Raw genomic sequence first — 915,240 nt, forward strand, 5'->3', positions numbered from 1 at the left:
ATGTGATGATGCCGCGCCTGGACGGCCTCGAGGTCTGCCGCCGTTTGCGCAGCACCGGCGACGATCTGCCGATTCTGGTTTTGACCGCACGGGATTCGGTTTCCGAACGGGTCGCCGGTCTCGACGCGGGCGCCGACGACTATTTGCCGAAACCATTCGCGCTCGAAGAATTGCTCGCGCGGTTGCGCGCGCTGCTGCGCCGCCGGACCAGCGATCCGGGCGAGACCTCGGAAACGATGCGGTTCGCCGATCTGTCGCTGGATCCCGTCACCCGTGAAGTGCTGCGCGGAACCCGTTCGATCAGCCTCACCCGCACCGAGTTCTCACTGCTGGAAATGCTGATGGCGAATCCGCGCCGGGTGCTGACTCGCGGCCGGATTCTCGAGGAGGTGTGGGGCTACGACTTCCCCACCTCGGGCAATGCCCTCGAGGTCTACATCGGCTACCTGCGGCGTAAGACCGAGGCCGAGGGCGAACCGCGATTGATCCACACCGTGCGCGGTGTCGGCTACGTACTACGGGAGACGCCGCCGTAGGCGGGCGCGGACATGGCACGTTCAGCTTCCAAACGGCCGGGAAAATCCGGCACCGCCGCTGGTGTGGCGCCGCTGGGGCAGCCCCGCCGCGGTGCCGAGCCGGCGCCCATGCGCCCGCCGACGCCGCTGACCCGCACGGTCTCGCTGCGCTGGCGGGTGACGCTGCTGGCCGCCTCGGTGGTGGCCATCGCCGTCGCGGTCACCTCCATCGCCGCCTACGCCATGGTCGCGCGGGCGCTCTACGGTGACGTCGACGCCCAGTTGCGCGCCAGGGCCGCGACCATGATCAGTGGCGATATCGACAGCATGGCCTTCCAATCGCTCGGCGTGGCGACGCTGTTCTCCAACAACATCGGCGTCGGCCTGATCTACCCGTTCTCGGTGTCCTCGCCGACCGCGCCGGAGGGTGAGCGTCCACCCGACAGCCTCCCGGTCTACATCCCGCCGCAGCCGACCAAGCCGCCCATCGGCACCGAGGAGATCGCGGTCGCCAAGGGCGAACACACGTCCTCGCTGCGCACCTTCAACAATCAGCGGGTGCTGGCCCGGCGCATGGATTCGGGTGTCACGCTGGTGATCTCCCAGCGCCTCGAGCCCACCCGTGAGGTGCTCGACCGGCTGGCGTGGCTGCTGTTCGTGGTCGGCGGGTGCGGCGTGCTGCTGGCCGCGGCGGCGGGTACCGCGGTCGGGCGCACCGGATTGCGGCCCATCGCCCGGCTCACCGCGGCCACCGAGCGGGTGGCCCGCACCGATGATCTGACGCCGATCCCGGTCACCGGTGACGACGAGCTGGCCCGGCTCACCGAGAGTTTCAACACCATGCTGCGTGCCCTGGCCGAATCCCGCGACCGGCAGCGCAGGCTGGTCGCCGACGCGGGCCACGAGTTGCGTACCCCGCTGACGTCGCTGCGCACCAACATGGAATTGCTGATCGCGGCGGGCAGGCCCGGCGCACCGCGGATTCCGGACGAGGACATGGCCGAACTGCGCGCCGATGTGGTCGCCCAGATCGAAGAGCTGTCCACCCTCGTCGGCGACCTGGTCGATCTGGCTCGGGAAGACGCGCCGGAAACCGTCTACGAGCGTGTCGATCTAGGCGAGGTCGCCGGGCGTGCGCTCGAACGCGCACGTCGCCGCCGCGGCTCCATCGAGTTCGTCGCGGCGCTGCGGCCGTGGTTCGTCTACGGCCACGAGGCCGGGTTGGAGCGAGCCATCCTCAACGTGCTCGACAATGCCGCGAAGTGGAGTCCGGCCGGCGCGCAGGTGCGGGTCAGCATGGCCGAGGTGGGGCGCGGGCTGCTCGAACTCTCGGTCGACGACGCCGGTCCAGGCATCCCGCCCGCCGAACGCGAGCTGGTGTTCGAGCGTTTCTACCGGACCACCGCGTCGCGTTCGATGCCGGGCTCGGGGCTCGGGCTCGCGATTGTGAAACAAGTCGTGACAAAACACGGCGGCACCATCACGATCGATACGTCCGAACGCGGCGGCGCGCTGATCCGCATCGTGTTGCCCGGTGAGGCGGGCGCGCCCGCGGCGGCCGCCGAGGACGAGGCGGATCGATAGGTCGATCGGGCCGTTCGATCCGCAGCGAACTTCAAGCACGGTCTCAGTCCGCTCTCAGCAGTCGGCGTCACGCTGGATGGCACGACGTGAGAAAGAAACGAGTAACCATGACCGAGGATTTCACCGATCGACCGCACGGCCCGCATCCAGGGGCCGTGCCGCCGCCGGGTTACCACTCGGCGCCAGGTCCGCAGGGCCCTCCGTTCGGCCACGCCCCCGTTCCCGAGCCGCAGCCCGCCCCCAAGCGTCCGGTCCGCACCGGCCTGGTCGCGGGCGCGGTCGCGCTGGCATTGGTCAGCGGCGGCGTCGGTGGCGCGGTCGGCGCGCTGGTCGCGGGCGACGACGGCGCCGCGACCACTGTCACCAACGCCCTCGACGCACCGAAGCCCAATATCGATAACGCCTCCACCGCGCCCGCCGGCTCCACCCAGGCGGTGGCCCAGCGCGTGCTGCCGAGCGTGGTGATGATCAAGGTCGCGAGCAACCGCGCACAGGGCGAGGGCTCGGGAGTCATCTTGTCGTCGGATGGACTGATCCTGACCAACAACCACGTCGCCGCGGGCGGCGGTCCCGGCGCGAAGATGGAGGTCTCCTTCGCCGACGGCAGCACCGCGTCCGCGACCATGGTCGGCGCCGATCCGGTGTCCGATCTCGCCGTCATCAAGGTCGAGGGCAAGACGGGCCTGACCCCGATCGAACTCGGCAGCTCGGCCGGCCTCCAGGTCGGTCAGCCCGTCATCGCGATCGGCTCGCCCCTCGGCCTCGCCGGCACCGTCACCACCGGCATCGTCTCGGCGTTGAACCGGCCGGTCTCCACCTCCGGTCAGCCGAGCGCCGACCCGGCCACGCCCAACCCCGTCATCGACGCCATCCAGACCGACGCCGCGATCAATCCGGGTAATTCCGGCGGTGCGCTGGTCGACGCCAACGGCAAGCTGATCGGCATCAACACCGCGATCGCCACCCTCGGCGGCTCCGACCTCGGCGGCCAGCAGAGCGGCTCGATCGGGCTCGGTTTCGCCATCCCGGTCGATCAGGCCCGCCGGGTCGCCGAAGAACTGATCGAGACCGGCCACGCCACCTATGCCCAGATCGGCATCACGGTGCCGCGTAACGACACGGTGCGCGGAGCGCGGGTGCTCGAGGTGACCCCCGACGGTCCCGCCGCCAAGGCCGGTATCCCGGCCGGAGTGGTGATCACCCGGATGAACGACCGCACCATCGACTCCGGCGACGCCTTGGTCGCCGCCGTCCGTTCCAGCCGACCAGGAGACAAGGTGAGCGTGACATATACCGATGAGCAGGGCGGAAACGCCAAGACGGTCGAGGTGACCCTCGACGCGGTGTCGACCGGGGGAGTGCGGTGATGCAGGTGCTGCACGGGGGATGGGAGCCGATGCTCGGCGGTGACGCTACGGTGAGCACCATGGACATCGATGGTTCCGTGGCAGGACGCGCACTGGTCGTGGTCGTCGACGACCGCACCGCGCACGGTGGTGTGGATTCGCTGGGCCCGCTGGTCACCGAATTGCTCACCGAAGCGGGCTTTCTCGTCGACGCGTCGGTGACGGTGCAGGCCGATGAGGTGGAGATCCGTAACGCGCTCAACACCGCGGTGATCGGCGGCGTCGACCTGGTCATCTCGGTCGGCGGCACGGGTATGTCGCCGCGCGATGTCACGCCGGAGGCCACCTCCCAGGTGCTCGACCGTGAGCTGCCCGGTATCAGCGAGGCCCTGCGTTCCTCTGGCCGGGTCGCCGGTTCCCTCGACGCGGGCCTTTCGCGCGGCCTGGCCGGTATCTCCGGCAGCACCCTTGTGGTGAACCTGCCCGGTACTCGTTCGGCCATCCGCGATGGCATGGCGACCCTCGGCCCGCTCGCCAGCCGGGTGATCGGTGAACTGTCCGGATTGGACGAATGAGTTCTTCCGACGATCGCAGCGACGTCCCCCGTCCGGTCCGCCGGCCGGGGGACGCCGCGCGTCTGGCGCGCATCTTCGGTGAGGTGCTCCCGGAGACCACCGGCGACGAACGCGGCGACGACCGCGACACGCCGTCGAGCACCGACGACTGGTTGCGGTCGCAGGTTCCGCCGCATCACGGCTGAGTTCTTCCGCGTTCCAGCTACCGCCCGGGCGCCGATGCCTCGCCCGTTATCTACTGCCCTGCTACGTATTTACTGACGCGTAGCTATCTCGAGCGTTCAAGATTCAAGCTCTTTGCTGTTCCGATCTCCTCCGGAATACGTTCTCGTCCCGTATTCGCCGCTGGTGCTGCTTCGCCGTCCGGGGCAATTCGGCTACTTTGCCGGAACTCGCATCCTGCATTTATGCACGTCAAGCGATATAAGCATTTTGGCTATGTGATACAGATCACTCGGGTCTTGACGAATACTTTCGTTGTCCGTTCCGTTACCGCCGGTTAATCTCGCCTCGGGCCATCGCAACCGCCTCCGCAGTCCAGTGGCCTGCACGAATGTGCAGACCTCGCGGAGTCGGGTGTGGCCCGGCAGTAGTCGAGCTTTGCGTTGAAATAACAGCGAGTTACACAACGGCAACAAATAGGCGACACACTGAGCTGGGCCTGTGAGGACCATGTCCAGCCTCGACGGTCGAGGCTGGTCTGTTCGAGAAAAATTGATGAGGGGAAGTATGAGCGAGAACCGCACCAACGGTTTGCGCCGCGGAGCCCGTGCCGCGGGCGTCGGCGCCGCAGCCGCCGTGGCCCTGGGTCTGCTTTCGACCGGGGCCGCAAACGCGGATACCTTCGTGCCGTTGCCGGACGGCGAGAAGGTTGGTCCGGGTGTGACCATCAAGCGCACCCATGAGCACGCTGTCGTTTCGCCGTCCATGGCGGCCAATGGCGCAGGTCGCGTTGTCTGGGTTTCGGGCACCGCGAGCGCGGACGTCACCGTCACCCCCGAGGGCGAGGTGGGTCCGAACAACGGCCCCGCCGGCGCGCCGGGTACCAACAACTCCTCCACCCACGGTGCGTCCCAGCTGAACACGGGCTACATCGTGGGCTGCCAGGTCAGCATCGGCGACGAGGCCATCTCCGCCGGTCTGTCGGGAAGCATCGATGTCGAGGGCGCCTCGGTCGGCGGTGCGGTGGGTCTGGAGCTGGGCCCGGGCGAGGTGAAGTTCGTCCAGATCGAGTACAAGGACATTCTGAAGCCGGGCCACTACTCGGTCGAGTACCAGGACGTCGAGATGGAGATCCAGGGCTGCGCGGGTTACGCGCAGGCGCGGGCGTACACGGTCGTCGAGATCATCGGTGACCACTACTCGAAGACCACCCTTTACGGGCAGCCGTTCAGCATCGGCTGAGTCGTCGAATTCGACCGTACAAACCTCTCGCCTCGAGCGAACTCGACCCTCGAAGGGTACAAACATGATCAACCGTAAGATCGTGGCGCGGGCGGCCGGACTCGGCGCTGCCGCCACCGTTGCCATGGGCCTGTTCTCCACCGGTGCGGCCAACGCCGACACCTTCGTGCCGCTGCCCGGCGGCGAAATCGTCAAGACGCTGTCCGACGGCACCGTGGTGACGGTCCGCCTGGTCGGTGAATCGGCCAACATCAACCCCTCCCTCGGCTCCACCCCGGTGCACCGCAACGCCTGGGTATCGGCCAGTGCGCAGGTCGAGCTGGCCGGTGAGGGCGCCAAGGGTGGCAAGATCTACCCCGGTTACGTGGTGGGCTGCCAGGTGAACATCGGCGGCGGCGGCGTCGAAGGCGGCGCCTCTGCCGGCGGCACCTGGGAAGGCGATCCCACCGGTGGCGTCGAGAGCGGCGGCGAGCTGTCGCTCGGCCCCGGCCAGGCCAAGTCCTTCTACGTGCTCGACCTCGAAGACACCGACGACTTCGGCAACGAGTCGCACGAGACCCGCAACGTCTTCAAGGGCACCAGCGGCTCGGTCACCTGGGCCGATGAGACCATCGGTCTGACCGGCTGCGCCGGCTACGCGCAGGCGCGTGCCTTCGTCAAGGTCAAGGTCGAGACCGACAATGTCATGTCGGTGGTGACCCTGTGGGGTCAGCCGTTCAGCCTGGGCTGATCGGCTCCCGCTCGGGCCGGCCAACGGCCTGAGCAAACGCGACCAGCGAAATGAACGCGGGTCTGTCACAATCGTGACAGGCCCGCGTTCTGCTGTTTTCGGCCCGCGACCGGTGAATTCGTCCCTGTCGCGGCGGATTCGGCCGATCTGCGTAACCTCTCGGCTACCTACACCTCATCTTGCTGCCATGCCGCGGACGAAATGCCGTCCCCGACTGTTCATTCGCTGTGCCGATTCGGGTTCATCTGGCGGTCAGCGCTTTCGAGCACGCTCATCTGAGCCTGCTGTAGGCCATCCCCGTGCGAACGGGGTTGTCGCTGAAAACCTGATGAGGGGAAGTATGAGCAAGAACCGCACCAACGTCACGCGCGCGATGGGCGTCGGCGCCGTCGCCGCCGTGGCCATGGGACTGTTCTCGGCCGGCGCCGCCAACGCGGACGCCTTCGTGCCGCTGCCGGACGGTGAGAAGATCGGCCCCGGCGTCACCATCAAGCGCACCCATGAGAGCGCGCTGGTCTCGCCGTCGCTGGCGGCCAACGGTGCCGGTCGCACCGTGTGGGTCTCCGGTATCGCGAGCGCCGATGTCACCGCCACCCCCGAGGGTGAAGTGGGTCCGAACAACGGTCCGACCGGTGCCCCCGGCACCAACAACTCCTCCACCCACGGCACCTCGCAGCTGAACACCGGCTACATCGTCGGCTGCCAGGTCGCCATCGGCGACGAGGCCATCTCGGCCGGTGTCTCCGGCAGTGTCGACCTCGACGGCGCGTCCGTCGGCGGCTCGGTGGGTCTCGAGCTCGGCCCGGGTGAGGTCAAGTTCGTCCAGATCGAGTACAAGGACATCACCAAGCCGGGTGTCTACTCCGTCGAGTACCAGGACGTCGAGATGGAGATCCAGGGCTGTGCCGGTTACGCGCAGGCCCGCGCCTACACCGTGGTCGAGATCATCGGCGACCACTACTCGAAGACCACCCTCTACGGCCAGCCGTTCAGCATCGGCTGATTCCGGGTCTGCCCGGCCGTCTCGGCCGGACCGGACCGATGTGTCTCGAATCCGCCAATCAATCTCTCGCTGAAGCGAATCAACCCCAGAGGGGCATTACACAATGATCAACCGTAAGAGCATCGTGCGTGCGGCCGGTGCGGGTGCCGCCGCGGCCGTCGCGATGGGCCTGTTCTCCACCGGTGCGGCCAACGCCGACACCTTCGTGCCGCTGCCCGGCGGCGAAATCGTCCGCACCCTGTCCGACGGCACCGTGGTGACGGTCCGTCTGGTCGGCGAGTCGGCCAACATCAACCCGTCGATGGGTTCCACCCCGGTGCACCGCAACGCGTGGGTCTCGGCCAGCGCGCAGGTCGAGCTGTCCGGCTCGGGCGCCAAGGGCGGCAAGATCTACCCCGGCTATGTCGTGGGCTGCCAGGTGAACATCGGCGGCGGTGGCGTCGAGGGCGGCGTCTCCGGTGAGGGCACCTGGGACGGCGAGTCCTTCGGTGTCGGCGCCGAGAGCGGCGGCGAGCTGTCGCTCGGCCCCGGCCAGGCCAAGTCCTTCTACGTGCTCGACCTCGAAGAGGCCGACGACTTCGGTGAGGAGTCGCACGAGAAGCGCAACAAGTTCAAGGGCAAGAGCGGCAGCGTCACCTGGGCCGACGAGACCATCGGCCTGAGCGGCTGCGCCGGTTACGCGCAGGCGCGGGCGTTCGTGAAGGTCAAGGTCGAGACCGAGAACGTGATGTCCGTGGTGACCCTGTGGGGTCAGCCGTTCAGCATCGGCTGATTCTCCTCCCACGATCGAAAGGGCCTGTCGCACTCGGCGACAGGCCCTTTCGTCGTCAGGACTCGGAGGAGTACTCGTGCCGCCCCCCGCCGGTCTTCTGGCCCTCGGCCAGCAGATCGCGGATCTGGATCAGCAGGTCGTTGTCGCTGAGCACTTCCTCCTTCTCCTCCTTGGCGAAGCGCTTCTTCACATGCGTGGAAGGCATCACCAAGACGAAGTACAGGACCGCCGCGATCATCAGGAAGTTGATGCACGCGGTGATGATCGGGCCCACCTCGATGAAGGTCGAGGGATTGTCGGCAACCAATCGGAAACCGAGCCCGAGTTCATTGGGACTGCCGAAAACCGCGAGCAGCGGATTGATGATCCCATTGGTGAACGCGGTGACGATCGCGACGAACGCGGTACCCATGACGACGGCAACAGCCAGGTCGACGACGTTTCCGCGAAGCACGAAATCCTTGAACCCCTTGAGCAATGCCCTATCTCCTTCGGTGTGCGGAACCGAATGTCCGCAGCCGGGTGCTGGTCTTCCCGGATGCTAGTTGACCGCACCGGCTAACGCTCGGCGAACGATGGAGCCGGCGATCAGAGGTGATCGATCTCAATGGAAGACGACGGTCAGGGCGGTGCTCAACGATGCCGCGGCCACCGCGGCCGCGTTCTCGGCGCCCATCGCCACCAGGACCACTCGCTCCGCCGATCGTGTCGGCGATGACCCGGGGGAGCCGGAGATCAGGACCACGGCGGCATCGGTGGCCAGGGTGCGCGCGGGGCGGGCGGCTCGGTCGGATTCGTCGGCTGCGATGACGTCGACGCGATCACCCGCGCGCAGGATGTCGGCGACGGCGGTATCGGCCAGCCGGAGGGGAACGATCCTGGCGTCCGGTGCGCCTCCGGCCACCGCGGCCAGCCGCGGGCCGATCACACGCAGATCGGTCAGGATCTCCCCGGTGCTCATCGCGCCGGTGATGGTGGCACCGATCAGCGGGGCCGGATCGCGCGCCGCACCGCCGGGTAGTGCGCCGGATTCCCGGTCGACGACCCGCAGGTCCGCTGAGGTGAGCAGATGGCCGGGTGGTAGATCGCGAGCCGCGACGACGACGCGTGCGCGGTCGGCATCGGGATCACCGCGCAGCATCAGTACGACTGCGGCGGCGGTGAGAACGGCGGCGAGGACCCGCCTGGCGAGCAATCCGTCGGCCCATGGTGGCCGATTCCAGAATGCTTCCCGCAGCGTCTCGCCGCGGCCGAGCGGACCATCGCCGAAGCGCTGGGGGCCGAGTCGGCGGCGGCCGGCGAACATTCCGATCATGCGCCGAGCGTATGGCGCGGATCGGCGGCCCGGGCCCGGTGAGCGACGGGTTGTGGACAACTCGCGGGCTGTGCACAACCCGCGACTCGCCTCAGCTGGCGGCTGCGGTGCTGGCCGCCGCCGCGGGGGCGGCCGAGGAGCTCGAATCGGAGCCGGAGGAGGATCCGCTGTCGGACTTGGCGGGCTCGCTGGCGGTGGACGCACCGCCGCGGCTGTCGGTGCGGTAGAAACCGCTGCCCTTGAACACGATGCCGACGGAGTTGAACAGCTTGCGCAGCTTGCCCGAGCACTCCGAGCAGACGCTCAGCGCCTCGTCGGTGAAGGACTGAACGATGTCGAAGCGGTTATCACACTGGGTGCACGCGTACGAATAAGTTGGCACAGGATCCTCCGCAGGGTTCGTCGATCTAGCACTCTACAGGCGACAGTGCCAACATTGCCACCCGGGATTTCATTCCCGGCGGGCGCGCGGTCAATCGGCGGACAACTCGCGCAGCCCGCCGCGCGGCGTCAGGGCCCAGCCCATCCGCAGGTCGTGCGGCTCCTCGGGCAGCCGTTCCACCAGCTCAGCGTCACGAACCACCGCCACGAGCCGGGCAGCCGGGTCGGCCGCGGCCAGCGTGCGGTCGTAGTAGCCTGCGCCGCGCCCGAGCCGCACACCACGTAGATCCACCGCCAGCGCAGGGACGAGAATCACACTCGCGCGCGCCACCGCGGCAATACCCAATGCTGGTCCGCTCGGCTCGAGCAGCCCGTAGCGGGCGGCGCGCAGACTCGCCGCACCGGTGTACTCGGCCCAGTCCAGAGGTCCCGGTGGCCCCGTCACCGGCAGCAATACCCGCGCTCCCGCTGCCAGCAGCGCGTCGAGCATCGCCTCCGAGCCCGGTTCACCACGCACCGGGACATACGCGCACACCCATTCGCCGACCACGATTTGCCCGGCCGTCGCTGCCAGCGCGGACGCCTCCTGCGCCCGGTCGGCGTCGGACACCGCGGCCCGCTGCGCGAGAATCTCCAACCGCCAGGCATGTTTATCGCGCTCACCGGGCATCTTCACGGTGATCACCATAGGCTCATGCGGGCGCCAGGCCGCCGCGAAGCAGGCTTGGACGACGTATTACACGGATAAGGTGTGCATATGACAGCGAAGGCAGGCGAGCCCGGCTCGACGACGGGCGCGGCGGTGGAGTCGTGCTTCCGTACTGCGGTCGTGCCGGCCGCTGGGCTCGGGACCCGGTTCCTGCCCGCGACCAAGACGGTGCCCAAGGAGTTGCTGCCGGTCGTCGATACCCCCGGCATCGAACTGGTGGCCGCCGAGGCCGCCGAATCCGGCGCCGACCGGCTGGTCATCGTCACCTCACCCGGTAAAGACGGTGTGGTCGCGCATTTCGTCGAGGATCTGGTGCTGGAGAGCACCCTCGCCGAACGGGGCAAGTTCCAGCTGCTGGAGAAGGTGCGTAAGGCGCCGGGGCTGCTCGATGTCACCTCCGTCGTGCAGGACGAGCCGCTCGGACTCGGCCACGCGATCGCCCAGGCCGAAAGCGTGCTCGACGCCGACGAGGACGCCATCGCCGTCCTGCTGCCCGACGATCTGGTGCTGCCGTGCGGTGTGCTCGACACGATGAGCCGGGTCCGGCGCGAACGCGGCGGCACGGTGCTGTGCGCCATCGACGTCCCCAAGGATCAGGTGAGCGCTTACGGCGTCTTCGATGTCGAGCCGGTGCCCGGCGTGGCGGATCCGGATGTGTTGCGCGTCAACGGGATGGTGGAAAAGCCGGCCCTCGCCGACGCGCCGTCGACCTACGCCGCGGCCGGCCGCTATCTGCTCGACCGGGCCATCTTCGACGCCCTGCGCCGGATCGAGCCGGGCACGGGCGGCGAACTGCAGGTGACCGATGCGATCGCGCTGCTGATCGCCGAGGGTCATCCGGTGCATGTGGTGGTTCACCGTGGGTCGCGCCACGATCTGGGCAACCCGGGCGGCTATCTTCGTGCTGCAGTGGATTTCGCGCTGGAGCGGGAGGAATACGGTCCCGCCCTGCGGGAGTGGCTGCAGCATCGGCTGGGACCCGACTGGGATCCGCAGGTGACGGCGTAGGAACAGATCGCCCGAGGGGCGAGGGAGATCGGGAAGGGCTGGATGCGCTCGGTTGAGGATCAGCAGATCAAGGTGACCGCGGCGGCGGTCGCGCCCCGGCCGGTCCGGGTCGCGATATCCGAGGCCCAGGGCCTGCTGTGTGCCGAGGACGTCGTCACCGAACGGCCGCTGCCCGGTTTCGACCAGGCCGCCATCGACGGTTACGCGGTGCGCAGCGTCGACGTCGCGTCGGCCGGCGCCGAAATCCGTGACGAAGAAGGCGAACTGGTCGATCTGACGTTGCCCGTGGTCGGCGAGGTGGTCGCGGGTTCGCGCCAGCCGATCCGGTTGCAGCCGCGCCAGACGGTGCGCGTCGACACCGGTGCCCCGCTGCCGACGCTGGCCGACGCGGTGCTGCCGATCGACTTCACCGACGGCGGTCGCGCCCGGATCAAGGTGTACGAGCCGGTGCGTTCCGGCGATTACGTGCGCCGCATCGGCGACGATGTGCAACCCGGCGACGTCGCCGTGCGCGCCGGCACCATCATCGGCGCGGCGCAGGTCGGGCTGCTCGCGGCGGTCGGCCAGGACAAGGTGCTGGTGCATCCGCGGCCCCGGCTGTCGGTGATCTCGGTGGGCGCCGAGCTCATCGACATCGACCGCACGCCCGGCCCTGGCCAGGTGTACGACGTGAATTCCTATGCCCTGGCGGCGGCTGCGCGCGATGCGGGCGCCGACGTCAACCGGGTCGGCATCGTCGACGCCGATCCGCGCAGGCTGCGTGATGTGGTCGAAGGTCAGCTGGTCCGTTCGGAGGTCGTGGTGATCGCGGGTGCGGTCGGCGGCTGGGCCTCGGAACAGGTGCGGGAAGCGTTGGAGGGTCTCGGCGAGCTCGAGATCGCCAGGGTCGCCATGCATCCCGGTTCCGTGCAGGGCTTCGGGCGGCTCGGCCGCGATGAGGTGCCGACGTTTCTGCTGCCGTCCAATCCCGTCGGCGCCCTCGTGGTGTTCGAGGTGATGGTGCGGCCGCTGATCCGGATCGCGCTCGGGCGACGTCAGCCGATGCGGCGAATCGTGCACGCCCGCACGATCACTCCGATCCAATCGATGGCCGGGCGCAAGGGCTATCTGCGTGCCCAGTTGATGCGCGACGAAGCCACCGGCGAATACCTGGTGCAACCACTGGGTTCGGGGGCGGGCGCGTCCTCCCATCTGCTGGCGACGCTGGCCGAGGCCAACAGCCTGATCGTCGTCGATCCGGACGACACCGAGATCCGGACGGGCGACGAGGTCCAGGTCGCTTTTCTCGCACAGCGCGGCTGAAACGTGGAGACCATGAACGTTTTCCGGGCCACCCAGCACCCTGGGTGGCCCGCACATCTGGGCCCGGTGCGGGTCGCGGCCGGGCAGGTGGCGTTGCGACCGGTGCGGCTGCGCGATGCCGCCGCCTGGAGCCGGATCCGGTTGCGCGACCAGCAGCATCTGGAACCGTGGGAGCCCACCGGCCGAGGTGCGTGGGAAGCGCGCAATCACGCCTCGAACTGGCCGTCGCTGTGGTCGAGCCTGAAGGCCGAGGCGCGGCGTGGGGCGATGATCCCGCTGGTGATCGAGGTCGACGGCGCGTTCAGCGGACAGTTGACCGTCGGCAATATCGTGCGCGGGGCGTTGCGATCGGCGTGGATCGGCTACTGGGTGGCCAAGGATCTCGGCGGACAAGGCGTGGCGACCGCGGCGCTGGCGCTCGGACTCGACCATTGTTTCGGGCCGGTCGGCTTGCACCGGGTCGAGGCGACCGTGCGGCCGGAGAATATGGCGAGCCAGGCGGTGCTGCGCAACGTCGGGTTCCGTGAGGAAGGCCTGCTACGCCGCTATCTGGATGTCGATGGGGCGTGGCGCGATCATCTACTCGTCGGCCTGACCGTCGAAGAGGTGGCCGGGACAGTGGTGGACCGGCTCGCTCGGGAAGGCCGGTTGACGCTGCTGTGAACGCGGGCCCGACGACGGGCCGCAATGGTGGAAATGTGACGGGTGTGGCGGATGTGCACGGCGCGCCTGCCGGACCGTGCCCCTACCCGGAATTAACCTACGGACGTCGGTGGTGCGCCCTGCGCCATCGGCAGGGAGCCTGCGACCCGCCCGGCGACCATGCCGCAGCGCCTGTGCGGCAGCCGGAACAGTCACCGCGACGGGGCCGCGGGGCGCGGGTCGGAACTGGATCAGGCGGGGACGGAGGTGCTGACGGCGATGCCGAATTCGATCTTGTGGATCGGCCTGGTCGTACTCTGGGTCTTCGTCCTGTTTCCGATACTCGCCGACCGGCATCCCCGGATCCGGCAGACCACCGACACGGCACTCGCCACCCGGGTGCTGCATCGCGGAGGTTCGAAGCGGCGCACCAGGTCCGGACCCGCCGCCGGGCACGACAGCGACCCCGATTGGCGGCCGAGACGAGTGCAGAGAAAGCGTCCCCACAGCGATGATGCGGAGGATCGGATGACGACTTCGGCCGACGAGCCCGTCACCGAGGCTGACGACGAACACAACACGCCGGGAGACGTCACCGACACCGGCGCGGCCCGTGCCACGACCGCCAAGGCGACCCGCCGGGCGGTGACTGAGACGGAACTCGATGAAATGGCGGCGGACGAGGCCGCCGACACCGACGACACGGAATCGGGCGTGCCCGGCGACCCCGATGCCGTGCGCGCCGACTATGTGGACGATGAAGAGCGCGAGGAACGCGAAGAGCGCGAAGACCGCATCGACCGCGAACACCGTATCGACCGCGAAGAGCGCGTCGACTATGACGACGACCAGGACGATAACGCGGACGCCACCCGACGCGACCCGCTCGCCGCCCGGATACCTCCCGCGCGTTCGGCGCTGCCCGCCGTGGCCGAACCCGAGCCCGCCGACACCGACGACACCGACTTCATCCCCACCCGGCGCGGCCGCGGCGGATTCGACCCCGAAGCCGACGCCATCGCCCGCGCCGCCCGCTACACCTTCCGTCAGCGCGCCGTGCTCGGCCTGGTACTCACCACCCTGCTGTGCGGAGCGCTGGCCATCGCGATCGCGCCCGTCTTCTGGTGGGGTTGCGGCCTGACCGCGACCGTCCTCGTCACCTACCTGGCCTACCTGCGCAAGCAGGTCAGGATGGAAGAAGAGATCCGCCGGCGCCGCAGCGCCAGGCTCGCGCGCACCACCCAGCGCCCCGACAAAGAACGCGACGAACAAGCCGCGCGTCCCGCCCGCCGCGGCATGGACCGCGACACCGCCCGCGCCCTGCGCCGCCGCTCCGAACTGCTCGAACCCGACGACGAAGACCCCGCCTTCGAACACCTCGAAGCCTTCGACGCCACCGCCGCCCGCGCCGTCCGCAACCGCGCCGCCGGCGGCGACATGCGCCGCGCCGCCGGAGAATAACCGCAGGTGGCGGGCCCGATTCGGAATCGGCGCCCGCCTCCTGCTACAGTGTCACAGCGCGGTTCCCGCCAGGAACCGCACGGGGCTATAGCGCAGTTGGTAGCGCGTCTCGTTCGCATCGAGAAGGTCAGGGGTTCGATTCCCCTTAGCTCCACCAAAGGCGGCGCATGCTCATGGCGAGCATTCGCCGCCTTTTTGGTTCCGCGTGTTTTTTGGGGGCGAAGCCCCCAAACCCCACCCGGAGGGCTTCGCCCCCGGACCCCCGCCGTGGTTTACCCGTCCGGGATGGGGCTGCCCGCCGTTGCTGCTTAAAGGCTTTGCCCCCGGGCCTTCTCCTGGGTCTACCTGTCCGGGATGGCTTGCCCGCCGTTGCTGCCCGGCGGGCTTCGCCGGGCCCCGCCGTGGTGAACAGCCCCCGGATTGCGACCTACCTGCGGGCTTGCTCAGGGCTGCCGTCTGTGCTCGCCCACCCACGTTGCCGCGCCACTGAGCTCCTCCTGGATCTAGCCGTCCGGGATGGCTGCCCGTCGTTGCTACCTAAAGGGCTTCGCCCGTGGGCCTTCTCCTGGGTCTACCTGTCCGGGACGGCTGCCCGCGGTTGTACCTATAGGCTTCGCCCCGGAACTCACCTCGGGATTGGCTGTCCCGGTTGGGTGCTGTCCGGTGGCTTCGCATTCGCGCCCTGTCGGCTTCCCTCTGCCTTCTTCAACCGAGTCCCCACTGGTTCGCCGGTTGTGGCGTGCCGGCGGGCACTTGATCGAGAGTGGCTGCGGCGAAGGCCAGCTTCGCTTCGGCCACGATCATGCGTAGCGCCACGATGCGAGAGTCCGCGGGCTCGACCATGATCACGGCGGTGAGGCGGTCGCCGTCGAAGGCGAGCATGGACAGCTCGCCGTTGACTATGGCTGTGGTGACGGTGATAGCCGAGGCCTCGAGGCGGCGGCCGGCACCGATCAGATAGCGCAGTACACGTTCGCGGCCCAGGATCGGGCGGCGGGCCGCGGTCGCGCCGCCACCGTCGGTCCAGGCCACCACATCATCGGCCAGCAGGCGATGCAGTCTTGCCGCATCGCCCGAGGTGGCGGCGGCCAGGAATTCGGAGACCATCCGGTGATGCCGGGGCTCGTCGGCGGCGAAACGCTTACGCCGGCCGGCCAGATGCGCGCGGGCACGGTGATACAGCTGACGTGAATTCGCGGCGTCGATATCGAGAATGGCGGCTATCTCGTCGTGCGAATGGTCGAATGCCGCACGCAGCACGAAGACGGCTCGTTCGGCCGGGGTGAGCCGTTCCAGCAGCAGCAGGAACGCCATCGATACGGACTCGCGCTGCTCCACCGTCTCCAGCGGACCGAGCACACCGGTCTCGGTGAGCACCGGTTAGGGCAGCCACGGGCCCGGATAGGTTTCGCGGCGGGCCCGCGCGGAAGTGAGCTGGTTGAGGCACAGATTCGTGACCACCTTGGACAACCATGCGCCGGGTGTTTCCACCCAATCGGCGTCGTGCCAGCTCAGATAGGCACTCTGGACCGCATCCTGGGCGTCCGTAGCGGAGCCGAGCAGCCGATAGGCCAGCCCGAACAGGCGCGGCCGATGTTCTTCGAAGACCGACGCGCGGTCGGCGGCGGATGGCTCCGGCGATTCCATTGCTCGGAAGATTATTCGAAGCAGGCCACGTCCTCGAACGTTGCGAGGTCGGTCACAGTCGCACGGACCTGTCACATTCCAGGGCTGTGCCCGGTTCTGAACCGATGAACACCTATCGTCCGCACGAAATGAGGTCAGGATGAGCACAGTGCTGGTCACTGGTGGTACCGGAAAATTGGGCCGAGCCGTCGTCGAACGATTGCAGGCCCGGCAGCGCGAGATCCGAGTGCTGAGCCGCACGCCCGGGGCGGGCCGCGTGGTCGGCGATCTGCGCACGGGCGCCGGGCTCGGGGAGGCCGTCGAGGGAGTGGATGTGGTCGTGCACTGCGCCACCACCTACGGCCGCAATGACGTGGTGGCGGCCCGGCGGCTCGTCGATGCGATCGGCCGCACGGGGGGAGCGCCACATCTGGTGAATACTTCGATCGCCGGTGTGGACCGGATCCCGTTGCCCTACTACCGCGCCAAACTGGCAGCGGAACAAGTGATCTCGGGTAGCGGGCTGCCGTGGACGAACCTACGCGCCACCCAATTCCACGATCTGCTGGCCACGATATTCGATGTGCAGCGGTGGCTGCCGGTCACCTTCGCGCCCGACCGGTTTCGATTCCAGCCCATCGACCTCGAGACGGTCGCGGACCATCTGGCGGAGCTCGCCATCCACCCACCCGTCGGAAACGCACCGGATCTGGGTGGGCCGCGGATCCACAGCCTGCGCGAGCTGGCGGAAATCCACCGATCGGTCGTGCATCGGCGTCGGCCGATTCTCTCGCCACGTCTGCCGGGCAGGGTCGCGCAAGGTTACGCGCAGGGATGGAATCTCGTCCCCGACAATCCCCGAGGCACCCTCACCTTCGAAGGGTTCCTGCGAGCGCGGGTGACGCGGTGACGGGCACGCGGGGCCGGATAGCGCGCGGGGGACTCCTGTTCTTCGCCGGTGTCTCCGCCGTCTTGGGAGTGGTGATCCTGACCGCCCCCGAATGGTTCTTCTCCCTCTCCTGGGTCAACCTCGGCATGCCGTACAACCCGCACCTCTTGCTCGACTACGGTGCGATGAACCTGGCACTGGCCATTCCACTCGCGGCATCGGCCGTGGCCGCGAGCCCGCTGGCCGTGCGCAGCGGACTGGGCTCGTACGCGGTGTGGTCGGTCGCGCATCTCGTGATTCACCTGCGCTACGGCGCGCATCTCGCAGCGCACACCTCCACCGCGAACGCGAACCTGCTGCTCGTGGTCCTTGCCGTCGGCGCGGTGATCTCGCTGACGCTGTTCCTGCTCTCGCTCGGCAATCCGGGGCAACAGCCGCCGACCACCGCAGGTCATTCGTTCAGCGGCCGGCGCCGGTCACTGAACCGCTGCTCGAAGCCCGCGATGGAGGAACCGGGCGCGACCGAGGACGACGACTGTTCCAGCACACCGTCATCGGCGACGTAGTAGATGGCGGCCGATCGAGATCTCGTCTTCGGGGGCCGGCATGGCGCGCCCGCCCGGAAGCGCATGCAGCGTCGAACCGCTCCGCGCCGGCCCCTCGAAGATGCCGGTCCACGGCAGCATGCGCGGACCCCATGCGATGTCCCCGCGACGAACGCCGCGCTCGACGCCGCCCACCGCGCCCACATGACCAGAAAAGAGGGAAACTCGTTGAGCGCGGGCACGGCTGATCGGTTGGGGCTCAGCGGTCGGGCCGGTGTTCGAATGCCCAGGGTGAACCCCACCAGCTGTCGAATAGGGGCTGGTGAGCGCCGGATCGGGTGATCATGGCCTCTACCGCCAGTATCGAGGTGTCGCCTGAAACAGCGAGGATGAGCACGGATTTGGCGAGGTGGATATTCCGGTCCATCTCGCCATCGTTGATGAGGTGCTCGGCAGTGAATTGGGCGGTCGCGCTACCGGGTTGCGCCGGGCTGCACGATGCGATGATCAGCGGCCGGTATTCGTCCTGGGCGATCAAATTCATGAAAGATGCATTATTGGTGAGCAGCCGGGCGTACATGTCGCCTTCGACGAACACTTCTTGCCACCCGTCACCGACCCGAACCTGGAGCGAGTAGAAGTCGGCGGTGGCGTGCGTGATCACGATGAACGGCTCTTTGCCGGTGGCACGTACTTCCCGTTGCCACGGCGCGGCCTCGGGCGTGCCGATGGCGTATCGGTTCGGCGGGTCGCCGGGCAGCAGATATGCCGTGTGGATGCGCTCGAAGTCCCGGTGCGGCTGACCGGCCCAGCCCACGAATGCGTCTTCGGGGTCGTGGCTCGACGGCAGGAACACCACATCATCGTGCCCGTACGCATTGTGCAAGGTCAGCGTGCGCACATCGGCCGGGTCGATCTCTATCTCGCGCCCGGTCGACCGATCGATACCGAGGATGGGCCTGTGGGGACCCGGCCTGGGTGGCGGCGGCATCGGCTCACCGGGCATCTCCGGACGAGCGGTGGTCGTCAGCCGAGTCCAGGTGTCCGGTGTGGATTTCGCATCGGAAGGTGTGCTGGGCGGCAGTGCGACGTTATCGGACCGGGTATCGGCCGACGCGATGCGGATGATCCCGCGATCCAACGCCGCCAGTACCGCTGGTATCCGCCCGTGCACACCGAGTTTGTCGAAAATGCGTGACAGGCGATCCGTGACGGTGCTGCGAGAGATGCGTTGCCGCGCGGCGACCTGGGTGTTCGACAGCCCACCAGCCAGCAGGGCGAGCGTTGCGACCTCATCGCTGGAGAAATCGCGGTACGTCGACGCGGTTACCGGGTCATGCTCACCGAGGCGCAGCAACCCCTGCTGCCGAGCCTGGACGACGGAGCCGATCGTACTGTGCGTCCCGAGTTTTTCCTGGATGGCATCGAGTCGGCTACGCAGCGCGCTTCGCGACAAGTAGAGCTGGGCGCTGGTCTCGGCCAAGGAGTAGCCGTCGGCAAGGAGTGCGAGGATGTCGATGTCTTCGGCGTCCAGGTCCCGGCGCTCGAGCCGAACAGGATCAGTGGAGTCGGCCGGAGGGGCTGTGGGGCCGGACGGTTCGGTAGGACGCCGTGCTTGCCGCGCATATTCGCGCAGCGTCTGCTGCCGTGCTGTCGCGGCGTCGATCGTGGCCGGAGCGTGGTCGATACCCATTCCCAGCACCTCGTCCGGGAACGCCTCGATCATTGCCGCTTGTTCGTCGGCATTCAGGTTGTGCCACCACGCGGCGAGCGAGGTGCCCGGAGGGCGGGCGGAGGGTGTGATCAACCATTCGGGTGTTGCGTCCGGTCCGAGCTGTGCCAGCGCGCGGGTCCACAGCAGGCGCTGGTCGGCGAGGAACAGGTCGACGGAGGCGTTGGTGCCGATCAGGCGACGCATGGCCTGGGCGAGATTGTCCTCCTCATGACGGAAGACGAGCTCGCGGAAGGTATTTCCGACCTCCGTTCCGAGACCGTGCCGGCTGAGGACGGGTTCGATATGACGGCGGAAGGCAATCGGTGCGGCCACATCGCTGATCAGATACGAGGAGTATTGACCGAGGTAGACGCCGAACCCGCCCATTTCGGCGAACAGGTGCCGGAACCACTGCGCCGGGTACAAATGGCCGATCTCGGGAAAGTAGATCCCCGCTCTGGTGAGAGCCGCGATGTCGAATTCCTCGACGAGTGCACGGGCGTCCGCGCCACGCGGAATCTGCTCCGGAGTCAGGGAACTCCACGCGAGGTCGATATAGGCTCCCGACAGCCGGAAAATGGTGGCGGTACCCCGGTAGGCCGTCCGCCATTCCTCGAACCTGGCCAGCTCTTCCGGCGGCATCGACCGGCCGGTATCGTGGTGCACCGCGATTCGCGCCAGCACATCCGGGTGCTGCCAGAACTGCTGGAACATCTTGGCCACGAATTCGAGCCACCCGAACACCAGGTGCCGATTGGCCGCCTCGAAGGTGCCTTCGCTCGAGCTGAAGTGCAACGCGTGACCGAACTCGTGGAACAGCGCACTGACCTCGTGCGGGGTCATCAGCGTCGGGGAACCGGGCGACGGCTGCACCAGGTTCAGGTGGACACCGATCAACGGATTCTGTCCCGTGAACTTCAATCGAATCGGGTCGGACCACTCGCCGCTGTTCTTTCCCTCCCTGGCATACGGATCGAAATAGACCTTCGTCACGTGGTGCCCTCGGATGTCGGTGACATCGAATACTCGAACGTCCGCATGCCAGACGGGTGGCTTGCTTTCGCCGGACAACTCGGTGAAAGACAGCTCGAACAATGCTTCCGCCAGCGCGAACACGCCTTCTTCGAGCACCCGGTCGAGCACGAAGTATTCCCGCATCCGCTGCTCGTCGATGCCGACCAGCGAACCGAGCGTGACGTCGATGGCCCGGAACCTGGTCCAGGGCTGGATCTCGGTGGCGCCGATGGCTCGGGCGAGGCGTGGGAGTTCGACCCTGGCCGCGTGGGCCGCCGCGGAGGCGATCTGGCCCAGAATGTCCTCGATCTCCTGAACCGACCGGAAGATTCCGCCGGAGGTGACGAACTCGGCGTGGTTGGCGAACCCGGTCAGTTGTGCGCGTCGAGCCACCCTTTCCGCTTGTGCGATCACATTCGGCGAATTGTCGAATTCGCCGCCGACCGCCAAGGCAGCCACTGCCTCATACAGCCGACGGCTGACGTCGGGATCTTTCAGATACGAGAGGTACGGATACCAGAACCCACTGGCGGCGGCAGGCTTGGGCAACACGTACCCCGGGGTTGCACCGGCACGTTCGCGGGCGGCCGCGATCTGGTCATCGTTCAGGCCGTCCAGCTGTTCGACGGTATCGACGCGGAATTCGAACGCGTCGACCGCTCGCTGCTGATTGTCCTTGTACGCGGCACGTAGATCCGACAAGGCCGAATTTATCTCGGCGAGCTCACGCCGGTCCTGATCCGAGGCCAGGTAGGCACCGGCACGAACGAAATCCCGGTACTTGCGCTCTAGGTAACCGTGTTCCCGCTCGGTCAGCCCGAGGTCGCCGCGATGCTCATGGAGATACTCGAAGATCGCGGCCAGAGCCGGGTCGGTCAGCAAGCGATTCTGGTGTGCCTGTTGCAGTTCGGCGATCCTCGGCTCGGCCTGCGCGGTCGCCGCATCCCGATCCACCGCCGCCTTCTCGCTGAACAACTGCTTCCCCGCGCCCAGCGCGCGCCCCGATTCGACGAACGGCCACAACGTGTTCTCGGCCGTCCACGGTCCGGGGTTGGCGACGATCGCTTCGATGGCGTTCCACTGCTCCCGGATCGCGTATTCGAATACGGGCGGGAAGTGCTCGGCTTTCATGCGGTCGAAAGCCGGGTCGGCGCCGGGGTCGAGGACGGAGGCGAACACCGGGTTCGACTCCGCGGTCAGCACTGGCGGTGCGGGTGTGGGCTCTTCTGCCGGCGCATCCGTGAGTGATTCGGGTATCTGGGACCGCGGGGCCGTCTGGTCGGTTGCCGCGAGTTGGTCGTGTGCGTCCGAATAGTGCGCCTGTGATGCGGACAGCCACGGCGCGACCGCGATGTCATGGAACTTTTCGATGGCGACGTCGACCGGCCTCGGCATTTCGCCCGGGCGGATGTCGCGGGTGTAGGCCGCGGCGTCCCTGCCATCGGCATGAGTGAGAACCAATGTGATGTTCTCGGATTCGCCGAGCACCATGTTCACCGAGAAGGTGATCGACAACCGGTTCGGCGAGGCGTCGAGATCCACGATATCGACCCAGAAATCGTCGACACCGCCACGGAACATTCCGTGCGCACCGAATGTCGTCTGCCCGGCCGGCCGGCCGCCGCGCTCGATCAGCTCTGCGACGGTCGGCACACCGACGGGTTTCTCTTTGCGCCAGAGCGCGCCCTCGGTCACGTCGGAGATCCGCACCGTGGCCGGATCACAGTGATGGGCCAGCAGGTACCGGCCGTACGCGCTGTTCTTCACCATTGCCGATCCGGTGGTCAACAAGTTGCTCGCGAAGGTCACGGACAAATCCCGGCCTCCCGATATGTACCAGTGGCCGAGGATGATCGGGAAGTGGCCGGGCTCGCGGAACGAGCTGTAGAGCATCGGATGCCGCGCCGGCGCGGGCGAGGTGCGGATTTCCTCGGCAGTGATGAAGAAGTAGTCTCCTTCGGGCCCAGTGGTGTACGGCGCGAGATCCGGGTCCCGAACCTGGCCCTGCCAATCGAAATGCACGATCTGGAAGTCGAGCACATCCGCGATCCCCTCGATGTAGATCGCCGGGTCCACTGGGATCACATCGAATTCCGCTGCGCGCGGGTGCACTGCGATCCGCCCGAACTGGATTCCCTGCTCGTCTGATGCGGGCGGTTCCGCGGTGTGTTCCGGCTCAGGCGCCGCTTCTCGAGAATCGTTCGCGCCGGCATCGCCGGGCCCGAAACGGTTCAGCACCCACGGGTTTCGGCGGTAGGTGTGCACGGCAGAGTCCGTGGACAGGCGCGCACGACGCTCATCGATATCCAAAGCGGCTGCGATCTCGGGTTCTCCCGGAGGCATCGCACCTTTTCCGGCAGTGCGCCTGATGCTGTCCTTCTGAGAAGGCGATGTGCGCAGGTCCGGGCTCGGGTTCGCCGTCTCATTCGATGCCCGGCGCCACGGCGACGGTGCCACGGTGGGTGGTGGCAGCGGGGCCCATGGCGTCGGCGGGGCGCCCGTGGGTTCGGTGGGCGGGTCGGCAGCATCGTCGTGGCCGTTGGCGCCGAAGTCGCGACCACCTGCTCCTGGCCGCAAGTCCAGTGCCGCCCAGGTGATCTTGCCGCCGTCGCGCGGTTCGATCCCGGCGCGGGTGGCCTGACCCTGGCTCACCAGATCCGCTACGCGCCACTCGCCTTCGGTCACCGGAGCAGGTTGCCGGTCGGCCAGCGTCACATGGAATTCCAGCCCGTGCTCGCCGAGGGCGACCTGTCCGGTCAGCAGCGCTTCGTGCCCTGGCGCGACCACGAGATTGTGCACGAGTTCCAGAGCAAGCAGTGCTGCGGCCGGGCGAGCATCGGCGCGCACGGCCGCGGGGGAAATATCAGCGAACGTCAGGTCGATGAGCTCCAGCACGCGCCCATAAGCCTGGTCCGCGTTGGTTCCGGCGGAGAAGCGGCGGACTGCCCGCACGTGCGGATTCGGACCGTCATAAGGGCCCTTCTCGGCCGGCGTGAAATCGCCGGTGCGACCGTCCCCCCGCGATTCGACTGGAGCGGGGCGCACGACACTCACCTCGGTGTTCGGCCGGGTCGAGGGTCGGTAGACGATTTCGTATACCACCCCCGGCGCATGTCCGATGCCGCGGTCGTAGGTCATGGTCAAGGACAGGACACCGGAGCGCGAGATCTGCACCGAGAATGTCCGGCCCGTGCGCCAGGCATCGGTGGTCATCTGCACGATCGACTCGGCCAATGCCGCGAGATCCCTGACTTCGCGTTCGGTGCCGAGACCGTGCTCGTGCAGGAACTCCCGCACCAGCCGACCGGCGGTGCGCACCGCATCCGGTTCGGCGTCGAGCTCCATAATCCGGTCGTGAAGATCCTCGTCCGGCGGAAAGAAGTAGGGCGCGAACCGTGCCTCCCAGTCCGCGCGCGATCGCGCGGCGGGATGCACGTCGTCGACGCGCTGGAATTCGGCGACGATGCGGCGGTGCGCCCGTGGCATCTCCGCCCGCCACACACTGGCACGCTCGTCGAGGGCCCGTGCCACCTCGGGCGCCAACTTGTTGTCCCCATTGTGCTCGATCTCCACGCGTACGCCATCGTCCGGCAGCGGCTGCGCGACGCCCCTGATACCGGCGTCGGTGGTGGCCAGCAGTGCGTCTTCGGCCACCACCGCCAGCGTCGCGGCCACCGCGTCACGTCGCTCTTCCGGCCAGCCGGGCGCGGCCGTGTCGAGGGCCGACCGGATCTCTACGTATACATCGCGGTCGGACCACAGCCACAACGCTTTCGGCTGCGGATCGGGACGGTCCGTACCGCCGGTCCATCCCTCGCTCGGACGGTCGTGCGGATGATGAAAGCCCAACCAAGGCTGTTGCTGGTCGAAGGTCGTCGTGGCCGCCTCATCGATGCCGGCGGGGACTTCGGGGACGGTGTGTTGTTCCGATGGGTGCGCCGGGACGTCGTCGCCGGGTGCGGGCGCGATATCCGCGACGGTGAGGCGCTGCCCGAACGTGGAGTTCAGGTGGCCCTCCCGGACCAGCGTCCGGTAGGCGTTCGAGACCACGGTCGCGGAGACACGCAGGTATGACGCGAGTTCCTTGGCCACTGGGAGCTTTCGGCCTTGTCCGAGCTTGCCGGAGTCGACCGCACGGCGCAACGCGGTCGTGAGGGTGGTGTGCCATGTGGTGCGGGCGGCCTGGTCGATCAGCCTCTCCGGCGAGGCCTCGCCGGAGAGCGCGGCGACGACCTCGGCCGGGGTGAGTGCAGGCGTCAGGGTGAGTGTGCCGGGGGTTCTCGGCCAGGTCGTCTCTTCCGTTACGGTCGTGCCGCGGTTGGCGAGTTCGAGGTAGCCTTCCGCGGCCAGTTCGCGGTAGGCGCGAGCGACGGTGTCTTTCGAGATGCCGAGGTGGGTGGCGAGTTTGGGTGCGGGTGTGAGGAGTTGGCCAGGGGTGAGGTCGCCCGCGTGTAGCGCGCGACGCAAGCCGGTGGCGAGTGCGTTCCGCCAGTTGCGTTGTGACGCGTGCTGTTCGAGGACATTCGACGCCGCCGTGCCAGTCAGGGCAACGATCAGCTCTTCGGGAGACAGGGCGATCCTGCCCGCGGCTGTAGCGGTCCGTCCGGTCGGGGGAGACGCGGGAACTTCATCGGGTGTACGCCCTTGGCGGGCAGGCTCACGGGGTACGGGGAGGTCGAGTCGGCCGGGCGGATCGGGCCAGCTGTCTTCGCCTTTTACGATTGGGCCGTACGGTTGGTTCGGCGCCAGGTAGCCTTCGCCGGCCAACGCGGTATACACGCGCGTTGCGGTTCTGGGCGAGATGTTCAGGAATTCGGCGAGCTTCCCGCTTCCGGTGAGTCGCCGTCCGTCGGCGAATCGTCCGTCGTGGATCGCTCGGCGCAGAGCTATCGTCAGGAGGCTGGACCAGCCGTACTGGGCGGCCCAGGCGGCGAGGTCGTCTGCTCCCAGTGCTGCGGAGAGGGCGGCGGCCAGCTCATGCGGGGTGAGTTCGGCGGCCGCCCGCTTCGACTCCGCTTCCACTATGCTTTCCGGTACCTGCGCGAGGTTCACTGCGGCATGGAATTGGTGCATAGCCGCGAGCTCTCCGGTCGGTTGCAGAAGGCTCCGGTACTGGACCGGATGCGTCTCGGCAAGGCTGCGGAGTCGTTGTCCCAGCATCTCGCGGGCCAGTGATCGAAACTCTCGGCCATACTTTCCGAACCGAAGAAATTCCGGAAGCGCGTCGAGCGCGCGACGGCGGATCTGCTCGAGCCGGACACGGTCTTCGATGGCTCGTCCGACGATATTGGCGAGCTTTTGCCCAGCCGCTTCAGGACCCGTACCGCGCAACTCGCGTGCGGCAACGGTGAACCCGGCGTCAGTGATCTCCTGTACCAGCTCCCGCTGTTGTGCGGCGTCGAGCTCTATGACACCGCGTGCGGCCAATCTTTCGACAGCTACCCTCGCGCGTTCGAACACCTGATCGCCGAACAGATCACGCAAGGCCTCCGGCTCAGTGGCAGGGGCGGGCGGCTTCTGCCCGCCCCGCGCCGCACCACCGCCGTCGGCGTGCACTATGCCGAGCCCGCGGAACTGTTCTCGTTGCTGATGCCGCAGGCTGCGCCACTCGTCGACCGGGTGATCGATATCGATGGTCCGAGGCTCCACATCGGCATCGCGCAGGGGGCGCCGCCCGGACGGGACCGACGCCGTGGGCGCGGGTGGAGTGTGTAGTGATCCGGACGGCGAATCGCTGTCGGACAACACGATCTGTGGCGCCCGGTCTCGGCCGCCCAGCTGCGCGAGCCGCTCGTGCACAAGGCCCTCGATGTAGACACTGATGATGCGCTGTGCCGCCCCGGCTTCGGCGCCGAAGAACCGGTGTGCGGTGCGTGCCTCGGCGATAGCCTCCGGAATGTTGATCCGGCCGTTCGGGCCCAGGCTGTACCCGCTGAGAATGCGTTGAAGGGTAGCGAGGACCGCTTCGAACGCTTCGGCGGGCGCAATGCCGGGAGCCAAGTGTGCGGATAGCTCGGGCATCAGCGCATTCCACACGCGCTCGAGGGCGGCCCGCCATTCGCCTGGTGGTGCGTCGAAGACCTCTTGAATGAAGAAGTGCAGGACGTGACCGAGCTCGTGCGCGACGGTCGTCCGAACCGGTTCGTCGCGAATACGGGAGAAAAATCGGTTGGTGACGGCCTCATTGATGAACTTACGTGCTTCTGCCCGGTTGAGCGCCCATTGCTCGCTGAGCCGCATCTCGGTGGCGCCACTGCGACGCCGTGCCGTGTTTCCGAACGTGAACGGGTTGGCGACAGGGACAACCGAAATGCGGGCCAGCCCGGTGGTGCTGCCGAATTCGTCGATGTGGTGCTCAATTTCGGCGACGACGTCATCGAAGAACTCGGATCCGAGATCGACCATGTCGAACCCTGTGAACTCGATCCCGAGTCTGGCTTCCGCTTCCCGGATCTTCTCCAGCCTCTGCTGATGCTCCGCCGCTTCCTCCGGCGTACCCGGTGTCCGCAGCGCGGCGTCGATACTGAAATCCCAGGTGCGTGCCGTGTCGACCAGCAGATCGTGAAGTATGTGATGTGCCCGGGTGATCCGAGGTGTCGCAGGTGTCGTGGCGGCTCGGTGGATATTGATGAACGAGTACTTCACCGCGGTGCCGGCATAGAGATTGCCCTCGTCGTCCACCATGCCGGGACCGAACTGTTCGATCAACCACTCGGTGAACCCGTCGTCGGTGTGATCGTCATGGTGTTCTCGGTATGCGCGTAGCAACGTCGGTGTCGCTTGTGCTACCGCTCGCCACCTACCGGCGAGAATCAGGACCTCCGCGAAGCCATCGATCGTCGCGTTGTTCATCGAGTAGATGAACCCGTCAGGGTCTTCGCCTTCCAGATCGGGCAACGTGATCTTCATATGCGCCGAGGAGAGTTCTCTGCCCTTGATGACGGGCGTGACGACGACCCGGGCGCGTTGTTCATCGCTGCTGAGTGCGACCTCGATCTCGTGGAAAGAGATCGGATTTCGGCGAAGCAGCTCGTGCAGCGTCCGCACGAGGGCGAGCGCTTGTGCGTGCGTGAGCAGCTCGAACCCGTCGATTCGCGTCCCGTGGAGCCTGCGGAGCTCGTTTACCATCTGCTCCGGCGTCCACTGCGGGTTGTCGGGCCGAGGGTCGTTCTGCGGGTCCGCGCGTTTTTCGGCATTGCGAGCAGCGCCGCCGCCGTCGTGGTCGAATTCGGCGAGCCGTTCGACGGAACGCTGCCCACGTCTGGGTCTGCGCCCGTGATCCCACGGCGTGCCACCACCGTCGAAAGGCTCGTCGGGGTCCGGTACACCCGCGCCATGAATCCCGGGGCCAGCGCTGTGCCGGTCGCGCCGGACAGCGGAGACAGCACTGTCGGATGTGCGGGACACGGCGGAATCGCTGGTGATGGCCTGCCGGCGAGCGTTTTCGGCAGCAACCCTTCGCGCAAGGTAGGCGGCCATGAGCTCCTCGCCCTCGTTCGCCGAGTGCCACCGGCTCGCCGTGTGCGCCTCGGGAAAGGCTTCCAGCGGATTGAGATTGGCCAGGTTCTTTTTCCCCAAGAAATTGTGAAAGCTGTACCCGCTGAACTTGCTCACCAATTCGTTGAGAAAGTCGATGAACGCTGCTCGATGTGCGGCGAGCTCGTCTCGGAAGTATTGTTCGACGAAGGTCTGGGTGATCTCTACAGCATCCGGATACTCATAATCTTCGGCGATAGTTCCTGCTTCCGGTGGGGAAGAATCGAGCTGAGCTCTGAATTCCGGAAGGTGCTCGGGCGCATGGCGTTCGAAATATCTCTCGGCAAAATCGGGCAGTACCATGAACCAGTCGGCATCCGCTTGTATCATGGCTGCTTCCGGGGTTGCGTCGTAGCCATGTGCATACATTTGCATGGCGTGGCCGAACTCATGCGTCGCGATTCGAATCGGCTTGCTGCGTGGCCCGCTGAAATGCCCGCGATCGAACTTGTCTTCGACAAAGTATCGGATCAGGTCCTCGTTGACCATGTATCGCTCACTGAAAGTCACGGTAATACCGTCACTGGTGTGCGAGGTCTCCCCCAGGTGATCATCGTGGCCGTAGGGTTCCACGCCGGCCCTGACGACGCCGAAGGGGCCGTAACGTGCACGATGGTAGCGGTATTCCGCGGCGAACTCGTCGACGTTGCGAGGCGTGCCATCTGCCAGATCGAAACCGGTCAGTTCGAGGCCGAGCTCCTGCTCCACCTCGCGAATGTGGGCCCGCGTCTCCTCCCGGGCGCGCGCCTCGGCGGCTGTCATCGTCCGATTGACGGACGCCTCTGTTCTACCTTCCCATTTATTCGCCTGATCGACCATGATGCGGTGCAACCTGCGGTGGCGGGCGGTCGCTTCCGGGTTATCTGTTTCGACCATTTCGAACGATTCGACAAGAGCGGCACGCACGTCCATCGTGCCGGTGCCGGATTCTGTCCGGTCGCTTCGCAACTCGTCTGCGGCCTGCACTTCTGCCCGCCACCGACCGGCATGGATGAGGGCATGCGCGTACATGCGCATCACCGTGCTACGAATCACCTCCGCGGACATTTCTGCGACAGCATCCGGATTGAGTTCCCATTCGATCCGGTACGCCGAAACCGCACCTTCGTTTATTCCGGCATAGGTGTAGATCGTGGGCTCGTCGGCATCCGGGTAGGAGGTGATGGTGACTTCCGACAGCTTGGTCGGATGGCGCGTCGCCAGTTCGTGCAGTGTCTGCGCGAAGACGAACGCTTGGTTGGTGCCGAAAACATCCAGGCCGCGCAGGGCGATGGACTCGTGCCGGAGTGCGAACGCATCCGCGACATCTTGTGCGCTGTGATACTGCTGCGCGATCAGATCGACCCGGCGGTCCATATCCAGGAATACCTCGATGGAAGTAACCAGGCGCCCGAGATCAGGTGCGATGTCGCGCAGTGAACGCAATCCCGTCAGCGGGTCCTCGGCGGGGTTTGTCATCGGCCATGCAGCGTCCCTCGGCAGTCCGAGCAACATCGGCAACTCGTTGCCGAGCGATTGCTGGTCGATCATCGCCAGCCGATGTGCTTCCGAGTACGGTTCTGTGGCTCGGAGCGCGACGTCCGCGGTGATCTGACGGCCGATCCACAGCGGTATCTCCTCCGCGCGCAGTCCGGAGGATGTCGTGTGCCGAATCTGCTCGACCCACCCGCTCCCGATCAGCTCCAGGGCCCGCACGAGCGGGTGACGTTCGGCCAGCATAGCCGCGTCCACGCCGAGGATGCCTGCCAATTCCGCCAGCGCCCGGCCGAGCTCCTCCGGACGGACCGTCGGCTGCCCCGACATCGGTTTCCCGGAATGGTCTGTCTCGGTGGGGTTCTCGGCCGCCGGCGCGGCGCCGCCGTGGCGTTTCCACGGGCTCGACGACGGCGAGTCGGGGCGCGCGCCCGGTGCTGCTGACTCGGAGGCGATCGGCGGTGTCGAAGGTTCGCCATGTTCGGGCACAGTGGCCACTGCGAGCACGATGCCGTCGCGGGCGAACCATCCGCCATCGATCGTCTGCACCGGCGCACCGAAGAAGGTCAGGCTCTCGCCCCGAGGCAGCTGTGCCCGGAAGGTTCGGTCGTTCCAATCGACGGTGACGTGGATGAGGCGTTCGCTTCGCAGGGGTTCCGGGAGCAGCGGCTCGAGGGCCTCGCCGACCGCATCTTTGATCGCCCGCAGCAGCCGGTCCAGGTGGACCCCGTCGCGGACGAGGCTCTCATCGCCGAACTGCCGTATCCACGCCCATTCCTCGGCGTCGGCGAAGGGACTCGGCTCGAGCACGTCCCTGCCGTGCCGTAGGGGCTTGTTCTCCGAGACGCCGATGCCGATCGCGCGATAGTTCTCGGTGCGGGCCACGGCTGCCGCCGCGTAGTTGGCGGGCATCATCATCTGCGGCATGGTGACAGCCCCGACCATGCCCGGCGGCCACGGCAACGGCTGCGGATAGTCGGGTCGCTGCGAGGCCTCGAAACCGGGTGCGTCCGTTGCGGAGAATCCCAGCCGATGCAATGCGATACGCCCGGCCATGAACCCGGGGTCGTCACCACCGAGTAGTGCCACGGTTGTTTCACCGAGCAGTTCCTCGGCCGCGATCCCCTCCGGGAGCAGCCGGAAGATCATCGATTCCTCGAAGTGGAGCCAAGTCGATCTGCGGTTGTCGACGACGACGACACCGGCGTCATCCGCCCGGTACTCGGCCTCCGGATCGGAAGGGCGCGATGCCGCGGGGTTGTTGTCGATCACCTCGATGGTGACGCTGCGTTGCCCCACGGTCGTGCCGATGGTGTGCGCGCTGATCGTGACCTGTCCACTACTGGCCGCCAGTGACTGCCGGGCCAGCTCGGCGATCGCCGTCCGAACGGTCGCGAGCTGCTCGGCGCTGCGCCAGCCGCGCCGCAACAGCCACTCGGCGGTCGCATTACCCGCGTGCGCGGCGGCATGGTCGGCGTCGGCACCGGTGAGGCGCGGGGCTGCCGTGCCGACCGGACCCACGTTCACCTCGAAGCGCGGGTGCCCGGTCCGGCGACCAGGATGAACCGCGAATGCCTGCTCGCCCGGGCCCGGACGCAACAGCTGGTCCACCCAGGACGTGTCGTCCGGGCCGACCCGCAGGTGCCAGATCGGACCGTTCCCCGTGCCTGCCAGCGCGACCCGGCTCACCAGCGTCGTCGGGTCGAACGACAGCAGCAGGACCTCGTATCCGGGCTCGGCGCGGCGCTCGGCTTCGACCAGCCCGGCCCACAAACGCTCGGCGTACGCCAGCTGCAGGCGCTCGGTTTCGCCGAGGGCCGATTCCGGCAGCGAGGTCAGGCTCTGCACCAGCAGTTTCAACGAACGTTCGCCCGCCGCGGCGGAGACCTCCCTGGGAAACACATCTCGCGCGCTCATCTCGAGCGGATACACCGTGACCATCGCGTGCTGCTCGTCGACGGTCAACCGCCCCCACCATCGGGCGATCTCCCACGCGGCGGTCCGACGGCTGCGAACGTCGTCCGGGCGGGTCACCCAGGCTGCGGTCGCGTCGGGAGCGGCCTTGTGCAATGCCTGCCGTGCCAGCTCGTGATCGGCGGGTGTGGGCAACGGGACCGGGTCCGGGCGGGACGGGCGCCGGCCGCTGGGATCGGGAAATGCGTTGAAGCGGTTGACGATCGCCGGGTTGGCGCCGGTTTCCGAGAAAGGCCTGTCCTGACCGACGAGCCGATGGCGTTCGGCGGTGAATGGGTTGAATTCTGGGCCGGGGTTCTCGCCGCGCCCGTGGGTCCGTTGCCACGGAGTGGAAGAGTGACCAGATGGGCTGTGTCCATCCCACGGGGCGGGCGCGGCACCTGGAGAACGGCGGGCCCACGGGTTGGTCGCCGTCGTCGGATCGGCCGGCGCCGGATCAGGGTCCGCAATGCCCGAGTCGGGCGGGGGCGCAATGTTATCGATGTCGGCGAGAACGTCGGCCATCGAACGCCGCTGCACGCCAGGGGAAGACTCGTCTCCGGCCGGCGCGGTCTCCGACTCGGGCGCGGGCGCCAGCGCGTCGATGTCGGCGAGGACGTCGTCGGCGGGGCGCAGCGCCGGCATGAGCGCCGCCTCGCCGTCTCGGGAGGCGGGCTGTTCTTCACCGAGGACCGCGGCGATGGCGTCGACGAGGTCGGTCGGGGCGGCCGAGCCCGCATCGGGTGTTCCCGGGCTGAGCGTGTCGCCGGCGGAACCGGTTGTGCTCGGTCCGAGGTCGCCGGCGAAATGGGGCCGCAAATCCAGTGCCGCCCAGGTGACCGTGCCGCCATGCAATGGTTCGCTGCCCGAACGCGTCGGCGAATATGCGGCCCAGAGATTCCGGGTGTGCCCGCCGCTGCTTTCCACCGAGTGGCGGTCGGCGAGCGCCACCCGGAATTCCAGCCCGTACATGCCCATCGTCACCATGCCGGTGATCAGTGCCTCGCCACCGCCGTCTGCTATCAGCTTCTCGGTGAGCCCGATCGCCAACGAAGTCGCGGCTTGGCGAGCATCGCTCCGGATCTGGTCGGCGGGTATGCCTTCGAAAAGGCGGTCGACGATCAACGCGGGTTGCGCGAGTACCTCCATCGGGCCATCGGTTGCGGAGAACCGATGCTCGGCGCGCGCCAAGGCGTCGTCGCCGTCGAATAGATCGCTGGCATTCGCCGCTGGGTCTGCGCCGATGCCCCAGTGCAGGTCGACAAGCCAGCTATTGCGATAGAACTCGAGCGCCGCGGGTGAATGAGGCGCCCACGTGGCCGTGCGTTGGAACAGCTCGACGACCCGCTCTGTGTCGTGCCTGCCCTTCGCGGTGAGCGTCAGGACTTTGCCGCCCGGCGGCCCGGACATCTCGGCCGTCAACCGCCAGGGCCCACCGGATCCCGGTCGGGCCGCAAAAGCGGTGAGCCGGTGTGCCACTACGGTTTCGGCGGCGGCGAGTTGCTCGGGGTCATCCCACGCATGCTGCGCCATTTCCTTGCGCGCCAGTCGCCGGGCCTCAGCGATGACGGTATCGATATCCACCTCGTGGGTGAGCCGGATGTCGGGTTCCGGTGAGCTCGAGGGCCGATAGACCACCTCGTGGGAGCTCAGCCTGCCGACGCCCGGGTGATCACGGACGATCGCCATGGTCATCAACCCGGATCGGGTGATTTCCGCGGCGAACACCGAGTTCTCCTGCCGGCTGTATACGGCATTCTGCGCGAGGTTCTGAGCCAGATTCATTGCCTCGACCGCATCCTGATGACCGGCGCGGCCCGTCAGTAGATCGCGCGCCAGGTCGCGGGCAGCCAAGACGGTGCGACGTTGCGGGAGGATATCCAGCGTTCGAGAATCCACCACGGGGTCATCGGCAGCGGATCGGGCGGGAGCTGTGATCAGCGCGTGGTCCACTCGCCGGAAATCGCCCACGACGCGACGATGCGTGGGTGTCGAATCGATCGACCACCCGGTCGTTCCCAGTTCCAACGCCGCGGTGAGTTCTGGCGGAACGTCGCGTCGGGTGGCGTATTCGACCGTTACCCGCACACCGAGCTCGCCGCGTGGTTCGGCCGTCACAGTGGCGCGCGCCGGGACGTGGGCCAGGATCTCCTGGACGGTGTTGGCGACTTCCGAGCGGGTGAACTCCGGCCACGCCGGTGCCGCGCCATCGATCGTCGCCTGCAGACGTGCGGACAGATCCGGGTCCTCGGGCGAGAGGCGCGCTGATGTCGGTCGTGCCCGCTCCGGATCGTCGTTCATCGGTACGAAAGCGTCGTCATCGCCCTCGTCCGGGATGCCACCTGTCCGAGCGGGATCGTCTTGCCAGGGCACGGTGGCCAGGTAGAGGACCTGATCAGGCTCGGCGCCGAGCATTGCTACCGAAAGGTCGGCGTGGGACCGGCCCAGGGCCGCCGCCAGTCGGTCTGCGGCGCGGTGTGCCGCGACCGCGAGTTCGTCGGGCAGTTCTGCCAGAATCGGGTCGTCGCTCTCGTCCGCGCTCGGATGCGACGTCTGCGGTTCACGATCGGACAGCGCGGCGACGAGGTGCCCGGCCGCGTCGGTCCCATCGCTGAGCACCATCCACGCGGTATATCCATCGGGGTGGTACTCGATTCCGTGGGCGTCGGAATACATCCGGGTAAGGCGTAGACCTGTGCTGCCGGTGCCCCGCACACGGGTCTCCAGGGCGACTGCCTCGGCACCTGTCTTTTCGGACAACCAGGTCACCACCATGAGGCCCTCGGCCTCCGGGTGGCTGACGACGATGCTCGTGATCTCGTCGATCAGCAGCCACAACAGTTCGCCGCGCTGACCCGGCCAGGTGGTGCCACCGTCGAACATGTCGCCGAGCAGCCCGAGAACCTGCTCACCGACATCATCCGCGGAACTGATCTGCCCGATTTCGAGGACGCGGACCCAGGCCTGGCCGACCGGCCGCTCGTCCAAGGCCGGGTCGTCGGCGAACACCACCGATTCGGGACCGTACGTCGCCTCCGGTTGCGTCGGCTCGACCGGTGGCTGGTCCGGCGTGGCGGGCCCGGAACCCGACCGCGCGGGCGTCGTAGCGGCGCCACCGTCCCATCCGTCGTGTGGGCGGTCGTGCGGGTGATGGAAGCCGAGCCACGGCTGCTGCCGATCGAAGGTCGTGGTGGCAGCGGCATCGTCGCCTGTCCGCGCGGCAGGGGGTTGTGCCATCGGGTAACCGAGTTCTTCGGCCACCCGCCGGATCAACTCGGCGTCCGCCGCGCTCGGCCCGGGGAGCCCGCGCAGCGCCAGCGATACAGTGCTCTGCGATTTCCTGGTCAGCCTGGCGATGGTTTTCTGGGTGACCGGGCGGCTGCGGTCGACGCCGGAGAGGTCCGGTAGTTCGGGGTTGCTGGCGACGACGAATCGGCCCGGATCGATGGCGAGGAACTGTTCGAGGGCGGTCAGGAACCGAGCGAAGTCTGCGGGCTGCCCTGCCCTTTCATGAACGGCGCGCAGCTCGGCCAGCGCGTCCGTCCCCCAGTCGGAGACGAGTTCGCGTCGCAAACCGGACAGACCGAGCAGCGCCGCCAGCTCCCGGTTGAGTGCCTCCACCGGTCGCGCGCGTTCGGTAACTGTGCCGGGTATCTCCGCACCGGCCTGGTTCGCGGTCGACTCGGCGATCGTGTGCTGCAAGGCAATCGAATCACCGAACCACTCCCGGATCCGGGCCAGGTCGCCCGTCGAGACAGCGCGCGCCCAGTCGGCATCGGTGAACAACCGAAGCTCCATGGAAACAGTGCGCAAGGCCTCCCGCACTCGCCCGTGCGTCACTACACCTGGTTCGACGCCCACCGCATCGGCCAGTGCGCGTCGCGCATCAAAGGCCTCGGGGATCGTTGGTTCCCCGGACAGGGGCTGCGCGGGCTCGGTGTCGAGGTCGGCGGGCGTCGGGTCGGGGACCGGGTCCTCGTCGACCATGCCGGTGCCGAGTTCGTTCGCAGGCGCGCGCCGCACACCGGATCCCGACGGCGCCGCGTCCTCGGGCCTCAGCACCGTCCACGGCACGCCCGCCTGGTCCAGGGCGAGTGACAACTCGGCATCCGGTGTGTCGGGCAGGATTACATGGTCGATGTCGGAAACGGTCACCCCACCGTGAATCTGCGCTTCCACGTATGCTCGCCGCCGGAACTCCGGAGACAGGTACTGCCGATCGGTGACATTCAACGGGTGCCGGTCGCCGACCGGGCGATTCATCACCGCCAGCAGCTCATTCGAGAGTTCACGGGTACGGACACCGTAGGACTCCGGCCGCGGATCCAGCATCGGTGAAGGGATCGTCTCGGCCCACGCCTCGACGGAATCTCCTACGCACACGGTGGTTCGTGGTACCACGTCTCGCTTCAGGACGACCTGAATGTCACCGAACCTGCCAAGGAAGTCATCACGCCGATCGCCTGCGGGGCGCTCGCCGTCGATCCGCACATATCCGTAGACGGGCCTTTGTTCTCTCGGGAACTGTTCGGGGTCGTACCCGAACCATGCCCAGTGATGCGTTGTGCGCCAGTCCAGTCTGCTCTGCGCCTCGGTGCCTTTCACGCCTGTGGCATCGAACAACGTGAGAAAACGTCCGGTACTCAACACTGCGACCAATGCGTCGGACGTGATGCGGATGGCCACATCCTTGTCTGCGAGCAACCTCCGCAGCTCGGACCGCATCGTGGCACGAAGTTGATCCGGGTCGACGGAGTGTTGGGCGGCGAGGTCCCGTATCTGGCGGGCGATCAGGGCGAGTTGGCGGGCCAAGGTGTGGTTCTCGGCGGGAAAGCGGCGCTCGAGTTCGGCATGTGCGGCGAACTCCCGGTCGTCGTGCCACCGCATCCACAGCTCGACCAGCTCGCGGGGAGGATCGGACCGCACCGACATCCGCTGCCAGTTCGGGGAACCGGCAGGATCGGCTCGCCCGGCTCGCGCCCTGGTGTCGTGCGTCGCGTCTCGGCTCCCGCTCAGCTCCTCGGCCGCACGCACGAGACCTTCCTGTGCACGGTTGATCGCCGCGCGCCAGCCTTGCCGAGTCGGCTCATCCGGGCTGATGCCCATTCGCAGAGCCAGTTCTGCCAATCTGTCCGGCGCCGCGCCCTCGTCGAACACTCTGATCACGGCGTTGCCCAAGGCGTGCATCTCGAGCGCTGTCGCGATGGGGTGCTGCCGTGCGTCCGGGACCGCGGCCGGGTCCACCAACCGTCTCGCCACGACCACCGGATCCGCTCCGTCTGCCACCGGGTCCAGGCCGGTGGCCCGAACCACGGCCCGCACGAATCCGGCGTCATGGGAGCGGTCGTAGTCCGCCTGGAGCAGTTCGGGCGTGCGGTCGTCCAGATCCATCCGGACCGGGAGCGCCGGCTGCCCCTCGGCGGTGAACTCCACGACCCGCACCTCGGTGATGCGCTCCGCTCCCACCCCGGGAAGGATCTCGACCGGATCGAAAATCCGGACCATGGCGTCCATTTCCGGTCCCGCGGTCAGCGACGGATCGCGTCCCAACTCCGTCAGATCCACCATCACCAACACGCCCGCATGGTTCAGCACCTGAACCATGTGCGCCGCACCGGTGTCGAGATAGAAACCCACCCCGGCCGCACGGCCCGAACTCTCGGCCCCGCCGAGGAGATGCACCACATCGGCCACACTGTCGAGCGGGATATCGCGGCCGCGCGCCAAGAACGAGAACACCGATATCTCAGCGCCATCGGCCACCAGTTCCGCGGGCGCCGCCACCGCCGGGCCCTCGCGCACGTCGTGGTAGGTCGCGTTGATCGCCTCCGCGGTTCGCGCCAGACAGCTCCGGTTCGACGCCCTCGTACCCGCGGGCACGGTCCGGGGCGCCCCCGGCGCGAACATCGCCCACGCCTGCATCGCGGCTTCCCTTGCCGCGAAATACCGGTCGGCGACGTCTCCGAACTCTGCCGCCCAGCCGGCGGGAAGCCCTGCCGCCACCAAGTCCCGCACCGCCGGCTCCACATCCGCGGCCGTGTCCAGCTCGAACTCGAGGTCGGGCGGAATCGCCGTGTACAACTCGGTCAACGATTCCGCGAGCGCCTCCCGCTCCACAGCGGCCGACAGATACTCCCGCAGATACCGTCGGTGCGCTTCCGCACCCTGCGGATCCTGCTGTGCGAGCACCATCAGCTCTTCCACCGGGTCCCCGGTAGCGCCGAAGTCAGGAGCCGGAACCCGCTCATCGGGACCGGTCGGTGTCGATTCACCACTCGCCGGCTGCTGCTCGGTCCGAGACGCTGGTGGGGTGGGATCGTCGGTCGCGGGTCCCGGCCCGGTTTTGTCGGGACCGATCTGCCGTTTCCGCCAGCGGCCCGGGTCGCGTTGATCGTAGGACTCGTAGACGGTGATGGTCTCCCCAGTGAACCGCGCCATCATCGCGTCGTCGATCATGTTCCGCACCCGGACGAACTCCGCGCTCATCAGGGGAAATGAGTCGTAGATGAGGTAGACGGCGACCGTGCCGTCGTGCACGCGATATCGCACGGCCAATTCCACGGGGCCATCGGTTGTGTCGATCCGCACGATCCGGGCGTAATCGGCGTCGGCGCCTCCACTGATCTCGTCCGCGATCCGGTTGTGATTAGCCTCTGTTGCTTCCACCGCGCGCAAGGTGAGTGAACCTGCCCCGTCAGCAGATTCGATGGCGGTGACCAGCCCCGCCAACCCCGCCAGCGCCGGGTCCGTCATCCCCAACGACCCAAGGTGCCGGTCGACCACCACCGAACTCGCATGCGCTTCAGCCGAACTCGTCGGCTGTTCCGGGTGGTGATCCTCGAAGGGTTCCGTAGCCGGTGGTGCGGGTTCGGCCAGGTGGGCGACTTCTGGGCCGGGAGTCGGTGCGGTGCCGCCGCCAGGCTGGCCACGTCGGCCCGCGTCTGGGGTTTGGCGGGGATCGGGCTGATCGGGCGGGGCGTCGGGACTGGTGTCGAAGCGGACGGTCAGGAAGCGGGGGCGGTAGAGGCTGGCGTCGTCGAGAACCAGTTCGGGCCGACGTCCCGCGGGCCAGTCGGCGGGCACCGCCCAGTTGACGTTGTACGACACCACGAGCCCACCCGGACCACGATCCAGATGTGGATGCGCGAGCGCATTGTAGGTGTAAACGCCTGCGTCGCCGTAAGTTCCGTACAGGCCCGTCTCGGGCGTGGTGTAGAGCACGGTCTTGTCGACGAACGGCCCGACCGGCGTCGGCGCGGCGTACGCGACGATATCGGCACTGTAGATCTGGGTCGCGTCATTGGTGACGAGGAGGTAGCGGTCAGCATATGGGACGACGCTGAACTCGTTGGCCACACCGGTCATCAGATCAACTGCGGCACTCTCTTCGGGGCTCCACGCGTTGTCGCCCGTGTAGTACTCCCAATCGCCCCGCAGGCTCTCACTCGCGACACGGGCGATACGCAAGGAGCGCTGTCCCCCGCCATGGTCGTGCGCGCCGTAAATGTAGGTGTAACCGTCCGCACGGGCGAGTGCCGACCCCCAGGACACGCCCCAAGACGATTCCCGCACAGTGACATCGATGGGTTCGGCCGGGTCTGCGGAGTCGAACCGCGCGATCACCAGCCCGTCGGCTCTCTTGTCGCCGCGCAGCTCGCTCGGCCGGTAGCGCCGATAGGCGATCTCCACGAACTCACCGGCGACCACGGCGTCGCCTGCCCAGTAGACGGCGGGGCCGTTGTCGGTGGGCGGCTCCAGCACCGCCAACGGCTCGTCCGCGGTGCCACCGTAGATGGTCGTGAACCGCTCGCCGTCCTGGATCACCAGGCTGTTGCGGACGAACGGCGTCTGGCCGCCGTGTTGACGCACGTTGGAGCGGGAACCGTCGGGGTTCACCGTGCCGAGGAAAGTATCGGAGAATATCCACAGTGTGCGCCCGTCGGGAAGTTCCACCGAGAACGTGCTGTCCGCGCCGGTCCAGGTGAGTTCACTGGAATTGTCGTTGCCGTACGCGGTGAACATATCCGTGAGCTCGTCGCGGTCCACCGAGACGATGCGGGGCACGCGCACGGGCGGACTGTCGTCTGCTTGTTCGGTGTTCGCGCTCTCGGCCCGCGGCTCCGGGTCGGGGAAGGTATTGAAGCGGTTGAAGACCGCGGGGTTACGGCCATCGGGTCCGAGTCGCCGTCCGGGTGTGGTCGGTTGGATGGGGCGTTCCCGGCCGAACACGGCTTCCGGTTGGTAGCTGACCTGGGGGCCGGGTAAAGGGGTGGTGCCGACGGTGCGGTTCGGAGCTTCGGGGCCTCGGGTCAGTTGCTGCGGGCCGGCAGTCGCATCGGCGTCCGGCAGGAAGTAGCCGTACTCGAAGATCTGGTCGCCGTCATGGACCACTCTGGTGACGACCTGGGTGATCCCTCGGCCGCGCACGGCTTCCGGGATGCCGGTGACACTTTCCACCCAGGACAGACGGGTGCCTTTGGGCGCCAGGAAAATTCCCACATCGACGAAGTCGAAACGCGGCGAAGGGTGATGGCCGAATTCGGCGGTGCTGTACCCGGGATGCCAGGAAGTACCGATAACCCCATCGGACAACAGCGGGACGTTCACGAACAAGTCACGATCGGTGCGGTGGCGGTCCATGAACTCGTCCACCCGGCGGACGTGCTCGGCGGCGTCGTCGGTGGGGGAGCGTTGTTCCGGGGGACTGGTCAGGTAGCCGTTGGCGGCGTCGTATCCGAGTGGGCTCGCCGTCACCGGGCCACGAATCCAGGCGAAGGATTCACGAACCGGTTCGGAGAAGGTCGCCGTGAAATGCTGCCGGGCGTAATCGATGGCTTGCTCGCGGCTGTCGAACAGCACGGCCGTCCCGGACAATTCCGCGAGCGCGACTTCGTGCTGTTGCGCGGTCGGCAGCTGGGCGAAGTCCTTGTCGGTCATCGACGGTCGGTATTCGAAGGCCTGGTCTGTCGCTCGAGCGGAAGCGGGCTGTTCGGCGGACGCTGCGCCATCGTCGTCGGGCACGATCGTGCCATGCAGAACGGGCGGTTGCTCGTCGAGGGCGCGGATCTCGGCGTCGAGCCGGTTGACGGCATCGGCGTTATCCACCAGGGTGCCGATCTCCAGCAGTTCGCCGGCGAGCGCGGCAATCTCGGGGTGCGACCCCATCGATAGCGCCTCGAGGCGGTCGGCATCCAGCTCGTCGGCGCGCTCGCCGTGTTCGACGAGGATGTCGACTATCGCGTTGCGTTCCTGGCGAATGTGTTCGAGGCGTGGTGCGCCGCGATTCGGCTGGGCTGGATCGACTTCCAGTTCGGTCGGGTCGATGCCGTAGAACGCGGCCGCGTCATCGCGAATCTCGCTGGCCTGTCGGCGTTGACGGACCAGCTCGTCTCGCTCCAGCGGTTCATGCCGGGCATCATCGGAATCGTTGTCGTCATGAGCGGGCGGCCCGGTGATTTTGCCCTTTTTCGGCGGGCCCGGTTCCTCGGGCCGGTGCGGGTGCAGGGCGGCGAGGTTGGCGACGGCGTCCGCGGTGAGCTCGCCTATATAGATCTCTGCGATATCGTCCGCGTACGGCAGTTCGTACTCTTCGTGTTCTACTTTTTCTTCTTCGTCCGCACTGGTGCGTTCTTCGATCGTCGTTCGGATGCGGGCGCGCGGAATACGATCGGGATCGTCGGGATCGTTCTCGCCGGGATCTTTGATGTTTGTGTCGAATATGAGCAGTGTGTTCTGGCCGATGTTGGTGGCGACCGAGGAGTGCATGCCTTTCTTTCCTCGGTATCGGTAGAGGATTACTGTGGTGTCGACAGGGTTGGCGGGATCCGCGACCTTGTCCAGGTAGGCGGATACGGCTGCCTTGGGGTCGGTGCCGTGGGGGAGCTCTACGAGCTGTGTGGCGATGGCTTTGGCAAGGTGTTCCGGGTTCCTCTGCCCCCGTTTCGGTTGCACCCCGTCGTCGAGACCGAGCGCCCACGTGGCTTTGGCGGTTTGATTGATACAGTCCAGCAACGGGCGGGCTTTGTCGCGTCCGAAGAGCCGCTTCAGAATGCCCCAGGTGGCGAGGGTTCCGGCTCCTGCGGCGAGAGTAGTCGCGGACGCGCCCTGCCCCAAGAGTGCGAGCGCGCCACCGCTGGCCATACCCCCGAGTGCGACCGAACCGCTCATCGTCATAGTGCGGATGGCTTGTGCCTGACCGAAGACACTGGTCGGAGTCTTTTTTCGGGTATAGGTCCCGATCGGTATCCCGACCGATCCGATCACAGCCCACCCGCCGGCAAAGGCCGCAGAGGCGATCAGAGGGTCGGATGTGCTTGCTACCACGGCGGCTGTTCCGGCCAAACCCGCCGTTCTGGCGGCGATCAGGGTTTTGATCCGGACATTGTGCAGCCACTTCTTCGGGATGAAGTTTCCGAGGACCGCCCCGGTCGGTACCAGAGTGGCGACGAGCCCTTGATGTCCGGGCGACAGATCCGAGTTCACGAGCATCGACGTGAACTGGATCCCTTGCGCTCCCAGCAAGAAATTGTTGATGCTGTGGGCGTTGTTGATGCTGCGCATGAGGGGGTGGTCGTAGATCGTGTGAAATGCCTCGACCATCGAATCGCGCAGCTCGGTTCGGAACGGCCGTACCTCCCCGTCGCTGTTTTCCCGCGTCTTACTCGGGATATCAGGGATGCCTGACATCGTCGCCAGATTGATGACATTCGTCCCGAGGTTGAACAGCGGTGCCAGCCAAGGGCCCGCGGCCACGATGACCGGCCCGAGACCTCGCCCAATGACGCGAGGAGCGTTCTGGTTGATGCTGTAGAAGCGCGTCAGTCCTGTTTGGGCGTCGCGCGCCATGACCTTGAGGACCTTGGCGGAACTACTCGCATAAAGGTTGGCGAGGCCCAATTCGACGAATGTCGATCCGATCAGGATGGGAACGGCATACGGTGTGCCGCTGGCCAGCGCGACCGTCGCGATCGCTGCGGTTCCAGCCCCACCGATAGCGCTGACCCACATGATCTTTTTCGGCGAGACATAATCGGCCAGGTACCCCGAGAACGGTGAGAGCACAAAGTTCGGCACGTTGACCACCCCGGCAACCGCGCCCGCCACACCTGGGCCGGCCTTTTCCATCAGCCACAGGTCCAGCGTCGCTCCCATGATCGCGGCGCCGGTGGTGTTGAGGAACTCCGAGCCCAGCCGTATACCGACGTTGCGGTCGGCGCGGATCAGTTGGGGCAGTGAGGTGATAGGTGCGTTCACCACTGCCGGTTCGACGGTGGAGGCGGGTTCCGGAGTGGAGGGCTCGAGGACGGCCGGTGGGTCCGTCGGCGGTTCGTTGATCCGTGGATCGGGATTCGCTTCCGGGTGGGGCTGCGGGGCCGGGTCCAGTTGCGGGGCCGGGTTCGGGTCCGGCTCCAGTCCACGGGCAGGTGGGGTAGGACTGGGCTCCGGTTGGCGTCCGCGAGCGTGGTCGCGCCCGTCGCTGTCGGGGTTGAAGGCGGTGACCGCACCGGGGTCGAGCGGGCCGGGCGGCCGCATGACTCCCGGATGATTGGTTTCCTGGGCAGGAGAGGCACTTGTGTGGCGGTTCTTATCGGAGTTGCCAGGATCGGTTGGAGCCGGCAGTGGATCGTGGGACGCGGGGGTTGTGGCGGTACCACCGGCGGGCAGCACCGACCGGGCGGCGGCTTGTGTGTCGGAGGCCGACGGTTCCGGTGCTTCGGGTCGGGCGGCGCCCGCGCGACGGTTACTCTTCGGCGCCGCCCACACCAGTCCGGTGCGGGCTTCGGCGTGGTCTCCGACCGGCCGCGATTCCCTGCGCATATAGCGGAAACCGAGTTGTTCCATCGCATCCCGGACTCGGTGGGCAATTTCGGGATCCACCGTCACGGTGCCGGTCAGCACGCGGCGAACAACGACGTTGCCGACGCCGGCGGATCGTGCGACATCCCCGATGCGAACACGGCGGAGCCTACTTCGACGCGGAATGTCGGCTCCGGGCTGGGATCGCAGCCGCGCGGCCAGGGCGGAAAGCGTCGTTAGGCCGAGGCGTTGGGCATCTTGTGGGGTCAGGCCGAGTTCGGCTATTGCCCGGGCCGGTGAATAGCCACGCAGGTACCGCAATTCGGCGAAGGTCGCAAGCCGCTCGGGGAGCGATTCGATGGCCCGCTCGAGCTCGGCCCGCCGCACCGGTACCGCGTAGCCGTCGATCACCCGCGGCGCTGCGGTCGCACCGGTCGACGTGGCGTCACCAGCCGCCGGGCGTTTCGGTCGAGCGGAAGTGTTCTGCAGCGAGTCGATTCCGGGGTGGAAGACCTCCGGATCGGGCTCCTGTTCATACACGAGCCCAGTAGCCGCGCTCGCCTCGGTCGCTGTGATGGAATCGTCGGCCAGCAGCCCCAGCCGGACGGCTGCGGCCCTGACCCGAGCTGAAATAGGGTGGTCGACCTCGCTGCCCGCGAGAGCACGTGCTGCCAGCTCGGTGGGGACGCCGGCGACCCACGCCGCATCGGCAATGGTTGCCGGACGCACCGTGCCGTTCACGACGACATCGGCGCCGACTGCGGCGGCGAACCGCTGAACCACGGTGTCCTCAGCGAACGCGGCCGAATAGTAGGCACCCAAGGACGCAAGTGCTGATCTGTGCAGAAGATCGGTGTCGAAGTGCGGGGCGGGCACGGTTGTGTCACTCGCAGGTGCATCGGGCTCGAGGTACCTCGAACGGATGTAATCGGCTACGTCCGGATCCATGTCCTCGAGAACACTCCGCAGCCCCGACCGGGTCACCACGCGCAACAGCCCGGCACCCGGTAGCTGCGGCCGGAAGCCGACCTCGTCAGCGGTTTCCAGAACGCGCGCCGCGATCTCCGGATCACGACTCCCTTCACCGCGGAGCACGCGATACACCTTCGAGATGGAGACGCCGGCCCGTTCCGCGACCGTCGCTGCGGTTGCGTCAGAGACTCTGCCGGCGCGCGGCAGAATTCGTTGCGATGGTGGCTTCAGAAGACCATGGCGATTCGCCGCTTCGCGGATGGCGCTCGCGACGCTCGAGGTCAGCACTGGTCCGTCTCGCAGTACCTTTTCGACAATCGCTACGGTCACACCGGCCGCGCGAGCGACAGCATTGCGGGTGACTCGGCCGTTGTATCCGATGTCGTGAGCCACGGCACGAATCCGTCGTCTGGTCTCGGCATCGACTGATCCGCGCGCGTTTCCGAGGACGATCTCTACCGTGGCCTCGCTGATTCCGGCAGCCCGGCTGACATCGGCCTTGGTCACCCAGTAGCCCAATCGTCCCGCCGCCTCACGGGTTTTGGCCGCGGCTTCATCCGAGACGGCCGAGCGCCCTTTCAGGACCATGTCGACCAGCTCGCGCTCGACCCCGACCTCGGCCATCACGGCGTTGATGGCGGCCTCTGAGTCGATTGGGGGTTCGTCGGCGAGAGCGCCGCCTCGAACCGTGGCGACTCGTGGACCTGCTGGGACCGGGCGGGTCCCGGACTCATCGACTGGCCGGAGGTCGCTCGTGAGCTGTTCGACGATCCCGTGTAGGCCTGCTGCGATTTCGGCATCGACGCTGTCGGTCGCGATGCCCAATCGGCGAGCTATCTCCGCGGGGCGAATTCCCTCGAAGTATCGCAATTCCACGATCTGAGCCCGATCGGGCGGCATTGCCCGCAGGACGCGCCATAGTTCGTCTCGGCCCGTCCGCGCGAGGATCCGGATCCCGGGGTCCGATGCAGCAACGTCGTCCAGGTGCTGGTAATCGCCCGCCAACCACGCCCGAATTCGAAGAAACCGGATATGTCCATTGGCATGTGCGGCGGCGACCGTGTCGAACCAGCGTCCGATCGCATTCGAGGGCATAGTGTGCACGTGACGGTTCGCGTAATCGAAGACCTCGTCGGTGATCGAAGCGACTGCTGGCCCGTCTTTTTCGCGAATGATCGTCGAAATCACCCGCCGGACGGGTTCCGAGAAGAGGTCGCGTAGCCGGGCGAAGGCGGCGGTGTCACCTTCCCGGGCTGAAAGAACGAGCGCCTGCACGTCGGACACGACGCTATTCGAGGCTATGACGCGCGATCGTCCGTCCGTGTCGGATCGATGGTCAGAGCTCCTGCGACTCTCCGAGTTCTCGGCTCCCGGATGTTCAGGAAAGCGGTTGAAAATCGAGGGGTTTCGCCCGTCGGCGCCAAGGGGTTGTCTGGCTTTGCCGACGAGGGTGTGGCGTTCGGGTGCCAGGGGGTTGATGTTGTCGTGGAAGGTGACGGTGGGGCCGGGGTTGTGGTCGGCGGCGCCGGATGCGGGTCCGACGCCGATATCGCTGACGGCGGCGATCGGGCCCTCGGCCCGTTCGGAATGGTCGGCGGGGGCAGGTGGCACCGTGGCTGTCGGCGGCGTCCCGGCCGGGTCGACGAGTGTTTCCCCGGCGGGCAACAGGCCCGCTGTGGTGAAGAAGTCTCCGATGTCGATGCCTGGTGAGCGATTCGGCAGCTGGGTCGGCAGCACGAATTCGCGGGTGTCCGAGCCGGAATACATCCGGACGGTCAATGCCTCGGTGCCGTCGATCATTTCGTATCTGGCGTAGATCAGCGGTTCCTGTGCGGTGGCGGCGGCGCCCGCCCGCGCGATGACGGCGTCGAGTTCGGCGTTCTGCTCAGGCGTCAGATACCTGCGCAGCATCGAATCCCAGACGACGGTGGCGCTGCCGGTCCTGTCCTCGGTGAGCCTGCGGGGCAGCCAGGTGAGCGCGCTTTCCTGGTCGATCGGCATATCGCCGGCGCGCTGGGCGTCGATGAACGAGGTCTGGATCCGTCGCACGGCGTCGTTGTCGGTGCCGACGAACCCGGCGGCTAGACGACGTTGGTCCTCGATATTGTCCGCTTGGAGTGGATCGAGGTCGGCGCCAGCGACCTCGATCACGCGCGGCCACACGTCGAGCAGGTCGCGGACCTGGTTCACCTGATCGGGCCGCGCGGACCATCGATCGTCGATGACGGTCGCGGCCTCGGGATTTCCGTATTCGGCATCCGCGAAGCGGTATCGATAGAGGTGCGCCCGCGCATCCAGCATTCCGCACGCGCCGATCGACAACACACGCAAGGGCAGCCCGGTGGTGCGGGCCGCGAGAATCTCCACCGGCAACAACAATCGTGCTCGGGCGGGATCGTTGATCTGGGTGCCGCGGAGCAGGAACGGCGCCAATTCCGAAGCGTTGTCGCGGATGGCCTGGAGAACATCTTCCGCCATTGTCCGGAGCTCGGCGTCGGTCTGCGCCGGTTGTCCACCCATGACCGTATGCCAACGCGCCACGCCGGGTTCGAGGCCGGAAAGCGCGCGATGATGCACAGCCTGGATAAGACGGAAGATCGGGTGTGACGAGGCCTTGCCGCCGGGCGGCGAATGCGGGCCCAAGAGTTCTGCGACGATTCCGCCCGCTGCCGCGTCCGCCGCCAGCGCTCGCAACAGGAACATCTCCTGTCGGCGGTGCGCCTCGTTCTCCGCGGACAGCGGGGACATCAGTTCGTTGTCCTCTTCGAACCAGGTCAGTGCGCGTCGGATGCCTGCGATGACACTGCGAAGGCCGGGGACCGAGGATGTGGGGAACGAGGGCTTGACCGGTTCGGTCGGCCCGGCGTCCGGCCGGCTTGCCCACGGCGTCGTCGCGTTGGACTCGATCCGTGGGCCGGTTGAAGATGCGCGATTGTCGAGGGTCGGGTCGCCCCATTCCCTTCCGTCGGGGTGGTGGTGGTTCAGCACGGAGGGGTCGAGTCCGAGGGCGCCGGGGACCTCCAGGTGGCGTTTGCGGCTGCGGCGTTCGGGCGCAAGGGGATCCACGGTGTCGTGGAAGGCGACGGTTGGGCCGGGGCTTCGGTCGGCGCCGCCGGATGCCGGCCGGTCCGGGGTGGTGGCGTTGTCCTCGGGGCGGCGGAAGGTCAGTCGTGGGTCGGACGGGGTGTGGTTGGTTGGTGATGGCGTGGTGTCGACCCAGATGAGGAGGTCGGTCATGTTGTCGTGCGTGCCGGTGGTGTGGGCGTGTTCGTTGAGGGCGGCGGCGATGGTGTGGTGGTCGCCGGGTGTCTGCTCATGTGCTTGGCGGACGATGGCGGTGAGGGCGTCGGCTTGGTAGGTGTCGTGCCAGATGCCGTCGGTGGCGATGAGGATGTAGCCGCGGCCGTCGAGGGTGAATTCGGTGGCGTGTGAGGTGGCGTCGTCGGGGAGTGGGCGTCCGAGGGAGCGGGTGAGTTGGCCGGAGAAGGAGAGTGCGAGTGCTTCGCCTTCGGGCATCTTGTCGGCGACGAGCTTGGGCACGATGGTGTCGTCGACGTTGAGTTGCTTCGGTTGCCCGCCGTCCATCGGAAGCCAGTAGACGCGGGTGTCGCCGGCCCAGTCGATGACCAGTTTGTTGCCGTGGACGACCACGAGTGCGGTCGCGGCATCGGGTGAGTTGGGTTGGCCCGGGCTTTCGGCCAATTTCGCCACCGCGGTGCGGGCCGCCGACATTCCGCGTCGCACGACGCGAATCGGCGAGAACTCGCCGGCCGAAGCGAGCTGAGTCGATGCCTCCGCCATAACAGCAACTGCCGCGCGGACGGCGGCCAACGCTGCCTCCCCGCCCATGGGCGATCCGCCGACCCCGTCGGCGACGGTGGCCAGATGCACCGGTGTATCGCCCTCGAGCTGCACGGTGCGGAATCCGAACGCGTCCTCGTTGTTGCCGCGACCGCCACGCTCGGGTCCGACGCCGAGATCGCTGACGGCGGCGATCGGGCCGTCCGCCCGCTCGGAATGGTTGGCCGGCGCGGCCGGGGACTCGGGAGACGCGGTACCGGCCGACTCCGAGAAATGGCCCGGCTCGGTGTCGGCGATCGACTGCGTGCGGTGCAGGTCGGCGACGAGTTGGTCGAATACCTGTGGGAACCGTTCGTTCTGCACGAGGTGCCTGAAGACAAGGTCCCGCATCGCCAGGGGATAGGTGAACTTCTCCGGTTCATTGCTAAGTCTGGCGATCGACCTGTGCAGCTGGCGGACCAACTGCGCAGCTTCGTTCAGCGATTCCAGGTGCGGGGCTTGCGCCGCGGCTGCTGTGAATGCGCTATCGACTCGTTGCGATAGATCGAGGGCGATCTCGTGCTGCAGAGTCCGCGTCAGGTAGTACTTCGCGAGGGTGAGGAGCTCCGGCAGAGCAGCATGGACATCCGCTTCCACCGCCCGGCCGGGCACCGAACCGACCGATCTGATCGCCCGGGTTACGTCCGAATCGAAGCCGTTCGATGACTTGGATATGAGATATCTGTCGAGGTACATCGACCAGTCGATCCCCTCGGCGGTTCCCATAGCGAAATGTCGGTCCAGGCCGTGAATCTGGACAAGCGCCGTCAGAAGTTTCTTGGTCTGCGCCGAACCGGGCACGGTGTTGTGAGGATAGGAAAAACCGCTGGCCTGCGGTGTGGTGGAGGCGGCCTTCCGCATGAGCTCGACCATGCGCCCGAGATGCATCGGGATGGAATCGAGGAAGTTCAACTCGCTGTATTGCGTCGAAAACAGCTCGGGTGTCAGCGATGTGTCGAAGGAGATAGCGCCTGCGGTGTTGAACAGCGCGTTGGCGGCGGCATACAAGGTCTCGGCTTCTGGGATGCGATCCGCGAGAGCCTTGGCTACACGATAGAGCGTCGGGTAGTCGGTGATATCGCCGGAATGTGTTGTCGCCTGGAAATGGTGGGTTTCCGCCCACAGCACCGCATTCAGCATTCGCGCTGCGCCGACAGTCGGAGGGACCGGCGGCTGTTCGCCGCGCTGGAATGCATCTACCCGCGTCGTGAGCTCGGTCGTGAGGTCACCGATGATCTGTTGCCGCTCGGTACTGGAAAGCGTCGCAGCCCAATCGAGCAGCTCTTGATGGGTGGCATCGAGGTTGTGCGGCATGGCCGTTGACACCGTGGTCCGTGCCTCGTCCGACACGGCGGGCACTTCGGGTCGCGCTGCCGGCGAGGCAGGCTCGGTGTAGGCCGGGACGATGGTTGTCGGCGGCTCGGTATACGCGGGAAGCACGGCTGTCGCAGGTAAGGGGGCGCGCCCGTCGGCAGCCGCGCTGCCGGGTTCCGGCACGACTGTCGCACGTAGCCGCCAGTGGCGGTCCCCGATATCTCTGGCTTCGTCGATGCGCAGCCACAGGCCGTCCGGCAGCAGTATTCGCGGAAGCACGGCGTGCGCGTCGGGTAAGACGAACACCGGAAGGGCGGGTGTTCCCGCGGGAACGGTAAGGTCGGCTTCCAGGCGAGCGCCCTGTATCGGCGGAAGCACGCCCATCATTCCCAGCATGAACTCGGGAATCCGAACGACGATGCCGGTCGGGTCGCTCGTCATATCCAGCAGGTGCGCGGGCAGCCCGACGCTCACCACCATGTCCTCCGGCAGCGGCCGGCGAGCCAGAGCGTTCCTGATCGCCGCGATGGCTCTGGCAAGCTCCGGGGTGAGCTCGAGCTCGCCCCGCAGTGCGCCTTTCATCAGCGCGACGAGCTCGTCCCTGGACGCATCCCCCGTGAAGTGCCGCAGTGCGCCGATCTCGTCATCGGTCAGCTGTGGGATGACCTCATCCCAGATATCGCGCCCGTACTGCAGTCTTTCGTCATACTTCATCGACCCCTTGTCGGAATCGAACAGGGCCGACTGCCGCCGGGTGCTGTCGGTCACTGGGGCGCCGGAGGCCGGCGCGTCACTCGGGTGACGATCAGCGCGGGCCAAGTTCTCGCGCAGCTGGTCGATCCGATTCTCGATCTGATGCCGCTCATCGCCGGGGGCGGCGTGCCGCGCCTCCACCGCGTGGAACAGATGCGTCAACAGCTGAAACCGAGCCGGGTCGGCGGCGGTCGGGCGTTCGATGTGGTCGAGGAGTTCATCGAGCAGCCCACGGGTCTCGCTGAGCCGGTCATGATGGGCCGTGCCCGGGCCGTCGCCCTCCGTATCGTGTGCGATCTCGAGCGTTATCCCGTTGCGCGCCGACCGGATTCGCTGCGGATCCATGACCTCGAGCAGCCGCGCCACCAACGGATCAACCGGCTTCTTCTTGGCGTGTGAGCTGTCGTCGCCGCTGGGGTTGAAGGCGGTGACCCGGCTGGGATCGGGGGCGCCAGGAGGTTCCATCACTCCCGGATGCCGCGAAGTTTTGTCGTTCTGACGCCTGGGAACGTCCAGGACGTCCGAGGCGGCCTCGGGCACGTTCCGCGGCGGAGACATGACCTTCTGCCCATCGGCACCGAGCGCCGACGCTCGGGCGGTGGGATTCGCCTCAGGGGAGGTTTCAGAGTCGGGCGGATCGGTACCGTCGTTCGTGAGGATGTGACCGGTGACCGAGCGGAGAAGCGCGGCTGCCTCGAGCAGCCTATCCGCGGTTACGGCGCGCTGGATAATGAACTCGGCCAGGATACGTTGGGTATCGTTCTCGAGCTGCCAACTCCACGCGGTGAGGCTCTCGGCGAAAGCTTCGGCCGGTTCCGGCTTGCCGTCCGCATCGAGGCTGTAGTCGCTGAGTTCGCGTTGAAGGAAACCGATGAACTCGCCGAGATCCTCGGGAAGATTCGTGCCGACGAAATGCTTGACGAGTTCCGGTGCGACAGCGATCCAGTCGAGCGTGTAGACATCTTTGCGTCGGTTGGGTGGTGTAAGGACGGATGCTGCGAACAGCTGTAAAATGTGACCCATTTCGTGGTCGATGGTTTCGGCTACGGAACCGATTCCAGGGCCGGAAAACCAGCCGTTAGCGACACCGTCGACGATTGTCTGGCGAGTGAGTTCAGCGTTTGTTACATACCTTTCGGAGAGTTCGAGGGCCATACCGCCGCCGGCCATGGGGCGTACGAGCGCCAGGCACAACTCTGGTTCCATAGGAACAACGGTGACTTCGTCGATTTGCAGGCTTTTCAACGCCGTGAAGTAGCGGGCGAGCCGACGGCCGATTGCGCGCACGACCATGGGATCAATGTCGTCGGAGTCGAGTCCCGATATCTTGGTGATCGGGAGCTTCTTGATCTCGTCGATTTCCGAATCGCGGATACTCCGCAGAATAGGTGCCGCCATCGCACGTATCGGGGCGGCGGGACTGCTACCGTATCGGCCCAGGGCGAGTTCGGTCAGCGTCCGATGGAGAATCCGATGTCCGTATGTGGTGTGCGGATCCTTCGAGAACACTTTCTCGAAGGAATCTGTCAGGGCCGGCCGCTGGGACAGCCCTCCGTCGTTCCGGACCACATCGCCCTCGAACTGCTCACGTAACCACGAGTGGAAATCCTCTTCGCGAGAGCTCCCGCCGTTTTCGATGAAATGCGCGCGGAGATCATCGATCGCGAAACTCTCCGCGCGCCACCGGCCCTGCTGGATCAATGCGTGCGCGAACCTACGGATGGCAAGCGACTCGATGTGCGACCTGGAAAAATATTTCAGGCCGGCTCGCCCGATCGAAAAATGTATCGTCCCAGCCGAGACGCCGTTGTTCGAAACGGCCGGTTTGGCAACGGCGCTCAACTTCTTCCCGTCGGTCAACGAGATTTCCACCGCGGCGAGCGGAATCGGGAACGCGGTGAGAAGTCGGTCGAATGTCTCGGCGAAGCCATCGGCTTGTTCAGCGCTCAGGGCTCCGACCAGCGTCATCGTCGTGCCGGGATGTTTGCGCTCGAACGCTTCCGCGATCTGGAATGGGTTCAGCTGCGAAGGTGAAGGTTCGGCCTGGGCTGGTGTGCCGGTGTCGGCGTTCGAATCCGGCTCGCCCGGAACTCCGGAATGTGTTCCGCGTGCGTGGTCGCCCTTCTCTTCGTGCGCGATCGGGGCGGGTGCCGCTGGCGGTTCGGCGGGATCCCGGTCAACCGCATCGTCCGTGGCGAGTGGGTGGTGGAATTCGAACCACATGTGTTTGCCGTGGTCGTGGACGGTGACGCCGGTGTTGTCGGCGAGGATGGCGGTCATGGCGAGTCCGCGGCCGCGGGTTGCTTCGAAATCGAGGAGGTCCCCTGGCTGGGGGACGTAGGTGCTGTCGTCGGAGACGGTGAATCGGAGTACGCGTTGACCGTTTTCGCGGTGTTCGCTGATGGTGAGTGTTACTTCGCCGTTGGTGTGGCGGAGGGAGTTGGCGACGTATTCGTCGATTCCGACTCGTGCGTCGTCGAATTTGTCGAACCAGGAGAAAGTGTGTTCGATTGTTGCTTCTGCCCAGCGGCGTGCGTCTGGGACGGGGGCGACGCGTTCGCCTTCTTCGCCGATCTGTCCGGGGGCGGTACCGTCTTCCCGGACCACATACCGCACCTCGAGCGGCGCAGGGCCGGCGCCCGGTTCGCCGCCGGGCGGGGTGTGGAAGGCCATGTAGCCCTCCGCTGGGCCGCCCTTCGAGAACGGGAGGTGTGGTTGGGGTTCTATGCCGTCGGGGTTGGTGCGACCGGTATTCAGGTCGCCGTACATCGAGCCCGGGTACGCCTTCGGCGGAGTTGGCCCGCGGCGGGCGGTCGGCGCCTCGGTGGCCGGGGATCGCAGCACAAGCCATTTGCGTTGCGGATTCGACCGGCTCAGGTCCAGCCACGTCTCGCCGCTGATGAGCACACCGTCGTGGCGGCCCCGCAGGTAATTGCGGCCATTGCGTTGCACCTCGTCGATCCGGCGCAACGTGAGATCAATCGCGGATGGCTCGAGCTGAAACTCCGTCATCATGGCTGCTACGTCCGCCGGATCGGGCGCGAGCAGCTTCTGCACAGTCCACGGATGGGGCGGCCGGTTGGATGCCAATGCGTCGGCGACGAAGAACGAATTGGCATCGATCGGTTTCCGCCCGGAGTCGGCTTCGTACCGCTGCAAGCGGGTGGTGAATGACCTCTCGTCGACTCCGAATGTGTAGCCGTGGTCGAACGGAACGGCACGGACAATGGCACCGTCCTTGACCAGGACCTCTTCGCCCGGACCCGGGTACAGCGGATGCGCACGGTCATCGACGGGAATCATCAGAGTGCGGTAGTTCGAGTTCGTTCGGTCGACACTCCCGGCGAAATAGTCGAGATAGGTGATCATGTCCCGGTCGGTCCAGGAATACTCCTGGGCCGCCAGCGGATGGCGCAGGCCGCGAATGTATTGCATCCGGGAGCCCTCGCCGCCGTCGTTGTACAACTCGGTCGCCGGGACGATCCCGAAGCCGAAAATCTCCGCGAGGCGGTAGAAGACGACCTCGCGTCGCGCGAGCCGAGACGGAGGTATCTCGACATCCTGAGTTATCTCGCCGGCAACAGGCTTATCGATATACAGGGCGGGTTCGCCCCTGAATTTCGCAAGATACACCCGGTTCTTGTGTTCTCCGCGGATTGGAACTCTGATAACCGAGTCGTCCGGAGATCGCGGCGCGGCGGTGCGTGTATCCATCGGCGGGGCCGAGGCGGTGGCGCCGGGTGCGACGACTATTCCGCTGTGCGCAGCGGCAATTTCTATCGTGGAGGCGCTGTCACCCAGACCGATGAAATGGTTCTCCGGCTTCGGTGCGCCACCCAGTTCGGCGCGCGCCTCGCGACCGGCATTGAGCGCCACCACATCCCGGGCCAACCGACGTCCGTCGGACTCGGCCCGCGCGTCTCGGTTGCCCGACTGGGTATCGGAGCCGAGCCATACGATCGTCGCGACGTTCGGATCCGTGCTGGAAGTCGCCTCGAAATGCTGCCGCGCGAGCTCCACGTTCTGTGCCAACTCGGCCAAGGTCGCCGCCGGGTCCGCCACCTGCCAGTACAGCGTTGCCGCATCGCGGTTGCCGACCCAGACGATCGCGCGCTCATCGGCACCGTCGAAATAGAGCACCTCGACCTGTGGTGTCGGGACCATGATGTTGGCCGCCTGTTTCGCGTCTTCCACGTCGAACCGCGCGAGAGTCAGGTTCCCCAGCTCATGTTCTTCGGCCGAGCTCAGGTCGGCGCGCCGACCTCGCAGGTCGATCATCCGCCTGTTCATCGAATGCCGGCTCGCCTCGCCCAGCACCGATTCCGAGAGGCCGAGCATGCCACGGACCGCATCCGGATCCTTGTGCGTCACGTCCAACCGCTGCTGCGGTGTCAACGACTCCCACCACCGGGCATCGCGCTTCGCGTCCTCGCCCGCCTGCCGCAACACATCATCGACAGGCTCGACAGGGCGCGTCGGAGCGGCTTCCTGACGCGGCGGCTGCGGGCCATGTGTTGCCTCGGTCGAACCATCGCCGGGTTCCGGGTCGGGAAAGTTGTTGAAGCGGTTGAAGAAGAAGGGGCTCTGTCCGTCGGGCCCGAGGGAGCGGCGGAGTTTGCCGACGAGGGTGTGTCGTTCTGGAGCCAGGGGGTTGAGGGTGTCGTGCAAGGAAACGGTGGGCCCGGGAGGTGCGTCGGTTCCGCCGGATGCCCTGGGCTGTGGGGTGGCGGTGTTCCCATCGGTCCGCATGAAGCTCTGCCGGGGATCGGCGTCGGGCTGCGCGGGTGGGGTGGTGTCGACCCAGATGAGGAGGTCGGTCATGTTGTCGTGCGTGCCGGTGGTGTGGGCGTGTTGATTGAGTGTGGCGGCGATGGTGTGGTGGTCGCCGGGTGTCTGCTCATGTGCTTGGCGGACGATGGCGGTGAGGGCATCGGCTTGGTAGGTGTCGTGCCAGATGCCGTCGGTGGCGATGAGGATGTAGCCGCGGCCGTCGAGGGTGAATTCGGTGGCGTGTGAGGTGGCGTCGTCGGGGAGTGGGCGTCCGAGGGAGCGGGTGAGTTGGCCGGAGAAGGAGAGTGCGAGTGCTTCGCCTTCGGGCATCTTGTCGGCGACGAGTTTGGGCACGATGGTGTCGTCGACGTTGAGTTGCTTCGGTTGCCCGCCGTCCATCGGGAGCCAGTAGATGCGGGTGTCGCCGGCCCAGTCGATGACCAGTTTGTTGCCGTGGACGACCGCGAGTGCGGTGGCGGCATCGGGTGAGTTGGGTTGGCCCGGGTTTTCGGCCAACCCCGCGACGGCGGCGCGGGCCGCGGACATTCCGCGTCGCACCGCGCGTATCGGCGAGAACTCGCCGGCCGCTGCCAGCTGAGTCGATGCCTGCGCCATACCGGTCACTGCCGCACGCACGGCGGCGAGCGCGGCTTCCCCGCCCATGGGGGAACCGCCTACCCCGTCGGCGACGGCGACGAGATGCACCGGTTCGTCGCCCTCGACGTGCACGGTGCGGAATTCGAACGCATCTTCGTTGTTGGAGCGGCCGCCGCGCTCGGGCCCGACGCCGATATCGCTGACGGCGGCGATCGGGCCGGCCGCCCGTTCGGCATGGTCGGCAGGCGCAGGTGGTGCCTCGCCGGGGTGTCCAACGGATGCTGTCGAATTCGGATCCCAGCCGGCGATACCGGGGCTGGTTTCGGGATCGTGCCGGACGATTCTCCCGGGAGCCGGAGCGTCGTTCGCGCTATGAGCGTCGGGATGGCTGCGGTGGTCGGGCGTGCTCGGCGGGACAGGCGCTGGGGCCGGCGTCACATCCACCGCCGCCCACGGGTTGCCGACCTTGGGGCTTGGCGGTGCTTCGTGATCCGGGAGGGCGGGTGGCTCGGGTCGATGCACCGGTGGTGCGGGCTCGGTGTAGGCCGGGACGATTGTCGTTGGCGGCTCGGTGTAGGCGGGGACGATGGTTGTCGGCGGCTCGGTGTAGGCGGGAAGCACGGCTGTCGCGGGCAAGGGGTCGGCGGCCGGGGCGCCGGGTTTCGGCACGACCGTCGCACGTAGCCGCCAGTGGCCGTCCCCGATATCTCTGGCGCCGTCGACGCGGACCCACAGACCATCCGACAGCAGAATTCGCGGAAATGCCGGCGCGTCGGGTAAGACGAACACCGGAAAGGCCGGGGTCCCGGCCGGAACGGCCAGGTCGGCATCGAGCCGCGCGCCCTGCATCGGCGGGAGCACGCCCATCATTGCCAGCATGAACTCGGGTATGTGGATGACAGTGCCAGTCGGATCACTCGTCCTGTCGAGCAGATGCGCCGGCAAGCCGACGTTCACGACCATGTCCTCCGGCAGCGGTTGGCGAGCCAGAACATTCCTGATCACCGCGAGGGCTCGGGCGAGCTGCGGAGTGGGCTCGACCTCGCCCCGCAGCGCGCCTTCCAACAGAGCGACGAACTCGTCCCTGGACGCATCCCTCGTGAAGTGCCGCAGTGCGCCGATCTCCTCATCGGTCAGCAGTGGGACGACCTCACCCCAGATATCGCGTCCGTATTGCAGCCTTTCGTCATATATCGTCGACCCCTTTTCGGATTCGAACAGGGCCGGCTGCCGCGGGGTGCTGTCGATCGCGGGGTCGCCGGTGGGCGCAGCGCCTCTCGAATGACGATCAGCGCTACCCAAGTTCTCGCGCAGCTGGTCTATCCGATTCTCGATCGGATGCCGCCCATCGCCGGTGGCCGCGTGCCGCGCCTCCACCGCGTGGAACAGATGCGTCAACAGCTGGAACCGAGCCGGGTCGGCGGCGGCCGGGTGTGTGATCTGGTCGAGTAGTTCATCGAGCAGCCCACGGGCCTCGCTGAGCCGGACATGATGCGCTGTGCCCGAGCCGCCGCCCGCCCCTGCGTCGTGTGCGATCTCGAGCGTTAACCGGTTGCGCACCCACCGGATTCGCTGCGGATCCATGACCTCGAGCAGCCGCGCCACCAACGGATCAACCGGCTTCTTCTTGGCATGCGAACTGTCGTCACCGCTGGGGTTGAAGGCGGTGACCTGGCCCGGATCATCGCGCCCGGGTGGGTCCATGACCCCGGGATGCTTCGGCGCGGTGTCGGTTCGGCGCCCGGGGAGGTCGAGGGCGTCCGAGGCAGCCACGGGTGCATTCGCGGTTCTGCCGATACCTGTGGGGTCGGCGCGCGGTGCATCGGGCTGTGCGATGGGCGATGTCGTGCCCGGATCGGCGACGCCCGCTGACACGGGCTGTGTGAACGCCACGGCAACGCGAGTGTGCTTCGCCGGCGGTCCCTCCAGCGCCAGTACCTCGACCTCGGTGAATCCGCGGCGGGTGGCCATTTTCCCGGTCCAGGTGGTGCGGGCCGCCTCCTCCGGTGTGAGACCGGCCGCGATTCCCGCGTTGAACGTGATGAGGTTGGAATCCTGGCCTGCCTCGGCCTTCCACGCTCCCTGGATGCTCTGGACGTCTCGGCCGATCGCCTGCCACAGGTCATCGAACATCTCGGCGCCGCTGGGAGTGCGGTCGGAACTTCGTACCCGCAGGATGAGGTTGCCCGAGCTGTCGACCTCGCCGGAGATCCCCTCGAGCAGCTGGGTGAGGTCTGCCGGGCCGGTGGCGTCGTACCTGTTGACGTAGCGGACGACCGGGGCTTCCTCGGTCCTGGCGCGCAGGAAGTCCATCACCTGGGCATGCCAATCGGCGCCGCCGATGCTGTCGAAGGTGGCGCGCAGTTCGGCGAATTGCTCGGTGAACGCCTCGAGGTCGGCACGCAGCATGTCGTAGTCGAGGAAGTCGTAGCTGCGCGCACCGGGGGCGAACGCGAAACGCGTGGCGAGGGGGCCGAGCAGTTGGCGCATCGCGGCGACCGCTGGATCGCTGGTACCGGGGTCGGCGGGGATCGGCTCCGATCGTTCGGAGGTGTGGGCGTGGTCGTCGCCGGAACCGTCGGGGTTGTACGCGGTGACCTGGCCTGGGTCGAACCGGCCGGGTGGGTCCATGACGCCGGGATGTTTCGACTCGGCGCCGGCCCTGCGGGTGGGGAGGTCGAGGGCGTCCGATGGGTCGGTGCGGGTGTTCGATCGCGCATCCGACGGCCGATGGGGAGCGTTCTCAGCCGCGGGCGTCCGGTGAGAGGCTGACCCGGGATCGGAGTCGGAGGCCAGATCGCTGACGTCGATGACGCCGACCAGATACGTCGACGGGAGGTATCCCGGCGCTCGCGAAATATCGGTGTGCAGCTCGACCTCGGTGTAGGGGACGTCCAGAACTATCGCTGTCGCGCCGGGCCCGGTGAACCGGGGATCACCGTGAGCGTCGAAACCGATTTCGTCGTTCGGCCCGAATATCCGCGCGGTCCCATGCAGGGCTCCCTGATCCACATAGCGCAAGCCGTTGTCGATAATCCCAGGGATGGCGGCCGGGTTTCTCGTGACGTGCACGACGCGGGCGTGCCCATCCGGCAGGGGAGGAAGGGCGTCGACGGTGGTGGCGTATCGGTCGAGCTCGCCGGGCCGCAGTTGCCTGCTCGGCTCCGCGACGGGCGGAGCGTCGCGGGAAATGCTCGGAAGTCCCGCGATTCCAGGGCGTTCCGGCGATCCGTCGGATTCCGGGGCAACAGTGAGCGCGGTGGGCCGTTCACCACCGGCATCGTCCCAGATGTCATCGTCGGGCAGTTCCTTCCCGTGCACTGCGGCGAAGGCGAAGTCGCTGAAACTCGGTCCGGCCTCGTCGAATTCGAACCATATCGTGGTGGTGCCGTCCCGGCGGCGATCTATGCCGAAACGGTGGGCCATGTAGCGGGCCAGCTCCGCGACAGTATTCTCGGAATATACGATGAGGGGGGTCGGTGTCACCGCGGCGACGTCGGATATCTCGAAGCGCAGTATCCGGGACCCGCTCGTTCCCGACTTCGTCGCCGATACCTCCCCGCCACCTCGCGTATGGGTGTACATCGATACCAATTCCCGACCAAGAGTTTCGGTGGAGCGTGCCTGGTCCGCGTTGGCCCAGTCGGCGACGAACCGGCGGATATCCGCGCGAGCGGTGGCGACGGCGTGCGTCTTGCCGGTCGAGTCTTGATCAGCGGCCGTGGTCAGTCGCAGTTGGTTCGCGGCGGCCGTAGCGGTGCGGTCGGTGAGCGAGGATGATCCGCTGGGTTCCCGGTACCCGAGTCTTGTCGACGGGGCTGGAAAACGACGATCACCCTGTGCCGAATAGGTTGCCGGTGTGCCGATATGAAGAAGCACATCCGATTCCCAAGAGTAGAATCCGCGGTCCGTGCCATGCATTTCCGCGAGATCGGTGACGAAGGTTTCGTCCCCGAGGCCCAGGCGGCGTGCGACGTCGTCCACGACCTCGCGCTGATCTGGTTCGCCACCCCACATCGCCACCGTTCTGGTGGCGAATCCGGCGTCGGTCAATCGTTGCGCCAGTGCGATGCCATAGGCGCCGGTGACGTCCGACCACATCTCCTGTTGCCTGGTGAGGTGATCCAGCCCGACCAGGATCGCCATTTTCGCGCCCGGCGCCCGCATCGTTTCGGTGATGACCTGCGCCATATGCGATTCGCGTACGTCACGCAGGGGCGAACCCTTCGATGACGAGGGTCGTTGCACATCGAACGGAACGATGGTGATTCCGGCAGCGGCCATGGCCTTGACTGTGTCGGCCCAATTGGTGAAGCCTGGCCCGCATTGGATCCCGCTGAGGTCGACGTTCTCCCCCGCGTTGAGGGCGTCGAAGGCCGGATTCGGAGGTGCCTCGATCCCGTAGTGGGTGACGCCGGCGGCCCGCAGCGCAGCGGCCTGTTGCGTGAGGAAATCCCGTCCTGCCGGGTTGGTGTGGGTCTCACCGAACAGCACGATCTGTGCGTCGGCGACCAACTGGGCCATATCGGCCGGTTGCCGGGCGAGCATCGTGCGTGCCAGCTGTTGGATGTGCGGAGGGTCCTCGGCGAATTGGTTGGCCAGCGGCGACCCGTCCGGTGCAGCGACGGGCGACGCGGGCGCATCCGTCATGGAGCCGGGTTGTTGCGCGTCGACCGGCCCGCCAGGGTCGGTGGGGATCAGGAGCCGGTCGAGGTCACCGACAGCGGCCAAGGCGGCTCGATGGCGTTGTTCGGCGGCTGCGGCCCGCTGGTCCAGCTCGATCGACCGGTCTGCGCTACTGGTCGCCTCCTGCGTCAGCCATGTTTGCAGCGGTGACGGATCGAGGGCACGGGCGGCCGGGTCATGCGGGAACGTGTCGATCAGCGATCGGTACTGCAGGGAAGGGTCTTTCGGTGACGCGCGCTCCAGGACCGCGATCAGGGCATCGAGCCAATCGATCTGTTCGACCAGCGACTCATACTGCCGGGCCGACCGTTGGTATTCGAGTATGTCGGTGTGGTCGACTGCGTCCAGATATTGCCCCGCGGCCCGCATGCGGTCGAACAATGCGGAGTACACCAGGTGCACCTGACCGACGACCGCGCCACCGAGATCGGCGAGCATTCCGACGGCCTCGTCGTGATGGGCAGTGTCGCGGGCAGCGGCCATGATCGTGGCCGCGATCGAGCTGACAGTGGAAAGCGCTGCACGCCAACGAGTTTCGTCGTCAGCATCGACGCGGGAGCGGGCCATCGCGGCAGCGGCGTCCGCCATTTCCTCGACCGCGCTGGCGAATCTGGTCAACTGCCGCGACCGCTCGGTCGTGGGCGCATTCGCCTGCTCGGCCGCTCGCAGTTCTGCGAGACGAGCCCGGATGTTGGCGACCGGGACCGCGGGGGCCTGCGGATCGTTGTCCGGCGACGGTCGGCGGGGTGCGTCCCCTGATGGCCGACTGCCGATGCTGTCCGGTGGGGCTCCGGGCTGATCCTTCCCGGCGGGCGCAGACAGATCGATTGCGGTGAGCGGCCGGTGGATTTCGAACCACGAGGATTTTCCCGAGCCGTCGTTGAATGCGGTTATGCCGGCATCGTCGGCGGCCGCCGCCATCATGGGCAGACCGCGGCCGCGTTCGGCGGATGCGTCCGGCATATCGCGGATCTCGGGTGAATATGTGCTTTCGTCGTGAACTTCGAAACGAAGTTTGCGTTCATCCGCCGTGTCGGTCTGGGTAATGACAACCTCGACCTTGCCGTCGGTATCGGCAAGGGCGTTCGCAATCAGTTCCGACATGAGGATGACCGCGATGTCTACGCCGTCGGAATCCAGCCAGCTGAACGACTCGTTCAGCAATCTCTCGAGGCGGTGACGTTCCGCTGAGATGGTGCGCGTGCGCGCCCTTTCACCTGCCCTGCCGGAGGGGCCCTGTGCTGCGTCGCTTGCCCGGACGGTGTATTGCTTGCGGGTATTCGGCGACGGCGGATCGGCTGCGCTCTGCGACGGTCTGCTGCCGATGCGCCTGTGGTCAGATCCCTCGTGGGGCCGGCCGTCGGCCGACATGTGGTCGTCACGGCGCGGATCGTTCGGTGTGTCTGCGGCCGCGCCCGATCGGACCAGCAGTGCGTCGTCCAGGCCGGGTTGGCCGGTGGGTATCGCGTTGATGTCGTCTTGCAGGGCCGCCGGCACATCGACTCGCTGGTCCGGCGGCAGCTGCTCGGCCTCGGGGGCGTCCGCGCGCAATCGGGGGACCAGGTTGCCGTCCCGGTCGAACTCGATGGTTTCGAACCGCTGTTGTTCCGCGGGCAGGCTGATGCGTTTTTGCTGGTCGCGGAGCCAATCATCGAAGCCGACAGCCTTGTTCAGCAGGGTGCGGCGGTTGCGGAGGTCTTTGGGGCCGTAGTCGTTCGCGGTGTCACGATCCCGCGAGGCGGCCAGATCGACGACGAGCACTTTCGGATCGTCGACCGAGGTGCTGTCGTTGACCAGCAGCACCATATGGTCGTCGGCCTCGGTGCTGATGCCGTTGGCCGTGTCTTTCCATTTGTAGACCAGGACCGTGATCCCACCCGGCCGCGACTCGAGCGATTCGACCACCTCGTGCAGCGACCCGCGCCCCTCGAGCTCCGCACCGAATATCCGGTGGACGTCGTCGAGCCCGTATCCGCCCAGTTTGGTGGGCGGCACCTGAAAGCGGTCGGCGTTGTCGGGACACAACACTCGCATTCCGGTCACGGCATTGTTGACACAACTGGTGGGACTGCGCCGATGGATCTGTACGACCAAGTCGAGCAGAGCCGAGAGCGGCAGATATCGCGACGCGGCGGCAACGATATCGTCGGCTGTCCCGTGGTCGACAGCGCTGGTCTGGGTGCCAGGCTTCTGAGCGGCGGCATCCTGGGTTGCCGTGTCCGTGACTGTCGTGTCCGCAACCGCCGCGTCCACGACTGCCGTGTCCACAGCTGATGTGTCCGCGACTGCCGTGTCCACGACGGCCGCGTCCACGTCGGCCGTGTCCACGACAGTCCCGTCCGGGTGGTCGTGGTCGATCGGCAAGGAAACGGCTGCCGCCGCGGCGGCCTCGTCACGTGTCGCAGGTCCGTCGGAAGCCTCGGACTTGGCGGTGTTCGCGGCGAGCAAGTGATCGCCGAGCGCTTCACCGAGGATCTCCCGGGCGATAGCGGGGGTGATGCCGGCGGCGGGATAACCAAGGGCTGCGGCGAGAGCGTCCCGCGCTTCGGCCACCGCCGGATCGAGCGTGCGCATACCTTCGGCGCCATCGACAGCGGTGATCGGCAGGCCGAGTCCGGCGGCGAGCCGGTCCCGCAACGGAATCGCATGGTTCACAGCCTGCTCGTCGGTGAACAGAGCGTGCTGCAATGTCGTTGCGGGAGCGGTGGAATCGACATGTTGACGTAGTGCCTCGGCGGCCGCCGGGGCGATACCGGCAGGTTGCAGCAGCTGATGGATCGGGTCGAGCGCACCAGTGCGTTCGAGTACGGCGATGTGGTCCGCGACGGTCTCAGCCGGAATTCCCAGCAACCCGGCCAGGCGTGCGCTCCGATCCGCCGGCACGTCCGGACGGGTGAAGTCGACGTCGCCTGCGTACAGCCCGGTGTCGGCCTCGGCCAGGGCGAGGGCGGGCATGGCGGTCGAGAAGGCGTGATGCCGGATGAAATCCGCGGTCGCGTGCCGCAGCGCCCGCTGCTGTAGTTCGGGCACCAGCTCACGGACAGCGTGACGCGCCTCGACGACGGCGTCATGAGTCCGGGGCGTGGGGGCGGCCTCGTGAGCGGCCACGGCCTGCTCATAGTGGACGACCGCCTCACGGACCCCGCGCAGGTGCATGGCATTGCGAATCAGAGCATCCTGGGACGACATCACCACTTGCGCGCTGCCGAGCTGGCCGTTACGTGCCGTCCGGTTCTTGGCCTGCTCGTGGATGTACGACTGCTCCGGCGCTTCGGTGATCCAGACATGCATGCCGCCCTTGGCCTTCACCTCGCCCGATACCGAGATGTCGACGCCGCGTCGGCCCTGCCCGTTGATCACCAGGATCTTGCCCTGCTCACCGGCTTCGTCGAAAATCTTCTGCAGCTGGGCTTCCCAGTCCGCGCCCCAGCCGATGATCCGCTTGGCGTCGACCGCTTCGATCGCCTCTCTCGGCACGCCGGCGCGTACCAGCGCCTCCACCTGCCGCTCGACCAGGTCGTTGCGGTGAACCAGGATCTCCTGGAACCGGCCCGCACCCCCATCCCGCATCTCGTTCGCGTATTCGGCGATCGTGCGCAGCTTGGCGTGGGTGCTTTCGACTACGTCGTGCTGGCCTTCCACCAGCCGATGCGGCTGCGACCGCGCGATCTCATGTGCCGGTTCCAGTCCGTAGATCTTCTTCAGCACCGGGTTCAGGTCGGTGAGCGTGCCGGACGCGCCGGTCACTTCATCGAAGAGGGATTTGTCGCCGACACGGTAGATTTCGACCGAATCTATGCGTTTGGCCGACTCCGCATCCGCGCGCACCATGATCTGATGCTGCTCGGGACTCTCCCCCCGAGCCGCGGCCGCGCGGAACTCCTTCGCCTCGATGGCTTGCGCGAGGCTTGCCTTGCCCGGCTCCGCGCTCCACCGGGACTCGCTCGAGGTCTTCGGGTTCCGTTGCAGTCCGTGCTCGGCCTGATCGATGATGACGATCTTGCCCGCGTCCATTTCGTAGTGGACGCCTCTGCGGACGAGAAATTCGGCGTGGGCCGCGGTCTCCAGCCGGGAGAGACCCATTCCCTCCAGCCAGTCCTTGCCGCCGGGCAGCGCCTCGAGCTTTGCCCGCCCCCCGGGCGTGAGCTCGGGTTGACCGTCGTACCAGTAGAGGATTTCGGGTGTGCCGTCGGCGTGCACGCCGATTTCCTCGGCAATTCGCGCGAGACCGAAATCCTCATGGGACAGCTTGTTGTTCGCGATCGCCTTCGCGAGGAAGTCGTGCGCGTCGAAAACCTGCTTCGCCGTGGCCTCCGGCGCCGCTTGTTCGGGACCTTCGGACCGGAGGAACTGCCGTTCTCCACGGTCGATGACGGCGTCGAACTCGTCGATCAACACATGCCGTGGGGGTTTGATGCCGGCATTGGCCAAGTGCCCGACTGTTTCGCCGGTCGCGACCACCACCGCCGGCCGCCCCTTCGTGATCGGCCCGAAGCCGCTCTCCTGGTCGGCCCGGAACACATCGATATCGAAGTTGGCCAACAACTTCCGATAGGCCTCGGTTTCACGATGGGCCAGCCCATCGGCCGTGGTCACGAGCAGAACATCGCCGTGCTGCACCGCACGTTGTATCGCAGCGGCCATGAATACCAGCGATTTGCCCTGTCCAGGCTTCATTTCCACCGGACGTGAAGCCAGCGTGTAGACGGCCTCGGCCTGTGCGACCCACAACACCATGCCGTCCGGCGTGTCCGCATCGATCGTGCCACGCCGGATGATCTCCACCGTCGCCAGCATCGACTGGTGCTCATCGCCGCTGCGCAAACCGGCCGACAACACGTCGTCGGGTAGGTTGCGCAGGCGCTGACCTTCCGGTACATGGTCGGCGGAGGCCGCATGGTATTCGGCCAGCAGATCGACAGCCCGATCGCGATTACTACGCGCCGGACCGGCGGACGCATCGGCTCCGTCGGTCCGACCGCCCTGATCGGAGGCGGGGGCACCGTCCTCGTTGCGAATCGGAGACGAATGAGTTTCCGCCGCAGCCGCTTCGGCGCCGTCACCGGTCGAGTCGGTTCGATGCGAGTCCGCGGGATTGTCCGGTTCGTGTTCGCCGGCGGCCTGCCGCAGCGGAGTCGGCTGTTCTCCGTCACTCGTCGATCGATGCTCGTCGTGAACTCGCGACGGCCCGGCTGCGTCGTCGGCGACTGGATGGGGGCGTGCGGGCGCCGCGTTGCCGGCGCCGTCCGCGACCGCAGTGTGTTCTCGGGCCGGGAGAACGGCCTTGTCGGGAACCCCGCCGTCCGGCCGCGCACTCGCCGGGACATTCGGCGGCGGCGAGGTTTCTCCCGCCGCCTCGGCCCGAGGCACGGGCGCTCGCCCGGCAGTGGCCGACTTCTCCGTCGGCGGCCGCTCGGCTGTCGCGGTCGCATCCGAACGCGGCCGAGCGGGCGCGGAATCCGATGCCGCAGCACCGGCAGTGGTCTGCGCTCCCGCTGCTCTACCGCCGGTTCCTTCGGGTGTTCGGGTGCTGGTCCCTTCGGGTGCTCGGGTGCTGGTTCCCTCGGGTGTTCGGGCGCTGGTTCCCTGGGGTGCTTGGCTGCCGGCGCCCTCTGGCGCTCGATCACCGGAACCCTCGGGCGTCCGACCATCGGTCGCCCTGGCCGTCCGGGCACCGGCACCGTCAGCCGATGCCGATGCCGATGCCGATGCCGATTGCCCGCTCTGCGATTGTGGGTGCGCGGCTTCGGCCTTCCCCGCGCCCTCGGCAGGGGGCCTGGCAGGGGCTTGCGTGGAATTCCCGGTCGCCGCAACCGGCTTCCATGCCTGCCGCGCGTCGTTCCACGCTTTTTTCGATTCCGGCGACACCGTGACCGGTGGCCGAGGCGCTGCGGCCTTCCCGTCCTGCCCGGCCGAGACGGCATCGGGTGGCGTGAACGCCCCTCCGCCGTCGACCGCGGGCGGGCGGGCGCTTCGGGCGTACACGCCCCCGGCGAAAGCGCCGTTGAGCAGCGGCCCAAGCACCTGCTCGTAGTGCTGCGGCCAGCCCGCGACCAAGGAGGCCGCGGCGAGGCCCGAGATCCCCCCGGCCACACCATGGACCACACCCATGGCCAACCGACTGGACGCGATCTGGGGGAACACCATCGGAGCGAACCGGCCCGCGAGCATGCCGCCGGCCGCGCCGCCCGCACCGGCCAGAGCGGCGACCTTGATCGACGTCAGATCGATACCCGTGGGGTTGGAACCGTCCGATCCCATGATCTCGAGCGTTCGGTCACCAGTTGCGACCTGTAGCGCCTGCACACCGGCGTCGACACCCACGGGCAGCGCCACTGCCATGCCCATCCACTTGGCGAACTGTGCCGGCCCCAAGCCGCTCAGTCGGGCGGCCACCTGGGCTCCACCCGCCCGAATGGCCTGATTGAGGCCCGCGCGCATCACGGCGACCTCGGCGCGGCCCTCGGCCAGGGTGGCCTGCACCGCAGGCGCGGCCGCGACCGGACCGGCCGGACCCGCCGCCGTGGCGGCGGCGATCAAACCGTAGATCCGCCACGCCAAGTGGATTCCGAACGCGAACATCACGCACAGCCACTTCTCCGCGTCGTTGGCCGCCCCCTGCGCCTGATCGGCCAGGGCGTCCACATCCTTGCCGAGCCGGGCCGCGTCTTTCCGATAGGAGCTCAGCATCGTACGCAGCTCCTCGGCCATCTCGCCGACCGAATCCTCTTGCGTCACCAGGCTGGCGAGATCGGCCGAGTGGCCGTCCAGTTCTGCACTGCGGGCACGTAACTCGGCCGCCAGCCGGCGCAACCCGGAAATGTCGGCACGGGGGAGTTCCCCGCCGAACACCACCAGCTCGATCGGAGTCCGCAGGAAACCGGGCAGCGCTTCGAAGGCTCTGCGCAGCTCCACGACCGGGCTGAACAGCGAACCGTCCATCTCCTCGACCTACTCCGGTCGCGATGCCGCCGCGACCAGGATCGCATGCAGCAGTCGTGCCTGAATGCCGGCCTGCTCGCCGCGCTGGACTACCTCCGCGAACGCGATGCCGAGAGCCTCGTCCACATCGAATTCCGCTGGCGCCGTTACGCCTCCGGTCAGCTCGGCACGCCAGCCCCGGTAGCCGAGCACCACCTCGGAGAGGGCGGGGCGCGGGCGCGGCAGGGTGCTCAGGTATTCCGCGATCAGGACGCGTTGCGCCTGCCGACGCGCGAGACCGCCACCGGCAGCGTCGAAAGCGCGGCCGAACGCCCGCAAGGTGGCCGTAGAGATATCCGGCGGTGCCGGCGCGCCCGACTCCTCGGTATCGGCTGTAGTCACCTGGGTGTGTGCGGGCGCAGGCGAAGGCCGGGCAGGTTGCCTCGGCTGCTGTGCGGCGTACCGGTCGAGCGTCATCGACCGGGCACCGTCCTCGATGTCCGGTGCCGCGCGATCCCACCAGACCGTACCGAGCCCGTCACCGAGCTCGGCGACCGCGACGATCTCCAGCACAATCATCGGATAGTCGGTCAGGACCCGGTCCACGGCGGTCACGAACTCCTGTACCGGCGCGAGCTGAAGACCGGGAGTATCGAAACCGGTTACCTGGACGCCGTGTCGCTCGGCCAACGCGCGTGCCAGCCGTTCGATCTCCGATCCCGCCCGGTCGTCGCGTCGATCACGTTCGCGGGCCTTGTCACCGGCCCGCGCGTTCGGTCGCGGTGCGGGACCCTGCCGCGGATCCGCCCCGGCGTTCGCTGGGCGTCCAGCGTTTCCGGGGGCACCCGGTGTCCGGGGTTGGCCTGGTGTGCGGGGCGGCTGTTCGGTCCACGGTGTTCCATCCCTTCCAGCGGGTCCCGCGACCCGGCTGCCGGGCGGTGCACCCGGCGTGCGGACGTGGCCTGGTGTGCGGGGCGGCTGCGCCGTCCACGGTGTCCCGTCCCGTCCCGCGGGTCCTGCCACGCCGCCGCCGGACGGTGCGCTCGGCGTCCGGGCACCGGACCCGGCTGCGGGCGAAGGTGATGCCGCGGACGACGATGGCGATGCCGGCGATCCGGACCGCTGGCCGGGCGCGCCGGCCGCATCGTCGCTCGCTGGGCCGGATTCGGGCCGGGAACGACCCCACGGCGCCTGGGATGGTTGTCCGTTGTCCACCGAAGGCAGCTCCGGGGATCCGCCGGACGGCGTCGCGCCAACGGGCCCGTCGTGGGCACCAGTCGGGAGCCGGTCGGCGCCCTGCGGCCCGCTGACGGGATACTCCGGCGGATTCGGTTCCAGCGATACCTCGGCCTGATGGGACGGGTCCGGCCGGCGTCCAGCCGGCGATTGCGGGTCTGCCGTGCCATTCGATGGCCACTCGGTGTGGCCGGCTCTTCCCGGGCCCAGATCCTGACCCGCCGCGGCCACCCTCCTGGCGCCGTCGGCGTCTCGTGCATCAAATGTATCGGCAGCGCTGACGATTCCGGCCGCGGTCCGGCGCAGGCTGCCCGCCATGGCCTCCACGGTGGAAACCACGTGTTCGGCGCGCGGCGTGAACTCCTCGGCGAACATGCGCCCCATGTAGTCGTCGCCGTAGCTACTTTCCGCCAGCCGCAAGCACTCCTGCAGCCCGGCGTGGGTGCGCTGTACCCGATCGGCGATGGCGGCCAGCCGCGCGCCGCGCGCCCGCAGGCCATCCAAGTCCAGTCGCAGCTCGCCGGTCATCTCCCACCTCGGGCCGATGACATCGGTCCGCCGGTCCGTAGTCGGAATCGGTGCTCGAAATCGGCGATGAACGCGGACAACGGCACTGAGGAGCTCGAGCGCTCCACCACGCCATCGTCCGCGACATAGAAGACCGCCCGGTCGAGCGCGATCTCACTCTCCGGCGCCGGCGATCGCACCATCCAGCCCACACTGATCCGCTCGGCCCGCAATGTCGAGAGCGGGAATTCGGTCGTGTCGTAACCCCGGCCGCGGATGTGATCTCGGACCAGCTTCAGCGCCTCCGCCTCCAGGATGCCGACGACGTCTCCGGCGACGAGATCGGCGAGCACGAACTGGAACAGGGCGCCGTCGGCATCGACCTCGGCGTTCTCGCCGACAACTTGCGCGATCGCCGCGCGGGTCACCGCTTTGGCCTGCGCGGCCGAGACCAGCAGTTCAGCAGCATCCTGCGACGGGCCGTCCAGCACGCCCGCCACCACCTTCGCCACCGAATCGGCCGTCCACACGGCGGGCAGCGCAGGTGCGCATTCGGCCATCGGAGCGGATTCGCCGCGGTACCACTGTCCCTGGTCCCACCAGTAGCAAAACGACAACATCCCGGTCAACACCCGCGGGTTGAGAACCGGGTCGGCCACCCAGGCCGGTGCTCCCGCGAACAATCGCGGCATCGCCGCATCGCCGTTGTAGGCGGCTACCAAGACCGGTGCATCCCAGACACCACCTGACAGCACCGCCCGATCACCGGGCAGCAGCGTCAATGTCGAACCGCTGTGCCGTGAACTCTCGAAGATGCCGACCGACGGGCCGATACGCGGGCCCCGTTCCGACCCGGCCGCCACGAATGCCGCGGACAGCACCGCCCACCGGGCCCACAGCGCCGCCAGATCCGGCAACTCGCCGGCCACCGGCACTGCCTGCACGCCCGCACTCCGATCAGCGCGCACAGCGTCCGCGGCTGCGCGCGGCGACCTCGATTGGGGCTCACCGCGCCCGATGTAGGCGGCCAGCCACGCATGCAGCCGCGTGTGCGGATACTGTTCCAGATCCGCCAGATAAGCCTGTGGCGCGAACAATTGCTCACCGGAGAATGGCTCCGCGCCCCGATCGATGACGACCTCGGCCCCATCGGAATCGACGTGCACGATCAGCCGCCACCACGGCCCATCCTCGAGGCTTGCGGACAGGACGCGATGTCGGCGTACCAACTCCCACACCTCATCCGACACCTGACATCTGACCGGTTGGTCGCCGTCATCGGCGACGAACAGCGCAGACTCGGCGACAACGGTCATCGCGAAGGACGCCTCCAACCGGTGTCGCCCCGGCGGCGCGAGCGCACGCAGCCCCGCGACGATCCGATCGGCCAATTCCGCGAGTTCCGCACCCTCCGGACCGATCACATCACTCTCCCACGTCGGCGGACCTCCGTCCTGCGCCAGGTGAACCCGACCCGGACAGCGTCGGGCCGAGCGGCCGTCGGGATCGCACTCGGATCAAAGATTTTCGCAATCCCGGTGCGGGTGCAACCAGGCCTCTTGCCAGCTGTGGAAAGAGTTCGCGCGCGCAGTTCTCCCCGGACTGTTGGGCCGCGCCGCCGCGACGGCACACCGACCATCGTCGGTTCTGCCTCGAGGCACGGCGGCGCGCGCCCGTCGAGCGCGGTGCTGTCGATTCCACCCCAGACTCGGGCGCGGGCATGTAGCGGCGACGTCGGCAGCGAGTCCGATCACAGTGCTCAGCGGACGCGGACGTGTCGAGTCCGTCGGCGCGGGTCGTGGCGGGCGGACTGGCCCTTCGCGGTTCTTATCGGTCGGAGAGTCAGCGGACGACGTCGACCCGGTCGCCGGGATGCAGGTATTCGAAGAACCGGTGCGCGCCTTCTTCGGTCATCCGCACACACCCGTGCGAGGTGTGCTCGACCGGACCGACGTGGAAGGCGATGTCGTTGTTGAAGAACACCGCCCAGCGCATCGGGGCGTGATGCATGGTGCTCCAGTGGAAGGGCCGCTTGAAGTCGACGTCGAACACGCCAGGCGGCGTTTCGTAGCCGGGCATACCGTGCGAGATCGGGGTGGGTCCGAAGACCACGCGGCCGTTGTCGACCAGCCAGGCCTCGTTGGTGCTCAACCGCATACAGGCGCGGGCTTCGGGAGCGCAGGGCGCTGAGGTCGGGATGATCGCCGGAACGCCGGGAATGTCGGGTCCGCCGGGGAACAGTGGTTCGGTCTGGGCGGGGGCCGCGAACAGCACACCTGCGGACACAGCGCCGAGAAGCACTCCGAATCGAGCCGACCAGCTGCGGAAACGGTTACTGCGAATCAATTGTCCGAACCTCTCTAACCCTGCCGGTCGGCCTGCACGAGTCAGGTCGCCCGGGCCATCTCGTCTGCACAAGCCTGGGACCACCGAGGTAGTGGTGATCATGGCCGAGCGGCCGCACCTGGTCAACGATGGCGCGCGACTGGGATGAGTCCGTTACCTGCGCTCGGTCGCGCCGCGGTCAGTCCTCGCTGCTGTCGCGGCCGGCGAGGTAACGCAGTAGGTCCGGGTCGGAGGAGGTGAGGTGGTCGAGTTCCTCGTCGCCGGTGCAGGGGTAGAAGGTGACGGTGACGGCATCGGGCCGCCGCGCGGTGACGCGCCAGATGGCGCCGGAATCGTGCCAGCGCTGCAGGACTGCGATGGGGTTGTCCGGCATGAGTCTCCGCGGTCCTCGGTTACGTGATCGGCCTCGACGTTACCGCCCGGCGGGTAACCCGGCGGCGGTCGCGGCCCGCACGAGCATGTCCTCGATCATGGCGGGCGTGAGCCGCCCGGTGAAGGTGTTCTGCTGGCTGACGTGATAGCAGCCGAACAGCTGCAGCGGTTCGCGGGTGTCGGTGGGCGCGAGCTCGTAGTGGGCGCCGTGGCCGAACTTGGGTCGCGGCCGGGGAATCTGCCAGCCGGCGTCGGCGAGCACCGGGAGCAGGGCCTGCCAGCCGAATGCGCCGAGCACCATGACCGAGCGCAGCGTCGGTGCCAGCAGCCGCAGTTCGGTGTCGAGCCAGTGCCGGCAGCGGTCGCGTTCTTCCGGGGTGGGTTTGTTGGCCGGGGGAGCGCACCGCACCGGTGAGGCGATCCGGACGCCGTGCAGGAGCAGCCCGTCGTCACGGCTCACGGCGGTGGGCTGATTGGCCAGTCCCACCCCGTACATCGCCGCGTAGAGCACCTCGCCGCTGCGGTCGCCGGTGAACATCCGGCCGGTGCGATTGGCGCCGTGCGCGGCGGGCGCGAGGCCGACGATCAGCATGCGCGCGTCGGCGGGGCCGAATCCGGGCACCGGGCGGCCCCAATAGGTCTGATCCCGGAAGGCCGCGCGCTTCTCCCTGGCCACCAGTTCTCGCCACGCCACCAGGCGGGGGCAGGCCCGGCAGTGTGTCAGCGTTTCGTCGAGCTCGGCGATGGTCCGGCACACCAGCCAATTCGATCACACGCCACGGGGTTTCCTGTGCAAATGTCCAGTTGAAGGCGACGTGCGCGAAACGATCTTGTGACCGGCACCGCCCGCCACGATTGGTAGCATGGCGGTCCTGGCCGACCGGATGCGGACTATGCCCGGTGGATTCATCTCGAAAGAGTCTTTCCATGCAGTTTGAAATCGTCGAGCGGGACGAGACGTGGGTTGCCGGGCTTCCGGTGCGCAGCCCGAAGCGTGCGCTGCGGGAACTGCGGGATCAGGACCTGGAAGCGGCGTGGGCCGCGGTGCTGCACCACGACCTCGGCGGGCCGCTGGCCAGCGCCTACACCGACTACTCCGCGGAGCTCGGCACCTACAACACCCAGATCGTCGGCTATCAGTGCTCGTCGTTCGACGAGGTCACCCGTGGCCATCTGGTGGCCCGGCTGCCGCGCGGCACCTACGCGCGTTTCTCCTCGATGGGTGAGTTCCCGCAGATCATGACCGGCCTGTGGACCCAGATCGCCTACGCCGAGGAACACAAGCAGATCAAACGCACCTTCACCGGCGATTTCGAGTGTTATCCGCACGCCTACAAGATCGATCTCTACCTGGCGGTCGATCCGCGATGAGCTATTCCATCGTCGTCCGCAGCGAGGCGATCTACGGCGGTCTGGTGGTGCCGCGGGTGCGGCCGAGTTTCAAGGTGAGCAACAGCGAGCTGATCGAGTTCCTCAAGGATCGCCTGCGCGATCGGACGGCGGGCAGCGCGGCCGCCGGCGGCCCGATGTTCACCGTCTATGTCCCCGATCCCACCGAGACCTACAACGCGCTGGTCGGTTTCGAGTATCCGGCGCCCGAGGCCGCTCACGTCGGTGATGTGCTGGTGCGGGTACCCAAGGGCGTCTACGCCCGGTTCGTGCCGAACGGCGATTACCACGATCCGGTCGAGGATGTGTGGGCTCAGGTCGACGACGCGACCGCATCGGCCGAGATCACCCGCGCTTACCGTGAAGAGATCGAGATCTGGCACGGCCCGCATTCGGTGGAGTTGTTCATCTCCATTCTGGTGTAGCTTGCCGTTAGTTTGCTGTACACGTACCAACCGGTCTCGTTTCTATCCCGGTATGCGGACTTGAGCGGCCTGACCTGCGGGTTTTTCCGGAAGAAAAATTGGTTTTCGGAAGATTAACCAGATATCTAGTCAATTCTGGCCCCGATGACCCATACTGCCCATGACGTACTCACTCCGCGTTCGGGGCGCCGGGTGAGTCTGTCTGATGGGTTCGATCACTGTGTGCGCGCACACAGCAACAGAGTAGGAACGTCATGGCTGTCGAAACGATCGCCGTCGACCTGGTTGAGACTTGTAGCGCCCCCGCGGTGCGATTTCACGACATCGTCTCCGGATGCGACTTCACCGCCACCACCCCGGCCGCCGACCCGCAGCTGTGGAATCGATATCTGGCGGGTGCGCTGGATGTTTACCGGCACTTCCGGGTCGAGTCGGCCCTCGAATACGACGCGGTGGCCGATGGCCGATCCACCACGCTGTTCTTCGCGGCGACCGACCGCAGCGGCGCCGTCGTCGCCGGTGTCCGGGCGCAGGGGCCGTACCTGCGCACCTCGGACGTCGGATCGCTGGCGCCCTGGGCCGGCCGCCCCGGCGAGCGTGAGCTGCGAGCCATGGTTGCCCGGCGGATACCGCGCGGCGTGGTGGAATCCCGTGGCGCCTGGGTGGCACGGGATGTACCCAACCGCAGGGAACTCGGCGCGGCGATCTCGCGCTGTATCGCGCACACCCCGCGCATTCTCGGCGTTCGGTACGGTTTCGCCACCGTGGCCGCCTTCACCACCGGTCGACATCGCGGCAGCGGCGGTGTCGCGGCCGATCTGATCCCCGCCGTGCCCTACCCCGACGACCGCTACGAGACGGTGCCCATCTGGTGGGACACCCGGATGTACCGGATGTTCGCCGATCGGTTGCAGTATCTGCTGATGTGCGATGAACTTCGAGATATGGGAGTGGCCGAGGGCGCGCTCGAGCGGGTGCGCCGCGGCTCCGGACGCAGATCGGAGAGTCGGTTCGGGTATGGCCGGTGAGGGTGACCGGGGGGTGGAATATCGGCCGTTGATACTGGATCCGCAGCACCCGGGCGATGCCCGGGTGCTGGCCGAACTGCGTGCGTGCGGCGATATCGAATTCAGTGATCTGCGCGATTTGCTGGACCGCGAGTTCGCCGAACTCACCGATCCGCCCGAACGCGTGGAAGGCCCGGAATCGGATCGCTGGATCTACTATCCGTGGCGCGGACGGGTTCTCGGATTGCCGGGCCCGCAGACCTTGCGCGCCATTCGCCTCGACCGCAATCGCAATAAGCTCACCCGCGATGAACAGCGCAGATTGCGCGAGATGTCGATCGGGGTGGTGGGCCAGAGCGTCGGCCACGCGGTGGCGTACACGATTGCGCTGGAAGGAATCTGCGGATCGCTGCGGCTGGCCGATTTCGACGTGCTCGAGCTGTCCAATCTCAATCGCGTGCCCGCGAGCCTGTTCGATATCGGGACGAACAAGGCCGTGGTCACCGCGCGCAAGATTGCCGAACTCGATCCGTATCTGCCGATCGAGGTCTATCGGGGCGGCGTCGACGAGGATTCGGTGGAGGAATTCGTCTCCGGGCTCTCGGTGGTGGTGGAGGAGTGTGATTCGCTCGATATCAAACTCGTCGTCCGCGAAGCCGCGCGCAGGCATCGCATTCCGGTGGTGATGGAGACCAGCGACCGCGGCCTGCTCGACGTGGAACGCTACGACCTGGAACCGCAGCGGCTGCCCTTCCACGGGCTGCTCGGCGGGGTCGCCGCGAGCGATCTACGTGGGCTGTCCACCCGTGACAAGGCGCCCTATGTGGTCGCGCTGATGGGGCCGACCGAGCTGTCCTCGCGGATGGCGGCCAGCATGGTCGAGGTGGGCGAAACCCTGAGCAGCTGGCCCCAACTGGCCGGTGACGTGATGCTCGGCGGCGCGAGTGTCACCACGGCCATCCGCCGGATCGGGCTCGGCCAGAAACTGCCGTCCGGACGCACCAGGGTCGACCTCGAATGCGATCTGGACGGGCTCGCCGAGCCGTCGCCGCCCGACGATCTGGACTGGGGCGCCGACGCCGGCCGCCCCGAGTCCGAGCCCGCAGATCCGATCCAGCGGATCCTGGCCTGCGCCCAGCGCGCGCCGTCGGGCGGCAACGTCCAGCCGTGGACGCTGCACGCCGGTGACGACGAGATCCGCCTCGCGCTGGACCCCTCGGCCACCACCGCCATGGACGTCGGCTTTCGCGGCAGCGCTGTCGCCCTCGGCGCCGCGCTGTACAACGCGCGGGTCGCCGCGGCCGCGCACGGCATGCTCGGTGCCTGCGAACTCGTCGAATCGACCGACCCGGGCGCCGCGCCGATCACCGCGATCCTGCGCCGGAGCGGCGCACCGGCCGACGCGCCCGCCGCCGATTATCCGCTGGCGCTGACCCGCGAGACCAACCGCAGGCTCGGCACCGGCGCGCCGATCCCCGCCGACGTGCTCGCCGGCCTGTCCGCGGCGGCCGCAGCCGAAGGCGCCACCCTGCGCCTGGTCACCGACCGCGCGGGCCTCGACCGCGCGGCCGCCCTACTGGCCGAGTCCGACCGCATCCGCTATCTCACTCCGCTGCTGCACGAGCAGATGTTCGCCGAACTGCGGTGGTCGGCCGATGACCTCGACACCGGCATCGATGTGCGCACGCTGGAACTGGCGCCCGACGAGCGGGCGGCCATGCAGATCGGCCGACGCGCCGATGTGATGGCGCAATTGCACAGCTGGTCGGCCGGGGCCGCGCTGGGCGATTACGCCCGCGATCGGGTGCGCTCGAGTTCGGCGATCGTCGCGGTCACCTTCACCGACCCACCGGGCGCAGATGAGCGGTCATTGGCCGGATATGTGCGTGCCGGCGGGGCCGTGGAACGGGTCTGGATCCAGGCTCAGCGCAGCGGTCTGGCGGTGCAACCGATGTCGCCGGTGTTTCTCTATTCGCGACGTGAGCGCGACTCGAACGCGATTTCTCCAGCGTACGCAGATACACTAGCGTCACTTCAAGGCTGTTTCCTGGACCTACTGGGAGTGCCGGAACATGAGACCATGGCATTGGTTCTTCGCCTGAGCTACGCGGCCGCGGCCGGTGTGCGCAGCAGGCGGCGACCGGTGCCTGGCGCGGACACCCGCAGTTAGCGCGATCGGAGACAAAGTGCCTCGGCGGACGCTCGACTCGTTGGTGACGGAGGTCGCCGCGGAGCTCATGGGTGTCGACGCCACGACGATGGTGTCGGCGACCGAGAAGGTCCTTGCCACGCTGGTCGACTATTTCGACGTCGATTTCAGCTACGTCCGGCATACCGATACCGAACGCCGGGCGACGGTGCTGGTGGCCGAATGGCCGCACCGGGCGAACGTGCCCGATCCGGACCCGCTGCGGGTGGTGTATTTCGAACAGGCCGATTCGGTGTTCCGCGCGCTCGAGCACGCCACCGAACCGTTCCTGGTCACCGGCTCCGACGCCGACTATCAGGAGACCATTCAGCGGGCCTCCGGGCTGCCGAATGTCACCTCGGCGGCGGTGCCGCTGGTCTCGCGCGGCCAGTCCACCGGTCTGCTCGGCTTCATCAAGGTCGGCGACCGGGAGTGGAGCACCCGCGAGCTCAACGTGCTCAAGGCGATCGCGGCCCTGTTCGCACAGCTGCAGGCCCGGGTGGTGGCCGAGGAGCGGCTGCGCTACATCGCGCTGCACGACGACCTGACCGGGCTGGCCAACCGCCGCGCCCTGCTCGAGCACATGGAGCAGCGGCTCAGCGAGGGCAGCCCGGGCCCGGTCGCGGCGTTCTTCCTCGACCTGGACCGGCTCAAGGCGCTCAATGATTTCCTCGGCCACACCGCGGGCGACAACTTCATCCGCAGTCTGTCCACCCGGCTGCGGGAGAACCTCGACCCGAACGACATGATCGCCAGGCTGGGCGGCGACGAATTCGTGATCGTGCCCGCCAAACCGATGGACGCGGTGGCCGCCGAACACGAGGCGGGCCGCATCCAGCAGCTCATCGGCCGCCGGGTCACCGTCGGCGGCGAGTCGGTGAGCCGGGCGGCGAGCATCGGCGTCGCGGTCGGCATCCCGGGCGAGACCACGGTCGCCGACGTGCTGCGCCGCGCCGACCACGCCCTGCTCTCGGCGAAATCCGGCGGCGGCAACGGCGTCGCGATCTTCACCGACGCCATGCGCGCGCAATTCGAACTCCAGGACGACGTGGAGCTGAACCTGCGCGGGGCGGTGAGCGACGGTTCGCTGATCCTGCACTACCAGCCCGAAGTGGACCTGCGCACCGGCCGGATCGTGGCCATGGAGGCGCTGGTGCGCTGGCTGCACCCGACCAGGGGGCTGCTGCCGCCCGGCGCGTTCGTCACCGTCGCCGAGGCCACCAATCTGGCCGGTGAACTCGGCCGCTGGGTGATCCGTTCGGCATGCGCCCAGTTCGCCGAATGGCGCAGACAGGGCCTGGCCGCGAATGTGGTGATGCGGATCAACGTGTCGCCGGTGCAGCTGGTGAGCCTGGATTTCGTGGAACGCATCGAGGACATCCTGCGCATGTTCGGCATCGACGGCAGCTCGGTATGCCTGGAGATCACCGAGCATGTGGTGGTGCAGGATCTGGCCCGCACGCAGGTCACGCTGCGCGGGCTCAAGCGGATGGGCGTGCAGATCGCCATCGACGATTTCGGCACCGGATACAGCTCGCTATCGCATCTGAAGGCGCTGCCGGTGGACGCGGTGAAGATCGACCGCGGATTCGTGCAGCGCCTCGGCGCCAGCACCGACGATCTGGCGATCGTGAAGTCGATCATCGGGCTGGCGGGCTCGTTCGGGCTCGGCGTGGTCGGCGAGGGCGTCGAGACGCCGGTCGCGGCGCGCACCCTGGTGGGTCTCGGCTGCTACCGGGCCCAGGGCTTCCTGATCGCGCGGCCGATGCCCGCCGAGGAGGTCGAGCAGCATCTGGCCGCGGGCCGCATCCCGCTGAACCTGGATCTGCCGCGGGTCGACCGCAACCTGACCGCGCGCTGAGCTCGGTTGGCCGGTTCTTTCACGCCTGTTCACGTGCCGTTCGGCAAGACGGTTCCGGCGGTAACCCGGTGCGCGTCACCATCGGCGGCGTGCGCATCGTGCAGCTGGCGAACTTCTACGGCCCGCGGTCGGGTGGGTTGCGCACCGCGCTGCATCATCTCGGCGAAGGCTATGTGGCGGCCGGGCACGAGGTGGTGCTGATCGTGCCCGGTCCACGCCGCGGTGAGGAACTGCTGCCGACGGGCGTCGTGCGGATCACCTTGCCCGCGCTCGCGATTCCGGGGACGGGCGGTTATCGGGCGGCCGACCCGCGCCGGGTGGCCGACGTGCTCGGCGGGCTGCGCCCTGACGTCCTGGAGGTCTCCGACCGGCTGACGTTGCGCGGTTTCGGCCGCTGGTCCCGGCGCCGCGATGTGGCGAGCGTGATGATCTCCCATGAACGCCTGGACCGGTTGCTCGGCCAGATCATGCCGCGCGCGCTGGCCCGCCGCTGTGCGGATGTGGCGAACCGGCGCACCGCCGACCAATACGACAGGGTGGTGTGCACAACGGATTTCGCGCGGGCCGAATTCGAGCGGATCGGCGCGCCGAACGTCGAACTGGTGCCGCTGGGCGTGGATCTCGACCTGTTCAGTCCGCGCCGCGCCGATCGCGGCCTGCGCGCCGATCTCGGTGTGCCCGGCCATCCGCTGCTGGTGCACTGCGGCAGGCTCTCGGTGGAGAAGCGGGTCGACCGCAGCATCGAAGCCGTGGCCGAGCTACGCCAGTTCGGAGTCGAGGCCCGATTGGTCGTCGCAGGCGACGGACCGCGCCGCGACGCGCTGCACCGGCGCGCGCGGTCACTGGCGCCGCTGCCGGGCGGGCTGCCCGCGGTGCACTTCACCGGATTCATCACCGATCGCGCGATGGTGGCGAAACTGCTGGCGACCGCCGATGTTTCGCTCGCCCCCGGCCCACACGAAACCTTCGGCCTCGCCGCGCTGGAGGCGCTGGCCGCGGGGACGCCGGTGGTGGCAAGCCGCTCCTCGGCACTGGCCGATATCGTCACCGCCGAATGCGGCGCCGTCGCCGACGACGATCCCTCGGCCTTCGCCGACGCCGTCACCGAGGTGCTGGCCCTGCCGCCCGCCGGCCGGCGCGCCGCCGCCCGCCGCCGCGCCGAGCAGTTCACCTGGCCCGCGGCGGTCGCAGGCATGCTCGCCGTGCTCGGTGGATGAGCGAATCGTTCCCGAACCTCGCCCCGGTCGGTAATGTCCGGCTGACATGCACTGCGGGACGAACGGATCGGAAGTGGGATCGATGGGTCGGGTACGTCGGAGGACGACGGTCGAGGGGGCCAAGACCCTGATCACGGGGGCGGCGAGCGGGATCGGGCGGGCCACCGCGCTGGCCGCCGCCGCGCGGGGCGCCGAACTGGTGCTCACCGATATCGACACCGCCGGGTTGGCGAGCACGGTCGCCGATATCCACCGCGACGGCGGCAAGGTACTGGTCGCGACGCCGCTCGATATCACCGATCACGAGGCCGTCGCCGCCTTCGGCGCCGATGTGCACTCCCGGTTCGGCAGCGTGGACGTGGTCATGAATGTGGCGGGCACGTCGGTGTGGGGCACCGTCGACACCCTCGAACATCGGCATTGGCAGCGGATGGTCGACGTCAACCTGATGGGGCCGATCCATGTGATCGAGACGTTCGTGCCGGAGATGGTGCGGGCCGGGCGTGGCGGTGCGCTCGTCAACGTCTCCTCGGCGGCGGGCCTGCTCGCGCTGCCCTGGCACGCCGCCTACAGCGCGAGCAAGTACGGCCTGCGCGGGCTGTCGGAGGTGCTGCGCTTCGAGCTGGCCCAGCACGGTATCTCGGTGCATCTGGTCGCGCCCGGCGCGGTGAACACGCCGCTGGTGCAGAGCTTCGAACTGGTCGGCGTGGACAAGGAGGATCCGCGGGTCCGCAAGCTGGTCACCCGTTTCACCAGCCACGCCGTCTCTCCGGACAAGGTGGCCACCGCGATCCTGCGCGGTATCGAACGCAACCGGTTCATCGTCTACACCTCGTTCGACATCCGGTTCGGCTACTGGTGGAAGCGCAAATTCGCCTTCCCGTACGAACTGCTGATGCGGGTGGCCAATGTGCAGTTCAGCAGGCTGCGGAGTTCTCTGCGCACATCGGATCCCCGGTAGCGTCGACGCCGTCCGGGCAGTTGAGGTGCACATCGAGCACGCGCGCGCCCGGGCCCTCGTCACCGAGGTGATCGAACTCGTTGACGATCTTGCAGCTACCCAGTGACAGACAGCCGCAGCCGATGCAGCCGGTGAGGTTGTCGCGCAGGCGCACCAGTTGGGTGATGCGTTCGTCGAGATCCGCGCGCCAGGTGGTGGACAGCGTCTCCCAGTCGCGCCGGGTGGGGGTGCGGCCCTCGGGCAGCCGGTCGAGGGCGTCGCGGATCTCGCTGAGCGGGATTCCGACCCGCTGCGAGATCCGGATGAAAGCGACCCGGCGCAGCGTTTCCCTGGCATACCTGCGCTGGTTGCCGCTGGTGCGCCGGCTCGAGATGAGCCCCTCGCGTTCGTAGAAGTGCAACGCGGAGACCGCCACTCCGCTACGCTCGGACAGCTGACCGGGGGTCAGCTCCTTGGCTCGCCAATCTGCTGTCGTCATTCGGCACTCCTCCTTTACCTCAACCCTACTTCAGGTTCTCGGTTGCGCGTGCGCGAATCGCCACACGTCACGCCGACAGCGGACACGCATCAATTCCGTGCTCTCCTGGCCGCGGCGAACTACGGTCGGAACATGGGAACAGATGCGGTACCGGCGAACCCCGGCAGCGGCCCGATTCCCGGTGACGGATGGGACACCGACCCCGGCACCGAACCCGCGCCCGCGCCGCGCCTCGCCGTGACCTCCGAGGTCGGCACCTTGCGCACGGTGCTGCTGCACCGGCCGGGTAACGAGCTGCGCAGGCTCACCCCGCGCAACAACGATCAACTGCTCTTCGACGGCATTCCGTGGGTCGAACGCGCCCAGCAGGAACACGACACCTTCGCCGGGGTGCTGCGCGATCGCGGAGTCGAGGTGTTGCTGCTGGCCGATCTGCTGGCCGAGACGCTCGCCGTCAGCGGGGCCGCGCGCATCCAGGGCATCTCCGCCGCCGTCGACGCCCGCAGGCTCGGCCACAGTCTCGCCGACGAACTCGCCGCCTATCTGCGCGGCGTCCCGGCCAGGGAACTGGCCGAGATCTTGATGGCGGGCATGACCTTCGACGAACTGCCCTTCGGCCCCGACCACACCTCGCTGGTGCGCCGGATGCATCACGGCGGCGATTTCGTCATCGATCCGCTGCCGAATCTGTTGTTCACCCGCGACTCCTCGTTCTGGGTCGGCCCGCGCGTGGCGATCACCGCGCTCGCCCTGCCCGCCAGGATGCGCGAGACCTCGCTCACCGATCTCGTCTACGCCTTCCACCCGCGTTTCCTCGGGGTGCGCCGCGCCTACGAATCCCATACCGCGCCCATCGAGGGCGGTGACGTACTGCTGCTCTCGCCCGGCGTGCTGGCCGTCGGCGTCGGTGAACGCACCTCGCCCGCCGGTGCGGAAGCCTTGGCGCGCAGCCTCTTCGACGACGATCTCGCCCACACCGTGCTGGTCGTGCCCATCGCGCAGAACCGCGCCACCATGCACCTGGACACCGTGTGCACCATGGTCGACACCGATGCGGTGGTCATGTATTCGGCGGTGCGGGAAACCTTGTCCGCGTTCACCATCCAGCGCGGCGACGACTACGACCACGGGGGCGCCGTCACCATGCGCGGGCCCGACCCGTTCCTGCCCGTGGCCGCCGACGCCATGGGTATCGGGAAGCTGCGGGTGATCGACACCGGGCTGGACGGCGTCACCGCCGAACGGGAACAGTGGGATGACGGCAACAACACCCTCGCCTTGCGGCCCGGTGTCGTGATCGCGTACGAACGCAATGAAATGACCAATGCCCGGCTGCTGGACGCCGGCGTCGAGGTGCTGCCCATCCCGGGATCCGAATTGGGTTCCGGCCGTGGCGGTCCGCGCTGCCTGTCGTGCCCGCTGTCCCGGGATGATGTGTGAGCTGGAGGCCATGCTCGAAATCACCGTGTCGCACGAATCCGCCGTGCCACCCTACGAACAGTTGCGGCTCGGCATCGTGGCACAGGTGCGCGCGGGCACGTTGACCGCGGGCACCAAGATCCCCACGGTGCGCGCGCTGGCTGCCCAACTCGGTCTCGCCCCGAACACCGTGGCCCGCGCCTACCGCGAGCTGGAGGCCGACGGCGTGCTCGAAACCCGCGGCAGGCTCGGCTCGTTCATCGCCTCCTCCGGCGATCCCACCCGCGATCAGGCCGGCCGGGCCGCCACCGAATACGTCGCCGCGGTACGCAGGCTCGGCCTCGACGACGACGCGGCGCTGCGCTACGTCAAGGCGGCGTTGGAGAGCTGACCGACGGCGCTCAGCGCCAACTGGGCAGCCATAAATGGTCCTGCCAGTTACCCGGCGTGATGGGCATGGCGGTCAGGATCGGCCACAGCCAGATGAAGTTCGCGATCACCAGGCCCAGATACAGGCTCACGATGAGCAGGCCGAGCCGATAGCGCTCGGTCGGTGGTGCGGCGACGAACGTGCCGGTGGGTCCGCGCGGCCCCGGAACCCGGCGCGCCGGTCCGAGAATGTCGCCCAGCGCCAGCGCCACCGCCATCGCCAGGAACGGCGCGAGCACCATGGCGTAGAAGAAGTACATCTGCCGGTCCAGGGTGATGAACCAGGGCAGCAGGCCGGCGGCGTATCCGGTCAGCACCGCGGCGTAGCGCCAGTCGCGGCGCACGATGGTGCGCCACAGCGCCCACGCCAGCACCGGGAACGCGATCCACCAGAGGGCGGGCGTGCCGACCAGCATCACGGCCTTGACGCACTGGTTCTGCCCACAACCGGTGACGCCGGAGTCGGCGTAGTAGTAGAGCATCGGCCGCAGCCCCATCGGCCAGGTCCACGGCTTGGACTCCCACGGATGATGATTGCCCGCCGAGTTGGTCAGCTCCTCATGGAATTCCAGCACCTTGGTGCTGTAGAACCAGAGCGAGCGCAGGGCATCGGGGACGAACGCGAAGGAGCCGCCCCGGCCCACCTCGTTGCCGACGGCCCACCGGCTGAACCCGGTCTCACTGGCGAACCACGCCCAGTAGGTCGCGAGATACACCCCGATCGGGATCAGCACCAGCGCGTAGAGCGCCGGCCCGACATCACGCAGCGCGGTACCCACCCATGGTCTGCGCACCCGGTACGCCCGCCGGGCCGCGAGGTCGAAACACACGCTGAGCAGACCGAACGCGGCGATGAAATACAGCCCCGACCACTTCGTGCCGCAGGCAAGGCCGAGCAACACGCCGGCGCCGAAACGCCACCAGCGCACCCCGAGCCGGGGCCCGAAGGCACTGTCTCCGAGGCGGCCCTCGGCGTCGGCGCGCGCTATGCGCTCGCGTACCTGATCGCGGTCGACGATCAGGCAGCCGAACGCGGCCGTCACGAACAGCGCGAGGAAGATGTCGAGCATGCCGATGCGGGAGGAGACGAACGTGACGCCATCGGCGATCAACAGCAGCCCAGCGATTGCGCCGATCATGGTCGAGCGCGTCATCCGGCGCACGATGCGGATCACCAGCAGCACCAGCACGGTGCCGGCCAGCGCGGCCGAGAAGCGCCAGCCCCAGCCGTTGTATCCGAACAGTGCCTCACCGAAGGCGATCAGCTGTTTACCGACCGGCGGATGCACCACCAGGCCGTAGGCGGGATTGTCCTCGACGCCGCCGCCCTTCAGGATCTGATACGCCTGCGGCGCGTAATGCTTTTCGTCGAAGACCGGGGTGCCGCCGTCGGTCGGGTAGTTGAGCATGGTGAACCGGGTCACCGCCGCGAGAGCGGTGAGGAACGCCGTCACCAGCCAGCCGCGGGCGGTGTCGAGCGGCCCGAAATCGGGGGAGGGGCGCAGCGGCGCGGGGCTCGACCAGGAACGTATCGGCCGAGAGGGCGCGACGGAGCGCTGGTCGGTCACCTGGGTCACGACCCGATCGTATGCTGTGCGCACTCGCGTTCCGTATTCGTGGCCGCGGCGCTGGGCCCGCGTCGTGCGTCGTCGCGCCGTTTCGTGCCCGGGCGCCGCGCGCCGATGGGTGTGCCGTGCCGACCGCATCGTGCGCGACGGCAGGACGGGCGCGCCTGCCGCGTTCCTGGCCCGGCCGGGGGTGCCCGTACGCTGCCATGGTGCGGCAAGTGACGTGGGCGATCGAGGCGGGACGACGGTGACCGCGGATTCCGGCCCGACCGGCAGGCTGGTGCTGGCGGCGACACCGATGGGCGATGTCGGCGACGCCTCCCAGCGGCTGCGCGATGGCCTGGCCACCGCCGATGTCGTCGCCGCCGAGGACACCCGCCGTACCCGATCGCTGGCCAAGGCGCTCGGCATCGAGATCGGCGGGCGCGTGGTCAGCTTCTACGACCACGTCGAGACCGCCCGCATTCCGGCGTTGCTGGAGGAGATCGAGTCCGGCAAGACCGTGCTACTGGTCACCGACGCCGGTATGCCATCGGTGAGCGATCCCGGATACCGCATGGTCGCCGCCTGCGTCGAGCGCGAACTCCCGGTCACCTGTCTGCCGGGTCCCTCGGCGGTCACCACAGCGCTGGCGCTGTCCGGGCTGCCGGTGGAGCGGTTCTGCTTCGACGGATTCCCGCCGCGCAAATCCGGTCAGCGCCGCGAATGGTTGCGCACCCTGGTCGCCGAACCGCGTGCCTGCGTGTTCTTCGAGGCACCGCACCGGCTCGCCGATTGCCTGGCCGACGCGGTCGAGGTGCTCGGGCCCGATCGCCGCGCCGCCGTCTGCCGGGAGCTGACCAAGACCTACGAGGAGGTCGTCCGCGGCACCCTGGCCGAGCTGGCCGCCTGGGCGGTCGAGGGTGCCCGCGGGGAGATCACCGTGGTCGTCGAGGGTGCTCAGCCCACCAGCGCCGAACCGGCCGATCTGGTCGCCGAGGTCGAAGCGCGTGTGCAGGAAGGCGTGCGCCTGAAAGAAGCATGCGCCGAGATAGCCTCCACCACCGGCGTTTCCCGTAAGGAGCTCTACGACGCCGTCCTGGCCACGCGCCGGCAGGCCGACGGCTGAGCGCCGAACCGCACTCGCCATCCGCGCCGGTCACAGGGTTTACCAGTCGGCTACCGCACGCGGCGGTCACCGGCCGACCATGACCAGCGGACCGTCACCCGGCGGCTCCGATGGCGCCGCGGAATCGGCCGTGGTCTCGACCGGGCCGACTTACCGTCGACCAGCGGCGGGCGGCCGGTGTGGAGCTCGGACGTCGCAGGAACGGGAGACGATCGCCGCGCCGGTTCGCCCGGCACGCGAGGTGACCTGGGCCGGACCGCGTGCGCGTGCGCAATGCCGGTGATCCCACCATGATCGACCCCATGACCTCTCTCGAGCACAAGGCCAAGGAACTACTCGCACTGCATCGTCCCGGTGATCCGGCGGTGCTGCCGACCGTATGGGATGCCTGGTCGGCGAATCTCGCGGTCGAGGCCGGGTTCGCGGCATTGACGATGGGCAGCCACCCGGTCGCGGATTCGGTGGGACGCGCCGACGGCGAAGGCATGAGTTTCGACGAGCTGCTGGCGCGGGTGCGGCAGGTGACCGGCGCCGTCGAGGTGCCGGTGTCGGTGGATATCGAGTCGGGGTACGGGCTCGAGCCGGCGCAGCTGATCGAGGGGCTGCTCGGCGCCGGCGCGGTCGGGCTCAATATCGAGGACACCGTGCACAGCGAGGGCGGGCGGCTGCGCGGCGCGGAGGAACACGCCGATTTCGTTCGCGGGCTGCGCCAATTCGCCGACGCGGCCGGTGTGCACGTGGTCGTCAACGCGCGCACCGATCTGTTCCTGCGCAAGATCGGCGACGAGGCCGACCGCATGGATCGCGCCATCGAACGGCTGCGCCTGGCCGCCGACGCCGGCGCCGATGTGCTGTACCCGGTCGGACGCCACCCGGACGCCGACATGCGCCGGTTGACCAGTGAACTCCCGCTTCCGGTCAACGCGATCGGGCTGCCCGCCGAGGCGGACAAGGTGCTGCTGGCCGATCAGGGCGTGGCCAGGATCAGCTTCGGCCCCTATCTGCAGTACGCGCTCGCCGCCGAAGCCAACCGGCTGCTCGCGCGCTGGGCGTGAGCGCTCAGTCCTTCGGCTCGACGTAACGCGGGTACACCGGCTCCGGCGCTGGCAGTGCCACCCCCGGCTCCAGCGGCGTCGCGATATCGGCGAAGGTCCGGTTCGGTACCGCGAGCAGATCCAGGATCTTGGCCGCCGAACCGGGCATCACCGGCTGGACCAGGATGGCGACGATGCGCACCACCTCGAGGGTCACGTAGAGCACCGTCGCCATCCGGGCCAGATCCTCGTCGGTGCCGGACTTGCGCAGCGCCCACGGCGCCTGCGCGGAGAAGTAGCGGTTGGTCTCGCCGAGGGTCAGCCAGATCGCCTCCAGCGCCAGATGCAGCTGCTGGGCGTCGAATTCGGCGCGGCAGCGCTCGAGCAGACCGTTCGCCCGGTCGAGCAGGGCGCGGTCCTCGTCGGTGAACTCACCGGGCGTCGGAACCTTGGCGTCACAGTTCTTGGCGACCATGGTCAGGCTGCGCTGCACCAGATTGCCGAACTCGTTGGCCAGATCGGCATTGATCCGGCCGACGATCGCCTCGTGGCTGTAGCTGCCGTCCTGGCCGTAGGAGATCTCGCGCAGCAGGAAGAAGCGCAGCGCGTCGAGGCCATAGGTGTCGATCAGTGCCAGCGGGTCGATCACATTGCCGACCGACTTCGACATCTTCTCGCCCTTGTTGTACAGGAACCCGTGCACGAACACGCGTTTGGGCAACTGCACACCCGCCGACATCAGGAACGCCGGCCAGTACACGGTGTGGAAACGGGTGATGTCCTTACCGATGATGTGCACATCGGCAGGCCAGAACTGCTGGAACGCCGCCGATTCGGTATCGGGGAAGCCGACGCCGGTCAGGTAGTTGGTGAGCGCATCGACCCACACGTACATCACGTGATCGGGATGGCCCGGCACCGGGACGCCCCAGTCGAAGGTGGTGCGCGAGATCGACAGATCCTTCAGCCCCGCCTTGACGTAGCTGACGATCTCGTTGCGACGGGTCGCGGGCGCGATGAACTCCGGATGCGTCTCGTACAGCTCGAGCAGCTTGTCCTGATACTTCGACAGCCGGAAGAAGAAGTTCGACTCCTCGGTCCACTCCACCGGCGTCTTGGTTTCGGTGGAGACGCGACTGCCGTCGTCGAGCAGCGTGGTCTCCTCCTCGGCGTAGAACGCCTCGTCCCGCACCGAATACCAGCCGGAGTAGTTGTCGAGGTAGATATCGCCCGCCTCCAGCATCCGCTCCCAGATCGCGACGCTGGCGACCTCGTGGTCGGCGTCGGTGGTGCGGATGAACCGGTCGAAGGAGATGTCGAGCGCCTTGTGCAGTTGCTCGAACACATCCGAGTTGCGCGTGGCCAGCTCCTCCACCGGGATGCCCTCGGCGGTCGCGGCCTGCTGCATCTTCTGGCCGTGCTCGTCGGTGCCGGTCATGAAGAACACGTCGTAGCCGTCCAGGCGCTTGAACCGCGCGATGGCGTCCGACGAGATGTACTCGTAGGCGTGCCCGATATGCGGCGCCCCATTGGGGTACGCGATGGCCGTGGTGATGTAGAAGTTTCGCTCGCTGCGCTCGCTGCTCATGGTGCATCTACTGTAATGCGCGTGCCATCTGACCTCCGCGTGAATATCCCCTCAGCGCATCGCCGGGTCACCGCGACGGGCGGTGCGCTCCGATGAGCGCGAAGCGTCCCGCTCCCGAAGCGCCCGAGCCGCTGGCCCCGCTGGTCGACGCGCACACCCATCTGGATGCCTGCGGCGCCACCGATGCCGAGTCGGTAAAGGACGTGGTCGATCGCGCCGCCGCGGTGGGTGTCGGTCGGGTGGTGACGGTGGCCGACGACCTCGCGGCCGCGCAGTGGGCGGTGCGGGCCGCGCACTGGGACGACCGGGTCTACGCCGCGGTCGCACTGCACCCGACGTGCGCCAACGCCCTCGACGACGCCGCCAAGGCCGAACTCGAGCGGCTGGCCGCTGATCCGCGCGTGGTCGCGATCGGCGAAACCGGCCTCGACTACTACTGGCCGGGCAAACTCGACGGCTGCGCCGACATCGAGACCCAGATCGAGGGCTTTCGCTGGCATATCGACCTGGCCAAACGCAGCGGCAAACCGCTGATGATCCACAACCGGGAAGCCGATCACGATCTGCTCACCGTGCTGCTGGACGAAGGCGCGCCGGAGACGGTGATCTTCCACTGCTTCTCCTCCGACACGACGATGGCGCTGGCCTGCGTGGCCGAGGGGTATCTGCTCAGCTTCTCCGGCACGGTCAGCTTCAAGAACGCCCATGAGCTACGCGAAGCCGCCAAGGTGGTGCCCGACGAGCTGGTGCTGGTGGAGACCGACGCGCCGTACCTGACCCCGCACCCGTTCCGTGGCGCGCCGAACGAGCCGTACTGCCTGCCGTACACGATGCGGGCACTCGCCGAAGTGCGCGGTCAGGATCCCGCCGAATTGGCGGAAATAAGCACCGCGAATGCGCGCCGGGTATACCGATTTTGACGTTTCCGCAGGTCGAATAAAAATGTGTCTCAGATCACTTATCGCTGAAGGTTTGTGATCTACCTGCACTGTCTATATCTGATCGTAATGTGAAAAAGTGCTGCTCCACGGCGCGCTGTTGTTCCGCGGGGACGTCTTCGTTATCGTCCTGTGACCATGTCCCCTTTAGCGCGGATCAACTCGTCTCGGTCGCCGCTGTTGTACGCGGCGATCGCGGGGCTGCTGATGATTTTGATCGTCGGCGCCGTCATGGCGATCGTGAACCGCAAAACCGTCACCGTGGTCGTCGACGGCGCGAAATCGACGCAGACGTCCATGTCGCGTGACGTGCGCGGAGTGCTGAAGGACGCCGGCTACCAGATCGGTGATCGGGACGAGGTCACGCCCGCGCCCGACGCCGCCGTCACCGACGGCGCCACCATCACTCTCGACCGGGGCCGGGAGATCGAACTGACCCTCGACGGCCGCACCGAACGGGTATGGACCACCGGCCGCACCGCCGGCGCGGCGCTGGAGGAATGGGGTATCGACCCCGAGGCCTTCGTCCAGCGCGGCCGCAGCCAGGAGCTGCCGCTCGACGGTGCCGCGCTCACCGTGGCCACCCCGCGGACGGTCTCGGTGATCGACGGCACCGCGGGGCCGAGGGAGATGCGGCTCGCCGCGCCGACCGTCGGCGAACTGCTCGACCTCGCCGGGGCTCCGCTGCGCGAGCACGATGTCGTCGAGCCGTCGGCCGACACCAGGCTGAGCGACGACATGCGCATCACGGTGACCCGCAAGCAGTTGGAGACGCGGACCGAGACGCTGCCGCTGGCGCCGCCGGAGAACATCATCGAAGACCCCACCATGAACATGAGCCGCACGGTGGTGGAGAACGCCGGTGCACCGGGCGTGCACGACGTCACCTTCGAGATCACCCTGGTCAACGGCGCCGAGGTGGCGCGAAGGGAGATCGCTTCGGACGTCAAGGTGCCCGCCCAGCCGCGCACCATCCGCAAGGGCGCCAAACCGGGCACCGAGGTGCCGCCGGTACAGAACGGCGAAATCTGGGACGCACTGGCCAAATGCGAGGCCGGCGGCAACTGGAAGATCAATACCGGCAACGGTTACTACGGCGGCATCCAATTCGATCAGAGCACCTGGGAGCGCCAGGGCGGACTCAAGTACGCGCCCCGCGCCGACCTCGCCACCCGCGAAGAGCAGATCGCCATCGCCGAGGTGACCAGGGCCAAGCAGGGCTGGGGCGCCTGGCCTTCCTGCACCAGTCGTCTGGGCCTGAGCTAGCCGGGTCCGGATATCGCGAGCGCCACTTCCGACGACATAGTGGCGCTCGCGGCATATCCCGAGCCTGTCCACCTGCGGGTTCGCCATCGCCCATCGAGGCCGTCCCTGCTGTCGTACACTCGTCCAGATTTGTGGATACGAGGGTCGGGGGCAGAGGAGTGATTCGATGAATCTGCTGCACGTGGCCGGACGGTCGATGCTCGCCGTCACCGTATCGGCCGCAGCCGTGCTCGCCACCGCGCAGGCCCCGGCCTCGGCCGCCCCCGCGGGCTCGGTGATCTCGGTGACCGCGCAGCCCGATGGCTGGCACGGCATGAGCGGCGGTTCGGTCATCGAGTACTGGATGAGCGGCTCGGACGGCACCCCGCGCCAGGCCAGCGGAGCGCTGCTGATGCCGGCGGGAACGCCGCCGCCGGGTGGCTGGCCGATCATCGCCTACGACCACGGCACCAGCGGGCTCGGCATGGGCTGCGGTGGCATGTCGCGGCCGGAGGCCGCGCCGTTCCCGAGCATGCAAGCACGCCAGGATCTGCTGCTGCGACGGCTGGTATCGCAGGGCTTCGCCGTGGTGGCGCCGGATTACCTCGGGCTCGGCACCTTCGACACCGGCCCGCACCCGTATCTCGAGCTGCGCACCGAGGCCACCGCCACCATCGACCTGGTGCGCGCGGCCCGCGCCACCCATCCCGAACTGTCGGCCACCTGGGCCGCGTTCGGCATCTCCCAGGGCGGGCAGGCTGCCCTCGGCACCGGGCACCTGCAGTCCTCCTATGCCCCGGAACTCGACTTCCGCGGCACCATCGCGGTCGACCCGGAATCCGATGTCGAGAAGCTGCTGCCGCTGGCCGGGCCGGGTGTCCCGTCGCTGCCGATGCTGGACGACGGGCTGAGTTTCATCGTCAGCATCCTCGCCGGGCTCCGCGAGGCACGGCCCGATATCGCCGTCGACCGATACCTCACACCGCTCGGTAAGTCGGTGCTCGACGACGCCGGCGATATGTGTCTCGACCGGATCATCGAGCGGGTCGACGGGCTGAGCATCGGCGATCTGCTGGCCCGCCCGCTGTCCGAGGAGCCGATGCGTACCGCGCTGACCGAGTACATGGCGGTGCCGGTGCGCGGCTACGACGCCCCGATCCTGGTGCTGGCAAACGCGACCGACTCGGTGGTGCCCTCCCCGCTGCACGGTGCGCTGATCGCCCAGTTGGCCGCGAACGGCGCCGACTTCCGGACGGTGGTCGGGACCGGCGAGCACGGCCAGGTCGATGCCAGGATGTGGGCGGCGATCGATGCGTTCCTCGCGGGCATGAAGCCCTGAGGTCGCGCCGGGCCGGGTGAGCCTGGCCTGTGGCACCAAACGCCTCCCGTGCGGACGGGCCGGGGCCTGCGGGTTGGTAGGTTCATCGGGTGTCCGATGCCGAAATCTCCGCCCGCGGAAGTGCCGCACTGCTCGGCCCCGCCGAAGTGCGGGCGCTGGCCGAACGGCTCGGCGTGCGGCCGACCAAGCAGCTCGGGCAGAACTTCGTGCACGATGCGAACACGGTGCGGCGGATCGTCGCCGCGGCCGGCGTCGGGCGTGACGATACGGTGCTCGAGGTCGGGCCCGGCCTCGGTTCGCTGACGTTGGCGCTGCTCGATGTGGTCGATTCGGTGGTCGCGGTCGAGATCGATCCGGTGCTGGCGAAGCATCTGCCGGTCACCGTCGCCGATCGCGCGCCGGAGTTGAGTGCGCACCTCACCGTCGTCGAGGCCGATGCGCTGCGCGTGCGGACCGGCGATCTGCCCGCCGCGCCGACCGCGCTGGTGGCGAACCTGCCGTACAACGTGGCCGTGCCGGTGCTGCTGCATCTGCTCGCCGAACTGCCGAGCATCACCACCTCGCTGGTGATGGTGCAGGCCGAGGTGGCCGACCGGTTGTCGGCGACCCCCGGCGGCCGGATCTACGGCGTGCCGAGTGTGAAGGCGGGCTTCTTCGGCACGGTGCGCCGCGCCGGTGCGGTGGGGCGTCAGGTGTTCTGGCCGGTGCCGCAGGTGGAATCGGGTCTGGTGCGCATCGACCGTTTCGCCGAACCGCCGTGGCCGATGGACGCCGAGCATCGCGCGAAGGTGTTCGCGGTGGTCGATGCGGCCTTCGCGCAACGCCGGAAGACGTTGCGGGCGGCGCTGTCCGGCTGGGCGGGCTCGCCCGCGGAGGCCGAACGCAGGCTCACCGCCGCTGGTATCGATCCGACCGCACGCGGGGAGACCCTCGATACCGCGGCGTTCGTCCGTGTGGCGGCGCAGGGCTGACGGCCCGCCCTTCGGGGTGCTCGGCGGTTGATGTGCTCGTCGAGGCAGGGAATGCTCGGCTCGAGGCGCCACGTTGACGATCACCCTCCGCGGGGTGGTACTCATCGGGCGAATGCAGGCCCGCCCGACCGGAACGCCTCAGTTATGGCCGCCCGGGTGTCCGCCTGTGGACGGCGCCGCATCGGAAACCTCCACGGTGAATTCGGCGGTGTGCACGGATCCGCCGTGCGAGAAGTCCAGATACAGCCGGTAGGCGCCGGCACTCGGTGCCTGCGCGTGGAAACTCACCTGCGGCCCCGGCGGTGCCGTGCCGACTTCGCCCTGCGGATGGACGTGCAGGTAGGCAAGGTCCTCGGTGCGTAGCGCGACCAGATGGGCGTAGGCGCCGAGGTAGGGGTCCAGGTCGGTGACCGGGACGCCGTCGCGGGCGATGTCGAAATGGAGTTCGCCACCCGCGGTGGTCAATGCACCGGCGCGGGTGACGGTGTAGCCGTCGACGGTCGCGGTGGCCGAGGGCGGCGGAAGTGGTTGCAGTTGCACGGTTCCGGCCACCGTGACCGCCCGGCTCAGTACCAGATCGCCAGGGCTGTCGCCGGCGGCGGGCACGAAGTCGGCGAAGACCCGGTAGCTGCCTGGCGCGTCCCAGGTCCAGTCGATCGACCAGGTGCCATCGGCGGCCATGTCCGGATGGGCATGCCGGTACTCGGTGGTGTCGGAGCGCGCCACGATCAGATGCAGCTTCTTGTCGTGCTGAGTGGTGAACTCGGTGACGGGCGCGCCGTCGGGTCCGGTGATATGGAATCGCAGCGTGCCCGCCCGGCCGGGTGTCTCCGGCGCGCTGATCTCGGACAGCGTGTAACCGGCCACGTGCTCGGTGAGGCCGAGCGCGTGGCCGGCGGGCGTGGTCGGCTGCCCGTCCGGCGTCGGCTCGGTCTGGTCGCCCAGCAGGGCGCCGATACCGAGCGCGACGCCGAACAGCAGCAGCAGCGCACCGCCCACCGCGGCGAACTTGCGGCGATCCGACATCAGCTCGCGATCGCGTAACCGGCCTCGTCGACGGCCGCGGCGACGTCGGCGTCGGCCAGCGGCGCCGCGCTGTCGACCGAGACGCGACCCGAGGCCAGATCGACGTCCACGCTGGTGACCCCGTCGATCTTGCCGATCTCGGACTTCACCGAGCTGACGCAGTGCCCGCAGGTCATCCCGGTGACAATGTAGGTGCTGGTGGCCATGTCCCACTCCTTCGCTCGCGGTAATTATACGGTCTGGGGGTATTCCCGACACAAGTGAACATACCCCCTTGGGGTATCGAGCGCAAGCCGTCGGCGCGCGCACCTGTCGTGATCACCCATTACGCTTGGGCCTCGTGCTGTCCGTTGTGCCGAGCCCCGTCACCGTGCGTGCGCCGTCGAAGGTGAACCTCCATCTCGGAGTCGGTGACCTGCGCCCGGACGGATACCACGATCTCACCACCGTGTTCCAGGCGCTGTCGCTCAGTGACGATCTGGAAATCGCGCCCGCGGCCTCGCTGACGGTGCGGGTCACCGGCGAGGGCGCGAGCGAAGTGCCCACCGACCGCACCAATCTGGTGTGGAAGGCGGCGGTGCGGCTGGCCCATCTGGCCGGGCGGGCGCCGCTGGTGGAGATCTCGATCAGCAAGGGCATCCCGGTGGCGGGTGGCATGGCCGGTGGCAGCGCCGATGCCGCCGCCACCCTGGTCGGGTTGAACGAACTGTGGGATCTGGGCCTGTCCCGTGAGGAACTCGCCGCGGTGGCGGCCGAACTCGGCAGCGACGTTCCGTTCTCGCTGCACGGCGGAACCGCGCTCGGCACCGGACGCGGCGAGCGGCTGCTGCCGGTGTTGTCGCGCAACACCTTCCACTGGGTGATCGCGCTCGCCAAAGGCGGTCTGTCCACACCGGCCGTCTATCACGAGTTGGATCGCCTGCGCGAGATCGGCGATCCGCCACGGCTGGGCGCACCGCAGGAACTCATGCAGGCGTTGGCCTCCGGCGACCCGAAACAGCTCGCCCCGCTGCTCGGCAACGACCTCCAGGCGGCGGCGGTGTCGCTGAAACCCGAGCTGCGCCGCACGCTGCGGGCCGGGGTCGGCGCGGGTGCGCTGGCGGGCCTCGTCTCCGGTTCGGGCCCGACCTGCGCGTTCCTGTGCGAATCGGAAGAGTCCGCCGTCGCGGTGGCCGCGGAGCTGGCCGGTGCCGGGGTGAGCCGCAGTATCCGCACGGCCACCGGTCCGGTCCCCGGCGCCCGGGTGGTCGGCGGGGAGGGTCCGCATCCGCAGCCGCGGCGCGAGGGCGGCAAGATCGGCTGATCTGCGGGTCGTCGACGGGTGCCGCGAACTCGACGGCGGTCGATGCGATGGTTCGGTCGAAGGTCGGCATTCGTCCACACCTCAGTAATCGCGGTTCGACGGGCGCACGGTGGGCCCCGCCGATTGCCGGACGGGGGCGTTCATAGTTCAGTCGGTACCCTTGCTCGGGGCAGGCGAGTCGACCGGCCTCCACGGGGGTGGACCACACAACGCCCGGTAAGGCACGGAAAGGTTTCATGTCCAACCTGATCAACCTCGAACAGGTCAGCAAGAGCTTCGGCATCAAACCGCTGCTCGATGACGTCTCCCTCGGCGTGCACGCGGGCGAGCGCATCGGCGTTGTCGGCCTCAACGGCGGCGGCAAGACCACCCTGCTCGAGGTGCTGACCGGCATCGAGGAGCCCGACAGCGGTCGCGTCAGCCGGGTCGGCGGGTTGCGCATGGCCGTCGTCACCCAGCGTGGGGTGCTGCCCGAGGGCGCCACCGTCGGCTCGGTGGTACTGGCCGGATTGGCCGACGACGCCCTGACCGATTCGGTGGCCGAACACGAATGGGCCGCCAACCCGCGCATCCGTTCGGTGATGGAGGGCATCGGCATCGCCGGGCTCGGCCTCGACACCACGGTCGACAACCTCTCCGGTGGTGAACGCCGCCGCGTCGCGCTGGCCGCCGCGCTGGTGCGTGATCTGGATCTGCTGGTACTCGACGAGCCGACCAACCATCTCGATGTGGAGGGTGTGCGCTGGCTGGCCGATCATCTGCTGGCCCGCCGCAGCGCGCTGGTCGTGGTCACCCACGATCGCTGGTTCCTCGATACCGTCGCCACCCAGACCTGGGAGGTCGTCGGCGGCAAGGTGGAAAGCTATGAGGGCGGCTACGGCGACTGGATCTTCGCCCGCGCCGAACGCGCACGGCAGGCCGACGCCTCCGAGGCGCGCCGGCGCAACCTGGCTCGCAAGGAGCTGGCCTGGCTGCGGCGCGGCCCGCAGGCCCGCACCTCCAAACCGCGCTACCGGGTGGAGGCGGCCGAGGCGCTGATCGCCGATGTGCCGCCGCCGCGTGACAGTGTTTCGCTGAGCGCGTTCGCCCGTAAACGGCTGGGCCGCGTCGTCATCGAACTCGAGGACACCACGCTCACCACGCCCGACGGACGCGAATTGGTGCGCGATCTGACCTGGCGGCTCGCGCCGGGCGAGCGGGTCGGCCTGGTCGGCGTGAACGGTTCCGGCAAGACCACCTTGCTGCGCGCCCTCGCCGGTGACGCGGAACTCGCCGCTGGCAAGCGGATTCAGGGCCAGACCGTGCAGATCGGCTGGCTGCGACAGGAACTCGACGATCTGCCCACCGATATGCGGGTGCTGGAAGCGGTGCAGCAGATCGCGATGCGGATCATGCTCGGCGACAAGGAGATTTCGGCCGGTCAGCTGGCCGAGCGGCTCGGTTTCACGCCGGCTCGCCAGCGCACTCCGGTCGGCGATCTGTCCGGTGGTGAGCGCCGTCGTCTGCAGCTGACCCGGATCCTGATGTCGGAGCCGAATGTGCTGCTGCTCGACGAGCCGACCAACGACCTCGACATCGATACCCTGCAACAGCTCGAGGATCTGCTCGACAACTGGGCCGGAACGCTGGTGGTGATCAGCCACGACCGGTATCTGATCGAGCGGATCTGTGATTCCACCTGGGCGCTGTTCGGCGACGGCAAACTCACCAACCTGCCCGGCGGGATCGAGGAGTACCTCACCCGTCGTGCCGCACAGCAGACGACCCGCTCGACCGCGCCCAAGCCGGCGTCGGCGAGCGCCGGCTCCACCTCGGCGGCAGCCGCAGCACCGGTGACCGACTCGGCCGCCTACCGCGCCGCGCGCAAGGAATTGACGCGCCTGGAACGCTCCATCGACAAACTCACCGAACGCGAGCAGCGCCTGCACACCGCGCTCGCCGACGCCGCCACCGACCCGGACAAGCTCCTCACCCTCGGCGCCGAACTGAAGCAGGTGCTGGCCGAAAAGGAAGCGGCCGAGCAGCGTTGGATGGAACTCGCCGACGAAGCGTGAACCGTCAGCTGGTCTCGGCCGCGGGCCCCTCGTGCAGCACCACCGGCAGACAGGTCTGCACGAACTCCGCACCGAACCCGGTGAGGATGATGCTGCGATAGGACACCTTGGTGCCGAATCCCGAGCGCTTGAGCAGCTCGCGCACCGGTGACTGCGCCTCGAGCAGCTGGTAGCGATTCGGGTTGCCGACCGGTTCCTTGGCCAGCTCGATCAGGCCGAGCCTGCGCAGGTTGGTCAGATAGTGCTGGATGCGGTTGGGGAACCGCAGCCCGGCGTGCTCGCCGAGCAAGGTGAGACCCGATTCCTGGCGCAGCCCGAGCCGTTCGGCGCCGAGGCGGCTGAGCCTGCCGCCGTGCACCTCGATGGACGGCTGCGGACCGTCGGTGCGCAGGTAGCGCAGGATGCGGGCCTCGTCGGGAGTGATCTCGGCGAGGATGTTCGCGAACGCGGGATGCCCCTCGTCGCCGGCGTGGGTACTGGCCGACAACCGCAGCAGCGCCGCGCCCTGTTCCCGCAGGGTGGGCGCACTGAGGGGGCGCCGGGGCTGTTCTGTCTCGGAAAGTCCGAGCGCGCGCCGGAGCGCGGCCCGCACCTCGGCCTCGGCTTCGGCGCGGATCTCGGCGGGCGGCACCCCGGCCGCGCTGCGGCGGACCACCGTCCCGGTCACGTCGAGGACGGTGCCGACGCCCCAGCCCGCGGCACCGGCGACCGTGGACAATGCCACCCGAACCACCCCGCTCGCCGTGCGCACGGTGACGATCGGACGGCGCAGGGGATTGGCCCGCACGGCGGGCGCCTTGGGCTCCGCCCCGTACTCGAAAAGATGCGCTACCTCGGTGGATGTGCTGACCGGCTCGTCCGCACCGCCGGGATCCGAGGACGCCGACGATGCCGCTGAGCCGGTTACATCCATGTAGTCGCCACTCCTGTCCCGAAGACCAGAATGTGAGCGTAACCGGCGAAGAGCCCGAGCACACCGCCATGGACGAAAAGCAACCATTCGTCCTGTTTGATGGCCGATCGCAGCATTTCCACGAAGTCGTTGGGTGAGAGCACCGACATTTGTTTGGCGATGTAGTCGTTGATCTGCTTGCCCTGCCGGATGTTGAAGTCCGGGTCGGCGAAGGCGATCGGGGCGATGGCCATGGCCTCGCTGGTGATCGTCGATTGCAGGGCGTCGTACTCGCGGCTGCCGAGCACGAACTTGACCGCGCTGCGGGCCGGGCCGAGCGCGCGGTCGGCGGCAGGCCGCAGGGTGTCCTCCAGCATCTGCATGGTGCGATCCGACCGCGGGCCGTTCAGCAGCTCGTCACCGATGTTGGCCACCGTGACCACCTGGCCGGACACCAATTCGGCGTAACCGGCGGTGATTTCGGGCTGCCGTTTGATCAGCAGCCCTTGCCGCCACGGGCACCACCATTTCGGCTCGGCGGGCGCGAAGATCATGTTGATGCCGACCCAGTTCACCACCCAGCCGATGATCACACCGCCGATCGGCAGCACCGCCAGCGTCGGCCATCCGGTCAGATGCAGCACCGCGACGAGGACCGCGCCCATCGGGGCGCCGAAGTAGAAGCCGAAATTCTGCATGAACCGCAGTTCCTTGGCGCCGAGTACCTGGAACAGCTGATTGAGCAATTGCGGGCGGGCCTGAAAATAGCGGATGACCATTTGCTTGACGTCGAGCAACTGATCGATGTTCTCGCCGAGTTCCACGGTGAGCTGGCGCAGAATGTCGGGCAGTTGCGCGCGGACGCGGTCGTGCACCATCTCGCGCACCTGGCTCGGCAGGTTGTACCAGAGCTGCGGATGTTCGCGGCGCAGGATTTCCTCGACGATATCGCGGATCTGATCGTCGGCGATGCTGGCCAGATGTTCGGCGAGAGCGTCGGGTTCGAGTTCACGATAGAAATCGGCGACGCTGCCGAGCTTGGACAAACCTTTGTCCACGGCGATGCTCGCCATTTTGTCCGCACGCGAGGGCACGATTCCTTGCCAGCCCATGCGTCCGTCGTAGCTGAGCAGCGGCAGCACCTGAATTCGCTTGGGCAGAAAAGGATAGACGGCGCGCAGGCCCGGAACATGGATGCCGTGGAATGCGATCGGCCGAAACAGCATCAGCACACCGGTCCAGTTGGTGATGTAGCCGATGACGCCAGTGAAAAGCGGAATGGTCACAAGCTCGAGGAGGATCGTCGGGTGAATCCCGAACACACTCTCTAACACGACACCCTCCTGCCGATACCCGGTGATCGCCGCCTCACCGGCACCTCAAATTAGCACCCCGTCGGCAGCAGGACCCTATGTGACGTGCGGCTCCGACTCCAAGCGCGAGTGCCACGCACCACAGGTAGTGTCTGAGACGTTTACCACAGTGCCCTCCTGTGGTGTCGTGGTTCTACGCGGGGGTGGGGACAATGACCACCACCACATCTGTTCGTGACTGGTGGGCAATAATCTGTGAGCGGAATCGTTCACCTGGCGATACATCGGAGTAGACGTGGCAGACGACAGGACCGGACAGGACGTGGCCCGGGCCGGTTCCCGTGCTGTGGAACGCAGCTCGGATGTCGAACAGCGGCAGATCAGCAATGAGGCCCGGCTGATCCGCGGCGTGTTCCGGGCCGCGGGGCTGGCGGCGGGCACGGTGGTGCGCGGCGGCCAGTGGGCGGTAGAGACCTCCTATGAGATGACCCGCGAGATCACCCAGGCCGCGCTCGACGGTGAGTCCTCCGCCGAGATCGCCGAGCGCACGGGTAACGCGCTGCGCTCGATGGCGCGCAGTGCGCTCGGGGTCACCGAGGGGTCGGTGCGCGAGATCGTCAGCTATGTGCCCAATCCGCAGGGGCCGGGCCAGCAGGCCATCGGGGTGGGCTCGTACCTGCGCTCGGCCACGGTCGACGAACTGCGCAGGCGCGGTGACGCACTGCTGGCCCGTTCGGCGGATGTGTACTTCACCGAAGAAGTGCATCCCGCCTACGACCGTATCCTCGACGAACTCGCGCCCGACGAGGCGCGCATCCTGCGTTTCATGGCGCTCAACGGGCCGCAGCCCTCGGTCGATGTGCGCACCAACCGCCCACTGGGCATCGGCTCGGAGCTGGTGTCCGGTGATCTGACCTCGGTGCCCGAACAGGCCGGGGTGCGCTACCCGGATCGGGCCCGCTCGTATCTGATCAACCTCAACCGGCTCGGCCTGACGCTGACCTCCGACGATCCCGTGGTGCTGAGCCGGTACATGGTGCTCGAGGTGCAGCCGGTGGTGGAGGCGGCGCTGAAGAAGGCCGGCCGCGCGCCCAAGATCGTGCGCAAGAGCCTTCGGCTGACCGAATTCGGCGAGGACTTCTGCCGCACCTGCTTCACCATCGGCGGCTGACCGGGCCGCGGCCGCGAATTCGCTGGGTGATAGCGATCTGATACAGATCTCGTCAAACGTTCGGTATGCCCGGTGCCGGGTGGGATCGTTGAGGTATGGACCAGGACGAGGAGCGTAGGGACTCCGAGTCGGGCGCAGAGCGGGAACCGGTCGGCCGGGTTCTGTTCGGACGGATGCCGGGTTCGATACCGGCACCCGAGAACGGTGCGCGCGACGACGTGTCCGAGATCTGCCGTTTGAAGTACCGGTATCTGCGCACGCTGGATACCAAGCAGTGGGACGAGTTCGCCGACACCATGGTCGCCGAGGCGACGGCCACCTACAGCGAGTACCTGCAATTCGAATCCCGCGAGGCGTTCATCGCGTTCATGCGCAATACCCTCGGGCCGCACGTCATCACCGAACACCGCTGCGATCACCCCGAGGTCGACGTCGACGGCGATACCGCCACCGGCACCTGGTACCTGGCCGATACGGTGCTCATTCCGGAGCACAACATGCTGCTGCGCGGCGCCGCGTTCTACTCCGACCGCTATATCCGCTGCGACGACGGGCGCTGGCGGATCTCGCACACCGGCTACGAACGCACCTATGAGGTGGTGCTCTCGCTCAGCGATCTGCCGAGCCTGCGCCTGACCTCGAGCCGGTGGGGACTGATCGCAAGGGAATCCGGGCTCGAATCGGTCGAGCGCGAGCCGGAGGCCGGCTGACCACTCGGTTCGCGGCTGTACCGCCCGGCCAGGGCCGGACCACCCGGGTTCAGTCGGCGGTGGCGACGAGCGGTTCCAGGGTCAGGCCCGGATGCTCCTTCTCGATGTACTGCAATCGCCATTTATCGCTGAACAATGCGAGCAGCACGCCATCGCTGCGGGTGAACACCTCGACCCCGCGCTGGCGGCCGAGTTCCTCGGCGGAGCCGGCGTCGGTGCGCCGGGCCAGCGTGTAGGGCAGATGGTCCATCTGCGTTTCGACGTTGTATTCGGCCTGCATCCGGGCGGTGACCACCTCGAACTGCATCGGGCCGACCGCCGCGAGCACGGGGGAGGCGTCGCCGCGCGCATCGTTGCGCAGCACCTGCACGACGCCTTCGGAGTCGAGCTGGTCGATGGCCTTGCGGAACTGTTTGTACTTGCCGGCGCTCTGGGCCCGCAGCACCGCGAAATGTTCCGGCGCGAAGGAGGGGATCGGCGGGAACTCCACCTTCTTGTCCACGAACAGGGTGTGCCCCGGCGCCAGCGCGGTCGCGTTCACCAGGCCGACCACATCGCCGGGGTAGGCGGTGTCGACGGTGGCGCGTTCCCGGCCGAACACGGTGAGCGCGTACTTCGTCGCGAACGGGCGCCCGGTCTGCGCGTGCGTCACCACCATGCCGCGCTCGAACTCGCCCGACACGATCCGCATGAACGCCAGCCGGTCCCGGTGCGCGGTATCCATGCCCGCCTGCACCTTGAACACCACCGCGCTGAACGGATCGGTCGTCTCGCGGACGCCACCATCGACGTCGCGGCGGCCGGCCGGCGCCGGGGCCAGCGCCACCAGCGTCTCCAGCAGCTGACGCACACCGAAGTTCAGCATCGCCGAGGCGTAGATGACCGGTGAGGTCTGCCCGGCCAGGAACAGTTCCTGATCGTGGTCCTGACCGGTGGCCGAGAGCAGTTCGCTCTCCTCGGCCGCGGTCTCCCATGCCTCACCCTCGCGGGCCTGCGCCTGCTCCGGGGTCAGCGATTCCTCCGGCGCGATGGTCGCGCCGCCCGCGGTGCGGGTGAAGTGGATGTACTCGACCGCCTCGCCGCCAGGGCCGCGCCGCAGCAGGCCGCGGAAATCGCCCGCGATGCCGACCGGAAGGAACAGTGGTGTCGGGGTCAGGCCGATCCGCTCGTCGATCTCGTCGAGCAGCTCGAGCGGGGCCCGGCCGGGCCGGTCCCACTTGTTGATCACGGTGATCACCGGGATACCGCGGTGGCGGCAGACCTGGAACAGCTTCAGTGTCTGCGGCTCCAGACCCTTGGCGGCGTCGATCAGCATGACGGCCGCGTCCACGGCGGTCAGCACGCGGTAGGTGTCCTCGGAGAAATCCGAGTGGCCGGGGGTATCGACCAGGTTGATCACATTGTCGATGTCGGAGCCGGCGGCGCGATAGTTGAACTGCAACGCGGTCGAACTGACCGAGATGCCGCGCGCTTTCTCCATCTCCATCCAGTCCGACACGGTGGACTTGCGCCCAGCCTTGCCGTGGATGGCGCCCGCCTCGGAGATCATCTTGGCGTGCAGTGCCAGCGCCTCGGTGAGCGTGGACTTACCGGCGTCCGGATGGGAGATGACGGCGAAGGTCCGCCGCCTCGACACCTCGGCGGGCAGCCCGCGTGAACCGGACGAGACAGCGCCGTCAGTGGAGGCGGTCAACAGCGACAACCTTTCGGGGGAGTGCGAGAATGTGGCAACCGGACAGTGCCTATTTTGCGCTGCCTGCGGTCGCGCGTGTTCACGGCCCCTGTATGTCCCGCGTTTGCGCTGCCACTCGGCCTGCGCGGCGACAGCGCGAACGCGAGGCGGGCCGCGCACTCGCAAGGTTCGGTGGTGTCTCGCTCGACATCGGTGGCACGACCGTCCGTCGCTGCCCGGTGACCACCCGATTCTGGTACTCCGCCCGGGTTGCGCTATGGTGTTCAGGTTGTCTCGGCGAGGGTGACCGCAGACTTTTTGCGACACCGTGATCGACGCGGCTCGGCTTCCGGCCGTCCTCGTTGTTGTCTTCGCCCGACGAGTAGACCAACCGAGCCAGGGCTCCCACGTTCCCTGGCGCCACCGTTGACCAGCCCGGAAGAGCCGTAGGAGTAGATCAGGTCATGTCCGACGCCAACCTTCTCGAAGCCGCAGTCCGCACCGAGTTCGGCAAGGGCGCGGCCCGCCGCACCCGTCGTGACGGCAACGTTCCCGCCGTCCTGTACGGCCACCAGACCGATCCCCAGCACCTGGCGCTCAACGCCCAGGCGTTCGCGGCGATCCTGCGTGAGCACGGCACCAACGCGGTGCTCAACCTCGTCATCGACGGCAAGAAGCAGCTGGCGCTGACCAAGTCGGTCGTCGTGCACCCGATCCGTCGCTACATCGAGCACGCCGACCTGCTCGTCGTCAAGAAGGGCGAGAAGGTCACCGCCGACGTCACCATCACCATCGTCGGTGACGCCGCCCCCGGCACCCTGGTCACCCAGGACGCCACCACCGTCTCCATCGAGGCCGACGCGCTGAACATCCCCGAGACCATCGAGGTCTCGGTCGAGGATGTCGAGGCAGGCACCCAGATCAACGCCTCCGACCTGCAGCTGCCCGAAGGCGTCGACCTGGCCGTGGATCCCGAGACCCTGATCGTCAACGTCATCGCCGCGCCGGCCGCCGCTGCCGAGACCGAGGGTGAGGGCGAAGCCGAGGCCGAGGGCGAGAGCGCCGAATAAGACTCGCGCATCGGTTGTCTCGATGACCGACTCCACGCCCGCGCTCGTCGTCGGGCTCGGTAACCCCGGGCCCGAATACGAGCGCACCAGGCACAATGTGGGCTTTCTGGTCGCCGACGTGCTCGCCGAGCGCGTCGGCGGCCGTTTCAGTGTGCACAAGAAGTCCGGTGCCGATCTGCTGACCGCGCGCTTGGACGGCCGTCAGGTGCTGATCGCCAAGCCGCGCTCGTTCATGAACCTGTCCGGCCGCCCGGTCGCCGCGCTGGCCCGGTTCTTCTCGGTGCCCGCGACCGAGGTGATCGTCGTGCACGACGAACTCGATCTGCCCTTCGGCGCGATCAGGCTCAAGCGCGGCGGCGGCGAAGGCGGGCACAACGGCCTGCGCTCGGTGTCGCAGGCGCTGACCACCAAGGACTATCTGCGCACCCGCATCGGCATCGGCCGCCCGCCCGGCAGGCAGGATCCAGCGGACTTTGTGCTCAAGCCGTTCTCCGCGCCCGAACGCAAGGACGTGCCGGTGCTCGTCGAGCAGGCCGCCGATGCTGTGGAGTTATTGCTGCGGGTGGGCCTGGAAACCGCGCAGAACCAGCTGCACTAGTGCAGATGCACCGCGGTGGCGGCCCGGCGCAGCTTGCCCGATGACGTCTTCGGCAGGGCGCCGGGGCCGAGCACCGCGACGGTGCGCGGGCGCACGCCCACCTCGGAGAACACCGCGTGCACGATCTCGCGTTCGATCCGCTTGACCTCGTCCGGGTTCTGGTGGTCGTTGCTTTCCACCACCACCGCGAAGCTCTCCCGCTTCTGCCCGGCGTCCAATCGCACCGCGACCGCATTGCCCGGACGCACGCCCTTGACCCGCATCGCCGCCCGTTCGATATCGGTGGGGAAGATATTGCGGCCGGCCATGATGATGACGTCCTTGATCCGGCCGCACACCACGATCAGCCCTTGTTCGGTGAAATAGCCGATATCGCCGGTGTCGAGCCAGCCGTCGGCATCCTGTGCCGACCGGAAGCCTTCGACGGTCACATAGCCGGAAGTGACGGCGGGACCACGCAATTCGATCACGCCCACCGAACGGGTGGGCAATGGCTGACGTTCGTCGTCGACGATGCGGCCCTCCAGATCGTCGACCAGGTAGCCGAGGGTCGGCAGTCGGCGGATATTGCCGTGATGCGAGTGCTGATCGTGCACCGGGACCGCTTTGCCGAGGGCTTCGAGCAGATCGGCGTCGACCAGGTCGAGCACCTGGCCGTGCCCGGGATCGGGGATGGAGACCGCGAGGGTGGTCTCGGCCATGCCGTAGACCGGGGTGAGCGCCATCGGGTTGAGCCCGAAACGCTGCCCGGCGGCGGCGAGTTTCTCCATGGTGTCCGGATCGACCGGCTCGGCCCCGTTCCACATATAGCGCACGCAGCTCAGGTCCAGGTTCGAGCCCTCGGCCTGATCGAGCCGGCGAGCCAGCAGTGAGTAGGCGAAATTCGGTGCCGCGGTGACGGTGCCGCGATACTTGTCGATCAGCTCGGCCCACAGGATCGGCCGCTGCAGGAAGTCCATCGGCGTCACGCACACCACCTCGGCGCCGAATTGCATCGGGACGCTGAGGAATCCGACCATGCCCATATCGTGGAACAGCGGCAGCCAGCTGACCATCACATCGTTGTCGAGCTGGAACTTCACCCGGTTGAACATGGCGTGCGCGTTGACGAAGAAGTTCTCGTGGGTGATCCGCACGGCCTTGGGCGAGCCGGTGGAACCCGAAGTCAGTTGTTGCAGCGCGATATCGGCCTCATCGGTGGGCAGCGGATCGGTATCCTGGCCCTCGCGCAACTGCTCGACCAGCACCACGGTGATGCCGCGTTCGCGCAGCAGCGGCTCGGCCGCCTCGAACGGCGCGCCGAGGATCACCGCCCGCGCCTCGATCATGCCGAGCACGGTTTCGGTATCGCGCGCCCACACCGCGAGATCGGTGCGCGGGGTCGGCTGATGCAGCATGGTGATCGAGCCGCCGCGCATCCACACGCCCTGACAGGCGGGCGCGATATCGACCGGCATCCCGGCCAGCACCCCGACCGCGTCGCCGTGCCCGATGCCCGCCGCGGCCAGACCGCCCGCCATGCGCCGCGCGATCCGATGGATTTCGCCCCACGTCTGCCGCAGTGGTGCATCCGGTTCCCCGGTCACCAGCCCGCGCGTGGTCTCGCGCGCCGTCGCGTACATCTCCTCGGTGAACCTGCTCAACGCACCCGCTCCTCACCGGCCACACGGGCCGCCGACCGACCTGCCTCAACTATCCCGCTGTTCGAGCCCCGCGTTAACCCCCTCCGTGTGCGCGCTGGTCAGCGCCACATTCACGCCTGAAATGGCGGATGCGTCCGCAGGTGTCCGAATGGCCGCCCCTGACCCGCGTGCCCGAACCCCGCCGCACCGCCTACGCCGTTCGCGCGGCATGACCGCCGACCGGCTCAGGGATAGTAGCCCGGGCCGCCGTGAGCCGGGCGCGCGCGGCCTCGGCGTGGCGCGGACCGAACACGCCGCCGACACCGGCGCGCCGGACCCGACACGCGAATTCCGTTGGCGTCGTGCCGGTATCCGCCCGTTCCGCGATCGGTGATCTCAGCGGCGTGGCGGCAGCGGGATCCGGGTGAGGTCGGCGGCGACGACGATGGGGCCGCTGAATTCCCTTGCCGCCTCGGCGAAGTGTTCGTCAAGGGTGCGGTAGCGCTGGGAGAAATGGGTCAGCACCAGGGTGCGCACGCCTGCCTCGGCCGCGACCCTCGCGGCCTGGCCCGCGGTGAGGTGGCCGTGCTCCTCGGCCAGGTGCGCGTCGGCGTCCAGGAACGTCGCCTCGATGACCAGCATGTCCACCCCGGCAGCGAGTTCGGGTACGGCCGGGCACATACGGGTGTCCATGATGAACGCGAAACTCTGTCCGGGACGGCGGGTGCTCACCTCGTCGAGGGTGACGGTGCGGCCGTGCCAGTCGATCCGGCCGTCGCGCTGCAACCGGCCCACCGCGGGGCCGTGCAGGCCGATCGCCGCCAGCCGCTCCGGCCGAATGCGGTGGCCGTCCGGTTCGGTGATCCGGTAGCCGAAGGCCTCCACCGGATGCGAGAGGCGGGCCGCGGTGAGATGGAACGGCGCACCCGGCGCGTCCAGCGGGCCCGGTTCGGTGATCGGATGTCTGGTCAGCTCCACGGTGCGGTAGTAGACGCTGGCATCGCACAGCCGCTCGAAGTAGTGCTCGCCGGAAGCCGGGTAGTAGGCGTCGATCGGGTGCGGCACCTGGTCCAGATTGATCCGCTGCACCACGCCGGCCAGTCCGAGACAGTGGTCGCCGTGGAAGTGGGTGACCGCGATCCTGGTCAGATCGGTGACCGACACCCCGGCGTGGATCATCTGCCGCTGGGTGCCCTCGCCCGGATCGAACAAGATCCCCTCGGCACCCCAGCGCAGCAGGTAGCCGTTGTGGTTGCGCTGTTTCGTCGGCACCTGGCTGGCGGTGCCGAGGACGATCAGTTCGCGCTGCGACATCGCCGCGGGCCCGTCAGAGTTCCGCTACCGCGGCCAGGAACCGGTCCAACTCGTCGAAGGCGACGAAACAGTGCGGCGAGGCGCGGACCACGGCGTCGAGGGCACGTCCGGACATATCCAGCAGAGTGGAGCTGCGGTGGCTGACGGTGACGGTGATGTCCTGGGCGGCCAGCCGATCCCGCACCTCGATCGGGGCCACCGTGTCGACGGTGAACGACACGATGCCGCTGTGCCGGATGCCGAGATCGCGCACGGTGACGCCGGCGATCTCGGCCAGGCCCTTGCGCAGGTACTCCGCGCGGGCGGCGATCGCGGCGTAGACCTCGTCGGGACCCAGCCCGAGCAGGTAGTCGACGGCGGCGCCGAGGCCGAGCCTGGCGGCGACGTCGTGTTCCCAGAATTCGAACCGGCTCGCGTCCGGGGCCAGTCGGTAGTCCTCGGGTGCGGTCCATTCCGCGCTGTGCAGGTCCAGGCGGGCCGGCTCCATGGCCGCCGCCAATTCTGGACGCACGTACAGGAATCCGGTGCCGCGTGGGCCGCGCAGCCATTTGCGACCGGTGGCCGACAGCGCGTCGACGCCGAGCTCGGCGACGTCGAGCGGGATCTGCCCGGCCGACTGGCAGGCGTCGAGCACGACCAGCGCACCGGCCTCGTGCGCGATCCTTGTGGCCTCGGCGGCCGGATTGACCAGGCCGCCGTTGGTGGGTGCGTGCAGCAGCGACACCAGCTTCACCCGGTCGTCGATCAGGGTGGCGAAGGCATCCAGATCGAGCTGGCCGGTGCCGTCGCTGGGGATGTGCTCGACCGTCGCGCCGCTCGCGCGCGCCCGCTGCAGGGCTGCGATGGCATTGCTGGCGTAGTCGGAACCGGAGATGAGGACGCGGTCGCCGGGCCGCAGCGGCACCGAGTAGAAGAAGTCCGCCCAGGACCGGGTCGCGCTGTCGCTGAGCGCGATGCTCGCGGGCGTGGCATTGATGAGCCTGGCGATCGACTGTTTGACCGCGGCCAGATCGTCGAGGCGCTCATTGGCCGCGCGATAGCCGCCGACCTCGGCCTCACGGCGCAGATGGGCGATGACGGTGTCGGTGACCACCCGCGGCGGCAGCGACGATCCCGCGCTGTCGAGGAAGACCAGACCGTGTCCGACACCGGGGGTGTCCTCGCGTATCCGCTGCTCGTTCAGCATGCCGACGACGATATCCGCTCGATCCGCCGAACGCTTGCCCGGTACTTGTCGGTGTCCCTCGCTACCCTGGAATCCACCGACGACGCCGCCGGAACACCCACACGCCGTACCGCACGCCATATCGCAGCACCGAATATCCCGACGATCCACGCGCCGCATATCCACCGCGCACCGGAACCACCTGGAGGTCGAGCATGGCGGTCACCCTCGAGCGCAGGCAGGCGGGGCAGATAGCCGCCGACGGGGAGCTGTCCTCGCGCGCGGCGGCGGAGGCCTACATCGGCGGCGTCTGTTTCAAACTCGGGCCACCCGGTTTGATCGGCGCCGAACTCGAATGGCTCACCACCCACGGTGAGTGTCCGGCGTCAGGCCAGACGGCCGCCCCGCGTCCGCCACTCGACGTCGTCGCGGATGCCCTCGGACCGTACGCACCACGGTCCATCGCCCCCGATTCGCCCGCGCTGGCGCTACCGGGCGGCAGCCGGGTCACCATCGAACCCGGTGGTCAGATCGAACTCTCCAGCGCACCGTACGCCACCGCCGCCCAGCTCACCGAGCAGCTGCGTGCCGACACCGAGACGCTGCGCGAACTCCTCGAAACCCAGTGTGTCGGCATGGTTTCCGCGGCCGCCGACGCCGATCGTCGCGCCCGCCGGGTGCTGCGACTGCCCCGCTATCAGGCCATGGAGCGATACCTCGCCGGTCTCGGTCCCTTCGGCAAACTCATGATGTGCAACACCGCGGCCACGCAGGTCAGCGTCGACGCGGGTGCCGATCACGCCGAGGTCGCCGCCCGCTGGACCGCGCTGTACACCATCGGCCCCGCACTGCTGGCGGCCTTCGCCTGTTCCCCTGAGCTACGCGGCGCGCCCGCGGGGGAGTGGGCCTCGCAGCGGATGCGTACCTGGCTCCGGCTGGACCACTCCCGCACCCGCCCACCGGTCGAGGACTGGGCCGACCCGATCGGCGGCTACGCCCGCTGGGCGCTGGACGCGCCGCTGCTGTGCGTGCGGTCCCGAGAGCCGCGGACCGGGCCCGCCGGTCGCGACGGTTCAGCCGAATGCTCATGGGCCGCCCCGCCCGGCGCCACGTTCGCCGACTGGCTGTCCGGCGCGTTGGACGACGAGATCGGCCGCCGCCCCGACCGCGGCGATCTCGACTACCACCTGACCACCATGTTCCCGCCCGTGCGGCCCTCGGGGCACCTCGAGGTTCGCTACCTGGACGCGCAGCCGGAGGCGAGCTGGACCGTCCAGATCGACGTCATCGACGCGGTGATGTCCACCCCCGCCGCGGTCGCCGAGGCCACCGCGATCGGGGCCCGGACGGCAGGCCGCTGGCTCGACGCCGCCCGTTGCGGACTGGCCGATTCCGAGATCCGGGCCGTCGCCGCCGAACTGCTCGACGCCGCGGCCACCCATGCCGCGACCCCGGACGCGGCCGCGTCGATCCAGGACGCTGCCCGGCGCTGCCGCAGTGCCAGGCAGCCGGGCCGGCTCGCGGCCGGGAGCGCCTCATGAGCGGGGCGATCACCCGAGACCGGCGGCTTCGACCGCTGTCGCGCGAGCCTCGCGCGCTGATTTTCATCGACCCACCAGTACCCGGAGTTCCATCGTGACCATCCACCTGCCCGCCGATGACACATCCGAGACCGAACGACTTCGTTCCCGCATCGCCGACACCCTGACCCGCGCCAGGTCCCGCACCGCCGCGCTCACCGACTGCCTCGACGAGGCCGAACTCGTCGCCCAGCATTCGCGGCTGATGAGCCCGCTGGTGTGGGATCTGGCCCATATCGGCAATCAGGAAGAGCTGTGGCTGGTGCGTGATGTCGGCGGGCGCGAGCCGGTGCGCGCCGACATCGATGAGCTCTACGACGCGTTCAAACACGCGCGCGCGAACCGTCCGTCGCTGCCGTTGCTGAACCCGGGCCAGGCCCGCGAGTACGTCGGCACGGTCCGCGACAAGGTATGGGATGTGCTCGATCACAGCACCCTGCGCGGTGCGCCGCTGGTCGAGGGCGGGTTCGCCTTCGGCATGATCGCCCAGCACGAACAGCAGCACGACGAAACCATGCTGGCCACCCATCAATTGCGGGCAGGTCCGCCGGTGCTGTCCGCGCCGTCGGCGCCCACCGGCATCGCCGCGGTGAGCGGTGAGGTGATCATCCCCGCGGGGCAGTTCACCATGGGCACCTCCACCGACCCCTGGGCGCTCGACAATGAGCGGCCCGCCCATCTGGCGTATGTGCCGGGCTTCGCCATCGATGCCGCGCCGGTCACCAACGAGCAGTACCTGACCTTCATCGCCGACGGCGGCTACGACCGTCCGGAGCTGTGGTCCAAGCGTGGCTGGGATCATCGGCTCGAGGCAGGCCTGGTGGCGCCGCAGTTCTGGGAGCGCGATTCCGGCGGCCAGTGGTGGCGGCGGGTATTCGGCGTGCTGACGCCGTTGCGGCCGCATCAGCCGGTGGTGCACGTCTGCTGGTTCGAAGCCGAGGCCTACGCCCGCTGGGCGGGTAAGCGCCTGCCCACCGAAACCGAATGGGAGAAGGCCGCCCGCTACGACCCGGACACCGGCCGGTCCCGCCGCTACCCGTGGGGCGAGGCCGAACCGGACGTGGCGCACGCCAATCTCGGCCAGCGCCATCTGGAACCGGCCGATGTCGGCGCGTACCCGGCGGGTGCGTCGCCGGCCGGCATCCATCAGCTCATCGGCGATGTCTGGGAGTGGACGGCCTCCGGTTTCGACCCCTATCCGGGCTTCCGCGCCTTCCCGTATCGCGAGTACTCGGAGGTCTTCTTCGGCGGCGATTACCGCGTCCTGCGTGGTGGTTCGTTCGGCACCGATCCGGTGGCCTGTCGCGGCACCTTCCGCAATTGGGATCATCCGATCCGGCGCCAGATCTTCGCCGGTTTCCGGCTGGCCCGCGACCTGAAGCCGGGGGAGGCAGCGTGATCGGCCGCCATGTGTAGACACCTGGCATATGTCGGCCCGCCCGCGCCGGTCGGCGACCTGCTCACGCGTGGTGTGCACGCCCTGCGCACACAGGCCTGGGCGCCTCGGGATATGCGCGGCGGCGGCACGATCAACGCCGACGGATTCGGTGTCGCCTGGTGGCGCCGCGCCGACGATTCCGGCCGCGCCCTGGTCAGCCGCTACCGCAATGCGGCGCCGATCTGGACCGACCCGGCGGTGGAGGAGGTACTACCGCAGATCGAATCCGCCGCGGTAGTCGCGGCCGTGCGCTCGGCGACGGTGGGGATGCCGGTCGAGCGGGCTGCCTGCGCGCCGTTCACCGATGACGGCTGGGCCTTCAGCCACAACGGCGTCGTTCAGAATTGGCGCAAAGCGCTCACTGCCGCCCTGGCCGATCTGGACAGTGCCGCGACTCGCGCCGGCGCCACCCGGATGTTCCAGACCGCCGACCTGCTCGATGCCGAATCCGCCACCGATTCGGCCGCGCTGTGGGTGCTGCTGCGCGGGCTGCTCACTCCCGGTGCGCCACCGGATCTGGTGACGAGCCCGGCCGACGCGCTCCGCCTGTTGCTCACCTCGGTGCTCGCCCACGCACCGGCCGCCCGGCTGAACTTCCTGCTCGGCGACGGTTCGACCATCTGGGCCACCGCGTGGGAGCACGCGCTCTCGGCCCTGGTCACCGACGATTACGCGATCGTCTGCTCCGAACCGTATGACGCCGACCCCCGCTGGCGGCCGATCCCGGAGCACAGCTTGGTGCTCGCCGCCCCGGGCCGCCTGACCATCGAGTCGCTCGACCGTGAGCGGTGAACGCATGACACCGGATTCGCCGCCGACGCAAAGGATGCCGCCATGACCGAACCGACGCTGGAAGTCCATCTCACCGACGCCGATCTCACCGCGGCGCTGCGCACGGACGCCCGGCGCGGGCTCACCGCCGATCCGAAGTGGCTGCCGCCCAAATGGTTCTACGACGCGCGCGGCAGTGAACTGTTCGAGCAGATCACCGAGCTGCCCGAGTACTACCCGACCCGCACCGAACGTGCCCTGCTCGAACGGGTGGTCGGCGAGATCGCCCACGCGGCCCAGGCGGAGGTCCTGGTCGAGCTCGGTGCGGGCTCCGCGGTGAAGACCCGGCTGCTGCTGTCGGCGCTCACCGCGCAGGGGCCGCTGAAAACCTACGTGCCCCAGGATGTCTCGGCCGCAGCGCTGCGCGCGACCGCCGCCGAGGTCGCGCGCGAGTTCCCCGGCCTCGCGGTGCACGGGGTGGTCAGCGATTTCACCGATACCCTGCACAATCTGCCGCGCGGAGGCCGCCGGATGATCGCCTTCCTCGGCGGCACCATCGGCAATCTGGTGCCCGCCGAACGCGCCGAATTCCTCACCGACATCCATGACGTGCTCGAACCGGGAGAACACCTGCTGCTCGGCGCGGGCCTGGTGACCGACCCGGCGATCCTGGTGCCCGCCTACGACGACGCGGCCGGGGTGACCGCCGAGTTCAACCGCAATGTGCTGCACGTGCTCAATGCCCGCCTCGCGGCCGACTTCGTTCCCGACGACTTCCGTCATGTCGCCGTCTGGGACGCCGAGAACGAGTGGATCGAGATGCGGCTGGAAGCCACCGAGAACATGCGGGTCGAGGTCGCCGATCTCGACCTCGTCCTGGACTTCGCGCGCGGCGAGCAGCTGCGCACCGAGATCTCGGCCAAGTTCCGCCTGGAAGGCCTCGACACCGAACTGTCCGCGGCCGGATTCACCCTGGACAAGGCATGGACCGACCCGGACAGCCGCTTCACGCTGGTGCTGGCGACCCGCGCCTGAGCGCGGGCCCGCGCTAGTTCTGTTCGGGCACGATATCGGCGTTGAAGAACGCGAAGGCGAGGATCAACCCGATCGCCATCGCCACACCCGCGGCGACGGCGGCCCATTTGCCGAGCGGTTCGCCCTTGTTGTGGCCGATGATGCCGAGGATGATGCCGGCGGGCCCGAACAGGATCGGGCAGAACAGCAGGCAGATGCCCGCGCAGACGAACCCGATGATGGAGAACACCTGCGTCCCCGAGCGCTGCGGCTGGGCATCGTAGGGCTGGAAGGATTGCTGCGGATAGGACGGGAACCCGCCGCCCGCCTCACCGCCGGGACTGCCGGAGGCGGGCGGATAGGCTTCGGGATACCCGGATGTCCCGCCGGGGCCTGTGCCCCACTGCCCGCCCCCGTGCTGCCCCTGCGGGTACGGCTCACCATAAGGCTGCCCTGCGCCGGTGCCCCAGGCCTGATCGCCCGACGGCGGTTGCCCGGACGGCGGCTGTTGCGAGGATGTCGAACCCACTCCGCCCGGCTGCGCACTCCACGCCTGCCCCGGTCCGCTCTCCTGCGGCTGCTCCCGCCACGCCTGCTCGGGCACCTCACCACCGGGGGGATTGCCGTGCCCGCCGGGCGGCTTGTCCAGCCTCGGCGGCTCGGTCCCCGCGCCCTGGCCCGGCGCCGAACCGGTCACCTCCTCGCCGGGGCGCGCTTCGCCGCTCGTGGGCTTCCGCAACGTGGGCGGCTCGGTCCCCGCGCCCTCGCCCGGCGCCGAACCGGTCACCTCTCCCGACTCGCTCGACGGCTCCGGAGTGTCCGGTTCCCGCTCCGGTGGCGTCGCGCGCGGCTCCCCGTCCTGCGGCCGGTCCCCGCTGCCTGGGTCCTGCGGATGCTGCGGCGTGGTCATAGCGCTCTCCTCATTCGTCCGATCGGGTTCGGCTGTGGAGCAGGTCGAGCGGTCTACTGGTCGGGTTCTTCCACGATCTCCATGGCGGCGAGTTCGGCGGGCCGGTCGTCATCGTCGGCGAGTTCGGCGGCGCGCCGGCGCGGCGTCCACTCCTGGTCTAGTTCTTCGTCGATGCCGAGGCGGCCGTCGTCGTCGCCGGGGCGATTGCGGATCCGCAGGTCAGCGGGCGGATCTTCGACGGCGTCCTGGTAGGCGCGGATCTCGTCGGCCTGTTCGTCGTCGCCCATGTCCTCGTCGAGCGGGTCACGGTCCATGTTCGCCAGTATGCGCCGATCGGCGCACCGATCGCGGGAACCCGAACACAAAAAATAACGGGCCCGGACCACATTGGTCCGAGCCCGTCGCAAACTGAGCGGGTCAGGCGGTGTTCGATGTGCCTGCCCCGGAGGCCCTGCGTGGTGACGCTTCGCTACCGCCTCCGGGCCTTGACCGGGTCAGGCGTTGCCGTTGAACAGCCCGGTCACCGAGCCGTTCTCGAACACCTCGCGGATGGTGCGGGCCAGCAGCGGCGCGATCGACAGCACGGTCAGCTGCGGGAACTTCTTGTCCTCGGTGATCGGCAGGGTGTTGGTCACCACGACCTCCTTGGCGCCGCAGGCGGCGAGCCGCTCGGCGGCCGGCGAGCTCAGCACGCCGTGGGTCGCGGCGATGACGACGTCACCGGCGCCGGCTTCCTTCAGCACGCTGACCGCGCCGGCGATGGTGCCACCGGTGTCGATCATGTCGTCGATCAGGATGCAGGTGCGGCCCTCGACCTCACCGACCACGCGGTTGGACTTGACCTGGTTGGGCACCAGCGGGTCGCGGGTCTTGTGGATGAACGCCAGCGGCGAGCCACCGAGGGAGTCGGCCCACTTCTCGGCGACGCGCACGCGGCCGGAGTCCGGCGAGACCACGGTGATGTGCTCGAGGCTGTAGTTGGACCGCACGTACTCGGCCAGCTGCAGCTGCGCGTGCATGTGGTCGACCGGGCCGTCGAAGAAGCCCTGGATCTGATCGGTGTGCAGGTCGACGGTGATGATGCGGTCCGCGCCCGCGGTCTTGAGCAGGTCGGCGACCAGGCGCGCCGAGATGGGCTCACGGCCGCGGTGCTTCTTGTCCTGGCGCGCGTACGGATAGAACGGCAGGATCGCGGTGATCCGCTTGGCCGAACCACGCTTGAGCGCGTCGATCATGATGAGCTGTTCCATCAGCCATTCGTTGAGCGGCGCGGGGAAGCTCTGCAGCACGAAGGCGTCCGAACCACGGACCGACTCCTCGAAGCGTACGAAGATCTCGCCGTTGGCGAAGTCGCGCGCGGTCTGGGGTGTGACGTGGACGTCGAGTTCCTTGGCGACCTGCTCGGCCAGCTCAGGATGCGAACGTCCGGCGAATAGCATCAGGTTCTTCTGATTATCGATCCATGACGCGGTCACTGCTGTTTGCCATCCTTTAGCTCGATTGCCTGACTCGACATCTCGTTTGCCGCGATGGCTTCTGCCGCCGCGCGCGCCGCAGCGGTTCCGGGACGATACCGCTGCACCCAGTTCTCAATATTGCGCTGTGGTCCACCCGACACGGCGAGCGCCCCCGGCGGAACGTTTCTGCGCAGTACAGTACCCGCCGCCGAATAGGCGCCGTCACCCACGGTGATGGGCGCGACGAACATCGTGTCGCTGCCCGTGCGCACATGCGAACCGACGGTGGTGTGGTGTTTGTTCACCCCGTCGTAGTTCACGAAAACGCTGGACGCGCCGATGTTGCTGTGCTCGCCGATGGTGGCGTCGCCGACGTAGGTCAGATGCGGCACCTTGGAGTGCGCGCCGACGGTGGCGTTCTTGGTTTCGACGAACGCTCCGAGTTTGCCGGACTCGCCGAGGACGGTACCGGGGCGCAGGAAACTGAACGGCCCGACGGTCGCGGCGGGCCCGATCACCGCGCCCTCGCCGTGCGTGCGCACCACCTTCGCGCCCTCGCCGACGATCACATCGGTGAGTGTGGAGTCCGGCCCGACCTCGGCGTCCTCGCCGATGACGGTGTTGCCGAGCAGCTGCACACCCGGCCGCAAGGTCACATCGCGGCCGATCCGCACCCCAGCGTCCACCCAGGTGGTGGCCGGATCGATGACGGTCACGCCGGCCCGCATATGCCGTTCCAGGATGTAGCGGTTGAGCGTGCGGGCGGCCGCGGCCAGCTGCACCCGGTCGTTGACGCCGGTGACCTTGGCCGAATCGACCAGCCGCGCACCCTGTACGGGATGGCCCGCCTCGTGCGCCAGCCGCAGCACATCGGTCAGGTAGAGCTCGTGCTGGGCGTTCGCGGTGGACAGGCGCCCGAGCATGGTGCGCAGCACCGTCGCGTCGAAGGCGTACACACCGGAGTTGACCTCGGTGATCTGGGCCTGCTCCGGGGTGGCATCGGCATGTTCGACGATCTCGGTGACCTGGCCGTCGGCGTCGCGCACGATCCGGCCGTAGCCGTTCGGGTCGTCCGGGACGAAGGTCAGCACCGTCACCGCTGGACGTTCGGCGTAGCTGCGGTGCTCGTCGAGCAGGGCGGCCAGGGTGTGCCCGTCCAGCAGCGGCACATCGGCGGAGGTGACGAGCACGTCACCGGTGAAGTCGGCGGGCAGCGCGGTCAGCCCGCACTGCACGGCGTGGCCGGTGCCGAGCTGCTGCTCCTGCACGGCCGGAATGATCTCGCGGGCCTGTTCGGCGGCCACCGCCGCGGCCGCGGCGCCGACCTGCTCCCGGTCGTGCCCGACCACCGTGATCAGATACGCGGGGTCGATCTCGTTCGCCGCATGCAGCGCGTGCGCGAGCATGCTGCGGCCGGCCAGCGAATGCAAAACTTTGGGGGTCTTCGACCGCATTCGTGTCCCGGCACCGGCTGCGAGAACGACGACGGCGGTCTGCTGTGGCATGAATCTCCCTCGGCTGCCTGTCATCGTGCTGGTCAAACCTTCGGCCCACGCAGTGCTCACACTGCCCGTGAGCCGGCACCGTGTCCGTGGCAGGCCACCGTGCCAACGGCCGGCACCGCACCCGTGCGCTGGACACCGTACCCGCGAGCTGATCCGCTGTGCTCGCGTGCTCCGCCGCCAGGACTCGAACCTGAACTATCTGAACCAAAATCAGAGGTGCTGCCATTACACTACGGCGGATTGTCGCATCGACGGGACACATACGCGCCCGCCAGTGCGCCTCGGCACGGCAACGATACTCGCATGCCGACCTCGGATCCGTCGAACCGTGGGCGTGATTCGCGCGCCCGGCTGCGCCCGCGCGCGAGCTGTCTGGAACAGTTGTCCCATACCAATCGCCGGCGTAGGTAGGGAGGCCAATGCACGAGACACCCACGACCGGCGAGAATCCGCGCGTCAGCGCATCCGGCGACAAAACGCGCCGGGGCGGCCAGTCGCCCCGCCCCCGGATGACGGGCACGCAGCGGCGTCAGCAGCTGATCGAGATCGGTCGCGCGTTGTTCGCCGAACGCGGCTACGACGCCACCTCCATCGAGGAGATCGCCCAGCGCGCGCAGGTGTCCAAGCCGGTGGTCTACGAACACTTCGGTGGCAAAGAGGGTCTCTACGCCGTTGTGGTGGACCGTGAGATGTCCATGCTGCTGGACATGATCACCTCTTCGCTGACCCAGAATCGGTCCAGGGTCCGGCTCGAACAGGTGGCGCTGGCGCTGCTCACCTACATCGAGCAGCGCACCGACGGCTTCCGCATCCTGGTCCGCGATCAGCTGCCGCAAACCGGCGACGGGCGCTATTCGAGCCTGCTCAACGAGGCCGTGAACCAGGTCGCGCACATCCTCGCCGGCGACTTCGAGCGCCGCGATCTGGACACCAGCTTGGCCACCCTGTACGCGCAGGCGCTCGTCGGCATGGTGTCCACCGCGGCGACCTGGTGGCTCGATGAACGCACCCCCTCGAAGGAGGTCGTCGCGGCGCATCTGGTCAACCTGTGCTGGAACGGTCTGCGCCACCTCGAGGCCGATCCGCAACTCAGTTCGGAGTGGCCGGCCGGGACCGAGAACCGGCCGTGATAGTTAACCGGTGAATTGCGAACGAGCTTGCACCACATACTCGAATCGTCTGCCGAGCGGCGCGCTGGTGGTACGGTTCACCCATCCTTTGGGTGCTGTTCGGGCGGTATGTCGGTCAAATTCGGGATGTCGGTCTACTTCAGGATGGCTGGTTTTTGGGATGACAGGCGGATCTGATGGCTAGGCAAGCGCGCGCGGAGATCACCCGCGACTCCGTCCTGGCGGGCGCGGCCGATGTCTTTCTGCGCTTGGGCTATGCGAACGCGAGCCTGAGCGAGATCATCGCGCAGTCCAACGTGACCAAGGGCGCCTTGTACTTTCACTTCGGTTCGAAGGAAGAGCTGGCCCGCGCGGTCGTCGACCAGGGCAACGAGCGCCTGGTGAGTTCCTGCCAGGGCTTCTTCGATCCCCGGGTGCCCGCGCTGGAGGCCTGCATCGGCATCACCTACGTGGTGGCCGATCTGTCGATGAACGACCCCATGGTCGGCGCGATGCTCAAGCTCACCCACCAGATCGGCGACTACCGCGGCGCCGCGGGCGACAACATCGCCAAATCCTGGGGTGATACCTACCGCCTGCTGGCCGAGCGCGCCATCGCCCAGGGCGATCTGCTGCCCGACCTCGACCCGGAAACCATCGGCCTGCTGTTGCAGGGCGTCACCACCGGCGTGCATATCGTCGCGGTCGGCACCGAAGCCATCGACCAGATGGCCACCCGCATGGAACGCGCCTGGTACTTCCTGCTGCCGGCGATCGTGCCGCCGGAGAAGATCTCCTACTTCCGCGAGTTCGCCGCCCGCCGCCTGCGCCGCTACGTGCCGTGATGGTGCGCGCGGCCGCTCGATCTCGCTTCGCTCGACATCGGGGCTGACCGGCCGTTGTGCCGGGTTGCGCGGCGAGGTTTCGCATGACCGAGCGCGCATCGGGGTCATCACGTCACCGGCGCCCGTCTTGTCGACGCCGGAGGGGCGACTTCGAGGAGCCCCGTTCGCGGCCCGGCCCCCGGAAAACCGAGCCATGAGGGGGCCGCGAACACGCCGCGACGAAGGAGCGGCAGAATGGCAGGGCCGGTCGATTCGCCCGTTCGCTTCAGGAGTTGAGCATGTCTGCCCCACGTCCACCTCTGGCGGGCCTGGCCGCCGCGGCCGGCGCCGATATCGCGCTGCGGACCGTATCCGACCTGGTCGGCACGTCGCGGGTGGAGTTGGTCGCACCGGCGGCGGCGCGGGCGTTCGTGGCGGGGACGGTGGCGGCGAGCAAGCCGGTGGTGGTGGTGACGGCCACCGGACGCGAGGCCGACGATCTGACCGTCGAGCTGACCGAGATCCTCGGTGATGCGGTCGCGCAGTTCCCGTCCTGGGAGACGCTGCCGCATGAGCGGCTCTCACCCGGCGCGGACACTGTCGGCCGCAGGCTCGCGGTGTTGCGCAGGCTGGCGCATCCGGAAGACCCGGTATTCCCGGAACCGCTGCGCGTGGTGGTGACCACGGTGCGTTCGCTGATGCAGCCGATGGCCTCGGGGCTCGGCGATATCGAGCCGATCGTGCTGCGCGTCGGCACCGAGATCGACTTCGACGAATTGCTCACCCGCCTGGTCGAATTCGCCTACACCCGGGTCGACATGGTGGGCAAGCGCGGTGAATTCGCGGTGCGCGGCGGCATTCTCGATGTGTTCCCGCCGACCGCCGATCATCCGGTGCGCGTGGAGATGTGGGGCGACGAGGTCAGCGAGCTCCGCCCGTTCTCCGTCGCCGATCAGCGCTCGCTGCCGGAGCTGAACATCGACGTCGTGGTGGCGCCGCCGTGCCGGGAGCTGCTGCTCACCGAGGCGGTCCGCGACCGCGCGGCCGAGGTGGCATCGGCCAATTCCGCCGACGCCGCCCTGGTGGAAATGCTGGAGAAGCTGGCCCAGGGCATCCCGGTGGACGGCATGGAGGCGCTGCTTCCGGTGCTGCGGCCGGGCGCGTTGAGCCTGCTCACCGAGGAACTGCCCGAGGGCACCCATCTGCTGCTGTGCGATCCGGAGAAGATCCGCACCCGCGCCGCCGACCTGATGCGCACCGGCGCCGAATTCCTCGAAGCGTCCTGGACCGCCGCCTCCTTCGGCGGTGACGCGCCGCTGGGCGCACACGGCCTCGACCTGGCCGCCTCCGCCTACCGTGCGCTGCCCGACATCCACGACAGCGCCACCGAACATGATCTGCCCTGGTGGACGCTGAGCCCGCTGACCTCGGGCGATCCCGCCGAAGTGGTGCTCCCGGTGCAGGCGGGGCCGACGGCGCGGGGCTCCGACGAGCTGGTCGCGACGATCTTCGCCTCGCTGCGCGCGCACGTCACCACCGGTGGCCGGGCGGTCGTGGTGGTGGCCGGTCACGGTACCGCCCAGCGCGTGCTCGAACGGCTCGCCGACGCCGACGTGCCGGCCGCCGCGCTGGACAGCGGCGCCGAACCGGAGACCGGTGTGGTCGGGGTGCTGTGTGGTTCGCTGCACGACGGCGTCATCTTCGACGATGCGGGCCTGGTGGTCGTCGCCGAATCCGATCTCACCGGCAACCGGGTCACCGCGCCCACCGAGGGCAAACGGCTGCCGGCCAAACGCCGCAATCAGGTCGATCCGCTGGCGCTCAACGCCGGCGATATGGTCGTGCACGATCAGCACGGCATCGGCCGCTTCGTCGAGATGATCGAACGCACCGTCGGCGGCGCGCGGCGCGAATACCTGGTCATCGAGTACGCGCCCGGTAAGCGCGGCCAGCCCGGCGACCGGCTGTTCGTGCCGATGGAATCGCTGGATCAGCTGTCCCGCTATGTCGGCGGCGAGATGCCGAGCCTGTCCAAGCTCGGCGGCTCCGACTGGGCCAACACCAAACGCAAGGCCCGCAAGGCGGTGCGCGAGATCGCCGGCGAGCTGGTGCAGCTCTACGCCGCCCGCCAGGCCGCGCCCGGCCACGCCTTCGGCCCGGACACGCCGTGGCAGCAGGAGATGGAGGACGCGTTCGCGTTCACCGAGACCGTCGACCAGATGACCGCCATCACCGATGTGAAGGCGGATATGGAGAAGCCGGTCCCGATGGACCGGGTCGTCTGCGGCGACGTGGGTTACGGCAAGACCGAGATCGCGGTGCGCGCGGCGTTCAAGGCGGTGCAGGACGGCAAACAGGTCGTCGTGCTGGTGCCGACGACGCTGCTGGCCCAGCAGCATCTGCAAACCTTCACCGAGCGCGTCGCCGGTTTCCCGGTGACGGTCAAGGGCCTGTCGCGCTTCACCGATCCGGCCGAATCCCGCGAGGTGCTGGAGGGCATGGCCTCCGGCGAGGTCGACATCGTGGTCGGCACGCACCGGCTGTTACAGACCGGTGTGCGCTGGAAGGATCTCGGCCTGGTCATCGTCGACGAGGAACAGCGCTTCGGTGTCGAGCACAAGGAACACATCAAGGCGTTGCGCACCCACGTCGACGTGCTCACCATGTCCGCGACGCCGATCCCGCGCACCCTGGAGATGAGTTTGGCGGGCATCCGGGAGATGTCGACCATCCTCACCCCGCCCGAGGAACGTCATCCGGTGCTCACCTACGTCGGCGCCTACAGCGACAAGCAGGTCACCGCCGCCATCCGGCGTGAGCTGCTGCGCGACGGCCAGGTGTTCTACGTGCACAACCGGGTGTCCTCGATCGACAAGGCCGCCAAGCGGATCCGGGAGCTGGTGCCGGAGGCGCGGGTGGTGGTCGCGCACGGTCAGATGAACGAGGACACCCTCGAGAGCACCGTGCAAGGCTTCTGGCAGCGGGAATTCGATGTACTGGTGTGTACCACCATCATCGAGACCGGGCTCGACATCTCCAACGCCAATACCCTGATCGTGGAACGCGCCGACGCGCTCGGTCTGTCGCAGCTGCATCAGCTGCGCGGCCGGGTCGGGCGCAGTCGCGAGCGCGGGTACGCCTACTTCCTGTATCCGCCGGAGAAGCCGCTCACCGAAACCGCCTACGACCGGTTGGCCACCATCGCGCAGAACTCCGATCTCGGCGCGGGCATGGCGGTGGCGATGAAGGATCTCGAGATCCGTGGCGCGGGCAATGTGCTCGGCGCCGAACAGTCCGGTCACGTCGCCGGCGTCGGCTTCGACCTGTACGTGCGGCTGGTGGGCGAGGCGGTGGAGGCCTATCGCGCCGCCGCTGACGGCAAACCGATCACCACCGAGGAAACCAAGGAGGTGCGCATCGACCTGCCGGTGGACGCGCACATCCCGCCCGACTACATCACCAGCGACCGGCTGCGTCTGGAGGCCTACCGCAAACTGGCTGCCGCACACGATGATTCGACGCTGGCCGCGGTGGTGGAGGAGCTCGTCGACCGCTACGGCCCGCTGCCGGTGGAGGTCGGCAGGCTGGTGTCGGTGGCCAAGCTGCGGCTGCTGGCCCGCGAGTACGGCGTCACCGAGATCGCCGTCACCGGGACCACGGTGAAGATCTCGCCGCTGAACCTGCCCGATTCCAAGCAGTTGCGGCTCAAGCGGATCTACCCCAGCGCCACCTACAAGGCGGCCAGCGGTGTGGTCGGTGTTCCGCTGCCGCGGGTGCAGGACAGCGTCGGCGCGGACCGGTTGCGCGATGTGCCGCTGCTGCAATATCTCGCCGATCTGCTGCTGGCGCTGGACGGCAAGGCGCAGGGCGCCGTCGATCTCACCGTCGCCACCGAGGCCACGGTCGCCCGATGAGCCCGGCACCCGATTCACGTCCGATGCCCGACGCGCTGCGCGTGCAGACCGATACCGCCACGCTCGCGGCCGGGCTCGCCGAGGCCGTCGAGGTGATGGATCGGCTGTGGCATTTCGGCGGCTGGGAATCCACCCAGACCCACGATTCGCTGCGCCCGTACCTGCTCGAGGAGACCTACGAGCTGCTCGACGCCATTCAGCACGAGGACGCCGAGACCATCAAGGAGGAACTCGGCGATCTGCTGTTGCAGGTGCTGTTCCATTCCCGGATCGCGCAGGCGGCGGGGGAGTTCACCGTCGATGATGTGGCGGCCGCGCTGGTCGCCAAGCTGGTCAACCGCAGCCCGCATCTGGTCGCCTCCGAGCTCCCGCCGGACGCCGGCGTCGAGGAGAAGATCGCCGCGCAGGAAAAGGCCTGGGAGGAACGCAAATCCGCGGAGAAGGCGCGCCGATCGTGCCTGGACGGCATCGCGATGGCGCAACCGGCGCTGGCCCTGGCCGAGAAGGTCCTGCAGCGCAGTAACCGGGCGGGGCTGCCGGAGGATCTGATTCCGCCCGCGCTGCGCATGGTCCGCCTGGGCGGACGCGACAGCGCCGAGGAACGGCTGCGCAAGGCCACCCTGGCCTTCGCCGATGCGATCCGCGCCGCCGAGGACGCCGCCGAAGCCGACCGCGGCACCCGCGCTCCGCTCGATGCCGCCGCCTGGCGCAGGTACTGGCCGGCGAGCCGCTGACAGCTCCTGTCGCGCCCCGAACCGCTTGTCCGTTCCGGCGGTGTGGTCGGCCGTGACCGCTGTCCGGCCGGATCGGCTCTTCGGTCGGCCACGGCGGTCCGACCGTCGCCACCGCCCGGTGACTGTGAGCTGCACCGCAGCGACGACCGAAGCCATCACATCCGCGTCCGCTGTCTCGTCCGAGTCGTGTATCCACCCGCACTGACGCGACTAGGAGGCAGTAATGCCGGCGGGACTGATCGATCTCATCATGCGGCGCAGACGTGCCGTACTGGTTCTCTTCGCGGTACTGCTCATGCTGGCCGGAGCAGGTAGTTCGACCTTGTTCGACAAGTTGAAGGGCGGCGGATTCAACGATCCGGGCGCCGAGTCCGGTGTGGCGGCCGAGGTGCTGCGCGACCAGTTCGGGCAGGGCCAGCCGAACCTGGTGCTGCTGGTCGACGGCGGCTCGGTCGACGATCCCGGCACGACCGCGGCGGCGACCGCGCTGGTGCAGCGGCTGACCGGCGAAGCCGACGTCACCGGCGTGACCTCCTACTGGACCTCGGGCAAGCCGCCCGCGCTGCGCAGCGCCGACGGCTCCACGGGCCTGGTGGTGGCCACCATCCTCGGTGACGACGACGCTGTCGAAGACCGGATCACCGATCTGGCGCCGCGCTACTCCGGCACCCACGACGGCCTCGACGTCCAGGTCGGCGGGTACGCCATGCTCCAGCACGAGATGGTGGAGCAGTCGGAGAAGGACGCGGTGACCGGCGAATCCATCGCCTTCCCGATCACCCTGATCGCGCTGGTGCTGGTGTTCGGCAGTGTGATGGCGGCGCTGCTGCCGTTGGCGGTCGCGATGGTGACGGTGCTGCTCACCATGGGGGCGATGTGGTTGCTGGCCGGGGTGACGGATCTGAACGCGCTGGCCATCAATGTCGTCACCTTGCTCGGGCTCGGCCTGGCGATCGATTACAGCCTGCTGATCGTGAGCCGCTACCGCGAGGAACTCGAGGCCGGGGTCGACCCGGGGCAGGCCTTGCGCAACACCATGAACTCCGCCGGGCGCACCGTCGCGTTCTCGGCGGTCACGGTGGCGGTGGCGCTGTCGGGCCTGGTGTTCTTCCCGCTGCTGGCCGTTCGATCGGTGGGTTACGCGGGTATCGCGGTGGCGCTGATCGCCGCCCTGAGCTCGCTGACGGTGCTGCCCGCGCTGCTGGCGATGCTGGGCACCCGAGTCGACAACTGGCGAATCCGCCGGCGCAACAACGAGTCCAGGCAACTGCACGAAGGCCGCTGGCACCGGCTGGCGATGTTCGTGATGCGCAGGCCTGGAACGGTGGCGATCACGGTGACGGTGGTGCTGCTGTTCCTCGGCGCACCGTTCCTCGGGCTGAAGCTCGGGTACCCGGACGAACGGTCGATGCCGGAAGCGTCGGCGTCGCGGCAGGTCGCCGAGACGGTGCGCGCGGAGTTCGATACCAGTGAGCAGAGTGCGTTGAGTGTGGTACTGCCGCAGGGCGGTTCGGGTGTGCCCGAGTACGCGCAGCAGCTGTCGGCGCTGCCGGATGTGCAGCGGGTCGATACCGTCAGCGGCAGCTATGCCGATGGTGCGCAGATCGCGCCGCCGTCCGCACTGAACGCGCGATTCGCCGCCGACGGCGGGGTGTACCTGTCGGTGGTGCCCGCCACCGACGATGCCGCCGTGCTCGAGGATCTGGTCGGCACCATCCGCGATGTCGACGCGCCGTCGGAGGCGCTGGTCGGAGGCGTGTCGGCGGTGAGCGCCGATGCCACCGAGGCCCTGCTGGACCGGCTGCCGATCGCCCTCGGCGTGGTGCTGGCGATGATGCTGATCCTGCTGTTCCTGTTGACCGGCAGCGTGTTCCTGCCGGTGGTCGCGGTACTGCTCAGCTGCCTGAGCCTCACCGCGACCTTCGGTGCGCTGGTCTGGATCTTCCAGGACGGGCATCTGTCGGACCTGCTCGGCTTCACCGTCACCGGGACGCTGGCCTCGACCGTGCCGATCATGCTGTTCGGGGTGGCGTTCGGCCTGGCCATGGATTACCAGGTGTTCCTGCTGTCGCGGATCCGCGAGGAGTACGAACGCACCGGTGACGGCACCGCGGCGGTCGCAGTCGGTTTGGAGCGAATCGGCCGGATCGTCACCGCGGCGGCGGTGCTGATCTCGGTGGTGTTCCTCGGCTTCCTGGTCTCCGACATCACCTTCATGAAAGCGTTCGGTATCGGGCTGCCGCTGGCCGTGCTGGCCGACGCCACCTTGATTCGTGGGTTCCTGCTGCCGGCCACCATGAAACTCGGTGGACGCTGGACCTGGTGGGCGCCCGCCCCGCTGCGGAAACTGCACGACCGCTTCGGTATTCGCGAAAGTGCGGGCCCGCGGGAGCGGGACGGGGATCTGGTCGGCGCCTGAAACGGTACGCCGGAAGGCGGGTACCCTCCAACAGAGTACGGCGGGTGCGTGAAATCCTCACGCACCCGCCGTCTTCGATTGCGGACAGCTCAGATATTGACGCCGTAGTCCCGCGCGATCCCCGCGAGCCCGGAGGCGTAACCCTGGCCGATGGCGCGGAACTTCCACTCCCCGTTGTGCCGGTAGAGCTCGCCGAAGACCATCGCCGTCTCGGTGGAGGCGTCCTCGCTGAGGTCGTAACGCGCCAGTTCCGAGCCGGTGGTCGAATCCACCACCCGGATGTAGGCGTTGCGCACCTGGCCGAAGGACTGCCTGCGGGTATCGGCCTCGTGGATCGAGACCGGGAAGAAGATATTGGTGATCGTGGGCGGGGTGGCCGCCAGATCGACGTTGATCACCTCGTCGTCGCCGTCGCCCTCACCGGTGAGGTTGTCGCCGGTGTGCTCGATGGATCCCTCCGGCGAGCGCAGGTTGTTGTAGAAGATGAAATGCTGGTCCGACAGCACTTTCAGGTCGGGTCCGGTGGCCAGCGCGCTGGCATCGAGGTCGTAATCGGCCCCGGTGCTGGTACGCACGTCCCACCCGAGGCCGACGGCGACTTTGGTCAGATTCGGGGCCTGCTTGGACAGCGAGACATTGCCGCCTTTGGCCAGTGTGACGCTCATGTTCCCCTTCCTCGCGGCGCTGACGCTGCGCCCTTGCCCACGATTATGTCGAACGGCAGGCGACGCCGCCGTGGTTCAGCTCTCGCTCTCCGCCCAGGACCGCAGGGTGGCCACCCGGCCCTCCAGCGCGTGCAGTTCGGTGGCGTCGAGCACGGTGCGCTGAATCCCCTTGTCCACCTGGAACGCCGACTGGCGGTGATCGTCGATCACGTCGACGTCGATGCGCACCGCCACGTAGTCGGTGGCGTCCGGCATTTCCTCCGCGATCACCTTCGCGGTGCCGCGCGCGCACAGCGCGACATTGCCGCCGGCCAGGATCAGCAACGCCACCTCGGGCCGTTCCCGCAGCCGGGCCAGCGAGCCGCGGTCGAACTTCAGGCTCAGCAGAATCGCGCGGTCACCCGCGCGCACGGGCCAGGACACCGGAATCGCGTGCGGCGCCGGATCGGTGGTGACCAGCACGGCGATGGTCTCGGTGGGCCATTCCGGCAGCACGTCCAGCTCGGGATGATCGGTCGAGGGGTCCTGATGTTGCGCAGGGCTGACTCCGGCTGCCATGTTCATCACCTCATTAATCGACGCGCGCGACGGGCTGTGCCGCACTCCGCACCCAGTTTACGGGCTGACCCCGACAACCGGCCCGGGATGAGCGGTCGGCCGCCGCGAGCGCGCGCGATCAGATCGGCTGCGGTGCACCGCGATCAGACCGCGGCCAGTGCCGCCTCGTCGGTGATGCGCAACCCGCGCGCCCATTCACGGGCCATCGCAGTGGGCTTGATCTCGGTGGACGCATCGTGGCGGGCGTGCTCGCCCACCTGCACCGCACCGCATTCGGCGAGCTTCTCGGCGATGATCTCGCCGCCACGGTTGAAGGTGTCGCCGTAGACGGAATCGCCGAGCCCGAACACCGCGAACCGCAAGCCCGCGAGGTTCGGTGTGCGGGCGTTCAACGCGTCGAAGAACGGTTCGGCGCCGGTCGGCAGTTCGCCGTCGCCGTAGGTGGAGCAGACGATGATGTGGAAGTCGCGGACGTCGAGGTCGTCGATATCGACATCGGTCATGTCGTAGACCGACACGTCATGAGTGGCGAGCTCGTCGGCCACACTTTCGGCGGCGGACTCGGCCGTACCCATCTCCGACCCGAACAGAATGACGACGCGCACCGCGACTCCCTTCTTCGTGCAAGTATGGTGAGGCTAGCCTAATATTCGGGAGGGACCGTAGGCAATATCGTCGTCCTGCGGGAACGATCCTCGCAGCGATCGGCCTCGGCTCAGCCCGGTGTACCGAGCGCCTGTGGGAGCATCCCGGGATGTTCACGCGCAGCCGTATTCAGCAGCGTGAAGTAGCGCCGCAACATCAACCCCGCCGTGGCCGCGAGGCCCGCGGTGAGCCCCCACCACACACCCGCGGCGCCTAGCCCGGCCGGGAACGCCAGTAGCAGCGCCGTCGGCAGGCCGACCAGCCAATAGCCGACCAGTGACAACCGGAATCCGGCCTTGGTGGCCTTCAACCCGCGCAGCAGTCCGTTGCCGATGTTCTGCGCGGCGTCGAAGAACTGGAGCACGATGCCGATCAGCAACAGGGTCTTCGCCACCTCGATGGTCGCGGTGTCGCCGGGATCGAGGAACGGCCGCAGCACCAGATCGGGGATCACCACATAGGCCACGCCGGTGACCGCGGCGATCACCGCGGCATGGCGCAGCGCCAGCCACGCCAGCGCCCGCGCATGGTCGAATTCGTCGCGTGCCACCGCATGACTCACCAGGATCGACGCACCGTGCGAGAGCCCGATCGCGACCTGGAACACGATGTAGATGACCTGATAGACGACGTTGTGCGCCGCCAGAGCCGCGGGCCCGATGCTGCCCATGACCAGTGCGAGCACCGAGAACATGCCCGCCTCGGAACCGTAGGTGAGCGAAATCGGCACCCCGAGCTTCAGCTCGGCGCGCACCGTCGTCATCCGCACCGGCCACGGCCGTAGCGACAGGCCCGCCGCGAGTTCCTGGTCGCGGCGCACCATCGCCCAGAACACCGCGAAGGTGATCAGGAAGACCAGCGACGTCGCCACGCCGATGCCGGTGAGCCCGAGCGCGGGCAGGCCGAGCCAGCCGTGCATGAAGGTCAGCGCGAGCACCAGATTCAGCGCCACCGAACCGAGCGTCACCAGCAGCAGCGCCTGCGGTTTCTGCATGCCGACGGTGTACTGGCGCAGCACCTGGAACCACAGGCAGGGCAGCAGCCCGGGCGCAAGCGCCACCATCATCGGGCGCGCGTCGGCGAGCACACCGGCGTCCTGGCCGAGCCATTGCAGCGACCAGCCGAGCCCGACCAGCACGACGCCGCCGAGCAGGCCGGCGAGCGTGGCGATCAGGAAGCTCGACCGCACCACCTCGCGGACCTCACGGTCGGCGCTGACGCCGCGTTTGCCCGCCGCGCTCACCGCCGAGGCGATCTGGTTCCCGCTGCCGGTGATCAGCCCGACGCACATGGTCCGGATCTGGTTGAACAGCACGATCGCCAGACCGCCCGCAGCGACCTGACGCACGCCGAGGCTGCCCATGAGGGCGATATTCGTGGTGGAGACCGCAATCTGTGCCAGCTGCGTCAACGCGATCGGCGTCGCCAGGGCGGTGAGCCGTTTGCTGTCGGCGCGGAAGTCGGACAGATTCACCGCGCCTCCACCAGATGATTTCGGCGGGCGGCGGGCGTGTAACGGGCGAGCATGTCCTTGACCTCGCGTTCGGTCTCGGGATCGAGCAGGTCCCTGGCCCGCATCCAGTCGTCGTCGAAGACGGTGTCGAGGTACTTCTCGCCGCCGTCGCACACGATGGTCACCACGGTGGAGCCGGGCGGGAACTCGTCGAGCCGGGTCAGCGCCGCGTGCACCGAACCGCCCGCCGAGCCGCCGAGCATCAGCCCGAGCTCGGCGGCGACGGCGCGCGCGGTGGCGAAGGCCGCCACATCGGTCACCTTCACGCCCTCGTCGAGCAGCGAATAGTCGACGGCGGTGCCGATGGTGGCGCCGGGCGGAGTTCCGGTGCCGGATTGCCAGTACGGGCCGCCGGGCCCGCCGAACGCGATCGAACCGACCGGCTCGACGCCGATCACCCGTGGCACGCACCCGAGCTGACGCAGCCGGGTGGCGGTGCCGAACAGCGAACCGCCGGTGCCGACCGCGGACAGCAGGATATCGACGCGTTCGACGTCTTCCAGCAACTCTTCGGCCACCGCGTAGTACCCCACCGCGTTGGCGTCGTTGTTGTGCTGTTCGGTGAAGTAGGCGTCGTCCTCGGCGGCGGCCATCGCCTCGGCGAGGTCCTCGCGGGCCGAGGTGGCGAGGTTGTCGTCGCCGTCATCGGCGACGAACACCAGTTCCGCACCCATTGCTCGCATCGCGCGCAGCTTGTCCTTACATGCGTGGTGATCGACCACCGCGGTGAAGCGGTAGCCGCGTTCGGCGGCAACCACCGCCAGGCCGAGGCCGGTGTTGCCGGATGTCGATTCGATGATATGCCCGCCATCGCTCAGCAAACCTCTTCGCTCGGCATCGAGCACCATTTCGCGCGCCATCCGGATCTTGGCGGCGCCGGTCGGGTTGAACTGTTCGAGCTTGAGCAGCAGCCTGGTGCCGGTCGCGGTGGCCGCCAGCTCGAACAACGGGGTGCGGCCGATCAGGTCCGTCACACGCGTGACGAGCGGCATGGAAGGTCTCCTCGGTCGGTACGGTCCCGGAGCTGAGCCGGGGTCGATGGGAACGGGGGGCGCGCGGCAGCGTCGGCGGCCGTGCGCCGATTACTCACTCGGTGTCGAGCTTCCAGCGGTACCTGCCGCCCGGCGCGTCGTGCAGCGTCACCTTGGGTGGGATCGGCAGTTCGTGGAACGCGGACTCGTTGGAGTCCATCTGATAGCCGGCGGTGTTCGGGTAGACGAGCAGATCGCCGGGCTCGGCCGCGCGCGACAGCGGGATCCGGCGCCAGCTGAGCATGTCCGATTCCAGACAGGTCGCCGCGCCGACCACGGTGGGCGTGACCGTGCCACGGCCCGGCGGCCACACCACCGGATCCGGCAGGTATTCGCTGTCGAACCACTGTTCGGACAGGCTCAGGCTGCTGCCGTCGACGGTCAGGATGCGGTACGGATGTCCGTGCGCGAGCCGGGTCTTGCTGCCCTGCACCCGGAATACGGTGCTGCCGGCGCGGTCGAGCAGTGCCCGGCCGGGTTCGATGGCCAGGCGGATGCCGTTCTCGCGCAGGCTCTCGGCCAGGCCGTCCCGCGCGAGGATGGTGGTGAGCATGGCCGGTCCCGGGGCGGGGCAGTGGTACGGGTAGTAGCTGTCGAACTTCTTGCCGGTGTGGAACCAGCGGCGGCTGGCCTCGTCGGTGAAACCGGACCAGGCTTCGGCGGGCACATAGTCCACGCCGAAGCCGCCGCCGATCGATATGGTGTCCGCCGGATGACCGAGCGTGCGCGCGTACCGGCACCGGCGGACGAGCTCGGCGGCCAGTTCGGCGCGCGGCACCGGGTCGTAGCCGGACAGGTGGAAACTGAAGCCCTCCAGCCGGATCGAGGCCATGGCGGTCGCCGCATCGAGGGCCTGCTCGAGCTCGGCCTCCGTCATTCCGAACCGGCTGGCCGAGGCGGGGGGAAGCACCCGGAGCAGCACCCGGACCGCGAGGCCGAGCGCGGCGATCCGCTGGAGTTCGCCGACGCTGTCCACCGCGATCAGCGCACCGTGCCTGGCCGCGAGCCACAGCAGGTCATCGGATTTCTCCGGCCCGGTCACCATCAGGTCGGTGCCGCGAATGCCCTGCGCCAGCGCCGCCGTGAGCTCGCCGGTGGACGCCACATCGACGCCCGCGCCCTGCTCCGCGCACGCCCGTGCCACACACGCGGCCTTATTGGCCTTCTTGCCGAAGTAGACGAAACCGTCGACGCCCGCCTGCGCGAACGCATCCTGGAAGCCGCGGACATTACCAGCGACCCGTGCCGGATACATCAGGTGGAACGGCCCGCCGACGGCGAAAGCGATGTCGCCCAGCAGGTTCGGGTCGTCGAGCACGCGCTGTTCCCACTCGTCGCGGTACGCGGGCAGCGCCGCGGCCATGATCGAGCCGGCTCCGGGGTCGGGCTCGACCGTGCCGATCACCCGATGCCCGGCCGCTGTGCCATCGGCCTGCGCGGCACCGGTGCCTACCGGTTGCGCCTCGGTCAATCCCACAGCGGTACCTCCGTGCCGCGCCCTTCGGCGATGGCGCGTTCGGCGAGTGCGTGCGCGACGGCGATATCGGTGAGGACGAGCCCGCTGTTGTAGACGAAGATCCGCTCCTTCTCCGAACGCCTTGCGACGGCGCGACGGCTGAGGATCTGCGGTAGCTCGGCGTCCACCGGCCGCAGCACGCCGTCGGGGCCCGCCATATCGGTGCCGGTCACCGCCATTTGCGCGGCGCTGGTGGCGACGACGCGGTCGGCGTCGTTCAGGGTGGACGGTGCCAGCCCGTACCCGACCAGCACCGCCACCGAACCGGCCTTCAGATCACCGGATTCGAGCGCCACCTCGGTGCCGGGCCCCGCCGTCGCCAGCACGACATCCGCCGCAGACGCGGCGGCGCGCGGATCGTTGACCGTCTCCAGCATCGCGTGCGGGTGATGTTCGGCCAACTGCCGGTGCACCGCCTCGATGCCTTCCGGATGGGTGCCGTACAGCATGAGTTTGCGCAGCCCGGGATTCGCGGCGAGCAGATGCGGCAGCGCGTTGCGGCCCTGGGTGCCGGTGCCGATGAGCAGCACGGTGTCGGCGTCGCGGCGGGCGGTTTCGCGCACCAGCAGGGCCGAGACCGCCGGCGTGCGCAGCGCGCCGACCCGGGCGCAGTCCATCATCGCGATCGGGGCGCCGGTGGTGTCGTCGTAGAGGGTGATGGTGGTGTAGTACCGCTTGGTGCTGCGGTCGTGACCGGGATCGAACTTGTAGGAGGTCTTCATCGCGACCACCCGGCGGCGGCCGTCGCGGCCGAGCATGGCGTAGGCCACCGACCAGCCATCCGGATTGGCGACGCTCAACTTCCGTGGATTGTCCGAATCTCCCGCCGCGAAGGCGAGATACGCGTCTTCCACCGCCCGCACCACGGCCGACGGCGAGATCGGCACGTCGGCGAGGTCGCTTCGGCTCAGCACCCGCAGTGGGGTGACTCGATCACGCGTGCTCAAAGGATCCTCGATCATCTGCTGTGCCGTCCCGCTCTACTTCCGCCGGAACCGTTTCCGGTCCGGCCGCCCGGAATGGGCGGACCAATAGCTGTCCATACCCATTCTCACCGGCCTCGGCGTCGGGCCGGCGTCGATCGGGTAACCGGATGTTCACTCGTTTGAGCCAGCGGTCGGTGCCGTCGTAGCGGGCGGTGAACGGCACCCGGCCGTGCACGGCGACGTCGTTGTCCACCAACAGCAGCTCACCGGGTTCGAGAGCCGCGGTGACGCAGACGCGTTCGAGCTCGTCGGTGAGGTGCGCGTAGGCCGAGCGATATTCGGGATCGGCGTCGTCGAGCGGGGTGTAGGCGGGGTCGTACCGCATCGTCAGATCGCCGGTTTCCCCGTGGTTTTCGCTCGCGCTCCACAACGTGGGCACCGGTGTGGCGGTCGCGCGATCGTAGCCGGAGCCATAGGAGACATCGGGCAGGATCGGCAGCACGGGTGTGCTGAGAAGTCGCCGCTGTCGCGCGCTGAGCTCGACCCGGCGCACCGAGGAGACGGTGGTACCGACGCGGTCGGGATTGCGCAGGCACGACAGCATCAGCAGATGCGCGCGGCCGGGATGGAAGGCGTCTTCGGTATGCGGGCTGAGCAGGGTTTTGCTGCTCGCGCCGGATTGTTCGTGCTCATGGCCTGCCGCGGGGACGATGTTGTTGACCAAGCGTCCGTCTTGCTGGCCCTGCCAGCCGAACGGTTCGCCCGCCGATCGGGCCAGCAGCAGCATGACGATGTCGAGTTCGAGCGAACACGAGCGCGTGCTCGAATCCCCGCTCCACAGCGCGGCTTCGCGCCAGCTGGGCGGGGTCGGGCCGCATTCGGCGTCGTCGAGCGGCAGTCGGCTGACGATGGCGGCGCCGGCCGAGGTCTGCGGCGGGCGCATGGCGTGGCGCACCTCGGCCGGCAACTCGTGCGCGCGGGCCGCTACCTGGGCGACGAGAGCCGGGTCGGTGAGCGTGCGCGCGGCCTGCGCGCCGGCGACGCCCGAATAACCGAGTGTGTCGCCTATCACACGAGCCAGCTCGCGCACCGCGCGTGCGGCGGCCAGGGGGAGCTCGCGTCGTTCGATCATCTGGGGGTGAAGCGTCTTACGTTCGGAGAGAACGCTTTTCACCAGGTATTCCCTTCTTCGCATCGGGTCGAAAAGCGAGTGGTGACGATTCGAACTGCGAAGCTAGTGCTTCCCTCGAGCTAGAGCAAGGCTTACCTAACTTTGGCGATTGGATAGCGATGTAGCATAACCGAGCCGAAGCGCAGCTAGTGGGCGGTATCACCCAATTCGCACATCGGCCGCCGAGAGACGCAGAACACGATTAGGCTAGCCTTCCCTGGGTGATTTCTCCGGGGTCGACGGGCGGGTGTGTTTCGGTAGGGAAGGCGGCGCAATGGGTTTGAACCGACGACAGTTGCTGCGATCCGGTGTCGGTGTCGGCGCCGTACTGCTGGCGGCTGCCTGTTCGAATGGGACAGAATCGGCCGGTCCACCGCGGTCTGGCGGCACCTTGCGGGTCGGCGCGCTCGGCACCCGCGCACGCCTGGAACGCGATCCACACGCCAACCTCAGCAATGACAGCGATTTCCTCGTCACCTCGCTGGTCTACGACCCGCTGACGGTGCCGGCGGCGAACCCGACCGTGGCCGCGCGGCTGGCCACCGCGTGGGAACCGGACGCCGCGGGCAAGCGGTGGCGGTTCACCCTCGCCGAGGGCGCCACCTTCCACGACGGTAGCCCGGTCACCTCCGAGGACGTGGTCTGGTCGCTGCGCCGACTGCGCGAGCAGGGCGGGCCGTCCAAAATGCCCGTGGCGGCCGAGGACATCACCGCCGACGGACCGGGCCATATCGTGCTCGCCACACCCGAACCCAACTCGCAGATCCCGTTGCTGGTGCGTCTGATGACGTTCACCGTCAAGAAGGACACCACCGACTTCACCCAGCCGAACGGCACCGGGCCGTTCCGCTTCGAATCCTTCGAGGGCGGCACCGCCCGGCTGGTGCGCAACGAACGCTGGCACGGCACACCGGCACTGCTCGACGCCATCGAGGTCACCATGTTCGACAGCGTCACCGCGCTGGGCAACGCTGTGCTCGGCAACCAGATCGACCTGGCCTCCAATGTGGGGGCGATCGCCGGGCGCACCGCGGCCGGGCGCGGCGATCTCCAGGTGGTGCGCAGGGCGAACGACACCGTCGTCGGGGTGGCCATGCGCGCCTCCGACGGGCCATTCGCCGATCCACGGGTGCGCACCGCGGTGCGCCTCGGCGTCGATCGCGGCGCGCTGGTCGACCAGGTGCATTCCGGATACGGCACCGTCGCCAACGACATCCTCGGCACCGGGGATCCGTTGTACGACAAAGCCATTCCGCAGCGCTCCCGCGATATCGACCGCGCGAAGAACCTGCTGCGTGAGGCCGGGTTCGACACCGGCCGCGGCTACCAGCTGGTGACCAAGGCGGAGGCTCCGGGCGAGGTGGAGTCGGCGCAGGTGATCGCCACCCAGCTGGCCGATATCGGACTGCGGGTCGAAGTGGTGACGCAGGAGCCGAACACCTTCTACGACCAGACCTGGCTGCTCGCGCCGTTCTACACGATCTCCTGGGGCACCAACGATTCCACATTGTTCTTCGCCAACAGCTTGATGTCGAGTGCCTCCAACCGCAATGAAACCGCCTTCCGCGACCCGGCTTTCGACGGCGCCACGGCGAAAGCGCTGGCGGCGCAGAACCCGGCCGATCAAGCCGACGCCGCACGCGAGCTGCAGCGCATCCAGCACGAGCGCGGCGGCTACCTGGTGTGGGGCATGGCAGACGGCATCGATATCGCGACCACACGGGTACACGATCTGCCCACGCTCGGCGGTTACGCGCGGGTGCAACTGGAACGCGCCTGGTTGTCGTGATCAGGTTCGCCCGCCTGTTGATCCGGCGCGTCGCCCTGCTCGTCGTCTTGCTGGCGGCGGTGTTCGCGGCCGTCGATCTGCTGCCGGGCAGCACCGCCCGCGCCGTCCTCGGCCGTGACGCCACCGAGGCGGCGGTCGCGGCGAAGGAACGCGAACTCGGCCTGGACCGTGCGCTGCCGGTGCGCTTCGGCGATTGGCTCGCCGGCGTGCTCACCGGCGATTTCGGCCGGACCGCGCGCGGCAGACCGGTCGGTGAGCTGCTGGCCGACACCTTCCCGCAGACGCTGCTGCTCGGCGGCCTCGCTTTCGCGGTGACGATTGCCGCCTCCTTGGCGCTCGGGGCCTGGTGGTCGGTGCGACCACGCGGTGCGCTCGGCCGCGTCCTGCAACCGAGTACCACGACCGCCGTCGCGGTGCCGGAGTTCGTGGTCGCGACGCTGCTGATCCTGGTGTTCTCGCTGGCCACCGGCTGGCTGCCGGCGGTGACCATCACCGGCCGTTCCGGATTCCCGGTCTCGGCCGACATGCTGGTGCTGCCGGTGCTCGCCCTGGCCATCCCGCAGATCGGCTGGAACACCAGGGTCGTGCGCGCGGCCCTGGCGGACGCCGCCCGGCTTCCGCATGTGGAAACGGCTGTGCTGGACGGGCTTCCGGAGCGCACGGTGCTGACCCGGCATGTGCTGCCCTTCGCTCTGCCGACGATCGTCGCGAGCTTCGCCACCACCGTCGGCATGCTGCTCGGCGGTGCCCTCGTGGTGGAGACGATCTTCAACTATCCGGGGCTCGGGGCGCTGCTGGCCGCATCGGTCGCCGACCGGGACACCGCACTGATGGCGGCGGTCGTGGCGCTGACGGGTGTGGTGATCATGGTGATGCTGGCCGCGGCGGATGCGGTGCGGACCTGGGCGCTGCGGGGGCGGATGTGAACGCCGCGCGGGAGTTCCTTCGCGGCCGCGGATCGCGACGTCGACGGCCGGCCGGCCGCGCTCGAGCTACGGCGGTGATGCGGTGATGAACTTGCGGCGGATCGCGGCGGTGGCGCCCGCTGTGCTGGTGGTCGTGCTCGCGGTGCTCGGCCCGAGTCTGGCCGCGCGCGGTGCCGAGCAGCCCGTCGGGATCCCGTTCGCCGGCCCGAGTGGTGCGGCGTGGCTCGGCACCGACCGGCTGGGCCGGGATGTGCTGAGCCGTCTGCTGTACGGCGGCTGGGGCCTGTTGTTGACGGCCGCGGTGATCGCCGTCGTCGTGACCGTGGTGGCCGGCGTGCTCGGCGTCGTGGCGGCGCTACGTCCACGCGCGGGTGCGGTGATCGAACTCGGCATGGATTTCGTCATCCTGCTGCCCGCGGTCCTCGGCATCCTGCTCGTGCTGACGTCCTGGCCGGATGCGGGGGTGGCCGGCTTGATCGTGCTGGCCCTGCTCTTCGGCGCGCCCTACTGCGCCCGCGTGTTCGCCGCCGCGGCCGCGGGCGTGGCCGCCAGTGGCTATGTGGAAGCCGCGCAGGCCAGCGGAGAAACACTGCCCCACCTGGTGTTCCGCGAGGTGATGCCCAACCTGCGCGAAGTGTTCGCGACTCAACTCGGCCTGCGTTTCGTGGCCGGTGTCTACTTGGTAGCCACCGCCTCCTTCCTGCAACTGCCCACCACCCTCGGCGCCACCAACTGGGCCGTCATGGTCCGCGACAACACCTCCGGCCTCCTGCTGAACCCATGGGCAGCGCTGGCCCCGAGCCTCGCCATCGCGATCGTGGCGGTCAGCGTGAACCTCGCGGTCTCGGAATTCGGCCGGGACGTGGCGCCGAACGCCACGACGTCTCCCGGTGCCCGGCCCGCAGCCACCGGACCGTTCGAGGGTGTTGGGGCTGCTGGGTTTCGCGACGATGTGGGTGCGCGTGCTGCTGGTTCGAGTGCGGGAGCCGGAGGGGCGCGCGACGATTCGAGTGCGCGGGCTGCTGAGTTGAGCATGGGAGCCGTTGGGGATGCTGGGTCGCGCGATGTGGCAGGTGCGGCCGGGGTGGTTGCTGGGCGGCGCGACGGTGCGGGTGTTCCGCCCAACGCCGCCGATACCGGCGCGGGGGTAGCTGGTCGGGGCGACGTCGCGGGGGCTGGTAGCGGTGTGGGTGTGCGGGCGGCGGCCGGTGATGCGGTGCGACGGGTGGATGACGCCGCTGTGGTTGTGGACGGTGTCGTCGTGGTCGGATCGGGTGGGCAGAAACTGTTGGGGCCGATCTCCTTTCGGGCGGGGCCGGGTGGGGTCACCGCGTTGACCGGGCCGTCGGGATGCGGGAAGACGACGTTGCTGCGGTTGCTACTGGGGCAATTGCCGGAGGCGAATGTGCGCGTCGAGGGCGGGTTGACCGTGGCCGGGCGCTCGGTGTTGACGCTCGAGCAGGCGCAGTTGCGGGCCTTGCGCCGCGATCGGATCGCTTATGTCGGGCAGGATCCCGGTTCGGCGCTCAATCCGCTCATGCGGGTGCGGACGTTGCTGGCCGAAGTCGCGCGCGACAGCTCGGGCACGGCCCTGACGCAGGCGCTGGAACAGGTCGGCCTGTCCGCCGCACACCTGGATCGCAGGCCCGACGAGCTGTCCGGCGGGCAGCAACGCCGCGTGGCCCTGGCGCGTGCGCTGGTCCGTGGCACCGGCATCCTGGCGTTGGACGAGCCGTTCGCCGGGCTGCACGCCGCGCTGCGCGCCGAGATCGCCGGCGTGATCTCGGGGATCGCGGAGGCCGGCGTCACGGTTGTGCTCACCGGTCACGACACCGAGACCGTGCACTCGATCGCCGATCAGGTCGTCGAGCTCGGCAGTGTGTCGGCCCGCCGAGTGCGCGGCGACGCTTCGGCGTCCGGTGCCGAGCCGATCGTCCTGCGCGCGCAGCAGGTGTGCGCCTCGATCGGTGGGAAGCCGGTGTTGTCCGGGATCGACTTCACGCTCGCTCGCGGGTCGGCACTGGCCGTCGTCGGTGCCTCCGGCGCGGGCAAGACCACCCTCGCGCGGGTGCTGGCCGGCCTGCACCGGGAGGGCTCCGGTTCGCTCGAACTGGAGGGCGCGTCGCTGCCGCTCATTGCCTCGCGTAGGGATTCGCACGCGCACAACCGGATTCAGCTCGTCACGCAGAATCCGAGATCCGCGCTCAATCCGCGCCGCACCGTCGCGCAGACGCTGGCTCGCCCGCTGAGCCGGGTCGCGAAACGTCGAGCACACGCCCGCCGGGGGCAGATCGATCGGGTGCAGGCGCGTCTCTTCGATCGTCTATCGAAACAACAACTGCGGCAACAGATCTCCGAATTGCTGACGTCGGTCGAACTGGATCCCGCGCTCGCCACCCGCTATCCACATGAGCTCTCCGGCGGCCAACGTCAACGCGTGGCCCTGGCCCGCGCCCTTGCCGCCGAACCCGCCGTCCTGTTGTGCGACGAGATCACCGCAGCGCTCGACCACGCCACCGCCGACGCCATCTTGTCCCTGCTCGACCGCATCCGCACCGAGCGCGGCACCGCCCTGCTGCTCATTACGCACGATATGGCAGTCGTCGCTGCCAACTGCCCCGACATCCTGGTCCTCGACCACGGCCGCCCGGTCGAGTCCGGCCCGAGCGCGACCGTCCTCGCCGCCCCGGACCACGCGGCCACCCGCGAGCTGCTGCACTGACCCGGCCCTGCGCACTCCACCGGCCGTCCGGGAGCTCCCACCGGACGAGGTCGGCGGCGATCGATTCATGCGCCGCCTCGACCCGGCGTTCGGGCTGTGCGGGAAACGGCCGAGCGCTCTCACGCCCGCGCGGGAAGGCCTACGCCGGCCCGCCCGAACTTGTCGTACCCCTCTGCCACACTGCTGAGGAACCAGAGGTCACAGGGGGTTTTCATGGCTCATTCCTTGGCAATCGCCGGCATCGCCATCTTCAGCACGGTCGCGGTCGCGGCGCTGCTGACGGGTGCTGTCGCGCACGTGCTCGGTGCCCGCGCGCGGCGCAGCGCGGATTTCTGTTTCGTCGGCGACTGGATCCCCACCTCCGGGTATTTCCGGCACCGTGAACGTCACCGGCATATCGCGCGAATCGAGTTCTGGTCCAACCTGATCGGCCTGCTGTGCACTCTCGGCGGGCTGGCAACACTCGTCTTCGCTCTCGGCGCCGGATAGGGCCGGGCGCGGGATCGGCATGAGGCGGGTGCCCGCAACACACGCGCCGGAAGCGGGCCGCCGGTTCAGGTCGCGCCGATGGACCGCGCGCCCATGGCGATATAGAACATCGTCAGCGTGAACAGGAACCATCCGGCGCCCTGCCAGATCACCCAGTTGCTGCCCCGTCGCCATTGCCGAAGCGTCTGCACGAAGGCGCCGATCCCGCCGAGCAGCGCCACCACGGTCGGCCCGATCAGGATCGCCGACTGGGCGGGCGCATCGCACATCAGCGGCTCGTGCTCACCGCAGTGCGCGCTCGCCCAGAACGCGGCGATGCCGAAGACGACGGCAGCCGCCCCGATCACGGACAGCGCGTACACCGCCGCCCGCCGGTAGGTTCCCTCGTCGGTCCAGCGTTTCTCCACGTCATCGGTCATATGCCCGCACCTCGACTGATCGGATATCTGCCGAATTGCCGCAACCCTCTGTCGCAAACGTGTCCGGCGGGGTCCGAGTGACCCACCCCACCGCGCGGCGCCTCTCACCGGCCGCACCGATCTGGATGATGGAAGGGTGCTCTCGAAGAAGACCGGCGCGATCGCCGTAACCCTCGCCGCGCTGGTGCTCGCCGGTTGCGGGATCGACCGCGACCTGGTGCCGATCCCGGAGGGGCTGCCGCCCGGCCCGGGCGCGCCGCTGCCCGTGATCGATATCGACGCGCCCGGACGCACCGCCGCCCAGCTGAACGCCTGGGCCACCGAACACGCCGACACGCTGCGCATCCCGGTGCCGGCGCTGGAGGCCTACGGGTACGCGGCCGCGGTGATGGTGCGTGCGCGGCCCGATTGCGGCATCGCCTGGACCACCCTGGCCGGGATCGGCAGCGTGGAGAGCAAGCACGGCACCTACCGCGGTTCGGAGGTGAGCGGGACCGGCCGTGTCGAGCCGCCGATCATCGGCATCGCACTGGACGGCTCCCCTGGCGTCGCGCGCATCCCCGACACCGACAACGGCGCCCTCGACGGCGATCCGGTGCACGACCGTGCCGTCGGCCCGTTGCAGTTCATCCCGGAAACCTGGAAGCGCTGGGGCGTGGACGCCAACGGCGACGGCGTGATCGATCCGCACAGCATCGACGACGCCGCCCTCACCGCCGCCCGCTATCTCTGCGACAGCGGCGGCGTGCTCACCACACCGGAGGGCTGGTCCAAGGCGCTGTTCACCTACAACCGCTCCGAGAGCTACATGATGGACGTGCGCGACCGTGCCGCCGCCTACAGCGTCGGCAGGCGGGTGTGAGGCCGCCCACGTGCGCGGCGCCGCCGAACAGCGCTGCACCCGGAGTGCCGGTTACTCCCACAGCGCGGTGGGCGTTAGGCTCGCAGCGCACGGCCAACACGTCAGCAACCACCGTGCCAGCAGCCGAAGGAGTGTCGTTTTCGTGGCCATCATCGAACAGGTCGGAGCTCGCGAGATCCTGGATTCGCGCGGAAACCCCACCGTCGAGGTCGAGATCGCCCTCGACGACGGCACGCTGACCAGGGCGGCCGTGCCGTCCGGCGCGTCCACCGGTGAGCACGAGGCGGTGGAACTGCGCGATGGTGGCGACCGCTACCTGGGCAAGGGTGTGCAGAAGGCCGTCGAGGGTGTGCTCGACGAGATCGCCCCGGCCGTCATCGGTCTGGACGCGGTGGAGCAGCGCACCGTCGACCAGGTGCTGCTGGATCTGGACGGCACCCCGGACAAGTCGCGCCTGGGCGCCAACGCCCTGCTGGGTGTGTCGCTCGCGGTGGCCCGCGCCGCCGCCGAATCCTCGGGTCTCGAGCTGTTCCGCTACCTCGGCGGCCCGAACGCGCATGTGCTCCCGGTGCCGATGATGAACATCCTCAACGGCGGCGCGCACGCCGACACCGGCGTCGATGTCCAGGAGTTCATGGTCGCCCCGATCGGTGCGCCCACCTTCAAAGAGTCGCTGCGCTGGGGCGCGGAGGTCTACCACGCGCTCAAGTCGGTGCTCAAGTCCAAGGGCCTGGCCACCGGCCTCGGTGACGAAGGCGGTTTCGCCCCCGACGTGGCAGGCACCCGTGAGGCGCTGGACCTGATCAGCTCCGCGATCGCCAAGACCGGCCTGAAGCTGGGCAGCGATGTCGCGCTGGCGCTGGACGTGGCCGCCACCGAGTTCTACTCCGACGCCGGCTACAAGTTCGAGGGCAACGTCCGGACCGCCGCCGAGATGGCGCAGTTCTACGCCGACCTGCTCACCGCCTACCCGCTGGTCTCCATCGAGGACCCGCTGTCGGAGGACGACTGGGACGGCTGGGTCGCGCTGACCGATCAGATCGGCGACAAGATCCAGCTGGTCGGCGACGACCTGTTCGTCACCAACCCAGAGCGCCTGGAAGAGGGCATCAGCAAGGGCGCCGCGAACGCGCTGCTGGTGAAGGTGAACCAGATCGGCACGCTGACCGAGACCCTCGACGCCGTCGAGCTCGCCCACCGCAACGGCTACAAGACCATGATGAGCCACCGCTCCGGCGAGACCGAGGACACCACCATCGCCGACCTGGCGGTGGCCGTCGGCAGCGGTCAGATCAAGACCGGCGCGCCCGCCCGCAGCGAGCGCGTGGCCAAGTACAACCAGCTGCTGCGCATCGAGGACGCCCTCGGTGATTCGGCGCGTTACGCGGGCGACGTCGCGTTCCCGCGCTTCGCGTTCGAGGACTGACAGCAGCGATACATGGGGTAGGGATATGACGGAGCGACGTGCGCGTGGTACCAGTCCAGCCGGACGAGGCGACCGCCGCACGTCGCGTGCCGCCCGCTCCCGCCCCGCCGCCGATCAGCACGGCCGGGCCGCGGCGCCGAGCCGGACCGCGCGGCGCCGCCCCGACGACAAGGCCGAGCCGCGCAAGATCAGCGCCCGCAAGAAGAAGTCGGCGGGCAAGGACACACCCGAACGCACCATCCTCGGTTTGTCCACCGGGAAGGCGGTCATCCTGGCGATGGTCGTGTGCGCGCTGGCGCTGACCCTGGCGGTGCCGATGCGCACCTATTTCAGTCAGCGGACCGAGGCCGCGCAGCTGGCTCAGGAACGCAGGCAGCTCGAAGACGATCTGGCCCGGTTGCGTGATCGTCGCGCGCAGCAGCAGGATCCGGCCTATATCCGCTCCGAGGCCAAGGACCGGCTGCGCCTGGTGATGCCCGGTGAAACGCCGTACATCGTGCAGGTTCCCGGCATCGAGGCACCAGCGCGTCCGGGCCCGACGACGCCGTCGCGGGAACCGGATCCATGGTATACCGGCCTGTGGCGCAGTGTGTCCGAACCGCAGCCCGCCCCCGAACCCGCACCGGCGACAACGACGCCGCCGGCCGCGCCCGCGCCGAACCCGGAAGGACCCAGGTGACCGAACCCGACGACCGGGATCTGCGGATCATCGCCGAACAGCTGGGCCGCACCCCGCGCGGGGTGCTCGCCATCGCCTACCGCACCCCCGACGGTGTGCCCGCGGTGGTGAAGACGGCGCCACGGCTGCCCGACGGCACCCCGTTCCCGACCCTGTACTACCTCACCGACCCGCGGCTCACGGCGGAGGCGAGCAGGCAGGAATCGGCGGGCGTGATGCGCGAGATGACCGAACGCCTCGGCAGCGACCCCGAACTGGCCGCCGCCTACCGCGCCGCCCACGAGAGCTACCTGGCCGAACGCGACGCCATCGAGCCGCTGGGCACCGATTTCACCGGCGGCGGCATGCCGGAGCGGGTCAAATGCCTGCATGTGCTGATCGCGCATTCGCTGGCCAAGGGCCCCGGTGTGAACCCGCTCGGCGACGAGGCCGTGGCGCTGGCCGCCGAACACGGCCTGCGTGGGACGGCGGTCCCGGCGGATTGGCCGCGATTCGAGCGGGCGGATCAGGACGCATGAGCCGGTCGGCGCGTTTCGGCCGGGTGCAGGAGGACACAGCATGAGTGACAGGGTCGCCGCGGTCGATTGCGGCACGAACTCGATCCGCTTACTGATCGCCGATATCGGCGCCGACGGCAAGCTCACCGACGTGCACCGCGAGATGCGCATCGTGCGGCTCGGCCAGGGTGTGGACGCCACCGGCAGGCTCGCGCCCGAAGCCATCGAACGCACCCGCGTCGCGCTCGCCGACTACGTCGCGCTCATGCGTGAACACCAGGTGGCCCGGGTGCGCATGGTCGCCACCTCCGCCACTCGCGACGCCGCCAACCGCGCGGATTTCTTCGCCATGACCAGGGCCGAACTCGGCGCGGTGGTGCCGGGCGCGGAGGCCGAGGTCATCACCGGCGATGAGGAGGCGCGGCTGTCGTTCTCCGGCGCGGTGGGCGAATTGCCCGGTGACGCAGGACCGTTCGTCGTGGTCGACTTGGGCGGCGGCTCCACCGAACTCGTGGTCGGTGACAGCGATGGCGTGCACGCCGCCTACTCCGCCGACATCGGTTGCGTCCGGATCACCGAACGCTGCCTGCCCGGCAACCCGCCCGACGACGAACAGGTCAGCGCCGCACGCGCTTTCGCCGCCGAACGCCTCGCCGAGGCCTTCACGCATGTGCCTGTCGATTCGGCGCACACCTGGGTCGGCGTGGCGGGCACCATGACCACCATCGCCGCCGTCGCCCTCGATCTACCCGAATACGACTCCGAGCGCGTTCATCTCACCCGGTTGACGCTCGAGCAGTTGCATGACGTCTGCGACCGCCTCGTCGCGATGAGCCACGATGAGCGTGCGGCCCTCGGCCCGATGCATCCCGGCCGCGTCGACGTCATCGGCGGAGGTGCCGTCATCACCGAGGTGCTCTCCGAAGAACTCGCCCGTCGCGCGGGCATCTCCGAACTCGTCGTCAGCGAACACGACATCCTCGACGGCATCGCCCTGTCCATCGCCTGAGTGCCCTCAGGTGCCCCGGTTCTGCAGCATCTGCTGATAGTCGGTGATACCAGGGGTGTGCCACCAGATCGGCTGTGCACCCGGCCCGCAATCCTGGCTGAAGGTTCCGGAGGAATTGCCCGCGAGCCGGAAATGGGCCTCATACAGGATGCGCAGGTTGCTGCACAGCCCGACGAGTGTGCCGGTGCCCGCGCCGACGTCGGTGTTGGTGCAGGTGACGTCCAGCCGGGAACCCACCGGCGTCGCACCGCAGCTGACATGACCCGGCGGCGCGGCCTGCGCGGGCGGTGCGGTGAAAATGGCGGCCACGGCCGTGATCGCGAGCGCCCCGGCGCCCAGCGATGCTCGTGCGAAACGCATGTGATTCCCTCCCGGTGACGCGGCCATCCGCCGCGCATCGAGACTACCCAGAACTGCTGTGCGGAGGGAAGATCGAACTACTGAGCGCGTCAGCGCCGCGTCACGGCTGCGCTTCGGCCCGTCCGATGATCAGGTGCGCGAGCCGGTCCAGCGATTCCTGATTGCGCGCGGCGAAGAACAGGTTCTGCGCGATCCCCGGGATCAGGCTGCCCACGCCTCGGGACGCGCGCTCCGACATCCTGATCCGAGTGAGGTTCGGTTGCGGCTCGTCGAGGTCGAAGCGGATCCAGGCCGCGCCGATCAACCACAGGTGGGCGTCGAGTTCGAGCAGGTACGGCGGGTCGACGGCGGTGACCTTGGTGACGTCCTGCATGGTCAGCGGCCACAGGCCGACGCTGTGATGGATGCGAGTGCCCACGGCGGGCCAGCCACGGTCCACCACCCGGATATGCGAGGCGCCGACGACCCAGCTCGCGTACAACCAGCCATCGGCCAGGGCCGCGAAGGCCTGGTCGATCGGCACCGGCACCGTCACTTCGACTTCCGTCATCAGCGCACCGCCTTCGTCGTCGGGGCTGCCGGAGCGCCCGCACTCGCCACGGGTGTGATGTTCCCGGCCCGAGCCTAATCACCCTCGGCGAACCCGGCGCGCCGCGACGGATGCGGCACCAGCGCAAATCGCGCGAAGACGTCGCGGTTCGATGCATTTTCGGTGTGGATGCCTGTGCACAACGGCCGAACGTGGGATTGTCTGACCATGTCCGATGCAGTGAAGATCGAGCAATCGCCCGCCGAGCGGACGTTGTTCGGGCACCCGATCGGGTTGACGAACCTGTTCGGTGTCGAGATGTGGGAGCGGTTCTCCTTCTACGGCATGCTGACCATCCTCGGGTATTACCTGTACTACTCGGCCACCGAGGGCGGCCTCGGGATGGATCAGGACACCGCCGTGGGCATCGTCGGGGCGTATGGCGGCCTGGTGTATCTGTCCACCGTGCTCGGCGGCTGGGTAGCCGATCGGTTGCTGGGCATGGAACGCACCGTGTTCTACGGCGGCGTGGTGGTGATGGCCGGCCATATCGCCCTGGCCGTCCTGCCCGGGCTCGCGGGCGTCGGCGTCGGGCTGGTGCTGGTGGCACTGGGCAGCGGTGCGCTCAAGGCGAACGCCTCCTCGCTGCTCGGCACGCTGTACCCGCACGGCGATCCGCGCACCGACGGCGGTTTCACACTGTTCTATCTGGGCATCAATCTCGGCGCCTTCGTCGGTCCGCTGCTCACCGGGCTGCTGCAACGCGAGTGGGGCTTCCACGCCGGTTTCGGCGCCGCCGCCATCGGCATGGGGCTCGGTCTGGCCCAGTACGTGGTGTTCCGTCGCAATCTGGGCACGGCCGGGCGCAACGTGCCCGATCCGCTGCCGCCCAGCGCCATCGGCAAGGTGCTCGGCCTGGTCGCCGCGGCGGCCGTGATCGTCGCGGTGGCCGCGTTCACCGGGCTGGTGACCCTGGACAACCTCTCCGACGTCACCACCGGCGTCATCGCGGTCGCCTCGGTCGTCTACTTCGTGGTCATGCTCATCGACCGCAAGGTGAGCCCCGTCGAACGCAGCCGGGTACGCGCGTTCATCCCGCTGTTCATCGCCAACGCGGTGTTCTGGTCGCTGTTCCAGCAGATCTTCACCGTGCTGGCCGTGTATTCCGATGAGCGGATGGACTGGAACATCTTCGGCTGGACCGCCCCGTCGAGCTGGATCGGTTCGGTGGAGCCGGTGTGGATCATCGCGCTCTCGCCGCTGTTCGCGCTGATGTGGACCAAGCTCGGTTCCCGCGCGCCGAGCACCCCGCGCAAGTTCGCTCTCGGCGTGATCGGCATGGGCCTGGCGTTCTGGTTGTTCACGCCGATGTCGCAGAGCAGTGGCCGCGCGGTGCCCGCCCTGCTGGTGCTGTTCATCATGGGCGTGTTCGCCGTCTCCGAGCTGCTGATCTCGCCGATCGGCCTGGCCGTCACCACTCAGCTCGCGCCCGAGGTGTTCCGCGCGCAGATGATGGCGCTGTATTTCTTCTCGGTCGGTCTCGGTACTTCGATGTCGGGCACCCTCGCGCGCTACTACGATCCGGCAGACGAGTTCGCCTACTTCGGCATCATCGGCGCGGTCGCGATCCTCGCCGGTCTGGTTGTCGCCGGCCTCTCACCCTGGGTGAGCAGGCATATGGAAGGCGTCCACTGACCACCACCTGGGAGACCTCGAGACGAAGGAGATCGCCGTGGCGATACCGACCAGCCGCCGACAGCTGTGGCGCACCAAAAGCGTGGAGCAGTCGATCCGCGATACCGACGAACCCGATTCCAAGCTCCGCAAGGAGCTCACCGCGTGGGATCTCACGATCTTCGGCGTCGCCGTCGTCGTCGGCGCGGGCATCTTCACCCTCACCGCCCGCACCGCGGGCAATGTGGCGGGACCGTCGGTGTCGCTGGCGTTCGTCTTCGCCGCCATCGCGTGTGCGCTGACCGCCCTCTGCTATGCCGAGTTCGCCTCGACCGTCCCGGTGGCGGGCAGCGCATACACCTTCTCCTACGCCACCTTCGGTGAGCTGGCGGCCTGGATCATCGGCTGGGACCTGATCCTGGAATTCGCGCTGGCCGCGGCGGTGGTGTCGAAGGGGTGGTCGCAGTATCTGGGTGAGCTGATGGGTTCGCGCTCGCCGATCCTGCATATCGGTTCGGTCGATTTCGACTGGGGTGCGGTGTTGCTCATCGCGGTGCTCACCACGCTGATCGCGCTCGGCACCAAGCTGTCCTCGCGGGTGTCGGCGGTGGCCGTCGCGATCAAGCTCGGCGTCATCGCGCTGGTGCTGGTGATGGGCGTGACCTACTTCAGCGCCGACAACCTCACCCCCTACATCCCCGAATCCAAGCCGGGTGAAGGCGGCGAGGGCGTGCACCAGTCGCTGTTCTCCTTCGTGACCGGCGCGGGGAACAGCACCTTCGGCTGGTACGGCCTGCTCGCGGCGGCGAGCCTGGTGTTCTTCGCCTTCATCGGGTTCGACGTCGTCGCCACCGCGGCCGAGGAGACCAAGAACCCGCAGCGCGATATGCCGCGCGGCATCCTCGGCTCGCTGATGATCGTGACGGTGCTCTACGTCGCGGTGTCGCTGGTGCTCACCGGCATGGTGCCCTACACCGAGCTGGCCGGTGACGACGCGACGCTGGCCACGGCGTTCGCCATCCACGGCGACACCTGGGTGAAGAACATCATCTCCGTTGGTGCGCTCGCCGGCCTGACCACCGTCGTCATGGTGATGCTGCTCGGCCAGACCCGGGTGCTGTTCGCCATGTCGCGAGACGGGCTGATGCCGCGCAAGCTCGCCCACACCGGCAACCGCGGCACCCCGGTCCGGATCACCGTCATCGTCGGCGCGGTGTGTGCGGTGCTGGCCGGCTTCATCGAGTTCGGCACGCTCGAGGAGATGGTCAATATCGGCACGCTGTTCGCGTTCGTGCTGGTCTCCATCGGTGTGCTGGTGCTGCGTAAGACCCGCCCGGATCTGCCGCGCGGGTTCAAGGTGCCCTTCGTTCCGGTGCTGCCGATTCTGGCCGTGCTGGCCTGCTTGTGGCTGATGCTCAATCTGTCGGTGGAAACCTGGCTGCGTTTCATTGTCTGGATGGCGCTGGGTTTGGTGGTGTACTTCGCATACGGCAAGCGGCATTCGGTGCTCGGGAAGTCCGTCTCAGAACAGAGGTGACACGATGCGCAATCCGTGGCGACGCAGGCGCCGGGCGGAACCTCCCGCCCGCGCCGTCGACCATTCCGGCACCGACCTGGTCATCCGCTGGATCGACGCGGTGACCACCGGACTGGCCGACGCGCCTCCCGGGCCGCCGGAAGCGGGGCCTGCCCGGGTGTGCGACGGCATGTTCACCGCCGCCACCATCGCCGCGGTGCTCATCGAGCGGGTCTCCGACCGCACCGAATACCGCGTCGCCAACAACCGCTGCCTGGCGGCGTCGGTCGAATTCATGAAGGTGCTCGGCGAGGACACCCTGCGCCGCTACCGCATCCAGTCCGACGCCCAGCCCGTCGGCCTGGACGAGGTGAACGCCGACGCCGACGAGCTCGCCATCGCCCGCCATCTCGCCCTGCTCGGCGAGGCCCTCCAGATCGCCCTGTGCAAGGTCACCACCGATCCCGCCCTGTCCGCTGAAATCCGCGAAACCGCCAACGAATCCGGCCTGCTCGCCGCCGACGTCCTCGTCGAAACCTGCCAGACCATCCAGTCCGACCCCACCACCTGACACGCCTCTCCGCCCCGGGGGATTCCGGTACACCCGTACGAGTCGGTAGGGTGAGCCGACGCCCCTATAGCCCAATTGGCAGAGGCAGCGGACTTAAAATCCGCACAGTGTGGGTTCGAGTCCCACTGGGGGCACCAGTGTCGGTGCAGGGCGGATGCTGTCCAGCGCATCCTGCGTCGGGCCGACCGGCTGATTCGGTCCGCAACGAGTCCGGAGTGCCGCCGCCCACCATCCGTGAGGCGTTTCGGTAGCCGCGCGGATCGGCTTACAGTGGCGTTATGACTGATCAGCGGGTTCCCGGTGGGGTGGTGCACGAGTTGCCCGACGATCTGCGCACGGCGTTGATCGGTAACTCGGTGGCGCTGGCCGCCTGGCACGACATCACGCCGCTGGCCCGCAACGAATTCATCTGCTGGGTCGAGGACGCGGTGCAGGCCCAGACCCGGGAGCGCCGTATCCGGCGCACCCAGGAGGAACTGGAGGAAGGCCAGCGGCGGCCGTGCTGCTGGCCGGGGTGCAAGCACCGCGAGCGCACGGGCCGCTGATTCCGCATTGCCGAGGGGCGGGCGCACCTGGCTGAGGTTCAGCCCTGCCGGGCGGAGCCGGTTCAGGAGGATCGGGTGAGCTCGGTGCGTTCGGTGTAGACGCCGTGACCGACCTGTAGGTAGGACAGCCGGTCGGCCAATCGCGTGCTCACCCGACGGACGATGTCGTAGACGCGGGCGTCCTTCCCGATGACGACGCGCCCGCTGCCCTTCGCCGTCGCCTCGACCATCCGACGGGCCACCCGTTCCGGTTTCGCCGAGAAACCCTTCGCCAGCTTCTCGGGCGCACCCAGCTCCTGTGCCACCTTGCGTACGAGGTCGGTCCAGACCGATCCGGGCAGTACCGTGGTCACGGTGATATTCGTGCGACCCCGCAGATCCTGCGCCAAGCCGTAGCTGAACAGCGCGAGTGCGGCTTTGGACGCACCGTACACCGCGGAGCCGGGTACCGGCACGATCGCCGAGAGGCTCGAGGTGTTCATGATGACCGCTTCGGGACGTTGTCGCAGGTGCGGGAGGAAGGCGCGGGTCAGCCACACCGCGCCGAAGAAGTTCACCCGCATCAGGGTTTCGATCCGCGAGTCGCTGAGATCGGTCACGGTCTGGAGTTCTTGGGCGATTCCCGCGATATTGAACAGTCCGTCCACCGGGCCGTGGGTGGCGATCACGGTATCGGTGAACGCCGTCACCGCCGCATGGTCGGAGATGTCGAGCCGGTGGGCGGTGAAGCGCGCCGGATCCGCGATCAGTGCGGCGGTTTCGGCCAGCGCCCGCTCGTCGAGGTCGGCGCCGATCACCACCGCACCGCGGCCGACCAGCTCCATGGTCACGCAGCGCCCGATTCCGTTCCCGGCTCCGGTCACCACGAACGTACGTCCGGTGATCTGCATGCGTTACCCGCCCACCAGCCCTTTGGCGATATGCGTCACCTGGATCTCGTTGCTGCCCGCGTAGATCATCAGCGATTTGGCGTCGCGGGCGAGCTGCTCGACCTTGTATTCGGCCATGTAGCCGTTGCCGCCGAAGAGCTGCACGGCTTCCATCGCGACCTCGGTGGCGGCGCGGGAGGAGTAGAGCTTCATGGCGGAGGCTTCTGCGAGGGAGACCTTTTCGCCGGCGGCGGTGCGTTCGATGGCGTTGAAGACCATGTTCTGCACGTTGATGCGGGCGATCTCCATTTCCGCGAGTTTGAGCTGGATGAGCTGGAATTGGGCGATTTCCCGGCCCCAGAGCTTGCGGGACTTGGCGTATTCCACACAGAGCCGGTGGCATTCGTTGATGATGCCGAGGGCGAGGGAGGCGATGCCGATGCGTTCGGCGGCGAAGGATTCCTTGGCGCTGTCCTTGCCGTCGCCCTTGGCCGGGTTCTCGGTCTCGCCGAGCAGGCGGTCGGGGGTGATGCGCACGTTGTCGAAGAACAGCTCACCGGTGGGGGAGGAGTTCATGCCCATCTTCTTGAACGGCGGGCTCTGGGTGAAGCCTGGCATGCCCTTGTCGAGCACGAACGTCAGCACCTTGCGGTCGCGCCGGTCGGTGCCGTCCTGTTCGTCGAGCTTGGCGTAGACCACGGTGACGTCGGCGTAGGGGCCGTTGGTGATGAAGGTCTTCTGCCCGTTGAGGATGTAGTCCTCGCCGTCGCGGCGCACGTAGGACTTCATGCCGCCGAAGGCATCCGAGCCCGAATCGGGTTCGGTGATCGCCCAGGCACCCACCTTCTCCATGGTGACCAGTTCCGGCAGCCAGCGCTTCTTCTGGGCGAGGGTGCCGCGGCTGCGGATGGTGCCGACGGCGAGGCCGAGGCTCACCCCCATCGAGGCCACCAGCCCGAGGCTGACCCCGGCCAGTTCGCTGTTGAGGATGACGCCCATGCTGCCCGCGCCGCTGAACCCGCCGCCGGGCTTACCCGTGGTGCCCGCCTCCTCGCGGGCCAGCGATTTCGCCAGTCCCTCCCGCGCCATCTCGTCGAGGCCGAAGGTGGCATACAGCTTGCGGATGATGTCGTAGGGCGGCATCGCACCGCTTTCCAGCTGGTCGACGTGGGGTTTGAGCTCCTTGTCGATGAAGCCGCGCACCGCGTCGCGGAACATGAGGTCTTCGTCGGACCACTGGTACATCGCGTGAACTCCCGAGGGATCGCCGGAACAGTCCCCCAAATATAGAACACGTTCTAATTCAGCCCGCCGGGTGTGCGGTTTACCACCAACGGGTGCAGCCGGGTGAACGGAAGTTGGACAATGGTCTGTATGGCACCGATAACTCGCGTCGGCATCGTGCTGTCCGTCCTCGCGCTGGGGATCCTCGCGGCGTCGATCTTCCTGCAGATCATCAACGACCGATCCGCGGTGCTGGTGGCTGTCACCACCGCCGCATGGGTGGCGCTCGCGGCCTCGACGTCGGTCGGCGCTAAGCGCGCGTGGCAGCATCCGCGGTACTGAGGCTCTCGTGCCTGCGCCAGGCCGGCCACTGCCGGTAGGTCGCGGCGCGCAGCACCCATTCCACCGGGCCGTAGGAATGCCCGCGCAACCATCGCTCGCTCACCCATAGCTGAACCAGGTAGGTGACGACGGCGATGGCGAGCACAGCGAACGGCGGGACGCGATCGCCGAGCGCGAACCCGTACCCGGTGAAGATCACCGCCATCACCACCGATTGGCCGATGTAATTGCTTGCCGCCATGCGCCCGGCCGGTGCCAATCGGCGCACCCACGTCGCGCGGCTCGAGTGCGCCAACCAGACGATCGTCGCGATGTACAGCACGGTCAGCACGGGATTGAGCAATTCCTGGAGACCGAACAGGTAGTTCGGTACCTCGGCGTGCAGCGTGTGCAGGACCACCGTCGCGATCGAGACGGGCAGCCCGACGACGCCGCCGATCAGCAGCGCCCGCGGCGTCCATCGCCGTAACCGCTCGGCATCCTCGAACAAGCGCACCTTGCCGGCGGCCATGCCGATCAGGAACATGCCCATGCTGGTGCAGCCCTGCCCGAGGAAGGTGAAGATCAGGAATATCGGGCCGGTCTCCAGCTGGGTGGTGAAGACGTCGCCGGGACCACCGAGGAATCCGTTCCGAATCCCTGCCAGGTCGAAGAACTCGCCGAGCTTGCCGACTCCGCCGCCGCTGCCGGGCAGAAATGCGAGCGCGGCGAACATGCCGTACAGCAGCACGCCGGTGATCACGGCGGTGCGCGGCCGAATCCCGCGCAGCAGCACCAGAATCGCGCACAGCACGGCATAGAGGGTGAGGATGTCGCCGATCCACAACAGGCTCACATGCGCCAGGCCGATCAGCAGCAGCGCCGCGCACCGGCGCAGCAGTCGCGGGACGGGTGCGGCGCCGGCGCGGTCGGCGGCCGCGATCTGCAGCGTGAACGAATACCCGAACAGGAACGCGAACAGCACATAGAACTTGCCGAGGAAAAACCCGTAGATGATTCCGTAGGCGAGCCGGTCCCATGTGCCGTCGTATATCGGAACGGGGTCGGAATTCGGTCCGGCGAACGACAGCAGCATGGTCAGCACTGCCGCATTGGTAACCAGAATTCCGAACAGCGCGAAGCCGCGCAGCATATCCACTTCGCCGATGCGCCGCGCCAGCTGCGCCGTGTGGGTCATGCCGCAACGCTAGGTGGCCACGGGTCGTGCCCACATCGGCCGCCCGGATGATCTACACCGCGCGCGGATCAGCCGGGAGAATGACTCACGGGCTCGGTTGCGGGAGCTTGCAATCGTTGACCTTGGGGTTGACGCCGGCATAGTTCAACGGGCCGGCGATAACGGTCACCGCGACGGTCCCGACGCTCGCGCAATTCTGTTCCCGGTCGGTGAAATAGCCGCGTTGTACGGCCGCGATGGCGCCGATGAGCAACCATACGACTGCCACGATCGTCACTAGGCGTCGCATTCCGCCCTCCTCTGACTGGTGTGTCGGGCGTGAATCAGTAGTAGTGGCGCCTGCCCGCGACGGGTCGGCCGACGCTACCGAGTAGCAACAGCACCGCGCCGATGATCAGGATGACGACGCCGAGCATGGTGATCGCGGAAACGTCGAAAATCAGTCCGGCAATGAGGAGTACGGCTCCGATAATGATCATGAGGTGGATCCGATCAGGTGTAGCGATGACGGTGCAGGCCGGTTGGTGGACCTGCCGTCGTACTAAGTAGACGCCCGAAATGCCGTATTCGCAAGGGACGGAACGCCGTGAGGGTTCGCAGACCGTGCCGGATTGCGATCCGGTCACGTGCCGGGGTGCTTTTCGATGCGAACTGGCAAAGCGGGGTTACGGACCGCCCGTGCTCCCGGACCGACGTTCGGAGAGCTGTTGCAGGGCACGAAGAAAACCGCGGCGATCATCGGCCGAGAGGGAGGACAGGAGTTCGGCCTCCTGCTGCTGGATGGCGGCCTGCGTGCGGTCGCGAAGTTCCCGTCCGGCGGGGGTGAGCGATAGCAGGCGGGCGCGGCGATCGGCCGGGTCCGGGAGGCGGGTGATCAGGCCGCGTTCCTGGAGATCGTCGAGGGTGGGGATGATGCGGGTCTTGTCGGCGCCGATGGCCTGGGCGAGGGCCGATTGGGTGCGAACCGGAGATTCCTCGAGGCCGAGCAATACGCCGTAGGCCCACATGGTGAGGCCGTGTGATTCCAGGATCGGGCGTTCGATGGCCATCAAGGTGCGGCCGAGCGGCACGATCATCGCTGCTAGGTCGGGTCGGTCCGGCATGGGAAAAAGATACCTCTGGGCAAATGATAAGCGTGCACCTACGATATGTGCATGCCTACTGATATTCGCGAACAACATCGAGAGTCCGTCCGACTGTGTCGTGATGCCGTCGCACGAGTCGCGCCGCATCGGCTCGCCGACTCGACGCCCTGTGCGGAATGGGATCTCCGCGACCTGCTGCATCACATCGCCGTGCAGAACCGCGGATTCGCCGCCGCGGCCGCCGGCCACGGCAGCGAATACGACTGGTGGACCGGGGAATTCGCCGAGGATCCGATCGCCGACTGCCTGACCTCCTGCGATGAGGTCGTCACCGCTTTCGCCGCCGACGACGCGCTCGACCGCCACTGGTCCCTGCCCGACGTCACCACCGAGACCGCCATCCCCGGCAGTACCGCGATCAACTTCCACCTCTTGGACTCGGTGGTCCACGCATGGGACGTCGCCCGCGCGATCGGGGAGCACATCGAGATCAATCCGGAGCTGGCGGCGGTCGCGCTGCGGATCGCCGAAAAAGTGCCCACCGGCTCGAGTCGCCTCGAACCCGGCGCGGCGTTCGGTCCGGCCATGCCGACCGTGGCGCAGGAGTCGCGCCTGGATCGGATGTTGCGCTTGCTGGGCAGGTCACCGGCGTGGCCGGAGGTCGATGTGGCCGCACCGGCACCGTGACCGCACTGTGCTCGTCGCGGGTGGGCTTCGCGTGTGCCTGCCCGCCGGTGCCGTCGAGATTCAGCATGATCGGGCCGCACTCGCTCGTCATCGAGACGAACCGGTGATCAAAAACGAGCACATTATTGCGTTCAGGGGGCAATACTCGGGACGAATGGCCGATTCCCGCGCGAATAGGAGGACAGTGGTGAACATCGTGATCCGATCCGTCGCCGGTGCCCTGGCCGCGATCGCGCTGGCCCTCGGTTTCGTGATCGGCGGTTCCGGCCCCGCGGTGGCGCAGCCGACCACCGTCTTCCCGGTGCCCGTGGTGTTCAACTACTCCTACGATCTGTCGCCCTCGGTCGGCGTGGTGCATGTGGCGGCGACGCCGACCGGGGCGCCCGGCGAAACGGCCCTCTCGGTCGACGATCCCATTTTCTCGCTCATCCCGTTCTCACCGACCGTGCAGGTGAACTGGCGCAACTGGAACACCGGCGCGAACGGCACCATCGAACTGCCCACCACGACCAGCTCGACGGGCAAGCCGAAGCCGGTGGTCGTCACCACCGGCACCGGCCTGGTCACCGCCACCGTCTTCGCCACCAGCGGCAATATCGTCCCTGGTTTCGGCGCCTTCCAGACGCCCTAGGGCTGGATCGGCGGCGTTCGGTCAGTGCCCTCGCCGATGGCCGGTGGCGGGCGGTACTCGGCCCGCCACCGACCCTCGGCGACCGGCCTCAGTTCTGGCCGAGCATCTGCCGCATCTGATCGATCTCGGCCTGCTGGGCGGCGACGATGCTCGTGGCCAGAGCCTTGGTGTCGGGGTTGACGCCCTCGGCCAGCACCGTGTTCGCCATGTCGATGGCGCCGATGTGGTGCTCGATCATCATCTGCATCCACTGCCGGTCGAACTCGGCTCCGGTGGCGTTCTCCAGCGCCGTCATCTGCTCGGGGGTCATCATGCCCGGCATATCGTGCCCACCGTGACCGCCGTGCTCACCGGCGTTCGGCGCGGGCTGGCCGAAGCTCTCGAGCAGCGTGGTGATCTGCTGCATCTCCGGTGCCTGCGCCGCCTCGACCGCGGCGGCCAACGCCAGCAGCTGCGGGTTCTGGGTGCGGCTCGGCACCATCTTCGCCATGTCGACGGCCTGCGCGTGATGCGGGTACATCATCTGCAAGAACGTGACGTCGGCGGCGTTGAAGTCGGTGCGTGTGCTCGCGCTGGTGCTGGCCGCCGCGCTGGTCGTGGTCTCGGTGGCGGTGGTCGAATCGTCGCTGCATCCGGCGACGGTGAGGGCGGTCGCGGCGACGGCGGCGATCAGGAAACGGGTACGGGTGATGAACATGTCTGTGCTCCTGGGGAATTGCGAGGGAATGCGGGCAGGCCGAGTCGCGCCCCCGGCCTGGTGACCAGGGCGCGACGGCCCATCAGATCCGCAGAATCGACAATTCCGCGAGCGTCGGCATGGTCCACGGCGGTGGACGTTCGCGCCGAGCGGGACGGTGGCCGCGGAGGATTCCGGAGCCGTCCACGGGCTGAAACGCCAACCGGAACAACAGCACAAGCCCGATCGCCAGACCGAGCATCGAGAGGATGAACACGCAGCCGTGCATCCCACCGTGCACCCCGCAGTCACCGCAATCCTGCTCGTGCCCGCCGATGCGGTCGGCGGATAGCAGCGGGGCCACGAATGTGCCCGTGAACAGGTCACTTTCGGGCTGATCGGGCTGCGCGACCAGGGGGCCTCGAGGGTGATCGGCGAGCATGCGTACATCGCTGTCGGACCGAGCTGCACCCGTGAGCGGATTGCTTTCGGACCGATCAGGCTGCGCGAGTACGGAGCTTCGAGGGTGATCGGCCGGTTCGCGTACATCACCGCCGGACCGAACTGCACCCGTGGGCGGGTCGCTTCGGGACCGATGAGCATGCGTGAGCGACCCGTTGCCGGACCGATCCGCGTGCACATCACCGGCAGACGCGGCAGCCGATTGTGCACTGTGCGCGGGATTTTCGAACCCTGCTGCCGGGAAGCCCTGCGGCGCAGCGGCGGTCACGGCAGCGGGTGGGGCGGTGACGAGCGTGGGTGCAGCCGCACCTATCGCCGGCGTGGAGGCGTGCGCAGCGCGGCTCTCGTGCGGATGATCCGCGGCTCCGGCCGACGCACCGTGATCGGCCCACGCATGCCCGAAATCGAACACTCCGACGTGCATGCCGACGATCCCACTCAGCAGCGCGATCAGCGCGAACAGCCGGGCGAGCCCCGGCAGGCGCGAAGTCGGATGCTGGTCGGTCACGGGCCCCAGTCTAGTGGGGCGCGGACAATACCCCGGCGAGGTACTTACTCGTAGTCGTCGCAGGCGTCGACCGCGGCGTTCTTGGTGGTGTTGAAGGTGTCGATGTGGTCGTTCATGAGGTCGGTCGGCGCATTCGTCTTCAGCATGTCGGCCAGCTTCTTGCTGTCGTCGCGCCAGTCCCGCAACGCCTGGGCGACGCCGGAGGGGACGTTCTTGACCAGCTTGCGGTCGACGTCGTTCGCGCCGTCGCGCAGCGCCGTCTCGGCGTCGGCGGCCTTGGCGGCGGTGTCGGGCGCATCGTTGTTGCTGGCATCGATGTAGGCGTTGAACTTGCGCACGGCGTTGCCGTTGGCGTCGCTGAACGCATCGCAGGCGGTGGTCGCCGCGGATGTGGCGGCCGCCGACGACGACGCTGCCGCCATCGAGGTGTAGGTGGCCAGATCGGCCTGGTTGACCTGGGCAGTGCCGGAGACGCTGTTCGAACAGGCGCTCACCAGAACGAGTCCGCCCGCCAGCGCCACCGCGGCGGCGGCAAGGCTCATGCGCTCGTAGCGTCGCATCGGTCTTTCTCCCCTCGCGGATGCCGGCCGCCCCGTGTCTTCGCGGAGACAGACATTGCCGGCATCTGACCGTAAGTCCTCATGACCGTACTGGGTCGTTACCGCCGATGGCCAAGCGTGGCGCGAACGTTGGCGAACCGATACCCCGGCTAGCCCTGTCGCGCCAGCGCCCGCCCGATCACCCGTGCCCCGTCCGGGAAGGCGCCGGGATTCGGGCCGGAGTAGTTGAGCCGCAGATACGGTCCGGTCGGCTCGGCGGGGAACCATTCGTCGCCGGCCGCCACGCTGACGCCCTCCGTCTCACAGTCGCGTACCAGCCGGGCCAGGTCGGTGGCATCGGGCAACCGCACCCACAGGTTCAATCCGCCCTCGGGAACGGCCGTCACATGCGCGCCGGGCGCGTGTTCGCGCAATGCTTCCACGAGCAGGTCGCGGCGAACTGCGAGCTGCTGGCGCACCGTCCGCAGATGGCGCCGCCATGCCGGTTGCGTGACGACGTCGAGCGCGACCGACTGCAACAACCCGCTCACATACATCGATTCCGCCTGAGTATCGGCGAGGATGCGTTCACGCGCTGGTCCACGCGCGATGATCGCGGCGACCCGCACCGCGGGGGACACGCTTTTGGTGAGTGAACGCAGATAGACCACATGCCCGGCGTCGTCACGCGCGGCGACGGGCACCGAATCGGCGGTGATGCCGAAATCGTGCGCCCAATCGTCTTCGATCAGGAACGCCCCGTGCCCGCGCACGATCTCGAGCACCCGCTCTGCGACCTCCGGCGACCAGCGCGCACCGGTGGGGTTGGCGAAGTTGGGCTGAGCGTAGAAAGCGCGGGCTCCGGTGCGCCGGAAGGCGCGGTCCAGTTCCTCGGGGTCGGGGCCGTCGCTGCCGCTGGGCACCGGCACGACCGGGATGCCGGCCTGACCCGCGGCGAGCATGGCTCCCCAATACGTGGGCGATTCGATCAGCAGCGGCCCGCGCGCGCCGGCCAGCGCGCGGAAGGCGCTTCCGAGGCCGCTCTGGCTTCCCGGGGTGATGATGGCGTCATTGAGCGCGGGCGGTGTGACGCCGACCGGTACGGCCGCCCCGAGTTCGGCAGCGAACCACGCCTGGAGTTCCGCGAACCCGGCGACGGGCGGCCGCGACATCGTCGCCGTGCTGCGCGCCGCACGGGAGAGCGCGGCCCGGACCAGCCGATCGGGTAGCAGTTCCCGGTCCGGATAACCCGAATGCAGGGCGATCGCGTCACTGGGTGCGGTGCGCAACGCGGCGGCGAGCTGTGGTGCACGAGCGATCGGCGAGCCGAGCGCAGCCGTCTGCCAGCCGTAGTCATGCGGGCGGGCCACCCGCGCGCCCTGGACAAAAGTGCCTATACCCGGCCGTGTTTCGATCATGCCCTGCGCTGAGAGGGTTCGTAGCGCCTTCTGCACCGTCACCGGACTCGCGCCGTACTGCGCCACCAGCGCCCGCGTCGACGGCAGCTTCGCGCCCGGTGTCGCGGTGGCGATCCACGCGCGGAGGTCGGCGACAATGCGGGAGCTGCTATCGTTGAACATGAGAGTCCAGAGTAGCGCTATTGTCGATTCGCGCCCACCGCTACCGAGTGGGTCCGGCATCCGCTGGGGGCTTCTCGGCGTAGCCGCCTTCTCCTTCACCGTCCCCTTCACGCGAGTGGCCGTCGACGACGGCGGGATCTCGCCGCTGTTCGTGGGAGCGGGCCGGGCCGTCATCGCCGCACTCCTCGCCGCCATCGCATTGGTCGTCACCGAGCAGCCCTTGCCCCGCGGACGCCGGTGGATTCGGATCGCGGTCGTGGCAGGCGGCGTCGTGATCGGCTTCCCGCTGCTGACCTCTTACGCGCTCACCACCGCGCCCGCGGGCCACAGTGCGGTGGTGATCGCCGTGCTGCCCGCCGCGACCGCGGTCACGGCGATCTTACGCGGTCACGAACGACCGCCGCGGGCCTTCTGGTACGCGGCGGCGCTCGGCGCTGTCGCCGCCCTCGTCTTCGCCGCCCTGCAAGGCGGCGGATTCGGGGTACCGCACTGGTCGGATCTGCTGCTCTTCGGCGCGGTCGCGGCCGCCGCGATCGGCTATGCCGAAGGCGGGCTGCTGGCCAGGGAACTCGGCGCATGGCAGACGGTCTCGTGGGCCCTCGTGCTGGCCGCGCCGCTGATGATCCTGTTGACCGCACTTTCGATCGCACACGATCCACCGAGCGGCACGGTGACCGAATGGTCCGCTTTCGCCTACCTCGCGGTGGTGAGCATGTACCTGGGTTTCTTCGCCTGGTACCGCGGGCTCGCGATCGGCCCGATGTCGCAGGTCAGCCAGATTCAGCTGGTACAGCCGGTGCTGACGATCGGCTGGGCCGCGTTGCTGCTCGGTGAACAACTCACCTTGCCGACGGTGCTCGGCGGGCTCGTCGTCATCGGCTGCGCCGCACTGGCCGTACGGACACGGCTCGGACGGGCCGGCTAGGACGTGGCGATATCGATGACCAGCCTGGTCGGGTTGCTCAGTGTGCTCACCGAGAACGCGGGCCGCTCGCCGTTGACGCCGATGAACGACTGGGTGACGCCCTCGAAGACGATCGTGCGATACACCCCGGCAACGGCGGGCGCGGACGGCTCGATCACCGGGTCCGGCCCCGAGTAGGGCTCGACGCCGCTGTCGAACGGGTAGACCGAGCCGGTGATCCGCACTTCCAGGACGGATTGCCCCGCGACATCGATGGCGGTGCCGCTGCCGTCCTGCACCGCCTGGTCGACGTATTCGACGTCCCAGCCGGGCGTGCCGGTGCCGCCGAGCTCGTAGACGACCCGGTCGAACCCCTCGTGGTGGCCGACGCTGATGTCGGTGACGGTGAGCGCGGCGTCGCCGGAGGCCTGGGCACGCTTGGGTGCGGCGTCGGCCGGGGCGTCGGGGGCTTCCGGGGGAGCCACGGTGGTGGTGCGCTCCGCGGCCGAGGTGCCAGGGGAGTCGACGACGGTGGCGGGGGTCGGTTCGTCGTCGCCGCAGGCCGCCGCGAATCCGAGGACACCGAGGGCAACCAGGCCGACCACCAGCTTGTTACGCATGTGGCAAATGTTACCCATCATTGCCCGCTCGCACGGGGTATTCGGCCGGGGTGTTCGCCTGTCGAAACCGGCCCGAATCGGGGCAGATGTGCTTGCCGGGCAACGATCTAGCACACTTGACGGGTGCTGAATGTGGAGGATCTGCTGGGGCGGCTGCGCCGGTATCCGGATGTGGAGGCGCCGAACCTGTATGCCGTCGATGCCGCTGATCGGTTGATTCTCGATGTCGCGGCCGAGGCCTTGGCCGCCGCGGATAGCGGGGAAGTTGCCATTATCGGCGACAGCTACGGCGCCCTCACCCTCGGCGCCGCCGCCACACACGACCTGCGCGGTTTACGCGTGCACCAGGATCTGCTCACCGGCGAACTCGCCCTCGCCGCCAACGCCCGCGCCCTCGGCCTCGCCGACCGCTACACCGCGCACGCCCTCGACGCCGAACTGCTCAAAGGCGTGCGTGTGGTCCTGCTGCGCTTGCCGCGCGTCCTGGCGGGGCTCAGCGAGATCGCCGACACCATCGCCCGATTCGCCGAACCCGACGTCAAGGTGTTCGCCGGCGGTCGCGACAAATACCTCACCACCACGATGAACGAAGTCCTCGGCGAATCCTTCACCGAGGTGCGGGCCAGCCGCGGCCGCCAGAAATCGCGCATGCTGCTGGTCAGTGGCCCGAAACAGCTGGGCGAGCCGCCATTTCCGGTGCGCGAGCATCTCGGTGAACTCGATATCGATGTCGTCGCGCACGGTGCCGCTTTCTCCGGCGCTCGCCTCGATATCGGCACCCGTTTCCTGCTCGAGCACATGAAGACGATGAAGCCCGACGCACGCACCGCCATCGACCTCGGCTGTGGCACCGGCATCCTGGCCGTGGCGCTCGCCAAGGCCAGGCCCCGGCTGGAGGTGATCGGCACCGATCAGTCCGCCGCCGCGGTGGCCTCCGCCATGGCCACGGTCGCCGCCAACGACGTCGCCGACCGGGTGACGGTGGTGCGCGACGACGCGATGTCCAGCGCCCCGGACAACAGCGCCGACCTGGTGCTGTGTAATCCGCCGTTCCACGTCGGCGCCGCGGTGCACACCGGGTCGGCGATCAAGATGTTCAGCCAGACCGGGCGGGTGCTGCGGCCCGGTGGGGAACTCTGGACCGTCTACAACTCCCATCTCAATTACCGGGGTGTGGTGGAGCGGATGGTCGGGCGCACCGACGTCATCGGGCGCAACCGCAAATTCACCGTCACCAGGTCGGTGTGTGGCCTGCACGATGCCCAAGAACGGTAGAGTCCGATTTGTCGGTCTTTGCCGCAACGCCGAGTCGCCGTCCGGGAACTCGACGCCGGCGACGAACGTTGGACAGAACAAGTTGGAAATCGGGCGTAGCTCGATTCCGGCGGCCACGCATCGACGTGGGCCACGACTCCAGAAAGGGATAAACGGTGCGCGCCACAAGCAATCTGGTGTTGCGCGAAGCACTCGATTCGGTAGGCTAGCCGCACCCGTCGACCGTTGTCCAGTGGACGGCCGACATCCGCGAGGAAAGGTGTGCGCGTGACGATTCGGTGCGGTGTTTATCTGCGTCAGTCGGATGATGCTGAGGATGACGAGCTGGCCATCGATCGTCAGTGGAAAGAGATCATCGCGAAGATCATCGAGCCCCGAGGATGGGAGCCGGTTCGGTATTGCGACAACGACCGGACCGCCGTCGGTGAGAAGCGGAAATTGCCTGAGCGGGACCGGATGCTGCGTGACGTGGAATCCGGAGATCTGCAAGCGATGGCGGCATGGGATTGTGACCGCCTGTATCGCGAGCCGATTGACCTCGAGCACATCATCGCTGTCGCGGACAAGCATCACACCCTCCTCGCGACCGTCACGGGCGACATCGATCTCGGCACCGACAATGGTCGGCTGTTCGCCCGGATCAAAGGCGCGGTAGCGAAGGCGGAAACCGAACGTCGCAGCGCACGTCAGAAGTCGAAGTACCGGCAGCTCGCAGAGTCGGGCGGGAACTACTCGTCGCGCCGGTCGTTCGGTCGACACCCGGATGGATCGCTGAATGCAGCGGAGGCGGCAGCGCTGGCGGAAGCGTATGAGCTGGTGCTCACGGGTCATTCGCTGAACGGGATTCTGACGGACTGGAACCGGCGTGGCATCAAAACGACGCTGGGCAATAGGTGGAACTCGCCGACACAGCTGTCGAAGATCTTGAAGAACCCGCGCAACGCTGGCTGGAAGAGCTACCGCGGTCAGATTCTGGACGAGTCCGAGTTTGGATGGGAGCCGATCGTTGCGCCGGAGATGTGGCGAGCGGTCAACGACATCCTCGCCGATCCGTCGCGGAGACCGGTGGACGTGGCGCGAAAGTACCAGATGTCTGGCTTGGCGTTGTGCAGCGAATGCAAGGCCGACGACGTGCGGTCGACGGTGAAAGCGGCCATGACCTCGACGAGGAGAGAACCGATTTACCGGTGTCGTACGTGCTTCCGCGTTACGCGCCTGACGGAACATGTTGACGACCACATCACGCGACTAGTCATCGCGCGGCTATCGCAGCCGGACGCGGCGGAGTTGCTGATCGATCAGAAGCACCCGGACCTGGATGCGCGGCGAGCTGAGTCGGTTGCGTTGCGCGAGCGCTTGAAGTCGCTGGCGGCTGCCTTTGCGGATGGTGACATCGATGGCGATCAGTTGAAGTTCGCGTCGAAGCGAATTAAGGACCGTCTCAAGTCGATCGACATGGCGATCGAGGATGCGAATCGGTCGCGGTTGTTCAAGGGCATCACTGGTGACGACGCGAAGAAATTCCCCGGTCTGCACCTTGACCGTCGGAGGGCCGTGATCGGTTCGCTGATGACGGTGACCCTGCATCGCCGTAGTCTGCGGCTGCCGTTCACCTCCGACTCGATCGAGATCGATTGGACGCCGTTGGCGGATCCCGCCACAGCATGAGTTCACGGGCTGCCGCTGGCATCTGCAGCGGCAGCCGGGCTGTGGACGCTAGTCGACGAGGGGGATGCGGTGTGTTTCCGGGGGTGTGCGGCTGTCCCAGATGTCGGCCATCAGTAGCGATGACGCTGGGTTGGAGACGTCGACGAGCACCCAGCCGCGGTATTTCGCGTTGGGTGTCGGGTCGCTGGTGAAGTGCTCTCGGTCGGCGATGCAGGTTTCACTGGGCGCCGGCGTCGACTTGGTGTATCCGTCGGGTGTCAGCTCGTCGAACCACGCGTTGGAGATGTACTTGACGGGCGGGTTGGCGGTCGTCTGGACGTCCAGCAGCAGCGCGACATTCGTGCCTTGCGGTGGTGTGGGCGTGCCGTAGGCGGTCGAGCATGTCGGGTCGATCTCGATATCGACGACGGTGACTGTCGCGGTCGGTCCGTCCTGGTTGCTGATCTGGAACGGCTGCCCGATCACGACGTCGATGTACCCACTGTCGGCGGCCGGCGCCGTGGCGCCCTCCTTCGGAAGGGGTTCCGACTCGCCTGAGGAACATCCGGCCAGTACCACACCTGCGGCGATGGCGATGGCCATCGCGCCCCCTGCTCTGTTCATCTATGCCCCTTGGTCCGATGGGTCTGTGTAGGCGATCGATCGAAGATCGGGTTGCCCGGGGGCATCGTTACTTGCATCGCGACTGCATTGCCCGAATTCTGCTGGGGGAGTTGCCCGCTGGAAACATGCGCGAATCGCAGCTGCCGAGCGAGCGTTACTCGGTGGTAGCGAGAACCGTACGCATCGGTTTGGAAACGTCGCGTAACGGTCGGGAATACCTCGGACGATTTTCCTCCAATCAGCTCGCACGCCTGTTCGACCGGCGATATGCTGCAACCTGTAACTACAGACCTAGCAGCAGTTTTCGGGGTCGGGCCGGGATTGCGGAAGGTTGGCTGATGTGGGAAGTGGGTTCGCCGACGCCAGAGATTCGCTTTCGCCGAACGATTCGCCGCTCGAGGTGGCTGGGATCGTTTTCTCTGAACCCGCGGGTACGCCAATGCATTCTGGGGAATGGCTGACCATCGGGTCGGTCATTGTCGACGGCGATCACGTCGAGGTCGTCCCACGACGGGGGATTGAACCCAGGCACCAGCGCCGGTTGATGGCTGCCGCGGTCGAGGCGTGGCTGCACGGTCCCGGTGCGCTCGGGACATGGCGGTATGAGCAGCCGCTCGGGTGGTTGGCCGGTGTGCGTGTGCGGTGTCAGTCCGATCGCCGGCGTTTTCGGTCGACTAGCTCGGCAACGTGCTCGTCGGGTTCGCGTGCCCATGTGGTGTGGTCTGGATCGAGCGTCCCGTCTGGACGGTAGACGTCGCCGAGTCGTGTGCGCCAGTTTCGGATGGCGTCCCCGACGAGGCTGTCGGCGTCCACGTCCAGGGCCTCGGCGATGGCGTTGAGTTGTTCGAGGTCAATCGCTGACTTCAGCCCCAACATCGACGAAACGGTGCCTTTCGGGATTCCGGTCGCCCGGCTCAGGTCGACCTGCTTCATATTCAAAGTCCCCATCCGGGAACGGATCTCGGCCGCGACAGCTTCTGTGAGCCACCCGGTACCCCGTGCGTTCGTTGGCATGCTCTAAGTCTAGTTTCCATATGGAGACTGCCACAACTGGCAGGTCCATGCCGTCGGTGGGAATCGCTGTCGCTAAGTGGTTGCCGAAGTCTCCATATGGCGCTACTGTCGCCATATGGAGACAGCCCAAACGTGGTGGCAGCGGGTCGCCCAGCGTGTCCGTTCGGAGATCAGTCGCTCGGGAATGACCGAACAGCGGGTCAGCATCGAGTCCGGCATTGCGAACGTGACCCTGAGCCGCAAGCTCAATGGCCGCTACCCCTTTTCACTTTCTGACCTGGAGAACATCGCCGACGTCCTCGACGTGTCGCCCGGTGTGTTCCTCTCCGATGAGCACGTCCAGGCGCAGCCATGAGGCACTCGCCCTGCGAAGACCCGGGGGCGTCGGTTGCCCGGCGGGTGCGGAACCTTCCCAGCGAACTGTCGTACGAGGAGATGCGGGACGCCTGGATCGCTGATCAGATCGCCAAGGCCCCGCCACTCACCGAATGGCAGAAGCAGGTGATCCGCACAGCGTTCTCCGAGGCGCGACGGAACGGGGCCGCAGCGTGAAGCCCGCGACCGCTTGTGCGGCGGCGCTCGCTGTGATCGTCGCCGACTGGTCGCTGTACGCCGACGGAGTGGTCAGCGCTGACGTGTTTCTGGCCGTGCTGATCGTCGCGTTGGCAGTGCTCGCCGTGTACGCGCTCCCCGCTCTCAGGGATCGGAGGTGAATCACGTGTACCTGATCGAGGCCTGGGTGCGTTCGCTGCTGCGGACCGCGCCCGCTCCCGCAACGACTTTCGAGTTCCCGGTCATGACCTGGCCGCTGTAGACACCCTCGCCGCAGGTGAAGGGGTCGTCCCTGCGCCGAGGTGCGACGCGGCCCCGGACTCCGGGGCCGCGTCTTCCAAACCACCCCGCACAGAAATCCGGCCGCCGGTGGTAGCGGCGGCCGAACAGAACGAGACAGAGGAGATCTTACGTGATCGGACTGAGTGAGTTGCGAGGGATGGCCAGCAACTACGAGAGCAGCGACCCGGAATTCGCCGGCATGCTGACCGCGATGGCGGATCGCCGGGAGCGCGCGTTCGACGAGCTCGTCTTGGCGCCGCAGCTGCACGCCATCCACCCCGATCTCCCCGACGGTCGCACTTTTGAGCAGCTGCCGCAGGAGCTGCGTGACCGCATCACCGACGCCGCAGCCGCACTCCGCGGGCGGCTCGAAGAGCTGGGGTGGAAGCGCCCGGATACCCCCGGCCGCACATGGCAACACCCCACCTGCGTGCCCGACGGCGTGGTGTTCTACGACGTCGCCGAAGGCATGACGTGGCGGCGACGCGGCGACGACGTCGTCGACCCGTCCGACTCGCACGGCCAGACCTACCGCGCGAACAGCTTCGAGGTCGGCGTCTACCGGGAGGTGCTGCCCGCATGAGCGACGCCCTCGCCCGAACGATCTGGGCCAGCCTGTGCTGCGACCCCGACGACCCGGCTGCCGACACGGTGTGGCCGCAGTTGCCCGCCGAAGTCCGGGCCCGCTACGAGTCCACCGCCGAACTGCTGCGCAAGCAGCTCACCGCGCAGCCCGCGCGGTGGACGCCCCAGCACTTCACCTCCGCGGCCGAGGTGCCTGACGGATGCCGATTCCGGCCCGTCGGCGCCGACTGCGAGTTCATCCGCGTCCACGCTCACGCACGCGCGGTCGTGCCAGCCAACAACGCGATCCGCTACAGCATCGACACCCTCGACGCCCGGTACGCCCGCGGATATGTGGAGGTGACCATCTGATGCTCGGCATCCTCAGCGTCCTGTGGCAGCTCGCCGCCGGCGCCTTCCTGCTCGCCGTCGTCGCGGGCCTGATCACCAACACAGTCCGCGACTACCGCGACCGCCGATCCGCCATGGAGGACACCATGCACGACCCCGAACAGACCCTCGTCCTGCCCGCTGCATCCGACGTCGTGGTCCTCCGCGAAGAATGCGCCGGGCACCTGAGCGTGCAGTATCACCGGCCGCATCCGAGCGGGTACGGCGGATCGGTCGAGATCGGGGTGGGGGACCACACCCGGATCGTCGTCGAATCGGTTGAGGCGCTGCAGTTTCTGCAGGAGCGACTCGCCACCCTGCGGGACCGGTGGAGCAGCGACCTCGGAAACGACCCGACACCGTCTGGTCGCCATGCCCGCGCCGCGAGCAACGGCTACCCGAACCCGCACGAGCTGCACATCGCATCGCTGATGCCGGGAGCCGGGGCGACCGCGTGACCACGGGTTCGGTGCCCCGCCCACGGCCGGGCTGGAAAGAAGACGCCGCATGCCGGGGCCACCACTCGCCGCAGTGGTGGCAGCCAGAGCGGCCGAACGATCCGGCACTCGAAGCCAAGACGGTGTGCAACGGCTGCACGGTGCGCCGCGACTGCGGCCTCACAGCAGTCCGCACCGGCGAGCGCGTGGGGGTGTGGGCGGGGTTCCGAACGGACTCGACGAAAGAACGGCGCCAGCTGCACAGGTGGCTGGGTCTGTCGACCACGAACACCAGGAACGAGACCACATCATGATCATCGACGAGCACGGCAACTGCCTGCACGACGAGGTAATAACGACCGTCACCCACTCGAGTGGCGCCACCTCCTACCACCAGGTGTGCGCGGATTGCGGCTTGCATGTCGCGGGATTCCTCTCCGACGACGCAGCCACGCGACCCGACGACTATGTGTGCCCGATCTGCTGGGGAGCTGGCTGCCCGCACTGCGGAGCCGGAGAAGTCGAACCATACGAACTCCGCGCCGCTGACACCGACGACGAGGACGACGAATTCGCCGGCGACGAATGGGATCGGGCCCGCGACCACGCGATCGATATGGCGGTGGGGGTGTGGTGACCTTCGGATGCCAGGGCTGCCCGACGTGCACGGCTGCTGACCGGGCGCAGTCGAACATCGACCGCGCCCGCGACGCCAACGTTGTCGCCGTCTGCGTCGGCTGCGGCAAGACGTTCACCACCTCGGTGGCAGACATCCTCACCCGGCGCGGCATGGCGCGCTGCTGCCCGTCACGACGGAAGCAGGACGCGTGGTGACCGAACACTTCATCGACGACTGGGAGCATCAGGCCGCGTGCGCCGGTCACCCCGACCCCGAATCGTGGTTCCCCATCGCCCAGGCCGCGGTCATCGAAGACGAACGCGCGACCTGTGAGGCCTGCCCGGTCCGGCTGCAGTGCGCTCAGGCGGCTGTCGCCGCTGGAGATTCCCACGGGATCTGGGCCGGGTTCCGGCTCGACCAGGCTGACGAGCGCACCGCGCTGCGCGACTGGATCAGCCAACAGACCCGCAAAACCGCACCGGCCGAAACCCACGTCTGCATCAACTGCGGAGCGACGTTCGAGCACACGGGCAAGATGCGGCACCGCAAATGCAAGCCGTGCTGGCTCGGCAACGTATCCCCGGAGCAAGCCCGCGACCACCTCGTCGGGCTGCTCGCCTACCTGACCCTGGCCGAGGTCGCTGACCTGACCGGCGTCGAACGGCACACCCTCGGCCGCATCGCCGACGGCCGCCAGGCCATGGTCAAACAGGCCACCGTGGACGCGATCCTGTCGGTCGAGCTGGTCGGATCGGCGGCGCCGGCATGAGCATCCCGACCGAACCCGGCCTGTACGCAGACATCCCCGACGAGGTCTACCACTCCGACCGCGACAGCCTGTCCTCGTCTGGAGCGCGGACTCTGCTGTTCGACAGTCCCAACGAATTCCGCCACGCCGAGCGCGTCGAGAAGACCGAATACGACTTCGGGCACGCTGCACACCTGTACGTGCTCGGCAAAGGCGCCCGCCTCGCGGTCGAGGACTTCCCGACTTGGCAGGCCAAGGGCGCGAAGGGGGTTCGCGAGGGGCATCGTGCGGCCGGACGAGTGCCGATCCTGAAGAAGGACGACGAGAAGGCCCGCGAGATGGCGCGCGTCGCCCTCGAGCACGACCTCGTCGGCGCCTACTTCGCCGAAGGCGAGGCCGAGCTGTCCGGGTGGTGGATCGACCCTGAATACGGGGTGTCGCTGCGGCTGCGCCTCGACTGGATCACCCGCCTGCCCGACGGTCGGCAGATCATCGTCGACTACAAGACAACGCGGTCATCAGGCCATCGCGCATTCGCCAAGTCCGCCGGCGAATACGGCTACTTCATGCAGCAGCCCTTCTATGTCGACGGGTTGCGGTGCCTCGGAATCGAGGTCGACGACTTCGTCTTCGTCTCGCAAAGCAAGTCCAAACCGTACCGGCTGACCGTCTCCCGCATCGATCCCCGCGATGTCGCCCTTGGCCATCTGCTGAACCGGCGCGCCATCGGCATCTTCGCCGACTGCATGGCCCACGACCGGTGGCCGGACGACAGCCACCTGATCAAGACCGCCTCGATCCCCGCTTACACCCGCTATCGAGCTGAGGAGCTGCTCGCATCATGACCCACCCCGACCGCTACCAGCCCACCGATTCCGCCCCGGCCACCCGCGCCGCGATCACCTCGCAGGCCACCGCCATCGAGCAATCCCGCGCGGTCGCCGAGGTCCAGGCCGCGGTGCTCGTCGCGCAGCAGCGGCCCCGCAACCGCGCCGCCGCGATCGCCGAAATGCGCGACGCGACAGCACAGATGAGCGTAGCCAGCCGCGCCTACTACCGGTACCGGCGCGGCGGCGAGAACGTCACCGGCGTCTCGATCCACCTCGCCCGGGAACTCGCCCGCTGCTGGGGGAACATCGACTACTGCATCAAGGAACTCCGCCGCGACGACGTCAAGGGGGAGTCGGAGATGCTCGCCCATGCCTGGGACATGCAAACCAACGCCCGCGCCTCGACAACGTTCATTGTGCCCCACATCCGCGACACCCGCGAAGGCGCCAGGAAGCTCACCGAGACCCGCGACATCTACGAAAACAACGCCAACGCAGGCGCCAGGCGCTTGCGTGAGCAGATCCTCGCGGTCCTGCCGTCGTGGTTTGTCGAAGAGGCCAAGGCCAACTGCGACGCCACCCTCGAAGGTGGCGGCGGCAAGCCTCTGCCACAACGCATCGCCGACGCGATCCGCGTGTACGAGCAGATCGGGGTAGGCGCCGCCCAGCTCGAGGCGAAGGTCGGGCGGACATCCGACGACTGGTCCGGACACGACGTCGGGCAGCTGGGCGTGATCTTCCAGTCGATCAAGCGCGGAGAAACGACCATCGCTGACGAGTTCCCAGCATCGGAACAGGCACCGGATGGTGGCGTTTCCGCCGAGGAGATCACCTCGGCAGGCCGCCGCAAGCGTGCACCCGCCGCGCCCGAGTCGCCAGCTATCGATGAAGCGGAAGACGCCTCGAACGAGGGGGCAAAACCGGACACACCGCAGGCCACGACGACTGACGATCCGTCGGCAGCAGAGCAGGCGGAGGCGCCGGAGGAAGCGGCCGGTGAGCCGCAACCGAAGATGGCGTCGACAACAGCCCAGCGTCGGCTGTCGAAACTGCTCGAGGAGGCCGGCCTCACCGACCGCAAGGCCAAGCTGAAGTACCTGTCCGACCAGTACGGACGCGCCATCACCTCGGCCAAGGAACTCACCGAAGACGAAGCATCCGCACTGATCGAGTTCCTCGAGCATCCCGACGGCGAGCGACTCGACACCGTGGCTGAGGCGGTCGGCCCCACCTCTGTCTCGGACGACGAAGCGCAGCTGCCGGTCGACGGGCAGTGAGCTGCCCGATGGTCGAGCACGACGACACCCAGCGCGCCGGCGAGGGCGAAGTTGTTGTTGGGCCGTGGCCCGGCAGCAGCCGCGTGCCCCCGCCGGCGCGCTGGCGTCCGCATCGCCGTCGCGGGATCCCGCGACGGGTGCCGGTCGACCGGTGGGGGACCAGGGTGCTCATGGACTGCCGCGAATGCCGGACCCCATGGGCGCCGGATGTTCCGATCCCACGCGATCGACTGTGCGAGTCCTGCCGCGCCGACCGCGACGAGGCCGCACCTGGCCTGTTCGATCCGCGTGATCTCGGGCCAGGAGGACGCGCTGATGCCTGAGCACGAGGACGGGGCGCGACTGCCGGACGGCACACCGACACGGCTTGCAGTCCAGTGCAAGCGGTGCGGTGGCTGGCTCGTGTCCGCTGCGTCGGTGGCGCGGCGGATGGGGCCGGCCTGCGCGCGGAGCGACCGCGCCGATGCGGTCAGCCGCGCTGACGAGATCCCCCTGTTCGACCTGGAAACACGATGACCGGTCCGCACCCCGATGAGGGCGGGCACACGCAGAAAGTGGAGGTGAGCATGGGCCTACCGTGGGTCCGACTCGACACCCAGTTCGCCAGCAACCCGAAGATCCTCGAGCTGCTGGCGGAGAACAAGCACCGCGCAGCTTTCGCCTGGGTGTGCTCCCTCGCTTACGCCGGTGCGCACGGGACCGGCGGATTCATCCCTACTGGCGCCCTCCCGTTCCTCCACGCCCGCAGGGCCGAAGCGACCGCGTTGGTCGAGGTCGGCCTATGGAACGCATGCCAGGGCGGCTGGGAAATCAACAGCTGGCACGACTTTCAGCAGTCCAGCCACGAGACCGAGGACAGGAAACAGCGGCTCAGCGAACGCGGCCGCAAGGCTGCGGCGGCCCGGTGGGAAAAGCAGCGTGCGAGCGCGGAACCACCCTAATACCAAGCAATGCAACAAGCATGCAATACGCATTGCTTCAAGCATCCGAACAAGCATCATGCTTAGCCGTCGATATCCCGGTCACCCGAAAATGCTTGCACCTGCGAAAACGATGCTAAATCCGATGCGGAAAATGCTTGGACCTGCGTGAACATGCTACGGACGGACGGACTTACGTAGATGTACTCACCTTGGCATTGAATCCCACGTTCCGAACGCCCGCGAACACGCACACATCGCACGCCGAAATCGCGTTCGCGACGCGCATTTCGCACACCGAAAACGAATTATCCACAGGCCAATTCAGCTACCACCCGCACTAGGAGCACCCCCGTGAGCTGTACGCCGCGTACCGGGCGGTGATGACCGGATGACCCTCGACCGCACCGGCGAACCGCGCGACACCGACGACCCGGAACCGTGGCACGACCCCCGATGCCGGAACGGATGGCTCGGCTACGACCACGAACTCCGACCCATTCCCTGCCTCCAGTGCCGCGACCACCTACGCGCCGGGACCGTCCGAACCAACGACTACTCGACCGGAAGCCCATCCGCTCGAGCACAAGCCGCAATCGAGAAAGCAGAACGAGATGAAAACCGCTGACACACCACCCCTGGTGTTTCTCGACACCGAGACGACCGGCCTGCACCCAGATCGCCGTCCATGGGAGATCGCGATCATCCGGCGCGACGAGGACGGCCAGTCCGAAACCACGATCCAAATCCGCGACGTCGATCTCGCCAACGCGGAACTCATCGGACTACAGATCGGCCGATTCCACGACCGGCACCTCAACTACGGCGACGCCGACTACGACCGCCATGAGTCCGACGACCAGCACCTGTTTCTGACCGAAGCGGTGGCCGCCGCCGAGGTCGAGCTCCTCACTCGCGGTGCCCACATCGTCGGCGCGGTGCCCAATTTCGACACAGAGTGCCTCGCCGCCATGCTGCGCCGACATCGACTCTGCCCTGCCTGGCACTTCCACCTCATCGATATCGAGGCGCTGGCTGTGGGATTCCTCCACGGCCGAGCCGTGGAGCTCGAGCGTATTGCCCAACAATTCTCCGGTGAACCGTGGGACTCGCCGGCCAACGATGCGGGGCTCTTTCGCAGCTCTGCGCAGCCGCCGTGGAGATCTGACGACCTGTCGGCCGCGATCGGAGTCGACCCGCCCAGCAAGGAAGAGCGCCACACCGCGATGGGGGACGCCCGCTGGGCGATGCGTCTGTACGACGCGATCACCGGAGGTACCCGATGACTCACCAAGAACCATCGGCAACCGCCCGGCAGTTCGCCGAGGCCCGCGCACAGTCCGAGGCCGCCCAGCAACGCGCCGCCGACCGCCGCGCCGCCATCGACGCCTGCGGCATGTGCGGGCCGGACGGCTACCGCGACGGCGCGGTGTGCGACCACGACCCCGACACCGTCGACCGCGCCCGCCGCGGCATGGCCGCCGTCCGCGCCGCCCTCGCCCAGAAGGCGGCACAACGCGCTGAAAGCGACTCACCCTCACCGGGTGTCGCGGAAGCCCCCGAAAGTGCGCCCACGGCCACGCTGGGCACCGAAACGGGCGACCCGGAACCGACTACCGCCGACCAGGAGCACGCACATGCCTGAACTTGCGCAGAACGTCGTCATCGACCACGACGCAAAGACCCTCACCATCGACGGCCGCGAATTCCCGTGGCACATCAGCGACCGCGGGCCGCGTCACACGCCCGGAAACGACGTCAACCCCGAGCAGATCACCGTCACGTTCTACGCCGAGAACGCCAGCGTCATCGGCAAGCCCGGCGCGTCGCCTGAGCCCGAGATGTACCCGCTTACCGACTACCCGACCCACGAAGAGACCTTCGCCGACTTCGCCGCCATCCGTACACAACTCGACGGCCTGCCCGAAAGCCTGAACTTCATCGTGTCGTGGTGGATCTACGACGACCAGAGCGCAGATTTCCGCAAGTACGACGCCGACGAACAACCACAGTTCGACCTGCTGGTGTTCCTGCCCCGCAAGACCGCGACGAGTGTGTTTCGCACTCACCGGTTCGACCGCGCCGAGGTCGAGGCATGGCTCTCCGGGCCGGTCCGCGAGCGCACCATGCGCTGGTTCGGATGGGCTCCCGCCCATGCATGACACCCACCGCCCGATGCGCCTGTCGGCCCGCGACATCGACGAACAACGCGCCGCCCTGAAAGTCGCCTGCCCGTACCAGCCCTGCGCCGCACCCGCCGGCGAAGCGTGCACGTTCGTCGCCTACGACGGCACCCGCATGGCCACCCGCCTACAGCACCCGGCCCGCGTGGCCCGCGCCCGCAAAGAGGCTGACCGTGCCTGAGTTCACCGACGCCGAACGCGACCTACTGCGAACGCTGAATGCCCGCATCACCATTGGCGCGTTCATCGCCAACTCTGCTGACGCCACCGAACGGCTACGCCACGGCACCCTCTCCGGCGGCGGCTACGGATTCAGCTACGAAGCCACCAAGACCGCACTTCAGGGTCGCCGGCATGAGTGGATCCCCGACCAGTGGTACCCCGACGGCCGGATCGCCCGCTGGCGCGAAGGCGCCCTGCTGTGGGAGGCGCGGATCACCTACGCCCGGCTACAGCGGTGGGCCGAGTCGCTGCCGCCGAAAGTCCGCGAACAGGCGGCCATCTGGTACCGCATGCGCCCCGAGGAAACGCGCGACCTGGCCGCCCTCGCCGCGCTGACCCTCTACGCCATCCGCCTCGATGACCCCGAGCCGGGGTTGTTCGAGGTCACCGACCTCACGGAGGCGGCCCGTGCCTGAATTCACCGATACCGAACTGGATCTGCTGCGCGATATGCCGGTCCACGTCGGCCACGTCATCGCGGACCCGGACGACGGCATCGCCGACATGCGTGACCGGCAGATCGGCGGCGGCGGCCACGGACTCCACTACGAGTACACCCGCACCGCCATCGAGGCCGTCTGGCGTGAATTCATCCCCGTCCGGTGGGCCGACGAGGCCGACATCCGGCCAACCGGTTCGCCGATCAAATGGCGCTCCGGCGCCCTCCTGCGTGAGGCACGCATCACCTACACGCGCCTTCACCGGTGGGCATCGAACCTGCCCGCCGGCATCCGCGCCGACGCGCTCACCCACTGGCGCGCCTGGGACATCCGTGCCCTGGTCGATCTCGCCCTCACAGCCATCGACCACGACCCCGAACCCGCCCTCTTCGACATCCAGGAGTTGACCAATGCCTGACCGCTACCGCAAGAAGCCCGTCGAGATCGACGCCGTGCAGTGGGACGGAACCGCTGAAGCAGCGACCCCGATCATCGAGTGGGCGCTGGCCAACAACGTGACCATCACCTACCACTGCCCGGACGGCGACGCCTGCCGCCGGGAAACGCACGTCCTGCTGGTGTGCACGCTCGAAGGCGCGATGAGGGCACTTCCTGGCGAATGGATCATCCGCGGCCTCGCGGGCGAGTTCTACCCGTGCCGCGACGACATCTTCCGGCGAACCTACGAGCCAGTGGAGGCGCAGACCAATGCCTGACCAGACCCCCGCCCCGCTGACCGACGAGCGGCTGACGCAGTGGGCAGACGGCGCCAGTGGGGTCCCCGCCTACTGGCTCGAAGAGCACGACGGCTACATCGGCGCGATGGCCGCCGAGCTGCTGGCCGCCCGCGCCCGCATCACCGAGCTGGAGTCCGAGCGCGACGCGGCCATGGAGGTGATGAACGGCCATCGGTGCGATGAGGCGGCCGAGCACGCGTTCCGGCGTGCCATCGCCGCCGACGCCCGCGCCGCCGAGCTGGAGGCTGAGCGGGCCGAGAACCGCGCTCAGTTGGTCGGCGCACGCACCCGGATCACCGACCTGACGAAGCGCATCACCGAGCTGGAGGCACAGCAGCCGGACCCGGTCGGGTACATCGTGCTCGCGAAACGCGAAAGCCCCCTGATCGTCGGCGAGTACCGGTATGCCGTCCACGCCGGCGCCATGCTCCGGGACACCCTCGAACAGGCTGTCAGCGACCGCGCCAACAGCGCGCCCGGCCCCGAGGTCGAGTACGTCATCGCGGAGCTTCGGGAGGCGGTAGGCGAATGAGCGCTCGTAACTATCCGCCGTTGGCCGAGCGTCTTGCCTCAAAGCTCATCCCGATGCCATCGGGATGCATCGAGTTCACCGGCTATCGGGACCGCATCGGGTACGGCACGATTCGCGGCGAGGACGGCAAGAAGAAACAGGCGCACAGGGTCAGCTGGGAACTTCGCCACGGTCCAATCGCCAGGGGAATGGTCGTTCGACACAAGTGTGACAACCCGCCGTGCTGCAACCCGGACCACCTGGAGATCGGCACACATGCCGACAACTCAAGGGACATGGTGATTCGCGGTCGGTCATTGCGGGGCGAGAAGAACGGCCGGGCACGGCTGACGAATGAGCAGATGCAGGAAATCCGCTCGCTGATCAAGGCGGGACGTAGTTACCAGTCCATCGCTCGGATGTTCTCCATATCCCCTTCATATGTCTGCGATCTTGCGCACGGCAGATCGCGCTGGCCACAAGGAGGTACGAGGCGATGAGTGGCACCGCGACCCCTGATCAGCGCGCCAGGATCGTCCCGCCTGGCGGCCCGCGGTGCTGGGACCCGAAGGGCCTTCGTGAACGGCTGTGCGTCCAACAGCACTACGCGCCGGACCAGCACACCAGAGACACGATCCAGAGCCTGATCAACCTGCTCGACGTGCACCGGCCGACTGGCTCGCACGGCAAGCACGGTGACCTTCACACGCCGACCTGTGGATGCGAGGACCGAATCTGATGAGTGACACCACGATCCGCGACCAGCGCGCCGCCACGAGCGACCGCGAACCCCTCACTGCCGACCAGCTGCGAGACCTGCCCGGAGGCGCGACGGTCTGCGACAGGTTCGGCGGGGCGTGGGGATTGAGGTGCGGTTGGTGGACCGACCTGACTATGTCGTTCACCGCGTCCGACCTGATCGCCGCCCGTGGCCCCCTCACCCTCATTTCCTCGACACCGCTGGAGCTTTCCAATGGCGAGTGACCGCGACACGCTGGCCGACCTGATCGACGAGACCCGCATCGACGGGTGTTCGTCGACCGAGGCAGCCGACTACCTGTTCGCGAAGGGCATCCGTCCACCCGCCCGGCGCATCGAGACCGCCGACGAGCTCGCCGCGCTGCCGGTCGGGTCGATGGTGCTCGACGCGTTCGCCGCCGGATGCACGCGCGTGCACCCTGACCCCGTCATCGGTTGGGTGAGAGCTACGGAAGCAGTTGGTGGCGGACAACATCGGCACCGGCCGTACCTACCTGCGGTCGTGCTGTGGGAGCCCGACCCGGGTGGGTTCGTCCCGCTGTGCCGGGAGTGCGGGAAGCCGTCACCGTGCCCGACCCAGCTTGCCACCGAGCAGGAGGGCCGCTCATGATCTCTCTCTGGTGGAGCTTCGCGCTCACAACGATCGGCGTGACCGGCCTCGTCCTCGTCTACCGATCCCAGTCCCTCGCCGGCCCCATGATTGGCCTCGCTGTCCAGACGCTCTGGATCGCGTATGCCGTCGCCACCCGGCAGTGGTGGTTTCTGCTGTCCGCGTTCACCTATGGCGGCGCGAATATCTACGGCATCGCCAAACGCCGAGCAGCTGCCGAGCAGGAGGGCGGGCGATGAACGCCGAAGAGTTCGAGGCCATCGCGGCGCAGCGCAAGGCGAACCACGACAAGCGCATCGCCGAGATGTTCATGCGGCCCGCGGTCTGCCGCTACTGCGGCGCGAACGTGGTCGACGTCGAGCAGCACATGCAGTTCCACGACGGGATCGGCAAGGCGTTGGAGCAGATCGCGAAGACGCTCGAACGGTTCGCACGACCAGGTCGGACGAACGTGTACGGCATCACTAAGCGTCGACGGGGCCAGCAGGAGGGACACCGATGAACGCAGCGATCAGCGTCGGTGTCGGCGTGGCGTACTTCGCTGTCGGAGTGGTCGCTGCGCGGTGGTTCGTCGCCAGTAAGTACCGGGAAGCGCGCCGACGCGGTAGATCGTGGGGCACCTACAAACGCGACGAAGACGTGGCGTTGGGCTCGGTATTCATACTGGTTGCCTGGCCACTGATCGGCGCGGTATTCGCGGTCGCGTGGACCGGGTATCGGCTCCTGACGCCGCGCACCGTCCGCCGCGTCGACGCAGGCATCGTGGACCAGCCCACAGACCGACGGTCGAGTGACTATCCACCGCCGCCGCCACCACCACGGCGGTCGAAGCCGGGGCAGGGGCCGCGATGAGTATGCCGTTGCCGCGCCCTGACGTCCCCGGCGAGATCCGTGCCAACGTCGTCCGGATCATCGCAAGCGCCCTCGCCCGCTACCGCAACACCAAGACCTCCGACGAACCGGCCACAGTGCGCCTGAAGGTGACCAGCAGAGCGCCGGGACTGTGGGAGACCACGCTTGCCGCGATTGTCGGTGAGGCTCTCGCTGACGCCGGGCTGTTACCGACCGGTGAGCAGTTCGGTGTCGGTGGCGACGCCGAACCGTGCTGCATTCACGAAGACGGGCACGCAGCACGACTGGACCAAGCCGCCCACGGTGGACCGCTCCGGCACCGCTGGACCCATCCCTGGCGGGAGGTGCCCGATGAGTAGCGGCCAGACCCCTCGGGACGCCCAGCGCTTCCCGCGCATGAACCAGCGTGCCGTCCGCCGGCGGATCCGCCGCCAGCGCGCCGCACTCGCGACCCCGTTCCTCGATTCGCTGGCAGCCGCCCACCGAGCCGGTGCGCGCGGGCGAGCCGTCATCGGCTACGCCGACTGCGAATGCGACATCTGCGACCGCATTTTCGAATACTCCAAAGAGAAGAGGCTGGCCAATGCCTGACCGATTAGTGCACAATTTCGACCCCGCCATGGTCGCGGAGGCGTTCCATCAGATCAGTCGATCCATGCAACGCATGGGTGAATCGCTGGCCGTCCAGGCCGCGCTCACCGACATCATGCGCGGCGACATCGACAGTGCGGATGGGCGGCTAAAGCGCGTCTCGGAGGAGAAGCTCGCGGACGTGTCGGCGGCTGCTGCGATGCTGTCTGTTCGGGCACGGTTTGTCGCCGCTGAACTCGAGCGTGCCCGCGCCGCAGCCGACACGACGGACGGCGGCGATGACCAGTAGGCGGCGGGACAAGATCGACGAGCTGGTCGACTGGCAACTGGCCAAGGGCGGTCACCGCGTCAACTGCCAGCCGCCGCCCATACGGCCGTCGATGCTTCGCCGGCGCCTGGAAGCAATCACCGCGCACCTACGAAACGTGCTCCAAGGCCGATGTAGGTGAGACAGTTCCTCGACCAGCCCCGAAACACCCGAACCCCGAAGGACACAACCACCATGGCAATCCCTACCACACGCGAATTCCACATCGGCGACATCCTCAGCGTCACCTCCGAGCGCCTCGTCTCGCCCCGCCATATCGATGGCCTGTACGACCTGCTCGGATGGATGACGGGCGAATCCCCAATGTCCCATCAGCTGCCCCGCTTCGCCGTCGAGTGCGCGCCGTCGCTTCGAGAGCAGCACCCCGACCTTGCCGCGCTGGACGTTCCCGATGGGTTGAACTCGAAAAAGGCCGTGCTGGCATGGCTCGAGGGGCAGGAGCAGAAGTACGGCTCTTCCCGCCCTGTGGCGCCGTTGTCACGCGAGAGTCACACGTCAATCGACCCCGTCGCCGAGGTTCGGATGAACTATCCGCACGTTGAGGTCGTGTGCGTCGCTGCTCCGGAGTAGCGCCACAGCGACGCAAGCATTCTCTACGGGCCACCCGGCATATTCACCGGGTGGCCGTAGCTGCAACCCCGGCTACCTCACGACGACCGGCTTGGAGCTCGTCTCCGTCGTGGTCTCGATGGCAACCGGGATATTCGGGGAAACCGTCAATGTCAGTTCGCCGCCGTTCGCCAGCTCCACCGTGAGCATCGAAGCCTCCCCGGACTTAAGCGCGGTGGACACTTCTTGCCTCAACAGCACGGCCTCCGGCTCGTGCAGCCGGTACTCCTGCCCGCCGTAATAGAGCTTGGTACCTGCCATCTCACGCCCTCCTATCAAACTCCCCAGCCCCGTGCCGGGGACACTCAGTCCCACGCGCGCTCGATCAGAGCCCGCGCCGCCGACCCATACGCGGCCTGCCGACGAAGACCGTCCCACGCTTTCTCGTAGTGCGCCAGCTCCGACGGGGTGTTCACTGACAGCTCCGCACTCAACGTCTCCACCAGCGCCAGCCGCGTGTCATAGAGCGCGAAGCTCGTTGTGGTGTAGACGAACTGATAATCGATCGGGACGATCCCCAGCAGCAGCCTGGGATTGCCGAACGCGCTGTCCAGCAGATGCTGCAGCTGATCACGTCGCACCTGATCGTCGGCGCCCACCCGCATCCGGAGCACCGGCTCATAGATCAGCACAGCGTATTTCGTGACGCCGGACTGCAGGGCCTGCTGCCGCTGCAGCCGCGCGGCCACAGCATCGTCGAGATCATCAGGGGTGCCGACGAAGTCGATGCAGGTCGAGAGGACCGCGCGCGCGTAGTCGGCCGTCTGCAGCAGCCCGGACACGAGCACAGCGGAATAGATCCGCACCGTCTGCGCCTCAGCATCCAGCTCGACACCGCGGCGTTGCCTGCGCGCGTGGCCGGCCGCGGTGATCCGTTTCCATTCCGTCCACTGCGCCTGCACATTCCGCAGGGACGCGATCAAGTCGGGCAGCGCCAACTCTGCATGGCAGATCCGGCACCACACCTCCAGATCCGCCTCGCTCGGCAGCTGTTTACCCAGCTCGATCCGAGACGTCTTCGACCAATGCCAGCCCGCGGCCGTGGAGAGTTGCCGCCCGTCCAGACGTGCGTCCTTGCGCAGCTCGCGCAGTCGCGCGCCGAGCGCCTGCCTGAAACGGGCGACACCGCTCACCGGTTGACCAGGTATTCCGCGTACGGCGTGGCAGAAGCCCACACCCGGTCACGGACACGGACCGCGTGCGCGACGATCTCCGGGTCCTCGGTGGCGACCGCGCCCACCCAGTAGCCGCGATCGTCGAACAGGCTGAACGTCAACACATCCTCGTCGAACAGCCAGAAATCCTCAGCGACCCGATCGGCCGGCGCCGCATCATGGCGCGGCAGATACCGGACCTCCTCGCCAGCGGCGACGTTGTGCCGAGTCAGCGCCAGCAGATACCGGGTGTAGAGGGTGTGCGGAACCGACACGATGCGCGCCCGCTGCACCGCGACACCGCGCTCGGTCGCGGCCTTCACCTGATCGGTCCAGCCGCGGAACCAGTCCCCGCCCGGATCGATCGTCTCGTCCTCCCGGAAAGCGGCCAGCGACGGCTCCTCGTTCTCGGTGAGGTACTCATCCCGCGTCTCCAGATGGAACGCACGGCGTTTCGCGGCGGCCAGCTTCGTACGGAACTGGTCAGCTCCGAGCAGTAGCTGCATCCGGGCGCACCTCCACACCGATCGGGATCTCGACCGCGGCCTCGTGGCCGGGGATCTTCATTTGCTCCAGCGCTTCCGGGTCGACGACCGGCTTCCCTTCCAGCAGGAAGGTCCCGTGCCCGGTGTCCTGCAGACCGTGCAGGCAGGTGCCCGGCTCGCAGAACTGGAGTAGCCGATGAGGAATCTCGATCACGTCATCCCTATCGGTCTTCCATCCCTGGACAACCAGCGAACCTCGATCGCTGACGTACAGGCGCGGCGACCCGTCGCCACCGGATTCGCCGCCGATAAAACGTACCTTCATGGAGGGCTCCACTTCGCATTGAGTGTGTGAGTTTGCGTGAGCAACGCCTCAAGGGTCCCTGGTCAGTGCGATGTAGGTCAACCACTCGCGCACTTTCGCGCACTTTTGTAGCCAGTGGCGTGGCCCGTTCCATAGCGTTCGTACTACCCCGGCGCCGGGTGTCGCCCCCATGGCGCACCAGCGGCTCGGAGGGCGTGCCGCAGGTGGCGTGAGCCCCGACGCCGGGGATATCCAAACCACCCATATCCCGAGCGAGGTCCCCATGCTGGACATCCTTGCCCTGATCGTCTTGGCCGGCGCGACCGGCGTGGTCGCGGTGATCCTGTATCCCTTCGGCGAATTGGCGCCGGAGCGGGAGTCGAAGCCCACTGCTCGTCCTCCGCGTTCGCACCCGAAATCATCGGCGAACTGGGACACCGCGATCTGGGTTCCGGGCTGGCCACACGAGGCACCCGATGACCCGCCCACCGTCACGCAGGCGCGCCAGATCATGCAGGCCCATATGAGCTGCGACCGTCGCGAGTGCAGCCGGAAGCAGGTGGCGTTTGACGTGCTCGTCGCGAACGGCGTGCTGGTTCCACGAGGGGCCCGCAGATGATCACGCGCAACGACCCGAGATACGAGCGCTGCCACGAGGAACCACGCCTGCGCACCGTGGAGCACGCGCGCGGCATCGTCGGCATCCACACCCGCATCGGCTGCACGATAGACACCTGCACGCGCCTGCGCACAGCGCGCCTGTACCTCGCCAGCCAGCGATGATCGACCGGGGCGAGGAGATCACCGGCTGGGTGCAATGGCATGACGACGCAGGCCTGTGGTCGCCGGTCTACGCGTCGGGGTTTACAGGCGATCCGATGCCGCAGCAGGCGATGCTCGACACCATCGCGACGGCCAGAGAGCTCGAAGCCTCAGCCCCAGCCGGTTTGGGCCGACCGATCATCGACGCCGATCCGCTGTATGTGAACGATCGGGAGGAGGTGAACATGAACATTCTGGAACCAGGTCCCGAGGGGGCCTGCTCGGACGAGCCGCAGGTCGAACGCGACAAGCCGTGACCCCTCCATGATCACGATCGGCCACCACCAGGGCGAACCTGGTGGTGGCCGTTTTCGTGCACCCCCTGCTCGTACGGTCCGGCCACATGACGAGCCCGTCCGGATCAGTGCGCATCGAGGTCGAGGCCGACGCGTCCGACTTTGAACGATCCCTGCAACGGGCCGTCGCCGCCGCGATGCGCGACGTGCAACGCGACCTGGCCCGCGACGCCCTCAACGTCGCCGTCGACCTCAACGATTTCCAGGCCGAGGTGCGCCGAGGCATCGACGAGGCGCAGCGCTACGCCAACACCCACCGCATCACGCTCGGCGTCGACATCGACAGTGCCGGCGCGGCCACGCAGATGCGCGCCACACACCAGCTGCTCGAGTCCATCGCCACACCGATCCGGCAGCAGGTGGACGTCCAGGTCAACCGGCCGAACCAGCAGCAGGCACCCGGCGACGGCAACCAGCAGTTCACCTGGAGCGTGGATCTCGACGTCGCCGCGGCGATGTCGCAGTTTCAGGCCTTCCAGCAGCAGCTCAACGTCGGGTCCACGCCGGTCACCATCCCGATCGACATCGCCGGCGCCGGCGCACTCGCACAGATGGCGCTCCTGCGTGAGCAGCTCGAAGGCTTCACCCAGCCGCCGATCGTGCAGCAGGTCAACCTGGATCGGCCCGACACCAACCCGATCCATGTCAACGCTGAACCGGATTTCACCGGCTTCGCGCAGCAGGTCGAGGCCGAGCTGCAAGCGCTCCAGCAGGCCAACGACTGGCGGCTCACCATCCCGGTCGATATCGGCAGCGCCGCGACCCTCGCACAGATGGCGCAGCTGCGTCAGCAACTCGAGGCGCAGGCCCGCACGATCACCCAACGCATAGAGATCGACGTCGATCGTGGAGGTCTCGACCGGGCGAGTGCCTCCGCGCGGTCGCTGGGCTCGTCACTCTCCAGCCTCGGCGGCCTCACCGGCGGCCTCACCGCAGTCGTCGGCGGCATCGCCGCCATCGGCGGCGCGGCTGGCGCCGCAGCCGGCGCTGTCGGCGGACTGGCCGTCGCCGCCACCGCGCTGGCACCGGCGTTCGCTGCGGGAATCGGCACCGTCGTGGTCGCCATGCAGGGCGTCAAGGACGCATTCGACGCTGCATCCGACGCTGCGGAGAACGCGCCGAGGGAAGCCGAAGCCCAAGCGAAGGCAGTTGCATCGGCCGCCAACCAGGTCGAAGCTGCCGAACGCTCGCTGCGCCAAGCGAAGAAGGACGTCACCGACGCCGAAGAAGACCTCACACGCGCCCGCAAAGACGCCACCGAACAGCTCGAGGATTACCACCGCACCGCCAAGGAAGGTGTCCTCGACGAACGGCAGGCCGCGCGTGATCTCCGCGAAGCGCAGCAAGACCTCGCGAAGGTCAACCCATTCGATGCCGACGCACGAGAAGAGGCCGTCGACCGGGTAGCGCGAGCGCAACTGCGCCTTGAGCGAGTGCAGGACCGCAACGCCGACAACGCCGAGAAACTCGCCGAGGCCGAGACCAAAGGCATCGAGGGTAGCGACCAGGTCGTCGCCGCAAAAGACCGGCAGGCCCAGGCCAACGACAATCTCGCTGCCGCGCAAACTCAACTCGCGCAGGCGCAAACAGCGCTCGCCGAAGCTCAGGCGGCGGCGCTGCCCTCGGCGGAGAAACTCGACCAAGCCCTGGCCAAACTGGCCCCGAACGCCGCTGCGTTCGTCCTCGCATCCCGTGACCTGGCCGACGAATGGACCGAGGTCCGAAAAGCCGTCCAGAACAACTTCTTCGAAGGCCTGGACCAGACCCTGCGCCAGCTCGCCGACGCTGTGCTGCCCACGCTGCAGGCCGGCATGAGTGCGGTTGCTGGCGAGCTGAACCTCGGGGCCCGAGGCTTCGCCGACTTCCTGTCATCCGCCGAAGGTGTGCGCGGTCTCGACGCGATGTTCACCTCCACCGAAGGCTTGCTGCGCGGGATGCGGGAGGGCAGCGAAGGGTTCCTGTCCTCGCTTTCGGAAATGGCTGTAGCCGCACAGCCGTTTGCGGAAACGATCGGCCGCGCCTTCGGTTCCATCGGCACCGCCCTCGGTGACGCGTTCTCCGAGATGGCGAGTAGCGGTCTGCTGGGCCGCGTCCTCGAAGGACTCGCCACCGCCCTCGAAGGACTGGGCCCGCTCCTCGGCGACCTGTTCACCACCTTCGCCGAGCTCGGCGCCCGGGTGCTGCCCGCCCTCCAGCCATTGTTCGTTGCCCTCGGTGACGCCCTCGTCGCGATGGCACCAGCGCTCGGCGACCTCGGCCGCATTTTCGCGGATTCGCTGACCGCGCTGATGCCGTCGCTGTCGTCGCTGATCTCCGCCCTGGCCACCGGACTGCAGCCGGTTCTACCGGTGATCGCGGATTTGCTCGGCGCGGTAGCCGCCGCGATCCAGCCGATGATCGGCCCGTTGTCGCAGGTAGCGGTCGTGGTCGGCACCGCCATCGCCGACGCTGTCCGCGCCCTGGCCCCCGCCCTGGGCCCGCTGGCGCAGGCCTTCGCCGACATGGTCACTGCGGTCGCCCCGCTGGTCCCGCTGTTCGCCGATTCCCTGTCGGTGATCCTGCAGGCCCTGGCGCCGGCGCTGTCGCAGATAGCGCTCGCCCTGGCGCCGGTGATCGCGATGTTCGCCGAGCAGATGCGGCCGGTGATCGAGCAGCTGGCGCCGATCCTGGCCCAGACCGCGATGATCATCGGCGTCGCCCTGGCCGACGCGATCACCCAAATCGCCCCGGTCCTACCGCAAATCGTCCTCGCCTTCACCAACCTGCTGCTCGCGGTCGCTCCGCTGCTACCCGAGTTCGCGAAATTGGCCGCCGAGATCCTCCCGCCCCTGGTGCGGATCTGGGTCGAGATGACCCCGGTGACGATCAAACTGATCGAAGCCCTGACCTGGCTCGTCACCCAGGTCCTGCCGATCGTGATCTCCCACTGGGAAATCATGGGCTCGACCCTATCGACGGTCCTGACCATCGTCGGCGACGCCATTGTCTTCTGGAAAGAGGTCTTCCGACAGGCCTTTACCGAGGTCAAGGGCTACTGGGACGACTTCATGGGCAAGGTGGACGGCGTAAAGACCTGGTTCACCGACACCCTGATGCCCGCCCTCGGCTCCGGGATCGAAATGGTCAAGGGCTGGTTCGAAACCGGGCTCCGCGCCATCGGAACAGCCTGGTCCGGGCTGATGGACGCGGCGAAGGTGCCGGTGAAGTTTGTCGTGGAAACTGTCTGGAACAACGGCCTGCTCAAGGCCTGGAACGCTGCGGCGAAGTTCCTGCCCGGCGTCGAGCCGATGGAACCGGTCACGCTCCCGTTCAACCGCGGCGGTGTGCTGCCCGGCTACACGCCCGGCAAGGACGTCCACAAGTTTATCTCCGCCGACGGACGCATGGGTCTGGCGCTGTCCGGCGGCGAGGGCATCGCGCGCCCGGAAGTCGTGCGCGCCATGGGCACCGGCCGCTGGGACGCTATGAACGCTGCCGCCCGCTCCGGCGGCGTCGCCGGCGTCCGCCGCTTCTTCGGCTTCGCCACCGGCGGTGTGATCCCCACCCGCATGTGGGAGCTGATCAGCGAGCGCTGGCCAGACATGGTGTGGACCAGCGGATACCGCGACACACCCGACTACCACGGCGCGAACATGGCCGGCGACTTCGCGACCGGCCAGGTGCCCTCCCGCACCATGCAAGAGGTCGCGAAGTGGATCTATGAAACCTACGGGCCCGAAACGCTCGAGCTGATCCACTGGCCCCTCAACGGCTGGGAAAACATCGACAACGGGCAGCCGTTCAACTTCGGGCAACCCACCAACGACCAGCACCGCTCACACGTGCACTGGGCGATGGACCACCCACCCGGTGACCCCGGCGACAAGAAAGACGGTGGTGGGTTCCTCGGCGCGATCCGACGCGCCGGTGAGAACCTGATCGGCGGCGTCAAGGACAAGGTCGCCGACGTGTTCGACAGCGTCATCTCCGGGATCGCCAGCGCCATACCCGAATTCGGTGGCCTGTTCGGGCAGCTGCCGCGCACCATCTTCGAGAGCTTCCGCACCAAGATGCGCGAGTTCATCACCGGCAAGGGTGAGGGCGAGGACCAGAAACGCGAATCGGTGCCCGTCGGCGGAGACGTCGAGATGTTCCGGCCGCTGGTGCGCGACCTGCTCAAGCACTACCAGCTGCCGCTTACCCTGACCAACAACACGCTGCGCCGCATGCAGCAGGAATCGTCCGGCCGCGTCGACGCCGTGAACCTCGACGACATCAACGCCCAGAACGGGACACCGTCGGTCGGGCTCATGCAGGTGATCGGCCCCACCTACGCCTCCCACAAAGACCCCGCCTTCGACAAAGGCCCGTACCTGTACGGGGTGTCGATCGACCCGGCCGCGAACATCTCCGCGTCGATGCGGTACGCCCTCGCCCGCTACGGCGACCTCGCCTCCGCCTACGACCGCGCCGGCGGATACCAGGTCGGTGGCCTGATCCCCGGTGTCGGCACCGGAGATATCGTGCCCGCGCTGCTGGAGCCGAAGGAGTTCGTGATGAACCGGCGCGCCACCGCGCGCTTCGGACCGCTGCTGCGCGCGATGAACGCCGCGGTGCCAAGGTTCCAGACCGGCGGCGACGTCGGCGGCATGATCGGTGGCCTGATCACCGTGCCGGTCATGGTCACCAACTGGGAAGCCGCCCGCGGCATCCTCGGCAGTGCGGCACCGGCCCCGGCCGTCGACATGACCATCCCGCCCACCACAACGACGACGACAGCACCGTCGACCGCGGTGGTGGATCCAGCGCAGGAACTCGGACCGGCCGCAGCCACCGCGACCGGCAGCGTGGTCGACGCCATCGGCCAAGGCGTGGCCACCGCGGTCGCCGATTCGCTGCGCGCCCTGATCGACTCGGTCACCGACCGCGCCGCAGCCGAACGCCGCGTCGCCGAGACCGCCGTGATGGACGACGACCAGGCCCTCGATGAGCAGGGCCGGATCCTGTCCGACACCCGCGACATCCTCGAACGCACCGAATCGTCACAGCAGCTGGTGCTGCAGGAGCAGTTCGAGCAGCTACGCAACCAGGTCGCCGAGGTCGCTGGCCGTCTATCCGGCGGGGTGCTGATCCCGATCGTGCAGACCGCAATGGATCAGGCCCTCGGCGTAGTCAAAGACCTGCTCGGCGCCGGGTTCGCCGAGGTCACCGATGGCACCGACCGAACGACCTCCGCGGTCAAGGAACTCGACCTCGACATCAGTTCATCCGCCAACGGTGGTGGTGGCGCGACACCGCCGCCGTTCGGTGCGCCCGGCAGCGCGTTCGATGCGGCATCGGCGATCAGCGACGCCGTCGTCGCGGTCGCGAACACGGCACGGCAGGCCTTCGAGCGGGTCGCCCAGGACATCGCCAACGCCGCGCTCGCGCAACGCCCGTCGCGTGTCGACAACAGCCGTGGTGTCCTCGGCCGCGACATCTCTGGTGGCCCGCTGGTCGACATGATCGTGCGGCTCACCGGTGTTGAGATCGAGATCCGCGACAACCTCGAGCAAACCCTGGACGAGATCAAGCAGTTCCGCGGCGACCTCGTCTCCTCGTTCGATGAGTCCGGGCGTCTGGTGTCCGACACCGCGACCCTGATGCAGCGCAACGAGTCCTCGCGGGATCTGGTGATCGCTGAGCAGAACCGCATCAACCGCGAGTTGATCAAATCGGTGCTGCGGTACCTGATCTCGTCGGTGCTGCTGCCGATCATCACCGCGATCCTCGGCGCGATGATCCAGCTCGCCGCCACTGCCATCGGCGCCGCGATCGGGTCGATCATCCCCGGCATCGGTACCGCCATCGGTGCTGCGGTCGGCGCCGTGGTCGGTGCGGCTCTGGCCGGCACCGCCGCCATCTTCACCTCGATGCTCGCCGTCGGTGCCGGCGCTGCCTTGGATGCCTTCGACTCCGGTGGCGTCGCCTACGGCAAGGGCCTCATGGTCAAGGACACGAATCTGCCGGAGCGGGTGCTGTCCCCGGCCGAAACCAACAGCTACGACCGGCTCGGCCGGATCGCCGACATCATCGAGAACAACAGCCGGGTCATGCAGATCCATGCGCCGATCACCGTGCGCGGCGACGAACGCGCGGGCGAGCGTGTCCACAACCACCTGACCAAACTGATGCCGAAGGCGTAGGAGAGCGATGTTCCGAGGATGGTTGCAGCTCGGTGACCGCGAGATCGCCAACAGCTCCCGCGTCATCACCCTCGCCGGCGCGCGCGGCACACCGACCAGTGATGCCGCGCTCACCGCCGCGGCGTGCACGCCGTGCCGGAATCTGCAGGTCCGCTACGACGACAGCTGGCCCGGCCTGCGCGACTACCTCGGCGACCCGCCGTACGAAGACATCACCACCGCACCCTGGTACGACGGCTCGGCATCGAGCCGCGAGTTCTACGGGGTATGGGTCATGTCGGTCGACGGCAGCGACGCCATCCCGATCTCGGTCGACGTCACCGATTCCCTCTGCTCCGGTGGTGTCGCCGGCCGGCACCGCGACAGCTACAGCACCCTCACGTTCTCGGCGCTGATCTGGGCGTGCACCAATCGCGGCGCGCAGTTCGGGCTGCGGTGGCTCAACTGCCAGCTCCGCGCCGCCCGCACCCCCACCGTGCTGCGCTACCTCGACGCGCACCCCGAGGACGGCAGCGCCGCCGGGCTCGAACGCACCCGCCGCGAGGTCGTGCTCACCGCGCCGGCCACCCGTACCGAGGTCATGGGCCGCCCCATCAAGGACCACCAGCAGGCCAGCCTCTACCGGGTTGACTTCGAACTCACCGCGCTCGACCCCTACGCGTGGACCGCGCCCACCCTCCAGCCGGTGGTGTGGGACAGCCAGGTCGTCGAACAGATCGAGTGGGCCCACGCACCCGACTGCGCATCCAGCACCTGCGAGCTACCCGAACTCTTGTCGACTACCTGCCCGCCGACGGTCATCGACACCCGGCCCGCACCGATCCCGGTGTGCGGCGGCTGCCTCCCGGTGTGTGAGATCGAGACCCGCACATGGCAACTCGACCTCACCGGCAGCAGCTGCGATCTCACTGCCGTCAGCACCACCGTCACCGCCGGCGCGACGGATGCAACGGTCCAGTTCTGGTGGCGGCCGTGCGGATCCAGCAGCGAATGCGACATCACCGGCCGACTCCAGATCACCGGTCTGCCCGCCGGTGAAGCAGTGATCGCCGACTCTGTCGACGGCCGCGGCTACGCCGTGATCGGCGGGGCTCGCGGCCGTCAGCGCGGGATCATCGGCACCCCATCCGGTGCACCCTGGCGCGGCACCCTGTTGGAGCCGGGCTGCTGGGAACTGGTCGCCCAGTCCGCGCCCGGCCTCGACTACACCGTCGCGATCGAAACCACCGGGAGGAACGCATGAACGTCGAGCACGGCCTGAACGTTGTCGCCGAAGCGGCCGTCGCCTTTGGCGCGTTTCGGGGGCAGGTTGCCGAGTGGGCGGGCAAGGACCCCGCCGCCGTCACAGCCGAGGACATCACCGCATACGAATCCGAGCGGAAAGGACAGCGGCCGTGACCGTCGGTATCAGCGTCGCCAACGTCTCACACCCCACCCTCAACTGGCTCCGCGGCGTCACCCCGCCGCCAGTGGCCGGACTGTATGTGAAGCTGCACCTGGGCGATCCCGGTGCGGCTGGCGCCGCGGCGCCCTCTGCGGTGACCGCCCGCATGCAGGCCACCATGGCGGCGGCGTCTGGCGGGCAGATCACGCTGGCCAGCATGTCCGGCGCCTGGACGATGACCGCGACGGAAACTATCTCCCACATCTCGGTCTGGGACGCGGCCTCGGGCGGCAACTTCCTGTTCTCCGGCGTGCTCACCACTCCACGGAATGTGGCCAATGGCGACACCCTGACGCTCATCACGCTGGTCGTCGCGCACGCGCCCCTGGCCGCGTGATCCAGATTCCGGCCCGGAAGATAGGCGGTACACCGTGACCTCGATGGGTATGGACAAGTCCGGTACCCAGAGCATCGCTGTGAACGCCTGGGTCAAGGTGCTGACCTTCACCGTGCGCTCGGGATATCCGGGCACGAACATCGTGAACAACGCTCTGGTCATGGACGCCGGCGCCGTCGGTAACGTGACGTTCCGCGGACAGTTCAACTCTGCCTTTCAGACCCAGCAGTTCCGCGCAGTACTCAACGGCACCACCGTCCTCGCCACGGTCAACACCGCCACGGTCGGCACCGTCAACGGCATCACGGTGCAGCCCGGAGACACCATCGAGCTGCAGGCCTTCACGAACACCACCTTCGCGCAGGTGGTGCAGCCCGGCGCGGCAGTGACCTACCTGGTTTTCGACCAGACCACACAGGCCCACAACGTCGAAGCCGCCCCGAGCACCACCACCTGGAACCGCACCGCCCAGACACAGGTGAACCGGGCAGCGAACGCCGACGACGTCGACGTCGACTGGACAGTCTCCGCCGACACGCACCTGCGCGCCGACTACGACATCGAAGCCACACCCCGCACCTGGCAGTGGAACACCGGCGGCGACATGCTCGCCACCCCACGCATCGCCCCCGCGAGACCGAACACACCACCAGATCTGGCAATCGGCGTTCGCACCCGGGACGGCCGCACCGTCGGTGAACTCGCCTGCAACGCCAGCACCAACGCCACCTGGCGCCGCGACCGCAACGAGGTCACCCCCTGCTCGATCGACACCTACTCCGTCGACGCCGGCGACCTCATCCCATGGGTGCACTGGATCGATGTGTGGGAAGACGACGAAGTCGTGTGGTCCGGCCCGATCCAGGAAGTCGGCACCGAACTCGCTACCGGCGCCACCCGCATCGACGCCAAGGACGTCGCGGTCTACCAGTGGTACACCCGCACACCCACCACACAACGCTGGTCCGGCCTCGACCCCGCGCCGATCGCCCGCGACCTGTGGCGAGACATGCTGCGCCTGCACCAGATCGACGCCGAACCCGAACTCCTGCCCACGATCGCCCCCGAGCGGTTCACCTTCAAAACCACCGCCGACACTCGCATGCTCAACCAGGTCATGGACGAGCTCGTCCGGATCGGCCTCAACTGGACCGTCGTCGCCGGGCGCCCGATCCTCGGCAACCAACCCGACACCCCGATCGCGCACCTCGACGACTGCGACTTCCTCGTCGGGCTGCGACGGGTGCGCTCAGGCACCCGCGCCGCCAACGATGTCCGCGTCCAGGGATCGAACTGGGCGCAGGTTGAGCGCACCGAGATGGCCGGCCTGCACCTACAGGCGCTGGTGTCGCTGGACAACCTGTACGGCGTCGAGAACATCACCGCCGCGGCCCGCCAATACCTGCGTGAGGTCGGCGCCATCCGCGACGTCCTCGAAGTCCCTGCCGGCGCCTCCCTGCATCCGGACGCACCGGTCACCACCGCCGACCTCGTGCCCGGCCGCGTGTTCGCTGTCCACGCCGGGCAGCTGTCGGGGCTGATGCGGTTGAAGACCGTCGAGGTGGCGTGGTCCGGCCGGGCCCGCGAAGTCCGGGTCACCTTCGACGCTGTCACCCCGCCGATCGAGCTCCTCCCCGCATAAGGAACTGTCGTGACTGGTACCACCGAGAAGAAGACACCGCCGCGCGACGACCAGGAATGGGCACGCGACATCCAGCAGCGCGTGGAGAACGCCGAGCACCCGGATGCGTTGCGGGCGGGGGAGTGGACCCTCACCACCAGCGACAACGGAAACCTCATGGCCTGCCACGTATCCGGCGGCTGCGTCACCCTCGCCAACATCCCACCCTCCGGGCAGGACCCGGACACCATCACCGACGAAGGCGAGATCCCCACCATCCATGTGCAGCGCGTCGCCGACCAGACCATGGCAGCGGGCGCGATCACCCCGGTCCAGTTCGACGCGACCGAGCACGCGATCGGTGACTGGGGCATCGCCGGCCGCAGCGACGGCAGCCCCGGCGGCAACCAATCCCAGGTCGTTGTCCCACGCTCTGGCGTTTACGGGCTGATCGGCACGGTGGTGAAGAAGAACAGCACCACCGGTGGGCTCGCGATCGCGTTGCGGATCAACGGCGCGATCCGCGCGATCAGCAGCCTCGCCCCCGAAAACTTCCTGTTCCCGGTCGCCGCGACCCTCGACCTGCCCGCCGGCGCATCCGTCGAACTGGTCGTCTCGTCCGGGACGACCACGGTGATCGGCGAACTCGACGGCGCCACCCCAGGCCTGCACGTGTGGTTGATCCGCGCCACCGACACGTTCTCCACCGAATCCACGCCCGCCACAGCATGAGCCGACCGTGCACGGGCCGTCCGTACCGTCCACCACATGGCCCAGGTGTGCGTCGACCGGAACCTCAGCATCACCGACGGCGCGCTCGGCATCGAGCCGTGGTCGGTATTCCGGCTCGTCGCCGATGTCACCGGCACCAGCATCGGCGACGGAGCCCTGACCCGCACCACCCGGCTACCCGGCAAACTCATGATCGACCAGACCGTGTCATGGGTCTCGAACTCGCCGCTGCCGTCACGGATCCTGATGCGCATCACCCGAGCCCACCGCAGCATCACCACCTCGAACCCCAACGCAATCCAGTTCCGTGACGCGTGGGAGACAGCGATCGACGCGACACCACGCGAACCAGACCCGTCCCGCGTGCTGAACTCACAGGCCGGTACCTCCCTCGACATGGGCACCAACAACGTGGCCCAACCGCACTACGGTCGCGAGTTCCTCACCCTGGACAGCCACTCCAGCGACATCTGGCTACCCGACCCACTGCCCGCCGGATCCACCCTGAATGTCCACTACCGCTGTTTCGTCTGGACTCCGCCACCGTGGTCGGACAACGCCTCCGGCAATCAACCACTCCACGAGGCCCGCGCGCGGTGGACCAGACTGCAGCTGTTCGCCGTGCCCCAACAAGACGAGGCGATCCAATGAGCCTGCAGATCTGCACATCTGAGTGGATGATCTCGAACCCGCGGGGCACCGGCCTGGCCGCCGCCTGGCTGCCACGCATCGTCGGCGAACGGTTCGCCGAGTCGGTCAAAGACGGCGAAGTCTCCCGCGCACCGGACCCAGTGCCGGTGATCGACGTTGACCTCACCTGGACCAACACCACCGGCGCCTGGCAAACATGCCACCTGATCGTCGAACGAGCACCGCGCTCGATCGTCACCTCCAACCCGAACACCATCGTGCTCGAGGACGGTGTCTCCTGGGATGTCGGCACCTCGCCGCGGGCCGCTGTCCCGATCTCGTCCGGAGACGGCATCGGTGCCCGCATCAAGACCACACCGAACATCCTCAACGAAACCATCTACGGTCGGCTGTTCGTGGACTGGGACGGCTGGTCCAGCCGGTACACGATCGGCGCGGTAGCCGACGGAGAGACTGTGCAGGTCCGCTACCAGTGCACGCTCACCACCCCAGGCGCGTGGCGCGGCGGCTCCTCGCCTCTGCATCAGGCCCACGCCCGATGGGCGCGCCTGCTCCTGTGGGCGGCACCGCTGCTGGAGGTCGTGCCGTGACCCAGCCGTGCATCGACCCAGACTTTTTCGACGCCACCGGCGGGGTAGTGTCCCCGCATCCGTGGCTGCAATGGCGCCACGTCGCCACCGACACCGCGGCCGGAACGATCACCGACCCGCTCACCGACACCGCCGAGATCCTCATCCACGACCTGATCGTCTCCTGGACCAACGACACCCCGATCTCGCAGCACGCCTACGGCATCTGCACCCGCGACGCCACCCAGATCGTCGTCACCGCCAACAAGGTGTTCGCCGTCGAGACCCGCCGCGGCTGGGCATCCGGCAGCTCACCAGCAGACCCGGCCACCACCATGCTCACCACTCGCCATGGCGGCGGCATCGACCTCGGCCTCTACGAGTCCAACAGCATCTTCGGGGTGTGGGAGAACCGGCAGGGCAGCCGATCCTCGCCGATCGGGCCCGACGTCGTACTGGCGCCCGGACAGACGATCAAGCTGCGCGCCGCGGTGTACGTCGTCCGTGACGCCTGGTCCCCGCCGCCATCGCCGGCGTTCCAGCCGGAGCAGGAGAACTACGTGGCATCCGGCGATACCCAGATCGACATCTTCGCCTACCCGGTCATCACATAGGCCAGAGCGTGCACCCGGCGTCTCTACCGTGCCCGGTACACGTCCCACCAGCAGAAACCGTAAAGGGGAACCCATGTTCGAGCCGACGCCGGGCGACAAAGACTTCATCGCCGACGCCAAGACCGCCGAAGCCGCCACCCCAGCCAGCGACTTCGGGTCAAACCCCACCCTGACACCAGGAATCAGCTTCGGCGAGCTGGAAGCGATCGAGCGCATGGAGGAGGAGATCTCCCGCCGCAAGGCCGAGCTCGCCCGCCGACAGGGCGCCGACGTCATCGACAGCACTGGCAACTCCGTCCAAACACAGAGCACCGCGGAGCCGGTGTGGCCGCACGAGGTGATCACCATCCAGGGCAAGCAGATCCAGGTGAAGAAGCCACCGGCCGCCGCGATCCGCTACCTCGGTGTGTTCGGGTTCGGTGAGGCCGGCGCCAACCGCGCCGACTTCCAGGACTTCATGAACCGCCACGTCTCGACGAAGTCCATCGCCGACATCAAGGAATGGACCTATGACGGGTCCATCGACGAGAAGTTCTACGACCAGCTCCTCAAGGAAGTCGTCGCGCTGGGCACCGGCCGCCCTACCGAGCCGTCGTCATCCTCTCAGCAGTCACGCTGAGGAACTGGCGACGGATCCGCTCGCGCCTCGCGCTATCCGGCATCACCCGGCCGCTGGTCCAGCTCGAGCTGCACACCCTCCTCGACGTGGTCGAGGGCATGCTCGAGGAAGGCATGGACAGCAAGCAGCTGCAGACGCTGCGCGCTGACCTGTACAAACCGGACCTCAACGCTGCCACAGCCGAAGGCGATCCGGCCGGGTTCACCGCCCGCGACGAGATGGCCTCCTTCCGCGCGATGCAGGCGAAGTTCGCTGGATTCAAGCGCTGACCTGGTGCACGCCCGGCGCTTACCGTGCCGGGCATGCAGAAACCAAGCATTGGCCGCATCGTCCACTACCAGTCGTATGGCACTCCCGGCGGCGAGCACATGCCCGAACCTCAGGCAGCGCTGATCACTCGTGTTGACGAATCGTTCGGCACCGAAACCGATCCCGAAACACGAGTCGGGCTCGCCGTGTTCTACGACAACGGGCTGTCTTTCAAGACGAACGTGCCGTTCGCCGAGACCCCGACTCCCGGGCATTGGTCGTGGCCGCCCCGTGTGTGAAGTCCTGGTGACACCGACCGCCGGTGAACCGGAGACGGGCCTGTGGTGCGATCGTTGCGCGCTGCCCAGCGTTCTCCGGTTCCCGGTCGTCGGGATCCTGCCGACGGGCATCCTCGACCTCGGCACGGTCACAATCTGCCCGGACTGCCAGACCCCCGAAGAGGTAGTACAGCAATGGAACCCACCCCCTGGTCTCTGACCGAATCAGTGCTCGCAGACCTGCACCGCACCGCCGAGGCCGCGCGGAACCGCCGCAATCCTGAGCATGTCACCCTCGTCCCGCAATGGCTGTGGAATGAGCTGGAGGAGCAGGCACCGGATGGGTGGGCCCGTCTCCGAGACTCGGGGCTGGTTGCCCGGGTGGAGACCTCGCGCTGATCGGTGCGTGCACCCGTGGCGCCTAGCGTCCGGGTCATGGTCTCGTGCTGCTCTCCCTCGGTCACTGGCGGCGGCAACGTGCCCGGTGGGCTGCGGGTCAACGTGGTGTGCGGCGACCCCGTCAACCTGTCGTTCCAGTCCTGCGGGGGTTGGCCGGAAGACCTCACCGCCACCCTCGAACTCACGCACCCGTGGGGATGGTCGCTGTCCGTGGCCGGCACCGTCACCGGTGAATGGCTCAACTTCCTGATTCCCGCCGCGGAGGCAAAGATCCCGCGCGACAGCCTCGCCCGGATCCGGTTCTCCATCCCGGGCTTGGAGCCCTACACGTGGAAGTCCGGACGCGTCTACCACCGGGGGAGCTGCTGATGACATGCGCGTGCCCCTGCTCGGTGTTCGTGCCGCTGCCCGGGCCGCCGGGCCCGCCCGGCCCGCCTGGTGACGCCGGATACGAGCACGTCCAGGACACCCCAGCAGCGACGTGGACGATCCCGCATGCGTTCGGCCGGATGCCGCTGTCGCTGCTGGTGATCGTCGGCGGCCAGCAGGTGATCCCCGACGCCGAGTTCCCCGACCCGAACACCACCGTCCTGACCTTCGCGGCCCCGACAGCGGGCCGCGCTCAACTCGCCTAGGAGGCCGATATGGCTACGAAAATCATGAACGGCCTGGACCTCCAGGCGCAGAAGATCATCAACGTCGGCGACCCGTCGAACCCGATGGACGCAGTCAATCTCCAGACCCTCGAAGCACGGCAGGCCGGCCTGCGGTGGAAGGAAGCGGTCCGCGCGGCCAGCACCGGCAACATCACGATCGCCACGCCCGGCGCCGCGATCGACGGCGTCACCCTCGCCGCCGGCGACCGCGTCCTGCTCAAGAACCAGACCGCCGGCGCCGAGAACGGCATCTACGAATTCGCCGGCGCCGCTGCCGCACTCACCCGCGCAGCGGATGCCGACAGTGGCGACGAGCTCGCTGACGGCACCGCGGTCTACGTGGCGGAGGGCACCACCAACGGCGACACCGCCTGGGTGCAGACCGCGCCGAACCCGATCGTGATCGGCACCGACCCGACGGTGTGGTCCCAGTTCGGTGGTGGTGGCGCCTCCTACACCGCGGGCAACGGCATCGACATCACCGGCACCACCATCAGCGTCGAACTGGCGCCCAGTTCCGGGCTGTCGCTGTCGGGATCTGGGCTCGCCGTAGACACCGGCGTCGTCGTGCGGAAGTTTGCCAGCAACGTCGGCAACGGCTCGCTCACATCGATCCCGGTCGCGCACGGCCTCGGCACCCGCGACGTCACCGTGCAGGTGTACGACAGCGCGACGTTTGAACGCGTCGAGCCGGACATCGTGCATACCGACGCCAACACGGTCACGTTGGTGTTCGCGGTGGCGCCGACGGCGAATGCGTATCGCGTGGTGGTGCACGGCTGATGGCCGTACAACAGCTCGGGGCCGCTCCCACCCGTCCAGATGACGCGCTCGATCTGGCTGCGGGCGATGGCCGGTACCAGCGCTCGACCACCAAGCTCATCTACTACAACCCGGGTGGTCAGTGGACCGGCAACATGGGTTCGACCACCTTCCAGCAAGCTGGCCTGCGGTTGCTGTTCAAACCGCTCGAAACGACCCGCCGGTGGCGCTTCACGGCCCGGAACTTTGATGTGTCGAACCCGGCTGGCGGAGCCGATCAGGCGCTCACCGGAACCGGCCTCGTCTACGGGGTCAGTGACCGAAGCGGGAGCGACGGCGCCCGAAGCTACAACTTCGCCGGAGGCGCCGCGACCACGCTGGTCGGGTCGAACTTCACAATCCCTGGAGACGGATCGCGGTACTTCTCACCGTGGTTCACCAACACGCTGGAAGCAGGCACCGAATACATCTTCGGCATCGCCTTCACCCGACCCACCAGCGGCGCGGTGAAGAACAGCCTTGGCGAGTGCTACCGGTGGGCCACCGCCGCGAGCGCACTGGATCCCGCGATCACCAGCGGCAGCGTCGGATCGGCGGCGACACCGTTGGACTGGGGAATCGAATACGAAGTGCAGACCACGCGCCGGCACTTTTTCCTCATCGGCGATTCGATCGCCGAGGGCATGACCGGGATCCAGGGGACCTCAGCTGCGAACCTGCGCCACATACCCCTGTGGCAGGCGTGGCCGAGGGAATGGGCAAGCGGCCACGGCACGTTGGTGACGATGCTCGCGGTGAACGGGTTCAACGCCAGCAACTTCGCAGCCCCGGATTTCGACGTCGCATTCGACCGCTTCGATTGGGCGGCTATGAAGATCGACGCAGTGATCTACGCTCTGGGCGCGAACGACGCCATGTCTCAGACCCTCGCGCAGTTCCAGGCCAGCACTGCGGCGGTGTTGAACAAGGTCTACACCCGGATTGGTCACCCGGCTCCGACGTACATGGCGACGGTAGTCCCGCGCCTGGGCCTCGACGGCACGCAGAACACCCGCCGTCGCTCGTACAACGCCTGGATGTATGAGCAGATGCCTTACGCGATCGAAGGCGTGATCGACGCCGACTACTACTTCCGGCAATCCGCGGCGCAGCCGGACGCCAACAACGCGGAGCTGTACGCGGACGGCATTCACCCATCGTTCCGAGGCCTGCAGATGTACAGGTCTGTCGCAGCGACGGTAATCGGCTGAATAGTGAGGACGACGTCATGAGGTTTTGGCCGCTCGGCTCGGGCCGCACCGTCACCTCGGGTTTCGGCCCGCGGTGGGGGACATTCCACTGGGGCACCGACTTCGGTCGCGCCGGTGGATCCGCAGGCATGCCGGTGTACGCGGCGCAGGCCGGCACCGTCGTGCATGCCGGCACCGCGGCCGGGTTTGGCATGTGGGTGGTGATCGACCACCCCACCGAGGCGGGATCCGGCACCACCGTGTACGGGCATGTCGTGCCGGAGGTCGCTCCGGGCCAGGGCGTGACCGCCGGGCAGCGCATCGCGCACATCAACCCGGACCGGCGCACGAACGGCGGCGTCGACCCGCACCTGCATTTTGAGGTTCACCGCCTGGTGTGGGCGCCTCCGGGCCCGGATCGACTCGATCCGCTGCCGTGGCTGGCCGGTGCACGCGAACCCGACAACCTGACACCAGGAGGTACACCGATGGGCAACCAGCTCGAGGCCGACGTGACGATACTGTCGCCCAACGATTCCGGGCCACGGGATCCGCGCGACTGCCCGTTGGCGATCATCCACACCAACGAGGGCCGCGCGACCGGATCGGTGGAAGATCTCCTCCACTTCCTGGCGCGACCGGCCACCCGCGCCTCGTACACGATGGTCGTCGGCGGCGATGGCCGTATCGGACGCAGCAACGACGACAACTACATCCCTTGGGCCGCAGGCAGCCCGGCCAACGAGTTGGGCCTGCACCTGTGCTTCCTCGGCTACGCGCGGCAGACTCGCGAGGAATGGCTGTCTCGGCCCGCGCAGCTCGCCGCCGGTGCCCGCGTGCTGCGTGACTGGCACACCCGGTACGGGATACCGCTCCGCAAGATCGACGGCGCCCAGATGCGCGCCGGGCAGGCCGGGGTCGGCGGCCACGACGACACCGTCGACGCCTGGCACGCCACCGACCACACCGACCCAGGACCAGGGTTCCCCTGGGATGTCCTGCTGGAGTTGGCAAACCGACCCGACGACGAGGAGAACGACATGACCCCCGAACAGGCTCGACAGCTCGCCGACGTCCACCGCGAGGTGACGCAGCGGTATCCGTCCCGGTCGAAGTACGCCGACGACCCGAAGAAGCCAATCGACACCCTCGCAGGGTTCGTGCTCAACGCTGACGCCCGCGTGCACGAAGCGAGCATTGATGTGCCGACGAAGCTGGACCGTCTGCAGAGGAGCATCGACGAACTGCCCGAGCGGATCGCCGCGGCGATCCGCGACGCCAGATAGGCGTGCACCCGGCGCTCGTAGCGTGACCGCCATGAGCTGCCAGTGGCCTATCGACCCATCCTGCTGGCCGGAGCTGTGCACCGACACCGACAAGCAGCGGATGCAGTACGCAGCCGACTGCGCAGTCCTCATCCTGTGGGCGCTGACCGGCCGCCAGTTCGGGGTGTGCCCGGCCATCGCGCGGCCATGCCCGACACCGTGCGACGACGACATCATGTACTACGGCACCGTGCCGGGGCAGCTGGTGCCGGGCCCGTTCCCGGTGTGGATGGACGGGGCCTGGCGCAACATCTCCTGCGGATGTCTCGGTAGCTGCTCCCGCACCGGCCTCACGGTCGTGCACCTGCCGGGCCCGGTGCAGTCGGTGACCACGGTGACCATCGAGGGCACCGACCTCGACCCCTCGCAGTACCGGCTCGAAGGCGACTATCTGTACCGCATCGGCACCACGTGGCCGCGGCAAAACCTCCGCGCCGCCGCCGGTGAGCCCGGTACCTGGACGGTCACCTACCAGCGCGGCTACCCGCCGCCTCCCGGCGCAGCCACCCACGTCGGGAAGCTGGCCATGGAGTTCTTCAACGCCTGCTCCGGCGACGAATGCCAGCTGCCGAAACGGGTCCAGCAGATCGCCCGCCAAGGCGTAACGATGCAGATGATCGACCCCGTCGACCTGTTCGGCGCCGGCCTCACCGGCATCGACACGATCGACATGTGGATCCGCGCGGTCAATCCGGCCCGGTTGATCGCCGCGCCGAAGGTGAGGTGAGCCATGGCGGATCCTGCGGAGGTCGCGATCGGCCTGGTCATGGAGGCGATGCGGTGGTCGTTCAGCGAGGGCCAAACGACACCACCGCTGGGTGGTGGCAGCGAGTTCGTGCGGTTCTTCGCCGGGGACGGCCTGCCGGTGGCCGCGTGGACCGGCCACGCTGCGCAATGCAAGTGCGCGCAGCCGATGTTGTGGGTGCGGGTCGTGCGCCGCTTCCGGACCTCCGAGCTGCCCGACGAGCGGCCCGGGAGCCGGGACACGAACTGCCTGGACCCGATGGCCCTCACCATCGAGGCCGGCGTCATGCGATGCGCTGTCACCGCGGCCAGGCCGACGTGGGAGCAGTGGGAACGCGAGGCGCAGGTGCAGCTCGACGACAGCTTCCGCGTGGACCAGGCCCTGCTCCGCGCACGAGGATCGATCGAGGACAAGGTGGCGCTGTCCACCATGCTCGGCGCCGGTGAACCGTACGGGCCCGAGGGCGGGGTGATCGCCTGGACGCAGTGGATACACGTCCAACTCCGCAGGAAGGCGTGACCGATGGATAAGCCGTGCATGGTGGTGTCGCGCATTGTGATCGAGCAACACATCACCGAGGACGGGCAGCACCTGTTCTCCAGCGCGCTCGACGAGACCGGCCAGCCGCTGGACCCGATCACACTGGCTGGGATGTTGGAGCTGGCGAAGATCAACCATCTCGGAGGATGTGATGGCTAGGGTCGTCTTCCGGATCGACGAGCAGCAGCTGGCGCGTGAGCTGACCGGCCGGCAGGGAATGCTGGTGCGGGCGGTCGCTCGACTCGCTCGACGGATCGAAGCGAACGCCAGCCAGCGCGCACCGGTCGACACCGGCAATATGCGGCGCATGATCCGCCAGGACCCGATCACCGTGTCCGCGGACGGGCGTCGGGTCTTCGGTGGCGTCACCAGCCACGCCAACTACAGCCGGTTCGTACACGACGGCACCGCGCCGCACGTCATCCGACCCCGCCGCGCGAAGGCACTGCGGTTCCAGATCGGCGGCCGAACCGTCTTCGCCGCCAAGGTGAACCACCCCGGCACACGGGCTCGCCCGTTCCTGCTCAACGCAGCGCTTGAGGAGATCGCGCGCATCCAGGGGACACAGCTCACCTAGAGGCGCACTGCCCGGTTCGACCACACCGGCCGCCACCCGGCGCGCCACGCCCGCCGTGGCTCGGTGCGGGGCTGCCGGTCCGGGTGGTCGATGAGGGTCGGGCCGTCGGCGTGGTCGACCAGCGACGGCACCGCATACGCCACCCGATGCCGGCGGATACGCAGCCAGGTGTTGTACCGCTCGTCGGCCGGGAAACGATCGGGTGCGCGGCGCAGGTGGACGAGCATGTCGTCGATCAGGTTGGTGCGCACGCAGATCCCGACCGCGTGCAGCATCCGGTCGGCGGTGATCCAGCATGCGCCTGCGGCGTCGAGCCGGCGGATCGCGTCCTGGATCCGGGACTGCACGCCCGGCGGGCGGGACTGGCCCAGGTACAGGCTGACCACCGGCGACGGCGCCACTGTGAGCGCCGCGGTGACCTGGGCGCGGAAGTTGAGCGAGGGGACTGCGTCGTCCTCGAGCACACAAACCCACTCCGCGGACGCGTCGGCCAAAACTTCCCAGACCCGCAGGTGATTGGCCTCCGCGCCGAGCGAGCCGTCGTCGACGCTGACGTAGGCGCCGAGCGGGTCCGCCAACTCGAGCGCGGCCTCGCGCCGCGCCTGGTGCGCGACCACTCCGAACGCCACGCTAGGCATCGAGCGCCGCCCGCTCAAGATTGACCGCCCGCTCGAAGCACCGGTCGTAGACCGGTTTGAGCCTCGCCCATGACCGCACCTCGGCGAGGGTGCGGGCGTCCGCCGATGCCTCCGTGTACATGTGCCCATCGGAGGCGAACGCATCGATCTTCGCGGCGAGAGCGCGGTGATCAACCGTATACAGGTCGATCATCGCTCGGGCCCTGAACTCGCCGGCCCTGGCCGCGGGCACCAGCCAATCGTGAGGCAACCAATGGTTGTTAGGGCTGATGTCGGGCATGATCGTCGGCATGCCTGCGGCGAGGGCCTCGTTGACCGGCAAGCACAGACCACCGAATCGGCGCGGCATCACCAGCACTGCGGCTGCGCGGTAGTTGTCCCAGTAGTTCGGGGTGTCGGTGGCTTCGACGACGAGGGTCACGTTGTCCGGTACCTGGCCCAGCGGTAGCCGGGTCACGTAGGCAGGGTCCTGGCATCGGATCGTCATTGTGATCTCGGACTGCACATATCGCAGGGCGGTAATGATGTCGGCGGTTCCGTTGCGCTCGTGGATGGCTGGCCGGCCCGCAATGTGCAGGAACCGATTGGCGCGACCCACCCAACGCCGCGGCGGGAACCGGTCGAGCGCGATCGGAACTGGCAGTGGCACCGCGGCGTCGACGTCGTCGAAGTGCCATGAGCTCGGTGCCGCCAGCACGGTCGGCTGAGGAAGGTCACGCCGCACCAGGTAGTCGAGGAATTCGTAGTTGTACTGCAGCACCGACGCGACCCCGGCGCGGCGGGCGAGGGAGAATAGGTCGTAGTTGTAGGGGGTTTCGCAGGTGAAGACGACGTCGACCCCGTCGAGGAACTCTTCTAAGTGTCGGTGCTGCGGAATACCCTGAATCGTTGTCGCGCCGGGGAATCGTTCCGGGTGCAGCGGTCCCTTGCCGAGGTCGATCACCAGGGTCTTCGCCGGATGCATGTGCCGCGCGAATTCCCAGGTCTGATTGCCGAGGCCTGTGTTGTCGGCGCGGGCGATGAGTCCGATACGCATGTCAGTACCTGCGCCCGTAGACGTAGCCGCCGCGCTCGGGGGAGCCGAGGATCTCGATGCCGAAGACCTTGGCCAGCTTCGCGATCATCGGCCCGAACACCGCATCGGGTGCTGCGTCGAATTCGAGGGCGATGGCTTTGATGCGCCACAGGGTGGCCAGGTTCGTGCCGGCGATGATGTCGTACTCGGCGCCCTCGACGTCGATCTTGAGGAAGTCGACCTCGCGGGCGCCGTGCTCGTCGAGCAGCTCGGCGAGGGTGACTACCTGGACGCGGCTGCTGCCCTCGACCGGTTCGGCGGTAAGGGTGCTGTTGCCGTGGCCGGGAGCGATCCACCCGACGCCGTGCTCTCCGGACACTGCCACCGGCGCGACGTAGACCTGGCCGCCGACCTCGTTGGTGGCGAGGTTGCGGCGCAGGTAGGCGAGGTTGTCGGGTTCGGGTTCGACGGCGATGACACGCGAGCGCGGGTTCCGGGAGGCTACGTACACGCTGACGGCGCCGATGTTGGCGCCGATATCGACGAACACCGCACCATCGCTGCCGATGTCGGAGTCGTGGATGCGGTACACGTTCTCCACCCAGGTCTCGCGGATCACGGCCTCATCCGATGGGGAGCCGTCGCGGGTGAGGAAGCGGTAGCGCTGGTTTGGGGTGAGCACGATCATCGGCCGAGCACCTCCAAGATCGTCGTCCACCGGTCGAGATAGGTGTGGTGGGTGCGCACCAGGTCGTGGCCGGCCGCGCGGATCTGCTCGCGTTCGTCGGCGCGGTCGAGGTAGTGGTCGATCAGTTCGGCCAGCTGGTCGAATCGGCCGAAGTCGTAGAAGACGAGGTGTTTTCGGTCGGTGAAGGTGCGGTCCATCCCCGGCACGCGCGGGTGGATGAGGAATCCGCCGCGGCCGAGGGTTTCGTAGACACGGTCGGACCAATAGTCCGGGTACGCGTACTGCAGGCACAGGCTGTCGCCGACGACGACGCGGGCGTCGGCGTAGACCTGGTTGAGCGCCGGCCCGCGGACAATGCCGCGCGGGCTTCCGCCACCATAGTGGCGGAACCGATCGCCGTAGGTGTCCTGCAGCCAGCGGATCAGCTGCTGACGGTATGGCCACTCGGGGTGGTACTGGCGGGAGCCGACGAAAGCGACATCGAACCGATCAGCGCTCGGGACAGCGGGCACGCACTCCTGATCGAACACCGCGGCCGGAAGGTAGTGGCCGCGGACCGTGGTGTTGTCGGTGAGCCATTCGGCCATGAGCCGGTCCGCGGTGAAGAAGTGGCCGATCTTCCAATAGGGTTCGCGGCGCATGTCCCGCTGCCGCTGCAGCCCGTGCCAGAGGTCGAGGTGGTAGGTGACGGTAGGGATGTCGCGGCGTTTCAGCTCATAGAGGACGCGGTCGATGCCGGGGGTGGTCCAGCCGTGGGTGTGGACCCACACGAACACGTCCGACTGGAGTGCGGTGTCGAGGATCTCGGTGGCCGAGGCTTCCGACTCCTGCAGCCGGGTCACGGTGTGGCCGAGGGCTTCCAGGCTGAGGGCGTGATGGGTCTCGGAGGTGTAGTCCACCCGGAAGTTCCCGAGGAATGTGAGGCGCATATCGGGACGGTATGAATGCGGGGTGCACGCGAAACCGCACCCAGCCATGCGCCGAGCTGGGTGCGGTCCCACGGCCGCGGGGCTGGTCGATCAGCTACCCGGCAGCACCGCATCGCACGCGGGCTGTGCCGGTGCGATGTCGACGGCGACCTGGTCGGGGCCGTCGTAGTAGAAGTCCGGGTCGACGAAGATCGACTGCACGGCCAGGGTGCAGCAGCCGTCGGTCGGTTCCGGCGGCTTGATCGGCGTCACCTCGAAGTGGATATCGGAGATGCCGTCGACCAGCGAACCGACCGGAGCGACCAGGCGTCCCGCGGTGAGGTTGGCGTCGATCGGGACCACGTTGTACGGGCCACGGCCCCAGCCCGAGATGTCCATGGTGATACCGGACATCGTGAACGTGGACACCTGCCGGCCGATCTCCAGACCGCCGGTGAGCTGCCACTCCCGCACGCCCATGAGGAAGTAGCCGAACTCCTCACCGGTGACGACATCGGACTGGCCGAACACGTCGTCGCTGGTGGGGGTGGCGCAGGTGTCGGACGAGCTGGTGCCCGACCACAACTCCATCACGACACCGGAATCGGTGACCACCTTGCGGGAGGTCTCGAAACCCACTGGGTTGCCGGCGTAGTCGACGACGGGCGCCCAGCCGCCGAGCATGGTCCAGATGCAGGTGTTCACACCGCAGAACTCCAGCTGCACCTCGAACCATTTGATCTCGGGGGCGGTTCGGTCCTGGCCGCAGATCTCGCCGTCGGCGTTCTGCTGCTCCAGCTCCTCCGCGTCCTTGAGGACCGGGGTGACCGTCGCGGTCACGTAGCCCTTGGTGACGGCGTAGTGTCCTTCGCCCTCGATGGGCACACCACACCGGTTGACCTTCGTCAGCCGCAGCGACTTGCCGCGGACGATGCTGACTTCCTTACCAGCCATCTTGTTGCCTTCCTGCTACTCGCGCGCACGAGTGCTGGCAGGCCGTTTCCCTGCGCCGGACGGTAGACGCCCGGGGTGCACGGAAAGCTGGGGATGCTGGCCGGCCGGTGGGGTAGCGGGGGAAACGGCCACCAGCAGGGGTCGTGCTACACCACCGGTCGGCCAGCTACTCGGGTAGCCGGCGCGCGCCGGTCACTCGAGGGCAGGGGGCGGACCGACCGGCTGGCCGAGCTCGTCGAGGCGGCGCGCGACGTCGCGATCCCACTCGGCATGGCGCTCAGCGGCTTCGCGGCGCCGCAACTCGCGGTCGAGGTCGCGTTGCTGTTGTTCGAGCAGCTTGGTCTCGACGTTCCGTACGCGCAGCTCGGCATCGGCGACACGCTTGTCGGCCTGCTCCATCGCACGGTCAGCGATCCGGCCGGCGATGGTCTCCAGTTTGTCGACGACGTCGGCGCGGGTGCTGCGCCGTAGGAACAGCCTGTCGACGACACCGGTGAACACGCCGCCTCCGAGGGCGGCAGTAGCGATCTGTTCCCAGGTCATCTCGCCCTCTCTGACGGTTGCGGACATGGTCGGTTACTCCTCGCGGTGCGGGGCGAGGCTGGGATCGGTGTGATCCCCGAACTGGGCGGAGGTGATCGACGTCAGCACCGACACCAGTGCGGCGGTCCCGGAGATCGATGCCGCTGTGCCCCAGTCGATGTCGGTGAGGGTGGCGCCGATCGTGATGAGCGCCAGCATCGACTGCGCGAAGGTCTTGACGGCACGTTCTCCGGTCTGGATCCAGAATCGTTTGGTGGTCATGTGTCACCTCGTTCGGCGTCCCAGCGCGCGATGAGTTCGGCGCGCTTGTCGTCGGGGTCGAAAGCGATCCCGAAGCGGCGCAGATGGTCTCGCCACACCTCGGTGCCGGACCCCGCGCCGGTGCGCGGCGGCTCCGGGTGCGCCAGGATCTCCTCGGCTAGCTGGTCGGGCTTCCAGTGCACGTGTTCCTGGTGCTGATCGTCTGCGGCGACGGGATCGTCGAGGAGGCCTGCAGCGCGGACGATCTCGACCGGCGCCCGGTACACGATCGCGCCGCGCACCCTCTGCTTGTCGACCAGCCACGGCTGCGGCCGGGCGGCCTCGACCAGCTGGCGCGCGATCTTGCGGCGCAGCACCGGATCCGGCACATGGACGTCGGCGGTCCGATCGTCGACGTCGACGAACACCCCGGCCGGCATCAGCCCGTCACCTGCACGGAGAACACGGTGGTCGGGCACTCCCACCCGAACGCCACCTGCCGCTCGGCGACGGCCTGGCGCTCGTTGATGGTGTGGTCCACCGCGGTGCGGGTCGTGATTGGTGACCGCCACAGCGTGACCGGCCCCGTCGCGTACAGCGTCTGGCCCAGCGAGCTGTAGCCGCCGCCGACCGACCACCGGTTACCGAGCGCCGTGGTGAGGAACGCGCCCGACCGTTCGACGTGGTCGTGGAGAGGGGCAGCGAGGCCTCGGCGGGCGTGCAGCACGCCGGTGAAGCCGGCGAGTCCGAGCTGCTGCTCCAGCGCGCCGACCGCTTCCGCCAGCGACGCTGCTGCTGGGAGCGCGGTGGCGCGTGCCGCCAGCTCGAGCGCGAATGCCTGTTCGACCCAGAGCCGTTCGTGCAGGGTGAGCAGCTGGGTGGCGCGGGCCGTGTTTTCGGTGGTGTCGGTGGCGTACAGCTCGCACTCGTCGGTGGCCCACACCGTGACGGTCGGGAACTCGGCGTCGTCGGGGCGGGCGCCGGTCTTGGTTTCGGTGGGCGGGTCTTCCGGGTCGTCGCACAGGCGGACGTCCCAGGTGCCCGACGGCCCGCAGTTCGACGGGATCCAGTGCACGCCGCCCAGCAGGCGGGCGGGCGGATTCAGGTCGATGATCGTGGCCGCGGTGTACAACCCAAACGGTTGCGGGGCTTGCAGAGCGCCGGTGTGCTGCACACCGGCGGGGATGGTGGGCGTGGTCATCCGGGTCTCCTCGAGGTGGTAGGTGCGGCACCGGGGGGGGGGAAAACAAAAAACCGGTGCCCGCGGAAGTGCTCGGCCGTGGATGGTTGTGTCGAGGTTTTTTTCGGGGGGGGGTAGTCTCCGCCCCGCTAAGACCACCCACATGTTCCTCCCCCCCCCGGGACTGCGGGTCAGGAGCCGCTGGCGCAGAGCACATCCAGGCGCTGACCGATGGCACCGTTCGGGCAGATCGGGATGGTCACGACTACGGAGTCGCCGCAGCGCTTGCCGACGTTGAGGCCGTCCTCGGTGAACATGCGGGTGTACCGGTTGATCTGCAGCAGCTCACGCGGGTACATGACACCGAGATCGATGACCGGCTTGACCAGCGCGAAGTACGCGCCCTGCTCCCACAGCGCGACGTCGACGGTGGCCGGGAACTGCGACCAGGCCGGGTTCCACTTCTGCCATTCGCCGACGAACTGCAGCTGGATGCGCCTCTGGTTGAGCCAGCCGAGCACCTGCTGGTCGGAGACGGCGTAGGTCTCGACGCCTTCCTGCATGGCGATGTCGTTGCGCATCACCTCGAACAGCCAGGTCGGTGCCGCGCCGGCGACGACGGCGTCGCGGGCCAGGTTGCGGGAGGCCCGCACACCGATCGCCGCGATGTTCAGCGAGTTGAGAACGCTGGACGCGGCGGCGATCTGGGATCCGGCCGGGATCGTCATGTCCCGGGTCGTCGGGTCGGTGAGGATCTTGGTCAGCATCCACATCGACCGCTGCCGCGCCTGGGCCGCCGTCAGCTTCTGGGTGAAGTTATCCACCTTCTCCGGCCATGCCTGGTCGCCGATGATGTCGGACTCCACGCACAGCGGCAGGTAGCACAGCCGCAGCTCAGGGAAGTCGTCCACGCACGGCACCGAGTGGCAGCGCTTCACCGTCGGCGGGTCGGCGTCGAGCTCGGCGGCGCACAGCACCTGGAAGTCCAGGTTGATTTCGAACTCCGCCGGCCAGGAGATGGCGCAGCGTTCGGCGGTGACCTCCGGCAGCACCAGCAGATCTCGCGCGGGCTCGACCGGGCAGAAGTCGTAGGTGACCTGCGGGGGCGGGCAGCACGCCGCGGTGAGCGACCCGTCGGGGTGGATCGATGCGGCGACAGCGGCGTCGAGCACCTCGTTGAGGGTCTCGTAGTCCTCGACTGCGGGCACGTCGCGGACGTACTGGCCGAGGTACTGCGGGGTGTGGCCGGACGGCTCGGTCTGCCCGTTGGGGCGGGCCATCGCCGACCCGGATCCGCGCGCGGCCTCGGCCAGGCCCGCGGTGATCGCAGACAGTGGCTGCAGGCCGGGCACGTAGCCGGGTGCGTCCGGACGCATCCGCCAGCCAGCGGTCGGGTTCGGCGCCGGGTCGGCCGGCACCGTGGGGGTGCGGCCACGGTTGGCGCCGGCGAAGCTGGTGCGGCGCCGCGGCGCAGCGGCGGTCACCGACGCGGCGGCGTCGCGGGTGGCGCGTTCGGCCTCCGCGACCACCTCACCGCCAGCGTCACCATCGCCGTCGGCGACGGCGGACGGGTCGGCGTCGCCGGCTGCGGAGGTGTCGCCGTCTGCGTCCTGGTCGCTGGTGTCGTCGGCGGCCGGTTCCTGCCGCTCGCGGACACCGGCCAGGAGGCGGGCCGCTTCCTCGCGGCGGGCGTCGGCGCCGTCGATGGCGTCGATCGCGTTGTCGATGCTGGTGATCGCTTCGTCGATCGCGCGGATCTCGGCGAGGGTTTCGTCGGAGATGTCGGCGTTGTCGGCCTCGGCCGATTCAGCGATGCGCTGGAACTCGTCGAAGGCCCGGGCGCGCAGCTTGGCGAGCTCGTCGCGGTCGGTGGGCAGCGGGTCGGGCAGTACGAAAGGCATGGTCGGATCCCTTCAACATGAACAAGTCAGAGGTCGGTGGGTTCCTTCGGCCCGTAGCCAGCAAGGTCTCCACTCGGTAGGAGGCCCTCCGGCCCGCAGCCAGCGAGGGTGTCCTCCTACGTGGCGGTCACGCTAAACAGGGGGCGTGCACGGGCCGGTTCACGCCGTTTTCGGTAGCGGTTCGCGCACGGGCCGGATGGTGCCGCCGCCGGCGAGTGAGCGCTGCATGCGCGCCTCGGTGTCGCTGGTGTAGGTGGTGACCTCGCCGTTGGGTTTGGTGAGTTCGTACTTGGTGATCATCGGTTTGGTGGAGCTGCCGGAGCATCCGCATCCCATGACGTGTCATCCCTTCCGGTTGTTGATCGCGGCGATCAAGGCCTGCGCCTGCGCGCGCCGGCGCCGCGCGATGATGGCGTGTGCGGCGGTCCGGCGCGCGGCATCGAGGTTGTACTCGCGCACCGCTTCCCGGGCCACGGCGCGCAGCCGCTTGTCCTCGGCGTCCTGGCGGCGGTACCGCGGCGCGAGCGACGCAACCAGCACCTGCGGGCGCCCGTGCTCGTCCTCGCGGCCACGCAGCACCGGGAATCCTGGTGTGTTCACCGACAGGGCGGCAACGAGTTCGAGGTTGCCGCCGATGTTGCGCCAATCCCCGGACAGCGGCGCGGACAGACCGTCGCGGATCTGCTCCTCGGTGGCGTCCGGGTGGGGAACACCGGACACCCAGGGCCCGAACGCATCCTCACCGGCACGCACGTACGCCCATGTGGTGCAGAGGGTGTCGTAGTGCTCAGCCGCTGCCCGCGGCGACAGGCCGTGCCCGGCGTGCCCGGCACCAACGGTGAGGCGGCCGACCGGCAGCCGCACGCCGTCATCGAGCGTGACTGCGCTGGTGTGGAAGTGCGCGTACCCGGTCACCGAGCGGGGTGGGGTGACGCAGCGGTCGGCGATGCCGACGTGGCAGGTGCCGAAGGTGGCGAGGTGGCCGACGATGCGTCCGTCGTCGGTCATGTGCAGCGGTGTCGGCTCGGTGAACCCGGGGTCGGCGAACATGGTGCCGGAGGGCCGGAACCGCGGTGCGGTCGCCGCGGCGAGGAGCAGCTCGTCGTCGCGCTTCGAGTGTTCGGCGGCGGCGAGCACGTCGGCGTCGACATCGTCGAGGGTGATCGAGGTGTTCCCGAACGCTGGGATGCTGACGAGGGTGGCGGCAGTGACGATGCCGGACGTCATGACCGCGAGCAGCTTCGAGTCCTCGTCGATGTCGTCGAGGTCTTCGATCGGTCGGCCGTTCTCGTCGCGGATCTCCCACTCGACGTCGGCGAGATCGATGCTCGGCGCGGTCACGCCTTCGCGGATCTGGATCGCCGCTTCGGCGGCCTCTGCCGTATCGAGCAGATGGCCGCTGGCGACGATCTTTTTGCCTTCGATGCCTATCGAATCGATGGCGGCGACGGTGAAGGCGTCGCCGTGTTGCTCAACGGCTTGGCGTTGCCAGCGCAGCGGCAGTGGTGTGTCCCGGAACCGCAGGTCCATGTCCGGGTCGAGGTAGCGGCCGTCGTCGGTGGCGACGCCCAGGTGGGCGAGGACCGCGGTGAACGTCTGCATGGTGGGGATCCTCTCGGGTGGGGGTGCAGCGGCGTTGATCTGTCCGACGCCGTCCGGGTCGTCGCGGGCGCGGATGATGCCGTCTTCTTCGCGGCGGCGGTCGATCTCGTCCTGCCGGGATCCGGCGCGGTTGCGGACGTTCGCGTCGCCGGGCCCGCGCTCGGTTTGCCGGTCGTCCTCGGCGGGGATCTCCTCGTCCTCGGCCAGGATCATCAGCGCGCACCGGCAGTTACACACCTCCGCCGCGGGAGCGCCGGGTTCCCCGGGCCACCGCATCCGGACCCCGTTGGGTAGCACGAACTCCCCGTCCAGGGACGGCACGCGTTGCCCGTCCATGGCGAAGTGGGTTGCGCGGGTGCGGTTGTCGATCGTGGCGAGCCAGACCTTGTGGAGCACTTCGCCGGTGAGCTCGGCTTGGACCCGCGCCGCTTCGAGGCGGGCTGCGTTGAGCGCGCCTGCCGTTTCGGTGCGAGCGACGAGGGCGGGGCGCCGGCCGCCGAACGTCTCCAGGTTCTCGGCGTCGAGGATGCGGGCGATGCGTTCGCCCTGCTGCTGGATCGACTCGCCCTCATCGGTTGCCTCGCTGAGCTCGTCGGCGATCAGCCGGAACGCGGTATCCGGGGTGCGGACCATCCTGTTGTTCACCGCGGCGAGGTAGGCGTCGACCCATTCCTGTACCGAGGGGATCCGGGCGACGATCTCGGGAGTGAGCGGGCCGTCCTCGTCCTCTTGGTCCTCGTCGTCGCGGTTGGGATGCTCGTCGTCGCGGCGTTCGTCGGGTCTGCGCTCGGGTTCACCCGCGTCGCGCCCGCCGGCGTCGCCCGAACTGTCACTGGTCTCGGCGCCGGGCTGGTCGCCGCCGGGTGTGGTGCCGGGCAGGCCGGAGCGGGCAGCGGCCTCGCTCGCGAGGCGGATCGCCTCGGCCGCAGTGATACCGAGGTTGGCCATCTCCGCGGTGAGCTGCTCCCACAGGATCGCCGCCATCCCGGGCAGGAACACCGCGGCCAGGATCTCCTCCCACGCCGCTTGGGTGAGCGCCAGCTGCTCCGGCTGCGGCGGTGGTTCCTCGACGGCTGCGGTGAGACCAGGCAGCACCGCGGCCCGGGCCAGCGGTAGCCACCGCGCATACGCTTCGCGCGCCAACTGCTTGACCCGGCGCTCCATTTGCAGGGTCGTCAGCAGCGCGGCTCGCCGGGTGCGAGGGATCATCGCAGCGCCGTCCTGATGTCGTCGCCGATCGATACGGTGCGTGCGGTGGTGAGGGCCAGCGCCGCGCGCTCGCGGACCAGCAGCCGCAGCCGGTGCATGTCCAGGCCAACGCTCATGGCGACCTCCTCGGTGAGCCCGACATCGAACCCGGCGATGAGCTTCGGCACCTCCTCCGGGGTGGCCGGCGCCAGGCGGGTGTGCAGCTGCCACGCCGGCAGGTCATCGTGCGCAGCAAGATCCGCGCGGGTGGCGCGCCGTTTACCGGCCAGCTCGAGCGCGCGGGTCAGAAGCAAGGTGGCGACCGCGCGGGCCGGCTCGACCGAGGCAGCGATGTCGGAGTCGTTGTCGGGTTCCGGTGGTGGCGCATCGTCGCGGCGGGACTCGATCGCGCGAGGCGGCGCCGGGGTGACCTCGGGTGTGGTCGCGGGCAGGTCGCGCAGCGGGCCGCCGATCAGCGGGGCGAGCGCGGGCAACAGCTCGGGTTTGCGGGCCGCCACATCGCGGGCGAGCAGCTGCCAGCCCTCCGGGGTGTCGAGGTCGTAGCCGTCCTCCTCCGGTGCGAACCCGAGGTGTTTGAGCAGCGCGGTGTTCGTCATCGCTCCGCGGTCGGCGGCGTCGAGCGCTTCCTGCTTGCGGTCCGGGTCCTGGGTGAGGGCGGTGGTGTCGTACCAGACCACGAACTTGTCGGGATCCAGGTTCGTGCCCTCGTCCTTGTTGATGCGTTCCAGGACCGGGCGCAACAGCGCCGTGGTGACGGCGTCGGCGATCGTCTCCAGCAGCGGCACGACGTGCGTGGCGACAGTGTCCTCGCGCATCGCCCACGCGTTCCAGTGGTTCATCTCCGCCAGACCGAGCAGCTGCTCCGGCGGGATATCCATGGCCAGGGCGACGCGGCGGATCGCGGCCTCACGGATCTCGAGCTGCTCCTTGTTGATGTCGGAGTGCAGGTCGATCAGGTTGACCTTGTCGTTCCACTCCCCGGGGGTGCTGGCCACGATGGGGAGGTGCGCGGCTGCCGCGTCGGGATTGTCGGCGGCGGCCTTGGCGACCTCGAACAGCAGATCCTGCAGATCCTGCGCCGACCCGTCCACCAGGTCCGGCGGTGGTGGTGCCGGAAGGTTCGGGGCGTCCGGATCGATCGGTGCCGCGGTGGGCGCGCCCTGCGCCTTCGGCAGCGACATCTCCTGGGGGACGAACAGGATCTTGCCGCCGATCAACCGCGACTTGCCGGCATGCCGAATCGTGGTGGTGGTTTGCACGATCTCGCGCAGCGCGGGCAGCGCGGACCGGGTGGGGGAATCGGCCTCCTGGCTGTTGCGCGGGTGCGGGTTCCACACCCGGAACAGGACATCGCGGGCCGGTTCGAACTCGTGCTCGGTGCCGTCGGCCAGGACGAGCACGATGTCGCCGCCGGCCTTGGTCTTGATCTCGGACCGGTCGAGCAGGTGCCACTCCTCGATCACCGTGTCATCAGCGTTGCGGGATGCGCCGCGCCGAGTCAGGACCGCTACCCAGCCCTCGCCGGGGACGGTCAGGAAGATGCCGAGCCGTTTGAGGATCTGGGCTTGGCCGGTGGGGCCGCCGGCGATATCGCGGACGATGCCGTTGACGTCGGCGTTTGTGGTGCTGCCGGTCGGTCGGCCGGTTTCGGGGTCGATCTCGGATCCGACGAGGCGGCAGCGTGATAGGGCGCTCGATACCCAGGTGCAGATGTAGCGGAGCTCGCCGCACAGTTCGTACATCTCCCACGATTCCGGCTGCCAGGCCCCTGTGCCGGTCTTGCCGAGTTGGGCGCGGAAGGCCTTGGCGGGGTCGCGGACCGGACGCACGGCAGCGGTCACGGAGGAGGGCGGCTTGCGTCGCGCGAAGATCCGGGCCATGTCCGCGGACGCTAGCCACGGGCCGTGCACGGCCCACCCGGCCTAGTCGGAGTCGATCAGCGATGCCAGCCCGGTGACGTGGGACGCCGCCAACGCGAGCACGGGCAGCAGCCACCACGACAACCCGGACAGCGCGACCGCGGCCGGCGCGCTGGCGAACGCTACCCAGATGCTGGAGCACCAGCTGCAGTGCACGAGGTACGAGATCTGCGAGTTCACACCACGGCGGGTGAGGACCCAGGTGCGGAATGGCTCGGTCAGCTTGTCACGCGTGACGAGGCGGGTGACACGAGCAACGGCAAGCACCCACAGGACGAGGATCAGCACGGTCATGGGCTGGAAGGTACGGAATCGGGGTGCGCGAACTTATCGTCGAACTCGGCATCGACGAGGCCGTAGCAATGTCATGCTGGCGCGATGATCAACCTCCCGGACGAGACGACTCCCGAGGTCAGGAATCTGCTGGCCGAACTTCACACCGACTTGCTGCACTCGATCGCCGTCGCGCGCATGGCACCTCGCGGCGGAGTAGTTGCGCTCATGCTGATCACGGGCCAGTTGCAGGTCCCGATTCTGGGCCAAATGCACAGCTACAACTATCCGATCAAGAAGTACTTCGACGTTTGCCATCCCAGCGGCCTGGTTCCGACCGACGACCCCTCTGCGACAACCATTCCGGCATCGGACATGTCGGTCATCTTCAGTGAGCAGAGCGATCAGTATGGGTGGGCAGGCCGTATGTGGCTGCCCACCTTCTATTCCCTCTGGGAGGAGGACTATCGACTGCGCCTCGCCGAACTGCATGGGTGCAAGCCGCGCGACTTTCAGATCCCGTTCTTCGGCGACCTGCGAAAGCTTCGGCACGACGTGGCGCATCGAAAGGGCCAAGCACGGGCCGACGGCGCCGCCGCTTGTGAAGTGCTGCGTTGGTTCGCTGTCGGCGAAAAGATCGCGATGCAGCACCAGCACTTCGCCGATGTCATCGACAAGTTCCCCTGGACGGAGCTGGCCACGCCACCCGCGCCAGTGCCGGCCGGTCGCACCAACATCGCGGCGAAGGTGGACGACGACGTAGCACTGCGCTTCCGTGATCTCGCGTCCCGATTGGGAAAGCCGAATTCGGACGCCGTCGAAGAAGCAATCTCGATGTGGCTCGATCAGCACGAGCCTGGCGACGGTTCCGACGGTGCTGGCCGCCGATAACCCCCGCTTATCGGCGGCCAGGATCCCGTTTCTTCGGTCGGCGATTCATCTCGGTGATCGGGATGATCGCCAGATTGGTGAGGCGGTCGTCGGATCTGTCTGCGCTGATGTGTGCGATGCAGTAGCCGTCCGGCGGAGCACCGAGGAAGGTCTCACCAACGAGGCGCGACACGGCGGCCATCCGCCGCTTCCCGTCTTGCGACAGAGCGACCTTGAGGCGCCCGTTGCGCTCAGGAATGGGTTTCAGTACGCGTCCGCGGTGGAGGTGCGGGGTGGGGACTGAGGGGATGATGCGGTCGAGGGACCGGATGCGGCCGGCGGTCGATGCCTCGTAGGTGCGTTCGTATCCGGGGATCGGCTTCCACTGTTCGTTGGTGTCGTCCATGCCGGGAGGTGTACACGGCAGGGGTGCAACGGCCTTGCGGGGTCCGCGCGCCCCGCGGTGACTGAGACCAAGCGAATGCGACCTGGGGTGCGGGGCGCGCGGTGTCTGGAAGCGTAGCCGCAGGCGGTGGGGGAGTATGTCTGCCATGAGGATCGAGCAGTTCATCGCGGCCCGGCTCGATGAGGATGAGGCTGTCGGCGCAGCGGCAGCTGGCGCGCCCTGGGTGGCCGACGTGCCGCCAGCTGTTCACGTTTCGACCCGGGCGACCGTCGATAACAAGCATGCGTTCGACCGCCTCGGCTATGTGGGGTCCATCGAGCGAGACGCCGACAGGGAACACGTCGTCCGGCATGATCCAGCCCGCGCACTGCGGCAGACCGCGGCCCTGCGAGCCATCCTCGACGACCACGAAGACGATGAGGGCTATTGCTCGCGTTGCTGGGATGGCGATACGTACGCGCCCGCTGCGCGCCCGTATCCCTGCCCAACGGTTCGCAGCCTCGCGGCAATCTGGACCAATCACCCCGACTACCGCCAGGAGTGGGCGTCAAATCCTCTGTGAGAACCACGCGCCGCCGGCGGCCGGTGTGTTGTTCTGGCGGGCGGGGGATGCGAGTTGTGCGGTCTTGCGGGCGGCGGTGCGGTCGTGGGCGATGATCGCGGCGGCTACGCGGTCGGGCTGGTGCTGGCCGACCTGCCAGCCCACGGCCTGTGTTTCCAGCGTGGACAGTTGGTGGCCGGCGATGATGCAGCGGCCGGTCTCCAGGTCGTTGCGGAGGCCGATCGAGCGGGCGATGGCGTCGCCTTTGCGGCGCCACATGTGGATCCGGAACGGCTGCGCGCGGCCGGGGTATTCGGCGTCGCGGATCGCTTTCCAGGCCTCGACCACGGTGCGTTTGTAGGTGGTGGGGACTGCGTAGCCTTCGACGGCGATTTCGTGGGCGCCGGTGGCGATGGCGAGTTGTACGGCGCGGGTGGCCCATTCAGCGGAGGTGAGGCGGGCGGACCAGTCGTGGGTGATGATGACGCGGCCGTCGAGGGTTGCGGCGGCGGCGATGATGCCGGCCTCGTCGCCTTCGCCGGTGTCGGCGGGGTCGACCGCGACGACACGGAGGCGGGTCTCGGGGAGAGGGCCGGTGTGGCGGTGGTCGTCGAACCATTCCTGCTCGAACAGGCCGCCTTTGAGGGGTTTCGGGTCGCCTTGGTACATGGCGGCCCAGACGCGGGCTGGTGTCTGGGTGCGGATCTTCTCCCAGTCCTGGCGGCGAGGTGATCCGAGGAGTTCGCCAGGTTCGCGGTTGAGGGAGTCGAGGATCCCGGGCTCGGCGATGGCGGGGAAGTTGAGGACGCGCCATTCGCCGGGCATCCGCTGTTGGAGGTAGGCGAGGGCGTCGTGCTCGTTCCAGCGGGTGGAGATGACGACGAGTGGGGCGTCGGCGCCGAGGCGTTGCAGGGCGACGGAGTCGAGCCAGGAGTTGACGCGGCGCCGGACCGCGGCGCTGTCGGCGTCTTCCATCGAGGCGTACAGGTCGTCGAGGAGCATGTAGTCGGCGGGGATGCCGGCGAGGGCGGTGCCGACACCGACCGCGGTGACGGAGCCGGTGTGGCCGCGGAGCTTCCAGTGCTTGGCCGCTGAGGCGGTGCGGGGGACTGAGAGGCCGAGGCGGTCGGGGAGTTGCTCGCCGGTGTCGGCGGTGGCGGTGGATCCGAAGGCCTGGATGAGGTTTCGGATCTCGGTGGAGTGCTTGAGCGCCAGGTGCTCGGCGTGGGTGGCGAGGACGCATCGCCAGTCGGGGTGGCGCATCAGGGCTCGGAGGGTGCCGGCCACCGCGACCCGCTGGCTTTTGCCGGTCTGCGACGGCATGGAGATCATCAGCCGTGACGCGGGCGTGTCGAACGCCCATTCGAGGTGTTCGTCGATCATCTCCAGCGCCGAGGTTTGCTCAACGCTGGGATCGAGGTATTGGGCGAGTGCGCCGGCACTCGGGTAGTCACGGACGCAACGGAGCCGGGTGATTTCCCGCCGCAGGAAGACCTCGTTGGCGGCGGTCTGCATGAGGGGCGGCATCAGAACAGCGCCAGCTGGTTGACCGGTGGTGGGGTCGAGGGGCGGCGCCGGACCGCTGCACCGAGGTACTTGCGGTACACGTCGACGCGGTGTTGCTGCTCGCGACATCGGGCGCGGAGTTCGCGGATCTGGTCGATCGCGGCGGCGAGCTGCAGGCGGGTCTTGGTGGATGCCTGTTCGCAGCGGGCGATGGTGGTGGTGCACCAGCGGTCAAGGGCATCGGCGCGCTGGGAGGCGGCGTCGGCCTGGGCTTGGGCAACGAGCCAGTTCGTCATCATCGTCGTGAGCGGGTCGGCGCGTACGTAGCGGATCTTGCGGAGGCGGCAGCCGGTGCGGGCGGCGATCTCCTCGGCGGTGAGGCCTTCGACGGTGAGGGATGCGACGAGCCAGCAGCGGTCGACGGGGTCGAGGTCGAGCAGCCGTACACCGCCGGCGCGGGCGGCGGCGGGCAGCATTGGGTCGGGTGTCCAGTGCACGGGCTTGGCCAGTGGCTGGACGGTGGCCGCCGTCATCGCGGGGCCGCCGGTTCGAGCGCGGGCGCAGGCCCGGTCTGGAGGGCGACGTATTCGGCGAGCGCGGCACGGAATTCGTCGGGGCTCATCCGCTGCTCGTTGCCGCCGGGTGTTTCGCGGTTGAGGCCGTGGAGCTTATTGATGGCTTCCATTGTGCGCAGGACGATGCCGGCGGCTTTGTCGTCTGGCGGTATGGGGTCGCCGTCTTGATCGGTGAGTGTTCCGGTGGCGGAGGGCCACCAGGCGCGAAGGAGCGAGAGGTATCGCCCGTCCTGGATTATCCGGTATTCGTCGACCGTTTCCGATTCCCATTTGTCGAGCAGGGCGCCGACGGCGCGGCGGACGCCCGCTTCGGTTTTCCAGTCGGTGCGGTCGGCGATTTCTTGCCAGGTGTGCCCGTCGATTCGCATTTGCAGGGCGGCGAGGGCGCGGGCCCGTTGGTCGGGTCGGTGATGGTTCGCCATGTGGGGCGGTCACCTCCTGCTCTGCTCGAAGGCCACCTGCTGGGTTCGGCGATTATTGTACGGCGATTGAGGGGTGTGGTTCTCCAACTATTTGCTGGTGCTGAGTGATCGGAATTACTGGGTGGTTTCGGCGAGTCGTTTTGACGCGATGTCGGCGTATTCGGGTACGCCTTCGATGCCGAGGAATTGGTGGCCTTCGAGTTTTGCTGCGATGCCGGTGGTTCCGCTTCCGGCGAATGGGTCGAGGATGCGGGATCCGGTGGGTACGACGCGGACGAGTTGTTGCATGAGTTCGATGGGTTTGGCGGTGATGTGGTGGCGGTTGTTTCCGCGTGGTGCGGTGTGGCTGTAGGTGCCGGGGAGGATGGGTGGTTTGTGTTCGGCGGCGATTTGCCCGTGTGATGCCCAGAGGATGTATTCGGATTCGTTCTTGAATCCTGGTTGTGGGCGGGCGCCGGGTTTGTTCCAGATGACGATGCCGCGCCATCGCCATCCGGCGACTTGGAGGGCGTCGGAGAGGGCGGGGAGTTGGCGCCAGTCGGTGAAGACGCAGGCTTGGCCGCCGGGGCGGATGAGGCGTAGGGCTTCGGTGAGCCAGATGGATGCCCAGATGGTGAAGGATCGTTGGTCGCGTTGGTCGGGGAAGTCCGGCATGGCGTGGCCGGCTTTCGAGTCGGTGGAGACGTATTTGTCTTTCGCGCTGCGGGTGGTGCGGTCGGCGCTGGTGGTGCCGCCGCTGCAGTAGGGCGGGTCGGTGATGAGGGCGTCGAAGCTGGCGGTGGGCAGGGTTCGCATGGTGGCGAGGGCTTCTCCACACACGATGCTGTGATCTGGCGGGCGTGAGTCGCACATGCGTTCGACCATAGCTCGAATGACCTGCGCGAATGCGGAATGCGCGCCCCGGGAATCCCGGGGCGCGCATGTGCCGGCGTGGCTATGTGTCGTCGCGGTGGTCGGATTTCGCGGAGAGCCAGTCGATCCAGGCGCGGGCGGATTCCTCGCTGGGGGTGGTGTAGGGCTGCGCCGGTGGCTCGTATTGCGGGATGGGTGTCAGTTCAATGGGATCCATGCTGAGTTGGACGCGGCCAGCGGGAGGCTGGTTCCATCGACCATTGGCCGCCGCGGCGTTCGAGCCACGCCAGCAGATGCTCCATGCTGTCGAGGAGTAGTTCGAGTTCGTGGTTGAGGGTGGACCGGTGCTCCTCGGGCACGGTGAAGGTGAGGGTGACGGTGTCCATCAGGGCTCCGCGCAGTAGCACTCGTCGATGCCGCCGCAGCCGCTGCACATGCCGATGCCCTCGGCGTAGGTGGGTTCGGCGCAGTAGCAGTCGCCCTCGGGGCAGCCGCGGGGGCAGTCGGATTGGTTGCGGCTCATCGCTGCCACCTCAGCGCTGGATCCCGGGGCATCGGATGCTGCTGGTGGCCGAGGAGTTCGCGGTCGAGCCAGGCGGCGACGACGTCGCGGGTGAGTCGGGTGCCGAGGTGCGGGTCGATGGTGCCGCAGAACTCGGGTGCGCATCCGAACGCGGGCAGGTCGGTCGCCGTGTAGTGACCGGCGCCCGCGAGGGTGGCGATCGTTGCGGTGATGTGGGTCCAGGAGGCGTGGACCATGTCGCCGGATGCGAGGAGAAGGACGGGCCGGTCGAGGGCGGGTGCGGGGGTGACGCCGTCCCATCCGGCGGATCCGTCGAGCACGATCCCTGTACGGATCCGGGGATCCGAACCCATCGCGGAGACGGTGGTCTGACCGCCGTAGGAGTGGCCAGCCATGGCGATGCGAGACAGGTCGAGGTGAGGGCCGACGAGCGGAAGCTGGGCGAGGCGGTCGATGACGGTGCGGGTGTCGGCGACGCGGGTGGTGAGAGCGCGGCGCATGTAGGTGGTGTCGGTGGCGTCTGGCGGTGACCCGGCGTGGACGCGGCCAGCGATGTCGACTGCGGGGCTCTCGCCTGTGTGGTCGATGGTGACGACGACGATGCCGCGGGCGGCGAGGTCGATCGCGAGGCCGGATGCGAGCCATCTCGGCGTGCCCATTCCCGGGGACCAGATGACGACGGGCAGCTGCTCGCCGTCCACGGGTGTGAGGGCCGCGGCGGGCAGCGTGGCTGTCGCCATGGCGGGGGCCGCAGTGGGTGTGCGGAGCCAGCCAGCGGCTTGCGTGGCGAGCTGCGCTCGGTTGAGGTCGCTGGTGGCTGGGATGTAGGGCGACTGGCCCGCGATCGTGGTGGGGTACCAGGCGGTCACGCCGATGGTGCGGGACCCGGTGGTGATGGTGGTGTCGACACGGCCGACATGGTGCGGTCCGGTGGGGGAGGCGATCGGTGTGGCGGCATGGGCGGCGCCGGCCATCCATGCGATGCCGGTGGCCGTGAGTGCGAGTACCGCAAGGGCGACACAGATGAGTCGTGTTGCGTGGGGAACCGAACTGTAGGGGTTAGTCGTTGAAGCAGACATAACGGACCTTCCAGCGAGCCATCGCGGAGTAAGCCCAGGTAGGCTCCGTATCAGGCATCGACATTGAGGAGTGGCAGAAATGCGTGCTTCACGCACCACCAGCAATCCGGTATTCAAGAACTTGCCGAAACAGGAAGGTGGCGGCTACGCCAACTTCGGTTCGGGCGTGGCCGGTGCGGGTCAGCTGGGCCAGCAGTTCGGTAACCAGTACGGCCAGCCCCCGCAGTACCAGCCCTACCAGCAGGCCCCCGCCACCCGGTCGATGACCATCGACGACGTGGTCACCAAGACGGGCATCACGCTGGGTGTGCTGGCGGTCTCGGCCCTGATCTCCTACATCCTCAGCAGCGCCAACAACGGCCTTGCGCCGCTGTTCGTCATCGGTGGCGGCCTGGTGGGCCTGGTGCTGGTGCTGGTCGCCAGCTTCGGCCGCAAGATGGACAACCCGGCCATCGTGCTCGGTTACGCCGTCGCCGAGGGTCTGTTCCTCGGTGCGCTGTCGCTGATGTTCACCGACATCTCCTTCGGCGGTGCCGGCGGTTCGGCGCTGATCGGGCAGGCGGTGCTCGGCACCTTCGGTGTGTTCGCGGGCATGCTGGTCGTCTACAAGACCGGCGCCATCCGGGTCACCCCGCGCTTCACCCGCATGATCGTCGGCGCGATGATCGGTGTGCTGGTGCTGATCGTGGGCAACCTGATCGCGAGCTTCTTCACCGATGGCGGCTTCGGCCTGCGTGATGGCGGCCCGATCGCCATCATCTTCAGCCTGGTCTGCATCGCGATCGCCGCGTTCAGCTTCCTGCTCGACTTCGACGCCGCCGACCAGCTGATCCGCGCTCAGGCGCCGGAGAAGGCCGCATGGGGCGTCGCCCTCGGCCTGACCGTCACCCTGGTCTGGCTCTACGTCGAGATCCTGCGCCTGCTGAGCTACTTCCAGAACGATTAGTAGGCTCCGGCCGCACAAGAATGGCTCCCTACCCGCTCGGGTAGGGAGCCATTCTGCTGTTGCTGGCGCTACTAGCTGAGGCGCTCGATGATCATGGCCATGCCCTGGCCGCCGCCGACGCACATGGTCTCCAGGCCGAACTGCTTGTCGTGGGTCTGGAGGTTGTTGATCAGGGTCGCGGTGATGCGGGCGCCGGTCATGCCGAACGGGTGGCCGAGGGCGATGGCGCCACCGGAGACGTTGAGCCGGTCCAGATCCATGTTCAGCTCGCGGGCCGAGCCGAGCACCTGCACCGCGAAGGCCTCGTTGATCTCGTAGAGGTCGATGTCGTCGATGGTCTTGCCGGCGATCTTCAGCGCCTTGCGGACGGCCTCGATCGGGCCGAGGCCCATGATCTCCGGCGACAGGCCGGACACGCCGGTGGAGACGATGCGGGCCAGCGGGGTCAGGCCCAGCTCCTTGGCCTTGGTGTCGCTCATGATCACCAGGGCGGCGGCGCCGTCGTTGAGCGGGCAGGCGTTACCGGCGGTGACGGTGCCGTCCGGGCGGAACACCGGCTTGAGCTGCGAGATCTTCTCGTAGGTGGTGCCGGCGCGCGGGCCGTCGTCGGTGGTGACGACGGTGCCGTCGGGCAGGGTGACCGGGGTGATCTCCCGCTCGAAGAAGCCGGCCTTGATGGCTTCCTCGGCCCGGTTCTGCGAGCGCACGCCCCAGTGGTCCTGGTCCTCCCGCGAGATACCGGTGAACTGAGCGACGTTCTCGGCGGTCTGGCCCATCGCGATGTAGACGTCGGGCAGCTCGCCGCTCTCGCGCGGATCGGTCCAGCCGTCGGAGCCGCCTTCGGCCCGCTTGACGGTGCGCGCCTCGGCCTCGGCGAACTTCTCGTTGTGGGTGTCGGGCCAGCCGTCGGAGGTGCCCTTCGGGAAGCGCGAGACGGTCTCCACACCGGCGGAGATGAACACATCGCCTTCACCGGCCTTGATGGCGTGCAGCGCCATGCGGGTGGTCTGTAGCGACGACGAACAGTACCGGTTGAGGGTCACACCGGGCAGGAAGTCGTAGCCGAGCTGGGTGGCCACCACCTTGGCCATGTTGAAGCCGGCTTCGCCGCCGGGCTGGCCGCAGCCGAGCATCAGATCGTCGATCTGGGTGGGGTCGAGGGCGGGGACCTTGTCGAGGGCGGCGCGGACCATCTGGGTGGCGAGGTCGTCCGGCCGCATGCTCACCAGAGAACCCTTGCCTGCGCGGCCGATGGGGGAGCGGGCGTACGAAACGATGACGGCCTCGGGCATGAGGACTCCTTATGTCTCGGAGTGCGCACGGTGGTCACCGACCAGGTGCGTGCGGCACTCGCGGGGTATGGATCACCTCGAATCTACGTCGCGCTGGTCGAGGGGGAAACACCCGGTGTGACCAGATCCCGCTCACTGAGAGCACTGAGCAGAACCGGCAGCAAATGCTCGGCCGCGAGGGCGTAGCCGGCGGCCGAGGGATGGAAGCCATCGGCGGAGAACATCTGTTCCGGGGCGGCGTGAAAATCCTTGCTGAGCAGATCGCCCATCGAGACCGGATGGCCGCCCGCGGTCAATGTGACGGCGGTCTGGGCTCTGGCCAGCCGGTGACTCCAGGTGTGCACCACGCTGCGCAGCGGTTGCGGGATGGCGGCCACGGTGCCCAGATCCGGGCAGGTGCCGACCACCACGACGCTGCCCGCCTCGCTCAGCCGCGCCACGGCCCGCTTCAACCGCCCCGCCGAGCGGGCCACCGAATGCTTTTTGGTGATGTCGTTGCCGCCGATCAGGATGACGGCGGCGTCCGGCGGTGGCCCGGCCACGAACATGGCGTCCACCTGGCCGGACAGGCCCTTGGAGGTGGCGCCGGAGATGGCTTTGGTGCTGAGCCGGATGCTGCGGCCGGTGGCCTCGGCCAGGCCGCGGGCCAGCCGCACGCCGGGCACTTCGGTCGCGTCGGTGCAGCCGACGCCGGCCGCGGTGGAGTCGCCGAAGATCATCAGGTGCAGATCGGCGTGCCGGTCCAGCCGCCACGGCTCGGGCGTCGCGCAGCCGGGCAGGTAGATGCCGTCGGCTTCCGGCGGTTTGGAGGTGTCGCGCCCGATCACGCCGCGCGCCACGCCCGCCTGCGCCATGAGATACCGGTACGCCGCCCATGACGCGGTACCCGCGCTCGACCCGGCGAGCACGGTCGCGGCGCCGGTCATCGCCGCGCTCCGCCATCGGATTCGAGGTTCGCCCACGACCTCGGATTTTACGTGCTCTCGCGGTGTCCGCAGCTCGCATCTGGGCCGGTCGGCCGGCGGCTGGGAGCAGCGTTGCATGCCGCCGGACACGGCGATGTGGGGCGAGGCGGGGAGTGGGGCGGCGCGGCCTCGGCCAGCGCGCCGCCCCGAATCAGATCAGCCCGGGACGTGGAATGAGCCGCGCGCCGGAATGCTGGCGTGGTTGGTGCTCACGGTGACCTCGATCTGCCCGGGCCCGGTGTCCTGGAACAGCGAGTACTGGATGCTGCCGTAGATGCCCGTCACGACGTTGTTCTCATAGGTGCCGGTGGCGCCGGTGGTGGTGTTGCGCCAGGCCACGGTGGTGCGCACCTCGCACAGCGGCGCCAGCGGGTACTGGCCGGGGCCGATGCCCGCGACCGGCGCGGCGCGCACGTTGACGACGGCGCGGCCCGGCCAGTCGGGGCTGGTATCGGCCCAGGTGTGGATGCTGGTCCAGCACAATCCGCCATAGGCCATGGTGGGGACATCCGGGAACGCGACGGTGGTGGTCGCGGCAGCGGGCGCACCGGAGGCGACGACCAGCGCGACCGTCGATCCGGCCAGCACCGCGGCGACCCGGGCAGTGTTCGGCAGCCTCATGGCCGCAGATATTAGGCGGCGGAGGCACTTTCCGCAGGAGAGCGCGCCGCGGCCCGGTGTGGCCGGTGTGGTGTGCGCTACCGGCCCGCACCTACCGGCAACGGTTCTGCAACGATGGAGTCATGCGCATCGCGGATCATGTCGTGGACCTCATCGGCAACACCCCGCTGGTCCGGCTGAACTCGGTCGTCGGGCCGAACGCCGGCGTGGTGGCCGCCAAGATCGAATACTTGAACCCGGGCGGCAGCTCCAAGGACCGGATCGCGGTCAAGATGATCGACGCCGCCGAAGCATCCGGGCAGCTACGCCCCGGTGGCACGATTGTCGAGCCGACCTCGGGTAACACCGGTGTGGGTCTGGCGCTGGTCGCGCAGCAGCGCGGCTACAAGTGCGTGTTCGTCTGCCCGGACAAGGTCAGCGAGGACAAGCGCAACGTGCTGCGTGCCTACGGCGCCGAGGTGGTGGTCTGCCCGACCGCCGTCCCGCCGGACCACCCGGACAGCTACTACAGCGTCTCCGACCGACTGGTCCGCGAGATCGACGGTGCGTGGAAGCCGGACCAGTACTCCAACCCCGGTGGCCCCGACAGCCACTACGAGACCACCGGTCCGGAGATCTGGCGCGACACCGAAGGCAAGGTCACCCACTTCGTCGCCGGTGTCGGCACCGGCGGCACCATCACCGGCACCGGCCGCTACCTCAAGGAGGTCTCCGGCGGGAAGGTGCAGATCATCGGCGCCGATCCGGAAGGCTCGGTGTACTCCGGCGGCACCGGCCGGCCGTATCTGGTGGAAGGCGTCGGCGAGGATTTCTGGCCCTCGGCCTACGACCCGAGCGTGCCGGACGAGATCATCGCCGTCTCCGACGCCGACTCCTTCGATATGACCCGCCGCCTCGCCCGCGAGGAAGGCCTGCTGGTGGGTGGTTCCTGCGGTATGGCCGTGGTCGCCGCCATCGAGGTGGCGCGCCGCGATCCCGACGCGCTGGTCGTGGTGCTACTGCCCGACGGCGGCCGCGGCTACATGTCCAAGATCTTCAACGACGAGTGGATGAGCTCCTACGGCTTCCTGCGCACCCGCCTCGACGGCACCACGGCCGAACCGCTGGTCGGCGACGTGCTGCGCGGCAAGTCCGGCGCACTGCCCGACCTGGTGCACACCCATCCGTCGGAAACCCTGCGCGACGCCATCGAGATCCTGCGCGAGTACGGCGTCTCCCAGATGCCCGTCGTCGGTGCAGAACCGCCCGTCATGGCGGGTGAGGTGGCGGGCAGCGTCTCCGAACGCGATCTGCTCTCGGCCGTCTTCGAGGGTCGAGCGCATCTCACCGATTCGGTGGCTCAGCACATGTCGCCGTCGTTCCCGCTGATCGGTTCCGGTGAGCCGATTTCGGCGGCCACCAAAGCGCTGTCGGATTCGGATGCGCTGATGGTGGTGGAGGATGGCAAACCGGTCGGCGTGATCACCCGCCACGATCTGCTCGGCTTCCTGAGCACCGGCGCCATCGGAAAGTAACGCTGCCGAACCCTTCGTTCGCCGCTCGAGCGCAAATTTTTGGCAAATTGGCGGTTCGTCGATTTCTCGTTGGGTAATTCCGCGATGGACGGGCCGCGGCAGCCGCCACGGCGCATCGGCGAGCGAAGGGAAAGGTTGTGCAAACTACAAGTTTGGCCATCGACTTTCAGCAGGGCCTATCCGATGCCTGGAGCTCGGTCGCGACGTTCGTGCCCAAGCTCGTCGGCTTCCTGATCATCCTGCTGATCGGTTGGCTGATCGCGAAGACTGTCGCGACCATCGTGAACAAGGTGCTCGAGCGGGTGGGCTTCGATCGGCTCGTCGAGCGCGGGGGTATCAATCAGATGCTGGCGCGCAGTAAATACGACGCGTCCGATCTGCTGGCGAAGCTCGCGTACTACGCGATTCTGCTGATCGCGCTTCAACTCGGCTTCGGCGTGTTCGGGCCGAATCCGGTCAGTGACATGCTCAACGGCATCGTCGCCTGGCTGCCCAAGGCGGCCGTCGCGATCCTGATCGTTGTCGTCGCCGCGGCCATCGCGCGGGCGGTGCGCGACATCGTCACCAATGTGCTGTCTGGCCTCAGCTTCGGCTCCATGCTCGGGCGGCTGGCCGCGATCTTCATCTGGGGCGTCGGCATCATCGCCGCGCTGAACCAGATCGGGGTGGCGACCTCGGTGACCACGCCCATCCTGATCACGGTGCTCGCCACGATCGGCGGCATCATGGTCGTCGGTGTCGGCGGCGGTCTGGTGCGGCCCATGCAGCAGCGCTGGGAAGGCTGGTTGAGCAACCTGGAGGACGAGATCCCCGCGGCCAAGGGGCGCGCCGAGGCCTACCAGCGTGGCCGGGAAGACGCGGCCCGGCAGCAGCAGGGCGCGGGCCGTCCGGCCGAGGCGGCGCAGCAGCCGCAGTGGGCGAACCAGCCCGCGGGCGGCGGCTCCCAGGAGTGGACCAACCAGCCCGGAACCCAGGGCCAGGCGGAGTGGGGTAACCAGCCGGGTCGTCAGCAGTGGGAGCAGGCCACCGACCCGGGCCGGCAGTGGCCGCAGGAGCCGCGCGGCGGGTACGGCGATTACGGCGAGGGCCGCCGCATGCGGTAGCGAGCCATCGCGCACGAGTCCCCCACCGGTCCCGAATCGGTGGGGGATTCTTCTGTTATGCCGGTGAGGGTCAGGCCAGGTGCGGGGCGGCGCACACGCACACCGCCGCCAGCCGCAGCACCATCCAGTCCGCCTCCGACCAGTCGGCATGGTCGACCGGGACGACGGGCGGGCCCGGCACGGTGTCCTCGTGGCCGAGCGGCACGGGTGCGCTCGCACGCACCTCGTCGAGGAGTCCGCGCGCATAGGCGGTCAGCAGCACCACGGGCGAGGTTCCGTGGTGCGGGTCTACGCCGAACTGGAGGATGTCGCGTACCGCGGCCGCATGCTGATCGAGCGCCGCCGAGAGCGCGGGCAGCTGTGCCGCTGCCGCGAGCGCCGGGGCCCCGTACATCGTGTGCAGGCGTTTGATACTGCGACGCGCCGACTGTTCGAGCAATACGGGGCCGAGCAAAAACACCTCGTCATGCTAACAATCAGCGCAGGCAGGGGGACTGTGGCGTTCATAGTGGCGTCGTCTCCGCGCGAGGGCAGCGCGACAGTGCCGATCACCAGCAGGCCGGCCAGGGCTGGTCGCGTCCGCCGATCGCGGGCTCCGCGAGCCGATGGATGAGCCGGTACCCACCTGACCGGTTTCCCCGATCGGGCGCCGCCGTCCGGCCCGGCCGCTACCCGCCGGGCAGGTCGGCGCCGGATTCGCGGTCGCCATCAGTGGCCCGGGGTCATGCCGGCCGGGGCTGGCTCGGCGCTGCTGGTGATCGGAGCCCTACAGATCCGCGAAGCAGATGACGAACTTGCGTTCGGAGTAGACGAAGCCGCGGTCGGCGTCGGGGCAGGTGTCGACGTTGGTGGTGTTCTGTTGGACCGCAACCACTTTCACGCCGTCGGGCGACGTGCAGGGGATGCGGGTGGGGGAGGGCTTCAACGTCATGCAGGATCCGACGGTCCAGTCGATGTCGAGGCAGAGTGTGGTCTTGTCGACGGAGTGGGAACGGTCCGCGTCGGAGGGGCAGGTGCTGGCCTCGGTGCCCTTGTCGACGACCTTGTAGGTGGAATCGGCGCTGCCGCAGGCGGTTTTGCCGACCTTCTTCGGGTCCGGGTCGAGCACGACGCAGTCGCCGACGTTCACCTGGACTGCCACGGCTTCCTTGGCGGTCTTGTTGTCCGCGACGGGGGAGGCCGAGGTCTGCGGGGTCGTCGTGGTCGGCGGCGGGACCGGCGCCAGGCCGGGTTGTTTCAGCGGGGTCTTCGGGGTGGGCGATGCCGTCGTCGTCGCGGTGGCGCTGACCTCTTGCTTCGCCTCGGCCACCGTGGATTCGAACGACGACGCCAGCACCGAGACACCGACGATCAAGATGCCCGCCGTCACGAAGGCGCCGATCGCGACGATGAGTGCGCTGTTGGTCAGGCGGCGCCGAGTACGGTTCGGCGCCGGCGTGCCCTGCTCGGCCGGTGTGCCCTGCTGGGCGGGGATCGGCTCGGTCATCGGCTCGGTCACGGCTGGCCGCTGAGGACGGCCATGATGGCATCGACGAACGGCTGACCGCCCATGATGGCGCCGCCGGCGAGCGCGCCGACGACCGCACCGATCGGGCCGGTGAGCAGGGTGAAGAAGCCCATGCCGATGACGGCGCCGATGAGGCCGCCGATCACCGCACCGGCGACGACGCCGACGACGTTCTTCTCCAGTTCGGCCACCAGCCGCGACATCGAGCTGATCTCGCGCATCTCGCCGATTTCCTTGGCCGACGGCTTGGTGGTGAGGGTGAGTTCACGGCCGTGGTCGGCGATCTCGTGCGCCACGCTCATCCGCGCGCCGGCGATCTCGTAGGCGAGCGGGATCTCGGCGACCACTTCGCCGCTGTCCGACTTCAGAACAGCCCGGTCGGCCTTGTCCTCCACGCCCTCGACCAGCTCGAACGTGCCGTCTTCGACCTTGGTGGTGATGGTGCGGCCGGAGCGGTCGGTGGTGGTCGTGTACTCGATCCCGTGTTCGGCCCCCTCCGCCCTTAGTTCCTCGGAGGCCTTCGCTGGTTCTGCGTGCACGGTGCCCGCGGAGATACCGAGAGCGGCGACGGCGAGGACGGTGGTGACGGCGAAACGGCCGAACTTCATTCCTGGAATCCCTTACTCAAACTCACGCGAGACCGGCGTATTGCCGGACGGCGTCGGAGTTTACGGCGCACACAACCTTTAGTCCCAGGTTTGGAAAGACCGCACTACCAGGGATTTTGTGAAAATCAATCATTCAAATTAATGCGGGCCGGCGGTGCCGCGATGCCGGTTTGTGCGCTACCTGCGGTGATCGAGAAAAGCGCAGAATTGGACGGTTGATCAACAAGTAATGTATCTCACAGCTGGGCGGCAGGTGGGGTGGAGTCACAGTGCGGGACCAAGGCTGTTGCCCCGGCCTGCCCCGACCGCATCGGCCCCGGCAGCGGCGATGGAGCGGCGAGCGTGGTTGCCGCCGTAGGGGAATGGCGGCAGCCGAGCTGCCGCTCGCCGGTCGGTCCGGCTCAGGCGCGCGTCGCGGCCCAGCGCACCAGATCGTCGACGGGCACGTTCCAGGAGCCGATGGCGGAGTTCGGGACGAAGGCCGGGATCTCCGGGATGTCGCCCAACTCTGGGACGGTGGCGACGAAGTGCAGATACCGGCCATCGTCGAGTCGGGTCGAGAAGGGCTGGTCCGGATGATCCGGTGGGGCTTCGAAGGTCAGCTCCGGCGCGTCGGCGAGCCACGGTTCCAGCAGATCTTCGACTTCGGCGAAAGTGGCTTGGGTGAGCCATTCCCGCTGCGGCGCGCACACGACGAATCGGTCGACCGCACTGAAGCACAGAACCGGCCAGTCCTCGATCGGGTTCGCTCGGCACTCTCCGGCCAGTTCGGTGAGGTCGAGTTCGTACAGCTCCGGATCCGGTTCGCCCGAGGCCACGCTGACCCAGCCGTTGTCGACGTCCTGCCCTTCGGCGCCGAAACTGCCGAGCGCCGAATCGACATACTCGGCGAACTTCGCGTACTCATCGGCCGTGAAGAATTCGCACCACTCGGGAACCATTCCACCTGCTCTCCATAGCTACCGCGCACTGACCGGCCGATGGTATGCCGACGATCCACACCTTGCCGCCCGTGGAAAATCGCGGGGCCCTCGACCTGCCGCCCCTACCGGTGTGCGCGAACTGCGCACAGGTTATGGCGATTTCGATAGCTCACACCTTGTGCGACGTGCCCGAATCCTGTGCGAAGCCGCAACTCGATCTACGCGAGAGGGGGAAACCTCTTGTGCTGGATGGCCGTGGTGAAGTGGTCCCAGTCGGTGGGGTTGAGGACGAGAGCGGGGCCGGTGGGGTTCTTGGAGTCGCATACGCCGACTGCCCACCGACCCGCGCGGCCTGCCCCGGCTACCGACCGAACGTCTCTACCTGCTGTGAGACGGCATCCCCTCCCAGCGCCCGGTCTGGCGGCGGCCAGTTGCGCCGACGGCCTCGGGCATACTGCCGACCGCTCGATCCGGAGGCGTCGTCCGGCCCGACCGGCTCGAATCGCGCGGCAGATGGTGTGGCCACGGCAGTGAGTTGAGTCGATCGGAGGTCGCCGGGGTGGTAGTCAGTCGAGGTGATCGGCCTTGCTGTGTAGGTAGCGCTTTTCGACCTGGTTATCGGTGAGTTCGGCGGCGCGGCGGAAGTATTCGGTGGCGGCGGCGTTCTCGCCGACCTGCTGTAAGAGGTGGGCTCGGACGGCGTGTTCACGCTGCCGGGTGAGCGGGTTGCTGTCGAGGTGGTGGCGCTGGTTGAGGTCGTCGAGCAAGGCCAGGCCCCTGGCCGGTCCGTGCGCGTGGGCGACGGCCACCACGCGGGCGAGCTGGACCGGCGGCGTCGGGGTGAGGCGCTCGAGCCACAGGTACAGCATCGCGATCTGGGCCCAGTCGGTGCGGCCCGGTTCGGCCGCGGCGTGCACCGCGGCGATCGCGGCCTGGATCTGGTAAGGGCCGGCCGGGGCTCGGTTCCACACGCTGTCGATGAGAGCTGTTCCCTCCGCGATCATTTCGCGATTCCACTGTGCGGGATCCTGCTGATCGAGGGGTATCAGTTCGCCGGCCTCGGTGCGGGCCGCGCGGCGGGATTCGGTGAGCAGCATCAGTGCGAGCAGGCCCGTCACCTCCGCGTCGGCGGGGACGGTGGCGTGCAGCATTCTGGTGAGCCGGATGGCCTCGGCGGTGAGGTCCAGGCGGGTGAGGTCGGCTCCGGCGGTGGCGGTGTAGCCCTCGTTGAAGATGAGATACAGCACCTGGAGAACCGCCGCCATTCGACTGTCGCGGTCCTCGCCGGTGGGGAGCGTGAAGCGGGCGCCGGCCTTCGCGAGTTGTTGTTTGGCGCGGCTGATCCGGGTGCCCATGGTGGCCTCGGTCGTGCCGTAGGCGTGCGCGATCTCGGCCGTGGTCAGCCCGCCGACCGCGCGCAAGGTGAGCGCCACCTGCGAGGTGTGCGCGAGTGCTGGATGGCAGCACAGCAAGAGCAAGGTGAGGCTGTCGTCCAGTCCGCCGGCCTGCGCGGCCCGGGCGGGCTCGGCCATGGCCAGTTCGGCGGCGCCGGCTTCCAGTTCCCGGCGCCTGCGGGCCTGATCGGAGCGCAGCAGATCCACCATGCGCCGGTAGGCGACGCGGATGAGCCAACTGCGCGGTTCGTCCGGAATGCCCTCGACCGGCCACTTTCCGGCTGCGGCCAGCAACGCTTCCTGCACGGCGTCCTCGGCGATATCGAAGCGGCCGAACCGGCGGACCAGCGCGCCGAGGACCTGCGGCGCTTCGGCGCGCAGCAGGTCCTCGAGCTCCGGGTTCACGCGGTGAAGTCCTCGCCCATGATCGGGCGGATCTCGATCGGCTCACCGAGCGCCTCGACGATGCGGGCGGTGATCTCCACGGCCCGTTCATGTCCGGCCACGTCGATCACGGCGAAGCTGGCCAGCACCTCCTTCAACTCCGCGAACGGCCCGTCGGTGGCGACCACGCCATCGGCGGTCTTGCGAACCGTGGTGCTGACCGCCGGGTGGCCGAGGCCCTCCGTACTGACCAGCTCGCCGGAGGCGAACAGCTCCTTCTCCAGCTGCTGGTAGGTGGCGAACGCGGCCAGCGCCTCCTCCGAGGCGGTGTCGGCGGTCGCGGCGTCCCATGCGGCGGCCGGGGTGTAGCCGAGCAGCAGATATTTCACGGGGTCCTCCGATGTGGTGGGTTCTCGTCACGGTAGCCGGTCCGCGACCGCGATCTGGGTCCGTTGCCACCTCGGAGCCGCGGCCCGAACCTCGACACGGTCGTCCTGTGATCCAGATCACAGTCTGATGATGTCGAGGACGGTCTGCCTGCACCGAGGTACCAGCGAACGACCCACACAGAAGGAGTACGACCATGAACGACACCCAGCAGCAGCCCACCCCCGAGCTCCAGGCCCTTGACCGCCTCGTCGGCACCTGGAAAGTCAGCGGCGGCGCCGAAGGAACCGTGCGCTACGAATGGATGCCCGGCCGGTTCTTCCTGCTCCAGCACGTCGACCTCACCCAGTACGGCGAACCCGTCACCGGTTTGGAGGTGATCGGCAACCTGCACCCGTTCGGCGAACCCACCGGCCCCGACGTGGTCTCCCGGTACTACGACTCGGTCGGCAACACCTTCGACTACGTCTACGAACTCGACGGTGACACCCTCACCATCTGGGGCGGCGCCAAAGGCAGCCCCGCCTACTACCGTGGCACCTTCGATGCCGAAGGCACCACGGTCACCGGCGAATGGGTCTACCCGGGCGGCGGGGGATACGCCTCGACCATGACCCGGATGTGATCCTGCTGCCCGAGTCGGTCACCGCCGGCTCGGGCACGGCCGGATTGTGGATGCCCGTTACGAGGGCTGCTGGCAATCCAGCCACTTACCGTCTTCTTTGGCGTAAGCGTTGGTTTCGGTCTTGGTCTCCGACTCCGCGCCTTCGTTCTTCCACGTGGAGGTGATGTCGGCGGTGGCGGTATCCCCGGTTACCTTGATGTTGTCGACTTTGTCGACAGTGACCGTGGTGGTTTCGCGCATGATGGCCAGATTCGCGGCCTTGTAGGCCGGTTCGTCGTAGCGGATGAACGCGTCGACCAGGTTATTGATGCTCTCATCGGAGGCCGCCGGGTATTCCGCCTTCAGGGCGGCGGCGAGCTGATCGGCAGGCTTGGCGGCGAACTCCTCGGCCGTTCCCGCCGAGCTGAGCGGCGGGAACATGGTGTCCGGCAGGTTCTTGACCTGGTCGCGGTACTTGGTGCAGGTGAGTTCGGCCATCCGGTCGAAATCGAAGGTCGCCATCGCGGGCTCCTGCTGCGCGATGAGGTCGCGGATCTGCTGCGCATCGCCGCCCTCGGCGGCGGCCGGAGCCGACACGGACGTCGAAGCCGCGGTCGTCGACTCCTCCGAGCTGCAGCCCACCGCCGCTACCGCGACGAACGCCAGCCCTACTGCAAGTGTGCGCTTCACTGAAGTCTTCCTGTCAATCATCGACGACAGCCACACGAACGTTCCAGGGAAAGGACCGTTCCGGCGCACGTCTGCTGAACGAGCGAAGATTAGCCCAGGCGCAGGTGGTTCGCTCAACCGAAATACCCAGGGCCGGAGGGCTCCCATGCAGGTCATGCGGGGTAGCTATGGCAACCGAAGCCGGGCGGCCGGCTACCAGACCGGTTCCTGGGCATCCTCACGTAGCCGCTTACGGGCGCGCACGATCCAGTTGGTGAACATCTCGGTGAACATCTGCGGGGCGGCCGGGCGGACGTTCAACTGTTCGCGGTTGCGCTGTTCCAGGTAGCGGCCGTCGCCGGTGAGGTCGAACCACTGGAAGGCGTACCAGGGGTCCGGGCGGGCGTGCAGTGGGCCGACGAGAAGTCCGGCATTGCCGCCGCCGTCGGCGGGTCGCAGCGCCAGCCGCTGATACTCCTCCCGGGGCGTGCGGTGCGCGAAACTGCGCTGCTCGCTGCGCTGTTCGAGATCCGCGAGATGGAAGGTGGCCGCGGGGTGGGTGCCCGGCGCGCAGGCGGGCAAGGCCGCGGTCAGGCGATTCGGCAGTTGTTCGGGGCGGAACAGGCGGCAGGTGATGGGGCCGTCGACTCCGTCGATCGCCGTTTGTGACAAGGTGGCCGCTTGATAGGTGGTACTTGCCCCGACAACGCGATACTCGCCCTCCCGGCCGCGTTTGGTTTTCGTTGTGCCGCCGAGGATTTCGATACGGAAATCGGATTCGGCGAGCGTGTGGAAGGCGAGCTGGATGCGTTCGAGTTCGTCGCCGTCGTAGCCCGTGCGCACCTTCTCGCGGTGTGCCGCGACTTCACCGAGGAAACGGAAGCGGCTGACATACCGCAGCGGGCGTGGGAAGCGGTCGTGCGCGTCGCTGTACCACAGGGCCGCGAAATCATCGGGGTCCCATCGCCATTCGCTCACCGCCGATCCTCCCCCTCCTGCGGTGCGGTGGTCTCGGCCGCCGGGATATCGCCGCCGATCACGCCGCCGGGAACGGTCTTGGGGACCTCGCCGAGCAGTTCGTCGGTGTTCTCGGCGGTGATCAGGTACTCCGGCGTCTTGTGCTCGTCCTCATCGGAGTTGCCGCCCCGGCCCGCACCGGCACCCATGCCGCCCATCGGCATACCCATCAAGCCGCGACCGGTGGCCGCCGACCTGGCAGCATTGGCCGCGGCCGCCGGACCTGCCCCAGCACCCGATCCGCCCGGCCCACCCGGAATGCTGCGCCCGGCGCCGGGCTTCTCGCTGCCGGAACCCGAGCCACCGGAACCGGAGCCGCCCCCGGACCCCGCGCCGCCCGCACGCCCCGCACCGCCCGTGCCTGCCGATCCACCCGTCCGGCCGCCCGGCACACCGGTTGGGGAGTAGCCGGCGGCATTGACGCCCGCCGGTGTGGTGGAGGCGAGCGACGGGTCCGTCACGCGGGAGGTCGTGCTCGTGGGCGTACTCGACGGGGCAGTGGTATTCGCCGCCATGGTCGTCGGATCCTGCTGCTCCTCGGTGGTTTCGCCGCCGGTTTCCTCGGTGCCTTTGGTCTCCTCGGTTTCCCCTTCGGAACCGCCCTGATCGCCAGTGCCGCCGCCGCCAGTGCCGCCGCCGGAGCCGTCGCCCGCGCCGTCGCCACCACCGGTATCGCCGCCACCACCTTCCCACTCGCGGTCATCGGTCGGCGGTTTCACCGGCGGGACCAGTGGTTGGGTGGGATCGTCCGGCTTGGGCAGGACCGGAATCTCTCGGTCGGTGTCGACGAACGGCTTCACATAGTGGGTGCCCATCACGGTGCGCGCGGTGGCTTCGGCATCGTCACGCTTGGACGCCGAATGCGAGCCGACATACGGCCAACTCGTCGGGTTCCACGCCGGGCGCTTCTCGACCACCTCGGGCAACTCGCGCTTGGTGGTGTTGATCGAATCGACTGCGCCGTAGACCCGGGCGGCCATCGCTTGCAGGGCGGGGGAGAGATCTTGGGCGCGAGTCGTGTAGTTGGACAAGGCCGTCCGGGCGGCTTCGGCGGCCGGGCCGTCCCATGCCGCCGAGCTCGACCGCTGGATGCGGGCCGCGAAAACCCTCACCCCATCGGTCCATTTGTTCTCGATCTCGGTGAATTTGTTGGCCGCGGCGAAAGCCTCTGTCGTGTTCAGCGGATTGAACGAATCATTGATCTGGGAGTGATCGAGATTGTCGGGATTCTCGCCGTCTTTGATACGCGGCTGCTCGGTAGGGATTTTGGACATCGTGGCCTACTTCGCCACGGGGGTGACGCCGGGCTGGGTGCGTGTCGGCGCAATCGGCCCCGGAGGTGGTAGTTCGGCCACGAGCTGGTTGTAGCGGGCAGCGAACGTCTCGTCGGTGTCGATGTAGCGCTGAGCGATCGCTTTATGGAGTTGCTGGATTTCGTCGACGATCTTGTAGTGCTCTTCGAGGATCGCGTGGATGCTGTTGTCGGAACCCTTGGCCTTTTCGCGGAATCGACTGACGAGGATGCTCGCCGATGACAGGGGGTCCTTGTCCTCGCCCAGCCCCCACACCTCCTGGTCGGAGATCGTTCGTGCGATTTCCTGAAGGTCGCGGATATGGGTCTTGAACGCATCGCAGTCGCGGTCGATATAGACGAACTCTTCCGCGTTCACCTGAATGTCGCCGTTCATCTGGACGGACAGCCTGCCCTCGGCGGCTTCTGTGATCAGGCCGGCCAACGTGTGTGGTGCCGTGTCGTTCTCGCTCATACCGTTCAGCTCCCCCAGTATATGTTTTCGTGTGTGCGGACCGACTATGCGTCGGATGGAATCAGCGGCACCACTTTCTCGGCCAGGCCGCGAGCGAGCTCGCAGGTGTCGATGTGGCCGGTCTCCCGGTTCGAGGCGGGGTTGTTCAGGCCGAACTCGATGCTTCCACCCTTCATCGCGACGTGGAGAGTGCACACCGATGTCGGTTCTGATTCGTCGCTCACGTGCGAAGCGATAGCCTCGCGGCCCGAGATCGTGTACTCGTCGCGGACGGTTCGATTCTTGTTGTCGCGGACCATGTTCACGGTGAGGTTCGTGACGCTGATCGTTGTGGAGTACGCATCTGGCTGCGACCAGCGGCAGCCTTGCCATTTGATGCCGTTCGAACCGGAGTTGTTCGCGGTAGAGCGGTTCCGCAGCCCCTCCGAGGCAAGTACTTCTTGCGGGATATCCGAGCACGGATCAAACCCGCTCGGCACATCCGCCGCGATCCCACCTTCGGCCGCGCTGGTGCCCGCCCCACTCGTACTCCCCGCCGACCCCACCGGCTGCGCTTCCCCCTCCGTCGACCCCCCGCACCCCGCCGCAACCAACACCACAGCCCCGATAGCGAGCAGGTACCGCCCTCGCACCAGTTTCATCACCGGCTCCTCCCGACCCTGGTCACGCGAATACGGGACCGGATTCGGATTCCGCCCCCTCGGCTGGCTGTGACCTTATCGAAATCCGATTTGCCCGGGCAAGGGTCGCGGCGGCGTTACCGGGAAACACGCGTGACGACGCGCCGATCGCCGGTTACGGCGTCGAGCCCGCCCGGTACCGCCCGTGCGGCCGGGTCTGGTCGGGGGCGCTGGTGATCAGGTCGGTCCAGGTGTCGGCCAGCAGGGCCAGGCGGTACCACGCGGCGTGCACGCGGTCGTCGGAGACGCGTTCGGCGGTGTGCAGCAGGTGGCTGGCGTGGACGTGGGCGGCGGCCATGCGGTCGACGGTGGCGCCGAGGGAGGCGGCGCGCAGTTGCCGGGTGGCGTAGCGGCCGGGGATGCGGGTGCGCACCCAGTTGTCGATGCGGGCGACGAGTTCGTGGCGGCGGCAATCGATTCCGGCCGTGGCGAGCGGGTTGCGTTGCCGGGCGCGGTGCAGATCTGCCAGTTCCTGTGCCCAGTCCAGTAGCGGATGTTCCTCGCGGCGGCCGGCGAAAGCCGCGACCAGGTCGCGCTGATCGGGTAGCGGGCGGGCGTCGACCGGGTCGGCGAGGGTGCCGCGTTCACGTGCCCGGAAACTCTGGCGGTAATCGGTGACCGTGGTGTGGACGGTAGTGCCGGACGACAGCGAGTTCATTGCGCACCTCCGCATTTCGGTGTCAGCGCACCCGCCGTTTCCTGCTGCGTCGGACCCGTCTTCGGGTGCACTCATAGGGTGCGCGATCGCCGGGGCCGATGGGTGACATCCAGATGGCCCTCGAATGACAAGCGGTAACAATGTTCGCAGCGCGCGCCCGGCCGCTGGGTGAGGTAGAGCGCCGGAGGGCCCGGCGCCTTACCGAATCGCCGTCTACCGGAACGCTTTGGCTCCGGTGAGCGCATTTCCGAGCACCAGCTGGTGAACCTCGGCCGTTCCTTCGTAGGTGAGCACCGATTCGAGATTGTTGGCGTGCCGCAGCACCGGGTAATCCAGCGTGATTCCGTTGGCGCCCAGAATCGTCCGGCATTCGCGGGCGATCGCGATGGCCTCGCGGGTGCTGTTGAGTTTGCCCGCGCTGATCTGTTCCGGAGCGATCTCGCCGCGATCCTTCAACCGGCCCAGATGCAGCGCCAACAGCTGCCCTTTACCGAATTCCAGCGCCATATCGGCGATCTTGGCCTGGGTGAGCTGGTAGGCGGCCAGTGGTTTGTCGAAAACCTCGCGGGTGCGGGCGTATTCGATGGTGGCGGTGAGGCAGTCGCGGGCCGCGCCGAGCGCGCCGAAGATGATGCCGAACCGGGCCTCGCTCAGGCAGGCCAGCGGCGCGGACAGTCCGCGCGCCTCGGGCAGCAGGGCGTCGGCGGGCAGGCGCACCTCGTCGAAATCGAGTTCGGCGGTCACCGAGGCGCGCAGCGAGAGCTTGCGATGCATTTCCCGCGCGGTGAAACCGGGCGTGCCCGCCGGGACGAGGAAGCCGTGTACGACCTGCTTGCCGTCGACGTCGACCTGCGCCCACACCACCGCCACATCGGCCACCGAGCCGTTGGTGATCCACATCTTCGAACCGTTGAGCACCCAGTCGTCGCCGTCGCGGCGGGCGCGGGTGCGCATGCCGCCGGGGTTGGAGCCGAAGTCGGGTTCGGTCAGCCCGAAACAGCCGAGCGCGCGGCCCGCCGCCATCTCCGGCAGCCACTGCTGCTTCTGCTCCTCGGAGCCGAACTTGTGGATCGCGGTCATCGCCAGCGAACCCTGCACCGACACCATCGAGCGCACGCCGGAATCGACGGCCTCCAATTCCTGGCAGGCCAGGCCATAGGTGGTGGCCGACATGCCCGCGCAGCCGTAACCCTCCAGGTGCATACCGAGCAGACCGAGTTTGCCCAGTTCGGGCGCGATATCGCGGGCCGGGAAGGTGCCCTCCTCGAACCAGTCGGCGATGTGCGGGCGCAGCCGTTCGGCCGCGAACGCCGCGACGGTGTCGCGGATCTCGCGTTCGGTATCGGACAGCAGCGCATCGATCGCGAACAGTTCTTCGACGGTCACCATGGGGACAGCGTAAACGGGCCTCGCGGGCGCCGACACGCCCAACGGGAGAACCGGCCGTCGGCCCGGAAAACGCTGCCTTTAGGCTGAGGCACATGAGTGAGCTGGGATTCTCCACCAGGGCCGTGCACGCCGGTTTCGATCCCGATCCCCAGACCGGCGCGGTGAACGTGCCCATCTACGCGAGCTCCACCTTCGCCCAGGACGGCGTCGGCGGCCTGCGGGACGGCTACGAATACGGCCGCACCGGCAACCCCACCCGCACCGCCCTGGAAGCCAACCTCGCCGCGCTGGAAGCCGGCCGCTACGGCCGCGCCTTCGCCTCCGGCATGGCCGCCACCGACTGCGCCCTGCGCGCCACGCTGCGTCCCGGCGACCACATCGTCATCCCGGATGACGCCTATGGCGGCACCTTCCGGCTCATCGACAAGGTGTTCAGCCAGTGGGGCATCGAGCATTCGCCCGCGCACGTGTTCAACGTCGACGAGATGCGCGCCGCGATCCGCCCCAACACCAAGCTGGTGTGGATCGAGACTCCCACCAACCCGCTGCTCAGCATCGGTGACATCCCGGCCCTCGCCGACGTGGCGCACGCGGCGGGCGCCAAGCTGGTGGTCGACAACACCTTCGCCACGCCGTACCTGCAGCAGCCGCTGCTGCTCGGCGCCGACATCGTGGTGCATTCGACCACCAAGTACCTGGGCGGGCACTCCGACGTCATCGGTGGCGCGCTGATCACCGACGACGCCGAACTCGACGCCGCGTTCGCGTTCTTGCAGAACGGTGCGGGCGCCGTCCCCGGCCCGTTCGACGCCTTCCTGACCATGCGCGGCACCAAGACCCTGGCCCTGCGGATGGACCGGCATTGCGACAATGCCGAAACCCTCGCCGAGTTCCTGACTCGGCACCCGAAGATCTCCCAGGTCATCTACCCCGGCCTGAACGAGCATCCCGGGCACGCGGTGGCCGACAAGCAGATGCGCCGCTTCGGCGGCATGATCTCGGTGCGGCTCAACGACGGCCCCGACGCGGCCCGCGATTTCTGCTCACGCACCAAGATCTTCACCCTGGCCGAATCGCTGGGCGGTGTGGAATCGCTGATCGAACACCCGGCGGCCATGACCCACGCCTCCACCGCGGGCTCGATGCTCGAGGTACCCGCGGATCTGGTGCGGCTGTCGGTGGGCATCGAGGACGTCAGCGACCTGCTCGCCGACATCGAGCAGGCGCTGAGCTGAGACCCGGCAGATGACGAAACGGCCGCACCCGAAGAATCGGATGCGGCCGTTCGCGTCTGTGGGCCCGGCCGGGCGACGCCGGCCGCGAGCCGGATCAGCTGTGGTAGGGCTCCGCGCTGATCAACGTCACCTTCATGGTGTTGCCGTTGGGCAGGGTGTATTCGCGGGTCTCGCCGACCTTCGCGTCGATGAGCGCGCCACCCAGCGGCGAGTTGGGGGAGTAGGTCTCCAGCTTGGAGTCGCTGAGGCCCTCTTCGCGGGTGGCGATGAGGAAGGTCTCGGTGTCGGATTCGTCGCCGTCGTAGTAGACCTTGACCACGGAACCCGGCAGCGCGACGCCGGACTTGGTGGGCGCGACGCCCACCTTGGCGTTGTTCAGCAGTTCCTGCAGCTGGCGGATGCGAGCTTCCTGCTGACCCTGCTCCTCGCGCGCGGCGTGGTATCCGCCGTTCTCCTTGAGGTCGCCCTCTTCACGGCGTTCGTTGATCTCGGCGGCGATGACCGGACGGTTGGCAATGAGCGCGTCGAGTTCGCTCTTGAGCCTGTCGTGCGACTCCGGGGTCAGCCAGGTCACTTGCGTCTCAGTCATCTCGATCACTCCCTAGTAGTTGTTCCCGGCGAGCCAGGATTCCCTGATACTGCGAGCACCTACCCGCACACGGGCATGCACAAGCAGACGGCTGGAGCGTTCCTGGGAAGTTCTTCGAACCTTCACAGACCTGATCCCGGATAATCTCGCCGATCCGGAACCGCGCCGGCCGCCAATGCAGCAAACACGGCTCCGTGCCCCGGAACCGTGCGTGAAGCCATTTTAGCATGGTTCATAAATGCGCAGGTCGGAGTTTATTTTCTGAACAGTTCGCGCCGTAACGGCGCTATTTCACCCCGCGCGCAGGTACTGCGGCACCTTGTCGGTGCAGCCGTAGACACTGGCCGAGGACGGCCGTTCCGAGGACCGGACGCGGGTGGTGAGCTCGATGGTGCCGTAGTCCTCGGCGGCGTTCGGGTCGGCTCCCACGATCAGCACTTCGCGGCGGCCGACCTCGGCATTGTCCCTGGACATCGCGCGGACGAAGCAGACGACGGGCTGGGTGGCGTCGTCGCGGGTGACTTTGATCCGCACCTCGACGGTCGAATCGTCGATGACGGTGTAGCCGAGCTGTTCGGCCTGGATATCGTCCGGACCGTATTTCGACCAGCCGAGGTAGGCCACCACGACCCCGGCCACCAGCACGATCAGGCCCAAGCCGAGCGCGATCAGGTTGCGCCTGGTGCGTTGCCCCGCCGGGCGGGCGCCGTAGCGGTCGGCATTGCGGGCCGCGACGTCGGCGGCGCGGCTGGGGTCCGGGGGCATGCGGTGTCCTTCGGCCCCCGTTGCGGGCGTGTGAGGGCGCTCGCGGGGGGTAGGTCGGAACAGAATCGGTCGGAATGGAACTATAGAGAACGAAGACCTGACGGGATTCTCCCGACCCACCCGCGATGCGAGAGCGACGGTGAACGTGAAGTGAGTGGCCTTCGCCTCATGGCGGTGCACGCCCACCCCGACGACGAATCGAGTAAGGGCGCCGCGACCACCGCTAGGTATGCCGATGAAGGCAACGATGTCCTCGTCGTCACGCTGACCGGCGGCGAACGCGGCAGCATCCTGAATCCGGCGATGGATACCCCCGGTGTGCTGGACCGGATCGACGAGATCCGCCGCGAGGAGATGGCGGCCGCGGCCGCCGCCCTCGGTGTGCAGCAGACCTGGCTGGGTTTCGTCGACTCCGGCCTGCCCGAGGGCGATCCGCTGCCGCCGCTGCCCGAGGGCTGCTTCGCGCTGGTCCCGCTGGAGGAGGCCACCGAGGCGCTGGTGCGGGTGGTGCGCGAGTTCAAGCCACACGTCATGACCACCTACGACGAGACCGGCGGCTATCCGCATCCGGATCACATCATGTGCCACAAGGTGTCGGTGGCCGCGTTCGAGGCGGCGGGCGATCCGGAGAAGTTCCCGGACGCGGGTGAGCCGTGGACGCCGCTCAAGCTGTACTACGACCACGGGTTCAGCATCCGCAGGCTGGAAGTGTTCGCCGAGGAGTACGAGCGCATGGGTGAGCCGTTCCCGATGCGCGAGTGGCTGGACCGGATGCGCAAGTACGCCGTCGAGCGCGGCGACGTGATGACGCGGGTCACCACCCAGGTGGAGTGCGCGAAGTACTTCCCGCAGCGTGACGACGCCCTGCGCGCCCACGCCACCCAGATCGACCCCAACGGCGCGTTCTTCGCCATTCCGCTGGAGATCCAGCAGCGGCTGTGGCCGACCGAGGAGTTCGAGCTGGCCCAGACCCGCGTGCGCACCGCCCTGCCCGAGAACGATCTGTTCGCCGGTATCGAGGATGAGCACCGGTGATGCTCGCTCTACTCGCCCAGACCCCGGGCACACCGACCGGCCCCGAATTCGGCAAGGCCTCGCCGTTCGGCCTGATCATCGTGCTGATCCTGCTGGTCGGCACGTTCCTGCTGGTGCGTTCGATGAACAAGCATCTGAAGAACCTGCCCGAGCAGTTCGAGCCCGAACATCCGGAGCCGGACCAAGCCGCCGATGAGGGGACCGAGCCGGGGATCGCCTTGCGCGCGGAGGCGGAGGACGACGCGGACAAGCGCGCCGATTCCGATGGCCGTGCCGATGCCGGCGGACGTGCTGAAACCGGCTGAGTTCTGAGCTTTCACATCGGGCCCGAGACCGTGGGTGGTCTCGGGCCCGACTGCTGTGCGTGGAGGGGTCGCCAGACGACGCTGGTTGCGGAACTGATCGGCTGAGTTCGCAAGACGGATGCGGAGATCCGGCCGGTGCACGGCGAGGACATATCCGCTTCGTATATCGATCCCGCAGATCGTGATTCGCGGTGCGGAAGTTTGGACGCCCGGGATGAGTTCGGTGATGGCGCATCGCTTCACCCTGGTGAACTGAGATAGCTCGGGGTGGGGGCGCCGCTGCGCTCGTTCCGGGCGCACTGTGCAGTCTACCGGCCGAGTTTTCCCACCGCACCGGGTTTTTCGGTTGCTACGGGTTTGTTGTGCGGCCGAGATCCAACGGCGACGGTGATTGCCCGAGGTCCGAGAGATCGGGAAGCAAACTGGTAGTGGGCTTTACACGTGTGCCCGGTGCCAGAACTCGCGGTGCCGGAAGTGTCCGCTCGGCAACCGCATTCACCAATCAATGAGACCGAGCTCGTGCAGGTGCCGGAACACCATCATCGAACCGGGTGCGACGTGATCCATGGCCGCGTACTCGCTGACGGTGAAGTAACGCAGCTCGGCGATCTCGCTGGTCGGCGTCGGTTCGCCGGTGAGATCGGCGGTGAAGCAGTTCATCTGCAGCGGGGTGCCCGGCGCGTGCCCATAGGCCTCGGCGTGGAACACACCCAGCTCGCTGACATCTGTCACCCCGACGCCGAGCTCCTCGCGGATCTCGCGGTGCAGCGCCTCCACCGGAGTCTCACCGGGATCGATCTTGCCGCCCGCCATGTAGAAAACCTCTTTCCCCACCGAGCGCGTCTGGATGAGGCGGCGGTCACGGATGTGGGCGAGTGCGGCGGTACGGATCACGGTTCCACTGTAGGAAGCCGATCAACCGGATTTTCTGGGGGTTCGCTCCTACCCGCGGACCGGGACCATCGGGGTGAGTCCGAGGCCGGCGATCGCGGCGGAGCCCGCGGCGGCGTGATCTCCGCCGGCCAGGACTCGGGATCGCGCCGCCTGGTAACCGCAGCCTGCCGCCTCGAATGTGGCGGCCGAGGCGAGCGTCCGCTGCGGGTCTCCGGCGAGCAGGGCATCGGCTCGCTCCACGAGAGCTTCCGCAATGGGGTTGCCCGCCACGATGTTTCGGGCCTCGGCGATGTGCTCGTTCGCCTCGGGGTTGCCCGCGAGGACGGCGGCTTCCGCGCGCAACGCGACGTACCAGTGCAGCCAGATCCAGGTGACCCAGCGCCACACCTCATCCGGGCCGGCGGCCATGCGCTGCAACGCCTGCGCGGGCTGCCCGTGGTGGAGCAGGGCGAGCGCGTCGAAGACGGCGCCGTAGCCGTGCGTCCGGACGGGCGTGGTGTCGGCTCGGCGCGCGTACTCGGCCCATTCGGCGTGCGCGTTCTGGTCGTCGCGCAGATCGTGGACCATCGCCACACCGGCCATCGCGGGGCCGAGCAGGGAGCGGGCGGGGCTGCCTGCCCGCTGCCAGGAGTCGAGAAAACGGACGCTGTGGGTGCGGACCCGCTCGACCTCGCCCGACAGCGCGTCGGTCACCAGCAACCAGCTCGTGGCACGATGGCCGACCTCGGCCAGCAGCGGATGATCGGCGAGCTGCCGCGCCCAGCGGCGGGCGCCGGGCAGATCGCCTGCGCCCAGGCACGCTTCGGTGGCTTCGCCCAGCGCTTCGATCAGCTCGTGGGTGGCGGCCGGGGTGCGCGGCGCGGATTCCAGGACCGTCATGCGGCGCAGGGTGGTGGCCGCGGCGCCGAAGGTGTCACCGGCCCAGCTCTGCACGCCGGCGAGAGTGTCGAGTGCTGCCGAGGCGGCGAGTGGATCGCCGGTGCGCTGGGCGAGGTCGACGGCGCGTTCGGCATGGGCGAGGGTTTCCGGCACCACCTCGCCTTCCGGGTGCTGCCCGGTGAGGTTGTCGGTGAGCGTTCGCCCGGCCTCGGCCAAGGCGACGGCTGCCTGAGCCCGTGGGTCGTCGCCGGCCAATTCCCGCGCCTCGGTGATGAGCGCCAGTGCTTCCGCCGGCGGCAGCACCCGGACGAATTTGCCTGCGAACCGGTAAGAGTCGGCCGCCGCGGTGGCCAGATCACAGGCGGCGCCCGCGGAGTCGCCCGATCGGCGGGCGGCGTCGGCGGCCTCGCGATGCAGGCGGTCCATGTCTTCGCCGCGAAGCTGGCATCCGGCCGCGCCCGCCGCCTGCCGCAGCATCGCCGCCGCCACGGCGGGATCGTCGGCGAGGGCGGCGGCCTGCTCGTAGCGCATCTGGGATTCGCCGATCAGGTTGCGGGTGAAGCACAGTCGAGCCATCCGCTCGGCGAGCTCGCGGGCCTCGGTGCGCTGGTCCGCCCGGTCGGCGGCCCAGGCCATGGCGGCCCGGAAATCGTCGGCCACCCGGTCGAAGCGGGCGCGCCAATCGGTGCCGACCACCTCGAGCGCCTCGGCTTCGGCCAGGCACCAGCGCAGATGGCGGGTCCGGGTGTCGAGCAGTTCATCGGCCTGCGTCAGACGTTCCATGCCGTACTGGCGGATGGTTTCCAGCGCACGAAATTCGGTGCCGTTCGCGGAGGCCGTCACGACCAGCAGGCTCTGCTCGGCCAGCCGGGCCAAGCCATCGGCGGCGACACCGAGGTCCAATCCGGCGACCCGGGCGGCCGCCTGCACACCGAACGACTTCATGAACACCGAGATTCGGCGCAGCAGCACTCGGTCATCCGGGTCGAGCAGGTCGTGGCTCCAGTCCAGCGCGGCGCGCACCGAACGGTGCCGGTCCTCGGCGCGGGAGCCGCCCGAGAGCATGCGCAGCTGGTCGGAGAGTCCGGCTTCGAGACCGTCCAGGCCGAGGGTGGTCCAGCGGGCGGCGGCCAGCTCGATCGCCAGTGCCACACCGTCCAGCCGCTCGCAGAACGCGCAAACCTGGTCGCGCAGTGCGTTGTTCGGCGGCCAGCCGCTGGCCGCCGCCCGATCCATGAACAGCTCCACCGCATCCGAATCGCCCGCACCGGCCAGCGACATCGGCGCCACCGGATACACCCGCTCGAACGGAACCATCAGCCGGGCGCGGCTCGTCGCCAGCACCGTCATCCGGGGGCATGCCGCGAGGAGGCGCTCGATGAACGGCGCGACCCCGTCCAGGACGTGCTCGCAATTATCGAGAATCAGCAGCGCCTGCCGGTCGGCGAGCGCGGCGAGCACCGACTCGTCCATGCCGCGGCCGGGCTGCTCGCCGAGACCGAGCGCGAACGCGACCGTTCCGGCGACCACGCAGATATCGGGGCTGGTGATCGGCACCAGATCGACGAACCACACACCGTCGGGAAAGGCGGCGGCCGCATCGGCGGCGACGGCCAGCGCGAGCCGGGTCTTACCCACCCCGCCGGGGCCGACGGCGCTCACCTGCCGGTGCTCGGTGATCAGCTCGCTCAGCTCGGCGCGCTCACGGGTCCGGCCGATGAACGAGGTCAGCGGCGTGGGCAGGGCCGGGGCCGGCTGCGGCTGCGCGGCGGCCGCCGGCGGCGCGGCGTGCTGGGCCAGCGCTCGCCGATCCGGCACCTCCAGCTTGCGCAGCAGCGAGGACACATGGCTTTCCACCGTGCGCACCGAGATGAACAAGCGCGCACCGATCTCGGCATTGCTCAGATGCTGCCCCACCAGCGAGAGCACCTCGGCTTCGCGCGCCGAGATCTCCATCGTCGCCGCCATGACTCCCATCCTGCTCGTGATCGCGTGATCATACTTCGCGGTCCGATACGGGCTCGGTACGCAGACGTCCGTGCAGCCACGCAGACGCTGCGTGCGCGCGATCCGTGGTCGGTTCCGTGGTCGCCACGGATGTGGTGGGTGCCCCTCCGGCGAGAAGCTGTGCACACAGCCGGTTCAACGCAACAGGCACACCGGGCCCGCCGGGCCCCACGACCACAGGAGTGATCATGACCAGCACCGCCGCCATCCAGTCCGTCATCCTCGAAGCCACCGACGCCGCGGCCACCGAAGCCTTCTACGACGCCGCGTTCGGTCTCGGCGACAAGTTGCGGGTGCGCAGCTCGCAGGCCCCGACCAGCGGGTTCCGTGGTTACGTGTTGTCGCTGGTGGTCTCGCAGCCGAGCACGGTGGACAGCCTCATCGGCTCGGCCGTCGACGCAGGCGCGACCATCGTGAAGTCCGCCAAGAAGAGCTTCTGGGGCTACGGCGGCGTCGTCCAGGCACCGGACGGTTCGATCTGGAAGATCGCGACCTCGGCGAAGAAGGACACCGGGCCCGCCACCAGGGAGATCGACGAATTCGTGGTGCTGCTCGGCGTCGACAACGTCAAGGCGACCAAACAGTTCTACGTCGAGCAGGGGCTGAGCGTGGGCAAGAGCTTCGGCAGCAAGTACGTCGAGTTCGAGGCGCCGTCGTCAGCGGTGAAGCTGGCGCTCTACGGCCGCAAGGCCGCCGCCAAGGACGCCGGTGTGCCGGCCGAGGGCAGCGGCTCGCACCGCATCGCCTTCGCCGCGGACATCGCGCCCTGCACCGATCCGGACGGGTTCGTGTGGGAGGCGGCGGCCAGCCTCAGCCCGTCTGCCTGACCCATCCAGCACGTTTCGAGTTCGAGGAGTGACCATGACCAGCTCGACCACCCAGGGCATCAAGACCGTTCTGCACCCGGTGACGGACCTGGAAGCCGCCAAGCAGCTCTACACCGCCCTGCTCGGCGTCGCGCCGCAGACCGACTCGCCCTACTACGTGGGGTTCGACGCCGAGGGTCAGCACATCGGGCTGGTACCCGACGGCGGACCCCAGAAGATGACCTCGCCCGTGGCGTACTGGCACGTGGACGATATCGACACCAAGCTCGGCGAGCTCGTCGCAGCGGGGGCGACGATCAAGGAGCCGGCGCGCGAGGTGGGTGGGGGACGGGTGGTCGCCAGCGTCACCGACGTCGACGGCAACGTCCTCGGGCTCATCCAGGACCGCTGAATACTTGCTCACCGCCGGACGACGAGGGGTTCGCCCGGCGGTGAGCACGCGGGTCCGCTGTCGAAGGTGACGAGAGCAACGTCCGGGGACCCATCACATTGCCGTGGTGTGTTTCGTCCATCCAGCGACCACAGCCGCATCCCGCAGGAGGAACGATGTCCATCGCAACGGCCAGCACTCTGATCGTCACCGCCCTCGCCACCTTCGTGGCCGCCGCCTCCGATCTCGCGAGAAACCGGTGGACGCTCGACAATATGACCAAGTACGGAGTGCCGCACTCGTGGATCATCCCGCTGGGTCTGGTGAAACTCGCCGGGGCGCTCGGACTGCTCGCGGGCCTGGCGATCCCCGCGCTCGGCGCAGCCGCCGCGGCGGGCCTGGTGTTGTACTTCATCGGAGCGGTGGCCACGCTCGCCCGCGCACGCGGTTATTCCGATCTGGTGTACCCGGGTTGCTATCTCGTGCTCGCCACCGCATCGTTGGTGCTGACGCTCGTCGCGACCGGCAGCTAGCCGCCTACCAGCAGGTCAGGACGGGACCTCGGTGGTCTCCGGTCGCACCATTGTGACCAGGATGTCGTGCAGGGCCTTGGCCTGCCTGCCCGCGTGGCGGTCGTGCAACACGACGTCTGTGAAGGCATCGATCAAGGCCTGGGCCGGATTCAACGGACTGAACGCGAGATCCGGTCCGCCGCGCAGCGACTCGGTGACCAGGAGCCGCTGGGCTTCCTGGCGGGCGCGAAAGTCGCCTGCGGCGTCGAGCGCGCAGCCGTACGCCCGGACCACTGCCGTATACACCGTGCGATCGGCAATGCGCCGCCTACGCAGCCACTTTCGGGAACGAGGGGCCGCCGCCGGCCGCGGCACCAGCGCGGTGCTGTCGACGATCAGCCAGAGCGGCGAGGGGTCCGTACGCGGCAGCGCGGCCGCACCGAGCGTGCGCGGCGGGGCGGTACCGGCCGGGTGGCGAATCTCGATGCCCTGCAAGGTGATCGGGTACCGGGCGAGCATATCGCCGACCGCTTCGGCGAACTCGCGCAGGCTAGAGGGATCGAGCGGTGCATCGTCGAAGCCGATCAGCGTCAGCCCACGCTGCGCCGCCAGCTCGGCAAGAGGATTCCGCAGGCCGGAGCCGGACGGATCGGGAGTCGGGGGTGGTGGGCTCGTCGCTGGGTGGGCGGTCCGTTGCATGGCAGCCGGGTGCGCGGCTGGCGGTTGGGCGGGATTCGCCTGCGCCACAGGGGGTGCAGCGCTCGCCGGGTGGTTATCTGCACCGGGTGAGTCCGCCGGGCGCGCAGCCGGCGCCGGGGCGGCCGCTACCTGCGGTCTTCCCACCGTGGGCACGCGAAGGGATCGCAGCGCTACCGGCAGGGCGTCGAGCGCGGACGGGCTGGACGCTGCCCGCCCTGAGCTGGTGGACCTCGGGTGGGGCGCCGTGCCCGGAGCGTCACCGCTGCCGATTGGGTGGTCTCCGCTGGGTGGAGCGCCTTGGCTCCGGGGCGATCCGACTGGATCCGCAGGTGTCCTCAGGGTGCGGGTGTGGCCGTTCTGGTCATCCGCGGCAGCGCCCGGCGCGAAAGGCGGGGCCGGCGGTGGTGGCGCGGGCTGGGAGGCGTCGTCGGGCGCGGTCGGCCCGGCGTCGGTGGCTACAGCGTTGGGGTCGTGTGGCTCGGAAGGCGGCGGCTGATCGCGTTGTGGAATGCTGCCGTCCGGTTGGGTGGCAGCGGGTCGGTCGTTGCCCGGTTGGGCGGCAGTGGGTCGGTCGTTGTCCGATTGGGCGGCAGTGGGTCGGCTGCTGTCCGGTTGGGTAGTAGCGGGTCGAGAATTGGCCAGTGAAGCATCGGTGGGCGTAGGTGCCGGTCGCGCCACTGGAGCCGGGTGGGACTCGGCCTGCGGTCTTCCCACGGTGGGCACGCGGAGGGAACGCAGGGGCTCCGGCAGGGCATCGAGCCCGGACGTTGTCCGCCCGGCGCGCGGGGACGTGGGTTGTGGCCCCCTATTCGATTCCCCTTCGCTCGGCGACGCGCCGATCTCGCCGGGGGTGATCCCACGGTCGGTGGTCGATTCGCTGTGCGGGACGGGTGTCGGCTGCCTCCGAGGGCCGGCGGAGTTCTGGCCGCCTGCGGAAGTGCCGGGCGCGATGGCAGATATCGGAGGCGGCGGTGCGGGCCGGCGCTCGCGGTGGAGCGCTGGGTCGTCCGACCCGTCGGCAGGGGCGGCGGTACTGCGTGCCCGGCGCTCGGCTGCGATGGCTGCTGGGGCATCGGTATTCTGCGGCCGCGGTCCATTGGTGCGGGTGCTGCCGGGATGCCGTCCCGCGCCGGGGTCGGGGCTAGGCGATGCGACGGTGGCTTGCGGCGCGGGTGTGGCGGCCTCGACGGTCGAGGGGAGCGAGGCAGCCGCGCGCGTGCTGTCCGCCCGGAGTGCGGGCGGAGCTGCTGTCCGATATCCGTCGCGTCCGGCTTCTGGCGCCGCGGATCTTCGCTTGGACCAGGGGGTCGGACCCGGCGCACGGCCCGCCGGTTGCCCGATCGTGGGCGCGGCGGCGCCCACGATCGGATCCGCCGTCGAGGCACCGGCGACCTCGACGACGCTCGCCGACTGCGCTTCGGCGGCGGCGATGGCGGCCTTCAGCTCGGCGACGGTGTCGGTGGCTTCGGCGATCACGCGTTCCAAGCGGGCCACCGTGGCGCGCATTTCGGCGAGGTCGATGGGTGACGGCCGGCTCATCGCGCTGTCCTGCTCGCCATGACCGCCTATCGGGTGAGGCCGGTGTGCTGACCGGTAACCACATCCGATCGCCGCGGGCGCGGCGACGGACTATGACGTATCCAGTTTCCCACTCGGGGCGCAGGGATTCCCGCAGATGGGGAGCGCCCGCTTGCGTCCGGTAGGGAGTGGACCGTGTTTTGCGGGGTTCAGGTGTGGAAGGCTGGCACTGTGAATCGATTGGCCACCGCGACTTCGCCGTATCTGCGTCAGCACGCCGACAATCCGGTGCACTGGCGGGAATGGGATGCCGAGGCGCTGGCGGAGGCGGCGGCGCGGGATGTGCCGATCCTGCTGTCCATCGGGTACGCCTCCTGCCACTGGTGCCATGTGATGGCGCACGAGTCGTTCGCCGATCCGGAGACGGCGGCGCTGATGAACGACAACTACGTCTGCATCAAGGTCGATCGCGAGGAGCGGCCCGACCTGGACGCCGTCTACATGAACGCCACGGTCGCCATGACGGGCCAGGGTGGTTGGCCGATGACCTGCTTCCTCACCCCGGCCGGCGAACCGTTCTACTGCGGCACCTACTACCCGAAGGTGCCGCGCGGCGGGATGCCGTCGTTCCAGCAGTTGCTCACCGCGGTCGCCGACACCTGGCGCAACCGGCGCGACGAGGTGAATCTGGCCTCCTCGCAAGTGGTGGAGGCGCTGCGCGGGCAGGCGAGCGGGCTGCCCGACACCGAGCTGACCATCACGACCGAACTGCTCGATCACGCGGTCGCGGCGGTGCTGCGCGACGTCGACGAGCAGCACGGCGGCTTCGGCGGCGCACCGAAATTCCCGCCGTCGGCCCTGATGGAAGGGCTGCTGCGCGGCTGGGAACGCACCGGCGACGACACGATCCTCGACGTGCTGCGCCGCACCGGCGCGGCGATGGCGCGCGGCGGCATCTATGACCAGATCCGCGGCGGATTCGCGCGGTATTCGGTCGACGCCGCCTGGGTGGTACCGCATTTCGAGAAGATGCTCTACGACAACGCCCAGCTGCTGCGCGCCTACGCCCACCTGGCTCGACGGGTGCCCGACGACGATCTGCCGCATCGCGTCACCGGTGAGATCGTGGAATTCCTGTGCGACGACCTCGGCACCGAGCACGGCGGTTTCGCCTCCGCCCTCGACGCCGACACCCACATCGCGCCCGGAGAGCCGGGCATCGAGGGGGCGACGTACGTGTGGTCGCCCGCCGAGCTGGTCGCCGCGCTCGGCCCCATCGACGGCGCGTGGGCGGCCGAGGTCTTCGGCGTCACCACCGCTGGCACCTTCGAACAGGGCACCTCGGTGCTCACCCGCTACACCGACCCGGACGACACCGCCCGATTCGAGCGGATCCGCTCGGCCCTGCGTACCGAACGAGCCCGCAGGCCGCAACCGGATCGCGACGACAAGGTGGTCACCGCTTGGAACGGCATCGCGATCACCGCGCTCGTCGAAGCCGCCACCGCGCAAGACCGGGACGACTGGCTGGCAGCTGCGGTGCGCTGCGCCCGGTATTTGCTGGCCGAACACGTCGTCGGCGACCGGGTGCTGCGTGCCTCGCTCGGCGGTCAGGCAGGCGCGGCGCCCGGCGTGCTGGAGGATTACGCCTGGCTGGCCACCGGCCTGCTCGCGCTGCACCAGGCCACCGGTGAGCGCGAATGGCTCGAGCATGCGCAGCGGCTGCTCGACGCGGCCATCGAGCATTTCGCCGATCCCGAAGCTCCCGGCAGCTGGTTCGACACCGCCGATGACGCCGAAACACTCGTCGCCCGCCCGCGCGACCCGATCGACGGCGCCACGCCGGCCGGCGCCTCCTCGCTGGCGGAGGCGCTGCTCACCGCATCGGCCTGTAGCGCCACCGACCGGGCCGTCCGCTACCGCGACCTCGCCGACCGCACCCTCGAGCGCGGGACAGTGGTGCTGGCGAAGGCCCCGCGCTCGGCCGGCCAGTGGCTGACCGTGGCCGAGGCGGCGTTGCACGGGCCGATCGCGATCGCCATCGCAACCAACGACCGCGCCCTCGATCAGCGCGCCGAGCAGTCGGAAGCGGTGAGTACCCGCACCGTAGTTCGCGACGGCGGTGCGGGGGCATCCGCCCAGTCGGACCTCGCTGCCGCCGAGCTGCTGAGAGCTGCCCGTTCCACCGCACCCGGCGGTGCGATCATCCTTGCCGCCGAACCGGATTCGGTACCGCTGCTCGCCGATCGCCCCACCGTGGGTGGCGCGGCCGCGGCATACGTCTGCCGCGGGTCGGTCTGCGATCTACCGGTCACCACCGCCGAGGCGCTTCGGGAGTCGTTGAGCCGCTGATGGTCCGGCCCGGGCGGCGGGGGCCGGAACCCGTCGGCCGTGGGCGATGCGGTCGCGGGCGGGCGTCCCTCCGGGGCGTCGATTGGGTGTCGGGATTTCGCCGCCGTGGTGATGAGCGTGATGGTCAGCGGCCGAAGCTGTGCCCGGTGGTCGAGGCTGTGCGCCGGTGCCGTGCGGTCACCGTGCCTGGGTTCGCCGCTGTTGCTCCCGCGCCTGATGATCGGCCGTCCACAACGGTTGCAGCATGTGCCAATCCGCCGGGTGCTCGGCGATTGCGGTGGCGAAGGAGTCGGCCAGCGCCTGAGTGGTCGACTGCACCCCGCCGGTGGTGTCGAGCGGTGCGCCGACGCTGAACCCCCAGCCGTCGGTGGTGAACCAGCAGTGCACCGGTAGCAGCGGCGCGCCGGTGTCGATTGCGAGGCGGGCCGGGCCCGCGGGCATCTGGGCCGGTTCGCCGAAGAAGGTGACCGGCACACCCCTGCCGGACAGGTCGCGCTCGCCGAGCAGGCACACCACGCGCCCCTGCCGGATCCGCTCGGTCAGCTGCGCGAACGGCGGCGTCGCACCGCCGGTGAGCGGGATGATCTCGAAACCGAGACCCTCACGGAAGCGCACGAACCTTCGGAACAGCGATTCCGGCTTCAGCCGCTCGGCGACCACGGTCGGCGCACCGATCCGCTGCACCACCCACAGCCCCGCCAGATCCCAGTTGCCGCTGTGCGGTAGCGCCAGCACCGCGCCGCTACCGCTGTCGACCGCGGCGCGCACGTGCTCGAGCCCGGTGGCCGAGGATTCGATGATGTCGGCCACCGCAACCGGATCCATGGACGGTAGCCGGAAGGCTTCGCACCAATAGCGCGCGTAGGAGCGCATGCTCGCGCGCATCAGTTCGTCGGGCACCTGCTCCGGCGCGGTGCCGAGCACCCGAGCCAGGTTGCGCCGCAACTGATCAGGGCCGCCGTCGCGGACCGCGCGATCGGCGGCACGGTCGAACATGCCGCGCGCCCACCGTTGCGGCAGCGCCCGCACCAGCCCCCAGCCCGCCGCGTACCCGAGGTCCACGGCCGTGGCTTTGAGATTCATCGATCACCGCCGGCTGTGCCGCCGGCCTCATCGCTGGGTGCGGAGCCGGAACCCGCGCTGCTGAACACCGGCGGGACGGCGGCGCTGTCCTCGGCCGAGGCGGAGGTGGGGGTGGTTTCGTCGAGATGACTGAACAGGCTCGACGGCGAAGATTTTCGATTCATCCCTGAAGTGTCCTCTCGGTAGGTGAACCGTGGGCGTCCGGCTGTCGTTTCGCCCCGTTTTCCGGCCCGATTGGGCGGGTCCGGCGGCCTGAACACACGGGCCGGGTCCGCGTCTCGGGCCTGTCGGCCGGGCCCGGCTCCCGTTTCAGCCGGGGCCGACGGCCGGCCGCCGGTCGGGGTCGGGCGTGCGGCGCGGCGGGTCGACGGGGGCTGCGGCATCGTCTGCGCCCGGGCCGGGGACAGGCGTTTGGTCCTGCGGCAGATCGGTCCACGAGGGTGTCGGGTCGCTCATACCGCGCAGCGGCAGTTCACCATAGGGCTCCCATTTGGCGCGCTCGTGCGGCGCGGCCGCCTCGATGACCGACTCGCTCACCAGGATTCGCCGATGCACGGCCTTGGCGGCGGTGGTGAGTCGTGCGGCCTCGTTGACGGCGTCCCCGATGACGGTGAACTCGAGCCGGGTGTCGGTGCCCACGTCACCGGCGAACACCTGGCCGCGTCCCACTCCGATGCCGATATCGAGTTCGCCGGTGGCCAGCACCTCGTCGCGGATGCGGCGGGCCGCGCGCAGCGCCGGGGTGGCGTTGTCGCGCAGCGCGATCGGCGCACCGAAGATGCACAGCGCGGCATCGCCCTCGAACTTGTTGACCAGTCCGTTGTTGTCCTCGGTCGCCGCGACCACGATGGACAGCAGCCGGTTGAGCTTGGCCACGAACTCCTGCGGCGGCAGGCCGGTGGAGATCTCCACCGAGCCGGTCACGTCGACGAACAACGCCGACACCACGCGCACATCGCCGGTCAGATCCACCCCGCCGGCCAGCGCCCGCTCGGCCACCTCGTCGCCGACGTGCCTGCCGAACACATCGCGCATCCTGGTCCGCTCCCGCAGCGCGGCGGCCAGTTGATTCACCGAATGCTCCAGCCTGCCGATTTCGCTGGCGCTGTTCACCGACACCCGGACGTCGAGATCGCCGTGGGTGATCCGGTCCAGGGCCAGCCGCAGCTTGCGCATCGGGGCGGCCACCGCGCGGGCCAGCGTCGCGGTGGCGAGCGCGCCGACGATGATGCCGAGCGCGGCCACATAGATGCCGGTGCGAATGCGATCGGACGGCCCGGACACCGGATCGGCGAGCACCACGATCAACATCGACAGCGGCATCGCCCCCGACACCGCCCAGGTGAGCACCACCCGGACGAAGACCGTCGAACTCCAGTGCATGGTCGCGCCGAGCACCCCGGCCACGATCGGAATGGTCGGGCGGATCAGCCGGTCCACGATCAAGAAGGTGAGCCCGGCCGATTCCAGGCCGCCGATGACGAACATCGACGCCATCACCGCCAGATCGTCCTGCTCGGTCACCCTGGCCAGCACGATCGCGGCGATGATCACCCCTGGCAGCCACAGCGCCAGGGCGCGGGTGGTGATGGCGATCGGCAGCCGCAGCAGCCGCCTGGCCTCGTCCGGCGTGGGTTTGCGGGTCTGGTCGAGCCAGGCGAAATAGACGGTGCGGTCGCGGATGGCCAAGGCGATGCCGACCAGGAAACCGATGGCCGGGTAGATCGCGACGACGGCGAGCGCGCGCAGGATGTCGGGTCCGAGCCGGTCGAAGAACCCGCCAAGCCACAGCTGGGTGACGATGACGGCGAGACCACTGAGATTGCAGGTGATCACCACCGCGGCCAAGCCCCAGCGCGCCCGGAGCGCCCAGACCACCAGACGGGCGATCATGGCGTGCGCTCGGGCTGCGCGATGCTCATTGCGGCAGCGACTGACACGAACGAGCAGCATAGAACGCCGGAGGCGGTCAGCGCAGCAGCACCAGCCAAACCGCAACGTAGTGCGCAAGGGCCGCGAGCACCGTCGCGGCGTGGAAGAACTCGTGGTGACCGAACACCTCCGGCCACGGATTCGGCCATTTGGTGGCGTAGAGGATGGCGCCGCCGCTGTAGATGAGGCCACCGATCAGCAGCAGGATCAGCGGGGCGAGGCCGACATTGTCGTAGAGCTCGCCCGCCACTGGCACGATCGCCCAGCCGAGCAGCAGATACAGCGGAACGCCGACCCAGCGCGGCGCGGTCGGCCACAGCAGTTTCAACGCGACGCCGGCCAGCGCGCCGGCCCACACCACGATCAGCAGCGTACGGCCGGTGGCGCCGGGCAGGCCGAGCAGCGCGAACGGGGTGTAGCTGCCGGCGATGAACAGGAAGATCATCGAATGGTCGGCGCGTTTCATGCGGATGCGGGCGCGCACCGTCTGCCAGGTGACGCGGTGATACACCGCGCTGACGCCGAACAACAGGCACACGGTGAGGCCGTAGACCAGTGTCGACCACACCGCCGTCGCCGACACCGTGCTCGCCGCTCCGACCAGGGCGATGACCGCGATCGCCGCGATCCCCACGGCCCAGGTGTGGATCCAGCCGCGCATGCTCGGTTTGACCAGTGCGGCGAGCGCCTCGGCGGGATTGATGGCGTCGTCGGCGGCGTCGTCGGCCGCGGTGCTGTCGTGCAGGCGGGGCGTGCCGGTGGCATCGACCGGGTCGGTCACGAACTACCTCCTGAGTTAACTCGCGAGTAACCTACGGAACCGTAGGTTGCCGGTCCGATCGTCACTGTACCGGGAAACGCGGCCGATGCCGCCGACAACGTGACGAGGCGTACTGTTGGACGCCGTGGAGTTTCCGAGTCGGGTGCGTGGCTTTCCGTATCGCGTCTACGAGGCCCGGCTGGCCAAGCAGCTGGCAGGCAAGCAGCATCCCCGCCACGTTGCGGTGATGTGCGACGGCAATCGGCGCTGGGCCAGGGAAAACGGCTTCACCGACGTCAGCCACGGGCACCGGGTGGGTGCGCTCAAGATCGCCGAACTGGTGGGCTGGTGCGAGGCCGCGGGCATCGAGATGGTCACCGTCTACCTGCTGTCCACCGAGAACCTGCGCCGCGATCCCGAAGAGCTGGAGACGCTGTTCGAAGTGATCACCGACGTGGTCGAGGAACTGTCGGCGCCGGACCAGAACTGGAGTGTGCGACTGGTCGGCTCGCTCGACGGATTCCCCGAGCTGATCGCCAAGCGCTTGCGCACCGCCGCCGAACGCACCAGCGGGCGTAACGGGGTGCACGTCAACGTGGCCGTCGGCTACGGCGGCAGGCAGGAGATCACCGACGCGGTGCGCTCGCTGGTCCGCCAGGAGATCGCGGCCGGGGAGACCGGCGAGGATCTGGTGCAGTCGATCACCGTCAACGCCATCGGCCAGCACCTCTACACCTCCGGCCAGCCCGACCCCGATCTCGTCATCCGCACCTCCGGTGAGCAACGGTTGTCCGGGTTTCTGCTGTGGCAGAGCGCGTATTCGGAGATCTGGTTCACCGAGGCGTACTGGCCGGAGTTCCGGCGGGTGGATTTCCTGCGGGCACTGCGTGATTTCGCGGCGCGGCACCGGCGATTCGGAGTCTGAGCAGCGCCGGTTCCGCGCTGCGGCACCGCTCACAATTTCCGCAACCGCAGCCGATTGATCGTGTGGTCGGAGTCTTTGCGTAACACCAGCGTCGCCCGCGGGCGGGTGGGCAGGATGTTCTCCACCAGATTCGGCCGGTTGGTCGAGTTCCAGATGTCCTTGGCCGCCGCCGTCGCCTCCTCGTCGGTGAAGCGTGCGTAATGGTGGAAATGCGCCTTCGGATCGGCGAACCCGGTCTTGCGCAGGCTGAGAAACCTTTGCACATACCAGTTCTCGATGTCCTCGATGCGGGCGTCGACATAGATGGAGAAGTCGAACAGATCCGACACCATCAACCGCGGCCCGGTCTGCAGGACATTGAGGCCCTCGACGATGAGGATGTCGGGTTGACGCACGCAATGGAACTCGCCGGGCACGATGTCGTAGGAGATATGCGAATACATCGGCGCGCACACTTCCGGCGCACCGGATTTCACCTCGGTGACGAAACGCAGCAGTTTGCGGCGGTCGTAGCTCTCCGGGAATCCCTTGCGATGCATGATGCCGCGGCGGGTGAGTTCGGCAGTGGGGTAGAGGAACCCGTCGGTTGTGACCAAATCCACTCGCGGATGGTGATCCCAGCGCGCCAGCAAGGCCTGCAGCACGCGCGCGGTGGTGGATTTACCCACCGCGACACTGCCAGCCACACCGATCACGAATGGCACCTGCTGGTCCGGATGCTTTTCCCCGAGGAAGGTCGCGGTGGCCGCGAACAGCCGCTGACGTGCGGCGACCTGCAAATGAATGAGCCGGGCGAGCGGAAGATAGACCTCGGCGACCTCTTCCAGATCGATCTGTTCACCGAGACCGCGCAGGCCGCGTAGTTCTTCCTCGGTGAGCACCAGTGGAGTCGATTTCCGCAGTGTGCGCCACTGTTTCCGATCGAATTCCACATAGGGGCTCGGCTCGCTCATCCGTGCCACTTACCCGACGCTCCATTCCGGCAAACACGCACACATATCGCACCGGCGCTGTGAGATTCGGACTATCTGTGGCCGCATGGCTGAATTCTGCGCCTCGCCGCCGCACACCGGGAAAAGGGGGTCGCCTACCGGCCGGTAACTCTCGGCGTCGCGCTGGTGGACCGGCTATCGTCGGCTGCCATGGAAGCGCATCCGCTCGTGACCGATTACCTGCGGCTCGGCCTGGCCTTCGACCGGCTCGAAGCGGGTTTCGTCGACGCGTTCACCGGCGATCCCGCACTGCGCCGGGAGGTCGAGAACGGGCCCGCGCCGCAGCCGCGCGAACTCGCGCGACGAGCCGCGGCCCTGCGCGCCGAACTGCCGGGGGCGGGGCTGGCGCCCGAACGTACCGAGTTCCTCGATGTGCACCTGCGCGCACTGGAATGCTCGGCGCGCAAGTTCGCCGGTGACGACATCGGTTTCATCGACGAGGTACGCGCCTACTTCGATGTCGACATCGCGCCCGGCGATGAGGCCGACTACCGCGACGCACACCGCAAGATGGACGAGGTGCTGGCCGGCGACGGACCGCTGGCCGAACGCGTCGCCGCGCACCGCCAAGCCGACGAGATCCCGCCGGAGCGGCTGGCCGCCTGCGTGGAGGCGTTCTCCAGCGCGCTGCGCGAGCTGGTGCGTGAGCGCTATCCGCTGCCCGACCATGAGCACGTCACCTACGAGATCGTCGGCGACAAGCCGTGGTCCGGCTTCAACTACTACCTCGGCAATTTCCACTCCACGGTCGCGATCAACTCCGACCTGCGTCAGCACAGGGCCAACCTGCCGCGGCTCATCGCGCACGAGGCCTACCCGGGCCATCACACCGAGCACTGCCGCAAGGAGGCCGGGCTGGTGGCCGCCGGGCAGGCCGAGCAGACGCTGTTCCTGGTCAACACCCCGCAGTGCCTGATGGCCGAGGGCCTGGCGGATCTGGCGCTGGAGGCCATCGTCGGGCCGGGCTGGGGCCGCTGGGCGCAGGAGATCTACGCCGATCTCGGCCTGCGCTTCGATGGCGAACGCGCCGAACGGCTGTCGCAGGCTTCGGCGCAGCTGCTCGGGGTGCGCCAGGACGCGGCGCTGCTGCTGCACGATCGCGGCCGCGACGCCGACGAGGTGGCCGAGTTCCTGCAACGCTGGAACCTGACGACGCCGGAACGGGCTCGCCAGTCACTGCGCTTCCTGTCCTCGCCGCTGTGGCGGGCCTACATCAGCACCTACGTCGAGGGCTACCGGCTGCTCGGCGGCTGGCTGGACGGCGCAGCGGGCGCCGATGAGCGCGCCGACCGGTTCCGCCGGTTGCTCGACGAACCGCTCACGCCGGGGGCGGTGCGGGCGATGCAGCCGGCCTGAACTGCCGGAGTTGCGCGCCCACGGCCGGGCATGCGGGGATCTGCCGAACCACCGAGCGCACGTCGCTGGGTCCGCCTGATCCGGCCAGGCGCCATCAGATCGAACGCGGCCGGGCGGAGTTCGGATGAAACCGGTCCCGATGTTCCGCGGCGGAATCGGCGCGGAAGGGCGCGCGATGTGCTATCAGACCCCGTGCCCGTCCGGGCCGCGGGAGCCAATAGACTGTCCGGGTGACGCAGACGACCGCTTCTGTCAATACCCAGTCTCTCGGTGAACTCGATCCCGAGGTCGCTGCCGCGATGGCAGGAGAGCTCGCCCGCGAGCGCGACACCCTCGAGATGATCGCCTCGGAGAACTTCGTGCCGCGCGCGGTTCTGCAGGCGCAGGGCAGCGTGCTCACCAACAAGTACGCCGAGGGCTACCCGGGCCGTCGCTACTACGGCGGCTGCGAGCACGTCGACGTCGTGGAGAACCTGGCCCGCGAACGCGCCAAGGAACTGTTCGGCGCCGAGTTCGCCAACGTCCAGCCGCATTCGGGCGCCCAGGCCAATGCCGCGGTGCTGATGTCGCTGATGAACCCCGGCGAGAAGCTGCTCGGGCTGGACCTGGCCCACGGCGGCCATCTCACCCACGGCATGCGGCTGAACTTCTCCGGCAAGCTGTACGAGGTCCACTCCTACGGCGTCAGCAAGGAAGATCACCGCGTCGACATGGACGAGGTGCGCAAGATCGCCCTGGAGGCGCGGCCGAAGGTGATCGTCGCGGGCTGGTCGGCCTACCCGCGGCATCAGGATTTCGCCGCCTTCCGGGAGATCGCCGACGAGGTCGGCGCCTACCTGTGGGTCGATATGGCGCACTTCGCCGGTCTGGTCGCGGCCGGGCTGCACCCCTCGCCGGTGCCCTACGCCGACGTGGTCTCCTCCACCGTGCACAAGACCCTCGGCGGCCCGCGCTCCGGCCTGATCCTGGCCAAGCAGGAGTTCGCCAAGAAGCTCAACAGCTCGGTGTTCCCGGGCCAGCAGGGCGGGCCGCTGATGCATGCCATCGCCGCCAAGGCCGTCGCGTTCAAGATCGCGGCCACCGCCGAGTTCGCCGAGCGGCAGCAGCGCACCCTGTCCGGCGCCAAGATCCTGGCCGAGCGCCTGAGTGCCGCCGACGTCGCGGGCAAGGGCATCAGCGTGCTCACCGGCGGCACCGACGTGCACCTGGTGCTGGTGGACCTGCGCAACTCCCAGCTCGACGGTCAGCAGGGCGAGGATCTGCTGCACGAGATCGGTATCACGGTCAACCGCAACGCCGTTCCGTTCGATCCGCGCCCGCCGATGGTCACCTCCGGTCTGCGCATCGGCACCGCCGCCCTGGCCACCCGTGGCTTCGGCGATACCGAGTTCACGGAGGTCGCCGACATCATCGGCACCGCACTGGCCGGTGGTTCGGATGTCGAGACGCTGCGCGGCCGGGTCCGCAAGCTGGCCAACGACCTGCCGCTGTACCAGGGTCTCGAGGACTGGCGCCTGCTGGGCTGAGATCCCGCCACGTTTTCCGGACGCCGCGCCCGCGATCGGCACCTGCCGAATCGTGGGCGCGGCGCCGTTTCCGGGCGGCGATGTGCCCACGGGGTCCTGCGCCCGCGCGGACCATCGGGTGCTCATCCCGCTCGTGGCCCGGTCGCGTCCGATCGACCGCATCCGCACTACCGCTCGGCCGAATCCGCACCGGCGGCGACCAGGGCCGGGTAATCGCGCAGTTCGATATCGTTGGCGCCCTTGTCGCCGAGCTTCACCATCAGCCCGAACAGCGGCGAGTTCAGGAACCAGTCGCGCGCCCGGGTGCCGAAGGCGGTCTTGGGGGCCAGGAAGCGGCCAGGATTGCTGGAACCCGCGATCTTGTTGTAGCGCCGCATGATCTCGTCGTAGCGCGGGAAGGCCGCGGTGTGATCGCCGCCGGCGACGGCGAGTTCGCCCGCGAGCACATAGGCGCCGACGACGGCGAGCCCGGTCCCGAACCCCGCGAGGGTGTTGCCGTAGCCGGCGTCACCGACCAGCGCGACCCGCCCGCGCACACACGAGGTCATCTCGACCACGCTCAGCGAATCCAGGTAGACGTTCGCCGCCTCGTCCAGTTCGGCGAGCATCCGCGGCACCTCCCAGCCGACGCCGGCGAAGGCCTGCTTCAGGATCCGGCGCTGCGCCTGCTCGTCGTCGCGAGCGTAATCGAGTTCGGGGGAGGCGAACATGTACATCTGCTCGGCCTTCGGTCCGCCGCTGACGGCGAGTTTGCCCGGCGCGTTATGGGCGTAGGCGACCTCGCGGCGCGGCTCGCCGGTGCGCCGGGACCCGATGCCCGAATTGGCGAGGGCGTAGTAGTAGCCGCGGTGACGGACGTAGTCGCGTTCGGGTCCGAAGGTGAGCGCACGGACCCGTGAGTGCACACCGTCGGCCCCGAAGACCAGATCGAAGGTGCGGGCCGGTGCGTGTTCGAACTCCACCCGCACACCGTCGGCGGTCTCGGTGAGTGCGCTGATCGAATCGCCGAAGAGGTAGGTGCACCGCTGACTGGTGCGCTCGTACATGAGCGCGGCCAGATCGCCGCGCAGAATCTCGAGGTCACCGCCGGTGAAATCGCCGGAGATGACCGAGCGGCGCTTGCCCGCCGCGTCCACCAGCACCATGTCGGCGCCGCCGGTGCGGCGTGCACGCACGGCGTCGAGCAGGCCCATGCGCTCGAGCACCGTCAGATGGGTGGCGCCCTTGAAATCGACGGCCTGGCCGCCGGGGCGCAGCTCGGCAGCGCGTTCGACCACGGTGACGTAGAAACCGTAGCGATCCAGCCAGTAGGCGAGGGCCGGCCCGGCGATGCTCGCGCCGGAGATGAGGACGGTCTTGTTACGCATGATGGCTCCTTCAACGAATAGCGTCCATCGGAAACTGTTTCCTGCGGACGCGGATGAGCGTATGGTAGACACAGTTTCTGGTCAACTCCTTTCCGGAAAGGACATCGCGATGCCGGCTCCGACCGTGGTCGAACTGCTCTGGGGCACCGGGCGGCAGGCCAAGCGCGGCCCGAAACCGTCGCTGTCGCTGGAGGCCATCGTCGGCGCGGCCATCGAACTGGCCGACGCCGAAGGGATGGCGGGGGTCTCCATGCAGCGGGTCGCCGAACGGCTCGGCTACACGAAGATGTCGCTGTACCGCTATGTGCCGGGCAAGGCCGAACTGGCGGCGTTGATGCTCGAGCAGGCCCTCGGCGCACCCCCGGATATCGCTACGGCCCAGGCGCTTTCCGAGGAGGCGCCGTGGCGGGCCGGGCTACGCCGCTGGACCGAGGAGATCTTCCGGCGTTACCGGGCGCACCCGTGGTCGCTGGAGTTGTCCGCCGGGATCCGGCCGATGGGGCCGAACGAACTCGGCTGGCTCGAGGCCGCCCTGTCGGTGATGGCGGGAATCGGCCTGACCGGCCCGGAGCGGCTGGACACCGTCGTCGTGCTCAACGGTCATGTGCGCAGCCTCGCCCTGCAGAACGGTGACACCGCCGCCGACGGGATGGAGGAGCAGTTGATGCGGCAGATGGCGGAGGTGATGGAGGCGGCGGGAGACCGATATCCCGAGGTCGCCGCGGCCATGGGTGAGCAAGCGGGCGGCGCGTCGGCGCGCGACGACGCCTTGAACTTCGGCATCGACCGCATCCTCGACGGACTGCAAGCGCTCATCGACCGCCGAGCGGATCGGGTTTCCGGCCACGCGAGTCGGCCGAGCCGCCGTCCGGATCGAACGCGGCCTTCGTGACGAGCCTGCCCCTCACGTCCCGGGCAGCTGAATGCCCTTCTCCGCGGCCAGCTTGGTCAGCTTTTCCATCTCGTCGATCGCCACCGCGACATAAGCGTGCGGGCCGTCGTCGTCGCGGCGCAGCAGGTATTCGTAGTCGCCGTCGGTGAGCAGCTCGTCGGCGTCGTCGTAGAAATGCCAGCGCACGTGCACACGGGCGATGCTCGCCGTCAGATCGACGTGGTCGAGCAGCGTGTGGCCGACGCGCGCCAGGCCGAGCTGCTGGTAGAAGGGATAGGCCTGGGACAGCGCCTGTGCCAGCTCCGCGCGCGAATGCAGCGCGCCGACGAAGCCGTCGCTGACGATGGTGGCGGGCATGCCCCACAACGAGGCCGACCGTTCGGCATCGTAGGCCGACAGCGCGGCCTGATACTCATCCAGAAACGACTCGATCTCATCCCGAGTGGTCATAGCCCCAACGTATCGCCGGTGGGCCGAATCCGGAGGCGGAATGGGCCGCCTCCGGCGCGGGCACCGCCTACCCTCGATCCATGAGCGAAATCGAGCTGGAGCAGGACTCGATCACCACGGTGCGCGAATTCTTCGCCGCGCTGGAAATCGGCGCGGTGAGCGAGGCGCTGGAACTGCTGCATCCCGACATCGTCTGGAAGAACACCTCGCTACCGGACGTGCGTGGCGAACGCCGGGTGGCGCAGGTGCTGCGGGGGCTGAGCCGGGATCAGTTCGGTTTCGCCGCCATCATGCACCACATCGCCGCCGACGGCCCTATCGTGCTCACCGACCGCACCGACATCTTGCGCTTCGGTCCGGTGCGGATCTCCTTCTGGGTGGCGGGTACCTTCGAACTGCGCGACGGGCGAATCATCCTGTGGCACGACCACTTCAGCTGGGAGAACTTCCTGCGCGGAGTGGTCGCGGGGGTGTTCAAGGCCGTGTTCTCGCGCGGTTGAGACAGGGCACCGGGCGGGGTGTGGCGCCGGCGAAATCACCTCGTAGCGCCGCTGCCGAGGGCGAGGAAGCCGGTGCCCGGCGAGCGGTCGGCTTCGACAGCCTGTCAGCCGAGGCCGGTTCCCGCCGCGGCCAGCGCCCGAACGCCCGGGCTGGTGGAGCGCCGGACGAAGGCGCACTCGGCCAGCCGGTCGACGTCACCGAGGGTCAGGGTGAGCGTCACCGACGGCTCGAGCCGGTAAGGCCTGCTCTCGATGATCGAGCCGAGCACCCGCCGCAGCCGCGACAGTTCCGCCCGCACGGCCACCGCATGATCGGGATCGCCGTAGAGGGCGTGACTCAGATCGGCGACCGACATCCCGCGCCGCCCACGCAGATGCAGCAGCAGCAGGATCTCCGCATGCCGCACCGATAATGAACTGCGCCAATCGGATTCGCCGCCCACCGCGCTGACGACCGGCGTACCGGACAGGTCGAGGTTCATCCGGATCCCGGCATGCGCACCCGCCCCGAGCGGCCGCACCAGCCAACCGCCGCGCAACGGCTCCGCCGAGCAGACGCCGAGCCCCGGGACCTGCACCGCGCGTTCGGCATTCGGGATGGCGATGCGCTGCGGGGTGGCGATGCCGGTGGCGTGGGCCACCCAGCCGTGCTCGTCCACCAGCAGGGCGGGACCGTTCAGCGTGGACAGTGTGGGCATCGCGGTGCTGCGCAACCGTTCCAGCCGATCCTGCTGCAGCCGCGCGATCCGGCCCTCCGCCAGCCGTGCGCCCGCGCCGACCAGTGCGGTGAGCGCGGGATGCAGGGTCAGCGCGGGCCCGCTGACGTCGACCACACCCAGCAGTTCGCCGGTGCGCGGATCATGAATCGGCGCCGCTGTGCAGTACCACGGGTGCTGGGACTGCTCGAAATGCTCACCCGAGAACAGTTGCACCGGACTGGCTTCGGCGAGTGCGGTGCCGATGGCATTGGTGCCGACCACCGATTCGGTCCAGGTGGCGCCCTCCTGGAAACCCAGGCCATCGGCACGGTTGCGGACCCGCGGTGAGCCGGCGCGCCACAACACCACGCCGTCGGCATCGGTGACCACCATGATCAGCTGCGACGCATCCGCGACCCCGGCGATCACCTGCATCAACTCGCTGATCACGCCCGCCAGCGGCGACATCCGGCGGCGTCGCTCGACCTCGTCGAGCCCGAGCACGGTGCGGGCGTTGGGTTGGTCGGGTACCAGCCCCGCGGCCAGGACGCGCGACCACGAGCGCGCCACCAGGGTGCGCGGCCGCAACGGCGAACGTCCGCCGCTGATCACCGCGTCGTGCATGCGCACCAGGTCGCGGGCGTACCGGGGCAGGTCCGTCCCCGGTTCGATCGCGCCGAATTCGCCCACGACATCCATCCTGATCTGCTCGGTGCGCGCGGCCGGGCGAGGCTCGCGCGCCTCGCCGCGTGCGCACACCGATGTTGCAACGCCTTGCAACGATTGTGACACCGGATCCGGTGACGTGTGCTGTAGCTCACAGATCCGCTGGAGAAGGAGAATCCGATGACCCGGACACTGGAGCCGACGCCCGATACGCAGACACCGCAGCAGCGGGTGGATGCCTGGCTGCGGGACTTCGAGAGGGCGCTGGCGGACCGCGATGTGGAGGCCGCGGCCGCGATGTTCGCCCTCGACGGTTTCTGGCGCGACCTGGTGGCCTTCACCTGGAACATCAAGACCCTCGAAGGCCGCGAGGATATCGCCGACATGCTGCGCGCGCGGCTGAACGGCACCGATCCGGGCAACTTCCACACCACCGAAGAGCCCACCGAGGACGGTGGGGTGATCACGGCGTGGATCGGCTTCGAGACCGCCGCCGGCCGCGCGGTCGGGCACCTGCGGCTCAAGGATGAAGGCGCGTGGACGCTGCTCACCAGCCTGCGCGAACTCAAAGGGCACGAGGAGAGCAAGGGCCCGCGCCGGCCGCGTGGTGTGGTGCACGGCGCCGACCCGGACCGGGTGACCTGGTCCGAGCGCCGCGCTGAGGAGGAACGGGAACTCGGGCGCAGCCGTCAGCCCTATGTGCTGGTGGTCGGCGGCGGGCAGGGCGGGATCGCGCTGGGCGCGCGGTTACGTCAGCTCGGGGTGCCCGCGCTGGTCGTCGACAAGCACGAACGTCCCGGCGACCAGTGGCGCAAACGGTACAAGTCGCTGTGCCTGCACGATCCGGTCTGGTACGACCACCTGCCGTATCTGCCGTTCCCGGACAACTGGCCGGTGTTCACCCCCAAGGACAAGATCGGCGACTGGCTCGAGATGTACACCCGGGTGATGGAGGTGCCGTACTGGTCGAAGACCACCTGCACCTCGGCCACCTACGACGAGATCGCGGGTGAATGGGAAGTCGACGTCCTGCGCGACGGCGAGGCCATCGAACTGCGGCCGACCCAGTTGGTGCTCGCCACCGGCATGTCGGGTAAGCCGAATATCCCGAATTTCCCTGGGATGGACCGTTTCCGGGGCGAACAGCATCATTCGAGCAAGCATCCGGGCCCGGACGCCTACGCGGGCAAGCGCGCGGTGGTCATCGGCTCCAACAACTCCGCCCACGACATCTGCGCGGCGCTGTGGGAGGTGGGCGCCGAGGTGACGATGGTGCAGCGCAGCTCGACCCACATCGTGCGCTCGGATTCGCTGATGGAGCTCGGCCTCGGCGATCTGTACTCCGAACGCGCCCTCGCGGCGGGCATGACCACCGACAAGGCCGATCTGACCTTCGCCTCGCTGCCGTACCGGATCATGCCGCAGTTCCAGATCCCGGTGTACCAGGCCATCCGGGAGCGCGACGCCGAGTTCTACGACCGGCTCGAGCGCGCCGGTTTCCAACTCGACTGGGGCGACGACGGTTCGGGCCTGTTCATGAAGTATCTGCGCCGCGGCTCCGGGTACTACATCGACGTCGGCGCCTCGGAACTGATCGCCGACGGCAAGATCGCACTGGCCCATGGCGAGGTCCGCGAGCTCACCGAGGACGCCGTCGTCCTCGAGGACGGCACCGAACTGCCCGCCGATCTGGTCGTCTACGCCACCGGCTACGGCTCGATGAACGGCTGGGCCGCCGATCTGATCGGCCAGGACGTCGCCGACAAGGTGGGCAAATGCTGGGGCTATGGTTCCGGCACCACCAAGGACCCGGGCCCGTGGGAAGGCGAGCTGCGCAATATGTGGAAGCCGACCAGGCAGGAGGGGCTGTGGTTCCACGGCGGCAACCTGCACCAATCCCGGCACTACTCGCTGTATCTGGCGCTGCAACTCAAAGCGCGCTACGAGGGCATCCCGACACCGGTCTACGGGATGGGCCCGGTGCACCATCTGAGCTGATTTTCCGTCGACTGCCGCACCGATCCCCGGATCGGTGCGGCATGATGGAAGTAGTCGAAGATGTGACCAGGAAGACATAGATGGCGGCACACAGCACGCTCGCCGAGCAGCGAGCCGCGCTGGAAAAGGAATGGTCCCGCTGGGTTCCCGGCAGGTCGCATCCCGTGCTGCCCCGAGTCGCCGGATCCGGCCTGCGCAGCGAGGTCGCGCAATCCTGGATGCGTTCGGTGCGCACCGTCGACCCGGCCACCGCGAGCGCACCCGCCGTGGATTCCGCCGACGTCGGTGCCCGCTGGGCCGAGTCCCCGCTACGCGAACCGGTCACCCAGCTCGCCGACCAGCTGCACAATGTCGCCCACGACGCCGGCTATGTCGCCGCGGTCACCGACGAGAGCGGCACCATCCTGTGGTCCTTCGGCGGGCCGGTGATGCGCCGCCGCGCCGAACAGGTCAATTTCGCGCCCGGTGGCCGCTGGGACGAAGAACATATGGGCACCAACGCACTGTCGCTTGCCATGCAGACCGGCAAACCCAGCACCGTGTTCTCCGCCGAACATCTGGTCGCGGCCCTGCACGGCTGGGTGTGTTACTGCGCGCCGATCCACGCCCCCGACGGGCGCAGGCTCGGCGTGCTCGATCTCTCCTCGACGTGGGACCGTTCGCATCCGCTGGCCATGTCGACGGTGCAGTCGCTGGTCACCGCGGTGGAGGCGCGGCTGCACGCGGCGGCCGCCACCCGCCCGGGCGTCCGGCTGACCTGCCTCGGCGGCTCCCGCCTGGTGCGCGACGGGCACCCGGTGCGGTTGCGGCCGCGCCAACTTGAGATCCTCACGCTGCTCGCGCTCGAACCCGACGGGTTCACCCCGGAACGATTGCACTACGCCATCTACGGCGACCGGCCCGCCACCTCGAGCACGCTCAAGGCCGATGTCTCACACCTGCGCCGGGCCACCGGCGGTGAGATCGCCAACCGCGTCTACCAGCTCACCACCCCGCTGTCCTGCGACGCCGTGGATCTGCTCGGCGCACTCGAAGCCGGTGACACGGCCACCGCGGTGCGGATGTATCGCGGGCCGCTGCTGCCCGGTTCGCAGACGCCGGGGATCGTGGAGTGGCGCGATCACCTCGAGGTCGCGGTGCGCACGGCGGTGCTGTCCGACGACGAGCCCGACCACGCGCTGCGCTACGGCGAGCGGGCGCCCGACGATATCGAGATCCACGAACACGCACTGCGATTGCTGCCGCCCAACGACGGGCGCCGGGCCGTCGCCGCGGCCCGGCTGCACACCGCCCTCCGTTCCTGATCCACCCGGATGACCTGCGGGTTCGTCGTGTCACCTCGGTAGTCAACCTTCTGCCAACCCAAGATCGCGATAGTGGTCTGCGTCACGAACGGTTGCTCGTGCTATCCGCCGACTCGATGAGGAGCATGCGACATGACCTACGCGAAACCAGGTGCCGAGGGCAGCATCGTCAGCTACGCCGCCCGCTACGACAATTTCATCGGCGGCGACTGGACGGCTCCGGTCGAGGGGCAGTACTTCGAGAATCCGTCACCGGTGGACGGGCAGACCTTTACCGAGGTAGCGCGCTCGACCGCCGCCGACGTCGAACTGGCCCTCGATGCCGCGCACACCGCCGCCGACGGCTGGGGCGCCACCTCCGTCGCCGAGCGCGCCAATATCCTCAACAAGATCGCCGATCGGATCGAGGAGAATCTCGAAGCCCTCGCGGTCGCCGAGACCTGGGAGAACGGCAAACCGGTCCGCGAAACCAAGGCCGCCGACCTGCCGCTGGCCATCGACCACTTCCGCTACTTCGCCGGCGCCATCCGCGCCCAGGAGGGCGGGATCAGCGAAATCGACGGCGACACCATCGCCTACCACTTCCACGAACCGCTGGGCGTGGTCGGTCAGATCATCCCGTGGAACTTCCCGATCCTGATGGCCACCTGGAAGCTGGCGCCCGCGCTGGCGGCGGGTAACGCGGTGGTGCTCAAGCCCGCCGAGCAGACCCCGGCCTCGATCCTGAAGGTGGTCGAGCTGATCGCGGATCTGCTGCCGCCGGGAGTTCTCAACGTGGTCAACGGTTTCGGTGTGGAAACCGGCAAGCCGCTGGCGTCGAGCCCGCGGGTGGCCAAGGTGGCGTTCACCGGTGAGACCACCACCGGACGGCTCATCATGCAGTACGCCAGCGAGAACATCATTCCGGTGACGCTGGAGCTCGGCGGCAAGAGCCCCAACATCTTCCTGCCCGACATCATGGCCGCCGACGACGAGTTCCTGGACAAGGCCGTCGAGGGTTTCGTGATGTTCGCGCTGAACCAGGGCGAGGTGTGCACCTGTCCCTCGCGTGCGCTGATCCACTCCTCGATCTATGACGAGTTCATGGCGCGGTGCGTGGAACGCACCAAGGCCATCGTCAGCGGCAACCCGCTCGACGACGCCACCATGATCGGCGCGCAGGCCAGCAACGACCAGTACGAGAAGATCCTGTCCTACATCGACATCGGCCGTCAGGAAGGCGCCGAGGTGCTCACCGGCGGCGGGCCGCGCAAGGTCGAGGAGTTCCCCGGCGGCTACTACATCGAGCCGACGGTGTTCAAGGGCAGCAACGATATGCGGATCTTCCAGGAGGAGATCTTCGGCCCGGTCGTCTCGGTGACCACCTTCGACTCCACCGATGAGGCGTTGAAGCTGGCCAACGACACCCTCTACGGTCTCGGCGCGGGCGTGTGGACCCGGGATATGAACACCGCCTACCGGCTCGGTCGCGGAATCAAGGCGGGACGGGTGTGGACCAACTGCTACCACGCCTACCCGGCGCACGCGGCGTTCGGCGGATACAAGAAGTCCGGCATCGGGCGCGAGAACCACTCGATGATGCTCGATCACTACCAGCAGACCAAGAACCTGCTGGTCAGCTACGCGCCGAATAAGCTCGGATTCTTCTGATGGCCGAGGACGTGACCCGCGTCGAGATCACCGAACAGGCCGAGCAGCTGCTCGAGGGTCTGATCCGGCGGCACGGCGCGGTCATGTTCCACCAGTCCGGCGGATGCTGCGACGGCAGCTCGCCGATGTGTTACCCGCGCGGGGAGTTCCGTGTGGGTGCCTCGGATGTGCTGCTCGGGACGGTCGCCGCGGATACGCCGTTCTGGATGAGCGCCGATCAGTACGAGTACTGGAAGCACACCCACCTCACCGTGGATGTGGTTCCCGGCCGTGGCAGCGGATTCTCGTTGGAAGCGCCCGAAGGCGTGCGCTTCCTCATCCGCTCCCGGCTGCTCACCGATGACGAGTTCACCCGGCTCGAGGCCGCGCCTGCGCCCCGCACCGGCGCCGAACTCGAATAGCCCTGCGCGGCAGTGGGGTTCGCCCGCCCGCCCGCGCATCGGAAAGATCTGCCCACCGGCTGTGCCGCGCCGGTGGGCAGATCTGCTTTCTGTCGCAGCCGTTCAGTACGGGATCGGCGCGTTTGCCTGCGCCCACGCCTTCTCGGCATCGCTGCCTGCCTGCGGTGGGAACTGGCCGGCGATCTTCCACAGATCGCGCGGGGATTCGTAGGTGTGGAATTCCCAGTGCAAGCCGCGGTCGCGGGTGTAGGGGACCATGATCGAATCGAGTCTGTCGGTGGAGCGGCGACGCATATCGGGATCGTCCAGATGACGGGCGAGGTGTTCCACCACGATCCGGACGGTGTCGGCCGCCGGTTTACCGCCGACATAGAAGTCCGGTTCGGCGGTTTCCTTGAACAGCACGACCACGTAGAACGCCGGCAGGCCGAAGCTGGTGTACAGGTCGGTGATGTCCCGGGCGAAATCCTGTTTGTCCTTGTCGGAGTAGGTGTTCGCGGGGTGATAGATGTGCCACAGCGGCATGGCTGGTCCTTTCGGGTTCGGCGGTCTCAGCGGCCGATGGCCACGGCGAGATCTTCGACGGGGCCGGACAGCGCTGCCTTCATCCGGCGCGAGACCTCATCGACGAGCACTTCGATCTCACCTTTCTCGACGCCGTCGAAAACCGCCGCCGCCACTGCGGCGGGGGCGATCTTGTCGACCGGGAGTTGGGCGACCATCTCGGTATCGGCGAAGCCCAGATGCACCCCGACGACCTGGGTGCGCTGTGCGGCGAGCTCGAGCCGCAGGGAATTGGTCATCGACCAGAACGCGGCCTTCGAGGCGCCATAGGCCGCGGCACCGGAGCCCCAGGACAGCACCGAATGGATATCGACCAGCGCGCCACCACCGTGGGCCGCCAGAATCGGCGCGAAGGCCTGCGCGACCCGGAGTGGGCCGAACACATTCGTATCGAAAGTGGCCTGCACGTCGGTTATTTCGGCTGTCAGCAGGGGTGCGGGGAGTAGCGCGCCCGCATTGTTGACGACGATGTCGACATCTCCCGCAGCGAGCGCCGCAGCGGTGACGGAATCGGGATCGGTCACATCCAGCGCGAGCGGTACCACGCGCGGATCGTCGCTCGGAGCCGGTGTCCGGGCCGTCGCGTAGACCTTCGCGGCCCCGCGCCGCAGCAGTTCGTCCACGAACGCGCGCCCGAGTCCGCGCTGTCCGCCGGTCACCAGCGCGACCGAGCCTTCGATTCTGGTCATCTTCGCCTCTTTCGAGTCATCCCCGCCGATCCGGACGTCCCTGGTCGGCTCGGGGAGGGAGCGTCACCACTCGACCGATTTAGATTATGATCATCATCTATACGGATGCGCAAGACTGTCCTGACCGACCGCGCCCTCCGTGCGCGCCGAACGATGGAAGGAGCCGATGTGCCGCGAGCATCCCGCGAACAGGCGCAAGCGCACCGCAGGCAGGTCCTCGACGCGGCCGCCGCGCAGGTCCGCGAACATGGGGCGGCCGCGATGACCGTCCCCGAGCTGATGGCCGCCGCCGGACTGACCCACGGCGGTTTCTACCGGCACTTCCGGTCCAAGGAAGACCTGGTCACGCAGGCCTGCACGGCTGCGTACGCGGAGAAGATCGACGAAATGGACCGTATCCGCGCCGCGAGCGCGGACGGCGCGGCGGCCCGGCGCACCTTCATCCAGCGCTATCTGTCCACCGCCCACCGCGACACCCCCGCCAACGGGTGCGGCATCGCGGCGACCGCGGCCGACGTCGCCAGAGCGCCCGCCGACAGTCCGCTGCGCCAGGCCTACCTCGACGGCATCCAGAACATGATCGGCAAACTCGCCGAGTTCGACGACCGCTCGACCACCGACCCGGACCTGCTGGTCGAACTGTCGACCATGGCCGGAGCGCTGATGCTCGCGCGCGCCACCGGCGACGCCGAGCTCTCCCGCCGGATCCTCGAAGCCGCCCGCGATCACCTGGTCGGCGACCCCGAGTAGCGGCCGGTGCGGCGCCGTTTTCGGCCCGGTCGAAAAAATTCTCCGAAATTCTTCGCCGGGGATGTCGAGAATGTAGGGCGGGCTCCGTCCCAGGGGTACGAGCAGCCGATAACGGCTCGCTCGACGGCACCGACACAGGAGCGCATCGATGGAACAGCACCAGATCACCGACATTCTCGAACGCCCGCTCAGCCGGGAGCTGCTCGCTCGCGATCTGACCAGGCTGGCCTATGTGGCACTCGACGGCACCCCGCGCAATATCCCGATCGGGTTCACCTGGAACGGCGCGCAGGTCGTGCTGTGCACCACCACGAACGCTCCGAAACTGCCCGCCCTGCGGCGCAACCCGCAGGTGGCGCTGACCATCGACACCGAGGTGCATCCGCCCAAGCTGCTGCTGATCCGGGGCCGGGCCGAGCTGGACGAGGTCGAGGGCATCCCGGAGGAGTATCTGCAGATGAACGGCAGCTACCAGATGACTCCGGAGCAGCGGACGGTGTGGGAAGCCGAGGTGCGTTCGCTCTACGAGCGGATGGTCCGCATCGTCATCACCCCGACGTGGGTGAAGCTCATCGACTTCGAGACCACCCTGCCCTCGCCGGTCGAGGAGTTGATCCGGCAACGCGACGAACGTCAGCGCGCCTGACCCCAGACCGACATCCCGAGGAGAAGACAATGGCCAAGTACCTGCTGCTCAAGCACTACCGCGGCGCCCCGGCGCCCACCAACGACGTGCCGATGGACCAGTGGACCCCGGACGAAGTCACCGCCCACATTCAGTACATGGAAGATTTCGCCGCCCGGCTCCGATCCACCGGCGAATACGTCGACAGTCAGGCGCTCGCACCCCAGGGCACCTTCGTCCGCTCCGACGGCGAGGGTCGCCCGCCGGTCACCGACGGTCCCTTCGCCGAGACCAAGGACCTGATCGCCGGCTGGATGATGATCGACGTCGACACCTACGAGCGCGCTCTCGAGCTTGCGGCGGAACTGTCGGCGGCGCCCGGCGCCGGCGGCAAACCGATCCAGGAATGGCTCGAGCTGCGGCCGTTGTTCGCCGCGGCGCCCACCGTCACCGAGTGAACGAGTCACTGCTGCGGGAGCTGGTGCCCGCGGTGATCGGCGTCCTCGTCCGGCGCGGAGCGGATTTCGGCTCGGCCGAGGACGCCGTGCAGGAGGCGTTGATCCGCGCGCTGGAGAGCTGGCCGCAGGACCCACCGCGCGATCCGAAGGGCTGGCTGGTCGCCGCGGCGTGGCGCAAGTTCCTCGACGCCGCCCGCGCCGAATCCGCGCGGCGGGGAAGAGAACTCGCGGTCGAGTCGGAGCCGCCGCGCGGGCCGGTGCCCGATGCCGACGACTCGCTGTGGCTGTATTTCCTGTGCGCGCACCCGTCGTTGTCGCCGAGTTCGGCCGTCGCGTTGACGTTGCGCGCGGTCGGCGGCCTGACCACCAGGCAGATCGCGAACGCGTATCTGGTGCCCGAAGCGACCATGGCGCAACGGATCAGCCGCGCCAAACGGCGCATCGCCGAGCTGCCGTTGGACCGGCCGGGCGATCCGGCGACCGTGCTGCGGGTGCTGTACCTGGTCTTCAACGAGGGCTACAGCGGTGAACTGGACCTGGCGGCCGAAGCGATCCGCCTCACCCGTCAGCTGGCGGCCACGACCGACGACCCGGAAGTCGCCGGCCTGCTCGCGCTGATGCTGCTGCACCAGGCCCGCCGGGCCTCACGCACCGGGCCGGGCGGGCGGTTGATCCCGCTGGCCGAGCAGGACCGGACCCGTTGGGACACCGGCCTTATCGCCGAAGGCGTGGCGATCCTGCAGGCGGCGCTGGCCCGCGACCGGCTCGGTGAATACCAAGCGCAAGCCGCGATCGCCGCCCTGCACGCGGATGCCCCGAGCGCCGCCGAGACCGACTGGGTGCAGATCGTGGAGTGGTACGACGAGTTGCTGAAGCTCACCGGCAGCCCGGTGGTGCGGCTCAACCGCGCGGTCGCGGTCGGCGAGGCCGACGGAGCGCGCGCCGGTCTTGCGGAATTGCAGCAGGTGGATCCGGACCTGCCCCGCTACCGCGCGGTTCGCGCCTATCTGCTCGAGCGGGCCGGCGATCTCGAGCAGGCCGCCGAGCTGTACGCGGCAGCCGCCCTGGTGGCCTCCAGCGCGCCCGAGCGCGACCATCTGACCCGCGAGGCGGCGCGGGTGCGGCAGTCGCTGCGCTCGTAACCCCGCAGCGCTGGGCGGGTGTGTCCGCTCGACCGTCTCCGTGCCGACTTCGCTGGCGGCCGGTCCCCGGCGTCGTTGGCGGGGCGGGAAAGTTCGGTGGTCTTCCACACGGGCGGGTCGAGTGTTCAGTTATCGATGGCCCATCGTGTGGACGTCGACATCGAGTATCGACCGGGAGGGTTGGCGCCAGGTTGGGTGCGTCCCGGTGAGTGGTATGCGAGCCGCGCGCAGGTCAGGAATGCTTGGCGAGGTAATCGAGGTAGAACGGGCGCAGCGCCTCGGCCAGCTCGCCGTCGCCTGCGTGCACGTAGTCATCGATCAACGGCAGCACCCAGGTGATGTCTGCTTCGCTCTCGCCTGCCTTGCCCGCGGTGGCCTCGGCGGCGGGGATGCGGGTGAGCAGGTTCCACAAGAATTTGATGTCGCCGCGGCGCACGGCCAGCTTGACCGCGCGGTCGTGCAGTTCCTTGGACGACAGCTGCTGGAGATCGTCGGTACCGGCCATAACGCGACTCTAATCCGCCGGCGCGGGAGTGGGGACCCGCGTGTCGAATCCGGCGATCGAGCAACCAGCCCGCAGCCGGCCGCCGAGATCGTGCCGACGGCGGCGCCACCACCGGAAACGCAGTCCGACCAGCGGTGATAGCTGCCATCGGCGGTGCGTTAACGACGAATTCACCGACACGCCTGCCGTTCCCCGAGCGCGCAACCACCGACAGCCGGTAGCGTCGTGGATGCGAGTCGCGTCGTTGTGGCTCGCGCGGGAGGTCCTGACCGTGACTGAGCCATTCAGTACGAGGGGGCCGGCACCCGGCCCTCGTGGCATCTGACGCCAGCGTCGGATCCCTCAGGACGGACCGGTCCAGCGAGATTGTCTGATGCGGGTGCCGCGCAGACACAAAGGAGCCCACCGTGACTACAACACGCTCCGTTTCCGCCCCATCGGCGAACTCTCGCACCGTGAAGAAAGGCACCAAAACCTTTGTCGTCGACACCTCGGTTCTGCTATCGGATCCCTGGTCGGTCACCCGCTTCGGCGAGCATCACGTGGTGCTGCCGCTGGTGGTGATCAGCGAACTCGAAGGCAAACGGCACCACCACGAGCTCGGCTGGTTCGCCCGTGAGGCGCTGCGCATGCTCGACGATCTGCGGGTGCAGCACGGCAGGCTCGACGAGCCGCTGCCGATCGGCACCGAGGGCGGAACGCTGCAGGTGGAGCTGAACCACACCGATCCGACGGTGCTGCCGGTCGGGTTCCGCACCGACACCAACGATTCCCGCATCCTGGCCTGCGCGCTCAATCTCGCCGCTGACGGCCACACCGTGGTGCTGGTGTCCAAGGACATTCCGTTGCGGGTCAAGGCGAGTTCGGTGGGTCTGCAGGCCGATGAGTACCACGCGCAGGACGTGGTCACCTCGGGCTGGTCGGGCATGGTGGAACTCGATGTCACCACCGACCGGGTGGACGAGCTCTACAGCGAAGGCTCCATCGACCTCGACGAGGCGCGGGAACTGCCCTGCCACACCGGGATCCGGCTGCTCGGTTCCAGCTCCAGCGCACTCGGCCGGGTCACGCCGGACAAGCGGGTGCAGCTGGTGCGTGAGCGTGAGGCGTTCGGCTTGCACGGGCGCTCGGCCGAACAGCGCATCGCCCTGGACCTGCTGCTGGACGAGAGCGTCGGGATCGTCTCGCTCGGTGGGCGAGCGGGCACCGGCAAGTCGGCGCTGGCGCTGACGGCCGGACTGGAAGCGGTGCTGGAGCGGCGCACCCAGCGCAAGGTGGTGGTGTTCCGTCCGCTGTACGCGGTCGGCGGCCAGGATCTGGGCTATCTGCCCGGCACCGAGAGCGAGAAGATGGGGCCGTGGGCCCAGGCCGTCTTCGACACTCTCGACGGGCTGGCCAGCCGCGAGGTCATGGAGGAGGTGCTCAGCCGCGACATGCTGGAAGTGTTGCCGCTCACCCACATTCGTGGGCGCTCGCTGCACGATTCGTTCGTGATCGTCGACGAGGCGCAATCGCTGGAACGCAATGTGCTGCTGACGGTGCTGAGCCGGCTCGGCACCGGGTCGCGGGTGGTGCTCACCCACGACGTCGCCCAGCGCGACAATCTGCGCGTCGGCCGCCACGACGGCGTCGCCGCGGTGATCGAGAAGCTGAAGGGGCATCCGCTGTTCGCGCACGTCACGCTCACCCGCAGTGAGCGTTCGCCGATCGCGGCACTGGTGACGGAGATGCTGGAGGAATACGGGCCCAACGCCTGACGGAGATAGCGACAGACCCCCGGGCCCGCGTGGTCCGGGGGTCTGCCATTTCCGGCCGCGGCTATTCCCGTCCCCCGGGCGTCGAGCCCTGTGAGATAAGCGTCAGGCGTGGCGTCCCCACGTGCGGCGGGTGCGGCATATGGTCGGACTATGAGTGAGCGAAGCGACCAGACCGAGTACCGCATCGAACACGACACCATGGGTGAGGTCCGCGTTCCGGTGGACGCCCTGTGGCGGGCGCAGACCCAGCGGGCCGTGCAGAACTTCCCGATCAGCGGCCGCGGCCTGGAGCGCGCGCAGATCCGTGCGCTGGGGCTGCTCAAGGCCGCGTGCGCGAAGGTGAACCGGGACCTCGGCCTGCTCGAGGCCACCAAGGCCGACGCCATCATCGCCGCCGCCACCGAGATCGCCGAGGGCCGTCACGACGATCAGTTCCCGATCGACGTGTTCCAGACCGGCTCGGGCACCAGCTCCAATATGAACGCCAACGAGGTCATCGCCTCCATCGCCAAGGCGCGCGGGGTCGAGGTGCATCCCAACGACGACGTGAACATGTCGCAGTCGTCCAACGACACCTTCCCGACCGCAACCCATCTGGCCGCGACCGAGGCCGTCATCGCCGATCTGGTGCCCGCCCTGGACCACCTGCGGCTGGCGCTGCTCGACAAGTCCACCGCGTGGAAGACGGTGGTCAAATCGGGGCGCACCCATCTGATGGACGCCGTCCCGGTGACCCTCGGTCAGGAGTTCGGCGGCTACACCCGCCAGGTCGCGGCCGGTATCGACCGGATCATGGCGACGCTGCCCCGGCTGGGTGAGCTGCCCATCGGCGGTACCGCCGTCGGCACCGGGCTCAACGCACCGCAGGGATTCGGCGGGCTGGTCGTCGCGGAACTGGTGCGCAGCACCGGCATCGACGCGCTACGCGAAGCCGAGGACCACTTCGAGGCACAGGCCGCGCGGGACGGTCTGGTGGAGGCCTCGGGCGCGCTGCGCACCATCGCCGTCAGCTTGACCAAGATCGCCAACGATATCCGCTGGATGGGGTCGGGCCCGCTCACCGGCCTGGCCGAGCTGCAACTGCCCGACCTGCAGCCGGGCAGTTCGATCATGCCTGGCAAGGTGAATCCGGTACTGCCCGAAGCGGTGACCCAGGTCGCCGCGCAGGTGATCGGCAACGATGCCGCCGTCGCGTTCAGCGGGGCGAACGGGCACTTCGAGTTGAACGTCTACATCCCGGTGATGGCCCGCAATCTGCTCGAGTCGATTCGCTTGCTGGCCAACGTGTCCCGGCTGTTCGCCGATCGCTGTGTGAGCGGACTGGTCGCCAACGAGGAGCATCTGCGCACGCTGGCCGAATCCTCGCCGTCGATCGTCACGCCGTTGAATTCGGCGATCGGCTACGAGGAAGCGGCCGCGGTCGCCAAGGAAGCGCTGAAGGAGAAGAAGACGATCCGGCAGACGGTGATCGACCGCGGACTCATCGGCGACGAACTCACCGTGGAGGAACTGGATCGCCGCCTGGATGTGCTGGCGATGGCGAAGGTCGACGAGAAGAAGTAGCGCGAGCGGATCCGAAAACGGCCCGTTCGATGACATCGAACGGGCCGTTGCCGTCAATCGGCGGAGATCGTGATGACGTCGCTGACGAAGCTGAGAATTGCTGCTACCAGATCGAGGATCACTGCTCTCACCTTCTTCCGGTTGTGCGGATGTGCGTCGAACCGGTCAACGATATCCGGAATTACCGCTGATCAGCGGGCGAAACGCAGATCGTCAGCCGCGCAGGTGAGCGAGCTCGGCGCGGGCCGCCTCGCCGGCTTCGCCCAGATCGGTGCGGGTGAAGACATTCCAGCGCCGCAGCAGGGGAGCGAAGACCAGCTCGCCCTCCTTGGCCGGGTCGTAGATGCCCGCCTCGGCCAGCACCTCGTCGCTGCTGCGACCGTCGGGCAGGGTGACCGTGGGCACGTGGAAGGCGGCGATGCGATCGGCGACGGCGCGCATGGTCTGATCGGGCACCTGGCTGAAGGCGGCGTCGATCAGGTTGGCGAAGAACACCGACTGCAGTTCGTCATCGACGGCGATGCGCTCGCTGATGGCGGTGACGATCGGGTTCTCGTTCAACGCGGCGGTATTGCGGTGCCGCACCGCCGACGCGGCTTCCTCGAAGGCGCCGTTGGCCAGCACGTCCAGCAGATGCAGCGGCTCACGGCGGAAGCCCTTGGTCATGTGATCCATGCGCAGCCGCTCCAGCTCCACCGGATCGACGGCACGGGTGACCATCAGGTAGTTGCGGATCATGATCTCGTGCCGGTTCTCCTCGGCCGTCCACCGGCCGACCCAGCGCCACCACGCACCCGTGCGCAGGTACTTACCGATCTCCCGGTGGTAGGAGGGCAGATTGTCGGCGATGAGCACGCTGACGGTGAGCGCCAGCTTGGCCACCTCGCTGAGCTCGGACTGGTCCGGCTCCCAGTCGGTGCCGCCGAGGAAGCCGAAGTTGCGCCCGTCGTCCCACGGCACGTAATCGTGCGGCTGCCAGCCGTCGGCCGCCTCGATGTGGCGGCGAAGGTTCAGTTCCACCTCCACCGCGAGCGACTCGAGCAGTTCGCGATCGGTCAAGAGAGTTTGCACCGCACCAACCTAGCCGTTGTGTGGATCACGTGGGGCACTGTGGGGGTATCGCAGTGCGGCCGATCGACGCATTGGTCGAAAAACGTCCCGGCCGGGCGCGCCCGGACAACGCCTGCGCACCCGGCCGAGGTCGATGACTACTTCTCGGTGACGGTGGTCTCGCCGTTCATCCAGGTGATGGTGCCGCCGGTGAACTCGCTCTTCTTGCTGCCGTCGGGCAGGGTTTCCTCATCGGTGACGGGGTAGCCGAGTTTGCCGTTGGCGCCGCCGTTCTCCTCCCAGGTCTCCCGGATGTCACCCCACACGATGTGGGCGCCGGAATCCTGGCTCCAGTAGATGGTGCCGCCCTCGAAGTCCTGGTAACGGCCGCCGTTCGGGCCGGTCTCCTCGGGGTCTTCCGGCATGCCGAGCGGGCTGTTCTGGCCGCCGGATTCGAGGTACTTGGAGTAGATGACACCGGAGACGGTGACCTCGCCGTCCGGGGTGTTGAACTTCGTCTCGCCCGCCGCGCCCGGGGTCTCGGCGCCGGTGGCGGTGGCGGTGCCGCCGGGGGTTTCGCCCGCGGTGCCACCGGGAGTTCCGGTGGCGTCGTGTTCGCCGGGCGCATGGGTGGCGGTCGCGGTGCCCTCGCCCATCTGGGCGGTGACACTGCCGATCTTGCTGCCGATCTGGTCGCTGGTATCGGAGTCGTCGCCGCAACCGGCCACGAGCAGTCCCGAAGCGGCGATCGCCATGGTGAATCCGGCGGTACGTCGAGCGAAGTGGTGCATGTCCATCCTCTCGAGAGTGGCCACGCGGGCTCCCGCAACGCTGCGGTGAAGCCACACGCGAACCGGAGCCGACGCTCAGCAAGGGCTCGGCGAACGTGGCAACTGTTCGCTTGACCATTACTGAGCTGGTGTCCGCGTGAATATTACCCGGGAGAATGTGAACCAAACGACATGCTGAACAATTGCTGGGCAATGAGTTTCAGGCACGGCAGTGCCAGAACAATGCCGCGGCGCCGCCTTCGGGCGGCGTCGCGGCATCTGTTTCAGGGCGTCATCACGGCAGGGGCGGGTTGGCGTCGTCGTCGCCGTGGAAGTCGACCGAGGAGTACTCGCGCAGCTTCGTCAGGCGGTGGTAGGCGTCGATCATGCGGACGGTGCCGGACTTCGACCGCATGACGATCGACTGGGTGGAGGCGCCGCCGCCGTAGTAGCGCACGCCGCGCAGCAGATCGCCGTCGGTGACGCCGGTGGCGCAGAAGAAGACGTTCTCGCCGGAGACGAGGTCTTCGGTGCTGAGCACGCGGTCCAGATCGTGGCCCGCGTCGATGGCCTTCTGGCGCTCTTCGTCGTCCTTGGGGGCGAGCATGCCCTGCAGTTCGCCGCCCATACAACGCATGGCGGCGGCGGCGATGATGCCTTCGGGGGTGCCGCCGATGCCGACCAGGATGTCGGTGCCCGAATCGGGACGGGCAGCGGCGATGGCGCCGGCGACGTCACCGTCGGAGATGAGGCGGATGCGGGCGCCGGCATCGCGCACCTGCTGGATGAGCTCGGCGTGACGCGGGCGATCCAGGATGCACACGGTGAGATCGGAGACCGACGAGCTCTTGGCCTTGGCGACCTTGCGAATGTTGTCGGCGATGGGGGCGGTGATGTCGATCACGCCCGCGGCATCGGGGCCGACGGCGATCTTGTGCATGTAGAACACCGCCGACGGGTCGAACATCGCGCCGCGTTCGGCCACCGCGAGCACCGAGATGGCGCCGGGGGAGCCCTTCGACATCAGCGTGGTGCCGTCGATGGGGTCGACGGCGAAGTCGACCTCGGGGCCGTCGCCGTTGCCGACCAGCTCACCGTTGTAGAGCATGGGCGCTTCGTCCTTCTCGCCCTCGCCGATGACCACGGTGCCCTTCATCGACACCGAGCTGACCAGCTGGCGCATGGCATCGACGGCCGCGCCGTCGCCGCCTTCCTTGTCACCGCGGCCGACCCAGCGGCCCGCGGCCATGGCACCTGCCTCGGTGACCCGGACCAGTTCCAGTGCGAGGTTGCGGTCGGGCGCCTCGCGGCGGCTCGGGGCGGGCGAAGATGCCGTCATAGCGGTGTGCCTCCTTGGCTCGTACTTACGCGGACAATTGTCTCATTCCGCAGGCAGGCGTCCGTGCACACCTGGGCAGGGGCGGGGCCGTACCGGTGTGATCGGCGTCGCGAGTGGATACTGGGAACGTGCCGAACCAAAAGCCACGCATCATGAACGACTACCGGGATCTGGTCTGGTCGCTGATCCCGTTGGCGCTGATCGCCGTGGTTTTCGCCGGGCTGACCAGTCAATGCAGCTTCGCCGGCGACGGCCCGACGCAGGGCCAGATCCCCAGCTTCGACGCCAAGGCGGCCCTGCAGTCCGACGCCGACAACCTGACCTTCCCGATCCGTGAACCGGCCCTGCCGCAGGGCTGGACGCCGAATTCGGGCAGCCGCGACACCATCACCGAGGAGGGCGGCGGCACCGTCAGCACCATCGGCTACATCACGCCCGAGGGCACCTACATGGAGCTGAACCAGAGCAACGCCACCGAGGTCGCGCTCGCCCGGCACATCCTCGGCTCCCGGTACGCCAGCGGCACCCGGGATATCGGCGCCCAGAAATGGGTGGTCTACGACGAGCCCGGCGAGGAGTCGGCCTGGATCGCCGATTTCGGCCAGAGCAGGGTGCTGATCCGCGGGGCGGGTGACGACGCCGCGTTCACCACGTTGGCCGAAGCGGTCAGCACGGCGCAGCCGATGCCGAAGAAGCGGTAACCGGCCGCACCGAGCCACACGCGTCGGCCGAAGGGCAGCGCGCCCGCGCGGCGATCAGCTGTCCTCGCGATGCGTGACGACGTTGACGACGGTGCCGCTGGGATCGCGCACGAAGAACCGGCGCACACCCCACGGTTCGTCGCGCAGCGCGTAGACGATGTCCGCGCCCGCGGCGAGCAGCTGTGCGTGCACGGCGTCGACATCGTCCACCTCGACGCTCATATCCGGTTGTGGCCCTTCGGCTTCCGGGCCCACGAGCACGACCTGCGTGGTCGGATTCGACGGCGAGGCCATGATCACGGCCCAGCCGAGGTCCATCGCCTCGGTGAAGCCGAGTCCCCGGTAGAACGCCCGGCTCGCCGCCATGTCTGCGGTGCGGATATCGGGGGTGGCGCGGCGGATGCTCACTGCTGTTCGCCGTCCACTTCGGCCCGCGAGAGGGCGTCCTCGACGCGTTTGCGGGCACCGGCCAGGTGCTCTTCGCAGCGGTTGGCCAGCGCCTCGCCGCGCTCCCACAGGGCCAGGGATTCGTCGAGGTCCAGGCCGCCCTGTTCGAGCATCTTGACGACGTTGACCAGCTCGTCGCGGGCGCGTTCGTAGCCGAAGGTGGCGATCTCGGCCAGATCGTCGGTCGGCTGATCGGCGGCGGAGTCGGGCAAGGTCGGTCCTCTCGGTGGGTCGGTGGTTCGCGGTGGGCGGGGCCGGGTCCGGCGGTTCGGTCAGCGACCCGGTCCGGACTCGGTGTCCGCGCTGCGGCCGGACTCGGGCGGGACAGCCCTGGTGCCGAGCGCGGTGGTGCCGAGGGCGGCGGCCGAGATGGCGCCGTCGGCGACGCGGATGCGCAGCTGGGTGCCGGCCGGCGCGTCGTCGATGCTGTGCACCACATGCCGTTCGCGGCCGGTGACGCGCTGGACGACGGCGTAGCCGCGGGCCATGGTCGCGGCCGGGCCGACCGCGGTCAGCTTCTCGCGCAGGTGCCGGGTGGCGGTGGATTCGGTGCTGATGAGGTGTTCGGCGCAGCGCCGGGCGGAGGTGCGCAGCCGCTCCACCTCGTCGACCCGATGGCGCAGTTCGCGCAGCGGATCGGCCAGCACGGGCCGGGAACGCAGTTGATCGAGGGCGCGGGTTTCGCGGTCCACCCAGCCCCGAAGGGCGGCGGCCGAGCGGGCGCGCAGCTCACGCACCCCGGCCAGTTCGGCGGCGGCGTCGGGCACGATCCGTTTGGCGGCGTCGGTGGGGGTGGCGGCGCGCACGTCGGCGACGAGATCGCTGAGTGGGTTGTCCGGTTCGTGCCCGATCGCGCTGACGATCGGCGTGGTCGCGGCGACGATGGCCCGGCACAGCGCCTCGTCGGAGAACGGCAGCAGATCCTCCACGCTGCCGCCGCCACGGGCGAGCACGATCACCTCGACCGCGGGATCACGGTCCAGGTCGCTGAGCGCGGCCATGATCTGCGGCACCGCCGTCGGCCCCTGCACCGCGGTATTGCGGATCTCGAATCGCACGGCGGGCCACCGGGTGCGCGCGACGGTCAGCACATCGTGTTCGGCGGCGCTGGCGCGGCCGGTGATGAGCCCGACGGTGCTGGGCAGGAACGGAATCGGGCGTTTCAGCCGCGGATCGAACAGGCCCTCGGCGGCCAGCAGCGCCTTCAACCGTTCGATCCTGGCCAGCAGTTCACCCACCCCGACCGCGCGGATCTCGGTGACCCGCAACGACAGCGTGCCGCGGCCGGTGAAGAAGGAGAGCTTGCCGTACACCACCACCCGGCTGCCCTCGTGCAGCGGCAGCGGGGAGTTACGGATCAGTGCCGGATCGCAGGTCACCGACAACGACATGTCGGCCGACGGATCGCGCAGCACCAGGAAGGCGGTCCGGGTACCCGGCCGCAGCGAGATCTGGGTGATCTGGCCCTCCACCCAGACGCTGCCGAGCCGCTCGATCCACTGCGCGACCTTGATCGAGACCGAACGCACCGGCCACGGGTTGTCGGCGGAATTGGCGGGCGCGGCGCGTTCGGGCCGGCCGGTGGCGTCCCGGCCGGCCGTCGTCGGCGAGGAGGGTTCGGTCACTGGGCCCGCACGGTGGCGATCCGGTTCGTCAGCATGGTGACGAACGGCGCCCGGGCGCGGGTGCGCTGCTCGTAGTCGAGCAGGGCGGTCAGATCGTCGATGGTCAGCATGCGCAGCCGGGCCCGCAGCTGGGCCAGCGTCATGGTGTCGTAGTCGTAGCGGGTGGCGACCTCCGGTGCGACGACCTCGGCCTGCTCGGCCTCCGGCTGGGTGCTCTCCGCGACCGCCGTGGTCTCACCGGTGGCTTCGGCCTCGCCGGCGGGCGCTTCGGCCTCGCGCGGTTCCTCGGCTTCGCGCTGCACCCCGGTGGCCGACTCGCGCAGCGGGCTGACCGTGGCCGCATGTCCGTTGCGTCCGGCCTTCGCACCCGCCAGCGTCTCGGTGATGAGGAACTCGGCCAGCTCGGCATCGCTGCCGAAGCTGTCGAAACTGCTGGTCCTGGCCCGGCCGAAGGCGGTGCCGGAGGGCTGGGCCTCATCCTCGTCGAAGGTGGCCCAGGCGGGCTGCTCGACGGCGCGGTTGGACAGGCGATCGAAGACGGCGTCGCCCTTGAGCGCCAGACTGGTGACGAACTGCTGGACGTGCATGGTGGTCTGCAGCAGCTGACTGATCGCGGTGATCGGGAAATTCACCGCCGCCGTCGGCAGCCGTCGAGTCTCCTCGATGGCGTAGACGGCGGCACCAGCGGCTACGCGGGCCAGAAACGGTGGTCGGAACATGGTCCTAGCCTGCCCGAAATGGCGGGATGTGCAAAAGGGGGCCGGGTGTTCGCGTGTTATCTCGCTCGCATCCGAGCGGGTGATCGCCATAGCGCGCACGTATCCTGTGGGCATGTCCTCGGCAATACCGTTGAATGTCGGAATCGCCCGCTCTGTCCGCTCCGACGGCGTGGGAGGTGCCGACGGCGACAAGCGCGTGCTGCTGGCCGAGCCCCGCGGTTACTGCGCCGGTGTGGATCGCGCGGTGGAAACCGTGGAAAAGGCGCTCGACAAGCATGGCGCCCCCATTTACGTCCGCAAGGAGATCGTGCACAACCGGCACGTGGTGGAGACCCTGCGCGAGCGCGGGGTCATCTTCGTGGACGAGACCGACGAAGTGCCCGAAGGCGCGCTGCTGGTGTTCTCCGCGCACGGCGTCTCCCCGGCGGTGCACAGCTCCGCCGCCGCCCGCAATCTGCGCACCATCGACGCCACCTGCCCGCTGGTCACCAAGGTGCATCAGGAAGCCAAGCGCTTCGCCCGCGACGACTACGACATCCTGCTGATCGGTCACGAAGGCCACGAAGAGGTCGAGGGCACCGCCGGTGAGGCGCCCGACCACGTGCAGCTGGTCGACGGGCCCGACGCGGTCGACAAGGTCAGCGTGCGCGACGAGTCCAAGGTGATCTGGCTGTCGCAGACCACGCTGAGCGTCGACGAGACCATGGAGACGGTGTCGCGGCTGCGTGAGCGTTTCCCCGGCTTGCAGGATCCGCCAAGCGACGACATCTGCTACGCCACCCAGAACCGTCAGGTGGCGGTCAAGGCGATGGCCCCGGAATGCGATCTGGTGATCGTGGTCGGCTCCCGCAATTCGTCGAACTCGGTGCGGCTGGTCGAGGTCGCGCTCGGCGCCGGCGCCAAGGCCGCCTACCTGGTGGATTACGCGCGTGAGGTGGATCCGGCCTGGCTGGAGGGTGTGCGGACGATCGGCATCACCTCCGGCGCCTCGGTGCCCGAGATCCTGGTGCGCGGGGTGCTCGACATGCTGGAAGAGCACGGCTTCGCCGATGTGCAGCCGGTGACCACGGCCAACGAGACGCTGGTGTTCGCCCTGCCGCGGGAGTTGCGCGAGTCGCGTCGCTGAATCAGGGCGAGAGCGTCGCTGTCAGCCGTGCAAGTTGACACTTACCCGGGGTAAGTGAGGAAGCTCTTTCGGTGGGAGGAGCTCCACCCGTGGCGGGGTGGTCGCCGCGCTGGGCCTTGCCTGCGGGGCTTGGCCTGCCGTCGGGGCTCAGCGGCTGTCTGGTCCCCGGCGTTCGATACGGCCCGATTCCCGATCCCGGTAGCGCACCGTCGGCTGGGGCAGCGGTGGGGGTTCGGTGCGCCGCCGGGCGGCACCGCGGACGGGTTCCATATCCGGACGCGGCGCCGGTGCAGGCCGGGCCGCGTCACGCGGGCGGCCTTCCCGCGAGCGGGCGGCGGCCGCGAGCCGGGGCGGGTTCTCGGCCACCGGCGGCGGACGGCGCTTGCCCTGCCGCCGCGGACGCGAGGCGGGCTCGGGGGCATCGTTGTAGTCGTCGGTGGCGCGCCTGCCGCGATTGCGCGCCGCGCCCGCCAGTGACTGCGAACCCTTCTTCGGCTGGGCGCTCTTCCTGCCGCCGCGCGGCCGCTCCTGCACGGCGCTGCGTCCCCAACTGGTGCCACGCCGGGCCTGCGACTCGGCCGCCGTGGCGCGTTCGGCGCGATTCAGCGCGATCCGCGCGCCGCCGACACACAGCACGATCACCGTGGCCAGCACCATGGTGGGGAAGCGGTGCACCAGCGGCATGGCCAGGTTGAGCAGGATGTCCTTGATCGAGGTCGAGGGCTTTCCGAGTAGCTGCTGATAGGCCAGCGGCACCGCGACGAACAGCAGCAGCGGTGGCAGCACCATGGTGGTGAACAGGCCGCGGAACCGCACCGCGAGCACGGCCGCGACGCAACCGATGACGTAGAACACGGTGAACGAGCCGGTCAGCTCGGTGCCGTCACCGAGGGCATCGATCAGGAAGCCCAGAAACGTGCAGGCAACCGCGATCAGGACCGCCGCACCGGCCGGGACGCCCGGCACCGACGGCAGGATCGAACGTTGCGGCGCGGGCACCCGGGTACGCACTCGTTGGGAAGCAGCCACGTAGAGAACACTATCTGCCGACGCGCCGGTCGGTGTCATGGCAGGGCCGGTCGGGTGATGCCGGTTGCACCCGTCGGCACCCGCCCGGGCCGCCGTCTTCGTGGCGACCGTCACATTCGCGCCGGTCGCGCGCCCGGCGGGTATCCGACACTCGGCGCCCTCTGATTGAAGTGTGTCGGTGGGTTGCCATACGGTTCGCGGCATGCGAATCCTGCACACGTCGGACTGGCATATCGGCCGTACCTTTCACGGGGTCGATCTGCTCGGCGATCAGGAGTACGCGCTGAGCGCCGTCGCGGAGCTGGTGGCGGAGGAATCGGTCGATGTCGTCGTGGTCCCCGGTGACGTCTACGACCGCTCCATTCCCAGCGCGGACGCGATCGCGGTGTGCAATCGCGGATTCGAAGCCATCCGGGCCGCGGGCGCGCGCATCGTCGCCACCTCGGGCAATCACGATTCCCCGGCCCGGCTCGGTGCCGGTGCCAGTTTCGCGGCGGCCGGCGGGCTGTACCTGCGCACCACCGTCGCCGACGCGCACCGGCCGGTGCTGTTGCCGGATGAGCACGGCGAGGTCGCCTTCTACGGCATCCCGTATCTGGAGCCGGAGATCACTCGCGCCGAACTGGGTGTGCCGCAGGCGCGTTCGCATGCCGAGATCCTGGCTGCGGCGATGGGGCGCATCCGCGACGATATCGCGGCCAGGCCGGCAGCACGCACGGTCGTGCTCGCGCACGCGTTCGTCGTCGGCGGCGAGGCCACCGGGTCGGAGCGGTCGATTTCGGTGGGCGGGGTGGAGACGGTGCCGCTGGGCGAGTTCGACGGCATCGACTATGTGGCGCTCGGTCATCTGCATTCGCCGCAGACGCTGTCGGAGTCGGTGCGCTATTCCGGTTCGCCGCTGCCGTACTCGTTCGGGGAGAGCTCGCATCGTAAAGCGGTCTGGATCGTCGACCTGGACGCGCACGGGCTCAGTGCGGTGCGCCGGCGGGAGATGCCGGTGGTGCGCGGGCTGAGCCGGCTGGTCGGCACTCTCGACGAATTGCTGAACGGCGCCGAATTCGGCCGGGCCCGCGAGGACTACGTGTCGGCCACCCTCACCGATCACGCGCGCCCCATCGACGCCATGCGCAAGCTGCGCGAGCGGTTCCCGTACGCGGTGCACGTGGAATGGGAGCGCCCACAGGGCGATCCGCAACTGCGTTACCGCGAACGCGTGCACGGCCGTCGCGACACCGAGGTGGCGCGCAGTTTCCTCACCGATGTACGTGGCACACCCACCGACTCCGAGATGCGGTGGCTGGAACGGGCCATCGCGGCGGCCACCAGGGAACCGGAGGCGGAGACGGCCGTTGCCGCGGGCACGCAGGGCGCCACGGAACTCACGGCATGAGGCTGCACCGGCTCGAGATCACCGCGTTCGGCCCGTTCGCCGACACCACCGTCGTCGACTTCGACACTCTCGGCGCGGACGGCCTGTTCCTGTTGCACGGGCATACCGGTGCCGGAAAAACCACCGTGCTGGACGCCATCGCCTTCGCGCTCTACGGCCGGGTGCCGGGCGCCCGCAATGACAGCAAACGCCTGCATTCCGATCACGCCTCACCGCAGACCCCGCCGAAGGTGTTGCTGGAAGCCACGCTGGGCGGGCGGCGGGTGCGGCTGATCCGCAGCCCCGAATTCGAGCGGCCCAAACGGCGCGGCACCGGAACCTCGATCGAGAAGGCCAAGGCCACCCTGGAATGGCTGGACGGCCTCGGCGCCAACCTGTCTCGCATCCCCGATATCGGCGAGGAGGTCAAACGGCTGCTCGGGATGAGCGCCGAACAGTTCTTCCAGGTGGTGCTGCTGCCGCAGGGTGACTTCGCGCGGTTCCTGCGCGCGGAGAACGAAGAGCGGGAAAAGCTGCTCGAGAAGCTCTTCGACACCGAACGATTCGGCACCGCCGAACACTGGCTGGCCGAACGCCGACGCGCCTCCGACGCCGAACTCGCCGCCCGCACCCGCGGGGTGGACAACCTGATCGTGCAGGTCGGCGTCACCGCCGGGATCAGTGCCACCGAAACCGTCGGCCCGCTCGAGGCCGTCGACTGGGCCGAGGATCTGCTCGACACCGCCCGCGCCGAACTGGCCACCGCCACCACCGAACTCGAACGCAGGCGCGAGGAACACGCGCACGCCGATGCGGCCGCCCAACACCAACGCAGGCTCGCCGACACCCACCGCCGCCTGCTGGCCGCCCGCCGCCAACTCGACGACTACGCCGCCACCGCCGAAGACCGCGCCGCCCGCCGCGCCGAACTGGAAGCCGCGCGCCGCGCCGAACCCGTCGCCGCGGCGTTGGACGATGCCCGCACGGCCGTGACGCGCGCACGGCGATATGACGATGAAACCGACCGGGCCGCAATGCGATTGGCGCAGTTGCTCGGTGAGCCGGGAAGCGCTGATCTGCCAGGTCGGGAGCTGCTCAGTGGGCTGGTTGGTGGGTCGGGTAGTACGGGCCTACCGGATGCGGAGCTGCGCGGCGACGGTGGAACAGGCGCTTCGGGGATCGCGGCCGACCCGGCCGTGGCAGGACAGGCCCGCCTCGGCGACGTCGATGGTGCGATTCGGCAGTGGAGTGCGCGGATCGGTGTGCTGGACGAGGTGGGTTCGTCCGCGGCGGCGGCCGAGCAGCTGACGGGGGAGATCGCCGCGCTGCGAGCCGAGGAGGCCGAACTGGCGCGGCGGCTCGTGCGGATCACCGAGCGGCGGGAAGCGATTCCGGCGGCGATCACGGCGGCGCAGGCGCGGGCCAGGGAGTCTGCCGACGCGGCCGCCATGCTGCCCGCGCTGGCCGCCGATTGCGAGCGGTTGCAGGGCGCCGCGACCGCCGCGGTCGCGCTGGCCGAGCGGCGGCGGGATCTCGATCGCGCGCGGGTGGATGCCGAGACCGCCCGCGCCGCGCACAATGACGCCAAGGAACGCGTCCTGGATCTGCGCGAACGGCGGCTCGCGGGGATGGCGGCCGAACTGGCCGGGCAGCTCACCGACGGACACCCGTGCGCGGTCTGCGGTTCGGCCGAACATCCGGACCCGGCGCAACCGGCCGAGAGCGCGGTATCCAAGGACGCAGAAGAGGCGGCGAGCGCCGAGGAACGCGCGGCCGAAGCGGCCCGGGACAAGGTGCTGGCCCGGATCGCCGAGCTGGAACGTGAGATCGAGGGCCTGACCGCCCGCGGCGGTGACGCCGACCCGGTCGAGCTCGCCGCCGCCCTGCGCACCGCCACCCTGCGCTACGAAGATGCCGGCGAACTCGCCGACCAGAGCGCCACTGCCAGCGCGGAACTCGACCGGCTGCGCGCGGAGGAAGCCGACCTGCACGATCAACTCCGGGCGGCCGAAACCCGCCGCGGCACCATCACCTCGACCATCGCCGCCGCCGAAGCCCGCCTCTCCGAACTCAGCGCACGCGTGCGCGAGGCCGCGGGCGCCGATACCACCATCGACCGCCGCCGCGCCAGGCTCGACTCCCTGATCGCCGCGGCCACCGCCTACCGCGCCGCCGAAACGGCGGCCGCCAGCGCCTGGCAACAGGTCCGGGCGATCGCGGAGCGGGTGGAAAACCTGGCGCGGTCGGCAGGATTCGCGCTCGAGCCGGGCGAGACACCGGGCGAAGCTACGGCCACCGCGACGCCTACGCCCACCGTGCGTGATTCCGGCAGTTCCGAGCCGCCGCCGAACCCGGCACCCGATGCGCCGCTGCGGACTCGGCGCTCCGACCCTGATGGAGTCGACTTCGATCCCGAGCCGGTACCGCCACCGGCATCGTGTGTTCCACAGGTGGTCGGCAGCGCCCCGACAGGTGCAGGGCCCGATGCCGAGCCCGCATTGTTCGACCTTCCAGCAGCTGCCGCAGTGGTTCCGGACGCATCCGAGCCGACCTTGTTCGATCTGCCGCCAATTGCTCCGGAAACCGGTGGCGCCGTGGATTCGAGCGGTAGCGACGGCCCGCGCACGGGCGGCGACAGTGATCCGCAGACCACCGCACCGGACCCTGCTCCCGAACCGATGACGCCGGCGCAGCTCATCGCACTGCTCACCGCGTACGCGCGCCGAATCGAACACGTGATTCTCCAGCCGCGCCGCCAACAGGAGATCGAGCAGCAGCTCGAATCCGCTGAGCGGGCGAAGGCAGCGGCCGAGGCGGTGCTGGCCGAACCCGAAGTGCGCGCCGCAGCCGATACCGAACCCGGCGATCCGACCGCACTGGACGCGGCGGTGGCCGAGGCGCGCCGCGCGCTCGATATCGCTGTCGCCGCACACTCCGCGGCGAGCACCCGCGTCGCCAAGCTCGAGGAACTCAGCGGCCAGCTCTGGGCGGCGGTCGACCACATCGCTCCCGCCCAGCGCGCGCACGAGGAACTGTCCGCGCTCGCCGATGTGGTGGCCGGGCGCGGCGCCAACAACCGGCGAATGTCGTTGCGCTCCTATGTACTCGCCGCACGGCTGGAGGAGGTGGCGCTGGCGGGTTCGGCCCGTTTGCGCCGGATGTCGGGCGGCCGTTACGAATTCGTGCACACCGACCGGGCCGGCACGCACGGTCGCCGCGGCGGTCTCGGCCTCGATATCCGCGACGACTACACCGGCGCCATCCGCCCGGCCAAAACCCTCTCCGGCGGTGAAACCTTCATGGCCTCACTGGCCCTCGCCCTCGGCCTGGCCGACACAGTAGCGGCCGAAACCGGCGGCATCGTCTTGGACACCCTGTTCATCGACGAAGGTTTCGGCAGCCTGGACGCCGACACCCTGGATGCGGTGATGGGCGTCCTCGACGATCTGCGCGCGGGCGGCCGAGTGGTCGGCCTGGTCAGCCACGTCGACGAGATGCGCCAGCGCATCCCCAGCCGCCTGCACGTCATCCGCGGCCGCGCGGGTTCCCGATTGCAGGCGACGGTGGCGTGAGCCGCTCATCCGTCCCGAAGACCGAGCCGATCGTGCAGTCGGCGTAACGGTCGTGGCGCCCACCAATTCCACCGGCCGAGCAAGCGCATGACCGCCGGCGTGAGCAGCCCGCGGACCAGTGTGGCGTCGACGAGAACAGCCAGCGCGAGACCTGCTCCGAGCAGTTTGAGCAGGCTCAGCTGCGAGGTGGCCATCGCCGCCAGCACCACCGCCACGATGAGGGCGGCGGTGGAGATCAGCGCGCCGGTGCGCTGCATCCCGAACGCGACCGCCTCGGTGTTGTCGCCGGTGCGCAGGAATTCTTCGCGGATTCGGGAGAGCAGGAACAGGCTGTAATCCATCGCGAGCCCGAACGCGATGCAGAACATCAGGATCGGGACGGTCACTTCCAGCCGTCCGGTGTGGGCGAAATCGCCGACCAGCCATTTCAGATGCCCGTCCTGGAATACGTACACCATGGCGCCGAAGGACGCGGTCAAGCTGAGTGCGTTCAGCACGATCTGCTTCACCGGCAGCACCACGCTGCCGGTGAACAGGAACACCAGCACCAGCATGCTCGCCACGATGACCAATGCCGCGCGGGGGATTCGGCTGATCAGCATGTCCTGCGTATCGGCAAGCATGGCGGCATCACCGCCGATCAGCGCGGTGCCCGGCGCGTCGACGGCCCGCAGGGCCCGGACATGGTCGGCGCCGGCCGAGGAGTTCGGCTCGACACCGGCCGTCACCGACAACCAGTTCGCGCCATCGGACCGATAGATCGCCGCCAATGGTCCTGGCCCCGCGATCGCGGCGCCATCGGCGAACGATCCCACCGCGCTGTCGACGCGGGCAGAACCGGGTACCGCCGACAGTGTGCGTGCGTACTCGGCCACGGCGTGTGCTTCGCCGGTGGCGTCCACCTCGGGCAGCACGATCGAGATCGGCGCCGAGGTCGTCGCCGCGAAGTGCTGACGCACTGTCTCGCCCGCCAGCACGACCGGGTTCTCCGGCGGCAGGACGCGATCGTCGAGCAGCGCGAAACTCGCTCCTGCGAACGGAAACGCGGCCACCAGAAGCGCGGCCGTCACCGCGGTCGCGACCGAGATCGGCCGCCGCATCACCCGATGCGAAAGCCGATACCAGACCCGCGACCCGGCTGCCTTCGCGCGCAGCCCGCGCAGCGGATCCCAGCGGTCGATGCGCGGGCCGAGCACCGTGAGCAGCGGCGGCACCAGCAGCAGTGAGGTCAGCGCCGACAGGCCGACGACCGCCATCCCCGCGTAGGCCAGCGAACGCAGGAAATAGATCGGGAACACCAGTAGCGCGGCGAACGACAGCAACACCGTCACCGCGGAGAACACGACGGTGCGGCCCGCCGAGCGCACCATGGCGACGATCGCCGCCGACGGTGTCCGGCCTGCGCGCAGTTCCTCGCGAAACCGGGTCACCAGGAACAGGCTGTAGTCGACCGCGAGCCCGAAGCCCAATGCCGTGGTGATGTTCAACGCGAAAATCGATACCGGGGTCGCTTCGGCGATCAGCCGCAGCACCGCCAGGCTCGTCACCACCGCGACCCCGCCGACGAGCACCGGCAGCACGGCCGCGGTGAACGACCCGAACGCGAACAGCAGGATCAACAGCGTCAGGGGAGCCGCGATGAGCTCGGCGCGGGTGAGGTCGGCCGCGGATTGTCGCTCGACCGCGTCGTTGACCGGCGCCAGGCCGGTGGCGCGCACGCGCAGTGGTTCCTCGTCGGTGACGAATTCCGGTATGAGCTGGTGCGCGGTCCGGTTGACGGTGTCCTCATCGCCCGCCAGCCGCACCAGCACCAGGGCGACGCTGCCGTCGGGGGAGCGCAGCGGCGGCTCCGCCGCGTCGCCGAGCGTCCAATAGGACAGGGCGTAGACGACTTCCGGTCGTTCGGCGAGCCGCTGGGTCAGCGCGCGACCGGCCGCGGTCGCCGCGGCGCTGCCTACCCCGCCCTCGGCCTCGGCTACCAGTATCAGGTTGGGCGATCCGGCGCCGAAGCGATCGGCGAGTATCGCGTCGGCGCGCACCGATTCGAAGCTGTCGTCGACATAGCCGCCGGTGGAGAGCCGATCGGTGACGCCGGCCCCGGCGAGCGCGGCGAGCAGGGTGATCAGCCCGACCGCGGCCAGGGTGAGCCGATGCCTGGCGATCAGAGTTCGGGCCAGCGCGGCGAGCGGGCCGCGCGGGGAGTCGTCCTCGGCGGCAGGTGAGCGTTCTGTCCGTGCGGTTGTGGTCACGGTGGTCCTCGGGACGTAGTGGTGGTTGGGGTGCCCGGCGGATCTCAGGACGCCGAGACCGCGGTGCCGGTGTGTTGCGCGAGCCGTGGTTTCGCCCGCAACAGCGCGACGGTGAGCACCGCGCCGAATGCCGCCAGTGCCGCCGCGACAGTGAAGGCGGCGGCCAGGCCGGTGCGGTAGGCGTGTTCGGGCCCGGCCGCCGACTGCTCGGTCACCACCTGGCCGAGCAGGAGCAGCACCGTGACGCCGAGCCCGGAACCGACCCGCTGCGCGGTGTTGACGATGCCGGCGGTGATGCCGGCGTCGACCTGGTCGACCGAGGTCACGGCGGGTGCGGTGACGCCGACAAATGCGGCGGGCAGGCCGATACCCAGCAGAATCGCGCCGGGCAGGACATCGATCGGGTAGGTCGCGTGTTCGGGTACGCGAGCGAACAACGCCATCGCCACGGCCTGTAAAGCCAAGCCTCCGGCCAGAACCCGCCAGGCGCCGAGGCGATCGAGCGCGATCGGGATGAGCGTGCGGGAGATGAGGATATTTACCACCGCCACCGGAAGCACCGCGAGTCCCGATGCGGTGGGGCTGTAGCCCTGGCTGTTCTGTAGGTACAGCGCGAGCAGCGCGAAGGTCGGCACATGCGACGCGCCGACGAGAACGTTCACCAGTGCCGAGCCACGCACGTGCCGAACCTCGAACAACCGCAACGGCATCAGCGGGTGCGGACTGCGCGCTTCGATCCAGAGGAAGCAGGCCAGCAGCACCGCACCGGCGACCAGCAGCCCGCAGGCCGAGACGCGAGCGCCGGGATCGGCGAGCGCCCCTATCGCATAGCCGATGAGCAGCAGGGCCGCCGTGCCGGTGACCGCTCCGGGAAGGTCCAGCCGTCGGCCGGTGCCACCCGGTGCGGTGTCGGCAGGCAATACCGCGAGGAGCCCGAGGGCCAGCAGGCCGACCGGGAGGTTGATCAGGAAGATCGACGGCCAGCCGAACCAGTCGGTGAGTGGTCCACCGATGGCTGTCCCGAGGGCAGCGCCCGCGGCCCCCATCGCGCTCCAGACCCCGAATGCGCGATTACGGGCGGACGGCTCGGTGAACGTCGCGGTCAGCAAGGCCAATTGCGCGGGAATCACCACCGCCGCACCGATTCCCTGCAACGCGCGGGCGGCGATGAGCAGTGCCGGAGTGCCCGCGAACCCGGCCAGTGCCGAGGCGGCGGTGAACACCGCCAGGCCGCAGGCGAACATCCGGCGTGGCCCGAGCAGATCCGCGGCTCGCCCGCCGAGCAGCATGCATCCGCCGAAGGCGAGCAGATAGGCATTGGTCACCCAGCCGAGCCCGGCCTCGTCGAGGCCGAGGTCGTTGCCGATGCTCGGCAGCGCGACATTGAGGACCGTTGTGTCGAGGAAGACCACCAGTTCGACGGCGGTGATGAGCAGCAGGATCAGTCGATCTCGTGCGCCGAGCGCTGTCCGGGACATGAGCCCCTCCATTTCACTAGAGCGATACTCTAGTGAGAATCCACTGGAGTGCCGCTCTAGTCAAGTAGGATCGAGCGATGACCGCGAAAACGACACGTGCCGCGAAGACGACGGCGAACCGGGCGAAAATGCTCGACGCGGCGCGGGAGCTGTTCACCACGCGTGGCTACACGGCCACGACGATGAAGGCCATCGCCGAACAGGCGGGCATGGCGGTGCAGACGCTCTACTTCACCTTTGCCACCAAACGCGCGATTCTGTCCGAGTTGCTCGATCGCGAGATCGCCGGCGATGCCGAGCCGGTCGCCACACTCGATCGGCCCTGGTTCGCCGAGGCGGTCGCCGCCGAGCCCGCCGATCAGATACATCGTCAAGTAGCCGCGGCGGCAGCGATTTTCGAACGCGTCAGCCCGCTACTGGAGGTGATTCGCTCGGCCGCGGCGACCGATGCCGAACTGGCCGAACTCTGGCAGACCAATATCGACCAGCGGCATACGGTGCAGCTGCGCCTCGCCGAAGCGTTGGCAGCCAAAACCCCTCTGCGCAACGGTATTTCCGCTGAGCGGGCCGCCGATGTGGCGCTGGCCGTGCTGTCGCCGGAGACCTATCACCTGCTCGTTCACGAACGGTCATGGACCTCCGCCGAATGGCGGACCTGGGCCACCGACGCCTTGATTCGACAGTTGCTCCCGTAACCGGGGCGGCGGGTGGCAGTGCAGCCTTCGAGCCGGTGCTCGACATCGCTGTCGACCGCTCGGCGCGGTTACCGTGCACCTCTGAACGCCCAGCGGTGCATCCCCGCGGTGGGCGGTTCAGAACCCCCGGCGCAGGACCCTGGTGCTGCGACGTAGGGCGGGCGACGGCGCCCGAGCCGTCGGCTCAGGCGTTCGCCTCGTGATCGAGCAACCAGCGCTTGGCGGGCAGTCCCCAGCGGAACCCGCCGAGCGTGCCGTCGGTGCGCAGGATGCGGTGGCAGGGGACGAACAGTGCCGCGGCGTTGCGGGCGCAGGCGTTGGCGGCGGCGCGGGTGGCGGCCGGGCGGCCGGAGCGGGCGGCGAAGGCGGTGTAGGTGAGCGGGTTTCCGGCGGGGACGGTGCGCAGGATCTGCCAGGCGTGCATGAGGAATTCGCCGGACCGCTGGCGGACCTCGACGGCGTCGATGACGGTGAGATCGCCACGGTGGTAGGCGATGACGGCGTCGGTGACGGAGCCTAATTCCGTGCGTTCGCGCAGTGCGGCGGGCCGCAGACCGGAGTGGACGAGGCCGCGCAGGTTCTCCGCGTCCGCGGTCCAGCCGGAGGCGAGCACGGCGCCGTCACTGTCGATCAGTGTGGTGAACGGGCCGATCGGTGTCGTGACGGTAGCGAAATCGGCTGTGCGTATAGTGGTTTCGGTGGCGCCGGGGGTGAGGACGGCTGCGGTCATGAGTCGGTACTCGCTTTCGTTCGGGCGGCGCGGGCCGCCGGTACCGTGCGGGCGGCCAAGGCGCTGTGCCACAACTGCATGCACAGGTAGGAGCGCCACGGGGCGAACCGCGCGGTGTCGGTGAGGTCGATGGCGTGCAGGGCGGCGCCTTGCCGCACCACCAGGTCGGTGTCGAGCAGGATGTCGGGATCGGCGAGCAGGCGCATGGTCACGTAGTCGGCGGTCCACGGGCCGATCCCTTCCAACGCCAGCAGATCGCGCCGCAGATCGGCGGCGGTGCGGCCCTGGTGCAGGGCCAGTTCGCCGGAGGCCAGCGCGGCAGCCGCGTTGACGATCGAGCGGATCCGCCGGGCCGGGCCGGTCAATACCTCGGCGCCGCGTTCGGCGATCACCGCGGGATCGGGGAACAGCCGCGGTGTCGGCCCGTCGATGGGATCGCCGAGCGCGGAGACCAGCCGGGCGGTGTGCGTGGCCGCCGCCTGCACCGAGATCTGCTGCCCGATCATGGTGCGCAGCAGCAACTCCGCCCCATCGAGGCATCCGGGTACCCGGATGCCCGGGACGAACCGTGGTCGCCCCTCCGGACGTTGCGCGTGCTCGGCCACCCCGAGCGCCTCATCGATGCCGATCGGATCGGCGTCCAGGTCGAGCAGATGCCGCAGCCGCGCCACGGTCGGCGCGAGATCGCGCATATCGTGCAGGGCGAGTTCGGCGCGTACATGATCGCGCTGAAACCCGAGCCGGATCGAGGCGTGCCCGTGCGGGGTACGCAGATTGCGCAGGTAACTGCGGTCCTCCCATAGTTCCAGCCCCGGCACCGCGTGCGCGGACAAGAACCATTCCAGCCAGCCGCGGTCCAGCGGTTCGCGGTAGGGCAACCGCAGGGTGAGCGTGCCGTTGGTGCTCGGCACGGCCCGTCCGTTGGCCCGCTGCGCTTCGGTGCGCATGGTGGTGGGGCTGACCGCGAACACTTCCCGCACGGTGTCGTTGAACTGCCGGATGCTGGCGAATCCGGCCGCGAACGCGATATCCGACATCGGCATGTTCGTGGTCTGGATCAGCAGCCGCGCGGTGTGCGCGCGGTGCGCCCTGGCCAACGCGAGCGGGCCCGCCCCCAGTTCGGTGGTGAGCACGCGGGTGAGCTGACGCTGCGAATAGCCCAGCGTCGCCGCCAGCGCGGGCACCCCGCCGCGCTCGATCACGCCGTCACCGATCAGCCGCATCGCCCGGGCCGCCAGGTCTGCCCTGGTGTTCCACAGCGGCGAACCGGGCGCGGCGTCGGGTAGGCAGCGACGGCAGGCGCGATAGCCCGCCTGCTGCGCGGCGGCCGCGGTCGGTAGGAAGCTGACATTGGCGCGTTTCGGAGTGATCGCCGGACATGATGGGCGGCAATAGATTCCGGTGGTCCGCACGGCGGTGAAGAACTGCCCGTCGAAGCGGGAGTCCCGGGTGGAGACCGCTCGGTAACAGCGTTCGAAGTCCAGAGCCGTGATCGTCACGTCAACCACAATGACAGCAACCGGCGACCGCTGCTAGCGGAAATCGGTCATTACCCCGGTGGACCCGGCAGGCCGCGCGCGACACGCCACGCGACTCGCCGGGGGAGCGTGCGGCCGGGTCAGCAGCAGCGGTTTGCCGGATTGCGATCGGCCTCGGCGTGCCGCTCCCGCCAATACTCCCGCTCGGACGGAATCCGGCACCCGGGATGCTTGCGCCGCAGGTGCGCGACATAGCGCTGATAATCCTGCCCGCCGAGCACCGAGTTGAACCACCACAGCACACCGCGAACGAGGCGGAGCACGGTACGACCAGGCCCGCTCGCCGGCTCGACCCGGAGCCGCTCCCCGGCCGCCGCCTCGATCCTCAGTGCGCTTTCGAGTGCGCCGCGCCGGGCTCCTTCACCGCGCCCTTCTCGATCAGTTCGTCCCATTCGCGCTGCACCTCCTTCTCGGCCGCGGTCGGGATGAATCCGCTCGGAGCGAAAATGCGCGAGGGTTGCTCCGGCGATTCGGTGGTCTCGGCCGTACCCGCTCGCCACGCGCGGTAGCAGACGATGGCGCCGACCACCGTCACGATCAGCACCAGCACCGCGAACACGATGGACAGCGTGCCCTGGATGAAGGTGTTGCGCACCACCGCGTCCACGTCTTCCGGCGTCTTCGCGGTCAGGCACAGCTTGCCCGCCTGCTGCGCGTTCTGGCAGATCTCGTGCTGCTTCCAGTAGCCGACCTTCGGGTCCGCCGAGAAGATCTTCTGCCAGGACGCGGTCATGGTGACGATGAGGTCCCACACCAGCGGAATCCCTGGAATCCAGGCCCATTTCGTCAGGCCCTTCTTCACCAGAATGGTGAGCACCACCATCAGCGCGATGGCGGCCAGCAGCTGGTTGGCGATACCGAACAGCGGGAACAGCGCGTTGATGCCGCCGAGCGGATCGGTGACGCCCATCAGCAGGATCGAACCCCATGCCGCGACCACGATCGCCGAGCACAGCCACGCGCCCACCCGCCAGGACGGATCCTTGAATTTGCGTGCGGGACCGGCGAAGTTGCCCAGCGCGTCGGAGAGCATGAAGCGCGCCACGCGGGTGCCGGCGTCGATGGTGGTGAGGATGAACAGCGCCTCGAACATGATCGCGAAGTGGTACCAGAACGACTTCATGCTCGACCCGCCGAGGAACTGGTGGAACACCTCGGAGATGCCGATGGCCAGCGTCGGCGCGCCACCGGTGCGGGAGATGATCGATTCCTCACCGACCTCGCTCGCGGCATTGCTGAACGTCTCGGGTGTGGCCGGCGGGCCGGACAGTCCGAGCGAGTTGGTGTAGGCGGCCGCCGATTCGGGGGTGCCGCCGGTCGCGCCGAGCGGGGCGTTCATACCGAAGTAGATGTGCTGGTCGATGATCGAGGCGGTGATGATCGCCATCACCGCGACGAACGACTCCATCAGCATGCCGCCGTAGCCGATCATCCGGCTGTGCGATTCCTTCTCCAGCAGCTTCGGTGTGGTGCCCGAGGACACCAGCGCGTGGAATCCGGACAGCGCACCGCAGGCGATGGTGATGAACAGGAACGGGAACAGGCTGCCCGCGAAGGCCGGCCCGGCGCCGGTGTGCGCGAACTCCGAGACCGCGGGCGCCTTCAAGGTCGGCAGGGTGATCAGGATGCCGAGCGCGAGCAGGCCGATGGTGCCGATCTTCATGAACGTCGACAGGTAGTCGCGCGGCGCCAGCAGCAACCACACCGGCAGTACCGAGGCGAAGAAGCCGTAGCCGATCAGCATCCAGGAGATGGTCACCGGGTGGAAGGTGAACCAGCTCGCCCAGGTGTCGTTCTCCGAGACCCAGCCACCGGCGATGATCGCCAGGATCAGCAGCGCGAACCCGATCAGCGACACCTCACCGACCGCGCCCGGCCGCAGGAACCGCAGGTACACGCCCATGAACAGGGCGATCGGGATGGTCATGCTGATGGAGAACACACCCCACGGGCTGTGCGCGAGAGCATTGACGACGACCAGCGCCAGCACCGCGAGCAGGATCATCATGATGACGAGAATTCCGATGATGGCCGCCCAGCCGCCGAACCAGCCGAGCTCGTCGCGGGCCATCTGCCCGAGGCTGCGCCCGCGTCGCTTGGTCGACACCCACAGCACCAGGTAGTCCTGCACCGCGCCGGCGAACACCACGCCGACGATGATCCAGATGGTGCCGGGCAGATACCCCATCTGCGCCGCGAGCACCGGGCCCACCAGCGGGCCAGCACCGGCGATGGCGGCGAAGTGGTGGCCGAACAGCACCCGCCGGTCCATCGGCAGGTAGTCCTTGCCGTTTTCCAGGATCTCGGCCGGAGTCGCCACGTCGTCGCGCGGTGTGACGACCTTGTATTCGATCAGTCGCGCGTAGAAGCGGTAGGCGATGATGTAGGTGCTGACCGCCGCGATCACGATCCACACCGCGTTCACCGACTCGCCACGGGCGATGGCCAGGATCGTCCAGGCAGCGGCGCCGAGTATCGCGATGCCCGCGAATATCGCCTTCTTGGCCGGAGTCATCGGGGACCGGTCGATCACGCCGACGGGCGGCAGATCGGGGTCGGTCCGCAGATATTCGATGGTCGCCATCTGCCTACTCTCCTGTGAAACGCGCAGGATGATGCTGAAACACGTGCCAAGGTAGCCGATCGGCGCGGCGCGGCGCGGCGGTTCTATCGCGTCGTGATCGCGGTCGATCGGATCGTTGTCGTGTGTCGGCGGTCACCCTCTTCAGTTGCCGCCAGTATGCTGCCATGCGGTCTGATTTGCTCCACATCCGCCCTGAGGAGGCCGGAGCTGGCATCCGTCCTGTCGAGCACACCCGTGCGGCGGCGTACGCTGCTCGGCTCCGCGCTGGCCGCCCCGTTGCTGGCCGGTGGGTGCGGCGCCGATGACGACGCGCTCACCTTCTTCTTCGGCGCCCGCCCCGAGGAGGCGCGGGTACGGCGCCGGATCATCGACGAGTTCGGCAAGCGGCACCCCGAGATCCGCATCCGCACGGTGGTCTCCGGCCCGGACGCGCTGCAGCAGATGCTCACCTACTGCGCGGGCGGTGCGTGTCCCGACATCATGATGGCGTGGGAGCTGCTGTACGCCGGGCTGGCCGAGCGCGGCGTGCTGTTGGACCTGAACACCCTGCTCGACCGCGATCCGCAGTACGCGGATGCGTTGCGGCGCGATAGTTTTCCCGCGCTGTACGACACCTTCCGCTACAAGGGTGGCCAGTACGCGCTGCCCGAACAATGGTCGGGGGTGTTCCTGTACTACAACCGGGAACTGTTCGCCGAGGCCGGGGTCCGGGCCCCGAGGAACTGGGACGAGGCCTGGAGCTTCGAGGAGTTTCTCGACGCGGCCAAGGCGGTGACGTCACGGGAAGGTCAGGGGCGCTGGGGTTTCGCCGACGCCTGGGTGCCGTATTTCTCGGCCGCGTGCTTCGGGATGAACAACGGGGTCGACTGGTTCACGCCGTCGGTCGCGCCGACGCGCACCAATCTCGGTGATCCCCGATTCGCCGAGGGCTTCCAGTTCTATGCCGATCTCGCGGTGCGGCACAAGGTCGCACCCCGCGTGGCCGATCAGCAGTCGGTCTCGGCACCGGATCTGTTCCGGCGCGGTCGAGCGGGCATGGTGATGGGCGGGCACTGGCTGTATTCGGAATTCGCCGGCCACGACGATCTCGATATCGACCTGACCGTGCTGCCGGTGGGGCCGCACGGCGGACCTGGCGCGATCACCGATGTGGGCTGCACCGGGCTGGCGATCGCCGCCGACAGCCCACGCATCGAACAGGCCTGGGAATTCGTCAAATTCGCGACCGGGCCGGTGGGGCAGGCGATCATCGCCGAGTCCGGGCTGTTCGTTCCGGTACTGACATCGGTGCTGGCCTCCGATGAGTTCGCGGGCGCGCATCGCGATGTCACCAATCTGGGCGTGCTCACCGACGGCCCGAGTCACTCGCGCGCCCTGCCGGTCACGCCCGCGTGGGGAAAGGTCCAGGCGCTGGTCGAGCGCGGCGCCAACCGTGTGCTGCGTGGCGCCGCGCCCGCGGCCTCGTTGCATCCAGACCTCACCCGGACGGTCGATTCGCTGCTCGAGCAGGAGCACACGCGATGAATGCGCAGGGGTCGCACGCCGGCGGCTCGCCGGCGGGCAGTGCCGAGGCGGCACAACCGACAGCAGGCCCGACGAGTCTCCGACGATCCCCGCTGAACGCACTGCGTCGGCGCGGGGTCGGCCACCATGCGCATGCGTTGCGGCGCATCGATGGAGGGCGGTCCGAACCGCCCGGGCAGCTGGCGCGGCGCCGAGCGCGGGCGGGGCGCTGGTTCGTGACGGCGAACGTAGCCGGGGTCGGAGTGTTTCTGGTGGGACCGTTGGTGGTTTCGCTGTATCTGAGCTTCTTCTCATGGGATGTGTTCAGTGCACCGCGATTCGTCGGCCTGGCGAACTATCGCCGGTTGTTCACCGCGGACCCGCTGTTCCTGATCGCGGTGCGCAATACGGTGGTCTTCACCCTGCTGACGCTGCTGCCGACGGTCGCGATCGGCCTGGTCGTCGCCGCATTGCTCAATCGGACGATTGCCGGGATCGGATTCTTCCGTACCGCCGCCTTCCTGCCGCTGGTCGCCTCGACGGTGGCGATGGCGGTGGTGTGGCGATTCATCTTCACCACCGACGACGGCCTGCTCAACCTGCTGCTGGGCTGGTTCGGCATCGACCCGGTGCCCTGGCTGATCGACCCGGATCTCGCGCTGGTGTCGCTGAGCATCGTCACGGTGTGGAAGAGCGTGCCGTTCGCCACCGTCATCCTGCTGGCCGCCATGCAAGGGGTCCCGGAGCAGCTCTACGAGGCCGCGCGGATCGACGGGGCCGGTGCGGTGCGACGGTTCTGGTCCATCACGATTCCGCTGATCCGTGGACCGCTGTCGTTCGTCTTCGTCATCACCGTCATCAACTCGGTGCAGGCCTTCGACCAGGCCTATGCGCTCACCGGTGGGAGCGGTGGGCCGGAAACCGGTACGTACCTGCTCGGAATCATGCTGTTCCAGCACGCATTCGCGTTCTACGAGGTGGGATACGCGTCGGCGCTCGCGTGGGTGATGTTCGCGGGGTTGTTCGTGCTGACGATGCTGCAATTGCGGTATGCCCGGCGCGGGGAGGTGGCGGGATGATCGCGGGCCGACGGCCCGGCTTTCGGGGGCCGCCGACCGCGAAGCGCACCGGCCGATCCGACGGCACGGCGGTAGGTCGTGCCGCCCGGCCTCGGACGCACGGGGGCGTGGGTGGCGGCGAGGTCGGTGGTGACGATGTGGGCGCCGGCGACGGCGTGTGCGGCGTCGGGGCAGAAGGTGAGGTCGCGAGGGCCGTGACCGCGGTGCGTTCCGAGGTCGAGGTGCGCGGTGTGCGGCCTCGGCGTGAACGGGGTGGGGTGCGGGTGGACCGTGCCGTGATGCGCAGATTGATGTCCGGAGCCGGGGTGTACGCGGCGCTCGTGATCGTCGCGTGGGCGGCGTTGACGCCGATCCTGTGGGCATTGTCGGGGTCGCTGAAACGCGAGGGCGCCGTCACCGACCCCGCACCCATCCCTGCCGATCCGCAGTGGTCGAACTACACCGAAGTATTCGATCTGCTCCCGCTCGGCCGCATGTTGCTCAACACCACTGCCTACGCGACATGTGTGACCGCCGGACAAGTCTTCTTCTGCTCGCTGGCGGGATATGCCTTCGCGCGCTTGCCGTTTCGCGGCCGCGACGCCTTGTTCCTCGCCTACCTGGCGACGCTCATGGTGCCGCTCACCGTCACCCTCATCCCGCAGTTCCTGCTCATGCGCGCCTTCGGCTGGGTGGACACCCCGTGGGCGATGATCGTGCCCGGCATCTTCGGCAGCGCCTTCGGCACCTATCTGATGCGGCAGTTCTTCCTGACGCTGCCCGTCGAACTCGAGGAAGCCGCCATCCTCGACGGCTGCACCACCTGGCAGATCTACTGGCGCGTGCTGCTGCCCCAGGTGCGGCCCGCGCTCATGGTGCTCGCGGTGCTCACCTGGATCACGGTCTGGAACGATTTCCTGTGGCCGCTGGTGATGATCCAGCGCGACGAGATAGCCACCGCGACACTGGGTCTGGTGCGTGTGCAAGGGCAGTATCACACCAAGTGGCCGATCCTCATGGCGACGTCGATGCTGATCCTGCTGCCGCTGTTGCTGCTGTATGCCGTCGCGCAACGCGCCTTCATCCGCGGTGTCGCGCTGTCGGGGCTCGGTGGGCGTTGAGTTGCCGTCGCGCGGCTGCCGGCCGCGGTCGGGTCGCACAGACGACAGCGGCCCCGTCGCCGAACTGCGACGGGGCCGAGCGGAGGTCCGCTCAGAGCGTCGTGATGACGTCCTTCGCCTCGAACCGCGGGCTGCGCGGGAACCAGGCGTCCGGGCCCGGCTTGCCGATATTGATGGCGACCAGCGCGTGGTGGCCGCCCTCGGGGAAGAATTCCTTCTCCACGGCCTCGTGGTCGAAACCGTTCATCGGTCCGGCGGCCAGGCCCGCGGCGCGGATGCCGATGATGAAGTAGGCGATCTGCAATGCGGCGTTCAGCTTGGCCGAGTGCTCGCGGTAGGCGTCGTCGGCGAAGAAGTCCTTGGCGCCCTCGAAATGCGGGAACACCGTGGGCAGGTGCTCGTGGAAGTTGTTGTCGGCGAACAGCACCACGGTCAGCGGGGCCTTGGTGGTCTTGTCCTTGTTGCCGTCGCCCATATGCTGCACCAGCCGCTGGCGGGCCTCGGGCGAGCGCAGCACCACCGCGCGCAGCGGCTGCTGGTTCATCGAGGTGGGACCCCACTTGATCAGGTCGTAGATGGCCTGGATCTGTTCGTCGGCGACCGGCTCGTCGGTGAAGGTGTTGGCGGTGCGCGCCTCGCGGAACAGCAGGTCCTGGGCGGCGGCGTCGAGCTCGAGCAGGTCGGTCGGCTGGGTGGTGGTCATCGAGTCTCCTGTGCGTTCGAAAAGATCCTTGCGGAAGCGGAAAGGATCGCTCGCTTCGGAGACCGAGATTAACCAATCAAGCGGACTGCGGTCCACTTAATCCGGGCGGGTGTAGGAACTCGCACATCGGGAATAGAAAGCGACCCGCGCGGCGGCGGGTCGCCGCATGGTCATTCGCCTGCGTAGGTGCCGAAACTCCAGAGGTTGCCCTCCGGGTCGGCGGCGCTGAAACCGCGTGAACCGTAGTCCTCATCGCGCAGTTCACGCACGATGCGCGCGCCCGCCTTGGTGGCGCGTTCGTAGAGCGCGTCCGGGTCGTCGCACACGAGATACAGCGAGGCCGCGCCCGCGGGCCGCTGCCCGAACTCGCTGTCGTTGCGGCCGATGGAGCCGAACATGATGCCGCCGCCCGCGGGCCAGCGCATCTCGGCGTGCTCGACGACCGACGGATCGTCCTCGCGGGCATATAGCGCCGTCAGTTCGAAACCGAAGGCGTCGGTCAGGAACTTCGCCGTCGCACGGGCATCGCGGAAGGCGAGACAGGGCCAGACATGAGTGGTGGTGGAAGTTGGCGTAGTCATGGCTTCAGCCTCACTCGCCGGGCGGCTCCGGGTCTTGGACAGATGGAATCTCCTCGGCCAGCCAGGCGGTCGGACTGCATCCGGCCAACTCCGCGAAATCCCGGTTCAGATGCGCCTGATCGTAATAACCGCAGGTCGCCGCGATCTGGGCGATGCTGACGAACGACGGGGTGCGCGCCAGCATCGCCTTCGCGCGATCGAAACGGGCGATGCGCGCGGCCAGTTTCGGGCTCAACCCGAACTCGGCCCCGAACCGTCGGGTCAGGTGCTGCCTGCTCCAGCCGATCCGCTCGGCCAGCGGGCCCACCGGCAACGTCCCGCCGGAACCGACCACCGCTCGCCATGCCCAGCTCAACTCCGGTGCCACCACCCGATCCGGATGGGCGAGTGTGGTGAGTACGCGATCGCAGGCCTGGAACCGCTGCGGCCACTGCGCATGCAGATGCAATTCCTCGGCCAGCTGCTGCGCCACCGGGCCCGTCACATCCGACAACTCCACCGAGAGGTTCCACAGTTCGCCCGCAGGCATACCGAACAGCACCCGGCTACCCAGCGGCGTCAGCTCGATCGCCACGCCCTCCTGATTCCCGTTGTGCGCGATCGCCGCCGGTCCCGGCTGCAATCCGCTCAGCACGCAGCGGTAGTCGGCCGGCGCCTGCTTCGCATCGGTCTGCGTGACGACGTCGATGGTCGGTCCGATCGCCACGATGAACGTCATATGCCGCGAGGGCAGGCCGCGATGCAGACCGGGCGGATATCCCGTCATCCGGTAGCCGATATAGCGGTCGATGAACGTCGCCAGTCCCGGCGCCGGCCGCGCCATCACCACCTCCGAGATCGGAGCCATGGCATCGACGCTACGACGCAACGGCAGCGCCCGCTAGCGTGCACGAGGTGGAACGGCGCGATATCGAGATCTTTCTGACGCTGGCCGAGGAGCTGCATTTCGCGCGCACGGCCGAACGGCTCGGCGTCAGCGGTGCCCGGATCAGCCAGACGATCAAACAGCTGGAGCGCCGGTTCGGGGTGGCGCTGTTTCATCGCACCAGTCGGCAGGTGGCGATCACTCCCGTCGGGCAGGCGCTGCGGGACGATCTGGAAGCCGGCTACCGGCGCATTCAGGACGGCATCGCCAAGGCGATGGCCGCAGGGTGCGCCCGGATACCTGCTGGAGGGGATCATTCCGGCGCATGCGCCCAGCGGACGGCCCATCCAGCGCACACCGGCCCTGACCTCGCGGCAGGAACTGCTCACGCTGGTCAGCAGCGGAGCCGGGGTGGCCGTCGTGGGCAGCCAAGCCATGCGGTACCACGCCCGGCCCGACATTTCCTATGTGCCGATCGCCGGCCTGGCCGCCATCGAGTACGGACCGGTCTGGCTCGATGGCGGTCAGACCCCAACCCCATCCCCGAGGAATACAAGGGCGGCGTTCCCTACCTGAACGTCCACGACGCCGCGGCGGCCCTCGACTTCTACCGGAAAGCCTTCGGTGCCGAGGTCAGCGTCGAGATTCCGCGACAGGGCGACAAGATCGCGCACGCGGAGTTCCGGATCGAATCAGCGGTTTTCATGCTGCGCGACGAATACCCCGAGTACAACTTCCGGAGCCCGCGGACAATCGGCGGCACGCCGATCAACCTCATAGTCTTCGTGCCGGATGTCGAGGCGTTGGCCGAGCAGGCGATCGCCGCGGGAGCGCGCGTCATCCGGCCGGTGGAGATGCAGTTCCACGGCGATATGCAGGTCGAGCTGGAGGATCCGTTCGGGCACTCGTGGTTCTTCACCACCCGCGTCGCCGAGATGGACGCACAGCAATTGAAGGACACCGCGGCGGCGGTGAACCTCTGAACTTGTCCGGCGGGCACACTGGGACGACACGCGCGACACGCCGGAACCTCCGGTGACGTGCCTCTCTACCGGCGCGCACCAGGCGTGAGATGCCGCACTCGCGGGTAGCTGGGTATGTGAGGTGGAGCCGGTATGTGGTTACCGTTACCGCTCCTGAACCAAGCCTGGAGGTGTGATGCGGCGGGTGCAATACCAGCACAGCGGGGGTCCCGAGGTGCTCGAGATCGTCTCGGTCGATGTGCCGACGCCCGGTCCGGGCGAACTGCTCGTCCGTGTCGAAGCCATCGGAGTGACGCTGCCGGTGGTGCGCAAGGTGCGTGAGCAGCCCGAGCCGATCGCACTCGGCGGCGAGATCGCCGGTGAAGTGGTCGCCGTCGGCGAAGGGGTGGAAAGTTTCGCCCCCGGATATCGGGTGACCGGTCTGGTCTTCGGCCACGGCTACGCCGACTACGCGGTGGTTTCGGCGGCGATGGCTTCGCCGATTCCCGACGGCGCGTCCGCGGTCGACGCGGTGGCGCTGGTGCGCAGCGGTCTGGTGGCATTGGGTGCGCTCGACGCGGCCAACCCGGCCGAGGGTGAATCGGCGCTGGTCACCGCGGCCGCGTCCGGGGTCGGGCACCTCGCCGTGCAGCTCGCGCGGATTCGGGGCGCGGCGCGGGTGGTCGGTGCGGTCTCCGATCCCGCCAAGGCCGATTTCGTGCGCGGACTCGGCGCCGACGAGGTCGTCGCGTACGAGGACGAGTCGTGGGGCGCTGCCGTCGACTACGCCCTCGACGCTGTCGGTGGTGAACTGCTCGCACCCGCCCTCGTCGCCGTGCGCACCGGCGGACGCCTGGTCGCCTACAGCTCCGGTGGCGGCACCGTGGAAGCCTTCGATCTGCTGTCCGGCGCGAAATCGATGATCGGTTTCCAAATCGCCCGCATTGCGCGCGAACAGCCCGACGTCTACGAGCACTGGCGTCAGGAACTGTGGCAGTACTTCGCCTCCGGGTTGCTGCATCCGGCGGTGCACGAGGAGTTCGCCTTGGAAGACGTGGCCGCCGCGCACACCGTCATCGAGAAGCGGGCCAACCTCGGCAAGGTCGTGCTGATCCCCTGAGCGGTCTCGGGGGTGGGGCAACCGCGTAGACTCCTCTACTCGTGAGTCTCACCCTCGGAATCGTCGGCCTGCCCAACGTCGGAAAGTCGACGCTGTTCAACGCGCTGACCCGCAACGACGTGCTGGCCGCGAACTACCCGTTCGCGACCATCGAGCCGAACGTCGGGGTGGTCCCGCTGCCCGATCCGCGGCTGGACAAGCTCGCCGAGATCTTCGGCTCCGAGCGCATCGTGCCCGCCACCGTGTCGTTCGTCGACATCGCGGGCATCGTGAAGGGCGCCTCCGAGGGCGCGGGCCTCGGCAACAAGTTCCTCGCCAACATCCGCGAAGCCGACGCCATCTGCCAGGTGGTGCGCGTGTTCGCCGATGACGATGTGGTGCACGTCGACGGCCGCGTCGACCCGTCTGCCGACATCGAGGTCATCGAAACCGAGCTCATCCTCGCCGACCTGCAAACCCTGGAGAAGGCCGTCGTCCGACTGGACAAGGAAGCCAAGGTCAAGAAGGACCGCAAGCCCGTCGCCGACGCCGCCAAGGCCGCCCAGGAGATCCTCAACAGCGGCACCACCCTGTTCGCCGCCGCCGGCAAGGTCGACACCGAGCTCCTCAAAGAACTCTCCCTGCTGACCACCAAGCCCTTTCTCTACGTCTTCAACGCCGACGAATCCGTCCTCACCGACGACGCCAAAATCGCTGAACTGAAGGCCTCCGTAGCCCCCGCCGACGCCGTCTTCCTCGACGCCAAGGTCGAAGCCGAACTCCTCGAACTCGACGAGGAATCCGCCGCCGAACTCCTCGAGTCCATCGGCCAGCACGAACCCGGCCTGCACTCCCTGGCCCGCGCCGGCTTCCACACCCTCGGCCTGCAGACCTACCTGACGGCCGGCCCGAAGGAAGCCCGCGCCTGGACCATCCACCAGGGCGACACCGCCCCCAAGGCCGCCGGCGTCATCCACACCGACTTCGAACGCGGATTCATCAAGGCCGAGGTCGTCGCCTACGACGATCTGGTCGAAGCCGGGTCGATGGCGGCTGCCAAGGCGGCGGGCAAGGTGCGGATGGAGGGGAAGGACTACGTCATGGCGGACGGTGACGTGGTGGAGTTCCGCTTCAACGTGTGATCCGTTGTTCCTGGGGTGAATTGAAGGAGCCCCAGGCGCATGAATTGCTTCAGAGGCGACACTGGGGCGTTCTTCGACAGGATAGCGCCGGGCAACGTAGCTCACGTCCTCGTGGCATCAACCACTATCGCGAGTGTGATCGGTTAAAGGGTTCTGGAACTCCGTGGGGGTTTCACGCCGAGTATCACTCTGATCATGAGGTCGGTGGGCGTCCCGCACCGAGGACCACTGGCCGTCGAGGATGCTCGGAAGATTCGACGTCATTGGCGAGCAGGCGTGCTCTGCCGCATCAGTGACGTGACGACGGCTGCCTTCGTCCGTAAGTGCGGGCCTTCATGCAGCTCGCTCCCGGTTAAGCAGTATGAAGACTATCCTCGCCATATGACCCTGATGCGGCTATCCTGATCGTCATAGAGAAGGGTGTCCCATGGCTGGTTACCGGATCAACCGCCACATGGCGGACTTCGGCAAGCATGTGCGCGGCTGGCGCATGGTGCTGGGCCTGACGGCGCAACAGGTGGCCGAGCGCGCCGACATCACTCGGGATACCCTGCGCAAAATCGAGACCGGAGACCCGGGGGTCAGCTTCGGCAACGTCGCGCAGGTGCTCCGGGCCCTCGGTGTGCTCGACCAGGTAATCGGCGCTGTTGACCCGCTGAACAGCGATATCGGCAGGTTGAGGGCAGATAAGCTGACAAAGAAGCGTGCGCGATGACCACCGTCGAGGTGCTCGTCGGCGAGGCCGGGCGAACCAGGCTGGTGGGTCAGGCGCATTTCACCCGGAGCCGCGGCCAGATCTCCACCACGTTCCTCTATGACCCGGGCTACCTCTCAGGTGACGGCATGGGCATCGACCCGGCGCTTCCCCTGGTGTCCGGGTCTCAGCACCAGCCGGGGCTCGTCCGTGCCTTCGCTGACAGCGCCCCCGACCGATGGGGACGCAACCTCATCGAAAAGGCCGAGCGGACACGCGCCCGGGAGGACGGCAGGGCGCCGCGCAGGCTGGACGACCTCGACTTCCTCCTTGGCGTCAGCGACGATACCCGGCAGGGCGCGCTGCGCTATCGCCTCGCCGGACATGACGAGTTCATGGGAAAGCCCTCGCAGGTACCCCGCCTCATCTCGCTACCCGAACTCCTGCGTGCCAGTGACGAGCTCGCCTCACAGGACGACCCAGCGCGGGCTGTGAAGCAGCTCCTGGATACCGGCACCACCGGCCTCGGTGGCGCGCGCCCGAAGGCCTCTGTGCGGCTGGAGGACGGGAGTCTCGCGATCGCGAAGTTCCCGCATTCCAGCGACGAGTGGGACGTCATGGCGTGGGAGGCGACCGCGCTCGACCTCCTGGAGAACGCCGGCATCCGCGCGCCGCAGCGACGGCTCACACGTGTGGGCGAGCGCAGCGTGCTGGTACTGCGCAGGTTCGACCGTACGCTCGCCGGAGACCGCATCGGCTACATCAGTGCCATGACGGCGACGGGCTCCGCAGATGGCGAGCACCGCGACTACGCCGACGTCGCCGAGGCGATGCGGGATCTGTCCCTGTCCCCGAAGCAGGACCACCACGAGCTCTTCGACCGCGTGGTCGCCAGCGTCGCGCTCGGCAACACCGACGACCACCTACGCAACCATGGCTTCCTGGCCGAGCGGGGTTCGTGGACACTGAGCCCCGTCTTCGACGTGAACCCGAATCCCGATGTGGCACGGACGCGTTCGACCTCGATTATGGGAGCCGACGCGCTGCCCGAGGAAGTAGACGGACTGCTGGCACTCGCTGAGGATTGCAGTCTGACCGTCGACCAGGCCCGCGAGAGAATGCGCCGTGTTGCCGCGGCGCTGAACGGGTGGCAGGAGCAGGCACGTCGCAACCGGGTCGCCGACCGCGAGATCACGATGATGGCTGAATCGATCGACTCGCGGCTGGCGGCCGTCGCCGAAGCAGGTCGAACCTGAGCACGTAGGTGGGCCCCCGGCATCGGCGGGATTCGTCCGGCTTTGTACCGCAACCATCGCCTGGGCGGCATCCGCATCCGGTCGTCTGAACCCACCTAGGTGGTGTTCTGCGCACCCTCCGGGGGAGTGAACCCACTACTCGGGCCCCTGCTGATGGCGGCCGGATCGGCGCAGAGTTGACCCTGTCACCGCAGGCGAACCCCGGAGGCTCCGATGTCGATCACCAGCACCATGGTCTACTCCGCAGAGCGCCATGCCACGGTTTCGGCCGTTGATGGGGTTGCGCTGGCGGTTCGTGAATACGGCCCGAGGCATGCGGGTCTCACCGTTGTCCTGGTGCACGGGCACTGCCTGCGTGGCGAATCGTGGACCGATGTTCGCGACGCGTTGCAGCGGGAGAACCCGGGTGTGCGGGTCGTGTGCTACGACCATCGCGGTCACGGGGACTCGGCGGTGGCGTCGAGCCATACCTACCACCTCGATCGGCTCGGCCGCGATCTGCGCACTGTGCTCGACGCGGTCGCTCCCACCGGGCCGGTCGTTCTGGTGGGTCATTCGATGGGCGGCATGACCGTACTGACCTATGCCTCCCAGAACCCGCACGAGATCGGCAACCGCATCGTCGGCGTCGGGCTCATCGCCACCGCCGCGAGCGGGCTCGCCGACGCGGGTTTCGGCCGGCTGCTGCGGCACCCGATCATCGCCGCCTTCCAAGCGGCTGTCCGCCGCGCACCGCGCCTGATGCAGCGGGCCAAGCGGGTGGCCTGCAAGATCTTCGCACCCGTCATCCGCATCGCCGAATTCGGCGATCGTCAGGTCAGCCCGCGCGTGCTGGCGCTGGCGTACGCGATGCACAACGAGACGCCGATCGTGACGATGGCGAGCTTCCTGAGCTCCTTCATGACCTACGACCGCACCGACGTACTGCCGGTCCTGTCGAAGATCCCCACTCTGATCCTCTGCGGCTCCGCCGATCTGATGACCCCGCCGTCGCATTCGGTCGCCATGGCGGCCGCAATCGGTTACGCGGATCTCGTGATGGTCGAAGGCGCCGGGCACTCGGTGATCCTGGAGCAGCCGGTGGAGGTTGCCGAAGGTATCGGCCGGTTGCTCGCGCGAGCGGATGGCCCCGGTGGAGCCGTGACTGCCGACCTTGTGCTGGCTGCCTAGCACTCGTCGGCGACGCGGTGGAGCGGCAAGGCCGATGCTCTTGGCATGCAAACTGAACCGGCGGCTGCCCTGTCGTCATGCGATATCGGATTGGGTTCGTTCACGGTCGTCGATGTCGAGACTTCAGGCCTTCGAGCCACCGCTGATCGTGTGTTATCCGTGGCCGCGCTCACGACGCGCTCGATGATGCCAGGGTGCTCGCCGGCGTTGTGCGGTCGTTGATCGCCGACGCGGCGCGCGTGGGTGTCGCGCCACCGTTGCTGACCTGTTCGCAGGAAAACGCCCGCGATGTCCGGAACAAGCAAGCATGGCCTGCCAGTCCACCGAAGGTCGTGTGCGAGTTCACCTATCCAGGTCGCCTCGGTGACGGGCGCAGGTTGACGCAGGGAATGAAGGTCGCCTTCACCGGCGCGACGAGGTTGGAGCGTTCGGATCTGATCGGCCGCGCCGTGGCCGCAGGGCTGGACGTCACCGGTGCGGTCAGCAAGCGTACAAGCCTGTTGGTGACGAACACGCCGGCAGCCGGTTCCGCCAAGTCGCGATCGGCCATCGCCCACGAGACTCCGACTGCGACCGAATCCCAGTTCCTCGACATGCTCGACACAATTCAGCCGGGAACACCGAAGGGTCGAGCGAGCGTGGCCGTGCGGGCGGAGGCGAGTGTGCCGCCGAGCGGGCCGCTTGCCGGGCGGCGCGTGCTGGTCCTGGGCGGCCCACACCAGGATGCAGCCGATGCGAGGACGAAGATTGTAGAACTGGGCGGGTCCGCGGCCGTGAACATGTCCGCCAAGGTGTCGGACGTCCTCGCGTTGGCTGCAGCGGAGACGGACCCACGATTCGAGAAGGCGCGTCAGCGCGGGCTCCCGATTCACGGAATGGAACTTTTCGAGACGGCCTCGGTGCAGATCAGTGCCCCGGAGCAGACGCCTGTAGTGCCGGAGCCGTGTACTTTGAGCCGGGGTCAGGTGATAGACCTCCCGATCGCCACGCAGGGAGATGAGTGGTCGGTGCGTACGTCCTGGACACAGGATGACTCTTACGAGGTCGACGTCGTCGCGTTTGCCCTCGGTATCAACGAAAAGGTTTCTACAGACGATGATTTCGTGTTCTACAACCAGCCCGAGGCGGCCGGGATTCGCCTGATCTCGGATGGACCGAACGAGCAATCGGTGGAGATCACGCTCGACCTGCTCGCCGAACAGTGCTCTCGCATCGTGATCGCCGCAGCTATCGACGGGACCGATGTGACATTCGGTGCGGTCGGCGCCATCGAGGTACAGGCCGCCGCCGGCAACGAAGCAGGTGCCTTCGCCCGCGCAACGCTCGACGCGGCCACCGAGGAGCGCACTCTCATTCTGGCCGAGGTCTACCGGCGCGGTGATCGCTGGCGGCTGCGCGCTGTCGGGCAGGGCTATCCAATCGGACTGGGCGACCTCGCCCTCGGGTACGGAGTCGACGTGGCCGGGGGAGGTCAGTGATGCTTCCCCGGTTGGAATGGCATCCCGGGCATCGCTTTACGAACAGTCCCCGGGCTCGCCAATTTTGACGACGGACAGCACGGCTTCCCCTTCGCCGACAGGTTCGCCCGGCCCCGGAGCCTGGGAAACGACTACCCAGTTTCGATCCATCACCTGCATCCGGCCGGCCCCGGTAGCGTCCTCACTACGAGAGAAGAACACGCCGGCAGCCTGAATCTGATCCTGTGCTGCCTGCAGATTCATGCAGACGACGCTCGGCATCGGAACTTTCTTCGGCGCCGCGGATGCGGTCGGAACAGCCGGTGCCCCAGAAGATTCCGAAGGCGTCGCTGGTATCGGCGCTGTCGAGTTCGGTGTCGCCGGGACGACGACGGTCTTGGTTTCGGCTGTCCGTGTTTCTGTCGAACCGCAGGCCATGGTTGTGGCGGAAGCGGCTACCGCGATCAGGAGAAAGGTTGCGGTGGTCTTCATCTATGTCCCGTCGTCTGATGCTGTGTCCTGGATCACCAATGAATCGGGGTGCTCGACAGGGCGTTACACGGGCGGGGCCGCGTCGACTTGCGGGGAACCACATACCCTTCTGGGTCGGGTGGGACGGCTCCTTGCTTTCGGCAGGATGTCGACGGCCGGGTCGCCTCCGGCGGACGGCGTCTGGAACACTCGTTCGCCGGAAAGGTTCAATGCTGATGCTCCGTCGTTTCACGACCCAGGCGCCCACGACGGCGCCGCCGGTGGATGACTTGATGGCCGGTGCGTTGCCGGACCGCGTGCAGATTGCGCATGAGCGGCTGGCGCACCAGGACGATCCGGCGCTGCTGGACGCGCTATCGGAGCGCGAGCTCGCCGCGGCCCGCGAGTTGGCCGAGCTCGTGCGCGATTACGAACGCCATGAACAGCGGGCGCGGATCCAGGCGGCGGCCGATGCGGCGGAGCGGGTGCGGCGGACGGCGGCCGAGTTGGCCGAGCGGGAGGCTGCGGATCTGCTGCGGGCGGCGCAGGCGATCGGGGAGCAGCGGCACAGCAGCAGTCCGCACGCGAAGGTGGCTCGATTGCATCAGCGCAAGCCGCGGGTGCTCGGGCTGCTGGCCGGGGTGGTGGCCTTCTCGATGCTGTTCTCCGCGGTGACGGTGCAGCAGAACATCGCGCCCACCGGTGGCGTGACCAACCCGATGTTCTGGCTCTCCTACGGGTTGGAAGCGCTGATCAGCGCGGTCCTCGTCGCGTTGATGCTCTCCACCGCCGATACCGCCGAATGGGGCGTGATCGAGCGGTTGTGGCAGGTCTACACGGTCGAGGGGGTGTTGCTGACGGCGAGCATCGCGCTGAATACCTTCCCCTACTTCAAAGCGGGCGACCTCACGGGCATCGGCATCCACGCCATCGCGCCGATCATGATCGGCGTCGCACTCGTGACGCACCGGTTGGTCGCGGAACGATATGGGCGCGCGATCGAGCAGGCGACGGCCGCGGTGCCCGACAAGGAAGATCTCCAGGAGCGGCTGGTCGCGCTCACCAAGGTCGGCGGCGCGGGTAACCAGATCCTGCCGAGCATCCTCGAGGTGGCGCCGACCGCTCGCGGTGAGCGTCAGGCGGGTGAGCCGGAGGAGCCCGACGATGCCGAGAAGCCGCATCCGGCCGACGGCGAGTCCGAGCAGGCTGGTACCGCCCACGAAACACACGCCACCACCGCCCCCGGAACAGAGGCACACTCCGGAACGGGGCAGCCCGCCGCGCGGGAAAGCACCGAGGGTTCCGCGGCCGACCCCACCCCGCCCGTGCCCGCCGCACCGTTCACCGAGCTGTGGCTGGCCACGACACCGCTGCCGGCCGAGCAGCCCGCCGCAGCGCACGACCAGCCCGCCGCAGCGCACGACCAGGGCGCCGCAGCGCACGACCAGGCAGACCCGGCCGAGGCCGAGCTGGACGCGCGACTCGCAGACGCCGTGCGAAAGACCTTGCAGCGGCTCAGGACCGGCCAGCAGGGCCAGCCGGTGACGGTAGCGCGCCCGGCGGAACCCGCTCCTCCCGCGACGGCTGAACAGACCGCCGAGCAACCCTCGGGTGCCGAACATCCCGCGATCTCTGCGGAGCCTGCCGAGGAGAACACCGGGGACCTCACGCATGAGCAGACGGACTCCGTCGTCACGCAGGCCGCGGAGGGCGCGCCGAATACGGCCGGCGCCGACGCGCCACGCGCGATCCAGGCGAGCCAGGTCGCGTCCGGGCCGCAGGACGCCGGAGACGATCTCGCACGGATAGCGCAGCTCATGCCCAACGAACGCGAGCTCACCGCCCGGTGAGCGCGTGTCGGCAGCGGCCGAGGCCGGGGCTTGTAGCTCGTGACCCGGGCCGACCGACCGTTGGCCGCCGAATGTGATCGTTTCCGAACGGCCGACATCACTGCCGGCGAGCAGTCGAATGCCGGCGCGACAGGTATCTGCTGGACACGAGTTCCACCGTGTCGCGAGTGGGACCCAACGCATCACGTCCCGCTCCGGTCGGTGACGGATCCGAGGTCGACACGCCCGTTGCGCGGCGAGGCGCGCACGGAAATCCGCTGGTCGAGCGTACGGTCGGTGCACCATATGCCGCTCGATGAGGTGGAATCATGTCCAGCTTGTTGTCGGGTTCACGAATATCGTCGATCGCCGGTTGTGCCGTGCTCGCCGCGGCGTGGAGTGTCGCACTCACGCCGCCGGCGCAGGCACAGCCGCCGACCAGTCAGCGCTTCGAATGCGACGGCGACAGCGCACAGACGTACCAGGTCCCCGAGGGCGTGCGGGAGATATCGGTGCTGGCCAAGGGCGGTTCGGGCCAGCAGAACGTCGGCGAGGGCACGCGGGGCGGATTCGGCGGTGTGACGACCGGGACGATCTCGGTGCAACCGCATGAGGTACTCACCATCTATGTGGGCTGCGAGGGCGGCGCGGACGGCGGGCGGTCCGGTTACGGACGTGGCGGTGCCCGTGGCGTGCAGCCCGCGCCGAATGCCGGCGACGGCGGTGGCGGCGGCGGTGCTACCGCGGTGATGTCGGGACAGACCCCGCTCGTCGTCGCCGGTGGCGGCGGCGGGGGTGGTGGTTCCTCGCATGAAGGCAATGGCGGACGCGGCGGCGAGGGCGGCAATGGCGGGAACCCGGCCCAGCCCGGCGCGGTGGGCGGCAACAGTTCGGGGCCGGAAACCTGCGGCGGCTGCCTGGACACCACACACGGTGAAGCGGGCGCGTCCGGCGGAAGCACGCCGCCCTACGCGCCAGGTGGAGCCGGTGGTGGTGGCGGCGGTGGCTATCGCGCGGGCAAGGGCGGCAAACTCGGCAGCGGGCAGAACCTGAATGGTGGTGGCGACGGCGGTGGCGGCGGGCTGTCCTACGTCGACGACGCCCGAGTGCGCGACCACGTTTTCAGCAGCAGCACCCAGTCGGGCAACGGATCGGTGGTCCTCACCACCGGCAAGATCGGGTACCAGACCTTCGAATTCCGCGGGCATACCGAGTTCTTCTGTGTGCCGGCAGGAGTCACCTCGGTGACCGTCGACGCCGTCGGCGGCGGCGGAGGGCATTTCGGCGATACCGGCATCGGTGGCGCCGGTGGCGGCGTGACCGCGACGGTCGACGTCAGGCCGGGCACCGAGCTGGCCGTGACGGTCGGTCAATGGGGCCACGACAACGGCGGATTCGGTGACGGGCACGGCGGCAGGCACGGGACAGCGCCGGGCTCGGGTGGTGCCTCCGGGGGCGGCGGCGGTGGCTCGACCGCGGTCGAATCGACGATGAGTCCGTGCGGTGTGCACGCGCCGGTCGGCAAGAGCTATCTGGTCGTCGCGGGTGGTGGCGGCGGCGCGGGTGGCAACAGCGGCGCGGGCGAGGGGGCGGGCGGCGACGGTGGGGCCGGCGGGAACCCGGCCCACGACGGCAACAGCGGCGACGGCAACAGCGATATCGGCGATGGTGGCTCCGGTGGTTGTGGTGGACGTCCGCCCGGCGGTGGATGCAACAACTCCAAGCACGGCGGTCATGGCACCGACGCTCCGGCGGGCAGCTCCCAAGGTGGTGCGGGCGGTGGCGGTGGCGGCGGCTACAACGGCGGCGGACGGGGACACGGAGCGAGCGTGGCCAGTGATTCCGGCGGCGGAGGTGGCGGTGGCGGTGGGCGCTCCTATGCCACCGCCGATGCGACGGACGTGCGCTTCTACCAAGGGACTTCGGGGACCGGGAAGTCGAACGGCGTGGTCCACCTGTCCTGGGAGACGGCGCCCGGTGCGGAGCCGCCGCCGTGCACGGGTTCGTTCTGCCCGCGATGAGCTGTCGGCGATAGCAACGGCCGATGTACTCGTCGTGGAGGTCGTAGGGCTGCGCTGGCACTGGTCTTGCGTCATCCTCGGCGGCGCGGGCGCGGTCGGCGCCGAAGACGTCCTCGGCCGGCGCGCGCGTTCGACAACCGAAGCGCGACAACGGTCGTGGTCGGCATCCGGCCGCGGACTGCCCCGCCGCGGTCGAATGCGTCTCAGAACTGCCGGTCGGTAGTGAGAAGGACCGCAGAGTCGGCGATGCCCGAGTGTGACAGGATCACTGCGTTCGGTGATCGGTGCGCAGGAGGGCTTGCAGGTGGTTCTGCGGTTGGGAACCAAGAGTTCTCGCTGGGTTCGAGTCGTGGTGTGTGCGCTGGTCACCGGTGCTGGGGTGCTGGGTGTACCTGGCCCCGCATCGGCGGTGGAGCGGGTGGATCCGTATATCGATGGGCTGGCCGAGGGCGCGGCGACGCCGGTGCTGCACTGGGCCGAGTGCGGCGACGGGTTCGAATGTTCTTCTGCGCGGGTTCCATTGGATTACCACCGGCCGGGCGGTGAGCAGATCGATCTCGCGGTGATCAAACTTCCTGCGGCGGACCCGGATCGGCGGATCGGGACGTTGTTCGTCAACTTCGGCGGTCCCGGCCCTTCGGGGGTCGAGCGGTTGCGCGAGCGGGGACGGTGGGAGTGGCTGTTCTCGGCGGAGCTGCGCGCTCGGTTCGATGTCGTGTCCTGGGATCCGCGCGGGGTGGGCCGGAGCGCGCCGGTGAATTGCTTCGCCGGGACCGATGAGCAATTGACGTTTCTCGGTTCGATGCCGGAGATGCCCGCCACGAGCGCGGAGGAGCCCGCGTTCTTCGGCTGGTCGAAGGAGTTCGCTGATCGGTGCAGGCAGCAGGCGGGCCCGATTCTCGATCATGTGTCGACCGCGAACACGGCGCGTGATCTCGAGCTTCTGCGCCGAGCGGTGGGCGATCCGCAGCTGACCTATCACGGCATTTCCTACGGCACGCAGGTCGGCGCGGTGTACGCGAATATGTTCCCGAGCCGGGTGCGGGCGATGGCGTTCGACGGGTCGATGGATTTCCAGGGGAATGCCGATGGGCATGGCGGGCAAGGGTCTTCGGTGCCATTGGATGTCCGTCAGAACGTCGCAGCGGGGATCGCGGCGACCTTCGACGCGTTTCTGCGGCAATGCGCCGAGGCCGGCCCGCGGTGCGCGTTCTCGGCGGGCGATCCGAAACTGAAATGGATTGCGCTGGCCGAGCGGGCGCGGCTGGCGCCGATCCGGCTCGACGGCGCGGCCTGGGCCTATCCGGCGGTCATCGGTGCCGCGGCGAGTCTGTCGCAATCGTCGAATTACCCGGACCTCGCCGTGTTGTTGCAGCGGCTGTTCGACGCGGGCACCACCATCCCCGGAGTGCTGCCCGTCGCACGCGATACGTCCTACGCGGGCAACCGGACCGAGGCGTTCCACGCGATCCAATGCAGTGACAGCATCGTCCCGACCGATCCCGCCGCCTACAGTCGTGCCGCGGTCTCGGAAGATCAGCGCGTCCCGTATTTCGGACGGGTCGCGGTATTCAGCAGCGTTGCCTGCGCGTTCTGGCAGGGCCACGACGCCGATCGGTACGCCGGCCCCTGGGATCGGCGCACCGCGGCGCCGATCCTGGTGCTCAACACCAGGTTCGACCCCGCCACGCCACTGGCCGGTGCGTTCGCCGGCGCCGCCCAACTCGCCGACGCGCAGGTGGTGGTGATCGAAGGCGCGGGGCACAGCAGCATGTACGCGCCGAGCAGTTGCGCCGAACGCGTCAAGCGGGAGTACCTGTTCACGGGCCGGCTACCGCCGAAGAACACCGGGTGCGGCATCGATAGGTCGCCGTTCGACTGAGTGAGGGCGAGAGCCGGCCGGAACGCTCACTCGAGTCGGCCCTGTCGTGCCGCTCACCAGGATCGATGCTCTGTTCGGCTGGCGAATGCCTGCGCTCACCTTCGGCTCGACCGGCGAGCCGCCCAGCCGGGTCCGGTGGGGGCTGAAGAGCGCTCGCCGAGCGGGTACCACGCTCACCCCAGCACAGCGCTCAAATCCAGACCGGCGAGCCGTTCGCGGTCGGACAGGATGTCGATCGCGGTGATGCGGTAACCGACGACGGTGAAGCTCATGATCGAGAAGGGCTCGCCATCCATGGTGTTGACCAGCCCGGCGCCGCCGTTGATGACGGCAGGATGGGTCACACACAGGGTGGCCATGCGGTGGAACGTCTCGGCCTGTGCGCCCACGAGGGTGCGGCCGCGCAGCACGCGCAGATCGCCGGCGTCGGCTCGCAGCACCACGTCGGGATCGAGGATGCGCACCAGTTCCTCGAACTCTCCGTCGCGGGCGGCGGCGAGGAACGCGTCAACCACGCGGCGCTGCCGGGGGAGGTCGGTATCGGGAGCCGGCGCCTCGCCCTGGATGCGGCGGCGGGCCTGACTGGCGAGCTTCTTGGCCGTCTGCGGCGTGCGATCGACGATCGGCGCGATCTGCTCGTACGGCACGGCGAACATATCGTGCAGCACGAAGGCCAGCCGTTCGGCCGGGCTCAGCGATTCCAGCACCACCAGCAGCGCCAGCCCCACCGAATCGGCGAGCATCGCTTCATGTTCCGGGCTCTGCCCGGAAGCCGCGGTGACCACGGGGTCGGGCAGATTCTCCAGCGGCTCTTCCTGACGGACCTTCCGCGACCGCAACATATCGAGGCAGACCCGGCCGACGACCGTGGTCAACCAGCCGCCGAGATTGCCCACATCGGCGGTGTCGGTGCGGGCCAGGCGCAGCCACGCCTCCTGCACCGCGTCGTCGGCATCGCTGACCGAGCCGAGCATCCGGTAGGCGACCGAACGCAGGTGCGTGCGGTGCTCCTCGAACCGGTCGGCCAGGAATTGCGCGTCGTTCACAGGGTCCTCCTTGTGCGGTCCTTCCTACCGATGACGAACCGGCGGCCGAAAAGGTGACCGTAGCTGTTCGCGCACACCTCGTCTGCCGCCCTCGGTCGGTGACCGCTGTCCGAGAAGCACCGACTGTCACTGGCCGCGGCTGATGCTGCCGATCGCCGGCCGGTTGTGCCGGCCACTGGTGTCGGCACATGGGTGCTGGCTGGCGGTTGATGCTCGCGGACCGCCTGTTCGAGTGCGGCCGCTGTCCTGGACGCGACCCAGCGGGGCTGCCGGCCGCCGCTGGTTTTACTGCGGTGCTCGTGCCGCCCGCCGCCTACCACCGCCGCCCGCCGGGCACTGGCCGACAAACCGAACTCGCACCACCCCGACCTGCGATTTCCCCCCCAGCGGTCACCTTTCGCTACCCCCGTACGTCAGTGCAGCAGAAACGATCCGCGGCGGCGCCGGAGCAGGCGGACCGGCCGCATCGAAGGGAGAGCATCATGAGCACGATCGAGATCCACGGCACTGTTGCCGAAGGGTTCGAACAGGTACGCGAGGAGTTCCGCGCTGTTGTCGAGGAGGAGGACGGGCAGTCCGGCGCGCAGCTGGCCGCCTATCTGCGTGGCCGCCAGGTGGTCGATCTGTGGGCCGGGCCCGAGGTCACCGGTAGCACGCTGACCGGCCTGCATTCGTCGAGCAAGGGCGCGGCGGGCCTGGTGGTGGCCATGCTGCTGCAGGACGGTGTGCTCGACCTCGACCGGCCCGTCGCCCATTACTGGCCGCGTTTCGGCACCGCGGGCAAGGACGACATCACCGTGCGCGATGTGCTGGTGCATCGGTCGGGAGTGATCGGGGTCGGTGGCGGTTTCACCGTCGCCGAGCTCGCGGACGAGCGCGTCATCGCCGAGCGGTTGGTCGGTCAGCGCCCGTACTTCGCGCCGCGAACCGCGCACGGTTACGGCGGGTTCGTCATGTACGCGATCATCGGCGAAGTGGTGCGGGCGGTCACCGGAAGCACCGTGCAGCAATTGTTCGAGCAGCGGATCCGGGCACCGTACGGGCTGGATGTGTATCTCGGCCTGCCCGCGGAGCTGGATCACCGCTACCTGCCGGTCCTGCCGTGGCGAGCGACCGCGGAGATGGAGGCCGCGTTCACCGCGAATTCCCCCAACCCGCATGGAATCGCCGGCATTTCCTACAACCTCAATGCCCGAGGCTTCACGGCCGCTGACGTGATGGCCCTGCCGAATGATGCGCAACTGCGCAGGCTCGGTCAGGCCTCGGCCGGTGGTGTCGGCAGTGCGCGCGGCTTGGCGCGGATGTACGCGGCGGCGGTCTCCGGGGTGGACGGCCGGCCACCGCTGCTGTCGCTCGACACCATAGAGATCATCTCCGAAATCCATTCCGGTGGCGCCGATCTGGTGCGTGGGCAAGCACCGTACACGCTCGGCTTCGAGGCCAAGGGGTTGCTGTACCCATTCCTCGGCGTGCACGCGTTCGGACACGCAGGGTCGGCAGGCTCGGACGGATTCGTCGATCCGCACAGCGGTCTCACCTACGGATACACCCGCCGCCGTGCCGCTTTCGCGTTCAACGCACCGGAGAACGCGCGCTTGGCGGCAGCCCTGCACCGCGCGGCCACCGACGACGGCCACGCGCGCGCCGCTTGACCGAACAAGGCTACGACCAGGAGTGACACCATGAATACACGCGCCTCGAAGGCCCTGAAACTCGCCCGCTGGATTCCGGTGGCGGCTGTACTGACCGAAACCGCCGTCGGATCGTATTGGGATCTGGCCCGGATCTCCTATGTCCGGGAAGCCTTCGACCACCTCGGCTACCCCATGTACTTCGCGACGGTGCTCGGCACCGCCAAGGCCGCCGCGCTCGCCGCGATCCTCACCCCGGGCCATCCGCGGACGAAGGAGTGGGCCTATGCCGGACTCGTCTTCGTCTACGGCGGTGCCGCCGCCTCCCACCTCGCGGTCGGCGACGGCCCGGACAAGTGGGCCATGCCCGCCATGTTCGCCGCGTGCACGCTCGCTGCCCGCGCCTGGCTGCCGCAGGGCGAGGCGTCCCCGATGACCAAGTTCGGCGTCTTCGCACGTCGTCCCCAGTACGTCTGATCAACCCACTGAGAAAGGAAAACAATCATGCAGGAGAACTCGACGGCCACGCAGGCGCGCACAGGGTCCCGGTTGCGCAATCCGCAGCAGCTGGTTCCCGAACTCGGCGAAGTCGGTGCGGCGCTGTTCAAAGCCACCGGAAACGGAACCGTCCCCAGGACCACGATCAGTCTGGTCCAGTTGCGGATCGGGCAGATCGTCGGCAGTACCTACCTTGTCGTGCTGCATACCGGCAATCTGCGCACTGCGGGGGAGTCCGAGGAACGTATCGCGGCCGTGGCCACGTGGCAGGACGCCCCGTACTTCACCGAGGCCGAGCGTGCCGCCCTTGCCCTCGCCGAAGCTGTCGCCCAGCCCTCGGCGGCAGCCGAGCGGGTGACCGATGAACTGTATGCCCGCGCGGCCGAGCACTACGACGAGAAAGCCGTGGCCACCCTCGCAATGGCCATCGGGCAGGTGAATTTCTTCGTGGCGCTGGCCGTCATCGGCAAGCCGATCCCCGGTGTGCCACCGCAGGAGCAGTGGACGCCGGTGGCGGACTGATCCTCGCGAGACCCGCGGCCGCGGCCACAGTTCACCACTGTGGTCGCGGCCGCGGCGGTAGTCTGACGCGGTGACTCTCCCGGATGGGGTATCGCTGCGCAAGATCGCGCCGGCCGACCGCGACGTCGTGGCGACCCTGCTGCGGCGCGAGTGGGGTGATACTCGCGTGGTGTCGCTGTCCTTGGGCGGGCTGGTCGACGCAGGCGCCTTGCCCGGGCTGCTCGCCGAACGGGACGGGCAGGTGGTCGGAATGCTCATGTACCGCGTCGCCGGTGGCGTGGCCGATATCGTCACCATCAACGCGTTCGAGTCCGGCGGGGTGGGTGCGGCGCTGATCAGAGCCCTGGTCGAGGAGGTGCGCACCGCCGATGTCCGGCGGGCGCGGGTCTCGACCACCAATGACAACACCCGGGCGTTGCGGTTCTACCAGCGCGCCGGTTTCCATCTGACCGCCCTGCACACCGACGCCGTCACGGCCTCGCGGCGCACCAAACCGCAGATCCCCGAATACGGTCAGGACGGTATTCCGATCCGCGACGAACTCGAGCTCGAGTTGCCGATCGTGCCGAGAGACCGGCGATGACGACGCGGGCCCAGGTGCGAAAAGCGGCACTCGCCCTGCCGGAAGTCGAGGAGGGCACGCATTTCGGGGCGGTGGCGTATCGAGTTCGCGGCAAGAGCTTCGCCTCGCTCAGCCGCGCGGACGAGCTGCAGGTGCAGCTGGCCGATGACGAGATCGACGGCGTGCTGGCGGACCACCCCAGCGCCGAAGTCATCGAACGCGCGGGCAAACGGATCGGACTCCGGATCGCCTTGGCCGACATCAACGGACAGACGTCGAACTATCTGGTCCGGCGCGCATGGTTCGCACGGGCACCGAAACGGCTCGCGGCCGCCCTGAACGCCGCCGACACCGCGACCCCGGGAGCAGCCGGCGACCTGCCGGCCTCGATCGGCACGCCGGCCACCCGGGCCCTGCACGGCGCGGGCATCACCACCCTGGACGCACTCAGTACACGGACCCGCGCGGAGCTGCTGGCCCTGCACGGTTTCGGCCCGAAGGCCGCGCGGATTCTCGCCGAAGCGCTCGAGGAGCGCGGGCTGTCGTTCGCGGGGGAGTGACGGCGGGCAGCTCGGTTCGAGCACATTGCCGTCTTCATGGCGTCTGGCATCGCGCAGGTTCGGTGTGGGCCACGGTGTTCTAGCGGAAACTCCGCGTTCCAGCAGAAACTCCGCGACATGCCGCCGATCGGTATCAGCCGCCCTCAGGCCGGCAGTTCGAGCCCGCGCGCGATCACCGGCCAGGAGTTGATCAGGGCATCACGCCAGTAACCCCACGAATGCGTGCCGACGGGCGGGAAATCCACGGTCGCGGGGATGTTCAACTCGTCGAGCCGGGCGGCGAGATTGTGTGAGCAGTAGTTGGTGGCCGCTTCGATGATGCCGCCGATCACCACCTGGTTGGCCAGACCATAGGCGCCGGGCAGGGCGTACGGGCCGTTGAGGGTGTCGTGGGGACCGGGTAGGCCGCTGCCGGAGGAGATGAACAGGTCCAGGCCGCGCAGGCCTTCGGCATTGACGTACGGATCGTTCTGCACCCACAGCGGGTCGTTCGGCGGACCGTACATGTTCTCCACGTCGCCGCCGCCCCACACCTCAACGCTCAGCCGCACGGCCTCCCGCCCGAACGGGTCGCTGGTCTGCGCGCAGCCGCTGTACGCGGCGGCGGCCTGGAACAGGCCGGGCGCGGCGATGGGCAGATTCAGCACGGACGTTCCCGAGGTGGACAGGCCGGCGATGGCGTTGAGCCCGTTGGTGCCGAAGGCCCCGTCGATCAGCGGCGGGAGTTCCTGGGTGAGGAAGGTCTTCCACTTGTTGACGCCGAGCACGGGGTCGGGCGCACGCCAGTCGGTGTAGTAGCTCCACGCGCCGCCGATCGGCTGCACGACGTTGACGTCCTTCTCGCCGAGGAATGCCAGCGCGTCCGGCGCCCGGCTCACCCAATTGGCGGTGCCCTCGCCACCGTCGGCGCCGTTGAGCAGGTACAGCACCGGGCGCGGCTGGGACGCATCGCGCGGGCGCTGTACCGAGACCGAGATATCGCGGCCCATGGCCGTGGAGAACACCTGCAACTTCACATTGCGGTCGTCGGCGATGCGGACGTCGGTGATCCGTGACCCGTTCGGGGCGACGGGCCTGGCGAGCAGATCGCCCGAGGCGATGATCGGGTCGTCGGACGGTGTGGCCTGCGCGCCGACCGGGGCGATGGCCGTCATGGCGGCCAGACAACCGGTGACGACGATGGTGCGGATTCGTAGCTTCACTGATATCCCGCCTGTTCGTGGTCGGTGCATCCGTGGTGCTCGGTTGTTCCTGCAGGGCGACGTTACCCAACCTGTCCCGCTCGACGCAGCGAGATCGGCTCACTTCGCGGCGGCGGCGAAATAGGCGGTGCGCACATCCACCATGGTGGGCGGCGGGAAATCGGGTGAGCCGGCGCCGAGCTCGCCCATCGCCACCTGCCAGGTATCCGACGATGTATCGATCGCGGTGCGGGCATCGGCGGCCTGGAGCACGACCTCGGAGCCGCCGGTGCACGAATACGCGCCCACCATGCCGTCGGAGCGGCCGCCCCACGCGCCACCGATCCGGATCCGGCACTGGCGGCCGTCGGCGAGTTCGAGCGCCCACGGCTCGGGGGATTCGGTGGCGGCGATGGGTTCGAGCGGCGGATCGACGGTGTATCGGCGCAGTTCCCGGTCCCACGGGTCGTCGGCGCAGAGCAGTTCGGTGCGCGCGGGCGTCGGCCAGCAGACGTCGGCGGCGTCGGCGGAGGCACCGCAGTGATAGATGCCCGCGGTGGTCGCGGAGTGACTGGGTGCGGCGTTGCGGCAGTTCAGGGTGCCGTAGGGATCGGGTTCGATGACGGTGAATCCGTCGGCGGGCCTGCCCGCGGCGTCGACGGCGGTGAGCGAGACGACCTCGGTGGGCTCGGACGCGCCGGTGGTCACGGTGGGCTGCGCTGGGCTCGCGGGTGGGTCCTCGGCCGCCGGGCCTGCCTGGGTGGTGGTGGACAACTTGGTGGCGGGGCCGGAGTCGTCGTCGGATCCGCAGCCGGTGAGCGTCAGCGCGAGCGCTGCGCCGACCACCGATATCGACCTCGCGAACGCCATGAGCTACCGCCTCATCAGTGGATACCCGTGCCGCTCGAGTGTAGCCAGCGGAGTTCCTGGTCCAGGCGGTTTTCGCGGGGCCGGCGCACCCGGGGCGGCGCCCCGCAGACGAATGTCGGCCACCCGGCGAACAGGGCCCATCCGGTGTGAAAATCGGTTGTCCGCCGCAGAGCGGTCCCCTAACGTCTCTTCGGTTTTGTCCATCAACGACCGGAGGGAGCACCACTGTGCAACCCGTTAGCGAACGCGACATCAGGTCGTCGTTCATCAACTGCTCCAAAGGAGACGCCAAGCGATTACCGGTCCCGCGCGACCTGGATCAGCGCCCTTGGGAAGACCTGGATTTCCTCGGCTGGAGCGATCCGTCGTTTCCCGGCCGCTGCTATCTCGTCGCGCCGGGTGACGATCGCCTCATCGGTGTCGCGTTCCGGTACGAAACCGGCGGTTCCGGTCGCGCGCAGATGTGCACGATCTGCCTCACCACACACACCGGCGGCGGGGTGTCGTTGCTGACCGCGCACAAGGCCGGCGAATCCGGGCGGCGCGGCAACTCGGTCGGTACCTACATGTGCACCGACCTGGCCTGCTCGCTGTACGCGCGCGGCAAGAAGCGGCCGGCCATGGGCAGCCGCTACCGCGAGGACCTCGGTCTCGAGGAGAAGATCGAACGCGTGCGGGAGAACCTGGCCGCGTTCATCGGCCGGCTCTACAGCTGATCCGGCCATGACCACGACGACACCGAAGGAGGTAGATGCCATGGGCCGACACCAGAGAACCAACCCGCTGCATCCCGAGTCCTGTTAGCTCAGCACAGGACTCGGGGTGCGCAGCTTTCTCTTCGATCGAGAGGGGCCGTGCGGACGGACCTTGTCGTTGGTGGGGAAACTGTTGGAGGTAGCGGGCCCACTGATACACAGCGCGGTATGGCGCGCGGCTCGAACCTGCTCGGCCGTTACTTCCGGACAGCCTCCGTGCTCCCGAGCCGCGTGCTGTCAGAGAGGCGCTGCACCGGTTCCCTTCTTGCTCAAGACAATTCGGCGACGCTCTCGGCCCAGCGCGTGAGCTGACCGGGATCACCGGGGCGGCCCGGCCCCGCATTCCACGTGGCGGCGAGGATGCGATGACCGAGCCGGCGGACGCGCTCGTGGTGCACCCACTGTGCGCGCGCCCACGTGGGTTCGTTATGCGCGGCATCGATTTCGGCCAGCGTCGAGCCCATCAGCTCGAACTCCAGTTCCTTGCGGATCATCGGAACCCGGCCGGGATCCGCCCGCAGCGCGAGCAACAGTGTGTCGAGCGATTCGAGGACGCGGCGGTCATTGCGCAGCAGCACCCGGCGGTGCGAATGGCGATCGACCAACCACAGCACACCGAGCCCGATCACCACCCCGATGACGCTCTCGAGGAACCGATCGAACGCCACCGGCAGCGGATCGCCGTAGTGCCCGCCGCCACCCATCAGCAGTGCCAGCGGAGTGATGAAGACGACCGCCAGACCGTAGTTGCGGGCGACGAACAATTCGATCGAGAACTGCAGCGCCATCAGGATGAGTACCAAGGCGACGCCGCGCGGTTCGAACGCGTAGATGAGGGTGAACACGGCGAGCCCGAGCACCGTACCGCCCACCCGGTGGATGCCGCGGTAGGTGCCGCGCACCCGGTCCGGGCCTTGATGCAGCAGCACGGCGACCGTCATCACCGCCCAGTCGGGGCGGCCGATGGACAACGCGACGGTCAACGATCCGGCGAGAATCGCCGCGAGTCCGATGCGGTGGGCGGCGACGGCGGCGTGACTGTCCGGCGACAGCGAGCGGGCCAGGCGGAAACGTAGCGATGGGTACGGGGTCGGCGCGGGGCGCCCGGTATCGAACAGGGCATCGGCATCGTCGACGCCGTTGCGATGCAGGGCGTCCGCGAAACGCGACTGGGCGTCGGCCAGGGTGCGCGCGGGCGGATGGCCGAGCTCGGAGCGGCGGGCGTCGTCCAGCATGGTCCACGCGGTTTGGATCTTCATGCCCGCGGTGTAGCGGGCGGCGGCGAGATCGGGGGAGTCGCGTGTCAGGCCGTCGTAGGCGCGCACCGCCTCCACCGCGGCCGCGACCGCGTTCTCCTCCGGGGCATGCGGATACCGCAGCGCGCCCGACATGCCGACGATCAACGCGCTCACCGCGCCCGCCGAGGCCCACAGCGCGACCGCGCCCGGCGACACCCCGGCGCCGGTCACCGTCGCACCGATCCCGACGGCGAGCACGAAGAAGAACCCGCCCGGCGGGCCCAACCGCAACGCGGAGTTCACGAACGTGCTTATCACCGCCACCACAGCCATCAGCCCGACCAGCACAAGTAGTCACGCATGCGCACCACCCGCGGCGGTATGCCGATGAATCGCCGCCCCCGTGAATCCACCGGCGCACGCCGCCGCGATCAATCCGAGCCCCGCCCAGCCGATCGCCCGCCACCGCTGCCGGTACACCCGACCCTCACCGAAGATCACCGCAAACGAACCGAGCGCCGCGATGAGCCCCTGCTGCTCATGCCCCAGCAGCGCGGCGATCAGCGCGGGCACACCGAACGCGAGCGCGGTACGGGCCGCACCGGGCAGCCGCCGGCCCGCCGGCGGCACCCCGAACAGCACGGCCCGTGCCGGCGCGGGCGACGGGAGATGCGGACCGTTCGCCTCGGGCCGTGCGAGGTCCTGTTCCGGTGACGGAGAATTCGGGCCGTCCGGTTCGGGCACGTGTCAGCTCCTTGCCGGTCCGGGCAGGCCGACCGGGCGGCAGCCTGCGGTGATCATTCCCGGCGAGCGTATCGCCGAGGCTCGGCGACTCGGGCGCGAGCAGACGGGAAGCGGCGGCGGACGTCCCGGGACCGCGCCCGCGAACGATCGGCGGGAGCCCGGTGGTCCTGCCGCATCACGGCGTTTCCAGATTGACGATCATGCGGTGCAGGACGTCCATCAGCTCCGAGAACTCCTGTGAGCTGACGCCCTCGGTCATCCGCTCGCGCAGGCTTCCGACCTCGGCCGCCGCGGCTCGGTGCGCCGACCGGCCGGACGCGGTCAGGGTGTAGCGTCCGTCGCCGTCGCGGTCGACCCAGCCGCGGGCGGTCACACCGCCGACCACATCGGAGACGCTCTCACCGTTGGCGTCCCAGAACGGACGCAGCGCATCGATGAGCTGTGCTTCGTCGACCAGACCGCGACTGATCGTGTTCAGCGTCTGCCATTCCCGGCGGTTCAGGCCGGCATTGCCGAGCAAGCGGTCGAAGGTGGTCTCGATCAGCTGATCGAGCCGCTTCAGCCGGAACCCGATCATGCGGTCCTGATCGGAGCCGGACGTCGCGCCAGGCCGAGAGTCGGAGCCGGAGGTGGAGCCGGGGGCGGGCGTCGAGCCGGAGCCGGAGTCCGACCCGGAATCCGAGCCCGACCCCGAGGTCGGGCCGGAGCCGGAGGCAGGCAAGTGGATTTCGGACGAGGCGGGTTCGGGTGGCGGGGCTGCGCAGGCCGTCACTGTGAGTACGGCAAGGGCGCAGAGCAAGTAGCGCATACGGGGTCCTCTCGACTGGCATTTAGTTGTAAAAGTACAACTAGATGTCCGGCGCTACCATTCCCTCATGAACGACGTCGAGCGAGTCGAACGTGCCATGGTGGAGATCCGCCGCCGGCAGACCCGGCGCACCCTGGCGCCCGAGGGTGAGCCCGCGGGCCAGGCCTTCGACGTTCTCGACATAGTCGCCGCCACGGCGGAACCGACCGTCTCCACCGTCGCCGATGCCCTCGCCGTGGACCGCCCGCGAGCCAGCCGTCTGGTGGCCGCCGCTGTCGACGCCGGCTATATCGAGCGCATCGCCGACCAATCCGACGGCCGCCGTTCCCTGTTGGCGGTCACGCCGGCGGGCCGGGCCGCGCTCCGCTCGGCTCATCAGCGCCGCATCGACGCCTTCGCCTCGGCCATGCGCGACTGGACCGATACCGAACGACACCGATTCGCGGACCTGCTCACGCGTTTCGTCGCCGGAATGCCGAACCGAGGCGCGCCCGATACTCACCCGGAGTGACAGCGGTGCCCGGCCCGGTGCACTGGGTCGGACAACGACGTGTGTGCCGCCGTGATGAGCCGACAGAGGCGGCTCGAGTTGGCAGGCCGTCACCCTTCGGTGACGAACCCTTCGGCTACCAACCAGTCCCGTGCGACTTCGGACGGCTCGCGTCCGTCCACATCGACCTGCCGATTGAGTTCGGTGATGGTTTCGTTGGTGAGGAGCGCCGAGATGGGCTCCAGCACGGTGATGACCTCGGGGTGGGCTTCGGCGAAATCGCGGCGCATGACCAGGGCGGCGTTGTATTTCGGGAAGAAGCGCTGGTCGTCTTCGAGCAGGAGGAGGCCGAGGGAGGGGATGCGGCCGTCGGTGGCGGCGACGGAACCGAAGCTGCATTGGCGGCCGTCGGCGACGGAAGTGTAGACGAGTGCGTCCTGCACCAGGCGTTTCTGCACCGCGCCCTCGTCGATGCCGTATTTGGCTGCCATGCCGGGGAATCCGTCGCGCCGGACATTGAATTCGGTGCCGACGCAGGTGGCGGCTCGGCCTGGATCGGTGGCGATCAGGCGGGCGTAGTCGGACAGGGTGCGCACGCCCGTTTCGGCGGCGGTGGCGGCATTGGTGACCAGGGCATAGGTGTTGTTCATCGGCGCCATCGCGGCCCAGACCATGTCGTGGGCGGCCAGGTCGGCGTCGCGGACGGCCTCGAACTGGCCGCGCTCGTCCGGGATGCGGGTCTCGTTGCCGAGGTAGTTCATCCAGCCGGTGCCGGTGTAGTCGTAGGCGATGTCGATCTGGCCGTGCAGTTGGGCGTCGCGCAAGCTGTTGGAACCCTGGATATTGGTCAGGTCGCGGACCTCGGCGCCGGCCGCCACCATGGCGAACTCGATGATGTAGCCGAGGATGTTCTGCTCGGTGAAATCCTTGGAGCCCACCGTGATCGGCACGCCGGCCAGCTCGGGAACCGGCCGGATGCTGCCCGGCCCCACCCGCAGCGGGACAGCGCTACCGGCTTCCAAACCGCAGCCGGTGAGCAGCAGCAGGCCCGCGAGAACCAGCAGGAGCGCCCTGCCCGGCTTCCGGCGGGAACGGGACCGGGCGCGCCGCCGGCAACTCTCCGACCCGGTGAGCAGCGCAGTCACCGCCGAGCGCCGGTAATCCGCGCGTTCGGTGGCTGCGCGCGCCGAGTTCATGTCAACCCCCGCGGCCCGAGGAACTCTTCGGCCAGCGCGCCCAGCCAGTCGACCAGCAGCGCCAGCGCGACGGCGAGGACGGCGCCGACGACGAGAGTCACGTTGTCCCGCAACTTGTATCCGGTGTCGATGAGGATACCGAGCCCGCCCGCGCTCACCAGGAACGACAGAGTGGCCGTCCCCACCGCGAGCACCAGCGAGGTACGCAGACCGGCCAGAATGTAGGGCACGGCGAGCGGGAACTCGATGCGCCGCAACACCGTCGAGGCCGACATGCCCTGCCCGCGACCGGCGTCGATGAGCGTCCGGTCCACTTGCTGATAGCCGAGGATCGTATTGCGCAGCACGGGTAGCAGCGAATAGAAGGCGATCGGCGCGACACCGATCCAGAAACCCGTGGTCTTGGTGACCAGATAGAACAGCACGATCAGGCCGATGGCGGGTGCGGCGGCACCGATATTGGCGATGCCGACGAAAAACGGCGCTAGCCTGCGGAAGCGCGGCCGCGACAACAGCGTCCCGAGCGGGACCGCGAGCGCGACCACGATCAGCACAACGGTCACGGTGATCAGCACATGCTGCCAGGTGACCTTCGCGATATTGGACGCGTTCAAACTCGCCTGCTGCGTCACCGTCAGGTCGCGATCGAACGCCCAGATCAGCACACCGGCGGCAAGGATCAGCACCAGCGCGGGCTGGACGAGCAGGCGCAGCCGTTCGGCCCGGCGCGCGGTGGCGGGGGCGGCGGTGCGTGCGGTGGGAGCCGTTGTCGCGGTCATAGCCGGCTCCCGGTGCGCGTCGCCTCCGTCGGCGACGCTGCGCGGATCCCACCGGACGGCGGTCGGTTCATCACGGCGTGCCGCCCTTTTCCGCCGCCCCGCCCGCGATACCCCCGAGCTCCGCGTCCTCGCCTGCCGTCGGCGCACCGATCCGTGCCGGCGAATCACTACCGTTTCGCGCGTGTTCGGCACGCAGCGCCGACAAGTGCCCGACCAGGGTGTCGATGGTGATCAGCCCGGCGTACTCGCCTCGCTGCCCGGTGACCACCGCCGTCGCGGTGCTCTCGGCCAGGAGCGCCTCCAACGCGTCCTGCAAGGTCGATTGCAGCGAAACCACTTCGCCCACCGGGCGTCCCACGTTCGTCAGCGTCCCAGCATGTGCGAGTTGCGGCGCCGAGACCCAACGCAGCGGCCGCTGTCTGCTGTCGAGGATCAATGCCCACGGCCAGTCGAGGCCGTCGAGCGCTTGTCGTACCCGCTCGAGCGGCTCGTCTTCCGTGGCGGTCGGGCAACTGCCCAGCTCCACATCGCGCACCCGGGTGAGCGTGAGCTGCTTGAGCGAAGCGTCGGCGCCGACGAATCCGGCCACTGTCTCGTCGGCCGGATCGGCGAGGATCGCGGCCGGAGTGTCGTATTGCAGAATGCGGGACCGATTGCCCAGCACCGCGATTCGATCGCCGAGCTTGACCGCCTCGTTGAAATCGTGGGTGACGAACACGATGGTTTTGCGCAGCTCCGCCTGCAATCGCATCAGTTCGTCTTGGAGCAGCCCGCGGGTGATCGGGTCGACGGCACCGAACGGCTCGTCCATCAGCAGCACCGGCGGGTCCGCCGCCAGCGCCCGCGCCACCCCGACGCGCTGCTGCTGCCCGCCGGAGAGCTGGCGTGGGTACCGGTGCCGATAGGTATCGGGGTCGAGGCCGACCAGTTCGAGCATCTCGTCGGTGCGCGCCGCGATGCGCTTGCGGTCCCAGCCGATCAGCCCAGGCACCGTCGCGACGTTCTTGGCGACGGTCATATGCGGGAACAGGCCGGCCTGCTGGATGGAATAGCCGATGCCGCGGCGCAACTCGTCGGGGTCGATCGACAGTGCGTCCTTGCCGCCGATGGTGATGGTGCCCGAGGTCTGTTCGATCAACCGGTTGATCATCCGCATCGTGGTGGTCTTGCCGCAGCCGGACGGCCCGACAAGGACCACGATCTCACCGGCCGGAATCGTCAGGCTGACGTTGTCGACCGCCGGTTGCTGCTGGTCGCCATAGCGTTTGGTGACCGAGTCGAGGACGATCTCGACGCCGGACACGGGTTCGGAGTCAGACACGGATCCCTTTCGACGTGGTGAATCGGCCGAGGAGCAGCAGCAGTCCGTCCAGCGTGAGCGCGAGAACGACGATCAGCACGGTGCCGGTCAAGGCCTGCGGCACGGCATTCGGAGTACCCAGCCTGGTGAGGCCGGTGAGGATCAGGTTGCCGAGCCCGGGCCCCTTGGCGTAGGCGGCGATGGCGAGGATGCCCATCAGCATCTGGGTGCTGATCCGGATACCGGTCAGGATCGCGGGCCAGGCCAGCGGGAGTTCGATCCGCGCCAGCACCCGCAGCCGGTTCATGCCGACGCCGCGCGCAGCGTCGGTGATCGCCGGATCGACGGCAGCCAGCCCGACGATGGTGTTGCGCAGGATCGGCAGGAGTGCGTACAGCACCATCGCGGTGATGGTGGGGGCGACGCCGAGGCCGAGCAGTGGAATCAGCAAGCCGAGCAGGGCGAATGACGGAATGGTGAGAATGGTGCTCGCCGCGGCGGTGGCCACCGAGGAGCCGAGCGGACTGCGATAGACCAGTACGCCGATGGCCACGGCGACCAGGGCGCCGAGTACCACCGATTGCACGACCGCCGACACGTGCAGATAGGAGTCGGTGAGCAGTTGGTGGCGCCGGTTCACGACGAAAGTCCACAGCGTGTCCAGAGTTTCCGCCTCCCCGGTCCCTCGCCCGTCGCGGGTCAGTGTATCGAGCCGACGGCGTCGCGCACGGGATTCGGCGGTCTCGGTGGGTGATTCGGCCGGCTCTCAGCTGCCGGGCCGCGGCCAGGGGTTGCCCTCGAGCCGCTCGACCGACTGGTTGAACTTCGTGATGAGCCGGTGCAGCTGTTCGACGTCCTCGGCGGGCCAATCGGCGACGACGCGGCCGATCCCGTCGCGGCCGACGGTGCGGTCGGCGGCGAGCAGCTCCATTCCCTTGTTGCTGGGACGGACCTTGCGCGCGAGCCCGCCCTCCGGATCGGGGACCCGCTCCACCAAGCCCTGATCGAGCATCGCGCCGACCTGGCGGTTGACCGTCGAGATGTCCAGCCGCAGCGCTTCGGCCAGTTCCCGCAGGCTCAACGGCGATCCGACGTCGAGCCGGGTGAGGATCAGGTACGCCGAACGGTCCAGCTGAAAACGGGGATGACGACTGGATGCGGGGGTATGGCGGGACAGCAGCGTGAGCTCGAACGACAGCCGTGACAGCGGCTTCTCGGCCGCCGAACCGAAATCACCCGAATCGGACATGGCCATCACTATGTCGCGCACGTCACTCGAAATCCAAATTGTGTACCATACACATGATATGTATCGTACACATTCATGACCGCTGTAGCCGACGTGTCCTCGAACACGACCGACAACCGGCGCACACCCGCGCCCGCCGTTCTCATCGCAACGCTCTCGACGGTGGGTGTCGTCGTCTCGCTGATGCAGACGCTGGTCATCCCGATCATTCCGTCGCTGCCCGGCTACCTGAACACCTCCGCGTCCAACGCCGCCTGGGTGGTCACCGCCACGCTGCTGGCCGGTGCGGTGTCCACCCCGATCAGCGGCAGGCTCGGCGATATGTTCGGCAAGCGGCGGGTGCTGCTGGTGAACCTGGGCGCGATGATCGCGGGCTCGGTGATCTGCGCGCTGTCCACCGCGCTGCTGCCCGCGATCGTCGGCCGCTCGCTACAGGGCATGGCGGTCGGGGCGATCCCGCTGGGCATCAGCATCATTCGCGACGAGCTGCCGCCCGAGCGGGTGGGTGCGGCCATGGCGACGATCAGCGCGACCCTCGGCGTTGGCGGTGCGATCGGCATGCCGTTCGCCGCCTTCATCGCGCAGAACGCCGACTGGCACATGCTGTTCTGGATCTCGGGCGGGCTCGGCCTGCTCTGCCTGCTGGCCGTGGTCACGTTCGTCCCGGAATCGCCGGTGCGCACGCCCGGCCGCTTCGACTTCGGCGGTGCGGTCGGCCTCTCGATCGCATTGCTCGCACTGCTGATCGCGATCAGCAAGGGCGCGGACTGGGGATGGGGGAGCGCGTCGATCCTGACCCTGTTCGCCGTCTCGGTGCTGACGTTCCTCGGCTGGGGCTACTTCGAATTGCGGCAGCGTTCGCCGCTGGTGGATCTGCGGGTGTCGGCGCGGCCGCGCGTGCTGTTCACCAATATCGCTTCGGTGGCCGTCGGTTTCGCGCTCTACGGCATGTCGCTGACCTTCCCGCAGCTGCTCATGGCCCCTGAGGCGACGGGCTACGGCTTCGGATTGTCCATGGTGCAGGCCGGTCTGGTGATGGCGCCGGGCGGACTGGTGATGATGCTGCTCTCGCCGGTATCGGCGCGGTTGTCCGCGGCACGCGGGCCCAAGTTCACCCTCGCGGTCGGCTCCGGCGTGATCGCCATCGGCTACCTGTGCGCGCTGGTGTTGATGAACAGCGTCTGGCAGATCGGGCTGGCCGGCGTGATCGTCGCCGGCGGTGTCGGCCTGGCCTATGCCGCGATGCCCGCGCTGATCATGGGCGCGGTGCCGCTGAGTGAGACGGCGGCGGCCAACGGCCTCAACTCGCTGATGCGCTCCATCGGCACGTCCACCTCGGCGGCGGTGATGAGCGTTGTGCTCGCGCATATGACCATCTCGCTGGCCGGGCACGCGCTGCCCTCCCGCGACGGCTTCCACACCGCCTTCCTCATCTCGGTGGCCGCGGCGGTCGTGGCGATCGTGCTCACCAGCCTGATTCCGATGGGGAAGAAGGAGCCCGCGGCTGTATCCGACTGAGGCGGGAACCACTCGGCCGTGCCGAACGTCCAATGAGGTAGGGCAACGCGGGTAGCCCCTGGATGAACGGAGCCGGGATGACGCAGCGGGGAGCCGCATCGACGACGATGCGAGCGGAGGGGCGCGGTGCCGGTGGATGGTTGATCGCGGGACTGCTGATCGTCGCGATGGTCGTCGCGGGCGTGGCCGGTGTGCGCTGGTGGCAGGAGCGCGACACCCATTCGGCCGTCGTGGGTGAATCACTGCGACAGTTCCCGGAGATCGACGCCGCCGCGCTCAGCTCCGAACAGGCGGCGATCGTTGCCGTGCTGGAGCGGGAATTCGCCGATCCGGGCGAGGGGCCGAAGTACGCGGAGGGTGTCACCGAGCCGTGGTGCGCCGACTTCGTCAGCTGGGTCATGCGCGAGGCCGGCCTGCCGCTGTCGAACCCCAACTCGGGATCATGGCGGATCCCCGGCGTGTACACCCTGCAGGAGTACTACGAATCCGCCGGGCGGTTCGTGCCGATCGGCGCCGGTTACCAGCCGCGCACCGGAGATGTGCTGCTCTACAGCGACAGCAGTCCGTTCACCCAGCACACCAACGTCGTGCTCGGTGCCGAGAACGGCACCGTCACCACGATCGGCGGCAACGAATTCGGCACGGTGCGGATCCATCGGTTCGCCCTCGCCGAGGTGCCCGGCATTGTCGGGTTCGGCCGGATCTGAACCACGCCCGACGAGGTGAATGTTCCGGCGAGCGAACAAAGGGCTCGTCGGACGGGATATCGACGCCTAGCATGTACTTCGGAGGCGCCCGGCAGCGCCGCCACCGATCCCTGTCCTGCTGTCCCCTCATCGGCAGGACAGGGATCACTCTTTTCATGACATGACATGGCCGTCACCGCCATGCGGTCTGATCGACACCCGAATCGCGTACCGTGTCGAACAGTCCGTTGGAGGTGAGGGTCTCGGAACGTCTGATGCAGCCGATAGAGCAAGCGCACAACGATCCGCAATGGATCGAATACGCCGAGTTCGGCGAACGTTTCGTCACCCACGCGGTGACGACCGACCGGATCGAGGCGGCGGTCGCCGGAATCGCGGGCAAGGGCATGAAGTTCGGCCCCTTCTCGGTGGGGCCTGCCGGATTGGCCGGGCTGGTGGCCGAGGGCAAGGTGGGCCGGCCGGTGGTGGTCCGCAGCGGCCCGCACGTCACCTTCGAGATGCGGGTTCCGGTCTCGCTGTCGGTGAAAGTGCTGCTCGGCGGCAAGAAATTGCGGCTGGAGACGGTCGTCGCCATCGATATGACGCTGCACGCGCGCACCGCCGCGCCGCTGCTCATCGTCATCGACATCCCGCCGATCAAACCCGCCGACGTCAGCGTCGTGCTGCGCGCGCAGGCCGTGGACACCGCAGGGGAATGGCTGCTGGATCCGGTGGCCGGGGTGGTGCAACGCGAGGTCGCCCAGCGGGTGAACACGATGCTCGCCGATCCGCAGGCACGCCGTTCGCGGGTCTTCGACGTGGCGGCGATGGTCGCGGGCACGCCGTCCCCGCATCGCGACGACAGCGAGTTCGACTGGATCGGCTACGACGAGTTCGGCCATCGGTTCTTTCCGCTGATCGTCACCAGGGACCGGGTCTTCGAGGTGGTCAAAGGGCTCGCCGGCCGGGCGATCGAGGTGGGTCCGTTCCGCACCGGCCCGCGTGAATCGGCGACGGTGACGGTGCGCGGGGCGGTCCGGCTGCCCGAACTCACCGAACGCCCGCGCCCCGATCCCCGCCATTCGGACGTCGGCTTCGATCTGCTGTTGCCGGTCTGGCTGGACATCACCGTCGACGTCCTCAAGGCCAACCATTACCGCGCCGACGTCCGCATACCGCTGTTGCTCACCGCGCGGGCCGCGGATCCGCTGCTGATCGTCATCGACGTGCCGCCGCCGGACCGCGAGGACATCCGGCTCGAGTTCAGCGCGGTCGGCCTGCGGGCCGCCACCCTCGGCGCGCTCGCGGGCATTCGCAAACAGGTGATCGCGCAGGTCGCGCAGGTGGTGCGCAAGGAACTGGCCGACCCGGCCGGGCGCACCATCGACGTGGGCGCCCGCATCGATGGGACGGTGTGAACACCCCGCTGTGGCATGAGTGATCAGAGTGCCCAGTGGGTCTGGCGGTTCCCATGTGAATGTGGTGGAATGAGTTCACGTTCGAGGCTACCGGCGCACGAGTGACACTTGGGGAAGGTGCGCCGGGCCGCTGCTCAGTGGTCGGTGTCGTCGGGGGTGGCGAAGGAGTCCAGTGATGCGTTCGTCTCTGTCCCGGCGTGAGCTGTTCGGCTACGCGGCTGCCGCGGCCGTGGTCGGCTCGATCGGCGCCACCGCGAGCCTGCCGCGTGCGCGCGCCGAATCGCTCGGCACCCTCGTCGATTACGCCGCCGGAGTACCGTCGGCGGCCGCCATCCGCGACGCCGGCCATACCGGCGTCATCCGCTACGTCTCCGACCGCCGTCCCGGCGCCGAATGGATGGCGGGCAAACCACTGCTCGCCGCGGAGGTCGAAGATCTCAACGCGGCCGGGCTGACGATCGTGTCGTGCTACCAGTTCGGCAAGGGCCAGACCGCCGACTGGCGCGGTGGTCTGGAAGCCGGCAAGCGGCACGCCGAACGCGGCCTGGAACTGCATCTGGCGGCCGGCGGACCGGAAGGTGTGCCGATCTACGCCTCGATCGACGACAACCCCTCCGCCGCCGATTTCGCCACCATGATCGCGCCCTACCTGCTCGGCTGGCACGCTGTGCTCGGCCGGGAGAACACCGGCGTCTACGCGAACTCGCCCACCATTGATCTCGCCGTCGCCGCGGGCCTGGGATCCTGGTACTGGCAGCACGATTGGGGCACGCCGGAGGGTTATGTGAACCCGGCGGCGCATCTGCATCAGTTCGAGATCGACGACCGCGCCATCGACGGCGTCGGCGTCGATCTCAACAACATCCTCACCGCCGAATACGGAGCCTGGTAGGCCTCAGGTCTGGCAGTGGCAGGCCGGGTCGACCCGCAGATCCGGCTCGTCATCGGGGACCACCCGCAGCATCGGCCTGGACTCCGGGGCCTCATGGTTGCCCATCCAAGACAGCAGCGACCACCGCGACAGCCCCGACAGCGCCGAACCGAGGCTGGCGAAGGATCCCGAGGAGATCACCGAGGCGAACGATCCCACCGAGCCGATCGACAGGATCGATCCCACACTGCCGATGGACAGGATCGAATACGCCGAGCCGATGGACAGGATCGAACCTTCGGAGCGGATGGACAGAATCGACCGGCGCGAACGCCGGCTGCGGACCGAATCGCGGGACTTCATCGAACGTTCGACAGTCGCCATGGGTTCGGTCTACCACAGCGGCGCGGCGCTGCGGGGGAGAACACCAGCGTGATTTCGCGAATGGCATCACAGCGAACCAGTTGTTCCGCTTGCTTACGCAACAACTGAATTCGCGAGATGCGGGTAACTCACCGGGTACGCCCAAAACTTGGTGCGTACCAACCGGCGGCCCGGTGAGTTACCAGCCCGGCTCCCAACTCCCGGCAAAAACGCGGAGAGGCGGATCAGCCGACGGTGAAGAAGCCAACCGTCGGCAGGAAGTTGCAGGTGCGCGGCGCTGCGTCGGCGGCCTGCGTGGTCAGCGAACCGCCGATCACCGCGACGATGCGGCCGGAGCCGGTGTTCGCGATGGCCGACAGGGTGGCCGGGCCGTCCGGGTTGATCTTGGCCTCGTTGGTCAGCGCCTGGACACCGGACTGGCGGGTGTCGAGGTTGAGCCACTGCACCGTCATCGGCGGGTTCTGCACATCGGTCGGCGACTTGGTGCCGAGCGCGGTGAACACGAACCCGGTCTGGCCTGCCGCAGGCCCGGGCGGGGGCAGCTGGGCCGGGCCGGGCACCGCGAGCGCGGTGCCGACCGAGTCGGCGGAATCGGAGATGCAGCCCTTACCGATGGTCGGGTACAGGAACTGCGCGATGGCCGGGCCCTGCTCCGGTAGGTCGGGGCCACCGCCGCCGCTGCCGTCGAGGAACTTGATGATGCGTTCCAGCGTCGACTTGATCTGCGGCGGCAGATTCAGGGTGGCCAGCAGGGCTTTGGCCTGGTCCAGCAGGGCGGCCTGGGGGCTCGCGGTCTCGGCGGCCGCGATCTGGCCCACGATGGCAGGCGTCAGGGCGGCGAGCGCGTCCACCGGAACGCCCTCGGGAACCATCGGGACGCTGTTCGGCGCCGCGGCGGGCGCCGGGGCCGCGACGGTTGTCGCGGGCGCGGCGAGCATGGCGCTCGCCGCAATGGCGAGCGCGGACAAGGCGATCCGCGATCCTCGGGTGCGAAGCACTGGTCTTGCCGTCCTTACCTCGGGTACATCTGGTCGACGCTGAAAAGCCGTCGTTTCGGGGGTCACTCTAAGGACAACGCCGCATGTTGTACAGCAGCGGTGCCGGAAATGCGCGCCGTGGACGAACGTGTTATCAGAAGGTAGCGCCGTTCAGTGTTACTGGTGTGAAAGTTGATGCAAATGTTACTTGTGGTTCGGGGGATGTGTATGCCAGGGCAGCGTGGTCGCCGCCCGCACTGCGGTTAATGTAGTCGGAGCCTTCCATTCCAGGCCGCCGAATCGCCCGAACGACGCGATCCGGCCGGCCCCGGCCCGAATCGAAAGTCCCGCATTTGAACCAGCAGAGCGCTCGGACGGACGCATGCCCGCCGGTCGTGCCCGCCCGAGCGGCCGCACCGCATCGCTGGGCCACCCACACCCGCTGGGCCGTGGCCGCGCTGGCCGCCAGCGTGCTCGCCCGGCTGCTGTGGATGCTGTTCGCGCCGAACGGCATGAACCTGGTGGACCTGCACGTCTACGTCGACGGCTCGGCGGCCCTGCTCACCGACAAGCTCTACGACTTCACCTACGCGGAGAAGACCCCGGATTTCCCGCTGCCGTTCACCTATCCGCCGTTCGCCGCCGTGGTGTTCTTCCCGCTGCACTATCTGCCCTTCACAGTGGTCGCGATCGCCTGGCTGCTGGCCATCGCGGCAGCGCTGTACGCCATCGTGCGTATCGCGCTGGAACTGATTCTCGGCGCCGAGACCGCGCAGCAGCCGGGCTGGCGCACGGCGTCGATCACCTGGACCGCGATCGGACTCTGGCTGGAGCCGGTGCGAACCACCATGGACTACGGACAGGTCAACGTCTTCCTGGTGCTCGCGGTGATGCTCGCGGTGCGCAGTGCGCGGTGGTGGATCTCCGGCACGCTGGTCGGCGTGGTGGCGGGTATCAAGCTGACGCCCGCGATCAGCGGCCTGTATTTTCTCGCGCGCAGGCGCTGGGCGACGGTGGCGTGGTCGGCGGCGGTCTTCGGCGCGACGGTCGGGCTCAGCTTCCTCATCTCCGCGGGCGAGACCCGGCGCTACTTCGGCACCCTGCTCGGTGACGCCGACCGAATCGGGCCGGTGGGATCGGTGTGGAACCAGTCGCTGCGTGGCGCGCTGAGCCGGCTGCTCGGCTACGACGTGGAGACGGGTCCGTGGTGGGTGGCCTCGGTCGTGCTCGTCGCGGTGCTGGCGCTGCTGGCCTGGCGCACGCTCGGGCCCGACGACCGGCTCGGCACCCTGCTGATGGTGCAGCTGTTCGGATTGCTCATCTCGCCGATCTCGTGGTCACACCATTGGGTCTGGCTGCTGCCGACCGTGCTGTGGCTGCTGTACGGGCCGCTGCGCGAGGTGCCGGGCGCGCGCGTCTTCGCCGGCTACTGGCTGGTGACCGCGCTGGTCGGCGCGCCGTGGGTGCTGTCGTTCTTCCAGGACTCGATCTGGACCATTCCCCGGCCGTGGGTGCTGTCCTGGCTGGGGACGGTCGACGTCGCCGGCGTGCTCGCGATGCTGGTGTGGATCATCTGCGCGCAGCGGCTGCTCACTCGGACTGCGCGGCCAGCCGATCTATCTCGTGCGCCAGCGCCACATCCGACGCGGTGAGCCCGCCCTCGCTGTGCGTGGACAGGGTGAAGGTGACATTGCGCCAGCGGATATCGATATCGGGATGATGGTTGGCGGCCTCTGCCGCGACGGCGACCCGGCGCACCAATTCGATCCCGGCGGGGAACGTCGCGGCTTTGATCGTGCGGCTGATCGAATCCCCTTCGCGGGACCATTCGGGCAGTGAGGTCAAGGCCGCCGATATCTCGTCGTCGGACAGTAATGGGGTAGTGGTCATTGTCTCGTTGTACCCCGGTTGCGCATGATCATGAGCGCGGTCCACGAAACCTCGCAGGATCAGTCGGTGTTGGATGTCGCCTGATCCGGAGGCCCTGCATGGTGACGCTTCGCTGCCGCTTCCGGGCCTCGACCGGATCAGGCGGCGCGCGCCTTCTTCAAGCCCTTCTTCAGCTCTTTCCCCGTCACACCCGCCGCTTCCAGGCGTTTCATCCGCATGATGACCACAGGGCACTTGATGCACCGCGTCTTCTTGCGGCAGCACTTCTTCTTCGGCTTGAGGCTCGAAACCTTCTTTGCCTTGACCTTGCCCATGGCGAGTAAGCCTACCCTTAGTCGAATGTGGAGTCCCAGGTGCACCTGGGTGCCGGTAGGGTGTATCTGGCCGCGATGCCCGGTGAGTTCCATTCTCCACCTGTTTTGTACAGGGAGCCCCGGCGCGAGGGTCAGGACCCGTAGGCGGCAGCTTGCGTAACCACGTAGGGTCCCGCTCGCGCCGGCATCGAGTACAGCGCGAGCGTCAGGAACCTTGGGGCGCCGGACAGTGAGCACCGTCGCCACCATCTACCGAACAGCAGGAGGAACAAGCGTGTCGTCTGCACGCGATTTTCGCAACGTCGCCATCGTGGCCCACGTCGACCACGGTAAAACGACGTTGGTCGACGCCATGCTGCGCCAATCCGGCGCCTTCGCCGAACGGGCCGAGCTGGTCGACCGGGTCATGGACTCCGGCGACCTGGAACGCGAGAAGGGCATCACGATTCTCGCCAAGAACACCGCGGTGCACCGGCACAACGCCGACGGCTCCGTGACCGTCATCAACGTCATCGATACGCCCGGCCACGCCGACTTCGGCGGTGAGGTCGAGCGCGGCCTGTCCATGGTCGACGGCGTCGTGCTGCTGGTCGACGCCTCCGAGGGTCCGCTGCCCCAGACCCGTTTCGTGCTGCGTAAGGCGCTGGCCGCCTCGCTGCCGGTGATCCTGGTCGTCAACAAGACCGACCGCCCCGACGCCCGGATCGCCGAGGTCGTCGAGGAGAGCCACGATCTACTGCTCGACCTCGCCTCCGACCTGGACGACGACGCCGCCGAGGCCGCCGAACTCGCCCTCGATCTGCCCGTGCTCTACGCCTCCGGCCGAGAGGGCAAGGCGTCGAAGGTGGCCCCCGAGAACGGGCAGGCCCCCGACGCGGAGAACCTCGACGCCCTGTTCGAGGTGCTGCTCGAGAACATCCCGGCGCCCAAGGGCGATCCGACCGCGCCGCTGCAGGCGCACGTCACCAACCTCGACGCCTCGGCCTTCCTAGGCCGGCTCGCGCTGGTGCGCATCCACAACGGCGAGCTGCGCAAGGGCCAGAACGTGGCCTGGATGCACGCCGACGGCGTCAAGAACGTCAAGATCACCGAGCTGCTGCAGACCATCGGCGTCGAGCGTCAGCCGGGCGAGGTGGCCGTGGCCGGCGATATCGTCGCCGTCGCGGGCATCCCGGACATCATGATCGGCGACACCCTGGCCGACCCGGACAACCCGGTGGCGCTGCCGCGCATCAGCGTCGACGAGCCCGCCATCTCGGTGACCATCGGCACCAACACCTCGCCGCTGGTCGGCCGGGTGCAGGGGCACAAGCTCACCGCGCGCATGGTCAAGTCGCGGCTGGATCAGGAACTGGTCGGCAACGTCTCGCTGCGAGTGCTCGACATCGGCCGCCCCGACGCCTGGGAGGTGCAGGGCCGTGGTGAGCTGGCGCTGGCCATCCTGGTCGAGCAGATGCGCCGCGAGGGCTTCGAGCTGACCGTCGGCAAGCCGCAGGTGGTCACCAAGACCGTCGACGGCAAGGTGCACGAGCCCTACGAAGAGCTCACCATCGACTGCCCCGACGAGTACCTCGGCGCCATCACCCAGCTGCTGGCCGCCCGCAAGGGCAAGATGGTCCAGATGAACAACCACGCCGCGGGCTGGGTGCGGATGGAGTTCATCGTGCCCTCGCGTGGCCTGATCGGTTTCCGCACCGACTTCCTCACCGAGACCCGCGGCACCGGCATCGCCAACGCCGTCTTCCACGGCTACGCGCCGTGGGCCGGTGAGATCCGCGCGCGCCACACCGGTTCGCTGGTCTCCGACCGTGCGGGCACCGTCACCCCGTTCGCCATGATCCAGCTCGCCGACCGCGGCCAGTTCTTCGTGGAGCCGGGTGCGGACACCTACGAGGGCATGGTCGTCGGCATCAACCCGCGCGCCGAGGATCTCGACATCAACGTCACCAGGGAGAAGAAGCTCACCAACATGCGCTCCTCCACCGCCGACGTGATGGAGACCCTGGCCAAGCCGCTGCAGCTCGACCTCGAAGGCGCCATGGAGTTCTGCGCCGCCGACGAATGCGTCGAGGTCACCCCCGAGGTGGTACGGGTGCGCAAGGTGACCCTGTCCGCCACCGACCGGGCCAGGGAGACCTCCCGGCGCAAGGCCCGCGACCGCGCGGCCGCGCAGTAGGCCGACGACCAGGCGAGGTCCCACGCCGTGCCACGAAACCGCCGGGCCCCGTGCTCGGCGGTTTCGCGTACACGGCCGAGCACGATATGGCGAGGTAGAGTGCCGAGGGTGAATTCGGGGGCGCGACGGCGCGCGATGTGGCGTGCGATGCTGGTTGTGATGACGGCGTTGCTGCCGGTGGTCGCCGGGTGCACCGCGAACCCGCCGCCGCCGATCGAGAGCACCGACAGTCCGAAGACGACGCCGGCCGAGCCGGGCAAGAACACCGTCGTGGTGGCCATCGACGACATCGGCATCGGCTTCAATCCGCATCTGCGCTCGGATCAGTCGCCTGCGACGGCGGCGGTCAGCTCGATGGTGCTGCCGAGCCCGTTCCGTCCGGTGCCCGATCCCGCGGTGCCCGGCGGCACGCAGTGGGTGCCCGATTCGGCGCTGGTCGAGCAGGCCGAGGTGACCTCGCACGAACCGTTCACCATCACCTACAAGCTGCGCAATCAGGCCAACTGGTCCGACGGTGCGCCGATCGCCGCCGAGGATTTCCGGTTCCTGTGGCGGCAGATGATCACCCAGCCCGGCGTGGTGGATCCGGCGGGCTACCGGTTGATCTCCGACGTCGCGTCGACGGCGGGCGGTAAGACCGTCACCGTCACCATGGCGGCACCGTATCCGGCGTGGCGGCAGTTGTTCGCGAATCTGCTGCCCTCACATCTGGTGAAGGATTCGCCGGGCGGTTTCCAGCGCACGCTGACCGAGGGCATCGCGGTGTCCGGCGGCAGCTTCAAGATCAAATCCGCCGATCAGGGCCGGGACGAGATCCTGCTCGAACGCAACGACCGGTACTGGGGCAAGCCCGCGGTGCCGGATCAGATCCTGTTGCGCCGCGGCGGAACTCCCGCGCAGGTGGCGGATTCGCTGCGCACCGGCGACGCGCAGATGGCGCTGGTGCACGGCGGCGTGGCGACCCAGGCGCAGCTGGCGGCCATCCCGTCGGTGCGCACGGCGATCATGCCGCAGGCGCGGGAACTGCAATTCGTGTTGAACGGCCGCAGCGGCGATCTGGTGGACCCGCGGGTGCGCACGGCGGTGCTCGCCCTGCTCGATCCGGCGCTGCTGGCCACCGTCGGCGCGCAGACCGGCGGCTGGGTGGAACCGGTGCGCGCGCAGGTGCTCTCGCCGTCGGATCCCGGCTATGTGCCGACCGCGCCGCCGCGCCCGAGCCAGGACGAGGCCTTCGCCCTGCTCGCCGAATCCGGGTACGGGCGGGCCCCGGAACCACCGCCCGTGGTCTCGGCCACCTCGCCCGCGCCGCGCCCGCGCCCGGTGGCCAAGGACGGCAAATCGCTGACCATTCGGATCGGCGCCGTCGCCAACGACCCCACCGCGCTCGCCGTCGCCCATACCGCCGCCGACCAGCTGCGCAGCGCGGGTATCGACGCCAGCGTGCGCAGCGTCGCCGGTGACGAGCTGTACGGCAAGGAGCTGGTCGAGGGCACCATCGACGCCATCGTCGGCTGGGAGGTGGCGGGTTCGGACCCGGCCACCGTGCTGGCCTCCCGGTACGGCTGCCCGCCGGTGACACCGCCCGGCCCGGACGGCGATCCCGACCCCGATGCCGAAGTGGTCCGGCTGGCGCCGAGCAACCTGTCGGGCATCTGCGATCCGGGCGCCCAGCCCGCCGTCGACGGTGCGCTGGTGGGCATCGAGACCGCCCGGGTGCTCGCCGAGGCCGAACCACGCCTGTGGGCGGCGGCGACGGTACTGCCGATCGTGCAGGACAACGTGGTCGCGGCCTCGGGGCCGTCGGTGGACGGCGCCTCGCTCAGCGGCGCCATCCAGGTCGGCATCTTCGGCGACGCGGCGAACTGGCGGCGGGTCGGATGAGCGGGCCCGCCACCGGTACCGGCGGCCTGCTGCTGGTGCACGCGCACCCGGACGACGAATCGATCACCACCGGCGGCACCATCGCCCACTATCGCCGTCGGGGGATCCCGGTCACCGTGGTCACCTGCACCCTCGGTGAAGAGGGCGAGGTGATCGGTGCGCAGTGGGCGCAGCTGAGCGCCGAGCACGCCGATCAGCTCGGCGGCTACCGCATCCTCGAACTCACCAGGGCGCTGGCCGCGCTCGACGCCGCGCCGCCGCGTTTCCTCGGCGGCGCCGGACGCTGGCGGGATTCCGGGATGGCGGGCACCCCGAGCGCCGAGCATCCGCGCGCGTTCGTCCGGTCGGGCCGGGAAGCGGTCGACGCGCTGACCGAGATCGTGCTCGAACTGCGGCCAAGGGTGGTGGTGGGCTACGACCCGGACGGCGGTTACGGCCATCCCGACCATGTGCGGGCCCATCAGATCACCACCGAAGCGGTGCATGCGGCGGCCGAACGTGGCTGGGACACACCGAAGTTCTACTGGACGGTGACCGACGCCGACCTGCTGGCACTGCACACCGAGGCGTTGGCCCGCCGGACGGTGGACGGGCTGCCGGGTGCGCTGCCCGCCGGGTGGCGCCTGCCCGCCGAAGGCGAGCTGGCCTGCGTGCCGAGCAGCACCGTCACCACCACCGTCGACGTCTCGGACGTGTTGGCGGCCAAGCGGGAAGCCTTGCGCGCGCACGCCACGCAGGTGACGGTGGCGCCGTCCGGGCGCGAGTTCGCGCTGTCGAACAACATCGCCCAGCCGGTGCTGCCGGAGGAACATTTCGTGCTGGTCCGCGGCGTCCGCGGGCCGCTCGGCCCGGATGGGCGTGAGCACGATCTGTTCGGCGCGCCCGCCTAAACTCGATCGCATGTACAACTGGGAGCTCCAGAACGCCATCGTGGCATTCGTGGAAAGCCTGCGCCCCGGCGCGCAACAGCAGCACGAGCTCTACATGTCGGTGCTGTACGCGTTCGCCGATATGCAGAGCCATCTGCTGACGCTGCTCGGCTACCCGCCGGTCGCGTGACGGCCGCCGTGGACGACCAGGCGGGCAAGCCGGCCCCGTCGCGGTCCCGCCTGCGCCTGCCCCGGCCCGTGTACGCCGCCCTCGGCGCGCTGATCATGCTCGCGCTGGTCGTCGACGCGGTGATCACGCTGATTCTGGAGGTGCTCTATCTGCCGCTGTATCTGGGCAGCGTCGCCTTCCCGATCGCGGCTCCCATCGCCGGTGTGGTGAACGTACTGCTGGTGCTCGGCGCCCGCACCGTCTCCCCGCGCCCGATCGTCATGCTCATCCCCATCGTCGCGTGGACGCTGTCGTTCCTCGCCGCCGCGAGCTCCGGCCCGGGAGGTGACGTCCCCCTCGGCAGCGACGCCCGCACCCTCCTGCTGATGCTGTTCGGCCTGGCCCCACCCCTGATCTATGTCTATCTACAGACGAATCGACCCCGAACGTCACCGTCGAGGTGACGACCGCGCACAGTCGGTACCCGACCCGGGCTCCAGAATCAGAGGCTCTCGGGAATCGTCACCGGCGGGCCGCCCGAGCTACCAGCCTGCCGCTCGAGTTCAGCAGCCCATGTGGTGTTGGTGTCGGATACGAGACTCTCCACCCGCGCCGCGAGGACTGCCCGAGCGTCGGGACCCGCATATGGTCCAGTACTCGCGAGGTAGAGGAACTTCTCGTGTTTCAGTGCTTCGGCAGTGGACCGATACAGCATCCAGTTGGTGTGCCACTGGAACAGCTGCTGCGCGCCCTCGGCGACGACGACGGTCACCGCGACCGCCGCGGTGACCGTCGCCGGGGCCGATAGCGCCGCGAGGACCGGCACGGTCGAGCCCACGACGATCTGGCCGAACTTCACCCGACGGTAGGCGCGCTGAGCCTGCGAGCTCCTCGTGCTGTACCAGCTGATCTGATCGGTCAGCCTTGCCCATACCGGATCGTCGGCTGCGCTCATGGTTCCCCGACCCGGACATTGCCGGCGTTCAGCCATTCGGCCAGCTCCGCGCGCCCGGGAATGCCGTCGTTGCCGAAAACCGCGCACTTGCGCCCTGCCGACCACGCCGCAATCCGCAATGTCCACTCGATATCCGCGCCCGCGCCGACCGCCCATGCGAATGCGCCATGGAAAGTGTCGCCCGCGCCGCAGGTATCGACAGGATCGACCGCCAGCGCGTCGTATTCGGCGGTGCCCCTGCCATCCAGGTACACACCGCCCGCCGCCCCGCGAGTCGATACCAGCGCTTTCGGCTGGAAATCAGCGAACGCCTTGGCCATACTGCTCTGGAGATCGAGGTCGGGATGCCTGCGCGTGAAGAACTTCTCGGGCGAGACGATGTAGTCCACGTCGGCGAGGAATTCCTCGCTGGACTCTTTGTACCCGCCGGTGTCGATCACAGTGGGAATGCCGAGCGCGCGGCACGTTGAAATCGCGGACTTGCTCAGAACCGGATCGGTGCAGTCCAGCAGGACGACATCGGCGCCGACGAACAGGTCGGGTAATGAGGCCAGCATGGCCGCATCGGCCCGCGGCTGCGCGGTCCAAATGGTCGTCCGGCTACCGGTGTCCGCGGCCAGGATTACGCTTGAATGCTGACTGGGCTGCTCGGTTTCGTGAAAGGTGGTATCAATCGGCTCCTCCGCCAATTGTTGCCGCAATACTTCAGCGTGCACGCCCACACCACACATGGCACTGAGCTGGACGTTGCCCATGCCGAGGCGTGCAGCCGCGATGGCGCCCCGCCCGGCCGGTCCGCCGATGACTACCGAGTGTCGTCGCACCGGATTCTCGGTGTCTTCGAGTGGATGACTGTCCAGCACGTAGAGGTAATCGATGGTGGCCATGCCGGCGACCACTATTCGGGGGGACGCTTTCAGTTGAAGCTGCTGAGAATCCATTCACTACCTTCTTCCGCCGATGTCGGGGTCCGGAAATCCCGTATTGCTGCTGCCTCGGCGATCGATCGTGTGGTCACGATCGCCGCGGTTGTGTTGCGGCGCAATAGAGTTGCGGGCACACCCGCTGTTTCCGGGTGATGTGTCATCTGATGCAGGATTCTGGCCTTGCTCATGTCCAGTGCCAGCACCATCAGCCCGGGACATTCCAGCGCCGCCGCGAGTCCGATCGTCAATACGGATCTGGAGGGTTGGTTGGGATCGATGTACCTACGCCCGTGTTCGGTCAGTTCGACGATGCGGCACCCGTCACCGACGATGTGCTCGGGGTCGGTGTACATCCCGACCTCGTACCCGAGTACTTCACCGGCCGGCGATATCGAGAGGGCGTGGACAGCCGGTGGCCACACCCGAATCACCCGCTGCGCCTGGACCAGCGGATCGCGGTCGGTGATCTGCCCGGACAGTAGATGCAGCTGCTCCGGGCGCGGCCCGAGCCCACGTTCGGTGAGTGGTTCGATCAACGTCTCCAGTACATGCCTGGTACGCGAGGTGTGATGGCGTTCGAAGACACCGAATGTCTCCGTGTCGGTGATGATTTTCGCCTCGCCGAAGGGATCCGGTGCATACTGCTGTGCCGTCCGGTGCATTGCGCGGAAGAGCTGTGTGGCGGTTCGGCCGGTTGGCAGGACCAGGCTTCGGTCCGGTGAATCCTGTGCGATCCGGAAGTAGACGTGTGCTGCGGCTTCAGCAGCCAGCCGATCGTTGTCGAAGGCAATCGTGGTCGCAGGCCATGGGCTGACAGTCTCGTTCTCGTGGGGGGTGGCTCCCCGTTTCGGTTCGAGGGCACGGCCTTCCACCGACGGACGTTTGAGGTCGCCGACGAGGGCGTCGAGGGTGCTGTCACGTTGATCGAGCCAGTCGACCCACTGGGTCGGGGCCAAGTAGTACCCGAGTCGTTCGGGCTGCACCTTCTCCAACCGGACCCAGTAGATCGGGATCTTGGCCTTGTCGGCCAGATGGATCTCCCGCTTGACGTGAACACTGGAATCGGCGGAGGCGCAGAACAACAGAACAAGTGCGGTGGACTCTCGGATTGCGTGTGAAATAGCCTCATCCCAGCTCGAACCGGGCGGAACATCGCGCGGCGCGTACCAGGTGGAGATGTCGTGGCGGGCAAAGTAGTTCGCCATATGTTCGACGACAGCGCGCTTGCTGCTGTGATAGCTGATGAAAACAGCCACTGCCCCTCCGGTGTGCTGTGTCGACCCTCACATCGTATCGGGGACTCAGGTGGGTCGGCTACTCCGCACGGTAGCGCGATTATGTTGAGTCTCGGGCTATTTCGTTCCCAGCCGGCCCGGTGTCACCGTCTCGATGAGAGCCCATGCCTGATCGAGCGGTAGGTCGATGACGTGGTAGCGCTTTTTGCCTGCGGCGGTGGCGGCGGTGACGGTGGCCAGGCCGGCGCGGCGTTGCCAGAACGTCTGGCGGACGGTCCAGCCGATGATGCCGGGCGCTTCCAGGCAGTCGCGGTCGCGGTCGAGGGAACCGGAGCGGGTGATCAGCCAGGTGGGGGCGGTCGCGGTGGCGGGGAGGACGGCGTGTCCGAGGCCGCGGTAGCGATCCTCGGCCAGTGCCGCGGTGAGCGGGATCAGGGCGGCCGGAAGCAGCCACCACCACGGGGAGATCGATGCACCGGTCAGAGCGGAGAGCAGCAGCACGGCGGCGACCACGGGGACCGGCCACATGGCGTGGGTGTAGCGGCGGCGCCGCGCGGCCGGGCCGTGCGGGGTGAGCTCCACCCGCGCGGGTGCCGCGGCCGCGACGATCGCGGGAGCGCTCATCCCGGCGGCGCGGGCGTGGGAGGTCCCGGCCGGATACTTCGCCGCATGCGGGCTCAGCAGGTGCGCGAGAGTGTGGTCGACGGCGGCACGCGGCGCCTGCGGCAGGATCTTCTGACGCGGGTTCTGCCCGGTCATGATGGCCTCGAGCGCGGCACCGCCGGCCAGGCGCAGCAGCAGCGGCTCGTTGACGGTGGCACCGCGGAACCGCGCGAGATCGAGGGTGACCTGCCTGGTGGTGAACAGGCCGTAACGCAGATGCAGGGTGGTGCCGTTATCGGTGACCCGTAGGCCGAAATAGGTCGCGAGGTAGTGCGCGCAGGCGGCCAGGCTCGTCACCAGGACGACCGCGATCAGCAGTCCGAGTCCGAACAGGATCAGCAGCAGCGTGCCGCGACCCTCGACCGAATGCACCGCGTCCGAGCGGAACACCACTTCGCCGAGGCCGTACTGGAACCCGACGCCGACGATCGGCGCGACGATGGCGAAACCGGTCAGCGACAGCGGCGCGTAGCGCACCCAGGCCGCGCGCCAGTGCCCGATCTCGCGGCCACGATCCACCCGGGCGGCGTCGGTGGTGAGCCCGGTGGCGTCGAGTTCGGCCTGCGGCGGTGGACCTTCGGGCCGGTCGGCGTCGACGTGTGGATCCCTGGTGTGCGCGAGCAGTTCGGTGCGCAGCGCGGGCACCACGTCCGCGTCCAGGGCGTCGAGCTGGAATTTCTCCCCGGATTCGGCGTGCCGGCCGGTGCCGATGGCCAGTACCGCGAGCCCGAGGATCCGGTGCAGCAGGTCGGCCTCGATGTCCACCGACCGGATCCGGGAACGCGGCACCGCCAGTTTCTTGCGCTGGAGTAAGCCGGTGCGCAGTTCGACGTGGGTCGGCCCGACCCGGTAGGTGGTGGTGAACCAGCGGGTGAGCGCGTAGCCGACGATAGCGACGAACGGGATGACGCTCCACCCGTGATTGCCGCTGCTGGTGCCGAGGATCAGCGTGCCGAGCAGCACCGGGATGAACCGGACGACTTCGTCGACCGGATGCACCAGCAGCATCCGCTTGTCCAGCCGCAGCCAGGGCAGTTCGGCCTGCGGCCTCGAGAGCTCGGCCTGCGGCCCAGATAGCTCGGCCTGCGGCTCCGGTCGCTCGGCCTGCGGCCCCGACTGGCCGGCGCCGGGCCCACCGCCGGGTGCTGCGCTCATGTCGCGTCTCCGCGGTGCAGCGCCGCGATCTCGGTCAGCCGGGTCACCGTCTGCTCGGCCACCGGCTGTTCCAGCCCGCTGATCTCCACCGCGCCCGCCGAGGACGCCGTGGTGACGGTGACCGTCGCCAGCCCCAGCAGACGCTCCAGTGGCCCGCGTTCGGTGTCGACGGTCTGGATGCGCGAGATCGGCGCGACCCGGCTCTCCTGGGTCAGCCAGCCGACCCGCGTGTACACCGCCTGATCGGTGACTTCCCAGCGATGCACCCGGTAGCGCCACCACGGCACCACGGCGATGCTGATCGCCGCGATCACGAGGACGAGCACGGTGGCCGTGCCCTGCAGCGAACGATGAGCCGAGTCGAAGGCCGCCCAGACCAGCAGCGCCACCAGCGGGATGAGCCAGGCCAGCACCGATTGCAGGGTCCAGAGCAGTTTCGCTTGGGGACTCGGACGCCAGGCCGGCTCGGCCATGATCGTGCGCGGCTGCGACATGATTGCCATCGTGGCACGCCGTGGCTGGAATAGCCCGCGAGGCCGGGGAGTTGTCAACGCTCACAAGCCTGGAGGGAGACAGTTCCGGATGTGTGGCGCATGATCGAGGGCGTGATCGACCTACCCGAGCCGACCGTTCCGTCCCCACCGCCGAGCTCATCGGCCATGCGCCGGGCCCTGCGCCGGGCCCGCGACGGGGTGACCCTGAATGTCGACGAGGCCACGGTCTTGCTGCACGCCACCGGCGACGACCTCGCCGATCTGTGCCGCAGCGCGGCCAGGGTGCGTGATGCAGGCCTGGAATCGGCGGGCAGGCCCCGGACGATCACCTATTCGCGCAATGTCTTCATCCCGCTCACCCACCTGTGCCGGGACAAATGCCACTACTGCACCTTCGTCACCGTGCCCGGCAAGCTGCGCGCCGAGGGCCGGGGGATGTTCCTGGAGCCGGATGAGGTGCTCGACATCGCGCGGCGCGGGGCGGAGCTGGGCTGCAAGGAGGCGCTGTTCACCCTCGGTGATCGGCCGGAGGACCGCTGGCCGGAGGCCGCCCAGTGGCTCGATGAACGCGGCTACGACTCCACCCTCGACTATCTGCGCGCGGTCTCGATCCTGGTGCTGGAGGAGACCGGTCTGCTACCGCACCTGAACCCAGGGGTCATGAGCTGGGAGGAGATCTCGCGGCTCAAGCCGGTGGCCCAGTCCATGGGCATGATGCTGGAGACCACCGCGACCAGGTTGTTCACCGAGAAGGGCAACTGCCATTACGGCAGCCCGGACAAGGATCCGGCGGTGCGGCTGCGCGCCATCACCGACGCGGGCAGGCTCTCGGTGCCCTACACCACCGGCATTCTGGTCGGCATCGGTGAGACGATGGCCGAGCGGGCCGAGTCGATCATGGCGATCCGCAAGCAGCACAAGGCATTCGGGCATATCCAGGAAGTCATCGTGCAGAACTTCCGCGCCAAGGACGACACCGCCATGCGCGACGCCCCCGACGCGAACATCGACGAATTCCTGGCCGCCATCGCGGTGACCAGGCTGCTGCTCGGCCCCGATGTCCCCGTGCAGGCCCCGCCGAACCTGGTCTCGCAGGCCGAGTGCACCGCGCTGCTCGGCGCGGGTATCGACGACTGGGGCGGGGTTTCGCCGGTGACACCCGATCACGTCAACCCCGAACGCCCCTGGCCCAACCTCGACACCCTCGCCGAACTCACCGCCGCCGCCGGATTCGAGCTGGTCGAACGCACCTCCGCGCATCCGAAGTACGTGCTCGCGGGCAACCCGTGGGTGGATCCGCGCATCGGGGCGCACGTGGCCGCGCTGACCGATCCGGAAACCGGCCTGGCCAGGCCGGACACCATTCCGGTCGGACTGCCCTGGCAGGAACCCGACGAATCCTGGGAGTCGGCCGGGCGCGTCGACCTCAACACCGCCATCGACACCGACGGCCGCAATACCGATACCCGCAGCGATCTGGGCAGCGCCTTCGGCGATTGGGACACCGTGCGCGAACAGGCCCGCGACCTGGCCGCGACCCCAGAACGCCTCGACGCCGACGTGCTCGACGCGCTGCGCGCCGCCGAACGCGATCCGGCCGGCCTGTCCGACGCGCAGTACCTGGCGCTGGCCACCGCCGACGGCGCCGACCTGGAAGCGGTCGCCGCACTCGCGGACGGCCTGCGCCGCGAGGTCTGCGGCGACGAGGTCACCTACGTGGTGAACCGCAATATCAACTTCACCAATATCTGCTACACCGGCTGCCGGTTCTGCGCGTTCGCCCAGCGCAAGGGCGACGCCGACGCGTTCACCCTGAGCACCGACGAGGTCGCCGACCGGGCCTGGGAGGCGCATGTCGACGGCGCCACCGAGGTGTGTATGCAGGGCGGCATCGATCCGGATCTGCCGGTCACCGGGTACGCGGACCTGGTGCGGGCGGTGAAGGCGCGGGTGCCGTCGATGCATGTGCACGCCTTCTCGCCGATGGAGATCGTCAACGGCGCCTCGCGCGGCGGGCAGAGCGTGCGCGACTGGCTGGTGGCGCTGCAGGAAGCCGGGCTCGACACTATTCCGGGAACCGCCGCGGAAATCCTCGACGACGAGGTGCGCTGGGTGCTCACCAAGGGCAAACTGCCCGCCTCGGCCTGGATCGACGTCATCACCACCGCGCACGAGGTCGGGATCCGGTCGAGTTCGACGATGATGTACGGCCACGTCGACAACCCGAAGCATTGGGTCGGGCACCTGCGGGTGCTGCGCGATATCCAGGATCGCACCGGCGGTTTCACCGAGTTCGTGCCGCTGCCGTTCGTGCATCAGAGTGCCCCGCTGTATCTGGCGGGCGCGGCGCGGCCGGGGCCGACCAACCGGGACAATCGGGCGGTGCACGCGCTGGCCAGGATCATGCTGCACGGGCGCATCGACAACATCCAGACCAGCTGGGTGAAACTGGGCACCACCGGCACCAGGGTGATGCTGGAGAGCGGGGCCAACGATCTCGGTGGCACGCTGATGGAGGAGACCATCTCCCGCATGGCCGGCTCGCAACACGGGTCGGCCAAGACCGTGGCCGAACTCACCGAGATCGCCGCGGGCATCGGCCGTCCGGTCCGCGAACGCACCACCACCTATGGTGTTCCGGCGGGTCGTGGGCCCGTGGCGGGACTCGAACTATCCATCCACTGAGCCACCGCTCGAAGTTAGGGCAGGCTGACCGAGGGTAACGTGTGAGGCGCCAGGGATACTTGTGCCGGGCGCAGTACCCCCGAGGTGAGGACAGACTAGGAGAACGGCAGTGCCGTACATCATCGCTGAACCGTGCGTTGACGTGAAGGACAAGGCGTGCATCGAGGAATGCCCCGTGGATTGCATCTACGAGGGCGCTCGCATGCTGTACATCCAACCCGACGAGTGCGTGGACTGTGGTGCGTGTGAGCCGGTTTGCCCCGTCGAGGCGATCTTCTACGAAGACGACACCCCGGATCAGTGGAGCGGCTACATCAACGCCAACGTGGACTTCTTCGACGAGCTGGGTTCGCCCGGCGGCGCGACCAAGGTGGGCAAGGTCGATTACGACCCGCCGTTCATCAAGGAACTGCCGCCCATGGCTGCTGAGTGAGCGCTGGGTTGTCGAGTACCGGTCACGCGGCCCGGGTGCGGGTCAGTTCGCTGCTTCCCGATTTCCCGTGGGACACCATCGCGGGCGCCAAGGCGAAAGCCGCCGCGCATCCGGGTGGGATCGTCGACCTCTCGGTCGGTACGCCGGTCGATCCGGTCGATCCGCTGATCCGCGCGGCGCTGAATTCGGTCGCCGAGGTTCCCGGCTATCCGACCACGCACGGCACCCCCGCGCTGCGTGCGGCCGCGGTGGCGGCGTTGCGGCGGCGGTACGGGATCAGTGGGATCGATCCGGCGGCCGTACTTCCGGTGATCGGCACCAAAGAGCTGATCGCCGGACTGCCGCGGCTGCTCGGCCTCGGCGTCGACGACCTGGTGGTGATCCCCGAGGTCGCCTACCCGACCTATGAGGTCGGCGCCCTGCTGGCCGGTACTCGGATCGCCCGCGCGGATGGGCTGACCCAGCTCGGCCCGCAGTCACCCGCGCTGATCTACCTCAACTCGCCGTCGAACCCGACCGGCAAGGTGCTCGGGGTCGAGCATCTGCGCAAGGTCGTCGCGTTCGCCCGCGAACGCGGGGCCATCGTCGCCTCCGACGAGTGCTACCTGGGTTTGAGCTGGGAAGGTCGGGCCGTGTCGGTGCTCGATCCCGAGGTCTGCGACGGCGACCACACCGGTCTGCTCGCGGTGCACTCGCTGTCGAAGACGTCGAACCTGGCCAGTTACCGTGCGGGTTTCGTGACCGGCGACGCCGCACTCATCGCCGAACTGCTCGAGGTGCGCAAGCACTCCGGGATGATGGTGCCGTTCCCGATCCAGGCCGCGATGACGGCCGCGCTCGGCGACGACACCCACGAGAACCAGCAGCGTGAGCGGTACCGCGCCCGCCGCGACACGCTGCGCACCGCACTGCTGGCCGCGGGGTTCCGCATCGACCATTCCGAGGCGGGCCTGTACCTGTGGTCCAGCCGTGACGAACCCTGCCGCGACACCCTCGACTGGCTGGCCGAACGCGGCATCCTCGCCGCCCCCGGCGATTTCTACGGTCCGGCCGGCGCCGAGCATGTGCGCATCGCGCTGACCGCCACCGACGAGCGGATCGCCGAAGCGGCCACCCGGCTCGCCGCGGGCTGAGGGCCGGGCCCGGCCGCATCGCCGCGCGCCTGCCGCACCCGTCCCTGCTCCCTGCACTACCGGCAAACTGCTTCGGTGCAGGTGGGCGTGGTTTCTGCGCCACGCGCCACACCGGAGTTAGCCTGGGTTATGGACGCTGTCACGGTTGTCCCTGCCCCTGCGAACGAGCCGGTGCACAGCTACGCACCGGGCAGTCCCGAGCGGGAGCGGCTGGCGAGCAAGCTGGCCGCCATCTCCGCCGAGAGAGTCGAGATACCGCTGGTGATCGGCGGTAAACACCGGCCGGGCGTCGGCGCGAGGCACGAGATCGTCGCCCCGCACCGGCACCGCCAGGTCCTGGGCACCTACACCGATACCACCCATTCCGAAGCGAGCGGCGCCATCGATGCCGCCATCGCCGCCGCACCCGGCTGGCGCGCGCTGCCGTTCGACGAACGCGCGGCGGTGCTGCTGCGCGCGGCCGATCTGCTGTCCGGGCCGTGGCGGGAAACCATCGCCGCCGCCACCATGCTCGGCCAGTCGAAATCGGTGCAGCAGGCCGAGATCGACGCCCCGTGCGAGCTGATCGATTTCTGGCGGTTCAACGTCGCCTTCGCCCGCGAGATCCTCGAACAGCAACCCCGATCCAGCGCGGGTGTGTGGAACCGGATGGACTACCGGCCGCTCGAGGGTTTCGTCTACGCCATCACCCCCTTCAACTTCACCGCCATCGCGGGCAATCTGCCCACCGCGCCGGCGCTCATGGGCAATACCGTGGTGTGGAAGCCGTCGCCCACCCAGACGCTGGCCGCGTATTACACGATGCGGTTGCTGGAAGCGGCGGGTCTGCCGCCCGGGGTGATCAATATGGTCACCGGCGACGGCGTCGATCTGTCGGAGGTGGCGCTGGCCGACCCGCGGCTGGCCGGCATCCACTTCACCGGCTCCACCACGACCTTCCAGTTCCTGTGGCGTCAGGTCGGCGCGAATATCGGCAAGTACCACGGCTATCCGCGGTTGGTGGGGGAGACCGGCGGTAAGGATTTCATCGTCGCGCATGCCTCGGCCGATCCCGCGGCCCTGACCACCGCGCTCGTCCGCGGGGCCTACGAATATCAGGGCCAGAAGTGTTCGGCGGCCTCCCGCGCCTATCTGCCCCGTTCCCTGTGGCGGCAGATGGGCGACGACTTCCTGGATCTGACCCGGAACCTCGCCTACGGTGACGTCGCCGATCTGTCCAATTTCGGTGGCGCGCTGATCGATCGGCGCGCCTACGACAAGAGCGTGGCCGCCATCGAACGCGCCCGCTCGGCCGGGCTGAGCATCCCGGTCGGCGGCGGCTACGACGATAGTGAGGGCTGGTTCGTCCGGCCGACGGTGCTGCTGGCCGACGATCCGCGCGATGAGGCCTTCACCACAGAGTATTTCGGCCCGATCCTGTCGGTGCACGTCTACGACGACGGCGAGCCCGGCGCCTATTCGTCGATACTGTCGGAGGTGGAGTCGGCGGCGCCCTACGCGCTGACCGGCGCGGTGTTCGCCCAGGACCGGCATGCCATCGAGCAGGCGTCGGCGGCGTTGCGGTTCGCGGCGGGCAACTTCTACGTCAACGACAAGCCCACCGGCGCGGTCGTCGGGCAGCAGCCCTTCGGCGGGGCGCGCGCCTCCGGCACCGACGACAAGGCCGGCTCGCCGCTGAACCTGCTGCGCTGGGTCGCGCCGCGAGTGATCAAGGAGACCTTCGTCCCACCCGACGATCACCGGTACCCGCATATGGGACAGCAGGCGTGAATCCGCTACGGCCCGCCATCCTCGCCGCTGCCGGGTCGCCGCGGCTGAAACGGCTGGTCACCGGCACGCCGGTGACCGCGGACATCGTGCGGCGATTCGTGGCGGGGGAGACCAGGGCCGAGCTGATCCCGGTGGCCAGGCAGCTGCTCGCGAGCGGGCGCGCGGTGAGCGTGGACTATCTCGGCGAGAACACCACCGACCGCGCGCAGGCCGACGCGGCGGTCGCGGAGTATCTGTCGCTGCTCAACGACCTGTCCGCACTGGATGTTTCGCTCGGTCCCACGGGTGCGGCGCCGCTCGAGGTATCGGTGAAACTGTCGGCGCTGGGGCAGGCGCTGCCCGATGACGGACCCGCCATCGCCACCGAGAACCTGCGGACGTTGTGCACCAAAGCGGTGCAGTCGGGCATCTGGGTCACCGTCGACGCCGAGGACCACACCACCACCGATGCCACCCTGGCGACCGTGTCCGAACTGCGCGAGGAGTTCCCGTGGCTCGGCACGGTATTGCAGGCCTATCTGCGCCGCACCGAGGCCGACTGCCGGGATTTCGCCGGCCCCGGTTCGCGGATCCGGTTGTGCAAGGGTGCCTATCGAGAACCGGAAGAGGTGGCCTATCAGCACCGCGACGAGGTCGACGCCTCCTATCGGCGCTGCCTCGATGCGCTCATGCGCGGCGAGGGCTATCCGATGGTCGCCTCGCACGATCCGGAGATGATCGCCGCCGCCGACTGGCTGCTGGCCGACACCGGGCGCGGTGCGGGCGATGTCGAATATCAGATGCTCTACGGCATCCGCGAGGACGAACAGGCCAGGATCGCCGCCGCCGGGAACACCATGCGGGTGTACGTGCCCTACGGCGACCAGTGGTATGGCTATCTCATGCGCAGGCTGGCCGAGCGGCCGGCCAACCTCGGCTTCTTCCTGCGTGCCCTGGCCGGACGCTGACCGGCCGGCGACACGGCCCGCTCACACCAGCGGCAGGCCCTTGCGCATGCGGCGGCGTAGATCCCAGAGATAGAAGTTCAACGGGAACATCCTGGCGGGCTCGGGCAGCCGGGTGACGATCGCGCCGATGAGCCGCATCAGCCGATCGAAACGCCGCTGGTCCCGCGCCGACCAGCGCATGCCCATCTCCCGGCGCAGATGCCACGGCAGCACACCGGTGACCACGAAACGCTGGAACCGCGCGAACAGCACCTGCACCACCCGCGGCATCATCTTCAGGTCGATCAGATCGTTGAAATAGTCGCGCACCACCGGGTCGATCGCGGTGGCGGCCAGGTTGGTCTCCCAGTATTCGGCGAAGGCCGCGCGATCGGCGGGCCACATCTCCGGACGCATCTGGAGGGTGGCGCCCAGGCGCACGCTGTGCTGATAGAAGGCGTCCGCGGCGTCCTCGTCGATGCCGCCGCGCAGTTTGTCGAGCATGTCGGCGAAGCCCCAGTACAGGCAGGCCGCCACCCACAGTTGCAGGTTCGGGTCGAAGGCGTTGTACTTCACCGGGCTCGACGGCTTGGACCGGATGCTGCGGTGCGAGCCGTTGACGGCCTCGCGGTAGGCGGCGCGTTCGGCCTCGCTGCCCATCATCGCGACCGCGAGGTAGGTGAGCGTGGTGCGCAGGCGCTTGAGCGGATGCACCATCACCTTGCCGCTGTCGACATCGCTTTCCAGCACGCCGTAGGCGACCGGGCGCAGGCCCAGCTGCATGATGACGTTGGCGGTGCCGCCGAGGAAGGCGGAGACGCCGTCGATGTAGTCCTCGACGACGAAGTCCGCCGGTGGCGCCGGGACGGGTCCGCCGGTGGTGGCGGGCGCGACAGCGGTCATCGTTGACCTCACTTCCGATGAGAAGGTTACGCGGAAACCTTCTCACTCGCTCACCTTATGTGTCAATCGACGATGAAACTGTGCAATGCTTGGTCAGTCATTGTTTCGCCAACTCTCGCGGAGGTGCCGATATGGCGGCGCTGGCCGATCTGCTGCCGCTGGTGCGTACCCAGCGCAAGGATCAGGATCAAACCGTGCTGTCCGCGGCCCTGCTGGCGTTCCTGGACTTCGGCATCAAACGCACCAGCATGGGTGAGGTGGCGCGGCGCGGCGGACTGTCGCTGGCGACGCTGTACCGGCGGTTCGCGGGCAAGACCGACCTCATCCAAGCCGTCGGGTTACAGCAGACGCGCGAATTCATCGACGGCGTCGACGCCGCGGTGCAGCGCCAGATCGAGCGCGCCGCCGGCGCCGAGGATCAGATCGTCGAGCTGTTCGTGGCCTTTCTCGCCGGCCTGCGCAGCAACAAGCTGCTGGATCGGCTGTTGCAGACCGAACCCGAGATCGTGTTGCCGTACCTGACGGTGAAGGGTGCGCCGGTGATCGAACTCGGCCGCGATTACGTCGCGGAGTTCATCACCCGATTGCAGCGTGAAGGCAAACTGCCCGACTACGACCCGCTACCGCTGGCGGAGATGATCGCCAGAACCGCGCTGTCGCTGGCGCTCACTCCGCAGACGGTGATCCCGCTCGATGACGATGCGGCGGCGCGGGAATTCGCCCGCGACCACGTGGTGGTGTCGTTCCGAATTCCCTGAACGCTCAGACCAGCGGCCTCCCCAGGCGGCGGCGCAGCCGCATATCGGCCAGAAAAGCGTTGACCGGGAACGTCTTCACCGCCACCGGAAGCCGGGCTTCGATCGCGCCGACCCCGCGCAGGAAACGGCCGAGCCTGCGCTCATCCTGCTCGCTCCAGCACATGCCCATCTGTTCGCGCAGATGCGGCGGCAGCAGCCCGGCGGTGACGAAGCGGTGGAAGCGCAGCACCGCGGGCAACCGCATCGGCCGCGGGAACATCTTCAGGTCGACGATGGCGTTCAACATCGCACGCACCGGCGGATCGATGGAGGTGGCGGCCAGGTTCTCGGTCCAGTACCGCTCGAAGGCGGCGCGATCGGGCGGCCACAGGTGTTCCGGCATCTGGAGGGTGGTGCCGAACCGGGCGGCGTGGCGGTAGAAGGCGTCGGCGGCGGCGTCGTCCATCGGGCCGTGCAGACGGTCGTGCAGATCGCGCCCGCCCCAGTACAGGCAGGCTGCCACCCACAGTTGCAGGCGCGGATCGAAGGCGTTGTACTGCACGGGACTGGACTTGGTCGAGCGCACCGGGCGATGTGAGCCGTTGACGGCCGCGCGGTAGGCGGCGCGTTCGTCCTCGCTACCCAGCATCGCCACGGCCAGATAGGTGAGCGTGGTGCGCGTTCGCTTGACCGGATGAAGCAGGATCTTGCCGCTGTCCACCGGGCTCTCCAGCACGCCGTAGCCGACGCTCGGGTGGCTCAGCTGCATGATGACGTTGGCGGCGGCGCCGAAGAGCGCGGCGGAACCGTCGATATGGCGGCGGATATCGAATTCGCCGGTGCGCGAGTCGATGCTCGCGCGCGAAGTGCTGGTCATCGTGGACCCCGTCTCGCCGTTGAGAAGGTTGTACAACTACTTTCTCACCGCGTCATCGGGGGTGTCAACGGTGCCCGGCCCATCGCGGGATCGGGTTGGCAACGCTTCGCCGCCCGCTGTGGTGACGCTCCCCCGGCTTCTGCCGCCCGCCGCGCACGCGGGCGTCGCTCCCGATGCCTTGCTGGGCGAGCTGCCTGCTCCGGACCCGTGGGTTCGGGCGGCCCTCCCGGTGCATCGATGGTGACGCCGAGGTGCCTCCTCCGGAGGCGTCGCTCGGACCGGGCGCGGTAGCGTGAGCGGATGCCCTACGGTCCGCCGCTGCTGCTCCGCTCCCTGGACCCGCTCGCCGTCGCCGCGGGCGCGGATATCCCGGACGCCGTCACCATCGACGGCGTCACCCTCTCGCGCAGCGATCTGCTCGGCGCCGCGACGTCGGTGGCCGAGCGCATCGCCCGCGCCGACCGGGTGGCGGTGCTGGCCCGGCCCACCGCGACCACCGTGCTGGCCGTGGTCGGCTGCCTGATCGCAGGCGTGACGGTCGTGCCGGTGCCACCGGATGCCGGCGCCGCCGAATCCGCCCATATCCTGGCCGATTCCGGTGCGCAGGCCTGGCTCGGCGAAGCGCCGGAGGGTACCCACCTTCCGGTGGTCCCGGTCCGGTTGCATGCCAGGTCGTGGCACACCTATCCCGAACCCGACCCGGCGGCAACGGCTTTCGTGCTCTACACCTCCGGCACCACCGGCCTGCCCAAGGGCGTGATGCTCAGTCGCGGCGCCATCGCCGCGGGTCTGGACGCCCTCGCCGAAGCCTGGTCGTGGACCGCCGACGACGTTCTGGTGCACGGACTTCCGCTGTTCCACGTGCACGGGCTCATCCTCGGTGTGCTCGGCGCGCTCCGGGTCGGCAGCCCGCTCGTCCACACCGGCAAGCCGACGCCGGAGGCCTACGCCGCCGCTCGCGGCACCCTGTACTTCGGGGTGCCGACGGTGTGGTCCCGCATCGCGGAAAACCCGGACGCGGCGAAGCAATTGGCCGACGCGCGGCTGCTGGTCTCCGGCAGCGCACCGCTGCCCGTGCCGGTCTTCGAACGCCTCGCCGAACTCACCGGCCACGCGCCCGTCGAGCGCTACGGCATGAGCGAAACCATGATCACCCTGTCCACCCGCGCCGACGGCGAACGCCGCCCCGGCTGGGTCGGCCTGCCCGTGCGCGGTGTGGAAACCCGGCTGCGCGACGAATCCGGCGCCCCCGTCCCACACGACGGTGAAAGCATCGGCGGACTCCAGGTCCGCGGGCCGATGCTGTTCGACGGTTACCTCAACCGGCCGGACGCGACCAGCGAAACCTGGACCGACGGCTGGTTCGACACCGGCGATGTCGCGGTCATCGACCCAGCGGGGTTCCACCGCATCGTCGGTCGAAAGTCGGTGGACCTTATCAAAACCGGTGGTTTCCGGGTCGGCGCCGGAGAAATCGAGGCGACGTTGCTCGGGCACCCAGCGGTCGCTGAAGCAGCAGTGATCGGCGTTGCCGATTCCGACTTGGGGCAGCGAATCGTTTCGTACGTCGTCGCGCGGGCCGGGATCAGCCGACCGGACGAAACGGAACTGATCGACTTCGTGGCACGTGAGCTGTCGAATCACAAGCGTCCTCGTGAGATTCACGTGGTCGAATCCTTGCCTCGTAATGCGATGGGGAAGGTTCAGAAGAAGCTGCTGTTGCCGGAGACAGACGCAAGCGACTGACTATGATCGGACCGGTCAGTGGTCCCCGCGCAGGCGGGGTTGATCCTCAGCCTTCTTCGGTCCATCAGTCAGAGGTCGCGTGCTCCCCGCGTACGCGGGGATTGACCGCCGATGAGGTCGATCGCTCGACGACGAGGCCTACTGGGTGTTCGCCAGCAGGGCGTATTGGGCGGCGGCCTGTTGGCGGACGTCGGTGGGGTCGTCGCCGGTGACGAAGGCGGCGTAGCGGCGGTAGGTGAGATAGCAGCGGGCCACGGCAGGTTTGCCGGTGGTGGCGGGGCGTTCGACGCAGCGGGTGCCTGGGACGTCGGCGGGTGGGTCGATGGGGGAGGTGTTCGCGCTCTGGTTCTCCGACCAGGCGGTGCCGAAGGTGGTGGCGGCCGCGTTGTCGCGGAAGCGGAAGACCGTGGTGGTGCCGGACTGGGCTACCGCGTCGACGCCGCCGGCATCCCAGGCCGCGCGCAGTTCCGGGGCGTCGGCCGGTTGGAAATGGATGACGGCGCGCCCGCTCCAGGCCGCGTAATCGCGGGAGGCGATGGGCACGCGTTGATCGCGGGGGCCGGGGGTCAGCGCGCGGCGCAGCATGCCGTCGGGGTCGCGGGGGAGGTCGGCGAATTCGCCGGGCGGGGTCGGCTCGAACTCGTCCAGCAGTGGCAGTTGGGTGTCGAAGACCTCACGGAGGCGGGTGGTCATCGCGTCCAGGTCCGGCGTCGGATGCTGGAGGAAGACGCTGATGACGATCTCGTCGTGCGCCATCAACGCGCTCACGGTTTTGATACCCGGACGCCAATGGGCATGGGCCTGTGCGTATCCGGGGACCGTGACCGGCCGATTATCGGGGCTCACCGCGAAGTCGGTGCTCTCCAGTTCACGCGCCGCGGTGCTCGCCCGCACGGCGTCGGGGAAACGCATGAGCACCACCCGGGTGACGGTGGCGTCGGTTTCGGTGGGGCGGACCTCAGTGGGGAACGGCTCATCAGCCTCGGCGATATCGAAGGCCACCAGGAAGCCGTGCCGCTCCAGCGTCGGCAGATTGACATTGGAGATGGCCGAGGCGTCGGCGGCCTTCTTGGGGCTGTCGATCACATCGGTGCCCCAGTTGTGCACGAGCTCTTCGTCCATCTCATGCGGCACCGCGATGGCGCCCGCCATCCGCAGACCCTCCAGGATCGGGCCGTCGGAGGGCAACCGCACCCCGTCCACGCCGAGCGGTTCGATCGGGTAAGCGCCGACGTCGAGGGTGCGTACGTCGACCTCGGCGGCCACCGGAGTACCGGCGACCGTGGAGCACGCCGTGATCGTCGCGAGCGCGCCGGCCGCGGCGAGCCGGATCAGAACGGTGCGGTACGAACCCATTCGTCGATCACCTCCTGGTGCGTGCGGTCTTTCCAGAAGACCTGAAAGGTGATGCCCGCGCGCGGCCCCTCCGCGAACTGGACCAGCACCCACGGACCCGTCGACCCAGTGAACTGTCGCACGATCAGCGGCTGCCCATAGCGCGAACGCAGTCGCTCGGTGGCGCCTGCGGGCAGGGTAGCGATATAGGAATCGACGGTGGCGGAGTCGTCGTGGGTGAGCACTTGCAATTCGAGCTTGTTGGCATCGAGGCAGTTGAAACCGTAGGTCCACACCGCATTCGGGTTCTTGGTGGCGAAACTGCATCGCAGCTCGCGGAATCCGGAGCTGTCCGGGCCGGAGGGCAGCAGGTCGGGGAACAGCGCGACGGTCTCGCGGCCCAGCGCCCAGGGGTCCGGCGGCGTGGTGGTGGGCGGCACGGTCGTTGGTGTCGCGGGCGGCCCGGCGAGGGTGGTCGTCGGCCCGGTTGCCACCTCGTCGCCGGACCGTGCCGCGACGACCGTCGCCGTCACGGCTGCGGTGACCGCCACCAGCGCCACCACCGCGACCGGCCACCGCCACCGACGGCGGCGCTGCGGCGGCGGCGGTACCGGCGCCGGCTCGGTGAACGCCCGCCGCGCAGCCTCCACCATTGCCACGCAACTACCGAAACGTTGCTGTGGTTCCTTGGCCAGCGCCCGGGCGAAAACGTCGTCGAGCGCGGGCGGAAGATCGGGCCGCACCGCGCTGATCCTCGGCACCGGCTGTACCAGATGCGCGCTGATCAACGCCGCCGCGCTTTCGGCCGGATACGGCGGCTGCCCGGCCAACAGGTGAAATAGCGTGCAGCCCAGGGAATACTGATCCGAGCGTGGGTCGAGTGGTTTGCCCTCCAGCTGCTCCGGCGAGGCGTAGCGCAGTGTGGCCAGCAGGGTGCCGGTCTGGGTCAGCGAGGTGGCCTCGTCGCGGGCCTTCGCGATGCCGAAATCGGTGAGCAGCACCCGTTCCTGGCTGTTCGGTTCGCTGCGGATCAGAATATTGGCGGGCTTCACATCCCGGTGCAGCATGCCCTGGCGATGCGCGTAATCGAGCGCGCCCGCCGTCGCGGCCGCCACAAACAGTGCCCGCAGCGGCGGCATCTGCCCGGCGCGCATGGCCGTCTCGGCGTCTGTGCCCTCGACGTACTGCATGCTGATCCACAGCTGCGATCCCTCGCGGCCACGATCGTGGATTGTCACGATATTCGGATGATCGAGCCGCCCGGCCAGTTCGGCCTCGCGCTCGAACCGCCCCCGGAACACCGGGTCCTCGGCGAACGAGGAATGCAGCAGCTTCAACGCCACCAGCCGGGGCAGCCGCGGATGCCGCGCCGCGTACACACTGCCCATCCCACCCACACCGAGCACCCGCTCGATCCGGTACCCGGCGAAGTCGGCACCGGGCCGGAGTGCGTGCATGGGGGCACGGTAACCGACCCGTTCAGGGTGTTCAATCGTTGCCGGGTGGGCGCGCGAAACATCCCGTCGCCCGTCAGCGGGCGCGGGCCGCGACACCGGGGCGCCCTCGGCAGAGCGCGCCATCGCGGGCGCTGCGGCGGCCGGATGCGGGAGGTCCGCGTGCCTGCTCGACTACCGGTACTGCGCTTTTCGCCGCAGGGATCCGGCCGGCCGGGCCCTGCCGGGAGCGTTCGGCGGCTGGCCCGGGGCCGGATGTGGCGGGCGGGCGCGGTGCGGTAGCAGGGCCTGGAACCGGCTTGGGCTCGGCGGTGGATCAGTCGTTGGCGTGCAGGTCCGCGTTGAGTTCGATGCCGGTGCCCTTGCGGTGGACGACCTCGACGGCGCCGGTGACGGAGTTGCGGCGGAACAGTAGGTTGTTCTGGCCGCTGAGCTGGGCGGCTTTGACGGTGGTCCCGTCGGGGGTGGTGACCTTGGTGCCCGCGGTGAGGTAGAGGCCGGCTTCGAGGACGCAGTCGTCGCCGAGCGGGATGCCGAGGCCGGAGTTGGCGCCGAGCAGGGAGCGTTCGCCGATGGAGATGACGGTGGTGCCGCCGCCGGAGAGGGTGCCCATGGTGGAGGCGCCGCCGCCGATGTCGGAGCCGTCGCCCACCACGACGCCCGCGGAGATGCGGCCTTCGACCATGGAGGCGCCGAGGGTGCCTGCGTTGAAGTTGACGAAGCCTTCGTGCATGACGGTGGTGCCCGAGGCCAGATGCGCGCCGAGGCGCACGCGGTCGGCGTCACCGATGCGCACGCCGGAGGGCACCACATAGTCGACCATGCGCGGGAACTTGTCGACGCTGTAGACGGTCACCGCGCCGCGGGCGCGCAGCTTGGCGCGGGTGGTCTCGAAACCCTCCACCGCGGCGGGGCCGTGGTTGGTCCACACCACATTGCTGAGCAGGCCGAACTGGCCTTCCAGGCTCACCTCGTGCGGACGAACCAGCCGGTGCGAGAGCAGATGCAGCCGCAGGTAGACGTCGTGCGCATCCACGGGCGCGGCGGACAGGTCGGCGATGGTGGTCTGCACCGCGATCACCTCGACGCCGCGGGCCTCGTCGGGACCGACCAGCGCGGCGAATTCCGCGGGCACCTCGTCGAGCCGCTTGGTCGCGGTCTCGGCGAATTCACCCAGCTGGGGATTCGGGAACCAGGTGTCGAGGACGGTGCCGTCCGCGGTCACATTGGCGATACCGACTGCAGTTGCTCCCTGAATGCTCACGTCAGCAGAGCCTACCGACCGTCCGGCTCCCGTGGTGCAGCCACGTCACCGGCTGCCGCGCAGATCACGGCATCGCCGGCGGGTGATTCGGTGCGTGGCCGTCGCCGGTTCCCGTGGTAGCTGCCCGCCGTCCTGTCGCCGTCGCACCGACTTGCCCCGGCGTCGGCGTCCAGTCACCCTGGGCCGGCACTGTCTCGCCAACGTCTTCGCGTCGACCCCACGGGGCCTTCGCGTCGGTCGACGGGGCCTTCGCGTCGGTCGACGGGGCCTTCGCGTCGGTCGACGGGGCCTTCGCGTCGGTCGACGGGGCCTTCGCGTCGGTCGACGGGGCCTTCGCGTCGGTCGACGGGGCCTTCGCGTCGGTCGACGGGGCCTTCGCGTCGGTCGACGGGGCCTTCGCGTCGGTCGACGGGGCCTTCGCGTCGGTCGACGGGGCCTTCGCGTCGATCCACGGCGTCTTCGCGTCGGTCGACGGGGCCTTCGCCTCGTCCCACGGCGCCTTCGCCTCGTCGCTGCCGCCGCCGGAGACCCGCTGACTACCCTGAACCGGTGACCCTCGATCTGCGCGCCGACCCGATTGCCCTCACCGCCGCCCTCGTCGACATCCCGAGTGTGTCCAGGGACGAGCTGGCCGTCACCGACGCGGTGGAGGCCGCGCTGCGGACCCAGACCAGCGGCTTCGAGATCGTGCGCGACGGCAATGTGGTGCTCGCGCGCACCGATCGCGGCCTGCCGACCCGCGTGGTGCTGGCCGGGCATCTGGATACCGTGCCGATCGCCGACAATGTGCCGAGCCGGATGGACACCGAGGACGGCGAGCCGGTGATGTACGGCTGCGGCACCGTGGACATGAAATCCGGTGACGCGGTGTTCCTGCACCTGGCCGCGACCGTCGCCGAACCCGCGCACGACCTGACGTTGATTTTCTACGACTGCGAGGAGATCGCCGCCCAGTTCAACGGCCTGGCCCGGATCGAGCGGGAACGCCCCGAATGGCTCGACGGCGACTTGGCGATCCTCGGTGAGCCGTCCGGCGGCTGGATCGAGGCCGGCTGCCAGGGCACCTTGCGCGTCCGGCTCGCCACCGCGGGCACCAGGGCGCATTCGGCGCGGGCCTGGCTGGGCGACAACGCCATCCACCGGTTGGCGCCGGTATTGCAGCGGCTGTCCGACTACCGGGCGCGCCAGGTCGATATCGACGGCTGTGTGTACCGCGAGGGTCTGTCTGCGGTGCGGGTCGCCGGTGGGGTGGCGGGCAATGTGGTACCCGACGCCGCCGAGGTCGACGTGAACTTCCGGTTCGCGCCCGACCGCAGCGTCGCCGACGCCACCGAGCACGTCCGCGAGGTGTTCGCCGGTTTCGAGCTCGATTTCCAGGTCACCGACGCGGCGCCCGGCGCGCTGCCCGGCCTCACCGCCCCCGCGGCCAAGGACTTGATCACCACCGTGCACGCGCACGGTGCCGCCGGTGTGCGCGCCAAGTACGGCTGGACCGACGTCTCCCGGTTCGCCGCCCGTGGCGTACCCGCGGTGAACTTCGGCCCCGGCGATCCGAACCTGGCGCACAAACGTGACGAGCGGGTCCCGCTGGCCCAGATCACCCAGGTCACGGCGATGCTGCGGAGCTATCTCACCGGCGCTGCGTGACGCCGCCGGACCACCACTGATGGCCGACGGAACCGAGGCAAAGGCTGGTCAGCATCGTTTTCGAGGGAAGCGAGACCGAACCGCGACGCCGCAGGCGGCGCCAATAGACTCAGCCCCATGTCCACCGACGCCGCCGAGCCACTCAACAGCAAGCCGAAGTCGACAGCCAGATTCCGCGGGCCGATCATGTTCCGCCGGGATCGCAAGCCCGGCGTCGGCACCGCCGACCGGAATCTGCTGGATCGGCGTGGCGACAGCGATTGGGTGCATACCGACCCGTGGCGGGTGCTGCGCATCCAGGCCGAGTTCGTGGAGGGTTTCGGGGCGCTGGCCGAGGTGCCGCGCGCGGTGTCGGTGTTCGGTTCGGCGCGTACGCCGGTCGATCATCCTGAATACGAGGCCGCCCGCGCCATCGGTTCCGCGTTGGCGCACGCCGGGTTCGCGGTGATCACCGGCGGCGGGCCCGGCGCGATGGAGGCCGCCAACCGGGGCGCGTGTGAGGCGGGCGGCTATTCGATCGGGCTCGGTATCGAATTGCCGTTCGAGCAGGGGCTCAACGAATGGGTCGATCTCGGTATCAATTTCCGCTACTTCTTCGTCCGCAAGACCATGTTCGTCAAGTACTCGCAGGCATTCGTCTGCCTGCCGGGCGGTTTCGGCACCATGGACGAGTTGTTCGAGGCACTGACGCTGGTGCAGACCCGCAAGATCACCCGGTTCCCGATCATCTTGTTCGGCACCAGGTTCTGGGGCGGGCTGGTGGACTGGATCCGCGATTCGCTGCTGGGGGCGGGCAAGATCTCGCCGGGCGATGTGGATCTGCTCTACGTCACCGACAGCGTCGAGGACGTGGTGCGCATTCTGGAGCAGGCCACCGCCGAGCGTGAGAATCTGGAAACGATGGGCACGGAGGACAAGTGGTGAGCGCGGCCGAACGCGCCCACGCCGTCTGCGTCTACTGCTCGGCCAGCACCATCGACGGCGCGCAGCTGGAGCTGGCGGCGCGGGTCGGCACCGAAATCGCCCGGCGCGGTTGGCAATTGGTGTCCGGCGGCGGCCACGTGTCGATGATGGGCGCGGTGGCCACGGCCGCCCGCGCCGGCGGCGCGAACACCATCGGCGTGATCCCGAAGCATCTGGTGCACCGCGAGGTGGCCGATGTGGACGCCGACGAACTCGTCGTCACCGACACCATGCGCCAGCGCAAGCAGGTGATGGAGGACCGCGCCGACGCCTTCCTCACCCTGCCCGGCGGCATCGGCACGCTAGAGGAATTCTTCGAGACGTGGACCGGTGCCTACCTCGGCGTACACGACAAACCCGTCGTCGTGCTGGATCCGGACGGGCATTACCGCGGGTTGTTCGCCTGGGTGGACGAGCTGCACGCGCGCGGTTTCGTCCCGCAGCCCGCGCTGGATCGGGTGCGCGTCGTCGCCGACTTCGACGAGGCATTCGAGGCACTCGTTCCGAGTACGGCGCGACGAGAGCCCGGCACTCCGGAGCCGGTGGGCAATCCCGCTGCCGCCCAGCAGCATCCGATCGAGGAGTACTGATTCCGTGCGCAACGACGCCACCGTCAGCGTGTTCGACCTGGCCAAGAGCCTGCTCGGGATGGCGGTGGACGCGCCGGGCATGCTGCGCAATGCCTTCGGCATGCTGGTCGGCCCCGGTGACAAGGCGTCGGTCGGCCGGTATTTCCAGCGGGCGGCGCACCGTCATCCGCATCGGGCGTTCCTGCGGTTCGAGGGCCACGAATACACCTACGGCGCAGCCAATTCGCTGGTGAACCGCTACGCGAGCGTGCTGGCCGAGCACGGCGTCGGCCGCGGTGACGTGGTCGGTGTGCTGATGACCAACCGCCCGGAAACCCTGTTCACGGTGCTGGCCACGGTCAAGCTCGGCGCCACCGTCGGCCTGCTCAATCACCATCAGCGCGATCGGGTGCTCGCGCACAGCTTCGGGTTGCTCGGCAGTGTGGTGAACGTCGTCGGTGCGGAATGCCAGGAGGCGCTCGATTCGCTGGCCGAGCCGCCGGCCCGGCTGCTGTACGCCGAGGATCTGCATGCCGAAGCCCAGCTCGGCGATCCGTCCGATCCGCCGGTCTGCGCGGAGGTGACCGCGGGGGAGCGGGCGTTCCTGATCTTCACCTCGGGCACCACCGGCCTGCCGAAGGCCAGCGTGATGACGCATCTGCGCTGGTCCAAGAGCATGTCCGGGCTCGGTGGCCTCGGCGTCCGGCTCCGCGGTGACGACACGATGTACTGCTGTCTGCCGCTGTACCACAACAACGCGCTCACGGTGGCGCTGTCGTCGGTGCTTGCGGCCGGTGCGACCTTCGCGCTGGGCAGGCAGTTCTCGGCATCCCGCTTCTGGGACGAGGTGATCGGCGAGCGCGCCACCGCGTTCATCTACATCGGCGAACTGTGCCGGTATCTGCTCAACCAGCCGGCCCGGCCGACCGACCGTACGCACCGGGTGCGCCTGGCCGTCGGCAACGGTCTGCGGCCGGAGCTGTGGGACGAATTCCGGCGGCGCTTCGGCATCGGGCGGATCGTGGAGTTCTACGGCGCCAGCGAGGCCAACATCGCGTTCGTCAACGCCTTCGGGGTCGACCGCACCGCCGGTTTCGGGCCGCTGCCCTACGCCATCGTGGAATACGACGAGGACACCGGAAAGCCCGAGCGCGGCCCGGACGGCCGGTTGCGTCGCGTGCGTTCGGGTGGCGTCGGACTGCTGCTGGCCAAGGTCACCGGCCGCACGCCGTTCGACGGCTACACCGACCAGGCCGCCTCCGAGGCCAAACTCGTGCGTGACGGCTTCCGACCTGGCGATGTCTGGTTCGACACCGGCGATCTGGTGCGCGATCAGGGCTGGTTCCATATCGCCTTCGTCGACCGGCTCGGCGATACCTTTCGCTGGAAGGGCGAGAACGTGGCCACCACCGAGGTCGAGGCGGCGCTGAGCGCCTCGCCGGCCATTTCCCAGGCCGTGGTATTCGGCGTGGACATCCCCGGTACCGACGGCAAGGCCGGGATGGCGGCGGTGACCCTCGCACCCGGCGCCGAATTCGACGGAACAGCGCTGGCCGAGCTGGCGTATGAGCGGCTGCCGCGGTACGCGGTGCCGCTGTTCATCCGGGTGGTCGATGAACTCGAGACCACCTCCACGTTCAAGAGCCGCAAGGTAGAACTGCGCAAACAAGGGTATTCGCCCGACGATGATTCCGACGTGTTCGTCCTCGCCGGCCGCGCCGACGGCTATATCCCGGCCTATCCGGGCTACGCCGCCGATGTGGCGACCGGGCGCGCGCCCCGGGACTGACCGGGGTCCGCGCCCGAAACCGGTTATTACACGAGTCGGTACAGTCGACCCCATGTTCCGCCCCGACGCGCCGTCGCCGACCCTGTGCGGACGCCCGGTGGCGACGGACCGGGCGCTGGTCATGGCGATTGTGAACCGCACCCCGGACTCGTTCTACGACCGGGGCGCCACCTTCACCGATGCCGCCGCCATGGACGCCGTGGCCCGCGCGGTCGACGAGGGCGCCGATCTGGTCGATATCGGCGGTGTCAAAGCCGGGCCCGGCGAGGTGGTCGATGCCGCCGAGGAAACCCGCCGGGTGGTCCCGTTCGTCGCCGCCATCCGCGCTGCCTACCCGGACCTGCTGATCAGCGTCGACACCTGGCGCGCCGAGGTGGGGCGTACAGCGATCGGCGAGGGCGCCGATCTGATCAACGACACCTGGGCGGGCGCCGATCCCGATCTGGTCGCGGTCGCCGCCGAACTGGGCGCGGGCATCGTGTGCAGCCATACCGGCGGCGCCGTACCGCGCACCAGACCGCACCGGGTCCGCTACTCCGACGTGGTCGCCGAGGTCACCGCCACGGTGGTGCGGGCGGCGGAGGCGGCGCTGGCCGCCGGGGTGCGGCGCGATTCGATCCTGATCGACCCGACCCACGATTTCGGAAAGAACACCTACCACGGGCTCGAACTGTTGCGTAGAGCCGACGATCTTGTAAATACCGGATGGCCGGTCTTGATGGCGCTCTCCAACAAGGATTTCATCGGAGAGACTCTTGGTGTCGATCTCACCGAGCGGCTGGAGGGCACATTGGCAGCAACGGCATGGTCGGCGGCGGCAGGCGCTCGAGTCTTCCGCGTCCACGAAGTCGCCGCGACCCGGCGCGTAGTGGACATGATTGCCGCGATACAGGGTATCCGGCCCCCCGCACGAACCCTGCGAGGTCTGGTATGAACATCCAACACCGTGAGCCCAGCTGGGCGATGACGAATACCTGGGATGCCCCGGAGTGGGCGGTAGACGAACTCGTCGCCGCCAAGGCGGGCCGCACCGTCTCGGTGGTGCTGCCCGCGCTGAACGAGCAGGACACCGTTGCCGCGGTGGTGGCCAGTATCCGGCCGCTGCTCGGCAGTCTGGTAGACGAGCTGGTGGTGCTCGATTCCGGCTCCACCGACGCGACCGCCGAGCGGGCCCGCGCGGCTGGCGCCCGGGTGGTCAGCCGGGAACAGGCCGTCCCGGAACTCGATCCGGTGCCGGGCAAGGGCGAGGTGCTGTGGCGTTCGCTGGCGGTGACCAGCGGCGACCTGGTGGCCTTCGTCGACTCGGACCTCATCGATCCCGATCCGGCCTTCGTGCCCAAACTGCTGGGCCCGCTGCTGACGGTGGACGATCTGCACCTGGTCAAGGCCTACTACCGCAGGCCGCTGCGGCAGGGCGACGCGGTCGAGGCCCATGGCGGCGGCCGCGTCACCGAACTGGTGGCCCGGCCGCTGCTTGCGGCGCTGCGCCCCGACCTCTCGGAGGTGCTGCAACCGCTCGGCGGCGAATACGCCGGCACCAGGGAACTGCTCACCTCAGTGCCGTTCGCCCCCGGCTACGGCGTGGAGATCGGGCTGCTGCTCGACACCTACGACCGGCTCGGCCTCGACGCCATCGGCCAGGTCAACCTGGGGGTGCGCACCCACCGCAATCGCCCGCTGGCCGACCTCGGCGTGATGAGCAGGCAGATCCTCGGCACCGTGCTCGGCCGCAGCGGCGTCCGCGATTCCGGTGCGGCGCTGACCCAGTTCCCGTTGATCGGCGACGAGTTCACCGCCCACAGCACCGAGGTGTGCCTGACCGACCGTCCGCCGATGAACACGGTGCGGCCGGAGAGTGTCGCGGCCTGAGCGGTGGGTAGCGGTTGGGCTGTCCGGTTCGCGCCGGCGGTAGACCGGGCATCGTTGTCCGCCGAGGGCTGGCGCTGGACCTACCGCTGACCTGATTCCTCGCGCCGAACATGTCGCCGCCGACGACAGCGGTGGAATCCGCTGCCGATGTCAGCGGTGGAATCGCGGCTGTGGGTTGGTCCAGCCGTCAGTGTGCTCCTGGTTCGTCGTCGGCGGCGGGTGACTCCGCGGCCGGGCCGTCGGCCGTCGGCGGTGCGGGGGATGGCTGGGTGCTCGGCTCGGAGAATGGTTCGGCATCGCCCGGCGATGTCCCGCCGGTAACGGCAGGTGCCGGCTCGTCCGTGTCGGTGGACGTCTGCCTACCGGAGTCGCCACGGTCGCCCTCGCCGGTGCCGGGTCGACCGTGCCCGGGCCCCGCGTCGGCCCCGGCGTCGTCCGCGATTCCGCTCGGCTCGGCGGCCGCGGACACATCGTCGGAGCGCAGATGTTCGGGCCCGGATTCGTCGGCGAGCCGGGCCTGCAATTCGGCCACCGTGACGTGGGCGCGGCGATGCTCGGCGGGCTTGCGGATGAAGATGGCGATGGTCACCAGCAATCCGATTGCGATCAGTGCGATCGCAATGATCGTCATCACATTCACCTGTGCCTCCGCGTCATGTGATTGCCGGAAAACCGGGACCGAGCAGAGCCGGCGCCGTCGAATGGTTACTTCCTGGCTATCTAAGCATGCGGCGGTACGGTGCGCGGCCGAGGGTGAGCGTTCAAGCACAAGGCGTCGCCGGATGCCAAGCCGTCGCGGCCGAATGCACCGACGTGCCCGGATCTGTGTCGGGACGGATTCGCCGCCGGGATTCAGCAGCGGGCGGAATTCAGCGGCGGGTGCGCAGCGCCTGCGGCCGCACCTCGGCCGGCTCATGGCGATACACCGGCGTCAGCATCTCGGCCTCCAGCGGTTCACCGGTCGCGCGGTCGAAGCGCACCGCGATCAATACCGAGAACCGTCGGGTGCCCGCGCGTTCGTGCAGCCCGGCGAGCCGAGTCGCCAGCAGCCGGACAGCACCGAGCGAGCCGGGCGGATGCAGGCCGTCGATCACCAGGATCGAGCCCTGACCGTCGGGGCGCGGGAGCCGGGCGAGATAGGCGATGTCGTGCGGGTCGGGACCGGAGGGCCGATACACCCGCCGCGCGGCTCGATCCTCGATACCGCGACGGCCGTCGCCGGCACGGGCCACCGAGCGCCGAAGCCGGGGATCGGCGGCGATCAGCTGACGCAGGCTCGGCGAGAGTTCGGGCCCGCCGAGCACGATCAGCCCGTCGCGGTTGAGATCGAGGGGATGTCCCGGCGGGAACTGTTCGACGGTGACCGCGAATCCCAGCTCCCGCAGTAGATCCGCCAGCCGCGGTGCCGCGGCCGGATCGGGGGCGCCGATCAATCGGCCGGTACGCACCCGGGGCGTGAGAACGGTGAGCGCGCCGTGCCCGAAGAACAAGCCCTCCGGTGCCGGGCCCTGCGTGCTCACCTGATGGATGCGCGCCCGGGAAAGCCCGGCCGCCGCACCGATTCTGGCGAACGTCCAGCCCTCGGCATGCAATTCACGGATCACCGCGCGACGAATTCGCGTGAGCTCGTTGATGGTCTGCTGCGCCGCCGCGACACCGTCAGTGGCTGCCTTGAGGCGCTCGACCTTGTCCTCGATCGCGAACACCCGCGCCACGTCATCGGCCGACATGTGCGAAGTGTAGACAGCGTAAGCCGGACGGGTGTCTAGTTCGCTTGACAGATCAGGTGGCGTCGGTGTCGATCGGCGGACGTTCGTTGCGCTCCAACGGTTTCTCCGGCTTCGGCGCTGGGTAACCCGGCATACCGCTATTGGTGCCGTAGAGGTCCTGCTTGTCCGGCATGGCCTTGCCGATATCGCTGAACAGCGAATCGTCACCGTTCAGAAGGTGTTTGGTCACCATCGACTTCGGGGTCATGCCGCGCAGCTCGTTCAGGTCGGCGAGCGGCTTACGCAGATCCTCGAATTCGGGCCCGAGCTCCTGCTTCAACTGCGCTGTCGCGCCACTGGCGTAATCGCGCACCTGCCGCAGGCTGCGCGTGGTCCAGCGCACGGCACCGGGCAAGCGCTCCGGGCCGAGGATGACGAGGGCGGCCACGAGCAGGATCACCATCTCGCTCCACCCGATGTTGCTGAACACCAGACCAGGCTACCGCGCGCCGGGGCCGCCGGATCAGTCGGATTCCAGGGTGACCGGAACGTCCACCTGCCGGCCTTCCCGGATCAACCGCACCGTCACCGTCTCACCGATCTTGTTCGCCTGCACCGCGACGACCAGCTCTTCCGGCCCCGTCACCTCACGATCGCCGACCTTGACGACGACGTCGCCCTCCACGATGCCCGCCCGCGCGGCGGGCCCGCCCGGCGCCACATCGGCCACCTCGGCGCCGCTCATCGCCTCGTTGGCGACGGCCTTGGTGCGGGCGCTCAGGCCGATCACCGGATGATGCTTGACGCCGTCGCGGATCAGGGTCTGCGCGACGTCGGTGACCACGTCCACCGGCACGGCGAAGCCGAGGCCGACCGAACCGCCGGTCTCGCTGCGGATGGCGGTGTTGATGCCGATGACCCGGCCCTCCATGTCCACCAGCGCGCCACCGGAGTTACCGGGGTTGATCGAGGCGTCGGTCTGCACCGCATCGATGACGGCCTTGGTGTCGCTGCCCTCGCCCTCGAGCTTCACCGGGCGATGCAAGGCGCTGACGATGCCGGAGGTGACCGTTTTGCTCAGTCCCAGTGGGGAACCGATCGCCAGCACGGCGTCGCCGACGCGGACGTCCTCGGACTTACCGAGCTGAGCAACAGTGAGATTTTTCACATCGACCTTCAAGACCGCGAGGTCGGTTTTGGTGTCGCGGCCGACGATGTTCGCGGGTACCCGGGTGCCGTCGGAGAACATCACCTGGATCTTGGCGTTGCCGGAACCGTCCTGGGCGGCCATGGAGATGACGTGATTGTTGGTGGCGATGTAGCCGTTGCCATCGATGACCACACCGGAGCCGGTGGCGCCGTTGTCGCCGACGGTCGTGCGGATCGAGACCACCGAGGGCAGCACCGCATCGGCGACCTGGGCGATCTGACCGTGCGGCTGCTCGGGATCTCCGGTCTGCTCGAGGGCGACCTTGCGTGAGGTCAGCGTGGAGGCCGTCTCCGCGGTCAGCCGGCCGACGAGGCCGCCGATCAGGCCGATGACCAAGGCGATGGCGGCCAGCAGCGCCAGCGCGCGCGGTGCCACCCGGGAACCGAACAGCACCTCGCGCGCCGACAGCTTGGTGGCTTCGGCCTGCGTCCGGGCCGCGGGGGTGGGCAGGGCGGGCGCACCGAGGCGGGCGCCGGATTCCGGGTCACGCCACGGATCGGCGGGGCCTGCGATCTCGGTCTGGCCGGTGACGGCGTCGGGATCACGCTGGAGGAGTTCGTCGGAGCCTTCCGGGCGGCCGAACGCCTCGGCCAGCACGGCGTCCGGCGGCCGGTTCTGCACCGGGTCGGGGCCCTGGGCGGCGGTGGCCGAGCCGGGGCGTGGTGCGAAGGATCCGGCCTGGCCGTTGGGGCGGCGGAAGGCACGAGCGGTGTGGGTATCCACGTGCGGGCGGTATACCGGGCGCGGCCCGAGCACGGGCGCGTCCGGCGGCCGCAGGTTCCCCCTGTTGGCCGCCGAATCCGAGGTGTCGGCCGATCCGGTGTTCGTCGATTCGGTGGTCACGCGCCAAACTCTACTTGCGCCACCACGTTGTCCACCGCCTACTGTCGAAGCTCGCCGCGAAAGACGCACCGAGGAAACCGGAAACGGCCTCGTCACGGGAATTGCGCGCCGCGGCGGCGGAACGATCGGTGCCGGGAAGTTCGCCGAGCGGAATGCGGGTCAGGCTGTCGTGCAGTCCGTGCGGGATGGAGATCTGGGCGGCCCGGCGCAATGCGATGCGCGCCTGCTGCTGGGCTTCGACCTCGGCCGCGCATTCGGGGCAGACGGAAATGTGCTGGGCGGCACGCAGATACGCGTTCATCCGCAGTTCGCCGTCCACATAGGCGGCGACGGCCTCACTCGCCAGATGCTCGGTGGAACGGAAACGCGGTGAACGACCTGACGTACCGGAGTCGCCAACCATTCGGTGCTCATCCTTCCAACCGACTCGATCACGGCCGGGCGCGGCGCCACGGCCGGAGATCACCCGTTCTTGCTGGTTCAGGACTCGCTCGCCGCGTCGGCGAACCGGTCCTGGGTTCCATTATGCGCAAGGTGCTCGCGCAGTGCCTGACGGCCGCGATGGATCCGGCTGCGGACGGTGCCCAGTTTCACCCCGAGCGTGGCGCCGATCTCCTCGTAGGACAGCCCCTCGATATCGCACAGCACGACCGCGGCGCGGAACTCCGGCGCCAGCGCGTCCAGCGCCGATTGCAGGTCGGGGTCGAGGCGGGCGTCGTGGTAGACCTGCTCGGGTCCTGGGCCCTGGGCCGGCACCCGGTCGTAGTCCTCGGGCAGCGCTTCCATCCGGATGCGGCTGCGGCGGCGGACCATGTCCAGGAACAGGTTGGTGGTGATGCGGTGCAGCCAGCCCTCGAAGGTGCCCGGCTGATAGTTCGACAGTGAGCGGAAGACCCGGATGAAGGTCTCCTGGGTGAGATCCTCGGCGTCCTGGGCGTCGCCGGAGAGACGGTAGGCCAGCCGGTAGACCCGGTCGGCGTGTTCGCGGACCAGTTCGTCCCAGGTGGGCATGACGGAGCGATCGCCGGTGGCATCGAAGGCCGCGGTGCCGGTCAGTTCATCCTCGGCCACCTCCGCGACCTCGGCCAGTTCCAGTGCGGTGACCTCGCGCTGCGTCGGCAGCTCGGGCAGGGTGGCGTACTCGCGCGCCGCATCGACCATGTGGATGGGAAATACCTCCTACTCGGGACCGAGGCGTCGGAGTTCGAGCAGCGGTCCGGGTCCACGGACCGTCGCTGTCGGGTACAACCGATAGAAGGTGTCCGGTTGTTCCCGACCCGGTGTTCTGGCTCTGACGCCGCCGGTCGGCTGGTCTTGCGTGCTGCCTACTCTTTCCTGTCGCGATATGGCCTGTGTATGGAGATCCTGAGGGACACCTGAGAATGTTTCGGGCCGCTGGTCACGGTTTGGCATAGCCTCATGGGCGTGGCATCGAATCTGGAGCGAAATCTCGCCTACGTGGAGGAATCCGTCGTGGAGGACGAGATCCTCGTCAGCGCCCGGGAACGGGCCACCGAGCTGGGCGCCGCGCCGGTGGCTCCGTCGGTGGGTGCGTTGCTGAGCATGTACGCCCAGATGCTCGGCGCGCGGGCCGTGGTCGAGGTGGGCACCGGCGCGGGGATCAGTGGCCTGTGGCTGCTGGACGGTATGCGCGAGGACGGCACGCTGACCACGATCGATTCCGAGCCGGAGCATCAGCGCGCGGCCAAAGAGGCGTTCCGGGCCGCCGATATCCCGCTCGCGCGCACCCGGCTGATCAACGGCCGCGCCCTCGATGTGCTGCCGCGCCTGGCCGACGGCGCCTACGACCTGGTGTTCATCGATGCCGCGCCGGTCGAGCATCCGCAGTACGTCGCCGAAGGGGTGCGGTTGCTGCGCGAGGGTGGAGCGATTCTGCTGCACAACGCACTGCTCGGCGGGCGGGTGCCCGATCCGGCGCAGCGCGACGCGGCAACGCAGGCGGTGCGCGCGGCGACCAGGGCCATCGCCGAGGACCCGAACCTGACCAGCGTGTTGATTCCGGTGGGTGACGGGCTGCTCTGCGCCTCCCGTGGCTAGGGAGCCATTGACGGCCGATTGAACGAGTGTTTAGTATATTGAACATGTGTTTAACCGACCAGCCGTACCGGAAGGATCCGCCCCGGATCTGAGCACTCGCGCACGCATTCGCGACGCCGCCATCACCGTCTTCGGTGAGCAGGGGTTCAACGTCGGAGTACGTGCCATCGCCACCGCAGCCGGCGTCTCGCCGGGCCTCGTCAATCACCATTTCGGATCGAAAGACGGGTTGCGCGAGGAATGTGACGACTACGTACGCAAGGTCATCCGCGATGCCAAGCTGGATTCGGTCGAGCGTCCGGCGCCGTCGAACATCCTCGGTCAGCTCGCCGAGATCGAAAGCTTCGGTCCGGTCATCGCCTATATCGTCCGAAGTTTTCAGGCGGGCGGCGCGTTGGCGGGCCTGCTGTTCGAACACATGGTGTCCGACGTCGAGCAGTATCTGCGCGCCGGCATCGCGGCGGGCACGATCCGCGCCCCCCGCGATCTGCACGCGACGGCCCGCTATCTGGCGCTGAACAACGGCGGCGGATTGATGCTCTTCCTGCAACTGTATGCCGCCGAACACGACGGCCCCCTCGACTACGGCAAGGCTCTGCGCGCCTACGCCGATCAGATGCTTCTCCCCGGCGTCGAGCTGTTCACCAACGGACTGCTGACCGGCCCGATGATGCTCGACGCCCTGCTCGATCAACCGAGTCCAGATACCTAGATCTCCTCAGGAGTTCCCATGACATCGGCAATCCACGTCCGGGATCTGCACAAACACTTCGGCCAGGTCCGTGCGCTCGACGGGCTGGACCTGGAAGTGAACCAGGGCGAGGTGCACGGCTTCCTCGGGCCCAACGGTGCCGGCAAATCCACCACCATCCGCATCCTGCTCGGTGTGCTGGCGCGCACCTCCGGCGAGGTTCGGCTGCTGCGCCGCGATCCGTGGGTGGACGCGGTCGAGCTGCACCGCCAGATCGCTTATGTGCCAGGCGATGTCACGTTGTGGCCGTCGCTGTCCGGTGGCGAGACGATCGACCTGCTCGCACGGATGCGCGGCGGTATCGATACCGCTCGGCGCGCCGAATTGATCGAGCGATTCGAACTCGATCCGCGTAAGAAGGCCCGCACCTATTCGAAGGGCAATCGGCAGAAGGTCGCGCTGGTGTCGGCGTTCTCGTCGAACGCCGAACTGCTGCTGCTCGATGAGCCGACCTCGGGCCTGGATCCCTTGATGGAGCAGGTGTTCCGTGACTGTGTGGCCGAGGCTGCCGAACGTGGGGTCACGGTCCTGCTGTCGAGCCACATCCTGTCGGAAGTGGAGGTGTTGTGCGAGCGGGTGACCATCATCAGGTCGGGGCGCACCGTGGAAAGCGGCACGCTGGCCTCGATGCGTCACCTCAGCCGCACCTCGATCACCGCCGAATTGACCGGTGACCCGGGCGATCTCGGTGCGCTGCCCGGGGTGGCCGATGTGCGCCTCGACGATCACACGCTGCGGTGCCAGGTCGACAGTGAGCACCTGGGTGAGCTGATCCGCATTCTCGGCGATACCGGAGTGCGCAGTCTGGTGAGCCAGCCGCCGACGCTGGAAGAGCTGTTCATGCGCCACTATTCGACCAACGGCGACGGCTTTCCCGATTCAGGCGATGCGTCGAGCGATTCCGCCTCCGAGCTGCTGAAGGTGCAGAAATGACCACCGCAACGCTGTCGAGGTCCGGTGAGCACCGCGCGGCCGCGCGCTACGGCACGGTCTCCGGATTCGCCGGCACCGCCCGCATGCTCGGCCTGGCGCTGCGCCGCGACCGAATCATCTTGCCCGCCTGGGTATTACTGCTGTCGGTGCCCTTGGGCAGCGTGTACGTCTCGAGCATCGAAACGGTCTATCCGACCGAGGCCGACCGGGCCTCCTTCGCCGATTCGATCCTGGCGAGTCCATCGCAGCTGGCCATGTACGGGCCGATCTACAACACCAGTATCGGCGCTGTCGGGGTATGGAAAGCGGGGATGTTCTTCACCCTGGTAGCGGTGGCGACCATTCTCACCGTCATCCGGCACACCAGGGCCGAGGAGGAGACCGGCCGCACCGAGCTGGTGGCCTCCACCTCGGTAGGGCGCTTCGCCGGGCTCACCGCGGCGCTGGTGCTGGGCCTCGGCGGTGCGCTGGCCACCGGTCTGATCGGCGCGTTGAGCCTGGCGGCGACGGGCGTTCCGGCCGACGGATCGCTGGCATTCGGTGCGGCGCTGGCCGGCTCCGGCATGGTGTTCGCGGCGGTGGCCGCGGTCGCCGCGCAGCTCACCACCGGCGCCCGGCTGGCGCGCGGAATCGCGTTCGGCGTGCTCGCGCTGACCTACACGCTGCGCGCGGTGGGCGACGCCCAGGCCGGTAACGGTCCGGTGAGCCCGCTGACCTGGTTGTCGCCGTCGGGCTGGTCGCTGCAGGTGCGGGCCTTCGCCGGGGACCGCTGGTGGGTCCTGGCGCTGCATCTGGTGACGGTGGCGGTGTGCGTCTGCGCTGCCTATCTGCTGCTGATGCGCCGCGACGTCGGAGCGGGCCTGATCGCCGAACGACTCGGCGCGCCTGCGGCCGGTGCCGGGCTGTCCGGCCCGCTGGGGCTGGCCTGGCGGCTGCAACGGGGCACCCTGCTGGCCTGGACGATCGGTCTCGGCCTGTACGGCCTGCTGATCGGCAGCGTGGTGCACGGTATCGGTGACGAACTCGGCTCCAACCAGACCATTCGCGATCTCATCACTCGGATGGGCGGCACCGAATCGCTGGAGGACTCGATGGTCACCTACGCGTTCACCATGCTCGGTGTCGCGGGTTCGGCCTACGCCATCTCGGCCACCCTGCGCATGTTCGGTGAGGAGAGCAGCGGTCACGCCGAGACCGTCGTCACCGGGGCCGTCGGCCGGGTGCGGTGGGCGCTGTCGCATCTGCTGTTCGCGCTGGGTGGCCCGGTGCTGGCCATGCTGACCGCAGGCCTGCTCGGTGGGCTGGTGTACGGCTTGGCGGCCGACGATATCGGCGGCAAGCTGCCCGGTGTGCTGGCCGCCGCACTGGTCCAGCTGCCCGCGATCTGGTTGTTCGTCGCGGTCACCGTGGCCCTGTTCGGGCTCGCGCCGCGTTGGACGCCGGTGGCGTGGGGTGTGCTGACGGCTGCGATCGCGGTCTTCCTGCTCGGCTCGGTGTCGGGGGCGCCGCAGTGGCTGCGCAATCTCGAACCGTTCAGTCATGCCCCGAAGGTGCCGGGATCGGAGTTCACCGCGACCCCGGTGCTGGTGGTCACCCTGCTGGCGGCGGCCCTGCTGGCCGTCGGCCTGGTCGGTTGGCGCGGGCGGGACCTGCGCTGAACCGAGGCGGGCAGCGCCCCTCGACGACGCGGTCGGGGGCGCTGCCCGGCCTCACACCCAGGTGCCCTTACCGACGGTGACGACGCCGCCGTTGCTGATGGCGAACCGGTCGCGGTCGCGCTCGAGGTCGACGCCGATGATCTCGCCCTCGGAGACCACCACGTTCTTGTCCAGGATGGCGCGCCGCACCACCGCGCCCTTACCGATGCGCACGCCCGGCATCAGCACGCTGCCCTCGACGGTGGCGCCGTCGTCGACCACCACATTGGCGCTGAGCACCGAATTGCGCACGGTGGCGGCGGACAAAATCGAGCCCGCGCCGACGATGGATTCCTGCGCCAGCCCGCCCTGAGCGAACTTGGCGGGCGGCAGATTCTCCGCGGCGCCGCGGATCGGCCAGTGTTTGTTGTAGAGGTTGAACACCGGATGCACCGACACCAGGTCCATATGCGCCTCGTAGAAGGCGTCGATGGTGCCGACATCGCGCCAGTAGCCGCGGTCGCGGTCGGTGGCACCCGGGACGTCGTTGTCGGCGAAGTCGTAGACGGCGGCCTGACCGGCGGCGACCAGCTTCGGGATGATGTCGCCGCCCATATCGTGGTCGGAATCGGAGTTGTCGGCGTCGGCGCGGATCGAATCGACCAGCACCCTGGTGGTGAACACGTAATTGCCCATGGACGCGAAGGTCGAATTCGGATCGTCCGGGGTGCCGGGCGGATGCGCCGGCTTCTCCAGGAACTGGGTGATGCGCCCGGATTCGTCGGAGTCGATGCAACCGAACGCACTGGCCTGGCTGCGCGGCACCCGGATACCGGCCACGGTGACCCCGGCGCCGGACTCGATGTGGTGGGCCACCATCTGCTCGGGGTCCATCCGGTAGACGTGGTCGGCGCCGAACACCACGATGTAGTCGGGGTCCTCGTCGTAGATCAGATTCAGCGACTGCATGATCGCGTCGGCGCTGCCGGTGTACCAGCGCGGCCCGAGCCGCTGCTGCGCGGGCACCGGCGTGATGTATTCGCCCGCGAAACCCGACAGTCGCCAGGTCTGCGAGATATGCCGGTCCAGCGAATGCGATTTGTACTGGGTGAGCACGCACAGCCGCAGATATCCGGCGTTGACGAGGTTGCTGAGGACGAAGTCGATGAGGCGGTAGGCACCGCCGAACGGGACCGCCGGCTTGGCGCGGTCGGCGGTGAGTGGAAAGAGTCGCTTGCCCTCGCCACCGGCGAGCACGATTCCGAGTACGTGCGGCTGGCTCCTCACACTGTCAAACTACCGAACCTCACGCCAGGAGGTGGGGCGGCGTGCGAGTGGCCCGGGCCCGGTCGAGCGTCTACGTTGAATCCGTGAGTTTCGCGCACCCGACGGCGATGACGGAGCCGGCGGATCGGCTGCGGGTCGCCATGCTGACCCGCGAATACCCGCCGGAGGTCTATGGCGGTGCGGGCGTGCACGTCACCGAGCTGGTGGCCGAGCTGCGTGCCCTCGCCGAGGTCACCGTGCACTGTATGGGTGCCCCGCGCGACGACGCCGTGGTCCACCAACCCGACACCCACCTCTACGCCGCCAATCCCGCGATCCAGATGATGTCGGCCCAGCTCCGGATGGCCGATGCGACCGGCGAGGTCGACGTGGTGCATTCGCACACCTGGTACACGGGCCTGGCCGGGCATCTGTCGTCCACCCTCTACGGCATTCCGCATGTGCTGACCGCGCATTCGCTGGAACCGCGGCGGCCGTGGAAGGCCGAGCAGCTCGGCGGCGGCTATCGGCTGTCGTCATGGTCGGAACGCAATGCCGTCGAACACGCCGACGCCATCATCGCCGTCAGCGCGGGGATGCGCCGGGATGTGCTCGACGCCTACCCGGCGGTGGATCCCGCACGGGTGCATGTGGTGCACAACGGCATCGACGCCTCGGTCTGGCATCCCGGCCCACCCGAATCCGGCGCCGAACCCTTCCTGTGGGAGCTGGGGGTGCGCACGGACCGGCCGATCGCGGCCTTCGTCGGGCGGATCACCCGGCAGAAGGGGGTCGGGCACCTGCTGGCCGCCGCCCGCGATTTCGATCCGGAGATCCAGCTGGTGTTGTGCGCGGGCGCGGCCGATACGCCGGAGCTGGCCGCCGAGGTGGCCGCCGCGGTGGACGAGTTGAGCCGTCGCCGCGGCAATGTGTTCTGGGTGCAGGACATGCTGCCCACCGAGCGGATCCGGCAGGTGCTCGCCGCCGCGACCGTCTTCGTCTGCCCGTCGGTGTACGAGCCGCTCGGCATCGTGAACCTGGAAGCGATGGCCTGCGGCACCGCCGTCGTCGCCTCCGATGTCGGCGGCATCCCCGAGGTGGTCGCCGACCGCACCACCGGGCGGCTGGTGCATTACGACCCGGCGGCGCCGGGCGAATACGAGCGCGGCCTGGCCGAGGCGGTGAACGAGCTGGCCGCCGATCAGGTGCTCGCGGCCGAATACGGTGCCGCGGGCCGGGCCAGGGCGGTGGCCGAATTCGATTGGTCGCGGATCGCCGCCCAGACCCTCGAGGTCTACGACCATGTGCGCAAACCCTGAGCGGTCAGGTCCCGCTGAGCCGGTAGGTGCTGACCAGCACCGAGGCGGTGACCTCCATGGTGTCCGGCAGGGCCGCGATGCGTGACGCCCCGGCGTCCGTGTGATGGGCCGACGGCCCCATGGCGACAACGTTGGCGATGTCGGTGCGCGAGAGTTTCATCGGGTACTCGACGGCGTCGCGCCCGCACAGTTCGAAATGTCCGGACATGGTGGCGGTCAGCCGATCCTGCTTGTCCGGGTCGACGCTCACCATGCCGAGCGGTTCGATCAGCTCGGCCAGATGCCGGTCGGTGGGAGTGACGACGACGAATCTGCCATCCGGGTGCAAAACCCGCGCTACCTCGCCGGGATTGCGCGGCGCGAATACCGACAGTGCCGCGTCGACGGCGCACTTGCGCAGCGGCAGTCCGCGCCAGGCGTCGGCGACCACCGCCGCGGCCCGCGGATGGGCTCGGGCGCTGCGTCGTCCGGCGGGTTTGGCCACATCCAGTGCGATGCCCAGCGCATGCGGCACCGCGTCCAGCACCCGGGCCAGGTAGTAGCCGGTGCCCGCGCCGATCTCCAGCACGAGCGCGGACGCGCCGGGGCCGAGGTGTGGGGCCCCGGCGAAGGCCGCGACGGTGGCGTCGGCGATCGGCGCGAAATGCCCGCCGCCCTGAAAAGCCGCTCTGGCGTCGAGCATGTCCGCGGTATCGCCGGTCATCTTGGTCGAGGCACCGGTCAGCAGGGTGATGTACCCCTGCTTGGCGATATCGAAGCTGTGCCCCGCGCCGCAGCGCAGCGACCGCTCCGACATCGCCAATCCGGCCTGGCATTCCGGGCAGGCCAGCGCACTCGTCACCTGCGTCAGTGCCGAGTGCGTAGTCGGGTGACTAGCTGGTGACACTCTTCAGTTCGTCACCGAGCGCTGCGGCTTCATCCGGCGTGAGCTCTACGACCAGACGCCCGCCACCCTCGAGTGGAACCCGCATGACGATCCCACGCCCTTCCTTGGTTGCCTCGAGGGGACCGTCCCCGGTGCGGGGCTTCATGGCCGCCATCCTCTGCTCCCTCCAGATCTGCGCGGTGTGCTGCGCACTTGCTTGGAACTCCAGTTGTCGCCAACTGGGCAGCTCGCCGGCATGTGGCGAGCTGCACTCGGTCTATTCTTCCTTATCGCCGGAGTGGACGGATACCTGAGTTCGAAATGTGACCGCTCGGTAGGTCTAGGGTGGGTCGCCGCCGACCCAGCAATCGGCCAGGTGATCGTCCACGAGGCCGGTCGCCTGCATCAGTGCGTACGCCGTGGTCGGGCCCACGAATCTGAATCCGCGCCGCTTCAATTCCTTTGCCAGAGCGGTGGATTCGGGTGTGACGGCGGGCACGTCGGCCAGGGTGCGCGGACGTGGGCGCGGGGGCGGAGCGAACGACCAGATCAGCTCGTCGAGGCTGGTGTCGAGGTCGCGGGCGACCCTGGCATTGGCGATGGCCGCATCGATCTTGGCGCGATTGCGCACGATGCCGGGGTCGGCGAGCAGGCGCGCACGGTCGGTGTCGTCGAAGCGGGCCACCTTCTCGATGGCGAACCCAGCGAAGGCGGCCCGGAACGCCGGGCGTTTGCGCAGGATGGTGATCCACGCAAGACCCGATTGGAAGGCCTCGAGGCACAGTCGTTCGAACATCGCGTCGTCGCCGTGCAGCGGGCGGCCCCACTCGGTGTCGTGGTAATCGCGGTAGAGCTGCGAAGGCAGCGACCACGGGCAGCGGACCGGCTCGACGACCGTCATCGCGGATCCGGGCCCACCGGCGGCTGCGTCGGCCCGGGCTGGACGGACGCGGCCGATTGTGCGCCCGCCTCGGCGCGGGCCTGGGCCAGCTGGCCCTGTAGCTCGTCGATGCGCGCGGCGAGCCGGGCCAGCGCCCAATCCACCTCACCGGCCTTGTAGCCGCGCAACACCTGCTGGAACCGCAGCGAGCGCACATCGGCACCGGAGATCCCCTCGACCGGCAGCACCGTCGCGGTGGTGCCCTCCGGTAGCGGCCCCAGCTCCTCCGACCGCCCGAACACCGCCCCCGCGAGCAGGAACAGCACCGCGGCCACCAATCCGACGATCAGCACATACAACAGCAGCGTGAGCATGAGCTGAGCTTATGGGTTGGCACCGACAGGCTCACGCGCGGCAACCGTGGCGGCGGCCGGCGACGCGGGCGTCCGGAGCGCGCCGGGTGCGGCAGCCCGCCGGCGACCACTCGCGCGTCGGCACGCCGGGCAGAGCCGGGTCCGACCCGGTGATGTGGTCTGGCGGTGAAGAGACCCGGTTACGCCACCGCTCAGAGATGACGTGTCGTGTCGATACCCAAAGACATACCCGCCAAGCCACGCCGGCGCACCGCCAGCTTGTCGGCGACCTCGCGCAGCGCCACCGCGGCCGGGTTCTCCGGATCGCGCAGCACGATCGGGGTGCCTTCGTCGCCCGCCTCGCGCAGCGACTGCTCGATCGGGATCTGGCCGAGCAGCGGGACATCGGCGCCGACGGCGCGGGTGAGGCGCTCGGCCACCGCCTGGCCGCCACCCGAACCGTAGAGGTCCATCCTGGTGCCGTCGGGCAGGTCCAGCCAGGACATGTTCTCCACCACGCCCGCGATCCGCTGACGGGTCTGCAAGGCGATGGCGCCCGCGCGCTCGGCCACCTCGGCGGCGGCCGGCTGGGGGGTGGTGACGACCAGGATCTCCGCGTTCGGGATCAGCTGGGCGATGGAGATCGCCACATCGCCGGTGCCGGGCGGCAGGTCGAGCAGCAGCACGTCCAGATCGCCCCAGAACACATCGGCCAGGAACTGTTGCAGCGCGCGGTGCAGCATCGGGCCGCGCCACACCACCGGCGTATTGCCCTGGGTGAACTGGGCGATGGAGATCATCTTCACGTCGTGCGCGATGGGCGGCATGATCATCCGCTCGACCTGGGTGGGCCGGGCGTCGGTGCCGAGCATGCGCGGGACGGAGTGGCCGTAGATGTCGGCGTCGAGCACGCCGACCGAGAGTCCGCGCGCGGCCATGGCGGCGGCGAGATTGACGGTGACACTGGACTTTCCGACGCCACCCTTACCCGAGGCCACCGCGTACACCCTGGTCAGTGAGCCGGGCTGGGCGAAGGGGATGACCGGTTCGGCGGAGTCGCCACGCAACTGCTTACGCAGCTCGGTGCGCTGCTCATCGTTCATCACGTCCAGGTCGACGCTGACCGCGCCGACGCCGGGGACGTCGGCGACCGCCTTGGTCACCCGCTGGGTGATCTCGGTGCGCAGCGGGCAGCCCGCCGTCGTCAGGTAGACCTCGATATGGACATCGCTGTCGGCGCCGATGCTGACGCTTTTCACCATGCCCAGTTCGGTGATCGGTTTGCGAATTTCCGGGTCGTCGACCTTTGCGAGGGCGCCCCGCACGTCCGCTTCCGTTACCACTGGCATGCCGCCGATTTTAGGCGTCTCAGATACGGGGCAGCTGTGCGGGCTGTGGTGCGATGCCGGTGCCGTACGAATTGGCCCACGCCATGACGTTGGCGACGTAGGCCATGGAGTTGTTGTAGCGCAGGATCGCCTTGGACTGCTGGGCGAGATCGCGCATGTCCAGGCCGCCGTCGCAGAGGTATTTGCCTGCCGTCAGGGTGGCGTCGTAGTAGTTCTGCGGGTCGGCGATGCCGTCGCCGTTGCCGTCGGCGGCGTAGTGCGACCAGGTTTCGGGCAGGAACTGCATCGGGCCGACGGCGCGGTCGTAGCCGGCCAGGCCGTCGAGGGCGCCGCCGTCGGAATCGTGGATGACGTTGTTGCCGGCGAGGCTGCCGTCGAGTACCGGGCCGTAGACCGGGTCGAGGGCGTTGCCGTCGGCGTCGGCCTTGCCGTTGTAGATGTGGGTCGATTCGACCCGGCCGATGCCGGCGAGCACCGTCCACGGCATGTGGCAGGTGGGGTTCTCGACGGCGAGGGCCTGTTCGGCGGCCACGTAGGCGGCGTGTGCGATGCCCGGGATGCCCATCTGCGCGGCAGGCAGGTCGGCGGGCACCCGATCTTCGGGCAGCGCAACGGTTTTCACCATCGGCGGGACCGCGCGCGACTGCTTGGCCATCGCGTGGGTGAGGCTTTCCAGGTCGACGACGGTCTGCGCGTCGGCGGCGAAGCTCGCGGTGGCATCGATGCCCTCGTCGCCGGGCAGGTGGGCCTGGATCGAGGCCGCGGTGGGGTCGGTGCCGACCGCCGATGCGGTGTTGACGGCGACCAATCCGGCGGGAACGAGCCCGGTCAATGCGAGTACGGAGCTCCGCCGAACGGTAGGCGGCGGTTGTTTGCGGTGACGCCCCACGGTGCTGTGACCCTCCATCGACTCAATGAGCCGAGCTCGCCGACGAGGCGCCGACTCCGTTACGAGCCGTTGTCTCAGCCGTGAGCCCTTCGTGACCTACGAAGGAAGGCTACCGCATCCGAGATCTTTTTGTTACTGCTTCGTGATCTGTGTTCCCGTTTGAAATCACTGCGGGGGAGCGGGAAGTGGGACAACGATGCCGAACGGCAGCGTCACCGCCGGCTGCGGCGCCGGCGTGGCGGCGGGTGCGGGCGGGGGACCCGCCTCCGGGGTCGTGGACGGTTCCGCGGGCGGCTGTGCGTTCGGATCGGCCGGCGCGGGCTGAGCCGGATCACCGGGCGCCTGCTGGCCGGGCGCGGGCTGACCGGGCCCGCCCGGATCGGCGGGCGGTGCGGCCGGCGCCGGTTCGGCGGGCGCTCCGGGCTTCGGCATCGGCGCGGGAACCACCTGGCCGGGGGCCGGCGGCGGAGGCGGCGGACAGAAGATGCCGCACGGGATGGGCGGCAGACCGGGAATGATGATCATCGGCTCGCCCTGCGGTGTGGTGGGCGGCACGGTCTGGGTTCCCGGTGGCGGAGCTTCGGGTGTGGTGGTCGCGGTCGTGGTGTCCACCGCGGTCATGTCCGGGCCCATTTCGATCGGCGCGCTGCCCGGCGGGATCAGTTCGGGGGAGATGGTGACCGGGGCGGGGGTGCCGCCGGTGCGATAGGCCGCCGACCAGCTCAGCACGTTGGCCGCGTAGGACATCGAATTGTTGTAGCGCAGTACCGCGCGCAGTTCCTGGGCCGGATCGCGCAGGTTCAGCCCGCCGGAGCAGAGATATTTGCCCGCGGCCAGGGTGGCGTCGAAGACGTTGTGCGGATCGGATACGCCGTCGCCGTTGCCGTCGGCGGCATACAGGTTCCAGGTGCCGGGCAGGAACTGCATCGGGCCGATGGCGCGCACGTAGCCGCCGTCGGCGGCCTTGATGATCTCGTTGCCCGGCAGGGTGCCGTCGAGCGCCGGGCCGAAGATGGGGGTCACCGAGGTGCCCGCGGCATCGGTGCGGCCGTTGCCCGCGTGGCCGGATTCGATCCGGCCGATGCCCGCGAGCAGATTCCAGGACAGCCCGCAGCCGGGCATCGAGGACTCGAGGGCCAGTTCGGCATTGCGGTAGGCGGCGAGCACCACCTCGGGAATGCCGAGGGTGCCGCCACCGGTGGGTAGCGAAATGCTCTGCAGCGGCACCGTGCCACCGAACGGCGGCGGCGCGCCGTCGGCGGGTGGGGTCATCGCGCGCAGTTTGCGCGGCGGCTCGGGGGCCACGGGAAGCAGGCCGATCGTCTGGGACAGCTTCGAGGACGTGTCGTCGTCGGCGGTGTCGGTGCTGCGCGAGGACGCCGCGAGCAGGGCTTCCGGTGCTTTCGGCGGGGTGGTGGAGGTGGTGGTGTGGGTGGCGGATCCGGTAGCGACCAAGCCGGCGACGACGAGTGCCGAGACGGTTATCGGGGCAGATATTCGCATTCGGCCGCACCAATCCTCTACGTCGCGGGAGGCGACCGTCCCGGACATCCGGGCCGGGTCGCTCTGGACAACGTGATCCAGGTTACCCATCGGTCAGAAGACTGTTGTGATTTCCGGTCAATCATCGGCGGCGGGTGGTGAAACCGGGGCTGTGCCCTGCTTTCGACCGGAGCTTTTCTTGCGTGTGACCTTTCCGGTCTTGTCTGAGCGAGGCTCGTGCTCCGGCAGTGTCGCCTCGGCGAGTCGGTCGAGCACCTCACGCATCTCGTCGAGTTCGCGGCGCAAGTAGTCACGGGTGGCCACCTCGCCGACGGCCAGGCGCAGCGCGGCCAGTTCGCGGGCCAGGAATTCGGTATCGGCCTTGGTCTGCGCGGCCCGCATCCGGTCTTCTTCGAGCGAGACGCGGTCGCGGTTGTCCTGCCGGTTCTGCGCCAGCAGGATCAGCGGCGCGGCATAGGCGGCCTGGGTGGAGAAGGCCAGATTGAGCAGGATGAACGGGTACGGGTCCCAGCGCAGCGTCACCACGAAAACGTTCAGCAGGATCCAGACGACCACGATCACCGTCTGGATTGCGAGATAGCGGCCGGTGCCGAGAAACCGCGCGATGCGCTCACTGGTGCGCGCCAGCGCCTCGGCGTCCCAATCGAACCGGAAACGCGACTCGACCGGCGTTTCCAGCCGCTGCCGTGCCGGGTTCACGGCCCGTCCGAGGGGAGTCTTGTCAGTCACGGCCGGTCACCCCTTCGTGTAGCTCCTCGTCCTCGCGCCAGTCCTCGGGCAGCAGATGATCGAGCACGTCGTCGACGCTGACGGCGCCGAGCAGGTGGTTCTCCTCGTCCACCACCGGCCCGCAGACCAGGTTGTAGGTGGCGAAGTAGCGGGTGACGGCGGCCAGCGGCGCCTCCGGCCGCAAGGTGGCCAGATCCGTGTCGAGCAGCCCGCCGACCAGATGCGCAGGCGGCTCGCGCAGCAGCTGTTGCAGATGGACGCAGCCCATATAGCGTCCGGTCGGGGTGGAGGTCGGCGGCCGCACCACGAACACCATCGAGGCCAGGGCCGGGGTCAGATCCGGGTTGCGCACCCGGGCCAGCGCCTCGGCCACCGTTGTGGCCGGGGTCAGCACCACCGGGCGCGGCGTCATCAGACCACCCGCGGTATCCGGGGAGTGGGCGAGCAGCCTGCGCACCGGCTCCGATTCCTCCGGGTCCATCAGCGCCAGCAGCGATTCGGCCTCGTTCTCGGGCAGCTCGCCCAGCAGGTCGGCGGCATCGTCGGGGTCCATCGCCTCGAGCACGTCGGCGGCCCGGCGCACCTCGAGATGGCCGAGCAGATCGACCTGATCGTCATCGGGCAGCTCCTGGACGACGTCGGCGAGGCGTTCGTCGTCGAGCGCGATCGCCACCTCGAGGCGGCGTTTCTCCGGCAGTTCCCGCAGCAGATGCGCCACGTCGGCGGCGCGAAGGCCCTCGAACTGTTCGAGCAGACTGGTGACCTCCTGGCCGGGCCTGCCGATCTCGTACGGTGTCAGCCCGCTGACGTGCTGCCAGTCCACCACGTGCACCGTGCGCCTGCGTCCGAGCCTCCGGTGCCCGCGCACCGCGACCCGCGACACCCGCCAATCCCGTGTCCTGGTCTGCTCCAGGCCGAGATCGACCACGAACACATCCACCCCCGCCAGGTCGGACAGGTCCGGGTCGTGCACGCGCACCGCCGAATCCACGATCTGTGCCAGAGCCAGCAGTTCGCCGGGCCGCTGGGCGAAGCGGCGCAGGCTGACGGTGCCGGTATTGAGGGTGACGTTGCCGGGCTCGATCGAGGTCACCCGCAGCATCGGCACGAAGATCCGCCGCCTGGTCGGCAATTCGACGACCAAGCCGTGTACCCGCGGCTGTTGACGGTCGTAGCGGACTGCCACGACCACGTCGCGGATGCGGCCGATAGACTCGCCGTCCGGTCCCAGCACCGCCAGGCCGGCCAGCCTGGCGACGTAGACCCTGGTAGCTGCCATGACTGCCAGACTAATGACACTGCGGGCCGATTTCGGCCGACGACAGGAGTGTTGATGAAGCCACGCCGTTCCGTTCTGGCTGTGCCGGGCAGCAACCCGAAGATGATCGAGAAGGCCAAGGGCCTGCCGGTCGACGAGGTGTTCCTCGATCTGGAAGACGCCGTCGCCCCGCCCGCCAAGGCCGCCGCCCGCGCCAACATCATTGCCGCGCTCAATGATTCCGGGTGGGGTTCGCAGCTGCGGGTGGTGCGGGTCAACGACTGGACCACGCCGTGGACCTACCAGGATGTGATCAGCGTGATCGACGGTGCGGGCACCGCGATCGATGCGATCCTGCTGCCCAAGGTGACCGACGCGGGCCAGGTGCGGGCACTGGATCTGCTGCTGAGCCAACTGGAGCAGACCAACGGCCTCGAGCCGGGCCGGATCGGCATCGAACCGCAGCTGGAGAACGCGCTCGGATTGCGCAATATCGACGAGATCGCCACCGCCAGCCCGCGCGTGCAGGCCCTGGTGTTCGGTCCGGCCGATTTCATGGCCAGCATCAATATGCGCACCCTTGTGGTGGGCGAGCAGCCGGAGGGCTACGACACCGGCGACGCCTACCACCACATCCTGATGACGATCCTGCTCACCGCACGCGCGCACGGCCTGCAGGCCATCGACGGTCCCTACCTGCAGGTGCGTGACGTCGACGGATTCCGCCGCGCCGCCGCCCGCACCGCGGCGCTCGGCTTCGACGGCAAATGGGTGCTGCATCCGAGCCAGGTGGAGGCCTGCAACGAGATCTTCAGCCCGCGCCAGGCCGATTACGACCGCGCCGAATTGATCCTGGAGGCCTACGCCTTCCACACCTCCACCGAGGGCGGGGCACGCGGTGCGGTGATGCTCGGCGACGAGATGATCGACGAGGCCAGCGCCAAGATGGCGCAGGTGATCGCCGACAAGGGCCGGGCCGCGGGCATGTCGCGCACCACCCGTTTCACCCCACCGGAAAAGTGACGCGCGGTATATAGCACGGCACGGCGCTCGATGGAATAGCAGAATGGACCTATGACGAATCCCTTGGGGAACGCGAATCGCGGCAGGCAAGGTCTGCCGACGCCGCCGTCGGGCTGGCCGGTGGGGTCGTATCCGACCTACGCCGAGGCGCAGCGCGCCGTCGACTACCTGGCCGACAACCAGTTCCCGGTGCAGGACGTGACGATCGTCGGCGTCGATCTCATGCAGGTCGAGCGGGTGCTCTACCGGTTGAACTGGGGCAAGGTGATCGGCGGGGGTGTGGTCTCGGGTGCGTGGCTCGGCCTGTTCCTCGGTTTGCTCTTGAGCCTGTTCACCACCGGCGGGGCGCTGGGCCCGCTGCTGGTGGGCCTGGTCGGCGGCATCATCTTCGGCGTCATCTCCACCTCCATCCCGTATGCGGCGACCAAGGGCCAGCGCGATTTCGCGTCCACCATGCAGTTGGTCGCGGGCCGTTACGACGTGCTGTGCGATCCCAAGACGGCCGAGCAGGCCAGGGACATGCTCGCGCGACTGGCGATCTGACCGCATGGATGTTGTGAACACGGTGCGCGCCGGCGTGCTGAAACATTTCGGCGTCGACGCATCCGCGGTGGACGCGGCCTCGGTGACCTTCCTCGGGCTCGAACCGATCGAGATCCTGCGCATCGCTCCCGGCGACGATTTCGTGCACTACGCCACGCTGGGTGGTTCCCGTCATCCGATGGGTGATCCGTCCGAGCTGCTGGCCGACCCGGTGAAAGGCCCGCGCGCCGAACTGATTCTCACCCTGCACGCCGGGCTCGGCGCGGCATCCGGCCTCGCTCGCACCCTCGGCGTGTTCGCCGCCGCACCGGCCGTGGAAGGCGTTGTGCTGCAAGAGGATGCGCTGCTGGACCTGGGTGAGCCGATGTGGACCAATTCGCCGTTCACCGCGGTCCTGCTCGGCCCCAGCGACATTCCGGACGTGGCGCTGCCCGAACCCGCCGAGCCGGTCCACTACCTCGACGTCGTCCCCGTCACCGCCACCGAGGCGGCCTGGGTCCGAGTACGCGGCGCCCAGGCACTACGAGACGCGTGGGCCGAAGCCGGAATCGACGTCCGCGACCCCAACCGCGGAGCGGCGTCGCTGTAGCGCAGCAGTGTGAGCTGGACCGGCGATGAGCGTGCCGTGACAGGAGGGCTCGGCACTCGGCGCGGTGCCGAGCCCGTGCGCACGGTGACGACGACAAAGTCGTGTGACTCAGAGCTGAATGTCTGTGCCTGTCAACGCATTCAGCATGCGGCGACTTGACGCGCTCGGTGGTTTCATGATCAAATTCGGCTGGCTCGAGTCTACGAGGGGGGATTGTGTGTCGACCTGCCTTGCATGGTTCTGAACCTTGAAATGGATTCAGTATTCGTCATCACTGATTCCGAATCGCAGTCGTCGGGCCTTTAAATTCAGGAGGGGATCTGAGGGTGATTCGAAAAGCATTTGCTGGTGCAATTATTGCTGGGTCGGTGGTTGTACCACTGGTCATGGGTGTTCCTGCCTATGCGGGAGCATTGGCGGGGTCGGCAATGAGCTCCGCGGGAATTTCGATCGGTGCAGGGGCTTTGGGAACGGATTCGCCCGTAGTTCGGTTCGAGGAGGCTTCGGCAGGGTTCCGTACCGGGAAGCCGCAGTGTCCAACCTTGTCGAAGGAAGAGCAGGACGCGGTCGATAACAAGAATGCCGGTCGTCCGTATGACAGAGACGCCTACAACCGTGCGCAGCAGAAGATTAAGCAGTCAGAAAAGTACTGCGGGTCCCGGAACAAGCAAAAGCGTAGAAAGTGATCGTTGCGATGGTGGCCAGGTATCAGGCATTTCATTTCTCGCAGGCCAACCCGAAAGGCGAGGGGCAAGGTGATGTCGCCGCATTGTTGCGGGCCGTCGCCGACACCGTTGAGGAGCTGGGCGATGTGTCGGTTTCCGATCTGGTGCTCCACTCCGAGATGACAGCCGAGGGTGAGTGGCCGTCGATCACCGTCTACTACCAGGACCGGGGAACGGCCTAGGCACCGCCTGTCGAATCCGCAGAACGCGCGAATGGCCCATGGATCTCCTGGGCCATTCGCTTATCTCGCAGACCAAGACGAGACGCGCGGAGCAGGGGAATGCGGCCGTGTTGCTGAGTGACTGGCCGTTGATCGCCGTCCACCGATCACTCCTCCGTGACCTTCAACGAGGCGACCAATTCCGCGACCGTCAGGTCGACGCTCACCAGTTCGTCGATGAGGTCGAATGCCTCAGCTGCCGGCAAGCTGGGACGTTTACCCTGGCAGCGCAGCATCATTCGGCATGCGATCCAGCCAGTCGCCTTGTTGCCGCGGACAAATGGACGTGTTCGCACGACCGAATGCAGCACGGCGGCTGCTTTCTCCTCGATTGTGGGATAGACGTCGCGGCCGGTGAGCACCGCTTCCGACCGAGTAGCCGCGGCAGCCAGCAGTCCCGCGTCGCGAATCTCGGCCGAACCGCCCAACACCACCGAATTGATCATGATGAGGACATTTGGCGTCACTCGTCCCCCAGCATGGCGAGCAGTTCCGTGTCCTCGGACATGATTTCCTGAACCAGAACTCGGCTACGAGCCCGTTGTGCCTGCGCCTCGACCCACGCTTGCGCCGCTTGGACGAGAGCCGAATTGATTGAGATGTGGTCTGCCTCCGCGGCGGCGCTGAGCTTCTGGTGAATCTCGTCGGGTAGCCGCACGCTGATCGTCGTCATACCAAAATGATACCAACACGATCACCGTGGCGGCGTCCTTCGGGAAATGGCGAGGGCGCCGATCCGGCTGGATCGGCGCCCTCGTACTGCGGTGTTGCCGGCCCCTTTACGCCACGCCCTCCGCGCGGGCGGCAGCCGCCACGGCCTCGGCGACGGCCGGGGCGACGCGCGGGTCCAGGGGGCTCGGCACGATCTTGTCGACGGCCAGCTCGTCGGAGACGACGGCGAGGATGGCGTCGGCGGCGGCGATCTTCATGCCCTCGGTGATCCGGCGCGCGCCCGCGTCGAGGGCGCCCTTGAAGACGCCGGGGAAGGCGAGCACGTTGTTGATCTGATTCGGGAAGTCGCTGCGTCCGGTGGCCACGATGGCGGCGTACTTGGCGGCGACCTCGGGGTGGATCTCCGGGTCCGGGTTGGACATGGCGAACACGATGGACTCAGGGGCCATCGAGGCGATGAGGTCCTCGCCGATCTTGCCCGCGGACAGGCCGAGGAAGACGTCGGCGCCGGCGAGGGCGTCGGCGGCGGTGCCGGTCAGGCCGCGCGGGTTGGTGCGCTGGGCCAGATCGGCCTTGACGTCATTGAGATCGGTGCGGTCCCGGCTGACGATGCCCTTGGAGTCGAGCACGGTGACGTCGGCGACGCCCGCGGCGAGCAGGATGTTGGTGCAGGCCACGCCCGCGGCGCCGGCGCCGGACACTACGACCTTCAGGCCCGAGGTGCTGCGACCCTGGACCTTGGCCGCGCCGTTGAGGGCGGCAAGCACCACAATGGCGGTGCCGTGCTGGTCGTCGTGCATGACGGGGCAGTCCAGCGCCTCGATGACGCGCTTTTCGATCTCGAAGCAGCGCGGGGCGGAGATGTCTTCCAGGTTGACCGCGCCGAAGCTCGGGCGCAGCCGGATCAGGGTCTCGACGATCTCGTCGACGTCCTTGGTGTCCAGCACGATCGGAATGGAGTCGAGCCCGGCGAACTTCTTGAACAGCGCGGCCTTGCCCTCCATCACCGGCAGCGACGCACGCGGGCCGATGTCACCGAGTCCGAGCACCGCGGTGCCGTCGCTGACGACCACGACCAGCCGGTCGGTCCAGGTGTAGCGCTTGGCGAGCGATTCGTCCTCTGCGATGGCGCGGCTGACCTGCGCGACACCGGGGGTGTAAGCGATCGACAGGTCGCGCTGGGTTTCCAGCGGCGCACTCAGCTCTACCGAGAGCTTGCCGCCGAGGTGGCCCGCGAAGATCTCCTCGTGGGTGATCGCCGCGAGGTCGGCGGCGGCATTCTTGCTGGCAGTGGCGTTCGGTGCGTCAGTCACAGATGACACGATTTCACTCCTGCTGGGATCGGTCACAACCGGGGGACGGTTACCGTCGGGTTTTTTGGTACTAGGTGCTTCGTATCGCTCATCGGGTGCGCTGACCGGTACGTTTCGACTTCTCGACAGCCCTGTCGACGTGGCGCGGCACTGATCCGTGGAGCGGAAGCCGGACGGGTGGGTCCGGACAGATCATGCGGTTCGATCCTCCGGACACGACGGTGCGTCGTGAGGCGGTGATCACCGTGGTTCCCGTACCCGGCGGTGGCGTGGGTCGGGGATCCGCAACATTCTGCCAGCCTGCCCGACCACTTGCCAAACCGGTGGGTCCGGTCGTGATCGTGCGCCATCATCCGAGGGTAAGCCGCCGGAATTACCCCGACGTAAGCGGAAACTCGCCTCAGCCGGTACCGATGCCGTGAGCTGTCCTATGTCTCGGCCGGTCTCGCGGTGAGAAATACCGTCGGGCCGGGCTGTGAACGCCTCGGCGACCGCCGTCAGCTGGAACCGGGTGCGGCCGGATCGAAGCCGGACACCCGTCGGCGCGGGCGGATGGGCCGAACCGATCGCGTCGGCCCATCGGGGTGCAGGGGTGCGGTCGGCGGTTCGATCGGGTTGCGGGCCGTCGTGCGCACCCAGACGGTATCGAGCCCGCCGGAACGCAACCGCATCCGCCATCCGGCGTCGGTCTCGGGGAAGTCGGTGCGCCGGTGGATGCCGCGGCTCTCGGTCCTGGCCAGCGCACTGTATTTGGTCCAGCGCGCGACCGCGAGCATGGCCGCGGCTTCCCTGGCGCGCAGCCGCTCGGCGCCGGTGCCGCCGAGGTCGAAGAGCGCGCCCGGCCACATGGCGTCGAGTTCGGCGATGCTGTCGCGCAGGCTGCCCGCGCTGCGCCGGTAGCTGCGCCGCAACGGCAGGGTGTGTTCCTGTACCAGGCCGATCACCGCGCGGGGATCGATCCGGGCGACGGGACTCAGGCCGGCTCCCGGTCCGGCGGGTGCGAGCGCGGGCCGGTCCGGCACCGGCCGCCCGCGGGCGAATCGAGCGGCACCGGCGCCGGACCAGGTGCCCGAGGCGAGTGCCCAGCTGCCGCCGAATCCGCTCACCGCACCGGTGACGGCCTCGCGGGTGGTGACATCGCCTGCCGCGAACAGCCCGGGGATGCTGGTGGCGCAGTCCGGGCCGGTGAGATGCAGGCCCCCGGTACCGCGCACGGTGCCTTCGAGAACCGCGCGCAGGGCGATGCCCTTCTCTGGGTCGACGGTGCCGTGCCGGCGCAGGCGACGGCGTTGACCGGGCGAGAGTGCCGCCGGGATCCCGTAGATCCTGCGTCCCTCGGCGAGCGCGGCGAAGGCGGCGCCGCGATGGCCTTCGATGACGGTCCCGGTTTCGTCGTGCAATTCGGCGAAGGTCAACCCGCGATCGGCGGCGCTCACCGACGTGGCCGGTGCGAGACCGTACGCGCTCGAGAATTCCATTCCCGATAGCTCGGCCCCGGCCTCGACGGCGAACAGCAGTCCGTCACCGGTGTCGACGTCGGTGCCCGCGCGTCCGGACCCGAACGCGCATCCGCCGGTGGCGACCACCACCGCCGACGCGCGGACCGTCCAGGGCCGGAACTTGTTGTGCCGCTGCATCCCCGCCGCACCGGAGACGATTCCCTCGCTGTCCACCAGGAGCTGGGTGGCCGGGTGATGATCGAGTACGCGCACTCCGGCTTCGAGCGCGACCCGGCGCAGGCGGCGCAGGTACGCGGCGCCATCGAGCCAGATCCGTCCCGCGAGTTGCCCGCCGGAGAATCGATGTCCCCGGTCGGCCAGTTGGGTGATGCGCTCGTGCGTTTCGGCGAGCACCCGGTGAATGGTCTCCGGATCGCCGAGCCAGCCGCCGTGGCCGAGCGCCCGCCGCACGGTTTCGGCGCGGGCCGGGCCCGGCGCGATGTTCCACAGCGAGGTGGTGCCGATGGCGCTCGGACCGGTGGCGCCACAGCGCGCCTTGTCGGTGAGGATCACGCGCGCACCGGTGGCGGCGGCGGAGAGGGCCGCCCAGATTCCGGCGGGACCACCGCCGAGAATCAGAACGTCGGTTTCCCACTCACTCACGAGATCAAATATTCGGCCACATTTCACCCGCCCGCAACCGATTCCGCACTATCAGCTCCACCACTGTGTCCACAGCAACACACCGGCCGTGGCGAAAACGACCAGCGATCCGGAAAACGCCGCCAAACCCTTATGTCGATCCGAATACACCTGCGCCGCAACGACGATCGCCGCCGACACCACATGCCAGGTCACCGATTCACCGCCCGGCCCCGGAAAGCCGCGTCGCGCACCGATGATCGCCGCGGCCACCACCACGGCGGCGAGCGCGAAGATGCCCGCGGCGATCAGGCCGCTGATTCCGCGCGCGAGTCTCACGAGCCGATCACCGGCACCCCGGTCGCCTTCCCGACCAGAACCTCGAGCTGAGCGGGATCGGTGGTGAACTCACCGAGCCGGATGGTCTTGTTGCTGCCGTGGTAATCCGACGAACCGGTGGTGAGCAGTCCCAGTTCGGCGGACAGTTCGGTCAGCAGGGCGCGGTCGGCCTCGCTGTGATCGGGATGATCGACCTCGAGGCCACCGAGGCCGAGTTCGGCCAGTTCGCGGATGTCGTCGATCGCCAGCAGCCTGCCCCGCTTGCGTGCCCGGGTGTGCGCGAGCACGCTGACCCCGCCGGCGGCGGCGATCATCTCCACCGCCCGGCGCAGCGGTGTGTCGGCCTTTTCGGCGTAGTAGCGCCCGTGCGGTGCCAGCAGATCGGCGAAGGCGGCATCGACGGTGGGCACGACGCCGGCGGCGACCAGCGCCCTGGCCAGATGCGGCCGTCCCGCCGAGGGGCCGGCCGAGGCCAGCACCTCGTCGGGGTCGACGGGCAGCCCGTCGGCGGCCATCCGCTCGGCCATCGCGCGCAGCCGCTCGACCCGCTCGGCCCGCAGCCGCTCACGCTCATCGGCGAAACCCCGGTCGGACGGGTCGAACAGGTAGGCGAGCAGGTGGACCGGCACGGGCCAGCCGTCCTCACCGAGACCGACGCACGACATCTCCATGCCACGGATCAGGGTCAGGCCGTCGGGCCGTGCGGCCACGGCCTCGGCCCAGCCCGCGGTCGTATCGTGATCGGTGATCGCGACGACGTCGAGGCCGGCCGCCGCCGCGTTCCGCACCAGCTCGGCCGGGGTGTCGGTGCCGTCGGACGCGGTCGAATGGGTATGCAGGTCGATGCGCACGCCCTCCAGTGTGTCAGTGCGCGATCGGCGGGCTGTGCCCATGTCCGGCCGGTGCGCCGTGCCCGGCCCGCCGCGGACGTAGCATCGACCGGTGCCATCGATTCCGCCGCTGCCGTACTTCCGGGGTCCGGCGAAGACGCCGACTCCGCTGCCACGCATCCCGGTGCCGACGGCACGGGCGATCGTGGACTGCGCCGTGTACGTCGACGGTGTGCGGCTGCCCGGGCATTACACCCATGACGCGGCGTTGCGGGAGGTGCGCGACAGAGGCGAGGGTTTCGTCTGGCTCGGTGTGCACGATCCCGACGAGGCGCAGATGACCGATGTCGCGCAGACCTTCGGATTGCACGCCCTCGCCGTCGAGGACGCGGTGCACGCCCACCAGCGACCCAAACTCGAACGCTACGACGACACGTTGGTGCTGGTGCTGCGTCCGGTCGCCTATCACGAACACGATATGAATTCGGTCAGCGAGATCGTCGAGACCGGTGAGCTGATGATCTTCACCGGACCCGATTTCGTTGTCGCGGTGCGCCACGGCGAGCATTCCGGGCTGGCCGCGCTGCGTCGGGGCCTGGAGGCCGATCCCGAGCGGCTGCGGTTGGGGCCCGGCGCGGTTCTGCACGCCATCGCCGATTACGTCGTCGACAACTATCTCGAGGTGGTGCAATCCATCGAGGACGATATCGACGAGATGGAGGAAGAGGTCTTCACTCCGCGCAGCCGGGTCGGCGTGGAATCCATCTACCAGCTCAAACGTGAGGTGGTGGAACTGCGGCGGGCGGTCAACCCGCTCGGTATTCCGTTGCAGATCCTCAGCCAGAACACCGATCTACCACTGCCGAAGGAGATCCGGCGGTATTTCCGCGATGTCGCCGACCATCACACCACCGTCGCCGACCGCATCGTCGATTTCGACGAATCGCTCGGTTCGCTGATCAATGCGGCGCTGGCCAAGATCGCGGTGCAGCAGAACACCGATATGCGCAAGATTTCCGCGTGGGTCGCGATCGCGGCGGTGCCGACCATGATCGCCGGTATCTACGGCATGAATTTCGAGCACATGCCGGAATTGAAGACGGTCTGGGGTTATCCGGCGGTGTGGGTGCTGATCCTGTCCGTGTGCGGCAGCTTGTATGTGGTGTTCCACCGCAACCACTGGTTGTGAGAACCGCCCGCTTCACGGCGTGCGGAGTTCGTCGCCGCGCCGTAAGCGGTGGGTGCCGGGCATGGTGGCCCAGGTCGCGAAGGCCAGCAGCCCGTCGAGGACCATGGCCAGCAGCGCGACCAGCACCGCGCCCACCAGCACGCGGTCGTAGCGGTAGAGGCCGATGCCGTCGAAGATGTAGCGTCCGAGCCCGCCGAGATTGACGTAGGCGGCGATGGTGGCGGTCGCGACCACCTGCAGCGTTGCCCCGCGCAGACCGGTCAGCAGGATCGGGAGAGCATTCGGGACTTCCACGCGCAGCAGGATCTGTCGTTCGGTCATCCCCATGGCGCGGGAGGCGTCCACCACGTCGTCGGCGACGTTGGCGACCCCGGCATAAGCGCCGGCCAGCAGCGGCGGGATCCCGACGGTGATCAGCGCGAGCAACGGCGGGATCAGGCCGAGGCCGAGCAGCAGCACCATGAAGGTGAGCAGGCCGAGCGTCGGCAGCGCGCGCATGGCATTGGCGAACCCGACCACCACTGCCGAACCCCGCCGGGTGTGCCCGATGACCAGCCCCACCGGCACCGCGATCACCGCCGACAACGCCACCGCGAGGAAGCTGTACCAGAGATGTTCGGCCAGACGACGTTCGATGCCGGTGGGCCCGCCCCAGTTCGCGCCATCGGTGAAGTAGGCCCAGGCGTCCAGGAAAAGGTTCATGCCGCAGCGCCTTTCCGGTGTGCGCGCCGGGAGTCCGCGCGCAGCCATGGGGTGGCCAAGCGGCCGAGCGCGTACACCAGGCGGTCGAAGATCAGCGCGAGCGCCAGCGTCACGATGATGCCCGCGACGATCTCGTCCGGATAGTCACGCTGGTAGCCCTGGGTGAACAGCTTGCCGAGACCACCGGCCCCGATCAGCGCCCCCACCGACACCATCGCGATATTGGTGACCACCACGACCCGCAGGCTGGACAGGAACACCGGGACGGCCAGCGGCATCTCGACGGTCAGCGTGCGCCGCAGCGGGCTGAACCCGACCGCCTCGGCCGCATCGACGACATCGGCCGGCACCGAATCCAGCGCCGCGGGCACCGCGATCACCAGCAGGGACGTCGAATACAGGGCCAGTGCGATGACGACATTGAGCGGATCGATCGTCGAAACCCCCACCAGCGGCGGGATGATCACGAACAGCGCCAGCGATGGCACCGTGTACGCCAGCCCCGCCACGGTCACCGTCACGCGACGCAACCATCGCACCCGCCGCACCAGCGCGCCGACCGGGATCGCGATGACCAGCCCGATCAGCAGTGGCAGCAGCGCGAGATACAGGTGGGTCCTGGTGAAACCCATGATCTCACCGAAGTTGTCGACGAGGTAGTTCATCGGCGGGCTCGCCTCACGGCACCGGCTCCTCGTCGAGGAACGCGCGACTGCGGGCGGCGTCTTCGGCGGCGCGCTGCTCGGCAAGTCGGGCCAGCACCTCGGTGGCGAGGATGCCGCCGCGCACGGCCCCCGAATCGTCCACGGCCACGCCGATTCCCGAGGGTGAGGAGATCGCCGCATCCAGGGCCTGCCGCAGATCGCCGGACGGCGTGAACAGCGAACCGCCCGCCGACACGCTGTCGGCCGGTGACTTTCCGGCGCGTACGGATTCCACGCCGGTGATGTCGATCCAGCCGCCGGGACGTCCGTCGGCATCGGTGAGCAGCACCCATTCGCCCGCCGCCAGCCGCAGTCCGGTGATCTCGGCTTCGGTCACTGTCCGGATCTCGTGCAGCGCTACGGTATCCGCGGGGCGGAAGGACAGCCCGCGATAGCCGCGATCCCGGCCGACGAAGTCCGCGACGAAATCGGTGGCAGGCTGCGCCAGCACCCGTTGCGGAGGATCGTACTGCTGGAGCACACCGCCGCGACCGAACACCGCGACCCGATCGCCGAGGGTGATGGCCTCGTCGATGTCGTGGGTGACGAACACGATGGTCTTGTGCAGTTGCGCTTGCAGCCGTTGCATTTCGACCTGCAGGTCGGCGCGCACCACCGGGTCCACGGCACTGAACGGCTCATCCATCAGCAGAATCGGCGGGTCCGCGGCCAAGGCCCGCGCGACACCGACACGCTGCTGCTGCCCACCCGACAGCTGTGCCGGATACCGGGACGCCAGCCCGCGATCGAGCCCGACGCGATCGAGCACCTCCAGCGCCGCGGCGCGAGCAGCCCTGCGGGAGTCGCCGCGCAGCATCGGGACGGTGGCGACATTGTCGATGACGGTGCGGTGCGGCAGCAGCCCGCCGCTCTGGATGACGTACCCGATCCCGAGCCGCAATTTCACCGGATCGACCGTCGCGATATCGCGCCCGTCGATGGTGATGCTGCCCGCGCTGGGGGTGATCATCCGATTGATCATCCGCATGGAGGTGGTCTTGCCACATCCGGACGGCCCGACGAACACGGTGAACGTGCCCGACGGAATGTGCAGGTCGAGATCGCTGACGGCGTGCGTGCCGTTCGGATAGGTCTTGCTGACGGCGCGGAACTCGATATCGGACACCGGGCTATCCGATCGGCCGGTTCAGGCCCTGCGCCGCGACCCACTCCTTCGCCGCGGCGGCGGGCTCGGTCTTGGTATCGCCGGAGACCGATTCGTTGAGCGCGATCAACTGAGCGGTGGTGAGCTTGGCCGATACCGCGTTCAACACGGCGATCAGCGCGTCGGTGCGCTTTGCCGCATTCAGCAGCGGAATCACATTCTGCGCCGGGAAATTCGACTTCGGATCTTCCAGCACCACCAGGTCGTTGGCCGCGATGGCGGGCGAGGTGGTGAAGATATTGGCCGCGGTGACCTGGCCGTCCACCAGGGCGCGCACGGTGGCCGGGCCGCCGCCGTCGGCGATCGGGACGAAGTTGCCGGGGCTGATGTCGAGCCCATAGTTCTCTTTCAGGCCGGGCAGCCCGACCGGACGCTCCTGGAATTCGGCGGGCGCACCGAATGTCACCTCGGCCGAATGCGGAGCCAGATCGGCGATGCTGCGCAGATTCCAGCGGTCGGCGGTCGCCCTGGTGACCACCACGGCGTCGGAGTTCTCGCCGGGCGCCGGTGCGCCGAGGGCCAGATCGGTGCCGATGGCGGCGGTCAGTTCGCGGTCGATATCGGCGGGCTGGGTGGCTGTGCTGTCGGGTTCCAGGTATTGCAGCAGGTTTCCGGTGTATTCCGGGATGAGCGAGATGGCGCACTGGCGCAGCGCCGGGATATAGGCCTCGCGGCTGCCGATATTCAGTTTCGTATCCACGCTGAATCCGTTGACCCGCAACGCTTCCGCATACACATTCGCCAGGGTCTCGGACTCGGGGAAGTTCGCCGAGCCCACGATGAGCGTGTCGCCCTCGCAGCTACCCTGGCCGGCCAGCGGATCGGAAGTGCCGCACGACGACACGATCATTGCGACGGCCAGTGCTGCGGCCGCGAACAGGAAACGGGCGGCGGTGAACGTCAGCCGCACGGCGGTGCGCCCCACCCGGGCGCCGTCGGGGGCGGGAGTCGGTGTCACGTGGGTCCTTCCGCAGGCCGGCAGTGCGCGATCCCGGTGCCCGGTGGCCACCGGTACATTCTCCACTGACCATAGTGCCCGCCCGACCCGGTCGGCGCGGGTTAGTCCTCGGCTTCGGAAAGTTGGTGTCGCGCCGATGGTGCTTGCCGCGCCGCTGCGGGTGCTGGCCCGGATCGTGGTCCTCGCGCTGGCCACAGTGGCGGTGTCCTGCGGCGATGATTCCGCGCCCGAACCACTGGTGGTCGGCTCGGGCGACAGCGCGGAGTCGGTGCTGCTGGCCGAGATCTACGCCCAGGCGCTGGCCCGCACCGGCGCGTCCGTCGTGGTCGAATCGGGGCTCGGCACCCGCGCGGGCCGGATGGCGGCCCTCGACGCCGGCACGGTGACGCTGGTCGGCGAGCACAACGGGGCGCTGCTGGGCGAACTGGCCGGCAACGTGACGGCGTGGAGCACCAAGGAGGTGACCCGCGAGCTGAACCGTTCGCTGCCGCAAGGACTGGTCGTCACCGACGCCGCCGACGGGGCCGATCTGCGGGCACGTGTGCTCGTGAACTCGGCCGCACCGGCCGAGTCCGTCGCGGATCTGCTACCGGATTGCCCGTCGTCGTCCGCCGGCGTCGCGCCGGTGCCAGGCCTGCTGACCGCGCCGCCGCCGGCGCTACGGATCGACGGCTGCGACTTCGCGTCGACGCAGACCTTCGCCGATCCCGCCGAGCTACGAAAAGCGCTGGCGGAAGGGCGCATCCAGGTCGGTCTGCTGGCCGGTCCCGTGGAACTCGCACCACCCGCGGCCGAGGGCCTGCGGGTGCTGTCCGACGACGACAACGCGCTGCGCTCGGAGAACCCGGTCGCGCTGGTGCGCAAGGGCGCATTGGACGATCGCGAGTGGGAGAAGCTGAACTACGTCGCCGGTGAGCTCACCACCGATCGATTGACCGGCATGGTGGCGGCGATACGCGACGAGCAGGCGAACCCCGCCGAGCTGGCCCGTACCTGGCTCGACGACCACGGTCTCTGACGGAACACCCACACGCGCTCTGCCCGGAGCCGCGCACACCCCCGATTGCCACGTGATGGCGGCGGCGACTCGACCCCGCGTGCCCCCAACGGTTCCGTGACGCTATCCGCCGCCAGATGCACCGCACGATATCGCCGAGGACGGGTGAAACCCCCGTTGAGCAGTGTGTTCCGGCGGGGTGGCGGGCAACCCTGCCGGGTAGCGGGACCCAGCAGCGCACATCGTCGTGTGGCCTCGCTAACGGTTCGCCCCTCTTGCCGGCCGTGACTTCCGCGCCGTATATTCCAGCTGGAATATTTGGTGCGGAGTATGTCGTAGGTCGTCGATAGGTTGTCGTGACGCTCGTCGGCAACGTGAGTGGTGGATACAGATCCGGAAAAGAGGACGTTATGGGGCAGCGCACCGGCGCGACGGTGACCCCGCTGGCCATCGCTGTGCTGGCCCTGCTCGAAGAGCGGCCGATGCATCCGTACGAGATGTACCAACTGCTGGCGATGCGGCGCGAGGACAAGCTCGTCAAGGTGCGGCCCGGCTCGCTGTACCACGTGGTCACCCGGCTGGCCGAGCTGGACATGGTGCGGGCCGAGGGGATCGACCGTGCGGGCAACCGGCCCGAACGCACCACCTACCGGATCACCGCCGCCGGGCGCGAGACCCTGCGCACCCGGATCGCGGAGCTGCTGCGCACACCGCTGCCGGAGTATCCGCTGTTTCCGGTCGCCCTCGGTGAGGCGCACAACCTGCCCAAACCCGAGGTGCTGGCGCTGCTGCGGGAACGCCTCGACCACCTGGCCGGGGAATCGGCCGAGCTGGAGACGATGATCGCCAAGGCCGAACGCAAGCAGGTGCCGCGGCGGTACTGGATCGTGCTGCCGTATCTGCGCGCCACCGTGCGCGCCGAGATCGAATGGGTCGAGCAGCTGGTGGCCGAACTCGACAGCGGCGCACTGCTCTGGGAGGAATTCGATCCCGCCACCGGGCGACGTGCCGAGCCCTGTGACGCCCCGCCCTGGCAGCCCGAGCCCGCGGCCGACGAGGCCGAGCCCGCGGCCTCGTGAGCCTTCCCAGCGAACCGACAACGACGTCGCTCGTCATTCACATCCGAGTTAGGAACGAAACCGATGTCCACTCAACGTAATCCGTGGTTAGCGCTCTCAGCGCTGGTCGTCGGGTTCTTCATGATCCTGCTGGATGTCACGATCGTCGCGGTCGCCAACCCGGCCATCCTCGACAGTCTGCACGCCGACATCTCCCAGGTCATCTGGGTGACCAGCGCCTACCTGCTCACCTACGCGGTGCCGCTGTTGATCACCGGCCGCCTCGGCGATCGGTTCGGCCCCAAGAACATCTATCTGATCGGCCTGTCGGTGTTCACCCTCGCCTCGCTGTGGTGCGGGCTGTCGGGGACCATCGAGATGCTGATCGCCGCCCGCGCGGTGCAGGGTCTGGGCGCGGCGCTGATGACGCCGCAGACCATGGCCGTCATCACCCGCACCTTCCCGCCGGACAAGCGCGGCGCGGCCATGGGCCTGTGGGGCGGCGTCGCCGGCCTGGCCACCCTGGTCGGCCCGATTCTCGGCGGTGTGCTCGTCGACAATCTGGGCTGGGAGTGGATCTTCTTCGTCAACGTCCCGGTCGGCATCGTCGCGTTCGTGCTGGCCTGGAAGCTGGTGCCGGCGCTGGAGACGCACGCGCACAAGTTCGACATCCCCGGGGTGCTGCTCAGCGGTATCGGCATGGCGCTGCTGGTGTTCGGCATCCAGGAAGGCAACACCTACGACTGGTCGCTGCGGATCTGGCTGCTGATCGGCGCGGGCGTGGTGGTGCTCGCACTGTTCATCGTCAACCAGTCGCGCAATACCGGTGAACCGCTGGTGCCGTTGAGCCTGTTCCGCGACCGCAACTTCGGGCTGTCCAACCTGGCGATCGCGGCCATGGGCGCGGCCACGACCGCGGTGATGGTGCCGTCCTACTTCTATCTGCAAGCCGTGCGGGAGATGTCGCCCACCGAATCCGCGCTGGTGTTCGCGCCGATGGCGATCATCACCGGCGTGATGGCGCCGTTCGTCGGCAAGTTCGCGGGGCGGCTGCATCCGCGGGTCGTGCCGACCATCGGCTTCACGTTGTTCGCGATCTCGGTGGCCTGGTTCGCGCAGTTGATGACACCGGATTCGGACATCATCTGGTTCCTGGTCGCCGCCGGGCTCGCCGGTTTCGCGAACGCGTTCATCTGGGCGCCGCTGGCCACCACCGCGACGCACAACCTGCCCGTTCAGAAGGCCGGTGCGGGCGCGGGCATCTACAACACCACCCGCCAGGTGGGCGCGGTGCTCGGCAGCGCCGCGATCAGCGCCCTGATCGCCGCGCGCATGTCGGCCAACGGGCTGGGTGAGGCACCTGCGGGCGAAGGCACCGCCGGCCCGATCCCGGAACCGGTCAAGGAGGCGTTCAGCTCGGCCCTGGCGGATTCGACGTATCTGCCCGCCGCGATCCTTCTGATCGGCGTGCTGGCCTCGGTGCTGTTCCTGCGCCCGGGGGTGAGCGCCCCGCCGAAGCCGCCCACCGAGCGGGCCAAGGCCGAATCCCTCACTCCCTGAATCGGTTCACCAGCGCGAACGACAAAGGCGCCGGCAGCGGAAGCTGCCGGCGCCTTTATCTGTCAGGAAGAGATCAGCTGTAGATCTTCTCGACCTCGGAGGCGTACTGCTTCATCACCACAGCGCGCTTGAGCGACATCTTCGGGGTGAGCTCGCCGGTCTCCTGGGTCCAGTCGACGGTCAGGATGCGGGTCTTCTTGATCTGCTCGGCCTTGGAGACCTTCTTGTTGGTCTCGGCGACCGCCGCGTCGATCTCGGCGACCAGCGCCGGGTTCTGCACCAGCGTCTCCATCGGAGTGTCGGCGGATACGCCGTTGCGCTCCTTCCAGCCCGGCAGCGCCTCGGGATCGAGGGTGATCAGCGCGCCGACGAACGGCTGGCCGTCACCGACCACCATCACCTGGCTGATCAGCGGATGCGCCCGCAGCGAATCCTCGAGCAGCGCGGGGGAGACGTTCTTGCCGCCCGCGGTGACGATGATTTCCTTTTTGCGGCCGGTGATGGTGACGAAGCCGTCGGCGTCGATGGCGCCGAGATCGCCGGTCTTGAACCAGCCGTCCTCGAAGGCATCCTCGGTGGCTTCGGCATTGCCCCAGTAGCCGTCGAACACGACCGAACCCTTGAGCAGCAGCTCGCCGTCCTCGGCGATCTTGGCCGCATGACCCTCGATCGGGCGGCCGACCGAGCCGACCCGGATGTGCTCGGGGGTGTTCACCGTGATGGCGGCGGTGGTCTCGGTCAGGCCGTAGCCCTCGTAGATGGTGACGCCGACGCCGCGGAAGAAGTGGCCAAGGCGCGCGCCCAGCGGGCCGCCGCCGGAGACCGCGGCCTCACACTGACCGCCGAGGGCGGCGCGCAGCTTGCTGTAGACCAGCTTGTCGAAGACGAAGTGCTTGACCTTGATGACCAGGTCGGGGCCACCCTTGTCGAGGCCCTCGCTGTAGGCGATGGCGGTCTCGGCGGCCAGATCGAAGATCTTGCCCTTCCCGCCGTCGTGCGCCTTCTGCTTGGCGCTGTTGAACACCTTCTCGAACACGCGCGGCACCGAGAGGATGAAGTGCGGCTTGAAGGCGGCGAACTGGTCGACCAGGGTGGTCCAGTCCGAGGTGTGCGCGACGATCACCTTGGCGTCGAAGGCGGCCAGCGCCACGGCGCGGGCGAAGACGTGCGCCAGCGGCAGGAAGAGCAGGGTCTTCTTGCCCGCGACGATGAACTTGCCGAGCGCGATGCGGTCGGACTTCGATTCCGCCCACAGGTTCGCGTGGGTGAGCATGACGCCCTTGGGGCGGCCGGTGGTGCCCGAGGTGTAGATCAGGGTGGCCGGCGAGGACGCGCCGACCTGCGCGCGACGCTCGTGCACGACCTGATCGTCCAGCTCGGCGCCGCGGCTGATCAGCTCGTCGATGGCGCCCTTGTCGATCTGGGAGATCTCCTTCAGCTCCGGCAGCGAACCGGACTCGATCTCGTCGATGGTGGCGCGGTGCTTGTCGTTCTCGACGACCAGCAGCTTGGTGGCCGAATCCTGCAGGATCCACTTGGCCTGCTCGGCGGCCGAGCTGTCGTAGATCGCCACGGTGCAGCCACCGGCCGCCCAGATGGCGAAGTCGAGCACGGCCCACTCGTAGCGGGTGGCCGACATGATGGCGACGCGGTCACCGAGCCCGATGCCGGAGGCGATGATGCCCTTGGCCACCCCGGTCACCGTCTTCGCGAATTCCGTCGCGGTCACATCCCGCAGGCCGCCGCTGCCGTTCGGCACCTGGAACAGCACGGCGTTCGGCGACTGTTCGGCATGGCGGAACACGTTGTCGGAATTATTGGCGTCTTCCGGGATGGTGTAGGAAGCCGGGGCTTCGAACTCTCGCATCATGGCCCTTCCACGTGGGTTAACTCATCAGTAATCTACGGCACCTGCACCGCGGCCGTGACGTCGACCACCGCAAATAGGTCCGTACCCGCTCATTGACGAGCGGATACGGACCTGAGCGGGATCATCCTAGATCGCGGATATGCGCCGGGCGTATGGCTTCGGCCAAGAACTCCGCCATCTCGCGCAGCACCGCCGAGGCGGGACCGACCAACGCGGCCTGCAACTGCGCCACATGCCAGAGGCCGCGGCTCTCGGTGAAGGTGACGGCGACCCCGGCTTCCCGCAGCGCCGCCGCCAACCGCACGCACTGGGTATGCAGCAGCTCGCTGACGTCGACCTGGACGTAGGTCGGCGGCAGCCCGCGCAGCTCACCGAGCAGCGGTGCGTAACCCGGATCGTTGTTGTCGCCGCCGCCCAGGTAGGCCGCGGCGCATGCGCGCGACCACGGCTTGCTGATCACCAGATCGCGGTGCCGGTCCGGGATTTCGTTCGGATCGGTCCACGGTGCGATCAGGCCGAGCGCGGCCGGGGTGTAGCCGTGCCGGGCGATCAGCCGCTGCGCGGTGGCCATGGCAAGGCCGCCGCCGGCCGAATCGCCGGAAATGGCGATCTGGTCGGGGGAGTAGCCGTGCGCATCGACGAGTTCCAGGAACGCGGCCTCGGCGTCGTCGAGTCCGGCGGGGAACGGATGCTCCGGCGCGAGCCGGTAGTCCAGCGAATAGACCGCGCAATCGGTTTCGTGTGCCAGCCGGGCCGTCAACGACCGGTGGGTGGCCAGCGAGCCGACCGCGTAGCCGCCGCCGTGCAGGTAGAGCACGGCGCCGTCGCCGGGGGTGGCCGCGGTGAATCGGTCCGCGGGCCGGCCGGCCAGCCGAATCCGTTCGATCCGGGTCCCCGGCGGCGCCGGCTGCAAGCGCGAGCCGGCGTCCAGCAGGAGGCGCTGCATCTTCCACGGCAGCCGATCGTTGAGCGTGGCCCGGTACACCGGGCTCAGGATCGTGCGCGCCAGTGGCAGGGGAATGGCGATATCACGCATCGGTCGTTACCGGGCTCAGGGCAGGAACCGGCGCTCGACCGTGGCCGAGATGCGCTGGTAGCCGGAGGCCAGAACCCGCACGTACAGGTCGAGGAACTTGGCCTCCCAGCCGATCAGGACCCGGCCGTGCTTGCGGCGCACACCCTCGGTGATGGTCTTGGCCGCCATCTCCGGGGAGTGGATGGCCAGGTACTTGTCGAACATCGTGCTGGCGTTCTTGCCGTCGATGCCCTCGGCGTAGGTGGCATTGCGGGCCACCGCGGTCTTGATGCCGCCGGGGTGCACGCAGGTCACCTCGACCGGCGTCTTGGCCACGATCATCTCCTGGCGCAGCGCCTCGGTGAAACCGCGCACGGCGAACTTGGCCGAGTTGTACGCGCTCTGGCCGGGCACCGAAATGAGGCCGAAGAGGCTGGACACGTTCACCACGTGACCCTCACCGGACTCGATCAGGTACGGCAGGAACGCCTTGGTGCCGTTGACGACGCCCCAGAAGTCGACGTCCATGACCCGGTCGAAGTCCTTGAACTCGGTCTTGACCACATCACCATGGTGGGCGATACCGGCGTTGTTGTAGATCTGGTGCACGACGCCGAAGTGCTCCTTGACCGCGTCGGCGTAGAGCAGCACCGCTTCACGCTCGGCCACATTGAGCCGGTCGGACTTCACCTGCGCGCCCAGCTGTTCGCACTGGCGCACGGTCTCGGCAAGGCCGTCGGTGTCGATATCCGACAGCGCCAGCTTGGCGCCGCGCCGGGCCAGATCAATGGCCAGCGCCCGGCCGATACCGGAACCGGCACCGGTGATCACACATACCTTGTTACGGAAGTAAGCGTCCTTGCTCACTGGGCTGCCACCACTTTCAGTTCGGGGCGAGTGGAGTTGTCGTCGGTGGTCGTCTCGTAGGCCTCGACATCGAAATGCTTGGTCAGCCTACGGAATTCGAAGGTGAAGTCGGGCCACAACGTGGTGTTGTTGCCGTGCTTGTCCAGGTACCAGCTGGAGCAGCCGCCATTGAGCCAGACGCTCTTGGCCAGCTTCTTCTGCAACTCGGCGTTGTACCGGTCCTGCACATCGCGGCGTACCTCCACGGTACGCAGATCCTGCTTGTCGATGGTGGCCAGCGCGTCGGCGATGTAGTTGATCTGCGATTCGATCATGTACACCATCGAGGTGTGGCCGAGGCCGACATTGGGCCCGAGCAGGAAGAACATATTCGGGAAGTTCGCGATCGAGGAACCCTTGTAGCCCTGCTGGCCGATCTCGTCGAAGACCTCGGTGAGGGTGCGGCCGTCCTTGCCGGTGATGGTCTCGTAGGTCGGCGAATCGGTCACGTGGAAGCCGGTGGCCACGATCAGCGCATCGATCTCGCGTTCGGTGCCGTCCTTGGTGACGATCGAGTTCGGCCGCACCTCGGCGATGCCGTCGGTGACCACGTCGACATTGTCGCGATCCAGCGCCGGGTAGTAGTCGTTGGAGATCAGCATGCGCTTGCAGCCGATCCGGAAGTTCGGGGTGACCTTGGCGCGCAACTCGGGATCGCGGATCTCGTAGCGCAGCTTGGCCTTGGCCAGCAGCTCGAAGCCCTGCATCAGCGCCGGGAACTTGGCAAGGCCGACGACCTGGGTCTCACGCGCGGCGTAGATCGCGGCGCGGGACAGGCGCTGTACGCCGGGGATGTACTTGAACGCCAGCTGTTCGGCCTTCAGGTAGGGCCGGTCCAGCCGGGGCAGCAGCCACGGCGCGGTGCGCTGGTAGACGTCGAGGTGGCCGACCTTCGGCGCGATGGCCGGCACGATCTGGATCGCGGAGGCGCCGGTGCCGATCACGGCGACGCGCTTGCCGGTGAGGTCGGCGTCGTGGTTCCAGCGGGCGGAGTGGAAGATCTCGCCCTCGAAGCTGTTGATGCCCTTGATGTCGGGCAGATTCGGTTCGCACAGCGCGCCCACCGCGGAGACCACGGTGTCGGCGGTGAAGTTGCCCTGCGAGGAGGTGATCTCCCAGCGTGCGGTGTCGTTGTTCCAGCGTGCACCGGTGACATCGCAGTTGAAGATGTGCTTGTCGAGCACGTTGTACTTCTTGGCCACGCCCTGGATGTAGGCCTGGATCTCGCCCTGCCGGGAGAACGAGCGCGACCAGTTCGGGTTGAGCGCGAAGGAGTACGAGTACAGGTGCGACGGCACGTCGCACGCAGCGCCCGGATAGGTGTTGTCACGCCAGGTGCCACCCACGTCGGCGCCGCGTTCCAGGACCAGGAAATCCTGGCGACCCTGCTGGCTCAGCCGGATGGCCAGGCCGAGGCCGGCGAAACCGCTGCCGATGATGATCGTCCGCAGGTGGCGGGTGGGCTGGTTAGCGACAGCTTTGTCTGTAACCTTGCGACTCATATACTCAGACTAGAGCCCTATTGAGTAGCAGTCAACAGCTCTGTTGAATCGTAGTCAATAGTATTGACCCTCGTTCAGTAGGATGGTCGCGTGAGCACGAGTCCGGGAGAAACCGCCAAGCGTGTCCGGCTGAGCCCGGACCAGCGGCGCGCACAATTGATCGAGCTCGGCGTCAAGATGCTGGGCGAGCGCGCCATCGAGGACATCTCGATCAGCGAAATCGCCGCCACAGCAGGCATTTCGCGTGGCCTGCTGTTCCACTATTTCCCCACCAAGCAGGACTTCCAGCTCGAGGTCGTGCGCCACGCCAACGCCGAACTGCTGATGCGGGTCGCGCCGGATGCGGGCCTCGGCCTGTTCGACATGCTGCGCGATTCGGTCAGCCGCTATATCGACTACGTCAGCGAGAACCGCACCTCCTACCTGGCGCTGCTGCGCGGCCCTGCCAGCTCCAGCCCAGACCTCGTCGCCCTGGTCGACCAAACCCGCAACGCGATCGTCGACATCATCCTCACCCAGGTCCCCATGCCGCCCGAGGAACGCGACCACCCCCGCCTGGTGCTGGCCGTCCGTGGCTGGATCGCCTTCACCGAGGAATCGACCCTCTCATGGTTGCGCAACGAGACCATCCCCCGCGACGAACTGATCGACCTCCTGGTGGAGTCGCTGCTGGCGCTGTCGATGGCCGTCAATCCGGCGCTGGCGGCGGCACTGCGCGCCTGAGACGTCTCTACCCGGGAAGCCGGGCCGACAGAAGCCATGGCACCAGAAGCTGTGGCATTCGCGGCAGCCCGGTCGCGATTAGCTTGGGTCGGACCTCGTACTCCGCAGGGAGCACTGGCGTCCGGCGGGTGGCACCGGCAGTGGAGGCTTCCGGTGAAAGGATCTGTTGACGAATGCGAAGCATTACGAACTCGGCTGTACTGGCGGCGGTTTCGGTGGGCGTGCTGATGGGAGCGGCCGGCCAGGCGTCGGCCGAGACGCCGCACCGGCCCGGCCCGGTGTCGGAGTCGACCGGGTCGAGCTCGGGTTCGGCGGGCCCGCTGCTGAAGGCGCTGCTGTGTGCGCTCCAAGGTGGCGTCACCGGCTCACACGAGACCTCGCCGCCCACCTGCTATCTGCCGACGGCCTGACGCGAGGCCGGCTCACCGCCGAGCGGCGCGCTTCCCGCTCCCCGCATCCGCCCGATCCAGTGCCTCGGCGAGAGCCCTGATCTGGTCGACGGGTGGGTCGTAGCCCGGGAAGTAGCAGCACACGCGGTCGGCGACATCGCCGAAGCGGCGGATGATCTCGGTGGCGCAGGTTTCGGGGGTGCCGCGCACGGCGATGGTGTCGAGCATGTCGTCGGAGATGCGGTCGAACATGCGCATGATGTCGCCGGACTTGGAGAGGGCGTTGAGCTCGGGTTGGCGCTCACCCCAGCCTTCGATGTCGAGGACGGGGCGGTCGGCGGGAAGGATGCGTAGAAGGCAAGCAGGCCGCGTACCGCTATCGACGCTGCCGCCAGTTCTTCGTCGGTCCGGCGCATGGCGACGATGGCTGGGGGATAGATCGGGGACTCGGTCCGGATCGCGCGTTTCGTGTGCCTGGCCGCCGCGAGCGATCAAGGGGCGGGCGCAGTCCCGCCGTGTTCAGGCTGCACTCGGAGCTGGTCGAATTCGGGCACCGCGCGATGAATCGTCTGGAAGTCGCGGTCGTTGTGCACGACGGTCGCCGAATGCCGCAAAGCCGTTGCGGCTATTTGAATGTCTGTGGTTTGTGCGCCACGTCCCGCGCCGATCTTCCACAGCGCCTTTCGAATACGCGCGACCTCGCGCTCGACAGCCGCGTCGGTGGCCAGCCAGTGGAAGACCGAGCCGTACAACTCGGTGATGAAAGTGAGGTCCTGTGCGTTGCGGGCGCTGTACCGAGCCTCATCCATGGTCACCATCGACGAGCAGAGCACTCCCGAGACCGCCAGGCGGTCTACTGCAAGCTTGACCGCTTCACTCGTCCGATAATGGGACATGACCGAGTGGTCGATCAGGTAAAGGGGCCGGGAGAACGGTGCGGTCATTCGCTGCTACGCCGCTGATCGGCGAGCTCGCCTTCGGTGAGGAAAGGATTGTGATTCATTCGCGAGAGCCTGCCAAGGGCCTCGCGCTGCCGATAGCCCTGCACGAGCTCGTTCATGGCCAGGTTGATTACGGCCTTCTTGGTTGTGAGCCCGGTGAGCCGGAGCGCTTCGTGCAAGACCTCATCGGGGATATCGACTGTCGTTGCCATCAGCTTCCTCCGATATTGCGAGATGTTCGTATTCATAATACATGTGATTCGTAATATCGGCCGGTGTGGATGGCTGCGGGTGCGGAGCCCGCTCGGTGAAAGTACACAACGAACTCGCCCACAACGCCGGACGCCGGGCCCGAAACACTCTGCGGGAGAGTGGATTCGGGCCCGGCGTCGGTGACGAACCAGTGATCAGGCGATCGGCTCGAAGGCCTCGGCGATGATCTCGGCCTGCTCGACGGCGTGCACCTTGCTCGAACCCGAGGACGGCGCCGACATGGCGCGCCGCGAGATCCGGCGCAGCTTGCCGAAACGCTCCGGCAGCAGCTCGGGCAGGTTCAGGCCGAAGAACGGCCAGGCACCCTGGTTGGCCGGCTCCTCCTGCACCCACGCGATGTCGGTGGCGTTCGGGTAACCGGCCAGCGCCTCGTTCAGGCGGAACTTCGGCATCGGGTAGAGCTGCTCGATGCGCACGATGGCGACATCTTCGCGCTTCTGCTTGGCCTTGGCGGCGGCCAGCTCGTAGTAGAGCTTGCCGCTGGTCAGCAGCACTCGCTTGACCTTGCCGCGATCGCCGATGCCCTGCTCGTAGGTCGGCTCGTCGAACACCGAGTGGAACTTGCTCTCGGTGAAGTCCTTCAGATCGCTGACCACGGCCTTGTTGCGCAGCATCGACTTCGGGGTGAAGACGATCAGCGGACGGCGGATGCCGTCGAGGGCGTGGCGGCGCAGCAGGTGGAAGTAGTTCGCCGGGGTGGACGGCACCGCCACCGTCATCGAACCCTCCGCGCACAACTGCAGGAAGCGCTCGATGCGGCCGGAGGTGTGGTCCGGGCCCTGACCCTCGTGACCGTGCGGCAGCAGCAGCACGACCTCCGACAGCTGGCCCCACTTCGCCTCACCGGAGGAGATGAACTCGTCGATGATGGACTGCGCGCCGTTGACGAAGTCACCGAACTGCGCCTCCCACAGCACCAGCGCGTCCGGGTTGCCCAGCGAGTAGCCGTATTCGAAGCCGACGGCCGCGAATTCGCTCAGCGCCGAGTCGTGCACGGCGAACCAGCCCGGGTTGGTGGAGCCGATGTTGTGCAGCGGGGTGTACTCGTCGGCGGTCTTGCGGTCGATGATCACCGCGTGACGCTGGGTGAACGTGCCACGGCGGGAGTCCTGACCGGTCAACCGCACCGCGCGTCCCTCGTCGATCAGCGTGCCGAAGGCCAGCAGCTCGGCGAAGGCCCAGTCGACCTTGCCCTCGTAGGCCATCTCGCGCCGCTTCTCCAGCACCGGCTTGACGCGCGGGTGCACGTTGAAGCCTTCCGGCACATTGAGGAACGCGTCGCCGATGCGCTGCAGCACCGACTTGTCCACGGCGGTCTGCACCGTCGCGGGCACCTTCTGATCGTCCTCGACCGATTCGCTGGGTTCCGGCGAGTATTTCTCCAGCTCGCGGACCTCGTTGAACACGCGCTCCAGCTGGCCCTGGTAATCGCGCAGCGCGTCCTCGGCCTCTTTCATGGAGATGTCGCCACGGCCGATCAGGCTCTCGGTGTAGCTCTTGCGCACCGAGCGCTTGGTGTCGATGACGTCGTACATGTACGGCTGGGTCATCGACGGGTCGTCGCCCTCGTTGTGGCCGCGACGGCGGTAGCAGATCAGGTCGATGACCACGTCCTTGCGGAACTTCTGCCGGAAGTCGACCGCCAGGCGCGCGACCCAGTCGCAGGCCTCCGGGTCGTCGCCGTTGACGTGGAAGATCGGCGCGCCGATGAACTTCGCGATGTCGGTGGAGTACTCGGTGGAGCGGCTGTTCTCCGGCGCGGTGGTGAAGCCGATCTGGTTGTTCACCACGATGTGGATGGTGCCGCCGACGCGGTAACCACGCAGACCCGACAGGTTCAGCGTCTCGGCGACCACGCCCTGGCCGGCGAACGCGGCGTCACCGTGCAGCATCAGCGGCATGACCGAGAAGCCTTCGGGGCCGTCGCCCTTGTCCAGCAGGTCCTGCTTGGCACGGACCAGGCCCTCGAGCACCGGGTCGACCGCCTCGAGGTGCGAGGGGTTGGCGGTGAGCGAGACCTCGATCTCGTTGTCGCCGAACATCTGCAGGTAGGTGCCGCGCGCACCGAGGTGGTACTTCACGTCGCCGGAGCCGTGGGTGGCCGCCGGGTTCATGTTGCCCTCGAACTCGGTGAAGATCTTCGAGTACGGCTTGCCGACGATATTGGCCAGCACGTTGAGCCGGCCGCGGTGCGGCATACCGATGACGACCTCGTCGAGGCTGTGCTCGGCGCACTGGTCGATCACCGCGTCCATCATCGGGATGACCGACTCCGCGCCCTCCAGCGAGAAGCGCTTCTGTCCGACGTACTTGGTCTGCAGGAACGTCTCGAACGCCTCGGCCGCGTTCAGCCGGTTCAGGATGTACTTCTGCTGGGCGACGGTCGGCTTGACGTGCTTCTGCTCGACCCGTTCCTGGATCCACTCGAGCTGGTCGGTTTCCAGGATGTGGGTGTACTCGACACCGACGTGGCGGCAGTAGGAGTCGCGCAGCACCGACAGCACATCGCGCAGCTTCATCCGCTCCTGGCCGTGGAAGCCGCCGACGTTGAACTCGCGGTCGAGGTCCCACAGGGTCAGCCCGTGCTGGGTGACGTCGAGGTCGGGGTGGCTACGGAACTTGTCCTTGACCAGGCGCAGCGGGTCGGTGTCGGCCATCAGGTGGCCGCGGTTGCGGTAGGCGGCGATCATCTCGAGCACGCGGGTGCTCTTGTCGACCCCGCGTTCCTTGACGTCCTTGCGCCAGCGCACCGGCTCGTACGGCACGCCGAGGCCGTGGAAGATCTCGTCGTAGAACTCGTCGGAGATCAGCAGCTGGTGGATGGTGCGCAGGAAGTCGCCGGACTCCGCGCCCTGGATGATGCGGTGGTCGTAGGTCGAGGTCAGCGTCATCAGCTTGCCGACACCGATCTCGGCGATGCGCTCATCGCTCATGCCCTGGAATTCGGCCGGGTACTCCATGGCACCCGCACCGATGATCGCGCCCTGGCCCGACATCAGCCGCGGCACCGAGTGCACGGTGCCGATGGTGCCGGGGTTGGTGAGCGAGATGGTGACGCCGCTGAAGTCCTCGGCGGTCAGCTTGCCCTCGCGGGCGCGGCGCACGATGTCTTCGTAGGCGGTGTGGAACTGCCCGAAGGTCATCTCCTCGCAGCCCTTGATCGCGGCAACGACCAGCGAACGGTTGCCGTCCTTGCCGGGCAGGTCGATGGCGAGGCCGAGGTTGGTGTGCGCCGGAGTGACCGAGTTGGGCTTCCCGTCGATCTCGGCGAAGTGCCGATTCATGTTCGGGAAGGCCTTGACCGCCTGCACGATGGCGTAGCCGAGCAGGTGGGTGAAGGAGATCTTGCCACCGCGGGTGCGGGCCAGGTGGTTGTTGATGACCAGCCGGTTGTCGATCATCAGCTTGGCCGGGATGGCCCGGACGCTGGTCGCGGTGGGGATGCTGAGCGAGGCGGACATGTTCTTGGCGACCGCGGCTGCCGCACCACGCAGCACCTTCGTCTGGTCGGCTGCCGGGGCGGCAGCCTTGGGCCCGCCGGTCGGCGCGGCGTTGGACGTCGGCGCCGGGGTGGTCTTGGGGGCGCGCGCCTGCTGCGGAGCGGGCGCGGGGGCCGCGGCGGCCGGAGCCGTGGCCGCCGCAGGCTTCGGAGCCGGGGCGGGGGCCTTCGGTGCGGCGGCAGCCTTGGGCGCGGCGGCCGTGGGCGCGGGCGCCGGAGCCGAGTTCACCGGCGCGGTCGTCGCTGCCTGCGCGGGTGCCGGGGCGGGGGCCTGCGCTGGCGTCGGCTGACCGGCCTGAGACTCACCGGACGCGTCGGGGGTGTAATCGGCGAGGAACTCGTGCCAACTTTCGTCGACCGATGACGGATCGTTCTTGAACTTCTGATACATCTCGTCGACTAGCCACTGGTTCTGTCCGAACTGGGAAGTTGAGCTGCTCACAGCAGGTGTTCGCCTCATTTCGTTCTTCGCGCTGCGACGTTTGTGACGTGCCCGGCACGGGGATCGGCGGATACGCGCCGATGCGCCCTCTGTCGAGGATAGGCCCAGCCCCGAATCGGCGGTGCTACCGACCGGCGGACAGGCCGCTCCTCCATGGTGACGACCTGTCTTCCGCTGAGAATATTCCCTCCCGTTCTCCGGCCGCTGCCCAGAGTCGGGCATAGGCGCCGCGGGCGGCCAGCAGTTCGTCGTGTGCGCCGATTTCCACGATCCGGCCGTGGTCGACGACCGCGATCCGGTCGGCGCGCGCGGCCGTCGCCAGCCGGTGCGCCACCACCACCGTGGTCCGGTTCCTTGCCAGCGATTTCGTCGCGACCAGCACCGATCGCTCGGTATCTGGATCGAGGGTGGCCGTCGCCTCGTCCAGCAGCAGCAGATCGGGGTCGACCAGTTCGGCCCTGGCCAGCGCGATCAGCTGGCGCTGTCCGGCCGACAGGCCGCGGCCGCGCTCACCCACCGGTTGGGCCATGCCGAGCGGGAGAGCCTCGATCATCGCGGTCGCGCCCACCGCCGCGGCGGCCGCCGCGATCTCTTGTCCGGTCGCCGATGGTTTCCCGAATGCAATGTTGCTGGCGACGTCGCCGGTGAACAGGTGAGGTTCTTGCGGGACGATGCCGAGGCGGGCCCGGTAGTCGGCGAGCCGGTAGTCGCGCAGGTCGACGTCGTCGACGCGGACCGACCCAGCGCCGTCGGCCGGTAGGTCGTAGAGGCGGGCCAGCAGCTTGACGATGGTCGATTTACCCGCGCCGGTCGCGCCGACCAACGCCAGCGTGGTGCCGGCCGGGATGTCGAGGCAGACGTCGTCGAGGGCGAGGCTCTCGGTGCCCGGATAGCCGAAGCGCACCTGATCCAGGCGGGCGGCGCCGTCGAGCCGGTCGGTGATGGCGACGGCGTCGGGGGCGTCGGGCGCGATCGAGGATTCCGTGCGCAGCAGCGCCCCGATCCGGCGCAGACCCACCTTGGCCTGCTGATATCCGTCGAAGACCTGGGACAGGTGCTGCACCGGCCCGAACAGCAGTTCCAGGTAGAGCACGAAGGCGACGAGGGTGCCCGCGCTGGTGGTGCCGCCGGCGATTTCGCGGGCGCCGACGAACACCACCATGGCCAGCGCCAGGTCCGACCAGGCCGAGATGAACGCGAAGTACAGCGCGATGGCCCGCTGCGCCCGCATCCGGCTGTGCCGGTAGCGCTCGGAGTATTCGGCGAAACGGCGGGCCGCGAGCGGTTCGTGCCGGTAGGCCTGCACCGCGCGCAGGCCGCTGATGTTCTCCTGGAAGTCCGCGTTGACGGTGGAGACGTGTTCCCGCGAGATCGTGTAGGCCGCCGAGGACACCCGCCGGAAGATCACGGTCGCGATCACCAGCGGCGGCAGCACGCCGAGCAGCACCACCAGTGCCAGCGAGGTGTCGATGACCAGCAGTGCCACCGCGATCGCGACCAGCGACAGCGCGCTGACCAGTGCGGTGGAGACGCCGGTCTGCAAGAAGGCAGATAGCGCGTCTATGTCGGTGACCATGCGCGTCATCAGCCGGCCGGACTGTTCCCGCTCGTAGAAGTCGAGGCCCAGCCGTTGCAGGTGGGCATAGCTGCGCACGCGTAACCCGTAGAGCACCCGCTCGCCGGTGCGGGCGGTCAGCGTGGTGGTGGCCGCGGCCACGATCCAGCCCGCGAGCACCAGCACCGCGCCGAGGACGGCCGCCCGCACCAGTGCGCTCAGATCGTCTCCGCCGACGCCGGCATCGATGGCGTAGCGCACGATCGGCGGGAACCCGATCCCGATCAACGCCTCCACCGCCAGCAAGATCATGACCGTCAGCACCAGCGCGCGCACCGGCCACAGCAAGCGGATCAGCCGGAAGCCGGGATCGGGTTGCCGTAGTCGCGCGGCATCCAGCCGGGGCTCTTCGGTGGCCGGGGGCAGCCGCTCGATGGTGCGGCGCAGTTCCGGCGTCTCGCTCAGATCCGCGGCGGCGGAGCGGCCGGCCCCGCGCGGTGTCCGGCGGGCCGGCTCGGGGAGCACGGGAGCCGTGAGCGGCTGGGCATGGGCGGGTGCGGGCAGGCGGACCACTCGGTCGGCGTGCGCGAGCGTCGATTCGCGGTGGGCCAGGATGATCGTGGTGCGCTCGCCGCGGTCGGGCAGCGCCTCGAAGATGGCGGCCTCGGTGACGGCGTCGACGGCGGAGGTGGCGTCGTCGAGGACCAGGATGCGCGGCCGGGCCAGCAGCGCCCGCGCCAGGGCGATGCGCTGGCGCTGCCCACCGGACAGGGTGAGTCCGCGTTCACCCACCACGGTGTCGTAGCCGTCGGGCAGGTCGCTGATGAATTCGTCGGCCGCGGCCATTTTCGCCGCCTGCCGGATCTCGGCGTCGGTCGCCTCTGGACTGCCGAGGGCGATATTCGCGGCGATCGTGTCGGAGAACAGGAACGGGTCGTCGAAGACCACACCGATGGCGGCGCGCAGGTCACTCGCCTTGAGCTGGGCGATGTCGACGCGGTCGGCCGCTCGTCCATCGCCGCGGGACGGTGAGCCGCCAGCGGGCTCGTCACGGCCGGTTTCCGCTCGCCCGGGATCGCCGGTGGCGGGCGGCGTGGGAGCTGCGTGACTGCCCTTCGCCGACGGCCCCGGGATCGCAGCGTCGATCAGGACTTCGGGCTTCGCCGCCGCGTCCGGTGCGGCGGTGAACAGCCGGATCGCGCCGGAGTCGGGTGCGTAGAACCGGGGAAGCAGCAGGGACAGGGTGGTCTTGCCCGACCCCGCTGGCCCGATGATCGCCACCGTTTCCCCCGGCCGCACGGTGAGGTCGAGATCGCGCAGCACCGGCCGATTCGGATCGAAACCAAAGGTCAGCGCGTCGATGTCGACACCGAGCGGTCCATCGGGCAGGTCCAGTGGATGCTCCGGATCGGCGACGGTGGGCGCGGCGTCGATCACCTGGAACACCCGTTCGGCGGCAGCCCGGGTGAGCTGGGCCATGATCACCACCGAGGCCATGGTGCGCGCGGTGGTGGTCATGGTGGCGACGTAGGCGGTGAAGGCGAGAAACGTGCCGAGGCCGATGCTGCCGCCCATGGCCAGCACCCCGCCGAGGGCGACCACACCGACCAGGCCCACCTGGGGGATGGCGGCCAGCGTCGGCGCGAAGCGGGAGTTGATGGTCGCGGCCCGCATGCGCTCGGCGAACAGCGTGCGGCCGTGCCGTTCGAGCAGGTCGACCATCCGCGCTTCCTGGCCGAACCCCTTGACCACCCGGACGCCGGTGACCGTTTCCTCGACGTGCTGGGCGAGGTCGGCCGCGCGTTGCTGCGCCGACCAGGTGGCCGCGTACAGCTTGGGCCGGATGCGGTACACCACCACCGCGACGGCGGGTACCACCAACAGCGCGACCGTGGCCAGCAGCGGCGACAGCCACATCATCACCGCCGCGGCGAGCACGAATTGCAGCAGCGACATTCCCGACAGCGGGGCCATCGCCAGCAGCCCCTGCACCAGTTGCAGGTCGGTGATCGAACGCGACACCACCTGCCCGGTGCGGATGGCGTCCTGCCCGGCGCCATCGAGCCGTTGCAGTGAGCCGAGCAGCTTCACCCGCAGCGCGTGCTGGACATCCAGCGACAGTCGTCCGGCCAGTAGCCGCCGCCCGAAGGAAGCGAGGAACCGGCCGAGGGCGAGCAGCACGAGCAGCCCGGCGACGGTCCCGATCACTCCGGTATCGCCGATGCCCGCCGCATCGACGGCCCGTTTGGTCAGCAGCGGCGCGACGATCTCGGCAGCCGCTCCCGCCAGCACCGCGGCAGCGATCCCGAGCACGGTGCGCCGATGGCGCGTGCTCTCCAGCCACAGCCGCCGAATCCAACCGGGCGCCCGCCCCACGCTTTCCGACCCCCCGACGACTTCTGTACTCACCCGCGCTCCTCCGCCTCCCCGAGTTTCTTGGCCGGACTCGGGTACCGAACCGGTAGCGTCGGCGGCCGGCGGTTTGTGCGTCTCTGGGCCTGTTGTGGACGTACCCGACGAGTTACCCGGCCCATCCGAGATCAGATGTTCCGGTGGCATCGACCATAACGACACCCACCGACAGACGGTTGTTCCCGCCGGACGATCGACATGAGTGAGTCGACCCGGTATCAGCTCACAGGTCGCGGGCGCGCACCGACCACCAGCCCAGGCCCCCGATGCCGATGGTCCACAGCATCAGCACCACGATCGCCGCCGGTGTCGGCGCCAGCAGGTCGGCGTCGGCGAAGGAGCCGGGCATCAGGGCGCTCACCGTCGACGACCCGGGCAGCAGGGTCGCCACTCCGGCGATGCCGAGGCCGGTGGTCACCAGCCAGATCAGCGGCTCGATCACCAGCAGCCAGCCGAGCACCAGCGCGACGCCGGTCCCGGGCGAGCGCAGCCACAGCCCCACGCCGGAGCCGATGACCGCCCAGCACACCGCCGCGACCAGCCCGCCGCCGAGCGCGGCGAACAGCTGCGCGGTGATCTCGAACTTCCCGTTGCCGAAGGCGAAAAGGCAGCCGAGCGCGACGAGCTCGACCGCCACCGCCGCACCCAGCGCAACAGCCGCCGTGACCAGCATCTTTGCGCCGACCAGCCGATCGCGGTCCGGAGTGAACATGGCCGTGATGGCCATCGTGTCGTGCCGGAATTCGGCACCGGCAGCGGCCGCGCCGTACCCGCTGGCCGCCAGCACGACCGCGATCAATGCCAGATACAGGCCGATGGTGGCGGCGCCGGTGGCCGGCTCGCCCTCGGGATCGGCGGGTCCGGACAGGATCGCGGTGACCGAACTGGTCACCACGGCACAGGCGACCACCAGCGCCGCGAGCAATCGCGGCCAGCGCAGCGTCGCGGTCTTGCGGAGTTCGGAGTTGATCGCCGGCAGCAGGTCCGCGGGCAGGACGTCGATCATCGTGGAATCCCGTACGGCATCGGAGACGGTTGCGGAGGTCGAGCGGGGTGTGGCGGGGCGGCGGTGCCGGTGACCACCGGCCGGTGACGGGCCGCGGCGGTGAGCGAGGCCAGCACGCGGTCCGGGTGGATGGGGTCGGCGACGATGCTGTCGATGCGGACGCCTGCCGTACCGGCGACCGCCAGGATCTGCTCCTGGCTCGCCTCGGCGACGGCGAGCCTGCCGTCCTGGCGGATGACGGCATCGGTGTATCCGGCCACTGCCAGCGCCGTGGCCAGCGCGATCGCCGAGGATGTCGCCACAACGAGCCGGTCGGGATTATTGCGCCGCAGCCGCGACGGGCTGCCCTGGTACACCACCGAGCCCGCGCTGAGCACGATGATGGTGTCGGTGAACGGCAACACCGCGGCCAGGCTGCGCCCGGTGATCAGCGCGCTCCCGCCGCGGCCCGCGTGTCCGCGCAGGAAATCGGTGAGCCAGGCGTGTTCGACGCTGTCGAGTTCGAGGGTGGGGTCGTCGAGCACCAGCAATTGCGGGTTGGGCAGCAGGGCGGTCGCTATCGCGGCGCGCAGCTGACGTCCCGGGCTGAGCCCGTCGGGTTTGGTGCCGGCGAAGTCGGTCAGTCCGGTCAGCTCCAGGACCTCGCGCACCCGCCGGTCCGGCAGTCCTGCCGCGGCGGCGTAGATCCGCAGGTGGTCGCGGATGGTGCGGCCGGGGTGCAGCCCGCGCGGGTCGAGCACGCCGCCGACCACGGGTGCGTAGTCGGGCCGGTTAGCGACATCGAAACCGCCCGCCTGCACCGCGCCGGCGGTGGGTTCGAGCAGCCCGAGCAGCACACCGGCCACCGTCGTCTTGCCCGCGTCCTCCGCGCCGACCAGCGCCGCGACGGTGCCGGGTGCGACCGTGAAACTCACGTCGCGCACGGCCTCGGTCAGGTCGTAGCGCTTGGTCAGTCCGCGGACGGCGAAGGCCTGCGGTCGTGCGGCGCTCACCGCGAGACGGCCGGGGGCGGCGGATAGGCGGAGGGCACCGCAGACGCTTCCAGCGCCGGCAGCGGATCGGCGTCGATGATCTGCGGCTGATCGGCCGGGAAGTGGGCAGGCGCGGGACCGAAGGCCTTGCGCGCGTTGTTGATCGTGGCCTTGCCGAGGGCGCGGTTGCCGGCCCCGCCGATCACCGCGCCGATGCCCGCGGGCAGCACCTTGCCCGCCATCAGGCCGGCGCGTTTGGTGATGAATCGGACGATGAACCGTTTGAGCAGCGACTCGTTCATACCTGCCACGCCGGGAATGCGGGTCGCGAACGCCGTGCCCCAGTTCTTGGCGGAATGGCCGATGCTCTTCTGCACGATCTCCATGCCGGTATCGCCGAGCACGACCGCGAGCACCAGCGCTCGCCGCTGCTCCTTGTCCTGTGGCCGCACACCGTGTACCGAGGCGACCGCGAGCGTGAACACCGCGGAGGCCTCCATGAAGAAGGTGGTTTCGGCGCTGACCGCGGCCAGCGCCGCGACCGTGCCCACGCCAGGCACCGCGGCCGTGGCGCCGACCGCGCTACCGCTGCCGGTGACCGCGAGCAGGTACTGCTTTTCCAGCCGCTCGATGATCTGCGCCGGGCTCTCGTCCGGATGCGCGCGCCGCAGCCGCGCCACGTACTTGGCGACCGCGGGGGCTTGCAGGCGGGATCCGGTATCGAGTAGCTCGACCACCGCTTTCTCGAACGCCTTGGTGAACACGGCCTCATCCTCCTCTTCGGCCTCTGCTGCGCAACTGTAGGGCACCTGCGCCATCAGCTCGTTCTGACAACGGATTACCCGCTGCAATAGGTTCCGACCCCACCGCGCGCCGATCGGCACGGTGGTTCGGGTCACGGCCCGGCGGCCGGGAGAACGGCTGCCTACCGCGGCTCGCGCAGCGCGGGCACTCGCTCGCTCAGCGGCGGCGGAGGCGGCGGGGTGCCATCGCCGAAGGGCCTGCCACCCAGCGCCTCGCGCCCGTGCGGGGTCAGCCAATTCGACAGATCGGGGCCCTTGGGCACGATGCGAGTGGGGTTGATATCGGTGTGCACCACGTAGTAGTGGGTCTTGATCTGTCCGAAATCGACGGTGTCACCGAATCCGGGCGTCTGGTAGAGGTCGCGCGCGTAGGCCCACAGCACCGGCATTTCGGCGAGCTTGTTGCGGTTGCATTTGAAATGCCCGTGGTAGACGGCGTCGAACCGGGCCAGTGTGGTGAACAGCCGCACGTCGGCCTCGGTGATGGTGTCGCCGACTAGATAGCGCTGCCCGGCCAGCCGGTCGCTGAGCCAATCCAGGGCGGTGAAGAGCCGGTCGTAGGCGTCGTCGTAGGCGTCCTGGGCGCCGGCGAAGCCGCAGCGGTAGACCCCATTGTTGACCTCGGTGAAGACCCGGCGGTTCACCTCGTCGATCTCCGCGCGCAGCGGCGGCGGATACAGCTGCGGCGCGCCCGGCCGATGGAACTCGGTCCATTCGGTGGAGAAATCAAGGGTGATCTGGGCGTAGTCGTTGGTCACCACCTGGCCGGTCGGCACATCGACCATCGCGGGCACGGTGATGCCGCGCGGGTAATCCGGGAAGCGGGCCAGGTAGGCATCGCGCAGGTGGTGGATGCCGAGCACCGGATCGACCTCGCCGGGGTCGAGATCGAAGGTCCAGCTGAGCTTGTCGTGGGTTGGTCCGCACAGTCCGAGCGAGATCACCTGTTCGAGCCCGAGCAGGCGACGCACGATGAGGGTGCGGTTGGCCCAGGGGCAGGCGCGGGCGGCGACCAGCCGGTACCGATCCGGCGCCACCGGATAGCCGTCTCGGCCGTCCGCGGTGATCCTGGTGGTGATGTAGTTGGTGTCACGCTTGAACTCGCCTGGCTCGACGTAGCTGCCTGCCTCCGATTCCGCCTTGGTCACACCGACAGTCTCCCAGATCCGGGGCGAGGCGAGGGCTTTACTCTGACCGAATGAGTGACACCAAACCCACCAGACTGGAACGCGAGATCGTCGGCGACGGTGCCGAGGTCGCGACATTGACTCTGGCGAATCCGCCGCTGAATCTGTTCGACCAGGCCATGTTCGATGCCCTCGTCGCCGATATCGCCGAGTTGACCGCGCGTCCGCCGCGCGCGCTGCTGTTGCGCGCCGAAGGCAAGGTCGTCTCCGGTGGGGTCGATGTGCACACCTTCGACGGCCTGACCGCCGAGCAGGGCGCCGAGCTCTGGCGCGATCTGTTCGCCAGGATCTGCCATCCGCTCGAGGCCCTGCCGTGCCCGGTGGTGTTCGCGGCGCACGGCCTCACCCTCACCGCGGCCTTCGAGATCGCGCTGGCCTGCGATCTGATCCTGGCCGCGCCCAAGGCGAAGTTCGGGCTGGTGGAGATCGTGGTCGGGCTGACGCCGTCGATGGGCGGCCCGCAGCGGCTGGCCGAGCGCGCGGGGTCGGGCCGGGCCCGCGAGCTGGTCATGACCGGCGACCTCTACGACGCGGCGACCATGGCCGAATGGGGTGTGGTGAACGGGGTGCACGAGGACCTCGACGCCGCCGCCACCGCCCTGGTGCACCGGCTGGCGCAGGGCCCGACCCGCGCGCACGCCGCGACCAAGAAGATCGTCGAGGCCTGGCGTTCGGGCGGTGTGGCGCATGCCGATTCGGTGACGCCCGAGGTGTCCGGCGAGCTGTTCGCCACCGAGGATCTGCGTGGCGCGGTCCGCAGCTTCCTGGAGCTCGGTCCGGGTAAGGCGACCTATACCGGACGCTGATCGGCCTTGCTCCCGGGCATCCGTGGATGACGACACGGAAACATTCGCCGACTCCGACCGCGAATTTGTGATCTGCGTCATATAGTCACAGTGCCCGACGGTTCGAAGCACGCGGAGGTCCGATGAGAGACGGTACGACGAGGCTCATCGGGCCGAGCGCGAACGAGGATGCTCAGGACGGTCTGCTGGTCGAATACCCGGCCGGGGAGCGGGCAGGCGATCCGCTGGCCCGCGGCGCCGACGGCGTGCTGCGCTACGGCAATCTCACCCCCGCGCTCACCGAACTGCTCGACCTCCAGGTGCATGCCTTCACCAACCGGGAGGCCGTGGTCGAGGTGGGCGGGCCCCGGCTCACCTACCGGGAGCTGTGGCATTCGGCCTCGCGCATCGCGGGCGGCCTGCAGGAGCACGGCATCGGCTACGGCGATCGGGTCGCGGTGCACCTGCCGGTCGGTGCGCGCTGGGTGCAGGCGTTCCTCGGCGCTTTGCTCAGCGGCGCCGTGCCGGTGCTGGTGCACGACGGGCTACCGGCCGCGGTCGCCGAGCGCGTGATCGCCGACAGCGGCGCCGATTTCGTCCTCGGTTCCGGTGGCCGCGGCTGCGGCTCCACCAGGGCCGGTGGCGTCGCCGAGGCGAAATTGCCCGACGGTGCTGCCTTCATCGACGACGGCGCCGCCCTCGACGATCTCGCCCTGCTCTGTTACACCAGCGGCACCGCCCCGGGCCCGCTGCTCCCCAAGGGCGTCGAGCTCACCAACGAGAACCTGCTCTCGGCCATCCGTTCGGTGGTCGGCGCCCTCGATCTGCCCACCGACGGATTACGCAACTTGGTGCTGCTGCCATTGGCGCACGCCAGCGGCTGCGTCGACCAGTTGCTGCCCACCTTCGCCGTCGGCGGCACCGTTGTGCTCGCGCCCGATACCGGACGGCTCGCCGAAACCCTTGCCGCCGAACGCATCGACATGATCGCCGCGACCCCGCGCGTCCTCGGCGCCCTGCTGCCGGAGCTGGCCGCCGAGCGTGCCGACGGCCTGCGTACCGAGAGTGTGGCGCGCATCAGCACCGCTGGCCATCGCGCCGAGCGCCAGACGGCCGGACTCGACGCGGACGAAGTGCGCGCGGTGTTCCCCGACGCGCGCCAGTGGGCGGTCTGGGGTGCCACCGAGACCAGCGGCATCGGGCTCGCCGTCGATGATTCGCCCGCCGATCCGACGGTGCTCGGATTGCCGTTCGGCGGCACCGAATTGGCGCTGTGGGGTCCGCGCGCCGGGCACGGTCACGGCGAACTGCTGTGCCGGGGCCCGAACGTCACCCGCCGCTATTGGAACGACCCGAAGGCCACCGCGGCTCGTTTCACCGGCACCTGGTTCCATACCGGCGATCAGGTCACCATCGGCGCCGACGGTCTGGTTCGGCGCAGCGCGTAACCGGACCGCTCAGCCGACCAGGCGTTCACGCAGGCGTGCGCGCAACTCGGCGGTCAGGCCGACGGCATCCAGGTACCGGTCGATATCGCCGTGCAGCTCGCGCACCGAGTCCAGCCCGCTGCGCAGGTACTCCTCCCGCACGCCCAGCAGGTCGTCGGAGAAGACGTGATCCGGGCCGAGGTTCTCGATCAGCATCGCCTTCAGCACCGGGACCGCGGAGTTGCTGAGCAGGTAGTCGGCCAGCACGTCCGGCTCGTCGACGCCCACCGCGCGCAGCAGCGTCGCGATGGCCCAGCCGGTGCGATCCTTGCCCGCCGCGCAATGCACGAGCACCGCGCCGTCGCCGCGCACGACCGATTCGGCCAGGGCGAGGATGGCCGCGTGTGCCTCCGGACGTGCCGGGAACATCCGGTAGACCTCGATCATGTGCGCCTTGGCCGCGCCCGTCGCCGGATCGTGCGGCGGCGCTTCGCCCATATCGGAGTCGAACGGGGTGACCATGAGCCGGATGCCGTCGGGCAATCGGTCGGCGCCGTGTTTGGCGATCTCCGGCTGGCCGCGCAGGTCGTGCACGGCGCGCACGCCGAGTTCGCGCAGCACCGCGTGGCCGGTCTCGTCCAGGCTGCTGAGCTGTGCCGATCGCAGCAGGACGCCGGGCCGGATGGTGCCGCCGCCCGCGGTGGGCAGGCCGCCGAGGTCGCGGAAGTTGAAGGTGCCGGGGATCCGCAGGTGGCCGGCCAGGGGCGAGAGAGTCACTTGCTCAGGCTAACGTTCACCGGACGGGCACGGCCAGATGTCCGTTTTGCGAGGTCCAATTGTGTGATCGGACACAGCGCCCGGGCCGCGGAGTCGATCATGTCGTACGCTGATCGATGCTTTGTGCCGTACACGGGGAGGGGCGAGAGTGATGTTCGCGGAAGCGATTCCAGCGCAGTGCGGAAGAGTTCGACAGCGTTCCGTTTAGGTAACAAAACAATCTTTTAGTCTGAATTTACCCATGGAACTAGTTCTTAAACCCTGAAAACCTTCTACCATTGATGAACGCTGCCTGGATGGGCTGCACTTTCCCGACAAGTGCCCGCCAGGTAGTGAATCGCGGCCGACGAGGTACGCGAGATCTGTTCGCCGAGGGAGTCGTCGTTGATCGCACGTGGAGAATTGGTGGAGGCCCGACTGCGGCCGACCGTCTGCGAGGCAGTCGAGAATGCGGCTGCTTCGCTCGATATGCACGGTGTGCGCGCGCTGCGAGTGCTGCTGCACGCCGGTTTCAGCGCCTACTGGCCGTTGGTGAAGGCCACTCCGGCCAAGCAGTTGGAGGCCTACGAGGAGGCCGTCCAGCGCTTGCGTGAGCATTGGGACGGCGAGACCGAGGCCGATTCTGCCGCCGGGACGGGCCTGTTCCAGGACATGGATGCCGAGGCCGTCGTCTTCCTGGAGTTGTGCGCCCGGCATGCGGGCGCGCAGTGGCTCGAGCCGGTGGAAGCCATCGCCGCCTACGTCGTATCGGTCTTGCAGGGCGCGGTGCTGCGCTGGCTGGCCGACCGCGACGACGAGACGATCCTGGTGGTGCTCGACGATCTGGTATCGAGCCTGGCCACCCGCGCCGCGGACGCGTAACCGGTCTCCGCACAGTACTGGACGCCTGACCAGTTGCATGGTTGAGTGGGTGGGGTGACCGAAACGTCGCCGATCGCGCGGCTGCACGCCGCCACCGCCGATCTCGAGCCGCCCCTCGCCGCCCTCGACCTGGCTGCCCTGCGCGCCAATGCCGCCGACCTGGTGCGCCGCGCCGGTGGCGTTCCCATTCGCGTCGCCAGCAAATCCGTGCGCTGCCGCGCCGTGCTCGAAGAGGTCCTCGGTGCCGGGCTCACCGCCGACGGCGGATTCGCCGGAATCATGTCGTATTCGCTGGCCGAGGCCATCTGGCTGGTCCGGCTCGGCGCGCGTGATGTGCTGCTCGGCTACCCCGTCACCGACCGTGCCGCGCTGGCCGAACTCGGCGCCGACCCGGTGCTGCGCGACGCCATCACCTTGATGATCGACCATGTCGATCAGCTCGACCTGATCCGGGCGGCGGTCGGCAGCGAGAACGTGCGGCCACGGGTCTGCCTGGATGTGGATGCCTCGCTGCGTATCGGGCCGCTGCATCTGGGGGTGCGGCGCTCACCGATTCGCAGTCCCGAACAGGCCGCCGTCTTGGCCGAAGCGGCGCTTCGCCGTGGCTTCGACGTAGTCGGTGTGATGACCTACGAGGCCCAGATCGCGGGCCTGCCCGACAGCAATATCGCGGTGCGGCTGGTGAAGAAGGCCTCGGCCGCCGAGATCGGCCGCCGTCGCGGTGCGGTGGTCGATGCGGTGCGGTCGGTGGCCGGGCCGTTGCAGATCGTCAACAGCGGCGGAACTGGATCGATCGAGGTCAGCACGGCCGATGCCGTCGTCACGGAGGTCACCGCGGGATCCGGCCTCTACGCGCCCACGCTGTTCGATGACTACCGCGCGTTCAGCGTCACGCCGTCGCTGTTCTTCGCGCTGCCGGTGGTGCGCAAACCCGCCGACAAGATCGCCACCCTCTTCGGCGGCGGCTATATCGCTTCCGGCCCGGCCGGTGCGTCGCGGGTGCCGAAGCCGATGTGGCCCACCGGTTTACGACTGATCGGCACCGAGGGCGCGGGAGAAGTGCAGACCCCGGTGACCGGCGCCGCCCACCTGCGGATCGGCGATCGGGTATGGATGCGCCACGCCAAGGCCGGGGAGCTGTGCGAGCGGTTCGACCGTGTGCACCTGGTCGACGGCGACGGCGAGCGCACCGCCGTGCTGACCTATCGCGGCGAAGGAAAATGCTTCGGCTGAGCGGGGCGTATACCGCGGAATAGGGGTCGAAAATTACCGGCTGTAGTAGTCGGAAATAAGAACGCCGAAATACGAAACCGACTGGTTTGAATAATTGCGGGCCCCATGCCGCCATTTCGCTGAGTCGTAACCGAGCGGGACGAACGCAATCGTCGGCCCGTTATACGGGTACTCCCAACCGGTATGTGCGGCGGCGAATTCGGCGGCCGCGCGCGGGGTTCAGCCCAGACGCAGAAAGCGCGACAACTCGGTCAGTTCCGCCGGTGTGCTGGGCAGGTACTCGGTCAGCAGGGGAGAGCGAATGATGATCGCCTTCCACAGCGCTCGGCACAGCGCGCCCTGCACGAGCGTGCGCGAGATCAGCGTCGACAGCCCGTGTGGCGCATCGGCCGGGCTCGACGTCGCCAGGGACACGATGACCACGGCCGCCTCCCGCCCGCGGAACAACTCCGGCGTGCCCACCAGCACATCGTCGATCTTGGCGCGGGCCAGCAGCGTCGAGATCCGCGCCACCTGAGCGCGATACGGGGTGACGACGAAGATATCGTGCGGATGCAGCCGCCGCGTCGTCGCGCCGATCGTCCACGTCAGGCCGAGCAGCGCGCGCACCCGGCGCACCACCTCGCGGGCCTCGGCCACCGATTCGCTCGCATTGCCGTGGTGGTCCACCAGCACGGTGTCGATGCCGGGTTCGGTATCGGCGAGGCGGCGGGCCCGGGTGACGGTGTCGCTGGCGCGCAATCGGCCGCTGTAGTAGAGCCGCGAAATGGGTTCGGCCACCCGCGGATGCATTCGCCAGGTGCGGTCCAGGAAATAGCCGCGCTCGGCGGGCAGCGTGTCACAGCCGTCGATGAGCCGGCCGAGCACTGATGCGCCGACCGGTTCCGGATGGGCGGCGTCGAGGCGCTGGACGGGCGCGAACGGGACGCTCGGGGTGAGTGCTGGTGCGGGTACCGGATCGCCGATGACCAGCAGGTTGCGCGCGCTCACCGCGGCCGCGACCGCGTCGGCCAGGGGGAATCGCCCGGCGTCGGCGATCACCAGCAGATCCAGATCCCGATACGGCACCAGCTCCGGGTCGGCGAAATCGGCCGGGGCGCCGCCGATCACGCAGCCGTTGATCGCGTTGTCCAGGAAGCGCCGATACCGGCCCGCCTCGATGACGGCCCATTCGGGCGCCGGGATCGTAACGTCCTTCTTGGCCACCAGCTGCGGCAACACGCCGACCTCGACCACGGCGTCCAGCAGGTTCTCCACGATCGCCGGCGTCGGCGCCACCACGCCGACCCGCCATCGATAGCGGGTGACCATGCGCTCGATCACCCGCGCCGCGGTCGCCGTCTTCCCGGTGCCGGGCGGGCCCTGTACCGCCACATAGGAATCGTCGAGTGAGCGCACCGCCTCGGTGATGGCGGCGGCGTGATCACCGTGCACCTGGGGCAGCGGCCCACCGCCGCGCAGCCGGGGTGGGCGGCGGGCGAGGATGTCGAAGATCGCGCCGGCCGGGATCTGCGGCAACGTCATCAGCAGCTGCTGGGCCTGGTATTCGATCGCGGCGTGCACGTGGTCATCGGGAGCCGGCAGCCCGGGTGCGATCGCGGTGGGCAGATCGTCGAACGGGGCGCAGCCCGCGGGCAGGCGCTCCTCGAGCCGGACGGTGTCGTCGAACTCCGCGTCCACCGAGCATCCGAGCACCGTGGCGGTCGCCGTCGCACGCTGCCCGGCCGCCGCGACCATGCCCTCGGCCACCGGACGGTCGTAGAAGGTATGCACCGACGTGCCCGGCGCCAGCCCGCTGCCCGCGCCCATTCGCCCGGTCAGCGTGATGAATCGGCGCACGGTATCCCCGCGCGGGCCGATGTGCCATTTGGTGTCGACGGTGCCCCAATCGGCGACGAGCACACCGGGCGCCTCCGGCCATTCGTCCACCGGATGGGTGAGCCGATCGGCATGCGCCCACCACAGCGGCTGCCGTTCCCGGCGCCGGAATCCCAGTGCCGCCGACATCAGCGAAGCAACCTGGCGGGCACTGGATTCGGCGTCTGGCCGGCACTCGGCCGAGCCGGGAGCTGCTGGCCCGTACTCGGTCGAGCCCGGAACCGCCGCCTCGTGCCCGGCCGAGCTCGGAGCCGCTGCCTCGTATTCGGCCGTGCCTGGAGCAACTGCCTCGTGTTCGGTTGATCCGCACCGCAGCTCGATCACCGTGTCCAATGCGGAATCGGGGTTCTCGACCGGCGTGGAGCCGAGGGACCGGGCCGCTGCCGCACCGGTGTCGCCGATCGGCGCGGCCGGATCGGGCTCGTGCGGAGTTCTCCGCGTCGCACGCGTCGGTGAGGGTGCGGTGGTAGCCGCCGCGGGGAAGGTCTCGCCCGGTGCGGCCGGCACAGCGGGTGTTGCCACCGCGCTCGCGGCTATGTGCTCGTCCTGCGGTACGCGCTCGGCGAATTCGGCGAGGGCGGCTTCCAGTGGAGTCGGCCGACCTAGCGGTTCCAGCCTCGCGGCGCGGCGCTCGGCGGCGGGCGCGGCCGGTGCGATGTGTAGTTCAGCGGCGCGGTCGAGCAGCCAGTCGCGCAGCCGCAGCACCGTCACACAGTCGCGGTCGGCATCCGCGCGGGGTTCGGGCGCGGGCAACAGCGCGCGCAGCCGGGCCGGCTCGTACGAGTCGACGCCGATCAGCAGCGCGCTACGCACGATCGGATACAGGTCGACGAAAACGCCGCCGCGCAGCAATTCGTCGATCAGATCCTCGCCGGTGCCGAAGCGGCCACCCGCGCACAGCAGGGCCGAGCGGACCGCCGCGGTGTAATGGAACACGTGCAGCCCTGGGTGGATCCGCCTGCGCCGGGCGATGATGTCGAGCACCTGGTCGAGCGCCGCGCGCTGCCGTGTCCGGGTCTCGGCGCCGGCATTGTCGAGTGCCGCCGGAACCAGTAGTGACACGTGCACACCGGCGGCGTCGGCGAGCTCGACGCGCAGCTGATCCGCCGGTGCCGGGTCGATGGTGAGGGCGAGATCGCCCGGGGTGCGGGCCGGCAGTGCGCCGAGCGCGGTGGGATCGATCGTGGTGTGGGCGGGACGGCCGGAATCGTCACGGCGCAGCTGGATCTCGGCTTGTCTGCGCAGCCGCAGCAAGGTGCGCGGACCCAGCTCGGGCACGGGCGGCAGCGGCTCGGCCGTCGTGCCCAGCCGGTCGATGGTGCCGATCCCGGACTCGCGCAGCCGGGCCCGCGCGGTGCCGCTCATCCCGGCCACCAGCAGCAGATCGCGGGCGCTGGTGAGCGCATCGACGCACACCGCGCATCGTCCGCAGGCCAGATAGCGCGGGTCGCCCCACTGGGCGGGCAGCAGTTCGCCCAGCTTCTCGTCCACGATGTGACGGACCCGTGCGCGGCGCGCGCGAAACACCGGAAGTAGTTCCGCCACGGGCAATGTGTGCGTCCGGCCGCGGTGGGACTGCGCGATCAGCGGGTCGACGGGAATCCCGGCCGCCTCGATCGCCGCCGCGCAACCGGCCAGTTCCAGCGCCGAGGTGATGTCGAAGTCGTCCTCGCCGACGCCGTGCACGCGATACCGGACGCGATGCTCGGCGCGCACCAGAAAATCGGCGCGGCAGGCGAATTCGCCGTCGAAGAAGATTGCGCCCGCGATCACCGGTGCCTTGGCCCGTAGTGCGGCGAGGGTGTCGGCGTTGGCGGCGGTCAACGCGGCCGCGACATCGCCGTCCGCGCGATCCAGCTCGGTCCGCTCGGCGAAGCCGCCGATCTCGACGAGATCGTCGCCGTGCCGTCGCCGCAGCTCCGCCAGCAGTACGGCCCGTTCGGCCCGCCGGTTCTCCTCGGTCGAGTTCGGCGATGGGGTTGCGGCAGGCGCGGCACTCGCGGTGCCCAGATCGGCGTCGAGGGCGTGCAGCATCGCGAATTCGCACCGCGCGGCGCGGGCGAGGTCTGCGGCGGTGCTGACGACACGATCACCGAACACGAACAAACGCGGCCCTCCTGTGCCCGGACGGGACACCGGTCAGCGCTTCCTTGCGCACCGGACGGCAACACCTTAGCCAGCGGATCCGGTCGCGCCGCAGCCTGCCCGGCCCGGCGTGGCGTCAGGACCGGGGCTTGCGCCGCTCGTAGCGCTTACCGGAATCGCGCTCCCGGCGCGGGCCACGGGCGAACGAACGCTGCCCCGGCGGGCCCTGATCGAGCTGCAACTGGATGAGCTGACCGCTGATCCTGGTGCGCCGCAACGCTTCCAGCGTCTCCTGCGGCAGATTCGCGGGCAGCTCGACCAGGCTGTGGTCGGGCCGGATGCTGATATGACCGAAATCGCTGCGCCGCAGGCCGCCCTCGTTGGCGATCGCGCCCACGATCGCGCCCGGCACCACCCGATGCCGCTTGCCGACGCTGATCCGGTAGGTGGCCAGCTCCGCGCCGGTGGCCCGATGCCGTCCGCCGGAACCGCCGGGACGTTCGTCGTCGAAGCGGCGCGGCGACCGTTCGCGCTGCGGCCGCTCCACCGGCTCCGGTTCCGGTTCCATGAAGAAGTTGTCGCCGTCGTAGGAACCGACGGCCAGCGCGGCCGCGATATCGACCAGCGGGATGTTGTGCTCGCGCTCGTACTCCTCGATCAACTTGCGGAACAGCGCGAGGTTGGCGGAGTTGAGGTTTTCGGTGATGGCGTCACCGAACTTCGACACTCGCTGGGCATTGACGTCGTCGACGCTGGGCAGCTGCATCTCGGTGAGCGGATGCCTGGTGGCGCGCTCGATGGCCTTGAGTAGATGCCGCTCGCGCGGGGCGACGAACAGCAGCGCCTCACCGGAACGGCCCGCGCGGCCGGTGCGGCCGATGCGGTGCACATAGGACTCGGTGTCGTGCGGGATGTCGTAGTTGACCACATGCGAGATGCGTTCCACGTCGAGGCCGCGGGCGGCGACGTCGGTGGCGACGAGGATGTCGAGCGTGCCCGCCTTGAGCTGGCCGATGGTGCGCTCACGCTGGGCCTGCGCGATATCGCCGTTGATGGCGGCGGCGGAGAAACCACGGGCCCGCAGCTTCTCGGCCAGCTCCTCGGTGGCCTGCTTGGTGCGCACGAAGATGATCATCGCCTCGAACGACTCGACCTCGAGGATGCGGGTCAGTGCGTCGAGTTTGCGCTGATGCGACACCTGCACCCAGCGCTGGGTGATGTTGACGTTGGTGGAGGTCTTGGCCTTGACGGTGATCTCGACCGGATCGTTGAGGTACTGCTTGGAGATCTTGCGGATCGCCGCGGGCATGGTGGCCGAGAACAGCGCGACCTGCTTGTCGGCCGGAGTGTCGGCGAGGATGCGCTCGACGTCCTCCTGGAAGCCCATCTTCAGCATCTCGTCGGCCTCGTCGAGCACCAGATATTGCAGTTGCGACAGGTCGAGCGTGCCCTTTTCCAGGTGATCGATCACGCGCCCGGGCGTGCCGACCACGACGTGCGCGCCGCGCCGCAGCCCCGACAGCTGCACGCCATAGCTCTGACCGCCGTAGATCGGCAGCACATGCAGGCCGGGGATGTGCGTGGCGTACCGGCCGAAGGCCTCGGCCACCTGGATGGCCAGTTCACGGGTGGGGGCGAGCACCAGCGCGCGTGGAGCCTTACCGCCGGCCTCCAGCCCCATCAGGATCGGGATGGCGAAGGCGGCGGTCTTGCCGGTGCCGGTCTGCGCCAGACCGACGACGTCGGCGCCGGAGAGCAGTGGCGGGATCGTCGCGGCCTGGATCGGCGACGGCGATTCGTAGCCGACATCGGCGATGGCCCGCAGAATGCGGTCATCGATGCCGAGATCGGCGAACGTGGGGTCGACAGGGCTGGTATCGCCGCCCGCGGCGGCGGATTCGTCGTCGCTGGAAACGCTGTCGACCTGATTTGTGCTCATTGAGCAGCAGTTTACTGCCTTGCGGTGGCTGTCCCGGCCACCGGGCCAATACGGTGAGACCTATGCAACCGCAGAACACGGCCGCGACCGCGGCGACCGGGTCCGGGCGCGTCGAGGTCGCGGTGGTCCAGTTCGCGCCCTCGACCGAGCCTTCACAGAATCTGCATCAGCTGCGCGAGCACGTGCGCGCGGCCGCCGAGGCCGGGGCGCAGGTGGTGGTCGCGCCGGAGTATTCGATGTTCGCCGTCAGCAGGCTCGACCATCGGGTCGTAGCCGTCGCCGAGCCGCTGACCGGGCCGTTCGTCACCGGACTCGCCGCGATCGCCGCCGATTACCACGTGCATCTGGTGGCCGGTGTGGTCGAGACGACCACGCCGGGAGAGGGCCGCATCCACAACACACTGGTCGCACTCGGACCGGACGGGACGCTACTGACGCAGTACCGCAAGGTGCACCTCTACGACGCGTTCGGCCACCGTGAATCCGAGGTCGTGCGGCCGGGAGCCGTGACCGATCCCGCGACGTTCACCGTGGGCGAGCTCACCTTCGGTTTGCAGACCTGCTTCGATCTGCGCTTCCCCGAGGGCTGCCGCCGGGTGGCCGCGGCCGGCGCGCAGGCCCTGCTGCTGCCCGCCCAATGGATTCCCGGACCGGGCAAGGTCGAGCAGTGGACGACGTTGTTGCGCGCCCGCGCCATCGAGAACACCGTCTATGTCGCGGCCGCCGATCAGAGTGCGCACCGTGGCGCGGGATCATCGATGATCGTCGACCCGGCCGGCGTCGTCCTGGCCGCACTCGGCGAGGAACCGGGCGTGCTCGTCGCGACCGCCGACATCGCACGGGTGCACGAGGTGCGGCTGGCCAACCCCAGCCTGGACCTGCGGCGATTCGAGGTCGTCGAGCGCGTGTCGGAGTAGCGTTCGAAGTAATGGTGTACAGCGATCGTGCCGCCGCCGGTCGCGCGCTGGGTAAGAGATTGTCCTACCTGCACGCGTCGAATCCGCTGGTGCTCGGTCTGCCGCGGGGCGGGGTGCCGGTGGCCGCCGCGGTGCGCGAGGTGATCGGCGGCGATCTGGACATCCTGCTGGTGCGCAAGCTGGGCGTGCCCTGGCGGCCCGAGCTCGCGGTCGGCGCCATCGGCGAGGACGGCGCCAAGGTGATCAATACCGACGTGCTGGCCCACACCGGGCTCACCCATGACCGGGTCGACGAGATCGAAGCCGTCGAGCGGGCCGAGCTCGAACGTCGCCGGGCCGTCTGGCGCGGCGACCGCGAGGCGCTCGAGGTGGGCGGACGCACCGTCGTCCTCGTCGACGACGGCATGGCCACCGGTGCCAGCATGCTAGTCGCCTGCCGGGTCGCGCGGCTGCGGATGCCGGACCAGATCGTGGTCGGGGTGCCGGTGGCCTCGGCCGAAGCCATGGACCGGGTCGCACTCGAAGCCGACGACGTGGTCTGCCCGCTGGTCCCGCCCAGCCTCGGCGGTGTCGGCAATGCCTACCGCGATTTCCATCAACTCGCCGACCACGAAGTGACCGAGCTACTGCGCGCCGACGTCTAGCCCGAGAGCGTCACCGGACCGGGGGATCTCACCAGTGGTCGGCGAAGGTGCGCCGCTGTGCGGCGGTGACCATCGGCCGCAGATGCCCGGTGAACTGTTCGGCGTCCACCGCGACGATGTCGACGCTGTTGCCGGTGCGCACCAGGTAGCGGCCGTCGTCGGTGAGATCCACCCAGCACAGCACCCCGAAAGGATCCAGTTCCTCGTTACGCCGCACCGACACCACGATCTGGCCGATGCCGTCGCGGCGCTGCCGCAGCAGGGTCCGGATCCTTGCCGGTTCGGTGGGCCCGGCGACGGGCATCGTCACGAGATTGCGGCTGTCCTCGATCACCCGCGACAGCGGTGCGTTGAGCCGGGGTCCGGTGCCCGCCGGGAAGCCGGGAAGCATCGACACCACCCGGCCGGGCAGTGATGTGGCGCCGCCGGCGATCACCGTCAGCTCGGCACCGCGGTCCGGTGCACTGCCCGGGCGCTGGGCGGCGACCACCGCGACATTGCCGCTGGCGGCGCCGAGCACCCGGACCGGCGTGGGCGCGCCGTCCTCACCGCTGCGTTCACCGAACACCTCGACGCACACGTCCGGCCGGGCCAGCACGCGCAGCGCGGCCTCCAGGTCGGCGTCGAGGGTGCGTTCACACCATTCGGTCAGCGCGGGCAGTTGCGCGGCGCGTTCGGCGGTGTCACGCGCGGACAGTCGCACGGCCAGCGGGTAGGGGATACGGTCGCCGTCGGTCCGGGACCAGGCCATGGCGAACTGGTCCGGGGTCATGCTCCAGTTCACTCGTGCTCGGTCCACTCACCGAGGACCGGCGGCGTGGTGGGGTCGAGCGAGCCGATCAGCTCACCGCCCGCACCACCCGGTTCGAGGAAGGTCAGTTCGTCGTCGACGTAGTGCAGGTCGTCGTCCTCGTCGTCGAATTCGTCGGTCTTGGCCGGCGCCTGCTTCGGCGGGACCGGGCCTTGGCCCGAGCGGGTGGTGTCGGCGGCGGCCAGCGCGCCGCCCATCAGCCCGCCCATGGCGCCGGCGCTCATGCCGGTGATGGCCTCGCTGCTCGAGCCGTGCGAATCCTGCCGCTTCTCTTCCCGTTTGCGCTGGTCGTCGCCGCTGGTGTTCGCGGGAACCGAGGCGGGGGCCGCGACGGATGCGGGGGAGGTGACAGCAGATGCCGGTGCCGTGGCCGGCATTGCCGCCGGGCGGTCGACCGGTGCCGCCGAGGCGACAGCGGTGGGTGCGGTGCTCGCGGCGGCCGGGGTGGTGGCGGGCGGCGCCTGCGGTGCTGCCTCCGGTGCCGCGACGAGCGGTGCGGCGGCGGTCGCGGGAATCGTCGGCGGGGCGGCGGCGCCCGGCTCCGTGGCCTCGGCCGCCGGCGCCGCCGGCTGCTGCCCCGCCTCGGGCTCGGGGACACCGATGACGGCACCGACCGCGGCCGGTTGCGTGACCGGCCTGCCCGCGGCGGTATCCGGGACCACGATCGACACCGGGCCCGGCCGCGCGGCTTCCGGAGCAGGATCGGCCGCTGCCCCGGCCACCGCGTCCGGGAACGCGGGGATTCCGGCACCGGTGGGGATGAACGCGCTGGTGTAGATGCTCTCCATCACCCGGACCACATCCTGGCGGGAGTTCTCGACGGACTTGGCCGCGGTGACGTTCTCGCTCGCGCGTGAAGGATCCAGCAGCGCCGCCGCCAGATCCGGCTCGGTCTCCGAGGGGCCGGGCACCGCGCCACGCAGCGCCTCGGCCGCATCACCTGCCTGCCCGAGCCGCTGCCCGACCACCGTCATCACATCGGCGAGCTGCCTGCCCAACTGTTCGAAATCGCGCACCGCCGCGGCGGCCTGCTGGGCGGCGGCGCCGCGCCAGCCGTCGGCGATGGCCGAACGAATCTCGGTGTGCGCCTGGTCGATCGCATCGGTGAGGCCGGTGGCGGTGTTCTGCCAGGTCTGCTGGCCTGCCAGCAGGGTGGCGGGGGCCAGCTGCTGCACGGCGGCATGGATCTGCTGGTGAGTGAGGTTGTCGAAGATCTCGACCGTCGACGCGTAGTCGGGGTCGACGCGCTGGTGAGCGCCGCGTTCGGCGGCGCGCGGCATATTACGCATCGGCGGCCACCTTCCTGGTGGCGGCGGCGACGGCGTCGTCGGTATCGCGGTAGGCCGCGGCGGCGGCGCGGAAGGTGTGCGCGAGGCCGCGCGCGGCGGCCGCGTAATCGCGCAGCTGCGCGATGGCGTCGCCGGCCTTGCCCTCGAATCCGCGGCGCAGTGCGTCACCGGAGGCGAAGCCACCGAAACCCGGCAGTGTGGTGGCAGCGGCGAGTTGCTGGATCTGGATGTCGACCTGATCGGCGAGCTGTTCGTAGCGCAGGGCACATTGTTCGTGCGCCCCCTCGGCCACCAGGACACCGTCGATCCACAGATCTCCGTTGTCGATCGCGGTACCGAGTGCGGCGATATCGTTGCGCTGCACCTCGTCCCCCTTCTTCCCATCGAGCTGCCTGCGCAGCTGTCGGTCACGAGCGCCGTGCCAACCCCTTGACGACTCCCAGCGTCCACTCCGCGATGTCGGCAGCGACCCGCGCGTGCACCGGCTCGTGCAGCAGATCGTGCCCGGCGTCGGCGTACTCCCGCAAATCTACCGATTCGTGGCGCTCAGTCCATACCCGCATCGCCTCGACCGGGGCGCGGCGATCGTCGGCGCCGTGCACGGCCAGCACCGGAAGCCGCGGCGGCAGCGGCGTTCCCGCGGCCTCCGGCGCGCCGCCGCCGAGCGCGCGGCGCGGCACCCCGGACAGCACCAGTGCGGTCAGCGTGTCCGCGGGCAGTGACGGGACCAGCGGATAGTCGGCGGCGACGGTGTCGGTGCCGCGGATCGCGTCCGGATCGGCGGACTCCGCCGGTGGGATGGCCGCGCCGAGTGCGCCGAGCGCGGTGACCGCGCCGAGTGAATGGCCCATCAGGATCAGCGGTGTCTCGGGGACTTGCGCCCGGACCAGTTCGATCATCGGTACCGCGTCTGCCACCAGTTCCCGCAGGGTGCCCGGCTGTTCTGGATCACCTTCGCTGAGTCCGTGCCCGGCCGTGTCCAACGCCCACATCTCGATGTTCGCGCCGCGCAGCACCCGCGCGAACCGGTGGTAATGCCCACTGTGCTGACCGATGCCCGGCAGCAGTACCAGCACCGCCACCCGGCCCTCGTCCGGCCACCGCCGATAATGCATCCGGCCGCGCGCGCCGTCGAAGTAACCCATCACCGCATCGTCGCAGAATTCTTGGGGCAGTTGGGGACTCACGTTCTGGTACTGGTGCGTAGTTTTGCGGGCTCGAATATGGGATCCGTCACAGCTGGGCAGGCGCGGGACGTCGACGTCGGCGGCGGTGGATTCGCCGTCGGAATCATCGAGCAGTCCGGTTACCGAACAGCTCGCAGCGCCCGCTCGGCGAGGTCCCGGACGCGGTCCCGGAGTTCGGGCGGCTCGTGTACCTGGAACTCCGCGCCGAGGGCGAGCAGGCGTTGGGCCAGCCATTCGGGGGAGTCGTCGCGCTCGCAGTCCATCCGGCAGGAGGTGGAGTCGACCTCGATCAGGTCGCCGGGATCGTCACCGAGCCGGCCGGCGACCCGGGCCAGTGGCGCCTCGATGGTGACGCGGACCCGCAGCATCGGCGTGCCCCAATCGGTGCGGCGGCCCGCGACATAGGCCGCCGGATCCTCGGCGGGCAGGGCGCGCGGGGTGAACCGGGCGCCGGTCGGGCGGACACGGTCGATCCGATCGACCCGGAAGATCCGCCAGCCCTCGCGGTCGAGGTCATAGCCGACCAGATACCAGCGCCGCCGGGACGGCACCAGGCCCGCCGGTTCGGCGTGCCGGGCGGTGCGTGCGCCCGCGCCGTCGCGATAGTCGAAGCGCACCCGCTCGGTATTGGTCACCGCGACGGCCAGGGCGGTGAGGACGTCGGCGTCCACTCCCACTCCCGCACCCGACGGCACCATCAGCGCGGTCCCCAGCACCCGTACCCGGCGCCGCAATTTCGCGGGCAGGACCTGCTCGAGTTTGGCCAGTGCGCGCACCGAGGCCTCCTCGATGCCGATGACGGCCGACCCGGCGGCTGCGCGCAGCCCGACCGCCAGCGCCACGGCCTCGTCATTGTCGACCAGCAGCGGCGGCATGGCGGATCCGGCGACCAGCCGATAACCACCGGCCGCGCCCATCGTCGCCTCGACCGGATACCCCAGATCCCGCAGCCGCTCGATATCGCGGCGTACGGTACGTCCGGTGACGCCGAGCCGTGCGGCCAGTTCGCTGCCCGGCCATTCCCGTGGTGTCTGGAGCAGCGACAGCAGCCGCAGCAGGCGTTCCGGAGTGTCGTTCATATTTCCCGAGGATTCCCGATAACTAGGACCTGATCAGTCCTATATGACTCCTAGCGTAGTCCGCGGATCACCCCCGAGCTCACAGGAGAAACCGATGTTCCCGATTCGCCCCTTCCGGATCGACATCCCGCAGGCCGACCTCGACGACCTGCACGAGCGGCTGGCCCGTACCCGCTGGAGCGCCCACCGGTTGCCGGGGGAGGGCTGGGAGCGCGGGGTTCCGCTGGACTACCTGAAGGAGCTGGCCGAATACTGGCGCACCGGATTCGATTGGCGGGCCCATGAAGCAGCGTTGAACGAGTTCCCGCAGTTCATCACCGAGATCGACGGTCTCGATGTGCATTTCGTTCATGTGCGCTCGGCGGACCCGGAGGCGATTCCGCTGCTGCTGACCCATGGCTGGCCGAATTCGTTCGTCGAGTTCAGCAAGACCATCGGCCTGCTCGCCGACCCACGGGCGCACGGTCTCGACGACGCCGTGGCCTTCCATGTGGTGGTCCCGTCGGTGCCCGGCTTCGCCTTCTCGGCCCCGCCCGCCGAGCCCGGCATGAGTACCGCGCGGGTGGCCGCGATGTGGGTGACGCTGATGGAGCGGCTCGGTTACGACCGATACGGCGTCCAGGGCGGCGACCTCGGCGCCTATATCGCACCAGAGATGGCCATCGCGGCCCCGGATCGGGTGATCGGCGTGCACCTCGACGGCGGTATCGGCATGCCGACCGCCGCGGACGTCCCGGCCATGACCGACGACGAACGCGCCGAATGGGATCTGATGCAGCAGTGGATGACCGGCGTCGATCACCACGCGCTATTGCATGCGGCCCCGCAGACCTTCGCGCACGCCTGGACCGATTCGCCGGTCGGCCTGCTGGCCTGGATGGTGCAGAAGTTCCACGAGTTCTCGCCGCTGCCCGAGTACACCATCGACCGCGACCACCTGCTCACCAATATCGCGCTGTACTGGTTCACCGACACCGCGGGTACGTCGTCGTGGCCGATGTACAACGGGCTCGGTGACGGCGGGTTCGCGTGGCCGAAAGGTCAGCGGCTGGTGCCGACGGGGACCTACGGCGGCGGGTCGGCGTTGATGCGGCGGTTGGCGGAGCGGGACAACGACATCGTGCACTGGCCGGAGGGGAATCGGGGCAATCACTTCGTCGCGATGGAAGTTCCGACTGCGCACGCCGCAGACATCGGCAAGTTCTTCGGCAGTGTCCGGTCAGCAGGTGAGCGGAACGGTTGAGCGTACGATCGAAACCGCTGGCCGCGCAGCGGGTCTGACGAGCGGTCGGCAGACCCGTCCATGTGGGGGATGATCCACATTTGGTCGCGATGGATCTGCCGGATCAGCAGTGGTCCCCGCGCAGGCGGGGTGTGGCGGCCGAGAGTAATACGGGCCGCCCGGGTCGGACGGCCCGTTACGCTCAGCGCCCGCCCTGCACCTGAGTGCCGGCAGGAACCTGCGGCTTGGGCGGCGCGGTGGTCGCGGCAGGAGCGGGCGCCGGAGCGGGCTCGGGTGCGGGCGGCGCCACGGCTTCGCCGGAACCGGCATTGCCGGAATCGCCGGGTGCGGGCGCCGGAGCCGGGGCGGGAGCCGGTGCCGGGCTCTCGGCGGGCGGCGGCAGCTGCACCGGCTGCTCGGCCACGGAGAACGTGCCGACGGTGGGCATCATCACGCAGCGCGCGCCGGGGTAATCGATGGTGCCCCACATGGAGGCCAGCACCGTGCCCGGCCCGCTGTTGACGGTCTTGGCCAGCGCCGGGGTGCCGAGTTCGGTGCGCTCGTCGAGCATGTCGATGCCGCTGGCCCCGTTGTTGATGTTCACCCACGCCACCACCAGGCCCGAGGACAGCGGGACGCCGGAATGCGCGGGCGTGGCGTGGAACATGAGGGTGCCCGGCGCGCTGTTGAGGCCGACGTTGGCGCTGGGGCCGTTCGCCGTTCCCGCGCCGATGATCGTGGTGACCAGGCCGTTGACGCCGCAACCGAAGGTGGGCGCCGGATAGGCGAAGGGGGCGAAGGCGCCGTTGATCTCGCGCAGCTTCGCCACATCGACCAGCTCGGTGTAGTCGCGCAGCGCCCCGACACCCGCGGTCGCGGCCTTGTCGCCTTCGGCGCGGTCGGCGAGCGCGGTCAGTCCCTTCTCGACCGGGGTCGGCGCCGGATCGGCGGTGGCCGTCGCGGTGAACGTCAGGGCGGCGCCTACTCCCAGGCAAGCCGTGGCCGCGGTCACACGTGCGATGGTTCTGCCGTTCACTGACTCAACTCCCTCGATCCGAACCATGGGACGGCCCGCGTCCCGTGCAGCAACGTACCAGGGGTGGCAGCTGTCCGCCGGGGTTGCTCGCGGCGACGGCGCAGATCAGCCCATCAGAGCATCGGTACGCGTGTCGCCCGGTTGTGATCCACTCGACAATGCACGATCTCCAAGGGGTAGGTTGGTCCGGGAGATACGAGACACGCAGGGAGATGCGTATGAAACTAGCCCTTTCCCCCGACGACGTCGCCTTCCGCGACGAGCTGCGCACGTTCTATCGCAACGAGATCCCCGCCGACATCCGTGACCGGGTCAAATACGGCCACGAGCTGTCACGCGAGGACATCGTCACCGCGCATAAGATCCTCAACGACAACGGCCTGGCCGTGCCCAACTGGCCGGTGGCCTGGGGCGGCAAGGACTGGACGCCGATGCAGCGCCACATCTGGCAGGACGAGATGCAACTCGCCTGCGTGCCGGAGCCGCTGACGTTCAACGCCCAGATGGTGGGCCCGGTCATCGCCCACTTCGGTTCCGAAGAGCTCAAGCAGCGCTTCCTGCCGCCCACGGCCGCGCTCGACATCTGGTGGTGCCAGGGCTTCTCCGAACCCGATGCCGGCTCGGACCTGGCCTCGCTGCGCACCACCGCGGTGCGCGACGGCGATTCCTACATCGTCAACGGCCAGAAGATCTGGACCACGCTGGCCCAGTACGCGGACTGGATCTTCTGCCTGGTCCGCACCGACCCGAACGCGCCGAAGAAGCAGGCCGGTATCTCGTTCCTGCTCTTCGATGTGAAATCGCCCGGCGTCACCATCCGCCCGATCAAGCTGATCGACGGCGGCTACGAGGTGAACGAGGTCTTCTTCGAAAACGTCCGGGTGCCCGCCGATCAGCTGGTCGGTGAGGAGAACATGGGCTGGACCTACGCGAAGTTCCTGCTCGGCAACGAGCGCACCGGCATCACCGGCGTCGGCCGGACCAAGGTCAAGATCGGGGTGGCCAAGGAATACGCCGCCGCCACCCGGTCGGGGTCGGGCACTCTGCTCGACGATCCGCTGTTCGCCGCGCGGGTGGCCGAACTGGAGAACGAACTGCTGGCGCTGGAGCTGACGCAGCTGCGGGTGGTCTCCAACTCCTCGGACGGCAAGCCGAATCCGGCGTCGTCGGTGTTGAAGCTGCGTGGTTCGGAATTGCAGCAGGCGGCCACCGAGCTGCTGCTCGACATCGCCGGCCCGGACGCCCTTCCGGTCGGCGCGGACGACATCGCCTCGCCCGGCTGGGCCCAGCGCAGCGGCCCCGGCTACCTGAACTATCGCAAGACAACCATCTACGGAGGTTCGAGCGAGGTGCAGCGCACCATCATCGCCTCCACGATCCTCGGATTGTGAGGCGACACCATGGATTTCGATCTCACCGATGAACAGGTCATGCTGCGCGACACCGTCCGCGAACTGCTGGCCCGCACCTACGATGCCGAAACCCGGCTGAAGGTCACCGAGACCGAACTCGGCTGGAGCCGCGATGTGTGGCGCCAGCTGGCCGAACTCGGGGTGCTCGGGTTGAGCTTCACCGAGGAGGACGGCGGCATGGGCGCCGGTCCGGTGGAGACCATGCTGGTCCTCGAGGAAGTCGGGCGCAGGCTCGCGCCCGAACCGATCCTGGACGCGGTGCTCGTACCGGGTGGGCTGGTGGCCGCGGCGGGTACGGCCGACCAGCGGCAGCGGATCCTGCCGGGGCTGGCCGCCGGTGACAAGCTGCTCGCCTTCGCGCATGCCGAACCGGGTATCCGCTGGCCCTCGGCGGAGATCACCACGCGCGCGGTGCCGCAGGGCGACGCCTATGTGCTCGCGGGTGTGAAGAACCCGGTCGCACACGCTGATTGCGCGGACGAGTTCGTGGTCAGTGCGGCCCTGCCGGACGGTGGTGTCGGCCTGTTCCTGGTCGCCGCCGACGCCAAGGGTGTCAACCGCACCCCGTACGCCACCGTCGACGGGCAGCGCGGCGCCCAGCTCGAATTCGATTCCAGCCCGGCGGAACTGCTCGGCGACAACGCCGATTCCTCCGCCGCGGTGCGGTCGGTGCTCGCGCAGGCTCAGGCCGGTCTGTGCGCCGAATCCATCGGCGCCATGGAGGAGGCGCTGCGGCTGACCACCGAATACCTGAAGACGCGCAAGCAGTTCGGGGTCACCCTGTCGAAGTTCCAGACGCTGACCCAGCGCGCGGCCAATATGTATGTGTCGCTGGAGTTGGCGCGCAGCATGAGCCTCTACCTCACCGCGTCGCTGGCCGACGGCAAGGACGACGCCGTCACGGTCTCGCGGGCCCGGTTGCAGGTGGGCCGATCCGCGCGCCACGTCGGTCAGGAGGCCATCCAGATGCACGGCGGCATCGGTGTCACGGCCGAATACCCGGTGGGCCACTACGTTGCCCGCCTCACCGCCATCGAGCGCACGCTCGGCGGTGGGCTCGAGCACCTCAATGTGCTCGCGTCGCAGGTGGGTAACTACGAGTTGCCGGAACTGTAAGTAGTCGAACGGTAGAACGGCCCCGGTGTGATCATCGGGGCCGTTCGCTGTTTCACGGTGAAGGTGGACGCTGATACTCGCGTGCCGGGTGCCGGGCTGGATGTCGGGTGCCGGGCCGGATGCCGGACGTCGGGTGCCCGGCCGGCGCCGGATGCAGCTCGGGATGCCGGGTGCCGGGCCGGGTGCCGGATGGCGGGCCGCGTGCCGGATGCGGCCTGAGCGGTCGTGATGCCCGGTGACCGGAGGACGGCTACCGGGTCGACTCAGTTCTCGCCGGGCGGCGTCGGCACGACGTGCGGCGCACGCGGAGTCGGCTGCGGGTATCCCGATTCGGGTAGGTCCGGCAGTTCGGTGAAGGCGGGCCGGGTCGTCGGCCGGATGAACGTCGTCGTCTCCGGGTCGGGGGTTTCCCGATCCGCGCCGTCCGGCTCGTAGGTCGGCAGCGGGCGGGTGGTCCGGGCCGGGCGCGTGGTGGGGGTGCTGGTGGGTTCCCAGTCCTCGGTGGTGGCCGGCGGCTCCGTCGTCGTGGTGCGCTGGGCGCGCGGCCGGCGGGTAGTGGTCTCCGAGTCCTCGTCGACGCTGTCGGTGGAATCCTCGTCGGGAATCTCGGTGGTCCAGTGCGCGGGCAGGGTGCGGCGCGGGCCGGGATCGGGGGCGATCTTCCAGGTGGGCGAGGGCGGAATGATCACCTTCGACGCGGTGATGGTGGTGCCCTCGACGACCGGCGCCGGGGCATGCGACCCGGAACGGATCGGTGGTGGCGCGACGTAGGTGTCCTCGCTGCCGACGCCGCAGGCGCCGATGAGGACCAGACCGAGGGACACGGCACCGGCGGCCGCCACGGGACCGACGATTTTCGCCCTGTTGCTCTCCATCGGTGACGCTCCTGGGTAAGTACGAGTCGCGCTCACCCTAGACGAGCCCCGCTGTCCCGGCCAGATGGTGGTCGGCGTTATCCGCATGTGCCGGTGGCCGATCGGCTACCACGAACCGGCTCTGAAACATTGTTAGGTCAGATAACGAAGTGGTCACCTCGGCGTGTCGCGCAGCCGGGTGCGGCAGGATTCTTTCGTTGTGGTCGTAGCGTATGTGATGCAAGTTACGCGTGAGACGCCTGAAACCTGGATGAGAGCGCATCGAGCGGTTGGCGCGCACGGAATTACTCAGAACGGCGTCATCGAGGAGTAGATGATGGGAGCTTCTTCGACCACCCCCCTGTCCGCCGCGGCCGCACCGGCCACGGCGCCGTCGCCGGATCTCGGCGACGCACCCGCACGTGCCGTACCCGCCGTCGTATCGCGGGTGCTGGCCTGGGTGTTCTTCATCGGTGGGCTCGTCGGTGCGATTCTCGGCATCGCGGGTCTGCACGTCGAAATCACCGTCGCCGGGCTCATTCTGGCCTGCACCACCGGCCTGATCTTGCTCAAACTGCGGGCCGACGCGGCCGGCTCCGCGGCCGCGAGCTGACCGGCGAGCCCGCCGAAAAGCGCGGGCACGCACCAGGCTTCGTTCTCTAGCCTGGATCCATGGAGATCGAGACCACTGGCGATGCCGTCCGATTCCGCGATCGGGCCGCCGCGGTGCTGCGCGAGGATCCCTTGCGGCACACGGTGATCGCCACGACCGTCAACAACATCGCCTCCGGGCTGGACAGCCCGCCGGTGCCGCCGGTGTTCGTCACCGCACGCAACGGCGGCGCCACCGGCATCGCCATGCGGGCCGGCCGTCGTGATATCTACCTCGGCGCGCTCTCGCCGGACGTCATCGCCGCCGTCGCGGACACCTTCGCCGCCACCGCACCGGATGCCGGTGGAGTGGAAGGCCCGACCGCCGTCGCCGAAGCCTTCGCCGAGCACTGGTGCGCGGCGCAGGGTGGCGACCCGGTTCCCGCCTTCGACACCACGCTGTACCGGCTGGGTGATCTCATCGCACCCTCCGTGCCCGGCACCGCCAGGCAAGCCACCGAAGCGGATCTGGACCTGTGCATGTCGTGGATGACGGCCATGCGCGTCGAGACCGGCATCCCGGCGGGCGCCCCGTCGGCCGACGCGCTGCGCGCACGGATCCGCGCGGGCTCGTGGTGGTTGTGGGAAGACGGCGGCGCACCCGTGAGTCTCGTCGCCCGCCAGCTGCCGTCGTTCGGCTGGTCGCGCATCGGGCCCGTGTTCACTCCGCCGATCGCCCGTGGCAAGGGATACGCGAGTGCGCTCACCGCGCACGTCTCGCGGGCGGTGCTGGCCGAATCCGTCGATGTGTGCCTGTTCGCCGACACCGCCAACGACCTCACCAATCGGCTCTACCGCAGGCTGGGTTTCCGGCCGGTCGGCGACTACACCGCGTTCCGGTTCGCCAGCGCCGGATCCGCTGAGCGGTGAGCGGTTCAGAGGCGTCCGCTCGGCGTCGTTTCCGGTGACGATCCGTTCGGCGTCGCGGCGGCGGCCGGACCGGCTCGGGCCGCTGGTGCTTCGTCAGGCCGAAGTCTCGCCGGGCGGCCAGATGCCGCGCAGCGGTCGCAGTCCGTCCTCGACGTAATCGGCGACGGGGCGGGTGCCGCCATCGAGGTACCACTGTTCGAGGGCGGCGAAATATCCGAACGCCAACGCGTTGGCGGCTACCCGGGCCTGGGTGTCGGTGAGCCGGCCGGTCGACGCGATCAGTGGAGTGAGCCGCTGTGCGGTGCGGTCGGCCGAGGCGCAGGCAGCCATCCGCACCGACGGCTCGGTGAAGTGGTAGCGAATACGGCGCCACGGCCCCGCGGCGTCGGTGGTGTCTTTCGTGTCGGGTTCGTCGGCGGCTTCGTCGCTGCGTACCGAGTGCAGCAGGCTGGCGATGGGATCGCGCGGGTCGACCATCGTTTCGATCTCCTCCGCGCTGAGCGTGTCGAATTCGTCGGCGACGATGATCCCCTCTTTTGTGCCGAAGAGGCGATAGACCGTCGACGGTGACACCTCGGCGGCCGCGGCGATCTCGTCGATGGTGACGGCGCTGAAGCCCTTCTCGTCGAAGAGGTCGAGGGCTCGTTCCTGGATGGTGTGCATCGCCTTGACGCGCCAGCGTTCGCGAAGTCCGCTCATGTGATCACGGTATCAGCAAGTAACTGTCTGGAGCATGAGGCTGTCTTTCAGACATTGACTGTCTGTAAACAGGATCGTACAGTCACTCTCTAGAGACAGTGACTTTCTGAAACCTGCGACCCGCGCGCACCGATCGCGCAGACCGCCCCACCCCGAAGGACCGGTGCCATGCATCGACCCGGCCACCACGAACCCGTCCCGGCAGTTGTCCGGAGGCGCCACGCGAGGGGACTGACATGACCGCCACCGACCTCGCCGATGCGCCGGCCGCATCGTCCGAACCGCGATCCGCCCGTACGAACGACACCTCGGCAGCGGCGCTGCTGCGCCCGCACGTTCGGGGATTCGCCGCCGTCATCGGCCTGCAAGTCATCGGTGCTGTTGCCGGGCTGGCGCCGCTGATCGCCGTGGTGGAGCTGGGCCGGGTGCTGCTGTCACCCGGCCCGATCGATGACGGCCGGGTCTGGGCGGCGGTGCTGCTCGGGGCGGGCGGCCTGTTCGTCCGGCTGCTGTTCACGGCCGCCTCGTCCGGGCTCGGGCACGTTCTCGACGGCCGGGTGCAGTTGTCGCTGCGCCGGCGGCTCGCCGCACATCTGGGCCGCGTGCCGATGGGTCTGCTCGCCCGGCGCCGCACCGGCGAGCTGGCCAAGGTGGTGGGCGAGGATGTGAGCGCGGTGCATCCGTTCATCGCGCATGCTCCCGGTGAACTGGTGTCAGCGTTCGTGGTGCCGCTGGTGTCGCTGATCTATCTGCTCACCGTCGATTGGCGGCTCACCCTGATCACGCTGATCCCGGTGCTGCTGGCGGTGGCCCTGGTTCCGTTGATGATGACTCAGGCCCGGCAGCGCGAACAGCAGGAATTCGATGCGGCGATGGGGCGTATCGCCGACACCGCGGTCGAGTTCGTCCAAGGCATCGCGGTGGTGAAAGCCTTCGGCGGTGGTGACCGTGCGCATCGCCGATTCCGCACGGCGGTGGACGATTTCGCCGGCACCTTCGTGCGCTGGGTGCGCGGCATCTCCCCGATCGCCGCCGGGATGCAGTTGGCGTTGTCGCCGCCGTTCGTGCTGCTTGTGGTGTTGACGGGCGGCGCGGCATTGATCACCGGCGGCAGCCTGGCAGCCGCGGACCTGCTGCCGTTCCTGTTGCTCGGGCTGGGCTTGACCGCACCGGTCGCGGCGCTCGGCCACGGATTCGACGATCTGCAAGCGGCCGGCCGTGCGCTCGGCCGGGTCCGTGCGGTGCTCGACGTCGAGCCGTTACCCGAACCAGCGCGCCCGGTCGCGCCACGAGGCCATCGGGTACAGCTGCGCGATGTCCGATTCGCCTACGACACCGGACACGAGGTGCTGCGCGGCATCGACCTGGTGCTCGAACCGGGCACGGTCACCGCGCTCGCGGGACCGTCGGGCAGCGGCAAATCCACCCTGGTGCAACTGCTTCCGCGGTTCTTCGATCCGACGCACGGCAGCATCAGCATCGGCGGGGTCGACCTGCGCGAGATCGGCAGCTCCGCGCTCTACCGGACCGTCTCGTTCGTCTTCCAGGACGTGCGGCTGCTGCGCGCCTCGGTAGCCGACAATATCGCCCTCGCCGTGCCGCATGCCGAGCGCGAGCAGGTGGTGCGGGCCGCCCGGCTCGCGGGAATCCACCAGCGGATTCTCGAACTGCCACACGGCTACGACACGGTGCTCGGCGTCGACGCCGGACTGTCCGGCGGTGAGGCACAGCGACTCTCGCTCGCCCGTGCGCTGCTGGCGGACACGCCGATCCTCGTCCTGGACGAGGCCACCGCATTCGCCGACCCGCTGACCGAACACGCGGTACGCCGGACCCTGTCGACACTGCGCGGTGAGCGGACCCTGTTGATCATCGCCCACCGGCTGGAGACCATCGCCGACGCCGACACCGTCGTCCTGCTGCGCGACGGCGAGATCGTCGAGCGCGGCGCGCCCGCCCGACTTCTGGCAGCCGACGGCGCATTCGCCGAATTCTGGCGCACACATCGAGGAGCTGAACTGCCATGATCGCCCTGCTGCTGCGTGTGCTCGGGCATACGTACGCCGGTCCGGTGCGCCGCGCCGTGGTCCTGATGACCGTCACCGCCATCGCCGAAGGATCGGCCTACGCCCTCCTGGTCCCGGTGCTGCGGGAGTTGTTCGGAAGCAGCCCCGGCAACGCCCGGCCGTGGCTCGCGGTGTTCGCCGCCGCCGTCGCCGGTTACGCGGTGCTGCGCTATGTGAGCGATCTGGCCGGATTCCGGGCCGGAACCACGCTGCTGCGCGGCACCTATCACCGGCTCGGCGATCATCTGGCCCGGCTGCCGATCGGCTGGTACGGGCGTGACCGGGTGGGTGAGGTGTCGGTGCTGGCCAGCCGGGGCGTGCTGGAAGCGATGAGTGTGATCGCGCATCTGCTCGCGCCGTTCATCGCCGCGGTCGTGACGCCGCTGACGATCGTCGTCGTGATCGCCGTCGTCGACTGGCGGCTCGGCCTTGCCGCCCTGATCGCGGTGCCGCTCGTGGCGGCGATCCAGTCTCGGACCGCACCGGCGATGGCGGCCGCCGACGCCGAACGCCACGACCGCGACCAGCAGGCGGCCGGTCGCGTCATCGAATACCTCCAGGCACAGCCGGTGCTGCGGGCGGGCGGGCGCACCACCGAGCGATTCGGCCTGCTCGACGACGCGCTGCGCGGCATCGAGCGTGCCGCCCGCCGCTCCGCGCTGTCGGCCCTGCCCGGGGTCGTCGGTCTCACCGTCACCGTCCAGGCGATGTTCACCGCGCTGCTGGCCCTCGGGGCCTACCTCGCTGTGGGCGGAACCCTCGGCGCCGTCGAGGTCCTGGCGATCCTGGTGCTCGCGGCCCGCTGCGCCGACCCCGTGCTCGCGCTGGCCGACATCGGCGGCAAACTCCGCAGCGCACGCGCACAACTCGTCCGGATCGACGCGCTGCTGCGCACCGAGCCGCTGCCGGAGCCCGCGCACCCGGCCCGGCCGAGCGGCCACGAGCTGGAGTTCGACGCGGTCACCTTCCGTCGTGGCGGCCGCACGGTGATCGACGAGCTGAATCTGACCGTGCCGCAGGGCCGTCGGGTGGCGATCGTCGGGCCCTCCGGGGCGGGCAAGAGCACCCTGCTGCACCTCATCGCGCGCTTTCACGATGTGGACGCCGGCGCCGTGCGAGTGGGCGGTGTCGATGTCCGCGACCTCGGCACCGCCGCCCTGATGGCGCAGATCGCCGTCGTCTTCCAGGACGTCTACCTCTTCGACGGCACCATCGAAGACAACATCCGGCTCGGCAGGCCCGACGCCACCGACGCCGAAGTCCGCGCCGCCGCGAGCGCTGCCCAGCTGGACGAGGTGATCGAACGACTGCCCGGCGGGTGGCGCGCCGAGGTCGGTGAAGCCGGTGCCCGGTTGTCCGGTGGTGAACGTCAGCGCGTGTGCATTGCCCGCGCCCTGCTGAAGGACGCGCCCATCGTGCTGCTCGACGAGGTGACCTCCGCCCTGGATCCGGCCAACGAAGCGGCCGTGCACCGTGGCATCGAACGCCTGATGGCCGGGCGCACGGTGGTGCTGGTGGCTCATCGGCTGCACACCGTGCGCACCGCCGACCACGTCGTCTTCCTCGACGACGGCCGGATCGTGGAGGCGGGGTCCCCTGCGGATCTGCTGCGCAAGGGTGGTCGCTTCGCCGAGTTCTGGGGCATGTCCGTCGGCAGCGGGGCCGGCGGCGCGAGCGGGGATCGGTCTCAGGTCGTGTCGTGATTCATCCGATAGGCGGATGCCACCGGTTTGCGCCGTCACTACGGTGGGTAAAGGGTCGGGCCGCATGAGGAGGAAGACGTGAAAATCATCGATCTCGGTTCGTCGGCACTGAACCTGGCGAACACCGTCACATCGCTGGCCGCCAACGTGACCTACCTGTTGCAGGCCTGGGGCCTGCTGTAATCCGAACAGCAGCAGGCACCTCGGGTCAGCGCCGGGTGGCGAAACCCGGTGCCACGAAGCGCCGCACCACCTGGCGTTCGGTGGCGGCGTCGGGGAGGGGCCAGGTGAGCAGGGCCAGCACCACTCGCACGATCCATTGCGCCGCTTCGTCGTCGGGGGCGCCGGTGAGGGTGGCGGCGATTCGGGACAGCACGGGGGAGCCGGTGAGCGCTTCCTCGCCGGTGGCGCGGGAGGCAAGCCAGCGGTACAGCACGGGATCGGCGCGGATCGCCGCCACCGAGGCCAGAATGGCTTCGACCACGCGGCGTGGACCGGTGTGACTGCCGATCGCGGCGGCGACGCGCTCGGAGACGGTGGCCGCCGAGTGCGCGAGGACGGCGTCGACGAGGGCGGCCTTCCCGCCGACATGGCGGTAGAGGGTGGCCCGCGAGCAACCGGCCCGTGCGGCCACCTCGTCCACGCCGACGTCATCGATGCCGCGTTCGAGGAACAATTCGGTGGCGGCGGCTTCGATGCGTGCGACAGCGGCCGCGCGGCGATCGCCGCCGGTGAGCCAGTCTCCGTGGTGCTGAGCCATGCCGGCGCCTCCTGAGATCGGTTGTCGTCTCAGGATGAGACAACCTCCATAATTTGTGTACCCCCGTAACCCGGCGAAATCCCCCGGAGGGTCGATGACGTCACCTCGGGGCTCTCTGCCGGATGTCTCGAGGCGAGACCACTGTTGACCCGGGTATCGGCAACAGCGCAGCGTCGAACCCGGTAACGGCAGACGAGAGCGGGAGCGCGCAGTGGTGGCACCGAGCGATATCGACATCTTCGACCCGGCGTATCTGGACGACCCGTATCCGATGTACCGGATGCTGCGCGAGCAGTCGCCGGTGTGGCGGGTTCCTGGAACCGACTTCTTCCTGGTGACGTCCTGGGACCTGGTGACCGAGGCGGCCACCCGGGTGGAGGACTTCTCCTCGAACCTGACCGGGGTGATGATCCACCAGCCGGAAGGCCCGCCGCTGGTCTTCGATATCGACGGTGGTGGTCGGGCCGTTCATGTGCTGGCCACAGCAGACGATCCGGTGCACGCCGCACACCGCAAGCTGGTCTTCCCGTATCTCGGCGCGCGCGTACGCGGCCTCGGGCAGCTGGTGCACGACCTGGTCGACCGGCTCTGGCAGGAGCAACTGCGCGGCGATCGCATCGATATCGCCACCGGGATCGCCGACCGGCTGCCGCTCGGGGTGGTCGCCGACATCATCGGATTGCCATCGCCGGACGTGCCGCGGTTGCTCGCCTGGGCCTATGACAGCACCGAGATGCTCGGTGGCATCGTCGCCGAGGGGCGGCTCCCGCGGCTGGTCACCTCCGCCGCCGAACTGGCCGGCTATCTGCATGATCAGCTCGCCCGCGCCCTCGCGCGCCCGGAAGGCACCGTGCCGGGCCTGCTGGACGTGCTCGCTTCGGCGTGCCGGCGCGGTGATCTCGAACCCGAGGTCGCCGTGCTGATCCTGGTGCAGCTGGTGGGCGCGGGCGGCGAGTCGACGGCGGGCCTGATCGCGAACGCGGCGCGGATCCTGGCCGAGCACCCGGTCTTACAGGATCGGCTGCGCACCGACACCGCCGCGATCCCGGCCTTCCTCGAGGAAGTGGCGCGGGTGGAATCGCCGTTTCGCGGACACCATCGCCATATCACCCGGGAGACCACGCTCGGCGGAGTGGTGCTGCCCGCGGGCGGTCATCTGTTGCTGATGTGGGGCGCGGCCAACCGCGACCCCGGCACCTTCGCCGAGCCCGACATCGTCGATATCGACCGCTCCGGCCGCACCACCCTGGCGTTCGGCAAGGGCGCGCATTTCTGCATCGGCGCTGCCCTGGCCAGGATGGAAGCACTGGCCGCGATCACCGTGCTGCTCACGCGCAGCAGCGGATTCGGCCTGGTGGACGATGCCCCGCCGCAGTGGGTTCCCAGCCTGATGGTCCGTCGGCACGCTCGGCTGCCATTGTGGATCCGGCAGCGCTGACCGGCGGCAGGGGCGGCTCCGGCGACGCCTGTGTCACTTCGGTTCCGGTCACCGGTACTCGAGGCGGGGATGGCCGACTTCCGGCCATACGTCCGGCTACGGTGAGAGCAGTGGCCCGCTCGGGCCGCGCCGCGCAGAGAGGAGAGATCGTGCCGCAGAACGTCCGAGGTGTCATCGCCCGTCGATCGGGTGCTCCGGTGGAACTCGTCACGGTCGTGATCCCGGATCCCGGCCCCAACGATGTGGTGGTGCGGGTGCAGGCGTGCGGGGTGTGCCACACCGATCTGACCTACCGTGAGGGCGGCATCAACGACGAATTCCCGTTCCTGCTCGGGCACGAGGCGGCGGGCATCGTGGAGACGGTCGGGGAATCGGTCACCCATGTCGAGGTGGGCGATTTCGTGGTGCTGAACTGGCGGGCGGTCTGCGGGCAGTGCCGCGCCTGTAAGCGGGGGCGGCCCTGGTACTGCTTCGACACCTTCAACGCCAGCAAGCCGATGACGCTCGAGGACGGCACCGAGCTCACCCCCGCCCTCGGCATCGGGGCGTTCGCCGACAAGACGCTGGTGCACGAGGGTCAGTGCACCAAGGTCGATCCGGAGACCGATCCGGCCGTCGCCGGACTGCTCGGCTGCGGTGTGATGGCCGGGCTCGGCGCGGCGATGAACACCGGCACTGTGGGCCGCGGTGATTCGGTGGCCGTGATCGGCTGCGGCGGTGTCGGCGATGCGGCGATCGCGGGCGCGCGGCTGGCGGGTGCGACGACGATCATCGCCGTCGACCGCGACCCGAGCAAGCTCGACGCGGCCCGCGAACTGGGTGCCACCCACGTCATCGACGCATCCACTGCCGACGCGGTGGCCGAAATCCAGGAACTCACCGGCGGTTTCGGCGCCGACGTGGTGATCGACGCGGTCGGCCGCCCGGAAACCTGGAAGCAGGCGTTCTACGCCCGCGACCTGGCGGGCACCGTCGTCCTGGTGGGCGTGCCGACTCCGGACATGACCCTCGAGATGCCGCTGATCGATTTCTTCAGCCGCGGTGGCGCGCTCAAATCCTCCTGGTACGGCGACTGCCTGCCCGAACGTGATTTCCCCACGCTGATCGAGCTGTATCGGCAGGGCAGGCTGCCGCTGGAGAAGTTCGTCACCGAACGAATCGGGCTCGACGCCGTGGAAGCGGCGTTCCACACCATGCACGGCGGCAAGGTGCTGCGTTCGGTGGTCGTGCTGTGACGCGGGTGGAGCGCATCGTCACCTCCGGCCAGTTCTGCCTGGACGGCGGCTGCTGGGATGTGGACAACAACATCTGGCTGGTCGGCGACGGCAACGAGGTGCTGATCATCGACGCCGCCCACGACGCCCGCCCGATCCTGGACGCGGTCGCGGGCAGGCACGTCACCGCCATCGTGTGCACGCACGCCCACAACGACCATGTCACCGTCGCTCCGCAGCTGTCGGCCGCCACCGGCGCGCCGATCCACCTGCATCCCGACGATGACGTGCTGTGGCAGCAGACCCATCCGGGCATCGAATACACCGCGCTCGCTGATCGGCAGCGGCTCGAGGTCGGCTCCACGCATCTCGAGGTGCTCCACACGCCGGGCCATTCCCCCGGCTCCTGCTGCCTCTACCTGCCCGAGCTCGGCGAAGTGTTCAGCGGCGACACCCTTTTCGAGGGCGGGCCGGGGGCCACCGGCCGCTCGTACTCGGACTACCCGACCATCCTGGCCTCGATCAACAACCGGTTGTTCGCGCTGCCGGAGGAGACGGTGGTGCACACCGGGCACGGGCCCGACACCACGCTGGGCGCCGAGCGCGCGAATGTCCCGGCCTCGGCGGACACCGAGTCCTGATCGGCGGACGGGCAGCGAAACCTGTTCTGCCGATGGCGGATAAGCGCTCACCAGCCGTGGCAATCGCCGGGTCGACGCGGGCGGGAATTCTGAGAGGATATCCGGCGCAAGGTATTTCATCGACCACGCGCCGCATAGATTGCGCTGTCTCGAAGGGCCACAGCCATGACGAGCCTGCCTGCTTTTCCCGCCGCCGACGAACGGCCACTCGATACCTGTCGCCGACTACAGAAGATCGCTCCCGTCGTCGAAGTCGAGTTTCCCGGTGGAGTGCCCGCCTATCTGGCGCTGACGCACAAGGCGGTCGAGGAGATCCTCGCCGGCGACAACAAGACCTTCGCCCGCGACCCGAAGCACTGGCCCGGGCTCTATGACGGATCGATCCCCGAGGACTGGCCGTTCCGGGCCATCGTCCAGGGCGATCACCTGTCCACCAAGGACGGCGCGGACCACCGCCGGTTGCGCGGGCTGGTCGGCAAGGGCTTCACACCCGCCCGGGTACGTGCGCTGGAACCGCGCATCCAGCAGCTCATCGACGGACTGCTGGACGATGTCGAGCGGGCCGGAGACGGGGTCGATCTGGTACCCGCCTTCTGCGACGCGCTGCCGATGGCCGTGATCAGTGAACTGTTCGGGGTGCCCGAGTCCGAGCGGGCCCAGCTGCGCCGGTGGACGCTGGCCTCGCTGTCGCAGAACGCCACGGCCGAGGAAGCCTTCGACACCCAGGTCGCGCTGCGTGGGTACCTGTACGAACTGGTGCGGCGCAAGGAGAACGAGCCCGGTGACGACCTCACCACCGATCTCGTTCGCGCTCGCGACGACGGGGAGCGGCTCACCACCGACGAACTGGTCGCGGTGTTGTGGCTGATGCTCATCGCCGGGCACGAGACGACCGTGTATCTGCTCGGCAATGCCGTGGTCGCGCTGTCGCAGCATCCCGATCAGCTCGCGACGACCAAGGCGCAGGACCGGTGGGCCGAGGTCGTCGAGGAGACCCTGCGCTATCGGCACTCGGTGATGATGACGAGCTTCCGGTTCACCCTCCAGGACGTGACCATCGCCGGTGTACCCATACCCAAGGGCAACGCGGTGGGGGTGGTCTATCAGGCTGCGGGTGTCGATCCCGAGCAGCACGGTGATACCGCGAACCAGTTCGACATCAACCGCGAGAAGGCCGCGCACCTCGGGTTCGGGCATGGACCGCGCTACTGCGTGGGGGCGCCGCTCGCGCGATTGGAGGGCCGCCTCGCGCTGGCCGCCCTGTATCGACGGTTCCCCGATCTGAGCCTGGCGATCGATGCGGATGACATCCCGCACGCCCCGTCGTTCTTCACGATCGGCCCACTGTCCATTCCGGTGAACCTCGGTACTGCCCGGGGCTGATACGAGCCTCGGGCGGATTCCGCGTGACGCATCGGGCTTGCCCCGGAGCGTCACGCGGGCCGGTGAAACGCCCACCCGGCCTTTCGGCGCACGTGGGTGCCCGTTGCCCCGGCGTCGCCGGGTGACAGTGGCCGTGCCGGATATCGGTCAGGGCGCCGCGGTGGTCGACACCGCGGCCGTCGCGGCGGCGCCGGGCGTCACCGCGCTCACCCGCACCCAGGTGTTGTTCACCGCGGCCGCGCCCGAGAGCGGGTCGGTGAGCGACGGGTCGTGCAGCAGGTTCACGTTGACGCCCGGCTTGGCGGCGGCCACACTCCAGCCGACGCCGGGTGCACCATGGCCCCAGCCGTGCGGGATGGCGACGACGCCGCGGCGGATGTCGTCGCTGATCTCGACCGGCAGCGTGATCGCGCCGACGGGGGAGGCGACGGTGGCCGAATCACCGTCGGCGAGACCGCGTTCGGTGGCGTCGTCGGGGTGCATGAGCACGGTGCAGCGGTCGCGGCCCTTCATCATCGTCGGGATGTTGTGCAGCCAGGAATTGTTGCTGCGCAGGTGGCGCCGGCCGATGAGTTTGAGGTCGAAGCCTTCGCCGGGGGCGGTCAGTGCCCGACCGGCCGCGGCATCGTCGAGCACGGCGGTGATGGCGCGCAGGAAGTCGGGCGGCGCGAGCTGCACCTTACGGTCGCGGGTACCGATGAGTTCGGGCAGCCGCGGCCGCAAGGGGCCGAGGTCGACGCCGCCCGCGGCCTCGCGGATCCGCTTGATGGTCAACCCCTTACGACCCTTGCGCAGCACACCGTACGGGCCCGTCGCGACGGCGGCGGCGATCATCCGTTGCGGACTCAGTTGCGCGAACACCGCATCGGCGGCGCGCCCGGTGAGCCGGCGGACGGGCAGCGGCACCACCTCGGTGATCAGCCGGGCCAGGATCTGCCAGTCCTCCATGGCATCGGCGGGTGGGTCGAACACCTTGGCGTCGTAGCGGGCGTTGTTGCGCACACTGAACACCGGGAACAGGATGTTGAGTTCCTCGCGTTCCAGCGGGGACACCGGCGGCAGGATGATATCGGCGTGGCGCGTGGTCTCGGTGATGTACATGTCCACGGCCACATAGAAATCGAGCGAGGACAGCGCCGCTTCCAGCCGCCCGCCCTGCGGGGTGGACAGCACCGGATTCCCGGCGTAGGTGATCATCGCCTTGATCTGGCCGGGCCCCTCGGTCAGGATCTCCTCGGCCAGCACACCGACGGGTAGCTCGCTGCGGAAGGATTTGTGCGCTCCCGAGCGGTCGGTCCACGCGCCGTGGCCCATCGGCAGGTATTTCGCGTAGCGAGCGGCGTCGACGGGTGGAGTGCCGAACATCTGGCCGCCGGCCCGGTCGAGATTTCCGGTGACGGCGTTGATCGTGTTGACCAGCCAGTGCGTCAGCGTGCCCGTGACCTGCTGGCACACCCCGATCCTGGCGTACAGCACCGCCGAGGGCGCCGCCGCGTGATCGCGGGCCAGGCGCCGGATGGTGTCGGCGTCGACGCCCGCGTGCGGTGCCATGGTTTCCGGCGTGGTGTCGGCGACCAAGCGGCGCAACCGTTCCCAGCCGGCGCATTGTTCGCCCACGGCGCGCTCGTCGTACAACTTTTCGGCGACCAGCACGTGCAGCATGCCGAGCAGCAGATACACATCTCCGCCCGGTGCGACGGCGACGTGCTCGTCGGCCAGCCGCGCCGTCTCGGTGCGCCGCGGGTCGATGACGACGACGCTGCCGCCGCGCCCGCGCACATCGCGGATGCGCTGCTTGGCGCCGGGCATGGTGGTGATGGATCCGTTCGAGACCGCCGGGTTGGCGCCGAGGATCACCAGCCGGTCGGTGCGGTCGATATCGGCCACCGGCATCAGCACGTTGGAACCGAACATCCGCCAGGCCGTGAATTCCTGCGGGAATTGGTCGATCGAGGAGGCGGAGAAGAAGTTCCTGGTCATCAGGGCGGCGCGCAGCAGGCCGCCGTAGAGCACCGAGGTGCTGTGCGCGGCCGGGTTGCCCATGTACATGCCGATGGCGCTGGGGCCGTGCGCGGAGCGGATCGCGCGGAGACGCCGGCCGATCTCGCCGAACGCCTCGTCCCATCCGATCGGCTCGAAGCCGTCGCCGACGCGCCGCATCGGCGTGCGCAGCCGGTCCGGATCGTGGTGCAGGCCGCCCATGGCCGTGGCCTTCGGGCAGATGTAGCCCTTGGACAGCACGTCCTCGCGATTGCCCTCGATGCGGGTGACCCGCTCGTCTTCGACCGTGACCAGGATTCCGCAATGCGCCTCGCACAGCGTGCACTGCCGCGCGACCGTTCTCGTGCTCATCGATGAACCCGCCCCTTCTGTCGACGTCGGAGTCCACGCTATCGGGTGAACGGGCCGGATAGATCCGACTACGGTCGGATTTCTCGGCAGCTCAGCCGAATTACCGGGGTTCGAGGACGACCACCGGAATCTTTCGGTCGGTCCACGACTGGTAGCTGTCGAAATCGGCGTACAGATCCACCAGCATCGGCCACAACCGCGCGCGCTCCGCATCGTCGGCGACGTGGGCCCGCACCAGCCGGCGTTCGGTGCCGATCTGCACCGCGGCCTCGGGATCGGCGACCAGATTGTGGTACCACTGCGGATTGTTCGGCAGCCCGCCCTGTGAGGCCACGACCACCAGATTCGCGCCGTCGACCAGGTACACCAGCGGTGTGGTGAACACCTTGCCGGACTTGCGTCCTCGATGTTCGAGCAGCAGATTGGGCGCGGGTTTGCGGAAGGCTGCCCCGACGCGCCAGTTCTTGCCGATCCGGCCGCCGCTGCGCTGGTACAGCCACACATGCGCGCGCGACATGAGCTTGATGATCTTCGGTACCAACGGCGAATCGAGCTTGGGTGGGCGTTTGGTCGGCACAGCGGTTTCCGTTCAGGTGAGGTCAGCCCAGGATGAGCAGCGCGGATTTCTCGATGCGGTCGGCGATTTCGGAGTACGAGCCATATCCCATGCCCGCGCGCACCAAGGCGCCCGCGTAGAGCAGTTCCAGCGATTCGACGACGTCGTCGTCGGCATCGGCACCGAGCGCGCGCACGATCCGTTTGCGGATCTCGCCGCCGATCCGGCCGCGCAGATGCGCCACATCGGGATCGCGGCCGAGCAGTGCGCTGGTCACCGCGCCGGACACCTGCTGCTCATCGGCGACGAGCATGGCGATATTGCGCAGTTCGGCAACCACCCGGACCTTGGGGTCGGGGTCGTCGCTGACCGGCGACGGTGAGGCCGCCAGCCGCCGCCAGAAGATCTCGGCGACCAGATGTTCCTTGGAGGAGAAGTAGGTGTAGGCGGTGGCCGTGCCGACCCCGGCCGCCGCGGCGACCATCCGGATGGTCATCCCCGCGAATCCTTCGCGCGCGAGGACCTCCACCGCCGCCTTGGTCAGCTTGTCGACGGTGTCGGCCTGCTTCTCGGTGAGGCGACGCCGGGTCGCCTCGAGGATGATGGAATCGCCTTCGGACATGTGTCTGGATACTACATTCTCAGTTCTTGGCCGCGGCGATGCCCGCGCGGCGTCCGTAGAAGCTGCCGTCGCCGAGCGAGGCCCCGCTGACGTAGCCGCCGGCGCAGATCCCGGAGGTGCAGCGCCCGGCGGCGTACAGCCCGGCGATGGGTTGCCCGTCGACGTGCAGCACCCGGCTGTCCAGATCGGTGCGCAGCCCGCCGAGGGTGAATCCCGCGGTGAATCCGCGCATGTCGAAGCCGGCGACCGCGCCCTCGATCGGCGTCACCCATTCCGGCTTCTTGCCGAGCAGCGGATCGGCGCCCTCAGCGGCGTGCCGGTTGTACACCTCGACCGTCGAGGTGAGCGCGCCCGCGGGCAGCCCCATCTCGGACTCGAGTTCGGCGACCGATTCCGCGGCCCAGGTGGGCGGCTGACGGAAGAAGGGAGTCGAGGTCTCGGTGATGAGCGCTTGTTCGTAGGCGGCCTCGCCGATGATCAGATAGGCCTGGTTGTCCTGCTGGATCAGGGTGGCCTGGCCGATCCGGCCGGGATAGGTGTCCTCGGCGATGTAGCGCTGGCCGCGCCCGTTGACGAGGATGCCGCGCGCGAGCATCTGCGGATCGCCGAAGAAGGCGACCTCGGTGGCGTCCATGTGGGCCAGCTCGGCGCCGAGGGCCTGGGCCACCCGGATGCCGATGCCGTCGTGTTCCTCGATGGCGGCCGCGGGCCGTCCGATCAGCCGCGGTGCGTACCCCTCGATCATCTGCTGCTGGTAGGCGAAGCTGCCGGTGGCGAGCACCACGCCGCGCTCGGCTCGGATCGCGACCTGCTGTCCGTAGCGTTTGGCGATCACGCCGACCACCCGCTCGCCGTCGACCACCAGGCGCTGGATCCGCATGTCGTATTCGACACCGACGCCGAGCTTTTCGGCGGTCTCGGCCAGTGGCTTCATGAGCATGTAGCCGCCGCCCTTCTCCCCGGTGCGCTTATCGGCCATCTGCGGCACGTGGCCGCGCGGGGCCGGGTCGGCGATGGTGTTGAACGGCGCCGCGTTCTCGCCGCCGGTGTACATCAGGCCCTCGTCGTGTGGCGGCTCCCAGCCGGGTTCGGCCCAGAACTCCTCCTTGAACGGCACCCCGTTGGCCACCAGCCATTCGTAGTGTTCGACGCTGCCCTCGCAGTAGTCGATGATCTTCTCCCGGTCCGCCCCCGGTCCGAGCGCCGCCAGCAGGAACTCGGCCATGTTCTGCGGGGTGTCGTCGAAGCCGAGCGCCCGCTGCAATGGGGTGCCGCCGCCGAGGTAGATGAATCCGCCGGCCAGCGCGGCCGCACCACCCCAGCCGCCGGTGCGTTCCAGGATCAGCACGCTCGCGCCGGCGCGTGCGGCCTCGATCGCGGCGCACACCCCGGCGATGCCGTAACCGGCGACGACGACGTCGGCGGTGTGATCCCAGCTCGCCACCTCCGTCACGGGCAGCGGGCGAACGGTGGTCGGTGTCGATTCAGCCATGCTGTGTACTCCTCACAAATCCGGGTCCGCGCGACGTCATGGCTTCGGTGGCTCGGCTGCGGATTCCTGCTGCTTCTGCTTGTCCCGCGCCGCCTTCTTCTGCTGCCCGACGATCGTGGTGATCGAGATGTCGAGCTTGCTGCCGTTCGGCCAGCCGATGTAGTGGCACAGGAACAGTGCGATCTCGTGCAGTTCTTCCTCGGTGAGTTCACCGTTGCGCAGGGCAGCCCCGATCTGGATGGCCGCGGTGTCCATCAGGCCCTGGGCGGTGAGCGCGCCGAGCAGCACCAGCCTGCGATCGCGGATGCTCAAGCCCGGCCGGGACCAGACGTTGGCGAACAGGTGGTCGGCGGTCATCGCGAAATGGTCGCTGGGATAGTCCTGGAAGGGCGTGCCGTACACCTCCTCCATCTTCGCCAGGCCGCGTTCACGCAGGGTGGGTTGGGTGCCGTTGGGTTCGGTCGGTTCGCTCATGCGGGCATCTCCTGGTCGGCGGTGGTCGGGGCGCCCGATGGGGTCGGCGCGTGGCTTGATCGTCGGCTCATGAGCCCTCCGGCGCGGGCGGCGGAACACCGAGACCCGGCCCGAGATGCTCGCGCGCCAGCGCGGCCAGCGGCAGGTCGATGCCGAGCCTGCGGCCCAGATCCAGCGCCAGGGCCAGATCCTTGTCGCCGAGATCGCGCACGTGGCCCATGATCGGCAGCCAGAAATCGCCCTCGGCGATCGGGCCGGTGCGCTCGCGCAGCATGATGGCGCCGGGCCCACCGGTCACGGCGTCGGAATGGCGGACCACCTTGCCGAGCGTGGTGATATCGAGTCCGGCCGCCTCGGCCAGCCGCTGGGCCTCGGTGGCCGCGGTGAAGGCGACGAAATGAACCAGGTTGCGGGCCAGCTTCATTCGAGTTCCGGCACCCACCGGCCCGGCGTGCACGATGAGGTCGCCGAAACACCTGAACGGTTCGCGCACTCGGGCGAAGGCCGTCTCGCTGCCGCCGACCATCACCGCCAGCGCACCACGGTTCGCGCCGGGCGCGCCACCGCTGACCGGTGCGTCGACCAGTTCCACTCCGTGCTCGGCGCATCGAGCGGCCAGGTCGACCGCCGTCGAATCGCTGATGGTGGAGTGCACCGCGACGACGGTGCCGGGGGCGGCGGTCTCCAGCAGCCCGCCGGGACCGGCCACCACCTGGCGGACCTGCGCGTCGTCGACCACGACCACCGAGATCACCGCGCACTTGGCGGCGAGTTCGGCCGCCGTGGACGCGGACTCGGCGCCGGCGTCGGTGAACGGCGCCACCGCCTCGGCGCGGGTATCGCAGACGGTGAGCCCGCCCGGCCAGTCGAGCAGCCGCTTCGCCATCGGGGCGCCCATGCTCCCCAGGCCGATGAAGCCGACCCTGGCACCGGCCTCCGGGGTACTCACGACCGGAACACCTGCCCGCCATCGACATTGAAGATCTGTCCGGTGACCCAGCTCGCCTCGTCCGACAACAGGTACAGGCAGGCGCCGACCAGATCCTCCGGGGTGCCCATCCGCTTGAGCGGCAGCCGCTTGATCATGTCCTCGACGATGACACCCGGCGTCACGGTTTTGGTGGCTTCGGTATCAATAGGTCCGGGGGCGATCGCATTGATGCGGATCTTCGAACCACCGAGCTCGAAGGCCAGCTGCTGGGTCAGGCCGTTGATGCCGACCTTCGCCAGCCCGTAGAACCCCGAATACACCCACGCCGCGGTGGAGGACTGGTTGACGATCGACCCGCCGCCCCGCGCGGCCATGTGCTGCCAGACCGCGCGGGTCATGATCAGCGCGCCGTTGAGGTTGACGTTCATGAACCGCTGGTAGTAGTCCCACGGCACGGTGAGCAGCAGGTCCAGCTTCATATCGCCGTAGATGGCGGCATTGTTGACCAGGTGGTCGATGCCGCCGAATTTCTCGACCGTGAAATCGGCCAGCGCCGTGGCGGATTCCGGATCGGAGACGTCGACCTCGGCGAAGACGGCCGAGCCGCCGTCGGCCACGATCTTCTCCGCGACCGCCGTGCCGAGTTCGGTATTGCGGTCGGCGACCACGACATTGGCGCCCTCGGCGGCCAAGGCTTGGGCGTAGGCGGCGCCGATGCCGCGCGCGGCTCCGGTGACGATGGCCGACTTTCCGGTGAAACGGACCATGATGGGTGCTCCTGATGAGGTAGGGGTGGCGGTCAGCTGGGTTCGGCGGTGGCGATGAGCTTGGTTTCCAGGTATTCCTCGAACCCGGCCACGCCCATCTCGCGCCCGATTCCGGACTGCTTGTATCCGCCGAACGGTGCGTCGGCGGAGTACCAGATGCCGCCGTTGACGCCGAGCGTCCCGGTGCGCACGCCGTCGGTGACGCGGCGGATGCGTTCCGGATCGGTGCCCCATACCGCGCCGGACAGGCCGTAGGGGGAGTCGTTGGCCAGGCGGATGGCGTCGTCGTCGCCGTCGTGCGGGATCACCACGAGCACCGGGCCGAAGATCTCCTCGGTGGCGATGGCGGAGTCGGGTGCAACGTCGGCGATCAGCGTCGGTTCGATGAAGTAGCCGCGGTCGCGCCCGGCCGGACGTCCGCCGCCGGCCACGATGCGCCCGCCCTCGTCCCGGGCGATCGCCAGATAACGTTCCACCCGGTCGCGCTGCCGGGCCGAGATGAGCGGGCCGCAGACGGTGCCGGGGGCGGACGGATCGCCGGGGACTATGCCGCCCATGGTGGTCGCCGCGATCTGCACGGCCTGCTCGTAGGCGGCGCGGGGGACCAGCAGCCGGGTGGTCAGCGCACAGCCCTGCCCGGCATGCACACACACCGAGAAGGCGGTGACGCCGACGGCCGCGCCGATATCGGCATCGTCGAGCACGATGGCCGCCGATTTACCGCCGAGTTCGAGGAAGGTCTTCTTGATGGTGGCCGCGGCCGCCGTCATCACCGCGCGACCGGTGGCGGTGGACCCGGTGAAGCTCACCATGTCCACGCGCGGGTCGGAACTCAGCTGCGCGCCGAGACTGTGATCATCGGAGGTCACGATGTTCACCACGCCCGCCGGGATATCGGTGTGCTCGGCGATGATCCGTCCGACCGCCGCCGCGCACCACGGGGTGTCCGGCGCGGGTTTGAGCACGACGGTATTGCCCGCCGCGAGCGCCGGGCCGAGCTTGGCGAAATTGATCTGGTGCGGGAAATTCCACGGGGTGATGGCGCCGACCACGCCGGTCGCCTCGCGCCGCAGCACCCGGCGGCTGCTGATGCCCATCGGCGCGGCGACGCCGAGATCGGTTTCCCAGTTGTAGTTCTCGGCCAGCTTCGCGGCGAAGTCCAGGTCGGCGATCGGGCCTTCCAGCTGCGGTCCGCGGGTGAACATGATGGGCGCGCCCGCCTCGGCGACGGTGATCTCGCGCAGCTGCTCGACATTGTCCTGGAGCGCGGTGCGCAGCTGAGTGAGGCAGTGCGCGCGGAAGGCGTGGTCGCGGGACCAGTCCGTGGTGTCGAAAGCCGTGCGGGCGGCGGCGATGGCAGCGTCCATATCGGCGGCGTCGGCATTGGCGGCGTGCCCGAGTTCCTCCTCGGTCGCCGGGTTCACGGTGCTGAAGACGCCGGCACCGCCCTTGTCGATCAGCGTCGCGCCGATCAGCAGGGGAGCACCGTCTGCGGACAGCAGACTGTTCATAGTCGACTCCGTAAGTGTCTGGACAGGTGTACGGAATATAGTCCGGGCTCTTTCGGTTAGGCAAGAACTTGTTCTAGAAAACCAGTCAACCGCCACGGGGATCCACGGTGGGCGCAACCCGACTGCTTCGTGCGGGGAAATCGGTACGCGAAGGGCAATAATGCTGGCTAAACCGCCGGAATCGTTGTCGGCGGGCGGGGACGCTGGTACCGTCCAGACACATGTCCAGCTATGTGTCTCTACCGGACGGTGACGGCCGGATCTCAGCGGAGAACTGGTTATCGAATGCGAGGTGGGCGCGATGACGGCCGCGTCGGTGGAACCACTGATCTTCGATCCCTATGACTACGCCTTCCACGAGGATCCCTACCCCGTCTATCGGCGGCTGCGCGCCGAGGCGCCGCTGTACTACAACCCCGACCTGGATTTCTGGGCGTTGTCCCGGCACGCCGACGTCTTCGCCGGCTTCCGTGATGCCACCCGGCTCTCCAGTGCCAACGGGGTATCGCTGGATCCCGCCGCGTGGGGGCCGCACGCCCATCACGTGATGTCGTTCCTGGCCATGGACGATCCGCGGCATATGCGGATGCGCCGGCTGGTGTTCAAAGGATTCACGCCCAAACGGGTCGCCGAGATGACCGACCGCATCCGCGAGCTCACCCTCGAACATCTCGAACCCGGCTTCGCGGGCGAGAAGCTCGACTGGATCGAGGATTTCGCGGGCAAACTGCCGATGGACGTCATCTCCGAGATGCTCGGGGTGCCCGCCGCCGATCGCGCCGAGATCCGCAGGCTCGCCGACCTGGTGGTCCACCGCGAGGACGGTGTGCTCGACGTGCCGATGGCCGCCATCGAGGCCTCGGTCGCGCTGATCGGCTACTACACCGAGATGGTGGCCCAGCGCCGCAAGCAGCCACTCGACGATCTCACTTCCGCGCTGCTCGACGCCGAGATCGACGGCGACCGCCTCACCGATCAGGAAATCATCGGCTTCATGTTCCTGATGGTGATCGCCGGGAACGAGACCACCACCAAACTGCTCGGCAATGCGCTGTACTGGGGAGCGCGCAATCCCGGCGAGTACGCCAAGGTCGCCGCCGACCCGGGCATGGTCGCCGATTGGGTCGAGGAGACCCTGCGCTATGACACCTCGAGCCAGATCGTCGCGCGCACCGCGACGGTGGATATCCCGCAGCACGGTGGCGTCATCCCGGCGGGGTCGAAGGTACTGCTGCTGATCGGTTCGGCCAATCGCGATGCCGAGGTGTTCGACGACGCCGACAGCTACCGCATCGAACGCAACGACAAGGGTGCGCTGGTGAGTTTCGGTGCGGGCGTGCACTTCTGCCTCGGCGCGCACCTGGCCCGCCTGGAGGCCACCGTCGCGCTCGAGGAGTTCGCCGCCCGCACGCGCGCCTACGAGGTGCACGAGGCGGAGGTCGAGCGGGTGCATTCGACCAATGTGCGCGGGTTCGCCCGGCTTCCGATCTCGGTGCGGCCCCGATGACGCCGCCCACCCGAACCGATCACACCCCGAGACAGGAGGTGCGCTGATGCCGCGCTTCGAACCCCACCCCGCCCGGCGGCCCGCCCTGATCGCCGGCGCGTCCTCCGGCATCGGCGCCGCCACCGCCGTCGCCCTCGCCGAACTCGGCCACCCGGTGACGCTCGGCGCCCGGCGCGTGGAGCTGTGCGAAGAACTCGCCGGCAAGATCCGCGCCGACGGCGGCGAGGCCATCGCCCAGCGGCTCGACGTCACCGACGCGGCCTCGGTCGAGGAATTCGTTACGGCCGCCGAGCGGGCGCACGGCCCGGCCGAGATCCTGGTCTCCGGCGCGGGTGATATCGAATTCTCGCTGGTCGAGGAGATGGACCCGGAACGTTTTGCCCAGCAGGTGCAGGTGCATCTGATCGGCGCGCACCGGCTGGTGCACGCGGTACTGCCGGGCATGGTCGAGCGGCAGCGCGGCGATCTGGTGCTGATCAGCTCCGACTGTGCGCCCGCGCCGCGTCCGCGCACCGGCGCCTATAGCGCCGCCAAGGCCGGGCTGGAAGCCATGGTCACCCAGTTGCGGATGGAATTGGAGGGCAGCGGGATCCGCGCCTCCATGGTGCGACCAGGCCCGACGCTCACCGGCATGGGCATGAATTCCACCCCCGAGGTGGTGGGTCCGTTGCTCGAGGACTGGAAGGACTGGGGTTTCGCCCGGCATCCGTACATGCTGCGGGCCTCCGATCTCGCGGCCGCGGTGGTGGCGGTGGTGAGTACGCCGCGCGGATCGCATCTGGTGTCGGTGGAGGTACAGCCGGAGGCGCCGCTACGGCAGCGCCGCACCTCCCGGCGCGCGCCGGAAGGGGAGTAGCGGTGCGGATACGGGTCGATCTGGATCTGTGCCAGGGGCATGCGGTCTGCCAGGACGAGGCCCCCGACATCTTCACGGTCCCCAAACGCGGGCAGGTCGTCGTCGAGAACGAGAACCCCGATGACGCCGCCCGCCCGGACATCGAACGGGCAGTGCGGTACTGCCCGACCCAGGCGTTGTCGATCGTCGACGATGCCGCCACCGATTCCGCGTCGAGCGGGACCGGCGAATCTCAGGAAGGTAGACGGTGATGGCAGGTTTCGATCGCGCGGAACTCGACGAGATGGTGCGGCGCTGGGTGGAGGCCAACCGCAGCTGTGAGGACAAGCGTGACTGGGCGCCGCTGGCCGAGATGTACACCGAGGACGCCACCTACGGCTGGAACTACGGCCCGACCCAGGAATTCATGGCGGTCGGTCGCGACGAGATCCGGGATCTGGCGCTGGTGCAGGAGATGCAGGGCCTGGAGGGGTGGACCTATCCCTATCAGGAATTCGTCATCGATGAGCGGTCGGGCAATGTCATCGGGCTGTGGAAGCAGCTCGCCGATGTCACCAGGGCCGACGGCAGCCACTACAGTCCGCACGGTATCGGCGGCAGCTGGTTCCGCTACGGTGGCAATTTCCAGTGGTCGTGGCAGCGCGATTTCTTCGACTTCGGCAATGTGTCGGCGCTGTTCATGGAGATGATCCAGCAGAACGCGCTGACCGAAGGCATGCAGAAGCGGATCCAGCGTTCGGTATCGGGTGAGCCGCTGCCCGGCTGGTACCGCATCGGTGAATCCCCGGTTCCGCTGTGGTGACGGCATGTCCGAACCGATGAGCAATTACGCGGATCTCTCGCGGGACACGCTCGCGACGCTGCTGCCGGAACTGCTGTTGAGCGGGCATCTGATCGATCGCTCCGGAATGGCGCACACCATCGGCGCTTTCGGGCGCGAGGGCATGACCGAGGTGGCCATCACCGAATGGCAGCTGGCCAGCCCGGTCTACACCCGCCGCATGCAGCGAGCCCTCGGTTTCACCGGGGACACGGTGGAGACCATCTTCAAGGGGCTCCAATTCGATATCGGCGCCCCACCACAATTCATGGATTTCCGGTACCGGTTACACGACGAGCGGCACGGCGAATTCTGGCTCGACCATTGCGGAGCGCTGGCCGATGTCGAGCCGCTCGGTACCGATTTCGTCATCGCCATGTGCCATGACATCGAAGACCCCACCTTTGACGCCACGGCCCTGGCGACCAATCCGCACGCTCAGGTGCGGCCGGTGCATCGCCCGCCGCGCGAGCCGGCCGACCGGAAGCCGGTGTGCGCGTGGACGGTTACCATCGATCCGGCCCATATCCCGCCACCGGTTCCGGAGGGCGCGGAGCTGGTCGCGGGATCAGCGGCGGCGCACACCAGGCTGACGGCCATCGATCCCGGCGAGGAAGGACGCGGCGACTATGCGGGGCCGCTGCTCAGCGATATCCGCTTCGCCGATTTCTCCCGTTCGGCGCTGATCCGGCTGGCCGATGAGGTGTGCCTGCAACATCATCTGCTCACCCTCGCCTTCGCGATCGCGGTGCGCAGGCGCACGGATCCGGAATCCGCGCTCGATATCCTGCGCAAACAATTCGCGGGTATTGCCGGTTTGACCTCGGAACGGTTGCGCACGGCGCTCGGGCTCGGCACCGATGTGCCCGCGCTGATCGAGGTGTTGCGCCACCATCCCGCCGTCAACCCGTTGCCCTACACCGGCATCCGGGTGGAAGCGGAGGGTGACACGGTGCTGCTGCGTTTCCCCCGGCACAGCGATGCCGTCGCCGACGGCGCGTGGCCGGCGCTGATCGCTCCAGAGCACACCAAGGCCCTCGACGCCATGGTGCGCGGGGTCAATTCGTGCTTCCACGTCAGTGCGACCGCCATGGCCGAGGACGAATGGACGGCCAGGATCGCGCTGGGCGACGAGCCCGCCAGGGAGGCCATCGAAGTCGCGATCGCCAAGGTCAGCACCGGTGCCGGTTTCACCTTCGCCGACCGCGGCATCCCGCTGCCCCTCACGGTCGTGTGACCGATTCCGAAAGGACACCCCATGACATCGACCTTGCCCACGGGATTCGATTTCACCGACCCGGCCCTGTGGGCCGAACGCAGCCCCGTCGAGGAATTCGCGCAGTTGCGCCGGACCGCGCCGGTCTGGTGGAACGCCCAAACCGATGAGAGCTCCGGCGGTTTCCGCGACGGCGGCTTCTGGGTGGTCAGCAAGCTGGCCGATATCAAGGAGATCTCGCGTCATCCGGAGCTGTACTCCTCGCAGGAAAAGGGCGCGATCATCCGGTTGCCGGGTGACATCACGCCCGAGCAGATGGAGGTGACCGGCGCACTGCTGGTCAATATGGACCCGCCGAAGCACTCCAAGATCCGCCGGATCATCTCCAAGGGTTTCACCCCGCGGGCGGTGGAGGGTCTACGCGCGGCGCTCACCGAACGGGCCGCGAAGATCGTGCACGAGGCCAAGAAGACCGGAGGCGGGGATTTCGTCACCCAGGTCGCGTGCGAGTTGCCGTTGCAGGCCATCGCCGAACTGCTGGGCGTTCCGCAAGAGGATCGGCGCAAGCTGTTCGACTGGTCGAATCAGATGCTCAACTACGACGACCCCGAATACGGCGATTCCACCATGGCCTCGGCCGAAATCCTCGGCTACGCCTGGAATATGGCCGAGCAGCGCCGGGCCACCCCGGTCGACGATATCGTCACCCAACTGATCAACGCCGATCTCGACGGCGAAGGGCTCGGCTCCGACGAATTCGGGTTCTTCGTCATCCTGCTCGCCGTCGCCGGCAATGAGACAACCCGCAACGCGATCACCCACGGCATGAAGGCATTCGTGGACCATCCCGAACAGTGGGAGCTCTACCGCAAGCAACGCCCGCGCACCGCACCGGATGAAATCGTGCGCTGGGCCACCCCGGTGACCGCCTTCCAGCGCACCGCCACCGAGGACCTCACCCTGGGCGGACAACACATCGCCAAAGGTCAGCGCCTCGGCCTGTTCTACAGCTCGGCCAATTTCGATGAAGACGGCTTCACCGACCCGTTCACCTTCGATATCCTGCGCGACCCGAATCCGCACGTCGGTTTCGGCGGCACCGGCGCGCACTACTGCGTCGGGGCCAACCTGGCCAAGCTGGAAATCGACCTCATGTTCAACGCCATTGCCGACGCGATGCCCGAGATCACCCCGGTGGCCGATCCGGTACGGTTGCGCTCGGGGTGGATCAACGGAATCAAGAATTGGCAGGTGCGATACGAGTGAACGTTCGAGACATTCCGGTGCGCACGCTGTCCGGTGAGCAGTCAACGCTCGCCGGACTCGTCGGTGACCGGGTCGTGCTGCTGGTGAACGTGGCCTCCAAATGCGGGCTGACCCCGCAATATTCGGGCCTGGTCGAACTCCAGAAGAGCTACGGCGACCGCGGATTCAGCGTGGTCGGCGTGCCGTGCAATCAGTTCATGGGCCAGGAGCCGGGCACCGCGGAGGAAATCCAGCAGTTCTGCTCGATGACCTACGGCGTGGATTTCCCGCTGCTGGAGAAGACCGACGTCAACGGTGAGGGCAGGCACCCGCTGTACCAGGGGCTGGTGGAGACGGCCGACGCCGAGGGCGCGGCAGGCGATATCCAGTGGAACTTCGAGAAGTTCCTGATCGCCCGCGACGGCACTGTGGCCGGCCGGTTCCGTCCGCGCACCACTCCCGACGACGCCGCGCTGGTCGCCGCGGTCGAAGCGCTGCTCTGACCTAGCACCCGCACGGACGCACCACGCTGCTCTGAAGCGGCAATGAACAATGGGGCCCGCTCGGCTGAGCGGGCCCCATTGTTCATTTGTTCATTTCTGTCGTCTGCGATAGCGCACCGTGCAGGGCTTCGCCAGCTGCACCACCATCTTGCTGTGGTCGTTGCGGTATTGCTCCGAGGGCAAGGTCATCTCGAATTCCCAATCCCGCAGCAGGATCGAGAAGATCGCCTTCAACTGCATCAAGGCGAAGGGCGCGCCGACGCAGCGGTGCCTGCCCGCGCCGAACGGAATCCAGGTCCACCGGTTGAGGATGTCTTCCTGGTTCGGATCGATATAGCGGCCGGGATCGAAGGTATCCGGGTGCGGGAAATCCTCGGCGATCCGGTTCGAGATCGCCGGGCTCGCCGCGACCATATCGCCGGGCTCGATCCGGCTACCGCACACCTCGAATTCATCGCGCGCCACCCGCATCAGGATGATCAGCGGCGGATGCAGCCGCAGCGTCTCTTTCAGGACCGCCTCGAGCTGTGGGATCTGCCGTAGCGCACCGAAACTGATATCGGAGCCGTCGCTGTAGAGCTCATCGAGTTCGGCGACCACTTTCCGCAATTGCTCCGGGTGCCGCAGCAATTCGATGACGCTCCACGCCGCGGTACCCGAGGTGGTGTGGTGCCCGGCGAACATCATCGAGATGAAGATGCCGGTGATCTCGCTGGCGCTGAATCGTGGCTTGCCGTCCTCGCCGGGCACCGAGACCAGCACGTCGAGCATGTCGCGATCGCCGGCATCGGCGGGCGGATTCGCCGCGCGGGTGTCCATGATCTCCTGCACCAGCGCCACCAGTTCCCGGCGCGCGGCATCGCGGCGGCGGAAACTCTCGATCGGTGCGTACGGATCCACATAGGCCAGTGCGTCGGTACCGCGTTCGAGATCGTGATACAGCTGCGCGAACCGGCCGTCGAGCTGATTGCGGAATTTCACCCCGATCAGGCAGGCCGAGGAGGTGTAGATGGTCAGTTCGGCGAAGAAATCGAGCAGGTCGATTTCTCCCGAATCACCCCAGTTCGCCACCATCCGATCCACCTCGGCGGCGATCGTCGCGGCGTGCCCGCGCATCTGATCGCCGCGCAGGGCCTGGTTGTGCAGCATTTCCTTGCGACGCTCGGGGCTGGCGTCGAACACCACACCCGCACCGAAGATCGGTTTCATGAACGGATACGCCGCACCCTGATCCAGATCCTCATCGCCCGCGCGGAAGAAGAACTCGTTGGCCTCGGCCCCGGTCAGCAGGATGACCCGTTTTCCGGCGAGTTCGAACGCGCCGACGTCGCCGCATTCCTCCCGCACACGGCGCATCAGCGCGATCGGGTCGACCCGGAACTCGTCGAGATGGCCGTATTCGGAGTCGCCGCCGGAAACTCGTTGCGGCTGCACCAGAGTCATCGAAAACCTCCCGGTGATCACTGTCCAGACATATGATGGACACGTGTCTGGACAGTACTACGACACGACTGGGCCCGGCAAGCGATCCTCGATCGCGCCCGGTCCGCAAGGCGGCAGTGCCGTACCGGTTCGTCGGTAAGCAGGTGAGCGGTGGATTCGAGACAACACACCGGGACCGAACGTTTCGTGCTGCTCCGGGTGACGTGGCAGCTACTGCGCTGGAAAATCGCCGCGGCCGCAATGGTTTTCGGTCTCGCCGGAGTGCTGGTGCTCACCTGGTCGATGTACGCGGGCGGCTTCGCGACGACGGCGACCGTCACCGTCGAGGCACCGCGCAGCGGGCTGGTGCTCGACCCGGACGCCAAGGTGCGGTTTCGCGGCGCGCAGATCGGCCGGGTCGTCGGCATCGAGCACGCGGGGGACCGAGCGCGGTTGCGGCTCGAACTGGAGCCGGATCTGCTGGGGCTGGTACCCGCCGATGCGAGCGTCGATATCCGCTCCACCACGGTGTTCGGCGCGAAGTACGTCAACTTCGTGGCGCCCGCGCGCGCGTCGACGGCGTCGCTGCGCCCGGGGGCGGTGGTGCGGGCCGAGGACGTGACCGTGGAATTCAATACTGTCTTCCAGCGACTCACCGACGTGCTCGACCACATCGATCCCGCCCAGCTCAACGCCACCCTCACCGCCATCGGCACCGCGCTGCACGGACGCGGCGCGACCATGGGCGATCTGCTCGCCGACGCCGACCGATATCTGCGCGAGATCAACCCGCACCTGCCCGCGCTGCGCCGCGATGTGGCGGGCGCGGCCCAGGTCACCGAGACGTACGCCGATACGGCGCCCGACCTGCTGCGCACCCTCGGCAATGCCACCGTCACCAGCGCCACCGTCGGCGCGCACACCGCCGAGCTGGACACTCTGCTACTCGATCTCATCGGCCTCGCCGACACCACCGGCGCGGTGCTCGGGGAAAGCGAACAGCCGCTGGTGTCCGGGCTGGAACTGCTGCTGCCGACCGCGCAGTTGCTGCACGAATACAAGCCGGTGCTCAATTGTGTGGTGCGCGGCTTGGCCAAGGCCATGCCACTGGCCGAGGCCATGATCGGCGGCATCAAGCCGGGCGCGATCTTCAACGCGAGTTTCATGTACGGCGCGGAGGCGTACAAATATCCGGAGGACGCACCGAAGGTCAATGCGACCGGCGGGCCACGCTGCGACGGCATTCTCGATCGAGTGCCCGGCTCGCATGCGCCCTATGTGGTCACCGATACCGCCGAATCCGATCCGTACGCACCGTCGACGACCTTGCACTCGAACGGTCCGTCGGTGTTCCAGGTGCTGTTCGCCGGGCTGCCGGGCATGGCACCTCGGTGAGGACCGCCCCGGCGCGGTCGCCGCAACGTCACCGCGGTAGTCGGCGGCGGTGGTCGACGGCAGCCCGGTGACGGCTGGTGCCGCACAGCGCCCGGCCGGTGCGATCCATCGACCCGGATCGGTCGCCGCGAGCCGCCGCCGCGCGGTCAGGATGTGCGGATCACCCAGTCGAACGCTCGCGCCTCCGAACGTGCGCCCTGTGTGGTGCGCGAACGATTCGGCTCGCCGAGTTCGCCGAGGATGCCGTCGGTGAGCCCGACCAGCTCGGCCAGCACGGCGGGCGTGAACCAGTCCGGGCGGGTGGCGAAGAGCAGGTCCTCGGTGGCGGTATTGCCGCTGGCACCAGGGGCGAACGGGCAGCCGCCGAGCCCGCCGAGCGAGCCGTCCACCATGGCGGCGCCCGCGCCGATCGCGGCCAGAGAGTTCGCCACGCCCATGCCCCAGGTGTCGTGGCCGTGGAAGACGATGCGCCGCTGCGGTGTCCGCTCGCGCACCGCGCTCACCAGGGCCGAGACCTCGGCGGGATAGGCCTGTCCGAGCGTGTCGGCGAGCACGATGTCATCGGCGCCCTCGGTGCGCGGATCGGATGCGATGGCCAGCACCCGCGCCGGATCGACCCGGCCGTCGAACGGACAGGTGAACGCGGTGGCCAGGCACAACTGAATCGAGCCGCCCGCTTCCCGGGCGATGCGCACGGCGTCGGGCATGGCGGCGACGCTGGCCTCGGTATCGCGACCGATATTGGCGCGGTTGTGCGCGTCCGACACCGAGAAGCAGTACTGGAAATTGCGCACGCCCGCCGCGGCGGCCTTCTCCACGTGGCGCGGCGTCGCTACCCACAGCCAGCAGTGCTCGAGTTCCTCGGGCGTCAGAGCCGCGACCAGTTCCATGCTGTTGGCCATCGGCGGCACCAGATCCGGGCGCGCCAGGGAACCGATCTCCAGCGCGGGCACGCCGAGCGCGAGCAGCCTGCGCACGATCTCGACCTTGTGCTCCACCGGCAACGGCTTACCGGTCAATTGCAGACCATCGCGCAGGGTGACATCGCGCAGCAGCGGAGCGGCGGTCACAGCCATCGCGGGGCCCGCTTGTCCTGGGCTTGCGGCGGAACGCACATCACACCGCCGCACGGTTTCTCGTTCATGCCCGCCGGATTGGGGTGCACGGTCGGGCGGCGATGTTCGGGGGCCTTCAGCTCCCAGCGGCCGCGGGCCGGTGGACGGCGCGGGGTACGGCGGCGCCTCACGAGGCCGCCTCCTGCTCCCGCGCGCCGGTGAGGGCGTCGACCTCGGCCTCGGTCATGCCGAGCAGCTCGGTCAGCACCTGGCCGGTGTGCTCGCCGAGATCCGGGCCCACCGAACGGATCGGCAGCGACCGGTCACCGATCACCGGGACGATGCCGGTGAAGCCCACCTGTTTGGGTTCGGGTTCGCCGACGTCGACCGGGAAGTGCTGGATCATATTGCGCGCGGCGTACTGCTCGTCGGCGACGATATCGGCGGCGGTGTAGATCGGCCCGCACGGGATCGCGGCCTCTTCCAGGACGCGCAGCGCCTCCGCGCGGGTATGCCGGATCGTCCATTCGCCGATGGCGGCGTCGAGGCGGTCGCGGTGCCGCCAGCGGCCGGCGTTGTCCTGTAGTTCCGGGTCGGCGGCGAGGTCGGGGCGTTCGATCACCTTCATGTAGCGCTGGAAGATGGCGTCGCCGTTACCGCCGATGATGATGCTGGTGCCGTCGGAGCACGGGTAGGCGTTGCTCGGCGCGATGCCTTCCATCCGGCCGCCCACCCGCTCGCGGTTGATGCCGTAGGCCAGATAGTCCGGGACCAGCGATTCCATCACCGACAAGATGGCCTCGTTGAGCGCCACATCGATCACCCGCTGCGCCAGCGGCACCGCCGTGCTGCTGCGCTCGCGCTGGAACAATGCCATCACCGTGCCGAACGCGGCGTAGATCCCGGCGATGGAATCGCCGATGGACACACCGACCCGCACCGGCGGGCGGTCCGGGTCGCCGACCAGCTCACGCAGTCCGCCCACCGCCTCGGCCACCGCGGCGAACCCTGGGCGGGCGGCCAGCGGCCCGGTCTGGCCGTAGGCAGAGATGCGTGTGATCACCAGATTCGGGTTGGCGGCCTCGAGCACCTCGGGTCCGAGACCCCATTTCTCCAGCATGCCGGGCCGGAAGTTCTCCAGCAGCACATCGCAGTGGCGCACCAGGTCGAGCACCACCGCGCGCCCGGCCTCGGTCCGCAGATCCAGCGTGATCGACTTCTTGTTGCGGTTGATGGTGCGATAGAGCATCGAGGTGTCGCCGCCGTATAGGCGCCAATTGCGCAGCTCGTCGCCGGTGCCGGGACGTTCGACCTTGATCACCTCGGCGCCGAAATCGCCGAGGATACGTCCGGCGGTCGGTGCGGCCACATAATTGCCGAGTTCCAGGACGCGCACACCGTCCAGGGGCCTGATGCTCATGGCCAACAGTGTGAACCATGGGCGTGCTCGCCCGGCGGTCGCCTCCGCCGGGCGGGTCGTGTCGGGCGGTATCCGGTCCCACCCGCCCGGGGTTGTGCGTGGTGACCTTGGGCCGTCGCCGCCGGGCCCTGACCGGTCAGGCGGCGTGGGCCCGTGGCACGTCGATGATCGAGTAGTGCTCGGCATTACCGGTGCGGACGGTGCTGAGGGCGCCGTCCACGCCGACGGGGATATCGCCGGCCAGGGTGATCCGGGTGAGCTTGCGCGGCTGATCGTCGTAATCGTCGACGGCGTAGTGCTGGGTGGCGCGGTTGTCCCAGATCGCGACGTCACCGTCGGACCAGTTCCAGCGCACGGTGTGCTCGAGCTTGGTGACCCGATCCTGGAACAACCGGAACAACGCCTGCGATTCGGTCGCCGAGAGGCCGACGAAATTCTTGACGAAATGTCCGAGCAGCAGCGCCCGCTCGCCGGTCTCCGGATGCACCCGCACCACCGGATGCTCGGTCTCGTACAGCGTCGACTCGAACTCGGCCCGGTACTCGCGCTGATGATCGGTGGGTTCGGTGCCGGTGCGGGTGGCGTAGTCGTAGGCATTGGTGTGCACCGCGCGCAGATTCTCCGCCAGCAGTTTGAGCGGGTCGGGCAGCGAATCGTAGGCGGCGACGGTCGAGGCCCAGGTGGTGGAGCCGCCGTAGGAGGGCAGCCGCACCGCGCGCAGGATCGACGCCTTCGGAACGCGGTCGACGAAGGTGACGTCGGTATGCCAGCTGTTGGCGCGGCCGCGTTCGGAATCGATGGCAAGCGATTTCACTCCCGCCGAGGTGACGGTCGGATGCGGAGTGGTCGGGCTGCCGAGCAGTTGCGCGAACGCGTACTGGCCGTCCTCGTCGAGGTGCTGCTGGCCGCGGAAGAAGATCACCTTGTGTTCCAGCAGCGCGCGGTGGATCGTGGCGACGGTCGTGGCATCCAGATCTGCGCCGAGCCGGACACCGTCGATCCGGGCACCGATGCGGGAACCGAGCTTGACCACCGAGACGGTGGCGGCGGACGTGGCGTTGTCGACGGTCATGAGGCACCTTCGCGGGAGAGCGGATGTTGATACCGCGAGCACACCACCGCCCAGCCCGCATCGACAGGTTTACGGTCGGCCTGATCCCAACGCAGGCGCTCAGCCGACGTGTTCGCGCAGATACGCCATATCGTCGGCGACGCCCTCGGCCGGAGTCTCCAGGATCACCGGTGCGTCGGCGGTGCGGCAGACCTCGGCCAGCAGCTGCGGGTCGATGGTGCCGTCGGCGAAATTGGCGTGCCGGTCGGCGCCGGAATTGAACTCGTCGCGGGAGGAATTCAGGTGCACCAGATCGATGCGCCCGGTGATCGCCCGGATCCGCTCGACCACGCCGACCAGGTCTTCACCACCGGCCCAGGCGTGGCAGGTGTCGAGGCAGAAGCCCGCACCGAACTCGCCGACCGCGTCCCACAGCCGGGCGATGGAATCGAAATGCCGCGCCATGGCATGGTTTCCGCCTGCGGTGTTCTCGATCAGGATCGGTACCGCGAAGCCGCCCTTGTCCTGCTGACGTTCGAACAACTTGCGCCAGTTGACGATCCCCGCCTCGATCTCCTCATCGGAGCGGACGTGCCCGCCGTGCACCACCAGGCCGAACGCGCCGATGTCGGCCGCGGCCTTCGCCTGCTGGGCGACGGCATTGCGCGACGGCATACGCAGCCGATTGTTCAGGCTGGCCACATTGATCTGATACGACGAATGCACCACCACATCGATCGGGCTGGCCAGGATCTGCTCGGCCCGTGGATGCGGCTGTGGTTTATCCCAGCTCTGCGGATCGACGACGAACAACTGGATGAGATCGGCGCCGAGTTTCTCACCCCAGCCGATCGGATCGCTGTCGAGCCGGACATGTGCTCCAATGCGCATGCAGTCACCATATCGACCGCCACCGACAGCGTCGCCGGTGTTGCGCCCTGGCGGGTCGGCGAGATACATCCGTAGGATTGGATCCGACCCGGAGAGGGGGGTGTGTACGGTGCTGGCGCCTGGCGACGAGTTCGTGGGTTACACCATCCGCAAGGTGCTCGGCCGCGGCGGTATGGGCACCGTCTATCTGGCCAAGCATCCCCGGCTACCCCGGCTGACCGCGCTGAAGCTGCTCAACCGGGAGCTCTACACCGACAACGAGATCCGGCGCCGTTTCGAACGCGAAGCCGATCTGGCCGCCCAGCTCGATCACCCGAACATCGTCACCGTCTACGACCGTGGCGCCGAGGACCGGCAGCTGTGGATCTCCATGCAGTTCGTGCCCGGCGCCGATGCCTCCATTGCCGATGTGAATGTGCTGGCGCCGGGGCGCGCGGTGCAGATCGTCGCCGAAACCGCGGCCGCACTGGATTTCGCGCACGCCAACCGGGTGCTGCACCGCGATGTGAAACCGGCGAACATCCTGCTCGCCAAAGCGCCGATCGGGCAGCCCGAGCGGGTGCTGCTCACCGATTTCGGTATCGCGGGCATGCGCGACAGCGACACCACGCTCAGCTCGGCCGACACGATCACCGCGACGCTCGCCTTCGCCGCGCCCGAACAACTCACCGGCGCCAAACTCGATCATCGCGGCGATCAATACTCGCTGGCCTGCACGCTGTACTGGCTGCTGACCGGCGATTCGCCCTATGCGGCGCCCACGCCGGCGGCCGTGATCAACGGCCACCTGACCGCTCCGGTGCCGCGGCTGAGCCGGGTCCGGCCAGGGCTGCCGCCCGCCCTCGACGATGTGCTCGCCCGCGCGCTGGCCAAGGACCCGGTCGACCGGTTCGCCAGTTGCACCGAGTTCGCCGCCGCCGCACGCCGGGCGCTGGGCAATGCCGGGGCGCCGCAGCCCTACACCGGATGGCTGCCCGCGCACGGCGCGCACCTGGCCGCACCGCACGCACCGGGCCCGCGCCACGGCCATCCCGGCCCGCCGGCCGGTTACCAGCCGCCGCCGCATGCGGCTCCGCCCTCGCGTGGTGTTGCCCTGCACCGCCACCCACAAGGCCGGGTGCCCGGTCCGCACCATCCCGGGATGCCGCCGCATTCCGCGCCGCCCCGCCACTCGGCACCGCCACCGCCTGGCCCGCCACCGAGCTCACCGACCGGCCACCCGGTGGCACCGCCCGTGCCGCCGCTGAGTTCGCCCACCGGCCGACCCGTGGCACCGCACGCGCGTGGCCCCGAGTCACGGCCGGACAACCGGTTCCCGCCCGGCCCGCCGCACCAACCCGCTCCGATGCCGTCGCACGGCCCGTATGGCGGCCCCGGTGGCGGTCAACCACCGCGCCGCGGGCAGCACCGACCGGGCGATGCGCCACCGCCGGGAACCCGGCCGGTCCCGCACTCGGCGCAGCAGAGCGGGCCGCCGCCGCAGGCGCCGCGCCGGCCACCCACCCCGGCGGTGATCGACCTGCCGGGCGCCCCGCGCCGGATCGGCAGGGCCCCGTTCGGCGGTTCACCGGCCCAGCCGCGGCAGCCCCCGCCGGAGCCGGAGTCGCAGGCCTGATCGAGCTCGCAGGGGCTGGTGACCGAAAGCCGGCTGTTCGAGGCGTGTGCCGCTGACGGCTTGTTCCGGGACGTAGGACTGCTCGACCGCAGACCGGGCCGGGACCGACGTCACCGACGACCCGGTCCGCGGGGCCGGGTGCGAGCGATCGTGGGCCGCGGATGGCGTCTTCGCCGACGTCCTGACGGGGCCTGCGCCGCGCTCGGATAGATGGCGCTGGTGGGGGCTGTCGACGAGCCGAGCCCGGTTCCCGCGACCCGGCGGCCGAGTGCCGGACTGCTGCTATGGTTTCGGTGCTTTCCGTGGTCGGGCCCAGACAGGTTCGACCATGTGTTCTTTTTGCCTGTACGCCTGTTCATCGGTGGGTCCCGGTGGGCGGCGGGAAGTGGAGCAGAAATGCTGGCCAACGGCGACGTTTTCGCCGGCTATGTCATCGACCGCGAACTGGGGCGCGGTGGCATGGGCTCGGTGTACCTCGCGAAACATCCGCGGCTGCCGCGGATGACGGCGTTGAAGCTGCTGAACCGCGAGATGTTCTTCGACAAGGAGGTGCGGGCGCGGTTCGAACGGGAGGCGGACCTGGTCGCCCGGCTCGATCACCCGAGCATCGTCACCGTCTACGACCGCGGGCTCGAAGACGAGCAGCTGTGGATCTCGATGCACTACATCGACGGCATCGACGCCGCATCGGTGGATCCGCGCAGGCTGCCGCCCGAACGCGCGGTGCAGATCATCAAAGAGACCGCCGACGCGCTCGATTACGCGCACGGCATGGGGGTGCTGCACCGCGACGTCAAACCGGCCAACATCCTGCTCGCTCGCTCCACCGGGGGCCGCGGCGAACGGGTCTACCTCACCGACTTCGGCATCGCCCGCCTGCGCGACGACACCGGCCACCTCACCCAGACCGGCACCTTCACCGCCACCCTGGCCTACGCCTCGCCCGAACAGCTCACCGGCGCGACCCTGGACCACCGCTCCGACCAGTATTCGCTGGCCTGCACCCTGTTCTGGCTGTTCACCGGGCACGGCCCGTTCCAGGCCACCAACCCCGCCGCGGTCATCCAGGGCCATCTCCAGTCACCGCCCCCCGCCCTGAGTTCGGTGCGGCCCGGCCTGCCGCAGGCCTTGGACGGTGTGCTGGCCAAGGCGATGGCCAAGCGGCCCGACGATCGTTTCGCCTCCTGCTCGGAGTTCGCCGCCGCCGCACAGCACGCGCTGAGCATGCCGAGCGCGCCCGCCATGCCGATCGCGGGCCCGACCGCGCAGGGGATGCCGCTGCAGGGCGGACCACGCACCGCGATGGGGCAGACCCAGGCGCCCTATCCGACGGCCAACGCGCAGTTCACCAGCGGTGCGACGGCCCAGCCGCATGGCAGCGGCACCCATCAGCAGCCCTTCGGCAGCGGCACGCACCAGCAGCCGCACGGCAGTGGCACGCACCAGCAGCCCTTCGGCAGCGGCACCCATCAGCAGCCGCAGCCGTTCGCGAGCAGCCCCGCGGTACCCGCGCCGCCGCCGCCGATGGCGAACCAGAATCCGTACGCGCAGCGCTCCGGATTCAACCAGTCGCCCCCGCCGATGTCACCGGTGTATTCGCCGCAGTCGCCGAAGAAGAACACCGGCCTGATCATCGGTATCTGCGTCGGGTTGGTGCTGCTGCTGGTGGTGGTCATCGGCATCATCGCCGCCGTCGCGAGCAACGATTCGAGTTCGGCGAGCGGATCGACCTCGTCCACCACGACCGCGACCAGCGTCGCCCCGGTGCCGGCGACGGCGGATTCGATCAGCAAGGAATTCCCGGCCATGGTGCCTGCCTCGAGCACCGGTGACGTCGGCTACCACAACGCCAAATGCTGGGAGACCGAACCGCAGTACGCGCCCGAACCCGAGATCGGCGAACCCGATTTCGGCAACTACGGCTGGCAGTGGCGCTGCTACGGCGGCGCCGACAACGACGATCCGTTCTACCGCTTCTACGTCTACGACAGCGCCGCCGATGTGCAGGCGGTGATCGACGGACTGCCCGCGAGCGCGACCAAGTCCTCCGATGCCAACGGCGGCCAGACCTACACCAACTACAAGATCGACTCCGACGGGCCGAAGATGATCACCGTCTTCACCGGCGAGCCCGAGCGCGCCCAGTACCTGATGTACACCGACGGCATCGTCGGCACCATCGACCAGGTGCTGACGTGGTGGAAGTCGGCGCCGTTGAGCTCCCCGAACTGAACGATTCCCCGGTCATCCCTGCGGTCTGGGTGGATTCCCCGATGGCGCGAGGGCGCGAACGCCGACAGACTGGTCACCATGACCTCGCACGCCGTTGGCATCGATCAGGCCCAGACGCAGGCTCCGGCCGTCGTCGCGGCCACCGCCGAAAACCTGACCAAGGTGTACGGGACCGGAGACACCCAGGTCACCGCGCTGGATTCGGTGTCGGCCGAATTCGTCAAGGGCGAATTCACCGCGATCATGGGACCTTCCGGCTCCGGAAAATCCACCCTGATGCATTGCCTGGCCGGGCTGGACAGCGCCAGCTCGGGCACGGTGCGCATCGGTGACACCGCCCTGAACGAGTTATCGGACAAACAGATGACGCGGCTGCGGCGCGATCGCATCGGCTTCGTCTTCCAGGCGTTCAACCTGGTCCCCACGCTGACGGCGCTGGAGAACATCACCCTGCCGCTGGACATCGCCGGGCGCGCCCCCGACCAGCAGTGGCTCGACACAGTGCTGGACCGGCTCGGACTCAGCGACCGGCTGACCCACCGGCCGAGCGAACTGTCCGGCGGGCAGCAGCAGCGGGTGGCCTGCGCGCGGGCGCTGGCGGGCAAACCGGAGATCATCTTCGGCGACGAACCGACGGGCAATCTGGATTCGCGCTCCTCCGGTGAGGTGCTCTCGATTCTGCGCACCGCCGTCGACGAATTCGGGCAGACGGTCGTCGTCGTCACCCACGACCCGCACGCCGCCTCCTTCGCCGACCGGGTCGTCTTCCTCGCCGACGGCCGCATCGTCGACGAATTGCGCGGCCCCACCGCGGAATCGGTACTGGATCGGATGAAGGCACTGGAGACCAAGTGATGGCGGGCAACCCGATGCGCAAGGTCGCCTTGCGCAATCTCGCCGCGCACAAGGTGCGGCTCGCGCTCACGCTGTTGTCGGTGGTGCTGGGAACCGCCTTCATCGCGGGCTCATTCGTCTTCACCGACACCTTGCAGCGCACCTTCGACGGCATCTTCGCCGATGAGGCCAAGGGTGTGGCGGTACGGGTCAGTCCCGAGGAACGGCAGTCGCTCGGCGTGCCCGACAGCGTGGTCGACGAGATCGCCGGTATGGACGGTGTGGGTGCGGTCGCACCCGGCGTGAACGGCACGCTGGTGTTGCTCACCCCGGACGGCACCAAGGCCGTGCAGACCGGCGGCGCACCGACCGTCGGCCAGGCCTATCTTCCGCCGGAACGCGCCGTCGCCGAACCCGAGGAGTTCACTGCGGGGGCACCGCCGGCCCGGGCGGGGGAGATCGCGCTCAACAGCGGCGGCGCCGAACGCGCCGGCCTCTCGGTGGGCGATCGGACCAAGGTGCTGATCCCTTCGCAGGGCACCATCGAGGTCACGCTCACCGGCATCTACGATCTCGCCACCGAAACCGGCGGCTTCATCGGTGTGTTGTTCGACGAGCAGCAGGCCAGGCAGTTGTTCACCGACGGCAAGCACGTCGCCTACGTGGACGTCGCCGCTCGCGGCATCTCCGGCGAGGATCTGCGTGACCGCATCGACGAGGCGCTGCCCGATTACAAGGTGCAGACCGGTGATCAGGTCCGCGCCGAGCTGAAGGCCGAGATCTCCGACGCCCTCAACTTCATCAACTATTTTCTGCTCGCGTTCGGCGCGATCGCCCTGATCGTCGGCACGTTCATCATCTACAACACCTTCTCCATGATCGTCGCGCAACGGCTGCGGGAGCTCGCGCTGCTGCGAGCCGTCGGCGCCAGCAGCCGCCAGGTCGGCAGCTCGGTGGTGGTGGAGGCCGTGGTGATCGGCGTCATCGGCAGTGCGATCGGTCTGCTCGCGGGCGTCGGGCTGGCGTTCGGGCTGTCGGCGGTGCTCAACGCGTTCGATCTCGGCCTGCCGACCGGTTCGATGACGGTGCTGCCGCGCACGATCCTGGTCGGGCTGCTGGTCGGGTTGCTGGTCACGGTGACGAGCGCCTACGCGCCGGCCCGGCGGGCCGCGAAGATTCCGCCGGTGCAGGCCATGCGGGAGGAATTCGCCTCGGCCGGTGAGTCGCTGCGGGTGCGCACCTGGATCGGGCTGGCGCTCGCGGTCGTCGGCGTGGTGCTCGTGGTGGTCGGCGCGCAGTCGACCGGCGGAACGGCAGCGGCGACCGTCGGTGTCGGTGCGCTGGCGCTGATCTTCGCGGTACTGCTGGCGTCGCCCGCCCTGTCCCGGCCGGTGGTGGGCGGACTCGGGCTGCTGCTGCGTCCGTTCGGGCCGATCGGTGCGATGGCGCGCAACAACGCCGTGCGCAACCCCCGCCGGACCGCCGCGACGGCCTTCGCGCTCACCCTCGGGTTGATGTTGGTCTCGGCCATCGGCATGCTCGGCGCCTCCGCGAAGGCCAGCGTCGGCGTGCTGGTGGACAAGGGCGTGGCCGCCGACTACGTGCTGGCCGGGCCGCAGATGGGCGGGCCGCAGTCGGTCGGTGTTCCCGCACCGGCGGTGGCGGCCGCCCGCGAGGTCCCCGGGGTGGCCGAAGTGGTGGCGATCCGGGGTGTCAGCGTGAAGATCGACGATGACGAGGAATTCGGCACCTCGCCCGATGGGCCACTGGATCGGGTGCTGAACTACGACGTCCTCAGCGGTACCGGCACTCTCGGTGAGCGCGACATCCTGATCGCCGAAGACGAAGCGGCCGAACACGATCTGCGCGCGGGCCAGCAGATCACGCTCACCAGCATGGACAAGAAGCAGATACCCGTCACCGTCGCGGGCGTCTACCGGAAGTCGCCGTTGATGGGTCCGCTGGTCGTGCCCTCGGCCGTATTCGACCAGGTGATGCCGCCGAACCTGCGCATCAACGTGCTGGCCCTCGTCGCGGCCGAGCCGGGAGCCGACCTCGCCGCCATGCGCACCGCGCTGGAACAGGCCACCGTGCAATCGGTGGCAGGCAACGACACGCCGGGGACCGGTGCGGATCAGCCGACGGAGGCCTCGCTGGTCCAGGTGCAGGACCGCGAGGAGTTCAAGGGCGCACAGGGCAGGCAGATCAACACCATGCTCGCCATCCTGTACGGTCTGCTGGCGCTGGCGGTGGTGATCGCGATCCTCGGCATCGTCAACACCCTGGCGCTGTCGGTGGTGGAGCGCCGCCGCGAGATCGGCATGCTGCGCGCCGTCGGCACCCAGCGCGCCCAGGTCCGCCGAACCATCTACCTGGAATCCATGCTCATCGCGGTTTTCGGCGCCATCGTCGGCGCGATCCTCGGGCTCGGCCTCGGCGTCGGATTCCTGCGCACCCTCCGCGATCTCGGGTTGGACCAGATCGCGGTCCCGTGGGGGCAGCTGGTACTGATGCTGATCGGTTCAGCGGTGGTCGGTGTACTCGCCGCGCTGTGGCCAGCGGTGCGCGCGGCGCGGACGCCACCGTTGGCGGCTATCGCGGATCTGTAGGGAGGTTGCGGGCCGATCGTATTCGTCTGCCCCGCAACCTCATTCGGTGCACGGCCGCGGTGGGCCTCAGCCGTGGAAGCGGGCGGCCCAGTGCGGGTCGATGTAATAGTCCGGACCGACAGGTGGGCGCGGCCCGAACTCCATGGTGAAATCCTGCGCGAGTGCCCAGACCGGACCGGCGATTTCGCACGCGCCGGCCCAGTCCTCGGGAATTGCTTGGTAGCCGTAGCGGGCACCGAGAAGATTGCCGCACATGGCGCCCGTGGCATCGCTGTCGCCGGAGTGGTTGACCGCGGCGCGCAGTCCCCGTTCGACGATCTGCTGCGGTGTGCCGCCCACCGATTCCGCGGTGAGGGCGGCATAGACGGCCATGGCGAGAGCCTCCGGCGCGGTCCACCCCGCACCCAGCGATTCGATCTGTTCGGGGCTCGGCGGGCCGCTCGCTGCCGACCGGACCGCAGCCGCCAGAGCCGTGGACACCTCGCGGTGATGGTTGTGCCGGCCCAGTTCTGTGCGGGCCAGGTCGACGGCGGAGGGCAGGTCGTTGCCGGTCCAGAGTCCGGAGATGATCGCAGCGAACGTGCCGGCGGCCAGCCATCCGCTCGGGTGACCGTGGGTGAGCGCGGCTGCCTCGCAGGCCAGGTCGAAGGAGCGGGCGGGGTGGGGGAGGAATCCGCAGGCAGCCACCCGAACCGCACCGGCCGAGCCCTTGGAGTCGTTGATCGGTGTGCTGGTGGTGCCCAATGGGCTACGCGACTGCTGCCGTTCGGCCGCGCGGAGCAGAGCGGTGAGCACGGTCCGCGATGCTCCGCGACGCTCGGCGACGGCAGGTAGCTCGAGCAAGCCGCTGCGCAGCGGGTATTGCTCGGCCGGAACCGAATCCAGCTGAGTGCGCAGCCACTCCACACACATCGCCTGCAACATGCCAACCGTCGGCGCGCCGGTTCCGCGGTCGCGCGCGCGGACGCTGCTGCGGATCATTGCCTCGACCATCAACAAGGCGAGCTGGCTCTCCTCGGACGTTCGGCCGGTGAATTCGGTGGGTTGATTGCTGTACTCGGCCACCTTTCCGCGGTACCCGTCGCGCCCGTACCGGTCCCGGATCTCGGCGAGCGTCAGCTCTTCCACGGCCGCGCCGAGCGCGTCCCCCACGGCCCCTCCGAGCAGACACCCGTGCGCGATCGGAAACGTGGTGGGCGGGATCTCCGACAGCCGCGGATACGACACCGGGAAGCTCGGCTCTGCGACAGCGAACATGTCAGGTGAGGGCATACCCGGCAGCGGTGGCTCGCCGGAGAAGACGAAAGGTTCCGGGAGGACGTTGTCCCAAGGGTTCGGCGGCAGTGGCAAGTCGTTATCGGTCACGGTCGTCCTGTGGTGGTGTTGGCCCAGGTGCGGATGTCGCCGCGGTTGAGGGCCAGGGCGAGGAGGTCGGGGAAGCGGTCGGGGGTGCAGGCGAAGGCGGGGATGCCGAGGGCGTCGAGGGCGGCGGCGTTGTCGTGGTCGTAGGCGGGGGCGCCGTCGTCGGAGAGAGCGAGCAGGACGACGATCTGGACGCCGGATTCCTTCAGTGCGTTGACGCGGCGCAGCATGTCCTCGCGGATGCCGCCCTCGTAGAGATCGGAGATCAGCACGAACAGCGTTTCCTCGGGGCGGGTCACCAGGGTCTGGCAGTAGGCGAGGGCACGGTTGATATCGGTGCCGCCGCCGAGTTGGGTGCCGAACAGCACGTCGACCGGGTCGGTCAGGTGCTCGGTCAGATCCACCACTTCGGTGTCGAACACCACCAGCGAGGTGCGCAGCGAGCGCATGGAGGCCAGTACGGCGCCGAACACGGACGCGTACACCACGCTCGAGGCCATGGAGCCGGATTGGTCGATGGCCAGCACCACATCGCGGCGCACCGCCTTGGCGCGGCGACCGTAGCCGACCAGCCGTTCGGGGACGACGGTGCGCTGCTCGGGCAGATAGTGCGCCAGATTCTTGCGAATGGTGCGATCCCAGTCGATATCGCGAGGACGCGGCCTGCTCACCCGCGCCGCGCGGTCGAGCGCGCCACTCACCGCGGCCACGGTGCGCGCGGCCATCCTCCGCTCGATATCGTGCACCACCTGCTCCACCACCGTCCGCGCGGTGGACCTGGTGGTTTCCGGCATCACCCGGTTCAGGCTGAGCAGGGTGCCGACCAGGTGCACATCCGGCTCCACCGCCTCGAGCAACTCCGGTTCCAGTAGCAACTGCGTGAGATCCAGCCGTTCGATGGCATCGCGCTGCATCACCTCCACCACCGACGACGGGAAATAGGTGCGGATATCGCCGAGCCAGCGCGCTACCCGCGGTGCCGACCCCTGCAGGCCGGCCGAGCGCGGCCCCGAACCGGCGGGCGGATCGCTGTCGTAGAGCGTGGACAGCGCGCCGTCCATGGCGGCATCGTCGGCCGAGCCGAGGCCACCGAGTTCGGGTTCGGCCGCGGCGCCGAGCACCAGACGCCAACGGCGCGCCGAGGATTCGCTGTCGACGGCCTCGGTAGCGGCGCGATCGGGCGTGTCGTTCATGGTCGGGCTCCCAGGATCTCGGCGACCACGCGCATCGCGCGTGCGCCCCGGTCGAGGTCCAGTGGCCGCACGCTCGCGGCACCGGCGGTGGCGGGGACTCCGTCGCGGACCGCGGCGCCGATGGCACGGCGTTCGCCCGTTTCGAAGGCGCCGAAGGTCCGGCGCAGCAGCGGCAGGGTCTGAACGAACTGGTCATCGTCGAGCGTGCGCAGCCAATCGTCGACCAGCCGCAGCAATGCGCGGTCGTGCACCAGCAGCAGCCCGCGTCCGCCGAGGAACCCGTCGATCCACTCCGCCTTGGCGGCGGCGGAGCTGCCGATGGACAACGCCGCGGCGAGTCTGCGCGCGGATTCGGCCCGGTCGATCCGGTCGGCGTCGCACAGCAGCCGCACCGTACGGCCCACGATCGCGCCGTGCACATCATCGCGGTCGGCGATGCGGTGCAGGGTCGTCAGCCATGCCTCGCGGGCTTCGGTGTCGTCCCGGATGTGGATCGCGGTGTGCCCGGCGTCGATCAGGCCGCGCAGCTCCAGCGCCGCATCGGTGTCCAGGCCGGTGACCGCACCGGGAAGGCCGGCACAGATGCGGATGAGCATGCCGTCGGCGACGTGGGTGAGCGCGGCGGTATCGGTGCCGCGTACGTCGCCGTAACGCAGGGTGCGCACCAGCCCGGGTAGTGCGGCCAGCAGATGGGTGACGTCGTGGTCGAGCGCGGCCACCGATTCCAGCCTGCCGATGAGTTCGCCGACGGCGCCGCCCAGATCGGCGAGCAGGGCAAGGCCGAGCGCGTCGGTGAGGTCGCCGACGGTACGGTCTGCGCGGGCCGCGGTGTCGAGTAGCTTGGTTTCGGCGGCGGAGGCGACGGTGGTGCCCCAGCGTGACGCCTCGATCACCGCCACCGCGAATTCCGGTTCCCACTGCAGGGTCCAGGTTTCGCGGAAGGTGCCGGTGGCGCGTACCTCGCTGTCGGTGGGCGTGCCCCATTCGACGTCCAGGATCCGCAGCTGGTGCAGTAGCCGGGATTTGCGGCGGTCGCGTTCCTTGCGCAGATCCAATTCCATCAGGGTGGGCTCGGGCTGCTGTTTCAGCCGCAGGGTGCGGGCTCTGGCACGCAGGTCGGCGTCCAGGGGTACCGTCGGCGTCGTCGCCGGGACCGCCCCGATGGCCTCGCCGACCACCAATTCGGCGCCGACCAACCGGAGCATGCTCTCATCGCCGTCGCACAGTACCGCTCTGGTGGCCTCGGTGACCTCCGACAACCCGGCCAGCGGCCGATCACGCAGCGCCGCCAGCGTTTCCGCCAGCCGCACGGCCTCGATGATGTGCGCGCTCGACACCGGAAGATCATGCCTGCGGAGCGCGTCAGCGACCTTGGTCAGCCAGCGGACGATGGGCTGCTCGGTGTGGGTGAACAGGTGGTGGTACCAGCCGGGGGAGGTGACACCGGCACCGTATCCGGAGGCCGACGAGAGCCGCGAATGCGTCCACGGCACCCAGGTAAGCCGGGCCTTCACCTTCGGCAGCCCCTTCACCAGCCGTGCGTCGGCGGCCGCGGGGCCGAGCGGTTCGACCAGCGCTGGCGCATGCCAGGCCCCGCAGACGATCGCGACGCGCTGCGCTCCGTCCTTCAGCGCCTTCCGGATCGTCTGCCGCATGTAGGCCTCACGCCGCAGTGTGTGTCGGTCGATCCGATCAGCCGGTGATATCGGCGGATGGAGCCGCTCGCCGTCGGCCTGGGCGCCGCTGTCGTTCGATCCGGTGGGGCGGCTCCGGCCGCGCCGTGGGCGGCTGTCGGCGCTCGCTGGTTCCGGCGGCGCCGACGGTGAATGCGTCGTGGAGTCGCCGGTCGGCTCAACGCCGGCGATGCTGTCGCGCAGGGCGCGCATCGCCTCGGTCAGGGCGTCGAAGGTGCCGATGTCGGTGGTCGATTCGACGATCGCGTCCCACCAGCGTTCGGCGTCGTCGTAGCCGGCGGCGGAGGCGAGTTCGGCGAGCGGGTCGGCGCTGTCGCCGGGTTCGGCGTCCAGCGCGAGCACAGTGGTGGCCGGCAGATCGCAGAAGCGCACGGGCACATCGTGTTCTGCCGCGTAACGCAGTGCCTGCCACTCCGGCGAGAACTGCGCGAACGGCCAGAACGCGGCGCGGGTCGGCGCGTCGGGGACGTAGGCGAGCATGGCGACCGGCGGCACCAGGCCCGGGTCTGCGACGAATGCGGTGAGCGGATCGGCGTCGGCCGGTCCTTCGATCAAGATCGTGTCAGGACGATAGTGATCAAGGGCGAGCCGCAGCGACCTGGCCGAACCCGGCCCGTGATGACGGATCCCGAACACCCGGGTCCGAGGCTCGGCGGCGCCAGGACCGCCGGTGGGTTCGCTCATCCGCCGGCCTCGCGGCAGGCGCGATAGAAATCGGACCACTCCGGGCGCTCGCGGACCACGGCCTCCAGGTATTCGGTCCACACCACCGCATCGGCCACCGGATCCTTGATCACCGAACCGAGCACCGCGCCCGCCACATCGCTCGCGCGCAGCACACCGTCACCGAAATGCGCCGACAGCGCGAGACCATTGGTGATCACCGAGATGGCCTCGGCGGTCGACAGGGTGCCCGAGGGCGATTTCAGCTTCGTCCGTCCGTCGGCGGTGACGCCGTCGCGCAGCTCACGGAAGATCCGCACCACCCGGCGCACCTCCTCGGCGGCCGCGGGCACCTCGGGCAACTCGAGCGTCGAACCCAGCTGCGCGACCCGGCGGGTGACGATGGCGACCTCGTCTTCCTCGCTCGCGGGCAGCGGCAGCACCACCGTGTTGAAGCGACGCCGCAAGGCCGAGGACAGCTCGTTGACGCCGCGGTCGCGGTCGTTGGCGGTGGCGATGACATTGAATCCCTTGGCGGCCTGCACCTCCGCGCCCAGTTCCGGAATCGGCAGCGTCTTCTCCGACAGCACCGTGATCAGCGCGTCCTGCACATCCGAGGGGATGCGGGTGAGTTCCTCGATCCGGGCGATGGCTCCGGTGCGCATGGCGGTGAGCACCGGTGACGGCACCAGCGCACCGTCGCTCGGCCCTTCCGCGAGCAGCCGTGCGTAGTTCCAGCCGTAGCGAATCGATTCCTCACCGGTGCCGGAGGTGCCCTGCACCAGCAGCGTGGAGGCGCCGCTGATGGCCGCGGAAAGGTGTTCCGACACCCAGGTTTTGGCGGTGCCGGGCACACCGAGCAGAAGCAGCGCCCGATCGGTGGCCAGGGTGGCCACGGCGACTTCCATCAGCCGGCGTGGCCCCACATACTTCGGGCTGATCACCGTGCCGTCGCCGAGGGTGCCGCCGAGCAAGTAGGTGACAACGGCCCATGGCGACAACCGCCACGACGGTGGCCGCGGTCGGTCGTCCACGGCGGCGAGGGCCCGCAGTTCGTCGGCGAAGGCCTGTTCGGCGTGCGGACGCAGCAGATGGGATTCGGTGGCGGTCACTGCAACTCCTCGAGCATCGTCGATCGGGTGGTGATGTCGTCGGCGAGCCGGTCGAAGGCCCGCGCCCAGGCCGGATCTCCGCAGCGGCGGGCCAGGTTCGTCGCCAGAGCTGCCGACGTCGGCGGCAGGTGCACCGACGCGGCGGTCAGCAATGACCGGTGCGCGGTCGGGGTGGTGCCGTGCGCTCCTGGACGACGTTCTGCCGCTCGCGCGCGTTCCTGGAGCAACAGCAGCACATGCCGGGCCACCGGCTCCGGCCACGGATGGCCGACGGCAGGCAGCAGCGCCTCGATCTCCGACAGCCAGGCACCGTCGAGCCGCAGCACATGCTGGCTCCGATCGGCCGGTGGGAGCAGGCCGAACAGTTCCCGGCGACGCAACATGGCCAGGTCCGAGGGGACTCCGGCGTCGAAAAGCGCTCGCGCCCATCGCGGATCGCGTTCGGCGAGGGTGGCGTCGACCCAGCCATCGAACATCGGTTGCCGGAACCGGTCGTCGATGGCGGCGCCGGTGGCGCGCTGCGGGGAATGCAGCACCGCCGCCCAATGCGCCAGCGGTGTCGCGGCCACCAGATGACGCAACCGCCCGGCGGTGACGTCGGGTGCGCCGGCCCAGCGATACCCGTATTCCCCGGTGCGGTCGGTGATGCCGTCACGCACGGCAGCGGTATCGAGCTCGTCCGGTATGTCGATGTTCACCTGGGCGTGCAGTGCCTTCCGGCCGATACGCACCCAGGCCGCGGCGCGTTCGGTCATGCGCTGGGAGAAAGCCGAATCCGGCAGCAGCCGCAGCAGCCCGGCCGCGGTCCGGCGCACATCGCCGCGCCGATCGTCGAGCGCGGACTCGAGCAGCGGCTCGTCGGCCGCGCTGATCCGGTCCTCCAGGACGGCGAGCAGCTCGGCCTTCAGCGGCCCCGACTCCGACTCCCATGCCGTGTGCAGCACCGTCCGCGCGGCGGCCGGGTCGCGTTGCCGCAGCGCGGCCAGCCACTCGGCCCGCTCGGCCGGTTGCCCGAGACGCCAGGCCGCATCGGATCCGGTGGGCTCGACCACCGACGCACCGTGCCGGATCAAGGTGTGCCAGGCCGGATTGCGCTCGGCCAGCCACCGGCCCCGCGTTCCCGCCAGCCGTAGCAACGGTTCTCGCACATCGGCGTGCCCAGCGGCGTATTCGAGCAGTTGCGCGCACAGCACGTCGGGAGCGCGGTAGTCCAATGGCGCGGCGGCACTCAGCCATTCGGGCAGGAAGCGCGAGCGGTCGCGCAACAGCTGCGTCAACCGCTCGGCGGCGGCGCGGGGCACCTGCCCGCGCGGATCGTCCTCGGCCGGTTCCGGTAGGTCGGCGCGGCCCGGGAGGATGCCACCGCGAGCGAAGGCGGCATCCAGGGCGGCGGATTCGAGCAGAAGCAGAGCGGGATCGGTGTCCAACTGCCGCACCTCGGCGGCGACGGGGGGAGGCAGCGCTGCGGTCGGTGGCGGTCGGCGCGCGGTGCCGAGCAGTGCCGCCGAGGCCAATTCGGCCGAGGCGACCGCCCCGCGCCCGCCGGGCCCGCTCACCACGGTGCCGATGTCGATCACCGCACCCGAGGCCAGCACCGACAGGGGCAGCAGGCCACTGTCGGTCCATTCGGCCGTCACGGTCACCGGATGGCCGCCGGAGACGCCGAGCAGGTCCCACTGCGGGTCGAGGGTCGCCAGCGGGAGTGCGGCGCCGCTGGTTTCGGCCAGCTGCCAGCCCTCCTCGCCCGGCACCGGCACGACGTCGGCGAGCAGCATCGGCCAGGAGCCGAGCCATGGATCGGCAGCGAGTGCCTCGGTATAGCGGTTCAGGGCCGCCTCGAGACCGGACATCGGTTCTCGCGGCACCGTGGTGAACGGTTCGGCGCCACCGTGCGCTGCGCCCCATAGCGCCCGCAACGGCGCCGCCGCCGGGTAGAAGTGCAGATCGGCCTCGGCCATCATGCCGAGCGCCGGTGCTTCGACCGCGAAGCCGGGCGAACCGAAATTGTGGTCGATCAGCAGTGCCCAGCGGCCGCTGCGCCGCCCGAACAGCCAGGTGCGCCGGGTGTAGAGCCGGTCGTCCTCGGTGACGCGGACGCCGAGCGTCATCCATTGGTCGCGGACGGCGGGTTCGGCCCGTACCGAATCCGCCCTGGTGGGGTAGCCGATACGGGTGCGGACGCTGGCGGCCAGCGGCGGCGCGAGCTCGTCGAGCCTGCGGTGCGCGGTGACGAGCAGATGCAGCCGGGCATACCGGTCGAGCACCACCTGCGGCCAGTCGGAGCGGGTGATCACGGCCGCGGGCACCTGCCGCAGGATCGCCGCCACTCCGGGCGCCTGCGCGTCCACCATGCGCGCCGCCATCGCTTCGAACGCGCCGAACGACCGATCCGACTGCGCCAGCCCGGTGCGCACCTGGTCGGCCAGCCAGATATCGAGTTCGGCCAATCCCGCGCTCACCCGCACCCGGCGTTGCGCCGTGGCCGGGTTCTGGCGCGCAGTCACCGGCTCTGCCTCACGTGCTCCATACTTCCCCCGCTCCTCGAGCCCCCTGCATTCGGTCCCCGGATTTCTACCGCATCGCACCGACAAGTTCCCTCGCCACCCGGATCTACCTGGGAAATCCGCTGTGCCGTCGAATTTTTCGGCGACGGTCGGCCGAGCGTGCGCTTGCGCACACGGGTGAGCTCTGGCATTCTGACCTGTTCGGCTCGCCCGAGCCACCCTGCACAGGGTGACACACCAACGAGCTGCCCGTCGGGGCTGGCGAGGGGTGGACATCGGAGCGCAGCCCCGCGTTTCGATGGCCAATTCCATCCCCGCGGGCAGTTTCTCGTCTGTGCCTGCGCCCGGCTATCGGGTAGCGTTTCGGACAGCTTTCGTACAGTGCGACCGCGCGCGGGGTGGAGGGTGCGCCGCGGTTCGGTGGTGCAGGGGGTGGTGTATGCGCACGAATTCCGAGACCGGCCCGGGGAGTCGGCACGCGCCCCGCTTGGCCGAGCTGGTCACCCGGCGGCTCGAATCCGATCCCGCGGTCACCGCGGATATCGCGCACACCGTGCTGGCGGCTCTCGGCGATCTCGAATCGAGCGAACCGGCAGCAGAATTCGGGGCCGCGGGTATTTTCCTGCGGGCGATCCGAGTGCGCGGGTTCCGTGGAATCGGTGCCGAGACCACTCTCGAGCTGGCGCCCGGTCCCGGTCTGACCTTGGTGGTCGGCCGCAACGGCAGCGGTAAATCCAGTTTCGCCGAGGCCGCGGAACTGGCGCTGACCGGCGGCAACCGGCGCTGGGACGGCCGGTCGGCGGCCTGGCGCGAGGGCTGGCGCAATCTGCACGAACCCGAAACCGCGCGTATCGAACTGGAATTACTCGCCGGCGGCGAGCAGCCCGCGCTCACCGTCGTCAAGGAATGGGCACCAGGTGCCGCGCTGACGGAAGCGCGGTGGACCCAGCGCACGGCCGCGGGCCCGGCGCCGTTCCCCGCGCGCCGCTGGTCGGTGCCGCTCGAGCTGTACCGCCCGTTCCTGTCCTACAGCGAACTCGGTGCCTTGGTCGACGGCAAACCGAGCGAGCTGTTCGACGCGTTGCATCAACTGCTCGGACTCGATGAACTCACCTTCGCGCAGGAGACCATCCGGATGCGGCGGCTCGAGCTCGAACGCGCGGCCCGCGACTCCCGCCAGGAACGGCTCGAACTGCTCGCCGATCTGGCCGCCGTGGCCGACGACCGCGCCATCCGGATGACCGAACTGCTGCGCCCGCCCGCGCCGGACCTGGCCGCGGTGGAAGCCGAGCTGTTCGGCACCGGCTCGGGCGGCGAACCCGAGGGCCTGCGCGCCATCGTGCGCCTGCGGTTGCCGTCGGAGGCCGAGGTCGCCGAGGTCGCCGCCCGGCTGGCCGCCTGCGGCACCGCGCTCGACCGCGACTCCACCGCCGACGCCGAGGCCGATCTGCGCATCCTCGACCTGCTCACCCGCGCCCGTGAGCACGCCGCCCGCACCGGGCCGTGCCCGTGTCCGGTGTGCGGACGGGGCAGTCTCGACCAGCAGTGGTCCCGGGCCGCCGAGGCCTCCATCGCCCAATTGAGCGAGCGGGTGGCCGCGCTGGCCGGCGCTCGTAGCGAGCTGAGCGATGCGTTGCGGGCGGCGCGCTCGCTACCGGAACAGATTCCGGCGGAGCTGGCCTTCGATCCGCGCAACCCACCAACGGTCGACACCGCGGCGGCCCGGCGGGCCTGGTCGGAATGGGCGGAGCTCACCAACGCCGAGTACACCCCGGAGCTGCCCGGGCGGCTGCTGGCCGCGCACGCGCGGCTGGTCGACGAGCTCGACTTCTTGCAGCAGGGCACCCGCAAGGAACTCGACCGGCTCGACGAGGTCTGGGCGCCGCTGACGCCGCGTATCGCCGCGTGGCTCGACGGGGCCCGCGCGGTGGCCGCGCATGCCGACGAGCTGCGCACGGTGCGCAAGGCCGAGGAGTGGCTCAAGGCGGCCACCGCCGGCCTGCGTGGGGAACGGATGGCGCCACTCGAGACGACAGCGCGCTGGGTATGGCACAGCCTGCGTCAGCAGAGCAACGTCGAACTGGGCGGCATCCGGCTGCAAGGCAATGTGAACACCGCGCGGCGGGTTCTGCTCGACGTCACCGTCGACGAGGTGGACGGCGCCGCACTCGGGGTGATGAGCCAGGGCGAGCTGCACGCCCTCGGGCTCTCGCTGTTCCTGCCCCGCGCGACCGTGGAGGACAGCCCGTTCCGATTCGTCATGATCGACGATCCGGTGCAGGCGATGGACCCGGCCAAGGTCGACGGGCTGGCCAGGGTACTGGCGACGGTGGCCTGGACCCGGCAGGTGGTGGTGTTCACCCATGACGAGCGGCTGGCCGAGGCGGTGCGCCGGATGCAGATCGACGCCAGGGTGCTCGAGGTGCAGCGGCGCGAGCGTTCCCGGGTGGAGGTGCGGGTGTCCGGCGATCCGGTGCTGCGCTACCTCGACGACGCCCGCGCGCTCACCCGCACCCCCCAGCTGCCACCCGCGATCGCCGACGAACTCGTCGCCACCTGCTGCCGTTCGGCGCTGGAAGCGGCGAGCCTGGCCAGGGCGCGGCGCACGCTGCTCGCCGACGGCGTCGACCATCGGGAGGTGCAGCGCCTGATCGATACCGCACAATCCACCAGAGCCATGGTGGCGCTCGCGGTCCTCGGGCCGTCCGGCCGGATCGAAGATCTGGGCAAACACCTTGCCCGCGAAGGCAAATGGGCTGTCGGTGCGCTCCGTGACGCCACCGCGGGCGCGCATGTGCCGATCGGGCGCAGCATGCAGGAGTTGATCGCCGATACCGAAAAGCTCGTCGAATGGCTGGCGCGATGAGTGAGGAAGCCGGCCCTGCCCGGCGCCGACGACGTCGGGGCGCGCGTGGCAGCGGCGGACGATCTCGCGGGCCGCGGCAGCGGCCGCGCCCGAACGGCCCGCCTCGCGACGAAACGCACATCGGCGTGGACCGCCCGAGCGTCGCCGAGCGGCTGGCCGCCGTCGACGGGCTGCTCGACGGCAGCGTCACCGACGCGGGCGGTCTGTGGTCGCGGGCGACGGCGTGGATTCTGCGGATCGCGCTGGAGCAGGTCGTCGACGAGCTGTGGATCCGGGTGGCGCCGGAGCTGATGCGCTGCCCCATGCGCGCCCAATTGCTGGCCCTGCGCACCTTCGCCGGACCGTTCACCGCCGCGCGGATCGCGACTTTGTGGTCGGCGCTGTCGCATGCGGCGCACCATCACGACTACGAGCTGGCGCCTGCCGTCATCGAGCTGCGGCGCTGGCGGGAGGAAACCGCGCGCATCGCCGACGAGCTCGCCACGATCGGATGAGCACCGGCCTGCCCGGCTCCCGGTTGGTCCGGACGGCGGCGGGTGAGCATGATCGGTGTCATGGATCAGACGCAGCCATGTCCGTGCCGGCGCGGCGAACCGTTCGGCAGCTGCTGCGGGCCGCTCTTGGCGGGCGAGCGCGATGCGCCGACCGCCGAGGCACTGATGCGCTCGCGCTACACCGCCTTCGCTGTCGGTGACGTCGGCTATCTGCGCCGGTCCTGGCATCGGCGCAGCCGCCCGGCGACCCTCGAAATCGATCCGGACCAGCGCTGGCTGTTCCTCGAGATCCAGCGGACCGAACGCGGCGGGCCCTTCGACGACACCGGCACGGTCGAGTTCACCGCGCACTACCGCGACGGCGCAGGCCGCGGCGCCCTGCACGAGGTCAGCCGCTTCGTGCGAGAGGACGGACGCTGGGTCTACCTCGACGGCGACGTCAGCGCCTGATCCGCGTGCGCGCCGCTCCCGGTAGGGTTCGCCGCATGCCCCGTGTCGCGATCGAGTACTGCACCCAGTGCCGCTGGCTGCTACGCGCGAGCTGGATGGCGCAGGAACTGCTGAGTACCTTCGCCACCGAACTCGGCGAGGTCGCCCTGGTGCCGGGCACGGGCGGCGTCTTCCGGATCACCGTCGACGGCGAGCAGATCTGGGAACGCAAGGCCGACGGCGGTTTCCCCGAGATCGCGGTGCTCAAGCAGCGGGTGCGCGACCGGGTGGCCCCTGACCGCGACCTCGGCCACGTCGACCGCAGGGACTGAACGGGCGCGGCCTCAGCCGCAGCAGCCGCCTCCACAGCACCCACCGGAGGGGCGCGGCGCGGCGGCGAGCGCCGGTGCGGCGGCTCGGCCGACGGTTGCGAAGGTGGTGAGTAGTTTGACGGTGTCGTCGTGCCCGTTCGGGCAGGGAGCCGGCGCGGACGCCTCGGCCATCGGACGGTTCACCTCGAACGTGTCACCGCAGCTGCGACACCGAAAGTTGTAACTCGGCATCGGCTAAGTGTAGCGAGCAGGTGACCCAGCAGACATTCGCCGCGGAATTGCCCGCTGAGCTGGGCCGCCGACGCGCCGGGCGCGACGCGCCGTTAGATGGTTCGCTTCGGTCACCACGGGTGTCATGAACACCGTCGTACCCTCGATAGACAGAGGTATGAGGAGGGTCCGCGATGAGCACTGAGTTGATTCGAGCGACGGCCACGCAGGACGAGTCCGGACCGGTGGCCGAGACCGACTACGGCCGGGTGCGCGGTGTGCGCGACGGCGGGGTGCTCGTCTGGCGCGGTGTCCCCTACGCCGCCGCACCGGCAGGCCCGCACCGGTTCTCCCTGCCCCGTCCACCGCAGACCTGGGACGGCATCCGCGACACCATCGAGTCCGGTCAGATCGCGCCGCAGAACATGGACAACACCGTTCCCATCGACAAGGGCCTGCGGATGGGGGAGGACTGTCTGTGGCTCAATGTCTTCGCTCCGGCGGGCACCGATGGCGGCCCGCACCCGGTCATGGTGTGGTTGCACGGTGGCGCGTACTGCCTTGGTACCGCGGCGCAGGGCATCTACGACGGCCGCAGGCTGGTCGAGACCGGCGATGTCGTGGTGGTGACGGTGAACTACCGCATCGGGGCGCTCGGCTTCCTCGATCTGTCCTCGCTGTCGCCGGATTTCGTGCCCAATCTCGGCCTGCACGATCAGCTGTTCGCGCTGGAGTGGGTGCAGCGCAATATCGCCGCGTTCGGCGGCGACCCGGACAATGTCACCCTGTTCGGTGAATCCTCGGGCGGCGGCTGCGTGACCGCGCTGCTCACCGCGCCGCGCGCGGCCGGCCTGTTCCATCGCGCAATCGCGCAGAGTCCGCCCGCGACAACGGTTTTCGGGCGCGAACGCGCGGCCGGAGTTGCCGACAGGTTCCTGGAGCTGATCGATCTGCCCCGCGAGCGCTCGGGCGAACTGCTCGAGTGCCCGATCGACCGGATCATCGATGCGGCCGCGATCCTGATCGATGAAGTACCGATCCAGGCCCCCGGCACCTTGGCCGCGGCCCCGGTGGTCGACGGCGACCTGCTGCCCGGCTATCCCACCGACCGTTTCCGTGACGGGCTCTCGCATCGGGTGCCGCTGATCATCGGCACCAACAAAGACGAGGCGTCGCTGTTCCGGCTGTTCCGCTCACCGATCATGCCGGTCACCCCGGAAGCGGTGAACGCCATGCTCAATGGTGTGCAGGAAAGCCATCCGGGAATGTCGCACGAACGCATCGCCGAGATCACCTCCGCCTACCCCGATCTGGCCAAGCCGCGCGGTGCGCTGGCCATGTCCACCGATGCCGCGTTCCGGATGCCCGCGCACTGGGTGGCCGATACCCATTCCCGGCATTCGCGCACCTGGATGTACCGGTTCGACCACGCAACCCCGATGTTGCGGGCGGCGCGGGTCGGGGCCGGGCACGCCACCGAATTGCCCTATGTCTTCGGCAATTTCGGCACCTTCAACCACGATCCGACGTTCTGGCTCGGCGGCCGCAAGGTGGCCACCGAGGTCTCCGGACGGATGATGCGGCGCTGGTTGGCCTTCGCCCACCACGGTGTGCCTGCCGCGCTCGACGGGTCCAAACATTGGCCGCCCTATCACGAGCAGACCCGCACCACCCTGCTCATCGACGCCGTCGACCGGGTGGTCGACGACCCCGACCACGACCTGCACACCGCCTGGGGCGAGCAAGCGGTCGGCTTCGCCTGAGCGGCGCCCGGGCGGGCGGGCCATCCCCACCCCGGCCCGCCCGGGACACCGCTGCTCAGACGCCGGAGTGTTGCGGGCTGCGCGCCCGTGGACCGAGGTTCACCGGCATCTGCTCGTATCCGTGCAGCGTGAACAGCTGCCTGCGGCGCGGCGGGCCTTCCAGCCGGAGCTCGGGGAAACGCTCGAACAGCGCGCGCAGCGCATAGCCGGCTTCCATGCGGGCCAGGCTCGCGCCCAGGCAGACGTGGATGCCGCTGCTGAAGGTGAGATGGTCCTTCGCGTTGGCCCGGGTGATATCGAAGCGGGCCGGATCCTCGAAGACGGCCGGGTCGCGGTTCGCACCCGCCAGTGACAGCACGATCGTGGCGCCGGCTCGCAGCGGCACGCCCTCGAACTCGAGATCCGCGAGGGCGGTGCGCGCGGTGGTCTGCACGGGAGGATCGAAGCGCAACACTTCCTCCACCGCGTTCGGCCACAGCTCGGGTTCCTCGCGGAGCCGGGCGAGTTGGCCCGGGTGGGCGAGCAGCTGAATGACGCCGTTGCCGATCAGGTTGACCGTGGTCTCGAAACCCGCGCCCATCAGCAGGCTCGCGGTCGCGATCAGTTCCTCGGTGTTCAGTTCACCGGCGGTGACCAGGGAGCTGAGGATGTCGTCACCGGGGTGTCGGCGCAGGCGCTCGATGTGCTCGATCAGGTAGTGGTTCATGAAGTGGGTCGCGTCCATGGCGCGCTGGTGTGCCCGCCAGGAGATCCCCAGGTCCAGCAGTGGCGTCATTCGATCGCCCCACTTCAGGAACATCTCGCGATCGGCGTCCGGGAAGCCGAGCATTTCGGAGATGATCGCGATCGGCACCTGCGCGGCATAAGCCTGCACCAGATCGGCCGATCCGTGCGCGGGCAGCGCGTCGAGCAACTCGGTGGTGACGCTCTCGACCCGGTCGCGTAGCTTGCCGATGGCCCGCGGGGTGAAAGCCGACGACACCGGTTTGCGCATCCTGGTGTGCTCGGGCGGGTCGATCACCAGCATCGACGGCGGCTCCACCGGATTGGGCGGTACCGGGAAATGCTTGGCCAACCGCTGTAGGGGGCCGGGCACGAAGCTCTCGGGTGCGCGTACACCGAACCGGTTGTCGCGCAGGATCGCTCGGCTCAGCCCGTGATCGAAGGTGACCCAGGACAGCGCCGCGCGCTGCAACCCGCCCGCACCGCGTAGCTGTTCGATCAGCGGATAGGGATCGTCTACCCCGACGGGCCCGCCCATCAACTGGGCGAACGCATCGCCGCGCCGCGCTTGCGTCCGCAGGACAGCACGGGGCGCACCGTGCACCGACAACCACCGGAACAAATACTGCGGCTTCATCTCTCACCCGACCCCATCGTCTGATGTGTGCGATATCACCACGGTACGGAACCGGCGCAGCGGCGGGAACGTCCCAGAGTCGGACTATCGACCTATACCACGGTAGGAGCCCGGACCGGCCTCATCCGCGCAGCGCGGTGACCCGTTCGGTCTCCACACGCCGCTCCCGCAGCGCCGGATCCGGGTTGACGACCTGGACCAGCGAGGCCCCCGCGGCGAGCACCGCGACGAAACCGTCGATGAGCTCGGCAGGGGTCTCCCACGGGGTGCTCGACAGCACCCGGTCGCCCTCGGAGAAGCCTTGCCGCAGCGCCGAAGTGCGCGCCTCGGCGAGAACCTCCGACACCGACATCCCGTCCAGCGCCACACCGATGCCGCCGGGCAGGAACTGGTCGCCGTGTACCCGGACCGAGGTGGCGAAATCGGTGACGCCGATCGGCAGATCACGCACCGGCGCACCCATCGGATCCAGCGACAGCACCGCGACCTCGCCGGCACCGTCGGTGTCGTCGAGCCGCTCGACGGTGGACAGGGCGAGGTCGGCGTCGGGATCGGCGTGCAGTACCACCTCGGTGCCCGCCCACCAGCAGCCGAGCAGCACCGCCGCGGTCTGCCAGTGCGCGGGCAGCAGCACCGCCACCCGCGCGCCGGGGGTGAGCCCGAATTCATCGCGCACGAGATTGGCGGTTTTGGCCGCCCAATTCGCCAGCGTGAGCCCGGACAGTTCGATTCTGGCCCCGGTGGCATCGTCGTAGTAGGTGACGCGCGGACCCGCGGGTTCGCGCGCGAGGATCGGGTCGAGCACCGCCTCGGTGAGGGTCAGTGCTTGCTCGAGATCACGCATCGGCTGGTTCACGCTCACTGGCTGTTGGCTGCGCGGTGGCTAATTCACGCATGTCGGTCCGTTCTTGCCTGCATCGATCGGCGGAGCGGGCGGTACGGGGGTGGCGGAGGTCGACGGAGTGTCGAAGTCGAACATGCCGCCCGCCTGCGACCCGGGTCCAGAATAGTCGCTCGCCAGCACCACGCTCACCGTATCCGGCGCAACCGTCTCGTCGGCGAGCACCGTCAGCCCGCCCAGCGCCTCGGCCACCGCCTTGGCCTTCGGGTCCGAGGTCGAGGCCGCGAGCACCCGGCTGCTCGTGACCGGATCGCCGGAGTAATTGTCCACCTCGCCCTGCTGGAAGCCCTTGGCGCTCAAGGCCTGTGCGACGGCACCGGCCAGACCGCCGACCAGGCTCGCGTTGAACACGTTGACCGTGACCGACGACGGCGCGACCGCGGGCTCGGCGGGTTCGTCGCTGTCCTCGCCGACCAGCGAGGCCACATACGATTTCACCGCCTTCGGCTCCACCCGCACCACCGATTCGCCCTCGGGGGTGGTGCCGTTGAGATCGGCCACCGGGATGGTCTCGAAGGTGACCTTGCCGCCGGTCAGGTCCTGGAGTTGTTGCAGGAATGCCAGCACATCCCAGTCCTCGTCGAGCACGATGGTGCGCCCGACCGCCTCGCTCAACTCGCTGAGCCTGCTCGGATTGCTCAGGGTGTCCTTGCTGAGCACCTGCTGCACCAGCTGGGCCATGAACACCTGCTGACGCACGATGCGGTCCAGGTCGCCGCGCGGCAGGTCGTGGCGCTGGCGTACGAAACTCAGCGCGCGCGGGCCGTCGAGCCGCTGTCTGCCCGCCGGGAACGAGGCGCCGGACATCCATTCGTCGACCGGATTGTTCAGGCAGACGTCCACCCCGCCCACGGCGTCGGTGAGCAGCACGAACCCGAGCAGGCTGACCTCGGCGTAGTGGTCGACGGTGATGCCGGTCAGCCCGGCGACGGTCTTGACAAGGGCCTGGCGGCCCGCCTGGGTGGACTTGCGTTCGGCCTCGTCCTCGGCGACGCCCTCGTCCAGCAGCTCCTGCTGTTGCTCCTGCTTGGTGATGCCGTAGGCGGAGTTGATCTTGCCCTTGCCGAGGCCGGGGATGTCGACGTAGGAGTCGCGGGGGATGGAGATGGCGGTCGCGGAGCTGCCGTCGTTGGGGACCCGGACCAGCACGATGGTGTCGGTATTGGTGCCGATCTCATCGCCGGCGTGCAGCATCGCGCGTTCGGCGTCGGTCAGCGGGTTGCCGTGCGCGTCGGTGCGCGAATCGACGCCGACCAGCAGGATGTCGACCGCGCCGTCGCGCCCGCCGCCGAGGCCCAGATCGGAGATGCGTTCGATATTGGAGATGAGGCTGTCCACGCTGCGCCAGGCCAGGCCGGTGACCACCAGCACCAGCACAGCGATCACGGCCACCAGCGCACGCATGGGGCCGAACGAACCCGGTTCCCATTCCGTGCGGGACATCGGTGCGCCACCCCCACTTGCCGCCCTGCGCTGCGCCACCTGCAGTCCTCTCCACCCCGTCGGGTCCGCTCGTCGGACCCGGCGATCGATTCCAGTCCTTTCGACTCAGCGTCGCTCATGACACCCAGCCCCATCACGAGGCTAACCAACGGCAACGGCGGTGGAGCCGAACCGCTGGTGCGACGGCGTGCCAGACTGACCGCATGAGCGCCGCTACACCTCCGGAAACGCCCGCCGACCCCGACCTGGCCGAGCGGGTGGTCGTCACCGGTGCGGGCGGACTGCTCGGGCACGAGTTGCGCCGGTTCGCGCCCGCCGCGCGCGCCTTCGGTCACCGCGAACTCGATATCACCGACGCCGACGCGGTGCGCGCGATCGTCGGTCCAGGCGCGGTGATCATCAACTGCGCCGCCTTCACCAACGTCGACGCCGCCGAATCCGAGCGGGCCGCCGCGTTCGCGGCTAACGAGACGGGCCCTGCGGTACTGGCGGCGGTCTGTGCCGAGGCAGGGGCGCGGCTGATCCATATCTCCACCGACTACGTCTTCGACGGCACCGCGACCCGGCCCTACGAGACGTCCGACCCCACCGCGCCCCTGTCGGTCTACGGACAGTCGAAACTGGCCGGCGAACACGCGGTACTGAACTCGGCCGCGCAGGCCCACGTGGTCCGCACCTCTTGGGTCTTCCGCGCGGCGGGCGGCGACTTCGTTGCGACGATGCTGAAGCTCGAACGCGAACGCGACAGCATCGACGTGGTGGACGACCAACTCAGCTGCCCCACCTACGGCGGCGATCTGGCGCTCGGCCTGCTGGAACTGGCCCGCACTCCACAGGCCCCCCGGCTGTTGCACGCCACCAACTCCGGCACCGCGAGCCGATTCGATCTGGCGCTGGCGGTATTCGCCGGAGTCGGCGCGGATCCGCAGCGAGTACGGCCGTGTGATTCCTCGAAGTTCCCCAGACCCGCTCGGCGCCCGGCGTATTCGGTGCTGTCCGGTACTTCGTGGGCCGACGCCGGGCTGACGCCGCTGCGGGATTGGCGCTCGGCGCTCGAGGACGCGCTGCAGCGCCGCTCCGGTTAGGCTGGACCGCTGTGAGCCCCTCCGATTCCACGGGTCAGCCGAGCCTGGCCGTCGTCACGGTCACCTACTCGCCCGGCGAGCACCTCGAGCACTTCATCAGCACGCTGGCCACCGCCACCGCGGAGAAGCCGCAGGTGATCCTGGCCGACAACGGGTCGGTCGACGGTGTGCCGGAAATGGTGGCCGAGGCCAACTCGCATGTGCGGCTGCTACGCACCGGAGGCAATATCGGCTACGGCGGCGCCATCAACCGGGCCGTGGCCGAACTGGACCCGTCGATCGAATTCATCGTCATCTCCAACCCGGACATCCGCTGGGGCAACGACGCCATCGACGAGCTGCTGGCCGCGGCGCAGCGCTGGCCCCGCGCCGGTGCGCTCGGTCCGATGGTGCGCGAACCGGACGGCAGCATCTACCCGTCGGCGCGTTCGGTACCCGGCCTGCTCGACGGTGCCGGTCACGCCATCCTCGGCTCCATCTGGAAGTCGAACCCCTGGACCGTGCGCTACCGCCAGGAGAACGAGCAGATCTCCGAACGCACGGTGGGGTGGCTGTCGGGGTCGTGCCTGCTGGTGCGCCGGGCGGCGTTCGACGCCATCGACGGCTTCGACTCGCGCTACTTCATGTACATGGAAGACGTCGACTTCGGCGACCGGATGGGTCGCGCGGGCTGGCACAACGTCTTCGTGCCGAGCGCCGAGGTCACCCATGCCAAGGGCCACGCCGCGGGCAGGCATCCCGAGCTGATGCTGCCCGCCCACCACGCCAGTGCCTACCGCTTCCAGGCCGACCGGCATCCGCACTGGTGGCAGGCCCCGTTGCGGCTGGCGCTGCGGGTCGGACTTGCGGTTCGCTCCCGGATTGCGGTTCGATCTGCGCTGCGCGCGAAGGCGCGTGACGAAGCTTCGTGAGTGCACCGCTCGCGGACGATCCACTGTGAACAGAGGACCCTCGATGTCAGGACATTCAGGCACCGACGCCGTGATTCTGGTCGGCGGTCAGGGGACGCGGCTGCGTCCGCTGACCCTGTCGGCGCCCAAGCCGATGCTGCCCACCGCCGGTCTGCCGTTCCTGACCCACCTGCTGGCCCGGATCGCCGAAGCGGGCATCACCCACGTCGTGCTGGGCACCTCGTTCAAGGCCGAGGTGTTCGAGGAACACTTCGGTGACGGCGCCGACCTCGGCCTCGAGATCGAGTACGTCACCGAGACCGAACCGCTGGGCACCGGCGGCGGCATCCGCAACGTGCTGCCCAAACTGCGCGCGGACAACGTCATGGTGTTCAACGGTGACGTGCTCGGCGGCACCGATCTCGGCGCCATCCTCGACACCCATGAGTCCACCAAGGCCGACGTCACGCTGCATCTGGTGCGGGTGAGTGATCCGCGGGCCTTCGGCTGCGTGCCGACCGACGAGAACGGCCGGGTCACCGCGTTCCTGGAGAAGACCCAGGACCCGCCGACCGATCAGATCAATGCCGGTTGCTACGTGTTCCGGCGCGAGTACATCGAGAAGATCCCGTCCGGGCGTCCGGTGTCGGTGGAGCGCGAGGTGTTCCCTGCGCTGCTCACCGAGGGTGCCAGGGTGCAGGGCCACGTCGACACCTCGTACTGGCGGGACATGGGCACCCCGGAAGATTTCGTGCGCGGCTCGGCGGATCTGGTGCGCGGAATCGCGCCCTCGCCCGCGCTGCCCGGTCAGCGTGGTGAGTCGCTGGTGCACCAGGGTGCCGGGGTGGCGCCGGGTGCGCTGCTGATCGGTGGCACCGTGGTGGGCCGCGGCGCCGAGGTCGGTGCCGGCGCCCGCCTCGACGGTGCGGTGCTGTTCGACGGTGCCCGGGTGGAGGCCGGGGCGACGGTGGAGCGTTCGATCATCGGCTTCGGCGCCCGGATCGGCCCGCGGGCGCTGGTCCGTGACGCCGTCATCGGTGACGGCGCCAGCGTCGGCGCCCGCTGTGAGCTGTTGCGCGGCGCGCGGGTCTGGCCCGGGGTCGAGATCCCCGACGGCGGTATCCGCTTCTCCACCGACGTCTGACTCAGGACGCCCACTTCTCCGGGTGCAGGAAATGCTGGGTGATGGCGTTGGCGTGGCCGTGCCCGAAGCCGTGCTCGGTCTTCAGCCAGTCGACCAGTTCCTTGTGCGAGGCACGGCCCGATTCGGCCATCGCGGTCTTCCACTCGTCGATGCCGCGGCCGTAGGTGGCCTGTTGCCGGTCACACCGCGCCCGGATCGAAAAACGCCGGCCCGCTGTCTGTGGTCCGTGCTCGTATCGGGACGGGAACCGGCGCGCGTCCGGCGATCCACGGCACAATCGGGGCATGGCTGATGTCGTGGTGGTGGGGTCGGGACCGAACGGGCTGGCGGCGGCGGTGGTGCTGGCGCGGGCCGGGCTGTCGGTCGAGGTGTACGAGGTGCAGGACACCGCGGGCGGGGGTTGCCGGACCGCCGAGGTGACACTGCCCGGCTTCCACCACGACACCTGCGCCGGCGCGCATCCGATGGCTCTGGCCTCACCGTTCTTCCGGGCCTTCGATCTCGCCGAGCACGGTGTGGAGCTGCTGACGCCGGAGGCGTCCTATGCCCATCCCCTCGACGGCGGCCGGGCAGGCGTCGCCTGGCGCGATCTCGAGCGCACCGCCGACGGGCTGGGCGCGGACGGCCGGGCCTGGCGTTCGCTGTTCGAGCCGCTGGTGCGGGACTGGCCGCGGGTGGTGGATCTGGCCATGTCGGATATGCGGCATGTGCCCGCGCTGTCGCCGACCGCCGTGCGGTTCGGGCTGCGCATGCTCGAACAGGGCTCGCCGCTGTGGAATGTCCGGTTCCGCGAGCAGGAGGCCCCGGCGTTGCTGTCGGGAGTGGCCACCCATGCCATTACCGAACCGCGCGCGCTGCCCGCCGTCGGGGCGGGGCTGCTGCTCGGCACGCTGGCCCACGCCGGCGGCTGGGTGATCCCGCGCGGCGGCAGTCAGGCCATCGTCGACGCGCTGATCAGCGAGCTCGAGCGGCTGGGGGGACGGGTGATCACCGGACATCGCGTCGATTCGCTGGCGGAGTTCGACAGCGCCCGCGCGATCGTCCTCGATACCGCGCCCACCGAACTGCTGCGCTTGGGCGGCGAGCGGCTGCCGGACCGCTACCGTCGCAAACTCGGCCGATTCCGCTACGGCGGCGCGGCATGCAAGATCGATTTCGCGCTGTCGGGGCCGGTGCCCTGGCAGGCCGAGGGCTGCGCGTCGGCGGGAACGCTGCATCTGATCGGCACCCGAGACGAGGCCATGGCGGCCGAACGGGCCGTCGCCGCCGGACGGCACGCCGAGCGGCCCTACGTGCTGTCCATCCAGCCCGGTGTGGTCGATCCCGGCCGGGCGCCGGAGGGCAAACACACCTTCTACACCTACGCGCATGTTCCGAACGGCTCCGACCGCGACATCAGCGACGCCGTGATCGCGCAGATCGAACGGTTCGCTCCCGGCTTCCGCGATCTGATCCTCGCAACCAATGTGCGCACCGCCGCGCAGATGCCCGCCCACAACGCCAACTACGTCGGCGGCGACATCTCCGCCGGCGCGATGAACCTGCGCCAGACGGCCTTCCGCCCACTGGCGCGCTGGAACCCGTACGCCACCCCGCTGCCCGGTGTGTACCTGTGCTCGTCGTCGACCCCGCCCGGGCCGGGTGTGCACGGCATGTCCGGCCTGCACGCCGCCCAGCACGTGTTGCGTTCGCGCTTCGGTGTGCGCAGTGATCCGCTGGACCTGCTGCGGGCAGGCAGGGCCTGACATCGGTATCCGACGAGAACGGCCGTGATCATGGCGGAGGTCACGTCGTGTAGGGCCGAACGCCCCTACGACGACCGATCCCGCACGTCATAGATTCGCAGGTGTGAGAACAACACTGCTGGCGGTCGTCGCCGTCGCCGCGGTCACGGGCACCGGGGCTGTCGTCGGCGTCGCACCCACCGCCACCGCCCAGCCCGCGCCCGCGATCGAATTGTTCACCGCCGACGGCCGGACTCCGCTGGCCGATACCCCTGTCCACGTCGGCGACACCATCGTCGTCAAGGGCCGCGGCTTCGACCCCGAGGCCAACACCTCCGGTCTTCCGGTACCGGTCCCGCCCGGTGTACCGCATGGCACCTTCGTCACCTTCGGCGCGTTCGCCCCGCAGTGGCGGCCGTCCGAAGGCGCCCCGACCAGCGCCCGCGCCGCGCAACGGTCGGCCGTGCAGTGGGTGCTGTCGAGATCCGCGCTGGATCGGGTGCCGAGCGCACCGTTCGATTTCCAGCGCACCATCCGCCACCAGTGGGTCGAACTCGAACCGGATGGCGAGTTCACCGCCGCCCTGCAGGTGCGGCTGCCCGAACAGATCCCGACCGGTGCGCGCTTCGGCGTCTACACCTACGGCGCGGCCGAGGCGATCAACCCGGCCCAGGAGCTGGCCGCACCGGTGGTGTTCGATCCGGCGCCCGGCCCGAACGCGCCCGCACCGCCCCCGCAGGACCTGCGCTGGGCGCTCGCCCCGAATTTCGAATCCACCGTCACCGACACCCTCCAGGGCGCCCTGGCCGGGTCCGGCGGCGCCGGCGTCCACGACGACGGCAGCATCGGATTCACCTTCGACTCCGCCGAGCTCGACGCGGCCGGTTACGGCACGCTGCGCTACCGCGGCACCGTCGTCGCCGCGACCCGCTTCCACCTCGGCGAGATCGCCATCGCGAACCCGTGGATCGAATTCACCCCCGAGGGCACCTGGCTCACCGCCGAGACCTCGACCTCCGACACCGTCGGCGCGGATTCACTGGCCCGCACCCGGCTGGCCCGCCTGGAGACCGGCCCGGCACCGGGCGCCACGCAGTGGACCGCGGTGCCCGCTCGTTTCGAGCCGACGCTGCGGCCCGCCTCGCTACTGCCGTATGCGAACACCCAGGCCGCGCCGGTCAGCTTCCACATCGGCTGAGCGCGACCGACAGCGCCCCCGCACCGCGGGTGCGGGGCGGGGGCGCTCGGGTCCGGGGATGGTCAGGCCGGCTGCGTCCGGTACAGGTCGGGCTCCAGATAGATCACCCGCGCGGCAGGCACGGCGGCCCGCACACGCGCCTCCGCGTCGTCGATCGCGGACGCGATGGCGGCGATGTCCAGACCGGGCGTGATGGCGACCTTCGCGGCCACCAGCAGCTCCTCCGGGCCCATGTACTGGGTCTTGCAGTGGATGATGCGGTCGATGCGCTCCCCGTCGACGAGGTTGGCGCGGATGGCCCGGTCTTCCTCGGGCGTGGCGCCCTCACCGATGAGCAGGCTCTGCATCTCGATGATCAGCACGATCGCGATCACCCCGAGCAGGCCACCGATGGCCAGGGTGCCGATGCCGTCGAAGATCGCGTTGTCGGTGATCATGGTCAGGCCGACACCGGCGAGGGCGAAGATCAGGCCGATCAGCGCGCCGGTGTCCTCCAGCAGCACCACCGGCAGCTCCGGGCTGCGCGAATTGCGGATGAACCGCCACCAGCTCGCCCGGCCCTTGAGCGGGCGCGATTCGCGCACGGCGGTGGTGAAACTGTAGGTCTCCAGGCCGATCGCGATCACCAGGATGACGACCGCGACCAGCGGCGAACTCAGCTCCTCCGGATGCTGGATCTTGTGGATCCCCTCGTAGATCGCATACACCGAGCCAAGGGTGAACAGCACCAGCGCGACGACGAACGAATAGAAGTAGCGGTTGCGGCCGTAGCCGAACTGATGCAGCTCGTCGGCCTCTTTCTCGGCGCGACGCTGACCGAGCAGCAGCAGGCCCTGGTTGGAAGTATCGGCAACCGAGTGCACGCCCTCGGCGAGCATGGACGCCGATCCGGTGATCGCCGCACCGACGAACTTGGCCACAGCGATACCCGCGTTCGCCAGCAACGCGGCGACAATCGCCTTCTTCCCACCACTAGCCGACATCCGGCCGCCCTCCTGTTCGATGTGCCGCACCGTCGCCGTGGTGCGCAGTCGGAGTCCGATCGGTCCTTGCCGGACCGGACCGGGCCGCGAAACAGACTATGCGAGTCGCGCGCTGCGCGCTGTCCCGGATCCGGATAGCGGCCCCCGGCGCCGGCGTTTCGATACGCAGCCGGTCAGGACGCCCCGCCGACGCAGGCGCAGAACACCTGGGCCGGGCCGTCCACGGCTTGCGCGCGGACGTCGCTGTCGGCGGCCGAGATCCAGGCCGCGGCACCGCGTTCGAGCACCAGTTCGGATCCGCCCTGCAACAGGCGCACCGAACCCTCGGTGCACAGCACGATGCCGGGGCCGGCCTCGGTGAGCGGCACCAGCGCTGCACCTGCGGTCAGATCGAAACGCCGCAGCGCGAATTCCGGCGCGGGCGTGCGGTAGCGCACCGATCCGTCGCCCGCCGGTTCGGGCAGCACGATCGGCAGGTCGATCGGCTCGAAGTCCAAGACCGCCAGCAACTCCGGGACATCGACGTGCTTGGGGGTGAGGCCGCCGCGCAGCACGTTGTCGGAGTTGGCCATGATCTCGACGCCGAGCCCGCGCAGGTAGGCGTGCAGGTTGCCGGCGTCGAGGAACAGGGCCTGACCGGGCTCCAGGGTCAACCGGTTGAGCAGCAGCGCGGCCAGCACCCCGGCATCGCCCGGGTAGTTTTCGGCCAGTTCCAGTGCGGTCCTGGCCTCGGCGGCGAATTTGCGTTTGCGGCTGGACAGATAGCGCACGCAGCCGTCGAGTACCTGCGGCAGCAGCGTGGCGAGGACGTTCTGCGGCAGCGTGATCCAGGTGGTGAACAGGGTGCGCAGTCCGGCCGAATCCGGTTGGGCGGCGAGCAGATCCGCGTACGACTCCAGGGCCGCGACATCGAGGGCACGCAGCAATTCCACCGTACGTTTCGGTTCCCGGAATCCGGCCAGCGCTTCGAATCGGTCCAGCGCCACCACCAGTTCCGGCTTGTGGTTCTCGTCGCGGTAATTGCGCATCGGCGAATCCAGCGGCACCCCGGCCTGGTTCTCCCGGTGGAATCCGGCGGCGGCCTGCGCGGAACTGGGATGGGCCTGCAGCGACAACGGCTCCTCGGCGGCGAGGATCTTGAGCAGGAACGGCAGCCGACCACCGAATTCCGGTGCCGCCGGGCCGAGTTCCCGATCCGGATCGGCCGAGACCAGTTCCAGCAGCGACGTCGTCGAGCCGTTGCCGATCCGCACCTGAGCCGGATCGGCGGGATGGGCGCCGAACCACAATTCGGCTTCCGGATGGGCCGAGGGGACCGGACGGCCGCACAGCTTGGCGAGCGAGGTGCGCGAGCCCCATGCGTAAGAGCGCAGCGCACCGACGAGTTCGTGCACTAGTAGCGTCCCCCGTCGAACTGGTCCGAGCCGAACTGTTCGGGGGCCGCACCGGTGGTGACCTCGCGGGCACCGATCAGGCGCAGGTAGGCGGCGGTCATCTCGAGTCGAAGAGCGAGGACGGCGAGGCGTTCCAGATCGCCGCCGCGCGCGCGTGTCTCGCCCTCGGTTTCCTCCGGCTTCGGGGCCGAGGGATCGGTGAGGTCGCTGCGCAGCAGCTCGAGGTCGGCGGCGACCAGGTCGGCGTCCACCAGGCCGGATCCGGTGCCGGAGAAGATGGCGAGTTTGCGGCGCGCGGCCACCTCGTCGGGGTCGGTGCTGAGCACCAGCACCCGCATCCGCTCGACCGGAGCCGGACCGTCGAGCTGCTCGTCGTGGAACAGCGGGTCGTAGTCGGGGGCGGTTTCGCCCGTCGCTGCGATCATGCGCGGATGCGCGGCGACGGCGCCCGCGAGGTCGACCGCGGTGGCGATGCGCCCCGCCGACTGCAACAGCACCTCGGCGGCGTGGCCCGCGAGTTCGGTGGCGGCGGGAGAATCGCCCGCGAGCACCAGTGCACGCTGCTGCATCCGGGTGGCCAGGGTCTTGGCCGGATTGCGGAAGGCCTCGTGCTGGGGACCGTCGCGCAGCGCTTCGGCGTCCACCAGATCGGCCAGATCGCCCAGCGCGGGCAGCGACGGCGCACTGCGGGCGGGGTCGATCGCCCGCAGGACGGCGATACCGATCGCCAGATAACGCAGCAGCCGGTTGTGATCCAGGACCGGCAGCCGCGGCGAGAGCAGGGCCGAGCGGCCCGCCGCGACCGCCCGCAGCGGGCCCTCGTGCGGTGCGGCGACGATGACTTCCGCGCCGCGCCGCTGGGCCCGGTCGACGGCGTCGACGAGCCGCGGATCGCCCGCGTCGTCGCCGGCGACCACCACGACGTCGAGCGGACCGACCCACGGCGGCACCGCGACCACGGGCACGATCGGCAGGCCTGCTCGATCCCCGAGCGCGGTGATCAGCAGCCGCGCCGCGCGGGTGGCCCGGCCGGGTCCACAGACGAAGACAAGGCTGCGTGGGCGCAGACCGTCCAGCCGCTCCAGGATGCCCTCGTCGACGGCGGCCGCGGTAGCGCGGATCTGGGCGCCACCGGATGCGGCCGAGCGCAGGGCGCCGCCGCTGTCGGCAGCCTCGAGCGACTCCGCGTCGTCGAGGTCGAGCACCGGTGTTCCAGCGATCATCGGGCGTCCCACCTCCCCTCATCGCGCTGTGTTCGCCGTCGGCCCGCACCCTTCGATGTGCTGTCCACCGGGACCATGCCACTCCGGATGGGGCCGGGCGAATCCAAGGTCTGTGCTTCCACTATTCCAGTCGGGAACCGACTATGCCCGGGATCCAGGGTTGGGAAGATCGCTCTGTCCCGGTGCTCGAATCCCGAGCGTGTGATTCCTTTCCTCAGTAATTCCACTATCCCAGTCAGGACCTGACGATGCTCAGGATCTCAGTCACGAGTGCGTCTACTTCCTCCGGCGATCTGGCTTCGACGTTGAGACGAAGTAGCGGTTCGGTATTGGAGGCGCGCAGGTTGAACCACGCGTGGTCGGGTAGGTACACGGTGACGCCGTCGAGGCGGTCCACCGACACCACCCGGTCGGCGAAGGCGTCCAGCACCGCGCCGGTGCGTTCGGCGGCGTCGTCGACGGTGGAGTTGATCTCGCCGGAGGCCGCGTAGCTGTTGTAGGAGGCCATCAGCTCCGAAACCGGGCGGTCCTTCTCGCCGAGCGCGGCCAGCACGTGCAGCGCGGCCAGCATGCCGGAGTCGGCGCCCCAGAAATCCCGGAAGTAGTAGTGCGCGGAGTGCTCGCCGCCGAACACCGCGCCGGTGGCCGCCATCTGCTGCTTGATGAAGGAATGGCCCACCCGGGTACGCACCGGGGTGCCGCCCAGTTCGGTGACGAGTTCGGGCACCGCGCGCGAGGTGATCAGGTTGTGGATGATCACCGCGCCCGGCTCCTTGCCGAGTTCGCGTTCGGCGACCAGCGCGGTGATCGCCGACGGCGAGACCGGATCACCGTTCTCGTCGACGACGAAACAGCGGTCGGCGTCGCCGTCGAAGGCCAGGCCGATATCGGCGCCGCTGGTGCGGACCAGCTGCTGGAGGTCGATCAGGTTCTTCGGGTCGAGCGGGTTGGCCTCGTGGTTGGGGAAGCTGCCGTCGAGTTCGAAGTACAGCGGCACGATCTTCACCTGCGGCAGGGCGCCGAGTACCGCGGGGACGGTGTGACCACCCATCCCGTTGCCCGCGTCCACGGCGATCGTCAACGAGCGGATGCCGGACAGGTCGACCAGTTCACGCAGGAAGCCCGCGTAGTCGTCGAGCAGGTCGGTCTCGGTGGCGGTGCCGCGCGGGCCGTCGTAGCCGGGCACGCCCGCGGTCACCTCGGCGGCGATGGTGGCCAGGCCGGTGTCCTGACCGACCGGCAGCGCCTTCGCGCGGCACAGCTTGATGCCGTTGTACTGGGCGGGGTTGTGGCTGGCGGTGAACATCGCGCCGGGGCAATCCAGCTTGCCGGAGGCGAAGTAGAGCTGGTCGGTGGAGGCCAGGCCGATGTGCACCACATCGAGGCCCTGCCCGAGCACGCCCTCGGCGAAGGCGGCCGCCAGTTCGGGGGAGGAGTCGCGCATATCGTGTCCGATGACGATGCGCCGGGCGTTCTCGGCGCGCATCAGCCGCGCGAACGAAGCGCCTACGTCGGAGACGAATTCGGCGTCGATCTGGTCACCGACCACACCGCGTACGTCGTAGGCCTTGATCACCGCGTTCACGAAATCGGCAGAGCGGGCGACTGTCATAGCGAACACCCTAGTGCCCGGTCGGTGTGGCGCTCACATGGTCCCGGCGATTGCCCGCGGGCGCGGCCTCAGCTGGGCGGATCGGGCAGCACACGCAGATGTCCACGGCGCCCGGTTCGGGTGGTGCGCGGCGGTGGAGGCGTGTAATCGCGGTAGCCGCGCTGGTCGGGTTCGGGCGGGCGACGGCGTAGTCCGGCTTCGCGGACCGCCTCGGCCAGTGCCGTCAGATCGTCGTCGTCGGGTGTGCTGGAGGAGAATCCGCCTTCGTGCCGGACCATGTCCCAGCCCTTGGGTGCGGTGATGCGCGAGGCGTGGGTCTCGCAGAGGTCCCAGGAGTGGGGTTCGGCTACCGTCGCGAGCGGACCGACCACCGCGGTGGAGTCCGAGTAGACATAGGTGAGCGTCGCGACGGCCGGATTCTTGCAACCTGGTCGGCAGCAACGACGCATGGGAATCACGCCAGTGAGAGTAACCCCCTTGACGGCCGGGAGTGGGCAGACACGCTCAGTGAATCCCGTCCCATCGGCGCGTCGTGCATCACTCGGCCGGGGTCAGCGGGGGATTTCCGGGCCGATGCCCCCGGCCGGGATCAGTTCGGTTCGGGGTCGATGACGTCCGGATCGACGCCGAGATAGGTGGCGATCTGCTGGACCAGAACCTCGCGCAGCAGATCCACGAGATCGTCCGGATCGCCTGCCCGCAGTTCGAGCGGTTTGCGGAACAGCACCACGCGAGCGCGGATCGGAGTGCCGTGCCGGTCGACGCCGGCCGGGATGAGCCGCGACAGCGGTACCGGACCGTCGGCCACGACCTCGTCCGGCCAGGTGACCGAATCAGGGTGCAGCGGACGGATTTTCGGCACGTCATCGACGGCGATATCGAGTTTCGTGAGCCGGTCGTGCCACCGCGAATCCAGCGGAGCGAACGCCTCGAGCACCAGGCGGTCGAACTTCTGCCCGCGGGTGCGCCAGGCGGGGACCGTCGGCGGCAGCATCGGCCCGCGTACCCCGCGGCCGCGGCGGGTCACCGACCGGGCTGTCGGGGGACGACGATTGCGCGAACGTGCCATACCGCAAACGTTAGTCAGGTGCGGTTGCCCACCTCGGCCCGCCCCGGCCGCAGGCGCCGAGGCGGGCCGGCCGGGACCTGTCCGGTCCTTGCTCAGCCGATGCCGCGCTTGAGCCTGCGGCGCTCGCGTTCGGACAACCCGCCCCAGATGCCGAACCGTTCATCGTGTGCGAGTGCGTATTCCAGGCACTCGTCCCGTACCTCGCAGCCCATGCAGATCCGTTTCGCCTCGCGGGTCGAGCCGCCCTTCTCGGGGAAGAACGCCTCCGGATCGGTCTGCGCGCACAGGGCACGTTCCTGCCACTGTTCTTCGATCGACTCGAACATCTCGTCGAAACCCGGCACGACCAAGCTGAGTCGGGGCGCCGAGTCTCGCTCACCCCCCTCGTGGTCCTTCCACCCGGCCTCTGCGCAGACGCTACGTGCTGCGCCTGCCGTGGAATCGGTTTGCGATACGCCGCCCGGCATGCCCGAAGGGGCCAGCTCATTGGCCATCGCTCCGCCTCCTCACTGTGTGTTAGCGCAGAATGCTTCTTTCCGCCGGACCAACACGCCTACCGACGGCACTACTCCGCGACGTTGTCTCGCGGACATCCCCGAGCATGCCGTCCCGTTCGAACATTCGTTCGAAAAACCGTTCGCGCCTTGAACTCTCGCGCGATCCCGGAATGACATGACTGTGATTAGACACGCCGGACGCAGCGATGGTCAAGCCGCTGTCGCTATTCCGTTACTATCCGGCAGCGCTTTCGAAGACGATCTTGAACCATCACATAGCAAATGACCAGCAAATATAGGTCCGAGCGCGGCCGATCGAGGGGCGCTTAGGCTATGTGGATGTGACTTCAGAACAAGCGGACATCGCACCCGTCAATGGGCCCCGCATCGCCGTCCTGGTCGGCGGAGTGGGTGGTGCGCGGTTCCTTCAGGGTGTTCGGGAACTTCTCCCCGAAGCCGACGTTTCGGCGATCGTCAATGTCGGCGACGACGTGTGGATGCACGGGCTCCGAATTTGTCCCGACCTCGATACCTGCATGTATACCCTCGGTGGCGGCATCGATACCGAACGCGGCTGGGGCCGGGTGGGCGAAACCTGGCACGCCAAGGAAGAGCTGGCGAAATACCACGCGCAGCCGGACTGGTTCGGTCTGGGTGACCGCGATATCGCCACCCACTTGGTTCGCACGGAAATGCTGAACGCCGGTTACCCGCTATCTGCGGTGACCGAAGCGCTGTGCAATCGATGGCAACCCGGTGTGAAACTGATCCCGGCAACCGATGATCGATGTGAAACCCACGTCGTTGTCAGTGACCCGGACAACCCTGGCGAACGCCGCGCGATCCATTTTCAAGAGTGGTGGGTTCGATACCGCGCGGGTATCGAAACTCATGGATTCGCCACAATCGGCGCGGATCAAGCCAAACCGGCGCCAAATGTGATCGATGTCATAGGATCTGCCGATGTGGTCTTGCTCGCACCCTCGAACCCGGTGGTGAGTATCGGAGCCATTCTCGCGGTGCCCGGCATCCGCGGCGCACTGCGCACCACCGACGCGAAGGTCATCGGCATCTCGCCGGTGATCGACGGAAAACCGTTGCGCGGCATGGCCGATGAGTGCCTGTCGGTGATCGGGGTGGAAACCTCGGCCGAGGCGGTCGGCCGGCATTACGGCGCGCGCTCGGCGACCGGCATCCTGGACGGCTGGCTGGTGCACACCACCGACACCGCCGAGGTGCCGGGCGTCGAGGTCCGCAGTGTGCCCCTGCTGATGACCGACCCGCCGACGACCGCCGAAATGGTGCGTGCCGCACTGGATCTCGCGGGGGTCAAGCCGTGACCGGGCCCGCCGACCACGGCGCGGGCGAGCTGCGGCTGCTGCCGATCACCGGGCTGCCGGAATTCCGCCCGGGCGACGATCTCGCCGAACACATCGCCGCGCGCGCACCCTGGCTGGCCGACGGCGACGTGCTCGTGGTCACCAGCAAGATCGTCGCCAAGGTCGAGGGCCGCATCGTCGCCGCACCGCTGGACCCGGAGGAACGCGACACCGCGCGCCGGGCGCTGGTCGATCAGGAGGCCGTGCGGGTGCTGGCCCGCAAGGGGCGCACCCTCATCACCGAGAACCGGCTCGGCATCGTGCAGGCCGCCTCCGGCGTCGACGGATCGAACGTGGAGCGGGGCGAATTGGTGCTGCTGCCAGTCGATCCCGATGCCAGCGCGAAGGCGTTGCGCTCGGCGCTGGCCGAGCGGCTCGGGGTGGAGGTCGCGGTCGTGGTCACCGACACCATGGGCCGGGCCTGGCGCAACGGCCAGATCGACGCGGCGATCGGGGCGTCCGGGCTGCGCGTGCTGCACGATTACGCGGGCGCCGTCGACGGGCAGGGCAACGAACTGCACGTCACCCAGGTGGCCATCGCCGATGAGCTGGCCGCGGCCGCCGATCTGGTGAAGGGCAAGCTCGGCGGTGTCCCGGTGGCGGTGGTGCGCGGTCTGCCCCTCACCGACGATGCGTCCAGCGCAGCCGATCTCGTGCGCCGCGGCACCGACGACCTGTTCTGGCTCGGCACCGCCGAGGCGATCGAACTCGGCCGCTCGCAGGCGGTGCTGCTGCGGCGGTCGGTGCGCGAGTTCGCGGCCGATCCGGTCGATCCGGAACGGGTGCGCGCGGCGGTGTCGGTGGCGTTGACCGCCCCCGCCCCGCATCACACCCGCCCGGTGCGCTTCGTCTGGCTGCGCGATCGCGCGCTACGGGAGCGTCTGCTGACGGCGATGGCCGACAAGTGGCGCGCCGATCTCACCGCCGACGGCCTGCCCGCCGATCGGGTGGAACGCCGGATCGCGCGTGGCCGCATCCTTTTCGACGCGCCCGAGGTGATCATCCCGTGCTGCGTGCCCGACGGCGCGCACGACTATCCGGACGACCGGCGCCGGGCCGCCGAGCAGACGATGTTCACCGTCGCGGTGGGCGCGGCGGTGCAGGGGCTGCTGGTGGCGCTGGCGACCGAGGGGCTCGGCAGCTGCTGGATCGGTTCGACCATCTTCGCGCCGGAGACCACGCGCGAGGTGCTCGGCCTGGCCGGCGACTGGAACCCGCTGGGCGCCATCGCGATCGGCCATCCGCTCGACGAGCTCACCCCGCGCCCGCCGCGCGCGCCCGGTGACGCGCTGGTCGAGCTGTGAGCGCGGAGTCGCTGCACGCCTCGGCGACCGAGCTGCTCGAGGCGTGGTCGCCCGCCGTGGGGCCGGACGCTTCGCTGCGCGAGGCGATGCTCGCGTTTCTCGGCTCCGCACCGCGCGGATGTCTGCGTGAGCACGCCGCCGGGCACATCACCGCTTCGGCGGTGGTGTTCTCCGCCGACGGCGACGAGGTCTTGCTGACGCTGCATCCGCGGGTCGGCCGGTGGATTCAGCTCGGCGGGCATTGCGAGGAGAACGACCGCACGGTGGCCGATGCCGCGCTGCGTGAGGCCACCGAGGAATCGGGCATCGCCGGGCTGCGCTTGGAGCCCGGCCTCTACGGCGCCCAGGCGCATCCGATCACCTGCTCACTCGGGGTGCCGACCCGGCATCTCGATCTGCTGTTCCGGATCACCGCGCCGGCGGGGGCGGTGCCGGTGCGCAGCGCCGAGTCGACGGATCTGCGGTGGTGGCCGGTCGGCGCGTTGCCGGACGATGCCGATGTGCTGATTCGCTGACCACCATCGGCCGTCACAGGGCGCCCGCACAGCCTGTGCGGGCGCCCTGGTCATGTCCAGGAGATCACGGCCCGGTCACCAGGTCACAGACGCTTTACAAATTGATCGGTTTGTATAGACCGAGGACAAAGCAAGGGCTATCGTCAACTTCACGTGGTAGTGCACATCACATGTGATGTGTGTCGCATGGAGGAGACGACGATGTCTACTGATGCCGAAACCGCAGGTCTGGCGGCCGAGACGCCGGCCTGGCGGGACCGGAAGCGGTATATGTGGCTGTGGGGTCTGTTCGCGCCCACCGGACTGTTCACCATCGGGCTTCCGCTCGTCTGGGCGCTGAACGAACTGGGCTGGACCCGCCTGGCGCATGTGCCGTTCTGGCTGGGCCCGATCCTGGTGTATCTGGTCATCCCGCTGGCCGACATCTTCTTCGGCCCGGACGGCTCCAACCCGCCCGACGAGGTGATGGAGTGGCTGGAAAACGACAAGTACTACCGCTACCTGACCTACCTGTACCTGCCGTTCCAGTACGCCTCGCTGATCATGGCCTGCTACCTGATCACCGCCGACGACCTGAGCTGGCTCGGCATCGACGGCGGCCTGCTGGTGGTGGACAAGATCGGCCTGGCCATCACGGTCGGCATCATCGGCGGCATCGGTATCAACACCGCCCACGAACTCGGCCACAAGAAGGTCGATCTGGAGCGCTGGCTCTCGCGCATCGCGTTGGCCCAGTCCTGCTACGGCCACTTCTATATCGAGCACAACCGCGGCCATCACGTGCGCGTCGCGACCCCGGAGGATCCGGCGAGTTCCCGGGTCGGCGAGACGTTCTGGGCCTTCTGGCCGCGCACCGTCGCCGGCGGTCTGCGCTCGTCGTGGCGGCTGGAGAAGACCCGCTTGGAGCGGCTCGGCAAGAAGCCGTGGACCTTGCAGAACGAGGTGCTCAGTGCCTGGCTGATGTCGGTGCTGCTGTTCGCGGTGCTGATCGCGGTGTTCGGTATCGAGGTGCTGCCGTATCTGCTGTTGCAGGCGTTGATCGGATTCAGCCTGCTGGAGGCGGTCAACTACCTGGAGCACTACGGGCTGGTGCGCCAGCGCACGGCCAGTGGACGCTACGAGCGGCCGGCGCCGGTGCACAGCTGGAACAGCGACCACCTGGTGACCAACATTTTTCTGTATCACCTGCAGCGCCACAGCGACCACCATGCCTACCCCACCCGCCGCTATCAGACGCTGCGCAGCTGGGATGGCGCGCCGAATCTGCCCAGCGGGTACGCGAGCATGATCCTGCTCGCCTACTTCCCGCCGATCTGGCGCCGGGTGATGGACAAGCGGGTCCTCGCGCACTACGACGGCGATATCACCAGGGCCAATATCCACCCGGCCAAGCGGGACAAGGTGCTGGCCCGCTACGGCGCGGCCGGGCAGGAGGCCACGCCGTGAGCGCGTATCGGTGCCCGGTGTGCGACTACGTCTACGACGAGGCCACCGGCGAGCCGCATGAGGGCTTCCCGGCGGGCACGCCCTGGTCCGCAGTGCCCGACGACTGGTGCTGTCCGGACTGCGGGGTGCGGGAAAAAATCGATTTCGAGCCGGTCGGCAGCGATCAGGCGAGCCGGTAGACCGGCGCGGGAGAAGAGGACGACATGACCGAGTACAAGCTGTACCAGTGCATCCAGTGCGGGTTCGAATACGACGAGGCCAAGGGCTGGCCGGAGGACGGCATCGCGCCCGGCACCCGCTGGGACGACATCCCCGACGACTGGACCTGCCCGGACTGCGGCGCCGCCAAGGCCGACTTCTTCATGGTCGAGATCGAGCGCTCGTGAGATTTTTGACTGCGACAGATGCCCGTGCCAATGTCGCAGGCATGCCGCGCAACGGGTCCAGACTTCCCTACCAGGAGGCCGCACGGGAGCTGCTGCGCAGCTCGGTCCTGGACGCCATGCGCGAACTGCTCACCGAGCGCGACTGGTCCAAGATCACCCTCGGGGATGTGGCCACTCGCGCCGGTGTCAGCAGGCAGACGCTGTACAACGAATTCGGCTCGCGCGCGGGCCTCGCCCAGGCCTATGCGCTGCGGCTGGCCGACGATCTGGTCGACCACGTCGGGGCGGCCATCGACGACAACGTCGGCGACGCGCGCGCTGCGTTCCGGCAGGGATTGTCCGGCTTCTTCGTCGAGGCCGCCGCCGACCCGCTGGTGCGTTCGCTGGTCGCGGGCGAGGTCAAGCTCGATCTGCTGCGGCTGATCACCCTCGATGCCGAGCCGCTGGTCGAGCACGCCACCGAGCGGCTGTCGGTCGCGTTCCGGCACAGCTGGGTCGATGCCACCGCCGCCGAGGCCGATGTGCTGGCCCAGGCGCTCGTGCGGATCGCCCTGAGCTACATCCCCACCCCGCCCGCTCCTGGGCGCGACGCGCCCGAGGAGTTGAGCGCGCTGCTCGGTCCGTATGTCGAGGCGATTCTGGCCGCGCGCGGGGTGCAGTAGCTGCGGTGCTGCCGAGCCGCGGCCGAGGGGGCTCGACACCGCGGTGGGCGCGGCTGTCGTGAACCGACCAGTTACGCCATGGTGGCCTTTTAATGCGGCGACGACCCGCTGCGTGCAAGCAGCACGCCCGTGCCACAGGTATGCCGTGATGTCGCTCACATGCTTGACGAGACAACGCGCTCTTATCACCGCTGTAACGGTCACCACGTTTCCCAGCCAACGGAAGGTGTAACAGACCACACGTCTGCGACTATGGATCTCCGTCGGTGTCAGGGTTCATTTTTAGCGGGGCAAGCGTGCAAACGGTTGGCAAACCGAGGGGATCGGCCGATCCCAAACGCCACTTGTGGTCTCTCGGTCTCATCGCGCCTGCGTGCGCGTTGCTGCCTTCTCAACTGGTGTTGCATACCGGGTTGACCATCTTCTGGTGGATCGGCCCGATCATCGTGCTGATCGTGATTCCGGTGCTGGATCAACTCGTCGGCGAGGACGGCAGCAACCCGCGCGACGAGGACTACGAGCTGCTGTCCAACGACCGCTACTACCGGTGGTGCACCTACCTGTTCCTGCCCATCCAGCTGATCGGCCTGGTCGTGGCCGGCTACCTGTGGTCCGGCGACGAACTGAGCATCGTCGACAAACTCGGGCTGGCCTCCACCCTCGGCCTGGTCTCCGGCATCGGGATCAACGCCGCCCATGAACTCGGCCACCGCGTCGAACGCCTGGAACGCTGGCTGGCCAAGATCGCGCTGGCCCAGTCCGGCTACGGGCATTTCTTCGTCGAGCACAACCGCGGCCACCACATGCGGGTGGCCACGCCGGAGGATCCGGCCAGCGCAAGGCTCGGTGAATCGCTGTGGGAATTCCTGCCGCGCAGCGTGTCCGGCGGATTCCGCTCGGCGATCCGGCTCGAGCGCGCCCGGCTGGCCCGCCGCGATCTCGGCTGGTGGAGCGTGCACAACCACATCCTGCAGGCCTGGTCGATGACGGTGGTCCTGTTCGGCGGCCTGATGGTGGCCTTCGGCGTGCGAATCCTGCCCTACCTGCTGCTGCAGGCCGTCATCGGCGTGATGCTGCTGGAGACGGTCAACTACGTCGAGCACTACGGGCTGCTGCGTGAGCGCAGGCCCAGCGGCCGCTACCGGCGCTGCTCGCCGCGCGACAGCTGGAACAGCGACCGGCTCGTCACCAATATCTTCCTGTTCCACCTCCAGCGGCACAGCGACCATCACGCCAACCCCGGCCGCCGCTATCAGACCCTGCGCAGTTCGCAACAGGCGCCGCAACTGCCCGCCGGCTACGCCACCATGATCCTGCTCGCGGCCATCCCGCCGCTGTGGCGGCGGGTGATGGATCCGCGCGTGCTCGCGCACTACGACGGCGACATCACCCGCGCCAATATCGCTCCGCGCAGGCGGGTTCGGATGCTGGCCAGGCACGGGGCGGCCACGGCCTGAGTCCGGTGACTCGGTTGCCGAGCACCGGTGCGGTGGGAGCGACTAGCCTTGCTTCGGAACCGATATCCGGAGAGAGGCTGATCCAGGCGCATGACGACCTCAGAACTTCCCGCACGTACGTCGCTGACCGCTGATGTCCGTAACGGCATCGATTACAAGGTGGCGGATCTGTCCTTGGCCGAGTTCGGTCGTAAGGAGATCCGGCTTGCCGAGCACGAGATGCCCGGCCTGATGGCCTTGCGTCGCGAATACGCCGACGTGGCGCCGCTGAAGGGCGCGCGTATCTCGGGTTCGCTGCACATGACGGTGCAGACCGCGGTGCTGATCGAGACCCTGACCGCACTGGGCGCGCAGGTGCGCTGGGCCTCGTGCAACATCTTCTCCACCCAGGACCACGCCGCGGCCGCGGTCGTCGTCGGCCCGAACGGCACCGTCGACGAGCCCAAGGGCACCCCGGTGTTCGCCTGGAAGGGCGAGACGCTGGAGGAGTACTGGTGGGCGGCCGAGCAGATGCTCACCTGGCCGGATGAGCCGGCCAACATGATCCTCGACGACGGCGGCGACGCCACCATGCTGGTGCTGCGTGGCGCGCAGTTCGAGAAGGCGGGCGTGGTCCCGCCGGCCGACGAGGAGCACTCCGCCGAGTACACGGTGTTCTTGAACCTGCTGCGGGAGCGTTTCGAGACCGACAAAGGTAAGTGGAGCGCGATCGCCGAGAGCGTGCGCGGCGTCACCGAGGAGACCACCACCGGTGTGCTCCGGCTGTACCAGTTCGCGGCGGCGGGGGAGTTGGTGTTCCCGGCGATCAACGTCAACGACTCGGTCACCAAGTCGAAGTTCGACAACAAGTACGGCACCCGCCATTCCCTCATCGACGGCATCAACCGCGGCACCGATGTGCTCATCGGCGGCAAGAAGGTGCTGATCTGCGGTTACGGCGATGTGGGTAAGGGGTGCGCGGAATCGCTTGCCGGACAGGGCGCCCGGGTGCAGGTCACCGAAATCGATCCGATCAACGCGCTGCAGGCGCTGATGGACGGCTACGACGTCGTCACCGTGGAGCAGGCCATCGCCGATGCCGATATCGTCATCACCTCCACCGGCAACAAGGACATCATCACCCTCGATCACATGAAGGCGATGAAGGATCAGGCCATCCTCGGCAATATCGGTCACTTCGACAACGAGATCGATATGGCGGCGCTGGAGCGTTCGGGCGCAACGCGTTTGAACATCAAGCCGCAGGTCGATCTGTGGACCTTCGGGGAGAGCGGCAAGTCGATCATCGTGCTGTCGGAGGGTCGTCTGCTGAACCTGGGCAACGCCACCGGCCACCCCTCGTTCGTGATGAGCAACAGCTTCTCCAACCAGGTGATCGCTCAGATCGAGTTGTGGACCAAGCCCGACGAGTACGACAACGAGGTCTACCGGCTGCCCAAGCACCTCGATGAGAAGGTCGCGCGGATCCACGTCGAGGCGCTCGGCGGCACGCTGACCAAGCTCACCAAGGATCAGGCCGAATACATCGGCGTCGATGTCGAGGGCCCGTACAAGCCCGACCACTACCGCTACTGATCCAGCGATACGGGAAGTGGCCCGTCGACGGAGACGTCGACGGGCCACTCTCGTTGTGGCGATGACCGGATCAGCACACCGTGCCGGGGGTGCAGCCGCGCCCGATCTGGCCCAGCAGCTCCAGTACGTCCACCACCATGTCCGCGCTTCCCGACGCGCTGCCGGTGCCGCTGTCATCGATCGGGACGACCGCGGCGGGCGCCGCGGGCTCGAGAGCGAGGGGCGCCGCCGTGGCGGTGGCACCCCCGGTGACGGTGACCCCGAGCGCGACGGCAACGGCTGCGGTGTGCAGGACGTGCTTCAACGACATGTGTGCGTTCTCCCTAGTGACGATGGGCGTTCGAATGCTCCGGGGCGGAATCGGTCCGAGCATGTCGACCATTCCCGCTACGCTCGTCCATCGCGAGACCCGAATCCTGTTGGGATCAGAATCGCGGGCACTTCACCCATGTGCGCCTCCCGCCGAAGGATTTTCCGGCCCGAGCCGGCCCCGAGTACCCTGCTGGCCATGGGTGAACTGATCGCGGTCGAGGGGCTCGACGGCGCCGGTAAGCGGACGCTGATCGAGGGTCTGCTGGCGGCCCTGCGCGAGCGGGGGCTGCGCGCGGGCACGCTCGCCTTCCCCGGCTACGGCCGCTCGATTCACGCCGACCTCGCCGCCGAGGCACTGCGCGGATCGCACGGCGACCTCGCCGCCTCGATCAATGCCATGGCAGTCCTGTTCGCGCTCGATCGCGCCGATGCGGCGATGGAGCTGTCGAACCTGTTGGACAGCAACGACATCGTGATCCTGGATCGCTATGTCGCTTCCAACGCAGCGTATTCGGCCGCCCGGGCCCAACAGTCCGCCGACGGCGAAATCGTCGGCTGGGTGGGCGATTTGGAATTCGGCCGGCTGAAGCTGCCGGTGCCCGCGCTCACCGTGCTGCTCGATGTGCCCACCGAGGTGGCCGCCGAACGTGCCCGCAGGCGCGGCGAACTCGACTCGACGCGGGCACTCGACGCCTACGAGCGCGACGCTGGATTACAGGCTCGCACCGGTGCGGTGTACCGGGAGCTGGCCGAGCGGGACTGGTACGGCCCGTGGTGGACATACCGATCCGATGACGATCGCGCCGCCCTACTCGCCCGTTGTGTGGAAATCCTGGGCGAATAAGGTTGGATATGCGGCGCGCATGCACCAGTAATGCGCGTGGTGGCCCGATACTGGCGTGGGAGATGACAACATAGAGATATGAAGCCGAAGATTCTGGTCGTCGACGACGATATGGCACTCGCAGAGATGCTCACGATCGTCCTGCGCGGGGAAGGGTTCGACCCGCATGTGGTCGGCGACGGCACGCAGGCGCTGTCGGCGGTCCGGGAAATCCGCCCCGATCTGGTGCTGCTGGACCTGATGCTGCCGGGCATGAACGGCATCGACGTCTGCCGCGTGCTGCGGGCCGACTCGGGGGTCCCGATCGTGATGCTCACCGCCAAGACCGACACGGTCGACGTGGTGCTCGGCCTGGAGTCCGGCGCCGACGATTACATCGTCAAGCCCTTCAAGCCGAAGGAGCTCGTGGCCCGCGTGCGCGCGCGGCTGCGCCGCACCGAGGAAGAGCCCGCCGAACTGCTCACCATCGCCGACATCGTCATCGACGTGCCCGCGCACAAGGTGAGCCGCGAAGGTCAGCAGATCTCGCTGACGCCGCTCGAGTTCGACCTGCTGGTGGCGCTCGCGCGCAAACCGCGGCAGGTGTTCACCCGTGAGGTCCTGCTCGAGCAGGTCTGGGGCTACCGGCACGCCGCCGATACCCGTCTGGTGAACGTGCACGTCCAGCGACTGCGCGCCAAGGTCGAGAAGGATCCCGAGAACCCGGAGATCGTGCTGACCGTGCGTGGGGTTGGGTACAAGGCCGGACCGCCGTGATCGGTCGTCGGTCCGGGTCGATGACTCGGAGGCGGCGGCTTGCCTGAGCACGAAGGCGGCCGCCTCGCCTCGCTGCAGCGAGGGCTCGCGCCGGTGGGTGCGTGGTTCAAGGGTGTCGGGAGTTCGCTCGGCCATCTGTGGCGGCGGTCGTTGCAGCTGCGCGTCATCGTCTCGACGCTGACGTTGTCGCTGATCGTCATCACGATCCTCGGTGTGGTGCTCACCAGCCAGATCACCGATCGGCTGCTGGACGCCAAGATCAACGCGGCGATCGAGGAGATGGACCGCGCCCGCGCCACGGTGCAGAGCCAATTGCAGGGCGCCCACGATCCTGCGCTGCTGCGCCAGCGCTTGGCCGATGCCCGCACCGCGGTCTCCGATCGCGGTGGCGAGAGCCGGTCCGGCAGCGCGGCGGGCAGCTTCGACTCGGCGTTGAGCATCGTCGGCGGCACCCCGCCGCAGCAGATCACCGCGGGCCCGATCGAGCAGATCCCGGACGAGCTGCGCCGCTTTGTGCAGGGCAACCAGGTGAGCTACCAGTTCGCCACGGTGAACGATCCGGACGGCTACCAGGGCCGTGCCCTCATCATCGGCAGTCCGAGCGCCGACAACCCGACCCTCGAGACCTACCTGATCTTCCCGCTGGGAAACGAGGAGCGGTCGCTGGCGCTGATGCGCGGCACCATGATGGTCGGCGGTCTGGTGTTGCTGGTGCTGCTGGCCGCGATCACCGCGCTGGTCACCCGGCAGGTGGTATTGCCGATCCGGTCGGCGGCGCGGATCGCCAGCCGATTCGCCGACGGCCGGCTGCGCGAGCGCATGCTGGTGCGCGGCGAGGACGATATGGCGCGGCTGGCCGAGGCGTTCAACGAGATGGCCGAGAGCCTGTCCAACCAGATCACCCAGCTCGAGGAGTTCGGCAATCTGCAACGCCGGTTCACCTCCGACGTCAGCCATGAGCTGCGCACACCGTTGACCACGGTGCGCATGGCCGCCGACCTCATCCACAGCAGCAGCGAAGACCTCGACCCGGCCCTCGCGCGCAGCGCCGAGCTGCTGGTCACCGAGCTGGACCGGTTCGAGGGACTGCTCAACGACCTGCTCGAGATCAGTCGCCACGACGCGGGTGTGGCCGAGTTGCAGGTCGAATCGCTGGATGTGCGAATGTGCGTGCGCGCCGCGGTCTCGACGGTGCGGCATCTGGCCAAGGAATCCGGCGTGGAGGTGGTCGTCGACCTGCCGGAGGAGCCGGTGGTCGCCGAGGTCGATCCGCGCCGAGTGGAGCGGGTGCTGCGTAACCTGCTGGCCAACGCCATCGACCACAGCGAGGGCAAGCCGGTGCTGATCCGGATGCGCGGCGACAGCGAGGCCAATGCCGTCGCCATGGTCGTGCGCGATCAGGGCGTCGGGCTGCGTCCGGGGGAGGAGAAGCTGGTCTTCAGCCGGTTCTGGCGTTCGGATCCGTCCCGGATGCGGCGTTCCGGAGGTACCGGGCTCGGCCTGTCGATCAGCGTCGAGGACGCGAATCTGCACGATGGCAAACTGGAGGCCTGGGGTGAGCTCGGCGTCGGCGCCAGCTTCCGGCTGACGTTGCCACTGGTGCGCGGCCGCAAGATGGGCAAGAGCCCGCTGCCGTTGGAGCCGGGCGTGCGCAAGGTCCGCGCGGTTGCCGAACTGCCCGCGGCGGAGGCCGAATCCGCTCCGGCCGCGGCCGGCCCGGCGATCTCGGAGGCCGGCGGCCCCGGCGCGGCCGAGGCGCAGACCTCCGGCCCGGGCCAGGACTCCGATACCGCGACGACCCGACCGGCCGAGGATGCGCGAGCCACCCGGACCGGCACGCCTCACGACGGCGCATCCGGCACCGGCTCACCCACCGACGCCGTGCTCACCGACACCGGAGACAAACAGCCATGACCATGCGGCCCACCGACCCCAGCAGAACGCCGCGCGGGCGATTACTCGCCGCGCTGGCGGCCGCGCTGGCCGGGGTCCTGCTGCTGGGTGGTTGCGCGAGCCTGCCGGAATCCTCGCAACCGCAGGCGCTTGGCACCATCAACCGGGAACCGACCTCCGCCGGCCCGCCCGCGCCACTGGAGGGCCGCGATCCCGGCCTGCTGCTGCTGGATTTCCTGCAAGCCAGCGCCGATCCGACCAACCGGCATCTGGCCGCCAGGCAGTACATGAACCCGTCGGCGGCCACCAAATGGAACGACGCCGCGGGCACGGTGATCGTCGAGCGGCCCGACACCCTGCTGGAATCGCGCACCGAAACCACCGCGACCTACCGCATCCGCGCCCAGCGCGTGGCCGAGCTCGCCCCCGACGGCGCCTACCGCGCCATCGACGGACCGCCGCTCGAGTACAAGGTCGAGATGAGCAAGGTCGACGGCGAATGGCGCATCGATGAGCTGCCCGACGGCGTCGTCATCGATAAGCCCGCGTTCGCCAAGTTCTACCGGCGTTACGTGCTGTACTTCGTCGATCCGACCGGCAGCGCGCTGGTGCCGGATCCGCGGTGGATCGCCTCGCCGAAGGATCAGCTGACCCAGCGGCTGCTCACCCTGCTCGGTGAGGGCCCGCAGCCGGCCATCGCCCCCGTGGTGCGCAATGAACTCGACGCCCGGCGGGTGACGTTGCGCGGCCCGATCACCAAGGCCAACGGTGACCCGGAGGAGGTCGGCGTCGGTCTCGGCGGGGTACGCATCGACCTCGCGGGCGCCTCCGCGCTCGCGCCACGGGAACGGGAACTGCTGGCCGCCCAGATCGTGCTCACGCTGGCCAAGGCCGACGTCCTCGGCCCGTACCTGCTGCTGGCCGACGGCAAACCGCTCGATGAGCGCTTCGCCGCCAACGGCTGGTCGGTGGCCGATATCCACCAGTACAGTCCCGAGGCCTTCGCGCAGAACCAGACGGGGTTGCACGCGCTGCGCGATGGTGCCCTGGTCGAGGTGAACAGCGACGGAATCGCTCCGGCTCCCGGCTATTTCGGCGCGGTGCGCAATCTGCAATCGGTGGCGATCACTCCCGACGGCCAGCTGGTCGCCGCTGTGGCGGATGCGGGCAGGCCCGCTCCGGAACCGCCGCGAACGCTGATGATCGGCAGCTACGGCGGCAACCAGTTCCCGGTCGCCGAGGGCACCACCATCAGCCGCCCGTCCTGGACGGTGGACGGTACGGCCGCCTGGGCAGTGATCGACGGCGAGCGGGTGATCCGGGTGGTCAACGATCGCTCCACCGGCAACGTCTCGGTCCAGGATGTCGACATCTCCGCGCTGACCAGCGGCTCCAGCGGGCTGCGGCTGCCCATCACGGAGGTCAGGATCGCGCGATCCGGCGTGCGGGCCGCGCTGATCGCCGACGGCAAGGTGTACGTGGCGGTGGTCGAACGGCGCCCGGACGGCAAGTTCGCGCTGACCTCACCGTTGCCCATCGCGGTCGGGCTCAGCACGCCGGCGGTCTCGTTGAACTGGCTGACCGCCGACACCATCATCTTGGCCCGCGACGGTGACGTCGACCCGGTCAGTACCGTCTCCATCGACGGTTCCCAGCTGATCTCGCAGACCACCCGTAACCTCACCCCGCCGGTCCGCTCGGTGACGGCGGCCCCGGACCACCAGTACGTGGCCGATTCCCGGGCGGTGCTGGAGTTCACCACCAATCCCGAAGGTGGCGAACAATATTGGCGTGAGGTGCCCGGCCTGGGCGCCAGCGCGGTACCGATCCTGCCCGGCTGACCCCCGCTTTCCCGTCGCGGATCCGTTCGTGTCGGTGGGTGCGGGCACACTCGGGCGATGCGAACACTGCTGGATCTGGTGTTGCCCCTGGAATGCGCAGGCTGTGCGAGCGCGGGCGTTGGCTGGTGCGCGCGGTGCGACGCCCATCTGGCAGGTGCGCCGCAGCGGGTCCGCCCGCGCACCGATCCCGGCGTCCCGTGCTGGGCGTTGAGCCGCTACACCGGCCCGCCGCGCCGGGCGGTGCTGGCCGCCAAGGAACGCCGCAGGCGGGATCTGGCCCATCCGCTCGGCCGTGCGCTGGCCCGCGGCATCGGCCGGCTGCGGGCCGACACCCGGCCGGTGGTGCTGATCCCGGCACCCAGCCGCCGGGTCGCCGCCCGGCGCCGCGGCGGCGATCCGGTGGTGCGTTCGGCCGCCGCGGCAGCGGGTTGGCTGCCCGGTTGCCAGGTGCTGCCGGTGCTGACCGTGTGGCGGGGTGTACACGACTCCGTCGGCCTTTCCGCCGGTGAACGCAGACACAACTTGCGAGGCCGTATCATGACCGCCCCCATTCCGGCGCTGCCGGAAAACGCGCAGGTGGTGCTGGTCGACGATGTGCTGACGACCGGGGCGACGGCCGCCGAGTCGATCCGTGCGCTGACCGGGGCCGGGGTGGCCGTCGACGTGGTGTTGGTGACGTGCGCGGCTTGACTTCAGGAAATTTGCGTGAACAGTGGCGGACCAGCGGTTGTCGTACTAGCGTCGCGGTCACACACCCGAACCGGCAGTTTGGAGGTGGGTCTCGGACACATGGTGCCGAGCGGCTGTCATCCGGCAGACCGACCGGCACGTCTCAATCCCGCCGCACGCCAATCGGGTCGTGCGGCCAGATCCGGGAGGTACGCGTGACGACTTCTTCACGACCTTCAGTGCAAGATGTAGATCCTTCGACGCTGGACGCTCAGCGGGCCGAGCAACCCGAGGCGGACCGCCCACGAGCCACCCGCGCCGACATCGTGGTGAAGGGCCGCAATGTCGAGGTCCCCGACCATTACCGAATTTATGTGTCGGAGAAGCTATCTCGACTGGAACGCTTCGACCCGTCGATATTCCTGTTCGATGTCGAGCTGTTCCACGAGCGCAATCGTCGTCAACGCAAGGCCTGCCAGCGTGTGGAGATCACCGCCCGTGGCAAAGGTCCGGTCGTGCGCGCGGAAGCCTGCGCGGACAGCTTCTACGCCGCCTTCGAATCGGTGACGGCGAAGCTGGAGAGCCGGCTGCGCCGCACCAAGGACCGCCGCCGGGTGCACTACGGCGAGAAGACGCCGGTCTCGGTCGCCCAGGCCACCGCGGACCTGATCGACGAGTCGCTGTTCGAGCCGGGCGGAGGGGCGCATGAGCACCCCGACGAGTCCCGCGGCCGGGAAAGTGATGAGCACGCCGACTACGCGGCGGGCCCCGGCCATATCGTGCGCACGAAGGTGCACCCGGACACGCCGATGACGGTCGACGACGCCCTGTACCAGATGGAACTCGTCGGGCACGATTTCTTCCTGTTCCACGACAAGGAAACCGACCGACCCTCGGTGGTCTATCGCCGACATGCCTTCGATTACGGCTTGATCCGACTGGCCTGACGGCCACGCCGAGGCCGCGGTTCGAGCACCGCCGCCACGGCATTCGATGATTTCCGGCGACCCGGCCGGTGCTTGGCGCACCGGCCGGGTCTCGTCGTTTCCGGCGTTTCCTCGACGCGCAACTTACTTCTGAGTAAGTTGGAGGGTCCGATGGCTGAAAGGAATTCGCATGGCAACCAGGGCTGCTCGCCGTGCCGTGATCGTCTCCGGCGCACGGACTCCGTTCGTGCGCGCGTTCACCGATTACACCCGGCTGGATTCGATCGACCTCGCCGATATCGCGGTACGCGGACTGCTGGAACGCACCGGCCTGGCCGGGGATCAGGTGCAGGCGATCGTGTGGGGTGGGGTGGTGCTGCCCAGCGCGGCACCCAATATCGCGCGTGAGATCGCCCTGGATATGAAGCTGGACCCGGGCTGCGAGGGCTATACCGTCACCCGGGCCTGCGCCTCGGGTTTGCAGGCGGTGACCTCGGCGGCCGCGGCCATCGAGCGCGGTGAATACGACATCATGATCGCCGGCGGCAGCGATTCCACCAGCGGCGCCGAGGTCAAGCTGCCACAGAAGATCGTGCACGCGATGGCGCCGCTGGCGCTGGGTAAACCGAAACCCAAGGACTACCTGTCGGCGATTGCTCAACTGGCGCCGTTCACCGATCTGCTGCCTTCGCGGCCGAAGATCGCCGAACGCACCACCGGTGAGGTGATGGGGGAGTCGGCGGAGAAGATGGCGCGTATCCACGGCATCAGCCGGGCCGCCCAGGACGAATTCGCCGCCCGCTCCCACCACCGGGCCGCCGCCGCCATCGCCTCTGGCCGTTTCGACCGGGAGGTGCTCGCGGTCGACACTCCCGACGGCGCGAGGATCACCCGCGACGGGTTGGTCCGCGCCGACACCGGTGTCGAGAAGCTGGCGAAGCTTAAGCCGGTGTTCGCCGAGGACGGCAGCGTCACCGCCGGCAATGCCAGCCCGCTCACCGACGGCGCGTCGGCGGTGCTGCTGATGAGCGAGGAGACCGCGCGGGCGCTGGGCTACCAGCCGCTCGCCGCGTTCCGCTCCTGGAGCTATGTCAGCGTCGATCCCACCGACCAGGTGCTCATCGGCCCGGCCATCTCCATGCCGCGGGCGCTGGACAAGGCCGGCATGTCCTTGGCCGACGTGGACCTGGTCGACATCCACGAGGCGTTCGCCGCCCAGACCCTGTCGGTGCTGTCGGCACTGGCCAGCGACGAATGGGCCAAGACCCGGCTGGACCGCGATACCGCGGTCGGCGAGGTCGATATCGACACGCTGAACGTGCACGGCGGCTCGGTGTCGATCGGGCATCCGTTCGGCGCGACCGGGGCCCGGATGGTGACGACCATGGCGAACGAATTGGCCCTGTCCGGGAAGGAGACCGCGCTACTCGGGATCTGTGCCGCCGGCGGTATCGGTGCCTCGGCGGTGCTCGAGCGGGTCTGAGCGGGCTGTCGAGGCGACGGGAGCCCGGCCGGGGTGCGGCGCCCGGGCCGATCGTCCGCTCGGGTGGCCGGTCAGCGGGGATCGGGGTCGGCGCAACCGAAGGTCTCGCGGTGCACCGCCTGGTGGATCGGCCGTCCGGCGCGCCACCCGAACCGTTCCAGATCGGGGACCTGCTGGAATTCCCGCACCGGCCCGACGCACAGCCAGGCGATCGGGCGGATTCCCTCCGGCGCCCCGATCAGTTCGCTCAGGAATCCCGGCTCGTAGAACGACACCCATCCCACGCCGACGCCCTCGGCGGTGGCGGCCAGCCAGAGGTTCTGGATCGCGAGAACCGCTGAGTACACGCCTGTCTCGGGGACGGTGGCGCGCCCGAGTACCTGCGGCCCGCCTCGGTCGTGGTCGTAGGTGACCACGATCCCGGTGCCGCTCTGCTCGATGCCTTCGATCTTGATCGGGTCGAAGGTGGCCGCGCGGTCCGGTGGCAGGCTGTCGTGGAACTCACGGCGCTTTCCGGCGACGTGCTCCGCGAAGGTGCGCAACCGGTCCCGATCACGCACCACGACGAAATCCCACGGTTGCGAATTGCCGACGCTGGGCGCGCGATGGGCGGCGTCGAGGATGCGCCACAGGGTGTCGTCGTCGACGATCTCGCCGGTGAACTCGGCGCGGACATCGCGGCGCATCCGGATGGCGTCGTACACGGATATCGGTGGAGCACTCACCCGGAGAGTCAATCACGGGGGATCCACCGGGCCTGCGTGTCACGGGCCCGGCCCGCACATCACCGAGGTGAAGGCGGGCCGGGTGCACGTCGACGAGCCGAATATCAGCCGATCGGCAGGGCCTTACGGGCGAAGCGGCGGCGGCCCTCCGCCAGCGCCGTGCGCAGTCCACGACGGCGACCGGTGACCGGGTCGAAGCTCGGCGTGGTGTTGCCGTTGAACTTGCGCTCGGACGCGGTCTCCGGGGCGTCGTCGGCGGTGTGGCGCAGGTACTTGTTCGGCAGCGACAGCTTCAGGATGGTGCGCCAGGCCTTGAAGTACTGCACCGGAAGCGAGCCTGTGGTGTAGGGCAGGTCGTACTTCTCGGCCAGTGCACGCACCCGGACCGCGATCTCGGCATACCGGTTGCTCGGCAGGTCCGGGAAGATGTGGTGCTCGATCTGGTGGCTCAGGTTGCCGGTCATGAAGTGCATGATCGGGCCGCCGGAGATGTTGGCGCTGCCGAGCATCTGCCGCAGGTACCACTCGCCCTGGGTCTCGTTGTCGATATCGGCCTTGGTGAACTTCTCCGCCCCGTCGGGGAAGTGGCCGCAGAAGATGACGGCATTGGTCCAGACATTGCGGACCATGTTCGCGGCCAGATTGGCGGTGAGCGTGCTGAAGAACGCCGGGCCGGTCAGCAGCGGGAACACCACGTAGTCCTTGAGCGTCTGCTTACCGATCTTGGTGAGCACCTCAGCACGCTTGCGTTCGAACTCGGCCCGCTCGGGGGAGCCGGGCTTGTACTTGCCCGCGGCCAGCTTGCCCAACTCCAGATGCTGGATGGCGACGCCGTACTCGAAGAACAGCTGCAACACCAGGTTGTACACCGGGTTGCCGAGGTAGAACGGCTTCCAGCGCTGATCGCGCGTCACGCGCAGCAGGCCGTAGCCGATGTCGTCGTCCATGCCGAGCACATTGGTGTACTTGTGGTGCAGGTAGTTGTGGGTGTGCTTCCAGTGCTTGGCCGGGCCGGTGTTGTCCCATTCCCAGGAGCTGGAGTGGATTTCCGGATCGTTCATCCAGTCCCACTGGCCGTGCATGACGTTGTGCCCGATCTCCATGTTCTCGATGATCTTGGCGGTGCCGAGCAGGGCCACGCCGGCCAGCCAGGCCGGCGGCAGGAAGCTGGCGAACAGCACGGTGCGGCCGCTGATCTCGAGCGCACGCTGCAACCTGATGACATTGCGGATGTAGCGTGCGTCTCGTTCACCACGCGAGGATTCGATTTCCCGCCGAATCGCGTCGAACTCCGCGCCGAGTGCCTCCACATCGGCTTCGGTGAGGTGCGCGTACTCCTTGACATCCGAGATCGCCATGGCGGTTACAGTACCGTAAGTTACGAGACCGTAGGTTGCCGAGATCTTGCCGAAATTGTGGCAAATCCCGCATTGCCTTCAGCCGGTGGAACCTGTTATTTTCCCGCCCGCCGCGACCGGTACTCGCGGCGCAGCGACTCCCGTTCCGACTTAGCCCGCTCCTTCAGCGAGCGCTTGGCCTCGCGCAGCACTTCCTTCTCGTGCCTTGCCTTCTCCTTGAGGGCGCGCTTGGCCTCGCGCAGCACCTCTTTCTCGTGCCTGGCCTTCTCCTGGAGCACCGTCCTGGCCTCGTGCATGGCCGAGCGCAGGCCCCGGCGGCGACCCGTGGCCGGATCGATGGACCAGTGCAGATGCTCGGTGCCGGACCAGTTCGTCACCGGCGAGGGCAGGGTGATGCCGGCGAACTTGCGTTCGGAGGAGGTTTCGGGCGCATCGTCGGAGGTGCGGCGCAGGAACCGGTCCGGCAACGCCAGCTTGTGGATGGTGCGGAACGCCAGCAGATACTGCTTGCCCAGCGAACCCGTGGTGTAGGGCAGGTCGTACTTGTCGCACAGCTCGCGCACCCGCTGGGAGACCTCCGCGTAGCGGTTGCTCGGCAGATCCGGGAACAGGTGATGCTCGATCTGGTAGCAGAGATTGCCGCTCATGAACGCCATCGCGGGTCCGGCCTTGAAATTGGCACTGCCGAGCATCTGGCGCAGGTACCACTCGCCGCTGGTCTCGTCTTCGAGCTGCTCGATGGTGAATTTCTCGGCACCGTCGGGGAAGTGGCCGCAGAAGATCACCGCGTAGGCCCACAGGTTGCGGATCAGGTTCGCGGTCGCGTTGGCCTTCAGCGTCGACATGAAGGCCGGCCCGGTGAGCGCCGGATAAAACAGGAAGTCCTTGGCCACCTGCCTGGCGATCTTGCGGCCGAACACGATATTGGGTTCGGACTTCAGCTGACGGCGGGGAATGCCCGCCAGTTCCTTCTCGATGCTCCAGTCGTGCAGCGCGATGCCCCACTCGAAGGTCGCCGCCAGGATCAGGTTCGCCACCGGCTGCACCAGGTGCACCGGGCGCCAGGGCTCGTCCCTGGTCATCCGCAGGATGCCGAAGCCGAGATCCTCGTCCTTGCCCAGCACGTTGGTGTAGGTGTGATGGGAGTAGTTGTGCGCGCGGCGCCACTGCGCCGACGGGCCCGTCATATCCCATTCCCAGGTGGTGGAGTGGATCTCCGGATCGTTCATCCAGTCCCACTGGCCGTGGCTGATGTTGTGGCCGAGCTCCATGTTCTCGATGATCTTGGCCACCGACAGCAGCGCGGTGCCGGTGACCCAGGCCCAGCGGTTGCGGCTGCCGAACAGCACGGCGCGCCCGGCCACTTCCAGCGCGCGCTGGGCGGCAATGGTGCGACGGATGTATTTGGCGTCCCGTTCGCCCAGCGACTGCTCCACCGACCGGCGCACGGAATCGAGCTCATGTCCGAGGGTCTCGATGTCGGTGGCCGTCAGATGGGCAAAGGCTTTGATGTCGGTGATGGCCACCGGCGTCCCTTCTGTCTTCGATCAGCCCGGCGGGCCGTATCCGATCGGCCGCGTGGGGCCGTAGTCGACTTACCCAGAGGGTACCCGCCGAACACCCGATTCAGTCGCGTCCGATCGACCGGACTCGCTCAGACGTCGAGCGTGCAGTCACCGGCCGCGGCCGACACACAGGTCTGAACCTTCTCGCCTTCGCGCTTCTCGTTGCCGTTGCGCAGATCGCGGGCATGCCCGGAGGCGATGGTGACCACGCAGGTCTGGCAGATACCCATCCGGCAGCCGAACGGCATCTGCACACCGGCCGCCTCGCCTGCCTCGAGCAGGCTGGTCGCACCGTCCACCTCGGTGGTGCGGCCGCTGCGCCCGAAGGTGACGGTGCCGCCCTCACCGACCGCGGAACGCTCGATCTCGAATCGCTCGACGTGCAGCCGCTCGCTGATACCGGCCTCGGCCCAGTGCTTTTCGATGTCATCGAGCATCGGCAGCGGTCCGCAGGCCCAGGTCTGGCGTTCGCGCCAATCGGGGATGCGCTCGTCGAGCGCGGCCACGCTGAACTTGCCCTGCTGTCCGGTGAGCTGCAGCTGCGCGGTGAAGCCGGGATGCTTGGTGTCGAGCTCGCGCAGTTCGTCGCCGAACATGACGTCCTCGGCGGTGCGCGCGGAATGAATGTGCACCACATCGGTAACCACTTCGCGGCGGTCCATCGCCCGCAGCATCGACATCACCGGAGTGATGCCGCTGCCGGCGGTGAGGAACAACACCTTCTCCGGCGGCGGAGACGGCAGCACGAACGAGCCCTGCGGTGCGGCCAGGCGCACGATGGTGCCCACCGGGACGCCGTTGACCAGATGGCTGGACAGGAAGCCCTCCGGCATCGCCTTGACCGCGATGGAGATGACCTTCTGCTTGCCCCTGCGTCCGCCGGCCTCGGCATCGGTCCAGTCCGGGGGGCAGGTGAGCGAGTAGGAGCGCCAATGCCAGCGGCCGTCGACCAGCAGGCCGATGCCGATGTACTGGCCGGGCTGGTACTGGAAGTCGAAGCCCCAGCCCGGCTTGATCACCAGGGTCGCCGAATCAGCGGTCTCCGAGCGCACGTCGACGATGCGTCCGCGCAGCTCCCTGGCCGACCACAGCGGATTGGCCAGGTGCAAGTAGTCGTCGGGCAGCAGCGGGGTGGTCACCCTGGCCACCGCGCCGCGCAGCACGTTCAACCGTCCGCCGCGCTCGGCGACGCTCGCGGCCGGTGCCTCGAGCCAATCGCGGACACTCTTGAAAACCATCGCTGCCGTTCGTCTCCCTGATCGTTGGCGGACCGGTCCACCGCCTGCCCGCAAGGTTACGGCATCGTAGGTTATCCGCTCGGTGCGGTGGTGTCAGGACGACGGCTCAGAGTAATTCGAGCAGGAACGGCAATTCCTGGGCGGCGTACCAGGCCAGCTGATGGTCCTCGGCGTCGCCGAGGACGAATTCGGCATCCGGATCGCCGAGGTCGGCGGCGTCGATGACGTCGACCGCCTTGGCGACCGCCGGTTCGGCGTCGGCCAGGTCGACGTGCACCGAGGCGATCCGGTCGTAGGTGATCGGAGCGGACAGCCGCACCACGGCGTCGTCGAGGTCGGGGCGCAGCTTCGCGCCGGTGACGTCGGCGGCGATCACCGCCCTGCGGTAGACCGGGGCATCCGGCAGGGCCGCAGGCGCCGCCTCGTCGGGTTCGTCGCCGGAAGCCATGGCCTCGGTGATGGCGTCGCGTTCGGCGGCGATCAACCGCAGCGCGGCGCGGGCGGCCTCGCCCATGGCGACCTCGGCCAGTTCCTCGTCGTCGCCGGAGGCGTAGGCCTCCCGCAGCGCCGGGGTGACCGCGAACGCCGTCGCGCCGACCGCGCGCAGCTCACGCTGTTCGACCAGGTCGCGCAGCATCGGCACGGTCGCGGGCACATAGACGCGCAGCTTGCTCTCAGAGGCAGGCACCGAGCATCTCCTCCATGGATTCGTGCACCGACGCCGACAGCACCCCGATATCGGCCATCGCATCGCGGTCGGCATTGAGCCCGTAGAAGACCCGCCCGTCATAGGACGTGATCCCGATGCTCGTCACCTGATTACGCAGCAACGGCGACACCGGATACATCTCCAGCATCCGCGCGCCACCGATGTACATCGGCGTCTGCGGACCCGGCGCGTTGGTGATCACCAGATTGAACGTGTGTTCTGCGAAGGTACTCGCCGCCCGCACACTCATCGCGTGCAGGCTGGCCGGTGCGAATCCGGCCAGATGCACCAGGGTGCGCGCCCGCACACCGCGCCTGCTCTTGGCGGTGGCCTCGGTGGCGTGCGAGATGTGCGACAGCCGCATCACCGGATTGGGTTCGCCGACGGGCAGGTCGATGAGGAACGAGGACACCTCACCGGCGGGGTTGACGGTGTCGTCGGCGCCGTCGACGTAGACCGACATCGGCACCACCGCCCGCAGCACGCTCGAGTCGACCAGCGCCTCGCCGCGTGAGAGCAGCCAGTTGCGCAGCGCGCCGGTGACCACCGCCAGGATCGCGTCGTTGATCGAGCAGTCGAAGCGGCGCTTGATCTTGCGGTAATCCTCCAGCCCGGTGGTGACGACGTCGAACCGGCGCTGCCGGGAGGTGCGGGCATTGAGCGGACTGTCCGGGGCGCCGGTGGTGACCGATCGCACCGTCGACACCACCGAATCGACCGCGCGCCCGGCGGCGCCGAGCAATCCGAAGCCGCTCGAACCCGCCTCCCGCAGCACCTCGATCGCCTCGCTGGGCTGGCCTGCCAGCTGGGTCAGCGCGCCCACCAGCAGTTCGGTATCGCTCGGCTCGCGCGGGGCGCACCAGGCGTCGTCGGCGAAGCCACGCGGTGAGGTGCCCGAATCCAGGATGACGTGCCCGATCTCCAGCGCGCTCTCGCCGTCGACCAGGGCGGAGTGGGATTTGGTGAACACCGCGCAGCGCCCGCCCGAGAGGCCCTCGATCAGATACATCTCCCACAGCGGCCTGCCCTGATCGAGTGGACGCGAGGAGAGCCGGGCCACCAGTTCGTGCAGCTGTTCGTCGGAGCCGGGAGCCGGCAGCGCGGAGCGGCGGATGTGGTAGTTGATGTCGAATCGGCTGTCTTCCACCCAGACCGGCCTGCCAAGCGACAGCGGGATCTCGCGCACCTTCCTGCGGTAGCGCGGCACCAGCGAGAGCCGGGACTCGACCAGATCGACCAGGCGGTCGTAGTCGAGCACGGGCTTGCTGTGACCGTCGCCGGAATCGGCGGTGGTGTTCTGGAGGATCGCGAGAGAGCCGATGTGGATCGGGTTGCTGCTCGACTCGAGTCGATAGAAGGACGCGTCCTGCGGCGTCAGCCTCGTGATCACGCTGCCCGATGCTCCTTCCCGTGCCGCCTCCGCGAGCAGCCCGTCCCGACCATTGTGGTCCCGCCACATCGATTCTTGTCCCATTCTGTGGCATCTCCCGCGAATGCGTCGTGCACGGGTACCGTTGGGTTCATCCACATCGACACCGCGCGTGACGATGGCTGCCCCGCCGGTCCTCGGCCCGGCCCTGCGAGCGGCTGACCACGGCGCCTACCATGGTTGCCGCATTACCATGAAGCGAGCTGCGGCTTCCGCACCACGCGGGCCGTGCGTACCGGCCCGGGGGGCCGGGGACACGACGACACACCGACCAGAGGACTGACGAGACCCGTGCCTGCGCTGACACTGACGAGGTTGCTACGGATTGGTGAGGGTCGCATGGTCAAGCGGCTGTCCCATCTCGCCGACGAGGTTCTCGCCCTCGAGTCCGACTACGAGGACTTCACCGACGACGAGCTGCGCGCCAAAACCGACGAGTTCAAGCAGCGCTACGCCGACGGCGAATCCCTCGACGACCTGCTGCTCGAGGCGTTCGCGGTGGCTCGTGAGGCGTCCTGGCGGGTGCTGAACCAGAAGCACTACAAGGTCCAGATCATGGGTGGCGCCGCGCTGCACCTGGGCAATATCGCCGAGATGAAGACCGGTGAGGGTAAGACCCTGACCTCGGTGCTACCCGCCTACCTCAACGCGATCAGCGGCGACGGCGTGCACATCGTCACCACCAACGATTACCTGGCCAAGCGTGACTCCGAGTGGATGGGCCGCGTGCACCGCTTCCTCGGGCTCGAGGTCGGATCGATCCTGTCCGGCATGACGCCCGCCCAGCGGCGTCTGGCCTACAACGCCGACATCACCTACGGCACCAACAACGAGTTCGGTTTCGACTACCTGCGCGACAACATGACCCATTCGCTGGAGGATCTGGTCCAGCGCGGGCACAACTTCGCGGTGGTCGACGAGGTCGACTCCATCCTCATCGACGAGGCCCGCACCCCGCTGATCATCTCCGGCCCGGCCGACGCGTCCTCGAAGTGGTACGCCGAATTCGCGCGCATCGCGCCGCTGCTGAAGAAGGACCTGCACTACGAGGTCGACATCAAGAAGCGCACCATCGGTGTGCACGAGGCCGGCGTCGAATTCGTCGAAGATCAGCTCGGCATCGACAACCTCTACGAGGCCGCGAACTCGCCGCTGGTGAGCTACCTGAACAACGCCATCAAGGCCAAGGAGCTCTACACCCGCGACAAGGACTACATCGTCCGCGACGGCGAAGTGATCATCGTCGACGAGTTCACCGGCCGCATCCTGGTCGGCCGCCGCTACAACGAGGGCATGCACCAGGCGATCGAGGCCAAGGAAGGCGTCGAGATCCAGCCGGAGAACCAGACGCTGGCCACCATCACGCTGCAGAACTACTTCCGGCTCTACGACAAGCTCTCGGGCATGACCGGTACCGCCGAAACCGAGGCGGCCGAGCTGCATCAGATCTACAACCTCGGCGTCATCCCGATCCCCACCAACAAGCCGATGATCCGCGCCGACCAGGCCGACCTCATCTACAAGACCGAGGAATCCAAGTTCGCCGCCGTGGTCGACGATGTCGTCGAGCGGCACGAAAAGGGCCAGCCGGTGCTGATCGGTACCACCAGCGTCGAGCGCTCGGAGTACCTGTCCAAGCAGTTCACCAAGCGCGGTATCGCGCACAACGTGCTGAACGCGAAGTTCCACGAGAAGGAAGCCGAGATCATCGCCGAGGCCGGTCGGCCGGGCGCGGTCACGGTGGCGACCAATATGGCCGGTCGTGGTACCGACGTCGTGCTCGGTGGCAACCCCGACATCATCACCGACATCATGCTGCGCAAGCAGGGCCTGGACCCGGTGAACACCCCCGAGGAGTACGAGGCGGCCTGGCTGCCCACCCTCGAGCAGGTCAAGGCGCAAACCGCCGAAGACGCCGACAGGGTGCGCGAGGCGGGCGGGCTGTACGTGCTCGGCACCGAGCGGCACGAGTCGCGTCGTATCGACAACCAGCTGCGTGGTCGCGCCGGCCGTCAGGGCGATCCCGGTGAGTCGCGGTTCTACCTCTCGCTCGGTGACGAGCTCATGCGCCGCTTCAACGGCGCCGCGCTCGAGGCCATCATGACCAGGCTCAACCTGCCCGATGATGTGCCGATCGAGGCGAAGATGGTCTCGAAGGCCATCAAGAGCGCGCAGACCCAGGTCGAGCAGCAGAACTTCGAGATCCGCAAGAACGTCCTCAAGTACGACGAGGTGATGAACCAGCAGCGCACCGTCATCTACGGCGAGCGCAACCGGATCCTGCGCGGCGAGGACATGGAGGGCCAGGTCCAGGAGATGATCACCGATGTGATCACCGCCTACGTCGACGGCGCCACCGCCGAGGGCTACGTCGAGGACTGGGATCTGGAGAAGCTCTGGACGGCGCTGAAGATGTTGTACCCGGTGGGGCTGGACCACAAGGAGCTGGTCGGCGAGACCGGCATCGGCGAGGCGGGTGAACTGACCCGCGAGGAACTGCTCGAGGCGCTGCTGCAAGACGCGCACGACGCCTACGCCAAGCGGGAGGCCGAGATCGACGGCCTGGCAGGCGAGGGCAGCATGCGCACGCTGGAGCGTCAGGTGCTGCTCCAGGTCCTCGACCACAAGTGGCGTGAGCACCTCTACGAGATGGACTACCTCAAGGAGGGCATCGGCCTGCGCGCGATGGCCCAGCGCGACCCGCTGGTCGAATACCAGCGCGAGGGTTTCGACATGTTCACCGCGATGCTCGACGGCCTGAAGGAAGAGTCGGTCGGCTACCTGTTCAACCTCCAGGTCGAGGTGCAGCAGCCGCAGCCGGAAGGCGTCGCGGTCCAGCCCGGTCTGCGTTCGCCCGTCGGCGCCGGTGCTCCGGCGGCGCCGGTTCCCGCCGCCCCCGCTCAGCCCGCCGCCAACGGCGCTCCGGCTGCCCTGCGCGCCAAGGGCATCGACACCTCCGGCCCGCGTGGCCTGAGCTACTCCGGCCCGGACGAGGGCGGCCACGCCGCCGTGCACAGCGCCTCGGAGGAATACGGCGAGGGCGATGATTCCCACGCCACCCGCCGCGAGCGCCGCGAAGCCGCCCGGGCCCAGGCCAAGGGCAAGCGTGCACCGAAGACGCGTCGTAAGCACTGAACATTGAACGGTGAAGGCGCTCATGGGTTTCCATGGGCGCCTTCGCTGTTCCCGGACCCCGATCTCCGGTGAGCCGACCGCCGCGCCGTTGGCGAATTCACTGACCGGCCCGGCGTACCGGGTTGATTCATCGCGGGAATGGTCCGCAGATGAAACCCATGTCAGAGCGTCGGTTCTCGTTCCACCAGCAGGGCCACGTGCAATCGTGACGGGCAGTCCAGTTTCGTCATGACCTGGCGCAGATGATTGACCACGGTCCATTCGGCGATGCCCAGCCTGCTGGCGATCATTCGATTGGTCATACCGGAACCGACGAGCTGGGCCACCTCGAGCTGCCTACGGGTGAGCCGACTCAGCTGCGAATCCATACTGTGCGACACGATCGGGGCCGCCAATGCGGCGGCGACCGCCTCGCGCAATTCCTCGATCGCACTGGTGCGCAGCGTGGATTGGAACCGGCCGCGCCGGGACCGGCCGTGATCCGGTTGCCCGGCGTCCTTGCCGGTGATCGGACGCGTCGGGCAGAACCGGGCCCATACGAGGTCGTGCTGGTGGCGCAGGGTCGCGGCGATCGCGCTGTAGTCGGGCCCGGCCTGCGTGTAGGCGCGGACGCATCCGTCGAGCGCGGTGAGTACTTCGATCGGGAACCGGGCGGCGTCGGTCGTTTCCAGCACCTCGCGATACAGCCGCAGCGCTGTCGCCGCGTCCAGCGGTGACCGGTGTTCGGCGATCGCGTTGAGAGCGGCCGAGCGCAGCTGGCTCGGCTCCAGATCGCGCACGCGCTGACAGGCCTGCCTCCACTCCGGTGCGGTGGCGTCGCCGAGCAGCGGGCTGATCAGTTCGACCCACCGCCGGTACGTCCTCGGAAGCAGGGGCGGATCGTCGAGTGCCGAGTCGAATTCGGCGCGCGCCCGGTCGTAGTCACCCGCGCGGCGATGGGCTTCGCCACGCAATAGGGCCACCATGGCGCGTAGGTTCGGGGAGGCCGCGACCAGCGGTGTGCTGTCGAGCAGTTGGATCGCTCGCTGGTGTCGGCCGACACGCAACGCGGCGCAGGCCAAGAGCATCCGGCACTGCACGAGCACCTCCGCGCCCGCGTGTTGTGCGGCCAGCACGGATTCCAGCAGTGCCTCGGCTTCTGCGAGGTATCCGTGGCGGACCCAGGTGTTGCCGAGCCGGGCGATCAAGCGCACGCCGCGTTCGGGGTCGTGGCCTTCGAACAGGTGGGCCAGCGCGGCGAGCAGGTCCGGTCCGCAGGTGCGGACGGTTTCGGCCGCGCCACGACCGTAGACGCTGTGGAAGCCGGGCGCGCCCAGTTCCTCGGCCAGCCGGCAGGTGCTGTCCAGGTAGGTCGCGCGAACCCGCGCGGCCCGGGCGGGATCATCGGCGAGCGTGCGGCGGCAGTAGCTGTACACCATCCAGTCCAGCCGGAAGCCGGAATGCCCTGTCTCGTCGGTCACCGGCTGGATCAGGCTGTGCTGTACCAGGAGTGCGAGCAGATCGGTTGTCGTGCGCCGATCGGTGCCCCCGAGCAGGTTGGCGAGTTCGATATCGACTACGTCCACGCATTCCGACATGCGCAGCAGCAGTTCGAACGCCGAGGGGCGCAGTGCGTTGACACTCCATGCGGTGGCATCCCAGACCGTGCGATGACGTTTGGGGATGTTGACGAACCTGAGGCCCTCGAGTTCGGTGCTGGCGTTGATCGCTCGCAGCGTCGCTGCCGGACCGATACGACCGATCGTGCAGGCCGCTATCTCCAGCGCCAGCGGGATTCCGTCTACGGCGTGGGCGATTTCGTCGAGCACGAGCCGGTCGACCAGTGCGGCCGCACCGCGGTAGTGGCTGTCGATGCTGGACAGGATGAGTTCGGAGGCGGGGGAGGTCGCGGGGTTGTATTCGCCGTCGACGGTGTCACCGGCGTCGAGCGCCAACGGCGGGACGCAGAAGACGCATTCGTCGTAGAGGTTGAGTGGGACCCGGCTGGTGGTCAGCACGATCAGTGCGGGGCAGCAGGACAGCAATTCCATGATGTCATGGGAGATCTCGGTGCTGACGTGGTCGCAGTTGTCCAGCACGAGGATGGTGTCGGCGCTGCCGATCGAAGCCACGAGGTGATCGATGGGGCGTTCCCCCGCGCCGGGTTCGGCTGGTTCGAACGCGGCCAGGATCGGTTGCCAGGCCTTTCCGTCGGCCCGTTGATCGGACAGGTCGATGATCTTGTGGTCATATGACCGAAATGCTTCGCCGGCGAGCACTTCCCGGCACAACCTGCTCTTCCCGACGCCAACGGTTCCGGTGAGCGTGAGCAGCCGGATCCCTTTCTGCAGCAGAAGATCCTCGATTCTGCGAGTTTCGGATTCTCTGCCCAGGAACTCAGGGATTCTGAGATCGGTATCAGCGGCCGGGAAACCCTGCGACTGGGCCGATAGTCGGTGTGAGGTCGACTCTTGAGAATTCATCCAGTACCCCCAAGCGATAGCCGGGTGCAATCCACCGGGGCCGGTGGACCACACCTTCGGTTTCTCGCTATGTCATTCATCGCGAAACCCATGATCGCTCACGAAGGTGATCCCGGGCAGCGTAGCAGGAAGAAGAACAAATGTGTTCGCTTTGAAGATTCTTACCCCTCAACGAACTAGGTTGCCGAGCGGCTGCTCGGCGCGACCTCGCTCGACGTGATTTATAGGACTCCTTTCCTCAAATACCCGATGCCACCAGCAGGCGTGCTGCCGTTCGGGGTGAAAACAAGCCGACCAGTCGGACCCCGTGCACCGCCCATGGCTCGATGCGGACCGGTTGCTTGCGGATCGCGACGGCGATCCAGCGCGCCGCCTCCTCCGGGGTCAGCGCATGCTGGGCAGCGTATTTGCCGGTCGGGGCGAGCATTGCGGTACGCACGGAGGGGAAGTTGACCGCGCTGACGCGGATGCCGTCCCGGGAGAGCTCGGCATCGAGACAGCGTCCGAAGGTCACCAATGCCGTCTTCGAGGCCAGGTATGCCGAAAAGTATGGTGAGGTCTCGAATCCGACGCCCCACGTACCCACATTGACGACCTGACCCGACCCCTGCGTGCGCATGGCAGGCAGGAGGCCGAGCGTCAGGCGGACCGCGGCGAAGTAGTTGATCGCCATCGTGCGCTCATAGTCGTGGAACCGGTCCACCGCGTCCAGGACCGGCCTGCGGATGGATCGGCCGGCATTGTTGATCAGCACATCGACATGTCCGAAAGTGTCTGCTACCCAGGCGATCACCTTGTCCACCTGCTCGGGGACGGTGAGATCGGCGACGGCATACGCTGCCGAACCACCCGCCGCAGTGATCTGGTCGGCCAGTTCGGCGATCTCGTGTTCCCGCCGGGCGACCAGCAGAACGTGTGCGCCACCGGCGCCGAGCAGCCGGGCCGTCGCCGCCCCGATTCCCGACGACGCGCCGGTGATCAGGACACGTTTGCCGGCCAGCCATCCGGACGGGTACCGCCGCGAGGTACGGAACCTGGAGTGCAGCAGCAGACGGGGGGTCTTCATGTGCGTGATCGAACCACAGGCAGCGCCGGGCGTTTGCTGATTAGCAGGTGACAACGCTCATGGCAGGTTATTGCCAGTGGCATCGGATGTGATGTGGCACATAGTGTGCCGGTGACGCGTAATCCGCTGCCGAACGGCATATTCGGGCGCGATATCACCGCTGAGAATCTTGCACGGGGAGGAAATTCATGGAAACTCGAAGCGAATCGGGTGTTTCTGCCCTGTTAATCGTCGAAAGAGCCGAGGCATGATCCCGACCCGGCATTCTGTGCCCTTTTTCTCGCAGGCCGAGTCGTTCACCGGGCAATGGCCCGAGATTCGCAAGAACGTCGATGCGGTATTCGATCGCGGTAAGTATTCACACGGGCGTCAGGTAGCGCAGCTGGAACACGCGATCGCGGGTTACACCGGTGCGCGGCACGCGATCGCGGTCAACAGCGGTACCGATGCGCTCGTTCTGCTGTTGCGTTCGCTGGGTATCGGTCCGGGCGATGAGGTGATCGTGCCCGCGTTCACCTTTTTCGCCACCGCATCGTCGGTCGCGCTGACCGGTGCCGTTCCGGTGTTCGCCGACATCACCGAGGACGGCGACTACGCCCTGTGTCCCGACTCGGCGGCGGCCGCGGTGACCGAACGCACCCGCGCGATCATGCCGGTGCACCTGTTCCACCAGCTCGCCGACCTCGGCGCACTCGGCGCACTGGCCGCCGCGCACGGCATCGACCTGATCGAGGACAGCGCCGAAGCCATCGGCATGCGCTGGGACGGCAGGCACGCCGGATTGCTCGGCCGCGGTGGTGTGCTCTCCTTCTTTCCCACCAAGACTCTCGGCGCGCTCGGTGATGCCGGGATGGTGATCACCGATGACGATTCCATTGCGGCGAGAGCGGATACGCTGCGTCACCACGGGCGGATGGGTCGCACCGTCGACCACATCGCGGGTATCTCCAATCTGTCGGGCGCCTCGGGCACCAACAGCAAAATGGATGACATCCAGGCCGCGATTCTGCTGGCGAAACTCACGGTGCTCGATAGCGATATCGCGCGCCGCGCGGAGCTGGCCGCCACCTACACCGAACGTTTGCGTGATATCCCGGGCATCGTGCGGACACCCCGGACGGTCGAACGCGCGGTCGCGGTCGAGGGCGTCTTCTACGTGTATCTGATCGAAGTGGAGCAGCGCGACGAACTCGTCGCATTCCTGACCGAGCGTGGCATCGGCACCGAAATCTACTATCCGCGGCCACTGCATCATCAGCCCTGCTTCCGCGGCGAGCGCCACCCGATCGGCAGCCTGCCGCGGGCGGAGGCCGCGGCGACGCGCACCGTGGCGCTGCCGTTCTACCCGGATCTCACCGAAACCGATATCGATGCCGTGTGCACGGCGATCGCCGATTTCTACCGAGGTGCTCGATGATCCCGTTCTTTCCGCCCGATCTTTTCGAAGAAGATCGCGCGACTCTGCATGAGCTACTGCATGAACTCGGCACCAGCGCGGAGCAGAAGTTCATCCTCGGCGCACGGGTGGCCGAACTCGAGGCCAAGGTCGTCGCGGAGACCGGGGCCCGCCATGCGGTGGCGTGCAGCAGCGGGACCGGAGGGCTGGAGCTGTGTGTGGCCGCCCTCGGGATCGGGCCGGGCGATGAGGTCATCGTGCCCGCGTTCTGCTGCCAGCCGGTGGCCAGCTCGGTTGTCAATGCCGGGGCGGTGCCGATCTTCGTCGACGTCGATCCGTGGACGATGGTGATGGATCCCGATGCGGCCGAGGCCGCGATCACCGAACGCACCAAGGCGCTGATGCCGGCGCATCTGTTTTCCATCATGGCCGATATGCCGAGATACCGGGAGATCGCCGACCGGCACGGGCTGGCGCTGATCGAGGATGCCGCCGTCGCGCAGGGCGCGGTGCTCGGTGAGGTACCCGCCGGGCGTTGGGGTGAACTCGGTGTCTTCTCGTTCTTCCAGGTCAAGGCGATGGGAACGATCGGTGAGGGCGGAATCGTGTTGACCGATGACGCCGATCTCGCCGCCGCGGTGCGCATGCATCGCAACCATGGCCAGGACGGGGTGACCAGGTTCATGCACCATGTGGTGGGGCAGAACAAGCGTCTCGACGAGCTGGTGGCGTCGTTCCAGCTGGCCCGATGGGATGGCTTCGCGGCGCGCTTGGAACGCCGCGCCCGCATCGCCGACTACTACACCGAGCGTTTCGCGGGGCTGGCCGAGCACGGTATCCAGGCGCCGCCGCCGGGGCGTGACGGCCGCTGCTACTACGTGTATTCGCTCCAGGTGCGACGCCGTGAGGATCTTCGTGCCTGGTTGACCTCTCGGGATATCGGCAGCCACGTCTACTATCCGGTGCCGCTGCCGGAGCAGCCGGCCTTCGAGGCCTTCGCCCCCGAATACCCGCTGCCGCATTCACGTCATGCCAGCAGCACCAATCTGGCGATACCGATCTGGCCGCATCTGAGTGACACCCAGGTCGAATACATCGCCGACACCGTCTGCGAGTTCGTCTCGTGAGCGCGGCGTCGATGGACAAGATCGTGGTGGTCGGCCAAGGCTATGTCGGCTTGCCGCTCGCGGTGGCGGTGGCCGAGAATGGCAGACGCGTCATCGGACTCGATATCGACCAGGAGCGGGTGGCCGCACTGATCCGGGGCCGATCGCATATCGCCGATATCAGCTCCGAACGGCTTGCCGCGGTATTGGCTGCCGGCACCTATGTGCCGACCTGCGACCCGTCCGATGCCGATGGGTTCGATATCGCGGTGGTCACGGCGCCGACCCCGCTCGACGCCGCGCATACCCCGGATCTGACCTGGGTGCGCATGGCTGCCGCCGATCTCGGTCGCAGATTGCGGCCGGGTTGCCTGGTGATCCTGGAATCGACCAGCTTCCCCGGCACCACCGAGGAGGTGGTGGCCCCCATTCTGGCCGCGGAGTCCGGTTTGCGGCCCGGCGAGGACTTCGATCTGGGGTTCAGCCCCGAGCGTATCGATCCCGGCAACGCCCACTGGACGCTGGAAACCACGCCGAAGGTGGTCTCGGCGACATCCCCCGAGTCGCTGGCGCGGGTGCGCGAATTTTACGAGATCTTCCTCGAGCACACCGTCGAGGCGAGTAATCCGCGGGTGGCCGAGCTGGCCAAGGTGTTCGAGAACACCTTCCGGCAGGTCAATATCGCGCTGGTCAACGAGCTGACGATGCATGCGCGCAGGCTGGGCATCGATGCTTGGGAAGCGCTCGACATCGCGGGTACCAAGCCGTTCGGATTCATGCGGTTCTCACCCGGTCCAGGCGTCGGCGGTCATTGCTTGCCGATCGATCCGATGTACCTCGCGTGGAAAGTGCAGCAGGACACCGGCCATCCGTTCCGGATCGTCGAACTGGCGCAGTCGATCAACGATTCGATGCCCGCTTATGTGGTCGAGCGCATCGCCGAGGGGCTCGCCCGGCGTGGCGGGGCCCTGCTCGGAGCCCGTGTGCTCGTGCTCGGGCTGTCCTACAAACCCGATATCGCCGATATCCGCGAATCTCCCGCGGTCGCGGTATGCGAGTTGCTGGTTCAAGCGGGGGCCCAGGTGTCCTATGTCGACGAACTCGTGGGGGAGAAGCCCGAGCCCGCCGGCCTGACGCCGGCCGAACTGACCGAGGCCGAGCTCGCCGCGGCCGATGTCGTGGTCGTGCTCGCCGACCACAACCACCTCGACTACGACTTCGTCGCCGAACACGCCCGCTACGTGTTCGACACTCGCCGCCGGCTACCCGGCCGAGCCGGCGTCGAGACGCTCTGACAGACAGGGGTACACCATGGCACGACCGATCAATTTCGGCCTGCTGTTCGACCGGATGGCGGAACAACCCGTTGCGTCGCAATTCCATCTGGACCGCCCGTTCGCGATCGCTCCCGATCGGGGAATCCTCTACAGCACGGCGGCTCTCGCCGATCTGGTGGCCCAGACCAGCGGGTGGATCGCGGCTGCCGGGGTGCGTCCCGGCGATCGTGTGGCGGTGATCCAGGACAATCACTTCGACATCCTGCTGACCTCGGCGGCCGCCATCCGCATGGGCGCCGTGCCCGCTCAGATCGCCGCCGCCAACGGCCCCGACGCCTTGCGTGCCCTGCTGGCCCGGCTGCAACCCGCGCTGGTGGTGACCTCGACCGATGTCGTGTCCCGGATCCTGAAGGCCGGTTCGGATCTGCTGGCCGGAGTGCGCACCGTCGTGCTGGACTCACCCGGCACGCCTGTGGATCGCACCGAGTGGCCCGTCGGCGCCATCGCGCTCGACGATGTCCGCGGCGCCGCACCGGCACCGGTGCACTCCATCGAGCACGACGTGCCGATGATGATGACCCACACCTCGGGCACCACCGGCGTGCCCAAGATCGTGGTCCAGTCCGCCCGGACCCTGGTCGAGGCCAGCAGGCTGGAGTTGCTGCGGCTGCCGTTCGTGGTGAGCAAGCGCAAAGACACCGTGCTGTCGTCGATTTCGTTCGCGCACTGGCGGGCGGTGACCTGGATGGTCGCGCAGGCCCGGTTCGCTCCCGCCAAACTGGTGCTGGTCGCCGACAACGACCCCGATCGGGTGGGAGAGGTGTTGCGCACCCACCGCCCGACGAGTGTGGAGGCCTGCCCCAATGTCTTCCAGCGCTGGCGATCGCTGACCGACACCCATGCCGAGGAGCTCTCGCAGGTCCGGCTCTACATCTCCACCTTCGATATGGTGCATCCGCCGACGGTGCGCGCGTTCTTGAACGCGTCCAGGCGCAGGCTGCCGCTGTGGGTGGCATCGTGGGGACAAAGCGAATGCGGTCCGATCTCGAGCGCGATCTTCACTCGGCGGCGGTTGCGCCGCACGGGAGTGCCGGTCACCAACGATGTCGGCTGGACGGTGCCCACGGTGGCCAGGGTGCGCATCGTCGACCAGGAGACCGGTCAGCGGCGCGGTATCGGGCGCGCCCGCCAGGGCTTGATGCTGGCCAGTACCAAGGGCCGATGCCTGGACTACCTCGGTGAGAACGACCGCCACGACCGCAAGCGGAACGGAATGTGGTTCAACACCGGCGATGTCGGCTATCGCGACTGGCTGGGCCGGATCCGGCTGGTCGATCGCGAGGTCGATGTGATCCCGGGGATGAGCGCGCTCGAGCTGGAGAGCACGCTGCTCGACCGGCTCCGGCACGCCACCGAAGTCACCGTCCTCGGGGTGCCGGGTCGGCTGCCGCTGCCGGTGCTGTGCCTGGACCGCGAACTCGACGCCGCGGAGTGGGCCGACGCCGTGCGTGACCTGCCACCGCTGGACCAGCCCGTGGTGCTGCCCTGGGCCGAGCTGCCCCGCACCGCCACCTGGAAGGTGCGCCGCCATGCGCTGCGGGCGTCGGTGCTCGGCACCGACGAGACCTATGGCACCGGTCGGTGGACGTGATCGGCCGGCGACCGGTGGGAAGAAATACGAAGGAGTGCGACGTGACGGCAGGTCCGACGAGGACACAGCAGGGGCCCGCGGCAGCGGAGCTCGGACCAGTGGTGGAGAAGGTGATGGACGGCGTCGAGAACGCCTTCGCCGCACGCCGATTCCCGCGCCAGGTACTGACCGGGCTCGCCGAACAGGGGGTGCTGCGGCGGCGTTGGGCTGTCGGCGACAATCCGGCCGGCGATGTCGCCTACGGTGTCGCCCTCGGTGACGCATTGAGTTCGCGTGCGCCCGCGGGCATCGCGATCGGGGTATCGCTGCACACCGAGACCGTGTTGTCGATGCTGCACCGCTTCGCCGGTGATTCGGACTACCTGAACCAGTTGCGCGAGGATGCCGTGGACGGCCGGATGGTCGGTGCGGTGGCGGCCAGCGAACCACGTGGCGGTAGCGACCTGTCGGCGGTGTGCACGACGGCACGACCCACCTCATCGGGCTGGGTGATCGACGGCGCCAAGAAGTACGTATCCCTCGGCGCGGTTGCCGATTTCGCGGTGGTGCTGTGCCGGATGACCGATGCCGACGGCACGCCGACCGATCGGCATGCCACCATCGTGGTGCCGCTGGCGCAGGCCACCCGGATTCGAGAGCACGACAAACTGGGCACCCACGCACTCGACACCGTCGCGGTGGAGTTCCACCGAGTCGAGGTGCCACGGAACGCGCTGCTCGGCCGGGCGGGTCTCGGTGTGCTGAACCTGAACTATGGTTTGTCGTTCGAGCGTTTGGCGATCGCGGCGCAGGTGGCTGGTGGTTGTGCCGCCGCTATCGGGCTGGCCGTCGAGCACAGCGAACGGCGCACCCAATTCGGCAAGCGGCTGCGTGATCACCAGTATCTGGCCTTCCGGCTGGCCGAGTTGCAGGCCGAGGCGGATGTCCTCAAGTGCGCGGTGGACGAGGTGGCCCGCCAGGTGATGGCCGGGCCGCTGGACCGCGCGCTGATCTCGCGTATCGCCGGGTTGAAACTCCAGGCCGCTCGCGCAGGTGAGCGCCTGATCAGCGAGGCGATGCAAACCTTCGGCGGTCCGGGCTATCTCACCGGTGAAACGCCGTTCGGGCAGTTCTGGAACGACATCCGGGTGGCCCGGATCGGGGCGGGCACCGACGAGATGATGCTGGCCATCGTCAGCGACACGCTGACCGGTCTGCCGCAGATGTACGACCGACTGATCCGGATCACCACATGAGCGCGGCGCGGCCGACGATCCTGGTGGCCGGCCTCAGCGGCCAGGTGGGGCAGGGATTCGCCGAAGAGGTGCTGGGGTCGCAGTCACCGTTCACACCGACGGCGCTGGTGCGCCGCCGGTTGCGCAACAACCTGGCGGGCGCACCCGGAGCGGGTGACCGGATCGACCAGCTGATCGGTGACGTCACCGCACCGTCATGGGGCCTCGACGATGCGCAGGTCGATCGCCTCGATGCGATCGGTGCCGTGGTGAATCTGGCGGGTGTCGTCGACTGGACCGCCTCACAGGCCGAGATGGACCGCATCAACTATCTGGGTGCGGTGACCGGACTCGAACTGGCACAGCGGCTTTCGCAGCGGCACGGCCGACCGGTGCCCTACCTCTACACCAGTACCGCCTATGTCGCCGGCACCATGGGCGGTCGCATCGCCGAGCAGCAGCACGATCCGCATCCCGACCGGACGCCTTACGAGCTGAGCAAATGGTTCGCCGAACGGCATCTGCTGCGTACCGCCGCCAAAACCGGGCACCCGGTGCTGATCGCGCGCATCGGTGGCGTGATCGGCAGTTCGCGCAGTCGCTCGACCACCCGGTACAGCTCGCTGTATCAGCTGGTGACGCCGCTGTCGCGTGGGCAGATGCCGGTGCTGCCGGTGCAGCGCGGGGCGCGGGTGGACATCCTGCCGCGCGATGTCGTCGGTGAGGGTTTGGTGCGCCTACTCGACCACGGCGCCCGCACCGACCACGACAGCTGGCGCGGTGGCGCGTTGGTGCACCTGTGCGCGGGCGACTATGCGCCCACCCTGGAGGCACTGATGACGCTGCTGCGCTCCAAGGACACGGCTGGGCGCTATCAGCCACCGCGACTGGTGACCGTCTCGCCGCGCGCGCAACGGCTGACAGAGAACGTGGCCTTGAAATACGCGCGGTGGAGCCGGGAAATGGGCAACCGGCTCTTCGGACTGCGTTATGTCTCGATCGATCGGGTCTTCGAACGTTCGCGCCTGCACGCGTTGACCGGCGGCTGGGTGCCCGAGACGACGGCCGAGACGGTGCTGGATGTGGCGTTCGGACTCGACTATGCCCGCCCTGCCGACGATTTCGCCGATCTGCCGCTGGGGAGGTTCGCATGAAGGTACTGGTCATCGGGGCCAGCGGTTACCTCGGCCACGCGGTGGTCGGTCGGCTGGCCGAACAGGGTCATGAACTGGTGGAGCTGAGCCGGTCGGGTTCGGCGCTGGCAGGCATCGGTGTGGCCGGTGATGTCTGCGTCCCGGGGTTCGGGCTCTCGCCGGCGGTGCGCGGTCAGCTGGCTCAGGTCGATGCGATCGTGTCCTGTGTCGGTTCGGTCGGGATGTCCTCCGAGCCAACCGAGATGGTGAACCTGCACGTCAACGGCACCCGGACGGTCCTCGAATTCGCCGGCGAATGCACCGGATTGCGCCGGCTGGTGCATGTGTCGAGTGTGCTGGCACTCGGGCGGGCGAGCGGACTGATCACCAACCGGGATCTGTCGCGCGGACAGACCTTCCGCAACTGGTACGAATACGCCAAGTACCGCGCCGAACTGCTGGTCCGGCGGGAACGGAACCTACCGGTGAGTGTGCTGCGGCTGGGTACGCTGCTCGGCCCGGCGCCCGCGCACCTCATTCCGCGCACCGGCGGACCGGTCGCCGCGCTCGGACATCTGCTCAGCGGTATGCCGCTGGCTTTGGCCGAACGCGGCGAATACCCGGTGTACGCCACCGATATCGGTGCGAGCTCGACCGTGGTGGCGCGGTTGCTGTCATCGGAAGAGCCGGGGGTGCGCACCTACACCTATTTCGATCCGGCCCTGCCCACTCTCGCCCATGTGCTGACCGAGCTGTGCCGCGCCCGTGGCGTGACACCGAAGCTGGTGGCGGGCAGCGGGTTCGCTCTCGGAATGCAGCGCGGCTTGGCGCGGCGCTTCGGCATCGAATCCGGGGTCGCCGACTACGCGCGCCCGCTGTTCCGCTTCGATCCGCGGATACTCGATGAGCTCCCCGGAGGGCCGGTCGAGTCCACCCCCGACTATCTGGCCGAGACCGGACGCGCGCTGTGCCTGCCCGACCGTGCCATCGCGACCATCGCCGAGGGAGGGCGACTGTGACGACATCCATGGCGACCGGTGGCCGCTGCCGGGTGGACACCGCACCGCATCCCATATTGCAGGTCTATTCCGCGGGCAACTTCGGCGAGATCGCACCCGAACGGCTCTCGCCGATGTCGTGGTCGCTGGTCGGGCGGCCGATGGAACTGGGTACCCGCCGGTTCGTCTCCGATATCCTGCGGGCTCCGACCTGGGCCACCGGATCGCACTACGTGTTCACCGGTTACTTCCATTGCCGCCCGTACCACAATCTCAGCGCGTACTGCCATATCGCCGAACATGTCGACCTGCTGACCCCCGAGGATGTGACCGCGGCTTATTTCGAGGGGATCGAACCACCAGCGGCACTGCTCGGCAAACGGCCGGGCCGCATCACCCGGCATCGCGCCACCGCGCGCATGCTGCGCGAGCTGGTCAATCTGCGCCCGCGGGTGATCGAGCTGGAACAACGGGTGTTCGATTTCGAGAACCTGGTCCAGGACGTGTTCGACGCCGGTGCCGATTGGCGGCTCGGAGAACTGGCCGAAGTGGGCAATACCCTGCTCGAATCGGCCTGGCACCTGCACATCATCGGCACCTCCGGTTCGATCGCCGCCGATGTTCTCCAGCGCACCGCGATCAATCGGCTGGCCGCACACGGTAGTTCGGTGGTCAACTGGCTCAAGGAGCCGGCGGAGCTGCCCTGGGGGCCGCTGGTGGAGTTGGCGCCGATCGCGGGCGGTCCGGCCGAATTCGTCAAACAACCCTTCTACGAGGTGGCCGACACCACCGCGCCGTGGTGCGACTTCACCCTGCCGCCGATGGGCGCGGCCGTGCGGACCGGACGTGACCACGTCGACCTGACGCCGCGCGAGGCCCTGGTCGGCATGCACGAATCCTGGCGCGGGCGCGGTATCGATGCCACCGTGCTGTTCCTCGGTGACGTCATGGCGCTGCGGGAGCACAGCAAGTCACTGGCGATGCGGCTGCTGCACGCCCACCGCCGGTTCATCCCGCGGCTGGCCCGGTTGCGCGGTGTCGGCCAGGACGATTGGCCGTATCTGTCGATGTCCGAACTGCGTGCCGACGCCCTGCCCGACGCGGTCGAGATCGAAGCCCGCAGGCAGTCGTGTGAGGACTCGCTGGCTCTGCACATGCCCGACTACCTGGACTTCACCCCCGGTGCGCCCGGTGCCCATCAGCCGGTGCGCACGCCGTGCGGGGTCTCGGCGGGCACCTACGACGGGGTCGCGATCGGACTCGACGAGATCCCTTCGGAGCCCGGTGCGGTGCTGGTGTGCGAGAGCGCCGACGCCAACATCATGCCGCTGCTGCCGTTCGTGTCGGCGGTGGTTACCGCGCGCGGCAGCCGCTATTCCCATGTGGCCATCATCTGCCGCGAGATCGGCATTCCGGCAGTGGTGTCCCATCCACTCGCGACCGAGATCAAGCCCGGTCAACGCGTCCATGTCGACGGTGACAAGGGCCTGGTGACAATCATCGATGACAAAGGAGAGGTCCTATGAGTGAGCACGCATCCCGCGCTCAGCGGTCGGCTGAGGATGCGGCGCTGGAGGATCCGCAGGTGGTGCTGTCGGCCATCGAGGACGAACTCGGTGTCGGTCGTCCCCGTCCGGACCTGCGGATGACCGATTCGATCCGCGAGGACATCAACCTGGATTCGCTGTCGTTGATGGAAGCCATGACCCGGGTCGAGGAACGCTACGGCATCGAACTCATCGACAACCCCGAGATCGGGTCGGTGGAGACGGTGGCTGATCTGGTCGGATTGATCCAGCGGATCTACCGGCAGTCCCGGGACGAGGACGGCGACAACAGAGGCGCGGCATGAAGTCGGTCGCCGAATGGTTGCTCGAGCCGGTAGCCGATGGCGGGCTGGCGTTGTGCGAGGGTTCCGAATGGGCGCACCATCCCTACCCGGTGCTGGCCGATGAGTCCTTCGGTGCTGTGGAAACGTTGCGTGAGCACGGAATTCACAAGGGGGACCGGGTAGCGCTGCTCCTGCCCTCCGGTGCGCCGTTCGTGCGGTTCTTCTTCGCCGCGATGGCGATGGGCGCGGTGCCGACCGTGGTGGCGCCGCCAGGGTTGCACGGCAGCACACCCTACGCCGACTATGTGCGGGCGTTGCTGTGCGCGCTGGACCCCGCAGCCGTGATCGCGGAGCCCGCGACTCTGCGGCTGCTGCCACCGGCCCCGTGGGGCGCCGTCGCCGCGCCCGCCCGCATCGATGCCACCGCCCCGGTCGCGGCCGGGTCTGCCACCGTGATGGATCCGGTGCTCGGCGATGAGACCGCGCTGATCCAGTTCACCTCCGGTTCCACCAGTACTCCGCGTGCGGTGCGGCTGAGTGCGGGTTCGATCGTCGCCCATATCGATATGCTCAAGGCCGCGCTGTATGTGCGCGGCGCCCATCAGACCGAGTCGTTCGGGTCCTGGTTGCCGCTGCACCACGATATGGGGTTGATCGGCAACTTCCTGACCCCGGTCAGCCACGGTAAGGATCTGTGGCTGATGCGCCCGGAACAGTTCGTGCGCAGACCTGGCCTGTGGTTGGAGCTGTTCGGCAAGTATGCGGTGAACCATTCGGCCGCACCGAACTTCGCTATCGAGCGGATCGTGCGGACGGTGAGCGCCAAGAGTCTGGCCGGGATGAACTTCGCCGATTGGCGCACCCTGATCGTCGGTTCGGACCGGATCTCGCTCGGCGCCATGCGGGCGCTGTACGAGCTGTTGGAGCCCTTCGGCTTCGGCGCCGATGTCATCACTCCCGGTTACGGTATGGCCGAGACGACCTTGGCGGTCTCGACCACTCGCCGCGAGCCGGTCCAGGCGCTGCTGGTGGATGCCGCCAGTCTGCGCGCGGGGGCGCCGGTGCGGGTGCGGGCCACCGAGACACTGCGGGAACCGGTTCAGGCCGACGCCGATGTCGTGCGAGTGGTCGACTGCGGGGTGCCGTTGCCCGGTGCTGCGGTCTCGGTCGCCGACGAAGACGGGAACGCGCTGGGCGAGGACCACATCGGTGAGCTCGTCGTCGAATCGCCTGCGTTGTTCAGCGGCTATCTGAACGACGGCGCCGACGGTGGCCAACCCCGGCGCTACGCCACCGGCGACCTCGGTTTCTGCCGCGATGGGCGCGTGTATGTACTCGGCCGGCTCGGCAATTCGGTGAAGGTCAACGGCCAGTTCGTCACCGCCGAGGATCTCGAGATCGCGCTCGCCGAACGATTGGGGATGCCGCACGACAAGATCGTGGTGGTGCTGCGTGATCTGGGCGCGCAGACAGCGCCAGCGGTGCTGATCGCGTTCCAGCAGCTACTCACCGAGGAGCGCACCGCCAAGGCGCTGACCGTGCTGGCCCGTTCCGGCATCTCCGCCGAGCGTGCCGCGTTGGCGACGGTGGCACCGCTGGCCATTCCGCGGACCACCAGTGGTAAGCCCAAACGGATTCCGCTGTGGGAGGCCATCGAGTCCGGTGCCGTCGCGGCGAAATGGGGACATGTCGGCTCGGATTCGCCGCTGTGGGGGTGCCGTTGATGTCGCAGCGCGATCGGAAGAGTCTGGGCAACAAAGGATTCCACCTTGTCGAACTGGCCGGTCGGGGCTACCCGGTGCCGCCGTTCGATGTGCTCACCGCCGAACACGTCGCCGCGGGGGTCGCCAGGGACGAGGTGTCCGAGCTGTTGGGCGAGCTGCGCACGCGGGCGCACTCGCTCATGGGCGCCGATCGTCCGGTCGGGTTCGCGGTGCGATCCAGCCCGCCGGTGAGCATGCCGGGCATGATGGACACGATCCTGGCAGTAGGGCTGGGGGAGCACGATCTACCCGCGCTCTCGGTCCTGCTGGCAGGCGACGAACCCGCCGCTGCGCTGGTGGCCGAGGGCCGGCGTGCGCTGCGGGCGCAGGTGGGATCGGATCCCGGCGTTGATCCGGTGGATCAGGTGCTGGCCGCCGTCGAAGCGGTGCGGGCGTCCTGGGACAACGAGCGGGCCAGGCAGTACCGCCGTGCCCATGACATCGGCGAGGACAACGGGCCGGCGGTCGTGGTGCAGGTGATGGCGTTCGGTTCCGGGGCGCTCTCCGGTAGCGGCGTCGCCTTCAGCCATGATCCGCGCACCGGACGTCCGGGTCTGTCCGGGGAGTACCTGCCGGCCAGCACGGGCGAGGCCCTGGTGGCGGGGCAGGTGACACCCGAGCCGTTGGACCGGCTCGCGGCCCAGTGCCCGAGCGCCTACGCACACCTCGATGCCGTGGTGCGGGAATTGTTCCGCTGGCACAAGCACCTGGTCGAGGTGGAGTTCGTCGTCGAAACGGGCACGTTGTGGCTGGTACAGCTGCGTGCCGCCACCGCATCCCCGGCCGCGCACACCCATGTCGCCATCGACGCGTGGCGGAGCGGGGTGCTCGACCGCGACACCGCGCTGACGCGACTGTCGGCCGAGGCGCTCGGTGCCGATTCCACGGCGCGGGCGGCCGAGGGCCATGCCGCCCTGCTGGCCACCGGGGTGCCCGCGTCGCCGGGGGTGGCGGTGGGCCGCGTGGTGTGCGCGTCGGAGCAGGTGCTCGCGCATCCGGACGAGCCGGTGGTGCTGCTGCGTCCGCGGACCGAACCGGAGGATTTCGTCGGGATGGTCAATGCGGCCGGAATCGTCACCATGGAGGGCGGTTTCGGCTCCCATGCCGCGGTGGTGGCCCGTGAGCTCGGGGTGCCCGCGGTGGTGGGTGTCGGCGACGGATCGCAATCGGTGGTGGGTCTGGCACCCGACACCACCGTGACGGTATGCGGCACGACCGGCCGGATCTGGGCGGGCGAGGTGCCGGTGGAATCGGGCACCGCGGTGCCGTGGCCTGCGGATCTGCTCGGACCCGAACCGGCGGGGTCGGATCGGCAGCACCAGGTGCGAACCCTGCTGGCCGGGGCCGGGGCCGGTGGTGCCGTCAACGAAAGGAGTTAGACGATGATCGGCGAAACAATCGACGACGATCTCATGCGATTGCGGCTGCTACAGGCGCTGCGGGTGGCGGGCTGGCTCGACCGTGACCGGCTCGCCGCCGCGGTCGCCGATCTCGACGGTATCGACATCGATGCCGAACTGGCCGCGCTCACCGGCGCCGGATCGGTGCGATCGGTGCAGACGCCCAAGGGACAGCTGCACGGGCTGACGCCGGAGGGCACCGCGACCGCCGAACGCGCGCTGACGGGTGAACTCCGACAGCGGGTGCTGCCCGAGGCCGCGGAGCTGGTCCGGCTGCTCGATCGGTTCGAGCGGGCCGATCCGGTGCTGAAGCAGGTGGTGACCGCGTTTCAGCGGGAGCGCAGCGACGCGGGTGCGGCCGCGGTGGCGGACTTCCACGCCGAGCATGCCGGCCTGCTCGGCGAGATCGGCGCGGCGGGCGCGCTCTGGGCCGGGTACCCACAGCGCTTCGCGGGCGCGGTCGCCGCTATCGAGTCAGGGCAGCACGACTACGTCGCCTCGCCGATGCTCGACAGCTACCACACGCTCTGGCATCTGCTGCATCGGGAACTGCGGATGTTCGCCGGCTGATCGGCCGGCGGCCATCGGATTCGGCGGCCCGGCAGTCTCTACCGAGACGGCCGGGCCGCCGTGCTGTTGTCGCTGTCCTCGGACCGGTCGCGCCGGTTCAGCGCCCGATCGGCCACCACTCCGAGGACCAGGCCCCAGAACGCGGAGCCGATGCCGAACAGGCTCACACCGGAGGCGGTGACGAGCAGGGCGAGCAATGCCGCCTCCCGGGTCCTGGAGCATTCCATGGCGCCGGTCAGTCCGGTGAGCAGTGCGCCGAGCAGCGCGATACCGGCCACCGAGAGCACCAGCGGTTCGGGCAGACCGGAGAACATCGTCAGCAGCGCCGCGCCCGCCGAACCGATTACCAGATACCAGACACCACAGCTGATACCGGCGATGTAGCGGCGCCGCGGATCCGGATGGGCCTGCGCTCCGGCGCAGATCGCGGCGGTGATCGCGGCCAGGTTGATGGCATGCGCACCGAAGGGCGCCAAGGCCAATGAGGCGAAACCCGTGCAACCGAGTACCTTACGATCGTCGACCCGGTAACCGGAGGCACGCAGCACCGCCAGTCCTGGCGCGTTCTGAGCTGCCATAGTGACCACGAACAGGGGCAGGGCGAGCCCGACGATCGCCGGTACGGTCGGTTGCGGGACGGTCACCATCGGATGCGCCGCACCCCAATCGCCGGTCGGCACGTGCACCTGTCCCGCGGCCACCGCGGCGGCGACCGCGGCCACCGACGCCGCGATCACGGCATAGCGGGCCGAGAACCGCTTGGTGACCAGGTACGCGGCCAGGGCCAGCATCGGTACCAGGACGTCATCACGCATGGACCGGAACACATCGAGTCCGAACGACAGCAGGATGCCCGCCAGTACCGCCGAGAGCACCGGTGCCGGTACATGTTCGAGTACGAGGCCGAACCATCCGGTCGCCGCCACCACCAGCGTCGCCACTGCCGACACGACGAAGGCCGCCACGCACGCCGGATAGCCGTATTCGGCCAGCGCGGTGGTGAGCAGCGCGGCACCGGGGGTGGACCAGGCGGCGACGATCGGGGTCCGGGTCCACGCGCTCGCGACCAGGCTCACCGTGCCGCTGCCGATCGAGATCGCCCATACCCAGGAGGTTGTCTGCGCGTCGGACAACCCGCCCGCGGACGCGGCGGCGAGGACCACCACCATCGGACCGGCATAGGAGACCGCGACCGCAATGAACCCGGCGACCACCGCGGATACCGACAGATCGCGCCACAGTGCCCGTGCCCCGGCCAGCGCGCGAGCGTGCACCGAGCGCGCGGTCACGACTGGGTGAAAGTGATCGAGGAACCCGGACGCAACCCCAGTTCGGGACCGGTGCGCGGGGTTTCGGTGCGGATCAGGATGTTGTAGTGGTTGGGCACGTGGCAGGTGTCGAATCCGAGGACTTCGCCGATCGCTACTCCGTCGACATGTACTCGGTCGCCGCGGTCGATCACACCGGGCGCGCAGATCTCGGTGAACCCGAGGAATCCGACCCGGTCCACCCGGGCGCCGATGGCGGTGTCGTCGTGATCGGTGGTCACCAGTTCATGGATCTCGCCGCGAAGCACGCAGCGGCTGGCGAATTCCGATACGGCCATCCCACGATCGTCGCGCCGGTGCCGCAGCACCTTCACCACCGAGCCGGCCACCGTGCACTTGTCACCGTCTTCGACCGGATTCATCGCACCCTCTCCACCTCGGCCGCCCGGTAGGCAGCGGTGACCAGTTCCAGCGCGATCAGCCCGTCGTCACCGTAGTCGTCGCCGGTGCGTACCCTGGCCGCGAAATCGGCGAGGATTCCGGCGTATTCATGCCACAAGGAACCCTTGAACTCGTCCACGCCGGCAAGCGCGTCGGCGTAGAGCACCGTACCGTCGGCGTAGGTCACTTCGACGTCCTTGCGTTCCCCGCCGTGATAGGCCCAATCCAGTAGCACTTCGGCGCTCGCGCCCCCGGGCGCGTCGAACAGCAGTCGTGCCCATCGGTCGACGCCCGCGCTGTCACGACGGATATCGGCACCCGTCAAGGACAGCTCGGGCAGGAACATGCGGACGGTGTCGATCGCGTTGGGCCCGTTGTCGGCGACGCAGCCACCCCCGCATCGGCTCATATCGAGATACCAGTTGTCGTCACCGATGTGATCTTCGATGAGCTCGTCGTAATGGGCACGCACCGCGCGGACCGCGCCGTGCTCGCGTCCGCGTTCGACGAGGGCGCGGAAGTGGCTGTTGTACCTGCGGTGGAAGGCGGTGAAGAGCGTGACACGTGCCGCCTTCGCCTCGGCGCACAACCTACGGGCATCGTCGAGGTCGGTGGCCAGCGGCTTCTCCACGCACACCGCGACACCGGCGCGGATCGCATCGGAGCACAGCTGAGCGTGGATATCGTTGGGTACGTTCACGATCACCGCATCGAGATCGGCCTCGGCCAGCATGGTGTGGTGGTCGGCGAAACGGCGATGGGTCCCGGCGCAGGCGGCCAGCCGATCCTCGCGGACATCGCACACCGCGATCAGTTCCACCCCCGGCACCTGCTCGAACGCTGCCAGATAGTAGCGGGAGATGACGCCGAGTCCGATCAGCCCGATCCGGAGCGGAGCGTTCACTCCACCACCGCCTCGGGCGCGTCCAGCCCCGCCGCCGCTGCGACGGCAAGAAGCTCGGAATACAGTGCCGTCGACACCGTTACGCCATCGATGCGCGCGGCCTCGGACAGCTCATGTTCGCGCACACCCGGATAGGAGACCGGATGTGCTTGATCTACCGGCGCACAGGCGCGCAGGGCGGCGAACATGGCGTGCGCAGCCGCATCGAAACCGTCGTCGCCACGGCTGACGGCCGGATCGATCACCATGGCGAAATAGCCGATGTTGTCATCGCGACCGGTAGGCCCACCGGTGCCGGTGAACGCTTCGGTGGCGGGCCCCAGACCGGCCGAGGACACCAGGGCCGACAGGATCTCCACCGTCAGCGCCAGTCCATAACCCTTGTACGCACCGGTTTCGGGCTGCCCACCCAACCAGACGGGGAAGCCGTCGCCACGATCGAGCGCACCGGGATCGGTGACCGGAGTTCCCGCGCGATCGACGAGCCAGCCGGGCGGGATCGGCTCACCACGTCGAGCGGCGGCGCGGATCTTGCCCGTCGGCACCGACGTCGTGCTCATATCCAGTACGAACGGTGCGGCACCTGGCCCGGCCGGTGCGGCCACACTGAGCGGATTGGTCCCCAGCATGGCGTAGCTGCCACCCGGAGGCCGGGTGATCCGTTGTGCACCGCAATTGGACGACAGCACCGCGATCAGTCCACGCTTGGCGAACTCGCCGGTGTGATAGCCCGCGCAGCCGAAATGGGTGGCATTGCGCACGAAGCAGATACCGACGCCATGACGCGAAGCGCGGTCGGCCGCCTCGGCCAGGACCGCTCCGGCCGTCCACAGCCCGAGCGAGCGGCCCGCGTCGATGATCGCGGTCGCGGTGGTGTCGGAGACGATCGTGAGTTCGCCGGCGGGATCCACCCGGCCGTCGTCGAACAGCGGTAGATACAGCCTGGTCAGATTGGCCAGACCGTGCGAGCTCATACCGGCGGCATCACCGTAGACGAGCGCCGCGGCGGCTACCGCGGCGCGCTGTGGGGACAGCCCACGGGCGGTGAACACCGCGGCGGTGAACTCGACCAGTTCGTCATGGCCGATCCGGACCGCGGTGGCGGTGTCGGTTTCCGATGTCGTCATCGGGTGTAGCTCCTCTCCAGGGTCGGGTCGGTGGCGATCGCGGCGGCGAAGCGGCCGACGAGGCCGCCGATCTGCCCGGCGTAGGTATCGAGATCGGCCAGTTCGGCGAATTCGCCCGCGGCGTGGGCGTTGTTCGCGTCGAGATCGCCGGGTCCGAAGATCACCGCGCCCACGTCGGGCTGTTCGGCGAGCCAGATGGCATCACAGGTGAACCCCGGCTCGTCCGCCGGGACCAGCGGGATCTCGGCCGCGCCCGCCGCGATCCGCAGTGTGTGGCTGTCCTGCGAATCCAGCGCGGGCAAACCACTTTTGAGCCAGGTGAGGTGGGTGATGGCGGCGGCATCGGCCGCGGTGCGTCCCAGCAGGACCGAATCGGCGTGCCGCGCGGAGAAGTCGGCCAGCAGCCCGGGCAACAGCTGCTCGAGGGCGGATCGGATGCGGTTGCCGGTGGCCGTGTCGGCGTAGGCGATATTGAGCAGCAGGGTGCCGCTGCCGTAGACCCGATTGTGCACCTCGCCGGTGTGCAAACCGGCCACGCAGACGCGCCCACCGTCGGCCCATCGCGGCGCGGCTTCGGCCAGGGCGTGCGCGAGGTAGCCGAGGAGCACGCTCGCGTTGTGTCCGGTGCCGGGCCGGTCGTCGATGGCATCGTCGCCGGTGACGCTGATCCGCGCGGTCATGGCCGCGGTGCTGCGGGTCAGCAGTCGCCCCCCGGTGGGCTCGCAGAAGACATTGATCCGGCCGTACAGCCCCGCCTCGAGCAGCGGCCGGGTGCCGAAGGTGCCCATGGCCCCGCCCTCCTCCCCGGCCACCGCCTGCACGAGTACCCCGAACTGGCTGCCGGCCGGGTCCAGGTCCGACAGCGCCGATCGAAGTCCGGCCAGCAGTGCCACGGCGGGACCCTTGGCATCGATCGCGCCGCGGCCGATGACCCGGCCGCCCTCCACCCGAGGTTCGGGGACTCCGGCGACCGTATCGAGGTGAACGTTGAACATGATCGTGCGTTCCACCGGGACCGTTGGGCCCCACCGCAACACCAGGCTCGGCTGACAGTCGAGGAAATCGGCCCGCTCGGCCGCGCACTCCCGCACCGTCAGCGGCACGTCGGGACGCTGAAGCACCGCGGGGTCGGGCGCGGTGTGCGAATGCACCCGCATACCGAAGCCCGCAGCCGCCTGCGCATAACGCCGGCCGGCCGCCCGCAGCCGCGGTGGCGGTCCGTTCGGGTCCTCCATCGGACCTACGGTGGGCATGGCGAGCAGTTCGACCAGCAAGGCCAGATCGGACTCGGTGAAGGTGCCGGTCATGCGCGCGTTCCCGCAGCGGCGTGCTCGGCCAGAAACCGCTCGAAATCGCGACCGTAGGACACGAATTCGCTACTGTCGCCGATCTGGGTCAGTTGTTCGTGCGGGCGCAGCGACAGATGCGGTTCGATGGAGAAGTAGCCGCGGTAGCCGTGCGCGCGCAGCAGGCCGATGCTCTCGGCGACGCGGCATTCGCCATGGCCCGGTGCCACATACCGGGTGTTCGCCGCCGTGCCCACCGCGTCCTTGACGTGTACGTGCTCGACGAATTCGACTGTTTCGGCGAGGTAGTCGACCTCGTCGTAGCCGTAGGCGCGACCGTTGCCGGTATCGAACAGCAACCGTAGCGCCGGCGAGTCGACGGTGGCGACGAGATCCACCGCGCGCCGTGGATCCGTGCCCGCCCAACCGGCGCAGTTCTCGTGCAGCAACACGATCGCGCTGTCGTGCGCGATCGTGGCGAGCAGGCGCATCCGCCGCAGCACCTCGGCCCGCCAGTGTGCCTGCGACCGCGCATCGTCGGCGCTCGTCTCGTCCCGCGGATAGGACATCACCCGCACATACCGGCAGCCGAGTCGTGCGGCCCGATCGGCCAGCACGCGCAACTCCGTCAGATCGGGCTCCATCGGGGTGGCGATGGACCGGCCCCAGTTGCCGATTCGCGAGTCCAGGCACACCACGTCGAGCCCGGACTCGGCGACCGCGTCCGCTACGGACTCGAATCGCGCGTCGTCCAGATCGGCGAGCGCAATGCCGTCGATGGTGCGCAATTCGATTCCCGGCCAGCCCAGATCGTTCAGGGCGCGCAACTGCTCACCGAGGTCGGCATGGGCTTCGTCACCGATCCCGGCGAGCGGGTTCGGTTGGGTTCGGTCAGCGGGTTCGGGGCGCATCGGCGTCACCGTCCTTCGGCGCGGGCTCGGGTGTTGTGGCAATGGGTCTTCGCCTCGGCCAGCACCGCGACCACCCGCTGATTCAGTTCGAGGGACGAGACCGCCGGACCGGCCGCGGTGCCGCTGAAACGGCGGTAGGTGTCGACAAAGCAGGCGAACATCGCATCGTCGTCGAAGGTTTCGATGGCCGGCGCGGCCAGGCCGTCGGCGCCGGCCGCGCGCACCGATATCCGTCCCACCAGATCGACCGAGTTGATCGGATAGCTGCCGGTCACCGTGCCGTTGGCGAACCGCACCGTGATCCGGCGCTCGGTGAACGGGCTGTCGAGGTCGGACACGATATCGGTCACCGTGCCATTCGTATGGCGCAGCTTCATGCCCGCTCCGCCCATATCCGGCACGACCTGGTGCCGCATGGGCGGCGTGTCGCGGATCCAGGCCGAGGTCATCGTGGCATCGCCGCACAGGGACAGCACCACGCCCACACTGTGCGGCGGTTCCACATCGAAGGCATTGGTGTGGCTGCGTGAGCGCAGCGACAGTTGCAGCCGGGGTTTGCGTTGGCGGATCGAAACCGTCCGTACCTCGCCGAGTGTGCCCGCGGCCATGATCGCCTTGATGCGCGCGGTTACCTCACTGAACAGCCACGGTGCGACCACCGCGATATCCAGGCCGTATCGATCGCGCAGCGCGCGGACGCGTTCGGTGGTGGCGACATCGGTGCCGAGTGGCTTCTCGATCAGGAACTTGCCGAATCCCAGCTCTGCCAGCTCCGCGACCACCGTATCGCGCACCGTCGGCGGCGTGCACAGATGCACCATCGTGGCAGCGGGGTCGCAGCGAACGGCTGCTTCCGCCAGCGACGCGACGGGCTCGACCCCATCGGTGACGGTGGCGGCGGGGTCGAAGCCCAGTGGCGTGGTCTCGTCGAAGACCTCGGCCAGCGCGGGATCTGCTCGACGGCGACGGCGAATGGTGTCCAGCACCCGCAGGTGCAGATCTCTACCGGAATGTCCGAGGCCGACCACGAATGAGCGCAACGAGTTCTCGATTCGTTTCTGGGCGGTGCGATGAATGCGTGCGCGCCGGGATGACTTTGCTGCCTCCATTCATCCGCATTCGGCATGCTGCTGGCGACTGGCAACCTTCTGCCATTGCCGCCATTCGAGGCGAACTGCCAGGCTGTGGCGATCGCAGCCGCCGCGGGCCGCGGTTGATGGAGGTGAAATACCATGCCCGGTTCGATGGTCGTCACCACGGAGAAGGTCGGCGCCTACGCCAGACTCGGGAACATCTACTTCTTCGATCAGCACTTGTGTTTTCTGGTCGCGCTGTCATTGTTGCCGTACGCGGTGCTGCGTGACACCGGCAACTGGTGGTGCATGCTGGCACTGTTCGCGGGATACTATCTGCTGCACCATGCCACCGCGTCGTTCGACGATATCTCGGGTTTCCGGGACGGTTCGGATGCGCGCAACTATCTGGACAATCCGAATTTCAAGCGCAAAGCCGAATACAAACCGCTGATCCTCGGTCAGCTCACCTTGCGCGAGGCCCTCTGGTGCGCCTGGTCGTGCACGGTTGTCGGCGGTATTCTGCTGACGATCGGATTCATTGCCGCGCCATTTCATCCGATCTGGTTGGTGATTTTCGCGGCCCTGATGGTCGTGCTCTGCCTGCAATATTCGTACGGCTTGAATCTGAGCCATATCGGCGGTCAGGAGCTGGTTCTCTTCTGTGGGATCAGCCTGCCGGTTCCGGTGATGTATCTGCTGTTCACCGGCGAGATGAAGCCGGTGGTGATCATGCAGACGTTGCTGCTCGGACTGTGGCAGATGCTGGTGTCGATGTACTCCAATCTGCACGACCGCGAGGTGGATCTGGCCAACGGTCGCATCAATATGGTCACCAAAGCCGCACCGCGCAGCGTGGAGCGAATGGTGATCGGTTTCATGGTGGCCGAGCCGGTGGTTGTCGTGGGATTCGTCGCGGCGGCCGGTGTTTCGCCGTGGTATCTGGCGATGTTGATCCCGATCGGCGCGCTACGGGTGAAGCAGTTCCGAGACGGTGCCGACGATGCCTTGTCGGCTCGCCTGCTGGGCAGGCGGATTCTCGAATTGGGCATCGCCCTACTGGTGGTCCTCAATATAATCACCCAGCATTGATCAGGGTGGGTTCGTCGAAATCGAAAGGACGTCCGATGGGCGATAGTCGCATTGTGGTAGCAGCCGACGACGTGAGCAGGGACTTCAGTGATGGCGAGTCGGTGATCCATGTGGTGCGCAACTGCACGCTCAGCGTGTCCTCCGGTGAGATCGTGGCGATCGTCGGTAAGAGCGGTAGCGGCAAGTCGACCCTGTGCAATCTGCTGTCCGGCCTGGACACTCCGACGTCCGGCTCGGTCAGCCTGCTCGGCCGCAACCTGACCGACTACACCGACGCCGAGATGTCGCGGATTCGGGCTGCCCAGATCGGGTTCGTCTTGCAGAAGGACAACCTGGTGACATCGTTGACGCTGGAGGAGAACGTAGCCGCGCCACTGATCTTCGCGGGCACCAAACGTTCGGAGGCGTTGCGCGCGGCACGTGCCATGCTGGACGATGTCGGCCTCGGACATCGGCTGAGCGCCTGGCCGACCTCGGTCTCCGGTGGTGAGGCCCAGCGTGCCGCGGTCGCGCGTGCCTGCGTCGGTAAACCGGCCGTGGTGTTCGCCGACGAGCCCACCGGCGCATTGGATTCCGAGAACGGCCGGATCGTCATGGATCTGTTCAAGAAGCTGGTCGGCCAGCACGAATCGGCGGGTGTGATGGTCACCCACGATATGGATCTGGCTGCCGAGGCCGACCGGGTGGTTCGCCTGGTCGACGGCACCCTCGAGGACGTCGAGGTGGGTGTGTGAACGGCATCGGACCGGCGCTGACGGTCGCCCGCGCCTTCGCCTACAGCTGGATTCGCCGCCCGATCCGTTTGACCGCCGCGATCACCGCGGGCATCGGTGGTGTCATGCTCACCACGGCGGTGCTGCTCATCGCCGCGACGGTGCTCGGCGCGGTGCGCAGCGCTCCGGTGCAGGGTTTCGCGGCCGGAACCCTCGCGGTGGAGGCGCAATCGCCGGCCGGTATGTCGGCCGATCTGGTCGACAAGATCGGCAGCGAGACCGGCACGGTGCGGTCGCGAATGCTGGTGGGAAATACGAAGATCGATGTCGATGGTGAGTTCACCTCGGTGGTCGTGCTCGGCGTCGATCTGAACCTGCCCCGCATGCTGGAGCCCACGGCATTGAGCGGTGGCAATATGGGGTTGCTCGCCCCGAATACGGTGTACATGTCGCGGGATTGGGCCACGGACAAGGGCATCGCCGATGGCGACACCGTCACCGTGTCGACCCCGACCGGTCGGCAGCAGTGGAAGGTCGCCGGACTGCTCGAGCAGGACTTCGCCAATGGCGGTGCCGTGCTGGTCGCTCCGATCGGCAATGTCGCGACCGCGTTCGACCGGGGCGACCGCACCGACGTCTTGTTGATGCAGCCCGGCGCCGGCGCGAGCGGTGACGCGATCGCCGACAAGACCCGTTCCCTGCTCGACGGTGCCGCCGTGGTGAAGGCGCCCGCGGATCTGCTCTCCGGCTACAACCGCACGTTCAAGACCCCGTTGTCGATCCTGGCCATGTTCGCCGCCATCGCGATCATGACCTCGGGCGTGGTGTTGTTCCTGACCTGGCGTCTGGTGCTGGCCGATGCGGCGCCGATTCTGTCACGGTTGCGCCTGCTCGGTGCGCGTCACCGCGATCTGATCCTCGGCTCCGGCGCGGTGATGTTGCCGATTCTGTTGTTCACCTATCTCATCGGCGCGGTCGCGGGCCTGTTCCTCGGCAGCAGGCTATCGGCGTTCACCACCCAGATCACCAATCTCACCCAGCAGGCGCTCAATCCGGGCTTCCCCTGGCTGCCCGCGGTGCTCGGCGCCTTCGGTGGCGCGGTGGTGATGTTCGGCTTCGCCTGGCTGTCGGGGTTGCGGCGGCTGCGCTCGGTGGCGCCGATCGACGCGATGAACAACCGCGACACCCAGGCGGTCCGCACCTCCAAGGTCACCGCGCCGCTGGCCGGCGCCGTGGTGGCGGTGGTGCTCGGGGTGCTGATCCTGCTGCTGGCACCGCCGCTGTTCAAATCGGCGGCGCTGGTGCCGCTGCTGTTCGCGGTCGCGGTGCTGGCCACGGTGCTTCCCGTGCTGGCCGGCGCCGGTCTGCGTACCGGAACGAGCGGGCCGACCGGCATGTTCGTCGGTCGCCATCTCGAAGTGGGCTGGCGCCGCAATGCCGCGTTGACCATCACGTTCGCGGTGGCGATGGTCATGTCGATCTCGATGTCCGGGGTGTCGACGAGCATCAAGAACGAGGTGGGCAACTCGGTGGACCGCTGGTCCTCGGTCGATCTGTTCGTCCAGGCGGCACCGACCGGTGAGTTGCTCACCGGTGAGGCACTACCGATGTCGATGCTCGATGAACTCGAAACCTTGCCCGGTGTCCGCTCGGCCTACGGTTTCTCCCTCACCGCGGTCGGCATCGATGACACCCGCTACCCGCTGTGGTCGTGGTCCGGGCAGCGGCTCGGTGAGCTGACCCGGCTCCAGGTGCTCGAAGGCCCGGAGCAGGTGCTGGACAGCCTCACCGACGACACGGTGGCGGTGACGTCGAACTTCGCCCGCACTCAGAACTACGACCTCGGCGACACCTTGGACCTGCCGACCCCCGATGGTCACCGGCAGGTGCGTATCACCGCCATCGTCGACGATTCGGTGTCCGACGGCGGCACCATCATCGTCAGCGAAAGCCTGTTCCGCACCATCGCGGGCAATGGTGACATCACCACCGTCGGCATCGACCTGCTGCCGGGAGCCGATCGAGGCCAGGTCGAGCAGGCGGTGATGGCGATGCTGCACGATCGGTATCCGCGGGCGCAGTCGACCGACGCGGCCGGTCTGCGTGCCGGATTCGTCTCGCTGACCGGGCGTCTGGTCAGTGCGTTCGAGGCGTTCGCCTGGGTGATGTTCATCGTGGCGACCGCGGTCGGTGCCGCGACCCTGGCCTCCAATCTGGCCGAGCGGCAACGCAGTATCGCGCTGACCCGGCTGGTCGGCGGTGCGCGCACCTCGGTGCGGCGGCAACTGCTCATCGAGGCGGTGGTGATCGCCATCGTGGCCTGGCTCGTCGCCGTGCCGGGTGGGTTGCTGGCCATACCCGCCATGATGAGTGCCCTGTCGGTGCAGAGTGGCCTGCTGCCACCGGTGACGGTCCCGGTGCCACTGCTGGTACTCAGTCTGCCGCTCACCTTCCTCGCGGTCGGTGCGGCGCTGTTCATCGCCCGGCGGTCCTCCCGCGAGATTCCACTGGCCGAACTGATCGCTCAGGAATGACCGGCCTGAACGTTCGGTAATGAGCTGGTGGACGAGCCCCCGGCCCGGTGTTTCGCCGGGCCGGGGGCTCATATCGTCGTCGCATCCGGCACCGCCGCACCGGATCGGATCACCAGGGGTCGTTGGAGTTCAGTGCGGTCAGCAATTGCCGGATCGCCGCGACCCGCCGCTGTTTGCCCGGTAGCTCGTCCAATGCGCATTCCGGATCGGCGGGTGGGCCGAGATGGGTGCATCCGCGCGGGCAATCCTCGATGGCCTCGGCCAGATCGGCGAAGGCGGCGATGACATCGTCGGGCGTGATGTGGGCGAGCCCGAAGGAGCGAACGCCCGGGGTATCGATGACCCAGCCGCCCGCGGGCAGGGGCAGGGCCACCGATTGGGTGGAGGTGTGCTTGCCCTTGCCGACGCCGGAAACCTCGCCGACGGCGCGGTCGGCGTCGGGGACCAGGCGGTTGACGAGAGTGGATTTGCCGACGCCGGAATGACCGATGAAGGCGGTGAGGTGGCCGGTGAGCAGGTTGAGCACCGGCTCGATGGGGTCGTCGACGCCGCCGTAGACGATGGTGAGATCGAGATCGTCGAAGAGGGTGGCGAATTCGGAGTCGGCGGCCAGGTCGTGTTTGGTCAGGCACAGGATCGGTTGCAGCCCACCGGCATACGCGGCGACCATGGCGCGTTCCACGAATCCGGTGCGCGGCGGCGGGTCGGCCAGCGCGACGACGATGAACAGCCGTTCGGCATTGCCGACCACCACCCGCTCGAAGGGGTCGGTGTCATCAGCGGTGCGGCGCAGGACCGTTCGGCGTTCGACGACGCGCACGATGCGAGCCAGGGTGTCGGGTTTGCCGGACAGATCGCCGACGACGTCGACCTGATCGCCGACGACGATCGGGGTCCGGCCGAGCTCACGCGCGCGCATCGCGACGATCAGCCGGTCCGGATCCCCATCGAGCACACATCCCCAGCGGCCTCGGTCCACCGACACCACCATGGCGGATTCGGCATCGTTGTGTTGCGGACGGGTCTTGGTGCGCGGACGCGAACTCTTACCGGGACGCACCCGCACATCGGATTCGTCGTAGCCGGCCAGAGAGCGCCCGCGCCGGCTCAGCGCACCGCTCCCTGATCGGCGGGATCGAGCATCCGTTCCCACAGCGACACGAAATCGGGCAAGGTTTTCGCCGTCGTGCCGATGTCCTCGATCTCGACCCCGGGGACGGTGAGGCCGAGAATCGCACCGGCGGTGGCCATCCGGTGGTCGGCGTAGGAATGCCAGCGGCCGCCGGTGAGCGGAGCGGGCACGATCTCGAGTCCGTCCTCGGTCTCGGTGACATTGCCGCCGAGCCGGTTGATCTCGGTGGACAGCGCGGCCAGTCGGTCTGTCTCGTGCCCGCGCAGGTGCGCGATACCGCGCAGGTAGGACGGCGAATCGGCGAGCGCGGCGAGGGCGGCCACGGTGGGGGTGAGCTCGCCGACGTCGTGCAGGTCGATGTCGATACCGGCCAGCCGGTCCGGGCCGCTGACGGTCAGCACACCGTCGAAGATGCGCGCCTCGGCGCCCATCCGCACCAGGATCTCCCGGATGACGTCGCCGGGCTGGGTGGTCAGCCGCGGCCAGTGCGGAATGCTGACGCTACCTCCGGTGACCGCCGCCGCGGCGAGGAACGGCGTCGCGTTCGACAGGTCCGGCTCGACCTCCCAATCCACGGCTGCGATCGGGCCGGGCGTCACGACCCAGGTCTGCGCCTTGCGGCTGTCGGCGGGCGCTTGCACCTGCACGTCGGCGTGCCGCAGCATTTCCACCGTCATCTCGATATGCGGCATCGACGGCAGCGCCTTGCCGTCGTGATGGACGGTGATTCCCTCGTCGAACCGTGCCGCCGACAGCAGCAGGCCGGAGACGAATTGCGAGGAACCCGAGGCATCGATGGTCACCGCACCGCCGCGCAGGCCTGCTGCGCCGTGCACGGTGAACGGCAGGGCGTCACCCTCGATCCGCGCGCCGAGCCCGCGCAACGCGTCGAGGATGGTGCGCAGCGGGCGGACCCGGGCCTGGGCGTCTCCGTCGAAGGCCACCGCACCGTCGGCGAGAGTGGCCAGCGGCGGCAGGAACCGCATCACGGTGCCCGCCAGCCCGCAGTCGACCGAGCCGCCGCGCAGGGTGCCCGGGGTGACGGTGAGAGTTTCGGCATCCCCGTCGATCCGCACGCCGAGGGCCCGCAGCGCGTCGATCATCAGGTTGGTGTCGCGGCTGCGCAGCGCACCGGTGATCGTCGACGGCCCCTCGGCGAGCGCGGCCAGGATCAGTGCTCTGTTGGTGATCGATTTCGATCCGGGCAGGGTCACGGTCGCGTGCACGGGGGCGTCGACATGGGGCGCTGGCCAGAAATTCACCCGTCCATCTTCGCTTATCCGCGGCGCGGATACACGGGCGGCGTGCAATCCGCCCGTTCTGTTACTTGTGCCTCCCATGCAACACCGGCACCAGGCGACGCAGAAGTTTCATGGTCGACTGGGTGCGGGAGTAGCTGAGCAGGGTCATACCCGGGATGCTGAACCGCTGGATCGCGATCGAATGGGGGCTGACGAATTCGCGCAGGCCCTGCTCGCCGTGGATGCGGCCGATGCCGGAATCACCGCTGCCGCCGAAGGGCAGCCCCGGAATGGCGGCGAAGCCGAGCACCGAATTCACCGAGGTGGCCCCGGCGCGCAGCCGGCGGGCGATCTCGAGCCCCTGCTTGCGCGAGTACACCGCCGAGCCGAGGCTGTAGGTGGAGTCGTTGGCCAGGGCGATCGCCTCGTCGACGCTGTCGACGGTGCGAATGGTCACGGTGGGGCCGAAGGTTTCCTCCTTGACCGCCGCCGAATCCTCGGGGGCATCCAGCAGCACGACCGGCTCGATGAAGGGGGCCTTGACCGATTCCGGACCACCGACCACGGCGGTGGCGCCCTTGGCGATGGCGTCGTCGATGTGGCGGCGCACGATATCCACCTGGCTCGGCATCGTCATCGGGCCGTAGTTGGCACCGGCCTCGGCCCCGGGCTTGACATCGGTCAGGATGCGGCTCACCTCGGCCACGAACTCCTCGCGCACCGAGCGATGCACGTACACGCGCTCGACGCCGGCGCAGGTCTGGCCGCTGTTGGAGGTGGCGCCCCAGGCGACGGCGTCCGCCGCGGCCTTCACATCGGCGTCCGGTGCCACGATCACGGCGTCCTTGCCGCCGCATTCCAGCAGTACCGGGGTGAGGGTGTCGGCGGCGGCCGCCATGATCTTGCGACCGGTGCCGGGCGAGCCGGTGAACGCGATCTTGTCCACGCCGGCGCGCACCAGCGCCGCTCCGGTGGCGCCGTAACCGTTGACGGTGGTGAACACGCCCTCCGGCAGGTCCGGATTGGCCTTGGTGAACGCCTCGGCGAGGAAATTGCCGATGCCGGTGGAGTATTCGCTGGGCTTGAACACCACAGTGTTGCCGGCGGCGAGCGCATAGGCGATGGAACCGTTGGGGGTGTAGACGGGATAGTTCCACGGGCCGATCACGCCGACAACGCCCAGCGGGCGATGCTCGAGCCGGGCCGAGAAGTTCGACATGAGCGCGCCGGGGGAGATCTTCTTGGGCGCCAGCACCTTCTTGGCGTGCTTGGCCGCCCAGGCGATGTGCTCGAGGGCGAGCATGAGCTCGAGGAAGGCGTCGTCGAGCGGCTTGCCGTTCTCGGCGTGGATCAGCGCGCAGAACTCGTCGGAATCGGCGACCAGCCGGCTCGACCAGCGCAGCAACGCTTTACGGCGCTCGTCGAAATCGAGTGCGGACCAGGTCTCGGCGGCCTTGCGGGCGGTGGCGACGGCGGCGCGCACGGCGTCCTCGTCGGCGATGGGGTAGGTGGCCAGGGTCGCGCCGGAGGCGGGGTCGACCGAGGTGAGCACCGTGTCCGCGGGGGCGGCGTCGGTCGTTGTCACAGGGGCTCCTCATGCCGGGCGCCCGGACGATCGGCCGGGGCGCTGGGTGGTGGCGTGGCTTGTCGGGCGCATGCCGAGTGGGCCGGAGGAAACCCTCCGACTCGTTGAGAGAATGTTATGGCATTACTCTCAGGGTGTCATCAGTTCTGGGTGATCGATTCGACAGCGGGCGCCGGCGCCGAGGATCCCGAACGCAGATCGGTGACCACTGCGGGGGTGAAATCGAACAGATTCGGATCGAATTCCGCGCTGAGCGGATTCAGATTGCAGATCGTGCCCACCACGTAGACCCCGCGCGGGAGTCCGGGAAACGAACCGGTGATCTGCCCGGTCGCCGAGGCGAGCTGGATCCGCGGGCCCGCGGCGAGCGCGCCCTCGGCGATCAGCCGTTGCAGCAGTGCGAAAACATCGGGTTCGCGTCCGCTGAGGGTGTCGATGGCGGCGGGAGCGAGGATCGGTGCGGCCACCAGTACGTCGACGACGGCGGTGGTGCATTCACCCCGGATCACGGGGAAGACGTCGCGCCGGTTGGGCACATTGTCGATGGTGTAGTCGATGGTGGTGCCCGAGACCGTAGCGATGAGCGAGACGGGTGGTCGCGGGTCCTGTGCGGCGGCCACGGCGGGCAGGGCTGTGGTGGCGAGACCGGTGAGCGCGAGCACTGCGCAAACTCGGGCGATGGTGGAACGGAAGGAGCGGGATCTGAGCATGGATCTCTCCTCTTCGTGGAATCCGCTCACGCTAACAGCCGCACGCAGGTCACAGGCCGATTTCCGGGTGGTGTCCTGGCAGCGGATCCGGTGTGCGAGGGCCGAGTTCGCCGCCGGTGTCGGTGCCCGGTGGCAGTATCGGGAATATGTGCGGACGCTATGCGACGACGACCAACCCCGGCCGGCTCGCGGTCGAGCTGGACGCGATCGACGAGACCGGCGAGGAACCCGGTTCGGCGGGTTCCGATCGCGGCGGCGCGAATTACAACGTCGCCCCGACGACGCAGGTGCTGACGGTGGTCGAGCGCCACGACCACGACCACCCCGACGACGACCCGCGCCTGCGGATCCGCCGCATGCGCTGGGGCCTGATCCCGCATTGGACCAAAGCGGCCGAACCGGGGGTGCCGGTGAAGGGCAAACCGCTGTTCAACGCGCGCGCCGACAAGGCCGCCACCACCCCGTCGTTCCGGGACGCGGTGAAGTATCGCCGGTGCCTGGTGCCGATGGACGGCTGGTACGAGTGGCTGGTGCAGCCGGATCCGTCCGGCGCCAAGAGCAAAGTCGTCAAGCACCCGTATTTCATGTCGGCCGCCGACGGTTCGCGGCTGTACATGGCCGGCTTGTGGTCGGTGTGGCGCGACAAAAGCCTGCCCGAGGCCGAGCCGCTGCTGTCGTGCACCATCCTGACCACCGATGCCGTCGGCGATCTCACTCGCATCCACGACCGGATGCCCTTGCCGATGCCGCGCGAGCACTGGGATGCCTGGCTGGATCCGGATCACCCGGCGCCGGTCGAACTGCTGCGACCGCCGACGCCGGAGCTGGTCGCCGGTATTGCCGCACGGCCGGTGTCACCGCGGGTCAACAGCGTGCGCAATAACGGGCCCGAGCTGTTGGAGCCGGTCGGCGAGGAGTCCGAACAGATCAGCTTGCTGTAAGCGCCGGGGCTCGCGTTCCGCGCGCCGCCCGATAGGAGACCTGGTCCGGGCCGCTGTGGGTGCTGTCCGCCCACCTCGGAGCGACAACGAGCGACAACATTGAGAATTGTCGCTCCGAGGTGGGCGAAGATATGTCCTGCGTGACCGGGCGGTCGGGTCAGATCGAGCAGCCCACCGTCGGCGTCACGACGTTCAAACCGCATTTGAGGATGTTCGCGGCCAGGTCGATGACCTCGCTGGCCAGCCCGCCGCCGAACTCCTCGGCGCGCTGGGCGCGCTCGTCCTTCTTGGGTTCGCCGGCAGTGCCGCCGTCTTCCCCACCCTCGAACGGGTAGCTGGGCTGGCCGCCCTGCGGCGCGGCGACCGCGGCCGGGGTAGACAGCACCGCGGGGCCCGCGGCCAGGATCAACGCCCCGGACAGGGCGACGATCGTGGTGCGCAGACGTTGGCGCGGGGACATTCGCATCACATCCTCGGATCGGTCGGAAACTTGGCGCTTCAATTGACGCACACCGAACCGCCCGAGGCGAGGTTTGACGGCGTGGCGCCCCAGCGTTTCCTGCGCGGCGCCACCGAGTTTCAGCCCGCGACCACCGGCGCGACGACCGCGTCGGTCAATCGGATCAGGTCGGCCGGTGCCAACTCGATCTCGAGTCCGCGCCGTCCGGCGCTGCACAGGATGCGTTCCCAGCGGGTCGCCGAGGCGTCCACGACGGTCGGCAGGGCCTTGCGCTGGCCCAGCGGTGAAATCCCGCCCAGCACATAGCCGGTGCTGCGCTCGGCCTTCGCCCGGTCGGCCATGGCGGCCTTGGGTGCGCCGAGTGCGGCGGCCGCCGCCTTCAGCGACAGGCTCCGCGGCACCGGCAGCACCGCGACGGCGAGCGATCCGGTCGACAGTTCCAGCACCAGCGTCTTGAAGATCTGTCCTGGGTCCAGACCCAGCTCGGTCGCGAGCGCGTCGACCGCCTCGGTGCCGTAGGAGTCGGTGCGCGGGTCATGGGCGTAGGCGTGCACCCGATGCTCGGTCGCGGCCTGCACGAGGGTGCGGATCGCGGGGGTGGAGGCTCGTGCCATACCGGTCACCCTAAGTCGGCTGTCGAGCCGATTTCGCCGCCGAGTCCAACGGCCCGCTGGAAGCCGCTCGCGGCCTCGAACCCGGACCGCTACCGGATTCGACGCCGCCGGGACCGCTCGCGCGGACTCGGGAACACCGTGAGTGGTTCCTCTGTTGCATGCGGTAACAGCGATCGCGCGTGATTCCCGGCGGAGTGCGTGACGGCTCGCATTCCGTCGCCGCGCAGGTCCGGCGCAGTCCATGAAGGAGGAGCGTTGCCCGTTCTGGTCGAAGAACGCCCGGTATGGACCGAGGTGCCGCAAGCTCGGTTCCCGGCGGAAACACTGGTGCCGGTAGATTTGGCGGAGACGCCGATCGAAGGGACACCTGTGACGAGCGACGAAGACGTGGCGGAGGATCCGACCGCGCTGGCTCAGCGGTTCGAGCGCGACGCGCTCCCGCTGCTCGACCAGCTCTACGGCGCCGCGCTGCGTATGACCAGGAACCCGGCCGACGCCGAGGACCTGGTGCAGGAGACCTACGTCAAGGCCTACCAGGGCTTCAAGTCCTTCAAGGAGGGCACCAACCTGCGTGCCTGGCTGTACCGGATCCTGACCAACACCTACATCAACTCCTACCGCAAGAAGCAGCGTCAGCCCGCGCAGTACCCGACCGACGAGATCACCGACTGGCAGCTGGCCGCGACCGCCGAGCACACCTCGACCGGGCTGCGTTCGGCCGAGGTGGAGGCGCTGGACGCGCTGCCCGACGACGACATCAAGGCCGCGTTGCAGGAGCTGCCGGAGGAATTCCGGATGGCGGTGTACTACGCCGATGTCGAAGGCTTCCCGTACAAGGAGATCGCCGACATCATGGGCACGCCTATCGGTACGGTGATGTCCCGGCTGCATCGCGGCCGTAAGCAACTGAAGGGTTTGCTCGCCGACGTGGCGCGCGAACGTGGATTCAACCGCGCCGGGGGCACGTCAGACGATACGTCCGCGTCCACCGCGGACACGGTGCGCCAGGAGGTCAAGCAGTGAGCGCCGAGCACGATCCCGACATGGAGCTCGACTGCACGGCGGTACTCGCCGATGTGTGGCTGATGCTCGACGGTGAATGCGACGACTCGACCCGTGCGCGGCTACAGCACCATATGGATCACTGCGCGCCGTGCATCGAGGCCTACGGCATCGAGGAGAAGCTCAAGGGCCTGCTCAGCCGCAAATGCGGCGGCGACCGCGCGCCCGATTCGCTGCGCGAGCGGTTGACCGTGGAGATCCGCCGGTCGGTGACGATGCGCCAGGAGACCACCCGCATCGAATCCGCGGAGTCCTGAGCGGGTCCGGCACCCGGAAAACGAACGAGCGGCACGTCCTTCCGTCAGGAAGTGACGTGCCGCTCGTTTTCGGTCGAAGACCGAGCGAACGCGCGTCAGGCGTTCGGACGCTTGCCATGGTTGGCGGCGTTGCCCTTGCGGCTGCGCTTCTTACGGCCACGTTTACCCATCGGTAGCTCCCGGATCACCCCCGCCTGCGCGGGGAACTCGTCGATAATTGGGACAGTCTCCCCGCATGCGCGGGCAAAGACGAATCCTCCCCGCCGGTGCGGGGCCCGTGCCAATCTACCGCACACTCCGGCGGCGCCGACCGGGGGATTCCTCGGCGAAGGCGGTGGCCGGGAGTGTGATTGGCTATATCGTCAGCGGGACCTGCCGCCCACGGCGGTGACCCATACAACAGAGGCGAACGGGGTGTCATGGCTGAGGAAGTACGTGCGGAGATGGTCTCGACAGTGCTGACGGTGGAGGTCGCCGTCGGTGACAGGGTGACCCACGACCAGACTCTGGTGCTGCTCGAGTCGATGAAGATGGAGATTCCGGTGATCACCGAGGTCGGTGGCGAGGTCACCTCGATCGCGGTCACCCCCGGTCAGGTACTGCAGCAGGGCGATCTGATCGCCGTCATCTCCTGAGCGCGGGCGGAATCGAAGCGACTGATCGATCATGGCGACACTGAGCGAGCTGCTGGCCGAACACACCGATCTACCCGGCGTCGCGGTGGATCATCTGCAGCGGGTGGTGGGGGATTGGCAGCTGCTCGCGGATCTGTCCTTCGCTGATCTGCTGCTGTGGGTGGGTGCTGGACCCGTCACCGACGGAGCCGACATCGTGTGCGTGGCGCAGTGCAGGCCCACCACCGCGCCCACCGTGCACTACGAGGATCTCGTCGGCACCCAGGCGCTGCGGACCGAGCATCCGCAGGTGTTCGAGGCCCTCACCACCGGCCGGATCGTGCGCACCGACGGCGAGGCCGACGCCAAGGGTGTCTACCACCCGCATCCGGTGGACGCCATCCGTGAAGCCATCCCGGTGCGCTGCGGCGACGATGTGATCGCGGTCTTGAGCCGCGACACCGACCTGCAGCGTTCCAAGGTGCGCAGCACCCTGGAGATCGCCTATGTGGCGTGTGCCGACGATCTGTGCCAGATGATCGCCGACGGCACCTTCCCGACCACCGAGGATCGTGCGGCCACCCATTCCAGCCCGCGCGCCGGCGACGGGTTCATCCGGCTCGATACCGAGGGCATCGTCACCTACGCCAGCCCCAACGCGCTCTCGGCCTATCACCGGATGGGCCTGCAGGCCGATCTGGCCGGCCAGGATCTGGCCGTCACCACGCGTTCACTGATCACCGATCCGTTCGATGCGCAAGAAGTGGTCGGCGATATTCAGGCCGCGCTGGCCGGGCGGACCGGGCGCCGGATGGAGGTCGAGGCCAGAGGCGCGACAGTGCTGTTGCGCACCCTGGTGCTGCGTCCGCACGGGCAGCTGGCCGGTGCCGCGGTGCTGGTGCGCGACGTCACCGAGGTCAAGCGCCGCGACCGTGCGCTGCTGAGCAAGGACGCCACCATCCGGGAGATCCACCACCGGGTGAAGAACAACCTGCAGACTGTGGCCGCACTGCTGCGGTTGCAGGCCCGCCGCACCGAGAACGAGGAGGCGCAGGTCGCGCTGACCGAATCGGTCCGCCGCGTCACCTCCATCGCCTCGGTGCACGAGATGCTGTCGATGTCGGTCGATGAAGAGGTCGATCTCGACGAGGTGGTGGACCGGCTGCTGCCGATCATGGCCGACGTCGCGACCGTGCACACCGCGCGGATCAAGGTGCGCCGGGCGGGTTCGCTCGGTGTGTTCTCCGCCGAACGGGCGACACCGTTGGTGATGGTGCTGACCGAGCTGGTGCAGAACGCCATCGAGCATGCCTTCGATGCCGGCGAGAACGGTACCGTGACGATTCGTTCGGAGCGTTCGGCGCGCTGGCTCGACGTCATCATCAGCGACGACGGCCGTGGCCTTCCGCCCGGTTTCAGCCTGGAATCCTCCGATCGCCTCGGCCTGCAGATCGTGCGGACGCTGGTGACGGCGGAGCTGGGCGGTTCCATCGGCCTGCATCCTGGCGCCGATATCGGCACCGACGCGGTGCTGCGGGTTCCGCTCGGTCGGCGTTCGGGCCGCTGAACCCTCGGCCTGCCCAGCCGCGGAAAACGACTGGTCAAGCCCCGTTTTCGAGCGAAGCGAGAGCGAGCTCCCAGAGTTCGCGGCCCGTGTCGGGCGGCGTGAAAAATAACAGAGCCCGGCACCTCAGCGGGTGCCGGGCCGAATGCGATTCGGGTCCGGGCTGGGGCCCGAATCGCTCGTCTGACCGAGGGTCAGACGACCGTGCGGGTGCGGGTGCGCGCGTTGCGGCGTTTGAGCGCCCGACGCTCGTCCTCGCTCATGCCTCCCCACACACCGGCATCCTGTCCGGACTTCAGGGCCCACGACAGGCAGTCGGCGGTTACCGGGCAACGAGCGCAGACCAGCTTGGCATCGGCAATCTGCGCGAGCGCCGGACCACTGTTACCCACCGGGAAGAACAGTTCGGGGTCCTCGTCGCGACAGATGGCCTTGTGGCGCCAGTCCATTCCTCTGCTCCTTTACTGGGCGCCACAAATGGCGCCGATGGTTTGTGGATCGTTCACTTGTGCGACCTGAATGTTTCCGCACGGTTGCTTGTGAATGCTTTCACGAACACCGTAGATGTCAATAGGTATCCGGTGCACCGTGGGGAAGCTCACGCTCTGAAGGTCCCGCATGGGGAGCCTGCCCGGTCCTTTGTACTCGCTCCGCCGAGTTTTCGCAGCACAACGGCGATGTTTTTCACCTCGGCGAGTCTCACGACGGGCGCGGCGCGACGACTTCCAGCACGTCGGGGACCGCGGTGAAATCCACCACGTTGCGTTTGCCGATGAAGTCGCCATCGATTTGCAGGCCGATCTCCTGATCGGTCTCGATTCGCACCGACGCCACGTCGTCTTCGCGAAACAATTTGCGTGACTTCGGGTTTCCGTTCGGTGCCAGAAGTTGGCCGGCGACCCGCAAAGTCGGCAGCAAAGCCATCGATCGCATGGCGAACACGCCGAGCCCGGATTCGAAGGCGGTGCCCGGGTTGGTGCGCACGGGGGTGGCGTTCAGGTAGGTCCACGGACTGGTGTTGGTCACGAAGGCGTAATGCACGCCCTCGACCGGGTCGTGTCCGGGAACCATGACGGTGGCCTCGGGCTTGTGCCGTTTGGCCCGGAAGAACTGGCGCACCGTGGTCGCCAGATAGCGCACCGGAGTGGCGGCTTTTCCGTTCGCGCGGCTGGCGTCGATGGCCTCGCACACGTCGGCGTCCAGGCCGACGCCCGCGCTGAAGCAGAACCAGCGATCGTCGGCGATGCCGAGCCCGATGCGGCGGTCGTCGTTCACCGACAGCAGGTCGATCAGCTGGTTGGTGGCCGCGACCGGATCGGGTTTCAGGCCGAGAGCACGCGCGAAGACGTTGGCCGAGCCGCCGGGGATCACGCCGAGCCGCGGCCGCCACGCCTGGCCGTCGTCCACCTGGGGCAGCGGCAGGAACCCGTTGATCGTCTCGTTGACGGTGCCGTCGCCACCGTGCACGACGATGAGATCCATCTCATTGGTCGCCGCCCACTGGGCGAGCTCGGCGGCATGGCCCCGATGCTGGGTATGGGCGACGGTCAATTGCGTCCGGCTCTCCAGCGCATGGGCCAGCAGGTCCCTGGTGGCCGCGGTGGTAGAGGTGGCATTCGGATTCACGATCAACAACGTCCGCACCTACGCACCTTAATTCAGCCGGGTTACCGGTTCGGCCGATGCCACGGTCGTCGGGCCCGCGACCTACCCTGGTCGGGTGGCTGAGCGAGATGACGTCGGAACGGTGCCGGGCACGGTGCGTGGCGCCGGTGGGCTGGTGGCCTTGGAGGGCGCCGTCGCGGTGACGGTAGCGATCGTGCTGGTGGTGCGAGGTCTGCTCGGCCACGATCAGAGCCAGGCCAGCGGATACGGCACGGCCGCGTGGTTCGTGATCCTCGGCGGTGCGGTGCTGGCGGCGGGGATCGGCCTGCTGCTCGGCCAGCGCTGGGGCCGGGCCATCGCGGTGATCGCGCAGTTGTTGCTGTTGCCGGTGGTGTGGTCGTTGCTGACCGATTCCCATCAGCCGTTCTACGGCGCCCTGCTCGGTGTGGTGGTGGTCGGGGCGTTGGTGTTGTTGTTCACACCGGCCACCAGTCGCTGGATGGCCCGCGAGTACGGCATCGATCCGGACTGACGCCGCCGAACCGCCCGTCACTTCGGTTCAGCGTGTGGTCGCTTCTTTCAGCGCCTGACGGCACAGGTGATCGGCGCGCCGGGTGGTCTCCGGCAGCCGGTACTTCGGCGTCAGCGCGAGCACCTGGGCACAGGCGGTGTCCAGGTCGATGAGGTGGCCGACCGAGACGAACACCGGCTTCACCCCGGCGCGGGTGCGCAGCGCCCGGCCGACGACCTCGCCGTCGATGGTGATGTCGGCCTGTGCGCCGCGTTCGGGGCCGGGCTCGCCGCATTCACCCCAGGCCGATTTGGCGACGCCGATGGTCGGCAGCCCGGTGACCACGCCGACATGGCAGGCGAAACCGAACCGGCGCGGATGAGCAAGGCCCTGGGCATCGCAGACCAGTAGGTCGGGCGCGTCGGTGAGCCGTTGCAGGGCGGTGACCGTGGTGGGCATTTCGCGGAACGAGAGCAGCCCGGGGATGTAGGGAAATGTGGTGGTTCCGTAGGCCACGGTGGTGTCGACGGTCTCCAGGGTCTGCGCGTCCACGACGACGATGGCCGCGGCGACGGTGCCATCGTGGTGATAGGCGGAGTCGAGCCCGGCAATGGTGCGAAAGCGCGGTGGCCGCGGATTCTCGGCGCGCACCAGCGGACGCAGCTCATCCTGCATCGCCATCGCCTCGGTTTCCGAGGCCGGCCAGCGGTCCGGCAGCGACAGCCACATCAGCGATCTCCGGCCAGGGCCGCCAGCGCCTTACCGGACAACCGGTAGCCCACCCAGTCGTCCTGTACGTCCGCGCCAAGGGACTCGTAGAAGTCGATGGACGGGGTGTTCCAGGTGAGCACCGACCAGCAGACCCGGCTGTATCCGTTGCGCACCGCCTCCTCGGCCAGCGCCGCGATGAGCGCCTTACCGAGCCCGGTGCCGCGCGCCTGTGGCTTGACGAACAGATCCTCCAGGTAGATGCCGTGCACGCCGTCCCAGGTGGAGTAGTTCAGGAACCAGATGGCACAGCCGGCCACTTCCTCGCCAACGGTGGCGACATGGGCGAACAGCGCGGGGGCGGGCCCGAACAGCGCGGTGTGCAGTTGTTCGGCGGTGAGGGTGCACTCGTGCCCGGCCTTCTCGTATTCGGCCAGGTCGTAGACCAGCTCGACCAGGGCGGGCACATCCTCGGGGACCGCGCGGCGGATGGCGGTGCCGGTCATCGGGAGAGCTCCTCGGCCGGGACGAGGTTGTGGCCGCGGACGGTGCGTGCGCCGTGGTCGTAGCCGAGCACGCTGATCGCGCCGGTCGTCATGGCGAACCGGCGGCCCTCCCGGATATCGAACTCGCACCAGCGGGCGATGAGGACGCGGGAGAAATGCCCGTGCCCGACCAGCACCACATCGCGTTCGGCCAGTTGTTCGGTGGCGGTGGCCAGGACCCGGTCGGCGCGGGCGCGCACCTGCTCGGCGGATTCCCCGCCGGGCACCGGGTGGGTCCAGACCGTCCAGCCGGGCACCGTCTCCCGGATCTCGGTGGTGGTGCGGCCCTCGTAGTCGCCGTAATCCCATTCGGCCAGGTCGGCGTCGACGATGGCCGATGCGAGGCCCGCCAGCTCCGCGGTGCGCGCCGCGCGCAGACGCGGACTGGTGTACACGGCCGGGGCGCGCAGTTTCAGGTCCGTGAGCAGCTGTCCGGCCGCGCGGGCCTGCTGTTCGCCACGCTCGGTGAGCGGCAGATCGGTGGTGCTGGTGTGCTTGCGTTGCGCGGACCAGGTGGTCTCACCGTGGCGCAGGACTATCAGCCGGGCATGCTCGAGTTCGGACATGTGATCCATCATGAGCCACCGTGCTCGCGCCGGGGAGGTTCGCCTGCGGAGCATGGCGGTATCGCTCGGCCCACGCGGCCGCCGTGCCCGGCCGACGCCGGCCCGTCGGCGGACGAGCCGGGTGCCCCGGTGGCTGCTGTGCGCATGATGGTGAGTGTGCCATCGGGCACCGACAGAAACGGGTTCAGCCCAGTGCCACCAGCTGATCGCCGCGATGTTCGAGAACGACATCGCCCAGCACGCCCAGTGCGATGGGGGAGCCGTCGTATCCCTTGCGGTCCACCGGGATCCGAGTGACCTCCGTGCCCGTCGCCGGGTCCAGCGCGGCGATGGCGCCCTCGACCGGAACGAGGATATGCCCGGCCATCAATGCCGGGCTGCCGAGTGCGCCCGCGGCCGTCCACATCGGGTCGAAAGTACTGGCGTTCAAGGCGATCAGGCTGTTGCCGGTGAACACCAGGTAGGCCGAGCCGATCCGAGTCGTGCTGGTCGTGTCGGCCAGCGGAGCCGAAAGTTCATGCGCCACCAGGGGATTGCCGGTGGCATCGAAGACCGCCAGCCGGGGCGGCGCGGCCTCGGGTGCGGCGGCGCCCGGCAGGTAGAGCACGATGCGGTTGTCCGACACCGCGATCACTTCCGCGTCGGGCGAATCGGTGCCGGGTCCGTTCAGCTCGCGGGAACCGAATTCCTTGGGGACGCGGTAGTCCTTGGGTGCGGGATCGAGCACCGTCAGCCGGTTGGCGGCGTCGCCGGGGCAGCGCTCGAGTACCGCGAGACGCGACGGGCTCGAACCCGCCGAGATCAGCGAACACCCTTGGCGCGGTTGCGATTTGGAGATCTCTCTGGCCTCGACCCGACCGTACTCGAGTGTCCGCACCAGATCCGAGCGCCACATCTCCAACCGGCGTGGCCCCTGGGCCAGCACATAGGTGCCGTCCACCGACAAGGCGATCTCGGAGTCCATCTCGCTGCTGCGAGCGGCCGTGCGCGACCCGTCCGAGCCGAGCAGCATGGTGGTCTGGCTGCATCCGCGATCGTCGCGATAGACCGCGATCACGGTGCCGAACTGGGACTGCACACCGCACAGCGGAATATCGCGCCGGTAATGCCAGATTTCTTTTCCGGTGCGCGGATCGCGCCCGGTGACGGTGCCGCCGTCCGCGGTGACCACAACGCCACCGGAGGTGAGCGCCTCGGTGCCTGCCCCGTCGGGCGCGTGCCAGAGTTCGCGCAGCTCGCTGGGCAGCGCCGACGCGGCGGGTGGGGTGTCGACCGGGGTGTCCGCGACGACCGACTCGGTGCCGCGCGCATCCGACTGGATCCACACCACCAGAGCCGCGATCGCCAGTACGAGGGCGATCGCGACCGCGATGAGGATGTCGGCGCGGGTCCGCCGCTCGGGTGCGAGCACGTGTGCGAGATTAGCGGATCGGTGCGAGCGCCGATGACATCGCCGTGCCGGGCGGTGGGCGGTCCCGATGTGGTTCGCGCGCGGGCGCGCGGCCCGGTCCGGCAACGAAAAATGCTGGTGGGCGCGGTTCGCGCCCACCAGCATCGCGGGGGTGTTCGATCAGGCGGAGACGCCTGCGGTGCTGTTCGCCTCGACCGGCGTGGCCGAATCCGCTGTCGAGGATTCACCGGCGGGCTTGCGGCGACGACGCCTGCGCCGGGCGGGCGGCTCGCCGCCGGTCTCGGCATCGGCGCTCTCGGCCGCTGGTTCCTCGGCAGTGGTCGCCTCGGCGGCGCCACTCGCCGCTGCCGTGTCGTCGGCCTCGGCGACGCCGTTCGCCTCGGCGGTCCCGCTCGCCTCCGCGGTGGCACCGTCCTCGGCTGACGACTTGCGGCGACGACGCCTGCGCCGGGCCGGACGATCGCTCTCGTCGCCGGTCGCGTCCTCGGCAGCGGCCGAACCGGCCTCCGTCTCGCCCTGCGCGTCGGCATCGCCGGTGCTCATGGTGGCCTCACCGTCGATCGGCTTGCCGCCACGGGTGCGCCTGCGGTTGCGCTTGCGCGGGGTGCGCTCGGGGCGCTCGACGACCTCGGCGTCCTCCTCGCGTTCCCGCTTCGGCTTGCGGATGGTGCCGGTGACACCTTCCGGGATGCCGAGATCCGAGAACAGATGCGGTGAGCGCGAATACGTTTCGACCGGCTCGGGGATGCCGAGGCCGAGGGCCTTGTCGATGCTCGCCCAGCGGTTGAGCTCGTCCCAGTCGATCAGCGTCACCGCGACGCCGGTGCGCCCGGCGCGACCGGTACGGCCGATGCGGTGCACGTAGGTCTTCTCGTCCTCGGGGCACTGATAGTTGATGACGTGGGTGACGTCATCGATATCGATGCCGCGCGCGGCCACGTCGGTGGCGACCAGCACGTCGATGGTGCCCTTGCGGAACTTCGCCAGCGCCTTCTCGCGCGCGATCTGGCCGAGGTCACCGTGCACCGCGCCGACCGCGAAACCACGTTCGGCCAGATCGTCGGCCACCTTCTGCGCGGTGCGCTTGGTGCGGGTGAAGATCATGGTGGCGCCGCGGCTTTCGGCCTGCAGCACGCGGGCGACCAATTCGCTCTTGTCGAGCGCGTGCGCCCGGTAGACGAACTGGGCGGTGCGATCGTGCACCGCGGAATCGTGCGGCTCCTCGGCCCGGATATGGGTCGGGCGGGTGAGGAATGTGCGGGCCAGGGTGATGATCGGGCCGGGCATGGTGGCCGAGAACAGCATCGTCTGCCGTTTATCCGGGACCATCCCCAGAATGCGTTCGATATCGGGCAGGAAGCCCAGATCGAGCATTTCGTCGGCCTCGTCGAGGACGAGCACGCCGACCTTGCCGAGGATCAGATGCTGCTGATTGGCCAGGTCGAGCAGCCGGCCGGGGGTGCCGACGACGACGTCGACGCCGTGGCGCAACGCCTCGATCTGCGCCTCATAGGGGCGGCCACCGTAAATGGAGACCACCTTCAGCGGCCCCTGGTGATTGGTCAGGTATTTGCTCGCGTTCTCCAGGTCCTTGGTGACCTGGAGGCAGAGTTCGCGGGTGGGGACGATGACCAGCGCCCGCGGCGTTCCGTCCAGCGGGGTGGTGCCCGATTCAGCGGTGGCGATGCGATGCAGCAGCGGCACACCGAATCCGAAGGTCTTGCCCATGCCGGTGCGGGCCTGACCGATGAGGTCTTCTCCGGCCAATGCCAGCGGCAGGGTGAGTTCCTGGATGGCGAAAGTGCGTTCGATACCGATCTCACCGAGCGCGCGCACGATTTCCGGGCGCACCCCCAATTCGGTGAATGTCGGGGCGGTATGTGTTGCGTCCAGTTCGGCCGTCAGCAGGGTGTCCGCCAGTCCCGGTTCCTGTTCGACTGTGATCTTGCTCAGGGTTCGTGCCTTCCTCGTTATCGCGTCACGCGCGCACGAGGCGTGGGGCGGACCGGCCGGTCCGCGACGACCACGTATCCGCCTGTGATGCTCACCGGTCGCGGCCGGATGTCAGCGGTACCCGCCGGAGTGGGGGCTGCCTGGGAGACATCGGCGCGGCGCATCGGTGACGCGGATCTGGTGCGCGCACATTTTCCGTGGACATCGTCTTGCGCGCCGGGCCGACAGCTGTGTCGGGGGATGATCGGGTAACTCGATCGGGCGCGAAATTTTCGTTGTCCGTGGTGATTGTAGCGTGATATTGTGCTCGGCCCGGAAATCCGGCGTGAAAATGGCCGGGACATAAGTTCGTTTTCGGTGCCTACACCGGCGATCAGTGGTGCGCGACACGGTAATTCATCGGGCGTGGCGGATGGGTGATATCGGCGACAGTCGGGCCCGCGGAGGCCCTGCTCGTCACACCGTGGGTGTTACCGACGGTACCAGATGTGAGACATTCGTGTGGTGAGCATCGCAGACACCGTCACCCTCGCCGCGCGCAACGCCTGGGCCCTGACCTTCGGCTCCGGTGTGGCCGATCCGGAACCGACACCGTCGACCGTGCTGTGGGATCAGCCGCATCGCACGCTGCTGCGTTTCGGCGGCGCCTGCGCCGACGCCGGCTCCGCGGTGCTGCTCGTGCCCCCGCTGGCCGCCCCCGCCACCTGCTTCGATCTGCAGCCGGACCAGAGCGTCGCCCGGTTCCTGCTGGAGACCGGTCGCGCACCGTACCTGGTCGACTACGGCGAGATCACCTTCGCCGACCGCCGGATGGGCTTCGAGGACTGGATCGATGACATCCTGCCCGAGGCTGTGCTGCGCGCGTCGGCCGATCGGGGTGGCGCGCCCGTCGACCTAGTCGGCTGGTCGCTCGGCGGCACCCTGTCACTGCTGACGGCCGCGGCGAACACACAGCTGCCGATCCGGTCGATCACCGGGGTCGGCGCGCCGCTGGACTACGACAAGATGACCGGCATCCCGCAACTGCGCGCGGTCGCCAAGCTGACCGGTGGCCAGGCGGTATCCACCGTGGTGCGTGCGGCCGGCGGGGTGCCCGCAGGACTCACCCGGCTCGCCTACCGGTCCACCGCCTGGGAACGCGAACTCAAGCGGCCGTGGTTCGTCGCCAGCAATATCGCCCGCACCGAGACCCTGGCCCGGATGGAGACCATCGACCGATTCATGGCCGAGATGCCCGGCTATCCCGGCCGGTTCTACGGGCAGCTGTGGGGCAGGCTCATTTTGAACAACGACATCGGCCGCGGCGTGGTGCGGCTGGGGCAGCGGCATATCGCACTTGCCGACGTCACCGCGCCGGTGCTGCTGGTCGGCGGCCCGACCGACGTCATCACTCCGGCCGCCGCCGTGGAAGCCGGACTGCGCACGCTCAGCGGCGCCGCCTCGGTGCGCTACGAAACCGCGCCCGGCAGCCATCTCGGGATCCTGACCGGCCCCACCGCACGCGACACGACCTGGACCTACCTGGATAAATTCCTCGCCACCGGGGTCTGACCGGGCCGCGGTGTGCTACCCGGCTCGGGCGCACGGGTCGAGCCGCGACGCGCCGCCCGCCGGGTATTACGCTGGTGTCCCATGGGAGCACAGTCACCTGCCGCGCTGGGCGTTTCGCCGACCGGCCCGGTTTCGCCGTCCATTCCCGCCGACCATCCCGGGGTGACCGATCTGTTCGCGGTGCTCGCCTACGGTGAGATCTCCGCGTTCTACCGGCTCGCCGAGGAGGCCAAGCTCTCGCCCACCGTCCGCGGCAAGGTCGCGGTGGCGAAGATGGCCGCCGCCGAAATGGAGCATTTCACGCGGCTGGAGACGGCGCTGTCGGAGCGCGGCGCCGACATCTTCGAGGTGATGGCGCCCTTCGTGCGGGCCCTCGACGCCTATCACGCCTCCACCGACCCGTCCACGTGGCTCGAGTCGATGGTGAAGTTCTACGTCGGTGACGGCATCGCCGCCGACTTCTACCGCGAGATCGCCGGTGTGCTCAGCCCCGACGTCGCCGACGTGGTGCGCGATGTGCTGGCCGAGACCGGGCATTCGGAGTTCGTGGTGGACGAGGTGCGCCGCGCGGTGGCCGCCAGCCGCTCCGAGCGCGACCGGCTGACGCTGTGGGGTCGCCGCCTGCTCGGCGAGGCGATCACCCAGGCCCAGTACGTGATGGCCCAGCGCGACGAGCTCACCGAACTGGTGCTCGCCGCCACCGGCGACCTCAACGGCATCGCCACCCTGTTCGAGCGCATGCAGGCCAGCCACGCCGAACGGATGGCGGTGCTCGGGCTCTAGGCGATCGCCCCGGGTCATCGCGTCGGCATACCGGCGCGATCGGTGAGCACGAGCGGCAGTGCTGCCAGCGCCAGCAGCGCCCCGATCCAGCACACCGAGGTCAGGGTGGCGCCGCGGGACAACGGCACGGCCGCCAGTACCGGCGTGATGCTGATACCGAGCTGGAAGGCCGACACGGTGGTGGCCCCGGCCAGCGTCGGGGCGTCGCCCGCGAGGGCGAACACCCGCCCGTACAGCGCGGGATTGAGGACGAACGCTGCCACACCGAGCAGAAACACCGTCGGCACGACCAGCCAGACCCGGTCGATGGCGGCGACCATCACCGCCGACAGCACCGCGATGGCCGTGGCGCCCGTCGCCAGCGCCAGATGCGGCCGCCGGTCGGAGATGCGGCCGCCGATGGGCAAGCCCGCGAAAGCGCCGACGCCGAACAGTGCCAGGATCGCCGGGATCCATACCTCGGCCACCGCGGTGATCTCGGCGAGCATCGCCGCGAGATAGTTGAACGTCACCATGTACGCGGCCGTCGTCGCGATCGTGATCGCGTAGATCCCCCACAGGCGCGGTGACCGCATGGTGCGCAGTTCCCTGGCCACGCTCGGCCGGGCGGCCGGAGCTCCGGAGTCCGCGCCGGGCAGGCCGAGCCTGCATCCGATCATGGCGGCGACGGTCAGCAGGACGACCGCCCAGAAACCGCCACGCCAGTCGGTGAAGTGGCTGAGCAGCGTCCCCGCGGGACCGCCGGCGACCATGGCGATGCTCAGCCCGCTGACGACCACGCCGGACGCCCTGGCCGTTCGATCCGAGGCCACCAAGCTGATGGCTGTCACCGACGCGATCGCGAAGAACCCCGCATAGGCGACGCCGGAAACGGCCCGGGAAATCAGCAGCACCTGGTAATTACCGACCAGGCCGGCGACGATGCCCGCCGCGAAGATCCCCTGCGTGACCAGCAGGGCCGTGCGGCGCGGCCAGCGCAGGCCGAGGACCGCGAGCGGTGGTCCGCCGAGCACCACGCCGAGCGCGAACGCGGTGATGAGCATCCCCGCCGAGGACAGCGTCGTGTCCAGATCGTCGGCGACCGCGGGTAGCACCCCGGCCAGCAGGAATTCGGCCGTGCCCATCGCGAACAAGCTGAATCCCAGCAGGTAGACGCCGAGGGGTAGGCGGTCGGACCGTGCGCGGCCCGCAGCACCGCGCGGTCGGGGCGAGGACAATCGGTCCCCGCCGGTTGCGGGTGTGGACCCGCCCAGTGCTGTTGTTGTTGTGTCCATCCGGATCACCTCCGCCGACAGCATCGCGGCCGATTTGCGGTATCAGCAAAGATTCTTGCTGAAATTGGGACGGATTCGCTTCGATGGGCCATGGATGGGCAGCCGAGCGTCGATGCCGTCATCGAGCAGATCGCACCGCGATTGCGCCGGGCGCGGGAGAAGAAGGGCGTCAGCCTCGCCGAACTCGCACGCGCCACCGGGATCTCGACCAGCACGCTGTCGCGGCTGGAATCGGCACAGCGCAAACCGAGTCTGGAACTGCTGCTGCCGATCACCGCTGCTCTCGGCGTACCGCTCGACGAGGTCGTGGCCTCGCCCAGAATCGCCGACCCGCGAGCACCGCGGCCGACGCAGGCCACGGACGGCCGGGTGTTGATTCCGCTCTCACGGCACCGTGGCGAACCACGCGCCTACATCATGACCATTCCGGCCACCGACGATGAGCCGTTCTTGCGCACCCACACCGGATACGAGTGGTTGTACGTACTGCGCGGACGGCTACGAGTACGGCTGGGTGCCCGCGATTTCGTGATGAGTGCCGGCGAGGCGGCCGAGTTCGACTGCCGGATTCCGCACTGGTTCGGCGCGACCGGCCGCGGGAGTGTCGAGGTGCTGAGCCTGTTCGGCCCACAGGGTGAGCGCATACACGTGCGCACCTCGCGGCTCTGAGACCGGCCGGCGCTTACGAGCCGTCAGGTGGATTCGCCGACGCTATTCGTTGGCCGCGCGGTCGCGGACCAGGTGCAGGCCGGTGGCCTGGACCCGGTCGGCGAGCCAGACGACCAGGCTCTGATCGCCGGTCGTTTCCAAGGTCTCGAACGGCACGTCCAGCTCACCGAGCACCGGATGGTCGAAGCGCAGCAGCGGCACGGTCGGCTCGTTGAGACGTTGCGGAGTCCAGCGTTCGGCGAAATCCGGGTGGCCGCGCAACCGATCGATCGTCTCGCGCAGTGCGTCGTCGGCGGGCCAGCGCACCATCGCGCGATTGAGGGCCGCCGCGAAGGCGTCCGCGGCCTGCGACCAATTGCGCAGCACCCGCCGGGCCGCGGGATGGGTGAAGGTGAACCGGGCGAGGTTGGGCGAGGAATCGTCGAGCAGCCCGAGCGGTGCGGCGAAATCCGCCCACGCGGCGTTCCAATCGAGCACATTCAGTTGCCTGCCGACCACGAAGGCCGGGGTCGGCGCGAGCGCGCGCAGCACCTGCTGGATGGTCTCGGGCACCTGCTCCGGCTCGGCCTCCCCGCCGGGGCAGCGTGAGCCGTCGGCGGCGGTCAGCGCGAGGATGTTGAACTGGTAGCGCGCCTCACCACGTAGTAACAACGCGTCGGCGAGGGCCTCCACCACGGCCGGAGACGGATTGTTGTCACGGCCCTGCTCCAGCCGCGCCAGATAGTCGGCACTGACGCCGGCCCGCACCGCGACCTCTTCACGGCGCAGTCCCGGGGTGCGGCGGCGGCGCCCCTCGGGCAATCCGAGATCGCCCGGGCGCAGTTCCGCGCGCCGGGCGACCAGGAATTCGGCGAACCTGCTTCGTGCCATGCCGTCCATCGTGCCTCGTCGGGGCCGGCTTATCCGCGCCCTGCCAGGTCCAGGATAACGGCGGTCTGGTTAGCGGACCGCGGTCCGGTCATGGTGGAACCCATGACTACACCGGAAACCACCACCGCCACCCAGCAGCTGCGCCCCGGATCCTGGACCCTGGATCCCGCGCACTCGACCGTCGCGTTCACCATCCGCCACCTCGGCATCTCCAAGGTGCGCGGCAGCTTCACCAAATTCGACACCGAGTTTGTCGTCGACGAATCCGGGGCCGCGACCATCGGCGCCACCATCTACCTCGACTCGTTCGACACCGGCAACCCCGACCGCGACGCCCACGTACGCACCGCCGACTTCCTCGACGTGGCCAACCGGCCGACGCTGACCTTCCGCGCCACCGAGCCGGTCCGGATCTCGGAGACGTTCACCGTCCAGGGCGAGGCGACGCTCGGCCAGATCACCAAGCCGGTCACCCTCGAGGTCGAATGGGGCGGGGTGCAGGAGTTCGGCGCGACCGGCGACAACCACGCCGGATTCTCCGCGACCGGCACCATCAAGCGCACCGACTTCGGCGTCGGCGGCCCGCTGCCCGGCATGCTCAGCGATGCGGTCAAGGTCGAACTCGACATCCAGCTCGTCGAGCCGAAGTAGCAGCCGGGGCGCGGTGCGGGTGTTTCGCTGACAGCGCAGGCGGTCAGGTGCCTGCACCCCGCGGGGCTGCATTAGCCTTGGTGCGACAGCACACGACTCTATGTTCGGAGGTTGGCCGTGGAGGTCAAGATCGGTATTTCGGATAGCCCGCGCGAGCTCGTCATCACCAGCTCGCAGACCCCCGACGAGGTCGAGGCGCTGGTGTCCGGTGCCCTCAGCGGTGATAGCGGTGTCGTCTCGCTGACCGACGAGAAGGGTCGCAAGTTCCTGATCCAGGCCGCCAAGGTCGCCTACGTCGAGATCGGCACCGCCACCGGCGGCCGAGTCGGCTTCGCCGCCGTCTGAGAAACAGCCGAACGAAGAGCCCCCGGCGTCCGGTCGAACCGGATGCCGGGGGCTCTGTCGTTGATCGGCCGTGCCTACTGATCGTGGCGGGCGCGCAGCACTTCCTCGATGGGGTGCAGCGGCACGTGGGACAGCCCGCCCCATGCCAGTGCGACCGTGGTGTCGACGGCCTCGTCCTTCGGGATCGGGCGGTCGGCTTCCAGCCAGTAGCGTGCGGTGAACTGGCTCGCGCCCACCAGGCCGACCGCAAGGATGCGGGCGCGGTACGGGTCGAGGCCGGAGTCGTGGGCCACCAGATCGAAGACGGCGTCCACACAGGCTTCGGTGGCCTGCTCCACCCGACGCTGCACCTGCGGCTCGTTGGTCAGGTCCGATTCGAAGACCAGCCGGAAGCCCTGCATCTCGTTGTCGACGAAGTCGAAGTAGGCCTGCACCGCCGCGCGCACGCGCTGCCGGTTGTCGGTGGTGGAGCGCAGCGCCTGGCGCACGCTCGACACCAGCATGTCGACGTAGTTCTGCAGCACCGCGACGTAGAGTTCGAGCTTGCTGGTGAAGTGCTGGTAGAGCACCGGCTTGCTGACGCCGGCGCATTGCGAGATCTCGTCCATACCCGCGGCGTGATAGCCACGCAGCACGAACACCTCACTGGCAGCGGCGAGCAGCTGCTGGCGTCGTTCGTCGCGCGGCAGCCTGGTGCCGCGCTTGGCCGGGGTCATGGCCTCGGACGACGTTCTGCGGGACGTCATCCGGTCCACGAGGTCAGTCATTTCGGATCTCCCAGTCGATTCCCCGGCAAAAGGGGTGTGCACCGGGTTATCCACAGCACGATACCCGCTCGCGTCACACTTTCCGATGGGGGTGGTGAATGCATAGCCATCGGTGAGAAATCTCGCAGTGATCTGCCGCCCCGCCGATGCATGGTGCCGCGGTCTTTCGCACTGTGAGAGGCTGTTTCCCGTGACCGACCGACCGGAAAAGCCGACCGGCGGCGGGCGCGATGCGCACCGCCCCCATGGTTCCGAGGACTCCGGTTCCGCAGTGACGAGCCCCGTGGCATGGCCGGACTCCAGCACCTCCGACCGCTCGCGGCAACCATTGCGCGCACGCTGGGACCCCACCGCACCGGACGAGAAGGCTCGTTCGCGTGCCCCGCGACCGTCGCGTGATGTGAAGAAGCAGAGCGCCATCGGCCGATTCGTGTCCACCTACGGCTGGCGGGCGTATGCGCTGCCGGTGTTGTTCGCGGTGACGCTCATCGTGATCGTCGATGCCATCCGCACCGGGCCGGACCCCGCGCCCGCGGCGGGGGAACCCGGATTCGGGCGGCTGAGCCCGCCGGCGGCGAGCGCGGGTGTCATCGGCGCCCCGCCCGGTGACGGCAAGTTCCCCGACGATCTGCCCACCGGTGCGCTGCCCGAGGGCGGCCAGTTCGTGGAGAACGGCGCGGGGACCTGGCGGGTGGTGCCGGGGACCAGCGCGCAGGTGGGTATCGGGGAGCAGTACGTGTTCAGCTACACCGTCGAGATCGAGGACGGTCTCGACACCACCGGTTACGGCGGTGACGCCTCGGTGGCCAAGATGGTCGACTCCACGCTGGCCAATCCGAAGAGCTGGACTCATGACCGCAAGTTCGCCTTCCGCCGGGTGGATCAGGGCGAACCGGATTTCCGGGTCTCGCTCACCTCGCGCCAAACGGCGCGCACCGCATGCGGTTTCGAGATCGAGATCGACTCCTCCTGCTACAACTCCGACCTGGGCCGGGTGGTGTTGTCGGAGGCCCGCTGGGTGCGCGGCGCGCTGGCGTTCGAGGGCGATATCGGTTCCTACCGGCAGTACCTGGTGAACCACGAGGTCGGCCACGCCATCGGTTACCACCAGCATCAGCCCTGCGAGACCGACGGCGGCCTGGCGCCGGTGATGATGCAGCAGACCTTCGGCGTGGAGAACAACGTCATCGCCACCCTCGACCCCGACGGGGTGGTGCCGATGGACGGTAAACGCTGCCGGTTCAATCCCTGGCCGTACCCGCGCGGCTGAACCGGCCTACGCCGGGGTCGGCATGGCCCGGCCCGGTTGTCGCCCGGCACTGTCCATGCGCGACCATGGGCGGGGAAGAACGGCCGGGTCCTCGGTGTTGCACCGATAGCGCACCGAGGTGTGCGCCCGACGCATCGTGACCGGCCCATTCGATTCGAGGAGTTCTGGACGTGTCATCACCGAAGTCCCTGCCGCCACTGGTCGAGCCGGCCGCGGAGCTGACCAGGGACGAGGTCGCCCGCTACAGCCGCCACCTGATCATTCCCGATGTGGGCGTGGACGGGCAGAAGCGGCTGAAGAATGCCAAGGTGCTGGTGATCGGCGCGGGTGGGCTCGGCTCGCCCGCACTGCTGTACCTGGCCGCCGCCGGTGTCGGCACGCTCGGCATCGTCGAATTCGACGAGGTCGACCTGTCCAACCTGCAACGCCAGGTCATCCACGGCGAATCCGATATCGGCCGTTCCAAGGCCGACAGCGCCCGTGATTCCATTCTGGAGATCAACTCCGGCATCGACGTGCGACTGCACAAGATCCGGCTGGAGCCGGACAACGCCGTCGAGCTGTTCTCCGAATACGACCTGATCGTCGACGGCACCGACAACTTCGCCACCCGCTACCTGGTCAACGACGCCGCCGTCCTCGCGGGCAAGCCCTACGTGTGGGGCTCGATCTACCGCTTCGAGGGCCAGGTGTCGGTGTTCTGGGAGGACGCACCCGACGGCCGCGGCATCAACTACCGCGATCTCTACCCGGAGGCGCCGCCGCCGGGCATGGTGCCGTCCTGCGCCGAGGGCGGTGTGCTCGGTGTGCTGTGCGCATCCATCGGCTCGATCATGGTGACCGAGACGATCAAGCTGATCACCGGCATCGGCGACCCGCTGCTGGGCCGGCTGATGGTCTACGACGCACTGGATATGACCTACCGGACCATCAAGCTGCGCCGCGATCCGGAGCGTCAGCCGATCACCGAACTGATCGACTACGACGCGTTCTGCGGTGTGGTGAGCGAGGAAGGCCAGGCGGCCGCCGCCGGTTCGACCGTCACCGCGCGTGAGCTGAAGGAGATGCTCGACGCCGGCAAGGACGTCGCGATCATCGATGTGCGCGAGCCCGTCGAATGGGACATCGTGCGGATCGAGGGCGCGACGCTGATCCCGAAGGACCGCATCCTGTCCGGTGAGGCGCTGTCGGAACTGCCGCAGAATCGGCCGATCGTGCTGCACTGCAAGACCGGTATCCGGTCCGCGGAGGCGCTGGCCGCGCTCAAACGCGCGGGCTTCGCCGACGCCACCCATCTGCAGGGCGGTGTGATCGCCTGGGCGAACCAGGTCGACCCCTCACTCCCGGTGTACTGAGCGACCGCCCAGCGCATCGCCGGCAACCTCGGCGCGGCGCCCGTTTCGGGCGCGTCGCCGGGAGTACGGTACGGCCGTGACATCTGTGGAGCCTCCCGAGCATGTGCGAGCCACGTTCGGCCTGCGCGAGGTGACGCCGATTGCGCTGGGCGACTGGGAAGGCGGCTGGCGCCTCGGTGACGTGGTGCTCAGCCCGGTCGCCGATCACGCACGGGCGGCCTGGTCGGCGAAGGTGCGCGAAACGCTGAAGGTCGACGGGCTGCGCCTGGCGCGGCCGGTGCGCGCCACCGACGGCCGCTACGTCGTCTCCGGCTGGCGGGCGGACACCTTCCTGGAAGGTATTCCGGAACCCCGGCACGACGAGGTGGTGTCGGTGTCGCTGCGGTTGCATGCCGCCACCGCGCATCTCGAGCGGCCGCGGTTCCTGGTGCAGCCGCCGGTGGCGCCGTGGATGGACGTCGACGTCTTCGTTGCCGCCGACCGCGCCGCCTGGGAGGCGGTGCCGCTGCGCAGCCTGCGCGCGGGCGGGGCGCTGCCGACGACGTCACCGGATGGCAGGCACAGCATGGAGTTGATCGGGCAGCTGGCCACCCTGCGTAAACCGGTGCACACGCCCGCGCAGCTGGTGCACGGCGACCTGTTCGGCACCGTATTGTTCTCCGGCGCCGACACTCCCGGGCTCAGCGACATCACCCCGTACTGGCGTCCGGCCGCGTGGGCCGCGGGTGTGGTCGTGGTGGACGCGCTGTCGTGGGGTGGTGCCGACGACGGCCTGTTGGAGCGCTGGTCGGATCTGCCGGAGTGGCCGCAGATGTTGTTGCGGGCGGTGATGTTCCGGCTCGCGGTGCACGCCTTGCATCCACGATCGACCCCGGAGGCCCTGCCCGGCCTGGCCCGCACCGCGGATATGGTTCGGTTCCTGCTCTGACTCGCTGCTGCACCCGGTCGACTCCGTCCGCGCTGATTCGGCGCTCCCGGTCGACGCGCACCGGGTGCGGCGCCGCATCGACGACGCCACACCCGGTGCGGCCGAACCCATCTCAGACGTTCGCGTACGCCAGTGACGGAACCCGCGCCACCGCGAACGACGAGCGCAGGTAGAACCACCACGTCACGCCCGCCATCACCAGGAAGGCGATCGCATACGCCCAGAAGGCGGGCGACATGCTGCCGAAGTTGATGTTGGACAGTCGAAGCGCCTGCTGCAGCAGGTATCCGCCGGAGGCGCCGATCGCCCCGATGACGCCGATCGCCGCACCCGCCTGCCGTTTCGCCGAGGCCGCCGCCTCGGCCGGATCGAGATCGTGCTCGGCGGCGTACTTGCGTGCTTCGGCGCTGAAGATCGACGGGATCATCCGGTAGGTGGAGCCGTTGCCGATGCCGGTGAGCACGAACAGCAGCAGGAACGAGATCAGGTACAGCGGAAAGCTCTTCAGCTCCAGCGCGGCCATGATCAACGCCACCGCGATGGCCATACCGCCGAACACCCCGAGGGTGATCTTGGCGCCGCCGACCCGGTCGGAGATCCAGCCACCGAACGGTCTGCTGAACGAACCGACCAGGGCGCCGAGGAAGGCGAGATTGCCGAGGGTGGTGATCCAGCCGATATTCGCCAGGTTCGGGAAGTTGGCCTTGATCAGTGTGGGGAAGGCGAAGGAGAAGCCGATGAACGAGCCGAAGGTGCCGATGTAGAGCAGCGACATCACCCAGGTGTGCGGATTGGTCAGCGCGAGCCGATAGGACCGGCCGTCGGACTTCGCGGTGCGCAGGCTGTCCATGCAGCGCACCGCGCCGACGGTAGCGATCAGGATGAACGGCACCCACACCAGCACCGCGAGGGTGATCCCGAGCCGGTAGCCGGCCGGGTCCTTCGCGGTCAGATGCGTGCCGAGGGTGATCAGCAGCGGCAGGATCAGCTGGGTCTGCGCGACGCCGAGATTGCCGCCCGCGGCGTTGATGCCGAGGGCCGCACCCTTTTTCCCTTCCGGGAAGAAGAAGGAGATATTGGCCATCGAGGACGAGAAGTTGCCGCCACCCACGCCCGCGAGCGCCGCCAGCAACAGGAACACCCACATCGGGGTCTCGGGCTGATTGACGAAGTAGGCCAGTCCGAGGGTTGGCAGCAACAGCATCGCCGCGCTGAACGCGGTGAAGGCGCGGCCGCCGAAGCGGGGGATGGCGAAGGTGTAGGGGATGCGCAGGGCCGCACCGACCATCGTCGGGGTGGAGGTGAGCAGCAGGGCGTTGCTCACCGCGACCGGATCGCCCTTGCCGAGCCCGGCCAGGAAGCCGAATCCGGCCGCGCCCATGCTGGTGACGACCGACCCCCAGATGACCCAGACGCTGAATCCGAGGTTCTCGGCGAACACCGAGAAGGCGAGATTCTTGCGGGCCGTGCGCGCCCCGCCGGATTCCCAGAACTCGGGGTCGTCGGGTTCCCAGGTGTCGATCCAGCGTCCGCGCCTCTGATAGCTGAACGACGGTGTGTGACTGCCGGTGTCGATTGTCGCGGTCATCGGCTCCCTCTCGATCGCACTGCGACCGCTCCCTCATCGTGGCAGCGCTGCCTCATCGCAGCGGCGTGGTGCCCTGACCGGTTCGTCGCGAGCCGTCGGGTGCCTGAGCGGTCGAATCACAAGGTAGGAGCCGGTTGTTGCGCTCACGTGGCGCGCAGTGACGATCGCGGCACATCCGCCTCACCGGTGATCAGGCACACCGGTGACGGGTTGGTTACTCGGCCTCGCTGCCCGGTGCCGGATACTCGGCGAGCAGGGATCCGAGGAAGCAGCGAGCGGCCTGCGCGGCGCGTTCGGGATCGCCGTCGATGACGGCCTGGACCAGTTCGCGATGTTCGGCGTCGTAGGAATCGCCGTATTTCGAGGTGCGCGAGCGGATGCCCGCCTCGATCACCGGCAGCAGCGAATCGTAGAACTCCAGGTACACCGCGTTGTGGCTGGCGACGACGATGGCGCGGTGCAGTTGCACGTCGGCCTCGATGGCCGCGGGGTTGTCCTCGTCCCAGGACTTGCTGCGTTCTTCCAGCAGCCGCCGCATGGTGGCGATATCGGTCTCGTCGCGGCGCTGCGCGGCGAGGGCGGCCGCGGTGGTGTCGAGGGCTTGGCGCAGTTCCAGGATGTCGCGTTCCTGGGCGTCGGCGAAGTACTTGGCCAGCGCGCCGCTGACTTCGGAGTTGGCGATCACGTAGGTGCCCGAACCCTGACGCCGTTCGAGCATCCCGGCATGGACGAGCGCCTGCACCGCCTCGCGCAGCGTATTTCGCCCGGTGCCGGTGAGTTCGGCGAGTTCGGGCTCGGTGGGTATGCGTGAGCCGATCGGCCAACGGCCCGAGCGTATTTCGGCCCGGAGCTGTTCGGTGACCTGCGCGATGAGACTGGTGCGGCGGACGGGTTGCACCGCAACAGGGTACCGCTCGTCACATCGGCTTGCTCCCGTCATCCGGTCATCCTATGATTTCTCGGTGACCGCAACCCTGCCCGGAACCACCAGCAGCCCCGCAGGCTCGTCGACGGCCGAGCGTCGTCGTGCGCTGACCGAGGGCAGGCTGCTCGTACTCGCGGCGATCATCATGTCGGCGCTGGTGCTGCGCGTCGCGGTCACCGCCTTCACCCCGCTGGCCGAGGAGATCGGCCACGAGATCGGGTACGGCACCGCCGTCGTCGGCGTCTTCGGCATGATCCCCACCCTGATGTTCTCCCTGTCCGGGCTGCTGACGCCGGTCATGGTGCGCAGGCTCGGCCTGGAACGCACCGCGCTGGTCGCCATGCTGATGGCCGGTCTCGGCATGCTCATCCGGGTGTTCGTCTCCGGCACCGCGGAACTGTTCGTCTTCTCGGCGCTGGCCCTCGGCGGTATGGGCGTCGGCAATGTGGTGATCCCGCCGCTGGTCAAGCGGTACTTCCCGGACCGGCTCGCGATCGTCAGCGCGCTCTACATCACCATGGTGCAGATCGGCACCGTGCTGCCCGCGCTGGTGGCGGTGCCGGTCGCCGAGGCGCACGGCTGGCGGATCTCGCTCGGCATGTGGGCGCTGCTCGGCTTCGCGGCTGCCGTCCCGTGGTTGGGGGTGCTGCGCGATCGGCGCGGCCGCGACAAGGTCGACACCACCGCCCTGCCCGCGGGCAAGGCCGCCACCGGCAAGGCGTGGCGCTCGCCGGTGGCCTGGGGCATGGCCGGCATGTTCGGCATGACCTCGCTGACCACCTATTCGATGTTCACCTGGCTGCCGACGATCTTCGCCGACGCCGGCGCGAGCGCGGCCTTCGGCGGCACCATGGTCGCGTTGTTCGCGGTGGTCGGGCTGGTCGCCGCCCTGACAGCGCCCACCGTCGCGGCCCGGATGACCAACCCGTTTCCCGTGGTGATCGGCTGCGCGGTGTGTTTCTTCGTCGCCTTCACCGGTCTGCTGATCGCGCCGATGAGCGCGCCGATCCTGTGGGTGATCGTGCTCGGGCTTGGCCCGAGCACCTTCCCGATGGCGCTGACGCTGATCAACCTGCGTACCCGCACCCCGGCCGGTTCGGCCTCGCTGTCGGGCTTCACCCAGGGCGTCGGCTACGCGGTGGCCTGTGCCGGTCCGGTGCTGTTCGGCATGCTGCACACCGCCACCGGCGGCTGGGCCGCGCCGTTCGCCTTCCTCGGGGTGGCCGTGCTGGTGTTGCTGACCGGTGCCTGGCAGGCGTGCAAGCCGCGCATGCTCGAGGACACCTGGTCGGCTCGCTGAACGAGCTCCCGGCGCCGCCGCTGATGACCCGGCGGCGGCGCCGGATGCCGGCGCGCTGATTCGTAGGACTTGCGGCCGAGCGTGACGCAGGTCATGCTGACAGGCGACCTCACCGCGCCGGAGCGCGCGAGCAGGCGTTCGGACACCTGCGGAAACCGTTGCGTCACATGCCGGAAACATCTCACCCGCATTTCCCGTGCAGCGTGAGCAACCGTTGATTTGACGGTCATTTTCCGCAGCATTTCGGCAATACCCGTTTCCTACCGTTGGGCCAACCGATTTTGGGAGGCCCTGTTGTTGAGCACGCTGACGCGTAACCGCAACCTCGAGCATTGGGATGCCGAGGATGTCGCGGCCTGGGAAGCAGGCGGCAAGGACATCGCCAAGCGCAATCTGATCTGGTCGGTGGTCGCCGAGCACATCGGCTTCTCGGTCTGGTCGATCTGGTCGGTGATGGTGCTGTTCATGCCCGCCGACGAGTTCGGCATCGACCCGGCGGGCAAGTTCTTCCTCGCGGCGGTGCCGACCCTGGTCGGCGGTTTGCTCCGGATCCCCTACACCGTGGCCACCGCCCGCTTCGGCGGCCGCAACTGGACCATTTTCAGCGCGTTCATGCTGCTCATCCCGACGTTGCTGACGTTGTACTTCATCAATCAGCCCGGCACCTCCTACACCACCTTCGTGATCGTGGCGGCGTTCGCCGGCTTCGGCGGCGGCAACTTCGCCTCCTCGATGACCAATATCAACGCCTTCTACCCGCAGCGGCTCAAGGGCTGGGCGCTCGGTCTGAACGCGGCGGGCGGCAATATCGGCGTCCCGGTCATCCAGCTGCTCGGGCTGTTGGTGCTCGCCACCCTCGGTGACGGCTACGGCTCGCTGATCTGCGCGATCTACCTGGTGCTCGTGGCACTGTCCGGTCTGGGCGCCGCGCTGTTCATGGACAACCTGAAGAACCAGAAAGCCGACCTGTCCTACATGGTGAAGGCGCTGAGGGTGCCGCAGTCCTGGGCCATCGCCTTTCTCTACATCGGCACCTTCGGTTCGTTCATCGGTTACAGCTTCGCCTTCGGCCAGATCCTGCAGATCAGCTTCAAGGCGGGCGGCGACACTGTCGCGCAGGCCGCGGTGCACGCCGCGTCGATCGCCTTCATCGGCCCGCTGCTCGGCTCGCTGGCCCGCCCGTACGGCGGCAAACTGGCCGACCGGATCGGCGGAAGCAAGGTCACCATCGTCGTCTTCGGCGCGATGATGGCCGCCGCCCTCGTCGTCGGCCTGGCGAGCACGAGGGCCGACAGCAACGGCGGCGTGGCGACCGGCGGGGTGATGACGGTGATGGTGATCGGTTTCATCGCGCTGTTCGTGCTCTCCGGCTTCGGCAACGGCGCCGTCACCAAGATCATCCCGTCGGTGTTCGACGCGAAGTCCAAGAGCCTGGACGCGAGCCCCGCCGAGCAGGCCGCCTGGTCGCAGAACACCTCGGGTGCGTTGATCGGTTTCGTCGGCGCCATCGGTGCGCTCGGCGGAGTCGGCATCAACCTGGTGCTGCGCTCGTCGTATTCGTCCACGCAGTCCGCCACCACCGCCTTCTGGGTGTTCATGGGCTTCTACGTCGCCTGTGCCCTCGTCACCTGGGCGGTGTTCTTGCGCAGGCCGAGCCTGCGGGTCCGCGATTCCGGCACCGACGTCGTGGTCGAGGCCGAGGCCCTGGTTCTGGAAGCCGAGGCCGCCAACTCCACCACCCGGTCCACCAACTCGTCGGCTCGCGCCTGACACCGATCATCCACGGAGGGACAGTCATGAATTCGACAGTCGAACCCACTCAGCGCAAGACCGTGGTGGTCGCAGGCCATGGCATGGTCGGGCACCGGTTCGTGGAGGCGCTGCGCTCCCGCGACGAGGCAGGCCAGTGGCAGGTCGTGATCCTCAGCGAGGAGAAGCTGGCCGCCTACGACCGCGTCGGGCTCTCGTCCTACGTGGGCAACTGGGACGCCAGTGCGCTCGCCCTGCCCGGCAACGAGTACGCCGGCGACGAGCTGGTGGAGCTGCGGCTGGGCCAGCGCGCCGAATCCATCGACCGTGCCGCCCGCAAGATCACCACCTCGACCGGTGAGACCATCGGCTACGACGCGCTGGTGCTGGCCACCGGCTCCTACGCCTTCGTGCCGCCGGTGCCCGGCCACGACAGCGACGGCTGCTTCGTCTACCGCACCCTCGACGACCTCGACGGCATCCGGGACACCGCCGCTGCGGCCGGGCCGGGCGCGCACGGTGTGGTCGTCGGCGGTGGTCTGCTGGGTCTGGAGGCGGCCAATGCGCTGCGCCTGCTCGGCATGACCCCGCACGTCGTCGAATTCGCCGACCGGCTGATGCCCGCCCAGGTCGACGCGGGCGGCGCCGCCATCCTGGAGAAGCTGGTCTCGGATCTGGGCCTGCATGTGCACACCGGCGTCGGCACCTCCTCGATCGAGACGGTCGAGGGCGCGGGCCCGGCGACCAAGCTCAAGGTGACCCTGTCCGACGACAGCACCATCGACGCCGCGATGGTGGTGTTCTCCGCCGGTATCCGTCCGCGCGACGAGATCGCCCGCGAGGCCGGCCTCGAGGTGGGCCCGCGCGGCGGCATCATCACCGACCTGGGAATGCAGACCTCGGACCCGAACATCTACGCCGTCGGTGAATGCGCCGCGGTCGAGGGTGTCTGCTACGGCCTGGTCGCGCCCGGCTACACCACCGCCGAGATCGTCGCCGACCGGCTGCTCGGCGGGGCGGGGGAGTTCCCCGGCGCGGATATGTCGACCAAGCTGAAGCTGCTCGGTGTCGACGTCGCCAGTTTCGGTGACGCGCACGGCACCACCGAGGGCGCGCTGTCGGTGGTGTTGCACGATGCCGCCAAGGGCACCTACGCCAAGCTGGTCATCTCCGACGACGCGCAGACCCTGCTCGGCGGCATCCTGGTCGGTGACGCCTCGCAGTACGCGGCGCTGCGTCCGCTGGTCGGGCGTCCGCTGCCCGCCGAGCCCGCCGCGCTGATCTCCCCGGCCGGTGCCGAACTCGGCGCCGACGCCCTGCCCGACGACGCGCAGATCTGTTCCTGCAACAACGTCAGCAAGGGTGCCATCTGCGGGGCCATCGCCGAGGGCGCCTGCGATATCGCCGGCGTCAAGAGCTGCACCAACGCGGGCACCTCGTGTGGTGGCTGTGTGCCGATGATCAAGAAGCTGCTCGAGCAGTCCGGCGTGGAGATGTCGAAGGCGCTGTGCGAGCACTTCGAGCAGTCGCGCGCCGAGCTGTTCGACATCGTCCAGGTCACCGGTATCCGCACCTTCTCCGAGCTGATCGGCAAGTACGGCAAGGGCACCGGCTGCGATATCTGCAAGCCCACCGTGGCCTCCATCCTGGCCTCCACCTCGAGCGATCACATCCTCGACGGCGAGCAGGCCGCACTCCAGGACACCAACGACCACTTCCTGGCCAACCTGCAGAAGAACGGCACCTATTCGGTGGTGCCGCGGATGCCCGGTGGTGAGGTCACCGCCGAGCAGCTGATCGTGATCGGTGAGGTGGCCAAGGAATTCGACCTCTACGTGAAGGTCACCGGCGGGCAGCGCATCGACCTGTTCGGCGCGCGGGTGGACCAGCTGCCGCTGGTCTGGAAGCGGCTGGTCGACGCGGGCATGGAATCCGGCCACGCGTACGGCAAGTCGCTGCGCACCGTCAAGAGCTGCGTCGGTTCCACCTGGTGCCGCTACGGTCAGCAGGATTCGGTCGGCATGGCCGTGCTGCTGGAGAAGCGCTACCGCGGTCTGCGCTCGCCGCACAAGCTCAAGCTCGCGGTGTCCGGTTGCGCCCGGGAGTGCGCGGAGGCGCGCGGCAAGGACGTCGGCGTGATCGCCACCGAGAACGGCTGGAACCTCTACGTCGGCGGTAACGGCGGCCTCACGCCCAAGCACGCCGTGCTGCTGGCCGGTGAGCTCGACGACGAGACGCTGATCAAGTACATCGACCGCTACCTGATGTTCTACATCCGCACCGCCGACCGGTTGCAGCGCACCGCGCCGTGGCAGGAATCGCTGGAAGGCGGCATCGAGTACGTCAAGCAGGTGGTCTGCGAGGACAGCCTCGGTATCGCCGCCGACCTGGAAGCGGCCATGGCCAAGCACGTGGAGGGCTACCGCGACGAATGGGCGGCGGTGCTCGAGGACGAGGACAAGCTCTCGCGCTTCGTGTCCTTCGTCAACGCACCAGAAGAGGCCGACCCGACGATCTCGTTCGACGACAGCGGCGAGCGCAAGGTGCCGGTCCTGCTCGGCCTGCCCGACATGCCAGGAGTCGGCAGCCGCGCCTGACCGGCAGCGGGCGTGCGCTCGGGATCTCGGTCCCGCCGCAACTGCTACGCCCGGGAAATGACTGCTTAACCGCGAGGAAACAGGGCGCCGGTACCAATGGGTAAGGCGTTTGGAGGAGAACCCCGATGACCGTGATCGAAACCACCGGCATTGCCCCGGCCACCACCGGATGGACCCAGGCCTGCCGTCTCGACTACCTGATCCCAGGCCGCGGCGTTGCGGTGTTGCTGAAGGGCGGCCGCCAAGCCGCACTGTTCCTGCATTCGGACGGCGCGGTGTACGCCGTCGGCAATATCGATCCGTTCGGCCGGGCCGCGGTGATGTCGCGCGGCATCATCGGCGACCGCGGTGGCGTGCCCGTGGTGGCTTCGCCGCTGCTCAAGCAGGCGTTTTCGCTGATCGACGGGCATTGCCTCGACGAGGAGTCGGTGTCGCTGCCGGTCTACCGGGTTCGCGTCGACGACGGCATCGTCTCGGTGTCGAACGAACCCGTCGTGGGCGGTACGGACTCGGACGGATCGGCATGACGACTCTCGACGCGGGCGCGTCGCTCGCGGGCTTCACCGTCGGCATCACGGCCGCACGACGTTCCGAGGAGTTCGCCACCCTGCTCACCCGGCGCGGCGCGACCATCGTGTCCGCGCCGGCCATCCGCATCATCCCGCTGGCCGACGACACCGAACTAGAACGGGTCACCCGTCAGCTGGTCGACGATCCGCCGCAGATCACCGTGGCCACCACCGGTATCGGTTTCCGTGGCTGGATGGAGGCCGCCGAAGGCTGGGGGCTGGCCGAACGGCTGCGCGACACCCTGGCGAGCACCAGGGTGGTGGCCCGCGGCCCGAAGGCCAAGGGCGCCATCCGCGCAGCCGAACTGCGCGAGGAATGGTCGCCTGCCTCGGAGTCCTCGGCCGAGGTGCTCGATCACCTGCTGGCCGAGGGTGTGGAAGGCGTGCGGATCGCGGTGCAGCTGCACGGCGCGACCACCGAATGGGAGCCGGTTCCCGATTTCTGTGAGGTGCTGCGCTGCGCGGGCGCCGATGTGGTGCCGGTGCCGGTCTACCGCTGGACGCCGCCCGACGACCAGGGCCCGATGGATCAGCTGATCGAGGCCGTCGTCACCTCTAGCCTGGACTGCGTCACGTTCACCAGCGCACCCGCCGTGGCGTCGATGTTGATGCGCGCCAAGGAAACCGGGATGATCGAGGGCCTGCTGCACGCCCTGCGCGGCCGGGTGCTCGCCGCCTGCGTCGGACCGATCACCGCGGCTCCGCTCGAGGAGCTCGGGGTGCCGACGTCGATGCCCGCCCGGGCCCGGCTCGGGGCGCTCGCCCGCCACGTCGCCGAGGAATTGCCCCGGCGCGCCAACCGGATTCACGCCGCCGGGCACACCATCAGCGTGCGCGGCGGCTGCGTGGTCGTCGACGGCGTGGTGCGTCAGCTCGCACCCGCGCCGATGTCGCTGATGCGTTCGCTGGCACGGCAGCCCGGCCGGGTCGTCTCCCGGGAGGACCTGCTGGCGGCCCTGCCCGGTGGCGGTGACGACACCCACGCCGTGGAGACGGCGATCGCGCGCCTGCGTGCGGGCCTCGGCACGCCGAAGGCCATTCAGACCGTGGTCAAACGCGGTTACCGACTGGCGCTCGACCCGGCCGAATGTACCGACAACAACCCACGTCCCGTGGTGCCCGGAGTCGGAACGCCGACCCGGGCACCACGCTTTGCTCAGGCGGTCACATGGTGAGCGCGCCCGCCCTGGTGCTGGTCGCGCACGGCACCCGAAGCACCAAGGGCGTGCAGATGATCGCGAGCCTGGCCGAGGCGGTCGCGCGCGAGCTCGACCGCCCGGGGCTGGACGGCATCGACGAATTCGGCGTGCCCCGCGTGCGCACCGCGTTCGTCGACGTCCTCGGCCCCTCGCCCTCGGAGGTCCTGCGCGATCTGGACGACCGCGCGGAAACCGTTCCGGCCGTGGTGGTTCCGGCGTTCCTGGCGTCGGGCTACCACGTCTACCAGGACGTGCCCCGCGAGATCGCCGAGAGCGCCCACCCGGCCGTCGCGGTGACCCCGGCCATGGGCCCCGACCCGGCCCTGGCCAGGATCATGCACCTGCGCTTGCGCGCGGCCGGTTGGCGTCCCGGCGACGCGGTGGTCTTCGCCGCCGCCGGCTCCTCCGACGCCCGCGCCCGCCAGGACGTCCGCCGAGCCGCCGGCATGCTCGCCGAAAACCTCGGCAGCCCGGTCCGCATCGCCTACGTCGCCACCGGCGCACCTCGCGTGCCCGAGGTCGTCGCGCACCTGCGCGAGAACGGCGCACAGCGCGTCTTCATCGCGTCGTACCTGCTGGCCCACGGCCTGTTCCATCAGCGCCTGCACGACGCCGGTGCGGATGGCGTCGCCGAACCGATCGGCGTCCATCCGGCGGTGGTGCGGTTGATCGCCGACCGGTACCGGGCGGCGGCCAGGGAATTGGTGCAGACCCGGGTTCGGTGAGCGGATCGCTGTCTGATTCGTGGGGCCGGCACGACTCGTCGAGCTGATGCGCCGGGACGTCGAACCGTCCGGTGTCGCAGCGCTATACGGCGGCCGGGTGGCGCTGATCGAGGGCCTGTCACAGTCCCCTGGACTGACCGCCGTTCACGTCACCCGTCGGCGACTCGATGCGTAATCGACGGCACCTCCGGATCCGCCCGATGGTGTGGCGGCACCCCGGGCCCCGCGTGCTCCGCGTTGTGGATCGCGTCGATCACCAACTGCCGGACGTGGGCGTTCTCGATGCTGTAGTAGACCGTCGTTCCCGAGCGGCGGGTGCGGACGAGGCGGGCCATGCGGAGTTTGGCCAGGTGCTGGGAGACCGATGCGGCAGGCTTCTCGACGTACTCGGCGAGTTCGTTGACAGACCGTTCGCCGCTGGTCAGGGCCCAGAGGACGCGGATTCGGGTGCCGTCGGCGAGCATGCGGAAGATCTCGACGACGAGGTCGAGTTCGTCGTCGGGAATACGGGGCGGCAGTTCCTTGCTATCTGCATCCATACGTAGATAATAAACCTCGTAGGAAGCAGGAGCGCCCGATGATCACCTCGTTGTTCGCCAACCGCGACTATCTGCGGCTGTTCACTGCCCAGGTGACCGCCCTGTTCGGTACCGGGCTCACCACGGTGGCGCTCGGTCTGCTCGCCTACGAACTCGCCGGCGCCGATGCGGCGGCGGTGCTGGGTATCGCGCTCACCATCAAGATGCTGGTCTATGTGACGGTGGCGCCGATCGTGGGCGCTTATGCCGACCGGTTGCCGCGCCGGACGTTCCTCGTCGGGCTGCACGTGATCCGCGCGCTGGTGGTGCTGGCGCTGCCGTTCATCGATCAGATCTGGCAGATCTACGTCCTGATCGCGGTGTTGCAAACCGCCTCGGCCGCCTACACCCCGACCTACCAGGCGATCATTCCCGACATCCTGCCCGATGAGCGCCAGTACACCCGTGCGCTGTCGGCCGCGCAGCTGGCCGCGACGATGGAGACGCTACTCAGCCCGATGCTCGCCGCGGCGGCGCTGGCGCTGGTGAGCTTCCACTGGCTGTTCGTCGGAACCGCGATCGGCTTCGTGGTCTCGGCTCTGCTGGTGATCGCGACCCGGATACCCGAGGCGGGCAGCGCAGGCGACAGTTCGTTCCTCGAGCGGATCTCGGTGGGCATGCGCATCTTCGCCGCCACTCCGCGGCTGCGCGGGCTGCTCGGCCTGAACCTGGTCGTCGCCGCGGCGGGCTCGGTCGTCATGGTCAACACCGTCAACTACGTGCGCGACACGCTCGGCGGCACCCAGTCGGGTGTGGCCATGTTGCTGGCCGCCAACGGGTTCGGCACCACGCTCGTCGCGCTGACGTTGCCCCGCATCCTCGATCGGGTCGGCGCCCGGCCCGTCATGCTCATCGGCGCGGCCGCCCTGCTCGCGGGCCTCGGAGCGGCGATCGCCCTGTCGATGGCTGCCGGAGGCGAATGGCGTTGGGGCGCAGTGCTCGCGGTATGGGCGTTGATCGGCGCGGGTACTGCCGCGGTACTGACCCCGACCGGCCAGGTGTTGCGGCGTTCGTCGCGGCCGGCCGATCGCCCGGCCCTGTTCGCCGCCCAGTTCTCGCTCTCCCACGTGGCCTGGCTGCTCACCTACCCGATCACCGGATGGCTCAGCACCACAGCCGGTTTCACCCTCACCTGGGTCACGCTGGCCGTGTTCGCCGCCGCCGGGCTCGCCGTGGCACTGCGCGCCTGGCCGCGGCACGATCCGGCGGTGATCACCCACCTGCACGAGGTGGGCACCATCGACCCGGCCCGGCTGGCCGACGCCATCCAGGTGAGCGAGCGGCTGTACCAGCACACGCACGAGTTCGTCATCGATGCCGAACATCCGCGCTGGCCGAGCCGGTCCGGTCGCGAACTCGCCCTCGCCGGTTGAGAACGAACCGCACGGCCCCGAACCCTCGCAGTCACAACGGCGTTCCGGTCACCGGGCACAGCGAGTGCCGGGTAGGCTGAGCGCCGGGCTCCGAGGGGGCGGGGCCCGGTCAGGCGGCCCGGGCGTTCGCCGAGAATCTGCGCGCCCGCGTCGAAACCGCCTGATCAATCCTTGGGAGGTAGCGAACGGGCGAATTCGACGCCCCGGTCCACCCATTCGCGTAGACGGGCCTCGTCCTCGACGTGTGTCGCCGCCACCCGCACCCAGCCCGTCATCTCCCGGGAACCCATCACCGCCTGCTGGACGGCGTCATCGTCGATGAGCTGCTCGCCGAGTTCGGACCCGACCCGGACCAGCAGGCCGCCCTTCCCGCTGACGGCCAGCGCCATATTGCCGCCGACCAGGAAGGACAGACCACCGAACATCTTGCGTTCGGCGACCGTGGGGCCCGGCTCGATGAGGTCGCGGATGCGCTCGGCCAATTCCTCGTCGTATGCCATGGGACACAGTGTGGACCCGGGCACCGACACATCCCGGACCCGATCGGATTCGGGGCCGGGATTCGCCGGAACGCCGGAATCAGGCCCGGTCGTAGGCGTCCTGCAAGGCCCGCGCGTCGATCTTGGACATGGTGCGCAGGGCCGTCCCAACGGCGATGGTCTTGGCCGGATCGTCGCCGCCCATGAGCTTGGGCAGCACCGATGGCACCACCTGCCACGACAGCCCGTAGCGGTCGGTGAGCCAGCCACACGGGCCCGGCTCGCCGCCCTCGGTGAGGGCATCCCACAGCCGGTCGACCTCGTCCTGGGTGTCGACGACGATCTGCAATGACGCCGCGTCGCTGTGCGGGTGTCCCGGTCCGCCGTTCATCAAGGTGACCGCGTGCCCGCCGAGATCGAGGGTGACGGTGAAGGCCGCCCCGCCGTCGGTGCGGGTGACCTCCACGACCCGCGAATTCGGCACGACCGACGCGTAGAACTCGCCCGCCTGCTCGGCCGCGTTGTCGAACCACAGGAAGGTGTTGACGCTGGACATGATGTTCTCCTCTGCTCGGGTGTGACGTGCTGTCATCCCGTAGTCGGAGCCGACTCGACCTCCTCGACACATCTCGGTCGATTCTCGAAGAATTTTTTCGTTCGGCTCCGCTGCAGGTCGGCGAGGTGCGCAAACGACCACGACCGCACACCCGCGCTGATAGCGTTTCGACATGATCACCGGTGCGCATTCCATCCTCTACGCGAGCGACGCCGAGGCCGCGCGCGCGTTCTTCCGTGACGTGCTCGGCTTGGCGCATGTGGATGCCGGGCACGGCTGGCTGATCTTCAAGTCGCCGCCCGCCGAGCTGGCCGTGCATCCCACCGGGCCGGCCGGGGGTGGTCGCAGCGAGATGTATCTGATGTGCGACGACCTCGCGTCCACGATCGCCGAGCTGCGCGCCAAAGGCGTCGAGGTGGCCGACGAGGTCGAGGAAGCCGGATGGGGCCGCGTCACCCGGTTGACCGTGCCCGGCGCGGGCGAGATCGGCCTCTACGAGCCGCTGCACCCCACCGCCTACGACCTGGACTGATCTGCTGCGGGAGGCGCCATGCCGGTCGCGGTGCTGCTGGGAGGTGACGTCATGCTCGGCCGTGGCGTCGACCAGATCCTGCCGCGACCCGGCCGGCCCGAGCTGCGCGAGTCCTGGGTGCGCGACGCCAGGCAGTACGTCGCCGCCGCTGAGCGGGTCAACGGCCCCATTCCGCGACCCGTCGCCGCCGACTGGCCGTGGGGTGAGGTGCCGCAGATCCTCGACGAGCTCGCACCCGACATCCGAATTCTCAATCTGGAAACCGCGATCACCGCCGACGGCAGCTTCGAGCCGGACAAGGGCATTCACTACCGGATGCATCCGGGCAATATCGCGGCCCTCACCGCGATCGCGCCCGACGCCTGCGCGCTCGCCAACAACCACGCCCTCGATTTCGGACGGCAGGGCCTGCTCGACACCCTCGAGGCCTTAGCGCGGACGCGGATCCGGGCGGTGGGCGCGGGCCGGGACCTGGCGGCCGCCCGGGCTCCGGCGATCCTGCCGCTGGCGCAGGGACGCCGCGCGCTGGTCGTGTCGGTGGGGGCCCGATCCAGCGGGGTGCCCGCATCGTGGGCGGCGGGTCCGGACCGCCCTGGACTGTGGTGGATCGATCATCCCGGCGCACGCAGCGCCGAGGAGATCGCCGGCGAGCTCTCGGCCCATCGGCGACCCGGTGACGTGCTGATCGTGTCGGTGCACTGGGGGCCGAACTGGGGCTACGGAATCAGCAGGAGCGAACAGGAATTCGCGCACCGCTTGATCCGTGCGGGCGTCGACATCGTGCACGGCCATTCGGCGCACCATCCGCGGCCGATCGAGGTGTACCGCGGCAAACCGATTCTGTACGGGTGCGGAGACGTCATCGATGACTACGAGGGCATCGGCGGTCACGAGACGTACCGCCCGGATCTGCGCCTGCTGTACCTGGTCACCGTCGGCGGCGAGCCCACGGTGCGGATGCTGCCGTTGTCCGTGCGACGGATGCGGTTGCGACGCGCCGGCGGCGTTCAGGCGCGCTGGTTGCGGGATCGGCTCGCCGATATCAGTGCCCGGTTCGGGACGCGGGTCCATCTCGATGCGGACGATCTGCTGACGATCTGAGCGGTGCGGGGAGCGGGCGCGGTGGGGTCCCATCCAGCGAACGTCCGGGTGCTCGCGCCGACACGAACGGCGTTATCGTCGGATGAATACCGGCCGACCAGGATGCCGACAGCATCCGCACTGGTGCGGCCGGAGTGGCTCGAACGACGGTGAGGTGCGTTGATGTCCGACGGCAGTGTGACACGGTGGGCGGCCCAGCCCGATGGCGACACCAGAACCGCACTGGCCGACGCGATGAGCCATTTCGCCCGCCGAGCCGTCGAGCCGGATGGTCACAAGCCCGCCGCGGTGGCCATCGCCGTCGTGACGTCGTCGGAAGGCCCGGGGATCTGGCTGACCGAACGGGCACCAACGCTGCGGGCTCATGCCGGCCAGTTCGCGTTGCCCGGCGGCCGCTTGGACGCCGGTGAGGATGCGATCGCGGCGGCCCTGCGCGAACTGCACGAGGAACTCGGCGTCGAACTGCAACGATCCGACGTGCTCGGATTGCTCGACGACTACCCGACCAGATCCGGCTACATCATGACGCCGGTGGTCGTGTGGGTGGGTGCCGATCCTGGTGTGCTGCCGAATCCCGCCGAAGTGGCCATCGTGCACCGCATCTCGTTCACCGAACTGGATGTGGCGCCCGAGTTCGGCCGCATCCCCGGGTCCGAGCGGCCGCTGATCCGATTGCCGTTGCTCGGCGGTCACCTGCATGCTCCGACGGCGGCGATCATGTATCAGTTCCGTGAGGTGGCGCTGCATCGCAGGCATACCAGGGTCGATCACATCGAACAGCCCCGCTTCGCCTGGGAATGACGCGACGAACTCCTACACCCCGAGCGCGGGGGCGAACACCGACCACGACTGGTGCATATCGTCCTGCCAGTACTCCCACGCGTGCGTACCGTGGCGCAGGTTGACCGTCGCCGGAATGCGCTGCGCGACGAGGCTGTCCACGAGCGGGCGGGTGCAGCCGTTGACGAAGGTTTCCATCGCACCGCCGACGAGCATGCGATCGGCCAGTTTGATCGGGTTGCCGTTGATATCGGGCGAGGCCAGGGTTTCGTGCACGCCCGGGCCGCCGTTACCGGAGGAGACATAGACCGCGAGCCCGCGCAAGCGATCCAGATGCAGCATGGGATCGTGCTCGGCCCACGCCGGATGTCCGGGCGGGCCCCACATATTGGCGGCATTGGCGCCGAACACGCCGAGCTGAGTGAACACGGTGGCCACTGCCATCGGATCACTGGTGCGGGTGCAACCGCTGAACGCGCCGACAGCCTGGTAGAGACCCGGTGAGCGAATCGCGAGGTTCAGCGCCGAGGTAGCCGACATCGACAGTCCCGCAACGGCATTGCGCCCCGAGGTCTGGAAGCGCTCGGCCAGCAGCGGTGGCAGCTCCCGGCTCAGGAACGTCTCCCACTGATTGCGGCCGAGCACCGGATCGTCGGCCAGCCAGTCGGTGTAGTAACTGGCCCGCCCACTCATCGGCACCACCACGTTGACGTGCTTGTCCGAGAAGAACTGCGCCACATCGGTGCGCCGCGTCCACGGCCCGCCGTCTTCCCCGCCGTCCACCGCGTTCAGCAGATACAACGTCGGGGCGCCCGCACCCGGATGCGACATCCACAAGGTGATCGGCCGATTCATGGCCGCCGAATGGACCACCACCTCCAGCTGGCGCCCACCCAGTGGACGCACTGACAGGATCGCCGATTCACCGGGCGCGGCGGCCGCCGGAGCCGGGAATATCACCGCCACCACTGCGGTCGGTAACAGAAGCGCGCCGAGCGCGAGAAGGACCACCAGGCATCGCGGAAGCCGGTACATGACTGGTGTTGTATCACGTGGTCCCGGCGCGTCGGCCGCAATGACGGGCGTGTTCGCGGGGGCGGATCAGCCCGCGCACTGTGATGTTCAGCCGTGGAACAGCTGCTCGACGTCCTCGACCGCCAGTGACCGGTCGAGCCATCGGTACAGGGTGTCCCGGTCATCGCAGGATTCGATTCGGTGGGCCAACTCGGTCGGATCTAGAAGCGGTAGCCCAGTGCGCGACCTCGTAAACGGAAGAGGCTGCGTTGGCCGGCTCTACCGCCACCGCTCCGGCGTGACCGGTGAATCCCAGGCCCGCGAGTACCGGCGCTTGTCCGGCGCGGCGATTTCCTTGCTCCGATACACCACATACGGCCGCACCAGGTAACCGATCGGCGCGCTGAACATGTGGACCAGGCGGGTGTAGGGCCACAGGAAGACCAGGGTGAGGACGACGAGGCCGTGCAGCTGGAACGGCCAGGGGGTGTCGACCATCAGTTCGGGCTGGGGGTTGAGGGTGAACAGGCTGCGGAACCAGGGGGAGACGGTTTCGCGGTAGTTGTAGGTGCCGAAGAGCAGGTTCGCGCCCCAGGTGTTCATCAGGCCGGTCACCAGGGCGGCGGTGAGCAGGGCGTACATGAGTTTGTCGTTACCGGTGGTGGCCTTGCGGACCGCGGTGACGGTGAAACGGCGGTAGAGCAGGATGCCGACGCCGGCGAGCACCGACAGGCCCGCCACCGAGCCCGCGCCGACCGCGATCAGATGGTAGGTGTGCTCGCTGATGCCGACAGCCTCGGTCCACGATTCGGGAATCAGTACACCGAGCACATGCCCGCCGAACACGCCGACCATGCCGAAGTGGAACAGCGGGCTGCCCAGCCGCAGCAGGCGGCTCTCGTACACCTGCGACGACCGCGTGGTCCAGCCGAATTGGTCGTTGCGGTAGCGCCAGATGTGACCGAGCACGAACGAGGTGAAGGCGATGTAGGGCAGGATCAGCCACAGTTCGGTCGGCAGGTGCAGTGGTGCGTTCATCGTCGGCCTTCGGCTTGTTCGAACATCGTGGGATCCATGGCGAAGGGGTCGAGCCCGACCTCTTCTTCCGGCGGGCCCTGGGCGGCGAGTTCGGCGATCTTGCGCCGATCGGCGGTGGTCAGCGGCGGCAGCGTGGCGACGACGGCCGCCAGCACCCCCGCATACGGGGAACCGCTGTCCGACAACGACAGTCGCAGCAGCTCCAGCACCGGCACGTGCTCGCCGAGCAGCCGCTCACCGCCGATCGGGTCGACGGTGGCCGCGAATTCCAGCAGCACCGGCAGATGGTCGGGCAGTTCCTCGTCACCGAGTTCGACCCCGGCGTGCCGGTAGGCGTGCTTGAACCGCAGCAGTGCCATCCCGCGTTTACGCGTGTCGCCGTAGGCGTAGAAGGTCAGGTGCAGGCTGGCGCGGCGGCGCATATCGAAGGTTTCGACATACTGGGCGGCCAGTTCCAGCGGGGGAGTGGTCCGCAGATGCAGCACCACGGCCTCGAGCGGGGACCGCACGGCGTCGGGCAGCTGCGCCACCGCTTCGGCCAGCTGGTCGAGCACCTTGAAAGTGTCCGCGCTCGGGTAGTCGAGCAGGAGCGCGGCGGTCCGCCACACCAGTCGCCTATCTCGATCACTCAGGGCGACAACCGGTTCTGGTCGCCGCCGGATCTTCAGCAGCGCCATGGTGAGCCTCCCATTGTGCGAGTCCGCGCCGTCCGGGCGGGCACGGCCGTATGTGCCCGAGCCCCTGCAGACAGTGAGTCGAGCGGGCCGCGCCCCGCCCCGGCGACGACAATGGCCCGGCCCGGCGCCGACAGGATCGCTACGGCCGGACGGGCGTTCACCGGGTAGTCACAGGACTGCCTGCCGGTCATGGCCGCCCGCCCGTCGCGCTACCCGCGGTGTCGGCGAGTTCGTCGCCCGCGGTGCCGTCGACCGCATGGCCGTTCGTTCCGTTGCCCGCGGCTGCGTTCCCTGCGTGACCGTTGCCGGCCGAACCGTTGCCGTTACCGGAGCCCGCGCTCCCGTTCGCACTCGGCAGCAAGCCCGAGGTGCTCTTCCCATCCCAGTTCAGCAGATTGATCCGCCCCGACTTCTCTGCGGGTGCGGCCTGATTGGTGTCGGTGAGGCTGAACTTCTCCACCATCTGGTCGAACGCGGTCATACCCGGCCCGCCGTCGGTGTCGAGCGAGCAGCCGGTGGCCAGCGAATCCAGTTCGTGCGCCTTGGACGTCGCGCCCTGGGGGATGACGTAGCGGTGCTCGTATTTGGCGATGGCCAGCAGCCGGTACATGGCCTCGATCTCTTCCGGCTCCAACCGCACCGAGGGTGCGATCGAGGGGTCGGGCTCCATGCCGAGGTTCACCGACCGCATGAACGAGCGCATGGCCGCCAGCCGCTGCAAAGAAGCGCGCACCGGGCCGATCTCACCGGCGGTGAACAGTTCGGCCAGGTACTCCACCGGGATCCGCAGCGCGTCGATGGCGCCGAACAGGTTGCCCGCGTCCTCGGCGTCGTGCCCGGTCTCCGAGAGCACGTCCACCACCGGCGACAGCGGCGGCACGTACCAGACCATCGGCATGGTGCGGTATTCCGGATGTAGCGGCAGCGCGATCTGGTAATCGACGATCAGCTTGTAGACCGGCGAATCCTGCGCGGCCTGAATCCAATCCGGCGAGATACCGGCCCGTTCGGCCTCGGCGATCACCCGCGGGTCGTGGGGATTGAGGAACACCCCGAGCTGCGACGGGTAGAGGTCCTTGGTGTCGGTGACCGAGGCGGCCTCGAGCACGGCATCGGCGTCGTAGAGCATCACGCCGATGTAGCGCAGCCGCCCGACGCAGGTCTCCGAGCACACCGTCGGAATGCCGACCTCGACGCGCGGGTAGCAGAAGGTGCATTTCTCGGCTTTGCCGGTCTTGTGGTTGAAGTAGATCTTCTTGTAGGGGCAGCCGGTGATGCACTGGCGCCAGCCACGGCATTTGTCCTGGTCGACCAGCACGATGCCGTCCTCGGCGCGCTTGTAGATCGCACCGGACGGGCACGAGGCGGCACACGAAGGATTCAGGCAGTGCTCGCAGATGCGCGGCAGGTAGAACATGAAGGTCTCTTCGAACTCCAGTTTCACCTTGTTCTCGAGCTTGTCGAGCAGCGGGTCCTTACCGACCTGCTCAGGACCCGAACCCAGGTCGTCGTCCCAGTTGGCGCCCCAGGTGACCTTGGTGTCCTCGCCGGTGATCAGCGATTTCGGTCGCGCCACCGGCGTGGTGTCGGTGGGCGGGGAGGACAGCAGGTTGTCGTAGTCGTAGCTCCACGGCTCGTAGTAGTCCTCCACCGTGGGCAGGTCCGGGTTGGCGAAGATGTTGAGCAGCCGCTTCATCCGCGAACCGGACTTCAGGGTCAGCTTGCCGCGCTTGTTCAGCGCCCAGCCGCCCTTCCATTTCTCCTGGTCCTGATATTGCCGGGGATAGCCCTGACCGGGCCGGGTCTCCACATTGTTGAACCAGACGTACTCGGTGCCACCGCGATTGGTCCAGGCCTGCTTGCAGGTGACCGAACAGGTGTGGCAGCCGATGCATTTGTCGAGGTTCATGACCATCGCCAGCTGTGCCATGACGCGCATGTCAGTACTCCACTTTCTGGCTGCGTCGACGAATGGTGGTGACTTCGTCGCGCTGGTTTCCGGTCGGCCCGTGATAGTTCAGGGCGAACGACTGCTGGGCGTAGCCGCCGATGAGGTGGGAGGGCTTGATCATGATCCGGGTGAGCGCGTTGTGGATACCGCCGCGCTTGCCCTTGCCGTTGAACGGTTTACCGGAGGCCGCGCTGTCATCCGGGCCCTCGATGCGCGGCACGTCCACCGCCCGGTCCTGGGCGTGGTACATGAACACGGTGCCCTCCGGCATCCGGTGGCTGACGATGGCGCGGGCGACGACCACACCGTTGCGGTTGATCGCCTCGATCCAATCGTTGTCGGCCACACCGATCTTGGCGGCGTCCCTGTCCGACATCCAGATCGTCTGCCCGCCGCGCGAGAGCGTCAGCATGTGCAGGTTGTCCTGGTAGGCGGAGTGGATCGACCACTTCGAATGCGGGGTCAGGTAGCGCACCGTGACGCCGCGTTCGCCGACCTCGCCGACATTCGGCTCGCGGAACAGCGCCGTCATATCCAGCGGTGGCCGGAAGATCGGCAGCTGTTCGCCGAGTTCGATCATCCAATCGTGATCGAGGTAGAAGTGCTGGCGTCCGGTGAGGGTGTGCCAGGGCTTGAGCCGTTCGGTGTTGATGGTGAACGGGGAGTAGCGGCGGCCACCGGTCTCGCTGCCGGACCATTCCGGTGAGGTGATCACCGGCACCGGGCGGGCCTGGGTGTCGGCGAAGGTGATCCGCTTGCCCTCGTGTTCGGCGGCCAGATCGGCCATTTCGGTGCCGGTGCGCCGTTCCAGCGCCTCGAAACCCTCCACCGCGAGCCGGCCGTTGGTGGTGCCCGACAGCGCGAGGATGGCCTCGGCGGCGTGGGTGTCCTTGGCCAGCGACGGACGCCCCTGCGCCACGCCCGAGACCACGGTGCCGTTCATGCCGGCCAGGTATTCGACTTCCTGATCGGGCAGCGTCGTGACGCCCTTGGTGGTCAGGCCGAGGGTCTCCACCAGCGGCCCGAGCGCGGCCATCTTCTCCGCGATCTTGCTGTAATCGCGTTCGACGACCACCAGCTTCGGCATGGTCTTACCCGGAACGGGTTCGCATTCACCGGCTTTCCAGTCCAGTACACGGCCACCGGCCTGGGCCATGGCGTCGGGCGAATCATGCTGCAACGGCACGGCGACGATGTCCTTGCGCACGCCGAGATGCTTTTCCGCCATCCAGGAGAAGCCGCGGGCGATGCGGTGGAAGGCGTCGAAATCGGTCTTGGCCTCCCACGGCGGTGAGATGGCGGGGGAGAAGGCATGCACGAACGGGTGCATATCGGTCGAGGACAGATCGTGCTTCTCGTACCAGGTGGCGGCGGGCAGCACGATGTCGGAGAACAGCGTGGTGCTGGTCATCCGGAAATCCAGCGACAGCAGCAGATCCAGCTTGCCGGTCGGCGCTTCCTCGCGCCAGGTCAGTTCCTGCGGACGCACGCCGGTGGCATCGGAGGTCTGCAGGTTGGAGCCGCAGCCCAGTAGATGCTTCTGGAAGTACTCGTTGCCCTTACCCGAGGAGCCGAGCAGGTTGGCCCGCCACACGGTGAGCACGCGGGGGAAGTTCTCCGGTGCGTCCGGATCCTCGCAGGCGAAGTTCAGCTCACCGGATTTCAGCCCGTCGACGACGTGCTCGGCCGGCGATTTGCCCGCCTGCTCGGCCTCGTCGGCCAGATCGAGCGGGTTGCGGTCGAACGTCGGATAGGTCGGCATCCAGCCGAGACGGCTCGCGAGAGCGATATTGTCGGCGGCCGTGCGGCCGGTGAACCGGCCGTCGCCCAGCGGGGAGGCGAAGGTGTCGGAGGTGAACGGGTCGTAGCGCCACTGATCGTTGGTCAGATACCAGAACACGGTGCCCTGCATCTGCCGCGGTGGACGTTGCCAGTCGGTCGCGAAAGCCAGTGTGGACCAGCCGGTCACCGGGCGGCATTTCTCCTGGCCGACGTAATGCGCCCAGCCACCGCCGTTGACGCCCTGGCAGCCGGTGAGCAGCGTCAGGGTGAAGAACGCCCGATAGATCTGATCGGAGTGGAACCAATGGTTGGTGCCCGCACCCATCAGGATCATCGAGCGACCGCCGGAACGATCGGCGTTATCGGCGAATTCGCGGGCGATGCGGGCCGCCTGCTTGGCGGGCACACCGGTGATCGCCTCCTGCCAGGCCGGGGTGTAGGGCTCGGAGGGGTCGTCGAAACCGGTGGGCCAGCTGCCGGGCAGGCCGCTGCGGGCCACGCCGTACTGCGCGAGCAGCAGGTCGAAGACGGTGGTGACGCGCTTGCCCGCCAGGAACATCGTCGGCACGCCACGGGTCAGCACACCAGGGGTGTCGGTGTCGAAGCGCGGGAACTGCACGGCCGCAGCGTCGTCGGTGCGGCCGTGCAGGGTCAGCAGGGGATCGACGTCCCCGAGGTCCAGATTCCAGCGTCCGGTGCCGTCCTCGCCGAAGCGGTCGCCGAGAGAACCGTTGGGCACCACCGGATTACCGTCGGCATCCAGCAGCACGGTACGGAACTCGGCGGCTTCGGCGTCGCTGCCGAGATCGGCGGAGGTGAGGAACTTGCCCGGCACGAAGACGCCGTCGCGTTCGTCCAGGGTGATCAGGTAGGGCAGATCGGTGTAGCGCTTGATGTAATCGAGGAAGCGCGGGGTGGACTTCTCGACGAAGAATTCCTTGAGCACCACATGACCCATGGCCATGGCCAGCGCGGCATCGGTGCCGGGACGGGCGGGCACCCATTCGTCGGCGAACTTGGTGTTATCGGCGTAGTCGGGGGAGACCACCACGACCTTCTGGCCGCGATAGCGGGCCTCGGTCATGTAGTGCGCGTCCGGGGTCCGGGTCACCGGGACGTTGGAGCCCCACATGATGAGGTAACCGGCGTCGAACCAGTCGGCCGATTCCGGCACGTCGGTCTGGTCGCCGAAGACCTGCGGTGAGGCCACCGGCAGGTCGGCGTACCAGTCGTAGAACGACAGCATCGAACCGCCGAGCAGCGAGATGAACCGCGCACCCACCGCATGGCTGACCATCGACATGGCCGGAATCGGCGAGAAGCCTGCGACCCGGTCGGGCCCGTACTGCTTGATCGTGTAGACGTGCGCGGCGGCGGCGATCTCGGCGGCTTCCCACCACTCCGCGCGGACGAACCCACCTTTGCCGCGAGCGGCCTTGTACGCCTTGGCCTTTGCGGGGTCTTCGACGATCTCCCCCCACGCCAGCACCGGGTCCTTGAGCCGCGATTTGGCCTCGCGGTACAGCTCGAGCAGGGTGCCGCGCACGTACGGGTAGCGCACCCGGGCGGGGGAGTAGGTGTACCAGGAGAACGACGCGCCACGCGGGCAGCCGCGCGGCTCGTACTCGGGCTTGTCCGAGCCCACCGAGGGGTAGTCGGTCTGCTGCGACTCCCAGGTGATCACGCCGTCCTTGACGTAGATCTTCCAGGAACACGAGCCGGTGCAGTTGACGCCGTGGGTGGAGCGCACCACCTTGTCGTGGGACCAGCGGTCGCGGTAGAACTCGTCGGCGCTGCGGCCGCCGGTCTTGTGCACGGTGCGGTGGTCGGCCGAGATTTCGCCGCGGTGGAAGTATTTGCCCAGCCGCAGGAGAGCGTCGCCGGCGTCGGGCCGGTGAGCCGGATCGGAGGGCGCGGAACCCTGAGTGCGTGAATTAACCACGACGCCCCCTTCGAGCGGTGAAATCGGGCTGATGTCCCGACTGTAAGGAGGCGGCGACCGGCGTCCAAACGAATCTCTCACAGCGCTCAGTGCAAGCCGGTGAGCTGTGAGGTGAGCGCAATCCGGTTGTCATTCCGCGGGGTGCGTTCGGCACCTCGATTGCGGGGGCGACCTGGGAAAACGTGGCATCCGTCGCTGTCGGACAGCGTGCCGACCGCCGGTTTTCGGCCTATCGGTGAAGCTTTGGAAACCGCCGCTTCTCGGTCGCTTTACATTTGTTAACACAGCGAAAGTGGCGGGCACCACTCCTATTCGCGCATGAATTGCCGGATTCGGATAATTCCGCGGATTCGCGAACCGGATGCGGCGGCGTACCTCAGCCCGGCAGCGGCAGGAACTCGACCAGCGCACCGTCACGGGCATCGGCGGGCACGATGACGAGCCCGTCGTGGCCGAGTAGCCCGCCGAGGTGGGCGGTGCGGACCGCGGGTTCGCCGCGCCAGCCGCCGCCCGGGTCGGCCACCGCGGGGACGATCCGCGCGACCGGGCCCGCGATCTCGCTCGCATTGTGCAGCGGTCCCAGCAGTGCTCGCGCCGGATGGGCGCCGGTGCGGCCCTCGACCACCGCGCCCGCCAGGGCGGTGAGCACCGCGACGGCGGCGAACGGGTTGCCGGGCAGACCGAGCACCGTCGCGCCCGAGTTCAGCTCCGCGACGACGGTCGAGCCGCCAGGACGCAGCCGCAACCGATGCACCAGGATGCGGGCGTCGGCGCGACGCAGCGCGGACCGGAGTTGATCGGCGGCGCCGGAACCGGTCGCCCCCACCACGACCAGCAGATCGAAACCCTCGGTGCCGGTGAGCACCTCGTCGAAGCCGTGCGGTGTGTCGCGCAGGTGGACCCGGTCGACGGTGCGAATACCGTGCCGGGCCAGCAGATGCGGCAGGATCGGTCCGATGGAATCGCGGGTCTGCCCGCCGTGCAACGGGCCGGATGCGCGAATCTCATCGCCGGTCATGACGATTCGGGCCCGGACCGGCCCGCGCACCGCGGCCTCGGGGATCTCGACGGCGGCGGCGGTGGAGATCAGCGCGGGCGTGACCGGAGTGCCCTCCTCGGCGATGAGATCACCGCGCTCCAGATCCTCGCCACGATGGCGGATATCGCCGCGCACCGGGGTATCGGGCAGCCGGCGCAGGTAGTGGTCGTCGCCGACCTCGGCGAACTCGTCACGCAGCACAGCGGTGGTGCCGTCGGGGACGTGCGCGCCGGTCGCGACGCGCACCGCCTCACCGGGGAGCAGACCGACCGGGCGCTGGCCACCGGCGAAACCGATGTCGGCGCGTAGACGCCACGGACCGTCACCGGCGACGGCGTAACCATCCATGGCCGAGACGTCGAAACGCGGCAGCGGCCCCGCCGCCCGGATCGGCGCGGCCAGCGCCGCGCCGGCGACTTCGAACAGTTCGGTGTGGTAGGAGGTCAGCCGGGAGAGGTTGTCGCGCAACGTTTGTCGTGCATCCTCCAGCGTCGACGGCGGCGGCTGATGACCGGGGGCACGCCCACCGTCGATGACGGCCCGTGCCGCGCGCACCTCCTCGTCGGTGTCGCAGTCGGTGATGCCGTTCAACCGCACCATCACCGTGTCGTCCGGGACGAGGGCCTTCATCGGTTGGTTGACCAGTGAATCCAGGCGGCTGAGCCGGGCGGCCAGCGCGTCGCGGCGCCACACGCCGATCAGGTACTGCGGGCGGCCGGATTCGTCGGCCGCGAACACGGCGTCGGCGCCCGATTGATCGCTGCGCCGCAGCAGATCGGCCACCGCCCACTCGGTCAGGAACGGCAGATCCGCTGCGAGCACCACGATGCGCGGGGCGGCTCCGGCGCCGAGTGCGCGCACACCGGCGCCGATCGCGGCGACCGGTCCCGCGCCCGGCGGCACCTCACGCACCTGCCAGACGTTCGGATCCAATTCGGGCCTGCGGGGCCCGACGACGACGGTCTGCCCGCAGCCCGCGACCGCGTCGAGCGCGACATGCAGCATCGACCGGCCCCCGATCACGATCGCCGGTTTGTCGACACCACCCATCCGGCTCGCCCGGCCCCCGGCGAGCACGATCGCGTCAGCGGCCGTCACCGGCCGCGGCCCTCGCTGTGGTTCGACATGGGTCCATGCTAGTTCGACGAGCCCGGGCGGCCATGCCGCGCGCGCCGCGACGGTCTGTGCGCACCGGAGGCGGGTTCAGAGCGCCGAACCGTCGTAGTCGGGTGCGAGCAGGTAGAACTCATTGGTGTCGGGGTCGGCCAGCGGCAGCCCCGGTTCGGCGCCGGAGGGTTCGATCGTGCGCGCTCCGGCGGCCCTGAGCCGGGCGATCTCGGCGGTCGGGTCGTCGGCGGGAAACGCCGCGACGTCCAGGCGCAACCGGTTACGGCCCTGCTTGGCCTCGGAGGTCTCGACGAATTCCAGCCAGCTCCCGAGACCGGTCGGCGAGCGCAGGCCGGTCACCGGCGATCCGGCCCGCGAGATCGGCCACCCGGAGGCGACCGACCAGAATTGCGCGAGCCGCTGCGGATCGAAGGTGTCGACCACGATCGCCGCCACCGCGCCGGTGTCCACATACTCCTCGCGCGGCTCCAGGACGCAGAACTCGTTGCCCTCCGGGTCGGCGAGCACGGTCCACGGCACGGCACCCTGCCCGATGTCGATCGCGCGGGCACCCAGGGCCATCGCACGATCGACCTGCATGCGCTGGTGGTCGGTGGATCGGCTGGCCACATCGAGATGGATCCGGTTCTTACCGGTCTTGGCGCGGGAGGCGGGAACAAAGGTCAGCGCGAGGTCGGAGCCGGCGGCGTCCGGCCCCGCGACGTCGACTTCACCCGGGCGGTCCAGCGTCACCGTCCAGCCGAGCAGTCGCGCCCAGAAATCCGCCACCATACGTGGCTGGTCCGCATCGAATACCACACACGCGAGACGGGTGGTCATGTGTCCACGGTAACCGCACATTCGCCCGGGAGGGGTGGATTGCGTGTTACCCGGCGTGCTGCTCAGGGTCGTCAGGACCCCGGAGTCGGCTCGTCGGGGAAGGTGAAGCGGGCGACGCGCAGATCCACCCGGCCGTCGCGCACCGGGACACCCTCGGCGGTGAGCAGCCGCAGTTGTTTGTCGGCCAGGTGCGCTGCGGGGCGGCCGGCGGCGCCGAGCACCCGATGCCAGGGCAGATCGGCGGAATCGGTGCGCATGATCCAGCCGACGGTGCGTGGCGTCGACAGACCCGCCGCCGCGGCGATATCGCCGTAGGTGGCCACCCGCCCGCGCGGGATCGACGCGACCAACTCGCGGACGCGTTCGATCTCGGCATCGCTGGTCGGCATCAGAGCACGGAACGGATCAGTTCGGCGGTCCGCTCGGGCAGTGCCTGGGCCACCATGTGGTCGCAATCCCATTCGTGCACGGTCAGGTTCGGGCCCATATGGGTGGTGAGCGCCTCCCGGAACTCTGGCGTGACGAACGGCGGGTCCACCTTCATGGCCTGCACCAGCACCGTCGGCAGGTGCTGCGGTGGCAGCACGTAGTGGCGAGCGAGCTGGCCCCAATAGGAGTTGATGGCTGGCAGGCTCATCCGCCAGCCCACTCGTCCGTTCGCGGTGGGCATCAGGTGTTCGTCCAGTTCGGCCTGCAACAGCTCGGGCGCGACATCACCCCAGCCGGTATGCAGTTTGTCCATCCTGGCCTGCTCGACGTCGTCGTAGTCCTGGGAGGCCAGCGTCGACATGGCGATCTCGTGCAGCCGGGTCGGGTCCAGCGCGATGGCCGGATCGAGCAGCACCAGGTTGCGGGCCAGTTGCGGATGGTTGTGCACCAGATGCAGGGCGCAGGCGCCGCCGAAGGAATGCGCGACCAGCACCACGGGCTCATCGGTCTCATCAGCCAGCAGCTCGACCAGGTCGTGCACGATCGTCTCGAAATTCCACGGCGGCAGCGACGTGGAACGACCGTGTCCGCGCAGGTCGGGGGCGATGATCCGGACATCGGGCAGCAGCCGTTCGGCCAGGTCGGCCCAGCGCCTGCCGTGGCCGGTCACCCCGTGCAGGGCGAGGACCACCGGACCGGTGCTCGGGCCGAAACGGTGAACGTGGAGTGGGGACACGATGACATTTTGACCGTTGACCAATTCCGTCGCAGCACCAGGCGGCGCGGCGCCGCCATCGGGAGTGTCGGCCTCGTCTGTTGCAATAGCCCCCGTGGTGCGATCGGATAACGCCGTGCGGCTGGTTCGCCGGAAAGTGGCGGCGCCCGGACCCAGGGTCTGGAGCGCCGAGGTCCGCGCGCTGTTCGCCGCCGCCGCCGACCCGGGCGGCATCCGCCCCGGCACCGGCGTATGGCAGGTTCTCGGCGGCCCCGGTACCGGCAAGACCGCCCTGCTGGTCGACCTGGCCGCCGACCGCATCGCCGCGGGCGCCGACCCCGAGTCCGTGCTGTTGCTCACCCACTCGAAAAACGCGGCCGCGGCGGTGCGCGATGCGATCACCGCGCGACTGTCGGCACCGCCGGAGATCCCACCAACGGAGCCCGCCTCCCCGCCGGACGATCCCGGACCGGGCGACAGCCTGTTCGAACCGCCGCCGGACCCGGAGGCGCCCTGGGATGACGCGGGGCTGTTCGCACTGGACGAGCTGGACGCGGCATTGGATGCCGGCGACGGGATGGGGCAGGACGGTCCGCACCGTCCGGAAACCGGCGGCCGCGCCGGGCCGGACGCCGCGGAGGAACCGTCGAGCGCCCAGGTAACGGAGTCCTTCGACCGGGCGCGGGCCGCGGGGTCCGCGCCGAATGACGAAGGTGGCGATTCCTCCGGTGCTGTGCGGGCCGCCGATGCGGGGCAGGCGTCCGCGGGTGTCCGCGAGCCCGTCGATGCGGGGTCGGCTGCCGCCGGGTCCGGGGCCGCGCACTTCGTCGGGGTGCCGGGTGCGACCAGGGAACCGCTGGTGCGCACGATCCACTCGTATGCCTTCGCCGTGCTGCGCCGCCATGCCGTCGCGCACGGCAATCCGCCGCCGCGGTTGCTGACCGGATCGGAGCAGGATGCCGTGTTGCGGGAGATGTTGCGCGGCGATCTGATCGATATCGCCGACGGCGCGACCCACCTATGGCCGCAGCGGCTGCATCCCGCGCTCGGACTCGCCGGTTTCGCCGATCAGCTGCGTGATCTGATGCTGCGGGCCACCGAACGGGGACTGGGTCCGGAGGATCTGATCCGGCTCGGACGTGAGCGCGATAAGCCGGAATGGGTGGCGGCGGGCCGGTTCGCCGCGCGGTACGAGCAGGCGATGCTGCTGCGCTGGTCGGTGGGCGTGGCCGCGCCGGAGGCATCCGCGCCCGCCCTGAACGCGGCCGAACTCGTCGGTGCGGCATTGGACGCGTTGGCCACCGATGAGAAGCTGCTGGCCGCCGAACGAGATCGGTTGCGGTATCTGCTGGTCGACGACGCCCAGCATCTCGACCCGCAGGCCGCGATGCTGGTGCGGGTGCTGAGCGCGGGCGCGACCATGACCGTCGTCGCCGGCGATCCCGATCAGGGTGTGTTCGCCTTTCGTGGTGCGGATGCGCGCTTCCTGGTCGACCTCGACGTGCCGGACCGTCAGCGCATTGTGCTGCGCGAGAACCATCGATCGGTGCCCGCGGTGCGGCTGGCGGTCGCTCGGGTCGCGTCCCGGTTGCCCGGCAGCGCACCACAACGCCCGAGGGTGGATGCCCAGGCCGACACCGCGCCCGACGCCGGCGCCGATGTCCGGGTCCGGGTGCTCGCCACGCCGGCGAAAGAGGCGGCGCTGATCGCCGACCATCTGCGGCGCGCGCACCTCACCGACGGCGTGCCGTGGTCGGGCATGGCGGTCGTGGTGCGCTCGGTCCCGCTGTCGCTGCCGCCGTTGCGCCGCGCCTTGCTGGCCGCGGGCGTGCCGGTGCGCCAGCCCGCCCTCGACACCCCCTTGGCGCGGCGGCGCGGCGCGGCCTGGATGCTGTCGTCGCTGCGCGCGATCCTCGCCTCGGAGGCCGCGACGAGCGCCGACCCGGCCGGGACGCCGCATCGCCACGAAGCGCTGTTCACCCCCGACGACGCCCTCGACCTGCTGTCCGGCCCGCTCGGCGCCGCCGACCAGATCGCCCTGCGCCGGCTGCGCCGCGGTATCCGCCGCACGGCACTCGGCCTGGAACGCGCCGCCACCCGTCACGGTGACGCGCCGTGGTCCTCCGACGCCGAAACCCCTTCGGCCCCTGGTGATCCCCACACAGAACTGGACGATCTGCTCCCGGATCCGGCCGACGCAGCTCTCCATCTTCCGGCCGACCCGCTCGTTCCGGGCCCTGCCGACCTGCTCGCTCCGGAACCACCCGACCTGCCGCCGCCCCCGGATCCGGCCGATACCGAGCTGCACATTCCCGCCGATGCGCTTGTCCCGCACGACCATGACCAGCTGCCGCCGCCGGACCCGATCGACGCCGACATCACCCCCGAGTGGACGATCGAACAAGCTTCGCGCCTGTCGGCCGACGCCGACTGGTACGGCATCGATCTCGATCCCTTCGATCGCGAAGCGGACCGCTACGGGCTCAGCACGGAGACTGACGATGCGGATGCGGACGCCACACGCGATCCGGCTGACCTGCGGCCCGATCCACCGCGCGGCGCCTCGCCCTCCGAACAGTCCTCCGCCGAGGTGCTGCGCGATCTGCTGCTCGGCGTCGGCGACCAGCGGATCCTCGCGGGCCTCACCGAGGTCGAATCCGCTCCGCTGCGGCGGGCGCTGACCGCACTGGATCGGGCACGGAAGGCACGACGGCGCGGGGGCGGGCTCGAAGACGTGCTCTGGGCGTTGTGGACCGGATCGCGGTTGGAGCGGCGCTGGGTCGCGCAGTCCGAGCGCGGTGGTGCCGCCGGTGCGCAGGCCGATCGGGATCTGGATGCGGCGGTCGCCCTGTTCGATGCCGCCGCGGCCTACGTCGACCGGCTGCCCCGCGCGGGCATCGAGGGCTTCGTGGAATACCTGCTGCATCAGGAGATTCCGCACGATACGTCGGTGCGCACCAGTCCCGTCGAGGCGGTGGAGCTGCTCAGCGCGCACGCCGCCGCAGGACGGGAATGGGAGGTGGTGGCCGTCGCCGGGGTGCAGGAGGGAATCTGGCCGGATCCGCGTCCGCGCGGCACCTTGCTGCACACCGAGGATCTGGTCGACGTCGCCGCGGGAGTGCTCACCGAGGGCGAACGGATGAGCCGGGCGGCCCCGATCCTGGCCGAGGAGCGCAGGCTGCTGCTGGTGGCATGCAGCCGCGCCCGCCGATCACTGCTGGTCACCGCGGTGGAATCGGTCACGGGCGACCGTGATCTGGTGCCCTCGCGGTTCCTGGCCGAACTGCTCGGCCACGACGATGAGGGCGAACCCGGCGCGCTGCCGGTCGAAGATCCGGGCCGCGCGTTGGTGATGGGTTCGCTGGTGGCCGAATTGCGCGGGGTGGTCTGCGATCCCGAGGCCGATCCACAGCGTCGTCGCCGGGCCGCCCGCCATCTCGCCCGGCTCGCGGACGCGGGCGTGCGCGGTACCGCGCCCGACGATTGGTACGGCACCGCCGACCTCAGTACCGAGCGCCCCCTGTGGGACGACGACGAATCCGCGGTCGCGCTCTCACCGTCGACGGTCGAACTGCTGCGTACCTGCCCGTTGCGCTGGGCGCTGGAACGCCACGGCGGCACCGACGGCGACAATCCGCACGCGGTCAAGGGCAACCTGGTGCACACCCTGGTCCAGGCCCTGGCCGGCAAGGTGCCGACCAGCCAGGTGCGGGCCGCGCTCCAGGCGGTCTGGGACTCGGTGGACGGCGATCAGGGCTGGCATTCCCGGCAGGAGCGCCGCCGCACCGAAGCGATGCTGGAAACCTTCCTGGCCTGGGTCGACAACACCCGCGGCGAACTCACCCAGGTCGGCATCGAGGTGCCGGTGGACTGTGTGCTTCCGCCGCGCTCCGACGACGAGCCGCCGGTGCGTATCCGCGGCCGCGTCGACCGCCTCGAACGCGACGCCCAGGGCCGCTTCGTCATCGTCGATGTGAAGACCGGCAAGAACCCGGTCTCGGTCAAGGCCGTCGAGGACCATGCCCAGCTGGCGACCTACCAGGTCGCCGCCGCGTTCGGCGCGCTCGACGCCCTCTCCGGTGAATCCGCCGATGAGCCGAGCGATCTCGACGCCGCCGCCACGGATATCAACGGGAACGCCGAGGTCGACGGGCGCAGCGAGATCGAGAACCGTGCCGATGAGGCCGGCGGCCTCGCCGGCGAACCGGCGGAACAACGCGAGCCCACCGATCGGGGCGACCCGCACCTCGAGCTCGGCGAACCCGGCGGCGCCCGCCTCGTCTACGTCGCCAAACCGCACACCCGCGACGGCGCGACCCAGCGCACCCAGCAACCCCTCGACGGCGAAGCCCTGCACACCTGGCGCGGCACCATCCACGACGCCGCGGCCGCCACCAAGGGGCCCAGCTATCTGGCCATGCGCAATGACGGCTGCCGGCACTGCGCCGTCGCCGGCAGCTGCCCGGTCCAGGACACCGGACGCCAGGTGACCGACGAATGAGTGCGCGGGTCACGCCGTGGCAGCTCGCCGAGGCTCTCGGCCTGCCGCCACCCACCGACGAGCAGGCCGCGGTGATCGCGGCCCCGCCCGGGCCGACGCTGGTGGTGGCGGGTGCGGGGGCGGGCAAAACCGAGACGATGGCCGCGCGCGTGGTCTGGATGGTCGCCAATCGCCTGGTGCTGCCCGATGAAGTGCTCGGCCTGACCTTCACCCGAAAAGCGGCCCAGCAGCTGACCACCCGTATCCGCACCCGGCTGGCCCGGCTCGCTGGGGCGCCGCTGCTGCGCGAACTCGATCCCAGCGGCGGCATGCGCGCCTCGCTGGCCGGTGCGGAACCCGAGATCAGCACCTACCACTCCTATGCGGGCAGGCTGCTGACCGAACACGGCCTGCTGCTGCCGGTGGAACCCTCGGCGACGCTGCTCACCGAGACACAGTTGTGGCAGTTGGCCCATCAGGTGGTGCGCACCTGGGACGGCGATCTGGACACCGAGCGCACGCCGGTCTCGGTCACCGAGGCGGTGCTGGCGCTGTCGGGGCAGCTGGCCGAACATCTGGTGGAGCCGGAGGAACTGGCCGAGGCGCATACCGAACTCGAGAAGCTGGTGCACACCCTGCCCGCGGGTCCGCGCCAGCGCGGCGGCCCGAGCCAGGAACTGCTGAAGATCCTGAAGGTGCAGCGTGAGCGGGTGGCACTGCTGCCGCTGGTGCGGCAGCTGGGTGAGGCGTTGCGCCGGCGCGGCGCCCTGGACTTCGGGGCGCAGATGTCGCTCGCGGCGCGGCTGTCGGCCGAGCACGCCGAGGTGGGTGCGGCCGAACGGGCGCGTTTCCGGCTGGTCCTGCTCGACGAATACCAGGACACCGGCCACGCCCAGCGCATCCTGCTGGCGGCGTTGTTCGGCGGCACCGGAACCGGCGACCGCCCCGCGGTGACCGCGGTGGGCGATCCCATGCAGTCCATCTACGGCTGGCGCGGGGCTTCCGCGGCCAACCTCCCACGTTTCGCCACCGACTTTCCCGCCGCACCCGGAGTTCCCGCGCCGACGCTGTCGCTGCTGACCAGCTGGCGCAATCCGCCCGAGGCGCTGGCGCTGGCCAATCTGGTGGCAGAACCCTTGCGCCGCAAGGCGATCGAGGGCGGTGGGGTCACCGTGGACGCATTGCGCGCCAAGCCCGCCGCCGAACCGGGCACGGTGGCGTTGGCGCTCACCGACACCGTGGCCGCCGAACGCGAGTGGTTCGCCACCCGGATCGCGGCCGACTGGCAGGCCCGCCACGACGCGGGCGAGCAGCCGCCGACGTCAGCGGTGCTGGTGCGCCGCAACGCCGACGCCGCGCCGATCGCCGAAGCCCTGCGTGAGCAGGGCTTGCCGGTGGAGATCGTCGGCCTCGGCGGCCTGCTGGCCACCCCGGAGGTCGCCGACGTCGTCGCCACCCTGCGGTTGATCGCCGAACCCGGCGCGGGCAGCGCGGCCGTGCGCATCCTGACCGGTGCGCGCTGGCGCATCGGGGTCTCGGATCTGTCGGCGCTGGCCGGGCGGGCCAGGGAGTTGTCGATCGGACGCGGCACTGCGGCCACCGGCGATATCACCGACGGCGCGGCCCTGGCCGTCGCGCTGCGCGAGGTCGCCCCGGAACCGGCGGAGCAGGCGGGGCTCGCCGACGCCATCGCCGACCCCGGCCCGGCCGAACAGTATTCGCCCGATGGCTACCGCCGCATCGTCGCCTTGGGACGCGAACTGGCCGCTCTGCGCGAACGCAGCGGGCAGCCGTTGACCGAGCTGGTCGCCGATGTGGAACGCACCATCGGAGTCGGCGTCGAGACCCAGGCCCGCCGCGCCATGTCCGGTGCGGGCGCGGGCCGGGAACATCTGGACGCCTTCGCCGAAGTGGTCGCGGGTTACGCCGGGGACAGCGGAGCCTCGCTGAGCGGTCTGCTCGCCTTCCTCACCGCCGCCGAATCGGTGGAGAACGGCTTGGAACCGGGTGAGGTGGAGGTCGCCAAGGATCGCGTGCAGGTGCTCACCGTGCACGCGGCGAAGGGGCTGGAATGGGAGATCGTCGCCGTACCGCATGTGGTGCGCGATGTGTTCCCGTCCGGCAAGGCCTCCGGCAGCTGGCTCGGCGCCCTCGCCGAACTGCCCACCGCGCTGCGCGGTGACCGCGCCCGCGCCGACGACGGCGCCGACGGTGTGCCGGTCCTCGACCTGACCGACCTCTACGACCGGGCCGATCTGGACCGTGCCATCAAGGAACACAAGGCCGCACTCGACCGCCGCCGCCTCGACGAGGACCGCAGGCTGTTCTATGTCGCGCTCACCAGAACCGAACGCATGCTGCTGGTTTCGGGTCACTACTGGTCGGATTCGAGCCCGTCGGTCAAGGGGCCGTCGGACTTCCTGCTCGAACTGAAACAAGCCGTCGAAGATCCGGACAGTCCGGCCCACGGCGCCGCGGAACTGGCCCGCTGGGACGATCCGCCCGAACCCGACGCCGTCAACCCGTTCACCGACAACCCGCCCACTGCGCCATGGCCACGCGATCCGCTGGGCCGCCGCCGCGCCCCGATCGAACAGGGTGCGCAGCTGGTGCGCGCCGCGATGGCGGAACTGGCGGCCGACCCGGTGACACCCGAGGACGACGACGACCCCGATGGCTGGGCCGCCGATGTGGAAGCCCTGCTGGCCGAACATCGCAGCGCCACCGGCGTCGCCGAAGAAGTGGAACTGCCGAGCAGCCTGCCCGCGACGGCGCTGGTGGAGCTGCGCGCCGATCCGGCGCGACTGGCCGCCCGGCTGCGCCGTCCGCTGCCGTATCCGCCGAATCCGCTGGCCAGGCGCGGCACCGCCTTCCATGCCTGGGTGCAACGCTGGTTCGCCGCCGATGGTCTGCTCGGCCTGGACGAACTCCCCGGCGCGGCCGACACCGCCGATAGCGCCGACGCCGAACTCGCCCGCATGCAGGAGGCCTTCCTGTCCTCGCGCTGGGCGCACCGTAGCCCCATCGAGGTGGAGGTGCCGTTCGAAACCACCATCGCGGGCACCGTGATCCGCGGCCGGATGGACGCGGTCTTCGCCGAACCGGACGGCCGCTGGACCGTCGTGGACTGGAAGACCGGCGCCGAACCGAATGCCGCCGACGAACAAGCGGTCGCGGTGCAGCTCGCCGTCTACCGTCTGGCCTGGGCGCGGCTGACGGCGGCGCGCACCGGCGCCGATCCCGACGAGTTGCTCGGCCGGATCGGCGCCGCGTTCCACTATGTGCGCAGCGGCCGTACCGTCGCGCCGGTCGATCTGCCGGGCGCGAGCGAGTTGACCGAGCTGATCAGGTCCGCGGCGCCCGTCGGCTGACCGACAGGGCGGTGGTGATCATCGGAATCTGCAACGGCAGCCGCAGCACCGAGATCAGCTTGATCGGCCAACTCGCCTTCGAGCTGCTCATCGAATCCACCGCGAACTGGATGTTCGCCGGGAACACCGCGACGAACAGCGCGGCGGCCAGCCGACCGCCCAGGCGCCGGGTGCGCGGCACCGCGAGCGCTGTCGCCACGCCGATCTCGGCCACCCCCGAGGCGTAGGTGTAGCCGCGCGCCCGGCCCGGCAGCGTGGGCGGCACGATCGAATCGAACGGCTTGGGGACCACGAAATGCAGCACACCCATTCCGAACAGCGCCGCTGCCATGAGCAGCGCCGGCTTGCGGCTGGTATCGGGTGCGGTGGACTCGGAAACTGCCATGCCGCCCACTCTAAGCGGGTATCCACCGCGGCGGCAGGCCCACCTCGTCGCGTCGAGGCGCTCGACCGGCGCGGTGACGGGGTAGGCTCCCGTGCTGTGCCGGAGGGAGAAACAATGCCGGAACCGGTGACATCGACCGGGATCGGCGCCGGGGACACAGGGACGGGTGAGTGCGTTGCTCGATGACCTGGGTGACCGCGCGCGCAGCGGATTGGGGCGGCTGACCGACCGGCCGGACTTCGCACTCGTGGGTGTGCTGCGCATTCCCGAAGCGCAAGCCAGCCCGTGGATCTCACTGACCCGCCGGGTGCTGTTCGCGATCGGGTTGCTGTTCGGCGCCGCGCTGGTGGTCTACATCGGCCGCGACGGCTACCGGGACGCCTCCGAGAATCCGCTGTCGTTCCTGGACGCGCTGTACTACGCGACGGTGTCGCTGTCGACCACCGGGTACGGCGACATCTCGCCGGTCACCCCGCTGGCCAGGCTGGTCAACATCATCGTCATCACCCCGCTGCGCGTGCTGTTCCTCATCGTGCTCGTCGGCACCACGCTCAGCGTGCTGACGGAACGGTCCCGCCAGGCATTCAAGATTCAGCGTTGGAGGCACAGCGTGCGCAATCACACCGTCGTCATCGGCTACGGCACCAAGGGCCGCACCGCGATCGACGCCATGCTCGGCGACGGGGCGTCGCCGAGTGAGATCGTCGTTGTCGACACCGACTCCGTCGCGTTGGAGGCCGCCGCCAACGCCGGTCTGGTCACCGTGCACGGTTCGGCGTCCCAGTCGGATGTGCTGCGGCTGGCCGGTGTGCAGAACGCCTCCTCGATCGTGGTCGCCACCAACCGTGACGACACCGCGGTGCTGGTCACGCTGACCGCCCGCGAACTCACCAAGAGCGCCAAGATCGTGGCCTCCATCCGCGAGGCAGAGAACACCCATCTGCTGCGTCAGTCCGGTGCCGATTCGGTGGTGGTGTCCTCGGAGACCGCGGGCAGGCTGCTCGGCATCGCGACCACGAAACCGACGGTGGTGGAGATGATCGAGGATCTGCTGACCCCGGAGCAGGGCTTCGCGGTGGCCGAACGCGAGGTCGAGCCCGGGGAGGTCGGCGGATCGCCGCGCCACCTCAGCGACATCGTGCTCGGCGTGGTGCGGGCGGGCGAGTTGATCCGCGTCGGCGAACCGGAGGTCGACGCCCTCGACCACGGCGACAAGCTGCTGTATCTGCGCCGCGCCGGGCGCTGATCCGCCCCGCCGGGCCTCCACTAAGCTCGGCGTTGTGGCATTCCAGCTCAACAGCGTTCCGCTGCTTTCCCGTTCCGTCGTCGACCGGGCCGAGGAGGTGCGCGCCGACCCGCAGGCGTTGAAGGAGGGCTGGTCCACCGCGAAACTGCTGCGGATCAACCGGCGCGGCCAGGTGCGTTTCGATGACGGCGCCCTGGTCTTCGATCAGGCGGTCGAGCTCGCCGCCGAACCGGATCCGGCCGCGGTGTTCCTCGGCGTCGCCGACGGTGTGCACCTGTGGGCGGTCCGCGATCCCGAACTCTCCGGCTCGCTGCTGGATCTGCGGGCCATGGCCGCCACCGTCGACGATGTCACCGCTGGCCTGCTGTCCACCGCGCTCGCGCTGCTGAACTGGCACGACAAGGCCGGTTTTCACGCGGCCGACGGCACCGCGACCGTCGCGGTCAAAGGCGGCTGGTCACGCACCACCGAAGCGGGGCTCGAAGAGTTCCCGCGCATCGACCCCGCGGTGATCTGCCTGATCCACGACGGCGGCGATCGGGTGCTGCTGGCCCGTCAGCACAGCTGGCCGGAGACCCTGTTCTCGCTGCTGGCCGGGTTCGTGGAGGCGGGCGAATCGCTGGAGCGCTGCGTCGAACGCGAAATGCGCGAAGAAGTGGGGCTCGACGTCAGCGAGATCCACTATCTCGGCAGTCAGCCGTGGCCGTTCCCGCGCTCGCTGATGCTCGGTTTCAGCGCCGTCGCCGATCCGGCGCAGCCACTGGTGTTCTCCGACGGCGAGATCGCCGACGCGCACTGGTTCACCCGCGCCGAAGTGCGCGAAGCGCTGGCGGCGGGCGACTGGTCGAACCGCGCGGACAACGCCCGATTGCTGCTGCCCGGTTCGATCTCGATCGCCCGCACCATTGTGGAATCCTGGGCCGCGCTCGACTGAGCGCGCTGCCCAGGGTGCGAGCTGCGGTCAGGAAATGGTGGCCAGCGCCTGCTTGACCTGGGCCAACGATGGATTGGTCGCGGTCGAACCGTCGGAGTACTTCACCGTCGGGACCACATGGTTGCCGCCGTTGACGCTGCCGACGAACTCGGCGGACGCGGGGTCCTGCTCGATATCGATCTCGACATAGGTGATGCCCGCCTCGTCCAGCTGCTTCTTCAGCCTGCGGCAGTAGCCGCACCAGGTGGTCGAGTACATCGTCAGGTCAGGAGTCTGCTCGGTCACGGTCGGTGCAACGCCGGGCCGGCCGTTCCTGTTCCGGGCCGCCGCTGCCGTGCCCATCACAGCTGTCCGCGTTCGCCTGCCACGGCGGTGAGCCGGCAGCCGCCCGGTTGTCGGTGCGCACTGTCATGATGGAGCGCGTGCCCGCACTCGACCTCTCCGCCCTCGACCCCGAGCAGGCCGCCGCCGTGCGGGCGCCGCGCGGGCCGGTGTGCGTGCTCGCCGGCGCGGGAACCGGCAAGACCAGGACCATCACCTACCGGATCGCGCATCTGGTCGCGGCCGGGCAGGTCAAGGCCGACCAGGTGCTCGCGGTCACCTTCACCGCACGAGCCGCCGGGGAGCTGCGCGCACGCCTGCGCGCACTCGGCCTCGGCGGCGAGGCGAACCAGGTGCAGGCGCGCACCTTCCACGCGGCGGCGCTGCGTCAGCTGCGCTATTTCTGGCCCCAGGTCGTCGGCGAGGTGCCGTGGCGGCTGCTCGACAGCAAGTTCCCGGTGGTCGCCCAGGCCGCGCACCGGGTGGGTCTGCCGTCGGGCACCGAGAGCGTGCGCGATCTGCTCAGCGAGATCGAATGGGCCAAATCCTCGCTCATCGCGCCCGAGGATTATCCGGCCGCGGCCGCTCGTCATCACCGCGATCTCCCGTTCGATGCGCAACGGATCGCGCAGGTCTACACCGGCTACGAAGCGCTCAAGACCTCACCGGACGGCCTGCTGCTCGATTTCGACGATCTGCTGCTGCACACCGCCGCCGCGCTCGAGGACTATCCGGCCGTGGCCGATGAGTTCCGCGGCCGCTACCGCTGTTTCGTCGTCGACGAATACCAGGACGTCACCCCCCTGCAGCAGCGGGTGCTCGACGCCTGGCTGGGCGATCGCGACGATCTGACCGTCGTCGGCGACGCCAACCAGACGATCTACTCCTTCACCGGTGCCAGCCCCGCCCATCTGCTGGATTTCTCGCGGCGCTTCCCGGATGCCACCGTCATCCGGCTCGAACGCGACTACCGCTCCACACCCCAGGTGGTGTCGCTGGCGAACCGGGTCATCGGGATGGCGCGCGGCCGCATCGCAGGCACCCGGCTACAGCTGATCGGCCAGCGCCCCGACGGGCCGGAGCCCACCTTCACCGAATACGACGACGTGCCGGCCGAGGCGGCAGGCGTGGCCCGGGATATCGCGGAGCTGATCGCGGCGGGCACGCCCGCCTCGGAGATCGCGGTGCTCTACCGGATCAACGCGCAATCGGAAACCTATGAGCAGGCGCTCACCGAGCGCGGCATCCCCTACCAGGTGCGCGGTGGTGAGGGCTTCTTCACCCGCGCCGAGGTCCGCCAGGCCGTGCAGGCGCTGCGCCAGGCCGCGGCCCGCGACGATCTGCCCGATCAGGCCCGTACCGGTGCCGCGCTGGTCACCCTGGTGCGCGCGGTGCTGGCCCCGCTCGGGCTCACCGCCACCGAACCCGCGGGCGCGCAGGCCAGGGAGAAGTGGTCGTCGCTGATGGCGCTGGTGCAGCTCACCGAGGAACTCGTCACGCACGACGAGCAGCTCGATCTGCCGGGCCTGCTGCGCGAGCTGGCCGCGCGCGCCGAGGCCAGGCATCCACCGACCGTCCAGGGTGTCACCCTGGCGTCGTTGCACGCGGCCAAGGGCCTGGAATGGGATGCCACCTTCCTGGTCGGGCTGTCCGACGGCACCCTGCCGATCGCGCACGTCCTCGCCGACGACGGCTCGGTCGCCGATCAGGCCGCGCTCGAAGAGGAACGCCGCTTGCTCTACGTCGGCGTCACCAGGGCACGCGAACATCTGCGCTTGTCGTGGGCACTGGCCCGCAACGAGGGCGGCCGCCGCACCCGGCGCCGTTCCCGTTTCCTGAACGGCCTGGTCCCCGACGATTCCCCGGCCTCGCGGATCGCCGCGCCGACCATCGAACGCGCCGGCGACGGCATGCGCCCGCTGTGCCGCATCTGCGCCAAGCCACTGCTCGGCACCTATGCGACGATGCTCGGCCGCTGCCGCAGATGTCCCGCCGAACTCGACGCCGAACTGCTTGCCGCGCTGCGGGAATGGCGTGCCGAGAAGGCCCAGGCTCAGCGGCTGCGCGAGTTCAGCGTGTTCACCGACACCACGCTCACCGCGATCGCCGAACAGCTACCCGCCGATGACGCTGCTCTGGCCGCGATTTCGGGAATCGGCGCCCGCAAGATCGAACAGTACGGCGCCGACGTCATCGCGCTGGTGCGCTCGCGCACCGGAAAGAATCACAAAACCGCAGGTAGAAAATAGGTTGTCGGTTCTCCCGAGATCGCATACGGTGGGAGACACGCAACGGGAGGCCATCCCGGCGCGCACAGTTCAGACAGATTACGAGTACAGGAGGGAGGCAGACGAAATGGACAACATCACCGCTTTCGATGTGATGGGCACCGGCGCGACCACGTCGGCTGTTTCTGCCTCCCGGGGGATCCTCGCCATGCAGGGGATCGGTCTGTCCGGCGTCGGTGGTTTCGGTACGCACCTGGATTACGCGCCCACCCCGATTCTCATCGATCCGCAGGACAAGCCCAGCGCGGGCTGGCATCCGGCAGCTGCCTTCGCAGTCGCCGGGGCTTTTGTCGCCGAAGCCGGCAATGAGCCGGTGCAGGCAGCACGCCTCCGCAACGCACACCCAGCGTCCGTGATCAGGACTCGACTCAGATGTCGACCTAGGTAGGGAACACTCCCCGCCTCCTGGCCACGGATCGCAAGAAGCGAAACCGTGGCCAGATTTTTCCGGCCCTTCAGCCGGCAGCACCGGTTTCGCGGAATGAACGACACCGAACCGCTGCAAACGAGCTGAAGGAGAACGACGTGTTCACCGCAGAGAGCTGGCCGACGGCCACTGCTGACGTGACATGCCGAACCGTGGCAACCGCTCCCCGTGACCAGGAGGTCACCACCACCCTGCCGTGCCGGGCAGGGGACCCGGACCTGTGGTTCGCCGAGAGCCCGGTCCAGTTGGAGCAGGCCAAGGCGCTGTGCGCGTCCTGCCCCATCCGCAAGGGCTGCCTGAGCGCTGCCATCGATCGCCGTGAGCCGTGGGGCGTGTGGGGCGGAGAGATCTTCGACCAGGGTGTCGTGATCGCTCGCAAGCGGCCCCGTGGCCGTCCCCGCAAGGTCGCGACATGCGTCTGATGGCCGCGCCGACGGCGCGCCGGGTCCGCGGCCCGAGTACCGGTGGCACGCCGGTCGGGCCGCGGACCGCCGAACGACCAACCGCCCAGCCGATCCGGCTGGGCGGTTGCCTTTTATTGGGGGAGTACGGATTTCGTGTCCGCGGCGCGATCGCGCCTTGCGAACATCTCAGTTCATTGCTATATGAAATCTATGCCTTGAGTTTCAGGTTTTCCGCGCTGCGCCGCGGAGAACTTCAACCTTGTTCTCGGAGGTTTCGACGCATGAATCACGCTCTCGGCCAGCCCGTTGCCACCATCGCGCCCCACGGACGCGCCGCAGCGCCCGTTCAACCGAATGTCCCGCCGAACCGATATGCCGGGCAGAACGTGCCGATCCCGGCCGACTGGCCGAGCGAATGGCATCCGGGCATGCTGTGGTGGGATGCGCGCACCGTCCTGGTGACACGGGCCGATCCGTCGGGTCGCTGGACCACCAGCACCCATCTCGTGGTGCCGATCGACCGCGGCAGGCTGGCCTTCCGCACCTCGTCCTACTCGCTGGAGACCCAGCATCTCGCCCGGGACCGGCGAGTCATCGTGCAGGCAGGCGATTGGCGCGGCAAGCCCGCCGTCGGCTCGCGCCAGCATCAGGGCGTCGCCGAATTCGTCGGCGCGGGACCGCTGTTCGACAAGATCTGCACGGGGCTGCGCGCCAAGTACGGGATGCGCGCGGGACTGGCCCGGCTGTATCACGGCGTCACGATGGGTTCCGCACCCTACGGCGACACCGCCGTCGTGGTGACCGTCCACGAAACGCCCCAGCTGCCACCGGCGGGCTGACCGGCACCCGGGCGCGCACCTCGGCGAGCGGCCGGAGTGCGCGCCGTCCTGGACTAGGCGCTGTTGCGCTGCTCGCGGAATCCGGGCATCCAGGTCGCGGCCAGCTGCATGAACGGGACCTCGGCGTCGAGCTGTGCGGCGATGCCGATCGAGCCCGCCAGCACCCGGAAGATCATGACGTGTTCGGCGGGCAGCATCAGGGCACGCGCGGTCTTCATCTCCGGACTGTTGAAATCCGAGGCGCGCCCGGCCACCCGCTGCATCCACTTGCGGGTGAAGTGGAACGAATCGGACTTGATCGGATCGGTGAACGGGCGCAGGTAGTCCGCGATCTCCTGATGGGTGATCACCCGCCCAGGAATCACCCAGCCGTTCTCGTGCAGCAGGGCGGTGAGCTCCTCGAACTCCTCGTCGACCGCCAGCGCCAGGATCCGGCCGAGCAGCTCGGGGAAACCATTGGGCAGTGGGGCGCAGGCACCGAAATCGATGACGGCCAGCTTGCCTTCCTGGGTCATCATGAAGTTGCCCGGATGTGGATCGGCGTGCAGCAGGCCCGCCAGTTCCGGTGCGGAGAAATGGAATCGGCCCATCAGTGTGGCAACCCGGTTGCGCAGTTCGCGGGTGCCCTCGGGATCGGCGTTTCCTGCCGCGATGATCGCGGAAACCGGTGTGCCATCGAGCCATTCGGTGACGATCACCTTCGGCGCGCTGGCCACCACCTTCGGCACGACGAACTCCGGATGCCCGTCGTAGGCCTTGGCGAAGGTGCGCTGATTGTTCGCCTCGTTGCGGTAGTCGAGTTCTTCCTCGGTGCGTTCGGTGATCTCGGCGAGGATCGGCTTCACATCGGCGCCGGGGATGACCGAGGAGATCAGGCCGGTCATCCGTGACAGAGTCTTGAGATCCGCGCGTAAGGCCTCGTCGGCGCCGGGGTACTGCACCTTCACGGCCACCGTGCGCCCATCCGACCACACCGCCCGATGCACCTGGCCGATGCTGGCCGAGGCGGCGGGGACGTCATCGAAGGAGCGGAACCTGGTGCGCCACTGGGTGCCGAGCTGTTGATCGAGCACCCGGTACACGGTCTCGATGGGCATCGGCGGGGCGGCCGCCTGCAGCTTGGTCAGTGCTTCGCGGTAGTGCTCGCCGAACTCCTCGGGGACCGCGGCCTCCATCACGCTGAGCGCCTGGCCGAATTTCATCGCACCGCCCTTGAGCTCACCGAGGACGGTGAACAGCTGCTCGGCGGCCTTCTGGTTCAGCTGGGCGTTGATCTCGCCCTTGTCACCCCCGGCCAGCTTCTTACCGAAACCGACAGCGGCTCGCCCGGCGATCCCGAGGGGAATCTTGGCTAACTTCGCGTTGCGGGAGGAGCTGCGGCGCACGATCTCGGACACGTACCCATCATGGCGGACCGGGCGGCCGCTGTGCCATCGAAATCCGCTGAGAATCGGCGTTCTGGAGTGGTACCCGTCACACCTGGGCGCTGTGATCGGCGCGAATACGGCGGCACACACAACGCTCGTGCGGCACCCGATGCCGGATCCGCAGCCGGTAGGACCCAGGGTCCAGCTCCAACTGGGCATGCAGAACGGCCGGGCGCCTGCGGACCGAACAGGCGATGATCGACTCCAGCTCACGCAAGGCCAGCGCGGCGGTGGCCTCGATCTCGGGCGGCGAGCCGTGGCCGACCCGGCCGAGCAGTTGCGCGGCCACGCGTGGCCATTCCGGGTCGTAGTCGGCGCGCAGTAGATCGGCGCACCGCAGGCAGCCGGTCTCGCCGGGCAGCACCAGCGGCCCCACCACGCCGACACCGTCGCGCAGGTGCACCGGCAGGTGCGGAATCCGCTCGCGCAGCAACTGGTCGGTCAGGCGCGGGTCCGGTTTCAGCGTGTCGGTCAACAGGACCAGGTCCGGCCGCGGCCGCGGATCGAGCCTGGCGCCGCGGGAACGTTGCGGGCGCAGGCCCAACCGGCGCAGACCAGCGGTCAGCGCATCGGAGAGTGGCCCGAGGCCGTGCACCCGGACCCGGCGCACCTGCCCGGCCGGAGTGTCGGGATAGAGCAGCAGCCCGGCATCGTCCAGGGTGGCCAGCAGCTCACTCGCGCGTGCGGCGGTGAGGCCGAGTTCGGTGGCTCGCCAGATGATCTGCGGGCGGGTGCGTAGACCGTCGAGCAGATCAAGGAATTGCCGCAGCGTGCCGTTGTCGACGCCGGGAATCGCCAGCTGCCGCGCGGACTCGGGATCCCAGCCGAGCTGGATCACACCGGACGGCCGAGTCAGGATCAGCAGGCGCGGGTGCAGCATCGGCCCGCGCAGGCACAGGGATGTCATGGCCTGCAGTATGCGGACTCGGCCGGTGCCGATCGTGCGCTGAACCGGGAGTTATCCACAGGCAGGCACGGGCTCGATCCTGGTGGGTCGCAGCCGTGACCGTGGATCGGGTCGTTGTGCCGCGGCGGTGCCAGGACACCGGTCGACGCCCGTGCCGCTGTGATCAGGAAGCGGTATCGCCGCCGGTCTCGCCCGGCTCGCCACCCGCCTCGCCCGACTTCTTGCGCTCGTCGCGCTCGCGGGCCTCGGTCTCGGCCAGTTGCGCCAGCGGATCGTCGAAGGCATTCGCGCCGCCGCCGATCACCGCATCGATGAATCCGGCGGGGGAGTCGAGGTCACTGGCGTCGGGCAACAGATCAGGATGTGCCCAGACACCGTCGCGCGCCTCCATGCCCGCGTCGGTGGTCAACCGCTGCCACAGCGCCGCCGCCTCGCGCAGCTTGCGCGGGCGCAGCTCCAGCCCGACCAGCGTGGCGAAGGTCTGCTCGGCCGGCCCGCCGGTGGCCCGGCGCCTGCGCAGCGTCTCGGCCAGCGCGCCCGCACCGGGCAGGCGTTCACCGACCGCCTCGGCCACCACCACCTGCACCCAGCCCTCGATCAGGGCGAGCAGCGTCTCCAGCCGTTCCAGCGCCTGCTTCTGTTCCGGCGTGGTCTGCGGTTCGAACATGCCCTGCGCGAGGATCTCTTCGAGCTTGCTCGGATCGGTCAGCGACATCGGGTCGATGTTCTGGGCCGCCTCCTCCAGCGCGGAGAAATCCATCTTGATGCCGCGCGCATAGTCCTCGACCGCGCCGAGCACCTGCTGACGCAGCCACGGCACATGGCCGAACAGCCGCTGATGCGCCGCCTCACGGGCGGCGAGGAACACCATGATCTCGCTTTCGGGCTGCTCCAGCCCGGCGCTGAACTCGGAGATGGCGGCGGGCAGCAGCGCGGCGGTGCCCGCGGGCCCCAGCGGCAGACCGATATCGGTGGAGGTCAGCACCTCCTTGGCCAGCTGGCCGAGCGCCTGACCGAGCTGCGAACCGAAGGCAAGCCCGCCCATCTGGCCGAGCATGCCCATCATCGGGGCCGCGAACTGCTTGGCCTCCTCGGGCAGGTTCGCCGTCCACATGCCGGAGATCTGCTGGGCTACCGGATCGCACAACCGCTGCCAGGTGGGCAGCGTTTCCTCGATCCAATCGTTGGCCGTCCACGCGGCGGTCTTCGTCGCCCCCGCGGGCAGTGTCGTCGCGCCGTCGAGCCACACCTCGGCCAGATGCGCGGCATCGGCCACGGCACTGACGGTGCCCGCGGACACCGGCGCCACGCTCGCGCCGAGCTGCTGACGGGCCAGCCGCTTGGCGACCTCGTAGTTGACCGGACCGCTCTGCGCACCCGGGGTGGCCATGCCCTGACCCATACCGCTGAGCATCTGGCCGAGCGAGGTCAGCATCTGCCCCAGCTGCGCGGGATCGAATCCGCCGGCCCCGGAACCGGCCATGCCGAAGCCGAACGGGTCGCCCGCGCCGGAACCGCTCGGCTCGTCGCCGCGTTTGCGGTCATCGTCGTCGTCGCGGTTCGAGAATCCGAACGGATGGTCACTCATACCCATTACGTTACGCGGCGTGGACCGGCGACGATGTTCGCGCGCCGCGAAATTGCGCCGGTCGTGAACCCGCTCACGGCGGGCCCCATCCCGGTACTCGCGAACCGCCAAACCTCCGCCGGTGCAGCCCAGCGACGGCGGCGCTCGCTACTGTTGGCCGCGTGAATCGTCGGATCATCACTCTGCTCGTCGCGCTGATCCCGGTGCTCGTGCTGGGCGTCGCGGGGAGCTGGTTCAACGTGCCCTTCGTCGCTCTCGGCCCGGGGCCCACGTTCAACACGCTGGGGCAGGTGGACGGCAAACAGGTCGTCGACGTCACCGGTGTGGAGGTGGATCCGACCACCGGAAACCTCAATATGACCACCGTCTCGGTGCGGGACGGACTCAACATCTTCGAGGCGATCGGCTTCTGGGTCAGCGGTGAACACGGACTGGTGCCGCGCTCGGAGGTCTATCCGCCCGGGGTGTCGCGGGAGGAGATCGACAAGTCCAATCAGCAGGACTTCAAGGATTCCGAGAGCAATGCCGAAGTGGCGGCGATGAACTTCCTCGGCCTGCCCACCGTGGTGCTCGCGCGCACCGTCGCCGACAACGGCCCGGCCAAGGCGGTGCTGGAGGAAGGCGATCAGATCGTCAGCATCAACGGCGCGCCGATGAACGAGCCGAAGGACGTCGTGGACGCGATCGGGAAACTGCCGCCGGGCAGCACGATCACCATGGTGATCCGGCGCGACGATGCCGAACAGACCGTCGAGGTGACCCTCGGCGCCCGCGAGGACGATCCGAACAAGGGCTACCTCGGCGTCACCCCCGGCGAAGGCGCTCGCCCGCCCATGGAGGTCACCTTCAACCTCGCCGACATCGGCGGACCCTCGGCGGGCCTGATGTTCAGCCTGGCCCTGATCGACAAGCTCACCCCCGGCGAACTCGACGGCGGCACCTTCGTCGCGGGCACCGGATCGATCGACCAGGAAGGCAAGGTCGGCCCGATCGGCGGCATCCAGTACAAGATGATCGCCGCGCGCGAGGCCGGCGCCGAAACATTTCTGGTTCCCGCCGCCAACTGCAACGAGGCCAGGCAGCGCACCCCGGACGGGCTGCGTCTGGTCAAGGTCGACACCCTCGCCGGTGCGGTGCAGTCGCTCGAGGATCTCAGCGCCGGTCGCGAAACGATCACCTGCGGGTAGGGGCAGCACCGCGGCTGCCCCCAGTATCGGAGCGATCCACCGCGACCGGCGAGCGCGATGACGTCGCCGGGCCGCGCTGAGGAGGATCAGTCCAGGGTGTGCTGCAACGCCTCGACCACGTTCGAGGCCAGATTCGGGTACGTGCGCAGCTCGAGATCGGCGAACTCGTCGGCATCGTCATCGGGCCGCACCTGGAGCAGGCACAGCGTGCTGCCTTCGCGCAGCGCCGCGGCGAACAACCGGGCCTCACGGCGTTCCGGGTGGGAGTGCGCCGCCGCGCGCCCGGCGGCATCGGCCGCGTCGTCGTCGGCGAGCAGCGGCGTCAACGCATCGTCGAGGGTGCTCTCCGCGGTAGGCGGCAACACCACGATCTCCTGCACCAGCACACAACCGGCGACGGCGGGCGGCCAACTCGTGGTGGCCAGAACCTCTTCCAGCGCGATCGAACCGCCGGTCACATCCTCGGGAAATGGTTCCTGCGCAATCGGAGTCAACTCATCGCCGGCGTCGACCTGATCGGCCAGGCCCGGCTCGGCCGCCACCAGATCGGCCGTCGGCACCAGCGCGAACATCTGCGGCGGCCGCCCCCACCCTTCGGCATCGACGAACTCGGCCACCTCCCGGACCGATCGGGCCAAGACCATTTCAGCATGCAGATCAGCGCTCACTGTGCTTATTGTGCGCCGCCTCCGGCGTCGCGTGTTCGCGGGGCTGTGTTTGATTCGCGTCGCCTGCGGCGCCGCGGGTTCGCGGCCCTCTGGTGTCTCGGCCCGCGAACTCGGCGGCTCGGTCTCGCCTCGCTCGAAAAATGAGGGTGGATCTGCCGTTGTGTCGGGTTGCGCGTGTGGGTGACCGGTCCTTGTGTCCGACCGGGGGATGAGGCCGGCGGTTGGAGCGAGCCAGGAGCTCGGGTTGACCTGGCTTTCCCGGGAACTCGGGGTGTGCTGGGTCGAGGCCTCCGGTTGTGTCGGTGCGCCGGCTCGGCGATCGCGTTTGTGCCCTGCCGACTGTCCGGTGTCCGATTTCCGTAGAGTGGGCGCCAACGGTCCGAAATGGACCAATCGAACATCGGACTGCGGCGTGCAGGCGTTGGCGCCGCCGGACCCTGGAGAGTGGCATCGTGGGCATGCGGCCCCCCTCGGGCTTACCTTCGTTGTCCCGCCGCAGCCGTGTGCTGCTGGTGGCGGCCGTCGTGCTGGCGGCGCTACTGCTGGTGGGACCGCGCCTGGTCGACACCTATACGAACTGGTTGTGGTTCGGCGAGGTCGGATTCCGTGGCGTCTACGTCACGGTGCTGTGGACCAGGATCGCGATCTTCGCCGTGGTGGGGCTGCTGGTCGGGCTGGTGGTGTGGGCGGCGCTGATGCTGGCCTACCGCTCCCGGCCGGTGTTCGTCCCGACGGCCGGGCCCAACGATCCGATCGCGCGCTACCGCACCACCGTGATGAGCAGGCTTCGGCTGTTCGGCATCGGTATCCCGGTGCTGCTCGGTGTGCTGTCGGGCCTGGTGGCGCAATCGAATTGGGTCACCGTGCAACTGTTCCTGCACGGCGGCTCCTTCGGTGAGACCGACCCGGAGTTCAACCTCGACGTCGGCTTCTACGCCTTCGATCTGCCGTTCTACCGGATGATCCTGAACTGGCTGTTCGTCGCGATCGTCATCGCGTTCTTCGCGAACCTGGTCACCCACTACGTCTTCGGCGGGCTGCGCCTGTCCGGGCGCGAAGGCACCCTCACCAATGCCGCGCGGATCCAGCTCGCGGTGATAGCCGGAACCTTCGTGCTGCTCAAGGCCATCGCCTACTGGTTCGACCGGTACGAACTGCTGATGAGCAGCCGTAAGGAACCCACCTTCAACGGTGCCTCGTTCACCGATATCAACTCGGTGTTGCCGGCCAAACTGATCCTGATGTCGATCGCGATCATCTGCGCCATCGCCTTCTTCGCCGGCATCGTGCTGCGCGATCTGCGGGTACCCGCGATGGCGGCGGCGCTGCTGGTGCTGTCCTCGGTGCTGGTCGGGGCGGTCTGGCCGCTCATGGTCGAGCAGTTCTCGGTGCGCCCGAACGCCGCGGAGAAGGAAAGCGAGTACATCGAGCGCAATATCGCCGCTACCCGCAAGGCGTACGGAATCACCGACGACAAGATCGATTACGTCGCCTACTCCGGCGAGAGCAGCAAGAACCCCGCCAGTGTCCCGGTCGATCACGCCACCATCGCCAACGCCCGGCTGCTCGACCCGAACATCCTGTCGCCGACGTTCACCCAGCTGCGTCAGCTGAAGAACTTCTACGGCTTCCCCGAGTCGCTGGACATCGACCGCTACCGCATCAACGGCGAGGTCCAGGACTTCATCGTCGGTGCCCGTGAGCTGTCGCCGTCGTCGTTGAGCGGAAACCAGACCGACTGGATCAACAAGCACACCGTCTACACCCACGGCAACGGGTTCGTCGCCGCCCCGGCCAACCGCGTCAACCGGCCGCAGTCGGAAGACCCGAACGCGGCGGGCGGCAGCAGCGACTCCGGCTACCCGATCTTCATGGTCAGCGACCTGTTCACCAAGCCCGAAGATCAGCGCATCAAGGTCGAGCAGCCGCGCATCTACTACGGCGAACTGATCTCGCAGTCCAACCCGGACTACGCGATCGTCGGTGCCGCCGAGGGTGAAGCGCCCCGCGAATACGACAAGGACGACGCCCGCTTCACCTACGACGGTTCCGGCGGCGTGCCGATCGGCAACTGGTTCAACCGGCTGGCCTTCGCCGCCAAGTACGCCGAGCGCAACATCCTGTTCTCCTCGGCCATCGGCGACGAGTCCAAGATCCTCTACAACCGCGATCCGCGCGAGCGGGTACAGAAGGTGGCGCCATGGCTGACCACCGACGGCAACACCTACCCCTCGGTCGTGGACGGGCGCATCGTCTGGATCGTGGACGCCTACACCACGCTGGACAACTACCCCTACGCGCAGATCTCCTCGCTGGAAGGCGCGGTGGAGGACAGCATCGACCGCAAGACCGGCCGCCTGCTGCCGCGTAAGGAGGTCAGCTACATCCGCAACTCGGTCAAGGCGACCGTCGACGCCTACGACGGCACGGTGACCCTGTACGAGGTGGACTCCTCCGATCCGGTGCTGAAGGCCTGGCGTGGCGTGTTCCCGGACGCGGTGAAGCCGGCCAGTGAAATCAGCCCCGAACTGCGTGAACACTTCCGTTACCCGGAGGATCTGTTCAAGGTGCAGCGCGAGATGCTGACCAAGTACCACGTCGACGATCCGCGCGAGTTCTTCACCAACAACGCGTTCTGGTCGGTTCCCGCCGACCCGACTGTCGAAGGGGTGACGGCCAGTCAGCCGCCGTACTACGTGCTGCTCGGCGACCCGGAGACCGGCAAACCGGTGTTCAACCTGACCAGCGCGATGGTCGGCTACAACCGGCAGTTCCTGTCGGCCTACATCTCGGTGCGCTCCGACCCGGAGGGTTACGGCAAGTTCCGCATCCTGCAATTGCCGACCGACACCCAGACCCAGGGTCCGCAGCAGACGCAGAACACGATGACGACGGCGCCGCAGGTCTCCCAGGAGAAGACGCTGCTGTCGAACTCCAACAAGATCAGATACGGCAATCTGCTGACCCTGCCGGTCGCCGATGGCGGCATCCTCTATGTCGAGCCGTTCTACAACGAGCGCAACACCGGCCCCAACACCGCGACCTTCCCGCAGCTACTGCGCGTGCTGGTCAGCTACCGCGATCAGGCGGGCAGTGTGAAGGTCGGCTACGCCTCGACGCTGGCCGAGGCGCTGAACCAGGTGCTACCAGGTGCGGGCGCGCTGGCCACGCCGCCGGGCGGCGATCCGGCGATCCGGCCGCAGCCGGGCACGGCACCCCCGGTGGAGGGCTCCACACCGCCGCCGGCGGAGAACGGCGCGCCGCCACCGGCCGAGGGCTCGACGCCGCCACCTCCTGCCGGTTCCTCGGGAGCCAAGGACGCAGCGGCCGCCGAGCTGGACCGCAAGATCGAGGCCGTGCGCACCGCGATGCGGACGGGCAACTTCGCGGACTTCGGTAAGGCGCTCGACGAACTGGAGGCCGCGGTCAAGGCCTACCAGGACGCGGGACGCTGATCCGAAACGCGGAAACGGCGCTGTCATCCACTGGATGACAGCGCCGTTTCGTTTGCGTTGCTGAGTCGGCGTTCAGCGGCCAGGCCGCTCGCCTAGGAGCCTCAGAGGTAGGCGCCGCACACCGGCCAGGCGCCGGGGCCCTGGGTGGCCAGCACGTTCTCGGCCACGCGGATCTGCTCTTCGCGGCTCGCGTTGTGCGCGTAGCCGGTGCCACCGTTGGCCTCCCAGGTGCTCTGCGAGAACTGCAGGCCGCCGTAGTAGCCGTTACCGGTGTTGATGGACCAGTCGCCGCCGCTCTCGCAGGCCGCGACAGCGTCCCAGTTGCCCGAGTAGGCCGAAGCGGTGGCGGTGGAAAGACCGAACGGGACGGCAACGAGAGCCCCAGCAATGGCAGTCAGGCCGAGGGCGCGGGTGCTGAACTTCCGGTTCTTAGTCATGTGGTTTCCCTCCCTGTGCCCACCAGCGCGGCGGATGTTCTCCGTCGGCCCCTGTCCCCAGGTGTGATGTCGGGGTACGCCGAACCGCGGGACAGGGTCTCCGGTGTTCTTCGGTTCGGGTTCGAGCCCATCTCGGTTTGATCCGGGCCGTGGCAACGACGGTAACGAACAAATCTCGTTCGATCACGTCTTGATAACTTCCAATTTATTGCCGGTGAATCCACGTGAATCGGTAGCATTAGAACGTATTCGCTGGTGAGAAACCGGATTCGCCCTTACCCAAAGGCGATTGTGATAACACCGTTATGTGTTCGGGATCACTCCGAAATCGTAGCGCCGGTCACACGCTGGAGCCGGTCGCGCGGCTCGCTACCGCCCGGCAACCGGCCGTGGGGATCCGCGTCCGCGGCGGCCGGCCGACGGGATCGCTGGCTGCCTCCGGCCGTCGACGGGTTTCTCGATCCCGTCGCCATTCGGTCGCCAGTCGTCGGCTCTCCCGTCTTCGGGGAGCGGGTCGTTGCCGTCCGTCACCCACGGAAACGGCGCTGACCTGCCGGTTTGCGATCGCCGGGAACCCGTGTGTAATGTTGTGTTCACCGACGCGGGGTGGAGCAGCTCGGTAGCTCGCTGGGCTCATAACCCAGAGGTCGCAGGTTCAAATCCTGTCCCCGCTACTACAGGCCCGGCCCGGAGGCACCAACCTCCGGGCCGGGCCTTTTACTATGTCGTGCCCCATCGGCCCGTGCGCCGGACCACTCTCCGCGCTCGCACCCGCTCGCCAGCGCCCCGCACGGTCACCGGCAAGCATCCAGCAGCTCGGACATTTGGCCAAATGCCGCTCACCGCGAGGTAATGCAGAACTATTCGCAGCGCCCCCGCCCATCACCGAAAATGATTCCGCGGCACACCGCCCGGCCCCCTGTCGCCCCCCGCGCAATTCACGCGAGCTTCTGTTGCGATCCGGCATCGACCGCGGCCCGGCGTGCCGCGGAACCCGGTCGGCCGCTGACGAGAGGTCGCAGCGATCGTCAGCCCGTCCGGCGGAGAAGGACACCCCCGACCCCGGGCGCTGAAGATGCCGCCCCACTCCTCCGTCGAGAAGAGAACTGCTCGGCGAGCCGGCCAGGTGCCGGCATCCCGGCTCTGTTCGACACCCGGAAGCATCCCTCCCAGCCTGCTGACCACGCGAAATGTCCCGGCACCACAGTCGATTACGTTCTCGAGCCGCAGGTGTGTAAGCTGGTAATTACCGACGCGGGGTGGAGCAGCTCGGTAGCTCGCTGGGCTCATAACCCAGAGGTCGCAGGTTCAAATCCTGTCCCCGCTACAACAGTGGCCCGGAATCAAGGTTCCGGGCCACACCCCTTTTCGACCCAGTCGGCAGGCTTCGCCAGCGCTCACCGCCGGGCCTCTGGCCGCGAACAGTGGGAACGAGCGGGCACTGCGGCGAAAAGTATCCTGTCAATTCCGACGGTGGCGCAGCCGCCGCGGGCATTCAATGCTGACGCGAAGCGCGACGCGAGTGCAAACCCCTGTATCCGGCACGGTCAGTAAAAACCCTGTGCCCGAAAAGGATTCGCCGATGCGAAATCGCCTCACCGGTAGAGGCGAAAAGCATAGTCTGTATCTCAACGGCCACTGCCGCTTATGAACCCCTGATCCCGATCAGTGGGACGCCGACCGAACAAAAGACGGCGGCGAGAGTGAAATCGCTTTTCTCTCAGCGGATATCGCAAACCTCCTCCGCGCATTCGACGAGACAACGACGCCCGCCGCCCGCACCGCCGACTCGCCGCGGTCCGTACTTCCTAGCCGCCGCACCAGGGCGGTTCGGGGAGAACCCACGTGTTCGTTACGGCATCGTGACGAGCAGCGACCTGAGCACGGACCCTCCGCCACAGATGTGAAACACCAATTTTCCAGAACTCCTGGACAACGGTCCAGTGGCGTGCTTCCCTGTCTCCCAGGCGGATATCCGCCCGAGGGCGAATCGCATTCGCCTGATGAGGATCATGTAATCCCGGAGATCTTCCGGGAATTCTGGAGGAACAATGCTCCCTGGTATTCGGACGGGTGCCGTGATCGCTACCGCGTCGCTGGCCTGCGCGGGATTCGGAGTTGCGGTCGGCACGGGAACCGCGGCGGCCGACACCTGTGCGGTGCGCAGCCACGCCACCAAACGAGACGCGAGCACGGTCGGGGTGACGCATGTCTACGACAAGATCGCCAGTAGCGAAACGGTCGGCATCGGCACCACGGTGACCTACACGGTGATCGTCGGCACCACGGGCGTCGGCAACCCTTACGTCAACACCATCACCGACTTCCCGCCGACGGGGTTCGGTGCGCCGGTCGAGGCCACCATCACCGCCTATCACGCGGTCGGCGGCCAGCGAACCGAAGCGGTGACGCCCGAGCCGAACGCCGGCGGATGGAAGGTCACCAGCACCGGCTGGTTCGTCAACTCGGGCAACCCGGTCGCCTTGAACATCACCTATCCGGTACCGGACGACCTGCGGGCCGGTCAGCAGGTCACCAGCGGCGGCGTCGGGGTAGCCGGCACGGTCGGGGTCGGCGCCGAGTTCCCGAACCTGACCGCTTGTTTCACCGCGCGTAAGCCGAATCTGGGCGAGGGTGCGCTCGGGAGCATGGACGACAACGGTCTCGGATCCTCCGACGGACAGCTGAGCTCCACCGGGTCGATCGCCGACATGCTCGGCGCGGTACTGCGCAGCATGCTCGGTAGCTAGCCGCGCAATGGTGTCCGGGCGGTCGTTGCGCGGCGGCCGCCCGGGCCTCGGGCGCATCGCCACGGGGGCGGTACCGGACTCGGTACACTGCCTGGCATGTCGGTGGTGTCGCCACAACCGCGGATGCCGGGGGCGGTCAGTGGCTATGAGGCTCGCTGGGAGCGGCACAACAGCGAGCGCCAGCTGACGATCCTGCGAGCCGCGGTCGAGCTGCTCGAGGAGAGTCCGCCCGGGGCGGATATCCCGGTGCACCGCATCGCCAAACGCGCCGGTGTCGCCAAATCGGTGGTGTACCGGCAGTTCAGCGGGCGCGAGGAACTGGACCGGCGCCTCCGCTCCTATTTGATCGACGATTTCGCCGCCCAGCTCGACGAACAACTCGACATGTCCACCGGTTCGGTGCGCGAGATCCTCACCCGCACCATCCGCGCGGTCGCGGACTGGATGTCGGACCATCCGCGGCTGACCGAGTTCGCGCGGACCGGCCCGCCCTTCGGTGGCGAGGACACCGTCGACGCGGTCGCCAGCCTGAAACTGCGGATCGCGGCGCGCGGCAGCGAGCTGATCTCCTCTGTCGCCCAGCTGATGGGCACCGACGCCGGCGCCTTCGAATCGGTGCCGTTCGCGGTGGTGACGATGGTCGAGGGCGTGCTGTCGGCCTGGGTGGCCGACCCGGCGCCGGATCGCACCAGGGCCCAGGTCGTCGACGAACTGGCCACCATCACCTGGTTCGTGCTCGACGGCGCGGCCAGGACCAGCGGCATCCACGTCGACCCCGACCGCGAACTGGCCTCGATTCTGCGTGATTTCACCGAGTCGGGTGCGACCGCGGGCTGAACCCGCCGCGGTGGTCGTGACCCGCGGCTAGCGGGCCACGACCTCGGCTCAGGCCGCGTGCCGGATTCGGCGATCGGGCTCGCTGCGATAGCGCGCGTAATCGCCGTCGATGCCGAGCGCTTTCCACAACCGCCGGGTGACCGGGTTCATCAGCCCGATCTCGTCGGCCAGCGCCCGCATATCGCCGAAGTAGCCGGACAGGATCTTGCGTGACTGCGGGCTGCGCCAGAACGCTTCCTTGATCACCTCACGGGGAATGTCGAATTTCTCCGCGAACGAGCGCGGCGGCGCGATGATCTCGCCGGCCAGCCAGCGCATGGCCAGCGGGAAGGCGATCGCGCAGACCTGGGTGGTCACCGGGTTCATCTTCGCGATATGCGCCTTGAGGAACTCACCGGCGAACGAGATGTGCCGCGCCTCCTCGGCGATGTGGATCTCCATGGTGCGCAAGACCATCGGCGGCAGATTCCCGCCATCGCGGATCAGCGCCTTCTGGAAGTGGTCGATCGGTTCCTCGCCGCCGAGGATGCCGATGAACAGGATGACGTGCGCGTACCCGCCTGCCACGCCGATGAACGGCGACAGCGCACGGAAGATCGGCCGCATCCCGGGCACATCCACGCCGATCCGGTTGACCAGCTCCTGGAACATCTGGATGTGGTTGCACTCTTCGGTCATCTCGTGCAGGCAGTAGCGGAACTCCGGCGACCCATTGGGCAGCTTCATGATGTACTGCATCATTCCGCGGATCAGGATCGTCTCGAATGCGGCGCCGACCTTGATGGAATTGGCGATGCGCCAGCGGCCGATCTCGATCTGCCGCTCGAGCGGCTGGCTCCGGTACCACTCAGTGGCGCCGAGCGGATCGATCTCGGGCGAGAGAACCCAGCGCGGGTCTTTCGGGTCCAGGGCCAGTTCCGGCGAATCCCAGTCGATGTCCAGGTACGGGTCGAAGCGCCGGTTGACCGACCCTTCCGACAGCGTGTGCAGGGCATCCCGGTAGTCCTTACCGACATCCTGGGTGAGCGGCACAGTCGACGACGTCATCGGAGTCTCCTCGTGCGTGTGGTGTGGGTCTCGCTATCAACCAATTTACTGAGACTTGGCGTCCCAGTAAACCCCACATGCAGCTCGGTATGAAATTGATGCGTCGATCAGCGGTGGGAAGCCTTCTGATCAGGGTGAATGTGCCAGCAGGGCGGTTCGTGGTTCGCCTTCGCTCACGACACGTCCGTCGCGCAGGTGCACACAGTGGTCGGCGCGCAAGGCGTCGTCCAGGTCGTGCGTCGCGTGCACGACGGTCACGCCCGCGGCGCTGACCTCGGCGATCGCGCGGGTGATCTGTTCGCGGGCCGCGAGGTCGAGTCCGGTCGTCGGCTCGTCGAGTAGTAGCAGTGGTGATTGCTGGGCCAAGGCCTGGGCCAGCAGCGCGCGTTGACGCTGCCCGCCGGAGAGTGTGTCGAGGCGCCGGCCGGCCAGGTCGGCGATGGCGAGGCGATCCAGGCACTCGCCGATGATCGCGTGGTCGCCCGCGGTCAGTCTGCGCCACGGCCCGCGATGGGCCCAGCGTCCCATCGCCACCGTCTCCCGGACGGTGATCGGCAGCGTCGGAGGGACCGCGCTCTGCTGCACGACCAAGGCTGGTCGCACGCCGTCGCGTCCGGTGATGGTCCCGGCCAATAGGGGCACCACGCCCGCGAGCGCGGCCAGCAGTGTCGATTTGCCCGAACCGTTGGGGCCGAGCAGGGCGGTGATCTTGCCGCTCGGGAGGGTCGCGGTGACCTCGTGCAGCACCCGGTGGCCCTGGTAGCCCGCGCTGAGACCGGCCAGTCGGATATCCGGTGATTGCACGATGCGACTCCCGTCACTTAACTTGTAATGAAAATCGTTTCCATTCTAGGGTGTCGCATCATGGATTGGCTATTGGCCCCGTTCGAGGTGTCTTTCGTGCAACGGGCGCTGTGGGGCGGATTGCTGGTCTCCTGCCTGTGCGCGATCGCGGGCACCTGGGTTGTGGTGCGCGGCATGGCCTTTCTCAGCGATGCGATGGCGCACGGCATGCTGCCAGGTATCGCGATCGCCTCGCTGCTCGGTGGAAATCTGCTGCTGGGTGCGGCGGCCAGCGCGACCGCGATGGCGGCGGGAGTGACTGTGCTGAGCCGCAATCGGCGCAGGTCGGCCGACACCGGCATCGGCCTGCTCTTCGTCGGCATGCTGGCCATCGGTGTGATCATCGTGTCGCGGTCGCAGTCGTTCGCGGTGGACCTCACCGGTTTTCTCTTCGGCGACGTCTTGGCGACGCGGCAGCTCGATCTGCTGTTCCTGCTGGCGGCCTTGCTGATCGCGCTCGTGGTGGCCGTGCTCGGGCATCGCGCCTTCCTCGCGCTCACCTTCGACCCGCGCACCGCGCAGACCCTCGGGTTGGCGCCGCGGCGGGCTCAGTTCGCGCTCGTCGGTCTGCTCACGCTGGCCATCGTGGCGTCGTTTCATATCGTCGGAACGCTGCTGGTGTTCGGCTTGCTGATCGCGCCGCCGGCCGCGGCGATGCTGTTCGCCCATCGGATTCCGATGGTGATGGCGCTGGCGGCGGCGTTCGGTTCGGCCGCCACGGTCATCGGTCTGCTCATCTCTTGGCATGCGGGCACGGCGGCGGGCGCGACCATCGCCGGGTCCGCGGTCGCACTGTTCTTCCTGTCCGCCCTGGTATCGCGGCTGCGGGAGCGACTGAGCCTGCGTGCTGCCACCGCGCCGGTAACGGTGGCCGCGGCGCTCACACTGGTTTTCCCGCTCGTCGGTTGCGGCGCCGATACCGAACCGGTGCCCGCCGAGCCGACGCCGCACGGCTATGTCGCGGGCGCGGCGGAGACCGCCGAGGCGCAGCCGAGACTGGTTGTCGCGGAACGTGGTTCCGGAGCGGTGCGGGTGGTCGATCTGATCACCGAGGAGGTGATCGAGCTCGGATCTGTTCCTGATGTCGCCGCGATCGCTGGTGACGGTCGCTACGCGTATCTGTCGAATGCCGCATCGACACAGGTGGTCGACAGCGGTAGCTGGATGGTCGACCACGGCGATCACGTGCACTATTACCGCGCATCCGCGCGGGAGGTCGGGCGATTCGACGCCGGTCCGGTCACGGCCGCGTACAGCGACAAGACGATCGCGACCGCCCGCGCGGCGGACGGCTCCGTCGTGTTGGATCGCGCTGCCCTGGATGGGGGATCGGTGCGGGAACAGGGCTCGATCCCCGACGCGACCGCTGTGCCCTACGCGGGCCGGCTGGTGGTCGCGTTGCGCTCGGGCCGTATCGAGGTGCGCTCCCGCGACGGCGCCGAGGTGACCGCGCTGGACGCACCGTGCCCTGAGCCCCGAGGGCAGGCCGTGACCCGGCGCGGCGTGGTGATCGGCTGCGCCGACGGGGCAGTGCTGGTGACCGAGCAGGATGCGCGCGTGGCCGCCACCAGGATCCCGTTCGCCGACGGCATGGGCGCGCCCGCGGAAACGTTCTTCCATCGCCCGTCGAGCACCACCCTGGTGACGCGCTCGGGTCCTGACGCCCTCGGCGTGCTCGATGTGAGCGCCCGTCGATGGACGCGCATCCCCACCGGGCCGGTGGTCGCGACCAACACCGCAGGCGCGGGTACGCCGATCCTGGCGCTCACCGCCGATGGCATCCTGCGCGGATACGACCCGGTCAGCGGCGCCGAGATAGCCCAGACGAAGGTGCTCGCCGCGCCGCTCGCGCCCGGTGCGGCGAGCCCGGTCATCGCGGTCGACGCCAACCGCGCCTACGTCAACGATCCGGCGGCGCGGGTCGTGCACGAGATCGACTACAACGACAACCTGCGTATCGCACGGACTTTCCGTCTCGATATCGCACCGGAACTGATGGTGGAGACCGGCCGATGAGCGTGCTCGCCCGAATGATCGTCGCCTTGCTCGCCGCGATGATGGCGCTCACCGGATGCGCGGATTCCGGCCCGGACCGCGGCGCCATCGTGGTGACCACCGACATCCTCGGCGATATCACCCAGGCGATCGTCGGTGCGGCCGCACCGGTGTCGGTGCTCATGCCGCGTGCCGCCGATCCACATTCGTTCGCCGTCTCGGCGCAGCAGGCCGCGGGACTGGAGCGGGCGGGACTGATCGTGGCCAATGGCCTCGGCCTGGAAGAGGGCGTGCTCCGCAATGTCGAGGCAGCCGCCGACGCTGGGGTGGCCACGGTATACGTCGGGTCCGAGGTCGATCCGATCGCCTTCGGTTCCGGAGCGACGGCCGGGCAGCCCGATCCGCATTTCTGGACCGATCCGCAGCGGGTGCGGCGTGCGGTCGAGGTCATCCGGGATCGCGTCATCGCGGATGTGCCCGGCGTCGATGCGGACGCCGTCCGTGCGAACGCCGACCGCTACCTGGCCGAACTGGACGCGCTCGCCACCTGGATGGCCCAGCGCTTCGCGAGCGTGCCCGCCGAGCGGCGCAAGCTCGTCACCAATCACCACGTCTTCGGCTACCTGGCACAGCGTTTCGGATTCGAGGTGGTGGGTGCGGTGATACCGAGCGGTACCACCCTGGCCTCACCGAGCCCGTCGGATCTCGCGGAACTGGCCGCCACCATCCGCGATGCCGGTGTGCCCGCGGTCTTCGCGGATTCGGCGCAACCGGATCGGCTCGCGCGAGTGCTCGCCGAGCAGGCGGGCGTGCACGTCCGGGTGGTCGGGCTGCATTCGGAATCGCTCACCCCGCCGGGCGAGGGCGCGGGCAGCTATCTGGAGATGATGCGCGCCAATACCGACGCCATCGTCACCGGGCTGGCCCCGTGAGCACCGGTGGTGCGCTCGCGCCGAGAACTTCAGCAGTACAACGGAAACGGAGCAACATGCGTACTCGGACCCGCACCACAACGGTGGCGCTCTCGGGCCTGCTCACCGCGGCGGTCGCGCTGAGCGGCTGCGGCAGCGACGAGGCAGACCAGGCGGCCGCGCCCGTCACCGCCCCGCTCGCGGTCACCTACGACGGCGGTATCTACCTGCTCGACCCGGATACCCTCGCGACCACCGGTGAGATCGCGCTGGAGGGATTCAACCGGCTCAACCCGGCCGGCGACGACAGGCACATGCTGGTCTCCACCTCGGATGCCTTCCGGGTGCTCGACGCCGTGGAGGGCCGGTTCACCGGGGTCGATTTCCCCGCCGCGAAACCGGGCCACGTCGTCGGTCACGCCGGGCGCACCGTGCTGTTCGCCGACGGCAGCGGTGAAGTGACCTCGTTCGACCCCGAGCAGCTCGGCGCGGAGAAGCCCGAGACGCAGGTGTACCAGGCGCCCGCGCCGCATCACGGTGTCGCCCTCGAAATGGCGAACGGCGAACTGGTGCTGACGGTCGGCACCGAGGAAGCGCGCACCGGGATCGTCGTCCTCGACGCCGACCGCAAGGAAATCGCCCGCAACGAGGACTGCCCCGGCGTACACGGTGAGGCGACCGCGCAGGGCGAGGCCGTCGTCGTCGGCTGCCAGACCGGCGCACTGATCTACCGCGACGGCGCCATCACCAAGGTCACCAGCCCGACCCCGTACGGGCGCATCGGCAACCAGGCGGGCAGCGAGGTCTCGCCGATCGTGCTCGGCGACTACAAGCAGGACAAGGACGCCGAACTAGAACGGCCGCAGCAGATTTCGTTGATCGACACCACCAACGCCACGCTGCGGCTGGTCGATCTCGGCACCAGCTACACCTTCCGGTCGCTGGCTCGCGGCCCGCAGGGTGAAGCGCTCGTGCTCGGCACCGACGGCAAGATCCACGTCATCGACCCGGTCGCGGGCACGGTCACCACGACCATCGCGGTGATCGACCCGTGGCAGGAGCCGCTGGAATGGCAGCAGCCGCGGCCGGCGCTGTTCGTGCGCGACGGCATCGCCTACGTCACCGATACCGCGAAGAAGGCGGTGCATCGGGTCGATCTCGCCAGCGGCGCGGTGACCGCCTCGGCGGAGTTGCCGGAGAGCCCGAACGAGCTCAGCGGCGTGAGCTCCTGACGCCCGTGGGTCGGCACCCTCGGCCGTCGGTGGCTCCGGCCACCGGCGGCCCGGCCGCTCGTCGAGGAACCCCGCTCGGCCCGATTCGTCGTTAGGCTCCATACCTGAGATATCCCTCCTGGTAACGGCCGTTGCGGCGGCAGGAAGAGGTGAATCCGATGAGCGGTGATGTCGGGCTCAGCGGTATCCCGCTGACGATGCTGTGGACATTGCACAACCGGGCCAGTGAATCGTTGCGCGCCGACGCGGTATTGCGCGACCCGGAGTGTGTACGCATCTACGAGTCGATCGACTTCGACTACGAGGCGGCCTTCGGCACACCCGACGGCACCCACGCCGTCCGGTCGATGCGCTTCGACGAGGCACTGCGACCCTGGCTCGCCGCACATCCGGGCGGCACCGTGGTGGAACTGGCGGCCGGGCTGGAAACCCAGTTCCAGCGCTGCGACGACGGCGCGGTGCGATGGCTGTGTGTCGACGTGCCCGAGGCCATCGCGATCCGCGAGCGTTACCTGCCCGCGCGCGATCGCTGCCGTCATCTGCCGGTCAGCGCGCTCGATCTGTCCTGGCTCGACCACGTCGAGCAGCCGCAACGCGGCGTATTCGTCTCGGCGCAGGGCCTTTTCATGTATTTCGAGCCCGACGAGGTGCGCCGTCTGTGCGTGGCGATCGTCGAGCGATTTCCCGGCGTCGAGCTGATGTTCGACACGATTCCACCCTGGTTCTCGGCGAAGACGATGAAGGGCTACCGCAAAACGTCCGCTTATACGGCGCCGCAGATGCCGTGGGGCGTTGAGCGCAGCCAGATCGACAAGCTACTGCGGCAGTGGAGCCCGAAGTTCGCCGACATCCGGGTGTCGTCCTACGGGCCGTCCCATGGTGCGCTCGCCGTGCTCGCGCCGATCTTCGACCGGCTGCCCGTGCTGCGCGATATTCCGCCGAGCATCGTCTGGACGCGGGCACAGGGGTAGGCGTCGCCGGCGCGAGCCGCGATCGGGCTCGCTCGCGGGCATACATCGGATGGCCCGCGCGGGCGGCGGTTCCTCAGGGCTGTTCCGGCACCCGCTCGCCGAACACGACGACCTGATGGATCCTCGGCGCGTCCGGGGCGAACTCCAGCGCGACCACAGCGGGTGCGCCGCCACGTTCCACACTCGTCGTCACCGACCGCCCGGCCGCGATCGTCTTCCCGGTCCGCAGGCCCGCACCGGCCCATGCGGTGAACTCGTCGGCGGAAACGACCGTGCCCGCCGGGCATTCGATCACCGTGCCCGCGCCGAGCAGCCTGCGCACGTGCGCGGTGTCACCCGAGCTCGCCGCACCGAACAACTCGGTGGCCACGCGCTTGCCCGCCCGGCCGACGCCGGTGAACCCGCGAGCCATCCCCGCCGCACCGGCCAGGCCTTGATTGCGTACCAGTGCCGCGCCCAGCTTCATCCCCGCACCGAAACCCGGTGCGCCCGTGCGCAGTAGCTGCGCCACCATCGCGGGCAGTTCCCAGTGCGCGGCGAGATGGGCGATGCGCAGATCGCCGTCGACCTCGGCGAGGTCGTAGCGCAGGTGCATCGGCACCAGCACCTGCGCTCCGGTGGCCATGGTGGTCAGGATGCTGAGATCGCGGACCACGACGGCCGGGCCGGCGAAGTCGTGATCGACCCGGAACTCGATGGAGTTGGGCGCGATGAAGGTGTCGTAGAAGCGTTCGATGGCCGCGCGGCCGGTATGCGGGCGGGCGCCGACCGGGTCGCGGACCGTCGCGTCGGCGGTGAACAGGCCCACCCACGCCTGCCGGTCATGGGCAGCGACGGCGCGGGGGGAAGCCTGCACGGCGGCGAGCAGGCTCGCACCGGATGCGTCCAATGCCACGGCAACTCCTTCGTCGAACGGACCGCGACGCCGCGGTCGACCCCATAGTAGAACGAGTTCTAGTTTTATGGTGTCGATGGCCGATGCCCCGGCATCGCTGCCCAGGTGAACAGGGGCTTTCCGTGCCGCGGCGCGCTGTCACACTGGAGTGATACCGAACCGCTCCCGTTCGGGAGCGCGTCGGCCGGACGAATGGAGGCCGGGCATGGGCAGCGCCGAAATCCAGCAGAACCTGAACAGTCTTTTCCAGACCATCCAGACAGCGCTCTTCCTGCTGATCGTCTCGTTGTAGCCCGGGTGGCTACGGCTCGAGGCCCGCGCGGATCACCTTCCCGGTGGCATTGCGCGGGAGCGGAGTGGTGGTGAGCCGCCACCGCGCCGGGACCTTGTAGTAGGCCAGGCGCTCGGCGGCGAACGCGCGCAGCTCGTCTTCATCGGTGGCTGTGTGGTTCTCGACGACCACCACCGCGGCCACCGCCTGCCCCAGATCCGGATCCGGCACGCCGAGGACCGCGCTCTCCAGCACCGCCGGATGCTCGTCGAGACACTGCTCGATCTCGGTGGGATAGACGTTCTCACCACCGCGCAGGATCAGATCCGAGCGTCGTCCTGACAGCCGCAACCGGCCGTCCTCGAGCACACCGATATCACCGGTGCGCAGCTTGCGGTCCGGGGTGATCGCGGCCGCCGTCGCGGCGGGATCGTTCCAATAGCCGAGCATGACGTACGGTCCATGCACCCAGATCTCGCCCTCCTCGCCGTCGGGGAGCTGGGCACCGGTCTCGTCGTGGATCTCCACCGAGGCTCCGAGCACCGGGCGTCCGACGGTGTCCGGGAACGCCGCGAGCTCGGCCGGTGCGGCAAGCGTCGCCGCCGTGCTGCATTCGGTGAGGCCATAGCTGGTGACCAGCGCGGTGCGGGCCACCGGGAGCTGCTCACGCAGCCGCTGCTGCAAGGCCGCCGACGATGGTGCCGAGTTCAGCGAGAACGCGCGCAGCGACGACAGGTCGTAGGCGCCGAGATCGCAGTCGAGCATCCGCGTCGCCATGGTCGGCATAGCACCCCAATTGCTGACCCGCTCGCGCTCGATCAGCCGCAGCACCCGGTCGGCGTCGAACGAGCCCTGATGGATGACCGCGGTATCCCCGCTGACCAGGCGCGGAACGACCAGATTGTGCAGGCTGGCGATGTGGAACAGCGGTGAGGTGAGCAGGAATCGCCTGCCGCCGTTGTCGGGGGTGCCGGACAATTCCGCCGCGAGCGCGTCGTTGAAGCGGTGATAGCCGATGACGGCGATGAGGTTGCGATGCGAATGCGTCACGCCCTTGGGGCGGCCGCTGGTGCCGCTGGTGTACAGAATGACGGCGGGATCGTCCTCGGCCACCGGTGTCGTCGGCAGCTCGCCGCCGGCGAACTCCGCGATCAGCGCCGCGACGTCGTCCTCCATGGTGAGGACGGGCACGTCGACGCCCAGTTCGGCGACGCCGGCGGCCCGCTTGGCATCGGCGATCAGCACCGACGGTGTGGTGTGGGCGAGGCCGTAGGAGATCTCCGGCGGGGCCCACCAGGCGTTGTAGCCGACCGCGATCGCGCCGAGGCATTGCGCGGCCCAGAAAGCGACCACCCATTCCGGGGTGTTCGCGGCCAGTATGCCGATCCGATCGCCCTTGCCGACGCCGTAGCGATCGCGCAGCGCTCGCGCCAGCGCGCCCGCGGCCGCCGCGTGTTCGGTGAACGACAGCCGGGTGTGCTCGGTGACCAGGTAGTCGCGATCGCCCCAGCGGGTCGACGCCGCGAGCACGTCGGCGAGGCTGCGTTCGCGGTTGACGAGCACCGGTGTCGGCGCGCCGAGTACCTGCTGCACCGTTATCTCGAACGGCCCGCCGGGGCCGGTGAGCTTACCGATGGCGGCCATGGTGAGCGCCTGCTGATCGACGGTTTCGGTCATCGCGGTTCCTGCCGTTCGTTTCTCCCGGACGCCTCGCCGGCCGTCCGGGCTTGCCTGTTCCGAGTCCACGCGGCCGCGGGACTGTTCCTAGAACGTGTTCTATTCTTATCGCAACCGGCCCGCCGTGGCAGCGGGATCGGCCCGATCGATGCGGATCGACACGAAGGCGTCCCGGCGTGCTCGCGTGGATGGATTCGCCGGGTGCGGGGAGAACTTGTCGGTGGAGTGCGGCATCATCTGTGCACGCAGGCCCCTTCACGAAACGCGAGAATTGCCCGGAGAGCCCCATGTCGTCGCCGCGAACAAAGTCCAAGAACACACCGCAACCCTTGTCGGACACCGAGATTGCGCAGATCGCCACCGAGATCGCCGCCGGCCGCCCGCCCATGGTGTGGTTCACCGCCGCGGCTGTGGGCATACCGGAAGGGCGCTCGGGCAAGGTCATCGCCCTCGGTGAGCCGTCCGACGGTGATTTCCTCCAGATCCGGCCCACCGGTTCCAAAGACGTGCTGTCCTTTTCCCCGGCCGAGGTGACGATGACCAAGCCCGCCCGGGACAAGCCCGTCGCTCAGCCGAAATCGTCCACCAGGAAGGAATCACCCACCGTGACCAAGCCGTCGGCCCCGACGAGCACCGTGTCCACTCCGCCCGCGCCGCCGCAGGCCCCGAAGCCCGTCGCGAAACCGGTGCCCGCTGCTGAGCCTGTGGCCGCCAACGGTGCCGCCAAGCCCGCGCCCGCGCGTCAACAGCCGGCGCCGCAGGCCCAGCCGAAGCCGGCCGCCAAGGCTCCGGCGCGCAAGTCGAAGGCGGCCGAGGTCACCGTCACCATCAGCGGCACCGCCGACGGCGAGTGGAGCGTCGACGTGGTCAATGGCAAGAAGCGCACCGTGCGAGCGCTTCCGGTGAACAGCGCCGCCGTCGCGCAGGCCGCGAAACTGCTGCACCCCGAGGTCGCCGAGGTGGTCGGCGGGATCATGGAAGCGGTGCGGGTCGCGCAGCTGGCCAAGGTCGAGCAGTTGCAGGCCGAATTGGCGGAGGCCAAGAAGCTGCTCGCCGAGCTGCCCGGCTGACAGGGGCCCGGGCGGCGCTCAGACCGCTGTCTCGCGCTGCCAGGGGCGGCGGACGGTCTCGGGCGTCGCGCGGGTCTCGTCCCGGAACGTGTCGTAGAAGGTGTAGCCGAGGGAGTACTCCTTGGCGTGGTACATCGCCGAATCCGCTTCGCGCAGCAGGTCGTAGATGTCTGCTTCGGCGGCGCGCGGCCCACTGCATGCGAGGCCGATGCTCGCGGTGATCGGTACCTCGCCGGCGCTGAGTTCGAACGGGCGGATGAAGGTGGCGAGCAGCCGCTTGGCCAGGCCGTCGGCCTCCTGCCGGTCGAGTGGCGCGAGGATGACGAATTCGTCGCCGCCGTACCGGGCCACCACATCCTCGCGGCGCACCGCCCGGCGGATCCGCGAGGCCGCGTTGGCGATGAGTTCGTCGCCGACGGCGTGACCGTAGCTGTCGTTGATCATCTTGAATCCGTCCAGGTCGATGAACAGCAGGCACAGCGGTCGTTCGGCCCAGTGGCCGCGATTGCGCGCCAGCGCTCGCAGCAGCGCCGACCGATTGAGCAGCCCGGTGAGCATGTCGTGGTCGGCCTGGTACTGGGCACGTTTCTCGCTGCGGGCGCTGCGCACGATGGCGCGCTCGCTGCGCACCAGCACCCCGATCAACAGCAGTGCGCACAGCGTCGACACCACCACCCGGTCCACCGTGCCGAGCCGCGAACCCACCACCGGGATCAGCGATGCCACGATCAGCGCGACAGCGAGGAAGCTCGCGCGCTGGCGCGAATGATGCGGATGAATCGGATGCGGTGCGCCGAGCGAGGTCATCGTCGGGTGCAGGGCGGCGACACCGACCAGGGTGTAGGCCAGCAGCAGCGGTGCGAGCAGCACGTCACGGCCTGCCACCGGTGTGCCCGCGACCTCGAGGTTGTAGCCGAGATCGCCGAGCAGGGCCAGCAGCAGCCCGCCGTGCAGCAGGCGAAGCGAGGTCTCCGAACGCGTCGTCGACGCCACCGAGTAGGCGACCAGGGCGAGCAGCAGAGCGTCGAGGATCGGATAGATCGCCGTCGTCACGGCATGACCGAGATGGCCGTCGGCGCGTAGCGCCGGTGAGATCAAGAAGGTCCACGAGGCCAGCAGGGCGCCGAGGCCGATCAGGGCCGAGTCGAGCAGTAGATCGTAATCGGCGTGTAGCTGCCGCGGGCGTAACCAGAACACCGCGGCCACCGCGATGCCGACATAGCCGGCGAGGGTGAAGGCGTCGTCGAGGTGGCGGGTGCCGGTGCCGGTGAAATCGCGCAGTGCGATGCCTGCGGCGAACGCCACCGCCGACGCGGACAGCAGATACCACGGCAGTGGTCGACGCGGGCGGTGGCGGTAGAGGCCCGTGCCGATCATGGCGAGCGCGCCCGCCACCACCGAGGCCATCGTCGTCAGTGACAGCGCGGGGGAATCGAGCAGAGTTTGTAGCACGATCAAGGCGATCGCGACGCCGGGGACGAACCTGAGCCACCGATGTCCGAAGTGCGATCGCCCACCCGCCGACTGCTCTCCGGTGAGTTCCATCAGCCCCCCTTCATCGCTCCCGTTCCGATGAATCGGGCCGCGTAGTAGGTCTGGGAATCCTCAACTGCTACTTCGACGTCTGCCTGCTCCTCGAGCACCGCTCGGATGCCGTCGGCGAAACAGAACCGAGTGTTGTTGTACGAACAGATGTCCCAGCCGACCGCGGCACGTTCAGCCACCAGAACCCGGACAACTGATTCGATCATGACATGGAATGCCGCCCCCTGTCGCGCACTTGGCGCAACAAGGGTGAAACCCGCGTAGTAGATCGCATCGCGGGCCGCGTGTTCAGGGTATCGCGCAACGAAATATTCGGGGCTGATCCACGGCACCGTCTCTAAATGCCTGGTCAAGGTGGTCAGGCCCACGGGTTCGCCGGTGCCGGTACGCGCGATATGTTTCTGGACCCGCGGATCGCGCATCTCGGCGAGGAACTCCTCCCGATGCAGCACCTGCCTGGCCGCGGCCTTGGTCCGCAGCGGACCGAAGGCCTGCTCGTAGAGGCGGTGGAACAGGTCGGCCGGCTCGGGGTCGATCGTGGTTTCGACCGTGACGTGCAGCAGGCTCATAGTCGGCCCCAACCGGACGCCCCGAACGCCGCGAGCACCACCGCGCACGCGGGGCGGTCGTCGCAGCGAGTTTCGCTGGTGCGCAACCGAACCGGGCCGAAGCGACCGGTGCGATGCCGTGCCATATCGGCCAGGCTGGTTCGGACAAGGTGTTCGACCTCCTCGGCCGTCTCGGCCTCGTGTTCGACGAACAGGCCGGCACCGTCCTCGCGGGTGGTCCAGCCGATACCGGCGGCGGCGCGCACACCCGCGGTGTCGGCGTGCCCGGCGGCGTAGACGCAATAGAGGCGGTCGCCCCAGGTGATCGGCGTGTCGATCCGTGCGGCGGATTCCAGGCGGGTGTGCGGCGGGATCACGGAGGACAGCCGGATCAGATTGGCCTCGCCGACCCCGAGTTCGCGCAGGGCGGCATCGAATGCGGCCAGGGCGGTGGGCCCGGCGCCGGTGGCCGCCGCGATCTGGATGCTGTGCGGTGCGGCCCGATTGCCGCGACGGGCGGGCAGACGATGCCGCAGCGGCCAGGACGGACCGAAACGACGGCGGGCGGAATCGATCACACGTGCTCCCCATGCGGCCGGGCCCGCGAACAGGCGGGCGGGTCATCCCTTCGAACCGAGCGTGACCGAGGATCGCCCGTCCCGCATCGTGTCGCGGCGAAACCACTGCTCGCACGGCGTGTCTCGTACAGTGGAGCGGTGCCCGACGATCGCAACGACGGCTTCGCGACCTGGGTGGCGCCCGGCCGGGTGAACATCATCGGCGAGCACACCGACTACAACGACGGATACGTGCTGCCGATCGCGCTACCGATGACCGTCGAGTGCGCGGCCCGGCGGCGCGGCGGCGACCGGGTGCTGCTGCGATCGCGGCAGCGGCCGAGGGAGCGGATCGCCGTCGGGCTCGGTGAGCTCGAGACCGAGCGCGCGGCGCTTCCCGAGTGGGCGCGTTATCCGGTGGGCGTGGTGGCCGAATTCGCGCGCCGCGGGCATCCCGTGGGTGGTGTCGAGCTGCGCATCGACGGCGGAGTGCCGATGGGAGCGGGGTTGTCGTCGTCGGCCGCGTTGTGCTGCTCGGTGGCCCTCGCGCTGCGAGATCTGTTCGAACTACCTGTTTCCGAGCGCGGTCTCATCGAGCTGACGCAAGCGGCGGAGAACCGCTACGTGGGTGTGCCGACCGGGATACTCGACCAGTCCGCGGCGATCCTGTGTACCCGCGGGCACGCGCTGTTCCTGGATGTCCAGCGTTTCACCCGAGGCGGCCCCGAGGCCCATGCGCAGATTCCGTTCGACCTGCGCGCTTCCGGGCTCGAACTACTCGTGGTCGACACCGGGCATCCGCATCGGCTGGCCGAGAGCGGCTATTCCGAGCGCCGGGCCGAATGTGCGGCCGCCGCAGCGGAACTGGGTGCGCCATCGCTGCGCGAGATCGATTCGCTCGACGTCCTCACGCGGCTGGACGACCCGGTACTGCTCCGCCGAGCGAGACACGTCGTCGCCGAGAACGCCCGGGTTCTCGACGTCGTCGCGTTGTTACGCGCGGGCGCCGATCCCCGCCAGATCGGGCCGATCCTGACCGCCTCGCACATTTCTCTGCGGAACGATTTCGCGGTGTCGGCGCCTGGCCTGGATGCCGCGGTGACGGCTGCGCTGGCCGCGGGTGCGTATGGGGCGCGCATGGTCGGGGGTGGGTTCGGCGGGAGCGTCATCGCGCTGGTCGACCAGCAGGCCGTGGATAGGGTGACCATCGCTGTGCGAGATGGACTGGTCGGCAACGGTTTGCCCGAGCCCCGCGTGTTCACCGCGGCACCGGCCGCGGGTGCGCGCCGACTGCGGTGATCGCGCGATCTGCGTCGAGCCGGATTCGGATATCGCGCGTGGATCTGGTCACAGGGTGTTCGTCGTCGTCAGGGTTCTCGGGTGGTTCCCGAGGCACCGAAAACTTCTCGATGCAGGGCTTTCGGCAACCACGTCCAGAACTGGTCGTGCGGCCATGAATGCAAGTTACCGAAAAGTATTGTGTCGCATGTCTCTTTGTGCCGCAAACCTCATTTGACCTGCGTATCCCATGCTCTAATCTGATGAACGTCGATGGCGACAAGGGCTCACCGAAGATGTGACACACCCCCTCGCATATCGCGCAGGGGTGAAATAAGCAATTCCGAAGGTTGAATTCGAATTTCATGGAAAACGCACCCCACGGGCAAGTTGGCGTAGTTATGCGACCCGATTCCGAATTTCGATCCGGTTGGCAGTGCTGGTCGATCACAGCGCTGAGCTTGTTCACCCTGCTACTCCTGTGCCAGCCGTGGTTGAAGGCCACCGGCCCCCACGGTGACGTGCGCACCGACGCCTTCGGCCGGCTGGAGGGGTCCGTTCCCGCGCTGCGCATCTTCGACGAGCCCGTGGCGTCCATCAGTGGGTGGTGGGGCGCGTTGATCGCGGCGGCCGCGGCGGCCACCCTGATCGGGGCCCAGCTGCATCGACTGATCGGCGTCGGGCGGTCGGTGGCGATCGTCGCCGCTATGGCCAATGTGGTCCTGGTGCCGGTGACACTGCTGTACCTCAACAGCAAGTCACCGGAATTGAAGAAGATGACCGAAGACCACGACGATCTGAAAGAGACGCTCGGCAGCATCGTGAAGTCGCTCTTCGGTGACGGCAGCGGCCAGGAGCCGGCCGCCGGCGCGGCGCAACAGGCCACGACGGCCGCACTGACCGATCAGGCCCTCATGTGCTGCATCATCGCGGCGCTCACGGCCGTGATCGCGGTCTGCATACGGCGGCGGGCCTACTCGGTCGACGGTGCGGCCGCCGCGGACGACGAGCTTCTGTTCGCCCTGCCCGCATCCGACGGACAAGCAGGCCACGCCGAGGACGCCGACGACATCATGGACCAGGTGTTCGACCGCATGGTGCAGCAGAACTACGAACTGCTGGAACGGCGTACCGCCGCGAACGACGAGGAACTCAGCCGGCAGCGCCTCCTGCAACGAGGCGAGCGTCTCCGGCGCAGCGACAGCATCCGGCAGACCCGCCGCCGCCCGCGGCCTCGTCCCGCGACGTCGGCGGCGGAAAAGCCGACCACACCCTGGGTCGCCGCTTCTCGAAGCGGTCGCCTCGCCGGACTTACGCAGGCCTCGGCCGAACCGCGGTTCCGAGCCGGGTGCTCGGACGGCTGAACCCGCGCTGCGGATCCGGTCCGGATGCGCGGCGCGTCATCCGGTACGGATCGCGGCGTTCCCCAGCAGGAGTGCGCGACTGAGCCTTCGGCTGCCCTACCGCTCGGGCTCCTGCGCCCCGGGATGGTGTGCGCCGGGACGCAGGAGCCGCCAGATCAGATCATTTGGCCGGGAACGGGGCGTTGATCGTGGTGAAGTACTGGATCGCCGCGCCGATCGCGACGGGCGCGGTGATCAGGATCTGACCGACGACAGCACCTAGGCTGCCGACGGCCAGGACACCGCCGATGCAGCCGACCGCGGCCGCGGGAATGAACGGCCCGAACAGGCCGACGATGGTCGCCGAGGCGACGGTGGCGCCGGCGATGCCGCCGAGCACGCAACCCACCGCGGCGCCACCGATTCCGCCGACCAGGGCGGCGATACTGGCTCCGAGACCGATGGTGCTGGTCATGCGGCTCCAGGCGTCCTTCTCACGCTCGTACTCGGACTTGTAGGTGGCCTTGTCCTCGAAGGGCAGGGCGACCGGGCGGTACGCGGCGTGCGCGAGATCGAACTGCGGGGTGAGCGTGGCGGTGCGGCCGGAGATCTCGGCGGCGATCGGGAATTCGAACTCGTCGACCCGGAAGGTCAGCGGCGTACCCGCCAGCACGGTGCCATTGGGAGCCTTGATTTTCAGCACCCGGTCCTCGACCACGAGCGAACCCGCGTCGGTGCTGATGACGCTCGACGTCTCGGTCGCCGTCGCGGTGAAACCGACCGCCTCCGGCTCGGGAGCGGCCTGTGCGGTGGCAGCGGTCACGCCGAGAGCGGTGGTCGCGGCGACGGTGATCAGGGCGAGCTTGGTGAACTTCATGGGAGTTGTTTCCTTCTCATGTGTGGAGAGATGACCTCGGGCCGGGTCGGTAGAGTCGATGCCGACGGGACGACCCGAATTGCTTGTGCGGCTGTGGTTCTCACCCGTGCCCTGGCATGCGCACGGCTGTGCGGGGCATGAGCCCGGCACAGGCGGACAGCCGTGGTTCGCGGATGTCGGTCGGACAGTCCCGAAACCGACGTGCCGGTGTGTGCGCTCCACCGTGGCGGACTCGACCGAGCGCGTGTGCGCGCGGCCGACGGGCCCGCAGGTGCGGGCTGCAGTGGTCGCACGGCCCGCGGAACCACTCCTCGGCTCGGCGCCGAGGCGAAAATTCGCACGATGAACCAGGCCCACCGCCGGGGCGGGCCTGTATCGCGGAGCCGGAGCTACCCGGTGGCGCGTCTCCTGAACTGTCCGACGAGGACGTCGACCACCAGGAAGGCCAGCAGGCTGATTCCGATCAACGGCGCGAACCAGCCGATCAGAACCGTCACCGCGGCCAGCGGCACGATCAGCACCAGTGGACTGCGCCGCAACCCGCCGCGCTGTGGCGGTTTACCGATGGCGAACCGCCCGGCCGCGCGGGTGGGGCGCCGCTTCCACCACAGCAGGTAGCCACGCACGATCACGGTGATCAGGCCGATCATCACCGCGAGCAGCAGCAGCTGGTTGAGCAGGCCGAACATCAGGCCCATATGGAACTGGATGCCCCAGTTGGACAGCTTCGCCATCAGCGGCCAGTCGGCATAGGGCAGGCGCGCGGTGATCGCCCCGGTGGCTCCGTCGACCGCGACGGCGTCGACGGTGTAGGTGCCGGGCATGCGCCGTTCCTTGATCGCGAAGGCCGTCGAATCGTCGGCGGGAATCGCGATCTCGGCCGGCCGATCGATGCCTGCGGCGCGCCCGGCGTCCACCACCCGATCCAGCTGCGCCACCCGATCACCCGGATCGCCGGTCGGCATCGGTGTCGAACCACCGTGATGGTGGTCGCCACCCGCATGGCTCGCCGGCGCATCGGAGCCGGGCAGCGACGTGCTGACGGCAGGCGTGGTCCAGCTGAGGTTCTCGCGCAGCTCGGTGATGTTCTCGCCGGCATAGGTCGACCAGGTCATCCCGGTCGCCGCCAGCAGCAAGAGCACGGGCAGGATCCAGAAACCCACGGCGCCATGCCAATTCAGGGTGCGTCCGCGGCCACTACCCGAGCGGTCCGGGATCAGCAGCCAGCCCGCGGAGTTGCGGTCGCGCCGCGCCCGCACCCGCCGGACCCACAGCAGCAGACCGGCCAGCGCGATGACCCACAACCAGGACGCGGCCAGCTCGCTGTAGAGCCGCCCGGGGTCGCCCAGGTGCAGGTCGCGGTGCAGCCGGTCGATCCAGGTGCGCATGGGCAGCGCACCCGAACTGCCGTAGACCACCGATTCACCGACCGGTGTCGCGGTCGCCGGATCGACGAACACCGCGCGGCGTTCGGATTCACCGAGCGTGGGATCGCTGAAGATGACCCGGGTGGTGTCGCCGGATTCCGGTGCCGGTGCGACCGCGACCAGCGGCAGATCGGGGCGGGTGGCGACGGCGGCCTCGACCTGCGCGGAGATCGGTTGCGCGGGCCCGGAGGAGTCGACGTGCAGTAGATCGCGGTTGACGATCGACTCCAGCGCCGGGGAGATCGCGTACAGCGCGCCGGTGATCGCCGCGATCAAGATGAACGGGCCGACGAAGACGCCGGCGTAGAAATGCAGCCGCAGCGCGAGCGCGCGCGCCGCGGCCCATGGCCCGGTCCGGGAACCGGATGGGGGTGTGGACTCCGTCGGTGGAGTCTCGATATCGGTGGTACTCATCGTTGTTCGACTACGTCCTGTCGAGAGATACCCGGGTTGCGGCCATCGGTCGCGGGGCTCACGCCCGTCTGCGATCCGGCAGACCCTTCGGGTGGGGCGAAACGGAACCTGGACGACATCGGTGCGCACGCGTCGTGGCATTCACGGCGAGGCGATATTCCGGCGGCCTACGTCGTTTCGGCGCACGGGGGCATGGCCTTCGGGGAGGAGGGCCTGCCGCAGGTGCGCCTGACCGGACGGGTGCAGGCCTCGCCGGATATCGCCGCGCAGCACGGTTCGACGACAGCTGCGTGCGACGTGCGGTGGCGTCACCGTGTTGCACACGCGGTGGCCCGACCGCCGATTGCGTCCAGGTGAAGTTGATTCAGAGACGAACAGTCGAAGGTGGTCCGCGAGTGCGGGACGCATCGGCGGCGAGCACCCACAGGATGACGCGATCACGATGCGTGGTTCGCAGCGGCGCAGGCCCGGCGATGGCGGGCGGGTGATACCGCAACGGCACAACCCTGGCCAAGGCCGACCTACCCATGCGATAGGCGAATTCGGCGCCCCGGATCAGCAGCGCCGCGATCACGACGGCTACCAGGTGCGCGGCGATCATGGTCGGCGTCAGTTGGACGTCGCCGTGATGCAGATGCCCGGACCCCCACCCCATGGCGAGGTGGCCGAGCAGCTGGCCCGCGGCCAGGACGGTGAGGAGCCCGGCGGATCCGGTGCGCAGCCGGCCCGGCCCGGCGACCAGCGCGCCGACCAGAGCCGAAGCCGCGAGAAGGAGAGCCAACGTGCTGCTGCTCGGCGCCATTCCACCGGATGCCCAGCCGTGCGCGGCCACCGAGATGGTGCCGGACAACGATCCGGCCGCCCCACCGCGCAACTGCGCGATGCCGCTGCGGTCATCCGCAGGGGGTCGGCCGAACCTGATAATCACTCGCCGATGATAGCTGAGGAGTTTTCGTCCCATTGCTGCCTCGGCGATTGCGGGCTCCGGGCTGGTAGCTGGGGGCGGACAAGCGGCCGTCGGCAGTAGCCGCGTACCGGGCTCGCGGCCGAACGCGAGCCCCGAGCGACGCCTACGACCCGTCGACATCCATCTCGACCAGCGGCTTGCGCAGCAGCTTGCCGGTGGCATTGCGGGGCAGTTCGTCGAGGAAGATCACCTCGCGCGGCACCTTGTACCGGGCCAGGTTCTGCTTGACGTAGTCCTTGATCTCCTGGACGTCGCGGTTGGAGTCCGGCCCTGGCACCACGAAGGCGCGCAACCGTTTGCCGAACTCGCGGTCGTCGACGCCGACGACGGCCGCCTCCAGCACGTCCGGCCGGTTGGACAGCAGGTGCTCGACTTCCTGCGGGAAGACGTTCTCGCCGCCGGAGACGATCATGTCGTCGTCGCGGCCGTCGATGAACAGCAGGCCGTCGTCGTCGAAATGGCCGACGTCGCCGCTGGACATCATGCCGTCCACGCGCTCTTTGGTGCGGCCGTCGGTGTAGGCGCGGAAGCCGTGCGCGTTCTCGATGAAGATGGTGCCGGTGACGTTCGGCTCGGTGATGAGCTTGCGGTTCTCGTCGTAGAGCGCGATCCGGATGCCGGCGGGCGGGCGGCCCGCGGTGCTCGGTGCCTTACGCAGATCCTCCGGGGTGGCCACCGTGATCACCGCGCACTCGGTGGAGCCGTACAGGTTGTAGAGCACGTCGCCGAAGTATTCGGCGGTGCGCACCACGACGTCCGGCGGAATCGCCGAGCCGGCCGCGAAGATCACCTTCAGCGGTGTCATGTCGTATTTGGCGAGCACGTCGGCGGGCAGGTCGAGCATGCGCTGCAGCATGGTGGGCACCACGACCAGTGAATCGGCGCGATGTTTCACGATATTGGCCAGCGTCAGCTCGGGGTCGAAGCGGCGCTGCTGGAAGATCACCCGGTTGCCGAGCGCCAGGCCGAGGGTGAACTGGGACAGGCCGGTGCCGTGGAAGATCGGCGCCGCCATCACCATGGTGCCGTTCTTGGGCAGCGGCACCCGGTCCAGGAACTGGGCCGACATGAAGGGGCTGACCCGATCGCGCGGTGCGCCCTTCGGCGTGCCGGTGGTGCCGCTGGTGAGGATCACCATGCCGCCGGGCTTGGCCGGCGCGGGCATGGACTCGGTGGAGCGGCCCGCCGACAGCGATTCGATGGTCGGGATCGACGGATCGGCGCCGTCCTTCTCGTCCACCCAGGTGAGCACGCGGGGGATGTCTGCCGGAATGGCGCTCATCAGGTCGAAGAACTCGCTGTCGTGCAGCACCGCCTTGATCTTTTCGCGCTCGGCGACATCGGCGAACTGCGGTTTGGCGAATCCGGTGTTCATCAGCACCGCGCGCACACCGAGCTTGCCGGTGGCCAGCAGGCTCAGCACCATGCCGCGATGATCGCGGGCGAGTACCGCGACCACGTCGCCCTGGCCGATGCCCTGAGCCGACAGCCCGCGAGCGAACGCATTGGACAGCTCGTCGAGCTGACCGAAGGTGAGTTCGCCGTGTTCGTCGACGATCGCGGCGGCGTTCGGCCGGGTCTGCGCGGCGTGCATGACGACGCCGGCGAATGGGCCGTACTTGCGCATGTTGTAGAACGAGCGGGCCCCGTGATCGAGGCGCAGCGGGTTGAACAATCCGCGCTTGACCATGACATTCACGCCCAGAGCGAGGTCACGCGCCTTGCGGACGGGGGCTGGGGTCGACAGAGACATGCGGCAAACAACCTTCCGCGATCCCGCCACCGTGACCGGGGTGGTGTGGATCGCAACCTCGAGATCCAGTGCTGGCGCTAACAATAGCAAGCATTACCGGCGAGTAGTGGTGCTCGTCTCAGAGATGCCGACGCCGGGGTCGATGTCCACCTCGACCCCGGCGTCTCTTACTTCGCGATCTACTGCTCGACCTGGTAATCCACCAGTACCCGGCGCAGCAGCTTGCCGGTCGGGTTACGCGGCAGATCGTCGAGGAAGACCACCTCGCGCGGCACCTTGTACCGAGCCAGGTTCTCCTTGACGAAGGTCTTGATCTGCTCCGCGTCCGGGGTGTGGCCGGGCTCGGGAACGACGAAGGCGCGCAGCCGCTTACCGAACTCCACATCGTCCACGCCGACCACTGCCGCGTCGAAGACGTCTTCGCGCTCGAGCAGCAGCTGCTCGACTTCCTGCGGGAAGACGTTCTCGCCGCCGGAGACGATCATGTCGTCGTCGCGGCCGTCGACCATCAGCAGGCCGTCGTCATTGAAATGGCCGACGTCGCCGCTGGACATGTAGCCGTCGATGATCTGCTTGTGCCTGCCGTCGGTGTAGCCCTCGAACGGTGCGCCGCTGCGCACGAAGATGCGGGCGGTGACGTTCTTGTCGAGCACGCGCTGATCGTTGTCGTCGAACAACCGCACATCGCAGGTGATCGGCGGGCGGCCGACGGTGCCGGGCGCCTTCGCGAGTTCGTCGGGGGTGGCGATGGTCGCGATGGCCACCTCGGTGGAGCCGTACAGGTTGTAGAGGACCGGCCCGAACACCTCGGTGGCGCGGATGCACAGCTCAGGTGCCAGCGCCGAACCGGCGAGCAGGATCACCTTCAGCGAGGACAGGTCGTACTTTGCGCGCACCTCGGCGGGCAGCTCGGTCATCCGGTGCAGCATGGTCGGCACCGCGACCAGCATCTCGGCCTTGTGATCGGAGATCATCTTCAGCGTGGCCTCGGCGTCGAAGCGGCGCCGCATCACGATCTTGTTGGTGAGCACGGTGCCGACCAGCCAGGTGCCGAGGCCGGTGCTGTGGAACAGCGGCGAGACGATCACCATGGTGCCGCGACGCGGGAACGGCACCCGGTCCACGAACTGCGCGGTCGCCATCGGCGTCACCTTGGTGCGCGGGGCGCCCTTGGGTAGGCCGGTGGTGCCGCTGGTCAGGATGATGAAGCCGCCCGGCTTGCTGGGGGCGGGCAGCGGCTCGGTGGAGTTCGCGGCGATCAGGTCGTCGAAGGTGGTGGCGCCTTCGGGCAGTGCGGCGCCCTCGTCGACCCAGGTCAGGAAGCGCGGCAGATCCGCGGGCAGAGCGTCGAGCAGGCCGAGGAACTCGCTGTCGTGCAGCACCGCCTTGACCTTCTCGCGCGCACAGACCTCGGCGAACTGCGGCTTGGCGAAGCCGGTGTTCATCAGCGCGATCCGCACGCCGAGCTTGGCGGCGGCCACCTCGGCCAGGATCAGGCCGCGATGATCGCGGGCCAGCACGCCGACGACCATGCCCTCGGTCAGGCCTGCGGACTGCAGCCCGCGTGCGACGGCGGTGGACTGTTCGTCGAGTTCGCGGTAGGTGAGTTCACCGCGCTCGTCGGCCAGGGCGACCTGATCGGGGGCGATCCGGGCCGAATGCCGGACCAGCGCGGCGTGCGGGCCGTAGACCCGCGTCTCCTTCATGGTCTTCAGGGTTTCCAGCGGCGCTTTGGGATCGCTGACCCCACGCGATCGCAACACCCCCAGCGCTTTGACGGCCTCCAGCGTATGCGCCAGGTTCACCACGAACACCTCCACAGAACTCTCGCGTCGGTACTCGACCTAGCGAATCGAACGGGCATATCGGATGCCTACCGTATCAGCGCACGTGTGACAGGTCACAGCAAAAGGCGACAAATCGGGCCTTGTGTCCGCCCCCGCACGCAAACCTCCAGATGAGCGCGGGCGCGCCTGTGACCTCACAGAACGCGCCCGGCCTCAGTGAGCGAACGTTGTCAATTGACGACTGCTCCCATGGATGGGAACGAGATGGTGCCCTTCTGGTACTGGAACCCGTCCGGGTGCTGATCGCTGACCGGAACCGACCAGCGGTGCCACAGCGTGCCGTAGACCGCGGCCACGACCATGCCTGCGCCGGGATCGATCACGCGCGAGCGGATCGTGGTATCGACCGGGATGTCGTTGTGCTCGGTCAGCACCTCGGTGCCGCTGCGTCCGTTGGACAGGTTCAGCCAGATCACCTCGAGCTTGGCACCGGTCTGGTTCGGGGCGATGGTGCCGGGTCCGCCGAAGAAGCCGAAGCGGAAGCCGTCGATGCCGAGCGCGACGCCGGAACCGTAGACGCCCGCACCGCCGCCGCGACCGATATCGGACTGGGCCGGGATCTGGAACGGCTGCGCGGGCAGCGCCACCTCCTCGGCGGCGTCGTCGAGGCGCTGCGGATCGGCCAGCAGACGGTCGATGGCCTGTTCGGCGGCCGGGTTGCCGGTCGCGACGACGCGCAGCTGCTCGGCGGCGGCGGTCCAATCGACGGTGTGCGGTTCCGCGGCGGCGTGTCCGGTGAACAGCATGGCGGCCGCGGCGGTCGCCGCCAGGCCGGTGGTGAAGCGGGACATCAAGCTCGAGCGTGGCATTGCCTGTCTCCTTCGGAAGATTCATTCCCGGGTACAGCTCGACAACCATCCGTTTCTCGACGCGAAACGGTCCGGCGGCCAGGTTGCCAGCGATATGCCGCACTGTCCAGGGTTGCCGCCGGGACGCGCCGTCGGGGAAATACGCCGGACGCGTTCCCATTGTTGGGAATCAGCGATACTCGAGGCGTCGCAGGTGTCTTTCATCAGGTGGCCTGATGGTCGTGGGCGAGTGAGGATCCGGATGCTCCTGTATGTCGGCCCACGGGGGATGACGGTCCGGTCGGCCGAAAGGCGGTGCCGTCGATGAGTTTGACGACCGATCTCGCGGAAATCGACGCCATTCCTGTTCGCGGTGACTTCCCGCCGGGCCTCGTATCGGTTGTCAAGATGGTCAAGCTCGCTCTGCGAGCGAGCGTTTTACAGTTCGCCTCGGGTGAACCCGGCGCGCAACCGGATCTGCTCGAACAGCTGCGAAAAGCGAAGCTGCTGCGCAACTCCGATATCGACGGCGTCGAGGCGAAATCGGTGATCCTGGAGAAGTACGGCTCGCGCAAGGGCGATTTCCAGGCCATCGAGAACGAACTGCGCGACAAGGGCAAAAGTGTCGACAGTTCGGTCTCGGAAACCTTCAGAACCGCTGACACCACCTACCGTCAGGTGATGGGCAAGGTACGCGGCCTGAGCGATGCCCTCACGAACGCGCCGGGCCCGGGCAAAGATCAGAAATACATCGCGCCGCACGTCGCCGACCGGCTGTCCGCCATCGCCTTGCGCACCACCGGCGATGTACACGATCTGGTCGACGACGCGAAAACCCGGATCCAGGAGTGGGCCAATGGGATTCGCGCGGCCACGCAGGGCGCGAAGCCGGTGATGGCCAATGCCCCGAGCACGATGGGCGGACGGAGTCCGATCAGCATGGCGTCCAGCGGCCCTGCCCCGGCGGCCTACTCGGGTTCGGCGGGCTCGCCCGCCCCCGCCAGTGCGCCGGCACCGACTCCGTGGACCTCAGCGCCCTCGACCGGAGTGCCCGCTATCGATGCCGCGATCCGGGCCGCCGAGGGCGAATTCGCCAATGGTGTGAGAGAGACCAGTCCGAACCACGTCAACCGGCCCTACAACATCCCTGGCGATCTGGCGTGGTGCGCCTCGTTCACCGACTGGGCGTGGACGCAAGGCGGCATGGATGTGAACTGGACCAATAAGAACCTGGTCAGCGCCGTCTGGTCGGATGCCCGGCGATGGGGATGGGGCCGGGATGGCAATATTTCGGAGGCTCGTCCGGGCGACATGATCGTGTGGGGTCACCAGAACCACATCGGTCTGGTGGTCGCCCGCAGTGGCAATACGGTGACCGTCGTCGAGGGCAATGCCGGCAATGCTGTGCAGCGCAACACCTACAGCCTGGATCGGGGCTTCGCCGGTGTCATCCATCCGCCGGCGTCGAACCAGGTGGCGGTATAGCGCGGGGCGGTGTGCGACCGGGATCGGCCGGCGGGCCTCGATCAGTCCTCCGGTTCCGGTTCGGAACGTGCCTCAGCGGTGCCCGTCACCCGGATGACTCCCGCGCTCAGATCGATATCGAGCTGCGGCCGGTGCGGTTCACCATTGCTGTCCGCGCTGCCTTCGTCGGTCAGCTTCTTGCCGGGGAACAGTTCGCCGATCACGCCCATGCACCCACGATAACCACAACAGCGCGTCCTGGCGTTTCCGTCAGTCCGTGACCAGCGCGTACGCGAAACCGTCCCACCCCTTGCTGCCGACGGTCTGCAGCGCGGTGGCATCCAAGCGCGGTTCGCTGTCCAGCAGTTCCAGCACTTCGCGGCTGGCGCGGACCGCGGAGTCCTCGGAATGTCCGTTGGTGATCTTCCCGCCGCGCACCACATTGTCGACGATGATCACCGACCCCGGCCGGGTCAGTCGCAGCGCCCAGCGCACATAGTTGGCGTTGTTGACCTTGTCGGCGTCGATGAATACCAGGTCGAACGGGTCCTGGCCCTCTTGTTCGAGCACCGGGAGGCTGTCCAGCGCGGCGCCGACGCGGATGTCGACCCTGTCGCCGACGCCCTTGCGGTCCAGATTCGCTCGCGCGACCTCGGCGTGCTTCGGCTCGTACTCCATGGTGACCACCCGGCCCTGCGGGCCGACGGCCCGCGCCAGCCAAAGGGTGCTGTACCCGCCGAGCGTCCCGATTTCCAGCACCCGCCGCGCGCCCATCGTCCGCGCGATCAGATGCAAGAACTTCGCCTGCGTCGGCGAGACATCGATGGCGGGCAAGCCTGCGGCCGCATTCGCTTCCAGCACGTCGGTATCGGCCTCGCCGACCACGGTCTGCACCAGGTACCGGTCTACCGCGCCCCACTCGGCATTCGTCATACGGAAAGTCTTCCACGACGCGCCGGCCGGCCCGCGGTTCGACTCGCGGCGGGCCGGACCGCCGGGAAGTCCGTGCTCGGGGCGATGAGGACCGCATCGAGTGATACGACTCTGCTCAGTCCTTCTCCGGCGACGGATCCGGGATCTCGCCCGGCCGGTAATCCGGCAGACGGCTCGCGGGCACGATCGCGGTCGCGCTGATTCCGGCGAGGATCAGCAACCCGAACTTGAGTGTGCGCAGCCGGACGTCTTCGTTCACCGCGACCGCCGCATCGATCTGTTCCGGTGTGGCGTCGGTGCGTTCGAGGACCTCACGCAACCGGTCATTGCTGACGAAGTTGACGTTGTCCAGGTCGACCTGCGCGATCAGCGAATCCGGCAGTTCGACGTCATCGATGATCTCCCGGCCGACCACGAAGCTCAGGATGGTGACCAGCATCGCGCCGACCAACGCCGTGCCGACCGCCGAGGCGAGGTTCTGGGTGGTGCCGCGTAGCGAGCCGACATCGCCTGCCAGCTTCTTCGGCGCGGAGGTGACCAGTACGTTGAACACCAGCGTGACCAGCGCGCCCTGGCCGATTCCGAAGACGATGAGCCCGAAGATCGTCGGCACGGTCTCCCAGTTGTTGGTGACCACATAGGCCAGCCAGATGAGTGCCGCGGTGGTGAGGCTGAACGAGAACATTCCGATGGCGCGCGGGCTGAACCGTTTGTAGAACCGCACCACCAGCATCGCGGTGATGAATACCGTGAGGTTGAACGGCATCATCGCCAGCGAAGTGTCGAACGGCGAACGGCCCTGCACGATCTGGATGTAGAGCGGGACCGTGAAGATCAATGCCGCTTCGAGCGCCACGACGATGAACATGGCGTACACCGCGGCCCGCTCGCGGGAACTGCCGAGCACCGACAGATCGATCAGCGGCGCCTTCCCGTCGCGCATCCGCCGGCGAGTCCACCCGATGAATGCTTGCCCGAGCATGATGCCGAGCACGATCAGCACCGGCGCCGGCGAGACGCCGAGCAGATCGAACGGCGCTTCCGGATCGGCGAAGAACACACCCCATGCGTTCAGATTGTTGAAACCGATGGTGAGCAGCACGATTCCGGCGCCGATGAGCGCCGCGGCGACCAGGTCGATCTCGATGCTCGCATCGCCGTCGTCGGAACGCAGCGTGAAGCTGAACGCGAATACCACAACCGCCAGCACGAGCACGATGCCGAACACCGGCCGCCAGCCGACGAGGCTGCCGAGCGCGCCACCGATAAGGAAGGCGCTCACCCCGGAAATGGCTCGTGCGGAGCCGAGCGAACCGATGGCCGTGGCCTGCTGATCACCGTGGTAGTTCTCCGCGATCAGCGCCACAAGGGCGGGCACGATGATCGCCGCCGAGGCTCCGGCCACACCCTGTGCGGCGATCGCCCAGCCCACCGACGGCGAGATGATCATCATGATCGCCGAGACTCCGAATGTCGTGACGACCACCCGGAAGATCGTCACCCAGCCGATCCGCTGGCCGAGTTTGCCGCCGACCATGACCAGCGCCGCGACCGCGAGACCGTAGACGACGATCGTCGAACTCACCACTGTCGGTGCCACATCGAAGTCGTCGACCATGCCGCCCAGCGAAATCGGCAGGGCGGCAACATTGAACGACATCAGGATCTGCGCGAAGAACAGTCCGACCATCGGCAGCCAGGACGCGCGCTCGGGTGTGATTGCCGTATCGGCCGATTCGGTGGTCATGCTCGGGAGCCCTTCTGATCGTGGACCTCGGACGCGAAGACGTTCAAGCCGAGCGTGCGCGACAGATAGGCGGTCGCGCGGATGCCGCGTTCGCTGTTGCCCGCGGAATCCAGGCGCGGGGAGTAGGTGCCGATGGCGCCCTTGCCCGGTGCGATGGCGACGATCCCGCCCGCGACACCGGATTTGGCGGGCAACCCGATCTCGAACAGCCATTCGCCGGACCGCTCGTACATCCCGGTGGCGGCCAGCACTGCCAGCGTGTCGCGGCAGACCTGGGTGGAAACGACTCGTTCGCGGGTCACCGGGTTCACCCCGCCGTCGGCCAGCGTCGCGCCCATGATCGCCAGGTCGCGGGCGTCGACCAGCAGCGAGCACTGCCTGGTGTAGACGTCGACGACCTCGAGCGGGTCGATATCGATGCGGCCGTAGCTTTCCAGCAGCCGCGCGATGGCCTTGTTGCGCTGGTTGGTCAGCATTTCCGAGTGGTATACCGCGCCGTCCAGATCGAGCGGCCGTCCGGCGAATCGCGACAGACCGGATCGGATGCGTTCCCATTGTTCCGCGGGGGTGGCTCCGGGAATCATCGCCGTCGTCGCCAATGCGCCCGCGTTGACCATCGGGTTCATCGGATGGCCGTCGTTGAGTTCGATGGCGATCACCGAATTGAACGCCAGGCCGGTGTTGTTCACGCCGACCCGGTCGAGCACAACCTCGTGCCCGAGTGCGTCGCAGACCAGGGCGTAGACGAACGCCTTGGCGATCGACTGGATACTGAACTGCGCGTGGGCCGCGCCCGCACTGTGTAGATCGCCGTTGACCTCGGCGACCGCGATGCCGAACAGGTCGGGGTCGGCTTCGGCGAGAACGGGGATGTAGTCGGCGACGGCCCCGGACTGCAACGGCAGATATCGTTCGTAGGCCGCCCCGACCAGCTTCTCCACCCGGTCCCAGCCCGGCAGTGCGCCGGTCGATACGGTTTGCTCGATTCCCTCGACGTCCAGATCCATCGGGCCTCCTTCTCGGCACCGGGACCGGTCGCACCACACCGCTGCGGTCGCGGCGCACGGATCGGGTGCCCGACAGGCGCCGCAGTACACCGGTTCGGCGCTCCGCTTCCGGCGGTGCCGGCCGGGAGTGCCGAAAGGATGGATCTGGTCCCACGATCAGGTCGAACCTGGGCAGTATGTCGGGCGCGGGTGGTCGTTGTCCGAAGCGACACGAAATCGAGGCGACACTGTTATCGGCTCGGTCGCCAGAGATGAGATCGAGCAGTGTCGGTGGGGTTTGGAAGAATCCGGCGCATGAGTGCCACCGGGGATGACGTCCGCGCCTTTGCCTTGTCCTTACCGGAGACCGCGGAGCAGTTCACCTGGGGCATGCCCACGTTCCGGGTCGCGGGCAAGCTGTTCCTCACCCTCCCCGACGCCGAAACCTCCATGGCGGTCCGCTGTCCCATCATCGAGCGCGATGAACTCGTCGTCGCCGAACCGGCCAAGTTCTGGATCGCCTCCCACGAAGCGGCCAACGCCTGGGTGCGGGTGCGGTTGGCCGCACTGGACGACCGCGAGGAAATGGAGGCGATCGTCGCCGACTCCTGGCGTCAGGCCGCGCCGCGTGAGCTGCTCGACGACGCTGAGTGACGGCGCGAAAACAGCCCGCTCAGAGAACGTCGGCGAGCTCGTCGAGCAGCCGTCGCTTGGAGCGCGCTCCGACCAGCCGCTTCGACGGTTCGCCGGACCGGAACACCATCAGTGTCGGCATCGCCATCACCGCATAGGCCGCGCTGATCTCCGGATTGGCATCCACATCGAGCGTCACCACCTTCAACTGCGGTGTCTGCGCGGCGATCTCGGCGAGGACCGGAGAGATCATCCGGCAGGGCCCGCAGTGGTCGGAGGTGAAGTCGACCAGGACCGGAAGTTCCGAGCGCAGAACCTCGTTCGCGAAGGTCGCATCCGTCACCGTAGTCACCGCGTTGCTCATCGTCGTCTCCTGTGCTGTTGTCGGGTCGAAGCCGACGCTAAAGGTTGACGTCGAGGTCAAGGCAAGCCGCGATGGCCGGATCCGTCAGTCGAGGGGACGGACGGTGAGGATCTGCTCCGCGCGTCCGACCGGCCCGCGGACGTCGTGCAGGACGGTCGTGGTGAGGCCCTGCCCCTGCTCGCCGAAGACGACGGAGGTGTCGAGCCCGGTCCACGATCCCTGCGGTTGACGGTAGAGGTGGATGGTGAGGTCGACGTTGGGGAACATCCACTTGCGCGGGTCCTGGCGGACCGCGATGCCATTGGCCGTGTCGACCAGCGCGACGAAGCCGGCGAGCGGACTGCTCGGTTCGCCGTCGAGCAGCGCGACCGGCGTCGAGACCCAGGCCGTGGTGCGGCCTGGCTGCGGTGCGGCGGTGGTGCGGACGTCGAGGGAGGTGATATAGCCGCCGGGCCAGAGCTCGCCGATCCGCCACCGATCGAGCGATTCGGGGGCGGGCAGCCGATCGGGTTCGCCACCGGTGACCGCGCTGGTGTCCTGTTCGGCAAGCAGCCAGGCGCGGGCGCTGACGACGGGCCGCCCCGCGATGACGACGGTGGCTTCGGTCAACTCGATGGTGCGTCCCGGCCGGGTGGTGCGGACCTCGATGTCGAATTCTTCGCGGCCGATCTGGCCGAGAATGTCGAAGGTGATCCGGCTCATCGCCAGCGCGGGCCGGCCATCGCGGGTGCGGGCGGTTTCGATGGCGTGCACGATCAGTCCGCCGAGTGGGCTGAAATGTTGCTCGTCGGCCCGCCACGCACCGCCGGTGTATTCGGTCGGCAGGTATCGCTCGGCGCCGATCCGGCGGAAATAGCTGGGTCGATCAGCCGCGTCGGCCATAGGTGGGCACGCTCCTCACTGGTTGGCGAAGGTCTATTCGAATCAGAGCAGATTGAGCAACACGACATACACCCCGGTCCCGATCCCGACGCTGAGCAGGGTGCGCCGGCCGAACAGCAGGTGGACCGCGGCGGTCACGCCCACCGCGAGCAGGGCGTAGAGCGCCGCGCCGTCCTCGGCGACGGTGGTGTGCAGGCTGGTAGCTGCCAGGATCGCGAGGATGCCGACCGGCATCCACACCGCCAGCGTGCGCACCAGATGCGAGCGGCGCAGCGGTTTCAGCACGGCGAACGGGACCGCGCGCAGGGCGAAGGTGATCGAGAAGACGATCACCAGGACGGCGAGCAGATATCCGGTATCAGGCATCGACGGCCACCGCCGTGCGCCCGGTGAGCCGGTACCGGATCAACAGCAGCACCACGAACGCCAGCAGTGCCACGAACAGCGCGACCTGCGGCGTCAGGATCAGCGCGGCGCCGACGGCGAGCACAGCGAGCAGTACCGACGGCAGGTCGCGCCGGGAGCGGCAGGCATCGAGGGCGAGCACCGTGAACAGCGCGCACAGCGCGAACTCCAGCCCTTTGATCGGCCCCGGGATCACCGCACCGATCGCGACACCGACCAGACCGCCGCCGACCCAGTACGCCTGCGCAGCGAGCTGCATCGTCAGCAGGCGCGGCCCCGAGCGCTGGGCGGGCGGCAGCGCCGCGGACACCGCGTACGCCTCGTCGATCATCGCGTACACGCTGTACACCCGCGCGAACCTGTTGCGCACCAGGTGAATCGGGAAGGAGAACGCGTAGAACACGTGCCGGAAGTTCACCACGAACACCGTGACCGCCACCGCCACCAGCGGTGCGGTCGCCGCCACCATGCCGACCAGCAGCAGTTCCAGCGAACCGGCGAAGGCGGCCAGCGACAGCGCGGGCGTCAGCCACCACGGCAACCCCGCCTGCACCACCAGCAGGCCGAGCGCGATGCCCAGCGGAAAGATCCCGAGGCCCGCCGATACCGAGTCGGCGATACCCGCGGCGACCTGTTCCTGCCTGGATCTGGAAGGCACCGCGAGAGCGGGCACCGGGTCGAGTTGCTGCACGAGGTAATTTTCTCGCAAAACGCTTGCTCTTTGGTTGCATACATTGCGCTGCCATGGTTGCTCTGCGCAATATGAATGCATGGATTCGCTTGATCGCGCAATCATCGCTGAGCTGGAGGCCGAGGGGCGGCTGACCAATGTCGAGCTCGCCGGGCGCGTCGGCCTCACCCCGGGGCCCTGTCTGCGGCGCGTGCAGCGGCTCGAATCCGAGGGTGTCATCCGCGGATACCGTGCCGTCATCGACCCGGCCTCGGTCGGCCGGGCCTTCGAGGTACTGCTCGATCTCACTCTGGAAGGCCAGGACGCGGAAACCGTCGCCCGCTTCGAGGCGACGATGACCGGGCTCGACGAGGTCAAGGAGCTGCGCCGGTTGTTCGGCACCCCCGACTATTTCGCCCGCGTCGCCGTCGCGGATCTGGATTCCTACGAGGTGTTCCTGCGCACCCGGGTGATGACGATCCCGAAGATCGGGCGGGTCAATTCACGCTTCACGATGAAGAACCTCAAGCAGCTCGGCTGAACCGCGGGGCGAGTGTTCGTCCGCACCGGAAGGCCGGATGTCACCGCCGGCACGGCGGGCAGGTCAGCGATGGTCGGTCAGCAATTCGACGAGGGTGGTGATGCTCTGGCTGCTCCTTCCGTCGGCGATCGCTCGCCGCAGCAGCTCATGCATCGGCTCGTGCCAGGACATATCGACGCCCGATTCGGCGCTGATCTGGCGATCCTGATCGATCGCATGGTGGAACACCTCGACCGAGGCGCCGAGGCGGGTGTAATCGCGACTGTCGATCTCCTCGGCGACGACCGGAAGAATCGACTCGATCATCTGCAACCACTTGACCGAATAGCCGACCATCGTCCGCGCCTCGCGTCCGCGCGCGGCGAGTATCGCTGCTCCCTCGAGGAACCCGAGGAGGGCGGGAAGCAGCGTCGCGCCCACGGCCGCCTCGTAGAGGGCGGCGAGATCCGGTTCCGCACCGAGGAATTCGACCTCGCCGCCGAACACGCGCAAGAGCCCGGCCTGCTCGTCGAAAACGGCCCGGTCACCGCTGAAGTACAGCAGCGTGTCCGGGTTGCCCACCGCGGACGGGACGTTCTTGATCGCGCCACCGAGGTATCGCGCCCCGCGTTCGGTCGCCCACTGCGCGAATCCGCGCGCCTGCGCGGGAGTTCCGCTGTTCAGCGTGATGAGATCCCGGTCGTGCAGGTCGGCCTCGGCGAGGGCTTCGCTGGTGGCCGCGAAAGTGCTGAGGCACGAGACGATCACGTGGTTGTCGGCCACCGCCTCCGCGATCGGCAGACGCTGAATCGCGCCGGACGCCACCAGCGCCGCTGCCCGCTCCGGACTCCGGTTCCACACCGTGGTGCCATGCCCTGCCGCGAGCAGTGCCGCGGCGAGCGCACTGCCCATCGAGCCCAGCCCCAGGACCGTGACGGGAGTGGATTCAGGCATGTGATCTCCGATCATCCGGCGGTGAGGTCTCGTCCTCATCGGCGCCCTGCGAGTCTCGAATCCACTGAACGGCCCGGCAAGTACGTACTTTTCGGTGGAGATGCTTACGCCGAGGTAACCCATGAGGTCACGGCGCCGGCCTCGCGACCTGGTATGTCGATGGTCATGCGCCTGGGCGGCGCTCGGGAACGGTGCCCGCCCGAATACACGACCGTGGGGCCGCCGAATCGGCGACCCCACGGTCGTATTCGATTGTCGGTTCCGCTTAGGCGAGCTCGGCGACCGCCTGCTTGCGGGCCAGCACGGCCGAGGCGGAGGCGATCAGGCCGATCACGGCGACCGCGGTGACCAGGTACAGCCCGGGCCGGTAGCCTGCGATGCCGTCGGTGGCCGCGTCGCTGATCAGACCGGTCGCGATGGCAAGCACGACCGCGCCGCCGATCTGGAACGAGGTCTGCACCAGACCGGAGGCCAGACCCTGCTCATGGTCGGCGATGCCCTCGGTGGCCTGCACCATCACCGCCGAGAACCCGAGTGCGAAGCCGAGGCCGAGCAGCAGGAACGCGGGCAGGTAATCCACGGCGTAGTTCGGGTCGGCGCTGCCGCCGCGGGTCAGGAACCACACGTAGCCGGCCACGAACGAGGTGAGGGCGGCCAGGATCATCGGGGTGGTGCCGAAGCGGTCGATGAAGTTGCCCGCGATCGGCGACAGGATCGCGACGATGATGCCGGTCGGGGCCATCGCCAGCGCCATCTGCAGCGGCTCCCACTCCAGGGTGTTCTGCAGGTACAGCGACACGATCGTCTGGAAGCTCAGGTAGGAGCCGAAGATCGCCAGCGCGGCCAGGTTCGCCCGCACGATCGACTTCACCTTGAAGATGCTCAGCCGCACCAGCGGGTGACTCACCCGGTTCTCCACCACGAAGAACGTGGACAGCAGGCCGACGGCGAGGATGGTGGTCGCGATGACGGTGGGGGTGAAGCCGGTCTCCGGCGCCGTGACGATCGTGTAGACCGCCGCGAGCATGCCGCCGGTCAGCAGCACCGCCCCGGTGAAATCGATACGGCCCTCTTCCTTTTCGACGTTGCGCGGAATGACGAAGTAAGCCGTGACCGTGACGATCGCGACGACGACGACCGGCATGTAGAAGGTCAGCCGCCAGTCGATGCCGGTGAGCAGGCCGGACACGATCAGGCCGGAGGCGTAGCCGGTGGCGCCGAAGATGGTGAAGATCGACAGGGCCCGGTTGCGGTCGGGGCCTTCCTTGAATGTGGTCGTGATGATGGACAGCGCGGCCGGCGCGGTGAAGGCGGCGGCGACGCCCTTGATGATGCGGGTGGCGATCAGCAACGCGCCGTCATCGACGAGGCCGCCGATCAACGAGGCGATTCCGAAGACCACCAGAGCCGTCAGGAAGACCTGTCGCCGGCCCAGCAGGTCGGCGGCTCGTCCGCCGAGCAGCAGCAATCCGCCGTAGCCGAGGATGTAGCCATTGACGATCCACTGCAGCGCAGAGGTGTCCAGGCCCAGGTCTTCGCCGATCGAGGGGAGTGCGACGCCGACCATGGAGACGTCGAGCGCGTCGAGGAACATCGCCAGACCGGCGACGAACAGAATGGCCCACAGCTTGGGCCCCCAACCACTCGCGGTTGGTTCGGAAGTAGTAGGAGCAGTGAGGTTCTGGGGTGCCGTTGTCGTGGTCACGGAAGGTAACTTAAATGCACACGCATTGAATGTCAACACATGTAATGCGCGTGCATAAAATGCCTTGACATGGTAACCTCGGCTCATGTACCACGACACCGACAAAGATGTCTGCGCGAAGTGGTCCGAAACGCTCCGCCTCTACCACGGCACGTCCTGTGAGCTGGAGAGCGCGCTTCAGGCACAGCATCAGCTCGGCCTCAGCGAGTTCGAGCTGCTCCAGGTCCTCGGCGGACGCTGCGGCGAAGCGCAGGCGGAGAAGGTCAAGATGAAAGACATCGAGACCGAGATGTACCTGAGCCAGAGCGCGCTCTCGCGCACCGTGACCAGGCTGGAGAAGGCCGGGCTCGTCGTCCGCGCCACCTGCGACTTCGACCGCCGCGCCAATTTCCTGAAACTCACCGCCGCCGGCCGCGAACGCCTCGACGCCGCCCGCCCGACCCACCAGGAAGTTCTGCGCAAGCACCTGACCTGAACGGTTCCCGGATGAAGATCCGGGCGCGGCCGGTTGTCACCGGTGACCGCGCACCCGCGCGGATCGGAAAGGACCGGGATGCGGATCGGGGAATTGGCCGAACGCGCGTCGACCACCACACGCGCCCTGCGCTACTACGAATCGCGCGGCCTGCTGCGCTCGAGCCGCGACGCCAGCGGCTACCGCGTCTACAGCGAGGACGACTACCGCGTCGTACGCCAGATCCGCACCTTGCAGGAATGTGGTTTCGAGCTGGAGGAGATCCGCCCCTTCGTCGAATGCCTGCAAGCGGGCAACCCATCCGGCGATTCGTGTCCCGCCTCGGCGGAGGTGTATCGCAGGAAACTGGCCGAAGTGGATGAGCTCATCGGGCAGTTGCGGGGAGTGCGGCAGTGGATTCTCACACGGCTGGATGAGCCGGACCCGGGCGAGCCGGTGCCCGCCCCCGCGTGCGAATTCGCCGCGCACGGGTTGGCGCCGGACCGCGTCGTGCGGTCGCGCTCACGCGATCTCACGGAGAGGTGAGCACGCTCAAAGGCCAGAGCCGCAGCCGAGGGAGCGGTCGAAGTCGTGGGCGACCACGTCCGAAAACGCACCGTCGATACAGCCGCCGGGTATCGCGGGCCTCTGGAATGTCGAGGCGGATCAGGCGTCCGCAGCGAGATCAACCCCGCTGCTCCGCTACCGCTGCCGCGAAGTCGGGGTGAGCGCGGATGGTGATCGAGTCGGGGTTCTCGATCGGACCTATCCGGATGAATTGCGCTGCAGCCTGATACACGAGCATGGCGATGAACAAGCCGAGCGGGCACCAGCCGGGGAAGAATGCCGCGACCCACGCGGGGTGGATACGGTCGACCCCGAGTTGGTTGGCGATGAACAGGGCGGGCAGGAGGGGGAGGCCGATGATGATCACGACGCGAGCAAGCCATCGCAACAGCGTCGTGCGCCGGACGCATGCCGCGCAGACGGGCCACGTGCCGTGCACATCTCCGGCGACCGGAGGAATGTTGATGCCGAGCTTGAACAAGTCGGCACCGAGTCCGCGCAGTGTGACGCCGAGACCCTGCTGCTCGACCCCGCGCGACGTTCGGCGGAAAGTGATGACCTTTTTCCAGTGGTCGACGGCGGATCGTCCGTGTTCGCTGCAGACATCCGGCAGCGGCTGCCGGAGCTCCAGTGAGAACAGATCCCGCCATTCGCGGGAGTTCGACATCCGCAGCATGTCGGAGACGGTTTCCATCCCGTAGCGGGGCTGCGCAGGTACGGCGACGTCCATTCGTTCGGCAGGGTAGTTCGCCATTTACACCAGCCAACCGCGCTGCTGACGCTCCTGCAAGTACACATCGTCCTCGTCGGGTTCGTCCGGCGTGCCAACCTGCTCCCGGTTGGGCTTGCGGGTACCGGGGTGTAGCTGCACTTTCATCGGATCAACCCCTGTAGGTTCTCGGACACCAACGCTCACAATCGATTTCCCTGCGACATGCCTCGCGCATACTGCGTCGACGGTAGACGATTCGTCGACTCCTAATACTTGGACGCCCGATACCGCCGATCGGTTCCATCGATTCGTTCTCCGGGTCGCCGGGAAGGCCGGCATTGCGGACGCCGCCGCGCGGGACCAGGTTCGCCGCCATGTCGCAGACTGCCCGGTCTAGTACTACTCCGTAGCCGGTCGGCGTGGATAGCGTCCCTCTATGAGCACTGCTCCGTCGAACCCACACGACGCGTTCTTCCGGCATATGCTGCGCCGTCCGTCCGATGCCGCCTGCCAGATGCGGGCGATGGTGCCAGATGATGTCGCCGCGCGCGTCGATTGGGATGCGCTGGAACCGCTCTCGTGCAGTTTCGTCTCCGACCAGCTGCGGTCGACCTACAGTGACCTGCTGTTCCGCACCCGTCTCGATGGGCACCAGGCATACATCTACGTTCTGATGGAGCACCAGAGCCGCAGCGACCCCTTCATGGCGCTACGGATGCTGGACTACGTGGTCGCCATCTGGAACCGCTACCTCGACGAACATCCGAAAGCGAAATCCTTGCCTGCGGTGATCCCCCTGGTGGTGCACGCCAGCCCCCGCGGGCACACGTGGCGGGCACCGACGGAAGTGGCCGATCTGATCGACCTCGACCCCGCCGGCCTGCGCGATCTGATCCCATACCTGCCCAGGCTGCGATTCCTCCTCGACGACCTCACCGCCGTCGATCTGGCCGAGCTACGCGCCCGTGCCTCAACGCCGACCGTGCGAGTCGTGCTCACCCTCCTGAAACTCGCGCCCGGCAACTCACACCTCGACATCGACCTGCAACCCCTGGTCAATGACCTGCGCCGGATCATCGCGGCACCCGGGGGCATAGATGACTTGCAGTCGATCCTGACCTACATTATTGGTGTCGGCGACACCACCGACACCGACCTGGAACCCCTGATCGACCAGCTCGGTCCCCAGGCCAAGGAGACTTTCATGACCACTGCTGAGCGACTCCAAGAACGTGGCCGTGCTGAAGGTCGCGCGGAGACCTTGATCGAGCTACTCGGCCTCAAGTTCGGTGCTGTCCCGGTGGAGGTTGTCGCTGCGGTGCGTCGGGCTACGTCGGAGCAGTTGCATGCTTGGACGGCTCGGATTCTGACCGCGACCAGCCTCAATGAGATGGGAATCGCCTGAGCGGACCGGAGCGAGCACGTAGCGGCCTACGATCCGGACCGCGACAACTCGAGGGCCTCTCCGTTCACGACTCCTACCGAACGCAAAGAACCGGTGCAGGTCGACAGCCGACCTGCACCGGTTCCCGGGTTCACCGCTTACTTCAGCTCAGCACTGGTCTTCCCCAGCACCCGCCGCGCGACGATCAGTTGCTGAATCTGCTGGGTGCCTTCGAAGATATCCAGAATCTTCGAGTCACGGCCCCACTTCTCCAGCAGGGTGCGCTGCGAGTAGCCGAGCGGGCCGGCGAGCTCGACGGCCTTGAGGGTGACGTCGGTGCCGGTGCGGCCGGCCTTGGCCTTGGACATCGAAGCCTCGAGGGAGTTGGGCTTCTTGTTGTCGGCCATCCAGGCCGCGCGCAGCGCCAGCAGGTAGGCCGATTCGTAATCGGCTTCCATGCGCAGGAATTCGGCGGCCGCGGCGGGCTGGTTGTTGGCGGGGATGTCGTAGGACGGTTCGATGCCCGCGTCCTTCAAGACCACACGCAGCTCTTCGAGGGCGGCGCGGGCCACGCCGACGGCCATGGCGGCGACGAGGGGACGGGTGTTGTCGAAGGTCTGCATGACCCCGGCAAAACCCTTCTCCACGTTGACTTCCGGGCTGCCGAGGATGTTGTCCTTCGGGATGCGGCAGTCCTGCAGCAGCAGCACTGCGGTATCGGAGGCCTTGATGCCGAGCTTGTGCTCGAGCCGCGCCACCGACAGGCCGGGAGCGTCCCGCGGCACGACGAACGACTTGATGGCCGCGCGGCCGAGGCTGCGGTCGACCGAGGCCCACACCACGATGTGGGTGGAGCGCTCACCGGCGGTGACGAAGATCTTCTCGCCGTTGAGGACCCACTCGTCGCCGTCGAGCACGGCGGTGGTGGTGACGGCCGCGGAGTCGGAGCCGAAGGACGGCTCGGTGATGGCCATGGAGGCCCACACCTTGCCGAACCGCTTGAGCTGCTCATCGGTGGCGACGGCCGCGATGGCGGCATTGCCGAGGCCCTGGTAGGGGATCGACAGCATCAGGCCGACGTCGCCCCACGAGGTCTCGAGGGCGTTGAGCAGGGCGGACATATTGCCGCCGTTGGTGTTTCCGAGCAGCTCGGTGGCGTGCGCGTCGCTGTCGTCCTCGCGGCCGCCCGCGGCGCCGCCGATCTTCTGGGTGCCGGAGTCGGCGAGGCCCTCGACCATGGCGGCCATGGTGTCGAGCTCGACCGGGTACTCGTGCTCGGCGAGATCGTATTTACGCGAGATGGGGCGGAAGATCTGCGCGGCGACCTGATGCGCCTGGTTGGCGCTGGCCCGCAGCTTCTTGGGGAGTTCGAGATTGATCATGGTTGGAATCTCCTGAAGTAACGAACGGGCCGGTCAGACGAGCACGACACCTTCGGCGACGCCGATGCCGCGCAGATCGCGGTACCAGCGCTCGACCGGGTGCTCCTTGGTGTAGCCGTGGCCGCCGAGCAACTGCACGCCGTCCAGGCCGAACTGCATGCCCTTGTCGGTGGCCAGCTTCTTGGCCAGCGCCGCCTCGCGGGCGAAGGACAGCCCCTGTTCGGCGCGGGAAGCGCCGCGCAGCGTCACCAGCCGCAGACCGTCGAGTTCGATGGCGATATTGGCGACCATGAACGCGACCGCCTGCCGGTGCGAGATCGGCTCGCCGAACGCTTCACGCTCGTTGACGTAGGGGATCACGTAGTCGAGCACGGCCTGGCCGGTGCCGACGGCGAGCGAGGCCCAGCCGAGGCGGGCCAGGCGCACGGCGTCGGCGTAGTCCTCGGCGTGCTGCTTGCTGTCACCGTCGCCGAGCAGCGCGTCGGTGCCGACGGCGACGTTGTCGAGAATGAGCCGGCCGAGGCCCGCGGCCCGCAGACCCATGCTCGGGTCGGCTTCCACCACCAGGCCCTGCGCGTCGGACTCGACGATGAACAGCGCGGGGCGCCCGTCGAGTTCGGCGCCGACGATGAACAGCTCGGCGTCGGCGGCGGCCGGGACCAGGCTCTTCACCCCGGAGAGGCGGTAGCCGCTCGGGGAGCGCACGGCCTTGGTCTGCAGGGCGAAGGGGTCGAACAGGGCGCGCGGCTCGCTGATCACCACCGAGGCCTGCGGCACGTTCTCGCCGGTGAAGGCCGGCAGGTAGGTCTGCTGCTGCGCGTCGGTGCCCCACTGCGACAGCGCCACCGCGACGCCGCTCGGCGCGAGGATCGGCAGCGCCAGGCCCATATCGCCGTGCGCGAGGGCCTCGGCGACCATCGAGTTGGTGACGGCGCCGCGCTCGCTGGCCGCGCCCTCGAGCTCCTCGGGGACGTTGATCAGGGTGATGCCGAGTTCGGCGGCGCGGCCGAGCAGATCCTTCGGCGCTGCGGCGGCCTCATCGGCGTCGTGTGCGGCCGGACGCAGGATCTCGGCGGCGAACTCGCGCACCGTCTCGACGATCATCTGCTGTTCGTCGGTGGGGGTGAGGTCGAAGTAGTCCTTGTTCTTGGCCTCGTTGGTGGCCAGGCGCTTGGGCTGCCCGCCGCCCGCGACCTTGTTGAATGCGCGGGTGGCCGCGCCGAGGGTGCGGAAACCGGTCTTGGTGCCTTCGTAGGTGACCCGCTCGATCGGCTTGCGCAAGTTGTACTTCTCGGCGAGTTCGGACCCGGTGAGGGTCGTCATCACCCGCATCGCCGCGCCCATCCAATCCCGCTTGGGTTGGTTCAGGCCGACCGCGGAATCCTGGCTCCGGCCGGAATCCGGACGTCGCTTCGTCGCGCTGTCTCGAGTGCTCATCATCACCTGTTTTCTCGGATGGGTGGGTGAGTGGGTGGTGGTCCCATTATCTTACTCTTGAGTAAGGCTATCTTACTCCAGAGTAAGAAGAGCGTCGAGGGTTCGCGAATCTGTTGCCGAGTCGTTGTGCGGTATCACAAAACGGGGATGCGCACAACGCGAACAGGCCGGTCCACCGCTGGGTGGACCGGCCTGTGCTCGCTGCGCCCGGGGGCGCGGTGTCACGCTTATTCGCGCACGTAGTAGCGCAAAGTGGCGTAGGCCGTCACGGCCGCGAACGCGACGCCGATCGGCGCGATGATCAACGCCGTCATCGCGATGTCGTCGCCGGTGATGCGGGGAAAGACCTTGCTCGCGAACAAGTCGCCGAGCGCCCGGTCCACCACCAGCGGCCGCGCGATGAACAGACCGGCCACCGCGAGCAGCGAACCGGCCAGCGCCGCCACCACCGCCTCCAGCAGGAACGGCAACTGGGTATACCAGCGGGTGGCACCGACCAGCCGCATGATGCCGACCTCGGTGCGCCGGGTGAACGCCGCGATCTGCACCATGTTCGCGATCAACAGCAGTGCCGCCACGGCTTGCAGGATGGCCAGACCGAATGCCGCGTTGCGCAACCCGTCGAACAGGCTGACCAGCCGGTCGACGATGTCCTTGTCGTTGCGCACCATGCCCACACCGGGCCGGTCGTAGAACGACTCGTAGATCGTCGGATACAGCTGAGCGTCGACCATCTTCACCCGCAGCGATGCGGGCAGCGGCGTATCGGCCACGTACTCGGCCAGCTCCGGCTGATCCTTGAAGGTCTTCTCCTTGGCCTCACGGATGGCGTCGTCCCGGTTGAGGAACTGCACCGACTCCACGCCCTCGGTGGCCTTGAGATCGGCCATCAGCGATGAGCACGGCTCGAGCGAGCAGTCCGGATCGGTCGCCGACACGTCCTCGGTCAGGTACAACCGCACCTCGAGCCGATCCAGGAAGTACTGCTCGGTCTTGTCCGCGATCCGCACGGCGAGCAGACCGCCACCGAGCATGGTGAGCGAGACCGCCGTGGTCAGGATCATCGCGATGGTCATGGTGACGTTGCGGCGCAGGCCTTCGACAACCTCGCCGAACAGGAAACTCGCCCGCATTATCGATCAACTCCGTACACGCCGGTGGCCTCGTCGCGAACCATGCGTCCGCGGTCGAGTTCGATGACCCGCCGGCGCATCGAGTCGACGATGTGGTTGTCGTGGGTGGCCATCAGTACCGTGGTGCCGGTGCGGTTGATCCGTTCCAGCAGGGCCATGATGTCGGCGCTGGTCTCCGGATCGAGGTTGCCGGTCGGCTCGTCGGCCAGCAGTACCAGCGGCCGGTTGACGAACGCGCGCGCGATCGCCACGCGCTGCTGCTCGCCGCCGGACAGTTCACCCGGCAGCCGGTCGGCCTTACCGCCGAGCCCCACCATGTCCAGCACTTCGGGCACGGTGCGCTCGATGAACTGCCTGCGCTTCCCGATCACCTCGAGCGCGAAGGCCACGTTCTGCTCGACCGTCTTCTGCTGCAGCAGCCGGAAATCCTGGAACACGCACCCGATCCGCTGCCGCAGTTTGGGCACCTTACGGCCCGGCAGGCGGTCCACCCGGAAATCGGCCACCTGGATCTCACCGGCGGTGGGGATTTCCTCCTTGAGCAGCAACCGCATGAAGGTCGATTTGCCCGAGCCGGACGGTCCGATGATGAAGACGAACTCGCCCTTGCCCACATCCACCGTGATGTTGTCCAGCGCGGGTCGCGTCGAGGTCTTGTACGACTTCGTGACGTTCCGCATCGTGATCACGGGGAGCCAGTGTAACCATGGCCCTCCCCATGGCCGGGGCCCGTGAGCTGCCTCACGAGCGCGATCAGGCCCTGGTCAGAGCCGCCATCCTGGTGATCTCAGGCCCGCGAACTCGGGCGGGTCACGGGGTCGGTGGCGTCGTATGCACCGCTGCCGGAACGGTATTCACCAATGGCGCGGGCGGTGTGGGCGTGTCGGGTTTGACGAACAGATACAGCACGAACGTGGCGACCCAGCTCCCCATCAGGATCGCCGTGGATTTACGCGGTCTCACTGATACCTTCCCTGCGCAGCGCGGCGGCTACCCGGACCCGCAGCTCACGTCCTACTTCGAATTGCTTACCCGGCAGGGTGCGGGCGACCATCCGGATGTTCATCTGATCGACCGTGAGGTCTTCCACACCCATGACCGTCGGCTCGTCCAGCAGCAGCGGCTCGAGCCTGCGGTCGCGGTAGGCCTCTTCGCCCACCTTGTGCAGGATCTCGTTCACCCGGTTGATATCGGCACTGGCCGCCACCGGGACGTCGATCGCCGCACGAGCCCAATCTTTCGACAGATTCGTGACTTTCACAATCTGGCCGTTGGGCACGATGATCACCTGACCGTCGGCATCACGCAAGGTGGTGATCCGCAGTGTGACGTCTTCGACGGTCCCCTCGGCGGAGTCGGCGGCGCCGGTGACGTTGATCCGCACCACATCACCGAACCCGTACTGCCGCTCGGTGATCAGGAAGAACCCGGCGAGGATGTCCTGCACGATGCGCTGGGCGCCGAAACCGAGTGCGGCACCGAGCACCGCGGCAGGCGCGACCAAGCCGGTGACGGCGAACCCCAGGCGCTGCAACACCTCCATGCCGACCAGCACATAGACGATGGTCAGCACCACCCAGGTGACCACCTGCGCCAGCGCGTGCCGATGCTTGGCCGCCTCGGTGCGCACCAGTGCGTCGCTGCTCTGGAAACCGGCGTCGATCTTGCGGGTGACGCGGTCGCGCACGAACGTCGCGAACCGGCTGAACAGCACCGCACCCAAGATCAGCAGCACGATCTCCAGGCCGGAAGAGCGCAGCCATGGGGTGACGTCGGAGGAAACCGACAGCGCGTGGATCCCCGAACTCTGGATCCCCGAGGCGAACATCAGTTGGCCTGCTCCCGCATCCTCCAGCGGATCCCGCTCTCGATGAATCCGTCGATATCACCGTCGAGCACCGCGGACGGATTGTTGACCTCGTAGTTGGTGCGCAGGTCCTTGACCATCTGGTACGGGTGCAGCACGTAGGAGCGCATCTGGTTACCCCAGGACGCGCCCTCGTTGGTCTTGAGGGCGTCCATCTCGGCGCGCTCTTCCTGCCGCTTGCGCTCGAGCAGCTTGGCCTGCAGCACGCGCATCGCCGAAATCTTGTTCTGCAGCTGCGATTTCTCGTTCTGGCAGGTGACGACGATGCCGGTCGGGATATGGGTCAGGCGCACGGCGGAGTCGGTGGTGTTGACGCTCTGGCCACCGGGGCCCGATGAGCGGTACACGTCGACGCGGATCTCGCCCTCGGGGATCTCGATGTGGTCGGTGGTCTCCACCACCGGCAGCACCTCGACCTCGGCGAAGGAGGTCTGGCGCCGGCCCTGGTTGTCGAACGGGCTGATCCGCACCAGGCGGTGCGTACCCATCTCCACCGAGAGCGTGCCGTAGGCATAGGGCGACTTCACCGCGAAGGTGGCGCTCTTGATGCCCGCCTCTTCGGCGTAGGAAGTGTCGTAGACCTCCACCGGGTACTTGTGCCGATCGGCCCAGCGGATGTACATGCGCATCAGCATCTCGGCCCAGTCGGCGGCGTCCACGCCGCCGGCGCCGGAACGAATGTTGACCAGCGCCTCACGCTTGTCGTATTCACCCGACAGCAGCGTGCGCACCTCCATCGCCTCGACGTCCGCGTGCAGCGCGGCGCGTTCGGCGTCGGCCTCGGCGAGCGCGGCGGTCATCGCCTCGCCTTCCTCGCCTTCGGCCAGTTCGTAGAGGACCGGGAGATCTTCCAGCCGCTGCCGCAGTTCCTCGACCCGGCGCAACTCGCCCTGGGCGTGCGAGAGCTCGCTGGTGACCTGCTGGGCGTGGTCCTGGTCGTTCCACAGATCGGGGTCGGACGCCTGGTGCTCGAGTTCATCGATGCGGCGGCGTAGCTCCTCGATGTCGAGGACCGACTCGACGGTCTTGAGCGTGGTGTCGAGTTCGGCGAGATCGGCGGATACGTCGGGATGCACGATGTCCAAGGCTACCGGGCCGGTACGGCGGGGTGAAACCGCAGGGCAGGCTATCCGGAGACGGCGCGCAACGCGCCGGGGCGGCGACCGTTGAGGGCGTCGAGCGCGGCGGCGGTGGCCTCGTCGGCGGGCAGGTAGACGATGAGCTGCTGATCGTCGTCGGCGGGCAGATCGAGGGTTTCGTAGGCCATCCGCAGCCCGCCCACCTCGGGATGCTGCATACGCGTGATGCCGGTGACCGGTGGCAGGTTCGGCACGGTGTCGACGCGGTCGGTGAAGGCGGCCCCCGCGGTGATGGTGAGGCGGTCGGCGAGGGCGTCGATGTGCGGATCCGCGCGGAACGGGCCCTGCTTGAGGGCGGCGACGAGGTAGTCGGCGACCCGATCCCAGTCCGGGAAGAACTGCTTGGCGCGCGGATCGGTGAAGGCGTAACCGGCCAGATCGGGCAGTTCCTCGTCGAGCTGGCCGGAGGCACGCATCAGGGTGCGATAGCCCTCGGTGCAGGCCAGGATCTCGGTGAGCCGGTTGACCACGATCGCCGCGGTGGGTTCCAGCTGGTCGAGGATGGTGCGCACGGACGCCCGCACCTCTCGGTTGGGCTGAGCGCCGCCCATGCAGGTGAATCCGGAATCCGCCTTGGTGAGCCGATAGAGATGGACTCGCTCGCTCGCGGTGAGGCGCAGGACATCGGCCAGCGCCGACAGCACCGGCGGTGACGGATTGCGGTCGCGGTCTTGCTCGAGACGGGTGAGGTATTCGACGCTCACGCCCGCCAGCGTCGCCAGCTCCGAACGGCGCAGCCCAGGGGTGCGCCGACGCGGCCCGCTCGGCAGCCCGACCTCCGCGGGAGTGACCGCCTCGCGCCGGGTGCGCAGGAACAGGCCCATCTCATTGGTGCTCACCCACTCACCGTAACCACCTTCCCGGCGCTGAGAGTGGCCCTCGCACTACCACCCTCGGCGCGGTCTTCATCGGGCTTCCGATCGCGGCCAGAGTGATGAACGAGCGACCGCCACGGTCGCACCTCGATCCGAAGGAGAACGGCATGACCACGCCACTGAAGCTCGCGGTGATCATCGGCAGCGTCCGGGACGGACGGTTCGGCCCGGTGGTGGCCGGCTGGTGCGCCGACCAGGCCCGCGCGCACGGCGGCTACGACGTCGACGTCATCGATCTGGCCGACTACGACATCCCGCTCGAACTGCCCGCCGTCCCGCCCGCCATGAACCCCGACCCCGACCGGCCCGCCGGAATGACGGCATTGACCGAGCGGTTGTCGGCGGCCGACGCCTACGTCATCGTCACGCCCGACTACAACCGCAGCTTCCCCGCCTCGCTCAAGGCGGCCATCGATTGGCACTTCACGCAATGGCAGGGCAAGACCATCGGGTTCGTCGGCTACAGCGGAGCCAGCGGCGGGCTGCTGGCCATCGAAGGGCTGCGGCAGGTGTTCAACGAGCTCGACGCGCACACGCTGCGCGAATACGTGTCGTTCCCGCGGTACTACCTGCTCTTCGACGAGAACGGGCAGCTGCGGGACCCGGAGGAGCCGGCCGGGGCGGCGCGCACGATGCTGGACCGGCTGCACTGGTGGGCGTCGGCGTTGACGGCCGCCCGGTCGGTTCCGGTGGGCTGATCGCACTGGTTCTGTGTCAGGGCGTCGAAGAGGTCGCCGGTCGGACGACGTGGGCCGGCCGCCCGGCGGCACGAGCCCGCAGTGATCGTTGGCCTGTGCACAAGCTGCGCGAGACGGTGACAGTGCTGGGCAGCGGCAGAGGACCGGATAAGGTTCGGAGGTGGCTGCGCACACTTCCGATCTCGAACTCGCCCTGCGGCTCGCCGATGCCGCCGATGCGATCACCAAGGAACGTTTCGGGGCGCTCGACCTGAAGGTGGACGCCAAACCGGATCTGACGCCGGTGTCGGATGCGGATCTCGCGGTGGAACGGGAAATCCGGCGGATCCTCGAGCATGAGCGGCCGCAGGATTCGGTGCTCGGCGAGGAGTTCGGCGGTGATGCCGAATTCGCGGGCCGCCAGTGGGTGATCGATCCGATCGACGGCACCAAGAACTTCGTGCGCCGCGTTCCGGTGTGGGCGACGCTCATCGCGCTGCTCGAGGACGGCGTACCGGTGGTCGGCGTGGTGAGCGCACCGGCGCTGGCCCGCCGCTGGTGGGCGGCCGCGGGTTCCGGCGCCTGGTCGAGTTTCCATCCGGGCGCGCCGAAACCGATCACCGTCTCCGCCGTCGCCGATCTCGACAACGCCAGCCTGGCCTTCTCCAGCCTGTCCGGCTGGCGCGACCGCGGTGTGCGCGAGAAGTTCATCGACTTCACCGATGAGGTGTGGCGGGTGCGCGGCTACGGCGATTTCCTCAACTATTGCCTGGTCGCCGAGGGTGCGGTGGATATCGCCACCGAACCCGAGGTCTCCCTGTGGGATCTGGCGGCCCTCGACATCCTGGTCCGTGAGGCCGGCGGCTCCTTCACCTCGCTCAACGGTGCTCCTGGCCCGCACGGCGGCGATGCGGTCGCCACCAATGGCCTTCTGCACCAGGCCGTTCTCGACCGCCTCGCGCCCTGAGCTACCCGCGGCCGAGCTGCTTCTCCAGCAGCACGATCCGCTCGCAGCCGTGGAAACGGGCAGGCAATGGGGCCGTGCCCACCTCGGCGAAGCCCTGCCCGGCATAGAACGCCCGCAACACCGAATTGTTCTCGGCGGTATCGAGCCGCTGCACCGACAGCCCGCGAGCCAGCGTGCGTTCGGCGCAGAAGTCCAGTACCCGCCCGCCCAGCTGTTCGCCACGGTGTGCCGGAGCGACCATGAGCCCGTGCACGTACCCGGCCTCGGCGTCGGACTCGCCCCAGAATTCGGGATCGCGCCAGATCAGTCGCACGGTGGCGATGAGCGCTCCGGCGTCCTCGCGCCAGACGAACCATTCGCCGCGGGCGATCTCGGCGGCGACCGCCTCGGGTGGATACTCGCCCGGTTTCCACTGCTGGATGTCGTTGGCGAGCATCCAGTGCGCGAGTTCGTCGCGGAGCTCTGCGATGTCGGTGGCATCCGCCGCCGTGGCGGGAAGCATCGGTGCGGGTCTGCTCATGCGACTACCAGCCATGGGACGACTATCGCCTGGTCGCGTCGGCAGGGGTGAGGTCGATGCCCGCGGGCGGGCGCAGGCGGCGCAGGGTGCCGTCCATGCTGGTGATGAACAGGGACCAGGAATCCCCATCGCGCGCTATGCGGACCGACGTGGTGCCGTCGGGAGGGATGCGGACCGGGTCGGGGCGTTTGATGAGGCCGGAAATGATCGCGCAGCTCGCGCCGGTAGCGGTGTCGACGCGGTAGATCGCGCCCGCGATGTGGTCGGCAACGAAGAGATCGCCGTCGCGGGTGGCCTCCATATCGTCGGGTAGGGCGAACAGTTCGGGTGGGCCTGAGACGACGGTGGGGGAGTTGGGGGCGTCGAGCGGGATGCGGAAGATACGCATGGTCAGGTTGTCGGTGTAGATCGACCGCCCATCGGCGGCCAGCGCCAGCCCATTGGTCAACGGCAGGTTCGACCAGCTCTCGGTGTATTCGCCGGTGGACGGCCGATAGCGGGCGATCCCGGTGGGCGCTCGCTGCATTCCCAGGGTGCTGAACAGGAGATCGCCATCGGGCAGCAGGAGCAGGCCGTTGGGCCCGTTCAAATCGGTGAGCAGGACCGTCGACGCGCCGGTGTCGATGTCGTAGCGCTGGAGCGTGCCCGGCGCCGCATCGATACCGTCGCCGGTGAGGAAGTACACCGATCGTCCGACCACCCGGACGCCCGCCGGCTTGTCGAGCCCGGTGATCAGCTTCTCGAACTTTCCGACCGCCGACACGTGGGCGAGGAACCCGTCGACGATGCCGGTGACGTAGAAGCCGCCCGCGCCGTCGGAGTCGAGGTTCTCCAGATTGCCGACACCCTCGACGACCGTGGTGGCTTCCCACCCGTCCCCGCACATCGCCGGAAACGGCTGCGCGTGCGCGGGCCCGGCCGTGGCCAGGCCGGCCGCGACCGTCGCCGCGAGCAGCGCCGCCCAGGCGCGCGCTCTCGCCATCCCGAATGCCATGCCGGACAACCTAACAGCCGTCTTCGGCGGTTGCCCGTCGTTGAACGTGACTGCCGCACTGTCGGGCTCGCGGATGTCCACCGCGGCAAATCGGTGGTCCGGAAAGGTAGGACCTGGGCACAGGCCGAGCCGGGACCGCCGGCTACCCGGAGTTCGCCGTCTCGGGGCGTTCCGTCGAGCGACGAGTTGTCCACATGTGCGCAACATCGGATGCCGCCCAGGTCGCCCTCGCACACGACCTTCGGCTGTCGCCGTGGCCTCGTAGGATGGGCCGCGTGGAAACACCCGACGCCCCCACCGCCGCACACCGCATCGTCACCGATGCCGAACCCGATGCGGCACAACAGGTTTTACGTCGGGTGTTCGGATACGACAGCTTCCGCGGCGACCAGGGCGCGATCGTCGACCATGTGGTGGCGGGCGGTGATGCGCTGGTTCTCATGCCCACCGGTGGCGGCAAATCGCTGTGCTATCAGGTTCCCGCGCTGGTGCGGCCCGGCGTCGGCGTGGTGGTGTCGCCCCTGATCGCGCTGATGCAGGACCAGGTCGACGCGCTCAGCGCGCTCGGCGTACGCGCCGGGTTCCTCAACTCGACACAGAATCCGGACGAGCGCCGGATGGTCGAGGCCCAGTACGTGGCGGGCGAGCTGGACCTGTTGTACCTGGCGCCGGAGCGGCTGCGCCTGGAATCCACGGCCAGGCTGCTCGAACGCGGCAAGATCGCACTGTTCGCGATCGACGAGGCCCATTGCGTCTCGCAGTGGGGCCACGACTTCCGGCCCGACTACCTGGCACTTTCGCTGCTGCACGAACGCTGGCCCGACGTTCCCCGGATCGCGCTCACCGCCACGGCCACCGAGAAGACCCGCGACGAGATCATCGAGCGTCTCGACCTCGGCGGCGCCCGCCGGTTCGTGGCCAGCTTCGACCGGCCCAACATCCAGTACCGGATCGAACCGAAGAACCGCCCGGAACGTCAGCTCCTCGATTTCATCCGCGCCGAACACGCCGGTGACGCGGGCATCGTCTACTGCCTGTCGCGCAATTCGGTGGAGAAGACCGCCGCCTTCCTCACCGAGAACGGCATCAGGGCCGTGCCGTATCACGCGGGCTTGGACAATCGCACCCGCGCCGAGAATCAATCACGGTTCCTGCGGGAAGACGGGCTCGTTGTGGTCGCGACCATTGCCTTCGGGATGGGGATCGACAAGCCCGACGTGAGGTTCGTCGCCCATCTCGATCTGCCCAAATCGGTGGAGGGCTACTACCAGGAAACCGGAAGGGCCGGCCGCGATGGCCTGGCGTCCACCGCGTGGATGGTCTACGGGCTCAACGATGTGGTGCAGCAGCGCAAGCTCATCGACGCCTCGGACGGCGACGCCGCGCACCGCAGGCAGCTCCAGCTACACCTGGACGCGATGCTGGCGCTGTGCGAGACGGTGAACTGCCGCCGCACCCAGCTGCTGGCGTATTTCGGCCAGCGCGGCGAACCGTGTGGCAACTGTGATACCTGCCTGAACCCGCCCGAATCCTGGGACGGCACGGTCGCGGCGCAGAAGCTGCTATCGGCTGTGCTGCGGCTGAAACGCGAGCGTGGGCAGAGCTTCGGCGCGGGGCATCTGATCGACATCCTGCTCGGCAAGAAGAACCCCAAGGTGCTCCAGCACGACCATCACGAACTCACGGTCTTCGGCGTCGGCACCGACCTGCGCGATACCGAGTGGCGAGGGGTGGTGCGGCAATGCCTGGCGCAGGGTCTGCTCGCGGTGCACGGCGAATACGGCGTGCTCACCCTCACCGAAGCCGGAAACGCGGTGCTGTTCGACGGGCAGAAGGTGATGCTGCGCCGCGAACCCGAACGGCCCGCCCCCACCCGCGCCGCGCGCGCAGCGAAATCCGCGAAGAACCCGCCGGTCGACCTCGCACCCGAGGATCTCGCGCTGTTCGAGAAGCTGCGCGAATGGCGTGCGGCGACGGCCAAGGAGCAGGGCGTTCCGGCCTACGTCGTCTTCCACGACGCCACCCTGCGCGATATCGCCGCCCGCAAACCGGCCGACCTGTCCGGGCTCGGCGCCGTCGGGGGAGTGGGTGAGAACAAGCTGGCCAAGTACGGCGAGCAGGTACTCGAGGTCTTGGCCGCGCACTGATCGCATGGCCTGCGACCGAACAGGCGGCCGACGGGATGTGAAATCTCGACCCCTCAGATCAACCGATCAGATCGTGTAGTTCAGGATGGCTGCGAAGCGTCAGCGGAGCATCCCGGCAAGTGGACGGAGGCAGGCATGAGCGGGTCGGAGCCCGGAGGTCGGAGCTTGCGTGGTCGCGCGGACCGTGGTGACGGCGCCTCCCGGATCGGCCGCCGTGAGCTGCTGACCGGTGCGGCTGCCGCGGCGGCCGGTCTGACGCTCGTCGGCCTCACGCCGGCACAGGCGATGCCGGTGGCCGAGGGCGTCGGCAAATTCCCCTTTCCTACCGGCGGCGACAGTGTCCGCGTGCTGGTCACCGGCGACGCGGGCACCGGCACCCGATCCCAGTGGGCGGTCGCCGACGCCATCCGGGCGCTTCATCGGCGGGAACCCTTCGCCATGGCGCTCGGCCTCGGCGACAACATCTACGAAAGTGGCCCGAACAGCAACGAGGATCCTCAGTTCGCGGCGAAGTTCGAAGATCCCAACGCCGGCCTTGATTTTCCGTGGGCGATGGTGCTGGGCAATCACGACACCAGCTCGGTCTTTCCCGGCGACGGCGGATGGCTGCTGCGCGGCGACCACGAGGTCCGCTACCACGCGCACTCGCCGCGCTGGTGGATGCCGAGCCGCTATTACTCGGTGCGGGTCCCCGAACGCAACCCGGTCGTCGAGTTCTTCGTGCTCGATCTCAACCCGCTCGCGGCCTATCTGCCACCGCTGTTCACCCCGTACTGGGCAGTCGACGGCCAGTTCATGAACGAGCAGCGCGCCTGGCTCGATCGTGCCATCGCCGAGTCCCCGGCCACCTGGAAGATCGCCTGCACCCACCACCCGTATCTGAACAACGGACCGCACGGTGATGCCGGCCGGTACGAAGGACTGCCGGTCGAGCCGATCAACGGTGTGCATGTGAAGCGGTTCTTCGACGATCACGTCAACGGACGCTGCCATCTGATCCTGTCCGGCCACGATCATTCATTGCAGGTCCTGGAGCAGCAGCCCGAGATGAAGGGCACTCGTCAGATCGTCTCCGGTGCCGCTGCGAAGACCGTCGGCGCCGAGCCGAGGGTGCTGCCCGATACCGCTCACGGCGCCCAGTTCCAGAGCTTCCACCAGCTCGGATTCATGGTCATGGAGCTGGCGCCCGGCGCGATCGAACTGCGGGTACATACGGTGGACCCGGCCTCCGGAACGTCCACCGAGGAATTCCGCCGCCGGATCGCCTGATCGACCGCCGCATCGCGTGGCGGGGCGACAGTCGCCTCGCTCGATGAGTCCGGCCGAGGCGGAATGCGGCGTTTGGCCGCTGGATGCCGCGCAACTCGGGGCGGAGCCCGGTCGGACGCGCCGCCGGCGGCCCGAATTCCGGCGTGCTGCGACGCGGCGGGTTACCGTCACGCCATGGCATCCGGTGACGGCTCCGAAAACGGCGAGGTGTCGGGCGGCTCGTCGAACTCCGAGGCGCCCGATCCGAGCCCCGCGCGCGAGCATCGAGCAGACCCGGTCGTCGAGACCGTCTGGTTGAGCCGCCGCCGAGCCCAACCACGGCATCCGGGCCGGCCCCGCCTCTCCACCATCGCGCTGACGCTGCTGTTCATCGCCCTGCTCATGCTCTATGTGGTGCTGCGCCCGAACTGACGGCTGACCCGCACGGGCAGACGCACCCGAGCGCCCCGCGAGCGCGCACAATCACGCACAGGTCCCCATCGACACTCGTGTCCAGCGGGCGCCTCGCACATTGCGGCGCCCTCCATCGGCCTGCGCTGTGATCCATCCGACCACAAACTAGTTGATTAGCGAAAGCAACCAATATATAGTTGCTTACCGCAAGCAATCATTCTCGGTTTGGAGACCGGCATGGCAGTGTCACGCGATACCGCCCAGGATCTGACCAGGGAGCTCTATCTCATGGGCCGCGCGATCCGCGTAGCCATCGCCCACCCGGAAGAAGGTCAGCTCCTTCCCGGTGGCATCGGCGTCCTGGTGGTGCTGGAGGGAGCAGGGCTCATTCGTCAGGTCGACCTCGCATCGCACCTGTGCATCAGCCCCTCGGCGCTGAGCCGGCACGTCACCGACCTGGTCGCGGAAGGCTATGTCATCAGGCAGGCCGATCCGCACGACGGTCGCGCGACGCTACTGCAGGTCACCGACGCCGGTCGCGACCTGTTGCGGCGCATCCGGATCTCCCGGGCCAAGCGCATGCAGGAGGCGCTCGCCGACTGGGACGAAGACGAGGCCGCACAGGCCTGCGTCGCCATCGAGAAACTCAGAAACGCACTGGTCGCGCGCGTCCAGCACACCATGACCGCCGATCGGCCGGTTCAGCTAGAAAGTCAGGGAGTAGATGTCTAGTCAACACAACGGGGTGGCTTCCGCCGAGGCGGTGACACAGCGAGACCCCTACGCGATGACCCATCGCGAAGTACTGGAAGCGATGACCGGCTTGCTGGCCGCGCTGTTCACGGCACTGCTCAGCACCACGATCGTGGCCACCGCCCTGCCCACCATCATCGGCGATCTCCAGGGTTCCCAGACCGCCTACGCCTGGGTGATCACCGCCGCACTGCTGGCCACCGCCGCCTCCACCCCGATCTGGGGCAAGCTCGCCGACCTGTTCAACAAGAAGACGCTGGTCCAGATCTCCATCGTCATCTTCGTGGCCGGTTCGGTGCTCGCCGGCTTCGCCCACAACGTCGATCTGCTGCTCGCCGCGCGCGTCGTCCAGGGCATCGGCATGGGTGGTCTGACCGCGCTGGTGCAGGCCATCATCGGCAGCATCGTCGCGCCCCGCGAACGCGGCCGCTACTCCGGCTACATGGGTGCGGTCATGGCCGTGTCGATGTCGGGCGGCCCCATCCTCGGCGGCGTGATCGTCGACAGCCCGCTCGGCTGGCGCTGGTGCTTCTTCGTCTGCGTGCCGCTGGCCGTGATCGCACTCGTACTGCTGCACCGCACCCTGCGCCTGCCCACCGAGCGCAAGGACGATGTGTCCATCGACTGGCTCGGCGCCGTCCTGCTGACCGCGGGCGTGTCCATCCTGCTGATCTGGGTCTCCTTCGCGGGTAAGGCCGGCTATTACGAGTGGGTGTCGCGGGAATCGGCGATCTACGTCGGCGCAGGCGTGCTCCTGCTGGCCGCCACCATCTGGGTCGAGTCCAAGGCGAAGTCGCCGATCATCCCGCTGCCGATCGTCACCGAACGCACCACCGGCCTGGCCATCATCGCCTCCATCGCCGTCGGTGTCGGCATGTTCGGCGCGACCACCTTCCTCGGTCAGTACTTCCAGACCGCGCGCGGCTACTCGCCGACCGTGGCGGGCATGCTGACCATCCCGATGGTCGCGGGCATGCTCATCGCTTCGGTCGGCTCCGGGCAACTGATCACCCGGTTCGGCAAGTGGAAGGGCTTCGTCGTCGGCGGTGCGCTGGTGCTGGTCGCGGGGTTCGCGCTGCTGTCGACCCTCGACCACGCGACGAACCTGTGGCTGGTCGCGGTCTACATCACCATTGTCGGCCTCGGCGTCGGCAGCCTGATGCAGAACCTGGTGCTCGCCGTGCAGAACACCGTCAGCGTGCACAACATCGGTGCCGCGTCGAGCGCGGTGGCCTTCTTCCGCACCTTCGGTGGTGCGATCGGGGTGTCGGTGCTCGGTTCGGTGCTCGCCACCAGGGTGAGCGATCTATCGGCCGAAGGGTTCGCCAAGCTCGGCATCCACCCGTCGTCCTCGGGCGGCAGCAACCTCGATATCGGCGCGCTGCCCGGACCGATCGCCACGATCGTGCGCACCGCCTACGGTGACGCGACCGGCCGCATCTTCCTGATCGCGACGTTCGCCACCGTGGTCGCACTGCTCGCGACCCTGCTGCTGCCGAACCGTCCGCTGCGGACCACCATCGACATCGATCCCGCGCTGGATCCGATGCGCGATACGCACAACGGCGAGTCCGACCCGGCCGAACTGCTCGATCCGGTGCAGCAACCCGAGCGCGTGCTGCAGAAGTAACGTCCACCCGCTCGCCCGGCAGGTACCGGAACATCCGGTACCTGCCGGGCTCACGCGCGGGCAGGGCCGTAACGACCTGGGAATAATCCGGTTGCGCCGCCGCTTTAAGGTTGTCGTCATGGAGGAGCCGTCATGAAGGAAAAGGGGCGCAAGGTCATCGCGACCAACCGCAAAGCGCGGCACAACTACACCATCCTCGACGTCTACGAGGCCGGGATCGCGCTGGTCGGCACCGAGGTCAAGAGCCTGCGTGAAGGCAAGGCCTCGCTGGTCGACGCCTTCGCCACGGTCGACAACGGCGAGGTGTGGTTGCGTGGCCTGCACATCCCGGAGTTCAGTCACGGCACCTGGACCAACCACTCGCCGCGGCGGGTGCGCAAGCTGCTGCTGCACAAGCGGGAGATCGAACGCCTCGTCGGTAAGTCCCGGGAGGGCAACCAGACCTTGGTGCCGCTGTCGATGTACTTCTCCGACGGCAAGGTGAAGGTCGAACTCGCCCTCGCGAAAGGCAAGCAGGACTACGACAAGCGGCAGGATCTGGCCCGCCGCACCGCGGAACGCGAGGTCACTCGCGAACTCGGCCGCCGGGTGAAGGGCATGAGCAGGTGAGCCGGATGACGGCCGGAAAATGGGAATGAATGCCGGTCGTCGAGGTGTTAACATGACTAGCCCGGCAAGGTGCCGGGACGTACGGGGCTGAACGGTTTCGACTGCGTACGTTGATTCAGGGGAAGCGTGTCGGTGCAGGCAAGAGACCACCGTAAGCGTCGTTGCAACCAATTAAGCGCCGATTCTCATCAGCGCGAGTACGCTCTCGCTGCCTAAGCGAAGCGTCTCTGTCGGCCCGGGATAAGCCCTCGGTCCCGGTGCCGGCATCAGCTAGAGGGCTCACCGTTCTACTCGGTCGCGGAGTAGAACGGGACATCTCACAGCGACTGGGATCGTCATCTCGGCTTGTTCGCGTGACCGAGAGATCCGAGCAGAGACACAGCGAACTGCACACGGAGAAGCCCTGAAGACGCGACGGAGGACCCGGGTTCGATTCCCGGCAGCTCCACCAAACGGAGGCGAGTGCTCGCGAAGAGCGCTCGCCTTTTTGGTGGAGCTGGGTGTTTTGTGGGGGCGCAGCCCCCACGCCCCGCCCGGCGGGCTTCGCCCCCGGACCCCCACCGGGGATTTCCTGTCCGGTAAGGCTTGTCGCCGGACCCTCCCCAGGGTTTCCTGTCCGGTGAGGCTTCGCCGCCGACTCCCGGCCCCTCTCGGGTTCGGATCCCGGGTGTCTGCGGCCTTGCTCGGGCCTCGCGCGACCCGCGACCGTACCGGGCGGTTCGTTCCGGTGACTGATGTACTCCGGGCACTCCAACGTTCGTTCCCGGTCAGAGGGCTGGTGGTGGGCGATCGGGGACCAGGAGGGTGCCGATCTGTCTGCCGGCGTCGACGGCGTTGTTGCGGGCGGCGTCGGATCTCGGTCCGAGCGTCACATAGGCGACGATGGTGGTGTCGGTGGTGGTGTCGTAGTAGGCGACGCCGTCGTAGCCGCCATAGGACGGGTTCATGAACAGCCAGTCGCCGAGGTGGACGACGCCGAATGCGAAGTACTTCTCGCGGGTGAGGGGGCCGACGCCGGCCGTCGACGGCTCCATCATCTGCCGGAACTGGTCGGCGGTGAGCAGTTCGCCGGTGCCGAGTGCCCGCACCCACCGGCCGATGTCGGCGACGGTCGAGGTCATGTCGCCGCTGTGCAGGAAGGCGGTCGGGTTCCAGAAGGTGGAGTCTTCGAAGATGTTTCGCTCGTTGGTGTAGCCGTGCAGGATCGGCCCCTCGATCTGCGGGGTGAGTACCACTCGGCTCGCACCCATGCCCAGGGGATCGAGGATGTGTTCGGCGATCAACTCGCCCAACGGTTTGCCCGCGGCCTTTTGCAACACTTCACCGAGCACCACGAGGTCGCTGTGGGCGTAGGGCGAAGTCGGCCCCCGGTGCGAACAAGGGCGGTCTTGTTTCGGCGCGGGCGAGCAGTTCGTCGGCCGTCCAGGTGCGGAAGGGGTTCTCGCCGAAAATCTTCAGGAATTCCGGCTCGGTCACATAGTCGGCGATGCCGGACGTGCTGTCGGCGAGCATGCGGGGGGTGATCGCGTCGGCGCGGGGGAACTCGGGCATCCAGCGCGCGATGGGCTCGTCCAGCGACAGCACGCCCTGGCCGTCGAGCCGCCACAGCACCGTCGACAGCATCGGTTCCATCGGCTGGCCGACGCGCAGCCGCATGTCGGCGGCCGCGGGCACGCCCAGCGGTGAATCGCCGAGCGCGCCGAGCGCGAGCTGCTCATCGCCGCGCCACACACCGAACACCGCCGCGGTGAGGTCCAGTTCGCCCATCGCATCGCGCATGAGCTCGGTGATCTTCGCGGTCTCCGGACCGTCCGCGCCCGCTGTGGTGTCCGAACCGGCATCCCGGTCCGTGCTACAGGCGCCGGCGACGAGGATGAGCACGATCGCGAGCACCGCCCACGGCCGGCGATGCCCCTCGTATCGGGTGGACTCGCTCATGACGGCGACCCTTCATGGAGGAAAACGGCCCGACCAGCGTCCTCGCAATCTACGCCGCCCACTCCCCGTTCGATAGAGCCGAACGAATCGGGTGCGGCGATGGTGCGGAAAAGGCGGCGGGGCGGCGGGCATCGGCCGTGGGCACACCGGTACCAGATCGCGTCACGTACTCATCGACGGATCCGGTTCGCCATACGCGGCGGCGATGTCTTCGGAGCCCATCCACCCGCTGTAGGCGGGTGATTGCGGCCAGCCCTCGGGCGAGTCCTGCCATTCTTCCTGCCTGCCGTAGGGGAGGAGGTCGATGAGCGCGAAGGTGTAGCCGAGTTGTTCGACGCCGCGGCCGTCGGTGTGCCAGGTGCGGTAGACGGTGTCACCGTCGCGCAGGAAGACGTTCACCGCGAAGGCCGCGTTGGGTGGGGCGCCCACATCGGCGCCGAAGGAGCTTTCGGCGGTGGAGTACCAATCCATCTTGTTGCCGACCCGCCGCTTGTAGGCGAGCGCCTCATCGATCGGTCCCTGGGTGACGATCACGAAGCGGGCGTCGTAGTTGTCCAGGAACTTCAAGCGGGTGAACTGCGAAGTGAAGCTGGTGCAGCCGCCGCACTGCCATTGCTTGCCCGGGAACCACATGTGGTTGTAGACGATCAACTGCGACTTGCCCTCGAAAACGTCCACCAGCCGTACCGGCCCGTCCGCGCCCTCCAGCGTGTAATCCGGCATCCGCACCATCGGCAATCGCCGACGCTGCGCCGCGATCGCGTCGAGCTCCTTGGTCGCGGCCTTCTCCCGAGCACGCAGCGCGGCGAGTTCACGCTGCCAGGTCTCGGCGTCGACGATGGGCGGCAGTGCGGTCTTGCTCATGAGTTCCTCCCTGACGGGTCTACACATCCGGCTGTAGATGCAGACCCCGCCCGCCCGCCGAATTCATCGGTCGACGCGCTACCCGGTCGGAAAGCCAGGATGCCGACGTCCGGACCGGCCGGGCCGGGTGCAGCTGCCCTCGGCTCGGATGGTCATTCGGAATCTCCTTGCGCGCTACCAGGTCTGCTCGCCGCGCAGCACCGCATCCGCCCCACCGTCGACGAACACCACCTGGCCGGTGATGTGGGAGTTGGCCGGGGAGGTGAGGAAGTCGAGCAGGGGAGCGATCTGCTCGGGCCGGGCATGGCCGTGCAGCGGCATGGGGACGGCGCCGTCGATGGCTCGGCGGCCCTCTTCGGTGTCCAGCATGGGCTGGATCATCGGCGTCACGATAGTGCCGGGAGCGATGGCGTTCAGCGCGATCCCGGCGCCCGCCCAATCCGGTGTGATCGCTGTGCGCCGTACCCATCGGGCGATCGCGGCCTTCGACGACGCATAGATCTGCGCGCCGTCACCGCGTTCGATCGCCGCCTGGGCGGCCTTCACGGCTGTTTGCTCGTCACCTGCCAGTGCGGCGTCGACGGTCTCGGCGTCGGTGGGATGCAGCGAAGCCACCGACGAGATCACGACGGCCCGGGGATCGGTGCCTGCTGCCAGCAGCGGGCGCAGCCCGGCCAGGGTCGCGACCGCGCCGAAGTAGTTGACCCGGATGGTCAACGGATCGAACAGCGCCACTCCCGCACACGCGATCACACCGTCGAGCCGGCCGTCGGTCATCTCTCGTGCGCGGGCGACGAGATCACTGCGACCCGCGTCGGTGGCGAGGTCGACGGTGATGTCGGCCCCGCGCAGATCCGCGCCGATCACGCGGATCCCGCGAGCGCGCAGGTAGTCGCTGGTCGCGGCGCCGATGCCGGAGGCGCTGCCGGTAATCAGGAAAGTGCGGGGCATACTCTGCCCTTTCTGGCGAGGTGAGTGCGCATGAGGTGCGCATCTGTGACAGAACGCCAGTTTGTGCCACAGTGCTAATGTGTGTCAAGACACATCGAGGAGGACATGTGATCGACCAGGAGCTGTCGCTGACGGACCGGCGACGGCAGGCGGTCCGGCTGGATATCGCGGCGGCCGCGTCCAGGCTGTTCCTCGATCGCGGGTTCGACGCGACGTCCGTCGACGACATCGCACGCTCGGCCGGGATCTCGGTGCGGACCTTCTACCGGCATTGTGAGGCCAAGGAGGACACCCTCACCCCGATCGTCGTCGCCGGTATCCGCGACTTCGTCGGCTACCTGGCCGCACGGCCGGCGCACGAGCCGGTGGAAACCGCTGTGCACGAGGCATTCGTCGAGGCGTTCCGCCGCGATCGGTACGCCCACATCGTGCCGACCCGTGACCTTTTCGTCCTGCTCACCTCGGTGCCGGGCATCCGCGCGCGGTGGATGGTCGCGGCCAACGATCTCGCCGACGAGCTGCGTCCCGTCATCGGTGAGCGCGCTGGGTTGGCTCCGCGGAGCCTGGAAGCCCGGTTGCTGTCACACACCTTGATCGGCGCTCTGACGGTGGCGTTGGAGCACTGGGTCACCTGCGATCCGGACGATCCGTCGGGCCCGGTGGACGCCCCGAGCGTGGCGGCTTCGGCGTTGTCGGTGATCCGGTTCGAACGGTCATGAGCCGCCCGTTCTGGATCGGTGCGGCGAGGTAGCCCCGCCGGCCGGAGATACCGGCCGGCGTCCGGCACTCACCGCGTGAAATCGAGTCCGGCTCCGGCCAGGTAGGTGGCGGTGATGGAGCCGTCGGGGTGTTTGTGGCCGTAAGCGGCGATGACGGCGCCCGCGGAGATGTCGGCGACCTGGGAGCCGAACAGGACGTGGACCTTCGTCGCCGGCGTGGTGCGGACGGTTGTCGTTGTGCCGAAAAGGCTTTCGATCTGCAAGGTGGCGCCGTCGGTGGCGGCGACTCGGCCGACGGCGATCATCCGCCCCTGCGGACCGGTAGCGGGACCGGGTGCCGGCGCGGGGGCGGGTGTGCTGGGGGCCGGTGCGGCGGTGGCTCGCGGCGGGTCGACTTCGGGTGCCGGGGTGCTCGGGGCGCGATGGCCGGTGAACAGGGCGATGAGCACGGCCAGGAGCGCGACCACCGTGGCGGTTCCGCCGAGTAGCAGCGTGGAGTGAGTGCGTGGTGTGGCGGGGTCCGGACCGCTGTGCACTGCCGCGTTGCCGGGATCGTGCGCCGGGGTCTTCGGATACGCCCTTCGGTCGGCCGGGTCGGAGGCGTTCGCTCGCACACCGGTCTGCGCCTGCGCGAGGCGGGACCACGGCGTACTCGACTGCGGCATAGATCACAGCGTAAGGGTGGCTTGACGGGGAGTATCGCCACTGGCGGTGAGTGGTGGTCGTCGCTGGGACGTCGCATTCCGCAGGGGCAGAACTGGATTCGGCGGTACAGGTACGTCGTATGCCGGGGGCGGCTCGACAAGCGCTCGCGGCACGATCGGCCGCCGCGTATCGAGCTCACGAGTGCCGGGCCTCGTGGGTCGAGGAGAGCCGGTCGGTCTCAGCTCGCGGGACGCAGGATCCGTAGCGTGAAGAACAGGCCGAGGGCGAGGGCGACGGTGGCGGGGAGGGCGGTGCTCAGGGCTCCGGTCAGGGCGGCGATGCCGGCGGTGAAGATGAGGCAGGCGGCGATGGCCAGCAGCGCGGTGCCCCATTCCATGCCGACGATCCGGGCGGGTCGGTGGCGCAGTGCTGTCATGACCGGGGAGTACCCATGCTGTCCAGCAATCAAACCGTTATCGGCGCAGCGGTGTCCGTTATGTGCCGCGATCTGCGGTTTGTCCGGGCTGTTCGCTCGTCGCAATGCCATGATCGAGCCTTTCTCGGCGTTCATCCGCCCGCGCGGGTGGTCTACCGATAACGACCCGGCAACGCCGCCGATGGCACGCAGCAAACAACGAGACAACCGTCACGCTGGTGCGTCCCCCTCGTACCGGGGGGATACGCGATCAGTGCTGGTGAGCGATCGGACGAGCGGTGAGCATCCGCACGATCTGGCCGGCGAATCGGCACAGGTCCCGGGCCGACCTGCGGTTCCCGGCAACCGACCAGACGTCCGTGGTGACGGGCGCGGAACGGGGGAGCCCGGCGAAGCGGTCGGCGAGCCAATCCGCCATCGTCGGCGCGCCCAGGAATTCCAGCGGTAGATGCAGGGCGAGGCGGTCGCGCAGATAGTGCACCTCGGCGCCGGCCGCGCGATAACGGGTGACGAGCGCGTCCACGTCGGCGACGGCGATGACTTCGTCCGGGATGGCTTGCAGGATCAGCATCGGTATCTCCGGTGCGGTGGCGCCGGGCCGGATGTCGTCGAAAATCGTGCGCAGCTGCGGCAGTTGGACCAGTTCGGCGATACCGCCATGGCTGTTCCGGTCGATGCTCCGGCCGGCGAATCGCGCCAATAGCGCGAAGGTCGTGCGTGATTCGGCCTCCACGAGCAGCCGCAGATAGCGCGGGTACAGCCGGTCGGCCAGCATCGGCGCCAGTTCGGGGTAGGAGCGCCGCAATCCCGCGGTGTAGACCGCGGCGAACCCGGCGTACGCGGTGGCGTTCAGTCGGACGAACGCCGCTGCCGGATCGCCGACGGGTGAACCGGCGACCGCGCCGACGAGGTCGATCTCGGGCGCATAACCGGCGGCCACCTCCGCCGCCCACGCGGTGGCCAGCCCGCCGCCGGAATAGCCCCACAGCCCGACCGGCGTGTCCTCGGACAGGCCAAGTGGCGCGAACGACAGCGCGGCGCGGATCCCGTCCAGCGTGCGATATCCGGGTTCCCGGCCTGCGCCGAAGTGACCACGCATCCCCTCGTGATCCGGGACGGAGACGGCCCACCCGCGTGCGAGGGCGTGCGCGATGAGCGGGTACTCGAGCTGCGGAATCGCCCCGATCACCCGGGCGCCGTGCCGCAGCGCGTAGGACGGAAAGCAACTGGAGGCCACGGCGTCGATCGCGCATTGGAACGACACCAGCGGTCGCGGGCGCGCGGGATCCGCGCCGTGCGGCAGCAGCACGGTGGTCAACGCGGCCTCGGCCGCGCCGTGCCGATCCGAGGTACGGAACAGCAGCTGCCAGGCCTGCACGCGCTGCGGAATCCGGCCGAACCAGGCCACGCGCACGATGCGGGAGCGGATGACGGTTCCCGGTTCGGCGGAGGAGATATCCGGCGGCGGTACGCAGAACGGATCGTGTTCGACGCGCAGCGGTGGACCCGAGTGCGGAAAGGGATCCGCCGAACCAGCGTGTCCGCGGGCCCGGCGGTGCCCCTCACCCCCGGCGGGTAACGCCGCCTCGGTACTCATCGTGGCGATCCTTCCGAGGCGTGTGCGTCGACGAGGCAAATCTAGGTGCGCATCGCCGGTGCCGTCACTACGCCGCAACCACCAACTCGCGCCACCGGACTAGTGTTCGGAGACAACTTCTCGGCTCCCGGTCCTCGCCGTGGCCGCAGGAATTGCCGATGGGGTAGGTGTAGGAGACAATCCGGCGCATGGTCGCCGCTCTACCACCGCTGGCCGCGAACGCCCCGATTCTTGACCGCATCGGCCGCGGATTGCCCGGGATCGCCGACCGCATGCTCGCGGCGGGGCTCGGCTCGACACCGCCCATCGCGGATCTGCCCGACGACCATTTCCGTGAGGTGGTTCCGGCCATTCTCGCCTGCGGCCGGGGGTTCCTTCGCGCTCTGCGGGAACGGCGGGAGTTCAGTGATGCGGAGCTCGCCTCCTACGTCGCACCGGTCGTGCGCCGACATGCCGAGGAACGAATCCCGTTGCGCCTGCTGATCGATGCGGTGCACGGTTCGGCTCAGCAGCTGCTCCGGGATTCGGCGCGTTCGGCGGCACCGGAGGAAATGGACGATCTCGTGGCGTTCGGCGCCCATCTGCTGGATCTGCTGCGCCGCATCAATCTCGTGGTGTACGAGGGGTATTCGGAAGTGGAGCAGTCGGTGTTCCAGCCGGACCGCGAGGCCCGTCGCGCGCTGTGTTCGGCTCTGCTGCACGGCCTTCCGGTCGCGGAGCCGGCCGCTCGCGCCGATATCGCGGTGGAGGAGCACTACCGCGTGCTCGCGCTGCGGGTACCGTCCGAGCACCATTCGCCGCCGCCGGTGGCGACACTGCTGGCCCAGCGCCGAGCCCGGGTCCTGCAATCGATCCTCGACGAGGTCGCCGGCCGTGCCGCCTTGCACACCTTCGACGGAACTGCGGGCGTCGTGCTGCTGCCCGGTGGGCCGGACGCGCGCGTCGAGCAGGTCACGGCTCTGATGGCACAGCGATTCGAGACCGCGGTCTACGCGGCGGACGGCGGCGACGTCGCGCGGGCGCAGCTGCCCGCCGCTGCCGGTGAGGCCACCGACCTCGCCGAGCTCGCGCATGCCCTCGGCCGCCCGGCCGGGACCTATCGCCTCGATGATCTGCTGCTGGAGTACCAACTGACCCGTCCGGGCCGGGCCCGCGACCGTCTGGCCGAACGCATCGAGCCGCTGTCGACCCGACCCCATCTGCTGGCCGCCCTCGACGCCTACCTGCGCCACGGCACCGACCGCAAAACTGCCGCCGCCGAGGTGCACGTCCATCCCAACACCTTCAGCTATCGGTTGCGCCGCGTCGCCGAACTCACTGGCCTCGACCCCGCCGATCCCGCCGACACCCGGTTGCTCGCCGCGGCGCTCACCGTCGTCCGGGCCGGCTGACGCGCTGCCGGATCCCGCACTTCCCCAACTGTGACCACGATCACGGGATAATCGGCCGTGACGATTGCCCATTCCCGGGTGTCCAACACAGGAGCGGCGGAGGAGGTGGGTGTGACCGCGACCGAGACGACGACCGCGCCGGACGATGTGACCCTGGTCAGCAGATCCAAAGACGGCGATGTCCGGGCCTACGAGCAGCTGGTGCTGCGCCATCAGGGGCAGATGTTCCGGCTCGCGTCGAAGATGCTGGCCGACCGCGCCGAAGCCGAGGACGTGGTGCAGGAGGTCTTCCTCGCGGCGTGGCGGCGATTGGCTCAGCTCAACGACGACGCGGCCTTCGTCGGCTGGCTGTATCGGATGACGACCAACCGCTGCCTCAACGTCATCCGGGCCAGGCGCCCGCACGTCGAAGCGGATCTGGATCTGACCGAATCGCCGCGTTCGGATATCCAGCCCGAACACGCCACCCAGGTGAACACCCAGCTCGAGGCGTTGAATGTGGCGCTACAGGATTTGACGCCCGAACAACGGGCCTGCTGGCTGCTGCGCGAAGTGCACGGCCTGTCGTATGAGGAGATCGGAGACATCGTCGGCGCGAACACGACCGCGGTCCGCGGGCGCATCGCCCGTGCCCGAGCCCAACTGTCCGAGGTGATGAAGCCATGGCGGTGAACGAGACCACCGAGCAGGACTATGTCCTGCCGTGCGGGCGTGAACTGGAACAGGTGTGGGACCGGCTCGACGCGATCGAGGCGGGCCGCGCCGACGCCCATGAGCTGAACTGCCCGCATTGCGCGGCCGCCAGGGACAGTCTGCTGGCCTTGCGCGCCGCGACCAGGCAGATGATCGAGGAGCCCGAAGCGCCGCCACCGGATCTGGTGGGGCGGATCATGTCGGCGGTGCGCGCCGAGGTGCGTCGTGGTCGCACCCTCGACCTGCCGACGCCAGAGCCCGGCGCGGTGGAGGTGAGCGAGCAGGCCGTCAGCACGGTGCTGCGGTATGCCGCCGATTCGGTGCCAGGGGTGCGCGCGCGGCGCTGCCGGGTGCGCCCGGCCGGGATCGGCGACGGCGGCGAGTATCTGGTGGATGTCGAGCTGGCGGTCGCGGTCCGCTTCGGTCCGACGCCGGTCTCCGAGCTGATGCCGATCGTGCGTGAACGCATCACCGCGGCGCTGCCCGCACGCATCGGCCTGACCCTGCACCGGCTGGACCTGACGATCGCCGACGTCTACCAGGACCCATCGGTGGATTCCGCGGCGGAACCCGGAGGTGAACAGTAGTGGCGGGTGCGGTGGCGGTACAGATCGAGCCGCCCGTGCTGGCGGCGGTCGCCGCGCATGCCGCCCTGTCCACCTCCGGGGTGGTGCGGTTGGAGCCGGGCGTGCGTGGTCTGGTGACGACGCTGGTGCGGGCGGGCAGGCAACGCTGGCTCGGTACCGATCCGGCGCCCGCGGAGGGCGTGCGCGTGCGGCGCACGGAGCTGGGTCGGCTGATCGTGCAGGTAGACCTGGTGATCGCCGGGGATCGGCACGCGGGTGAAGTCGGGCGTGCGGTCCAGCGGACGGTCGCTCAGCGAGTGCGTGAGCAGACCGGGCAGGACGTTGACGAGGTCGTGGTGTCGATCCTCGATATCGAACCGGAGCAGCGGTGATGGCAGCAGAGGACGTCATCGACAAGATCATCGGGGCGGTCGAGGGCATCAGCGGGCTGCGCCCTGCGACGCCGATCGTGCGGGAGAACGCGACCTGGTGGCCGTGGGATGCGCGCAAGTACGCCGTCGACCTCACCGAGCGTGCGGTGGTGGTGCGTGTCGTCGCCGCGACGTTGCCCCTGCCACCGCTGCTCGATCTGGCCGGGAAGGCGATTGGGCTGGTCCTGGCGGGTACTCCATGGGAGCGGGCCACGCTGCGACTGGTGGTCACCGAACTCGACGCGGCCGCTTTCACCGAGGAAGGACATGTGGGTCAGGTCACACCATGAGCCCGTGACGACTGCCCCGCCCGGGTGTCGAACACAGTGCGGGACCGAATCCGCTGCATCCCAAAGGAATCAGGAGGAACACCGATGACCGCCACCACCGACAAGACCACCACCAACAGCACCGCGGGCGAGCCCGCCGGCACCGAAAAGGCGCCCGCCAAAAAGGATCACGCCCTGGTGACCGATCTCGGCAGCACCACCATCTCCGACATCGTGGTGCAGAAGGTCGCCGGACTGGCCGCCCGCGAGGTGCGCGGGGTGCACAACCTCGGCGGCAGCGCCGCCCGCGCTTTCGGCACCATCCGCGATCGCATCCCCGGCGCCTCCGCCAGTATCGGGCAGGGTGTGTCGGTCGAGGTCGGCGAGACCCAAGCCGCCGTCGACCTGGAGATCGTCGTCGAATACGGCGTCTCCATCGCCGAAGTGGCCCGCGCGGTACGCCGCAATGTGATCACCGCGATCGAGCAGATGACCGGCCTGCAGGTGGTCGAGGTCAACATCAACGTCAACGACGTCTACATCCCCGGCGATGACGACGATGCCGACGCCCCGCCCGCGCGCGTGCAGTAACCGGCGACCGGACCCAGCGAAGAGGAGTCGATTGTGAACGCCACGACGATAGGCCTGGCAATAGGGATCGCGCTCGGGTTCGCCGCAGCCTTCGGCGGTTTCGGCGCATTCCTGACCGTGCTGGTATTCGCCGCGCTCGGTCTGGTGGTCGGCCGGTGGCTCGACGGCGAGCTCGACCTCGCCGCGCTGGTCCGGTCGGCTCAGGACAAGGGCAGGCGATGACGTCGGCCGCGGTCGGTGCCGACGCGGCCGGAGTCGAGTTGCCCGGCCGGACCACTGTCAGCGAACGGGCGGTGCGCCGGATCGCCGCGCACGCCGCCGGCGAAGTGCCAGGGGTGGATCGCGGCGTCAAGGTCGAGGCCACCGTCTCCGGTGACCGCACCGCGCTGGCGGTGCGGTTGCCGGTGCGCTACCCGCAGCCGGTGGGCCGGGTGACCGAGCAGTGCCGCGCGCATCTGCGTGAGCGCACCGCCGAACTGACGGGGATCACGGTCTCGAAGGTCGACATCGTCGTCTCCGAGCTGACCACCGAAACCGTTGCGGCCGGGAGGGTTCGATGATCCGCAGGCCGCGACGCGCCTGGCCGGCCGTGGTCATCGCGGTGGCGGTGCTCGCGGCGTGCGTCGCGGTGACGGTGTCGCTGGTGCAGCGGCTGACCGGCACCAGGGAGTACGTCTCCTACGATTCGGTGGCCGATGAGCTGCACGGCATCACCTGGAACGAGCTGCCGGTGCTGATCGGCGGGATCGTGGCGCTGCTCATCGGGGTGCTGCTGCTGGTGATCGCATTGCTGCCGGGCCGGGCGAAGGTGTTGCCGTTGACCGGGCACGACGACGGCATGCAGGCCGGCGTCAGCCGCTCGGGGCTGCGCACGATGTTGCGTAGCAGTGCCGGCCGGGTCGATGGCGTGACCTCGGCACGGGTGAAGGTGCGCCGCGACACCGTCACGGTGATCGCGCGCACCGACCGCCACGACAATGCCGGGCTCGCCGACGCGATCTGCGAGACCGTCACCGACCGCGTGCAGCAACTCGGACGCCCGGTGAAGCGGGTGAAAGCGAAACTGCACGGACCCGAAGCCGGAGGACCTCGATGAGCAAGGTGAATCGGCCCGCCGCGGTGAACCGGGTGCTGATCGGGCTGACCGGACTGCTCTGCGCGGCAGCGGGCGGCTACGCGGTGGCCGCCTATTACGGGCAGCTGAACTGGGTCGATCCGGACTCGACGCTTGTGCCCGGCACGGCCGCCCCACCCACCTGGGTGTTCTGGGCGGTGATCGCCGGTGCGGTGGTCCTCGGGTTGCTGTGCCTGCGGTGGCTGCTCGCGCAGATCTTCCGGATGCCGAAATCGCAGACCTGGCGTTTCGACGCCGACGGCTCGGCCGGAAAGACGGTGATGGCCTCCTCGACGGCGGCGGCTCCGGTGGCCGACGATATCGAAGCCTTCGACGATGTGCGTTCGGCCTCGGCCTGGCTGACCGGCACCCGGTGGGCGCCGGAACTGCATCTCACCGTCACCGCGGAACCGCACGCGGATGTCGGGCAGTTGCGCCGCCGCGTTCTCGACGAGGCCGTGCCTCGGCTGCGCCAGGCGCTCGAGCTCGAATCCATCCCGGTGAGCTTGGAGCTGGGCTTCGCCGATGCGGGGAAGAAGCCGCAGCTGCGCTGATGCGCTCATCAGTCGCGCTGATCGGCGCGAGCGCGCCATCGGGCACGACGCGCGGCAGCGGCACCGGGCGACAGGGGACATGGCTCGGGTGCGGCGGGGCCGAGCGTCCGCCGCACGCTGTGCCCGATAGCCTGACGATATGCAGTGTTCGCCGACGACACCGAACCCGTGGTGAGCGCGGACTGGTACACCCGTCCGGGCCGGATCGCGGTGCTCACCGGGGCCGGGATCTCGACCGATTCCGGGATCCCGGATTTCCGTGGGCCCCGCGGGGTGTGGACCGAGGACCCGATCGCGGAACTGCTGTCGACCTACGACAACTATCTCGCCGATCCGGACCTGCGCCGCCGCTGCTGGCTGGCCCGCCGCGACAATCCCGCCTGGCAGGCCAGACCCAATGCCGCCCATACCGCGTTGGTCGAACTCGAACGGGCCCGGCCGCTCACCATCATCACGCAGAACGTCGACCGGTTGCACCAGCGCGCCGGATCCTCACCCAGCCGGGTGATCGAAATCCACGGCAACATGTTCGACGTGGTCTGCGTCGACTGTGACTACACCTCCACGATGGCCGCGACGCTCGAGCGGGTCGCTGCTGGTGAGGACGATCCGCCGTGCCCGCGGTGCGGTGGAATCCTCAAGGCGGGCACGGTGATGTTCGGGCAGGCGATGGAACCGCGCACCATGCTGAAGGCGACGATCACCGCGGAATCGGCCGATCTGTTCGTGGCGATCGGCACCTCGTTGCAGGTGGAGCCCGCCGCATCGCTGTGTGCGCTCGCGGTGGACAACGGCGCCGACCTGGTGATCGTCAATGCCGAGCCGACGCCCTACGACCGCATTGCCACCGAGGTCATCCGCGAGCCCATCGGCGCCGCCGTCCCCGATCTCGTTGCCAGGATCCTGGGTTACTAGCGCCTCGGTCCTGCCGATCGTCCTCGCGTGGAAAGCATTGCCGTCGAGACGGTTCGGATATCGGAACGCTATTCGCGAACGCTGCTCGGCGTCGACCCGAAACGCTGCCGGAAGGCGGTGCTGAAACTGCTCACCGAGCCGAAACCGAGTCCCAGGGCGATATCGGTGACGCTGGTGTGCCGGTAGGCCGGGTTGCGCAGCCGGGCATGTGCGAGCTGTAGCCGCTCTTCCCGGATGAGTTCGCGCGGGGTGGTGCCCGCCTGCTGGAGGGCGAGCTGGACCTGGCGCACCGACCAGCCGAGAGCCCGCGCGATCTGCGCGCTGGACAGCTCCGGATTGCCGGCGTGACGGCGAATGTAGTGCCGCACAGCCGATTCGACCTCGCCGAGGTGGCTGCCCGTGGTCGGTGCCGAGCCGAGGGCGAGCATGCAGATCAGATCGACCAGCCGCTCGGCCACCGCATCGAACTGGGCCGCGGTGAGCGCGCCGACCTCCTCGTACAGTCCGGTCAGCATGGTCGCGGCCACCCGGCCGAGGCCGGTGCTGAGGTCGAGTGGGCGTGCGGGTGGTTCGGCACGGTTGAGCCGGTGCTGGATCTCGCGGCGCGGAATGGTCATGATCAGCCCGTGGGTGCCGCTGCACGCGGTGAACGACAGCGGCCGATTGATGGTGATCAGACTGCTCATCCCGGGCCGCAGCGAGCCGCTGCGTCCCTCGCTGCTCAGGTCGAAGCGCCCGGTGAGTGGCATGACCAGGCGATAGTCGTCATCGGGATCGGCGCGGATGTGGGTGGCCGCGCGGGTGTAGACGATCGGGTCGGATTCCCGGCCGACGATCTGATAGGTGTCGGTGCGGTGGCGCCGGATCCGGCCGTAGAAATCGGTGGCCGAGCCGAACTCGTAGCTCAAGCGCACACCCTGGAAGGAATCGACCAGCTCGGCCCAGTAGTCGACACGTTCGCGAGGGTCCACGTCCGCCGTCGACGCCTCCTCGACTACCGCCTCACCTACCATCACAGACTCCGTTCCGTGCCGTGGGTGGACCGGGCCTCGGCTGTATCGCCCGTGCAGCCGAGGATATGTCGTCGACGTCCGGTTTCGGGCCGAGTCGCGCGGTTCGTTCTGCGCCGGAGCGCAAAGTTCGTGCGTTCGCCGACAACCGCGCGGGGGCCGGCATCACTACATTTTCGTCTGTCCGGCGTCCGAAGGGCGACGAGGGTCGCGCGGTAGGGGTATGGGTGAAGATTCTCAGTAGTCGTTGGCACTGTTTCGAATACATGCCGGTAGACCCCGGGCCCTGCGCCGTCGAGCTGGCACCGGCGTCGGTCGCGGTGGCGCGCACCTTCCACGACTGCCTACTACTGCACATCTATGTCGAGCCGGGCGAGCGCGGACCCTCGGGCGAGGTCGTCCGGGCGATCCAGGCGATGATCGCGCAGAGCGCGGCGGCCTATGTGGTGATCAACGGGTCTCCGGTGCTGCCGAGCGGCGCGGGCCGCGCCGCGATGTCCGGGCCGGATCTGCTCGCACATCTGGCCGACACCCTCGACCTCGTCGAGGAGATCGCCGAACGACTGGAGGAGCGCGGCGAACGCGTGCACCTGATGCCGTTCGGCTGGCGCCTGGAATGCGGGCGAGCGTGCGCGTTCGCCGGGCCCTGCGATGTCGTCCGGGTCGGTGAGCCCACACAGCTACGCCGGCGAAGGCCCGGCCCATCCGCGATGCCCGCCACCTTCACCACCTTCGGCGCCACCCGGGCCAAGCCGTCCGGGTGGGCGACGATGCACCTGATACCGCCGCGACGTCAGCCGATCGGTCCGAGCACGCGGTCGAGATAGGCGTTGGCGAACACGCCCTTCGGGTCGAAGCGGCGGCGCACCTCGGCGAACCGATCCCACTCCGGGTACCTGCCACGCAGCGTCTGCGCGGTCTGGAAATGGCGTTTGCCCCAGTGCGGGCGGCCGTCGAAGCGGTCGAAGACCGCCTCGCAGGCCCGGAAGTACGGCTCGAAATCCATGCCCTGGTACATGTGCACGGCGATATAGCAGGTGTCGCGGCCGCCCGCGGGGGAGAGGAACGCGTCGTCGGGAGCCACCCAGCGCACCTCGATCGGCATCGGGGTGTCGTAGCGGGTGGACAGCTCCTTGATCGCGCGGATGGCCTCGGCCGAATGTTCGCGCGGGATGGCGTATTCCATCTCGGTGAAGCGGATCAGGCGCGGCGAGGCGAACACCCGATAGGACCGGTCCACCTGGCGGCGGTAGCTGCCCGCATAGGCCGCGCCCCGGTGGATCCACGGCACCAGCCGCGGCTGCCTTCGGCCGAGTCGGCACAGCGCGTCGAAGGTGTAGTTGGACATCAGAATATCGGCGAACCAGTCCACCAGCGCCGGACGCGGCTGCTCGGTGAGATCGACCCGATTGTTGCGCTTGGTCATGGCGATCGGGCTGTGCGCGAACATGTAGAACTCGAAATGGTCGTTGCCCTCGACATAGGTATCGAGGTCGTCGAGCACTTCCTCGACCGGCACCGGCCGCTCGATACCTTCCAGCACGAATGAGGGCACCAGCCGCAACGTCATCGCGGTGATCACGCCGAGTGCGCCGAGATTCACCCGGGCCGCCCGCCAGCCGTCCGGATCGGATTGTTCGTTCAGCTCGACGACACTGCCGTCCGGGCGCATCAACTCCACCGAATGCACTGCGGCCGAAAGGTTTTGCAGGGTGGCACCGGTGCCGTGGGTCGCGGTGGCGGTGGCTCCGGCGATGGTCTGGGCATCGATATCGCCGAGGTTGGGGAAGGCCAGCCCGTGGTTGTGCAGCGCCGGGCTCGCGGCGTGCAGGGTGATACCGGCCTCGACCCTGGCCAGGCCGTTGTCGCGGTCGACGTCGAGCACCCGGTTCATCCGCGACAGATCCAGCAGCAGCCCGTCGGTCAGGCAGATGTCGGTGAACGAATGCCCCGAGCCCGCGACGCGCACCTGCTGCCCCGCGTCCGCCGCCCGGCCCACTAGGTCCGCCAGCTCGTTGCGATTGCGCGGAGCCGCGACGGACGCCGGCGCGCACTTCTGATCGCCGGCCCAGTTCATCCACGAATTGGTCACATGTCCAACTGTAAGGGATGGATTGTGACCTGCGCTACCCGCGGTGCGATCGCTAGCGTGCTGGGATCAGCGGCGGCGGCCGGTGCACAGTGCGGCCTTGGCCTGCTCGACCTCGTTGTCGTCGAGCGGCGGAATCGACAACGGCCGTCGCGGCACGAGTTCGGTGCGCACGCCGTTGAGGGCGAGTGCCATGTAGCGCCGCCACACCTGGTCGTTGACCGGTCGGGCGAACTCCGCCAGTCCGTCGACCATGTGGACCATCGCGAAGAAATCCGACGCCACGACATCGGGTTGCAGCGCGCCTGCCTCCCTGGCGCGATCGACGATCCTGGCCACGACCGGCTTGATCCGATCGCGGACGCAGCTGAACTGCTCGAGATCGTCTTCGAATTCCAGCATGACCTCGCTGAACCCGCGATTGGTCGCCATATGCCTGCACGCGTACTCGAAGAAATCGACCAGGCCCTGCCACGGGTCCGGGTGGCGGACGCATTCCTCTGCGGTTTCGGCGAATTCGTCGAGGTGCTGCTGGAAGACCTCGGAGATGAGCTCCTTCTTGTTCGCGAACCGGCGGTAGACCGTGCCCACGCCGACCCCCGCGCGCTCGGCGACGTCATCGAGGGTGATCTCGAGTCCGTGGTCGGCGAACAGCTGGCGCGCGGCCTCGACGATGCGCTGCTGATTGCGTGCGGCATCGGCGCGCAAACGCCGGGTCGGAGGCATGGTCGTGGCGGGATTCACACCCTCATGCTATCAGCGGCGGGATTAAGTGGAGACAGCTCCTCCGTTACTGTGGTAGCGTTCCAGATAACCGGAGGAACCACCTCCGTTTATTTTTCAACGAGGGGCGACGTGACCACCACCATCGAACGCGGGCCGGACCCGCAGCAAAAACCGACGTCAGGCAGGCGTGGCTCGCACGCACTGCGCTGGTGGGTGCTCGCCGTCCTCGGCGTCGCCCAGCTCATGGTCGTGCTCGACGCGACCGTGGTGAACATCGCGCTTCCCGAGGCGCAGCGAGATCTCGGCTTCGGCGACGCCGACCGACAATGGGTCATCACCGGCTACGCGCTGGCCTTCGGTAGCTTGCTGCTACTGGGTGGCCGGCTCAGCGACCTGTTCGGCAGGCGCAACACCTTCATCGTCGGCCTGGTCGGCTTCTCGGTGGCCTCCGCGATCGGCGGCGCGGCCACCAACTTCGAGATGCTGGTCGGCGCCCGCATCGGCCAGGGTGTGTTCGGCGCGCTGCTGGCGCCCGCGGCGCTGTCGCTGCTGACGGTCACCTTCACCGAACCGTCCGAACGGGCCAAGGCCTTCGGCATCTTCGGGGCGGTCGCCGGTACCGGCGGCGCCATCGGCCTGCTGCTCGGCGGCGTGCTCACCGAGTGGGCCTCGTGGCGCTGGGTGATGTTCGTGAACTTGGCCTTCGCCGCCGTCGCGCTGGTCGGCGCGGTGCTGCTGCTGGCCAAGCACACCGTCACCGAACGGCCGAAGCTCGATATCCCGGGCACCGTCGTGGTCACCGCCGCGTTGTTCGGCATCGTCTACGGCTTCTCGCACGCCGAGACCGACGGCTGGACCAACCCGGTCACCCTGGCCTTCCTGTTCGGCGGCGCGGCGCTGCTTGCGGTGTTCGTCTGGCTGGAAACCCGGGTCGCCAACCCGCTGCTGCCGCTGCGCGTCGTGCTCGATCGCACCAGGGGTGGATCGTTCCTCACCGTGTTCGTCATGGGCATCGGGATGTTCGCGATCTTCCTGTTCCTGACCTACTACATGCAGCTCACCCTCGGGTACTCGCCGATCACCACCGGTGTGGCGTTCCTGCCGATGGTGGCCGCGATGATCGTGTCCTCGACCACCACACCGTCGCTGCTGCTGCCGAAGCTGGGGCCGAAGGTCGTGGTCAGCGCCGGATTCCTGATCGCCGCGGCCGGTATGGCGTGGCTCACCCGGATCGGCCTGGACACCGGCTACACCACCCACATCCTGCCCGGCCTGATCCTGATGGGTCTCGGTCTCGGTGGCGCGATGGCGACGGCGTTCCAAGGCGCCACGGCCGGGGTGCACCACGAAGATGCGGGCGTCGCCTCGGCGACGATCAACACCAGCCAGCAGGTGGGCGGCTCGATCGGCACCGCGCTGCTGAGCACCATCGCGGCCTCGGCGGCCAGTGACTACCTGGCCGGCCGGACCCCGGACCAGCTCACCATCGCGCAATCGGCGATCGAGAGCTACACCACCAGCTTCTGGTGGGCCACCGCGATCTTCGTGATCGGCGCCGTGGTGACGGGCGTGCTGCTGCCCAACACCGCGCCCGCGCCGGCCGAAGGGGAGTTGGTGCTCGCGCACTGATCGTTCGCTCGAAAGTACTGCCGCTCGTAGGGCTTCCGGCTCGGCGGGCGGCAGTGCTGTATCGGTCGCTCGCCGACGAGAGTCGTCGCTCGTGTTGCGTCGTGCCGGATATTCGCGGTGCGAGCGGTGGCGCTCGGCGGTGTGGTTCGATAATCGGCGGGGCGGCGGTAGCGGGGGAGCTCAGCAGTTCTGCGGCGGTGGTGCCCCGGCGAAACGGCCCTCCAGAAAGTCGAGCGCTCGTAACGCGCCCGGCAGGACGGCGCCGGAATGGTCGGCGCCGACGAGCAGATCCAGCTGCACCGGAGTGCCTGCTGCGCAATAGCGTTCGGCCGTCCGCCGCACCGGCGCCACCGAGATCAGGTCGGCCGTGCCGTGCCATAGATACAGCGGAGCGGTGGGAACACCGGTGAAGGTCTCCAGACTGTTGTCCCGCAGAATCGGTGCGGCGGCGGGATCTTCGGTGGGTGGTTCGGTGAAGACGTCATCGGTGGCGAGGCCCGCTGCGGCCCGGATGATCTCGTCCGCGCAGGCGTCGTCGACGCGATCGAGCAACGCCTTCCCGGCAGGATTGAGATACCGATCCAGGGAGACCGCCGGATACTCGCGAGCCAGACCGACCGCCGCCGCGAAACCGAGACCGAACATCGGATTCGGCCGATCGCCGAGATCACCGGCCAGCGCACCCAGATTCATCGGTACCCCGCCCGCCGCCGCGCCGGCGATGGGCAGTTCAGGCGCGTAGTCCGGGGCAAGGGCGGCGGCGAAGCCGGTGGCCATGCCGCCACCGGAGTAGCCGGCCAGCGCCACCGGACTGTCGTCGAGTCCGGTCGAATCGAACTGCCGGACCGCGCGAATCCCGTCCAAGGTGATCCGCCCGCCCAATTGCGCGGCGCCATAGGCACTGTCCGGGCCGAGGTGATCGGGCACCGCGACCGCCCAGCCGCGAGCCAACAGCAGATTCACCGCAGGAGCCTCGCGCAGCGTCCCGGCGAGCAGCGAATGCGAAGGTGCGCAGCGTGGCCCGAGCGAGTTGACGAACGGCTGATACGACACCAGCGGCCGGTCCGGCACCTCGCCCGCGGGCACAAGCACCGTGGTCACCGCGGCAATCGGCTCCCCGCGCGAATCCGTGCTGCGGAAAGCCAACTGCCAGCCGGTGGCACCGGCGAATCCGGCGGCGCTCACCTGCCTACTGCGAATCACCGCCCCCGGCCGATATTCGCCGATATCGGCGGGCGCCGAGTAGAAGGATTCGCCTTCGGTCGCCGGGTGGATGGTCATCGTCACGGCGGGATTGCCGCCCAGTGCCAGCACGGACGCGACGAAGAGCGCGAGGGTCAGACGGCGGATCATCAGACTCGCCCGACGCGCCGGAGAATGCCGTATGCTCAACGTTTGCTCGGGTGCGGCGTGGCGCTCGGACCGGTGCCGGCGTCGCCGTATTCGTGAACTCCGCGGTGCCGCCATCACCGACTCCGAGACGAGGCTGTGGACTGCGTCGGGTCTTCGGCGAAGACCTCAGTCGATTCGTACTGCGCGCCGGTCGGTGTGTCAACGAGGGGCGCCGCCCGAGCAGTCGCGCCGTCGGCCGGTGCCGTTGCCGCCGATAGCGTCACGGTGGACGCCGGGGCGCCGACGCGGCCGGTCATCGGGCTCGGACAGGAGGTTGGGGACGTGTCATCGCGGGCCGAAGCCCGGATCGCCGATCCGCGGGTACTGCTCGTCGTGGCGCTCGGCGGCGGGCTCGGTGCGCTGGCGCGCTACGGTTTCGCGGTCTGGCTGCCGACGCGTCCGGAGGGGTTCCCGGTGGCGACGTTCGCCGTCAACGTGATCGGCTGCGCCGCGATGGGCGTGCTGATGGTTCTCATCACCGAAGTGTGGGTAGCCCACAGGCTGCTGCGCCCATTCCTCGGCGTCGGTGTGCTCGGCGGATTCACCACCTTCTCCACCTACAGTGCCGAGATTCGTACACTGCTCGAATCGGGTGCCGTCGGTATGGGGCTCGGCTATCTCGGTGCCACGATGGTGACCTGCCTGGCGGCAGTGGTTGCGGGGATGGCGGCTGCGCGGTGGGTAACTGGAAGTGTGCGGTGAACAAGGTGAACGGCACGGAAGGGGGTCAGCGATGACCGAGGCGATCGGCGGTGCGGGGCAGTGGGCGCACGCCGCGCGGCTGGTACTGCTGCTCGGCGAAGACGCACGCTGGCGGCACGGCCCGCTGTACCACGAGATCGTTCGCCGGGCCCGCGACGGCGGGCTGCCCGGTGCCAGCGTGTGGCGTGGTGTCGAGGGTTACGGCGCGTCCTCCCGGATCCATACCGTCCGGCTGCTGGACCTGGCCGAACAACTACCGGTGATGGTGATGATCGTCGACGATGCCGCGCGGTTGCGTGCTTTCGTCGACGACAACGCCGAGTTGTTCGACACGGTGACCGTGACCTTGTCCGATGTCGAACTCTGGCAGCCGGCGGTGCGCCGATGACGGCCATCTGGGTGGTGGTGGGCGGAATGCTCGGCGCCCCTGCGCGATACCTCATCGATCGCGCCGTCGCGGCCCGCTGGGATTCCATGCTGCCTTTGGGGACGTTGACCGTTAACATTGTCGGTTCGGCGCTGCTCGGTGCATTGATCGGGGCGGGGGCGAACGGCTGGCTGCTGGCGGGCGCGGGAACCGGATTCTGCGGTGCGCTCACCACCTTCAGCACGTTCGGCTTCGAGACGATCAGGTTGGTGTCCGACGGTGCGTACGGCTACGCCCTCGGCAACATCGTGCTGAGTGTCGCGACCTGCCTGGCCGTGGTGTTCGCCGCCGCGTCCGTGACCGAATGGCTGTTCACATGATTCTGATGACGAGCCGGGCACAGCCAACCCGGAAGGGAGATCCCAGCATGGCGCACGATCGAGCCGGACGGCCCGCACGCCCGAGCGACCTGGTGGACGTCCCCGGTCTGGTGACCGCCTACTACACCCGGATCCCGGATCCCGCCGAGCCGGCGCAGCTGGTGGCGTTCGGCACCTCGGGCCATCGCGGGTCCAGCCTGGACACCACCTTCAACGAGGCGCACATCCTCGCCATCACCCAGGCCATCGTGGAATACCGCGCCACCCGCGGGATCACCGGTCCGGTCTATCTGGCTCGCGATACGCACGCCCTGTCCGAGCCGGCCTGGACCACGGTGCTCGAGGTGCTCGCCGCCAACGGTGTCACGGCGATGATCGATTCGCGCGACCGCTACACCCCGACGCCTGCTCTCAGTCATGCCGTGCTGCGCCACAATCGCGGCGGCACCAAGCATCAGGCCGACGGCATCGTCGTCACGCCCTCGCACAACCCGCCGCGCGACGGCGGCATCAAGTACAACCCGCCGCACGGCGGTCCCGCCGACACCGTCGCCACCGACGCGATCGCCGAGCGCGCCAACGAACTGCTGCGCGGCGGCCTCGCCGAGGTCGAGCGCGGCACCCTCGCGCAGGCCATGCCCACCGTCGAGCGCTACGACTATCTCGATCACTACATCGCCGATCTGCCGAGCGTGCTCAACCTCGACGCCATCCGCGGCGCGGGCATCCGGCTCGGCGCCGACCCGATGGGTGGGGCCAGCGTCGACTATTGGGAGGAGATCGGTCAGCGCTACGACCTCGAGCTCGAGGTGGTCAACCCGCTGGTCGATCCGACGTGGCGGTTCATGCCGCTGGATTCCGACGGCAAGATCCGGATGGACCCGTCTTCCCGGTTCGCGATGAACTCGCTGGTGTCGATCAAGGACGACTACGACATCTCCACCGGCAACGACGCCGACGCCGACCGCCACGGCATCGTCACTCCGGACGGCGGGCTGATGAACCCCAATCACTTCCTCGCCGTCGCCATCGAATACCTCGTGCCCAACCGAATGGGCTGGGACGCGCTCACCAAGATCGGCAAGACCGTGGTGACCTCGTCGATGATCGACCGGGTGGTGAGTGTGCTCGGCCGTGACGTGCACGAAGTGCCGGTCGGGTTCAAATGGTTCGTGCCCGGATTATTCAGCGGCAGCCTCGCTTTCGGCGGTGAGGAGAGCGCCGGCGCCTCGCTGCTGCGGATGGACGGCAGCGTCTGGACCACCGATAAAGACGGCATCGTGCTGGCCCTGCTGGCCGCGGAGATCACCGCCGTCACCGGGCAGAGCCCGTCGGCGCGGTACGTGGAACTCGAGCGCCGCTACGGCAGCCCCGCCTACGCCCGCGTCGACGCACCCGCCACCGCCGAGCAGAAGAAGCTGCTGGCCGAACTGGCCCCCGAGCAGGTGAGTGCCTCCGAGATCGCCGGCGAACCGATCACCGCGGTGCTCACTCGCGCGCGCGGCAACGGCGCGCCGCTGGGTGGGTTGAAGGTCACCACCGAGAACGCGTGGTTCGCGGCACGCCCCTCGGGCACCGAGGACAAGTACAAGATCTACGCCGAGTCGTTCCACGGTCCCGAGCATCTCGAGCAGGTGCAAGCGGCCGCCGAGGAACTGGTGGGGCAAGCTCTATCGGGTGACCGCTAGTTCGAAAGCTCTACCCCGCGAGATCTGGGTCCTGGTCGGGGCCGCGTTCGTCATCGCCATCGGATTCGGCCTCGTCTCGCCCGTGCTGCCGCAGTACGCGCGCAGCTTCGGCGTCGGTTTCGCGGCGGCCTCGGCGATCGTCAGCGCGTTCGCCCTGATGCGGCTGCTATTCGCGCCGATGAGCGGACGGCTGGTGCAGAAGCTCGGCGAGCGCTGGGTCTACACCAGCGGTCTGCTCATCGTCGCGGTGTCGACCGGCGCCAGCGCCTTCGCGCAGACCTACTGGCAGCTGCTGGTGCTGCGTTCGGCCGGTGGTATCGGCTCGACCATGTTCACGGTGTCATCGCTGGCCCTGCTGATCCGGATGTCGCCCTCGGACCAGCGTGGCCGCATTTCCGGTCTGTGGTCGACCAGCTTCCTCATCGGCTCGCTGGCCGGGCCCTTGATCGGTGGTCTGCTGGCCGAGTTCGGGCTGCGCGCGCCGTTTTTGATCTATGCGATCGCGTTGCTCATCGCCTGTGCCGTTGTGTACTTCAACCTGCGCAATTCACATCTGGCCGCGCCGGAGACCGCGGAGACCGCGCCGGCGAGCATGAGTTTCCGCGACGGGCTCGCGCGGTCGGAATACCGGGCGGTGCTGTGGTCCAACTTCGCCAACGGTGCCGCCGTGTTCGGTGTGCGTATGGCGCTGGTGCCGCTGCTGGTGGTCGAGGTGCTGGAACAGCCTGCAGGCATGGCGGGGGTGGCGTTGACGGTGTTCGCGGCGGGTAATGCCGTGGTGCTGTTCTTCTCCGGTCAGCTCTCCGACCGCTTCGGCCGCAAACCGTTCCTCATCATCGGCACCACCGTCTGCGCGATCGGCACGGCCGGCCTCGGTGTGGCGCCCGACGTGCTCTGGCTGCTGGTGTCATCGTTCGTCGCCGGACTCGGTTCCGGCATGTTCACTCCGGCGCAGCAGGCCGCCGTCGCCGACATCATCGGCCCCAAGGTGCGCGGTGGGCCGGTGCTTGCCGGGTTCCAGATGTCGGCCGATCTGGGCGCGGTGCTCGGCCCGATCGTGGTCGGTTTCATCGCCGAGCGGTTGAACTTCGGAGTGGGCCTGGCCGTCACCGGTGGGTTGTTGGCCGTCGCCGCGGTGGCCTGGCTGGTGGTGCCCGAGCCGATGCGGCGCGGCGAGGTGCGGGTGGAGAAACGCATCGAGACCGTCGACGAGGAAGCCGATCAACTCGCGGCGCCCTGCACCTGTGACGGCGGGCCGGGCGGGGGAGTGGCGGCGAACTCCGTCGAGCAGGTCGTGCACGCCGACAGTGAGGCGAAGGGCAGGCGATAGAACTCGCCTGTGCGGCGGGTGCGGCAGCCGCCGGCCCGGCCTCGAGGCAAAGTGGTTCGGGTGAGCACTTCGCCGTCGAACTACACGCCCCGGCCGATGTCCAGCACGACCACCTATGCGCTGGGCGCCGTCGCGCTGGTCCTCATCGGGCTGCTCGTCTTCCTCGCCTACCGCTGGATGGACGATGAGGCCGAGATCCGCAACGACGGCTACGGCACCGTCCGTGACGCCGCGGTAGTGACCGCGGTCCAGCCCGACGGCGCCATCGTGCTCGGCCGCCCCGGCGTGACCAAGATCATCGACGTCTTCGAGGACCCGCTGTGCCCCGGCTGCGGTGCGCTCGAGCACATCTTCGGCCAGGAAATCGCCCAGAAGCTCGACGAAGGCAAACTCGCCATCCGGTACCGCTTCGTCAACTTCCTCGACGACAAATCCGGCAGCGGCGACTACTCCACCCGCGCCATCGCGGCCCTGCAATGCGTCGCCGCCGACGGCTCCGGCCCCACCTACGCCGCGTTCCACGACGCCCTGTTCACCACCCGCCAGCCCAAAGAAGGCGGTTCTGACCTCAGCAATGACGATCTGGCCGCCCTCGCCCGGGACACCGGAGCCACCCCGGCCGCCGCGGACTGCATCACCACCGGCGCCCGCCTCGACGCCGCCAAGATCAACGCCGTCACAGCCGACGCCGACCTCACCACCCTCCTCGACGACGACGCCGCCACCCCCTCGGTCTTCGACGGCACCACCAAGATCGACGTCGGCAACCAGGACTGGGTCGCCGACCTGGCCCCCTGACCAGCCGTTCAACCCCCGTATCGAGGCGATTTGGTTCCCGGTCCCCACGTGGTGTAACTTCGTTCAGGCAGCCGGGGAACACCGGCGGCACACCACTCGGGGCTATGGCGCAGCTGGTAGCGCACCACACTGGCAGTGTGGGGGTCAGGGGTTCGAGTCCCCTTAGCTCCACTCCACTCGATACAAGGCTCATGCTCATGAAGAGCGTGAGCCTTGAGTCGTTTCGTCGTGTTCATGGTGCAGCGCGTACCGCTTGTCGGACCAGTCGAGGCGGAACTCGTCGATACGCTCGACCGCGCCTCCGGCTGTCTCGTTTCCTCGAGGGAATGGGGAGGCTTCGCATACCGACCATTCGCCGGCAGATCCTGCTCACCGCCTGGCGGGACGAGCAAGCGGCGGATCGGACGGACGGGCATTTCGCGGCGCTCACCCTCGGTCGCACACGGCCGCGAAACCTGGTCCGATTCCTCCGCGAGGGCGCCCGGCTCGGCCCGTTCGAAGGGACCTGGAACCCCACCGGCCCGTACGCCGATCGCCTGGCCGCTCTCACCGGTGACATCCGGTAACTGCCGTGCTCGCGGGGTCGCACGGTCCCACCGTGGTGCAGGCCAGAGTTCGCCGCGCCGTCCGCCGGCGGGCCGTAACGAATACGGCGAGCGTCGGCGGCGCGCCTGCCGAGATCAAAGCCGCAACGATATTTCGCATTGTTCAACGGAAGATATGAATTCCGCTGCCGGTCCATGAATTTTTGGCTGCTATGGGGTAGCGGGCCGCGAATGCAGTCCGATCCGGTTCGGCGAAATCGGTTCAGTCGCAATTGCCCATGTTCACCGAGCGTGGCAACAGCCCATTCGGATCAGAGCCGCGCGTGGTGGATTATGAAGCGGATCACGACGTCTCGTCTCGGATGGTGGGGAGCCGGGTGTGCTGGTAGTTTTCCGAAACGTCGGACGAAACGAATCGCTGTGGATTCGCTCCGAAATCCATTCGCATTCTTGCCGCCTACTCCATTTCGGAATGGCGGCCCACACCACTCTGCCCGGTGTCGATTTCTCGGTGCGCAATTCGCCGCGGGAATCGGCGCGCTACACCCTGTTGGAGCTGTCATGACCATCGTCGGCGCACCGCCGCCCGGAAACCCGCGGACCGTTCCGCGTGCTCTCGCCAGGGACCGCGCCCTCCTGACCGGATACTTCGCCGGGCTCGGCGTCGTCACCGCAGTGTGGGGGACCCGGATCCCCGCCGTGCAGGACGCGGCGGGACTCGACACCGCGGGTCTGGCGGCGGTGCTGCTCGCCGCGGCCATCGGGATGATCGCCGGCCTGCGGGTCGGCGGGCGGCTCGCCGGGCGGTACGGGCTGCCGGCTCTGTTGACCGGCGGCGGCCTGGGTTTCGCGATGAGTCTGGCGCTACTCGGAACATGCGGCAACGTTGTGGCGGCCGGTGCCGCGGCGCTGGTCTTCGGTACCGCGCACGGGGTGCTGGATGTCGCGGCCAATGCCGCTGCTGTCGACCTCGAGCGGGCGTGTCGGCGCCCGATCATGTCGGGCCTGCACGCGGCCTACAGTCTAGGCGCGCTGGGCGGAGCCTCCATCGCCGTCGCCACGGCGCACATGTCACACACCTATCTCTTCCTCGGTATCGCCGCCGTCGCGATCGTGACGACCGTGACGGCCGCGCCGATCACCCGCGAGCTCGGCGGTCGGATACCCGACGGCGATGCGGAACCGGAGAGCACACAGTCCCCGGCCGCTCGGATCTGGCTGCTCGGCGCGCTGGCGGCCGCATGCCTGCTCGGCGAAGGTGCTGCCGCCGATTGGTCGGCTGTGCACCTGACCGATCTCGGTGCCTCACCGGCGCTCGGTGCCGCGGCCTTCGCCGGGTACAGCGCGGCCATGGCAGCAGGCAGGTTGGCAGGCGATCGGCTGACGATCCGTTTCGGGGGGCCGAAAATCGTTCGCGCCGGGGCGATCCTGGCCGCTGCCGGACTACTCGCCGGCGCGATATCCGCCGAGATCGCGGTCGCGCTGGCCGGTTGGGCGCTGTTCGGTCTCGGCCTGTCGGTCACCATTCCGTCGCTGTTCAGCGCGGCAGGGGCGGGTGGTCCGCGCGCAGTGGCGACGGTGGCGGTGACCGGTTACCTGGGTTTGCTCGCCGGCCCTGCCGCTATCGGTGCCCTGGCGACCGCGACGACCCTGCCCTTCGCCCTCCTGCTGCCCGCGGCCCTCGCCGTGGCCGTGGCTTTCCTGTCCCCACGAGTCCTGGAGAACCGATGACCATCGAACCCCTGCACCAGACCGCGGAACTCGACGCGGTGATCTTCGACTACAACGGTGTGATCGGCCTGCAACCCACCCCGGCCATGTGGGGCGAGCTCGCCGAGCTTGCCGATCGGGCGGACGATCTCGCACGTTTCCAGAGCGCGTTCTGGGATGCCCGCGAACCCTACGATTCCGGCACCCTCGACGACGCCGACTTCTGGACCGCCGTCCTCGGCCACCGCCCGGACCCGGTCCGGCTCGCCCGGCTCCGCGCCGTCGACGCCGCCATGTGGACCCATACCGACAACCGGGTCGTCGAGCTGCTGCACCGCATCGAGCGTGCGGGACTGCCGATGGTGTTGCTGTCCAACGCACCTCATCCGGTGAGCGAAGCTCTCGACGCCGCCGACTGGCGCACGGCGATGGCCGATGCCCTCTATTCGTGCCGCCTTGGGATGAACAAACCCCACCCCGATACCTACCGAAAGGCGCTCGCCGCCACCGGTGCCGCAGATCCCGGGGCGGTCCTGTTCATCGACGACCGCGCCGACAACTGCGCGGCCGCCGCCCAGGTGGGCCTGCGGACGCTTCACTACACGGGTTCGCCGACGCAGCTCGAAGACCGTATCCGCGCGGTGATCGCCACCGTCTGAGGACCGGCACCGGCGGAGCACGGCATGTGCTCGCGTTCACGAGCCGAGGTAGAGCCGTCCGGCGGATGCATCCGGCCGTGCTCGCTCGAGTTCGGACCGATCATTGTGGCCGGTCCGGCAGCCGTCTGCGCAGGCCGAAACGAGCGGCCAAGCCGCTGACGGCCAGATGAAAGATCGTCCTGCCGCCCCGGACGGGCGAGTCCTTCTCGGTGGCGACCCAGATCTGGAAGTTCTTCGGGCTGAACGGGATCGAAATGTGCTCGTGTGTGATCGACCATTGACCGTCCGAGCGCCGCAGGCAGACGGTTTCTCGCACCCAGATCGACAGCTCGATGCCGCCTTTGTGTTTACCCGAGTCCAGGTGGAGCATATTCGCGAATGCGACATCACGGTCCGCGACGATGGACAGGTCATGGGTTTCCAGGCCGACAGGACCGTCATAGCCGTCGAACCATCGCACGAAATTGCGGCGCACCTCATCGGTTCCGGTGAACCGCAGCGGTGCGACGGCATCGTAGTAGACGATGTCGGGCGAATAGAACGACATCAGCCGATCGATGTCCTTCGCGCGCTGTGCCTCGGTCCGGCTCGCCAGCAGCGCCCGGATCTCCCGCTCATTCGACGTCATCATGTCTCCGTTCGAGTTTCCGTCCGCGATCGCCATTCCTGGCGACCGACGCATGGCTTCAGCACTCCGACGACGCGGTCCGGGCGAATGTGAGGCGCCCTCGTGGTCGCTCCGGTCGTGCGGAGTGTCCGGTGGTGGTCCGAGCGCCGTTCGTCATGACCGGGAACTGCTGTTACAGCGAGCATGGTCGGGCGCGCGACGACGATCGCGCTGCCGCCCGGCCCGCTCTCGCGCGGCTGCGGTGGGAACAATCGGCCGATTCCACTGCTCGGCTCTCCGGACCGCCCGGCGCCCATGCGGGCTGGACGACCCCGGTCGCGCCCACCGACCGGGATTATGCTGACCGAATGCTGGTGGGACGGGTCGTCGAGCAGGTCGGCATCCGTGACCTGCTGGCCGACGCGATGGCGGGGCACGGCCGTGCGCTGGCTATCCGCGGGGAGGCGGGCATCGGGAAGTCCGCGCTGCTCCGGTACGCCGGTGAAGCGGCCGAGGGCATGCGGGTACTGCGTGGTGTCGGTGTCGAATCCGAGGCCGAATTGGGGTTCGGGGTGCTGCATATGCTGCTGAACCCCTTCACCGATCGGATCGACCGGCTGCCCGGACCGCAGGCGGCGGCCCTGCGCGCGGCGTTCGGCCAGGCGGAGGCGGCCGAGGTCAACCGCTTCCTGGTCGGCGCCGCGACATTGACGCTGCTCGCGGAGTTGGCCGCCGAGACGCCGACGCTGCTGCTCGTGGACGACGCCCAGTGGGTCGATCAGAGCTCCATCGACGCACTGCTGTTCGCCGCCCGGCGTTTCGGCGAGGACGCCGTTGCGATGATCCTCGGGGTGCGTGACACCGCGGTGCCCTTCCCGACTCCTGGCATCGCGAGCATGCGCTTGACCGGTCTGCCCCGGGCCGCAGCCGCCGAACTGCTCGATCGGTACACGCCGGGCCTCACCGTGCCTGGCCGCGAGCGAGTGCTGGCGGAATCGGCCGGTAATCCGCTGGCTCTGCAGGAACTGGGTAGTGCCCGCCGCGCCGCGGAAACCAGCGGGCGATTGGATCCAGGCCATGAAGTCGGCCCGCTGGCCGCCACCTCACGAGTGCAGGAGAGCTTCCGCGCGCAGATCGCCGACCTTCCCGAGGGCACCCGCACTCTGCTGTTGATCGCGGCGGCCGACAGCGGCACCGATATCGGCACGGTGCTCGGCGTCGCCGCCGGCTTCGGATTGTCGGGTGTGGATCTGGAGCCGGCCGAGCGCGCCGGACTGGTGAGCGTGGACAGCGATCGCCTGGAGTTCCGGCATCCACTCATCCGCGCCGCCGTCTACCGGAACGCGCCGCATCATCAGCGGATCGCCGTGCACGAGCGGTTCGCGGTGGCGCTGACCGCGCCGGCGGACGCCGACCGCCGCGCCTGGCACCTCGCGGCGGCCACCACGAAGCCCGATGAGAGCGTGGCCGCTGTGCTCGAGCAGACCGCGCGCCGGCAGCAGGCGCGGGGCGGTGCCATGGCGGTCTCGGCGGCCTACGACCGCGCCGGGCGGCTGAGCGTGGACCCGGAGCGCAAGGCCAATCGCATACTGCTGGCCGCGCGCGCCGCCTACGATGCGGGCAAACCGGACCGCGCGACCCGGCTGGCCGCCGAAGCCGCCGCGCTCACCGACGACCTCGGAATCATTGCGGACGCAACGCATATCAGAGCCCAGGTCGAATACGAGCGCACCTCGCCCGCCGCGGATGCCGAACTCAGCCTGCGGGCTGCCGAACTGATCGTGGACGTCGATCCCGAACGCGCGTCGTTCTTCCTGGCCGAAGCGCTCTGCTGCGCGCGTGACGCGGCCGACCGTGCCCTCCTGCTTCGGGGCACCGAGCTGTTGAATTCCCTTCGGCTTCCGGATGATTCGCCGCTGCGTCCGCACGCGGCCGCCCAGATCGCCTGGGCGGACCTGCTCGGCGGTGCGGCCGCGGCAGCCGTCGAGGTGATGGCCGCGCAAGTCGCTGCCGCGCAGGGCGATACGGTCGATGATCTGCACAAGGTGGTCGCCGCGTTCAGCGCGTTGATGCTGGCCGACGACGCGGCAGCGGCCGCCGTGATGGACGAGATGATCGCGGGCGCGCGTGCGATCGGCGAGCTGCACTGGGTGCCGTACGGGCTCGAAGTGGCCGCGCTCGCGCAGATGTTCTCCGGGGACTTCGGCGAAGCCAGATCCGCTGCGGCCGAGGGGATAGCCCTCAGTGAGGAGATCGGCATGCCGATCGAGGCGGGCGCACTGCGGGCGATCGAGGTGTGGCTGGCGGCGGTGAGCGGAGAGGAGTGTCGGGCGTTGGCCGGGGAGATCCGGGCGAGTTTGTCCGCGACCCATCGCACACATGCGGCGCTCGCCGAATGGGGAGTTGCCATCGCGGATCTGGCCGCGGGCGACTTCGAGGCCGCGCTCGACCGTCTCGACAGCGTGTGCTCCGGGCCCGCCGCATACGACTTCCTGATTCGCGCGGTACCCGACCACGTCGAGGCGGCCGTGCGTGCTGGTCGTCGCGAGCGGGCCCGCGATCACCTCGCCGACTTCGAACAGTGGGCCGAGAGCGTCGGAACCGCCTTGCCGTCGGCGCTGCGATCGCGCTGCCGCGCATTACTGGCGACCGGCGACGACGCTGGTGACCTCTACGCGACGGCGCTGACACAGCACCACAAGCACGGCGGTCCCTACGATCGCGCGCGAACCCAGTTGGTCTACGGCGAGTGGCTGCGCCGCCGCCGCAGACGCTCCGAGGCGCGCACTCAACTGGCCGAGGCGCTCGACACGTTCGACCAGCTCGGCGCCCGGGCCTGGCTGGCGCGGGTGAACGCCGAACTCGCCGCACTCGGCGACCCACCGACCGCGCCGCGGCGCACCGATCCGCTCGCCCAGCTGACGCCGCAGGAAACGCAGGTGGTGCGCCTGGCCGCCGCCGGATACAGCAACAAGGAAATCGGCGCCCGGCTCTTTCTCAGCCCGCGCACCATCGGCCACCACTTGTACAAGGCCTACCCGAAGCTGGGAATCACCCGCCGAGCTGATCTCGCGCAGTTCCGGCTGTAGGCCCGGGCGCCCGGTTACCCATTCGGCCCCGTACACCGCCGCCACACACCAGTCGATCGACCGATGCGGCCGGTCGTACTGTCGACATAGCGTCGCTCGCGTCAGGTTGTCACCGCACACGGAAATGAGACGCACATGCTCCTCGACAACAAAACCGCCGTCATCTATGGCGCGGCCGGCGCCATCGGTTCTGCCATTGCCGCGAGCTTCGCGGCCGAAGGCGCCAACTGCTTCCTGGTCGGCCGCACGGCCGCCACCTTGGATGCCGTGGCCGACAAGATCCGGGCCGACGGCGGCCGCGCGGAAACCGCCGTGGTCGACGTGTTGGACGGGTCCGCCGTCGACGATCACGCCGCCGCCGTTGTCGAAAAGGCTGGCAGCCTGGACATTTCGGTGAATGTGATCTCCCAGGAGGCATTGTTCGGCCCGCTCGCCGACCTCCCGGTGGAGGCCTTCGCGAACTCGATCTCCCGGCTGCTCACCTCCCAGCTGAACACCACGAAGGCCGCCGCCAGGCACATGGTCACCCAGGAATCCGGGGTCATTCTCTTCTTCGGCGGTTCCGACTACGCCAGCAAGATGCCCGGACTCGGCAACGTCCAGATCGGCAGCGACACCATCGAGGCGCTGCGCCGGCAGTGGGCCTGCGAACTCGGCCAGCACAACGTCCGCGTGCTCACGCTGCGCACCGGCGGCATCCCCGAAACCCTGCCCGACATCCCGCAAACCGAACCTGCCAAGCAGTCCATGATCGACGCCACCCTGCTCAAGCGTGCCGCCACCCGCACCGACGTCGGCCACGTCGCCGCCTTCGCCGCCTCCGACCGGGCCCGCTCGATCACCGACACTCAGATCGACATCTCCTGCGGCGCCTACGCGAACTGAGCGGGGGATCAGGGCCCTCGAAGCACACAGGGGGCGTCGCCTGCAGGTTTCTACGGCGCGCCCCCTCGGAGATGCAAACGAACCCTTGGGCACTGAAGAGTCGTGCTGGGTGCTCCATAGTGTCTGTTGCTATATAGCATGCTGCGCTATACTGAGTGTATGTCGGATCGGCGTGAAGTTCTTCGTGAGGTGATGCTCGAAACGGGCACCACTCAGTCCGAGTTGGCGCGTGTGAGCGGCATCCGTCAACCCAGCATCAGCCAATTCCTTTCCGGCACGGTGAACATGAGCGACGAACAACTCTCCAGGCTGTTGTCCTGCATGGGGTATTGCCTGGAGATCGTCCGGCGACCGATCACGCCTGAACTCACGCGTTCCGAACACCGGTCATGGCGGCTACACCGACAGCTTTCGACTCACCTGAACCGGTCGACCCTTCAAGCGTGGCGTCCGCGGATCGAACGCAACCTGCAGCGGTTGCGTGACGGAGTCTCCGGGCAGCCTCACACCCGCAATATCGACCGCTGGGAGTCACTGATCGAACGCGGCGATGTGCCCGGTCTCCATCGCGTCCTCACCGGATTGGATCGCGACTCCATCGAGATGCGCGAGGTCTCTCCGATGGGTGGATTGCTGCCGCAGGATGAGCGCGCCGAGTTGCTGCGTGCCGGCTGATGCGCCGCCGCCAGTTGGAGCACGCCATCCGGACCGCGTGCCAGATCATCGGCAAGCCCGAGGTGATCGTCGTGGGCTCCCAGTCGATCCTCGGAACCTACCGCGAGGAGGAACTCCCCGCGGACGCGACGATGTCCATGGAGATCGACATCCTCCCGATCGCCGATGACAATGTCGAGACGGCGCGTCTCGCCGACCTCATCGAAGGCGTCGCCGGTGAGTTCTCACCTTTCGAGGAACTCCATGGATTCAGCATCGACGGCGTCGATCTGGAGACCTCCGCTCTCCCGGCCGGGTGGCGGAACCGGCTGGTCAAAGTCCGTAACGTCAATACGGCGGCCCCGTCCGGCCAGCCGCAGTTCACTGGCTGGTGCCTCGACAAAGAGGACTTGTGCGTAGCGAAACTGTGCGCCCTACGTGAGAAGGATCAGAACTTCGTCACTGCGCTGTTGCAGGCAGGCCTAGTGGATTCGAGGGTTATCGCGGAACGCCTGCCGTCGGTCCCGCAGCGGTACCGGTCAGGAGCCGAGCGCGCGCTCGAGTGGCTGTCCTCCCGGGCGTAGGTCTGCGCGACCGGCCTCGTGTACCGAAAGGGTTATCGGGCCTCGGACTGCTCCGGAACGTTGCGGACGTCAGTTCGATCCACGCTGGCGCTCTTGCGCACCGATCTCACACCCCGGCGCTATTCGACGTCATACCAGGGGATTACAGAGGACGAGAAAAGGGCGCATAGCTTCGGAGTAACGACATCGCCGCGCCGCAGGGCCCGCCACGGGCCGGGCGCCGACCGACATCCGACGGTCGGCCGTGCATCGCGCGGGTTGGATCCCCGACTCCGAGGAAGCTCTATGACCACACCTACCTTGTCCCCTCCGCAGCCGGCGCGGCGCGGCGTCGCCGGCGGTGACTACGCCCCACTGCTTCGCCGGGTCAGCGAGGCGGGCCTGATGGACCGGCGGCCGGTGTACTACGCGGTCCGGCTCGGTCTCGTCGGGTTCGCCTTCCTCGCCGGCTGGGCGGCATTCGCCCTGGTCGGTGATTCGTGGTGGACGCTGCTGGTGGCGGCGTTCCTGGCGGTGACCTTCGCTCAGGTCGCTCTGGTCATGCACGATGTCGCGCACCGGCAGGTCTTCCGGCTGCGTCGCCCGACGGAAATCGTCGGCCGAGTCGTCGGCAATGCCGGAATCGGGTTGGGTTACGGCTGGTGGCAGGACAAACACACCCGCCACCACGCCAACCCGAATCACGAGGAACTCGACCCCGATGTAGCGCCCGACATTCTCGTCTGGTCGCAACAGCAGGCGAAGGCCAGCCGAGGGCTGCCGCGCCTCATCGGCAGGGCGCAGGCGTACCTGTTCTTCCCGCTGCTGCTGCTGGAAGGACTGAACCTGCACGTCGCGGGCGTGCGCGCGCTCAGAAACCGATCGGTCAAACACCGTGTCCTCGAGGGCGCGCTGCTGTTCGGCCACTTCGCCGTCTACCTGACGGCCCTGTTCGTCGTCCTGCCCGTGGACAAGGCCTTCGCGTTCTTCGTCGTCCACCAGGCGCTGTTCGGGGTGTACATGGGCTGCATCTTCGCGCCGAACCACAAGGGCATGCCGACCTTGACCGGCGACGAACGCCCCGACTACCTGCGGCGTCAGGTACTGACCTCCCGAAACGTCAAGGGCGGCACGCTGACCGATATCGCGCTCGGCGGTCTGAACTATCAGATCGAGCACCACTTGTTCCCCAGCATGCCGACCCCGAACCTGCGCCACGCCCAGGCCATCGTGCGCGAGTACTGCGCGGAAATCGGTGTGCCATACCACGAGACGGGGTTGATCGCTTCCTACCGTGAGGCGCTGAGGCACATGCATCACGTCGGCGCGCCGCTGCGGGGCGGTCGGAAGGGCGGCCCCGCCGGTCTCCGAGTCGGATGAAACAGGGGCCAGTGCTGCGGGCTCAACGCTTCAATGCTCTCGTGCTGTCTGATGACCGCCGAAATCGACTCCCTGGACCGACCCTCAGATCGAGTAACGCTTGTTCCCGGTCCGCCGGGATCGGCGGTGTTCGATCCTGATCACCGCTGTTCGGCCTGGCGGGCGCGTAGGGCGCGAAGCTTGTGCCGGTTGCCGCAGCGTTCCATGGCGCACCAACGGCGGGCGCCGGGGCGGGAGGTGTCCACGAAAACCAGGGGGCAGTTGTCTCCCGCGCATTCGCGGATTCGTCCCGCGAGCGGGCCGGTCAGTAGTTCGATCATTTCGCGGGCGAGCGTCGACAGTGCCTGTGTGGCTCGCACCGGAGCCGCCCATTCGGCACTGGCACCGTCCGTGGCCAGCGCGGGCGTCAGCGGCGTCGCGGCCGCGGCGCGGTTGATGGTTTCGACCGCGCTCGCGGGGAGTGGTCGGCCGTCCGCGCGGGCATGGGCGGCCTCCCAGATCGCTTGTCGCAGGGACTTCGCCGCGGTCAGCTCGCGGGCGGTCACGGGAGCCGTCGGGAGCGCGAACAGGGGCGGCGCTGCCAACCATTCGGCCAGGTCGTCGGGCTCGTGGAGGCTTTCGAACTTCGCGTATTCGCCCTCACCGCCGGTATGGGCGAAGTCCAGGCAGACGGCGCCGGCGTCGAACCGGAACGACCCGCCCTTGGGGTCGCGCAGCACCCGTCCGGTTGCATTCGCTCGCATGAACCCACTATAACTGGTGTCGTACCGAAACCGCTTTAACAGGTTTCGCCGATCGAGGAGGAAACTCATGGCCGTACGGCACATCAACCCCGAGGGCCTGCATCGCAGCCCGGCCTTCAGCCAGGCCGTCGTGGTGGAACAGCTCACGAAGACGATCTATATCGGCGGCCAGAACGGCGTAGACGCCGACGGCAAGGTTGTCGGCTCCACGGTCGGCGAACAGTCCCGGCAGGCCTTCCGCAACTTGATCGCCATCCTGGACAGTGAGGGAGCGAGCCTGGCGAACATCGTGCACTGGCGAATCGCGGTGGTGGACGGTCACACGTTCGACGAGGGCGTGGCCGCCTTTCAAGAAGTATGGAACCGGGCGGACCCGCCGCCGGCCATCACCGTCCACGTGGTGGCCGGCCTGAACCCGGGGTGCCTTGTCGAGATCGATGCCGTGGCCGCGGTGTAAACGCCTGCGGGCGAGGTGTTTCGACGGCCACGCCGCAGGCCCGTCTCCAGCTGCGTCAGCCGAGTCGAGCGGTGACGCCGCTGACCGCCAGGTGGACGTGCGTAATCGACTATCGCCCTCGGTCGACTCGGCAATCGATCGAGCACCACTCGTTCGTGAGCTGCTGTGACCGGAAGCAACCACTCCGGATTTCGGCGTTGCCGACTGCCTCGCGGCGCGCCACCGATGAGTTTGTGGTTCTCGATCGGTCAGAGCTGGTGACACCGTAGAAAGGACACCACCATGTCGGAGCTTCTCGTCGACTTCATCACCTCTCTCGACGGCTACGCCTCGGGCCAGGGATGGCCCGGTTTCTGGGGCCTCGAGGGCCCCGAATACCTCGCGTGGCTCGGCGAGCAGCCCAAGGTCACCTACCTGATGGGAGCGAACACCTACCGCCTGATGTCGGGCTTCGCCGCCGGTCAGGTCCCGGACGGTCAAGACGAGTTCAGGCCCGAAGAAGAGGCCTCCGTCAACGAGCTCACCCAAGCGCCCAAGGTGGTGTTCTCCTCCACTCTCGAGGAGCCGCTGACCTGGGCCAACTCCACACTGGTGCGCGACGACGCCGTCGAGGCGGTCCGCGCTATGAAGGCGAACGGCTCGGGCATCCTCAGCACGATCGGCAGCCTCAGCCTGAGCCGCTCCCTGCTCCGCGCCGGACTCGTCGACCGCTTCCGCGTCGTGATGTTCCCCGTCATCACCGGCGCCACGGGTGAAGAACGCATCTACGACGGCTATCCGGACGTCGCCCTCGAGATGACCGACCACCGCACCTTCGACGGCCGCACCCAGCTGGTCGAATACAAGCCCCGCGTGCTCGAGCACCCGCCACTCGGCGGGCCCGCGTGAGGTCGACCTGGATCGCTGTCGGGTCGGCGGGGCGCGGAGCAAGCTACCGGTCGCCGCACTGTGCCCCGCCCGCCCACACCGGGAACAGGCCCACCGCGACCGGCGTTGTCGTCGCTTATGACCAGCGAGTTCGAGCCGTCCCGTCGCGAACTGTTACGTGACTTCCTGCGCACCAGACGCGCCCGCCTGAGTCCCCAGGATGCCGGGATCATCGCGTCCGGCAGGCGGCGCACACCCGGGCTGCGCCGGGAGGAGGTCGCGGTGCTCGCCGGGGTCGGGGTGTCCTGGTACACCTGGTTGGAGCAGGGGCGCGAGATCACGGTCTCCGCCGACGTGCTCGACGCGGTCGCCCGGGCGCTGCAGCTGAGCGAACCCGAACGCGCGCACCTCTACCTGTTGGCCGGGTCGAACCCACCGCCGGTGGACTGTGCGCCCCGCTCGGCGGTGCCACCGGAGATTCGGCAGTTGGTCGACGGGTGGGAGGGCCGGCCCGCCGTGCTCCGCGATCGATACTGGAATGTGCGGGCGTTCAACGACACCGCGCGGGCGGTCTTCGACTACCGCGATGGCGACCACAACTGCCTGATCACCTACTTCACCAGTCCACGCTATCGCGCGATGAACGAGCTCTGGGCCGCCAACGCGGCCGCCGTGGTGGCCGCGTTCCGGGCCGACGCGGCGGTCTGCCCGGGGGATCCCGAACTCCGCCGGGTGGTGGACGAACTCGGTGCGGTGAGCCCCGAATTCGCCGAACTCTGGGCGCGGCAGGAGGTCGGTGCGCCGGAGCAGGCGGTGAACGCGCTGCGTCATCCGGATGCCGGGCCGTTGTTCTTCGACGTCACGACGTTGACAGTGGCCGACCGGGCCGAATGGCAACTGGTGCTGTACAACCCCCGCCCTGGCACCCCGACTACCGAACGTCTCCGGCAGCTGCACCGGACCGCCGTGCCGATGCCCGCCTGACCTTCGCAGGGTGGTGGTGCCACACCCACCATAAACGCGCACTGTTCCCCGCGCGGGCGGCCGAGCACTGTGGAGGCATGACGCACAACAACTCTCGCTTCACAGACAAGATCGCGCTCATCACCGGTGGTTCCAGTGGTATGGGCCTCGCCACCGCCCACCGGCTCATCGCCGAGGGCGCCACGGTGATCGTGACCGGGCGTGACAAGGCGCGGCTGGATCGCGCGGTCGCCGAGCTCGGCGAGCGCGCGATCGGTATCGCCGGTAACGCCACCGCCCTGCCCGATCTCGAAGCACTCGCAGCCGAAGCCGGCGCCCGTTTCGGACGGCTGGACGTGGTATTCGCGAACTCCGGCATCGGCGCGTTCCACACCATCACGGAGGTCGACGAGACCGAGTTCTATCGTGTCCTCGACAGCAACCTCAAGGCCGCCTACTTCACAGTTCAGAAAACACTGCCCCTGCTGCCCGACGGTGCCTCGATCGTGATCAACGCATCCTTCGCCCCGTATCGCGGCGCCCCCGCCGCAGCCCTCTACACCGCCTCCAAGGCGGCCGTGCAAAGCCTGTCTCGAACCCTCGCCGCCGAGCTCACCGATCGGCGTATCCGCGTGAACTCGGTAAGCCCCGGCTACATCGACACCCCGGCCTTCCGCGCCGAAGCCGCACCAGGGCGCGAAACCGCCATAGCCACCACGGTCTCCGCCGGCCGCATCGGCACACCGGAGGATGTAGCGGCGGCAGTGGCGTTTCTGGCTTCTGACGAAGCGGCGTATATCAACGGGCAGGATCTGCTTGTGGACGGCGGGTTGATCACCGTTTCGTCGGCAGCGATGCTGTAGGGGGTTATTGGAGAGCTCCGCCCTGCTGGCTCTCGGCCGTAGCCGAACGGAGATGTCTTCCGCGGCCTTGTACTCGCACGCGAGGTGATCGGTGCCCCGATCATCGCGGCCACCAGATCGTCGCAGCGATGACCAGTAGCGGTAGGGCGATCGCGATCACGAAACCGGCGACGACGAAGGTACTCATCGCGTCCCTTCCGCATACGCCCAGCGAGCGAAGCTGAGACGAGGGGAGACAGTTTCCACGTCGGCTACGTTCATGACGGCGTTGAGTTCTAGTGGGCCGAGGTGATCGGGCGCGGGCACTATCACCACATCTGCGGCGGCGTTGCGTGCCTGGTCTGCTACCCGGAGCACCGACCGCCCGTCCGACCACACGAGGCGGTACCCGAGGTGGCGGGCGAGGCGGTGTATCTGGGCGCGATCCCATTCGGGTGCACGGCTGATGTCGTAGTCGATCCAGCCGAAGGCGATCGAGTGGTTCATGGCGCCGCCTGGCCGGGCTGCGAGTGGCTACAGTCCAAATGGTCGCCCCAGGATGCGGCTGTCGAGTGGGCGCGTTGTCCAGCAGCGATCTGCTCGAGGAGGGTTGGCATTGAAACCCTTGTGTTGGCCTTGGATTGTTTGGCTCGGAGAGCGAAGTTGCCCCCCGACACGACAAGAATCCCGCGACATATAGGGACGGAATAACCCAAGATTTGGGACACATAGGGACGCTTTGGGTTAGAACGTAGGCATGACGAATGAGCGGCTGCGGGGCGCGATGGCAAGCGCGAACCTTACGAAACACGCTCTGGCGGAGCGACTTGGCGTCAGCACGAAAACCGTTGAACGGTGGATCACGCAGGGCCGGTGTCCACACCCAGGACTACGCCTGAAAGCGGCTCGAGTCCTCGATCGGGACGAAACCTACCTGTGGCCCGTGTTGCTGGCCGGCAGCAGGTCCGCAGCTGCTTCGCTCTCGGAACTGGTGCAGGTTTGGCCGACCCGGCCCGAGGTACCGCAGGAGGTATGGCGCTCGCTGATGAAACAAGCCGAAGACCACATCGACGTATTGGTCTACGCCGGAGGATTTCTCGTCGAGTCACTGGACTTCGTGAGCGTCGTCCGTACCAAAGCCGGTGCCGGCGTCCAGGTCCGGATCCTTCTGGGCGAAAGCGACTCCCCGCAGATCGTGGCACGGGGACGTGAAGAAGGCTTGCCCTCGTTGTCGCAGCGGTGTGCGTCGACGCTGGAGTACCTTCGGGAAACGATGGACCTGCCGATGGTGGATATCCGGACGCATCGCACCACGCTCTACAACAGCATCTACCGATTCGGCGACTCGCTGTTGGTCAACACTCACAGCTACGGTGCGTACGCGGCGAAATCTCCGGTTCAACATCTTCAAAAGGTCCCCGGCGGACGACTCTTCGCCTACTACATGGACTCATTCGAGGCTGTCTGGAAGACAGGCCGCACCGTAACCTGACGTCATGGGACGGCGAATCGACTATCACCAGGACCCCAACGCACCGGCCGCGAACAGTGTCCGCCCGAGCGCAGCCGCGTTTGTCCAGAAGGGTGGGGAAGTCCTGCTGATCTGCAGGTCGGACAACGGCAACTGGTCCATGCCGGGTGGCGCGCACGACCCAGGCGAATCGCTCACTCGTACCGCTGTTCGCGAGACTCGGGAAGAGACGGGGGTGGATATCCAGGTCACCGGAATCGTCGGCATCTTCACCGATCCCACCCACGTCATCCATTACACGAGCAACGACGAGGTCCGTCAGGAATTCACCGTCGTATATCGCGGCGAGCCGATCGGTGGCCGACCTATGACCAGCAGCGAGAGCACGCGCGTCGAGTGGGTTCCGGTCGATCGGATCCCTGCCCTGGCGATGGACCGCAGCCAGCGCAAGCGGATCGACTGGGCGCTGAACGAGAGCGAGCCCTACATCGATCCCGATGCGCGCTGAGCAGCTGCTCGCAGTCGAGGTTCCGCCTTCGTGATCGCGGTATGAACGATGTCGCCCGGTTCATAGCGTTCCAGGATCTCAGCCAGGCGCTCATCCACCGTGAAATCCTCCCCGTTCGGACCCGTCGACAGGTCGGACCACCACAGGAAGTCTTCGGCCTTCTCGAGCCCGGCCACACCAGAGAGTTGGAACTCGTCGAATATGGCCGAGTCCAGACCTCTCACTTCAGCCTCGACCTCGGCTGCCGTATGAAACGCGACCAGATGACACACAACTGGTGAGTACCCGAGTGATCGCAGCAACCGGGCCCCGTCTATCGGATGAAATCCGAGGTCAGGATGGCCGTAACCGACGTCATGCAGGTAGGCAGCCGTAACCGCATCCCCGCGAAGGTCGCCAGGCAGCAGCTTCGCTACAGACGCCATCCGGCGCCCCACCGCGACCGAATGAGTCCGACGCGACTCAGCCAGCGGGGCCAACAGCTCAGCGACAGCCCGATTCACGGCCGTCATGGTACGCATCTCTCCGACGCGTCGAGACTCGAGCGATGCTTGAATTTCGGCTCGGGGTCCTGTTGGCGGTGGTCCAGCGGGTCCATCTCCGCGTAGGAAACAACTCCGATAATCACGACACCAGGTGTCGCGATTCCTTGAAACCCTGACGTGACGACCCATCGAACACACGATGGTCGGTACCGAAGGAGTATGAAGTGCTGTCTCAGCTCAACCCGTGCATCACGTTCGACGGTAATGCGCGGGAGGCGATGGAGTTCTATCGAGAGGTCTTCGGTGGGGAACTGGAAGTGGGGACGGCTGCGGACTTCGGGTCGGCGGAGTCCGTGGGGGCTGACAAGGTCATGCACGCGCGGCTCGATACGCCGGCCGGGTACACGTTGATGGGTTGGGACTATCCGGAGGACAGGGCGGATCATCCGCTCTACCGGCCGGGGAACAATGTGGCGCTCTTCCTGGGTGGGGAGGATGCCGAGGAACTCCGCAGCTACTTCGCGAAGCTGGCGGTTGGTGGCACCGTTACGTTGGCTTTGGCAGAACAGGTGTGGGGTGACGAGGCCGGCTCGCTCGTGGACCGATTCGGGATCAGCTGGATGTTCAACATCACCGTTCAGGACCGATCGACCAGCGAGGCAGTGGTCTGAGGTGCAATCCGGGTTCCTGGGGGCGCTGTGCTTCGCGCACGTCCCCACGGCCTGTTGCGGGTTGATCGCTCGATGCTCGTGCGAGGAGCATGGTGGTGTGATCGGACGTCTGTACCTGTGATGGACGAGCTGGATGCGAGGCTGCGGCGGATCGGGCAGCATCACTTCCGCGCGAAGTTCCGGCTGCGTGGGCGAGATCGCGCGGTGGTGGATCTGCGCGGTATGGCGACCGTCCGGAAACATGCCGAGGAGCTGATCGAGCGCAGGCTGGCCCCGGCCGAACCACGCAACGACGGGCGTCAGACGCCCTATCGCGGGCACCCGGTGTTCGTCGCCCAGCACGCCACGGCGACGTGCTGTCGCACCTGCTTGGAGCGGTGGCATGGCATTCCGGCGGGGCGGCCGCTCGATGAGGGCGAGCGGGGGTATGTCGTGGAAGCGATCTGCCGGTGGATCGTGGGGCAGTACGCTCCGGGCAGCCCGCCGCCGTAAGAAGTCACGCGCTCACCGATGGTGATGAAGGGTCCTGCCCTGGTTCGTGCATTCGGGTGCTGGTCGCAGGGAGCGGTAAACCGGTCTCGCAATCTGGCGCGCCGATCGCGGTGCAGTAGGCGCGCACGATCGGTCGGGCGCCACAGGTTCGGTGTCGGTGTGCGAGGCGTTGAGGCATCTTCCTCATCCGGGTGCGCCCTGTGGGCGATCGTCGGCACGGATTATGCTGACCGAAAGTGGCTGGTGGCCTACATCTCCCGGCATAACGCCAGTTTTCGCAAGATGTCCACCTCGCAACCGGGTGAGTACGGGTCGAAGCCGTGCTCGATCAGCCAGCGGATTCCGCGTAGACACCGCAACGACCACCAGCCGCGGATCACCTCGCGGTCGACGGCCGTGCCGTAACCGGCGACGACGTGGTCCAGGTGCTCCGGGTGTCCGAGCGTCAAGGTGGCGAGGTCGTGCATGGCATCGCCCTGGGCCGCCTCGGTCCAATCGATCACGCCGGTGACGTCGTCGCCGTCGACGAACACGTGGGCGACCTGGAGAACGCCGTGCGTGAACACCGGTGTCCACGGCCGGAGCACGGCCTCGGCCGATTCACGGTCGCGGGTGATCACCGCCGTGGGAAGAACCTCGTTCGCCTCGAGCCACGCGCATTCGGCATCGAGCTGCGCCGTCAACTCGTCGACGCTGCGACCTGGCCCGGGCGGCAGCGGCGCCGCATGCAGGCTCCGAACGGCGGCCCCGGCCGCGACCCACGCCGACGACGACGCCGACGACGGCTCCCCGAGGCGCCCGAGCGCCGCTCCGGGCAGCGCGGCGAGCGCGAGCACAGGAGGCTCACGCCACAGGACCTCCGGGGTCGGGATCGGTGCCCGCGCCATCGCATCGACCTCGATATCGGTACGCGCCTGATCGGCGTCGATCTTCAGAAACACCGCGCCGACCCGCAGCGTCGCGCAATCATGATGGGCGACCACGACTTCCACCCCTCGGTTCTCCACACGGATCATTGTCGTGAGAACGAGCACCATCGTCACCGGATTTATCGCGCACGGTGACCTATCCGGCCGGTCGGAATTCGAGACCGATGAGCTCGATCACCTGACTCAGGTGCTCAATGTTCGGATCGCGGGACGCAGCAAGCTGATCGTGCCCGAGCGGGCGGCCTTCGGTCGCGCTTGGACGAGAACGGCGAGATCATCATCGACATCTGACCGCCGTCCCGGAGATCGGAAACCGGACGCCGATCGCAGTCGATAATGCCCGGACCAGCGGCAAAGCCATCGCGTCATGGCCTGAAATCCCACCATCGGGCAGTACCAGGCCGCACAATGACCCGATGCGAACCTATGTCCGCGCGCTGCCGGCGGCTATTGCCGGGGTGCTCGTCGTTTTCGCGCCTACTGTCGCGGCGGCTCCGGTTGCCGGCGGCTCGAATGGTCAGGCTCCGTTTCCGGTGGTGATGCAACCCGAGGGTATTCAGGCGCGGGGGGCGGCGCTCGCGGAGGGGAATACGGGGGTGATCGTGTGGTCGCGGGAGGCCGATGTGCGGGTTCCGGTGGCCAGCCTGACCAAGATCATGACGGCGGTGGTCGTGCTGGAGTCGGGTGATCTGGAGCGGCCGGTGACGGTGCCGCAATCGGCGATCGATGCCTCGGCCGCGCATGGTGGGAGTTCTGCCGGGTTGGTCGCCGGTGAGGTGCTCACGGCACGGCAGCTGCTGTACGCGATGATGCTGCCGTCGGGCTGCGATGCGGCGTATGCGCTGGCCGAGGCGTTCGGCCCGGGGCGGGAGGCCTTCATCGGCAAGATGAACGCCACGGCGCACCGCCTGGGGATGTTCAACACGCGTTTCACCGATCCCAGCGGGTTGCCCGTGCCCGACGATTTCGCCACCTACTCCACACCCGTGGATCTGGTGCGGCTCGGGCATCATGCGATGGGCAACCCGGTGTTCCGCGACATCGTCGGAACGCGGGTCCTGCACCAGCCCGCCGGGCCGGCGAACCGCGCGCATGTCTGGGAGAACACCAACGACCTGCTGCACCGGTACCCGGGCACCACGGGGATCAAGACCGGGTCCACGAATGCCGCCGGAACCTGCTTGATGTTCGAAGCGCGCCGGGGTGCGCAGCGGCTGCTGGGTGTGGTGCTGCACAGTTCACCCTTCGATCTGGATGCCGCTACCGCCGATGCCGCGCGCATCATGGACTGGGGCTTTCTGCCGGTCCTGAGTTCGCTGCCGGTCGGCTGAGCGGCGCGGCGTTTCGCGGGAGGTTTCCGGTTCAGCCCTGCGGCCCGGGGCGATCGGCGAATATCCCTTGCAGCATTCCGGTGGCTTGACCGATTTCGATGAGGTATCCGTCCGGATTCTTCATATAGCAGCGCAGTTCGGCCTTGCGGTCGATGGGATCGGTCAGGAACCGCGCACCCTTGGCCGATGCGGTCGCATGGAAATCGGCGATATCGGCGACGCGCACATTGAGGAACGCCGATACCGGATCATCGGGCTCGGGTGGTGTCAGCGTGATATCGGGCTTATCCGGAGTGGGCCCGCCGCCGGGGTTCATGATGATCCAGCTGTTGGCCACCTTGACGATGCCCGGATTCTCCTCCAGCACCACCTCCCCGCCGAAGATGTCGGCATAGAACTGCCGAGAAACCGCCACATCGCGCACGGTGAGGAAATGGGTGACGAGCAACCCACTCGTGGGTACCGGCCAATCATCTGTGCTCGGCATGGCTGATTCCTTTCCGCCGGGGCCGGCCGGCGTGTTCGTCGACGTTGCTTACGGTGGGATTTTCTCGCTGTGTCCGGCCCAAACATCCCGGTGCGACACGGCCGCGAACATTCCTGAGTTGTCGAATCAGCAGCCGCCGCTCTCATCAGCTGTCCCGGCCGTACCGGGAAATCCCCGAGAATGCTTCCCACCAGCAACGACGAGGCATACATTCGACCGTGTGAGGTGCGCCGCCCAGTAGTTCGACATGGCCGCTACGAAGGGAGCCTTCATGAGTACCGCTGCGGAGCGGGCCGCTCAGCTCGATCTGGTGGCTCGGCTCCATTCGTCCTATCCGGAACTTCCCGATGCGCCGCCGCCCGATCTCATCGATCACGAGCGTTTCAAGGCGTATATGAAGACAGTGCACGACGTCGGCGGGGAGCCGGACGCGCCGATGAAGTTCGAGAACAAGCAGTACGAGGTGTGGGAGCACAACACCTACGTGATCTGTGAGGTGCTCGCCTGGCGTGGGATCTGGCTGTCGGAGGAGCGGCGCCGGATGGGCAACGTCGACGTCGGGCGGGCCATCTACCTGGGGTTGCCGTATTACGGGCGCTGGCTGCTCGCCGTCGCGCGCGTTCTCGTCGAGAAGCATCACATCGCGCTCGGCGAATTGAGTGAACGGATGGAGGAGGTGCGGGCGCGCTACGACGGCGGCCTCGCCGGAAAGTCATTGGCGGCGCAGCCGAAATTCGAAGGTGACGGCTCGCAGGTGGCGCGCAACGAGCACCATATTCGTGCCGTCGGTAAGGGTGATCCGCAGGTGTTCGCGGGGCGAGCGGGAGAACCCGGTTTCCGGGTCGGCGATTCGGTCACCGTGCGCGATATGCCCGCGTTGCTGTACACCCGGACCCCGGAATACGTCCGCGGCGCCACCGGAGAGATCACCTCGGTGGCCTATGAAAGTCCGGCTGCCGAAGACGAGACGTGGGACCGCCCGGACGCGACACCCGAATGGTTCTATGTCGTCCGTTTCGATCTCGCCGAATTGTGGGACGGCTACACCGGTACGACGAACGACACGCTCCAGACCGAACTCCCGGAGCGCTGGTTGAAGCGCGCAGCATAAACAACCGTGTGCCAGAAAGGGATTCCATGTCCGAGCACGATCACGACCACGACCGCACGGTGGCCCCCATGGTCGAAGAAGTCACCGACTTCGAAGTGCTGGAGATCGCGCTACGCGAATTATGTATCGAGAAGGGCATTTTCACCGCCGAAGAACATCGCCGGTTCACCGAGTTCGCCGAGCAGATCGGCCCGACTCCCGCCGCGCATCTGGTCGCACGGGCCTGGCTCGATCTCGACTTCAGAACGCTCGCCCTGACCGAACCGATGACGGCAAGCAAGGAAGTCGGGGTGGATTGGCTCGAACCCACCGGATTCGGAACACCAAGCGATTTCACGGCATTCGAGATTCTCGAAGACACCCCCACCCTGCATCACGTGATCGTCTGCGCGTTGTGCTCCTGCTATCCGCGACCGATCCTCGGTAATTCGCCCGAGTGGTATCGCACCCCGAACTATCGGCGGCGCATGGTGCGTTGGCCACGCCAGGTCCTCGCCGAATTCGGGCTGTATCTGAGCGACGATGTGGCCATCCGGGTGCAGGATTCCAACCAGAAGCACCGGTTCATGGTGATGCCGGTGCGTCCGGAAGGCACCGAGGGATGGGATGAGGATCAGCTCGCCGAGATCGTCACCCGCGATTGCCTGATCGGGGTGGCGTTGCCCACACCGGGCGTCACCAGCAATGTCATCACCGACACCCGGCCTGCCATCCATCCGGTCGACTGAGGGGAGCCCGAGCGTGAGTACGGCTGCGGATTCCGAGATCGCGCCCTTGCGAAAGATCGTGGCGCGCAATCAGGTATGGCCGCGCATGGCGGCCGAATATGGCGTCACCAATCTGGCTCCCCCGTGGAAGACGAGTCTGGACGGGATGTGCGATGCACTCGATCGCGCCGAGGGCGCAGCGGGCGTGCCCGACCTCGAGGAGCGTCGGGACGACGAGGACCGGCTGACCTCCACCCTCTACGCCGATCTGCCCTACCCGGAAAACCAGCTCGTCGCGCTGGCACACACCCTCGTCGCTCGCGGTGTCATCGACGAGGCGGAACTCCAGCAGCGCCTCGAGGCCGTCCGGGCCAGGCTCGAAGCCTGATCCGCCGGTGCCGCATCCATCCGGAGGGCACCGGCGGATCGCTGGTCACAGCGGCAACAGGTGATGCTTGCGCGGGTATCGGATGACCTGCTTGTCCCGCAGCAGATGCAGCGCCTTACGGAGCTCGAGCCGGGTGGCCGACGGCTCGATCACGGCGTCGATGTAGCCGCGTTCGGCGGCGATCCACGGCGTCGCGATGGTCGCGTTGTAGAAATCGATCATCTGCTGACGGACCGCGGCGCGCTGCTCGTCGGGGGTGGCGTCGAGAATCTTGCGCTGGGTCAGCCCGACGGCGCTCTCGGCGCCCATGACCGCGATGCGGGCGGTGGGCCAGGCCAGGTAGACGTCGCAGCCCAGCGCCTTGGCGCCCATCACGGCCCAGCCGCCGCCGTAGGCCTTGCGCACGACCACCGTCACCTTGGGCACGGTGGCCTCCACGTAGGCGAACAGGAAGCGGCCGCCGCGCTTGATGACGCCCACCTTCTCCTGTTCCACGCCGGGCAGGAAGCCGGGGGTGTCGACCACCAGCACCAGCGGGATCTCGAAGGCGTTGCAGATGTGGATGAAGTGCGCGGCCTTGTCGCTGGCCTTGGCGTCGAGGGCACCGGCGAGCACGGTCGGCTGGTTGGCGACCACGCCGACCGGACGTCCGTCGACGCGGGCGAAGCCGGTGATGAGGTTCTTGGTCGCGGCCGCGCCGATCTCGTGGAATTCGCCGTCGTCGAAGATCCGGACCAGCACATCGTGCATGTCGTAGACGGAGTTGTCGGAGTCGGGAACGAGCGTGTTCAGCGACAGATCGGATTCGGTGATCTCGGGCTCGAGGCCGGGGTTCACGATCGGTGGCTGCTCGACCGCGCTCGACGGCAGGTAGCTCAGGTAGTTGCGGACCCACGCGAAGGCGGCGGCCTCGTCCTTGGCGACGTGGTGGATATTGCCGTACGCGGCCTGGTTGTAGGCGCCGCCCAGCTCCTCCATATCGACCTTTTCGCCGAGGGCGTCCTCGATGATCTTGGGCCCGGTGACGAACATGTGCGCGCTCTCGGTGGCGACCACGACGTCGGTGCAGATCGGCTGGTACACCGCCCCGGCGGCGCAGTTGCCGAGGATGAGCGAGACCATCGGCACCGCACCCGAGAGCGGCTCCATCTTGGTCGCCAGCTCGCCGTACCAGCGCAGCGAGGTGACCGCCTCCTGGACGCGTGCGCCGCCGGAGTCGTTGATGCCGATCAGCGGGCAGCCCATCTTGCCCGCCAGCTCCATGATCGCGGCGACCTTACGGCCGAACATCTCGCCGATGGTGCCGCCGTACACGGTCTGATCATGGGAGAACACCGCCACCGGGCGACCGTCGACCAGGCCGCGACCGGTGACCACGCCATCGCCGTAAAGGGCGTTCTTGTCGTTGGGGTTGCGCACGAGTGCGCCGAGCTCCACGAAGGTGCCCGGGTCCAGCAGCATGTCGATGCGGTCGCGGGCGGACGGAATACCCTTACGTGCGCGTTTGGCGGCCCCCGCCTCTCCGGCCGGTTCCTGCGCGATCTCGAGCTTCTTGCGCAGGTCGGCGAGCTTGTCGGCGGTTGTACTCATCGATAATCATCCAGTTTTTTCAGCAGGAACACCGCACCGTGATCGGGGGCTTTGACACCGTACCCGGAACGATGGTCGGCCGGGGTTCCCAGGCTGGTGAGCTCGCGGGCGGGGGCTTCATGCCGAGTCGGGCGGCGCGAGTGCGCGACCGAGGATCCGGTGCACACAGTCCGGGTCGGCCGGTGCGTTGTCGAGCAACAGGGCCGTGCACAGTCCGTCGGTCGCGGCGACGACAGCGGTGATGGCGTCCGGGTCGGCGGTGAGGGTGGCGGCGAGCTCGGCGACGTCGGTTCGCCAGCGCACGGCGACGGGCGCGAGCGCGGGGCGGCGGGCGGCGAGGGTGGACAGTTCGCGTTCGGCGAGGGCCCGCTCGCGGCCCGGTCCGGCGGATTCCACGATCAGCTCGGCCAGCCCGCGCAGCTTGTCGCCGGGGGCGTCGATGATCTCGCGGATGCGCGCGGTGTAGGTGTCGGCGACCGAGGACAGGGCCGCAACGAGCAGGTCGTCGAGTGTGGCGAAATAGTAGGTGCTCAGGCTGGTGGTGATGCCCGCCTCTTTGGCAACGGTGCGGTGGGTGACGCCGGCGGCGCCGTCGCGGGTGACGACGGCGAGGGTGGCCTCGATGATCTCGGCGCGCCGTCTACTGCCCCTGGCCTTGCGCCCGTCGATCGGCTCGCTCGCGGTGTCCATGCTCCCCTCCTGCGGGCTCCGGGCCGGTCGGGCACATCGCCTCGGCGTCGTCGTCGCGATCGTCGCCGAGCGGGCGGAGATGCCCCAAGGTCGCCAGACAGACTACGGCCGCCGCGACGATGGCGACACCGGCGACGGCGGCGGCGACATTCACGCTGCTGGTGAACGCCTCCCGCGCCGCGTGCACCGTCTCGGCCGGAATCCGATCGGCGACCGAGAGCGCACCGGCAAGGCTGTCGGTGACCCGGTCTCCGACCGCCGCTGTCACATTCGCGGGCGCGGTGATGCGGGCGGAGTAGAGCGCGGTGGTGAGACTGCCGAGGACCGCCACACCGACGGCGAGGCCGAGCTCTTGGACCGTCTCCGACATCGCCGCGGCAGCACCGGACTGCGCGGCCGGAGTGGCGCCGACCACCATGTCGGTGCCGAGGGCGGCGATCGCGCCGAGACCGAGATAGACGAAAGCGAATCCGGCGACCACCAGCCCGGCATCTCCGGTGCCCGCGACAGTCAACAGGACATAGCCGAGCACCGACAGGCCGAGCGTGGCGGCCATGAGCAGTCCTGGCCGGATCCGCCGCGCCAGCAGTGGCGCGCCGATCGCCGCGGCGAACATCGCGAGCGCGGGCGGCCCCATCCACACCCCGGCGGTCAAGGGCGTCATGCCCTCGACGAGCTGGAGATACTGGGTGACCAGATACATCGTTCCGCCGACGCCTATCAGTCCGATCAGCAGCACGCCCAGCGCCGCGGAGAACGCCCGGTTGGCGAAGAGCGTGACGTCCAGCAGCGGCGCGGTCAGCCCCCGTTGACGCCGCACGAAAATAGCTCCGGCCACCAGACCGGCGAGCGTGAGCAATACCGTGCCGAGGTCGGGCCGATGCGCGGCGGCGTGTTTGACCGCGTAGATCACCGGCAGGATCGCGGCCAGCGACAGCGCGACGCTGGCCGGATCGAGCCGTCCACCCTCCGGATCGGCATGTTCGGGAAGCAGCGCCGGCGCGAAGGCCACCACGATGACGGCGACGGGAACAGCGAGCAGGAACGCCGCACCCCACCAGAAGGTGTCGACCAGCGCGCCGCCGAGCACCGGCCCGGCGGCCATGCCGAGCGCGAACATCGTCGCCCAGATGCCGATCGCGACCGCGCGCCGCCGCGGGTCGCGAAAGATGTTGGAGATCAACGAGAGCGTGGACGGCATGAGCGTCGCCCCGGCGATGCCGAGCAGGGCGCGGGCCACGATCAGCAGTTCGGCGTTCGGGGCGAAGGCGGCGAGGATCGATACTGCCGCGAAGGCCGTCGTGCCGATCACCAACAGCCGCCTGCGGCCGATCCGGTCGCCGAGGGTGCCCATGGTGAGCAGGAACCCGGCGATGAAGAAGCCGTAGGCATCCATGATCCACAGCAATTGTGTCGCAGACGGATTCAGCGCCTCGGCCAGCCGGGGCAGGACCAGATACAGCACGGTGACATCGAGGCCGAGCAGCACTGTCGGCAGTGCAAGCAAGGCCAGGCCCGCCCAATCGCGCGCGGTCGTATCCCGGATGTCGACTCGCGACACGGCACCCTCCAAGGTAGGTAGTTGAACGATAGTACAAGTTGTACCATCGTTCAACTAGCTTGGCGAGTGTGAACCTGTGTCATTTCCCGACTCGGTGACTTTTTCGGTCTCGGCGAACCCATCTCATCTGTTCGCGTGAGGATTTTCCGCCGCAACGGTGCTGTGCTGAACATTGTGGCAACCCGGAGAGCCGGGTCGGCCATGACCAAGAATGCTGACAGTAAGGGAAATGTCATGACTAGCACCAAGGTTCGCTCTGCCATAGCAGCAGCGGCGTGCGCGCCGTTGATCGCCATGGGCGCCGGGGTAGCAAGCGCGGCACCGGCCGCGGAGCCTGCTCCCGCACCAGTCGCACCGGTTCCGGTCGAAGTACAGCCGGCCGTGCTGTCGCCGTTCATCACCATTCCCGGCGCATTCCTCGCGTGCGGGATTGTGCTGATCACGGTGCCGATCCTGTTCCCGGTGTGTGTCGTCTGATCCGACCGATGCCAGGACCGAGGGGAAACGAGGGCACTCTCGTACTCCGTTCGGGAGTGCCCCTGCTCCTCGGCCGACCACCTGGGGAGAACCATGTTCGGCAAATTCCTTCTCGTGCTCGCGGCCGTCATCCTCGGCGTGGCGGGCACGGCCATCGGGAGCGCGCAGGCCGCGCCCCTGGTCGTCCTCGGCGGTGGGTCGGGCATCGTCTTCGACGACGGAGCGACCTGTTCGCTCGCCACCATCGGCTGGGACGACACCGGCCGGATGGTCGGCTTCACCGCAGGCCACTGCAACCAGCCGGGGGCAGGCGTTTCCGCCGAATCGAATCCGGAAGCGGGTCCGGTCGGCACCATCGACTACGTCAACAAGGAGCTCGACTACGCCGTGATCCGCTTCGACGCGGACAAGGTGGTTCCGGTGAACCGGGTCGGCGCGACCACGATCACCGAGGTCGGTCTGCCCGCGCAGTTCCCGGCGATCGCGTGCAAGCAGGGCCGTACGACCGGGCAGACCTGTGGACTGGTCTACGGGGATGTGTTCGATACCGCGACCTGGACGCTCACCCAGATCTGTGTGCTCGTCGGTGATTCCGGTGGGCCCGTGGTCGTCGGCACGACACTGGTGGCACTGGTCAACGGATATGTTTCGGTTCCGTGCCTCGGCCCGCATGTGGGTGTCAATTTCACCAGAATTCTCGACGACGTCGCCATGCGCGGCGGATTGGGTACCGGTTTCCGGCCGGTGTGAACCGTCTGGAAATCACTGCGCGGCAAGAGAAATCACTGCGCGGCAATAGCGCTCGACAGCAGCAATCGCACCAGCTCCGCCTGGCGGTGCGTGCCGGTCTTGACGAAGATGTGCTGCAGGTGCGTGCGCGCGGTGAACAACGAGACCGAGAGCTGATCGGCGACGGCAGGCAAACCGTCGCCGCGGATGACGCCCATGGCTACCAGGGTCTCGGCGTCGGTCAACCCGTACAGATCGTGCAGTGCCTTCGGCGTCGGCTCCAGATCGTGATCGGGATCCACCACCAGCAGCAAGACCGCGCGCGGCCGGGGCGAGGGGTCGGCGGGCACCCCGTCGAGCGCAGTGATGCGGACGATCAGCGGCCGCCTGCCGGACGGACGCGTGATCGCGACATTGCCGCTGGAACCTTCCGGGCCGGCGGCCTCGCGAATGAGCGTGCTCAACCGCGCTTGATTGGCCGGCGGGCTGGCCCGCAGCCGTCCGGAACTGTCGGCGGATAGGCCGTCGCTGTCGCCGGTGATGTCCATGGCGGCGGAGTTGGCGAAGATCACCGCGGCGTCCGCGGTGACGATCATGATCCCGTAGTGCGCCTTCTCCAGGGTCGCGAGGGCGACGGCGCGTTCGCGGGTCAGCTCGAGCAACGCCGATTGATTGCGCACGGCTCGGCCCAGATGCGGCACCAGCACCCGCAGTAGCGCGCGGCCCGCGGAATGCCGGGCGGCGTCGACCTGCGCGGGCATGGTCAGGCAGATCCAGGCGGGTGGCAGCGCGCTGTCGAGGCGGGCGAGGAAGCTGTTGGCCAGGCCGTGCGGATCGCCGCGGCCCCCGTTGCCGCCGCGGGCCGGGGGTAGCACTTCATCGCTGGTGACGGGAGCGCCTGCGGGTAGCTGCTGGATGCGGTCGGCGGCGCGGACGAGGTATTCATGGATGTCTGGCGCGAGTTCGGCGCCCGCGGCGGCGACGACGAATCCGCCGCCCGCCGGTTCCGGGAGGACGAGCAGTCCGCGGATGGCGCCGAAGGCAGCGGTGATCTCACCGATCGCGCTGTCCCATCGGTTCGGCTCGGCTCCGGCCTCGTAGATCGCGGCGACCAGGTCCGAGAACCGCTGGAGTGTGACCGACGCCGACGCTCCGCCGCGACCGGAGAAACCGGTGACGGCGGCGGTCATATAATCGTCGCCACCGGCGTGAATTGACGAGAATAATTTTTGTCAGTCATGGTCGAAAAACATCCCCGAATTACATCGATGAAACCCCCGGACGGCACTGCGCCGGACCGCCCACAGTCGAAATCTACCAACGTCCAGTGTGATTCGGAGCGCTATCGACGGGGTATCTGCCTGGTGTGCCGATACGAGACCAATTCGGACTGCCGGTATGGAAAAGGCTGACAAAATTCTCGTGCGTATCGAAACGGACATTTGCGATCAACGGTAGATACTGCGCACAGTGGGAAATCGGTCTCCGGCGATTCGGTGAAAATTTCTCGGCGCCTCGGCCGTGCCCGCCGGTCGCGCGGTGGCGATGACCGACACGCCAGCGGCGCGTCGGCGACATCCCTACCGGCTCTGACAGCGTAAATTGGTTCTCTTCGGTAACTTCCAGTCGATGCGGTGGGAGGTATGCGAGTGGCCGGGGTGGCGCGATCAGCAGACGAACGGATAGCCGGCGGATGGGGGTTCGCAGAGCCGCCGTCATGCTCATAGCAATGCTGGTGATGTCGTCGGTGGCGGCGGTCGCCGCGGCCGCACCGGTCCGCTCGCCCGCGCTACGGGCGCCGGCCGGCGGGTTCGAAGAACTGTTCGTGCCGTCGAGCATGGGCCCGATCAAGGTGCAGGTGCAATGGGCAGCGCGCGGCGGTAGTGCGGCGCTCTATGTCCTCGACGGCCTGCGGGCACCACACGATCACAGTCAATGGACCAGCGACACCGACGCGCTGCGGCAATTCGCCGGCGACGATGTCACGCTGGTGTTCCCGGTCGGCGGCCGGTCGAGCTTCTACACCGACTGGTATCGGCCGAGCCACACCAACGGCCAGCAGATCACCTACAAATGGGAAACCTTCCTGACCAGGGAACTGCCCGACTTTCTCGCCGGTTACGGGGTCTCACGCAGCAACAATGCCGTCGTCGGCGCCTCCATGGGCGGCAACGCGGCGCTGATCCTCGCCGCCTACCACGGCGACCAGTTCCGTTTCGCCGGATCGTTCTCCGGCTTCATCAACCCGACCTTCCCGATGTGGAGTGAGGCGATGCGCGCCGCCATGTGGGACGAAGGGCAGTACAACCCGGACGACATGTGGGGTCCGCCGGGTGATCCGGCCTGGGCCCGCAACGACGCCACCGTGCAGGCCGGACGATTGCGCGGGCTGCCGATCTACGTCACCAGCGGCAACGGCGTGCCCGGCGCACCGGACCTGCCGTACGGGGTGGGCAATACGATGAACGCGATGGGCCTGGAAGTGCTGACCATGATCGCCGCGCAGATCTTCCGCGACCGGGCCAACGCCCTCGGCGTCCCGGCGCGCGTCGACATCGTCAACGGCACCCACACCTGGGCCTACTGGCAGCAGGCCCTCGCCACCGCGCGCCCGATGATCCTCGACGCACTGGGAGCCCACTGAGCCCGGTGATCCACGCGGCGCGCGGCCGGTTCGTTCGGTAGCTTCGTCGGCGATGAGAATGCCGGGATGAAGCTGATGGGTGATTATTTCGAGCGCATCGTCGATGTGCAGGTGAGCGCCGACGAGGCCGGTGCCGTGGCGGTGCGCATGGTCGATTGGATGGTTTCGCGCGGGCTGCTGTCTCGGGAGCTGTCCGGTGACGGCGTGTACAGCAGGAACGTCGACGCAGGGTACCTTCCCGGGCCGGAGTGGCGGCAGATCGCTCAGGAATGGGGCGATGACTGGCAGCCGGGCCCGGTCGCCGTTGTCGTCGGACGCGAGGATCACCACGGTGGGCAGGGTGAGCTCGAGCCGGAATCGGCGACCTGCCCGAGCTGCGGCGCCACCACCGTGATCATCGACTATCCGCAGCGGTGGGAGGCCGACCCCGAGGTATGGCGTCCCTTCGGCGAGGCCATCGACCAGTGGAAGCGAACCGGCATCGGACGTGCTCGCTGCGGCCGGTGCGATGTCAGGAGCTCGGTCACCGAATGGCGGTGGCCGTCCGGCTTCGCGCTCGGCGCACTGGCTTTCGACTTCTGGGGCTGGCCGCCGCTGACCGACGAGTTCGTGGCGGAGTTCGCCGCGCGGCTCGGCCACCGCGTCGAGCACCACAGCGGCAAGTTCTGAGAGCCGATGTCGGACCCGGGGCATATCGTCTAGCCATGGGTCGTTTCGGTGGGTTCCCGTTCGCCGGTCTGGACTTCTACGAAGATCTGGAGGCGGATAATTCGAAGACGTTCTGGGCCGCGCACAAGCAGGTCTACGACGAATCCGTGAAGGCGCCGATGCTGGCGCTGATCGAGGAGCTGGAGGCCGACTTCGGGTCCGCGAAACTCTTCCGGCCCTACCGCGACGTGCGCTTCTCCAAGGACAAATCGCCGTACAAGACCCACCAGGGCGTGGTCGTCGGCGCGGCACCCGGGGTCGGCTGGTACGTGCAGATCGGGGCGGCAGGCCTGTTCGTCGCGGCCGGGTACTACAGCGGAACACCGGACAAGCTGGCCCGGCTGCGCGCCACCATCGACGACGAGGTGCGCGGCGCGGAGCTGGCCGCCATCCTCGCCGAACTCGGGCGTGCCGGATACGAGATCGGCGGGGACCGGCTGAAAACCACACCGAAGGGCTACCCCGCCGACCATCCACGCATCGAGCTGCTGCGCCACAAATCCCTCACCGCCCACCGCGATTTCGGCGCGCCGGACTGGCTGCCCACACCGCGCGCCGCGACGGAGATCCGCGCGGCGTGGGAGGCACAGCGGCCGTTGGTGGAATGGCTCGCGGCCGTCGTGGGGGAGTGATCGGTTACGCCACCGCCGCCTTCAGCTCGTCGACGCGGTCGCAGCGCTCCCACGGCAGGTCGAGATCGGTGCGGCCGAAGTGCCCGTAGGCCGCGGTGCCCGCGTACAGCGGGCGCAGCAGGTCCAGATCGCGGATGATCGCGGCGGGGCGCAGGTCGAACACCTTACCGATGGCGGCCTGGATCCTGGCCGGGTCGGTTTTCTCGGTACCGAAGGTCTCCACGAAGAGGCCGACCGGTGCCGCCCGCCCGATCGCATAGGCCACCTGGACCTCGAGGCGATCGGCGAGACCAGCGGCTACGGCGTTCTTGGCGACCCAGCGCATGGCATAGGCGGCGCTGCGGTCGACCTTCGACGGGTCCTTACCGGAGAACGCGCCGCCGCCGTGCCGGGCCATGCCGCCGTAGGTGTCGACGATGATCTTGCGGCCGGTCAGCCCGGCATCGCCCATCGGCCCGCCGACGACGAACTTTCCGGTCGGGTTCACCAGCAGCCGAACATCGCCGGTATCCAGCGAGCCACCGGGCAGTTCGGATAACACCGCATCCATCACGAACTCCCGCACGTCCGCGGCGAGCAGGGAATCCGGATCGATATCGGGCGCGTGCTGGGTCGAGATCACCACCGTGTCCAGGCGCACCGGCCGGTCCCCGTCGTATTCGACGGTCACCTGAGTTTTGCCGTCGGGGCGCAGGTACGGCAGGGTGCCGTCCTTGCGCACCTGTGCCAGGCGCCGAGACAGCCGGTGCGCCAAGGCGATCGGCAGCGGCATGAACTCGGGGGTGTCGGAGGTGGCGTAGCCGAACATCAGGCCCTGGTCGCCCGCGCCCTGCTGGTCCACGGGATCGCCGGCGCCGTCGACGCGCGCCTCATAGGCGTGATCCACACCCTGGGCGATATCGGGGGATTGGGCGCCGATCGCGATATTCACCCCGCAGGTGGCGCCGTCGAAGCCCTTCAGCGAGCTGTCGTAGCCGATCTCGAGCAGCTTCTCGCGCACGATCGCCGTCATGTCGACCTGCGCGGCGGTGCCGACCTCTCCGGCCACATGCACCTGGCCGGTGGTCACCATGGTTTCCACCGCCACCCGCGCGGCCGGGTCGAGCGCGATCAGCGCGTCGAGCACCGCGTCGCTGATGGCGTCGCAGATCTTGTCCGGATGGCCTTCGGTCACCGACTCGCTGGTGAACAATCGGCGGGCCGGAATCGAGGTTGTGGTCATGGCATTCCTCAGCTTTTGTCGCCCGGCCAGCGCAAGGCAAGGCCGGCGTATACGTAGCGGCTGGCTTCGATCGCGACCAGCAGCACGGTGCTACCGGGAGTGATCCGGCCTTCGGCGAGCCCGGCGTCGAGCGCGAGCAGCACGGCGGGGGAGCCGGTGGCGCCGACATCGGTCAGATTCTCGACGATCCGGGATTGCAGCAGGTCGTAGTCCGCCCGCGTGAGTCCCGCCTCCTCGAATTCACGGCTGAAGTACTCGGCGTTGCCCTCGGGGAGCACGCAGGCGTCGATCTGGTCGAGCCGTAGCCCGGAGCGGTCGAGGAGCTCCCGCAGGGCGGTGACGAAGATCCGCGGCCCGAATTCCGCGACGCCCACCGCGTCGAGCGTGATGTCCATCAGCCGTTTGCGTTTCAGCTCGAACAGCTCAGCGAGGTGCCCGCCCGCGCCGGTTGAGCCGAGCGGCCGTTCGCGGCGCGCCGGTATTATCGGTGCACATGGCCCGTGCCGGCCGCCCACCCGCTCGGCCGGCGCAGCCACGGGAGAGCCGGTGATGAGCACACGCGAAATTCCCAGCTGGCGGCGGTTGCCGGGCAGCGTACGGCTGCTGGTGATCACCGTGGCGATGCTCGTCGTGCTGCTGCTGGTGGTGCCCCGGCTGATCGGGGTCTACATCGGCTGGCTGTGGTTCGGTGAGGTCGGCTACCGCGAGGTCTGGCGCACCGTGCTGCTCACCCGGGTGGTGATGTTCGTCGTCGTCGGGCTGTTCGTCGGCGGTGTGCTGCTGGCGGCGATGTGGTGGGCCTATCGTTACCGGCCGCTGCTCATTGCCGACGACGAGCGCGAGGACTATCTGCTGCCCTATCGCAGCGTGGTGCTGCGCAAGCCGCTGTGGTTCGGGCTCGGTATCGCGGGCGCGCTCGGGCTGATCTGCGGGCTGATCGGGCAGTCGCGCTGGACGACGGTGCAGCTGTTCCTGCACGGCGGCGCCTTCGGCATCGACGACCCCGAATTCGGCCACGACATCGGCTTCTTCGTCTTCGATCTGCCGTTCTACCGGCTGGTGGTGAGCTGGCTGTTCGCCACCGTCGTGCTCGCTCTCCTGGCCACCCTCGCCGCGCACTATCTGTTCGGCGGCATCCGGTTGACCGGCAAATTCCCCGGCCTGACCACGGCGGCGCGGGTGCAGTTGGCGGTGCTGGCCGGATCGTTCATCCTGCTGAAGGCCGTCGCCTACTGGCTGGATCGGTACGCGCTGCTGTCGAGCCACAGCCGCGAACCCACCTTCGCCGGAGCCGGCTACACCGACATCAACGCGGTGCTGCCCGCTCGGTTGATCATGTTCGCGATCGCCCTCATCTGTGCCGCCGCCGTCTTCTCCGCGGTGGTGGTGCGCGATCTGCGCATCCCGGCGATGGCGGCCGCGCTGTTGCTGCTGTCCTCGATTCTGGTGGGCGGGGTGTGGCCGCTGGCGGTCGAGCAGCTGTCGGTGCGGCCCAACGCCGCCGACAAGGAACGCGTCTACATCGAACGCAATATCGCCGCCACCAGACAGGCCTACGGGATCGGTAGCGACCGCGTGGACTATCAGCCGTATCCGGGGATCGGGACCACGCCGCCACCGCAGGTCCCGGCCGACGCCACCACCATCGCCAATGTGCGCCTGCTCGACCCGAACGTGCTGTCGCGAACCTTCACCCAGCAGCAGCAGTTGAAGAACTTCTACAGCTTCCCCGACAAGCTGGACCTGGACCGCTACCGCATCGACGGGCAGTTGCGCGATTACGTCGTCGCGGCCAGGGAGCTGACGCCGAGTGCGCTCAGCGCCAACCAGCGGCACTGGGTCAACCGGCACACCGTCTACACCCACGGCAACGGCTTCGTCGCCGCACCGGCCAACCGGGTGAACGCCGCCGTGCGCGACGCGGCCGGGGACGCGGAGAGCAGCAACAGCGGCTATCCCATCTACACCGTCAGCGATATCGCCAGCGCCGCGTCCGGGCAGCAGGTGATCCCGGTGGACCAGCCGCGCATCTACTTCGGGGAAGTGATCGCCGCGGCCGACCCCGATTACGCCATCGTCGGCGGCGGCAGCGAGCCCCGCGAATACGACACCGACAGCACCAAATACACCTACGACGGCGCGGGCGGTGTGCCGATCGGCAACTGGGCCGACCGGCTGGCGTTCGCGGTGCACTACGCCGAACGCAACATCATTTTCTCCGATGCCATCGACGCCGATTCCAAGATCATCTTCAATCGCGATCCACGCCACCGGGTCGAACTGGTCGCGCCCTGGCTGAGCACCGACAACGACCCCTACCCGGCCGTGGTGGACGGGCGGATCGTGTGGATCGTCGACGCCTACACCACCGTCGACGGCTACCCGTACGCCAAGCGCAGTTCGCTCGAGGCGCTGGCCGCGGGCAACGAAGCCGAGGGCGGACCGTTCGAGGAGATCTCCTACGTACGCAACTCGATCAAGGCCACCGTCGACGCCTACGACGGCACGGTGACCCTCTATCAGGTCGATCGCGACGATCCGGTGCTGGCGGCGTGGATGAACGTCTTCCCCGGGACGGTGGAGCCGCCGGAGGCGATCAGTGAGGAACTGCGCGCCCACTTCCGGTATCCGGAGGATCTGTTCTCCATCCAGCGAGAGATGCTGGCCAAATACCACGTGGACGAGCCGCGAGAGTTCTTCACCACCAACGCGTTCTGGTCGGTGCCCAGTGATCCGACCGTCGAGACCAACCCGCACCAGCCGCCCTTCTACGTGCTGATGGGCGATCCGGAAACCGCCGACCCGTCCTTCCGGCTGGCCAGTGCGATGGTCGGGTTCAATCGAGAGTTCCTGTCCGCCTACATCTCCGTCGCCTGCGATCCGGACGACTACGGCAGATTCACGGTGCTGCAACTGCCCACCGACACCCTCACCCAGGGGCCGCAGCAGATCCAGAACTCGATGATCTCCGATACCAGGGTGGCCTCCGAACGCACCCTGCTCGAACGTTCCAACCGCATCCAGTACGGCAATCTGCTCACGCTGCCGATCGCCGAGGGCGGGGTGCTGTATGTCGAACCGCTGTTCACCGAGCGGATCTCGACCGCACCGAACGGTTCCACCTTCCCGCAGCTGGCACGGATGCTGGTGAGTTACCGCGATCCGGGCACCGGCGGCGTCCGGGTGGGCTACGCCCCGACGTTGGCCGAGGCGCTCGATCAGGTCTTCGGCCCCGAGACCGGTAACCTCGCGACCGCGCCGGGCGGTGGTCCCGCCGCACCACCACCCCCGGGCCGTCCCAGGCCTGCACCGCCGTCGGGCCCGGCCGTACCGGCTCCCGCGGTGGACGAGGCGACCATCGCCGAACTCAATGCCCAGATCGAGGCCATCCGCGCCGCGCTCGACCGCATCCAGCAGCAGGTCGAGGGGCTGCCGCGGCCGGGCGGATGAGGCGGGCCGGAGGGCGGCGAAGCGACGCCGGATCGCTACGTCAGGGGTCTTGACTGACGCCGGATCAGGGCCATACTGGACATATACCGGAACACCGAAGGGTGTGACGCGTTCGAAGGAGACGTCCGAAGAACGGTGGTCACATCACTTCAAGATCCGGCTAGGCCCCCGGCAAGCCAGTCGAGTACCGGAGCCATCAGCGACGACTGAGGCTCATGGAATCGATGGAGACTACCGGGGACTGCTCTGTTCAGGGGGTTTTCGCACCGGCTCGGCGCCGGACACCTCACGCACCGATCGCGCGAGCCAAGTGCGGCCACGAGTCGTGCAAGTCGGTCTCGAACTGCCCCCACGTGTGTGATCCCGACGCCCGATTGACATGCGTGGCAGGGATACCCAGCGAGGCCAAACGGCTGGCGAACGCACCCGTGCAGGCGCTCGCGATGGCCTCGACCGGAGGCATCGGCAACCCGCCCTTATCGATCCCGCCCGGAATACCGGAGGCGGCCGACAAGAAGATCGACTTACCCGCGAGCCGATGCGCGTTCAGGAACGCATCATGCGCACGCCAGCCGGGACCGCCCGGCACACCCCAGACATTGCCCGGATTACCGCCGCCGCGCAGCACCTGCGCCCCGGCCAGCGACACACCCACCGGATCGGTCGCCCACGGGCACCCGCTGTACGCCGCCACCGCGCTGTAGAGCGGACCACCCTGGATGGCGAGATCGATGGCGGAGGCGCCGCTCATCGACACCCCGGCAATGGCATTGCGGCCACTGGCGCCCAGCCGCGCGTCTATGACGCCGGGCAGCTCCTGCGTCAGGTAGGTCTGCCACTTGTTGCGGCCCATCACCGGGTCGTCGGCCATCCAATCGGTGTAGAGGCTGTAGCCGCCGCCGACCGGCATCACGACATTGACGAACTTGTCGGCGAAGAACTGGGCGACATCGGTGTCGTTCCACCAGGAGATGCCATCGGAGCCGCCGCCGGCGCCGGTCAGCAGATACAGCGTCGGCGCACCAGCGCCCGCGGCCCGGATCACCCGGTTGGTGACGACCTTGTCCATCGACGGCGAATACACCTCGATCTGCGAAATCCGGGGCGCGATGGGAGATTCGGCCACCACGCGGGAACCCGAAGGGGCCGCCGCCGCGGGACCGGTGAGAACGACGGAAGCGGCAACGGCGCAGACGACAGCGGTCAAGAGCTTCGAAGCCTTCACTCTTCCGTTGTACCGTCCCGTGGCGGTCGGCCGCGAGAACTACCCGCGACCGGCGCGTGTCCGGATCACTGCCATTCGCCGCGTTCGAGATCGAGGATGCGCGGGTGCATGAGCGTCGACGGACGTTCGCCGGTATCGCGGCGGTCGGGCGCGAACACCGCCGCCGCGGCCAGACTCGACGCGTCGATGGAGCGCAGCGGCGCCGGCGGGTCGAGTGCCAGCCGCGGTTCGGTCTCGCGGCTGGCGAGCACGAAACCCCAATCGCCGAAACTCGGCACATCCACGTGATAGGGCAGGGTGCGCAACCCCGCGGCACGCACCGTGGCATCGATGCACCAGAACGAGCGCGGTGCGAAGAACGGGGAACCGGCCTGCACCACCATGGTGCCGCGCGGCGCGAGCGCGCCCGCGGCCAGCGCGTAGAACTCGGTGGAGTACAGCTTGGCGATCGAGGTCTGATCGGGATCGGGCAGATCGATCAGCACCGCGTCGAATTGCCGTGGCGCCGCGCGCAGCCAGGAGAACGCGTCGGCGGTGACCACGGTGACGCGCGGATCGTCGAACGCGTGCCGGTTCAACGCGGTGATCCGCGCATCGGTGCCGGCCAGCCGGATCATCTCCGGATCGAGTTCCACCAGGGTCACGGCCGCCACATCCGGATACTTCAGGATCTCGCGCAACGCCAGCCCGTCGCCGCCGCCGAGCACCAGCACGTTCGCGCGGGCACCCGCCAGCGCCGGATGCACCAGCGCCTCGTGATAGCGGTACTCGTCCACCGAGGAGAACTGCAGATCGCCGTTGAGGAACAGGCGGGTATCGGTGCTGCCGAACGGCGACAGCGATTCGGTGAGCACGATCTGCTGATACGGCGTCTGCTCCCGCCACACGATCGGATGCGCGAACAACGCCTGCTGAGCGGTGGCCTCGAAGCGGTCGGCGTAGAGGTAGCTGCCCACCAGCACCGCCGCCACCAGCACGGTGAGCGAACCCAGCAGCCAGCGGGTACCGCGGTGCAGATCGTCGCGGAACCACACGAAGATCAACGCCAGCCCGGCCAGCGCGTTCACCACGCCGACGATCAGGCTGCCGCGGATCTGCCCGAACATCGGCAGCAGCAGGAACGGGAACGCCAAGCCGCCCAACAGCGCACCCACGTAGTCGGCGGCGAACAGATCGGCCACCGCGCTGCCCGCGGCCTGGCGCCGGATCCGTTGCAGCAGTTCCATCAGCAGCGGGATCTCCGCGCCGATCAACGCACCGATGACGATCGAGATCAACACCAGCGCCGCGGTGTAGAGGTCGAGCCAGGCGTATGCGGCGTACAGCGCCAGCACCGACAACCCGCCGACCGTCGCCAGCGCCAGCTCCACCCCGACGAACGCGGCGGCCGCGCGATGACGCAACGGTTTGGCCGCCAGCGCACCGAGGCCCATCGCGCACACCATCACGCTCAAGGTGATCGAGGCCTGCGCGGCGGTATCGCCGATCAGATAACTGCCGAGAGTGACCAGCGACAGCTCGTAGACCAGACCACACGCCGCACAGACGAATACCGTCACCAGCAGCGCGATCCGGGCGAACCGCCGACGCGGACCGGTGACCGCCCCGCCGATACCGGGTGCGCCGGTATCGGGCGGGTTCTCGGTCGGCGCCGCGGTGGGCACTAGGTCAGGCCGGCCGCCACCACACCGGCGACGGCGAGATGCAGGGCCGCGCTGACCCACACGCCGGGATGCAGCTCCTTCTCGGCCACCACGCCACGGAATTCACCGGGGGTGACCAGATCCAGCAGCAGGAACGCCAACGCCATCGCGGCCAGGCCGATCACGCCGTACACCGCGCTGGAGGCGAGGGCCGCGCCGATCGCGCCCTGCGAAGTCCAGATGGCGGTGGCCACGATGATGCCGACGCCGAGCAGGTTCGCCGACACCAGCAGCGCCGCGTTGCGGTTGCGTTCGATCCAGATCTGCCTGCGCAGATTGCCGGGGGTGAGAATGTCGACGATGACGAAACCGAGCGCCATCAGCGCGATCCCGACCCCGCAGTACGCGAGCGCGGCGCCCGCGTCCGCGGGGAGATCTTCGAGCATGTTGTCCTCCTGAGCCGGAATTGTCCGTCGGTTGTCCTGGGCGGGCCGGTGCTGCCGGATGGCGCTATTTGCCGTCGCCGCTGCCGCCGCCACGGAAGCCACCACCGGAACCACCGCCGCCGCTGCTGGCCCAGCCGTAGCCGCTGACGTAGTGGCTGTGCCTGCGATGGCCGGTGTGGTAGTCGTCGACCAGGATCTTGGCTCCGCCCTGGTACGGCGTGACGGCGACGATGTCGTCGCGGTATTGCAGGAAGATCTTGTCCTCGGTGCTGCGCTTGTCCAGCGGCCGCACCGCACCGGCGATCTCGTTCGCGACGATCGGCGCCGCCGCGGCGGCGGTGTAGACCATGCCGTTGTTCGGCTCGTCCAGCGCGGCGGCGCGGGTGTAGGTGTCGGCGATGTACTCGCGCGGATCGTCGCTGTCGCCGACGCGGGCGATGATGGCGATGACCAACGCGATCGCCACGATCACCGAGATGATGCCGGTGACCAGCCAAGCGGTACGGCTCACGACTCCGCCTCGCTGGCGCTCGGCTCCGCCGTTCCCGTGGGCGCTGTGCTGATGGTTCGCTCGCTCACGATGGCTGCTGCGGGTAGATCATGACGGCACTGCGGTTGAGCACCTGGCCGAGGGTGCCCTCTTTGCGGCCCGCGTCGCCGAACTCCTCGAACGACAGGCGGGTGCCGTCGTCGGCGAGGTAGTCGTGGTAGGTCAGCACGCCGCTGGGGGCGAGGCCGGTGGTGGCCTCACTGGCGAATCGCGCGGTGCCGGTCTCCTCCAGGCGGAAACGCTTGCCCTCGTGCTCGAGTTCGGCAGGCCCCGGCGCGGGCAGGCCCGCGGTTTCGGTCCACAGCACCAGCTCCAGGTCGGGGTCTTCTTCCACCGACAGCCAGTGCTGCACGTCCTTGCCGGTGTCGAGCAGATGTTCGGCCCACTGGTACCCGCCTTCCGTCAGGCGGAGGGTGCCGCGCACCGTGTAGCTCTGGCCGAAGATGTCGACGATGTCGCCGGCTTTCAGGGCGCGCGGGTCACCGCGCAGGGCATCGGCGTCCTTGTCGGCGAACGGGTCCACCGGTGCGGACGGCCGGGCCTGCTCCTGTGCGCGTTTTTCCTTGGTGAGCTTGTACACCATGTAGAACGAGACGCACGCCAGGACGATGACCACGATCAGCGCGACGATCAAGAATGCGGTGATGACAACCCCTCCCGGTCCGAACTCCTCGGCGACCCTAACACTCTTGTCCGCGCTCGGGGCCGGGTGTGGCGCCCTGACCACGGTTGGGCTCGAGCTGAACGCAACCCTCGCCCTCGGCGGCCGGCCTTCCTAGCGTGATGGCCGGATCACCCTTTTCCCTGACCGGCAACCGCAACCCCGAGGAGCATCGCCCCGATGACAGAACCCGACCCGAGCGCCGCGTGGAGCTTCGAGACCAAGCAGATCCACGCCGGACAAGCGCCCGACGACAGCACCGGCGCCCGCGCGTTGCCGATTTATCAGACGACGTCGTATGCCTTTCGTGATACCGATCATGCGGCGGCGTTGTTCGGGTTGGCCGAGCCGGGCAATATCTATACCCGGATCATGAATCCCACCCAGGATGTGGTGGAGCAGCGGATCGCCGCGCTCGAGGGTGGGGTGGCGGCGTTGTTGGTGGCGTCGGGGCAGGCCGCGGAGACCTATGCGATCTTGAACCTCGCGGGCGCGGGTGATCACATCGTGTCCAGCCCGCACCTGTACGGCGGCACCTACAACCTGTTCCGCTACAGCCTGCCCAAGCTCGGGATCGAGGTCTCCTTCGTCGACGATCCCGACGATCTCGAGCAGTGGCGGGCCGCGGTGCGCCCGAACACCAAGGCGTTCTTCGGTGAGACCGTCGCCAACCCCAGCAGCGTGGTCTTCGACATTCCCGGTATCGCCGAGGTCGCGCACGCGGCCGGGGTGCCGTTGATCGTCGATAACACCGTCGCCTCCGCAACTAATCGGGGCGCTGTACGACCCGACGACGAACAACTTTGTTGAGAGTTTCCTGCGAGTGGTTCGGGTTCGGATCCGGGTGCATTGCCGCATGCGTCGCACCTCTGAGACGTTCCGATTGGCCGCATGGCGGCGCGCCGCCACGACCCTGGCCCTCAACGATCAGGCTCCTCACCTTCCAAGTCGACGAACCATCGTACACGGTGGGGCCTTTGAGGTCTCGCAAAGACGACACGCCCGGGATGCACAACACGCCGACAACTTCGCCCCTCAGCAACCTACCGGCAATCTAAGTCTCGACAGTGGATTCGAAGCCATGTTGGATATACCCACGCGTTCAGGAGGGCGGGCGCAGAGTCTCCCGTGCGGCACATAAGCGAAGGAGGTAACTATGGACATCACCTGTCCGACGTGCAGGCGGGTTGATTTCGTCCAGAGCGTGCCCGCTCTTTGTTCACAAGGCGTATCAACCGACTATTCCACCGCTATATACAGCGGGACGGGTTTAGCCGCGAGCGGGCTGGTCCCCGTGATCGGAACTGCCACGGTTGAACGCACGCAAACCTCGGCGTTGGCCGCCAGCCTGGCCCGCGAGCCAGAGACTCGTCCGACTGGTCGGCTATTTCTCATCGCATCAGTGTTGCTGCTTATGGCACTGCTTATGGTGGTGCCAGCCGTCGACGCCTACAGGACCTACCAGCCCACCGAGCCCGGTGCGGCGCACTCCGTCAGTACCCTGGTTGGCGCTGCACTGGTGCCCGGCATCTGGGCTATCCCTGCTTCACTACTTGCCGGTGCCGCAGTGCGGCGAAGCCTGCACAACTGGCGAGTCCTGCGGGTGCGGCCGCGCGCCAATGAAATCTGGCGAGCGGGTTTCTACTGCCACCGATTCCTTATTAACTCCGTGTGTTGCAGCTGATCATGTTGCAGTACATAGAGGAGGGTGATGTCCAGGTTGTGGACGGTGCATTGGGTTTCCGCGGAGCTGGCTGCTCCGTCCGGTCAGCATCCGCTGCTGGATGAGTGGCGGGATCTTGTCGAGCGGGAGGAGTCCTTCGGGCTGGATCCGGGTGACCCGTTCATGGTGGATCCGGACTTCCGGGTGGATGCGCGGTTGACGCGCTACTTCGGCCGGTCGTCGTTTGCGAACCTTCGCAAGGCGACGAAGCGCTCGTACACCACGGATTATCGGGTGTTCTTCAATTTCTTGTGGAGCCGCGGGAAGTACTGGGATGCAGCAGATTACGATGATTTGCTCGACTTCGAGGATTGGCGGCGGCGGTCGCCGCGGAACATGCGGCGGATCAGCGGCTCGAAGTGGAACCGGGAGTTGGCGGCGCTGAGTCGGCTCTATGGGTGGGCGGTCAAGCAGGGGTTTGTGGCCGAGAGCCCGGTCGGGGTCAAGACGGTCCGCAACCGCTACGGGGACCTGGTGGAGGTGGCCGAGGCGCGAGCGAAGGACGTCCGTTCCTCGAACGTGAAATGGTTGACGCCCAGGGCGTTTCGGTTGTGGCGCGATGTCGGGCTGCGTGGCTACACCGCCGAAGGCCGCATGGACCCGTCCTGGCGCGGCCGTCACGACGACCGCAATGCCGCGTTCGCCGACCTGCTGTTGAGCAGCGGATTGCGGCTCGGGGAGGGCGGGTCGCTGTTGACGATCGAGCTGCCTGCCTCGGCGAATACGCCGCAGCGGTACGTCGAGGCGCGGCTGGCAGCGGCGGTGGCCAAGAGCAAGCGGGCCCGCACGTTCTACATCTCCGCGACCGTGCTGCGGGAGGTCGAGGCGTATTGCGCTACGACCCGCAGGGGGGCGATCCGGCGGGCGCAAACCGCAGGCCGTTACGACGCGTTGGACGATATCTGGCTGGTCGTCAAGCAGTCCGGGTGGCAGCAACGGGTGCTGCATTGGCGCGACCGGCACGGCCGGACCGGGGAACGCCGGATCGATGCGCTGGAGCCGGACGAGCGGCGGCGGCTGTTCGTCCAGAGTGATAGCGGGTTGGAGCCGCTGTGGTTGTGGCTTGCCGAGGACGGGACCCCGTTCGGTGCCCATTCCTGGGAGGCTGTGTTCCGGGCGGCATCGCGGCGTTGCGCGGTGACGCTGGCGGGGGTGGTGCCGGATCCGCCGTTCGCGACGCCGCATATGGCGCGGCATTCGTTCGCGCTTTACATGCTGGTGGCGTTGCATCGGGCGCTGGACATGCGGCTGGATCTGACGCCCGAGGAACGCCGCGACTACATGCTGCTCTACATGTCGCCCTGGCGGATGGTCAAAGACCTGCTCGGGCACGCGAGCGAACAGGTTACCCGCGATATTTACCTGGCCCCGGTCTCGGACCTGGAGGTGCGGTCCCTGTTGATCGAGGACGACGATCCGGATGTCGCCGAACTGCTGGCGAAGCTGGCGGCGGCGTCGGAGCGGATCCTCGATGCCGAGGTGGCCGGCTGATGGCGCGAGGAGTGCACGCCGGGCTGCCGGCCGAAGGGCACCGGCGGCCATCGGTGCTCGACGATGCCGCTGCGGTGGTCACGCACATCAGCGAGAAGGGTGATCAGCGGGCGATCTTCGACTTCGGTGCGTTGCCGGTGTCGGCTGCGTTGCAGCGATCTCTCGCTGCGGCGTTTGCGAGCCGGATCTACCCACCGGGGGAATGGCGATCGACGGCCACGAGCACGGAGGTGTGGTTCCTGGTCCGCACGTTCACCCGGTGGCTCGCGCAACTGGACCCCGCACCACAGTCCATCGCCGACATCACGCCGGCGGTCTGGAACCAGTGGAGGGTCAGTCGCGCGAATAAGACGTTGGGACAAAGACAGATTCGCAAGATCGCAGCACTGCTGAAGCGCGATGATCAGCTTCCCGAGGCGACTCGCGAGGCGGTGCTGCGACGGGTTGCTTACTCGGGTGCCACGGAATCGGCGTATTCGCCGGAGGAATTCGAGGAGATCAGACAGGCTGCGGCCGGCCACTTCCGGCGGGCCTGGCAGCGGATCGCCGAGAATCGGGCGCATCTGGATGCCTGGCGGTCGGGCGCGTTCGACGACGGCAGCCGCGAGTGGGTGCTGGGTGAAGCGCTCGACCATTTGGCGCGGACCGGGGATGTTCCTGTTGATGTCGGCGCGGACGGACGTCGTCGGGTCGTCGAGCCCTACCTGGATGCGCTGGGCGGGACCAGCTCGGAATGGACCTGGCGGCGGCTGTTTCTCGACCGAGTCGAGATGGTCTCGCTGGTGACGCTGATCGTGAGTGCTCACGGCTGGAATCTCACGGCCGTCTCGGAGATGGTGGTTCCGCAAGTGCTGTCCGCGTCAGCGCCGGGTGAGCCGATCGTCTATCGGGCCGAGCTGGAGAAACGGCGGCGTCACACGGCTCATCGTTACGAGACCCGCAATCTGACCGACTGGGGCCCGAACTCGCCAGGACGGCTGTTCACCCGCGCGATCGAGGCCACCGCCCCAGCCCGTGACCTGTTGCGTGCTCACGGCGCTGCGACCGATCTGCTCATCGTCTGGCACGTTCATCTTCCTCTGCTGGTCAACGATCGCGCTGCGCTGCTGCGCACCGGCATCGGCATCGTCAACCCGGTCTTCCGTCGATGGAGCCAGGTGACCGGGGCCGGGGAGCTGAATCTGCGTCGTTTGCGGCGCACGGTGACCGTCCTGCATCGGCGCACTCCCACTCAGCACAGCCTCGACGTTCACGACCGCGTCTACGTTCTGCGTGATCCGGCCACGCACCGGCGCGCCGAAGCGGTGATCGCCGAGGGGATCGCCGATGCCGTCGACCACGCTAAAGCTGTTGTCGCGGCGAGAGTTACCGATGATTCCTGCGCAGGTGACGTCGGCACCGACACTGCCACGGCGAACTGCGGCGACTACACTCACAGCCCGTTCAGCCCGCACGGATCGCCTTGCCGGGCATCGTTTCTGCTCTGCCTGGCCTGCGCCAACGCGGTGGTCACACCGCGGCATTTGCCGCGCCTGGCCTACTTGCACCAGGCACTGGAAAGCCTGCGCACCGTTCTACCCACCCGGACCTGGGAGCACGATTGGCGCGAGCACCACAGCCGGCTGACCCAGCTCAAGGAGAGTTCGTTCACCGCAGCAGAATGGGCCGACGCGCTGAAGGCGGTCAACGCCAGCGACCGCACGTCCATCGAATTGTTGCTGCGCAAGGGGTTCGACTCGTGACCGCACCATGGCGGCAACCAGCTCTGCCCGCTCCCGCCGATCCGGTGGTCGATCCGGCAACGGTCACCGAACAACGCCGCGAGCTCATCCCCCGATTCGGTGATCCGGTCTGGTCGCTGACATTCATCAGTGACAATCCGTCGACTACCAGCGACCGGATTCAGTGGCAGACTTTCCCTGCGGAGTTGCGTGAGCAGTTCCGTCACGCGGTCTGGGCGCTGCTGAACTTCCCGGTCCCGGACACGGTGCTCACTCGTGGAGGCTCGACAATGCGGGCGCGGCTGAGCCCTCAACGGATGTTCGGCACCGCCATGACCTGGCGGGTATTCGCAACTTGGCTCAGCGAGCGCGGCATCACCGAACTGGCCCAAGCAACCACCGATGTCCTTGCCGACTACGGAAACTACGTGGTCAAGACCCGTAAAGTCGCGCGCAACACCGCCACGAGCCACCTCATCGCGCTGACCCGGCTCCGCGCGTTCGCGCCTTACCTGCCGACCCGCTCGCGCATCGGCGTCCCGCCCTGGGAGACCGAAGGTTTCGACGACTATCTGCCCGCGGCCACTGCCGCCGGTGAGAACTCGACCGAGCCGATCAGCCCGGCCACCATGGGTCCGCTGCTGATCTGGGCATTGAAGTTCACTGAAGAGTTCGCCGACGACATCCTCGCGGCCCGAGCCGAGGAACAACGACTGCGGCGAGTCGTCGCCCAGACACCCGACACCGACCTGCCCCGCGGAACGCCGCCGGCACTGATCGCCTACCTCGCAGATCTGGAGGCAACCGGGAAACCCTTGCCCACGCATACCACCCTCCGATCGGGCGCCGCGGCCACCTATGTCGCCGCGATCACCGGCACCCCGCACAAGAAGGTCCACCGCGTTCTGAAGACTCCACGCTGGCAGCGCTATCGCAAGACCAACCCCGGACGTTGTCCGCTCGACATCCCGATCACCGGCTTGATCGAGGGCGATCCCTGGGTCAGCGCCATCGACTTCGACCAGGTCGAGCCATTCGTCCGGCTGCTGACCACCGCGTGCTTCGTGGTCATCGCCTACCTGACTGGGATGCGCCCGAGCGAAGTACTCGCCCTCGAAGTCGGCTGCTGCCCCGAACCACGGCCAGGCCGCGACGACAGCTCCGGCGGCCGTCGCCATCTCATCCATGCACGGCATTTCAAGACCGCCCGCGACGCCGACGGCAATCATCGCTCCGCTGGTGAGTTGCGCGAAGTCCCCTGGGTTGCAGTTCCACCCGTGGTCACCGCCATCAGGGTCCTGGAACGCCTCAACGGCCCTGCCGGACTACTGTTTCCCGCCCAGCGCGGTGAAAGGCAGGGCCGGTCGCCGGTTCGCGGCACCGTCGTCCAGTGGGTCGAGGGTTTCGTCGACTGGGTCAACGAGCACACCGCCAAGCACGGCCGCGGGGTCGCTATCCCTGCCGACCCGCACGGCAACATCGGCACCGCCCGGTTCCGGCGGAGCCTGGCCTGGCACATCGCCCGCCGACCCGGCGGCCTGGTCGCCCTCGCGGTCCAATACGGGCACATGCGCACGGTGATCAGCGAGGGCTACGCCACCCGCCAACGCGACGGCATCCACGAGCTGCTGGACCTGGAAACCGCTCGCGCGGTCGCCGAACAACTCAGCGAGGTCCACGACGCCCTCGACCACGGAGAGGGCGTCTCCGGGCCCGCCGCCCGGCGGCTGATCCGCGCCGCGCACGAGCAGCACGACCGCTTCGGCGGTCTGGTCACCACACCCCGGCAGGCCAAAGCCCTGCTGGCGGATCCGGCGCTGACCGTGTTCGACAACGCCGACGCCTACCTCGCCTGCAACTACGACCCCGGCAAGGCCCTCTGCAACCCCGCCAACGCCAGCGGGCCCACCCCAACACCGAGCCTGGACCGCTGCCACACCAACTGCTCGAACATCGCCCGCACCGACACCCACGCCCGACAACTACGCACAGCGGCAAACCAGATCCGCGCCCAGGCTGATTCGCCGCTCGTCCCGCAGCCTGTCGCCGAGCGGCTGAAACACCGCGCCGCCTCACTGATCGAGCTTGCCGACACCCACGACCGCACCCGCATCACAACCACCGATCCGGAGCCACGATGACCACCGACCAACGCAGCCAGATCCGCGCCGCGATCGACCGGCTGCTGGCCGGGACCCCGCTACGATCCGACGGCGCTCTCACCGTCGTCGCCCTGGCCGCCGAGGCCGACGTCAAACGCCACGTCCTCACCCACCGCCACACCGACCTCAAAGAGGAGTTCTACGCCCGCGTCCGCGCGCAAGGACACACCCCCGCCAGCGAACAGCAACTGCGCGACGAACTCGATTCCACCCGGCGCAAACTCACCGAAGCCCGCAAGAAGATCCATGAGCTCGAACAATCCGTCGAAGCATTCGCGCGAATCGTCAACGTCCTCACCGTCGAAAACGACCGCCTTACCCACACGTCCGGGCGCAGCATGCGAACCGTCATCCCGCTCAATCCCGAGACGAACTGATGCCCGCTATCCGGCCGCGGCGGGTTCCTCGTCGTTGCCGAACAGCAGCAGCTGCCGGGACACAGTGCTGGACTGACCGATCCGGCGCAGGCATCGAGCGCAGGTGACTTCCGCTCTAGTCGGTGCCAACGCTGTCGGCGACCAGCCCGCGACACCCGTGTGACAGAGAAGTTCGGGCACTTCCTCGTCCCCGACCCATTGCCCGAGGCGGACCGCATGAACCGTCCGCCCGGACCGCACGACAGCATGCACGCCCGGCGCACCGAACACCGCCCGAGTCGAAGCGGCGAGTGGGGCTATATCGGTCACGCGACCACCATACGGTCGGGCACCGACAACACAGGCGGAGAATTCGGGCAGCTCAGTCTCGGCAACGACCTCTCGTCAGTCCGTTCGGCAACACAGCCAGACTTGACAGGGAACACCGCTTCCTCGGCCGCCTGCGCCGCTGACGCGCACACGATGGCGGGCCCGTCGATCGCGGCAGTGGTGCAGTTGTAGCGGCGCAGCTCGAAACCGTGAGCATCCAGGCGGGCTGCGACGGCGTTGGCCATGATCCCGGCGCCGAGTATCGCCACCGTACGCGGTTCACTCATCGCCGCTGTCCTTGCCGTAGAGCAGCCACACCATCGTCGGCTGCCACTCGACACGAACCTCGAGCTGCGGGTATCGGGCGACCACATCGACCGAGGCGATGCAGGCGTCGACCTCACCGTGAGCGGCCGCGCGGGCGGCCAGCGGCTTGGCGTTCACCGACACCAGCTTGGCTCCCGGTGCGTGCCGGTTGGCGAAGATCCGGGTCGCCGGATGGGCGGCCACACTCTCCACCGGTGCCGAGCGCGGCAGATCACGCCGGACCGCGAGACACATCGGCTTGGTCAAGCTCTCCCAGCAGCGGTGCAGCCGCAATACCCCGCTATGCGTGAAGTGCTGATCAACCCAAGAATCGGTGGTCCGGTCGTGCGCGTCCAAAGTCAGGTATCCAGCCGCGACCAGCGCCCGCACTCCACCCTCGGCCGCGGCCGCCATGGCGTCGGCGAAAGAATCCACCAGGCGCACTACCGATGCGTGCCGGCAGGCTTCGGCCTCGGCATCGGTCCCCGGCGGGCCCAGAGTCACGATCGGCGAATCATGCCCGAGTCCTGTCGGTTCCCGCTCGCACACCGTGATCGCATCGTTAGGGCAGCAGGCGGCCGCGGCGCGGGCCTTCTCGATGCACACCATAGTGCCGTCGCCGGTGGCCGTGGCGAGGCCGTCGACGAGCTGGAGGTGGTCGGTGGCGATCGGCAGGCACACTCCGGTGCCCGCGCAGCGGTTGTGGTCGATGATCAGTCTCGCGTCCATGCCACGTCCAATCGTTCGAGGGAGCGCACCACCCGGCCCGCCCGCCAGGTCCCGCCATCGGCGGGATCGGCGAGTCGCAGCCCCGGCAACCGGGTGGTCAAAGCCTCCAGGGCTATCCGTGCTTCCAACCGGGCCAGGCCCGCACCGACGCAGAAATGAGTGCCGTGCCCGAACGCGAGATGCGGCAGCCGCGTCCCGCGGTCGAGCACGAAGGTGTCCGGGTCGTCGAAGACCTTCGGGTCGCGGCTGGCAGCGTGAGTGACGGGGATGACTGCCTCCCCGGCGCGGACCAACACGGGCCCGAGCTGCACATCGGTGGTTGCCGCGCGGGTGAATCCGCCGCCGACTCCGGCCGGCACGAACCGCAGAAGCTCCTCCACCGCAGAAGGGATCAAGGTGGGCTGCTCGATCAGCTGATGGAACCGTCGCGGGTCGCGAAGCAGAGTGAACACCGCGCTGGACAGGAAGACCGTCGCTGTGCCCCGGCCACCGATCAGGCAGGCGATGACCAGGTTCAGCACTTCGGCGTCGGTTTCCTCGGATTGACCCAGCAGCCCGAACAGGCCGATCGGGTTCTGCGCGGCCATCTCTCGGGTCAGCTCTTCGCACTGCGAGCGCGCCGCCGCCAGTGTCTCCGGTGTCGCGTCACGGGCACTGAGCGCGTCACCCAGCAGGAAGATCTCTCGGCGGAAGCACTCAGGGACTGCGAACATGTCGCAGATCACCGAGGCAGCGAACGGCTCGGCGAACCCGGACACAATGTCGGCAGGCTCGCCACCAGCGATGAACTCATCGACAAGCCGATGCGCCAGCTCACTCGCCCCCGGCGCGATCGCAGCTACCCGGCGCGGGGCGAACATCGGCGCGATCAATGTCCGCAAGCGGGTATGCCGCGGCGGGTCGGTCGCCAGAATCGCCTCCGGAGGCAGCACCTCGGTCGAGAGGCGCGCTACATGCGGCTGATTCGCCCGTTCCCGGGAAAAGCGGGAGTCGGCCAGCACCTGGCGCACCAGCCCGTGATCGGTGACCAGCCAACCAGTGGCACCATTGGGCAACTGCACCAGGGTGACCGGTCCGCAGTGGCGATACTCCGGTTCGAGGTCCATCGCGTGCCGCTGTCCGAACGGATATTGCAGCGGGCACGACAATTTCAGTTGGCCACTTTCCATTACTCAGCCCTTCGTGCATTGGAGATTGAGAAATCAGTAACGCCAGCAGGTTTCGTGCGAGCGCTGGCGCTGAGCGTCAGCATTTCGCCGGATGAAGGGGTTCCCCGCCACTGACGACGACTTCTTGATGGCGACCCCGCCGAGCATCAGCCGTTCTTCCGGGAACCGCTCGCGCACTGACGGTCCCATCGGCCACCACTCCTCGAGCTCCACCAGACCAGGCTTGATCAGCTCCAGACCACCGAAGTACGACATGAGCTGTTCTCGCGTGCGATACCATCCCGAACCCAAGCCCATCTCCACGAACTGCCGCTGCAGTCGCACCGCCAGATCCGCGAGGTCGGAGCCGTCATCCGGGTTCCAAAAATGGGTGATGGCAACGTAGGAACCCGGCGGCAGCGCGTCGGTGTATCGACGCATGATGCCGACGGGATCGAGTTCATCGTCGACGTGATGCAGAATCCCGCACAGAATCAACCCCAACGGGCGCTCGAGGTCGAGGTAACGGGAGACTTCGTCATTCCCGAGCACCGTGTCCGGCTTGGTCAGATCCGCGGGCACGAACCGCGTGTAGTCGTTTCTCGCGAGCATTGCCTGCCCGTGCGCGATGCAGACGGGATCGTTGTCCACGTACACGACCGTCGCGCACGGGTTCTGCTCTCGAACGATCTCGTGGGTGTTGCAGGCTGTCGGGAGTCCGGCGCCGATATCCAGGAACTGGTCGATGCCGGCTACCCCGGCCAGGTACCTGGCTACTCGATGCAGCCAACGACGGTTCATCTTCGACACATCACGCTGCCGTGGCGCTACCCGGAGGATTTGTTCGAACGCAGCGCGATCGACGTCGTAGTTGTCCTTGCCGCCCAACGAGTAGTCATAGACGCGGGCGATACTCGCCCGGCTGGTATCCACACCGACGGGCGCTCGCACTCCGGTCAGCGACACAGGAGAAGACATGTATTCCTCACTCGATCAACTCAACTCGCGGGCTAACAGCGACGGGACGCGCTCCGGGCTGAGACGTCCGCGCCTCGGCCTGGAGCAGTGCGACGCTCTGGCTACTCGATCTTTTGGCCCGCTGGGTTGAAACCTGTTGGGCTGCTGGTTCTTGGCTACGATTCTGTGGATGCGAGAACAGGCGTAGAAGCGCCGAAAATGAATAGGTCTTATTCATCCGAGGAATATGGTCCCGGCAAGGGGAAGGCCCGAATGATCACTGATCCTCACGTCCCGAATGACCGATGCCCATGGTGCGGCGGCCGTCCCGGGTCGACGATGCTGTGCGTGAGGTGCCGAGGAAACGCTGACCAGGTGCCAGACCTGCCTGACCATGCGTGGTGGTCGGGCGACCTGCGCCGGGCACTGGATGCTCGCGATATCGGTGCGGTGATCCGCGCGTTCCGATACCACCCGTACCACGCGCGAACGGTGTCCCAGCAGGACATGGCGCGGTGGCTGTCGATCACCCAGGGATACCTCTCTCGCATCGAGACAGGTCGCGTGCCGGTGTCCAACCTCAACACACTCATCAGTCACGCCCGCACGCTTCGAATACCGCCGGCGCTCCTCTGGTTCGACCTGCCCACCCCACCTGACGAGAACGTCTCGCCAGCGCGTTCGCCGAGGAAACCCAGCCTGCTCCCCCCGCGACTCGCGGCGTTGGTATCCGCCCCCACGGAGGACCAGTTGGCCGACACCCTGCTCACCAATCTAGGCGGGTACTCCGCCCGTGACCAACTGGCCGGACCACACGGCGTGATCGAAGTCGTCCGCCATGACTTCGCCTTCATCAATGACCGGCTGACCTCCGCCCGAAATCGCGGACCCCACCGGCTGCTATACACCGCAGGCCGCTACGCCGAATTCCTGAGCTGGCTCTATCAGGACTGCGGAGACCTCGACACCGCTGGCCACTGGTCCCGAATCGCGCTGAACCACGCACAGCATGCCGAGGATGCCCAGTTCCGCGCGTACACGCTGATGCGCAGCTCGAACATCGCCACCGATGCCGGCGACCCGAGCAAGGCGAAACAATTCATCGACGCCGCGCTGGCCCATTCCGCTGCGCTCACCTCACGCCAACAAGCCGCACTCCTTCGCCAACGGGCCCATGTTTCAGCCCTACGCGCGACCCACTCGAAGGCGCGCGAGGACATGCGGGAATGTGTCGACGCGCTGGCCCGCGCCACTGAAGCCGCAGCGGAAGCGACTACTGATCCGGATGATCTCGCCGGCTACTGCTCACCGGAGTACGTCACGATGGAGGCTGCGCACTGCTGGATCGGACTCGGGCAACCCGAGCAAGCTCTGGCGATCCTCCAGCCGCGCTTGGCCGCGTGGAGCACCGAAAGCCGCCGCGACCTCGGGATGGGGCTTGCGCGCCTGTGCACCGCCTATGCCGGAGTAGGTTCGTGGGAGGAGACCCTGGAGGCGGCGAGTTACGCGGCTACCATCGTCGCCGACACCCGGTCGCACCGAACACTGGCACAGCTACACGCCACCGAAAACGTCCTGGTCGCGGCGGGCCAGCCGGATATTGCCCGGGAGCTGGCGCACTGCGTCCGTGCCGTGCAACGTGCGCATCCCTAGCGAGAGTAGGAGCCCTCCGAGTGGAGCTGATCACCACCGCAACCTCGACCGACATCGCCCGCGCCATGCCGACGATTGCGGTCTTGCCGGTCGGCAGCTTCGAACAGCACGGTGACCACCTCCCGCTCTCCACGGACACGATCATCGCCTGCCTGATCGCCCGCGCCCTTGCCGACGCCTATCCCCTCTTCCTCCTGCCACCAGTGACCATCTCCTGCTCCCATGAGCACGAACAGTTCGCCGGCACCCTCAGCCTCAGCCACACCACCCTCACCGCGGTGATCACCGATATCCGCGCCTCCCTCGCGCGCTCCGGCATCACCACTCTGGTGCTGGTCAATGCACACGGAGGCAACTACGTCCTCAATAACATCGCCCAGGAAGCGAACATCACCGGCCGCAACGTGGTCATCTACCCCGGCCGCGACGATTGGAACCAAGCCCGGGTCGCCGCCGGGATGGACACCGACTCCCACGACGACATGCACGGCGGCGAACTCGAAACCTCGATACTGCTCCACGCGGCACCCGAGCTGGTCCGGCCTTCCTTCCGGGACTCCGACCACGACGCTCCGGCCCGGCAGCATCTCCATCTACTCGGCATGGGCGCGTACACCAGCAATGGCATCATCGGACGTCCCTCAGCAGCCACCGACACCAAAGGGAAAGCGGCACTCGATGCACTTACCCGGGCATTCTCGGACTACATTGCCCTCCTCCAGCACCCATAGTTCGACGATTCCACGCCAACCGCCGCTACCGGACGAGTCGAAACATTACGGCAGGATCGTCATGCGTTGCTCATTGCCACTCCGCAACGGTATTCCGGCCCCAGACCACAATGTAATCCATGACACACCGACACGACACGACGTCGAGGAGCCGGGGACTGCTGCCCCCGTACTGCTTCGGTACGCGCTTCTGCCAAATCTCGAACGTCGAGGGCTAGGCGCCATGTTAACGGCGACCTCACGGACAACACAGATTGAACAGCTAGGTCAGAATCATTTTCGGGTCCCACCGTCGCCGTCACCGACTCTCGTACCCCGGCCATGGAGCTGGGGCAGCGAGCTTCAACCTGCGGTCACCAGCGATAACGAGGGCGCACACTGTTGAACTGGGCGAGACTGCCTATGTAATCACCGCGAACACTCAAATGGTCACCGAATCCCTGAAAGGGCGTGATGGTTCCGCCTCGCAGAGAAGCCCCGTGAACGCCACCATTTTGGTGACCGATGCCGCCCTGGCTTCGGCCACTCGCTGTCCGGCACCAGTTATCGGGGATGACCTGGCGCGGAGGGCCTCAATGCGGGCGCCGCAGCCGGACCAGGTGGTTTTGCCGCAGGCGGGGCATCGGGCCGGTGAGCACATCAGTGACCCTCCTCGGTGGCGGCGCCGTTGATTCTCGGCGGGCCTTGGTAGGGGCGATGCAGGGCGGCGAATCCCGGGGTGGTCGCGGCGGTGACCAGGGCGGCGAGCAGGTCCGGGCCGCGCTGCGCGGTCGGGGATTCGGTCAGGACGGGGCCGTGGAAGCCGTGTCCGTCGATGACGATGATCGGACTGCCGCCGGCGCTGCCGAGCGCGTCCTGACTGGCTCGGTGGGTGTTCGCGAGTTCGGCGTCGAGGGTGGTGTCGTCGGTACGTTGGGCCAATGCCGGATCCAGGCCGGCCTCGGTGAGTGCGTCGGTGATCGCGTCATGATCGATCTCGTCGCCGCGAACGTGCAGTCGTGTCCCCAGGGTCTCATACAATCGCGCGAAGGCCTCGCTTCCGGCGGTGTCGGTCGCCGCGGCGAAGACCCGGCCCAGCCGACGTGATCGCTGGATCATCGGCTTGTGATCGGCGTCGACGTCGCCGCCTTCATTGAGCACCGCCAAGCTCATCTGTTGTAGCCGCACAGTGTGCGGACCGGATTCGGCGGCGGCGAGCAGCCACCGCGAGGTCACCCATGCGAACGGGCAGACGGGATCGAGATAGAGGTCGATTTCGGCCATCGACGGCCTCCTGAGGGAAATGGTAGGAACGGCGGCTGGTGTCTTGGCGCGAGCCGTGGGCCGCCGCGCAGGGTTTTGATGCGGTGCGAAAGTTGGGCCGATCAGTGGCTGCTGCGGGGTCGGCCCTGCAGGTCGACTCCGAACACCGGACCGAGCAAGCAGAAGTTGAACACTCCCGCCGCGATCGGGACCAGCCCGATGATCGCCACCACGATCCCGGCGGTCCCGCCCACGAGGAGCAAACCCGCCGCGATTACCACGATTCCGGCGGCGATGCGGGCCAGGCGCCCGGCGGTACTTCGCATGAATTCGACGATGCCCATAACGCTGCACTCCTTCGACGCAGAGACAGGGGTTGCGCCCAACTATACCCCCTGGGGTATGGTCGGACTCGACATTCAATATACCCCATGGGGTATCAAAGGAGGGTCGGATGACCGAAACGAAGCTCGATACCGCCCCGGCGAAACCACCCCGCACGACTTCCGGGCCAGGAATGCTGGGTCGGTGGGGCGCGTTCATGGCCGGGCGCACCCGGGCAGTGATCGGGATATGGCTGCTGGTGCTGATCGCACTGGGCGCGGCCGCGCCGAGTGTGTTCACCTCCCTGGCCGGGGCCGGGTGGCAGGCCAACGGCTCGGAATCGGTCCGCGCCCGAGAACTCGCCCAGCAGCATTTCGGCGGTAACTCCTCGGCCGCGGTGCAGGTGGTGATCCATTCCGACACCGCCACCATCGGCGACCCGTCGATGGCACGGGTGGTCGAGCAGGTCACGGCGGTCTTCGCCGGGGACGAGCGGATTGGGCAGGTGATCGCCCCGCAACCGGGGTTCACGATCAGCCCTGATGGACACACCGGCATCGTGATCGCGGGCGCCAATGCCTCCACCGATGACATGGTCAAAGCCGTCGACGAGCACAAAGCCGCGTTGACCGCGCTGTCCGAAGACGGGATCGAGGTGTATCCGACCGGGGCGTCGGCGTTGTGGAGCGATTTCAACGCCGCCAACCACGACGCGATGATCCAGGCCGAGATGCTGTCGTGGCCGGTCACCCTGGCGATCATGGTGCTGGCGTTCGGGTCGCTGGTCGCGGCCGGGCTGCCGCTGCTGCTGACCCTGGCCGGGCTGGTCGCCTCCGCGGGGGGGCTGGTGCTGCTGAACCAGATCACCCCGATTTCGGTGTGGGCGATGAACTTCGCCATGATGTTCGCCCTGGCCCTGGGCATCGACTACGCGCTGTTCCTGGTCGCGCGCTTCCGCGATGCGCTGGCCCGCAGCGGCGATGCCCGCGCTGCGGTCGCCGAAACAATGGACACCGCCGGCAAAGCCGTCCTGCTTTCAGGGCTGACGGTGCTGGTGAGCTTGTCGGCGGTGCTGATCGTGCCCGCTCCCGCCGTGCGGACCATGGCGGTCGGGATCATGCTGGCGGTGGTGTTCGTGCTGGCCGCGACCCTGACCCTGTTGCCCGCCGTCCTCGGCGCGCTCGGCGCCAAGGTCAACGCCGCCGCGCTGCCGTATGCGCGTCGCCAGCAGCATCGCTCGCCGGTGTTCGCGCGTTGGGGCCAGATCCTGCACAAGCATCCGTGGCCCTTGGCCGCGGCGGCGCTGGCCATCCTGATCGGGCTGGCCGCACCGGTGTTCGGGCTCAAGACCGCGATGCCCTCGATCGCGGTCGTGCCCGCCGACGCGCCGGTGCGCCAAGGCTATGAACTGATCGCCGGCCAGATGGGTCCCGGCGCCCCGGGCATGCTCTCGATCATCACCCCCGCCGCCGACGCGCAGGCCACCGCAGCCATCGCGCGCGCCAGCGACGGCATCGTCATGCTCACCCCGCCCCAGTCCGCCGCCGACGGCGCTGATCTGGTGATGATGCAGGCCATGCCCGCGGTCGATCCCTCCGCACCGCAGATGGCGGGAATCCTCGACCAGCTGCGCGCCGACCTGCCCGCCGACGCGGTGGTCGGTGGCGCGGCGGCAGAAAACCTCGACCTGCAACAAACCCTCGACGACTATCTGCCGATCGTGGTGGGCATCATCTTGGTGCTCGGATTCGTGTTGTTGCTGATCGCGTTGCAGGCCCCGCTCATCGCGGCTCTGGGCACCCTGGTCAGCCTGCTCTCGACCGCGGCCGCGTTCGGCGTGGCCAAACTGATCTTCCAGGACGGGCACGGCGCCGAACTGCTCGGCTTCACCCCACAGGGGTTCCTCGACGGGTGGGGGCCGGTGTTCTTCTTCGCGATGATCTTCGCCATCGCCATGGACTACACAGTGTTCCTGCTGGCCACCGCCAAAGAACACTACGAACGCACCGGCGACCCCCACGCCGCGCACGTCGACGGGCTCGCACACTCGGGGCGGGTCATCTTCGCCGCCGCGGCGGTCATGGTGGCGGTGTTCTTCACCTTCGCCCTGGCCGACCCGCTCCCGCCCAAGGAGATGGGCATCATCCTGGGTGTCGCGGTCCTGCTCGACGCGATCCTGGTGCGGCTGGTGCTGTTGCCGGTCATGCTGCGCCTGACCGGGCACGCCGCCTGGTGGAGCCCGGCGTGGCTGACCCGGGTGCTGCCCACCATCAGCTTCGCTCACCACTGACGTGCGCAAACCCCGCCCGAAATACCCCGTAGGGTATTCTGGGGGGTACGGCACGAGAACGGAGACACCACCATGGTCGGCGACGAGAACAGCATCGCACCGGTACTGAACCGGCTGCGTCGCGCACACGGACAGCTCGCGGGCGTGATCGCGATGATCGAGCAGGGACGCGACTGCAAAGACGTCGTCACCCAGCTCGCGGCGGTCTCACGTGCCCTGGACCGGGCCGGATTCAAGATCGTCGCCACCGGACTACGCGAATGCCTGGCCGGACAACCCGGCGAAGGCGCCGACCCGATGACCGTCGAGGAACTGGAAAAACTGTTCCTCGCCCTGGCCTGACCCCCACCCGCCCCGGTCCTGGACACGGACCCGGGCAAGGAGGAAGCACACATGACGCTGCCCACGCGACCGCGCACCTGGACCATCGACCGAGTGGTGCCGCTGCTGGCGGGAACGCTGATCCTGCTCAGCGCCGCCCTGGCCGCGACACTCTCACCGTGGTGGCTGGTACTGACCGCCCTGGTCGGGGCCAACCTGCTGCTCTACAGCGCGCTCGGCTGGTGCCCGGCCAGCCTGCTCATGGCCCGCCTCGGCCTGCCCGCCGGCACCGCGACCTGCACGGCCCCGCTCCCGCACAACTGACCACCGCCACACCCCACGCGTCACCGAACCGAGAAAGCGAGTCCGCACATGACCGACACCGGTACCGACCTGGGACTGTCCACCACCGTGACCGCCAGCTTCGCCGATGCCGTCGACGCCGCCAAGCGCGCGCTGGCCGAACAGGGCTTCGGCGTGCTCACCGAGATCGACATGCAGGCCACCCTGAAAGCCAAACTCGGCCACGACATGGAGGACTACCGCATCCTGGGCGCCTGCAACCCGCCCCTAGCCCACCGCGCGGTCGAGATCGACCGCCAGATCGGACTGCTGCTGCCCTGCAACGTCGTCGTGCGCCGCTCACCCGACAACGACACCGACATCATCATCGAGGCGATGAACCCCCAACTGATGGTGCAACTCACCGGCCAACCCGCGCTGGCACCGATCGCCGCCGACGCCGCGGCCAGGTTGCAGGCAGCCATCGACTCCCTGCACCATAGGCCCTGACCCCGCGCCAGCGCAGCGGCCAGCCGTAATGGGCATTGCCCGAACGCGGCGACTATCGCCAGGTTCTGCAGGAGCAGCTTGCCGAACGGGGTCATCCAAGCCGTCGGCTGCCTGGACCGCGCAACGCGTCACGCACGGGCAGGGTCGGTGAGGGTCTCGCTTTCGCATGTTTTGCGCGACGAACCGGTCGATCTCGATGTTCTGCTGGCCGAACTGCTTCCCGAACAGAGCTGGGCGTTATCGGTGTGCGGGGGTGGTGTGTTGTGGGTTCAGGAAGTGGTCGATGTCGACGATGAGGAACAGGGCGGTGGCGGTGGTGACCACGTGGGCGTGGTCGTTTTCGATGGTGGCTTGGAGGTGGAGTTTGCGGCCGTCGCGGGCGTGGATGTGGGCGCGCAGGGTGTAGGGGGTGTCGAGCAGGACGGGGGCGAGGTAGTCGATAGCGAGGTGGCGGGTGACGGCGAGTTCTCCCACGCTGTAGAGCAGGAATCCGAACAGGTCGTCGAGGACGGTGGCGACCGCGCCGCCGTGGGCGATCGCGGGGGCGCCGACGTGGCGGGCGTCGAAGCGGTGGTGGGCGTGGACACCGTGTGCGTCGCGGCGGGGGCGCAGGTGGTGGCCGTGTGGGTTGGCCGGTCCGCAGCCGAGGCAGTGGTCGTGGTGGGGCGGGAGGTCGGCGGAGTCGGGTGCGACCACTGGAAAGGCAGGGATCCAGTTCTCGCTCCCGAAGGTTTCGGATCCGGGTTCGTGTGTGCCGGTGCTGGGTGTGTCCTCGGTCATGGGCGCTTTCTGCGGGGATGTGTGGCTACGGGGTGGTGGTGAAGAGGATGTCGCAGTGGGCTTTGCGGGCGAGCTCGATCGGTGGGGTGGTCAGCAGCCTTGCCAGCAGCGGTGGCCGGTGGGGGTCGGCGGTGACGATGAGGTCGGCGCCGGTGGCGGCGGCCAGGTGCAGCAGCGCGTGTGGGGTGGGTTGGTCCAGGATGTGAGTTTCGATGTTGGTGGCGCCGTGGCTGATCGCGTGCTGGTGGGCGGTCCGCAGGATGGCGTCGGTGGGAGTGGTGCCGCGTAGCTGGTAGGCGTCGGGTCCGAGCCGGTCGAGGTCGGCCCCGAGATCACGTTCGTCGATGTCGTGGCGGGCGCAGATGATCAGGAGCCGGGCGTGGGTGGCGTGGGCGAGTTCGGCGGCGTGGTCGACCACATGGTAGGAGCGGTCGGATCCGTCGGTGTCGACGATGATCGTGCGATAGGCCGTCATGACGGGCGTCTTTCACGAGAAGGGGTATCTCAGGGGGATGGGGTGGACGGGTGCGGGCGTGGTGTTCGGAATCGGCGGGTGGTGGGGCCCGGGGCGAGGAATGCCAGCACGATCGCCCCGATCGTGGTGAGGGCGGCCAGAGTGAGCGCGGCCTGGCCGCTGCCGCGCACGAACGCGGCCTTGGCGAACTCGGCCAACGGCGCGGCTACCGGTCCTGCCTGGTCGGCGACCTGTAGAGCCGCGGCCAGGGAATCGGCGACCGGGCCGCGGGCGGGCTCAGGCAGCCGGGACAGCGCGGGCGCGATGTGGTGGGTGTAGCCGGCGGCCAGCACGCTGCCGGCCACGGCGATCCCGATCGCGGCCCCGATCTCGCGGGCGGCGTCGTTGACCGCGGCAGCGACCCCGTGTTTGGCCTCGGGGGTGTCGGCGACGATGGCATAGGTCGCTGGGGCGGTACACAATCCCAGGCCCGCGCTCATGATCAGCAGCGGCCACAGCAGATCGAGGTAGTGCGCGGCCAGGGTCAACCTGCTCACCAGGACCAGCCCGGCGGCGATGGTGAGCAGGCCGACCACAGTCATCACCCGCAACCCGACCAGGCTCGACAGCCACGGCGCGATCACCGAGATCGCGACCAGCGGCACCACCATCGGCGCCAGCGCCAGCGCCGAGGCCAGCGGCCCGTAACCGAAGATCAACTGCAGGTACTGCACCAGCAGCAGGAACACCCCGAAGGTGACCAGGAACTGGATGGTCACCGACAGCGACCCGGCACCGAAGCCCCGGCGGGTGAACAACCGCACATCCAGCAGCGGCGCCGCCGAGCGCAGCTCGACGACCACGAACGCCACCGCCGCGGCCACACCGATCCCGGCGGTGGCGGCGACGAGCGGGTCGGCCCAGCCGCGCGCGGGGACCTCGACCGCGGCGAACACGATCGCCGCGACCGCCACCGCGACCGCGCCCGCGCCCACCCAGTCCACCGGCGGATGCTCGCGCTGGCGGGACTCGGCGATGGTGCACGCCAACCCCGCCAGCACTGCCCCGGCCACGGTCAACCCGACGAACACCGATAGCCACGACCACCGCTCGAGCAGGAGCCCGGCACCGAGGATGCCCAGCACTGCCCCGGACCCGGCGACCCCGGCCCACACTCCCACCGCCCGGCCACGATGAGCAGGAGGGAAGCTCGCGGTCAGGATCGACAGTGTCGAGGGCATCACCAGCGCCGCGCCCGCCCCGGCCAGCGCGCGCGCCGCGATCAACCAGGCCGGGTCGGACAGCAGTAGCGGCAGCGCCGAGGCAGCTGCGAATACCGCCAGTCCCGCGACCAGCACCGCGCGGCGCCCGTAGCGGTCGCCGATGGCTCCGGCGGGCAGCACCAGACAGGCCAGCACCAGGGTGTAGCCGTCGACGATCCAGGTCAGCTGGGCTTGGGTGGCCCCGGTCGCGACCGCGATCTGCGGCAACGCCGAATACAGTGCCGCCATCGCCGCGACGACCAGCGCCACCGCCAGGCACGACACCGTCAGCATCCACCACTGGGCCCTGGTCCAGCGGGCGATCTCGACCGTGTCCGTTCCGGGTCTGGTCACCGGCACCTCCCAACGTTAAAGACTACCAGTCTCGGTGCGAGACCGTCAGTATCATAATGGTCGGGGTGTGGGATGATGTCCACACATTCGCACGATTTGAACGACACGAACCGGAGGAGCGCGCGGCCATGACCGACCGGGATCCCGCAGTGACCGACCCGCTCACCACCGCCGAGGAGCAGGCCGATCCGCGGCTGGCGCGCTCACGCAACCGGTTGCTCGACGCGGCCACCCATCTGCTGTCGACCGGTGGTGTCGAAGCGGTCACCGTCGAGGCGGTCACCCGCGTGTCGAAAGTCGCTCGCGCCACCCTCTACCGGCATTTCGGCAGCACCACCCAGCTGCTCGCGGCGACTTTCGAACGATTGCTTCCCCAGGTCGACGCACCGACCGGCACCGGGCCCGTGCGTGAGCAGCTCCTGGCGCTGCTCACCACCCAGGCCGACCTCATCGAACAAGCCCCGGTACAGATGACCACCCTGGCCTGGCTGGCGATGGGATCTATCGGCGAGGACCACCCCGACCCGGCCGCCGTCACCTCACTACGCGCCCGCGTCATCGAGCAATACCGCCACCCGTTCGACCAGATACTCACCAGCCCCGACGCCCGCGCGATGCTCGGCGAGCTCGACACCACCTTCGCCATCATCGAACTCCTCGGCCCGATCGTGTTCGCCCGCCTCACCGGACTACGCACCATCGACCACGACGACTGCGCCCGACTCGTCGACAACTTCCTCACCGCCCACCGAAAGTGCCCGGCCGAAAACGGGCCGTCCGGCAGTGAGGGTGTTCGAGCGCCTTCCTGACCTGCGCATCACTGAGCAGCCACTGCCACACCAACTTTGCGAATGCCGAGCCCAAAGCAATCGACCGGCCCCGAGCACCGTCGCAGTGCGGACGCTTTCACACAGGCGACCCCGCCGCTGACGTGGCCGGGTTCAAAGGCGGCGGCGTCCATGGGTATCGGCGTCCAAATGCCCGACACGACCAGGCGCGCAAGCGCAGTGGTCGCGACGACCGTGATGGTTTCCAGCCGTGTCTCCCAGCGGACGCGACTGTCCCGGTCGGTGCAGGATTTTGCGCCCTATTATGCCTGTCGCTCTGCTATATCGCGCGGGTCCAGAGCGGATTGGTCGGTGACATCGACCAGGAGCTGGGAGTTCATCGCTTCAATGGTGACGTCGTCGGCCCGGTCCCGGGCCACCGCCTGGGGCTACCCCATCCCCCACAGGCGCACTTCACCACCGGTCTCGAAGCCGTAGCGGATGTACCTGTCTGCAGACAAGCTGGTTCAGAGTGAGTTGGCGGCGGCGGCGAGAAGATCTGCCAAGGTTTCCTCCAACTCTGGCAGCACGGCGGCATGCCGGGCTACCTGAACCGAGCGTCGCGATGGGGTTTCATCGGAGACGGCGATATGGGCGAGCCTCGTCCAAGACTGTGCGGCCAGCCGTGCTGCGCGTGCGGCCGCGTGAACCTTCGGATTGCGCGTGTAATCGGCGAGATCGACGCACCCTTGAGCGATGAGGCGTCGAAACAGACCGCCTCCGGTACCCGCTTTTTCGATGAAGGCAGCGAGTGACCTGAGCACAGCCTCGAGGTCTTCGTCTCCGAAGATGTCGGGCCAACGGGAGACGTCTTCAGCGAAGCGGCGAACGCCGTCGAGCCCGGTGCCGGAGACACCGTTCGAGGCCGGCGCGGCAATCGAACTGGGGCCCCCATGTTTCAGGGTTGCCGCCGATTGTTCGAGCGCTGCGGCAGCCATGGACGGGAGGTCAGGCACGTCGGAGGGCCAATCGACTATGTACGTGGCGTGGCGTGTGGGTGTCGGGAACCCCGTGGAGGCTCGTGCCCGTGCCAATGCGTCATACGACACCGTCTGGATCTCATCGCGGTCGTTGTCGACGATATACGCCTCGCGAGCCTCGTCATCATAGCCGACGATAACGATGTCGTGGCGGCTCATGCGCAGTCGTACCCGCAGGTATGGGAGTTCAGCGATGTCGGCCCAGACCATGACGGGCCGTCCGGAGTCCAGTTCGGTCCTCACCCATTTCCAACCGAGGTCGGGATCCTCGGTCTGACGTAGTTCGGTCTTCGCACCGAGGCGCCTCAACAGGTCGACCTCCAAATCCCCACCACGCCCCACCAGGTATATCGGAGGATTGATCGCATCGGCGCGCAGGTAAGCGAAATCGAGTGCGCCGCCGAGTGTGAACACGAGTCCTTCGCTCAGCTCGCCGTCCCAGCCAAGCCCGGCCCAGGACATAAGATCGCGCAACGCACCCGAACCACAATGGCCGCCCTTCAGGTGCGGGTAAGGCTGGATCAGCATCCGGTGACCACCTTCAGACTCGACAGCCCGCGAAAGGACAACCCCGTACGCCAGCGAGGTTGTTCGACGAGCCTAAGACCGGGAAAACGCGCCGTGAGGAGTGGGAACAGTACGGCTCCTTCGAGCCGCGCCAACGGCGCGCCAAGACAAAAGTGAATGCCGGCACCGAACGATAGCGGCGGGGTCCCGGTTCGGGTGATATCGAGGCTATCGGGGTCGCAGAATCGGTCCGGGTCTCGGTTGGCCGCCCCGAGCAAGGTCAATACAACCTGGCCAGGATCCAGGTCGACTCCTGCCACCCGTGTTGGCTCGAGCACCGTGCGCCCATTGGTCTGGACCGGCGAGTCGTAACGCAACAATTCTTCGACGGCGTTGCTCGCCAGATCGGGCCTGGCCCGCAATAGGTCCATTTGGCTGGGATGGGCGAGCAGTGCAGCAACGCCGTTACCGATGAGGTTTGTGGTGGTTTCGAACCCTGCCGCGAACAACAGTATCGCGGTGCCAACGCATTCGTCGTCGTCCAAGACGTCGTCGCCATGCGCCACGGCGAGACGGCTGAGCAGGTCGTCGTCCGGGTGGGCGCGTTTGGCCGCCAGGAGGTCTGTGAAGTACGTTGCGAGTTGGTCTTCCGCTTCACACGCGGCAGTCAGCGCCGCGGCGTCCGCGCTGGGCTCGAGCGAGGCGACCAGGGCGCGTACCAGAGGAGCGGCCACGGCTCGATCGGTCACTGGCACTCCAAGAAGATCGCCTATTACATTCACGGGCAGCGGGAGGGCGAGATCGCTGATGATATCGGCGGAACCCTGGTCCTCGATGACATCGATCAGATCACGGATCTGCGTGACAACGCGGCCTCGCAACTCGTCGATGTGCCGAGGGGTGAAAACGTCAGCGACCAGCCGACGCAGCCGGTGGTGGTCAGGCGGGTTGCGGAACAGCATGGTGCGCCGGAATCGATGCATAGCCTGACGTTGCAACTCTTCGGGAATCTCCGACAAGCCGAATCCCAGCGACTCGTCGGCCTTGCCGAGGCTACGGTTACGGAGCGCAGCTGCGCAGTCGTCGTAGCGACTCAGTACCAGGACCCCCGATCGCGTGACAAGCACGGGCTGAGTCTCGCGCAAGCGTCGGAACGCCTCGTAGGGGCCGGCTGAGCCGTGATCGGTCAGCAAGACGTCGAGGAGTAGTTCCCTCTCAGTTGGTCCAGCAGTCACGCCTGCCTCCGAGCCTTCGCCCGCGACTGCAGGAAGTGTTCGGCCTCGACCACGATGAACACGGCGGTTGCCGTAGTGACCGAGCGCCCTTCTAGATCCTCCATCCTGGCCGCGAGATTCAACTTACGGCCATGCCGCGACCGTACCTCGGCGTGCAGCGTGTAGGGGGTATCGAGCAGTACCGGGGCGAGATAATCCATGTCGAGATTCCGGGTCACGGCGAGTTCGCCGACCGTGTACAGCAAGAAGCCGAACAGGTCGTCGATGACGGTCGCCACCGCGCCACCGTGCGCGATCCCCGGCGCTCCGACATGACGCTGGTCGAAAAGATGGTGAGCAACGACGCCGCCCTCGCAACGCCGCACCGATAGGGAATGTCCGTGCGGGTTGGCCGGCCCACAACCAAGACAGTCGGGATGGTGCGGCGGCAACTCTGGCGATCCGGATTCCAGGAGCCGGAACGAGCGCACCCAGTCCTCCACGCCTGGGTCAGACAACCTACTGACCGCATCCGAAGCCTTGTCCATGGCCAGACCTCTCTGTCGACTAACGCGCGCCCAACATCAGACTCGAGCAGGACCGCGATACAACTACATTGGAGACAATCAGAACCATTTTGTCAACAATTGATCAGATCTCCGCTGCTTGTCGCGCATAGCTCGCGATCAAGCAACGCGCGGACATGACGAAGTGTCCGGGAGTTTGTCCACTCATGAACAAAACCCACGTTCTGTTACCATCCGAGGGGTGGTGGAAGAATCGGTGAGGCTGTCGTTCAGGCGACACCTCCGCGAGGCAGCAATCCGCGCCGCCCGCGCCCTGACGGTCGAGAAGGGCTGGGAACGTGTACGATTCGGCGAGGTAGCCGGTCTGATCGGAGTATCACGCGCCACGCTGTATCGAGAGTTCGGCGACAAGCAAGGGCTTGGAGATGCACTCGTTCTGCACGAAGCGGAGCAATTCCTGACCGGGATCGAGGATTTGCTTGCTTCCAACCGCAGCGCGTTGCCTGAATCGATCCGAGCGATAGTTCGCTACACGCTCGACGAGGCTGCAACCAGCCCCTTACTCAAAGCCGTCCTGACTACACCCGGTAGCGGCCCGCGCGATGAAACCGGCGTCCTCCCCCTGTTGACAACCTCTGCCTCCATGCTTCAACTCGCGTCCGAGCGACTGGTCACCGCGTTCCTCCACCACTACCCCACCATCGACGCCAATGACGTGGCCGACGCAGTCGATGCGCTCATTCGATTGACGATCAGCCATCTCGTACTACCGGCCAGCGACAGCGCCGAAACGGCACGCCGGATCTCCGAGATTGCCCTACGTTATCTCGGGGTGGGCTCTGCGGGTCTCAGACCAGATGCCTCAGCTGCATGCCACAACGCGGTACCGAGCCATTGAAGCAGCGGTATCCTCGTTTCCCTTGATTCCACAGCAGCTGGTTCAACGACAAGTAGGCGGCGACGTTCTCGAAACGTAGCTCGGACTCGGCCGGAGGAACGTCGAGCGCGAAGTGGTCGCCAGCGGTTGCGGGCGGTCTGAACCAAGTTCGCGTCGGATCCATCGATTCGGGTCCGCAGGTTCGCACGAAAGCAATCCCGAAAAATGACACATGAGCTGTCATGCACAAGCCGGGCAAGCCCAACCAGCTGCTGCGTTGGGTAGAGCAGCACCGACGACGCTGACGCACCGAGCAATCGATGCGGACCAGGCCGATCGGCGGTCGTCCCGCCCACCGGCGATGGCGCGACAACGGCATTGCTCACGGGTCTTTTGCCCCGCGGGGATGCAATCCGGCAGTGTCACCGCGCTATGGCAGATAAGCTCATCCCGCGTCGTCTTCGACCGGCGTTTGGCTCGAATTCGCTCAGCTAAGCCTCGATCAGTCCAATATTCTCAATCCGCAAAGTCGAATCCGGGTCTATCCGGATTCCACGAGCTCGCGCCGAGGAATCGATAATCCCCCAAATGATTGCGCTGAGATGCTCGACGAAAGCCTTTATCGGCATAGCCGAGGTCGGATCGGATTGCGAGTTTATCCACCAATCCGTCGCGGAGAGGCTCGCCCCTACGATCGACTGCACCACCAAGTCTATGCCCGACGTGTCAGCCCCAGCGGTGTCCAAAACCGTGACGAAATGACCCGCAATGAAACCTGCCAGTTCACGTGCGTTCTCAAGAGCTGGATCCGATCCCGATGAATTGTCGCTAAAATGACTACGAACGAGAAACTGGAAGACGTTCTTGTGCTCGTCGACCAGCTGCGCGTATTGCTCGACGAGCTGATTCATCACACTTCGAATCGGATCGGATCCGAAATCAACGGTAGCAAGCACATTCGACCACATGAGTTCCTTCGCACGTTCGATAACAGCTGCACGAAGGCCCAGTTTGTCCTTGAAGTGGCGATACAGCTTGGGTTTTGTCGCACCCGCCTCCCGAGCGATGTCGTCCATGCTCGCGTCCGGACCGTACTTGCCGAAGGCACGGTACGCTGCGTCGACCAGTTCTGCTCGAACCAGGACCCGGTGCTCTTCCCATCGGCTCGAGCGTGCGTCAATTCGCCGAACCACCGAGCTACCGACCTCCCGAATCCGCTTTTGTGCGCCCGCCATCTGGCCGAGTATACGCTATCGGACAAGTGACCGATATCGCGGGCGGCGATTGCGCGCTGGATCGGGCGAGCATGAACGCCGTTACGGGGCCTGCGCGAACGCATGGTCAGTCGAATGTCACAGTCACCGAATTGGTGGCGGGTACCGACTGGCATGCCAGCCGATCACCTTCCTCGATATCATCATCATCGAGTACCTCGTTTACTCTCATCTCTATATCGCCGTCGATAACCTTGCACACACATGCACCGCATCCGCCTTCCCGGCAGGAATACGGAGGCGAGTACCCCTCGTTCAACAAGACCTCGACGAGGGTCAAATCTTTCGGCCATTCCAGCTCGGCGCGATCACCATCGAGATATACTACTAGACGGGCTTGTTCGTTCGTCATTGATTCCTTGACGTAGTTCTCCACGTCGAAGGGATCGGAGTGCAGAGATTGGAATACTTCTCGGTGTAGGTTCCGGTGCTGCACGCCGGCTTCGCGCGCCGCGTCTACCACCAAATCCATGAACGCCGCCGGCCCACACAAGAAATACATCCGATTTCGGTACTCACGGCAGATTTCAAGGATTGCGCTTCGGTCCGGTAGCCCACGCTCGCTCTCCAGCCACTCGATGAGAGTCAGTCGCTCGGGAAACTGCTTGGCGAGGTAACGGAGGTCTTCACCGAAGATGACGCTCTCGGCATGCTGGTTGGCATAGAAGAGAACGAGATGGCCGCCACCTTCGAGCAGAGCCGACTTGACGATGGATAACACCGGGGTGATTCCGCTACCAGCTGCGAACAGAACCATGTCCGCATCCAGGTCTTTCGGTGTGAAGTGCCCGGTGGGCGGCAGAACGGTTACCTCAGCTCCAACCTTGATGTTGTCGCACAGCCAGTTAGATCCGTACCCGCCCTCCGTGCGTTTCACTGTGACAGCTAGCGAGTCGTCTGCATGCGGGGAACTCGAGAGCGAATAGCATCTGGCCACATATTCCCCGTCGCCGGCTCCGGGAATACGCAACGTAAGAAACTGCCCGGGGTCGTAGGCAAATACGCCCAATTGCTGCTCGGGCACCTCGAACCAAATGGACACCGCATCCGCTGTTTCCTGCACTACACGGGAGACCGTGAGTTCACATGGCATGCTCATCTTCCAGGATATTCCTTCTCTATTATTCCGGCCCGTGGCCCAGATTCAACTGTCGCGCTTGACAAGGCCGTAACGACGGCCGATCGCATAGCCGACACGGGCCAGCGGAGCGTTCAGGTCCTGATACCTCGGCCCCACCGCGCGGGCGACGAAATCGAAACCCAGGGCATCGGGTCCGATAAGGACTCGAGGTTTGTTCCGTCGCACGCCCTTCAGGATCGTTTCGGCGGCGCTTTCCGGAGTGGTGAGCGCTATACGATCGAAACCGGCGACAATCTTCTCCTGATCACCCATCGCGCCGACACCTCGAGCTCCGCGCACAATATTTGTGCGAACACCACCCGGATGCACGCATGTTACGCCCACCGGTAGCCGGTTAATTCGCATCTCCTGGCGCAACGCCTCGGTAAAGCCTCGGACGGCGAATTTGGAAGCATTATATGCGCTCTGACTGGGAATGGCCATCAGTCCGAAGACACTCGACACGTTGACAACATGGCCGTCGCCCGAGTCGATCAGATCCGGAAGAAATAGTTTCGTGCCGTTCACGACTCCCCAGAAATTGATCGACATCAACCATTCGAAGTCGATCCATTGCATATCCAGTATGTCGGCGCCGAGTGCGACCCCGGCATTGTTGATTACCATACTGACCGAACCGAAGTCGCTGAGGACCTGACGACGATATTCCGTGAATGCGCTACGATCGGCCACATCGAGCTGATAGTGCTGGCATTCGACACCCAGCGCGGTACACATGGAGGCGGTTTCGCGGGCCCGTTCGCCGTCGATGTCGGCAATGGCCAGCCGCGCGCCCTCGCCGGCGAGTCGAATTGCAACTGCACGGCCGATTCCTGAACCTGCCCCGGTTACCGAGACGACTCGGTCGCTGAACTCTCTCATCTCGGCAAGCTACCCTTCTTGATCGAATTCGGAAGGAGGTCGCCGCTTTGATCACCTGTCGACTCGCCGACCAACGCGAAATCAGAGTCCGCGACATTGCGGGTACGCCGCCAATACTGCCAGGTGAAACCTGGCCAGACCGTCCGATTGACACCCTGTGCATCGAGGTACCAACTGGTGCACCCCCCGCTGCTCCAGACCCCGTTCACCAATTTCCGCTGGATGTCCGAGTTGAATTCCCGCTGAACGGGTTCACGCACCTCGAGCGCAGCTGCGCCACGTTGCTTCGCGAGCCGAATCGCGCCGATGATGTACCTGATCTGGCATTCGATCATGAATACCACCGAGTTGTGACCGAGCCCGGTGTTGGGGCCGAGCAGGAAGAACAAGTTCGGGAAACCTGCGGTGGTGATGCCGAGATGGGTTTGAATCCCTTCGTCCGACCATACGGAGGAGAGTTCACGACCGGACGCACCCTTGAGCCGGAGGTGGTCGAACCCGTCGGTTACGTGGAAACCGGTGGCATAGATGATCACGTCGACCGGACGCTTGTCACCGGACTGGGATATGATGGCGTCCTCGGTGATCTCGGCGATCCCGTCGGTGATGACGGATGTAGTGGGCCGATTCAGCGCTGGGTAGTAGTCACTGGAACCGAGGATTCTTTTGCACCCGATGCGATACGTGGGGGTGAGCTTCTTGCGCAGCGCGGGATCATCTATTCCCCGCGCTATGTTCCACTTGGCGACACTCTCGAGCGGACGCATGAAATTGATATGTCCGTTCAGTCCTATCGACAGTGACTCCGCTGACCAGTAGATGGCAGTCCGGAGGGCTTTGGCGAGGATCGGCGCCCTCGTGAGCAGGGCTTGGATCACCTTCGGGACCTTGACGTTCCTACGGGGCAGTACCCACGCCGGCGTCCGCTGGTATAGATGCAGTTCGTCGGCTACCTTGGCAATTTCCGGAACGAATTGGATTGCGCTCGCACCCGTCCCGATAACAGCGACCTTCTTGCCATCCAATGTGCAGTCATGATCCCACTGCGCCGAGTGAAATGCTGCACCAGCGAACTTCTTCTGCCCCTTGATCTGGGGGATATTCGGTATATGGAGTGCGCCTACGCCTGAAACCAGGAATCGGGCGACGTACTCGTTGCCGTCGGAGGTCGCAACATGCCACGCGGAATCACTAGGATCCCAGTATCCGGATTGCAAGGCCCGCCCGAAATGCGTGCGGCTATAGAGATCGTACTTGCGTGCGAGACTCAGGAGATACTGCTGAATTTCATCCTGTCCTGCCCACAAGTGACTCCAATCCGGCTTGGGCTCGAAAGAGTACGAGTACATGTGAGAAGGGACATCGCAGGCACAGCCCGGATATGTATTGTCGCGCCAGGTTCCGCCGATTTCGGAATCCTTCTCGATTATCAAGAAGTCATTCATTCCCGATTTCAGCAGTTGAATCGCCATTCCCATGCCGGAGAATCCGCTCCCGACGATGAGGACCTCTGTTGTGTGCACCCTCTCGCTCGCTGCACGACCTCCCGAACCATTGGTCTTTCCCGTGTATTTGGCAGAACGGTTATTACTCATCGATTTCCTCTGAACGTTGGCTCACGTGCGGTACAGGTGGCCACAAATTTTCGATAGCTACTCAGCTACTGCGGATATGTCGGACCGGCGGCAGGACCGAGGAGTTCGCGGGATTCGACGAGTGCCCGCCGCAACATATCACGGCGCGACTTGCGCTCAGCAATATGCGTGGTGCTGTTCACGCCGGTCCGAGTCTGTTCACCGCCGGGCGATATCGTCGGGGAGGCTCCTCGTCAGGCGCCAAAGGAACATCGTGAAGCGACCTTCCATCATTCCTGCCTCATCGAAGAATCGGATCATTGGCTCGGACATGAACTGCAGGTTCTCCCGGTAGTGCGGGCCGAATTGGCAAGCGAGGAACCCCCGCAGAGGATGCACGCCGACAGCACGGTACAGCTTGGGATTGATCAAGATCGGGTAGGACAGGTTCGCGACAACTGCGAGGACGCCGCGGTGCCATGCCCGCGAGATCCGGCCTCGCGACCGCATACCCTCGACAAGCTCGGAGCGCGCGAACGTGATGTGGCGGGCCTCCTCGAGCACGTGAATTTTCATCAACTGCCGGACCTGCGGTTGTAGGCGTTCGTCGTTCATCGCTTCACGCTGTGCCCGATCGAGAATCTCCTCGATCAGCAAGGTCGCGCCCTGGATCGAGGGCCCGAGCGGGACGAAATGCAGGATCTTCGCCAGCGACAGAAACCCTGGCGGAAGCTTGTAGGGCGGGATCCCCGTTTTGGCGATCAGACGCGCGAACATTGTGGAATGGCGGCTCTCGTCGCCAACCTCGGCAAGTGCGTATAGGGCCTTGTTATCGACGAGATCACCCGTCGTGTTCAGCCGTAGCAACGCCATACTCAGCAAATTCTCGGCGTAGATCCCGAAGCTGAGGATGCTCACCAACTCATGTTTGCCCAGGTCGATCTTCTGTTCCTCGGAAAGCCGGTTCCACAGACCGGTGCCGTAGAGGGACAGGCGATGCTCGGGGAACCACGCCTTATCCGGCAACCACGGACTATCCCAGTCGATGTCGACTTCGGCGTCGTAGAACTTCTCTACGGAAGTCTTGAGCAGTCGTCCGGCCGATCGTTGCAGGTCAATGGGTCGCCGACCGCTCACGCGCGCCATACCGTCGGTGGTTACGGCAATCTGCCCGTTGGTCTCGGCCCTGACGTCACTGGTCGTCATCTGTCGCTCCTTTGAGACTCGATCGATGACTCTGCATCGATACATCCAGTCCGGATCAACGTCCGGTGGCAGTAACCCGGTATCCGCTCAAGAGTGCAATACGGGCAGTAGCGGATACTTGGGGTATGAGGTAACTTTGACCCCGGCGGCGCGGCTTGTCAAGGGCCGGCCCCGATCCCGACGCCGGGCTACTTGGCCCCAGTGCCGGGCGATCCGATCGCTGGCGTCGACTATCGACCAAACGGAGGAGTTCACAGTGAAGTCTCAGAGTCCGCACGATGCCTCTGACTACATCGGGCCGGCCACAGTGGTGATCGCAACCGACGACGTCGAGGTGCAAGTCGAACTGCGCGGCTATTTCCAACCCATCGACGGCCGCTTCAGCTGGTACGGGCGCATCCGCCAGAACGACGAACTCGACAATCTGTTAGGGGGACGCCGACGTTCCGTGCTGATCCGGACCAGTACGGGCGAGGCGCCGGCGACCATCGGCGATCGTGACTTCTGGGGCCGCTATCGAGTTCAGGGCAGAGGACGACCGCCCTATCACGTGCCGACGACGCTGGAGGAAGTAGAAGCTACGCAAAGCTGAGCCGTAGGACCTACGCGAATGCCGACGACGCCCCGAGGGACCAGGATACCGACATGATCAGCTTTGGAGACCGGCTTCGCGACCGCAACTCCGCGGCTTGGACGCTGGCCATAACCTGTGCCGCAGTAGCATTGGTTGTTGCGGCCATGGCAGCGCTGTACACCGCTCTGCCTGCCCTTGCGCTCGACATCGGCGCAGATCAAAATGCTCTCACATGGATCGTCGACGGATACACGCTGGTCCTCGCCTGCTTGGTTTTGCCCGCTGGCGCGATCGGCGATCGGTATGGGCGCCGACGCGTTCTAATCGTCGGCCTGGCGGTCTTCGCGGCCGCTTCAGTTGTGCCTGTATTTCTCGATACTCCTGCGGCACTCATTGCCTCCCGGGCCTTGGCGGGCGCAGGAGCAGCTTTCGTCATGCCGGCGACCCTCTCGCTTCTGACAAGCAACCTCCCAGTGGAGAAGCGGTCGTACGCGGTCGGAGTCTGGGCCGGGATCGCCGGCTCGGGTGGCGTGATCGGCATGGTGGGATCCGGTCTGCTTCTTACCCAGTGGTCGTGGCATTCGATCTTCGTCGGTCTGACCGTCGTCGCACTACTACTGCTGGTTCTGGCCTTCACCGTGCCTGATTCACAGGACGCCGAACTCCCGCCGTTCGATCTTTTCGGCATGTTCTGGGTCGTGCTCGCCATCGGCACGTCGGTGTTCGCGGTCATCGAGGGTCCGTCGCGCGGCTGGACGGATGTCCGGGTTCTTGTCGCAGGTGCGGCGGGAGTAATCGGCACCGTGGCATTTATCCTCACCGAGGTGCGTGCCGAGCACCCGCTACTGGACGTGAGCCTGTTCCGCCGCCGGGGCTTCTCAAGCGGCGCGCTATCGATAACCATCCAGTTCCTCGTGACTTTCGGTGTGATGTACCTACTGGTACAGCACTTCCAGCTCATCCTCGGGTTCGATGCCCTCGGCTCGGCGCTGGCGCTGGCGCCGATGGTCGTTCCGCTTATCGTGATGTCACTCGTGTCGCCGGCAATCGCTGCATGGGCGGGATTGCGGGTGACGACAGCGACCGGTCTTCTGACCATCGCCGTCGGCTTACTCGCCATCCTTCGCCTCGACACCGGTTCGTCGTACTTCGACGTTCTCTGGCCCCTGTTGATCATGAGCGCCGGGCTGGGCTTGTCGGCCGCCCCCGCGACCAACGCGATCATGCTCGACACACCGTTGGAGAAGCACGGGGTATCCGCTGCGGTCAACGACGCGACTCGCGAAGTCGGCGCGGCCATCGGCATTGCCGTCTCCGGTAGCATTTTGTCCGCGAGCTATACTTCGAGGATCAACGAGGTGCTGGACCGCCTTCCCGAGCCCGCGCGCGCTCCGGTCCGCAGTTCCCTTGCCGGTGCCCTCGAAGTCGCTGAGCGTGCCGGTAATGTAGGAAGGCCTCTCGCCGACTATGCGAAGGATGCCTTTTGGAGTGGGGTGGAACATTCGGCGCTCGCGCTGGCAGCGATCACCATAGCCGGGGTTCTGATCCTCGTCCCACTTTCCCCTCCACGAAAAGCCGCCGAAAGCGGTATCCGACGGCGCCGCCGACGTCACCTCCCCTGGCCTACACACGCCGCTCGAACCAGTCGATCGGATGCCCACGCCAATGACCGATCGATGGCATCAGTGCGGCGAGCACTCGATCCATAGTCAGTTGCGTTGTCCCCCATGCATCGCATAGCGGCCCGTAGGTCGAATGGGCAGTGTCTGATCATCGAGGATAGGTAGGTTCAAGTGGTGCGCGCTTTGCGAATTCGTCTGACCTGACCCGATGACATTTGGTCCGGCGGCTGTGAGAGCATTGCCGCCCACGTAGTGGGCAGGAACGCTCGATGACTATGGCGACACGAAAAGGGCACACACCTCCACAGGCCGTGCGCAAGCTGAGCAAGGCCGTCCACCTGCTGGGCGAGAATAAGGAAGTCGCCGTCACTGCAGATCACCATGGCCACCTACTAACGGTGGCGCAACCAGTTCGGCGGGCTGAAGGCCGGCGACGGCAAACGGTTGAAGGGCCCCGAACGCGAACACTCCACTCTGAAAAGTCTTCTCGGCGAGGCGAAGCTAGAGAAAGCTGCATTGAACGAGATCGCCAAGGGAACCTTCTAGACCCGGAACGCCGGCGGGCGGCCGTGGCGCACCTGGTGCGGGTGCTCGGGGTCCGCGAAAGGTTCGCCTGCCGGTTACCGGCGAACATCGAAGTACACAACGGCGCGTTCGAACCACCGACACCAACGCACATCCCGATGCGGCTTTGCGTGAATGGCTGCGTGCCTGGACGAAACCCATCCACGGCAAGGATTCCGCCGCGCCTACCACGGCGCCCGCAGCGAGTGCTGGACAGTCAATCACAAGAAAATCCAACGCCTCTGGCGCGACGAGGGATTACGAGGGCCGCTGCGGCGCCGAAACGCCTGGAAACCACCACCACCACCACGACGGAGGCAAAGGCACCCAACCGTGTATGGGCAGTGGACTTCCGATTCGATGCCAGCGACGACGCACGCCCAGTCAAGATCGTCTCCATCGTCGATGAAACACACCCGCGAATGCTTGGGCCGGCTGGTGGAACGATCGATCACCGCCGACGGACTCATCAACGAATCGCTGTCGATCGCAGCTACCCCGCCGCCCTGCGCTGCGGCAACAGACCAATTTCGCGTGCCAGGCGACTGGGCGGCGGAACGGGTCTGCTCAGCGTTCGTCACACTAGCCGACCCTGCCGCAACGGCTACATTGAATGGTTCAGCCGCCGCCGACGCGACGAATGCCCCAACATCAACAGCTTCTGGTCGTTGACCCAAGCCCGCGTCGTGATCAGCGACTGGAAGGAAGAATACAATCACCGCCGAAGAGATTCCGGCCTGGGCTGCAACGCCCCAGCCGGATACGCTACAACCCTGCATCCCCTACAAATGGTTCTCACACGCGGCGGACCGACTACCGGGTCCCGTCACCGCTTAGGATACTCCGACCCGGTCAGCGCAGAACTGGTTGCAGGGCAACCGAAATCATCTCCCGACCGTTGTCCAACCTAAAACCGGGGCGGCGGACCGATGATGGTGACCAGCATGTTCTGTAGCTCGGTACCTGCCGCCGGGCACAACCTTGAACAACAGCTTCGCCGAGACGTTCGACAACAAGGTTGCGAACCCGCGCGCCGGGCCGCAACCGCTGAAACAGCCAGCTGGAACCCGCATTGAAATCGGTGGCTTCAAAGCCAACCACAACTAGCGGCACCGGCAGCCGGCGCTGGACTATACGACATCGGCCCCAGCGCGCTGCGGCTGCACCCACTACCCTGACAGTCATCATCCGGCTGTTGAGAAAGGGCGTTCCGCGGTTCCCGGACCGATATCAAGCTCTGATAGCGAACTATTCGCCTATCGTTACCCTCAGCGTATGACGAATGTTAATGCCGCTATGCGACGGTTGCTTCGCGTATGCGCGCTTCCCGAGTCAATCCGAGGAGATGGACGGCCACCTCACCGCTGCGTTCGTAGGGCAGGTAGTGCCCAGCCTTTTCGAAGATGACCAAATGACTCCCTGGAATACGATGCCGAAGCGCACGCGAGTGATGAACGGGGGTCAGGCGGTCACGAGACCCGACCAGCACGACGACGGGACAGCTGAATCTGCCCAGCACACCGTAACGCTTGTGAGAGAGTATCGAACGGGTCAGCTCCGCGACATTGCGAGAATTGCTCTTCGCGAGCTGCAGCACAGCACGGTTCATATCGTGCCGACGAGGACGCGCTCCGAATAGGATGCCTCGTGTCGACTGCCGCATCAGGAAAAGCGGCCGGGAAGGAATCCTGATATAGGGTAGCGCCTCCAGACCCAGCATTATCAGCCTTCGCAAGAATTTGCTGCGCATCATATTTCCCAGAATATCGCCCGCCCCTGTCGACACCAACGCGACGCCGAGGATTCTCGGTCCGAGCACCTCACTGTGACGTTCAGCCAAGGCCATGAGAGTCATCCCTCCCATCGAATGACCACCCAATACGACCGGACCCGTAGGCACAGTTTCCGAAAGAATAGTCGCAAGATCATCCGCAAGAATCTCGAGGCTGGCCGGAGCCGACTCCGAATCCCCGTGTCCCCGATGGTCGTAGGTAACGACGCGAATAGTCGGGTCCGCAGCGATCACAAGCTGAGCAACGTCCTCCCAACTCTCGTGCGACAACGCGAGTCCATGGGTCAAGACCATCGTCACTCGCGGGGTCTGCGAGCCCCATTCGGTGATCTGCAATGTCGGACCGTCGTCCCGTGTGAGAGCGAGTCGGCGGCAGGGAACACCCGCGCTGGAAATCGAAGTCATTATTCCAAGCTCCTCAACGTCGAAAAACCCCGGTGACTATTTGGCCGGGAGTGCCGAGTCGACACCACCGACATCTGTTACCTTCCAATCCAGATTCTTGTCAACTGTTACGGTATAGGTAACAGTTGTTTGCGCACCCTCCGGTATCTGCGCACTCTTCGATGTCACATTCAGGAACACGTTGACGACGTAGACACCCGATCGTTCGGAGCGCACTGTCGCCGCGATGGGAACTCCACTAGAACTCCACTTCAGTGGCAGCACAATTTCTTTCAGCTGCGGAGCAGTGGCATCGAACTTGTTTGCAAGAACGGGCGAGACGTTGGACTTCAAACCACGAACCCACTGGTCGAAATTCTGATAGTCGATATTCGAGGCTCCGACTGCATACTCAGACGCTACTTCTTCGGCGCGCTTCTCCGCGGCTACGACAGCGTCCCGATCTTTCAACTCGCTCCTAGCCGAGAGCCACAACGGAATCGAAACGGCCACCGCGACAACAAGGAGGGCTACTGCGGTTCCCAAGGCCAGAGAACGCAGGCTTATCGAGAACGACCTCTCCGACCCGCGCGCGCTCGAGCCACCCTTGACCGACGTCCGAGGCACACCCGCGTCAACCGGCTTTTCTTCCGCAGCTTCGCGGTCAGTATCATGAGAATCTTCTGTGGGCATAATCAGCTCCGGTGTCTCTCGTTCTTTCACATCTATTTGACAGCGATCCGCATTCGCAAAGCACCGTCCCCCGTGACACTGAGTGCACGATCTATCAGGTCGCTTATGTTGATTTGCGCCATGGAGTTCGACGCGCTTTCCGCCAGTGGCTGTACCGCCGGGACCAGATCACGAAGAGCGGGGCCGATCTCATTGATGTAAGACGTCACTTTATCAAGGAAGGGAATGAGTCCGTTTCCTTCGATATAGTCCCCGGGCATATTGCCGATTCGAGACAGTCGCGCCAGAGAGTCCGCGATGAGTGCGCCCCACGCTCCGGCTTCCTCCCACAGAGGGCCGGCGGCGGTCATCGACTGCTCGGCCCACTCCATATCAGCACCCATTGTTTGCAAATTCTTCAAGATATTCCGGATTTCGGGTGACCTACTCAGAATCGTTTCCGAAAGCAGCGTTGTCGATGCCGCCAGACGCGGCATCACGGCTTCCGTCCCCGACAACGTCTGATCCAAGGTCTTGACGATATTGCTGATCGCCTGTGGGTTCAGTTGCTCGACCAGATGGGTGACAGTATGCGCCACATCAGGTATCGAGCGGGGTAGAACCACTTCAACCGCGTCGATACGCTGACCGTCGGCCAGGTAGGGCCCGGCATCAGTATTCGGTACGAACTCGATATAGGGCTCCCCCAACCCCGACAGGTCCTCAACAGTAGCGCTGCCGGTCGCAGGAACCCTGTACTTGGGATCGAGACTCAGCACCAATTCGACACCACGCTCGGCCTTGTCGATAGAGTCGATCTCTCCTACCTTCACTCCTCTCAACAGGACCGGGGAACCGGGTAGCAAACTCCCGGTCCTCGGCAGAGCCATGGTCACAACAGTCCTGCCAGAAAACCAATCAACTCGAAGCACACCGAATGTTAGGTATGCGGTGCCCAAGACCAGCACGATTCCGATCGACACCAGGGATAGCACGGAACTTGGCTTCATCGAACCACTCCGATCATCCGCAGCGACGCAAGAATACTGTCTATCCGATCGTCGTCCGATATGGGGCCGACGCCTTCAATGCCTACAATATCAACCTTCGGACCGCGCTCAACAAATGGAATAACCTTTTCGCGCAAAATGGCCACGGCTTTGTTCAAATTCGAGGGGGCGTTCAGATCAAGCGGGCGGCGAGTGAACAATAGCGGCACGAAGGCACGTGCGGCCTCATTGCCCGATTGCGCCAGGGGGCCGACCCACCGGAGAGATTCTGTGAGCAATTTGAATCCGTCGTACAACGTGATCAACCCGATCATGGAAGTCATCGAAGCAGCGGCCTGACTCACCCCCGACTCGGTCAGCAAATACTCCAGTTCAGGGGTTCTACGCTGCACCACGTCCGTGTTCGCGCGCAGACCGTTCAGCATTGCGTCGACGGCATCCAGGTGGTTGGCCAGGTCAATGATATCCGCACCGACTACCTCGGATATCGAAGCAGTCTGCCGAGTGTCGATCGGCAGCACCCCGTTCACGCGGTTCATTATCTCCTGAGCCTGTTGAATCCCTCCTCCTTGGACGAAGGTCGCGAGTACGTTCATGGTGTCCTCAACCTGCAGCAGCGGCTTCGTCTTGTCCAATCCGATGGTGGCGCCCGGGGGAAGGGCATCCTGCGTGCCGGTCGGCGGAGTCATCAGCGCGATGGAGACATCGCCAAGTATCGTCGGCTGGCGGAGTTCAGCGGTGGTGCCGACCGGCAATCGAACCGACGCCATCAGGTCGACATCGACGGCAACATACCCGTCGTGGTCCTCGCCCGCGTCGACCAGTGACACATCGCGCACGACCCCTGCTCGCAGACCATCGACTGTAACCTTCGCTCGCGCTGGCAGATTCAAGGCGTCAGCGAACAGAATCCGGATACCGTACCGGTCTCCAGAAATTCCGGTCCCCGGAACGGGAACCTCCGCGGGATCGAATCCACATCCGGGAACTATGCACACCATTGCCACCGCGGCCGCAGCGATGAACCGACCACCACGCTCACGAGCAGATCGCGCCCATACGACTCGTCGCAGAACCATCACCGCGCACCTGCCGTCCCGAATATCAACGGAAGAACCGAAACCTTCTCCAACTCGTTCTCAGCGGACTTGCAGCTACCTGGCACGACACGCTCGATGGCCGCGCATACCCGCTCTGCGTCCGCCGGCGGCAGCTGAGCCACCGGCGCCGCGTAAGTCAGGATCGGTGAACCACCCTCCTGCGCCGTCGCCCTCTGAAAAGCCTGCACCAGCGGTGGCGTCAGGTCGATTATTTCTTGTACCGAGCCGATATTCGCACGGGCGAGACGCGCTAATGGGACTGTCGCGTTCAGCGCTTCGAGAATTTGGTCACCAAACATTGAAGTAATCTCGTTCAACCATGGCACAATGATCCGCAACGAATCGATAATCGACACGGTGCGCTCAAAGATGCCACGATCGATCACTTCGAGACCTGGAGCCAGACGAGTGATCATGGCCTTGATATCGCCCCATCCGCCGGCCATGCTGTCCGATAATGATCGCAGTGAGTCGATAAGCGCACCGATATGCCCGATAGCAGCATTGGGGGAATTGAGAGCACGACCCAACTTGAGGATCGTATCATTCATTTCAGGTCCTGTTCCGGATAATGCGGCATCTAAGGCCGCGAGCTCATCCGCAAGCCTTTCACGCTGTGTAGAACCATTTCCATCGGTGATCTCTGCAGCGAGGTTGCCCAGCGCATTCATAGTCTGCGACATGCTCTTTGGTGTCAGTGTACGGGTAATGCACTGTCCGGAATCCCATTCATGCTCGGCTTCGCTGTCATCGAGTAATGCAAGCGATCGATCCGCGACGATTGTGTCGGATACGGTAGTAGCTGACACCTGACCGCGGGGCGAATGGTTTACCTCTACCTCGAATTCGACACGGACCATGTCACCATGAGGTTCGATACGCGTCACCGAGCCGACTCTGACCCCTCGCATGGTGACATGGTTCCCGGCGTACAAGCCGATTGCATCCGGCATATTCGCGCAGTAGCTACGCATCCTCTTGGGAGGCTCGATGATCACGAAGTATCCGACGATCAGAATTGCACATACGACCGCGACACCGAGAACGGACATGAGACCCCGGGACGCCAAGAGCTTATTCATCGTCAGCACTCCTTTCCGGGGACCGGAATACACACCGACGGCACCGGGACAACTGTCGCGGATTGGTCGACCACGAGCCCTTCCTTCGACGACGCGATCGGCTGGAGCCGCGCCAGTAGGTCGCGCGTATTCGTGACAACCTGTCCCATCTCTTCACCCAGACTTTCCAGCTCAGGGATGACGTCGGCCAGGGCTCGCGCAACGGATTGCAACCTGGATCGATACGCCGGCTCGAGGCCCGCGATACGCGCGAGAAGCTCGTCCATCAGCCGGACGGCTTCGTAGATCTCGGCCTTTTTGTCGAGGCCCACTGTCTCCATCAGATTGACGCTGTCGATCATTCCGCCGAGTGTCGCCTTCGACTCGTTGATCGCGCCGAGATACTCGTCCGCCATCGCGAGCGTGTCCGAAATGTCACGGTTCTGGCGGTCGAGGATGTCGACCAGAGATCCGAATGCCTCCGTTGCTCGGCGAATGCCGGACGGTGCACTGGCAATCGCAGCGTTCATGTTCGTCAAATTCTGACGCAACGTATCGCCATCGATATCATCGATCGGCCGAATCGCGTCCTCAAAAGTCCGACCCAGGCTGTACGGAAGATGGACCCTCTCGGCGGGAATGGACGAATGTAACGCAGAATTCCCCGCCGGTGTCACCGCGAGGTAGCGGCCGCCGATCAGTGTCAGCATACGGACATCGAGACTCGTCTGGTCACCGATGAAGATGTCGCTGTCGACGGTGAAGCTCATTCGAACGTTTCTTCGGCTCAGCTCGATGGACTTCACCGCGCCGACCGGCACACCCGCGATTCGGACGTCATCGCCAACCTTGACCGAGCCCACTTCCGGCATTTCCGCCCAGTATGTGGACTCGTCGAAAGGTACTACGTAGACTACTACGCTCGCCGTCAAGACCGCTCCCATCACTGCGGCCCCGACGCCAGCCCAGCGCAATTCTCGGTCCATGCTTCGAAGAGGAGCACTCACCGACTGCAACGCGGTTCCCCCGCGAACACGGAGTAGCTTACTGATCACCGCTCGCATATCGAGATCCTTTGCCCACTGATCAACACATGTAACGGCGCCGGAACTTCGGCGTTGCCGTTCGAGCAGTTACGATTGATGACCGGTCCATCGGCGGGAACCCACGCATTCAGTGTCTCGAGAACGGCCGGCAGCTTCCGCAGCACCTCGACCGCCTGTTCCGGGTCCGGAAATACTGCCCCCAACAGGGCATCGGCATCGGCGTTAGGTCCGGTCGTCAAGCCGAAGGCCTCGAGAAGGCCGTTCAATGGCGCGATCACGTCTGGTGCCATGAGGGCGAATTCGACAATTCCATCCACCTTGCTACGCAACGTGGACACAACCGAGGCCAGCTCCGAGACAAGTCGGACGAGATGCGAGGATCGGCCACCGATATGGTCGGATATCTCTTTGAGATTTCCGACCAGAACGGTGACTACCGCTTGCCTGTCCAGCGCATAGTTGGACAAGGCTTCGATAGAGTCGAGGACGGAACCGACGCCCGCTCCGTCTCCCTCGATGACAGCGATCATGTTCTCTGCGAACTTGTTCACCGCTTCGGGCGACAGCTCTGCGAGTACCGGTTGTAAGCCGTTGAATAGATTCGTAATGTCGAACGACGGGATCGTGTTGGCAATATCGAACTTATGTCCGGCCGGCAACTCCGCTGTGGTCGGCGATGATTGTTGAACATCGAGATATCGCTGTCCTACGAGGTTCTGATAGCGAATCGCCAGCACAGTGTTCTCGTAGATCGGGTGATTGCGCTGGACCGCAAATCCAACCACCGCTCGACCACTGGCATCCAAGGTAATCGATCGTACCTCGCCAACTCGGAGACCATCCATACGAACATCGTCGCCGGCCTTGAGGCCGTTCGCGTCGACGAATTCAGCCGAGAATTCTACCGCGTCTCCAGATACGGGGCGTTGCACCGTCTGAACGATGATTGCGAGCAGCACAGTGATCACGACGGCAGACACAATAAGTTTTGCGCTGGTCGCCAGAAGACTACGCTGTCTTGTCATCGGCCACCTCCGATGTTGGATGGTGGCGGAAGAAGCCCCGGCAAGAACGCGGTGAACGCTGGAACCATATCGAGAACCAACTCGATGTTCAGAATCGGACCGTCTGGAGTCGATGTGAATGATCGGTCTAGACGTGATAGGAGTTCAGTGAGCTGCGTGCTCGAGGCGCCGGGCGTAGGTACCATTCTGCTGGCCGTTGACAGAACCGGAGCGAGCATAGCCGCATAGTCCGACAGATGACCCTGAGCCGCGAATAGAGTTTCCGCCAGCCCAGGAAAGAACTCCCGACCTACAGTATTGACAGTCGTATCGAACAGCTCACGATCCGTATTCAAGATCTCGATCGTGGTGAGCCGATTTATGAGGCCGACCGTACCGTCGATCATCGATGCAGTCCCGACTAGCATGGATCCGTATTGGTCCAGCAGCTGCGATATCGGCATCGTCTGGGTTTCAGCAATGTTCCGGCTGGATACAACGATTGCCTCCATGAGAGGTGTGAATTGCCGGGCTATTGTCGCGCCCCGTGTCAGGATCTCGGTCAATTCCGGGACGAGAATGTCTCCAGTTGCTTGAGCTACGCTGCGGATGAGAACACCCATCGTTGCGTCTCGTTGCCGGTCGGCTCGCGGCCCCGTCAAATCGACGATACTGCCATCCCGTAATGGAGCCCCACCATCACCTGGTTTCAGCGCAATTTCACTGATGCCGAACAAGTTCGATGGCGAGTAGTCGACGAATAGCCCGTCCGTGAGACCTGCCGATTCGGCGCTTTCCAGTCTGAGAATCAATTGTTTCGCCCCATCGTCCGATTCGATCTCCGAAACATCACCTATCTCGATACCGTCGAATCGAACGGGTGTTCCGACGGTGATCCCGTCGCCGATGGACTCGGTACGCAGCAGTACCACTATTCGATTATCATCCTGGAGGGCCATCACAACAGTCCAGGTCAAGGCTACTACGATCACTATGATCACGGCGAGAACACCCAGCATGACCGATGACCGCTTCGATGTCGACACACCCGGCATTTCATAGCGAGACATCGTTTCTCACCCCGTAAATTCGATGGAGGAGTTGACGCCCCACAAGAGGAGGGTCAACACCATATCCAAACCGATGATTGCCACAAAGCTGGCACGGACAGCACGTCCAGATGCGATTCCGACGCCTTCTGGCCCGCCAACGGCGAAGAACCCATGATAGCTGTGGATAAGAATCACAGCCGTCCCGAATACGAGAACCTTTATCACCGAAGCCGTCACATCCCAGCCGCTGATGAATTGATAAAAATAGTGATCGTAGACACCGGCGGCTTGGCCATGAAGTTGCACGATCACCGCGCGACAAGCGGCATAACTCAGGATCAAGGCGATCAAGAATGTCGGAATGATTGCCACGGCCCCGGCTATGACCCGGGTGGTCACAACGAACGGTATCGATCGCAGTCCAAGCGACTCGAGTGCATCGATCTCCTCGGAGATCCGCATAGCGCCGATTTGGGCCGTAATACGGCATCCGGCTTGTGCGGCGAACCCGACGCCCGCAGCAATCGGTGCAAGTTCCCGTGTATTGGCAAAGGCCGAAACGATGCCGGTCACCGGCCCCATGCTGATCAGGTTGAGAGTGGTGAAGGACTCTACACCGACCGAGCCTCCGATCACCAGACCGAGTACCACCAGCATCGGTACAGTTCCACCGCCGACGATAATGGACCCTTGGCCCCATGTCATATCCGTGATCACGCGCATAGTCTCGGCTCGATATCGCCTGATCGTGAACGGGATCGCGGACAGCGCCTCCCAAACGAACGCGAGTACGAAACCGATCGACTCCAGGAGCGCGATGCGGGCTCCGAACGGCGCTATTCTTCTCCTGAGCCTCGCCAGCCGGGGTGGAGTAACCTTTACCTCCGACATCTAGGCCAGCCTCGTCGGAAGGAACATCGACACCAGCTGAGTAATTATGAGGTTCGTGATGGCGATGGAAACTACGGAGAGAACGACAGCCGCGTTCACGCCATCCGCCACTCCACGCGGACCGCCTTTTGCCTCGAGCCCCCGCTGGCACGCGATCACGACCACGATGAATCCGAACAGCACGGACTTGGCTATCGAGACACCGATGTCCGCGACGACGGTGAAAGAGCCGAACGTTCCCCAGTAGCTGCCGGGGGTCACTCCCTGGGGGCCGATTGCGACCGCATATCCAGCTATCACGCCCGTGAAGATGATCAAGATATTGAGCATCGGCGCGACGAAAACCATCGCCACCATCCGAGGAATAACCAGTCGGTGCAAGGGGCTGATGCCCATCGTTCGCATGGCATCGATTTCTTCGCGAATGTTACGTGCACCCAGATCCGCCGCGATTGCGGCCGCTCCGGCCGCACCCAGCAGCAGCCCTGTTGCCATGGGGGCGCCCTGTTTGATCACACCCAATCCACCAGCGGCACCGAGCAGGGAGTCCGCCCCGATTTGATGAATCAAGTTTCCGACCTGGACGGAAACGATGACACCGAAAGGCACGGCCATCAGGATGGCCGGAATCGCAGTAACCGTGATCAGATACCAAGCTTGATTCAGTGCCTCTCGCCACTGGAATCTCAAACGAACGATATCGCTTACTGCTCCCGCAGCCGACTCAGAAGCCATCTGCGTCGACCGGCCAAAAGTTCTGAGCGCCGACACTACGGTTTCGGAAAAGTTTTCTCTGAGCAACCTCGTCGACGTCGATAGCGCGCTACGTTCAGGCATTACCACAGATTCCCGTCCCAACCAAGAGTATCGCTCCGCAATGCAACTGGCGCGCCCGCTATGAAAGTGTCGGCGATCCGGCATAGCTCGTTCTCCGAATGATCGGAATGGCTTCGCCGGTATGACGTACCTCGTCGGGTCATTATCGAGCGCACCCTGCTCACGGCACCTCCTTGTGCACTACTGCAAGTACCAGATACTCAGGGTATGAGTATGTGGTGCTGCTCACGCAGTGTCAATAGAGGATTTCGATCGATCCCGGGACGCGCGAGCGGCCCTCTGGCAACCGAGCGATATCGCCCCGGCGAAAGTCGGGCCGATAGCAACCGCGACGTGCGACGACACCATCCACATGAGCAGTCTCGCCCATCTACGGCCGAGGAAGGTGCGGTTGTGGTGCAGGGGCGGGTTGGCAGGCATCGGCCACCGAAGATACTCCCTCGGTCACTACTCCGGCTGCACTTTGCTCCGCGCTTCCGTCGCTAGGTGGCGCCGTTTCGCACTGCCTGCTTCGGCATTGCCAGTCCACCCATAAGCCCTGATCGACGGGAATGATCGCGACCAGGTAGCCCCGGCAGATGAACCGCCCGGGTATGGTGCCCACGCATTTCGGCGGGATGAAAGCGGTCTCTGCGAGGCTCGGAGCGACCCGTAAGCCCTGCGCAATTGGGTGCGCCGCGCCGCGGTCGACACCGGCGGCGCCGAAGGCGTGTCGACCGAGGCAGCGAGGGAGATTCGCCAGCTGCACTGCACGAATAGGGAATCCGAGGAACGATCGGAATCCGCGAAGCGGCAACACCTTTCTTCGTGCGACTAGCGACCCGCGATAGCAGTGGCTGATCGTGCCCGGCAAGAAGGTCGGCATGACCAAACCGAACCAGGCCGCGTCGAGAGCGACCGACCTGGCGGACCGGCAGTTTCGGGTTCTGGCGCAGAACACGCGGCTCATGGCCGATTCACCTACATCCGCCTGATCACCGATGTTCGTCTACCGCGTTCGTCGTCGATGCCTACGCCGGCTGCGTCCTCGGCTCGGAATGCTCGACCAGCGAAGACGCCACGTTTGCGGAGAAGGCGATCCGGCCCGCGGTTGCTCTGCGGGCTCGCGAAGGTCTTCCGGTCGGTAGAGCGATACATCATTCCGATGTGAGGTCTCGATACACCGCAGTGAAACTCGTGGAGACACTGGCGGTCTCGGATCTCCGACGGTCGATCGGGTCGGTCGGGTCGGTCGGTGACGCCTACGCCAACGCGTAGGCAGCAACCACGATGCGGCTCCACACAACCGACGCGATCCCCAGCGATTCCTGTTTCGGCGCCGATCCGCTCACCCGGCTCGACGACGTCGAGCTCCTCAGCGAGGACTGAGTCGGCTGGTTAAGTCCCGAATCGTGCACTGCTGGGGCTGCAACCATCGGCCGAACACGAGACGGGCTGCTATGCACTGAACGTCGCGCAATCGGCTGGGGGTTGGGCAAAACCGGTGCATCGAAGCAAGAGCGGGTCAGCCACCGCTGAGCCGGCCTACGCCCCACGCACTGCCGCGTAGCCATCACCCAACAGACCGTGGCCTCAGGCCGAGCCGGCGAGCAACAGTTCGTCCCGGTTGATGTGGAGTTGCTGCGTGATTGCCCGCTTACTGAATACGAAGTCGCGGGGGCGGTTGATACAGTCGGCGGCCACGAGCTCGCCGGCGCGGAGGTAAAAGCAGGTGAAGTCGCGGTCCCCGGATGGGTCCCCGCTGAGGACGACTTCGTCGTATCCGGTGTTGAGGCCGGCGATCTGGAGCTTGAGATCGTATTGATCCGACCAGAACCACGGAAGCGCCGCTATCTTCCTGGACTTCCCGTTGATGGTCGCGGCTGCGACCTTGGCCTGCTCGCTGGCGCTCGGCACCGACTCCAGGCGTATACGGCGGCCGTAACGGGCCATCCGGTGACTGGCGCAGTCCCCAGCCGCGACGATATCGGGGTCACTGGTCTGAGCCTGGTCGTCGATTACGACTCCGTTGTCGACGACCAGATCTGCGGCGGCCGCGAGCTCGGTGTTCGGCTCCACGCCGATGCCGACGATGACGAGGTCGGCGGGAATCGCTTCACCACAAGACAGGACTACCTCTCGGACCCGGCTGTCGCCAGACACAGCCTCGACCAGCGCGTGCGTGCGGATGTTCACGCCCTCGTTCCGATGGATTCGGTCGAAGAACGCCGAGACCTGCGGGGCAGTGACCCGTTCGAGGACGCGCTCGGTCGCCTCGAGCACGGTGACTTCAAGACCCAACGCTCGCAGGGAGGCGGCCGTCTCCAGTCCGATGTAGCCGCCGCCGACGATCACGGCCCGCCGCCCGGGGCGGGCAGCGGCTCGGATCATCTCGACATCGGCGGCGGTGCGTAGGTAGTAGACCCCTGCCAGATCGGCGCCCGAGGTGGCGAGCCGACGAGGGCGGGCACCAGTGCACAGCGCGAGCTTGTCATAGGGCAATGCGTCGCCAGTGCTCAGTGCGAGGCGACCAGCCGATCGATCGATCGCCTCTACTGTCGCATCCACGAGTTTGATTCCCTGCTTGCGATAGAATTCCGCGCTGCGGATCGCGAGCTCGTCAATTGTGCTCTTCCCGGCCAGATAGGCTTTCGACAGCGGAGGGCGTTGATAGGGTAGAGTCGCCTCCTCACCGATGAGGACGACCTCGCCCGTCCACCCATCCTGGCGCAGACTGGCCGCGAGTTGGACTCCACCATGGCCGGCCCCGACGATGAGAGCTCGCTGTACACTCATACGTCTGCCTTCGGAGTGAGGCGGACCATCATCTTGCTGATGCCCCGCACGAAGTTGGACTGCACGTACTCGGGCTCCCCCACGACCTCGATATTCTCGAAGCGAGGAAGCAGCTCCTCCCAGAGGATCCGAAGCTGCAGCTCGGCCAGCCGGTTGCCCATGCAGCGGTGGACGCCGAAGCCGAAAGCGATATGGTTGCGGGCGTTGGACCGGTCGATTATGAACTCGTCCGGTCGTTCGAACACGCGCTCGTCGCGATTGCCCGAGGCATACCACATCACCACTTTGTCGCCCTTGCGGATGAACTGGCCGTTCAGAATTGTGTCTGCCTTGGCGATCCGGCGCATGTAGGCCAGCGGAGTTTGCCACCGGATGATCTCCGAGACCATATTGGGGATCAAGCCCGGGTTCGCCTTCACCTTATCGAACTGGTCAGGGAAGCGGTTGAGTGCAAGCACACCGCCGCTCATCGAGTTCCGGGTCGTGTCGTTGCCACCGACGATCAGCAACAAGAGGTTGCCCAAGAACTCCATCGGGCGGTCGATCAGATTTTTGGTGTTCTCGTTACCCTGCAACATGGTGATCAGATCGAAGCCGGGTTCCTCCCCGCCGGCTGTCCGGGCCGCCTTGTCGTGCCAAAGAGCGCTCAGACCGCGCGCCATATCGCGCATGCCGGGGAATATCTTGTCAAGGTCCGAGGGACCGCCATTGGCTTGCTCCATCGAGGTCGCGAGATCTGACCAGTAGACGAGCTTGCGACGCTGCTCGTACGGGAAGTCCAGCAGGGTTGCGAGCATTCGAGCGGTCAACTCGATCGAGACGTTCTGTACCCAGTCGAACGGCTGATTCACGGGCAGGTCGTCCAGAACTTCCTGGACACGCGATCGAATCAGACCCTCCATCTCACGCAAGTTCTTCGGTGCGACAACACCCTGGACCGCAGCCCGCTGCGTGTCATGGCGTGGTGGGTCCATCGCGATGAACATCTCGACATCCAGGAAGCGAGGCGGCGCCCCGATGATAATGAACGGCTCGGCGGAGAAGACCTCATGGTTCTTGTCGACGGCCACTATGTCGGCGTGACGCGTGACGGACCAGAATGGACCGAACGGACTGTTGGGCTGATAGTGGACCGGAGCCTCGTTGCGCAACCGCTCGAAGTAGTCCTGCCAGCGCCCCTGACGATAGAGGAAGGGGTTGCTGAGATCGATGTCGGCGAGCTCGACCTCATCGACAGGCGGGATGGGCTTCTCGACGAAGAGCTTCTCCCCATTCGTCCCGGTAACCCAGCGACGCGTCTTGTCGTACAGATGTGCGCCTTGGATCTGCAGATCCATCGGGATGGTCGACTGCACCTTGGCGGTGATTGCTGAAGGAATATTCATCACGATTCAACCGTCTCTCGTTGTCACATCTGGAACTCAGGCAATTGGACGGTCAAACCGTCCCAGCCCGCGGAGGCAATCATCTGGCAGGACAGCCGAGAGGTCTGCTGGCGCTCAGGGTTCATCGCAAGCATCTCCTCCTCTTCAGGGCCGGAGAAGCCGACCTGCTCGATCCAGTGCGGATCGACGATCACATGGCAGGTACCGCACGCGGCTTCGCCTCCGCAGTCACCGTCGATGCCGGGAACCGCATTGTTTGTCGCGACTTGCATCAGTGAGCGCCCCTCTTCGAGAGGCACCTCATGCTTCTCTCCGTCGTGGGAGACAAAGCTGACAACTGCCATGGCAACTCCTGATACGTAGCCTCGATGTGAATACCAGGTAAAAGTCTTGCCGAAGAGGTGATCGACGGCTATGTTCGACAGGGGCAGAAACTTGTGAATTCGGCTCAGCGAGATGACGGTGAACATCAAATGATGGGGGCACACCCTGGCGACGCCGGTGTCCCCCCGCTCGTGTTCGTTCAGCTGCTCGAGAGCCAAGCGCTTGACCCAGATACCGTCGCACAACTTCGCAACATCATGGTTCGCGAAGGAATCGACGAGCCGGCCCTGATCAAGAATGACGTCCAGATCCCGCTGCGCTGGTTTCGGGAGGTCTACCCCGAGCTCGATGCCGACCAGGCAACCCTGCTCGGCTTCGCGTTCGCCGAACAGGCCCAGCTGACATCCTTCGGCCCGCTGAGTTTCCCGCTGGTGAGCGCCGGGTCGGTGGCCGAGATCGTAGAGCTGCTCACATACCTGCCGTTGATTTCGACAGCGGTCAGCCCACAGTTCCATCCAAGTGAGCACGGCCTCACTGTCGGGCTTACCGGACACACACGTGATCCGGCTCTGGACTGCCTGGTCGTCACCTACAGTGGGTCGGCGCTAGTGCGGCTGCTCGACATGCTCGCCGACGAAGTACGGACCATATCACTCCATCTGAGCTGGTCGGCGCCAGCCTTCCCGACCGGTCACGAAAGTATGCTAGCCGGGTGCGTGTTCTTCGACGCTCCGACATCGTTCCTCCATATCCCTGCCGCCACGCTCAACGAGGTCTGCCGGTTCTCCGATCCCGTAGCGTATCGACTCGCCATCGTCGATCTGCAACGAACTCTCGACCAGCGCAGCGGAGCCATACCGTTGTCGGAGAAGGTACGACGGCTGTTGGAGAAAGACCCGGGACGAAGAAGTAGCCAGTCGGTCGCCCACGAGCTGTCGATGTCCACCAGCACGCTCAAGCGTCGCCTCGCCGAGGAGGGGACCACCTTTCGCGCGTTGTGCCAGTCAGTCCTGCGCGAACGTGCGATGCTGCGGCTACTCGACCGATCCATGTCGGTGAGTGAGATCGCCACGGATCTCGGATACAGCGACCTCGCCAACTTCTCACACGCCTTCAAGCGATGGACCGGCCGCTCTCCCAACGAGTTCCGGCGCACATAACACGCGAGTTGTCCGAGCAGTTCGGAGGATTCGCCTGCGGCTACGTGCGGGCGAGGCCTACTGTTCGGCGGATGTCCGCTGCTGGTAGGGCGAGAGCTTATTCTTCGTTCCGAGTGTCGACATCTCACCAAATAGGCCCGATGACTCTCGCCCCTGTGTCGTCGATCGGGCGCGAACCGTTCAGGGTCGAAGACCTCGGAATCGGTCTTGTGTTGGGGCGCGTGGTGATTGACTGCGGGAGCACCGTGAGCAGCGATTCAGAGGGAAACAATGTCCGAGCAGGTCGGAATCCGCGTCATGTTGCGCTGACCAGAGGTACCGGGGCAGCACGAGGGGCTCCTTGATCATCAGGGCGTGGGAGTTGGGTTTACCGAGGCCGTTGATGACGTTGACACCGTGCCGAGCACTACCGAGTCCGCCCTCGCGGGCTCCTGCCATTCCGGGTGCTTGACAGGGAAGTACGCGGCGGCCGTCGTAGTGCTGGTCGCAGTGTCATGAGCAGACGTATCCCGGACACGCAGTCGGCGCTACGGTCGGCGTGGCCGGGCCAGCGGAACGATGGCGTCCTCAGGCCAGGGTGGCGTAATCTCTGAATCTCAGGTTTCATGGAGTCGGGAGAATTGGCAGACACAGGATTGAACAGAGCGTCCTATGCTGATTCGACACGATCAATTCACTGCCGTTCTTGGCTCCACGCCGTCTGGGCTGCCCCTCCCGCAACGGGCCTACGCGACAGCCCCACGAACCGCTTCGTCGAGCTTCTCCTTCTTCTCATCGGTTGTAAGTGACCGAGCGCGAGTGTCGGGCCGCTCCGCATTCAATGCGATGGGCTGGGGCGCTGGTCATGCCATCACATACGCCGTTAGCCGAGGTGTGATTCTCATTCGGAGTACCGACCGGTCCGACCACCGCTTCACAGTGGGGCCGTTCGGGCAGATTCACCTGCCCGTCGCCATTCACCGCGCCCTCGGTATCCTCCCGGGAGATTGCGTCCTACTCATCCCATTGCCGGAGTGCGCTACTGTCGCGGTCATCCCACCCGGAGTTGTCGAGGACACGCTCTCCGATGGTCTTGACGATCGGTGGGCAGCGCCATGACCACCAATGATCTAGAGGTCGCACGGGCACTTCTCGCTCGCCTCGGTGTCCAGCCCGAAGCACTGCTGCGAACGCCACACGAGAATGGTCGAACTCCAACCTTTGCCGAGTACACACAGCGGGTCGAGGCAGCGGTGTCGGAAGGCGCGGCGGACCTACCTCCGCTACTGGCGAAAGCTTGCGTAGCGGTGGCCGCACCGCGGCATAGACGAACCAACCTCTCTCGAGCTTCAGGCACTTGTCGAAGAAGCCCGCCAGAACGCAATCGTTCGACGGAACAGCCGTGGCGGACGCTCCGCCGCTGAGCGTCCATGGCTGCCAGCCAGTCGAGAAAGGCTGGATCCTGCTGGGCATCCCCGAACCCAGCATCCTGGTCATCGTTGCTCATCGTTGCCTGCCCATTGCGTCGTTCTCACCGTCGCCCGTGTCATCCTCCGACTGCCGCCGCTCCGACGCCGTCGACTGTTCACGTTGTGCACCGGCGTCTTCCGTGCGGAGGCAGGCGAGAAGGTCGTGACCGAATCGCGGCGGGACGATTCCGAGATCGGAGCTGCCGTTCCACAGACAACCGGCGTCGGAGAGGATGCGATCAGCGAACTGGAGGGCCTGGATCAGCGCATGCTCCGAATCGGCTCCGCCGATCGTGTACACCTTCTCACGCTCTGGTATGCCATCGATTCGGATCGAGCACCCGTAGCCACCGCCGCCGTCGAACTGAGCAGGTAGTGCGCACTCGACCAGAACCCGCTCGCCATTTCTGGTCAGCTCGCGTTCGGCGATCGGCGGTCCGATGAACTCTCGCAGCTGCACGGCCCGATACTATGACCAGTCGCTACCGCGAACACTAAATTCGGAGAGCTGAATCGAAATGACGGCGCTCTGCGGTGTGGCCGAGATGACTGTCACTATCACCGCCGATTCCTGCTCCCGCCCTCTGTGGCAGGTTCCAGGTATTTGGGCAGTGTCAGTGCGGCGTCGATGGTTGCGCGCATGTTGTCGAGGAAGGGGAAGAGTACGCCGTCCCACTCGTCGGGTTTGCTGATTTGTGCGGCGAGGAGGCGGCGGAAGTATTGGCTTTTGGCGCCGGTGGCGATAGCGATGGCGCCGCCGTGGGTGTCGGAGTGGGTGAACAGGTAAGGGTGCCCGTCCCCTCGGGCGACGGTGTCGCGGGCGGCGTCGAGGTAGGTGCTGGTTTCGGTGGTGGTGAAGTCGCGTTGTAGTGCGGTGAGGTAGGTGTCGGTGGTGCCGATCGGGGCGACTTGGGTGTGGGCGTGGTCGGCGCAGGCGCCGCCTTTTTCCCGGAAGTTCTTCGCGCCGTGCTCGAAAACATGGGCTTCTGCCCCGAATTCGGCGGTGAGCCAGGCTTTAACGCCGGTGAGGATGGTGTCGAATTCGGTGTCGAGGTGGTCGGGGAGGTAGCCGAGGGACAGGATGTGCTCGCGCGGGATGATGAGGGTGTAGCCGGGGACGAGGGCGTCGGCGCCGGGGACGACGATGAAGTTGTCGCTTTCGTAGAGTAGATACGATTCGCCGATGTCGCGGCCGAGGAGGTCCCACAGCAGGTGGGAGTCGGGCCGGCGTTCGATTTCGGCGCAGGAGATGCAGATCGCGCGGCGGTCATCCATTGTGAGCTTCTTTCGGTCGTGATTCGTCGGTGAAGACCTGCCCGGTGCCGTCGAGCTGCCGCTGGACGTCGGCCATGATGCGGCGGGCGGTGTCGATGGTGTGAGCAGGCGGCGGGTCGCCGAGGCAAGTCATGTTCGTGGTGATCTGTTCGGCTCTGGTGAAACCGACCAGGACTGCGGCGTTGTCACTGCGTTGCAGGCACGACCACAGAGCGATGCGGATCAGGTCGGCGGGGTCAGGGCCGGCGAGGCGACGGAGTTGGTCGAGTCCGTCGGTGATGATCGTGGCAGCATCGGGCGTGAACCAGCGTTTGCGGGATCGGTGGTCGGCGGGTCCGAATTGGCGGGGACGGGTGGGGTGGTGGCTGCCGGTGAGCAGGCCTTGGGCGAGGGGTTTGGTGATCAGGACGCCGCAGTTGTGGTGGTCGGCGAGGTGGAAGATACCGGCCCGGGATTGGGGCGTGAGCAGGTTGTCGCGGACGGCCAGCACGTCGGGGTTGATGATGTTGAACAGCTGCTGGAAGCGCTGGTATTTGTTGCCGGTGGTGGCGCCGGTGAGCCGGTCGAGGGCGTGGCGGTGTGGTCCTCGCATGCCGATCGCGCGGATGAGGCCTTGGTCGCGGAATCCACGCATGGTGTCGATGGCTGCGTCGAGGTAGGCGTCGTTGTCGCCGAAGTCGGGGTGGTGAAAGAAGTAGATGTCGAGGTGGTCGGTGCCGAGGTTGTACAGGCTTTGCTCGAGCTGGTGGCGCATGTGCAGGGGCTGATAGCCGTGCGCCGCGGTTCCTCGGAAGTATCCGACCTTGGAAGTGATCACGACGGCGTCGCGGGGCACCTGCGCGAGAAACCGCCCGAGGGTGCGCTCGGCGCGGCCGTGGCCGTAGACGTCGGCAACGTCGAACAGGGTGACGCCGTGTTCGTAGGCGGCGCGCAGCCCTGCGAGCGCGTCGGTGTCGTCGATCGGTCCCCAGCCGATCGGTAATCCGAGGTTGGTGGTGGGCCCGCCGATCCCCCAGCATCCGACGCCCAACGCGGACACTTTGAGTCCGCACGCTCCAAGCCGGCGAGTGATCATTTGCCCTCGTCTCCCCTGCCGATGTCGGCACATGCCAACGGGTTCGGATGCGGCATCCCGGCCGGGCGTGCCGCCGCTGGTAGGGTGCGGGCCACACCCGCAGGTGGGGCCGTCGAGGCAGTGGAGGGAACGTGGTGTCGAGCAGTCAGCATGCGCGCCAGACCGTGCGCGACCTGGTCGAACAGATCAGCGTGTTCGACGAGATCGAAGGTGCAGCACGTTCGTTCGCTCTCGATTGGATCGACTCGGGCGCAGGCCTGTTTCGCGTGCATCCGCCTGATGAGCCGAATCCGCATTTGTGCGTGTACGCGGTGCTTGTCGACGATGTGCGCCGAAGGCTGCTGGTCACTGATCATGTCAAGGCGAATGCCTGGTTGTGTCCCGGTGGGCACGTCGACGATGGCGAGGATCCACGTGCGGCGGTGCTGCGGGAGGCGCGGGAGGAGCTGGGGATCGAGCCCGCGTTTCATCCGCGCTTCGCTGCCGGTGATCCGTTCTTCCTCACCGTCACCGCCACGCGGGGTGACCATTCGCATACCGATGTGACGTTCTGGTTTCTGCTGTCCGGGTCGGAGGAAATGGAGTTGGTACGCGATCCTGCCGAGGCCCGCGAGCTGCGCTGGTTCGCCATCGACGATCCCACCGAGTGGTCTGACCCCGACCGTTTCGATCCGGGCATGCTGCGTTTCCTGCGGAAGCTGACTTCTCACCTGGATGCACCAGCCTCGGTCGGCTGAGCAGTGGCGTAGCCGAGGACGGTAACCATCGCAGCGTGGTCGCTGATCCCCGTCGTGCGGGTGCTGTGGTCATAGACGCACATGGTGAGGGCGCGGGTGTCGTCGGCGCTGACAAAGGTGTGGTCGATGCGTTGATTGCCGTATCGTTCGCTGAACCAACTGTGTTCGACAGTATCGGGGTGGATCACTCGGAATGCGTCGCGCAGGCCGAGGGCGATCAGGTCGCTGTAGAAGCGGTAGTCATGGGCTTCGAACGCCGGAAGCCGGGGTTGGTGGCCGGGTTCGATGATGTTGAGATCCCCTGTCACCAACATTGCCGGAGTGGCGATGCTGGTCAGGTAGCCGATCGCGTGCTGCTGGAATATGCTGCGCCGGTGGCTGCTTTCGGCACTCATGCCATTGGTCGGTGCATACATGCCCACGGTTCGCAGCGTCCCACCGGTGATGTGGATGTCGAGGGCGGCAATACGGGGTCCGACGCGACTGTCCGGCACCGCGGTCGTTGTCAGGCCGCGGGTGGCGATGACCGCGAAATAGGGGTCGTCGGAGCTGGAACGGTTCGCTGTGGTGATGGTGTAGCCCTCGGCGCGCAGGCACGCCAGCAGCTCCCGGCCGCCGTCGGAGTTCTTCATCTCCGTCAGCACCAACACCTGGTCGCCGCGCCTCAGCAGCCATTGCTCGAGGATCTGGCCGCACGACAACTGGGCACAACCGTCAGCCACGATCGACTACTCGAAACGGGCTCCGACCTCGTGTTATCGAGAAACGCGGCGCAACTATCCGCAACTAATCGGGGCGCTGTACGACCCGACGACGAACAACTTTGTTGAGAGTTTCCTGCGAGTGGTTCGGGTTCGGATCCGGGTGCATTGCCGCATGCGTCGCACCTCTGAGACGTTCCGATTGGCCGCATGGCGGCGCGCCGCCACGACCCTGGCCCTCAACGATCAGGCTCCTCACCTTCCAAGTCGACGAACCATCGTACACGGTGGGGCCTTTGAGGTCTCGCAAAGACGACACGCCCGGGATGCACAACACGCCGACAACTTCGCCCCTCAGCAACCTACCGGCAATCTAAGTCTCGACAGTGGATTCGAAGCCATGTTGGATATACCCACGCGTTCAGGAGGGCGGGCGCAGAGTCTCCCGTGCGGCACATAAGCGAAGGAGGTAACTATGGACATCACCTGTCCGACGTGCAGGCGGGTTGATTTCGTCCAGAGCGTGCCCGCTCTTTGTTCACAAGGCGTATCAACCGACTATTCCACCGCTATATACAGCGGGACGGGTTTAGCCGCGAGCGGGCTGGTCCCCGTGATCGGAACTGCCACGGTTGAACGCACGCAAACCTCGGCGTTGGCCGCCAGCCTGGCCCGCGAGCCAGAGACTCGTCCGACTGGTCGGCTATTTCTCATCGCATCAGTGTTGCTGCTTATGGCACTGCTTATGGTGGTGCCAGCCGTCGACGCCTACAGGACCTACCAGCCCACCGAGCCCGGTGCGGCGCACTCCGTCAGTACCCTGGTTGGCGCTGCACTGGTGCCCGGCATCTGGGCTATCCCTGCTTCACTACTTGCCGGTGCCGCAGTGCGGCGAAGCCTGCACAACTGGCGAGTCCTGCGGGTGCGGCCGCGCGCCAATGAAATCTGGCGAGCGGGTTTCTACTGCCACCGCTGCGGCCATGCCTACTGGCCATATTCTCCCGCGCCAGGTATCCCTGCTCGTCAGGCGCTGGCACCTCAGCAATTCCGCTGGTGCGTCTGGCAAGCCAGCGGTATCCAGAAGGTCTGAGTTTGACGCCTACCGCCCCTAATTCCGGGAGCACGGCGGTGATGGAGGGTGCGCGACCGCTCCGGAATTGTCAGCTCCTGCGCTGACGCTGTTCGAACATTAACCGCCGCTGCTGCTGGTCGGACTGCCGGGAGAATTGGGTTCGGTTACCGTTTTGTTGTCTCTCGGCACTGTGAATGTTGCGCGATCAGTGCTGCGGCTCGCACCACCGTCACTGTCCTGAGTCGCACGTGCAGTCGCCAGTAGCTGGCGTACGTGTTTCGGAGAGGTCTCAAGTAGTTCGCTGATCTCGACTTCTGTCAGCCCTGTTTCACGCATGCGGGCAGCTGCGGCTGCTTGCAGGGCGTGGTGTTCGGCTTTCTCTCGTCCGGCACGTTCTTCGGCTACCCGAATCCGCTGCCGTAGCGCGGTCACTTCGGTGTCGAGTTTCGCTTCGCATTCGCTGATCGCGTGCCATTCGGAGATGTAGGTCTTGATCGCAGCGCGTATCACGCGTTCACGTTCCCGTGCTTCGTCTTTGCGGCGGCGCTCGCGTTCACGTGAGCGTTCAAGTCGTTGGATGAGTTCGGGGGGACGTGTTTTGCGCGACGAGCGTGTCGGCTTCGACGACATCGGCATGGCCTTCCACCGTGACCGGCCTGCCTGTTCTCCCGCCACCAATACTACGCACGCTCCCCGGCCCGCTGACGAACAGACCTAGCCACGAACGACCCCGAATGGTCCGTGATGGCCACGATCTCCCATATCGATCTGCCGGGCGGCTGCTTCCGCCGTCCAACATTCGCACCCTCGTCTCCGGGAAGGACATCACATGCAAGTCGATCTGGACCGCTTTTTCGTGCCCGCGCGGTTGATCGCGTCGGTTCCCGGTGCGCTGGGGTACTGGCCGCACCGGCGGCTGGTGTTGCTCATGGCCGTAACGCCGGTTCCAGATGAGCAGCCACAATGGGTGCAGTCGCTATTTGTCACCTGGCCGGTGGACGCGCCGTCGGCCACCATGTTGGCCGACGCACGGCGTCTGGCCACGAACGCGAACGCCTCCGCTGTAGCTGCTCTCATTGTCGACGACCGGCTCGCCAGCGCCGATCCCGGATCGCGGGGTTCGGCGGGGCATCGTGAACTGGTCGATGCGTTGGTTGAGGGGTTCGATGCCGGTGCCGGTCCGGTACCACTGATCGCGGTCTGGGGTATCAGCGAGATCGTCGCCGGCGCCGAATGGTTCACGTTGTGTGGTTCACCCGAGCGCGGTGTGATCGAGGACCCGTTGCAGAATCCGGCCACGTGCGAGCGGGCCGAGCGCGGCCAGGAGGTGTATCCCAGCCGGGAGGCACTGGTGCAGTCTCTGGCACCTGACCGCGAGCTGATCGAGCAGATCCGCCAGCACACCACCACCGCTGCGGATCCCGATTTACCCGCACCGGGATACCGGCAATCACCAGACCATGACGCAGCCGAGGATCACCCTCGGCAGAGCCTACGTGCGGCGCTCGAGCTGCTCGGCTGCCGGGAAGGACGCCCTCTGAGTTCTGCTCAGCTGGCTCGCTTGGCTGAGTTGATCGGTGACAGCAGCGTTCGCGATTGTTTGTTCGCTGTAGCGAACACCGCCTGCGCCGCGGCGGCTGAGGCGACGTGGGTGCTGCTCGTTCGCGGGCTCACTGGACCCCACCGGGCACATGCAGCGGTCTTACTCGCCTACAGTGCCGCTGTGCGGGGCGATACGGTCCTCGCGTCGATCGCCGTCGGCATCGCCCTCGAGACCGACCCGCACCACGAGATCGCGGTCCTCCTCGATGCAGCGATCGAGGTCGCGATCCCACCACAGAAGCTGCTGCGGCTGGCCCACAAATCCGCACGACGAGCAGCCGCCCTGGGAGTCGAGATCCCCCAGTCGTCGACGTGACAAGCCCGCGGAACACCCTGGCCGGAACCAGACCCGTTGACCCACACCCGTTATCGAACAGACCGTCGCCTTATCGCCCTCATCGCGGCCGCGCCGACATGAGGCACCCGCCACGCTCTCTGGCGGCTCGACGACGGACGCAATACCACCGCAGATGCATTTCTCATCGAGGAGGCGTTCTTGTCTCAACAGCCAATCATGCCCTCAGCTACGCCTAGCCCAGCTGGCGTTGAGCCCGCCGATCTGATGGCGGGCATCACGGCCGCCGGAGTGGTGTTGTCGCGGCTGTCTGCGGCCTTGGATGCTCTGCTCGCGGTCCTGACTGCGGGAGATTTCGTCTCCGACATCGCCACCCGCACGACCTGCCGGGAAGTCGACGCGGTGGCCGAATTCCTGCGCGAGCTGGGCTGCCCGGGTCCTGCCGCGCAGTGGATCGATGACCACGCAGCCACCGATGACTGCGGTGACACCCACTGCCTCTGCCCCGCGTGCCGCACCCCTGACCGACACGCCCCACCACAACCTATCCGTGCCATCTCTGCGACAACGAACGACGTTGCCCTTCAAAGCCTTCAAGTCCCCAGCCCACCGACGTCGAGTTCGGCCCGCTGCGGCCCGCCACAACCAGGAGAGTGAATATGGATCCGCGAACACCGCCAAGATCGATCATCGAAGCATCCGCTGACGTGTTCAGCGAGGCCGGCGCCGAATTCGCCCGCACCATGGACGCCACCTTCGACCAGTTCGACTGGGCCGAGGACGAGATCCGGCGTGGCCAGCGGCGACACCAGCATCACCGTGACGTGCTGCATCACAGCTTCGGGCTACTGGCGCCCACCCATGACCTGATGAGCCGGGAGTTCGTCTACCGATCGCACTGTCGTGAACTGCTCGACCGGGTCGCAGATGGCTCCGACACAACGGCCGGCACCGCGGCCGAGGTGGCGCTGTCGCTGGTGCAGGCCAGTCACGCCGCCCCGTTGAACACCGTCGCGTTCGGACTGTATGTGCGTATGTGGAAGCTCGCCGGGTTTCCGGCGCTGGACGCGCTGGGGTCAGTCGAGGTCCATTACGAGGCGATCGCCGCCTCCGAGATCGACGACCTTGAGAACTGGACCCGTACGAAACTCGCGGTCCGCGACCGGGCCCTGACCAGCATCACCTGCCGCGGCCACCACCACGACGAACCCGTCAACTGCCGGTTCGCACACGCCACCGACCGCGTGGCGGCCTGAGCCAACCAGCTCCAGACAACGGCCCTGAATGTGGGCGATCGAACCCGCGGTCTCGCAAGGACGCTGCTTTACGCCGCGCATGTCGGCGCCCGGGATGTGGCACGTCCGTGTTCCGCCTGAGCAACCAGGAGCCTCGACCGGCACTCACAGTCGTCGGCGCCCCCGGATTGACTTTGCCTGCGAATAGGCCAGCGGTCCGGCCACCGTGCCGACGGTCGCACCTCACCACACAACACCGGTGCCGGTTTGCGTCATGCGGTTCGACCCCCGCGGTGACGAGTTCGGCTGGAGGGACCTAGGCCCTCTGAAAGGGACGTATATGCGGCCATCTCATACATCTACTAGCAGGAGGTCAATGGTGGGCAAGATGTCCAAGCGCGCGGCTGCTGCGCATCGTGAGGCGTGCGCGTTGGTGCAGCTGCGGCGAGAGCTGCGTGAGGACGAGAAGTTGTTCGTTCTGGCCAACTTTCAGGAGTCCAGCCACAGCGGTCAATCCGCGGAGGGGGCGTTCTTCACGCCGGCCGGGTTGGCGCGGGATATGTCGATCGAGGTCGTGGGTCCTCGTCTGATCGATCTGGGTGCGGGAATCGGCCGGTTGGGGTTCGCGTGCCGGGATCTGTGGGGCCGGACCAACGGCGAACCCGATCGGGAACTGGTGTGTGTGGAGCGCAACCCCGTGTTCGTGCAGGTGGGCCGTAAGGTGTTGCCCGAGGCGCGGTGGTTGTGTGGTGATCTGTTGCGCGTGCATCTGGAGCGGATGCCGTTGTTCGACACCGCGATCGCCAACCCGCCCTTCGGCACGGTCGCCCGCAGCCGTGATGCGCCTGGCTATCGCGGTCCCCGATTCGAGTACCACGCGATCACGATCGCAGCACGGGTGGCTCGCCACGGCGTATTCCTGATTCCGCAGTCCTCGGCGCCGTTTCGCTACAGCGGACAGCCGCGGATGCAGTACGGGTGCGCTGACGCGGAATACGAGCGTTTCCACACCGCCACAGCCATCACCCTGGACCCCAGCTGCGGCATCGACACCAGCGGCTACCACAACGACTGGCACCACCCGCCCGTCGCCACCGAAGTCGTCACCTGCGACTTCACCACCCTCGCCGGCGCACGCGAGTCGTCGCGGCCCGCAACGACACACTCCTTGGCCGCCTGACCACGAGTGGCCAGCTGGCTAGCAGCACGCTGGCCGCGCGATTGATTGCGCCGGCTTGTCTGCGATCTGATCGAGGAGACCCGTGGATATGGATGTTTTTGAGCCTGTAGAGGTTCCGGTCGGCGACGGCCGGGTCTACCGAGTGCGCTTTCCGCACGATCCGGATGCCGAATGCCCTCGCAGTTCGGATGGCAATCACGCGCTGCTGCTGATGAACCGAGGTGGCGCTACCGTCGTGAACGAGATCGCGGCGAGCTCCGAGCCACACGCGCGAGCCGTGGCGCATTTTCTCGGCGAGCACCGGGGGGATTCCGATGCGGTGGTTCGGCGCTACGTGATGTGGCGGGCCATCACGGGCAGCCCGTACCGGCTGATCTCCGGCAGCGGGTATGCCACGGCCTGCCAATCGGATTGGATGACCTGGTACGCGCTGACCGAGAACACGAACACCGCCCGCGTCGAGATCGAAATCTATCGGAGATGGCTTGCCGGGGAAGTGTTCGGCTGGTGCCTGTCCGGGCCCGACGGCAGCCGCGTCGATTCTTGCTTCGGCTACTACGATCGCGAGGCCGCTGATGCCGATTGGCGCGCCGAATTACGAGCTCACGAGCGTCAGTTGCGCCAGCAGGCCAGCGTTGCCGGTGCCGGCCTGATCGGCGTCATCTGAGCCCTCCGGGCGGATCACTCGCTGCAGCCGTGCTGGGATCCTGCTGCACGAGATCGACGTGCAGCAAGCTAACCACCCGGTGGGTACGAGCCGCTCTGAAATCACCGCGCGGCCAAGTTCTCGGTGGGATGTGTGTTTCGTGGCTGTCGGTCAGTCGCTGCTGCGCCGCCGACGGGCCTGAGCGGTCGTCATCGCCGTGTATGACTCGAATAGCCTTGGCCATCCATCGCCAGGATCGAGTGTGCCTGGATCGAGGCGGCCAATGGCGATGGCCCGGCGTATGCCCAGATGGTGATAGCCGACCGCAGCGAGCCAGCCCGCGCACGCCTGCTCGTGGCCTTCGGCGGATTTGTGGCAGGCGAACATCGGCGCATCGAGGCCTGCTTCTTGGCCCGGGCCTCCACTGGTGCAGGCCATGTCAGCGAACCGCTCGGCGCTGAATTGTCCTGGGGCGACATCGCGGCGCCACGGGCACTCCGCACATGGACGCCGGCGATGGCGAAGCGGTTCCGCCGACGATCCGTCCATGTCAGGTGAGGCCACAGAACTTCTCCCGGTTTCGTGCGATCAGCAGATCGAAGGCTACGGCCTGCCCCGTGCCGAGGCCACCCAAACCGTCGAGAACCCGCATGGAGTGCCTGAACGGATTGCCCCTTGTTGTGGTCCGGTCGCTGGCTCCGGCACCCGGCATTGGATCAAGTGCACACGTGCCGTGCGCTCCGACTCGCCGAACGACCGTGCCCTGGCGAGGGCAACTCCAGCGGCCGCGGCGACACCTAACACCGCTAACACCGCCGGTGTGCCGCAACGCGTATCGCGGACCAGCCACGACCCGCCGTCCCCTCCCCTTCCCGCCGCTTCCCGAGTGAGGACACCCATGTACGGATACCAACTCGTCGCGTCCCTGACCGAGGACCACCACCATCACATCGAGGTCGCTGTGTCGGGCCCGCAGGCGGGATCGGTGACGATCGGCTCGCTGGCCGAGTTCGTGGCACTGATCGCTGAACTCGGCGACCATGCCAGACGGACCCGGATCGAGTTGATTGTCGAGCACACGGTGCACCAGGACCTGACCGGCGACGACTGGATACAGCTGGCCAATGTCGAATACCTGACCAGCACTCATGGTGAATCGCTCACCTGGCGTAGTAACAGCCTGTCCCGGTCGCTGGCCGTGGTGGTATTCGACGGATTTGCCTTCGAGGGCAACGGGCTGGCCGCCGAGGTACCGGATGCCCTCGCCGCAGACCTCGAAACGCTCCACGCCGAGCACTACATCGACGACTCCGACGCCCGCCACGCGGTCGAGGCGGCACTGATCACCTGCAACTGGGACTACTGCATCCGCTCGGATCTGCGATTGCCCGATCGGGTCGAGGAGTTCTGGCAGAAGTTGACGCCCACCCAGCAGCGCGAGGTATTCGATCGGGCCCTGAGCCGTCTGGTCGACGAGCACGGCTGGTCTCCGGAGTTCGAATCCCGCGGTGATCAGTTGATCATCGACCTGCACCTGCTCGCGCAGGCGATCACCGCGGTCCTCGGCCGCGACGCCGTCGAGGACAGCTCCGCGTAATGCCAGCACCCCGGCAAGCCGGAGTTGACCGCGTCGCGACCACAGCCCCGAGCTGCTCGACCCAGGCGACTGCCTGGCCGCCGCACCGCGCGAGGACGTGTGGTCCTGGCTTCTCTCCCGCGTCCGCTGTCGGCCGACCGTGCTGACCGTCGCGCTTTCCGCTGCACCGCAGCCTGTTTCCGGGTGCGGCGTCTGTCCTGTCCATTCGTCGTGAGGAGTTGTGCCGTGTCGGTTGCTACTGCTGTTCGTCATGCTGAGTTGGGTGATCTGGTCGGGCTGTTGAATCGTCAGCAGGCGGCCAAGGTCGATGTCGTTGCCCCGGCGTCGGCGCTGCGCGCTCGGGGCGGGTTGATCGAGGTGTCCGGGGTCGACCCGGTGTTCGATGAACGCGGGGTCACCGCCGTCAACGGCCTCTATCTGCCTACGGGTGCGGCGGATACCCAGATCGGGAGCAAGCTCAAGATCCCGGTCGGCTACCTGAAGTGGCTTCGGGAGCAGGAGCGCAGCGACCTTTATGACGCGAATGTCAACGGATTGCTCCACGGCCCCGCCGATCCCTTGGTGCCGGGTGCACCGGAGGATCGGTCGTTTCTGCTGCGCCTGTTCACTTCCGGTGTGCCGGGTGAGCCGGGGGTGTTGCGGGCGTTTCTGTCCGATCGCTACGGCATCATCGACAACCTCGATGTGCTCACCGCGGTGCTGGACGGGATCCGCGCGGCCGACACCGACGTCGCCGTTCGCTCCTGTGATCTGACGGAGACCTCGATGCACTGCAAGGTGTATTCGCCGAAGGTGTCGGCGCTGGCCCCGGCTTTCTTGGCCAACTACCGCAATCCCTTCGCCAACCCGGAACTCGAAGCCGAACGTCGGCGCGCGGCGGGTGATCTGGATCGTTGGCGTCCGGTCGCTGCGCGGGAGGGTCAGGGCTTTCGGCCGGGCGGTGAGCCGGTGGTGTTCGCTGGGTTCCGGTTTTCCAACTCCGAAATCGGCCGTCACGCGGTGACGTTGAAGCCGGAGTTGCTGGTTCAGGTGTGCCGGAATGGGTTGACGTTGCCGATGTTCGCGTTCACCAAGCGTCATCTCGGTGACAAGCTCGATATCGGTGTCGCGGGGACTTGGTCGCAGGACACCTATCGCAAACGCCTCGCGGTCATCACCGCCGAGACCCGGGACAAGGTCGCCGAGTGGCTGTCGCCGCAGTTTCTGGCCGCTCGTGTAGCCGAGATCGAACGCCACGCCTCCACTCCGGTCGCGCAGCCGGATAGGACGATCGAGGTCGTGGCGAAGAAGCTCGGCTTCAGTGAGGACGAGCGCGCCGGTGTCTTGTCGCACTTCATCGCCGGCGGACAGCTGACTGCCGCCGGGATCGCCAATGCGGTCACCAGCTACAGCCAAACCATCCCCGACGCCGACCGCGCCGACACCCTCGACGACCTGGCCCTGCACGCCATGACCCTCGTCTGAACACCCCACCCTGCCAACCCGTCCGCCGGGCACACCCCTGCCCCGGCCCTCTTGTCAGGAGGTATCCCCGATGACGCACACCGTCTCTCGCTCCGAGTTCGATCTGGCGGTCCATCTCGGCGTGGCCGGCCTGGCCACCGCGCTTGCTGGCGCCACGGTCGATCGCTGGCGTGAGCTCGATCCGCAGTGGAAGGGCAAGCACTGGGCCTACAGCGACCCCGACGGCCACAACGCCCGCTACCTGCGCCCGATCAACCTCGCACCCCGCACCACCACCGACTGATACCCGCCCCTCCCACCTCCCGCACAGGCAGGCACCGGGCCCCGTGTCCGGTGCCTGCCTGTCTCACATTCCAGGAGCGCCCACCTTATGATCGCTACCGCCACTCCCCTCGAACCCGCCACCACCGATACCGCCGCCGATGCCGATATCGACGCCGCACACCGTGAGGACGGCTTCGACACAGAGACCATCGACGTCGATGCCACTGATGCGGTGGCCGACGCCGGCGGGCAGTCCCGCGACGCCGTATCTGCCGCCCCGGCGGTGGCGGTGTTGCGTGATCCGCGGCAGTTGGTGATCGCTGAGAACGTCCGTCAGTCCTTCGATCTGGCCGAGCACACCGAGTTGGCCGAGTCGATCACCGAGCACGGCGTGCTTACTCCGATCACCGCGATCGGGCTCCCGGACGAGCCGACCGCGGTGGTGCGGGATGGTCAGCTGCGGACGCTGACCGCGGTGGCGGTCGGTCTCGAGCAGGTGCCGGTGTGGTTGATCGACCCCGCTGCCGTGGCCAGTGGCAAACAGGCCGAGATCGATCGGATCCTCGAGCAGATCACCGTCAACGATCGCCGGGTCGGTCTGACCGAGGGTGACCGCGCCGCCGGCATTGCGCTCGCCCTCGATCTGGGTGCCTCGGTCACCCGCGTGTCCAAGGCGTTGCAGACCCCTCGGGACCGGGTCAAGCTCGCGGGCAAGGTCGGAGCATCGGCCACGGCCCGCAAAGCAGTCGATGAGGGCCAGTACGACTTCGAGCAGGCCGCGGTCATCGCCGAATACGAGATCGTCGGCGACACCGACGCCGTCGCACGGCTGCAAGCCGCCGCCACCCGGTTCAACTTCTCCTACGTCGCCCACCAAATCGCCAACGACCGCGAAGAGCACCGCGCCTACTTCGCCGCCGCAATGCCATGGGCCGAAGCCGGTTTCGGGATCATGGACGAGCAGCCCATCCTCCACGGCGATGACCTGATCGCTTCCAGTGAACTCGTCGACGCCGACGGCAATCCCGTGGATGAGGACCGGATCTGGGCCGAGCCGGGTGCGTGGCTGGTGTGGATCGAGCGGGCCGATGAGCAGTTGTTCATCGACCGCGACACTGGCGCGGTCATCGACCCCGACACCGTCGACTGGGACACTGAACGCGACCCGAGCAGCGAACCCGCCGAAGGATTGCGGCACGTCCGCGAGATCGACGTGCGCGACCGGTGGGTGCCCGAATACCTCCTTCCTACATCGCAACTGGATGCGCTCGGGCTTCGCCGTCGCCCCGACGACGACGAAACCCACAGTGTGGACCATCTGGGTACGCCGGAGGACGCCGACGTGGCCGAGGAGCTGGCGGCGCGACGTGCCGAGGCCACTGCGGAAGCCGAACGCCAGCGCCAGCGCAACCGCGACGCCGCCCGCCGAGTGCGCGAACTCAACAAGCAGGGCGTTGCCGCCATGCAGGCACGCCGCGAATTCGTCACCACGCTGCTGGCGCGCAAGACACCACCGCCGGTCGCGGCGAAGTTCATCGCCGAGGCCCTGGTCGGCGAGATCAACCTGCTGGGTGAATACAACGCGTTCGAGATCGCGGCCGAGCTGCTGGCCGGCACCGGCACTTGGCGGCGCGACCTGCTGCACAGCGTGGAGACCGCCAAACCTGCCCGCTGCCAGGTGATCGTGCTCGGGCTGGTGCTCGGCGCCTACGAAAAGCGCGCCACCAAGGACAGCTGGCGCCACAACGACCGCGGTGTCGCTCGTTACCTGCGGTTCCTGCGCGAGGTCGGCCACCGCCTCGTCCCCGTCGAACTGGCCGCAGCCGGCGAACTCGACCCCGACACCATCGACATCGACACCCCCATCACCGCCGAACCCGCCGAACTGGCCGCTGCGGCCTGACCTGCCTCGGGCACGGGGCCAACACCCTGCGGCCCCGCGCCCCGGGCCGGCTACTGGGTGGAAGGACTTGCTGTGTCGTCAGAACCGAGTCTGCGGGCGGCGGCGTTGGCTGCCGCCGCCCGCGGGTGGCCGGTGTTCCCGCTGCGGCCCGCCGCGAAAACACCCGCGATCAACCGCTGGCCGGACCGCGCCAGCACCGACAGCACCCGCATCAACCGCTGGTGGCGGCAGTGCACCAGCTTCAACATCGGCATCGTCACCGGCACGGCCGCCGGGCTGCATGTGATCGACCTCGACTCCCAGCACTTGCTCCCGACGGTCGAGCGGTTCGAGGACGCACTCGCCCAGCTCACCGAGCAAGTGGCGCTCGCGGTGCCCGCGACGTTCACCGTCGCGACCCCCGCCGGCTGGCACCTCTACTTCCACGCGCCACATCGCCGGCAGCTGGGATCGACAATCGGACGGCTCGGCCCGGGAATCGACTCGCGCGGCGACGGCGGCTACATCGTCGCGCCGGGATCACGCACCACCGTAGGCGACTACCGCGTTCTGCGGCGCGTGCCGGTCGCACCGCTGCCGATCGCGATAGCCCAGCGGCTGAGGCCCCCACCACCTTCCCCGCTAGTCACGCCCACTGGTCCGGTGCACCTCGACCGGTATGTGGCCGCGATCGTCGTCCGGGAAGCCGACCGTGTCGCCCGCGCTACCCCCGGCTCCCGCAACGTGGCGGTATTCCGATCGGCGTTGACACTCGGGCGGCTGGTCGCTGCCGGCGACCTCAGCCCAGCCCACGCCCGCAACGCCCTCATCGACGCCGCGCACACGCATGTCGGGATCGAGGGCTTCACCGCCGCCGAAGCCGAGCGCGCGATCACCAACGGCTTCCGCTATACCGCCCACCATCCGCGGCGCCTGCGCCGCCAGTGACCGCTGCCCAGGAGGCCTGGCTGATGTCCGAATACAGCGTGACGTGGCAAATCGATGTCACCGCCGACAACCCCGTCCACGCCGCACACGCAGCGCTCGCCGTCCAACGCGACCCGTACTCGACGGCCACCGTCTTCGACATCACCGACGAACACGGCACCACCCACCGGATCGACCTCCACGACGACCCGGCCGAACTCACAGCACTGCCCACCCTCACCACACCACCGCTGCCCCGCTGGGCCGCCCGGCTGCTGCCGCGACGCCACCGCGCCAACCACCCCCGTCGGACTCGCTGACCGCGTCGAGAAAGGACGCCTTTGTGATGGATCGGTCGATCGAACTGTGGTTCCCGATCTCCGAGGTACGCGAACTGGCCGAACACGCCATGACCGCCACCCGCCACCAACCGTCGTTCACCCAAGCCGACGCCGGCCGGCCGGCGGCACCGTCGCTGAAATGGGTCAAGGACGACGGCACCTACCTGCTGAGCAACGGTCGTCCCCGCCTGATTGCCGATCCCGAGCGTCCCGATGGCCCGTCCAAGGCCTGCTATGCGCGCGGCTGGGGCCCAGGCACCGGCCCCGACCTCGCCTCGACCGCGGTCGGTGGCGACGACTTCGTCGAACACCTGCCGCTCGACGAACCCGTCTGGATCGACACCCGCACAACGTTGATCGACATGATCCGTGGGGTTGACCCCGCGACCGGATGGATGATCATCACGGCCAAGACCTCCGCCTTCGACATCACCTTCGCCGACAACAGCCAGTCCTGATCACAATCGCCTCGCCGCTTCCGAGGGCGCCGCGGCAACGAATGCAGCTACCGTGGTCCACAGCGATCCCGACCATGTTGTCGTCGGATCGCGGGTGAAGCGTCCACATCACGACCGCCGATTCGGTCGCCGGAGTGACACGTGGCACGAGGTTGGTGCGCATCCCCTTCGCGCACCAACCGCCACCCGCTCCAGGGCCCGCCCCGGCCGCGCTCCGAACCGGCGGAGCCCTGGGTTCCCGATGCGCTTCGGCGACCAGAACCCGATGGATCCCGGAATCGCATCGCACACATGTGTCTGCTCCGCGCTGGGCTTACCGGCCCGTCCGCCCAAACAACCAGCGACGGACGCCAATCACCATTCAAGCCCCTGGCCGGGCCAGACATCGCGATCCACTGCCTCGCCAGGCGTGTTACGGCACCCACGCCGAATCTTCGCCGCACGAACGGCACCCCTTCCCGTTGTGGTCGCCATTGTGAGACGGACGCGAGTCCGGTGGGGGGTAGGCGCTGCCGCGCAAGGGAAATGAAGCCCATCCGGGCGACACAGCAATACGACATTGACTAACGGAGGAGATTTCCCATGTCCGCAGACACGACTCTCACGATCATCGGCAACCTCACCGCCGCGCCCGAGTTGCGATTCACCCCGCATGGTGTGGCGGTCGCGAACTTCACCGTGGCCTCGACCCCGCGCCGGTTCGACCGGCAAGCCGGGGAGTGGACCGACGGCGACGCGCTGTTCATGCCCTGCGCCGTGTGGCGCGACGCCGCGGAGAATCTCGCGGAATCCAATCTGCCGCGCGGTGCCCGCGTCATCGTCACCGGCCGGTTGAAGCAGCGCACCTACGAAACCAAGGACGGGCAGAAACGCACCGTCGTCGAACTCCACGTCGACGAGGTCGGCCCGTCTACCAGGTGGGCCACGGCGAAGGTCACCCGGGTCAACCGCAAGGCCGACACCGCGGCGCGCCCCGCCGTCGCCGACGACCCGTGGGGCAATGCCGGCAGCAGCGAACCCGTCTTCGCCGGCGCCGCCGCCGGTGGATTCGCCGACGAGGCGCCGTTCTAAACATCCAGCCGCACTTCTCACTTTCGCCATGTTCGGCCGGTCCGTGTGTTCGCCGGACCGGCCGAACATTCATCCACCTCGCTTCTTTCCAGTCGGTTGAGAACAAAGCAGAGGTGGTTGGGATGTCCGGCTGCCCGGGTGGCCAGCCGATTCGAGGGCTACCAGGCCGGCCACCGCCACGGCAGGGCCCGCGCCCGGCACAAACGAATCCCCGGCGCCCACACCCAGCCTCCCCGCAGTGACGGATGCAGGGGCGCGGGGATTCGCCCGTGCACGCCCCGGCGCGTTCCCCACCGCGTCGGCGGCCGGCCTGGTCGGGACGCCCTCGGCTGGCCACCCGGTCAGCCGGCCATCCCGGTCGCGTAGGCGATATCGCGGCGCGGGCAGGCCCGAACTCGAAACTCCCGAAGGAGATCGTCATGTCCGCACCCACCCTCGCCCCCGAGAGCGCGACCACAGATCACGTCGATTCGCCCGTCTTCTCGACCCACGATGTCTTCGCCCTCGCCATCGGCCGCGTTCGTGACCTGTTCGCCGCAGGCGACTCTGCCGCCGCGCGCCGCGAGTTCGGAGACATCATCTCCGGACTCGCCGACCCCGACGAGAAACAGTTCCTCGTCAACCTCACCGCGACCTTCATGCGCTGGCCCTACCCGATCGCCCTCGCCCGACTGCGAGCGCTGTGGAAGGCCCACCCCAGCTACCGCGAACTCCTCGGCGCCTGCGTACCCGACACCGACCCCGGCCTCTACCAGCCACCCACCCGCCAGACCAGCCACCGGACGGTCGCCCTCGGCGACGACGCTTCCGGCGCTCGCCCCCACCGCGTCCGGCTCCCCGAACAGACGGTGCTCAAGCGCACCCCGAGTCCTGAGACCGATCAGCGCAAGCTCCGCTCCTACCTGCCCGAGCGGATGGACCAGCTGCTGACCAAGCGCCGACCCGCCCCAGCCGACGAACCCAAGGTAGTCGCGACCTACGCCCCGTCCACCTACGGCGTCGATCAGACCCCGGCCGCATCGGTCGCGCGCTACGCCGCCACCATCGACCGCGACCCCGACGACCCGGCCACCCTCGACGGCGAGATCCTCGACGGCTACGCCATCGACTACGACCAGGCCGCCCTGCACCCGGTCGTCGGATGGCGGTGTGTGCACTGCTTCATCGAACGCGCCGTCGCCGACACCCGCCCTCTCGACCCCGCCACCGGACAGCGCCGCAGCGACGACGGCCTCTGCGACCACTGCCGCGAAGACGGCCACCCCGGCCTCCCGGCCCTGCCCACCGGCTACACCCGCACCCAGCAGATCGAAACCTTCTGCACCGCCCTCAGCGACCGTTACCCAACCGCCGCCCGCGCACTGTTGCGTGACCAGTTCCGGCGCAGCCCCTTCCGCGTCCGCACCACCATCACCAACTGGGTCCACACCCAGCGCCCCTTCCCGATCCCCGACCAGACCACCACCACGACCACCTCCGAGATCGCTCCGGAAACGGTGGCCGTGCTGCGGCCGCGCCGCGACCGCTGCCAGGGTTGCCACGAATCCCACTACGTCATCGGCGGCCTGTGCCGACAGTGCCGCAAACTCCTCGCGCTCGCGGCCTGACCCAGTCCGCTCCCGAACCCCGGTCCGCCGCGGCGGCACACTCCCGCGGCGGACCGGCCACCATCACCACCCGGTCCCACACCACCCCCGACCAACTCGCCCACAACTCCACCTCCACACACAACACCCAGACCCACTACGTCATCCCCTCGCACTCTCAACCCCACCACATCCCCACATCCCCTTCCCCTCCGCTCCCGCCACCTTTTCAACAAGCACACCTCTTGCATCCAGGATCACACCAGCGTTTATAGACGGAAAAGCGACACTCCCGCGTCGAGCCGAAACATCGCCGTAGCCCTTACCTGCGGCAAGTATTGGGCTTCTCCAGGGCGATCCACGCGGACACAATTTGGTAACCACCAGGAATTTTGGCCGATTTGCCACTATTCAGGTGAACTCCGGGCCTGGCGTTCTTGCTGGCGTGGGTGCTGGCTGGAGGTATGACCGCGACGATTCATAAAGTCGTCGCAGGAAACGGCTACCAGTATTACCTGCGCAATGTCGCCGCGAACGACAATTCCGACCGCGGCCGCGCCAGCCTGTCCGACTACTACTCCGCCCACGGCGAGGCGCCGGGCCGATGGCACGGCACCGGTCTCGCCGCGCTCGGCGTAGCGCGTGGTACGGAAGTGACCGAAGCGCAGATGAAGTCGCTGTTCGGGCTGGGCCGCCACCCTGATGCCGACGACATCGAGGCCCGCGAGTACGACAAGCAGGTCGCGCTCGGTGCCAAGCCCGCCGACGCGGCACGCGCGGCCGACAAAGCCTCCCGATTGGGAAACCCATTCCGGGTCTATGCCGAGGTTTCCGAATTCAGAAAACGCTGCGAAACCGCCTTCCGGGAACACAATTCCACACACGGAAACGACCCAACCGCCGCCATTCCCGACGAAGAACGGGCCCGGATCCGCACCTACGTCGCGTTCGAGATGTTCAGCGACGAATACCAGCGCGCACCCATAGATGCGCGCGAATTGTCGGGATGGGTGGCCAAGAACTCCCGCCCCCGGTCGACCGCGATCGCGGGTTTCGACCTCACCTTCTCCCCCGTCAAGTCGGTATCCGCGTTGTGGGCGATCGCGCCGCGGTCGGTGTCGGAGAAGATCGAAGCCGCCCATCACGCCGCCGTCGACGATGCCCTCGCCTGGTTGGAGCAGCACGCGGTGTTCACGCGGTTGGGGCGCAACGGGATCCGACAGGTCGATGTCGATGGCATCGTCGCAGCGCGATTTACCCATCGCGACAGTCGTGCCGGCGACCCCGACCTGCACACTCACGTGCTGATCGCCAACCGAGTCCGCACCCTCGACGGGCTGTGGCGCACCCTCGACGGCGTCGCCATCTACCGCGTCGTGGTCACGGTGTCGGAGATCTATAACACCCGCCTCGAGCACCACCTCGAACACAACGTGGGCGTCGAATTCGCCTCACGCGCCGAACCCGATCCCGGCAAGCGGCCGATTCGCGAAATCATCGGCATCCCGGAGGGTTTGATCGACGCCTGGTCCAAGCGCGAGGCGGCTCTGCAGGTACGCCTCGGTGAGCTGGCGGCAGTGTTTCAGCAGCGGTTCGGGCGCGAACCGGTCCCAACGGAAATGTATCGACTCGCCCAGCAAGCAACGCTGGAAACCCGCCCCGCCAAACACACACTGCGCTCCCTCGCACAGCAACGCTCCAGCTGGCGCACCGAAGCCATCGCACTCCTCGGCGGCCGCCAAGCCCTCGCCCACGTGGTTGCGGCAGTATTGAATCCGCCGCGGACCGGGCGAATCACGCCAACACCGGAGTGGATTACACGCACCGCGCAGCATGTGTTGGAGGTGGTTGCCGAGCAGCGCTCGACCTGGCATGAGCACAATGTGCGCGCTGAAGCCGAACGCCAGCTCCGCGGCCAGATCACCGGCGCGGAGTGGGAACACGTCGTCGTGGCGGTGGTTTCGGAGGCGTTGTCGCCTCAGCAATCGATAGCTCTTGGCGACCCGGACACCACGGCCGAGCCGATCCTCGGCACGGTTCCGGCGCCGTTGGCGCGCCGCAGCGGCGCCCCGGTGCACGTGCGGGCGGGCGATCAAATCTACACCTCCACCACCGCGCTGGCCATCGAGGCCGCGCTGATCGAGCTCGCGGTGCAACCCGGAGGCAGCTCCATTGCTCCGGACGTGGTCGCTGGCGCAGTACGGGACCACAACCAGGCGTTCCCGGATCGGCCGCTCAACGCCGGCCAAACCGGCGTTATCGCCGCGTTCGCGACCTCCGCGATGCGGGTCCACACCGCCAACGCCCCCGCCGGATCCGGCAAAACCACCGCCATGAAAGTTCTTACCAGCGCCTGGCATGCCAGCGGCGGCAGCGTGCTCGGCCTCGCCCCCACCGCAGCCGCAGCCGCCGTACTGGGCGAATCGATCGGCGCCCGGGTGGAAACCGTCGACAAAGTTCTCGACGTCATCGCCCGCCACACCCACCACCCCGCCAACCCCGCGCTCGACCGGGAACTGCCGCCCGGGCTGCCGCAGTGGGTCCTCGACATAGACGCCGAGACGTTGGTGATCGTCGACGAACACGTCAAACTCGGCAACCACAAACGCCTCAAACTGCTGCAGTTCCTGACGGCGCGGGGTGCGACGATCCGCTGCATCGGTGACGATCACCAGCTGTCTTCCATCGAGGCCGGCGGCGCGCACGCCGACATGGCCGACGCCGCACCCGAACACGCTCTGACCCTCACCCACGTGGTGCGGTTCGCCGCCAGCGGCGAAGCTACCGCCAGCGTCGGCTTGCGAGACGGCGATCCGGCCGCACTGGGCTGGTATCTCGACCACGGCCGCATCCATGGCGGGCATGCCGGCGCCATCCACGACGACACCTACACAGCCTGGGCAGCAGATCGTCTCGCGGGCCGCGACGCCGTCATGCTCGCGGCTACACACGACACCGTCACCGCGCTCAACGCGCGCGCCCGCGCCGACCGACTCATCCGCGTCGGCCTCGAACCCGAGGCGGAAGTACCTCTCGCCGATGGGCTGTGCGCGTCGGTCGGCGACACTATCCGCACCCGACACAACGACACGCGGCTGCGGTTCGGGGACCGGGACTGGGTGCGCAACGGCTACACCTGGACCGTCACCGCCGTCCACCCCGACGGCAGTATTACTGCCAGCCACCGACGATCCGGTGGCGAGCACGGCGCGAGTGTGTGGCTTCCCGCCGAATACGTGCGCACGCATGTGCGGCTCGGGTATGCGGCAACGATCGACTCCGCGCAAGGAATCACCGCCGACACTTGCCACGTCGCGCTCACCGGATTCGAGACGCGTCAACAGCTCTATGTCGCCATGACCCGCGGTGCGCACGCCAACCATGCCTACCTGCCCACGGCCCTCGACGGCAGCGAGGCTTCCTTCTGGTCCGAACCCGCCATCTTCCCGCGCACCGCCGTCGAAGTCCTGCTCAGGATTCTCGACCGCGACGGCGCCCAGAAATCCGCGCACACACAGCTCCGGGATGCCCTCGATCCATTCCGACGCCTCGGCCGCGCCGTCGACATCTATCACGACACCCTCGGCCTGGCCGCCCAACACAGCCTCGGCGCTGATGGCCTCGCCCGCCTCGACATCGCCGCCAACCAGATCCGTCCCGGGTTGACCGACTGTCCCGCCTACCCGGTCCTGCGGCAGCACCTGGCGATCATCGCCATGACCGGCCACGACCCGATCACCGCCCTCCGCGAGGCCGCAGACGCGCGCGAACTCGACACCGCCGACGACGCCGCCGCCGTGCTCGACTGGCGCCTCGACACCAGCGGCCGCCACTCCACCGGCCCCGGCCCCCTGCCCTGGCTCCCCGGAACACCACCCATTCCCGACGACCACCCCCTCGCCGCACACCTGCACGCGCGACACCGCATCGTCACCGACCTCGCCGACCAGATCCGCAACCAAGCCCGCAGCTGGACACCAGCGACCGCCCCCGGCTGGGCACGGCCCCTCATCGGCGTCACCGACACGGACCTGGTCGGCGAGCTAGCGGTGTGGCGGGCGGGACTGCACGTCGCCGAACGCGATCACCGCCCCACCGGACCCGCGCGCTTCTCCAACCTCGAACGCGACCACCAACACGAACTCGATGAGCGCATCCAGCGCCTGCTCGGCGATCCGAATGCCGCCAGCAACCGGTGGGCGCCGGTTGCCGAACAGCTGGAGCCGCGTCTCACCCTGGACCCGTTCTGGCCGGTCATGGCCGAGAAACTCGACCTCGCCCAGCGTGCTGGCCTCGACATCACCGGGCTGCTCACCACCGCCGCCGCCCTCCGGCCGCTGCCCGATGAGATGCCCGCTGCCGCGTTGTGGGCGCGCCTCGAGCTCGAACCCTCCACACTCGATGTCCCCAACAGCACTGCCCTGCACCCGGAGTGGCTGCCCGACCTGCATGCCGTCCTCGGTGCCGAACTCGCCGACCACGTCGTCGCCGATTCCGGCTGGCCGCGCATCGTCGCCGCCATCGACCACGCCAGCACCGGCCCCTGGACACCCCACGACCTGCTCGCCACCGCCTACGAACTCCTGCTCGCCGCCCAACCCGACGACGCCCCCGCCCTGCGCCCCGACCAACTCACCGCCGCCCTCGCCTGGCGCATCGACGCCCTCACCCACCACACCCCAACACCGACCAACCCCGAACACCACCCGGAGCCGACCATGCCCACCCACGACGAAGAACACCCACCACCAACCGCCAACACACACCCCGACAACCCGCCCGCGAACAACGACCTGCCCGAAGCGATCCACTCGGTCGCCGAAATCTTCCGATCCGGCAACGTCGCCGCCGCGGTGAGAGCGTTCCGCTCCGTCGCTGCACAGGCGAGCCCTGAGCAGCGTTCGGTCATCGCCGAAGTGGCCCAAATCCTGTACGGCCGTCCGTGGAAGGTCGCGAAAGCCCGGCTCGAATGGCTCGCAACCCAGAACCCACAGCACACCGCACTCATCCACGCCTGCACACCCGACACCGACCCCGGCGTCTACCAACCCGACGACACCAGCCCCGAACAAGCACACCAGCGCACCCGCCGCCACCGCACCGGATATCAACGCCGCTACCGCGACACCACCCAGCACACACCCACCATGTCGGCGACCGACCACGCCGCCCTCGACCTCACCGACAGCTACCTCGACACCAACGCCGGCAAACCAGACACAACAGACCAGCCCTCACAGCACGGCATCTGGAACCCCGAACCCGACAACCGGACAGCACCCGACCAACCACTCCCCGGCGGGCTATGGAACCGCGACAAACAAAGGGACAAGCCCTACCGCAACCGCCTCGACTACGACCTCGCCGCAGTCCCCGATATCCGAACCCTGCCCTGCGTGTCCTGCGGCATCGAACGCCGCCGCGCTGACGCCACACCCATCCCACCCCGTCGCACCGACGACGGCCTCTGCACCGACTGCCGTGACGACCACACCGGCATCCCCGACCACAACCAACACCCCCTCGAAGCCCGATGCACCTACCTCGCCACCACCCACCCGCCCGAAGCCGCACTCGCACTGCTCCGCCGCGACTGGCGGGCACTCCGCAACCCTGCACACCGCCACATCATCGAAACCTGGATCCGCGATCACCCCCTCGCCACCATCGACGCGAATGTCGATGACCACGCCATTGCCCGTCGCGACGACCCTTTGATGCTGCTCACCGATGACCAACTCGCCGAACGCATCACCAACCTCGAACTCGCCCTCGCCACACCAGAAACCGAAGCCGCGATGTACGAACCATTCGGCAACACCGCCGCAGACGAGGACTCCGGAACGGTCGCCGAACGCCACCGCGCCGCCCAAAACGCCATCCGCCATGCACAACAGACGGCCGACAACCTCACCGCCGCCACCCACGACCTCAACACCATCCGCGCCCAACTAGCCAACGCCCGACACCAACTCACCACCACACCCCGCCGCCAACACACCACCCTCCGCAACCGCATCGAAGAACTCCTCACCCAACAAGCCACCACCGAACATCGCCACCAGCAAGCCCGCAACAACCACCACACCGCTCATCGCCACGCCACCCAACTCGCCGGCCCCGAACCCGGCTGGCAGGAACTGCTCGCCAGCCCACCTGACCACCACACACCCACCGAGGCCGCCCACGCCGACAGCCAAAATCGCGCCTACCACGCTCAGCACGCACACCTTCACGGGGAACTCACCCGACACCGCGCCGAACAACACCGCCGACAAACCCTGACACCCACCCAATATGCCGACGAAGAACACACCGGCACACAACAATTACGGCTCACATTCGACACCGAATTGCCCGGGGACCCCGATGTCCTCGACACCGACGTCCACATCCGCGATGTAGGCCTCTGACGGAGATACCCTGCGTCGACCCGTAGACAGGGCGACTCCCCGAATCACCCTGCGTGGATCGCGGGCGCTTGAATGCCGGCCACACCGCTCATCATTCAGCCAGACAGCCACTGCGGGAACCGGGCATTGAACACCGCCACGGAGGTGGAGGCTTCATCCCCACCGGATGTGAACTGCCTAGGCTCGCATCGTGTACTTCGAAGTGGACCCAAACGACCCGTCAAAATTCGTGTACTTGCCTGAGGAACAGATGGAGTCGCTGTACTGGGAGAAGGCGGACGACTACCCGAACGATCTCGCCGAGCTGTATCTCGGCTTTCACGACTTCACTCGCATCGAGTTCCTGGTGTTCCGCGACCGGCTGAGTGCGGCGATATTCTTATGGCGATCGGCGAACTCGGCCGCTGACCGCGCGCTCGAATCACTCGGCCACCGGAAAAGAACAGCTGATCGCGCCGCACCGCCCCCGAACGACCCAGCATGGAACCTTTGGTACCAAGTCGATCACGAGAACGATCTCGACGAGAACATCTATACAGTCGAGCAAGCCCGGACGATCGCATGCGGAGCGGCAGCCATGACGGCAGTCGCGGCGCTAGAGGCCTTTATCGACGATCTGGCGCCGCCAAATTCATCACGCCGCGGAGGACTACATATCAAGATGTCGCGGCTCCTCAACCGTATCGCCCCGCCACCTGACATCCGAAGCGATATCGAAGCCGAGGTGACGAAGGTACGGGACAGGCGAAATGACTACGCCCACGCATTGACCGGCTCGCCATGGCCGAGACCGACGACACCCAACAGGCCGGCCAGGCCGCACACGGTGTTCGACGCGGAGACGCTGGAAGACACGCTCTACACAGTTGGTGAGATCGCAGTCTGGTTGGAAGGCCAGCTATTGAACACCGAGACGAATCCTGACTGAGCCAGCATCCCCCAACGCCGACATAGATTCGACGGACCCAATCCACTCACCGTCGGATTTAGCCGCCGTAGGCCGCGGTCGTGTGACCCGGAGAACCACTCGTTCGTAGCAGTGAACCCGCTTCCCATCGATACTCCCGCATGCTGGACAGCGGCGCCGCTCCCAGCTACGCCGTCCCGGCAGCAACAGTGTCAGTGGCCAACTTTAGGATGAGTTGGAGAGCAACAGGGGAGGATCAATGGTCATGCCGCCGCGGGAGTCGATCATTAGAAGGCATCTCGCTGACCGACTCGAGATGCTCGAACCCGGTCTTCGCCTCTTCCGGCAGGAGTACTGGATCCCGAACCCTGAAGGCACCGGCGGCTACATCGATATTCTCGCCCGCGATCGGCACCAGAACTGGGTCGTCATCGAACTCAAGCGCGCAAACAACACTGCCCGCGAAACCGCACAAGAGCTGGCAAAGTACGTCGAACTTCTACGCCGCGAGAAAGGTGTGCTTCCGGGCAGAATCCGCGTATTCGCAGTCGCGCTCGAACCCCAGTGGAACGAGCTACTGACCCCGCTGAGCAACCTCGCCCGGGACTGGGACCACGACCTACGCGGCTACCGCCTCACCATAGACCGCGATGGCGTCCCGCAATCAGCACATCGGATCGAATTCCTTGCCCCACCTGCCGAACGACGACTCACCTCGATCCACGTCATCTTCGAGTTCGTCACCACAGCCGAACGGGACCAGTGCTGGGACAAGGTCGTCCATTCCGCTGCCCAAGCAGGAGCGATCGACCTGATCGGCGTCCACCTCGACTACGGCGGCCCATCCGGCGAAATCATGTACCCGCATGCCCTCTACCTCGCCTTCGGCCAGATCCATTCACTCGCGCAACTCTACGACGACCATCCCTGCACCCGATTCTGCGATCACCCGCTCTTGGACAGCGAAGAACGGGCCGAATACGAGCACCCTGATGTCTACGACGCCCTCACACATGTGTGCTCGACCATCCGGGCAGGCGCGATTGAGAACGGCAGCCCCGCCAGGTTCGCACAGCTCACCCAGCAGGACGGCTGGACCATCGAACACATCCACCGCGCCGGGGCCTTCAGCCACGACACATACCAGGACAAAGACGACATCATCCGGCTCCTCACCGGACGCGACGGCGAGCCCACGACACTCTTTGTCGGCACCGCCAGCAGCAAAACTCCCGGGCCGTGGCGCGAATTCCGGCAATCAACGATGATCTGCCTGGCTACCAACAGGGACTGGACCGAACTCGTCGGCGCATGGCTCGACCGGATAGCCGAACTCCCCGGCGAATACGACGTCGGGCTCCATATCTACAACCCGTGCGACATCATTACCACCTTCGTACACGGCCTGCCAGCAGACCTGCGCAAGTTCCAGCCATTCATTCTCGGCGTCGCCGAACCGCGTGACAGCAGTTCCGCGAGGCAAGTCATCCGCGGCGGACTCCGATGGAACGGCACACGGGTGCCAGACCTGCTCGGCTATACACACGTGATTTACCGAGATGTGTTCTCCTGGCACGCAGCGAGATACGGTGGCATCGCACACGAGGCTGACCGCGAGCTCCTTCAACTCTGGGGCATGCGCCACCTTGTCGAGGAAATCACCATCCCACCGCAACAACACTCCACACAGGAACCTCATGTGACAGTCAGGTTTCCAAGCACCACCACACCTGACGAACTCAGTGAGTGGACGGCTGTCCACACCCTGGAGGACTTCGTCTCACAGCACCTGCACCAAGTATGGCTACTTGTTCGCGAGTACAGCGGACGTTTGTGACCGAGAGCAGCATGGGGCCTCGCGCCAGTCACGGCAGAAATACATACAATTGCCGTGTCTCGTCACACATACCACTCGAGTGCCGCCGACCTGCGCCGCACATTACTGGTGGACCTGTACAAACCTACTGCTGGTCTGCATGCCGCCACCGTGGAGATCTCCGGGAACGGCCCTCGGGTGCAGTTCATCGAACTCCCCCGGACTACCGGCGTGTTGCATGGCACAGCGCTAACGAAAGGACGACCAATCAGCGTAGCTGGGCTCGCGTTGTTCACACGCCGCTCCCCCTAACCTCTGGAGGTAGGCGGTTGTGCTGTGGCTTGCCCGCTCGGCGGTCCACGAAACCGATCCGCCACCGCGGTGCACACTTACAGCGGCGGGATCAGTCATGGGCAGTGCTTGCGTTCGTCACTACTGCCCGAGTTCCAGAGAAGCCGCCGAAGGTACTCTGTCGACTCGCGCGGCTCCATCGCTTCGGTGCATAACTCGTCCAAGAGCGACATATACGGTTGAATGTCCTTTCTCTCGTCGAGGTAGATCGCGCTCGTCAACTGTTCAGTATATACAATGTGGGGCAACTCTGGCTCATGGAATTTGAGCAGACTAAAGGATGAACTGAAGGCGTTGAGAGGTTTTTCCGTGGGGAGTATTTGAATAACGACGTTTCGTCGTTTTGTCATGCTGATGAGGTGCGCGATCTGTTCACTCATGACATCGGCACTGACCGGCGGCCTCTTCAGTGCCATTTCATCGATGACCACCCACAATTGCGGGCTGTCTCGCCTTTCTAGTACGCGCTGCCTCTCCATCCTGAGGTGGACGCGATGTTCTAGGCCGCCTGTCACGGGGAAGCCCATGATCGATCGGGCGTAGCGCTCGGTCTGTAGCAGGCCCGGGATGAAGTGCGCCTCGAAGGTCCGGATCACGTCGGCACACTGTTCCAGGTGCAGGTAGATCCTGAACCAATCCGGAAGGGTCTGGTCGTTGTATTTCGTCCACCATCCGGATTTCTCGGACTGGCTTGCCAGCCGGAGACACTCACGCTGTATGTGTGGAGAGTCTTCACCGTACAGCGTCAGTAGTCGGCGGATCTTTTCCTTGTCCAGTACTATACGGCCGAATTCGAGCAGCCATATGTCGGAGGTCGGCCAGCCGAGTAGGCTTCCGACCCTTTCCTGCGAGAGGTACCGGCTCTCCCTGAGGTGCTTCATGTAGCGCCCCAAAGCGATGCCGATGACGGTCGGCTGCACACCGCTTCCGGATCCGGCGAACTCCCGCTCCACGGCCCGGAATTCTGCGCTGACATCCTGTAACCGGAACGGCGCCATCACCGCAGAGTGGCTGATATCAGTCAGCGCTCGGAGAAGGCGGCCGGACAGACCGACATGCCCCGACTCGGCGAGCTCTGCGGAGATCCGGTATGCCTCGGAGAGGCTGCGTATCCAATCCGATGCCTTCGGTGAGATGTCGGACGGGGGGTCGATCAGCGTCGGCTCCCCGCCTGACAGAATCTCCCGAGCACTTCCGGGCTGCCATGCCAGGGCCTGCTCGAGTATCGCCAGGGTCCCATCGGAGACCGATCGCGATCCTCGCTCGATATCGCCGTGGAGTCGATAGCTCAGCCCGGTCGATTGAGCAAGTTCCATACGCGTTGTCATGCCCAGAACCTTGCGCCGTGCGAGTACATACTGCCCGAGGCGCCCCCAGTCCGTAGATGATCTGGCCAGGGGTTTAGTCGCAGTGATCATGCGCTGTCCTAATCTTCTATTGGCTCAAGACGATTGGTTCTGCCCTATCGCCGGAGCGCCACCCTGACAATCGTGATCCCGAGGGTCGCTACAGCAACGAAAGCGCCGCCGCCGGACAGGATCGCCTGGGGTAGAGACGTACCCGAGACTGCGACGACAAAACCGCTGATCAGCCCAATGATGGTCGCGAACTCAAGAGCTGCGGCCAACGCCAGCGCGAGAACGACTCCCTGCTTATCCGAACCGCTTGCTGCGCTGGTTGTTCCCGCGCCAGTTTGTATCATTGAAGTGCCTTCATGTCAGGACGTGCGTGCGTGCTTGATTGTCAGGACGTGAACAAATGGGGGCCTCACCCGCGGGAACGGGTGGGCCACTTCTGATACCTCTTTCGATCGAGAGCCATCGTGCCGGCTGTAGCTGAGAGACCGAACTACTCACGCGCTAACGCGCAGACCCGACACCCCCCGCGATCCTCTCGATGAAGCGTGCGTGCAAATGCAATTGCACACGGCAGACTACCCAGGTTGAAGCGGCAACGCCAGTCCTTGTCTCAAGTTTCCACTTCGATGGTGAAAGTGCCTATCGCACCAGGTCTTCGCCCGAAGCGACGCGTGGGTTGGTGGCAGGACTTTCCCATCTCGGCGGCCGCCACCCGGCCGTCGAGCCGCATCGGTCGTCGCGACGACGGGGCAAGTGATTCCGTCAGACCTCTCGTGCGGCAACATGCTCGCGCGAGCGGAGTTTGGATTCGCCCGCACATCGATAGCACCGTCTCATAGGTCGTTCGACTGCGTTACCAGGCTGCTGTCGGCGCTGCGCCTCACCGGGCGGAAGGCGCAACCTTGCAGCCCAATCGGGGCTGTCTATCCGCTGAACTCGCGGGTCGCTCCTCGCAAATCCGTTTCCTGGGTGGCCGATTCCCACTGGGAAGGCCCTGGACGACCGACGCGGGTAGATCACTCGCGCCAGAACACGCGGACCTGCGTCTGGACGCTCAGCGCAACGGTCGGTCTGGTCTATCGTCGGTGCGGATGCGGCATGCCCAGCATGTCGATGGGGCGAGTTACTTGTGGGTGGAGGACGGCGCGGATGACGACCCTGGTGTTGATGATCGATTTGCAGAACGGATATCTGCGTCAGGAATTGCGTTCTATGAACGCTGGAGGCTCACCCACTGGCACACCGACCTCAAAGAACTGTTTCGAGCCTCCGTCAAGGCCGCCCAAGCGGCCGCGGCCACCGGCGAACCCAGCGACTACGACAAGCTCAAGGAGAAGGGAATTGAACTCCTGGCGCGCTACGCGGAGCTGGAAGAACAAGTGAAACTCTATGCGCCGGTGATCAGTCTGCTGGCCACGGAGAAAGATACTGCCAACACCGACGCTCGCGTTGCCGACATCGGCACCGGCCGCCGTCGACGCGCTCAGGCCATCGGCACCTGTTGAGCCCGCTATCGCCCGATCGGTCTGGTCCTCCTATTGGGGCCTGCATCCAACGAAGAGATCATGGCAGCTCGGACACATCAGCTGGTTCACTGCTGCGAACCAACCGACCCGCCCGGAAGTCATCCATGAGATCGGCGCCGGCCGCCTGCGCGACGAGCTCATCGATGCGGCGTCCGACGTCGAACTCGGTGGACGGCCCACTGTCCTCGCCGGCCGCGAGGGCAGCCCGCAGCGCCTCCAGCTTGGACTGGTTCCTCTCCATGGCCCAAGACTACCGACTGCTGTCACTGCTGACCATCCTGACCTGGACAGGCAGCGAATAGCTTGACCAGTCATGCAGAGCCAAGCGCACCCGCACGGAGCCGTCTCACCGACCTTCAACCACATCGGCAACGATCTTCAGCCCAAGCAGAGACTGTTGCACCATCGACGCTCATCTTCCATGGTCTGACCGCCTAAGATTCGAGCGGATCATGTTGATCTACAACCGGTTCGCCGTCCGGAAGGTCCGCCACCGCGACGGCCGGCTATCGCACTGGATCTTCACACCGGAGCGGGAGTTAAACCAGCCGTCGCTGGCAGTGCTGACCCGCTACGGGACATCCACGCAGGAGACCTACGCCTACAAACGCCGCCCCCAACTTACCCGCGCCGTCCTCTCAGTGCGGGACGCCTCCCCGACCGCCAACTCCGCACGCGCCGGGCGAGCCCTCGAGGCCGACACCGCGTCCTGGCGCGCACGCGCCCACAACGCCGAGCCGTTCATTGCCTCGCTCCGCGCTTCCATCCGCGGACGCGACGCCCGCATCAGCGATCTCACGGGGCAGCTCCACGACCCGGAAGGGAACCTTTTCATCGACGAAAACGCCAAACTGCGACGACTCCTGGTTGCACTCAATGAAACCTGACCAAGGCCACCAGCGAAATCCGAACACTTCGCCGTTCCCTCGACGGCGCGCGCCAACGTCAAGCGCGAACGCAACGTCACCCGGATCTTCGGCCAGGGCCAGTCACAACGTCAGCACCCAGCTATTCGTCAGTCTCCGACTTGCCAGGAACCTCGTCTTCGCCTTCCTCCACGGAAGGCTCGCCCTCCGAGTTGCTCGGCTCCGCCCGCCGCGGCCTGCGAGAGCGAGTACTTTGCGCCTGGGCGATGATCTCCGCGATGCTCGAGTACTGGGCCTGCTGGGTTTGCGCGATGATCTCCGCGATGCCGGAGGTTGCCACCTTCTGCGATTCGGCAACGATCTTTGCGATTTCGGGAACATGAAGCTGCTGCGCAATGAGCTCGGTGATCGCTGCAGGCGGTTGAATCTGACTGGTCAAGGCGTCCACGACGTTGGGCATCTGGTTCTGCGCGGCGAAGGTCGTGGCGATATCGGGTAACTGCATCTGGTCAGCGAAGCTCGCCGCGATGTCGGTGAACTGATAGTCCTTCAGGGCAGACGTCATGTCCACGTCCACTTGCGCGCGTTGAGCCCGCCGACGCCACCGCGCCCGCATGACGTCACCGGGCAGAGCCTCGGCGGACGTCACCTCAACATCGAGGATCCGTCCCTCGTTCGAGACAGTAATGTCGCCGAACAGCCGCAGCATCTTGGTCTCCTCGCCCCGGACCAGGGAACTCTGCTCCTCCCGAACAAGCTCGATATCTACTTCGGTGTCGACAGCAAACCGCGCGGTCCATCCAGCTTCTCCGCGGCCGGCGGCCTCGCTGAACCGCCACCCCTCAAGTGGTTCTCGTGCCCCGACAAGGTGGGCGGCCCTGGTCAGCAGGGGAAGAGCCGCCTGCTCGGGATCCAGCTCGAGCCATCGGGCCATCTCCACGAATCGTTCCGCGAGCGCGCTCTTGTCGAGGTGATCGACCAGCTGCGCGAGGTCGGCATCCGATATCGGCGCGAACCGGGCCGCGAAGTGCTGCTCGAGCCGTTTCGCGCTGACCACATAGTGGACCCTGCCCGCCAGACCACGACTCTCCAGCTCAGCGACCAGGTCGCGATGAAAGAGGATCGGGCAATCATCGCGCTCGCCGGTGCCATCACCAGTCCAGCTACCTACCTTCGGACCGAAGTCCTGGTGGTTGTCGCTGATGAACCACACTTCCTCATCGGCGTTGTCCTCCGCGATCGCCAGCACGGTCAGCCAGATCAGGGTGTCACGAAACCCGTCCTTGACGACCTTGCCGTCCTTTCCGCGAGGGCTATACGGAGGATGCGTTTCAGACGCCCGCCTGGCCAGGACCATCAGATCGGTGGGCGGCGGAGGCACGATGGTCGCCTCGATGGACTCCAGGTAGTCACGAAGCCACTGCTCGTATTCTGCTGAGCACTTGTCGATCCCGGCGAGCATCGATTCCTGCATATCGTTGAGGCCGAACTCGCCGACCTTCAGCTCTGATACCTGTTGACGGCGCCTGTCCCATGTTCTCTTGACGAGATTCACCGTCTCCATCAAGACGACTTCAGGCACTGCGAACCGAAGTTCCCAGTGGTCCCTGTTCTTGATCAGGGACTGCCACTCCTCGCTCTTGAGCTTCGGGGAGTCGGCGAGGATGTTGGTGTCGGCAACGACTATGGCCACAGCACTAAAGTCGTCGCCGCGGCAGCAACCGTTACCCGTTGTTGTCAACTTGCTTCTCAGCTTGAACGCGGCGGCATTCGGCGGCCTGGCGTCGCAGCTCCTCGGCGTTTGCCTGGGTAGTGCGCAGCCGCATCAGATCTTCGGGCATACCTACCAGCCTCGCCATTCAGAGCGCTCTGCGTCACGCCGCCTTTCTCCCTGCTCGTCCCGTCCCTAGTCGCCGCCGCCGTATCCCTGTGCACGCCCCGGAAGCAGAGGCCGGCTCAGGCGAGCATCGGCCCGACATGCCGTGTACTGTGCGGAACAGGCTGGGCGGGCGCGCTTTCGCCGCAACCGGCTGGGCCGCGACCGCCTGGTGAGCGGATCGATGGTCATAGCAGTGCCTCGGTTGGAATGCCTCGGGGCGCGGGATGATTAGGGGTGAGTGCGGCTTGACCGGCGAACGTGTCGAGGACGCAGCAGGGGGCGTCCCAGTCGTGAGCTCGGCGCCTGATGACCGGCAGTTGCTGGGCGGCCAGGCGCGCGACGCGATGCGGTCTTGCCTGCATCGCCACCGCAATGGCGGCACTGTGGTCGTGTGTGGCTTTCCCGGATCCGGCAAGACCACCGCATCACAATTCGCGGCCGAATACCTTGATGCGGTCCGGCTGGACAAGGACACCTTCGCGCCCCTGCTGGAGGAAACCGTTGCCGAGCGGTTGACCGGCGACCGCTACGACCGCGATTCGGCCGCCTACCGGTCTGTCGTCGCGCCCGGTATCTACGACGGACTGATCCGCACCGGTCTGACCGTGGCCGACCGCTGCCCGGTGGTGCTCGACGCGCCCTTCCTGTCCCCGATCCGCGCTGCTGCCGAACACCGCCGGAGCCTGGCCGAGCACTTCCGCCTCTTCTACGGACCCAGCGGTGCGCCGATCACGACCATCTGGATCGACGCCCCGGTCCAGGTCATTCGTGACCGGATCGCTGCGCGAGGTCTTGACCGCGATAAGCCCAAACTCGCCGACTGGGAGACTTACCGGACCGAGGTCCTCGACAGCGGAGTCCGCGAGATCGCCCATGAGGTCGTCGATCTCGTCATCGCCAACGGACCCCGCTAGCGCTCACACTTGCGGCGGTCGAGCGTGCGCGTCCAGCGATACCTCCGTGCGCATGAACGCGCGAATCGCTTCCCGGCACTCGTCGCTGGCCTGGTCCAGCGGCGCCCGCACATGGGCCGGGAAACCTGGCAGCCGCGCGCCGAGGGCCGCCTTGACGAACGCGATGTCGGAGATCGGGGTCGCACGCCGGAGTTGGGTGTAGTGGTCGAACCGCGCCTGCATCTGGTCCGCGCGGCCCCGATCGCCTGCTGTGAGCGCCGCCGCGATCGCCACCGGCAGCTCGGCCACGGGGCCGCCGGCGCCGGTGACAACGCCGTCGAACCCGAGGTCGCTGATCCTTGCCCCGAGGCCGTCGTCACCGACCAGCACCTGCAGGCCCGGGGCATGGTGTTGGTAGGCGCGGGTGACCGAGCGATCCTTACCCGAGTCCTTCACCCCGACCAGTAGCGGGTGCCGGGCAGCCAATCGCCCCACCATAGGCGGGTCGAGTGTGAGCTGGGTATGGCGGGGGAAGTTGTACAGCAGCGCCGGAATTTGGCCCGATGCCAGCACCTGATCGAAGAAGGCTTCAACCCCGACCACGCAGACTCCGGCGAAGAAGAACGGCGCGATCACAGCGACGGCATCGGCGTGGTCGTTTGCGTGTTCGACCATGGCGACCGCGTCCGCGGCCGCGGTGGCACCCGCATGCGCGATCAGCTGCGACGGCCACTTCTCCCGGCAGAACTCCACGACCGCGCGCCGCTCCGCTACGGTCAGGCTGGCGAATTCGCCAGTCGTCCCGTTGACAAGGACGCTACGCACACCCGCCTCGGTCAGCAGCTCCAAGTACGCGCCCAGTGCGCCGAAATCGATCCGAAATCGGGAGTCGAACGGGGTAACGACAGCTACCACGGGAGACCACATCATGACGTCGTTCTACCCGTCGTGGTGTTGTCGTCGCCATCGATCACCGCATCTGGTGAGTCCGGCAGACAGCGATATGCCCGCTTCTGCCCCGGTGGGCGGCATTCAATCCGGATCACGGCCTGGCCGTCGTCGTCGTGGCCGGGTACTCCTCTGTAGTTTGCGCCGGTGGGGTGGCCACGGCTGGGCGACCGTGGCCGTGGCCACCTCAGCGCTGGTCAGTCGTCGTTGTCGTTGCGCTCAGCGGCAGCGTCCGCTCGGTCGACGAAGCCACTGGTGGCGGTGTCCGAGTCAGGGTCACGTTCGGCTGCGTGGGCGATTCGGGCGGCGGCTTCGCGGTGCATGGGCGTACTCATGATCGGGCCTTTCGGAATGGGGCGGCCGGACATCACACCTACAGCAGAGAATCCGGCCGCCAGCGGTGTATCAATGGCGTCGGCCATACGGGCAAAGCCTCGCATTCCGATTCCCGCCATCGGCAAAGCCTGACGCGAGCCCGTGCAGCCGCCGCCGTTGCGCTCCGGCCCGCCAACGACGAGCCACCCCAAAGGGGGAACCACCACTGGCGTCCGGCCGCGGCAACGGCTTCACCAGCCTCTAGCGTCACAATCCAGTATGGCACCGCGCGCTGACAAGCACAGTGCGGGCTCGTCCAAGCACAGAACGCGCGGTCGCGGCCTGTGGAGACCGTGGATCGTGCGCATCCAGATCCCCACAGGCCGCCCCCTCGACATTACCGAGCCGAGATCCGACCCCTACCTGGTGACCGTAGGCGTGAGGTCGGCGGAATCTATGGTCACCAACCATATTCGGAGTAGAGATGCCCGGATTCGCTGGGCCCGAGCGCGACACAGCAGTCGACAATCATCGCATCCGGTAGATCACTCCAGGCGAACCATGCCAGCCCTGCCCACTTACCCGGTTCGCCCTTCGACGATTCTCTGGCCCACCGGATGGTGATGAAGAAGAACTCGGCCCGGCCGCCGCCCGATGCGTTGTGCATGACATGGCCGAGTACACATCCTGCGCTGCGACGCGCACCCCGACCTCTACCCGCACTCCGCGATCACAGCGGCCGTGGCAGTCTCACCCACTTCTATGCCGCCAGCGGGAAGGTGTCAAGCCGTCGTCGCCGATACCGGTGTTGCGCGCGCAATCCAAGCGGTTGAGCGTCAGGCCCCTCGATCGGCGTTCGAAATGGAGTTGCGCATCACTGCTTGACCGGACGCGCCTGCCCAAGGCACCGGCAGGCATGGGAGGCCTCGCTGTAACGGTGACACAACATCTTGGTCAGACGTCTATATGTTTGCCCACGCAGTGCGAACATATGTTCGAATGGAGAAGTCAGAGTTTCTCATCTGCACTGAATCCGCTGCGATATCAGTGCTTTTGCCACCATTGGAGGGCTCACATGCATCAATTCCACAGCTCCCGTGACGGGCATCGTCTGCCGTGCCGGTCGATTGCTCGATCGGCTTCGATCGCTGCGGCCGTACTAGCTGTGTCAGGCGCGATTGGCGTCGGCCCGGCATATGCGGATCCGACGCCATCGCCGCCGAGCCCCTCGACGTCCTCCCCCGCCGAGGACGACCCGGCTGCGACCGGCGCGTGGAAAGCAACCGAGAACCCTAATGCCACAGTCGTTCCCGGGAAGATGAGGTCAGACCGTGAAGCAGTCCCGGAGGGGTTCACCAAGGAGCAAGCCGATATGGCTGAGACCATGGAGGCTGCAGCGGCCGGGGGTGGTGACGTGGAAGCTTTCGTCACGCCGGGGTGTCAGGTGTACTGGCCGGCGCCCTATGAGGTGTGCGGGGCGATCAAAGACAAGTACAACGAGCTCGGCGGCCCCAACAGCTTCTTACTGTGGCCCACCACAAACGAACTGACGAACCCAGACGGCGTCGGGAAGCGGTCGGTGTTCCAGAACGGCCCGATCTACTGGGCTCCCTGGGCCGGAGCACACCCGGTGGTCAACCATTTCTTCGCCGCGTGGCAGCGCAATGGGTGGGAGGCCGGATGGCTCGGCTACCCAACGACCGACGAAATTCCCAGTGCCAATGCCGGCCGCCGCCAAGAGTTCGACCACGGCGCCATCTACTGGCACTTCAACGAAGCATACGCAGTCGGTGGCGCGATCCGCGACAAGTGGAACACCCTCGGCGCCGAGGGTGGACACCTGGGCTACCCGACCTCCGACGAGATCCCGGTCGCCAAGTACGACGGCCGGTTCAACAACTTCGAAGGTGGCGCCATCTACTGGTCGTCGGTGACCCAAGCACATTCGATCGATGCAGGGATTCTGGCTGTCTGGCGGTCCCGGGGCTCCGAGGCCGGGCGACACGGCTATCCGATCACCGACACCTACGCCGACCCAGGCGGTCAAGGCTGGGTCACTCAGGACTTCGAACAGGACCGAATCGCCTACTACCGCCCGTTCTGACATTGCCGGAACCCCAACCCAAGGAGCACACCATGACATTCCGGCTACGGAACACCGTACTGCCGATACTGTTCGCCACAGCATTCGCCACCGCCGCGCTGACTCCCGTGGCTCAGGCGCAACCGAGTAAAGCCCCGATTCCGACTACGCCGTGCACCGAGTACGCCCGAGCCCATGCACCGGACGGCTTCAACTGGATCTGCATCGGTGACCTCGCGACATTCACCGAAGACGTTGCACGGGACAAGCAGCCACGCGTGGAGTACGTCGACATCACCACCGGCAAGAAGACCACACTCGACGACCCCAACGCGACCCCCGAAATACCCGAACAGGACGGCCCCTCAACCAAAGCGCGGGTCGACGACTTCCACGCCGTCAAGACCTTCGAACACATCATTTGGCACTATTCCGATGGCACCGAAGGCGCGACGCAGATCAGTATCAACCTATCCCTGCATAACCACAGCGGGGATGTGTCGATCGGCTGGTGGGAGACCTCCGGCACCCCGATCGAGGTGCAGTTCAAGCTACGAATCCGCGAGGACCGGCCGTTGATGCCCGACCTCGATGTGTTCGAGTACGAGAATCCTGACAACTACAACGACGGGTCTCTGCACATCAGCAAGTCGGTCTACGAACCGTACTGGGAGCAAGGGTTCGACGCCTTGCCCTACCCGTCAGAGCCCAAGCGCTACTTCTGGGACATCCACGACATCTTCGTCGCCGCCGAAGGCAAAGGCTGGCTCAGCGCAGTAGGAAGCTCGCAATCCGACCGAGCGACCTGCGACACCGGGCTGTGCAAGTTCATCGCCGGCAACACCTAAACAGTGCCCCCTACTGTGGGCGAATCCATGTGTTTCCCCCACAGTACGCACGTCAGTTGGGCTCTTGGCCCTCGAAATAGGCATGTCCAGTCGTATCAATGGGCCGCGGCGGTACTTCCCGCAGAGTATCGACAATCTTCTTCCACCGGCTGCGTTCCGCACTCAATGCCCGTTCAGCACCAGACCGTGCAGCACCCGCCATCGCCGCACCCTCGTCTTGCGCCATACCAGCGATGCGAGCAGCCTGCGCCTGCATCTCGTCGATCTCGGCCTCGATCGCAGCGAGTACCCCCTCGGCCGCCGCCACCAACTCCGGCGTAACCGGCAGCGCCCGCGCAAAGTTCTCACTCGCTGCCTGCAACGCTTTGCCCTGTCCAAACATCCACCTATTCTGCACCCGCCATCCCGGGCCATAGGGAATTCGATCCGGTGTGCCGTCGACCTTCACTTGAGAGGTTGCCCGAAGGCGGACCCGACTGTCTGACGCTTCGGCGTCCGATCGCCGTCGTGATGCGGTCGTGGACTCCGGCCTTTTTAGGGATATTCGCTGCGTTTCAGGATGGGACCACTCAACGTTGGCACGTAGGCAGAGCTGATTCCGTCGCGTAGGTGCGTGAATGGACCGAGCGCTGGCGGTCGGTCCCGTCGACCGGCAATGCCCAATGGGCGGTTACCTGTGATGCCGTGCTGGCCAGCCGGAACGGTCTCCGTCATTCCGACGTCGAAGTGGTGACCGAACTCGCCTCCTGGACCGTGTCGGATTGGCGTAGCAGTGCCGTCGCCCCGCACGCAGCAATGACGGTGACGCAGTCGGCTTTTCACGAGACCGTCTCGACCGCATCGAGCTCACCCATTCAGCCAATATCCCGCAGTCGTGCCGGGTCGCGACCAATTGAGGCTTTCCGCTCGAAGGGACTATGCGTGCGGCCGACCGTCACAGGGTCGGAAGAAATGACATGCACATGCACGCCCGACTCCGCAGTGACTGACACACGCTGTGCGAGACCGTGCGCTCGAAGGTCTGCCGACTGCGCGGCATCTGGCGCGCTGCGGCTCCAAGACCTCGTCGGCATCTCCATCAACCGATAGCCCCGACATACCTCCAAGGTGCGACTCAAGGCCCGAAACGGCGTCGCCATCTGTGGTTATAGGCCGCGGCTGAGGCCGCGTTCGCGTTCTCGGTCGCGGCCGGTGTCGTCATCGGTGCGTTCCAGTCGCGGCATCGGTTTCGGTGAGTCCGGTCGACGTCCCTCGGCCGCGCGTTGAGCGATTTCCGGGCTGATACCCTGCTCGATCAACCGTCGGCGTGCTGCGTCAACCTCGCGTTCAGCGAATGCTCGATACCGTTCCTCGTGGCTCGAAGTGTGCGATGGCGGATCGCGGGGGCGGTTTCGCTGATGGAACACCGCTAGCTCGGCGACCTCCGGCGCCATCCCGCGCTCGATTCGTGCTTGGATCTGCTGTGCTTCGAGCTGTTTCGCTTGGGCTGCGCGCTCGCGGGCGGCGCGGTCACGATCGCGCAGGATCTGCTGCGGGTCGCGGCCGATCTCCGCGCCTCGTGGCGGTGCCACCCACTGAGTAGCTGCCCGGGCTTGTGCCTCCTTCGCGCCGAGGATCGGGGTCAGCCGCACGATGGTTTGTTCCCGCGCCGCCTTCAGCAGTCGCTGGTGTTCGCGGCGTGCGGCCTCGCGTTCGACGGTGGCGCCGATCGCGCCGATCTTTTCGACCACAGGCCGGTCACGTTCACGCTGAACCGATTCGGTTTCCTGCACGAACGCCTGTGCTTGGGCTGCCGGCAGCTCCCGGGCGGTCTCGTTGTGCATATTCTGCTCGACGGCCTGGATTTTGCCCAGCGAGTACGACAGCCCTAGGAAACTCTCGCGGGCGTTGTCGAGATCGATCGCCTTGTCGCGTTCTTGTCGCGCAATCCGCTCTGCTGTATGGGAGGCCTCTCGGTCGAGGAGCGCGTGTTCACGGGAAATCAGTTCGCGGGTGAGAGCATCGACTTGCTTGGCGCGGTCGGCGTGCTGTTGCCTGAGTCGTAGTTCGTGTGCTTGTTCGAGATCGTGGGCGGCGTGAAAGCGCAGGCCGAGCCCCTTGCGGTCCTCGATCGCAAGGTCGCGTTCGGCTTTCGTCTGCGCGGCCGACATCTCCCGCAGCGTCTGGTGCATGAACCGAAGCTGCTCGATACCGACCTCACGACCTTCGGCCCGTTCCCGCGCGACATGGGCGACGTAGTCGCGCGAGATCCGCTCGACCGACAAGCTCGGCGGTTCACGCTGCGGAATTTTGGCCAGGTTTGCCTTCAGCTCCTGCTGGTGCTCCTTTTCCATCGTCCGCGCACCAGCTTCCATGATGCGCTGGTAGACGCGCTCGTTCATCGGCTTGTGGAGGAAGTGGTTGGGGAACTCCTTCTTCAGCCTCGCGAGTAAGGCGCGGCCCTGTTTGGACATCTCGTTGTCGCGTTCGGCCCGTGTGTAGAGCCGGACGACTTCGCCGGCGCGCAGCAGCTTGTGATAGCCGCGTAACTGCTCGACGTCGCGGTCTTTGAGTGTCCCTGATTTCGCTTCGCTGTTCTCCACCCGACCTGATGGCGATAGGCCCCGCCCGAGGTAGAAGTCCACCCGAATGCTCTTGCCGCCCTGCAGGCCCACAGGCCGGGGTACTTCGCGCTCCCAGCCGGCGCGGGTAAGGCCGAACACAACGTCCATGCCCTTCTCCAAGGTCTTTCCCTGAAGATGCTGGGCGCGCCAGAAGCCGGCGGTCTCCCGCCAACCAAAGGGCGTTCGCGGGATCTCGCCGGCGCGGAGTTTGTCTGGAACGTAACGGTCCAGGTATTGATCACGCTCAGCAGGCGACAGCCCGTCCGGCGTGTCGTCGACCCCCGCCATCGCGCCTACACGTCAGACCCATCGGCCTCGGAGACGAGCCGGTCAATCACGATCCTGTCGTACTCCTCGGGTGTCGGTCGGCCGACCCCCACCCACTCGGTGTAGTCGCCGACCATGTTGTTGTAGACCCAGACGATTTCACTCGGCTCGCGTGGCATCGTCACAAAAGCGGTGCCGACGTAATCGCGGGGGTCGAAGAAGATATCGGTCCACGGAAACAGCAGCACAGCCCAGGACTCGCCGCCCTCATGTTTGCGATCAAGGTGAGCGACGTTGACCCATTTTCCTTCGGTTGCGCGGCGGAAAACCTCACCGATGAACCGCGCGTACCGCTCCCGAGTCTCGAGGGTGTCAGCCGAGTACAGCGTCGTGCGATCCCCGAATACCCGCTCGACATTCTGCTCGACCATCCGCAGCCCCTCGGGGGTGTACGGGTCGTCGAGCGCACCGATCTCAGGTGCATCCTCGGCGAGAAACCGCGCCAGTTCGGTGTCCATCGCTGCCAGCCACTCGCGGTAGACCGCCGCGTGCTGTGCCCGCTCGAACGGTGTCATCCGGTCGTCTGTATTCATCGCTCCCCACTCATCACTACCGGTCCAGCTCCTGCGGATTGTTGCTTGTCATCAAGATCGTCCGGTGACACAGCTTCGGCCTCGTGCGGTCGCGCGCTGGTCGGCGGTTTGAACGGATGCGGTGCAGTTCGACGCGGTCTATGCGGCGCTGAGGCGACCGTGCGATCGTAGGTACTCTTCCTTGTTTCGCCCTCGCCTGCGCAGCTGGTTCCATGATGGGCTCCTATTGGTTCGATCCGGGCGCGAACCCCAGATGGGGGTTGCCCTCCCACAGGCACCCCTCCTGGGTCAGGACCTGGTCGGCCCACACGAGGGCGAGGGTCAAAGCGTGGACCGAGTCGAGCCCTCCGATGGTGGTCACGCGCGCCGGGCCGGGAAGGCCGGTGATCCGGATCGAGCACCCGTATCCGCCGCCACCGTCGAGTTCATCAGGTTGAGCGATCTCGACGGTGACCGGATGGCCGTCCTTGGTCAGCTCACGCACAGCGATCGGGGAACCGAGGAACTCTCGCATCCGCATCAACTGATCCTATCCACGCTCGGCGCCACCACGCCCCATGCCGAACAAGCCCGACAGAACGCCCGGCACTGGCCTGATTGTTCGATGCCCGCATCCTCCGCTGTGCTCGCAGGCGCAATCGGTCGAGACCAACTACACCTTTGCGTGCGAATCCTCCTGCGTGGCCGCCAGATTTCGCAGTTTCGTTGGACAACCACACCATGGCTCTCGTCGTCGCCTTCCTCCATGTTGAGAGCGACGATCACATGGCACTGCTGGCGTGGGACTCCTACCTCTCTGCGGCTGCTGGCACGTCCTGACTGTCAGCGGCCCAAGCGGACCGAAATCTCCTTGTGCCCGAGGGAGACGAAGCTGCCCAGCGGCTCGAGCACGACCGCGGCGTCTGCCTCGCACTGGCTGGCGTCGGGTTCGTAGTGGTTGGCAGTTGCGGGTGCTAGCTGCATGCCGGGAAACCGTTCGACCAGGGCGGGCAGCGCGATGACAGCTTCCAGGCGGGCCAGCGGTGCGCCAAGGCAGTGGTGGACCCCGTACCCGAAGGACAGATGGCCTTGATTGTTGCGTGTGGGGTCGAAGTGTTCGCTGGTGTCACCGTGGCGTTGGGGGTCGCGGTTGGCGGCGATGAACGAGGCCAGGATGGCTTCGCCTTTCGCGATCCGACATCCGGCGATGTCGATGTCGACGACTGCGTAGCGCAGCGGCAGGTTCGGTACCGGGGGCGCGAAGCGCAGGGTTTCCTCGATCAGGTCCCCCCACCCGAACTCACCCGCGCGCAACCGGTCCAGCAGTGCGCGCTCGGTCAGTAGGCGTGTGATGGCGCTATCGAGGAGGTTCACGGTGGTTTCGTAGCCGGCGGCGACCATCAGCAGCAGGGTATGGACGAGTTCGGTTTCGGTGAGCCGGTCGCCATGTTCGTCGCGTTCGGCGATGAGCAGGCTGGTCATGTCCTCGCCTGGCTCGCTGCGGCGACGCCGCACGAGCAGCTCGAGGATTGAGGTCAGCTCGGCGAAGTTCTGGCCGGCGTCGTAGTCGCCGTTCGTGTCGAAGATGCGGTCCACACATTCTCGGAGGCTGGGCTGGAGATCTTCGGGCAGGCCCATGAGTTCGCTGATCACGCGAAGCGGCACTTGCGCGGCAAAGTGCTCCCGAAGATCGACCACCACACCGGCGGGGCGGGCAGCGAGCCAATCCAGCAACTCGGTAGTGATGTGCTCGATTCGTGGCCGCAGCGCCTCGGTGCGCTTCGGCGTGAACGCGGGTCCGATCAGTCTCCGCAGTCGGCGATGGTTGGGACCGTGGGCGGTGAACATATTCTCCACCGCCACCCACGGATACAGCGGCCAATCCGGTTTGATCTTTCCGGCGATGAAGTCCGGCCAATGCGCCCGGGCATCCTTGGATACCCGCGGATCACGAAACAGCGCGATCACCAGGTCGTACTCGGTCACTGCCCAGGCCTGCACCCCGTCGGGTAATGCGACTCGCACCAGGGGTCCGTGCTGGCGCAGCCGCGCCGCTTCTGCGGCAGGATCAGCCCCGGTGACATCCAAGACGATCCGGTCATCAGTCGGGGACACGGGCAGGGCGGTCGGGTCGGTGTCGGTGCGCAGATCGGTCATCGTGTACTCACATTCACTACTGGGCGAGCCCAGCCGGATGGAACCGTCGACAACGGCGGCTCAGGCTCGGTAAATACGGGATCAAACGGAGAGGAATCCGGTGGCTGTGCAATGGCCTGGACGGCCGTTCGGAGTGTGGCCGCGGCGTGAGAGTGGCTGGGGCCGAGGCGTTATCGGATGATGTCGAGCGGTGGGGTGGGAGGGAATACGACCGGCAGTTCGGTCAGGGCGCGGTGGAACGGCCCTGGGCGCCAGGTCAGGTTCGGGGTAGCGAGATGGATGTCGGGCAGCGCGTCGAGGAGTTGATCGATGGCGTCGGCGGCGATCTGGGAGGCCATCTGCCGGGCCGGGCAGGCGTGTGGACCGGCGCTGAACGCCAGATGTGAGGCGTTGCCGGACCTGTCACCGCCGACGATGGCCGGGTCGCTGTTGCAGGCGGCCATGCTGATCAGCACTGGTTGATCCGCCGGCAGCCACACCCCATCGATCAGGACCGGCTGCCTTGGATAGCTCAAGCAATAGTTCGACATGGGCGGGTCGGTGAACAGCACCTCCTCCACTGCCGCGCGTGCCGACAGGCTGCCGCCGAGGACGCTGCCGGCGAACCTGGTGTCGGTGACCATCAACCGCAGGGTGGTCCCGATCAGAATCTGTGTCGGGTCGAAACCGGCCGCGTAGATAGTGACCAGCTGCTGGATCAGCTCCTCATCATCGAGGGCCAGCGGATGCTGCACCAACCGGGTGGCGATGTCATCGCCTGGAGCGCGGCGTTTGAGGGCAATCAGCTCCGACATCGCCTCATCGACCACGGTGTTGATCGCCGCGGCATCGCCGCCGTCGAACATTGCCGCGAACCCGGCAACCAGCCGCTGCCCGATATCGTCGGGGCAGCCCACCATCTGGTTCAGCGCGGTGAACACCAGCGGCATCGTGTACTCACCGATCAACTCAGCGCTGCCCTGCTCACAGAACGTGTTGATCAGCGGGACGGCGATCGCCTCGACCGTGGCGTGCAGGGCGTGCAGGTCGACACCGGCCAGAGCATCGACGGTGGCGTGCCGATACCGTTCATGCGTGGACCCGTCGCTGCGGATCGCGTTGGGCCGCCACTGAACCATCGACTCGATCGGGCAACCCGGCGGCAGGCTGCGCTGCCATGTGCGCGGATCTGCCGGGAAATGCTGCGGATCATGCAGGATACGGATCGCGGTGTAGTAGCCGAGCACCAACGTCGCCGCTACCCCCGGCGCCAACTCAACCGGCGCCAGCGAACCGAACTGCTCACGCAACCGCGCATACACCGCCTGCGGGTCAGCGGCGAACTCAGCACTGTACAGCGGCTGCCTGCCCTCTTCGGGCACCCCGACCGGCGACCCGTGAGTTACAGGGCACACCCCAGCCCCGGATGTGGCTGTGGCCGAGTTCATCGCCGCCCCCGCGCCACTACCCGCCCGGCCGACCGGTCCGCACTCCCATTAGCACCCGGCAGGGCCCGCGACGATGTCTTGACCGCGACGCCACCCAGCATCACCCGCTCCTCCGGGAACGGCTCACGGACCGCCGGACCCATCGGCCACCACCGCTCGAGCTCGACCAAGCCCGGCTCGATCATCTCGAGATCGTGGAAGTAGCCGGCGATCTCCTCCTTGGTGCGGTACCAGCCCGAACCGAGCCCCATCTCGACGAATTGACGTTGCAGCCGCACGGCGAGATCGGCGAGCTCGGAACCGTCATTCGGATTCCAGAAATGGGTGATCGCGACATAGGACCCGACCGGCAGCGCATCGATGTAGGCGCGCATGATGCCCGCGGGATCGAGCCCGTCATCCACGTGATGCAGGATGCCGCACAGGATCAGGCCGAGCGGGCGCTCGAGATCGAGATGCCGGGTGACCTCCGCGTCCGCGAGCAACGTGTTCGGCTTGGTCAGATCCGCCGGAACGAAATGGGTGTACTCGTTGGTCTCGAGCAGCACCCGCCCGTGGGCGTTGCATACTGGATCGTTGTCGACGTAGACGACCGTGACCTCGGGATTCTGGCTCTGGGCGATCTCGTGGGTATTGCCGACGGTGGGCAGACCCGCACCGATGTCAAGGAATTGGTCGATGCCAACAGTGCCCGCAAGGTAACGGGTGACCCGATGCAGCCAGCGCCGGTTCATCTTCGACACATCGCGCTGACGCGGCGCGGCCTGCAGGATCATGTCGAACGCCGCGCGATCGACGTCATAGTTGTCTTTGCCACCCAAGCTCACGTCGTAGACGCGGGCGATGCTCGCCCGAGTGGTATCCACACCGACGGGCTGGCGGACCCCCGTGGTGGGTGCAGGTTGAGACATGTATTCCTCACTCGATCAATAGAATTCGGTGGCCATCAGCTCGCAGCACGCAAACGTCTCTCATGCCCGAGCAGTCCCCTCCGGGCCTCGGCTAGTTGGTGTCGTCGTGGTGGTGGGCGTTGATGGCGGTGATGATCAGCGCGGTCGCGGCCTCACCGGTCACCGACTGCTCGGCCAGCCGATCGAAGACCTCGCGATAGGCGGCCAGGTCGGTGGCGTCGGTCCGGTAAACCGCGACGGTCAGGGTCTCGAGCGCTACCCGATCCCGGTGCAGGGTGAAGGCGGTGACCGGAAGGAACGGCGCGGTGCGGGGAATGATGCCGAGTGTCGTGCCCGCGGGCAGCTCACGCAGCGCACGCAGCTGCTCGATCATCACCTCGCGGGATCCGACGCCGGTGTACAGGGCCTGCTCGGCGATCAGGAAATGGCCGCGCCCACCCGCAGCACGCCACGCCACCTGCCTGCCCACGCGCGCCACCACCGCGTCCTCGACATCATCATCGCGATGCCCACCCAGCTCGAGGCAGGTCGCGATCACCGCACTGGCGTAGGTGCGGGTTTGCAGCAGCCCCGGGATGATGTCGGACTCGTAGCCGCGCTGAATATCGTTGCCGGACTCGACCTCAGCGATGCTGCGCTGCCGGGCAGCGACCGTCTCCAGCGACCAGGAACGAACCGTGGTGTCAGTCATGACATTTGTCCTTCGATGTGCGACAGGCGAGGATCAGGATTTGGTGATGGCGGTGATCACAGTGCGGCCCGCGTGATATCGGGTCGTCACCGTTTGGTTCAGCACTCGCGGCTCCTCGCCGGGGTACTGCACGGTCAACGCGACCTCCCACTCCCCCACCTGCCCGCCACCGACCAGACGCCCGGGCGTGATCTGCACGCAGTACCTGGTCTCGACCGGGGTGATGTCGATCCCGCGCTGAATATCGACCGCCGGCGGCACCGCGGCGTCCTCAGCGACGACCTCACGTGCCATGGCGGCGGACCTGTCCTGGAAATAGCCACGTTGGAACGCGAAAATCGCCGCCGGGCCGTCGGTCGGTCCACCCGGCCCAGTGCCCGAGACCACCTCCGCGCTCCGCCGCTCCACACAATCAGCAGTCGCCAAGGAAGATGGTTGCTCGACCAGCACCCGGACCGGCCATTCGTCCGCCGCCGGCGCTAACGGCGCTGTGGCCGGCGGCGGCTCAGGCTGCGCTGCCAGGCCGATCGCGGCACCGAGCACCAGCGTGACGAGCGCGACGCCCGAGGCGAGCAGGGACCTTCGACGGCGGCCGGAAGTATGATTCATCGTGATCTCCTATGGCGGTGACAGATGCCTGCCTGCACGGCCGAATCGCGTTCGAGACCGGGACATCAGTGGAGAAAGTGACGCCGTGCCGGACAACAGACCGGAAATCCCCGCAGGCGCCTGTCAGTCGGCACGTTGGCGGGGGTCCTTCGTGTTGGCCGACGGATAGCCGGTTCGCTAACCGAGTAGCGGCGGATAAGACGTACAGGGCAATCGCGGTCGGCAATTGACCCATTCGGACCGATCCGCGTACCAGCTAGAGGTCGAAGGCATGAGTCGATGAAACCGGCCGCTCCGGTCCGGCGGAAGTTGGCATCTGTTAGCAGCAATCTCGCCGATCGCTAAGGTGGGGTCGTGCTCGGTAGCCAGCGGCCGTTTACGCCTTCGATGACCCGTACGGTGGTGAGAGCTGCCTGCCAGGAGATCGGGTTACCGAGTGAGGACCTCACGTTTATGCGCCTGGGCCAGAACCTCCTCTACCATCTGCCGGCCTCAGGGATTGTGGTACGCGTCGCACGTGGTCCCAGTTATGAATCCGAGGCGTGCAAAGAGGTCGCTGTCGCGAAGTGGCTTGGCGAGCATGGGTTTCCTGCCGCGAAGATCTTCGACATCGGTCGGCCGCAACCGATCGCTGTCTCGGGTTGCCCCATCACTTTCTGGCATTACATTTCAGGCCGACCGGCCACGGCAGATGAGGCTGGAGTGGTCGGCGACCTTCTGCGCAGACTCCACCGGTTACCTGCGCCCGACGACATCGATCTTCCCGAGTTCCGCCCGTTCGATCGGATTCACGATCGGTTGAGTACAGCACCGATATCAGACTCCGATAAAGGATTTCTGGCCGAGCGAGAGGGAGCGCTGAGGGCAGAAGTTGCGTCACTGGACTACAATCTTCCCTGCGGCGTCAATCATGGCGATGCTCATATCATGAACGTGATGATATCGAGCGATGGTGATGCCCAATTCATAGATTTCGAGGCATTCAATATTGCGCCGCACGACTGGGATCTGGCGAAGACGGCCACCGAGGCGGATATGGGCATGCTGCCTGGACGTTCGTATAGTGAATTTGCGAGGGCCTATGGGTACGATGTCACTCGCTGGAGGGGATTCGATGTACTCCGCTCGGTGATGCAGTTGCGCATGACAACATGGCTGGCCCAGAACGTTGATCACTCGGAGGGCGTCGCTCGAGAGTATGAGAAGCGGATTCGGACGCTACGTTTCGGGTTCACTGAGAGCTGGAGCGGCTTCTAGCGTCATCTTCGATTTTTTCGAGGGGCGATGAATTGAGGATGGCGTGTAGCGAGTAGGTCGACGAATTCCGCTAGTTCGGGCTCATCCATGTGGGGCACTGATCCGGTGAATTTCTGAAGATAATTGACATAGCGATGCGAGCTGAGCCCGTCGCCGCTGTGCAGCGCGCTGGTCGCGAGGTGGGCCGCCTGGTCCAGGTCGCCGGCGGCGAGTGCCACCTCCGCCGCTACCAACTGAATGAAAGCACGCGTGCGCCGCGGGGTAGTGGGCGTCAAGGCGGCCCGGGCGAATTCTCCCGCCTCGGACGGCGCGGCAAGGTCCCGAAATGCGTGGGCGATGTCTCCGGCGAGTTCTGCTGCGTCGTAATAGCCGATCCAATCCGGCTCATCCACCGACCGACGTTCAAACACCCGCTCCGCATGAATGACCGCGGCCGATGCTCCTCGCCGGTCGCCGAGACTGGCGAGCGCGCGAGCTTCCATCATGACGCACATCGTCTCCACTTTTGGTGCACCACGGCCGCGAAGCGCGGCCTGCGCGGCCCGCGCGAATTCGAGCGCCTGACTGTGGTTTCCGATGAAGTTGGACTGGTGTGAAAGGTTGGCAAGAAGCCTGGCGCCCAGCATCTGGTCATGTGCCTCGTCCGCGAGCCGCAGTCCCAGCGAAAAATAACGGGCAGCGACCGCGTGGGAGCCTGCATCGTACGCCGACCACCCCAAGAGCTGGGCTACTTCAGCAGCCGCCGCGTACACATCGCCCCGCATATCCGCGCTGGCGGACCGAAGCTCCGGAATGACATTCGCGTGAAAGTAAGTGATCAGCGTTTCCCGCACGTGGCCTCCCCCGAGCGCGAAATCGACGCTCATGAGGGTCGACGCCGTTGACCGGATTCGCTCCGCGACCGAATCCCCATGGCTTCCCTTCCGATCGGTCAGGTGGCGATCGTCATCGACTGCATAGGACCGAGCGAATAGGTATCCCGTGATGACGCGGTCGGCATCAACCAATTGAGCAGCCGAGTTGCCTAGGTCGTTCTCGCCGTTGTCGAGCCGAGACAAATGCTCCAGGAAGTTCACAGCCTGGTCGATATCGCGCTCATACTTAGCCGACCGCACGAGCACATCGTCGGCATCGGGCAGCCCGAGTACCGCCGCGAGCAATGTCATGTACAGGCGGTCTGGCTTGTTCCGGTTGTTCTCCCATCGAGATATCGCCGTCGTGAGGCTGCGATCACTCATGATACGAACACCGTCGCGCCGCGCTTGGTCCCGAATAGCTGCAACCAGCCGGCTGTAAGACCAGCCTTTTCCTCGACGCGCGGCTCTGAGCTCGTCACCGAGGCTCATCGCATCCCCCTGGGTACAGACGTGCTAACAGTTGCCAACAGGCCGCTGACCTACCTTGGCTGTTCGGCACACGAAAGTATCGGTGTACCACCGGCCCCGGTGCTCAGTTTCCTAACCATAGCAAGCGCCGTCGCCCCTCAAACCGTGCGAATCTGGCCCATTTTGAATGCGCGCAGAAGACGTTTGGCGGCCCCGCACATCCAGGCGACATGCCGCCGCTCCGCCTACCAGCGGATGCATTTGCCGTCTCAGGCCACCAGGTAGCCACCACCACGACCGCCCAGAACTGGCTGACTCCAGCAGCACCGGTGTCCAGTCGACAGCAACACGCCCCGTCGTCGCTTGCCGGACTACCAGCCGATCATCACCCGTTACACCATCGCCCGGATCGCGCCCCTACGGTGCCGAGCACTGGTGGGCGATCCCCGCGAGGCCGGTGCCGACCAGCGAATTGACCGCCCTATCCGAGCCCCGGAGCCCAGTCCCATGTCGACGCCAGATCTCGTGGCACGATTGCTCGTGCAGTAGAACCGGCAGCTTAATGACCCTGGCCGTCGATCTGGAGACGGAGAATGATGTCCAGCCGTACGTCTGACGCACCGACTGTTCTGTCCAACGCGCCTGGCTCGTTCGCGTGGAAGGTGCTCACCGAGCGACATCCCGCACTCATCGACCAGGTCGCTGCCGCCCACCCCTACCCAATCGAGATCCGGCACCGCCTCGATGTACTCGCCGACCAGATCACCGGCACCGTCCACCCGCTTCCTGAGTATGCCGCCGGAAAATCCCAATGGGATAGTTGGGGCGCGACCATGTATGGCAAGCGATGGCTCGACATACCGTTCCTCTGGGCTGAAAGTTACTTCTACCGCCTGCTGCTCGAGGCTGTCGACTACTTCGCGCCAAGTCCGTGGCGCGGGATCGACCCGTTCGTCCAGAAGAGCGTCGAACTGGCCGACCCCGTGCTCGAGGCCGAGCTGACCGAGCTACCCGATATACCGGCCACCGAGCTGGAGCAGCACACAGCCGTGCTCGTACACCGCGCTCTCTGGGGAAACCGGGCAGACCTCGGCTTTCACCTGTCCAACCCTGACGCTGCCGACGCACCGAGCGGCGCCATCATCGCCGACCAAACCGCCTCGGTCGTCGAATACCTTCACAGTTGCTCGACTGGAACGCTCTGCTTGGTCGCCGACAACGCGGGCCGCGAACTGATCCCCGACCTGTTGTTGCTGGACCATCTACTAAGGCTGCACCCCGAACTGGTCGTGCAGCTGCATCTCAAACCGCATCCCTACTACGTCTCCGACGCCACGACCAGCGACCTACTCGCCACCCTGCGCCTACTTCACCGCATACCCGGCCCAGCCAACTCCACTGCCCAACGCCTCACTGCGGCCCTCCGCAATGGAAGGCTCACGCTGCGAACCCCCGAGTTCTATTGCGCTCCCTTACCGTTCCACGACCTTCCAGCCGACCTGCGAACCGCCCTCTCGAAGGCCGACACAGTGATCGTGAAGGGCGACCTGAACTACCGGCGCCTCGTTGGGGACCGGCACTGGGACCCGACAACACCATTCGACCAACTCGTCAACTATTTCCCGTCGACCGTGATCGCCCTTCGCACCCTGAAATCCGATGTCGCCGTAGGCATCGACAACAACACTCTCACCGACCTCGAAACCACCGAGCCGAACTGGCGCACCTCCGGCGCGCATGCTGTCGTGCAGATCAGCCAGCAGCGGTAATCCATACCTCAGTGCGACGGTCCTCTCCAGGGGCCGGTGCACTACAGACCGGGGTCGTCCCCCTATACGACCCCGGCTCCAGCGTCGTGGGAGCGTGCGCGCTGGTGCGCTCTGACTAGAAGTAGTCCCGGAGCATCTCCGTGGACCAATCTGCTTGCCGGACTGGGCCTCGTGGCCCGAATTCGTTGAACCAGGGCTTGATGTCGAGGACTGGCGTGCCGTCCACGGCGTCGAGTTCGGCGACGTGGAGGTCGAGGCCGTCGATCCTCAGGAGCCGGGTACGGGAGACCCCGAGCCAATTGACCCGGCGCATGTTGCGGTGTCCGAAGATTCCGACTGCTGGCCATTCGGGGTTGTCCCGCGCGCTGCGGGCGCCGAAGTGCAGATCCGTTTGGTCGGTCAGGTGGAACCGGAACACGATCTCGAGATGGCTGAATTCCTCGAGCCCCTGGACGGATTCCTCGGTGAAGCGAGGGTCGTCGATCCGGATGATGGTTTCGGTTCCGCCCCAATGATCGTCTGTGGGTTCGCGGCGCCCTCCGACGACGTGAGCGATGGGAACGACTTCGAAGACCTCGTCTGTCATGTTGTGTCCGATCTAGATGGCGTGGGCGGCCAGATACTGTGCGGCCTGGTCGCCAATCTGGTTGATGGCCGCGGTGGTCGAGTTGGAGTGGGCGGCCGTGGCGTTTCGAATATCGCGGGCGACGTTTCGAGTGCGGCCCGATTGCACGCCTTGCATTGCGGTCAGGGCCGAGGACCATGTCGCGCAGGCGAGTTCGAGGTCGCCCTGATCTGCTTGGACTGCCCCAAGGTAGCCGAGGGTGACTGCGTGGGTGCGCGTGAAGGCCGTGGCCTCCCGTTTCCGGACGCTGAGTTCGAACTGGGCGGCGGCGCCGGAGAGGTCGCCTGCGTCGCGGAGCGCGCATGCTGTCTCATGGGCGAGGCTGGCTTCGGAGAAGAAGAACACACGGGCAGGTTCCGGTATCTGGGCGGATGCGGCCGCCAGGTCTTGTTCGGCGGTGAGCAGTGCGCGGGCAGCGTCGGCGGGGCGGTGGGCAGCGCTGAGGGCCTTTGCGTGGACGACCTTGAGTAGTGCGCGCTCGCGGGGGCTTGCGGTGCGGTAGCGGGCACCGGTGACGGATGCTTCGGCTAGGCGTAGCCCTTCTTCCGGATGTCTGAGGTCGATCGCTTGGTGCGCCATGGCCCGCAGGACGTGCCCAGTCAGTGGTGCGTCGTCTGCCTCGGCGGCGAGTTTGGTCGCTGTCGAGAAGTAGCGTTGCGCGACGTGGTGTTCGTCGTTGTCGAAGGCCATCCAGCCGACCAGATATGCGAGTTCGGCAGCGGCGGAGAACATGTCGTTGCGCACGGTATTGTCGGTGTAGGTGCCGTTGAGGTAGCCGACCACTTCGGTGGTGAGGTACTGGACAACCGCAGTTCTCCCGTGGCCCCCGCCCATGCGTTGGTCCATCCGGGAGAACAGCGACATGACCTCGCGCACCGCACTTACATCGGCACGGCCGATGTTCCTGACTGCGCCGCCGACCGTACGGGGGGATGGGTCGATCCATCCCGGCAGCAGCACTGAGGCGCTCAGCGCCGTGGAGTATCCAGCGCGCAGGAATGTGCGTCGTTCCACGTCAGCCTTTCCGAGGTCAGCAAGAGCGGCCACCGGGTCTTTTAGCCCGCCGAATCGCTTCTCGTACCACGCTATGGCATCCGGCGGTGGTGTGCGCTCGCCGGTCTCGAAGTAGGCAAGCGCGGATTTGCTGTAGTGGATCTCGCGCGCAACCGCAGCTAGGGACACTCCCGCAGCTTCGCGTGCTGCACGAAGTTGTGCACCTACGAGTGTGGCGTGGCGGTCCATGCCGTTGAATCTTGCCACGTTGTGGACGGGTTGTGGACGCCGAATGCATAGATCGTCAGGGTCGCAACTGGTTGTCTGATTCGCGACCGTATGCGCTGACACCAGGGAGATCGATATTGCGTATGAGGAGTCGCACGCACGGCGCATCCACAGCGTGGGATACGCACAGCATCAATCACTTCCGCCCCGGCACGAATGACCGTCGTCGTCGGACACCGGTGATGCGCGAATCGCAAACGTCGTCTGTTGACCAGATCCGACCCGTAGTGGAAAACGTCCTTACGAGTTCCGGGCAACTGAGCACTCTCCGATCAATTCGGGCGATGACTCGCAGGTTGCGAGCCTCACTGCTTACCGGAGATAGCAGGTGCGAGCAGGTGGCAGGCGCCGATGCGGCTACGACCAGCCTGCGTTGGTTCACGATCGTCACCGATCGGGGGTCGGCGTGATGATCCTGGCAACCTGTTATTCGATTCATGAAGTCGCGTTCGTATACCGCCAGCGGTACGGCCTCCCGGTCGACGTGGCCGGTGGCCGACCGTCGATCATCACCTCCGGTGACGTGGGTGCTGTGGTGATGCCGCAGGAGGTGGGCCGGTTGGTCCATGAGGAGCTGTCCCAGTCGTCGGCGTGCGCGGTGCCAGTACTCACCCATCCAAGGCATCACCCCTGGGTGTTTCTGGTCCGGCCGGACCGCATCAATCCAGCGGCGGCCCAGTTGTTGAGCCGACATGGCGTTTCGATCGTCGACACCGGCAAACGGGTATGGCTACCGAAGTCGGACTCCCACGCCGACTGGTACTGGGCCAGCGCTCCCGGCATCGTAAGTGCCGGGCGCTGGATGCTCGCTCCCGCCCGCTCACGCGTACTGGGCTCAGCAAAGAGCGTCATCGCGAAGTCGGTGGCGACCCGCTCTGCTGGAGGTATCCGATGACCACCGCGTTGGAGCCCGAAACGGACCTTGCGTGGCTCGACCAGGAAACTCTGCTGTCGGCGATCCGCGGGCATCATGTCGGTCCGCACCCGCTGGCAGGCTGGGCGCACGCGCTCGGCGCGATCCACACACAACTGCTCCGGGACGGGCAGCAGCCGAGCCTGCTCGCCGGCCGCCGCGAGTCGATAGCCGCCATCGACAGATGGTTGGCACCACGTCTCCCGAGACCACATCCGAGTGCGACGGCCCGCCCCGACACCGTCGGCATGGTGATCGACCGGATCGCGGCCACCCAAGTCCAAGCGTTGGACGAACTGATGAATCGGGCCGCCGACCACCCAGTTGTGCACGAATGCTGGTGCCGACTCGCGAAACTGGTCGAGGACTACACCGACCTCATCACCGCGATCGACCGACGGTCCTGTTGGCTGCCCACCCTGACCGTGCTGTGACCGGGGTGCCCAGCGCAGAGCAGGTGCTCCAAGCGTGCCGAGGATGTCCCGCCGCCGTCGCGCGTCATCCGGTCTTGTCCGCCGCTGCCGAGCTCGCCGAACTCCACGCTCGGCACACGGGGCACCCGCGCCCGGATGTGGATGAGATCGACTGACAGCGCTCCACTCTCATGGTCGTCATCGACAAGTGGGTTACCGCGTCAACACTGACACCGTTCCCCGCGACACGGGTCCACACCGAAACCGTCGGCCAGGCGTTTGACCGCATCGCCCAATTCACCGTCGACGCCTACCGAGCCCTCACCGGCACCGCCGACGACGAATACCACCACGTGTGCGCTCGCCTCGCCGACCTCTCAACCGCCTACCAGGACCTCATAGACGAACTCGCTGCAGGCACCCGCCGACTGCCACGACTCGACCACCTCACCACCTAGCACCCACGGAGCACCGATGCCCTCACCCTCCCCCTCACCGACACCTCCGCTGGCACCCACTGCGGAACGGCGCGATCAGTGGATGATCACAGGAGCCGCATGCCACCTCCCCGACGCCATCACCTCCACCGCGCAGGCGCGGTTTCTGCTCTCGCTTCATGCCGGGCACGGCCCCGACTGCCCACAGTTTCACACAGCCCTGACCGCGCTCGACTCATCCACGACCACCACGGGCTCCGCGCCAGCAGCCGCATCCACGGCAAGCAACGCTGCCGCACCCAACGAAATGACCGACCACCACTCCCGCGCCGAGAACACCCGATGACGATCAGCGCACTCCCGACGGGCCTGCACCCGCCCGACCACCCACGGGCGGCCGGTGTGGTCGAGCAGACCCGGATCGAACTGACCAGTCCTGAAGCGATCGCCATGATCGCGGACTACGCCGCCTTTCAGTTCGCCTCCAAGTGGTGCCTACGCAATCGGGAGGACTTCGTCCTCGCCGTCCGCACACTGACCGCGGATTTCGTGACCTCGGCTGCCACGCTGGCACCACGTCCGACGTCGGTGACACTACGGCTGCGGTGGGCCGCCCACGGCGCGATCGCGATCGACCTGTGGGACAACGTCGACCCCTACAGCAGCCGCCGCTATCGACGGTGTCTGACTACCAGGCTTCACCTGCAGCGCACCCGACCAAAACTCCAACAGGTCTCGCCACCAAGCGCGCCCAGCACCGCGTCACGCCGCCAACGCCGCACTCGTGCTGCCCGTGACGAAACCAGCGGAAGGCAACCCGATCGTTCAGTCGCTTATGAGCTGCCTGACGGGCACCGGCAGTTGCTCGACCATCGGCTCGTGATGGCCCGCGCCGGCGGCGACCAGGAAACCCCGGCGGCTGGAACGCGATTGTCGACGGCATAGATCCACGCCGCAGCAACGTGACCGCCCGAGGCCACCAGATCGTTCTCATGATTCGGAGACCAATCCCATGCGCAACCGCACCAGTCGTCCCGCTATGCCGCCGCCGCTGAGCGGTGCCCGTCTCGAGGCTGCGATCACCGAGCGTCTGCGCCACTACCGGCAGGTGTGCGCCCTCGATCCGGTCCGACGCGGCCACACGCTGCTCGTCCGCACCGGGGAGGTCGCCGCGATCGAGCTGCCCGCCGACCGGGCGCGCGCGGTACTCGACCGTCTTCCGGTACCGGCGCCGATCATCGTCGTGCACGATCCCTTCGACGCCCGGTGGGTGCTGCTCACCGGACCGCTGCCCCACCCCGCACCCGACTCCACCGCCTTCGCGGACATGCGCGCACGACTGCTGCCGGCGGGAACCGAGGTCGCGCTCCCCACCCCCGGCGACGACGAATCGGTGACCTGGCGGCATCAGCGTTTGCCCGATGACGCGTACCGGCCGTCGGTGCATGACGTGCTGGACGCGATCTCGAGCGCGGTCGTGGGGGCACGGTGAGCACGCTCGGGTGGATCGCGGTCGCCGCGATCGTCATAGCAATGTTGGCGGGTGCCGCGCGACTGATGGTGTGGGACCCGCATCCGCATCCTCATGCCCGGGCCCGCGGACGGGGGCGGGCGCGGCACGCGCACCGGCCAACGCGGCGAGGTGGTCGATGAGTACCGGTCTGCTCGTCGGCCTGGATGCCAGCGCTCACCGGCTGCGACGCCGCGGCCAAGACATCACCGTTCGTGTCGCCGAGCTCACCGATCACGATGGGCGGTGCACCGGCCATCTATTGGTGATCGGAACCCCGACCGCCGGAGCGTTGGTGCGGCTCCAGTTCCGATGCCTGTATGCCGACCTCGGCTGGGACGACACCAAATCCAGCAATCGGCTCACTATGGCGCTCGACCGGATCCAGGTCGCCGGTTCGGGTGTGCTGGTGTATGTCGAGCAAGACGGCCGCGGCCACGGCCTCATCGGCCTGGCCCGCCACCTGCACAACACACAGCACCCCGAATCCCCTCGCGTCGCCGCTGAGTTGCCCGACCTGCGGTGCTATCGCCAGGCTGCGGCGGCGGTGGCCACCCTCGGCCTCGGCTCGGTGCGCCTACTCACCGACAATCCCGCCAAGATTGCCGCACTATTACGCGCCGGGGTCCACGTCACCCCGATATCGCTCACCCACCACACGCCAACAGCCACTGACACCCCGAGCGCCAAGGCGACCGTCCAGGATCCGCCGCCGCTTTCGGCCCGGTCGCGAATCGAACGCTGACATTCACTTCACAAGGGGGAACCACACTTTGAATGACGCAACCGACCAGATTGTCGTGGCCGACACCGATATCGGGTTCGACGCCGATGATGCTGTGGCCATCGCGATCCTGGCCCGCGCACCAATCGACACCCTGCTCGTGGCCACCGCCGACGAAACCGGTGGACGACGAGCCCGGCTGCTGCGTCGGCTGCTGGGCTTGCTGGGGCGCGACGACGTCACCGTCTTCACCGGACTCAGCTGCCCGGGAAACGCGCGCCGGTTCGTCCTCGACGACGAACTCACCCGCCCCGCACCACCATCAGGGCCATTTCTCGATGAGTTGATCAGCATCCTGGACCAGACCTCCGGACCGATCCTCTGGATCGGATTGGGCCCGCTGACCAACCTGGCATGGATACTCACCGCCCGCCCGGCGCTGGCCGACCGGATCCGGCTCGTGCAAATGGGCGGCTGGCTCGACCGCTATCGCGACCGCTCACGCTCAAGCCACAACTTCCACACCGACCCCGCCGCGGCGGGGTCGGTGTTGCGGATGTTGCACCGGCCGCTGCTGGTCCTCAGCGACCACGCCGACCCCAGCATCCAACTCGGCCCCGACTCCCCCATCGCCGGTTTCTGCCGGTCGGCGACCGCACCCGCGTGGGCGCGGCTGGTTGGCGCGAACCTCACCGAATGGCACGCCCGCCGCGGCTACGGGTCGATGATGATGGACCCACTCACCGTGGCCACCGCCCTCCAGGTACCGGTGACCACCACCGCCGAGGAACGGGTCCGCATCGCCGCCGACGCACGCCTGACCCGCGACCCGGCCGGGCGCAGGATCGAGGTCACCACCAGCGTCGACTACCCGAAATACCTCGCGTGGCTCGACGAAGCGATCACCGGATGAACCCGACCCTGCGCCTCCACCGCCACCTGACCGGACTGATCGGCTGCCCAACCACACCCGCACCCACCGCCGCACGAGCCTGCCGGGTCCGCGCCTGGGCCGACTGCGGCCGCGTCGACACCGGCCCGGACGGCACGATCACCGGACTGGTGTGTCCCGCCATATCGTGCGGGCACGTCCCCGTCACCAACCACCGAATCGCCCACCACGCTGACCGCACCGGCACGATGTGCCGCTTCAGCCGCGCCGAAGTAGTCGATGACTCCACCGCACCACCGGTAGCCCACCTGCGCCAGCGCGCCCCAACAACCCTGGCGGCTAGCACGTCATCCGCCTGGGCGTTCACCGGCTTCCCGGCCGGGCTACACCCGTCTCGCCCCTCACCATCCACATCGACCACCGGAGGAAATGCCGTGAGCCATCAAGTCGTCCGCAAAGTGCTCATCATCGCCGGCTACACCATCGCCTGGATCGTGCTCTCCACCATGCTGCGCAAAGCGCTGTGGCGAGACGCCCGCGAGCGGATGGCCCGCCTCGACCAACCGATCCACCACTGAGACCGAGTCGCCCGAGTCCCGTGCGTGGGCATCACCGTGGCGTTGTGGGCGTATATCCACCGTTGCGTACCGGCCGTCGGTCGCGGCGGTCTGCGAGGCCATCAGGCGATGGCATCGACAGGTGTGGTGACGGCGCTCGGATGTCATCGCGGTCGCGGGCGTGGTTGCCGTGCTGATCGATGCAGCCCAGCGGATGGCCTGGGCCCATCCTCGTACCCGCGTGCCCGGACACGGCGACGCAGGAACACACGGGCTCGCCACACGCATCAGACAGCGCGTGGGACGCCGATGGCCCGGCGCCCGATCCAACGATCTGGATGCGAGCGCCCAACGCGTGCGCGCCGAGGTCGCGACCTCTCGGTCCGAGTTTCCGAGCTGGTCGATCGCGGCCATTGCATCGTTCATCTGATCGTGATCGGCGCGTCCACTGGCGGGTGCGCTGGTGCGCTTCCAATCACACTGCCGCTACGACGATCTCGGGTTGCACGACACCGAGTTAGCGCATTGGCTCATCGCGGCTTGAGACCGTGTCCAGGATGCCGGCGCGGGTGCGCTGGTGTATCTGGAGCAGGGCGGCGGCACGCGGCGCTGGCGAGCGAGCTGTCCTCATCGTTGCCGCCGGTCATTCCGAAGCGGACGGGCCCCTTGCCCGGCGTTGGACTGGCGGTGGATTGGCGAGTCGAACTCGGTAGCGTTCACAACCCTGTGGCGTTGCGGATGCTGGCGGTGTTAGCGCGGCTTCTGGGCTAGGCTGAGCGATTATGGCCGTTTACCTTGTCACCGGCGCTGCCGGGTTTATCGGCGCGAATTATGTACATCATCTGCTCGGCTGGGAACCGGATGCGCAGGTGGTGGCGGTGGATTACCTCGGCTTCGCTGGGAATATGGACAACCTGGAACCTGTCATCGACCAGGTGACCTTTGAACGGGCCGATATCGCCGACCCGGCTGCAATGGAGACAATCTATCGCCGGTATCGGCCCGACTTCGTAGTGAATTTCGCCGCAGAGTCCCACAACGACCGCGCGATCCTCGGTCCAGGCGCGTTCATGCGGTCGAACGCGCTGGGTGCTCAGGTGATGGCCGAGTGCAGCCGGATTATCGGGGTCACCGCGCACGTGCACGTATCGACGATTGAGGTGTACGGGGAGTTGGCTGCGGGCCAGCAGTGGTTCACCGAGCGCAGCCCGTTGAACGCTAAGACGCCCTACAGCGCAGCGAAGGCGGCCGGGGATCAGATCGTGCGTGCCTATATGGCCACCTACCCGGAGCTGAATATCCGGATGACGCACTGCGCCAACAATTATGGGCCCTATCAACTGCCGGAGAAGCTGATCCCCCTGGCCGTTACGAATCTGCTGCGTGGGAGAAAGATCCCGGTCTACGGCGACGGGTTGCAATCGCGAGACTGGTTGCACGTGGCCGACCACTGCGCCGCAGTGCACCAGGTCCTGCACGCTGAGCTGGAGCCGATCCCGGCGGAGGCCAGCACCGATCCAGGGTTGCTGCCGATCTTCGACATTTCCGCACGCCGTGAGGTCACTAACCTTGATATCGCCCGCCACGTCGCGTCCGAACTCAGCCTGGACCCGGGCGAGTGGATCGAACACATCCCCGACCGGCCGAACCACGATCGTCGTTACCTCATTGACCCCACGAAGCTGGAAACCGAGCTTGGATGGCGGCCCGAACGCGAGTTCGAGCCCGGTATCGCCGAGACCGTGGCCTGGTATGTCGAGCATCGCGGCTGGTGGGAGTCGATCATTGCCGAGAAGGGCGAGTTGGGATTCGACTGGAGCCAAATGGGTCCGGCCCCAGCGCACTAAGTGGGGAGAGCCGCTTCGACTGCGGTGATTACCCGGTCGATGGTGCTGGTATCCATTCGCCGCCACAGCGGCAGGCAAAGGTGGCGGTTGGCGAACTCTTCGGCATGGGGAAATCCGTCGGTGACGTTGAGGTCGGCGAACACTGGCTGGCAGTGCAACGGCTGCTCGTAGACACCGCGGGCGAGGGTGACACCTCCCTGGTTGACAGCCGCGCGGACGGCTTCGCGGTCGATACCTTCTCGAAGCTGCGCCACGCATTTATGGCCGCTGACCTGTTCGTTACGGCCGAGGCGTGGGAAGGTCAGGGCTGATCCGGCCAAGGCTGTCGTGTAGCGGTCGATGACTTCGCGACGGGCATTCACGTCGCGGTTCAGGTGTTGGAGCTGCGCGGCGCCGATCACGGCGTTGATTTCGGTCATGCGCCAACTGTTGCCGGCGATGACGTGTCGGCCGTGGTCGTCTTTGCCCTGGTTGCGACATCGTCTGGCGAACGTTGCCAGGTCAGGGTTGTTGGTGGTGATCGCGCCCCCTTCGCCGCCGGTGGTGATGACCTTGGTGGCGAAGAATGACCATGCAGCCGCCAGTCCGAACCCGCCTGCCGGTGTTCCAGCCTGGTTTGCGCCATGGGCGTGGGCGGCGTCCTCAATTAACGGCACTCCGGCGCGGGCGCATATTCGTGCCAGTTGCGCCAGGTCGGGGCTGAGGTAGCCCCCGATATGAACCACTACCACCGCGGCAACGTCCGGGGTGAGACGGGCGCCGATATCGTCCAGGTGCGGGTAGAGACCGGAGTCATAGAGCTGCACTCGGGCGCCGGCGTGTCCTGCTGCGGCAGCGGTGGCGTAGTTGGTGTTCGTCGGTACCAGAACGGTGCGGCCGTGCACGTCCAGGCTGCGGAAGATGATCTCGAGTGCGGTGGACCCGGAATTGACCGCCACCGCATAGTGGGTGCCGGCCATCGCTGCGACAGCGGCCTCGAAGTCTTCGGTGTGTCGGCCCAACACCATGTTCCCGGTCCGCAAGATTTCCTCGATGGCAGCGAGCGCGATGCGAATCTCGGTCTCAGGCAGGCCTGCGGTGAACGGAACAATCATTGCGCCTGCACCTCCTGGTGGACCGCCCATGGCGATTTCCCGACGAGTTCGCGGGCATGGTCGGGATCACCGCCTGGCCCGGAATTCACACCTAGAGGCTGCTTCTGACCGGTGATCGCTGCGGCCACCTCGCGAGAGGCGTGCAACGCCAGGGTCATCTTCCCTGGTAGCACGGTCCACAACCCGTCGATCTGTTCGCGCCGGTGGTGGTCGATTACCGTGTAGTTTGGGCAGGTTCCCCACTGGTCCCGGTCGCGGGTTGTGTGTTCGGTTTTCGAACACACCCACGCAACCGGGTCGGCATGGTCGATCACGCCCGGCGCAATCCACTCGCCGAGCTCCCGGTCGAGTGCGGCGGCTTCGGCAGTGGGTACGGGCCAACGCTCGCGACGTTGCACCGTGCGTTGCACACCGCCGTAGCGCGACGCCAGCACGGTGCCGGCGACAGCGGCTGGTGCCAGAGCCGGCCAGCCGAACTCCAGGCCGATGACCGGCCGGGTCAGGACACCCCGGTAGGCGGTCAGCATCTCGAGCCGCGAGGCCAACTCTGCGCCGACCATCGAGCCAGCGCGATCGAGCAGGTCTCGGGTGCCGATTCCCGCGCACACCACCACCCATCGTGCCCGCACCGACCCTTCACCGGTGCGTACACCTCGGACTCGGCCGTTGCCGATGAGGATCTGATCGGCCGTGAGTCCCACTGACACCTCGACGCCCAGGTCGATACACCGGGCCGCGAGCACGGCCAGCAACGCCCGCGTATCAATGACAACCTCGTCGATCGCACAGGCTGCAACGTCACGGCCCTCGGATTGGAAGACTGCGCCCAGCTCACGACGATCGACCGGGCGATAGGCAATTCCAAGTCTGCGCCATAGCGTTTGATAAGTGTGGACAGTCTTCGAGGTGGCGAAGTACCAGCAGGGCTCAGCTGCGACAAGGTAGTCAGGGAACGAGGCCCGGAAGGCGAGCTGTGCTTGTCGGCAGGCGGCGACGATTTCGGGATGCCATCGGGCGTATAACGCCCCGGAATGAATCAGGCCGTGGTTGCTCGTCGTCGCGCCGGCCCCGAGTAGGTCGCGCTCTATAAGCTGCACCCGCCAGCCGGATTCCGCAAGCCGGACCGCGGTCATCAGACCGGTGATCCCACCGCCGACGATCACACAATCGACATCGATTGCCATGCTCCACCGCCTTGTCTTCCTCAGGTTGGAGGCAATCAGGCACCAACAACCCGGGTCGGCCTACTAGCTCGGGGAACCGAACGAGCCAGCTCCGAAGGCTGGCGGCCGGGTTCAGAGTCGGGCACCTGATGTTGGGTTCCAGCCTGCACGCGCCAATGCCGTTGGGCGAGCGCAGGTACCGAGCACGCAAGTGTGCAGAATATGCGGTCGACAACTGAGGCCTTCGCATACATTCTGTGCCAGAGTGACGGAATCAGGGCAGGTCAAGTAGGCGGTGGGGCCATGAATGACCCGGTGTTCGCATGGGATACACCAGAGTTCCGGGCCGCCCTGGCCCAGGCGCGGCCCGGACGTGCATTCGCGCTGGTCCGCAAAGCCGCTGGGCTCACCCAGGCCGGCTTCGGCGAACTCATGCACTGGAACCGCACCCACGTGGGCCGAATCGAACGCGACGAGGTCGCAACGCTGTGCGATATCTACCAGCTGGGGCGCGCCGCCGACGTGCTCGGCATCCCGAGGCTGGCCTTGCTGCCAGCCTTGCTCCAAAGCCCGGAGGTTGGGAACATCGAAATCACCGACTATGAAGGAGCCGATGTGGACCGTCGACAGTTCGGGCAGGTCAGCGCCCTCATCCTTAGCGCGGCCCTCACCGCGACCGCTTCACCGGCCAATGCCGCCGCACCGGCAACCCCTCGGCTGGTCGGGTCCGACCATGTCCGACACTTCGCTGCAGCTGCGGACCGACTATGGGCCCACGACAACGATTTCGGTAGCGGCGGCATGCTTCAGGCCGCGATCGATCAGTTCACTACCGCACAGCGGATACTCGAGCACGCCGACTACGACACCTCGACCGGCACCGAACTGGCCGCTGTGACCGCTGACCTCGGCCTGGTGAGCGGCTGGCTGGCCTACGACAGCGGCGACCAGGCCACGGCCGCCCGCTGCTACAAAGACGCGTTGATTCTGGCCGAGCGTGGTGGTGATGACTCCGTAGCCGCCGACATCATCGACGCCCTACGTCAGCAGGCATGGACCGGCGGCCGCATGCGCGAAGCATTGCAATTGAGCCTACGAGCCAGCGACCGCAGCCGCAATGAACGCTCCGCTCGTCTACAAGCCATCCTCGCCGCCCGCGAAGGAGTCGCCTACGCCGCGGTCGGTGACCGCCGCGAATGCGAACGCGCGCTCGCCGCAGCATGGCGGCAGGTGGACCGAGGCCTGGACGACCCCGACGATCCCGTCCGGCTCCACTACATCACCGCAGATGAGATCCGCATCATTGAAGCCCACGCCCGCCGGCACCTCGGTGAACACGACATCGCTGCCGGGATCTACCGCGACACAATCCACTCCGGCCAGCATCCGCTCCGCGACGAGGCATCCTACCGCGCCTATTACGCTGCCTCCCTGGCCGAACTCGGCGACAGCAGAACCGCGTTCACCGAAGGGCTCACAGCACTCGCCCTGTTCGAAGGACCGGTGAAGTCCCCGCGGCTGATCAACGAGATGCGGCCCGTACATCACCTCGCGCGCTGCACCTCCGGCAGCGACGCCCAGGAGTTCCAGGCCCGATTCCATAACCTGACCACCGCGGCAGCCTGACCATGGGCGAGGAGTGCGCCGGCGCGCTTGCCACGTTGACCGAGCTGCGCCCCGTGTGCTGTGGAGTGAAGCGCTCGTTACCGAGGCGGAGGCAACCTACAGTGGACCGGGCAGCAGGAAACTTACTACGGGTCGCTCGACTCGTTCGCTGAAATTACCTGGATGCCGAGCCGGTTACCCGTCAGCGAGGCAGGATGGTTGACGTGACCGATCTTGAAACAACGATCGCCCAGGTGTGGAGTCCGGATATCCGGCCTCTCGCCAAGGAGGCATGGCACTGTTACAACAGTGGTGCTGTCCGAGCCAGCATTGCCGCCACGTGGACAGCAGTCGCTGCCGACATCATTACCAAGCTGGTTAGACTGGCGGATGACGGCGACAACGCCACAGCAGCATTTCGCGCCAAGGTCCTTGAAGCGCAGCGATGCGGGCTGGAGGCCTCGGGTATTCGAGCTATGCAGGCTATTGAGGCTGAACTGGTCGATAAGGCTGTTGAATTCGAACTGGTTGATTCAGTGGGCGCGCGAGAACTGATGCGCATTCGCGAGGATCGCAATCTTTGCGTACACCCTTCCTTGCAGCAGTTCGGTGACGTAT

Annotated in this window: 850 protein-coding genes, 6 tRNA genes, 1 other RNA gene and 3 pseudogenes (2 of these 860 running past the window's edge); 450 read left to right on the plus strand and 410 right to left on the minus strand. The window is 67.9% G+C overall.

The genetic code is table 11. The annotated features are described in order from the left end of the window. The 9 genes from AC5W7N_RS14780 to AC5W7N_RS14820 all read left to right on the plus strand — a co-directional run. Positions 1-536, plus strand: the 3' portion of a protein-coding gene (locus tag AC5W7N_RS14780; protein ID WP_163811279.1) for a response regulator transcription factor. It extends 151 nt beyond the left edge of the window; the window shows 536 of its 687 coding nt (coding positions 152-687); the start codon falls outside the window, past its left edge; it ends in the stop codon at positions 534-536. Between the two features lie 12 nt (positions 537-548). Continuing rightward, positions 549-2,099 carry a HAMP domain-containing sensor histidine kinase gene (locus AC5W7N_RS14785; RefSeq protein WP_416381955.1) on the plus strand — a complete coding sequence of 517 codons (1,551 nt, stop codon included), beginning with the start codon at positions 549-551 and terminating at the stop codon, positions 2,097-2,099. A 107-nt stretch (positions 2,100-2,206) separates the two neighbouring features. Continuing rightward, positions 2,207-3,466, plus strand: a complete 1,260-nt coding sequence (locus AC5W7N_RS14790) for a S1C family serine protease (protein ID WP_163811281.1) — start codon at positions 2,207-2,209, stop codon at positions 3,464-3,466. 59 nt (positions 3,467-3,525) lie between these two features. Further along, the gene (locus AC5W7N_RS14795; protein ID WP_178127606.1) at positions 3,526-4,020 is read left to right on the plus strand and encodes a MogA/MoaB family molybdenum cofactor biosynthesis protein; all 495 of its coding nucleotides are present in this window, start codon (positions 3,526-3,528) and stop codon (positions 4,018-4,020) included. Continuing rightward, positions 4,017-4,205, plus strand: a complete 189-nt coding sequence (locus tag AC5W7N_RS14800; RefSeq protein ID WP_163811286.1) for a hypothetical protein — start codon at positions 4,017-4,019, stop codon at positions 4,203-4,205. Before AC5W7N_RS14795 ends, AC5W7N_RS14800 begins: the two co-directional genes overlap by 4 nt. A 544-nt stretch (positions 4,206-4,749) precedes the next feature. Continuing rightward, a complete protein-coding gene (locus AC5W7N_RS14805; RefSeq protein ID WP_163811288.1) occupies positions 4,750-5,424 on the plus strand; it encodes an MspA family porin in 675 nt (224 codons plus the stop codon). Between the two features lie 64 nt (positions 5,425-5,488). Then, complete coding sequence (locus AC5W7N_RS14810; protein WP_163811290.1) at positions 5,489-6,154, plus strand: MspA family porin; 666 nt, start codon at positions 5,489-5,491, stop codon at positions 6,152-6,154. A 340-nt stretch (positions 6,155-6,494) separates the two neighbouring features. Further along, positions 6,495-7,157 carry an MspA family porin gene (locus AC5W7N_RS14815; protein WP_163811292.1) on the plus strand — a complete coding sequence of 221 codons (663 nt, stop codon included), beginning with the start codon at positions 6,495-6,497 and terminating at the stop codon, positions 7,155-7,157. 103 nt (positions 7,158-7,260) lie between these two features. Beyond that, entirely contained in the window at positions 7,261-7,929 is a 669-nt protein-coding gene (locus tag AC5W7N_RS14820; protein WP_163811293.1) for an MspA family porin, read from the plus strand. Positions 7,930-7,984: 55 nt separating this feature from the next. Here the strand turns inward: AC5W7N_RS14820 and mscL are convergent, their stop codons facing one another. The 4 genes from mscL to AC5W7N_RS14840 all read right to left on the minus strand — a co-directional run bounded on the left by mscL (position 7,985) and on the right by AC5W7N_RS14840 (position 10,313). Beyond that, positions 7,985-8,407 (minus strand): large conductance mechanosensitive channel protein MscL, encoded by a 423-nt coding sequence (gene mscL / locus AC5W7N_RS14825; protein WP_163811295.1) that lies wholly within the window; start codon positions 8,405-8,407, stop codon positions 7,985-7,987. Between the two features lie 126 nt (positions 8,408-8,533). Continuing rightward, a complete protein-coding gene (locus tag AC5W7N_RS14830) occupies positions 8,534-9,244 on the minus strand; it encodes an SAF domain-containing protein (RefSeq protein WP_228805995.1) in 711 nt (236 codons plus the stop codon). Between the two features lie 91 nt (positions 9,245-9,335). Beyond that, entirely contained in the window at positions 9,336-9,626 is a 291-nt protein-coding gene (locus AC5W7N_RS14835) for an FmdB family zinc ribbon protein (protein WP_036540013.1), read from the minus strand. Between the two features lie 90 nt (positions 9,627-9,716). Then, positions 9,717-10,313: a 5-formyltetrahydrofolate cyclo-ligase gene (locus AC5W7N_RS14840; protein WP_194989640.1), complete on the minus strand. Its 597-nt coding sequence runs from the start codon at positions 10,311-10,313 to the stop codon at positions 9,717-9,719. A 69-nt stretch (positions 10,314-10,382) separates the two neighbouring features. On the opposite strand from AC5W7N_RS14840, the gene AC5W7N_RS14845 reads away from it, so the two are divergent. From AC5W7N_RS14845 to AC5W7N_RS14865, 5 genes are all read left to right on the plus strand, one after another. After that, on the plus strand, positions 10,383-11,342 hold the full coding sequence (locus tag AC5W7N_RS14845; protein ID WP_163811299.1) for a UTP--glucose-1-phosphate uridylyltransferase: 960 nt from the start codon (positions 10,383-10,385) through the stop codon (positions 11,340-11,342). 42 nt (positions 11,343-11,384) lie between these two features. After that, positions 11,385-12,644 carry a molybdotransferase-like divisome protein Glp gene (glp, locus tag AC5W7N_RS14850; protein WP_014352933.1) on the plus strand — a complete coding sequence of 420 codons (1,260 nt, stop codon included), beginning with the start codon at positions 11,385-11,387 and terminating at the stop codon, positions 12,642-12,644. Between the two features lie 12 nt (positions 12,645-12,656). Further along, on the plus strand, positions 12,657-13,307 hold the full coding sequence (locus AC5W7N_RS14855; protein ID WP_048834420.1) for a GNAT family N-acetyltransferase: 651 nt from the start codon (positions 12,657-12,659) through the stop codon (positions 13,305-13,307). A gap of 258 nt (positions 13,308-13,565) precedes the next feature. Then, complete coding sequence (gene sepX / locus AC5W7N_RS14860; RefSeq protein ID WP_194989387.1) at positions 13,566-14,747, plus strand: divisome protein SepX/GlpR; 1,182 nt, start codon at positions 13,566-13,568, stop codon at positions 14,745-14,747. Between the two features lie 81 nt (positions 14,748-14,828). Beyond that, a tRNA-Ala gene (locus AC5W7N_RS14865) sits at positions 14,829-14,904 on the plus strand. 548 nt (positions 14,905-15,452) lie between these two features. On the opposite strand, the gene AC5W7N_RS14870 is transcribed toward AC5W7N_RS14865, so the two are convergent. Both AC5W7N_RS14870 and AC5W7N_RS14875 read right to left on the minus strand, forming a co-directional pair. Further along, positions 15,453-16,124 carry a sigma factor-like helix-turn-helix DNA-binding protein gene (locus AC5W7N_RS14870; RefSeq protein ID WP_324197353.1) on the minus strand — a complete coding sequence of 224 codons (672 nt, stop codon included), beginning with the start codon at positions 16,122-16,124 and terminating at the stop codon, positions 15,453-15,455. A 3-nt stretch (positions 16,125-16,127) separates the two neighbouring features. After that, a complete protein-coding gene (locus AC5W7N_RS14875) occupies positions 16,128-16,394 on the minus strand; it encodes a sigma factor (protein WP_490725517.1) in 267 nt (88 codons plus the stop codon). 139 nt (positions 16,395-16,533) lie between these two features. Between AC5W7N_RS14875 and AC5W7N_RS14880 the strand changes: the two genes are divergently transcribed. Beyond that, positions 16,534-17,283 carry an SDR family oxidoreductase gene (locus AC5W7N_RS14880; protein ID WP_195020031.1) on the plus strand — a complete coding sequence of 250 codons (750 nt, stop codon included), beginning with the start codon at positions 16,534-16,536 and terminating at the stop codon, positions 17,281-17,283. After that, positions 17,280-17,828, plus strand: a complete 549-nt coding sequence (locus AC5W7N_RS14885) for a hypothetical protein (protein WP_195020030.1) — start codon at positions 17,280-17,282, stop codon at positions 17,826-17,828. The genes AC5W7N_RS14880 and AC5W7N_RS14885 overlap by 4 nt, the downstream gene beginning before the upstream one ends. A gap of 238 nt (positions 17,829-18,066) precedes the next feature. Here the strand turns inward: AC5W7N_RS14885 and AC5W7N_RS14890 are convergent, their stop codons facing one another. The 6 genes from AC5W7N_RS14890 to AC5W7N_RS14915 form a co-directional block, all read right to left on the minus strand. After that, positions 18,067-67,167: a DUF5005 domain-containing protein gene (locus AC5W7N_RS14890; RefSeq protein WP_495921732.1), complete on the minus strand. Its 49,101-nt coding sequence runs from the start codon at positions 67,165-67,167 to the stop codon at positions 18,067-18,069. A 9-nt stretch (positions 67,168-67,176) separates the two neighbouring features. Further along, positions 67,177-67,761, minus strand: a complete 585-nt coding sequence (locus tag AC5W7N_RS14895; RefSeq protein ID WP_163811324.1) for a hypothetical protein — start codon at positions 67,759-67,761, stop codon at positions 67,177-67,179. A gap of 1,145 nt (positions 67,762-68,906) precedes the next feature. After that, positions 68,907-70,313 (minus strand): hypothetical protein, encoded by a 1,407-nt coding sequence (locus AC5W7N_RS14900; protein WP_495921733.1) that lies wholly within the window; start codon positions 70,311-70,313, stop codon positions 68,907-68,909. Positions 70,314-70,731: 418 nt separating this feature from the next. After that, a complete protein-coding gene (locus AC5W7N_RS14905; RefSeq protein ID WP_280499726.1) occupies positions 70,732-71,175 on the minus strand; it encodes a L,D-transpeptidase in 444 nt (147 codons plus the stop codon). 238 nt (positions 71,176-71,413) lie between these two features. Next, entirely contained in the window at positions 71,414-71,608 is a 195-nt protein-coding gene (locus tag AC5W7N_RS14910) for a hypothetical protein (RefSeq protein WP_163811330.1), read from the minus strand. A 39-nt stretch (positions 71,609-71,647) separates the two neighbouring features. Beyond that, entirely contained in the window at positions 71,648-72,364 is a 717-nt protein-coding gene (locus AC5W7N_RS14915) for a uracil-DNA glycosylase (protein ID WP_163811332.1), read from the minus strand. Positions 72,365-72,534: 170 nt separating this feature from the next. On the opposite strand from AC5W7N_RS14915, the gene AC5W7N_RS14920 reads away from it, so the two are divergent. From AC5W7N_RS14920 to AC5W7N_RS14950, 7 genes are all read left to right on the plus strand, one after another. After that, positions 72,535-72,978, plus strand: a complete 444-nt coding sequence (locus AC5W7N_RS14920; protein ID WP_163811334.1) for a GyrI-like domain-containing protein — start codon at positions 72,535-72,537, stop codon at positions 72,976-72,978. Beyond that, positions 72,975-73,421: a GyrI-like domain-containing protein gene (locus AC5W7N_RS14925; protein ID WP_163811336.1), complete on the plus strand. Its 447-nt coding sequence runs from the start codon at positions 72,975-72,977 to the stop codon at positions 73,419-73,421. The genes AC5W7N_RS14920 and AC5W7N_RS14925 overlap by 4 nt, the downstream gene beginning before the upstream one ends. Before the next feature lie 254 nt (positions 73,422-73,675). Then, the gene (locus AC5W7N_RS14930; RefSeq protein WP_163811338.1) at positions 73,676-74,449 is read left to right on the plus strand and encodes a hypothetical protein; all 774 of its coding nucleotides are present in this window, start codon (positions 73,676-73,678) and stop codon (positions 74,447-74,449) included. After that, positions 74,439-76,598 carry an Rv1355c family protein gene (locus AC5W7N_RS14935; RefSeq protein WP_194989381.1) on the plus strand — a complete coding sequence of 720 codons (2,160 nt, stop codon included), beginning with the start codon at positions 74,439-74,441 and terminating at the stop codon, positions 76,596-76,598. The genes AC5W7N_RS14930 and AC5W7N_RS14935 overlap by 11 nt, the downstream gene beginning before the upstream one ends. Positions 76,599-76,641: 43 nt before the next feature. Then, positions 76,642-78,477 (plus strand): putative bifunctional diguanylate cyclase/phosphodiesterase, encoded by a 1,836-nt coding sequence (locus AC5W7N_RS14940; RefSeq protein WP_163811502.1) that lies wholly within the window; start codon positions 76,642-76,644, stop codon positions 78,475-78,477. A gap of 89 nt (positions 78,478-78,566) precedes the next feature. Beyond that, positions 78,567-79,694, plus strand: a complete 1,128-nt coding sequence (locus AC5W7N_RS14945; RefSeq protein WP_195006988.1) for a glycosyltransferase — start codon at positions 78,567-78,569, stop codon at positions 79,692-79,694. Positions 79,695-79,776: 82 nt separating this feature from the next. After that, positions 79,777-80,655, plus strand: coding sequence for an SDR family oxidoreductase (locus AC5W7N_RS14950; protein WP_195020028.1), 879 nt, complete (start codon positions 79,777-79,779; stop codon positions 80,653-80,655). Here the strand turns inward: AC5W7N_RS14950 and soxR are convergent. After that, a complete protein-coding gene (gene soxR, locus AC5W7N_RS14955) occupies positions 80,612-81,133 on the minus strand; it encodes a redox-sensitive transcriptional activator SoxR (RefSeq protein WP_195020027.1) in 522 nt (173 codons plus the stop codon). The two genes, AC5W7N_RS14950 and soxR, sit on opposite strands and share 44 nt — an antisense overlap. A gap of 132 nt (positions 81,134-81,265) precedes the next feature. Here soxR and arcA point away from each other — a divergent pair, with 132 nt between their 5' ends. Further along, positions 81,266-82,573, plus strand: a complete 1,308-nt coding sequence (gene arcA, locus AC5W7N_RS14960; RefSeq protein WP_228815150.1) for an arginine deiminase — start codon at positions 81,266-81,268, stop codon at positions 82,571-82,573. Between the two features lie 10 nt (positions 82,574-82,583). After that, on the plus strand, positions 82,584-82,943 hold the full coding sequence (locus AC5W7N_RS14965) for a GntR family transcriptional regulator (protein ID WP_014352902.1): 360 nt from the start codon (positions 82,584-82,586) through the stop codon (positions 82,941-82,943). Between the two features lie 10 nt (positions 82,944-82,953). Here AC5W7N_RS14965 and AC5W7N_RS14970 read toward each other — a convergent pair whose 3' ends face one another. Further along, positions 82,954-84,558: a dolichyl-phosphate-mannose--protein mannosyltransferase gene (locus AC5W7N_RS14970; protein ID WP_416383073.1), complete on the minus strand. Its 1,605-nt coding sequence runs from the start codon at positions 84,556-84,558 to the stop codon at positions 82,954-82,956. Between the two features lie 289 nt (positions 84,559-84,847). Here AC5W7N_RS14970 and rsmI point away from each other — a divergent pair, with 289 nt between their 5' ends. Further along, positions 84,848-85,657 (plus strand): 16S rRNA (cytidine(1402)-2'-O)-methyltransferase, encoded by an 810-nt coding sequence (gene rsmI, locus AC5W7N_RS14975; protein ID WP_228815689.1) that lies wholly within the window; start codon positions 84,848-84,850, stop codon positions 85,655-85,657. A 302-nt stretch (positions 85,658-85,959) separates the two neighbouring features. Beyond that, the gene (locus AC5W7N_RS14980) at positions 85,960-86,712 is read left to right on the plus strand and encodes an isocitrate lyase/PEP mutase family protein (protein WP_163811344.1); all 753 of its coding nucleotides are present in this window, start codon (positions 85,960-85,962) and stop codon (positions 86,710-86,712) included. Between the two features lie 4 nt (positions 86,713-86,716). On the opposite strand, the gene metG is transcribed toward AC5W7N_RS14980, so the two are convergent. Further along, positions 86,717-88,279, minus strand: a complete 1,563-nt coding sequence (gene metG, locus AC5W7N_RS14985; protein ID WP_195020025.1) for a methionine--tRNA ligase — start codon at positions 88,277-88,279, stop codon at positions 86,717-86,719. A 92-nt stretch (positions 88,280-88,371) separates the two neighbouring features. Between metG and AC5W7N_RS14990 the strand changes: the two genes are divergently transcribed. The 4 genes from AC5W7N_RS14990 (at position 88,372) to rsmA (ending at position 92,772) form a co-directional block, all read left to right on the plus strand. After that, a complete protein-coding gene (locus AC5W7N_RS14990; RefSeq protein ID WP_195020024.1) occupies positions 88,372-89,199 on the plus strand; it encodes a TatD family hydrolase in 828 nt (275 codons plus the stop codon). Positions 89,200-89,355: 156 nt separating this feature from the next. Next, entirely contained in the window at positions 89,356-90,483 is a 1,128-nt protein-coding gene (locus AC5W7N_RS14995) for a resuscitation-promoting factor (protein WP_195020023.1), read from the plus strand. Between the two features lie 166 nt (positions 90,484-90,649). Continuing rightward, positions 90,650-91,801, plus strand: coding sequence for an alpha/beta fold hydrolase (locus AC5W7N_RS15000; protein WP_195020022.1), 1,152 nt, complete (start codon positions 90,650-90,652; stop codon positions 91,799-91,801). A gap of 89 nt (positions 91,802-91,890) precedes the next feature. Beyond that, positions 91,891-92,772, plus strand: coding sequence for a 16S rRNA (adenine(1518)-N(6)/adenine(1519)-N(6))-dimethyltransferase RsmA (gene rsmA, locus AC5W7N_RS15005; RefSeq protein ID WP_163811354.1), 882 nt, complete (start codon positions 91,891-91,893; stop codon positions 92,770-92,772). A gap of 138 nt (positions 92,773-92,910) precedes the next feature. Here rsmA and AC5W7N_RS15010 read toward each other — a convergent pair whose 3' ends face one another. Then, positions 92,911-93,798, minus strand: a complete 888-nt coding sequence (locus tag AC5W7N_RS15010) for a DUF8832 domain-containing protein (RefSeq protein WP_195020021.1) — start codon at positions 93,796-93,798, stop codon at positions 92,911-92,913. Then, positions 93,798-94,004: a heavy-metal-associated domain-containing protein gene (locus AC5W7N_RS15015; RefSeq protein ID WP_163811358.1), complete on the minus strand. Its 207-nt coding sequence runs from the start codon at positions 94,002-94,004 to the stop codon at positions 93,798-93,800. The genes AC5W7N_RS15010 and AC5W7N_RS15015 overlap by 1 nt, the downstream gene beginning before the upstream one ends. A gap of 134 nt (positions 94,005-94,138) precedes the next feature. Between AC5W7N_RS15015 and AC5W7N_RS15020 the strand changes: the two genes are divergently transcribed. Continuing rightward, positions 94,139-95,101 carry a 4-(cytidine 5'-diphospho)-2-C-methyl-D-erythritol kinase gene (locus AC5W7N_RS15020; protein ID WP_195020020.1) on the plus strand — a complete coding sequence of 321 codons (963 nt, stop codon included), beginning with the start codon at positions 94,139-94,141 and terminating at the stop codon, positions 95,099-95,101. A gap of 236 nt (positions 95,102-95,337) precedes the next feature. Continuing rightward, positions 95,338-97,155 carry an ABC-F family ATP-binding cassette domain-containing protein gene (locus tag AC5W7N_RS15025; RefSeq protein WP_163811362.1) on the plus strand — a complete coding sequence of 606 codons (1,818 nt, stop codon included), beginning with the start codon at positions 95,338-95,340 and terminating at the stop codon, positions 97,153-97,155. Between the two features lie 4 nt (positions 97,156-97,159). Here the strand turns inward: AC5W7N_RS15025 and AC5W7N_RS15030 are convergent, their stop codons facing one another. Together AC5W7N_RS15030 and AC5W7N_RS15035 are read right to left on the minus strand one after the other, a co-directional pair. Beyond that, complete coding sequence (locus AC5W7N_RS15030) at positions 97,160-98,068, minus strand: Abi-alpha family protein (protein WP_194991325.1); 909 nt, start codon at positions 98,066-98,068, stop codon at positions 97,160-97,162. Further along, positions 98,059-99,333: a DUF445 domain-containing protein gene (locus AC5W7N_RS15035; protein WP_280212414.1), complete on the minus strand. Its 1,275-nt coding sequence runs from the start codon at positions 99,331-99,333 to the stop codon at positions 98,059-98,061. The genes AC5W7N_RS15030 and AC5W7N_RS15035 overlap by 10 nt, the downstream gene beginning before the upstream one ends. Positions 99,334-99,655: 322 nt before the next feature. Here AC5W7N_RS15035 and AC5W7N_RS15040 point away from each other — a divergent pair, with 322 nt between their 5' ends. Both AC5W7N_RS15040 and AC5W7N_RS15045 read left to right on the plus strand, forming a co-directional pair. Continuing rightward, entirely contained in the window at positions 99,656-100,531 is an 876-nt protein-coding gene (locus tag AC5W7N_RS15040) for an Abi-alpha family protein (protein ID WP_280498558.1), read from the plus strand. Between the two features lie 173 nt (positions 100,532-100,704). Further along, a complete protein-coding gene (locus tag AC5W7N_RS15045; RefSeq protein WP_194991326.1) occupies positions 100,705-101,241 on the plus strand; it encodes a nuclear transport factor 2 family protein in 537 nt (178 codons plus the stop codon). A gap of 49 nt (positions 101,242-101,290) precedes the next feature. Here AC5W7N_RS15045 and AC5W7N_RS15050 read toward each other — a convergent pair whose 3' ends face one another. Beyond that, on the minus strand, positions 101,291-102,934 hold the full coding sequence (locus AC5W7N_RS15050; RefSeq protein WP_163811371.1) for a peptide chain release factor 3: 1,644 nt from the start codon (positions 102,932-102,934) through the stop codon (positions 101,291-101,293). A gap of 443 nt (positions 102,935-103,377) precedes the next feature. On the opposite strand from AC5W7N_RS15050, the gene AC5W7N_RS15055 reads away from it, so the two are divergent. Together AC5W7N_RS15055 and pth are read left to right on the plus strand one after the other, a co-directional pair. Further along, entirely contained in the window at positions 103,378-103,983 is a 606-nt protein-coding gene (locus AC5W7N_RS15055) for a 50S ribosomal protein L25/general stress protein Ctc (protein WP_194991328.1), read from the plus strand. A 22-nt stretch (positions 103,984-104,005) separates the two neighbouring features. Next, complete coding sequence (gene pth / locus AC5W7N_RS15060; protein WP_194991329.1) at positions 104,006-104,581, plus strand: aminoacyl-tRNA hydrolase; 576 nt, start codon at positions 104,006-104,008, stop codon at positions 104,579-104,581. Here the strand turns inward: pth and AC5W7N_RS15065 are convergent. The 3 genes from AC5W7N_RS15065 to AC5W7N_RS15075 form a co-directional block, all read right to left on the minus strand. After that, positions 104,578-106,224: a fatty acyl-AMP ligase gene (locus tag AC5W7N_RS15065; protein ID WP_195006794.1), complete on the minus strand. Its 1,647-nt coding sequence runs from the start codon at positions 106,222-106,224 to the stop codon at positions 104,578-104,580. The genes pth and AC5W7N_RS15065 overlap by 4 nt on opposite strands. Before the next feature lie 375 nt (positions 106,225-106,599). Then, positions 106,600-107,517: a ribonuclease Z gene (locus AC5W7N_RS15070; protein WP_194992833.1), complete on the minus strand. Its 918-nt coding sequence runs from the start codon at positions 107,515-107,517 to the stop codon at positions 106,600-106,602. A 13-nt stretch (positions 107,518-107,530) separates the two neighbouring features. Then, positions 107,531-108,703 carry an aminotransferase class V-fold PLP-dependent enzyme gene (locus tag AC5W7N_RS15075; RefSeq protein ID WP_195006793.1) on the minus strand — a complete coding sequence of 391 codons (1,173 nt, stop codon included), beginning with the start codon at positions 108,701-108,703 and terminating at the stop codon, positions 107,531-107,533. A gap of 194 nt (positions 108,704-108,897) precedes the next feature. Between AC5W7N_RS15075 and egtA the strand changes: the two genes are divergently transcribed. The 4 genes from egtA (at position 108,898) to egtD (ending at position 113,506) form a co-directional block, all read left to right on the plus strand. Beyond that, positions 108,898-110,223: an ergothioneine biosynthesis glutamate--cysteine ligase EgtA gene (egtA, locus tag AC5W7N_RS15080; RefSeq protein WP_194989329.1), complete on the plus strand. Its 1,326-nt coding sequence runs from the start codon at positions 108,898-108,900 to the stop codon at positions 110,221-110,223. A 100-nt stretch (positions 110,224-110,323) separates the two neighbouring features. After that, positions 110,324-111,661 (plus strand): ergothioneine biosynthesis protein EgtB, encoded by a 1,338-nt coding sequence (gene egtB / locus AC5W7N_RS15085; RefSeq protein ID WP_416381950.1) that lies wholly within the window; start codon positions 110,324-110,326, stop codon positions 111,659-111,661. 9 nt (positions 111,662-111,670) lie between these two features. Then, positions 111,671-112,492 (plus strand): ergothioneine biosynthesis protein EgtC, encoded by an 822-nt coding sequence (gene egtC, locus AC5W7N_RS15090; RefSeq protein ID WP_163811386.1) that lies wholly within the window; start codon positions 111,671-111,673, stop codon positions 112,490-112,492. A 42-nt stretch (positions 112,493-112,534) separates the two neighbouring features. Continuing rightward, positions 112,535-113,506, plus strand: coding sequence for an L-histidine N(alpha)-methyltransferase (gene egtD / locus AC5W7N_RS15095; protein WP_194989328.1), 972 nt, complete (start codon positions 112,535-112,537; stop codon positions 113,504-113,506). A 13-nt stretch (positions 113,507-113,519) separates the two neighbouring features. Here egtD and AC5W7N_RS15100 read toward each other — a convergent pair whose 3' ends face one another. From AC5W7N_RS15100 to AC5W7N_RS15120, 5 genes are all read right to left on the minus strand, one after another. Beyond that, positions 113,520-114,395 carry a hypothetical protein gene (locus AC5W7N_RS15100; RefSeq protein WP_194989327.1) on the minus strand — a complete coding sequence of 292 codons (876 nt, stop codon included), beginning with the start codon at positions 114,393-114,395 and terminating at the stop codon, positions 113,520-113,522. A gap of 53 nt (positions 114,396-114,448) precedes the next feature. After that, on the minus strand, positions 114,449-114,709 hold the full coding sequence (locus tag AC5W7N_RS15105) for a hypothetical protein (RefSeq protein WP_163811392.1): 261 nt from the start codon (positions 114,707-114,709) through the stop codon (positions 114,449-114,451). A gap of 180 nt (positions 114,710-114,889) precedes the next feature. Then, a complete protein-coding gene (locus tag AC5W7N_RS15110) occupies positions 114,890-115,834 on the minus strand; it encodes a ribose-phosphate diphosphokinase (RefSeq protein WP_178127614.1) in 945 nt (314 codons plus the stop codon). A 32-nt stretch (positions 115,835-115,866) separates the two neighbouring features. Next, positions 115,867-117,357 carry a bifunctional UDP-N-acetylglucosamine diphosphorylase/glucosamine-1-phosphate N-acetyltransferase GlmU gene (glmU, locus tag AC5W7N_RS15115; RefSeq protein ID WP_163811394.1) on the minus strand — a complete coding sequence of 497 codons (1,491 nt, stop codon included), beginning with the start codon at positions 117,355-117,357 and terminating at the stop codon, positions 115,867-115,869. A 169-nt stretch (positions 117,358-117,526) separates the two neighbouring features. Beyond that, a tRNA-Gln gene (locus AC5W7N_RS15120) sits at positions 117,527-117,597 on the minus strand. 269 nt (positions 117,598-117,866) lie between these two features. On the opposite strand from AC5W7N_RS15120, the gene AC5W7N_RS15125 reads away from it, so the two are divergent. The 5 genes from AC5W7N_RS15125 to AC5W7N_RS15145 all read left to right on the plus strand — a co-directional run bounded on the left by AC5W7N_RS15125 (position 117,867) and on the right by AC5W7N_RS15145 (position 126,357). Then, entirely contained in the window at positions 117,867-118,487 is a 621-nt protein-coding gene (locus AC5W7N_RS15125; protein ID WP_163811517.1) for a TetR/AcrR family transcriptional regulator, read from the plus strand. Between the two features lie 176 nt (positions 118,488-118,663). Further along, on the plus strand, positions 118,664-119,311 hold the full coding sequence (locus AC5W7N_RS15130) for a TetR family transcriptional regulator (RefSeq protein WP_195020019.1): 648 nt from the start codon (positions 118,664-118,666) through the stop codon (positions 119,309-119,311). 278 nt (positions 119,312-119,589) lie between these two features. After that, positions 119,590-123,204, plus strand: a complete 3,615-nt coding sequence (gene mfd / locus AC5W7N_RS15135; protein WP_163811396.1) for a transcription-repair coupling factor — start codon at positions 119,590-119,592, stop codon at positions 123,202-123,204. Then, a complete protein-coding gene (locus AC5W7N_RS15140) occupies positions 123,201-123,938 on the plus strand; it encodes a nucleoside triphosphate pyrophosphohydrolase (RefSeq protein ID WP_416381949.1) in 738 nt (245 codons plus the stop codon). The genes mfd and AC5W7N_RS15140 overlap by 4 nt, the downstream gene beginning before the upstream one ends. A 223-nt stretch (positions 123,939-124,161) precedes the next feature. Next, positions 124,162-126,357 (plus strand): MMPL family transporter, encoded by a 2,196-nt coding sequence (locus AC5W7N_RS15145; protein ID WP_194989324.1) that lies wholly within the window; start codon positions 124,162-124,164, stop codon positions 126,355-126,357. An 89-nt stretch (positions 126,358-126,446) separates the two neighbouring features. Here AC5W7N_RS15145 and AC5W7N_RS15150 read toward each other — a convergent pair whose 3' ends face one another. The 8 genes from AC5W7N_RS15150 to AC5W7N_RS15185 all read right to left on the minus strand — a co-directional run bounded on the left by AC5W7N_RS15150 (position 126,447) and on the right by AC5W7N_RS15185 (position 134,343). Then, entirely contained in the window at positions 126,447-127,022 is a 576-nt protein-coding gene (locus AC5W7N_RS15150) for a TerD family protein (RefSeq protein WP_163811400.1), read from the minus strand. Between the two features lie 75 nt (positions 127,023-127,097). Further along, on the minus strand, positions 127,098-127,580 hold the full coding sequence (locus AC5W7N_RS15155) for a hypothetical protein (RefSeq protein ID WP_163811403.1): 483 nt from the start codon (positions 127,578-127,580) through the stop codon (positions 127,098-127,100). Positions 127,581-127,723: 143 nt separating this feature from the next. After that, on the minus strand, positions 127,724-128,185 hold the full coding sequence (locus tag AC5W7N_RS15160) for a flavodoxin domain-containing protein (protein ID WP_163811405.1): 462 nt from the start codon (positions 128,183-128,185) through the stop codon (positions 127,724-127,726). Positions 128,186-128,295: 110 nt separating this feature from the next. After that, positions 128,296-129,699 (minus strand): MATE family efflux transporter, encoded by a 1,404-nt coding sequence (locus AC5W7N_RS15165; protein WP_163811406.1) that lies wholly within the window; start codon positions 129,697-129,699, stop codon positions 128,296-128,298. Then, entirely contained in the window at positions 129,696-130,730 is a 1,035-nt protein-coding gene (locus tag AC5W7N_RS15170; RefSeq protein WP_195020018.1) for a PLP-dependent cysteine synthase family protein, read from the minus strand. The genes AC5W7N_RS15165 and AC5W7N_RS15170 overlap by 4 nt, the downstream gene beginning before the upstream one ends. Before the next feature lie 94 nt (positions 130,731-130,824). Next, positions 130,825-132,246: an alanine racemase gene (locus AC5W7N_RS15175; protein ID WP_416383072.1), complete on the minus strand. Its 1,422-nt coding sequence runs from the start codon at positions 132,244-132,246 to the stop codon at positions 130,825-130,827. Continuing rightward, positions 132,237-133,247, minus strand: coding sequence for an ornithine cyclodeaminase family protein (locus AC5W7N_RS15180; protein WP_175585809.1), 1,011 nt, complete (start codon positions 133,245-133,247; stop codon positions 132,237-132,239). The genes AC5W7N_RS15175 and AC5W7N_RS15180 overlap by 10 nt, the downstream gene beginning before the upstream one ends. Continuing rightward, a complete protein-coding gene (locus tag AC5W7N_RS15185) occupies positions 133,219-134,343 on the minus strand; it encodes a TauD/TfdA family dioxygenase (RefSeq protein WP_195020850.1) in 1,125 nt (374 codons plus the stop codon). Before AC5W7N_RS15185 ends, AC5W7N_RS15180 begins: the two co-directional genes overlap by 29 nt. Positions 134,344-134,656: 313 nt before the next feature. Here AC5W7N_RS15185 and AC5W7N_RS15190 point away from each other — a divergent pair, with 313 nt between their 5' ends. The 4 genes from AC5W7N_RS15190 to AC5W7N_RS15205 all read left to right on the plus strand — a co-directional run bounded on the left by AC5W7N_RS15190 (position 134,657) and on the right by AC5W7N_RS15205 (position 140,308). Beyond that, positions 134,657-136,171, plus strand: coding sequence for an ABC transporter substrate-binding protein (locus AC5W7N_RS15190; RefSeq protein ID WP_195020017.1), 1,515 nt, complete (start codon positions 134,657-134,659; stop codon positions 136,169-136,171). Then, complete coding sequence (locus AC5W7N_RS15195; protein WP_163811414.1) at positions 136,168-137,097, plus strand: ABC transporter permease; 930 nt, start codon at positions 136,168-136,170, stop codon at positions 137,095-137,097. Before AC5W7N_RS15190 ends, AC5W7N_RS15195 begins: the two co-directional genes overlap by 4 nt. Positions 137,098-137,182: 85 nt before the next feature. Then, positions 137,183-139,819 carry an ATP-binding cassette domain-containing protein gene (locus AC5W7N_RS15200; RefSeq protein ID WP_324197351.1) on the plus strand — a complete coding sequence of 879 codons (2,637 nt, stop codon included), beginning with the start codon at positions 137,183-137,185 and terminating at the stop codon, positions 139,817-139,819. A 213-nt stretch (positions 139,820-140,032) separates the two neighbouring features. After that, positions 140,033-140,308 carry a hypothetical protein gene (locus tag AC5W7N_RS15205; protein ID WP_195020016.1) on the plus strand — a complete coding sequence of 92 codons (276 nt, stop codon included), beginning with the start codon at positions 140,033-140,035 and terminating at the stop codon, positions 140,306-140,308. Positions 140,309-140,373: 65 nt separating this feature from the next. Here AC5W7N_RS15205 and AC5W7N_RS15210 read toward each other — a convergent pair whose 3' ends face one another. Next, the gene (locus AC5W7N_RS15210; RefSeq protein WP_163811418.1) at positions 140,374-140,727 is read right to left on the minus strand and encodes a hypothetical protein; all 354 of its coding nucleotides are present in this window, start codon (positions 140,725-140,727) and stop codon (positions 140,374-140,376) included. A 136-nt stretch (positions 140,728-140,863) separates the two neighbouring features. Between AC5W7N_RS15210 and AC5W7N_RS15215 the strand changes: the two genes are divergently transcribed. The 5 genes from AC5W7N_RS15215 (at position 140,864) to AC5W7N_RS15235 (ending at position 145,200) form a co-directional block, all read left to right on the plus strand. Continuing rightward, the gene (locus AC5W7N_RS15215) at positions 140,864-141,589 is read left to right on the plus strand and encodes a lytic transglycosylase domain-containing protein (protein WP_163811420.1); all 726 of its coding nucleotides are present in this window, start codon (positions 140,864-140,866) and stop codon (positions 141,587-141,589) included. 142 nt (positions 141,590-141,731) lie between these two features. Then, positions 141,732-143,015 carry a phosphopyruvate hydratase gene (gene eno, locus AC5W7N_RS15220; RefSeq protein WP_138450834.1) on the plus strand — a complete coding sequence of 428 codons (1,284 nt, stop codon included), beginning with the start codon at positions 141,732-141,734 and terminating at the stop codon, positions 143,013-143,015. Between the two features lie 25 nt (positions 143,016-143,040). Further along, the gene (locus AC5W7N_RS15225; protein WP_195020015.1) at positions 143,041-143,694 is read left to right on the plus strand and encodes an FtsB family cell division protein; all 654 of its coding nucleotides are present in this window, start codon (positions 143,041-143,043) and stop codon (positions 143,692-143,694) included. Beyond that, positions 143,691-144,212 carry a DUF501 domain-containing protein gene (locus AC5W7N_RS15230; RefSeq protein WP_163811423.1) on the plus strand — a complete coding sequence of 174 codons (522 nt, stop codon included), beginning with the start codon at positions 143,691-143,693 and terminating at the stop codon, positions 144,210-144,212. The genes AC5W7N_RS15225 and AC5W7N_RS15230 overlap by 4 nt, the downstream gene beginning before the upstream one ends. Positions 144,213-144,252: 40 nt before the next feature. Beyond that, on the plus strand, positions 144,253-145,200 hold the full coding sequence (locus AC5W7N_RS15235; protein WP_490724821.1) for a Ppx/GppA phosphatase family protein: 948 nt from the start codon (positions 144,253-144,255) through the stop codon (positions 145,198-145,200). 6 nt (positions 145,201-145,206) lie between these two features. On the opposite strand, the gene AC5W7N_RS15240 is transcribed toward AC5W7N_RS15235, so the two are convergent. Together AC5W7N_RS15240 and AC5W7N_RS15245 are read right to left on the minus strand one after the other, a co-directional pair. Then, positions 145,207-145,560, minus strand: a complete 354-nt coding sequence (locus AC5W7N_RS15240) for a hypothetical protein (protein WP_195020013.1) — start codon at positions 145,558-145,560, stop codon at positions 145,207-145,209. A 100-nt stretch (positions 145,561-145,660) separates the two neighbouring features. Further along, positions 145,661-146,110, minus strand: a complete 450-nt coding sequence (locus AC5W7N_RS15245) for an SRPBCC family protein (RefSeq protein ID WP_163811430.1) — start codon at positions 146,108-146,110, stop codon at positions 145,661-145,663. A 207-nt stretch (positions 146,111-146,317) separates the two neighbouring features. On the opposite strand from AC5W7N_RS15245, the gene AC5W7N_RS15250 reads away from it, so the two are divergent. The 5 genes from AC5W7N_RS15250 (at position 146,318) to AC5W7N_RS15270 (ending at position 150,395) form a co-directional block, all read left to right on the plus strand. Next, positions 146,318-147,784 carry a peptide MFS transporter gene (locus tag AC5W7N_RS15250; RefSeq protein WP_163811432.1) on the plus strand — a complete coding sequence of 489 codons (1,467 nt, stop codon included), beginning with the start codon at positions 146,318-146,320 and terminating at the stop codon, positions 147,782-147,784. 37 nt (positions 147,785-147,821) lie between these two features. Further along, complete coding sequence (locus AC5W7N_RS15255) at positions 147,822-149,300, plus strand: amino acid permease (protein ID WP_163811434.1); 1,479 nt, start codon at positions 147,822-147,824, stop codon at positions 149,298-149,300. Between the two features lie 4 nt (positions 149,301-149,304). Continuing rightward, positions 149,305-149,850, plus strand: a complete 546-nt coding sequence (locus tag AC5W7N_RS15260; RefSeq protein WP_138456220.1) for a hypothetical protein — start codon at positions 149,305-149,307, stop codon at positions 149,848-149,850. Positions 149,851-149,910: 60 nt separating this feature from the next. After that, a tRNA-Leu gene (locus AC5W7N_RS15265) sits at positions 149,911-149,987 on the plus strand. 141 nt (positions 149,988-150,128) lie between these two features. Beyond that, positions 150,129-150,395 (plus strand): YdeI/OmpD-associated family protein, encoded by a 267-nt coding sequence (locus tag AC5W7N_RS15270; RefSeq protein WP_163811436.1) that lies wholly within the window; start codon positions 150,129-150,131, stop codon positions 150,393-150,395. A gap of 62 nt (positions 150,396-150,457) precedes the next feature. Here the strand turns inward: AC5W7N_RS15270 and AC5W7N_RS15275 are convergent, their stop codons facing one another. Beyond that, positions 150,458-151,219: an SDR family oxidoreductase gene (locus tag AC5W7N_RS15275; protein WP_228806809.1), complete on the minus strand. Its 762-nt coding sequence runs from the start codon at positions 151,217-151,219 to the stop codon at positions 150,458-150,460. Between the two features lie 69 nt (positions 151,220-151,288). Continuing rightward, on the minus strand, positions 151,289-152,509 hold the full coding sequence (locus AC5W7N_RS15280) for an acyl-CoA dehydrogenase family protein (RefSeq protein WP_163811439.1): 1,221 nt from the start codon (positions 152,507-152,509) through the stop codon (positions 151,289-151,291). A 129-nt stretch (positions 152,510-152,638) separates the two neighbouring features. Here AC5W7N_RS15280 and AC5W7N_RS15285 point away from each other — a divergent pair, with 129 nt between their 5' ends. Next, complete coding sequence (locus AC5W7N_RS15285) at positions 152,639-152,830, plus strand: hypothetical protein (RefSeq protein WP_138450856.1); 192 nt, start codon at positions 152,639-152,641, stop codon at positions 152,828-152,830. Here the strand turns inward: AC5W7N_RS15285 and AC5W7N_RS15290 are convergent. The 4 genes from AC5W7N_RS15290 to AC5W7N_RS15305 all read right to left on the minus strand — a co-directional run bounded on the left by AC5W7N_RS15290 (position 152,799) and on the right by AC5W7N_RS15305 (position 155,110). After that, on the minus strand, positions 152,799-154,007 hold the full coding sequence (locus tag AC5W7N_RS15290) for a DUF418 domain-containing protein (RefSeq protein WP_490724819.1): 1,209 nt from the start codon (positions 154,005-154,007) through the stop codon (positions 152,799-152,801). The two genes, AC5W7N_RS15285 and AC5W7N_RS15290, sit on opposite strands and share 32 nt — an antisense overlap. Before the next feature lie 85 nt (positions 154,008-154,092). Beyond that, positions 154,093-154,296, minus strand: coding sequence for a hypothetical protein (locus AC5W7N_RS15295; protein ID WP_163811442.1), 204 nt, complete (start codon positions 154,294-154,296; stop codon positions 154,093-154,095). Positions 154,297-154,330: 34 nt separating this feature from the next. Beyond that, positions 154,331-154,486 carry a hypothetical protein gene (locus AC5W7N_RS15300; RefSeq protein ID WP_085996257.1) on the minus strand — a complete coding sequence of 52 codons (156 nt, stop codon included), beginning with the start codon at positions 154,484-154,486 and terminating at the stop codon, positions 154,331-154,333. A 186-nt stretch (positions 154,487-154,672) separates the two neighbouring features. Further along, the gene (locus AC5W7N_RS15305) at positions 154,673-155,110 is read right to left on the minus strand and encodes a MarR family winged helix-turn-helix transcriptional regulator (protein ID WP_490724818.1); all 438 of its coding nucleotides are present in this window, start codon (positions 155,108-155,110) and stop codon (positions 154,673-154,675) included. Between the two features lie 51 nt (positions 155,111-155,161). Here AC5W7N_RS15305 and AC5W7N_RS15310 point away from each other — a divergent pair, with 51 nt between their 5' ends. Together AC5W7N_RS15310 and AC5W7N_RS15315 are read left to right on the plus strand one after the other, a co-directional pair. Then, the gene (locus AC5W7N_RS15310) at positions 155,162-155,779 is read left to right on the plus strand and encodes a TIGR03086 family metal-binding protein (RefSeq protein WP_490724817.1); all 618 of its coding nucleotides are present in this window, start codon (positions 155,162-155,164) and stop codon (positions 155,777-155,779) included. Between the two features lie 187 nt (positions 155,780-155,966). Next, a complete protein-coding gene (locus AC5W7N_RS15315) occupies positions 155,967-156,410 on the plus strand; it encodes a hypothetical protein (RefSeq protein ID WP_163811448.1) in 444 nt (147 codons plus the stop codon). An 88-nt stretch (positions 156,411-156,498) separates the two neighbouring features. Here AC5W7N_RS15315 and AC5W7N_RS15320 read toward each other — a convergent pair whose 3' ends face one another. From AC5W7N_RS15320 to AC5W7N_RS15335, 4 genes are all read right to left on the minus strand, one after another. Beyond that, complete coding sequence (locus AC5W7N_RS15320; protein ID WP_195020010.1) at positions 156,499-157,107, minus strand: DUF305 domain-containing protein; 609 nt, start codon at positions 157,105-157,107, stop codon at positions 156,499-156,501. A gap of 82 nt (positions 157,108-157,189) precedes the next feature. After that, the gene (locus AC5W7N_RS15325; protein ID WP_490724816.1) at positions 157,190-158,056 is read right to left on the minus strand and encodes a hypothetical protein; all 867 of its coding nucleotides are present in this window, start codon (positions 158,054-158,056) and stop codon (positions 157,190-157,192) included. Between the two features lie 44 nt (positions 158,057-158,100). Next, positions 158,101-158,616 carry an Rv2240c family protein gene (locus AC5W7N_RS15330; RefSeq protein WP_163811454.1) on the minus strand — a complete coding sequence of 172 codons (516 nt, stop codon included), beginning with the start codon at positions 158,614-158,616 and terminating at the stop codon, positions 158,101-158,103. Positions 158,617-158,765: 149 nt separating this feature from the next. Then, entirely contained in the window at positions 158,766-160,175 is a 1,410-nt protein-coding gene (locus AC5W7N_RS15335) for an aminotransferase-like domain-containing protein (RefSeq protein WP_490724815.1), read from the minus strand. On the opposite strand from AC5W7N_RS15335, the gene AC5W7N_RS15340 reads away from it, so the two are divergent. Next, positions 160,174-161,100, plus strand: a complete 927-nt coding sequence (locus AC5W7N_RS15340) for a DMT family transporter (RefSeq protein ID WP_490724814.1) — start codon at positions 160,174-160,176, stop codon at positions 161,098-161,100. The genes AC5W7N_RS15335 and AC5W7N_RS15340 overlap by 2 nt on opposite strands. Here AC5W7N_RS15340 and AC5W7N_RS15345 read toward each other — a convergent pair. Continuing rightward, complete coding sequence (locus AC5W7N_RS15345; protein ID WP_490724813.1) at positions 161,097-161,699, minus strand: AMIN-like domain-containing (lipo)protein; 603 nt, start codon at positions 161,697-161,699, stop codon at positions 161,097-161,099. The genes AC5W7N_RS15340 and AC5W7N_RS15345 overlap by 4 nt on opposite strands. A 123-nt stretch (positions 161,700-161,822) precedes the next feature. On the opposite strand from AC5W7N_RS15345, the gene AC5W7N_RS15350 reads away from it, so the two are divergent. After that, on the plus strand, positions 161,823-162,974 hold the full coding sequence (locus AC5W7N_RS15350) for a class I SAM-dependent methyltransferase (protein ID WP_163811462.1): 1,152 nt from the start codon (positions 161,823-161,825) through the stop codon (positions 162,972-162,974). Positions 162,975-163,235: 261 nt separating this feature from the next. After that, the gene (locus AC5W7N_RS15355; RefSeq protein WP_495921734.1) at positions 163,236-164,642 is read left to right on the plus strand and encodes a recombinase family protein; all 1,407 of its coding nucleotides are present in this window, start codon (positions 163,236-163,238) and stop codon (positions 164,640-164,642) included. 48 nt (positions 164,643-164,690) lie between these two features. On the opposite strand, the gene AC5W7N_RS15360 is transcribed toward AC5W7N_RS15355, so the two are convergent. Next, a complete protein-coding gene (locus tag AC5W7N_RS15360) occupies positions 164,691-165,245 on the minus strand; it encodes a hypothetical protein (RefSeq protein ID WP_495921735.1) in 555 nt (184 codons plus the stop codon). Positions 165,246-165,890: 645 nt separating this feature from the next. Next, positions 165,891-166,178 carry a helix-turn-helix domain-containing protein gene (locus tag AC5W7N_RS15365; RefSeq protein ID WP_495921736.1) on the minus strand — a complete coding sequence of 96 codons (288 nt, stop codon included), beginning with the start codon at positions 166,176-166,178 and terminating at the stop codon, positions 165,891-165,893. A 196-nt stretch (positions 166,179-166,374) separates the two neighbouring features. Between AC5W7N_RS15365 and AC5W7N_RS15370 the strand changes: the two genes are divergently transcribed. From AC5W7N_RS15370 to AC5W7N_RS15525, 32 genes are all read left to right on the plus strand, one after another. Continuing rightward, the gene (locus AC5W7N_RS15370; protein WP_495921737.1) at positions 166,375-166,614 is read left to right on the plus strand and encodes a helix-turn-helix domain-containing protein; all 240 of its coding nucleotides are present in this window, start codon (positions 166,375-166,377) and stop codon (positions 166,612-166,614) included. Between the two features lie 44 nt (positions 166,615-166,658). Continuing rightward, entirely contained in the window at positions 166,659-166,811 is a 153-nt protein-coding gene (locus AC5W7N_RS15375; protein WP_495921738.1) for a hypothetical protein, read from the plus strand. Next, entirely contained in the window at positions 166,808-166,972 is a 165-nt protein-coding gene (locus AC5W7N_RS15380; RefSeq protein ID WP_495921739.1) for a hypothetical protein, read from the plus strand. The genes AC5W7N_RS15375 and AC5W7N_RS15380 overlap by 4 nt, the downstream gene beginning before the upstream one ends. Before the next feature lie 251 nt (positions 166,973-167,223). Beyond that, the gene (locus tag AC5W7N_RS15385; RefSeq protein ID WP_495921740.1) at positions 167,224-167,676 is read left to right on the plus strand and encodes a hypothetical protein; all 453 of its coding nucleotides are present in this window, start codon (positions 167,224-167,226) and stop codon (positions 167,674-167,676) included. After that, entirely contained in the window at positions 167,673-168,029 is a 357-nt protein-coding gene (locus AC5W7N_RS15390) for a hypothetical protein (RefSeq protein ID WP_495921741.1), read from the plus strand. Before AC5W7N_RS15385 ends, AC5W7N_RS15390 begins: the two co-directional genes overlap by 4 nt. Further along, a complete protein-coding gene (locus AC5W7N_RS15395; protein WP_495921742.1) occupies positions 168,029-168,505 on the plus strand; it encodes a hypothetical protein in 477 nt (158 codons plus the stop codon). The genes AC5W7N_RS15390 and AC5W7N_RS15395 overlap by 1 nt, the downstream gene beginning before the upstream one ends. Before the next feature lie 11 nt (positions 168,506-168,516). Continuing rightward, a complete protein-coding gene (locus AC5W7N_RS15400; protein WP_495924128.1) occupies positions 168,517-168,798 on the plus strand; it encodes a WhiB family transcriptional regulator in 282 nt (93 codons plus the stop codon). Further along, positions 168,750-169,121: a hypothetical protein gene (locus tag AC5W7N_RS15405; RefSeq protein WP_495924260.1), complete on the plus strand. Its 372-nt coding sequence runs from the start codon at positions 168,750-168,752 to the stop codon at positions 169,119-169,121. The genes AC5W7N_RS15400 and AC5W7N_RS15405 overlap by 49 nt, the downstream gene beginning before the upstream one ends. Then, positions 169,115-169,318 (plus strand): hypothetical protein, encoded by a 204-nt coding sequence (locus AC5W7N_RS15410; RefSeq protein ID WP_495921743.1) that lies wholly within the window; start codon positions 169,115-169,117, stop codon positions 169,316-169,318. The genes AC5W7N_RS15405 and AC5W7N_RS15410 overlap by 7 nt, the downstream gene beginning before the upstream one ends. After that, a complete protein-coding gene (locus AC5W7N_RS15415; RefSeq protein WP_495921744.1) occupies positions 169,315-169,872 on the plus strand; it encodes a WhiB family transcriptional regulator in 558 nt (185 codons plus the stop codon). The genes AC5W7N_RS15410 and AC5W7N_RS15415 overlap by 4 nt, the downstream gene beginning before the upstream one ends. Beyond that, a complete protein-coding gene (locus AC5W7N_RS15420) occupies positions 169,869-170,696 on the plus strand; it encodes a PD-(D/E)XK nuclease-like domain-containing protein (protein ID WP_495921745.1) in 828 nt (275 codons plus the stop codon). Before AC5W7N_RS15415 ends, AC5W7N_RS15420 begins: the two co-directional genes overlap by 4 nt. Continuing rightward, positions 170,693-171,958, plus strand: coding sequence for a hypothetical protein (locus tag AC5W7N_RS15425; RefSeq protein ID WP_495921746.1), 1,266 nt, complete (start codon positions 170,693-170,695; stop codon positions 171,956-171,958). Before AC5W7N_RS15420 ends, AC5W7N_RS15425 begins: the two co-directional genes overlap by 4 nt. 315 nt (positions 171,959-172,273) lie before the next feature. After that, the gene (locus AC5W7N_RS15430; RefSeq protein ID WP_495921747.1) at positions 172,274-172,474 is read left to right on the plus strand and encodes a DUF6011 domain-containing protein; all 201 of its coding nucleotides are present in this window, start codon (positions 172,274-172,276) and stop codon (positions 172,472-172,474) included. Next, positions 172,471-172,899 (plus strand): hypothetical protein, encoded by a 429-nt coding sequence (locus AC5W7N_RS15435; RefSeq protein WP_495921748.1) that lies wholly within the window; start codon positions 172,471-172,473, stop codon positions 172,897-172,899. The genes AC5W7N_RS15430 and AC5W7N_RS15435 overlap by 4 nt, the downstream gene beginning before the upstream one ends. Before the next feature lie 593 nt (positions 172,900-173,492). Then, complete coding sequence (locus AC5W7N_RS15440; RefSeq protein WP_495921749.1) at positions 173,493-174,164, plus strand: hypothetical protein; 672 nt, start codon at positions 173,493-173,495, stop codon at positions 174,162-174,164. Then, on the plus strand, positions 174,161-174,523 hold the full coding sequence (locus tag AC5W7N_RS15445; RefSeq protein ID WP_495921750.1) for a hypothetical protein: 363 nt from the start codon (positions 174,161-174,163) through the stop codon (positions 174,521-174,523). The genes AC5W7N_RS15440 and AC5W7N_RS15445 overlap by 4 nt, the downstream gene beginning before the upstream one ends. Further along, positions 174,516-175,040 (plus strand): hypothetical protein, encoded by a 525-nt coding sequence (locus AC5W7N_RS15450; protein ID WP_495921751.1) that lies wholly within the window; start codon positions 174,516-174,518, stop codon positions 175,038-175,040. Before AC5W7N_RS15445 ends, AC5W7N_RS15450 begins: the two co-directional genes overlap by 8 nt. Then, complete coding sequence (locus AC5W7N_RS15455) at positions 175,033-175,242, plus strand: zinc finger domain-containing protein (RefSeq protein WP_495921752.1); 210 nt, start codon at positions 175,033-175,035, stop codon at positions 175,240-175,242. The genes AC5W7N_RS15450 and AC5W7N_RS15455 overlap by 8 nt, the downstream gene beginning before the upstream one ends. Next, a complete protein-coding gene (locus AC5W7N_RS15460; protein ID WP_495921753.1) occupies positions 175,235-175,699 on the plus strand; it encodes a hypothetical protein in 465 nt (154 codons plus the stop codon). The genes AC5W7N_RS15455 and AC5W7N_RS15460 overlap by 8 nt, the downstream gene beginning before the upstream one ends. After that, the gene (locus AC5W7N_RS15465) at positions 175,692-176,141 is read left to right on the plus strand and encodes a hypothetical protein (RefSeq protein WP_495921754.1); all 450 of its coding nucleotides are present in this window, start codon (positions 175,692-175,694) and stop codon (positions 176,139-176,141) included. The genes AC5W7N_RS15460 and AC5W7N_RS15465 overlap by 8 nt, the downstream gene beginning before the upstream one ends. Next, the gene (locus tag AC5W7N_RS15470; RefSeq protein ID WP_495921755.1) at positions 176,134-176,439 is read left to right on the plus strand and encodes a hypothetical protein; all 306 of its coding nucleotides are present in this window, start codon (positions 176,134-176,136) and stop codon (positions 176,437-176,439) included. Before AC5W7N_RS15465 ends, AC5W7N_RS15470 begins: the two co-directional genes overlap by 8 nt. Further along, complete coding sequence (locus AC5W7N_RS15475) at positions 176,432-176,992, plus strand: hypothetical protein (RefSeq protein WP_495921756.1); 561 nt, start codon at positions 176,432-176,434, stop codon at positions 176,990-176,992. Before AC5W7N_RS15470 ends, AC5W7N_RS15475 begins: the two co-directional genes overlap by 8 nt. Beyond that, entirely contained in the window at positions 176,989-177,471 is a 483-nt protein-coding gene (locus AC5W7N_RS15480) for an HNH endonuclease (protein WP_495921757.1), read from the plus strand. Before AC5W7N_RS15475 ends, AC5W7N_RS15480 begins: the two co-directional genes overlap by 4 nt. Beyond that, positions 177,468-177,710, plus strand: coding sequence for a hypothetical protein (locus AC5W7N_RS15485; protein ID WP_495921758.1), 243 nt, complete (start codon positions 177,468-177,470; stop codon positions 177,708-177,710). Before AC5W7N_RS15480 ends, AC5W7N_RS15485 begins: the two co-directional genes overlap by 4 nt. Beyond that, entirely contained in the window at positions 177,710-177,955 is a 246-nt protein-coding gene (locus AC5W7N_RS15490; RefSeq protein WP_495921759.1) for a hypothetical protein, read from the plus strand. Before AC5W7N_RS15485 ends, AC5W7N_RS15490 begins: the two co-directional genes overlap by 1 nt. Next, positions 177,945-178,340, plus strand: a complete 396-nt coding sequence (locus AC5W7N_RS15495; RefSeq protein ID WP_495921760.1) for a hypothetical protein — start codon at positions 177,945-177,947, stop codon at positions 178,338-178,340. The genes AC5W7N_RS15490 and AC5W7N_RS15495 overlap by 11 nt, the downstream gene beginning before the upstream one ends. Further along, positions 178,337-178,579, plus strand: coding sequence for a hypothetical protein (locus AC5W7N_RS15500; RefSeq protein WP_495921761.1), 243 nt, complete (start codon positions 178,337-178,339; stop codon positions 178,577-178,579). Before AC5W7N_RS15495 ends, AC5W7N_RS15500 begins: the two co-directional genes overlap by 4 nt. Beyond that, on the plus strand, positions 178,576-178,842 hold the full coding sequence (locus tag AC5W7N_RS15505) for a hypothetical protein (RefSeq protein WP_495921762.1): 267 nt from the start codon (positions 178,576-178,578) through the stop codon (positions 178,840-178,842). Before AC5W7N_RS15500 ends, AC5W7N_RS15505 begins: the two co-directional genes overlap by 4 nt. Positions 178,843-179,188: 346 nt before the next feature. Then, the gene (locus AC5W7N_RS15510) at positions 179,189-179,551 is read left to right on the plus strand and encodes a hypothetical protein (protein ID WP_495921763.1); all 363 of its coding nucleotides are present in this window, start codon (positions 179,189-179,191) and stop codon (positions 179,549-179,551) included. Then, positions 179,544-179,783 (plus strand): hypothetical protein, encoded by a 240-nt coding sequence (locus AC5W7N_RS15515; protein WP_495921764.1) that lies wholly within the window; start codon positions 179,544-179,546, stop codon positions 179,781-179,783. The genes AC5W7N_RS15510 and AC5W7N_RS15515 overlap by 8 nt, the downstream gene beginning before the upstream one ends. Positions 179,784-179,790: 7 nt before the next feature. Then, positions 179,791-180,072 (plus strand): hypothetical protein, encoded by a 282-nt coding sequence (locus AC5W7N_RS15520; protein WP_495921765.1) that lies wholly within the window; start codon positions 179,791-179,793, stop codon positions 180,070-180,072. Between the two features lie 213 nt (positions 180,073-180,285). After that, a complete protein-coding gene (locus tag AC5W7N_RS15525) occupies positions 180,286-180,681 on the plus strand; it encodes a DUF7736 domain-containing protein (protein ID WP_495921766.1) in 396 nt (131 codons plus the stop codon). A gap of 72 nt (positions 180,682-180,753) precedes the next feature. Here AC5W7N_RS15525 and AC5W7N_RS15530 read toward each other — a convergent pair whose 3' ends face one another. The 4 genes from AC5W7N_RS15530 to AC5W7N_RS15545 are packed head-to-tail and all read right to left on the minus strand — an operon-like array spanning position 180,754 to position 182,696. After that, a complete protein-coding gene (locus tag AC5W7N_RS15530) occupies positions 180,754-180,981 on the minus strand; it encodes a hypothetical protein (RefSeq protein ID WP_495921767.1) in 228 nt (75 codons plus the stop codon). A gap of 44 nt (positions 180,982-181,025) precedes the next feature. Then, positions 181,026-181,853 (minus strand): helix-turn-helix domain-containing protein, encoded by an 828-nt coding sequence (locus tag AC5W7N_RS15535; protein WP_495921768.1) that lies wholly within the window; start codon positions 181,851-181,853, stop codon positions 181,026-181,028. Beyond that, the gene (locus AC5W7N_RS15540) at positions 181,850-182,380 is read right to left on the minus strand and encodes a DUF6879 family protein (protein ID WP_495921769.1); all 531 of its coding nucleotides are present in this window, start codon (positions 182,378-182,380) and stop codon (positions 181,850-181,852) included. Before AC5W7N_RS15540 ends, AC5W7N_RS15535 begins: the two co-directional genes overlap by 4 nt. Continuing rightward, positions 182,358-182,696, minus strand: a complete 339-nt coding sequence (locus AC5W7N_RS15545) for a hypothetical protein (RefSeq protein WP_495921770.1) — start codon at positions 182,694-182,696, stop codon at positions 182,358-182,360. Before AC5W7N_RS15545 ends, AC5W7N_RS15540 begins: the two co-directional genes overlap by 23 nt. Positions 182,697-182,892: 196 nt before the next feature. Between AC5W7N_RS15545 and AC5W7N_RS15550 the strand changes: the two genes are divergently transcribed. The 24 genes from AC5W7N_RS15550 (at position 182,893) to AC5W7N_RS15665 (ending at position 203,292) form a co-directional block, all read left to right on the plus strand. Beyond that, positions 182,893-183,282 (plus strand): hypothetical protein, encoded by a 390-nt coding sequence (locus AC5W7N_RS15550; protein WP_495921771.1) that lies wholly within the window; start codon positions 182,893-182,895, stop codon positions 183,280-183,282. Next, positions 183,279-183,446, plus strand: a complete 168-nt coding sequence (locus AC5W7N_RS15555) for a hypothetical protein (RefSeq protein ID WP_495921772.1) — start codon at positions 183,279-183,281, stop codon at positions 183,444-183,446. The genes AC5W7N_RS15550 and AC5W7N_RS15555 overlap by 4 nt, the downstream gene beginning before the upstream one ends. Further along, positions 183,443-183,742, plus strand: coding sequence for a hypothetical protein (locus tag AC5W7N_RS15560; protein ID WP_495921773.1), 300 nt, complete (start codon positions 183,443-183,445; stop codon positions 183,740-183,742). The genes AC5W7N_RS15555 and AC5W7N_RS15560 overlap by 4 nt, the downstream gene beginning before the upstream one ends. Positions 183,743-183,828: 86 nt before the next feature. Then, positions 183,829-189,945 (plus strand): hypothetical protein, encoded by a 6,117-nt coding sequence (locus AC5W7N_RS15565; RefSeq protein WP_495921774.1) that lies wholly within the window; start codon positions 183,829-183,831, stop codon positions 189,943-189,945. Positions 189,946-189,952: 7 nt separating this feature from the next. Continuing rightward, positions 189,953-191,188 carry a sugar transferase gene (locus AC5W7N_RS15570; protein WP_495921775.1) on the plus strand — a complete coding sequence of 412 codons (1,236 nt, stop codon included), beginning with the start codon at positions 189,953-189,955 and terminating at the stop codon, positions 191,186-191,188. Next, positions 191,185-191,343 (plus strand): hypothetical protein, encoded by a 159-nt coding sequence (locus AC5W7N_RS15575; RefSeq protein ID WP_495921776.1) that lies wholly within the window; start codon positions 191,185-191,187, stop codon positions 191,341-191,343. Before AC5W7N_RS15570 ends, AC5W7N_RS15575 begins: the two co-directional genes overlap by 4 nt. Beyond that, a complete protein-coding gene (locus AC5W7N_RS15580) occupies positions 191,340-191,726 on the plus strand; it encodes a phage tail fiber protein (RefSeq protein WP_495921777.1) in 387 nt (128 codons plus the stop codon). Before AC5W7N_RS15575 ends, AC5W7N_RS15580 begins: the two co-directional genes overlap by 4 nt. A 43-nt stretch (positions 191,727-191,769) precedes the next feature. Then, on the plus strand, positions 191,770-193,368 hold the full coding sequence (locus tag AC5W7N_RS15585) for a hypothetical protein (RefSeq protein ID WP_495921778.1): 1,599 nt from the start codon (positions 191,770-191,772) through the stop codon (positions 193,366-193,368). Positions 193,369-193,377: 9 nt separating this feature from the next. Further along, the gene (locus AC5W7N_RS15590) at positions 193,378-194,079 is read left to right on the plus strand and encodes a hypothetical protein (RefSeq protein WP_495921779.1); all 702 of its coding nucleotides are present in this window, start codon (positions 193,378-193,380) and stop codon (positions 194,077-194,079) included. A 36-nt stretch (positions 194,080-194,115) separates the two neighbouring features. After that, complete coding sequence (locus AC5W7N_RS15595) at positions 194,116-194,730, plus strand: DUF7172 family protein (RefSeq protein WP_495921780.1); 615 nt, start codon at positions 194,116-194,118, stop codon at positions 194,728-194,730. Between the two features lie 26 nt (positions 194,731-194,756). Next, positions 194,757-195,320: a DUF7172 family protein gene (locus AC5W7N_RS15600; protein ID WP_495921781.1), complete on the plus strand. Its 564-nt coding sequence runs from the start codon at positions 194,757-194,759 to the stop codon at positions 195,318-195,320. Beyond that, positions 195,317-195,913, plus strand: coding sequence for a DUF7172 family protein (locus AC5W7N_RS15605; RefSeq protein WP_495921782.1), 597 nt, complete (start codon positions 195,317-195,319; stop codon positions 195,911-195,913). Before AC5W7N_RS15600 ends, AC5W7N_RS15605 begins: the two co-directional genes overlap by 4 nt. Before the next feature lie 73 nt (positions 195,914-195,986). Further along, the gene (locus tag AC5W7N_RS15610; protein WP_495921783.1) at positions 195,987-196,532 is read left to right on the plus strand and encodes a hypothetical protein; all 546 of its coding nucleotides are present in this window, start codon (positions 195,987-195,989) and stop codon (positions 196,530-196,532) included. 53 nt (positions 196,533-196,585) lie between these two features. After that, positions 196,586-196,801: a DUF7240 domain-containing protein gene (locus AC5W7N_RS15615; protein ID WP_495924129.1), complete on the plus strand. Its 216-nt coding sequence runs from the start codon at positions 196,586-196,588 to the stop codon at positions 196,799-196,801. A gap of 33 nt (positions 196,802-196,834) precedes the next feature. After that, the gene (locus AC5W7N_RS15620) at positions 196,835-197,080 is read left to right on the plus strand and encodes a hypothetical protein (protein ID WP_495921784.1); all 246 of its coding nucleotides are present in this window, start codon (positions 196,835-196,837) and stop codon (positions 197,078-197,080) included. A gap of 414 nt (positions 197,081-197,494) precedes the next feature. After that, complete coding sequence (locus AC5W7N_RS15625; RefSeq protein ID WP_495921785.1) at positions 197,495-197,827, plus strand: hypothetical protein; 333 nt, start codon at positions 197,495-197,497, stop codon at positions 197,825-197,827. Beyond that, entirely contained in the window at positions 197,827-198,093 is a 267-nt protein-coding gene (locus AC5W7N_RS15630) for a hypothetical protein (protein WP_495921786.1), read from the plus strand. The genes AC5W7N_RS15625 and AC5W7N_RS15630 overlap by 1 nt, the downstream gene beginning before the upstream one ends. 9 nt (positions 198,094-198,102) lie before the next feature. After that, positions 198,103-198,897, plus strand: a complete 795-nt coding sequence (locus AC5W7N_RS15635; RefSeq protein ID WP_495921787.1) for a hypothetical protein — start codon at positions 198,103-198,105, stop codon at positions 198,895-198,897. After that, entirely contained in the window at positions 198,897-200,126 is a 1,230-nt protein-coding gene (locus AC5W7N_RS15640; protein ID WP_495921788.1) for an SGNH/GDSL hydrolase family protein, read from the plus strand. Before AC5W7N_RS15635 ends, AC5W7N_RS15640 begins: the two co-directional genes overlap by 1 nt. 17 nt (positions 200,127-200,143) lie before the next feature. Beyond that, positions 200,144-201,391, plus strand: coding sequence for a peptidoglycan DD-metalloendopeptidase family protein (locus AC5W7N_RS15645; RefSeq protein ID WP_495921789.1), 1,248 nt, complete (start codon positions 200,144-200,146; stop codon positions 201,389-201,391). Positions 201,392-201,422: 31 nt separating this feature from the next. After that, positions 201,423-202,157 (plus strand): hypothetical protein, encoded by a 735-nt coding sequence (locus tag AC5W7N_RS15650; RefSeq protein WP_495921790.1) that lies wholly within the window; start codon positions 201,423-201,425, stop codon positions 202,155-202,157. A 3-nt stretch (positions 202,158-202,160) separates the two neighbouring features. After that, complete coding sequence (locus AC5W7N_RS15655; RefSeq protein WP_495921791.1) at positions 202,161-202,694, plus strand: hypothetical protein; 534 nt, start codon at positions 202,161-202,163, stop codon at positions 202,692-202,694. Positions 202,695-202,697: 3 nt separating this feature from the next. Next, complete coding sequence (locus AC5W7N_RS15660) at positions 202,698-202,874, plus strand: hypothetical protein (protein ID WP_495921792.1); 177 nt, start codon at positions 202,698-202,700, stop codon at positions 202,872-202,874. After that, positions 202,867-203,292 (plus strand): HK97-gp10 family putative phage morphogenesis protein, encoded by a 426-nt coding sequence (locus AC5W7N_RS15665; RefSeq protein ID WP_495921793.1) that lies wholly within the window; start codon positions 202,867-202,869, stop codon positions 203,290-203,292. The genes AC5W7N_RS15660 and AC5W7N_RS15665 overlap by 8 nt, the downstream gene beginning before the upstream one ends. Here AC5W7N_RS15665 and AC5W7N_RS15670 read toward each other — a convergent pair. The 14 genes from AC5W7N_RS15670 to AC5W7N_RS15735 all read right to left on the minus strand — a co-directional run bounded on the left by AC5W7N_RS15670 (position 203,289) and on the right by AC5W7N_RS15735 (position 216,383). Then, positions 203,289-203,921, minus strand: a complete 633-nt coding sequence (locus AC5W7N_RS15670; RefSeq protein WP_495921794.1) for a hypothetical protein — start codon at positions 203,919-203,921, stop codon at positions 203,289-203,291. The two genes, AC5W7N_RS15665 and AC5W7N_RS15670, sit on opposite strands and share 4 nt — an antisense overlap. 1 nt (position 203,922) lies before the next feature. Next, positions 203,923-204,873 (minus strand): glycosyltransferase, encoded by a 951-nt coding sequence (locus AC5W7N_RS15675; RefSeq protein WP_495921795.1) that lies wholly within the window; start codon positions 204,871-204,873, stop codon positions 203,923-203,925. Positions 204,874-204,967: 94 nt separating this feature from the next. Continuing rightward, the gene (locus AC5W7N_RS15680) at positions 204,968-205,633 is read right to left on the minus strand and encodes an FkbM family methyltransferase (protein WP_495921796.1); all 666 of its coding nucleotides are present in this window, start codon (positions 205,631-205,633) and stop codon (positions 204,968-204,970) included. Further along, positions 205,630-206,562: a glycosyltransferase family protein gene (locus AC5W7N_RS15685; protein WP_495921797.1), complete on the minus strand. Its 933-nt coding sequence runs from the start codon at positions 206,560-206,562 to the stop codon at positions 205,630-205,632. The genes AC5W7N_RS15680 and AC5W7N_RS15685 overlap by 4 nt, the downstream gene beginning before the upstream one ends. A 90-nt stretch (positions 206,563-206,652) precedes the next feature. Continuing rightward, a complete protein-coding gene (locus AC5W7N_RS15690; RefSeq protein ID WP_495921798.1) occupies positions 206,653-207,495 on the minus strand; it encodes a hypothetical protein in 843 nt (280 codons plus the stop codon). 192 nt (positions 207,496-207,687) lie between these two features. Continuing rightward, positions 207,688-208,065: a hypothetical protein gene (locus tag AC5W7N_RS15695; RefSeq protein ID WP_495921799.1), complete on the minus strand. Its 378-nt coding sequence runs from the start codon at positions 208,063-208,065 to the stop codon at positions 207,688-207,690. 6 nt (positions 208,066-208,071) lie between these two features. Beyond that, positions 208,072-208,299, minus strand: coding sequence for a holin (locus tag AC5W7N_RS15700; protein ID WP_495921800.1), 228 nt, complete (start codon positions 208,297-208,299; stop codon positions 208,072-208,074). After that, entirely contained in the window at positions 208,296-208,718 is a 423-nt protein-coding gene (locus AC5W7N_RS15705; protein ID WP_495921801.1) for a hypothetical protein, read from the minus strand. Before AC5W7N_RS15705 ends, AC5W7N_RS15700 begins: the two co-directional genes overlap by 4 nt. Continuing rightward, positions 208,718-209,479, minus strand: coding sequence for a hypothetical protein (locus tag AC5W7N_RS15710; protein WP_495921802.1), 762 nt, complete (start codon positions 209,477-209,479; stop codon positions 208,718-208,720). The genes AC5W7N_RS15705 and AC5W7N_RS15710 overlap by 1 nt, the downstream gene beginning before the upstream one ends. Positions 209,480-209,649: 170 nt before the next feature. Further along, complete coding sequence (locus AC5W7N_RS15715; protein WP_495921803.1) at positions 209,650-211,359, minus strand: major capsid protein; 1,710 nt, start codon at positions 211,357-211,359, stop codon at positions 209,650-209,652. 159 nt (positions 211,360-211,518) lie between these two features. Further along, positions 211,519-211,659: a DUF7196 family protein gene (locus tag AC5W7N_RS15720; protein WP_495921804.1), complete on the minus strand. Its 141-nt coding sequence runs from the start codon at positions 211,657-211,659 to the stop codon at positions 211,519-211,521. A 42-nt stretch (positions 211,660-211,701) separates the two neighbouring features. After that, positions 211,702-214,170, minus strand: coding sequence for a phage minor head protein (locus AC5W7N_RS15725; RefSeq protein WP_495921805.1), 2,469 nt, complete (start codon positions 214,168-214,170; stop codon positions 211,702-211,704). Beyond that, the gene (locus AC5W7N_RS15730; protein ID WP_495921806.1) at positions 214,167-216,050 is read right to left on the minus strand and encodes a hypothetical protein; all 1,884 of its coding nucleotides are present in this window, start codon (positions 216,048-216,050) and stop codon (positions 214,167-214,169) included. Before AC5W7N_RS15730 ends, AC5W7N_RS15725 begins: the two co-directional genes overlap by 4 nt. Before the next feature lie 42 nt (positions 216,051-216,092). Next, positions 216,093-216,383 (minus strand): DUF1360 domain-containing protein, encoded by a 291-nt coding sequence (locus AC5W7N_RS15735; RefSeq protein WP_495921807.1) that lies wholly within the window; start codon positions 216,381-216,383, stop codon positions 216,093-216,095. A gap of 84 nt (positions 216,384-216,467) precedes the next feature. On the opposite strand from AC5W7N_RS15735, the gene AC5W7N_RS15740 reads away from it, so the two are divergent. Then, positions 216,468-217,253 (plus strand): hypothetical protein, encoded by a 786-nt coding sequence (locus tag AC5W7N_RS15740; protein WP_495921808.1) that lies wholly within the window; start codon positions 216,468-216,470, stop codon positions 217,251-217,253. Between the two features lie 7 nt (positions 217,254-217,260). Here the strand turns inward: AC5W7N_RS15740 and AC5W7N_RS15745 are convergent, their stop codons facing one another. Further along, positions 217,261-217,638, minus strand: a complete 378-nt coding sequence (locus AC5W7N_RS15745; RefSeq protein ID WP_495921809.1) for an NUMOD4 domain-containing protein — start codon at positions 217,636-217,638, stop codon at positions 217,261-217,263. 145 nt (positions 217,639-217,783) lie between these two features. Here AC5W7N_RS15745 and AC5W7N_RS15750 point away from each other — a divergent pair, with 145 nt between their 5' ends. After that, entirely contained in the window at positions 217,784-218,200 is a 417-nt protein-coding gene (locus AC5W7N_RS15750) for a DUF6221 family protein (protein WP_495921810.1), read from the plus strand. On the opposite strand, the gene AC5W7N_RS15755 is transcribed toward AC5W7N_RS15750, so the two are convergent. The 8 genes from AC5W7N_RS15755 to AC5W7N_RS15790 all read right to left on the minus strand — a co-directional run bounded on the left by AC5W7N_RS15755 (position 218,186) and on the right by AC5W7N_RS15790 (position 223,031). After that, positions 218,186-219,706, minus strand: coding sequence for a terminase large subunit domain-containing protein (locus tag AC5W7N_RS15755; RefSeq protein ID WP_495921811.1), 1,521 nt, complete (start codon positions 219,704-219,706; stop codon positions 218,186-218,188). The two genes, AC5W7N_RS15750 and AC5W7N_RS15755, sit on opposite strands and share 15 nt — an antisense overlap. Then, positions 219,706-220,218 (minus strand): hypothetical protein, encoded by a 513-nt coding sequence (locus AC5W7N_RS15760; RefSeq protein ID WP_495921812.1) that lies wholly within the window; start codon positions 220,216-220,218, stop codon positions 219,706-219,708. The genes AC5W7N_RS15755 and AC5W7N_RS15760 overlap by 1 nt, the downstream gene beginning before the upstream one ends. After that, positions 220,215-220,682, minus strand: a complete 468-nt coding sequence (locus tag AC5W7N_RS15765; protein WP_495921813.1) for a hypothetical protein — start codon at positions 220,680-220,682, stop codon at positions 220,215-220,217. Before AC5W7N_RS15765 ends, AC5W7N_RS15760 begins: the two co-directional genes overlap by 4 nt. Positions 220,683-220,796: 114 nt before the next feature. After that, a complete protein-coding gene (locus tag AC5W7N_RS15770; protein WP_495921814.1) occupies positions 220,797-221,534 on the minus strand; it encodes a DNA-methyltransferase in 738 nt (245 codons plus the stop codon). 82 nt (positions 221,535-221,616) lie between these two features. Beyond that, the gene (locus tag AC5W7N_RS15775; RefSeq protein WP_495921815.1) at positions 221,617-221,751 is read right to left on the minus strand and encodes a hypothetical protein; all 135 of its coding nucleotides are present in this window, start codon (positions 221,749-221,751) and stop codon (positions 221,617-221,619) included. Further along, complete coding sequence (locus AC5W7N_RS15780; protein ID WP_495921816.1) at positions 221,738-221,920, minus strand: hypothetical protein; 183 nt, start codon at positions 221,918-221,920, stop codon at positions 221,738-221,740. Before AC5W7N_RS15780 ends, AC5W7N_RS15775 begins: the two co-directional genes overlap by 14 nt. Then, positions 221,920-222,057 carry a hypothetical protein gene (locus AC5W7N_RS15785; RefSeq protein WP_495921817.1) on the minus strand — a complete coding sequence of 46 codons (138 nt, stop codon included), beginning with the start codon at positions 222,055-222,057 and terminating at the stop codon, positions 221,920-221,922. Before AC5W7N_RS15785 ends, AC5W7N_RS15780 begins: the two co-directional genes overlap by 1 nt. Next, complete coding sequence (locus tag AC5W7N_RS15790) at positions 222,054-223,031, minus strand: alpha/beta hydrolase family protein (protein ID WP_495921818.1); 978 nt, start codon at positions 223,029-223,031, stop codon at positions 222,054-222,056. The genes AC5W7N_RS15785 and AC5W7N_RS15790 overlap by 4 nt, the downstream gene beginning before the upstream one ends. 184 nt (positions 223,032-223,215) lie before the next feature. Here AC5W7N_RS15790 and AC5W7N_RS15795 point away from each other — a divergent pair, with 184 nt between their 5' ends. Beyond that, a complete protein-coding gene (locus tag AC5W7N_RS15795; RefSeq protein ID WP_495921819.1) occupies positions 223,216-224,082 on the plus strand; it encodes a Bax inhibitor-1/YccA family protein in 867 nt (288 codons plus the stop codon). Between the two features lie 71 nt (positions 224,083-224,153). Here the strand turns inward: AC5W7N_RS15795 and AC5W7N_RS15800 are convergent, their stop codons facing one another. The 3 genes from AC5W7N_RS15800 to AC5W7N_RS15810 all read right to left on the minus strand — a co-directional run bounded on the left by AC5W7N_RS15800 (position 224,154) and on the right by AC5W7N_RS15810 (position 226,960). Next, positions 224,154-225,374: an acetyl-CoA C-acetyltransferase gene (locus AC5W7N_RS15800; RefSeq protein ID WP_163811464.1), complete on the minus strand. Its 1,221-nt coding sequence runs from the start codon at positions 225,372-225,374 to the stop codon at positions 224,154-224,156. Between the two features lie 83 nt (positions 225,375-225,457). Beyond that, positions 225,458-226,300 (minus strand): SGNH/GDSL hydrolase family protein, encoded by an 843-nt coding sequence (locus tag AC5W7N_RS15805; protein ID WP_163811466.1) that lies wholly within the window; start codon positions 226,298-226,300, stop codon positions 225,458-225,460. 195 nt (positions 226,301-226,495) lie between these two features. Then, the gene (locus AC5W7N_RS15810) at positions 226,496-226,960 is read right to left on the minus strand and encodes a hypothetical protein (protein ID WP_163811468.1); all 465 of its coding nucleotides are present in this window, start codon (positions 226,958-226,960) and stop codon (positions 226,496-226,498) included. Positions 226,961-227,082: 122 nt separating this feature from the next. On the opposite strand from AC5W7N_RS15810, the gene AC5W7N_RS15815 reads away from it, so the two are divergent. Continuing rightward, positions 227,083-228,474, plus strand: a complete 1,392-nt coding sequence (locus AC5W7N_RS15815; RefSeq protein WP_163811470.1) for a cystathionine beta-synthase — start codon at positions 227,083-227,085, stop codon at positions 228,472-228,474. Positions 228,475-228,626: 152 nt separating this feature from the next. Further along, on the plus strand, positions 228,627-229,577 hold the full coding sequence (locus AC5W7N_RS15820) for a mechanosensitive ion channel family protein (protein WP_228815148.1): 951 nt from the start codon (positions 228,627-228,629) through the stop codon (positions 229,575-229,577). A gap of 70 nt (positions 229,578-229,647) precedes the next feature. Here AC5W7N_RS15820 and AC5W7N_RS15825 read toward each other — a convergent pair whose 3' ends face one another. From AC5W7N_RS15825 to AC5W7N_RS15855, 7 genes are all read right to left on the minus strand, one after another. Further along, on the minus strand, positions 229,648-230,037 hold the full coding sequence (locus AC5W7N_RS15825) for a DUF6401 family natural product biosynthesis protein (RefSeq protein ID WP_195020003.1): 390 nt from the start codon (positions 230,035-230,037) through the stop codon (positions 229,648-229,650). 306 nt (positions 230,038-230,343) lie between these two features. Further along, positions 230,344-231,075 carry an LppU/SCO3897 family protein gene (locus AC5W7N_RS15830; RefSeq protein ID WP_195020002.1) on the minus strand — a complete coding sequence of 244 codons (732 nt, stop codon included), beginning with the start codon at positions 231,073-231,075 and terminating at the stop codon, positions 230,344-230,346. Further along, entirely contained in the window at positions 231,072-231,692 is a 621-nt protein-coding gene (locus tag AC5W7N_RS15835; RefSeq protein ID WP_163811479.1) for a DUF8020 domain-containing protein, read from the minus strand. The genes AC5W7N_RS15830 and AC5W7N_RS15835 overlap by 4 nt, the downstream gene beginning before the upstream one ends. A gap of 401 nt (positions 231,693-232,093) precedes the next feature. Beyond that, positions 232,094-232,633 carry a hypothetical protein gene (locus tag AC5W7N_RS15840; RefSeq protein WP_163811482.1) on the minus strand — a complete coding sequence of 180 codons (540 nt, stop codon included), beginning with the start codon at positions 232,631-232,633 and terminating at the stop codon, positions 232,094-232,096. Positions 232,634-232,833: 200 nt separating this feature from the next. Beyond that, the gene (locus AC5W7N_RS15845; RefSeq protein ID WP_495924131.1) at positions 232,834-233,160 is read right to left on the minus strand and encodes a DUF397 domain-containing protein; all 327 of its coding nucleotides are present in this window, start codon (positions 233,158-233,160) and stop codon (positions 232,834-232,836) included. 21 nt (positions 233,161-233,181) lie between these two features. After that, entirely contained in the window at positions 233,182-234,414 is a 1,233-nt protein-coding gene (locus AC5W7N_RS15850) for an RNA polymerase sigma factor (protein ID WP_490724812.1), read from the minus strand. Next, positions 234,411-234,782: a YciI family protein gene (locus tag AC5W7N_RS15855; RefSeq protein ID WP_163811486.1), complete on the minus strand. Its 372-nt coding sequence runs from the start codon at positions 234,780-234,782 to the stop codon at positions 234,411-234,413. The genes AC5W7N_RS15850 and AC5W7N_RS15855 overlap by 4 nt, the downstream gene beginning before the upstream one ends. Positions 234,783-234,976: 194 nt before the next feature. Between AC5W7N_RS15855 and AC5W7N_RS15860 the strand changes: the two genes are divergently transcribed. Then, the gene (locus tag AC5W7N_RS15860) at positions 234,977-235,405 is read left to right on the plus strand and encodes a DUF1579 domain-containing protein (protein WP_163811488.1); all 429 of its coding nucleotides are present in this window, start codon (positions 234,977-234,979) and stop codon (positions 235,403-235,405) included. A gap of 57 nt (positions 235,406-235,462) precedes the next feature. On the opposite strand, the gene AC5W7N_RS15865 is transcribed toward AC5W7N_RS15860, so the two are convergent. The 7 genes from AC5W7N_RS15865 to AC5W7N_RS15895 form a co-directional block, all read right to left on the minus strand. Beyond that, entirely contained in the window at positions 235,463-236,110 is a 648-nt protein-coding gene (locus tag AC5W7N_RS15865) for a hypothetical protein (RefSeq protein ID WP_163811490.1), read from the minus strand. A gap of 156 nt (positions 236,111-236,266) precedes the next feature. Next, the gene (locus AC5W7N_RS15870) at positions 236,267-237,031 is read right to left on the minus strand and encodes an ESX secretion-associated protein EspG (protein WP_195020000.1); all 765 of its coding nucleotides are present in this window, start codon (positions 237,029-237,031) and stop codon (positions 236,267-236,269) included. Continuing rightward, complete coding sequence (locus AC5W7N_RS15875) at positions 237,028-238,344, minus strand: hypothetical protein (protein WP_195019999.1); 1,317 nt, start codon at positions 238,342-238,344, stop codon at positions 237,028-237,030. The genes AC5W7N_RS15870 and AC5W7N_RS15875 overlap by 4 nt, the downstream gene beginning before the upstream one ends. A gap of 6 nt (positions 238,345-238,350) precedes the next feature. Continuing rightward, the gene (locus AC5W7N_RS15880; protein ID WP_195019998.1) at positions 238,351-238,836 is read right to left on the minus strand and encodes a hypothetical protein; all 486 of its coding nucleotides are present in this window, start codon (positions 238,834-238,836) and stop codon (positions 238,351-238,353) included. Positions 238,837-238,880: 44 nt separating this feature from the next. Next, a complete protein-coding gene (locus tag AC5W7N_RS15885; RefSeq protein ID WP_195019997.1) occupies positions 238,881-239,477 on the minus strand; it encodes a DUF3558 domain-containing protein in 597 nt (198 codons plus the stop codon). A gap of 154 nt (positions 239,478-239,631) precedes the next feature. Beyond that, the gene (locus AC5W7N_RS15890; RefSeq protein WP_163817842.1) at positions 239,632-240,174 is read right to left on the minus strand and encodes a DUF4254 domain-containing protein; all 543 of its coding nucleotides are present in this window, start codon (positions 240,172-240,174) and stop codon (positions 239,632-239,634) included. 213 nt (positions 240,175-240,387) lie between these two features. Beyond that, complete coding sequence (locus AC5W7N_RS15895; protein ID WP_163817840.1) at positions 240,388-241,563, minus strand: acyl-CoA dehydrogenase family protein; 1,176 nt, start codon at positions 241,561-241,563, stop codon at positions 240,388-240,390. 92 nt (positions 241,564-241,655) lie between these two features. Between AC5W7N_RS15895 and AC5W7N_RS15900 the strand changes: the two genes are divergently transcribed. Continuing rightward, positions 241,656-242,798, plus strand: a complete 1,143-nt coding sequence (locus AC5W7N_RS15900; RefSeq protein WP_195006789.1) for a cystathionine gamma-synthase — start codon at positions 241,656-241,658, stop codon at positions 242,796-242,798. Between the two features lie 94 nt (positions 242,799-242,892). Here the strand turns inward: AC5W7N_RS15900 and greA are convergent, their stop codons facing one another. Together greA and AC5W7N_RS15910 are read right to left on the minus strand one after the other, a co-directional pair. Then, a complete protein-coding gene (greA, locus tag AC5W7N_RS15905; protein WP_036539687.1) occupies positions 242,893-243,387 on the minus strand; it encodes a transcription elongation factor GreA in 495 nt (164 codons plus the stop codon). A gap of 291 nt (positions 243,388-243,678) precedes the next feature. Beyond that, positions 243,679-244,152: a DUF4307 domain-containing protein gene (locus AC5W7N_RS15910; RefSeq protein WP_163817836.1), complete on the minus strand. Its 474-nt coding sequence runs from the start codon at positions 244,150-244,152 to the stop codon at positions 243,679-243,681. 150 nt (positions 244,153-244,302) lie between these two features. On the opposite strand from AC5W7N_RS15910, the gene mca reads away from it, so the two are divergent. Both mca and AC5W7N_RS15920 read left to right on the plus strand, forming a co-directional pair. Further along, the gene (mca, locus tag AC5W7N_RS15915) at positions 244,303-245,187 is read left to right on the plus strand and encodes a mycothiol conjugate amidase Mca (RefSeq protein ID WP_280212768.1); all 885 of its coding nucleotides are present in this window, start codon (positions 244,303-244,305) and stop codon (positions 245,185-245,187) included. Next, positions 245,187-245,492 carry a hypothetical protein gene (locus tag AC5W7N_RS15920; protein ID WP_178128455.1) on the plus strand — a complete coding sequence of 102 codons (306 nt, stop codon included), beginning with the start codon at positions 245,187-245,189 and terminating at the stop codon, positions 245,490-245,492. Before mca ends, AC5W7N_RS15920 begins: the two co-directional genes overlap by 1 nt. 495 nt (positions 245,493-245,987) lie before the next feature. Here AC5W7N_RS15920 and AC5W7N_RS15925 read toward each other — a convergent pair whose 3' ends face one another. Then, a complete protein-coding gene (locus tag AC5W7N_RS15925; RefSeq protein WP_163817831.1) occupies positions 245,988-246,386 on the minus strand; it encodes an NUDIX hydrolase in 399 nt (132 codons plus the stop codon). A gap of 48 nt (positions 246,387-246,434) precedes the next feature. Further along, positions 246,435-249,233 (minus strand): ATP-binding protein, encoded by a 2,799-nt coding sequence (locus AC5W7N_RS15930; protein WP_195019996.1) that lies wholly within the window; start codon positions 249,231-249,233, stop codon positions 246,435-246,437. A gap of 227 nt (positions 249,234-249,460) precedes the next feature. Between AC5W7N_RS15930 and AC5W7N_RS15935 the strand changes: the two genes are divergently transcribed. The 3 genes from AC5W7N_RS15935 to AC5W7N_RS15945 all read left to right on the plus strand — a co-directional run bounded on the left by AC5W7N_RS15935 (position 249,461) and on the right by AC5W7N_RS15945 (position 251,002). Next, positions 249,461-250,099 (plus strand): VOC family protein, encoded by a 639-nt coding sequence (locus AC5W7N_RS15935; RefSeq protein ID WP_195019995.1) that lies wholly within the window; start codon positions 249,461-249,463, stop codon positions 250,097-250,099. 34 nt (positions 250,100-250,133) lie between these two features. Next, on the plus strand, positions 250,134-250,490 hold the full coding sequence (locus AC5W7N_RS15940) for a VOC family protein (protein WP_195019994.1): 357 nt from the start codon (positions 250,134-250,136) through the stop codon (positions 250,488-250,490). Between the two features lie 155 nt (positions 250,491-250,645). Beyond that, positions 250,646-251,002, plus strand: coding sequence for a DoxX family protein (locus AC5W7N_RS15945; RefSeq protein WP_194992813.1), 357 nt, complete (start codon positions 250,646-250,648; stop codon positions 251,000-251,002). Positions 251,003-251,017: 15 nt separating this feature from the next. Here the strand turns inward: AC5W7N_RS15945 and AC5W7N_RS15950 are convergent, their stop codons facing one another. After that, positions 251,018-251,680 (minus strand): hypothetical protein, encoded by a 663-nt coding sequence (locus AC5W7N_RS15950; protein WP_163815089.1) that lies wholly within the window; start codon positions 251,678-251,680, stop codon positions 251,018-251,020. A gap of 1,294 nt (positions 251,681-252,974) precedes the next feature. On the opposite strand from AC5W7N_RS15950, the gene AC5W7N_RS15955 reads away from it, so the two are divergent. Beyond that, positions 252,975-253,241: a hypothetical protein gene (locus AC5W7N_RS15955; RefSeq protein WP_195019993.1), complete on the plus strand. Its 267-nt coding sequence runs from the start codon at positions 252,975-252,977 to the stop codon at positions 253,239-253,241. Between the two features lie 188 nt (positions 253,242-253,429). Beyond that, positions 253,430-255,550 carry a thioredoxin domain-containing protein gene (locus AC5W7N_RS15960; RefSeq protein WP_490724809.1) on the plus strand — a complete coding sequence of 707 codons (2,121 nt, stop codon included), beginning with the start codon at positions 253,430-253,432 and terminating at the stop codon, positions 255,548-255,550. Positions 255,551-255,727: 177 nt separating this feature from the next. Here AC5W7N_RS15960 and AC5W7N_RS15965 read toward each other — a convergent pair whose 3' ends face one another. The 4 genes from AC5W7N_RS15965 to trhA form a co-directional block, all read right to left on the minus strand. Beyond that, complete coding sequence (locus tag AC5W7N_RS15965; RefSeq protein WP_195019991.1) at positions 255,728-256,633, minus strand: phosphatidylinositol mannoside acyltransferase; 906 nt, start codon at positions 256,631-256,633, stop codon at positions 255,728-255,730. After that, complete coding sequence (locus tag AC5W7N_RS15970; RefSeq protein ID WP_163815097.1) at positions 256,630-256,797, minus strand: hypothetical protein; 168 nt, start codon at positions 256,795-256,797, stop codon at positions 256,630-256,632. The genes AC5W7N_RS15965 and AC5W7N_RS15970 overlap by 4 nt, the downstream gene beginning before the upstream one ends. 145 nt (positions 256,798-256,942) lie before the next feature. Further along, positions 256,943-258,526, minus strand: coding sequence for an adenylate/guanylate cyclase domain-containing protein (locus AC5W7N_RS15975; protein ID WP_490724808.1), 1,584 nt, complete (start codon positions 258,524-258,526; stop codon positions 256,943-256,945). A gap of 76 nt (positions 258,527-258,602) precedes the next feature. After that, positions 258,603-259,226 carry a PAQR family membrane homeostasis protein TrhA gene (trhA, locus tag AC5W7N_RS15980; protein WP_163815195.1) on the minus strand — a complete coding sequence of 208 codons (624 nt, stop codon included), beginning with the start codon at positions 259,224-259,226 and terminating at the stop codon, positions 258,603-258,605. Between the two features lie 235 nt (positions 259,227-259,461). Between trhA and AC5W7N_RS15985 the strand changes: the two genes are divergently transcribed. Further along, on the plus strand, positions 259,462-260,250 hold the full coding sequence (locus AC5W7N_RS15985) for an isoprenyl transferase (protein WP_081597448.1): 789 nt from the start codon (positions 259,462-259,464) through the stop codon (positions 260,248-260,250). Positions 260,251-260,279: 29 nt separating this feature from the next. On the opposite strand, the gene coaA is transcribed toward AC5W7N_RS15985, so the two are convergent. After that, on the minus strand, positions 260,280-261,212 hold the full coding sequence (gene coaA / locus AC5W7N_RS15990) for a type I pantothenate kinase (RefSeq protein WP_163815099.1): 933 nt from the start codon (positions 261,210-261,212) through the stop codon (positions 260,280-260,282). 180 nt (positions 261,213-261,392) lie between these two features. On the opposite strand from coaA, the gene AC5W7N_RS15995 reads away from it, so the two are divergent. Beyond that, complete coding sequence (locus AC5W7N_RS15995) at positions 261,393-262,598, plus strand: DUF885 domain-containing protein (protein ID WP_495921820.1); 1,206 nt, start codon at positions 261,393-261,395, stop codon at positions 262,596-262,598. A gap of 299 nt (positions 262,599-262,897) precedes the next feature. Then, the gene (glyA, locus tag AC5W7N_RS16000) at positions 262,898-264,124 is read left to right on the plus strand and encodes a serine hydroxymethyltransferase (protein ID WP_178128181.1); all 1,227 of its coding nucleotides are present in this window, start codon (positions 262,898-262,900) and stop codon (positions 264,122-264,124) included. 167 nt (positions 264,125-264,291) lie between these two features. Here the strand turns inward: glyA and AC5W7N_RS16005 are convergent, their stop codons facing one another. Continuing rightward, on the minus strand, positions 264,292-265,491 hold the full coding sequence (locus AC5W7N_RS16005) for an FAD-dependent monooxygenase (protein WP_195019989.1): 1,200 nt from the start codon (positions 265,489-265,491) through the stop codon (positions 264,292-264,294). Between the two features lie 109 nt (positions 265,492-265,600). Here AC5W7N_RS16005 and AC5W7N_RS16010 point away from each other — a divergent pair, with 109 nt between their 5' ends. Next, a complete protein-coding gene (locus tag AC5W7N_RS16010; RefSeq protein WP_195019988.1) occupies positions 265,601-266,383 on the plus strand; it encodes a TetR/AcrR family transcriptional regulator in 783 nt (260 codons plus the stop codon). A gap of 12 nt (positions 266,384-266,395) precedes the next feature. Here the strand turns inward: AC5W7N_RS16010 and AC5W7N_RS16015 are convergent, their stop codons facing one another. Next, the gene (locus tag AC5W7N_RS16015) at positions 266,396-266,833 is read right to left on the minus strand and encodes a DUF6841 family protein (RefSeq protein WP_194992014.1); all 438 of its coding nucleotides are present in this window, start codon (positions 266,831-266,833) and stop codon (positions 266,396-266,398) included. An 80-nt stretch (positions 266,834-266,913) separates the two neighbouring features. Between AC5W7N_RS16015 and AC5W7N_RS16020 the strand changes: the two genes are divergently transcribed. Continuing rightward, positions 266,914-267,333 carry a limonene-1,2-epoxide hydrolase family protein gene (locus tag AC5W7N_RS16020; RefSeq protein WP_194992013.1) on the plus strand — a complete coding sequence of 140 codons (420 nt, stop codon included), beginning with the start codon at positions 266,914-266,916 and terminating at the stop codon, positions 267,331-267,333. Positions 267,334-267,437: 104 nt separating this feature from the next. Here AC5W7N_RS16020 and AC5W7N_RS16025 read toward each other — a convergent pair whose 3' ends face one another. Beyond that, positions 267,438-268,721, minus strand: a complete 1,284-nt coding sequence (locus AC5W7N_RS16025; protein ID WP_194992017.1) for a GAF domain-containing protein — start codon at positions 268,719-268,721, stop codon at positions 267,438-267,440. A gap of 156 nt (positions 268,722-268,877) precedes the next feature. Here AC5W7N_RS16025 and AC5W7N_RS16030 point away from each other — a divergent pair, with 156 nt between their 5' ends. The 4 genes from AC5W7N_RS16030 (at position 268,878) to AC5W7N_RS16045 (ending at position 274,050) form a co-directional block, all read left to right on the plus strand. Further along, the gene (locus AC5W7N_RS16030; RefSeq protein WP_195019987.1) at positions 268,878-270,695 is read left to right on the plus strand and encodes an NAD(P)/FAD-dependent oxidoreductase; all 1,818 of its coding nucleotides are present in this window, start codon (positions 268,878-268,880) and stop codon (positions 270,693-270,695) included. Between the two features lie 80 nt (positions 270,696-270,775). Then, positions 270,776-271,999, plus strand: coding sequence for a helix-turn-helix domain-containing protein (locus tag AC5W7N_RS16035; RefSeq protein ID WP_195019986.1), 1,224 nt, complete (start codon positions 270,776-270,778; stop codon positions 271,997-271,999). 132 nt (positions 272,000-272,131) lie between these two features. Beyond that, on the plus strand, positions 272,132-273,649 hold the full coding sequence (gene adh, locus AC5W7N_RS16040) for an aldehyde dehydrogenase (protein WP_163815116.1): 1,518 nt from the start codon (positions 272,132-272,134) through the stop codon (positions 273,647-273,649). Further along, positions 273,649-274,050, plus strand: coding sequence for a DUF779 domain-containing protein (locus tag AC5W7N_RS16045; protein ID WP_163815119.1), 402 nt, complete (start codon positions 273,649-273,651; stop codon positions 274,048-274,050). Before adh ends, AC5W7N_RS16045 begins: the two co-directional genes overlap by 1 nt. A gap of 102 nt (positions 274,051-274,152) precedes the next feature. Here the strand turns inward: AC5W7N_RS16045 and AC5W7N_RS16050 are convergent, their stop codons facing one another. After that, the gene (locus AC5W7N_RS16050; protein ID WP_163815121.1) at positions 274,153-274,575 is read right to left on the minus strand and encodes a tautomerase family protein; all 423 of its coding nucleotides are present in this window, start codon (positions 274,573-274,575) and stop codon (positions 274,153-274,155) included. 26 nt (positions 274,576-274,601) lie between these two features. Continuing rightward, positions 274,602-275,303, minus strand: coding sequence for an SDR family oxidoreductase (locus tag AC5W7N_RS16055; RefSeq protein WP_195019984.1), 702 nt, complete (start codon positions 275,301-275,303; stop codon positions 274,602-274,604). A 168-nt stretch (positions 275,304-275,471) separates the two neighbouring features. On the opposite strand from AC5W7N_RS16055, the gene AC5W7N_RS16060 reads away from it, so the two are divergent. The 4 genes from AC5W7N_RS16060 (at position 275,472) to AC5W7N_RS16075 (ending at position 278,278) form a co-directional block, all read left to right on the plus strand. Then, positions 275,472-276,053 (plus strand): TetR family transcriptional regulator, encoded by a 582-nt coding sequence (locus AC5W7N_RS16060; protein ID WP_163815125.1) that lies wholly within the window; start codon positions 275,472-275,474, stop codon positions 276,051-276,053. A gap of 148 nt (positions 276,054-276,201) precedes the next feature. Further along, positions 276,202-276,699, plus strand: coding sequence for a pyridoxamine 5'-phosphate oxidase family protein (locus AC5W7N_RS16065; protein WP_490724807.1), 498 nt, complete (start codon positions 276,202-276,204; stop codon positions 276,697-276,699). Between the two features lie 29 nt (positions 276,700-276,728). Then, entirely contained in the window at positions 276,729-277,136 is a 408-nt protein-coding gene (locus AC5W7N_RS16070; protein WP_163815136.1) for a YciI family protein, read from the plus strand. Then, positions 277,133-278,278, plus strand: a complete 1,146-nt coding sequence (locus AC5W7N_RS16075) for an RNA polymerase sigma factor (protein ID WP_163815138.1) — start codon at positions 277,133-277,135, stop codon at positions 278,276-278,278. The genes AC5W7N_RS16070 and AC5W7N_RS16075 overlap by 4 nt, the downstream gene beginning before the upstream one ends. A 232-nt stretch (positions 278,279-278,510) precedes the next feature. Here AC5W7N_RS16075 and AC5W7N_RS16080 read toward each other — a convergent pair whose 3' ends face one another. Further along, the gene (locus AC5W7N_RS16080) at positions 278,511-278,783 is read right to left on the minus strand and encodes a hypothetical protein (protein WP_163815140.1); all 273 of its coding nucleotides are present in this window, start codon (positions 278,781-278,783) and stop codon (positions 278,511-278,513) included. Between the two features lie 407 nt (positions 278,784-279,190). On the opposite strand from AC5W7N_RS16080, the gene phoH2 reads away from it, so the two are divergent. Next, the gene (phoH2, locus tag AC5W7N_RS16085; RefSeq protein WP_195019982.1) at positions 279,191-280,540 is read left to right on the plus strand and encodes an RNA 5'-3' helicase PhoH2; all 1,350 of its coding nucleotides are present in this window, start codon (positions 279,191-279,193) and stop codon (positions 280,538-280,540) included. Positions 280,541-280,690: 150 nt separating this feature from the next. Then, positions 280,691-282,103, plus strand: coding sequence for a class II fumarate hydratase (locus AC5W7N_RS16090; protein WP_163815144.1), 1,413 nt, complete (start codon positions 280,691-280,693; stop codon positions 282,101-282,103). 213 nt (positions 282,104-282,316) lie between these two features. Here AC5W7N_RS16090 and AC5W7N_RS16095 read toward each other — a convergent pair whose 3' ends face one another. The 3 genes from AC5W7N_RS16095 to glpX all read right to left on the minus strand — a co-directional run bounded on the left by AC5W7N_RS16095 (position 282,317) and on the right by glpX (position 285,262). Next, on the minus strand, positions 282,317-283,174 hold the full coding sequence (locus AC5W7N_RS16095; RefSeq protein WP_195019981.1) for an acyl-ACP desaturase: 858 nt from the start codon (positions 283,172-283,174) through the stop codon (positions 282,317-282,319). A 137-nt stretch (positions 283,175-283,311) separates the two neighbouring features. Next, positions 283,312-283,968 carry an LGFP repeat-containing protein gene (locus AC5W7N_RS16100; RefSeq protein WP_280498794.1) on the minus strand — a complete coding sequence of 219 codons (657 nt, stop codon included), beginning with the start codon at positions 283,966-283,968 and terminating at the stop codon, positions 283,312-283,314. 250 nt (positions 283,969-284,218) lie between these two features. Further along, on the minus strand, positions 284,219-285,262 hold the full coding sequence (glpX, locus tag AC5W7N_RS16105) for a class II fructose-bisphosphatase (protein WP_163815148.1): 1,044 nt from the start codon (positions 285,260-285,262) through the stop codon (positions 284,219-284,221). Positions 285,263-285,390: 128 nt separating this feature from the next. Between glpX and AC5W7N_RS16110 the strand changes: the two genes are divergently transcribed. Further along, the gene (locus AC5W7N_RS16110; protein WP_175585964.1) at positions 285,391-285,963 is read left to right on the plus strand and encodes a DUF4245 domain-containing protein; all 573 of its coding nucleotides are present in this window, start codon (positions 285,391-285,393) and stop codon (positions 285,961-285,963) included. Between the two features lie 54 nt (positions 285,964-286,017). On the opposite strand, the gene AC5W7N_RS16115 is transcribed toward AC5W7N_RS16110, so the two are convergent. Genes AC5W7N_RS16115 through AC5W7N_RS16130 form a run of 4 tightly spaced genes read right to left on the minus strand, consistent with a single transcriptional unit; the run spans position 286,018 to position 288,754 of the window. Next, positions 286,018-286,371 carry a VOC family protein gene (locus AC5W7N_RS16115; protein WP_163815150.1) on the minus strand — a complete coding sequence of 118 codons (354 nt, stop codon included), beginning with the start codon at positions 286,369-286,371 and terminating at the stop codon, positions 286,018-286,020. Then, the gene (locus tag AC5W7N_RS16120) at positions 286,368-286,622 is read right to left on the minus strand and encodes an exodeoxyribonuclease VII small subunit (protein ID WP_138457264.1); all 255 of its coding nucleotides are present in this window, start codon (positions 286,620-286,622) and stop codon (positions 286,368-286,370) included. The genes AC5W7N_RS16115 and AC5W7N_RS16120 overlap by 4 nt, the downstream gene beginning before the upstream one ends. A 60-nt stretch (positions 286,623-286,682) precedes the next feature. Continuing rightward, positions 286,683-288,035, minus strand: a complete 1,353-nt coding sequence (gene xseA / locus AC5W7N_RS16125) for an exodeoxyribonuclease VII large subunit (RefSeq protein WP_490724806.1) — start codon at positions 288,033-288,035, stop codon at positions 286,683-286,685. Beyond that, positions 288,032-288,754, minus strand: a complete 723-nt coding sequence (locus AC5W7N_RS16130; protein WP_490724805.1) for a lipid droplet-associated protein — start codon at positions 288,752-288,754, stop codon at positions 288,032-288,034. The genes xseA and AC5W7N_RS16130 overlap by 4 nt, the downstream gene beginning before the upstream one ends. Before the next feature lie 112 nt (positions 288,755-288,866). Here AC5W7N_RS16130 and AC5W7N_RS16135 point away from each other — a divergent pair, with 112 nt between their 5' ends. Then, positions 288,867-289,880 carry a 4-hydroxy-3-methylbut-2-enyl diphosphate reductase gene (locus AC5W7N_RS16135; protein WP_163815156.1) on the plus strand — a complete coding sequence of 338 codons (1,014 nt, stop codon included), beginning with the start codon at positions 288,867-288,869 and terminating at the stop codon, positions 289,878-289,880. A 147-nt stretch (positions 289,881-290,027) separates the two neighbouring features. Here the strand turns inward: AC5W7N_RS16135 and AC5W7N_RS16140 are convergent, their stop codons facing one another. Beyond that, positions 290,028-290,909 (minus strand): DUF6542 domain-containing protein, encoded by an 882-nt coding sequence (locus AC5W7N_RS16140; protein WP_309139020.1) that lies wholly within the window; start codon positions 290,907-290,909, stop codon positions 290,028-290,030. 202 nt (positions 290,910-291,111) lie between these two features. Here AC5W7N_RS16140 and AC5W7N_RS16145 point away from each other — a divergent pair, with 202 nt between their 5' ends. Then, positions 291,112-292,299, plus strand: a complete 1,188-nt coding sequence (locus tag AC5W7N_RS16145; RefSeq protein ID WP_195006782.1) for an exonuclease SbcCD subunit D — start codon at positions 291,112-291,114, stop codon at positions 292,297-292,299. Further along, complete coding sequence (locus AC5W7N_RS16150) at positions 292,296-295,850, plus strand: AAA family ATPase (protein WP_495921821.1); 3,555 nt, start codon at positions 292,296-292,298, stop codon at positions 295,848-295,850. Before AC5W7N_RS16145 ends, AC5W7N_RS16150 begins: the two co-directional genes overlap by 4 nt. A gap of 5 nt (positions 295,851-295,855) precedes the next feature. Here AC5W7N_RS16150 and AC5W7N_RS16155 read toward each other — a convergent pair whose 3' ends face one another. Both AC5W7N_RS16155 and AC5W7N_RS16160 read right to left on the minus strand, forming a co-directional pair. Continuing rightward, on the minus strand, positions 295,856-298,099 hold the full coding sequence (locus AC5W7N_RS16155) for an MMPL family transporter (RefSeq protein ID WP_495921822.1): 2,244 nt from the start codon (positions 298,097-298,099) through the stop codon (positions 295,856-295,858). 44 nt (positions 298,100-298,143) lie between these two features. Beyond that, complete coding sequence (locus AC5W7N_RS16160) at positions 298,144-299,577, minus strand: MFS transporter (protein WP_495921823.1); 1,434 nt, start codon at positions 299,575-299,577, stop codon at positions 298,144-298,146. Between the two features lie 77 nt (positions 299,578-299,654). Between AC5W7N_RS16160 and AC5W7N_RS16165 the strand changes: the two genes are divergently transcribed. Next, positions 299,655-300,272: a TetR/AcrR family transcriptional regulator gene (locus tag AC5W7N_RS16165; RefSeq protein ID WP_163815165.1), complete on the plus strand. Its 618-nt coding sequence runs from the start codon at positions 299,655-299,657 to the stop codon at positions 300,270-300,272. Positions 300,273-300,456: 184 nt separating this feature from the next. Here AC5W7N_RS16165 and AC5W7N_RS16170 read toward each other — a convergent pair whose 3' ends face one another. From AC5W7N_RS16170 to AC5W7N_RS16185, 4 genes are all read right to left on the minus strand, one after another. Continuing rightward, on the minus strand, positions 300,457-301,002 hold the full coding sequence (locus tag AC5W7N_RS16170) for a methylated-DNA--[protein]-cysteine S-methyltransferase (RefSeq protein ID WP_495921824.1): 546 nt from the start codon (positions 301,000-301,002) through the stop codon (positions 300,457-300,459). Next, entirely contained in the window at positions 300,999-302,501 is a 1,503-nt protein-coding gene (locus AC5W7N_RS16175; protein ID WP_462736089.1) for an Ada metal-binding domain-containing protein, read from the minus strand. Before AC5W7N_RS16175 ends, AC5W7N_RS16170 begins: the two co-directional genes overlap by 4 nt. A 119-nt stretch (positions 302,502-302,620) precedes the next feature. Continuing rightward, the gene (locus AC5W7N_RS16180; RefSeq protein ID WP_462731370.1) at positions 302,621-302,803 is read right to left on the minus strand and encodes a YbdD/YjiX family protein; all 183 of its coding nucleotides are present in this window, start codon (positions 302,801-302,803) and stop codon (positions 302,621-302,623) included. Positions 302,804-302,865: 62 nt separating this feature from the next. Further along, positions 302,866-305,124, minus strand: a complete 2,259-nt coding sequence (locus AC5W7N_RS16185) for a carbon starvation CstA family protein (RefSeq protein ID WP_495921825.1) — start codon at positions 305,122-305,124, stop codon at positions 302,866-302,868. A 219-nt stretch (positions 305,125-305,343) separates the two neighbouring features. On the opposite strand from AC5W7N_RS16185, the gene AC5W7N_RS16190 reads away from it, so the two are divergent. The 3 genes from AC5W7N_RS16190 (at position 305,344) to AC5W7N_RS16200 (ending at position 308,806) form a co-directional block, all read left to right on the plus strand. Next, the gene (locus tag AC5W7N_RS16190) at positions 305,344-306,648 is read left to right on the plus strand and encodes an ABC transporter substrate-binding protein (RefSeq protein WP_195006985.1); all 1,305 of its coding nucleotides are present in this window, start codon (positions 305,344-305,346) and stop codon (positions 306,646-306,648) included. Between the two features lie 179 nt (positions 306,649-306,827). Beyond that, entirely contained in the window at positions 306,828-307,706 is an 879-nt protein-coding gene (locus tag AC5W7N_RS16195; RefSeq protein WP_228806936.1) for a carbohydrate ABC transporter permease, read from the plus strand. A gap of 278 nt (positions 307,707-307,984) precedes the next feature. Further along, the gene (locus AC5W7N_RS16200) at positions 307,985-308,806 is read left to right on the plus strand and encodes a carbohydrate ABC transporter permease (RefSeq protein WP_495924134.1); all 822 of its coding nucleotides are present in this window, start codon (positions 307,985-307,987) and stop codon (positions 308,804-308,806) included. Between the two features lie 91 nt (positions 308,807-308,897). Here the strand turns inward: AC5W7N_RS16200 and AC5W7N_RS16205 are convergent, their stop codons facing one another. The 3 genes from AC5W7N_RS16205 to AC5W7N_RS16215 all read right to left on the minus strand — a co-directional run bounded on the left by AC5W7N_RS16205 (position 308,898) and on the right by AC5W7N_RS16215 (position 310,937). After that, positions 308,898-309,509 carry a malonic semialdehyde reductase gene (locus tag AC5W7N_RS16205; protein ID WP_163815175.1) on the minus strand — a complete coding sequence of 204 codons (612 nt, stop codon included), beginning with the start codon at positions 309,507-309,509 and terminating at the stop codon, positions 308,898-308,900. A 170-nt stretch (positions 309,510-309,679) separates the two neighbouring features. Next, a complete protein-coding gene (locus AC5W7N_RS16210) occupies positions 309,680-310,090 on the minus strand; it encodes a VOC family protein (protein ID WP_163815177.1) in 411 nt (136 codons plus the stop codon). A 10-nt stretch (positions 310,091-310,100) separates the two neighbouring features. Next, complete coding sequence (locus tag AC5W7N_RS16215) at positions 310,101-310,937, minus strand: AraC family transcriptional regulator (RefSeq protein WP_163815179.1); 837 nt, start codon at positions 310,935-310,937, stop codon at positions 310,101-310,103. A 47-nt stretch (positions 310,938-310,984) separates the two neighbouring features. Here AC5W7N_RS16215 and AC5W7N_RS16220 point away from each other — a divergent pair, with 47 nt between their 5' ends. From AC5W7N_RS16220 to AC5W7N_RS16250, 7 genes are all read left to right on the plus strand, one after another. Next, positions 310,985-311,938 carry a LysR family transcriptional regulator gene (locus tag AC5W7N_RS16220; RefSeq protein ID WP_495921826.1) on the plus strand — a complete coding sequence of 318 codons (954 nt, stop codon included), beginning with the start codon at positions 310,985-310,987 and terminating at the stop codon, positions 311,936-311,938. A 175-nt stretch (positions 311,939-312,113) separates the two neighbouring features. Continuing rightward, positions 312,114-313,037, plus strand: coding sequence for a quinone oxidoreductase family protein (locus tag AC5W7N_RS16225; protein WP_495921827.1), 924 nt, complete (start codon positions 312,114-312,116; stop codon positions 313,035-313,037). A 41-nt stretch (positions 313,038-313,078) separates the two neighbouring features. Further along, on the plus strand, positions 313,079-314,158 hold the full coding sequence (gene ychF / locus AC5W7N_RS16230; protein ID WP_163815186.1) for a redox-regulated ATPase YchF: 1,080 nt from the start codon (positions 313,079-313,081) through the stop codon (positions 314,156-314,158). Positions 314,159-314,585: 427 nt separating this feature from the next. Beyond that, complete coding sequence (locus AC5W7N_RS16235) at positions 314,586-314,873, plus strand: helix-turn-helix domain-containing protein (protein WP_495921828.1); 288 nt, start codon at positions 314,586-314,588, stop codon at positions 314,871-314,873. Then, positions 314,870-316,108, plus strand: coding sequence for a type II toxin-antitoxin system HipA family toxin (locus AC5W7N_RS16240; protein ID WP_495921829.1), 1,239 nt, complete (start codon positions 314,870-314,872; stop codon positions 316,106-316,108). Before AC5W7N_RS16235 ends, AC5W7N_RS16240 begins: the two co-directional genes overlap by 4 nt. Positions 316,109-316,321: 213 nt before the next feature. Beyond that, a complete protein-coding gene (locus tag AC5W7N_RS16245; RefSeq protein ID WP_495921830.1) occupies positions 316,322-317,278 on the plus strand; it encodes an alpha/beta fold hydrolase in 957 nt (318 codons plus the stop codon). A 194-nt stretch (positions 317,279-317,472) separates the two neighbouring features. Then, positions 317,473-318,756: a TerD family protein gene (locus tag AC5W7N_RS16250; protein ID WP_495921831.1), complete on the plus strand. Its 1,284-nt coding sequence runs from the start codon at positions 317,473-317,475 to the stop codon at positions 318,754-318,756. A 36-nt stretch (positions 318,757-318,792) separates the two neighbouring features. Here the strand turns inward: AC5W7N_RS16250 and AC5W7N_RS16255 are convergent, their stop codons facing one another. Continuing rightward, entirely contained in the window at positions 318,793-319,227 is a 435-nt protein-coding gene (locus AC5W7N_RS16255; protein ID WP_495921832.1) for a PASTA domain-containing protein, read from the minus strand. A gap of 215 nt (positions 319,228-319,442) precedes the next feature. On the opposite strand from AC5W7N_RS16255, the gene AC5W7N_RS16260 reads away from it, so the two are divergent. The 3 genes from AC5W7N_RS16260 to AC5W7N_RS16270 all read left to right on the plus strand — a co-directional run bounded on the left by AC5W7N_RS16260 (position 319,443) and on the right by AC5W7N_RS16270 (position 324,938). Next, entirely contained in the window at positions 319,443-321,056 is a 1,614-nt protein-coding gene (locus AC5W7N_RS16260) for a hypothetical protein (RefSeq protein WP_495921833.1), read from the plus strand. A 308-nt stretch (positions 321,057-321,364) separates the two neighbouring features. Beyond that, positions 321,365-323,056, plus strand: a complete 1,692-nt coding sequence (locus tag AC5W7N_RS16265) for a glycine-rich protein (RefSeq protein ID WP_195006779.1) — start codon at positions 321,365-321,367, stop codon at positions 323,054-323,056. 277 nt (positions 323,057-323,333) lie between these two features. After that, complete coding sequence (locus AC5W7N_RS16270) at positions 323,334-324,938, plus strand: alpha/beta hydrolase (protein WP_495921834.1); 1,605 nt, start codon at positions 323,334-323,336, stop codon at positions 324,936-324,938. A gap of 173 nt (positions 324,939-325,111) precedes the next feature. Here the strand turns inward: AC5W7N_RS16270 and AC5W7N_RS16275 are convergent, their stop codons facing one another. Then, the gene (locus AC5W7N_RS16275) at positions 325,112-325,984 is read right to left on the minus strand and encodes a sigma-70 family RNA polymerase sigma factor (protein WP_495921835.1); all 873 of its coding nucleotides are present in this window, start codon (positions 325,982-325,984) and stop codon (positions 325,112-325,114) included. Positions 325,985-326,466: 482 nt separating this feature from the next. Here AC5W7N_RS16275 and AC5W7N_RS16280 point away from each other — a divergent pair, with 482 nt between their 5' ends. The 5 genes from AC5W7N_RS16280 to AC5W7N_RS16300 all read left to right on the plus strand — a co-directional run bounded on the left by AC5W7N_RS16280 (position 326,467) and on the right by AC5W7N_RS16300 (position 329,757). After that, complete coding sequence (locus AC5W7N_RS16280) at positions 326,467-327,636, plus strand: serine hydrolase domain-containing protein (RefSeq protein ID WP_495921836.1); 1,170 nt, start codon at positions 326,467-326,469, stop codon at positions 327,634-327,636. 30 nt (positions 327,637-327,666) lie between these two features. Beyond that, positions 327,667-328,092 (plus strand): DoxX family protein, encoded by a 426-nt coding sequence (locus AC5W7N_RS16285; RefSeq protein ID WP_195019960.1) that lies wholly within the window; start codon positions 327,667-327,669, stop codon positions 328,090-328,092. A 27-nt stretch (positions 328,093-328,119) separates the two neighbouring features. Beyond that, positions 328,120-328,635, plus strand: coding sequence for a carboxymuconolactone decarboxylase family protein (locus tag AC5W7N_RS16290; RefSeq protein WP_495921837.1), 516 nt, complete (start codon positions 328,120-328,122; stop codon positions 328,633-328,635). Between the two features lie 70 nt (positions 328,636-328,705). Further along, positions 328,706-329,218, plus strand: coding sequence for a GNAT family N-acetyltransferase (locus tag AC5W7N_RS16295; protein ID WP_495921838.1), 513 nt, complete (start codon positions 328,706-328,708; stop codon positions 329,216-329,218). Next, entirely contained in the window at positions 329,215-329,757 is a 543-nt protein-coding gene (locus AC5W7N_RS16300) for an MmcQ/YjbR family DNA-binding protein (RefSeq protein WP_495921839.1), read from the plus strand. The genes AC5W7N_RS16295 and AC5W7N_RS16300 overlap by 4 nt, the downstream gene beginning before the upstream one ends. Positions 329,758-329,900: 143 nt before the next feature. Here the strand turns inward: AC5W7N_RS16300 and AC5W7N_RS16305 are convergent, their stop codons facing one another. Beyond that, positions 329,901-330,911, minus strand: coding sequence for an alpha/beta hydrolase (locus AC5W7N_RS16305; protein WP_163809875.1), 1,011 nt, complete (start codon positions 330,909-330,911; stop codon positions 329,901-329,903). Between the two features lie 147 nt (positions 330,912-331,058). Further along, on the minus strand, positions 331,059-331,808 hold the full coding sequence (locus AC5W7N_RS16310; protein ID WP_495921840.1) for a hypothetical protein: 750 nt from the start codon (positions 331,806-331,808) through the stop codon (positions 331,059-331,061). 227 nt (positions 331,809-332,035) lie between these two features. Between AC5W7N_RS16310 and AC5W7N_RS16315 the strand changes: the two genes are divergently transcribed. Beyond that, positions 332,036-332,524, plus strand: a complete 489-nt coding sequence (locus AC5W7N_RS16315) for an FBP domain-containing protein (protein WP_195019956.1) — start codon at positions 332,036-332,038, stop codon at positions 332,522-332,524. Between the two features lie 308 nt (positions 332,525-332,832). On the opposite strand, the gene AC5W7N_RS16320 is transcribed toward AC5W7N_RS16315, so the two are convergent. The 3 genes from AC5W7N_RS16320 to AC5W7N_RS16330 all read right to left on the minus strand — a co-directional run bounded on the left by AC5W7N_RS16320 (position 332,833) and on the right by AC5W7N_RS16330 (position 335,122). Continuing rightward, on the minus strand, positions 332,833-334,134 hold the full coding sequence (locus tag AC5W7N_RS16320; protein WP_495921841.1) for an FUSC family protein: 1,302 nt from the start codon (positions 334,132-334,134) through the stop codon (positions 332,833-332,835). Positions 334,135-334,155: 21 nt separating this feature from the next. Then, entirely contained in the window at positions 334,156-334,545 is a 390-nt protein-coding gene (locus AC5W7N_RS16325; protein WP_495921842.1) for a hypothetical protein, read from the minus strand. A gap of 175 nt (positions 334,546-334,720) precedes the next feature. Beyond that, complete coding sequence (locus AC5W7N_RS16330) at positions 334,721-335,122, minus strand: winged helix DNA-binding protein (RefSeq protein WP_194991505.1); 402 nt, start codon at positions 335,120-335,122, stop codon at positions 334,721-334,723. Positions 335,123-335,174: 52 nt separating this feature from the next. Here AC5W7N_RS16330 and AC5W7N_RS16335 point away from each other — a divergent pair, with 52 nt between their 5' ends. Both AC5W7N_RS16335 and AC5W7N_RS16340 read left to right on the plus strand, forming a co-directional pair. Then, positions 335,175-335,348 (plus strand): hypothetical protein, encoded by a 174-nt coding sequence (locus AC5W7N_RS16335; RefSeq protein ID WP_195019953.1) that lies wholly within the window; start codon positions 335,175-335,177, stop codon positions 335,346-335,348. A 72-nt stretch (positions 335,349-335,420) separates the two neighbouring features. Further along, positions 335,421-335,864, plus strand: coding sequence for a MarR family winged helix-turn-helix transcriptional regulator (locus AC5W7N_RS16340; RefSeq protein WP_163809135.1), 444 nt, complete (start codon positions 335,421-335,423; stop codon positions 335,862-335,864). Positions 335,865-335,953: 89 nt separating this feature from the next. Here AC5W7N_RS16340 and AC5W7N_RS16345 read toward each other — a convergent pair whose 3' ends face one another. The 5 genes from AC5W7N_RS16345 to AC5W7N_RS16365 all read right to left on the minus strand — a co-directional run bounded on the left by AC5W7N_RS16345 (position 335,954) and on the right by AC5W7N_RS16365 (position 340,373). Then, positions 335,954-337,039 carry a glycine betaine ABC transporter substrate-binding protein gene (locus AC5W7N_RS16345; protein WP_495921843.1) on the minus strand — a complete coding sequence of 362 codons (1,086 nt, stop codon included), beginning with the start codon at positions 337,037-337,039 and terminating at the stop codon, positions 335,954-335,956. After that, a complete protein-coding gene (locus AC5W7N_RS16350) occupies positions 337,036-337,818 on the minus strand; it encodes an ABC transporter permease (protein ID WP_163809137.1) in 783 nt (260 codons plus the stop codon). Before AC5W7N_RS16350 ends, AC5W7N_RS16345 begins: the two co-directional genes overlap by 4 nt. A gap of 70 nt (positions 337,819-337,888) precedes the next feature. Beyond that, positions 337,889-339,139 (minus strand): ABC transporter ATP-binding protein, encoded by a 1,251-nt coding sequence (locus tag AC5W7N_RS16355; RefSeq protein WP_495921844.1) that lies wholly within the window; start codon positions 339,137-339,139, stop codon positions 337,889-337,891. Next, positions 339,132-339,782 carry an ABC transporter permease gene (locus tag AC5W7N_RS16360; protein WP_163809881.1) on the minus strand — a complete coding sequence of 217 codons (651 nt, stop codon included), beginning with the start codon at positions 339,780-339,782 and terminating at the stop codon, positions 339,132-339,134. The genes AC5W7N_RS16355 and AC5W7N_RS16360 overlap by 8 nt, the downstream gene beginning before the upstream one ends. A gap of 102 nt (positions 339,783-339,884) precedes the next feature. Next, a complete protein-coding gene (locus tag AC5W7N_RS16365; protein WP_375139359.1) occupies positions 339,885-340,373 on the minus strand; it encodes a MarR family winged helix-turn-helix transcriptional regulator in 489 nt (162 codons plus the stop codon). Positions 340,374-340,442: 69 nt separating this feature from the next. Between AC5W7N_RS16365 and AC5W7N_RS16370 the strand changes: the two genes are divergently transcribed. The 4 genes from AC5W7N_RS16370 (at position 340,443) to AC5W7N_RS16385 (ending at position 344,881) form a co-directional block, all read left to right on the plus strand. Next, positions 340,443-341,885 carry an MFS transporter gene (locus AC5W7N_RS16370; RefSeq protein ID WP_163809141.1) on the plus strand — a complete coding sequence of 481 codons (1,443 nt, stop codon included), beginning with the start codon at positions 340,443-340,445 and terminating at the stop codon, positions 341,883-341,885. Positions 341,886-341,962: 77 nt separating this feature from the next. Then, positions 341,963-342,592: a CHAP domain-containing protein gene (locus tag AC5W7N_RS16375; protein ID WP_194991502.1), complete on the plus strand. Its 630-nt coding sequence runs from the start codon at positions 341,963-341,965 to the stop codon at positions 342,590-342,592. 254 nt (positions 342,593-342,846) lie between these two features. Then, positions 342,847-343,989, plus strand: coding sequence for a hypothetical protein (locus tag AC5W7N_RS16380; protein ID WP_194991503.1), 1,143 nt, complete (start codon positions 342,847-342,849; stop codon positions 343,987-343,989). Positions 343,990-344,164: 175 nt separating this feature from the next. After that, positions 344,165-344,881: a DUF1906 domain-containing protein gene (locus tag AC5W7N_RS16385; protein WP_495921845.1), complete on the plus strand. Its 717-nt coding sequence runs from the start codon at positions 344,165-344,167 to the stop codon at positions 344,879-344,881. Positions 344,882-344,884: 3 nt separating this feature from the next. On the opposite strand, the gene AC5W7N_RS16390 is transcribed toward AC5W7N_RS16385, so the two are convergent. Continuing rightward, positions 344,885-345,244 carry a hypothetical protein gene (locus AC5W7N_RS16390; RefSeq protein ID WP_163809149.1) on the minus strand — a complete coding sequence of 120 codons (360 nt, stop codon included), beginning with the start codon at positions 345,242-345,244 and terminating at the stop codon, positions 344,885-344,887. Between the two features lie 224 nt (positions 345,245-345,468). Beyond that, on the minus strand, positions 345,469-346,242 hold the full coding sequence (locus tag AC5W7N_RS16395; RefSeq protein ID WP_495921846.1) for an Rv1157c family protein: 774 nt from the start codon (positions 346,240-346,242) through the stop codon (positions 345,469-345,471). Positions 346,243-346,616: 374 nt separating this feature from the next. Between AC5W7N_RS16395 and AC5W7N_RS16400 the strand changes: the two genes are divergently transcribed. Then, positions 346,617-347,873: a mannosyltransferase gene (locus AC5W7N_RS16400; protein ID WP_495921847.1), complete on the plus strand. Its 1,257-nt coding sequence runs from the start codon at positions 346,617-346,619 to the stop codon at positions 347,871-347,873. On the opposite strand, the gene AC5W7N_RS16405 is transcribed toward AC5W7N_RS16400, so the two are convergent. Then, positions 347,812-348,111 (minus strand): 4a-hydroxytetrahydrobiopterin dehydratase, encoded by a 300-nt coding sequence (locus tag AC5W7N_RS16405; RefSeq protein WP_194990327.1) that lies wholly within the window; start codon positions 348,109-348,111, stop codon positions 347,812-347,814. The two genes, AC5W7N_RS16400 and AC5W7N_RS16405, sit on opposite strands and share 62 nt — an antisense overlap. A gap of 137 nt (positions 348,112-348,248) precedes the next feature. Further along, positions 348,249-348,425: a hypothetical protein gene (locus AC5W7N_RS16410; protein ID WP_085996247.1), complete on the minus strand. Its 177-nt coding sequence runs from the start codon at positions 348,423-348,425 to the stop codon at positions 348,249-348,251. Positions 348,426-348,699: 274 nt separating this feature from the next. On the opposite strand from AC5W7N_RS16410, the gene typA reads away from it, so the two are divergent. The 5 genes from typA to AC5W7N_RS16435 all read left to right on the plus strand — a co-directional run bounded on the left by typA (position 348,700) and on the right by AC5W7N_RS16435 (position 353,984). Beyond that, the gene (gene typA, locus AC5W7N_RS16415) at positions 348,700-350,601 is read left to right on the plus strand and encodes a translational GTPase TypA (RefSeq protein ID WP_163809158.1); all 1,902 of its coding nucleotides are present in this window, start codon (positions 348,700-348,702) and stop codon (positions 350,599-350,601) included. A 135-nt stretch (positions 350,602-350,736) separates the two neighbouring features. After that, positions 350,737-352,482 (plus strand): ABC transporter family substrate-binding protein, encoded by a 1,746-nt coding sequence (locus AC5W7N_RS16420; protein ID WP_163809883.1) that lies wholly within the window; start codon positions 350,737-350,739, stop codon positions 352,480-352,482. Next, complete coding sequence (gene mshB / locus AC5W7N_RS16425) at positions 352,479-353,372, plus strand: N-acetyl-1-D-myo-inositol-2-amino-2-deoxy-alpha-D-glucopyranoside deacetylase (RefSeq protein WP_495921848.1); 894 nt, start codon at positions 352,479-352,481, stop codon at positions 353,370-353,372. Before AC5W7N_RS16420 ends, mshB begins: the two co-directional genes overlap by 4 nt. 10 nt (positions 353,373-353,382) lie before the next feature. Further along, the gene (locus AC5W7N_RS16430; protein WP_014352710.1) at positions 353,383-353,541 is read left to right on the plus strand and encodes a hypothetical protein; all 159 of its coding nucleotides are present in this window, start codon (positions 353,383-353,385) and stop codon (positions 353,539-353,541) included. Then, entirely contained in the window at positions 353,538-353,984 is a 447-nt protein-coding gene (locus AC5W7N_RS16435; RefSeq protein WP_163809161.1) for a hypothetical protein, read from the plus strand. Before AC5W7N_RS16430 ends, AC5W7N_RS16435 begins: the two co-directional genes overlap by 4 nt. Positions 353,985-354,022: 38 nt before the next feature. On the opposite strand, the gene AC5W7N_RS16440 is transcribed toward AC5W7N_RS16435, so the two are convergent. From AC5W7N_RS16440 to AC5W7N_RS16460, 5 genes are all read right to left on the minus strand, one after another. Further along, the gene (locus AC5W7N_RS16440) at positions 354,023-354,475 is read right to left on the minus strand and encodes a DUF4231 domain-containing protein (protein WP_495921849.1); all 453 of its coding nucleotides are present in this window, start codon (positions 354,473-354,475) and stop codon (positions 354,023-354,025) included. Continuing rightward, positions 354,472-355,416 carry a PfkB family carbohydrate kinase gene (locus AC5W7N_RS16445; protein WP_495921850.1) on the minus strand — a complete coding sequence of 315 codons (945 nt, stop codon included), beginning with the start codon at positions 355,414-355,416 and terminating at the stop codon, positions 354,472-354,474. Before AC5W7N_RS16445 ends, AC5W7N_RS16440 begins: the two co-directional genes overlap by 4 nt. Continuing rightward, positions 355,392-356,657 (minus strand): TIR domain-containing protein, encoded by a 1,266-nt coding sequence (locus AC5W7N_RS16450; protein WP_495921851.1) that lies wholly within the window; start codon positions 356,655-356,657, stop codon positions 355,392-355,394. The genes AC5W7N_RS16445 and AC5W7N_RS16450 overlap by 25 nt, the downstream gene beginning before the upstream one ends. Positions 356,658-356,753: 96 nt before the next feature. Then, complete coding sequence (locus AC5W7N_RS16455) at positions 356,754-358,454, minus strand: PH domain-containing protein (RefSeq protein WP_495921852.1); 1,701 nt, start codon at positions 358,452-358,454, stop codon at positions 356,754-356,756. Beyond that, on the minus strand, positions 358,451-358,948 hold the full coding sequence (locus AC5W7N_RS16460; protein WP_194990333.1) for a PH domain-containing protein: 498 nt from the start codon (positions 358,946-358,948) through the stop codon (positions 358,451-358,453). Before AC5W7N_RS16460 ends, AC5W7N_RS16455 begins: the two co-directional genes overlap by 4 nt. A gap of 99 nt (positions 358,949-359,047) precedes the next feature. Here AC5W7N_RS16460 and AC5W7N_RS16465 point away from each other — a divergent pair, with 99 nt between their 5' ends. The 5 genes from AC5W7N_RS16465 to AC5W7N_RS16485 all read left to right on the plus strand — a co-directional run bounded on the left by AC5W7N_RS16465 (position 359,048) and on the right by AC5W7N_RS16485 (position 365,916). Then, on the plus strand, positions 359,048-361,633 hold the full coding sequence (locus AC5W7N_RS16465) for a bifunctional FO biosynthesis protein CofGH (protein ID WP_194990334.1): 2,586 nt from the start codon (positions 359,048-359,050) through the stop codon (positions 361,631-361,633). Between the two features lie 109 nt (positions 361,634-361,742). Beyond that, on the plus strand, positions 361,743-362,066 hold the full coding sequence (fdxA, locus tag AC5W7N_RS16470) for a ferredoxin (protein ID WP_014352705.1): 324 nt from the start codon (positions 361,743-361,745) through the stop codon (positions 362,064-362,066). 35 nt (positions 362,067-362,101) lie between these two features. Further along, positions 362,102-363,199, plus strand: coding sequence for a succinyldiaminopimelate transaminase (gene dapC, locus AC5W7N_RS16475; RefSeq protein ID WP_194990335.1), 1,098 nt, complete (start codon positions 362,102-362,104; stop codon positions 363,197-363,199). Positions 363,200-363,328: 129 nt separating this feature from the next. Beyond that, positions 363,329-364,969, plus strand: a complete 1,641-nt coding sequence (gene pruA, locus AC5W7N_RS16480; protein ID WP_195006775.1) for an L-glutamate gamma-semialdehyde dehydrogenase — start codon at positions 363,329-363,331, stop codon at positions 364,967-364,969. Beyond that, positions 364,966-365,916 (plus strand): proline dehydrogenase family protein, encoded by a 951-nt coding sequence (locus AC5W7N_RS16485; RefSeq protein WP_194990728.1) that lies wholly within the window; start codon positions 364,966-364,968, stop codon positions 365,914-365,916. The genes pruA and AC5W7N_RS16485 overlap by 4 nt, the downstream gene beginning before the upstream one ends. Positions 365,917-365,937: 21 nt before the next feature. On the opposite strand, the gene AC5W7N_RS16490 is transcribed toward AC5W7N_RS16485, so the two are convergent. Then, on the minus strand, positions 365,938-366,798 hold the full coding sequence (locus tag AC5W7N_RS16490) for an oxygenase MpaB family protein (RefSeq protein WP_163809187.1): 861 nt from the start codon (positions 366,796-366,798) through the stop codon (positions 365,938-365,940). Positions 366,799-366,929: 131 nt separating this feature from the next. On the opposite strand from AC5W7N_RS16490, the gene AC5W7N_RS16495 reads away from it, so the two are divergent. Beyond that, the gene (locus AC5W7N_RS16495; protein ID WP_194990729.1) at positions 366,930-367,556 is read left to right on the plus strand and encodes a TetR/AcrR family transcriptional regulator; all 627 of its coding nucleotides are present in this window, start codon (positions 366,930-366,932) and stop codon (positions 367,554-367,556) included. Positions 367,557-367,560: 4 nt separating this feature from the next. Here AC5W7N_RS16495 and AC5W7N_RS16500 read toward each other — a convergent pair whose 3' ends face one another. Further along, positions 367,561-368,412 (minus strand): oxygenase MpaB family protein, encoded by an 852-nt coding sequence (locus tag AC5W7N_RS16500; RefSeq protein WP_194990730.1) that lies wholly within the window; start codon positions 368,410-368,412, stop codon positions 367,561-367,563. 300 nt (positions 368,413-368,712) lie between these two features. Between AC5W7N_RS16500 and AC5W7N_RS16505 the strand changes: the two genes are divergently transcribed. Further along, positions 368,713-370,158, plus strand: coding sequence for an acyl-CoA synthetase (locus AC5W7N_RS16505; protein WP_194990731.1), 1,446 nt, complete (start codon positions 368,713-368,715; stop codon positions 370,156-370,158). 138 nt (positions 370,159-370,296) lie between these two features. Here AC5W7N_RS16505 and AC5W7N_RS16510 read toward each other — a convergent pair whose 3' ends face one another. The 3 genes from AC5W7N_RS16510 to dapD all read right to left on the minus strand — a co-directional run bounded on the left by AC5W7N_RS16510 (position 370,297) and on the right by dapD (position 374,211). Then, the gene (locus tag AC5W7N_RS16510) at positions 370,297-371,514 is read right to left on the minus strand and encodes a DUF7373 family lipoprotein (protein ID WP_495921853.1); all 1,218 of its coding nucleotides are present in this window, start codon (positions 371,512-371,514) and stop codon (positions 370,297-370,299) included. Beyond that, positions 371,490-372,950, minus strand: coding sequence for a serine/threonine-protein kinase (locus AC5W7N_RS16515; protein WP_194990733.1), 1,461 nt, complete (start codon positions 372,948-372,950; stop codon positions 371,490-371,492). The genes AC5W7N_RS16510 and AC5W7N_RS16515 overlap by 25 nt, the downstream gene beginning before the upstream one ends. 313 nt (positions 372,951-373,263) lie before the next feature. Further along, positions 373,264-374,211 carry a 2,3,4,5-tetrahydropyridine-2,6-dicarboxylate N-succinyltransferase gene (gene dapD / locus AC5W7N_RS16520; protein WP_495921854.1) on the minus strand — a complete coding sequence of 316 codons (948 nt, stop codon included), beginning with the start codon at positions 374,209-374,211 and terminating at the stop codon, positions 373,264-373,266. A 113-nt stretch (positions 374,212-374,324) separates the two neighbouring features. Here dapD and AC5W7N_RS16525 point away from each other — a divergent pair, with 113 nt between their 5' ends. From AC5W7N_RS16525 to AC5W7N_RS16555, 7 genes are all read left to right on the plus strand, one after another. Continuing rightward, positions 374,325-374,747 (plus strand): hypothetical protein, encoded by a 423-nt coding sequence (locus AC5W7N_RS16525; protein ID WP_495921855.1) that lies wholly within the window; start codon positions 374,325-374,327, stop codon positions 374,745-374,747. Positions 374,748-374,760: 13 nt separating this feature from the next. Next, a complete protein-coding gene (gene dapE / locus AC5W7N_RS16530) occupies positions 374,761-375,858 on the plus strand; it encodes a succinyl-diaminopimelate desuccinylase (RefSeq protein WP_495921856.1) in 1,098 nt (365 codons plus the stop codon). 117 nt (positions 375,859-375,975) lie between these two features. Further along, entirely contained in the window at positions 375,976-376,782 is an 807-nt protein-coding gene (locus tag AC5W7N_RS16535; protein WP_163809192.1) for an LOG family protein, read from the plus strand. Further along, entirely contained in the window at positions 376,779-377,411 is a 633-nt protein-coding gene (locus tag AC5W7N_RS16540) for an LOG family protein (protein WP_495921857.1), read from the plus strand. Before AC5W7N_RS16535 ends, AC5W7N_RS16540 begins: the two co-directional genes overlap by 4 nt. A gap of 58 nt (positions 377,412-377,469) precedes the next feature. After that, positions 377,470-379,179 carry a long-chain-acyl-CoA synthetase gene (locus AC5W7N_RS16545; RefSeq protein WP_495924136.1) on the plus strand — a complete coding sequence of 570 codons (1,710 nt, stop codon included), beginning with the start codon at positions 377,470-377,472 and terminating at the stop codon, positions 379,177-379,179. A gap of 52 nt (positions 379,180-379,231) precedes the next feature. Further along, complete coding sequence (gene folP / locus AC5W7N_RS16550; protein ID WP_163809200.1) at positions 379,232-380,113, plus strand: dihydropteroate synthase; 882 nt, start codon at positions 379,232-379,234, stop codon at positions 380,111-380,113. After that, the gene (locus tag AC5W7N_RS16555) at positions 380,110-381,048 is read left to right on the plus strand and encodes a glucosyl-3-phosphoglycerate synthase (RefSeq protein WP_163809202.1); all 939 of its coding nucleotides are present in this window, start codon (positions 380,110-380,112) and stop codon (positions 381,046-381,048) included. The genes folP and AC5W7N_RS16555 overlap by 4 nt, the downstream gene beginning before the upstream one ends. Before the next feature lie 187 nt (positions 381,049-381,235). Here the strand turns inward: AC5W7N_RS16555 and AC5W7N_RS16560 are convergent, their stop codons facing one another. From AC5W7N_RS16560 to sigE, 6 genes are all read right to left on the minus strand, one after another. Beyond that, positions 381,236-381,679 (minus strand): hypothetical protein, encoded by a 444-nt coding sequence (locus AC5W7N_RS16560; protein WP_495921858.1) that lies wholly within the window; start codon positions 381,677-381,679, stop codon positions 381,236-381,238. Positions 381,680-381,917: 238 nt separating this feature from the next. Beyond that, entirely contained in the window at positions 381,918-382,778 is an 861-nt protein-coding gene (locus AC5W7N_RS16565) for a hypothetical protein (RefSeq protein WP_163809205.1), read from the minus strand. Between the two features lie 52 nt (positions 382,779-382,830). Further along, positions 382,831-383,247 carry a Sec-independent protein translocase protein TatB gene (gene tatB, locus AC5W7N_RS16570; RefSeq protein ID WP_163809207.1) on the minus strand — a complete coding sequence of 139 codons (417 nt, stop codon included), beginning with the start codon at positions 383,245-383,247 and terminating at the stop codon, positions 382,831-382,833. Between the two features lie 33 nt (positions 383,248-383,280). Then, positions 383,281-384,810, minus strand: coding sequence for a S1C family serine protease (locus AC5W7N_RS16575; protein WP_195006774.1), 1,530 nt, complete (start codon positions 384,808-384,810; stop codon positions 383,281-383,283). A gap of 10 nt (positions 384,811-384,820) precedes the next feature. Beyond that, the gene (locus tag AC5W7N_RS16580) at positions 384,821-385,213 is read right to left on the minus strand and encodes a hypothetical protein (RefSeq protein WP_163809216.1); all 393 of its coding nucleotides are present in this window, start codon (positions 385,211-385,213) and stop codon (positions 384,821-384,823) included. Positions 385,214-385,290: 77 nt separating this feature from the next. Beyond that, positions 385,291-385,971 carry an RNA polymerase sigma factor SigE gene (sigE, locus tag AC5W7N_RS16585; RefSeq protein ID WP_228806653.1) on the minus strand — a complete coding sequence of 227 codons (681 nt, stop codon included), beginning with the start codon at positions 385,969-385,971 and terminating at the stop codon, positions 385,291-385,293. A 258-nt stretch (positions 385,972-386,229) separates the two neighbouring features. Here sigE and AC5W7N_RS16590 point away from each other — a divergent pair, with 258 nt between their 5' ends. The 4 genes from AC5W7N_RS16590 to AC5W7N_RS16605 are packed head-to-tail and all read left to right on the plus strand — an operon-like array spanning position 386,230 to position 390,210. Continuing rightward, complete coding sequence (locus tag AC5W7N_RS16590) at positions 386,230-386,868, plus strand: O-methyltransferase (protein ID WP_163809218.1); 639 nt, start codon at positions 386,230-386,232, stop codon at positions 386,866-386,868. Between the two features lie 46 nt (positions 386,869-386,914). Beyond that, positions 386,915-387,580, plus strand: a complete 666-nt coding sequence (locus tag AC5W7N_RS16595; protein WP_194991264.1) for a TetR/AcrR family transcriptional regulator — start codon at positions 386,915-386,917, stop codon at positions 387,578-387,580. A gap of 18 nt (positions 387,581-387,598) precedes the next feature. Then, entirely contained in the window at positions 387,599-388,552 is a 954-nt protein-coding gene (locus AC5W7N_RS16600) for an ABC transporter ATP-binding protein (RefSeq protein WP_495921859.1), read from the plus strand. Then, positions 388,549-390,210 (plus strand): ABC transporter permease, encoded by a 1,662-nt coding sequence (locus AC5W7N_RS16605; RefSeq protein WP_495921860.1) that lies wholly within the window; start codon positions 388,549-388,551, stop codon positions 390,208-390,210. Before AC5W7N_RS16600 ends, AC5W7N_RS16605 begins: the two co-directional genes overlap by 4 nt. 51 nt (positions 390,211-390,261) lie before the next feature. Here the strand turns inward: AC5W7N_RS16605 and glgC are convergent, their stop codons facing one another. Beyond that, complete coding sequence (gene glgC, locus AC5W7N_RS16610) at positions 390,262-391,476, minus strand: glucose-1-phosphate adenylyltransferase (protein WP_138455576.1); 1,215 nt, start codon at positions 391,474-391,476, stop codon at positions 390,262-390,264. Between the two features lie 128 nt (positions 391,477-391,604). On the opposite strand from glgC, the gene glgA reads away from it, so the two are divergent. Continuing rightward, positions 391,605-392,774, plus strand: coding sequence for a glycogen synthase (gene glgA, locus AC5W7N_RS16615; RefSeq protein WP_163809890.1), 1,170 nt, complete (start codon positions 391,605-391,607; stop codon positions 392,772-392,774). Positions 392,775-392,778: 4 nt separating this feature from the next. Here glgA and AC5W7N_RS16620 read toward each other — a convergent pair whose 3' ends face one another. From AC5W7N_RS16620 to AC5W7N_RS16660, 9 genes are all read right to left on the minus strand, one after another. Further along, positions 392,779-393,615: a putative RNA methyltransferase gene (locus tag AC5W7N_RS16620; protein WP_490724766.1), complete on the minus strand. Its 837-nt coding sequence runs from the start codon at positions 393,613-393,615 to the stop codon at positions 392,779-392,781. Between the two features lie 31 nt (positions 393,616-393,646). Then, positions 393,647-393,814, minus strand: coding sequence for a DUF3117 domain-containing protein (locus AC5W7N_RS16625; protein ID WP_011211259.1), 168 nt, complete (start codon positions 393,812-393,814; stop codon positions 393,647-393,649). 165 nt (positions 393,815-393,979) lie between these two features. Beyond that, complete coding sequence (locus AC5W7N_RS16630; protein ID WP_495921861.1) at positions 393,980-394,540, minus strand: DNA-3-methyladenine glycosylase I; 561 nt, start codon at positions 394,538-394,540, stop codon at positions 393,980-393,982. Beyond that, positions 394,537-394,893, minus strand: coding sequence for a DivIVA domain-containing protein (locus AC5W7N_RS16635; protein WP_163809241.1), 357 nt, complete (start codon positions 394,891-394,893; stop codon positions 394,537-394,539). Before AC5W7N_RS16635 ends, AC5W7N_RS16630 begins: the two co-directional genes overlap by 4 nt. A gap of 191 nt (positions 394,894-395,084) precedes the next feature. After that, entirely contained in the window at positions 395,085-396,221 is a 1,137-nt protein-coding gene (locus tag AC5W7N_RS16640) for an Mrp/NBP35 family ATP-binding protein (RefSeq protein ID WP_163809243.1), read from the minus strand. Positions 396,222-396,240: 19 nt separating this feature from the next. Further along, entirely contained in the window at positions 396,241-397,110 is an 870-nt protein-coding gene (locus tag AC5W7N_RS16645) for a lytic transglycosylase domain-containing protein (protein ID WP_495924138.1), read from the minus strand. Between the two features lie 165 nt (positions 397,111-397,275). Then, positions 397,276-398,613 (minus strand): lytic transglycosylase domain-containing protein, encoded by a 1,338-nt coding sequence (locus AC5W7N_RS16650; RefSeq protein ID WP_495921862.1) that lies wholly within the window; start codon positions 398,611-398,613, stop codon positions 397,276-397,278. Positions 398,614-398,730: 117 nt separating this feature from the next. After that, on the minus strand, positions 398,731-399,342 hold the full coding sequence (locus tag AC5W7N_RS16655; protein ID WP_175585755.1) for a DUF1003 domain-containing protein: 612 nt from the start codon (positions 399,340-399,342) through the stop codon (positions 398,731-398,733). Next, the gene (locus AC5W7N_RS16660) at positions 399,335-400,621 is read right to left on the minus strand and encodes a magnesium transporter MgtE N-terminal domain-containing protein (protein WP_194992390.1); all 1,287 of its coding nucleotides are present in this window, start codon (positions 400,619-400,621) and stop codon (positions 399,335-399,337) included. Before AC5W7N_RS16660 ends, AC5W7N_RS16655 begins: the two co-directional genes overlap by 8 nt. Positions 400,622-400,675: 54 nt before the next feature. Here AC5W7N_RS16660 and AC5W7N_RS16665 point away from each other — a divergent pair, with 54 nt between their 5' ends. The 5 genes from AC5W7N_RS16665 to AC5W7N_RS16685 all read left to right on the plus strand — a co-directional run bounded on the left by AC5W7N_RS16665 (position 400,676) and on the right by AC5W7N_RS16685 (position 403,662). Continuing rightward, positions 400,676-401,623: an HpcH/HpaI aldolase/citrate lyase family protein gene (locus AC5W7N_RS16665; RefSeq protein ID WP_195006773.1), complete on the plus strand. Its 948-nt coding sequence runs from the start codon at positions 400,676-400,678 to the stop codon at positions 401,621-401,623. A 51-nt stretch (positions 401,624-401,674) separates the two neighbouring features. After that, complete coding sequence (locus AC5W7N_RS16670) at positions 401,675-402,166, plus strand: YflT domain-containing protein (protein ID WP_014352664.1); 492 nt, start codon at positions 401,675-401,677, stop codon at positions 402,164-402,166. Between the two features lie 4 nt (positions 402,167-402,170). Continuing rightward, complete coding sequence (locus tag AC5W7N_RS16675; protein ID WP_194991295.1) at positions 402,171-402,755, plus strand: suppressor of fused domain protein; 585 nt, start codon at positions 402,171-402,173, stop codon at positions 402,753-402,755. A 326-nt stretch (positions 402,756-403,081) separates the two neighbouring features. Then, the gene (locus AC5W7N_RS16680; protein ID WP_495921863.1) at positions 403,082-403,441 is read left to right on the plus strand and encodes a hypothetical protein; all 360 of its coding nucleotides are present in this window, start codon (positions 403,082-403,084) and stop codon (positions 403,439-403,441) included. Then, positions 403,438-403,662 (plus strand): hypothetical protein, encoded by a 225-nt coding sequence (locus AC5W7N_RS16685; protein WP_280213648.1) that lies wholly within the window; start codon positions 403,438-403,440, stop codon positions 403,660-403,662. Before AC5W7N_RS16680 ends, AC5W7N_RS16685 begins: the two co-directional genes overlap by 4 nt. Before the next feature lie 146 nt (positions 403,663-403,808). On the opposite strand, the gene AC5W7N_RS16690 is transcribed toward AC5W7N_RS16685, so the two are convergent. The 6 genes from AC5W7N_RS16690 to AC5W7N_RS16715 all read right to left on the minus strand — a co-directional run bounded on the left by AC5W7N_RS16690 (position 403,809) and on the right by AC5W7N_RS16715 (position 408,957). Beyond that, complete coding sequence (locus AC5W7N_RS16690; protein ID WP_495921864.1) at positions 403,809-404,147, minus strand: type II toxin-antitoxin system death-on-curing family toxin; 339 nt, start codon at positions 404,145-404,147, stop codon at positions 403,809-403,811. 17 nt (positions 404,148-404,164) lie between these two features. Further along, positions 404,165-404,374, minus strand: coding sequence for a toxin-antitoxin system HicB family antitoxin (locus AC5W7N_RS16695; RefSeq protein ID WP_495921865.1), 210 nt, complete (start codon positions 404,372-404,374; stop codon positions 404,165-404,167). Between the two features lie 106 nt (positions 404,375-404,480). After that, positions 404,481-405,695, minus strand: coding sequence for an NAD(P)-dependent malic enzyme (locus tag AC5W7N_RS16700; RefSeq protein WP_375139354.1), 1,215 nt, complete (start codon positions 405,693-405,695; stop codon positions 404,481-404,483). 488 nt (positions 405,696-406,183) lie between these two features. Continuing rightward, positions 406,184-407,788 carry an FAD-binding protein gene (locus tag AC5W7N_RS16705; RefSeq protein WP_495921866.1) on the minus strand — a complete coding sequence of 535 codons (1,605 nt, stop codon included), beginning with the start codon at positions 407,786-407,788 and terminating at the stop codon, positions 406,184-406,186. Between the two features lie 51 nt (positions 407,789-407,839). Next, on the minus strand, positions 407,840-408,106 hold the full coding sequence (locus tag AC5W7N_RS16710) for a hypothetical protein (protein ID WP_163809264.1): 267 nt from the start codon (positions 408,104-408,106) through the stop codon (positions 407,840-407,842). Beyond that, a complete protein-coding gene (locus AC5W7N_RS16715) occupies positions 408,103-408,957 on the minus strand; it encodes a PHP domain-containing protein (protein WP_163809266.1) in 855 nt (284 codons plus the stop codon). The genes AC5W7N_RS16710 and AC5W7N_RS16715 overlap by 4 nt, the downstream gene beginning before the upstream one ends. Positions 408,958-409,048: 91 nt before the next feature. Between AC5W7N_RS16715 and AC5W7N_RS16720 the strand changes: the two genes are divergently transcribed. Then, positions 409,049-410,125 (plus strand): magnesium and cobalt transport protein CorA, encoded by a 1,077-nt coding sequence (locus AC5W7N_RS16720; RefSeq protein WP_194991296.1) that lies wholly within the window; start codon positions 409,049-409,051, stop codon positions 410,123-410,125. Positions 410,126-410,137: 12 nt separating this feature from the next. Here the strand turns inward: AC5W7N_RS16720 and AC5W7N_RS16725 are convergent, their stop codons facing one another. The 4 genes from AC5W7N_RS16725 to AC5W7N_RS16740 are packed head-to-tail and all read right to left on the minus strand — an operon-like array spanning position 410,138 to position 413,546. Continuing rightward, the gene (locus tag AC5W7N_RS16725; protein ID WP_194991297.1) at positions 410,138-410,827 is read right to left on the minus strand and encodes an ABC transporter permease; all 690 of its coding nucleotides are present in this window, start codon (positions 410,825-410,827) and stop codon (positions 410,138-410,140) included. Next, positions 410,824-411,492 (minus strand): ABC transporter permease, encoded by a 669-nt coding sequence (locus AC5W7N_RS16730; RefSeq protein WP_194991298.1) that lies wholly within the window; start codon positions 411,490-411,492, stop codon positions 410,824-410,826. The genes AC5W7N_RS16725 and AC5W7N_RS16730 overlap by 4 nt, the downstream gene beginning before the upstream one ends. 13 nt (positions 411,493-411,505) lie before the next feature. Beyond that, positions 411,506-412,657 carry an ABC transporter ATP-binding protein gene (locus tag AC5W7N_RS16735; protein ID WP_194991299.1) on the minus strand — a complete coding sequence of 384 codons (1,152 nt, stop codon included), beginning with the start codon at positions 412,655-412,657 and terminating at the stop codon, positions 411,506-411,508. A gap of 4 nt (positions 412,658-412,661) precedes the next feature. Beyond that, positions 412,662-413,546 carry an ABC transporter substrate-binding protein gene (locus tag AC5W7N_RS16740; protein WP_194991301.1) on the minus strand — a complete coding sequence of 295 codons (885 nt, stop codon included), beginning with the start codon at positions 413,544-413,546 and terminating at the stop codon, positions 412,662-412,664. A 244-nt stretch (positions 413,547-413,790) separates the two neighbouring features. Here AC5W7N_RS16740 and AC5W7N_RS16745 point away from each other — a divergent pair, with 244 nt between their 5' ends. The 3 genes from AC5W7N_RS16745 (at position 413,791) to AC5W7N_RS16755 (ending at position 417,269) form a co-directional block, all read left to right on the plus strand. Next, positions 413,791-414,672: a glycine betaine ABC transporter substrate-binding protein gene (locus tag AC5W7N_RS16745; protein ID WP_495921867.1), complete on the plus strand. Its 882-nt coding sequence runs from the start codon at positions 413,791-413,793 to the stop codon at positions 414,670-414,672. A 389-nt stretch (positions 414,673-415,061) separates the two neighbouring features. After that, the gene (locus AC5W7N_RS16750; RefSeq protein WP_195006771.1) at positions 415,062-415,730 is read left to right on the plus strand and encodes a helix-turn-helix transcriptional regulator; all 669 of its coding nucleotides are present in this window, start codon (positions 415,062-415,064) and stop codon (positions 415,728-415,730) included. 63 nt (positions 415,731-415,793) lie between these two features. Beyond that, entirely contained in the window at positions 415,794-417,269 is a 1,476-nt protein-coding gene (locus tag AC5W7N_RS16755) for a DHA2 family efflux MFS transporter permease subunit (protein WP_194992616.1), read from the plus strand. 73 nt (positions 417,270-417,342) lie between these two features. Here the strand turns inward: AC5W7N_RS16755 and AC5W7N_RS16760 are convergent, their stop codons facing one another. The 4 genes from AC5W7N_RS16760 to AC5W7N_RS16775 form a co-directional block, all read right to left on the minus strand. Beyond that, complete coding sequence (locus AC5W7N_RS16760; protein WP_194992617.1) at positions 417,343-419,136, minus strand: AMP-dependent synthetase/ligase; 1,794 nt, start codon at positions 419,134-419,136, stop codon at positions 417,343-417,345. Positions 419,137-419,260: 124 nt separating this feature from the next. Then, positions 419,261-420,175, minus strand: a complete 915-nt coding sequence (locus AC5W7N_RS16765; RefSeq protein WP_163809282.1) for an alpha/beta hydrolase — start codon at positions 420,173-420,175, stop codon at positions 419,261-419,263. 15 nt (positions 420,176-420,190) lie between these two features. Continuing rightward, a complete protein-coding gene (locus AC5W7N_RS16770) occupies positions 420,191-421,021 on the minus strand; it encodes an SDR family NAD(P)-dependent oxidoreductase (RefSeq protein ID WP_163809284.1) in 831 nt (276 codons plus the stop codon). After that, positions 421,018-422,562 carry a flavin-containing monooxygenase gene (locus AC5W7N_RS16775; protein WP_195006770.1) on the minus strand — a complete coding sequence of 515 codons (1,545 nt, stop codon included), beginning with the start codon at positions 422,560-422,562 and terminating at the stop codon, positions 421,018-421,020. The genes AC5W7N_RS16770 and AC5W7N_RS16775 overlap by 4 nt, the downstream gene beginning before the upstream one ends. Positions 422,563-422,652: 90 nt before the next feature. Here AC5W7N_RS16775 and AC5W7N_RS16780 point away from each other — a divergent pair, with 90 nt between their 5' ends. Together AC5W7N_RS16780 and AC5W7N_RS16785 are read left to right on the plus strand one after the other, a co-directional pair. Continuing rightward, a complete protein-coding gene (locus AC5W7N_RS16780; RefSeq protein WP_163809289.1) occupies positions 422,653-423,285 on the plus strand; it encodes a TetR/AcrR family transcriptional regulator in 633 nt (210 codons plus the stop codon). Between the two features lie 173 nt (positions 423,286-423,458). After that, on the plus strand, positions 423,459-423,695 hold the full coding sequence (locus tag AC5W7N_RS16785) for a hypothetical protein (RefSeq protein ID WP_194992400.1): 237 nt from the start codon (positions 423,459-423,461) through the stop codon (positions 423,693-423,695). Positions 423,696-423,707: 12 nt separating this feature from the next. Here the strand turns inward: AC5W7N_RS16785 and AC5W7N_RS16790 are convergent, their stop codons facing one another. From AC5W7N_RS16790 to AC5W7N_RS16830, 9 genes are all read right to left on the minus strand, one after another. Then, entirely contained in the window at positions 423,708-424,169 is a 462-nt protein-coding gene (locus AC5W7N_RS16790) for a hypothetical protein (RefSeq protein ID WP_495921868.1), read from the minus strand. After that, positions 424,166-424,618, minus strand: coding sequence for a type II toxin-antitoxin system VapC family toxin (locus tag AC5W7N_RS16795; protein ID WP_195019937.1), 453 nt, complete (start codon positions 424,616-424,618; stop codon positions 424,166-424,168). The genes AC5W7N_RS16790 and AC5W7N_RS16795 overlap by 4 nt, the downstream gene beginning before the upstream one ends. Further along, on the minus strand, positions 424,615-424,827 hold the full coding sequence (locus tag AC5W7N_RS16800; RefSeq protein WP_194992397.1) for a type II toxin-antitoxin system VapB family antitoxin: 213 nt from the start codon (positions 424,825-424,827) through the stop codon (positions 424,615-424,617). Before AC5W7N_RS16800 ends, AC5W7N_RS16795 begins: the two co-directional genes overlap by 4 nt. Positions 424,828-425,022: 195 nt before the next feature. Next, a complete protein-coding gene (locus AC5W7N_RS16805; protein ID WP_175585757.1) occupies positions 425,023-428,847 on the minus strand; it encodes a multifunctional oxoglutarate decarboxylase/oxoglutarate dehydrogenase thiamine pyrophosphate-binding subunit/dihydrolipoyllysine-residue succinyltransferase subunit in 3,825 nt (1,274 codons plus the stop codon). A 106-nt stretch (positions 428,848-428,953) separates the two neighbouring features. Next, positions 428,954-432,793: an ABC transporter ATP-binding protein gene (locus AC5W7N_RS16810; RefSeq protein ID WP_324197345.1), complete on the minus strand. Its 3,840-nt coding sequence runs from the start codon at positions 432,791-432,793 to the stop codon at positions 428,954-428,956. A 226-nt stretch (positions 432,794-433,019) separates the two neighbouring features. Then, complete coding sequence (locus AC5W7N_RS16815) at positions 433,020-433,802, minus strand: ABC transporter permease (protein WP_495921869.1); 783 nt, start codon at positions 433,800-433,802, stop codon at positions 433,020-433,022. After that, positions 433,799-434,794, minus strand: coding sequence for an ATP-binding cassette domain-containing protein (locus AC5W7N_RS16820; RefSeq protein ID WP_195019934.1), 996 nt, complete (start codon positions 434,792-434,794; stop codon positions 433,799-433,801). The genes AC5W7N_RS16815 and AC5W7N_RS16820 overlap by 4 nt, the downstream gene beginning before the upstream one ends. Next, positions 434,791-435,537: a hypothetical protein gene (locus AC5W7N_RS16825; protein ID WP_163809301.1), complete on the minus strand. Its 747-nt coding sequence runs from the start codon at positions 435,535-435,537 to the stop codon at positions 434,791-434,793. The genes AC5W7N_RS16820 and AC5W7N_RS16825 overlap by 4 nt, the downstream gene beginning before the upstream one ends. A gap of 161 nt (positions 435,538-435,698) precedes the next feature. Beyond that, positions 435,699-436,724 carry a glutathione S-transferase family protein gene (locus AC5W7N_RS16830; RefSeq protein ID WP_163809303.1) on the minus strand — a complete coding sequence of 342 codons (1,026 nt, stop codon included), beginning with the start codon at positions 436,722-436,724 and terminating at the stop codon, positions 435,699-435,701. A gap of 50 nt (positions 436,725-436,774) precedes the next feature. Here AC5W7N_RS16830 and AC5W7N_RS16835 point away from each other — a divergent pair, with 50 nt between their 5' ends. Next, a complete protein-coding gene (locus AC5W7N_RS16835) occupies positions 436,775-437,569 on the plus strand; it encodes an enoyl-CoA hydratase/isomerase family protein (RefSeq protein ID WP_195019933.1) in 795 nt (264 codons plus the stop codon). A gap of 122 nt (positions 437,570-437,691) precedes the next feature. Next, positions 437,692-438,996 carry a class I adenylate-forming enzyme family protein gene (locus tag AC5W7N_RS16840; RefSeq protein WP_495921870.1) on the plus strand — a complete coding sequence of 435 codons (1,305 nt, stop codon included), beginning with the start codon at positions 437,692-437,694 and terminating at the stop codon, positions 438,994-438,996. 9 nt (positions 438,997-439,005) lie between these two features. Here the strand turns inward: AC5W7N_RS16840 and AC5W7N_RS16845 are convergent, their stop codons facing one another. Further along, positions 439,006-439,752 (minus strand): tyrosine-protein phosphatase, encoded by a 747-nt coding sequence (locus AC5W7N_RS16845; protein WP_194991386.1) that lies wholly within the window; start codon positions 439,750-439,752, stop codon positions 439,006-439,008. A 384-nt stretch (positions 439,753-440,136) separates the two neighbouring features. On the opposite strand from AC5W7N_RS16845, the gene AC5W7N_RS16850 reads away from it, so the two are divergent. Further along, complete coding sequence (locus tag AC5W7N_RS16850) at positions 440,137-440,613, plus strand: TetR family transcriptional regulator (RefSeq protein ID WP_228806688.1); 477 nt, start codon at positions 440,137-440,139, stop codon at positions 440,611-440,613. Between the two features lie 45 nt (positions 440,614-440,658). Next, on the plus strand, positions 440,659-441,846 hold the full coding sequence (locus AC5W7N_RS16855; RefSeq protein WP_195019932.1) for an alanine racemase: 1,188 nt from the start codon (positions 440,659-440,661) through the stop codon (positions 441,844-441,846). Positions 441,847-442,065: 219 nt separating this feature from the next. Here AC5W7N_RS16855 and AC5W7N_RS16860 read toward each other — a convergent pair whose 3' ends face one another. After that, entirely contained in the window at positions 442,066-445,824 is a 3,759-nt protein-coding gene (locus tag AC5W7N_RS16860) for an AAA domain-containing protein (RefSeq protein WP_495921871.1), read from the minus strand. A gap of 121 nt (positions 445,825-445,945) precedes the next feature. Further along, positions 445,946-447,748 carry a DEAD/DEAH box helicase gene (locus tag AC5W7N_RS16865; protein ID WP_495921872.1) on the minus strand — a complete coding sequence of 601 codons (1,803 nt, stop codon included), beginning with the start codon at positions 447,746-447,748 and terminating at the stop codon, positions 445,946-445,948. Between the two features lie 62 nt (positions 447,749-447,810). Here AC5W7N_RS16865 and AC5W7N_RS16870 point away from each other — a divergent pair, with 62 nt between their 5' ends. Together AC5W7N_RS16870 and AC5W7N_RS16875 are read left to right on the plus strand one after the other, a co-directional pair. Further along, positions 447,811-448,665, plus strand: a complete 855-nt coding sequence (locus AC5W7N_RS16870) for a carbon-nitrogen hydrolase family protein (RefSeq protein ID WP_163809313.1) — start codon at positions 447,811-447,813, stop codon at positions 448,663-448,665. Between the two features lie 11 nt (positions 448,666-448,676). Further along, positions 448,677-449,309: a phosphoribosyltransferase gene (locus AC5W7N_RS16875; protein ID WP_495921873.1), complete on the plus strand. Its 633-nt coding sequence runs from the start codon at positions 448,677-448,679 to the stop codon at positions 449,307-449,309. 28 nt (positions 449,310-449,337) lie between these two features. Here the strand turns inward: AC5W7N_RS16875 and AC5W7N_RS16880 are convergent, their stop codons facing one another. From AC5W7N_RS16880 to AC5W7N_RS16900, 5 genes are all read right to left on the minus strand, one after another. Further along, complete coding sequence (locus AC5W7N_RS16880) at positions 449,338-450,081, minus strand: ESX secretion-associated protein EspG (protein ID WP_163809317.1); 744 nt, start codon at positions 450,079-450,081, stop codon at positions 449,338-449,340. Between the two features lie 8 nt (positions 450,082-450,089). Continuing rightward, entirely contained in the window at positions 450,090-451,409 is a 1,320-nt protein-coding gene (locus AC5W7N_RS16885) for a PPE domain-containing protein (protein ID WP_495921874.1), read from the minus strand. Beyond that, the gene (locus AC5W7N_RS16890; protein WP_163809321.1) at positions 451,402-451,773 is read right to left on the minus strand and encodes a hypothetical protein; all 372 of its coding nucleotides are present in this window, start codon (positions 451,771-451,773) and stop codon (positions 451,402-451,404) included. The genes AC5W7N_RS16885 and AC5W7N_RS16890 overlap by 8 nt, the downstream gene beginning before the upstream one ends. Positions 451,774-451,816: 43 nt before the next feature. Next, a complete protein-coding gene (locus AC5W7N_RS16895; protein ID WP_495921875.1) occupies positions 451,817-452,554 on the minus strand; it encodes an alpha/beta hydrolase in 738 nt (245 codons plus the stop codon). Positions 452,555-452,715: 161 nt separating this feature from the next. Continuing rightward, positions 452,716-453,675, minus strand: coding sequence for a helix-turn-helix transcriptional regulator (locus tag AC5W7N_RS16900; protein WP_495921876.1), 960 nt, complete (start codon positions 453,673-453,675; stop codon positions 452,716-452,718). A 94-nt stretch (positions 453,676-453,769) separates the two neighbouring features. On the opposite strand from AC5W7N_RS16900, the gene AC5W7N_RS16905 reads away from it, so the two are divergent. Next, complete coding sequence (locus tag AC5W7N_RS16905) at positions 453,770-454,918, plus strand: epoxide hydrolase family protein (protein WP_163809327.1); 1,149 nt, start codon at positions 453,770-453,772, stop codon at positions 454,916-454,918. Positions 454,919-455,099: 181 nt separating this feature from the next. On the opposite strand, the gene AC5W7N_RS16910 is transcribed toward AC5W7N_RS16905, so the two are convergent. Then, positions 455,100-455,909, minus strand: coding sequence for a hypothetical protein (locus AC5W7N_RS16910; protein WP_256672971.1), 810 nt, complete (start codon positions 455,907-455,909; stop codon positions 455,100-455,102). Positions 455,910-456,151: 242 nt separating this feature from the next. Between AC5W7N_RS16910 and AC5W7N_RS16915 the strand changes: the two genes are divergently transcribed. Then, the gene (locus AC5W7N_RS16915; RefSeq protein ID WP_014352622.1) at positions 456,152-457,324 is read left to right on the plus strand and encodes an acyl-CoA dehydrogenase family protein; all 1,173 of its coding nucleotides are present in this window, start codon (positions 456,152-456,154) and stop codon (positions 457,322-457,324) included. 9 nt (positions 457,325-457,333) lie between these two features. Then, positions 457,334-458,461, plus strand: coding sequence for an acyl-CoA dehydrogenase family protein (locus tag AC5W7N_RS16920; protein WP_163809331.1), 1,128 nt, complete (start codon positions 457,334-457,336; stop codon positions 458,459-458,461). A 263-nt stretch (positions 458,462-458,724) separates the two neighbouring features. On the opposite strand, the gene AC5W7N_RS16925 is transcribed toward AC5W7N_RS16920, so the two are convergent. Beyond that, a complete protein-coding gene (locus tag AC5W7N_RS16925; protein WP_163809333.1) occupies positions 458,725-459,336 on the minus strand; it encodes a hypothetical protein in 612 nt (203 codons plus the stop codon). A gap of 316 nt (positions 459,337-459,652) precedes the next feature. Here AC5W7N_RS16925 and AC5W7N_RS16930 point away from each other — a divergent pair, with 316 nt between their 5' ends. Together AC5W7N_RS16930 and AC5W7N_RS16935 are read left to right on the plus strand one after the other, a co-directional pair. After that, on the plus strand, positions 459,653-459,928 hold the full coding sequence (locus AC5W7N_RS16930) for a hypothetical protein (protein ID WP_163809114.1): 276 nt from the start codon (positions 459,653-459,655) through the stop codon (positions 459,926-459,928). Between the two features lie 59 nt (positions 459,929-459,987). Further along, positions 459,988-460,836 (plus strand): GNAT family N-acetyltransferase, encoded by an 849-nt coding sequence (locus AC5W7N_RS16935; protein WP_495921877.1) that lies wholly within the window; start codon positions 459,988-459,990, stop codon positions 460,834-460,836. 93 nt (positions 460,837-460,929) lie between these two features. Here the strand turns inward: AC5W7N_RS16935 and AC5W7N_RS16940 are convergent, their stop codons facing one another. After that, positions 460,930-461,535, minus strand: a complete 606-nt coding sequence (locus AC5W7N_RS16940; RefSeq protein ID WP_495921878.1) for a TetR/AcrR family transcriptional regulator — start codon at positions 461,533-461,535, stop codon at positions 460,930-460,932. 236 nt (positions 461,536-461,771) lie between these two features. Between AC5W7N_RS16940 and AC5W7N_RS16945 the strand changes: the two genes are divergently transcribed. Then, entirely contained in the window at positions 461,772-463,562 is a 1,791-nt protein-coding gene (locus AC5W7N_RS16945) for an ABC transporter ATP-binding protein (RefSeq protein ID WP_495921879.1), read from the plus strand. Beyond that, positions 463,559-465,304, plus strand: coding sequence for an ABC transporter ATP-binding protein (locus AC5W7N_RS16950; RefSeq protein WP_495921880.1), 1,746 nt, complete (start codon positions 463,559-463,561; stop codon positions 465,302-465,304). Before AC5W7N_RS16945 ends, AC5W7N_RS16950 begins: the two co-directional genes overlap by 4 nt. A 208-nt stretch (positions 465,305-465,512) precedes the next feature. Here the strand turns inward: AC5W7N_RS16950 and AC5W7N_RS16955 are convergent, their stop codons facing one another. After that, entirely contained in the window at positions 465,513-466,064 is a 552-nt protein-coding gene (locus AC5W7N_RS16955) for a TetR/AcrR family transcriptional regulator (RefSeq protein WP_195019924.1), read from the minus strand. Positions 466,065-466,335: 271 nt separating this feature from the next. Between AC5W7N_RS16955 and AC5W7N_RS16960 the strand changes: the two genes are divergently transcribed. From AC5W7N_RS16960 to AC5W7N_RS16975, 4 genes are all read left to right on the plus strand, one after another. Further along, complete coding sequence (locus tag AC5W7N_RS16960; RefSeq protein WP_195020839.1) at positions 466,336-467,502, plus strand: cytochrome P450; 1,167 nt, start codon at positions 466,336-466,338, stop codon at positions 467,500-467,502. 149 nt (positions 467,503-467,651) lie between these two features. Continuing rightward, positions 467,652-468,737 carry an S-(hydroxymethyl)mycothiol dehydrogenase gene (locus tag AC5W7N_RS16965; RefSeq protein ID WP_195019923.1) on the plus strand — a complete coding sequence of 362 codons (1,086 nt, stop codon included), beginning with the start codon at positions 467,652-467,654 and terminating at the stop codon, positions 468,735-468,737. After that, positions 468,734-469,357: an MBL fold metallo-hydrolase gene (locus AC5W7N_RS16970; RefSeq protein WP_163809347.1), complete on the plus strand. Its 624-nt coding sequence runs from the start codon at positions 468,734-468,736 to the stop codon at positions 469,355-469,357. Before AC5W7N_RS16965 ends, AC5W7N_RS16970 begins: the two co-directional genes overlap by 4 nt. A 165-nt stretch (positions 469,358-469,522) precedes the next feature. Further along, positions 469,523-470,740 carry a cytochrome P450 family protein gene (locus tag AC5W7N_RS16975; RefSeq protein WP_195019922.1) on the plus strand — a complete coding sequence of 406 codons (1,218 nt, stop codon included), beginning with the start codon at positions 469,523-469,525 and terminating at the stop codon, positions 470,738-470,740. 147 nt (positions 470,741-470,887) lie between these two features. On the opposite strand, the gene AC5W7N_RS16980 is transcribed toward AC5W7N_RS16975, so the two are convergent. The 8 genes from AC5W7N_RS16980 to AC5W7N_RS17015 form a co-directional block, all read right to left on the minus strand. Further along, entirely contained in the window at positions 470,888-473,092 is a 2,205-nt protein-coding gene (locus tag AC5W7N_RS16980; protein WP_195019921.1) for a molybdopterin oxidoreductase family protein, read from the minus strand. Between the two features lie 100 nt (positions 473,093-473,192). After that, complete coding sequence (locus tag AC5W7N_RS16985) at positions 473,193-473,669, minus strand: nitroreductase family deazaflavin-dependent oxidoreductase (protein ID WP_163809353.1); 477 nt, start codon at positions 473,667-473,669, stop codon at positions 473,193-473,195. A gap of 22 nt (positions 473,670-473,691) precedes the next feature. Further along, positions 473,692-474,270: a TetR/AcrR family transcriptional regulator gene (locus tag AC5W7N_RS16990; RefSeq protein WP_163809355.1), complete on the minus strand. Its 579-nt coding sequence runs from the start codon at positions 474,268-474,270 to the stop codon at positions 473,692-473,694. A gap of 19 nt (positions 474,271-474,289) precedes the next feature. Further along, complete coding sequence (locus tag AC5W7N_RS16995; protein ID WP_195019920.1) at positions 474,290-475,762, minus strand: FAD-dependent oxidoreductase; 1,473 nt, start codon at positions 475,760-475,762, stop codon at positions 474,290-474,292. A gap of 36 nt (positions 475,763-475,798) precedes the next feature. Beyond that, positions 475,799-476,236 carry a carboxymuconolactone decarboxylase family protein gene (locus tag AC5W7N_RS17000; protein WP_194991469.1) on the minus strand — a complete coding sequence of 146 codons (438 nt, stop codon included), beginning with the start codon at positions 476,234-476,236 and terminating at the stop codon, positions 475,799-475,801. 67 nt (positions 476,237-476,303) lie between these two features. After that, a complete protein-coding gene (locus AC5W7N_RS17005; RefSeq protein ID WP_228815631.1) occupies positions 476,304-477,134 on the minus strand; it encodes an NAD(P)-dependent oxidoreductase in 831 nt (276 codons plus the stop codon). A 47-nt stretch (positions 477,135-477,181) separates the two neighbouring features. After that, the gene (locus tag AC5W7N_RS17010; RefSeq protein ID WP_163809363.1) at positions 477,182-477,934 is read right to left on the minus strand and encodes an SDR family oxidoreductase; all 753 of its coding nucleotides are present in this window, start codon (positions 477,932-477,934) and stop codon (positions 477,182-477,184) included. 32 nt (positions 477,935-477,966) lie between these two features. Further along, the gene (locus AC5W7N_RS17015; protein ID WP_194991471.1) at positions 477,967-479,445 is read right to left on the minus strand and encodes an aldehyde dehydrogenase; all 1,479 of its coding nucleotides are present in this window, start codon (positions 479,443-479,445) and stop codon (positions 477,967-477,969) included. A 301-nt stretch (positions 479,446-479,746) separates the two neighbouring features. Between AC5W7N_RS17015 and AC5W7N_RS17020 the strand changes: the two genes are divergently transcribed. From AC5W7N_RS17020 to AC5W7N_RS17050, 7 genes are read left to right on the plus strand one after another with little or no spacing between them, the layout of a single operon-like run. Then, positions 479,747-480,952 (plus strand): cytochrome P450, encoded by a 1,206-nt coding sequence (locus tag AC5W7N_RS17020; RefSeq protein ID WP_194991472.1) that lies wholly within the window; start codon positions 479,747-479,749, stop codon positions 480,950-480,952. A 46-nt stretch (positions 480,953-480,998) separates the two neighbouring features. Beyond that, positions 480,999-481,808, plus strand: a complete 810-nt coding sequence (locus AC5W7N_RS17025; RefSeq protein WP_163809370.1) for an SDR family oxidoreductase — start codon at positions 480,999-481,001, stop codon at positions 481,806-481,808. Positions 481,809-481,810: 2 nt separating this feature from the next. Continuing rightward, the gene (locus tag AC5W7N_RS17030; protein ID WP_163809372.1) at positions 481,811-482,059 is read left to right on the plus strand and encodes a ferredoxin; all 249 of its coding nucleotides are present in this window, start codon (positions 481,811-481,813) and stop codon (positions 482,057-482,059) included. Further along, complete coding sequence (locus AC5W7N_RS17035; RefSeq protein ID WP_163809374.1) at positions 482,059-482,610, plus strand: Cif family virulence factor; 552 nt, start codon at positions 482,059-482,061, stop codon at positions 482,608-482,610. Before AC5W7N_RS17030 ends, AC5W7N_RS17035 begins: the two co-directional genes overlap by 1 nt. 4 nt (positions 482,611-482,614) lie before the next feature. Further along, positions 482,615-483,865: a hypothetical protein gene (locus AC5W7N_RS17040; protein ID WP_490724751.1), complete on the plus strand. Its 1,251-nt coding sequence runs from the start codon at positions 482,615-482,617 to the stop codon at positions 483,863-483,865. Between the two features lie 21 nt (positions 483,866-483,886). Further along, positions 483,887-485,110, plus strand: a complete 1,224-nt coding sequence (locus tag AC5W7N_RS17045; RefSeq protein ID WP_495921881.1) for a cytochrome P450 — start codon at positions 483,887-483,889, stop codon at positions 485,108-485,110. Further along, positions 485,107-485,592: a glutathione peroxidase gene (locus AC5W7N_RS17050; RefSeq protein WP_163809380.1), complete on the plus strand. Its 486-nt coding sequence runs from the start codon at positions 485,107-485,109 to the stop codon at positions 485,590-485,592. The genes AC5W7N_RS17045 and AC5W7N_RS17050 overlap by 4 nt, the downstream gene beginning before the upstream one ends. 90 nt (positions 485,593-485,682) lie before the next feature. Here the strand turns inward: AC5W7N_RS17050 and AC5W7N_RS17055 are convergent, their stop codons facing one another. Next, a complete protein-coding gene (locus AC5W7N_RS17055; protein WP_194992364.1) occupies positions 485,683-487,035 on the minus strand; it encodes a lanosterol 14-alpha demethylase in 1,353 nt (450 codons plus the stop codon). 240 nt (positions 487,036-487,275) lie between these two features. Between AC5W7N_RS17055 and AC5W7N_RS17060 the strand changes: the two genes are divergently transcribed. Next, complete coding sequence (locus tag AC5W7N_RS17060; protein ID WP_195006984.1) at positions 487,276-488,409, plus strand: MCE family protein; 1,134 nt, start codon at positions 487,276-487,278, stop codon at positions 488,407-488,409. Positions 488,410-488,555: 146 nt separating this feature from the next. On the opposite strand, the gene AC5W7N_RS17065 is transcribed toward AC5W7N_RS17060, so the two are convergent. From AC5W7N_RS17065 to AC5W7N_RS17085, 5 genes are all read right to left on the minus strand, one after another. Next, complete coding sequence (locus AC5W7N_RS17065; protein ID WP_163809384.1) at positions 488,556-489,485, minus strand: hydroxymethylglutaryl-CoA lyase; 930 nt, start codon at positions 489,483-489,485, stop codon at positions 488,556-488,558. Further along, positions 489,476-489,655 carry a hypothetical protein gene (locus tag AC5W7N_RS17070; RefSeq protein ID WP_163809386.1) on the minus strand — a complete coding sequence of 60 codons (180 nt, stop codon included), beginning with the start codon at positions 489,653-489,655 and terminating at the stop codon, positions 489,476-489,478. Before AC5W7N_RS17070 ends, AC5W7N_RS17065 begins: the two co-directional genes overlap by 10 nt. Beyond that, positions 489,652-490,884 carry a CaiB/BaiF CoA transferase family protein gene (locus tag AC5W7N_RS17075; RefSeq protein WP_194989937.1) on the minus strand — a complete coding sequence of 411 codons (1,233 nt, stop codon included), beginning with the start codon at positions 490,882-490,884 and terminating at the stop codon, positions 489,652-489,654. Before AC5W7N_RS17075 ends, AC5W7N_RS17070 begins: the two co-directional genes overlap by 4 nt. 136 nt (positions 490,885-491,020) lie before the next feature. Then, on the minus strand, positions 491,021-491,956 hold the full coding sequence (locus AC5W7N_RS17080) for a TauD/TfdA dioxygenase family protein (protein WP_163809390.1): 936 nt from the start codon (positions 491,954-491,956) through the stop codon (positions 491,021-491,023). A gap of 99 nt (positions 491,957-492,055) precedes the next feature. Then, positions 492,056-492,826, minus strand: a complete 771-nt coding sequence (locus AC5W7N_RS17085; RefSeq protein WP_036539336.1) for a deoxyribonuclease IV — start codon at positions 492,824-492,826, stop codon at positions 492,056-492,058. A 109-nt stretch (positions 492,827-492,935) separates the two neighbouring features. On the opposite strand from AC5W7N_RS17085, the gene AC5W7N_RS17090 reads away from it, so the two are divergent. From AC5W7N_RS17090 to AC5W7N_RS17105, 4 genes are all read left to right on the plus strand, one after another. Beyond that, positions 492,936-494,441 (plus strand): serine/threonine-protein kinase, encoded by a 1,506-nt coding sequence (locus tag AC5W7N_RS17090; protein ID WP_194989938.1) that lies wholly within the window; start codon positions 492,936-492,938, stop codon positions 494,439-494,441. Between the two features lie 396 nt (positions 494,442-494,837). After that, a complete protein-coding gene (locus tag AC5W7N_RS17095) occupies positions 494,838-496,673 on the plus strand; it encodes a serine/threonine-protein kinase (RefSeq protein WP_194989939.1) in 1,836 nt (611 codons plus the stop codon). 78 nt (positions 496,674-496,751) lie between these two features. Then, entirely contained in the window at positions 496,752-497,528 is a 777-nt protein-coding gene (locus tag AC5W7N_RS17100) for an ABC transporter ATP-binding protein (protein ID WP_194989940.1), read from the plus strand. After that, positions 497,528-500,116 carry an ABC transporter permease gene (locus AC5W7N_RS17105; RefSeq protein WP_495921882.1) on the plus strand — a complete coding sequence of 863 codons (2,589 nt, stop codon included), beginning with the start codon at positions 497,528-497,530 and terminating at the stop codon, positions 500,114-500,116. The genes AC5W7N_RS17100 and AC5W7N_RS17105 overlap by 1 nt, the downstream gene beginning before the upstream one ends. Positions 500,117-500,182: 66 nt before the next feature. On the opposite strand, the gene AC5W7N_RS17110 is transcribed toward AC5W7N_RS17105, so the two are convergent. The 5 genes from AC5W7N_RS17110 to AC5W7N_RS17130 form a co-directional block, all read right to left on the minus strand. Further along, positions 500,183-501,373: an ADP-ribosylglycohydrolase family protein gene (locus AC5W7N_RS17110; protein ID WP_194989947.1), complete on the minus strand. Its 1,191-nt coding sequence runs from the start codon at positions 501,371-501,373 to the stop codon at positions 500,183-500,185. 104 nt (positions 501,374-501,477) lie between these two features. Further along, on the minus strand, positions 501,478-502,671 hold the full coding sequence (locus tag AC5W7N_RS17115; RefSeq protein ID WP_495921883.1) for a VWA domain-containing protein: 1,194 nt from the start codon (positions 502,669-502,671) through the stop codon (positions 501,478-501,480). After that, a complete protein-coding gene (locus AC5W7N_RS17120; protein WP_495921884.1) occupies positions 502,668-505,049 on the minus strand; it encodes a DUF5682 family protein in 2,382 nt (793 codons plus the stop codon). The genes AC5W7N_RS17115 and AC5W7N_RS17120 overlap by 4 nt, the downstream gene beginning before the upstream one ends. After that, complete coding sequence (locus AC5W7N_RS17125; RefSeq protein ID WP_163809403.1) at positions 505,046-506,140, minus strand: ATP-binding protein; 1,095 nt, start codon at positions 506,138-506,140, stop codon at positions 505,046-505,048. The genes AC5W7N_RS17120 and AC5W7N_RS17125 overlap by 4 nt, the downstream gene beginning before the upstream one ends. After that, positions 506,137-508,644 carry a DUF5691 domain-containing protein gene (locus AC5W7N_RS17130; protein ID WP_495921885.1) on the minus strand — a complete coding sequence of 836 codons (2,508 nt, stop codon included), beginning with the start codon at positions 508,642-508,644 and terminating at the stop codon, positions 506,137-506,139. The genes AC5W7N_RS17125 and AC5W7N_RS17130 overlap by 4 nt, the downstream gene beginning before the upstream one ends. 439 nt (positions 508,645-509,083) lie before the next feature. Here AC5W7N_RS17130 and AC5W7N_RS17135 point away from each other — a divergent pair, with 439 nt between their 5' ends. The 4 genes from AC5W7N_RS17135 to AC5W7N_RS17150 all read left to right on the plus strand — a co-directional run bounded on the left by AC5W7N_RS17135 (position 509,084) and on the right by AC5W7N_RS17150 (position 512,765). Continuing rightward, the gene (locus tag AC5W7N_RS17135; RefSeq protein WP_495921886.1) at positions 509,084-511,510 is read left to right on the plus strand and encodes an AAA family ATPase; all 2,427 of its coding nucleotides are present in this window, start codon (positions 509,084-509,086) and stop codon (positions 511,508-511,510) included. Between the two features lie 125 nt (positions 511,511-511,635). Continuing rightward, a complete protein-coding gene (locus tag AC5W7N_RS17140; protein ID WP_163809409.1) occupies positions 511,636-512,004 on the plus strand; it encodes a hypothetical protein in 369 nt (122 codons plus the stop codon). A gap of 60 nt (positions 512,005-512,064) precedes the next feature. Beyond that, a complete protein-coding gene (locus AC5W7N_RS17145; protein ID WP_228807103.1) occupies positions 512,065-512,454 on the plus strand; it encodes a YchJ family protein in 390 nt (129 codons plus the stop codon). 35 nt (positions 512,455-512,489) lie between these two features. Then, entirely contained in the window at positions 512,490-512,765 is a 276-nt protein-coding gene (locus tag AC5W7N_RS17150; RefSeq protein WP_194992625.1) for an Rdx family protein, read from the plus strand. Positions 512,766-512,777: 12 nt separating this feature from the next. Here AC5W7N_RS17150 and AC5W7N_RS17155 read toward each other — a convergent pair whose 3' ends face one another. Then, positions 512,778-512,996 carry an FmdB family zinc ribbon protein gene (locus tag AC5W7N_RS17155; RefSeq protein ID WP_495921887.1) on the minus strand — a complete coding sequence of 73 codons (219 nt, stop codon included), beginning with the start codon at positions 512,994-512,996 and terminating at the stop codon, positions 512,778-512,780. Between the two features lie 173 nt (positions 512,997-513,169). Here AC5W7N_RS17155 and AC5W7N_RS17160 point away from each other — a divergent pair, with 173 nt between their 5' ends. Beyond that, on the plus strand, positions 513,170-514,738 hold the full coding sequence (locus AC5W7N_RS17160) for a carboxylesterase/lipase family protein (protein WP_228821467.1): 1,569 nt from the start codon (positions 513,170-513,172) through the stop codon (positions 514,736-514,738). Positions 514,739-514,793: 55 nt separating this feature from the next. Here the strand turns inward: AC5W7N_RS17160 and AC5W7N_RS17165 are convergent, their stop codons facing one another. The 3 genes from AC5W7N_RS17165 to AC5W7N_RS17175 all read right to left on the minus strand — a co-directional run bounded on the left by AC5W7N_RS17165 (position 514,794) and on the right by AC5W7N_RS17175 (position 518,442). Continuing rightward, a complete protein-coding gene (locus AC5W7N_RS17165) occupies positions 514,794-516,098 on the minus strand; it encodes a cytochrome P450 (RefSeq protein ID WP_195006760.1) in 1,305 nt (434 codons plus the stop codon). A gap of 121 nt (positions 516,099-516,219) precedes the next feature. Continuing rightward, a complete protein-coding gene (locus tag AC5W7N_RS17170; protein ID WP_163809924.1) occupies positions 516,220-516,942 on the minus strand; it encodes a TIGR03089 family protein in 723 nt (240 codons plus the stop codon). 39 nt (positions 516,943-516,981) lie between these two features. Then, positions 516,982-518,442, minus strand: a complete 1,461-nt coding sequence (locus AC5W7N_RS17175; protein ID WP_175585759.1) for an LCP family protein — start codon at positions 518,440-518,442, stop codon at positions 516,982-516,984. Between the two features lie 203 nt (positions 518,443-518,645). Here AC5W7N_RS17175 and rfbD point away from each other — a divergent pair, with 203 nt between their 5' ends. The 3 genes from rfbD to manB are packed head-to-tail and all read left to right on the plus strand — an operon-like array spanning position 518,646 to position 521,561. Then, positions 518,646-519,527 carry a dTDP-4-dehydrorhamnose reductase gene (gene rfbD, locus AC5W7N_RS17180; RefSeq protein ID WP_495921888.1) on the plus strand — a complete coding sequence of 294 codons (882 nt, stop codon included), beginning with the start codon at positions 518,646-518,648 and terminating at the stop codon, positions 519,525-519,527. Between the two features lie 11 nt (positions 519,528-519,538). After that, a complete protein-coding gene (locus AC5W7N_RS17185; protein ID WP_138455653.1) occupies positions 519,539-520,438 on the plus strand; it encodes a glycosyltransferase family 2 protein in 900 nt (299 codons plus the stop codon). Between the two features lie 43 nt (positions 520,439-520,481). Then, positions 520,482-521,561 (plus strand): mannose-1-phosphate guanylyltransferase, encoded by a 1,080-nt coding sequence (gene manB, locus AC5W7N_RS17190; RefSeq protein WP_138449425.1) that lies wholly within the window; start codon positions 520,482-520,484, stop codon positions 521,559-521,561. Between the two features lies 1 nt (position 521,562). Here manB and AC5W7N_RS17195 read toward each other — a convergent pair whose 3' ends face one another. Then, on the minus strand, positions 521,563-521,691 hold the full coding sequence (locus tag AC5W7N_RS17195; protein ID WP_495921889.1) for a DUF4287 domain-containing protein: 129 nt from the start codon (positions 521,689-521,691) through the stop codon (positions 521,563-521,565). 154 nt (positions 521,692-521,845) lie between these two features. On the opposite strand from AC5W7N_RS17195, the gene AC5W7N_RS17200 reads away from it, so the two are divergent. Further along, positions 521,846-523,306 (plus strand): phytoene desaturase family protein, encoded by a 1,461-nt coding sequence (locus AC5W7N_RS17200; RefSeq protein ID WP_495921890.1) that lies wholly within the window; start codon positions 521,846-521,848, stop codon positions 523,304-523,306. A gap of 103 nt (positions 523,307-523,409) precedes the next feature. Then, on the plus strand, positions 523,410-524,483 hold the full coding sequence (locus AC5W7N_RS17205; protein ID WP_195019913.1) for an HtaA domain-containing protein: 1,074 nt from the start codon (positions 523,410-523,412) through the stop codon (positions 524,481-524,483). Positions 524,484-524,545: 62 nt separating this feature from the next. On the opposite strand, the gene AC5W7N_RS17210 is transcribed toward AC5W7N_RS17205, so the two are convergent. The 7 genes from AC5W7N_RS17210 to AC5W7N_RS17240 form a co-directional block, all read right to left on the minus strand. Next, positions 524,546-525,466 (minus strand): cation diffusion facilitator family transporter, encoded by a 921-nt coding sequence (locus AC5W7N_RS17210; RefSeq protein WP_163809423.1) that lies wholly within the window; start codon positions 525,464-525,466, stop codon positions 524,546-524,548. A 173-nt stretch (positions 525,467-525,639) separates the two neighbouring features. Next, positions 525,640-526,860, minus strand: coding sequence for a mannose-6-phosphate isomerase, class I (manA, locus tag AC5W7N_RS17215; protein ID WP_163809425.1), 1,221 nt, complete (start codon positions 526,858-526,860; stop codon positions 525,640-525,642). Beyond that, positions 526,860-528,083, minus strand: coding sequence for a tobH protein (locus AC5W7N_RS17220; protein WP_495921891.1), 1,224 nt, complete (start codon positions 528,081-528,083; stop codon positions 526,860-526,862). The genes manA and AC5W7N_RS17220 overlap by 1 nt, the downstream gene beginning before the upstream one ends. 235 nt (positions 528,084-528,318) lie before the next feature. Then, positions 528,319-529,695: a phosphomannomutase/phosphoglucomutase gene (locus AC5W7N_RS17225; RefSeq protein WP_194989734.1), complete on the minus strand. Its 1,377-nt coding sequence runs from the start codon at positions 529,693-529,695 to the stop codon at positions 528,319-528,321. A gap of 68 nt (positions 529,696-529,763) precedes the next feature. Next, positions 529,764-530,144, minus strand: coding sequence for a DUF3499 domain-containing protein (locus AC5W7N_RS17230; protein ID WP_036539183.1), 381 nt, complete (start codon positions 530,142-530,144; stop codon positions 529,764-529,766). Positions 530,145-530,284: 140 nt separating this feature from the next. Then, positions 530,285-530,764 carry a metallopeptidase family protein gene (locus AC5W7N_RS17235; RefSeq protein ID WP_165448897.1) on the minus strand — a complete coding sequence of 160 codons (480 nt, stop codon included), beginning with the start codon at positions 530,762-530,764 and terminating at the stop codon, positions 530,285-530,287. A gap of 92 nt (positions 530,765-530,856) precedes the next feature. Further along, positions 530,857-531,090 carry a WhiB family transcriptional regulator gene (locus tag AC5W7N_RS17240; protein ID WP_029901515.1) on the minus strand — a complete coding sequence of 78 codons (234 nt, stop codon included), beginning with the start codon at positions 531,088-531,090 and terminating at the stop codon, positions 530,857-530,859. A 512-nt stretch (positions 531,091-531,602) separates the two neighbouring features. Between AC5W7N_RS17240 and cofD the strand changes: the two genes are divergently transcribed. The 9 genes from cofD (at position 531,603) to ahcY (ending at position 539,985) form a co-directional block, all read left to right on the plus strand. Further along, positions 531,603-532,601, plus strand: a complete 999-nt coding sequence (gene cofD, locus AC5W7N_RS17245) for a 2-phospho-L-lactate transferase (protein WP_175585760.1) — start codon at positions 531,603-531,605, stop codon at positions 532,599-532,601. After that, positions 532,598-533,944 carry a coenzyme F420-0:L-glutamate ligase gene (locus AC5W7N_RS17250; protein ID WP_194989733.1) on the plus strand — a complete coding sequence of 449 codons (1,347 nt, stop codon included), beginning with the start codon at positions 532,598-532,600 and terminating at the stop codon, positions 533,942-533,944. Before cofD ends, AC5W7N_RS17250 begins: the two co-directional genes overlap by 4 nt. Then, positions 533,941-534,459, plus strand: a complete 519-nt coding sequence (locus AC5W7N_RS17255) for an NUDIX hydrolase (protein WP_163809433.1) — start codon at positions 533,941-533,943, stop codon at positions 534,457-534,459. The genes AC5W7N_RS17250 and AC5W7N_RS17255 overlap by 4 nt, the downstream gene beginning before the upstream one ends. Positions 534,460-534,660: 201 nt before the next feature. After that, a complete protein-coding gene (locus AC5W7N_RS17260; RefSeq protein WP_195006759.1) occupies positions 534,661-535,905 on the plus strand; it encodes an alkane 1-monooxygenase in 1,245 nt (414 codons plus the stop codon). Further along, on the plus strand, positions 535,902-536,084 hold the full coding sequence (locus AC5W7N_RS17265; protein WP_138449403.1) for a rubredoxin: 183 nt from the start codon (positions 535,902-535,904) through the stop codon (positions 536,082-536,084). The genes AC5W7N_RS17260 and AC5W7N_RS17265 overlap by 4 nt, the downstream gene beginning before the upstream one ends. A gap of 24 nt (positions 536,085-536,108) precedes the next feature. Next, positions 536,109-536,291, plus strand: a complete 183-nt coding sequence (locus AC5W7N_RS17270) for a rubredoxin (RefSeq protein ID WP_104359917.1) — start codon at positions 536,109-536,111, stop codon at positions 536,289-536,291. Positions 536,292-536,332: 41 nt separating this feature from the next. Further along, entirely contained in the window at positions 536,333-536,953 is a 621-nt protein-coding gene (locus AC5W7N_RS17275) for a TetR/AcrR family transcriptional regulator (RefSeq protein ID WP_194989731.1), read from the plus strand. Positions 536,954-537,249: 296 nt separating this feature from the next. Continuing rightward, positions 537,250-538,410, plus strand: coding sequence for an alkane 1-monooxygenase (locus AC5W7N_RS17280; protein WP_175585761.1), 1,161 nt, complete (start codon positions 537,250-537,252; stop codon positions 538,408-538,410). A 90-nt stretch (positions 538,411-538,500) separates the two neighbouring features. Further along, positions 538,501-539,985, plus strand: coding sequence for an adenosylhomocysteinase (ahcY, locus tag AC5W7N_RS17285; protein ID WP_163809441.1), 1,485 nt, complete (start codon positions 538,501-538,503; stop codon positions 539,983-539,985). Between the two features lie 70 nt (positions 539,986-540,055). On the opposite strand, the gene AC5W7N_RS17290 is transcribed toward ahcY, so the two are convergent. Next, positions 540,056-540,295, minus strand: coding sequence for a hypothetical protein (locus tag AC5W7N_RS17290; RefSeq protein WP_194989730.1), 240 nt, complete (start codon positions 540,293-540,295; stop codon positions 540,056-540,058). Positions 540,296-540,493: 198 nt separating this feature from the next. Here AC5W7N_RS17290 and AC5W7N_RS17295 point away from each other — a divergent pair, with 198 nt between their 5' ends. The 7 genes from AC5W7N_RS17295 (at position 540,494) to AC5W7N_RS17325 (ending at position 548,709) form a co-directional block, all read left to right on the plus strand. Further along, entirely contained in the window at positions 540,494-541,141 is a 648-nt protein-coding gene (locus AC5W7N_RS17295; protein ID WP_495921892.1) for a dTMP kinase, read from the plus strand. A 78-nt stretch (positions 541,142-541,219) separates the two neighbouring features. Next, positions 541,220-541,897, plus strand: coding sequence for an MtrAB system response regulator MtrA (mtrA, locus tag AC5W7N_RS17300; RefSeq protein WP_014352544.1), 678 nt, complete (start codon positions 541,220-541,222; stop codon positions 541,895-541,897). Between the two features lie 72 nt (positions 541,898-541,969). Further along, on the plus strand, positions 541,970-543,811 hold the full coding sequence (gene mtrB, locus AC5W7N_RS17305; protein ID WP_495924142.1) for an MtrAB system histidine kinase MtrB: 1,842 nt from the start codon (positions 541,970-541,972) through the stop codon (positions 543,809-543,811). After that, positions 543,808-545,631 (plus strand): MtrAB system accessory lipoprotein LpqB, encoded by a 1,824-nt coding sequence (lpqB, locus tag AC5W7N_RS17310; RefSeq protein ID WP_163809450.1) that lies wholly within the window; start codon positions 543,808-543,810, stop codon positions 545,629-545,631. Before mtrB ends, lpqB begins: the two co-directional genes overlap by 4 nt. A 57-nt stretch (positions 545,632-545,688) precedes the next feature. Then, positions 545,689-546,321, plus strand: a complete 633-nt coding sequence (locus AC5W7N_RS17315; RefSeq protein ID WP_195019907.1) for a ComF family protein — start codon at positions 545,689-545,691, stop codon at positions 546,319-546,321. 194 nt (positions 546,322-546,515) lie between these two features. Further along, positions 546,516-547,247 carry a ribosome hibernation-promoting factor, HPF/YfiA family gene (gene hpf / locus AC5W7N_RS17320; protein WP_194989784.1) on the plus strand — a complete coding sequence of 244 codons (732 nt, stop codon included), beginning with the start codon at positions 546,516-546,518 and terminating at the stop codon, positions 547,245-547,247. A 169-nt stretch (positions 547,248-547,416) separates the two neighbouring features. Continuing rightward, positions 547,417-548,709 carry an acetyl-CoA C-acyltransferase gene (locus AC5W7N_RS17325; protein ID WP_195019906.1) on the plus strand — a complete coding sequence of 431 codons (1,293 nt, stop codon included), beginning with the start codon at positions 547,417-547,419 and terminating at the stop codon, positions 548,707-548,709. A gap of 71 nt (positions 548,710-548,780) precedes the next feature. Here the strand turns inward: AC5W7N_RS17325 and bluB are convergent, their stop codons facing one another. The 6 genes from bluB to AC5W7N_RS17355 form a co-directional block, all read right to left on the minus strand. Next, the gene (gene bluB / locus AC5W7N_RS17330) at positions 548,781-549,395 is read right to left on the minus strand and encodes a 5,6-dimethylbenzimidazole synthase (RefSeq protein ID WP_228815621.1); all 615 of its coding nucleotides are present in this window, start codon (positions 549,393-549,395) and stop codon (positions 548,781-548,783) included. 143 nt (positions 549,396-549,538) lie between these two features. Then, positions 549,539-550,792 (minus strand): fatty acid desaturase family protein, encoded by a 1,254-nt coding sequence (locus AC5W7N_RS17335; protein ID WP_163809461.1) that lies wholly within the window; start codon positions 550,790-550,792, stop codon positions 549,539-549,541. A 95-nt stretch (positions 550,793-550,887) separates the two neighbouring features. Continuing rightward, positions 550,888-552,318, minus strand: coding sequence for a fatty acid desaturase (locus AC5W7N_RS17340; RefSeq protein ID WP_194989787.1), 1,431 nt, complete (start codon positions 552,316-552,318; stop codon positions 550,888-550,890). A gap of 128 nt (positions 552,319-552,446) precedes the next feature. Then, on the minus strand, positions 552,447-553,595 hold the full coding sequence (locus AC5W7N_RS17345; protein WP_495921893.1) for a ferredoxin reductase: 1,149 nt from the start codon (positions 553,593-553,595) through the stop codon (positions 552,447-552,449). 106 nt (positions 553,596-553,701) lie between these two features. Continuing rightward, positions 553,702-554,232: a DUF6912 family protein gene (locus AC5W7N_RS17350; RefSeq protein WP_194989794.1), complete on the minus strand. Its 531-nt coding sequence runs from the start codon at positions 554,230-554,232 to the stop codon at positions 553,702-553,704. A 37-nt stretch (positions 554,233-554,269) separates the two neighbouring features. Further along, a complete protein-coding gene (locus tag AC5W7N_RS17355; RefSeq protein WP_195019904.1) occupies positions 554,270-555,694 on the minus strand; it encodes a WS/DGAT/MGAT family O-acyltransferase in 1,425 nt (474 codons plus the stop codon). A gap of 330 nt (positions 555,695-556,024) precedes the next feature. Between AC5W7N_RS17355 and secA the strand changes: the two genes are divergently transcribed. Continuing rightward, positions 556,025-558,868, plus strand: a complete 2,844-nt coding sequence (secA, locus tag AC5W7N_RS17360; protein ID WP_495921894.1) for a preprotein translocase subunit SecA — start codon at positions 556,025-556,027, stop codon at positions 558,866-558,868. A 161-nt stretch (positions 558,869-559,029) separates the two neighbouring features. On the opposite strand, the gene AC5W7N_RS17365 is transcribed toward secA, so the two are convergent. Together AC5W7N_RS17365 and AC5W7N_RS17370 are read right to left on the minus strand one after the other, a co-directional pair. Then, positions 559,030-561,126 (minus strand): helix-turn-helix transcriptional regulator, encoded by a 2,097-nt coding sequence (locus tag AC5W7N_RS17365; RefSeq protein ID WP_194989790.1) that lies wholly within the window; start codon positions 561,124-561,126, stop codon positions 559,030-559,032. Positions 561,127-561,568: 442 nt separating this feature from the next. Next, the gene (locus AC5W7N_RS17370) at positions 561,569-562,396 is read right to left on the minus strand and encodes an SDR family NAD(P)-dependent oxidoreductase (RefSeq protein WP_194989791.1); all 828 of its coding nucleotides are present in this window, start codon (positions 562,394-562,396) and stop codon (positions 561,569-561,571) included. A 169-nt stretch (positions 562,397-562,565) separates the two neighbouring features. Here AC5W7N_RS17370 and AC5W7N_RS17375 point away from each other — a divergent pair, with 169 nt between their 5' ends. Genes AC5W7N_RS17375 through AC5W7N_RS17430 form a run of 12 tightly spaced genes read left to right on the plus strand, consistent with a single transcriptional unit; the run spans position 562,566 to position 576,735 of the window. Then, entirely contained in the window at positions 562,566-563,813 is a 1,248-nt protein-coding gene (locus tag AC5W7N_RS17375) for a DegT/DnrJ/EryC1/StrS family aminotransferase (RefSeq protein ID WP_495921895.1), read from the plus strand. After that, the gene (locus tag AC5W7N_RS17380; protein WP_194989793.1) at positions 563,810-564,919 is read left to right on the plus strand and encodes a DegT/DnrJ/EryC1/StrS family aminotransferase; all 1,110 of its coding nucleotides are present in this window, start codon (positions 563,810-563,812) and stop codon (positions 564,917-564,919) included. The genes AC5W7N_RS17375 and AC5W7N_RS17380 overlap by 4 nt, the downstream gene beginning before the upstream one ends. Next, the gene (locus AC5W7N_RS17385; RefSeq protein ID WP_280498776.1) at positions 564,916-566,193 is read left to right on the plus strand and encodes a nucleotide sugar dehydrogenase; all 1,278 of its coding nucleotides are present in this window, start codon (positions 564,916-564,918) and stop codon (positions 566,191-566,193) included. Before AC5W7N_RS17380 ends, AC5W7N_RS17385 begins: the two co-directional genes overlap by 4 nt. Positions 566,194-566,209: 16 nt before the next feature. Next, positions 566,210-567,826, plus strand: a complete 1,617-nt coding sequence (locus AC5W7N_RS17390; RefSeq protein WP_195019901.1) for a class I adenylate-forming enzyme family protein — start codon at positions 566,210-566,212, stop codon at positions 567,824-567,826. Next, the gene (locus AC5W7N_RS17395) at positions 567,817-569,061 is read left to right on the plus strand and encodes an acyl-CoA dehydrogenase family protein (protein WP_495921896.1); all 1,245 of its coding nucleotides are present in this window, start codon (positions 567,817-567,819) and stop codon (positions 569,059-569,061) included. The genes AC5W7N_RS17390 and AC5W7N_RS17395 overlap by 10 nt, the downstream gene beginning before the upstream one ends. After that, on the plus strand, positions 569,058-570,194 hold the full coding sequence (locus tag AC5W7N_RS17400) for an SDR family oxidoreductase (protein WP_194990156.1): 1,137 nt from the start codon (positions 569,058-569,060) through the stop codon (positions 570,192-570,194). The genes AC5W7N_RS17395 and AC5W7N_RS17400 overlap by 4 nt, the downstream gene beginning before the upstream one ends. Further along, positions 570,191-571,192 (plus strand): NAD-dependent epimerase/dehydratase family protein, encoded by a 1,002-nt coding sequence (locus AC5W7N_RS17405; protein WP_195019899.1) that lies wholly within the window; start codon positions 570,191-570,193, stop codon positions 571,190-571,192. Before AC5W7N_RS17400 ends, AC5W7N_RS17405 begins: the two co-directional genes overlap by 4 nt. Beyond that, positions 571,189-572,697, plus strand: a complete 1,509-nt coding sequence (locus AC5W7N_RS17410) for a PEP-utilizing enzyme (protein WP_194990154.1) — start codon at positions 571,189-571,191, stop codon at positions 572,695-572,697. Before AC5W7N_RS17405 ends, AC5W7N_RS17410 begins: the two co-directional genes overlap by 4 nt. After that, complete coding sequence (locus tag AC5W7N_RS17415; protein ID WP_194990153.1) at positions 572,694-573,023, plus strand: acyl carrier protein; 330 nt, start codon at positions 572,694-572,696, stop codon at positions 573,021-573,023. The genes AC5W7N_RS17410 and AC5W7N_RS17415 overlap by 4 nt, the downstream gene beginning before the upstream one ends. Continuing rightward, a complete protein-coding gene (locus AC5W7N_RS17420; protein ID WP_495921897.1) occupies positions 573,020-574,726 on the plus strand; it encodes an AMP-binding protein in 1,707 nt (568 codons plus the stop codon). The genes AC5W7N_RS17415 and AC5W7N_RS17420 overlap by 4 nt, the downstream gene beginning before the upstream one ends. Beyond that, entirely contained in the window at positions 574,726-576,144 is a 1,419-nt protein-coding gene (locus AC5W7N_RS17425) for a PEP/pyruvate-binding domain-containing protein (RefSeq protein ID WP_195019897.1), read from the plus strand. Before AC5W7N_RS17420 ends, AC5W7N_RS17425 begins: the two co-directional genes overlap by 1 nt. Positions 576,145-576,147: 3 nt before the next feature. Further along, positions 576,148-576,735 (plus strand): hypothetical protein, encoded by a 588-nt coding sequence (locus tag AC5W7N_RS17430; protein ID WP_194990150.1) that lies wholly within the window; start codon positions 576,148-576,150, stop codon positions 576,733-576,735. A gap of 38 nt (positions 576,736-576,773) precedes the next feature. On the opposite strand, the gene AC5W7N_RS17435 is transcribed toward AC5W7N_RS17430, so the two are convergent. From AC5W7N_RS17435 to AC5W7N_RS17465, 7 genes are read right to left on the minus strand one after another with little or no spacing between them, the layout of a single operon-like run. Further along, entirely contained in the window at positions 576,774-578,024 is a 1,251-nt protein-coding gene (locus tag AC5W7N_RS17435; protein ID WP_495921898.1) for a benzoate/H(+) symporter BenE family transporter, read from the minus strand. Continuing rightward, positions 578,021-578,425, minus strand: coding sequence for a DUF6917 domain-containing protein (locus tag AC5W7N_RS17440; RefSeq protein WP_194990148.1), 405 nt, complete (start codon positions 578,423-578,425; stop codon positions 578,021-578,023). The genes AC5W7N_RS17435 and AC5W7N_RS17440 overlap by 4 nt, the downstream gene beginning before the upstream one ends. After that, a complete protein-coding gene (locus AC5W7N_RS17445) occupies positions 578,422-579,348 on the minus strand; it encodes a Gfo/Idh/MocA family protein (protein WP_495921899.1) in 927 nt (308 codons plus the stop codon). The genes AC5W7N_RS17440 and AC5W7N_RS17445 overlap by 4 nt, the downstream gene beginning before the upstream one ends. Continuing rightward, positions 579,345-580,475, minus strand: coding sequence for an Ldh family oxidoreductase (locus AC5W7N_RS17450; RefSeq protein ID WP_194990147.1), 1,131 nt, complete (start codon positions 580,473-580,475; stop codon positions 579,345-579,347). Before AC5W7N_RS17450 ends, AC5W7N_RS17445 begins: the two co-directional genes overlap by 4 nt. Beyond that, positions 580,472-581,782 (minus strand): M20/M25/M40 family metallo-hydrolase, encoded by a 1,311-nt coding sequence (locus AC5W7N_RS17455; RefSeq protein WP_195019893.1) that lies wholly within the window; start codon positions 581,780-581,782, stop codon positions 580,472-580,474. Before AC5W7N_RS17455 ends, AC5W7N_RS17450 begins: the two co-directional genes overlap by 4 nt. Then, complete coding sequence (locus AC5W7N_RS17460; RefSeq protein WP_194990145.1) at positions 581,779-582,672, minus strand: sugar phosphate isomerase/epimerase family protein; 894 nt, start codon at positions 582,670-582,672, stop codon at positions 581,779-581,781. Before AC5W7N_RS17460 ends, AC5W7N_RS17455 begins: the two co-directional genes overlap by 4 nt. A gap of 5 nt (positions 582,673-582,677) precedes the next feature. Beyond that, entirely contained in the window at positions 582,678-583,712 is a 1,035-nt protein-coding gene (locus AC5W7N_RS17465) for a Gfo/Idh/MocA family oxidoreductase (RefSeq protein WP_194990144.1), read from the minus strand. Between the two features lie 192 nt (positions 583,713-583,904). On the opposite strand from AC5W7N_RS17465, the gene AC5W7N_RS17470 reads away from it, so the two are divergent. From AC5W7N_RS17470 to AC5W7N_RS17480, 3 genes are all read left to right on the plus strand, one after another. Continuing rightward, positions 583,905-584,837 carry a UbiA family prenyltransferase gene (locus tag AC5W7N_RS17470; protein WP_195006757.1) on the plus strand — a complete coding sequence of 311 codons (933 nt, stop codon included), beginning with the start codon at positions 583,905-583,907 and terminating at the stop codon, positions 584,835-584,837. A 71-nt stretch (positions 584,838-584,908) separates the two neighbouring features. After that, positions 584,909-585,571 (plus strand): ABC transporter ATP-binding protein, encoded by a 663-nt coding sequence (locus AC5W7N_RS17475; protein WP_324196624.1) that lies wholly within the window; start codon positions 584,909-584,911, stop codon positions 585,569-585,571. After that, positions 585,568-588,084, plus strand: coding sequence for an ABC transporter permease (locus tag AC5W7N_RS17480; protein ID WP_195006756.1), 2,517 nt, complete (start codon positions 585,568-585,570; stop codon positions 588,082-588,084). Before AC5W7N_RS17475 ends, AC5W7N_RS17480 begins: the two co-directional genes overlap by 4 nt. A 109-nt stretch (positions 588,085-588,193) precedes the next feature. On the opposite strand, the gene rsgA is transcribed toward AC5W7N_RS17480, so the two are convergent. The 4 genes from rsgA to AC5W7N_RS17500 form a co-directional block, all read right to left on the minus strand. Continuing rightward, on the minus strand, positions 588,194-589,195 hold the full coding sequence (gene rsgA, locus AC5W7N_RS17485) for a ribosome small subunit-dependent GTPase A (protein WP_228807156.1): 1,002 nt from the start codon (positions 589,193-589,195) through the stop codon (positions 588,194-588,196). Then, positions 589,192-590,478 carry a 3-phosphoshikimate 1-carboxyvinyltransferase gene (aroA, locus tag AC5W7N_RS17490; protein ID WP_195006755.1) on the minus strand — a complete coding sequence of 429 codons (1,287 nt, stop codon included), beginning with the start codon at positions 590,476-590,478 and terminating at the stop codon, positions 589,192-589,194. The genes rsgA and aroA overlap by 4 nt, the downstream gene beginning before the upstream one ends. A 61-nt stretch (positions 590,479-590,539) precedes the next feature. After that, complete coding sequence (locus tag AC5W7N_RS17495; RefSeq protein ID WP_495921900.1) at positions 590,540-592,042, minus strand: aldehyde dehydrogenase family protein; 1,503 nt, start codon at positions 592,040-592,042, stop codon at positions 590,540-590,542. Positions 592,043-592,182: 140 nt separating this feature from the next. Further along, complete coding sequence (locus tag AC5W7N_RS17500) at positions 592,183-592,752, minus strand: hypothetical protein (protein WP_194992777.1); 570 nt, start codon at positions 592,750-592,752, stop codon at positions 592,183-592,185. Positions 592,753-592,898: 146 nt separating this feature from the next. On the opposite strand from AC5W7N_RS17500, the gene AC5W7N_RS17505 reads away from it, so the two are divergent. Next, a complete protein-coding gene (locus AC5W7N_RS17505; RefSeq protein ID WP_195006754.1) occupies positions 592,899-593,693 on the plus strand; it encodes an SOS response-associated peptidase in 795 nt (264 codons plus the stop codon). Positions 593,694-593,850: 157 nt separating this feature from the next. On the opposite strand, the gene AC5W7N_RS17510 is transcribed toward AC5W7N_RS17505, so the two are convergent. Then, positions 593,851-594,153 (minus strand): hypothetical protein, encoded by a 303-nt coding sequence (locus tag AC5W7N_RS17510; RefSeq protein ID WP_163809490.1) that lies wholly within the window; start codon positions 594,151-594,153, stop codon positions 593,851-593,853. A gap of 119 nt (positions 594,154-594,272) precedes the next feature. Beyond that, on the minus strand, positions 594,273-594,767 hold the full coding sequence (gene ybaK, locus AC5W7N_RS17515) for a Cys-tRNA(Pro) deacylase (protein ID WP_495921901.1): 495 nt from the start codon (positions 594,765-594,767) through the stop codon (positions 594,273-594,275). Between the two features lie 294 nt (positions 594,768-595,061). On the opposite strand from ybaK, the gene AC5W7N_RS17520 reads away from it, so the two are divergent. Together AC5W7N_RS17520 and rsrA are read left to right on the plus strand one after the other, a co-directional pair. Beyond that, a complete protein-coding gene (locus tag AC5W7N_RS17520) occupies positions 595,062-595,790 on the plus strand; it encodes a sigma-70 family RNA polymerase sigma factor (protein WP_490724847.1) in 729 nt (242 codons plus the stop codon). Beyond that, complete coding sequence (gene rsrA, locus AC5W7N_RS17525) at positions 595,787-596,086, plus strand: mycothiol system anti-sigma-R factor (RefSeq protein WP_375139355.1); 300 nt, start codon at positions 595,787-595,789, stop codon at positions 596,084-596,086. The genes AC5W7N_RS17520 and rsrA overlap by 4 nt, the downstream gene beginning before the upstream one ends. 95 nt (positions 596,087-596,181) lie before the next feature. Here the strand turns inward: rsrA and AC5W7N_RS17530 are convergent, their stop codons facing one another. After that, positions 596,182-596,256 (minus strand): 50S ribosomal protein bL37, encoded by a 75-nt coding sequence (locus tag AC5W7N_RS17530; protein WP_022597109.1) that lies wholly within the window; start codon positions 596,254-596,256, stop codon positions 596,182-596,184. Positions 596,257-596,505: 249 nt separating this feature from the next. Between AC5W7N_RS17530 and AC5W7N_RS17535 the strand changes: the two genes are divergently transcribed. Beyond that, positions 596,506-596,721 carry a biotin/lipoyl-binding carrier protein gene (locus AC5W7N_RS17535; protein ID WP_014352520.1) on the plus strand — a complete coding sequence of 72 codons (216 nt, stop codon included), beginning with the start codon at positions 596,506-596,508 and terminating at the stop codon, positions 596,719-596,721. 31 nt (positions 596,722-596,752) lie between these two features. Then, positions 596,753-598,267, plus strand: coding sequence for a sensor histidine kinase (locus AC5W7N_RS17540; RefSeq protein WP_163809495.1), 1,515 nt, complete (start codon positions 596,753-596,755; stop codon positions 598,265-598,267). A 191-nt stretch (positions 598,268-598,458) separates the two neighbouring features. Here the strand turns inward: AC5W7N_RS17540 and AC5W7N_RS17545 are convergent, their stop codons facing one another. Then, complete coding sequence (locus AC5W7N_RS17545) at positions 598,459-598,713, minus strand: WhiB family transcriptional regulator (protein ID WP_011211115.1); 255 nt, start codon at positions 598,711-598,713, stop codon at positions 598,459-598,461. A 250-nt stretch (positions 598,714-598,963) separates the two neighbouring features. Then, a complete protein-coding gene (locus AC5W7N_RS17550; RefSeq protein ID WP_194992044.1) occupies positions 598,964-599,908 on the minus strand; it encodes a diacylglycerol/lipid kinase family protein in 945 nt (314 codons plus the stop codon). Between the two features lie 76 nt (positions 599,909-599,984). Between AC5W7N_RS17550 and AC5W7N_RS17555 the strand changes: the two genes are divergently transcribed. Beyond that, a complete protein-coding gene (locus AC5W7N_RS17555; RefSeq protein WP_048833594.1) occupies positions 599,985-600,401 on the plus strand; it encodes a hypothetical protein in 417 nt (138 codons plus the stop codon). 27 nt (positions 600,402-600,428) lie between these two features. On the opposite strand, the gene AC5W7N_RS17560 is transcribed toward AC5W7N_RS17555, so the two are convergent. The 5 genes from AC5W7N_RS17560 to AC5W7N_RS17580 all read right to left on the minus strand — a co-directional run bounded on the left by AC5W7N_RS17560 (position 600,429) and on the right by AC5W7N_RS17580 (position 605,584). Further along, positions 600,429-601,109 carry an endonuclease V gene (locus AC5W7N_RS17560; RefSeq protein ID WP_163809497.1) on the minus strand — a complete coding sequence of 227 codons (681 nt, stop codon included), beginning with the start codon at positions 601,107-601,109 and terminating at the stop codon, positions 600,429-600,431. After that, positions 601,109-601,594 carry a GNAT family N-acetyltransferase gene (locus AC5W7N_RS17565; RefSeq protein ID WP_163809499.1) on the minus strand — a complete coding sequence of 162 codons (486 nt, stop codon included), beginning with the start codon at positions 601,592-601,594 and terminating at the stop codon, positions 601,109-601,111. Before AC5W7N_RS17565 ends, AC5W7N_RS17560 begins: the two co-directional genes overlap by 1 nt. Continuing rightward, positions 601,591-602,199: an acid phosphatase gene (locus AC5W7N_RS17570; RefSeq protein ID WP_490724742.1), complete on the minus strand. Its 609-nt coding sequence runs from the start codon at positions 602,197-602,199 to the stop codon at positions 601,591-601,593. The genes AC5W7N_RS17565 and AC5W7N_RS17570 overlap by 4 nt, the downstream gene beginning before the upstream one ends. A 184-nt stretch (positions 602,200-602,383) precedes the next feature. After that, complete coding sequence (locus AC5W7N_RS17575; protein ID WP_490724741.1) at positions 602,384-603,610, minus strand: Rv3212 family protein; 1,227 nt, start codon at positions 603,608-603,610, stop codon at positions 602,384-602,386. A 159-nt stretch (positions 603,611-603,769) separates the two neighbouring features. Further along, on the minus strand, positions 603,770-605,584 hold the full coding sequence (locus AC5W7N_RS17580; protein WP_195006982.1) for a DEAD/DEAH box helicase: 1,815 nt from the start codon (positions 605,582-605,584) through the stop codon (positions 603,770-603,772). A gap of 483 nt (positions 605,585-606,067) precedes the next feature. Between AC5W7N_RS17580 and AC5W7N_RS17585 the strand changes: the two genes are divergently transcribed. Together AC5W7N_RS17585 and AC5W7N_RS17590 are read left to right on the plus strand one after the other, a co-directional pair. Continuing rightward, the gene (locus AC5W7N_RS17585) at positions 606,068-607,114 is read left to right on the plus strand and encodes an alpha/beta hydrolase (protein ID WP_195006753.1); all 1,047 of its coding nucleotides are present in this window, start codon (positions 606,068-606,070) and stop codon (positions 607,112-607,114) included. An 81-nt stretch (positions 607,115-607,195) separates the two neighbouring features. Further along, the gene (locus AC5W7N_RS17590) at positions 607,196-607,897 is read left to right on the plus strand and encodes a ferritin-like fold-containing protein (protein ID WP_163809507.1); all 702 of its coding nucleotides are present in this window, start codon (positions 607,196-607,198) and stop codon (positions 607,895-607,897) included. Between the two features lie 14 nt (positions 607,898-607,911). Here AC5W7N_RS17590 and AC5W7N_RS17595 read toward each other — a convergent pair whose 3' ends face one another. Beyond that, on the minus strand, positions 607,912-609,171 hold the full coding sequence (locus AC5W7N_RS17595; protein ID WP_490724740.1) for an MFS transporter: 1,260 nt from the start codon (positions 609,169-609,171) through the stop codon (positions 607,912-607,914). Between the two features lie 90 nt (positions 609,172-609,261). On the opposite strand from AC5W7N_RS17595, the gene AC5W7N_RS17600 reads away from it, so the two are divergent. Next, a complete protein-coding gene (locus AC5W7N_RS17600) occupies positions 609,262-609,840 on the plus strand; it encodes a helix-turn-helix domain-containing protein (protein ID WP_490724739.1) in 579 nt (192 codons plus the stop codon). A gap of 42 nt (positions 609,841-609,882) precedes the next feature. Here the strand turns inward: AC5W7N_RS17600 and AC5W7N_RS17605 are convergent, their stop codons facing one another. After that, a complete protein-coding gene (locus AC5W7N_RS17605) occupies positions 609,883-610,710 on the minus strand; it encodes a helix-turn-helix domain-containing protein (RefSeq protein WP_256672933.1) in 828 nt (275 codons plus the stop codon). Positions 610,711-610,812: 102 nt separating this feature from the next. Between AC5W7N_RS17605 and AC5W7N_RS17610 the strand changes: the two genes are divergently transcribed. After that, positions 610,813-611,361, plus strand: coding sequence for a YceI family protein (locus tag AC5W7N_RS17610; RefSeq protein ID WP_163809515.1), 549 nt, complete (start codon positions 610,813-610,815; stop codon positions 611,359-611,361). 117 nt (positions 611,362-611,478) lie between these two features. Then, the gene (locus AC5W7N_RS17615) at positions 611,479-611,706 is read left to right on the plus strand and encodes a DUF3107 domain-containing protein (protein ID WP_036539130.1); all 228 of its coding nucleotides are present in this window, start codon (positions 611,479-611,481) and stop codon (positions 611,704-611,706) included. Between the two features lie 74 nt (positions 611,707-611,780). On the opposite strand, the gene fasR is transcribed toward AC5W7N_RS17615, so the two are convergent. Beyond that, positions 611,781-612,473 carry an HTH-type transcriptional activator FasR gene (fasR, locus tag AC5W7N_RS17620; RefSeq protein ID WP_163809517.1) on the minus strand — a complete coding sequence of 231 codons (693 nt, stop codon included), beginning with the start codon at positions 612,471-612,473 and terminating at the stop codon, positions 611,781-611,783. A 271-nt stretch (positions 612,474-612,744) separates the two neighbouring features. Between fasR and AC5W7N_RS17625 the strand changes: the two genes are divergently transcribed. The 3 genes from AC5W7N_RS17625 (at position 612,745) to AC5W7N_RS17635 (ending at position 616,026) form a co-directional block, all read left to right on the plus strand. Beyond that, positions 612,745-613,743: a DUF3152 domain-containing protein gene (locus tag AC5W7N_RS17625; protein ID WP_280212701.1), complete on the plus strand. Its 999-nt coding sequence runs from the start codon at positions 612,745-612,747 to the stop codon at positions 613,741-613,743. Between the two features lie 170 nt (positions 613,744-613,913). After that, positions 613,914-615,098, plus strand: a complete 1,185-nt coding sequence (moeZ, locus tag AC5W7N_RS17630; protein WP_163809519.1) for an adenylyltransferase/sulfurtransferase MoeZ — start codon at positions 613,914-613,916, stop codon at positions 615,096-615,098. Positions 615,099-615,174: 76 nt separating this feature from the next. Beyond that, positions 615,175-616,026, plus strand: a complete 852-nt coding sequence (locus tag AC5W7N_RS17635) for a TIGR02569 family protein (protein ID WP_194990264.1) — start codon at positions 615,175-615,177, stop codon at positions 616,024-616,026. Positions 616,027-616,138: 112 nt separating this feature from the next. On the opposite strand, the gene AC5W7N_RS17640 is transcribed toward AC5W7N_RS17635, so the two are convergent. Beyond that, positions 616,139-617,614, minus strand: coding sequence for an MFS transporter (locus tag AC5W7N_RS17640; RefSeq protein WP_490724738.1), 1,476 nt, complete (start codon positions 617,612-617,614; stop codon positions 616,139-616,141). A gap of 214 nt (positions 617,615-617,828) precedes the next feature. Further along, the gene (locus AC5W7N_RS17645; protein WP_195019886.1) at positions 617,829-618,512 is read right to left on the minus strand and encodes a FadR/GntR family transcriptional regulator; all 684 of its coding nucleotides are present in this window, start codon (positions 618,510-618,512) and stop codon (positions 617,829-617,831) included. 64 nt (positions 618,513-618,576) lie between these two features. On the opposite strand from AC5W7N_RS17645, the gene AC5W7N_RS17650 reads away from it, so the two are divergent. The 6 genes from AC5W7N_RS17650 to AC5W7N_RS17675 all read left to right on the plus strand — a co-directional run bounded on the left by AC5W7N_RS17650 (position 618,577) and on the right by AC5W7N_RS17675 (position 626,678). Beyond that, on the plus strand, positions 618,577-619,839 hold the full coding sequence (locus AC5W7N_RS17650; RefSeq protein ID WP_195019885.1) for a CynX/NimT family MFS transporter: 1,263 nt from the start codon (positions 618,577-618,579) through the stop codon (positions 619,837-619,839). Positions 619,840-620,133: 294 nt separating this feature from the next. Further along, entirely contained in the window at positions 620,134-621,609 is a 1,476-nt protein-coding gene (locus tag AC5W7N_RS17655) for a nitrate/nitrite transporter (RefSeq protein ID WP_163809526.1), read from the plus strand. A 26-nt stretch (positions 621,610-621,635) separates the two neighbouring features. Continuing rightward, positions 621,636-624,185 (plus strand): nitrite reductase large subunit NirB, encoded by a 2,550-nt coding sequence (nirB, locus tag AC5W7N_RS17660; protein WP_490724737.1) that lies wholly within the window; start codon positions 621,636-621,638, stop codon positions 624,183-624,185. Between the two features lie 125 nt (positions 624,186-624,310). Next, positions 624,311-624,712: a nitrite reductase small subunit NirD gene (gene nirD / locus AC5W7N_RS17665; RefSeq protein ID WP_490724736.1), complete on the plus strand. Its 402-nt coding sequence runs from the start codon at positions 624,311-624,313 to the stop codon at positions 624,710-624,712. Further along, the gene (locus AC5W7N_RS17670) at positions 624,709-625,929 is read left to right on the plus strand and encodes a uroporphyrinogen-III synthase (protein WP_163809533.1); all 1,221 of its coding nucleotides are present in this window, start codon (positions 624,709-624,711) and stop codon (positions 625,927-625,929) included. The genes nirD and AC5W7N_RS17670 overlap by 4 nt, the downstream gene beginning before the upstream one ends. After that, positions 625,926-626,678 carry a sirohydrochlorin chelatase gene (locus AC5W7N_RS17675; protein WP_195006981.1) on the plus strand — a complete coding sequence of 251 codons (753 nt, stop codon included), beginning with the start codon at positions 625,926-625,928 and terminating at the stop codon, positions 626,676-626,678. The genes AC5W7N_RS17670 and AC5W7N_RS17675 overlap by 4 nt, the downstream gene beginning before the upstream one ends. A gap of 149 nt (positions 626,679-626,827) precedes the next feature. On the opposite strand, the gene AC5W7N_RS17680 is transcribed toward AC5W7N_RS17675, so the two are convergent. After that, positions 626,828-627,217 (minus strand): ArsR/SmtB family transcription factor, encoded by a 390-nt coding sequence (locus tag AC5W7N_RS17680; RefSeq protein WP_195019884.1) that lies wholly within the window; start codon positions 627,215-627,217, stop codon positions 626,828-626,830. 38 nt (positions 627,218-627,255) lie between these two features. On the opposite strand from AC5W7N_RS17680, the gene AC5W7N_RS17685 reads away from it, so the two are divergent. Further along, on the plus strand, positions 627,256-628,629 hold the full coding sequence (locus tag AC5W7N_RS17685) for an MFS transporter (protein ID WP_490724735.1): 1,374 nt from the start codon (positions 627,256-627,258) through the stop codon (positions 628,627-628,629). A gap of 164 nt (positions 628,630-628,793) precedes the next feature. Here AC5W7N_RS17685 and AC5W7N_RS17690 read toward each other — a convergent pair whose 3' ends face one another. Together AC5W7N_RS17690 and AC5W7N_RS17695 are read right to left on the minus strand one after the other, a co-directional pair. Beyond that, the gene (locus AC5W7N_RS17690) at positions 628,794-629,129 is read right to left on the minus strand and encodes a TfoX/Sxy family protein (RefSeq protein ID WP_163809539.1); all 336 of its coding nucleotides are present in this window, start codon (positions 629,127-629,129) and stop codon (positions 628,794-628,796) included. A 79-nt stretch (positions 629,130-629,208) separates the two neighbouring features. Continuing rightward, positions 629,209-629,664 carry a VOC family protein gene (locus AC5W7N_RS17695; RefSeq protein WP_163809541.1) on the minus strand — a complete coding sequence of 152 codons (456 nt, stop codon included), beginning with the start codon at positions 629,662-629,664 and terminating at the stop codon, positions 629,209-629,211. Between the two features lie 172 nt (positions 629,665-629,836). Between AC5W7N_RS17695 and AC5W7N_RS17700 the strand changes: the two genes are divergently transcribed. The 3 genes from AC5W7N_RS17700 to AC5W7N_RS17710 all read left to right on the plus strand — a co-directional run bounded on the left by AC5W7N_RS17700 (position 629,837) and on the right by AC5W7N_RS17710 (position 632,098). Then, the gene (locus AC5W7N_RS17700; protein WP_163809543.1) at positions 629,837-630,196 is read left to right on the plus strand and encodes a VOC family protein; all 360 of its coding nucleotides are present in this window, start codon (positions 629,837-629,839) and stop codon (positions 630,194-630,196) included. An 18-nt stretch (positions 630,197-630,214) separates the two neighbouring features. Next, on the plus strand, positions 630,215-631,297 hold the full coding sequence (locus AC5W7N_RS17705; RefSeq protein ID WP_490724734.1) for a CapA family protein: 1,083 nt from the start codon (positions 630,215-630,217) through the stop codon (positions 631,295-631,297). A 162-nt stretch (positions 631,298-631,459) separates the two neighbouring features. Continuing rightward, positions 631,460-632,098, plus strand: a complete 639-nt coding sequence (locus AC5W7N_RS17710; protein WP_490724733.1) for an NUDIX hydrolase — start codon at positions 631,460-631,462, stop codon at positions 632,096-632,098. 12 nt (positions 632,099-632,110) lie between these two features. Here the strand turns inward: AC5W7N_RS17710 and AC5W7N_RS17715 are convergent, their stop codons facing one another. The 9 genes from AC5W7N_RS17715 to AC5W7N_RS17755 all read right to left on the minus strand — a co-directional run bounded on the left by AC5W7N_RS17715 (position 632,111) and on the right by AC5W7N_RS17755 (position 644,632). After that, entirely contained in the window at positions 632,111-633,112 is a 1,002-nt protein-coding gene (locus AC5W7N_RS17715; RefSeq protein WP_490724732.1) for an alpha/beta hydrolase, read from the minus strand. A gap of 258 nt (positions 633,113-633,370) precedes the next feature. After that, positions 633,371-634,129, minus strand: coding sequence for a respiratory nitrate reductase subunit gamma (gene narI, locus AC5W7N_RS17720; protein ID WP_163809548.1), 759 nt, complete (start codon positions 634,127-634,129; stop codon positions 633,371-633,373). Next, positions 634,126-634,806 carry a nitrate reductase molybdenum cofactor assembly chaperone gene (gene narJ / locus AC5W7N_RS17725; RefSeq protein WP_194990662.1) on the minus strand — a complete coding sequence of 227 codons (681 nt, stop codon included), beginning with the start codon at positions 634,804-634,806 and terminating at the stop codon, positions 634,126-634,128. Before narJ ends, narI begins: the two co-directional genes overlap by 4 nt. 187 nt (positions 634,807-634,993) lie before the next feature. After that, positions 634,994-636,736 (minus strand): nitrate reductase subunit beta, encoded by a 1,743-nt coding sequence (narH, locus tag AC5W7N_RS17730; RefSeq protein ID WP_228815608.1) that lies wholly within the window; start codon positions 636,734-636,736, stop codon positions 634,994-634,996. 10 nt (positions 636,737-636,746) lie between these two features. After that, positions 636,747-640,481, minus strand: a complete 3,735-nt coding sequence (locus AC5W7N_RS17735; RefSeq protein ID WP_195019878.1) for a nitrate reductase subunit alpha — start codon at positions 640,479-640,481, stop codon at positions 636,747-636,749. Positions 640,482-640,857: 376 nt separating this feature from the next. Beyond that, positions 640,858-642,618: an NTP transferase domain-containing protein gene (locus AC5W7N_RS17740; RefSeq protein WP_490724731.1), complete on the minus strand. Its 1,761-nt coding sequence runs from the start codon at positions 642,616-642,618 to the stop codon at positions 640,858-640,860. Positions 642,619-642,723: 105 nt separating this feature from the next. Continuing rightward, positions 642,724-643,467: a VOC family protein gene (locus tag AC5W7N_RS17745; RefSeq protein WP_163809553.1), complete on the minus strand. Its 744-nt coding sequence runs from the start codon at positions 643,465-643,467 to the stop codon at positions 642,724-642,726. Positions 643,468-643,538: 71 nt separating this feature from the next. Beyond that, positions 643,539-643,856 (minus strand): MGMT family protein, encoded by a 318-nt coding sequence (locus AC5W7N_RS17750; RefSeq protein ID WP_495921902.1) that lies wholly within the window; start codon positions 643,854-643,856, stop codon positions 643,539-643,541. Then, on the minus strand, positions 643,856-644,632 hold the full coding sequence (locus AC5W7N_RS17755; RefSeq protein WP_280499158.1) for an alpha/beta hydrolase: 777 nt from the start codon (positions 644,630-644,632) through the stop codon (positions 643,856-643,858). Before AC5W7N_RS17755 ends, AC5W7N_RS17750 begins: the two co-directional genes overlap by 1 nt. A 97-nt stretch (positions 644,633-644,729) precedes the next feature. Here AC5W7N_RS17755 and AC5W7N_RS17760 point away from each other — a divergent pair, with 97 nt between their 5' ends. Beyond that, positions 644,730-649,112 (plus strand): PD-(D/E)XK nuclease family protein, encoded by a 4,383-nt coding sequence (locus tag AC5W7N_RS17760; RefSeq protein ID WP_490724846.1) that lies wholly within the window; start codon positions 644,730-644,732, stop codon positions 649,110-649,112. Beyond that, entirely contained in the window at positions 649,109-652,462 is a 3,354-nt protein-coding gene (locus AC5W7N_RS17765) for an ATP-dependent helicase (protein WP_195006749.1), read from the plus strand. The genes AC5W7N_RS17760 and AC5W7N_RS17765 overlap by 4 nt, the downstream gene beginning before the upstream one ends. Here AC5W7N_RS17765 and AC5W7N_RS17770 read toward each other — a convergent pair. After that, positions 652,437-652,847, minus strand: coding sequence for a DoxX family protein (locus AC5W7N_RS17770; RefSeq protein ID WP_194992639.1), 411 nt, complete (start codon positions 652,845-652,847; stop codon positions 652,437-652,439). The genes AC5W7N_RS17765 and AC5W7N_RS17770 overlap by 26 nt on opposite strands. Before the next feature lie 175 nt (positions 652,848-653,022). Here AC5W7N_RS17770 and AC5W7N_RS17775 point away from each other — a divergent pair, with 175 nt between their 5' ends. Both AC5W7N_RS17775 and nudC read left to right on the plus strand, forming a co-directional pair. Then, positions 653,023-654,093: a potassium channel family protein gene (locus tag AC5W7N_RS17775; RefSeq protein WP_175585775.1), complete on the plus strand. Its 1,071-nt coding sequence runs from the start codon at positions 653,023-653,025 to the stop codon at positions 654,091-654,093. Between the two features lie 34 nt (positions 654,094-654,127). Continuing rightward, positions 654,128-655,027 carry an NAD(+) diphosphatase gene (nudC, locus tag AC5W7N_RS17780; protein WP_163809558.1) on the plus strand — a complete coding sequence of 300 codons (900 nt, stop codon included), beginning with the start codon at positions 654,128-654,130 and terminating at the stop codon, positions 655,025-655,027. A 27-nt stretch (positions 655,028-655,054) separates the two neighbouring features. On the opposite strand, the gene AC5W7N_RS17785 is transcribed toward nudC, so the two are convergent. Beyond that, positions 655,055-655,285, minus strand: a complete 231-nt coding sequence (locus AC5W7N_RS17785; protein ID WP_175585776.1) for a mycoredoxin — start codon at positions 655,283-655,285, stop codon at positions 655,055-655,057. A gap of 155 nt (positions 655,286-655,440) precedes the next feature. Between AC5W7N_RS17785 and AC5W7N_RS17790 the strand changes: the two genes are divergently transcribed. The 4 genes from AC5W7N_RS17790 to AC5W7N_RS17805 all read left to right on the plus strand — a co-directional run bounded on the left by AC5W7N_RS17790 (position 655,441) and on the right by AC5W7N_RS17805 (position 659,306). Then, a complete protein-coding gene (locus AC5W7N_RS17790; protein WP_194991801.1) occupies positions 655,441-657,597 on the plus strand; it encodes an ATP-dependent DNA helicase UvrD2 in 2,157 nt (718 codons plus the stop codon). Between the two features lie 106 nt (positions 657,598-657,703). Next, positions 657,704-658,024: a hypothetical protein gene (locus AC5W7N_RS17795; RefSeq protein WP_194991798.1), complete on the plus strand. Its 321-nt coding sequence runs from the start codon at positions 657,704-657,706 to the stop codon at positions 658,022-658,024. Positions 658,025-658,161: 137 nt separating this feature from the next. After that, the gene (locus tag AC5W7N_RS17800; RefSeq protein WP_014352469.1) at positions 658,162-658,485 is read left to right on the plus strand and encodes a WhiB family transcriptional regulator; all 324 of its coding nucleotides are present in this window, start codon (positions 658,162-658,164) and stop codon (positions 658,483-658,485) included. A 263-nt stretch (positions 658,486-658,748) separates the two neighbouring features. After that, positions 658,749-659,306, plus strand: coding sequence for a hypothetical protein (locus AC5W7N_RS17805; protein ID WP_194991797.1), 558 nt, complete (start codon positions 658,749-658,751; stop codon positions 659,304-659,306). A 53-nt stretch (positions 659,307-659,359) separates the two neighbouring features. Here the strand turns inward: AC5W7N_RS17805 and AC5W7N_RS17810 are convergent, their stop codons facing one another. The 3 genes from AC5W7N_RS17810 to AC5W7N_RS17820 form a co-directional block, all read right to left on the minus strand. Then, a complete protein-coding gene (locus AC5W7N_RS17810) occupies positions 659,360-660,703 on the minus strand; it encodes an ABC1 kinase family protein (RefSeq protein WP_194991796.1) in 1,344 nt (447 codons plus the stop codon). A 76-nt stretch (positions 660,704-660,779) separates the two neighbouring features. Next, the gene (locus tag AC5W7N_RS17815; RefSeq protein ID WP_228806831.1) at positions 660,780-661,640 is read right to left on the minus strand and encodes a hypothetical protein; all 861 of its coding nucleotides are present in this window, start codon (positions 661,638-661,640) and stop codon (positions 660,780-660,782) included. Between the two features lie 163 nt (positions 661,641-661,803). Continuing rightward, positions 661,804-663,228 carry a zinc-dependent metalloprotease gene (locus tag AC5W7N_RS17820; protein ID WP_495921903.1) on the minus strand — a complete coding sequence of 475 codons (1,425 nt, stop codon included), beginning with the start codon at positions 663,226-663,228 and terminating at the stop codon, positions 661,804-661,806. A gap of 161 nt (positions 663,229-663,389) precedes the next feature. Between AC5W7N_RS17820 and AC5W7N_RS17825 the strand changes: the two genes are divergently transcribed. Beyond that, positions 663,390-664,415: a YlbL family protein gene (locus AC5W7N_RS17825; RefSeq protein ID WP_195006748.1), complete on the plus strand. Its 1,026-nt coding sequence runs from the start codon at positions 663,390-663,392 to the stop codon at positions 664,413-664,415. A gap of 86 nt (positions 664,416-664,501) precedes the next feature. Here AC5W7N_RS17825 and AC5W7N_RS17830 read toward each other — a convergent pair whose 3' ends face one another. Further along, a complete protein-coding gene (locus tag AC5W7N_RS17830; protein ID WP_163809954.1) occupies positions 664,502-665,059 on the minus strand; it encodes a PPA1309 family protein in 558 nt (185 codons plus the stop codon). 476 nt (positions 665,060-665,535) lie between these two features. Between AC5W7N_RS17830 and AC5W7N_RS17835 the strand changes: the two genes are divergently transcribed. Further along, positions 665,536-668,538: a UPF0182 family protein gene (locus AC5W7N_RS17835; RefSeq protein WP_163809565.1), complete on the plus strand. Its 3,003-nt coding sequence runs from the start codon at positions 665,536-665,538 to the stop codon at positions 668,536-668,538. 104 nt (positions 668,539-668,642) lie between these two features. Here the strand turns inward: AC5W7N_RS17835 and AC5W7N_RS17840 are convergent. After that, a pseudogene (locus tag AC5W7N_RS17840) lies at positions 668,643-668,975 on the minus strand (transglycosylase family protein); the annotation flags it as partial. 600 nt (positions 668,976-669,575) lie between these two features. On the opposite strand from AC5W7N_RS17840, the gene AC5W7N_RS17845 reads away from it, so the two are divergent. The 4 genes from AC5W7N_RS17845 (at position 669,576) to AC5W7N_RS17860 (ending at position 672,562) form a co-directional block, all read left to right on the plus strand. Next, positions 669,576-669,649, plus strand: a tRNA-Met gene (locus AC5W7N_RS17845). A 579-nt stretch (positions 669,650-670,228) separates the two neighbouring features. After that, positions 670,229-670,302, plus strand: a tRNA-Met gene (locus AC5W7N_RS17850). Positions 670,303-671,053: 751 nt separating this feature from the next. Beyond that, on the plus strand, positions 671,054-671,725 hold the full coding sequence (locus AC5W7N_RS17855; protein WP_280498761.1) for a hypothetical protein: 672 nt from the start codon (positions 671,054-671,056) through the stop codon (positions 671,723-671,725). A gap of 96 nt (positions 671,726-671,821) precedes the next feature. Next, a complete protein-coding gene (locus AC5W7N_RS17860) occupies positions 671,822-672,562 on the plus strand; it encodes a TetR/AcrR family transcriptional regulator (protein ID WP_228806512.1) in 741 nt (246 codons plus the stop codon). Between the two features lie 48 nt (positions 672,563-672,610). On the opposite strand, the gene AC5W7N_RS17865 is transcribed toward AC5W7N_RS17860, so the two are convergent. Next, complete coding sequence (locus AC5W7N_RS17865) at positions 672,611-673,609, minus strand: AurF N-oxygenase family protein (RefSeq protein WP_163809569.1); 999 nt, start codon at positions 673,607-673,609, stop codon at positions 672,611-672,613. A 129-nt stretch (positions 673,610-673,738) separates the two neighbouring features. Then, entirely contained in the window at positions 673,739-674,413 is a 675-nt protein-coding gene (aztA, locus tag AC5W7N_RS17870) for a zinc ABC transporter ATP-binding protein AztA (RefSeq protein ID WP_194990821.1), read from the minus strand. A 60-nt stretch (positions 674,414-674,473) separates the two neighbouring features. Between aztA and aztB the strand changes: the two genes are divergently transcribed. The 4 genes from aztB to AC5W7N_RS17890 all read left to right on the plus strand — a co-directional run bounded on the left by aztB (position 674,474) and on the right by AC5W7N_RS17890 (position 679,561). Beyond that, complete coding sequence (aztB, locus tag AC5W7N_RS17875; RefSeq protein ID WP_194990822.1) at positions 674,474-676,468, plus strand: zinc ABC transporter permease AztB; 1,995 nt, start codon at positions 674,474-674,476, stop codon at positions 676,466-676,468. Further along, positions 676,465-677,379, plus strand: a complete 915-nt coding sequence (gene aztC, locus AC5W7N_RS17880) for a zinc ABC transporter substrate-binding protein AztC (protein ID WP_163809575.1) — start codon at positions 676,465-676,467, stop codon at positions 677,377-677,379. The genes aztB and aztC overlap by 4 nt, the downstream gene beginning before the upstream one ends. Positions 677,380-677,435: 56 nt before the next feature. Beyond that, positions 677,436-678,590, plus strand: a complete 1,155-nt coding sequence (gene aztD / locus AC5W7N_RS17885; protein WP_194990823.1) for a zinc metallochaperone AztD — start codon at positions 677,436-677,438, stop codon at positions 678,588-678,590. A gap of 158 nt (positions 678,591-678,748) precedes the next feature. After that, positions 678,749-679,561 carry a class I SAM-dependent methyltransferase gene (locus AC5W7N_RS17890; protein ID WP_495921904.1) on the plus strand — a complete coding sequence of 271 codons (813 nt, stop codon included), beginning with the start codon at positions 678,749-678,751 and terminating at the stop codon, positions 679,559-679,561. 73 nt (positions 679,562-679,634) lie between these two features. Here AC5W7N_RS17890 and AC5W7N_RS17895 read toward each other — a convergent pair whose 3' ends face one another. Then, complete coding sequence (locus AC5W7N_RS17895; protein ID WP_163809581.1) at positions 679,635-680,456, minus strand: nuclear transport factor 2 family protein; 822 nt, start codon at positions 680,454-680,456, stop codon at positions 679,635-679,637. Between the two features lie 301 nt (positions 680,457-680,757). Next, positions 680,758-682,404: a steroid-24-oyl-CoA synthetase gene (gene casG / locus AC5W7N_RS17900; RefSeq protein WP_495921905.1), complete on the minus strand. Its 1,647-nt coding sequence runs from the start codon at positions 682,402-682,404 to the stop codon at positions 680,758-680,760. Between the two features lie 329 nt (positions 682,405-682,733). Between casG and AC5W7N_RS17905 the strand changes: the two genes are divergently transcribed. Further along, positions 682,734-683,474: a DUF6319 family protein gene (locus tag AC5W7N_RS17905; protein ID WP_228806800.1), complete on the plus strand. Its 741-nt coding sequence runs from the start codon at positions 682,734-682,736 to the stop codon at positions 683,472-683,474. Positions 683,475-683,492: 18 nt separating this feature from the next. Here AC5W7N_RS17905 and AC5W7N_RS17910 read toward each other — a convergent pair whose 3' ends face one another. Genes AC5W7N_RS17910 through AC5W7N_RS17920 form a run of 3 tightly spaced genes read right to left on the minus strand, consistent with a single transcriptional unit; the run spans position 683,493 to position 686,145 of the window. Next, a complete protein-coding gene (locus AC5W7N_RS17910) occupies positions 683,493-685,019 on the minus strand; it encodes a diguanylate cyclase domain-containing protein (RefSeq protein ID WP_495921906.1) in 1,527 nt (508 codons plus the stop codon). Beyond that, positions 685,019-685,588 carry a hypothetical protein gene (locus AC5W7N_RS17915; RefSeq protein ID WP_163809587.1) on the minus strand — a complete coding sequence of 190 codons (570 nt, stop codon included), beginning with the start codon at positions 685,586-685,588 and terminating at the stop codon, positions 685,019-685,021. Before AC5W7N_RS17915 ends, AC5W7N_RS17910 begins: the two co-directional genes overlap by 1 nt. Beyond that, positions 685,585-686,145 carry a pyruvoyl-dependent arginine decarboxylase gene (locus AC5W7N_RS17920; RefSeq protein ID WP_280213413.1) on the minus strand — a complete coding sequence of 187 codons (561 nt, stop codon included), beginning with the start codon at positions 686,143-686,145 and terminating at the stop codon, positions 685,585-685,587. Before AC5W7N_RS17920 ends, AC5W7N_RS17915 begins: the two co-directional genes overlap by 4 nt. Before the next feature lie 138 nt (positions 686,146-686,283). On the opposite strand from AC5W7N_RS17920, the gene galK reads away from it, so the two are divergent. Together galK and AC5W7N_RS17930 are read left to right on the plus strand one after the other, a co-directional pair. Further along, positions 686,284-687,423 (plus strand): galactokinase, encoded by a 1,140-nt coding sequence (gene galK / locus AC5W7N_RS17925; protein WP_195019862.1) that lies wholly within the window; start codon positions 686,284-686,286, stop codon positions 687,421-687,423. Between the two features lie 380 nt (positions 687,424-687,803). Further along, positions 687,804-688,766: a hypothetical protein gene (locus AC5W7N_RS17930; RefSeq protein WP_194991683.1), complete on the plus strand. Its 963-nt coding sequence runs from the start codon at positions 687,804-687,806 to the stop codon at positions 688,764-688,766. A gap of 160 nt (positions 688,767-688,926) precedes the next feature. Here the strand turns inward: AC5W7N_RS17930 and AC5W7N_RS17935 are convergent, their stop codons facing one another. The 6 genes from AC5W7N_RS17935 to AC5W7N_RS17960 all read right to left on the minus strand — a co-directional run bounded on the left by AC5W7N_RS17935 (position 688,927) and on the right by AC5W7N_RS17960 (position 696,839). Further along, entirely contained in the window at positions 688,927-689,622 is a 696-nt protein-coding gene (locus tag AC5W7N_RS17935) for a DUF8020 domain-containing protein (protein WP_163809593.1), read from the minus strand. Between the two features lie 389 nt (positions 689,623-690,011). Then, a complete protein-coding gene (locus AC5W7N_RS17940; protein ID WP_495921907.1) occupies positions 690,012-691,463 on the minus strand; it encodes a PepSY-associated TM helix domain-containing protein in 1,452 nt (483 codons plus the stop codon). Positions 691,464-691,827: 364 nt separating this feature from the next. Then, complete coding sequence (locus AC5W7N_RS17945; protein ID WP_163809597.1) at positions 691,828-692,391, minus strand: hypothetical protein; 564 nt, start codon at positions 692,389-692,391, stop codon at positions 691,828-691,830. A gap of 142 nt (positions 692,392-692,533) precedes the next feature. Further along, entirely contained in the window at positions 692,534-694,183 is a 1,650-nt protein-coding gene (locus AC5W7N_RS17950) for an acyl-CoA synthetase (RefSeq protein WP_163809599.1), read from the minus strand. A gap of 179 nt (positions 694,184-694,362) precedes the next feature. Then, positions 694,363-695,988 carry an acyl-CoA synthetase gene (locus AC5W7N_RS17955; RefSeq protein ID WP_175585765.1) on the minus strand — a complete coding sequence of 542 codons (1,626 nt, stop codon included), beginning with the start codon at positions 695,986-695,988 and terminating at the stop codon, positions 694,363-694,365. A 212-nt stretch (positions 695,989-696,200) separates the two neighbouring features. Next, positions 696,201-696,839, minus strand: a complete 639-nt coding sequence (locus AC5W7N_RS17960) for a hypothetical protein (protein WP_163809603.1) — start codon at positions 696,837-696,839, stop codon at positions 696,201-696,203. Positions 696,840-697,142: 303 nt separating this feature from the next. Here AC5W7N_RS17960 and AC5W7N_RS17965 point away from each other — a divergent pair, with 303 nt between their 5' ends. Then, the gene (locus AC5W7N_RS17965; RefSeq protein ID WP_163809605.1) at positions 697,143-698,303 is read left to right on the plus strand and encodes a C40 family peptidase; all 1,161 of its coding nucleotides are present in this window, start codon (positions 697,143-697,145) and stop codon (positions 698,301-698,303) included. A gap of 41 nt (positions 698,304-698,344) precedes the next feature. Here the strand turns inward: AC5W7N_RS17965 and AC5W7N_RS17970 are convergent, their stop codons facing one another. The 4 genes from AC5W7N_RS17970 to glsA all read right to left on the minus strand — a co-directional run bounded on the left by AC5W7N_RS17970 (position 698,345) and on the right by glsA (position 701,969). After that, positions 698,345-698,512: a hypothetical protein gene (locus AC5W7N_RS17970; RefSeq protein WP_194991051.1), complete on the minus strand. Its 168-nt coding sequence runs from the start codon at positions 698,510-698,512 to the stop codon at positions 698,345-698,347. A 40-nt stretch (positions 698,513-698,552) separates the two neighbouring features. Next, positions 698,553-699,215 (minus strand): O-methyltransferase, encoded by a 663-nt coding sequence (locus AC5W7N_RS17975; protein WP_495921908.1) that lies wholly within the window; start codon positions 699,213-699,215, stop codon positions 698,553-698,555. Positions 699,216-699,330: 115 nt separating this feature from the next. Next, entirely contained in the window at positions 699,331-700,962 is a 1,632-nt protein-coding gene (locus tag AC5W7N_RS17980; RefSeq protein WP_495921909.1) for an MFS transporter, read from the minus strand. Then, positions 700,959-701,969 (minus strand): glutaminase A, encoded by a 1,011-nt coding sequence (glsA, locus tag AC5W7N_RS17985; protein ID WP_495921910.1) that lies wholly within the window; start codon positions 701,967-701,969, stop codon positions 700,959-700,961. The genes AC5W7N_RS17980 and glsA overlap by 4 nt, the downstream gene beginning before the upstream one ends. Before the next feature lie 294 nt (positions 701,970-702,263). Between glsA and AC5W7N_RS17990 the strand changes: the two genes are divergently transcribed. Continuing rightward, the gene (locus tag AC5W7N_RS17990; RefSeq protein WP_194991047.1) at positions 702,264-702,602 is read left to right on the plus strand and encodes an MmcQ/YjbR family DNA-binding protein; all 339 of its coding nucleotides are present in this window, start codon (positions 702,264-702,266) and stop codon (positions 702,600-702,602) included. 19 nt (positions 702,603-702,621) lie between these two features. Here the strand turns inward: AC5W7N_RS17990 and AC5W7N_RS17995 are convergent, their stop codons facing one another. The 4 genes from AC5W7N_RS17995 to AC5W7N_RS18010 all read right to left on the minus strand — a co-directional run bounded on the left by AC5W7N_RS17995 (position 702,622) and on the right by AC5W7N_RS18010 (position 704,923). Then, positions 702,622-702,945 (minus strand): thioredoxin family protein, encoded by a 324-nt coding sequence (locus AC5W7N_RS17995; RefSeq protein WP_163809617.1) that lies wholly within the window; start codon positions 702,943-702,945, stop codon positions 702,622-702,624. An 84-nt stretch (positions 702,946-703,029) separates the two neighbouring features. Then, positions 703,030-703,827, minus strand: coding sequence for a thioesterase family protein (locus tag AC5W7N_RS18000; RefSeq protein ID WP_163809619.1), 798 nt, complete (start codon positions 703,825-703,827; stop codon positions 703,030-703,032). Positions 703,828-703,869: 42 nt separating this feature from the next. Continuing rightward, entirely contained in the window at positions 703,870-704,193 is a 324-nt protein-coding gene (locus tag AC5W7N_RS18005; protein ID WP_163809620.1) for a branched-chain amino acid transporter permease, read from the minus strand. Beyond that, positions 704,186-704,923 (minus strand): AzlC family ABC transporter permease, encoded by a 738-nt coding sequence (locus AC5W7N_RS18010; protein ID WP_280498680.1) that lies wholly within the window; start codon positions 704,921-704,923, stop codon positions 704,186-704,188. Before AC5W7N_RS18010 ends, AC5W7N_RS18005 begins: the two co-directional genes overlap by 8 nt. 79 nt (positions 704,924-705,002) lie before the next feature. On the opposite strand from AC5W7N_RS18010, the gene AC5W7N_RS18015 reads away from it, so the two are divergent. Beyond that, positions 705,003-705,443: an Lrp/AsnC family transcriptional regulator gene (locus AC5W7N_RS18015; protein ID WP_163809624.1), complete on the plus strand. Its 441-nt coding sequence runs from the start codon at positions 705,003-705,005 to the stop codon at positions 705,441-705,443. Between the two features lie 63 nt (positions 705,444-705,506). Here the strand turns inward: AC5W7N_RS18015 and AC5W7N_RS18020 are convergent, their stop codons facing one another. Next, positions 705,507-706,376 carry an NAD(P)-dependent oxidoreductase gene (locus tag AC5W7N_RS18020; protein ID WP_495921911.1) on the minus strand — a complete coding sequence of 290 codons (870 nt, stop codon included), beginning with the start codon at positions 706,374-706,376 and terminating at the stop codon, positions 705,507-705,509. A gap of 265 nt (positions 706,377-706,641) precedes the next feature. Then, positions 706,642-707,970, minus strand: coding sequence for an MFS transporter (locus tag AC5W7N_RS18025; protein WP_138456816.1), 1,329 nt, complete (start codon positions 707,968-707,970; stop codon positions 706,642-706,644). A 196-nt stretch (positions 707,971-708,166) separates the two neighbouring features. Here AC5W7N_RS18025 and AC5W7N_RS18030 point away from each other — a divergent pair, with 196 nt between their 5' ends. Beyond that, positions 708,167-708,556, plus strand: coding sequence for a MarR family winged helix-turn-helix transcriptional regulator (locus tag AC5W7N_RS18030; RefSeq protein ID WP_163809627.1), 390 nt, complete (start codon positions 708,167-708,169; stop codon positions 708,554-708,556). 78 nt (positions 708,557-708,634) lie between these two features. Beyond that, entirely contained in the window at positions 708,635-709,081 is a 447-nt protein-coding gene (locus AC5W7N_RS18035; protein WP_194992771.1) for a MerR family transcriptional regulator, read from the plus strand. 139 nt (positions 709,082-709,220) lie between these two features. On the opposite strand, the gene AC5W7N_RS18040 is transcribed toward AC5W7N_RS18035, so the two are convergent. Both AC5W7N_RS18040 and AC5W7N_RS18045 read right to left on the minus strand, forming a co-directional pair. Beyond that, a complete protein-coding gene (locus tag AC5W7N_RS18040) occupies positions 709,221-709,832 on the minus strand; it encodes a hypothetical protein (protein WP_495921912.1) in 612 nt (203 codons plus the stop codon). 24 nt (positions 709,833-709,856) lie between these two features. Continuing rightward, positions 709,857-709,979: a hypothetical protein gene (locus tag AC5W7N_RS18045; protein ID WP_267465957.1), complete on the minus strand. Its 123-nt coding sequence runs from the start codon at positions 709,977-709,979 to the stop codon at positions 709,857-709,859. Between the two features lie 271 nt (positions 709,980-710,250). Here AC5W7N_RS18045 and AC5W7N_RS18050 point away from each other — a divergent pair, with 271 nt between their 5' ends. Beyond that, positions 710,251-711,219, plus strand: coding sequence for an Rpn family recombination-promoting nuclease/putative transposase (locus tag AC5W7N_RS18050; RefSeq protein WP_195019854.1), 969 nt, complete (start codon positions 710,251-710,253; stop codon positions 711,217-711,219). A gap of 137 nt (positions 711,220-711,356) precedes the next feature. Here AC5W7N_RS18050 and AC5W7N_RS18055 read toward each other — a convergent pair whose 3' ends face one another. The 8 genes from AC5W7N_RS18055 to AC5W7N_RS18090 form a co-directional block, all read right to left on the minus strand. Beyond that, on the minus strand, positions 711,357-712,580 hold the full coding sequence (locus tag AC5W7N_RS18055) for an acyl-CoA dehydrogenase family protein (protein WP_163809639.1): 1,224 nt from the start codon (positions 712,578-712,580) through the stop codon (positions 711,357-711,359). A 33-nt stretch (positions 712,581-712,613) separates the two neighbouring features. Then, positions 712,614-714,023: an acyl-CoA dehydrogenase family protein gene (locus tag AC5W7N_RS18060; RefSeq protein ID WP_375139357.1), complete on the minus strand. Its 1,410-nt coding sequence runs from the start codon at positions 714,021-714,023 to the stop codon at positions 712,614-712,616. 221 nt (positions 714,024-714,244) lie between these two features. Beyond that, positions 714,245-715,150: a permease-like cell division protein FtsX gene (ftsX, locus tag AC5W7N_RS18065; protein ID WP_163809643.1), complete on the minus strand. Its 906-nt coding sequence runs from the start codon at positions 715,148-715,150 to the stop codon at positions 714,245-714,247. Then, positions 715,150-715,839: a cell division ATP-binding protein FtsE gene (ftsE, locus tag AC5W7N_RS18070; RefSeq protein ID WP_194990352.1), complete on the minus strand. Its 690-nt coding sequence runs from the start codon at positions 715,837-715,839 to the stop codon at positions 715,150-715,152. The genes ftsX and ftsE overlap by 1 nt, the downstream gene beginning before the upstream one ends. A 121-nt stretch (positions 715,840-715,960) precedes the next feature. After that, positions 715,961-716,113 carry an Rv3103c transmembrane domain-containing protein gene (locus tag AC5W7N_RS18075; protein ID WP_163809115.1) on the minus strand — a complete coding sequence of 51 codons (153 nt, stop codon included), beginning with the start codon at positions 716,111-716,113 and terminating at the stop codon, positions 715,961-715,963. Continuing rightward, a complete protein-coding gene (locus AC5W7N_RS18080; RefSeq protein WP_163809647.1) occupies positions 716,100-716,978 on the minus strand; it encodes a mechanosensitive ion channel family protein in 879 nt (292 codons plus the stop codon). The genes AC5W7N_RS18075 and AC5W7N_RS18080 overlap by 14 nt, the downstream gene beginning before the upstream one ends. After that, the gene (prfB, locus tag AC5W7N_RS18085) at positions 716,978-718,093 is read right to left on the minus strand and encodes a peptide chain release factor 2 (RefSeq protein WP_163809649.1); all 1,116 of its coding nucleotides are present in this window, start codon (positions 718,091-718,093) and stop codon (positions 716,978-716,980) included. The genes AC5W7N_RS18080 and prfB overlap by 1 nt, the downstream gene beginning before the upstream one ends. 50 nt (positions 718,094-718,143) lie before the next feature. After that, positions 718,144-718,995, minus strand: a complete 852-nt coding sequence (locus tag AC5W7N_RS18090; protein ID WP_490724726.1) for a helix-turn-helix domain-containing protein — start codon at positions 718,993-718,995, stop codon at positions 718,144-718,146. A gap of 143 nt (positions 718,996-719,138) precedes the next feature. Between AC5W7N_RS18090 and AC5W7N_RS18095 the strand changes: the two genes are divergently transcribed. Further along, positions 719,139-719,729, plus strand: a complete 591-nt coding sequence (locus AC5W7N_RS18095; RefSeq protein WP_490724725.1) for an NADPH-dependent FMN reductase — start codon at positions 719,139-719,141, stop codon at positions 719,727-719,729. 160 nt (positions 719,730-719,889) lie between these two features. Beyond that, positions 719,890-720,675: a histidinol-phosphatase gene (gene hisN, locus AC5W7N_RS18100; RefSeq protein ID WP_163809657.1), complete on the plus strand. Its 786-nt coding sequence runs from the start codon at positions 719,890-719,892 to the stop codon at positions 720,673-720,675. A gap of 1 nt (position 720,676) precedes the next feature. Here the strand turns inward: hisN and AC5W7N_RS18105 are convergent, their stop codons facing one another. Both AC5W7N_RS18105 and AC5W7N_RS18110 read right to left on the minus strand, forming a co-directional pair. Next, on the minus strand, positions 720,677-721,195 hold the full coding sequence (locus AC5W7N_RS18105; RefSeq protein WP_490724724.1) for a GNAT family N-acetyltransferase: 519 nt from the start codon (positions 721,193-721,195) through the stop codon (positions 720,677-720,679). Between the two features lie 22 nt (positions 721,196-721,217). Continuing rightward, a complete protein-coding gene (locus AC5W7N_RS18110; protein ID WP_495921913.1) occupies positions 721,218-722,270 on the minus strand; it encodes an SMP-30/gluconolactonase/LRE family protein in 1,053 nt (350 codons plus the stop codon). Between the two features lie 185 nt (positions 722,271-722,455). Here AC5W7N_RS18110 and recQ point away from each other — a divergent pair, with 185 nt between their 5' ends. From recQ to ssrA, 7 genes are all read left to right on the plus strand, one after another. Next, the gene (recQ, locus tag AC5W7N_RS18115; RefSeq protein ID WP_416383069.1) at positions 722,456-724,336 is read left to right on the plus strand and encodes a DNA helicase RecQ; all 1,881 of its coding nucleotides are present in this window, start codon (positions 722,456-722,458) and stop codon (positions 724,334-724,336) included. A 135-nt stretch (positions 724,337-724,471) separates the two neighbouring features. Then, positions 724,472-725,605, plus strand: coding sequence for a metallophosphoesterase (locus AC5W7N_RS18120; protein ID WP_490724722.1), 1,134 nt, complete (start codon positions 724,472-724,474; stop codon positions 725,603-725,605). A gap of 174 nt (positions 725,606-725,779) precedes the next feature. Next, positions 725,780-726,016, plus strand: coding sequence for a WLR motif membrane protein (locus tag AC5W7N_RS18125; RefSeq protein WP_163809667.1), 237 nt, complete (start codon positions 725,780-725,782; stop codon positions 726,014-726,016). Positions 726,017-726,223: 207 nt separating this feature from the next. Then, positions 726,224-726,730: a MarR family winged helix-turn-helix transcriptional regulator gene (locus tag AC5W7N_RS18130; protein WP_228806357.1), complete on the plus strand. Its 507-nt coding sequence runs from the start codon at positions 726,224-726,226 to the stop codon at positions 726,728-726,730. A 55-nt stretch (positions 726,731-726,785) separates the two neighbouring features. Then, complete coding sequence (locus AC5W7N_RS18135) at positions 726,786-728,381, plus strand: MDR family MFS transporter (RefSeq protein ID WP_495924148.1); 1,596 nt, start codon at positions 726,786-726,788, stop codon at positions 728,379-728,381. Between the two features lie 132 nt (positions 728,382-728,513). After that, positions 728,514-728,990 carry an SsrA-binding protein SmpB gene (gene smpB / locus AC5W7N_RS18140; protein ID WP_163809669.1) on the plus strand — a complete coding sequence of 159 codons (477 nt, stop codon included), beginning with the start codon at positions 728,514-728,516 and terminating at the stop codon, positions 728,988-728,990. Positions 728,991-729,073: 83 nt separating this feature from the next. Next, positions 729,074-729,441: a transfer-messenger RNA gene (ssrA, locus tag AC5W7N_RS18145) on the plus strand. Between the two features lie 316 nt (positions 729,442-729,757). On the opposite strand, the pseudogene AC5W7N_RS18150 reads toward ssrA, so the two are convergent. The 3 genes and pseudogenes from AC5W7N_RS18150 to AC5W7N_RS18160 form a co-directional block, all read right to left on the minus strand. Beyond that, positions 729,758-730,928, minus strand: a pseudogene (locus AC5W7N_RS18150) (serine hydrolase domain-containing protein). A 162-nt stretch (positions 730,929-731,090) separates the two neighbouring features. Then, a complete protein-coding gene (locus AC5W7N_RS18155; RefSeq protein ID WP_495921914.1) occupies positions 731,091-731,792 on the minus strand; it encodes a DUF899 domain-containing protein in 702 nt (233 codons plus the stop codon). A 174-nt stretch (positions 731,793-731,966) separates the two neighbouring features. Beyond that, positions 731,967-732,743, minus strand: coding sequence for an SDR family oxidoreductase (locus AC5W7N_RS18160; RefSeq protein WP_194990117.1), 777 nt, complete (start codon positions 732,741-732,743; stop codon positions 731,967-731,969). Between the two features lie 107 nt (positions 732,744-732,850). Between AC5W7N_RS18160 and AC5W7N_RS18165 the strand changes: the two genes are divergently transcribed. Further along, entirely contained in the window at positions 732,851-733,462 is a 612-nt protein-coding gene (locus AC5W7N_RS18165; RefSeq protein WP_490724718.1) for a TetR family transcriptional regulator, read from the plus strand. Between the two features lie 68 nt (positions 733,463-733,530). Here AC5W7N_RS18165 and AC5W7N_RS18170 read toward each other — a convergent pair whose 3' ends face one another. From AC5W7N_RS18170 to AC5W7N_RS18180, 3 genes are all read right to left on the minus strand, one after another. Next, the gene (locus tag AC5W7N_RS18170) at positions 733,531-734,127 is read right to left on the minus strand and encodes a hypothetical protein (protein ID WP_495921915.1); all 597 of its coding nucleotides are present in this window, start codon (positions 734,125-734,127) and stop codon (positions 733,531-733,533) included. A gap of 218 nt (positions 734,128-734,345) precedes the next feature. Then, on the minus strand, positions 734,346-734,543 hold the full coding sequence (locus AC5W7N_RS18175; protein ID WP_163809682.1) for a hypothetical protein: 198 nt from the start codon (positions 734,541-734,543) through the stop codon (positions 734,346-734,348). Between the two features lie 250 nt (positions 734,544-734,793). Next, entirely contained in the window at positions 734,794-736,140 is a 1,347-nt protein-coding gene (locus AC5W7N_RS18180; protein ID WP_495921916.1) for a lipase family protein, read from the minus strand. Between the two features lie 188 nt (positions 736,141-736,328). Between AC5W7N_RS18180 and AC5W7N_RS18185 the strand changes: the two genes are divergently transcribed. From AC5W7N_RS18185 to AC5W7N_RS18235, 11 genes are all read left to right on the plus strand, one after another. Beyond that, entirely contained in the window at positions 736,329-737,531 is a 1,203-nt protein-coding gene (locus tag AC5W7N_RS18185) for a PucR family transcriptional regulator (protein WP_495921917.1), read from the plus strand. A 111-nt stretch (positions 737,532-737,642) separates the two neighbouring features. Beyond that, entirely contained in the window at positions 737,643-738,203 is a 561-nt protein-coding gene (locus tag AC5W7N_RS18190) for an RNA polymerase sigma factor (protein WP_163809688.1), read from the plus strand. Beyond that, on the plus strand, positions 738,194-738,811 hold the full coding sequence (locus AC5W7N_RS18195) for an Asp23/Gls24 family envelope stress response protein (RefSeq protein ID WP_163809691.1): 618 nt from the start codon (positions 738,194-738,196) through the stop codon (positions 738,809-738,811). Before AC5W7N_RS18190 ends, AC5W7N_RS18195 begins: the two co-directional genes overlap by 10 nt. Beyond that, positions 738,811-739,182: an Asp23/Gls24 family envelope stress response protein gene (locus AC5W7N_RS18200; RefSeq protein WP_194990112.1), complete on the plus strand. Its 372-nt coding sequence runs from the start codon at positions 738,811-738,813 to the stop codon at positions 739,180-739,182. Before AC5W7N_RS18195 ends, AC5W7N_RS18200 begins: the two co-directional genes overlap by 1 nt. Next, the gene (locus tag AC5W7N_RS18205) at positions 739,182-739,511 is read left to right on the plus strand and encodes a hypothetical protein (RefSeq protein ID WP_195019842.1); all 330 of its coding nucleotides are present in this window, start codon (positions 739,182-739,184) and stop codon (positions 739,509-739,511) included. The genes AC5W7N_RS18200 and AC5W7N_RS18205 overlap by 1 nt, the downstream gene beginning before the upstream one ends. An 84-nt stretch (positions 739,512-739,595) precedes the next feature. Next, positions 739,596-740,081 (plus strand): Asp23/Gls24 family envelope stress response protein, encoded by a 486-nt coding sequence (locus AC5W7N_RS18210; protein WP_163809697.1) that lies wholly within the window; start codon positions 739,596-739,598, stop codon positions 740,079-740,081. A gap of 33 nt (positions 740,082-740,114) precedes the next feature. Next, on the plus strand, positions 740,115-740,303 hold the full coding sequence (locus AC5W7N_RS18215) for a hypothetical protein (RefSeq protein ID WP_104359847.1): 189 nt from the start codon (positions 740,115-740,117) through the stop codon (positions 740,301-740,303). After that, positions 740,300-740,641, plus strand: a complete 342-nt coding sequence (locus AC5W7N_RS18220) for an Asp23/Gls24 family envelope stress response protein (RefSeq protein ID WP_163809699.1) — start codon at positions 740,300-740,302, stop codon at positions 740,639-740,641. Before AC5W7N_RS18215 ends, AC5W7N_RS18220 begins: the two co-directional genes overlap by 4 nt. Next, on the plus strand, positions 740,638-741,177 hold the full coding sequence (locus AC5W7N_RS18225; RefSeq protein ID WP_163809701.1) for a DUF6286 domain-containing protein: 540 nt from the start codon (positions 740,638-740,640) through the stop codon (positions 741,175-741,177). The genes AC5W7N_RS18220 and AC5W7N_RS18225 overlap by 4 nt, the downstream gene beginning before the upstream one ends. Further along, a complete protein-coding gene (locus AC5W7N_RS18230; protein WP_194990109.1) occupies positions 741,174-741,749 on the plus strand; it encodes an alkaline shock response membrane anchor protein AmaP in 576 nt (191 codons plus the stop codon). Before AC5W7N_RS18225 ends, AC5W7N_RS18230 begins: the two co-directional genes overlap by 4 nt. 144 nt (positions 741,750-741,893) lie before the next feature. Then, positions 741,894-742,664 (plus strand): SIR2 family NAD-dependent protein deacylase, encoded by a 771-nt coding sequence (locus AC5W7N_RS18235; RefSeq protein ID WP_324197337.1) that lies wholly within the window; start codon positions 741,894-741,896, stop codon positions 742,662-742,664. Positions 742,665-742,732: 68 nt separating this feature from the next. Here the strand turns inward: AC5W7N_RS18235 and AC5W7N_RS18240 are convergent, their stop codons facing one another. After that, on the minus strand, positions 742,733-743,677 hold the full coding sequence (locus tag AC5W7N_RS18240) for an AraC family transcriptional regulator (RefSeq protein WP_194990108.1): 945 nt from the start codon (positions 743,675-743,677) through the stop codon (positions 742,733-742,735). Between the two features lie 263 nt (positions 743,678-743,940). Between AC5W7N_RS18240 and AC5W7N_RS18245 the strand changes: the two genes are divergently transcribed. Further along, positions 743,941-744,501, plus strand: coding sequence for a hypothetical protein (locus AC5W7N_RS18245; RefSeq protein WP_195019841.1), 561 nt, complete (start codon positions 743,941-743,943; stop codon positions 744,499-744,501). Here the strand turns inward: AC5W7N_RS18245 and AC5W7N_RS18250 are convergent. Both AC5W7N_RS18250 and AC5W7N_RS18255 read right to left on the minus strand, forming a co-directional pair. Next, positions 744,468-745,766 carry a D-arabinono-1,4-lactone oxidase gene (locus AC5W7N_RS18250; protein ID WP_195019840.1) on the minus strand — a complete coding sequence of 433 codons (1,299 nt, stop codon included), beginning with the start codon at positions 745,764-745,766 and terminating at the stop codon, positions 744,468-744,470. The two genes, AC5W7N_RS18245 and AC5W7N_RS18250, sit on opposite strands and share 34 nt — an antisense overlap. Before the next feature lie 66 nt (positions 745,767-745,832). Then, positions 745,833-746,507: a TetR/AcrR family transcriptional regulator gene (locus AC5W7N_RS18255; protein ID WP_280213744.1), complete on the minus strand. Its 675-nt coding sequence runs from the start codon at positions 746,505-746,507 to the stop codon at positions 745,833-745,835. Positions 746,508-746,618: 111 nt separating this feature from the next. On the opposite strand from AC5W7N_RS18255, the gene AC5W7N_RS18260 reads away from it, so the two are divergent. Continuing rightward, positions 746,619-748,118 (plus strand): MFS transporter, encoded by a 1,500-nt coding sequence (locus AC5W7N_RS18260; RefSeq protein WP_416381967.1) that lies wholly within the window; start codon positions 746,619-746,621, stop codon positions 748,116-748,118. A gap of 180 nt (positions 748,119-748,298) precedes the next feature. On the opposite strand, the gene AC5W7N_RS18265 is transcribed toward AC5W7N_RS18260, so the two are convergent. Then, on the minus strand, positions 748,299-749,471 hold the full coding sequence (locus AC5W7N_RS18265) for a lipase family protein (protein WP_195019839.1): 1,173 nt from the start codon (positions 749,469-749,471) through the stop codon (positions 748,299-748,301). Between the two features lie 321 nt (positions 749,472-749,792). On the opposite strand from AC5W7N_RS18265, the gene crcB reads away from it, so the two are divergent. From crcB to AC5W7N_RS18315, 10 genes are all read left to right on the plus strand, one after another. Beyond that, positions 749,793-750,212: a fluoride efflux transporter CrcB gene (gene crcB / locus AC5W7N_RS18270; protein WP_195019838.1), complete on the plus strand. Its 420-nt coding sequence runs from the start codon at positions 749,793-749,795 to the stop codon at positions 750,210-750,212. Between the two features lie 31 nt (positions 750,213-750,243). Then, entirely contained in the window at positions 750,244-750,600 is a 357-nt protein-coding gene (locus AC5W7N_RS18275; protein ID WP_490724712.1) for a DUF190 domain-containing protein, read from the plus strand. Beyond that, positions 750,597-750,959, plus strand: a complete 363-nt coding sequence (locus AC5W7N_RS18280; RefSeq protein WP_163809719.1) for a fluoride efflux transporter FluC — start codon at positions 750,597-750,599, stop codon at positions 750,957-750,959. The genes AC5W7N_RS18275 and AC5W7N_RS18280 overlap by 4 nt, the downstream gene beginning before the upstream one ends. Positions 750,960-751,006: 47 nt before the next feature. Then, positions 751,007-752,647 (plus strand): phosphoglucomutase (alpha-D-glucose-1,6-bisphosphate-dependent), encoded by a 1,641-nt coding sequence (gene pgm / locus AC5W7N_RS18285; protein ID WP_163809721.1) that lies wholly within the window; start codon positions 751,007-751,009, stop codon positions 752,645-752,647. Beyond that, positions 752,637-753,977, plus strand: a complete 1,341-nt coding sequence (locus tag AC5W7N_RS18290) for an MFS transporter (RefSeq protein ID WP_163809723.1) — start codon at positions 752,637-752,639, stop codon at positions 753,975-753,977. The genes pgm and AC5W7N_RS18290 overlap by 11 nt, the downstream gene beginning before the upstream one ends. A gap of 96 nt (positions 753,978-754,073) precedes the next feature. Further along, a complete protein-coding gene (locus AC5W7N_RS18295; protein WP_194989598.1) occupies positions 754,074-754,775 on the plus strand; it encodes a DsbA family protein in 702 nt (233 codons plus the stop codon). A 98-nt stretch (positions 754,776-754,873) separates the two neighbouring features. Beyond that, positions 754,874-754,946: transfer RNA gene (locus tag AC5W7N_RS18300), tRNA-Ala, on the plus strand. A 155-nt stretch (positions 754,947-755,101) separates the two neighbouring features. After that, a complete protein-coding gene (locus AC5W7N_RS18305) occupies positions 755,102-755,341 on the plus strand; it encodes a hypothetical protein (protein ID WP_280499341.1) in 240 nt (79 codons plus the stop codon). 540 nt (positions 755,342-755,881) lie between these two features. Continuing rightward, positions 755,882-757,051: an MFS transporter gene (locus tag AC5W7N_RS18310; RefSeq protein ID WP_195006743.1), complete on the plus strand. Its 1,170-nt coding sequence runs from the start codon at positions 755,882-755,884 to the stop codon at positions 757,049-757,051. Beyond that, positions 757,048-757,689, plus strand: a complete 642-nt coding sequence (locus tag AC5W7N_RS18315) for an HAD family hydrolase (protein ID WP_194990751.1) — start codon at positions 757,048-757,050, stop codon at positions 757,687-757,689. The genes AC5W7N_RS18310 and AC5W7N_RS18315 overlap by 4 nt, the downstream gene beginning before the upstream one ends. Positions 757,690-757,789: 100 nt before the next feature. On the opposite strand, the gene AC5W7N_RS18320 is transcribed toward AC5W7N_RS18315, so the two are convergent. Beyond that, positions 757,790-758,317, minus strand: a complete 528-nt coding sequence (locus AC5W7N_RS18320) for a YybH family protein (protein ID WP_194990750.1) — start codon at positions 758,315-758,317, stop codon at positions 757,790-757,792. Between the two features lie 347 nt (positions 758,318-758,664). On the opposite strand from AC5W7N_RS18320, the gene AC5W7N_RS18325 reads away from it, so the two are divergent. The 5 genes from AC5W7N_RS18325 (at position 758,665) to AC5W7N_RS18345 (ending at position 764,867) form a co-directional block, all read left to right on the plus strand. Next, on the plus strand, positions 758,665-761,385 hold the full coding sequence (locus tag AC5W7N_RS18325) for a helix-turn-helix transcriptional regulator (RefSeq protein WP_495921918.1): 2,721 nt from the start codon (positions 758,665-758,667) through the stop codon (positions 761,383-761,385). 135 nt (positions 761,386-761,520) lie between these two features. After that, the gene (locus AC5W7N_RS18330) at positions 761,521-762,270 is read left to right on the plus strand and encodes an SDR family NAD(P)-dependent oxidoreductase (protein ID WP_495921919.1); all 750 of its coding nucleotides are present in this window, start codon (positions 761,521-761,523) and stop codon (positions 762,268-762,270) included. Positions 762,271-762,462: 192 nt separating this feature from the next. Beyond that, positions 762,463-762,945: a helix-turn-helix domain-containing protein gene (locus AC5W7N_RS18335; protein WP_163809975.1), complete on the plus strand. Its 483-nt coding sequence runs from the start codon at positions 762,463-762,465 to the stop codon at positions 762,943-762,945. After that, positions 762,945-763,508, plus strand: coding sequence for a DUF6036 family nucleotidyltransferase (locus AC5W7N_RS18340; RefSeq protein WP_163809735.1), 564 nt, complete (start codon positions 762,945-762,947; stop codon positions 763,506-763,508). The genes AC5W7N_RS18335 and AC5W7N_RS18340 overlap by 1 nt, the downstream gene beginning before the upstream one ends. Positions 763,509-763,793: 285 nt before the next feature. After that, positions 763,794-764,867, plus strand: a complete 1,074-nt coding sequence (locus AC5W7N_RS18345; RefSeq protein WP_495921920.1) for a fatty acid desaturase family protein — start codon at positions 763,794-763,796, stop codon at positions 764,865-764,867. A gap of 140 nt (positions 764,868-765,007) precedes the next feature. Here the strand turns inward: AC5W7N_RS18345 and AC5W7N_RS18350 are convergent, their stop codons facing one another. Next, positions 765,008-765,610, minus strand: coding sequence for a CGNR zinc finger domain-containing protein (locus tag AC5W7N_RS18350; protein ID WP_195019831.1), 603 nt, complete (start codon positions 765,608-765,610; stop codon positions 765,008-765,010). A 67-nt stretch (positions 765,611-765,677) separates the two neighbouring features. Between AC5W7N_RS18350 and AC5W7N_RS18355 the strand changes: the two genes are divergently transcribed. The 4 genes from AC5W7N_RS18355 (at position 765,678) to AC5W7N_RS18370 (ending at position 768,760) form a co-directional block, all read left to right on the plus strand. Continuing rightward, the gene (locus AC5W7N_RS18355) at positions 765,678-766,067 is read left to right on the plus strand and encodes a RidA family protein (protein ID WP_495921921.1); all 390 of its coding nucleotides are present in this window, start codon (positions 765,678-765,680) and stop codon (positions 766,065-766,067) included. Positions 766,068-766,349: 282 nt separating this feature from the next. Next, positions 766,350-766,955 (plus strand): dihydrofolate reductase family protein, encoded by a 606-nt coding sequence (locus AC5W7N_RS18360; protein ID WP_495921922.1) that lies wholly within the window; start codon positions 766,350-766,352, stop codon positions 766,953-766,955. Positions 766,956-767,072: 117 nt separating this feature from the next. Further along, positions 767,073-767,918: a helix-turn-helix transcriptional regulator gene (locus tag AC5W7N_RS18365; RefSeq protein ID WP_195019830.1), complete on the plus strand. Its 846-nt coding sequence runs from the start codon at positions 767,073-767,075 to the stop codon at positions 767,916-767,918. A gap of 140 nt (positions 767,919-768,058) precedes the next feature. After that, positions 768,059-768,760, plus strand: coding sequence for an SDR family oxidoreductase (locus tag AC5W7N_RS18370; RefSeq protein ID WP_495921923.1), 702 nt, complete (start codon positions 768,059-768,061; stop codon positions 768,758-768,760). Positions 768,761-768,943: 183 nt separating this feature from the next. Here AC5W7N_RS18370 and AC5W7N_RS18375 read toward each other — a convergent pair whose 3' ends face one another. Continuing rightward, entirely contained in the window at positions 768,944-769,246 is a 303-nt protein-coding gene (locus AC5W7N_RS18375; RefSeq protein WP_495921924.1) for a hypothetical protein, read from the minus strand. A 250-nt stretch (positions 769,247-769,496) separates the two neighbouring features. On the opposite strand from AC5W7N_RS18375, the gene AC5W7N_RS18380 reads away from it, so the two are divergent. After that, positions 769,497-770,231 carry a helix-turn-helix domain-containing protein gene (locus AC5W7N_RS18380; RefSeq protein ID WP_163809756.1) on the plus strand — a complete coding sequence of 245 codons (735 nt, stop codon included), beginning with the start codon at positions 769,497-769,499 and terminating at the stop codon, positions 770,229-770,231. 4 nt (positions 770,232-770,235) lie between these two features. Beyond that, positions 770,236-770,718 carry an NUDIX hydrolase gene (locus AC5W7N_RS18385; RefSeq protein WP_163809758.1) on the plus strand — a complete coding sequence of 161 codons (483 nt, stop codon included), beginning with the start codon at positions 770,236-770,238 and terminating at the stop codon, positions 770,716-770,718. Here AC5W7N_RS18385 and AC5W7N_RS18390 read toward each other — a convergent pair. Further along, positions 770,694-771,221 (minus strand): HD domain-containing protein, encoded by a 528-nt coding sequence (locus tag AC5W7N_RS18390; protein ID WP_163809761.1) that lies wholly within the window; start codon positions 771,219-771,221, stop codon positions 770,694-770,696. The two genes, AC5W7N_RS18385 and AC5W7N_RS18390, sit on opposite strands and share 25 nt — an antisense overlap. A gap of 206 nt (positions 771,222-771,427) precedes the next feature. On the opposite strand from AC5W7N_RS18390, the gene AC5W7N_RS18395 reads away from it, so the two are divergent. Continuing rightward, positions 771,428-771,874 carry a VOC family protein gene (locus AC5W7N_RS18395; RefSeq protein WP_495921925.1) on the plus strand — a complete coding sequence of 149 codons (447 nt, stop codon included), beginning with the start codon at positions 771,428-771,430 and terminating at the stop codon, positions 771,872-771,874. Between the two features lie 120 nt (positions 771,875-771,994). Continuing rightward, the gene (locus tag AC5W7N_RS18400) at positions 771,995-772,366 is read left to right on the plus strand and encodes a DUF4186 domain-containing protein (protein WP_163809765.1); all 372 of its coding nucleotides are present in this window, start codon (positions 771,995-771,997) and stop codon (positions 772,364-772,366) included. Positions 772,367-772,614: 248 nt separating this feature from the next. Here AC5W7N_RS18400 and AC5W7N_RS18405 read toward each other — a convergent pair whose 3' ends face one another. Beyond that, positions 772,615-773,373, minus strand: coding sequence for a phosphotransferase family protein (locus AC5W7N_RS18405; RefSeq protein ID WP_495921926.1), 759 nt, complete (start codon positions 773,371-773,373; stop codon positions 772,615-772,617). A gap of 338 nt (positions 773,374-773,711) precedes the next feature. Here AC5W7N_RS18405 and AC5W7N_RS18410 point away from each other — a divergent pair, with 338 nt between their 5' ends. After that, on the plus strand, positions 773,712-774,626 hold the full coding sequence (locus AC5W7N_RS18410; RefSeq protein WP_495921927.1) for a D-alanyl-D-alanine carboxypeptidase family protein: 915 nt from the start codon (positions 773,712-773,714) through the stop codon (positions 774,624-774,626). A 31-nt stretch (positions 774,627-774,657) separates the two neighbouring features. On the opposite strand, the gene AC5W7N_RS18415 is transcribed toward AC5W7N_RS18410, so the two are convergent. Then, complete coding sequence (locus AC5W7N_RS18415) at positions 774,658-775,113, minus strand: VOC family protein (protein ID WP_495921928.1); 456 nt, start codon at positions 775,111-775,113, stop codon at positions 774,658-774,660. A 271-nt stretch (positions 775,114-775,384) separates the two neighbouring features. Here AC5W7N_RS18415 and AC5W7N_RS18420 point away from each other — a divergent pair, with 271 nt between their 5' ends. Genes AC5W7N_RS18420 through AC5W7N_RS18430 form a run of 3 tightly spaced genes read left to right on the plus strand, consistent with a single transcriptional unit; the run spans position 775,385 to position 777,319 of the window. Then, on the plus strand, positions 775,385-776,224 hold the full coding sequence (locus AC5W7N_RS18420; RefSeq protein WP_163809773.1) for an SH3-like domain-containing protein: 840 nt from the start codon (positions 775,385-775,387) through the stop codon (positions 776,222-776,224). A gap of 26 nt (positions 776,225-776,250) precedes the next feature. Beyond that, positions 776,251-776,952 carry a thiocyanate hydrolase subunit gamma gene (gene scnC, locus AC5W7N_RS18425; protein ID WP_495921929.1) on the plus strand — a complete coding sequence of 234 codons (702 nt, stop codon included), beginning with the start codon at positions 776,251-776,253 and terminating at the stop codon, positions 776,950-776,952. Between the two features lie 13 nt (positions 776,953-776,965). After that, on the plus strand, positions 776,966-777,319 hold the full coding sequence (locus tag AC5W7N_RS18430; RefSeq protein WP_495921930.1) for a thiocyanate hydrolase: 354 nt from the start codon (positions 776,966-776,968) through the stop codon (positions 777,317-777,319). 45 nt (positions 777,320-777,364) lie between these two features. On the opposite strand, the gene AC5W7N_RS18435 is transcribed toward AC5W7N_RS18430, so the two are convergent. The 3 genes from AC5W7N_RS18435 to AC5W7N_RS18445 form a co-directional block, all read right to left on the minus strand. Continuing rightward, complete coding sequence (locus AC5W7N_RS18435) at positions 777,365-778,909, minus strand: acyl-CoA carboxylase subunit beta (protein ID WP_195019813.1); 1,545 nt, start codon at positions 778,907-778,909, stop codon at positions 777,365-777,367. Between the two features lie 117 nt (positions 778,910-779,026). Beyond that, positions 779,027-779,599: a TetR/AcrR family transcriptional regulator gene (locus tag AC5W7N_RS18440; protein WP_194990288.1), complete on the minus strand. Its 573-nt coding sequence runs from the start codon at positions 779,597-779,599 to the stop codon at positions 779,027-779,029. Beyond that, positions 779,550-781,214, minus strand: coding sequence for an MFS transporter (locus AC5W7N_RS18445; RefSeq protein ID WP_495921931.1), 1,665 nt, complete (start codon positions 781,212-781,214; stop codon positions 779,550-779,552). The genes AC5W7N_RS18440 and AC5W7N_RS18445 overlap by 50 nt, the downstream gene beginning before the upstream one ends. Positions 781,215-781,361: 147 nt before the next feature. On the opposite strand from AC5W7N_RS18445, the gene AC5W7N_RS18450 reads away from it, so the two are divergent. Together AC5W7N_RS18450 and AC5W7N_RS18455 are read left to right on the plus strand one after the other, a co-directional pair. After that, positions 781,362-781,637, plus strand: a complete 276-nt coding sequence (locus tag AC5W7N_RS18450; RefSeq protein ID WP_194990287.1) for a hypothetical protein — start codon at positions 781,362-781,364, stop codon at positions 781,635-781,637. 93 nt (positions 781,638-781,730) lie between these two features. Further along, positions 781,731-782,387 (plus strand): chymotrypsin family serine protease, encoded by a 657-nt coding sequence (locus AC5W7N_RS18455; protein ID WP_490724688.1) that lies wholly within the window; start codon positions 781,731-781,733, stop codon positions 782,385-782,387. A 32-nt stretch (positions 782,388-782,419) separates the two neighbouring features. Here AC5W7N_RS18455 and AC5W7N_RS18460 read toward each other — a convergent pair whose 3' ends face one another. Beyond that, positions 782,420-783,556, minus strand: a complete 1,137-nt coding sequence (locus AC5W7N_RS18460) for a helix-turn-helix transcriptional regulator (RefSeq protein WP_495921932.1) — start codon at positions 783,554-783,556, stop codon at positions 782,420-782,422. A 503-nt stretch (positions 783,557-784,059) separates the two neighbouring features. Here AC5W7N_RS18460 and AC5W7N_RS18465 point away from each other — a divergent pair. The 3 genes from AC5W7N_RS18465 (at position 784,060) to AC5W7N_RS18475 (ending at position 786,350) form a co-directional block, all read left to right on the plus strand. Beyond that, positions 784,060-785,010, plus strand: coding sequence for an alpha/beta hydrolase (locus tag AC5W7N_RS18465; RefSeq protein ID WP_495921933.1), 951 nt, complete (start codon positions 784,060-784,062; stop codon positions 785,008-785,010). A gap of 66 nt (positions 785,011-785,076) precedes the next feature. Then, a complete protein-coding gene (locus AC5W7N_RS18470; protein ID WP_495921934.1) occupies positions 785,077-785,679 on the plus strand; it encodes a hypothetical protein in 603 nt (200 codons plus the stop codon). Between the two features lie 35 nt (positions 785,680-785,714). Beyond that, positions 785,715-786,350 carry a DUF2461 domain-containing protein gene (locus AC5W7N_RS18475; protein WP_195019809.1) on the plus strand — a complete coding sequence of 212 codons (636 nt, stop codon included), beginning with the start codon at positions 785,715-785,717 and terminating at the stop codon, positions 786,348-786,350. Positions 786,351-786,354: 4 nt separating this feature from the next. On the opposite strand, the gene metK is transcribed toward AC5W7N_RS18475, so the two are convergent. Next, a complete protein-coding gene (gene metK, locus AC5W7N_RS18480; protein ID WP_495921935.1) occupies positions 786,355-787,572 on the minus strand; it encodes a methionine adenosyltransferase in 1,218 nt (405 codons plus the stop codon). Positions 787,573-787,580: 8 nt separating this feature from the next. Next, positions 787,581-788,129, minus strand: coding sequence for a 3-oxoacyl-[acyl-carrier-protein] synthase III C-terminal domain-containing protein (locus AC5W7N_RS18485; RefSeq protein ID WP_495921936.1), 549 nt, complete (start codon positions 788,127-788,129; stop codon positions 787,581-787,583). On the opposite strand from AC5W7N_RS18485, the gene AC5W7N_RS18490 reads away from it, so the two are divergent. Beyond that, the gene (locus AC5W7N_RS18490; RefSeq protein ID WP_195019807.1) at positions 788,122-791,022 is read left to right on the plus strand and encodes a UPF0182 family protein; all 2,901 of its coding nucleotides are present in this window, start codon (positions 788,122-788,124) and stop codon (positions 791,020-791,022) included. The genes AC5W7N_RS18485 and AC5W7N_RS18490 overlap by 8 nt on opposite strands. 286 nt (positions 791,023-791,308) lie before the next feature. Here the strand turns inward: AC5W7N_RS18490 and AC5W7N_RS18495 are convergent, their stop codons facing one another. The 5 genes from AC5W7N_RS18495 to AC5W7N_RS18515 form a co-directional block, all read right to left on the minus strand. Next, complete coding sequence (locus AC5W7N_RS18495) at positions 791,309-792,247, minus strand: alpha/beta hydrolase (protein ID WP_495921937.1); 939 nt, start codon at positions 792,245-792,247, stop codon at positions 791,309-791,311. Positions 792,248-792,312: 65 nt separating this feature from the next. Further along, positions 792,313-793,860 carry a polyamine aminopropyltransferase gene (locus AC5W7N_RS18500; protein WP_495924150.1) on the minus strand — a complete coding sequence of 516 codons (1,548 nt, stop codon included), beginning with the start codon at positions 793,858-793,860 and terminating at the stop codon, positions 792,313-792,315. Positions 793,861-793,910: 50 nt separating this feature from the next. After that, the gene (locus AC5W7N_RS18505) at positions 793,911-794,336 is read right to left on the minus strand and encodes a DUF350 domain-containing protein (protein ID WP_138447042.1); all 426 of its coding nucleotides are present in this window, start codon (positions 794,334-794,336) and stop codon (positions 793,911-793,913) included. Between the two features lie 64 nt (positions 794,337-794,400). Beyond that, entirely contained in the window at positions 794,401-794,847 is a 447-nt protein-coding gene (locus AC5W7N_RS18510) for a DUF4247 domain-containing protein (protein WP_194992522.1), read from the minus strand. Between the two features lie 64 nt (positions 794,848-794,911). After that, a complete protein-coding gene (locus AC5W7N_RS18515; protein WP_228807074.1) occupies positions 794,912-795,520 on the minus strand; it encodes a DUF4178 domain-containing protein in 609 nt (202 codons plus the stop codon). Between the two features lie 207 nt (positions 795,521-795,727). Here AC5W7N_RS18515 and AC5W7N_RS18520 point away from each other — a divergent pair, with 207 nt between their 5' ends. From AC5W7N_RS18520 to AC5W7N_RS18545, 6 genes are all read left to right on the plus strand, one after another. After that, positions 795,728-796,357 (plus strand): PLP-dependent transferase, encoded by a 630-nt coding sequence (locus AC5W7N_RS18520; protein WP_495921938.1) that lies wholly within the window; start codon positions 795,728-795,730, stop codon positions 796,355-796,357. A gap of 346 nt (positions 796,358-796,703) precedes the next feature. Next, positions 796,704-797,231 (plus strand): hypothetical protein, encoded by a 528-nt coding sequence (locus AC5W7N_RS18525; RefSeq protein WP_130915580.1) that lies wholly within the window; start codon positions 796,704-796,706, stop codon positions 797,229-797,231. Positions 797,232-797,258: 27 nt separating this feature from the next. Further along, complete coding sequence (locus tag AC5W7N_RS18530) at positions 797,259-798,761, plus strand: site-specific integrase (RefSeq protein ID WP_014349841.1); 1,503 nt, start codon at positions 797,259-797,261, stop codon at positions 798,759-798,761. An 11-nt stretch (positions 798,762-798,772) separates the two neighbouring features. Continuing rightward, complete coding sequence (locus AC5W7N_RS18535) at positions 798,773-800,503, plus strand: hypothetical protein (RefSeq protein WP_036542370.1); 1,731 nt, start codon at positions 798,773-798,775, stop codon at positions 800,501-800,503. Continuing rightward, positions 800,500-802,623 (plus strand): integrase, encoded by a 2,124-nt coding sequence (locus AC5W7N_RS18540; RefSeq protein ID WP_036542375.1) that lies wholly within the window; start codon positions 800,500-800,502, stop codon positions 802,621-802,623. The genes AC5W7N_RS18535 and AC5W7N_RS18540 overlap by 4 nt, the downstream gene beginning before the upstream one ends. Further along, positions 802,620-803,021: a hypothetical protein gene (locus tag AC5W7N_RS18545; protein WP_014349838.1), complete on the plus strand. Its 402-nt coding sequence runs from the start codon at positions 802,620-802,622 to the stop codon at positions 803,019-803,021. The genes AC5W7N_RS18540 and AC5W7N_RS18545 overlap by 4 nt, the downstream gene beginning before the upstream one ends. Before the next feature lie 305 nt (positions 803,022-803,326). On the opposite strand, the gene AC5W7N_RS18550 is transcribed toward AC5W7N_RS18545, so the two are convergent. Genes AC5W7N_RS18550 through AC5W7N_RS18565 form a run of 4 tightly spaced genes read right to left on the minus strand, consistent with a single transcriptional unit; the run spans position 803,327 to position 806,401 of the window. Continuing rightward, positions 803,327-803,575, minus strand: a complete 249-nt coding sequence (locus AC5W7N_RS18550; protein WP_228784449.1) for a hypothetical protein — start codon at positions 803,573-803,575, stop codon at positions 803,327-803,329. 34 nt (positions 803,576-803,609) lie between these two features. Continuing rightward, entirely contained in the window at positions 803,610-804,365 is a 756-nt protein-coding gene (locus tag AC5W7N_RS18555) for a ferredoxin (protein WP_014349837.1), read from the minus strand. Continuing rightward, on the minus strand, positions 804,350-805,534 hold the full coding sequence (locus AC5W7N_RS18560; RefSeq protein WP_048833160.1) for a cytochrome P450: 1,185 nt from the start codon (positions 805,532-805,534) through the stop codon (positions 804,350-804,352). Before AC5W7N_RS18560 ends, AC5W7N_RS18555 begins: the two co-directional genes overlap by 16 nt. Before the next feature lie 33 nt (positions 805,535-805,567). After that, positions 805,568-806,401, minus strand: a complete 834-nt coding sequence (locus AC5W7N_RS18565; RefSeq protein WP_228794051.1) for an SAM-dependent methyltransferase — start codon at positions 806,399-806,401, stop codon at positions 805,568-805,570. 444 nt (positions 806,402-806,845) lie between these two features. Here AC5W7N_RS18565 and AC5W7N_RS18570 point away from each other — a divergent pair, with 444 nt between their 5' ends. Beyond that, on the plus strand, positions 806,846-808,123 hold the full coding sequence (locus tag AC5W7N_RS18570) for a helix-turn-helix domain-containing protein (RefSeq protein WP_231856041.1): 1,278 nt from the start codon (positions 806,846-806,848) through the stop codon (positions 808,121-808,123). A 20-nt stretch (positions 808,124-808,143) separates the two neighbouring features. Next, complete coding sequence (locus tag AC5W7N_RS18575) at positions 808,144-808,854, plus strand: creatininase family protein (protein WP_014349833.1); 711 nt, start codon at positions 808,144-808,146, stop codon at positions 808,852-808,854. Between the two features lie 421 nt (positions 808,855-809,275). Here AC5W7N_RS18575 and AC5W7N_RS18580 read toward each other — a convergent pair whose 3' ends face one another. From AC5W7N_RS18580 to AC5W7N_RS18590, 3 genes are all read right to left on the minus strand, one after another. Then, on the minus strand, positions 809,276-809,494 hold the full coding sequence (locus tag AC5W7N_RS18580; protein WP_081505341.1) for a DUF8730 family Cys-rich protein: 219 nt from the start codon (positions 809,492-809,494) through the stop codon (positions 809,276-809,278). After that, the gene (locus tag AC5W7N_RS18585) at positions 809,494-810,117 is read right to left on the minus strand and encodes a mycothiol-dependent nitroreductase Rv2466c family protein (protein ID WP_014349832.1); all 624 of its coding nucleotides are present in this window, start codon (positions 810,115-810,117) and stop codon (positions 809,494-809,496) included. Before AC5W7N_RS18585 ends, AC5W7N_RS18580 begins: the two co-directional genes overlap by 1 nt. Before the next feature lie 101 nt (positions 810,118-810,218). Further along, a complete protein-coding gene (locus AC5W7N_RS18590) occupies positions 810,219-810,440 on the minus strand; it encodes a YgaP family membrane protein (protein WP_014349831.1) in 222 nt (73 codons plus the stop codon). A 110-nt stretch (positions 810,441-810,550) separates the two neighbouring features. On the opposite strand from AC5W7N_RS18590, the gene AC5W7N_RS18595 reads away from it, so the two are divergent. From AC5W7N_RS18595 to AC5W7N_RS18610, 4 genes are all read left to right on the plus strand, one after another. Then, positions 810,551-812,710 carry an MMPL family transporter gene (locus AC5W7N_RS18595; protein ID WP_163814780.1) on the plus strand — a complete coding sequence of 720 codons (2,160 nt, stop codon included), beginning with the start codon at positions 810,551-810,553 and terminating at the stop codon, positions 812,708-812,710. A 72-nt stretch (positions 812,711-812,782) separates the two neighbouring features. Beyond that, positions 812,783-813,052 carry a metal-sensitive transcriptional regulator gene (locus AC5W7N_RS18600; RefSeq protein ID WP_014349829.1) on the plus strand — a complete coding sequence of 90 codons (270 nt, stop codon included), beginning with the start codon at positions 812,783-812,785 and terminating at the stop codon, positions 813,050-813,052. 51 nt (positions 813,053-813,103) lie between these two features. Beyond that, positions 813,104-813,355: a YgaP family membrane protein gene (locus AC5W7N_RS18605; RefSeq protein WP_014349828.1), complete on the plus strand. Its 252-nt coding sequence runs from the start codon at positions 813,104-813,106 to the stop codon at positions 813,353-813,355. Positions 813,356-813,403: 48 nt separating this feature from the next. Beyond that, positions 813,404-813,823 carry a DUF302 domain-containing protein gene (locus AC5W7N_RS18610; protein ID WP_014349827.1) on the plus strand — a complete coding sequence of 140 codons (420 nt, stop codon included), beginning with the start codon at positions 813,404-813,406 and terminating at the stop codon, positions 813,821-813,823. 237 nt (positions 813,824-814,060) lie between these two features. Here the strand turns inward: AC5W7N_RS18610 and AC5W7N_RS18615 are convergent, their stop codons facing one another. The 3 genes from AC5W7N_RS18615 to AC5W7N_RS18625 are packed head-to-tail and all read right to left on the minus strand — an operon-like array spanning position 814,061 to position 816,613. Next, entirely contained in the window at positions 814,061-814,603 is a 543-nt protein-coding gene (locus tag AC5W7N_RS18615; RefSeq protein WP_014349826.1) for a PaaI family thioesterase, read from the minus strand. Positions 814,604-814,628: 25 nt separating this feature from the next. Next, positions 814,629-815,078: a universal stress protein gene (locus tag AC5W7N_RS18620; RefSeq protein WP_014349825.1), complete on the minus strand. Its 450-nt coding sequence runs from the start codon at positions 815,076-815,078 to the stop codon at positions 814,629-814,631. Between the two features lie 29 nt (positions 815,079-815,107). Then, positions 815,108-816,613, minus strand: coding sequence for an MFS transporter (locus AC5W7N_RS18625; RefSeq protein ID WP_048833996.1), 1,506 nt, complete (start codon positions 816,611-816,613; stop codon positions 815,108-815,110). A 188-nt stretch (positions 816,614-816,801) separates the two neighbouring features. On the opposite strand from AC5W7N_RS18625, the gene AC5W7N_RS18630 reads away from it, so the two are divergent. After that, a complete protein-coding gene (locus AC5W7N_RS18630) occupies positions 816,802-817,482 on the plus strand; it encodes a TetR/AcrR family transcriptional regulator (RefSeq protein ID WP_014349823.1) in 681 nt (226 codons plus the stop codon). A 485-nt stretch (positions 817,483-817,967) separates the two neighbouring features. Here AC5W7N_RS18630 and AC5W7N_RS18635 read toward each other — a convergent pair whose 3' ends face one another. The 3 genes from AC5W7N_RS18635 to AC5W7N_RS18645 are packed head-to-tail and all read right to left on the minus strand — an operon-like array spanning position 817,968 to position 820,749. Continuing rightward, positions 817,968-819,008, minus strand: coding sequence for a BtrH N-terminal domain-containing protein (locus AC5W7N_RS18635; RefSeq protein WP_014349822.1), 1,041 nt, complete (start codon positions 819,006-819,008; stop codon positions 817,968-817,970). After that, a complete protein-coding gene (locus AC5W7N_RS18640) occupies positions 819,002-820,180 on the minus strand; it encodes a cytochrome P450 (protein ID WP_178128353.1) in 1,179 nt (392 codons plus the stop codon). The genes AC5W7N_RS18635 and AC5W7N_RS18640 overlap by 7 nt, the downstream gene beginning before the upstream one ends. A gap of 38 nt (positions 820,181-820,218) precedes the next feature. Further along, positions 820,219-820,749 carry a PaaI family thioesterase gene (locus tag AC5W7N_RS18645; RefSeq protein ID WP_048833156.1) on the minus strand — a complete coding sequence of 177 codons (531 nt, stop codon included), beginning with the start codon at positions 820,747-820,749 and terminating at the stop codon, positions 820,219-820,221. 220 nt (positions 820,750-820,969) lie between these two features. Between AC5W7N_RS18645 and AC5W7N_RS18650 the strand changes: the two genes are divergently transcribed. Continuing rightward, complete coding sequence (locus AC5W7N_RS18650; RefSeq protein WP_171048474.1) at positions 820,970-821,626, plus strand: TetR/AcrR family transcriptional regulator; 657 nt, start codon at positions 820,970-820,972, stop codon at positions 821,624-821,626. Positions 821,627-822,096: 470 nt separating this feature from the next. Here AC5W7N_RS18650 and AC5W7N_RS18655 read toward each other — a convergent pair whose 3' ends face one another. The 5 genes from AC5W7N_RS18655 to AC5W7N_RS18675 all read right to left on the minus strand — a co-directional run bounded on the left by AC5W7N_RS18655 (position 822,097) and on the right by AC5W7N_RS18675 (position 827,661). Further along, a complete protein-coding gene (locus AC5W7N_RS18655) occupies positions 822,097-822,840 on the minus strand; it encodes a TetR/AcrR family transcriptional regulator (protein ID WP_495921939.1) in 744 nt (247 codons plus the stop codon). Between the two features lie 106 nt (positions 822,841-822,946). Next, positions 822,947-823,978: a ferredoxin--NADP reductase gene (locus AC5W7N_RS18660; protein ID WP_014349817.1), complete on the minus strand. Its 1,032-nt coding sequence runs from the start codon at positions 823,976-823,978 to the stop codon at positions 822,947-822,949. Between the two features lie 45 nt (positions 823,979-824,023). Continuing rightward, positions 824,024-824,881 (minus strand): SDR family NAD(P)-dependent oxidoreductase, encoded by an 858-nt coding sequence (locus AC5W7N_RS18665; protein WP_014349816.1) that lies wholly within the window; start codon positions 824,879-824,881, stop codon positions 824,024-824,026. Then, on the minus strand, positions 824,878-826,359 hold the full coding sequence (locus tag AC5W7N_RS18670; protein ID WP_228781083.1) for a flavin-containing monooxygenase: 1,482 nt from the start codon (positions 826,357-826,359) through the stop codon (positions 824,878-824,880). The genes AC5W7N_RS18665 and AC5W7N_RS18670 overlap by 4 nt, the downstream gene beginning before the upstream one ends. Before the next feature lie 315 nt (positions 826,360-826,674). Further along, positions 826,675-827,661 (minus strand): AurF N-oxygenase family protein, encoded by a 987-nt coding sequence (locus AC5W7N_RS18675; protein WP_014349814.1) that lies wholly within the window; start codon positions 827,659-827,661, stop codon positions 826,675-826,677. Positions 827,662-827,917: 256 nt separating this feature from the next. On the opposite strand from AC5W7N_RS18675, the gene AC5W7N_RS18680 reads away from it, so the two are divergent. From AC5W7N_RS18680 to AC5W7N_RS18690, 3 genes and pseudogenes are all read left to right on the plus strand, one after another. Continuing rightward, complete coding sequence (locus AC5W7N_RS18680) at positions 827,918-828,253, plus strand: DUF4873 domain-containing protein (protein ID WP_014349813.1); 336 nt, start codon at positions 827,918-827,920, stop codon at positions 828,251-828,253. A 53-nt stretch (positions 828,254-828,306) separates the two neighbouring features. Then, entirely contained in the window at positions 828,307-829,944 is a 1,638-nt protein-coding gene (locus AC5W7N_RS18685) for an MFS transporter (protein ID WP_495921940.1), read from the plus strand. A gap of 182 nt (positions 829,945-830,126) precedes the next feature. Continuing rightward, positions 830,127-831,188 (plus strand): annotated as a pseudogene (locus tag AC5W7N_RS18690) (integrase core domain-containing protein); the annotation flags it as partial. A 527-nt stretch (positions 831,189-831,715) separates the two neighbouring features. On the opposite strand, the gene AC5W7N_RS18695 reads toward AC5W7N_RS18690, so the two are convergent. The 10 genes from AC5W7N_RS18695 to AC5W7N_RS18740 form a co-directional block, all read right to left on the minus strand. Further along, positions 831,716-832,549: an alpha/beta fold hydrolase gene (locus AC5W7N_RS18695; protein WP_165448791.1), complete on the minus strand. Its 834-nt coding sequence runs from the start codon at positions 832,547-832,549 to the stop codon at positions 831,716-831,718. Between the two features lie 105 nt (positions 832,550-832,654). Beyond that, the gene (locus AC5W7N_RS18700; protein ID WP_178128354.1) at positions 832,655-833,290 is read right to left on the minus strand and encodes a hypothetical protein; all 636 of its coding nucleotides are present in this window, start codon (positions 833,288-833,290) and stop codon (positions 832,655-832,657) included. A gap of 32 nt (positions 833,291-833,322) precedes the next feature. After that, on the minus strand, positions 833,323-834,279 hold the full coding sequence (locus tag AC5W7N_RS18705) for an MlaD family protein (RefSeq protein ID WP_130915572.1): 957 nt from the start codon (positions 834,277-834,279) through the stop codon (positions 833,323-833,325). Next, entirely contained in the window at positions 834,276-835,358 is a 1,083-nt protein-coding gene (locus AC5W7N_RS18710; RefSeq protein WP_217439867.1) for an MlaD family protein, read from the minus strand. The genes AC5W7N_RS18705 and AC5W7N_RS18710 overlap by 4 nt, the downstream gene beginning before the upstream one ends. After that, the gene (locus AC5W7N_RS18715) at positions 835,358-836,461 is read right to left on the minus strand and encodes an MlaD family protein (protein WP_130915571.1); all 1,104 of its coding nucleotides are present in this window, start codon (positions 836,459-836,461) and stop codon (positions 835,358-835,360) included. Before AC5W7N_RS18715 ends, AC5W7N_RS18710 begins: the two co-directional genes overlap by 1 nt. Before the next feature lie 2 nt (positions 836,462-836,463). Beyond that, entirely contained in the window at positions 836,464-837,312 is an 849-nt protein-coding gene (locus AC5W7N_RS18720) for an MlaD family protein (RefSeq protein WP_165448790.1), read from the minus strand. Positions 837,313-837,491: 179 nt separating this feature from the next. Then, positions 837,492-838,511 carry an MlaD family protein gene (locus tag AC5W7N_RS18725; RefSeq protein ID WP_130915569.1) on the minus strand — a complete coding sequence of 340 codons (1,020 nt, stop codon included), beginning with the start codon at positions 838,509-838,511 and terminating at the stop codon, positions 837,492-837,494. Continuing rightward, a complete protein-coding gene (locus tag AC5W7N_RS18730; protein WP_130915568.1) occupies positions 838,508-839,560 on the minus strand; it encodes an MlaD family protein in 1,053 nt (350 codons plus the stop codon). Before AC5W7N_RS18730 ends, AC5W7N_RS18725 begins: the two co-directional genes overlap by 4 nt. Before the next feature lie 6 nt (positions 839,561-839,566). Continuing rightward, a complete protein-coding gene (locus AC5W7N_RS18735; protein WP_130915567.1) occupies positions 839,567-840,433 on the minus strand; it encodes an MlaE family ABC transporter permease in 867 nt (288 codons plus the stop codon). Further along, entirely contained in the window at positions 840,434-841,270 is an 837-nt protein-coding gene (locus AC5W7N_RS18740) for an MlaE family ABC transporter permease (RefSeq protein ID WP_036542646.1), read from the minus strand. Positions 841,271-842,112: 842 nt separating this feature from the next. Here AC5W7N_RS18740 and AC5W7N_RS18745 point away from each other — a divergent pair. After that, the gene (locus AC5W7N_RS18745; RefSeq protein ID WP_269472911.1) at positions 842,113-842,244 is read left to right on the plus strand and encodes a hypothetical protein; all 132 of its coding nucleotides are present in this window, start codon (positions 842,113-842,115) and stop codon (positions 842,242-842,244) included. Positions 842,245-842,842: 598 nt separating this feature from the next. On the opposite strand, the gene AC5W7N_RS18750 is transcribed toward AC5W7N_RS18745, so the two are convergent. The 3 genes from AC5W7N_RS18750 to AC5W7N_RS18760 are packed head-to-tail and all read right to left on the minus strand — an operon-like array spanning position 842,843 to position 845,774. Continuing rightward, the gene (locus tag AC5W7N_RS18750) at positions 842,843-844,045 is read right to left on the minus strand and encodes an NAD(P)/FAD-dependent oxidoreductase (RefSeq protein WP_138453229.1); all 1,203 of its coding nucleotides are present in this window, start codon (positions 844,043-844,045) and stop codon (positions 842,843-842,845) included. Beyond that, positions 844,042-845,430, minus strand: a complete 1,389-nt coding sequence (locus tag AC5W7N_RS18755) for a cytochrome P450 (RefSeq protein WP_130919330.1) — start codon at positions 845,428-845,430, stop codon at positions 844,042-844,044. Before AC5W7N_RS18755 ends, AC5W7N_RS18750 begins: the two co-directional genes overlap by 4 nt. A gap of 23 nt (positions 845,431-845,453) precedes the next feature. Beyond that, on the minus strand, positions 845,454-845,774 hold the full coding sequence (locus tag AC5W7N_RS18760) for a 2Fe-2S iron-sulfur cluster-binding protein (protein ID WP_130919329.1): 321 nt from the start codon (positions 845,772-845,774) through the stop codon (positions 845,454-845,456). 132 nt (positions 845,775-845,906) lie between these two features. Here AC5W7N_RS18760 and AC5W7N_RS18765 point away from each other — a divergent pair, with 132 nt between their 5' ends. Then, positions 845,907-846,914, plus strand: a complete 1,008-nt coding sequence (locus AC5W7N_RS18765; protein WP_163848368.1) for a helix-turn-helix domain-containing protein — start codon at positions 845,907-845,909, stop codon at positions 846,912-846,914. 1,482 nt (positions 846,915-848,396) lie between these two features. Here the strand turns inward: AC5W7N_RS18765 and AC5W7N_RS18770 are convergent. From AC5W7N_RS18770 to AC5W7N_RS18780, 3 genes are all read right to left on the minus strand, one after another. After that, the gene (locus AC5W7N_RS18770; protein ID WP_415175828.1) at positions 848,397-848,822 is read right to left on the minus strand and encodes a DUF6968 family protein; all 426 of its coding nucleotides are present in this window, start codon (positions 848,820-848,822) and stop codon (positions 848,397-848,399) included. A 98-nt stretch (positions 848,823-848,920) separates the two neighbouring features. Beyond that, on the minus strand, positions 848,921-849,637 hold the full coding sequence (locus AC5W7N_RS18775; protein ID WP_130915562.1) for an HIT family protein: 717 nt from the start codon (positions 849,635-849,637) through the stop codon (positions 848,921-848,923). Further along, entirely contained in the window at positions 849,630-850,676 is a 1,047-nt protein-coding gene (locus tag AC5W7N_RS18780; RefSeq protein ID WP_197731452.1) for an aldo/keto reductase, read from the minus strand. The genes AC5W7N_RS18775 and AC5W7N_RS18780 overlap by 8 nt, the downstream gene beginning before the upstream one ends. A 167-nt stretch (positions 850,677-850,843) precedes the next feature. Between AC5W7N_RS18780 and AC5W7N_RS18785 the strand changes: the two genes are divergently transcribed. Then, positions 850,844-851,449, plus strand: coding sequence for an NUDIX hydrolase (locus tag AC5W7N_RS18785; protein WP_130915560.1), 606 nt, complete (start codon positions 850,844-850,846; stop codon positions 851,447-851,449). Here AC5W7N_RS18785 and AC5W7N_RS18790 read toward each other — a convergent pair. Then, a complete protein-coding gene (locus tag AC5W7N_RS18790) occupies positions 851,419-852,171 on the minus strand; it encodes an endonuclease/exonuclease/phosphatase family protein (RefSeq protein WP_165448789.1) in 753 nt (250 codons plus the stop codon). The two genes, AC5W7N_RS18785 and AC5W7N_RS18790, sit on opposite strands and share 31 nt — an antisense overlap. A 454-nt stretch (positions 852,172-852,625) precedes the next feature. Between AC5W7N_RS18790 and AC5W7N_RS18795 the strand changes: the two genes are divergently transcribed. Further along, positions 852,626-853,240: a hypothetical protein gene (locus AC5W7N_RS18795; RefSeq protein WP_130915558.1), complete on the plus strand. Its 615-nt coding sequence runs from the start codon at positions 852,626-852,628 to the stop codon at positions 853,238-853,240. Positions 853,241-853,339: 99 nt separating this feature from the next. On the opposite strand, the gene AC5W7N_RS18800 is transcribed toward AC5W7N_RS18795, so the two are convergent. Beyond that, the gene (locus AC5W7N_RS18800) at positions 853,340-853,858 is read right to left on the minus strand and encodes a hypothetical protein (RefSeq protein ID WP_130915557.1); all 519 of its coding nucleotides are present in this window, start codon (positions 853,856-853,858) and stop codon (positions 853,340-853,342) included. Between the two features lie 193 nt (positions 853,859-854,051). Between AC5W7N_RS18800 and AC5W7N_RS18805 the strand changes: the two genes are divergently transcribed. The 4 genes from AC5W7N_RS18805 (at position 854,052) to AC5W7N_RS18820 (ending at position 858,201) form a co-directional block, all read left to right on the plus strand. Further along, positions 854,052-855,140, plus strand: a complete 1,089-nt coding sequence (locus AC5W7N_RS18805) for a DUF4192 domain-containing protein (protein ID WP_130915556.1) — start codon at positions 854,052-854,054, stop codon at positions 855,138-855,140. Between the two features lie 638 nt (positions 855,141-855,778). Continuing rightward, positions 855,779-856,375 (plus strand): hypothetical protein, encoded by a 597-nt coding sequence (locus AC5W7N_RS18810; RefSeq protein WP_130915555.1) that lies wholly within the window; start codon positions 855,779-855,781, stop codon positions 856,373-856,375. 355 nt (positions 856,376-856,730) lie between these two features. Next, positions 856,731-857,534, plus strand: a complete 804-nt coding sequence (locus tag AC5W7N_RS18815; protein WP_130915554.1) for a class I SAM-dependent methyltransferase — start codon at positions 856,731-856,733, stop codon at positions 857,532-857,534. Between the two features lie 82 nt (positions 857,535-857,616). Next, entirely contained in the window at positions 857,617-858,201 is a 585-nt protein-coding gene (locus tag AC5W7N_RS18820; protein ID WP_130915553.1) for a hypothetical protein, read from the plus strand. A gap of 150 nt (positions 858,202-858,351) precedes the next feature. On the opposite strand, the gene AC5W7N_RS18825 is transcribed toward AC5W7N_RS18820, so the two are convergent. Beyond that, the gene (locus AC5W7N_RS18825; protein ID WP_232052004.1) at positions 858,352-858,729 is read right to left on the minus strand and encodes a DUF6283 family protein; all 378 of its coding nucleotides are present in this window, start codon (positions 858,727-858,729) and stop codon (positions 858,352-858,354) included. A gap of 337 nt (positions 858,730-859,066) precedes the next feature. On the opposite strand from AC5W7N_RS18825, the gene AC5W7N_RS18830 reads away from it, so the two are divergent. The 12 genes from AC5W7N_RS18830 (at position 859,067) to AC5W7N_RS18885 (ending at position 876,927) form a co-directional block, all read left to right on the plus strand. After that, on the plus strand, positions 859,067-859,777 hold the full coding sequence (locus AC5W7N_RS18830; protein WP_495921941.1) for a hypothetical protein: 711 nt from the start codon (positions 859,067-859,069) through the stop codon (positions 859,775-859,777). A gap of 225 nt (positions 859,778-860,002) precedes the next feature. Continuing rightward, positions 860,003-861,241 (plus strand): hypothetical protein, encoded by a 1,239-nt coding sequence (locus AC5W7N_RS18835; protein WP_130915551.1) that lies wholly within the window; start codon positions 860,003-860,005, stop codon positions 861,239-861,241. Between the two features lie 70 nt (positions 861,242-861,311). Then, on the plus strand, positions 861,312-861,524 hold the full coding sequence (locus tag AC5W7N_RS18840) for a hypothetical protein (RefSeq protein ID WP_130915550.1): 213 nt from the start codon (positions 861,312-861,314) through the stop codon (positions 861,522-861,524). 87 nt (positions 861,525-861,611) lie between these two features. After that, on the plus strand, positions 861,612-863,408 hold the full coding sequence (locus tag AC5W7N_RS18845) for a ParB/RepB/Spo0J family partition protein (RefSeq protein WP_130915549.1): 1,797 nt from the start codon (positions 861,612-861,614) through the stop codon (positions 863,406-863,408). Between the two features lie 72 nt (positions 863,409-863,480). Beyond that, the gene (locus tag AC5W7N_RS18850; RefSeq protein WP_165448787.1) at positions 863,481-864,335 is read left to right on the plus strand and encodes a bifunctional DNA primase/polymerase; all 855 of its coding nucleotides are present in this window, start codon (positions 863,481-863,483) and stop codon (positions 864,333-864,335) included. A 23-nt stretch (positions 864,336-864,358) separates the two neighbouring features. Next, positions 864,359-864,634 carry a hypothetical protein gene (locus AC5W7N_RS18855; protein WP_130915547.1) on the plus strand — a complete coding sequence of 92 codons (276 nt, stop codon included), beginning with the start codon at positions 864,359-864,361 and terminating at the stop codon, positions 864,632-864,634. A 26-nt stretch (positions 864,635-864,660) separates the two neighbouring features. Further along, positions 864,661-865,113, plus strand: a complete 453-nt coding sequence (locus tag AC5W7N_RS18860) for a DUF3085 domain-containing protein (protein WP_130915546.1) — start codon at positions 864,661-864,663, stop codon at positions 865,111-865,113. A 582-nt stretch (positions 865,114-865,695) separates the two neighbouring features. After that, positions 865,696-866,184 (plus strand): single-stranded DNA-binding protein, encoded by a 489-nt coding sequence (locus AC5W7N_RS18865; RefSeq protein WP_130915545.1) that lies wholly within the window; start codon positions 865,696-865,698, stop codon positions 866,182-866,184. A gap of 419 nt (positions 866,185-866,603) precedes the next feature. Next, on the plus strand, positions 866,604-867,791 hold the full coding sequence (locus tag AC5W7N_RS18870) for a hypothetical protein (RefSeq protein WP_130915544.1): 1,188 nt from the start codon (positions 866,604-866,606) through the stop codon (positions 867,789-867,791). Positions 867,792-868,234: 443 nt separating this feature from the next. Next, positions 868,235-874,183 (plus strand): MobF family relaxase, encoded by a 5,949-nt coding sequence (gene mobF / locus AC5W7N_RS18875; RefSeq protein ID WP_269472910.1) that lies wholly within the window; start codon positions 868,235-868,237, stop codon positions 874,181-874,183. A 190-nt stretch (positions 874,184-874,373) separates the two neighbouring features. Further along, positions 874,374-875,111, plus strand: coding sequence for a hypothetical protein (locus tag AC5W7N_RS18880; RefSeq protein WP_130915542.1), 738 nt, complete (start codon positions 874,374-874,376; stop codon positions 875,109-875,111). Positions 875,112-875,349: 238 nt separating this feature from the next. Further along, positions 875,350-876,927, plus strand: coding sequence for an endonuclease NucS domain-containing protein (locus AC5W7N_RS18885; protein WP_130915541.1), 1,578 nt, complete (start codon positions 875,350-875,352; stop codon positions 876,925-876,927). 386 nt (positions 876,928-877,313) lie between these two features. Here the strand turns inward: AC5W7N_RS18885 and AC5W7N_RS18890 are convergent, their stop codons facing one another. After that, a complete protein-coding gene (locus AC5W7N_RS18890; RefSeq protein WP_165448786.1) occupies positions 877,314-878,585 on the minus strand; it encodes a helix-turn-helix domain-containing protein in 1,272 nt (423 codons plus the stop codon). 1,121 nt (positions 878,586-879,706) lie between these two features. Between AC5W7N_RS18890 and AC5W7N_RS18895 the strand changes: the two genes are divergently transcribed. Beyond that, positions 879,707-880,120 (plus strand): hypothetical protein, encoded by a 414-nt coding sequence (locus AC5W7N_RS18895; RefSeq protein ID WP_130915539.1) that lies wholly within the window; start codon positions 879,707-879,709, stop codon positions 880,118-880,120. 58 nt (positions 880,121-880,178) lie between these two features. Here AC5W7N_RS18895 and AC5W7N_RS18900 read toward each other — a convergent pair whose 3' ends face one another. Continuing rightward, positions 880,179-880,382: a type II toxin-antitoxin system ParD family antitoxin gene (locus AC5W7N_RS18900; RefSeq protein ID WP_130915538.1), complete on the minus strand. Its 204-nt coding sequence runs from the start codon at positions 880,380-880,382 to the stop codon at positions 880,179-880,181. 211 nt (positions 880,383-880,593) lie between these two features. On the opposite strand from AC5W7N_RS18900, the gene AC5W7N_RS18905 reads away from it, so the two are divergent. Beyond that, entirely contained in the window at positions 880,594-881,028 is a 435-nt protein-coding gene (locus tag AC5W7N_RS18905; protein ID WP_197731451.1) for a hypothetical protein, read from the plus strand. Positions 881,029-881,149: 121 nt separating this feature from the next. On the opposite strand, the gene AC5W7N_RS18910 is transcribed toward AC5W7N_RS18905, so the two are convergent. Beyond that, positions 881,150-882,700 (minus strand): PIN domain-containing protein, encoded by a 1,551-nt coding sequence (locus AC5W7N_RS18910; protein ID WP_130915537.1) that lies wholly within the window; start codon positions 882,698-882,700, stop codon positions 881,150-881,152. Between the two features lie 476 nt (positions 882,701-883,176). Here AC5W7N_RS18910 and AC5W7N_RS18915 point away from each other — a divergent pair, with 476 nt between their 5' ends. Continuing rightward, complete coding sequence (locus tag AC5W7N_RS18915; protein ID WP_165448785.1) at positions 883,177-883,800, plus strand: P-loop nucleotide/nucleoside kinase family protein; 624 nt, start codon at positions 883,177-883,179, stop codon at positions 883,798-883,800. A 3-nt stretch (positions 883,801-883,803) separates the two neighbouring features. Here AC5W7N_RS18915 and AC5W7N_RS18920 read toward each other — a convergent pair whose 3' ends face one another. The 3 genes from AC5W7N_RS18920 to AC5W7N_RS18930 all read right to left on the minus strand — a co-directional run bounded on the left by AC5W7N_RS18920 (position 883,804) and on the right by AC5W7N_RS18930 (position 885,709). After that, on the minus strand, positions 883,804-884,694 hold the full coding sequence (locus AC5W7N_RS18920) for a dihydrodipicolinate synthase family protein (protein WP_165448784.1): 891 nt from the start codon (positions 884,692-884,694) through the stop codon (positions 883,804-883,806). Positions 884,695-884,924: 230 nt separating this feature from the next. Further along, positions 884,925-885,182 (minus strand): hypothetical protein, encoded by a 258-nt coding sequence (locus AC5W7N_RS18925; RefSeq protein ID WP_130915534.1) that lies wholly within the window; start codon positions 885,180-885,182, stop codon positions 884,925-884,927. A gap of 320 nt (positions 885,183-885,502) precedes the next feature. Further along, the gene (locus tag AC5W7N_RS18930) at positions 885,503-885,709 is read right to left on the minus strand and encodes an NUDIX hydrolase (protein WP_130915533.1); all 207 of its coding nucleotides are present in this window, start codon (positions 885,707-885,709) and stop codon (positions 885,503-885,505) included. 705 nt (positions 885,710-886,414) lie between these two features. Between AC5W7N_RS18930 and AC5W7N_RS18935 the strand changes: the two genes are divergently transcribed. Further along, complete coding sequence (locus AC5W7N_RS18935) at positions 886,415-887,146, plus strand: LGFP repeat-containing protein (protein WP_232052003.1); 732 nt, start codon at positions 886,415-886,417, stop codon at positions 887,144-887,146. A 32-nt stretch (positions 887,147-887,178) separates the two neighbouring features. Next, on the plus strand, positions 887,179-887,973 hold the full coding sequence (locus tag AC5W7N_RS18940) for a hypothetical protein (RefSeq protein ID WP_130915532.1): 795 nt from the start codon (positions 887,179-887,181) through the stop codon (positions 887,971-887,973). A 52-nt stretch (positions 887,974-888,025) separates the two neighbouring features. Here AC5W7N_RS18940 and AC5W7N_RS18945 read toward each other — a convergent pair whose 3' ends face one another. The 9 genes from AC5W7N_RS18945 to AC5W7N_RS18985 form a co-directional block, all read right to left on the minus strand. After that, positions 888,026-888,355: a hypothetical protein gene (locus AC5W7N_RS18945; protein WP_130915531.1), complete on the minus strand. Its 330-nt coding sequence runs from the start codon at positions 888,353-888,355 to the stop codon at positions 888,026-888,028. A 763-nt stretch (positions 888,356-889,118) separates the two neighbouring features. After that, positions 889,119-890,864, minus strand: coding sequence for a hypothetical protein (locus AC5W7N_RS18950; RefSeq protein ID WP_130915530.1), 1,746 nt, complete (start codon positions 890,862-890,864; stop codon positions 889,119-889,121). 5 nt (positions 890,865-890,869) lie between these two features. After that, positions 890,870-891,436, minus strand: coding sequence for a hypothetical protein (locus tag AC5W7N_RS18955; protein ID WP_130915529.1), 567 nt, complete (start codon positions 891,434-891,436; stop codon positions 890,870-890,872). 223 nt (positions 891,437-891,659) lie between these two features. After that, positions 891,660-891,956, minus strand: a complete 297-nt coding sequence (locus AC5W7N_RS18960; RefSeq protein WP_130915528.1) for a DUF6968 family protein — start codon at positions 891,954-891,956, stop codon at positions 891,660-891,662. A gap of 302 nt (positions 891,957-892,258) precedes the next feature. Further along, positions 892,259-893,572 carry a cytochrome P450 family protein gene (locus AC5W7N_RS18965; protein WP_130915527.1) on the minus strand — a complete coding sequence of 438 codons (1,314 nt, stop codon included), beginning with the start codon at positions 893,570-893,572 and terminating at the stop codon, positions 892,259-892,261. A 170-nt stretch (positions 893,573-893,742) separates the two neighbouring features. After that, on the minus strand, positions 893,743-894,999 hold the full coding sequence (locus AC5W7N_RS18970) for a cytochrome P450 (RefSeq protein ID WP_130915526.1): 1,257 nt from the start codon (positions 894,997-894,999) through the stop codon (positions 893,743-893,745). Continuing rightward, positions 894,996-895,865 (minus strand): SAM-dependent methyltransferase, encoded by an 870-nt coding sequence (locus tag AC5W7N_RS18975; protein WP_232052002.1) that lies wholly within the window; start codon positions 895,863-895,865, stop codon positions 894,996-894,998. Before AC5W7N_RS18975 ends, AC5W7N_RS18970 begins: the two co-directional genes overlap by 4 nt. A 136-nt stretch (positions 895,866-896,001) precedes the next feature. Beyond that, positions 896,002-896,601, minus strand: a complete 600-nt coding sequence (locus AC5W7N_RS18980; RefSeq protein ID WP_130915525.1) for a DUF5753 domain-containing protein — start codon at positions 896,599-896,601, stop codon at positions 896,002-896,004. 33 nt (positions 896,602-896,634) lie between these two features. After that, positions 896,635-897,210: a DUF8176 domain-containing protein gene (locus tag AC5W7N_RS18985; protein ID WP_130915524.1), complete on the minus strand. Its 576-nt coding sequence runs from the start codon at positions 897,208-897,210 to the stop codon at positions 896,635-896,637. Between the two features lie 354 nt (positions 897,211-897,564). Between AC5W7N_RS18985 and AC5W7N_RS18990 the strand changes: the two genes are divergently transcribed. Next, positions 897,565-898,467 carry a phosphotransferase enzyme family protein gene (locus tag AC5W7N_RS18990; protein WP_130915523.1) on the plus strand — a complete coding sequence of 301 codons (903 nt, stop codon included), beginning with the start codon at positions 897,565-897,567 and terminating at the stop codon, positions 898,465-898,467. A 2-nt stretch (positions 898,468-898,469) separates the two neighbouring features. Here the strand turns inward: AC5W7N_RS18990 and AC5W7N_RS18995 are convergent, their stop codons facing one another. Beyond that, entirely contained in the window at positions 898,470-899,813 is a 1,344-nt protein-coding gene (locus AC5W7N_RS18995) for a helix-turn-helix domain-containing protein (RefSeq protein WP_130915522.1), read from the minus strand. 575 nt (positions 899,814-900,388) lie between these two features. On the opposite strand from AC5W7N_RS18995, the gene AC5W7N_RS19000 reads away from it, so the two are divergent. After that, positions 900,389-901,561, plus strand: coding sequence for a damage-control phosphatase ARMT1 family protein (locus AC5W7N_RS19000; RefSeq protein WP_130915521.1), 1,173 nt, complete (start codon positions 900,389-900,391; stop codon positions 901,559-901,561). 115 nt (positions 901,562-901,676) lie between these two features. Here AC5W7N_RS19000 and AC5W7N_RS19005 read toward each other — a convergent pair whose 3' ends face one another. Together AC5W7N_RS19005 and AC5W7N_RS19010 are read right to left on the minus strand one after the other, a co-directional pair. Continuing rightward, positions 901,677-902,147, minus strand: coding sequence for an SAM-dependent methyltransferase (locus AC5W7N_RS19005; protein WP_130915520.1), 471 nt, complete (start codon positions 902,145-902,147; stop codon positions 901,677-901,679). 12 nt (positions 902,148-902,159) lie between these two features. After that, a complete protein-coding gene (locus tag AC5W7N_RS19010) occupies positions 902,160-903,368 on the minus strand; it encodes an NsdA family TPR-like regulatory protein (protein ID WP_165448783.1) in 1,209 nt (402 codons plus the stop codon). 508 nt (positions 903,369-903,876) lie between these two features. Between AC5W7N_RS19010 and AC5W7N_RS19015 the strand changes: the two genes are divergently transcribed. The 9 genes from AC5W7N_RS19015 to AC5W7N_RS19055 all read left to right on the plus strand — a co-directional run bounded on the left by AC5W7N_RS19015 (position 903,877) and on the right by AC5W7N_RS19055 (position 910,760). Continuing rightward, positions 903,877-904,362, plus strand: coding sequence for a hypothetical protein (locus tag AC5W7N_RS19015; RefSeq protein WP_130915518.1), 486 nt, complete (start codon positions 903,877-903,879; stop codon positions 904,360-904,362). After that, positions 904,359-904,814 carry a DUF4254 domain-containing protein gene (locus AC5W7N_RS19020; RefSeq protein WP_130915517.1) on the plus strand — a complete coding sequence of 152 codons (456 nt, stop codon included), beginning with the start codon at positions 904,359-904,361 and terminating at the stop codon, positions 904,812-904,814. Before AC5W7N_RS19015 ends, AC5W7N_RS19020 begins: the two co-directional genes overlap by 4 nt. Positions 904,815-904,984: 170 nt before the next feature. Further along, positions 904,985-905,251, plus strand: a complete 267-nt coding sequence (locus AC5W7N_RS19025) for a DUF4254 domain-containing protein (RefSeq protein ID WP_130915516.1) — start codon at positions 904,985-904,987, stop codon at positions 905,249-905,251. Positions 905,252-905,572: 321 nt separating this feature from the next. After that, a complete protein-coding gene (locus AC5W7N_RS19030; protein ID WP_130915515.1) occupies positions 905,573-906,175 on the plus strand; it encodes a hypothetical protein in 603 nt (200 codons plus the stop codon). Positions 906,176-906,242: 67 nt separating this feature from the next. Then, the gene (locus tag AC5W7N_RS19035) at positions 906,243-906,722 is read left to right on the plus strand and encodes a hypothetical protein (protein ID WP_130915514.1); all 480 of its coding nucleotides are present in this window, start codon (positions 906,243-906,245) and stop codon (positions 906,720-906,722) included. Between the two features lie 157 nt (positions 906,723-906,879). Continuing rightward, positions 906,880-907,485: a GTP cyclohydrolase II gene (locus AC5W7N_RS19040; protein ID WP_165448782.1), complete on the plus strand. Its 606-nt coding sequence runs from the start codon at positions 906,880-906,882 to the stop codon at positions 907,483-907,485. A 28-nt stretch (positions 907,486-907,513) separates the two neighbouring features. Beyond that, positions 907,514-908,377: a nucleoside hydrolase gene (locus tag AC5W7N_RS19045; RefSeq protein ID WP_165448781.1), complete on the plus strand. Its 864-nt coding sequence runs from the start codon at positions 907,514-907,516 to the stop codon at positions 908,375-908,377. A gap of 413 nt (positions 908,378-908,790) precedes the next feature. Next, a complete protein-coding gene (locus tag AC5W7N_RS19050) occupies positions 908,791-908,934 on the plus strand; it encodes a hypothetical protein (RefSeq protein ID WP_165448780.1) in 144 nt (47 codons plus the stop codon). Between the two features lie 761 nt (positions 908,935-909,695). Next, positions 909,696-910,760: a dTDP-glucose 4,6-dehydratase gene (locus AC5W7N_RS19055; RefSeq protein ID WP_130915512.1), complete on the plus strand. Its 1,065-nt coding sequence runs from the start codon at positions 909,696-909,698 to the stop codon at positions 910,758-910,760. Here AC5W7N_RS19055 and AC5W7N_RS19060 read toward each other — a convergent pair. Both AC5W7N_RS19060 and AC5W7N_RS19065 read right to left on the minus strand, forming a co-directional pair. Next, on the minus strand, positions 910,757-911,854 hold the full coding sequence (locus AC5W7N_RS19060; protein WP_165448779.1) for a DegT/DnrJ/EryC1/StrS family aminotransferase: 1,098 nt from the start codon (positions 911,852-911,854) through the stop codon (positions 910,757-910,759). The genes AC5W7N_RS19055 and AC5W7N_RS19060 overlap by 4 nt on opposite strands. Beyond that, positions 911,851-913,038 (minus strand): NAD(P)/FAD-dependent oxidoreductase, encoded by a 1,188-nt coding sequence (locus AC5W7N_RS19065; protein WP_130915510.1) that lies wholly within the window; start codon positions 913,036-913,038, stop codon positions 911,851-911,853. The genes AC5W7N_RS19060 and AC5W7N_RS19065 overlap by 4 nt, the downstream gene beginning before the upstream one ends. Positions 913,039-913,320: 282 nt before the next feature. Here AC5W7N_RS19065 and AC5W7N_RS19070 point away from each other — a divergent pair, with 282 nt between their 5' ends. Together AC5W7N_RS19070 and AC5W7N_RS19075 are read left to right on the plus strand one after the other, a co-directional pair. Further along, a complete protein-coding gene (locus AC5W7N_RS19070) occupies positions 913,321-914,643 on the plus strand; it encodes a helix-turn-helix domain-containing protein (RefSeq protein ID WP_130915509.1) in 1,323 nt (440 codons plus the stop codon). Positions 914,644-914,846: 203 nt separating this feature from the next. Continuing rightward, positions 914,847-915,240: the start of a hypothetical protein gene (locus AC5W7N_RS19075; RefSeq protein ID WP_130915508.1), read on the plus strand. The gene runs 983 nt beyond the window's last position; 394 of the gene's 1,377 nt are visible here — the first part of the coding sequence; its start codon is at positions 914,847-914,849; its stop codon lies beyond the right edge, outside the window.

This window comes from Nocardia sp. CDC519 (assembly GCF_059509835.1).

What these genes read in the sequence shown, in the direction of transcription:
- AC5W7N_RS14785 (WP_416381955.1), top strand. Translation starts at nt 549, where the DNA reads ATGGCACGTTCAGCTTCCAAACGGCCGGGAAAATCCGGCACCGCCGCT.
- AC5W7N_RS14790 (WP_163811281.1), top strand. Translation starts at nt 2,207, where the DNA reads ATGACCGAGGATTTCACCGATCGACCGCACGGCCCGCATCCAGGGGCC.
- AC5W7N_RS14795 (WP_178127606.1), top strand. Translation starts at nt 3,526, where the DNA reads ATGGACATCGATGGTTCCGTGGCAGGACGCGCACTGGTCGTGGTCGTC.
- AC5W7N_RS14800 (WP_163811286.1), top strand. Translation starts at nt 4,017, where the DNA reads ATGAGTTCTTCCGACGATCGCAGCGACGTCCCCCGTCCGGTCCGCCGG.
- AC5W7N_RS14805 (WP_163811288.1), top strand. Translation starts at nt 4,750, where the DNA reads ATGAGCGAGAACCGCACCAACGGTTTGCGCCGCGGAGCCCGTGCCGCG.
- AC5W7N_RS14810 (WP_163811290.1), top strand. Translation starts at nt 5,489, where the DNA reads ATGATCAACCGTAAGATCGTGGCGCGGGCGGCCGGACTCGGCGCTGCC.
- AC5W7N_RS14815 (WP_163811292.1), top strand. Translation starts at nt 6,495, where the DNA reads ATGAGCAAGAACCGCACCAACGTCACGCGCGCGATGGGCGTCGGCGCC.
- AC5W7N_RS14820 (WP_163811293.1), top strand. Translation starts at nt 7,261, where the DNA reads ATGATCAACCGTAAGAGCATCGTGCGTGCGGCCGGTGCGGGTGCCGCC.
- AC5W7N_RS14830 (WP_228805995.1), bottom strand. Translation starts at nt 9,244, where the DNA reads ATGATCGGAATGTTCGCCGGCCGCCGCCGACTCGGCCCCCAGCGCTTC.
- AC5W7N_RS14840 (WP_194989640.1), bottom strand. Translation starts at nt 10,313, where the DNA reads ATGGTGATCACCGTGAAGATGCCCGGTGAGCGCGATAAACATGCCTGG.
- AC5W7N_RS14845 (WP_163811299.1), top strand. Translation starts at nt 10,383, where the DNA reads ATGACAGCGAAGGCAGGCGAGCCCGGCTCGACGACGGGCGCGGCGGTG.
- glp (WP_014352933.1), top strand. Translation starts at nt 11,385, where the DNA reads ATGCGCTCGGTTGAGGATCAGCAGATCAAGGTGACCGCGGCGGCGGTC.
- AC5W7N_RS14855 (WP_048834420.1), top strand. Translation starts at nt 12,657, where the DNA reads ATGAACGTTTTCCGGGCCACCCAGCACCCTGGGTGGCCCGCACATCTG.
- sepX (WP_194989387.1), top strand. Translation starts at nt 13,566, where the DNA reads ATGCCGAATTCGATCTTGTGGATCGGCCTGGTCGTACTCTGGGTCTTC.
- AC5W7N_RS14875 (WP_490725517.1), bottom strand. Translation starts at nt 16,394, where the DNA reads ATGGAATCGCCGGAGCCATCCGCCGCCGACCGCGCGTCGGTCTTCGAA.
- AC5W7N_RS14880 (WP_195020031.1), top strand. Translation starts at nt 16,534, where the DNA reads ATGAGCACAGTGCTGGTCACTGGTGGTACCGGAAAATTGGGCCGAGCC.
- AC5W7N_RS14890 (WP_495921732.1), bottom strand. Translation starts at nt 67,167, where the DNA reads ATGGACGGTTCGCTGTTCAGCCCGGTCGTGGAGCTGCGCAGAGCCTTC.
- AC5W7N_RS14910 (WP_163811330.1), bottom strand. Translation starts at nt 71,608, where the DNA reads ATGCCGGACAACCCCATCGCAGTCCTGCAGCGCTGGCACGATTCCGGC.
- AC5W7N_RS14920 (WP_163811334.1), top strand. Translation starts at nt 72,535, where the DNA reads ATGCAGTTTGAAATCGTCGAGCGGGACGAGACGTGGGTTGCCGGGCTT.
- AC5W7N_RS14925 (WP_163811336.1), top strand. Translation starts at nt 72,975, where the DNA reads ATGAGCTATTCCATCGTCGTCCGCAGCGAGGCGATCTACGGCGGTCTG.
- AC5W7N_RS14930 (WP_163811338.1), top strand. Translation starts at nt 73,676, where the DNA reads ATGGCTGTCGAAACGATCGCCGTCGACCTGGTTGAGACTTGTAGCGCC.
- AC5W7N_RS14935 (WP_194989381.1), top strand. Translation starts at nt 74,439, where the DNA reads ATGGCCGGTGAGGGTGACCGGGGGGTGGAATATCGGCCGTTGATACTG.
- AC5W7N_RS14950 (WP_195020028.1), top strand. Translation starts at nt 79,777, where the DNA reads ATGGGTCGGGTACGTCGGAGGACGACGGTCGAGGGGGCCAAGACCCTG.
- soxR (WP_195020027.1), bottom strand. Translation starts at nt 81,133, where the DNA reads ATGACGACAGCAGATTGGCGAGCCAAGGAGCTGACCCCCGGTCAGCTG.
- arcA (WP_228815150.1), top strand. Translation starts at nt 81,266, where the DNA reads ATGGGAACAGATGCGGTACCGGCGAACCCCGGCAGCGGCCCGATTCCC.
- AC5W7N_RS14965 (WP_014352902.1), top strand. Translation starts at nt 82,584, where the DNA reads ATGCTCGAAATCACCGTGTCGCACGAATCCGCCGTGCCACCCTACGAA.
- rsmI (WP_228815689.1), top strand. Translation starts at nt 84,848, where the DNA reads ATGGGCGATGTCGGCGACGCCTCCCAGCGGCTGCGCGATGGCCTGGCC.
- AC5W7N_RS14980 (WP_163811344.1), top strand. Translation starts at nt 85,960, where the DNA reads ATGACCTCTCTCGAGCACAAGGCCAAGGAACTACTCGCACTGCATCGT.
- metG (WP_195020025.1), bottom strand. Translation starts at nt 88,279, where the DNA reads ATGAGCAGCGAGCGCAGCGAGCGAAACTTCTACATCACCACGGCCATC.
- AC5W7N_RS14990 (WP_195020024.1), top strand. Translation starts at nt 88,372, where the DNA reads ATGAGCGCGAAGCGTCCCGCTCCCGAAGCGCCCGAGCCGCTGGCCCCG.
- AC5W7N_RS14995 (WP_195020023.1), top strand. Translation starts at nt 89,356, where the DNA reads ATGTCCCCTTTAGCGCGGATCAACTCGTCTCGGTCGCCGCTGTTGTAC.
- AC5W7N_RS15000 (WP_195020022.1), top strand. Translation starts at nt 90,650, where the DNA reads ATGAATCTGCTGCACGTGGCCGGACGGTCGATGCTCGCCGTCACCGTA.
- AC5W7N_RS15010 (WP_195020021.1), bottom strand. Translation starts at nt 93,798, where the DNA reads ATGTCGGATCGCCGCAAGTTCGCCGCGGTGGGCGGTGCGCTGCTGCTG.
- AC5W7N_RS15015 (WP_163811358.1), bottom strand. Translation starts at nt 94,004, where the DNA reads ATGGCCACCAGCACCTACATTGTCACCGGGATGACCTGCGGGCACTGC.
- AC5W7N_RS15025 (WP_163811362.1), top strand. Translation starts at nt 95,338, where the DNA reads ATGTCCAACCTGATCAACCTCGAACAGGTCAGCAAGAGCTTCGGCATC.
- AC5W7N_RS15030 (WP_194991325.1), bottom strand. Translation starts at nt 98,068, where the DNA reads ATGGATGTAACCGGCTCAGCGGCATCGTCGGCGTCCTCGGATCCCGGC.
- AC5W7N_RS15045 (WP_194991326.1), top strand. Translation starts at nt 100,705, where the DNA reads ATGCCGGGTTCGATACCGGCACCCGAGAACGGTGCGCGCGACGACGTG.
- AC5W7N_RS15055 (WP_194991328.1), top strand. Translation starts at nt 103,378, where the DNA reads ATGTCCGACGCCAACCTTCTCGAAGCCGCAGTCCGCACCGAGTTCGGC.
- pth (WP_194991329.1), top strand. Translation starts at nt 104,006, where the DNA reads ATGACCGACTCCACGCCCGCGCTCGTCGTCGGGCTCGGTAACCCCGGG.
- AC5W7N_RS15070 (WP_194992833.1), bottom strand. Translation starts at nt 107,517, where the DNA reads ATGTCGCAGCGCGAACTGATCGTCCTCGGCACCGCCAGCCAGGTGCCG.
- AC5W7N_RS15075 (WP_195006793.1), bottom strand. Translation starts at nt 108,703, where the DNA reads ATGCTGAACGAGCAGCGGATACGCGAGGACACCCCCGGTGTCGGACAC.
- egtA (WP_194989329.1), top strand. Translation starts at nt 108,898, where the DNA reads ATGGCGGTCACCCTCGAGCGCAGGCAGGCGGGGCAGATAGCCGCCGAC.
- egtC (WP_163811386.1), top strand. Translation starts at nt 111,671, where the DNA reads ATGTGTAGACACCTGGCATATGTCGGCCCGCCCGCGCCGGTCGGCGAC.
- egtD (WP_194989328.1), top strand. Translation starts at nt 112,535, where the DNA reads ATGACCGAACCGACGCTGGAAGTCCATCTCACCGACGCCGATCTCACC.
- AC5W7N_RS15100 (WP_194989327.1), bottom strand. Translation starts at nt 114,395, where the DNA reads ATGACCACGCCGCAGCATCCGCAGGACCCAGGCAGCGGGGACCGGCCG.
- AC5W7N_RS15105 (WP_163811392.1), bottom strand. Translation starts at nt 114,709, where the DNA reads ATGGACCGTGACCCGCTCGACGAGGACATGGGCGACGACGAACAGGCC.
- AC5W7N_RS15110 (WP_178127614.1), bottom strand. Translation starts at nt 115,834, where the DNA reads ATGCTATTCGCCGGACGTTCGCATCCTGAGCTGGCCGAGCAGGTCGCC.
- glmU (WP_163811394.1), bottom strand. Translation starts at nt 117,357, where the DNA reads ATGCCACAGCAGACCGCCGTCGTCGTTCTCGCAGCCGGTGCCGGGACA.
- AC5W7N_RS15125 (WP_163811517.1), top strand. Translation starts at nt 117,867, where the DNA reads ATGACGGGCACGCAGCGGCGTCAGCAGCTGATCGAGATCGGTCGCGCG.
- AC5W7N_RS15130 (WP_195020019.1), top strand. Translation starts at nt 118,664, where the DNA reads ATGGCTAGGCAAGCGCGCGCGGAGATCACCCGCGACTCCGTCCTGGCG.
- mfd (WP_163811396.1), top strand. Translation starts at nt 119,590, where the DNA reads ATGTCTGCCCCACGTCCACCTCTGGCGGGCCTGGCCGCCGCGGCCGGC.
- AC5W7N_RS15140 (WP_416381949.1), top strand. Translation starts at nt 123,201, where the DNA reads ATGAGCCCGGCACCCGATTCACGTCCGATGCCCGACGCGCTGCGCGTG.
- AC5W7N_RS15145 (WP_194989324.1), top strand. Translation starts at nt 124,162, where the DNA reads ATGCCGGCGGGACTGATCGATCTCATCATGCGGCGCAGACGTGCCGTA.
- AC5W7N_RS15150 (WP_163811400.1), bottom strand. Translation starts at nt 127,022, where the DNA reads ATGAGCGTCACACTGGCCAAAGGCGGCAATGTCTCGCTGTCCAAGCAG.
- AC5W7N_RS15155 (WP_163811403.1), bottom strand. Translation starts at nt 127,580, where the DNA reads ATGGCAGCCGGAGTCAGCCCTGCGCAACATCAGGACCCCTCGACCGAT.
- AC5W7N_RS15170 (WP_195020018.1), bottom strand. Translation starts at nt 130,730, where the DNA reads ATGCCGCTCGTCACGCGTGTGACGGACCTGATCGGCCGCACCCCGTTG.
- AC5W7N_RS15180 (WP_175585809.1), bottom strand. Translation starts at nt 133,247, where the DNA reads ATGATCGAGGATCCTTTGAGCACGCGTGATCGAGTCACCCCACTGCGG.
- AC5W7N_RS15185 (WP_195020850.1), bottom strand. Translation starts at nt 134,343, where the DNA reads ATGATCGAACGACGCGAGCTCCCCCTGGCCGCCGCACGCGCGGTGCGC.
- AC5W7N_RS15190 (WP_195020017.1), top strand. Translation starts at nt 134,657, where the DNA reads ATGGGTTTGAACCGACGACAGTTGCTGCGATCCGGTGTCGGTGTCGGC.
- AC5W7N_RS15200 (WP_324197351.1), top strand. Translation starts at nt 137,183, where the DNA reads ATGAACTTGCGGCGGATCGCGGCGGTGGCGCCCGCTGTGCTGGTGGTC.
- AC5W7N_RS15205 (WP_195020016.1), top strand. Translation starts at nt 140,033, where the DNA reads ATGGCTCATTCCTTGGCAATCGCCGGCATCGCCATCTTCAGCACGGTC.
- AC5W7N_RS15210 (WP_163811418.1), bottom strand. Translation starts at nt 140,727, where the DNA reads ATGACCGATGACGTGGAGAAACGCTGGACCGACGAGGGAACCTACCGG.
- AC5W7N_RS15225 (WP_195020015.1), top strand. Translation starts at nt 143,041, where the DNA reads ATGACGGAGCGACGTGCGCGTGGTACCAGTCCAGCCGGACGAGGCGAC.
- AC5W7N_RS15235 (WP_490724821.1), top strand. Translation starts at nt 144,253, where the DNA reads ATGAGTGACAGGGTCGCCGCGGTCGATTGCGGCACGAACTCGATCCGC.
- AC5W7N_RS15240 (WP_195020013.1), bottom strand. Translation starts at nt 145,560, where the DNA reads ATGCGTTTCGCACGAGCATCGCTGGGCGCCGGGGCGCTCGCGATCACG.
- AC5W7N_RS15245 (WP_163811430.1), bottom strand. Translation starts at nt 146,110, where the DNA reads ATGACGGAAGTCGAAGTGACGGTGCCGGTGCCGATCGACCAGGCCTTC.
- AC5W7N_RS15250 (WP_163811432.1), top strand. Translation starts at nt 146,318, where the DNA reads ATGTCCGATGCAGTGAAGATCGAGCAATCGCCCGCCGAGCGGACGTTG.
- AC5W7N_RS15260 (WP_138456220.1), top strand. Translation starts at nt 149,305, where the DNA reads ATGCGCAATCCGTGGCGACGCAGGCGCCGGGCGGAACCTCCCGCCCGC.
- AC5W7N_RS15270 (WP_163811436.1), top strand. Translation starts at nt 150,129, where the DNA reads ATGACTGATCAGCGGGTTCCCGGTGGGGTGGTGCACGAGTTGCCCGAC.
- AC5W7N_RS15275 (WP_228806809.1), bottom strand. Translation starts at nt 151,219, where the DNA reads ATGGAGCTGGTCGGCCGCGGTGCGGTGGTGATCGGCGCCGACCTCGAC.
- AC5W7N_RS15280 (WP_163811439.1), bottom strand. Translation starts at nt 152,509, where the DNA reads ATGTACCAGTGGTCCGACGAAGACCTCATGTTCCGCGACGCGGTGCGC.
- AC5W7N_RS15285 (WP_138450856.1), top strand. Translation starts at nt 152,639, where the DNA reads ATGGCACCGATAACTCGCGTCGGCATCGTGCTGTCCGTCCTCGCGCTG.
- AC5W7N_RS15290 (WP_490724819.1), bottom strand. Translation starts at nt 154,007, where the DNA reads ATGACCCACACGGCGCAGCTGGCGCGGCGCATCGGCGAAGTGGATATG.
- AC5W7N_RS15295 (WP_163811442.1), bottom strand. Translation starts at nt 154,296, where the DNA reads ATGCGACGCCTAGTGACGATCGTGGCAGTCGTATGGTTGCTCATCGGC.
- AC5W7N_RS15300 (WP_085996257.1), bottom strand. Translation starts at nt 154,486, where the DNA reads ATGATCATTATCGGAGCCGTACTCCTCATTGCCGGACTGATTTTCGAC.
- AC5W7N_RS15305 (WP_490724818.1), bottom strand. Translation starts at nt 155,110, where the DNA reads ATGCCGGACCGACCCGACCTAGCAGCGATGATCGTGCCGCTCGGCCGC.
- AC5W7N_RS15310 (WP_490724817.1), top strand. Translation starts at nt 155,162, where the DNA reads ATGCCTACTGATATTCGCGAACAACATCGAGAGTCCGTCCGACTGTGT.
- AC5W7N_RS15320 (WP_195020010.1), bottom strand. Translation starts at nt 157,107, where the DNA reads ATGTTCATCACCCGTACCCGTTTCCTGATCGCCGCCGTCGCCGCGACC.
- AC5W7N_RS15330 (WP_163811454.1), bottom strand. Translation starts at nt 158,616, where the DNA reads ATGCGACGCTACGAGCGCATGAGCCTTGCCGCCGCCGCGGTGGCGCTG.
- AC5W7N_RS15340 (WP_490724814.1), top strand. Translation starts at nt 160,174, where the DNA reads ATGAGAGTCCAGAGTAGCGCTATTGTCGATTCGCGCCCACCGCTACCG.
- AC5W7N_RS15335 (WP_490724815.1), bottom strand. Translation starts at nt 160,175, where the DNA reads ATGTTCAACGATAGCAGCTCCCGCATTGTCGCCGACCTCCGCGCGTGG.
- AC5W7N_RS15345 (WP_490724813.1), bottom strand. Translation starts at nt 161,699, where the DNA reads ATGCGTAACAAGCTGGTGGTCGGCCTGGTTGCCCTCGGTGTCCTCGGA.
- AC5W7N_RS15360 (WP_495921735.1), bottom strand. Translation starts at nt 165,245, where the DNA reads ATGAACAGAGCAGGGGGCGCGATGGCCATCGCCATCGCCGCAGGTGTG.
- AC5W7N_RS15365 (WP_495921736.1), bottom strand. Translation starts at nt 166,178, where the DNA reads ATGAAGCAGGTCGACCTGAGCCGGGCGACCGGAATCCCGAAAGGCACC.
- AC5W7N_RS15370 (WP_495921737.1), top strand. Translation starts at nt 166,375, where the DNA reads ATGGAGACAGCCCAAACGTGGTGGCAGCGGGTCGCCCAGCGTGTCCGT.
- AC5W7N_RS15390 (WP_495921741.1), top strand. Translation starts at nt 167,673, where the DNA reads ATGAGCGACGCCCTCGCCCGAACGATCTGGGCCAGCCTGTGCTGCGAC.
- AC5W7N_RS15395 (WP_495921742.1), top strand. Translation starts at nt 168,029, where the DNA reads ATGCTCGGCATCCTCAGCGTCCTGTGGCAGCTCGCCGCCGGCGCCTTC.
- AC5W7N_RS15420 (WP_495921745.1), top strand. Translation starts at nt 169,869, where the DNA reads ATGAGCATCCCGACCGAACCCGGCCTGTACGCAGACATCCCCGACGAG.
- AC5W7N_RS15425 (WP_495921746.1), top strand. Translation starts at nt 170,693, where the DNA reads ATGACCCACCCCGACCGCTACCAGCCCACCGATTCCGCCCCGGCCACC.
- AC5W7N_RS15430 (WP_495921747.1), top strand. Translation starts at nt 172,274, where the DNA reads ATGCCTGAGCACGAGGACGGGGCGCGACTGCCGGACGGCACACCGACA.
- AC5W7N_RS15435 (WP_495921748.1), top strand. Translation starts at nt 172,471, where the DNA reads ATGACCGGTCCGCACCCCGATGAGGGCGGGCACACGCAGAAAGTGGAG.
- AC5W7N_RS15440 (WP_495921749.1), top strand. Translation starts at nt 173,493, where the DNA reads ATGAAAACCGCTGACACACCACCCCTGGTGTTTCTCGACACCGAGACG.
- AC5W7N_RS15445 (WP_495921750.1), top strand. Translation starts at nt 174,161, where the DNA reads ATGACTCACCAAGAACCATCGGCAACCGCCCGGCAGTTCGCCGAGGCC.
- AC5W7N_RS15450 (WP_495921751.1), top strand. Translation starts at nt 174,516, where the DNA reads ATGCCTGAACTTGCGCAGAACGTCGTCATCGACCACGACGCAAAGACC.
- AC5W7N_RS15455 (WP_495921752.1), top strand. Translation starts at nt 175,033, where the DNA reads ATGCATGACACCCACCGCCCGATGCGCCTGTCGGCCCGCGACATCGAC.
- AC5W7N_RS15470 (WP_495921755.1), top strand. Translation starts at nt 176,134, where the DNA reads ATGCCTGACCGCTACCGCAAGAAGCCCGTCGAGATCGACGCCGTGCAG.
- AC5W7N_RS15475 (WP_495921756.1), top strand. Translation starts at nt 176,432, where the DNA reads ATGCCTGACCAGACCCCCGCCCCGCTGACCGACGAGCGGCTGACGCAG.
- AC5W7N_RS15480 (WP_495921757.1), top strand. Translation starts at nt 176,989, where the DNA reads ATGAGCGCTCGTAACTATCCGCCGTTGGCCGAGCGTCTTGCCTCAAAG.
- AC5W7N_RS15485 (WP_495921758.1), top strand. Translation starts at nt 177,468, where the DNA reads ATGAGTGGCACCGCGACCCCTGATCAGCGCGCCAGGATCGTCCCGCCT.
- AC5W7N_RS15490 (WP_495921759.1), top strand. Translation starts at nt 177,710, where the DNA reads ATGAGTGACACCACGATCCGCGACCAGCGCGCCGCCACGAGCGACCGC.
- AC5W7N_RS15495 (WP_495921760.1), top strand. Translation starts at nt 177,945, where the DNA reads ATGGCGAGTGACCGCGACACGCTGGCCGACCTGATCGACGAGACCCGC.
- AC5W7N_RS15500 (WP_495921761.1), top strand. Translation starts at nt 178,337, where the DNA reads ATGATCTCTCTCTGGTGGAGCTTCGCGCTCACAACGATCGGCGTGACC.
- AC5W7N_RS15505 (WP_495921762.1), top strand. Translation starts at nt 178,576, where the DNA reads ATGAACGCCGAAGAGTTCGAGGCCATCGCGGCGCAGCGCAAGGCGAAC.
- AC5W7N_RS15510 (WP_495921763.1), top strand. Translation starts at nt 179,189, where the DNA reads ATGAGTATGCCGTTGCCGCGCCCTGACGTCCCCGGCGAGATCCGTGCC.
- AC5W7N_RS15515 (WP_495921764.1), top strand. Translation starts at nt 179,544, where the DNA reads ATGAGTAGCGGCCAGACCCCTCGGGACGCCCAGCGCTTCCCGCGCATG.
- AC5W7N_RS15525 (WP_495921766.1), top strand. Translation starts at nt 180,286, where the DNA reads ATGGCAATCCCTACCACACGCGAATTCCACATCGGCGACATCCTCAGC.
- AC5W7N_RS15530 (WP_495921767.1), bottom strand. Translation starts at nt 180,981, where the DNA reads ATGGCAGGTACCAAGCTCTATTACGGCGGGCAGGAGTACCGGCTGCAC.
- AC5W7N_RS15540 (WP_495921769.1), bottom strand. Translation starts at nt 182,380, where the DNA reads ATGCAGCTACTGCTCGGAGCTGACCAGTTCCGTACGAAGCTGGCCGCC.
- AC5W7N_RS15555 (WP_495921772.1), top strand. Translation starts at nt 183,279, where the DNA reads ATGATCACGCGCAACGACCCGAGATACGAGCGCTGCCACGAGGAACCA.
- AC5W7N_RS15560 (WP_495921773.1), top strand. Translation starts at nt 183,443, where the DNA reads ATGATCGACCGGGGCGAGGAGATCACCGGCTGGGTGCAATGGCATGAC.
- AC5W7N_RS15565 (WP_495921774.1), top strand. Translation starts at nt 183,829, where the DNA reads ATGACGAGCCCGTCCGGATCAGTGCGCATCGAGGTCGAGGCCGACGCG.
- AC5W7N_RS15570 (WP_495921775.1), top strand. Translation starts at nt 189,953, where the DNA reads ATGTTCCGAGGATGGTTGCAGCTCGGTGACCGCGAGATCGCCAACAGC.
- AC5W7N_RS15575 (WP_495921776.1), top strand. Translation starts at nt 191,185, where the DNA reads ATGAACGTCGAGCACGGCCTGAACGTTGTCGCCGAAGCGGCCGTCGCC.
- AC5W7N_RS15585 (WP_495921778.1), top strand. Translation starts at nt 191,770, where the DNA reads ATGGGTATGGACAAGTCCGGTACCCAGAGCATCGCTGTGAACGCCTGG.
- AC5W7N_RS15595 (WP_495921780.1), top strand. Translation starts at nt 194,116, where the DNA reads ATGGCCCAGGTGTGCGTCGACCGGAACCTCAGCATCACCGACGGCGCG.
- AC5W7N_RS15600 (WP_495921781.1), top strand. Translation starts at nt 194,757, where the DNA reads ATGATCTCGAACCCGCGGGGCACCGGCCTGGCCGCCGCCTGGCTGCCA.
- AC5W7N_RS15610 (WP_495921783.1), top strand. Translation starts at nt 195,987, where the DNA reads ATGTTCGAGCCGACGCCGGGCGACAAAGACTTCATCGCCGACGCCAAG.
- AC5W7N_RS15620 (WP_495921784.1), top strand. Translation starts at nt 196,835, where the DNA reads ATGCAGAAACCAAGCATTGGCCGCATCGTCCACTACCAGTCGTATGGC.
- AC5W7N_RS15625 (WP_495921785.1), top strand. Translation starts at nt 197,495, where the DNA reads ATGGTCTCGTGCTGCTCTCCCTCGGTCACTGGCGGCGGCAACGTGCCC.
- AC5W7N_RS15630 (WP_495921786.1), top strand. Translation starts at nt 197,827, where the DNA reads ATGACATGCGCGTGCCCCTGCTCGGTGTTCGTGCCGCTGCCCGGGCCG.
- AC5W7N_RS15635 (WP_495921787.1), top strand. Translation starts at nt 198,103, where the DNA reads ATGGCTACGAAAATCATGAACGGCCTGGACCTCCAGGCGCAGAAGATC.
- AC5W7N_RS15640 (WP_495921788.1), top strand. Translation starts at nt 198,897, where the DNA reads ATGGCCGTACAACAGCTCGGGGCCGCTCCCACCCGTCCAGATGACGCG.
- AC5W7N_RS15645 (WP_495921789.1), top strand. Translation starts at nt 200,144, where the DNA reads ATGAGGTTTTGGCCGCTCGGCTCGGGCCGCACCGTCACCTCGGGTTTC.
- AC5W7N_RS15650 (WP_495921790.1), top strand. Translation starts at nt 201,423, where the DNA reads ATGAGCTGCCAGTGGCCTATCGACCCATCCTGCTGGCCGGAGCTGTGC.
- AC5W7N_RS15655 (WP_495921791.1), top strand. Translation starts at nt 202,161, where the DNA reads ATGGCGGATCCTGCGGAGGTCGCGATCGGCCTGGTCATGGAGGCGATG.
- AC5W7N_RS15660 (WP_495921792.1), top strand. Translation starts at nt 202,698, where the DNA reads ATGGATAAGCCGTGCATGGTGGTGTCGCGCATTGTGATCGAGCAACAC.
- AC5W7N_RS15665 (WP_495921793.1), top strand. Translation starts at nt 202,867, where the DNA reads ATGGCTAGGGTCGTCTTCCGGATCGACGAGCAGCAGCTGGCGCGTGAG.
- AC5W7N_RS15680 (WP_495921796.1), bottom strand. Translation starts at nt 205,633, where the DNA reads ATGATCGTGCTCACCCCAAACCAGCGCTACCGCTTCCTCACCCGCGAC.
- AC5W7N_RS15685 (WP_495921797.1), bottom strand. Translation starts at nt 206,562, where the DNA reads ATGCGCCTCACATTCCTCGGGAACTTCCGGGTGGACTACACCTCCGAG.
- AC5W7N_RS15690 (WP_495921798.1), bottom strand. Translation starts at nt 207,495, where the DNA reads ATGGCTGGTAAGGAAGTCAGCATCGTCCGCGGCAAGTCGCTGCGGCTG.
- AC5W7N_RS15695 (WP_495921799.1), bottom strand. Translation starts at nt 208,065, where the DNA reads ATGTCCGCAACCGTCAGAGAGGGCGAGATGACCTGGGAACAGATCGCT.
- AC5W7N_RS15700 (WP_495921800.1), bottom strand. Translation starts at nt 208,299, where the DNA reads ATGACCACCAAACGATTCTGGATCCAGACCGGAGAACGTGCCGTCAAG.
- AC5W7N_RS15705 (WP_495921801.1), bottom strand. Translation starts at nt 208,718, where the DNA reads ATGCCGGCCGGGGTGTTCGTCGACGTCGACGATCGGACCGCCGACGTC.
- AC5W7N_RS15710 (WP_495921802.1), bottom strand. Translation starts at nt 209,479, where the DNA reads ATGACCACGCCCACCATCCCCGCCGGTGTGCAGCACACCGGCGCTCTG.
- AC5W7N_RS15715 (WP_495921803.1), bottom strand. Translation starts at nt 211,359, where the DNA reads ATGCCTTTCGTACTGCCCGACCCGCTGCCCACCGACCGCGACGAGCTC.
- AC5W7N_RS15720 (WP_495921804.1), bottom strand. Translation starts at nt 211,659, where the DNA reads ATGATCACCAAGTACGAACTCACCAAACCCAACGGCGAGGTCACCACC.
- AC5W7N_RS15725 (WP_495921805.1), bottom strand. Translation starts at nt 214,170, where the DNA reads ATGATCCCTCGCACCCGGCGAGCCGCGCTGCTGACGACCCTGCAAATG.
- AC5W7N_RS15730 (WP_495921806.1), bottom strand. Translation starts at nt 216,050, where the DNA reads ATGGCCCGGATCTTCGCGCGACGCAAGCCGCCCTCCTCCGTGACCGCT.
- AC5W7N_RS15735 (WP_495921807.1), bottom strand. Translation starts at nt 216,383, where the DNA reads ATGACCGTGCTGATCCTCGTCCTGTGGGTGCTTGCCGTTGCTCGTGTC.
- AC5W7N_RS15740 (WP_495921808.1), top strand. Translation starts at nt 216,468, where the DNA reads ATGATCAACCTCCCGGACGAGACGACTCCCGAGGTCAGGAATCTGCTG.
- AC5W7N_RS15745 (WP_495921809.1), bottom strand. Translation starts at nt 217,638, where the DNA reads ATGGACGACACCAACGAACAGTGGAAGCCGATCCCCGGATACGAACGC.
- AC5W7N_RS15750 (WP_495921810.1), top strand. Translation starts at nt 217,784, where the DNA reads ATGAGGATCGAGCAGTTCATCGCGGCCCGGCTCGATGAGGATGAGGCT.
- AC5W7N_RS15755 (WP_495921811.1), bottom strand. Translation starts at nt 219,706, where the DNA reads ATGCCGCCCCTCATGCAGACCGCCGCCAACGAGGTCTTCCTGCGGCGG.
- AC5W7N_RS15760 (WP_495921812.1), bottom strand. Translation starts at nt 220,218, where the DNA reads ATGACGGCGGCCACCGTCCAGCCACTGGCCAAGCCCGTGCACTGGACA.
- AC5W7N_RS15765 (WP_495921813.1), bottom strand. Translation starts at nt 220,682, where the DNA reads ATGGCGAACCATCACCGACCCGACCAACGGGCCCGCGCCCTCGCCGCC.
- AC5W7N_RS15770 (WP_495921814.1), bottom strand. Translation starts at nt 221,534, where the DNA reads ATGTGCGACTCACGCCCGCCAGATCACAGCATCGTGTGTGGAGAAGCC.
- AC5W7N_RS15775 (WP_495921815.1), bottom strand. Translation starts at nt 221,751, where the DNA reads ATGGATCCCATTGAACTGACACCCATCCCGCAATACGAGCCACCGGCG.
- AC5W7N_RS15780 (WP_495921816.1), bottom strand. Translation starts at nt 221,920, where the DNA reads ATGGACACCGTCACCCTCACCTTCACCGTGCCCGAGGAGCACCGGTCC.
- AC5W7N_RS15785 (WP_495921817.1), bottom strand. Translation starts at nt 222,057, where the DNA reads ATGAGCCGCAACCAATCCGACTGCCCCCGCGGCTGCCCCGAGGGCGAC.
- AC5W7N_RS15790 (WP_495921818.1), bottom strand. Translation starts at nt 223,031, where the DNA reads ATGGCCGGCGCCGCCCATGCCGCCACACCGATCGCCTCCCCCACCGGA.
- AC5W7N_RS15795 (WP_495921819.1), top strand. Translation starts at nt 223,216, where the DNA reads ATGCGTGCTTCACGCACCACCAGCAATCCGGTATTCAAGAACTTGCCG.
- AC5W7N_RS15800 (WP_163811464.1), bottom strand. Translation starts at nt 225,374, where the DNA reads ATGCCCGAGGCCGTCATCGTTTCGTACGCCCGCTCCCCCATCGGCCGC.
- AC5W7N_RS15805 (WP_163811466.1), bottom strand. Translation starts at nt 226,300, where the DNA reads ATGACCGGCGCCGCGACCGTGCTCGCCGGGTCGAGCGCGGGTACCGCG.
- AC5W7N_RS15810 (WP_163811468.1), bottom strand. Translation starts at nt 226,960, where the DNA reads ATGAGGCTGCCGAACACTGCCCGGGTCGCCGCGGTGCTGGCCGGATCG.
- AC5W7N_RS15815 (WP_163811470.1), top strand. Translation starts at nt 227,083, where the DNA reads ATGCGCATCGCGGATCATGTCGTGGACCTCATCGGCAACACCCCGCTG.
- AC5W7N_RS15835 (WP_163811479.1), bottom strand. Translation starts at nt 231,692, where the DNA reads ATGAAGTTCGGCCGTTTCGCCGTCACCACCGTCCTCGCCGTCGCCGCT.
- AC5W7N_RS15840 (WP_163811482.1), bottom strand. Translation starts at nt 232,633, where the DNA reads ATGGTTCCCGAGTGGTGCGAATTCTTCACGGCCGATGAGTACGCGAAG.
- AC5W7N_RS15860 (WP_163811488.1), top strand. Translation starts at nt 234,977, where the DNA reads ATGAACGACACCCAGCAGCAGCCCACCCCCGAGCTCCAGGCCCTTGAC.
- AC5W7N_RS15875 (WP_195019999.1), bottom strand. Translation starts at nt 238,344, where the DNA reads ATGTCCAAAATCCCTACCGAGCAGCCGCGTATCAAAGACGGCGAGAAT.
- AC5W7N_RS15880 (WP_195019998.1), bottom strand. Translation starts at nt 238,836, where the DNA reads ATGAGCGAGAACGACACGGCACCACACACGTTGGCCGGCCTGATCACA.
- AC5W7N_RS15885 (WP_195019997.1), bottom strand. Translation starts at nt 239,477, where the DNA reads ATGAAACTGGTGCGAGGGCGGTACCTGCTCGCTATCGGGGCTGTGGTG.
- AC5W7N_RS15890 (WP_163817842.1), bottom strand. Translation starts at nt 240,174, where the DNA reads ATGAACTCGCTGTCGTCCGGCACTACCGTCCACACCACGGTCACCGAT.
- AC5W7N_RS15895 (WP_163817840.1), bottom strand. Translation starts at nt 241,563, where the DNA reads ATGGTGACCGTCGAAGAACTGTTCGCGATCGATGCGCTGCTGTCCGAT.
- AC5W7N_RS15900 (WP_195006789.1), top strand. Translation starts at nt 241,656, where the DNA reads ATGAGTGAGCTGGGATTCTCCACCAGGGCCGTGCACGCCGGTTTCGAT.
- greA (WP_036539687.1), bottom strand. Translation starts at nt 243,387, where the DNA reads ATGACTGAGACGCAAGTGACCTGGCTGACCCCGGAGTCGCACGACAGG.
- AC5W7N_RS15910 (WP_163817836.1), bottom strand. Translation starts at nt 244,152, where the DNA reads ATGCCCCCGGACCCCAGCCGCGCCGCCGACGTCGCGGCCCGCAATGCC.
- AC5W7N_RS15920 (WP_178128455.1), top strand. Translation starts at nt 245,187, where the DNA reads ATGCTCGCTCTACTCGCCCAGACCCCGGGCACACCGACCGGCCCCGAA.
- AC5W7N_RS15930 (WP_195019996.1), bottom strand. Translation starts at nt 249,233, where the DNA reads ATGGCGGCGACGATGGAGATCTCGGCGCGCGAAGCCGAGGTGCTCTCG.
- AC5W7N_RS15935 (WP_195019995.1), top strand. Translation starts at nt 249,461, where the DNA reads ATGACCAGCACCGCCGCCATCCAGTCCGTCATCCTCGAAGCCACCGAC.
- AC5W7N_RS15940 (WP_195019994.1), top strand. Translation starts at nt 250,134, where the DNA reads ATGACCAGCTCGACCACCCAGGGCATCAAGACCGTTCTGCACCCGGTG.
- AC5W7N_RS15945 (WP_194992813.1), top strand. Translation starts at nt 250,646, where the DNA reads ATGTCCATCGCAACGGCCAGCACTCTGATCGTCACCGCCCTCGCCACC.
- AC5W7N_RS15950 (WP_163815089.1), bottom strand. Translation starts at nt 251,680, where the DNA reads ATGCAACGGACCGCCCACCCAGCGACGAGCCCACCACCCCCGACTCCC.
- AC5W7N_RS15965 (WP_195019991.1), bottom strand. Translation starts at nt 256,633, where the DNA reads ATGAATCTCAAAGCCACGGCCGTGGACCTCGGGTACGCGGCGGGCTGG.
- AC5W7N_RS15970 (WP_163815097.1), bottom strand. Translation starts at nt 256,797, where the DNA reads ATGAATCGAAAATCTTCGCCGTCGAGCCTGTTCAGTCATCTCGACGAA.
- AC5W7N_RS15975 (WP_490724808.1), bottom strand. Translation starts at nt 258,526, where the DNA reads ATGATCGCCCGTCTGGTGGTCTGGGCGCTCCGGGCGCGCTGGGGCTTG.
- trhA (WP_163815195.1), bottom strand. Translation starts at nt 259,226, where the DNA reads ATGCGCGGCTGGATCCACACCTGGGCCGTGGGGATCGCGGCGATCGCG.
- AC5W7N_RS15995 (WP_495921820.1), top strand. Translation starts at nt 261,393, where the DNA reads ATGGAAGCGCATCCGCTCGTGACCGATTACCTGCGGCTCGGCCTGGCC.
- glyA (WP_178128181.1), top strand. Translation starts at nt 262,898, where the DNA reads ATGGCAGGAGAGCTCGCCCGCGAGCGCGACACCCTCGAGATGATCGCC.
- AC5W7N_RS16005 (WP_195019989.1), bottom strand. Translation starts at nt 265,491, where the DNA reads ATGCGTAACAAGACCGTCCTCATCTCCGGCGCGAGCATCGCCGGGCCG.
- AC5W7N_RS16010 (WP_195019988.1), top strand. Translation starts at nt 265,601, where the DNA reads ATGCCGGCTCCGACCGTGGTCGAACTGCTCTGGGGCACCGGGCGGCAG.
- AC5W7N_RS16015 (WP_194992014.1), bottom strand. Translation starts at nt 266,833, where the DNA reads ATGACCACTCGGGATGAGATCGAGTCGTTTCTGGATGAGTATCAGGCC.
- AC5W7N_RS16020 (WP_194992013.1), top strand. Translation starts at nt 266,914, where the DNA reads ATGAGCGAAATCGAGCTGGAGCAGGACTCGATCACCACGGTGCGCGAA.
- AC5W7N_RS16030 (WP_195019987.1), top strand. Translation starts at nt 268,878, where the DNA reads ATGACCCGGACACTGGAGCCGACGCCCGATACGCAGACACCGCAGCAG.
- AC5W7N_RS16035 (WP_195019986.1), top strand. Translation starts at nt 270,776, where the DNA reads ATGGCGGCACACAGCACGCTCGCCGAGCAGCGAGCCGCGCTGGAAAAG.
- adh (WP_163815116.1), top strand. Translation starts at nt 272,132, where the DNA reads ATGACCTACGCGAAACCAGGTGCCGAGGGCAGCATCGTCAGCTACGCC.
- AC5W7N_RS16045 (WP_163815119.1), top strand. Translation starts at nt 273,649, where the DNA reads ATGGCCGAGGACGTGACCCGCGTCGAGATCACCGAACAGGCCGAGCAG.
- AC5W7N_RS16050 (WP_163815121.1), bottom strand. Translation starts at nt 274,575, where the DNA reads ATGCCGCTGTGGCACATCTATCACCCCGCGAACACCTACTCCGACAAG.
- AC5W7N_RS16055 (WP_195019984.1), bottom strand. Translation starts at nt 275,303, where the DNA reads ATGACCAGAATCGAAGGCTCGGTCGCGCTGGTGACCGGCGGACAGCGC.
- AC5W7N_RS16065 (WP_490724807.1), top strand. Translation starts at nt 276,202, where the DNA reads ATGGAACAGCACCAGATCACCGACATTCTCGAACGCCCGCTCAGCCGG.
- AC5W7N_RS16070 (WP_163815136.1), top strand. Translation starts at nt 276,729, where the DNA reads ATGGCCAAGTACCTGCTGCTCAAGCACTACCGCGGCGCCCCGGCGCCC.
- AC5W7N_RS16080 (WP_163815140.1), bottom strand. Translation starts at nt 278,783, where the DNA reads ATGGCCGGTACCGACGATCTCCAGCAGCTGTCGTCCAAGGAACTGCAC.
- AC5W7N_RS16090 (WP_163815144.1), top strand. Translation starts at nt 280,691, where the DNA reads ATGAGTGAGCGAAGCGACCAGACCGAGTACCGCATCGAACACGACACC.
- glpX (WP_163815148.1), bottom strand. Translation starts at nt 285,262, where the DNA reads ATGACGGCATCTTCGCCCGCCCCGAGCCGCCGCGAGGCGCCCGACCGC.
- AC5W7N_RS16130 (WP_490724805.1), bottom strand. Translation starts at nt 288,754, where the DNA reads ATGTTCCGACCACCGTTTCTGGCCCGCGTAGCCGCTGGTGCCGCCGTC.
- AC5W7N_RS16135 (WP_163815156.1), top strand. Translation starts at nt 288,867, where the DNA reads ATGTCCTCGGCAATACCGTTGAATGTCGGAATCGCCCGCTCTGTCCGC.
- AC5W7N_RS16145 (WP_195006782.1), top strand. Translation starts at nt 291,112, where the DNA reads ATGCGAATCCTGCACACGTCGGACTGGCATATCGGCCGTACCTTTCAC.
- AC5W7N_RS16150 (WP_495921821.1), top strand. Translation starts at nt 292,296, where the DNA reads ATGAGGCTGCACCGGCTCGAGATCACCGCGTTCGGCCCGTTCGCCGAC.
- AC5W7N_RS16160 (WP_495921823.1), bottom strand. Translation starts at nt 299,577, where the DNA reads ATGTCCCGGACAGCGCTCGGCGCACGAGATCGACTGATCCTGCTGCTC.
- AC5W7N_RS16165 (WP_163815165.1), top strand. Translation starts at nt 299,655, where the DNA reads ATGACCGCGAAAACGACACGTGCCGCGAAGACGACGGCGAACCGGGCG.
- AC5W7N_RS16170 (WP_495921824.1), bottom strand. Translation starts at nt 301,002, where the DNA reads ATGACCGCAGCCGTCCTCACCCCCGGCGCCACCGAAACCACTATACGC.
- AC5W7N_RS16185 (WP_495921825.1), bottom strand. Translation starts at nt 305,124, where the DNA reads ATGGCGACCATCGAATATCTGCGGACCGACCCCGATCTGCCGCCCGTC.
- AC5W7N_RS16200 (WP_495924134.1), top strand. Translation starts at nt 307,985, where the DNA reads ATGCGCAGATTGATGTCCGGAGCCGGGGTGTACGCGGCGCTCGTGATC.
- AC5W7N_RS16205 (WP_163815175.1), bottom strand. Translation starts at nt 309,509, where the DNA reads ATGACCACCACCCAGCCGACCGACCTGCTCGAGCTCGACGCCGCCGCC.
- AC5W7N_RS16210 (WP_163815177.1), bottom strand. Translation starts at nt 310,090, where the DNA reads ATGACTACGCCAACTTCCACCACCACTCATGTCTGGCCCTGTCTCGCC.
- AC5W7N_RS16215 (WP_163815179.1), bottom strand. Translation starts at nt 310,937, where the DNA reads ATGGCTCCGATCTCGGAGGTGGTGATGGCGCGGCCGGCGCCGGGACTG.
- AC5W7N_RS16225 (WP_495921827.1), top strand. Translation starts at nt 312,114, where the DNA reads ATGCGGCGGGTGCAATACCAGCACAGCGGGGGTCCCGAGGTGCTCGAG.
- AC5W7N_RS16235 (WP_495921828.1), top strand. Translation starts at nt 314,586, where the DNA reads ATGGCTGGTTACCGGATCAACCGCCACATGGCGGACTTCGGCAAGCAT.
- AC5W7N_RS16240 (WP_495921829.1), top strand. Translation starts at nt 314,870, where the DNA reads ATGACCACCGTCGAGGTGCTCGTCGGCGAGGCCGGGCGAACCAGGCTG.
- AC5W7N_RS16245 (WP_495921830.1), top strand. Translation starts at nt 316,322, where the DNA reads ATGTCGATCACCAGCACCATGGTCTACTCCGCAGAGCGCCATGCCACG.
- AC5W7N_RS16255 (WP_495921832.1), bottom strand. Translation starts at nt 319,227, where the DNA reads ATGAAGACCACCGCAACCTTTCTCCTGATCGCGGTAGCCGCTTCCGCC.
- AC5W7N_RS16260 (WP_495921833.1), top strand. Translation starts at nt 319,443, where the DNA reads ATGCTCCGTCGTTTCACGACCCAGGCGCCCACGACGGCGCCGCCGGTG.
- AC5W7N_RS16265 (WP_195006779.1), top strand. Translation starts at nt 321,365, where the DNA reads ATGTCCAGCTTGTTGTCGGGTTCACGAATATCGTCGATCGCCGGTTGT.
- AC5W7N_RS16280 (WP_495921836.1), top strand. Translation starts at nt 326,467, where the DNA reads ATGAGCACGATCGAGATCCACGGCACTGTTGCCGAAGGGTTCGAACAG.
- AC5W7N_RS16285 (WP_195019960.1), top strand. Translation starts at nt 327,667, where the DNA reads ATGAATACACGCGCCTCGAAGGCCCTGAAACTCGCCCGCTGGATTCCG.
- AC5W7N_RS16290 (WP_495921837.1), top strand. Translation starts at nt 328,120, where the DNA reads ATGCAGGAGAACTCGACGGCCACGCAGGCGCGCACAGGGTCCCGGTTG.
- AC5W7N_RS16300 (WP_495921839.1), top strand. Translation starts at nt 329,215, where the DNA reads ATGACGACGCGGGCCCAGGTGCGAAAAGCGGCACTCGCCCTGCCGGAA.
- AC5W7N_RS16305 (WP_163809875.1), bottom strand. Translation starts at nt 330,911, where the DNA reads ATGACGGCCATCGCCCCGGTCGGCGCGCAGGCCACACCGTCCGACGAC.
- AC5W7N_RS16310 (WP_495921840.1), bottom strand. Translation starts at nt 331,808, where the DNA reads ATGGCGTTCGCGAGGTCGATATCGGTGGTCGGCGCAGCGCTCGCGCTG.
- AC5W7N_RS16320 (WP_495921841.1), bottom strand. Translation starts at nt 334,134, where the DNA reads ATGGCTGTGGTGGCGGTGATAAGCACGTTCGTGAACTCCGCGTTGCGG.
- AC5W7N_RS16330 (WP_194991505.1), bottom strand. Translation starts at nt 335,122, where the DNA reads ATGATCGGGTTCCGGCTGAAGCGGCTCGATCAGCTGATCGAGACCACC.
- AC5W7N_RS16340 (WP_163809135.1), top strand. Translation starts at nt 335,421, where the DNA reads ATGAACGACGTCGAGCGAGTCGAACGTGCCATGGTGGAGATCCGCCGC.
- AC5W7N_RS16345 (WP_495921843.1), bottom strand. Translation starts at nt 337,039, where the DNA reads ATGAACTCGGCGCGCGCAGCCACCGAACGCGCGGATTACCGGCGCTCG.
- AC5W7N_RS16350 (WP_163809137.1), bottom strand. Translation starts at nt 337,818, where the DNA reads ATGACCGCGACAACGGCTCCCACCGCACGCACCGCCGCCCCCGCCACC.
- AC5W7N_RS16365 (WP_375139359.1), bottom strand. Translation starts at nt 340,373, where the DNA reads ATGGCCATGTCCGATTCGGGTGATTTCGGTTCGGCGGCCGAGAAGCCG.
- AC5W7N_RS16370 (WP_163809141.1), top strand. Translation starts at nt 340,443, where the DNA reads ATGACCGCTGTAGCCGACGTGTCCTCGAACACGACCGACAACCGGCGC.
- AC5W7N_RS16375 (WP_194991502.1), top strand. Translation starts at nt 341,963, where the DNA reads ATGACGCAGCGGGGAGCCGCATCGACGACGATGCGAGCGGAGGGGCGC.
- AC5W7N_RS16380 (WP_194991503.1), top strand. Translation starts at nt 342,847, where the DNA reads ATGCAGCCGATAGAGCAAGCGCACAACGATCCGCAATGGATCGAATAC.
- AC5W7N_RS16385 (WP_495921845.1), top strand. Translation starts at nt 344,165, where the DNA reads ATGCGTTCGTCTCTGTCCCGGCGTGAGCTGTTCGGCTACGCGGCTGCC.
- AC5W7N_RS16390 (WP_163809149.1), bottom strand. Translation starts at nt 345,244, where the DNA reads ATGGCGACTGTCGAACGTTCGATGAAGTCCCGCGATTCGGTCCGCAGC.
- AC5W7N_RS16405 (WP_194990327.1), bottom strand. Translation starts at nt 348,111, where the DNA reads ATGACCACTACCCCATTACTGTCCGACGACGAGATATCGGCGGCCTTG.
- AC5W7N_RS16410 (WP_085996247.1), bottom strand. Translation starts at nt 348,425, where the DNA reads ATGGGCAAGGTCAAGGCAAAGAAGGTTTCGAGCCTCAAGCCGAAGAAG.
- AC5W7N_RS16420 (WP_163809883.1), top strand. Translation starts at nt 350,737, where the DNA reads ATGTGGCGTGCGATGCTGGTTGTGATGACGGCGTTGCTGCCGGTGGTC.
- mshB (WP_495921848.1), top strand. Translation starts at nt 352,479, where the DNA reads ATGAGCGGGCCCGCCACCGGTACCGGCGGCCTGCTGCTGGTGCACGCG.
- AC5W7N_RS16430 (WP_014352710.1), top strand. Translation starts at nt 353,383, where the DNA reads ATGTACAACTGGGAGCTCCAGAACGCCATCGTGGCATTCGTGGAAAGC.
- AC5W7N_RS16440 (WP_495921849.1), bottom strand. Translation starts at nt 354,475, where the DNA reads ATGAGCGCAGCCGACGATCCGGTATGGGCAAGGCTGACCGATCAGATC.
- AC5W7N_RS16445 (WP_495921850.1), bottom strand. Translation starts at nt 355,416, where the DNA reads ATGGATTCTCAGCAGCTTCAACTGAAAGCGTCCCCCCGAATAGTGGTC.
- AC5W7N_RS16455 (WP_495921852.1), bottom strand. Translation starts at nt 358,454, where the DNA reads ATGAGCGCAGCACCCGGCGGTGGGCCCGGCGCCGGCCAGTCGGGGCCG.
- AC5W7N_RS16460 (WP_194990333.1), bottom strand. Translation starts at nt 358,948, where the DNA reads ATGTCGCAGCCGCGCACGATCATGGCCGAGCCGGCCTGGCGTCCGAGT.
- AC5W7N_RS16465 (WP_194990334.1), top strand. Translation starts at nt 359,048, where the DNA reads ATGATCGAGGGCGTGATCGACCTACCCGAGCCGACCGTTCCGTCCCCA.
- pruA (WP_195006775.1), top strand. Translation starts at nt 363,329, where the DNA reads ATGGACGCTGTCACGGTTGTCCCTGCCCCTGCGAACGAGCCGGTGCAC.
- AC5W7N_RS16490 (WP_163809187.1), bottom strand. Translation starts at nt 366,798, where the DNA reads ATGACCGCTGTCGCGCCCGCCACCACCGGCGGACCCGTCCCGGCGCCA.
- AC5W7N_RS16495 (WP_194990729.1), top strand. Translation starts at nt 366,930, where the DNA reads ATGGCGGCGCTGGCCGATCTGCTGCCGCTGGTGCGTACCCAGCGCAAG.
- AC5W7N_RS16500 (WP_194990730.1), bottom strand. Translation starts at nt 368,412, where the DNA reads ATGACCAGCACTTCGCGCGCGAGCATCGACTCGCGCACCGGCGAATTC.
- AC5W7N_RS16505 (WP_194990731.1), top strand. Translation starts at nt 368,713, where the DNA reads ATGCCCTACGGTCCGCCGCTGCTGCTCCGCTCCCTGGACCCGCTCGCC.
- AC5W7N_RS16510 (WP_495921853.1), bottom strand. Translation starts at nt 371,514, where the DNA reads ATGGGTTCGTACCGCACCGTTCTGATCCGGCTCGCCGCGGCCGGCGCG.
- AC5W7N_RS16515 (WP_194990733.1), bottom strand. Translation starts at nt 372,950, where the DNA reads ATGCACGCACTCCGGCCCGGTGCCGACTTCGCCGGGTACCGGATCGAG.
- AC5W7N_RS16535 (WP_163809192.1), top strand. Translation starts at nt 375,976, where the DNA reads ATGTCCACCGACGCCGCCGAGCCACTCAACAGCAAGCCGAAGTCGACA.
- AC5W7N_RS16545 (WP_495924136.1), top strand. Translation starts at nt 377,470, where the DNA reads ATGGCGGTGGACGCGCCGGGCATGCTGCGCAATGCCTTCGGCATGCTG.
- folP (WP_163809200.1), top strand. Translation starts at nt 379,232, where the DNA reads ATGTTCCGCCCCGACGCGCCGTCGCCGACCCTGTGCGGACGCCCGGTG.
- AC5W7N_RS16555 (WP_163809202.1), top strand. Translation starts at nt 380,110, where the DNA reads ATGAACATCCAACACCGTGAGCCCAGCTGGGCGATGACGAATACCTGG.
- AC5W7N_RS16560 (WP_495921858.1), bottom strand. Translation starts at nt 381,679, where the DNA reads ATGACGATCATTGCGATCGCACTGATCGCAATCGGATTGCTGGTGACC.
- AC5W7N_RS16565 (WP_163809205.1), bottom strand. Translation starts at nt 382,778, where the DNA reads ATGTCGGCCGATGACGTGGCGCGGGTGTTCGCGATCGAGGACAAGGTC.
- AC5W7N_RS16580 (WP_163809216.1), bottom strand. Translation starts at nt 385,213, where the DNA reads ATGGTTGGCGACTCCGGTACGTCAGGTCGTTCACCGCGTTTCCGTTCC.
- sigE (WP_228806653.1), bottom strand. Translation starts at nt 385,971, where the DNA reads ATGGTCGATGCGGCGCGCGAGTACGCCACCCTGCCCGAGCTGCCGACG.
- AC5W7N_RS16590 (WP_163809218.1), top strand. Translation starts at nt 386,230, where the DNA reads ATGGGCGTGGCATCGAATCTGGAGCGAAATCTCGCCTACGTGGAGGAA.
- AC5W7N_RS16600 (WP_495921859.1), top strand. Translation starts at nt 387,599, where the DNA reads ATGACATCGGCAATCCACGTCCGGGATCTGCACAAACACTTCGGCCAG.
- AC5W7N_RS16605 (WP_495921860.1), top strand. Translation starts at nt 388,549, where the DNA reads ATGACCACCGCAACGCTGTCGAGGTCCGGTGAGCACCGCGCGGCCGCG.
- AC5W7N_RS16625 (WP_011211259.1), bottom strand. Translation starts at nt 393,814, where the DNA reads ATGGCGGCCATGAAGCCCCGCACCGGGGACGGTCCCCTCGAGGCAACC.
- AC5W7N_RS16630 (WP_495921861.1), bottom strand. Translation starts at nt 394,540, where the DNA reads ATGACGGTCGTCGAGCCGGTCCGCTGCCCGTGGTCGCTGCCTTCGCAG.
- AC5W7N_RS16635 (WP_163809241.1), bottom strand. Translation starts at nt 394,893, where the DNA reads ATGCTCACGCTGCTGTTGTATGTGCTGATCGTCGGATTGGTGGCCGCG.
- AC5W7N_RS16640 (WP_163809243.1), bottom strand. Translation starts at nt 396,221, where the DNA reads ATGCCAGTGGTAACGGAAGCGGACGTGCGGGGCGCCCTCGCAAAGGTC.
- AC5W7N_RS16650 (WP_495921862.1), bottom strand. Translation starts at nt 398,613, where the DNA reads ATGCGAATATCTGCCCCGATAACCGTCTCGGCACTCGTCGTCGCCGGC.
- AC5W7N_RS16660 (WP_194992390.1), bottom strand. Translation starts at nt 400,621, where the DNA reads ATGGCAGCTACCAGGGTCTACGTCGCCAGGCTGGCCGGCCTGGCGGTG.
- AC5W7N_RS16665 (WP_195006773.1), top strand. Translation starts at nt 400,676, where the DNA reads ATGAAGCCACGCCGTTCCGTTCTGGCTGTGCCGGGCAGCAACCCGAAG.
- AC5W7N_RS16670 (WP_014352664.1), top strand. Translation starts at nt 401,675, where the DNA reads ATGACGAATCCCTTGGGGAACGCGAATCGCGGCAGGCAAGGTCTGCCG.
- AC5W7N_RS16675 (WP_194991295.1), top strand. Translation starts at nt 402,171, where the DNA reads ATGGATGTTGTGAACACGGTGCGCGCCGGCGTGCTGAAACATTTCGGC.
- AC5W7N_RS16690 (WP_495921864.1), bottom strand. Translation starts at nt 404,147, where the DNA reads ATGATCAATTCGGTGGTGTTGGGCGGTTCGGCCGAGATTCGCGACGCG.
- AC5W7N_RS16695 (WP_495921865.1), bottom strand. Translation starts at nt 404,374, where the DNA reads ATGACGACGATCAGCGTGCGGCTACCCGACGAGATTCACCAGAAGCTC.
- AC5W7N_RS16725 (WP_194991297.1), bottom strand. Translation starts at nt 410,827, where the DNA reads ATGAACCTTTTCCTGGACGCCTGGGCCTACTTCACCGATGGCGCGAAC.
- AC5W7N_RS16730 (WP_194991298.1), bottom strand. Translation starts at nt 411,492, where the DNA reads ATGAACTACCTCGTCGACAACTTCGGTGAGATCATGGGTTTCACCAGG.
- AC5W7N_RS16740 (WP_194991301.1), bottom strand. Translation starts at nt 413,546, where the DNA reads ATGATCGTGTCGTCGTGCGGCACTTCCGATCCGCTGGCCGGCCAGGGT.
- AC5W7N_RS16745 (WP_495921867.1), top strand. Translation starts at nt 413,791, where the DNA reads ATGGTGCTTGCCGCGCCGCTGCGGGTGCTGGCCCGGATCGTGGTCCTC.
- AC5W7N_RS16750 (WP_195006771.1), top strand. Translation starts at nt 415,062, where the DNA reads ATGGGGCAGCGCACCGGCGCGACGGTGACCCCGCTGGCCATCGCTGTG.
- AC5W7N_RS16755 (WP_194992616.1), top strand. Translation starts at nt 415,794, where the DNA reads ATGTCCACTCAACGTAATCCGTGGTTAGCGCTCTCAGCGCTGGTCGTC.
- AC5W7N_RS16760 (WP_194992617.1), bottom strand. Translation starts at nt 419,136, where the DNA reads ATGCGAGAGTTCGAAGCCCCGGCTTCCTACACCATCCCGGAAGACGCC.
- AC5W7N_RS16765 (WP_163809282.1), bottom strand. Translation starts at nt 420,175, where the DNA reads ATGCGTGATATCGCCATTCCCCTGCCACTGGCGCGCACGATCCTGAGC.
- AC5W7N_RS16775 (WP_195006770.1), bottom strand. Translation starts at nt 422,562, where the DNA reads ATGAGTCGCAAGGTTACAGACAAAGCTGTCGCTAACCAGCCCACCCGC.
- AC5W7N_RS16785 (WP_194992400.1), top strand. Translation starts at nt 423,459, where the DNA reads ATGCGAAGCATTACGAACTCGGCTGTACTGGCGGCGGTTTCGGTGGGC.
- AC5W7N_RS16795 (WP_195019937.1), bottom strand. Translation starts at nt 424,618, where the DNA reads ATGACCGCACCGTTCTCCCGGCCCCTTTACCTGATCGACCACTCGGTC.
- AC5W7N_RS16800 (WP_194992397.1), bottom strand. Translation starts at nt 424,827, where the DNA reads ATGGCAACGACAGTCGATATCCCCGATGAGGTCTTGCACGAAGCGCTC.
- AC5W7N_RS16805 (WP_175585757.1), bottom strand. Translation starts at nt 428,847, where the DNA reads ATGAGGCGAACACCTGCTGTGAGCAGCTCAACTTCCCAGTTCGGACAG.
- AC5W7N_RS16815 (WP_495921869.1), bottom strand. Translation starts at nt 433,802, where the DNA reads ATGATCGACGTCCTGCCCGCGGACCTGCTGCCGGCGATCAACTCCGAA.
- AC5W7N_RS16835 (WP_195019933.1), top strand. Translation starts at nt 436,775, where the DNA reads ATGAGTGACACCAAACCCACCAGACTGGAACGCGAGATCGTCGGCGAC.
- AC5W7N_RS16840 (WP_495921870.1), top strand. Translation starts at nt 437,692, where the DNA reads ATGAGAGACGGTACGACGAGGCTCATCGGGCCGAGCGCGAACGAGGAT.
- AC5W7N_RS16865 (WP_495921872.1), bottom strand. Translation starts at nt 447,748, where the DNA reads ATGAGCACAAATCAGGTCGACAGCGTTTCCAGCGACGACGAATCCGCC.
- AC5W7N_RS16870 (WP_163809313.1), top strand. Translation starts at nt 447,811, where the DNA reads ATGCAACCGCAGAACACGGCCGCGACCGCGGCGACCGGGTCCGGGCGC.
- AC5W7N_RS16875 (WP_495921873.1), top strand. Translation starts at nt 448,677, where the DNA reads ATGGTGTACAGCGATCGTGCCGCCGCCGGTCGCGCGCTGGGTAAGAGA.
- AC5W7N_RS16880 (WP_163809317.1), bottom strand. Translation starts at nt 450,081, where the DNA reads ATGACCCCGGACCAGTTCGCCATGGCCTGGTCCCGGACCGACGGCGAC.
- AC5W7N_RS16885 (WP_495921874.1), bottom strand. Translation starts at nt 451,409, where the DNA reads ATGCGTAATATGCCGCGCGCCGCCGAACGCGGCGCTCACCAGCGCGTC.
- AC5W7N_RS16895 (WP_495921875.1), bottom strand. Translation starts at nt 452,554, where the DNA reads ATGGGTTACTTCGACGGCGCGCGCGGCCGGATGCATTATCGGCGGTGG.
- AC5W7N_RS16900 (WP_495921876.1), bottom strand. Translation starts at nt 453,675, where the DNA reads ATGAACGACACTCCGGAACGCCTGCTGCGGCTGCTGTCGCTGCTCCAG.
- AC5W7N_RS16905 (WP_163809327.1), top strand. Translation starts at nt 453,770, where the DNA reads ATGTTCCCGATTCGCCCCTTCCGGATCGACATCCCGCAGGCCGACCTC.
- AC5W7N_RS16915 (WP_014352622.1), top strand. Translation starts at nt 456,152, where the DNA reads ATGAAACTAGCCCTTTCCCCCGACGACGTCGCCTTCCGCGACGAGCTG.
- AC5W7N_RS16920 (WP_163809331.1), top strand. Translation starts at nt 457,334, where the DNA reads ATGGATTTCGATCTCACCGATGAACAGGTCATGCTGCGCGACACCGTC.
- AC5W7N_RS16925 (WP_163809333.1), bottom strand. Translation starts at nt 459,336, where the DNA reads ATGGAGAGCAACAGGGCGAAAATCGTCGGTCCCGTGGCGGCCGCCGGT.
- AC5W7N_RS16930 (WP_163809114.1), top strand. Translation starts at nt 459,653, where the DNA reads ATGGGAGCTTCTTCGACCACCCCCCTGTCCGCCGCGGCCGCACCGGCC.
- AC5W7N_RS16935 (WP_495921877.1), top strand. Translation starts at nt 459,988, where the DNA reads ATGGAGATCGAGACCACTGGCGATGCCGTCCGATTCCGCGATCGGGCC.
- AC5W7N_RS16940 (WP_495921878.1), bottom strand. Translation starts at nt 461,535, where the DNA reads ATGAGCGGACTTCGCGAACGCTGGCGCGTCAAGGCGATGCACACCATC.
- AC5W7N_RS16945 (WP_495921879.1), top strand. Translation starts at nt 461,772, where the DNA reads ATGACCGCCACCGACCTCGCCGATGCGCCGGCCGCATCGTCCGAACCG.
- AC5W7N_RS16950 (WP_495921880.1), top strand. Translation starts at nt 463,559, where the DNA reads ATGATCGCCCTGCTGCTGCGTGTGCTCGGGCATACGTACGCCGGTCCG.
- AC5W7N_RS16955 (WP_195019924.1), bottom strand. Translation starts at nt 466,064, where the DNA reads ATGGCTCAGCACCACGGAGACTGGCTCACCGGCGGCGATCGCCGCGCG.
- AC5W7N_RS16960 (WP_195020839.1), top strand. Translation starts at nt 466,336, where the DNA reads ATGTACCGGATGCTGCGCGAGCAGTCGCCGGTGTGGCGGGTTCCTGGA.
- AC5W7N_RS16975 (WP_195019922.1), top strand. Translation starts at nt 469,523, where the DNA reads ATGACGAGCCTGCCTGCTTTTCCCGCCGCCGACGAACGGCCACTCGAT.
- AC5W7N_RS16980 (WP_195019921.1), bottom strand. Translation starts at nt 473,092, where the DNA reads ATGAGCACGAGAACGGTCGCGCGGCAGTGCACGCTGTGCGAGGCGCAT.
- AC5W7N_RS16990 (WP_163809355.1), bottom strand. Translation starts at nt 474,270, where the DNA reads ATGTCCGAAGGCGATTCCATCATCCTCGAGGCGACCCGGCGTCGCCTC.
- AC5W7N_RS16995 (WP_195019920.1), bottom strand. Translation starts at nt 475,762, where the DNA reads ATGGCTGAATCGACACCGACCACCGTTCGCCCGCTGCCCGTGACGGAG.
- AC5W7N_RS17000 (WP_194991469.1), bottom strand. Translation starts at nt 476,236, where the DNA reads ATGAGCGAACCGACCGAACCCAACGGCACCCAACCCACCCTGCGTGAA.
- AC5W7N_RS17005 (WP_228815631.1), bottom strand. Translation starts at nt 477,134, where the DNA reads ATGGGCGCCCCGATGGCGAAGCGGCTGCTCGACTGGCCGGGCGGGCTC.
- AC5W7N_RS17010 (WP_163809363.1), bottom strand. Translation starts at nt 477,934, where the DNA reads ATGGTCCGTTTCACCGGAAAGTCGGCCATCGTCACCGGAGCCGCGCGC.
- AC5W7N_RS17015 (WP_194991471.1), bottom strand. Translation starts at nt 479,445, where the DNA reads ATGAACAGTCTGCTGTCCGCAGACGGTGCTCCCCTGCTGATCGGCGCG.
- AC5W7N_RS17020 (WP_194991472.1), top strand. Translation starts at nt 479,747, where the DNA reads ATGACGGCCGCGTCGGTGGAACCACTGATCTTCGATCCCTATGACTAC.
- AC5W7N_RS17025 (WP_163809370.1), top strand. Translation starts at nt 480,999, where the DNA reads ATGCCGCGCTTCGAACCCCACCCCGCCCGGCGGCCCGCCCTGATCGCC.
- AC5W7N_RS17035 (WP_163809374.1), top strand. Translation starts at nt 482,059, where the DNA reads ATGGCAGGTTTCGATCGCGCGGAACTCGACGAGATGGTGCGGCGCTGG.
- AC5W7N_RS17040 (WP_490724751.1), top strand. Translation starts at nt 482,615, where the DNA reads ATGTCCGAACCGATGAGCAATTACGCGGATCTCTCGCGGGACACGCTC.
- AC5W7N_RS17045 (WP_495921881.1), top strand. Translation starts at nt 483,887, where the DNA reads ATGACATCGACCTTGCCCACGGGATTCGATTTCACCGACCCGGCCCTG.
- AC5W7N_RS17055 (WP_194992364.1), bottom strand. Translation starts at nt 487,035, where the DNA reads ATGACTCTGGTGCAGCCGCAACGAGTTTCCGGCGGCGACTCCGAATAC.
- AC5W7N_RS17060 (WP_195006984.1), top strand. Translation starts at nt 487,276, where the DNA reads ATGGTTTTCGGTCTCGCCGGAGTGCTGGTGCTCACCTGGTCGATGTAC.
- AC5W7N_RS17065 (WP_163809384.1), bottom strand. Translation starts at nt 489,485, where the DNA reads ATGGCTGTGACCGCCGCTCCGCTGCTGCGCGATGTCACCCTGCGCGAT.
- AC5W7N_RS17075 (WP_194989937.1), bottom strand. Translation starts at nt 490,884, where the DNA reads ATGAGCATCAGGCCCCTGGACGGTGTGCGCGTCCTGGAACTCGGCAAT.
- AC5W7N_RS17080 (WP_163809390.1), bottom strand. Translation starts at nt 491,956, where the DNA reads ATGACCGTCGACAACGCCACGTCCGCCGCCACCGTCTCGGTGGTCAAG.
- AC5W7N_RS17085 (WP_036539336.1), bottom strand. Translation starts at nt 492,826, where the DNA reads ATGCGCATTGGAGCACATGTCCGGCTCGACAGCGATCCGATCGGCTGG.
- AC5W7N_RS17095 (WP_194989939.1), top strand. Translation starts at nt 494,838, where the DNA reads ATGCTGGCCAACGGCGACGTTTTCGCCGGCTATGTCATCGACCGCGAA.
- AC5W7N_RS17100 (WP_194989940.1), top strand. Translation starts at nt 496,752, where the DNA reads ATGACCTCGCACGCCGTTGGCATCGATCAGGCCCAGACGCAGGCTCCG.
- AC5W7N_RS17105 (WP_495921882.1), top strand. Translation starts at nt 497,528, where the DNA reads ATGGCGGGCAACCCGATGCGCAAGGTCGCCTTGCGCAATCTCGCCGCG.
- AC5W7N_RS17110 (WP_194989947.1), bottom strand. Translation starts at nt 501,373, where the DNA reads ATGTTCGCTGTCGCAGAGCCGAGCTTCCCGGTGTCGTATCCGCGGCTG.
- AC5W7N_RS17115 (WP_495921883.1), bottom strand. Translation starts at nt 502,671, where the DNA reads ATGAACGACACGCCCGATCGCGCCGCTACCGAGGCCGTCGACAGCGAA.
- AC5W7N_RS17120 (WP_495921884.1), bottom strand. Translation starts at nt 505,049, where the DNA reads ATGAGCGAACCCACCGGCGGTCCTGGCGCCGCCGAGCCTCGGACCCGG.
- AC5W7N_RS17135 (WP_495921886.1), top strand. Translation starts at nt 509,084, where the DNA reads ATGCGCACGAATTCCGAGACCGGCCCGGGGAGTCGGCACGCGCCCCGC.
- AC5W7N_RS17145 (WP_228807103.1), top strand. Translation starts at nt 512,065, where the DNA reads ATGGATCAGACGCAGCCATGTCCGTGCCGGCGCGGCGAACCGTTCGGC.
- AC5W7N_RS17150 (WP_194992625.1), top strand. Translation starts at nt 512,490, where the DNA reads ATGCCCCGTGTCGCGATCGAGTACTGCACCCAGTGCCGCTGGCTGCTA.
- AC5W7N_RS17155 (WP_495921887.1), bottom strand. Translation starts at nt 512,996, where the DNA reads ATGCCGAGTTACAACTTTCGGTGTCGCAGCTGCGGTGACACGTTCGAG.
- AC5W7N_RS17160 (WP_228821467.1), top strand. Translation starts at nt 513,170, where the DNA reads ATGAGCACTGAGTTGATTCGAGCGACGGCCACGCAGGACGAGTCCGGA.
- AC5W7N_RS17165 (WP_195006760.1), bottom strand. Translation starts at nt 516,098, where the DNA reads ATGAAGCCGCAGTATTTGTTCCGGTGGTTGTCGGTGCACGGTGCGCCC.
- AC5W7N_RS17170 (WP_163809924.1), bottom strand. Translation starts at nt 516,942, where the DNA reads ATGCGTGATCTCGAGCAAGCACTGACCCTCACCGAGGCGGTGCTCGAC.
- AC5W7N_RS17175 (WP_175585759.1), bottom strand. Translation starts at nt 518,442, where the DNA reads ATGTCCCGCACGGAATGGGAACCGGGTTCGTTCGGCCCCATGCGTGCG.
- rfbD (WP_495921888.1), top strand. Translation starts at nt 518,646, where the DNA reads ATGAGCGCCGCTACACCTCCGGAAACGCCCGCCGACCCCGACCTGGCC.
- manB (WP_138449425.1), top strand. Translation starts at nt 520,482, where the DNA reads ATGTCAGGACATTCAGGCACCGACGCCGTGATTCTGGTCGGCGGTCAG.
- AC5W7N_RS17195 (WP_495921889.1), bottom strand. Translation starts at nt 521,691, where the DNA reads ATGGCCGAATCGGGCCGTGCCTCGCACAAGGAACTGGTCGACTGGCTG.
- AC5W7N_RS17200 (WP_495921890.1), top strand. Translation starts at nt 521,846, where the DNA reads ATGGCTGATGTCGTGGTGGTGGGGTCGGGACCGAACGGGCTGGCGGCG.
- AC5W7N_RS17210 (WP_163809423.1), bottom strand. Translation starts at nt 525,466, where the DNA reads ATGTCGGCTAGTGGTGGGAAGAAGGCGATTGTCGCCGCGTTGCTGGCG.
- AC5W7N_RS17220 (WP_495921891.1), bottom strand. Translation starts at nt 528,083, where the DNA reads ATGATCGCTGGAACACCGGTGCTCGACCTCGACGACGCGGAGTCGCTC.
- AC5W7N_RS17225 (WP_194989734.1), bottom strand. Translation starts at nt 529,695, where the DNA reads ATGACAGTCGCCCGCTCTGCCGATTTCGTGAACGCGGTGATCAAGGCC.
- AC5W7N_RS17230 (WP_036539183.1), bottom strand. Translation starts at nt 530,144, where the DNA reads ATGCGTCGTTGCTGCCGACCAGGTTGCAAGAATCCGGCCGTCGCGACG.
- AC5W7N_RS17235 (WP_165448897.1), bottom strand. Translation starts at nt 530,764, where the DNA reads ATGGCACGTTCGCGCAATCGTCGTCCCCCGACAGCCCGGTCGGTGACC.
- AC5W7N_RS17240 (WP_029901515.1), bottom strand. Translation starts at nt 531,090, where the DNA reads ATGTTCGAGTCGATCGAAGAACAGTGGCAGGAACGTGCCCTGTGCGCG.
- AC5W7N_RS17260 (WP_195006759.1), top strand. Translation starts at nt 534,661, where the DNA reads ATGTCTACTGATGCCGAAACCGCAGGTCTGGCGGCCGAGACGCCGGCC.
- AC5W7N_RS17270 (WP_104359917.1), top strand. Translation starts at nt 536,109, where the DNA reads ATGACCGAGTACAAGCTGTACCAGTGCATCCAGTGCGGGTTCGAATAC.
- AC5W7N_RS17275 (WP_194989731.1), top strand. Translation starts at nt 536,333, where the DNA reads ATGCCGCGCAACGGGTCCAGACTTCCCTACCAGGAGGCCGCACGGGAG.
- ahcY (WP_163809441.1), top strand. Translation starts at nt 538,501, where the DNA reads ATGACGACCTCAGAACTTCCCGCACGTACGTCGCTGACCGCTGATGTC.
- AC5W7N_RS17290 (WP_194989730.1), bottom strand. Translation starts at nt 540,295, where the DNA reads ATGTCGTTGAAGCACGTCCTGCACACCGCAGCCGTTGCCGTCGCGCTC.
- AC5W7N_RS17295 (WP_495921892.1), top strand. Translation starts at nt 540,494, where the DNA reads ATGGGTGAACTGATCGCGGTCGAGGGGCTCGACGGCGCCGGTAAGCGG.
- mtrA (WP_014352544.1), top strand. Translation starts at nt 541,220, where the DNA reads ATGAAGCCGAAGATTCTGGTCGTCGACGACGATATGGCACTCGCAGAG.
- lpqB (WP_163809450.1), top strand. Translation starts at nt 543,808, where the DNA reads ATGACCATGCGGCCCACCGACCCCAGCAGAACGCCGCGCGGGCGATTA.
- AC5W7N_RS17315 (WP_195019907.1), top strand. Translation starts at nt 545,689, where the DNA reads ATGCGAACACTGCTGGATCTGGTGTTGCCCCTGGAATGCGCAGGCTGT.
- AC5W7N_RS17325 (WP_195019906.1), top strand. Translation starts at nt 547,417, where the DNA reads ATGGCAACCAGGGCTGCTCGCCGTGCCGTGATCGTCTCCGGCGCACGG.
- bluB (WP_228815621.1), bottom strand. Translation starts at nt 549,395, where the DNA reads ATGCGCCGCGATGTCCGCGCCGAGTTCACCGGCGAGATCGTCGACGAC.
- AC5W7N_RS17335 (WP_163809461.1), bottom strand. Translation starts at nt 550,792, where the DNA reads ATGGCGATCTCGGATGTCAAGGAGTACGCGCACCTCACCGAAGCCGAT.
- AC5W7N_RS17345 (WP_495921893.1), bottom strand. Translation starts at nt 553,595, where the DNA reads ATGGTTTTCAAGAGTGTCCGCGATTGGCTCGAGGCACCGGCCGCGAGC.
- AC5W7N_RS17350 (WP_194989794.1), bottom strand. Translation starts at nt 554,232, where the DNA reads ATGCTGCGCGACCTGGTCGAACAGCGTGAGCTGCGCGCGGTCGGCGCG.
- AC5W7N_RS17370 (WP_194989791.1), bottom strand. Translation starts at nt 562,396, where the DNA reads ATGAAGACCCCCCGTCTGCTGCTGCACTCCAGGTTCCGTACCTCGCGG.
- AC5W7N_RS17380 (WP_194989793.1), top strand. Translation starts at nt 563,810, where the DNA reads ATGATCCCGTTCTTTCCGCCCGATCTTTTCGAAGAAGATCGCGCGACT.
- AC5W7N_RS17390 (WP_195019901.1), top strand. Translation starts at nt 566,210, where the DNA reads ATGGCACGACCGATCAATTTCGGCCTGCTGTTCGACCGGATGGCGGAA.
- AC5W7N_RS17400 (WP_194990156.1), top strand. Translation starts at nt 569,058, where the DNA reads ATGAGCGCGGCGCGGCCGACGATCCTGGTGGCCGGCCTCAGCGGCCAG.
- AC5W7N_RS17405 (WP_195019899.1), top strand. Translation starts at nt 570,191, where the DNA reads ATGAAGGTACTGGTCATCGGGGCCAGCGGTTACCTCGGCCACGCGGTG.
- AC5W7N_RS17415 (WP_194990153.1), top strand. Translation starts at nt 572,694, where the DNA reads ATGAGTGAGCACGCATCCCGCGCTCAGCGGTCGGCTGAGGATGCGGCG.
- AC5W7N_RS17420 (WP_495921897.1), top strand. Translation starts at nt 573,020, where the DNA reads ATGAAGTCGGTCGCCGAATGGTTGCTCGAGCCGGTAGCCGATGGCGGG.
- AC5W7N_RS17425 (WP_195019897.1), top strand. Translation starts at nt 574,726, where the DNA reads ATGTCGCAGCGCGATCGGAAGAGTCTGGGCAACAAAGGATTCCACCTT.
- AC5W7N_RS17430 (WP_194990150.1), top strand. Translation starts at nt 576,148, where the DNA reads ATGATCGGCGAAACAATCGACGACGATCTCATGCGATTGCGGCTGCTA.
- AC5W7N_RS17440 (WP_194990148.1), bottom strand. Translation starts at nt 578,425, where the DNA reads ATGAATCCGGTCGAAGACGGTGACAAGTGCACGGTGGCCGGCTCGGTG.
- AC5W7N_RS17450 (WP_194990147.1), bottom strand. Translation starts at nt 580,475, where the DNA reads ATGACGACATCGGAAACCGACACCGCCACCGCGGTCCGGATCGGCCAT.
- AC5W7N_RS17455 (WP_195019893.1), bottom strand. Translation starts at nt 581,782, where the DNA reads ATGACCGGCACCTTCACCGAGTCCGATCTGGCCTTGCTGGTCGAACTG.
- AC5W7N_RS17460 (WP_194990145.1), bottom strand. Translation starts at nt 582,672, where the DNA reads ATGCGCCCCGAACCCGCTGACCGAACCCAACCGAACCCGCTCGCCGGG.
- AC5W7N_RS17470 (WP_195006757.1), top strand. Translation starts at nt 583,905, where the DNA reads ATGCCCGGTTCGATGGTCGTCACCACGGAGAAGGTCGGCGCCTACGCC.
- AC5W7N_RS17500 (WP_194992777.1), bottom strand. Translation starts at nt 592,752, where the DNA reads ATGCTCAGATCCCGCTCCTTCCGTTCCACCATCGCCCGAGTTTGCGCA.
- AC5W7N_RS17505 (WP_195006754.1), top strand. Translation starts at nt 592,899, where the DNA reads ATGTGCGGACGCTATGCGACGACGACCAACCCCGGCCGGCTCGCGGTC.
- AC5W7N_RS17510 (WP_163809490.1), bottom strand. Translation starts at nt 594,153, where the DNA reads ATGTCCCCGCGCCAACGTCTGCGCACCACGATCGTCGCCCTGTCCGGG.
- ybaK (WP_495921901.1), bottom strand. Translation starts at nt 594,767, where the DNA reads ATGGCACGAGCCTCCACCCCCGCGATCCGCACCCTCGTGCAGGCCGCG.
- AC5W7N_RS17535 (WP_014352520.1), top strand. Translation starts at nt 596,506, where the DNA reads ATGGCTGAGGAAGTACGTGCGGAGATGGTCTCGACAGTGCTGACGGTG.
- AC5W7N_RS17540 (WP_163809495.1), top strand. Translation starts at nt 596,753, where the DNA reads ATGGCGACACTGAGCGAGCTGCTGGCCGAACACACCGATCTACCCGGC.
- AC5W7N_RS17545 (WP_011211115.1), bottom strand. Translation starts at nt 598,713, where the DNA reads ATGGACTGGCGCCACAAGGCCATCTGTCGCGACGAGGACCCCGAACTG.
- AC5W7N_RS17560 (WP_163809497.1), bottom strand. Translation starts at nt 601,109, where the DNA reads ATGTGGCTGTCGCTGCCGGACCGCTGGCCGGCCTCGGAAACCGAGGCG.
- AC5W7N_RS17565 (WP_163809499.1), bottom strand. Translation starts at nt 601,594, where the DNA reads ATGACCGGCACCGCCATCCGCCGCGCGGTCCCCGAGGATGTGCCCGCC.
- AC5W7N_RS17570 (WP_490724742.1), bottom strand. Translation starts at nt 602,199, where the DNA reads ATGTCCGAACTCGAGCATGCCCGGCTGATAGTCCTGCGCCACGGTGAG.
- AC5W7N_RS17590 (WP_163809507.1), top strand. Translation starts at nt 607,196, where the DNA reads ATGGGAGCACAGTCACCTGCCGCGCTGGGCGTTTCGCCGACCGGCCCG.
- AC5W7N_RS17595 (WP_490724740.1), bottom strand. Translation starts at nt 609,171, where the DNA reads ATGGACACAACAACAACAGCACTGGGCGGGTCCACACCCGCAACCGGC.
- AC5W7N_RS17600 (WP_490724739.1), top strand. Translation starts at nt 609,262, where the DNA reads ATGGATGGGCAGCCGAGCGTCGATGCCGTCATCGAGCAGATCGCACCG.
- AC5W7N_RS17605 (WP_256672933.1), bottom strand. Translation starts at nt 610,710, where the DNA reads ATGGCACGAAGCAGGTTCGCCGAATTCCTGGTCGCCCGGCGCGCGGAA.
- AC5W7N_RS17610 (WP_163809515.1), top strand. Translation starts at nt 610,813, where the DNA reads ATGACTACACCGGAAACCACCACCGCCACCCAGCAGCTGCGCCCCGGA.
- fasR (WP_163809517.1), bottom strand. Translation starts at nt 612,473, where the DNA reads ATGACTGACCTCGTGGACCGGATGACGTCCCGCAGAACGTCGTCCGAG.
- AC5W7N_RS17640 (WP_490724738.1), bottom strand. Translation starts at nt 617,614, where the DNA reads ATGACCGCGACAATCGACACCGGCAGTCACACACCGTCGTTCAGCTAT.
- nirB (WP_490724737.1), top strand. Translation starts at nt 621,636, where the DNA reads ATGAATTCGACAGTCGAACCCACTCAGCGCAAGACCGTGGTGGTCGCA.
- nirD (WP_490724736.1), top strand. Translation starts at nt 624,311, where the DNA reads ATGACCGTGATCGAAACCACCGGCATTGCCCCGGCCACCACCGGATGG.
- AC5W7N_RS17670 (WP_163809533.1), top strand. Translation starts at nt 624,709, where the DNA reads ATGACGACTCTCGACGCGGGCGCGTCGCTCGCGGGCTTCACCGTCGGC.
- AC5W7N_RS17680 (WP_195019884.1), bottom strand. Translation starts at nt 627,217, where the DNA reads ATGGATGCAGATAGCAAGGAACTGCCGCCCCGTATTCCCGACGACGAA.
- AC5W7N_RS17685 (WP_490724735.1), top strand. Translation starts at nt 627,256, where the DNA reads ATGATCACCTCGTTGTTCGCCAACCGCGACTATCTGCGGCTGTTCACT.
- AC5W7N_RS17690 (WP_163809539.1), bottom strand. Translation starts at nt 629,129, where the DNA reads ATGGCATACGACGAGGAATTGGCCGAGCGCATCCGCGACCTCATCGAG.
- AC5W7N_RS17695 (WP_163809541.1), bottom strand. Translation starts at nt 629,664, where the DNA reads ATGTCCAGCGTCAACACCTTCCTGTGGTTCGACAACGCGGCCGAGCAG.
- AC5W7N_RS17700 (WP_163809543.1), top strand. Translation starts at nt 629,837, where the DNA reads ATGATCACCGGTGCGCATTCCATCCTCTACGCGAGCGACGCCGAGGCC.
- AC5W7N_RS17705 (WP_490724734.1), top strand. Translation starts at nt 630,215, where the DNA reads ATGCCGGTCGCGGTGCTGCTGGGAGGTGACGTCATGCTCGGCCGTGGC.
- AC5W7N_RS17710 (WP_490724733.1), top strand. Translation starts at nt 631,460, where the DNA reads ATGTCCGACGGCAGTGTGACACGGTGGGCGGCCCAGCCCGATGGCGAC.
- AC5W7N_RS17715 (WP_490724732.1), bottom strand. Translation starts at nt 633,112, where the DNA reads ATGTACCGGCTTCCGCGATGCCTGGTGGTCCTTCTCGCGCTCGGCGCG.
- narI (WP_163809548.1), bottom strand. Translation starts at nt 634,129, where the DNA reads ATGAACGCACCACTGCACCTGCCGACCGAACTGTGGCTGATCCTGCCC.
- narJ (WP_194990662.1), bottom strand. Translation starts at nt 634,806, where the DNA reads ATGGCGCTGCTGAAGATCCGGCGGCGACCAGAACCGGTTGTCGCCCTG.
- narH (WP_228815608.1), bottom strand. Translation starts at nt 636,736, where the DNA reads ATGGCACAGCTGGCGATGGTCATGAACCTCGACAAATGCATCGGCTGC.
- AC5W7N_RS17745 (WP_163809553.1), bottom strand. Translation starts at nt 643,467, where the DNA reads ATGACCACCCGTCTCGCGTGTGTGGTATTCGATGCGGACCAGCCACGT.
- AC5W7N_RS17750 (WP_495921902.1), bottom strand. Translation starts at nt 643,856, where the DNA reads ATGCCGACCAGCGATGCCGAGATCGAACGCGTCCGCGAGTTGGTCGCG.
- AC5W7N_RS17765 (WP_195006749.1), top strand. Translation starts at nt 649,109, where the DNA reads ATGAGTGCGCGGGTCACGCCGTGGCAGCTCGCCGAGGCTCTCGGCCTG.
- AC5W7N_RS17770 (WP_194992639.1), bottom strand. Translation starts at nt 652,847, where the DNA reads ATGGCAGTTTCCGAGTCCACCGCACCCGATACCAGCCGCAAGCCGGCG.
- AC5W7N_RS17785 (WP_175585776.1), bottom strand. Translation starts at nt 655,285, where the DNA reads ATGTACTCGACCACCTGGTGCGGCTACTGCCGCAGGCTGAAGAAGCAG.
- AC5W7N_RS17790 (WP_194991801.1), top strand. Translation starts at nt 655,441, where the DNA reads ATGGAGCGCGTGCCCGCACTCGACCTCTCCGCCCTCGACCCCGAGCAG.
- AC5W7N_RS17795 (WP_194991798.1), top strand. Translation starts at nt 657,704, where the DNA reads ATGGACAACATCACCGCTTTCGATGTGATGGGCACCGGCGCGACCACG.
- AC5W7N_RS17805 (WP_194991797.1), top strand. Translation starts at nt 658,749, where the DNA reads ATGAATCACGCTCTCGGCCAGCCCGTTGCCACCATCGCGCCCCACGGA.
- AC5W7N_RS17815 (WP_228806831.1), bottom strand. Translation starts at nt 661,640, where the DNA reads ATGACATCCCTGTGCCTGCGCGGGCCGATGCTGCACCCGCGCCTGCTG.
- AC5W7N_RS17820 (WP_495921903.1), bottom strand. Translation starts at nt 663,228, where the DNA reads ATGAGTGACCATCCGTTCGGATTCTCGAACCGCGACGACGACGATGAC.
- AC5W7N_RS17830 (WP_163809954.1), bottom strand. Translation starts at nt 665,059, where the DNA reads ATGGTCTTGGCCCGATCGGTCCGGGAGGTGGCCGAGTTCGTCGATGCC.
- AC5W7N_RS17860 (WP_228806512.1), top strand. Translation starts at nt 671,822, where the DNA reads ATGTCGGTGGTGTCGCCACAACCGCGGATGCCGGGGGCGGTCAGTGGC.
- AC5W7N_RS17865 (WP_163809569.1), bottom strand. Translation starts at nt 673,609, where the DNA reads ATGACGTCGTCGACTGTGCCGCTCACCCAGGATGTCGGTAAGGACTAC.
- aztB (WP_194990822.1), top strand. Translation starts at nt 674,474, where the DNA reads ATGGATTGGCTATTGGCCCCGTTCGAGGTGTCTTTCGTGCAACGGGCG.
- aztC (WP_163809575.1), top strand. Translation starts at nt 676,465, where the DNA reads ATGAGCGTGCTCGCCCGAATGATCGTCGCCTTGCTCGCCGCGATGATG.
- aztD (WP_194990823.1), top strand. Translation starts at nt 677,436, where the DNA reads ATGCGTACTCGGACCCGCACCACAACGGTGGCGCTCTCGGGCCTGCTC.
- AC5W7N_RS17890 (WP_495921904.1), top strand. Translation starts at nt 678,749, where the DNA reads ATGAGCGGTGATGTCGGGCTCAGCGGTATCCCGCTGACGATGCTGTGG.
- casG (WP_495921905.1), bottom strand. Translation starts at nt 682,404, where the DNA reads ATGACCGAAACCGTCGATCAGCAGGCGCTCACCATGGCCGCCATCGGT.
- AC5W7N_RS17910 (WP_495921906.1), bottom strand. Translation starts at nt 685,019, where the DNA reads ATGGAACTCACCGGAGAGCAGTCGGCGGGTGGGCGATCGCACTTCGGA.
- AC5W7N_RS17915 (WP_163809587.1), bottom strand. Translation starts at nt 685,588, where the DNA reads ATGAGCCTGCTGCACGTCACGGTCGAAACCACGATCGACCCCGAGCCG.
- AC5W7N_RS17930 (WP_194991683.1), top strand. Translation starts at nt 687,804, where the DNA reads ATGCGACCCGATTCCGAATTTCGATCCGGTTGGCAGTGCTGGTCGATC.
- AC5W7N_RS17935 (WP_163809593.1), bottom strand. Translation starts at nt 689,622, where the DNA reads ATGAAGTTCACCAAGCTCGCCCTGATCACCGTCGCCGCGACCACCGCT.
- AC5W7N_RS17940 (WP_495921907.1), bottom strand. Translation starts at nt 691,463, where the DNA reads ATGAGTACCACCGATATCGAGACTCCACCGACGGAGTCCACACCCCCA.
- AC5W7N_RS17950 (WP_163809599.1), bottom strand. Translation starts at nt 694,183, where the DNA reads ATGTCTCTGTCGACCCCAGCCCCCGTCCGCAAGGCGCGTGACCTCGCT.
- AC5W7N_RS17960 (WP_163809603.1), bottom strand. Translation starts at nt 696,839, where the DNA reads ATGCCACGCTCGAGCTTGATGTCCCGCTTCACCACCGGCCTGGCGGCG.
- AC5W7N_RS17965 (WP_163809605.1), top strand. Translation starts at nt 697,143, where the DNA reads ATGAGTTTGACGACCGATCTCGCGGAAATCGACGCCATTCCTGTTCGC.
- AC5W7N_RS17970 (WP_194991051.1), bottom strand. Translation starts at nt 698,512, where the DNA reads ATGGGCGTGATCGGCGAACTGTTCCCCGGCAAGAAGCTGACCGACGAA.
- AC5W7N_RS17975 (WP_495921908.1), bottom strand. Translation starts at nt 699,215, where the DNA reads ATGACGAATGCCGAGTGGGGCGCGGTAGACCGGTACCTGGTGCAGACC.
- AC5W7N_RS17980 (WP_495921909.1), bottom strand. Translation starts at nt 700,962, where the DNA reads ATGACCACCGAATCGGCCGATACGGCAATCACACCCGAGCGCGCGTCC.
- glsA (WP_495921910.1), bottom strand. Translation starts at nt 701,969, where the DNA reads ATGGATCTGGACGTCGAGGGAATCGAGCAAACCGTATCGACCGGCGCA.
- AC5W7N_RS17990 (WP_194991047.1), top strand. Translation starts at nt 702,264, where the DNA reads ATGAGTGCCACCGGGGATGACGTCCGCGCCTTTGCCTTGTCCTTACCG.
- AC5W7N_RS17995 (WP_163809617.1), bottom strand. Translation starts at nt 702,945, where the DNA reads ATGAGCAACGCGGTGACTACGGTGACGGATGCGACCTTCGCGAACGAG.
- AC5W7N_RS18000 (WP_163809619.1), bottom strand. Translation starts at nt 703,827, where the DNA reads ATGGCCGACGCGGCTGATCGACCCAGCTATTTCCGCCGGATCGGCGCC.
- AC5W7N_RS18005 (WP_163809620.1), bottom strand. Translation starts at nt 704,193, where the DNA reads ATGCCTGATACCGGATATCTGCTCGCCGTCCTGGTGATCGTCTTCTCG.
- AC5W7N_RS18015 (WP_163809624.1), top strand. Translation starts at nt 705,003, where the DNA reads ATGGATTCGCTTGATCGCGCAATCATCGCTGAGCTGGAGGCCGAGGGG.
- AC5W7N_RS18020 (WP_495921911.1), bottom strand. Translation starts at nt 706,376, where the DNA reads ATGCCTGAATCCACTCCCGTCACGGTCCTGGGGCTGGGCTCGATGGGC.
- AC5W7N_RS18025 (WP_138456816.1), bottom strand. Translation starts at nt 707,970, where the DNA reads ATGTTCCTCGACGCGCTCGACGTCTCCATGGTCGGCGTCGCACTCCCC.
- AC5W7N_RS18030 (WP_163809627.1), top strand. Translation starts at nt 708,167, where the DNA reads ATGTACCACGACACCGACAAAGATGTCTGCGCGAAGTGGTCCGAAACG.
- AC5W7N_RS18035 (WP_194992771.1), top strand. Translation starts at nt 708,635, where the DNA reads ATGCGGATCGGGGAATTGGCCGAACGCGCGTCGACCACCACACGCGCC.
- AC5W7N_RS18040 (WP_495921912.1), bottom strand. Translation starts at nt 709,832, where the DNA reads ATGGACGTCGCCGTACCTGCGCAGCCCCGCTACGGGATGGAAACCGTC.
- AC5W7N_RS18045 (WP_267465957.1), bottom strand. Translation starts at nt 709,979, where the DNA reads ATGAAAGTGCAGCTACACCCCGGTACCCGCAAGCCCAACCGGGAGCAG.
- AC5W7N_RS18050 (WP_195019854.1), top strand. Translation starts at nt 710,251, where the DNA reads ATGAGCACTGCTCCGTCGAACCCACACGACGCGTTCTTCCGGCATATG.
- AC5W7N_RS18055 (WP_163809639.1), bottom strand. Translation starts at nt 712,580, where the DNA reads ATGATCAATCTCGAACTCCCCAAGAAGCTGCGGGCCAGCGCCAACCAG.
- ftsX (WP_163809643.1), bottom strand. Translation starts at nt 715,150, where the DNA reads ATGCGGGCGAGTTTCCTGTTCGGCGAGGTTGTCGAAGGCCTGCGCCGC.
- AC5W7N_RS18080 (WP_163809647.1), bottom strand. Translation starts at nt 716,978, where the DNA reads ATGTTCGCCTCGGGGATCCAGAGTTCGGGGATCCACGCGCTGTCGGTT.
- AC5W7N_RS18095 (WP_490724725.1), top strand. Translation starts at nt 719,139, where the DNA reads ATGACCACGCCACTGAAGCTCGCGGTGATCATCGGCAGCGTCCGGGAC.
- AC5W7N_RS18105 (WP_490724724.1), bottom strand. Translation starts at nt 721,195, where the DNA reads ATGAGCAGACCCGCACCGATGCTTCCCGCCACGGCGGCGGATGCCACC.
- recQ (WP_416383069.1), top strand. Translation starts at nt 722,456, where the DNA reads ATGGGCCGCGTGGAAACACCCGACGCCCCCACCGCCGCACACCGCATC.
- AC5W7N_RS18120 (WP_490724722.1), top strand. Translation starts at nt 724,472, where the DNA reads ATGAGCGGGTCGGAGCCCGGAGGTCGGAGCTTGCGTGGTCGCGCGGAC.
- AC5W7N_RS18125 (WP_163809667.1), top strand. Translation starts at nt 725,780, where the DNA reads ATGGCATCCGGTGACGGCTCCGAAAACGGCGAGGTGTCGGGCGGCTCG.
- AC5W7N_RS18135 (WP_495924148.1), top strand. Translation starts at nt 726,786, where the DNA reads ATGACCCATCGCGAAGTACTGGAAGCGATGACCGGCTTGCTGGCCGCG.
- smpB (WP_163809669.1), top strand. Translation starts at nt 728,514, where the DNA reads ATGAAGGAAAAGGGGCGCAAGGTCATCGCGACCAACCGCAAAGCGCGG.
- AC5W7N_RS18155 (WP_495921914.1), bottom strand. Translation starts at nt 731,792, where the DNA reads ATGAGCAAGACCGCACTGCCGCCCATCGTCGACGCCGAGACCTGGCAG.
- AC5W7N_RS18160 (WP_194990117.1), bottom strand. Translation starts at nt 732,743, where the DNA reads ATGCCCCGCACTTTCCTGATTACCGGCAGCGCCTCCGGCATCGGCGCC.
- AC5W7N_RS18170 (WP_495921915.1), bottom strand. Translation starts at nt 734,127, where the DNA reads ATGCCGCAGTCGAGTACGCCGTGGTCCCGCCTCGCGCAGGCGCAGACC.
- AC5W7N_RS18175 (WP_163809682.1), bottom strand. Translation starts at nt 734,543, where the DNA reads ATGACAGCACTGCGCCACCGACCCGCCCGGATCGTCGGCATGGAATGG.
- AC5W7N_RS18180 (WP_495921916.1), bottom strand. Translation starts at nt 736,140, where the DNA reads ATGAGTACCGAGGCGGCGTTACCCGCCGGGGGTGAGGGGCACCGCCGG.
- AC5W7N_RS18185 (WP_495921917.1), top strand. Translation starts at nt 736,329, where the DNA reads ATGGTCGCCGCTCTACCACCGCTGGCCGCGAACGCCCCGATTCTTGAC.
- AC5W7N_RS18195 (WP_163809691.1), top strand. Translation starts at nt 738,194, where the DNA reads ATGGCGGTGAACGAGACCACCGAGCAGGACTATGTCCTGCCGTGCGGG.
- AC5W7N_RS18205 (WP_195019842.1), top strand. Translation starts at nt 739,182, where the DNA reads ATGGCAGCAGAGGACGTCATCGACAAGATCATCGGGGCGGTCGAGGGC.
- AC5W7N_RS18210 (WP_163809697.1), top strand. Translation starts at nt 739,596, where the DNA reads ATGACCGCCACCACCGACAAGACCACCACCAACAGCACCGCGGGCGAG.
- AC5W7N_RS18220 (WP_163809699.1), top strand. Translation starts at nt 740,300, where the DNA reads ATGACGTCGGCCGCGGTCGGTGCCGACGCGGCCGGAGTCGAGTTGCCC.
- AC5W7N_RS18225 (WP_163809701.1), top strand. Translation starts at nt 740,638, where the DNA reads ATGATCCGCAGGCCGCGACGCGCCTGGCCGGCCGTGGTCATCGCGGTG.
- AC5W7N_RS18230 (WP_194990109.1), top strand. Translation starts at nt 741,174, where the DNA reads ATGAGCAAGGTGAATCGGCCCGCCGCGGTGAACCGGGTGCTGATCGGG.
- AC5W7N_RS18240 (WP_194990108.1), bottom strand. Translation starts at nt 743,677, where the DNA reads ATGGTAGGTGAGGCGGTAGTCGAGGAGGCGTCGACGGCGGACGTGGAC.
- AC5W7N_RS18245 (WP_195019841.1), top strand. Translation starts at nt 743,941, where the DNA reads ATGCCGGTAGACCCCGGGCCCTGCGCCGTCGAGCTGGCACCGGCGTCG.
- AC5W7N_RS18265 (WP_195019839.1), bottom strand. Translation starts at nt 749,471, where the DNA reads ATGATCCGCCGTCTGACCCTCGCGCTCTTCGTCGCGTCCGTGCTGGCA.
- AC5W7N_RS18275 (WP_490724712.1), top strand. Translation starts at nt 750,244, where the DNA reads ATGACCGAGGCGATCGGCGGTGCGGGGCAGTGGGCGCACGCCGCGCGG.
- AC5W7N_RS18280 (WP_163809719.1), top strand. Translation starts at nt 750,597, where the DNA reads ATGACGGCCATCTGGGTGGTGGTGGGCGGAATGCTCGGCGCCCCTGCG.
- pgm (WP_163809721.1), top strand. Translation starts at nt 751,007, where the DNA reads ATGGCGCACGATCGAGCCGGACGGCCCGCACGCCCGAGCGACCTGGTG.
- AC5W7N_RS18295 (WP_194989598.1), top strand. Translation starts at nt 754,074, where the DNA reads ATGTCCAGCACGACCACCTATGCGCTGGGCGCCGTCGCGCTGGTCCTC.
- AC5W7N_RS18305 (WP_280499341.1), top strand. Translation starts at nt 755,102, where the DNA reads ATGGGGAGGCTTCGCATACCGACCATTCGCCGGCAGATCCTGCTCACC.
- AC5W7N_RS18310 (WP_195006743.1), top strand. Translation starts at nt 755,882, where the DNA reads ATGACCATCGTCGGCGCACCGCCGCCCGGAAACCCGCGGACCGTTCCG.
- AC5W7N_RS18315 (WP_194990751.1), top strand. Translation starts at nt 757,048, where the DNA reads ATGACCATCGAACCCCTGCACCAGACCGCGGAACTCGACGCGGTGATC.
- AC5W7N_RS18320 (WP_194990750.1), bottom strand. Translation starts at nt 758,317, where the DNA reads ATGACGTCGAATGAGCGGGAGATCCGGGCGCTGCTGGCGAGCCGGACC.
- AC5W7N_RS18325 (WP_495921918.1), top strand. Translation starts at nt 758,665, where the DNA reads ATGCTGGTGGGACGGGTCGTCGAGCAGGTCGGCATCCGTGACCTGCTG.
- AC5W7N_RS18330 (WP_495921919.1), top strand. Translation starts at nt 761,521, where the DNA reads ATGCTCCTCGACAACAAAACCGCCGTCATCTATGGCGCGGCCGGCGCC.
- AC5W7N_RS18335 (WP_163809975.1), top strand. Translation starts at nt 762,463, where the DNA reads ATGCTCGAAACGGGCACCACTCAGTCCGAGTTGGCGCGTGTGAGCGGC.
- AC5W7N_RS18340 (WP_163809735.1), top strand. Translation starts at nt 762,945, where the DNA reads ATGCGCCGCCGCCAGTTGGAGCACGCCATCCGGACCGCGTGCCAGATC.
- AC5W7N_RS18345 (WP_495921920.1), top strand. Translation starts at nt 763,794, where the DNA reads ATGACCACACCTACCTTGTCCCCTCCGCAGCCGGCGCGGCGCGGCGTC.
- AC5W7N_RS18350 (WP_195019831.1), bottom strand. Translation starts at nt 765,610, where the DNA reads ATGCGAGCGAATGCAACCGGACGGGTGCTGCGCGACCCCAAGGGCGGG.
- AC5W7N_RS18355 (WP_495921921.1), top strand. Translation starts at nt 765,678, where the DNA reads ATGGCCGTACGGCACATCAACCCCGAGGGCCTGCATCGCAGCCCGGCC.
- AC5W7N_RS18360 (WP_495921922.1), top strand. Translation starts at nt 766,350, where the DNA reads ATGTCGGAGCTTCTCGTCGACTTCATCACCTCTCTCGACGGCTACGCC.
- AC5W7N_RS18365 (WP_195019830.1), top strand. Translation starts at nt 767,073, where the DNA reads ATGACCAGCGAGTTCGAGCCGTCCCGTCGCGAACTGTTACGTGACTTC.
- AC5W7N_RS18370 (WP_495921923.1), top strand. Translation starts at nt 768,059, where the DNA reads ATGGGCCTCGCCACCGCCCACCGGCTCATCGCCGAGGGCGCCACGGTG.
- AC5W7N_RS18375 (WP_495921924.1), bottom strand. Translation starts at nt 769,246, where the DNA reads ATGAACCACTCGATCGCCTTCGGCTGGATCGACTACGACATCAGCCGT.
- AC5W7N_RS18380 (WP_163809756.1), top strand. Translation starts at nt 769,497, where the DNA reads ATGACGAATGAGCGGCTGCGGGGCGCGATGGCAAGCGCGAACCTTACG.
- AC5W7N_RS18385 (WP_163809758.1), top strand. Translation starts at nt 770,236, where the DNA reads ATGGGACGGCGAATCGACTATCACCAGGACCCCAACGCACCGGCCGCG.
- AC5W7N_RS18400 (WP_163809765.1), top strand. Translation starts at nt 771,995, where the DNA reads ATGGACGAGCTGGATGCGAGGCTGCGGCGGATCGGGCAGCATCACTTC.
- AC5W7N_RS18410 (WP_495921927.1), top strand. Translation starts at nt 773,712, where the DNA reads ATGCGAACCTATGTCCGCGCGCTGCCGGCGGCTATTGCCGGGGTGCTC.
- AC5W7N_RS18415 (WP_495921928.1), bottom strand. Translation starts at nt 775,113, where the DNA reads ATGCCGAGCACAGATGATTGGCCGGTACCCACGAGTGGGTTGCTCGTC.
- AC5W7N_RS18420 (WP_163809773.1), top strand. Translation starts at nt 775,385, where the DNA reads ATGAGTACCGCTGCGGAGCGGGCCGCTCAGCTCGATCTGGTGGCTCGG.
- scnC (WP_495921929.1), top strand. Translation starts at nt 776,251, where the DNA reads ATGTCCGAGCACGATCACGACCACGACCGCACGGTGGCCCCCATGGTC.
- AC5W7N_RS18435 (WP_195019813.1), bottom strand. Translation starts at nt 778,909, where the DNA reads ATGAGTACAACCGCCGACAAGCTCGCCGACCTGCGCAAGAAGCTCGAG.
- AC5W7N_RS18440 (WP_194990288.1), bottom strand. Translation starts at nt 779,599, where the DNA reads ATGGACACCGCGAGCGAGCCGATCGACGGGCGCAAGGCCAGGGGCAGT.
- AC5W7N_RS18450 (WP_194990287.1), top strand. Translation starts at nt 781,362, where the DNA reads ATGACCAAGAATGCTGACAGTAAGGGAAATGTCATGACTAGCACCAAG.
- AC5W7N_RS18455 (WP_490724688.1), top strand. Translation starts at nt 781,731, where the DNA reads ATGTTCGGCAAATTCCTTCTCGTGCTCGCGGCCGTCATCCTCGGCGTG.
- AC5W7N_RS18460 (WP_495921932.1), bottom strand. Translation starts at nt 783,556, where the DNA reads ATGACCGCCGCCGTCACCGGTTTCTCCGGTCGCGGCGGAGCGTCGGCG.
- AC5W7N_RS18465 (WP_495921933.1), top strand. Translation starts at nt 784,060, where the DNA reads ATGGGGGTTCGCAGAGCCGCCGTCATGCTCATAGCAATGCTGGTGATG.
- AC5W7N_RS18470 (WP_495921934.1), top strand. Translation starts at nt 785,077, where the DNA reads ATGAAGCTGATGGGTGATTATTTCGAGCGCATCGTCGATGTGCAGGTG.
- AC5W7N_RS18475 (WP_195019809.1), top strand. Translation starts at nt 785,715, where the DNA reads ATGGGTCGTTTCGGTGGGTTCCCGTTCGCCGGTCTGGACTTCTACGAA.
- metK (WP_495921935.1), bottom strand. Translation starts at nt 787,572, where the DNA reads ATGACCACAACCTCGATTCCGGCCCGCCGATTGTTCACCAGCGAGTCG.
- AC5W7N_RS18490 (WP_195019807.1), top strand. Translation starts at nt 788,122, where the DNA reads ATGAGCACACGCGAAATTCCCAGCTGGCGGCGGTTGCCGGGCAGCGTA.
- AC5W7N_RS18505 (WP_138447042.1), bottom strand. Translation starts at nt 794,336, where the DNA reads ATGCTCGAAGATCTCCCCGCGGACGCGGGCGCCGCGCTCGCGTACTGC.
- AC5W7N_RS18520 (WP_495921938.1), top strand. Translation starts at nt 795,728, where the DNA reads ATGACAGAACCCGACCCGAGCGCCGCGTGGAGCTTCGAGACCAAGCAG.
- AC5W7N_RS18525 (WP_130915580.1), top strand. Translation starts at nt 796,704, where the DNA reads ATGGACATCACCTGTCCGACGTGCAGGCGGGTTGATTTCGTCCAGAGC.
- AC5W7N_RS18530 (WP_014349841.1), top strand. Translation starts at nt 797,259, where the DNA reads ATGTCCAGGTTGTGGACGGTGCATTGGGTTTCCGCGGAGCTGGCTGCT.
- AC5W7N_RS18545 (WP_014349838.1), top strand. Translation starts at nt 802,620, where the DNA reads ATGACCACCGACCAACGCAGCCAGATCCGCGCCGCGATCGACCGGCTG.
- AC5W7N_RS18550 (WP_228784449.1), bottom strand. Translation starts at nt 803,575, where the DNA reads ATGGCCAACGCCGTCGCAGCCCGCCTGGATGCTCACGGTTTCGAGCTG.
- AC5W7N_RS18555 (WP_014349837.1), bottom strand. Translation starts at nt 804,365, where the DNA reads ATGGACGCGAGACTGATCATCGACCACAACCGCTGCGCGGGCACCGGA.
- AC5W7N_RS18560 (WP_048833160.1), bottom strand. Translation starts at nt 805,534, where the DNA reads ATGGAAAGTGGCCAACTGAAATTGTCGTGCCCGCTGCAATATCCGTTC.
- AC5W7N_RS18580 (WP_081505341.1), bottom strand. Translation starts at nt 809,494, where the DNA reads ATGTGCTCACCGGCCCGATGCCCCGCCTGCGGCAAAACCACCTGGTCC.
- AC5W7N_RS18585 (WP_014349832.1), bottom strand. Translation starts at nt 810,117, where the DNA reads ATGGCCGAAATCGACCTCTATCTCGATCCCGTCTGCCCGTTCGCATGG.
- AC5W7N_RS18590 (WP_014349831.1), bottom strand. Translation starts at nt 810,440, where the DNA reads ATGGGCATCGTCGAATTCATGCGAAGTACCGCCGGGCGCCTGGCCCGC.
- AC5W7N_RS18595 (WP_163814780.1), top strand. Translation starts at nt 810,551, where the DNA reads ATGACCGAAACGAAGCTCGATACCGCCCCGGCGAAACCACCCCGCACG.
- AC5W7N_RS18600 (WP_014349829.1), top strand. Translation starts at nt 812,783, where the DNA reads ATGGTCGGCGACGAGAACAGCATCGCACCGGTACTGAACCGGCTGCGT.
- AC5W7N_RS18605 (WP_014349828.1), top strand. Translation starts at nt 813,104, where the DNA reads ATGACGCTGCCCACGCGACCGCGCACCTGGACCATCGACCGAGTGGTG.
- AC5W7N_RS18610 (WP_014349827.1), top strand. Translation starts at nt 813,404, where the DNA reads ATGACCGACACCGGTACCGACCTGGGACTGTCCACCACCGTGACCGCC.
- AC5W7N_RS18615 (WP_014349826.1), bottom strand. Translation starts at nt 814,603, where the DNA reads ATGACCGAGGACACACCCAGCACCGGCACACACGAACCCGGATCCGAA.
- AC5W7N_RS18620 (WP_014349825.1), bottom strand. Translation starts at nt 815,078, where the DNA reads ATGACGGCCTATCGCACGATCATCGTCGACACCGACGGATCCGACCGC.
- AC5W7N_RS18625 (WP_048833996.1), bottom strand. Translation starts at nt 816,613, where the DNA reads ATGCTGACGGTGTCGTGCCTGGCGGTGGCGCTGGTCGTCGCGGCGATG.
- AC5W7N_RS18630 (WP_014349823.1), top strand. Translation starts at nt 816,802, where the DNA reads ATGACCGACCGGGATCCCGCAGTGACCGACCCGCTCACCACCGCCGAG.
- AC5W7N_RS18635 (WP_014349822.1), bottom strand. Translation starts at nt 819,008, where the DNA reads ATGCTGATCCAGCCTTACCCGCACCTGAAGGGCGGCCATTGTGGTTCG.
- AC5W7N_RS18645 (WP_048833156.1), bottom strand. Translation starts at nt 820,749, where the DNA reads ATGGACAAGGCTTCGGATGCGGTCAGTAGGTTGTCTGACCCAGGCGTG.
- AC5W7N_RS18655 (WP_495921939.1), bottom strand. Translation starts at nt 822,840, where the DNA reads ATGGCGGGCGCACAAAAGCGGATTCGGGAGGTCGGTAGCTCGGTGGTT.
- AC5W7N_RS18660 (WP_014349817.1), bottom strand. Translation starts at nt 823,978, where the DNA reads ATGAGCATGCCATGTGAACTCACGGTCTCCCGTGTAGTGCAGGAAACA.
- AC5W7N_RS18665 (WP_014349816.1), bottom strand. Translation starts at nt 824,881, where the DNA reads ATGAGAGAGTTCAGCGACCGAGTCGTCTCGGTAACCGGGGCAGGTTCA.
- AC5W7N_RS18670 (WP_228781083.1), bottom strand. Translation starts at nt 826,359, where the DNA reads ATGGGAATGGCGATTCAACTGCTGAAATCGGGAATGAATGACTTCTTG.
- AC5W7N_RS18675 (WP_014349814.1), bottom strand. Translation starts at nt 827,661, where the DNA reads ATGACGACCAGTGACGTCAGGGCCGAGACCAACGGGCAGATTGCCGTA.
- AC5W7N_RS18685 (WP_495921940.1), top strand. Translation starts at nt 828,307, where the DNA reads ATGATCAGCTTTGGAGACCGGCTTCGCGACCGCAACTCCGCGGCTTGG.
- AC5W7N_RS18700 (WP_178128354.1), bottom strand. Translation starts at nt 833,290, where the DNA reads ATGCCCACAGAAGATTCTCATGATACTGACCGCGAAGCTGCGGAAGAA.
- AC5W7N_RS18705 (WP_130915572.1), bottom strand. Translation starts at nt 834,279, where the DNA reads ATGAAGCCAAGTTCCGTGCTATCCCTGGTGTCGATCGGAATCGTGCTG.
- AC5W7N_RS18710 (WP_217439867.1), bottom strand. Translation starts at nt 835,358, where the DNA reads ATGGTTCTGCGACGAGTCGTATGGGCGCGATCTGCTCGTGAGCGTGGT.
- AC5W7N_RS18715 (WP_130915571.1), bottom strand. Translation starts at nt 836,461, where the DNA reads ATGAATAAGCTCTTGGCGTCCCGGGGTCTCATGTCCGTTCTCGGTGTC.
- AC5W7N_RS18720 (WP_165448790.1), bottom strand. Translation starts at nt 837,312, where the DNA reads ATGCCGGAAGTGGGCTCGGTCAAGGTTGGCGATGACGTCCGAATCGCG.
- AC5W7N_RS18725 (WP_130915569.1), bottom strand. Translation starts at nt 838,511, where the DNA reads ATGACAAGACAGCGTAGTCTTCTGGCGACCAGCGCAAAACTTATTGTG.
- AC5W7N_RS18730 (WP_130915568.1), bottom strand. Translation starts at nt 839,560, where the DNA reads ATGTCTCGCTATGAAATGCCGGGTGTGTCGACATCGAAGCGGTCATCG.
- AC5W7N_RS18735 (WP_130915567.1), bottom strand. Translation starts at nt 840,433, where the DNA reads ATGTCGGAGGTAAAGGTTACTCCACCCCGGCTGGCGAGGCTCAGGAGA.
- AC5W7N_RS18740 (WP_036542646.1), bottom strand. Translation starts at nt 841,270, where the DNA reads ATGCCTGAACGTAGCGCGCTATCGACGTCGACGAGGTTGCTCAGAGAA.
- AC5W7N_RS18750 (WP_138453229.1), bottom strand. Translation starts at nt 844,045, where the DNA reads ATGAGTGTACAGCGAGCTCTCATCGTCGGGGCCGGCCATGGTGGAGTC.
- AC5W7N_RS18755 (WP_130919330.1), bottom strand. Translation starts at nt 845,430, where the DNA reads ATGAATATTCCTTCAGCAATCACCGCCAAGGTGCAGTCGACCATCCCG.
- AC5W7N_RS18760 (WP_130919329.1), bottom strand. Translation starts at nt 845,774, where the DNA reads ATGGCAGTTGTCAGCTTTGTCTCCCACGACGGAGAGAAGCATGAGGTG.
- AC5W7N_RS18765 (WP_163848368.1), top strand. Translation starts at nt 845,907, where the DNA reads ATGGGGGCACACCCTGGCGACGCCGGTGTCCCCCCGCTCGTGTTCGTT.
- AC5W7N_RS18775 (WP_130915562.1), bottom strand. Translation starts at nt 849,637, where the DNA reads ATGGATGACCGCCGCGCGATCTGCATCTCCTGCGCCGAAATCGAACGC.
- AC5W7N_RS18795 (WP_130915558.1), top strand. Translation starts at nt 852,626, where the DNA reads ATGGACATCACCTGTCCGACGTGCAGGCGGGTTGATTTCGTCCAGAGC.
- AC5W7N_RS18800 (WP_130915557.1), bottom strand. Translation starts at nt 853,858, where the DNA reads ATGCCGATGTCGTCGAAGCCGACACGCTCGTCGCGCAAAACACGTCCC.
- AC5W7N_RS18805 (WP_130915556.1), top strand. Translation starts at nt 854,052, where the DNA reads ATGCAAGTCGATCTGGACCGCTTTTTCGTGCCCGCGCGGTTGATCGCG.
- AC5W7N_RS18810 (WP_130915555.1), top strand. Translation starts at nt 855,779, where the DNA reads ATGGATCCGCGAACACCGCCAAGATCGATCATCGAAGCATCCGCTGAC.
- AC5W7N_RS18815 (WP_130915554.1), top strand. Translation starts at nt 856,731, where the DNA reads ATGGTGGGCAAGATGTCCAAGCGCGCGGCTGCTGCGCATCGTGAGGCG.
- AC5W7N_RS18825 (WP_232052004.1), bottom strand. Translation starts at nt 858,729, where the DNA reads ATGGACGGATCGTCGGCGGAACCGCTTCGCCATCGCCGGCGTCCATGT.
- AC5W7N_RS18840 (WP_130915550.1), top strand. Translation starts at nt 861,312, where the DNA reads ATGACGCACACCGTCTCTCGCTCCGAGTTCGATCTGGCGGTCCATCTC.
- AC5W7N_RS18845 (WP_130915549.1), top strand. Translation starts at nt 861,612, where the DNA reads ATGATCGCTACCGCCACTCCCCTCGAACCCGCCACCACCGATACCGCC.
- AC5W7N_RS18855 (WP_130915547.1), top strand. Translation starts at nt 864,359, where the DNA reads ATGTCCGAATACAGCGTGACGTGGCAAATCGATGTCACCGCCGACAAC.
- AC5W7N_RS18860 (WP_130915546.1), top strand. Translation starts at nt 864,661, where the DNA reads ATGGATCGGTCGATCGAACTGTGGTTCCCGATCTCCGAGGTACGCGAA.
- AC5W7N_RS18865 (WP_130915545.1), top strand. Translation starts at nt 865,696, where the DNA reads ATGTCCGCAGACACGACTCTCACGATCATCGGCAACCTCACCGCCGCG.
- AC5W7N_RS18870 (WP_130915544.1), top strand. Translation starts at nt 866,604, where the DNA reads ATGTCCGCACCCACCCTCGCCCCCGAGAGCGCGACCACAGATCACGTC.
- mobF (WP_269472910.1), top strand. Translation starts at nt 868,235, where the DNA reads ATGACCGCGACGATTCATAAAGTCGTCGCAGGAAACGGCTACCAGTAT.
- AC5W7N_RS18885 (WP_130915541.1), top strand. Translation starts at nt 875,350, where the DNA reads ATGGTCATGCCGCCGCGGGAGTCGATCATTAGAAGGCATCTCGCTGAC.
- AC5W7N_RS18890 (WP_165448786.1), bottom strand. Translation starts at nt 878,585, where the DNA reads ATGACAACGCGTATGGAACTTGCTCAATCGACCGGGCTGAGCTATCGA.
- AC5W7N_RS18895 (WP_130915539.1), top strand. Translation starts at nt 879,707, where the DNA reads ATGCGGCATGCCCAGCATGTCGATGGGGCGAGTTACTTGTGGGTGGAG.
- AC5W7N_RS18900 (WP_130915538.1), bottom strand. Translation starts at nt 880,382, where the DNA reads ATGGAGAGGAACCAGTCCAAGCTGGAGGCGCTGCGGGCTGCCCTCGCG.
- AC5W7N_RS18905 (WP_197731451.1), top strand. Translation starts at nt 880,594, where the DNA reads ATGTTGATCTACAACCGGTTCGCCGTCCGGAAGGTCCGCCACCGCGAC.
- AC5W7N_RS18925 (WP_130915534.1), bottom strand. Translation starts at nt 885,182, where the DNA reads ATGGCGGGAATCGGAATGCGAGGCTTTGCCCGTATGGCCGACGCCATT.
- AC5W7N_RS18930 (WP_130915533.1), bottom strand. Translation starts at nt 885,709, where the DNA reads ATGCACAACGCATCGGGCGGCGGCCGGGCCGAGTTCTTCTTCATCACC.
- AC5W7N_RS18935 (WP_232052003.1), top strand. Translation starts at nt 886,415, where the DNA reads ATGGCTGAGACCATGGAGGCTGCAGCGGCCGGGGGTGGTGACGTGGAA.
- AC5W7N_RS18940 (WP_130915532.1), top strand. Translation starts at nt 887,179, where the DNA reads ATGACATTCCGGCTACGGAACACCGTACTGCCGATACTGTTCGCCACA.
- AC5W7N_RS18945 (WP_130915531.1), bottom strand. Translation starts at nt 888,355, where the DNA reads ATGTTTGGACAGGGCAAAGCGTTGCAGGCAGCGAGTGAGAACTTTGCG.
- AC5W7N_RS18950 (WP_130915530.1), bottom strand. Translation starts at nt 890,864, where the DNA reads ATGGCGGGGGTCGACGACACGCCGGACGGGCTGTCGCCTGCTGAGCGT.
- AC5W7N_RS18955 (WP_130915529.1), bottom strand. Translation starts at nt 891,436, where the DNA reads ATGAATACAGACGACCGGATGACACCGTTCGAGCGGGCACAGCACGCG.
- AC5W7N_RS18960 (WP_130915528.1), bottom strand. Translation starts at nt 891,956, where the DNA reads ATGCGGATGCGAGAGTTCCTCGGTTCCCCGATCGCTGTGCGTGAGCTG.
- AC5W7N_RS18965 (WP_130915527.1), bottom strand. Translation starts at nt 893,572, where the DNA reads ATGACCGATCTGCGCACCGACACCGACCCGACCGCCCTGCCCGTGTCC.
- AC5W7N_RS18970 (WP_130915526.1), bottom strand. Translation starts at nt 894,999, where the DNA reads ATGAACTCGGCCACAGCCACATCCGGGGCTGGGGTGTGCCCTGTAACT.
- AC5W7N_RS18980 (WP_130915525.1), bottom strand. Translation starts at nt 896,601, where the DNA reads ATGACTGACACCACGGTTCGTTCCTGGTCGCTGGAGACGGTCGCTGCC.
- AC5W7N_RS18985 (WP_130915524.1), bottom strand. Translation starts at nt 897,210, where the DNA reads ATGAATCATACTTCCGGCCGCCGTCGAAGGTCCCTGCTCGCCTCGGGC.
- AC5W7N_RS18995 (WP_130915522.1), bottom strand. Translation starts at nt 899,813, where the DNA reads ATGAGCCTCGGTGACGAGCTCAGAGCCGCGCGTCGAGGAAAAGGCTGG.
- AC5W7N_RS19000 (WP_130915521.1), top strand. Translation starts at nt 900,389, where the DNA reads ATGTCCAGCCGTACGTCTGACGCACCGACTGTTCTGTCCAACGCGCCT.
- AC5W7N_RS19005 (WP_130915520.1), bottom strand. Translation starts at nt 902,147, where the DNA reads ATGACAGACGAGGTCTTCGAAGTCGTTCCCATCGCTCACGTCGTCGGA.
- AC5W7N_RS19015 (WP_130915518.1), top strand. Translation starts at nt 903,877, where the DNA reads ATGATCCTGGCAACCTGTTATTCGATTCATGAAGTCGCGTTCGTATAC.
- AC5W7N_RS19020 (WP_130915517.1), top strand. Translation starts at nt 904,359, where the DNA reads ATGACCACCGCGTTGGAGCCCGAAACGGACCTTGCGTGGCTCGACCAG.
- AC5W7N_RS19025 (WP_130915516.1), top strand. Translation starts at nt 904,985, where the DNA reads ATGGTCGTCATCGACAAGTGGGTTACCGCGTCAACACTGACACCGTTC.
- AC5W7N_RS19030 (WP_130915515.1), top strand. Translation starts at nt 905,573, where the DNA reads ATGACGATCAGCGCACTCCCGACGGGCCTGCACCCGCCCGACCACCCA.
- AC5W7N_RS19035 (WP_130915514.1), top strand. Translation starts at nt 906,243, where the DNA reads ATGCGCAACCGCACCAGTCGTCCCGCTATGCCGCCGCCGCTGAGCGGT.
- AC5W7N_RS19040 (WP_165448782.1), top strand. Translation starts at nt 906,880, where the DNA reads ATGAGTACCGGTCTGCTCGTCGGCCTGGATGCCAGCGCTCACCGGCTG.
- AC5W7N_RS19055 (WP_130915512.1), top strand. Translation starts at nt 909,696, where the DNA reads ATGGCCGTTTACCTTGTCACCGGCGCTGCCGGGTTTATCGGCGCGAAT.
- AC5W7N_RS19060 (WP_165448779.1), bottom strand. Translation starts at nt 911,854, where the DNA reads ATGATTGTTCCGTTCACCGCAGGCCTGCCTGAGACCGAGATTCGCATC.
- AC5W7N_RS19065 (WP_130915510.1), bottom strand. Translation starts at nt 913,038, where the DNA reads ATGGCAATCGATGTCGATTGTGTGATCGTCGGCGGTGGGATCACCGGT.
- AC5W7N_RS19070 (WP_130915509.1), top strand. Translation starts at nt 913,321, where the DNA reads ATGAATGACCCGGTGTTCGCATGGGATACACCAGAGTTCCGGGCCGCC.